The organism is Pseudomonas sp. R1-43-08 (genome assembly GCF_003852255.1).
Lineage (GTDB): Bacteria > Pseudomonadota > Gammaproteobacteria > Pseudomonadales > Pseudomonadaceae > Aquipseudomonas.
This window is the reverse complement of sequence record NZ_CP027734.1, coordinates 1,656,498-2,579,243: the sequence shown is the minus strand read 5'-3', so window position 1 is coordinate 2,579,243 and position 922,746 is coordinate 1,656,498. Positions and strand designations below refer to the sequence as shown.

The window sequence follows — 922,746 nt, the reverse complement described above, 5'->3', positions numbered from 1 at the left end:
GTGGGCGACTTCGGCTTCGACGATTTTGCGGCAGCCTTCAGCGGTGACGGCCAGGGGTTTCTCGCAGAACACCGGTTTACCCGCAGCGATGGCGGCGAGCACGAACTCCTCATGGCTCGGCCCCCACGAGGTCACCAGTATGGCTTGCACCTGCGGCGAGTTGATCAGCGCGTGGCCGTCCGGGTATACCTCGGCGTCCAGCTTCAACTCGGCCACCACCTTGGCCGCCTGTTCCAGGTTGATATCGGTGACCGCCACCACCTGGCTATTGAGCAGGGTCTGGCTGCAACGACGAATATGGTCACGGCCGATGGCACCGGTACCGATCACTCCAAGCTTCAACGACATACAAACACTCCTCTTGTTATTAGTACTGCCGGGCCTTGGCCAGGTGTTCATTGAGTTTTTTCGCGGCGGCGTTGGTGCGTTCGCTGGTGGACACCTGCGCCACGCCCACCCGCCACCACGACAGGTAGCCATGGACCATGGTCTTGGGCAGTACCTTGATATCGATCAGGGTCGACACGCTTTGAGTACGCGCATCGGCTAGAGCCGCTTCAAGCTGTTCCACGCTGCTGACCTTGTAGGTCTTGCAGCCGTAAGCCGCCGCGCTCATGGCGAAATCCACCGGTACCAGGCCGCCGTCGAGCTTGCCGCTCTCGGGGTTGCGATAGCGGAACTCGGTGCCGAAGCTGTCCATGCCGTTGCCGATCTGCAGGTTGTTGATGCAACCGAAGGCCATGTTGTCGAGCAGCACCACGTTGATCTTGCGGCGCTCCTGGATCGAGGTGGCCAACTCCGAATGCAGCATCATGTAGGAGCCATCGCCGACCAGCGCGTACACCTCTTTGCTCGGCTCGGCCAGCTTCACACCTAGGGCGGCGTTGATCTCGTAGCCCATGCACGAATAACCGTATTCGACGTGGTAAGTGTTGACGCCCTTGCTGCGCCAGGCGCGCTGCAGGTCGCCAGGCAGGCTGCCGGCGGCGGCGACGATGATTGCGTCATCGGCGAGCGTCGCATTGAGCACGCCGAGCACTCGGCTTTGGGTCAGGCATGAGCCGGTCAGCTCGATGAATTCGCGCAGTACCGCGCGGTCCAGGTGGTCGTCGACTTCGGGGACGAAGTCATCACCGTGGTATTCGACCTGATGCACGCGCTCCACTTCGGCATCCAACTGCGCCTTGGCGTCAGCAATCTGCTCGCCCCAGCCGGAACGGTAATCACCGAGGGCATCGGCCAACGCTTCGAGGGCAACCTTGGCGTCGGCCAGCACTTGCACGCCGTCGAGTTTCAACGCATCGCCAGGGCAGATATTAAGGTTGAGAAACTTCACCTCGGCGTGCTTGAACAGGGATTTGGACGACGTGGTGAAGTCGGTATAACGGGTGCCGATGCCGATGATCAGATCCGCCTCGGGCGCCAGCAGGTTGGCCGCCAGGCAGCCGGTCTCACCGATGCCGCCGACGTTCAGCGGGTGGCTTGAAACCACCGCGCTCTTGCCCGCCTGGGTTTCGGCGAAGGGAATATCGAAGCGCTCGGCAAAGGCCTGCAACGCGGCATTCGCGCCGGAGTATTTGACCCCGCCACCGCAGATGATCAACGGTTTGCGCTTGCCGCTGAAGGCCGCCAGCGCATCGCCAAGCATTGCGACGGTGGCTGGGCGACGTTCGATACGGTGCACGCGCTTTTGCAGGAAATAGTCGGGATAGTCCCAGGCTTCGGCCTGCACGTCCTGGGGCAGGGCCAGGGTCACCGCGCCGGTTTCGGCGGGGTCGGTGAGCACGCGCATGGCCTGGATCGCCGCCGTCATCAGCTGCTCGGGGCGGTTGATACGGTCCCAGTATTTACTCACGCAGCGGAACGCATCGTTGGTACTGATGCTCAAGTCGTGGAACTGTTCGACCTGTTGCAGCACCGGGTCCGGTTGACGGCTGGCATAGACATCGCCCGGCAACAGCAGCAACGGAATACGGTTGGCCGTCGCGGTCGCCGCAGCGGTGAGCATATTTGCCGCGCCGGGCCCGACCGATGCGGTACACGCGTAGATCTTGCGCCGCAGGTGCTGCTTGGCGAAACCGATGGCAGCGTGGGCCATGCCCTGCTCGTTACGGCCCTGATGCACCACCAGGTCGCCGCTGTCCTGCTCCAGCGCCTGGCCCAGGCCCAGCACATTGCCGTGGCCGAATATCGTGAACACCCCGGCGACGAATTTGCTCTGCACGCCATCGACTTCGATGTATTGGTTATCCAGGAACTTCACCAGGGCCTGGGCCATGGTCAGTCGGGTTGTGGTCATGTCGCGCCCCTTAACGTTTTTGCAGGTGGGCGATGCTTGCCCCCAAGGCCTGCTGGATATCCGCCAACTCATGCACGCTTGTGGCAAACGGCTCGAACGACAGGTAGCCGCTGTAGCCAGTGCTGAGCAAGGTGTCGATCTGCGCGGCGTTACCGAGGATGTCGCCCTCGCCCACCAGTACGCGGTGGCCGTCGCGGATCGAATTGAGCGGCGCCTCGGCATCTTCCACGCCGGAGATGTGCACCAGCCCGGTCAGCTCAGGGAAGAACTCGTGCTCGCCGGCCAAGTGATGATGGAAGGTGTCGTGTACCAGGCGGAACACATCCAGGCCGCCGATGGACTGGATCGCGTCCACCGCTACGCGCTTGCGGCGCATGGCGCATTCTTCGAAGCCCAGCGGTTCGATAAAACCGAGAATCCCGTGCTCGCGCAGGATCGGCGCCAATTCGCTCAACGCCGTGCGCAAACCGGCGGCGCGCTTGGCTTCGTTGCGGGTGTCGCCCGGCTCGTTGAACGGGCACATCACCAGGCCTTGCGCGCCAGATTCCCGGGCATAGGTGGCCAGCTCGATCGCTTGGGCACGGCGCTCGTCGTTCCACACATCAAAGGGGTATAGCGCGTTGATCGACAGCACCGTGATGCCCTGGGCCGCGCACAATTGGCGCACGCGGCTGGCCGGGGCGCCGTATTCGATCTGGCGGTCCTTGAGGTCATTGCGGATCTCGATGGCGTCGCACTTCAAGGCCACGGCCAACTGGATGAAATCCGGCAGGGACAGGTTGGGCGCGACCATGCGGTTAAGGGCAAAACGTAACGGCGACTTCATTGTTGTTGTTCTCCGTGCAAAACCGTTCAGAGGTCCAGCAGCCAACTGTGCTGCGGGTCGTTATGGAAGTGCCAGGCGCGCTTGGGGCCGGCCATGACGTTCAGGTAATACGACTCGTAGCCGTACGGCACGCTGACCGGGTGATAGCCCTTGGGCACCACCACCAGGTCACTGTTTTCCACGGCCATGGCCTGGTCGATACTGCGATCGTCGGTGTACACCCGCTGGAACACGAAGCCCTGGGGCGGGTTGACCTGGTGGTAGTAGGTCTCCTCCAGAAAGCTCTGGTGCGGCAGGTCATCGGTGTCGTGCTTGTGCGGCGGGTAGCTCGACGAATGCCCGGACGGCGTGCGCACTTCCACCACCAGCAGCGAATGCGCCGGCTCGCTGTCGGGCAGGATGTCGCACACGTAGCGGGTGTTGGCGCCCTTGCCACGCACACTGCGCTTGCACTGCTCCGGGCGGATCAGGCGCGGTGTGTAACCGCTCGCACCGGGCGCGGCGCAGACAGCGATCTGCACGTCACTCAAGGCGCTGACCTGGGCCTGGGTGCCCGGCGGCAGGTAGGCGGCGAACGGGGATTTGTCCTCGAACACCGATTGACGATCCCCCAGGTTCTGCCAGTCGAAGCCCTCGCCTTCGATATTCACCCGGCCGCTGAGCAGCACCAGGCATAGCTCCTTATCACCGGCGCTGACCGGCAGGGTTTCGCCCAGGCTCAGGCGATAAGCGCTAAAACCCACATACTCCAGGCGCCCGGCTTCCAGGGCGACCATGGTTTGCCCACGTTTATTGCTCTTGACCAGCAAGCTCATGGTTAAGTCCTCTCGTTGAGCAGCGCACGCAAGGTGTCATAGCCCTTTTTTGCATAGATGTAGCTGGGCGCCACGGCCGGGTCCTGCTCGGCCTCGACCACCAGCCAGCCCGCGTAGTTGGCGGCCAACAGCACATCGAGCAATTCGGCAAAGTCGATATCGCCATCGCCGGGCACGGTGAAGGTGCCGTTGACGATGCAGTCGGGAAAGCTCCACATCTGGTTGCGCGCCAGTTGCACCACCGGTTTGCGTACGTCCTTGAAATGCACATGGCAGATGCGCTCGATGTGTTTGCGCAGCACCTCAAGGGGTTCGCCGCCGCCCATGTAGCAGTGGCCCGAATCGAACAGCAGGCCGACTTCCGGGCCGGTGCGTGCCATCAACTGATCGATATCCTCGGGGGATTCGACATAGGCGCCCATATGGTGGTGGTAAGCCAGGCGCACGCCCTGGGACAGGGTGAACCGCGCCAGTTCAGTGAGTTTGTCGGCATAGGCCTGCCACGCCTGTTCACTGTGAAAACGCGGGCGCTCGATCAAACGGATGCGCGAACCCTGGATCGAATCGGCCACTTCGCCATACACCAATACGCTCGCGCCGTTCTGTTTGAGCGACTCGACGTGGCCGGCGATGGCCTCGATTTCTTCAGCCACCGAACGACGCGCCAGGCGGCTGGAATACCAGCCGGACACCAGCGCCAGGTCGTAGGGGCGCAGTACGTCGGCGACACCTTTGGCGTCCTTGGGGAATTTGCCGTTGAGTTCAAAACCTTCGTAGCCGATTTCCTTGCCTTCGCTCAAGGCGGTGCTCAGCGGCGTTTCACCGCCGAGAGCCGGCAGGTCGTCGTTGCTCCAGGAGATCGGGTTGATGCCAATTCGGATTGCGGGCATGGCTGCACCTTTATTGTTTTCAGGTATCACTGAGATCTGCTTTCTGCTTTATGTGGGAGGGGCGGTGCGACGATTCGACTTGCTCCCGATAGCGGAGTGTCAGGCAACACTTCTGTAACTGAACTATCGCTATCGGGAGCAAGCCCCCTCCCACATTGGAATTGCATTGCACATTTAGACCTGTGATCAGGTTCGGGCACTGCGCCAGGCGTTGATGAGCTGTTCGAACGTGGCCTGGACTTGCTGAATCAGAACCTCATCATCGATCTCTCCCGCCATCCACGCGCGGCTCGGTTCCTGGAAGATCGTGCGGCCCACGGCAAACCCTCGGCAGGTTGTACTCTGGCTGGCTTGCCGGAAGCCATCGGCGAGGCATTCTGCCGAGGCGTTCAGGCCCAACAGCACCACGCCCCGGCAGTACGGGTCACGTTCTTCGATCAGTTCGTCGAGCTTTTTCCAGTCCTCGGCCGATTGCGCCTCGATCTTCCACCACGCCGGGTAGATGCCCAGGTTGTACAGGCGCTTGAGGCTGCGGTAGAGCACGTCGGGATAGGTCGAGGGGTGATCCTTGGGCGGGATGACCTCCAGCAGCAGTTCATGCCCGCTGACAATCGACGCCTCGTACACCGCCTTGAGCTGCGCTTCCTGTTCCAGGCGCAGCAGCGGCGCGTCATCGGGATGAAATTGCACCAGGCACTTGATGATCTGTTCCTGAGGCCAGGCGATCAGGTTGCTGCCGATGGAGCGGCCATGTTCGAACGCCAAGGGCCGCGAGTTCTGCACTTCCACCGGGCGGGCAATCCACCAGCCGCGGCCGCTGGCCGCGTTGAGCGCGTCCTGGCCGAAGCGCTGGTCGGCGAGCAGGCCGACGTCGGCTTCAATGCCTTGATCAGCCAGTTTTTTCTCGACGCGTTCGATGGCCTGAATAAACAGTTGCTTGGCATCACTGATGCGCGCCAGGTTCTGGCCGCCTTTCTGCGCCAGGTCCACCAACTGCCAGCGGTGGTCGAAGGCGAACACGAACAGTTGCTTCCAGGTTTTGCGCGGCACGCTGACGCGATGCAGGCGTTGCAGGGTCGCGTCCTGGTCCGGCCGGGTAATCGGCACCGGGCTGTTGAACAGGTATTCCAACTCGACCGGTGTGGGCATGGCCGGCGCGCAGGCGTGGCGCGACACCACCAGGCCGCCGCAGGCATTGGCCAACTGGCTGCAACGCTCATCGGTTGCGTCGTTGAGCCAGCCACTGAGGAAGCCCGACATAAACGCATCGCCGGCGCCCAACACATTGAGCACTTCCACGCGCACGCCGGGGTAGATCGCCCCGTCTTCCAGGCGCTCTGGGATAGCGCCATGGATCACCGTGCAGCCTTGCGGGCCGAGCTTGACCACCAGGGTCGCTGGCGTCAGTTCACGCACTTTGCGCAGTGCGGTGAGCAGGTCTTCACTGCCGCCGGCGATCAGGAACTCTTCTTCCGTGCCGACGATCAGGTCGAAGCGCGGCAGGATCTTCTGTACATGCTCGCTGACCTGCAGGTCGGCGACGAAACGGGTCTCGCCATCAGCCTTGCCGGCCAAGCCCCACAATACCGGGCGGTAATCGATGTCGAGCACGCGCTTGACGTTGTGCCGGGCCGCGTAATCCAGCGCCTGAATGCTGGCCTTGTACACGCCGTCGGTAGAGAAATGCGTGCCGGTGATCAGCAGCGCCTTGCTGGAAGCAATGAAGGCTTCGCTGATGTCTTCGGCGCGCAGGGCCATGTCGGCGCAGTTTTCGCGGTAGAACACCAAGGGGAAGGTTTCACGGTCCTTGAGGCCGAGCAGCACCAGGGCGGTGAGGCGTTCCGGATCGACCTTGACCGCGCTGACGTCGCAGCCTTCACGGGCCAGAGATTCCAGCAGGAAACGGCCCATGTGGTCGTCGCCCACCCGGCTGAGCATGGCCGACTTGAGCCCCAGCCGCGCCGTGCCGAAGGCGATATTGGCGGAGGAACCGCCGAGGTATTTGGCGAAACTGGACACGTCCTCAAGCCGCGCCCCCACTTGCTGCGCATAGAGGTCGACGCCCAGGCGTCCGAGGCAAATCAGATCCAATTGACGCCCACTGGCAAAACGAGTCTGGCCCATGCTGGCTCCTGTTATTTTTATCAGCCTGCGTTGTGCCGCCGTGGCGACGGCAAACGCTCTTGGTGGGAGCAGACTAGAACGTCCGGCGGCCGCAATCAATATTTATTCCATAATTATTTTTAGTGGAATATTTTTTCCAATAAGCCAGCATAATGCTGCGGCAGCCGTCGTGCATCGTTTCAGCAGCCCAGGCGGGCCGTGATGCCGAGGTATTTTTTTGCGCCTACCCTGTAGACTTGCGCCACCCATCAGCGCACCAGACGAACACGCCAGAAGGATTGCCCATGTCCCGCACCGATCCCGAGACCCACCTGGAAGATACGATCGCCAGCCCTCCGATCAATGCCGAACGCCTGTTGCAGCTGATCACCGACGAATACGAAAGCCTGCCGCGCCAACTCAAGCGCATCGCCAGCTACATGAGCCAGCAGAGCGACCGGATCATGGTCGACCGCATCAGCGACATCGCGCGTGAATGCGAAGTGCATCCCTCGGCCATCGTGCGCTTCTCCCAGCGGTTCGGTTTCAGCGGGTTCAGTGAGATGCAGGCGCTGTTTCGCGAGGCGTACACCCACAAGACCACCCCGGTGCAGAACTACCAGCAACGTATCCGCAGCATGATCGCCAACAAGTCGCAGAAGGCCAGCGGCGGCGACCTGGCGCGTGAGTGCGTCAACGCAACGCTGTCGGGCATCGAGCGCCTGGGGATGGAGCTCGACGACGTGGCCTTCGACAAGGCCGTGGACCTGGTGGTGAATGCCGACAATATCTATGTGGTCGGCGTGCGCCGCTCCTTCGCGGTGGCCGATTACCTGGTCTACAACCTGCAGCACACCAACAAGCGCATTCACCTGATCTCGGGCCTGGGCGGCAGCTACCGCGAACAGATGCGCAGCGTGCGCGCCAATGACTTGGTCATCGCCATCAGCTTCACGCCCTACGGCAAAGAGACCCAGCACTGCCTGCGCATCGCCCAGCACCATCAGGCCAAGACCCTGATCATCACCGACAGCAACCTGTCGCCCCTGGCCAAGCGAGCAAACGCGGTGTTATTGGTCAATGAAGGCTCGTCGTTCGCCTTCCGCTCACTGAGCGCAACGTTGTGCCTGTGCCAGGCATTGTTCATTGCGGTGGCGTATCGCTTGGAACTGAAGGTGGATGAGATTCACGAGCAAGTCGGGTTCGACGACTGAAGCGGGCTCACCGCAAACCAAATGTGGGAGGGGGCTTGCTCCCGATGGCGGTGTGTCAGTCGCTTGCAGCATCGACTGTTCCACCGCCATCGGGAGCAAGCCCCCTCCCACATGGGACCGAGTAATGCTCGGGTTTAGTGCATGAAGATTGCGATGAGGATGATCAACGGAATTGGAATGCCGAGGAACCACAGCAGTAATGAGCGCATCATGTTCTCCTTGAATTAACGAACGTAGGTTTCGGTTTCGACGTACACCACAGCATCGCGGCGGCGACCGCCGAAGGTGGCGGCGAAGCTGGCGAAGAACGCGCCGATCAGCAGGGCAACGAAGGTCCACAGCGACGTATAGGCAGCCACTTTGGCGGCTGTGTCAGCGGCTTGCTTGGCTTTGACCTTGGCATCTTCGATGGCTTTGCGGGCATCGCCATACACCTTGTCGATACGCGCTTCGGCATCGGCCTGGCTGAGGTTGGTGCGCTGGCTGATCAATTGGGCCAGGTAGGTGCGGTCTTCCGGTGCCAGTTGGCCATCATTGCTCAGGGTACGAGCGAAGATGCGACCGACCACGGCATGGGCGGCGTCATCGCTGACAGCTGCAGGGCGATCGTCGCGGAACAGGCTGTCGACGTAGTAGCCGAAATCACCGCTGTGTGCGCCTTTTGCTGCGTTGCCGGCGGCTTGAGTCATGCTGCTGGCGGCACCCGAGGCCACGCTGGCACCGGCTTTCACGCCGCCGCTGACCACACTGCTGACCGAACCGACCACCAGCATCGCCGTGATCAGCGTCGCCACTGCCCAGGCCAGGAACCCGTGGGCGGTGTCGCGAAAGTACACTTCATCGCCATGCATGTTGGCCCACTTCACGCGCAACCGGCCGGCAATGTAACCGCCCAGGCCCGACGCGACGATTTGGGTGAAAGCCAGCCAGACAATCGTGGAAATGCCAAGCCCCTTGGCGCTCATGCCGCTATCGGCCCACGGCGACACCGCCGAAAAACCCAGGCCGAAGCCCAGCAGCACCAGGATCAGGGACAGTGCAGCCGCCGCAGCGGCACCAGCAAAAATCGCCCCCCAGGAAACCCCGGAGAGCGCGCTCGACTCTTGCAGCGTGGATGAGGATGTGATCATTGTTGTTTTGCTCCAGGCATGAAAAATAGTGTTACAAGTCTCAAAAAGGACAGTGCAGGCAGCGTGCCAGCGTAAACAAAAAATAAAATCCTTATATTTCAGCAAGTTAACTAAATTGAACTTCCTAAAGTCATGCAAGTTGCAAGAATTGCCTATAGAGAGCGGGCGTTATGCATTCCCTGCTGGAGCAAGCCCCTCCCCCACGCGGATATGTCACGGTTTTGCCTAGATGAAGTTTTATTTAGGAAACATTCAGCAACTTCTTGGCAAAATGTCCGCACTTCTAGTGTGAACGCTCACCAGGTAATCCTATGACCCGCATTTTGACCATCGAGGATGACGCCGTAACGGCCCGCGAGATCGTCGCCGAGCTGAGTAGCCATGGACTGGACGTAGACTGGGTGGACAATGGCCGCGAAGGCCTGGTCCGTGCTGTCAGTGGTGATTACGATCTGATCACCCTCGACCGCATGTTGCCCGAACTGGATGGCTTGGCCATCGTCACCACCCTGCGCACCATCGGGGTGTCGACGCCGATCCTGATGATCAGCGCCCTTTCCGATGTCGACGAACGCGTGCGCGGCCTGCGCGCCGGCGGCGATGACTACCTGACCAAGCCCTTCGCGTCCGATGAAATGGCCGCCCGCGTCGAGGTACTGCTGCGGCGTAAAAGCACGGTCAAGGAATTCGAAACCGCGCTGCGCGTGGCCGACCTCGAATTGAACCTGATCAGCCGCGAAGCCAGCCGCGCCGAGCAGCCGCTGAGCCTGCTGCCCACCGAGTACAAGTTGCTGGAATTCCTGATGCGCAACACCGGGCAGATCCTGTCGCGGATGATGATCTTCGAGGAAGTCTGGGGCTATCACTTCGACCCCGGCACCAACCTGATCGACGTGCACATAGGTCGCCTGCGCAAGAAAATCGACCCACCGGGCCTGCCGCCGCTGATCCGCACGGTACGAGGCTCGGGCTATGTCATTGCTGAACCCCTCTAAGGGCTGGCGTTCTTCCAGCAGCCGCCTGCTGGCGCTGTACAGTTCGCTGTTTGTGGCGTGGAGCTGCATCCTCATGGGGGTGCTGTATTACGAGGTGTCGGGGTATCTCAGTGACCTGTCGCGCCATTCGCTGATGCAGCGCCAGCACTTGTTCCAGCATTTCGACGGAGAAGAACTGGTCGACGCACTGACCACCAGCATGACCTTCGATATGAAGGGCGTGGATGCCTATGGCCTGTTCGACGAGCAGTTTCGTCCCTTGAGCGGGCCGATCCGCGCCGTACCGCCCGACCTGCCCCTGGATGGCAAGATCCACGCCCTGGCCAACTGCGTCGACTCCGATGACCCGAAACTGCCCAAGGACAGCTGCGACGCCGTGGCCACCCACACCGAAGACGGCCGTTGGCTGGTGCTGGTGCGCGCCAACGGTTCGTTGTTCGGTGTGACCCGGATCATCTGGCATGCCCTGCTGTGGGCCGTGTCATTGACCATCATCCCTGGCGCCGCCGGCTGGCACCTGCTGCGTCGGCGTCCGCTGCGCCGCATTCGCGGGATCCAGGCGAGCGCCGAAGCCATCGTCGCCGGCGACTTGACGCACCGCCTGCCACTGTCCGACCGACGCGACGAGCTGGACATGCTCGCCGCCATCGTCAACGCCATGCTCGACCGCATCGAAAAGCTGATGAACGAGGTCAAGGGCGTGTGCGACAACATCGCCCACGATTTGCGCACCCCGCTGACGCGCCTGCGCGCGCAGCTGTACCGCATCAAGCAGCAAGCGGAGGAAGACTCGGCCCATGCGGTGAAACTCGATGACGCGATTGCCGAAACCGACACGCTGATGGCACGTTTTCGCGGATTACTGCGCATTTCCGAACTGGAAGACCACCAGCGTCGTTCAGGCTTTTTGCTGATGGACCCACTGCCGCTGTTACGCGAACTGCACGACTTCTACCTGCCCCTGGCAGAAGAAGGTGAGTTGGAACTGGTGCTGCAGACCCCGGACTCGCTGCCCTGGATTACCGGCGACCGCGCCCTGTTGTTCGAGGCCCTGGCCAACCTGCTGAGCAATTCGATCAAATTCACCCCGCCCCAAGGCAAGGTGATCCTGCGTGCGGTCAATGACCTGGGCAGCACGCGGATCGACGTCCTCGACTCCGGGCCGGGCATTCCGGCCGCCGAACGCGCTTCGGTGTTCCAGCGCTTTTACCGGGTCGATGAAAGTGATCAGCAAGGCGGTTTTGGCCTGGGCCTGTCGATTGTCGCGGCGATCATCAACCTGCACGGCTTCAAGCTGGAGGTCGGCACCAGCGAACTGGGCGGCGCACGGCTTGTGCTGGAATGCCGCCAGCAGTTGATGCCTGAATAAATCCTGTGAACGCACGCCGATCCAATGTGGGAGGGGGCTTGCCCTAATGCCAGTCAGTTAAGCGTACACCGCCGTCTGTAGGAGCGAGCTTGCTCGCGAAAAACGTCAACGATAACGCGTGCTTTCTGAATGAACGCGGTGCCTGTGAGTTTTTCGCGAGCAAGGGCTAGCCGCCCGCCTCGTTCCTACAAAAAGCCTTAACTGACTGGCATTAGGGCTTGCCCCCTCCCACACAAGCCCTTTTCCACATTGCTGCCAAGCCATTCAGTCCTACAGCACAGCCCCCATCGCCTTGATCAACACCGGGTCGCGCGCGTAGATATCCGGCGCGTACACCAGACTGCCCTGGCGATCCACTTCCACCGTCCAATAGCCCAGCAGCACCGGTACCGGCGTGGCCAGCCTGAATTCATGGGTCACGCCGGTGGCCAGCAACTCGTCGGTGCGCGTGCGTTCGGCCGGGCTGACCAGCAGATCGCGCAATAACAACGGTTGCTCAACGCGCACGCACCCCGAGCTGAACGCCCGTGGCCCCTTGGTAAACAGCGGCTGGCTCGGCGTGTCGTGCAGGTACACCGAATACGGGTTGGGAAAGCGCATCACGATCTTGCCCAACGGGTTACGCGGCCCCGCCTCCTGGCGCAGCAAAATATTGCCAGGGTGAGCCCAGTCGACCTGCTCGGGTGCCAGCGGGTGGCCTTCGGCGTCGAGCACTTGCAGGTTCTGCTGGCGCAGATATTCCGGGTTGAGGCGGATGGCCGGCAGCTTGTCCTCGCGCATGATGGTGGGTGGAATGGTCCACGTGGGGTTGAGGGTCAGCCGCGTGATACGTGACTTGAGCAGCGGCGTCTGACGCTCGGCGCGGCCCACTTGCAGGCGGGTTTGCCACACCGGAATGCCGCTCTGGTACACGCTCAGTTGCGCGGCCGCGACGTTGACCACCACGCCTTCGGGCTCCAGGTCCTGGGCCAGCCAGCGGAACCGCTCGAGGTTGATGCGCAACTGGTCGCGGCGCATCGCCGGGCTGATATTGAGTTCGGCCACGGTGCCGGCGCCGATCACCCCGTCGGACTGCAAGGAATGGCTGAGCTGGAAGGCCTTGACCGCAGCGACCAGTTCGGCGCGGTACTGCTTGGCGCTGCCCTTGGGTTCCTGGGTCAGGTAACCGCCGCTGTAGAGCCGACGCGCCAGTTCCGGCACCCGTGGGTCTTCCATGCCGGGGCGCAACAGCGGCCCGTCGCCGACTGCCTCCCAATGCGGCAACGGCTGCTGGCGCATGCTGGAATAAGCGTTACGCAGGCTGCGATACAAATCCGCGCTGGGCCGCGCCTGGTCGAACGCCAGGGCCATGTCCCGCAGGCCGGTGGCGGCGAAGGCAAGCAACGCGGTGTTTGGATCGACGGCCGGCGGCTGGGCGTGCCACAGCGGTTCGAAGCGCGACTGCTGCAGGCGCCCGTAATGCAAGTCCTGCAGGGCTTGCAGGTACTGCTGGCTGACTGCGATATCGCTGCACAGCACGTTGGCCGTGGCATCTGCGCTGGGCAAGCTATAGTGGGTGGGGTCCAGGCCGTCGTCGGCCAGCATCAGCAATTGGCTGTGCAAGGCTTGCCGGCGCGCGTCATCCGACCACAGCGGCGTGTCGCCCTGCTGCTGGTAAAAGGCTTGCAGACGCAATTGTGCGGTGGCATCAATACGCGGCGCGAGCTGCGGGCAGACACTGGGCAACTGCGCCAGGGCTTGTTGCAGCGGCGCCAAGTCAACCGGCGCAGGCGTCGTGACCGGCAGCGGTTCCAGCGGCAGCGTTTCGGCTGTGGCGACCAGTGGTGTAACGAGCAGGCAAATGCTCAAGTAACATGCGTGTTTTTTGAACAATTGACTTAGCTCCACTCCACAGCGGGGAAATCGACTGTAGATGCTGACTTTTATCCGCCGGCTCGGCATCACCAAACTGGGCTTGATCACCGGGAGCCTGGCGTTACTGAGCAATGTTGCGCTCGCCGCCAATGGCCCCCCTCCTTCTTTGTATAGCAGCCTGGCGCGCTCGGCTCCAGAACTCAATCCCATCGTGCTGAAAAGCGCGCTGAACGCGGTGCAATGCGCCGTCAGCAACGGCGAGGAACGTTCCGATCGCCTGGCGGTGATTGACTACTCCCAGCCCTCGACCGCCCGTCGGCTGTGGATCTTCGATCTGCGCAAGAAAACCCTGGTGCTGCGCGATCTGGTGGCCCACGGTGCCAAATCCGGTGAAAACTTCGCCACCGCGTTTTCCAATCTCGAAGGCAGCCACCAGTCCAGCCTGGGCCTGTTCCGCACCCAGGAAAGTTACCTCGGCACCCACGGCTACTCGCTGCGCATGGACGGCCTGGAGCCCGGTTTCAATGACCTGGCCCGCGACCGCGCCATTGTGATTCATGCCGCCGACTACGTCAGCCCGTTGTGGAGCAAGCGTGAAGGCCGTATCGGCCGCAGCCAGGGCTGCCCGGCGGTGCGCCCGCAAGTCGCGCGCCAAGTGGTGGACAAGCTCAAGGACGGGCAGTTCATGTTCTCCTGGTACCCCGACCAGCGCTGGTTGAAGTCTTCGACCTATCTCAATTGCAAACCCCAACAGGTGGCGAGTAGTCGTACAATCCGTGGCGGATAGCCTGTCCCCACCGATAAAAGAGAGCGTCGCATGCTTCTACATAAATCCACCTGGATCGAGATCGGGCAGTTTCTGGAGCGCAGCCGCACGGTGGTGATCCCCATCGGCTCCAACGAACAACACGGCCCCACCGGCCTGCTGGGTACCGACTGGATGTGCCCGGAGATCATCGCCGTCGAGGCGCAGAAGAATGCCGACATCCTGGTCGGCCCCACCTTCAATATCGGCATGGCCCAGCATCACCTGGGCTTTCCCGGCACCATCTCGTTGCGCCCTTCCACCTTTATCGCCGCGATCGGCGACTGGGTGCGCTCGCTGGCCGGGCATGGCTTCGACAAGATCCTGTTCCTGAACGGCCACGGCGGCAATATTGCCACCATCGAAGCGGCGTTTTCCGAACTCTATGCCGAAGCCAGCTATGCCCGCCGCCCGGCCGGCTTTGCGCTGAAACTGGTCAACTGGTGGGATTTGGAGGGCGTCACCGACCTGGCGCAGCGCCAATTCCCGGTGGGCCATGGCAGCCACGCGACACCGTCGGAGATCGCCGTGACGCAATGGGCCTATCCGGACTCGATCAAGTCAGCCGATTACGCGCCGAAAATCGCCAACACCGGCCCGATCCGCGAGGCCCTGGACTTCCGCGCCCGCTTCCCCGACGGGCGCATGGGCTCGGACCCGGCATTGGCGACGGTGGAAAAAGGCGGTGAATTGGTGACGCTGGCAGCGCAAGGGCTGGTCAAGACCGTGAACAGCTTCAGCAACGAAGCAAAGCCCTGAATCGAACGCCATCCAAATGTGGGAGGGGGTTTGCTCCCGATAGCGGTGGGTCAGCTACAGTTTTGCTGACTGACATACCGCCATCGGGAGCAAGCCCCCTCCCACATTTGGGTCAGTGTGATCCTGGGTTACTGGCAATCCTGCGCCGCCTGCTCGAGCCGCGACGGCTTGAGTGCCGAAGCCAGGGGCTTGCGCTCATACAGGAACACCTTGGTGCCGTCCTGGGATTTGTAGGCTTCCAGCACATCATCCGCCGCGACCTTGCTGGTCAACAGCACCTTGGCGTGGCGTGAGTTCTGGGTCACGGTCGAGGTGATGCCGTGCTTTTCAAGCTTGGGCAATACGCATTGCACATAGCCTTCAGGAGTCTTGGTGGTTTGCAGGGTCAGCGAGGGGGCATTGGGCGCCGTGATACAACCGGTCAGCAGCAGGGAAGCAGAGGCCAGGGCCGGGGCGAAAAAAGAGCGCATAAACATTCCTGAAAATAACAGATAGGTTTGCATCGGCCCGCGTATCAACCGGCGCGGACCAAGGCTTTTAGCGACGCATCGAACTGCTTCAAGGCATCTTGTTGTACATCTCGCTGCTGCTCGATCTGCGCGGCGATCTCGAGTGCTGACTTGTCATGCACCCACACCGACGGCACCTGCTTATCCACCGAGCCTTCGGCCTTGGCGATGTATTGCAGGTCGGCGTCATAGAACCGCGCGGTAAAGCGCGCCTCGACCACGTCATTACGCGGTGTCAGCAGCTGGCTATGGGTATCGAGCACCACCACCACGTCCGGATGCGCCTGCACCAAGTCATCCAGGCTGGCATAGACCGTGACCGAGACAAATGTGCCTTGCAGCGAGTGCATCAGCCAGTCGATGGCCAGTTCCGGATCGGAGCTGTTGACGAACGCCTCGCGAATGCGTGCATCCAGGGCATCCTTGGCGCCATTCAGCGCCATAGCGTGGTAGCGCTCGAGGTAGCTGAGGTTGTCGCGTGTGTTTTCGCTGTACAACACCCCCACCGACTGCGCGCGCTGCAGGGAGTCTACGCTAGCAACGAGTGGCAGCAAATGGCCTGTACGCAGCTCATCGGCAATCGCCGGGTTGGCCAGCACCGCAGTGCCGAGCATCAGGGTCATCAAAGCCAGCTGGATTATTGTCCTCATCGCGCAGTTCCTTGAGCAGCGTTTCGATGAGCGGATTCTGCGCCTTTGCCATAAAAACAGAACTTGTGATCCTTGATGGTGACTATCATTTGAACCGATAGTGTCAGGCAGCCCAGCCCCATAAAACCTATAAGGACCACGCCATGAAGCCTCACCAGAAAACCTTCGACCGCATCCGCGAAGCCGTATTGCCGGAGTTTCGCGAGCGGGTCGCCGATTACCTGGTCGAATATGAAAATGTGCTGCTGAACGAGGCCAGTGGCGCCGACGAACAAGCCTCCAGTGCCCAGCAGCTGCGTGGCTACCTGCGCGGCTTGAATACCACGCGCGTGCTGGGCATGGCGGACTGGGAAGACCTGGACCGGCGCGTCGCGCAAATCAACGAAAGCGCTACACCCCAAGGCGTGGCTGGTTGACCCACGCCTGCACCGACGGCCTTTGCCACTGACGCCGCGCGTACGCCACCAGCTCGGCGGGCACCGCGTCGCCGTTGAGGATCAGGCGATTGAGCATCAGCGCCAGGTCCACGTCGACGATCGACCAGCTGCCGAACAGGTAATCCGGGTTACCCGCCAGCAACCCCTGCGCCACGCTGATCAACTTGTCTGCCGCCGTGCCGGCCAGTGGCGACAAGGGCGGCATCTTCTGCCCGCAGAACACCACCAGCGTCGAACGCTCCTGGCGGATCGGCAGCAAGTCACTGCGCAGCCACGCTTGCACCTGCCGCGCCCTCGCCCGCTGCTGCAGGTCGACGGGGTAAACGCTCGTCTCGGGGTAGGCTTCGTCCAGGTATTCAGTGATTGCCGAGGATTCCGACAGGGAGAACTCGCCGTCCTCCAGCGTCGGCACCCGCTGGGTCAGTGACAAACGCGCATGACCCGCAGCCTGGTGCTCGCCGGCGTCCAGGTCCAGCGGCACGATTTCAAATGCCAGGCCTTTTTCCTGCAGCGCGACGAACACCGACAGGGCATAAGGGCTGGTAAACAGCGAATCAACGTAGAGGCGCAGCGGACGGTGGCTCATGGACGAACTCCTTGAAATGAGCGTTAACGCTACGAGATCCCTGGCGATAAAGACAATGCGCGGTTTTTATGGGGGCATTCCTGCTGGGAATAGCGCGGCCTGACCAAAAGCTGATTAAGCGCGCCGGAGCCTGTACCTGCGCGACGCGGCAAAGTGCCGATTAATGTTATACAATAACACATCTTTTTCACCCAGCCTTGTGAACCGCCCCCATGCCTGACGCTGTTGCCCTACGCCCACGCTTGCTTTCCATTGACGCCCTGCGCGGCCTGGTGATCCTGTTCATGTTGCTCGACCATGTGCGCGAAACCTTCCTGCTGCACCGCCAGGTGGGCGACCCGATGAGCATCGACACGACCGAGCCGGCGCTGTTTTTCAGCCGTACCCTCGCCCATCTGTGCGCGCCGGTGTTTGTGCTGCTCACCGGTTTGTCGGCCTGGTTGTATGGCCAGAAATACCAGGGCCGGCGTGCGGTGTCGGCATTTTTGTTCAAGCGGGGTCTGTTTCTGGTGGTGTTGGAGTTCACGCTGGTCAACTTCGCCTGGACCTTCCAGTTGCCGCCCAGTGTGATTTACCTGCAGGTGATCTGGGCGATTGGCGTGAGCATGCTCGCCCTCGCCGCGCTGGTGTGGTTACCGCGCCCGTTGCTGATCACCCTGGCGCTGGCGATCATCGCCGGGCATAACCTGCTCGATGGCGTGCATTTCGCGCCCGGATCGGCCTTGCAGATTGCCTGGTCGATCCTGCATGAGCGCAGTTGGATCGAGGTGTCCGATACCCTGCGCCTGCGCGTGACGTACCCGGTGCTGCCGTGGATCGGCGTGATCGCCCTGGGCTACGGCCTCGGCCCATGGTTTGCGAATGACGTGCTGCCCGCCGTGCGCCAGGGTTATTTGCTGCTGGCGGGTGCCGGTGCGTTGCTGGGTTTCGTGCTGCTGCGGGCGGCCAACGGCTATGGCGAAAAATCCTGGCAGGCCTATGACAGCGGCGTGCAGACATTGATGAGCTTCTTGAACATCACCAAATACCCGCCTTCGCTGTTGTTCCTGGCGCTGACGCTGGGCGTCGGCCTGCTATTGCTGCTGGCGTTCGAACGGGCCGGGCAGAAACGCTGGATCAGCATCCTTGCGGTATTGGGCGCGGCGCCGATGTTCTTTTATCTGCTGCACCTGTATATGCTCAAACTGTTGTATGTCGCTGCCGTCGCTTCGTTTGGGTTGAATCACGGCAATTACTTCGGTTTCGACAGCATGGGCGCCGTGTGGTTGGTCGCGTTGGCGCTGCCTCTGGCGTTGTATCGGCCGGTGCGCTGGTTTGCCGGGCTTAAGGCGCGGCGCAGGGATATCACTTGGCTCAAATATTTTTGAGGCAATGACTCAGGGTCGTTCGAATTGGCGGCGTAGCGCTTCGATTTGCTCACGGCGAACGCAACCCTGCAGATGATCATTGACCATCCCCATCGCCTGCATCAACGCATACATCGTGGTCGGTCCGACAAAGGTCCAGCCACGTTTCTTCAGCGCCTTGGACAGTCGCACCGAAGCCGGTGACGTCGGGTTGGCCGTCCAGTACGCCATGTCCACCAGCGCCGGGCGCTCCTCGGGGTCGGGCTCGAAAGACCACACCCAGCGCGCCAGGGAACCGGTCTCGCTGACCAGCTCACAGGCGCGGCGCGCATTGTTGATCGTGGACAGGATCTTCGCCCGGTTTCGCACGATACCGGGGTCGTTCATCAAGCGTTCGATCTGCGCCTCGCCGTACTGCGCCACCTTGTGAAAATCAAAGCCGTCGAATACCTGCCGAAACTGCTCGCGCTTGCGCAAGATGGTGATCCAGGCCATACCCGCCTGAAAACCTTCCAGGCAAATCTTCTCGTACAACTGGATGTCATCCGCCACGGGCACGCCCCACTCGTGGTCGTGGTACTGCGGGTATTGCGGCGCGGCGTTGCGCCACGCGCAGTGGGTGCGCCCGGTTTCGTCCGTTGTCAGCCCTGATGGGTCCATTTATCACCTCGCATGCCGAGCGCGGATGATATGCAAAAAAATTTGCGCCCCGTCAACCGCTCAAGCATCGCGGTTGCAGGCCGACCGGTCAGACCGGTACCGCTCAGTCGCCGAATATGTGCTTGTGGTTTGAAAAAAACCGGGCGTAGACTGGCCGCGCACTGGACTTACCGGTAAGACCACAACAATTAAGCCCTGGAACCACCAGGGCACCGAATAGAGATCCTTCCCATGCTCAGATGGTGCTCGCGTTCGATTTTCCTGCAAGTCGTGATTGGCCTGATGCTCGGCGTCATTTGCGGCCTGGCCCTTCCCGAATTCTCCTCGCAACTCAAACCCCTGGGTGATGGCTTTATCAAGCTGATCAAAATGCTGATCGGCCTGATCGTGTTCTGCGTAGTGGTCAGCGGCATTTCCGGCGCCGGCGACTTGAAGAAAGTCGGGCGCATCGGCTTGAAGTCAGTGATCTACTTTGAAGTGCTGACCACCGTCGCCCTGGTGCTCGGCCTGATCATGGCCTTCAGCACCGGCATCGGCAGCGGCGCGAATATTCATCTGGAGCAACTGTCATCCGCCGGCCTGAATGAACTGGCCGACAAGGGCCAGCACATTCGCGGCACCAGCCAGTTCCTGATGGACCTGATTCCCAACTCGGTGATCGGTGCCTTTGCCGAGAATAACGTGCTGCAGGTGCTGTTGTTTTCCGTGCTGTTCGGCAGCGCGCTGAACCTGGTGGGTGAAGCGGCTTCCGGGATCTCGCGACTGATCAATGAATTGAGCCATGTGATCTTTCGCATCATGGGCATGATCGTGCGCCTGGCGCCGATTGGCGTGTTCGGCGCCATCGCGTTCACCACCAGCACCTACGGCCTGGACTCCCTGCAACACCTGGGCAGCCTGGTGGGCCTGTTCTACCTGACCTGCTTTGCCTTCGTCGGGCTGATCCTGGGCCTGGTGATGCGCCTTTCCGGGCTGCGCATGCTGCCGCTGCTCAAGTACCTGCGCGAAGAGCTGCTGATCGTGATGGGCACGGCGTCGTCCGACGCGGTGCTGCCGCAGATCATGCGCAAGCTGGAGCATCTGGGTATCGGCAGCTCCACCGTTGGCCTGGTGATTCCTACCGGCTACTCGTTCAACCTGGATGGTTTTTCGATCTACCTGACCCTGGCCATCGTGTTTATCGCCAACGCCACCGGTACCCCGCTGTCGATGACCGACTTGCTGACCATCCTGCTGGTCTCGTTGATCACCTCCAAAGGCGCCCACGGTATTCCGGGCTCGGCGCTGGTGATTCTGGCGGCAACGCTTACGGCGATCCCGGCAATTCCGGTGGTCGGCCTGGTGCTGGTCCTGGCGGTGGACTGGTTCATGGGCATTGGCCGCGCCTTGACTAACCTGATCGGCAACTGCGTCGCTACCGTGGCGATTGCGCGCTGGGAAAAAGACATTGATATCCAGCGTGCCAACAAGGTGCTCGACGGCCAGCAGGGCTATGCGTTCCAGGCCAAGAAGCCGGTGGTGCCGGCGCATCAGGAGTTCTGAAGGCGACACAGGCCAATCTGGGAGGGATTCTGTGACTGACACACTGCTATCGGGGGCAAGCCCCCTCCCACATTTGCCCAGTGTCAGCCTGACAATCGTATTCGCAACATTAAAGGAGATAACGACGTGATCAGCACCTCAACCGTCGTCAATTCAGTCGTAGAAAAACTGCGCGCCGCCCTGGCGCGCGGCCAGTGGCGGCGTGGGGAAATGCTGCCCGGCCAGCGTGAACTGGCTGAACAGATGGGCATCAGCCGCCCGAGCCTGCGTGAAGCGGTGATTGTGCTGGAGACCCTCGGCCTGGTGCGCTCCATGCCTGGCAAAGGCGTGGTGGTGCTGGAAACCAGCGTCAGCGGGTCGCAGTCGAGCGACGCGGTGGCGGATGCCAGCCTGGAAGACATCCTGCAACTGCGCTACACCCTCGAGCCCTTCATCGTCGGTCTGGTCGCCCAGTCCATCAGCAGCAAGGAAATCGGCCAACTGCGCCTGACCCTGATGGACATGCGCGAAGCCCTCGATGCCGACGATGCCGAAGCCGGCATGAACGCCTATATCGGCTTTCACGAAGAACTGTTCGCCCTGACCTCCAACCCGATTTTCCAGAACGTGGTGCAACAAACCAGCAACGCGCTCAAGCAAAGCGCCCAGGTGCTGCGCAATTCCCCTGAACACCTGGCCGAGCGCCTGCGCGAGAACGAGGCGGTGGTGCGAGCCATCCGTAACAAGAACAGCGCCCTGGCCAGTGCCGAAATGCGTCGGCACATCCTGCAGGAAGGCCTGCGCATGGGCATCCGCTTGAACATCCCGGACGACCATCTGGGCAGTTGATACTCTGGAGACCAGCCATGAACGCTCACGCGCTGCAACGCGACCCCCTCCTTCCCGCACTGCGTCTGGTAGCGGGCAAAAAGCCCTCGGTGGATGACATTTACCCACGCCTGTTCGATGCGATCCTTGAGCAGCGCATCGCCCCGGCCAGCCGCTTTACCGAAGAAAGCCTGGGTGAAACCTTTGGGGTGAGCCGCAGTGTGATTCGTCGGGTGCTGGCCAAACTATCCCATCAGCAGGTGATCATCCTGCGCCCCAACCACCGCGCCCAGGTGGCGGCGCCGGATGCACACCAGACGCGACAGATCCTCGAAGCGCGGCGCCTGACTGAAATTACCGTGGTGCAACTGGTGTGCGCCCAGGCCACCGGTGCACAGCTACGTCAGCTACGGGAATTGATCAGCCGCGAACGCGACTGCATCGAGCGCGACCAGCGCGGGCCGGCGCTGCGTTTGTCGGGGGAGTTTCACCTGTTATTGGCCGCTATCGCAGGCAATGGCCCGCTGGCCCAGTTCCTCAACAGCCTGGTGCCGTTGACGTCGTTGGTGATTGCCCAATATGAAGCGAAAGCCTGCACGTATTGCGCGTGGCAGGAGCATGTGGCGATTGTGGATGCGATCGAGCAGCGCGACATAAGCGCTGCGGTGGGCTTGATGACCCAGCATCTGGATCACCTGGAAAGCAAATTACTCAAACACCCTTGAGCTGATCGTTCCCGCGCTCTGCGTGGGAATGCCGCTGGGGACGCTCCGCGTCCCGACTGAGAGCGGGCGACGCGGAGCGTCACGGGAGGCATTCCCACCCAGAGCGTGGGAACGATCAGTGTGGGAGGGAGCAAGCCCCTTCCACATGGGTACTACGAACGCATCATGCCGGCTGCAACACCGACTGACCGCTCAACGCCAGGTCCAGCAACTCACGGTTGGCCACCGCATACATGGCGTAGTCCGTGCCAACCGCTGCACGAATTTCCACCATCATTGCGCGCCAGCGATCAGCCATGTCCTGGTGCTGCTCAAGCCACAGGGCCACGCGGGCTTCCATGTCTTGTGGCGCGTCGGCCATTTGCAGTACCGAAATGGTGATCGCCCGTTGCTGCCAGTCCACGTCGTCGCGGAAGGCTTCGCGGGCCTGGGCCTGCCAGTTGTTGGCCACCGGCAGGTCGCTGATCTGCTGCAGGTACCACGGCAGGTCCAGGGCGCTGCCGACGGCGAAGTAGGCCTTGGCCACTTCGGCGGCGTCATGCCCGGTCACGTCGGCGGCTTCGATGATCGGCAGCAGGGTGTACAGGTGGGTCGTGCCTGCAACCATGCGCGCCAACAACTCCGGAACGCCGGCCTGGGTGTAGGCCTGGTAACGGTTCTGCCAGCCTTCACGGGTCGGGCCTTCCAGCAGTTCGTCGAGCTTGAGGCCCAGCGCCGCCAGGTGCGGACCGAAATGCGCGGTATCACGCCCGGCGTCCTGCTCGTTGCGACGGCTGCGCAGGAACCAGCGCGTGGCGCGACGGCCCAGGCGCATCAGCTCATCCATCAGCTCCAGTTGCACATCGGCGGACACCTGGTGATCCAGGGCTTCGATCTGACGGAACCAGTGCGGAAGGTGGAAGATGTCGCGCACGATCACATAGGCGCCAGCCACGTTCGCCGGGCTCATGCCGGTCGACTCTTTGAGCCGTTGAACGAAGGTGATGCCCATGTGGTTGACCAGGTCGTTGGCGATCTGGGTGCTGACGATCTCGCGCTTGAGGCGGTGACGACGCATGGCCTCGGAGAACTTGGCCACCAGGCTCGGCGGGAACGCGGTCTCCATGTCACGGGTCAGGTACTCGTCATCCGGTACCTGGGACTTGAGCAGCGCTTCCTTGAGGTCGATCTTGCTGTAGGAAATCAACACCGACAGCTCCGGACGCGTCAGGCCCTTGCCATCTGCAGCGCGCTCGGCGAGCTGCTCCTCGGTCGGCAGGTACTCGATGGCGCGGTCCAGCTTGCCACGGCCTTCCAGGTCGCTCATCAGGCGCTTGTACTCGGCGGCACGCTCGTAAGCCTTGCGCGCGGCCAGCGACAGGGCCTGGGTCTGCTTGTAGTTGTTGCCCAACACCAGGCTGCCGACTTCGTCGGTCATGCTCGCCAGCAACTGGTTGCGTTGCTTGTCGGTCATGTCGCCGGCCTGCACCACTTCGTTGAGCAGGATCTTGATGTTCACTTCGTGGTCGGAGCAGTCCACGCCACCGGCGTTGTCGATGAAGTCGGTGTTGGAACCGCCGCCATTGAGGCCGAATTCCACACGGCCCAGCTGGGTCATGCCCAGGTTACCGCCCTCGCCCACCACCTTGCAGCGCAGCTCGTTGCCGTTGACGCGCAGCGCATCGTTGGCCTTGTCGCCCACATCCGCGTGGCTCTCGGTGCTGGCCTTGACGTAGGTACCGATACCGCCGTTCCACAACAGGTCCACCGGCGCCTTGAGCAAGGCGTTGAGCAGTTCGGTCGGGGTCAGCTTGTCGGCCTTGATGTCAAAGCGCTCTTTCATCTGTGGCGAGATGGCAATGCTCTTCGCGCTGCGCGAGAAGATACCGCCGCCTTCGGACATGATGCTGGTGTCGTAGTCGGTCCAGGCCGAACGCGGCAGTTCGAACAGGCGCTGGCGCTCGACGAAGCTGGTTGCCGGGTTAGGGTTCGGGTCGATGAAAATGTGCAGGTGGTTGAAGGCCGCGACCAGTTGCAGCTTGTCGGACATCAGCAAGCCGTTACCGAACACGTCACCGGCCATGTCGCCGACGCCCACCACGGTGATGCTGTCTTCCTGCACATTGATGCCGCGCTCACGGAAGTGACGCTGCACGCCGACCCACGCGCCCTTGGCGGTGATGCCCATTTTCTTGTGGTCGTAACCGGCCGAACCGCCGGAGGCGAACGCGTCACCGAGCCAGAAGCCGTAGTCGATGGCGATGCCGTTGGCGATGTCGGAGAAGGTCGCAGTGCCCTTGTCCGCCGCCACCACCAGATACGGGTCATCGTCGTCATGGCGCACGACATTGGCCGGCGGTACCAGGGCGCCGTCTTTCAGGTTGTCGGTGATGTCCAACAGGCCGGAAATGAAGATGCGGTAGCAGGCGATGCCCTCGGCCGCGATCTCGTCACGGCTGCCGCCCAACGGCAGGCGACGCGGCAGGAAGCCGCCCTTGGCGCCCACCGGCACGATCACCGAGTTCTTCACTTGCTGGGCTTTTACCAGGCCGAGCACTTCGGTACGGAAGTCTTCTTCACGGTCGGACCAGCGCAGGCCGCCACGGGCCACGTTGCCAAAGCGCAGGTGCACGCCTTCGACGCGTGGCGAGTAGACGAAGATTTCAAACTTCGGCACCGGCTTGGGCAGCTCGGGGATTGCATGGGGATTGAACTTGAAGCTGAAGTACGACTTGTTCTGGCCGTTGGCGTCAGACTGGTAGAAGTTGGTACGCAGGGTCGCCTTGATCAGGTCGAGGTAGCGACGCAGGATGCGGTCTTCGTTGAGCACCTGAACGTCGTCCAGGGCGCTGAGGATCGCTTGTTCCAGGCGTTGCTGCTTGTCTTCCAGGTCATCGGCGGTGAGCTTGCGCGCCAGGTAGAAGCGTGTCTTGAACAACCGGGTCAACTCGCGGGCGATGTCGGTGTGGTTGTTCAGGGTGCTGGCGATGTAGCCGAGGTCGAAGCCCAGGCGGATCTGCTTCAGATAACGGGCGTAAGCGCGCAGCAGCGCCACGTCACGCCATGGCAGGCCGGCGGTGAGCACCAGGCGGTTGAACGCATCGTTCTCGGCATCGCCGTGGACGATATGCACGAACGCGTCCTGCAGGGTGTCGTTGAGCTGCTGGATATCCAGGTTCACGCCTTCGGCGGCGATGAACGCGAAATCATGGATCCAGAACTCACGGCCATTGGCGTGGCGCAGGCGATACGGGAACTCACCCAGCACACGCAGGCCGAGGTTCTCCAGGATCGGCAGCACGTCGGACAGCGCCAGCGGGGTGTCGGCGTGATACAGCTTGCAATGCAGCTCGCGCTGGCCGGAAACCTGGCCCAGCGGCTGATAGAAACTCATCACCAGCGGGTTGGCTTCGGTGAGGCTGAGCAGATGCTGCATGTCGACCACGGCCGAGTGCGCGGCGAAACGCTCGCGGTAGCCGGCCGGGAAACCTTTCGGGAAGTCCGCCAGCACATTGGTGCCGTGGGCTTCGCCGAAGCTTTCCACCACCAGGCTGGCGTAGTCGTCCTGCCAGCTGCGGCAGGCCTGCACCACTTCTTTTTCCAGCTGCAGCGGGTCGATGTCCAGGCGGTTCTTCGGGTCAACCCGCAGGATCAGCTGCACACGGGCCAGCACGGATTCGGAGAAGAAGGTCCAGAATTCGCAGTCCGAGGCTTTCAGGCGATCCATCAGCACTTGCTGGATTTTCTGGCGCACTTCGGTGGAATAGATGTCACGCGGCACGTAGGCCAGGCAGTAGCAGAAACGGCCGTACGGGTCTTTGCGCAGGAATACGCGGATCTTGTTGCGTTCCTGGATCTGCACGATCGACATCACCGTGCTGAACAGCTCATCGACCGGGGTCTGGAACAGGTCGTCACGCGGCAGTACTTCCACCACCTGGGCCAGTTCTTTACCCAGGTGCGCCTTGGCCTGGAAGCCCGAGCGGCGCTCGATTTCCGCGACCTTGCGGCGGATGTAAGGGATCACCCGCACGCTTTCGCCGTACACCGAGGAGGTGTACAGGCCCATGAAGCGGTGTTCCTTGATGACCTTGCCGTCGGCGCTGATCTCGCGGATCGACACGTAGTCCGGATAAGCCGGGCGGTGCACACGGCTCGGGTGTGCCGCCTTGGCGAACGACAGCACGGTCGGTTCGCGCAGGTAGGCCACGGCGTAGTCTTCGATGCGCAGGTCTTCGGCGGTGAGGCCGGCGCGCAGCAGTTTGGTCAGACCGAGGAAAGAGCTGGCGTCATATTCGATATGACCGCCGTCCGCCTCGTCACGTACCACGAACTCTTCGTAGCCAAGGAAAGTGAAATGGTTGCCCACCAGCCATTCGAGGAAGTTCTTGATCTCGGCTTTTTCTTCGCCGTCGATCACAAACGCGCTGGCGTCGACACCGGCCAGCAGGTCCTGGACCTTGGCTTTCATCGGCTCGAAATCGGCCACGGCCACGCGCACTTCGCCCAGCACCTGCTCGAGCTCTTTGCTCAACACATTCAATTCGGCGGCGTTGGCGCAGCGGTCGATCTCCAGGTACATCAGCGACTCTTGCAGGATGCCTTCGCCCTGGGTGCCCTTGGGCAGGATTTCCAGCAGCTCGCCCTTGCTGCCACGGCGCACGCTGAGCACGGTGGTTTGCAGGGTGTGGATGCTGTAGCCACGGCGGTTGAGCTCGGTACGTACCGAGTCCACCAGAAATGGCAGGTCATGGTGCAGCACTTCGACCGCGGTGTGGGTCGACTGCCAGCCATGACGTTCATAATCGGGGTTGTAGACCCGCACTTGCGGTTGGGTGTGGTCGAAGCGCTCAAGCAGGCGCCAGGCAGACAGGGTGCAACCGGCCAGGTCGGAAAGGCGACGCTGGGTCAGTTCGTCCAGGGAAATGATGCCGAAGAATTGCTCAGCGAACAGCGCCACTTGTGGCAGTGCCTGTTCACTGATGTGCTGCGCCAGTGCCGCTTGCAGTTGGTGCTGGAAGTCGGCCTTGCTGGCTGCGGTGAAGAACGCCATCTGTGGTACTCCGCTTGGGCTTGTTATTGATGGAAGCGTCGCGTGTTATCCCCTTGCGGGGAGACCGTCAGCTCTGTTCTGGTCGTGATGACAAGCACCATAAACCAATCAGAGTGACAGGTGGGTGAAGCTGGACAAGACAGTCAGGTCACATACAACTTCCACAAGATGCACACCGCGCCGGGTGACGGTACGACGGGCAGGTCAGGCGCCTGGCACGGGGCACATCCGTTGCGCAGCTTAACGAGTGTAGGAAGCCGGCTGCTTGCGGTGCTGCGACATATTCGGTCATCGGTAAGCAGGTGTGGGGTTGCGACTTGGGCAACCGGCAATATTCAGGCCCGCCAGTATCAAAAATGACTGCTTTGGCCCGCCAGGTCATGCACTCGGTCTGACACACAATGCAGCATAAAATTCGCCGCAATGGCACAATCACCCGGCGCAAACGCCCTCCTCCACACAGGATTCCCCATGCTGCAACTGAAAACCGATGCCCTGATAGCGACGCCGTGCGACGACGAAGAAGACCGCATGGCCATGCTCTGCTGCCACGGCAAGAACGGCGAGATGTTCATGCTGAGCCGGTATCCGGATGAAGACGAGGTGGAACTGACCTGGGATTACGAGCCTTCGACCCTGGATGGGCTGAAAGTCACCTTGGGCGACACCCGCTTATTGATCGAACTGGCGGCCGGCGATGCGGATGCGCTGGGGGGCAAGGATCAGTTGCAGATCACCCACACCACGGCCGCCTCCGACCTGGCCGAAGTCGAGCAAACCCTGCAGAACATCCTCAAAGGCACTGGCACCTACACGCGGATTTAAGCTGCACCCAGGATCAAATGTGGGAGGGGGCTTGCTCCCGATTGCGGCGGGCCAGTCATATAGAAGTGCCTGACACACTGTCATCGGGAGCAAGCCCCCTCCCACATTGACCGCACTCCACACAAATTTCCTACAAGTTTTGCCAAAAATACCCGTCACGCCGTTAGTCGCCGCACCCCACGATGCATTAAAGTAAGCGCCCCAGGCCGGTGTTTTTCCCTGACACCCGGGCTCATCTTTCCAGGAACCGTCATCGATGGAACATCGTGAAGCGCTGCTTGCGCTGCGAACCTTTCTTTCTACGCAGATTCTCGGCCAGGAAAAACTCATCGATCGCCTGCTGATCGCCCTGCTCGCCGACGGCCATATGCTGGTCGAAGGCGCGCCGGGCCTGGCCAAGACCAAGGCCATCAAAGAGCTGGCCGAAGGTATCGAAGCGCAGTTTCATCGCATCCAGTTCACCCCCGACCTGTTGCCCGCCGACATCACTGGCACCGAAATCTATCGCCCGGAAACCGGCAGCTTCGTCTTTCAACAGGGGCCGATCTTTCACAACCTGGTGCTGGCGGACGAAATCAACCGCGCACCGGCCAAGGTCCAGTCGGCGCTGCTCGAGGCCATGGCCGAGCGCCAGGTCAGCGTGGGCCGCAGCACCTACGAGCTGTCGCCGCTGTTTCTGGTGATGGCCACGCAGAACCCCATCGAGCAGGAAGGCACCTACCCTCTGCCGGAAGCTCAGCTCGACCGTTTCCTGATGCACGTCAAGATCGGCTTTCCGGATGCCGCCGTCGAACGGCGCATCCTGCAACAGGCGCGTGGCGAAGCGCTCAACGGCGAAACCAAGCCCGAGCGCCGCGTCAGCCAACAGGCGATCTTTGCCGCGCGCAAGGAAATTCTCGGCCTGTACATGGCCGATGCGGTGGAGGAATACCTGGTGCAGTTGGTCATGGCCACGCGCACCCCGGCCAAGTTCGACCCGGAAATGGCCGAGTGGATTGCCTACGGCGCCAGCCCGCGCGGCTCCATTGCCCTCGACCGTTGCGCGCGCGCCCATGCCTGGCTGGCCGGCCGCGACTTCGTCAGCCCCGAAGACATCCAGGCGGTGTTGTTCGACGTGTTGCGCCACCGCATCATCCTGTCGTTCGAGGCCGAAGCCGCAGGCGTTGACCAGGACCGCGTGGTGCAACGCATTCTTGACGTCGTTGCCGTCGCTTGAAGCCGATGAACGCGAGCGCGGGCATCCACGTCACGCTCAGTGAGCTGATCGAGATGCGCCATCGTGTGCGTGAAGTGCAATTGTTTTCCACCCCCGGCCAGCGCAGCCCGTTGATCGGCCTGCACCACTCCAAGCTACGCGGGCGCGGTGTGGATTTTGACCAGGTGCGCGTGTACCAGGCCGGGGACGACGTGCGCACCATCGACTGGCGCGTGACCGCACGCACCCAGGAGCCCCACACCAAGCTGTTCCACGAAGAGCGCGAGCGGCCGATTTTCATCATGGTCGAGCAAAGCTGCCGGCTGTTTTTCGGCTCGGGGCAGATGTTCAAGTCGGTGCTCGCCGCACAAGCTGCCAGCCTGATCGGTTGGGCCGCGCTGGGGCACAACGACCGCGTGGGCGGCCTGGTGTTCGGCGACAGCGAGCATTACGAAATCAAACCCCGGCGCAGCAAGCAAAGCCTGCTGCAACTGCTCAACCGCCTGGTGCGGGTCAACCAGAGCCTGAACACCGAAAGCCTTCCTGAAGCCGACGCGCTGGGCATGGCCCTGCGCCGTGGCCGCGAAGTGCTGCGCCCGGGCAGTCTGGGCATTGTGATCTGTGATGAGCGGGCGCTGACTGAAGGCGCCGAACAGCAGTTGAGCTTGTTGTCGCGCCATTGCGACCTGCTGCTGCTGCCCATCTCCGACCCGCTGGACCATGCCCTGCCCGCCGCAGGACTGCTGCGTTTCGCGCAACGAGGCGCGCAACTGGAACTCGATACGCTCAATTTCGATTTGCGCCAGGCCTACAAGGCCCAGGCCGAAGCGCGCATCGCCCGCTGGGAGTTGCTCGCGCAAAAGCTGCGCGTCTTGTTAATGCCGTTGAGCACCCAGAGTGAAATGGTCGAGCAACTGCGCGAATACCTCAACCCGCAACGCCCGGTCAGAAAACAATGAGCAGCCTCGACCAACTGCAACCGCTGATCGCCCCGCCAGCCATCGGCTTCTGGCCGCCCGCGCCGGGCTGGTGGCTGTTGTTGCTGCTGCTCCCGATGCTGGGCTGGGGCCTGTGGTGGCTGCGCCGTTTCCTGCCCACGCGCCGCCCCGTGGCCCGCGCCGAACAACCGCTGGACCCGCTGCGCATTGCGGCCCTGGCCGAGCTGGCGCTGATGCCCAAACCTTATGACGGCGCGCCCGCCGGGGCCTGGCTGCAGCAACTCAATGGCTTGCTCAAGCGCCTGTGCCGCAACGACTACCCCTACAGCCAAAGCCACACCCTCAACGGCCGCAAATGGCTGGCGTTCCTCGATAACCGCTGCCCCGCCGCCGGCCTCACGCGCTGGATGGTGCTGGTCGAAGGCGCCTACAAGCCCGAATGCAAACTCGACGACAAAGCCATCGCTGGCCTGACCCAAGCCGTCGACACCTGGATTCGCAAACATGTTTGAGTTCGCCTGGCCGTGGATCTTCGCCCTGTTGCCGTTGCCGTGGTTGATGCGCCTTGTCCTGCCAGCGGCCGACAGTGGCGAACCCGCGTTGAAAGTCAGCTACCTTAACGACCTCGAAAGCCTGGCCCGGCGACGCGCTCGGGTGAACCTGCCGGGCTGGCGCCAGCAGGCACCGTTCGTAGTGCTGTGGCTGTTGCTCTTGACCGCCGCCGCCCGCCCGGAATGGCTCGGCGAGCCGCTGCCGATTGCCGCCAGTGGCCGCGACTTGCTGGTGGCGGTGGATGTCTCCGGCTCCATGGATTTTCCCGACATGCACTGGCAGGACGAAGACGTCAGTCGCCTGGCGCTGGTCCAGCACTTGCTCGGGGATTTTCTCGAGGGCCGTGAAGGCGACCGTGTGGGCCTGATCCTGTTCGGCAGCCAGGCCTACCTGCAAGCGCCGCTGACCTTCGACCGGCGCACCGTGCGCACTTGGCTGGATGAAGCGCGCATCGGCATCGCCGGCAAGAACACCGCCATCGGCGACGCCATCGGCCTGGCCCTGAAACGCCTGCGCCAGCGCCCGGCGCAAAGCCGCGTGCTGATCCTGGTGACCGACGGCGCCAATAACGCCGGGCAAATCGACCCGCTCACCGCTGCGCGCCTGGCCGCTGAAGAAGGCGTGAAAATCTACCCGATCGGCATCGGCGCCGACCCTGAGCAAACCGGCTCCCTGGGCATTCTCGGCGTGAACCCGAGCCTGGACCTCGACGAACCGGCGCTGAAGGCCCTCGCCGAGGCGACGGGCGGCCAGTATTTCCGCGCCCGTGATGGCAACGAGCTGGAACAGATCAAGACTACTCTCGACACCCTCGAGCCCGTCGAACAGCAGCCCACCCAGGCCCGCCCGGCCCACGCGTTGTACAGCGGCCCGCTGGCCCTGGCGCTGCTCCTCAGCCTGTTGCTGGTGGTGCACGAACGCTGGCCGAACAACGCCTTGCAGCGGCTGTACACCAAACTGTCGAGCAAGGGCATGTTCCTGCCACAGAGCCCGGAATGGCGCCAGCGCCTCAAGCGCCTGCGCTTGCGGAGGCGTCGATGATCGCTTTGTGGCCGCACTGGTTGCGCCCCTGGTGGCTGTTGCTGCTGCCGCTGCTCGGCTGGTTGCTGTGGCAACTGTGGCACCGGCAAAAACGCGCCGGGCGCTGGCAGCTCATCCTGCCCCAGGCCTTCCATGCCACGCTGCTCAGTGGCGGCAACGGCCGCGAAAGCAAATCGCCCTGGGTGGTACTGGGCATCGCCTGGCTGCTGGCGTTGCTGGCGCTGCTGGGGCCCAGTTGGCAACGGGTTGAACAACTCAGCCAGAAGCCTTCCGACCCGCTGGTGGTGCTGCTGGAACTCACCCCGCAAATGCTCGCTACCGACAGCCCGCCCAACCGTCTCGAACAGGCGCGGCGCAAGCTGTATGACTTGCTGCAGGCACGCACCGATGCGCAAACCGCCATCGTCGTGTATGCCGGCAGCGCCCACACCCTGGTGCCACTGTCGGATGACCTGGCCACCAGCCGTAACCTGCTTGAAGCGCTGCGCCCCTCGATCATGCCCGAGCCTGGCCACCGCGCCGACCTGGCCGTGGAAAAAGCCCTGGCCCTGCTCAAGCACGGCGGCCTCGGCCAGGGGCGCCTGCTGCTGATCGGCTCGTCGCTGTCCAAACAGGAGCGCCAGGGTATCCGGTTGCTGTTGCAAGGCAGCCAGGCGCCGAGCTTGTCGATCCTCGGCATCGGCAGTCGTGAAGGCACGCCAGTCACCCAGGAAAGCGGCGAATTCCTCAAGGACGAACAGGGCGCGATCCTGATCCCACGCCTCGACAGCCCGACCCTCAAGGCGTTCGCCAGCGAAATGGGCGGCCGCTACCGGGCCGCGCGCCTGGACGACAAAGACCTGCGCCAACTCGGCGTACTCGACCCGCCCCAAGCCTTGCGCGACGACGGTCAACTGCTGCGCCTGGACACCTGGGCCGACCAGGGTTACTGGCTGCTCCTGCCGCTGCTGCTGTTGGCCGCCTGCGCCGGGCGCCGCGGCTGGCTGTTCTGCCTGCCGCTGCTGTTGATGGCCGCACCGCAGCCCAGCTATGCCTTCGAATTCCAGGACCTGTGGCTGCGCCCCGACCAGCAAGGCCAGTACCTGCTGAAGAAAAAACGCCCGGCCGAGGCCGCCGAACGCTTCCAGGACCCGCAATGGCAAGGCGTGGCCCTGTACGAAGCCGGTAACTATGCCGAAGCCATCAAGCGTTTTGCCCAGGGTGACAACGCCTACGCCCACTACAATCGCGGCAATGCCCTGGCCCGATCGGGTGAGCTGGAAGCTGCGATCGATGCCTACGAACAGGCGCTGGAAGCCCAGCCCGATCTGCAACCGGCCCTGAAGAACAAGGCGCTGGTGGAAAACCTGCTGCGCGAACAAGCCCAGCCTGAGCCTGACGAACCGGCAAAAAACCAGGATGACGAAACCACCCAACCCGGCCAAACTGCGCAACCGGGCGCCGACGGACAAAATGCCCAGGGTGGCGAACAATCCACTCAGGGTCAGGGCCAAGCTGCCAACGGCGCCACCGACACCGCTGGCGCGCCGCCAACCGACGGTAACGACGTGCCAGGCAGCGAGCTGGGCGACGAGCAAACCACCACGCCGCCGCTACGCCCCGCCGATGCGAGCCTTGAGGGCGAACATCGCCAGGCGTTGGAGCAATGGCTGCAACAGATCCCGGACAACCCCGGTGAACTGCTGCGACGCAAATTCTGGTACGAACAGCAACAACATCAGGACAAGACTCGATGAGCCGCCGCACCACCCTTCTGCTCTTGCTCGCCTTGTCGGCAGGCCACGCCCAGGCGGCGAACCTGGTCGCCAGCGTCGACCGCAGCCGCCTCAACTCAGGGGAAACGGTGGAGCTGACGGTGGAATCCAGCGACGTGACCCAGTTCGGCAAGCCCGACCTGTCGCCCCTGGATGCGCAGTTCGAAGTCAGCGGCACGCGCCAGATCAACCAGCTCACCACCCTGGGCGGCGATAACCACGCGACCACGCGCTGGATCATCACCCTGCTGCCCCGGGAAAACGGCACCGTGGTGATCCCGCCGCTGCAAGTGGGCGACCTCAAGACCCAGCCGATCACCCTGCAAGTGCTGGAGACCGCCAGCCAGAACACCAGCGCCGAACTGGCACCGGTGTTTGTCGAAGCCAATCTCGACCAGACCAGCGTTTACGTGCAGGCCCAGGCCCTGTTGACGGTGCGCGTGTATCACTCGGTGTCGCTGTATGACGACAGCAGCCTCACGCCACTGCAAATCCCCGACGCACGGGTCGAGCAATTGGGCGAGTCGCGCACCTATGAAAAAGTCATCAACAGCATCCGCCATGGCGTGATCGAAACCCGCTACGCGATCTATCCGCAGCACAGCGGGGCTTTGGCAATTGGAGCGCAGACCTTCAGCGCGACCCTGGTGGAATCGCGCCCTCCCCAGGAGAACACGCTGCAGGGCACCAAGCCGGGCAAGCTGATCCACGCCAGCTCAGCGCCGCTTGCGCTGACGGTCAAGCCCAAGCCCGAGTTCTACCCCGCCGACACGCCCTGGTTGCCGGCGCGCAGCCTGAGCCTGGATGAAGCCTGGAATCCCACGCCTGAGCATGTGCAGGTCGGTGACTCGCTGACGCGCAGCCTCACGGTCAAGGTCGAGGGCCTGTCCAGCGCGCAACTGCCGGCGCTGCCCAGTACCGACGTCAACGGCCTGCGGCGTTACCCGGACCAACCGGTGCTGGGCAACCAGACCAGCGACCGTGGCGTGATCGGCAGCCGCGAGGACCGCGAGGCACTGGTGCCCACGCGTGCTGGTGCGCTGGAATTGCCCGCCGTGGAGGTGGTGTGGTGGAACACCCACGAAGACCATCTGGAACGCACCAGCCTGCCGGCCCGCACCCTGCAAGTCGCGGTCAACCCGAGCCTGCTGGTAGACACCCCCGCCACGCCGACCGTCATCACCGCGCCGGATGACGAACGCCTGTGGCTGTGGCAGCTCAGCACCTTGCTGCTGGCCTGCACCACCTTGCTGGGCTTCGGCCTGTGGTGGCGCGCCCGCCGCCAACCCGCCGTGCAACGCGCCGCGCAAACCGGCCCCAGCCCGCGCACCCTGCTCGACGACCTCAAGCGCGCGACCCAAGCCAACGACCCCCACGCCACCCGCCAGGCCCTGGATGCCTGGGCCCGCCAACAACCGGAAACCCTCGCCGACATGGCGGCGCGGTTCGTGCCGCTGTCGGATGCGTTGGACGGGTTGAACGGCGCGCTGTACAGCGAAAGTGGCCAGTATTGGCTGGGTGAAGACCTGTGGCGCGCAATCAAAGCCATCCCCGTGGCCGAGCGCGTACAAGACCCGGCCACCGATACCACCAGCTTGCCGCCGCTTTACCCCAAATAACCCCTGACACGAGGCAAGCCCCCACCTAAGATCGTTCCCACGCTCCCGCGTGGGAATGCAGCCCGTGACGCTCTGCGTCACGGCTGCTTGGCGGGACGCGGAGCGTCCCAGGAGGCATTACCACGCAGAGCGTGGGAACGATCAATAGCGGTGTGTCAGTCAACATACTTGTCACTGATCCATTGCCATCGGGGGCAAGCCCCCTCCCACAGTTGACCTGCGCCGCCTGCTGGACATGCATTGTTAAAGGCCAGCAATCCATATCGCTTTAATTTGCAGGACGTTTCCTAGACAATCCTTCGGCCTTGCGCCTGCTCAATCCACTGGCTAGCCTTCGCTTCGTCGCTGCATATCGGCGACCGGGTGTGAGATCCCGTGTATTAGCAGGCGCCATGCGCTACGACCGTCTATGGCGGCTATGTGCGGGCAGGCTTTGGTCTGGCCGGGTCCTGCTTTCCGGTATCTCACCCCGCACATAGCTGCCACCTTTTGACGTGTGAGATCGGCAAAAGAATGGCTCCCAACCCAAGCAGGAGCTTCACGCATGAACAAACTCGTCCCCGATCCCCCCTTTCCCATATTTGTCGCTCACGAAGACCTGAGCTTCGAAGACGCCATCGTCAGCATTGCCTCGTTATTACGCTGCGCCGCCACCACCGCAATACAGACTGCTGAAGACCTCAACGGCGCCCAACGCGACATGGCCTGCTCCACCGCCCACCTGATCGACATGGCCCGCACCCTGGCGGACCGAGCCTTGGAGTGCCTGCAGCCCCAGGCATAACGCACAACCCCTGTGGAGCGCGGCTTCAAAGATCGTTCCCACGCTCCCGCGTGGGAATGCAGCCCGTGACGCTCTGCGTCACCTGTGTGCAGTAGCGGAACTTGCAGCGCCTGGCGGGACGCGGAGCGTCCCAGGAGGCATTACCACGCAGAGCGTGGGAACGATCGCCCCCGGCGCCACCCAAGGCACTGCGCTAGTAATACAGGTAAACTCCCCTCCTTTTCATCTTCTCCACGGAGTTCGCCTTGCGTCTGTTTCACACCTCCGACTGGCACCTTGGGCAAAACCTGCACGGCCAGGAACGCGACTTCGAACATGCCTGTTTCCTCGAATGGCTGCTGGGCCAACTGAAGGCCCACCGCCCGGAGGCGCTGTTGATCGCCGGCGATATCTTCGACACGGTCAACCCACCGCTCAAGGCCCAGGAGCGCCTGTATGACTTCATCATCGGCGCCCACGAACAAAACCCCACGCTGACGATTGTGATGATCGCCGGCAACCACGACTCCGGTTCGCGCATCGAGCTGCCCGCCCCGCTGATGCGTCGTCTGCGCACCCATGCATTGGGCCGTGTGCTGTGGCTGGATGACGGCCAACTGGATGCCGAACGCCTGCTGATCCCATTGCCGGACGCCAAAGGCAAGATCGTCGCCTGGTGCCTGGCGCTGCCCTTTCTGCGCCCGGCGGAAGTCACGGGTGCGCAGTTGGGCGATGATTACCTGCGCGGCATCGGCCAAGTGCATGAATGGCTGATCGCGGCCGCCAACGCCAAACGCAAGAAAGGCCAGGCGCTGGTTGCCATCAGCCATGCGCACATGGCCGGGGGTTCGGTGTCGGAAGACTCCGAGCGCAGCCTGATCATCGGCAACGCCGAGGCGCTGCCGGCCAGCCTGTTCGATAAAAGTGTCGGCTACGTTGCCCTCGGCCATCTGCACAAGCCGCAAAAAGTGAATGGCGAAGAGCGCATTCGCTACAGCGGCTCGCCGATTCCGCTGTCGTTTTCCGAAATCAGCTACAAGCACCAGGTGCTCGACGTGACGTTCCAGGGCGAACGACTGGTCGGCGTCGAACCGCTGCTGATTCCGCGCTCGGTCAACCTGCAACGCCTGGAAGCCGCGCCTCTGGCCGATATTCTCAAGGCCCTGGCCGAGCTGCCCGACATCGACCTGCTCGCCGAAACCCAGCGCCACCCCTGGCTGGAAGTGCGCGTGCGCCTGGACGAACCGCAACCGGACCTGCGCCAGCAGATCGAAACCGCCCTGCAAGGCAAGGCCGTGCGCCTGGTGCGCATCGCCGCCGAATACGCCGGCAACGGCCCGCGCGCCGACGGCGACGAAGAGCGCCTGGTCGAACTCGACCAACTCACGCCCCAGGAGCTGTTCAGCCGCGCCTGGCAGGACAGCTACGGCAGTGAAGTGGATGAACAGACCTTGAAGGACTTCGCCGTGCTGCTCCAGGAAGTGCAACAGGAGGACGAACAGCCATGAAGATCCTCGCCATCCGCCTGAAAAACCTCGCGTCCCTGGCCGGGCCGTTCGAAATCGACTTCACCGCCGAGCCGCTGGCCAGTGCCGGTTTGTTTGCCATCACCGGGCCGACCGGCGCAGGGAAAAGCACCCTGCTCGATGCACTGTGCCTGGCGCTATTTGGCGCGGTGCCGCGTTTGGGCGATACCGGCCAGGCGAAGATGCCGGATGCCGACAGCGATATTTCCATCGGCGACCCGCGCACCCTGCTCAGGCGGGGTACCGGCGGGGGCTACGCCGAGGTGGATTTCGTCGGCGTCAGCGGCCGCCGCTACCGGGCGCGCTGGGAAGCCAACCGCGCCCGCGACAAGGCCAGCGGCAAGTTGCAGAGCAGCCGCCAGAGCCTGATCGACTTGGACAGCGAGCAACTGCTGGCCAGCCAGAAAACCGAATACAAGACCCAGCTGGAACTGGCCCTGGGCCTGAACTTCGAACAGTTCACCCGTGCGGTGCTGCTGGCGCAGAGCGAGTTCAGTGCCTTTCTCAAGGCCAACGACAACGAGCGTAGCGAACTGCTGGAAAAGCTCACCGACACCGCGCTCTACACCCAGCTGGGCCGCCGCGCCTTCGACAAGGCCAAGGACGCCAGGGACGCCCACAAACAGTTGCAGGACCAGGCCACCGGCGTGGTACCCCTGGCCGCCGAAGCCCGCGCCGAGCTGGATCAACAACTGAACCAGGCGCAGCAGCAACTCAAGACCCACCAGGCCCAGCTCAAGCAGTTGGAGTTGCAGCACACCTGGCTCAAGGAACTGCGCGAATGGCAGGAGCGCCAGCAAAGCGCTGCCGAGCAGTTGCAGCACGCCCGGCAACGGTGGGACAGCCAGGGCCAGCAGCGCCAGGACCTGACGCGCCTGGACCAGCTCGCCCCACAGCGCCATCACTTCCTGCGCCGCGCAGAACTCGACGCCCTGCTGGCACCACTCGCCACGCAGATTCAGCAGCACCTTGCACAACAAGCCGTGCTGCACAGCCGCCAGGAACAGGCGCAACAGCAGCAGGCCAGCGCCCAGTCGGCACTCGGGCAAGCCCAGCAGAACCAGGCGCAGGCCGCGCCGTTATTGCGCCAGGCCTTCGAACAACAGACCACCCTCGCCCACTTGACCAAGGAACTGGCCAAGCGCACCGAGGACCAGCAGCAGCACGCCACCGCCTGCAGCGAAGGTCAGATTTTGCTCAACAGCCTGCAAGAAAAGCAGGCCCAGGTCGGCGAGCGCCTGCAACGCCTGGCCGCTGAACTGGAGCGCAGCGCCGCCCTCGCGCCCCTGAGCGACGCCTGGACCGCCTACCGCGACCGCCTGCAACAGCTGATGCTGATCGGCAATCGCCTGAATCAGGGCGAGACCGAACTGCCGCAACTCGAACAGCGCGTCACCGCCGCCGTGGCGCAATTCACCCAGCAGCGCGAAGCCCTGGACCTGCTGTACCAGGAGGCCGGCGCCGAGCCGCATGCAGTGGCCGAACAACTGCAATTGCTCGCCAGCCTCTTGCAGGACAATCGCAAGCAACAACGTGCCTTCGAAGACCTGGCACGTTTGTGGGACAGCCAGCAGCAGCTCGACACCCAGGCCAGCAGCCTGACGCAAAAACTCGCCGAGGCGGCGCAGCAGCGCGAGCAACTGAACCAGACCGGCCTGCAAACCAAAGCCGAACTGACGGTGGCCGAGCAAACCCTGACGGTGACCAAGCAACTGCTGGAGCGCCAGCGCCTGGCCCGCAGTGCCAGCGTCGAGGAACTGCGCGAGCAGTTGCAGGATGATCAGCCCTGCCCCGTCTGCGGCAGCCACGAACATCCGTATCACCAGCCCGAAGCGTTGTTGCAGAGCTTGGGGCGCCACGATGAAAACGAAGAGGCCACGGCGCAGAAAGCCGTCGACAGCCTCAAGGAAAAGCTCACCGAGCTGCGTGGCGAAGTGGGTGGCCTGATCGCCCAGCAAAAGGAATTCCTGGCGCAGCAGGAACAGCTTGCGCTGCAGCAGCAAGCGTTGGCGCCAAGCCTGCAAGCGCATCCGCTGTGCGCTGCGCTGTTCAACCAGGACGCCGCCAAGCGCAGCAGCTGGTTGGCCCAGCAACTGGCGCAACTGACGCAAAGCATCGCCCAGGACGAACAGCGCCAAAGCGCCCTGCTCAACCTGCAACAAAACGCCGGGCGTCTGCAGCAGCAGTTGCAAGCCGCCCAGGACGCCAGCCAGCAGGCCCGCCAACTGTTGCTCGACCAGCAGCGCGCCCTGGCCAACGACCGTGAACGCCTCGATGCAGAACTTGCAAGCTTCGCCAGCCTGTTGCCCAGCGCGACGCTGGACGGCTTGCGCAGCGAGCCGGCGGCGACCTTCCTGCAGCTCGATCAGCAGGTCAGCCAGCGCCTGGAACACCTGGGCCATCAGCGTGATGAGCTGGCTGAACAACAAGAGCGTCAGCAGGCCATCGAGAAGCAACAAACCCACCAGCAGCATCGCCAGCAGCAATTGGAGGCGCTGAGTCTGCAGGTCGCCGAGCTGGCCACCCAGCACCGCGACGCCCAGGAAACGCTCAGCGCCTTGCTGGGCGAGCACGCCAGCGCCGAACACTGGCAACAGCAACTGGATCAGGCCGTCGCCCAGTCGCGCCAAAGCGAAACCGACGCCAGCCAGGAATTACACGCCGTACACACCGCTCTGGTGCAGTTGATCGCCGATCTCAAAGCCCTGCAGGAACGCCAGCAAGCGCTCGAAACCGAACAACAGGCCTTGGACACGCGCATCAGCGCCTGGCGCGCCGCGCGCCCCGAGTTGGACGACGAAGGCCTGGCGCGTCTGCTGGCATTGGACGATGCCCAGGTCACCGACCTGCGCCAGCAGTTGCACACCTGCGAAAAAGCCGTCGAACAAGCCAGCGTACTGCTGCAAGAGCGCGAACAACGCCTCGCCGAGCACCAGGCCTTGCACAATGGCAACCTCGACGCCGAACAGCTGGACAGCAGTCTCGCCGCGCTCAACCAGCAATTGGCCGAGGGCGAGAAACACTGCGCCGAACTGCGCGCCCGCCAGTCCGAGGACCAGCGCCGCCAGGATGCCAACAGCGCCCTGGCCGAACAGATCACCAAGGCCTATGACGAATGGCAGCGCTGGGCCCGCCTGAACGCGCTGATCGGCTCGGCCACCGGCGACACCTTCCGCAAGATCGCCCAGGCCTACAACCTCGACCTGCTGGTGCATCACGCCAACGTGCAGCTGCGCCAACTGGTGCGCCGCTACCGCCTCAAGCGTGGTGGCAGCATGTTGGGCCTGCTGGTGATGGACACGGAAATGGGTGATGAACTGCGCTCGGTGCACTCGTTGTCCGGCGGCGAGACGTTCCTGGTGTCCCTGGCATTGGCCTTGGGCCTGGCGTCGATGGCCTCCAGCACCTTGAAAATCGAGTCACTGTTTATCGACGAGGGCTTCGGCAGCCTCGACCCCGAATCCTTGCAATTGGCCATGGACGCCCTCGATGGCTTGCAGGCCCAGGGCCGCAAGGTCGCGGTGATTTCCCATGTACAGGAAATGCACGAGCGCATCCCGGTGCAGATCCAGGTCAAGCGCCAGGGCAATGGCTTGAGCACCCTGGAGGTCAAGTGAGCCAGGCGCTGCTGTATTCGTTCCGGCGCTGCCCCTATGCGATGCGCGCACGCCTGGCGCTGCGCTACTCGGGGGTGGCGGTGCAGATTATCGAGGTGAGCCTCAAGGCCAAGCCGGCCGAGATGCTGGCACTGTCACCCAAGGGCACGGTACCGGTGCTGAGCGTGGAAGGCCGGGTGATCGAGGAAAGCCTGGAGATCATGCAATGGGCAGTGGCGCAAAACGACCCCGGCGATTGGCGACTGCAAGGTGATCCTGCGGTACTGGCATTGATCGCCGAGGATGACGACCTGTTTAAACATCATTTGAATCGATACAAGTACGCCGAACGCTATCCGCAGCAGCCGATGGAACATTATCGGGCCGAGGGCGAGGTGTTCTTGCAGAAGTTGGAGGGTTTGCTGGCGGATCGTGAGTACTTGCTCGCCGCGCACATGAGCCTGGCGGACGCGGCCATCGTGCCGTTTGTGCGGCAGTTCGCCCATGTGGATCGCGAGTGGTTTGCGGGGGCGCCGTATCCACGGCTACAGGCGTGGATACAGCGGATTCTGGAGTCGCCGCTGTTTATCGCGGTGATGGCAAAGCCCTGAAACCAACATCTATCAACCTGTGTTAGCCCTGGGTCTTGTGATCCAGCGCCGCATAAAAGTTGGCGCTCTGTTGCAGGTATTTCTGGGTGTAGGCGCTGGTGCTGGATTTTTTCCCGGCGACGTCCACGCTGGCGTTGGCAGGCAAGGCCACGGTGGCGGAAACAGCGGAAGCGGCGATGATGGAGAAGAGGTTCAGATTCATGTCGGTAACCCTTGTGTGCGTTTGGTTGAGTGGCCTGGGAAGGCCTTGGAACCAAACTTACGCCCGGGGGCTGAACCTTAGAAATGCTTTGAAACAGTAGCCGTCATCAATGGAATTAATACTTAGGGTCAGGCCCCGCGTTGCGGGGCCTGTGGCTTATTGACGCACCAGGAACTTGAGGTCGCTGGGGGCATCGATCGGCAATTTCTGCACGATTTTACCCAGCAGGCCGGTGTTGGGGTCACGTTCGAGCACCACGATTTCGTTGCTCTTCTGGTTGGCGATCAGCAGGAACTTGCCGCTCGGGTCGAGGCTGAACTCGCGCGGGTGGTCGCCTTCCACGCTGCGGCGCTGCAGCTCTTTGAGGTGGGCGGTGGCCGGGTCTACGCCAAACACGATGATCTGGTTGGCGGTGCCGCGATTGCTCACATACAGGAACTTGCCGTCACTGGACGCATGCACGGCGGCGCCGGCCTTATCGGACACCGGTTGCCCGGCGGCGTAGTCGACCAACTGGGTCTGGGTGAGCTTGCCGTCGGCATAATCGAACACCGCGACCTGCGCGCTCATCTCGGTGGTCAGCCAGGCGTGCTTGCCATCGGCGCTGAACAGCAGGTGACGTGGGCCGCTGCCCGGCGGCAATTGCACCGATGCCTGGTTGGCCGGGGTCAGCGGCAATTCGTGATTGGCCTTGGGGTCGTAATGGTAGGCAAATACCTTGTCCGCCCCCAGGTCCTGCACAAACACGTACTTGCCATCCGGCGAAGACACCACTGAGTGCACGTGGTTGGAGGCCTGGCGCTCGGGGTTGACGCGACTGGCCGGGTGCCCGCTCAACTGCACCGGTGCCGACAGTTTGCCGGTAGCGTCCACCGGCAGGATTGCCAGGCTGCCGCCCGGGTCTTCCACCACCGAATAATTGGCGACGAACAGGTAACGCCCATCCGCAGCGATGCTCGAATGGGTCGGCTCGTTACCCAGGCTCTGCACCTGATTGATCAGGGTGAGCTGATGATTCTTCGGGTCGATGCTGTAGCTGCTGACGCGACCGACCGGGTCTTGCTGGCCGGGACCGTTTTCATTGACCACAAACAGGTGCTTCTGGTCTTTGGAGACCGTCAGCCACGAAGGGTTGTCAGCCTTCGCTGCCAGTACCGGCTTGCCCTGGAACTGGCCAGTGCGACTGTCGAATTGCAGGCGATAAATACCTTCGCTGGCGCCAGCGGTGTAGCTGCCCACCAACAATTCAAAGGTGTCAGCCGGTGCAGCCTGCACCGACATCGCCCCCACACTGCCGGCCATCAGCAGCGGCCAGAATTTACGCATCATCATGCTCGTCTTCCTCGTCGTTATTGTTGCCGGTGAAGGCGGCCATGCACACCAGGCGGTGCTCGCCCGAATCACCGGTGAGGGTCCAGCTTTGCAAGGCGTCATCAAAGGTCGCGGCCTGTACTTGCACCAGGCTGAACGCCCAACGTTTCTCGGCCCGGCCGTCCATGCTCTTGATCAGTAACTGTTGATCCTCGAGCCTGAAATCAAAGGCATGCAGCCCATCGATTTCGAGCATGTCGCAGTTTTGAAGTTCAGTAAGCAGGGCGTTGGCAGTCATCGGGATCATTCATCGCTGGAAAAAACGCTGATGATAGGCCAATCCCCTGCGTCTTTCCCGTTTCCCATGGCCAAGCGGTAGTCGGTTACCGCATCACGCCCGTGGCTGCCATTACTTTACGAGGGCATAGCTAACCCACGTAAAGGATGACTCCCGTGCCAACCACCCCGACACCTCCGGCTGAAAACATTCTGCAAAAAGCAGTGGAGACGCAGTTTCGCACGCGCCCATCCCTGCGCTCAGTCGTGACCCAGATGCTGACCTACACCTTGAAGGAACGCTTCCCGCACCTGCCCAAGCCCCTCTCCGATCTTTGCCTGGCGCTGCCCCGTGACGGCGGAGGCCGGGGCCTGCATCCGCTGCTGGAGGTGGCCCTCAAGCATATTGCCGACGGCAGCCTCCCCGACCTGTCCGTGCGCGACAACCTGGATGGTTACCTGAGTGACGCCACCGGCACCCGCCTCGTCCCGCCGACCGGTGAGCCTTCCAGCTATGACGTGCGCGCCGTCGAAGCGGTGATACGCGAACTGCCCTTGATTCTGTTTGTGGGGTATCAGGATGCACTGACCGAATACTGGGACCAGGACAGCGAGGCCGGCGGCAGTCGCTGGCGATGGCTGGCCAGTTTGCTGCAAGGCGTGCTGAGGACCTCGGCGATTCGTCAGTCCGGCGAGGATGCCCAACAACTGCAAATACTCAGCACGTTGGCCAACTACCCTACTCGTGAAGCCAGGGCGGGCCTGCCATGGCCCGACAATTCGATCCATGCCTACACCCTGGAAACGCACCTGGTGCGGGAAGCCACCACCTTGACCGTGCAGTCCAGCGATCTGCTCGTGGTCGGTGGCCAGCGCGTATGGTTGTGTGCCGTGTCCGGCCAGGTCGAGTCCTACGCCAGCCTCGACGCCTTCGGCCAGGCATGGGGCGAGCGCCTGTCACGGCAGTTCAGCGCCGACAAGATCACCTGGCACCGCTACGAGCCGGACGGCGATATATTCGAGGTTCAAGCGGCGCTGGTGCTCAACCGGCAACTGGAGGATCTCGCCGCGATACAACTGCCTCGCGCCAGCTCCATAGACGCCGCGCAACAGCTGTTCGAGTCGACCACCAACCCGGCCTCGTGGTTTGCCCGCGCGCCGCTCACGCCGATCGATAGCTTGTCGCCGATCCAGGCCGCCCTCCCCGACTGGCTGCGCGGCGCCTCACCCGCCGACCGCTTCAGCTATCGCCAATGCCTGATCGAACAGGCCAACCTCAGGCGCCTGACGCAGGGCGCGGGCTACCTGGATGGGCTGGAGGATATCCGCACCTATGCCGCCAGCCACTTGAATCACCAACTGTGCCTGGAGCGCAATGCCGTGATGCTGGGCACACGCAGTTGCACGGACCTTGAACACGCGCTGTACAAGGCCGAAGACCTGGAGCTGACCTTCGATGTGCCCGTCGGCACGTTGCAAGGTGGCTACATTCAGCACGTGTCCATGAGCCTGGTCGACCTGGCCCTGAAAAACCTGTCGGGAAGACCCAGCGGCCGCATGACATTACGCCATACCGGTGGCCGCGAGCTTGAAGCCTGGCTGACCCCGGCGTACCTGCTGCAACTGATCCAACGGGTGGATATCGGCCGCAACTACCCCGTCTATATTCAACAGGCGTTGCTCAGCGGCACCGAAGAGGCCGAACGGCGCGAACGCCTGTTCTGCGGGCAACGGCCTGTCGAGCTGAAAACCCAGGCGCTGGAACACCTGATAAAGGCTGAGGCGGGGCTTACGCGACGTGGCTTTCGTTGCGTCCAGGCAGTCGTCGGCACCGAGCGTGCGGAGCGCTGGGTCGACAACGATGAAATCGTCATGCGCGCGCTGGCCTTTCAACGCAAGCCTGGGGCCAAGGCTGATGTGGTGCAGAACATGTTCATTATCGAACCGCGCAATGGGCAGTCCGGTCCGCACCTGCTCTACCGGCCGGCCTATGGCGAATCTTTGCTGGAGTTTGCCGGCCGCGACGCGTTGCTGGCGGCCATCGCCCAGCCCGGCGCCCTGCAGGACAGCGTACTGGCCTGGCTCGCGGACGACGCCAGGGCCATTTACAGCAATGGGGGGTTTAATCAGCCGCACTATGTGCGTATCGGCGGTATAGGCTCGGAATTCGATCCATTGCCTGAGGTGCCGAAACCGGCGACGCTGGCACCGGCCAATGATGAAAGTAACGACCCGATCCTGCAGGCGCTGAACAGCGGCCAACTGATGCAATACCTGTTCGTCTGCGAAGCCCGTCAACTTCTGGAGCAGGCCGACCGCGAGTCAACCTCCAATGCTGAAAGCCGCTGGGCGCTGATCCTGGAAGGTGTGCAACTGGGCTTCAACACCTTGTTGATGCTGGTGCGCGGCCCCCTGGCGGTCGTCGGATGGCTCATGCAACTGGCGATGGGCCTCAGGCAGGACCTGCCGGCGCTGGAAAGTGCAGACCCGATTGCCAGGGAGTTGGCATGGGTCGACCTGCTGCTCAACATCGGCATGGTCTTGCTGCACCATGGGCTGGCGACCGAAGCGCCAGGCAGCCCCGTTATCGAATCCCCGCCACGCCCGCCGTTGAGGCGTGCACAGGCCAGCCCTGCGGTGATCGAACGCGGCGTGGTTGGCCTGCCCTCCGAGCCACCCGGTGGAGGCCGAACCCTGCTGGACTTTGACCGCTCCCTGGCCGGCGACAGCGCCTCGGCGCGCCTGCTGGAAAAACTCCTCGAGGTCAACGTGCCCTGGCCCGAGCCGCTGCCGGTCGCCGTTGCGCTGGGCAACCTCAAAGGTTTGTTCAAGGTCGACAACCTCTGGCACGCCTCGGTGGGCGGCCTGTTCTTTCGGGTCAGGGTCGTTCCAGGCGTTGGCGAGGTATTCATCATTCATCCCGACAAACCCGACCACCCTGGCGTCAAGCTTAGAACCGACGGCAATGGGCATTGGAGCCTGGATCGCGGACTGAAACTGAGCGGTGGAGGTCCCAAGCGCCTTGCGACCTTGCGTGTGGAAAACCGCCGCAAAACCGAGCAGCTACAAGTGCGGATGCAAGCGCTTGGCATCGAGCTCACGCCACCGATGACCGAACTTCGCGCCTCCCTGGTTCGAATGCGCACCGCCCACGCCGACCTGACCAAACAGGCCGCGACGTTAAAGCTGGTCTGGAAGCTTCTGGACAGTGCAACCGGCCCGCAAAAATCGACCCTTGAAACCCGTCATCAGCGCGAAATGCAAAGCTACGCAACGCTGCGTGCCCACTATGAAACGCTGCTGGAAACGCTGCAGGAACGACACACGCAGTTGCTGCCGGCACGCCATGAACTGGTCAAGGTCGGCCAGGACCTGGAAAAGTACGGCGGCGCCGGCAGTCACGTTCAGGACCGGGCAAAAACCTTGAGAACGCTCTGGGACGAACAACTGGCAATCCATACCTACCTGGGTTTTTGGTCAGACACGCTTCAATTCAGCGACAGTGGCGAGCCGATGCGTCATCTGTCTGAACGCATGATGCTGGAAAAACTGCTCGGCAACGCTGCGCCCTATGATGAACACACGGCCAAATCCATCGCGTTGGCCGATATCCAGCGACGCATGGCCGTGGGCACCCGCGGCATGGAGACCACACTGGAGCTGTTGGAACAGGACTCAGTGGCGGGTCGTGCGATACGTGAAGAGTTGCTGGCAATGATCGCGCACCCACAGCACTTTTTCCCCGAGAGCCTGAAAATCAACGCGCTGATCCCGTTGTCGTGGGTGGCCATTGAGCTGTCGGCCACTGAAAGGTCGCCGCAGGAAGCGCTGTATAGGCAGCATGCCGACCATTCCAGCCTGAGCCAGGCGCTGCTGTCTCACATCGAAGTACGCAGCAGCAGCGGCTTTCCCCTTGATGAACAGCACCAGGTGTACAACACCGTGCTCGAGCAATACCGCCGTTATGAGACGGCGATCGAGGCGCTCAAACTGATCAACCCGGCACGCTTGCGCCCGATGGCCGAGCGGCTTGTGAATGAACTGCGAGATGTCCGCACCCTTGCCGAAAACGAACTGGAGGCCGTGGTCCGCAGGCAGGAGGAACTGGAAGTAGAACAGTCGCGATTAAAAAACCTGCGCCCGAAAGCGCCGACCAAACGCATCTTTAAAACCCGTAGAAGAAAATACCTCGTCGGCGACCTCAAGCCGGCCGATGGCCACATCAACCGCGAGCACTTCATCATCACCGACCCGGCTACCGGGCAAGCCGTCGCCTCGTTTCGCGAGCAGGCCGGCGAATGGGTAGACATCGCCGAAGACCTCGCGGCCGCGCCGCAACCGCCAGCCCAGGCCCGTCCACTGGCGATACTCAAGCGCGAAGGCCAGATACTGCTCCAGCAGCGCGCCGGTATCGAACGTGTCATCAGCGCTCAACAGCAAGAGCTGGAATCTCCCGGCACTCGGCAAGCGGTCAACCCCGGCGACTGGGATGAACTGCTCAGCGACCAGGCCGGCAAGCTCACCGAGCTTGCCGATGAGATTGCACGGGAACACGCCGGCCAACCCTCGGCCCAGGGCTTGATCGACGAGTACCGGGCAGAAGCCAGGGACATGCAGCGAAAGGCGCAGGAGGTCTGCAGCGCCGCTTACAAACAGCAGTGGCCGACACTGGAAAGCCTCGATTACCTGTGGCGGCACCAGCAGATCGACATCAACCTGACCAGCCCGGCCGATCCACAGCGCCCTACCCTCAGCGGCGATTTTTTCACCGAGTACGCGGTGTATGACAAAGCTCAAAAACCGCCGAGCGTGTTGTGGTATGCCCATTTTCACTATGCGGCAGCCAACATGCCGCCCGCCCGCTATACCCGTGCGCACCTGAAACTTGCCGACCAGCGTAAATTCACCCAGAAGGACCTGCTCAAGGCGCATGTGCAGGCGCGATTGAAGAGCCAGCAGGAGCCGGGGGCGGAACCTGTCAGGAAGATCCTCTATGTGCTGATCGCGCCGCCTCAGGATCAACTGTTCTTAGCCATCGCACCTGCGCCGCACTGACCGGCGTCCCCTGATGCGCAAAGACCGCAGCCAAGGCTGCGGTCTTTTTATGTCGCTCGGGCAATCAGTGGGCAAACAGCGAGTTGCCCTTCTGCCCCGCGAGCTTCTCGGGCTTGATCAGGAACCGCGCCAGTGCCGGCAGCAGCCACAGTGCACCGAACATGTTCCACAACAGCATGAAAGTCAGCATCAGGCCCATGTCAGCCTGGAACTTGATGGCCGAGAAGATCCAGGTGCACACGCCGATGGCCAGGCACAAACCGGTAAACAGCACGGCTTTACCGGTGGACTTGAGCGTCTGGTAATAGGCTTCCTGCAACGGCAAGCCCGCGCGCAGGAAGCTTTCCAGGCGGCTGTAGATGTAGATGCCGTAGTCCACGCCGATCCCTACGCCCAGCGCCACCACCGGCAAGGTCGCAACCTTGACGCCGATGCCCATGAACGCCATCAGCGCATTGCCCAGCACCGAGGTCAGCACCAGGGGCAGCACGATGCACAGGGTCGCCGCCCAGGAGCGGAAAGTGATCATGCACATGGTCGCCACGCACAGGTACACCAGGATCAGGATGGTCAGCTCCGACTCCTTGATCACCTCGTTGGTGGCCGCCTCGATCCCGGCGTTACCGGCGGCGAGGATGAATTCCAGACCGTCCTTGTTGTTCTCCTTGGCGAAGTCCTGCACCGCATGCACGGCGCGGTCGAGGGTCTCAGCCTTGTGGTCGTTGAGGAACACCAGCACCGGCGCGAGGGAGCAATTGTTGTTGTACAGGCCATCGGCGCGGGCGATGGAGTTGTTCAGCACGTCGGGGTTGCGCGACAGGGTTTCCCATTTCAGGTTGCCCTCGTTCATGCCTTTGATCATCTGCTTGGACACAGTGACCAGCGAGATCGCCGACTGCACGCCCTCGGTGTTCTGCATTTTCCACATCAACTGGTCGATCGGCGCCATGGCTTCATAGCGCGAGCAGCCTTCGGCGCGGGTCTTGACCATCACCACCAGCACGTCGGAGCTGGTCGAATAGTTGCTGATGATGAAGTTGTTGTCTTTGTTGTAACGTGAGTCGGGGCGCAGTTCCGGCGCGCCCTGGTCGAGGTCGCCGATCTTGAGGTTCTGGCTGTACCAGAGGCCGCCGCCGAAGGCGAGCACTGCCAGGGCGATGGAGATGGGCGCGATTTTCGGGTTGGCGAAGTTCGACAGCAGGCGCCAGAACGGATGTTCGCGGTTCGCGTCCTTCTTGCTCCGGGCGATGGCCCGCGGGCTGATGCCGACATAGGAAATCGCCACCGGCAGCAGGATCAGGTTGGTGAACACGATCACCGCCACGCCGATGGACGCGCCGATCGCCAGTTCGCGGATCACGCCGATGTCGATGATCAGCAAGGTGATAAAGCCCACGGCATCGGCGAGGATCGCGATCATCCCCGGCAGGAACAGTTGCCGGAAGGTGCGCCGCGCGGCGGTCAGGGCGTTGTCTGCCTCACTCGACTGCAGGGCGATCCCGTTGATCTTCTGCACCCCGTGGGAGATGCCGATGGCGAAGATCAGGAACGGCACCAGCATCGAATACGGGTCCAGCCCGAAGCCGAAGAAGTGCATCAGCCCGAGCTGCCAGACCACCGCCACCAACGTGGTGCTGAGCACCGCGACGGTGCTGCGCAGGCAGTTGGTAAACCACAGCAGCAGGATCAGGGTGATGACGAAGGCGATGCCGAAGAACAGCACCACCATCACCAGGCCATCGATCAGATCACCGACTTTCTTGGCGAAGCCCACGATGTGGATCTTGACGTTGGGGTTCTGCGCTTCGAACTTGTCGCGGATCTTGTCTTCGAGTTCATGGGAGAACTTGCGGTAATCCAGGGCCAGCAACTTGCCTTGGTCCTGCGGGTCCGGGTAGGACTCCAGCAGTGGGATATCGACGATGCTCGACTTGAAGTCGTTGGCCACCAGCCGCCCGACCTGGCCGGACTTGAGCACGTTGTTGCGCAACTGGTCGAGGCTTTGCGGCGAGCCGTTGTAGCTTTGCGGGATCACTTCACCGCCGGCGAAGCCTTCTTCGGTCACTTCGGTCCAGCGCACGCTGGGGCTCCACAACGACTTGAGGCCCGAGCGGTCGACGCCGGAGATGTAGAACACCTCGTCGTTGATCTGGCGCAGGGTCTCCATGTACTCCTTCGTGAAAATGTCGCCGTCCTTGGCTTCCACCGAGATGCGCACGGTGTTGCCCAGGTTGGCCAAATCGTTGCGGTGTTCCATCATCTTTTCGATGAAGGGGTGCTTGAGGGGAATCATCTTTTCAAAGCTGGTGGACGGGCGAATCAAGGTCGCTTGCCAGAACAGGAAGATACTCACCAGCAGGCAGATGACGATCACTGCCGGGCGGTTATTGAAGATCAGGCGCTCAAGAAAGGTCGCTTTATCGTTGTGATGACTGCTCATATTTCCCGCCTTCTTCTTATTTTGGCTCTTTATTTAGGAGCGGTTCGGCGCCGGTGGCGGTAGCGACGCGAACGCCGCCCTGCCCGACCAGGACCAAGTTGCCGTTGCCGGCCGCAGTGACCGCCGAGAGTGAGATACGGTCCGGGCGGTTGAACACGCTGAAGGTCTGGCCGTCGTCATGGCTGACCACCACGCTGCCGCCATTGCCGACGACGACGATGGCACCATCCTCCAGCAAGGTCGCGCCGGACAACCCGAACTCCAGCGCGCCCCGCGCCGCGTTCAATTCGACGGGCTCCCAGGTGCTGCCAAAATCGGTGGAACGGTACAGGTTGCCGCGCAGGCCGTAGGCCAACAGCGTTTGCGCTTGAGCGGTGCCGATCACGCCAAACAATGAGCCCTCATAGGGGCCTTCGAGTTTTTCCCAGGTCTGGCCGTCGTCGCTGGAGCGGAACATGCTGCCCTGCTCACCGACGATAAACAGGCCGGCGTCCTTGATGGAGGCGATGGCGTTGAGGTGGAACTGGTCTTCGTTGTCGAGGCGGTCGCTGACGTCTTCCCAGGTCTGGCCGCCGTCGGTGGTCTCGATCAGCGCGCCGTAGGCGCCCACGGCCAGGCCGTGATTGGCGTCGTTGAACCATACGTCGAGCAACGGCGCTTCGCGCTTGAGGTCCTGGTATTGCTGGGTCCAGCTGGCGCCGCCGTCGCTGCTGGCGAGTATTTGCGCATCATGGCCGACCGCCCAGCCGTGGCTGGCATCGACGAAGAACACCGCCGTGAGCAACTGCCGGGTGGGGACTTTGGCTTGGGTCCAGGTGCTGCCCTGGTCATCGGAATAGAGGATATGCCCGCGATCCCCCACCGCCACCAGGCGCTGGCCGGCGTGGACCACGTCAATCATCAGGCCTTTGGCGGCCTTCGGGGATTCAATCGCAAACACCGCTGCGGCGGGGGTATCGCTGGCGGCGTGGACGACGCTGGGTAACGCAACGGCGCCAAACAGCGAGAGCGCTGTGGCCAGCAACGCAAGCTTGCGTGCGGCGCGTGGGCGGCAAACAACCCAACCCATGACAGGCTCACTCATAGACCTTTCTCCCATTTATTATTGTTAGGTCGTGTTGCTTTGCGCGGGGCTCTGAAACCTGCAATCTAGAGCGCCTGGCGCAAGCACGGGCCATCCTATCGGGCTTTGGAATCGTCTGACAATCGGCGCTACGTTATCTTTTGTTACTGGCGGCGTTTGGCCACATGGTGAATATAGCTGCATCAGCTCAAATGATGATGTTATGGGACGCGGAGCGTCTCTGGCGGCGTTACCACGCGGAGCGTGGGAACGATCAGGCCGCCATGCGGGATAATGAATTTTTATTCCATCTATTGAATTTTGAGAATATTTATTCCATCAATACGCTTCCTGAAAACAATAATCCAAAGGACCACGGCGATGCGTGAACTCGGAATCGGCTTGATCGGCACAGGCTTCATGGGGCGCGCCCACGCGCTGGCGTTCAACAACGCTCGGGCGGTGTTCGAACTGCCCGTCACGCTCACACTGGCGGCCCTGGCCGATGCCGACGCCGAGCGCGCGCAGCGTTGCGCCAGCGCCTGGGGGTTTGCCCAGGCCCACGCCGACTGGCAGGCGCTGATCGACGATCCCAAGGTCGATGTCGTGGCCATCACGACCCCCAACCACCTCCACTACCCGATGGCCATGGCTGCGATTGCGGCCGGCAAGGCGGTGTATTGCGAGAAGCCGCTGGCCGTCAGCCTGGAACAGGCCGATGCCATGCGTCGAGCTGCCAGCGCGGCCGGGGTGGTGACGCGCGTGGGCTACAACTACCAGCACAACCCGATGATCGTGCTGGCGCGACAGATGATTGCCAGGGGCGAGCTTGGCGAGATCATCAGTTTCCAGGGCGAATTCAGCGAAGACTTCATGGCCGACCCGGCCTCGCCCTGGTCGTGGCGCTGCGAGGTAGGACACGCTGGCGGCGCGCTGGCGGACCTGGGCAGCCATTTGCTGTCGATGGCCCATTACCTGGTGGGCGATGTGGCCAGCGTGTGCGCCGATACCCACACCGTCCACGCTCAACGACCGGCCCTCAAAGGCAGCCATGAACTCAAGAGCATCGCGGTGGATGACCAGGTGCATGCCCTGTTGCGTTTTGCCAACGGCGCGCGCGGCACGGTGAGCAGCAGTTGGCTCAAGCATGGCTATAAGAATCACCTGAGCTTCGAAATCAGCGGGACCCTGGGCACGCTGGCGTTCGATCAGGAGCGCTTGAACGAACTGCGCCTGTGCCGAGCCGGCCAGGATGGCTTCCAGCGCTTGCTCGCCGGCCCGGCCCTGCCCGGCTATGCCGCGTTCAGCCCGGCGGCGGGCCACCAGTTGGGGTACAACGAGTTGAAGACGCTGGAGGTTCATGAACTGATCATGGCGCTGGCGGGGCAAGGTGCGGATGGCACCGATTTTGAAGCGGCGTGGGCGGTGGAGCGGCTGGCGACGGCGATTCGAGTGGCCGCCCAGGAAGCACGCTGGGTCAACGTGAACTCAATCTAAATGTGGGAGGGGGCTTGCCCCCTCCCACAGTTGATCGCAGTCGCCTTCAATATCAGCGCAAGGCTCGGCGCAGCACTTTGCCGACTGTGGTTTTAGGCAGTTCGGTGGTGCGGAACTCCACGTACCTGGGCACCTTGTAACCGGTCAGATATTCCCGGCAATGGGCGAGGATCTGCTCCTGGGTCAGGCTCGGGTCCTTGCGCACCACGATGATCTTGACCTTCTCGCCGGTCACGCCATCTTCCACACCGATAGCCGCCACTTCCGCCACCCCTGGATGCATCGCCACCACGTCCTCGATTTCGTTCGGGTACACGTTGAAACCCGAGACCAGGATCATGTCCTTCTTGCGATCCACCAGGCGGATGTAGCCGCGCTCATCCATCACGCCGATATCACCGGTCGACAACCAGCCTTCGGCGTCCAGCACTTCGGCGGTTTCCTTCGGGCGCTTCCAGTAGCCCTGCATCACTTGCGGCCCGCGCACTTGCAGTTCGCCTTGCTCGCCGATTTCGGCGATTTCGCCGTCTTCACGAACGAAGCGCACCCAGGTCGACGGCAAGGGCACGCCGATGCTGCCGGTGAATTCCATCTCGCGCATGCGGTTGATGTCGATGGGGCTGATGCTCACCACCGGGGAACACTCGGTCAGCCCGTAGCCCTCGACGATCGGCAAGCCGGTGACTTCCTTCCAGCGCTTGGCCACCGCTGTGTGCGTGGCCATGCCCCCGGCGATCACCATGCGCAGGTCGGAAAAGTCCCGCGCGCAGAACTCCTTGTTCTCCAGCAAACCGTTAAACAGCGTGTTGACCCCGGCGATCCCGTTGAAGCGCTCTTTGCGCAGGATCATCTGCACCCGTTTCACGTCCCGTGGGTTGGCAATCAGGATATTGCGCCCGCCCAGGCACATGAACATCAGGCAATTCACCGTCAAAGAAAAGATGTGGTACAGCGGCAGCAAGGTGACGTTGGTCTCCTGCTTGTCCTGGTCGAGTTGATCACCGACCCAGGCCTTGGCTTGCAACAGGTTGGCAATAATATTGCGATGGCTGAGCATCACGCCCTTGGCATCGCCGGTGGTGCCGCCGGTGTATTGCAGGAAGGCCAGCTCATCGCGGCTTATGCTCACGGGCAGAAAATTGAGCGCCCGCCCCTGTTTCAGCACCTGGTTGAAACGCACCGAGCCGGGCAGCGTGAAGGCCGGCACCTGTTTCTGCACGCTGCGCAGGATGAAGTTCATCGCCGCGCCCTTGAAGGTGCCGAGCAGGTCGCCGATGGCCGCCACCACCACGCGCTTGACACTGCTGCCGGCGATGACCTTTTCCAGGGTGTGGGCGAAGTTTTCGAAGATCACCACGGTCTCAGCACCGCTATCCTTGAGCAGGTGCTTGAGCTCATGGGCGGTATACAGCGGATTGACGTTGACCACCACCGCGCCGGCCAGGATCGTGCCCAGCAGGCAGATCGGGTACTGCAGGCAATTGGGCATCATCAACGCGACCCGGTCGCCCTTCTTCACCCCCTGGCCCTGCAGCCACGCGGCAAATGCGCTGCCCTGGATGTGCCAGTCGGCGTAAGTCATGGGCGTGCCGATGCTGACATACGCCACCCGCTCGCGGAATTTTTCCAGGTGTTCCACGAACACTTCGCGCAACGAGGGGTAAGCCTCGATAGCGGCATCGATGTCCGCCGGCACCCCGGGCAGGTAGGCGTTCAACCAGATGCGTTCGGTGTGTTCCAGGCTGATGGCGTTCATGGCTGCGTCCTTATTGTTGTTGTGGATAGGGCTACTTTTCGACGATGGCGGTAATACCCAGCCCGCCTGCCGCACAGATCGAGATCAAGCCGCGACCGCCGCCGCGCTCATGGATGGCCTTGGCCAACGCCGCCAGTTGCCGGCCACCGGTGGCGGCAAACGGATGGCCGCAGCCCAGCGAACCGCCGTTGACATTCATTTTTGCGCGGTCGATGGCGCCCAGCGGTGCGTCCAGGCCCAGCCGCTCGCGGCAGTAGTCGGGGTCTTCCCAGGCCTTGAGCGTGCACAGCACCTGGGCGGCGAATGCTTCGTGGATTTCGAAGAAATCAAAATCGGCAAAGCCCAGGCCTTCGCGCTTGAGCATGCGCGGTACGGCGTAGGCCGGGGCCATCAACAGGCCTTCGGTGCCGTCGACGAAATTCACCGCCGCCGTTTCGCCGGTGCGCAGGTAGGCCAGCACCGGCCAGCCATTGGCAGCGGCCCACGCTTCGCTGGCCAGCAACACCACCGAAGCGCCGTCGGTCAGGGGCGTTGAGTTGCCGGCGGTGAGCGTGCCGTCCTGGCGGTCGAAGGCCGGCGCCAGGCTGGCGAGTTTTTCCAGGCTGATGTCGGCGCGCAGGTTGTTGTCCCCTGCGAGGCCCCGATGGGGGCTGATCAGATCGTCGAAGAAACCGCGCTTATAGGCCGCGTCGAGGCGTTGGTGACTGGCGAGGGTCAACTCATCCTGGGCCAGGCGCTTGATCTGCCAACGCCTGGCCATTTCTTCGCAGTGCTCGCCCATCGACAGGCCGGTGCGCGGCTCGCCATTGCGCGGCAGCAGCGGCTTGAACAACATCGAAGGGCGCACCTTCAACAAGGCCTTCAGTTTGTCGCCCATGCCCTTGGCCCGATTGGCCGCAAGCAAGGTGTGGCGCAGGGATTCGTTGATGCCAATGGGCGCGTCGGAGGTGGTGTCCGCGCCTCCCGCGATACCCACTTCGATCTGGCCCAGCGCGATTTTATTGGCCACCAGCAACGCGGCTTCCAGGCCCGTGCCGCAGGCCTGCTGCACATCGTAGGCTGGGGTCTGCGCGCACAGCGTGGTCGACAGCAATGACTCGCGCGCCAAGTTGAAATCGCGCGAATGCTTGATCACCGCACCGGCGACGAATTCGCCCAGGCGCTGACCGTGCAGGTTGTAGCGATCCACCAGGCCTTGCAGGGCGGCCACCAGCAAGTCCTGGTTACTGTCATGGGCATACACGGTGTTGGAACGGGCAAACGGCAGGCGGTTACCGCCGATGATCGCCACGCGTCGGGTCGGTGGCGGATTGAAGCTGTAGTCACTCATGTAAGGCTCTCATTCCAGGCGTTTGATCCCACAGCAACAACCCGCGCATATGCGGTTTGTCGCCGGCCACATTGCGCACTTCGAATTCCCGGAGCGGGCCGGTCACGGGGCGGCTCCACAGGGCGACCTGGCCGGGCAGGAAGATCGGCAACTTGAAATCGCAATGGGCCTCGGCGTGGTCCAGGCCACCCGGTGGCTGCTGTGCTGCCAGCGCACGGCCCAGGGTCCACATGCCGTGGGCGATGGCACGGCGAAAGCCGAAAAGTTTCGCGCCCATCACCGAGGTATGAATCGGGTTGAAGTCCCCCGAGACCTTGGCAAAACGGCGCCCCAGATCGGCGGGCAATACCCAGCGCTGGGTGCGTAGCAAGCCCTCCTCCTGTAACGGCAGTGCGTCCACCCACAGCTCCCCGACGGGACTTTTCACATTCCGGCGCAGGTACAGGCTGTCGCTTTCCCACACCAGGGCCCCCGCGCCGTAGGCACGGGTCGCGATGCTCAACGCCTGCCCCTTGGGATGGGCGACCCAGCGTTCGCAAAACACTTCCAGGCGCAGCGCCTGGCCTTCATGCAACCGTTGGTGCTGGCGAATACGATTGGCCAAATGCACCATGCCGCTGGCCGGGTAGGGGAAGCCGGGTCGGGTCAGCAGCATCAAGTGCAAAGGGAACGCCAGCACGTGGGGATAGGACAGCGGCACGCCCTGCTCGCGACGAAAGCCACAGGCACGGGCATACGCCGCGATGGCGGCGCTCGACAGCTCCACCGCCGGGCGTACCAGACGCTCCCTGGGCAATAACGGCGCGGCGCCAGGCTCGGGCTTGCGCAAGCCGCGCACAGCGTCGAATACCAGTTGGATGCGCGAGGGTGGCGGGTCGATGATCTGGGTCACGTAGTCCATGGTTCAGGCTCCCAGCAGGCTTTGGCCGCACACCCGCACCACCTGGCTGTTGACCCCACCGGACGCCGGATGCGCCAGCCAGGCGATGGTCTCGGCCACGTCGACCGGTTGGCCGCCTTGAAGCAACGAATTCATGCGCCGCCCGGCCTCGCGGATCAACAGCGGGACTTTCGCGGTCATCTGCGTCTCGATAAACCCTGGCGCCACCGCATTCACCGTCACCTGCTGCGCCGCCGCACGCGGGGCCAGGCCCTGCACCAGGCCGATCACCCCGGCCTTGGACGTGGCGTAGTTGCTCTGCCCGAGGTTGCCGGCGATACCGGAAATCGACGAGACGCACACAATCCGCCCACCGGGGTTCAGGCCGTGGTTGTCCAGCAGCGCCTGGCTGAGCTGCAACGGCGCCTCGAGGTTGACCGCCAGCACACTGCGCCAGGCGGTTTCGGTCATCTTGGCGATGGTCTTGTCGCGGGTGATTCCGGCATTGTGGACCACCACATCGAAGGCGCCATACTGGCTGACATGCGCCTGCAATAACGCGGCGGCATCCGGCGCGGTGATGTCCAGGGGCAATGCCGAACCGTCCACACTGTCGGCGGCCTGCTGCAGCGCCGACTGGGCCTGGGGCACGTCGACGCACACCACATGGGCACCGTCGCGCGCCAACACCTGGGCGATGGCCAGGCCGATGCCGCGGGAGGCACCGGTCACCAAGGCGCGACGGCCGGCGAACGGTTTGTCCCAGTGAAGGGTGATGTGACTGTCCACAGGCTTCTGGAGGCGTATCACTTGCCCCGACACATAAGCCGAACGGCGTGACAGGAAAAAGCGCAGGCTGCTGTCCAACGCGTCTTCGGCGCCCGGCGCCACGTAGATCAATTGCACGGTGATCGCCCGGCGCAGCTCCTTGGCCAACGAGCGCACCAGCCCCTCGAGCGCGCGCTGGGCGACGGCCTGGGGCAAGTCCTGGCAATGTTCCGGGGCGGTACCGAGTACCACCACGCGCGCGTGTTGGCCCAGGCGTCTGGCGTTGGCGTGAAAGAATGTATAGAGCTCATCCAGGTGCTGCAGGTCGGCCACGTGCGTGGCATCGAACACCGCGCCCTGCACCTTCACCGTCGACGGCGCCTTGACGGTCGCCGCAGTAGCGGCGACGGTGTCGGTGCTGCTGAAGAGGCGATGTACATGCTCGGTCAGGCGCCCTGCCCCGGCGACGATGACCGGGTTGGCCAAACCGGGCTGGCCGCTGCGATGGCGTTGCAGGGGCAAGGGTTGCGGCAAGCCAACGGCCTGGGCCAGGCGGCGCCCCCAGAGGGAATTGACGAAAGAAAGGTAGCGGTCACTCATAACACAAATCCTGCTTTGTAAATCCGATCAAATGTGGGAGGGGGCTTGCCCTCGATAGCTGAGTGTCAGTCAGTGAATCTGCATCTGAGCCACCGTTATCGGGAGCAAGCCCCCTCCCACATTGGGACCGCGTTTGGATTAATTGACCGAAGCGTTCTCGCTTTGGCTGGCGCGACGTTTGGCGGCGGGCTCCAACGCCTGCTTGCGCTGCTGCAGGGCCTCCAGCAAACCGAAGTCCTGCGGGAAATCGTCGACCTGGATGCCGTGGTCGGCGTATTCCACATAGCGTGCGAGCAAAGCGTCTTCGTCGTCGCTGATCAGGTCCAACGCCCGTGCCTTGACGCGCCAGCCGGTAAAGGCCGCAGACGAAATCGGCATTGGCGCGAGCAGGCCTTGCTTGATGACGGGCTTGAGCCGTGCCTCGATCAGCTCCACTTGGGGCAACAGGCGGAACCCCAGTTCGCCATAGGCCAGCTTGTCGATTTCCGGGCGCGGGATGTAGGAGTTGGCGAGCAAACGGTCGCGGGTTTCGCCGGGGGTCTGTACGACCTCGGCGACTTGGGCCAACAGGCGATCCGACGGTTTGCGCAAAGGAATACCAAACGGGAAACTCAAGCCCCGCAGCACCGCCGCAGCGGCTTTCGACGGATAATTGTCGAGCACTTCGTCCAGCGCTTCATGGGCGCGCAACAATGCGTCCTGGGCCGCCCAATGCACCAGCGGCAAGTCGGCCTGGGGCCGGCCGTCGTCCTCAAAGCGCTTGAGCACGCAAGACAGGATGTACAACTGCGACAGCATATCGCCCAGGCGCCCGGTGATACTTTCCTTGCGCTTGAGAGCGCCCCCCAGCACCCCCATGGAAACGTCCGAGACCAATGCCAGCACCACCGACAGACGATTGGCCTGGCGGTAGTAGGAAGCCAGCGCCGGGTCGGTCTTGGCCGGGGCAGAAAGCAGCCGGCCAGCGGTCAGCGCATGCACCGTGGCACGCACGGTGTTGGCCAGTACAAAACTCACATGGCCGAACATCGCGCTGTCGAACGCCTGCAGGGCCTTGCGCTGGTCCGGGTTGCGCGCCGCTTCCATTTCGCGCAGCACATAGGGATGGCAGCGGATCAGGCCCTGGCCGTAGATGATCAGGCAGCGGGTCATGATGTTCGCGCCTTCCACCGTGATGGCGATGGGGCTTTGCTGATAGGCGCGTGCCAGGAAATTATTGGGCCCCATACAAATGCCCTTGCCGGCGACGATGTCCATGCCATCGTTGACGATCATTCGCGCGCGCTCGGTGACGTGGTATTTGGCGATGGCCGAGATGACCGAAGGTTTCTCGCCGGCATCCAGGGACGCCACCGACACCTTGCGCACCGCATCACAGGCATACAAGTGCCCGGCCATGCGGGCCAACGGTGCCTGCACCCCTTCGAACTTGCCGATGGGCAGACCGAACTGCTTACGCATCGCGGCGTAGGCGCTGGTACCACGGACCGCCACTTTGCCCAGGCCGACGTTGGCCGACGGCAGTGAAATCGCCCTGCCCGCCGCCAGGCATTCCATCAGCATGCGCCAGCCGTTGCCAACTTGTTCGCGACCGCCGATCACCCACTCCAGCGGAATGAACACATCCTTGCCGGTGGTCGGACCGTTCTGGAATACCGCATTCAGCGGCCAGTGGCGACGGCCGCTGTTCACGCCTGGATGGGAGGTGGGAATCAGCGCGCAAGTAATGCCCAGGGCACCTGCGGCACCGAGCAAACCGTCCGGGTCCTCGGCACGGAACGCCAGGCCCAGCACCGTGGCAATCGGGCCGAGGGTGATGTAACGCTTGTCCCAGGTTACGCTGAACCCCAGCACCTCCTCGCCTTCGTGCAGGCCCTTGCACACAATCCCCACGTCGGGAATGGCCCCGGCATCGGAGCCGGCATACGGGCTGGTCAGCGCGAAGCACGGAATATCCTCACCCCGCGCCAGACGCGGCAGGTAATAGTTGCGCTGGGCCTCGGTGCCGTAATGCAGCAGCAGTTCGGCGGGGCCCAGGGAGTTGGGCACCATCACCGAAATGGCCGCCGCCGAGCAGCGGGTCGACAGTTTCATCACCACTTGGGAGTGCGCGTAGTGGGAGAAGCCTTTGCCGCCGTACTGCTTGGGAATGATCATGCCGAGAAAGCCGGCGTCCTTGGTGTATTGCCAGCCCTCGGGGACATGTCTTGCCACACCTGGGTGGTTTCCCAATCGTTGGCGATGTCGCACAGGGTTTCGACTTCGTTGTCCAGGAACGCCTGCTCTTCGGCACTCAGGCTGGCCGGCGCGGCTTGCAGCAGGCGCTGCCAGTTGGGTTTGCCGCTGAACAGCTCGGCGTCCCACCACACGGTGCCGGATTCGATGGCCGCACGTTCGGTGTCGGACATCGCCGGCATGACCGTACGAAACAGCCCCAGGGCCTTGCTGGTCAACAGCACGCGGCGCAGGGGTTTGATCGCCAGCAACAAGGCCGGCAACACCACCAGCACCGCTGCGACGGTAGTGCCGAATGCGGCCACTGCGTTGAACAGATAGCCAGCCGCCAGCCATACCAGGCCGGCGCCCAGCCACAGGGTGGCAGCGGCTTGTCGATACGCCAGGGCAATCGCCGCGACGAAACCCACCAATAACCAGATAACCATGGGATACCTCTACTTGATTCAGGGCGTGGCACCCGTGCGGACCGCTCGGATTGAGCGGGGCGTAGAGCCACACTACAAACTCGGGAAAATAAATTCAAATTTTGTTTTGAAATTTTTATTTAATGGTCTGGCGAAAATATTCAGGGCTGAACGAGTCAGCCTAATTGCATCAGTCATGTGGCTCCGATTAGGTTCTGCGGATTGTTCTGTAAGCGTGTCAGTGTGCGCCGGGTCTCAAGATGCGCTGAATACCCGGCTTCAACACGGTCAGGTGCGTGACTAGAACTTATAGGTCGCCGACAAGCTCACGACGTCACCTGACGACTCAGCCTTCCCGTCCAGTTGAGCAGCGCCGAGGCGATCGACGTTCTTGGTTTTCAGGTTGACCTTTTCGACGAACTGGTGCGAGTACGCGCCATCCACTGACAGGCCCGGCACTGCCTTGATGTCGTACCCGGCACCAAACGCCAGGAAATAACGATCGCCATCAGGGATCCGCGGGTCACGCGTGGAGTTACGGGTAGGCGTCTGGTCATACGCCACACCTGCACGCAGGGTGAGTTCGTCGGTGGCTTTGTAGTCGCCGCCGATTGAGGTCATCCACGCGTTTTTGTAGTTGTAGGGAATGGCAACAATGGTCGAGCCCTGAGACTTGAGTGTGAGGTCCTGGAACGAGGACCACTCAGTCCACTGGGCACTCACACCGAGCGTCCAGCGGTCATTGAACTGATGGACCCAGTCAATCGCAGCAGTCGCCGGGATATCCAGTTGCGCACTGGCATGCGCGCCATCCGGGAACAGCTTGAGACCGGGATAGGCCATTTCAACCAGCGTCTCTCCGTTCGGACCAATAGGGTTGGTCATTGTGTTACGACCGATGGCGTCCGTATAAACGTCGTACTTGCCGGTCATCTTGTTTTTGATCTTGGCGTGATAATTCAAACCCAGCGTGTCTTGCTGCGTCGGTTTCCACACAACGCCACCAAACCAGCCTACCGAGATGTTGTCGACTTTCACACGCATCAAGGAATGCCCGACACCGGTCGGAAAGCCGGTGCCGCCAAGCCCGGGTGATACATCTGCGGCAGCCAACACATCAACGTTCTGGCTGACGTTTCCCTGGCTGCGCTGAACGATGGCACCCCCACCGACCGAAAATTCATCATTGACCTTGAACGACAGTGAGCCTGTGAGGCCGATGGTCTCGATCTTGGTGTCGACGGCGAAATCCCGCAGCTTTGAGTTTTCGTTCCACGTACTTTTCATACCTTGCGGTACGACCTGGCTCAGGCCAAAAGCAAAGCGGTCGCCGATGGGCATGACCATGAAACCGGTGGGTAGCCATGCGGTGAAACCGCCCTGGCCGCCATTATTGGTATTGAGCGTCGGATCGCCCAGGTTGCCCTGGTCATCCAGCACTGGCGTATTGGTCACCGGGTTGCCGTTATGGTCATACGCCTGGCCGGAATATTTGATCTTGATCCGGGCGTAATCGACGGTCTGCTGCACGATGGTTGAATCGATGAACGCCATGGCCGCTGGGTTGTTGTACGCCGCACTCGGGTCATTCTTGAACAGAGAACCGCCACCAAATGCGCGGCCCCAACCGGGGGCGCCATAAGTGGGCGTGGAAAACCCGCCCGCCTGCACATGTTCCGTAGTGATCAGGCCTCCCAACAAGGCCAGTCCCAGTAACGTGTAAGCGTGTTGTTTCTTATTATTCATGCGGTACTCCCTATTATTATGTGCGCCCGGCCCCTGCCGGTGGGTCGTGTAACCATGGAGCGTTGTTCAAAAGCGCCTGTACTGGAACGGTGTATGACAATCAGGGATGGGTGATAAGCGAAGGCGATTTATCGTTGACCGGCGCCTCGCGGGGGGCGCCGGCATTTCAACGGGTGATCAGCCCTTTACGGAGTCACGCGCTTACGGGTTTACAGTGAGCGTCGGGGCCACAACGTTCAGCGATTCCACAGTGCAGTTTCCGCTCAGCGACTGATTGGCGGCCGAAAGGGTTTTGGTCCCTGCAGCCCAAGTGACTGCGATAGGGGTTGGTCCGCAGTTGGTGGCTGGGATCGAGCTGATCTTGTAGCCGACATTGGTCACGGTACCGGTGGTGCCCGTCGAGGCAGTCAATACCCAAGGCAGGTTAGTCAGCTTTGGCAAAGCGCACAGACCGCCGCCGGTCAGCGTCGCGCCGTTGATCGAGGCCACGCCACCGCTAACGTTGCCGGTAAAAGTGATACCGCATGTCACTGCCGCGCCAAAAGACGAAGGCGACTTCACCACGATGGTGCCGGCGTTAGTCGAGAACGGACCGTCCGGAGAGACGGAAGCCGCACTGGCCATCGACGCGGCGCCGAAGCACATTGCAAACGAAGTTGCACAAACGAGGGTTTTCAAGCTTTTCATTATTTTGCCTCACATGTAATGGCGAGTTATTTCGCCTGGGGTAATGACCATGAACACGAAGTCACGGTGAAACTGCAGAACTTCGTATTCCAGCCAAATTCAGTTAAGTCCGACAACCTTATTCAACTACTTTGAAATCAGGCGGCATCTTGATTGATACCGTTTTAATGGTGCAGTCATCACCAATAGGTACATTGGCAGCCTCCAACTTGCCGGTGGCGTTATCCCACGTACCGACTGCAGTAGAAGGACCGCACTTGCCGCCCAGACCGAATGCATGCACGTCCACGCTGATCTTCGACATCGAGCCGCTTTTTGTATCCTTTGCAATCAAGATCCATGGCAAATTAATAGCTTCGACCCGGCTGCACTTGAGCCCGCCATCGAACACCACTTTGTCGATATTGACGGATGTCCCATCGGCCGTCACTTTGCCGGCCACCTTGATGGTGCAGTCAGCACTGATCAACGCGCCTTTGGAGAAGCTGATTGGGCCCTGGGCTGTAAACGCGCTACCGGCAGGTTCGATACGGGCGGCCTGTGCGTGATGCCACGCGATCAGGCCCAGCGCGGCCAGTATGACATTAACGGTGAACTTTATAGTGACCTGAGTTACTTGCATGTTTACGCCCTTCCCTTGAAATTATTTTCGTTCGGGTAAACAACCATCCTGCAACTAAGCTAACAAACAATCGACGTAGAAATCCTTATCGAAATACACTCGAAAAACGCGTTTTTATTTCAAATTAAAACGGCTTGGCTTCGCCGCTGTACTTCTCCAGATACTTCAAGCGCTGTGAAGGCTGGAGATTAGCCAAGGTGATATCACCGGCATAATGATTCAATACACGATGGTCCATCCGGCGCCGCCACAAATACGGAACATAGGCCCAGACAATCATGCTCGCGTAACCATAGGGAAGTTGCGGCGACTCATCAAAGTGGCGCAACGACTGATAACTACGCGTGGGATTGGCATGATGATCGGAATGCCGTTGCAATTGAAACAGGAAGATATTGGTGACTATTCGATTACTGTTCCAGGAGTGCCGCGGCGAACAGCGCTCATAACGACCATTGGGCAATTTCTGGCGCTTGAGGCCGTAATGCTCGACGTAATTCACCACTTCCAGTAACGAGAAACCGTAGGCGCCCTGGATAAGCAGGAACGGAATCACTGCCGCGCCCAGCCAGGCAATCATCGCGCCCCAGAGCAGCACGCTGTACGTCCAGGCGCTGAGCACCGCATTCTTCCAGTGCCAGGCCGGCAGGCCAAGTTTGCGCAGGCGTTCGCGCTCCAGGTTCCAGGCCGAGCGAGCGCTGAACCATACCGAGCGCGGCAGGAAGGCCCAGAAGCTTTCACCCAGGCGCGAACTGGCCGGATCTTCCGGTGTGGCGACACGTACGTGGTGGCCACGATTGTGTTCGGTGTAGAAATGCCCGTAGAACGTCGGCGCCAGCGTGACCTTGGCCAGGAACACTTCCAATGGCTTGGGTTTGTGCCCCAGCTCATGGGCGGTGTTGATCGCGATACCGGTAGCGGCCCCGGTGGACATCGCCATACCCAGATAAGTGAAGCCACTGACGGGGCCGTGCAACTCGGTGCGGGCGCTAATGAACGCTGCGGCATGTGCCAGCCCGCTCGATGGATCGAAGGTCGCGGTGGCCCGCAGCAGCCCGCCGCCGATGATCCAGTCAATGCCGCCGGCGGCGAGCCAACCGGTGATCACGACCGAGGCGATCACAAACAGCACGCCGGTATAGACGATCCAACGGTAGTAGTGCTGGGATTCGAGATGGCTGACGGCAGATTCCGGCGGGTTGCTGAGGTCTTCACCCAACAGGCCGTCGATCAATGGGATCAGGCCGAAGATGACCAGCACACCGATCCACCACAGTTGCTGAATACCGGTGCCGATAGCCAGGGCCCCCGAGAGCAGTGGAGTCGCCAGGGGCATGATGCCGAGCCACCACAGGTAACGCTTGCCGTCGGCCCAGACGCCTGGCACCGCCAGGGACGGGTTCATGCCCACCTCCGAGCGCAGGCGGAGGCAGCAAACAGGAGGGCGGAGCGCTGGCCGCTCCGAGACATCGACCATGCGATAAAAGGCGTTTTTTTCATTATTTTATTCGCTCTTAGGCATTTCAAAAAATGTTTCAAATTAGAAATTGAAATAATTTTTTAAATAAATAGCGCGGAATCGTTAGGTCGTCAACCAGTTTATCCGGGCCTTTTTGCGTGACTGGGCAGTCTCTTTTTCAGAGCGCCCGCCAGGTGTCTAGGGCGGGCGTTGACGCGCTGGAACCGCAGATCGGATGGCATGGTTATTTGCCCGCCATGGCAAACGAGGGCTGCAATACGGCGGCGCTTCGTGCAGGCCCAGCCCGTTTGGCAACCTGCTCGACCAACGCCACCACTCGTTCCGTGGCAGTAATCGGCAACATGTGCCCTCGGTCTTCCACCACCTGCAGCTTCAGCCCGGGCACCTTGCTGGCCAGGCCCTGACCGTGTTTCTGGAAGTCGAGCACGTTATCCCGGGCGCCGTAGATGAGGCCGATTGGCAGCGTCAGCAGCGGGTAGCGCTTGACCATGTCCGGCAAGTGATCGTTGACTCGGTTGATCTCAGTGGACGCGGCAAAGAAGTTCTCGGGACGCATCCCCAGCAAACCGCCGCCGCGCGTAGCGAAGTCTGGCGGGGCGGCATCGGGGGCGAACACGCCCTTGACCACCGAGCCCTTGGTCAACAGGCCAATGGGCAGGGTCAAGGTGCGCGACACCCAGCGTCGCAGCCAGGCAGGGCGCACGGCCAGGGGCAGGAACACCAACGGCAGCATGCGCTGGGGATGGGTCAAGGGCGCCACCAGGATCAAGCCGGATACTGCATGCGGATGGTCAAGGGCCAACGCCAGGGCAACCGCACCGCCCAGGGAATGCCCAAGCACCAGCGGCTGATCCAGCTCGAGGGTTTTGATAAAAGCGGCCATTTGGCGCGCCTGGGCCGGCAGGTCTGCCGCCGTGTGGTTGTGCCGACTGGAGTAGCCCGACCCTGGGCGATCGACGCTGATGACGCGGAACTGCCCACGTAACTGACCGGATAACGCGTAAGTCAGGTTGCGACTGCTGCCCATCAGCCCATGGATCATCACCAGCGCTGGGCCTTGGCCTTCGTCTACATAATGAAAGCGCTCGCCATCCACCTCGACGACGCGCCCGTTGATCGGAACGGCGGTTTCAATACGCCGTGTCATCCAGGCGCTGAAAGCCCACGACACAGCGCTCGCGCCTATTACTACACCCGCAGCGACAACCCACTCGACAGCCATAGCTCGGTCCTCTGCTTCCCTGCTGTTGGCGACCCGATCGGGATTGATCAGGCCTCAACCTTCGTCCACACCTTGGACCCAGCCTCCATGCGCGTCTGTCGGACAAGTCGCATAGATCGAACAAGGTCCTAGCGTAGGCGAAATTTTCAGGTAGATTATTTAAAATCTTTTTTAAAATAATTAATTCAATTTTCCTTTGCAATGGTGTTCTATCTAAAACACAAAAGAAAAACAGGAGCACATCCGATGCCCACCAAGGACCGCTTATGAATGCCCACAGCGACGCCATCGACATCGCCATCATCGGCTCAGGCTTCGCCGGCCTGTGCATGGCGATCAAACTCAAGCAAGCCGGGCTCAGCGATTTCTTCGTCGCTGAGCAGGCCGACACACTCGGCGGTACGTGGCGTGACAACCACTACCCTGGCTGTGCCTGTGACGTGCAGTCCCATGTCTACTCCTTTTCCTTTGCGCCCAACCCCGACTGGACGCGCCAATTTGCCCCGCAAGCGGAGATTCGCGCTTACCTGGAGCAATGCGCGCGGCGGTTCGGGCTGGCGCCGTACCTGCGTTTCGGCATGGGCCTGCAACGGGCGGTGTTCGATGATCAGCAGCAACGCTGGCAACTGACGTTCAGCGATGGCCGCCAAGTCAGTGCGCGAGTGCTGGTGTCGGGCATGGGTGGCCTGTCGCGTCCTGCACTGCCGGATATTCCTGGGCTCGACAGTTTCAAGGGCAAGCGTTTCCACTCGCAGCAGTGGGACCATGACTACAGTTTGAAGGGCAAGCGCGTGGCGGTGATCGGCACCGGCGCCAGTGCTATTCAGTTCGTGCCGCAGATTGCGCCGCAAGTGGCGCACCTGGACCTGTTCCAGCGCACGCCGCCCTGGATCATGCCCAAACCCGACCGGCCGATCTCAGGTGTCGAACGCTGGCTGTTCAAGCATCTGCCGGTGACCCAAAGGCTGGTGCGCAGTGCCTTTTATTGGGCGTTGGAAGGCCGCGTGGTGGGCTTTGCCCTGCACCCGCGCTTGATGAAGATGGTGCAGAAAATCGCCCTGCGTCATTTGCGCAAACAAGTGGCCCGCCCTTCCCTGCGCAAGATTCTGACGCCGGACTACACCATCGGCTGCAAACGTGTGCTGATCTCCAACGACTACTACCCGGCGTTGTCACGCAGTAATGTCGAGGTGGTGACCGACCAGGTGCTGCGGATCGAAGCCGATGGCGTGATCACCGCTGACGGCATCAAGCACCCTGCCGATTGCCTGATCTTCGGCACCGGGTTCCAGGCTGCCGATCCCCTGCCCCGTGGCTGCATCATCGGCCGCAACGGCATCGACCTGATGGACACCTGGCACGACGGCGCCCATGCCTATAAAGGCACCACGGTGCCGGGCTATCCCAACCTGTTCCTGATCGTCGGGCCCAACACCGGCTTGGGGCACAACTCGATGATCCTGATGATCGAAGCCCAGGTCGCTTACATCCTTGACGCGTTGCAACAGATGCAGCGCCAACGCATCGCCATGGTGGAGGTCAAACCCGCCGTGGAGCAGGCCTACAACGCGCAATTGCAAGGCAAGCTCAAGCGCACTATCTGGAATACCGGCGGTTGCCAAAGCTGGTACCTCGACCCGCGTACCGGCAAGAACACCACGCTGTGGCCCGGCTCGACGTGGCGGTTCAAGCAAGTCACCCGGCATTTTGCGCTCAAGGACTATGTGGTCAGCCGGGCGCCAGTTGTGCCTGTGCCGCGCGCCGCAGCAACCCCTCATTGCGCCACAGAAGGCAGTCTGTCATGAAGTCATTCACCGGCCGCGTGGCGGCAATTACGGGAGCGGCCTCCGGCATGGGTCGCGCACTGGCACTGGCCCTGGCACGGGAGGGTTGCCACCTGGCCTTGGCCGACAAGAACAGCCAGGGGCTGGAGCACACGCGGGACCTGGTCAGGACGTCAACCCTGTCGCCGGTGACCGTCACCACCCAGGTACTGGATGTCTCGGACCGCCAAGCCATGCTGGAGTGGGCGGCGCGGTGTGCGGCCGAGCATGGCCAGGTCAACCTGGTCTTCAATAATGCCGGAGTGGCGCTGTCGAGCACCGTGGAAGGCGTGGACTATGCCGACCTGGAGTGGATCGTCGGCATCAATTTCTGGGGCGTGGTGCATGGCACCAAGGCGTTCCTGCCTTACCTGAAGGCCAGTGGCGACGGGCATATCGTCAACACCTCCAGCGTGTTCGGCCTGTTCGCCCAGCCCGGCATGAGTGGCTACAACGCCAGCAAGTTCGCGGTGCGCGGCTTTACCGAAGCACTGCGCCAGGAGCTGGACCTGCAACGCTGCGGCGTCTCCGCCACCTGCGTGCATCCCGGCGGAATTCGTACCGACATCTGCCGCAGCAGCCGGATCGACGCGAACATGACCGGTTTCCTTATCCACAGCGAACAACAGGCGCGCGCCGATTTCGAAAAGCTGTTTATCACCGACGCCGACCAGGCCGCCAAGGTGATCCTGCAAGGCGTGCGCAAAAACAAACGCCGCGTGCTGATCGGTCGCGACGCGTATTTCCTCGACCTGCTCGCCCGTTGCCTGCCGGCGGCCTATCAAGCGCTGGTGGTGTTTGCCAGCAGGCGCATGGCGCCCAAACCACGCACGCCCGTGTTTGAAACCAACGACGAGCCCCGTCTCTGAACAGGAGCACACCCCATGTTGCCGATACGCCGTGATATCCGCTTCGCCCTGCCTGCCGGGCGCATCACCAACTGGCATGAACAAGGCCCGTTCATCACGCACTTTTTCAATGCCCTGTCGCTGCTGTTTCCCCAGGGCGAGCTGTTTTTCATGGACAGCGTGCGCCACTACCGTTCCCGCATCGACGATCCGGACCTCAAGAAAGAGATCCAGGGTTTCATCGGCCAGGAAGCCATGCACAGCCGTGAACACGTGGCCTACAACGACCTGCTGCAAGCGGCAGGCCTGCCGGCGCACAGCCTCGATCGCCGCTTGAAATTCTTTCTCGACCTGCAAAAGAAGCACTTGCCGCCGTCCTTTAACCTCGCGGTGACCATCGCCCTTGAGCACTACACCGCGATGCTCGCAGAAATCCTGCTGAGTGACCCGTCGCGTTTCGGCGACTCACTCAAGGGCTACCAGCAGATGTGGTACTGGCACGCCCTTGAGGAAACCGAACATAAAGCGGTGGCCTTCGATGTGTGGAACCGGGTGATCACGCCTGGGCCCAAGCGCTACTTGCTGCGTACCGGCACCATGCTGTTTACCACGCTGCTGTTCTGGCTGGTGGTGTTCGATTTCCACGTGCGCCTGTTGATTGCCGACCGCAAGACGGGTGGGCATCTGCAGGGGTTCTGGCGCATGCTCAAGTTTCTGTATGCCCCCAAGGGCATCTTTGCGCGCATGCTGCGGCCGTGGCTGCACTATTTCAAACCGGGCTTTCATCCTTGGGACCATGACAATCGGGCACGGTTGGAGGGGATAGACGCACTGGTCGAGGAGATCGAGCGGACCAATCGGGGCTACGAGGCGGTCTAATGTGGGAGGGGGCTTGCCCCCGATGGCGGCCTCTGGGCCGACCAGGATGTTGGATTGGACCGAGTACATATCCGTTTCTGCGGTCACGGCTGCTATGGGTTCCGCTTTTACAGCGGCTCACTTTTGAAAAGCGCAAAAGTAAGCAAAACGCTCTTGCCCCACCACTCGGCACCTCGCCTAGGCTCGGTGTGCCCGTAATCCGACAGTGATTTGGGGGGCCGCCGCCACGCGCCATCCATGGCGCGGGGCAGCTAAACCGGCATCCCTGCCGGTTTACCCCCCAAATCACTATCGAATTCCGGCCAGCGTGGTTTAACGGGGCGCCTAGATCAAAAGCAAGATCAAGAGCGACTCGCTTCGCATCGTGGTTACCGTAGGCTGCTACAAAGTTGCGTAGATACCTATGTCCATGACTGCCAGATCACCCCAACCCCGCCCGCTCGCGCACAAACTGCGGCACTTTATGCCCCGGCAACGCCCTGCTGAAATACCAGCCCTGAATGAACAACTCAGCCCCCGTATTCAGAAACGCCAATTGCTCGGCGGTCTCGACCCCTTCCACCACCACGCCCAGGTTAAGCGCCTCACAGAAACGCAGCATGCCGGTCAGCACCTGAGCGCCCTTGGGATCGTGCTGTGCAACCACGAAGCTGCGATCGATCTTGATGAAGTCCACCGGAAACTGATGCAGGTAACTCAACGCCGAAAACCCGGTGCCAAAGTCATCGATATATACCTTTGCCCCCAATGCCTGCAGTTTCTGGATGGTATGACGGGTCGCCTGGATATCGCTGACCAGCGCATCTTCGGTGATCTCCACCGACACCCAGCCCTGGGCCTGGGCGAGAATCTCCACCAGACGATCACCATAAGCCGCGTCCTTGAGGGTAACGCTGGAGACATTGATGGTCATGGGCAATTCAAAACCGGCCTTCTTCCACTGTTGATACTGGCGTACGGCCTGGGACGCCACCCACACGTCCACATCCGGCATCAACCGCGCCTGTGCCAACCATTGCAGGAACTCCCAGGGTGAATGCACCGTGCCCTGGCTGTCCCGGGCGCGCATCAAGGCTTCGCAGCCGGTGCACAGGCCGGTACGGGTGGAGACCTGGGGCTGAAACTCAAGATAGAACTCGTAGTCGCTGATCTGCTGGATCCGGTTCAACTCAATGGCCTGCCGGGCCAGGGCGCGGTGCGACGCGAGTACCGGGTCGAACTCCAGCAACCGCCCCTTCTCCTCCAGGCCGCGAAATGTCATGTCCAGGGATTTGAGGTATACCGTGCCGCCGTCACTGGCCTGGCGATGGATCGCCCGTACATACGGCGCATACACCAGCGTCCCCAGGCCCATCAGTACAACCTGCAATACCACGGCCGCGACGTCGCCATGGGTACTGAGGTAAGCATTGAGAAACACCGGTGCGGTAAACGGCACGCTGGCCACGGCCGGTGCTACCCAACCCAGTTGCACCACCGCGAGCGCCACCGTCGCATTGACCGCCGGCACCAACAGAAAGGGTATGAACAACCGCGGGTTGAGGATGATCGGCAAACCGAACAACAGCACTTCGCTGACATTGAATAACGACAGCGGCAAACTGGCCATCGCCAGTAACCGCATGGACTGGCTCCTGGAAAACAGCAGGATTGCCAGGAGCAGGCACAGCGCGCCGCCCGACCCACCGATAAATGCGAAGCTGCCCAACAGGCCGCTGTTAAGCAGGTATTGAACCGGCTCACCCGCCGCCAGTGCCGCGCCATTGAGCACCACAGCTTGATCCAGTACATCGAACAGCGGCTGCATGGCATACACGCCATGAATCCCAAAAAACCACAACAGCGAGTTCATCAAAGTCACAAACAGGCCGCTGCCGTAAGGCGCCTGTAACGCATTGAGCACCTGCGGCCCCTGCAGTTGCGCCACATAGGGGATCTGCAGCAGCAACGACAACACCACCACCAATGCCAGCGCAGTGATCGCACCGGGCAGCACCATGTTGATCGTGCCCTTGAGGTTGTGTCCGATCAGGTCTTCATGCACCAGGCGAGTCCAACGCAAACGGTGCAGCCAGGCGATGGCCGGCACATTGATCAGCGGCGACGCGATGGCAATGAACAGCAGGAAGGTGGCCGAAGCCCGAGGGTATTCGCGCAAAAGAAACGTGGCCACCACTACGTTGGCAAGGCACAAAAAGGCTATTGGCAGTTGTGGCAAGCGGTGCTGAATGGCCAGCATATAGCCAATGGAAGCGGCGACCAGCAGTGGAATCACCGAGCTGATCCGGTCATGCAGGCCCGAAAGAAAGCTCACTATCGGTGGGCTGAAGCCCAGCACCTTGGCGCATTCGGACAGGATCAGGAAAACGGCAGACACCAACAGGCACGGCAGGATCCACAACAATCCCTCCCGAATCGCACGTAACGACTCGATACTGGCCAGGGCCGCCAGGCGCTGGGTAAGGAAAAGTTTGAACAGCGTTTGCGCCATGAGCCGCCCTCTGCCCGTATTCGCGGGGTCTGGAGATCAGCGCCGGAATACCCGTCAACGCTACACGCCCTGATGCTCGGCGCGAAAGCTTTTTGCCATCTCCCCGGGCTTTTCAGCAAAAAAACCCAGGGGGCTGTGAAAATTCCTAGATAAAAAATCGAACTTTCTGACCTGAGTCATCCCCTAAACCTGTCTGAGTCGGTATTATCCGCCGCGTTTCCGTTTGTTAAAGGATGTTACAACCTGGTTAACACCGGGTGCCCACTCAGGGAATATTGCCTGGCCAGAAGCAGGCACAAAGGAGAGAGAGCCTTACCATGCACCATAAGCGGTCCAGTACCATGCGCCCCCTATTTGTCACCATCCTGCTGTGGCTATGCAGCGTGGCGCTGTTATTTATCATCAAGAACGTCATCGAACTGTATACCGGGCCCGTCGCGGAGACCTGGATAGATTTGACGTTGGTGCTTGTCGCCTACCTGATGTTCTTTTTACTGGCACCGTTGCAACGCTGGCTCCAGCGCAGGTCGCGCAAGCGCGCTCGGCGTCACGTCGACGGGCACGCACCCGACGTCGACTCCCCTCTCTCTCGCTGAGGGGCTTGGCGTTGTCAGCACCTGGCGATAACTATCAACGCGCACTGGACCGGTTCCTGCACGAACACCCGGATGTGGCCGCTGAATTGAACAACCTCAACCCACTGGCTGCCCAGGCCAGGGGAGAAACCGTGGCGCAGTATCGTACCGAGCGTCTGTATGAAGCCTTCGAAGCGCAGGCCGAGCGCCAGGGCCTGTTCGCCTGGGAGCTGACCCTCAAGCTGACTGCCGAGTCCAGCGAAGCCTTCGAAACTCAACGCCTCGAGGTGCACAAGGAAGTCGCACAGATGGCCGGCATGAGTTGGGCCGACTACTGCCAACTGCATGACCTGGCCGGCTGACGCGCTGGCTAGCCGAACCAGCGAAGCCGCCTGCACTCCATGACCTGCCGCAACTCGGCGACCGTCAGGGCCCGGCGTTGCGGGTCTTGCGCCAAGGCGGTGTGCAGTGCCGGCCAGCAACGTCGGGGCAACTGCCTGGGCCGAGGCAGTCCGGCGCCCGGTTGGCGTTCCCCGAGGCGCTTGCCCTGGGCCAACTCATACAGGATGCACGCCACGCCATAGAGGTCCGCAGCGGGCGTCAATGCGCCACCCGCGAGTAATTCAGGCGCCGCATAGGCCCGGGTCCAGGCATTCAACCGGCTGCGATTCACCGCCGCCAAGCCCGCCGGGTTTTGCATTAATGACTGCCCAAGGCCGAAATCGAACAAACGCACGCCCGCTTCGCCCACCATGACATTGGCCGGTTTGATATCGCCATGCAGCACGTTGTGTTGATGGGCATAAACCAACGCGTCCAGCAGTTGCAGGGCAATCGGTTGCAGCTCTGCCCACGGCAATCCATCAGGGCATTCCACAAGCAGTCGGTCCAGCGTCAGGCCATGCAGCAGCTCCATGGTAAAAAAGGCGATCTGGCTGGATGTATCCACCTCAAACGAATACACCCTCACCACGTGCTCATGTCGCAGGCGGCGAGCCAGCGCAAACTCGCTGAACAGCAATACATGGGCATCCGGGCATGCAGACAAAGACTCGTCCAACAGCTTGAGCGCCACAGCGGAACAAGGCTCGCCAAATTGCTCATGTAACAGGTCGCGGGCACGGTACACCACGCCCATTCCGCCCCGGCCCACGACCTGCTCAAGGTGGTAGCGGCCGACGAGCAAAACCGGGGGAGTGGATGCCGCACTCATGAGTGCACCACGATGGCGGTCAAATCATCGCGTGCCGGGGCGCGCAACGCGCTGGCGAACAATCTTTCCACGACCTGCTGCGGCCCGCCTGCACTCAACGCCAGGCCCAGCTGGACATGGCTGAGTGCCTGGTAGAGACCATCGCTGCACAATAAAAATATATCGCCAGGGCGGGTCCTGAGCTCCAGCACCTCAAGCCGCAATGACGCGTGCGCGCCAATGGCCCGGGTCAAGGCTCTGGCATCAGGGTGGGCCCGAGCTTGCGGCGCACTCAACTGACCCTCGTCCATGAGGCGCTGCAACAGCGAATGATCTCTCGACAGCTGGTACAGGCGTTGTTCACGCCACAAGTAACAGCGGCTGTCCCCCGCCCACACACAGGCCGCACGCCCGTTATCCAGCAACAGTGTGACCACCGTACTCCCCATCGTCGCACTGCCGGTGCGCCGCGCATCCGCCAGCCGCTGATTGACACCTTGCAGCCGTTGTCGAACTGCATCGACCCGCTGATCAAGGCTGCCCTGCGCCGACAACGAAGCCAGGCTGCTGATCACCCACTCGCTCGCGAGATCGCCGTGCCGGTGCCCGCCCATGCCGTCCGCCACGGCCCAACAGCCTCCTTGCGGGCAATCGAGCAGGGCATCCTCATTGCGCGGCCGTGACTGCCCGCGCTGTGTACGCCCGGCGCTGCGCCATGTGGGCCGCGCCGGGTTCACAGTTGCTCCGGCAGACGGAAGGTGCGCCACGTGTCCATCTCAAATGGGCTGGATGTCCGTTGGCTGGTCAGCAGGTAGTTGGCGCGCAATCCGGCCAGGTCGGCCTTGACGATCTGCGCGTTGCGGTCACTCGCAGGCTCGCGTTGCAGCAAGTCGAAAAACCGGAACAACGACCAGGCGCCGGCGCTCTTCTCGATACCCAGGGGGCGCAATTCGCCCCCCTCTCCAGTACGAGGCTGGCGCGTCCGTTATCTGTTTCGATGGGCCACCGGAACGTCATGGGTATGATCGGGCCGTGCCGGTATTCCAGCTGCTTTTCACCCAATCGCAGGATCGCTCGGTTGACGGACTGATCCAGGCTGTAGGGCGCCAAGGTAAAACCCACCGCCAACTCTCCCTGATCTTCGGTGAAAAAGCTGCGTCGGATGACCTGGGCTTTCGTCAGTTGATCCAGCAGCGAACGTGAGATCGGCAAACCCTGTCCGTCCAGCCCACGCAACCGGTAGCGCGTGCCATCCGCAGTGACAAACGAGCGCAGGTAACCCTCGTAAAAACGCGCCCACACGCCTTGGGGTTTAAAGAACTCACGAAAATCGTCAAGGGCCACATCATTCGTCGCGTGGGCGTTGAACGGATACCGTTGGCGAATCGCCCTGGCGTAAAGCCCCTGCACCTCGCTCTGGTAGCGCTGATTGACATGGGCATAGGCCTGGTCCAATAAATGGCGCCATGTCTGATCGCCAATCCCTTCAAACCAACCGGCAAGCGGAAGCGGCAAACGGCTGGACGCTGCACGCAGGTCGCCCAGCACGTCCTGCTGGCCGTCCATGCGCCGCTTTGCCCGCAAAAAGGCCGCCTGCTCCGGCGAACCCTCACGGCTCAGGGTCGCCAATTGCAGGTGCAATTGGTCGAGCAGACGCAAACCCTGGGCCAGCTCCGCGCTGGGGTTCTGCTGCTCATCCAGCAACTGATGCAAGGGTTCAAAACGCCGCTGCAAGGCCCGGCGTGCCGAGTCGCCCAAGGCAGCCTGCCCCTGCGCCACCGCAGCCTTGGCGACCACGCCCAACGTGCCTGACGGCTGGGCCATCGTTGCCGGCAGCTCCAGGCCCGGCAGTAAACGGGTATTTTCACGAAGCTGCTGCAATAGCAGAAGGACTGGCGATTGGGCCGACGTCAGCCCGGCGAGACGTTCGGCATCCTCGCGCAGACCGTCGGTGTGCAGCAGCCTGATGCGACCAAGGGCATCGCTCCAGGCCTGGGCATACTCACTGAAGTAGCGCTGTTGCAGTTCGATCATCAAGCGCTGCAGATCCTCGCTGCTCAAGTCAGTGCCTTCGCCCAGTACCCAGTTATCCTGGGCAATGGCGTTCACCAGCTTGGGGCCTTGCGCTTCGAAGTACTGCACATACCTTTTGGTGTAGAAGCCAGGAACCGGTGGATCGATGGCGGCAAAGACCTTGCCCTCGGCCAGACGCAACGGCTCCAGGTCGCGCGATTGTTCGCGCAGCACCCGGTACACCACATCGGCCAATGACTCGCCCCGCAGCGCGGCCCGCGCCTGAGCCACCAGCTCGTCATTGAGGTGGGCGGAAAACGGTTGCTCAAGCAGTCGCGCCCAATGTTCATTCAGGCGCTTCTGTACCGGCATATCACCGGGAAACTGCAGCGACCAATGGCTGGCCATATGCTGCGCCAACCACGCGGTATCCCGGCGCTCGCGCAGATTGAGCATCAGGTACGCACGCAAGTTGTCGAGCAGGCGCTCGCGATCGCCGAGGCTGGCGCGTACCTGCTCTTCGAGCAGGTCAACAGTGCGGCCCAGCAGCCGCTGCTGCAACGCCTGCTCATAGGCGAGCGCCACCCACGGTCGGCTGACCTCGCCCTGATACAGGCCGGCTCGCTCGATCAGCGGAGTGTCGCCTGGTGTGGGAAACACCTGGGTCGCCGCCCAGCGAGCGTCCAGCAGCGCCAGGAGTGTCAAGGTTTCATCGCTACCCTGCACGACGGGGGCGCTAAGTGCAGCGATATGAGCCAAACGTTGTTGGTTGGCCGCGTAACTGTGCATCCACAGCCCCCCGGCACCCGCCAGGACCAGCGCAGCCGCCATCCCCAGCAACCCATTGCGCCGCCAGATGCGCTGGCGCTCGCGGGTCTGCAAGGCGGCCAGGTCCGCCCCGGCAAAGATCACCCGACTGAACAGGCCCTGCACGAAATGGCTGCGGCTGTCGCTGGCACAGGTCAGGTAGAACCCGCGCAAGCCGCTGATGCGCTGGTAGCGATGGGCGCAAAAAGCCCACTCGATAAACAGGCACAAACGCTCACCTATTTGCGCGGTCTGCTGGGGAAAATCAAGCATTCGTCCGCGGCGCTCGACATCGCGCTCCTGGTGCAATCGCTCAATCAATTCGCCGTGCAAACGTTGCAGTAATTGCTCGAACGCTCGGCGAACCTGGGTGATGTCATTGCCCGCCTTGTCAGCCTCCAGAGGTTGGCCCAGTACCGCTCCGATATCGTCCCCTGAGGGTGAGTCAAAGTACTCGATGAACCCCGCCAGTCGATCGGCCTGGGTCAACACCAGGTAGAGGGGTACATCCACCTGCAGTACCTGCTGAATTTCCTGCAGGCGTGAATGGACATGGCGCGCCAGTTGCTCCAGGTCGTGCTCATTACCGCTCAGGAGCCTGTCTACCGACAGCGTCACCACCACGCCGTTGAGCGGGCGCACTCGATGCCGCCACCTCAGACTGGCCAACAGCGTGGTCCAGCCGGCGGCATCCACCGAACGGTCTGGTTGAATCAGATAGCGCCCTGGCGTGTCGATAAGCACCCCTTCATCGGCGAAGTACCAGTCACACTGCCCGCTGCCGCCCGTCGGCCGCGTATCAGCCTGATCGAACGGTGACTGCAAACCCGCTGCCGCCAACAGTTGGGTCTTGCCACTGCGCGGTTCACCGATCACCAGGTACCAGGGCAAATCATGGCGCCAACGTGCGTTTCGCTCGCCATAGCGCGCAGACGTTTTCAACCGGTGGAGGGCGTCCTTGAAACGACCACGGACGTGCTTCTGCTCGTCCTCCACCGCTCTCAATGGCGGATGAGCGGTTGGCGGCGCCGGCCTTTCGAGTCCAGCAGCACGGCGCCCACCCGCCAGGACCATCGCCAATCCCCACAGTAGAAACAATACGCTGAGGGTCAACAGGCGGGCAGTGGCGCTTTGCCAGAACCGGTAGTCGTCCACGGCCAACAGCGGTCCGACGTACCACACGAATGCAGCACAGCAAAGCACCAGCATCAGGCTCCACACCCAAACCTTGGCCAGCACGGCACCCACGCCCTTGAAGAATGCGTTCATTCGTTGCTCCCTGCGTTTACTAGGGCGTGCGGGTAAGATCCGACGCCGACAATTGAAGGCTTTGCAGCGCACTTGCCCTGTCTCGCTCCAACACCCAGGCGAATCCCGTGTACATCGCGAGCAAACCGCACAGCGTGAAGGCCACACACCCGCCAACAGGAATGACGCGTACGTGCCTGCGTCGCGTGCGCCCCTGCCCTTCCGGCAACACCTGCACCAACGGCGGATTGCCTCGCACCTGCCTGATCTGTCGATACAAGCCATCTCGAACGGCTTCGAGTTGCACTACCCCCCGCTCCATCACCCGGTATTTACCTTCGAACCCCAGGGACAGGCACAGGTACACCAGCTCCAGCATCGCCAAGTGTTTTACCGGGTCGCGCGCCAGGCGTTCCAGCAACTGGAACACTTTCTCGCCGCCGAACGTTTCGTGATGAAAGCGACTCAACAGGCTCATCTTCGACCAGTCACTTCGAGCGCCCCACGACGTGGTGACGACTGCTTCGTCAATCACGCTGCACAACACGTAGCGCGCAGACATGACCTGGGTATTTTCAATGCCACCCTGCAACGCACGGGTTTCGAATTGAGTCACCGCGGATGACAATCGGTCGTTGATCGTGATGAGGTTTTCCCGACCGGAGCAGCCCTTGAGCTGGACCACTTGCGACAATAGCTCCCAAGCGGCGACCACGAGGGGATTGAGCGCTGTGGTGAAGCTGTGTGCGCCCAGTGCTTGGCTCGCGTAGATCATCCGGTCCTGCAATTGTTCATAGCGCGGCGGCGCCGGGAACTCCGTGAGCGGCCCTTGCGCGGGCCCATGGCCGTCGCGATCGAGCAGGACGGTTTTTTCGTCCTGCGGGTATTCACTGTCCATAGCATTCAATTCCTGATGGCCCAGAAGGTCAGCTCAAGCCCGGCGAACTCGCCCCCGACATGGAACGCGAAGCCACCCGACTGCTCCAGCTGGGCGATATCGCGGGCATTCATATCCAGCATGAAATAGGTCTTGGCGGCGTGGAACGGGATCTGGCGCGGCGCTACGGGCAGTGGTTTGACCTTGATACCCGCCAGGTGCAGATTGACCAATTCGCGTATGCGCTCAACCGCGCCGACTTTCAAATGCGCCGGCAGGCGTTGGCGCAAGGCCTCCGAATCACACTGCGCCGTAGCCGCCAGGATGAACGTCGCAGTACCCAGCAATTTCAGGTCGCTGACCGGGCAAACCAATACGCCGTACTGACGTTGTTGCAACGGCAACTCGATGGAGTGTTGTTCCAGCACGACTGACAACACGGCACGCACAGCCTCCATCAGGCCCCGGAAACTTGCCCCCTGGTCGGCGTGCCGGTAATGCACATCCAGCGCCGGGCGCCTGCTATCGCTGGCGAACGTCGACAACTCACCGAGCAGCGCCACCAGTGCGCGGAATACCGCTTCAGGGCGAACCTGGGCCTGGCTCAGGCAGTGGCGCAGCTCCAACTCGGTACGATTGATTACTTGCAGCATGAGGAAATCGCCGACCTGCGTGCCGGCGGCGCTGCTCTCGCCCCGGATCCGCGCCGCGATGGCATCCCCCCGCGATGCCAGCAGGCCGATCACCTCCTTGAGACAAGACGATACATACCCGCGATCCTGCATAAAAATGAACGTCGGGACGAACTCCGCATCCAGGCGCACGCCCCCCGCGTCGGTAGACTCCAGCACCTGGGCAACCTTGAGTCTGACGAAGCCCTGTTCTTTGTGCTGTTCACCCAGCAGGAGACGCAAATCAGGTCGCGCGCAGTGAATTCGACAGCGAGCGTCGGCACCGGCGTTCGAATCACCTACCTCCACCTCACAAGCGAGGTAGCGCGCCAGGACATCACCCTGCTCCGGTTGGCGGGCTTCAATCTGATTGCCGGTTGCCAGCAGCAGCGCCAGGTAAACAGCCTGTTCCCCCGGGTTGGCGGGTACTTGTAATACCAGGGGCTCCATCGCGGTGCCATGGTCGAACAGGCTACCGTCCGGCAATACACCGCTGGCTTGAGTGACCACCAGTTTGCCCAGGTTGAGGTACTGCACATCGAGTTCCAGCGTGAGGAAGCCCCAGGCGTCAGGCCCCAGCAAACGCGTCTGGTTGAGCTGTTGCTGGTAATGGCGGTCGTTGTGCTGCAAGTGCTGCGGCCGCAACAGCATGCCTTCCTGCCAAATGACTTTATGCGCGTGCATATCACTGCACCTCCTTGCCGGAGCGCGGGTCGGCAAGCCGGATTCCGTCGTGGTCCAGTACCAGCTCGGCACGGTTCAATTGCTGCGCGGTGAGCGGAACGAGCAGCCGCCATTGAACGTGCGGCAAGTCTCGGTACGCCGCCAGCACGCCCACAAAATGACTTTTTGGCCCGACACTCAGCTTGAGCGCCAGTCGTTCCCCCGGGCGCAGCTCTATTTCCTCGCTGCTCACCCAGTCCTTTGGCAATACCTGCTCGGCGTGGTCATACAGGCTGAAGAAGTCGGCATTCTCGAAAGCTACGCCATGGCGCAGTTCAATCAGTTGCAGCACGACCGGCGAGGGTCGGCCATGAAGGTCCGGGTTGACCTGCTCACTGGCGGTCAGTACCAGGTCCAGTTTGGTCAATGTCGAAAAAGGCGATACGGCGCTGCAGCCAGCCAACAGGCCGAGCGTGAGCAACAGGGGCGTGAGGGTGACTCGATACATGGACATCATCCTGGATAATCGCTGTGCAGGGTTGAGATCAGGCGCACCTGTTCTTCAAAGGCCCGGCTGTGTTGCAGCCGTTCAACCTCCAGCCGACACAGGCGCGCCACCTTGATCGCCAGCGCCTTTCGTGCAACGTGGTCAAGCCGGCCCAGGTCAAGCCCCAGCGCCGCAGCAAACTCCGTCCAGAAGACGTCATCCGGCGGCGGTGCGGTCGCGACAGAGTCCGCTACGGGAAGCTCCTTGATGGGCTCAAACCGGCATGGCATTGCCACATGCTCACGGTCGGCGGCGTGCCGGTCCGCCCACTCTCCGGGCTCGCCAACGCCCGCATTCAAAGCTGCCAGTTCATCCGAGGTGCTATGTCGCTGATGCTCAAGGTCCAGTGCCCGCAACGGGTCCAGGGTCAGGAAAGCATCATCGGGAATCGGTACTCCCGTGGTGATGGGCTGCTCACGCAAAGGTGGAGACGATTCCATCAGCCGCGCGCGTATCGACAGCGCACCCAGTTCGAACACGTCGCCATCTTCGATCAATCGTGCCTGCCCTTTGTGCAACCGTTCGCAACTGCCTGCCATGCCGATACCGTTGCTGCTGATATCCGTCAGAAAGTAACGACCTTCGCGGTAACCCACCAAACCGTGGTGACTGGAGAGCAGCCGACTGGGATCATGGATGACCCAGTCACAGCCAGAGCCACGCCCAATCACACCGCCCACGCCGTCAAACACTTTGCGCACCGTGGACACAGGGTCTGCGCCTGCGGCCTCACTTACCTCAAACACAAGCCGCATGGTCAAGCTCCCTCTTTCTTATCGGCCACGGGTCACCGCCTGGGGCTCACCCAAAGGACGGTATTGGGCATCATCGAATACGTAATTGGCGTTACAACCGCCAAGCAGACACAACGCAAGCACGACGACGTGCCACGGACGATCAGGCATCAGGTTTCTCCTCGGTGAAAAGGCCCGCCGACTTCATATCGACGACGGCGGCAATGATCTCGGCAATCCTCGGATGCACCGTTCAACGCTCCCCGCTGGCTTCGCCGCAAGGAATGTTCAAGCGTGCAAGCCGGTAAAGCAGCGTGCGCCGTGCGACGCCGAGCTCACGCGCCGTACGGGTCCGATTGCCACGATTCTTGTGCAGGCAATCGAGCAGGAACACGCGCTCTACCCGCTCCAGACGCTGGCGCAGCGTGACATCATCAACGGCGGTCGCGGCCGACGCCTGGGGAAGCGACAGGTGCGCCGGCAGGATCACGTTGTCGTCACACAGCAGAACGGCTCGTTCCACCAGGCACTTGAGTTCACGCACGTTGCCAGGAAAGGCATGACTCGACAGTTGATCAAGGGCGATATTCGACCATTCCACAGGTGTCCTTCCCAGGCTTGCGCACGCCTTGTCGGCGAAATGCCGTGCCAGCTGCAGCACATCCCCGTCTCGCTCACGCAAGGCCGGTAACTGGATGGGGAACTGGGCAAGCCGGTAATAAAGATCCTCGCGAAAACTGCCTTCGGCGACCATGGCTGCGAGGTCACGGTGGGTCGCCGCAATGATGCGCACATCAACCTTGTGCGCAGCACTGGCGCCCAATGGGCGAACCTCACCTTCCTGCAATACCCGCAACAACTTGGCTTGCAGGGTCAGCGGCATATCGCCGATTTCATCCAGCAGCAACGTGCCGCCATGGGCGGCGTCGAACAGCCCTGCATAGTTGCGCTCGGCACCGGTAAACGCGCCTTTGCGGTAGCCGAACAGCTCGCTCTCCAACAAGCCTTCCGGGAACGCAGCGCAGTTCTGCACCACGAAAGCCTTGGTTGCGCGCGGCCCTGCCAGGTGGATGGCCCGAGCCACCACCTCTTTGCCGGTGCCGGTTTCTCCCCGTAGCAGGACGGTATAAGGGGTATGCAGCACCTTGCTGATCAATTGGCAGGTTTGCGCCATCGCTGTGCTGTTGCCAATCAGGCCATACGTGCCGGTCAGCGACACTGCACGCGGTGGCGGCGCAAGAGCCGGCACCCACCGCAGGCTGCGCAGCAGGGCCAGTTGGTGCAAGGCGAAGCTGGCGAACTGGCCCAGCGAGGACGCGTAGCCTTGCAACGCTGCCGGGCGTTGGGCCGCGCATAGCAGCACGCCCGTGAGCGTATTGAGGCGGTTGAACAGCGGCACACTCAACAAGGCGCGCCAAGGTGATGCGAGCACCGGCAAGAAACCCAGGTCGTAAGGACTGTTTTGCACATCATCCACACTGACCGCGGCGCCTTGATCCAGTGTGTCGCGCAGTAAAGGCACGTGTCGCGGATCGATACTTGAAGTCGCCACCGCCACCGAGGGCGTCGCGCTCAGGTGTTGGGCGGCCAGCTCAAGCCGGCCGGTCGCTTCGTCAAGCCGGTACAACTGGGTGAGCTCACAGTGACTCAGTTGCGCCACCGCTGAGACGCACGCGCCGGGCAATGAAGCGCCGTCACTGTCCAGGCCTATACGTGTGAAGCAGCCGATCAAGGCGCTGGCGTGGGCAAGCGGGTCAGGCAATTGATCAAGGTCGGTCATTGGCTGAACTCGCAGAGCGGCAGGCCGTTGCCATCCAATCGCGCATGCACCATGGAAACCGGGGTCTCCATGGCCATGGCGCCGAGCAGACCGTCCACCATCTGCGGCAACAAATGGCGCTCGATCCACTGGTCGATGTACCGCGCACCGCTGTCACCGTCCGCGCAACGCTCGGTCATGTGCGCGACCAATTCTGGCGTGTAGGTGAATGCCAGTTTGCGCGAGTGCAGCCGTTGGCCAAGGCCCGCAAGCTTGAGCTCTGCCACGTCGTGCAGCACCTGCTCGTCAATCGGGTAATACGGTATGACGCGCATACGGGCGAGCAATGCGGGCTTGAAGTGGGCACGCAGCACCGGATAGATGGCGTCTTGCAGCACCTGGGGTTCAGGTCGTTGACCGCCTGCGCAAAGCGCGTTGATACAGTCGCTGGCAAGGTTGGACGTCATCAGCAGCACGGTGTTGCGAAAGTCGATTTCCCGCCCTTCGCCATCATTCGCGCGCCCTTTGTCAAAGACTTGGTAAAACAGGTTCAATACCTCCGGGTCGGCCTTCTCCACCTCGTCGAGCAGCACGACTGAATAGGGACGCTGGCGTACGGCTTCGGTCAAAACCCCGCCCTCGCCATAACCGACATAACCCGGTGGCGCACCGATCAATCGGGAAAGCGCGTGCTTCTCTTGGTACTCCGACATATTGATGGTGGTGACAAACCGTTCACCACCGTACAGAAGATCCGCCAGGGCCAGGGCTGTTTCTGTCTTGCCTACACCGCTTGGCCCCACCAGCAGAAACACCCCGACAGGGGCATCGACCTTGTTGAGCCCGGCGGCAACGGCGCGCAAGGCACGATCAAGGGCCTGCACCGCGTGGTCCTGCCCAAGCACGCGCGAGCGCAAGGCCGCGGCAAACCCAAGCACTTTTGTGTTCGGTTCAAGGGCCAGCTGCTCGACGGGAATACCGGTCCACGCGCTGATGACATGCGCTACGCCGTGCGGGCAAACCTCAGGTTTCACCAACGGCCCATCGCGCTCAAGCCACTGTTGCTCCAGTACTTGGCGCTCGTGCTCAAGGGTTTCCAGGCGCAACTTCAGCGCCTGAAGGGCCTGCGCATCCACAGGCAATCCGCTATCAAAGTCTCGACTCAGCGCCCGCGCCTGCCGCTGGCCCTCGATCAGTTCGGCGCGTAGCGCCTGCAGTGCCTCAGGCGGCATTGCCTGACGCGTGCGAACGTTGGCACAGGCGGTATCCAGCACGTCCACCGCCTTGTCCGGCAACTGTCGGCCCACCAGATAGCGTGCGCTCATGTGGGCCGCTGCTACCACCGCATCATCACGGACATACACGCCATGGCTCGCTTCATAGACAGGCACCAGTCCCCGCAGAATCGACACTGCCTGCTCGACACTCGGCTCCTCGACCAGTACCGGCTGGAACCGCCGCGCCAATGCCGGGTCCTTCTCGATGTACTGCTTGTATTCCGACCAGGTGGTAGCGGCGATCGTACGCAGCGCGCCGCGCGCCAAGGCCGGCTTGAGCAGGTTGGCCGCGTCCAGGCCTCCCGGCTGGGCGCCAGCGCCCACCAAGGTATGGGCTTCGTCGATAAACAGGATGACCGGTTCAGGCGATGCGTTCACTTCATCGATCACACCTTTGAGACGTCGCTCGAACTCGCCTTTGAGGCCAGCACCCGCTTGCAGCAAGCCCATATCGAGGGTCAGCACGCGAACGCTTTTAAGGGCCTCGGGCACCTGCAAAGCCGCGATCTGCAACGCAAGCCCTTCGACGATCGCCGTTTTCCCCACCCCGGCCTCCCCCACGAGAATCGGGTTGTTCTTGCGCCGCCGCACCAGGATGTCGATCAATTGCCGTATTTCGCGCTCGCGGCACAGCACTGGGTCTATCCGGCCCTCACGGGCATGCTGGGTGAGGTCCTGGGTAAAGCGCTGCAACAGCGACTCCGTGGCAATCGGCTGATGCTCGCTGGGCTGGCCCAGCAGAAAATCACGCACCTTGCCGACATCCAGGCGGCTGAGCACAGCGTGATACCGGCTGCCCGCATGCTCCAGCGGGTGCTGTAAAAGTGCCAGCAACAGGGCACCGTGATCGACGCAACGTTGGCCCAACTCTACGTGTGCAACCATCACGGCTTGTTGTAACCACAGCACCAGAGCCTGGGCGAACACCGGGTTGCGTGTAGCGCTCTGCTCACTCCTGGGCTGCAAGGCTGCTTGCAGTTCGCCCAGGGAAACGTCGGCATCTGCCAGCGCCTTGGCCATCAACCCGGCGGGATGCTCGAGCAAGGCCAGAAGCAGATCCTCTACCAACACTTCATGACCACCACGCGCCATGCAGCGCTCGGCCGCGCGCGTCAGGTCCCGGCGGGTCGGGGCCGTCAATGTACGGATCAGTTGTTGCAGGTCCACATTAATCATGCTCATCAATCCTTAATGAAAATGGCCGGCGAGCGTGATCGCCCCGTCCGCTCGCTCATGTTCCAGCCAACTGGTCCAACCCAGGCGGCACACATTGCTTTCGCCGATATGCAACGCCCTGATTTCGCCGGGTGCCAGTACCAGGCGCAGGTCAAATTGCAACGCGTCTCGCGCGGTTAAACGCACCAGCGAGCATGCGGGGGCATAGGCCGTTCCCGTGGGCAGAAAGTCGTGAAAACGCTGCCAGCCCAGGGCCTTGATGTGCACCCTGAACTTGCCGCTGCGATCAGCGATGCGACGCCCCAATACCAGGTCGTGGCCAAGCGTGCAGTTGGCGTGGCCCAAGTCATTGCGCTGCGAATGCGCGACGTCCACCGTGCGTTCGACCCATTGCTCGATGAACACCTGGGCATGCTTGAAGTAATACCGCAGGACGGTCTCCATTAACGCAGCCGAGTGCGCGCGCAGGCTCAGAAGCCCGAGGTAAGGCAGCAAGCGCTTGCAATCAAGAAGCGAGGCGCCCCGTATCGCGTGACTGCCGAGGCCAATCAGCGCAAACATTTGCTGGGAAAACCCATCACTGGCGCCCCGTTGAAAGCAGGCCCGGTAACGGTATTTGCGCCAGATCGGTAACATCAGACGGTGCAGTCGGTGGTGAAACATATCGAGGAAGTCCCGCGTGGGGTTACCACCTGCGCGCTCCGCAAGCGCCTGCTCGGCATAAAACGCCGGCAATGGTGAGCCCGCGCCAAACAACCCCAGCACGTTGATGCGCAGACGCGCCCGCAAGCGCCCGTGGTCCATGAAAAATTCCACACGGTCAATATCGTGTCCTGCAAACCCCAGGCCTGGATTGGCCTGGAATTCCAGCTGGTCATACAGCGCATCCTCATCCAGCAGGGGATGAGCTTCACGTAAACGTGCGACCACCTGCACCACCGCCTGGAATAGCGTGTATTCGCGGATAGCACGGCAAAGCTGAGTCAAAGCAGGGGTTGCTGCCCCATCCGGAACGGCCATAGATACACGTCTCCTTGTGTGCTGATCACTCGCAACTCGTGATACGAATTGAGGCTGGCGTAAAGCGCAAAGAACTGATTGAGGACCGAAGCGAACACAAACAGATCGCCCTGGCCTGCAAACCCCAGGGGATCCACCGTCAGGTCCACCCGCAATCCGCGAATCGGCAGGCCCCGGTGCAACCGGTCAACCGCTTCGTGCTGGATAGAGCGCAGCGCGCCCAACTTTTTCTGGCTGATTTTCAGCGCCTGTCGATCGTGATAGCGCGGCAGGTCGTAGGTCGCGAGAATCACTTTCAATGCGTTGATATCGGTCAGCGACACATAGTTGAGCGACATGTTGCTGATGAGCTTCCAGAGATAATCCTGGTCCAGTGGCGGCGCAAAACTCGCGGTTGGCGCAGTGATGTTACGGAACGTCAATGACTCAGGGGTGTGCTCGCCGGGCTGGTTGATCTCACCTGCCCTTAGCTGTCGCGGCAGACCGGCATTGGTACAGGTCAGCTCGATCGACAGTGTTTCCGGGCCCTGCTCGCAGCGATCGCCAAAGCCTATCCAGGTAGCCGGCCCGTCATGCTGGACCGACGGCCGTTGACGGATGCTGAAGCTGGGTAACGCCCGCGAAGTTTCGCCATCACGGTCATGCTCGAACGACTCAAAGGGCACGTAGGTTTGATAGCCCAAGCCGCCAGGACGCCATCCGGTAACACGGTCAACCGAAAACACCCCGGCGTTTTCCGGAGAATATTCCCCTGGCAACAGCAGGTATTCATCCTGTTTTCCATCCCGCCGAATGGGTATCGCGTCGTGACTGAACAGGTTGACGATAGGCGTGCAGTACAGCTTGACGTTGTCCAGGGTGGGGCGCTGGAGCGCATGCCCCAGGGGGCGCAGCTCGAAGCGCAACACCATGCCATGTGCCTGCTTGAGCACCTCTTGGGGGAATCGATGCAGCGCACCCAACCCTTGAACATCGACAAACAAGTATTTCTCGGGAAACGTGAAATATTCCTGCAAGTGGCGATAACCACGGAAGGTGTTTTGCGGGTAAGGAATCAATGCGTGTTCCTCTGCAAAACCCACCGGCTGAACCTGGCTGGCGCCGAGCCGTAGCGTCGCAGGTTGACCATTGATCCCGTTGACCGGCAAATCGTTTTGGTCCAATAGCTGCAGATGGATGCCATCCAGATGTCGCAACAAGCTGAGGTACAGGCCTTGGCTCACATAGTGGTCTCCGGCCAGGTGCAGTCGTAACGAATCGAATGTCAGCGCACTGAAATTCCCCTCTGCACTCAGGGTCAGGCGCAGGTCCAACCAGGTTGCTTCGCCCTGGCAGGTGTAATCCAGGCGACGAAGTTGCAGCGGCATTACGTCGGTGGCATAGCAGGTTCTGAAACGGCAACGTTCGCCCTGGATAGGCATGCTTTCCACTGCGGTGTCCCGTGCCACGCGAACGCTGGGGCCGGCGCAGTTCAACGGGTCGAATTGCAGGATGCTGAAAGCAGGCATTGGCCGCATGTAATTGGGCCATAACAAATGCATCAAGGAATGCGTCAACTCAGGCAGCTCGTCATCGAGCTTCTGGCGCAGGCGTGCGGTCAGGAATGCAAAACCCTCCAGTAAACGCTCCACATCCGGGTCTTGACCGTTCTCGGCAAGAAACGGTGCCAGGGCAGGATTGCGCTCTGAAAAGCGCCGCCCGAGTTGTCGCAGGGCACTGAGTTCGCTCTGAAAATAGCGGTTAAGGGCCATCTGCGCAGACCTCTACCTGCCCGGCATCCGCCAGGCGCGCGTGGAACACGACGGCTTGAGTGCCACCGTCGATGAGCAGCCCGGCCTCGATGGCAAAGGCCAGTGCCAACGTTTCATGGACGCGCGGGAGCACCCTGACGCGTACATTCACCAGCCGTGGTTCGTAAGCCTGGATGAAGCGCTCGATCAGCAGGCGTGACTGGGTCAGGGACTCATGCAGGCTGAGCCGCATATCATTGAGATCAGGCAAGCCGTAATCCGGCAGCGTCTGCACGCTGCCGGCGCGGGTGCTGAGCATTTTCGTCAAATGCGCGGCGACGGACGTCATACGGCATTCGCTGGCACACACCTCGGACTCAAGGCGCTCGAAAAGGCTGTTGTGGTGGCGCATCCCCTGGCCTCGGCTCATTCTTTGTCGAGCTTGCCGACGAGGGACAAGGTGAAGTCCGCCCCCATGTATTTGAAATGCGGCCGTACGCTCAAACTGACGCGGTACCAGCCCGGCTCACCCTCGACATCACTGACGGCGATGCGCGCTGCGCGCAGCGGACGGCGCCCGCGCACCTCGGCACTGGGGTTTTCCTGATCCGCCACGTATTGGCGAATCCACTTGTTGAGTTCCAACTCCAGGTCGGTGCGCTCCTTCCACGAGCCCAGTTGTTCGCGCTGCAGGACCTTGAGGTAGTGGGCCAGGCGATTGATCACCATCATGTAAGGCAACTGGGTACCGAGCCGGTAGTTCAGCTCCGCTGCCTTGCCCTCTTCGCTGATGCCGAACGTCTTGGGTTTCTGCACGGAACTGGCGGAAAAGAAGGCAGCGTTGTCACTGCCCTTGCGCATGGTCAGGGCGATGAACCCTTCTTGCGCCAACTCGTATTCGCGCCGGTCTGAAACCAGTACCTCGGTAGGAATCTTGGTTTCAATCTCACCCATGCTCTGGAAATGATGCAGCGGCAGGTCCTCGACCGCCCCGCCACTCTGGGGGCCGATGATGTTCGGGCACCAGCGAAAGCGCGCGAAACTGTCGGTCAGGCGAGTGGCGAAGGCGTAGGCCGTGTTGCCCCACAAGTAGTGCTCGTGGCTGTTGACCACATTTTCCTGGTAGGCAAAGGTTTTGACCGGGCACTCAAGGGGGTCGTACGGCGTGCGCAATAAAAAACGCGGCACGGTAAGGCCGATGTAGCGGGCATCTTCGCTCTGGCGAAAGCTTTGCCACTTGGCAAACTGCGGGCCTTCGAAATGATCCTTGAGATCCTTGAGGTCAGGTAGACCGGTGAAGCTTTCCAGACCAAAGAAACCAGGCCCGGCGGCCGCGATGAACGGCGCGTGAGCCATACCGGCGACACTGGAAACGTACTGCATGAGTTTCACATCAGGCGCGCTGGGGGACAGGAAGTAATTGGCGATGATCGCCCCTACCGGCTGGCCGCCAAACTGGCCGTACTCAGCACTGTAGATATGCTTGTAAAGCCCCGACTGGGTCACTTCCGGGGAATCCTCGAAGTCGTCCAACAAGTCCTGCCGCGAGACATTGAGCAGCTCTATCTTGATGTTCTCGCGAAAATTGGTGCGCTCTACCAGTAGTTGCAGCCCTCGCCAGGCCGCCTCGAGTGCCTGGAAGTCCGGGTGGTGCAGGATCTCGTCCACTTGCTGGCTGAGCTTGGCATCAATCTCGGCAATCATCCGGTCGACCAGACGCTTCTTGACCGGTTCTTCGCGGTTGTGAGGCTTGACCAATTCTTCGATAAACGCCGACACACCCCGCTTGGCGATGCTGTATGCCTCGTCATCGGCACTCAGTAACGTCTGGGCAATGATGTTGTCGAGAATGCTGCACTCGTCGGCGGCTTTGGGCAGAGGCAGCGAGTTGTACTGGGTAGTCGTCATGGGATCAGTGTCCTTTTACTGAATAGGTTCGGCATCAGGGCTGCTCAGCCCCAGTTCGGCCAGCACCCGAGCACGGGAATCGTCATCGGCCAGCGCCTGCTCAATGGCTTTACGAAAGCTCGGGGTGTTGCCCAGCGGGCCCTTGAGCGCCACCAATGCCTCACGCAGCACCATCAGCTTTTGCAACTGCGGTATTTGCTCGACCAGGCTGGCGGGGTTGAAGTCCTTCATCGAGTTGATCCGCACCTGGACCGTCAGCTCTTCAACCTCAGCGTCATCCTGAAGGCGATTGGGCACGCTCAATGTCAAGTTCAGGGCCTGTTTGGCCAACACCTCGTCGAGGCTGTTCTTGTCGATCCCGATAGGCTTGCGATCCTCAAGCTTGCGCGGGTCGTCGCGCTGGGAAAAATCCCCCAACACCAACAGTTTCAACGGCAGCTCGACGTCCTCCTGTGCACCACCCAGTGCGGGTTTGAAGGTGATGTTGATACGTTCCTTGGGTGCTACCGAACCGTCTTTGGCCATGGTGTTTCTCCTTTTGATGTTTTTTATTCGAGTACTGCTTCCAGATCGAACTGGCACAACCGGCGATGCGTGGCGTCTTTGCTTTCGCGCACGGCGTGGCTTTGCGGCAACAGGTCATAGCAGCGGTACAGGAGCCGGCCGACGTGCAGGGCCAGTTCCGGCTCCCAGCGGTCCAGGCCCGCGCGCTGTAATTCGAGGTCCAGCTGTTCCAGTTGGATTCTGCCCAGGTCAGGCTTGCCCGCGCGCATGCACAACCTGGCCAGTGCCAGGCGCCAATGAAAGCGCGCGCGTTCACTGCCAGCGCTGTGCAAACCCTGCTTGAGCACGCCGACGGCAGCCTTGAGCCCGTCCTTGCGCAAGCTGGGCATGACCGTCTGCAAGGCGGCTTCCCAAGGTTCGCTGCCGCCATCGGCAACGGCATTGAAAGGCTCGGCTTTGTGCAGGTGGCGAACAACATGAAGTGTGATCCACTCACAGGTCGCCGGGCCCGCAAACGGCGTGCCGTCGTCGAAGCGCAATTCAGGCAGGTTCGGTAGACGTTGCAATAACAGCGCGAAGCTCGTTTCCAGCTCGGTCATGGCCAGGTTCGCGTGCAAGGCTTCAAGGCATTCCCAGAGCATGCGTAGCCCATCGAACCAGAACAATGCACCCGCCAGGCTGACCTCGAGCTCAAGCAACAGCTCGGCGTGATGGCCTTGGCTGAGACGATCCTGGTAACGTTTAAGCTTGTCGGGAGCCAGCGGGCGCAACGCCGTCACCCCCTCACTGTTGGCATCGGGATAATTGACCAGGCTCAGCCACGCCAAGGTGCGTCCCAAACGCAAGGCCCGCAGGTCGGCGGCATTCTGGCGCAACCACCAGGCACACAACGTACGGGCCTGTTCCTGTAAGGCGCGCAGCACTTTGTGGGCATCTTTTTCATTGTTGATCAGCAACTCAGGCTTGAGCGACTGCGTGAGCGCCTGCTTGACCTGGGTGATCACGCCCGCAGCGCCCGCTGACTGCGCGCCGTCTTGCGTGGCACGCGCCAGACGTTCCGTCAGTTGTCGCCGGATTGGCAACAACAACGGGGCGTCGCTGCCAAGGCGTTCGTTCAATAGCTCATCAAGGCGCACGAGGTGTGCCTGCAGCGCCTGGAACAAGGGCAATCGGTCGACAAGCGACAGGTTCTGCGAGAAGAGCGCGGCCAGGCGCGTCACCAGCCAAGCCAATGCGGCAACGCGGGTGCGCAGCTTGGTGGGATAGACCGCCGCCCAGTGATGCTCACAGAGATAAACCAGCAAACCGAGGCCGGCCAGCAACCCCGGGAATGAATCACGCTGATGCAGTCCCCAGGTGAGCCACACAGCGAGGCGCAGGTCCTTGGATTGCTCACGCAACAGGCGCTCGCTGAATTCGCAGACCTGCTGCCAGTCCGGCAGGCTCGCGCCATGTATGGATTGCGTCTTGGCAACCTCGGCTTCCACGGTTTCAAACTCACTCGAAAAGCGCACGTCATTGCCGGCGAAATCCCCTGGCGAACAAGGTTTCCGTGCAAGTTCCTGGTAATAATCGCACAACTTTTCTGAATGAACCATTTTTGGGCTGCACACAACTATGAAGGCTGAATAGGTAAACTTTATACTGAGAAATGCGTAGCAGAGCTCCGCTTAACCCTCGTTCAACACACAACGAAGTGAACGAACCTTAGCCATCAAAAAAACAGTCAGCAAGCCACAGCCTCACACTTAAGGAATTTCCTACGAGCCCTCTAAAATCAAGGCCTGCGCAGTAATTTGCGCACTTAACAAAGTTAAATAACCCGCGATCACCGCCAACTGCGCCTGATTACTCACTTCTCACCATGAGCAATTAACTGCGCACTTATGTGCAACTTAAAATACTAAAAATCCGCAAAATCAGCCCCCTATGAAACGCTTTAACTTTCTACACCTTGATTTCATTGACCCACGCACTTTCAGGCACGCTTTTTGTTAAAGGCATTTCACCCGACCGGCAACTTCATCGCTCGGGAGCACCTACTCAATCAGACAAGGAAACCCGTCATGCCAACACCCGCGTACCTCACAGTCACCGGTGTCAAACAAGGTTTGATCACCGCAGGTACATTTACCCAGGACTCGGTAGGCAACATTTATCAGGAAGGCCACGAGGATCAGATTCTGGTGCAGGCATTTGCCCATCAGGTGATCATTCCCCGCGACCCGCAATCGGGCCAGCCTACCGGCCAGCGCGTGCATAAACCGCTGATGATCAGCAAGGTCTTCGACAAATCCTCGCCCCTGCTATTCAGCGCACTGACCTCAGGGGAAGAAGTGTCGTGCCGGCTGGAATGGTTTCGCACCTCTTCGGCAGGCACCCAGGAGCACTACTTCACCATTGAACTGGAAGGCGCGACGATCGTGGACGTCCAGTCGCGCATGCCCAGCTGCCAGGACCCGGACAACGCCCACTTCACCCATCTGGAGGACGTGTATTTCACCTATCGCAAGATCGTCTGGACCCATGAAGTAGCCGGCACTTCAGGCTCGGACGACTGGCGCAGTCCAGTAGCCGGCTAACCGCGGCGGTGGCGGGAACGGCCCAGGGAAGGTGCCGTTCCTGCTCGCGCTACACCATCGCCAGCGGGTGCTTGCGCTTGGGTGCGCCAAATACGCGGTCGATCGCGTCCAGGTCATGCTCGTCCAACACCAGCTTCGCAGCAGCGGCATTTTGTCGTATGTGGGCGGGCGTTACTGCCTTGGGGATGGCGATCACACCTTCTTGGCGCAAAACCCAGGCTAGAGAGACTTGCGCGGGGGTGGCCTCATGACGATGGGCAATCTGCTTGAGCGTCGGGCTCGCCAACAGCTCGCCGCCCTGGGCAATCGGGCAGTAAGCCATCAAGGGCAGATGGTGCTGTTGCCACCATGGCAGCAGGTCGAATTCAATACCACGTTCTTCAATGTTGTAGAGCACCTGGTTGGTCGCACACGCGGGGGACGCCAGTTCCTGCAGGTCTGCCACATCAAAGTTGGAAACACCCCAACGGCCGATTTTGCCAGCTTCGCGCAGACGCTCGAACGCTTCGACAGTTTCTGCAAGGGGGTACTGGCCGCGCCAGTGCAGCAGGTACAGATCGATGTAGTCGGTGCCCAGGCGCTGAAGGCTGGCTTCGCAGGCGCGGGGCACGCCTTGGCTGCTGGCGTTGTGCGGATAGACTTTGCTCACCAGAAATACCCGGTCGCGGCGGCCCTTGATGGCCTCGCCGACCACCTCCTCCGCACCGCCTTCGCCGTACATTTCAGCGGTATCGATCAGGGTCAGGCCTTCGTCGATACCCAGCTGCAAGGCGGCCACTTCGGCACGGCGCTGGTTTGGGTCTTCGCCCATGCGCCAGGTTCCCTGGCCGATGACAGGGACGGGAACACCGGCCAGATCGATAGTACGCATGACAACCTCCTGATGAGTTCGCGGATTAACAGTGTGGCATTGACCGGACAAAAGGGTTCAATCGCAGTATGGTTGGCCTCTGATCAATCGCCAGGAATCACCCGCAATGCTGTTTGTTGTCATGCTCGGGGGCAAGCACCCCAGGGCCCGGATCGAAGTACACGATGTCGCGTTTGCCGTGGCGGATACGCTACAGGCCACCTACCCGCAATTGCGCGACGCGTGGTTCGGCAGCCCCAAGGGCGTGCACATCGATTCGTGGATGGCGGTCGATGGTGTCGACGGCTGGAAGGTCGAATTCAGCCAATTGGCGCCGCATGGCGATGCGCCCCGCTTGTATTTCATCAACCTCGGCGGATATGAGGCCAACCGCTTCGGCGAGGCGCATCACTACCTGTTGCTGGTGGCGCGCGACAAACGCGAAGCGGTGAGCAAGGGCAAGCAGCACCTGTTGCGCCACTGGTCCCAGGCCCACACCGACGCGGTAATGGATATCGACGATTGCCTGCCCATCGACTTGGTGGACGGCCGTTATGTCCATCTTGTAAAAGGCCCGCACGCCCCCATCATCCAACAAAACGACTACATCGTTTTGGCCTGAACCCCGCGGGCCAGGCCGCTTCTGGCCCGCTCGGGCAAGTAGACGGAACTTTGCCAGGAAATAACCGCCTGAATCCGGTAGGCTCACCGTTTTTTTCACTCAAGGAGTTATTTCCCATGGCCAAAGCCACCGCTCGCCACATCCTCGTTGCCTCTGAAGACAAGTGCAACGAACTCAAGTCCCAGATCGAAGGCGGCGCTGATTTCGCAGAAGTCGCCAAAGCCAACTCCAGCTGCCCGTCCAGCCGTCAAGGCGGTGACCTGGGTTCGTTCGGTCCAGGCCAGATGGTCAAGGAATTCGACAGCGTGGTGTTCAGCGCCCCGGTCAATACCGTACAAGGCCCGGTGAAAACCCAGTTCGGTTATCACCTGCTGGAAGTCACCAGCCGCCAGGACTGATTCAGTCTGTGCTGATGTTGTAGACAACGGCCCGCCATTTGGCGGGCCGTTGTGCATGTGATGACTGACGACGCTTAAGCCGTTAACGTACAGCTCTCTATTCTTGTTCACCCGCGCTCAAGGCTGATAATGCGATTGGCTTTTCCCAGACTGTTCAGCATCACCCTGGTCGTGTTCCTGACCAGCAACGCCGTGATCGCGGCGCCACAAGCGTCCCTCACGGTGTATGGCGAGCCGGCCAAGTACCCCGACGGCTTCAGCCATTTCGACTATGCCAACCCCAATGCCCCCAAAGGCGGCAGCCTGCGCCGCTCCGCCCTGGAAATCGGGCGCTTTGACCATGTATTGCCGTATGTCGATAAAGGCATTGGTGTTTCCCAGGTCGATGGCTGGGTTTATGCGCCTCTGGCCCAGCGCTCCCTGGACGAGCCCTACACGGTCTACGGCCTGGTCGCGCAAAAGATGGAACGCGCCGACGACGGCCTGTCGCTGCGGTTCTACCTCAATCCCAAGGCGCGATTTGCCGACGGCAAACCGATCACCGCCGAAGACGTGCGCTACAGCTTCGACTTGTTGATGACCCAAGGCAGCCTGCGTTTTCGCACCCTGTTCGCCGACGTCAAGCATGTCGAAGTCGAAAACGAGCGCCAGGTGCGTTTCGACTTTTCCAGCAATGAAAACCGCACCCTGCCCCTGGATCTCGCCACCCTGCCGGTGTTCCCCGAACATTGGTGGAAGAGCCGCGACTTCGCCAACGGCGGCGGCTATGAAGCCCCACTGGGCAGTGGCCCGTACAAGGTCAGCAAGATCGACTCCGGCAACACCATCACTTTTACTCGTGACCCCGATTGGTGGGGCAAGGACTTGCCGGTCAGCCGTGGCCTGTACAACTTCGATCACTTGAGCCTTGAGTATTTCGGCGACATCGAAGTGGCGCGCCAGGTGCTGCGCGGCGGTGCCTACGATTTCAATCGGGAGTTTTCCGCCACCGGATACTCCATCGGTTATAACGGCCCGGCCCTTGACGATGGCCGCCTGCAACGCGCGCATCTGGCCAAGGGGATGCCGCAACCGGCCCAGGGCTATGTCTTCAATGTGCAAAACCCGATGTTCAAGGACCGCCGCGTGCGCCAGGCCCTGGCTATGCTGTGGGATTTCGAATGGGCCAACCGGCAGATGATGCGCAACCTGTACATCCGCCAGCAAAGCTATTTCTCCAACAGCCCGCTCGCCGCCACCCAGTTACCGACCGAGGAAGAACTGGCGATCCTGGAACCCTTGCGCGGGCAGATTCCCGATGAGGTGTTCACCCAGGTATTCAAGGCGCCCGTTACCGATGGCAGCGGCATGATCCGTGACAAACAGTTGCAGGCCCTGGCCCTGCTGGAAGAGGCGGGCTGGAAGCCTGAAGGCGACAAACTGGTCAACGCCGAGGGCGAGCCGTTAGAGTTCACCTTCCTTAACGCCCAGGCAGGCCTGGAACGTCTGCTGCTGCCGTACAAACGCAACCTGGCGCAGATCGGCATCACCTTGAATATCCGCCGCATCGACTCCTCCCAGTACGTCAACCGCTTGATGGCGCGCGACTACGACATGATCGTCACCGGTTTTCCGGTGACCACCTCGCCGGGCATGGAGCTGTACAATTTCTTCGGTTCCGCCGCCGCGTTCGATCCGGGCGCCAACAATTACATGGCGCTCCAGGACCCGGCCGTCGACCGCCTGATCAAGGGCCTGGTCAAGGCCGACACCCAGGCGCAGATGCTCACCTATGCGCACGCCCTGGACCGGGTGCTGCAGTGGAACTACCTGTGGATTCCCAACTACTACCCGCCCGGCACGTCCGCCGCGTGGTGGAACCGCTTCGGCCGCCCGGCCATCGAGGCGAAAAACGATGAAGCCCTGGAAACCTGGTGGGAAGTCAGCCCGACGCCGCTGACCAACGCGCAGATGCAAGCCGAGCTGAAAAAACGCGGGGATGCGCGCTGATGTTTGCCTATATCGTGCGGCGCCTGCTGCTGATCATCCCGACCCTGGTGATCATCCTGCTGGTGAATTTCGTGATCGTGCAGGCCGCGCCCGGGGGCCGGTGGAACAAGCCATCGCCCACCTGCAAGGCATCGGCGGCGGTGGTGTGGGCGGCGGCGCAGGCGAAGGCATCAGCGGCTCGCGGGCCAGCCGTGGCCTGGACCCGAAGCTGATCAAGGACATCGAAAAGCAATACGGCTTCGACAAGCCGGCGCCGGAACGCCTGTGGCTGATGCTCAAGAGCTACGCCCAACTGGACTTCGGCAACAGCTTCTTTCGCGGCTCGACGGTGATCGACCTGATCCTGGAAAAAATGCCAGTCACCATTTCCCTCGGCCTGTGGGCCACCTTGATCACTTACCTGGTGTCGATCCCCTTGGGCATCCGCAAGGCGGTGCGCCATGGCAGCAGCTTCGATGTGTGGAGCAGCACCGCCATCGTGATCGGCTATGCGATGCCGGCGTTCCTGTTCGCGATGTTTCTGATCGTGGTGTTTGCCGGCGGCACGTCGCTGAACTGGTTCCCGGTGCGCGGGTTGGTGTCGGAGAATTTCGAAGCACTGAGCACCGTGGGCAAGATCGCCGACTACTTCTGGCACCTGGTATTGCCGGTCACGGCGCTGGTGATCGGCGGGTTCGCCACCTTGACCATCCTCACCAAAAACTCGTTCCTCAACGAAATCACCCGGCAGTACGTGGTGACAGCGCGCGCCAAGGGCTTGAGCGAACGCCGCGTGCTGTACGGCCATGTGTTTCGCAACGCGATGCTGCTGGTGATTTCCGGGATTCCCCAGGCGTTCATCAGCGTATTCTTCGCCGGTTCCCTGCTGATCGAAGTGATCTTCTCCCTCGATGGCCTGGGCCGCATGAGCTATGAAGCGGCCGTCTCACGGGACTATCCGGTGGTGTTTGGTTCGTTGTTTATCTTCACCCTGTTCGGCCTCTTGATAAAACTCATCGGCGACCTCTGTTACACCCTGGTGGACCCGCGTATCGACTTCGCCGCGAGGAACGCCTGATGCTCAATCTATCGCCCATCGCTCGTCGGCGTTTCGAGCGCTTCAAGAAGAACCGTCGCGGCTGGTGGTCCCTGTGGCTATTTATTGGCTTGTTTATCCTGACCCTCGGTGGCGAGTTGATCGCCAACGACAAGCCGCTGGTGCTCAGTTTCAAGCACGAGCTGTATTTCCCGGTATTCAAGCGCTACACCGAACAGCAGTTCGGCGGGCAGTTGCCGTTCCAGGCCGACTACCGCAGTGACTACGTGCAGAAGCTGATCAAGCAGGACGGCGGCTGGATGTGGTTCCCGCCGATCCCGTTCAGCGACGATACGCCCAATTACGAGCTGGCCCGCCCTGCCCCCAGCCCGCCGTCGACGGTGAACTGGCTGGGCACCGATGACCAATCGCGGGATGTGCTGGCGCGGGTGATCTTCGGCGCACGGGTGTCGATCCTGTTTGCCCTGGCGCTGACCGCGATCAGCGCCGCCATCGGCATCGCCGCCGGGGCGTTGCAGGGTTACTACGGCGGGTGGGTGGACTTGCTGGGGCAACGCATCCTGGAGGTGTGGTCGGGCCTGCCGGTGCTGTACCTGCTGATTATCCTGTCGGGCTTTGTCGAGCCGAATTTCTGGTGGTTGCTGGGCATCATGGCGCTGTTTTCCTGGCTGGCGCTGGTGGATGTGGTGCGCGCCGAGTTCCTGCGCGGGCGCAACCTGGAGTATGTCAAGGCCGCGCGCGCCCTGGGCCTGGGCGACGGCAAGATCATTGGCCGGCATATCCTCCCCAATGCCATGACCGCGACCTTGAGCTATTTACCGTTCATCCTGACCGGGGCGATTTCGACCTTGAGCGCCCTGGATTTCCTCGGCTTCGGCATGCCGGCCGGCAGCGCGTCGCTGGGCGAGTTGATCGCCCAGGGCAAGCAGAACCTGCAAGCCCCATGGCTGGGCCTGACGGCGTTTTTTACCCTGGCGCTGATCCTGTCGCTGCTGGTGTTTATCGGCGAGGCGTTGCGTGATGCCTTCGACCCTCGCTCATGAGTGACTGCGTATGAACCTGATCGAAATCCGTGACCTCAGCGTGGCGTTCAGCGGCCACACCGTGGTGCGCAATGTGAACCTGGACGTGCGCCCCGGCGAGTGCCTGGCGCTGGTGGGCGAATCGGGCTCGGGCAAGTCGGTGACCGCCCATTCGATCCTGCAACTGCTGCCCGAAGCCGGCACGCTCAGCACAGGCTCGGTGAAGTATCGCGGCCAGGAGCTGATGGGCGCGTCGCCTAAGGCCCTGCAAAAGCTGCGCGGCAACCGCATTGCCATGATCTTCCAGGAGCCGATGACCTCGCTGAACCCGCTGCACACGATCGAAAAGCAGATCGGCGAGACGCTGCTGCTGCACAAGGGCCTGGGCGGCAAGGCGGCGCAGGCGCGTATCCTCGAGCTGCTCGACCTGGTGGGCATCCAGAAACCCCAGGAGCGGCTCAAGGCCTACCCCCATCAACTCTCCGGTGGACAGCGCCAGCGAGTGATGATCGCCATGGCCCTGGCCTGCGAGCCGGAGCTGCTGATTGCTGACGAACCCACCACCGCGCTGGACGTGACGGTACAGCGCAAGATCCTGCTGCTGCTCAAGTCGTTGCAGCAACGCCTGGGCATGTCACTGCTGCTGATCAGCCATGACCTCAACCTGGTGCGCAGCATTGCCCAGCGGGTGTGCGTGATGCGCGCCGGAGAGATCGTCGAGCAGGCCGACTGCCAGGCCTTGTTTGCCGCGCCGCAGCACCCCTACAGCCGCTTGCTGCTGGACGCCGAGCCTTCGGCTGAAGTGTTGTGCGGCGAGGAGCGCGAGACGGTATTGCAGGTGAACGACCTGAGCGTGCGGTTTGCTCTCGGCGGCGGGCTGCTGCGACCCAAGCGCTACCTGCAGGCGGTGGACGGTATCAGCCTCAGTGTGCAACGCGGCAAGACCCTGGGGATTGTCGGTGAGTCCGGCTCGGGCAAGTCGACCCTGGGCCAGGCGATCCTGCGCCTGCTCGATTCCACCGGCAGCATCCGCTTCCAGGGCGAGGCTCTCGACCCGCTCAACCACCGGCAGATGCGCCCATGGCGCAAGCAGATGCAGGTGGTGTTCCAGGACCCGTATGGCAGCCTCAGCCCGCGCATGTCGGTGCAACAGATCATCAGCGAGGGCCTGGAAGTGCACGCCCCGTGCAGCCTCGACGCGCGCGAAGCCCAGGTGATCCAGGTACTCAAGGACGTCGGCCTGGACCCCACCAGCCGGCACCGTTACCCCCATGAGTTTTCCGGTGGCCAGCGCCAGCGCATCGCTATCGCCCGGGCGCTGGTGCTCAAGCCGGCGTTGATGCTGCTGGATGAGCCGACCTCGGCGCTGGACCGTACGGTGCAAAAGCAAGTGGTGGCCTTGTTGCGCGAACTGCAGGAGAAATACGGCCTGACCTACCTGTTCATCAGCCATGACCTGGCGGTGGTGCGGGCGATGGCCCACGATATGATCGTGGTCAAGGACGGCAAAGTGGTAGAGCGCGGCCCCAGCCATGCCGTGTTCGAAGCGCCGCAGCATCCCTACACCAAGGAGCTGTTGGCTGCCGCGCACATCCCCTTGTAGAAGCGCGTTTATAGTGGCGAGCGGGCTCCCTCGCCACGCTTCACCTGCTGGACCATCAATCGGCGCTATGACTATGAACACCACCGAAAACCTCAAGGACTACCAACACGTTCGCGGCCTGGCCATTCAGTCGCTGTTCGAGATCATCGAGCAGTCCAGCGAAGGCACGGTGATCGTTGACCGTGATGCGAATATCGTCTGGATGAACGAGCGCTACGCCAAGCGTTTCGGCCTCAAGAGCGCCGAGCAGGCCATCGGCCAACCCTGCGAGCAGGTGATTTCCAACAGCCTGTTGCGCCAGGTGGTGCGCAACGACCGGCCGATTCTGCTGGATATCCAGGACACGCCCAAGGGCCCGCTGGTGGTGATGCGCCTGCCGATCCACGACGATGCAGGCGCGGTGATCGGTGCGATTGGCTTTGCGCTGTTCGATGAGCTGCGCAACCTGTCGCCGCTGATCGAGCGCTACCTGAGCATGCAGCAGGAACTGGCATCCACGCGTTCGCTGTTGCGCTCGCGGCAAAGCAAATACAACTTCGCGCACTTTATCGGCACCAGCGCCGCCAGCCTTGAAGTCAAGCGCCGTGCGCGGCGCAGTGCCAGCGCCGAATCGCCGGTGCTGCTGCTCGGCGAAACCGGCACCGGCAAGGAATTGCTCGCCCAGGCCATCCATGGCGCATCGCCCCGAGCCCACAAGGCGTTCGTCAGCATCAACAGCGCGGCGATCCCCCACGACCTGCTCGAAGCTGAATTTTTCGGCACTGCCCCAGGTGCCTTCACCGGCGCCGACCGCAAGGGCCGTCCCGGCAAATTCCAGATCGCCCAGGGTGGCACGCTGTTCCTCGATGAAATCGGCGACATGCCGCTGCCGCTGCAAAGCAAGTTATTGCGGGTACTGCAGGAAAAGGAATTCGAACCGGTGGGTTCCAACGAAATGCTGCACAGCGATGTGCGGGTGATCGCAGCGACGTCCATGGACCTGGAAGCGGCGATCAAGCGTGGCGAGTTCCGTGCGGACTTGTACTACCGCCTGAACGTGTTGCCGATCCAGGTGCCGCCGCTGCGTGAACGGCTGGAGGATATTCCGGCGCTGAGCGAAGCCATCCTCGAGGAACTGCGCAGCCAGCATGAACTGGACCGCGAAGCCCTGGCGCTGTTGGCGCAGCACGCGTGGCCGGGGAATATCCGTGAGCTGCGCAACGTGCTCGAGCGCGCGGCGTTGTTGAGCGATGACCTGGTGTTGAACGCCGGGGAGATGCGGGCGGCGATTGGCACGTTCAGGCCGGTGGCGCGTGGTGCGCCAGTACCGACTGTAGAAGGGGAAAGTTTCCATGCCGCGCGCGAGCGGTTCGACCGTAGGGTGATCGAGGGGATGCTACAGGCGTGCGAGGGGAATGTAATAGAAGCAGCCAGACGCCTGAAACTTGGTCGATCTACGCTATACAAAAAAATGGTCGCATTGGGCATGACGTCTTAGTAGACGACGTCGATATTGTGAGTTTCAAAGCCAGCGCCTGCATAATCACGGTGTCTTTAAAAACAGTAGGACAGAGTGCATGTCAGATACACATGTTATTGCTATTGGCGGCGAGTCCGATGACGATTTGAAGTGCATGACGCCGATTGATGAGTACATTATTTCGTTAACCGGAAAAGCAGCACCGGTGGTCCTTTACATCTCCACCGCCAATGGTGATGACCCGGTGAAAATCGCAGACTTCTCGAACAAGTATGCCGCCATCGGCTGCTCGGTCATTCCACTCGCATTCTTCATCCCGCCTTTCCCTCACGCGCAGCAGATTTCATCGATGTTCGAGAAGGCCGATATCATTTACGTCGCCGGAGGTAATACCCGTGCGATGCTGGCGGTCTGGCGCGAGTTTGGTGTTACCGACCTTTTGAAAGCAGCTGGGGATCAGGGCAAGATCCTGTGTGGCGTCAGCGCTGGCGCCATATGCTGGTTCGATTTCGGCCATTCGGATTCAGGGGGCGCGTTCGCGCTGATTAATGGCTTGGGCATGCTACCCGGCGCGCTGTGCCCGCATTTCAATTCTGAAGAGGGGCGAAAAACATCCTTTGTCGAACTGATTGCAACCAGCGCATTCAACCTGCCTACGCCGTCGACGACGGCATTGCCCTGCACTTCAAAAACGGTAGCTATCAGAAGACCCTTTACAATGACGCCACTTGCAGTGGTTATGCAGTCGCCGTGCGGTCGCCCCACTTAACGCGGTTGTGATGGGCACGTTCAATGGATGCAAACGCCAGCACGACCTGGACAAGAAGATGGCGGCCTTGGGAATTGCATAGTCTCCGATATGAGACTCAAATCTCACTATGAGGACAAACCTTTGTGGGAGGGGGCTTGCCCTAATGCCAGTCAGTTAAGGGCGAACACTGTACCTGTGGCGAGGGAGCTTGCTCTCGCTGGGCCGCGAAGCGGCCCCAAAAATAGGACTGCTGCGCAGTCCAGCGGGAGCAAGCTCCCTCGCCACAGGTTACTTTTTACCCTTTCCACTTCTTAACTGACTGGCATTAGGGCTTGCCCCCGATAGCGGTGTGTCAGCTTATATATCTACTGGCTGATCCACCGCCATCGGGAGCAAGCCCCCTCCCACATTTGATTGGTGGCGGTCTCTGAATTGAGACAAAGTCGAAAATCATCACAGACAAAATAGTTAATTTACTTATATTTCAATAAGTTAGAAACATGGCACACATCTCGCTATAGCCCTTCTCCAGCGTTTCACCCACAAAAATAACAATTGGAGACACACCATGAGTGTGATCATTGCCCTGGCAGCCCTGGCGCTGCTGATGTTGGCTGCCTACCGTGGCTATAGCGTTATCCTGTTTGCCCCGATCGCCGCCCTTGGCGCTGTTCTGCTGACTGACCCTTCCGCTGTCGCACCGGCCTTCACCGGGGTGTTCATGGAGAAAATGGTCGGTTTCATCAAGTTGTATTTCCCGGTGTTCCTGCTCGGGGCGGTGTTCGGCAAGCTGATCGAGTTGTCGGGGTTCTCGCGTTCTATCGTCGCCGCCGCCATTCGTTTGCTCGGCACGCGTCAGGCGATGCTGGTGATTGTGTTGGTCTGTGCCCTGCTCACTTACGGCGGCGTGTCGCTGTTCGTGGTGGTGTTTGCGGTGTACCCGTTTGCCGCGGAGATGTTCCGCCAGAGCGATATCCCCAAGCGCCTGATCCCGGCCACCATTGCCCTCGGTGCATTCTCGTTCACCATGGACGCCCTGCCCGGCACGCCGCAGATCCAGAACATCATCCCCAGCACCTTCTTCAACACCACCGCCTGGGCGGCGCCGTGGTTGGGGCTGATCGGTACGATCTTCGTGTTCTGCGCCGGCATGCTCTACCTGTCGCGCCAGCGCAACAAGGCCCAGCGCGCGGGTGAAGGCTATGGCACCGAGTTGCGCAACGAGCCGGAAACCGCCGAGGACCTGGCCCTGCCCAACCCCTGGATCGCGCTGTCGCCGTTGCTTCTGGTGGGGGTGATGAACCTGCTGTTCACCCACTGGATCCCGCAGTGGTACGGCAAGACCCACAGCCTCAGCCTGCCGGGCATGAGCGCGCCGGTGACCACCGAAATCGCCAAGCTCACTGCGATCTGGGCGGTGCAGGCGGCGTTGCTGGTGGGGATTATCGTGGTGCTGGTGTGCGGTTTTTCGGCGATCAAAAGCAAGCTGGCCGAGGGCAGCAAAAGTGCGGTCAGCGGCGCGCTGCTGGCAGCGATGAACACCGCTTCCGAATACGGGTTCGGTGCAATGATCGCCTCGTTGCCGGGGTTCCTGGTATTGGCGGACTGGCTCAAGGGCATCCCCGACCCGCTGGTCAACGAAGCCATCACCGTGACCCTGCTGGCGGGGATCACCGGCTCCGCGTCCGGCGGCATGAGCATCGCCCTGGCGGCCATGTCCGAGAGCTTTATTTCAGCGGCCCATGCGGCCAATATCCCCCTTGAAGTGCTGCATCGGGTCGCGGCCATGGCCAGCGGCGGCATGGACACCCTGCCCCACAACGGCGCGGTGATCACGCTGCTGGCGGTGACCGGGCTGACCCACCGCGAAGCCTACAAGGATATTTTCGGCATCACGATCATCAAGACCCTCGCGGTGTTCGTGGTGATCGGTACGTTCTACGCCACCGGCATAGTGTGAGGTTTTCATGACGACATTGAACGGCAAGACCGCCCTGGTCACCGGCTCCACCAGCGGCATCGGCCTGGGCATTGCCCTGAGCCTGGCCAAGGCCGGCGCCAACCTGATCCTCAACGGCTTCGGCGATGCCAGCGGCGTGATCGCCCAGGTACAGGCGTTTGGCGGCAAGGTCGGGCATCACCCGGCAGACGTCAGCGACCCGGCGCAGATCGCCGAGATGCTGGCCTATGCCGAGCGCGAGTTCGGCGGCGTCGACATACTGGTCAATAACGCCGGCATCCAGCATGTGGCGGCGGTGGAGGATTTTCCGGTGGAGCGCTGGGACTCGATTATCGCAATCAACCTGTCGTCGGTGTTCCACAGCACGCGCTTGAGCCTGCCGGGCATGAAGGCCAAGGGTTGGGGACGCATCGTCAATATCGCCTCGGTGCACGGCCAGGTGGGCTCGGTGGGCAAGGCGGCCTATGTGGCGGCCAAGCATGGGGTGATCGGCCTGACCAAGGTTGTGGGCCTGGAAACCGCGACCAGCAACGTGACGTGCAACGCGATTTGCCCGGGGTGGGTGCTGACGCCGCTGGTGCAGAAGCAGATCGACGATCGCGCGGCCAACGGGGTGAGCCCGCAGCAGGCGCAGCATGATCTGCTGGCGGAAAAACAGCCGTCGCTGGAGTTCGTCACGCCGCCGCAGTTGGGCGAGTTGGTGCTGTTTTTATGCAGTGAGGCCGGTAGCCAGGTGCGTGGCGCGGCGTGGAATATCGACGGTGGCTGGCTGGCCCAATAACCACGGTCTACCGAACAGAAGATATCCAAATGTGGGAGGGGGCTTGCTCCCGATAGCGGTGGGTCAGTCAATGAATGTGCAAACTGAAACACCGCCATCGGGAGCAAGCCCCCTCCCACCTTGGACTTGCTTTGTCTGACAAACCTCACACAAGAACAAGAGACCCCGCAATGTCCGACATCCTCTGGCAACCCTCCCCGGAACGCATCGCCAATACGCGCATGGACCAGTTCCGCCGCTACATCAATGCGCGCCACCACTTGCAGTTGGGCGACTACCCCGCCCTGCACCAGTGGAGCATCGACCAGCGCCCGGACTTCTGGCAGGCCATCGTGGCTTTCTTCGAGGTGCAATTTCGCAGCCCGCCCAGCGCCACGTTGATCGAGAGCGCCGACATGCCCAGCGCCCAGTGGTTTCCCGGCGCTACCCTGAACTTCGCCGAGCACTTGCTGCGCCGTCGCGACGATCACCCGGCGGTGGTTGCCATCAGTGAAGACGGCCAGCGTGAACAATTGAGCTACGCGCAATTGGCCGAACATGTCGCCGGCCTGCAAAACAGCCTGCGCTCGGCCGGTGTCGGTGTGGGTGACCGTGTGGCGGCGTGCATGCCCAATACCTGGCAAACCCTGGTCGGCATGCTCGCCACCACCAGCCTCGGGGCAATCTGGTCGTGCTCGTCACCGGACTTCGGCACCCAAGGCGTGATCGACCGTTTCGGCCAGATCGAACCCAAGGTGCTGATCACCTGCGCCGGTTATCGCTATGCCGGCAAGACCCTCGACCAGAGCGCCAAGCTCAATGAAATCCTCGAGCGGCTGCCGTCCCTGGAGCAGTTGATCATCGTGCCCTACGCCCGCCCTCAGGCGCAGGTCACGGATTACCGCACGCCCGCACGCGTCGCGCTGTGGAGCGACTTCTACCAACCCGGCGGCACGCCCGAGTTCGTCGCGGTGCCGTTCGATCACCCGCTGTATATCCTCTATTCCAGCGGCACCACCGGCGTGCCCAAGTGCATCATTCACGGCACCGGCGGCGTGCTGCTCACCCACCTCAAGGAACATGGCCTGCATGCCGACCTGTCTCGTGAAGACTGCCTGTTCTACTACACCACCTGCGGCTGGATGATGTGGAACTGGCTGGTGTCGGTGCTGGCCCTGGGCGCCACGGCGGTGCTGTATGACGGTTCTCCGTTTCATCCGGGCCCGCAACGCTTGATCGACCTGATCGACGCCGAACGCATCAGCGTGTTCGGCACCAGCCCCAAGTTCCTCGCCACCCTGGAAAAGGCCGGCCTGCAACCGCGCCTCAGCCATGATTTGCGCAGCCTCAAAGGGTTGATCTCCACCGGCTCGCCGCTGTCGCCCCAGAGCTACGACTACGTGTACCGCGAGATCAAGGCCGAGCTGTGCCTGTCATCGATGTCCGGCGGCACCGATATTGTCTCCTGCTTCGTGATTGGTAACCCGATGTTGCCGGTGCGCCGGGGCGAAATGCAGTGCAAGAGCCTGGCGATGGCTATCGAAGTGTGGGACGACAAGGGCCGCCCACTGGTCGGCGAGAAAGGCGAATTGGTGTGTACCCGGCATTTTCCCGCCATGCCCATCGGGCTGTGGAACGACCCGCAGCAGCAAAAGTTGCGCGCCTCGTATTTCAGCCAGTTCCCCGGCGTGTGGGCCCAGGGCGACTACGCCGAGCAACGTCCCAACGGCAGCCTGCTGATTCACGGCCGCTCCGATGCGGTGCTCAACCCTGGCGGCGTGCGCATCGGCACCGCCGAGATCTATCGCCAGGTGGAAAAAGTCCCGCAGGTGCTGGAAAGCCTCGCTATCGGCCAGCGCTGGCAGGACGACGTGCGCGTGGTGCTGTTTGTGCGCCTTGCTGACGGTGTGCAATTGGATGAGGCGCTGGAGCAGCAGATCCGCCAGGTGATCCGCGCCAACACCACACCGCGCCACGTGCCGGCGAAAATCCTCGCGGTCAACGATATCCCGCGCACCATCAGCGGCAAGATCGTCGAATTGGCGGTGCGCAATGTGGTGCATGGGGAACCGGTGAAAAACACCGATGCGCTGGCCAACCCCGAGGCCCTCGAACACTTTCGCGACCGCCCTGAGCTGGCGTGACAGATGAAAGGGTTCAGCTCCAACACCTCGTTTTGCAGAAAACCCGGCAATGCATGCTATTTTCTGAGGTAGCCACCCGTCGTTGTCTCTTGGGATAATGGGTGTTGTCTATTTTTCAAAGCGTGATACGCAAGGCTTTTTCATGAAGGGAACATCCACCGGTAGCGAAGCCGCAGCAATGATCGAGCGGCTGGACTGGGCGCAAAGCCCCCTCGGTGAGGCCAATGATTGGCCGCAAAGTCTGCGCACCGCCGTGGATATCGTGGTGCATTCGCCCATGCCGATGCTGCTGCTCTGGGGCGAGCAGCTCACCCAGCTGTATAACGATGGGTTCGCCCGCCTGGCCGGCAACAAGCATCCCGGCGCCCTGGGCCAGCCGGTGCATGCGACCTGGCCGGAGCTGCAAAGCTTCGCCGCGCCGGTCTACGACGCGGTGCTCAGCGGCCAGGTGCGCACCTTCAGCGAGCAGCGTTTCGTGCTGCAGCGCAACCAGCGCGACACCGAGATCTGGCTTGACCTGACCTACAGCCCGGTGCGCGATGAAAGCGGCCGCGTGGCCGGCATCCTGGTCACGGCCATCGAAACCAACGAGCGGCGCAGCAAGGCCCTCGAACTGCAGCAGCGCTCCGAAGACAGCCTCAAGGCCCAGCACAACACCGAGCAACGACTGCAACTGGCCCTGGCGGCGACCGATGCGGTGGGCACTTGGGACTGGGATATCGGCGAAGACCGGTTTATCGCCGACGCACATTTCGCTTACCTGCACGGCGTCGACCCCAATGACGCCGGCCTGCTGCCCATCAGCGCCTACCTGCTCGGCGTGCATCCCGAAGACCGTGGCACGGTCACGCGCAGCATCAAGCATTGCATCACCTTCGGCACCGAATACGCCGAGGAATACCGCCTGCTGCAAGCCGACGGCCAGGTACGCTGGGTGTTTGCCCGTGGCCGCTGCTACAAGGACCCGCAAGGCCGCCCCGCCCGTTTCCTCGGTGCCGCGCTGGACCTCACCGAGCGCAAGCACACCGAGCAGGCGCTGCGCCAAAGCCAGACCGAACTGCAACTGATCATCAACGCCATGCCGGTGCTGATCGGCTATGTCGACCACGAGCAACGCTTTCGCTTGAACAACAGCGCCTACCTCGACTGGTACGGCAAGACGCCTCAGGAACTGTACGGCAAGACCATCCGTGAGGTGCTGGGCGACGAGGTGTACGCCGGGCGCGCAGACAAGATCGCCGCCGCGCTCAACGGCAAGGCGTGCAGCTTCATGACCGTCACGCCGCATCGCGATGGGCGGCCGCGCCACGCGCTGATGAAATACCTGCCGCGCTTCTGCACTGACGGCTCGGTGAACGGTTTCTACATCTTTGTGATCGACGAGACCGAACGCAAACTCACCGAAGAAGCCCTGCGCCACCTCAACGAAAACCTCGAAGAGCGCGTGGCCCAGCGCACCCAGGCGCTGGCCGAGGCCAACCAGCGCCTGCAAAACGAAATGTTCGAGCGCGAGCGGGCTGAAGACGCGCTGCGCCACGCGCAAAAAATGGAAGCCGTGGGCCAGCTCACCGGCGGTATCGCCCACGACTTCAACAATATGCTCACCGGCATCATCGGCAGCCTCGACCTGATGCAACGCTACATTGCCGCCGGCCGCAGCGAAGACATCGGCCGCTTTGCCGATGCCGCCGTGGCCTCCGCCCACCGCGCCGCCGCCCTCACCCACCGGCTGCTGGCGTTCTCGCGGCGCCAGTCGCTGGACAAGCGCCCCACCGATCCCAACCAGTTGGTGGCGTCCCTGGAAGATCTGTTCCGCCGCACCAAGGGCGCGCATATCACGCTCACCGTGCAGCTGGGCAAGGACATCTGGCCGGTGAACACCGACGCCAGCCAACTGGAAAATGCCCTGCTCAACCTCGTCATCAATGCCCGCGACGCCATGCCCGATGGCGGCGAACTGCTGATCGAAACCGCCAACAGCTATCTGGACGGCACCGATATCACCACCCTGGAGCCGGTCAAGGCCGGCGACTACGTGATGCTCGGCGTGCGTGACAACGGCAGCGGCATGGCGCCGAAAATCCTCGCCAAAGCCTTCGATCCGTTCTTCACCACCAAACCCATCGGCCAGGGCACCGGCCTGGGCTTGTCGATGATCTACGGCTTTGCCCAGCAATCGGGGGGCCACGTGACTATCCAGAGCGAACCGGGCCAGGGCACCTGCGTGCGCCTGTACCTGCCGCGCCTGCATGGCACCGCGCTGGAAAGCAACCTGCCCGCCAGCCTGGCCGAAGCGCCGCTGGCCCTGGCCGGCGAAGCGGTGGTGGTGGTCGAGGACGACCCGGCGGTGCGCATGCTGGTGGTCAATCTGCTCGATGAACTGGGTTACACCGCGCACCAGGCAGCAGACGCGCGCACGGCGCTGCCGTTGCTGGAATCGGATTTACGCGTGGACCTGCTGGTGACCGACGTCGGCCTGCCGGGCATGAACGGCCGGCAACTGGCGGAAATCGCCCGCCAGCACCGGCCGGGGCTGCGCGTGCTGTTCATGACCGGTTACGCCGAAAAAGCCGCCGAGCGCCAGGGCTTTCTGGAGCACGGCATGGACATGGTGGCCAAGCCGTTTTCCATTGACCTGCTGGCGACCAAAATCCGCAGCATGATCGGCGTCGATGCCTGAGTTCAGGCATAATCGCGCGCCGTCGCACACCTGGTAGAGATCGATGAAAGCCCAAGCCCGTCATATCCTGGTGAAAACCAGCGAAGAAGCCGAACAGCTCAAGCAGCGCATTGCCAAGGGCGAAGCCTTTGATGTGCTGGCCAAGAAGTACTCCACTTGCCCGTCGGGCAAGCGCGGCGGTGATCTGGGTGAAGTGCGGCCAGGGCAGATGGTCGGGGCCATTGATGCAGTGATCTTCAAGAAACCGCTGCGGGTGGTGCATGGGCCGGTCAAGAGCAAGTTTGGTTATCACTTGGTGCAGGTGTTTTACCGGGATTGATGGGTTGGCTTTACACCGTAATCGGGAGCAAGCCCCCTCCCATACTTGATTTGTGAATACATCACAATGTGGGAGGGGGCTTGCCCCCGATCCGCCGCAGGCGGCCATTCACCTGGGTATCAATGCCCCCGGCACCTGAATCACCCGGCTCGCCAACCGATGCCCAGCCAAAGCAGCCTGTTCCGGCGAACCGCCCTTGAGCCGACCGGCCAAATACGCCGCACTGAACGAATCCCCCGCCGCCGTGGTGTCCACGACCTTCTCCACCTTCAACGCCGGCACGGCAAAGCGCTCGTCGGCGCAACGGATCAAACAGTCATCCGCGCCGCGCTTGAGCACCACCTCCTCAATCTTCGGGTAGGCCGCAAACACCTGCTCGCTGTCGGCATAACCGAACAACGCGCGCTCGTCGTCCTCGGTCAGCAAGGCGATATCCACCTCGGCCAACACGCGGTGATACGCCGCGCGGGCCGCCTCGATGTTCGCCCACAGACGCGGCCGGTAGTTATTGTCGAATACGACCTTGGCGCCGCGACGCCGGGTTTCGATCAGGCTTTCCAGTAAACGCTCACGCCCGATTTCCCCCAGCACCGCCAGGGTGATGCCGCTGAAATACACCCAGTCATAGCCCGGCAGGGCTGCCAGGATCGGCTCGGCGGCCGGCGTGGTAAAACAGTCGCGCACAGCCGCTTCGTTGCGCCAGTAGAGGAATTTGCGCTCGCCGTTGGCGTCGGTCTGGATGCAATACAATCCCGGCAAACGCCCGGCCAGGCGCTGGACCATGCCCAGCCCGAGGCCTTCATCAGCCCACTGTTGGCACATGGCATCGCTGAAACTGTCATCGCCCAGGGCGGTGACGTAATCGACAGTGCCGAAGTCGCCCAGCTCGCGGCGCAGGTACACCGCCGCGTTCAGGGTGTCGCCGCCGAAGCTCTGGTGCAGGCTGCCGTCGGCGCGGTGTTGCAGTTCGATCATGCATTCGCCGATGAGGGCGATGCGCGGTTTAGTGGTCATGGCTGCTGTCTCGGTGGGGCTGATGGACTCATCGGGGGCAAGCCCCCTCCCACATTTGGAATGCATTCCCCTGTGGGAGGGGCTTGCCCCCGATAGGCGCGACTCGGTCTAGAAGCAGGTGCGCAGGGACTCGATCACCCGCAGTTGCTCATCCACCAGACAACCCACCTGCCACTTGTCGAAGGTCAGACAAGGGTGCGAAGTGCCGAAGGAAATAATGTCGCCAATGCGCAGTTCCACCCCCGGCGCCACGGTCATGAACGCGTGTTGGTCCATCACGGCGGTCACCTGGCACGCGCTCACATCATCGCCCTCGGCCGGTAAAATTCCGGCCTTGTAGCGCTTGAGCGGCACCGGCAGACCGGCGTCGTAGGCTACGTCGCGCTTGCCCAGGGCGATCACCGCAAAGCCCGGTTCCGGCAACGATTGCACATGGGCCCAGACTTCCAGCGCCGGGCGCAGGCCTTCGTTGAGGTCGCTGCGACGGTCAAGCACACAGCATTGCGCGTCTTTATAGATGCCATGGTCGTGGGCCACGTAGCTGCCGGGGCGCAGGACGCTGAGGAAGCGGCCAGCGGCATTCTGCGCCTCGAACGATTCGGCAATCAGGTCATACCAGGCCGAACCCGACGCCGTCACGATTGGGGTGGGCAGGTCGAAATAGCCGTTGTCTTGCAGGTCTACCGCCTGGCGCACCAGGCTGGCCGCGAAGGCGCGAATGCCGCTGATCGCCTGATCGCCGTGGATCACACCTTCATAGCCTTCGATACCGGTAAGGGCCAGGGCCGGCTGGGCCTTGATCGCCTCTGCCAGCTCGCGCACTTGCTGCTCGCTGCGGCAACCGCAACGGCCACCGACCACGCCGTACTCGATCATCACGTTCAGGCGCAGGCCACGGGCCGCGAAGAACAGGCCCAGGTCAGCAACGTTATCCGGATGGTCGACCATGCAGTGAAAATCGAAATCCGGGTCGGCCAGCAGGTCGGCGATCAGCGCCATGTTCGGCGCGCCGACCAGTTGGTTGGCCATCAGCACACGGCGCACCCCGCCGGCGTAGGCGGCGCGGGTCTGCACCGCAGTGGCCAGGGTAATGCCCCAGGCGCCCTGGGCGAGCTGACGCTGGAACAGCGCGGGCATCATGCTGGTCTTGCCGTGTGGCGCCAACTGCGCGCCGCTGTCACTGACGAATTGCTGCATCCAGCGAATGTTGTGTTCCAGGGCATCGCGGTGCAGCACCAGGGCCGGCAGGCTGACATCGCGGACCAGGTGAGCGCCAACTGCGGCGGCGCCTTTTTCAACGGCATTGAAGGCAGACATGGGTAATTCCTATTCGTTGATGCGCCGGGCCAGGTTATTGGCGCTGTCGATCAGCACCCGGCGATAGTCGTGATAGTTTTTGCTCGCATCGGCCCGCGGGGCGACGATGCACAGCGTCGCAATGCTGACGCCCTGCGCGTCGCGCACCGGGGCGGCAAAGCAGTGGGTAAAGGTGTCGGCGACGCTGTCGAAGGAGAAGAACCCGTCGAGGGTGGCCTGGCGGATCTGCGCCAGGAAGGTCTCCAGGGGCAGGCGCAGGCCACCCGGCAGGATGAAATCGTCGGGATCGATCAGGTCGATGATCTGCTGGTCGCTCAAGTGCCCGAGCAGCAGGCGCCCGGAGGCGGTCCAGGGGATCGGCGCGTTTTCGCCGATATCCGAGGAAATACGAAAATGCCGCTGGCCTTCGCGCATCAGCGCCACCGTGTACTTGCGCCCGTTGAGCAGGCACATCTGCGCGGTTTCGTGGGTCCGGCTGACGATCTCCTGCAAGGCGTGGTCGGCCTCGCGGGTCAGGTCGAAGTGGCGCAGGTGCGCCTGGCCGAGGAAGTACAACTGGCGTCCGAGGTAGACGTGACCGTCCTTGCCCACGGATTCCAGGATGCGCCGTTCGAGCAGCGAGGCGACCAGTTCGTAGACCGTGGACTTGGGGCTGCCGATGCCGCTGGCGATATCATTCGGGCGCAGTGGCTGGCCGATTTCCTTGAGAAAATCGAGGATATCGAACGCACGGTCCAGGCCTTTGGCGCGGCGTTTGATGGTGTCTTCGGTCATGGCGGTTCCGGTCCGATCATAAGTTTGTGCTGCACAGTGAACCCCTGTGGGAGGGGGCTTGCTCCCGATGGCGGTGTGCCAGTAGGTACATTTGTTGCTGATACACCGCTATCGGGAGCAAGCCCCCTCCCACATTTGATTTGCAGCGTCCTCAAGTGGGCCAATTTAGCCTTTTTTCTTGTAGGCCACGCAATCGATCTCCACCTTGCAGTCCACCATCATGTTGGCCTGCACACAGGCGCGCGCCGGGGCGTGTTCCGGGGTGAAGTATTCGCCGAAGACTTTGTTGAAACTCCAGAAATCCCGTGGGTCTTCCAGCCATACGCCGACGCGCACCACGTCTTTCAATTCGTAGCCGGCCTCTTCCAGAATCGCCACCACGTTGCGCATCGTCTGGCGGGTTTGCTCGATGATGCCGCCATTGATGATTTCACCGTCCACCGCCGGCACCTGGCCCGACACATACAACCAACCATCGGCTTCCACCGCACGGGCGAAAGGACGTGGCTGGCCGCCGCCCGCGGTGCTGCCGGTACCGTAACGAGTAATGCTCATAAAATAGCTCCTGATTAAAAACGAATGCTCTTGAGAAATTCCGCCAGACGCGGTGACTGCGGCCGCTCGAAGATGTCCTTCGACGAGCCCTGCTCTTCGATGCGACCCTGGTTCATGAAGACGATCTTGTCCGAGACCTCATAGGCAAAGCGCATTTCGTGGGTGACCAGCAACATGGTCATGCCCTCCTCCGCCAATCCCTTGATCACGCTGAGCACTTCGCCCACCAACTCCGGGTCGAGGGCCGAGGTGACTTCGTCGAACAGCATCAGGCTGGGGTTCATGGCAATGGCCCGGGCAATCGCCACGCGCTGTTGCTGGCCGCCGGACAACTGGCCGGGAAAGTGATTGCGACGTTCCAGAAGTCCCACACGGTCGAGCCATTTTTCCGCGAGCGACACGGCCTCGTCCTTAGGCATTTTCTTAACTTTCAACAAACCCAGGGTCACGTTCTGCAAGGCGGTCAGATGCGGGAACAGGTTGAACTGCTGGAACGCCATGCCGGTCATGGCGCGGTGCTGGGCGATCACCCGCTCGGGGTGACGCACGCGCTTGCCGGCCACGTCGCTGTAGCCGATGGACGCGCCATCGAGGGTAATCTGCCCGCCCTGGAATTCTTCCAGCAGGTTGACGCAACGCAACAGGGTGGTCTTGCCCGAGCCACTGGAACCGATCAAGGTCACCACGTTGCCACGCTGCAGGCTCAGGTCGACGCCCTTGAGCACTTCGACGTCTCCGTATTGCTTGCGCAGGCCACGAATGTTCAGCAACGGTTCGATTGTTTGAGGTTGATTCATGGCAAGGCCACCCGCTTTTCAATGTAGCGCCCGAATAACTCGATGGCGTAGTTGATGACAAAGAACATGAAGCCTGCGAACAGGTAGAACTCCAGGGTCATGAAGGTGCGCGCAATGACTTGCTGGGTGCTCAGCAGCAGCTCGGCCACGCCGATCACCGAGAGCAAGGTCGAGGCCTTGACGATTTCCGTGGAGGAATTGACCCAGGTCGGCAGGATCTGCCGCAGCGCCTGGGGCAACAGCACGTAGCCCAGGGACTGGTAGAACGTCAGGCCAATTGCCTTGCCCGCTTCCAGTTGCCCACGGGGGATGGCCTGCAGCGCACCGCGCACGATTTCCGCGACGTGGGAGCCACAGAACAGCGTGAGCCCGACCGCGCCGGCCTGGAACGCACTGATCTGCCAACCGAGCGCCGGCAGCATGTAGAAACACGCCAGCACCAGCACGAATACCGGCGTGCCGCGAATCAGGTCGACATACAGGCGAAACGGCGCACGCATCCAGAACTTGCCGTAGGTCAGCACCAGCCCGGCGAAGATACCGATCAGGGTGCCGAAGATAATCGCCAGCGCCGAGCAGTAAATACTGGTCTGGAACCCGGCCCACAGCGTCTCCCGGGCGATCCACAGTTCATGCAGCCAGCTAGGGGATTCGTACATGGAAAACCCTCCTTAACGACGGATCGCCAGACGCTGTTCCAGGTAACGGAGCAGCATGGCAATGAGGTAACAGGCGGCCACGTAGAGCGCCGTCGTCACCAGCCAGGTTTCGATCACCCGGTAGCTTTCGACGTTGATCTTGCGGGCGTAATAGGTCAGCTCCGGCACTGCAATCGCAGCGGCCAGCGAGGTGTCCTTGAACAGCGAGATAAAGTTGTTCGACAGCGCCGGCAGCACATTGCGCAGCATCACCGGCACGGTGATATAGGCGCGGATACGCCACTCCCCCAGGCCAATCGCCAATCCGGCTTCGCGCAAGCCCTTGGGAATGTTCAACAGCCCGGCGCGGAACACTTCGGTCAGATAAGCCCCGGCGTACAGCGACAAGGTGATGATGAACGAGGGGATTTTATCCAGGCGGATACCCAGCGACGGCAAGGCAAAATAGATCAACAGGATCAGCACCAGGATCGGCGTATTGCGCACCACCGTCACATACACCGAAGCGAACACACGCAACGCCCGGTGCCTGGACAGCATGGCAAACGCCATCAGCAGGCCGATCACGCAGCCGATGGCGATCGACAGCAAAGCCAACTGCAGGCCCAGGCCGAGCCCTGCCAGCAAAGTGTCGAAATCACGCCATACGGCGGCAAAGTTCAACTGATAGTTCATGGTCGGCAGTACCTGAGTGGGGCGCCGTCAAGCACGCCCCGGTTGTTCTGGATCACTTGAATTCCACAGGAAAACCAATCGCCGGCTCTGGCAGGTCCACGCCGAACCATTGCTTGAACGACGCCTTGTAAGCGGGGAATTCAACGCCGGTCATAGCCTCATGCAGCGCGGTATTGACGAAGTTCAGCCAGTCCTGGTCGCCACGCTTGACCGCGCACGCGTAGGTCTGCGGGCTCCAGGCGTAGGCCGGGCTGCGGTAGCGGCCGGGGTTCTGCACCATCAGGTATTTGACCGAAGACTGATCGGTGGCGGCGGCATCGGCGCGACCGGAGTTCACGGCCTGGTACATCAGGTCGACGCTGTCGTACTGGTCAACCTTGGCCTTGGGCAGCGCCTGGTGGACCAACTCTTCGGCATACACGTTCTGCAGCACGGCCACGGTGACACCATCGCCCGCCGCCTGCAGGTCTTCGATTTCCTTGTACTTGCTGTTATTCGGCAGCAGCAGGCCCACGCCTTCGCGGTAATACGGCAGGGTGAAGGCGACTTGCTGCGCACGGCTGGCGGTGACGGTGATGAACTGGCAGCTCATGTCGACCTTGTCGGTCAGCAGGTTGGGAATACGCGCGTCGGAAGACTGCACCACGTACTCGACCTTGCTCGGGTCGTTGAACAAGCCTTTGGCCACGATGCGGCCGATGTCGATATCAAACCCCTGCAACTTGCCATCCGCTCCCTGGAAGTGCCACGGCGCATTGGTACTGCCTGTACCCACGATGAGGTGCCCACGCTTGAGCACATCATCGAGCTTGCTGTCCGCTGCCTGCGCGAGGCTGGCGACGGTAGCCGATGCGGCGAAGAGAAAAACACACGCTTTGAACACGGAAGGTCGGTGATGCATGACAAGCACTCCAGGAGTTGTGTATTCCGCTATACCGGAACTTGGTATGTAACAACGGAATAGACAGCAGAAAGTGTGCCATAGGCGCTGAAGGAAACCTATGCCGGGGAGAAATCCTTTATGGATCAGCGAGATAGTTTCTGGAGGGTTTTACGGCGTTGCGCCATCATCCAGCCACGCTGCTACTCAATGCCCCACAACGATGTTACTGCGCACCAACTCTGCGCCCTTGGACTAATCTGTAGAGCGAGCAAGCCCCAACATGAAAGGACCCCCGATGAAATTGAGCCTTGGCCTGTTAATGCTGTGTTATCTGATGGCTGGCAACGCCGTGGCCAGCGACCGCCGCGACTGCAAGGAAGAACTGCAAAAACTCAAGGAAGCCTTCGACACCAGCTACACCAGCCAGAACCACCACGGCTACCGCGAAGCCAAAGCGTCCCGCGACAATGAGGAATACAGGAAGTGCGCAAGCCAGGCGCGCAAGGCACGGGAACGGCTGGAGCGTGGGCCGGACCTGTGAAGGTTGACAGTAGACGCAGATGAGCCACCGGCTTAGCGTTGGCACACACCCACACTACCGGCAGGAGATCACCATGGGCGCAGCCACGCGAACAATTTCCAGCGCCAAGGACTTCCAGCGCGTGCTGAACACACCGCGCCCGGTCTTCATCCTGTTCGTTTCAGAGCACTGCCCTGCCTGCGCCAGCGCGGTCCCCTTATTCGAAAAGGTTGCCTGGCAACATCCGTGGATCGTGCGCATGGTGCTCGATTGCGCGCACACCCCAAGACACCCTGACGTTACCGGTACGCCAACGCTGCTGGTCTACGAGCGCGGCAACAGGGTGGAACTGCACAAGGGTTTCGGCCCCGTGGAGGAGCAACAGCAGTTCGTGCACGCGCTATTCATGCGCTTTGACCGGAGCAAGGCCGCAAAACCACCTGGGTCACCCGCCGCTCTTCAACCGCAGCCACCGTTAATCGCCAGCCCTCATATTCCAGGCTATCGCCCACCACAGGCAGACGATCGAGCAGGCTCATCAGCAGGCCAGCCAGCGTTTGATAATCCTCGGTAGCCGCCGCCTTGAAGCCGGTGCGCTGACCGACCTGGCTCAGGTTCAGGGCGCCACTGGCGCGAAATCCGTCACCCTCCTCGACGATATCCGGCCCCTCGATTTCGCTGGCGTCCGGCAATTCACCGGCGATGGACTCGAGGATGTCGGTCATGCTCAACACCCCCATGAAGTCGCCGAATTCGTTGATCACAAAGGCGATGTGCGTGGATTCCTGACGCATCTGCTCCAAGGCATTGAGGATCGAAAAGCTCTCCAGCAGGTTGATCGCACGGCGCGCCAGATGCTCAAGGTTCGGCTCGTTGCCGGCCAGGTACTCCTTGAGCAACTCCTTTTTGTGCACAAAGCCCAGGGGCTCATCGACCGCGCCGTTGCGGATCAACGGCAGGCGCGAGTAGGACGAATGCATCAGTTTCAGGCGAATACTCTCGGGATCGTCCGCCAGGTCGATGCAGTCGACCTTGGCCCGTGGCGTCATCAACGTGCGGATCGGCCGTTCGGCCAGTTGCAGCACACCGCTGATCATCACCCGTTCGCGTCGATCGAACAGCGGACCTTGCGCAGTATCCACCTCGCCCAGCAGGTCGGCGACCTCTTCACCCACCTCTTCCACCGCCAGGCTGCGACCGCCGAGCAAGCGCATCACTGCGTGGGCCGTACGTTCGCGCACCGGCAACACACCCTGCGCCGATTTCTTGCGCCGCGAACGGGCGATCTGGTTGAACACTTCAATCAGGATCGAGAAGCCGATCGCCGCGTACAGGTAGCCTTTCGGAATATGGAAGCCCAGGCCTTCGGCGGTCAGCGCGAAGCCGATCATCATCAGGAAGCCCAGGCACAGCATGATCACGGTCGGGTGCGCGTTGACGAAGCGGGTCAACGGCTTGCTCGCCACGATCATCAGGCCGATGGACACGATCACCGCGATCATCATCACCGCCAGCTCATCGACCATGCCCACGGCGGTAATCACCGCATCGAGGGAGAAAACCGCGTCGAGCACCACGATCTGCGCCACGATCGGCCAGAACATCGCGTAAGCCACATTGCCCTTATGCTGGGCCACATGCCCTTCCAGGCGCTCATGCAATTCCATGGTGGCCTTGAACAACAGGAACACACCGCGAACAGCATGATCAGGTCACGGCCGGAGAAGCTCTTGTCGAACACCTCGAACAGCGGCTGGGTCAGCGTCACCAACCAGGAAATACTTGCCAGCAGGCCCAGGCGCATCAGCAAGGCCAGGGACAAACCGATCAACCGCGCACGGTCGCGCTGCTCCGGCGGCAGCTTGTCCGCCAGGATCGCGATAAACACCAGGTTGTCGATACCCAGCACCAGTTCCAGCACAATCAAGGTCGCCAGGCCGAGCCAGGCCGTTGGATCCGCTAACCATTCCATTTAAAAAGTCTCTGTATTCAAGAACGCCGGGCACGGCGAAGCGCGGTCATGGGACCGGGACAAGGTTAGTCGATGCAATATGGGGTGCTTGAGCGGGAGTCTTGGGGAAAGACGACTGGGAGGCTCCGAGAGGGTGTTCATGCAAGTCCTGAGGTAACGAAAGGACTTGAATCCTACAGCCCAAATACGATTTGCCTACAACGCAAAACTATTACAAAACCTGTCCTAAAAACTCACACAAAACCCATGTGGGAGGGGGCTTGCTCCCGATGGCGGTGTGCCAGTGAGCGCATCTGTCAAGATCGTGCCCACGCTCCCGCGTGGGAATGCAGCCCGTGACGCTCTGCGTCACCGGACGTTGGCGGGACGCGGAGCGTCCCGAGCGGCGTTACCACGCGGAGCATGGGAACGATCAATCGGGAGCAAGCCCCCTCCCACATTTTGACCTGCGGCGTGTCAGGATTTTCGGGTGGCGTCGTCCAGCGCGAGGATGGTGTGGGCATTGGTGACGGTCGTTGCCAGGGTATTGATCACCCCCGACCGCAACGCCCCCAGGGTCGCCGCCGCCTTCGTATTCTCACTGGCAATTGCCACCACGTCCGGGATGCGGAACAGTTCCTGCACCGTCAGGCCGATGACCCGTCCCTGGATGGCGTTGACCGCCGGCTGGCCGTGGATATCGATAAAGTCATAGCCCATCATGTCGCCCACCGTGCCGGACAAGCGTGCCTGGGCGATTTCCTGGGGCGAGAACCAGCCCATGCGCACCATGTTGCTGTTTTCGCTCATGTCGCCGATGCCGATCAAGGCAATATCGGCGCGGCGCGCGCGGTCCAGGGTCGAGCGCACCGTGTCGTTATTGATCAACACACCGCGCAGTTCCGGGTTGGCCACCAGCGCCGGGGCGTACAGGCTTTCACTTTCACCGCCAAAGCGCAGGGCCAGGCGCCGGCAGATATGGTCGGGGTTCATGTACTCGCCGGCCTTGAGCGAACCGCCGATGGCGCAGACAAACGTGCAGTTGCGCGTCACCGGCAGAAAGACGTTGTCAGCCACCGCGCCGACGTTACGTCCCATGCCCACCGCGACGATCATGCCGTCGCCCAGGGTTTTATTCAGGTAATTGGCCACCAGGCTGGCGACGGCCGAGCGCTGGGTGTCCGGGTCGCTGTGATCGACCGCGATCAACGCGCGATCCAGCTTGAAGCGCTCGACCAGCGCCCGCTCCAGCTCGTTGTTCATCGCCGGGTGCTGCAACACCCGCACCTCGACAATGCCTTCATCGCGTGCCCGCTTGAGCAAGCGGCTGACCTTGGCCCGCGACAGGTCGAAGCGCTTGGCGATGGCCTCCTGAGTGACGTTCTCGAGGTAATAGAGCATCGCCACTTCGGTCATCTGATCGATATCGCTGGCCATGCGCTGGCTACTGTCACTCATGGGGACGGGCTTCCGTTTCGGCGTCAAAGGCGCATTCTCCCGACTCTTGCCCCGCGCCGTCCACTATTGATGCCCATCGCGCTCGATCGCATTGATGCGCTCGACCTTGGCCCCCGAGCGCGCAGCCTCGAACTCCGAGGCCAGGAACGCGGTGACGACGCTCTTGGCCAGTTCAACGCCGATGACCCGCGCGCCGATGGACAGGATCTGCGCATCGTTGCTCTTGCGCGCACGCTCGGCCGAGTAGGTGTCGTGGGCCTGGGCCGCACGAATACCGAGCACTTTGTTGGCGGAAATGGCCATGCCGATCCCGGTGCCGCAAACCAGCACGCCGAGACGCTGCTGCCCGGCGGTGATGGCATTGGCTACGGCCAGGGCAATGTCCGGGTACAGCACCGGCGCGGTGGAATGCGTGCCGAAATCGGTCACCGGGTAACCCAGCGCTTCGATATGCCGCTTCAACAATTCCTTGAGCTCAAAGCCCGCTTCATCGCATCCGATAGCCACCGGGAAAGGTGTGTTCATGGCGTCTGGCTCCGCTGCCGTCATCGTACTTACGACTGATCATATGATCATTCAATGAAATTTCGCTCAGGCATTTCTCGGGCATATGAGCTGATCTGTCAAGCTCGTTTTTATCGGAACTCCCGCTAATGCGGCATTAAAAGCCAATAGCGCCACGCAAGATAAGAATCATCGCTTTCAAGTGAAAGAGATTGACTGATCAGAATTTCATTTGGTACACATATGCTCACAGCGAAACATGACTGTGCGACCTAATAAGAATTCACAGCACGAGGACACGCCGATGGCCACGCCATTACTGCTCCAGGCTGAACACGTCGCCAAGGCTTACGCCGGGGTCCCTGCCCTGCGTGACGGGCGCCTCTCTCTGCGGGCCGGCAGCGTGCACGCCCTGTGTGGCGGCAATGGCGCCGGCAAGTCGACCTTCTTGAGCATCCTGATGGGCATCACCCCGCGCGACGCCGGCAGCATCCTGCTCAATGGTGTTGCGGTGCAGTTCAACCGCCCGAGCGAAGCCTTGGCGGCGGGGATCGCGATGATCACCCAGGAGCTGGAACCCATTCCCTACATGAGCGTCGCCGAAAACATCTGGCTGGGCCGCGAACCGCGCCGCGCCGGCTGCATTGTCGACAGCAAGGCCCTCAACCGCCGCACCCGCGAGCTGCTCGAAGGCCTGGAGTTCGACGTCGACCCCACCAGCCCCATGCACCGCTTGAGCGTGGCGCAGATCCAACTGGTGGAAATCGCCAAGGCGTTCAGCCATGACTGCCAAGTGATGATCATGGACGAACCCACCTCGGCCATCGGCGAGCGCGAGGCAGAAACCCTGTTCAAGGCGATTCGCCGCCTCACTGCACGCGGCGCCGGCATTGTGTACGTGTCGCATCGCCTGAGCGAGTTGGCGCAGATCGCCGACGACTACAGCATCTTTCGCGACGGCGCCTTTGTGGAAAGCGGGCGCATGGCCGATATCGACCGCAACCACCTGGTGCGCGGCATCGTCGGCCAGGAGCTGACGCGGATCGATCACAAAGTCGGCCGTGAGTGCGCCGCCGCCACCTGCCTGCAAGTCGACAACCTGAGCCGCAACGGCGAATTTCACGACATCAGCCTGCAACTGCGCCAGGGCGAAATCCTCGGCATCTACGGCCTGATGGGGTCGGGGCGCAGCGAATTCCTCCATTGCATCTACGGCCTGACCACGCCGGACTCCGGCAGCGTCACCCTGCAAGGCAAGCCCATGCCCGTCGGGCTGCCCAAAGCGACCATCAACGCCGGCATGTCGCTGGTCACCGAAGATCGCAAGGATAGCGGCCTGGTACTGACCGGCAGCATTCTTTCCAATATTGCGCTGTCGGCCTACAAGCGTTTGTCGAGCTGGTCGCTGATCAACGCACGCAAGGAAACCCAATTGGCTGAAAACATGGTCAAGCGCCTGCAGATCAAGACCAGCTCCCTGGACCTGCCGGTGGCCTCCATGAGCGGCGGCAACCAGCAGAAAGTGGTGCTTGCCAAATGCTTGTCCACCGAACCGATCTGCCTGCTCTGCGATGAACCGACCCGGGGCATCGATGAAGGCGCCAAGCAAGAGATCTACCACTTGCTCGACCAGTTCGTGCGCGCCGGGGGCGCGGCCATCGTGGTGTCGTCGGAAGCCCCGGAGCTGCTGCACCTGAGCGATCGCATCGCTGTATTCAAGGGCGGCCGGCTGGTAACCATCAGCAGCGACACCGCCCTTTCCCAGGAAGCCTTGTTGAGTCTTGCCTCATGAATGCCAAAACGATTGTTGCGCCCGTTACCGCCGCACCGCGCAACCGCCTGCGCCTGTCCCTCGACCGCTTCGGCCTGCCGCTGGTGTTTATCCTGCTGTGCGTGGTGATGGCGTTTTCCAGCGAATACTTCATGACCTGGCGCAACTGGATGGACATCCTGCGCCAGACCTCCATCAACGGCATCCTTGCCGTGGGCATGACCTATGTGATTTTGACCAAGGGCATCGACCTCTCGGTGGGGTCGATCCTGGCGTTTGCCGGGCTGTGCAGCGCCATGGTCGCGACCCAGGGCTATGGCCTGCTGGCCGCAGTCAGCGCGGGGATGTTCGCCGGGGCGATGCTCGGCGTGGTCAACGGCTTCATGGTCGCCAACCTGTCGATCCCGCCGTTCGTGGCCACCCTCGGCATGCTCAGCATTGCCCGCGGCATGACCTTCATCCTCAACGACGGCAGCCCGATCACCGACCTGCCCGACGCCTACCTGGCGCTGGGCATCGGCAAGATCGGCCCGATTGGCGTGCCGATCATCATCTTCGCAGTGGTCGCGCTGATCTTCTGGATGGTGCTGCGCTACACCACGTACGGGCGCTACGTGTACGCGGTGGGCGGCAATGAAAAAAGCGCGCGCACCTCCGGTATCGGTGTGCGCAAGGTGATGTTCTCGGTGTATGTGGTGTCGGGCCTGCTGGCCGGACTGGCCGGCGTGGTGCTGTCGGCGCGCACCACCTCCGCCCTGCCCCAGGCCGGGGTTTCCTATGAGCTGGATGCGATTGCCGCCGTGGTGATCGGGGGTACCAGCCTGTCGGGCGGCACCGGCAGCATCGTCGGCACATTGTTTGGCGCGCTGTTGATTGGCGTGATCAATAACGGGCTTAACCTGCTCGGCGTGTCCTCCTATTACCAGCAGGTCGCCAAGGGCCTGATCATCGTGTTTGCAGTACTGATCGACGTGTGGCGCAAGAAAAAACGCTAGAGAACGACCCACAACAATAACCGGAGTTCTACTTATGAAACTGGGTACCACCTTGGCCGCTGCGGCGACCTTTACCCTGCTGGCCAGCAGTATCGCCCTGGCCGCCGATGGCAAGACCTACAAGATCGGCGCCGCCGTCTACGGCCTCAAGGGCCAGTTCATGCAGAACTGGGTCCGTGAGCTCAAGGAACACCCTGCGGTCAAGGACGGCACCGTGCAATTGACCGTGTTCGACGGCAACTACGACGCGCTGACGCAGAACAACCAGATCGAAAACATGGTGACCCAGCGCTACGACGCGATCCTGTTCGTGCCCATCGATACCAAGGCCGGCGTCGGTACGGTGAAAGCCGCCATGAGCAACGACGTGGTGGTCATCGCCTCCAATACGAAAGTAGCCGATGCCAATGTGCCGTATGTGGGTAACGACGATGTCGAAGGCGGCCGCCTGCAGGCCCAGGCCATGGTCGACAAGCTCAACGGCAAGGGCAACGTGGTGATCATCCAGGGCCCGATTGGCCAGTCGGCACAGATCGACCGGGAAAAGGGCGAACTGGAAGTGCTGGGCAAACACCCGGACATCAAGATCATCGAGAAAAAAACCGCCAACTGGGACCGCGCCCAGGCGCTGACCCTTACCGAAGACTGGCTGAACGCTCACCCCAAAGGCATCAATGGCGTCATCGCCCAGAACGACGACATGGCCCTCGGTGCGGTACAGGCGTTGAAGTCCCATGGGCTGACTTCCAAGGACGTGCCCGTCACCTCCATCGACGGCATGCCGGATGCGATCCAGGCGGCGAAAAAAGATGAAGTCACCACCTTCCTCCAAGATGCCCAGGCCCAGTCCCAAGGCGCGCTGGACGTGGCGTTGCGCGCCTTGGCCGGCAAGGACTACAAGCCGCAATCGGTGATCTGGGCGCGCTACGGCAACGACGTGAAATGGGGGGATGGCACAGCCAAGAACTACATCCTGCCATGGGTGCCGGTGACGAATGCCAACGCCGATGCGCTGTACAAGCAGGTCAGTGGCGGTAAGTAGTTATAGATCGTTCCCACGCTCCGCGTGGGAATGCATCCCATGACGCTCCGCGTCATCCATCATCAGGACGCAGAGCGTCCCAGGCGGCATTCCCACGCAGACCGTGGGAATGATCGATTGCCAAAAATGGAGTCATTCATGTCAGGTTTCTGGAACCAAGCCTTCGACCTCAGCGGCCGTTGCGCCGTGATCACCGGGGGCGCCGCCGGCATCGGCCTGGCCTGCGCCACCCTGTTGGTGGAACGCGGTGCCCGCGTGGCCCTGCTGGACCGCGACCCGGCAGTGGTCGAGGTGGCCGCCCGCCTCGGTGACGGGCACTTGGGCATTGCCGTCGACCTCAGCCAGATCGGCCAGATACAACCCACCATTGATCAGGTTTTCGAACAGTTCCAACGCCTGGATTACCTGGTCAACAGCGCCGGCGTGGTGTTGCTGGACAAGGCCGTCGAGGTCAGCGAAAGCGCCTGGGACACCACCCTGGATATCAACCTCAAGGCCAGCTTTTTCGTGGCCCAGGCCTGCGCCCGCCACATGCTGGCCCAGGGCAGCGGGCGCATCGTCAACCTCGCCTCCCAGGCTGCCGTGATCGGCCTGGACCGCCACGTCGCCTACTGCGCGAGCAAGGCCGCCATCGTCGGCATGACCAAGGTATTGGCCATGGAATGGGCGCCGCAGATCAACGTCAACGCCATCTCCCCCACCATCGTCGAGACCGCCCTGGGCAAGCAAGCCTGGGCCGGCGCAGTGGGCGAACGGGCCAAGGCGCAGATCCCGGCGGGACGGTTTGCCCAGCCCGAGGAAATCGCCGCGCTGGCGCTGTACCTGCTCAGCGATGCCGCGCAGATGATCACCGGCGCCAATATGCTGATCGACGGCGGCTACAGCATTCAGTAATTCATCTTTATGTCGTGAGGGTTTGTCATGTCCACCGTTACCGAACACAGTGCTGAACAACTCGCTCCAGTCATCCCGAAAACCATGCAGGCCGTGGTGTGCCATGGCCCGGAAGACTATCGCCTGGAAACCGTCGACGTGCCCACACCTGGGCCTGATGAAATTCTCACCAAGGTCGAGCTGTGCGGCATCTGCATGGGCGACATCAAGACCTATCGCGGCGCGCCGTCGTTCTGGGGCGATGCCGAGCAACCGCGCTACGTGAAACCACCAATGATCCCAGGGCATGAGTTCGTGTGCCGCGTGGTTGCCCTCGGCCCTGGCGCGGAAAAACGCGGCGTGGCGGTCGGTGAGCGGGTGATTTCCGAGCAGATCGTGCCGTGCTGGGGCTGCCGGTTCTGCAACCACGGCCAATACTGGATGTGCCAGAAGCATGACCTCTACGGCTTCCAGAACAATGTGCAGGGCGCCATGGCCCAGTACATGATTTTCACCAAGGAAGGCATCATCCATAAGGTGCCGGAATCCATCGCCCCGGATGAAGCGATCCTGATCGAACCCCTGGCCTGCTCGCTGCACGCGGCGGAACGCGCCGATGTCGACCACGACGACATTGTAGTGGTCGCCGGCGCCGGCACCCTGGGCCTGGGCATCATCGGCGCGGTGCGTCTGCGCAACCCGAAAAAACTCATCGTGCTGGACATGAAACCCGAACGCGCCGCCCTGGCCCTGCGCATGGGCGCCGACGAAGTGTGGAACCCGGCCGAGGTCGACGTGCTGGCGAAAATCCGCGCGATCACCGATGGCTACGGCTGCGACATCTATATCGAAGCCACCGGGCACCACAAGGCAGTGAACCAGGGCCTGGCGATGCTGCGCAAATTGGGGCGTTTCGTTGAATTCAGCGTGTTCAATGATGAAGCCACGGTGGATTGGTCGATCATCGGCGACCGCAAGGAGCTGGATATTCTCGGCTCGCACCTGGGGCCGTATATGTACCCGCGCGCCATCGACTTTATCGGCAGCCGCAAGATCGACATGCGCGATGTGGTAACCCATAAGTTTGCGCTGGCGGATTTCAAGGAAGCGTTTGCGGTGATGGAGCGTGGCGACAAGTCGCTCAAGGTGGTACTTGAGCCTTAAGCACACCACAGATCTATGTGGGGGGACTTGCCCCCGATGGCGGTGTGACAGTCAGCACATCTATTACTGAACCACCGCTATCGGGAGCAAGCCCCCTCCCACACTGGATAGCGGTGAACCAATAAAAAACAGGAACCCGCGTTATGAATCGAGTCATCAACGATCCGGACCAAGTGGTCGAAGACATGCTGCGCGGCATCCTGGTCGCGCACCCTGAACTGCGCCAGTTCGAAACCAACCCAAGGGTCATCGTCAAGGCCAAACCCTCGGCCCAGGGCCGTGTCGGCATCGTCACCGGCGGTGGTTCCGGGCATGAACCGGCCTTTCTCGGCTACGTCGGCCCGGGCCTGGTGGACGCGGTGGCGGTCGGTGAGATTTTCTCCTCGCCCACCGCCAAGAGCTTTTTCGACGCCTTCCGCGCCGCCGACCATGGCGCGGGCGTGGCCTGCCTGTACGGCAACTACGCGGGTGACAACATGAACGTGAAGCTGGCGATGAAAATGGCCGCCAGTAAAGACATGCGTATTCGCACCGTGGTCGCCAACGACGACGTCGCCTCCGCCCCCCAGGCGGATATCGCCAAGCGGCGCGGCGTGGCCGGGGAAATCTTCATGTGGAAAATCGGCGGAGCCGCCGCCGCCCAGCATTACGACCTGGACGGCGTGATTCGCGTCGCGCAAAAAGCCGTCGACCACTGTCGCTCGATTGGCATCGGCCTCACGCCCTGCACCATCGCCGCAGTGGGCAAGCCGAACTTCCAGATCCCCGACGGCCAGATGGAGCTGGGCATCGGCCATCATGGCGAACCGGGCATCGAAGTGATCCCCATCGAATCCGCCGCAGCCATGGCCGAGCGCATGCTCGCCCCCATCCTCGCAGACCGCGACTTCAGCCAGGACGACAGCGTGGTGGTGCTGGTCTCCGGTCTCGGCGCCACGCCGGTGATGGAGTTGTACGTGTTCTATGCCGAGGTGGAACGCCAGCTCACGGCCAAGGGTTTGAAGATTCACCGTTGCTATGTCGGCAACTACTTCACCTCCCTGGAAATGATGGGCGTGACCCTGACCCTGCTCGGCCTGGACGCGGAGCTGAAAACCCTGATCGACCAACCCTGCCGTTCCATCGGCATGACCCAGGCGGAGTGAACCATGAGTGAGCATTTTTCCAGCCACGACGGCAGCGCCATCGTCGCCGACCTGGTCAGCGTGATCGTGGCCAACCGTGACTACCTCAGCGAAATCGACGGTGCGATTGGCGACGGTGACCACGGCATCAACATGGCCAAGGGCTTCGCCCATTGTGGGCGCGCGCTTGAGGGTCGCCAACTGACCCTGGCGGCAGCCCTGGACGAACTGACCCTGAGCCTGATGGAGGGCATCGGCGGCTCGATGGGCCCGTTGTATGGCAGCCTGTTTATCGGCATGGCCGACGAAGTGCGCGGCAGTGAAGACATCGACGCCGCCACCTTCGCCCGCTTGCTGCGCGGCGGCCTGACGTCGTTGCAGGACATTACCGAGGCGGGTGTGGGTGACAAGTGTTTGATGGACACCCTGATTCCGGCGGTGCAAGCCTTTGAGCGAGCGCACGCCGATGGGGCTTCGTTCTACGCCGCGCTGGAGACGATGAAAAGCGCTGCTTCCCAAGGGCGTGATTCGACCAGGGACCTGGTGGCGAAGATAGGCAGGGCCAGCCGCCTGGGTGAACGCTCGCTAGGGGCGCTGGATGCTGGGGCGGTGTCGTGCTGCCTGATCCTCACGCGGCTGGCGGATTCCATCCAGCCCCGCTTGGCCTGACCGGTGATCGTTCCCACGCTCCGCGTGGGAATACAGCCCTGGACGCTCCGCGTCCCGCCTGCGCGAGGGTGACGCAGAGCGTCACGGGATGCGCGCCCACGCAGAGCGTGGGAGCGATCGAGTTGGTAGTGGATTACCAGAACCGCTGCTGAGTCAGCCGGCTCCACCAGGTCAGTAACACCCGGTCCACCGAACCACTGGCCGCCAGCCCTACCCGCTCCTGCAGGCTTTTACGCTCGGCATAATGCAGGTGGAACACCTCGGCGGTCTTGGCCTTGGTGGCCAGGTATTCGTCGCTGGTCTGCAGCTCGTCGACCAGTTGCTTGTCGAGGGCGGCAACACCCAGCCACACTTCTCCGGTGGCTACCTCGTCAATCGCCAACTGCGGGCGATAACGCGAGACGAAGTTCTTGAACAATTGGTGCGTGATGTCCAGGTCTTCCTGGAATTTCTCGCGCCCCTTCTCGGTGTTTTCGCCAAACACCGTCAGCGTGCGTTTGTATTCGCCGGCGGTCAGCACTTCGAAGTCGATATCATGCTTTTTCAGCAGGCGGTTGACGTTGGGCAACTGGGCAACCACGCCGATGGAACCGAGGATCGCGAACGGGGCGCTGATGATCTTCTCGCCGATGCACGCCATCATATAGCCGCCGCTGGCCGCGACCTTGTCGATGCACACGGTCAATGGCACGCCCGCTTGACGAATACGCGCCAGTTGGGAAGAGGCCAGGCCGTAGCTGTGCACCATGCCGCCGCCGCTTTCCAGGCGCAGCACCACTTCGTCCTTGGGCGTGGCCAGGCTCAGCAGTGCGGTGATTTCATGGCGCAGGCTTTCGGTGGCGGAGGCCTTGATGTCACCGTCGAAATCCAGCACGAATACCCGCGCCTTAGGCTCGGGCTTCGTCTTGCTCTGCTTTTTTTCGGCTTTGCTTTCGGATTTGCGCAGGGCCTTGAGCTGGTCCTTGTCGAGCAGACTCGATTCCAGGCGCTCGCGCAAGCCCTTGTAGAAATCGTTCAGCTTGCTGACCTGCAACTGGCCAGCGGATTTGCGACGCCCTTTGCTGCGCAGCGCCGCGAAGCTGATCAGCACCACCAGAATAGCGACCACCAGGGTGACGGTCTTCGCCAGAAAGCTCGCATATTCGGCCAAAAAATCCATATGTCTCCTTAAGAATGCACTGCGCCAGGCGCGGATGGCCCAGCATACCGGCGCCAATGCCCGCGGACCAGTGCCCAAACCGCCACCAGCGCTCCTCTAACAGGCTTTTAAAACAAGCGTATGTTTTTTCATTGACAGCTCGCGGGCATCCTCATAACCTCGCCAGACTTTCAACGTACCGGGAAAACGGACGTGGGCAGCATCTATCTGATTCGACATGGCCAGGCCTCCTTCGGTGCAGACGACTATGACGTGCTGTCGCCCGTCGGCGTGGAACAAGCCCAGGTACTCGGTCGCCACCTGGCCGACCTGGGGCTGACGTTCGATCGCTGCCTGTCGGGTGACCTGCGCCGCCAGCAGCACACCGCCACCGCCACGTTCGATCAATACAGCGCCCTCGGCCTGCCGGTTCCGCCGCTGGAAATCGACAGCGCGTTCAACGAATTCGACGGCGAGGCGATTATTCGCGGCCTGCTCCCCGACCTGCTAGGCGCCGAACCCGACGCCGTGCACATCCTGCGCAATGGTGCGCAGAACCGCAGCGAATTCCAGCGCATCTTCGCCCTGATCATCGAGCGCTGGCTGGCCGGCACCTACGACCCGCCGGGGCTGGAAAGCTGGCTGGGGTTTGTCGAGCGTGTCCAGGGCGGCTTGCAGCGCATCCTTGAAGCGGCCGACAACTCGCACAAGATCGCGGTATTTACCTCCGGCGGCACCATCACCGCCCTGCTCCACCTGATTACCCGGATGCCGGCCGCCCAGGCATTCGAACTGAACTGGCAAATTGTCAACACCTCGCTCAACCAACTGAAATTCCGTGGTCGCGAGGTGGCACTGGCTTCCTTCAACAGTCATACCCACTTGCAGCTGTTGAAGGCGCCGCAGTTCATCACTTTCCGATGAAGTGCGGCCAACCGTGACCCCAAGGTCACTGGACTCTACCCTAAAGGATCGAAACCATGACTGACGTAGCTAAAGCCGTAGAAGCAATGAAAGCCAAATTCAACCCAAGCGCCGCTGAAGGCCTGGACCTGGTATTCGGTTTCCGTATCGACGACACCAAGAACTTTTCGCTGGTGGTCAAAGACAAGACCTGCGAACTGCAGGAAGGTGAAAACCCGGACGCCCAAGTGACCCTGGTCATGGACAGCGAAACCCTGGAAGGCATCGTCGACGGCTCCACCGACGGCATGCAGGCCTTCATGGGCGGCAAACTGCGCACCGAAGGCGACATGATGCTGGCCATGAAGCTGAGCGAGCTGTTTCCTTCCTGATTCAGGCACAACCTGAATTTGATGAAGATCCAATGTGGGAGGGGGCTTGCTCCCGATAGCGGTGTATCAGTGACAGGTGAGCTGGCTGAGACACCGCCATCGGGAGCAAGCCCCCTCCCACGTTAAGTTTTAGGTTGCAGCAACAACGCCACCAGCGCACTCCACCCTGTCTGGTGCGACGCCCCCAACCCCCTGCCGGTCTCCCCATGAAAATACTCATGGAACAACACCAGGTCACGGCTGAGCGGGTCCGCCTCCAACTGTGCATACGCCGCCATCGACGGGCGCAGGCCATTTTCGTCCCTTAGAAACAACCCGGTCAGGCGCTGACTGAGGCTGTCGGCCACTTCCTCCAGGGATGACAGATAACCGCTGCCCTTGGGGTATTCCACCGAAAAGTTATCCGCGTAATAGCGATGAAATTCACGCAGCGACTCAATCAGCATGTAGTTGACAGGCATCCACAACGGCCCGCGCCAATTGGAGTTGCCACCGTACAAACGTGAATCGGATTCGCCGGGCTGGTAACTGGCGCACAGGGTGTTGCCATTCATCTTCAGGGCCAGGGGCTGCTCGGCGAAGGCCTTGGACAAGGAGCGCACGCCAAACGCCGACAAGAACTCATCGTCATCCAGCATGCGCCGCAGCAAATCCTTGGTGCGCTCACCGCGCAGCAATGCCAGTAGCAGCCGATTGCCCTGCCCCGGTTCGTTCCAACGCGATACCAGCCTGGCCAGGTCCGGCCGATGGTGCATGAAGCCCAACAGCCGCTCGCGCAAGCCCGCCAGGCCTTCATGCTCGCGCTGCTCCAGCACCAGCACCGCGAACAACGGCATCAGCCCGACGATAGAACGCAGGCGCACCGGTTCGCTCTCGCCATCGGGGCGGTGCAGCACGTCGTAGAAAAACAGATCCTGCTCATCCCACAGCCCGTCGGCGCTGTCGTCGACGCGGTTGATGGCGCCGGCGATGTACAGGAAGTGCTCGAAGAACTTCACCGCGATATCCACGTACACGCCATTGCGCTTGGCCAGCTCCAGGGCGATGCGCATCAAGTCCAGCGCATAGGCGGCCACCCACGCCGTACCGTCCGCCTGGTCCAGCTGATAGCCCGGTGGCAGCGCGGCAGAGCGGTCGAACAGGGCGATATTGTCCAGCCCGAGAAAGCCGCCCTGGAACAGGTTGCGGCCCTCGGCGTCCTTGCGGTTGACCCACCAGGAAAAATTCAGCAGCAGTTTGTGGAAAATCCGCTCCAGAAAGTCTAGGTCGCCCACACCGGTCAACGCCTTGTCCTGCTGATACACGCGCCAGCTGGCCCAGGCATGCACGGGTGGGTTGGCATCGTCGAAGCGCCACTCATAAGCCGGCAGTTGGCCATTGGGGTGCATGAAGCGGTCCTTCACCAGCAACAACAGCTGTTGCTTGGCGTAGCCCGGATCGATCAGCGCCATCGCCACCGCCTGGAAGCCCTGGTCCCACGAGGCGTACCACGGGTATTCCCAGGTGTCGGGCATGGAGAGAATGTCGAAGTTGGACAGGTGCCGCCAATGGGTATTGCGCAGATGCAGGCGCTCGGGCGGCGGCGCGGGCTGGGCCGGGTCGCCGTCGAGCCACTGGTTCACGTCGAAATAGTACAACTGCTTGGACCACAGCAACCCGGCCAGGGCTTGACGCTGCACGTTGCGTGCATCTTCGTCGGCGATGCCTTGCTGCAGCGCCGCGTAGAAATCATCGGCCTCCTGGCGGCGCTGTTCGAACAGCTTGCGCGCATTGACCTCGGGCGCGTCCACAGGGGCAAAGCGCAGGTACAGGACTTTGCGCTCCTGACCCGCCAGTTCCAGGACGAACCGCGCCGCCACCTTGGTGCCCGTATCTCGGCGAATCGCGTCTTGCACACCGCCGACCACGTAATCGTTGATGCCGTCCTTGAACGGCCCCGGCGCCGCCGGCCCACCCAGCCTGGGGACGTTGGTCTGGTTTTCACAAAACAACCATTCCACGCCGTCCTGGCCCCAGGCGCTGAGATGGCGGTCGCCCAGCTCATGATGACGCGCTCGCACGCGGTCACCGTCCAGGGTCAAGCCGGGCTTGGGGGCGTCGAAGGTCCAGCTCCAGTCATTGCGCGCCCACAGCTGGGGCAATACCTGCAGGCGCGTGGGTTGCTCGGCACGGTTGTGCACGGTGATGCGCATGAAAATATCGTCGGGTTGATGCTTGGCGTATTCAACGCTGACGTCGCAGTAGCGGTTATCGTCAAACACGCCGGTATCGAGGATTTCATACTCAGCGTCAGCCAGCCCACGGCGGGCGTTTTCGGCGATCAGGTCGGCGTAGGGAAACGCTCCATGGGGGTATTTGTAGAGCATGCGCATGTAGGCATGGCTCGGCACGCCATCGACGAAAAAGTACAGTTCCTTGACGTCTTCACCGTGGTTGCCTTCGGCGTTATCGAGGCCGAACAGGCGCTCCTTGAGGATCGCGTCGCGTTCGTTCCACAGCGCCAGGCCCAGGCACCAGCGTTGCGCCTTGTCGCTGAAACCGGCCAGGCCATCCTCGCCCCACCGGTAGGCGCGGCTGCGGGCATGTTCATGGGGAAAATAGGCCCAGGCGTCGCCGTCGGCGCTGTAGTCCTCGCGTACGGTGCCCCATTGGCGTTCACTCAGGTACGGCCCCCACTCGCGCCAGCTTTCTGCATGCTCCGTCGCCAGACGTTGACCTTCGAGGGTGTCGAGCATTCGGTGTGTGGGTGCGGCCGTCATTGAGTCCTCCATCGCCGGTCTGATGAGCAGCAGTGTAGAACCCAATGCCGCCCGGATGCACATGAAGACTGCATAGGGCCGTCACCTCATTCATTTGCAGAATGAAGTCCAGAGGAAACTTCGTTTGCACGCGCCTCTTGGGCCCAACAAAATCCAGGGAAAGCCACACATCTCGCCTCAGCCTTCAGGAATTTTTCTATGCCAGGTACCGCACATGTCAGCCCCGACGAGATCCGTAAGGGCTTTTCCCGGGCGATGTCCGATATGTACAGGGATGAAGTGCCGTTGTACGGCGCGCTGATGACCCTGGTGGCCCAGACCAACGCACAGGTGCTGGAGCGCAACCCGGGCCTGGCCGAGCACCTGCGACGTACGGGTGAGATCGAGCGCCTGGACATGGAGCGCCACGGTGCGATCCGCCTGGGCACCGCTGCGGAACTGGCGATCATCAATCGTCTGTTCGCGGTCATGGGCATGCAACCGGTGGGCTATTACGACCTGACACCGGCTGGCGTGCCGGTCCATTCCACGGCCTTTCGCGCCGTCCACGAACAGTCGCTGCAAACCAGCCCGTTTCGCGTGTTCACCTCGCTGCTGCGCCTGGAGCTGATCGAAAGCCCAGCGCTGCGCAGCTTCGCCGAAACCGCCCTGGCCAAGCGCTCGATCTTCACCCCCGGCGCCCTGGCGCTGATCGAACAGGCGGAAAAACACGGCGGCCTCGGAGCCTCTGACGCCGAGGAATTCATTCGCCAGGCGCTGGAGACGTTTCGCTGGCACCCCACCGCCACCGTCACGGCCGCGCAGTATCGGCAACTCAGCGACCAGCATCGCCTGATCGCCGACGTAGTGGCCTTCAGAGGCCCGCATATCAATCACCTCACCCCGCGCACCCTGGACATCGACCAGGTGCAGGCGGCCATGCCCGGCCACGGCATCACCCCCAAAGCCGTGATCGAAGGCCCACCTCGGCGCAAGTGCCCGATCCTGCTGCGCCAGACCAGCTTCAAGGCCCTCGACGAACCCATTGGCTTTACCGATGCCCAGGGCAGCCACAGCGCACGCTTCGGCGAAATCGAACAGCGCGGCGTCGCGCTCACCCCCAAAGGGCGTGCCCTGTACGACCAACTGCTGAATGCCGCCCGCGATGAACTCGGTGCCTTCCCGAACGAGTCCAATGCCACGCGTTATGAACAATTGATGGAGCAACACTTCCAGGCCTTCCCGGATGATCACGCGCAAATGCGTGAACAAGGCTTGGCGTACTTCCGCTATTTCCCCACTGAAAAAGGCCTGGCGGCCCGCGGCCAACTCGACCAACCACGCACACTGGAGGCATTGATCAGCGCGGGGCATGTAGAGGTTGAACCGCTGGTGTACGAGGATTTCCTGCCGGTGAGCGCGGCGGGGATTTTTCAGTCGAACCTGGGCGATGCGGCGCAGAGTCATTACACGGCGAATTCAAACAAGGATGAGTTTGAGCAGGCGTTGGGCCGCAGCACGATTGACGAGTTGCAGCTGTATGGCGAGACGCAGCAGCGTTCCGTGGATCAATGCATGAGCACGCTGCTGGTATAAAAAAATCTGCACATTCGAATGGGGCACGGGTTGTGGTGAGGGAGCTTGCTCCCTCGCCACGGGTTGGGGGTTTGCTCAACTCAACTTTGCGACAATCTCATCTTTGATCAACAGCCGTTTCTTCTTCAGTTTTTCCACATCCTCATCGTTGGCACTTGCCGACTCCGCCTTCAGCACCTCCCCATCGGCAGCGTCGTATTGCGTGAGCAACGAGTCCAGACGCTTGTCACTCGCCCTGCGTTCGTGAACAGCTTCCTTGCTCATCCCCAAGTCCTGATACAGGTCGTGTTTCACTGGCATGGCGTACCTCCACAAGTTGATCAATGGCCTACCCCTTGAAGCTAGCCCATTCCCAGGGGTCTTGTCATGTTCAAGGTCAAACCCTCTCCGTTCGTCGTAACCTCGGCGATGCAATCAAACCTTTGCCGTGCCCTGCCCTCCACTGTAGATCGCCACCCGAGGGAGACCGGTTTTTATGAATCACACTGCCACTGCTGCCGACACGCAATGCATCAACACCATCCGCACACTGGCCATGGATGCCGTGCAGAAGGCCAACTCGGGCCACCCTGGCACGCCCATGGGCCTGGCGCCGGTGGGCTACACGTTGTGGAGTCGCTTCCTGCGCTACCACCCGGAACATCCCGACTGGCCCAACCGCGACCGCTTCGTGTTGTCGGTGGGGCATGCGTCGATGCTGCTGTACTCGCTGCTGCACCTGGCCGGCGTGGTAGAAATCGATGCCCACGGCAAGCGCTCCGGGCAGCCGGCGGTCAGCCTGGACGATATCAAGCAGTTCCGGCAAATGGGTTCCAAAACCCCGGGCCACCCCGAGTACCGCATGACCACCGGGGTGGAAACCACCACCGGCCCCTTGGGCCAGGGCTGCGCCAACAGCGTGGGCATGGCGATGGCCGAGCGGTGGCTGGCCCAGCGGTTCAACCGCGACGACCAGGTGCTGTTCGACTACGACGTCTACACCCTGTGCGGTGACGGCGACATGATGGAAGGCATCAGCAGCGAAGCGGCGTCGATGGCCGGACATTTGCGCCTGGATAACCTGTGCTGGATCTACGACAACAACACCATCAGCATCGAGGGCCACACCGAACTGGCCTTCAGTGAAGATGTGATCAAGCGTTTCCAGGCGTATGGCTGGCACACCGTGCATGTCACCGATGCCAATGACCTGCAGGCGCTGAGCGTGGCGCTGGAAACCTTCAAGGCCAATACCGGCGCGCCGACCCTGATCGTGGTCGATAGCGTGATCGGCTACGGCTCGCCGCACAAACACAACACCGCTGCGGCCCACGGCGAGCCGTTGGGCGAGGATGAAATTCGCTTGACCAAAGCCGCGTATGGCTGGCCAGAGGATTCCAGTTTCCTGGTGCCCGATGAGGCGCGCACCACGTTGCGCGACGCACTGCATGAGCGTGCCGAGCCGCTGTATGCCGAGTGGAACCAGACCCTGTCATCCCTCGACCCGCAACGCGCCGATGAACTGCAGCGCATGCGCGCCGGAGAAATGCCCGAGCACTGGCAGGCCGACCTGCCGCGCTTTGCGACCGATGCCAAGGGTGTCGCCAGCCGTGCATCCGGCGGCGAAGTGCTGAACGCCTTCGCCCAACACATCCCCTGGTTGCTCGGCGGTTCGGCGGATTTGTCACCCTCGACCAAGACCAATCTCACCTTCGACGGCGCCGGCCGTTTCAGTGCCGATGACTACAGCGGGCGCAACCTGCACTTCGGCATTCGCGAGCACGCCATGGGCGCAATTGCCAACGGCATGGCGCTGTCCTACCTGCGGCCGTACACCTCGACGTTCCTGGTGTTCAGCGATTACATGAAACCGCCGATCCGCCTGGCGGCGATCATGGAGTTGCCGGTGGTCTTCGTGTTTACCCATGACTCGATCGGCGTCGGCGAAGACGGCCCCACCCACCAGCCCATCGAACACCTGACCCAACTGCGCGCCACCCCAGGCCTGTTGACCCTGCGCCCAGGGGACGCGAATGAAACCCTGGAATTGTGGAAGGTGGCGCTGGCACAGACCGATCGACCAAGCTGCGTGGTGTTGTCGCGCCAACCGCTGCCAACCCTGGATCGCAGCCGCTATGCCGCCGCCTCCGGTGCGGCCAAAGGCGCCTACGTGCTGGCCGGCGCAGACAAGCCTGAAGTGATCCTGATCGCCACGGGCAGTGAAGTCAGCCTGGCGGTCGCCGCCTACGAACAACTCACGGACGAAGGCATTGCCGCGCAGGTGGTGTCGATGCCGAGTTGGGAACTGTTCGAAGACCAGGACCAGGCCTACCGCGACAGCGTGTTACCGCCGGCGGTGAAGGCGCGCGTGGTGGTGGAACAGGCCGGCCCGTTGGGCTGGGACCGCTACGTCGGGCAGACCGGCGCCAAAGTGGTGATGAACAGCTTTGGCGCGTCGGCACCGCTGGCGAAGTTGCAGGAAAAGTACGGGTTCACTAAGGAAAATGTGGTGAAGCTGGCCAAGCAGCAGCTCCAGCACAACCGGGCTGAGTAACCCCTCTCGATGCGCAGGGGGCTTGCCCCCTGCTGCATCCAGACTGGCGACGGCTCAATTCTTGTAGTCGGTATCGCTACGCTCCAACTTCCGGATCAACGCATTCCAATGCCGCGTTACCCCAGGCCCTTCGCCGCTGCTGAAGACCTTGGCCTGCTCCTCGACCCTGGCCACCACTTCAGCCGGTGGAAATACCAGTTCCGCATTCCCGCCTGCCTGCGCCGCAATCTGGATGTTGCAGGCGCGCTCCAACCCCTGCAACTGCTGGAATGCATGCTCCACGCTGATGCCTGCGGTCAACAGCCCATGGTTGCGCAGGATCATCACGCTCTTGTCGCCCAGGTCCGCCACCAGCCGCTCGCGTTCGTCCAGGTCCAGGGCCACGCCCTCGTAGCCGTGATAGGCCACGCGTCCGGAAAACGCGATGGAATGCTGGGAGATCGGTAACAGCCCGTCCTTCTGCGCGGACACCGCAATACCGTCGCGGGTATGGGTGTGCAGCACCGCCTGCAGGTCGTGGCGCGCGCCATGGATGGCACTGTGGATCACGTAACCGGCGTAGTTGATGCCAAGGCCGGTGGGGTCATCGACCAGGGTGCCGTCGAGGTCGACCTTGACCAGGTTGGAGGCGCTGATTTCATCGAACAGCAGGCCGAAGGCGTTGATCAGGAAATGTTCCTCGGGGCCCGGTACACGGGCGGAGAAATGCGTGTAGATATGGTCGGTCCAGTTGTACAAGGCCGCCAGCCGATAGGCGGCGGCCAGTTTGACGCGCACCTCCCATTCCTCTGGCGTGACGCGTTGGCGGACGGTACTGGAAACGCTCGATAGCGAGGTGACGCTGCTCATGGCAAAACTTCCTGGATGGCCTTAAGGACTTCCCGGCCAGCCTAGGCGATGCGCAAAAATAATAAAAAGCACATTTTAATCTAAGCTAATTATTATTAATTTTTATAAAATTCTCGGCAACTACACATAACAAATGTGGGAGGGAGCAAGCCCCCTCCCACACGGATTCAGGCAGCGTTGCGGATCTTGTGCAGGGAATCGGCTACCCATTGACCAAACGCATCCACCGGCCCTTGCAGGTTGCCAAGAAAGTGCGGATAGATCAGCCATAAATCCATCACCGGCTTGAAGTCCTTCAACGGCATCACCGCCAGTTGCTCGCGATGGGCACTGCGCGCAAGCAACGGGCGCGGCACCAGGCCAAGGCCCAGCCCATCCGCCACCAGCCCCAATTGCAACTCGGTGCCGAAGGTTTCCAGGTTCACCCGCAAGGCCAGGCCCTGGTCCGACAGGGTACGTTGCAGACCGGCACGGAAGCCGCAGCCGTCCGGGTTGAGGATCCAACCGTGCTGGTACACGTCGGCCAGCTTGCACGGCTTTTTCGGCAGTTGCGCCGTGGCGCACACCACCACCAGGTCCATCTTGCCGATGGACTCACCAACGATGTTGTCCGGAAAAATCTTGCCCGCCGGGAATAACGCCACCGCCGCATCCAGCTCGCCGCGCTCGATCTTGCCGACCAACTGGCTGCCCCAGCCGGTAGCCACCTGGGCGCGCAGGTCGGTGTACTCGCTGCGCAGGTGCTTGAGCGCATCGAGCAGCACCACGTCGCCGATGGTCTGCGGCACCCCCAGGCGCAGCACGCCGCTGGGCGGTGCGTCGGTGGCAACCAGCTCGCGCAGCGCGTCCATCTCGCGCAGGATCGAGCGGCACTGCTCATACACCCGGGTGCCGATCAGCGTAGGCTTGAGCGGTTTGGTGTTGCGGTCGAACAGCTCAACCCCCAGCGCCTGCTCGAAGTTCTGCACACGGCGGGTGATGGCCGGCTGGGTCAACTGCAACGACTCGGCGGCATGGCTGATGGACTGGCAACGAATCACTTCGACAAAGGCATCGATATCGTCAATTTTCATTTGGGCCGCACATAGAGAACAGTCATTAAGATGTGCGCCAAGCATAGTTGGCGTCACCCGGTCTGGATAGCCCGTGCTGTGATCAATAACGTCTAACGCTATACAGGACAATTCTAAATTACTTACAGCTATAAGCTAATCATTAAAAAATAGCATATTAACCACAAACATTATGCTTAGATAAGCCCATCAACTACCGCGAATGGAATGTTCATGAGCCAGGCCCGACACCCCGAGAGATTACGCGCCTTTATCGGCGCCTTGGCTGAGCTGATCGACGGCAACCCGCGCGAGGGCGACCTGCTGCACCGTGGCGGCAAGCTGCTGGCGCAACTGGTCAGCCATGATGACTGGCTCCCCGACGCATTCGCCCAACCCGACCCCGAGCGCTATCAGCAATTTCTGCTGCATGCCGACTCGCGCCAGCGTTTCAGTATCGTCAGCTTTGTGTGGGGGCCGGGTCAACGCACGCCGATTCATGATCATCGGGTGTGGGGGCTGATCGGCATGTTGCGCGGCGCAGAATTTTCCCAGGGTTTTGCGCGGGCGCCCGATGGCGCGCTGGTCGCCGAGGGCACGCCGGTGCAACTGCTGCCGGGCCAAGTCGAAGCGGTGTCGCCCAAGATCGGTGATATCCATCAGGTGAGCAATGCCTACGACGACCAGGTGTCCATCAGCATTCATGTGTACGGCGCCAACATCGGCGCGGTGCGTCGAGCGGTGTATCAACCCGACGGCAGCGAGAAGCTGTTTATCTCCGGTTATTCCAACGCCTACCTCCCGAATATCTGGGACCTGTCCAAAGAAAAGAGCCCTGCCCTATGAGCACCGTATCGACCCGCAACTACGCCCGGATTCGCCAGGCCCTGTTGGACCATGAGGAAGTCGCCCTGGTAGACGTGCGCGAGGAAGCGCCGTATGCCGAAGGCCACCCGCTGTTTGCCGTGAACATTGCCCTGTCCAGGCTGGAACTCGAGGTGTATGCGCGCATTCCACGTCGCGATACGCAGGTCACGCTGTACGACAACGGTGAAGGTCTGGCCGAGCGCGCCGCCGAACGCCTGGTTGCGCTGGGTTACACCCAGGTCAGCCTGCTGGAAGGTGGGCTTGAGGGCTGGCGCCAGGCCGGTGGCGAGCTGTTTATCGACGTCAACGTACCGAGCAAGGCCTTTGGCGAACTGGTGGAAAGCCAGCGCCACACGCCGTCCCTGGCGGCCGAGGAAGTCCAGGCGCTGCTCGACAGCCAGGCCGATGTGGTGGTGCTCGACGCCCGGCGTTTCGATGAATACCAGACCATGAGCATCCCCACCGGCATCAGCGTGCCGGGCGCCGAACTGGTGCTGCGCGCCCGTGAACTGGCCCCGGACCCGGCTACGCGCATTATCGTCAACTGCGCCGGGCGTACCCGCAGCATTATCGGCACCCAGTCATTGATCAATGCCGGCGTAGCCAACCCGGTGTCGGCGCTGCGCAACGGCACCATCGGCTGGACCCTGGCCGGGCAGACACTCGCCCATGGTCAAGCAAGGCGCTTTGCGCCCACCAGCGAGGAACATCGCCAGATCGCCGCTCAAGCTGCCCGCGGCGTGGCCGACAAGGCCCGCGTCGGCCGTGCCACCCTCGATGATCTGCAACGCTGGCAGCAGGACGCGACACGCACCACCTACCTGTTCGACGTGCGCACCCCGGAAGAATTCGAGGCCGGCCACCTGCCCGGCGCCCGCTCCACACCGGGGGGGCAACTGGTGCAGGAAACCGACCATGTCGCCAGCGTGCGTGGCGCGCGCCTGGTGCTGGTGGACGATGACGGCGTGCGTGCAAATATGTCGGCGTCCTGGCTCGCCCAGCTGGGTTGGGACGTCTATGTGCTCGACGAGGTGCACGCCGCGCATTTCAGCGAACACGGCGCCTGGGTCGCGCCGGTGCCCGCGCCACCCCAGGCCGAATTGATCAGCGCGCACACCCTCGCCGACTGGCTCGAACATGACGACACGGTGGTGCTGGACTTCACCGCCAGCGCCAATTACGTGAAGCGCCATATCCCCGGTGCCTGGTGGACGTTGCGTGCGCAACTGCCCCAGGCGCTGGCAAAAGTGCCCCGCGCGCAGCGCTACGTATTGACCTGCGGCAGCAGCCAGTTGGCGCGCCTGGCGGTGCCCGAAGTCGAAGCCCTGACCGGCAGGCAAGTGTTCTTGCTGGAGGGCGGCACCGCCACCTGGATCGCCGCGCAACTGCCGCTCGAAGAAGGCGAAACGCACCTGGCGTCACCGCGTATCGACCGCTACCGCCGCCCCTATGAAGGCACCGATAACCCACGGGAAGCCATGCAGGCCTACCTGGATTGGGAATTCGGCCTGGTCGAGCAACTGGCCCGCGACGGCACCCACGGTTTCTACGTGATCTGATCCACCGCAGCACCGTTCCCGGATATCCGACCCCTTCTCCAGGCGGAGGTACCTTCCTTTACCCAACGCCTGGAGTCTGTCCCATGCTGTTCAATACGCCCCTCTCACGCCTGCTGCTGGGCGGCGCCCTGGCACTCGGCCTGCTTGCCAATGCCCACGCCGCCGACCTGCAACCCTTGCGCGTGGCCAACCAGAAGTCGACGATCAAGGCGCTGCTGGAAGCCTCCGGCGAAACTAAAAACGTGCCGTACGAGATCAAGTGGTCGGAATTCCCCTCGGCCTCGCCCCTGGGCGAAGCGTTGAATGCCGGCGCGGTGGATGTCGGCGCCCTGGGCGATGCGCCCTATGTGTTCGCCCTCGGCGCCGGTGCGTCGCTCAAAGTGATCAGCATCATCCACGCCGAAGGGCGTAACACCACCGCGTTGCTGGTGCCCCAGGATTCGCCGATCAAGACCGCAGCCGACCTCAAGGGCAAGAAAATCGTCACCGGGCGCGGCTCCATCGGCCATTACCTGGCGATCAAGGCCCTGGCCAGCGCCGGCCTGACGTCAAAGGATGTGCAGTTCATTTTCCTGCTGCCCGCCGAATCCCGCTTGGTGCTGGATAACGGCACCGCCGATGCCTGGGCGACCTGGGACCCGTACACCACCGTAGTCACCTCACAAAGCAACGCCCGTGTGCTGGTCAGCGGCAGGAACCTGCTGAGCAACCACCTGTACTTCGCCGCCACCGCCCAGGCCATTGCCGACAAGCGCGTGCAACTGGATGACTTTGTCGCCCGCGTCGACCGGGCCTACGCCTGGGCCAACAACCACCCCGACGAATACGCCGCCGCCCAGGCCAAAATCACCGGCCTGCCGTTGGCGGTGCACATTGAAGTGGCCAAGGACACCCACCTGTCCCCGGTGCAGATTGACGACGCGGTGATCAGCGGCCTGCAAGCTACCGCCGACACCTACCAGAAGGAAGGCCTGTTGAGCCGGCGCATCGACGTGTCCCAAGGCTTCGACAAAAGCTTCAACACCCAGCGTGCCCCCAATTCCCAAGCATCGCGCTAAGGAGCAGAACATGAGCAAGCCACGTCAATTGAAACTCGGTGCCATGGTTCACGGCGTCGGCCACGGTTGGGGCGAATGGCGCCACCCGCAGGCGCAACCCAACGCCAGCACGAATTTCGGCTTTTACAAACAGCAGACCGAACTGGCCGAAACCGCCCGGTTCGACTTCGTGTTCATCGCCGACAGCCTGCATATCCACGCCAAGTCCAGCCCGCACTACCTCAACCGGTTTGAACCGCTGACCATCCTTTCGGCCCTGGCCGCGCTGACCACGCACATCGGCCTGGTCGCCACCGTGACCGTCAGCTACACCGAGCCCTACCAGGTGGCGCGCCAGTTTGCCTCGCTGGACCATATCAGCGGTGGCCGCGCCGGTTGGAACGTGGTCACTTCGTGGCTGAGCGGCACCGCCGATAACTTCGGCAAAGCCGAACACCCGCCTCACGCCGTGCGCTACCGCATCGCCAAGGAACACCTGAATGTGGTCAAGGGCCTGTGGGACTCCTGGGAAGACGACGCCTTTGCCTATAACAAGCACAGCGGCGAATTCTTCACCCCGCACAAGCTGCATGCGCTTAACCACCAGGGCGAATTTTTCTCGGTCAAGGGCCCGCTGAATATTGCGCGTTCGCGCCAGGGCCAGCCGGTGATTTTCCAGGCCGGTACCTCGGAAGACGGGCGCAACTTCGCCGCGCAGAATGCCGATGCGATCTTTGTGCATGTGGAGACTGTCGACGAGGGCAAAGCCTATACCGCCGACCTCAAACGCCGGGCCAAGGGCTTTGGGCGTGACCCGGACAGCCTGTCGATCCTGCCGGGTATCCGCCCGATTGTCGGGCGCGATGCTGCCGAAGTGGAAAGCCGGTACCAGCAGGCGGTGGAACTGGTCACCGTCGAAGATGCAATCGTCGCCCTCGGCCGCCCGTTCAACGACCATGACTTCAGCCAATACCCGCTCGACGCACCGTTCCCGGACCTCGGCGACCTGGGCGCCAACAGCCAGAAAGGCGGCTCCGAGCGCATCAAGCAATTGGCCCGGGACGAAGGCCTGACCCTGCGCGAAGTGGCGCTGCGGTTCTCGCGGCCCAAGCGCGACTTCGTCGGCACACCGGAGCAGGTCGCCGATGCGATCCAGCGCTGGTTCGAAGAGGGAGCCAGCGATGGCTTCATCATCAACTCGGTACTGCCCGATGGCTTGCAGTACTTCACTGAGCTGGTAGTGCCGGTGCTGCAGCAGCGTGGGTTGTTTCGTACCGAGTACAGCGGCCAGACGTTGCGCGACAACCTCGGCCTGGACGTACCGGCCAACCGCTACAGCGTGGTTGAAGCCCCCGAAAAAGCCCTGGCCTGATCACTATCCCTTGTGGGAGGGGGCTTGCTCCCGATAGCGGTGGTTCAGCCAATGAATGTGCCGCCTGATACACCGCCATCGGGGGCAAGCCCCCTCCCACATTTTTGACCGAGTACATGCTCATGACTCAATCATCTTTACGCGCTGTGGAGGCCGTCGATTTCGACACTCTGCTCGAGCGCCTCAGCGCCGAACTGGCCAGTACCGCTCACCTGTACGATGAAAGCGGCGCCTTCCCCCACGATAATTTCAAGCGGCTGCATGAGCACGGTCTGATCGCCCTCACCGTGCCCAGCGCCCTCGGCGGCGGCGGTGCCAGCCTGCCCCTGGCGCGCAAGGCCATCAGTGCGATTGCCAAGGGCGAGCCCTCCACCGCGCTGATCCTGGTGATGCAATACCTGCAGCACAGCCGCTTGCAGGACAGCAAGACCTGGCCCCGGCACCTGCGTGTGCGCGTCGGCGAAGACGCGGTGCGCCATGGCGCGCTGATCAATGCCCTGCGCGTCGAGCCCGACCTGGGCACGCCGGCCCGTGGCGGCTTGCCGGCGACCACCGCCGTACGCAGCGCCGACGGCTGGCGCATCAGCGGGCGCAAAATCTACTCCACCGGCAGCCATGGCCTGAGCTGGTTCAGCGTGTGGGCGCGCAGCGACGATGCCGACCCGCTGGTAGGCGCCTGGCTGGTGCCCAAGGACAGCCCCGGCGTGAGCATCATCGATACCTGGGATCACCTGGGCATGCGCGCCACCTGCAGCCATGAAGTGGTGCTCGACAACGTGCTGGTGCCGCTGGACCACGCCGTCAGCGTCAGCCCGCGCAGCGCGCCGCAGCCGGAGCTGGATGGCGAGGGCTTGCTGTGGATGTCGGTGCTGCTGTCATCGGTGTACGACGCCGTGGCCCAGGCCGCGCGGGACTGGCTGGTGAACTGGCTCGAAGAACGCCAACCGTCGAACCTCGGCGCGGCGCTGTCCACCTTGCCGCGTTTCCAGGAGACCGTCGGCCATATCGACACCCTGCTGTTTGCCAACCGCAGCCTGCTCGATGCCGCCGCCGACGGCCATACGCCGGCCGCCAACGCGGCGCAATTGAAGTACTTGGTGACTGGCAACGCTATCCGCGCGGTCGAGTTGGCCATCGAAGCCTCGGGCAACCCCGGCCTGTCACGGCACAGCCCACTGCAACGGCACTACCGCGATGTGCTGTGCAGTCGCGTCCACACCCCGCAGAACGACGCCGTGCTGCAAGGCGTCGGTAAAGCGGTGTTCGCCCAACGCCAGAAGGAACGCACATGAGTCAGCTGATTATTGCCAGCCAGTTGGACGAGGACTACAACGACGTAATCCGCGCACGTCTGGCCACGCGGCACCCCCACGCCCAGGTGATCGGCGTGCCCGCCGGCGTGCCGAGCGACCTGCCGCCCCAGGCGAATATCCTGCTGCTGCGCCCTATCAATGTGCGCGGCTACACCGCACCGGATACGCCACCACCGGGCTGGCCCTACGGCGCGCAATGGGTGCACCTGGTGTCATCGGGCATCGACTTCTACCCGCATTGGCTGTTCAACGGCCCTCCCGTCACCACCTCACGGGGCAGCGCCGCCGACAACCTCGCCGAGTTCGCCCTGGCGGCGATCTTTGCCGCGTCCAAGCATTTGCCGGACATTTGGGTGAAAGACGCGCACTGGCAATTCACCGCCCTGCGCCCACTCAAGGGCACCACCCTGGGCATCCTCGGCTTCGGCGCGATTGGTCAAAGCCTGGCGCAAAAAGCCCTGGCCCTGGGCATCAATGTCGTCGCGTTGCGGCAGAGCCTGGCACCGTTTGGCGTGGGTGTAGAAGCCGCCAAGGACATCCACGACCTGTTCGCCCGTGCCGACCACCTGGTGGTGGCAGCACCGCTGACCGAGGCCACGCGGCACATCATCAACCGTGACGTGCTGGGCAGCGCCAAACCGGGGCTGCACCTGATCAATATCGCGCGCGGTGGGTTGCTGGATCAGGAAGCATTGCTGGCCGCGCTGGATAACGGCCAGATCGGCCTGGCGTCACTGGACGTGACCGAGCCGGAGCCGTTGCCGGAGGGGCATCCGTTGTACAGCCATCCACGGGTGCGGTTGTCGCCGCATACGTCGGCGATTTCGACCAATAGCCGCAATGAGATTGCCGATACGTTTCTGGCCAATCTGGAGCGCTACGTGGACGGCCTTGAGTTAGCCAACGTAGCGAACGCCTGATGCAAAACCAACTGTGGGAGGGGGCTTGCTCCCGATAGCGGTGGGTCAGTCAAAAGATGCAGTGGCTGACACTCAGCAATCGGGAGCAAGCCCCCTCCCACATTGGTTCGGTGTTCGCCATTATTTGATGCGGTAGTGGAAGGTGTTGCGCACCGCCGGCACTGCGACTGGCTTGCCGTCGACGACCCTGGGCTGATAGCGAAAGGTATTCGCCGCCGCCAGCGAAGGCCGGATAAACAACGGATGACAGCCGTCCAGCACCTTGGGATTTTCCACGCGGCCCTGGGTATTGACGGTGTATTCCACCGAACAGTCGCCTTCAATATTTTTGTCCAGTGCGCGCTCCGGGTAGTCCGGCGCTTCCTTGCTCAAGGGCTGATATTGGCGGCTGTCGAACGCCGGGGTGGTTACCGGTACAGCAACTTGGGCTTTCTCGGAAGCCACCCGTTGCTGTTCCAGACGTTGCTGCTCCAGCTCCCGATTGCGCTGCTCGGTGGCCAGGCGCTGCTGTTGCTGCTCGATTTTCTGCGCTTCGACCCGTTTGCGCGCCAGAGCGGCCTTCTCGATTTTCTGCGCCTGGATCTGCGGGTCAACCGTCGGTTTGGCCGGTACCGGTACCGGGACCGCAACCGGCTCAGGCAATGCGGGCGCTACAGGCTCAGGCTCAGGCGCCGGCATCATCACCAGTTGCGTGTGCATCACCCGTGGCGCGTCCACCACCGGTTTCTCCGGCGACCAGCCCAGCATCAATGCCGCCACTACCGCCACATGCAACGCCACGGCGAGGCCTGCCGCGAGGCTGATGCGCCACATCCCGTCGCTGTGTGGCGCCCGCGCCTGTGTCAGGCTGTGCATGATCATCGCCGTCATTGCGGGGCCTCGGTCACCAGCCCCAGGTTGCTGACACCGCCCTTCTGCAACACCGCCATGGCCGCCACCACGCGGCCGTACCCCGCGTTGTCGTCCGCGCGGATATACACCTGGGTGTCGCTGCGCGCCGCCACCACCTGCATGACCTTGGCGCCCATTTCCTCCAGGCTCACGGCGCTGTCGGTCTGGTTGCGGGTGTCGAGCTCGCCGCCCAGGTTCCAGTAGTAACCGCCGTCCGCCTGCACCGACAGCGTGAGGATCTGCTGGCGGGTGTCGGTGGCCAGCGCCTCGGCGGCGACCTTGGGCAACTCGATCTTCACACCCTGGGTCAGCATCGGCGCGGTGACCATGAAGATCACCAGCAGCACCAGCATCACGTCGATGTAAGGCACCACGTTCATCTCGGCCTTGGGCCCGTGCTTGCGTTGCGGCCTGGTCAACATCGGTTCGCTCCTTGTTCAGGCGGCCACGGCCAGGTTGATCGGGGTACCGCGCAGGGCGCGGTGCAGGCGCACTTGCAGTTCGTTGCCGAAGGCGTAGTAACGCGTGAGCAGGCTCTGGCTGCGCGCGGCAAAGCGGTTGTAGGCGATCACGGCCGGGATCGCCGCGAACAGGCCGATGGCCGTGGCAATCAAGGCTTCGGCGATGCCCGGCGCCACCGTCGACAGCGTGGCCTGTTGCACCTGGGACAAGCCGAGGAAGGAGTTCATGATGCCCCACACCGTGCCGAACAGGCCGATGTAGGGGCTGACCGAGCCCACAGTCGCGAGAAATTGCAGGCCCTTTTCCAGCTCCAGCTCCTGCTCGGTGATCGCCACCTGCAAGGCGCGCTCCACGCCTTCGAGCACTGCGGGATCGTGGTGCTGCAGGTGCTGGTATTCCTGCAGGCCGGCGATAAAAATCGGCGCCACACCGCCTTCGCCCGCCTGCACGGCGTCGCGATACAGCGGTTGCAGGTCCGATGCGGCGCGAAAGCGCACCACGAAGGCGTGCAACTGCCGCTCCAGGCGCCGCAGCACACTGCCGCGCCGGATGATCAGGTACCAACTGATCAAGGATGCCAACAGCAAGGTGATCATCACCGCCTTGACCAACAGGCTGGCGTCGCTGATCAAGCTCCAGATCGTCATATGTTCCATTGTCGCGTGCATGGTGAAGCTCCTATTCGATTAAAAATGCATGACTGGGTGATGACAGCTCAGGGTAATTTCAATGCGCGAGTCACCTCGGCCCAGGGCACGAACTTGAAATTCTGGGCTTGCTCGGGCATGCGCTTGCGCCCGTCCTGCACCACCAACATGCCTTGGCTCCACGGCCCACCCAGGTTGACGGCGGTGGCCTCGAGGCCGTCGGTTTCCGAGGCGCCATCGATGCCGGCGGCGGCGTTCAAACCGACGCGAAACGCCCCTCGCACGGCGAACGGCGGTTCGGCGTCGAGCACCAGGTAGCTGTCATTGCCCTGGCTCGAGACCACCAGGTAATCCCGTGCAGGGCTCTGATACAGCGCCAGGCCCTCTACGTCCGCATGCAGCTGCGCGCCCACCTTGATCACACTGGTCAGCGTCGCGGGCTGGTCGGCGCGCGCATCCACCGCCCACACGCCGACGTCTTCTTCCCCGAGAAACAAGCGCTGGCGTTGATCATCGGCCACGCAGCCTTCCGGCTGGCTGTCGACCTTGAACTGGCGCACCAACTCGCCCTGCACACGCCCGGCCGGCGCACTCAGGCGGTATTGCAGGAAGGTGCCGTCCTTGCCATTGGCGATCGCATAGAGCTCGCCGCTGGCGGGCTGGAACAGGCAGATGCCGTAGATTTCCTTGAGCGGCGTCGGCACTTCGCCGGCTGCCTGCAGCTCGCCGCTCTGCCGGTCGATGCTGAACAGGCTCAGGCTGTTGTGATCGCGATTGCTGGCGACAGCGAGGTCGACGGTCTGTGCGCCAAGCTTGAAGTTGGGGCGCACGTCGACGTTGTTCAGCCGGCCCACGGCCAGTTCCTGCAACAGCTTGCCGTTGAGGTCGTAGGCCAGCAGGCCCTGTTTTTTGTTGGTGCCCAGCACACGGCTTTTCGCGGGGGTGTGCGGGTGAATCCAGATGGCCGGATCATCCGCCGCATCGCCCTGGCGGCTCACCGGTTCGGTCTGGCGCACTGCGGCGACGTGGGGCAGCATCGGGGCAGCCGGCACCGGTGTGGCCTGCCAGTCGAGGCGGCCCTGATACAGCTGGCCGCTGTCATCATCGCGTACCAGCAACTGCCGGCCGTGGATCGCCAGTTGCTCCGGCTCCTTGAGGCCCGGCAAGCGCAGGCTCGGCTGCTCGACCCAACGTTCGCCGGTTTGCTGGAACAGTTGCAATTGCGCGGTTTTCGGGTCCAGGGCCACCATTCCACCCGGCACCAGCGCCATGGCGCCGGCTTCGCGCCCGGGGTTATCGAATAGCGCCACGGGCGTGCGTTTCACCGCGGCTTCCGGGTGCGCCGGGTAGGCCCACCAACCGATATTGGCCTCGTTCACTACCAGGCGCGCGGCCGCATCGTCCACCTGGCAGAACTGCGCCGATGGCGGCAGCGGCAGCCCGCGTACACGCTGCGCCTGGGCCAGCAGCGTCGCGCCGTTGCCCACCAACCATTGCTCGCCCTTGCCCTCCTCGCCCACCAGGAACACAAACAGGTTGGCCGCCGAATCGCGGTACAGGCACAGGCCGTTCACCGGGTAATCGCGGGTCGGCAGGTACAAAGGTTTGCCCCAGGTTTTGCCGGCGCTGTCCAGGCTGATCAGCAAGGCCTGTTGGCGATCGTTGTCGAGGCTGGCAACCAGCGTTTGAGCGCCGACGGTGCGTGTGTCGAGGCTGCTGAAATTACCCTTGAACCGGGCCAGTTCGGCGCCTTTATCGTCAAGCAGCAACAGGCCGTCGCGGGTGCTGGCGGCGAGGCGTTCAGTGGCGTTGGGCAGGAAGGCGACAGCTTCAGCATTCAGGCTGGGTGCCCAGGGAGCCAGGGCCAGGTCAACGGCGAACACCTGGCCTGACAACGCCATCAACAGCAACAGCTTGCAAATTCTCATGGACAAACAAATCCTTTAAATACGATGGAGATCCAATGTGGGAGGGGGCTTGCTCCCGATGGCGGTGGTTCAGTCAATGCATGTGCTGCCAGACACACCGCTATCGGGAGCAAGCCCCCTCCCACATTGGGAATGGATTGAATTCAAAAATGAGTGAAGGTCAGGCCCAGCTTGTAAGTAGGCCCGTACTCTTCGTACTGGCCGTTGTAGCTGCGGTGGCCGGTGTAGACGAAGTACGACTCATCCGTGAGGTTCTGCGCCTCGAAGCTGACTTGCAGGTTTTTGCTCAGCGAATAGCGCGCGCTGAAATCGACGAAGGTCTGCGCATCCACATGCAGGTCGTGGGCCTTGTCGTTGATCGACGCCAGTTCGTACAGGTAGGCCGACTTGTAGTTGGCCGAAACGCGCAGGCTGAGCCTGTCGTCTTCCCAGCCCAGCATCAGGTTGCCGACGGTGTCCGACTGGTTGGGCAGGCTGATGTTGCGCTTGCGGTTACCGCCGCTGGCGCTGTCGAAGCCCTCGATATCCGCGCTGGAGCGGCTGAAGGTGCTGTTGGCGCCGATCAGCAGGCCGTTCCACGGCGCGGGCAGCCAGTCGAATTTTTGCGAGTAGGCCAGTTCCAGGCCATACAGCTTGGCGCTGTCGCCGTTGGCGAAGGTGTGGGCCTCGGCAAAGTTGGCCCAGGCACCAGTGCCGGCGACGTCGGTGTTGTAGACGAAATTCTGGATGTCCTTGTAGAACACGAACGCCGACACGGTACCGGCGCGGCCCATGAAGTGTTCGATGCCCAGGTCCAGGTTGCTCGACTCCAAGGGCTTGAGGTCCGGGTTGCCGAAGGTGGCCTCGTCATCGTCGATCACGAAACCGGGAGCCAGCTGGCCAAAGGTCGGGCGCACCACGGATTTGGTCCAGGCGGCGCGCACCTGGGTGTTCTTGTCGATCTGGTAGCGCGCATGCAGGCCCGGCAGCCAGTGGTGATAGCGGCGTTTGGTCTCGGTGGCGCTGAACTGGCCGTCCGTGGCGCCGGTGCCTTTTGCGTCGAACTCGGTGCCCTCGTAGCGCATCCCGGCGATGAAGCGCCAGTCGTCGATATCGATGGTGTTCATCAGGTAGCCGGCGTTGATGTCTTCGTGGATGGTGAAGTCGTTGACCCGGGATTCGGTGGGGTCGTAGAAGTCATCGCGGTTTAGGCCGCCGATCAGTTGGCGGATGTTACCCGCGCTGATGCCCGGCCCGAAGCGGCCGAGACGGTAGTCGACATTGCCCTTCTGGAATTGGCTGAGGTTGAGCTGTTCGTCAGTCAAGCCCTGTTCATCCAGGTCCTTGTAGACCCAGGCCTCCAGGTCGTTGTCCTTGTGGCGCCGGCTGACCTTGCCGCCGAACTTGAACTGGGAGGCGTAGCCACTCAGGTCATAGTCGCGGGCCAGGTCCAGGCGCAGGTTTTTCTCGGTGTCCTGGGTGTGCTGTTTTTCCCAGTCGACCTTGTCGAGGGTGAAATTGCCGGGGTCATAGAAGCCGCTGCCGATGATCGGGCGTGGCTTGGCCGTGTCGTAGAAGCCGCTGTCGGCAAAGTCACCGCCGTCGAAGGTGGCCCCGGCGATATGCGCCGGGCTGTCTTCACTGGAGCGGCTGTAGCCGGCCTGGCCGCTCAAGGTCCAGAGGCCAAGCATGCGTTCGCCGCCGAACACGTAGGACTGGATTTGCTGGGTTTCCTCGCGGTTCTTCAGCTTGCGCTTGCCCTCGGCCTCGCCCAGTTCGCCGGGCGCCTGGGGGGCTGCGAATTCGAAGCTGGCGGCGTTGCGGGTTTCGGTGTCCTTGTAGCGACTGTAGAGGGTGCGCAGGTAGTAGCTGCTCAGGTCATCAGGCTTGTAGTCGAAGTTCAGCCCACCACCGGCGCGTTCGCGGCGGATGTCGTAGTCGCGCTGTTCGAACTCGTTGAGCCTGGCGCCGTTGCTGAAATCCCAGGCGCCGCCGGTCTCGACGTTGTCCGAGCCGAAATCACGCTGCTGCCAACTGAGGGCCGCGGCCACGCCGAAGTTGTCGACACCGTCGCCGAGGCTGAAGCGGTTGCTGGCGGCGCCGGAGAATTTCGGGCTGGTCTGGGCGGTGTTCTTGTCATAGCTGGCCTCGGTGCTGCCGGTATAGAACAGGCCCTTGTGGTCGAACGCCGACAGACTCTTCACGTCGACGGTACCGCCGAGGGAGTTGGCGTCCATGTCCGGCGTGAGGGTCTTGATCACCGACAGCGACTGCACCAGTTCCGAGGGCAGTACGTCGAGGGCCACCGCGCGGCGCTCGCTCTCGGGCGACGGCACCAGGGTGCCGTTGATGGTCACGCTGTTGAGGTCCGGGCCCAGGCCGCGCACGCTGACAAACCGGCCTTCGCCCTGGTCGCGCTCCACACTGATCCCCGGCAGGCGCTGCACCGCTTCGGCGACGTTCTCGTCCGGCAACTGCGCCACACCGTCGGCATGCACCACGCTCTTGATGCTGTCGGAGCTGCGCTGTTCCTTGAGGGCGCTGCCGATGGCGGCGGCCTGGCCGACCACCTCGACATGCTCGGTCTCGGCAGCATTGAGCCGCTCGCAGGCGATCGCCAGGGCCAAGGCGGTAAGCGTAAAGCTGACGAGCCCGGTGCGCTTGTACATGAAACCCTCCCCAAGAATCCGTTGGCGCCAGGCAAGGGGCCCGGCAACTGGAAGGGCAAGCTAGGGGCGCGGGATGACGGTTCTGTGACAGAACTCGGTGTGAAGGCCCGTAAACCGGGGGTTAGCAAAGGTTTTCGGCCTGAAATGAGCTGATATGACCTCAGCAGTTCCCCTGTGGGAGGGGGCTTGCTCCCGATAGCGGTGGGTCAGCGACAAATAGGCTGGCTGATATACCGCTATCGGGAGCAAGCCCCCTCCCACATTTTGATTTTCATCGCCCTTTGACGTGAGCTGATCCGACCCTCCCCACCGTCATCCAACCGTCACATGCATCTGCTGTGCTGGCGCTCACGACTGGACCATCCAAGGACCCGCACCCATGTTCTGCGTGCTCAAACCCCATCGCTGGAAGCTCGCCCTGCTGCTGATCGCTGCCAACCTCGGGCTGATCCTGCACCTGGCCTGCGGCGAGCTCAAAAGCCTCAGTGAGTGGGTGTGGCTGGATATCGTCGGTGAAGGCGGTTCGGCGCTGCTCGCGTTGATATGGCTGGGCCTGGTGCTGAAAAGCCGCCCCGCCGGGCGGGTCACCAACTACTTGGCACTGGGCCTGTCGTGTATCTTTTTTTCCTGGTGGATCGACAGCCTCGACGAGTTCATTCGCCTGCCCGACAGCATCACCTGGGACCACTGGCTGGAGTCGGGGCCGATGCCGGTGGGCATGATCCTGCTGACGATCGGCATCTACCACTGGCACCGCGAACAACTGGCGATCAGCGCACAGATGGAAAAGCGTGAGCGCCTGTTCCGCGAGCATCGGCTGTTCGACAAACTCACGCCCCTGGCCGGTGCCAACTACCTCAAGCGCCAGCTCGAAAGCAGCCTGCACGACAGCCGCGACCAGCAGCAACCGCTGTCGCTGCTGGCCCTGGACCTGGACCACTTTGCCGCCATCAACCAGGCCTACGGGCATGCCGAGGGCGATGCGGTACTGCAGGCGGTCAGCCATGTGCTGTTGCTCAACCTGCGCCGCCAGGACCTGCTGTGCCGCCTGGCCGGCGACCGCTTTGTGGTGCTGCTGGCCAATACCGGCGAGCGCCAGGCCCAGGGGTTGGCGCTGGAGTTGCAGCAAGCGGTGCAGAGCCTGGCGCACAAAACCCGGCTGCAGGGCGAACGCCTGCAACTGGCGGCGACCACGGCGGTGGTAATGGCCCTGGACGAGCCGCCCCACGATCTGCTCAGGCGCCTCAACCTGGCCCTGGCGCGGGCCAAGCAACCCCTTGCGAAAAGCGCCTGAGATGGCCGTCAAAGCCAGCTGGTATGAAAGCGACAGCCGCTTCATTCCCGGCCATTACCAGCCCGCCACGTTGATCGACCTGGCCTTGTCCCGGGACATCGACAGCCATCGCCTGCTGCGCGGCACCGGGCTGTTCCACGAAGACATCCTGGCCGGCAACGCCCGCTTGAGCCCCCGGCAGTTCCTCGACGTGATCGGTAACAGCCGCAAGTTGCTGGACGCCGATGACAGCAGTTTCCTGTTTGGCCAACGCTTGCTGCCCGGCCACTATGGCGCGGCCAGCCATGCCCTCGGGCATGCGCAGAATCTGCACCAGGCGCTGGAGATCCTGATCCAGCAACAGGTGCTGCTCAGCCCGCTGGTCACGTTGAACCTGGAGCTGGATGAGCACCATGCCTACCTTTACTGGCGGGACAGTTGCGGCGCCGGCGAGCACTGGCGCTTTGTGCTGGAGGCGAGCATGACCTCGCTGGTGGCCATGAGCCAATGGCTCAGCGGCCAGCGCCTGCCGTGGGTGTGCGCTTTCAGCCACGCCGAGCCGCGCTATGTGGAGCAATACTGGGTGCACCTGGGCGAACACACGCGCTTCGAACGTCCATTGGACATGATGTGCCTGCCGCGCGAGTACCTGACCCGCGCCTGGCCCGGTGCCTCGGCCACGGCAGGCCAGGTGGCGCGCCAGCACGCCCGCGAGCAGATCGACCAGTTGGGCTTTGCCGCCAGCTTCCTCGACTGCCTCCATGACTACCTGCGCGAGCACGTACGCCAGCCGCCGAGCCTGGAACAGGCCGCACTGGCCTTCGCCGTGAGTCCGGCGACCCTCAAGCGCAAGCTGCACAAGCACGACACCGGCTTTCAGCAACAGGTGGACCGGGTACGCAAGCACATGGCGTTGCACCTGTATCAGGTCAAAGGCTTGAGCAACGATGAAGTCGCCGCGTACCTGAACTTCAACGATGCGGCGAACTTTCGGCGCGCGTTCAAGCGCTGGACCGGCAGCACGCCCAGCCTGATCCGCCAGTTGTTCAGCAGCCGCTAGCCAGGCGTTCGCGCAGGAACTCGACCAACGCCTGCACCGGCCGCGAACTCTGCCGATGCTGGGGGTACACCGCCGACAAGGTCAGGGCTTCGGGGGCGAACGCGTCCAGTACGCTGACCAGGCGGCCGTCCTTCAACGCGTCGCCGACGATAAAGGTCGGCAGGTAGGTCACGCCCAGGCCGGCAATCGCGGTGTCACGCAGCAGATCGCCGTTATTGACGCGCATGCGTCCGCTCACGTTCAGCGCTTGCAGCTTGCCCTTGAAGCGCCATTGCACGTGGCGGCCGTGGCCGTAGGGCAGGCAATCGTGGGCGGCGAGGTCATCGGGCTTTTGCGGGGTGCCGCGCAGGGCCAGGTAGTCGGGGCTGGCGCAGTAGACCCGTGGGATGCTGGCGATGCGACGGGCGATCAAGGTGGAATCTTCCAGGGTGCCGATGCGCAGCACCAGGTCGTAGCCTTCACCGATCAGGTCCACCGGGCGGTCGCTGAGGTCGACTTCCACCGCCACCTCGGGATAGCGCTGCAAGAACAGCGGCAACAGGCAACCCAGATGCGCCATGGCAAACGACAACGGCGCGCTGAGGCGAATGGTGCCGCGCGGTTCGCTGTTCTGACCGGCGATGCCCTGCTCCACTTGCTCCACATCACTGAGCAGGCGCAAGGCGGATTCGTAGTAACTCTGGCCCAGAGGCGTGACATCCAGGCGACGCGTGGAGCGGTTGAGCAGGCGCACGCCGAGACGGTCTTCGAGCTGAATCAGGCGGCGGCTGACAAACTGCTTGGACAGGCCCAGTTGCTCGGCGGCGGCGGTGAAACTGCCGGATTCCATGACCTGGCAAAACAGGCGCATGTCTTCGAAAGGGTTCATTGTCGCTTCTCGGTGGACGATGGGCTGTTTTATAACCGGTTGGTCGCAGCACCACAAATCAAATGTGGGAGGGGGCTTGCTCCCGATAGCGGTCGGTCAGCTACAAATAAGCTGACTGATACACCGCTATCGGGAGCAAGCCCCCTCCCACAGGGATTACCGACAGGTTTGAGGACGAGTTACCTGGCCGTGAACGCCGAGTAGCTGTTCATCAGGTTGCGGTAGTTGGGGATGCGCGGCGACAGCAGGTTGGCCAGGCCTTCCATGTCGTTGCGCCAGTCAACCTGCAGCTCGCAGGCCACGGCGAACCAGTTCACCAATTGCGCACCGGCCGCAGTCATGCGCGCCCAGGCGGCTTGTTGCACGGTTTCGTTGAAGGTGCCGGAGGCGTCGGTGACCACGAACACCTCAAAGCCTTCATCGAGGGCACACAGGGTCGGGAACGCGACGCATACATCGGTTACGACACCGGCAATGATGATCTGCTTGCGGCCGGTCGCCTTGACAGCCTTGACGAACTCTTCGTTGTCCCAGGCGTTGATCTGGCCAGGGCGGGCGATGTACGGCGCGTCCGGGAACAGCGCCTTGAGTTCCGGCACCAGCGGGCCGTTGGGGCCGCTTTCGAAGCTGGTGGTCAGGATGGTCGGCAGGTTGAAGAACTTCGCCACGTCGGCCAGGGCCAGTACGTTGTTCTTGAATTCGTTGGGGGAGAAATCCTGCACCAGCGAAATCAGGCCGGTCTGGTGATCGACCAGCAGTACAACAGCATCATCTTTGTTCAAACGCGAATAAGTCATGCGGGTAACTCCTTTGGGTAGTGACAATCAGAAGGCAAAGCACGAACAGCCAAACGCACCCCAGAAACCCTGGAAGTCGCTGACCGGCACGCTGGAAAGGCGGGCTTTTTCATGGCTGTGGGAATGCACGCCACACGGGCCGCTGCACTGGTGAACTTGAGCTTGCAGCGGTGAGCTGGGGCGCCAGTGCCCCGGTACCTTGACCACCGGCGACCAGTCCGGCAGTACCGGAACGCGCGGCGGTGCGAAATCTTCGAAGTCACCGGCGCCGTAGACGACCTTGCCGCCGACCACGGTCAGTACCGACTCGATCCACTTAATGGCTTCTTCATCGACACTGAAAAAGTCCGCCGACAACGCCGCCACGTCTGCCAGTTGACCGACCTTGATCTGGCCTTTCTTGCCCTGTTCGGACGAAAACCAAGCGCTGCCGTGGGTAAACAGTTCCAACGCGGTGAGGCGCGGCAAGCCCTCGGCGTGCAGCTCCAGGCCACCGACGGTGCGGCCGCTGACCATCCAGTACAGCGAGGTCCACGGGTTGTAGCTCGACACCCGCGTGGCGTCGGTGCCCGCGCCTACCGGTACGCCTTCGGCGAGCATGCGCTTGATCGGCGGCGTGGCCTCGGCGGCCTTGGCACCGTAACGCTCCACGAAATATTCGCCCTGGAACGCCATGCGGTCCTGGATCGCAATGCCGCCGCCCAGGGCGCGCACGCGCTCGATGTTTTTCGGGGTGATGGTTTCGGCATGGTCGAAGAACCACGGCAGGCCATTGAACGGTATGTCGCGGTTGACCTTTTCGAACACGTCGAGCATGCGCGAGATCGACTCGTCGTACGTGGCGTGCAGGCGGAACGGCCAGCGCTGTTCCACCAGATGGCGTACCACCGGTTCCAGCTCCTGTTCCATGGTCAGCGGCAGGTCCGGGCGCGGTTCGAGGAAGTCTTCGAAGTCGGCAGCCGAAAACACCAGCATCTCGCCGGCGCCGTTGTGGCGCAGGTAGTCATCGCCCTGGTGCAGAGTGACGCTGCCGGTCCAATTCTTGAAGTCGCTGAGCTCTTCCTTGGGCTTCTGGGTGAACAGGTTGTAGGCGATGCGCACCGTCAACTGCTGGTCCTTGGCCAGTTGCTCGATCACCGCGTAGTCGTCGGGATAGTTCTGGAAACCGCCGCCGGCATCGATGGCGCTGGTCAGGCCCAGGCGATTGAGTTCACGCATGAACTGGCGGGTGGAGTTGACTTGATATTCCAACGGCAGTTTCGGGCCTTTGGCCAAGGTCGAATAAAGGATCATCGCGTTAGGGCGCGCCACCAGCATGCCGGTGGGGTTGCCGTTACTGTCGCGCATGATCTCGCCGCCTGGTGGGTTCGGCGTGTCCTTGGTGTAACCGGCTACGCGCAACGCGGCCCGGTTGAGCAAGGCGCGGTCGTACAGGTGCAGCACGAACACCGGCGTGTCCGGCGCAGCCTGGTTGAGCTCCTCCAGGGTCGGCATGCGTTTTTCGGCAAACTGGAATTCGTTCCAGCCGCCCACCACGCGCACCCACTGCGGCGTAGGGGTGCGGTCGGCCTGGTCCTTGAGCATGCGCAAGGCATCGGCCAGGGACGGCACGCCTTCCCAGCGCAGCTCGAGGTTGTAGTTCAGCCCGCCACGGATCAGGTGCAGGTGCGAGTCGTTGAGGCCGGGAATCACGGTGCGGCCCTTGAGGTCGATGACCTGGGTGCCGCTGCCGCGCAGGGCCATGGCTTCACCGTCAGCGCCCACGGCGACGAAGCGTCCGTCACGGATGGCGACGGCGGTGGCGCGTGGGTTGTCCCGGTCCACGGTGTGGAACTGGCCATTGAACAGAATCAGATCGGCGTTCATAGGGTTTCCTTTTCAGAGGCTTCAAGCCAGGGAGCAAACAGGCGGGTGGCGGCCGGCATCAGCAGGTAAACCACCAGCAGCACGATGGTCAGGGTGACCAGGAAGGTGGAGACCACGTAGTTGGACAGAAACGGGTGCAACCGCAGGACCGGGCCCCAGATAAACGGCAGGAGCAGGGTTTGCGGCAAGATCACAAACAGGCTCACCACCGCCTGTTTCCAGCGCGGCGGCTTGGCCGCGCCGTCGGCCTGGGGGGCGAACCAGAATTCATTGGCGCCGCCGATTTCAGTCTGGTCGCCGTCGGCCAGCATTGGCGCCGCTTCATCGATCAGGGCCCGACGTTGTGGCGACTCGAGCCACAACTCCAGGGCGTCGGTGGAGCGGTAGCGCAGTACGCAGGTAAACAGCGCCATGCCGCCCTGCTGGCTGCGCACTACGTCGACGCCAAGGTGGCCGGGGCGTTCACCGGCGATGCGCACGATGCGGCGCAGCCAGGCTTCGTACTCGGTTTCGCGGCCGGGCTTGACCCGGTGCTTGACGACCAGCGTGACGACTTCGTCGGGGCTGGTGTTGGGTGTTGGGTCCATGATGGGTGTTTCCCCAGGGCATTGAGCGATGGGGGAAGTTTGCCGAGCTGGGACGGCGGGGAATTGGATGTATGTGCTGTTTGGCTTTTATGTGGGAGTCAGTTCGCCGCCGCCATATGCTCCGCAATCCGCCCCCGCAACCAGCGCTCGGCCGGGTCATTGTCATGCACCCCGCTCCACACCATCGACAGCTCTGCCGCATCAATCGCGAACGGCGGGTCCTCGGCCCGCAGGCGGGTGCCTTCGGTTAACGCACAGGCCGCGTAGTCCGGCACGGTCGCGATGATCTGCGTCCCCGCCAGCAAGGCGCGCAACCCGCTGAACTGCGGCACCGCCAGCACCACCCGCCGCGAGCGGCCGATGCGTGCCAGATCCAGGTCGATATTGCCGCTCAGGTCGCCCGAGAACGACACCATCGCATGGGGCCTGGCGCAATAATCGTCCAGCGTCAATGGCTCCTCGCCATCATCGCCGCGCAGGACCTTGCAGGGAATGTCCCGCAGCTTCTTGCGCTTGGCATTGGCCGGCAGCTCGGTGGTGTAGCTCACCCCCACCGAGATTTCGCCGCTGGCCAGCAGCGACGACATCAGCAGGAAGTTGGCCCGGCGCACCACCACGATGATGCCCGGCGCCTCTTCGCGCAGGCGACTGAGCAATGGCGGAAACAACCCGAACTCCGCATCGTCGGATAGGCCGATGCGAAACACCGCGCAGCTGGTGGAAGGGTCGAAATCCTTGGCGCGGCTGACGGCGCCTGAAATGGTGTCCATGGCCGGTTGCAGTTCCTTGAGTATCGCCAGCGCCCGTGGCGTGGGTTCCATGCCGCGACCGTTGCGCAGCAGCAACGGGTCGTCGAACAAGTCGCGCAGGCGGCCCAGTGCCGCACTCACCGCCGGCTGGCCCATAAAGAGTTTTTCGGCGACCCGGGTCAGGTTTTTCTCGAACATCAGCGCTTCGAAAATCACCAGCAGGTTCATGTCGACGCGGCGCAGGTCGTTGCGGTTCATGGCGGTATCCAAACGGTGTGCAGAGGGTCAGGAAAGCATGCCCGGAACGCTCTGGATTGCATACCTGTGCTGTCTTTTCCACGCTCGCACCTGGCGAAATTAACAACGATTAACTCGTCAGCCAGGCGGTCCGGCAACAAGATAAGCGGCGTCTACACTGCATCCATTCACCGGGAACGCTCCCATCGACTGCGGATATTTGTCATGGCCCGACTCGAGCAATATGCCCCTCGTTTATCCGCCACCGGAGGCCTATGCCCCCGGCGCGAGCGTATCGCCAAGCAACTGATTCTCGCCAACCTCGGCGAAAGCCTGAGCATCGCCGAGCTGGCCCAGGCATGCGCCCTGTCGCGCAGCCATTTTTCCCGCGCATTCAAGTGCTCCACGGGGGTATCGCCCCAGGAATGGATTCGCCAGCAACGCATCCTGCGCGCCAAGGAACTGATCACCGGCTCGTCCCTGAGCCTCACCCAAATCAGCCTGGAATGTGGCTTCTGCGACCAGGCGCACTTCTGTCATATGTTCACCCGCAGCGAAGGCGTGAACCCGATGACCTGGCGAAACCACCACTCGCGTCCCAAACCCGGGGTAATCGCCGCCTAGTGGTCTTGATGCACCTGGAATATGCTGGCCCTTCCCCGACTCCTGAACCCGTGCAGCCATGAATGACTTGAGCGACCAGGCCGTGCACTTCGGCCCCTACCGCATCCATCCGCGCGAGCGCCTGGTGCTGGAGGCCGGTCGCCCGCTGCGCCTGGGACGGCGGGCGGTGGATATCCTGCTGATCCTGCTCGAGCACGCCGGCAATGTGGTGAGCAAGCAGGAACTGATCGCGCGGGTCTGGCCCAAAAGCGTGGTGGAAGACGGCAACCTGCGGGTGCACATGGCCGCGTTGCGCAAGGCCCTGGGCGACGGCCAGGCCGGGCAGCGCTATATCGTCACGGTCGCCCAGCGCGGCTACAGTTTTGTCGCGCCACTGAGCATCGAACCGATGACGCTACCCACCGACGGCGCGCCCCCACGCCCAAGCCACAACCTGCCGCTGCGGCGCACGCGCATGCTCGGCCGCCAGGCGCTGATCGACGCCCTGGTGCAGCAATTGCCGCAGCAACGCTTCATCACCCTCACCGGTGCCGGCGGCATCGGCAAGACCACCGTCGCCCTGCGCGTGGCGGAGTTGCTGATCGGCCATTACCGCGACGGCATCCACCTGCTCGACCTGGCGCCACTCAGTGCCGCCTCGATGATCCTGCCCAACCTCGCCGCCCTACTCGGCGTCCCGCCTGGCGAGCATGCGCCGCTGACCGGCTTTGCCCGCAGCCTGCAGGCACGCCAGATGCTGCTGGTGATCGACAACTGCGAACACCTGCTCGACGACATCGCCCTGATCAGCGAAACCCTGCTGCGCCATGCGCCGCACCTGCACATCCTCACCACCAGCCGCGAAGCCCTGCGCGCCGAAGGTGAATACGTGCAACGCCTCGAACCGCTGACTTGCCCACCCGCCACCGGCAACCGCGCCCAGGCCCTGGGTTACCCGGCCATGCAATTGCTGATCGAACGCGCCATGTCCCATCAAGACAGCTTTGCCCTCAGCGACGCCGAACTGCCGCTGGCGATCGATATCTGCCAGCGCCTGGACGGCATTCCCCTGGCCATCGAGCTGGTGGCCGCGCAGATCGAGCGTTTCGGCTTAGCGGGGCTCTTGGTGCAGATGGAAGATAACTTCCGCCTGCTGACCCGCGGGCGGCGCAGCGCCCTGCCCCGCCAGCAGACCCTGCGGGCCACGCTCGATTGGAGCTTTGCCCTGCTCACCGACTGCGAAAAAATCTGCCTGCGCCGGCTCGCGGTATTTCGCGGCGGCTTCAGCCTGGTCAGCGCGGCGGCGGTGATCGCCGGGGAGCATATAGCCCCCACCGAAGTGCTGGGCTCGATCACGCAACTGGTGGCCAAGTCGTTGCTGAACGTGGACGCCAGCGAGGACGAGATGGTCTATCGCCTGCTCGATATCACCCGCACCTATGCCCTGGAAAAGCTCAGCCTCGCCGGCGAGCTGCAAGCCACCCGCGAGCGCCACGCGGCACGCTGCCTGGCCCTGATGGAACAGGCCCAGGGCGATTGGGAACTGATTGCCACACAGCCCTGGATCGACCGCTATGCCCCGCTGCGTGAAGACGTGCGCGCCGCCCTCGACTGGGGCTTTGCCGACACTGCCGGGCACTTGCTGGCGATTCGCCTGACGGTCAGTGCGATGCCCCTGTGGCAGGAACTGTCGCTGCTGCGCGAGCACGCCGGCTATGTGGACAAGGCACTGGCGCTGATCGATCAGGTCGAAGCGCCCTGCACGCAATTGGCCCTGCAGCTGCAATTGGCCCTGGGCAGCCTCTCCTACCACGCCGTGGGCGCCGCGCCCCAGACCATCGCCGCGTTTGTCGGGGCCGCACGCCTGGCTGAAGAGCGCCAGGACCTGGCCGGCCAGTTGCGTGCGGTCTCCGGGCACATGGCGGCGAACCTGTGCGCCGGGCGCTATGTTCAAGCGCTGGAACAGAGCAGGCAGTTCGATCGCCTCGACCCGCGCACCGAGCCGCTGCTGGACCTGAGCACCCAACGCTTGCGCGCCCTGGCCCAGCATTACACCGGCCATCAGGCGCTGGCCCGACAGCAGGCCGAGCAGGTGCTGCAGCGCATGAGCCACAGCGCCCACGTGAACCGCTTCGCCCATGGCATCGGCGTGCAATACGACCAGAGTGTCGCGTCCCTGACCGTACTGGCGCGAATCCTCTGGTTGCAGGGCTTTCCCGAACGCGCCTGGCGCACCGCCAGCCAGGCACTGGAACTGGCGCTGCAGATCAACCACGGTACGTCGATCTGCTACACCCTGGCCCTGGCCGGTGTGGTGATCGCCCGCTACAACGGTGCCGAAGACGATGCGCAAACCCTACAAAGCCTGCTACTGGAGCAGTCCCACACGCATTCGGTGCAACTGTTCCAGACCTGGGCCGGGCATTACGCCGGCATCCTGTGCAACGGGGATTTACAGGGCCTGGGGCTGATCGAGGACACCCTGGTCACCTTCGGCATGCGCCACGTCGATGAGCCAGGTCTCGAACGGGCACGCAGTGGCGCGGCGGGTTGGTGTGCCCCGGAGATCCTGCGGGTCTATGCCGGGCAGGCAGCGCTGCGAGGTGATACCCAGGGCGCGCAGACGCTGCTGCTCGAAGCCCTCGACCTGGCACGCCAGCAAGGCGCCCTGGCCTGGGAGCTGCGGTGTGCGGGCTCCCTGGCGCAACTTTGGCAACAGCAAGGACGCAAGCAGGCAGGCATCGACTTGCTGACCCCCCTCTACGCAAGATTTACCGAAGGCTTCGCCACCCAGGATCTACTGCGCGTACGCCGCCTGCTCGACGAGCTGCAGGACAAACGGCCGGCCTGAAAACGCGCCCAGGCACTCCCCGTAGCCTTGTTGCAAGCGCGCTACCTGAAGCGGGTCACGCAGTTGCGCCAAGGCGTAGCTGCGCACGCAGTTGAGCAAGCGATAGCGCGTCGGGCCCAGGCCGGGCTCGACGCCCAGCAGCGACATATTCACCAGACGCGCCAGCAGGTAAGCCAGGTCGGCGTGTTCAAGCTCGGTACCGCTCACCATTTCGCTCAAGGTGGGCAGGGTCACCGCCATCTTGAACAAGCCCAGCTGCAGGAACAGCCAGCACTCCGGCAGGCTCAGGCGCGCATAGCTCCAGTCCAGCGCAGCGGTCAGCGAACGATGCCGCTCCACCGCGGTGCGACGACCGCGGCTCAGCCCGTGCAAGCCCATGCACAATTGCTGCTGCACACCGCCGATGCCGAGTGCGTCGACCTGGGCGGCGGCCAGTTCAAGGGCCAACGGGATGCCGTCCAGCCGCCGGCAAATCTCACGCAACGGCGCCAACTCCTGGGGCCGCAACATAAACCCCTGCTGGCTGGCGCGTACCCGTGTGACGAACAGTTGCACCGCAGGCCAGGCCAGGGCCTGCTCGACACTGGCCAACGCCGACGGTGACGGCACGCTCAGCCGTGGCACCCGCACCACCCATTCACCAGGCGCCAGCAAAGCTTCGCGGCTGCTGATCAGCACGCTGACCTGGGGTGCCCGTTCGCCCAATATGCGCACCAGCGTGCGACAGGCACCGAGCAGCAGGTCGGCCCCATCGAGTACCAGCAACAACTGGCGCGAGGCTAACTGTCGGGCCAGCTCGTCGAGGCTGTCGGCGGGGTCCAGCTGTAATACCGTGACCAGATGGCCGAGCAGTTCGCCCGGGGTTTGCAGGCTGGTCACGTCGACCCACCACACCCCGTCGCGATAGCGGGGCACCACGCGCTCGGCGAGGGCCAGGGCCAGCGTACTTTTGCCGATGCCGGCCACCCCGGTAAGGGTCAACAGGCGCTGCCCGGCGATGCGCCGCACCAGCACAGCCACCAGTTCATCGCGACCGAGCACCGGGCTGAGCCGTGCCACCAGGTTGTGCTGTGCCGGCACCGTCGGCAGTGTGCCTTGCACGGGCGCGGCGAAGCAGTAGCCACGCTGCGGGTGGTTGAGGATGACACGCTGCCCGTCGAGGGCGCGACGCAACGCGACAATGTGCACGCGCAGGTTATTGTCTTCGACGACGCTGTTGGGCCAGACCCGCTCGATCAAGGTCGCCTTGCTGATAAATTGCCCCGGTGCTTCCAGCAACACCGCGAGAATATCCAGCGCCCGCCCGCCCAGCGGCACCGGCCAACCGGCCTTGCTGACCAGGCGTTGGTGCCGATGAAAGGTGTAGGGGCCAAAGCTCACCGCCGCAGAATCATTCATGTCCGTAACCGCGCTGAAACACCCGTGCTTGAGTGCCTGCGCATCCTTTTCCGTGGGCTCGGGCTTATCTTGCCAGCTAGGGATGACAGGACAATCCCGGCACGGGGAGCGATACGGACAATCGGGTGCCTCAGACGGACATTGTGTCGTTAACTGAACTGTTGTCGGTATTGGGTAGGGTTCAGGCCGAGCTTTTCACTGAACAAAAAGCGCATATGCCGCACGCTGCCGAAGCCGGCGTGGAAGGCCACGGTCTTGAGCGGCAAATCGGTGGTTTCCAGCAACTGCCGGGCGCGGTCGATGCGCGCGCCTTGCAGGAACGCCATGGGCGTCATCTGCACCTCCTTGGCGAACAGCCGCGCAAAGTGGCGCGCACTCATGCCGGCCAGCTCGGCCATGGACTCGATGGTAAAGGGTTGGTCCAGATGCGCCAGCACATGGTGCTGAACACGAGTGATCGCGGTTTCCTGGGGCGCCACGGCAGCGGTCATCGGGCTGAACTGGGCCTGGCCACCCTGGCGCTTCATCACCACCAGCAACACCTTGGCCACGTCCACCGCCACTTGCTTGCCATGGTCCTGGGCGACTATCGACAGGGCCAGGTCGATACCGGCAGTGACCCCGCCCGAGGTGATCAGGCGCCGGTCCTGCAGGTAGATGCGATCGGTCTCGACCATGGCGTGGGGGAACGCCTTGATAAGGCGCTCGGTGTAGTGCCAATGAGTGGTCACACGGTGCCCGTCCAGCAAGCCGGCATGCCCGAGCACAAAGGCGCCGGTGCAGATCGAACCGAAACGTCGAGCCCGTGGCGCCACCGCCTTCAGCCAGGGCAGCAGCGCGGGGTGGCATTCGTTATAGGCACCCGGGCCGCCCGGTACCAGCAGCAAGTCGTAGTTCGCCTGGGCCTGCTCCAGCAGCAGGTCGGTCTGGACCATCACGCCATTGGAGGCACGCAACGGCCCGGGTTCGGTACCGATGGTGAGGATGCGGTAGTGGTCGGCCGCCGGCAGGTAGCGGTTGGCAATCGAAAACACTTCGAGCGGCCCGGCCATGTCGAGAAGCAGGAAGTCCGGGAACAGCGCCATGGCCACGGTTTTCATAGGTGGGAATGTCCATCAAGTAGAAAGGCGATGAGCATTATGGCATGACTTGACTGTCAACTCAGAGATGACAGTTATTCAATTTTCATCTTCTTAATGAATTTACGGTTAACCATTAACCTTCTTCTCAACGCAAGCGCCCTGCATTTCGCAGCCCGCGCTCACTTGAGGACTGGACCATGCTGACCCTTCGCAAAGCTTCCGAACGCGGCGCCGCCAATCACGGTTGGTTGAAGTCATTTCACACCTTCTCCTTCGCCAACTACTGGAACCCCAAGGAGCAGGGTTTTTCCGACCTGCTGGTGATCAACGATGACCGCGTCGCCGCCGGCAAAGGCTTCGGCCAGCACCCGCACCGCGACATGGAAATCTTCTCGTATGTGCTCGAAGGCGCCCTGGAACACAAGGACACCCTGGGCACCGGCTCGGTGATCCGTCCCGGTGATGTGCAGCTGATGAGTGCCGGCAGCGGCGTGGCTCACAGTGAATTCAACCACAGCCAGCGCCAGGGCGTGCACTTCCTGCAAATCTGGATCGTGCCCAACGAAGCCGGGGCCAAGCCGCGCTATCAGCAGGAGCACTTCAGTGAAGCGCAAAAACGCGGACGCCTGCAGTTGATCATCTCGCCGGATGGCGCCGACGGTTCGTTGAACGTTCGCCAGGACGCACGGGTGTACGCCGGGTTGTTCGATGGCGATGAAAGCGCGCAACTGGACCTGGCGCCGGATCGCTACGCCTACATCCATGTGGCACGCGGCAGCGTCGAGCTCAATGGCCAGCGCTTGCAGGAAGGCGACGGTGTGCGGGTACGGGACGAGCGCGAGATTCGCCTGAGCCACGGCGAAGACGCCGAGGTGCTGGTGTTCGACCTGCGCCCCAACGAACTGCCGCAGATGCCATGACCATTGTTGGCATCGATAGTCACCATCAGCGCAATGAAGTTCTCTTAAAAACTGCGACGCGTAACATCAAACCCATGCCAAACGGCACCCAACCAAGACACTCGGAGCACACACTCATGAAACGCCAACTCTTGCTTAGCCTCGCTTTCTCGGTACTGGCTGCAAACGCTTTCGCCCACCCGGCAGTCGCTGAAGGCGGCGCGGAACGTCTGATTGAAACCCGCGTTGCCGAAGGCGGTGCCGATCGCTTGCAGGAACGTGGCCTGGCTGAAGGCGGTGCAGACCGTTTGCAGGAACGCGGCCTGGCTGAAGGCGGTGCGGATCGTTTGCAGGAACGTGGCCTGGCTGAAGGCGGTGCAGACCGCTTGCAGGAACGTGGCCTGGCTGAAGGCGGTGCGGATCGTTTGCTGAGCAACCAGGTATAACCCCCTGCTGTTGAAGGGACACCCCAAACCGGCCTGATCAGCCGGTTTTTTTTCGTCTCTGATTCAGGCGCTCAGGACGCGGCAATCAGAAATTTCCTCCGATACGCGGCGGGCAACATGCCCACCCGTTGCTGGAACAGGCGCCGAAACGAGTTGCTGTCTTCATAACCGACGGCGTAGGTGATGCTGTCGAGGGTCATGCGGGTCGATTCAAGCATCTGCTTGGCCCGCTCCAGGCGTAGCGTTTGCAGGTAGCCGATGGGCGTATAGCCGGTGGCGTCCTTGAACCTGCGCTTGAAATTGCGCACGCCAAAGCCGAAGCGCTGCGCCACGTCATCAATCACCACCGGCTGGGCGAAGTGCTGCTCCAGCCAATGCTGCACCCGCAGTATTTCACCGTCGCCGTGACTTTTGGGCAACGACCACAGCGCATACACCGATTGCTCGGTACGCACGTTGTCAATCAGCAAGTATTTGCTGCAGGTATGCGCCAGCTCCGGTGAGCCGAAACGGCGGATCAGGTGCAGCATCAGGTCCATCGCCGCCGTCGCGCCGCCGCAGGTGATCAAGCGGTTTTCTTCGCAGAGAATCTGTGCGTCATCCAGGCTGACCTGGGTATAGCGGCGCCGGAACAACGCGGCAAATGCCCAGTGGGTGGTGGCGCGCGCACCGTGCAACAAGCCTGACTCGGCCAGCAAAAAGGCAGCCGTGCACATCGAGGCCAGCACCGCGCCTTGCCCGTGTTGCTCGCGCAGCCACGGCCCGTAAGCGGCAAACGTCGGCAGGGCTTGTTTCAACGTAAACAGAAAACCGGGGATCAACACCAAGTCAGTGCGCATAACTTCAGCCAGAGAACATTGCACCTGCAGGCGCTGCCCGCCCCAGGTCGTCACCGCCTGGCCATCCAGGGAAGCCAGTACCACCTCGAAGGGTGGGTTGGCGGCGAACAAGTTGGCTGCGCTGAGCATTTCCATGGCCAGGGTAGCGTTGGCCGCAGAACATTGATCCGCCAGAAGCAAGGTAATGTGCATTTAAGAAACCCGTTTGCGCTTTTCGCATGAAATAAGTCATTTGCGCACCTACCTTAGCCGATTCCACGTCCGTACAGTGCCAGCATTGATCAATTGCCTGGTGTACTTATGAATTTATGGTTTCGACTGTTGCGCATGTTATTGCGTCGCCCCTGGCGCACACCGGCGCATGGCCTGGCCACCACCGTGGTGCGCATGCGCGTGTGGCCGCTGGACTTGGACTTCAACCGGCATGTTACCAATGGCCGGTATTTTTCCCTGGCGGATGTGGCACGCATGGATTTCGTCCTGCGCACCGGCGCGTTTCGCGTGGCCTTGCGCAACAAAGCCGTGCCGATCGTGGGAGATACCTGGGGCAAGTTTCGCCGGGAGCTGAAGCTGTTCGAAGTATTCGAAGTGCACACCCGCATGCTCGGCTGGGACCACAAGTGGAGCCTGATGGAGCATCGGTTTGTCAGCAATGGCCGAGTCATCGGCGTAGTGGTGATACGTGGGCTGTTTCGCTCCGCCAAGGGCACCCTGCCCCCCGCGGAGTTCGTGCAAGCGCTGGGCCTGGATGAGACCTCGCCACCGGTGCCGCAATGGATGAGCGACTGGGCGCGCAGTTGCGATGCAATGAGCGGGCAGTTGCGGGATGAAGAACAGGTTTGAAAGCGCTCAACCCGCAGGTGTCAGCTTCTTCAAGTTGGCCTGCGCATCATCCCGTGCGATGTATAGGAAACTTTTTCCTTCCTGTACCTTGAATAAAAGTTTCATACCGACCAGCTTTTCAAGATCCTTGCGTGCGGTGTTTTCCGAAATGTCATAGTCATGGGTAAGTTCCTTGGGCGTATAAATGCGCCCCGGATGCTGCAGCACTTTCTTCAAGAAATGGCCCTGTCGGTAATTCAACCCCTCCTTTAAATCAAGGGCATCCAACCAGCTCATCAGCTCTACGGCTTCTCGTCTTTTACCCTCGAAATACAACATGAATTCGTTCATTGCGCGTTCGATGATTCGCAACTGATAGATGACGAAATAGGTCAGATCGAACCCATCGGTTTCCGTATGGATATACGAACGCCCATATTGCATGGGGGCTTCTTTAAGCAGTGCGCTGATGGAAATGTACTCAAAGGGCCAATAACCACTTTTGAGCATGAACCAATAAAACAAAGCGCGTGCGGTCCGACCGTTGCCGTCTCTGAAGGGATGTTCATAACCCAGCATGAAATGAAGGATGATGGCCTTGACCACTGGATGGATAAAGTGCGCGCCGCCTTGGCCGTCATGCTGATTGTTGGCAAACCTGCAAAGCGCCTCGAGCCTGTCCGGCAGCACTGCGGCCTGGGGTGGTTGATGAATGATTTCATTCCCGGCGCCGCCAACAAAAATATCGTTGGTCGTCCTGATATGCCCAGGGCGAACATCGTCCTCTTCAATACCCGCCGTTGCGATGGCATGAAACTCACAGATCAACCCGACAGACAGCGCTTCACCCTGGTGGTACTTGGCATGTTTCATCAGGTGATAGTTGTTGAGGATCATCCGCTCATCATCATTCTGCGGCGCACGCTCCTTGGCCAGCATGTCCTTGGCGATTTTGCGCGTAGTCGCCGCACCTTCCAGCTGGGCACTGGAGATGGCCTCCTCCATCATCAATGAATCGACCAGGTACTGAGCATTATCGCGGTACTGAGGAGACGCTGCTGCTGCACCGCCCAGGCTGGAGGTCACAGACTCGACGGCATGAATCACCGCATCACTGAAATCCGTGGAACATAAGAAAAAAGCGCTACCGCATTCGCTCTTGAGCTCAAGGGTCTTGCTTGCACAGGCCCGGGACATCTTGATGGCGGCCCATGCCGCTTCCTTATCGACGCCGAGTGTGGGGTAACGGCGAAATTCATCCCAATGCAAATACCGGCCTTTGTCATCGACTGCCTTGAAAATGCGTGCAAGCTCGAAAATCTGCAAGCCATGGCGACTCAATAACGTGCCGAAATCAGTGGATTTATGGATCTTTGCCACAACTGAAACTCAATTTTCTAAAATTGAGTTGATCGTGGCGCATGGGCGCTTAGACGTCAACGTTTGCAGCGTAAAACCCGCAAGACGCCTCACCCTGTGACGGGCTGCCTTACGCTTCGCGCTTGACCTTCAAGTGCCGCGCATACCACGGTCGCTGCGGCACGCGCTTGAACAGGCCCTTGAGCAGATCGTCATCGGCGCCGAAGGTGATGCGCAGGGCCAGTTTCATGATTTCCGGGTCCATTTCCATCGAGCGTCCCGATTGCAACCCCGGTGTGGTGCTGCAGCCATGGGTGTCCGGGCCCAGCCAGGGGTCGCCTATTTCAACCCAGCGTCCCGGCGCAAACCAGGCTACGCCGTTGACTTCGAGCCGGGTTACTTCGCCGGGATTGAAGCGTTCGTGGGCGCGAAACCAGTCTTCGATACGGTCATCGATCCACCCGTGAAAGTGCCAGAACACCGGGTTGACATGGGATGAAAACGGATCGCCAAGGAAGTCGTTTTCCGGCGCATACCAGCGCGCGGCAAAGTCCGCAGGGTCGCGGGCGAACGGCACCGGGGCGCCGTTTGAGGGGTCGCGCGGCACCGAGGCCCAGCGCATGTGCAGCCAGTCGTGCAGGCCCAATTCCATTTCCGAGCCCAATTGGCCGAGCGTCAATCGGGCCAGGTAGCGCGGGTCGCGGTATTGGGATTCCCACACCTGGAAATTGCTGTGGTAGGTCTCAGCGGCCTTGATGTCGCTGACCCACTGGGTGTAATCGGCGTCGTCCGGCGCCGACCAGCAGGGCGGCAGCGCAAAGCCGTCGTGGTTGTCGAAGTAACGCAAAAAGCCCTGGCGATCACGCTCCAGCGCCGGCTGCGGCGCGGGGAAGTGCGGCCATGACGGCAGGTCCTGCAGGGAGCGGGCAGTGCCGAGCATATGGCGGTGCATGAAGAAGAAGTCGATGCCCGAGCCGTTACGGTCCTTGCGCTTGCCCCGCGCATCGCGCTCCTGGCCACGCGGGCCGGGTTGCCAGCCGATGCCGCGCAGGGCCTCGCGTTTTTCCTCGGAGAGTTTGTGCCATTGGTCACGGCTGGCGTGCCACAGCTGGTGAAACAGGCGATGTTCGGGGGCAATCAGCCACGCCAGCAGGGCCTCGTTGAGGCCGATACGCTGGCGGGCTTCGGGGAACAGCTGTTTGTGGGCGATAAAACGGTTGCCGCGCTCGGTCGATGCCAACGGCCGCTCGAGGTCGAGGATCTGCCCACTGAGGGTGGCGCTGCCGGCATTGCCGAAGTCGGCCCAGACTTCATCGAGGGTCATCTTGAATTCGTAGGCCGGAATGCCCGCCGCCGAATCGCGGTCGATCAGCCGCCAATAAAGCAACGCGCCCTCGCCCGTCAGCAGATCGCCCAAGACACGGTAGCGTGGTTCGCCGTCGCCACGCAGGTTCTCGGCGGTGTCCAGATACCCGCGCAAGCCCCGCCCACGGGGTGCGACATCCAGCAGCAATTGCAGGCCCTGCAACGGCAAGCCCTTGAGGCCGGCATCACGGCCTTCCAGACGCAGATTCCACACGCCGCGCAAGGTGTTCGCCAAGTGCTGGCCCTGGGTGTCGGCCAGGTCAACCGTGGCTTCGCCGGGGGTGACCGGAAATTCGTCTTCCCGTGTCAGCTCGCGATGGGCATAAAAGGCCGCAGGCACGGCCGCGCCGGTCAGCGCCAGGCCTGCGATGAACCCACGTCGAGAGATCGTCATTGTCTACCTTAGGAAACGGCTTAATCAGAGCTAGAACGTTTTCAACCTGGGGAAATTTACCGGCCCTGGGCCGCCGGCTAAATTTCCCCGGCCATCGCTCGTTCTTCCCTGATAGCAACGGCCTCAACTGACTGAGATGGCAATGACAAAACCACGTTCGAAAAAGGCGCTGTATATCGGCCTGCCGCTGGCACTGGCCGTCGCCGCCGGGGCCGGCCTGCTGGCCTGGGATCACTGGTTCAAGGGTAACGCCGGCTACCCGCTGGAGGTGATCAAGCAAGCCAACGAAATGCAGGATCGCCTGTTGTCGTTCGACAGCCATATCACCGTGCCCACGGATTTCGGCACCGCCGGCAATGAAGCCGACAAGGACGGCAGCGGCCAGTTCGACCTGGCCAAGGCGGCGCGCGGCCGCTTGTCCGGTGCGGCCTTGACCATTTTCGGCTGGCCGGAAATCTGGAACGGCCCCAACGCCCCGCACAAGCCCACCGACGGCTTTGTCGAAGAGGCCCGCCACGAGCAGGAGGTGCGCTACAAGATTATCTCCGGCATGGTCCGCGACTTTCCCAACCAAGTGGGCATCGCCTATACCCCGGACGATATGCGCCGCCTGCACGGCGAGGGCAAGTTCGCGATCTTCATCAGCATGCTCAACGCCTACCCGCTGGGCAACGACCTGAACCAGCTGGACCTGTGGGCGGCGCGCGGCATGCGCATGTTCGGTTTCAGCTACATCGGCAACAACGCCTGGGCGGATTCATCGCGCCCGCTGCCGTTTTTCAATGACACCGCCGACGCCCTTGAAGGCCTGTCGCCCATCGGCCAGCAAGCGGTGCAGCGCCTCAATGACCTGGGCGTGATCATCGACGTGTCGCAGATGTCGACCAAGGCCCTGGAACAGGTCGCGCAATTGAGCCGTACGCCGATGGTGGCCTCCCATTCGGCACCCAGGGCGTCGGTGGACATCCCGCGCAACCTCAGCGACAAGGAGTTGCAGCTGATCAAAAACAGCGGTGGCGTGGTGCAGGTGGTGGGCTTTCCTGCCTACCTGCGCCCCCTGAGCCAGCCGACCCAGGACAAGCTCAACGCCCTGCGCACGCGCTTCGACCTGCCGCCCCTGCCGAACCTGGCGATGGCCCTGATGCCGGGCGACGCGATCATCGCCGCGTGGCCCGAACAGCGCTTCGGCCAATACGCCAGTGAGTTGTACGCGATCCTCGAAGAAGAACCCAAGGCAACCCTCAAGGACTGGGGGGACGCCATCGACTACACCGTGCGCAAGATCGGCATCGACCACGTCGGCATCGCTTCGGACTTCAACGACGGCGGTGGCCTGCAGGGTTGGGAGAACGTCGGCGAGGTGCGCAACGTCACCGCCGAACTGATCCAGCGTGGTTATTCCGAAGCCGATATCGCCAAGCTGTGGGGCGGCAACTTCCTGCGGGTGTGGGAGCAGGTGCAAAAAGCCGCCAAACCCTTGGCCAACCGCGAAGTCAGCCCATGACCAACCGCCGCACCTTTCTCAAGCAGGCCGGCGTGTTTGCCGCCAGCCTGCCGCTGGGCGCCGCGCTGATACCCCAGGCGCTGGCAGCCGCCACCAACGACCCCTGGACGGGATTGAAGCAGCTGTTCGAGCAGGACCCGGATTACCTGCATTTTTCCAATTTCCTGGTGGCGTCGCACCCCAGGCCGGTGCGCGAGGCCATCGAGCGCTACCGCGCGCAGATCGACCGCAACCCAGGCCTGGCGATGGACTGGGACCTGCAGGAAACCTGGAAACGCGAAGGCCAGGTGCGTGAGTGGGCCGGTCGCTACCTGAACGCCACGCCACCCCAGATCGCCCTGACCGGCAGCACGTCCGAGGGGCTGGCGATGATTTACGGCGGGATCCAGGTGCGCGCCGACCAGGAAATCCTCACCACCGAGCATGAGCATTACGCGACACAGAACGTGCTGGATTTTCGCGTGCGTAAGGAAAGCACCCGGGTGCGCCGTATCCGCCTGTTCGACAGCGCCAGCCGTGTGTCAGTCGATGAAGTGCTGGGCAATATCCAGCGCAATATCCGCCCCAACACCCGCGTGCTGGGCATGACCTGGGTGCAGTCGGGCAGCGGGGTCAAATTGCCCGTCGGCGAAATCGGCCAACTGGTGGATGAACACAACCGCCACCGTGACGACAACGACCGCATCCTCTATGTAGTCGACGGTGTGCACGGCTTCGGCGTGGAAGACCTCGATTTCCCTGGCATGCATTGCGATTTTTTCATCGCCGGCACCCACAAGTGGATGTTCGGCCCGCGCGGTACCGGCCTGGTGTGCGCACGCGATGCCCAGAACAGGTACGTCACGCCGATGGTGCCGACGTTCTCAGAAGACAAGGATTTCGCCACCACCATGACCCCCGGCGGCTACCACGCTTTCGAGCATCGCTGGGCCGCCGACGAAGCGTTCAAGTTGCACCTGCAGCTGGGCAAGGCGCCGGTGCAGGCGCGAATCCACGCACTCAACACCGAGCTTAAGGAACAGCTGCTGGCGCATCGGCAGATCGAACTGGTCACGCCGCGCAGCCCGGAGTTATCGGCGGGCTTTACCTTCTTTCGGGTCAAGGGCCAGGACTGCGATGCAGTAGCGGCGCACATGCGGCAAAACCGTGTGGTGATCGACGCGGTGGACCGCGATGTCGGGCCGGTCATTCGCACCGCCCCCGGCCTGCTCAACAGCTCGGCTGAAATCCAGCGCTTCATGGCGCTGCTGAGCCAGCGGCTGTGACCCCTTTTTTATTTGAACGAGACGCTCACATGATGCCCTTTCGACTCAAACCCCTGACCGCCCTGGCGCTCACCGCACTGTGCGGCGCCCTGCTCCCTGGCCTGGCCCAGGCGGCCGCACCGCAACCGGGCAAAGTCTTCAAGGACTGCAAGGACTGCCCGGAAATGGTGGTGCTGCCCGCCGGCACTTTCACCATGGGCACCCCGGAAGACGAAGTCGGCCGCGAGCCCGACGAAGGCCCGATGCATGCAGTGACCTTCGCCAAGCCCTTCGCCATGAGCCGCTTCCAGATCACCGCCGGCGAGTGGGACAGCTACGTGCGCCAGACCGGGGTGAAGATCGCCAATGGCGATGATCGCCCCGGCCGTGAATGCATCGCCAGCAAACCGCGCTACCCCCAGGGGCCACGCCAACCGGCCGTGTGCATGGACATGGACGACATCAAGCGCTACGTGAGCTGGCTATCGAAGAAAACCGGCCAGCAATACCACATGGTCAGCGAGGCTCAACGCGAATACGCCGCCCGCGCCGGCACCAGCGGGCCATTCCCCTTCCCGTTCGACGAAGGCAAGGGTTACAGCATCGCCCAGCACGCCAACACCTACGGCCCGGCGGACGGCTACAGCTATTCGTCGCCGGTGGGCAGCTACCCGCCCAATGCGTTTGGCCTGTATGACATGCACGGCAACGTGTACGAGCGGGTTGCCGATTGCGAGCACGCCAACTACATCGGCGCGCCGACTGACGGCAGTGCCTGGGTGGAGCCGAACTGTGAGGCCTACCAGATCCGCGGCAATGACTGGGGCGAAGCGCCGGTGTTTTCCCGCTCCGGCAACCGCAACAACATCTACCCGCAGACGCGCGGTGACTGGATTGGATTTCGGGTAGTGCGCGACCTCTAAGCCATACGCACATCCACTGTGGGAGGGGGCTTGCTCCCGATAGCGGTGATTCAGTCAATGCAGATGTCGACTGATACACCGCTATCGGGAGCAAGCCCCCTCCCACATTTTGGATTGCATTCAGCCCTTTTGGGCCAACAGCTCCAGTCCCTCATGCAACGCCGGGAACAGGCTGTTGTTGAAGTTGTTCCAGCGCAGTTCGAGGATCGTGTCTTCTGGTGAAATCTCGGTCTTCAATACGTCGTGGAACACTTCGCCGGAATCGATACCGTTATCCACATAGTGGAACGATGCACCGGTAAGGTACAGCGGCTCCGAAGGCGTGGTGGCCTTGGTCGCCCAGTCCACCACCGTCTGCCCGCGCGCGCCGTACAACGCGTTCCACGTGGCATAGGCACCACGGCGCTCGTAAGGCGATTCGATACGCGTGATACCCGGATGAATGTTCATGATGCGCCGCGCAAATGGCGCGCCTGGGCGTACCAGGTCATCGAGGATCACCAGCAAGCCATCCAGCACCACGATGTCAGCGTTCAATTCAACCAGCGTGTCATGCAGGCGCCGCTCGAAATCCTGCTTGCCGGCGATATGTTCGGCGCTGCCCCGTGGCAGGCGCCGATAGGTCGACGGCACGCTCAGCAGCAGGTCGTTGACCAACGCGCCCTGCACGCGCAAGTCGGCCGGGTACAGCCATTGGCGGCCAGGCTGGTAAGCGAACCCGTAATCGGCGACCAGCGCCTGATCCCGCGGGTTTTGCTCATCATCGTCATACACCACGCCGACCAGGTTGTAGGCGTCGCCCAGCGAGGTGTCGTTGAGCGAGCCCACTAGAAACTCCAGTACCGACTTCATGTAGCGCTCGTGGTCCTTGTAGGCCACTGGCTGCCCGGCCTTGTCGGCGGCGGCATTTCTCAGGGACCACACATACACCAGGTTCTTTTTCGTCATTGTCTCGCTCTCGCAGAAGGAATATGTACGGCGTAAATAGCCGTGCGCCTACCCAACAGGAACGAACCAGCCCACACGCAATTTATCCCTCGCCGGCACCGCCTGGCACGCCGGGCTAAATAGTCGCGCCGACACTTCGTTTGTCATGGGTAAGGGTCTGTGTGCCCAGCCCCTCTTTTCACTCTCCGGGATGTATTTATGACCGACCCCAAACGCGGCGCCTTCAACGGTTTGCTCGCCCTGCTGCGGCCCTTTCGCGCCATTGTGACGGTCTCCGTCGCCCTCGGCATGGTCGGCGGCCTGGCCATTACCCTGCTGCTGGCCACCATCAACAATGCGTTGCATTCGGCCGACGGCATGACCCAGGGCGTGGTGATGACCTTTGCCGCGTTGTGCGTGGTGGCGCTGCTCAGTTCGATCATCTCCGACATCGGCACCAACTACGTCGGGCAACGAATCATCGCCGCCCTGCGCAAGGACCTGGGCGAAAAGGTGCTGTCGGCGCCCATCGGGCAGATCGAACGGTATCGCTCGCACCGCCTGATCCCGGTGCTGACTCACGACGTCGACACCATCAGCGACTTTTCCTTCGCGTTCACACCCCTGGCCATCGCGGCCACGGTCACTCTCGGTTGCCTGGGCTACCTGGCCTACCTGTCCGTGCCGATGTTCCTGATGATGGTGGTGGCGATCATTATCGGCAGCGCCGTGCAATTTATCGCCGGCGGCAAAGGCATTCAGGGCTTCGACCTGGCGCGCAGCCATGAAGACGAGCTGCAGCGTTATTACAACGCGATCGCGTCCGGCGCCAAGGAACTGCGCATGCACCGGCCACGGCGGTTTCGCATGAACACCCATCGCATCCAGGAAACCGCCGACCGCATCAGCGATATCCAGGTGCGTTCGGTCAATATTTACATCCTCGCCAAGACGTTTGGCTCGATGCTGTTCTTCGTGGTCATCGGCCTGGCCCTGGCGATGCAGGCGTACAACCCCAACCCGGATCCGACCGTAATCACCGGGTTCGTGCTGGTGCTGCTGTACATGAAAGGCCCGTTGGAGCACCTGCTCGGTTACCTGCCTGTGGTCGGCAAGGCCAAGATTGCCTTTGGCCGCATCAGTGAGCTGTCGGAACGCTTCTCGTCGCCGGAACCGCACCTGTTGATGGACGACAGCGAAGCGCCAAAGCCGGTGGTCAACAGCCTGGAGCTGCGCGGAGTGAGCTATAGCCCGCCAGCGGTCGAAGGCAGCGAGCCGTTCCACCTGGGGCCGATCAACCTGAGCATCAAGCAAGGCGACATCGTGTTTATCGTCGGTGAGAACGGCAGCGGCAAGACCACCCTGATCAAGCTTTTATTGGGCCTGTACCCGCCCCAGACCGGCGAGATTCGCCTGAACGGCGAAGCGGTCACCGACCCGGAACGCGACGACTACCGCCAGTTGTTCACCACGGTATTTTCCGACTACTACCTGTTCGACGACCTGGTGCAAGGCAGCGCCACCCAGTCCCTGGACAGCGCCACTAAATACCTGGAACGCCTGGAAATCGCGCACAAAGTCAGTGTCAAGGACGGTGTGTTCAGCACCACCGACCTCTCCACCGGCCAGCGCAAGCGCTTGGCCTTGGTCAACGCCTGGCTGGAAGAACGCCCGGTGCTGGTGTTCGACGAATGGGCCGCCGACCAGGACCCGGCCTTCCGCCGAATCTTCTACACCGAGCTGTTGCCGGACCTCAAGCGCCTGGGCAAGACCATCATCGTGATCAGCCACGACGACCGTTACTTCGACATCGCCGATCAACTGGTGCGCCTGCGCGCCGGCCAAGTGGTGCACGAGATGGAACCGGCGTGAATTTTATTTTCCGGTTTTTCGAGGTAGGAACGTCTCACTAGTGGTAATGAGAATTAACCTCAATAGATACGTATAACTGCCCACTTAAAACCTAGAAGAGAAAGCATCCATGCCAGCACGACTCGGTCTCAGCCCCCTGAGCAAAGTGTTATCCATGCGCAGGGCCCTGAACATGAACCTTCTTCCGAGTGCCCTGGCACTGGCGGTGTCGCTGCCGATTGCAGGCTATGTACAGGCCCAGGAGATCGAGTTGAACATTCCTGCCCAGCCGCTGGGGAGCGCGCTGCAGGAATTCGGGCGCCAGACCAATGTGCAAGTGTTGTACAGCCCTGGCGATGTGCAGGGTAAGAACAGCCGGGCCATCAAGGGCAAGCTGCAGCCCCAGCAGGCCATCGATGCATTGCTGGCGGGCAGCCAGACCACCTACAGCCTCAACGGCAATACCTTGACCGTGGCTGCCGCCGGTACCGGTGGCGGGCTGGAGCTGAGCCCGACCCAGGTAACCGGCAACATGCTGGGCAACGTTACCGAAAATACCGGTTCCTATACGCCAGGCTCCATCGCAACCGCAACGCGCCTGGTCCTGACGCCGAAGGAAACCCCGCAATCGGTGACCGTGGTCACGCGTCAGCACATGGACGACTTCGGCCTGAACAGTGTGGACGACGTGATGCGCCACACACCGGGCATCACCGTTTCCGCGTTCGACACCGAGCGCAGCAATTACTACGCCCGTGGCTTCTCCATCAACAATTTCCAATATGACGGCATCCCGTCCACCGCACGCAATGTGGCGTACTCCGCAGGGAATACCCTGAGCGACATGGCGATCTACGACCGGGTCGAAGTGCTCAAGGGCGCAACCGGCCTGCTGACCGGCGCCGGTTCGCTGGGTGCAACCATCAACCTTGTACGCAAGAAACCGACCGCCGAGTTCCAGGGCCATGCCACGCTGGGTGCTGGTTCCTGGGACAACTACCGCAGCGAGCTGGATGTCAGCGGCCCACTGACCGAAACCGGCAATATCCGCGGCCGGGCCGTCGCCGCCTACCAGGACAAACACTCGTTCATGGACCGCTACGAGCGCAAAAGCCCGACGTACTACGGCATCATGGAGTTCGACCTGTCTCCTGACACCCTGCTGACAGTGGGCGGTGATTATCAGGACAGCCTACCGAAAGGTTCGTCCTGGTCGGGCAGCTTCCCACTGATTGACGCCCAGGGTAATCGCAACAACGTCAAGCGCTCGTTCAACAACGCAGCCGACTGGAGCAGCTGGGAGCAGTACACACGCACCGTCTTCGCCATGGTGGAGCACGACCTGGGTGACGGCTGGGTTACCAAGCTGCAACTGGACCACAAGATCAACGGTTATCACGCGCTGATGGGTTCCATCCAGGGCGATACCCCGGCATTGGACGGTACGTCACAGCTCACCTCGGGCAAATACACCGGCGAAACCGTCAGCGATTCCGCCGACGCGTATGTCAGCGGCCCTTTCAGCCTGGGTGGCCGCGAGCATGAGCTGGTATTCGGTGGTTCCATCAGCTCCTCGGAATGGAATGGCAACGGGTACTGGAACCTCGCTCCTAACCTGGTGGACTTCAACAACTGGCACGGCAACGCTCCTCAACCGGATTGGGGCAGGCCGCAATCGAAAATCGACGACACCGTTCGCCAGACCGGGATGTACATGACGACCCGCCTGAGCGTCACCGACAACCTCAAGCTGCTGCTGGGTGGTCGGGTGGTCAACTATACGGTGACGGGCAACAACCCGAGCTATCGCGAGTCGGGGCGTTTCGTACCTTATGTCGGTGCGGTGTACGACCTGAACGACACCTACTCGGTTTACGCCAGTTACACCGATATCTTCATGCCTCAGGAAAGCTACAACCGCGACAGGGATAACAAGCTGCTTGAACCGGACGAAGGCCAGAACTGGGAGCTGGGTGTAAAGGCAGACTTCCTGGACGGTCGTGTAAACGCCAGCGCAGCCTACTTCGAGATCCACGAAGACAACCGTTCCGTTTCGGACGACGACTACAACAACCTCAAGCCTACCCCCTCGAACTATGCGTTCAAAGGTACCCAGGCGGTGACCAAGGGTTATGAAGTGGAGATGTCCGGCGAACTGGCTCCGGGATGGCAACTCCAGGCCGGCTATACCCACAAGATCGTGCGCGACGACAAAGATGTGAAAATTTCCACCTTCGAACCGGAAGATCAGGTCAGCCTCTACACCACGTACAAACTCAAGGGCAACCTGGACAAGTTGACTGTCGGCGGTGGTGCTCGCTGGCAGAGCGTGGCCTGGCAGGACATCTACAACTCCCCCCGTGAAGGCTACGAAGAGTTCTCTCAAGAATCGTACTGGCTGGTGGACGCGATGGCCCGTTATCAGTTCACTAAAAACGTGTCGACCACGCTGAACATCAACAACATTTTCGACAAGTCCTACTACACCAACATCGGCTTCTATAACTCTGCTGCCTACGGCGAACCCCGTAACTTCATGCTCAGCACCCGCTGGGACTTCTAAGGCGCCTCATCAGCCGCCCCGATGCGGCTGACGGTTGCACTCCAAACGCCCCGGGGCATTCACTGCCCGGGGCGTTTTAGTGTGTGAAGATCGTTCCCACGCTCCGGCGTGGGAATGCAGCCCGTGATGCTCCGCGTCACCTGCGCTCGTCGCTCGGATATGCAGCGGTTGGCGGGGGCTTTTTTCATGGAGGGCGCGCCTCAGGCCATCGCCGCGGCGAAGCTACGGATGAACTGCGCGTTATCGATCAACCGGTCGTGGCTGGTCTCGATCAGCACCGAGCGCTCGACCTCTGAATGCCCGGTCACCTCCAGCATGCTTGCCTCGATCAGCTGATGATGCACCCCGGTACGGCTCAAGGCTGCCCACCAGCAACTGATCGGTGCCTTGATCGCCTTGAAGTCGGCATCGCGCAAGCGCTCACCCAAAATGCGGTCGACCTCCCAGGAAATCTGCGTTTCCTGGCCATTGAGCAATTCCTCCTTGAGCTCGAGGAAGCGCTCGCCCAGAGTCTGCTCGGCCCAGTGGCTGAACGCGGCCCACCGCTCGCCGTCCTCAGCCTCTGCACATTGCAGCGCCGACCACTGGGCGTAAATCTGCTCGGAGAAATCCGGGAACATCACCCCCAGCAGCTCCACACGTCGCTCATTGGCAGAAATGTCGCGCTCATCGACCATCACCGCAGTATCCCAGAACGGCTTGAGCCACTGGGGCGGTGACGCATCGATCCAGCCGACGCACTCGACCTGCCGGCCCGCTTGCTCCAGGCCATAGGCGACTTCCATCGCCAAATTGCCGCCCAAAGACCAGCCGGCCAGACGGAACGGCCCCTCGGGTTGCGCCCTCAACAATTGCGCCGTGTAATCCTCGACCATTTCAGCCCACGCAGGCACCTCGCTACCCTTTTCGGCCAGTGCGCGACACATGACCCCCAGCACCGGCCGCTGCTCGCGCAACGCCAGGGCTATCGCCTTGTAGCAATGCACCGAGCCATAGCTGGGATGAAAGACATACAACGGAGTCCCTCGGGTTTGACTATTGAGCCTCACGATCAACGACGTGTCGGCACCTCCCTCCAGGCACATCGCCTGTGCGGCCACGGTCGGATTGAGCATCAACTGACTCACCGACAAATCCACGCCGACGGCCTTGCGGATGCGCTCCTTGAGCATCAGCACCAACAACGAATGCCCACCCAACTCGAAGAAATTGTCTTCGACGCCCACCTGTTCAAGCTCCAGCACCTCGCTCCAGACGGTCACGAGCGTCTGCTCCAGTGGGCTGCGCGCTGCGACGAAGTGCCGCTCATACACGCTGGCGTCGGGCGCGGGCAAGGCTTTGCGTTCCAGCTTGCCATTCGGGCTCAACGGCATCTGGTCCAGCAGCACCCACTGCGCAGGGACCATGTACTCCGGCATATGCGCCAGCAAGTGAATGTTCAAGGCATCACGCCACGCCTGCGTCGAGTCCTGCAGCACCAGGTAGCCAACGAGGTACTTTCCTTCATGCACCTGCACCGAGGCCTCGCGCACCAGCGGATGCTCCAGCAACCGTGCCTCGATTTCCCCCAGTTCTATGCGTAAACCGCGCAGTTTGACTTGATGGTCCAGCCGACCGATGTATTCGATCACGCCATCCATACGCTGGCGCACCCGGTCCCCGGTGCGATACAACCGCGAGCCCGGCTGGAACGGGCATGGTACGAAACGCTCTGCGGTGAGGCTGGGACGCCGATGGTAACTGCGTGCCAGCCCGACCCCACCCAGGTACAACTCGCCGGCAACACCGGGCGCGACTGGCTGCAACTGCGCATCCAGCACATGCGTGCGTAGGTTGGCAATCGGTCGACCAATCGGCACGCTGTCGCGATGCTCGTCGACGCATGTCCAGTGAGTCACATCAATGGCAGCTTCGGTCGGTCCATACAGGTTGAACAAGCCCGCGTCAGGCAGCTTGGCGAACACCTGCTGCTGCGCGTCCACCGGCAGGGCTTCGCCACTGCAAATGATGCGTTGCAGCCCCTGACAACTGGCCACCTTCGAATCCTGGAGGAAAGCTTGCAGCATCGAGGGCACGAAATGCAGGGTGGTCACTTGCTGGCGATTGATCAACTCGACCAATCGTGAGGGGTCCCGATGATCCCCAGGTGCCGCCACCACCAGCCGAGCCCCCGTTATCAAGGGCCAGAAGAACTCCCATACCGACACGTCGAAACTGAACGGGGTTTTCTGCAGCACCGTATCTTCGGCGCCGAGTGCATAAGCCTGTTGCATCCAGAGCAATCGGTTGGTCAACGCGCAGTGGCGGTTGCCTGCCCCCTTCGGCTGCCCGGTGGAGCCGGAGGTGTAAATGACGTAAGCCAGGTTTTCCGCATCCACCGCAACATCAGGATTGGTATCGGCATATCCGCTCAGCCAGAGATCACCAGGTTCCACCGCCAGGCAGTGCGATGGATCGCTGACTGGCAGTGCCTGCAACAGGTGCGCCTGAGTCAGCAGCAGCTGTGCCTGGCTGTCTTGCAGCATGTAGGCCAGGCGCTCGCGCGGGTAGTCTGGATCCAGCGGCACATAGGCGCCACCCGCCTTGAGCACAGCCAGAAGCGCGACGACCATTTCAATCGAGCGCTCCATTGCCACACCCACTAGCACGTCCGGCGCAACACCGGCCTGGATCAGGCGGTGCGCCAAGCGATTGGCTCGGGCATTGAGCTGCGCATAACTGAGCGCCTGCGCGGCAAACATCACTGCCTGGGCATCCGGCGTGCACCGGACTTGAGCTTCGAACATCTGCTGCACGGTCTGCTGCAACGGATAAGCCTGCGCCGTGTCGTTCCACTGTTCGACCATTAGCTGCTCTTCCAGGGGTTCAAACAGCGGTAACTGAGCGACCCGTTGATGCGGGTCACCCAACATGGCCTGCAAAAGGTTCTGCCAATGACGCGCCATGCGTCTGGCCGTAGCGACGTCGAACAGGTCGGTGGCATAGGTCAACGTCGCCGATAGCCCATCGACGGTTTCCTGGGTATCCAGGCTCAGATCGAACTGCGCGGTCTGCGTGCCCCAATCCAACCCCTCAACCTTCAGATCGGGCAGTTGCTGGCCGCGACTGGCCAGGCGGGCTTCGCTCTGATGATTGAACATCACTTGAAACAACGGGTTGTGGCTCAAGCTACGTTCGGGTTGCAGCGCTTCGACCAACTGCTCGAACGGCAAGTCCTGATGGCTTTGGGCGTCGAGTGCCCGGTGCTTGGCCTGCTGCAACAATTGGGTGACCGTCAGTTGCGGATCAATATCGCCCTTGAGCACCTGGGTATTGACGAAAAACCCCACCAGGCGTTCGGTCTCGACCCGGCTACGATTGGCGATTGGCACACCAACGCGAATATCCTGCTGCCCGGTATAACGGTGCAGCAGCGCCTGGAACGAGGCCAGCAGCACAGTGAACAGCGTGACATTCTCACGCTGTGCCAGCCCCTTGAGCCCTGCCACCAACGCCGGGGCAAAGCTGAGCGCCAGGCTGGCGCCACGGAAGCTCTGCACCGACGGCCGCGGCCGATCAAGCGGTAGCTCCAGCACGGGCTGCTCATCGCCCAGCAACGCCTGCCAGTAGCGCAACTGGCGAATGCGCTCTCCCCCTGCCATCCAGTCACGCTGCCACTGGGCATAATCGGCGTATTGAATCGACAGTGCCGGCAGTTGCAAATCCTGGCCTTGGCTATAAGCGGCGTATAACTGCACCAGCTCATCCACCATGACTTGCATCGACCAGCCATCGGAAACGATGTGGTGCTGCACCAGCACTAAGACATGGTCGTCTTCGGCGACTCGCAACAAGGTGACGCGTAGCAGCGGCCCTTGCTGCAGATCGAAGGGCCGTGCAATTTCAGCCTCGACCAGACGCTGCAAATCGCTTTCATTGGCCGGTGCATGGACGATGTCCACGGCACCCGCTTCGCGGATCACTTGAAAGGCGCGCCCTGCTTCCTGGTACACCTGAGTGCGCAAGCTTTCGTGGCGCGCAACCAGACGCTCGAAGGCGCGTTGCAGGGCGCTTGGGTCCAGCCAGCCGCGTAGACGCAACGTGCTGGGTAGATGGTAGGCCGCACTGCGCGGGTCCAATTGCCAGAGAAACCACTGCCGCTCCTGGGCATAAGACAGCGCCAATGGCTGCTCACGGCTGACCGGCAGAATGGGCGGTGCGCTCGCCGCAGACGCTTGCAGGTCGCCCAGCATCTCGACAAAACCCTGCAGCCGCGGTTGTTCAAACAATGTCCTCAGGGGGACTTCCCGATCCAATAGCTGACGCAAGCGGGACACCACTTGCATCGCCAGCAATGAGTGACCGCCCGACTCGAAGAAATGATCGGCCAGGCCTACCCGCTCCACGCCCAGGATCTCGGCCCAGATGCTGGCTACTTGCTGTTCCAGCTCACTCTGCGGCGCCACATACACCTGCTGCATCAGGCTCACATCCGGCAACGGCAGGCCCTTGCGGTCGAGTTTGCCGTTGGGGGTCAGCGGCATGCGTTCGAGAAACATCAGGTGCGTGGGCACCATGTAGTCCGGCAAGCGGGTTTTCAGGGCGCGGCGCAGGGCTTCGCGGCCGTTGGCTTGGGCGACGGCATCGTCGAGCAGGGCCGGGTCCAGCGGCACCACGTAGGCCACCAACTGCTTGCCGGTCGGGCCTTCCTGGGCCACCACCACGGTTTCGCCGACGCTGTCCTGTTCACGCAAACGCGCTTCGATTTCGCCCAGTTCGATACGGAAGCCGCGGATCTTGACCTGATGGTCGACACGGCCGAGGTAGTCCACTACCCCATCCGCGCGCCCGCGGGTCAGGTCGCCGCTGCGGTACACACGGCTGCCAGGCTTGCCGAACGGGTCCGGGACGAAACGTTCGGCGGTCAACGCCGGGCGTTCCAGATAACCCCGGGCCACGCCCTCGCCGCCCAGGTATAACTCGCCGGCCACGCCGATGGGTTGCAGGTTGAGTTGGGCATCGAGTACGTAGCCACTGCGGTTGCCGAGCAAGGTGCCGATGGGCGCGTAGACGGCGCCGCAAGGGTCGCCTTTGCGCGCCTTCCATAGCAGCGGCGTGACCACGGTTTCGGTGGGGCCATAGCCGTTGAACAGGTAAGTCGGTTTCAGTGCGCGCCAGGCCAGGTCATAGCTGGCCTGCGCCACCGCATCACCGCCGAAGCAGTACACGCGCACTGCCGGCGGGTTGCCGTCACGTTCGGCATGTTCGGCCAGTTGTTGCAGGTACACCGGCGGGAATACGGCCATGGTCACGTTGTGGCGGTGCATTTGTTCGTAGGTGTATTCCGGCAACCACAGGCTGTCGTCACGGATCAGCACGCTGGCGCCGTTGATCAAGGGGTGCATCCAGCCTTCGTGGGCACCGTCGAAGGCGAACGACATGAAGTGCAGTTCGCAGTCGGCCGGGCTGGTTTCATAACGCTCGCCAGTGGCGATGATGTGCGCGACCAACGGCCCGTGGGACACCGCCACGCCCTTGGGCATGCCGGTGGAGCCGGAGGTGTAGATCACGTAGGCGAGGTTGTCGGCGTGCAGAACCACATTCGGCGCCGCGTCACACTCGTCGCACCCGGCCAGTAGCTGGTCCACCGTCAGGGCTTGCAGGCCGTCCGGGATCGGCAAGCGGTGTTGCACCGCCGAGTGGGTCAGCAGCAGCCGCGAGCGACTGTCCTGCATCATGTACAGCAGGCGGTCACGCGGGTATTCGATATCCAGCGGTACGTACACGCCCCCGGCCTTCATCACGGCGAGGAAGGCCACCATGATCTCGGCGCTGCGCGGCATGGCGATGGCCACCCGCACTTCCGGGCCGACGCCACGGGCGATCAGCGCATGGGCCAGGCGGTTGGCCTGGCGGTCCAGTTGGCCGTAGGTGAGTTGCTCGTCCGCAAACTTCACTGCCACCGCCTGCGGGGTTTCGCGGGCGCGGTCGGCCACCAATTCATGCACCAGCCGCTGGGCCGAGAAGCCGGATTCAGTACGGTCCCACAGTTGCAGGATCTGTTGCTGCTCGGCGGCGTCCAGCAAGCTCAACTGGCCGAGCGGCTGCCCAGGGTTGGCGACCATGCCCTGCAACAGGTTCTGCCAGTGGCGCGCCATACGTTGCACGGTGCTGGCTTCGAACAGGTCCTGGGCATAACCGAGGGTGGCCCAGATACCTTCGGTAGACTCCTGGATATCCAGGTCCAGGTCGAAATGCGCGGTCTTGCTTTGCCACTCCAGCCCTTCTACCAGAAGCTGTGGCAATTGCTGCTGGACCTGGGCCTGGCCGACGTCGGTCTGGTGGTTGAACATCACCTGGAACAACGGGTTGTGGCTCAGGCTGCGCTCCGGTTGCAGCGCTTCCACCAGCTGTTCGAACGGCAAGTCCTGGTGGGCCTGGGCCTCCAGCGCGCGCTGGCGGGTGTGTTGTAACAGCTGCTCGACGCTCATCTGCCCGTGCAGCTCGGCCTTGAGCACCTGGGTATTGACGAAGAAACCTATAAGACGCTCGGTTTCGCTGCGATTGCGGTTGGCGATGGGCACACCGACGCGGATGTCTTCCTGGCCGCTGTAGCGATGCAGCAAAGTCTGGAACGACGCGAGCAGCAACATGAACAGGGTCACGCCCTGTTGCTGGGCCAGGGCTTTGAGGTTGAGGCTCAGTTCAGGGGCCAGCTCGAAGCCCAGGCGCGCGCCACGGTGGCTTTGCACGGCCGGGCGCGGGTGGTCGAACGGCAGTTCCAGCACGCTTTGCTCACCGCCGAGCCGCTCGCGCCAGTACGCCAGCTGGCGGTCCTTCTCGCCCGCCTCCATCCAGTTGCGCTGCCACACGGCGTAGTCGGCGTACTGGATCGGCAGCGCCGGCAATTGCACATCAAAGCCTTGGCTGTAGCCCGCATACAGCTGCACCAGTTCCTCGACCATCAACTGCATCGACCAGCCATCGGAGACGATGTGATGCTGCACCAGCACCAGCACATGCTCATCCTCGGCCAGGCGCAGCAGCGACACGCGCAGCAACGGGCCGCGTTCGAGGTCGAACGGCTGGGCGATCAGCGCCTCGACCTGCGCCTTGAGTCCGGCTTCGTCGACCTCGACGTGCGCGATCTGCAACGACGCCTGCGGCTCGATCACTTGAACCGTGCGCGCGTGATCCTGGCGCAGATAAGTGCGCAGGCTTTCATGCCGGGCCAGCAGCGCGTCAAAGCTGCGCTGCAGCGCGTCCAGGTCCAACTGCCCTTTCAGGCGCAGCGCACTGGGGATGTGGTACGCGGCGCTGTGGGGTTCCAACTGCCAGAGAAACCACTGGCGCTCCTGGGCGTAGGACAGCGGCAAGGGGTGCTCGCGCCCAGTCGGCAATAAGGCTGGCGCGGCCGGCACCTGGCTGTCCTGGGCCTGCAATACCGCGACAAATGCATCCAGTCGCGGGTATTCGAACAACGCCTTGAGCGGCACCTCCAGCTGCAATGCCTGGCGAATGCGCGACACTACTTGCATCGCCAGCAACGAATGCCCGCCCAGCTCGAAGAAATGCTGGTTCAAACCGACCTTCTCGACACCGAGAATATCCGCCCAGACCGTGGCGATCTGTTGCTGCAACGGCGTGACCGGCGCCAGCCAGCCCGGTTGCGCCGCGTTGGCGTCGGGCTTGGGCAGGGCCTGGCGGTCCAGCTTGCCGTTGGGGTTGAGCGGCATGCGTTCAAGGAAGATCAGGTGCGCCGGCACCATGTAATCCGGCAGGTGTGCGCGCAGGGTGATCAGCAACTGCTCGCCGGTCTTTTCGCGCTCGGCCTCGCTCAACGGCTGCGCGGGCACCAGGTAGGCCAGCAGCTGATTGTCAGCCGCCAGCAACAGCGCTTCTCGCACGCTGTTCTGGGCCAGCAGCAAGGTTTCGATCTCGCCCAGTTCGATGCGGAACCCGCGAATCTTCACCTGATGATCGACCCGCCCGACGTACTCCACCACCCCATCGGCGCGATAACGCGCCAGGTCGCCGGTGCGATAAAGCCGCTCGCCGCAGGCGTTGAACGGGTTGGCCACAAAGCGCTCGGCGGTCAGGCGCGGACGCTGCAGATAAGCGCTGGCCAGGCCGCTGGCGCTGGCAATGTAGAGTTCGCCCACGGCACCGACCGGCAACAGGTTCAGGTCGCGATCGAGCACCAACAAGCCACGCCCAGGCACTGCGCGGCCAATGGGGCTGGCGGTGACGCCGCTGATGACGTTGGGGTCGGTGCAGTCCAGCACGCTGGAGACCACGGTGGCCTCGGTCGGCCCATAGGTGTTGAGCAGCCGCACATGCCCCAGGCCGGCCCGTTGCCACAACAGCGGGCCGTCCAACGGCATGGCTTCGCCGCCGATATGCACCTGGCGCAAGGCGCCGTAAGGCCGCGAGCCCGCCGCCAGGCAATCCTGCAAAAACAGCTTCCAGTACGCCGTGGGCAAATCGGCCAGGGTGATGCCCTGGGCGATGATCTGCCGGTACAGCTCGGCGCCGTCCCACAGCTGCGGGCCGCGCAGCACCACCGTGGCGCCAAGGGTCAGGGCCGGGTACAACTGCTCGACGAAGCCGTCGAAGTTCAGGGTGGCGAACTGCAACACCCGATCCTGCGCGACCAGGTGCGAGTACTCGGCCGCAATGCCGGCGAACTCACTCAACGCCGCGTGGCTGATGGCAACGCCCTTGGGCTTGCCGGTGGAGCCCGAGGTGTAGATCACATAGGCCAGGCTTTGCGGTTCGAAAGCGCCGGCAGGATTGTGTTCGGCACACAACGCCAACGGCGCCTGGGCAAGGTCGATCGCCACGGCGTCTACCTGCGCCGGCAATGGCAGGCGCTCGCGCAGGTGCGACTGGGTCAACACCAGGCGCACGCCGCTGTCCTCGAGCATATGCAGCAGACGCTCGCGCGGGTACTCGGGGTCCAGCGGCACGTAGGCGGCGCCGGTCTTGAGCACCGCCAGCAAGCTCACCACCATGGCAAAGGAGCGCTCCACGGCGATCCCGACCAATGCGTGCGGGCCTACGCCCTGTGCCATCAGGTAGTGCGCCAGGCGGTTGGCCTGGCGGTTCAACTCGCCGTAGCTGAGGGTTTGATCATCCAGGGCCAGGGCCTGGCGTTCAGGCTGCTCGGCGGCCTGGGCCTCGAACAAGTGGTGCACGCCTTGCAATGCACGGGCGCAGGCCGGGGCATTCCAGTCCTGGAGCATGCGCTGCTGCTCGGCGGCCCCCAGCATCGGCAGCTCGGCCAGACGGCTGCGCGGCGCGCTGACCAGCGCCTGCAACAGCTGCTGCCAGTGCTGCGCCAGGCGCTCGATGGTCGCGGCGTCGAACAGGTCGGTGGCGTAGCTCAACGCCGCCCACAGCCCGTCGGCTGACTCGTGGGTATCCAGGCTCAGGTCGAAATGCGTGGTCTGGCTGTCCCAGTCCAGCTCCACCACGCGCAGACCCGGCAATGCCTGGCCGTCGCGCGCGCCCTGGGCGTCGGTCTGATGGTTGAACATCACCTGGAACAACGGGTTGTGGCTCAGGCTGCGCTCAGGCGAAAGCGCCACCACCAACTGTTCGAACGGCAGGTCCTGGTGGGCCTGGGCCTCCAGGGCGCGCTGCTTGGTCTGTTGCAGCAGCTCGACAAAACTCATCTGCCCGTCCAGGTCAGCCTTGAGCACCTGGGTGTTGACGAAAAACCCGATCAGCCGCTCGGTTTCGACACGGTTGCGGTTGGCAATCGGCACGCCGATACGGATGTCCGACTGCCCGCTGTAGCGATACAACAGGGTTTGGAACGACGCGAGCAGCAGCATGAACGGGGTGACACCCTCGTGCTGGGCCAGGCGCTTGAGGCCGGCGACCAGCTCGGCTTGCAGATGCACCTGCAAGCTGGCGCCGCGATGGCTTTGCTGCGCCGGGCGCGGACGGTCCAGCGGCAACTCCAACACCGGTTGTTCACCGCCCAGCAGCGCCTGCCAATAGGCCAGTTGCCGCGCCCGCTCCCCCGCTTCCATCCAGCCGCGCTGCCACAGGGCGTAGTCGGCGTACTGGATCGGCAGTTCCGGCAGTTGCAGGTCCTGGCCCTGGCTGTAGGCGGCGTACAACTGCACCAGCTCTTCGACCATCACCTGCATCGACCAACCATCGGACACGATGTGGTGCTGCACCATCACCAGCACATGGTCATCTTCAGCCAGTTGCAACAGGGTCACGCGCAGCAGCGGCGCCTGGAGCAGATCGAAAGGCTGGGCCACCTCCGCTTCCACGCGCGCCATCAACTGCGCTTCATCGATCTGCGCCTGCCGGATGTGCACCCGCGCCTCGGGCAGCACGGCCTGGCGCACCTGCTCACCGTCCTCGATCAGTTGCGTGCGCAGACTTTCGTGACGGGCCAACAGGCTGTCGAAGCTGCGCTGCAGGGCCGCCAGGTCCAGCCGCCCCTGCAAGCGCAAGGCGCCGGGGATGTGGTAAGTGGCGCTGCCTGGGTCCAACTGCCAGAGAAACCACTGGCGTTCCTGGGCGTAGGACAACGGCACTGTGTCGCTGTCGTGACGCGTCGGGGCAATCGGCAGTTGAGCGAAACTCATGCCCCGGCCCTGCAGACGCTGATAGAACTGCTGGCGTTGTTCCAGAGGCAGGCGAAGAAAGCGCGACACCAGGTCGATGTTAGGGTTGGAAAGCATGGTTCAAATCGCCTCTAGTTCGCTCAAAAAGTCACGAAGATCATCAAAATCTTCCTCGCTGCCCGCGCGGAAGGTGGCTGCGGCCTGCACGTAGGCACGCAGCGATTCGGTCTGGAACAGTTCCATCAGCGGTACGTCCAGGCCCAGCTCGGCCTGGACCCGCGAGGTGATCTGGATGGCCAGCAAGGAATGCCCGCCGACTTCGAAGAAGTTGTCGTTCAGGCCCACTTGCGGCAGGTGCAGGACGTCGGCCCAGATCGCGGCGATGTGCTGCTCCAGTTCGGTCTGCGGCGCCACGTAGCGTTGCTGCATCTGGCTGGCGTCCGGCAACGGCAGGCCCTTGCGGTCGAGCTTGCCGTTGGGGGTCAACGGCATCTGCGCGAGGAACACGAAGTGCGCCGGCACCATGTAATCCGGCAGGCCGCTTTTCAGGGCGCGGCGCAGGGTGTCGCGGAATTCGGCTTGGTCGGCCAGGGTCGCATCGGCCGGCACCACGTAGGCCACCAACTGCTTGCCGGTCGGGCCGTCCTGGGCCACCACCACGGTCTCGCCGACGCTGTCTTGTTCACGCAAACGCGCTTCGATTTCGCCCAGTTCGATACGGAAACCACGGATTTTCACTTGATGATCGACGCGGCCGAGGTAGTCCACCACGCCATCCGCACGCCCACGGGTCAGGTCGCCGCTGCGGTACACGCGGCTGCCGGGCTGGCCGAACGGGTCCGGCACGAAACGTTCGGCGGTCAACGCCGGGCGTTCCAGATAACCCCGGGCCACGCCCTCGCCGCCCAGGTACAGCTCGCCGGCCACGCCGATGGGTTGCAGATTGAGTTGGGCATCGAGCACGTAGCCGCTGCGGTTGCCGAGCAAGGTGCCGATGGGGGCGTAGACGGCGCCGCAAGGGTCGCCTTTGCGCGCCTTCCACAGCAGCGGCGTGACCACGGTTTCGGTGGGGCCGTAGCCGTTGAACAGGTAGGTTGGTTTTAGCGCGCGCCAGGCCAGGTCATAGCTGGCCTGCGCCACCGCATCACCGCCAAAACAGTACACGCGCACCGCCGGTGGGTTGCCGTCGCGCTCGGCATGTTCGGCCAGTTGTTGCAGGTACACCGGTGGGAACACCGCCATGGTCACGTGGTGACGGTGCATTTGTTCGTAGGTGTATTCCGGTAGCCACAGGCTGTCGTCACGGATCAACACGCTGGCGCCATTGATCAAGGGGTGCATCCAGCCTTCGTGGGCACCGTCGAAGGCGAACGACATGAAGTGCAGTTCGCAATCGGCGGGGCTGGTTTCATAGCGCTCGCCGGTGGCGATGATGTGCGCCACCAACGGCCCGTGGGACACCGCCACGCCCTTGGGCATGCCGGTGGAACCGGAGGTGTAGATCACGTAGGCAAGGTTGTCGGCGTGCAGCGCCACATTCGGCGCGGTGTCGCTGAGGTGTGCCCATTGCTCGGTAGCGTCAATTGCTAAGGTTTCCAGCCCTTGCGGGATAGGCAATTGCGCCAATGCCTGGGTATGGCTGAGCAGCAGTTGCGCCCGGCTGTCCTGCATCATGTACAGCAGGCGATCACGCGGGTACTCGATGTCCAGCGGCACATACACGCCCCCGGCCTTCAGCACGGCGAGGAAGGCCACCATGATCTCGGCACTGCGCGGCATGGCGATGGCCACCCGCACTTCCGGGCCGACGCCACGGGCGATCAGCCCATGGGCCAGGCGGTTGGCCTGGGCGTCGAGCTCAGCGTAACTCAGGGTTTGCGCATCGAACTTCACCGCCACTGCATCCGGGGTTTGCCGCGCACGGTCAGCGACCAGCTCATGCACCAGGCGCTGGGCCGAGTAGCCGGATTCGGTACGGTCCCACAGTTGCAGGATGTGTTGCTGCTCGGCGGCGTCCAGCAGGTGCAACTGGCCAATGGATTGATGTGGATCAGCGACCATCGCCTGTAGCAGGTTCTGCCAATGCGCCGCCATGCGTGCGATGGTGGCGGGCGCAAACAGGTCGGTGGCATAGCTCAGGGAGGCATGCAGCGCCGTCGGGCTTTCTTCGACGTCCAGCGCCAGGTCGAACTGGGCCACGCCTTCGTCCCAACTCAGCACTTCAATGTGCAAGTCGGTCAGCTGCTGCAACTGGCTTGCGGCGGACGTCACGCGGTGGTTGAACAGCACCTGGAACAGTGGGCTCAGGCTGAGGCTGCGCTCCGGTTGCAACGCCTGCACCAGTTGTTCGAACGGCAGGTCCTGATGGGCCTGGGCGTCCAGGGAGCGCTGGCGCACCTGGCTCAGCAACTGCTCGACGCTCATCTGCCCGTGCAGATCGGCCTTGAGCACTTGGGTGTTGACGAAGAACCCGATCAAACCCTCGGTTTCCAGGCGGTTACGGTTGGCAACCGGGACGCCGACGCGCACGTCTTCCTGGCCGCTGTAGCGGTGCAACAGCGCCTGATAGGACGCCAGCAGCACCATCGGCAGCGTGACGCCGACGTTGTGCGCCAAGGTGCGCAGGCCGTCCAGCAGCCCCGACGCCAACTCGATGCCCAGGCGTGCGCCGCGATGGCTTGGCAGCGCCGGGCGCGGGTAGTCGAACGGCAGCTCCAGCACCGGTTGCTCGCCGCCCAACTGCTCGCGCCAGTAAGCCAGTTGACGCGCCTGCTCACCGGCCTCCATCCACTGGCGTTGCCACACGGCATAGTCGGCGTACTGGATCGGCAATGCCGGCAGGTGCGGCGTTTGCCCCTGGCTGAACGCGGCGTACAGCTGCACCAGTTCCTCGACCATCAGTTGCATCGACCAGCCATCGGAGACGATGTGGTGCTGCACCAGCACCAGCACATGGTCGTCCTCAGCCAGGCGCAGCAACTTGACCCGCAACAGCGGCCCGCGCAGTAAATCGAAGGGGCGTGCGACCTCGGCCGCCACAGCGCCCTTGAGGTCGGCGTAGGCACAGGCGCCCCGGTCGATTTCGATCAGGCCCAGCGCTTCGATGACTTGCACCGCGCCCATGGCCTCCTGGCGCAGATGGGTGCGCAGGCTTTCATGGCGCGCCAGCAAGGTGTCGAAGCTGCGTTGCAGCGCGGCCTGGTCCAGCGGGCCATGCAAGCGCAAGGCACTGGGGATGTGGTAGGCCGTGCTGTGCGGGTCCAGTTGCCACAGGAACCATTGGCGCTCCTGGGCGTAAGACAGCGGCAAGGGTTGCGTGCGGTCGGCCCTTTGCAGCGCCGGCGCGGTGACGCCCTCCTCGCCCAGTGCGCGCACAAAGTCACCCAGCAGGGGTTGTTCGAACAGGGTCTTGAGCGCGACTTCCAGGGCCAAGGCCTGACGCACCCGCGACACCACCCGCGTGGCCAGCAAGGAATGCCCGCCCAGTTCGAAGAAGTGATCGTCGAGACCGACCTGCGGCACGTCCAGCACCTCGGCCCAGATCGCCGCGACCTGTTGTTCGCGCGGGGTGACGGGGGCCAGATGGCCTTTACTCAGTTGGCTGGCATCCACCTTGGGCAAGGCCTTGCGGTCGAGCTTGCCGTTGGGGGTCAGGGGCAGACGGTCGAGGAACAGCAGGTGCGCCGGCACCATGTAGTCCGGCAGGCGCACGCGCAACGCGGCTTTGTAGGCCTGTTGTTGGTCCGGCGCGGAGCTCACCAAGTAGGCGATCAAGCGGTCGTTGTCGGCCAGCACCACGGCTTCACGCACGCCTGGGTAGTCACGCAGGCAGGCTTCGATCTCACCCAGTTCAATGCGGAAACCGCGCACCTTGACCTGATGATCGACCCGGCCAAGGTACTCGACCACACCGTCTGCGCGGTAACGCGCCAGGTCGCCGGTGCGGTACAGGCGTGCGCCGGGCGCACCGAACGCGTCTGGCACAAAACGCTCGGCGGTGAGCGCAGGCTGTGCGTGATAACCACGCGCCAGGCCGACCCCGCCGATCAGCAGCTCACCGGCCGCGCCTTGCGGGCATGGCGTGAGCCCGGCATTGAGGATGAACAGCGAGGTGTTGGCGATGGGCCGCCCGACCAAAGGCTGCGCTTCGTGCAGCCGATGGGCCGCCGACCAGATGGTGGTTTCGGTCGGCCCATAGAGGTTCCACACCGGGCCTTGCAGATCGAGCAGGCGCTGGGCCAGGTCAGCCGGCAACGCCTCGCCGCCGCACAGGCACTGGACGCCGCGCAACAGCTGCGCGCGCGGGCTGTCGAGCAGCATGCGCCAGGTCGACGGCGTGGCCTGCAGCACCGTGGCCGCCTGGCTGTGGGCCAAGTCGAGAATGGCTTCCGGGTCCAGCGCCATGGCCTGCTCGCTCAGCAGCACCGTCGCGCCGACACTCAGCGGCACGTAGAGCTCCAGGGCGAAGATGTCGAACGAGAACGTGGTCAACGATAACAGGCGGGCATCAGCGCCGATGGACAAGCTGTCGGCCATGGCGCAGTTAAAACTGCACAGCGCCTGGTGCCGCACCATCACGCCTTTGGGCTTGCCGGTGGAGCCGGAGGTGTAGATCACATAGGCCAGGTGTTCCGGCGTGAGCGCAACCTCGGGGTTGTGTTCTGTACCCGGTTCATCCTCGACCAGCAGCACCTGCAGGCCCTCGGGCTGGGACAACTGGCCGTGCAACCGCGCCTGGGTCAGCAGCACTCGGGCGCCGCTGTCGTCGAGCATGAACGCCAGGCGCTCGGCCGGGAACTGCGGGTCGAGCGGCACGTAGGCAGCGCCGGCCTTGAGGGTGGCCAACAGGCTGACCGCCATGTCCAGGGAGCGCTCCACATGAACCGCCACCAGCACGTCGGGGCCGACGCCTGCTGCGATCAAGCGATGCGCCAGGCGATTGGCCCGGAGGTTGAGTTCGGCGTAGCTCAGGCGGTCGCCATTGAAGCGCAGGGCGACGGCCTCCGGTTGGGCAAGGGCTTGGGCCTCGAACAACTGGTGCACGCACTGCTCGCTTGGATAGTCGAATGAGGTGTGGTTCCAGTCTTCAACCATTTGCTGCCATTGCGGTGCGCTGAGCATTGCCAGGTCATCGAGCGCCTGGGACGCATCGCTCACCACTGCGTGCAACAGGTTGTGCCAATGCCCGGCCAGGCGTTCCAGGGTTGCCGCTTCGAACAGGTCGGCAGCGTACGTCAGCGACGCCCAGAGGCCATCGGCGGATTCTTCGGTTTCCAGGCTCAAATCGAACTGGGTGGTGTGCCCGGCCCAGTCCAGCGCCTGCAACGCCAGGCCCGACAAGTGCACAGGGCCGGCGCGCAGGCTGTCCTGATGGTTGAACATCACCTGGAACAGCGGGTTGTGGCTGAGGCTGCGCTCAGGCTGCAAGGCTTCCACCAGTTGCTCGAACGGCAGGTCCTGATGCGCCTGGGCCTCCAGGGCACGGCGCTTGACCTGGGCCAATAACTGTTCGAAAGGCATTTGCCCATGCAACTGCGCCTGCAGTACCTGGGTGTTGACGAAAAAACCGACCAGTCGCTCGGTTTCCAGGCGCGTGCGGCTGGCGATCGGCACACCGACGCGAATCTCGGACTGGCCGCTGTAGCGATGCAGCAATGTCTGGAACGAGGCCAGCAGGAGCATGAACAAGGTCACGTCCTGACGCTGGGCCAACGCCTTGAGTTCGGCCACCAGCGCGCGGTCCAGATGGATCTGCCGGCGCGCGCCCCGATGGCTTTGCACCGCCGGACGCGGGTGGTCCAGGGGCAGCGCCAGCACCGGATGTTCACTGCCCAGGCGCGCGCACCAGTAATCGAGCTGGCGCTGTTTCTCCCCGGCGGCCATCCAGTCACGTTGCCACTGGGCATAGTCGGCGTACTGGATCGGCAACGCCGGCAAAGCGTCATCGCCCTGATAGAGCGCCACCAGCTCATCGACCATCACTTGCATCGACCAACCGTCAGAGATGATGTGGTGCTGGGTGATCACCAGCACATGATGCTCTGGCGCGACGTCGAGCAATTTAACCCGCATCAGCGGGCCGCTGCGCAGGTCGAACGGGCGCTGGATTTCCTCGGCCACCGCCTGTTCGATCGCCGCCACATCGACGCGCTGCTGCTCGATGGTCACCGCCAGGTGCGGATGGATGACTTGCAAAGTGTGCTCGCCTTGCTCCACAAAGGTGGTGCGCAGCGGCTCATGGCGCTGTACCAGGGCCTGGAACGCCTGCTCCAGTGCGGCGCGGTTGAGTTGGCCGCGCAGGTGCAGGGCGACGGGTACGTGATAGGCCGCGCTGGCCGGGTCCAGTTGCCAGAGGAACCATTGGCGTTCCTGGGCGAAGGACAACGCCAGCGGCCGACCGCGTTCCAGCGCCAGCAACGGCTGCGCCGTGCTCACCTGCAGCGCCGCGCAAGCATCGGCAAATGCGCGCAGGGTCGGCTGTTCGAACAGCGCGCGCAATGGCACTTCCAGCTTGAGCACATGCCGCACCCGAGAGATCACCTGGGTAGCCAGCAGCGAATGACCGCCGCGTTCAAAGAAGTGATCGTCCAGGCCGACGCGCTCAACCTGCAACACCGCTTGCCAGATCGCCGCGAGCTGGATTTGCAGCGGGCTGTGGGGTGCCACGTAGGCCGGGGCGTGCAGGTTCAGGTCCGGCGCCGGCAGTGCGCGGCGGTCGAGCTTGCCGTTGCTGTTCAAGGGCAAGGCCTTGAGCACCACCCACTGCCCAGGCACCATGTAGTCCGGCAGCGACTGGCGCAAACGGCCCGCCAGTGCCTGTGTCTCCAGCACATGGCCTTCGGCGGCTACCACGTAGGCGACCAATTGCGTGCCCGTGGCGCTCGGCAGCGCATGCACCGCCGCTTCACGCACCTGCGGCAAGGCTTGCAGGCTGGCTTCGATTTCGCCCATTTCAATTCGCAAGCCGCGAATCTTCACCTGATGGTCGATACGCCCGACGTACTCCAGCACATCCGCCTCGTTGTAACGGGCCAGGTCGCCGCTGCGGTAGAGCCGCGCACCGGGGACGGCGGAAAACGGGTCGGGCAGGAAGCGCTCGGCGGTCAGCGCCGGGCGGTCGAAATAGCCTTGGGCCAGGCCGGCCTCGGCACCAATGCACAACTCGCCCACGCCATCGGTCGCCTGCAGTTCCAAAGCGCTGTCGAGCACGTAGAGCGAGCGCCCTGCAATCGCGCGCCCAATCGGCACACCGAACGCGTCGCTGGCATCAGCCAACCGGCAATCGTGCACGCTGGACACCACCGTCGCCTCGGTCGGCCCGTACGTGTTGACCAGCCGCACATCGCCCAACCCGGCGGCATGCCAGGCGCGCAGGCCTTCCACCGACATGGCCTCACCGCCCACATGCACCTGGCGCAGCTTGCCCAGGGGGCGGCTGTGCACGGCGCATTCCTTGGCGAGCAAGTACCAGTAGGCGGCGGGCAAGTCGGCCAGGGTCACGCCCTGTTCAACGATTTCTCGCGCCAGTTGCCCGGCGTCCCATAGTTCATCGCCGCGCATGATCAGCGCCGCGCCCACGCACAGCGGCGGGTAGCACTGCTCGACAAAGCCGTCGAAACTGAAAGTGGCGAATTGCAGCACGCGGTCCTGGGCGCTCAGTTGGCTGTACACCACGGCGCTGTCGCAGAACTGGTCGAGGGCGGCGTGGTCGATGGCCACGCCTTTGGGCTGGCCGGTGGAGCCGGAGGTGTAGATCACGTAGGCCAGGTCCGCCGCCGTCGCGTGGTTGGGCGGATTGGTCGCAGGGTAGCTGGCCAATTCATCACCGCTGGCGCTGAAGTCGATACGGCTCAGCCCTGCCGGCAATGGCAAATCGGCCAGCAGGCCGGTTTCGCTGAGCAGCAGGTCGAGGCGGCTGTCCGCCAGCATGTAGGCCAGGCGCTCGGCGGGGTATTTAGGGTCCAGCGGCACATAGGCCGCGCCGCTCTTGAGCACCGCCAGCAGGCTGACGATCAGTTGCGGGCCACGACGGGACGCGAGGCCCACGCGCTGACCGGGGCCGACGCCGCGCTCCAGCAGGCGATGGGCCAGGCGGTTGGCGCGAGCGTTGAGTTGGGCATAGCTGAGGCGTTCGTTGCCAGCCTGCACCGCCAGTGCGTCCGGCGTGGCCTGGGCCTGGGCAGCGATGCGTTCATGGGCGCGCTGATGAGGCTGGGCGGCTGCGGGCAATTGGCTGAGGGCAAGCACGTCGCGCTGGGCGCTGGCGTCGAGCAGACGCAGGTTGCCCAGGGGGCTTTGCGCGTCTGCGAGGAATTGCGCGAGCAGATACTGCAGGTTGTCGCTCAGGCGGATGACCTGGGCTTGGCTGAAGTGCGCCCGGTCGTAGCTGAATTCCAGGCGCAGGCTGGCACCCAGTTCGATGCCGAGGGTCAGTGGATAATGCGTGCGCTCATGGTTATGCAACGGCCCGAAGCTCAGCCCGGCCGGCGCCCCCTGCTTCAGAGCTTCGGCCACCGGGAAGTTTTCGAACACCAGCAGGGTGTCGAACAGCGCGGCGCCTGGCTGGCCAGCCCAGCCCTGAATGTCGTAGAGCGGCACATGCTCGTGATCGCGCAGGCTGAGGTTCAGCGCTTGCAACTCGCCGAGCCAACTGATGGCCGATTGTGCCGGCGAGGCGGCGCTGATGATCGGCAAGGTGTTGATGAACAGGCCCAGCTGCTGTTCGATCCCCGGCAACGGCGCGGAACGCCCGGCCACGGTGGCGCCGAACGCCACGCACGCCTGGCCGGTGTAGCGTTGCAGCAGCTGGCTCCAGGCCCCTTGCAGCACGGTGTTGAGAGTGACTTTGTGTTGGCGGGCGAACTCACTGAGGGTGTGGGTGACGTCACGGCCCAGCACGACGTGATGGTCTGCAGTGCCTGCCCGCGCAACCGGCGTACGCAGCGCTTGTGCCAGCAGGGTCGGGGCCTGCAACGGCGCCAGCTGGGCTTTCCAGAACGCTTCGCCGTTGCCTTGCCGTTGCAGCCAGCCCAGGTAATCGCGGAATTGCCCGAGCAGTGCGGGCACCGTCTGGCCGGCGTAATGGGCGAGCACTTCGCCAAGCAACTGGGCGTTGCTCCAGCCATCCATGAGAATGTGGTGGCTGGTGAAAATCAGGTGCCAGGCCGCCCCCGCGCCGCGCACGAGCATCAGGCGAAACAGCGGCGCGGTATCGAGTGCGAAACCGCGTTCACGCTCGGCCTGGGCCAGCGCATCCAGATCGGCGCTCGGGTCTTCAATCACTTGCAACTGCAGGTCGACCTGGCGCTGGATCACTTGATGGGCGCTGTCCAGGCCCAGCCAATGGAAGCTGCTGCGCAGGATGTCGTGACGGTCCAATGCAGCCTGCCAAGCGCGCCCGAACGCCAGCAGATCGAGGCCGTCGATGTCGACGCGCAACTGGTTGATATAGGCCTGGGCCTCGGGCGCCAGCAGGGTGTGGAACAGCATGCCCTGCTGCATCGGCGACAACGGGTACAGATCGGCGATGGCCGGCCCGGCCGCCGGCAATCCATCCAGTTGCGCCTGAGTGACCTGTGCCAGGGGGAAATCCGATGGCGTGACCTGCCCGGCCGGTGTGGCACAGCAATGGGCGATCACGGCCTTGAGCTCACAGGCGAATTCATCCGCCAGGCGCTGGATGGTCGCCGCCTCGAACATCTCGCGACTGAAGCCCCACTGCAGCGCCAATTCACCGCCATACACCTGCCCTTCCACCGTCAGCCAGTTGGCCAACGGTGCTTCCGGATCCTGGGCCTGGCCGCTGCCCTCGGCGGCCGGCACAAACAGTGCCGATTCATCGAACTGGCGATCGAACTGCCCCAGATAGTTGAAGGTAATGCGTGGCACGGCCAGGCCGGCCAGGGATTCGCGGGCTCCGGGCGCGCCGAGGTAGCGCAGCAGGCCATAGCCCAGGCCCTTGTCGGGGACTGCACGCAGTTGTTCCTTGACCGCCTTGATCGCGCCGGCCAACTCGCCGTCCGCTTGCAGGCGCAGCGGAAACAGGCTGGTGAACCAGCCGACGGTGCGCGTCAGGTCGATGCCGTCGAACAGGTCTTCGCGGCCATGCCCTTCCAGCTGGATCAGCGCGGCGGGCTGAGCGCTCCAACGGCTGACCACGCGCGCCAGGGCGGTGAGCAACAGGTCATTGACCTGGGTGCGATAGGCCGCAGGCGCCTCTTGCAGCAACTGGCGCGTGTGCTCGGCGTCGAGGCGCGTTTCCAGCTTGGCGCCCAGGCGATGCTGCAGGCCGCCTTCAGGGTGATCACACGGCAACTCGGCCTCGGCGGTTTGCGCCTGCCAGTACGGCAGTTGATGCTCGAGAGCGTGCGCGTGCTCTTGCAGCCGGTGCGCCCAGTGCTGATAGGCGCTGGTCTTTGCCGGCAACCGCTGCTCGCGATACGCCTGTTGCAGGTCTTCGAGCAGGATGCGCCAGGACACGCCATCCACCACCAGGTGATGCACCACCAGCAGCAACCGCTGGGTGCCGTCGGCCATCTCGACCAGGGCGGCGCGCAGCAACGGGCCGTGCTCCAGGTCAAGGCTGCGCTGGGCCTTGTCACATAGCGCAGCCAGTTCGGCGTCGGTGTCGGCCTGGGCCTGCCACAGCAGCGCTGCGTTGCTCGCAGCAGCGTGGTGCTGTTGCCAACCCTCAGCCTGCGCCACGAAGCGCAGGCGCAGGGCATCGTGATGCTGGACCACTTGCATCACGGCCGCGTCGAGCCGAGCGGGCTGCAGCGGTTCACGCGGGGTCAGCAGCAACGACTGGTTCCAATGGTGACGCGCCGGGATGGCCTGGGCGAAAAAACCCTGCTGCACCGGCGTGAGGATGACCTCACCGCTGACCGGCCCCTGATCGACTTCGCTCAGTTCGTCGACGCCCGCCACCAGCGCCAGGCTGCGCACACTCTGGTACTGGAACAGGTCGCGCGGACTGAGGCGGATACCGGCCTGGCGGGCCCGGCTGACCACCTGAATGGAGATGATCGAATCGCCGCCCAGCTCGAAAAAGTTGTCGTCCAGGCCGACAGCCTGAATGCCCAGCACGTCGCTCCAGATCGCGGCCAGGGCTTGTTGCACGGTATTTTCCGGGGCAGCAAAGGCCTGCTGCGCCGTGGCGTCCGGCAGTGGCAGCGCCTTGCGGTCGAGCTTGCCGTTGGCGGTCACCGGCAGTTTGGCAAGCGTGATGAAGTGGCTTGGCACCATGTATTCCGGCAGGCTACCAAGCAGCCAGGCCTTGAGGTCGGTCGGTGCGTCGCGTTCAAGCACCAGGTAAGCCACCAACTGTTTGCCGCCGTGTACTACTACCACTGCTTCGCGCACCGTTGGGTGCTGCATCAGGCGCGTTTCGATCTCACCCAGTTCGATGCGCAAGCCGCGCAGCTTGACCTGATGGTCGAGGCGGCCAAGGTATTCGATCACCCCATCGGCGCGCTGGCGCACACGGTCACCGGTACGATACAGGCGCTCGCCGGCCACGAACGGGCTCGGCACAAAGCGCTCGGCCGTCAGCGCCGGGCGGCGATGGTAACTGCGCGCCAGGCCGGTGCCGCCGAGGTACAGCTCGCCGGCGATACCGGCCGCAACCGGGTTGAGTTGGGCATCCAGCACGTAGGTGCCGAGGTTGGCGATCGGCCGGCCGATGGGCACGCTGTCGGCGCCTTCGTCGATGCAGGTCCAGTGGGTGACGTCGATTGCCGCTTCGGTCGGGCCATAAAGGTTGTACAAGGCCGCATTCGCCAGCTTGGCGAACACTTGGCGTTGCGCGTCCAATGGCAAGGCTTCGCCACTGCAGACAATGCGCTTGAGGCTGGCGCAGGCCTCCACGCCGGGCTCATGGATAAACGCCTGCAACATTGACGGCACGAAGTGCACGGTGGTGACGGCGTGCCGGCCGATGGTCTCGATCAGCCGGGCCGGCTCACGGTGCTCGCCGGGCGCGGCGACCACCAGGCGCGCGCCCGTCATCAGCGGCCAGAAAAATTCCCACACGGAAACGTCGAAGCTGAACGGGGTTTTCTGCAGCACCGCATCACCGCCATCGAGCGCATAGGCCTGCTGCATCCAGCACAGGCGGTTGACCAGTGCGCGGTGGCTGTTACCGGCGCCCTTGGGTTGACCGGTGGAACCCGAGGTGTAGATCACGTAGGCCAGGTTCAGCCCATGCAGGCTGACGTCCGGGGCCGTGGTGCTGTAGCCGTCGAGCCAGTTGGCCGGCTGATCCAGGGCAATCACCTGGAGGCCTGCGGTCGGCAGCCGTGCCAGCAGGCTTTGCTGGCTGAGCAGCAGCCTGATGCCGCTGTCGTCGATCATGTACGCCAGGCGCTCCTCGGGGTATTCCGGGTCCAGCGGGACGTAGGCGCCGCCCGCCTTGAGGATTGCCAGCAGGCCCACGACCATTTCAATGGAACGCTCGACACAAATGCCCACCAGCACGTCCGGGCCGACGCCTTGCGCGCGCAATGCATGGGCCAGCCGGTTGGCCCGCGCGTCAAGCTGGGCATACGTCAGCGTCAGCTCACCGAACACCAGTGCTGGCGCGGCAGGCGTGCGTTGCGCCTGGTCTTCAATCAAGCGATGGATCGCGCGTTCGGTCGGGTACGGCGTGGCCGTGTGGTTCCAGGTCTTGACCAGCAGCTGTTGCTCGTCAGCGCCCAGCATCGGCAGCTCACCGATGCGCTGTTCAGCGTCCGCCACCATCGCCTGCAACAGGCGGGTCCAATGGCGCGCCATGCGCTGGATGGAAGGCGCGTCGAACAAGTCGTTGGCGTAGGTCAGCGCGGCATGCAAGGTGCCGGATTTTTCATAGGTGTCGAGGGTAAGGTCGAACTGGGTGGTACGGCCCTGCCATTCCACCAGGGCCAGTTCCAGGCCGGAGGCGGTGCTGACGGAGGCGATATCCGCCACCACCGGCTGATGGTTGTACATGACCTGGAACAGCGGCGTATGGCTGAGGCTACGCTCGACGTTCAAGGCGTCGACCAAGCGTTCGAACGGCAATTCCTGATGGGCCTGGGCGCCCAGGGCATGCTCCTTGATGCCTTGCAGCAGTTCGCCAATGCGGGTCTGGCCGGTCAGCTCGGTGCGCAGTACCTGGGTGTTGACGAAGAAGCCAATCAACCCCTCGACTTCAGTGCGGTTGCGGTTGGCGATGGGCACGCCGACACGAATGTCGCCCTGCCCCGTATAACGATGCAACAACACGTTGAAGGCGCCGAGCAGCAGCATGAACAAGGTGACGTTGTGCTTTTGCGCGCACATGCGCAGTTGGGTGGCCAGCGCCGGGTCGATCTCGAAGGCATGGCGAGTGCCCTGGTAACTGGGCATGGCCGGCCGTGGACGGTCGGTCGGCAGCTCCAGAACCGGATGTTCATCGCCCAGGCGCGCCTGCCAATACGCCAACTGGCGCGCCTGCTCGCCGGCCTCCAGCCAGCGGCGCTGCCACAGGGCGTAGTCACTGTACTGGATCGCCAGCGCCGGCAATTGTGGCGCCTCGTTGCGCTCGTGGGCGTCGTAGCAACGGATGAACTCGTCGATCAACACATTCATCGACCAACCATCGGAGACGATGTGGTGCAAGGTCAGTAGCAGCACGTGCTCGTGTTCGTCGAGCCTGAGCAGTTGCACGCGCAGCAGCGGGCCATGCTCGAGGTCGAATGGCAGTAGCGACTGGCGCGTCGCCGCCGCGTTGACCGCCTGCTCACGGTCAACGGGCGCCAGGGTGCTCAAGTCCAGGTGCTCGATGGCCAACGACGGCTCGATTGACACCTGCGCCAGACGCTCATCCGCTTGACGCTGAAACACCGTGCGCAAGGTTTCGTGACGCGCCACCAGGCTGGCGAACGCTTGTTCCAGGGCGTCGAGGCTGAGCGCACCTTTCAAGCGTACGGCGCCGGGCAGGTTGTAGGCGCCGCTGGCCGGATCCAACTGCCAGAGAAACCACATGCGTTGCTGCGCGTAGGACAGCGCCCGGCGATCCTCGGCCTCAACCCCAGCCGGAATCGGAAACCGGGAAAAATCCACGCCTTCTTTCTGCAAGGCCTGCAGGAACACTTGGCGTTTTTCCAGGGGCAACCCGATAAACCGGCGAGCAAGTTTCAAGGAGTCTTCAGCATTCATTTGTTGGAGTCCGGAGCAATAGGCAGGAAGCACAAAGGCACGTCGTCCCTATAAAACGAACCGCAGAGGGAAAAATTAGCGAGGAATGGGGGCCTGCAAGCGAGGTGTCATCACGGGTTACATCAATCTCGGGAAAGGCGCATCAGACCGAGCTAGCATTGACGTACACCACTTTTTGCAACTACATTTAGTTACACGCAGGGAACGCCGTGTCCAAAAATGAAAAGCTGCTCGCCAAACTGCTCAATGAGCACATGGCATTCACCTGGTCTGAACTCGTAACCCTGTTACGGCGACTGGGTTACACACAGATTGAAGGGGCTGGAAGCCGGGTCAAATTCGACATTGGCGACCCCAGTGCACTGATCACCTTGCACAAGCCTCACCCCGGCAACGAACTGAAACACTACATTCGGCGCCAAATCATCGAACAATTGAAATCAGGAGAACTGATTCAGTGAACAACCAGCTGAAACACAAAGGCTACATCGGCTCCATCGAAGCCAGCCTCGAGGACAACTGCCTGTTCGGCAAGGTCCTGTTCATCAAGGCCCTGGTGAGCTACGAAGGCAAAACCGTCGCAGAGTTGGATGCGGCCTTCCAAGAGGCGGTGGACGATTACCTCTCCACCTGCCAGTCGCTCGGGCAAGTGCCTGAAAAGCCCTGCAAGGGCTCATTCAACGTACGCGTCGGCCATGACCTGCATCTGGCGGCAGCGTTGGCGGCGAACCGCAAGAAAGTGACGTTGAACGACCTGACACGCCAGGCGCTGGATGAGTTTCTACAGCATCATTTCCCGCAGCCTTGCGCGGCGATTGGCTGACTGCCTAATCGTCGGTACCCCAGCACGGCCGAACCCAACACGACCACCCCCGCCGCCAGCGCCACCCAGAACCCGCTGACGGCGCCAAAGTGGTCAATCATCCAGCCGGAGCTGGCGGCGCCAATGGCCACGCCGATGCTCAGGCCGGTGATCAGCCAGGTCATGCCTTCGGTGAGGCGGCTGGGTGGGACGACTTGCTCCACCAGCGCCATGGACACGATCAGGGTCGGGGCGAAGAACAGACCAGAGATAAAGATCGCCACGGCCAGCCCTGGAATGTCGGTCACCAACAGTAACGGCAACGTGGTCAGCGCCGTGGCTACGCCACAGTACAGAAACTGGCGGGGCAACGGCACCTTGAGCTTGAGCGTGCCGAAGGCCAAGCCTGCCAGGCAGGAACCGATGGCGTAGACCGACAACACAATACTGGCTGCCGTCGGGTGGCCCGCCTGCTGGGCGAACGCGACGCTGACCACATCCACCACACCGACGATCACACCCATGGCGAGCAACAGGGTCATCAGGATCAGCACCGACGGCGAGGCGATCAACCAGCGCCCGTGGTGGTCATGACGTGCATGCACCGGCGGTTCAGTGGTGCGTTGCAATACGAAGGTGGTCACACCCACCGCCAGCAATACGGCCGCCACCAAAGGCCCGGCCTCTGGGAACAGCACCACACTGAGGCCGACGGAAATGGGCGGGCCGATGATGAAGCACACTTCATCGAGCACCGACTCCAGGGCAAATGCGGTGTGCAGCTTGGGCTGGCCACGGTACAGCTCGGTCCAGCGCGCCCGCACCATCGCCGACATATTGGGCATGCAGCCGGCCAGTGCGGCGAACAGGAACAACGTCCAGCCTGGCGCCTGCAAACGCGTGCACAGCAACACCATCAACAACGCACCGCCACCGATCGACGCCGCAATGGGCAGCACCCTGCCCTGGCTGTAGCGGTCCACCAGGCGTGACACCTGCGGTGCGCAAAACGCGGTGGCCAACGCGAATACCGCCGCCACCGAACCCGCCAGACCGTAACCGCCATGCACTTGCGAGAGCATGGTAATCAGGCCAATCCCGGTCATGGAGATCGGCATGCGTGCCAGCATGCCCGCCAGCACAAAGGCGCGAGCGCCCGGCACCTGGAACAGCTCGGCGTAAGGGTTAGCCATCGATAAAGCGCCTTCTCTGCTTGGGTGGGCAACCTTTTATCACAGCAGCCGCTTGATCTGCTTATGCCGCCATACCAGACGGTAATACGCGGTCTGCAGCACCAGCATCGCCAGGTAAGTCACCGGAAACGCCATCCACACGCCTTCGAGGCCAAAATGCGCATTGAACAGGTAGGCCACCGGCAATTCCACGCACAGCACACAGAAAATCGAGATGGCGACCGGCATCAACACCACACCGCTGGCGCGCATGATCCCGCCGATCACGGCCTGGAAGCCGAACACCAGGATGCTCCACAACATGATGTGCAACAGGTGCTCAGCGTTGACGCGGGCAGCGGCGTCGGTGATGAACAGCCCCAGCAACCAATGCGATAGCCCATAGCCGAGCACGATCAGGCCACCGGTAAGGGCGGTGTTGATCAACAGCCCGGTGCGCAGGATCGGCCCGATGCGCTCCAGGCGCCCGGCGCCAATCGCCTGTGCCCCCAGGATCGAGGCGGTGATGGCAATCGACAGCGCCGGAAACTGCACGTAGTTGACGATCTGCGTCACCGCGCCGTACGCCGCCGTCGCCTGGGAACCGTGGCCGTTGACCAGCGCCAGGATGACCAGTTCCGACAACGACAGCACCACCATCTGCAGGCCTGTCGGCAGGCCGATGCGCAAGACCTTGCCGAGGATCACCCGGTCCAGGCGCAAGGCGGCGAGCATGTCGCGATCCGGCGCCATCACCGAGTTTTTGTGCCGCAGGCGCAGGATCAGGAACAGCATCGCCAGGGTATTCCCCGCCAGCCCCGCGTATGCCGCACTCTGGATGCCCATGGGCGGCAGGCCGATCCAGCCGCGAATCAGCGCTGGCGTCAGCAGCAAACCCACCAGGGTCGACACCATCAAGGCCAACAATGGTGAAACGGTATCGCTGACACCGCGTAGCAGTTGGGTATAAAGAATGAATACCAGCAGCAGCGGCATGATCAGCATCATCACCTGGGCGTAGCCCACTGCATCGTCAAGCACATCAACAGGGGTTCCCAACGCCTGCAACGCGGGGCGGGCCAACAGGCTGCCAAGCAGGGCGGCAACCAGGCCCACCAGCGCGCCGAGGGTCAGCGTGGCGCCGGTGATCACCTTGACCATTCCCGTCTCGCGGGCGCCCCAGGCCTGGCCGATCAACACCGAGGCGCCAGCACCCAGGCCAATCACCAGGGCAATGAAGAAAAACACGATGGGAAACATGCCCGATACCGCCGCCAGCGCGTGGGTACCCAGCATCTGCCCGACATAGATACCGTTGAGCGTGCCGGAAAAGCTTTGCAGAAAGTTGGACAGCACCATCGGTGCCAGGAAAAACAGATAGACCTGCCACAGCGGTCGTTGTTGGATGACTTCCATGATGATTCGGGGCCCTGGGTCTCGGTGGTGTCGTCAATCGCTTGAGTCTATTGGCGCTGAACCGCGAATGCTACGCCGAGATGACGATCCCGCTGCACAAGCCTCTTGAGCACCGACGGCTGCTACCTGTGTCACCGGAAGCAGCCGTTGGCGCTCATTTGATCCTGCCCACCCGCAGCCACGGAGTAATTACCCAAAGGTGCGTTAGCTTAAGGCTTGGCTCGCTCCGTGGAGGATTCTTTCTCGATCATATGGTCGATGTTAACCATGTCGAAGCGTCGGTCTTCAAAGCCTGGCTTGCCGGCCTCCCCAACGCCGATATCCAACTCGCGCAATAAGCCCGGACGATTGAGCAGCTCCAGCGCCACTTCGCGCGCTTGCGGGCTGAACGTTCGGTCAGACGGAATAAGACCCGCCGCCTCTTTCAACTCATTGACATTGACATAGTCATCAGTCCCACCGGCGGTAAACTGCCTGAAATTATCTTTCACGGCCTGAAGCAGCCCGGCGTTGCTCATTGTGCGGTACTCACTCGCTGCATCGCCCAGATCCTGCCGGGAAATACTGCCGTCAAGTGTGCCACTGCGGCCTTGGTCAAGGGTCTTGAACAGTTGGCCCCGCTCCAGCAGCTCCTGCGCGATAGCGGCATCCGCCGCACTGATGGGCCGACCATCCAGAGAGTGTCCCGACGCTGCAGCACTCAGTGACGCGTCAGTGATCGTCCCCGTTGAGGGGTCTTGCAGGTTGCTGAAATGGGAGAGCACTCTGGCCGATAAGGACTCGTTACTCTCATTCGCATACGGTCGACCTCCAGCCATCGTGGGAGTCCATTGTTGATTGACTGGCGTCCCCCCATAGGACGGCTGCGGCGCCGCGTACACTCGTGGTGCAGGCGACAACGCGCCCCAGCCTTCCATGCCGCGCGGCCCACCGGACGAAGGCTGTGCGCAGAACTGAGAAGCAAACTGCTGGTTGACCCTCTGTTGCCGCATCGCGCCGTTATAACCCGTTGCGAACTCATTCCCCGCCCGTGGTTGCGGACCTAACTGGTCGATGGCTAGCTGCAAATCCTCTCGGTTGATCAGCCCATCTTCATGACCACCGTTCTGAGCGCGATCAAAAAAGTTTGAGAGACCGTCCCGTCCCACTATATCCCTGGCAAGCAACGTCATCTGGTCATCGTAAACGCTGATTCCCAATGGACGATTGGCCACGTCAGTAAGCGAGTTTCGCGAAACGAAAGCACTTTCAGGCGTACTGAAGTATTCGAAGTTGTGGAGCAGCAGCTTTGCAACATCCGAATTGGAATAATAGCTGGTCATATTGCTCGGCATGTTCGCAGTAGCATTGCGCCCATAATCGGCAGGGCAATATCCGAAGTTCTGTGCGGGCGGAGGCGAATAGAGCGGCGGGTTGAAGTTAGGATTCATTGCAACACCTCATGTCTTGGACGTAACGACTGCTTAACCAGGCCAGTAAGCCCTCGATTCAGCTACCTCTTGGTGGCAACCGAAAACAGTGCAGTTCCAAATAAACATGCAGTTACACGCAAGGAATTTACCGTCGCACGCAAAGTAAAAGCCTGTGCAACGATGCGAAAAAGAATGGCATTTGCGTAGGACCGATCTGAAAAGCCCCGCTCTCTCATATACGCTTTCACATCAGAAATGGACTACCCACCAAATGCCTGCGAAGGCCGGCGCAACGTCGGATCAAACGGATTGATCCGCGGCCCGATCGCTGCCGCCTCTCGCTTCAACAATTCCACCACCATCGGCAAACGGCTCGGCCCCAGGCGATCACTGATGGTCGCTACGCTCAACGCCGCCACCGCATGCCCGTCACGGTTAAGAATGGGCACCGCCAGCCCGGCCATGCCTTCGAGCACGCCCGTGTTGCGCGCGGCATACCCCAGGCTGCGCACATTCTCGACCTCCGAACGCAACAGCACCTCGTCGTACACATGGAAATCCCTGAGCCGTGGCAAGTTGTAGCGGATTACCGTTTCGCGCTCCTCCTCGGGCAGGAATGCCAGGATCGCCAGGCTGCCCTGCCCCACGCCTAGCGCCACGCGCCCACCGATATCGCCGGTGAAGGTACGGATCGGGTACGGACCTTCGCTGCGGTCCAGGCAGATCGCGTCGAAGCCACTGCGGGCCAGCAGGAACAGCGAATCGCCCAGCGATGCACTCAAGCGCAACAGGCTTGGTCGTACCAGGTCGCGCAGGTTGCCGGTCTTGCCGGCATTCGCCGCCAGGGCAAAGAACTCCAGGCTAAGGCGGTAGCGCTTGCTGCGCGCGTCCTGTTCGACCATGCCTTCGTCCATCAGGCTGCGCAGCAGGCGGTGGGTGGTCGGTTGCGAGAGGCCGACCTGCTGCGCAAGCTGGGTCACGCGTTCACCGCCTCCCGGCACTTCACCCAGGGTGCGCAGCAGTGCGAACAGGCGAGAGACGCCGCCTGAGCCAACTTCCCTTGCATTTTCATTCCGCTCAGTGGAATCATTCACGTTTTATCTCCAACTAAATTCTGATGAATGAATAAAACAGAAAATAATCATCCATCCAGTGAAATACCGTCTTCCGCCCACTCTAGTCTTCGCCCTAATCTGCGTCCACAGGGGCGAAACGAACAACAACCGGCAGCCGACCGAAGATCGAGCGCCAGCGCACCCGCAACTGTTCTTTCGCATCTGCCCAAAACAAAAAAAGCGCGTTTCGACGCGACTCAAACAGGTGGAACGCAGACATGGCATTTCTCCAACTTCGCGCCTTGAGCAAACGCTACGGCGCCGTCGATGCGGTGGTCGCCACCGACCTTGCGGTGGAAAAAGGCGAATTCGTTTCCCTGCTCGGCCCCTCGGGTTGCGGCAAGACCACCACCTTGCAGATGATCGCCGGCTTCGTCGATGTGAGCGGCGGGCAGATCCTGCTCGACGGTCGCGACATCACCCATGCCAAGCCCGCCAGCCGGGGCCTGGGCGTAGTGTTCCAGAGCTATGCGCTGTTCCCGCACATGACGGTGCGCGACAACGTCGCCTTCGGCCTGAAGATGCGCAAGGTGCCCGCCGACGAGATCGCCGCCAAGGTCAAGACCGTGCTGGAGCTGGTGCGCCTGGCCCCCCATGCCGAACGCTACCCCCGGCAGCTGTCCGGTGGCCAGCGCCAGCGCGTGGCCCTGGCCCGCGCGCTGGTGATCGAGCCGCCGGTGCTGCTGCTGGACGAGCCGCTGTCCAACCTCGACGCCAACCTGCGCGAAGAAATGCAGTTCGAAATCCGCCGCATTCAATGCGCGGTGGGCATCACCACCTTGATGGTCACCCACGATCAGGCCGAGGCGCTATCGATCAGCGACCGCGTGGTGGTGATGCAGGCCGGGCGCGTGACCCAGATCGATGCGCCCTACCGGTTGTACGAGCACCCGCGCACACGGTTTATCTCGGACTTCGTCGGCAAGGCCAACCTGCTCGCCGGCGACTACGATGCCCTGGGCATCCCGCAAGTGCGTCATACAGGCGGCGCTGGCGCGCTGACCCTGAGCCTGCGCCCGGAGAAAATCCAGCTGCTGGACGCGGGCTCGGGTCGCTTGCAGGGCAAGGTGCTGGACCGTTACTTCTTCGGCAGCCAGTGGCTGTACCGGGTCCATACCGACCTCGGCGAAATCACCGTGGTACGCAGCAACGACGGCAGCGCGCCGCTGGGCAACGGCGCGGCAGTGGGCCTGGATTGGCAAGCGGACCTGTTGCGGGTCCTGGCGCCGGACGAGGTGCACCCATGAGCCGGGGCTACTTGCTGTCCCTGCCGGCGCTGGTGCTGTTTGCCGGGCTGTTGGTGCTGCCGCTGGGCCTGACGCTGGTGCTGTCGTTCAACGTGTTCGATTACCAGGTAGGCGTGAAGGCCGATGAGTGGACCTTCGCTCATTACCTGTCGCTGTTCAGCGATGCCTACTTCTACGAGATCTTCTGGCGCACCTTCTGGATCAGTGCGCTGGTGACCCTGCTGTGCATGGTGATCGGCGTACCGGAGGCCTATATCCTCAGCCGCATGGGCACGCCATGGCGCTCGATTTTCCTGATCCTGATCCTCACGCCGTTGCTGATTTCGGTGGTGGTGCGCGCTTTTGGCTGGAGCCTGTTGCTCGGCGCCGACGGGCTGGTCAACCAAGTGATCCAACTGCTCGGCGGCCGCCCGGTGAAGCTGCTGTATACACCGTTCGCGGTGATCATCGCGCTGGTGCATGTGATGCTGCCGTTCATGATCATCCCGGTCTGGACCTCCTTGCAAAAGCTCGACCCCTCGGCTGAACAGGCCGCGTTGTCGCTGGGTGCCAGCCAGGCCACGGTAATGCGCAAGATCGTCTTGCCCCAAGTGATGCCCGGCGTGCTGTCCGGCACCCTGATTGTGTTCGGCCTGGCCGCCAGCTCGTTCGCCATCCCCGGCCTGCTCGGCGGGCGCCGCCTGAAAATGGTCGCCACGGTGGTGTACGACCAATACCTCTCGGAACTCAACTGGCCCATGGGCGCGACCATCGCCGTGGTGCTGCTGTTGGTCAATCTGCTGATCATGCTGAGCTGGAACCGCATGGTCGAAGGCCGCTACAAAAAGTCCCTGGGGGTTTGAGCGCATGTCTAGAAACGGTCCGTTGGCCCTCGGTTTCCACGCCCTGGTGGTGGTGTTCATGCTGGCGCCGCTGGTGGTGGTGTGCCTGGTGGCCTTCACCCCGGAAAACACCTTGAGCCTGCCCACGTCGGGCTTCTCCCTGCGCTGGTTTCGTGCGGTGTTCGAGCGCGCCGACTTTATCCAGGCGTTCTACAACAGCCTGGTCCTGGCGTTTACCGCCGCGACCCTGGCCACGCTGATCGCGGTGCCGGCGGCTTTGGCGATCAGCCGTTATGCGTTTCCAGGACGGGATTTTTTCAGTGCGCTGTTTCTGTCGCCGATCATCATCCCGCACCTGGTCCTGGGCGTCGCCATGTTGCGCCTGTTTGCGCTGATGGGCGTGAATGGCAGCTTCACCTGGCTGATGCTCGCCCATGTGGTGATCATCACGCCCTATGTGCTGCGCCTGGTGCTGGCGGCCGCCATCGGTATCGACCGCAGTGCCGAACAGGCCGCCGAATCCCTCGGTGCCGGCCGCTTTACGCTGTTTCGCCAGATCACGCTGCCGATGATTCTGCCGGGCGTGGCCGGTGGCTGGCTGTTGGCGTTCATCAACAGTTTCGATGAAGTGACCCTGTCGATATTCGTCAGCTCACCGGCCACGCAAACCCTGCCGGTGCGCATGTACGTGTACGCCACCGAGTCCATCGACCCAATGATGGCGGCGGTCTCGGCGCTGGTGATCGCGCTGACGGCGGCAACCATGATTCTGCTCGACCGGGTGTACGGCCTGGACCGCGTGCTGGTGGGGAAACACTGATGGCCCTGTTCAAGCGACTCGCTGAAACCCAGCGCCCTGCCCTGGCGTTCACCCTGGACGGCCAACCGGCCGCAGGCTTGCTCGGCGACACCCTGCTGACGGCCATTCTGACCTGCGCCGAGCACCTGCGCGGCAGCGATTTCAGCGCTGAGCGCCGTGCCGGTTTCTGCCTGATGGGCGCCTGCCAGGACTGCTGGGTGCGCCTTGCAGACGGGCGCCGCGTACGCGCCTGTTCGACGTTACTGGAAGAGGGCCAGGCGATCAGCCGTGAACCGGGGCGCCACGCATGAAACCGATTGTGATTGTGGGCGCAGGCCCGGCCGGCATCACGGCGGCGCGAACCTTGCTCGACCATGGCATCAAGCCGTGCCTGATCGATGAAAGCCTGCGCGGCGGCGGGCAGGTTTATCGGCGCCAACCGGTGAACTTCCAACGCTCGGCCAAGCAGCTTTACGGCTTCGAAGCGGGTAAGGCCCAGGCCGTGCATCGCACCTTGGACGAGCTGGCGCCGCTGATCGACTACCGCCCCGACACCCTGGTGTGGAATGCCGAAGACACATGCCTGGACACGCTCACTGAGGGCCGTGCCGAGCGCGTCGAGTACTCGCGGGTCATCGTCGCCACCGGGGCCACCGACCGTATCCTGCCGGTGCCAGGCTGGACCTTGCCCGGCGTCTACAGCCTGGGCGCCGCACAGATTGCGTTGAAATATCAGGGCTGCGCCATCGGCGAGCGCGTCGCGTTCTGTGGTTCGGGGCCCTTACTGTATTTAGTGGCGTACCAATATGCCAAGGCTGGCGCCCAGGTGGTGGCGGTACTCGACAGCGCGCCCTTGCGCGCCCAATGCCGTGCGCTGCCGGCGCTGCTCGGGCAGCCGCTGACCCTGGCCAAGGGCCTGTATTTCCGCGCCTGGCTGACCGCCCATGGGGTTGCCGTGCATCAGGGCGCCAGCCTGCGGCAGGTCGACGGCGAACAGCGGGTCAGCGGCATTCGTTGGGGCGAACAGCGCCTGGCGTGCGACGCCGTGGCCTTCGCCCACGCGCTGCGCAGTGAGACGCAACTGGCAGACCTGCTCGGTTGCGCGTTTGCCTGGAGCCCCCTGAACCGGGCCTGGTTGCCGCGCCGCGACAGCGCCGGGCGCAGCAGCGTGGCGCAGGTTTACCTGGCGGGCGACGGCGCCGGCATCATGGGCGCCGATGCGGCGCAATTGGCCGGTGAGCGTGCAGCGCTGGCCGTACTGGAAGATATCGGCAAGGGGGTCGATCAGCGGCGCATCACCCGGTTGGAACAGCAGTTGGCGCGCATCCAGCGCTTTCGCCAGGGCCTGGAAACCGCGTTTCCCTTCCCTGAACAATGGGCCGCGCAGGCGCCGGATACGTTGACCCTGTGCCGCTGCGAAGAAGTCAGTGTGGGCGAGGTGCGCGCGGTGGTGGATGAAGGCCACTGGGAGATCAACCGGGTCAAGGCCCACTGCCGCGTCGGCATGGGCCGCTGCCAGGGGCGCATGTGCGGGCTGGCGGCGGCGGAGATCGTCGCCGAGCGCAGCGGGCGGAGCATTGAACAGGTCGGGCGCCTGCGTGCCCAGGCGCCGATCAAGCCGCTGCCGTTCGGCGTGCAGGTGCAGCCGTGATCGACGTTATTGTGTTGGGCGGCGGGATTGTTGGCGCGTCGGCGGCCTTGATGCTTGCGCGCCAGGGTCAGCGGGTGGCGCTGGTCGAGCGCGACTTTTGCGGCTCGCATTCCAGCGGCGTGAATTACGGCGGCGTGCGACGTCAAGGACGGCCCTTGCATCAGTTACCGCTGTCACAGCGCGCCCATCAGTTGTGGGCCGACCTGCCTGGATTGATCGGCATCGACGGCGAGTACGTGCGCTCCGGGCATCTGAAACTGGCGCGCAGCCATGGGGATTTCGCCGCGCTTGAAGCCTATGCCGCGCACACCCGTGGCTTTGGCCTGAACCTGCAATTGCTCGATTACACCCAGTTGCGCGAGCGCTTCCCGTGGGTGGGCGACATCGCAGTGGGCGCCTCGCTCTGCCCCGACGACGGCCACGCCAATCCGCGCCTGGTATCGCCGGCCTTCGCCCGCGCGGCCCAGCGCAGTGGCGCCTGGGTTTATGAGCAGGCAGAAGTGAATCAAATCGACCATGACGGCCAGCGCTTCCAGGTGCATTGCGCCAATGGCCTGCACCTGCAGGCGCCATGGCTGCTCAACTGCGCAGGTGCGTGGGCCGGCAGCGTCGCCGCGCAATTTGGCGAACCGGTGTCGATGATCTCGGCACACCCGGCGATGTTAGTGACCGAGCCGTTGCCTAAGGTGATGGACGTGAGCACCGGCGTTGAAGGCGGCGGCATCTATGCGCGGCAAGTGGCGCGCGGCAACTGCATCCTCGGCGGTGGTCGCGGCTTCGCCCTTGGCCCGCAACAGGCCCGGCCCGGCCACGCGGCGGTGCTGGAGATCCTGCGCAATGCGGGTGAGCTGTACCCATTCCTGCGCGGGGCCCAGGCCATCCGTACCTGGAGCGGCACCGAAGGTTATCTACCCGATCATGAACCGGTGATCGGCCCCAGCAGCACCCAACCCGGCCTGCTCCACGGTTTCGGTTTTGCCGGCGCCGGGTTCCAGCTCGGCCCTGCGGTCGGTGAAGCCCTGGCAGAGATCGTCTGCGCGGGTGCCAGTCGCCAGCCCATTGAAGCGTTTTCCATCCGTCGTTTCCAAGCCTGAGAGGAAAAACCCCATGAACCCACGTACCGCGCTGTCCTGCTTGTCCCTCGCCTTGCTCGCGTCCAATGTCCATGCCGCGCCCACGCTGTACCTGGGCATGAACGGCGGCACCATGGAGCGGGTCTACGCCGATAAAGTGCTGCCCGCCTTCGAGAAGGCCAACAACGTCAAGGTGGTGATCGTGCCGGGCACCTCGTCGGACATTCTCGCCAAAGTCCAGGCCAACAAAGACAACCCGCAGATGCATGTGATGTTCCTCGACGACGGCATCATGTACCGCGCCATCTCCATGGGCCTGTGCGACACGCTGGCGCCCAGCCCGACCCTGGAACAGATCCCGGCCAAGGCTAAAATCAAGGACCAGGCCGTGGCCGTGACCCTAGGCGTCACGGGCCTTGGCTACAACGCCAAAATGTTCAAGGAAAACGGCTGGGCCGCGCCCACCTCCTGGATGGACCTGGCCGACCCGCGCTTCAAAGAAAAAGTGGTGTTCCAGTCCCTGGCCTCCTCCACCTTCGGCTTGCACGGTTTCCTGATGTTCAACCGTATCCAGGGCGGCAGCGAGGCCGACGTGGAGCCAGGCTTCAAGGCGTGGCCGAAGACCATCGGCCCCAACGTGCTGGAATACATCGCCAGCTCGGCAAAAATCTCCGAGATGGTGCAAACCGACGAAGCGGCGATCTTCCCGCTGACGCCGACCCAGGTCGCCACCCAGAAACTGCTCGGCGTGCCCATGGAGTATGCGCAACCCAAGGAAGGCGCAGTGGTGCTGAACGTGGCCGAATGCGTGATCGCGCGCAATGACCAGCCGGAACTGGCGCAGAAGCTCGCGGCGTTCCTGCTCAGCGCCCAAGCCCAGGCGCCAGCACTGGAAGACGGTGACCAGATCCCGTCAAACCCGACCACGCCGACTACCGACAAGACCCGCGCACGGGTCGAGGCGATGCAGGGTTACCTGCAGACGGCGATTTCGATCGATTGGGACCAGGTCAACCAGGCACGTCCGGAGTGGAACGCGCGATGGAGTCGTTCGATCGAGCGTTGATTACAACGGCACGAAGGGCAGCGCGCGTTTGTGCGCTGTCTTGCTGTAGGCCGTCTCGACTAGTCCCCTCACCCGCTCACTCACCGGCTCGCCCATCAGGTACGCATCGATTTCTTCATACGAACAGCCGTAGGCGTCCTCATCCAGTTTTCCCGGTGCCAGTTCTTCAAGGTCTGCGGTGGGCGGCTTGTACGCCAGGTTCGTTGGAGCGCCGAGGGCCGTGGCCAGCAGGCGCACCTGGGTTTTGGTCAGGCCGGACAGCGGCGCCAGGTCGCAGGCGCCGTCGCCGAATTTGGTGAAAAAGCCCATCAGCGCTTCGGCCGCCTGGTCGGTGCCGACCACCAGGCCATTGTGCAGGTTGGCGACCGCGTATTGCGCGATCATGCGCGCACGGGCCTTGACGTTGCCCTTGATGAAATCGAGTTGGGCGGCGCTGGCTTCGGCGGCGGCCAGGCTGGCCATCAGGCCGTCGACACTGGCCGCGATGTCGAGGGTGTCGATATGGTCCGGCAGGATAAAGTCCAGGGAAGCCTGGGCATCGTGTTCGTCGCCCTGGGTTTTATAGGGCAGACGCATGGCGATAAAGCGCGCGGCGTAGTCTTCTTCGCGCAGTTGCTGCGCCGCCAGCTGGCACAGGCGGCCGGCGACCAGTGAGTCGACACCGCCGCTGATGCCCAGCACCAGCGCCTTGCAGCCTGAATGGCGCAAGGTGGTCTTGATGAAGTCGATACGCCGTTGAATCTCCTCGGGCTCGCCACCTTTGCCCAGCGAGCGGTTGACGTTCAGTTCACGTGCGATCCGTTCTTGAGTTTGCATGTCATTCCTCCACGCTACCAACGTTGAATACCTGTGCCGCGTACTGCAAAAACGACGGGTCTTCGCAGACGTTCTTGACCGGGTCATCGGAGAATTTCACCACTGGCTCACCGTGTACGCGCACCAGCTTCATCACGATGCTCAGCGGCTCGACGCTGTCCACATCACAGGCCAGGCTGGTGCCCATGCCGAAGCCGAACCGCGCCTTGCCACGGATGTGCCGCAGGATCGGCAGGCATTTTTCGAAATTCAGACCATCGGAGAACATAAGGTCTTTGGTCATGGGGTCGATGCCGAGTTCCTTATATCTGGCCAGGACTTTGTCGGCCCAGGCGATGGGGTCACCCGAGTCCTGGCGCAGGCCGTCGTAGAGCTTGGCGAAGTACAGGTCGAAATCCTTGAGGAAGAAATCGGTGCTGATGCAGTCGGTCAGGGCCATACCGAGACGGCCACGGTACTCGCGCACCCAGTTCTCCAGGGCGGCGTTCTGGCTTTCGCGCAGACGGCCCAGTTGCTGATGCACCATCAGCCATTGGTGGGCCATGGTGCCGATCAGTGGCAGGTTGAATTCGTAGGCCAGGTGCGCATTGCTGGTGCCCAGGAACTGGCCGGGAAAGTCGCGGCGCATGATGTCTACCACTTCGCGCTGGGCCTTGAAGGACAGGCGCCGGCGGGTGGAGAAGTCGGAGACGCGCAGGTCGGCGAGCTCTTCGCGGCTGAGGTTCTTCTCCAGCCAGTCGAACTTCTGATACAGCTTGCGGGTGACGTCTTCGAGGGTCACGTCAGGGTATTTGTCGCGGTTGCGCAGTTCGCTAACCAGCGCCAGGACCGGTTGCTCGAACATGATGCAATGCAGCATCGGGCCGATCACGCGGATGTTCAGTTGGCCGTCCACTTCACTGACGTGGATATAGCGCAGGTCGAAGCGAAACAGGCCGAGGAAGCGCTCGTAATCCGGCGTGAGGTATTCGCGAAAACGCGGGTTGAACAGGAAGCGCAGCTCGCCTTCGCGCATCTGCAGGCCGGCAAGCTTTTCCAGCTCGGTTCGCAACGCCGGGATCAGGTGGCCGAGTTTTTCCCTGGAGCGGACGATGAAGTTGTATTCCACGTCTACGTTGGGATGCTGATGCAGCACCGCCTGCATCATGGTGAAGGTGTAGTAATCGGTGTCGAGCAAGCCCTGGATGACCGGGGATTTATCGTCATACGCACTTTCCATGGTGAGTCTCCTTAACGCGTGGCCATCGCGGCCAGTTCTTCGCGGGTACTGCTGATGACAGCGCCGGCCTCGAGCAACGCATTGACGGCCTGAACCCCGCCCGCCTCAGTGATGCCCCGACACGCCGGCAGGTGCAGCACCACTTGCAGCCCGGCCTTGAGCAGTTGCAAGGCGGTGGTCTTGACGCAGTAGTCCAGGGCCAGGCCACCAACGATGACGCGCACGACACCGTGGGCCTTGAGGTATTCGATGACGCCCGTCGACAACTTGTCGTGCAGGTCGTGGTAGCACGCGCCGTAAGGGTGCAGGTCGGGTTCGACACCCTTCCAGATGAAGTAGTCGTAGTCATACGGGGTGGGCAACTCATCCAGCAAGGTGAAGCCCTCGGTACCGGGTACGCAGTGGCTGACCCAGGTGACATCGGCGTGAACGAGGCCCGTGGGTTGCAGCATCTGACTGTGCTGCGCGACCACCCAGGGCGCGTGTGGGGTGTGGGCGTCCTTGCTGCCGATGCGATGCCCGGCAAGGCTGGCCATGTAGTTGAGCTCGGCGCCGATCAGATCACCGCCGGCTACGGGCAACTCGTCGGGGCACAGCGGTGTGAAACTCTTTTGGGCGTCGACATCGAATGAAGCGATGGCAGTTTTGGCGAGGGTCATGGTGATTCTCCGGTGGCCTGGAAACAAAAGTACATGTCATGTACTTTCATTGCAAGAAACATTTATTTACCGGTACTTCAGCAAGTACATGACATAGCGGTTCGATCCGTTAGACTGTGCCCCACTGCCGTTCAGAAGGACTTCACATGCCACTTAGCGCCTACCTCCACACCGTCGACCTGTGCGCAGTGTTTTACTGCCGCGCCTCGGGCGAACTCAAACTGCTGCTGAACAAGCGTGACGCCGAGCCCTTCGCCGGGCATTGGGCGCTGCCGGGTGTGGTGGTCAATGGCGGCGTGCAGGATCTGAGCCTCAAGGATGCCGTGGAACGGTTGCGCGCCAGTGACAAAGTCGGCCTGGAGCTGGCCTGGAGCGAGCAGGTTGGCACGGTGGGGGATGCGTTTCGCGACCCGCGCTGCTGGTCGTCGTCCACTTACTACCTGGCGATTGTGGCGGACGAGGTAACGCTGAGTGAACATCAGGCCTGGTTTTCCCTCAACGCGGTGGCGGACGGCAGCATCAAGCTGCCCTTCGATCACAACCTGATCGTCGCGGCGGTGCAGGAACGGCTGTTGTCCAAAGCGCTGTACAGCAGCTTGCCGCTGATGTTTCTGGGCAAGGAGTTCAGCGCGCCGCAAGCGACCGCGATCTTTTCCCTGGTACTGGCGCGGCCGGTGCTCAAGACCAGCGTGCGCCAGCGGTTGTTGAAGCTGACGCAAGCGGGATATTTGCGTGAGACGGGGCGCAAGAAGCAGGGTGAAGGCGGCAGGCCACAGGCGACGCTGGAGATGTTGAAGCCAGGAGAGATTTACTTCTTCGACCGCAGTTTTGCCGAGTGACCGGACATGGAGATCCACGGGTGACCGATGGCTCTAGCTCATCCAATTGCCACCATCGACGTTGTAAGTCTGTGCAACCACATAGTCAGCCTCCTTCGAAGCCAGGAAGATCGCCATGCCGGTCAGGTCTTGCGCCGTGCCCATCCGCCCATAAGGCACCTCGTCGCCTACCCGCTTTTTCTTCTCGCCCGGCGCCAGGCCCTCATGCCTGGCGAACAGCGCATCCACCCCATCCCAGTGCTCGCCGTCCACCACACCCGGGGCGATGGCATTGACGTTGATGCCCTGTTTGATCAGGTTCAGCCCCGCCGATTGCGTCAGGCTGATCACTGCCGCCTTGGTCGCGCAATACACCGCCACCAGCGCCTCGCCGCGCCGTCCGGCCTGGCTGGCCATGTTGATGATCTTGCCGCCGTGGCCCTGGCGAATCATCTGCCGCGCGGCGGCCTGCAAGGTAAACAGCGTACCGGCGACGTTGATCGAAAACAGCCGGTCATAGCTGTCGCGGGTGATGTCGACGATGGGGGCCAGGTCGAACAGTGCCGCGTTATTCACCAGGATATCCAGCTTGCCAGCATGGGCGACCACCGTGGCCATGGCCGCGTCGATGGAGGCCTGGTCGGTGACGTCCATCGCCACCGCATACGCCTGGGGGCCCAATTCGGCGGCCGTCTGCTCGGCGCGCTGCAGGTCGATATCGGCGATGGCGACAGTGGCGCCTTCCTGGATGTAGGCCTGGGCAAACGCGCGGCCAATCCCCCGCGCCGATCCGGTGATCAGCGCGCTCTTACCTTCAAGTCGTTTCATCGAGGTGTCCTGTGGAATTACTTCGGATAACCGGCACGCTTCATCTCGCGCTCAGTGGTGGTCTGCGCCTGCTGCAGCGCCTGGTCGACCGTCATGCCGCCGGTGAGCGCTGCCGAAAACAGTTTGCCGACGGAGGTGCCGATGGCCTGGAATTCGGGAATCGTCACGTACTGGATGCCCACGTACGGCACCGGTTTGGCCGAGGGGTGCGCCGGGTCGGCGTGCTTCATCATCTGCAGCGTGACCTGGGCAAACGGCGCTGCGTTCAGGTACGCCTCGCTGTAGGTCGATTGCCGCGTGCCTGGCGGTACGTTGGTGATGCCTTCTTTTTCAGCGACCAGCTGGATGTAGTCCTTGGACGTCGCCCAACGGATAAAGGCCTTGGCGGCGTCTTTGTGCTTAGAGGTGGCCGGAATGGCCAGCGACCAGGCGTAGAGCCAGGACGAGCCCTTGTCAGTGACCTCAGTGGGCGCCGCAGCGAAGCCTACGCGATCGGCGACTTTGCTTTGGCCGGTGTCGGTGGTGAAGGAGCCGGCGACGCTGGCATCGACCCAGATCGCACACTTGCCGCTGTTGAACAACGCCAGGGTTTCGTTGAAGCCATTGCTCGACACGCCCGGCGGGCCGTATTGCTTGAGGCTGTTGACGTAGAAATTGGCCGCAGCCGCCCACTCGGGGCTGGTCAGTTCGGGCTGCCATTGCTCATCGAACCAGCGCGCGCCGAACGCATTGGCCATGGTGCTCAGCAACGCAACGTTCTCGCCCCAACCCGCCTTGCCGCGCAGGCACAGGCCATATTGATCTTTGTCCCTCACCGTCAGCTTGGCGGCGAATTCGCCGAGCTGGGTCCAGGTTGGATTCGCGGGCATGCTCAGGCCGGCTTGCTTGAACAGGTCGGTGCGGTAATAGGTCACGGTGCTTTCGCCGTAGAACGGCAAGGCGTAGAGCGTGCCATTCACCGACAGGCCCTGGCGCACCGAGGGGAAGATGTCCTCGACATCGTAGTCGGCCGGCAGGTCGGTCAGTGGCTCCAGCCAGTGTTTGGCGCCCCACAGCGGGGTTTCGTAAGTGCCGATGGTCAGCACATCGAACTGCCCGCCCTGGGTGGCGATATCGGTGGTGAGGCGCTGGCGCAGCACGTTTTCTTCGAGCACCACCCAATTGAGCTGGATGTCTGGGTGCTGCGCCTGGAACACCTTGGACAGGCGCTGCATGCGGATCATGTCGCTGTTGTTGACCGTGGCGATGGTCAGGGTGTCGGCGGCCTGGCTGTGCAGGCTCATGGCCAGGCCGGAGAGCAGCAACAGCGTTTGGGCAAGCGTGGCTTTGCGGGTTGATAGCATGGCGGTGTCCACCGGTTGTTTTTGTTATTGAGCGCCGATTACAGCAGCTTGGGCCGGTTTCTCACAAACCCGTGGAGGATGCCCGACCGATACTTTTTTAACCGGTGTCCCAGGCGCAAAAAAGTATCAGTGTGGGGCGACGCCGGGGGTAGCGCCAGGCCTGCCGAGGCGGGTATTTTGGCGGGTATCCAACGCACAAGAGGCAGCCGCATGCCCATCCGCGCCCCCCTGTTCGAGCACCGTCCCGCCGAACTGGAAGTGATACTGCCCGAACCGGAGCACTGCTTTCGCTGGTTCGAACACGACTACCCGATTGAGCTGGCGCGCTGGAACCATCACCCTGAGTTCGAAATCCACCTGATTCGCCACGGCAGCGGCAAGCTGGTGGCGGGCGACTATATCGGTGCATTCAGTGCCGGGCATGTCGCCTTGATCGGCCCCGACCTGCCCCACGACTGGATTGGCGACCTGGCACCCGGCGAGTGCCTCAGCGGTCGCGACGTAGTGCTGCAGTTCGACGGCGCCGCCCTCCTCGCCTTGCGCGAGGCCCTGCCGGAACTCGGCGATCTGCAGCCGCTGTTCGAACACGCGCGACGCGGCCTTGAGTTCACCGGCGAAACAGCGGTGCACGCGGCGCGGTTGATGGAAGCCATCGGCAACGCCCAGGGCCTGCAACGGCTGATACTGTTCCTGCAACTGCTCGACACTCTCAAGAACGCCCCGCCCCGTCAGCTCAAGGTGCTGGCCAGCCCGCGGTACGCGCCGACCCTGGACCCGCGCAGCGCCGAACGCATCAACAAGGCCTTCGCTTACCTGATGCGTGAACTCGGCGGCGAGGTGCGCCTGTCAGACATCGCCCGGCAACTGGACATGAGCGAACCGGGTTTCTCGCGTTTCTTCAAACGCACGACCGGCCATGGCTTTATCGAGCTGATGCGCAAATTCCGCGTGCAGCGCGCCTGCCGGTTATTGCTGCAGAGCGATATGTCGGTGGCGGATATTTGCTTCGAAGTCGGCTACGCGAACCTGTCCAATTTCAACCGGCACTTTCGCATCGAGATGAACCAGACACCGAGTGAGTATCGGCGCGAGACCGGCAATCATCTGGAAAAAATGACACCCAGTCATTTCTGACCATAAAGACGACTAATCAGGCTTTTTTGCAGGCCTTTCAGACGATTGAGCAAAGTTGGTACAGCCTATGCAAACGTTTGCGGAACGGACTTGGCCACCAAGTTCACTCCACCCGCGCAAACGGGTTCAAACCGCGTACGAATAGGGATTTTCAATGCACCCCACCTCAACGCCTCGCGCTTGCTTTGGTGTTTCCTTGCTACTGGCCGCCGTTACGGGAGTACTCAGTGCACCCATTTTGGCGCAGGACAAACCTGCGGATGACTCAGCACAGGGCGAAACCCTCAGCCCCGAGGCCAACCCGCCGGCAAAAAAAGGCGTCTACCTATCGGAGTGGTTCAACCAGGACCTGACGCTGATCGGCAGCAAGGACATCAGCTTCGGCCCAAAACCGCAGGATGACGTTTACCTGGAGTACGAGTATTTCGGCCGCAAGGGGCCGTTCGAGCTGTACGGCTACATCGATGTGCCAAAGATCCTCGGCATCGGCAACAGTAATGACAAAGGCGCGTGGGACCATGGCTCGCCCGTGTTCATGGAGCATGAACCGCGAATCTCCATCGACTACCTCGCTGGCCGCAGCCTGGCGATCGGACCGTTCAAGGAATGGTATGTGGCGTTCGACTGGATCTACGACCACGGCAGCAACAAGGAGAACCGCGCCAACACCCTGTACAGCGGCCTTGGCACCGATATCGACACCCACTCGCGGGTCAACCTGTCGGCGAACTTCTACGGGCGTTACCAGTGGGAAAACTACGGCGCCAGCAATGAATATTCCTGGGACGGCTACCGCGCGCAGATGAAATACATCGTTCCCATCGGCAAATTCGACAATGGCGCCTCGCTGACCTACATCGGCTTCACCAACTATGATTTCGGCTCGGACCTGCACAAGGACAACCCGGCGCGCACCGCCAACTCCCTGGTGGCCACCAACGTGTTGCTGTACTCGTTCACGCACCTGCGTTTCACCCTGGTCGGCCGTTACTTCCATAACGGCGGCAACTGGGAGGATGGCAGCGAGTTGAATTTCGGTGAAGGCAACTTCCGCGCCCGCTCAGACGGCTGGGGTTACTACGCCGGCGTGGGCTACCAATTCTGATCAAGGAGCTGCAGATGAATACCTTTACTCGCCTCTCGCTGGCCATGGGCCTTGCCCTGCTGCCTCACATGGTGCTGGCAGACAACGCCGCGCCGATCAAACCCAAGGTCATGCTGATCACCATGTTCGCCCCCGAGGCGCAAACCTGGATCGACCGCCTGGAACTCAAGCAGCAAGTGCGCGTGCCGGGCCTGTCTGCCGAATACCCGGTGATTCGTTGCAACACCCAGGACGTGTGCCTGCTGGTCACTGGCATGGGCCAGACCAACGCCGCCGCCTCGACCCTGGCCCTGGCCTTGTCGCCCAAGTTCGACCTGCGCCAGAGTTATTTCCTGATCGCCGGGATTGCCGGTATCAGCCCCAAGCACGGCACCATCGGTACCGCCGCCTGGGCGCATTACCTGGTGGAATTCGGTACCCAGTGGGAGTTGGATTCACGGGATGCACCCAAGGAGTGGCCGACCGGTTATATCGGCATCAACACCAAGGGGCCCAATGAAAAACCGCCGCTGGACTACAAGACTGAAGTGTTCGAGCTCAACTCCAAGCTGCAAGCCAAGGCATTCGCCTTGTCGCACAAGGTGGAGCTGACGGAAAGCAAGGAATCCGCCGCCTGGCGCAAGCACTACCCCGCCGCGCCGGCCAATCAGCCGCCGCAAGTCACCCGCTGCGACACCCTGGCGGGCAACACCTGGTTTTCCGGTACGCGCCTGAGTGAGCGCGCCGAGGTGTGGACCAAACTGCTCACGGACAACAAGGGCGAATACTGCACCACCCAGCAGGAAGACAACTCCACTTACGAAGCGCTGCTGCGCGCCAGCCGTGAAGGCTTGGTGGATATCCAGCGCCTGGCCGTGGTGCGTGCAGGCTCGGATTTTGACCGCCCGTATCCGGGCTACAGCGAAGTGGACAACCTGCTCAAGTACGCCGATCAAGGCGGTTTCGTACCGGCATTGGAGAACCTGTACCGCACGGGCAATCCGCTGGTACAGGCGATCCTGAACAACTGGTCAGCCTGGAAAAACGGCGTTCCCGAGGCCTGATGCAAATCAAAATGTGGGAGGGGGCTTGCTCCCGATAGCGGAGTGTCAGTCACTGCATCTGTGCCTGAAACACCGCAATCGGGAGCAAGCCCCCTCCCACATTGGACGGTTCAGTTCGCGTTGGCAGCCGCTTTGGCGCATTCGCAGCCCGTCGCCGCAGCGCAGGGTTCACCGTGCGCGTGATGCTCGGCGCAGCCCTGGCAGCAATAGCCCTTCCCGTCCTTCATGACCGCGTCGATGCCCAGTACGCATTTGCAGTGTGGGCAAGCACAGGTTTGATCCGGCATGGTCAGACTCCTTCTTCATGGTCGTCGCGGTGCAGCGAACGCCACACCTGAAACAGTGACCCAAGGCGCGGCGCCAAGGTTCAGCGCCGTCAGTCGGCCTGGCGCGTATTGCTGCGATACATGAACACCAGCGCCAGGGCCAGGCACAGCATCGCCACGATCCGGCTGCCGGACAGTTCGATCGCCGGGTTGCCCAGCCAGCCGAAATTGTCGATCAGCATGCCCATGCCCAATTGCCCCACAATCACCGCCACCGTGGCCACCGCCGTACCGACCACCGGCACCGCGCCTACCATTACCATCATGTACACCACACCGAACAAGGCGCCGGTCAGTTGCCACTTCGGCACGTCCAACAAACTGACAGCCTGGGCGGGCTCGAAGAAAAATATCAACAGCGCGGTGGTTAGCGCACCGACCGCAAAGGTCAGCAGGCTGCTGCGCAATACCCCAACGGTCTGCCCCAGGCGACCGTTGATGGCCGCCTGCACGCTCAACACCGCCCCTGCGGCGACCACCACGACCAACAACACAAACAGATTCATCGCCTTACCCTCGTGCAATCAGAACAAGTGCCGCCACAATCAACGCCAGGGCTATCCAGCGCTCCACATTGACCCGCTTGCGCGCCGTGCCGAACCAGCCGAAATGGTCGATCAGTACACTCTTGCCCACCTGCCCGGACAGGATCGCAATCATCGTCATTGCCACACCGATATGGGGCGTGGCCAGGGTCAGCACCACCACGTACATCGGTCCCAGGAAACCACCGATCAACTGCCAGCGCGGCAGTTGGGTCAAGGCCGGGCCCTTTTGCGGGCCGCTGAACAGCAACAGCAAGAACAGGATCGCCGAGCCGACGCCAAAGATGCTCAAGGTCGCCCATAAATGCCCGACCTGCACACCCAATGGCCCCAACAGACCGGCCTCCACCGACAACCCCATGCCCGCGAGGATGACCAACGGCAGCAACAGCAGCCGGAGAACGTTTCGCTTCGGCCGAGACTGCGCCGTACCCTCGATAGAATGTGCCTGCATACATCACCTGTGCTTGAAGAAGAAAAACAGGCGTGCATTATCCAGTGGCCTGGCTGTGCGATAAATGGCAGCATGCAGACAACACCTTTGCGCAAAACGCACAGCCTGGAGTCATGATGCAGGGTTTGAATGAACTGAGTTTCAAGGCGCTGCGCCTGTTCGTCGCCGTGCTGGACCATGGCAGTTTTTCTGAGGTGGCACGCCGCGAAGGCCTTGCACCCTCGTCCATTTCCCGGCAGATCCAACTGATGGAACACGCCCTCGGTCAGCAGTTGCTGTACCGCCACACCCGTGCCGTGAGCCCGACCGAAGCCGGACGCCTGCTCGGGCGACATGCGCGGCTGATGCTGGAGCAACTGGAAACAGCGAGCCAGGCCCTGCAGGAACAAGACAGCGAACCCAGCGGGCTGGTGCGCATCAATGCGCCCATGGTATTCGGCCAGCGTCACCTTGCGCCGTGGCTGGGAGAGCTGTGCCGGCGCTATCCGAAGCTGCAACTGGACATCCAGCAGACCGATACCTTCGTCGACCCGCTGCAGGACGGCACTGACCTACTGTTTCGTATTGGCGTGCTCAATGATTCCAGCATGCAGGCGCGGATCTTCGCGCCGCAACGCTTTCGCCTCGCCGCCAGCCCCGCCTACCTGGCGCAGCACGGCACGCCGCGCCATCCCGACGAACTGGTCAACCACCAGTGCCTGGCCTACAAGGGCATAAAAGGCCAGGAGCGCTGGTTTTTCCGCCGCGACCACGGCGACTGGAGCGCCTACAGCGTCAAGGGCCCGATCACCGGCAACCACGCTGACACCCTGACCCACGCCGCCGAGCAGGGCCTGGGGCTGGTGGTGTTTCCTTCCTGGCTGATCGGTGAAGGCCTGCGCGCCGGCACCTTGCAAGCGGTGCTGACCGAGTACGAAGTGGCGACCACCCTGGAGCCCCAGCAGATCGCGGCGTTGTGGCCGGGCAGCCGAAGGCTGTCGCTGAAGGTGCGCACGGTGATCGATTATTTTGTGGAATGTTTTGGGACGGTGCCGTATTGGGATCGGTGAGTCAGAACAGCCACTGCCCGATCAACCACGCATTCGCCCCACTGATCACCGCAAACAAAAACCACGCCAGCATCCGCGTCGGCAGCCGGTTGACGAACGGGCCCATCAGTTGTTTGTCGCCGGTCATGCGGATCAGCGGGTATAACGCGAAGGGCAACTGCAGGCTCAGCACCACCTGACTCAAAATCAGCAGCTTGCCGATGGCGTCGTCGCCCATCAGCCACACGCCGAGGAACGCCGGGATCAGCGCCAGGCCGCGGGTGATCAGGCGGCGCTGCCAGCAGGGGATGCGCAGGTTCAGGTAACCCTCCATGATCACCTGCCCGGCAATCGTACCGGTGAAGGTCGAACTCTGGCCCGATGCCAGCAAGGCGATGCCGAACAGGATGCTGGCGAACGCGCCGCCCACCAGCGGGTCGAGCAGATGATAGGCGTCCTGGATCTCCACCACGTCGGTATGGCCGGTTTTGTAGAACGCTGCGGCGGCCAGCACCAGGATCGCCGCGTTGACCAACAGCGCCAAGGTCAGGGAGCCAATGGTGTCGATGCGTGCAAGCTTGACCGCGTCCTGTTTGCTGGCCAGGTCTTTGCCGATCAGGCGCGTCTGCACAATCGAGGAGTGCAGGTAGAGGTTATGCGGCATCACCGTCGCACCGAGGATGCCGATGGCCAAGTACAGCGGCGCGGCATCGCTGATGGCCGACAGCGAGGGCGTGAAGCCACTGAGCACGTCCGGCCAGTAGGGTTTGATCAGCACCAGTTCGATGAAGAAACACACACCGATGGTCGCGACCAACGCCAGCATGATCGCTTCCAGCCGGCGGAAACCGCGGTTCTGCAGGGCCAGGATCAACAGCGTGTCGAAGGCGGTGATGACGATCCCGGTGGTCAGCGATACACCCAGCAGCAGGTGAAATGCCAGGGCGCAGCCGAGCACTTCGGCGAGGTCGGTGGCGATGATGGAAATTTCCGCCAACACCCACTGGGTGCGCGCGGAGCGCTTGCTGTAGCGCTCGCGGCACAGTTGCGCCAGGTCTTTACCAGTGGCGATACCCAGCCGCGAGCACAGGCACTGCACCGCCATCCCCGCCAGGCTGGCCAGCAGCACCACGAATAACAGGCTATAGCCGTAGCGCGACCCGGCTTCGATGGCGGTCGCCCAGTTGCCGGGGTCCATGTAGCCGATGGAAATCAACAGGCCGGGGCCGGCGAACATCAGCGCACGCTTGAAGAACGACGCCTTGGGATCAACGACAACGGAGCCGGCCACTTCCGGCGGGCAGAAAGGGGCGGTAGCAATTTTCGGCAGGCTGAATTTCACGCGGGATCCCAGGCAAACACACAAGTCAGGGCGCCAGCTTAGCAGTCCGACGCGACGGTGCGCATCACCGTTTCCCGGGGCAGGTCAAACGCCTCAACCACTTGCACCACCAGGTCCAGTTCCTGGTTCAGCGCCTCACGTTCCAGGCGCTGGCGAATCACGCCGACCACCAGCACCGCCAACGGGGTGATCGAATAGGCCGGGCCGGAAAACGCCCGTACGCCGCTGACCAGCAACATCGCGGCCGCCAGCGCCTGGCCCACCACCGGAATCGCCGTGGCGGCACCGCGCCTCAGCATAAACCCGGTGAGCCCCGCCAATGCGGTGCCGCTCAAGGCGGTGGTGGCCGTACGGCCCACGTCGAGACGCTTGAACACACCCTGCTCTTTTTGCATCGCGGCCTTGAGTTCGGCGTCGAACGCCTGTCGGTCGGCACCGCTGAGGTTGTCCTGGTACTGCTTGAGCAGTTTTTCCGCGACCTGCGCTTCGATATCCGCCAGGGCCACGCTGGCTATTGCCTCGTCGAACTTGATGCCCAAGCGTTGCGCCACCGCTTCGGCGATCTGGCGATAGGCCACGCCGTGACCACGGGCCAGGTTCATGAAGCTGTCGCCGCCCATGCGCTGCAACTCGATGGCGAGTTTGCGCGGTTCGCGTACGCTGGCATCAATCGAGGCACTGCGCTTTTGCGCCATCAGCTCGGCGAGAAACTTCAGCTCATCCGGCCGCGCCTGCACCAGCATTGGAAACAGATCAACATCTTCTTCGGCAAAGCGCGCTTCACTGCTGCGCAGGTCGGCGCGGATCAGGCCACGGCGTTCCTGCAACAGGTCGGTGTACTGCACCACCGTGCGCAACTGCGGCCAGTAGGCGGCATGGTCGAAACTGGCCAGGTGCACGTTGGTGACCTTGGCCTTGAGTGCCGGCGTTACTGCAATCGCATAGCGGCCGATGCAACGCTCGGTATCCGGCTTCATCGCCAGCGCCCAGTCCTTGCTCGAGTAGCAATTGATCAGCCGTCCCTTGAGCGGTGCCGACACCGCCTCCCAAGGGCTCGAGGTACAGATTGCCCCGCCCATCAGCAACACATTATTCAATGGCAGTTCATGGGCGATTTCAGGGCTGGCCAGCACACTCTTGACCAGGATCCGAGCACCAAGGGAGTGGCCGATCAGATTGATCTGCCGCACCTGGAGCGATTCGGCGTGCAGGTAGCTCGCCAGCTCGGGCAGCAAGGTCCTGGCCACTTCATCGACCCGAGCCTCGACACTTTTGTAATGGTCGAGAAAGTAGGCGATCGCCTTGCCCACACCCACCGTCGCCGCGCCCAGGCCACCGCCGCCGAGCATCGAGGCGATCACCTCCTTGAACGGGGCAAACAGGTTTTCCAGGAAATGCCCCGCCGGCCAGAACAACATCAGGTTGGTCGAGCCTTCAATGCTGGCCAGTTGTTCCTTGAAGCCGGCCAATTGCTGCTGGCTGAAAAACGCCGAATAACCGTGCACGTAGAGATTGAGCACGTCCCCCTGAGGCTCGCCACACAGGACGAACGTAGGCTTGCGGGTGCGGTGCATTTCATCCCACTGCTGTTGCATGGGCCGGTGACTCCTGGTGACAAGGGGCGGCCATGGTAACAAAGAGCCCATCAAGCCGAGATGAAAACACCAAGCAACGCGACGCGGGGTTTGTTCAGCAAGCGAAGTTGTCGATTTTTACCTGGCCATCGGGAAACGTCGCGATAATTTCCAGCTCTCCCCCCATCGCACGTATGTAGTCGCGCAATGTGCTGATATACATATCGGTACGACGCTCCATTTTCGAGACCGCCGCCTGATTGATATTCAGCGCCTTGGCCAGGCTTTCCTGGCTCAGTTGCTGCGCCTTGCGTAGCTCATGCAGGGGCATCTCTTTCAGATGCTGTTGAAAAAGCTGCTCGGCATCGGCACGCGACTCGGGGGTCATGCGCGCTTTAAGATCAGCGAATTTTTTAGCCATGGGTACGGCCCTCTTTGCGCAATGTTTTCAAATGGATGTCATACAGCTTTTCTGCCAACGGTACGTGCACGTCATACCAACGACGCTGTGCGGTTTTATCGCCACCTATCAGCAAGACTGCACAGCGCCGGGGGTCAAAGGCATACAGCACTCGATAGGGGCGACCTGCATGCTGTATACGCAGTTCGCGCAGATTGCCGTGGCGAGAGCCCTTGATATCGCTGCTGTGGGGAAAGCCAAGCCCCGGGCCGAGCAGGCCCAGCAGATCCACGCTGGCAGCGACCGAAGATTGCTCCTTCTCACCCAAGTCGCCCCACCACTCGCCGAATTCATCCGTGTATTCAATGTCCCAGACCATGCAAATATGCCACCCAAGGAATATAAACTCAAGAGCATGAATTTAGGTACAGAGGTGACGAGTCTGCCAGTCGAGCATTGGGAGAAAGTGTTTGTAGATTCTTCAGCTTCCACGAAAAGCAAACGTCCGTAGCCGCCGAAATCCGCCAGATAACAACCACATCCATTGACCTGTGCATCAAAAATACAAGTTTCAAAATGTGAAAACACGCTCTAATAGGGCCCTTTCCCTCGCCCTTGAAAGCGTCAGCATCTGATCCAAGCAAACAATGGAGTTCGCAATGCCCCATGAAGGCAACCTGTTACAAGCAGCCGTGGTGTTCCTGTTCGCCGCCGTGTTGGCCGTGCCTTTGGCCAAGCGTCTGCAACTGGGCGCGGTGCTCGGCTATCTGTTCGCCGGGGTGATCATCGGCCCCTCGGTGCTGGGCCTGATCGGCAACCCGCAAAGCGTGGCGCAGTTCTCTGAACTGGGCGTGGTGCTGTTGCTGTTTATCATCGGCCTGGAGCTTTCGCCCAAACGGTTATGGGTGATGCGCAAGGCGGTATTCGGTGTCGGCCTGGCCCAGGTGCTGCTGACCGGGCTAGTGATGGGCGTGGTAGCGCTGTGGCTGTTTGGCCAGTCATGGAATAGCGCGATTGTGCTGGGCCTGGGCCTGGCGCTGTCCTCCACCGCGTTCGGCCTGCAAAGCCTGGCCGAGCGCAAGGAACTCAACCAGCCCCACGGGCGCCTGGCCTTTGCGATCCTGTTGTTCCAGGACATCGCGGCGATCCCGTTGATTGCCATGGTACCGCTGCTGGCCGGCAGCGATCATCCGACCAGTGAAGCCCAGGGCGTGCAGCACGTTTTGCAGATTCTCGGCAGCATTGCCTTGGTGATCATCGGCGGGCGCTACCTGCTGCGCCCGGTGTTTCGTATCGTCGCCAAGACCGGCCTGCGTGAAGTGTCCACCGCCACCGCGCTGTTGGTGGTGATCGGCACCGCCTGGCTGATGGAACTGGTGGGCGTGTCCATGGCCCTCGGCGCGTTCCTCGCCGGGCTACTGCTGGCAGACTCGGAATACCGCCACGAACTGGAATCCCAGATCGAACCGTTCAAGGGCCTGCTGCTGGGGCTGTTTTTTATCAGCGTGGGCATGGGCGCCAACCTCAGCCTGCTGCTCAGCACGCCGCTGGTGGTGATCGGGCTGACCTTGCTGTTGATCGGTTTGAAACTGCCGCTGCTGTACGCCGTAGGGCGCATGGTGGGCGAGCTCAATCGCGAAAGCGCCCTGCGCCTGGGCGTGGTGCTGGCGGCGGGAGGTGAGTTCGCTTTCGTGGTGTTCAAGATCGGCCGCGACCAGGGCCTGTTCGAACCGCACCTCTACGATGTGCTGGTGCTGACCATCACCCTGTCCATGGCCGTGACCCCGCTACTGTTGTTGGTGTGCCCGAAGCTGTTCAAGTCCAAGGTCAAGCCGGTGGAGGTGCCCGAGGAATACCGGGCCATCGAAGGCGACGCGCCGCGTGTGGTGATTGCCGGCATGGGGCGAATGGGCCAGATCGTCGCGCGCATCCTGCGCGCGCAGAACATCTCGTTCATCGCCCTCGACACCTCGGTGGAAACCATCGAACTGACCCGCAGTTTTGGCGGTATGCCGGTGTTCTACGGTGACCCGCAGCGCCCGGAAATCCTCCACGCGGCCAAGGTCGACCAGGCGGAGTTCTTTGTGATCGCCATGGATGATCCGGAGATCAATATCAAGACCGCCGAACTGGTGCGTAACCTCTACCCGCACATGAAGATCATCGCCCGCGCGCGTAACCGCCAGCACGTACACCGCCTGGTAGACCTGGACGCCTCACCGGTGCGTGAAACGTTCTACTCAAGCCTGGAGATGAGCCGCCGCACCCTGGTCGGCCTTGGTCTGAGCCAGGCCCAGGCCGATGCACGCATCGACCGCTTCAGGGCCCACGACCAGCAAGTCCTCGCCGCCCAGCATGCGGTGTACGACGATGCGGCCAAAGTCATGCAGAACGCCCAGGAAGCCCGTGCAGAACTGGCGCGCTTGTTTGAGATGGATCGGCTTCAGGAAGAGTCCGACAAGGTGTGAGGCTGCAGATGAACGATATTGCGAATTTTCTGACAGAATACGCCGCAATTTCGTTCATCTCTGGAGCACTTCATGGCCACCTTCACCAAGACTGCAGTGCTGCTGGCCCTCGCGCTTACCGCCAGCAGCGCGTTCGCCGCCGCCAAACCGGCCACGCAAACCCTCTCCACCCTGGGCGGCAAGTTCACCTTCAGCCTGCCCAAGGCCTACACCGCCGACGCCCTGCCTTCGGGCAAGGCTGAAGACGGCACCGCCGATACCCAAGGCACCCTGTACGCCAACGCGAACACAAGAAGTGTGGTGATCGTCGCCGAAACCCTGCGCAACGATGGGGTATCAATCCAGGATAACGACGCCAAATTCCTTGATAGCGCCGTGAGCGATTTCGTCAAGAACCAGAGCGCCGCCCTGCCCGACTTCAAGAAACTCGGCGAGAAAAAACTGACCTTCAAGGGCCTCGGCCTGCGCCAGGTCGACAGCACCGCCACCCAAGGTGGCGGCAAGACCCTGAACTCCACGTTCCTGGGTGGCTCCGGCAATCACCTGCTGGTGATCCAGGCGATTTCACGAGCGGATGATGTGAAGGGGCATGCGGCGCTGGTGAAGCAGATTACCGGCGGTAAATAAACACAAAACCCCTGTGGGAGGGGGCTTGCTCCCGATTGCGGTATGACAGTCAGCAATTCTTTAACTGACAGACCGCCATCGGGAGCAAGCCCCCTCCCACATTTAGACCGTGTTTATCTCAGGCTTTGCTCCAACCAGGCCTTCAGGTCCTGGATTTCCGCCTCGCTGATTGTATGGTTCATCCCCGGATACCCATGAAACTGCGGCTTCAAGCCAATCCCTTCCAGCACCTCGTTGGCCCGCGTTCCCGAGGCATAAGGCAGCGCCTGGTCCAAGGTGCCATGGCCGATAAAGATCGCCAGCTTGTCCAACGCTTCATTCGGCTTGAGCTCGGCCTTGAGCACCGGCAACACGCTGCCGCTCAGCGCCGCAATCCCGCGCACCAGCTCGGGCCTGCGCAAGCCCACTTCATAGGACATGATCGCGCCCTGGCTGAACCCTACCAGAAACACCCGGTCAGGCTCGGTGTGGTACTTGGCGGTGGCTTTGCCGATAAAGTCTTCGAGCAGCCTGGCGCTGTTTTGCAGGTCGGCCGTCACCCCATCGTAATCACCATCGCCGGGGGTCTTGGTAAACCAGCGATAGCCATGCGGCTCCACCGGCATCGGCGCGCGCACCGACAGGTAGGTCCAGGTGGAAGGCAGCGCATCCTTGATACCGAACAGGTCTTCCTCGTTGCTACCAAAGCCATGCAGGAAAATCACCAGCGGTTGGTTGCGTGCATCGCCCTGGGTCTGTTCCAGGTACGACAACGGCAAGTCGGTATGCAGGTCGGAATCCGCGTGGGCGACACCGGCCAGCAAGGTCAGCGCGAGAGCGAGCAGTTTGAGCATGGGATCTATCCCTCAGGGTTTGCGCAACAAATAGGTGTCCATGATCCAGCCATTGGCGAGCCGCGCGGCCTTGCGCACCCGTTGGATTTCGTCCGCGACTTCACCGACTTTGCCGCTGATCAGGATTTCATCCGGCGTGCCCAGGTAGGCGCCCCAATAGATATCCAGGTCCTGATCCGCCACGCTGCGGTAGGAATCTTCGGCATCGAGCATCACCACCAGGGTGTCCGCATCACTCGCCTGCCCCGCCGCCAGGCGGCGCCCGGTGGTGATTTCAATGGACTTGCCGATACGGTTCAACGCCACCTTATGCTGGGCCGCCAGGGCCTGCACGCTGGTAATACCGGGGATCACCTCAAACTCGAATGCACAGCGGCCCTCGGCAAGGATCGCCTGCAGAATGCGGATAGTACTGTCGTACAACGCCGGGTCACCCCAGGCCAGGAACGCCCCCACTTCGCCGTCGGCCATGTCCTCGTTGATCATGCGCTCGAAGGTCTGCTGTTTGTCGCGGTTGAGATCGCGCACCGCGGTGGTGTAGTCGATATCACCGCGCACGCGCTCGGGGCAGTCGGCCTCGACGAAGCGGTAGCCGGGCCTGGTGATGTAGGTTTCGCAGATTTCACGGCGCAGGTCGATCAGCTTGTCCTTGCTCTGGCCCTTGTCCATCAGGAAAAACACGTCGGTGCGGTTCAGCGCTTTCACGGCCTGCATCGTGATGTAGTCAGGGTTGCCGGCGCCAATGCCGATGATCAGGATGCGTTTCATGGGTTGCTCTCATTGCGGGGCGTGGATTTTGCCATGATCGTGGGCTCAGGCATAAGTTTCCAGGCGCAGGCGCCAGACCGCGTTGAAGCGCAGCTCGGTGCGCGACAGTGGTTCTACGTCGATCCGGTAGAACATCGAGGCCGGGTACTGCATGACGTACAGCAGCGCGGCACGGATCACAAAGGGGTGGGTCACCGCCAGCACATGCCCTGGCTGGTTTTCCAGGGCCTTCATCCACTGCCCGACCCGCGTGCACAGTTGCGCCACCGATTCGCCGCCATGGGGCGCATGGGCGCTGTCGGTGAGCCAGGCGTTCAGCTCAGCGCTGTCGAGCGCGCGCAGAGCCTGGCCTTTCCAGCGCCCAAGGTCGACGTCGCGCAGGGCCGGTTCGATGCGCGGCTGTTCGCCGAACAAACCCGCCGTCTGCCGGGTTCGCGCCTCCGGCCCGCACAGCAGGCGCGCCGTCTCGGGGTAACGGCCTGCCAACGACAGCGCCGCGCCCTGCCAGTCCATGACCAGCGATTCGTCATCGGCAAAGCGCGCCAGTTTTTGCGACGGTGTGGCCGCATGGCAGATCAGGGTCAAACGGGTAGCCTGCACGCGATTCATTCCGAAGGGATGAGGCTGCCAAGCCTGGCGCAGTCAGCGCGCCGATGCAACGCCCTCAGGCCAATGCCGCTCCCGCAGGCACCGCCGCCGGGCTGGCGCTGGCCACAAAGTCCTCCTTGCGCAGCACCACCAGGGCAATCAACGACACCACCCCGGTCGCCACATAGAAGTACCACGGCGAGGTGATGTCGCCGGTCACCTTGATCAGCCAGGTGGAGATCAGCGGCGCGCTGCCGCCAAACACCGCCACCGGCACGTTGTACGCCACGGCGATGCCGGTGGAACGGATGCGTGTGGGCAGCAGTTCGCTCATCAGCGCATAGGTGGACGAGGCATAGAGGCCGAACAGGATCGCCACCGCCATCAATGGCGCAAAGAACGTTGCCGGCGTTGCGGTCGGGGCCATCTTGAACAACCAGAACATCGCCAGGGTCGCCAGCGTGCCGACCACCATCAGGAACGGCTTGCGCCCGTATTTATCGGTGAATGCGCCACCGAACGGCATGACGAAGGCCGCCGAGAAACTGGCGACGAACACATAGAGCAAGGTGGTGCCGCTGTCGAACTTGAGGATCTTGGCCATGTAGGTCGAGGCGAAGGTCAGGACCAGGTAAAAGATCGAGCTGTGCAAGGTGATGATGAAGAACACCAGGGCGATGGCACGCTTCCACTGCCAGACCTCGCGCAGGGGCGCACGGGAAGTTTGCCCGGCGCGTTGCAAGGCCAGGAACTCAGGGCTGTCTTCAAGCTTGAGGCGGATGTACATGGAGATGAAGCCCAGGGGCGCGGCGATCAGGAACGGCACGCGCCAGGCCCATTCCTGCATGACCTCGGCGCCCAGCACCCAGGTCATGCCGTTGGCCACGGCGCCACCCAGCAGCAGGCCGAGCACCGCGGTGACCATCAGCCAGCAGGTGGCAAAGCCGCGTCGGCCAGGGCCGGCGTATTCGGAAATGAAGCTGGTCACGGTGCCGATCTCACCGCCCGCCGAGAAGCCTTGCACGCAGCGCACCAGGATCAACAGGATCGGGGCGACGATGCCGAGGGTGGCATAGGTCGGCAGCAGCCCCAGCATTACCGTGGAGCCGGTCATCATCACCAGCGCCATGATCAGGGTTTTACGCCGGCCGATCTTGTCCGCCAGCGGGCCGAAGAACAGCCCGCCCAACGGGCGGATGAAGAAGCTCAGGGCGAACGCGGCAAAACTGGCCAGCAGGCTGGTGGTGGGGTCGTCGGAAACGAAGAACGCCTGGCCGATATACACGGCAAGAAAGCCGTAGACGCCGTAGTCATACCACTCTATCAAGTGGCCGGAGGTGGCACCGAGAAACGCGCGGCGGCGTTTGCGGACGGTGTCTTGCGCGTGATTGCCCATCGGGGGGACTCCTTGTCTGTTGGTCGATCCGTGCTAAAGCGCGGCGATAGTCGCTGCTTTCAACCACTGCCGCAAGTCGGTCTTGAGGACCTTGCCGTAGCTGTTCTTGGGCAAATCGCTGCGCCACACATACTTTTTCGGTTTTTTGAACGAGGCCATGCGCGCCACAAACCATGCCGTGAGCTCGCCTTCGTCGAGGGGCTGGCCGCTGCGCGTCACCACAAACGCCACCACCGACTCGCCCCATTGCGGGTCCGGCTCGCCCACCACGCAGACTTCGAACACCTCGGGATGCTGGGCCAGCACCTCCTCGACTTCGCGCGGGTACACATTGCTACCGCCGCTGATGATCACGTCCTTGGAGCGATCCGTGAGGGTCAGGTAGCCGGCGGGGTCGAGAAAGCCGATATCACCGGTGAGCAGCCAACCCTCGACCAGGGTGTCGCTGGTGGCCTGCGGATTGCGCCAATAGCCTTGCATCACCGTGGCGCCGCGCACCGCGATCTCACCGCGCTCGCCGGTTGGCAACGGTCGGTGGCGGGCATCGAGAATGCGGATTTCCACGCAGGCTTGCGCGTAGCCTACGGACGCGGCCAGGGTCGCCCAATCGGCGCGCTGGCGGTCGGCGATCAGCCCACGGGGCAACACGCTGATGGTCATCGGGCTCTCGCCCTGGCCGTAGATCTGCACCAGGCGGGGGCCGAACGTATCGACGGCGTCGCGCAAGTCGGCCAGGTACATCGGGCCGCCGCCGTAGACGATGGTCTTGATGCCTTCGCCGTGATAGCCCTGTTGCCGTGCCTGCTCGACCATGCGCTTGACCATGGTCGGCGCGGCAAACAGTGAGACGCTGCCCAGCTCTGCCGCCAGCCCGAACAACTCGGCGACGTCAAAACCGTTGGACGCCGGCACCACATGCCGCGCACCGCAGCGTACGTGAATAAAGTTGTAGAGCCCGGCGCCATGGGACATCGGCGCGGCGTACAGCGCGGCATCGGCGGCGCTGACCGGGTCGACGTCGGTGGCGTAGCACAACGACATGGCGATCAGGTTGCCATGGGACAGCATCACACCCTTGGAACGCCCGGTGGTGCCGGAGGTGTAGAACAGCCAGGCAAGGTCGTTGTCCTGGCGCGGTACCGGTTGCTCCAGGGTTGGCCAGCCCTGGTTCGGTGGCAGCACGTGACCGTCAAGTTCCGTGCAGCGCGCAGGCAAATCCCGCGATGAAAACACCCGGCCGCCATCGGTAAAGATCACGCGTGCTTCGGCGTTATCCGCGATCCATGCCGCCTCGGTCGGGTGCAACTTGGCATTGATCGGTACCGCCACCGCGCCCATCCACCAGATGGCGTAGAGCAACTCCAGATAGTCGCAGCTGTTTTTCATCAGCACCGCCACCGCGTCCCCTGGCTGCAAGCCGTGCTGGTCGACCAGGCGCGCGGCGCGCTGGCGCACATGGGCGGCGAAGGTGGCGTAGTCGGCCACTTGCCGGGCGCCGTCGAACAGTGCCGGGCGTTGCGGGTCGCGACGCCGGGTGTCGTGCAACCAATTGGCAATGTTCATGGTTCAGTACCGACGCGCGTGCAGGACCGAAGCGTAGTTGGCCACCGCCATGCCGCCCATGTTGAACACCAGGCCGAACTCCGCATTGGGCACCGCCAGACCAATCGGCTCGCCGGTCAATTGCCGGAATGCCAGGGCATGCATCGAGACGCCGGTCGCGCCGACGGGATGGCCCTTGGCCTTGAGCCCACCGGAAAGGTTCACCGGCAAACGCCCGCCCGCACGCACCACGCCGCTGTCGAGCACACGGTGCCCCTCGCCCTTGGGCGCCAGGCCCATGGCTTCGTAGATCAGCAGTTCGGCGATGGTGAAGCAATCATGCACCTCGGCGAAGCTCAGGTCGGCCAGGGTCACATTCGCCCCGCGCAGCGCCGAATGAATCGCCCGCTGCGGGCCTTCAAACGCCAGGATGTCGCGCTGGGCGATGGGCAATGTGTCGTTGACCTGGGTCATCGCGCGAATCTGCACATCGCGGCGAAACGCCCGCGCACGCTTGGGCGACGCCAGCACAATCGCCGCAGCGCCATCGCTGATCAGCGAGCAATCGGTGAGGCGCAGCGACTCGGCCACGAACGGGTTGCTCTGGGACACGTTATTGCAGTGCTCGAAATTCATCTCGCGGTGCATCTGCGCCAACGGGTTGGCCATGGCATTGGAGTGGTTCTTGGTGGCAATCGCCGCCATCGAGCCCAGCGGGCAATGGTAGCGCTCGGCGTATTGGCGAGCGGCGCGGCCGAACAACTGCGGGAAACTCAGGCCGGCTTCGGCCGCATCGTTCTGATAACCGGCGCCGGCCAGCGCCTGGGTGACGGCGGCCGTGGTGGTGTGGGTCATTTTCTCGGCCCCCACCACCAGCACCAATTCGGCGCTGCCGGAGAGAATCGCATTGACGCCGGCCTGGATCGCCGCCGAACCGGATGCACAGGCGTTCTCACAGCGTGTGGCCGGCTTGAAGCGCAGCCCGGGGTCGGCCTGCAGCAGCAACGACGCGGCAAACCCATCCGGCACCAGCCCGGCATTGAAATGGCCGAGGAACAGCGCGTCGATCTGCGCCGCATCGAGGGCAGCATCGCTCAAGGCCTCACATGTGACCTGAACAATCAGATCTTCCAGCGTGGTGCCTTCCAAGCGACCAAAACGCGAATGACCAGCGGCAACGATAGACACGCAATCAGCAGGCATAATCAATTTCTTCTGTTCTTGAACCGGACTTTCCCTACAATGACCCACCTCTGGTCGCGGGCCAATTCGTGTAACTACTTACATGGATAAGTAGTCCGCCAGTCAGTTGAACAACGAGGCAGGATGCCCATGACCGTGATTACCCCGCCATTCCAGAACCTTGAACGCCTGGCGTTCAAGCTGTCCCCCGCGCCGCAGCTGGTCACCAGCAACCGCGTGATCATCGACTGCAACGACGCGTTCCTGAACCTGTTCGGCTACACCCACGCGACGTTGGTCAATCAATTGACCCTGCTGATTTACCCGTCCCAGGCCGACTACCACGCCATCGGCAAGCGCAGCCATGAGTGGTTGCTCGACAGCGACAGCGGTTTTTATTCCGACGAGCGCTTCATGCAGCATCGCAACGGCGAGGTGTTCTGGGCCAGGTCCCATGGCTACACGCTCACGCCCAGGGATCCGTTCAAGTTGATGATCTGGCACTTCGAACGGCTGGACCGCACCCATCAAGGCACGGGCGACCTTACGCCACGGGAGCGGGAGATTGCCATGCACATTGTCAATGGGCTCAAATCCAAGGAAATCGCGCTGAGATTGGGAATTTCGCATCGGACGGTGGAGGTCCATCGGGCGCGGTTGATGAGGAAGTTACAGGCCAAGACGGTGGTGGAGTTGGTGTCCAAGATCATCATGGTGGCTTGAGGTTGGTTTTGGAGTTGATCGGGTACATATCCGTTGCTGCGGTAACGGCTGCTTAGGGTTCCGCCCTTACGGCGGGTCACTTTGGAAAAGCCCCAAAGTAACCAAAGGGCTCTTGCCCCACCACTCGGCACCTCGCTCACGCTCGGTGTGCCCGTAATCCGACAGTGATTTGCGGGGCCGCCGCCACGCGCCATCCATGGCGCGGGGCGGCTAAACCGGCGTCCTGCCGGTTTACCCCCCAAATCACTGTCGAATTCCGGCCAGCGTGGTTTAACGGGGCGCTTAAGATCAAAAGCAAAATCTAAAGCAAAGCGAGGCGGCCTTAGAGCCGACCTGGTCGGTGAAGCGCGCGCAATGGCTCAGCCAATCAATAACCTGTGGCGAGGGAGCTTGCTCCCGCTGGACTGCGTAGCAGTCCCAGTCTTAAAGAGCAGGGCCGCTTCGCGCCCCAGCGGGAGCAAGCTCCCTCGCCACAGTACGGCGCTGATTCTTGCCTATCTACGATGCGAAGCGAGTCGCTCTTGTTTTTGATCTTGATCCCGGTCGCCCCGTTAACCACGCTGGCCGAACGCAGGCTTGAATCCGTGGGTAACCCGGCAGGACGCCGGGTTAGCCGCCCTGCGCCATGGATGGCGCATGGCGGCGGCCCACGGATTCAAGCCTGCGTTCGGGCACACCGAGCCTAGGCGAGGTGCCGAGTGGTGGGGCGAGGACCTTTTGGTTACTTTTGGCTGGGCCGGCATTCCGGTCCTTCCAAAAGTGACCCGCTGTAAGAGCGGAACCGCCAGCCGCCACGACATAAATAACGGATATGTACTCGGTCAACCCCACCCCAGCGCAGTCATCAGGCCACCTGACTTTCCTTCTTCAAACTCTCCATATCAATCACAAACCGATACTTCACATCCCCCTTCAACATCCGCTCATACGCCTCATTAATCCCCTGGATATCAATCATCTCAACATCCGAAACAATCCCGTGCTTGGCACAAAAATCCAACATCTCCTGAGTCTCCTGAATCCCACCAATCAAAGACCCCGCCAAACTGCGACGCTTGAAGATCAAATTAAACACCGCAGGCGACGGATGCGGACTGTCCGGCGCACCCACCAGCGTCATCGTGCCATCACGTTTGAGCAGGCTGATAAACGCATCAAGGTCATGGGGCGCAGCCACCGTATTGAGGATAAAATCCAGGCTGTTGACCACCTTGGCCATCTCATCGGCATTCTTCGACACCACCACCTGATCAGCGCCCAAACGCAGCCCATCTTCACGCTTGTTCGGCGAAGTGGTGAACAACGTCACATGCGCCCCCATGGCGTGGGCAATCTTCACCGCCATATGCCCAAGCCCGCCAAGCCCGACCACTCCGACCTTCTTGCCCGGCCCGACCTTCCAGTGGTGCAGCGGCGAATAGGTGGTAATCCCGGCACACAGCAACGGCGCTACCGCCGCCAGGTTCGAAGCATCGTGGGAAATGCGCAGCACGAACTGCTGCTTGACCACGATGTTGTCCGAATAGCCGCCGTACGTGTTCTCGCCACCGAACAGCGGGCCGTTATAGGTGCCGGTAAAGCCGTTCTCGCAATACTGCTCCTCGCCCTCGGCACAGGATGCGCACTGCTGGCAGCTGTCGACCATGCAGCCGACACCCGCCAGGTCACCCACCTTGAATGTCTTCACATTGGCACCGACCGCCGTCACACGGCCGACGATTTCATGGCCGGGCACTGAAGGGTAAAGGGTGTTGTTCCACTCGTTGCGGGCGGTGTGCAGGTCGGAATGGCATACCCCGCAATAAAGAATCTCGATCTGTACGTCATCCGCCCCGGGGGCGCGGCGCTCGAAGGTAAAGGGCTTGAGCGAATCCTTGGAGTCCCGAGCGGCATAGCTGTAAGTCTTGGCCATTTCGTTCACCTGTGTGATCTGACGGAAGAGTTCGGTGGACACGCCTGGCCGCTGAAACGTTCAACCGAGCACGTCCATACAATTCCCAATGGCGCCTGCCCCCTAACCTCACGGCTTTCGAACCCGCAGAAGCGCTGGAGAATGGGCATGCATAACAAAGCAATCAAGGTATCCGTAGCATTGACGCTGTTGGCAAGCGCCATGATGAACAGCGCTTTGGCGGCCACCCCAAGCGTCGCCGTGGCGCCGCAATACGACACCAGCCACGTGTATGTGGCGCCGGCCGATGTCGACCGTTTCGCCCAGAGCTTCCTGGCCACCTTCGGCGGCAAGAGCACGCCCCAGGTGGTGGTGAATGTGCTGCCGGTGCCGAGCAGCACCACTTCGCAATTGCTGCAGACCCCGGCGGGCACGGTCTCGTTGTTCGGCTTCACCACGCCCGTGCCGCACCCGTTCGGCCAGGAACGCAACGGCTATCTGGTCAAGGACATGGATGTAGCCCTGAAAGCGGCGCGGGACAATGGCGCCGATGTGATCGTCAGCGATTTTCCCGACCCCATCGGCCGTGATGCCGTGGTGCAGTGGCCGGGCGGCGTCAACATGCAGCTCTACTGGCACACCAAGGCCCCGGACTACGCGGCGTTCGAGGCGGTTCCGGAGAACCGCGTGTATGTGTCCAATGACAGCGCCGAGCGCTTTATCAAGGCGTTCCTCGGCTTCTCCCACGGCAAAATAGTGAACGACGACAAGCACGCCCCCGCCGCTGATGTCGGCCAAGCGGGCGGCGAGTACCGTCGCGTCGAGATCGAGTCAGCCTTCGGGCGCATGGCGGTGCTGGTCACCAATGGCCATCTGCCCTACCCGTTCGGCCACGACACCACCGGCTATCAGGTCAGCGACCTGGCCGCCACCCTCGGCAAGGCCAGCGGGTCTGGCGCCAAGGTGCTGGTGCCCGTGTTCGACAGCAAAGGCCGGCGCAGTGCAGTGGTCGAATTCCCCGGCGGTTATGTGGCGGAAATTCACCAGCTCACCGCGAAAAAATGATCCGTCATACAGGCTGGAGCCTGGCCGTGCTGTGGCCGCTGCTCGTCGGCAGCGTCCACGCCGAGGATCAACCGAGCCGCCCGGCGATCAAGGCCAATCGCTGGCAGGAAGACTGGTCGGTGCTCAAGGACCCGGCGCTGCGCACGCAGCCGCTGGACACCCTCAAGTACATCCCGCTGTCGGGCGCCAACCCGTTCACCTACCTGTCCCTGGGTGCGACCTTGCGCGAGCGTTTCGAGATGAATGACGCCAGCGGTTTCGGCGTGAAAAACGTGGCCCGTGATCGCTACCTGATCCAGCGCTTCCAGGTTCATGCCGACCTGCATTTGAATGAACACTGGCGCGTGTTCACCCAGCTCGAGGACGTGCGCGCCTATGACAAAACCACGGTAGGCGGCGCCGATCAGAATCGCGTGGATTTGCGCCTGGCCTTCGCCGAATACGTGAACACCTTCAGCAGCGGCACGTTCAAGAGCCGTATCGGCCGCCAGGATTTTGCCTTCGACTTGCAGCGCTTCATTTCGTCACGGGACGGCCCGAATGTGCGGCAGTCGTTCGATGCGTTGTGGGCCGACTGGGAAACGCCGAACTGGCGCTTTATCGGGATCGCCAGCCAACCGGTGCAGTACCAGGATGGCCGGCATTTCGACGACAAGTCCAACCGTGACGCGCGTTTTCATATGCTGCGGGTCGAGCGCCTGGTGGGCGGCACGAATGAGCTGTCGGCCTACTACGGCGTGTATGAGCGCAGCGCGGCGCACTATCTGGACGCCGATGGTGACGAAACGCGCCAGCTGTTCGATGCGCGCCTGGGTGGCGCGGCCCAGGGCTTCGACTGGGACATCGAAGCCATGCTGCAAGGCGGCTCGGTGGGCAGCAAGGATATCCGCGCCTGGGCCGGCGGCAGCCGCACCGGCTACACCTTCGACAGCCTGGCGTGGAAGCCGCGCCTGGGCCTGCAACTGGACATCGCCTCGGGCGATCGCAAAACCGGTGACGGCACCGTCGGCACCTTCAACCCGCTGTTTCCCAACGGCTACTACTTTTCCCTGGCGGGCTATACCGGCTACAGCAACCTGATTCACGTCAAGCCATCGATCACCGTCAAGCCGATCGCCAAGCTCAGCGTGCAAACCGCCATCGGCCTGCTGTGGCGGCAAACCACTGCGGATGCGGTCTACACCCAGCCCAACCTGCCGGTCGCCGGCACTGCGGGCCAGGGTGAACGCTGGACCGGTGCCTACGGTCAGCTGAGAACCGACTACGCCTTCACGCCGAACCTGACCGGCGCGGTCGAAGCCGTGCACTACGCGGTCGGCCAGACCCTGCGTGATGCCGGCGGGCACGACAGCAACTACCTGGGCATGGAGCTCAAGTTCAGTTGGTAATTGAGGCAAGCACACCGATACAAGCCCGGCTTGGTTTTTTGGCGCAGGCTTTTCGCGATGTAACAAGGCGGATTTTTTACTCAGTCTTTTCATGCAGACACAGGAGTTTCAGATGAGCACATTCGTTGCCAAAGACGGTACCCAGATCTACTTCAAGGACTGGGGCAGCGGCAAACCCGTGCTGTTCAGCCACGGCTGGCCGCTGGATGCCGACATGTGGGAATACCAGATGGAATACCTGAGCAGCCGTGGCTTTCGCACGATCGCGTTCGACCGCCGAGGCTTTGGTCGCTCGGACCAGCCGTGGACCGGCAACGATTACGACACCTTCGCCGACGACATCGCCCAGTTGATCGACCACCTGGACCTGACGGACGTGACCCTGGTGGGTTTCTCCATGGGTGGCGGTGATGTGGCCCGCTATATTGCGCGCCATGGCAGCGCGCGGGTTGCCGGGCTGGTACTGCTGGGTGCGGTGACGCCGATCTTCGGGCAGAAAGCCGATTACCCGCAGGGCGTGCCCAACGACGTCTTCGATGGCATCAAGGCCGGCCTGCTGAAGGACCGCGCGCAATTCATCAGCGATTTCAACACGCCGTTCTTTGGCCTCAACAAGGGCCAGAAAGTCTCGGAGGGCGTGCTCACCCAGACCCTGCAGATCGCGCTGCAAGCCTCGCTGAAAGCCACCGTGGATTGCGTCACCGCGTTCTCCCAGACCGACTTCCGCCCGGACATGGCCAAAATCGACGTGCCGACCCTGGTCATCCACGGTGACGGTGATCAGATCGTTCCGTTCGAAACCACTGGCAAAGTTGCCGCCAAGATGATCAAGGGCGCCGAGCTGAAGGTGTACAAGGACGCGCCCCACGGGTTTGCCGCCACCCACACCCAGCAGCTCAATGAAGACCTGCTGGCCTTCCTGAACCGCTGAGTAACCCCTGTAGGAGCGAGCTTGCTCGCGAAAAACGCCCAGGCAACGCGTTCATTCTGGATAAACGCGCGGGCCCTGAGTTCTTCGCGAGCAAGCTCGCTCCTACATAAAGCCTTACTGTCCGGCCCTTTACCATTCAGGCCAATCGCTGCCCCAGCCGCAGACTCCCCGGCCCCGCAATCAGGATGCTGCTGAAGATAATCATCAACAGCCAGCCAAACTGCCCTTCGAACAGCGTCCATTCCGGATGCACCACCAGCAGCGCGATCACCAGCACCGCCAGGATCGGCAGGCATGCCAGGCGCGTCCACACCCCCGCGATGATCAGCAGCGGGCACAGCACCTCGGCAAATATGGCCAGCAGCAAGGTGATCGGCGCGCCCAGGTGAAACGGGTCTTCGATCAGCTTCAACTGGTCGCTGTAGTTGAGCAGTTTCGGCAACCCGTGCACCCACAGCAAAAACAGCGCCCCGCTGACCCGCAGGAACAACAGCCCGACATCCTGTTTTTTTGTTTCGTTCATATGCCACCTGTGTCCGTCGAAAATGACCGACCGCCAGTGTGGCCCTGGCCGCGACGATGGGCTTGCAGGCGTGTGCTGACCTTACGCAGTCGACGCTGACAAACCCGTGCGGTAGGGTGCAGCTCAACGTTGCCTACTCGGGCATGATCTGGCTGAACTGTCGACCGCTCGCCACGGTCCCAACCCATACGCTCATCGTCACAGGAACCCCTTCATGACCCTGCCTCAAGAAATGACCCTGATCGAAATCACCGCCCCCGGCGGCCCCGAAGTGCTGCAACCGCGACGTGCAGACGTACCGGTGGCCGGCCCGGGCGAGATCCTGATTCGCGTGCATGCGGCCGGGGTCAACCGCCCCGACGCCTTGCAGCGGGCTGGCAAGTACCCGATGAAACCCGGCATGAGCCCGATCCCCGGCCTGGAAGTGGCCGGTGAAGTGGTGGCGCTGGGCGAAGGCGTGGATCAATACGCGCTCGGCGATAAGGTCTGCGCCCTGACCAATGGCGGCGGCTATGCGCAGTTCTGCGCGGTGCCGGCCAGCCAGGCGTTGCCGATTCCCGAAGGCATGGACTGGATTCAGGCCGCTGCCGTGCCGGAAACCTTCTTCACCGTCTGGGCCAACCTGTTCGGTCTGGGCGGCGCCTGCAGCGGCGAACGCGCCTTGATCCACGGCGGCACCAGCGGCATCGGCACCACCGCCTTGATGCTCTGCCAGGAATTCGGTATCCAGGCCTTCGCCACCGCCGGCAGCGCCGATAAATGCGCGGCAATTGCCAAGCTCGGCGCGCAGCCGATCAATTATCGCGAGGAGGATTTTGCCCAGGTCATCGCCGAGAAGACCGCCGGCCAGGGCGTCGATGTGATCCTCGACATCATGGGAGCCTCCTACCTCAACAACAACCTCAAGGCTTTGGGCATGGACGGCCACCTGGTGATGCTGGGCTTTCTCGGTGGCGGCAAGGCCAATGATGTGGACCTGTTGACCATTCTCGGCAAACGCGCGGTGATCACCGGTTCGCTATTGCGCGCACGCACCCGCGAAGAAAAGGCCGCGATTGCCGAGCAGTTGCGTGAACACATCTGGCCGGTGCTGAGCCAGGGGCGCTGCCTGCCGATCATCGACAAGGTGTACGAATACACCGACGCCGCCCAGGCCCACGCCCGCATGGAAGGCGGGGACCATATCGGCAAGATTGTGTTGCGCGTCGAATAAACCCTTCACGCCCCTGTGGCGAGGGAGCTTGCTCCCGCTGGAGGGCGAAGCCCTCCCCTACAGGGGTAACGCTCAGCTCAGTCCGGTTTGGCATATTCCGGATAATCGACATACCCCGCCTCAGTCCCGCCATACAGCCCTTCAGCCTTCAACGCATTCAACGGCCAGCCATTGAAAATCCGCTGCGGCAGGTCCGGGTTGGCAATGAACGGCCGCCCGAACGCAATCAGGTCCGCCAGCCCTGCCTGTACCAGTTGCGCGCCGCGTTCATCGGTGTAGCGACCGGCGTAGATGATGCGCCCGCTGAAGGTGCTGCGCACGGCCTGGCGGAAGCTGTGCGGCAGGACGGGGGCGTTATCCCAGTCGGCTTCGGCGATGGAGACATAGGCGATACCCGACTGCTCCAGCACTTTGATCGCTTCGATGTAGGTGTGGTGCGGGTCTTCTTCCACCAGGCCGATGTACACGCGATCTTGGTCGGTGCCGCTGAACAAAGGCGAAAAACGTACGCCCACGCGCTCCGGCCCCACCACGCGGCAGACAGCTCCGACGATCTCGCGCAAAAAGCGCAGACGGTTGTCCAGTGAGCCGCCGTATTCATCCTCACGCTGGTTCGAATGGGCCGAGATGAACTGGTTGACCAGGTAGCCGTTGGCCCCATGAATCTCCACCCCGTCAAAGCCTGCGTCCAGTGCATTGCGCGCCGCCTGTGCGTAGTGACCGACCAGTTCCTCGATCTCCAGCACCGTCAGGGCACGGGGTACCGGGGGCTGTTTCAGCTCGCCGACACCCGGCGCGGTTTCGATAAACGCCTTTGCCTGCACGGCCTGGATCGCCGACGGCGCGACCGGCGCGGCGCCGTCGGGTTGCAAGGCGTTATGGGATACGCGGCCCACATGCCACAACTGGGCGAAGATCACCCCGCCCTCGGCATGCACCGCCTCGGTGACCTTGCGCCAGCCGTCGATCTGCGCCGGCGTGTAGATCCCCGGCGTCCACGCGTAACCCTGGCCACGCGGCTCGACCTGGGTGCCCTCGCTGACCATGAAACCGGCGCTGGCGCGTTGACGGTAGTAGCGGGCCATCAAGTCGGTGGCGATATCGCCGGGTTGGGCACTGCGCTGGCGCGTCAGTGGCGGCAACACGATGCGGTTGTTCAAGGTGTGATGTCCCAGTTTTACTGGGGTGTTCAATGGATGAGCCATGGGATATTCCAAATTCAGGACGAACGAAAACACTGGCGACTCTCGCGAGCCGCCAACGCATCAATCGGTTATTTAAATTAAGCGGTGAGTTTGAGCAGCGCCTTGGCCACTTCGCTGGAGCTGCCGGGGTTCTGCCCCGTCACCAGCAAGCCATCGACGATCACGAAAGACTGCCAGTCAGCGCCCTTCTCATAGTTGCCACCCAACTGCTTGAATTCATCTTCAATCAGGAAGGGCACCACCTCGGTCAATTCCACTGCCGCCTCTTCCGAGTTGGAGAACCCGGTAACGCGACGGCCTTTGATCAAGGGTTCGCCGTTGACCGCCTTGACGTGACGCAAGGCACCCGGTGCATGGCAGACCAACCCGACAGGCTTGCCGGCACGCTCGAACGATTCGATCAGCGCGATGGAAACCGGCGACTCGGCCAGGTCCCACAGCGGGCCGTGGCCACCTGGGTAGAACACGGTGTCGAAGTCATCGGCGTTGACCGAGTCCAGTTTCACCGTGGTGGCCAAGGCCTGTTGCGCGGCCGGGTCGGCGGCGAAGCGTCGGGTTTGGTCGGTCTGGAAGTCCGGCAGGTCGCTGACCGGGTCCAGCGGCGGCTGGCCACCGGCGGGCGATGCCAGCACTACGTCAGCACCGGCGTCCTTGAACGCGTAATAGGGAGCGGCAAACTCTTCGAGCCAGAAGCCGGTCTTGCGGCCGGTATCGCCAAGCTGGTCGTGAGAGGTCAGTACCATTAATACTTTCATTTTCCAGTGCCTCGATCGTTGTGATTAACAGGGTTTTCGGGGTGGCCCAACAACTGCCGGGTCAGCCCCAGCGCCTCATCGAACGGCGCGGTGGTACGGGTAATCTTGCCCATGACGCTGGTCCCCAGCCACAACGCATACAAGCGTCGCGCCAGGCTTTCGGGGGGTTGCCCGATCATCACCGAGCCGTCTTGCACACCGTGCTGCAGCGCCAGGGCGAGCAGCTCGATGGTGCGTGAAGTGCCGCGCTGCAATGCCAGGCGCATCGGCTCTGACAAGTCAGACACTTCGGCGCCGAGTTTGACGGCCAGGCATTTTCCGGCGTCGGTGCAGCCGGTGTGGTTGTCGATCCAGGCCTGCCAGTAGCGCATCAGCTTGGCGTACGCAGACAGGTCCGCCTGGCTGAACAACTGCTGCATGCCGAGCACGTAGTTGTCGAAATACGTATCGAGCAACACCACCCCGAAGGCGTCCTTGGAGCTGAAGTAGTGATAGAACGAACCCTTGGGCACGTCGGCGGCTTGAAGTATTTCGTTCAATCCCACCGCGGAAAATCCCTTGCTGCCCACAATCGCTTGCGCACTTTCAAGAATGGTCTGCCGTGCACTTTTGGTTTCGCTGTTCATGCTTCGCCCCTGCCGATTAGACCAGTCGTCTAGTTCGTTGGAGGAATGTTAGGGCCACAGGCGCAGGCTCACAATGTCATATGCGCAAGGATTCCGGCCATCGGCCAAAGGCAGTTGCCGTTTACCTGGCACGCGCCGACAATCGCCTCTCCCGCGCCCCTTGGAGAATTCCGATGCACAGCGTTGCGTTGATGGTTTACCCGAATTTCCAGTCCTTGAGCCTCAGCCTGGGCTCGGTGTTCGAGTGCGCCAACCTGCTGCGGGGCGAGCCGGCGTATGAGTTTCACCTGGTATCGGAGAGCGGCGGCGCGGTGATGACGTCCCAGGGTTTTTCGGTGAACACCGCGCCGATTCGGCCGCAGGGTTACGACACGCTGATCGTCAGCGGCTACCTGGAGTTTCGCCTGCCGGAAGCCAATCTGTTGGAGATGGTCAAGGCCGCCTCCGCGCAATCGCGCCGCGTGGCCTCACTGTGCATGGGTATTTTCGTGCTGGCCGAAGCCGGGTTGCTGGAAGGTAAGCGCACCACCACCCACTGGATCCATGCGCCGGCGTTTCGCAAGCGCTACCCGGATATCCGCCTGGAAGAAGACAAGTTATTTGTGGTGGATGGCCAGGTGTGGACCGGCGCCGGCATGAGCGCCGGGGTCGACCTGGCGCTGGCCATGGTCGAGAACGACCTGGGCAGCGACCTGGCCCGGCGCATTGCGCGCAAGCTGGTGATCGCACAACGGCGCGGCAGTGAACAGTCGCAACTGTCGGCCCTGCTGGAACTGGACCCCAAGTCCGACCGCGTCCAACTGGCCCTGGCCTACGCCCGCGAAAACCTCACCCACGACCTGTCGGTGGACGCCCTGGCCGACGTCGCCCGTCTCAGCCCGCGCCAGTTCAGCCGGGTATTTCGCGAAGAAACCGGGCAAACGCCGGCCAAGGCCATTGAGGCGCTGCGCGTGGAGGCGGCGCGGGCGATGATGGAAACCAGTCGCCACCCGGTCGAAGTGGTGGCCCGCGAGACCGGCTTTGGAGATCGCGAGCGCATGCGCCAGGCGTTCCTGCGAGCCTTCGGGCAACCACCGCAGGCGATGCAGCAGGTGTTGTTCAGCCCCGCCCAGGCCCATGGCCGCTCAATGCAGTGAAGCGTGGGTCACCAGGTAGCTGATCAAGTGCGGTTCATCCTCGAGTTCGAGGGTTTGCACCGGGCGCGGCAGGTTATCCAGCACCGTGCGCCAGAACGCCTGGGACACTTCGTCCTGGTCATAAAACCGCACCAGCCAATTGGCCTCGCCGCTGCACAGCACCTGGGTGGCGATGGCGCGGCCGATGCCTTTGCGGCGGTAGCGCTTGAGGATGAACAGGTCGGCCAGCTCCAGGGCATCAATGCCCGGCAGTTCGCTGCCTTCGATCAGCAGGAAGCCGGCCACATAGCCGTCGACCAATAACAGGTTGGCGCTCCACTGCGGGTCTTGCCAATAGCGGGCCAGGTGCTCGTCGTGGATGTAGAAACGGCCATCGGCCTCGACATCTTCCTGCTCCCAATCCGAAGACTCATAGGCGTAGTACTGGTAGAGATTGCGGATCAGCTCGGCGTGTTCAGGGCCGGTCTGGATCAATTCGACAGTGGTTTCAGGCATGGGGCTCTCGGTGAAAAAACGCAGGGCGCCATTGTTCACAAATCGGCTGGCAAGGCCAATACATTGCCCAACCTTTCTATTGGCTGAACCGATTGCAAATAGCTCTGGCCCCTGGCCGAAATCCAGAAACATTTAGAATAAACTTCGCCGGCTCTCCCTTTTTTCAAGGACACGTATTTTGACTAACGTCTGCTCCGCCGGCCTGGATGTGGGGTTTGCCTCCCTGGATTACCTGCAGATTTTTATCCTGGGGGTGATCCAGGGCATTACCGAATTGCTGCCGGTGTCGTCCACCGCGCACATGCGCGTGGTGCCGGCCCTGCTTGGCTGGCAAGACCCTGGCTCGGCGTTTTCCGCAGCGATGCAGTTGGCGGCGCTGGCGGCGGTGGTGAGCTACTTCTGGCGCGATGTGCAGCAAGTGACCACGGGCAGCATCAGTGCCGTGCGCCGGGGCGACTACAACGACCGCTGGTTCAAGCTGGCGGTGGCGATTGTGCTGGCGACCATCCCGATCTGCATCGCCGGCCTGGCGCTGTCGTCAATCTTGAATACCTGCAACTCGCCGCTGCGTGGGCTGATGGTGATCGGTATTGCCTGTGTGGTGATGGCGGTGTTACTGGCTGCTGCCGAACTACGCGCTCGTCACACCCGCGAGGTGAGCGAAATGCGTTTGCGTGATGCGTTGATCGTGGGCATCGCGCAGATCGGCGCGTTGATTCCCGGGGTCTCGCGCTCGGGCTCGACCTTGACCGCCGCGCTGTTCCTGAATTTCAAACGCGAAGAAGCAGCACGCTTTTCGTTCCTGCTGGGCCTGCCCGCCATCGCCCTCGCCGGCCTGAAAGAACTGTGGGTGCTGCTGCATGCCGACCTGCCCGCCCATGCCTGGCCGCACTTGCTCTTCGGCCTGGTGGTGGCAAGCATTTCGGCGTTTTTCGCGATCTGGGGCCTGATGAAGTTTCTGGAACGCTTCTCCACCTGGCCGTTCGTGATCTACCGCGCGCTGCTCGGGGTGTTTTTGATTGGGGCGGTCAGCACGGGGCTGCTGAGTTGATCGTCCAGGCACTGCTTCCATAGGTTGCGAACCAGGGTTTTCAGGGTGAGCGCCTCAGCCCAGCGATCACTGAGTTCCCGGCCGTCCGCGCCGGTGATCGCATAGGGCGGCGGGCCGAGTTCGCAGGTGAAGGACAGGCTTTGGGGGGTGCTCGGGCGGGCCAACCAGTCCTCGATTCCGTAGCGCCACCAGCCGAGAAAGCGTTCCACCCAGGGTTGATGCTGCGCAAAATCCAGCGCGACCTGCACCTGTTCACTGCTGGCTACGCGCCCATGAAAGCCCCAGCTATGGCGCAGGATGGTGCGTATCTGTTCATCGTCGTCGGCGGCGCCGGGATCGGGCAATTCGCGACCGACCACGTAGTGGGACAGGTCCGCCAGCAGTTTCAGGTCAGGCATGTGCGCCAGCAGGTCGAGGGTGAACAGCAGGTCACTGGTCAGGCGATAACGGTGGGTTTCCAGCAGGATCGGGAAATCCACCTGCTCGGCCAGGCGTTGCCAGCCTTCAATCAACCGGCCCGCCTCGGCCTGGGTACGCGGGCGCACGTCAGCTTGCAGGGTGAGGTGATGACAGCCGTAGCGGCTGATCACCTCCAGTGCCCGCGCCAGGTCATCCACCGATTGCGGAAACAGCTGGCCTTCGATCTGCAAACCCCGTGCGGCGGTGGCCGCGTGCAAGCGTGCGACCTCGGCCGCCTTCCAGTAGTGATCGGTGACGCCATCGAAACCGGCGGCGGCGATTCGATCCAACTGCGCCTCGAGCGGGCCGGGTTCGGTGTGCATCGCCCACAGCGATTGGAATACCAGAAATTCGCGCATGTCAGCCCCGCAACCAGTGTTTGAGAGAGACCGCCGGATCAGCCAGGCCCACCGACGGCAGCCGCACATGGGCGATGGTCAGGCGTTCGCACAGCTTGATGTCCTTGGCCACGCTGTTGCCCGGCGCCCAGCCGCAGGCGCCTTGCAAATACCCGTCGGCATCGAGGTAGAACAACAGCAAACCGCCGTGGGGCAAGGCGCGGCTGACCACCTTCGGCGTCATCACGCCGACTGTCTGCAAGCCCCAGTCATAGTGGTCGGACCAGAAACCCGGCACGGCGTCGAAGGGCAATGCCCGGCCCAGCAGGTTCAACGCGGCATGCCGCCCCTGGGCCTCGGCATTGCGCCAGGTTTCCTGACGCTGATAGAGGCCGTCAAGCCGGAACTCGCAGACGTCTCCTGCTGCGTAGATATTCGCCGCGCTGGTGCGCAAGTGCACGTCAACGCGAATGCCCTGCCCGACGTCCAGCCCGGCCGCTACGGCCAGTTCGATATTGGGTTGCATGCCGATACCGACCACCACCAAATCACACGGCAGCGTCTGCCCATCCACCAGGTGTACGGCGTCGGCCTGGATGGATTCCACAGTGACGTTCAAGCGCACGTCCACACCCTGCTCGCGGTGCAGATCCAGCAATGCTTCACTGATGATCGCTGGCAATACCCTGCCCGCCAGGCGCGGCCCGGCTTCGAGCACCGTCACCGCGCAGCCCAGGCCTCGCGCGGTCGCCGCCACTTCCAGGCCGATAAACCCACCGCCGACGATCACCAGCCGGGTGCCGGGGCGCAACTGGGCGCGCAGGGCCAGCGCTTCATCGTGGGTGCGCAGGTAAAGCACATTGGCCTGGGATTGAGGCAGACGCCGCGCACGGCCGCCAGTGGCGAGTAGCACGCCGGCATAGTCCAGCCAGCGGCCATCGGCCAGTTGCAGCCGATGCTGCTGCGGCGCCAGCTGGCTGACCGCATTGCCGGCAATATGCTCGATATCCAGCTCGGCCAGCCGGGCGCCGTCGCACAGGCTGCACCCGGCCAGGTCCTGGCTGCCTTGCAACAGGCCTTTGGACAGCGGCGGTCGTTCGTAAGGTACGTGCGGTTCGTCGCCGATCAGGATCAGCCGACCGTCGTAACCCTCCTCGCGCAGGGTCAACGCCGCACGGCCACCGGCATGGCCGGCGCCGACGATAATCAGGGGCGCGCTCATCATCACGCCGTGACAGCGAGCAACACTCGCCCCGCTTCGACCCGTACCGGATAGGTTTTCAGGTTGACGCAAACCGGCGCGCCCAGGGCCTTGCCGGAGCGGTAATCGAAACGTCCGTTGTGCTTGGGGCATTCGATCACATGGTCCATGACCAGGCCGTCGGCCAGGTGGATTTTTTCGTGGGTGCACAGGCCGGCGGTGGCGAAAAACTCATTGTCGGCGGAGCGGAACACCGCATAGGTATGTGCCCCGTGGTCGAAGCGCAACACGTCTTCTTCGTCGATTTCGCCCACGGCGCAGACGTCGATCCATTGATCGTTCATGACTTTTTTCTCCAGGTGAATAACGTTCCTGGTGGCGAGCGAGCTTGCTCGCGCTGGGCTGCGAAGCGGCCCCAGGATCGCGATTGAGGGTTATCTGAAAGACCGCGTCAGGTTTATTGGGGCTGCTGCGCAGCCCAGCGCGAGCAAGCTCGCTCGCCACTATGGGTGGGGCGCTGGACGAAATAGGTCGGGTCGCTGCGCTGTTTCCACAGGGTTGGCAGGATTTCCTGGTAGGCCTCGAACAGATTGGCGTACGGCGGCGGGCAGTCGCTGCGGATTTCTTCGTGCAGCTGTTCGAGCGCGTGGTACGGCACCATCGGATACATGTGGTGCTCGAGGTGGTAGTTCATGTCCATGTAGATAAAGCGCAGCACGCGGTTCATGTAAATGGTGCGGCAGTTGCTGCGGTGGTCGAGCACATCTTCGGCCAGGCCCACGTGCTGGGTGAGGCCGAACAGGTAGCCGAGCCAGGCGCCATACACACTCGGCAGCCCCACCAGCATCAGCGGCAACCAGCTGTGCAGGTACAAGGCGGTGCCGATGATCAACGCGTAAATGCCCACCCAGATGCGCGCGGCGCGAAACACCTTGGGCCATTCGGATTCGGGGATGAAGTCCCGTTCCTGGGCGCTCATACGGCCGATGGCATGGCGGGCCACGCCACTGAAGGTCTTCCAGGCCAGGGGCAGATTGAACAGGCTCAGGAACATCATCCAGAAGCTCGGCGGGCGCGGCTCGACGATCTCCGGGTCGCGGCCGACGACGATGGTGTCGGTGTGATGCCGGGCATGGCTCCAGCGCCACACATGGGGTTCGAACAGGCACATGAAGCACGCCAGCGGGTACAGCGCGTCATTCATCCAGCGGGTCTTGAATGCCGTGCCATGCCCGGTTTCGTGCCAGCGCGGGTTGGAGGCGGTGCCGTAGAGCACGCCATAGGCGAGGAAGAACGGCACACAGGCCCAGGAGCCCCAGAACCAGTAGCCGCCAAAGCCTGTGACGAACAACGCGGTGAACCAGATGGCCGTGTCGACCAGGGCCGGGCCGTCACGGCGCTGCATCAGTTCCTTCATGCGTTTGCGCGGGATCGGCGATTGGTACCAACGGGCCGAGACCAGGCCTTTTTCGGCAGCGCGGGCGGCTTCGGGGCCGGTCAGGCTGTAATCGCGCCGGGCGCGGTGAGCGGTGTGTTCAGGCATTGTTATTGTTCTCCGCAAGCGTGGGGTTTCAGGGGCTTTGCGAAACCAACCATAGAGCGCGGCCAAATCAGCCTCAAGGGCTTGAATCCATTCCCTATCAAGCTATCATCCAGGCCCAGCGGGGCTTGATAGTTTTCTATCAAGACGCTCAAGGGGCTCGCCATGCACAACCCTAAACGCCCGACCATCGCCACGGTTGCCGCCCATGCGGGACTCAGCGTGGCCACCGTCGACCGTGTATTGAACGATCGCGCACCGGTCAACCCGGACACCGCCGAACAGGTGTTCCAGGCTGCCGAAGCGGTCGGTTATTTCGCCGCGCGGCTGATCGGCCAGCGCATTCGCGAACGGCGCCCGACCTACCGTTTCGGCATTCTCCTGCTGGGCACCGCCCAGGCGTTCTATGCCAACCTGGCCCAATCGATCAGCGCAGCGGCGCAGCAGCACGCCAGCGCCAACCTGACCTGCCAGTTCGAGTACATCGTCGACCGCACACCCAGCGCCATCGTCGCGCAGATCGAGCAACTGGCCGTGCAGTGCGACGCCCTGGCGGTGGTCAGCTTCGCCCATCCGCTGATCAATGCGTGCCTGGCGCAGATCCGCGAAGCCGGGGTGCCGGTGGTGGCGCTGCTCTCGGATATCCACGAACGCGCGGCCGAACCTTATGTGGGCCAGGATAATCACGTCGTCGGCCGCACCATGGGCTGGCTGTTGGCGCGCACCTGCGGTGGGCGCAAAGGCAGCGTGGGCATTCTGCTGGGTGGCCACCGTTTTCTCGGCCATCAGGCACGGGTCGAAGGCTTGCACAGCTACCTGGCCGAACACGCACCGGGGCTCAAGCCCTTGGAACCGCTGATCAATCTGGACAACTGCGACATCACCGAGGAAGCCACCCTCGACCTGCTCAGCCGCCACACCGACCTGCGCGGCTTGTGCGTGGTGGGCGGTGGCGGTGACGGCGTGATCAACGCCCTGGCGCAACTGCCCAAGCGCCCGGCGTTGTGCTGCATTTTGCAGGAGTCCACCGAACTGTCGCGCCAGGCCCTGGGCCGAGGGTTGATCGATGTGGTGATGGATTCGCAGCCGCAGCAGACGGCGGTGGCGCTGGTGGACCTGCTGGTGGCGCTGCAGAGCGACGAGGCGTTCGATCCGGCGCGGCATCGGGTGCACATCCCGCCGCACATCGTCACCTCGGAAAACATGGGCACCTGAGGTTTGCCCTGATGCCGGTCAGTCAAGGCTTTTTGTAGGAGCGAGCTTGCTCGCGAAAAACGCCCAGGCAACGCGTTTATTCTGGATAAACGCGGGGGGCCTGAATTTTTCGCGAGCAAGCTCGCTCCTACAGAGGGCGGCGTGCGCTTCATCGTCCCTCCCACATCGGTAACCGCTCACAGCCCGCGAAAATCCCCGGCATTCAACCCGAACCGATTCATCTTGTTGTACAGCCCGCCACGGGACACGTTCAGCTGCCGGGCGGCCAGGCGGATATTGCCAGCGGTGCTTTTCAGCGCGGCGACGATGGCATGCATTTCATGGCTGCTCAGGTCTTGCGTAGGTGGCGCGGCATATGGGCTGGCCGGGGCGCGCGGCCTGGCCTCCAAGGGTAAATCGCCAGGCTCGATCCACTCGCCCATCGCCAGGTTGGTCGCCCGCTCAATCGCGTTTTCCAGCTCGCGCACGTTGCCCGGCCAGCCATGGGCCGACAGCAACGCCAACGCGTCCGGCGAGAATCCTTGCAGCGATTTGCGCAATGAGCGCGCGCAACGCTGCAGGAAATGCCGCGCCAACAAGGGAATATCGTCACGGCGCATCCGCAGGGGCGGCACGGTGATATTCAGCACATTGAGGCGGTAGTAAAGGTCTTCGCGGAACGCTCCCTCGGCCACCGCCTGGCTGAGATTGCGGTGGGTCGCCGCAATGATGCGCACATCCACTGGCCGTGAGGTCTTCGCGCCCACGCGGGTCACCTCGCCTTCCTGCAACACGCGCAACAGGCTGACTTGCGCGTCGAAGGCCATGTCGCCGATTTCATCGAGGAAAATCGTCCCGCCATCGGCCAGTTCGAACTTGCCCGCCGAACCGCCACGCGCCGAGCCGGTGAAGGCGCCTTCGGTATGGCCGAACAATTCGCTTTGCACCAGGTCCCGTGGGATCGCGCCGCAATTGACCGCGACGAAGGGGCCAGTGCAACGCTCGCTGGCGTTATGAATGGCCTGGGCAAATAACTCTTTGCCGGTGCCGCTTTCGCCGAGGATCAAGGTGGTGGAATCACTGCGACTGGCGATGCGCCCCAGGTGCAGTGCGTCCTGGATCGCGCGCGAGGTGCCTTGGATGGTTTCAAAGGTGTAGCGGGCCTGGGTGCCGACAATGCGCCGGGTGATTTCACGGATGCGGCGGTTTTCACGCACCGACACGATCACCCCACCCTGCTCCAGCGGGCACACCGAGACCAGGCAGGCGAGCTGGCTGCGGTCGTGCAAGTGAAAGGTGCAGTCCAAATCGCGCACGTTTTCGCCGCCGCGCAGCAGCATGGCGTCGCTCAGCTCGCTGCGAGCGAGGCGGTGGAAAGGGCTGCCAAGCAGCTCCAGGCCCACATTGAACAGTTGCCTTGCGTAGCGATTGATCGCCTTGATGCACCCGCGTTCATCCAGCACCACCAAGCCTTCGTTAAGCACTTCAAGCACGGTTTGTTGCTCTTGCAGCAACGCTTGCAGCGCCATCTGCCGCGACACGGCCTCGGCGGCCGCCTGGACGGTGCCCAGGGTATGGAAGTGAAACCAGCCGGGCTCGGCCGTCAGCGTCAGCATGGCCAGGGTCTGGCCCTGTGCATTCTTGATCGGCGCGGCGGCGCAGTGCATGCGGCGTTGACGCAGGCCGACGGCGAAGTTCTCTTCGGCCAGCACATACACCAGATGATCTTCGGCCAGCGCCAGGCCGGTGCAGTTGGTGCCCTGCACCGATTCGAGCAGGCGACTGCCCACGGGAGTGATGTCCAGCCCGCAAAAATACAAGGTGGTGCCGTCGGTGTCGGTGAGGTTGATATGACCGCGCGGGTTATAGGCCAGCAAACCATGCATGACTTGCGCGGCGGCCGCGATCAGCACGCGGTGGCTGGCCAGGGTGGCCGCCAGTGTGTCGGCGGCGACGAAGCGATACGCGTTGTCTGCCGGGTCGATGCCGGCCTCGACGCTGCGCCGCCAGGAATCCCAGATCGTTTGCCGCACCTCGGGCGGGCGCTGCAGCTGGCCGTCCAGGCAGGCCTGCCACGCCTGCTCCAACGCTGCGACCGGGCCGTCATTCAGCGCGGCGGGGCCCAGCGCCGTCAGGTAATCGAGGTCTTGCGCACTGATCGCGATGCTCATAAGCGGTGTCCATGTTCATATTTTCGACATGTCAGCATAGACATGTCATTTAAATGAACACTATTTTTCTAAAGTTTATTTATAACCGTTAAATATCAGTCACTTGGATTTTGGCACAGCCCTTGCTCTTGCCCCTTTGCCCGCCAGGATCGTCCTGAGGCCAACAATAAAAAGGGGTCATACATGAATACAAAAAACATCCGCCTGGGCTTGATCGGCGCCGGTCGCATGGGCAGCTTCCACGGCCTGACCGCCGCCCGGCACATTCCCGGCGCTTGCCTCGCCGCCATCGCCGACCCTACCCCAGGGCAAGCCGCACGTCTGGCGGCAGAGCTGGGTGTAGCCAAGGTTTACACCGACCCGCAGCAACTGCTCGACGACCCGGATATCGACGGCGTACTCATCGCCGCCCCCGCCCGCAGCCATGCCGAACTGGTGATCAGCGCCGCCCGTGCCGGCAAGGGCATCTTCTGCGAGAAGCCCATGGCGATCACCCTCGATGAAGCCGACCGCGCCATCGCCGCTGCGGCCGATGCCCGAGTGCCACTGCAAGTCGGCTTCAACCGGCGTTTCGCCAAGAGCTTTCGCGCCGCCCACCTCGACGTCGCCGCAGGCCGAATCGGCACCCCGCAGTTGCTGCGCTCCCTGACCCGCGACCCGGCGCTGAACAACCCTGGCGCCTCACCGCAATGGGTGATTTTCCTGGAAACCCTGATCCACGACTTCGACACCCTGCGCTACCTCAACCCCGGCGCCGAAGCGGTGCAAGTGCAGGTGATGGCCGACGCCCTGATCGCCCCGGACTACAAAAGCCAGGGTTTGCTCGACACCGCCGTAGTCACGATCCGCTTCGATAACGGCGCGATTGCCACCGCCGAGGCCAGCTTCCAGGCGGTGTATGGCTATGACGTGCGCGGTGAAGTGTTCGGCAGCGCCGGCATGCTGACCATGGGCAGCGTGCAGGCCTGCGACCTGGTGCGCTACCAGGCCCAGGGCATCCAGGCCGACACCCAACGCCTGGACACCGACCTGTTGCGCGATGCCTACATTGCCGAGCTCAACCACTTCGTAGACTGCCTGCAAAGCGGCGCCAAGCCCCTGGCCAGCGGGGAAGATGCCCGCGCCGCCCTGGCGATTGCCCGCGCCTGTATCCAATCCTACGAGCAAGGCACGGCGGTGAGCCTATGAGCCCGTTCAAGCTGGCGGTGAGTGCCGAGATGGTGTTCCTCGACCTGCCCTTCGTCGAGCGGGTCAAACGGATTCATGCCCTGGGTTTCAGCGCCGAAATCTGGAACTGGACCGACAAGGACATCAACGCCCTGGCCGCGACGGGCGCGGACTTCACCTCCATGACCGGCTACATCAGCGGCACGCTCACTGACCCCGACGGTATCCGCCACTTGCTCGACAGCGCCCGCGAATCCTTAAGCGTTGCCGAGCGCCTCAAGTGCCCCAGCCTCAACCTGCACGGCACCGGCCTGGGTGACGGCGGCCTGCCGGTGCAACCCGTCAGCCGGACCACCGGGCGCATGTGGCTGAGCGCCTGCAAGACGCTGGAGAAAATCGCTCGCCTGGGGCAAGACGCCGGCCGCGTGTTCCTGCTGGAAAACCTCAACACCGAGGTCGACCACCCCGGCACGCCATTCGCCCGCGCCGACGACACCCTGGCGCTGATCGAGGCCGTGGGCAGCCCACACCTGAAAATGAACCTGGACCTTTACCACGCGCAGATCGGCGAAGGAAACCTGATCGAATTGATCCAGCGCGCGGGCAGCGCCATCGGCGAAATCCAGGTGGCGGACGTGCCCGGGCGCCAGGAGCCCGGCACCGGCGAAATCCATTACCCGGCGATTGCCAGGGCGCTGCATGCCATCGGTTACAGCGGCGTGGTCGGCCTGGAAGCCTGGGCCAGCGGCGACAGCGAAGCCGCCCTGGAGCGTTTTCGCCAAGCCTTCACCCTATAACAACAAGAGGAACACCTCATGCATCGCTATTCATTGATCGTTGCCACCCTGTTGCTGCTGTTCAGCCAATGGACCTTCGCCGCGTATCGCATCGGCGTGAGCATCGCGCGGGTCGACGATAACTTCATGACCTACGTACGCACCGGCCTTGAAACGGCCGCCAAACAACAAGACGTGCAGATCCAGTTCGAGGACGCCCAGGGCGACGTGGTGCGTCAGCTCAACCAGGTCGAAGGGTTTCTCAACCAGAACGTCGACGCGGTCATCGTGCTGCCGGTGGACACCGCCGCCACCGCCAACATGACCCGCGCCGCCGTGGCCGCCAACAAGCCGTTGGTGTACGTCAACCGCCATCCGGACCAACGCACGCTGCCCAAGGGGTCGTGACCGTGGCGTCCAACGACATCGAAGCCGGGCAACTGCAAATGCGCTACCTCGCGGAAAAACTCGGCGGCAAGGGCAACGTGGCGATCATCATGGGCGACCTGGCGCAAAACGCCACCCATGACCGCACTGAAGGCGCCAAGCAGGTGCTCAAGGACTTTCCCGGGATCAAGATCGTCGAGCAGCAAAGTGCCGAATGGCAACGCAGCAAGGCCATGGACCTGACCAGCAACTGGCTGCTGGCGGGCACGCAGTTCGATGCGATCGTGGCCAACAACGATGAAATGGCGATTGGCGCGGCCATGGCTTTGCAGCAGGCCGGCAAGGCCAAGGGCGAAGTGGCGATTGTCGGCATCGATGGACTGCCCGATGGCTTGGCGGCGATCAGGCGCGGCGTGCTCACCGCCTCAGTGTTCCAGGACCCCAAAGCCCAGGCGACGCAAGCGGTACAAGCGGCGGTGCGGATGATCAAGGGCGAGTCAATCGAATCGGAGGTGTGGGTACCGTTCGAACTCATAAAACCCGAACAGGTCGCGGTGTTCGAACAGCGCTACAAATAATTGAAGCCAAGAAGATCCAAATGTGGGAGGGGGCTTGCCCTAATGCCAGTCAGTTAAGGCGACACCGAACCTGTGGCGAGGGAGCTTGCTCCCGCTGGACTGCGCAGCAGTCCCATTGTTTGGGGCCGCTTCGCGCCCCAGCGGGAGCAAGCTCCCTCGCCACAAGTTAGTTCTCGCTCCTGCTACTTCTTAACTGACTGGCATTAGGGCTTGCCCCCTCCCACACTTTCAGTCCAAGTCGCTCGCACTATGGCGCTCGGCCAACTGATCATCGCCGGACACCCGATTCACCCGCCGCCCGCGCTGCACCGCCGGTCGCGCATCAATCGCATCCGCCCAACGCATGACGTGCTCGTATTCATGCACCGAGAGAAACTCCGCCGCCCCATACAACCGCCCTTTGACCAACCCGCCGTACCAGGGCCAGATGGCGATGTCGGCGATGGTGTAGGCGTCCCCGGCAATGTACTCGCTCACCGCCAGGCGTTTGTCCAGCACATCCAGCTGGCGCTTGGCCTCCATGGCGAAGCGATTGATCGGGTAGTCCATCTTGCTCGGCGCATACGCGTAGAAATGCCCGAAGCCGCCGCCCAGGTACGGTGCGCTGCCCATCTGCCAGAACAGCCACGACAGGCATTCGGCACGGGCGGCAGGTTCGGTGGGCAAAAACGCGCCGAACTTCTCGGCCAGATACTGCAGGATCGCGCCCGATTCGAACACGCGAATCGGCGCAGCGCCGCTGTGATCCATTAACGCCGGGATCTTCGAGTTCGGGTTCACCGCCACGAAACCGCTGCCGAACTGGTCGCCGTCACCGATCTTGATCAGCCAGGCGTCGTACTCGGCACCGGTGTGCCCGAGCGCCAGCAGCTCTTCGAGCAGGATCGTGACCTTCTGCCCATTGGGCGTGGCCAGGGAATACAGCTGCAACGGGTGCTTGCCGACCGGCAGTGCTTTTTCATGGGTGGCGCCGGCGATGGGCCGGTTGATGCTGGCGAAGGTGCCGCCGCTTTCGGTGTCCCAGGTCCAGACCTTGGGGGGTACGTAGTCAGACATGCTCGGTGCTCCTCGGGGGCGCTTGCGATCAACAAAGGGTTTAAGACTAAACCAAAGAAGCGTGGCGCGTCACACTGGCGTCCCCGTCTTGCCCAGGCACCTGCACACGCAGGGCGATGAGCAAGGCCGCGAGCAACATCAACACACCCGCACCGATAAACACCCCACCAATACCACTGAAGCTGAACATCAGCCCGCCACCGGCAGCGCCCGCCGCGATGGCCGACTGCACCGACGCGACCACCATGCCTCCGGCACTTTCCGCCTGGTCCGGCACCGCACGCGCAACCCAGTTCGACCACGCCACGGGTACGCCGCCAAACGCCATGCCCCATAGCGCCAGGAGCATCGCCTGGCCCGGCAGTGACGCCGGCAACCAGACCAGCGCCAGTGCCGCGATTGCCACCAACACCGGCATTAACACCAGTGTTGTGCGTGGGCGGCGCACCAGCAGCCAACCGGCGAACAGCGTGCCGGCGAAATTCGCCACGCCAAAACCCAGCAGCATCAGCGCCAACCCCTCGGTGTCGACCCCGGTGGTGCTTTCCAGGAACGGCCGGATGTAGGTGAACAGTGCGAAATGCGCGGTGTGCACCAGTACGCAGCCGAACATGCCGATGGCGATGCCGGGGCGCTGCAGTACGTCCAGCACGGTGCGCAGGCGCGCGGTGCCATGAGGAGCCATGCGCGGCAGCGTGAATGCCTGGAACGCCAGGGTCAGCAGGCCGACGGCGGCCGCCGCAATAAACGCACTGCGCCAGCCGTACAGGCCACCCATATAGCTGCCGAGCGGCACGGCGACCACGGTGCCTAGGGCGATCCCGCTGAAAATGATCGACAGCGCACGGGGCAAGGACGCCGCCGGCACCAGGCGCATCGCCACTGCAGCCGCCATGCTCCAGAAACCGCCGAGGGCGATGCCCAGCAGGATGCGCATCAACAACAGCACCGTCAGGCTGGAGGACAATGCCACCAGCAGGTTGGAGGCGATCATCAGCGTGGAAAACCCCAGCAGCACGACGCGCCGGTCGATACCACGGGTCAGCCCCGGCACCAGCAGGCCGGCAAACAGCGCCACCACCGCCGTCACCGTGACGGCCTGCCCGGCCAGCGCCTCTGTCACACCCAGGTCCAGGGCCATCGGTGTCAACAAGCTGGCCGGCAAGTACTCCGCCGTGAGCAGGCCGAATACCCCCATTGCCAGGGAAAATACCGCCAGCCAGGCCGGCTCTGTCACAACGCCCGCAGGCGTATGGGCTGCACAATCAGTCATTGCAGGTCTTCCTCAAGTCATTAGCGAGGCGCTCAGTCTAGGTAGGCCGGCCAGGATGATCTATGATACAAAGCCTTGAGTTTTTAACCGAAACCCCGAGTATGCCTTCAGTGGACGCATTCACCGCTTCTTCCGAGCTGATCAACGAATTGCTGCGCGGCATGCGCCTGCGGGGTGTGCAGTACCGGCGCATCCAGGCCGGGCCCACCTTCGGCATGGGCTTTGGCGCCCGGCCGGGCCACGCCTATTTCCATTTTCTCGCGGCCGGCCGCGCCACGCTGCGCACCGAGGACGGCAGCCTTTTCGCGCTGTCGGCCGGCAATGCAGTGTTCATCTCCCACGGTGGCGCGCACGCGCTGTTATCCGCAGCGGATGCCGTCGTGCAGGACATCGACCATTTCGACAGCGCACCGTTGGGGATACCGTGTGCGCCGTGAATGCATCACCCGATACCGTCCCCAGCCTGGTGTTGTTCAGTGCGTGCATGGAGTTTGAGCTCGGCAGCCTCCAGGGGCTCGGCAACCTGATGCCGGCCCTGATGCTGATCGATGCCGGCGGCCAGCGTTACCCTGGGCTGATGCCGATCCTGGCAGTAATGGAACGCGAACTGTCCACGGCGCGCGTAGGCTTTGCCGGCATTCTTGCGCGCCTCGCCGATGTGGTGGCGGCGATGATCGTACGCGGCTGGGTCGAGTGCGCCTGTGGCAACGCCTCGGGCCTGGTGGCCGCATTGCGCGACCCGCGCCTGGCCAGCGCCCTGCTCGCCTTGCACCAGCAGCCGGGCCACGACTGGAGCGTGGCGGAACTGGCCGCCCAGTGTCATACCTCGCGCTCGGTGTTCGCCGACCGCTTCCAGGCCGTCCTCGGCATACCGCCACTGCGCTACGCCACGGAACTGCGCATGCGCCTGGCCAGCCAATGGCTGACCCTGGAACGCATGCCCATCGAAACCGTGGCGCAACGCCTGGGTTATACCTCCCAGGCGGCGTTCAGCCGTGCCTTCAAGCGCATCACCGGGCAGCCGCCGGGGGCTGCCAGGCGTTCGGCATGAAGCCTCGCGCAGCACGCGGTCTTCAAAGCCTGACCCGATCGAATAAACACCACTGTTCAAATGTGGGAGGGGCGGTGCGACGATTCGACTTGCTCCCGATGACAGAGTGTCAGTCAACATTTACCTGACTGATACACCGCAATCGGGAGCAAGCCCCCTCCCACACTTCATCCTCATCGTTTGATAGTCGCGTTTCTACACCCAACCACCATCCACGATAAAGTTCTGCGCCGAACACATCGCCGAGGCATCGGAAGCCAAAAACAGCGCCATATTGGCGATATGCTCGGGCATCACACTGCCCGGCAGGCACTGGCTGCGGGCGATCAGCTCACGGGCCGCGTCGTCCACCCACATGGCCAGTTGTTTTTCCGTCATCACCCAGCCCGGCACCAGGGTATTGACCCGAATGTGGTGGGGCCCCAGTTCCCGCGCCAGGCCACGGGTCATGCCGTGGGCGGCGGCCTTGCTGGCGGCGTACACCGGGTAGCCGGCGGAGGCCATCATCCAGCCGACCGAGCCCAGGTTGATGATCGAGCCGCCACCGGCCTGTTTCATCATTGGTACCACGGCCTTGGCGGCAAAGAAGGCGTGCTTGAGGTTGACCGCAATCAGCCGGTCGAACATTTCCGAGTCGATTTCTTCCAGGGTATGGCGTACATCGTTCGCCGCGTTGTTGACCAGCACCGTGATCGGGCCGAGGGAATGTTCGAAACGCCCGATCGCCGCGCGATAGCCGATCTCGTCGGTGATATCGCAGCATTCGAACTCAACGCTATGCCCGTTGGAGTTCAACAGCGCGGCCAGGCGTTCGCCCTGGCTTTGGGCGCGGTCCACGAACGCCACCTTGGCGCCTTGGGCGGCGAACGCCCGCACCATGAACTCGCCAATCCCGGAAGCCCCGCCGGAGATCAATACGGTCTTGCCCTTGAGGTCGGGATACAGGGCCTGCTGAGTACTCATAACGTGATGCCTCGATCAATTAGTCTTATTTTATTTTACGAAATCGGCGTTAAAGGCTATAAATTCGCTGTCTCAATCATGAAATATCGCACATTAGTAGAACTATTCAATCCAAAAACAACAAAAGGAAGTTCGACCATGAAGCACCCTCGATACCTGCTGTCCGGCCTGGCAATGTCCATGTTGATCGCCAGCGGCGGCGCCCAGGCCGCAGGCCTGACCAGCGAACACAAACCCTTCGGCAAAACCAATGACGGCACCGCCGTCGAACAATACGTGTTGCGCAACAGCCATGGCATGCAAGCCACGGTGATTACCTACGGCGGTGTGCTGCAATCGTTGAAGGTGCCGGACAAACACGGCAAGGTCGACGACGTGGTGCTGGGCTTTGACGACGTACAAGGCTATCAAGGCGGTACCGCGTTTTTCGGCGCGACCATCGGCCGCTTCGGCAATCGCCTGGCCGGCGGTGCCTTCGAACTTGACGGCAAACGCTACCAGGTGCCGCTCAACGACGGCCCCAACTCACTGCATGGCGGCGCCCAGGGCTTCGACAAGCAGGTGTGGCAAGCCAAGCCGGTCAACGACAAGGACTCGGTCGGGGTCACGCTCACCTACCTGTCCAAGGACGGTGAAATGGGTTTCCCCGGCAACCTGAAAACCGAAGTCACTTATCGCCTCAACGACAAGAACGAGCTGCACATCGACTATAAGGCCACCACCGACAAACCGACTGTGCTCAACCTCACCAACCACAGCTACTTCAACCTGGCCGGCGCAGGTAACGGCGATATTCTCAAGCAGGTCGCCACCTTGCACGCCAGCCATTACACACCGGTGAATGCCACCCTGATTCCCACCGGCGAACTGGCGCCGGTCAAGGGCACACCGATGGACTTCCTCAAGCCTACCGCCATCGGCCAGCACATCAAGGACGACCATCCGCAGCTCAAGTTTGCCGAACCGAAACAGGGCGGGTTCGACTTCAACTGGGCGCTGGACACCAAAGGCGATGTGAAGCAACTGGCGGCCGAGGTGCATGATCCTGAGTCGGGGCGGCGTTTGCAGCTCTACACCAGCGAACCTGGGGTGCAGTTCTATACCAGTAACTTCCTGGACGGTTCGGTGAAGGGCAAGGGCGGCAAGACTTACCAGCACTGGAGTGGGTTCACCCTGGAGACCCAGCACTTTCCGGACGCGCCTAACCAGCCCAAGTTTGCCTCGACCCGCCTGAATCCCGGGCAGACCTACACCCAGAACACCATCTTCAAGTTCACCGCCAACTAAAACCCTACATTGATCGTTCCCACGCTCCGCGTGGGAATGCCACCTGGGACGCTCCGCGTCCCGATTCAGAAGTGGACGCAGAGCGTCCTGGGATGCATTCCCACGCAGAGCGAGGGAACGATCAGGTTCAGCGTTGTTTCATGCGGTCGATGACCACGGCCAACAGCAGGATCGAGCCGCGAATCACGTACTGGTAGAAGGTATCGATGTTCTTCAGGTTCATCGCATTCTCGATAATCGCCAGGATCAATACCCCGGCGATCACATGGCGGATCATGCCGATACCGCCACTCAGCGACACCCCGCCCAGCACACAGGCGGAAATCACCGTCAGCTCGAAGCCCTGGCCGATCATTGGTTGGCCGGAGGTCATGCGTGAGGCCAGGATCACCCCGGCCAACGCGCCGATCAAACCGTGCACGGCGAAGATCAGGATCTTGGTGCGATCCACATTGACCCCCGCCAGCAACGCCGCTTCCGGGTTGCCGCCGATGGCCATGGTGTTGCGCCCGTAGGTGGTGTAGTTGAGCAACCAGCCGAAGAACAGGAAACACACGATGGTAATCAGGATCGGTACCGGCACGCCCAACAGCTGGCCGTTGCCGAACACGAAGAACTGATCCTGGGACACGCCCACCGCTTTGCCGTCGGCGAAGATATAGGCCAGGCCACGCACGATCTGCATGGTTGCCAGGGTGGTAATCAACGCGTTGACCCGCAACTTGGCGATCACGATCCCGTTGATCAACCCCACCATCAGGCCCATCAGCAGCGCCGCGCCGATGCCGAGCATCACGCTGTCGGTGTCGCGCATCACAATCGCCGCGACCACGCCGGCGCAGGCAATCACCGAGCCCACCGACAAGTCGAAATGCCCGGAGGCCAGGCAGAACAGCATGGTGCACGCCGCAATACCCACCGTGGAAATCGCCAGGCCCAGCCCGCGCATGTTCAGCGGCGAGAGGAAGTTATCGATCAGCAAGGCACACAGGACAAAGATACCCACCGCGGCCAGCAGCATCGCCCAGTTGTCGAGCAAGGCGCGCAGATCGAGGGGTTTGCGTGCCGAGGGCAGCGCGTTGTTTTGAGTGGTCATGGTCGTCTCTCAGTTCGCCAGGCCGCGCGGCAAGGCCAGCTGCAGCAGGTTGGATTCAGTCGCGTGTGCGCGCAGTTGTTCACCGCGCAAGGCGCCTTCGCACAGCACCAGGATGCGGTCGGAAATGCCCATGACTTCCATCAGGTCGCTGGACACCACGATCACCGCAATGCCTTGCGCCGCGAGGTTATGGATGATCTGGTAGATCTCGGCCTTGGCGCCGATATCGATGCCACGGGTCGGTTCGTCCAGCAGCAGCACCTTCATCGGCATCGACAGCCAGCGGCCGAGGATGGCTTTCTGTTGGTTGCCACCGGACAGGTACATGATTTTCTGCGCCGCGTTCGGGGTCTTGACCTTCATCGCCTTGATCTGGTGGTCGGCGTTGCCTTTCTCCCAGCCATCGCGCAACAGCCAGCCGAACGCGGAATGCGCGCCACGGGCACTGATGTTGATGTTTTCGGCAACGCTGGACAGCGGAATGATGCCCTCCTTCTTGCGGTCCTCGGGGCACAGCAGCACCCCGGCGGCGATGGCATCGCGAGGTGAGCGCAATTGCAGCGGCTCACCGCACAACTCCAGGCTGCCGGCACTGGCACGCTCCAGGCCGCTGAGCAGTCGGAACAGCTCCGTGCGCCCTGCCCCCACCAACCCGAACAGGCCGAGGATTTCGCCTTTGCGCACCTCAAAGCTGATCGGTTCGCGCAAGCCGGGGCCGAGCAGGCCGTTGACCTTCAGGGCGACTTCGCCGTGCTCGCGCGGACGGTAGTCGTAGATGTCCTGGATATCGCGGCCGACCATGCAGGTCACCAGTTGGTCGTGGTTCAGCGCGCTCATGTCATCGAAGGTGCGCACGAAGCGGCCGTCCTTGAACACCGTCACCGCATTGCAGATACGGAACACCTCCTCCATGCGGTGCGACACGTACAGCACCACTTTGCCCTCATCACGCAGGCGCGTGATGATCGCCATCAAGCGATCGATCTCCCGCGCCGAGAGGCTGCTGGTCGGTTCATCGAAGGCGATCACATGGGCGCCACGGGACAGCGCCTTGGCGATTTCCACCAGTTGGCGCTGACCCAGAGACAAGCGCCCGAGCTTTTCCTGGGGGTCGATTTCATCGGCCAGGCCCTTGAGGCACGCCAGCGCCTGCTGGCGCAGCACGCTGCGATTGACCACACCAAAACGCGACGGCAAATGCCCGAGGAACAGGTTCTCGGCCACGGTCATTTCCGGCACCAGGTGCAGCTCCTGGTGGATCACCGCGACGCCGCTGGCAATGCTGTCGGCGGCGCATTTGAAGGCCATGACTTGCTCGCCGATCTGCACCGTGCCGGTGCTGGGAATATAGGCGCCGCCGAGGATCTTCAGCAGCGTCGACTTACCCGCACCGTTCTCGCCCATCAGGGCATGCACTTGCCCCGGATGGGCGGTGAAGCTGATGCCGTCGAGCGCCTTGACCCCAGGGAAGGTTTTGCCGATACCGTCAAAACGCAGGGCCGCAGCGGTCATTTCCACAGCCCGATCTTGGTCAGTTCCGCCTGGAAGTTCTCGCGGGTGATCAGGGTCACTTCGTCCATGGCGGTGTACTTCGGCGGTTCAGTGCCTTTGGTGACCCACTCGTACATCATCAGCGCGGTGTTGTAGCCCTCGATATGCGGGCTGGGCAGCATCGAACCGAAGAAGCCGCTGTTGGCTTTCTTCAATTCACCGATGGCGTCGGTGCCATTGATGCCGATGCCGATCACATTAGCCGCCGCGAAGCCGGCGCTTTCGGTAGCACGTACGCCGCCGAGCACGGTGTTGTCGTTCATGCCGCCGATGATCAGGTTTTTTGCGCCGCTGGGCAGCTTGACCAGCGCCGAGTTGGTGGCGTCCATGCTGCCTGGGACGTCGAGGGTTTTCAGCGCGGCGGTCAGGATATGGTCCTTGGGAATGCCGGCTTCTTCCAGGGATTTGATCGAGCCGTCGGTGCGTTTCTTGCCGGTGTCGAGTTCGTTGAAAGTGTTGATCACCGCATAGGTGTCCTTCCAGTCCCAACCGCGTTTTTTCGCTTCGGCGGCCATGGCGGCGCCCTGCTTCTGGCCCACTTCGAAGGCGGCCATGCCCAGGTACGGCACGTCCTCCATGAAGTTGCCCTTGGCATCGACGAAACGGTCATCCACCGCAATCACTTTCAGGCCGTTGGCCTTGGCCTTGGCGACAATCGCCGGGCCCAGGGACACGTCCGGCGGGCAGATCACAAAGCCCTTGGCGCCGTTGGCGGCCAGGCTGTCGATGGCCGAAAGGGTTTTCTCACCGTCGGGCACGGCGATCTTGATCACGGTAAACCCGTGTTCCTTGCCGGCTTTTTCGGCGAAGGCCCATTCGGTCTGGAACCAAGGCTCTTCGGCCTGCTTGACCAGAAAGCCGATCTTCACTTCTTCAGCAGCCAGCAGCAGGCCGCTCAAGCTCATGGCCGAGACCGCCACAGCGGCGCAGCACAGGGAACGCAAACCACGACGACGATTCATACGGGTGACTCCTTGTTGTTGTTTTTGAATATTCGTTTTTCGGTTTATCCGGCGAAGCGGTGACAGGGCTTGCCTGGCACCTCGACCTCCAGGCTCAGTACCGCACCGTCCAATGGGTGATCCAAGGGGCTGGCGGCGCTGGTGATATACAGGGTGGTCAGATCAGGCCCACCAAACACACAACTGGTGGGGCGGCTGACGGGCAGTTCGACGATGCGGTCCACCTGCCCTTGCGGCGTCAGGCGCAGCAGGCAACTGCCGTCCCAGCGCGCATTCCAGATGTAACCCTCACTGTCCATGGCCGAACCGTCCGGCCCGCCGCGTTCGTGGGCAGCGAACCAGGTCCGGGCGGCGTCGAGCTGGCCGTCGGGCTGAATGGCATGCCGGTACAGCGTGCCATCCAGGCTGTCGCCGAAATGCACATGGCCGCCGTCGTCGCTCCATAACAGCGTGTTGGGAATGCCCAGCCCGCTCAGCAGCGGCGTAACCGTCGCATCGGCGTCGATACGAAACAGCCCACCGGAGCGTCGCGTGATGGGCAGGTCTTCGCCATGGGCGCCGATGTTGTTCTGCATGGTGCCCAGCCACAGTCGGCCCTGGGCATCGCAACGGGCTTCGTTGCCGCGGTTACCCGGTTGCGGGTCGGCCACGCACAGCAAGGTGAGGGCTTCGGTGTTCAAGTCCAGCCGGTACACACCGCTGCTCAGGGTCACCAGCGCATCCCCGCTTTCGCAGGGGATGAACGCCGAGACGTGTTCGGGTAATTGCCAGACTCGCAACTGCCCGTCCATCAGGCGCAGGGCCTGGCGGGCGGCGATATCCACCCAATACAGGGCCTGGGACGGAGCATCCCAGAACGGCCCTTCGCCCAACCGGGCACGGTGCGGGGTGACTGCGCTCAACGACATGAAGCCTCCGGATGACTTACAGGGATTCTCGGGACGGCGCGCCATCCACCAGCCGCTGGATACGCAACGGGTTGGCGTTTTTCAGCGCGTCGGGCAGCAGGCTATCAGGGTAGTTCTGGAAGCACACCGGGCGCAGGAACCGATCGATGGCCAAGGTGCCGACCGAGGTGCCACGGGCATCGGAGGTGGCCGGGTACGGCCCGCCGTGCACCATCGAATCGCAGACTTCCACACCGGTGGGGTAACCGTTGAGCAGGATGCGCCCGACTTTCTGTTCCAGCAGCGGCGTCAGCTCGGCGAACTGTTGCAGGTCAGCCGGTTCGCCAATGATGGTGGCGGTCAACTGCCCGTGCAGGCCGTGCAAGGCGGCGCTGAGCTGGGCCTGGTCGGCGACTTCGACGAACACTGTGGTCGGGCCGAACACTTCTTCCTGCAGCACTTCATCGCCGTCGATCAACAGGCGCACATCGGCCTTGAACAACTGCGGCTGGGCCTGGTTGCCCGATTGGGCGTTGCCCGCCAAGTGCTCGATACCGGGGTGAGACAGGAGCTTTTCCAGGCCCTTGCCGTAGCTGCCCAAGGTGCCCGCGTTAAGCATGGTTTGCGCCGGTTGCTCGCCGATCAGCTTCGCGACCTGTTGCGTGAACGCGGTGAACGCTGGGGACGTGATGCCGATCACCAGGCCAGGGTTGGTGCAGAACTGGCCGCAGCCTTGCACCACCGAGGCGGTCAGGTCGCGGGCCACGCTGTCGGCGCGGGCTTGCAGCGCCTGCGGCAGCACGATGACCGGGTTGATGCTCGACATCTCGGCAAACACCGGGATCGGCTGCGGGCGCGCCGCCGCCATATCGCACAGGGCACGGCCGCCCTTGAGCGAGCCGGTAAAGCCGACGGCCTGGATCGCCGGGTGCTTGACCAGCGCTTCGCCAACACCGCCGCCGAAGATCATGTTGAACACGCCCGCCGGCATTTCGGTGGTTTCGGCAGCGCGGATGATCGCATCAGCCACCTGCTCGGCCGTCGCCATATGCCCGCTATGGGCCTTGAATACCACCGGGCAACCGGCTGCCAGCGCAGCGGCGGTATCACCGCCGGCGGTGGAAAATGCCAGCGGGAAGTTGCTGGCGCCGAACACCGCGACCGGGCCCAGGCCGATGCGGTATTGGCGCAGGTCCGGACGCGGCAATGGCTGGCGATCCGGCAGCGCTTTGTCGATGCGCGCGCCGTAGAAATCACCGCGACGCAGCACCGTGGCGAACAGGCGCATCTGGCCGCTGGTACGCCCACGTTCGCCTTTGATGCGCGCCGCCGGCAAGGCGGTTTCGCGGCAGACCAGTTCGACGAAATCATCGCCCAATGCGTCCAGCTCGTCGGCAATCGCATCGAGAAATTGGGCACGGCGCGACGCGCTCAAGGCGCGGTAAGCCGGGTACGCGGCGGCGGCTGCTTTGGCGGCGGCATCCACCTCCTGCGGGGTGGCCTGGTAGAACGCCTGGGGCAAGGCTTCGCCGGTGGTGGCGTCGACGCTCTGCAACTGGGTGCTGCCGTTGGCACTGCGCTGGCCGCCGATGTAGTTGTGACCGAGGAACTGGGGCATGGGGCTCTCCTTTAAAGGGTAATGACGTTGCCGGGTTCGAATGCCGCATCACTGCTGCCGACACGGTTGACCAGCGGCGCGCCGAATTCAGCCTGGGTAATCTCGAACACATCGCCTTCCTGGGTACGTATACCGTCGGCAAATGACAGCGTGGCGGTGCCGAAGAAGTGGATGTGCACATCGCCGGGCTTGAGGAACTGGCGGTATTTGAAGTGGTGGTATTCGAGGTTTTCCAGGCTGTGGCACATATTGGCCTCGCCGCTGAGGAATTCGTTCCGCCAGATTTCCTCACCGTTACGCAGGATGCGGCTGGTGCCTGCCAGGTGCTGGGGCAACTCGCCCACGCGCAGTTCCGGCCCGTAGCTGCAACTGCGCAGTTTGGAATGGGCCAGGTACAGGTAGTTCTTGCGTTCCATCACATGGTCGGAGAATTCGTTGCCTACCGCAAAGCCCACACGGTAGGGCTTGCTGTCCGGGCCGATCACGTAGAGTCCACCGATTTCCGGCTCTTCGCCGGCGTCTTCGGCAAACGGCGGTACCGGGAACGCGGCGCCGGGGCGCACCACGGTGCTGCCGTCGCCTTTATAGAACCACTCCGGTTGCACGCCCGCCTGCCCGGCGGCTGGCTTGCCGCCCTCAACCCCCCATTTGAAGATGCGCATGGTGTCGGTCAATGCGGTGTCGTCACCGGCCTGGTGCATTTTGTCTCGCGCCGAGGCGCTGCCCAGGTGAGTCAGGCCGGTGCCGCTGATCAGCATATGGGCCGGGTCCGGGTGGTCCAGTGGCGGCAGCACCTTGAGCTCGGCCAACAACGCGGCGTAGTCGTGGCTGTCGCCCAGGCCAAGGCTGTCCACCTGCTGCTCCAGGCCGACACCGGCTTCGATCGCGGCCAGGGCCAATTCACGCACGCTGCGCGCCGCCTGGACTTCGCGCAGCTGTGTGCCTTCCACTACGCCGACGCGGCGTTCGCCGTTGGGCAACTCGAACTGAACTAAACGCATGCCATTTCTCCTGAATTAAGTACGTGTGGCGCCACGGGCACTGGCGGCGAATTGGTCGGCGGGCAGCACATGCTTGCGTTCCAGCAGGCGGTAGACCACCAGGGTCAGCACCAGCCCGAACAGCATCACACCGGATAGAAAGTACAAACCCGAGGCCAGGTTGCCGGTGTATTCCTTGAGCGCACCGATCACGAACGGGCCGATGTAGCCGCCAAGGTTGCCCACCGAATTGATCAACGCGATACCGGCCGCCGCACTGGCACCGGCGAAGAAGCGGCCCGGCAAGGTCCAGAACACCGCCGTGCAGGAAAACATCGCGAACGCCGCCAGGCACAGCGCTGCCATCTGCAGCACCGGCACACTGAGCCAGGCGCTGAAGAACAGGCCGATGGCGCCCAGTACGTAGAGCACGGCGAGGTGGCCGTAACGGTCATTCAAACGGTCGGAACTGCGCGGGATGATCAGCAGGCCGATGATGCCGAAGATGTAAGGCACGGCGGAGATGAAGCCGGTGGTGAGGTCACTGCCGCCAAATTGCTTGATCAAGGTCGGCAGCCACAGACCCAGGCCGTAGATGCTCAAGGTCACCGGCAGGTAGAACAGCGCCAGCAGCAACACGCGCTTGTCCTTGAGCGCATGCAGCGGGTTGCCGTGGCGGGTCTGGCCGTAGGCTTGCAGGTCTTTATTGAGCTCACCGGTAAGCCAGGCCTTTTCTTCCTCGCTCATCCACTTGACTTGTTTAGGGCCGTCCGGCAGGTAGCGCAGCACCGGCCAGGTGAGCAGGATCGCCGGGGTGCCGATCACGATGAACAGCCACTGCCAGCCGTGCAGGCCCAGGGTGCCGTCCATGCCCAGCAAGCCGCCGGACACGGGCCCGGTGATCATCATCGCGATCGGTTGGGAGAGGATGAACAGCCCGAGGATCTTGCCGCGATGGCGCACCGGGAACCATTGGGTGATGTAGTACAGCACGCCCGGAAAGAACCCGGCCTCGGCCGCGCCGAGCAGAAAGCGCATCACATAGAAGCTGTGCGGCCCTTGTACGAAGGCCATGCCGATGGTGATGGTGCCCCAGGTGATCATGATGCGCGCGAACCAGCGCCGCGCGCCGAAGCGGTCGAGCATCAGGTTGCTAGGAATCTCGAACAGGAAGTAGCCAATGAAGAACAACCCCGCGCCCAGGCCATAGGCCGCATCGCCGATGCCGACGTCGGCGCCCATATGCAGCTTGGCGAAGCCCACGGCGGAACGGTCCACGTAGGCAATCAGGTACAGCAGGATCAGGAAGGGAATCAGTTTCAGCGTGATGCGCCGAATAAGCCGCAGTTCCTGGCTCATGGGGGTCGATCTCCGATTGTTGTTTTTATAGAAGCTCGGGGGACGCCTCTCGCGAAAATCCGCCAGGGTCATACCTCAGTTGAGAAAGACTATATAGTAGGACTATTTGCAAAACAACTCTTCCAAAACTTTGATTTTGCGCTTATGTTTAACCACGCTCAGAACATATAGTCATACAATAAGAGAATCGATCATGTCTGATAAAAAGCCCGGCCTACGCTCCGCCCAGTGGTTCGGTACTGCCGACAAGAACGGCTTCATGTACCGCAGCTGGATGAAGAACCAGGGCATTGCCGACCATCAGTTCCATGGCAAGCCGATCATCGGCATCTGCAACACTTGGTCGGAGCTGACCCCGTGCAACGCGCATTTCCGCCAGATCGCCGAGCACGTCAAACGCGGTGTGATCGAAGCCGGTGGCTTCCCGGTGGAATTCCCGGTGTTCTCCAACGGCGAATCCAACCTGCGCCCCACCGCCATGCTGACGCGCAACCTGGCGAGCATGGACGTGGAAGAAGCGATTCGCGGCAACCCGATCGATGGCGTGGTGCTGCTCACCGGCTGCGACAAAACCACCCCGGCCCTGCTGATGGGCGCCGCCAGTTGTGATGTGCCAGCCATCGTCGTCACTGGCGGGCCGATGCTCAACGGCAAGCACAAGGGCCAGGACATCGGCTCGGGCACGGTGGTGTGGCAGCTCAGCGAACAGGTCAAGGCCGGCACCATTACCCTGGATGATTTCCTTGCAGCCGAAGGCGGCATGTCGCGCTCGGCGGGTACCTGCAACACCATGGGCACCGCGTCGACCATGGCCTGCATGGCCGAAGCGCTGGGCACCTCCCTGCCCCACAACGCGGCGATTCCGGCAGTGGACGCACGGCGTTATGTGCTGGCGCACATGTCGGGCATGCGTGCAGTGGAGATGGTGCGCGAAGACTTGAAGCTGTCGAAGATCCTCACCAAGGAAGCCTTCGAAAACGCGATCCGGGTGAACGCGGCCATCGGCGGTTCGACCAACGCGGTGATCCACTTGAAAGCCATCGCCGGGCGCATCGGCGTCGAGCTGGACCTGGACGACTGGACCCGTATCGGGCGTGGCATGCCGACCATCGTCGACCTGCAACCCTCGGGGCGCTTCCTGATGGAAGAGTTCTACTATGCCGGCGGCCTGCCCGCCGTACTGCGCCGCCTGGGCGAAGCCAACCTGATCCCGCATCCGAATGCCTTGACCGTCAACGGCAAAACCTTGGGCGAGAACACCAAGGACTCACCGATCTACGGCCAGGACGAAGTGATCCGCACCCTCGACAACCCGATCCGCGCCGACGGCGGCATCTGCGTGCTGCGCGGTAACCTGGCGCCGCTGGGTGCAGTGCTCAAGCCGTCTGCCGCCAGCGCCGAGCTGATGCAGCACCGCGGCCGCGCGGTAGTGTTCGAGAACTTCGACATGTACAAGGCGCGCATCAACGATCCGGAACTGGACGTGGATGCCAACTCGATCCTGGTCATGAAAAACTGCGGGCCCAAGGGTTACCCAGGCATGGCCGAAGTCGGCAACATGGGCCTGCCGGCCAAATTGCTGGCCCAGGGCGTGACCGACATGGTGCGGATTTCCGATGCGCGCATGAGCGGTACCGCCTATGGCACGGTGGTGCTGCATGTGGCGCCGGAAGCCGCAGCGGGCGGGCCGTTGGCGGCCGTGCAGGAAGGTGACTGGATCGAACTCGACTGCGCCAACGGGCGCTTGCACCTGGACATCCCCGACGCCGAATTGGCATCGCGCATGGCCGATTTGGCGCCGCCCGAGAAGCTCATCGTCGGCGGCTATCGCCAGCTGTACATCGACCATGTGCTGCAGGCCGACCAGGGTTGCGACTTCGACTTCCTGGTGGGCTGCCGTGGCGCCGAAGTACCACGGCATTCCCACTAATTGGGATGCTATGATGCGGCGAATTTAAGCCAGAGCCTGCCCGTCGTTATGGATCACCAGCCGCCCAAGCCGCGCAAGAGCATGCATGCCCAGATCGTTCAGGACTTGGGCATGCACATCGTTTCCGGGCGCTTCAAGCCGGAAGAAAGACTGCCCATGGAAGCCACGCTGTGCGAGGAATACAAGGTCAGCCGTTCGGTGTTACGCGAGGCGACGCGGGTGCTCAGCGCCAAGGGCCTGGTGTATTCCAAGCCTCGGGTGGGCGCCGTGGTGCGGCCGCGCTTGAAGTGGCATCTGCTCGACCCGGACGTGCTGTCCTGGTTGATGCAGTCCACGCCCCACAGCGAGTTTTTCAACACCCTGGCCGGGGTGCGGCGCATCCTCGAACCGGAAATTGCCGCCATGGCCGCGACCACCGCCACCGATGAAGACATCGCCACCATCGAAAAAGCCTATGTGGGCATGGAAACCGCGAAAACCCACGAAGACCTGTTGCAGGCCGACCTGGACTTTCACCGCGCCATTGCCGACGCCACCCGCAACGACCTGCTCGCCTATATGTGCAACATGCTGTCGCTGCCGTTGCGCGAGTCGATCAACATCACCAACCGCCGCCCGGATATCCAGGGCCTGAGCCTGCCCCGGCACAAGGCGATCCTCACCGCGATCAAAAACCGCGACGCGCTGGGTGCACGGCATGCATCGTTGGTGCAGTTGGATGACACGCGGGTGGCGCTGGACACGGTGATGAATGTGTTGACGCCGCTATAAGCCGTGTCGACGCTCAGTCCGGCAATCGCACCTTCATCGCGTCGACATTACGGCTGACTTGACCGGAAGTTGGGAAAATTGCGGGTGTTGCTTGACGAAGGTTCTTAGCGACTGTTCCTGGCGGTCTACAACGCATATGCCAATGCTGGGGTAATCCACCGTGCAGGTCGCCAGCGCAAGAAATCCGCAGTTTTTCACGCCATAGATCGCAGCCGGGCGCGCAGCGAGCGGGCAACCGTAGGTCATTTCGCCCACGTAATTGATTTGACCAGTGGTCACGGTAAAGCGCAGGGGTTTTGAATAGGGCCCCATCACGCCGCGACGCGAGCCAAGGTCGCTGACTTCATAAGTGCCCGCAGGCAACCATGCCGAGTAGTAATCCTTAGGACCCCAGCCATAATCCTTGCCGGTGTCCACGTTGCGAAAGTTCATCCAGGTGCCATAAGGCCCGCCCTGGATCAACGCCCCGACGACAAGACCGGCGTTGTCGGCAGAATAGACTGTGGAATCCAGCGCCATTTCGGGTGGCAATGTCGAACAGGCGCTCGCCAACGCCGAGATCCCGATCACAAACAACTTATTTATCGTGTGCATTCAATCCTCGTTCCATCGAAAAAAAATCAAGTTTGCCAGTATGATGCGACATTTATCACCCTCGGCGTTAAGGACGACCCCTTCCATGAGTAATTTTTTTGCCGGCCGCATGCTCGGCGCGACGCTTTTCGCCGTGATGCTCGGCGGCTGCAGTGTGTCGGGCACTTACCCGGATGCCACCGAGCCGGATGCTGCCAAGCTACGGTTTATCAGCGACACGAGCAGTGCCACGCTGAGCGTGATGGATGCGCAGCATTGTGATGGGCAAACCACCGGCATCCTCAACAACCTGTTCCTGGCCAACACCCGTAGGCGGGCCGACATGTCGATGCCGCCGGCCTCCGAAAAAACGCCTTACCTGGAAATCCGGCTGCCCCCGGATAAAGAGCTGCTCCTGCACTTGAATACCCAAGGTACAGGCTCAGTGTGTGGCATGGCGTTCACCCTCACGCCGCAACGCGGTGCGGAATACGAAGTGACGTTCAATCGCGCCGGCAGCCAGTGCGTGACCATGCTTAAACGCCTGCACTCGGTAAAAGGCCAAGTAGTGCGCTCACCGGTCCCGCTGATCAATAAAGGATTACCTGGCTGCGCAGGTGCTAACGCGCTGTTTCCCGTGCCCCCCAAAGGTCTTCCGGCCACCCCGGAACGTGATGCCCTGGTCGAGCAGATTATCTCGCCGAGCATCATCGCGGAAATGAAACCCCAAACCGTTGCCGTCAACGACAGCGCGCGGGCCGAGGCCATTGAGCTGGTGGTCAACAAGCGCAAGGGAGAGATGAACCTTGATTTGCCGGATGCCTATTGGACCCAGTATCGCCAGAACATCGCCAATTACCTGGCTCAAGCCTACGGCGTAAAGGCCGAGGCGCTCGAGCGATACAAGGTTGAGTACCGTGCGCGCCTCTCCCGACTGGATACACCTACGCTGAAAACGCTGGTGCCCGATACCCCGGCAACCGACCTCACTCAGGCATTGGCCGTCAACGGCGCGATGCTGCAGTACTACCGGCAGTTGAATGGATTGCTGGAGAAAGAAGCAATGGCCGACAACTGGGCACACATGGCCGAATTGGATAAGCGTTATGGCGTGTGTGAGCGGTATGCGCAGTGCTGGCAGAATTGAAGGATCTGACGACGCCTTGTGAAACTTAGCGCCAAGGGCTTGGTGTATGCCAAGCCCGGATGGGCGCGGTGGATCAGTCACAGCGTCATCGGCCGGTCTACCGTCATCGGGGCATAGATATCTACACAACTTTGGCGTAGCCCTGAACCTGTGGCGAGGGAGCTTGCTCCCGTGGCGACCTGGCGGCCTATAGCTATCTGACTGATGCCGCGCGATCCAAATGTGGGAGGGGCGGTGCGACGATTCGACTTGCTCCCGATGGCGGCCTGACAGCCGACCAGGATGCTGGATCAGGGCGAGTACATATCCGTTGCTGCGGTAACGGCGGCTTAGGGTTCCGCCCTTACGGCGTCTCACTTTTGAAAAGCGCAAAAGTAAGCAAAACGCTCTTGCCCCACCACTCGGCACCTCGCTTAGGCTCGGTGTGCCCGTAATCCGACAGTGATTTGGGGGCCGCCGCCACGCGCCATCCATGGCGCGGGGCGGCTAAACCGGCATCCCTGCCGGTTTACCCCCCAAATCACTATCGGATTCCGGCCAGCGTGGTTTAACGGGGCGCCTAGATCAAAAGCAAGATCAAGAGCGACTCGCTTCGCATCGTGGTTACTGTTGGCTGCTACAAAGTTGTGTAGATACCTATGGTCATCGGGGGCAAGCCCCCTCCCACATTGAAACTGTGTAGGCCGTTAGAGGGTGTAGGCGATGCCGACCTGCACCGTGCGCGGTGCGCCTGGGTAGGCATATACGTTGCCGAACGCACCTTCTTCATACTCGCGGTTGAACAGGTTTTTCACGTCCAGGTTCAGGCGTACCTGTTCGTTGACCTTGTAATAGCCCAGCAGGTCGACCACGGTGTAGGCGTCCATCGAGAAGGCGGTATTGGCGGTCTGCCCGGCGCGCTGGTCGACGTATTTGCCGCCCACACCGAGGCCCAGGCCCTTGAGGGCGCCGTCCTGGAACTCATAGACGTTGAGCAGGCTGAAGCTGTTGCGCGGGATGTTCAACAAGCGCGTGCCGGAGCGGATGCTGTTGTCCTTGGTGACTTCGGCATCCACGTAGGCATAGCCGCCGATCATGCGCCACTCAGGCGTGAGGTTGCCCGCGACGTTGAGGTCAAAGCCTCGGCTGCGCACTTCACCTGCGGCGACGCTAAACGTGTTGATCACCGGGTCGGTCGTCAGTACGTTTTTCTTGTCGATCTGATAGATCGAAGCGTCGACGCTCAGTTGGCGGTCCAGGGCTTCCCACTTGATCCCCATCTCATAGGACTTGCCCTTTTCCGGCGCGAAGCCACCGCCTTCGCGTGCCGCACCGGTGTTCGGCTTGAACGAACGTGCGGCGTCGGCATACACCGCGACGGTATCGGTGAGGTCGTAGATCACACCCACACGTGGGGTGACGGCGTTTTCTACGCTCTGGAAGGGGTTCACGCGAGGCACGTAACTTTCATAGTCATGTTCAAACCGTTCGAAACGTGCACCGGCCAGGACTTTCAAGCGCTCGGTCAGGGCCACCTGGTCCTGCACGAAGGCCGCGTAGGTCTTGAGGTTTTCCTTGTCATGGGTGGGCGTGCGCGTCAGCGGCGGGCGCGCCTGGCCGTAGACCGGGTTGAAGATATCGATCGGGTAAGTGCCCGCAGTGGCGCTGGAGCGCTGGATGATCGACTTATAGTCGTAGTCTTCGTACTCGATGCCGGTGAGCAGGGTGTGCTCGAAACCAGCGGTGGAGAAATGCCCGGTCAGGTTGAGCTGATAGTCCTTGTCGGTCCACTCCAGCTTGCGGTAGTTGAAGTTGCGTTCCAGGGTACGGCCATCGGCGCCCAGGCCGTTTGCCTCGATCGCGTTGCCCTTCAACGTCCCGTCCAACCATTGGAAACCGCCACCCAACGTCCAGTTGTCATTGAGCGCATGCTCGAAACGCAACTGCGCCATGTTGTTGTCGTTGTGCAGCTTGCCTACGTCCTTGTCGCCCCAGAACGTCTCGCGCGACGGCGTGCCTCGCTGATTCGGGTAGCGCGTCAGGCCACGGTCCAAGGGGGCATTGTTGCGCATGAAGTCGCCTTCGAAGATCACCTTGGTGTCATCGCTGGCCTGCCAGGTGAGCACCGGTGTCACGCCGTAGCGTTCGGTCTCGACGTGATCGCGAAAAGTGTCGCCGCCCTCGCCCACCACGTTCAGGCGATAGGCCAGGCGGCCTGCTTCGTCCAGCGGGCCGGAGGCATCCAGGGTGCCGCGCTTCATGCCTTGGTCATTGACTTGGCTGCCCAGGGTGACGCTGCGTTCGGCCAGCGGCTGCTTGGACACCACGTTGAACGTGCCACCGGGGTCGCCACGGCCGTAGAGCATAGTCGCCGGGCCGCGCAACACCTCGAGACGCTCGATGGTATTGGCATCCGGCATGTTCGGGTAACCGCGATTGATCGGGAAACCGTTGCGGTAGAACTCACCGGTGGTAAAGCCGCGCACGGTGAAGGTGGTCAGGCCCTGGCCACCGAAGTTGTTGGCGCGCCCGACCCCACCGGCATAGTCAAGGGCATCCTGCAGGCGCGTTGCACCGATGTCTTCGACCACATCCCTGGACACCACGCTGATGGACTGCGGGGTTTCATGAATCGAGGTGTCGGTGCGCGTCGCACTGGCTGATCGCGTGGCGTGATAGCCCTGCACCGGGCCCTGGGCTGACTCAAAATCCGCCGTGGCGGTCACATTGGTTGCTTGCAGCTCGATACCGGCTTTTTCAGCGGGAACCTCTTCTGCCCAGGTAAAAGAGGAAAACGCCTGAAGCACACAGATGGAAATCAGGGTACGACGCATGGATGTTGAACCTAGTGAATGAGCCAGATGGGGCGGAAAACCTGCCAAGAATTCGCCGCGCATCATATATCAACGCATTCGCGTTTGACATCCGTTCTCATTTGTTATTTTCGCGTATGGCTTTTGTATCCAGTGACTCGGTATTCCTGATGTCCATAAACCAAATGTGGGAGGGGGCTTGCCCCCGATAGCGGTGGATCAACCAGACAATCTGGTACTGACCCACCGCTATCGGGAGCAAGCCCCCTCCCACAATTTTACCGAGTCGCTAGCTCAGCGATAACGTTCCAACCAATGCGCGTAAGGCGCCGGCAAGGTCCAGGACGACTTGTCCACGCCCAGTTCCTTGGCCGCAAAGTACGCCCAATGCGGATCGGCCAAGTGCGCGCGGCCCACGGAGACCAGGTCAAGATGCCCGGCCTGCAGCGCGCCTTCGGCCAGTTGCGGTGTACCAAAGCCCCACGCCGAGGTCACCGGAATACCGGCTTCACGGCGCACACGTTCGGCAATCGGCCCCATGAACGCCGGGCCCCATGGGATGTTGGTGTCGGGAATGGTGAACCCAACGCTGACGCTGAGCAGGTCCAGGCCACCGGCCTTGAATCGGCGGGCCAGTTCGATGGACTCGGTGAGGGTCTGCTCATCACGGCCGTCGTACTCGATCACGCCGAAGCGAGCGGTGAGCGGCAGGTTTTCCGGCCAGACTTCACGCACGGCGGCCAGGGTTTCCAGGAGGAAGCGGCTGCGGTTGTCGAAGCTGCCACCGTAGGCGTCGGTACGCTGGTTGGAGTGTTCGGAGAAAAAGCTCTGGCCCAGGTAGCCATGGGCGAAGTGCAGCTCGATCCATTCAAAACCGGCGTCACGGGCGCGGCGGGCGGCGTCGACGAAGTCTTGCTGGACGCGGGCGATGTCCTCCAGGGTCATGGCACGCGGTACGTTGGGCAGGTTCGCGCCGAATGCAATAGCCGACGGGGCGATGGTTTCCCAGCTGCGGGCATCGGAGGCCGGGATGTGGTCGTCGCCTTCCCATGGACGGTTGGCGCTGGCTTTGCGGCCGGCGTGGGCAATCTGGATACCGGGTACGGAACCTGCAGCCTTGATCGCCTTGACCATCGGCACGAACGCCTCGGCATGGGCATCGCTCCAGATACCGGCGCAGCCTGGGGTGATACGCCCTTCCGGCGCGACGGCAGTGGCCTCGACCACCAGCAGGCCGGCACCGCCACGGGCCATGCCGGCCAGGTGCACGTGGTGCCAGTCATTGACCATGCCGTCGTCGGCCATGTATTGGCACATCGGCGGGATGGCAATGCGATTGCGCAAGATAACGTCTTTGAGTTTGAACGGTTCGAACAAAGCGGACATCAGATACTCCGGATAAGCGTGCGTGATTCGATAGTTCGATGGTAATCGAACTATGGTATTCAACGCTACCCCGCTGTTATGATCCGCGCCATGCGAGCCTTCAAACACCCTACCCCGCAAGAGCTGACACTTGAGCGCGTGCTCTACGCCCTCAGCGACCCCGTGCGCCTGGACATCGTGCGCTGCCTGGCCGGCGTGCCCGAAGCCAGTTGTGGCGAACTGGACGGCGGGCGCCCCAAATCGAGCATGTCCCACCACTTCAGGGTGTTACGCGATGCGGGCCTGGTGAACACCCGCAATGTCGGCACCACCCACATGAACTCATTGCGTCGCGAAGAGCTCGAAGGCCGCTTCCCCGGCTTGCTGGCGAGTGTGCTTGCCCAGCGCTGAACACCGGCCCCTGGGCTTCAGGCCGTGACCGGCCGCAGCGGCGCGCCATCCAGATGCACACAGTCTTTGCCGTTGCGCTTGGCGCCATACAGGTTTTTGTCGGCTAACTTGAGCACCGTCGACAATTCGTCACCTGCCGAAAAGCGCGCCATGCCGGCACTGCACGTGTAGTTGTGAGGCGGGGCGACGCTGCAGCGGATCGCCTGCAACAAATCCAGCACAAACTCGCCGGCCAGCGCCGGGTCATCGCCCTGCAACAACACGCCGAACTCTTCCCCACCGATTCGTCCAAAGCTGTGGCTGCCCTTGGCATTTTTCAGGCAGAGCGCCATGGCGCGCAAGATCTTATCGCCGACGTCGTGGCCGTACAGGTCGTTCTTGGCCTTGAAACTGTCGATATCCAACATGATGAAGTAGCCGCCCTGGCCGCTGTCGAGCAACTTTTCGAAGCTTTGCATGAACGCGCGCCGGTTGAGGATAGAGGTCAGGTAATCGGTCTCGGCCAAGGCGCGAAACTCACTCTCCACCAGCAACACCGAACGCAGGTTCTTCAAGTATGAGTAACTCAGGATGAAACCAATCGACACCGACGACGCGCAAAATATCAGCAGGTAACTTTGGGTTGCGGCATAGAGTTCGGCCTGCATCGGCGACCACAGGATAAGCCAGACCGACAAGGCGCCGACCAGATAATCCTGGACACTGATAAACAGGATCGCGCTGCCGACCACCAGGGTGACGGCCAGGGGCAAGCCGTAGATACGCAATGGCGGATTCAAGTGAATGATGTAGGCAAACCCCACCGACAACAGCACGATATAGATCACCCCCAGCGACCGCCACAACAGGAAGTTCGTCGTCAGCGAATGAACACGGCACACAACTAACAGGCCGAGGGTGACGCTCAACACATACGGGTCGAACAGCATGGCCTGGATCAAGCCGATACCAATCCAGGCGATGATGCCTATCCATTCGGCTTGCGTTACCGCAGGCGACAGCAACCGGCGCATCCTGGGCCTTAACTTCAAGTGAGCAGGCATCCCTACGCTCCCATTTCAATAGCATGCAGGCCAACCGCAAATGAAAAGGCCATGAACCGCTTTACCAGGCTGACAAAGGGCGGCAAAACTTCCAGCCGGGTCTTGGAGTGCGCTTTGAAATAGCCTTTTTCCACGCCCTCCTGCACCATTCGAATAATGTGGGTCTTGGACACCGAAAGTTGCTTGGCCAATGCCAGATACGAAGATGACCTGAACGTTGCCCGGTCATTTTCCGGCGCAAAGGCATCGTTATAAATGGCCAGCATCAACAGGTGCCCGGCGTCTCTTTTCACCAGCCAGTAACACTCGGGCAGCAATACATCGACCGTGAGGTCGGCGTCGAGAATGATGGCAAACCCCTTGAAGTAAAGGGCCAGGAAACCGCGGTCATCCAACTCACGCAATTGTTGAAAAATCGCCCTCTCGGGATACAGCCGCGCCAACGACTCCGTGAGGGAGGTCAACATCAGGCGCGCTTCACGGCAGGCTTCGTCCGAGGGCGCGTACACCCTGAAGCGACTGTCTTCGGGGTGCGGCGCAACCTCCATGAAGCCCAGCGCACGAAACAACAGAAAGATCGATTCCAGGCTGTTTTTCGAACAATACCTGCGCGTGACGCACAGGTTTTTTACTTCGGACAACAACGGCAGCGGTGTGGCGAAGTACTCGCTCAATAACGCAAACGACACCATCAAACGGCTGTATTTAAGTGCACTCTTATAGAAAAACGGTCGTCTGGAATAGGGCACGAGCAGCACGTGGTAATGCGCTCTCAAGCACGATTCAAAATCCCTATGACGTTCGAGCGCTTGCGCGGTATTACACATAGCCGACTTCAACGAACTGACATGCATGAAAGAGCCCTGATCATCCAACTTGATTCCACTGATCTCAGCTACGAAATCCCTGCAGCCCGGCCCCAAAACAAATCACGTGGTAAACCCTGCGGTTAATGGCTTTTTGCCTCGGCGCAATGTACAGCGATTGCCGCGCCAGACGACATCAGTACCAAAGTTGTTCCAGATTTCCCGAACCGGGTCCCGTCAGGCGAACCTTCACCCGTCTACGGCGTCGTAACCTGGCACTGTTGCCAACCGCACGCCGCGAGGTTCTCGTTTGAAAGCTGCCCTTCTCAAGAAATACCGCCTGATCATCAAGACCATGGGCTATGTGGGCTGGGCCCTGTTCTGGCTGTTGCTGTGGGATATCGCCGTCACGGTGGATTTCATGCTGTTCCTCAACTCCAAGATCAACCTGCCGCTGATGCCCCTGACCTTGCTGGGTTCGGCACTGGTGGTGTTGATCAGTTTCCGTAACAGCAGCGCCTACAACCGCTGGTGGGAAGCGCGCACCTTATGGGGCTCGATGGTCAACAACTCGCGCAGCTTCGCCCGCCAGGTACTGACCCTGCTGGACGATCCCGACAGCGAAGTGAACCCGATCAAATCCACGCTGTTGCGTCGTCATGTGGCCTATGTGAATTGCCTGGCCGCGCACCTCAAGGGCGAGCCCTGCCCGGAGGAAGTGCGCGCGTTCATCCCTGACGCGGAATTCGCCCGCAATGGCGCCACCAACAACTTCGCCAACGACATTCTCACAGGCTCAGCCGCCTTGCTGGCCCGGGAATACAAGGCCGGTCACCTGGACAGCATCCGCCTGGCGCGGCTGGAGTCGACGCTGGTGGACCTGTCCAATGCCCAGGGCGGCATGGAGCGGATCGCCAACACGCCGCTGCCCTACCCTTACGTGTATTTTCCACGTCTGTTCATCTCGCTGTTCTGCCTGATCGTGCCCGTGGGCCTGGTGGAATCCCTCGGCTGGTTCACCCCGCTGGCGTCCACGGTGGTGGGTTTCATGCTGCTGGCCATCGAACGCATCGGTACCGACCTGCAAAGCCCGTTTCGCTCCAGTGAACATCAGATTCAAATGGAAGCGATCTGCGAAACCATCGAGAAGAACCTGCAGTCGATGCGCCGTGACGCCCTGGCCGGTGACCAGATCGGCTGATTGCCCCCCTCCCCTCAAGTGCCGCCGCCCTCGGTCGATATACCGAGGGTAAGCATGACCATGTCCTCATAAAACGCATGCGACTCACAGCACGACCGTTTTCTCCCTTGCCAAAACTATAAATACCCGCGGGTGAAGTCATGAATATCAAGCAGAAGCTGACATGGGCGTTTGCGGCCATCGCGTGCCTCCCGGTCGTCCTGGTCGCGATGATCGTGGTGCTGAATGTGCGCGAAGGCGCCCTCGCCAACTTTCTCGACAGCAGCGGCCGCGAGATCCGCCAGATCGACAATGGCATGAAGCAGTTTTTCGACGGCATCAGCCAGAACGTCGAGTACGTGGCCAAGGACCCGCGCGTTATCGCGGCCAAGGACCTGAAGAGCTACGCCAGCGCGGACGCCGCGCAAATCCCGCTCACACCGACCAACACCGAACTGCTGGCGATTTTCGACCAGTTCGCCAAAAGCCATCCCAGCACTGCCTACCTGTCCCTGGGCCTGCGCGACGGCGGCTACGCCAGCTGGCCGGACGACACCAAACTGACCAACTACGACCCACGCGTGCGCCCCTGGTACCAGGCGGCCATTGCTGCGCCGGGCAAGACCGTGCGCACCGGTGCCTATTACTGGGCACCGGACGATGTGGTGCTGATCGGTACCGTACATACCGTCGCCGACACCACTGGCAACATCCTTGGCGTAGTCGGCCTGGACGTGTCGCTCAAGCAGCTCACCGAACTGGTGCGCACCATCAAGTTGGGCGACAGCGGCTACCTGATGCTGGTGGAAGGCAACGGCAACGTGCTGGTAGACCCCAGCGATGCCAAGCACAACTTCAAGCCCCTGGCCGACCTGGGGCCCAACTACGCCGAACTGGCCAAGGGCGGCGACGGCGTGACCCGGATCGACATCGACGGCGTGGCCTATATGGCCAACGTGGTCAGCTCCAAAGACCTGGGCTGGCGCTTTATCGGCCTGATCAAGCGTGACGAAGTGATGGCGGGCGCCACCCGCCTGACGTGGTTGATCGCCGCCATCGCCGCCGTCTTGGCGGCGGTATTCGCCATCGTCGGCGCCAGTTTCGCCCGCGTGATCGTGCGTCCGATTCGCGGCGTGGCCGACGGCCTGCAGGAAATTGCCGAAGGTGAAGGCGACCTCACGCGCCAGCTCAAGGTGCAGGGCAAGGACGAAACCGCCAGCCTGGCCGGTTGGTTCAACCAGTTCCTGAGCATGATCGCCCAGTTGGTGCAGCGCATCGGCAACGCGTCTTCGGACCTGCAAACCGCCGCCGCCGACACCCGTGAAGTGGCCAATAACATGAACCAGGCCGCCGGCCGCCAACGCGAAGCCGTGGAACTGGTGAGCACCGCCTTCAACGAAATGGTGGCCACCGCCAATGAAGTGGCGCGCTCGTGCAGCGCCGCCGCGTCGAGTGCCGACGAAGGCTATCGCGACGTACACAACGGCCAGCAGCACATCGGCGAAGCCACCGGCAGCGTGCTCAAGCTCAGCGAAGACCTGCAGAAATCCACGCAGACCATGCAGTTGCTCGAACAAGACAGCCAGAACATCAACGCCATCCTCGATACCATCCGCTCGATTGCCGAACAGACCAACCTGCTGGCACTCAACGCTGCGATTGAAGCCGCACGCGCCGGCGATCAGGGCCGAGGGTTCGCCGTGGTCGCCGACGAAGTCCGCGCCCTCGCCCGCCGCACCGCCGACTCCACCGGCGAGATCGACAGCCTGCTGGGCAATCTCGCCCGCCGCACCAAGGAAGTCACCCAGCAGATGCAAAGCAGCCTGCAGGGCTCGCATACCAGCGTGGAACGCATCCAGCAGGCCCGCGACAGCTTTGACAAGATTCGCGGTTCGGTGGACTCGATTCGCGACCAGAACACCCAGATCGCCACCGCCGCCGAAGAGCAGCACCAAGTGGCCGAAGAGATCAACCGGCACATCGCGCAGATTCATGCCGATGCGCAGTTGGTTGAAGAGTTTGCCCATACGGCGCAGAGCGGGTCGGGGCGTTTGACCGACATCTCCGGTCAGCTCAACGGCCTGGTGGGCCGCTTCAAGTTCTGACGTCCTCTCCCAAGACAGGCGGTGAGCCCTTCACCGCCTGATCGCTGCATAACCCCCCTCCTCAACAAACCCACGCACGCTTGCCTGGGATCTTGCCGCACGCCTATTGCGCTTCTCGTATTATGGTATACCATCATACGCAGACCCTCACTTAGACGGAGCAGCCCATGAGTTTCGAAATCCGCAAGATCGTCAGTTATGTAGAAGAGACCTTTATCGAGGGCGGCAAAGCCTCCGACACGCCCGTGAAAATGGTCGGCCTGGCCGTGGTACTGAAAAACCCCTGGCTGGGCCGTGGTTTCGTCGAAGACCTGAAGCCGGAGATCCGCGCTAACTGCTCCGACCTCGGCGCGCTGATGGTCGAGCGCCTGGTGGGCATCATCGGCGGTGCCGACAAGATCGAGGCCTACGGCAAAGCGGCCGTGGTAGGCGCCGATGGCGAGATCGAACATGCGAGTGCGATCATCCATACCCTGCGCTTCGGCAACCACTACCGTGACGCCGTCAAGGCCAAAAGCTACCTGAGCTTCACCAACAAGCGCGGCGGCCCGGGTACCTCGATCCAGATTCCAATGATGCACAAGGACGACGAAGGCCTGCGTTCGCACTACATCACCCTGGAAATGCAAATTGAAGACGCGCCGCGCGCTGACGAAATCGTCGTCGTGCTGGGCTGCGCCGATGGCGGTCGCCTGCACCCACGGATCGGCAACCGTTACATCGACCTGGAAGAGCTGGCGGCTGAAAAAGCCCAGTAAGCGACACCGGCCATAACAAAAAGCATGCAGGAGCGCTCCATGATTCGGCTCACCGCTGAACGCACCCCGGCAGGTACCAGTTACCTGGCGACCGGCCAAGGCCAGCCTGTGGTTTTGATCCACGGCGTGGGCCTGAACAAAGAAATGTGGGGCGGGCAAATCGTTGGCCTGGCCACCAATTACCATGTGATCAGCTATGACATGCTCGGCCATGGCGCCAGCCCGCGCCCGGCCGCCGGCACACCGTTGCTCGGCTATGCGGACCAGTTGCTGGAACTGCTCGACCACCTGCAACTGCCCCAGGCCACGGTGATCGGGTTTTCCATGGGCGGCCTGGTTGCCCGGGCGTTTGCCCTGCATTACCCCGACCGTCTAAAAAGCCTGGTGGTGCTCAACAGTGTATTCAACCGCAGCCCCGAGCAGCGTGCCGGCGTGATCGCGCGCACGGCCCAGGCCGCCGAGCACGGGCCGGATGCGAATGCGGAAGCGGCGCTGTCGCGCTGGTTCAGCCGTGAATATCAGGCGGCCAACCCGGCGCAGATCGCCGCGTTGCGCCAGACCCTGGCGGGCAATGATCCCCAGGGCTACCTCACCACCTACGAGCTGTTTGCGACCCAGGACATGTACCGCGCCGACGACCTCAAGGGGTTGCGCGTGCCCACCCTGGTCGCCACCGGCGAACTGGACCCCGGCTCGACGCCGGAAATGGCCCGGCAACTGGCCGACCGTATTCCCGGCGCCACGGTTGCGGTGCTGGCCGAGCAACGGCATATGATGCCGGTGGAATCACCGCGCCTGGTCAATAGCCTGCTGCTGGGGTTCCTCGACACCGTGTACGCCCAAAACAATCCAATAAAGGGGATCGTTGCATGACACTCGCACGCTTCCAGATGTGCATCGGCGGTGAATGGGTCGATGCCCTGTCCGGCAAGACTTTCGAAAGCCTCAACCCGGCCCTGGCCGAACCCTGGGCGCAATTGCCCGATGCCGATGAAGCCGACGTGGACCGCGCCGTACAGGCCGCGCAATCGGCTTTCGATAGCCCGGCCTGGCGCAGCCTCAGCGCCACAGCACGGGGCAAATTGCTGCGCCGCCTGGGTGACTTGATCGCCGAAAACACAGAACAACTGGCGCAGCTGGAAAGCCGCGACAACGGCAAACTGATCCGCGAGACCCGTGGCCAGGTGAGCTATCTGCCGGAGTTCTTCCACTACACCGCAGGCCTGGCCGACAAGCTCGAAGGCGGCACCTTGCCGCTGGACAAACCGGACCTGTTCGCCTACACGGTCCACGAAGCCATGGGCGTGGTCGCCGCGATCATTCCGTGGAACAGCCCGCTGTACCTGACGGCGATCAAACTCGCGCCGGCCCTGGCGGCGGGCAATACCATCGTGATCAAACCCTCGGAGCACGCTTCGGCAACCGTCCTGGAGCTGGCGCGCCTGGCGCTGGAAGCCGGGATTCCACCAGGCGTGGTCAACGTGGTGACCGGCTACGGCCCGAGCACCGGCGCCGCCCTTACCCGCCACCCGCTGGTACGCAAGATCGCCTTTACCGGCGGCGCGGCCACGGCACGGCATGTGGTGCGCAGCAGCGCGGAGAACTTCGCCAAGCTGTCGCTGGAACTGGGCGGCAAATCGCCGAATATCATTTTTGCCGACGCCGACCTCGACAGCGCCATCAACGGTGCAATCGCCGGGATCTACGCGGCGTCAGGGCAAAGCTGCGTGTCCGGTTCGCGCCTGCTGGTGCAGGATGAAATCTACGACGAGTTCGTCGAGCGCCTGGTTGAACGCGCCCAACGCATTCGCATCGGCAACCCGCAGGACGACGCCAGCGAGATGGGCCCCATGGCCACCGCCCAGCAACTGGCCGTGGTCGAAGGCCTGGTGGCGGATGCCATCGCTGAAGGCGCGCGCCTGCGCACCGGTGGCAAGCGCCCGCAGAACCTCGGCGAAGGCTGGTTCTATGAGCCGACGCTGTTCGAGTGCGACACCAATTCGATGAAGATCATGCAGGAAGAAGTGTTCGGCCCAGTGGCTTCGGTGATCCGTTTCAAGGACGAAGCCCAGGCCCTGGCCATCGCCAACGACTCGCAGTTCGGCCTCGCCGCCGGCATCTGGACCCGTGACCTCGGCCGCGCCCATCGCCTGGCACGCGATGTGCGCTCGGGGATCATCTGGGTCAACACCTACCGCGCCGTCTCGGCCATGGCGCCCATCGGCGGCTTCAAGAACAGCGGCTATGGACGCGAAAGCGGCATCGATTCGGTGCTGGCCTACACCGAGCTGAAGACGGTGTGGATCAACCTCTCCCAGGCGCCCATGCCTGATCCCTTTGTGATGCGTTAAGAGACCACAACCATGATCGAACCCGGCATTTACAAAGACGTCATGAGCTCGTTTCCTTCGGGCGTCACGGTGGTCACCACCCTCGACCCGGACGGCGGCATCGTCGGCATCACCGCCAGCGCCTTCAGTGCGCTGTCGATCGACCCGGCCCTGGTGCTGTTCTGCCCCAACTACGCGTCGGACACCTACCCGATCCTGCGCGACAGCAAGCGCTTCGCGATCCACCTGCTATCCGCCGGCCAGACCGCCGAAGCCTATGCCTTCGCCAGCAAAGGCAAGGAAAAGGCCAAGGGCATCGAGTGGCATCTCAGCGAGCTGGGCAACCCGCTGCTGGCCAACGCCACGGCCATCATCGAGTGCGAGTTGTGGCGCGAATACGACGGCGGCGACCACGCGATCATTGTCGGTGCGGTGAAGAACCTGATCCTGCCCACACAGCCGGTCACGCCGATGATCTATCACAAGGGCAAGCTGGGCCCACTGCCGACCCTGGCCTGAGGAGCGCTGAAGCATGAGCAACGACAAGTATGAACAGGGCCTGAAAATTCGTACCCAAGTCTTGGGTGAAGCCTATGTACAGCGTTCAATCGACAACGCCGACGACTTCACCCGACCGCTGCAGGAGATGGTCACCGAGTACTGCTGGGGCCATGTGTGGGGCCGGGAGGGTTTGTCGCTTAAAGAACGCAGCATGATAAACTTGGCAATGATTTCGGCCCTCAATCGGCCTCACGAACTCAAGCTGCACGTGCGTGGCGCCTTGCGCAACGGGCTAAGTCGTGAACAAATACGCGAAATTCTGCTTCAGGTCGGCATTTACTGCGGGGTTCCCGCTGCTGTGGACAGCTTCCGGCTGGCCCGTGAAGCCTTCGCCGAAGCCGATGCCGAGGCCTCCAGTTAACCGCTACATTCAGAGCAGACCCCATGAAACGCGCGCCCCTCGACGATAGCTTCAAGGTCAATCACAACCCGGTCACCCTGCGCGAAATCGTGCTGGAGAAACTGCGCAGCGCCATCATGAATTTCCAGCTACTGCCCGGTGACCGCCTGGTGGAGCGCGACCTGTGTGACCGCCTCGGTGTCAGCCGCACGTCGGTGCGCGAAGCCTTGCGCCACCTGGAGTCCGAAGGCCTGGTGGAATTCGCCGATGCCAAGGGCCCGCAGGTGGCGATCATCACCCTGGCCGATGCCGTCGATATCTATGAACTGCGCTGCGTGCTCGAAGGCTTGATCGTGCAGCTGTTCACCCTGCGCGCCAAGGCCAAGGACATCAAGGCCCTGGAAAAAGCCCTTGAGGAAAACCGCAAGGCTCTCAAGGAAGGCGAACTGCAGCAAGTGATCGACTCCGTGCAGGGCTTCTACGATGTGTTGCTCGAAGGATCCGGCAACCACGTGGCCGCCACTCAGTTGCGCCAGTTGCAGGCGCGTATCAGCTACCTGCGCGCGACGTCTGTGTCCCAGCAAAACCGGCGTGGCGCCAGCAACCAGGAAATGGAACGCATGGTTCAGGCGATCAAGAGCGGTGACCCCCTGGCCGCCCACCAAGCCTGCGTCGATCACGTGCGTGCAGCGGCAGCCGTGGCCTTGGATTACCTCAAGCGCAAACAGGAAGAAACCGGCAAGCTCCCCGAGATCACCCTGCCTATCGCGCTCAAAGAACCGCGCATAGGTCACTGACCGTGCCCAGCCCCAGCTTCTGCCCGACCTGCGGCGGCCGTGACCTCGGTCACCAACTGCCACCGGGCGACGCCCACGAGCGCCTGATGTGCCGGGGCTGTGGCTACATCCACTACATCAACCCCAAGATCATCGCCGGTTGCATCATCGAGCAGGACGGCAAGTACCTGCTGTGCCAGCGCGCAATCCCCCCGCGCCCCGGCACCTGGACGCTACCGGCGGGCTTCATGGAAGGTGGCGAAACCACCGAAGAAGCGGCGTTGCGCGAAGTCTGGGAAGAGACCGGCGTGCGCGCCGAGATCGTGTCGCCCTACTCGATTTTCAGCGTGCCGAAAATCAGCGAGGTGTACATCATCTTCCGCGCCATCGCGCTAGAGATCACCGGCCAGTTCGGCCCGGAAACCCTGGCCTACACATTCTTCGCCCCCGAGGACATTCCGTGGGACAGCATCTACTACCCGGCGATCCGGCAGATTCTCGAGCGTTACATCGAGGAACGCCAGGCTGGGGTGTATGGCATCTACATGGGGAATGATGACAGCGGCAAGATCCACTTCATGCGCTGAGCCCAGGTCAAACCGGTCTCAATGTGGCAGGCGCGGTGCGACGATTCGCGTTGCTTCCGATAACAGTACCAAAAAAATGATCACCGCCCCTCCCTTACACTATACCGGAGCCGCTTTGGGGCTTTTCAATGTGCACCTGGCAATGAGGATCGCCAGCACCGCCAAACTGAAAGTTGCCCAGGCCATCAAACTGATACCGCCTTCAAATGCTCGTGTGGCGTTATACATCACCTCATTGGCTTGATCTCCTGTCAATGTTGCCGATACCGCGTGGGCACCTGCCAATGTTTCGCCGGCCAAGTGCATTTGCAGCGGTGTCAGGAAGTCCGGCAGCTGTAATGTGCTGCGGTAGTTTGCGGTGACGATGCCGCCGAGTACGGTGGTACCGAGCACGACACCCACTTCATAGGCAGTCTCGCTGATGGCTGAAGCCGCTCCAGCTTTGGTGGAGGGGACGGCCGACAGCACCACGTCGTTGGATACCGTGGCGATGGCGCCGACTCCAATGTTCAGCAAGGCAAATGCCACCACTAGTATCGTCAGGCTGCTACCAAGGCCGGCAACCAGCAAAAAGGCTGCAGCAATAAAACCCAGCAAAATTGGAATCAAAACAATGACCGATACTCGCTGGGCGACCGGGACTATCAGCAGCCCCACGACGATAGCCATAACCTGGCCCGGTATCAGCGCCAGGCTGGCGTTGAGGGGAGACATCCGCAGGACGATTTGCAGGAACTGAGTGGAAAAAAACACAAAACCGATCAGAAACGCCAGACTCATCAGGTTGATGGCCACCGACCCGCTGAACATTTTGTTGCGAAACAGGCTCAGGTCCATCAACGGCGTTGGCAGGCGCAGTTGCCGCCGCACGAATAGCCAGCCGATGACCAGAGCAACACTGAAGGCCACCAGTGCCAACACATCCGGACCAGCACTGGCGATGTGCTTGATGCTATACACCAGCGCACCGAGGGCCACCATCGATTGCACAGTACTTATGGTATCCATCGGCCCCGACCCATCTGGCTCAGACTCGGGTAACAGCAACGGTCCGAGGACCAATAATGGCACCAGCACCGGCACCGCCAGCAGAAAAATCGATCCCCAGCTGAAGAACTCCAGTAGCACGCCGCCGATCAAAGGACCGAGTGCAGAACCGACCGTCAAGGTCGTTGCCCAAATAGCCACGGCAAGCCGCCGCTCTTCCCGGTCTTCGAAAAGTGAGCGGATCAAGGCTAATGTTGAAGGCATCAACATGGCCCCGAAGATCCCCATGCAGGCGCGCCCGACGATCAGTTGCGCGGCATTACCGGAGTAAGCCGTCATGACGGAGACTACGCAAAATCCCAATGAGCCGATCAGCAGCAGTTTTCGATGACCTTTGCGATCACCCAGGCTACCCATGGAAATGAGCAGTCCGGCCAAGACCAATGAATAGGCATCAATCATCCATAGCTGCTGGCTGGCGCTGGGATGCAAGGCTTCGGCTATTTTCGGCAGGGCAAAACCCAGTACAGTGTTATCCACGGTCACGAGCAGGACCGGTAGCATCAATATCGCTAAAGCTATCCACCGGCTGGAGCGTGGTTGCTGCGTTACATCTTCCGCCGTCAATGACATCATCGGCTCCTTATAAAAACATTCATGGACGATACATTTACTGAGTCCTGCTAGACCGCCTCGGCCCTTGGGGATGCCGATTTTCAGTTCAATAGGGAGAACAGATGCTCGCAATCCACGGCACCTGTGTTCAATCTTTTACCTAAGCTCTTTGACACAGTCTGCAAGTCGCTTTTGAAGCGCTTGTAATCCTGTTCGTCGATGTTTTCCTGGAGCCGTTCCAGACCATTTACCAGCGCTTCACGCTGATAGCTGGCGTGGTGATTTTCCAACTGTATATCCCAATAGACCTCTGGAGGGTTAACCAATATTCGTGATAGTAGTGCCATCATGGTGCGCATCGGAGGCGGCATAACTTCCCCCACTAAGTCCAGATCTATGGAAGATTTGGCCAGGGCCATACCGAAACCGAGGATGGCCGCGTGGGGCAATGTCTGACACAGCGCCATTAGTTCGTCATGGGCTAGGGGCGTCATTCGACGAATTTTCATCCCTGCGTCCAACAAGTGCCGTTCAATGAAAGATTGGGTTGCCTCCACGTTTTCCATACAGACTGCAACCGTGCGTCCCTGGACGGACAACCTGGGCGAAAACATGGGATTGATACCAACAAGCTGCTGGAGTGGCGCTGCTGCTTTGAGCGCTTTGTGGAAGGGTCCCTGTACAGAGCAGGTAGGTATGAATAGAACCTCACTAGACAGATGTTTTGTGACCCAGGGAATTGAATTGACTGCGGCGTTTTCAGGCAAGGCGAAAACCACTGCTATGGCATCGCGGAAAACAGTACCTGTATTACTGAATGGCTGGGTTACATCCATTTCATGATATTCACACTCAAATTGCGTAGGACGACAATCCACGACGCGCACGTAATACCCGTACTGTTTGAGGATGCGGCAAATCAGCGAGCCAATAAGGCCCGCGCCCCCCAACACGACTACCGTGTTGTCGCTCATTTTTTGTTCTCTACGCAAAAACTGTAATAGGGCACGCTGGCTTTGACCAAAGTCTCTTCAAGCTCGTCATGTGGATCGGAGTGCGCGACGATAGCGCCACCGATTCCGAACTCGGCCACTTGCTTATGCAACACCGCCGTACGGATGACTATGCTTAGTTCTGCACTACCACTGAATGAGATCCATCCGAGCGCTCCTGCATAAACACCGCGTGCGCATGCCTCAAGTCCGTCGATAATTTCCATGGTGCGTTTTTTTGGCGCCCCGGTCATTGATCCCCCGGGGAAGCAAGCTCTTATTGCTTCGACAGTTGAAACACCGTTGCGTAAATGTCCACGTACCGTAGAGACCAATTGATGTACCGAGGAAAAACTTTCGACCGCAAATATTTGCGGGACATGTACGCTGCCCGTACGGCAAACGCGGTTTAAGTCGTGGCGTACCAGATCGACAATCATCAGGTTCTCGGCGCGGTCCTTGGTTGACGTTTCTAGATCGTGACGCAAACGCTGATCTTCAGTTGTGTCTTTGCTTCGTGCACGAGTGCCCTTGATCGGCCGAGATTCAATCAGGCCTCTTTCATCAATCCTCAAGAAAGTCTCGGGTGAGGCGCTTAGTACAGAGAAACTGTCGAAACAGAGGTACGCGCCATAAGGCACGGGACTGGCGTCGCGCATTCTGCGATAGGCTGCTAGTGGTGCACCGCTATAATTCATCCTCGCTCGGTTGGTCAGGCAAATTTCGTAAGACTCACCATCGGTAATGTATTGCAATGACCGCTTCACCTTGCGGATGTAATCCTCAGGGTCGTCCTTAAGTGACAGTTTGAGTTCATCCACCGCGCCTGGAACGAAGCGTACTCCAGCTTCTTTTTTTTGCGTCACCGATGCCAACGCCGACAAACTTGGCCATTGCGGCGCCTGGCCAGGCGGGCTTATCAGGCATTCGTAGACCTTTTGGTCATGGTGGTCAAAAATAAAGAAATGCGGAGCGAACATAAATCCCGCGTCCGGATGATTGGATTGATAGACCTTGTGCCCCCCCGTAAGAGCTTTCAGTTCGTACCCCATATAACCGACTAAGCCACCCTTAAACTCAAAAGGCAGGTATTGAGGTACAGCCACGTGCACCGACTCCAAGATTTGACCGAGCAGCGAAAAGAAATCACCCTCCAAAGTCCTCCTGCCTTTTGGGCCATCAAGTGTCAGACTTTCTGTCTCGACGTCATACGCAAGTCGAATAGAGCCCTGAGCCTGACCGCTACCCATGATCGAGTAGCGGGCATTGGGTCTTTCCGATTTTTCGCTGTCTAGCCAGAAACTGTGGTGGTCTTTGGCGTAGAGTTGTTCGAATAAAGCCAACGGATCGTATGGCTCAGAATGTGGGCGGTAGGCCAATTGCATATTGAGCATGCCGCCTACAGCTAGATAGTGCTCCTTTACCGCTGGAGAACCATGAAGGTTCTCCGGCCCCCGCGAACGATGGTCTCCATTGTATTCGAGTGCCATGCGGATGAAATTGCTCAGTAGCGCATGCCCATATTCGGAGTCAATGGATTCGGGATGAAATTGGACGCCCCAAATGGGACGACTATCATGCTCGATTGCCATAACTACACCTTCCTCCGTCCACGCGGTGCAGCGCAGTTCCTTTGGCAGATGGGTGCACATCAATGAGTGATAGCGCACCACGTTAAACTGTTCTGGTAGGTCCCGAAACAAGCCGCTGCCAGAATGCGTAATTCTGCTGCGATACCCGTGTACCGGTTCAGGTGCGTGTCCAACTGCTCCGCCAAGGAACTGGGCGATACCTTGATGTCCCAGGCAGATGCCGAGCAAGGGCACGGGGGAATGGAGGATAATTTCCCCACACACTCCAAAGTCTAGATATTCACGCGGATGGCCTGGGCCTGGTGAAAGTACCACTGCATCGTATAGCTCGATCTGTAAGTCGTCGTAGGCTAGGGTATTAGCGACAATGTCCACGCAGACTCCCGTAATCTCGTACAGGTACTGAGCAATATTCTGGGTAAAAGAATCGAAGTTATCAATCAACAGTATTTTCATGAATTCCTCTCCAGATCCCGGCATCGTCGGATCAAAATATCTTCTTGTATGCAGGTTTCTTCGATGATCAGTCTAAAAATCGATTCCACATAATCGGACCTCAAACCAACCTTCGCGGACTGATTTTTGAGTTGATCCAGCACTTGAACAATACGTTGTGGCTGCATCATCGGTATGTCATGTGCAGCCTTTAGTTCGGCGATGTCCATGCACACGTTCATGCGTTCGCAAAGCAGGTTGACCAGGTGGTTGTTTATCCGATCCAACTGATCACGCTTAGGTTTCAAGATGGCGGACGGCGTTGTTCGAGAAATCTGACGGCGCTGTGTCATATTCACTCCTTCGATTTGTATGTCGTGCGATGACGCCGGAAACTTCACGCCGTAGACGTATGCGCCGTCCATAAACCTGCACTGGTAACTTCGCCCAAGGAGTCGGTCAATTGCCGAATATCCGTTTCGGTATGGCCGGCCGAAAAGGCAAAACGCAGCATCGCTTTTCCTTTAGCGATAATCGGGTAAAACACGGGAAACATCAGAATTCCGTTGTTTCGCAGGATCCGACACGCTTGTAAACCGCCCTCTTCCGTCTCAAAAAATGCGCCTCTCACTGGCGACTGAACACCAGCGTTGAGCAGGCGGTTGTGTGTCAACGAATCAAACTGGCGTACGTTGGCCCAAAGACGTTTTTGTAGGCTCTCAATCTCGTCACTCAGGTGAATCTTCGCTGCCGCAACGTTGGCGGCCAAAATCGGCACCATGATTGAATGGCCGAAAACCAGCGGATTAGCAAGAGTCTGAATTGAAGGGATATCTTGCGGATCCTTCACAACCACAAACCCGCCAGCTCCGCCGAATCCTTTCGACAGAGAGCCAGCCAGAATCATGTTATGCGGTAGTTGGTTGTCTAAGGCTGCAAACGCATAACCAGAGCCATGACACCCAGTGATAGATATGCCATGAGCGTCATCCACATACAGGTAGCCACCGACCGCCTCCAGTTGGCGAGAGAGCTGCGCGATAGGTACCAGACCGCTCATTGAGCCGATACCGTCAATCAGCAAAATCGGTGTTTCTTGACGTTCGGCGCACTTTTTTAATGCGGAGCTCATTGACTCAGGATCTGTCGATTGCACACGGGTTACTTCGCCGAACTGCTGAAAAATACCTCGGAGTACCTGCATCGATGCATGAGCGGTTTTGTCCATCAACCAATGAGCACGCTTTCTGATCGGGTATCCTTTGAGCGAATTGCTGCCCAACAGCGGCAGTACTCCAAGATGCACACTGGTGGTCGAAGTGAAGACGCTAACACCGCAGCCTTTGTAGATCTCGCTCAACAACGATTCCAGTTGCGGCAAATACACCGGGCGCATTGCACTGCGTGACGAGGAAAGGTGGAGGCCGGTGGTTCCCAGGGCCTGATGTGCTGCTTCGATTAGGGCAGGATGGGCTTCCAAGCCTAGATAAGAACAGGAGACAAACTCGGTGAATGTGTTGCCCTCCTTCAAAGTGATGCGTTTGCCTTCACGGCTTGCGACGGTAAAACCGGTTAGGCTTTCTTCATAGGCACGCTCTAACGCGCTAGTCGTGTTATCACGTCGGATTGTCATCCAGTCCTGTTTAGTTTGTGCATCCATTGCGCGAAACTCCTATATCATTGGCCCCTAAGCGCCCGATGGTTATGACTGACGTGCCAGTGGCATCGGATGACTTGCGGTCAATGACAGTCTGGATTTCAGTCAGTTGGTGTTGTCCGAATAACTTGCGAATAACCTGTGCCTGATCTTCCCCATGTTCAATAACCAGCCATCCACCAGATATCAACAGGGTGATCGCTAGCGCGGTGATCTGGCGTATTAAGTCCAAGCCGTCGGCACCTGAATAAACAGCGGCGGTTGGATGATGGTCGCCCCATTCTGGCTGCAGCTGCATTTTTCGAGGAACGTAAGGCGGGTTGGCAACAATCAGACCTATCTGTTCACCGAAGTGGGCAAACGCTTTGCTTTCGCGAATATCAGCTTGCAACGCATTTACATGTACGTTTTTGGTTGCCAATCGGGCGATATTACGTTTGAGGTAGTTGACGGCGACTTGTTCAAACTCCACGCAAGTGACGTCCAAGTCTGGTCTGCGTCGAGCTATTGCGAGGCCAATCGCACCACTACCGGCGCAAAGGTCCAGAACGCGGGCGCCTTGTGCTAGCTCCGAACCGTCCAACCATTTATGAATGACGGAGCTGTGAGGTCGCGGGATAAACACGCCACTGCCGACGACCAACGGCAATTCATCAAACTCCACTATGCCGAGAATATGCCCTAAGGGAATACGGTTGCAGCGCTCGCTCACCGCCAACCTGAACTCATCAAGTGCGCGTTGCCTGTCGGTACGCGCGATAAACCGATCAACCAAGCTACTCAGATCATTATCCGGATCCCAAACACCTGCCTCTTCCAGCAGTACACGGGCTTGGGCGATAGCCTCCTGCTCATATTTACCCAGCCTCATGACCACTCCTTATAATACTGTGTCAGTTTCACCCGCATGGATTCGTAAATGTAGGAAAAGGCAACTAACTCTGGAGGGGGAGTGAACGAGGGATGGAGTTCGTCGATCAGTTGCTGATAATTACTTGATAGACCTTTATCGAGGATGGGTAACCAATAGGGCTTTACGTCCCAGCGATATTCATAACCTGTGGCGAACATTTGCTTGACGGTTTCGCCGACTGTCAGCTCACGAGCAAGCCCTGTCAGTGGGGCACGCACCGGAGTAAATGTGCTCAAATCCAGACCGGTACTTTTAAAGTCTGTCACACAGTCGGCGATGTAAGCCGCCAGTAAAGGCGATTGGTGCAGCCCGTCACGGTAGGTGCCGGTTGCCAGCCATAGCCCCTGTATGCCGCACTCGCCAATTAGCGGAAAGCCGTCAGCTGGGATTGGACGGTTGCCCACCTGAATCGAAAGGATTTCGGCACTGTGAAGATCAAGATTTAACTGGTCGACTGCGCAGTCGAGCAAAAATTGCACGTCTGAGATAAGCGCATAACGTTTGGGCCGCTCAGAAAGAATGTTCGTCGCACCCAGATACAGCACACCATCACCGCGCGGCACGCAGTGCAAACCGCAAGCAAACGCACGGTTAGGTGTGCGGATTACCGACTTGGGTGACTCCATGCCTTCCGGCAACTTGACCAGAATTGACACTCCATACCCACTGAATAGAGGAGGGATTTTGCTTACCACAGTGTCGAATTCGCTAAGTAGATCCAGCGATTGAACACCAGCGGCAACGACAACCTTTTTACCCCTGAGCACTTCGCCGTTAAGCAACTCGACCCCTGTCGCAACTCCTCCTTCAGCCAATACCCGGCTGGCGTTTCCATTAATCAACGTGCCCTTGGTAGCAAGCAGAGCACCGTCGAGTTTTTCGAGCAGCAAGTGAGAATTGACGGAGTGTTCGTTAGGAATGAATAGGCCGCGCAGTGGGCGTACCAAATGGTCGGGCGCCAACCACTCTAGTGTTCTTGGATTAATGGTTTCGAACGGTTCCCCGTAGTCTTGCAGGCTGCGTTCGATGGTTTCGTAGTTGACCGTATCAACTTCATCCATTCCAGCGCTGTTGAGCACTACATGTGTGCCAATAGCGGTGAACAGTGAGGTGCTGATACCCGATGCGTCGGCTAGGCGCTCGGCCCAAGCAGGCCACAGGTCTCGTGCCTGACAATCCATATTCAACTTGAGTCTGCCATGATCACTAGCCAGCAAGCCGCTGGTGATTTCACCAAAACAGCCATTCATTGCACCAGCCGCCATGGATGCTGTGTTGATCCGGTCAGTCACGCCGACTCTACAGACACTTAAGCCGCGCGAGCTAAGCTCATACGCGATAGAGCCACCAATGGCTCCCGCACCTACCACAATTACGTCGAACTCCATGTTCAAGATCCTCACTAATTAATTGTCAGCTATCGGATGAAAACCGATCTCCTGTAGGAGCATGCTGAGCTTTTTATAATTTGTAAGGCGGTGAAACCATGAAGTTTTTGTTTCACATTGTATTACTGTTACAAATCTACATACATTCGAAATAAACCCTGAGTTTACTGTAAGTAAATTTACCCACCTCAATTCTCCTCGCGTACAAAGCGGCTAAATGAATTCATCGAATTCAAGTCGTTCTGATGCCGATCGCTGAGTACCGATACTTACTATTGATTCTGGTGTTAATGACGGTCGCTGCTTAAGGCAGCAAGACAGAACAATGTGCAGAGCGCGCCGCAAGCGGCCTAGCAAGCAGTACGCGCAGTGAAAAAAGACGGCTTTTGAAACGCCGCCTTTTCATTTTCGAATTTAGATGCAGGTTACTGTGGAGGGCCGGCTGCATCTGATTGGCATACACTTGGCAGACCTAGGGCGCCAGCCCCTCCACAATAATGATCTGCGCCTCTCCCGCCCCCGCTCTATGCCCCTTTGCCTCCTGATATTCCACAGACTCATAGCACGCCACCGCCTGCTCATAGCTCTCAAACTCAATCACCACATTGCGCTGCCGCACAGGCCCGCCTTCCAGCGCCTCACTGCGCCCGCCCCTGGCCAGAAATCGCCCGCCGAACTTCGCGAACGCCGCCGGCGCGCGCTGGGTGTATTGGGTGTATTGCTCTGCATCGGACACATCCACATGGGCAATCCAATAGGCCTTCATCGAGACATCCTCTTGCTTGGAATTTGTGGTATACCATAATACATACAACCAACAAGCAGAGCACTCCTCATGCCCTTCAACAGCATCGCAGATATCATCGAAGACTACCGCCAGGGCAAGATGGTGCTTCTGGTCGACGACGAAGACCGGGAAAACGAAGGCGACCTGCTGTTGCCTGCGGCGTGCTGCACCGCCGAGACTATCAGCTTCATGGCCCGCGAAGCGCGGGGCCTGATCTGCCTGACCCTTACCGATGAACATTGCCAACGCCTGGGCCTGGAGCAGATGGTGCCGAGTAACGGCAGCGTGTTCAGCACTGCGTTTACCGTGTCCATCGAAGCCGCCACCGGCGTGACCACCGGCATCTCCGCCGCCGATCGCGCACGCACCGTGGTGGCGGCTGTGGACATCAACGCGGGCCCCGCCGACATTGTGCAGCCAGGACATATCTTCCCGCTGCGCGCCCGGGATGGCGGTGTGCTGACCCGCGCCGGCCACACCGAAGCCGGTTGCGACCTCGCGCGCCTGGCCGGGCACACACCGGCCTCGGTGATTGTCGAAGTGATGAACGACGACGGCACGATGGCCCGTCGTCCCGAGCTGGAAGCCTTTGCCCGCAAGCACGGGATCAAGATCGGCACTATCGCCGACCTGATCCACTACCGCCTCAGCACCGAACGCACCGTGGTACGCATCGGCGAACGCGACCTGCCCACAGTGCACGGCACCTTCCGCCTGATCACTTTTGAAGACCGCATCGACGGCGGCGTGCATATGGCCATGGTCATGGGCCAACTGCGCCGTGATGAGCCGGCGCTGGTCCGTGTGCACGTGATCGACCCGCTGCGCGACCTGGTCGGTGCCGACTACAGTGGGCCGTCCAACTGGACCTTGTGGGCCGCCCTGCAACGCGTGGCGGCAGAAGGCAGCGGCGTGGTGGTGGTGCTGGCCAACCATGAGTCGTCCCAGGCACTGTTGGAACGCGTACCGCAGTTGACCCAGGCGCCGCGTCAGTTCAACCGCTCCCAGTCACGGATTTACTCGGAAGTGGGTACTGGCGCGCAGATATTGCAGGACCTGGGCGTGGGCAAACTGCGCCACCTCGGACCACCGCTGAAATACGCAGGCTTGACCGGTTACGACCTGGAAGTCGTGGAAAGCATCCCCTTCACCTGAGGCTGGAAACCCAGCGTCGGCGGATAGCCGGTATGGCAAAGTGCTTGCGCAAAGTTTGGAATACCATAATATGATATTCCATGGGCCGGACAACCTGAATCAGGTCTCCCGGACCGATTGCTCCCGACAGGCGGGCACTCCAAGCCCCGCTCATAAACACAACAATGAGGGCGTAAAAATGGTGTTGAACACAGGTGCAACCGCGGTGCTGTTCGCGGGTTTGTTGAGCGTGGCCAGCCAGGCGGCGTTGGCGGCGGAAAGTGTCAACTTCGTCAGTTGGGGAGGCAGCACCCAGGATGCGCAGAAGCAGGCATGGGCCGATCCTTTCAGCAAGGCCAGCGGCATCACCGTCGTCCAGGACGGCCCCACCGACTACGGCAAACTCAAGGCCATGGTCGAAAGCGGCAACGTACAGTGGGACGTGGTGGATGTCGAAGCCGACTTCGCCCTGCGCGCCGCCGCCGAAGGCCTGCTCGAACCCCTCGACTTCTCGGTGATCGAGCGCGACAAGATCGACCCGCGTTTCGTCTCCGACCATGGCGTCGGCTCGTTCTTCTTCTCCTTCGTGCTCGGCTACAACGAAGGCAAGCTCGGCACCGGCAAACCGCAGGACTGGAGCGCCTTGTTCGACACCAAGACCTACCCCGGCAAACGCGCCCTCTACAAATGGCCAAGCCCAGGTGTGCTTGAACTGGCGCTGCTGGCCGACGGCGTGCCCGCCGCCACGCTCTACCCCCTGGACCTGGACCGCGCCTTCAAGAAACTCGACACCATCAAGAAAGACATCGTCTGGTGGGGCGGCGGTGCGCAGTCGCAACAGTTGCTGGCCTCCGGCGAAGTCAGCATGGGCCAGTTCTGGAACGGCCGCATTCACGCCTTGCAGGAAGATGGCGCACCAGTGGGCGTGAGTTGGAAACAGAATCTGGTGATGGCCGACATTCTTGTGGTACCTAAAGGCTCGAAAAACAAAGCGGCCGCGATGAAGTTTCTGGCCAGTGCCAGCAGCGCCAAGGGCCAGGCGGATTTCTCCAACCTGACCGCCTACGCTCCGGTAAATATCGACAGCGTGCAGCGCCTGGATTCGGTCCTGGCGCCCAACCTGCCGACGGCGTACGCCAAGGATCAGATCACCCTCGATTTCGCCTACTGGGCCAAGAACGGTCCGGCCATTGCGACACGGTGGAATGAATGGCTAGTCAAATGAAAATGACGGCAACCACGCCGACCGGGAGCGCCCTCGGCGCTGCCGACGCGGTTTCCCACAAGGCCGGGGCGCTATCCCTGGCGCAACGCTGGCGGGGGTCGAGCAACTTGATCCCGGCCCTGCTGTTCCTCGGCCTGTTCTTCCTGGCACCGCTGATCGGCCTGTTACTGCGCGGCGTGCTGGAGCCGGTACCGGGCCTTGGCAACTATGAACAGCTGTTCGCCAACTCGGCCTATGCGCGGGTGTTGCTCAATACCTTTTCAGTGGCCGGCCTGGTGACCCTGTTCAGCCTGCTGCTGGGCTTTCCGCTAGCCTGGGCGATTACCCTCGTGCCGCGCGGCTGGGGCCGCTGGATCCTGAGTATCGTGCTGCTGTCGATGTGGACAAGCCTGCTCGCCCGCACCTATTCCTGGCTGGTATTGCTGCAGGCCTCGGGGGTGATCAACAAGGCGTTGATGGCCATGGGCATCATCGATCAACCGCTGGAGATGGTGCATAACCTCACCGGCGTGGTGATCGGCATGAGCTACATCATGATTCCGTTCATCGTGTTGCCGCTGCAGGCGACCATGCAGGCCATCGACCCGATGATCCTGCAGGCCGGCTCCATCTGTGGCGCCAGCCCTTGGACCAACTTCTTCCGGGTGTTCCTGCCGCTGTGCCGGCCGGGGTTGTTTTCCGGCGGGTTGATGGTTTTTGTGATGTCCCTCGGTTACTACGTCACCCCGGCCCTGCTGGGCGGTGCGCAGAACATGATGCTGCCCGAGTTCATCATTCAACAGGTGCAATCGTTCCTCAATTGGGGCCTGGCCAGTGCCGGTGCGGCGTTGCTGATTTTCATCACGCTGGTGCTGTTCTACTTCTACCTGAAGCTCCAGCCGGAATCCCCGGTTGGCGCCAGCAACGCGAGGTAAGCCGTCATGCTCCTGACCCCCAACGCCATGAGCCGCAGGATGCGCCTGGGCCTCTACACCACCACCGGTTTGATTGGCCTGTTCCTGCTGTTGCCGATCGTGTTTATCGTGTTGCTGTCGTTCGGTTCGTCGCAATGGCTGGTGTTCCCGCCACCGGGCTGGACACTGAAATGGTACGGCCAGTTCTTCTCCAACCCCGACTGGATAAACGCGGCAATGGCCAGCCTCAAAGTGGCGGTGCTGACCACGCTGTTCGCCGTCGCGCTGGGGCTGCCGACCGCCTTTGCCCTGGTGCGCGGACGCTTCCCCGGCCGCGAGCTGCTCTACGGCCTGTTCACGCTGCCGATGATCGTGCCGCTGGTGATCATCGCCGTGGCGGTGTACGCGCTGTTCCTCAAGCTCGGCTATACCGGCACGATGTTCGCCTTCGTGGTCAGCCATGTGATTGTCGCGCTGCCGTTCACCATCATCTCGATCATCAACTCGCTGAAGCTGTTCGACCAGTCGATTGAAGACGCGGCGGTGATCTGCGGCGCCTCGCGCGTGCAGGCGGTGTTCAAGGTGACCTTCCCGGCGATTCGCCCAGGGATGGTCGCCGGTGCGCTGTTCGCCTTTCTCGTCTCGTGGGACGAAGTGGTGCTCAGCGTGATGATGGCCAGCCCGACCCTGCAAACCCTTCCCGTCAAAATGTGGACCACCCTGCGCCAGGATCTGACGCCTGTGATCGCCGTCGCCTCGACGTTGCTGATCGGCCTGTCGGTACTGGTCATGGTGATCGCCGCCGCCCTTCGTCGGCGCACTGAAACCAGCGCCTAAGCGCCCAGGAGCAGAACATGAGTGCAGTGATCCAAGATGTCGCGCAGAACCCCGGCCAACCCCTGGTCAGCCTGCGTAACCTGAACAAGTACTACGGCGACTTTGCCGCCGTGGACAACATTTCCCTGGACATCCAGGACGGCGAGTTCCTCACCTTCCTCGGCTCCAGCGGCTCGGGCAAGAGCACCACCCTGTCGATGCTCGCCGGTTTTGAAACGCCAAGCAGCGGCGAGATCCTGGTGAGCGGGCAATCCCTGGTCAACGTGCCGCCGCACAAGCGTGACATCGGCATGGTGTTTCAACGCTACTCGTTGTTTCCGCACTTGTCGGTGCGCGACAACATCGCCTTCCCCCTGGCCATCCGCAAACTGGCCAGCGCCGAACGCGAGAAACGCGTGGACGCCATGCTCAAGCTGGTACAGCTGGAACCGTTCGCCCATCGCCGCCCTTCGCAACTCTCCGGTGGTCAGCAACAGCGAGTGGCCATCGCCCGTGCGCTGGTGTACGAGCCGCGTATCCTGCTGATGGACGAGCCCCTCGGTGCCCTCGACAAGAAGCTGCGTGAAGACCTGCAGGACGAACTGCGCCAGCTGCACCGGCGCCTGGGCATCACCATCGTCTACGTGACCCACGACCAGGAAGAAGCCATGCGCCTGTCCCAGCGCATCGCGATTTTCAGCCACGGCAAAATCGTCGGCCTGGGCAGTGGTTTCGACCTGTACCAGAACCCGCCGAACGCGTTCGTCGCCTCGTTCCTGGGCAATTCCAACTTCCTCAAGCTCAAGGCCCAGGGCAATGCGGCAGCGTCGTTCGAAGGCCAGTCGCTGTCGATCCGCCTGACCAGCGGCCTGCAAACCGAGCAGGATGTATTGCTGATGGTGCGCCCGGAAAAGGCCCTGGCGCTGAGCGTCGAACAGGCCATCGAGCAACCGTTGGCCGCAGGCTGGAATGAGGTCTCGGCGATTGTCGGGGAGGTGCTGTTTCTGGGCGAGAGCCAGACCTGCGCGGTGAAGACCCTCGGCGGTACTTCGATGACGGTCAAGGCGCTCTCGGCGGCGGGCATGCCACTCAAGGCCGGCGATCCGGTGCGGGTGCGTTGGGCCGCGGCGGATGCGTGTGTGTATACGGAGTGGGCGGAGAGTGATTTGAATAAGGCGGCCGGAGCGCACTGAGCCTGCCTTGTAAGACTTCATGTGGCAGCGGCTGGCTCCCGATAGCGGAATATCCGCCAGTTAGTTTGTAGCTGACAGTTCCGCCATCGGAGCGTCGCATCAAGTCTGTACCAAATGATCCAGACTACGTCGCCAGGAAAAACCGACTACAAAAAAATACCCGGCAGCGCCGGGTATTTGATTTGACGTGATGATCAGTCCGAATAACCCAACTTCACCGCTCGGACCTTCTGCGTGTGCTTGCGCGTCGCCAGGCAATAATACAACGGACACGTCACCGCCAACCCCACCAGCCACGACAAATCCGCGCCGTCTACCAGGTTGGCCCAGGGCCCCACATACAACGACGTATTGGCAAACGGCAGTTGCACGATGATCCCAATGAAATACGCCACGATCGCATGCAGGTTAAACCGCCCATACACCCCGCCATCCGCCTGGAAGATCGAGGCGATGTCGTACACCCCGCGTTTGATGATGTAGAAATCGATCAGGTTGATCGAGGCCCACGGCACCAGCACCAGCAACAGCGCGAGGATCAGTCCGATAAATTGCGCGATGAAGTCCGCCGACGCGCCCAGCGCCACCACACAGCAACCGGCGAGGATAATGCCCGAGAGCACCACGCGCACCTTGATGCTGGGGGTCCAGTGGCTGGCGAAGGTCTGGATCGAGGTGATGATCGAAAGCACTGCGCCGTACAGGTTTAGTGCGTTGTGGCTGATGATATTGAGCAGGAACAGCACCATCAGGATCGGCCCCAGCGCGCCGGTGGCTTGCTTGACCGCGACCATCGCTTCGGTGCCTTCCGGTGTCGCCAGTGCCGCCACCAGGCCGAAGGCAAACGACAGGATGGTGCCCAGCGTTGCGCCCAGGTAGGTGGCAATAAACGGTCGGGTGATGCCGATGTCCGCCGGCAGGTAACGCGAATAGTCGCTGGTGTAGGGTGAGAAGCTGATCTGCCAGATGATCCCGAGCGACACCGTGGCTAGCCATCCGGCGGCATTGAAACCGCCGCGGGTGAGAAAGTCCGCTGGCAGGTCGTGGACAAAGATGTAGACAAAACCGGCGAGCAACGCGCTGCCCATCACCCAGGTGCCGATGCGGTTCAAGGCATGGATAAAGCGGTAGCCGATCACGCCGATGGCCGTGGCGCTGAGAGCGCCGATCAGGATGCTCGCCGACACCGGGACCGAGGGCACGATGCCGACGATGGATTTGCCGGCCAGCACGATGTTGGAAATGAAAAAGCCGATGTAGATCAGCGCTGCGAAAAACACGATCAGCAGCGCGCCATAGCGCCCGAACTGGCCGCGGCTCTGCACCATCTGCGGGATGCCCATGCGCGGGCCCTGGGCCGAGGCAAGGGCGATCACTACACCGCCCAGCAGATGCCCGAGGGCAATCGCCAGCAGCCCCCACAGCAGGTTGAGATGGAACACTTGGGCCACCATCGCGCCGGTGACGATGGGCAGCGGCGCGATATTGGTACTGAACCACAAGGTGAACAGGTCGCGGGCCTTCCCGTGGCGCTCTGCGAGGGGGACGTAATCGACCGTATGATGCTCGATCAGGGGGTCTTGCCGGGACATCTGAGGCATAGGAATAACTCGCGTTTGTCTGATCTTATAGTTGTTTGACGCCAACCGAGGGGACGCTACAGCCGCCCAAGATGAACACCATATTATGGTATTCCAACTATTTAACAAGATTGATTCGCTTTTTTCGCCCCGCCTCTGATCCGGTAATCCCGGTCCTTGAAAAACCGCACCAGAGGATAAACCCCTGTAATAGAGGGCTCTGGTGGCCAGAGACACGTTTATCGCCCTGTCCAAAAAAGCCCTTGCAACTGCTGTATTACGGTATACCATCAGACCTATAAAATTAAAAACCCGCTTCATAGCAGAGGACCATCCCATGATCGATGCCGCCATCTACAAACAAGTGATGGGTTCGTTTCCGTCCGGGGTCACCGTGATTACTACGCTGGACGACGACGGGCAAATCGTCGGCCTCACCGCCAGTGCGTTCAGCTCGCTGTCCATGGACCCGGCCCTGGTGCTCTTCTGCCCCAACTACAGCTCTGACTCCTACCCCGTACTGATCAAGAACAAGCGCTTCGCCATCCATGTGTTGTCCGGCGGGCAGCAAAGCGAAGCCTATGCCTTTGCGCGCAAAGGCAAGGACAAAGCCCAGGGCATCGAGTGGACCCTGAGTGCTTTGGGCAATCCGATCCTGGCCAACGCCACGGCGGTCATTGAATGCCAGTTGTGGCGCGAATACGAAGGCGGCGACCACGCAATCATGGTTGGCTCGGTCAAGAACCTGATCGTGCCGACACAGCCCAATGGGCCCCTGGTGTATTGCCACGGCAAGATGGGTACCCTGCCGGTGCCTGCCTGATACCCCCCGCCAAAGCCGTTCTTTTTTCGCGGAAAATAACAATAGATCCGAGGTATGCGTCATGAAATTTTCGCTGTTCGTACACATGGAACGCTGGGATGAAAGCGTCAGCCACCGTCAGTTGTTCGAAGACTTGACCGAGCTGACCCTGATGGCCGAAGCCGGTGGCTTCAGTACCGTGTGGATTGGCGAGCACCACGCCATGGAATACACCATATCGCCAAGTCCAATGCCGCTGCTGGCTTACCTCGCGGCCAGGACCACCACTATTCGCCTGGGCGCCGGCACCATCATCGCGCCGTTCTGGCACCCGCTGCGGGTGGCGGGGGAATGCGCGTTGCTCGACGTGATCAGCAACGGACGCATGGAAGTGGGCCTGGCCCGTGGTGCTTACCAAGTGGAATTCGACCGCATGGCCGGCGGCATGCCCGCCTCGAGCGGCGGCCAGGCCCTGCGCGAAATGGTGCCGGTAGTGCGTGCCCTATGGAAAGGCGACTACGCCCATGACGGCGACATCTGGAAATTCCCCACCTCCACCAGCGTGCCAAAGCCGATCCAACAGCCCACCCCACCGATGTGGATCGCCGCCCGCGACCCCGACTCCCACAATTTTGCAGTGGCCAACGGCTGCAACGTCATGGTCACGCCGCTGATGAAGGGCGACGAAGAAGTCCTGGACCTTAAAAACAAATTCCAGGCCGCCTTGGACAACAACCCTGGCGTGCCCCGCCCACAATTGATGGTGCTGCGTCACACCCACGTGCACGCTGCTGATGACCCGCAAGGCTGGGAAGTCGGGGCCAAGGCGATCTCGAAGTTCTACCGCACCTTCGATGCCTGGTTCGGCAACAAGAACGTGCCGGTCAATGGTTTCCTGGAGCCAAGCCCGGAAGAGAAGTTCGCCGCACGCCCAGAGTTCGAACTGGAGAGCCTGCACAAAACCGCAATGATCGGCACCGCAGCAGAGATCATCCCGCGCATTCGGTACTACCAGGAACTGGGCGTGGATGAGTTCAGCTTCTGGTGCGACAACAGCCTGCCCCATGCCGAGAAAAAGAAGTCCCTGGCACTGTTTATCGAGCAGGTGATACCCGCGTTTCGTTGACCGGCTGCAGGCGCCCGCTCATCAGCCACATCATGGGAGCGGGCTTGCCCGCTCCACATTCTTTTGGCCTGCGCCCATCATCGCAGCATCGGTAACAGTCTATTGCGCTGCACAATGTACTAACTGGTTACTTATCTTGCTAAAATCGCGCTTTGCCCTCTCTCACTCGAGTCTTTTCGACATGAAACGAGCATCGCGCGCCGCTGGCGTCTCACGTTTTCTTCTGCTGGGCCTGGGCGTAATCATCGTCCTGCTCGGCCTTGCGCTCGCTGTCGGCGGCGCCAAACTGGTCAGCCTGGGAGGTTCCTGGTACTTCCTGGTTGGTGGCGTGGTCATGGCCATTGCCGGGCTGTTGATTGCCCGGCGCAAGCCGGCGGGCGCATGGTGGTTCGCCGCGTTCCTGGTCGGCACGGCCGTCTGGGCCGTGACCGATGTAGGCCTGGTGTACTGGCCGCTGTTCTCGCGACTGTTCATGTTCGCGGTGATCGGCATCGTGGTTGCGCTGGTCTATCCATTGCTGGTCGGCAAACCGGCGCGCGGCGCGTATGGCGTTGCTGCCGTGCTGGCGCTGGGCGCGGCGGTGGCGGCGGGCAATATGTTCGTCGCTCACCCAAGCGTAGCGCCGACCGGTGCCGGCCCTGGCATCACCCCGGTGGCTGCGGCCGATGCCCAGAAAGACTGGGCACACTACGGCAACACCGAAGGCGGCAGCCGCTTCGCCGCGCTGGACCAGATCAATCGCGACAACATCGACAAGCTCAAAGTCGCCTGGACCTACCGCACCGGTGACGTGGCCATCAGCGACGGCAACGGCGCCGAAGACCAACTCACGCCCCTGCAGATCGGCAACAAAGTATTCATCTGCACCCCGCACAACAACCTCATCGCGCTCGACGCCGACACCGGCAAAGAGCTGTGGAAGAACGAGATCAATGCCCAATCGGCGGTCTGGCAGCGTTGCCGTGGCATGGCCTACTTCGACGCGACTGCGCCGATTGCCCAGCCGACCCAACCGAACAGTTCGCCGGTGATCGCCGCCAGCGTGCCCGCCGGTGCGCAATGCCAGCGGCGCCTGCTGACCAACACCATCGATGCACGTCTGATCGCCGTGGATGCCGACACCGGCAAGTTCTGCGAAGACTTCGGCAACCACGGCCAGGTGGATCTGAAAGCAGGGCTGGGCAATGTCCCGGACAGCTACTACCAATTGTCTTCCGCGCCGTTGATGGCCGGTACCACCGTGGTGGTTGGCGGACGCGTTGCGGATAACGTCCAGACCGATATGCCGGGCGGCGTGATCCGTGGCTTCGATGTGATCAGTGGCCAGATGCGCTGGGCGTTCGACCCCGGCAACCCGCAAGACAAGCAGGCGCCGGCCGACGGCAGCACCTATGTGCGCAGCACCCCGAACAGCTGGGCGCCGATGTCCTACGACCCGCTGATGAACACGGTTTTCCTGCCGATGGGCAGCTCATCCACCGACATCTACGGTGTGGAGCGCACCGAGCTCAATCACAAATACGGCGCTTCGGTACTGGCGCTGGACGCCTCCACCGGCGCAGAGAAATGGGTCTACCAGACGGTTCACAATGATCTGTGGGACTTCGACCTGCCGATGCAACCGAGCCTGATCGATTTCACCCCGCCCGGCAGCGACAAGGCGGTACCCGCGGTGGTGATCGGCACCAAGGCCGGGCAGATCTACGTGCTCGACCGCGCCACCGGCAAGCCGTTGACCGACGTGCAGGAAGTGCCGGTGAAAGCTGCGAACATTCCCAACGAGCCGTATTCCCCCACCCAGCCCAAATCAGTGGGCATGCCGCAGATCGGCGCGCAGACCCTGACCGAATCGGACATGTGGGGCGCCACGCCGTATGACCAGTTGCTGTGCCGCATCGACTTCAAGGGCATGCGTTACGACGGCCTGTACACCGCGCCGGGTACCGATAAATCCTTGAGCTTCCCGGGCTCGTTGGGCGGCATGAACTGGGGCAGTATTTCCACCGACCCGGTGCACGGTTTTATCTTCGTCAACGACATGCGCCTGGGCCTGTGGATCCAGATGGTGCCATCGCAGAACAAGGCCCTGGCCGCCTCCGGTGGCGAAGCGCTGAACACCGGCATGGGCGCCGTGCCGCTCAAGGGCACGCCGTATGCGGTGAACAAGAACCGCTTCCTGTCGGTGGCCGGCATTCCGTGCCAGGCGCCGCCGTTCGGCACCTTGACCGCCATCGACATGAAGACGCAAAAAATCGCCTGGCAAGTACCGGTCGGCACCGTTGAAGACACCGGCCCCCTGGGCATCCGCATGCACCTGCCGATCAAAGTAGGCCTGCCGACCCTCGGCGGTACGCTGTCGACCCAGGGTGGCCTGATCTTCATCGCCGGCACCCAGGACTTCTACCTGCGCGCCTTCAACAGCGGCAACGGTGATGAAATCTGGAAAGCCCGCCTGCCCGTTGGCAGCCAGGGCGGCCCGATGACCTACGTGTCGCCGAAAACCGGCAAGCAATACATCGTCGTCACTGCCGGCGGTGCGCGCCAGTCCACCGACCGTGGCGACTACGTGATCGCCTACGCCTTGCCGTAACCACCCTCTGTTCGCGCGGTGCGCCCGCACCGCGCTTTGTGTCTGGAAAATCCCCCCATGAACCCTACTTCTCATATCGCCCTTGGGCGCCTGGTGCTGGGCCTGGCCTTTGTTGCCGCCCTGCCCGCCCAGGCCGACGACACCACCCTGACCGGCGACTGGGGCGGCCTGCGCCGTGAACTCGACGAACGCGGCGTGCGTTTTACCGGCGACTACAGCGGCGAGACCGCCTACAACGCCCACGGCGGCCAGCATCGCTCGGCGCGCTATTCGCAGAATCTAAAACTCGGTGTGCAGTTCGACCTGGGCAAGCTCTACGGTTTCACCCATGACGACCGCATCCAGCTGACCGTCAACGACCGGCGCGGCAACAGCGCCTCCGATGACCTGGTGGGCAACCGCCTGCCGATCCAGGAAAATTATGGCGGCCTGTATACGCGCCTCACCGAACTGAGCTATGAGCGCACGCTGTTCACCCCGGCGCTCAACGTCAAGCTCGGCTACATGGCCATGGGCAATGACCTTGGCGGCCTGGACAGCGGCATCCTGTGCAATTTCATGAACGCCGGTTTCTGCGGGCATCCGCTGAACATGTCGGGCGGCAGCGGCTGGGCCAACTACCCGAACGCGCACCTGGGCGCCCGCGTGAAATACGACTTTTCGCCGAGCTGGCAACTGCGCGTGGCGGCGTTCAATGTCGACCCGTCCAGCAACGGTAATTCCAGCCGCGCCTGGCACCTGGGGCCCAAGCACACCACCGGCACCGTGGTGCCCATCGAGCTGATCTACAAACACGCCGGCAGCCTGCCGGGGGAATACAAGCTGGGTTACTACTACGACAGCTCCGATGTAAAACGCATCGGCAGCAACAAGGAGGTCGGCGGTCGCGGCGGCCATTACCTGTTGATCGACCAGGCCGTGTGGGCTTCCCGGTCATCCCAGGGCCGCAGCCTGCACGCCTTCGGTCAGTATTCGGCGGCCAGCGAGGCGGCGTCGCCGTTCAGCAAGTGGTATGGCGCCGGGGTGGTGCTGTACAAACCGTTCGGAGGCCGCCCGCGTGACACCGTCGCCCTGGGTTATGGCCGCGCAGTGCCGAACCCGCGCAGTCGCGACGTGCAGGCGCTTGCCGCGTTCAATGCCGACCGCCCCTACCCTGGCCTCGACAGCGCCGAGCAGTTGATCGAACTCAGTTATGGCTATCAAGCCACGCCCTGGCTGACCCTGCGACCGGACGTGCAATACATCATCGAACCGGGGGCGTTCTCCGGCGAAAGCATCGACGATGCACTGATCCTGGGTTTGCAAGTCAAGGCGGTGTTCTAAGCCACGCCTTGCTGGTACTGCCTCGGCGTACACCCGTACTCACGGCGAAACACCGTGTGCAGGTATTGCGCCGATGTGAACCCGCAGGTCTGCGCAATATCGGCAATCGCCAGCGCCCGGTTTTCCAGGCCCTTGGCGGCGGCGGCGAGTTTGAAGCGCAGGATCTCATCGTGCACGCTGCACCCGCGCACCTTGCGAAAGTGCGACTCCAACGATGAACGCGACACCCCGACATACGCCGCCACCTGCGCGGTCTTGATGCCCTGGCACGCATACTGGCGAATGAACAGCAGGGCCTGCATCACATAGGGATTGCCCAACGGTTGATGCAGGCTGGAGGCCTGCACGTTGATCGCGTCCGGCGGCACCAGCACCTGCGTACCTGCACAGGGTTTGCCATGCAGCATCTGGTGCAGCAGCGCTGCGGCGGTGCGGCCCATGGTCTCGGTGCCCTGGATCACCGAACTTAGCGGCACCCGCGTCAGGGTGCGGGTCAGCGGGTCGTTGTCGATACCGATCAGCGCCACTTCCTCAGGCACTGCAATGCCCGCCGTCAGGCAAGCTTGCAGCAGTTGCCGGGCACGGGCATCGGTCACCGCAATAATGCCGATGGGCTTGGGCAAGCTGTGCAGCCAGGCGATCTGCTGCTCCACCGCGCTGTCCCATAACGGCGCGCTGGTGCCCAGGCCACGGTACACCTCGACGTGCAGGCCATCGCGCTGCATCAAGCGGCGAAAGGCCTTTTCACGCTCCTGGGCCCAGCGATTGGCCTGGGCTTCGGGCAGGCTGAAACAGGCAAACCGCGTCAGCCCGGCCTCGATCAGGTGCTCGTAGGCCAACTTCATCAAGGCGTGGTTATCGGTCGCCACATAGGGAATGCCCTTGGGGTATTGGCCGGCGTCCTCATACGAACCGCCCACCGCCACCACCGGTATTCGGCTCCCGGCCAACGCCTCGCCGATCAGCGGGTCATCGAAGTCGGCAATGATGCCATCGCCCTGCCAACGCTCGATGCCGCGCAACCGGCAGAGAAAATCTTCTTCCAGAAACAAATCCCAGGACGCCCGGGTGCTGCTCAGGTAATTGCCGATGCCGGCGATGATGCCGCGGTCGTAGATTTTGCTGCCGTTGAAGAGCAAGGCGATGCGGTGAACGGGCGGTAGGGTTTTCATTGTTTTTGTCCTGAGGCCAGTTGAGACAGACTAGACCTGACTGCACAAAATCGCACCATCCCTTGGTGATTTTCATAATCAGCAGCCCCAGTGCCGTTGCTAGTATCCAGACACCGCCAAGAACAATAAGGAAAACGCCATGCCGTACTTCCCCGGTGTCGAGCAGGTTCGCTTCGAAGGCCCTGCCAGCGATGCCCCTCTCGCCTTTCGCCACTACGACGCCAACAAGTTGATCCTCGGCAAACCCATGCGCGAGCACCTGCGCATGGCCGCCTGTTACTGGCACACCTTTGTGTGGCCAGGGGCGGATATGTTTGGCGTGGGCACCTTCAAGCGACCGTGGCAGCGCAGCGGTGACCCGATGGAGTTGGCCATCGGCAAGGCGGACGCGGCCTTCGAGTTCTTCTCCAAGCTGGGCATCGATTACTACAGTTTCCACGACACCGATGTGGCGCCCGAAGGCAGCTCGCTCAAGGAATATCGCAACCACTTTGCGCAGATGGTCGATCACCTGGAGCGTCATCAGGAACAGACCGGTATCAAGCTGCTGTGGGGCACCGCCAATTGCTTCAGCAACCCGCGGTTTGCCGCTGGTGCCGCGAGTAACCCCGACCCAGAGGTGTTCGCCTACGCCGCTGCCCAGGTGTTCAGCGCGATGAATGCCACGCTGCGGCTCAAGGGCTCCAACTATGTGCTGTGGGGCGGCCGTGAAGGCTATGAAACCCTGCTCAATACCGACCTAAAGCGCGAGCGGGAACAGCTCGGCCGGTTCATGCGCATGGTGGTGGAACACAAACACAAGATCGGCTTCAAGGGCGACCTGTTGATCGAGCCCAAGCCCCAGGAGCCGACCAAGCACCAGTACGATTACGACAGCGCCACGGTGTTCGGCTTCCTGCATGAGTACGGCCTGGAGCACGAGATCAAGGTGAACATCGAAGCCAACCACGCGACGCTGGCCGGGCACAGCTTTCATCATGAGATCGCCACCGCCGTGTCCCTGGGGATTTTCGGCAGCATCGACGCCAACCGTGGCGACCCGCAGAACGGCTGGGACACTGACCAATTCCCCAACAGCGTCGAGGAAATGACCCTGGCCACCTATGAGATTCTCAAGGCCGGCGGGTTCAAGAACGGCGGCTACAATTTCGATTCCAAAGTGCGCCGCCAGAGCCTGGATGATGTGGACCTATTCCACGGCCACGTAGCGGCTATGGATGTACTGGCCCTGGCCCTGGAACGCGCGGCAGCGATGGTGCAGAACGACCGGCTGCAGCAGTTCAAGGACCAGCGTTATGCCGGCTGGGACCAGCCGCTGGGCAAAGCCGTACTGGCGGGCGAGTTCAGCCTGCAATCCCTGGCCGAACACGCGTTCGCCAACGAACTGGACCCCCAGGCCGTGAGTGGGCGCCAGGAGATGCTGGAGGGTGTGGTCAACCGATTTATCTACACCTGACTGTGGCGAGGGAGCTTGCTCCCGCTGGGTCGCGAAGCGGCCCCGTCTACAGGTTCTGCGGTTTACCTGATATACCGAGGTGTCTGGTTTTGGGGCTGCTTCGCAGCCCAGCGGGAGCAAGCTCCCTCGCCACAGTGTCTTTCCAACAACAATAAAAGGACGCACCACCATGAAGTCATTCAAACGTACCCTGCTCGCCACCGCCCTGGCCCTGCTCGCCCTGCCGGTGATGGCCGATTCGGCGCACCCGAAAATCGGCTTTTCCATCGACGACCTGCGCCTGGAACGCTGGTCCCGAGACCGCGATTACTTCGTCGCGGCGGCGGAAAAGCTCGATGCCAAGGTGTTCGTGCAATCGGCCGATGCCAACGAGCAGAAGCAAATCTCGCAGATCGAAAACCTCATCTCACGTGGCGTCGACGTGATCGTTATCGTGCCGTTCAATGCCACGGTGTTGACCAACGCGGTCGCCGAAGCCAAGAAGGCCGGGATCAAAGTCGTGTCTTACGACCGGCTGATTCTCAACGCGGACATCGACGCCTACATTTCCTTCGATAACGAAAAGGTCGGCGAAATGCAGGCCAACGGCGTGCTGCAAGCGGCGCCCAAGGGCAATTACTTCCTGCTCGGCGGCGCGCCGACCGACAACAATGCCAAGGTGCTGCGCGAAGGCCAGATGAAAGTGCTGCAGCCGGCTATCGACAAGGGCGATATCAAGATTGTCGGCCAGCAGTGGGTCAAGGAATGGAACCCCACCGAGGCGCTGAGCATCGTCGAGAACGCCCTGACCCGCAATAACAACAAGATCGACGCCATCGTCGCCTCCAACGACGCCACCGCCGGCGGTGCGATCCAGGCGCTGGCCGCGCAGAAGCTGGCAGGCAAGGTGCCGATTTCCGGGCAGGACGCTGACCTGGCGGCGATCAAGCGCGTGATCGACGGTACCCAGACCATGACCGTCTACAAGCCGCTCAAGTTGATCGCCACCGAGGCGGCCAAACTGTCGGTGCAGTTGGCGCGCAATGAAAAACCCACCTATAGCTCGCAATACGACAATGGCAACAAACAGGTCGACACCATCCTGCTCACGCCGACGCCGCTGACCAAGGCCAATATCGACGTGCTGGAGAAGGACGGGTTCTACACCAAAGAGCAGATCGCCGGGCAATGACCGCCATGGCCGCCGACTACTTGCTGCAAATGAACGGCATCGTCAAAAGCTTTGGCGGTGTCAACGCCCTCGACGGCATCGACATCAAGGTACGGCCAGGGGAATGCGTCGGCCTGTGTGGCGAGAACGGCGCCGGCAAATCCACCTTGATGAAGGTGCTGTCGGCGGTCTACCCGTACGGCACCTGGGAGGGCGAAATCCTCTGGGACGGGCAGCCGCTCAAAGCCCAGTCGATCAGCGAAACCGAGGCCGCCGGCATCGTCATCATCCACCAGGAATTGACCCTGGTGCCCGACCTGTCGGTGGCCGAGAACATCTTCATGGGCCACGAGTTGACCCTGCCCGGTGGGCGGATGAATTACCCGGCGATGCTGCACCGCGCCGAGGCGTTGATGCGCGAACTCAAGGTGCCGGACATGAACGTCGCGCTGCCGGTTTCGCAGTACGGCGGCGGCTACCAGCAACTGGTGGAGATCGCCAAGGCCCTCAACAAACAGGCGCGCCTGCTGATCCTGGACGAGCCCTCCTCGGCCCTGACCCGCTCGGAGATCGAGGTGCTGCTCGACATTATCCGTGACCTCAAGGCCAAGGGCGTGGCCTGTGTGTATATCTCGCACAAGCTCGATGAAGTGGCCGCCGTGTGCGACACCATTACAGTGATTCGCGATGGCAAGCACATAGCGACCACCGCCATGGCCGACATGGACCTCCCACGGATCATCACGCAGATGGTCGGCCGCGAGATGAGCAACCTCTACCCCACCGAGCCCCACGAGGTGGGCGAGGTGGTGTTCGAAGCGCGCAACGTCACCTGCTACGACGTCGACAACCCCAGGCGCAAACGCGTCGACGATATTTCGTTTGTGCTCAAGCGTGGCGAAATCCTCGGCATTGCCGGGCTGGTGGGCGCCGGGCGCACGGAACTGGTGTCGGCGCTGTTCGGCGCCTACCCCGGCCGTTACAGCGCCGAGGTATGGCTGGAGGGCCAGGTGATCGACACGCGCACGCCGCTCAAGTCGATCCGCGCGGGGCTGTGCATGGTGCCCGAGGACCGCAAGCGCCAGGGCATCATTGCCGACCTGGGCGTGGGCCAGAACATCACCCTGGCGGTGCTCGACACCTACGCCCACCTGACCCGCATCGACGCCGAAGCCGAACTGGGCAGCATCGATCAGCAGATCGCCCGCATGCACCTCAAGACCGCCAGCCCGTTTCTGCCGATCACCAGCCTGTCCGGTGGCAACCAGCAAAAAGCCGTGCTGGCGAAAATGCTGATGGCCAAGCCCAAGGTGCTGATCCTCGATGAGCCCACGCGCGGGGTGGATGTGGGGGCCAAGTATGAGATCTACAAACTGATGGGCGCGCTGGCGGCCGAGGGGGTGTCGATCATCATGGTGTCGTCGGAGCTCGCTGAAGTGCTCGGCGTGTCCAACCGCGTGCTGGTGATCGGCGACGGCCAGCTGCGGGGGGATTTCATCAATCAGGGGCTCACCCAGGAACAGGTGCTCGCCGCTGCGCTCAGCCAAAATAACAATGATCGGAAGACCGCGTAGATGAATCAGGTCAAACACCTTTTCACCCGCTACAAAATGCTCGCCCTGGTGATCGCCGTGGCGTTCATCTGGCTGTTTTTCAGCTGGCAGACCGACGGCGGCTTCCTCACGCCGCGTAACCTGTCCAACCTGCTGCGGCAGATGTCGATCACCGGGATCCTGGCGTGCGGCATGGTGCTGGTGATCATCAGCGGCGAAATCGATTTGTCGGTGGGTTCGTTGCTGGGCTTGCTGGGTGGGCTGGCGGCGATCCTGGATGTGGTGTACCACATCCCACTGCTGGCCAACCTGAGCCTGGTGGCGTTATGCGGCCTGATGATCGGCCTGGCTAACGGCTACATGACCGCCTATCTGCGCATCCCCTCGTTCATTGTCGGCCTGGGCGGGATGCTGGCGTTTCGTGGGATTTTGCTGGGCATCACCGGCGGCACCACCATCGCACCGGTGTCGCCGTCGCTGGTGTACGTCGGCCAAGGGTACCTGCCGCACACCGTGGGCATCGGCCTGGGTGCAGTGCTGTTCGCGCTGACCCTGTTCCTCACCTGGAAACAACGGCGCAACCGCGCCCTGCATGGCCTGGCCGCGCACTCTCTGATGCGCGACGTACTGCGCGTGGTGCTGATCGGCGCGGTGCTGGCCGGGTTTGTCACCACCCTCAACAGCTATGACGGCATTCCGGTGCCGGTGTTGCTGCTGCTGGTGCTGCTCGGCGTGTTCAGCTACGTCACCAGCCAGACCGTCTTCGGCCGTCGCGTGTATGCGGTGGGCAGCAATATGGAAGCCACGCGGCTGTCCGGCATCAACGTGCAGGCGGTGAAACTGTGGATCTTCGGCATCATGGGCGTGATGTGCGCCCTCGCCGGCCTGGTCAACACCGCCCGCCTGGCCGCCGGCTCACCGTCGGCGGGCAATATGGGCGAGCTGGACGCCATCGCAGCGTGCTTCATCGGCGGCACCTCGATGCGCGGCGGGTCGGGCACGGTATATGGCGCCTTGCTCGGGGCGTTGGTGATTACCAGTTTGGATAACGGCATGTCGATGCTGGATGTGGACAGTTACTGGCAGATGATCGTGAAGGGCAGCATCCTGGTGCTGGCGGTGTGGGTGGATGTGAGTACACGGGCGGGACGCCGGTGAACCCTGTGGGAGGGGGCTTGCTCCCGATGGCGCAGTGCCAGTCGATATTCATCAGCTGATACACCGCTATCGGGAGCAAGCCCCCTCCCACACTGTCCTCATTTTTCCTCGGGGGTGATCGCCAAGGCTAGCAACGGGGGATGACCGTCCCACGCAGGAGCGCGGAAACGATCGGTGTCTGCGGTCAATCCTTCTCGACCAGAGCAGTGTTGCCGTCCCATCCGCCACCCAGCGCCGCAATCAATTGCACGCTCGCCACCAGCCGCGACTGCAGCAAGGTCAATACCGTGCGCTCGTTGCTCAAGGCCGTTGCCTGCACCGTGACCACGTCCAGATAAGCGATCAACCCGGCCTTGTACTGGTTCTCGGTCAACCGCAACGACTCGCGGGCAGCCTCCAGCGCTTCGTTGCTGACCACCGCTTCGTCCGCCAGCACCTTGAGCTGCACCATGTAGTTTTCCACTTCGCGGAACCCATCCAGCACGGTCTGACGGTACTTGGCCACGGTCTCGTCATAACTGGCCACGCTGCGGTCGACTTCCGCCGAGCGCTGGCCGCCGTCGAACAGGGTCATAGCCAGCTTCGGGCCCACCGACCAGAAGCGGTTTGGCAGGCTGATCCAGTCTGCATAGGTGCTGCTGGAATAGCCCCCCGCCAGGCTCAAGGTCAAGTCGGGGTAATAGGCAGCCTTGGCCACGCCGATATTGGCGTTGGCCGCGATCACCGAGCGTTCCGCCGAGGCGATATCCGGGCGACGCTCCAACAGGTGCGACGGCAGGCCGACGGGAATCTGCGGCAGTGCCGGGATGTCTTTGCTCACGGCCAGGCTGAAATTGGCCGGTGCTTCACCGATCAATACCGCAATGGCGTTTTCCAATTGCGCGCGCTGCCAGATCAGGTCGATCAGGCTGGCCTGGGTAGTCTTGAACTGGGTTTGCGCCTGGGCGATGGCGTCCTTGCCGGCCACACCGGCGCGGTATTGGTTTTCGGTCATTTGCAGCGAGCGCTGGTAGGTGTCCAGGGTGGCTTGCAACAAGCGTGTCTGTTCGTCCATGACTCGCAACTGCAAATAGCTCTGCACCAGCTCCGACTGTTGGCTCAGGCGCATTGCGGCCAGGTCGGCCGAGCTGGCCTCGGCACTGGCTTCGTTGGCCTCCAGGCCTCGGCGCAATTTGCCCCAGATATCGGCTTCCCAGCTCACGCCCAACTGCGCATTGAGGGTGTCGCGGATACCACTGCTGGAACTGCTGAGGCTGGCGCTGCTGCTACCGGTGCCCTGGCTGGCGCGGGTTTTACCGACGCTCAGGTCGACGCTGGGGTAAAACGCCCCGCGAGCACTGCGCACCAGTGCCTGGGCCTGGCGAAAGCGCGCCTCGGCCTGGGCGACGGTCTGGTTGGAGGTGTTGAGGCGCACCACCAGGTCGTTCAATTGGCGGTCGCCGTACAGCTCCCACCATGCGCCACGGGCCAGGGAATCACTTGGATTGGCCTGGCGCCAGCCCTGGGCTTGCTTGAATTGTGCCGGTTCGACCACGGCCGGCCGCTGGTAATCAGGACCGATGGCGCAGGCGCTGAGTAGCACACCAGAGATAACCAGGGTAAGCACCCTCATACCCTTGCCGAGACTCGCGCTGTGGCGAGGGAGCTTGCTCCCGCTGGAGGGCGGAGCACTCCCAGGCGCTTTTGGGGCCGCTGCGCAGCCCAGCGGGAGCAAGCTCCCTCGCCACAACAAGCGGGAGCCTACCGGTGAGGGATTGGTTGAATCGGTCATAGCGCAGTGTCCAGGGCAGCATCGGTACGCACGCCGCGCCAGGCATTGAAGCGGTGGCGCGCGCGGTCAAGATAGAGGTAAACCACCGGAGTGGTGTAAAGGGTCAGGATCTGGCTGAACACCAGGCCGCCGATAATGGTCAGGCCCAGGGGCTGGCGCATTTCCGCGCCGTCGCCGGCGCCGAGCAGCAATGGCAAGGCCCCGAGAATCGCCGCCAGGGTGGTCATCAGGATCGGGCGAAGGCGCAGCAGGCAGGCGCTGCGAATCGACTCCAGCGGGCTCATGCCGTCATGACGCTCAAGCTGCAGCGCCAGGTCGATCATCAGGATCGCGTTTTTCTTCACCACCCCGATCAGCAGGAACAGCCCCAGCAGCGAGATCAGGCTGAACTCCCCGCCCAGCAGGTAGATCGACAGCAACGCGCCAACCCCGGCCGACGGCAAGGTCGACAGAATCGTCAGCGGGTGGATATAGCTTTCATACAGAATGCCCAGCACCAGGTACACCGCCACCAGCGCGCCGAGAATCATGAACGGCTGGCCTTTCTGGGTCGCGGCGAACGCGTCGGCGGTGCCGGCCATCTTGGCGATCACGTCTTCCGGCAGGCCGACCTTGGCAATCGCGCGTTCGATGGCAGCGGTGCCCTGCTCCACCGTGACGCCGGGCGCCATGTCGAACGCGATGTTTTCCGAGGCGAACTGCCCTTCATGGCTGACGCGGTCATCGGCCAGGCTGTTCTCATAATGGGCAATGGTCGACAGCGGCACGCGCGCGCCATCGGCGGTGATCACCTGCACCTGGTTAAGGGTGATCGGGTCCTGGGCATATTTGGGATTGACCTCCATCACCACCTGATACTGGTTGAGGCTGTCGTAGATCGTGGAAATCTGCCGCTGGCTGTAGGCGTTATTCAGCACCGAGGTGACCATGTCCATGTCGATGCCCAGGCGCTTGGCCTGATCGCGGTCGACGATCAGCGTGACCTGGGCCGCGCCGCGTCCTTCGCGGGCGTCGATGGCGGTCAGCTCCGGCAGTTCACGCATGGCGGCCACCACTTTCGGGTACCACTGGCGCAACGCGGCCAGGTCACCGCTTTGCAGGATGTAGGAGTACTGCGCGCTGGTCTGGTCGCGGCTGCCGCCAAACTGCAGGTCCTGGTCGGCCATCAGGAACAGCCGCCCGCCGGGCACCAGCGGTACCTCCTTGCGCAAGCGCTCGATCACCGCCTGGGCCGAGACCTTGCGCTCACCGATGGGTTTGAGGCGCACCAGCATCACCGCATTGTTGATGCCGTTGTTGCCGCCGATAAAGCCAGCCACGCTGAGCACCGCCGGGTCCTTGAGCACGGCCTGGCGAAAAATCTCCATCTTCGGCTGCATCACATTGAACGACAGCCCGTCATCGCCGCGCACAAAACCGATCAACTGGCCGGTGTCCTGCTGGGGCATGAAGGTTTTCGGCACCACCACGTACAGCGCGATGTTCACGCCCACGGTGACCAGCAGGCTGAGCAGGGTCAGGCGTCGATGGCGCAGCACCCAGTCCAGGCTGGTGGCATAGGCGGCGACCATGCGCTCGTTGATGCGGTGGCTCCAGCGCTGCAACCCGGTCATGTGCCCTTTGACATGGGGCTTGAGCCAGCGCGCGCAGAGCATCGGGGTCAGGGTCAGCGACACGATCAGCGAAACGATGATCGCCGCCGACAAGGTGATGGAAAACTCACGAAACAGGTTGGTGACGATCCCGCCCATGAACAGGATGGAGAGAAACACCGCCACCAGCGATACGTTCATCGACAGCAAGGTAAAGCCGACTTCCTCGGCGCCCAGGTAGGCGGCCTTCATCGGCGGCACGCCCTCGTCGATATGCCGGGAAATGTTCTCCAGCACCACAATGGCATCGTCCACCACCAGGCCGGTGGCCAGGATCAGCGCCATCAGCGAGAAGTTGTTCAATGAAAACCCGTACAGGTACATCACCGCAAAAGTGCCCACCAGCGACACCGGCACCGCCAGGGTGGGAATCAACGAGGCGCGGAAGTTGCCCAGGAACAGGTACACCACCAGCACCACCAGGGCCACGGCGATCAGCAGGGTCATTTCGGCTTCGTGCAAGGTGGCGGTGATGACCGGAGAACGGTCCATGGCCAGGTTGAGCTTGACGCTGGACGGCAACACCGCCTGCAACGCCGGCAACTGCGCCTTGATCTGCCGCACCGTCTCGATGATGTTGGCGCCGGACTGGCGGTTGATCACCAGCAGCACCGCCGAATCATTGTTGAAAAAACCGCTGTTGTAACGGTCTTCGACGCCATCGCTGATCTTCGCCACATCGCTCAGGCGCAGCGCCGCGCCATTCTGGTAGCGAATCAGCAGCGGCTCGTAGTCCTTGGCCTTTTCCAACTGGTCGTTGGCCTGGATCTGCCAGTTACGCTCGCTGTCTTCCAGGGAGCCCTTGGGCCGGCGCTGGTTGGCGTTGGCGATGGTATTGCGCACATCGTCCAGGGCCACGCCGTACTGGTCGAGGGCCTTGGGCTCCAGCTCGATGCGCACCGCCGGCAGGGAGCTGCCGCCAATCTGCACTTCGCCCACCCCCGGCACCTGGGACAGGCTCTGGGACAGGATGGTCGAGGCCAGGTCGTACAGCTGGCCCTTCTGCAGCACGTCCGAGGTCAGCGACAGCACCATGATCGGCGCCTGGGACGGGTTGATCTTCTTGTACGTGGGCATGCTGCGCATGCCGCTGGGCAGCAGGTTGCGCGACGCATTGATCGCCGCCTGCACTTCCCGCGCCGCGCCGTTGATATCCCGGTCGGAATCGAAAGCGAGGATCACCCGCGTAGAGCCCTGGCTCGACGAACTGCTCATGGTGGTGATGCCGGCAATCGCGCCGAACGAGCGCTCCAGCGGCGTGGCCACGGTAGACGCCATCACCTCGGGGCTGGCGCCGGGCAAGCTGGCCGACACCACGATCACCGGGAAGTCGATCTGCGGCAACGGCGACACCGGCAGCAGGTTGAAGCTGACGCCGCCGAGCAGCATGATCGCCAGGCTCAGCAGCATCGTGGCTACCGGCCGGCGAATGAACGGTCCGGACAGGTTCATGACTCAACCGGCTCCAGGCTCTGTGGCTCTTTGCGCCAGCGCCGTCCCAACCGATCGAAATACAGGTAGATCACCGGCGTGGTGAACAGCGTCAACACCTGGCTCACCAGCAATCCACCGACCATCACCAGGCCCAGGGGCTGGCGCAGCTCGGCACCGGAACCGGTGGCCAGCATCAACGGCACCGCACCGAACAAGGCGGCCAGGGTGGTCATCAGGATCGGCCGGAAGCGCAGCAGCGCCGCCTGGTAGATGGCGGTCTGCGGGTCCAGGCCCTGGTTGCGCTCGGCGTCGAGGGCGAAGTCGATCATCATGATCGCGTTCTTCTTGACGATACCGATCAGCAAAATGATGCCGATGATCGCGATCATGCCCAGGTCATTGCCACTGAGCAGCAAGGCGAGCAAGGCACCCACCGCCGCCGAGGGCAAGGTCGAGAGAATGGTGATCGGGTGGATATAACTCTCGTAGAGCACGCCGAGCACGATGTACATGGTCACCACCGCCGCCAGGATCAGCAGCAAGGTGCTCGACAGCGAGGCCTCGAATGCCTGGGCCGCACCCTGGAACTGGGTCTGCACGCCGACCGGCATGCCGATGTCCTTCTGGGTCTGGTTGATCAGCTCCACACCTTTGCCCAGCGCAACGCCGGGGGCCAGGTTGAACGACATCATCACCGCCGGGAACTGGCCGATATGGGCAATCGCCAACTGCGCCTGGCGCTGCTCCACATGGGCCAGGCTCGACAGCCGTACCTGGCCGCCGTCGGTGGTCTTCACATGGATCTGGTTGAGCGCGGCCGGGCCCAGGGTTTCGCCCGATTGGGCCTGCAATACCACGCGGTACTGGCTGGCCTGGGTGTAGATGGTGGAAATCTGCCGTTGGCCGAAGGCGTCGTACAGCGCGTCGGTGATGGTCGAGACGCTGACGCCCAGGCGCGAGGCGGCATCGCGGTCGATCACCAGGTACACCTGCAGGCCTTTGTCCTGCAGGTCACTGGCCACGTCGGTAAGTTCCGGCAACTGGCTGAGGGCATGCACCAGTTTGTCGCTCCACAGGGCCAACAGCTCGGCGTCCGGCGAGGACATGCTGAATTGGTACTGGGTGCGGCTGACACGGTCTTCAATGGTCAGGTCCTGCACCGGCTGCATGAACAGGCGGATGCCCACCAGCTTGTCGATTTCCGGTTGCAGGCGCGCGATCACCTGCGTCGCGCTCAAGTCGCGCTGCCCGTGGGCCTTGAGGTTGATCAGCAAGCGGCCGCTGTTGAGCGTGGCGTTATCACCGTCCACGCCAATGTAGGACGACAGGCTTTCAACCGCCGGATCGGCCAGGATGATCTTCGCCAGTTGCTGCTGGCGCTGGCTCATCGCCGCAAAGGAGATCGACTGCGGCGCCTCGGAAATGCCCTGGATCACCCCGGTATCCTGCACCGGGAAAAAGCCCTTGGGCACCACCAGGTACAGCACCACCGTAAGGCCCAGGGTGGCGATGGCCACCAGCAGGGTCAGCGGCTGGTGCCTGAGCACCCACTGCAACTTGCGCCCGTAGGCTTCGATCAGCCAATCGATCCAGGCGCCGCTGGCCTTGTAAAAGCGGCCCTGCTCCGCTTCTTTCGGCTCACGCTTGAGCAAGCGCGCGCACATCATCGGCGTGAGCGTGAGGGACACCACCAGGGAAATCAGGATCGCCACGGCCAGGGTAATGGCGAACTCGCGGAACAGGCGCCCGACCACGTCGGCCATGAACAGCAGCGGGATCAACACGGCGATCAGCGACAGGGTCAGGGAAATCAAGGTGAAGCCGATCTGTTTGGCGCCCTTGAGCGCGGCGGCCATGGGCGTCTCGCCTTCCTCGATGTAGCGGGAGATGTTCTCCAGCATCACGATGGCATCGTCCACCACGAACCCGGTGGCGATGGTCAGGGCCATCAACGTCAGGTTATTGACCGAAAACCCCGCCAGGTACATCACGCCAAAGGTGCCGATCAGCGACAGCGGCACGGCGATGGATGGAATAAGCGTGGCGCTGACTCGGCGCAGGAACAGGAACGTCACCATTACCACCAGGACAATGGCGATCAGCAATTCGTGCTGCACGTCCTTCACCGACGCGCGGATGGTCTGGGTGCGATCGGTGAGCACCGTCACGTCCAGGCCGGCCGGCAGGTTGTCGGTGATGCTCGGCAGCAGCGCCTTGATACGGTCCACCACCTCGATCACGTTGGCGCCCGGCTGGCGCTGGATATTGAGCAGCACGGCCTGGTTTTCATTGGCCCAGGCGGCAAGGCGCTCGTTTTCGGCGCCGTCGACAATTTGCGCCACGTCTTTAAGGCGCAGCGGCGCGCCGTTGCTGTAGGCCAGAATCAGTTCGGCATATTGCTGGGGCGAGACCAACTGGTCGTTGGCGTCGAGCATCGACACCCGGGTGGGGCCGTCGAAATTGCCCTTGGGCTGGTTGACGTTGGACGCGGCAATCAAAGTGCGCACGTCCGACAGGTTCAAGCCGTTGGCCGCCAGGGCCTCGGGGTTGACCTTGATGCGCACGGCCTGGCGCTGGCCACCGGCGATGCTGACCATGCCGACACCGCTGATCTGCGCGATCTTTTGCGCCATGCGCGTGTCGACCAGGTCATTGAGCTTGGGCAGCAGCATGGTCTTGGAGGTGATGGCCAACGTCAGTACCGGGGTATCCGCCGGGTTGACCTTGTTGTACACCGGCGGCGCCGGCAAATCCTTGGGCAGCAGGTTGGTGGCGGCGTTGATCGCGGCCTGTACCTGTTGCTCGGCGACATCCATGTTGATGTCGAGGTTGAAGCGCAGGGTCAGCACCGACGCGCCGCCGGAGCTGGTGGACGCCATCTGGGTCAGGCCGGGCATCTGCCCGAACTGGCGCTCCAGCGGCGCGGTGACTGCGCTGGTCATCACGTCGGGGCTGGCGCCGGGGTACAGCGTCATCACCCGAATCGTCGGGTAGTCCACCTGGGGCAAGGCCGACACCGGCAACAGGCGATAGGCGATGAGGCCGGCCAATACAATGGCCAGCATGCTCAGCGTGGTGGCGACCGGGCGAAGGATGAACAGGCGCGACAGGTTCATGCGCCGACCTTTTGCGCCTTGCCGGCGTCAGTACCGGTCTCCCCTTTTGCCGCGGGCTTGCCTTGCAGGTGTTCGGTCGGGGTGGTCGGCACTTCACTGCTGTCGTTGACCACTTCGATTTCACTGCCGTCCTTGAGACGGTCGGTGCCTTCCATGACCACCCGATCACCTGCCGCGAGGCCTTGCTTGATCACGGTGTTGTCGCCATCGGTATCGCCCACCACCAGCGGCTGGACCTTGACCTTCTTGTCGCCATCGAGCTTGTAGACGAAGGTGCCGTTGTTACCGAACTGGATCGCAGCGGAAGGTGCCAGCACCACGTTGTGCAGGGTGTCGGCCAGCAGATGCACATTGACGAACTGATTGGGGAACAGCGCCTGATCCTTGTTATCGAAGCGCGCCTTGAATTTCAGGGTGCCGGTGGTCACGTCGATCTGGTTGTCCAGGCTTTGCAGCACGCCCACCGCCTGCTTTTTCGCGTCGCCACGGTCCCAGGCTTCCACCGGCAGTTTGTTGCCGGCGTGGTAACGGGCCAGCACGGCTTCCAGGGTATTTTCCGGCAGGGTGAAGGCCACGCTGATTGGCTGGGTCTGGGTGATCACCGCGAGGGCGGTGGTGTCGTTGGCGGCCACCAGGTTGCCGACATCGAGCTGACGCAGGCCGACGCGACCGGCAATCGGCGCGCGGATCTTGGTGAATTCAAGGTTCAGCTTGGCATCGTCGACCGCGCCCTGGTTGGTCTTGACCGTGCCCTGGTACTGCATGACCAGCGCTTCGGCGGTGTCCAGGGTCTGCTTGGCGATGCTGTCCTGGGCATACAGGCCGCGATAACGCTCGACGTCGACCTGGGCGTTTTTCAACTGGGCCTGGTTCTGCAACAACGTGCCCTGGGCCTGGAGCAAGGCGTTCTGGTAGCTGCGCGGGTCAATTTCCGCCAGAAGGTCGCCGGCCTTGACCATCTGCCCTTCTTCAAAGGCGATCTTCACCAGCTCGCCGCCCACCCGGCTGCGCACATTAATGGTGTTGAGCGCCGTCACCGTGCCCAACGCCTTATAGTACACCGGAAAATCCCCCAGCGCCGCCGACGCTACACGCACCGGAATCGGGCCGGTAGCACCGCCGAAACCCGGGCGCGCCATGCCGGTTTTACCGGTGTGCCCGGCCGGAGCGTCCTTATGGGCCGCGCTGCCGGGCCAGAACTTCCAGCACAGGCCGGCGATAACCAGCAGCACGAGCAGGCCGAACAGCCAGCGACGGGAGTTGCGGGGGGAGGATTGCATGGAGTGATCAACCATTGGGCGCGAGAGCTTCTTCTTTGGGAGGCTGAAAGATAAGCACTGGGGTGCGTTTAGAAAAGCACCTTTACCGGCTATTTACCTTGGGCTTACAACTTTTAACTGATGATCTTAGTCCACCGGCTATTTCGCTAAACCGCTGACGCTCAAATAAAAACGGCCTGGACTAGGCCAGGCCGCAATCATGCATCATACGTGTTACTGCCAAACGACAGTCACGCGCAGATACAGTTACTTCAACACAGCCAGGGCGGCGTCGTAGTTTGGCTCTTCAGCGATTTCCTTGACCAATTCGCTGTGCAGCACAATGTCGTTTTCGTCCAGCACCACCACCGCGCGAGCGGTCAGGCCCTTGAGCGGGCCGTCGGCAATCGCCACACCGTAATCAACGGCGAAATCCGAATCGCGGAAGTCCGACAGGTTCTTCACGTTTTCCAGGCCTTCGGAACCGCAGAAACGCGCCTGGGCGAATGGCAGGTCGGTGGAGATGCACAGCACCACGGTGTTTTCCACATCGTTGGCCTGGGCGTTGAACTTGCGCACCGAGGTCGCGCAGGTTGGGGTGTCAACGCTTGGGAAGATGTTCAGCACTTTGCGCTTGCCGGCAAAGGTGGCCAGGGTGGCGTTGGACAGATCGCCGGCGGTCAGGGTGAAGTCTGCAGCTTTGGCGCCGACTTTCGGCAGTTCGCCTTCAACCTGGACCGGGTTGCCTTTGAGGGTAACTTGAGCCATGAACGGAATCCTTATGCTGGGTTTTGGTTAAACGAAATCGAGAGGCCGAAGTTAACCACAAAGTCCGTTGGCTACCTACCGCCAGACACAAATTGTCATGCCATCTGGTTGTGGTTTAATTGCGCGCTTTTCGCCTGCCCTTCAAGGAAATCAAAGCCGATGAATCATCCCGCCACCAAAGTCCTGGTCATCGGTTACGTCTGGCCGGAGCCGCGTTCTTCGGCTGCGGGCGGGCATATGATGCAAATTCTGCAGAGTTTTCTCACACAAGGTTGGGACATCACCTTCAGCAGCCCGGCCACCATCGGCGAGCACAAGGCCGACTTGCCGGCGCTGGGCATCCGTGAATGCGCCATTGAGCTCAATAACAGCAGCTTCGACGACTTCATCCGTGAACTGGCGCCGGACATCGTGCTGTTCGACCGCTTCATGATGGAAGAACAGTTCGGCTGGCGCGTGGAAAAAGGCTGCCCCAACGCCCTGCGCGTGCTGGAAACCTCCGACCTGCAAAGCCTGCGCGACGCCCGGCATGTGCGGCTCAAGGCGGCGCTCAAGGCCGATCCGGAGCGCGATGACTTTACTGCCCTGTTCGCCCCGGATCTGGAGCAAGAATTCCAACGGATGGCCGACACTGACCTGGCCAAACGCGAAATTGCCGCGATCTACCGCTGCGACATCAGCCTGATGATCTCCGACGTGGAAATCCGCCTGCTCACCGAGCAGTTCAAGGTGCCCGCCGCCCTGCTCCACTGGTGCCCGTTGATGATGGAGCCGCCAACCGCAGCTTTTGCGCCGTTCGAAGACCGCGCGCACTTTCTCAGCATCGGCAACTTCCGCCACGCGCCCAACTGGGACGCGGTACTGTGGATGAAGCACAGCCTCTGGCCGCTGATCCGCCAGCAATTACCGGGCGCCCAGTTGCACATCTACGGCGCCTACACCCCGCCCAAGGCCACCGCCCTGCACAACCCGGCACAGGGCTTTCATGTGATGAACTGGGCCGAAGATGCGCTGCAAGTGATGACGGCGGCGCGTATCTGCCTGGCGCCGCTGCGCTTTGGTGCGGGGATCAAGGGCAAACTGGCGGACGCGATGCTGTGCGGCACGCCGACTATCACCACGCCAATCGGTGCCGAAGCCATGGGCGCCGGACAGCCCTGGCCGGGGGCCATCGAGCACAGCGCCACGGCCCTGGCCGCAGCCGCCGTGAGCCTGTACCAGGACCGCGAGCGCTGGGCCCAGGCCCAGGAACACGGCCGCCAACTGCTTGCCCGGCGCTATGACCAGACGGTCCACGGGCCAGCGCTGGTGGCCTGCCTGGAACACTGTCGCAGCCAGCTGGACGCCCATCGACGGGATAATTTCACCGGCAGCATGCTGCGCCACCATGCGCATAAGAGTACGCAGTACATGTCCCAATGGATCGAGGCAAAAAACCGCAGCCTTTAACGCGCGACGCTGGCAGGGTCGCGCGCAACGGGGCATTATCCTACGCGGCACCCACAATAAAGCGACGGCAACATGACCCGAGCAACGCGCATCACCGACCCTTCCTACGAGTTGATGGACGACCATAACGGCCTGTCCATCATCTATCGCCAGCACGGCTTTCCCTGCCCGCTGGTGCGCTGGCACTTCCATAAGGAATACGAGCTGCACCTGATCGTCGCCAGCTCCGGCAAGGTGTTCATTGGCGACTACATCGGCAACTTCTATCCCGAAAGCCTGTTCCTGACGGGCCCCAATTTGCCGCATAACTGGATCAGCCAGGTGGAGGCCGATGAGACAGTCCCCAAGCGCGACATGCTGGTGAACTTTACCGACGAGTTGCTGGAAAACGGCAGTCAGATCTTCACCGAACTCAGAAGCCTGGCGCCGCTGCTCGAACGCGCCCAGTACGGCATCGAATTCCGCTGCAAAACCACCATCGCGCGAGCCATGGATCTGATGCAGCGCATCGAAGACACCCAGGGCATGGCGCGGCTGGGGCACTTCTTTATCTTGCTGGAAGTATTGAGCGCCTGCGAGGACTACCATCTGCTGTCGGGTGCCACTACACCCCAGCTGGCCGATGAGCACAGCATCGACCGCACCAACCGCGCGGTGGATTATATTTTTGCCCACTACGCCCGCGAGCTACCGTTGGAGGAAGTGGCAGACTACCTGGGCATGAAGCCCACCTATTTTTCCCGCGTGTTCAAACAGGCTACCGGGCGCACGTTTATCGAGTTCGTCAACCGGCTGCGCATCAGCAAGTCCTGCGAGTTGCTGGCCGATGGCGACAAGGCGGTGACGGATGTGTGCTTTGAGTCGGGCTTCAATAACATTTCCAACTTCAACCGGCGCTTTCAGCAGCTCAAGGGCATGACCCCATCGCACTATCGGCGCCTGGCCGTACAACGGTTGACCGAGCGTAACCAGGCCTGAGCCTGACGCAACCACTCGTCGCTTCTGTCAACTTTGACAGCTATCCGCTCTGCTGCCAGGGGTGTGTGATTTCCTTGCCCGGTTTCACCACTGTACAAGGAGCGCTCACGATGAAAGAACCAACGTCCTCCAACCTGCCCATTCCCCTGTGTGAATCCCCGCCCCACGAGCCCGCATCGCCCTCCGCCGTCAACCTTGACCCGCCTTATGTCAACGGCGCACTGCGGCCGAATCTGGATGCTGACGTAGGATTGGGCATTCGACAGATCGATCCGTGGCTGATTGTGAATTTTGAAAAATGGTCGAACTTCAACGTCGGTGACACCTATAAATTTTTCGCCGGCAGTACCAACTACGCTTTGGGTGCAGGCGAGGTTTACCTGGAAGATTTGTACAAGGACCGTGTGCAGTTGGTCATTCCCGCATCGCTGGTGCCCGAAGGCACGATTTATCCCTGCTTCGGTGAAGTGATCAGAGTGGGCAGCGCCACGCCCAGCACATCCCCACCTCAGACCTGGTACACCAAAACCTCACGGCCAGGTGGTCGCAGCATCTACCCATGGTTCCACTCGAACCTGGTGATACACCTGCCTGAAGACCTGGAATACACGCCGCTGGACGCCGAGCGTGCCAAGGCAGGAGTGGACTTGACCTGTGACTTTTATCCGTTCTGCACGGTAGGCGACACTATTGAAGTGTGGTGGAACGGTATCGCTGTTTTTCAAAAAATCGATCAGCAACACGTTGATGGCACCAAGCCCATCATCGTGCATGTACCTGAACAAACGATTATTTCAGGGGGCAGCGGCGCAGTCTCCATTCTCTTCCGGGTGTTTGACCGCGTACTCAACTATTCCGGGGAAGACCCGCAGTGGTCGAAGGTGGTCAAGCTGGAAACCGACCTTGAACGCGGCTTGCTTGATCGGCCGCACTTCGTGGTCGGCGGTGAGTCCGTCGACGAGCTGAATCTTGATACCCATGGAGACGAGGTGTTCACCGCGGAAATGGTCGTTCCTCGAACACTACCCGCTACGCCCAATGATACCGCCAGACCTACCCCCGTCGGCGCGCTGATCCATGTAACCCTGACCCAGTTCTACCCGGATGGCTCATCCAGCGTGGTGACGCTGCCTGGTTTTCCTGCACGCATCGGCCTTTCGTCCTCCATCGTGCTGGACAATAAGTACCTTGAAGATGTGATCGATGGCCAACTGCGCATCGAATATACCCTGACAACGGCCAGCGGCGCCTTCCTGCGCGCTTCTCGACGCCTGAGTATTCGCGTGTTCGGCACGAAAAAAATGATGCCCCCGATGCGAATCGAGCAGGACGAGGGCGGCCTGATTGATCCGGAACACCCTTTCATCAGAGCCATTTTCCCGGTCTACAGCCCTTACGCCCCCAGCAACAGCGTGACCTTTCGCATGGAAACACCGCGACCTGGCGGCGGACTGATTGAATACGAAGAAACCGTGAACGCCGGCGCCCCACCGCCACCTGACCGCTTTCGCATCGTACTGCAGGAGGACTTTGCGCCCTTCATTGGCGTGGGGCCGGTCAAGGTCTACTACCTCGTCAATGACCATCAAATGCGCACGCTTGGCCCAGGCGTACAGACGGTGCGCAAGTCCGAAGTGTTGGAAGTCATTTTCGGATCGGTCGTCGCCGAGTTGCCAGCGCCGCAATTGCAGTATGTCGACGTGTTCGACAACCTGGACCCTGCCAGCGTGATCGGAGGTCAGCTCAAGCTGACGTTGCCCGAAACACGCACGTTTCCTGGGGACAAGTTCTTCTGGACATGGCTGGGCGCCAATGCCAGCGGAACCACTGGAGGGGAAGTCGAACTCTATTCCGATACGGCAGGCAAGCCGGTAGTGGTCCTGGTGGACGAAGCGTTCGTCATTGCCAATGACAATAAGGAAATCCGCCTGAGCTACGCCTTGGCACCCAAGGACGGCAGCCGACGCCGTTATTCGGAGCGCCGGACCATTACCGTGGGCCAGGCGCTGACCCTCAAGCGTCCCGAGGTCGTGCAGGCCTCGCGCTATCCCGACCAGTTGGCGGCGGTGGCCGCGACAAAGGGCGCGACTGTCGTCGTCGAGTACCCGCAGATGCTGCCTTCCCATCAGGTTCGCTGTTGCTGGACCGGCATTGCGGACATCGGCACTTACTGCGAGACCCAATACGGCAGCTCTTCGAAAGTGCTGCACTTTGATATCGACCCGGAGGTGGTGGGCGCCAACATCCAGGCCCAGGGACACGTCATCCACGTGCAGTACTTCGTCATGCGGGGCGAGCACGAGTCCCCTTCGCCTGTGCTGGCCCTGGAGTTGTTGCCACCGCCGCTGCCTGAACCCTACATAGAAGGCCACTCCTATGATGGCGTGCTGAATATCGGCACATTGAACGGTACCGAACGCGCGATTGAAGAACGCTGGCACTTCAGTCATCGGTTCCAGCGAATGTGGTTCGAGATGTCCGGCACCTACGCTGACGGTTATCCCTTCGACCACACCTTTTACACGGCAGACCTGGTGACACAGGACGGCGAATTGAACGGTATTCGTCCACCGGCGCCGGTCGCTGAATTGCGCAAGCTCAAGGACGGCTCCCCACTGACCATGCGCTTCGGGGTAACGTTCGACCGCAGCGCCGAGCGGGCCAATGCGGTCTGGTTCAAGGAGCGGCGCTATACCATTCAGGCCTTGCCCGCGCAGTTCCCGGTGCCGACGCTGATCGAGGCAACCGGCTCCGGCACACTGGTCACCCTGGCGCCCTTGAACGCACAGTACGGGGCGCATGTGCAGGTGTCCACCAGCCCGATGTATACCAGCGACGTCATCTTCGTGGAGGTCGTGGGTAAAACCGCTGCAGGCTCGGCAGTGATCGGGCCGAAGTATGGCGAAACCGATGGCACCGTCATCGTCGACGTGCCCGCTTCAGTGATCGCCGCGAATATCGGCAACACGCCTACGCAGTTCACGATCAGGTATACGGTGACACGAGGCGGGCAAACCCGGCCCTCGGTACCGCTCACGGTCAATCTTGAAAGCCTGCCGCTGAGCGAACTGAGAAAAACCGTGATTCGTATCGATCAAGCATCCGCCAGCGGCGTGATCGATGTGGACGCCCTGCCCGGCAACGCCACCGCAAGGGTGACGACCTTCCCATTCATTGCCCCACACCTGCCCGTATGGCTGTATTTGTACGGTTTCAGAGCCGACGGTACGCCGCATAACCTGACCCTGATGAATGGTTCGAACAAGGCCGAGGTCGACTCGGCCTGGATCAGCCAGGGTTATCACCTGGAAACCGTATTGATCAACTACCTGCGAGACCTTGGCAATCGCAGCCAGCTGACCCTGCAATTCAAAGCGGCGCTCAATGGCGTAAGGGATGAATTGCAAGCGATTGAATTTCCACCCACCCGTTACACGCTGCAGAGCGTGATGATCAAGGAGTGCACGACGTTCAATGACAATTACATGAACTACTGGCTCAGTGAATGGCCGGACGCAGGCATTCGCCGCGAGTCGAATGGCAACTATTTCTGGCAGTCGACACCGACTACCGGCAGGGGCGTCAGTCTGTACAAAGTGCTGACGCCCGCCGCCGAGGGCTACTACCGCGTCAGCTTCCGCTACAGGATCAGCAAGTTTGCCGCGATTGGGGGGCCGACCTTTGTCGAGATTCATCTGGGCACGTTGAAATGGACGCAAAACGTGCCCACGTTGAATACCTGGCTCAGCGTCAATGTGCCGCTCGGTTATTTGCCCGGCAAACCGTTCGAGGCCTCCGTTTCGGTCAGAAACCCGACCACCGGCGGGGTGTATGACATCGATGATATCTGTATCACACAGACGCCGTATCCGACCGTGATGTAGAGGTAAAAAAAGGGATCGGTACCTGGGTACCGATCCCTTTTCAATGGCTTGCTGCGGCTTGAAAATGTTGGGGACAGGCAGTCCCGTCAGGGTCTCACACAGGCACGCACGGACTCATCGAACTCCAACCCGGTCGGGCAGTTGTAGGGGTATTGAATCCACCGACTAATGCTGCTGTTCCAGAAACACCGATGGAATCCACCTACCACATTGGTGCTTTTAAAATAGCCTTCTTTCGTACATACCGGTTCTCGTGATGCCAACGGCGATTCGGTGCTACAAGCGCTGATAAAACCTGCAATCATCAAGACTAATAGCGCTTTATTGCTTTTGAGGTTTACACGAAAAGGATTCATAAACATCTCCAAGTTGGTGTATGCCACGCCATTAACTCCCCGTTGTTTTTCTGCGTCTACTGTCAGAATTAACAGGTGACCGCGCCATGACGCTGCGCTACCGCTGTGCCCGTGCAGTGCAAAAAAGTATCAGTCTCAGTGCTCCCAAGGATTTGTCACCGGCGCATTTGAGGGCTGTAATCAACGCACACTCTTCCTGACTCCCTGTGGGAAGACACAACAACAATAACCGTCCTTCTGTAGCCCCTGGGCGCGGAAATGGAGTGCGCGATGAAGTTCACAGCAAAAGCTCTGCTTGTCTCAACCTGCATGATGACCTGCATGACCCTCAGCGCCGTCAGCCTCGGCGCGCAAACCCTGACCATTGCCACCGTCAACAACAGCGACATGATCCGCATGCAGAAGCTCTCGAAAACCTTCGAGGCCGAGCATCCGGAGATCAAGCTGAACTGGGTGGTGCTCGAAGAAAACGTGCTGCGCCAGCGCCTGACCACCGACATTGCCACCCAGGGCGGCCAGTTCGACGTGTTGACCATCGGCATGTACGAAGCCGCACTCTGGGGCGCCAAGGGCTGGCTGGAGCCGATGAAGGACCTGCCGGCTTCCTACGACCTCGATGATGTGTTCCCTTCGGTACGCGACGGCCTGTCGGTCAAAGGCTCGCTGTACGCCCTGCCGTTCTATGCCGAAAGCTCGATCACCTATTACCGCACCGACCTGTTCAAGGACGCCGGGCTGAGCATGCCCGAGCATCCGACCTGGAGCCAGATCGGTGAATACGCGGCCAAGCTCACCGACAAATCCAAAGAGCAATACGGCCTGTGCCTGCGCGGTAAAGCCGGCTGGGGTGAAAACATGGCGCTGATCACCACCCTGGCCAACGGCTACGGCGCACGCTGGTTCGACGAGAAGTGGCAGCCCGAATTCAACGGCCCGGAGTGGAAAGACGCGCTGAACTTCTACGTCGACAACATGAAGAAATCCGGCCCGCCGGGTGCGTCCAGCAACGGCTTCAACGAAAACCTGGCGCTGTTCAACAGCGGCAAGTGCGCGATCTGGGTGGACGCCAGCGTGGCCGGCTCGTTCGTCACCGACAAGAGCCAGAGCAAAGTGGCCGAGCATGTCGGCTTCACCTTCGCTCCACACGAGAAGACCGACAAGGGCACCTCGTGGCTGTACTCCTGGAGCCTGGCGATCCCCACCAGCTCCAAGGCCAAGGACGCCGCCAAGGTGTTCACCACCTGGGCCACCTCCAAGGAATATGGCGCATTGGTCGCCAAGACCGACGGCGTCGCCAACGTACCGCCAGGCACCCGTCAATCCACCTACAGCGACGCGTACATGAAGGCCGCGCCGTTCGCCAAGGTGACCCTGGAATCGCTGAAAGTCGCGGACCCGACCAAACCCACCGAAAAACCGGTGCCATATATCGGTATTCAGTTGGTGACCATTCCTGAATTCCAGGCGATTGGTACCCAGGTCGGCAAGTTCTTCTCCGGCGCGCTGACCGGCCAGCAGACGGTCGATGCCGCACTGACGGCCGCGCAGACCACCACCGAGCGGGAAATGAAGCGGGCCGGTTACCCCAAATAACCCCCGATCCTGTAGGAGCGAGGCGGGCGGCTAGCCCTTGCTCGCGAAAAAGGTACATCCGACGCCGCAATGCGCCTGGAATACCTTCGCGAGCAAGCTCGCTCCTACAGGGGTTTTGCGCACCTGTCCCTAACCGGTCTTGATTACCATGAATACATCACCCAAAAACCGCCTGGCCAACCCCGGCTGGTTCCTCGTCAGCCCCTCGGTGGCCTTGCTGCTGCTGTGGATGATCGTGCCCCTGGGCATGACCCTGTACTTTTCGCTGATCCGTTACAACCTGCTCTACCCCGGCGAAAACCAATTCGTAGGGCTGGAGAACTTCACTTACTTCGTCACCGACTCGGGCTTCCTGCCCGGCGCCACCAACACGCTGTTGCTGGTGGGCAGCGTGCTGCTGATCAGCGTGGTGTTCGGCGTGCTGATCAGTGCGCTGCTGGAGGCCAGCGAGTTCTTCGGTCGCGGCCTGGTGCGGGTGTTGTTGATTTCGCCGTTCTTCATCATGCCCACCGTCGGCGCGTTGATCTGGAAGAACCTGATTTTTCACCCGGTGTCGGGGATTCTCGCTGCGGTGTGGAAGTTCTTTGGCGCCGAGCCGGTGGACTGGCTGGCGCACTACCCGCTGCTGTCGATCATCATCATTGTGTCGTGGCAGTGGCTGCCCTTCGCCATCCTGCTGCTGATGACCGCCATGCAGTCCCTCGACCAGGAACAAAAGGAAGCCGCGCGCCTGGACGGAGCCGGCGCCATCGCGATTTTCTGGCACCTGACCCTGCCGCACCTGGCCCGTCCGATTGCCGTGGTGGTGATGATCGAAACCATCTTCCTGCTCTCGGTGTTCGCCGAAATCTTCACCACCACCAACGGCGGCCCCGGCTACGCCTCGACCAACCTCGCCTACCTGATCTACAACCAGGCGCTGGTGCAGTTCGACGTGGGCATGGCCTCGGCCGGCGGTTTGATCGCCGTGGTCATCGCCAATATCGCGGCGATCATCCTGGTGCGGATGATCGGCAAAAACCTGACTGACAAGCCTTGAGGGCCGCGCCATGACGCTTCAACAATCCCGCCGCCTGCAAAGCCTGTTGCTCGGCACCCTGGCCTGGGCCATTGCGATCCTGATTTTCTTCCCGATCTTCTGGATGGTACTGACCAGCTTCAAGACCGAAATCGACGCGTTCGCCACGCCGCCGCAGTTCATCTTCACGCCGACGCTGGAGAACTACCTGCACATCAACGAGCGCAGCAACTACTTCGCCTACGCCTGGAACTCGGTGCTGATTTCGTTCAGCGCCACCGCCCTGTGCCTGCTGATTTCGGTGCCGGCCGCCTACTCCATGGCCTTCTACGAGACAAAGCGCACCAAAGGCACGCTGCTGTGGATGCTGTCCACCAAGATGCTGCCGCCGGTGGGCGTACTGATGCCGATCTACCTGCTGGCCAAGAGTTTTGGCCTGCTCGATACGCGCATCGCGCTGATCATCATCTACACCCTGATCAACCTGCCGATCGTGGTGTGGATGGTTTACACCTACTTCAAGGACATTCCCAAGGACATCCTCGAAGCCGCACGCCTGGATGGCGCCACCCTGTGGCAGGAAATGGTGCGGGTGCTGCTGCCGATCGCCAAGGGCGGCCTGGCCTCCACCGTGCTGCTGTCGCTGATCCTGTGCTGGAACGAAGCCTTCTGGTCGCTGAACCTGACGTCATCGAGCGCCGCGCCGCTGACCGCGCTGATCGCCTCCTATTCCAGCCCCGAAGGCTTGTTCTGGGCCAAGTTGTCCGCCGTGTCGACCCTGGCCTGCGCGCCGATCCTGATTTTCGGCTGGATCAGCCAGAAACAACTGGTGCGCGGCCTGTCCTTTGGCGCAGTCAAATAATAATTCCAAGCGGAGGGCCCATCATGGCCAACCTGAAAATCAAGAATCTGCAAAAAGGCTTCGAAGGTTTTTCCATCATCAAGGGCATCGACCTGGAAGTGAACGACAAGGAATTCGTGGTGTTCGTCGGCCCGTCGGGCTGTGGCAAATCCACGCTGCTGCGGCTGATCGCCGGCCTTGAGGAAGTCAGCGAAGGCACCATCGAGCTGGACGGGCGCGACATCACCGAAGTGACCCCGGCCAAGCGCGACCTGGCAATGGTGTTCCAGACCTACGCCCTGTACCCGCACATGAGCGTGCGCAAGAACATGTCGTTCGCCCTGGACCTGGCCGGCGTCGACAAGCAACTGGTGGAGAGCAAAGTCAACGAAGCGGCGCGCATTCTGGAGCTGGGCCCGCTGCTGGAGCGCAAGCCCAAGCAGCTCTCCGGCGGCCAGCGCCAGCGCGTGGCGATTGGCCGGGCGATTGTGCGTAACCCGAAGATTTTCCTGTTCGACGAACCCTTGTCCAACCTTGACGCCGCTCTGCGCGTGCAGATGCGCCTGGAACTGGCACGCCTGCATAAAGAGCTGCAGGCGACCATGATCTACGTGACCCACGACCAGGTTGAAGCCATGACCTTGGCCGATAAAGTCGTGGTGCTCAACAGCGGGCGCATCGAACAGGTCGGCTCGCCGCTGGACCTGTACCACCAGCCGGCCAACCTGTTTGTGGCGGGCTTTCTCGGCACGCCGAAGATGGGTTTCCTCAAGGGCAAGGTCACGCGTGTCGAAGGCCAGGGCTGTGATGTGCAGCTCGACGCCGGCACCCTGATCAGCCTGCCGCTCAGTGGCCCGACCTTGAGCGTGGGCAGCGCGGTGACCCTGGGCATTCGTCCGGAACACCTGGAAATCGCCACGCCGGGCCAGACCACCCTGACCGTTACCGCCGACGTCGGCGAACGCCTGGGCAGCGACACCTTCTGCCACGTCATCACCGCCAACGGCGAGCCTTTGACGATGCGCATTCGCGGCGACATGGCCAGCCAGTACGGCGAGACGCTGCACCTGCACCTCGATCCGGCCCACTGCCATCTGTTCGACACCGAGGGCGTGGCCGTAGCCCGCCCCCTGCGCGCCGCCGCCTGATTTCGCGAGTATTACGCCATGAAGCTGAATAAACAGAACCTCACCCAGTTGGCGCCCGACGTGAAAGTGCCGGCCTATGCCATCGCCAGTACATCCCAGGGCATTGCGCATATCGGTGTCGGCGGTTTCCACCGCGCGCACCAGGCGTTTTACACCGACGCCTTGATGAACACCGGCGAGGGCCTGGACTGGAGCATCTGCGGCGTTGGCCTGCGTGCCGAAGACCGCAAGGCCCGCGACGACCTGGCCGGTCAGGATTATCTGTTCACCCTGTATGAACTGGGCGACACCGACGACACCGAAGTGCGTGTGATCGGCGCCATCAGCGACATGTTGCTGGCAGAAGACGGTGCCCAGGCCCTGATCGATAAACTGGCCGAGCCGGCCATCCGTATCGTCTCGCTGACCATCACCGAAGGCGGCTACTGCATCGACGACAGCAACGGCCAATTCATGGCCCACCTGCCGCAGATCCAGCATGACCTGGCGAACCCCGGCGCACCGCAGACCGTGTTCGGGTTTATCTGCGCCGCGCTGACCAAGCGCCGCGCCGCCGGCACCCCGGCGTTCAGCGTGATGTCCTGCGATAACCTGCCGCACAACGGCGCCGTCACCCGCAAGGCCCTGCTCGCATTCGCCGCGCTGCACGATGCGCAACTGCATGACTGGATCGACGCCAATGTGAGCTTCCCGAATGCCATGGTCGACCGCATCACACCGATGACCAGCACCGCCCACCGCTTGCAACTGCATGATGAGCACGGCATTGACGATGCCTGGCCGGTGGTGTGCGAACCCTTTGTGCAATGGGTGCTGGAAGACAAGTTCGTCAACGGCCGCCCGGCCTGGGAAAAGGTCGGCGTGCAGTTCACCGATGACGTGACGCCGTACGAAGAAATGAAGATCGGCCTGCTCAACGGCAGTCACCTCGCCCTGACGTACCTGGGTTTTCTCAAGGGCTACCGGTTCGTTCACGACACCATGAACGACCCGCTGTTCGTCGCCTACATGCGCGCCTACATGGACCTCGACGTCACGCCACACCTGGCGCCCGTGCCAGGCATCGACCTGACGGCGTACAAGCAGACCCTGGTCGACCGCTTCTCCAACCAGGCAATTGCCGACCAGTTGGAACGAGTGTGCTCGGACGGTTCGTCGAAGTTTCCCAAGTTCACCGTGCCGACCATCAACCGCCTGATCGCCGATGGGCGTGAGACCGAACGCGCGGCGCTGGTGGTGGCCGCCTGGGCCTTGTATTTGAAGGGTGTCGACGAAAATGGCGTGGCCTACACGATTCCCGATCCGCGTGCCGAGTTCTGCCAGGCGCTGGTGAGTGATGACGCGTTGATCAGCCAGCGCCTGCTGGGGGTTGAAGAGATTTTCGGCACGGCTATTCCCAACTCGCCTGCATTTGTGGCAGCGTTCGAGCGGTGTTATGTGAGCCTGCGCGATAGCGGCGTCAGCGCGACCCTGCAGAATCTCCTGCAGAAACCGGCTTAAAATGTGGGAGGGGGCTTGCTCCCGATGGCGGTGGGTCAGTAAAAGATGCATCAACTGACACGCCCTCATCGGGAGCAAGCCCCCTCCCACATGTGGACCGCATTGACAACTCCAACAATAAGACTGCTGAGCAAATCATCATGACCCAGCAAAACCTGTTCCTCGGCATCGACTGCGGCACCCAGGGCACCAAAGCCATCGTCCTCGACGCTTCCAGCGGCAAGGTACTGGGCCTGGGCGCCGCTGCGCACACCTTGATCAGCGGCGCCAACGGCCGGCGTGAGCAACACACCCAGGAATGGCTGGACGCCTTCACCGAAGCCACCCACCGCGCCCTGCAACAGGCCGGGGTGGACGGCCAGGACATCCTCGGCATCGGTGTTTCCGGCCAGCAACACGGCCTGGTGTTGCTCGATGCCCAGGGCCAGGTGCTGCGCCCGGCAAAGCTGTGGTGCGACACCGAAACCGCCGCGGAAAACGAGCGCCTGTTGCACCATCTGGGCGGCGAAAGCGGCTCGCTGGAGCGTCTGGGCGTGGCCATCGCGCCGGGCTACACGGTGTCCAAACTGCTCTGGACCCGTGAACAGCACCCAGACCTCTTTGCGCGCATCGCCCATATCCTGCTGCCCCACGACTACCTCAATTACTGGCTCACCGGCCGCGCCGTCGCCGAATACGGCGATGCGTCGGGCACCGGCTACTTCAACGTGCGCCGCCGTGAATGGGACGTGGCGCTGCTCGCGCACATCGACCCCAGCGGTCGCCTGCAGGCGGCGCTGCCCGAGCTGATTGAAGCCGATCAAGCAGTGGGCACGATCCTGCCGGCCATCGCCGAGCGGCTGGGCATCAACCCCAACGCGGTTGTCGCCAGCGGCGGCGGCGATAACATGATGGGCGCCATTGGCACCGGCAACATCGCTCCTGGGGTGATCACCATGAGCCTGGGCTCATCAGGCACCGTCTACGCCTTTGCCGACCAGCCCAACGTCAGCCCCCAGGCCTCAGTCGCCACCTTCTGCGCATCCAGCGGCGGCTGGTTGCCCTTGATCTGCACCATGAACCTGACCAACGCGACCGGGGTGATCCGCGAGCTGTTCGAACTCGACCTGCACGCCTTCAATGCCCTGGTCGAGCAGGCCCCCATTGGCGCGGACGGCGTGAGCATGCTGCCATTCCTCAACGGCGAACGGGTGCCCGCCCTGCCCCAGGCCACCGGCAGCCTGCACGGCCTGACCATGACCAACCTGACCCGCGCCAACCTGTGCCGCGCGGTGGTCGAAGGCACCACTTTCGGCTTGCGCTACGGCCTGGACCTGCTGCGCCAGACCGGCCTGCAAAGCCTGCGCATCCGCTTGATCGGCGGCGGTTCGAAAAGCCCGCTGTGGCGACAGATGGTCGCCGATATCATGAACACCGAAGTGGTCTGTACCGAACAGAGCGAGGCCGCGGCCCTGGGCGCGGCGATCCAGGCGGCGTGGTGCCAGTCCGGCGAATCCCTGACCAGCCTGTGCGACAAATGCGTGAGTCTTGACCCGGCTAGCCGTACCCTGCCGGTGCCGGCCAACGTGAGCGCCTATCAACAGGCCTATGAGCGCTATCAACAGCTCGTGGCAACCCTTTAAGAGCGAGTGACTATGTATCTGGTGTGTGGTGAAGCGCTGTTCGATTTTTTCAGCGAGGAGGATGCCGACGGGCAGGCTGCCAAGCTCAATTACACGGCGATTGCCGGTGGTTCGCCGTTCAACGTGGCGGTGGGCCTGCGCCGCCTGGGGGTCGAGTCCGGGTTCTTCGCCGGGATCTCCCATGACTACCTGGGCCGGCGCTTGCTACAGGTGCTCAAGGACGAAGGCGTGAGTGAAGATTTCCTGGTGCCCTTCGACGCGCCGACCACCCTGGCCATGGTGGCCGTGGGTGCCAATGGTTCACCGCAATACAGCTTTCGTGGCGAAGGCTCTGCAGACCGGCAACTGCAGTTGACGCATCTGCCGCCCCTGGGTGATGAGATTCGCGGGCTGCATGTGGGCTCGTTTTCGCTGGTGGTACAGCCGATTGGCGACACACTGCTGGCGCTGGTCAAGCGCGAAAGCGGCAAGCGCCTGATCAGCCTCGACCCTAACGTACGGCTGAACCCGCAACCGGACATCCAGCTGTGGCGCGACCGTGTGACGGAGTTGGTCAAGCATGCGGATTTGATCAAGGTCAGCGATGAAGACCTGCACCTGCTCTACCCCGAGCAGTCGCCGGAAAGCGTGCTGCAAGGCTGGCTGCAACACCGCTGCCAGTTGGTATTTCTCACCCGTGGCGGCGATGGCGCCAGCGTGTTCAGCCGCCGCCACGGCAACTGGTCACAACCGGCAATCGAGATTGTGATGGCCGACACGGTCGGCGCCGGCGATACCTTCCAGGCGGCACTGATTGCCTGGTTGACCGAGCACCGGTTGGACTCGGTGCAAGGGCTGCAACAACTCAGCCGCGAACAGATCGACGCCATGCTCGGCTTTGCGATTCGCGCCGCGGCGCTGACCTGCACCCGCACCGGGCCGGACCTGCCTTACCGCACCCAGCTAGGCTGAGCGCCCCACAGGCCACGCACTGCGTGGCCTGCAACCTTTTGTCAGAAATTTCACCGATGAACGAGGTGTGTGCTAGACCAAAGAACAGCAGTAATAAAAACACAACGTAGGACACGTTATGACCAAGGTCTCAGGCTTTCCAACCCGAGCCGTTATTGCTGTCGGCATCCTTTCACTGCAGTACATCACCCCCCAGGCCGCGCATTCCGCGTGTGCCTTTACCCCAGGTTCAGGCGACGATACCTACGTCTGCGACAGCGGCACCAGCACCGCCGGACTCACCGATCTTCTGGGAAACAATCGTCTGTCGCTGCCCGCCGGTGGTACGGGAACCGTCAACGGCCCTGTCACGTTCGGCGCGGGCGAAGATCGAATCCGGATTGATGCCGGCAGTATCCTGGGTGCTGTGCAACAAGGCTCCGGCATCGATGACTTCGTTATGAACGGCGGGCGAATTCCTTCTCTGGCCCAGGGCGATGGCCTCGACACCTTTCTGATCACCGGCGGCGTCATCGAAAGAGAATTCGTCGACGGTGACGTGGCGAGACAAACCGGCGGCACGATTGGCCGGGTCGACATGAAGCTGGACGATAACGTATACGAGATGACCGGCGGCGAGATCCTCGGCAACCTGGTCACCGGGTTCGGCAAGGACAGGATCGACATCTCGGGAACAGGCAGCGTAGGCGGCAACATCAGCACCAGCGGCGGCGATGACATCATCAGGGTGAGCGGCGGCGTGATCAAAGGTGAAATCCGCGCCAGTTTCGGCAACGACACGTTCACCTGGAGCAACGGCGGTGAGATCCAGTCTTCAGTATTGATGGGCGATGGTGACGATACCGCCTTGCTCAGCGGCCTTACTGAAAGCCGGTTGGCCGCCACGCCGTCGATTGACGGTGGTCTGGGCAATGATCAGCTGACATTGGATAACACCACCTCCGGCAACGCTGCGCGCTATGTCGGCTGGGAGACGGTCAACCTCAATAACGCCTCGCGTTTTGACCTGGCTGGGGATTTTTTCCTCGGCGACAGCACCAGCAACACCGGTACGTTCAACATCGATGGCAGCAGCACCCTGGCCGTGACGCAAGGCGCCATCCGGCCTTACACCACGGGCCAATTGGCCACGCTGAACAATGCCGGTACGATCGACATGACCACCGGCAGCGCCAGTACCGGCGATGCGCTCACGGTGCATGGCAATTACGTGGGCAACAACGGTCAACTGTGGCTGCAAACCGTGCTCGGTGACGACACCTCCGCCACCGACAAGCTGGTAGTGTCCAATGGCACGCTCAGCGGCCATACCCAGTTGGCCGTGACCAACCTCGGCGGTGCCGGTGGCTTTACCCAGAACAACGGCATCGAGGTGGTCCAGGCCGTCAACGGCGCGGTCAGCAGCACGGATGCCTTTGCCCTCAAGGGCTCGGTGTCGGCCGGTGCCTATGAATACCGGCTGTTCAAAGGTGGCGTGACCGCCGGCACGGAAAACAACTGGTACCTGCGCTCCTCGGTGGTGGCCGTGCAGCCACCCGCCGTGCCGCCTGTGCCACCCACTCCGCCGGTGGTGGTGCCGGTTCCGCCGATTCCGCCGACGCCGCCGGTGGTCGACCCCGATGAACCCCCGGTGGAGCCACCGACCGCGCAGCCGGTCGCGCCGATCGAACCTGCGCCGCCACCGCCGAGCCAGGTGGCGGCAGCCACCTCACCGCAATCGGCCGCCAGCAACCCGGCCGTGCCGACGGCGGTGCCCGGTGCCGAACCTATCGCGCTGTACCGTTTGGAAGTGCCGGTGTACTCGGTAGTGGTCCCCGCCGCGCAAGTCATGACCCGCATGGCCCTGGGCACCTTCCATGACCGCCAGGGCGAGCAAAGCCTGCTCAGCGAAACCGGCGCGGTGCCGGCGGGCTGGGCGCGGGCCTATGGCAGCGACTTCAACAAGCGTTGGTCGGGCACCGTATCGCCAAGCTTCGACGGCAGCGTCAAGGGCTATCAGGTGGGGCACGACCTCTACGCTGCGCACACCAGCGGTGGGCAACTGCAACGGTTTGGCTTGTTCGTCGGGCAGAGTCGCTTGAACGGCGACGTCAAGGGGTTTGCCGAAGGCTTCCAGGATCGGCGCTCGGGACGGGTGAAACTGGATGGCGACAATTTCGGCGCCTACTGGACCTTGACCGGCACCGAAGGTGGGTACGTCGATGTGGTCACGATGTTCACGCGCCTGGACGGTGAAAACAAATCCGACCGTGGCGTGAAGATGAACACCAAGGGCCACGCCCTGGCGCTGTCCGCCGAAGCGGGTTATCCGATCACCCTGTCCGAGCAGTGGGTGGTGGAGCCCCAGGTCCAGGTGATCCGCCAGACCATCGACCTGGACACCCAGCACGACGGCATTTCCAAGGTAGCGTTCGATTCCCAGGAATACTGGACCGGCCGTGTTGGTGCACGCCTCAAGGGCCGCCAACTGGTGGGCAACACCCCCATCGAGCCCTACGTGCGCGCCAATGCCTGGCGTACGTTCGGCGGCAGGGACACGGTGACTTACGATGATGGGGACCGCATCAAGAGTGATCACAAGGCGTCCACCGCCGATGTGGGCGTAGGGATTGTCGCCCGATTGTCTTCAACGGTGAGCGTTTACCTGGCGGCGGACTACACCACCAACCTGGATGGCAACGCCCAGGAGGGCGTGAGCGGCAATGCCGGGGTGCGTATGAGTTGGTGAAGACCGTATGGTTTGAGGGCCTGGCAACTACCAGGCCCACAGGTCAGCGTTGAACGAAGCACACCCTTAAAATCTGCGCCCTCCTGCTCGTTGCAGGACAGGCGTGTGGCTGTGCTTGAGGTCTTCACGCAGTTCAGCGATCAGGTTGCAAATGGCGCGGCTGCTGTCGAGTTTGTCGGCGTTTATACCCTTGACCTCCAAGTCCACTCGATCACGGTCGCGGTCGTCGTACACCCGGATCGTCAGTGAAGCGTCTTCGGCTTTGGTGCATTCACACCGCTTAGGCAGGAAACTTCCTTCAATAATGCTGCGAAGCTCTAGTTCCGAAAGCATGGCTAACCTCTCCTTTGTTGAGACTGCCAATGGTTTTATGAGTATCCGGCAGGCACTTGCCTGCCACGTCTTGCCGGCCCTGGAAGACGCCTACAGAAATAAGCCTACTCGGCAAAATCTCCTGCTGTTGTAACCATTCTTCATAAGCGCTGACGGCGCTTATATATGAAAAATCTGACTGTCTGCATCCTCGGCGAACCACTTCGATTAAACGTTTAACCCACAGGACGCGTGCGCAGGCCGGTTTTTCCAGCAACATATGGCAACCAATTCATCTGTCGTCGTTGGGTCGAGAGGGACTTACGCAAACCATACGAAACATATACGCTTTGTATATCAACCCAACACAGTGAAGCTTATGGGCATCGTCAAGATCACCGACCAACTGCACGAACAGCTGCGCCTGGCCAGCGCCGCGATGGACCGCTCCATCAACGCTCAAGCCGAGTTCTGGATCAAGATCGGCCTACTGGCTGAACTCAATCCCCACCTGCCCTACAACGAGCTGATCAACAAGCTGTTGCTGGACAAACCCGACCTGATCCGAGGGCGCAGCCAATGATCAAGACGCCACAGCAGCTGGTGGTCATGCGCGAAGCCGGGCGCCTGCTGGCCCAGGTGTTCAGCATGCTCGACACCTTTGTCGTCGCCGGCCGCTCCACTCTGGAGCTGGACAGCGCCGTCGAAACCTTCATCCGCCAGGAGCTCAAAGCCCGCCCGGCCAGTCTCGGGCAATATGACTACCCCTTCTGCATCAATACCTCGATCAACGAAGTGGTGTGCCACGGCATGCCCAGCGCCCGGCAAATCCTCAAGGATGGCGACATCATCAATATCGACATCACCCTGGAAAAAGGCGGCTTTATCGCCGACTCCAGCAAGATGTACATGATCGGCAACGTCTCCCCCAAGGCGCGGCGCCTGGTGGAGATGACCTTCGAGGCGATGTGGGCGGGCATCCGCCAGGTGCGGCCCGGCGCCCGCCTGGGTGATATTGGCCATGCGATCCAGCACCATGCGCACACCAATGGCTACAGCGTGGTGCGGGAATACTGCGGCCACGGCATTGGCCGAGACATGCACGAAGAGCCGCAAATCCTGCACTTCGGCCGCCCCGGCACCGGCCTGGAGCTGCGTGAGGGCATGGTGTTCACCATCGAGCCGATGCTCAACCAGGGCAGCGCGAAGGTGCGCAGCCTCAAGGATGGCTGGACGGTGGTGACCAAGGACAACAGCCTCTCGGCGCAATGGGAACACACGGTAGCGGTCACGGCCGATGGGTTCGAAGTATTGACGCTGCAAGCGAGCGCTTGAACCTCAAGCCACCTGCTTGATCCCGGCCTTGGCCTCCAGCTCACGCACCAGCGGCAACACGCGTTTGCCGAAGTACTCCACCTCTTCCTGGAAATGCAGGAAACCGGCCAGCACCAGGTCCACGCCCACCGCCTTGAGCGCCACGATGCGCTCGGCGATCTGCTGCGGTGTGCCGATCAGGTTGGTCTTGAAGCCGTCGTTGTATTGCACCAAGTCTTCAAAGCTGGACTTGGCCCAGTTGCCCTCGCCTTCCGGGGACGCCTTGCCGGCTTGTCTGGCCGCGTCACCGAAGGCGTTGACCGCTTCCGGGTCGGCTTTATCGATGATCTCGGCGAGCACGGCACGCGCTTCTTCCTCGGTGTCGCGGGCGATCACGAAGGCGTTGACGCCGACTTTGACCGAATGGTTATTCGCTGCCGCCTTGGCGCGGATGTCATCGACCTGGGCCTTGATGCCTTCCGGGGTATTCCCGTTGGTGAAGTACCAGTCCGACACACGCGCGGCCATGTCCCGCGCCGCCCGCGAACTGCCGCCCTGGAACACTTCGGGCTGGCCCAGCGGCTTGGGCTTGAGGGTGTAGTTGTTGAAGCGGTAGAAGTCGCCCTTGAAGGTGAAATCGTCCTGGGTCCAGATGCCTTTCAAGGCGCGGATGAACTCTTCGGAGCGGCGATAGCGTTCATCGTGTTCCAGCCAGGGTTCACCGATGGCCTGGAATTCGCCCTTGAACCAGCCACTGACGATATTCACCGCGATACGGCCGTTGGTGAGCTGGTCGATGGTTGCCAGTTGTTTGGCCGCCAGCGCCGGTTGCCACGGGCCCGGCAGGATCGCCGCGATCACCTTGAGGGTGGTGGTCGCCGCCAGCAGCGCGTGGCTGAAGGCCACTGATTCGTGCTGGTTTTCGGCGCCGTAGCCGGCAGTGAAGCGGATCTGGGTCAGGCCGTACTCGAAGCCGGCCGCTTCGGCCAGTTGCGCCAGTTTACGGTTGTAGTCGATGCCCCAGTGGGTACGTTGTTCGATCTTGCTGACCACCAGCCCACCGCTGACGTTGGGCACCCAATAGGCAAATTTCACGGCTTGCTGACTCATTGAACAGTTCCTCGCACACAGGGATGTACCCAGGGCTTGAGCAGCAAGTGTGCCAGTCACGGTTAAACGCCCTGGCCGTGCGGGTTGCGGCGCAAAACCCGGGCTTTGCACGGCGTGCCGCGACTGTCATGGATCGCTGCGCTTTGTCCAAACGCTGTTGCTGGAGCAACAGTGGCGGGCGTCCCCGCGCCGTAAACACGGGCCCGCGCGCCCGGCACGGAGTGTGCAACCCCCCTGGGACTTGATCACTGCCCAGGAGCCCACCCCCATGACCGAGCAACACGTCATCAACCCGCTGTCCATCGGCGTCGACTACACCACCCTGGCCGAGCGTTTCCGTCCGATCTTCCAGCGCATCGCCGACGGCGCGGTTGAACGCGAGCACAGCCGCACCCTGCCCCATGAGCCGATCCGCTGGTTGAAGGAAGCCGGCTTCGGCGCGGTGCGAGTGCCGGTGGAATATGGCGGTGGCGGCGCGTCCCTGCCGCAGCTGTTCGAACTGCTGATCGAACTCGCCGCCGCCGACTCCAACGTGCCCCAGGCCCTGCGCGGGCATTTCGCGTTTGCCGAAGACCGCCTGAATGCGCCGCCGGGCGCGGGGCGCGAGGTGTGGTTCAAGCGCTTCGTCGACGGCGACCTCGTCGGCTGCGCCTGGACAGAAATCGGCACTGTCGCGATCGGCGACGTGGTCACCCAGGTCAGCCCCAACGGTGACGACTGGGTACTCAACGGCGAAAAGTTCTACAGCACAGGCAGCCTGTTTTCCGACTGGATCGACGTGTACGCCCAGCGCAGCGATACGGGCGGCGACGTGATCGCCGCCACCCGCACGCGCCAGCCAGGCGTAGTGCAAAGCGATGACTGGGACGGCTTTGGCCAGCGCACCACCGGCAGCGGCACCACGCGCTTTACCGATGCAGTCGTCGAAGCGCACAACGTGATCGACTTTGCCGACCGCTTCAAATACCAGACCGCGTTCTATCAACTGGTGTTACTGGCCACCCTGGCCGGCATCGGCCGCGCCGCGCTCAACGACATGGCCCAGCAGGTACGCAGCCGCAAGCGCATCTACAGCCACGGCAATGCCCCGCACGTCAGCCAGGACGCGCAGGTTCAACAGGTAGTCGGCGAAGTCGCCGCGCTGGTTTACGCCGCCCAGGCCAGCGCGTTGAAAGCCGCGCAGCCAGCGCAACGGGCTTATCTGGCACGATTTGGTGGGGATGAGGTGGCCGAGCGTGAAGCCAACGTGGCGGCCGAGATCGAATCGGCGACGGCCCAGGTGGTGGTCTCGGAGCTGATCCAGCGTGCCACCAGCCAACTGTTCAACGCGTTGGGGGCCTCGGATGTGCGCCAGGGCAAGGCCCTGGACCGGCACTGGCGCAATGCGCGGACGGTGGCGTCGCACAATCCGCTGATCTACAAGGCACGGATCGTCGGTGACTGGGTGATCAACGGCACTGAGCCGCCGTTTGTCTGGCAAATCGGCAACGGCCCGGCCAAGGCCTGAGGCCGGTTCCACATGTGGGAGTGGGCTTGCCCTCGATGGCGGCGGGTCAGTCATAGATATATTGCTGACACTCCCTCATCGGGGCATAGGTATCTACACAACTTTCGCGCGGCCCTAAACCTGTGACGGCTCAGCAGCCGAAGCCTCTCTAACTGCCGCCCCGCGACCTAAATGTGGGAGGGGGCTTGCTCCCGATGGCGGCCTGACAGCCGACCAAGATGCTGGATCAGGGCGAGTACATATCCGTTGCTGCGGTAACGGCGGCTTAGGGTTCCGCCCTTACGGCGTCTCACTTTTGAAAAGCGCAAAAGTAAGCAAAACGCTCTTGCCCCACCACTCGGCACCTCGCCTAGGCTCGGTGTGCCCGTAATCCGACAGTGATTTGGGGGGCCGCCGCCACGCGCCATCCATGGCGCGGGGCGGCTAAACCGGCATCCCTGCCGGTTTACCCCCCAAATCACTGTCGAATTCCGGCCAGCGTGGTTTAACGGGGCGCCTAGATCAAAAGCAAGATCAAGAGCGACTCGCTTCGCATCGTGGTTAGCGTAGGCTGCTGCTACACAGTTGTGTAGATACGTATGCTCATCGGGGGCAAGCCCCTCCCACATTGGAACGCGGGGCTTCAGTTAGAGAGGCTTCGGCTCCCGAGCTGTCGCGGGACCGCGCCCCTCTTAGAACGCGAGTTTGTAGCCCACCGCCATCAACATCACCGCCAGGCACGGACGCAGCACCGCGTCCGGGATCCTGCCGGTCATGTGGCTGCCCAGGTAAATGCCCGGCAGCGAGCCCATCAGCAAAAAGCCCAGCAGGTGCCAGTCCATATTGCCCATGCTCGCATGGCCCAGGCCCGCCACCAGGGTCAGCGGCACGGCATGGGCGATCTCGGTGCCCACCAGCCGGCGCGTGGCGAGGAACGGGTACAGGATGAACAGTGCCACGGTACCCAGCGCGCCGGCACCGATGGAGGTCAGCGCCACCATGGTGCCAAGGACGACACCCGTTACTACGGTCAGCGCATTCAGGTTGCGCGGGCGCATGTGATAGTCGTCACCGGCATGGCGCTGGGCGAACGCCAGCAAGCGTTGCTTGAACAGGATCGCCAGGGCCGTCAGCAGCAACACCACACCCAGCGCCTGTTTGATCACCGCGTTCATGGCGCTGGGGTCGGTGTGCAGGCTGGCGAGGAACCACAGGGTCAACAGCACCGCAGGCACACTGCCGAGGGTGAGCCAGCCGGTGATGGTCCAGTCGATGTTCCGGTTCTTGCTGTGCACCAGCACACCACCGGATTTGGTAATGGCGGCATACAACAGGTCCGTGCCAACGGCGGTGGCCGGGTTGATGCCGAACCACAACAGGATCGGCGTCATCAGCGAGCCGCCACCCACGCCGGTCATGCCCACGATAAATCCTACGATCAGGCCGGCAACCACGAAACCCACATTACCCACATCCATTACAGCTACCTGCGGCCTTATAAAATTCTGGCGGCAGGATAGCGATTTTTCTTATAACCACTTATATCAATATGATCTGACTTTATGCCTTTTCTGATAATCGCTGGCAGGCGTACGCCTGGGTCTGATACGCAAACGCCACGGTGTCACGGCCCTTCAAGGCGGGATGAGTGTCGATCAGTTGCTGCAATTGCGCCGTGACGCCGGCTTTTTCTGCAGGAGGCAATGCGGCGATAAAGCTGACCGACAGGATGCGGTCCATGATCACTTCCTTCGGGCTGCCGACATGGTGATAGGCAAAGCAGGTCAGTTCAGGGGCGGAAAAATACTCACCGGTGAAGGCCTCGCGCCAACGTCCGCTATGAAAACGCGGGGTGTCGCCCTCGTAGGGGGTAATGATGGCCGTGATGGCAGCGATCCAGTCCACCGACTCATCACGCACATTCCACACCAGCCCCAAACGCCCTTCGGGTTTGAGTACACGGTGGATCTGCGCCAGCGCCGCCTCACTGGAAAACCAGTGGAAGGCCTGGGCGCAGACCACTGCATCGGCGCTCGCGGACGCCAGCGGCATGGACTCGGCCGTGCCATTGACCAGCCGTACGCCCGGCAGCAGTTTGGCCAACTGGGCGCCCATTTCCACCACCGGTTCGACGGCGATCAGCGTCGGCGCCAGGCTGCTGAGCAAGCGCGTGAACTTGCCGGTGCCGGCCCCCAGGTCGATCACGGTCGAGTGGGCATCGATGCCCAGCGCGTCGGCCAGCCAGCCGGTGAGTTGTCGCGGGTAGCCGGGGCGACCTTGCGCGTAAGTGCGGGCCTGGGTAGAGAAACCTTGCTGAGCGGACGCGTGGACACCAGTCATTGCCAATCTCTCTTCGGGTAAAGCGGGGGCCACAGTGTGCGCCGTCTCGCGGTTATTTTCTAATCGCTGCATCGACGGCAGGCAACCACGCACGAAACCGCGCGCCGCCCAAGGGTGAAGCCTCGGCGGTCAAGCTGCCGCCCTGGGCTTGCAGGGCCCGCCGGCTGATGGCCAGGCCCAGGCCGAAACCACCGGTGGCGCGGTCGCGGCTACGGTCCAGACGGTAGAACGGCTCGAAGATGCGCTCGCGCTGGTCCGGCGGAATGCCGATGCCATCATCCTCCACGAAGATTTCACAGCCGTTGGGGCAGACCCTGACGCCGACCTGGATGCGCGTGTCGCAGTAACGCGTGGCGTTGCGCAACAGGTTCTGCAGGGCACGGGCGGTCAGGCGCGGGTCGAGGCTGAAGCGCTCCACGGCGCAGTCGAGCGCCACGTCGATAACGATCTCGGGGTTCTCCAGTTCATCGTCGACACTGCCCAATACGCTGTCGATGAATTCGTCGAGCACCACCTCCACGCGCTCCGGCTCCTGCGCCGGGTTTTGCAGGCGGCTGTAGGAAAGCAACTCCAGCACCAGCTCATCCAGTTCACGAATATGCGCCACCAGGCTTTGCAAGCGCTCTCGACTGGCCGCAGGCAAGTCCTCCGACAGCGCCAGGGCCAGGCCGAAATCCAGGCGGGTCAGCGGTGTGCGCAGTTCATGGGACACCGCGTTGAGCAGGTCGCGCTGCTGATTGAGCAGGTGTTCGATGTCGTCGGCCATGGTATCGAACACCGATGCGAGGCTGCCGATGCTGGAGCTGGCGGGGATCAGCGTGCGCTCGGCCAGGTTGCCCCGCCCCAACTGCGCGGCGGTGCTTTTCAGGCGTTCCAGGTCACGCCAGTGCGGGCGCAGCCACACCAGCAGGCAGGCGAGCAGCGCCGCGACGATCAGCACGTTGATCGCCCAATACAGCACGTTCATATCCAACGGATCGGGCGGCACCGTCAGCTTGACCACGAATTGCTCATTGATCGGCGAGCTGATTTCCTCCATCCAGCCCCATTCCCCCAGGCGCACCACCGATTTGCCCTGTTCCAGCAGTTTTTCTTCCGCCGGGGTATAGCGCGCATCCTGGCGCAGCAGCAATTGCACCTTCAACGGCGCAAAATCGCGGCCCAGCTGCTCGGTGACCTGTGACCAGCGCTCCACCGGTGCGCGCACGTATTGCTTGACGATCAGCTTCTGCTGGCCGCGGGTCTGCTCGATGTTGTAGTTCATGTAACGGTGTTCGAACAGCTGGATCACCAGGGAGGGGATCAAGTAGATCGCCGCGCTGTAGGTGACGATGGTGATCAGGTAGAGACGCAGCAGGACACGAAACATGGCTCAGCATTCCCACTCGGAACGGCTGAACAGGTAGCCCTTGCCCCACACGGTCTTGATCTTGCGCGCTTCGCCGGCGTGGTCGTCGAACTTGCGGCGTAGCTTGGAGATGGCCACGTCCACCGAACGGTCGGTGCCGTTGAATTCGATACCGCGCAGGCGCTGCAGAATCTGGTCGCGGCTGAGCACTTCACCGGCATGTCGCGCCAGCACCACCAGCAGGTTGTACTCGCCGCTGGACAGCTCCACCGCCTGCTCGCGCCAGGTCACGGTACGCTCGCACAAGTCGATGCACAGGTTGCCCATGATGATGCGGTCGCTGGCCACCTGGGGCTCCGACAGGCTGCTGCGGCGCAGCAAGGTGCGCACACGGGCGAGCAGCACCCGTGGCTCGCAGGGTTTGGTCACATAATCGTCGGCGCCCATTTCCAGGCCCAGCACCTGGTCGTGGCTGTCGTCACGGGCGGTGAGCATCAGGATCGGCAGGCCCGCCGAGTCGGCGCGCAGCAGGCGGCAGACCTGCAGGCCGTCGAGGCCGGGCAGCATCAGGTCGAGGATGACCAGGTCCGGCGGGTTCAGGCGCGCGCGTTCGCGCACCTGGTCGCCACGGCTGAGCACGCTGACGTGGTAGCCATTGCGTTCCAGGTAGCTGGCAATCAGCTCGGAGAGCGCGGCGTCGTCTTCCACCAGCAGGATGTTGGGCATGAAGGTGTTTCCAGAAAATACAATGATAAGTCGTACGCAAACCCCATGTGGGAGGGGGCTTGCTCCCGATGAGGGAGTGTCAGTAATACATCTGTGACTGACACACCGCCATCGGGAGCAAGCCCCCTCCCACATTTGGTCTTTGTTGTCAGCGAGGTTGTGCAAGGATATACGCCCCCGAGGCCAAGCGCCCCGGCCCTTACATTTCTTCACAGACGCACTACACAGCTTCACAGCACCACGGCGCAGGTGACCTTAGGATGCGCCAGTCAATATTGGGATAAGAGCATGTCGAAGAATCTGTTTGCGCCGTTTTGCCTGTTGGCGCTCACCCTGGCGCTGAGCGCGTGTGACAACTCCACAGCCGAGGCGCCGCAAGTGCCCCTGGCCAAAGTGCGCATCGAGACGCTGCAGGCCAAGCCCCTGTCCATCACCAGCGAATTGAGCGGGCGCATCGCCGCGCCGCGTATTGCCGAGGTGCGCGCACGGGTGGCCGGGGTGGTGATGCAACGGGTCTTCAACGAAGGCCGTGACGTGAAACAGGGCGACGTGCTGTTTCGCATCGACCCGGCCCCGTTCAAGGCCGACCTCGACAGCGCCCAGGCCAACCTGAGCAAAGCCGAGGCCAATGCGTTCCAGGCGCGCCTGCAGGAACAGCGCTACAGCCAGTTGGTGGAAGGCAATGCCATCAGCGGCCAGGAATACGACAACGCCCGCGCCGCCCTGCGCCAGACCAACGCCGAGGTCGCCGCGAACAAGGCCGCCGTCGAGCGGGCCCGGTTGAACCTGGGTTACGCCACGGTGACCGCACCGATTTCCGGGCGCATCGGTCGTGCGCTGGTGACGGAAGGCGCCCTGGTCGGCCAGAACGAAGCCACGCCGCTGGCGATCATCCAGCAACTGGACCCGATCCACGCCGACCTCACGCAGTCGACCCGCGAGCTGAATGACCTGCGCCGCGCGTTTCGCGCCGGTCGCTTGCAGCAGGTCGGCCAGGACCAGGCCAAGGCCAGCCTGATCCAGGATGACGGCAGCCTGTATCCGTTGCCGGGCAAGCTGCTGTTCGCCGAGATCAGCGTCGACCCGGGCACCGGGCAGATCATCCTGCGCAGCGAGTTTCCCAACCCGGACCTCGACCTGCTGCCCGGCAGCTTCGTGCGGGTGCGCCTGGAACAAGCCGTCGACCAGCAAGGCCTCAGCGTGCCGCAGCGCGCCATCACCCGCGACAGCGCCGGCATCCCCATGGTGCTGTTGTTGGACAGCGAGCAAAGCGTGCGCCAGCAGCCGGTGGAGCTGGGCGCAGTGATCGACGATCGCTGGGTGGTCAGCAGCGGCCTCAAGCCCGGTGACCGCATTGTCGTCGAGGGCCTGCAACACGCACGCCCCGGTGAAAAAGTTGAAGTGGACGACAGCCCGCTCGTGAAGGAATAACCCGCCATGCCGCAGTTCTTTATCGACCGCCCGATTTTCGCCTGGGTGGTGGCCCTGTTCATCTTGCTGGCCGGCTTCCTGGCGATCCCGCAACTGCCGGTGGCCCAATACCCCAACGTGGCGCCGCCAAAGGTAGAAATCTACGCGGTATACCCTGGCGCTTCGGCCCAGACCCTGGACGAAAGCGTGGTCAGCCTGATCGAGCAGGAGCTCAATGGCGCCGATCACCTGCTGTATTTCGAGTCCCAGAGCAGCCTCGGCTCGGCGACCATTACCGCCACGTTCCAGCCGGGCACCAACCCGGAAATGGCCCAGGTGGATGTGCAGAACCGCTTGAAGGCGGTGGAGCCGCGCCTGCCGCAAGCAGTGACGCAACAAGGCCTGCAGGTAGAGAAAGTCTCGGCCGGCTTCCTGCTGCTGGTCACGCTGACGTCCAGCGACGGCAAGCTCGATGACGTGGCGCTCAGCGATTACTTGGCGCGCAACGTGATGAACGAACTCAAGCGCCTGGACGGGGTGGGCAAGGCCCAGTTGTATGGCGCCGAACGCGCCATGCGCATCTGGATCGATCCGCAGAAGCTGATCGGTTTCAACCTCACCCCGGCCGACGTGAATGCCGCCGTCAGCGCGCAGAATGCCCAGGTGTCGGCGGGCAGCATCGGCGACCTGCCGGGCACCAACACCCAGGAAATCACCGCCGCCATTCTGGTCAAGGGCCAACTGTCGACGCCGGCGGAGTTCGCCGACATCGTGCTCAAGGCCAACCCTGACGGCTCCACCGTGCGCATCGGCGATGTGGCGCGGGTCGAAGTCGGCAGTCAGGAATACCAGTTCTCCACGCGCCTGAACGGCAAACCGTCCACCGCCGTCAGCGTGCAGCTGGCGCCGGGGGCCAACGCGCTGAACACCGCGACCCTGGTGCGGGCGAAGATGGACGAACTGTCGCGCTATTTCCCGGCCAACGTGGAATACAAGATCCCCTACGACACCTCGCCGTTCGTCAAAGTCTCGATCACCAAGGTGGTCTACACCTTGCTCGAGGCAATGGCGCTGGTGTTCGCGGTGATGTTCCTGTTCCTGCAGAACGTGCGCTACACCCTGATCCCCACGCTGGTGGTGCCGATTGCGTTGATGGGCACCTTTGCCACCATGCTGTTGCTGGGTTTTTCGATCAACGTGCTGACCATGTTCGGCATGGTGCTGGCGATCGGCATTCTGGTGGACGATGCGATTGTGGTGGTGGAGAACGTCGAGCGGATCATGGCCACTGAAGGCCTGTCGCCCAAGGAGGCGACGAAAAAGGCCATGGGGCAGATCACCGGCGCCATTGTCGGTATCACCCTGGTGCTGGTCGCGGTCTTCCTGCCGATGGCGTTCATGCCAGGCTCCGTGGGGGTGATCTACCAGCAGTTCTCGTTGTCGATGGCCACCTCGATCCTGTTCTCGGCCTTCCTGGCCCTGACCTTGACGCCAGCGCTCTGCGCCACCTTGCTCAAGCCGATTGCCCAGGGCGAGCACCATGCCAAGGGTGGCTTTTTCGGCTGGTTCAATAAACGCTTTGAACAGCTCACCGACCGCTACGAAGGCTGGGTGGCCTATGCGCTCAAGCGCAGCGGCCGTTACCTGCTGATCTACCTGGTATTGCTGGTGGGCCTGGGGCTGCTGTTCAGTCGCCTGCCCTCCTCGTTCCTGCCGGTGGAAGACCAGGGCTACACCATCACCGATATCCAGCTGCCACCGGGCGCCAGCAAGAACCGCACGGTGCAGGTGGCCGAGCAGATCGAGGCACACAACGCCGGTGAGCCGGGGGTGGGCGATACCACCATGATCATGGGTTTCAGTTTCTCCGGCTCCGGGCAGAACGCGGCGCTGGCGTTCACCACGCTCAAGGACTGGTCGGAGCGCGGCGGCGATGACTCCGCAGCGTCGATTGCCGACCGCGCGAATATGGCCTTCAGCGGGCTCAAGGATGCGATCGCCTATGCGATCCTGCCGCCGCCGGTAGACGGCCTGGGCACCTCCAGCGGCTTCGAGTTCCGTCTGCAGGACCGCGGCGGCGTCGGCCATGCGGGGCTGATGGCTGCGCGCACCGAGCTGCTGGAGGCTGCCGGTAAAAGCCCGGTCTTGGCCAACGTGCGCGAAAGCGCCCTGGCCGAAGCGCCGCAGGTACAGCTGGAAGTGGACCGCAAGCAGGCCAATGCGCTGGGCGTGTCATTTGCCGATGTGGGCAATGTGCTGTCGTCGGCCATCGGTTCGGCCTACATCAACGACTTCCCCAATCAGGGCCGCATGCAGCGTGTGGTGGTGCAGGCTGAAGGCGACCAGCGCAGCCAGGTGGCGGACTTGATGAAGATCAACGTGCGCAACAACGCCGGGAAAATGGTGCCGTTGTCTGCGTTTGTCGAAGCCAAATGGACCCAAGGCCCGACGCAATTGACCCGCTACAACGGCTACCCGGCCATCGCCATCAGTGGCGAAGCGGCGCCGGGCCACAGTACCGGCGAGGCGATGGACGAAATCCAGCGCCTGGTCAGCCAGTTGCCGGCGGGCCTGGGCCAGGAATGGACGGGGTTGTCGTTGCAGGAACGTTTGTCCGGTTCCCAGGCGCCATTGCTGCTGGGCCTGTCGCTGTTGATCGTGTTCCTGTGCCTCGCGGCCTTGTATGAGAGCTGGTCGATCCCGACCTCGGTGTTGCTGGTGGTGCCCCTGGGTGTGCTCGGCGCGGTGGTGGCCGTGAGCCTGCGCGGCATGCCCAACGATGTGTTCTTCAAGGTCGGCTTGATCACCATCATCGGTTTGTCGGCGAAGAACGCGATTCTGATCATTGAGTTCGCCAAGGACCTGTACGAGCAGGGTGAAGATCTGATCGACGCCACCTTGAAGGCGGCGCGCCTGCGCCTGCGCCCGATCATCATGACGTCGCTGGCGTTCATCCTCGGCGTGGTGCCGCTGGCGATTGCCACCGGTGCCAGTTCGGCGAGCCAGCAGGCGATTGGTACGGGGGTGATTGGCGGGATGATCACCGCGACATTGGCGGTGGTGTTCGTGCCGGTGTTCTTTGTGGTGGTGATGAAACTGGTGCGCAAGCGCCACACGGCAGATTAAGCTTTTTGTAGGAGCGAGCTTGCTCGCGAAGAACTCAGGGCCTGCGCGTTTATTCAGACAGAACGCGTTGGCTGGACGTTTTTCGCGAGCAAGCTCGCTCCTACAGGGGTTATCGATCAAGTTCATGATTAAGTACAACCGAATAAGCTATGGTGCTCACTACTGCCTATTGTGAGTCGCCATGCCCTTCCTCGCCCGCACCCACCCTCGCCTCTCAGCCGCCGCCGTGCTCGGCCTCGCCGTGGGCATCCTGGTACCCGCCGATACGCTGGCCAGCAAAATTTTGATCGGCTGGAACGCCGGGGTCTGGACCTACCTGGTGCTGATGCTGTGGCTGACCAGCCGTGCCAAGGCAGAAGATGTCCAGCGCATCGCCGAGGTCGAGGACGAAAACGCCGGCCTGGTGCTGTTCACGGTGTGCATCGCCGCCATCGCCAGCCTGGCCACCATCACCTTCGAACTGGTCGGCAGCAAAGACCTGGCGCCCACCGAACGTTTGTTGCACTACGGCTTCACCGGCTTGACGGTGATCGGTTCATGGCTGTTGATCGGGGTGATTTTCAGCGTGCACTACGCCCGGCTCTATTACACCTGGAACGGCAAGGAGCCGGCGCTGCGCTTTGCCGAAGGCTTGCTCACGCCCAACTATTGGGACTTCCTGTATTTCTCCTTCACCATCGGCGTGGCGGTGCAGACGTCCGATGTGGGCGTCGCCACCCGTGGCTTGCGCAAGGTGGTGCTGGGGCAATCGTTGATCGGTTTTCTGTTCAACACGGCGATTCTGGGGTTTTCGATCAATATCGCCGCAGGCCTGTTTGGCTGAGACTGCACAAACCTTCTAGACGCTTGGCCGCCCTTGGGCGCTAATGACATTACACATTCATCCTCGGTGTTGTATGGCCGCGCACAATTGGATCGACCTGTCCCAGGACGCCGACACCGGCATCGAGACCCTGCGCGCGCATTTCGAGGGCCACGCCTACGATCCCCACTGGCACGACAGCTACCTGATCGGCGTCACCGAACAAGGCGTACAGCAATTCAACTGCCGCCGCATGCGCCACAACAGCGTACCGGGCCAAGTGTTCCTGGTGGAACCCGGTGAGTTGCACGACGGCGACGCGCCCACCCCGGACGGCTTCACCTATCACATGCTGTACCTCGACCCGCACTGGTTGGCGCGTGAAGTGAGCGCGGTGTTCGAAGAAGCGCCGCTGGACAGCCAGTTGAGTTTCGCCAGCACCTTGACCGGCGATCCGCGCCTGGCCCTGGCCACCAGCCAGGCCTTTCAAACCTTGCACAGCGGCGAGCTGCGCATTGTGCGGCAACGCGCCATGGACCAATTGCTGGAGCGCCTCACCGGCCACCTCTACTGGCGCATCCGCTACCGCGAGGACCCGCGATTGCCGCAGGTGGCGCACAAGGCCCGGGAATACCTGCATGCCCATCTGCACGCAGACATCGGCATGGACGAACTGGCTCTGGCCTGCGGTGTCGACCGCTTCCGCCTCAGTCGCGCCTTCAAGAGCGCGTTCGGCCTGCCGCCTCACGCCTACCTGGTGCAACTGCGCCTGGCTCACGCTCGGCATTTGCTGGGCAAGGGCGAGCAACCGGCGGATGTGGCGATTGCCTTGGGTTTTGCCGACCAGAGCCACCTGGGCCGCTGGTTTGTGCGCGCCTACGGCCTCACGCCCGCCGCGTACCGCAAGCGTTGCTCAAATGTTCCAGACAGGTAGCGTTCAGGCCTGTGAAGATCGACTCCATCAATCGATTGTTGGGAGTCGCCCGCCATGTTGCCGTTTATCCTGTTTGCCTTTGTCGCCTCCATCACCCCGGGTCCTACCAATATCCTGGTGCTGAGTAACAGCGCACGGTATGGCTTCAAGGCCGCACTGCCGATCATCCTCGGCGCCTGCCTGGGTGCAGCAGGCATCGTGCTGTTGGTGGGCTCCGGTGTGGGCCAGTCACTGGTGCATTTGCCCCAGGTACAAAGTGCGATGCAGTGGGCCGGCGTGGCCTGGCTGAGCTATCTCGCCTGGCAGATTTTCAGCGCGCCAGTGGAGGCCTTGGACGTACAGTCAGCGCAAAAGCGACTGGGTTTCAGCGGTGCCGCCAGCCTGCAATTGATCAACCCCAAGACCTGGATGATGGCGCTGGCAGTGGTCAGTGTATTTGCGGGTAATGGTGCAGAGCGCCAGAGCCAGGTAATGACCCTGTCGATGGTTTTTTTCCTGATTTCTTTGCCATGCCTGGCAACCTGGGCCGTGCTGGGTGCGGGCTCAAGCCAGTTCCTGCGTTCGCCAAGTGCCATGCAACGCTTCAACCGCTGTATGGCCCTGCTTCTGCTGGGTTCGGCCTGGCTGAGTATAGTGATCTGAATGTAAAAAAAAGGGGGAAGCCGTAGCTTCCCCCGGTTCAATCGAACGACAACTTCAGAAGTCGTACCGCACGCCGAAGTTGACGCCCCAAGGCTGGTCGATCTTCTTGCCCTGGCTGGTTTCGAAGTCGGCATGCAGCTTGACGTTCTCCGATACGGCCATGGCTACACCGGCCGCCAGCTCGATGCGCGAGCCGGACAGGTCGTTGTTGAAGCTCTGGTCGTTGATGAACACCTTATTGCTCTGGTCAAACTCGTGGGCGACCGCAGTACGCAAGTAAGGCTGCAGGATACCGCCGCTCTCCAGTTGGATGTTCTTGCCCGCAGTCACACCCAGCTTACCGACCACCGAACTGGAACGATCACCCTTGGCGTGCAGCCCATTGGTCAGGTCGTAGCTTTGCGCCTGGGTGATGGTGGCCGACAAATGCCCATAAGGCTCGACGAAAAAGCCGTCGTCCAGCTTGATATGGCGACCGAACTCAGCCGAGGCGCCCACGGCGTTTTGCGCGTAGTTGCCTTTGGCTTTCTTGCCATCGCTCATGGTCACATTGTTGTCGGTGTGCAAACGGTTGAGCTTGGCCACACCGTCGAAGTACAGACCGCTTTCAGCGTCCATCCAGGTGGCATAACCGCCCACGTAGTAGCTCTTGACCTCGCCGCTGCTGCCACGGTTCAGGCTTAGATCGGAGACGCTGTGACCGGCCATCATACCGGCGATCCACTGGCCGTCCCCTCCGGACAACGGCGCGTCGGCACCGATGGTGAAGCCCTTCTGGTTTTGCGCGTAGCCCGCACCGTTCTTGTTGGCCGCCACATCGAATTTGTTGCCGTAGCTGCGCATCCACATACCGTTGCCCGCGCCTTCGCTGAAGCGCAATTCGCCCATGCGCGTACGCAGGATGCTCATCTCGCCATACAGCACGGTCGGCGCGCTGTTGAACAAGGCCAGCACCGAGTGGGCGGTAGTACTGGTGCCGCGACGAGAGGGGTCGAGCAGCCAGTCGGTACCTTCTTTCTTCAAGCCGTAATCATAGGCGCCAATATCAACGGTGCCGCCCGCCAGGGCGAACTGCGCATCACCGCCTTCGGTGTGCACCACCTTGATCGGCTCGCCCTTGGCCAGCTCCGAACCGGTGGCGGCGAGCAGCAGGCTGTGGCTGCCTTCAGCCTTGCCTTGCACGTTGAGGAAGTCGGTCTGGTTGGTGGAAAAGTCGGTGTGCATGATGAAGGTGCCGTTACCGTCCAGGCTCTTCACATCCAACTGGTAGAACTCATTTGGCCCGCCGAAGGTCACAGCACCGCCGCCCATCTTCAAGGCGTCGACATTGCTGTCGCCGACCAGCACCCAGTTGGACGCTTCGTTCACACTCAACTCGGCGACGTTTTTCAACTGGCCGGTCAGCCAGGCACCGTTGTTGAGTTGCACCTTGGCATGACTGCCCTCTTCCACCACCACGTCGCCGAACAGTGAGCTGTTATCCACGTTCATGTTCGCGGTGGAACCACCGGTCACTTCCAGGATATTGCCGTTGTCGCCGGTCAAGGTAGAACCATTGAGGACCTTGATGTCGGCATCAGTCGCACCATACTCATCCCCCATCACCAACAGTGCCGCGCCGTTACGACCTTCGACATGGGAACCGTCCAGCACCAGGCTGCTTGAGTTCTTGTCGCTCGCCTCGTAGCGCAGCTCCACGCCATTCTGGCCGCCGACGATGCGACTGCCGCTGGCTGTCGCACCGGCACCCAGCAGCCGGATGCCCACGCCGGTTTCGTCCGTCGCAATCACGTCCGAATTGATGAAGTTCAATTGGCTGAACGCCGAAGCAATCGCCCCCATGGTGGTGCCCGTAACGGTGCTGCCGGACACATTTACGGTCGAGCCGTTCGACGTCAGAAAATTGCGGCCCGCACTGATCCCTACACCGCCTTGGTTGGTGACCGTGCTGTTGTTGATGTCTGCGGTGCTACCGGTCAGATGAATCGCATAGGGAGAAGAACTACGCGCTTGAACTGTCGCGCCATTCAAGGTGATTTTCGAGCCACCGGACGCCTGGATTTCTTGTGCAATGGTGCCTTCATTCAGCGTCATCCTCGAGCCGACCACTTGGGATTGACGCAAGGTGGCCCCGTTAGAGATCAGGTGAGAGTCCCCCGTGACATACCAGTTGTCGACGTAATAGCCCGCCCCAATCGTGCGTTCCTGCCCTTGAGACACCTCCTGTCGAGCCTCGGCAACCGAAGTGCCGAGTATCAGGAACCCCATGGCGGGTGCCTGGATGGCAATGGCCAAAGGGTGTTTTCTAAAAAAAGCATTCATTCTCATTTTGCGCGCATACCCGTGAAGAACCTTCCCATCAGGGAACGAATTGACCGGCACCAAGCAAGGCAGGGGCAGGCCGTGACGGAGCGCAGATTAAGAAATAGGGAGGAAGGGGTATGTAGGACTTATCCTAACCAAAGCAGCCAAAATCGCAGCGTCGGGCAACGCAGGCTTGAAGAAGACCCATTGCAGGTCCTCTTCAAGCCCAACCTGTTAAGCCCAGGTGGTTCCGTCGCAATAGGTTGGCGTTGAGCCCGACAGATACGTACGCACCAAGGCTAGTGTTTCGACAGAGCTCACCGGACTGGGACCTGGAACGGGTACCAAATACTTGATACGTACGGAGCCGGCAGAAAGGCTCGCCGCGTTGATAGGTTTGATGAATGTACTACCCGGTCTGACAGCAACTCTGAAACCTGTAACCACTTCGCTGCTATTGACCTTGTGAGTAAACGTATCCGAAGCCGCGGGAAGTGGCGTCAGTCCTGCGTCATCGCTGAATGCCATCCACTCTAAAGGAATGACCATTCCCTCAGTAATGAGAGGATGGGGCGGTACGAAAACCATCAGGGTGTCACTTGGCTGTGGAACCGCAGAGCAGCCGATGATGACCTGCCCGGTTGGTGTGGTGATGGCACCTACCACCGAAGGCTGCTGGAATGTAATGACATTGGCCGAGACATCAATACCTTGCACCAATGAATAGTTGGCGTTGATGCTAGTCGTCGTGACGATTCGATACTGCAATGGAATCCCAACGCCGTTGCCTTGCCTGGAAATGAATGGCCATGGCACATGCATAGTAATGACATCACCCGGGTTCGCCGTAGTGTTATCAACCGCAACACTGTCAACCCGCTCGCCCCCATAATACAGTTCAATTGTGAAGGGTCCGGCTGAAGGCAAGGGCGCGGCACTCCACAAAGTCACCGCGACCGGCGCATCCTGCTGCGCGTCACGTGGGTCCAGCGCATTCGGCAATGCCGAGACGGGCCCCGTCAATACAGGCGCGGGCAGGTTGGGGTTGTTCAAGTCAGGCTCGTCAGGGTTGACCGGGCCGGGCGCAAACAGGTCCAGCTCGATCACCGCAGGCGTGGGTACCCAAGTGAACACACCGCCACGCTCAACGGCATATTCTACCGTCAATGCGATAGGCCCGTTGCTCGAACCATATAAGGTGCGCAGTACCGGGTAATCCACCGGGAAATTATAAGGAAGCGCAGTGGATCCCAGCGGGATGGGACCGACCTGCTGATTACCGTGCAACGTGGTCAGGCGCACGTAAAGGTTGTCTTTACTGCGATCCGGGACATAGTTGGGGATAATCACATCCATTCCCGACGCTGCAGCCGCATCCATCCGGTCGATCAGGCGATCGCCGACCCCCGCAAGGCTCAATGCCAACCTGACGCCCGGCGTCTGAAGGACCGGAGCAGGCATGATGGCAATGACCACCGATAACCCGAGTGAAGGCAGAATGCTGGGGTTGCCGGAAGCGTCGCGTAACCGGTAATAAAGGCTTCGAGCGCCTTCCCACTTCTTCGCTTGATCCAGGGTGAGTACCACGACTTCATCGGGAAACACCGGGCCTGATGCAACGACATCTCCGACAGGCCCATCCAGCAACTCCCATATGTCTCCCAGATGTGCATCAAAGGCGTCATAATTGGGAATTGGAAATCTTGCCTCATTGCCGTTATCGGCAAAATATTTGGCATCCAGCGGCCCGGAGTGCCCGACCGGCATCGACAACGGTCGCGGAGCAATACCGGCAGTCTGGTAGGGCCCGGTTCGATCGACAATAAACGTGACCGTATAGGAACCCGAGATATTAGTGCCGAAGGTATTGGTCACCTTATAACTGTACGAGTGAGTGCCTTCAGTTAGTTCAATCTCAGCTATCCGGGCCACATACGGTCCTGCCGTACGATGCACGTCTTGTCCAATATAGCCGGACTCGAAGTTACCCGTGTCATCAATATAATTATCTCGAGTGGCAGGATCCGCCGGGGACGGGACAGGTAACCACGCTGGAATGTCCAGCAGTAGATCCTGATCCACCGCAGCGCGGGTCAGCAAACCAGGATAAAGGGTGTTATCAACATACCCGCGCGGCACTGCCGCAGGCAGCGAAATGGGTACAGGGTCTGCCAGTTTGCTCTTTTGAATGGCGAAAGGGCCTAGTTTCTTTTTCATATCAAGTCACTCACCGTAGTTATATGCACCCGTGTTGAAATACTCGCCGCCTTGAGGCGAGCCTGTAATACGGATAACCCAGCGCATGCTTAACGTATTGAGAACCAGCAATGAAACTTGCCATACAACACCCGAACAGCCGTTGGCATAGCGTCGAATCATTCCGCTTTATACTGTTGTGGCCGACCACTCACTCGCGCGTGTCATCCACCGCTGCAGGCAACCATTGCAAGTCCGTACCATCGCAAAAGCCGGGGTCTCCAGGCTGGCAGGGGTAATCGCCGCCAGGTGACTTTCGATCTATACGTACGCGCCCTTTCGGCCCCTCACTGGACTTGCCCAACAACGCGCCATTTCGATAGACGAAATACTTTGCTGTCGCGGACGCAAAGTTACGCATCGGCTCAATTTTAGTCTCCCAAGGCAACACGACTATCTCGGCCCCATTAATAAAATGTTCGGAAATCAACGTTAAGCTGCCTTCAAACTCGGTGCCGAGGATAGGGTCCGACCAGTTGTTAGCCCTGAACCCCTGCCAAAAAAATTCGATGACATCGTCAACTTTCATCGGTGCCACAACAGGCACGTTCCACCGAACCCCGTGACAGATCGCAGGCCTTGAGGCACAGGTCAGATAAGGAACATTCCCATGCAACGTGTGCTGTATTTCCGGGTCGGGAAAATCGATCAAGGGGTCAACGTGAACATTGACCAACGTGTCTGGGGCCAGTTGTTCATTCACGCCGTTGCTGGTGGTGTAATGAACCGGCAGTCCAGGGTGATTGCCCTCTTCCACAACAAGGCTGCCGGATACATCCGGCACAAACCTGATTAATTGATCATAGATATCGCCTGGCTGGACCGTGTAATAGGCCACCGGCCCTCTATTGCCCCAGTACAGTGAAAGCACTTGGCCCGGTTGCGGGTCCATATAAAGTCGCACCCATACACTGGCACCAGCGATTCGGTCGCGCAAATCCAGCTCATTGAACAACCCCGACCCATTGCCGAACACCTGCACCTTGGTCAGTGAAGCGTTAAGCAACGCGGGGGCATTGGCATGGTCCTGGCCTGCAATCGTGAAGTCTGTCTCGAACGAACGTACCGGTGATGGAAAAGGGGGCCGGCCCGCTCGACGTATTTCGTATTGCACAGGTACCGACTCACGCATCAGCGGGCCCGGTATACGCAAAATTGACCAGGGGACAGTCACGGTAAATGGAAAACCAGTGATCGGCGTTTCCGCGACCGGTCGCCCCTGCCAGAGGACCACCACGGCGTCGCCTGGGGCGTATCCGTAGTATTGCGTCGGAATAACGACCGCGATGCCGGCGCGGGCATCATCGCGCTTGAGCAGCAGATCGTAGTAGGCCGGCGGCCGGATTTCGGGAGGGGGCAATCTACCGGGAGACGGAATCAGGTTGACCATAAAATCCATCGAAGCACTCAGGGGGCTGTAGTTTCCCGCCCTGTCGTAGGCACGCACCGTCATATACCCCCTGCCGTTGGGCAGCGCGCGGAACAGGTCGCGATGAACCCTGAGCACCAGGGGTTCGTCAATGAAGTGAAACGTCTGGATATAGTCATAAATCATAGGAAACGGCGGCGTTTCATCCGACAAATACAGGGCAACCTGATCATCTCGCTCTCGCACTAGGAATTTCGGCACTTTGATCTCTATGAATTCGTAATTGGCAAGAACGCTTTCGGTAATGCCAGACGAGGCAATGTCAGAATCGACAAACTCGGGATGATCGGAAGGTGAAACAAACACCGGAGGATTGCGGTCCAGCCTCAGCATTCGGGGAGGTGAATCCACATCCGGGCTGCCCTCTTCTACAACCCGATACCGCAACTCGATGACTGCGTCGAAATCCATCATGTAGTGTGCTGGCACATACAGGGAGTAAGGAAAGGTCGCTGCGGCAAAAGATATTTCGTCAAAAACGACGAAGTCAGCGACTCGCTCAACGCCGCCCACCTTCCAGATCAATTGGAGCGTATTGGTACGGCCCAGCGTTGGCCCCGGGGCCCATTTTTTGATACGGCACTCCAATGGCATTGCGTTGTAAGGGCTGACGATGAGCCCGTCCGGGTCTGATACCGGTACGCCGACGATCTCTGCGAAGGGGTCCAGCATCAGCACGCCATTGCGCTGTTTACGGAGGGTGGGCAATGGTCCGTTACCGGGCGTGTCCATGGTGCATGCTCCTATTCAAAGGCCGCCTGTTGAGCACGATTAGGCACCTGATTGGGGAGTGCGACTACTGTCAGACTTGACAGGTTTTCCTTGCCATTCGTCGGTTATTAAGGCTCGGGCTGCCGGCAATTTTTCGTACAACTCTTGACGCGTTTGCTGACATGGTGTCTTCTGAAACCGGTTTCAGCCTGACCCCAAATTTTCTATTCCAATAAGAAAGGCCCGCCACCGTGACTTCATTTTCCGCCGCCCAGCGCAGCCGCGTGACCATGCTTGATGTCGCCGAGCGTGCTGGTGTGTCCAAGGCCAGCGTGTCGCGTTTTATCGGCGATGACCGCGCCCTGCTCTCCGATGCCATCGCCCTGCGCATCGAGCAAGCCATCGATGAACTTGGCTACCGCCCCAACCAGATGGCCCGTGGCCTCAAACGTGGGCGCACGCGCCTGATCGGCATGCTGGTGGCCGATATCCGCAACCCCTATTCCATTGCCGTGATGCACGGCGTCGAAACCGCCTGCCGCCAGCATGGCTATAGCCTGGTGGTGTGCAACACCGACCGCGATGACGAACAAGAGCGCCAGCACCTGGCGGCGCTGCGTTCGTACAACATCGAAGGGCTGATCGTGAACACCCTCGGCCATCACCTCGACCAACTGCTGGAACTGCAACGGGAAATGCCCCTGGTGCTGGTGGACCGCAAGGTCGAGCCGCTGCACAGCGACCTGGTGGGGCTGGACAACCCGGCGGCGGTGCGTATGGCGCTGGAACACCTTGAGCAGCAGGGTTATCGCGAGGTGCTGCTGGTGAGCGAGGCGACCGACGGCACCAGTTCACGGCTCGAACGCCTGCACAGTTTCAAAACTGAAGTCGCCAACCGCCCGGACATGAACGGCGCCGTACTCGAGTTGAACGACGCGCTGGAAAATCACCTGCGCATCTTCCTGGCCAAACCCGCGCGCAAAGCGCTGTTCTGCGCCAACGGCGTGGCGGCGCTGGCGTGCACCCGTGCGCTCAAGGCGTTGGGCTGCCACCTGTTCAACGATATCGGCCTGATTGCCCTGGATGACCTCGACTGGTATCCGCTGGTGGGCAGTGGCATCACAGCGCTCGCCCAGCCCACAGAGGCGATCGGTGCCAGTGCGTTCGACTGCCTGCTCAAGCGCTTGCGCGGTGATACAGCCCCGACGCGTACCCTGGATTTTTTGCCCCAACTGATCATCCGAGGCTCCACCCAAATCCCTGTGGGAGGGGGCTTGCCCCCGATTGCGGTATATCAGTCAGCTTAGCTGTAGCTGACCCAACGCTATCGGGGGCAAGCCTCTCCCACATTTTGTTCTGCGCATAAAAATGAAACCGGTTTCAGAGGTAAACAACAATGCATGAATATCCCGTCTCTATCAGCCTTTCCAGCTACGGCGCCGAGCTGGTCCGCCAGCAGGGCCAATTGAGTTTTGTCGCGCTGCTGCACGCCGCCGGTGCCCGGCGCATCGAATGGCGTGAAGAACTGCTGACCACCGAACCCCCTGGCACCCTGGCCCAGGCCGCCGCCGAGCAAGGCCTGGAATCGGTATTTTCCTCGCCCCTGGAACTCTGGGTCGCCGGCCGTGCCCAGCCCAATGCAGACTTGGCCGCGACCCTGGACCGCGCCCAGGCCTTCGGGTCGCGCTGGCTGAAAGTGTCCCTGGGTTACTTCACCGACACCAACGACCTCGAAAGCCTGCACGCCCTGCTCAATCGCCACGCGATCAAGCTGCTGGTAGAAAATGACCAGACCCTGCACGGTGGGCGGATCGAGCCGATGCAACGATTTTTCACTGAGGTCGAACGCCTGGGCCTGCCGGTCAGGATGACCTTCGACATCGGCAACTGGCAATGGCAGGACCAATCCGCGCTCACCGCCGCGCGCCTGCTGGGCCGGCACGTGGACTACTTGCACTGCAAGGCCGTGGCCCGTCGCCCGGACGGCAAGCTGGTAGCCCAGCCGCCTGGCGCCACCGACCTGCATCTGTGGGAACAACTGCTCACGCACATGACCCAAGGTATTACCCGGGCGGTGGAATTTCCGCTGCAGGGCGACGACCTGATCCAGGTCACTGCGCAACAGGTCGCCACCCTCGCCCGCCTTGGCCAACCCCGCGTGGAGAATGCCCATGTCTGAGATCGATATCCTGTCGTTTGGCGAGACCATGGCGATGTTCGTCGCCGAGCAGACCGGCGACCTGGCCCAGGTCGGCCAGTTTCACAAGCGCATTGCCGGGGCCGACAGCAATGTCGCAATTGGCCTGTCGCGCCTGGGTTTCAATGTCGCGTGGTTGAGCCGGGTGGGTAACGACTCCCTCGGGCGCTTCGTGGTCGACACCCTGGTCAACGAAGGCCTGGACTGTAGCCACGTAGCCATCGACCCGCTGCACCCCACCGGTTTCCAACTCAAGTCCCGCGAAGAAGCTGGCGCCGATCCTCAGGTGGAGTACTTCCGCAAAGGTTCGGCGGCCAGCCATCTGTCGATTGCCGCTATCAGCCCGGCCCTGTTGCAAGCTCGCCACCTGCATGCCACCGGGATTGTGCCGGCGTTGTCCGAGGCCACCCGCGAATTGTCCGTGGAGTTGATGACACAGATGCGCAAGGCCGGGCGCAGCGTGTCCTTCGATCCGAACCTGCGTCCATCCCTGTGGGCCAGCCAGGCGCAGATGATCCGCGAAATCAACGCCCTGGCCGGCCTGGCTGACTGGGTATTGCCAGGCCTGGGCGAAGGCCAGCTGCTTACCGGCTTCGATGACCCGGCGGATATTGCCGCGTTCTACCTCGACCAGGGCGCCGAAGCGGTGGCAATCAAACTCGGGCCCGATGGCGCGTATTACCGCACCCACATGGACCAGGGCTTTGTCGCCGCCGTGCGCGTGGACAAGGTGGTCGACACCGTGGGCGCCGGCGATGGTTTTGCCGTGGGCATGATCAGCGCCCTGTTGGAAAACGCCAGCTTTCCCGAGGCAGTACAACGCGGCAACTGGATCGGCAGCCGCGCCGTACAGAGCCGCGGCGACATGGAAGGGCTGCCCACCCGCGCCGAATTACCCAGCCGATCCGTTGCTTGACCCATTACCCACTTTCCCTGTTGCCACAACTACAACAAGCTCAGGAGCAACCTTATGGAAACCGTGAAACTCGCCACCCGCCGTTGGTGGTACATCATGCCCATCGTGTTTATCACTTACAGCCTGGCCTACCTGGACCGCGCCAACTACGGCTTCGCCGCCGCCTCGGGGATGGCCGAAGACCTGATGATCACGCCGGGCATGTCGTCCCTGCTCGGCGCGCTGTTTTTCCTCGGCTACTTTTTCTTCCAGGTGCCGGGGGCGATCTACGCGCAGAAGCGCAGCGTCAAAAAGCTGATTTTCGTCAGCCTGATCCTGTGGGGCGGCCTGGCTACCCTGACCGGGGTGGTCTCCAACGCCTACATGCTGATCGTCATTCGCTTCATGCTCGGGGTGGTCGAGGCCGCGGTGATGCCGGCGATGCTGGTGTACCTGTGCCACTGGTTCACCCGTGCGGAACGCTCGCGGGCCAACACCTTCCTGATCCTCGGCAACCCGGTGACCATGCTGTGGATGTCGGTGGTCTCGGGCTATCTGGTGCAGCATTTCAGCTGGCGCTGGATGTTTATCATCGAGGGCCTGCCGGCGGTGTTATGGGCATTTATCTGGTGGAAGCTGGCCGACGAGCGTCCCAAGGACGCCAAGTGGCTGAGCGACACGGAAAAGCACAGCCTGGAAACTGCCCTGGCCGCCGAGCAAGTCGGGATCAAGGCGGTGAAGAACTACGCCGAGGCCTTTCGCTCGCCGAAGGTGATCATCCTGGCGCTGCAGTTCTTCTGCTGGAGCATTGGCGTATACGGCTTCGTGCTGTGGCTGCCGTCGATCCTCAAGGCCGGCCTGAAGATGGACATGGTCGAAGCCGGCTGGCTGTCAGCCCTGCCCTACCTGGCGGCGGTGATCGGCATGCTGGTGGTGTCCTGGGGTTCGGACAAGCTGCAAAAGCGTAAACGCTTCGTCTGGCCGCCGCTGTTGGTTGCCTCCATCGCGTTCTATGCCTCCTACGCGCTCGGGGCTGAACACTTCTGGTGGTCCTACACCCTGCTGGTGATCGCCGGGGCGTGCATGTACGCGCCTTATGGTCCGTTCTTCGCCATCGTTCCGGAAATCCTTCCGGCCAACGTCGCCGGCGGCGCCATGGCGCTGATCAACAGCATGGGCGCACTGGGCTCGTTCGGCGGTTCGTACCTGGTGGGTTACCTCAATAGCAGCACCGGCTCGCCGGGCGCTTCGTACCTGTTGATGAGCGGTGCGTTGATGCTGTCGGTGGTGCTGACGATTTTCCTCAAGCCCGGCGCCAGCGACCGCGTACGCGAGCCCGTGGCTACCCTCGAAATGAAGGCCAATTCCTGATGAAAAAATCCGTAGTTTTATACAAGAAACTCTCCGCGCCGCTGATGGCCCGCCTGCATGAGCAAGCCGATGTGACCCTGATCGACGCACTCGACGAGACCGGCCTGGCCCAACTGCGTAGCGCCCTGCCCGACGCCCACGGGCTGTTGGGCGCCAGCCTGCGCCTGGATGCCGGGCTGCTTGATCTTGCGCCGAAGCTGGAAGCGGTGGCGAGCGTTTCCGTGGGGGTGGACAATTACGACATCGACTACCTCACCCGGCGCGGCATCCTGCTCAGCAACACCCCGGATGTGCTCACCGAAACCACCGCCGACACCGGCTTTGCGCTGATCCTGGCGACTGCCCGACGCGTGGTAGAACTGGCCGACATGGTGCGCGCCGGCCAATGGAACAAGAACATCGGCCCGGCACACTTCGGCAGCGATGTACACGGCAAGACTCTGGGCATCATCGGCATGGGTCGCATCGGCGAAGCCTTGGCCCAGCGTGGGCATTTTGGCTTCGGCATGCCGGTGATCTACCACAGCCATTCGCCCAAGCCTGCGGTAGAGGCGCGTTTTGGCGCGCAGTACCGCAGCTTGCCGGAACTGCTCAAAGAGGCCGATTTTGTCTGCCTGACCTTGCCGCTGACGGCTGAAACCGAGAAGCTGATTGGCGCTGAAGAGTTCGCGTTGATGGGGCCGGAGACGATCTTTATCAACATTTCCCGGGGCAAGGTGGTGGACGAAGCGGCGCTGGTCGAAGCCTTGCAACAGCGCACCATTCGCGCGGCCGGGTTGGATGTGTTCGAGAAAGAACCGCTCGACCACGCATCGCCGCTGCTGCGGTTGAACAATGTGGTGGCGACGCCGCACATAGGTTCGGCGACCCATGAGACACGCGAGGCGATGGCCAAATGTGCGGTGGATAATCTGCTGCAGGCGTTATCCGGCGAGCGCCCGCAGAACCTGGTGAACCCAGGCGCCTGGAAATAGTGAACTCATGTGGGAGGGGGCAAGCCCTAATGCCAGTCAGTTAAGCGTACACCGCCGTCTGTAGGAGCGAGCTTGCTCGCGAAAAACGTCAACGATAACGCGTGCTTTCTGAATGAGCGCGGTGCCTGTGAGTTTTTCGCGAGCAAGCTCGCTCCTACAAAAAGCCTTAACTGACTGGCATTAGGGCAAGCCCCCTTCCACATTTGGATTGCATTTCAGATTCTAGATAACGAACTTGGCCACCATTCCATTCAAATCCACCGCCAACCGCGACAGCTCATGGCTGGCCGCGCTGGTCTGGTTGGCGCCCGCTGCCGACTGCGTCGCCAGGTCACGGATGTTCACCAGGTTGCGGTCCACTTCGCGCGACACCTGAGCCTGCTCTTCCGAGGCGCTGGCGATCACCAGGTTGCGTTCGTTGATCAGGCTGATCGACTGGGTGATCTGCTCCAGTGCCACGCCAGCGGCGCGGGCCAGTTCCAGGGTGTGTTGGGTACGCTGGTTGCTCTGCTGCATGGATTGCACAGCTTCACCGGTACCGTTCTGGATGCCGGCGACCATTTTCTCGATTTCCTGGGTGGACTGCGCGGTGCGATGGGCCAGCGCCCGCACTTCGTCGGCCACCACGGCGAAGCCACGTCCGGCTTCACCGGCACGCGCCGCTTCGATCGCGGCGTTGAGCGCCAACAGGTTGGTCTGCTCGGCAATCGCACGGATCACGTCCAGTACCTTGCCGATGTCACGCCCTTGCGCTGCCAGCCCTTCGATCATCGCCGCCGTGTTCTGCACATCCTGGGTCATGGTCTGGATTGCCCCGACCGTCTCCACCACCCGGTCGCGCCCTTCCCGCGCCGCCTGGTTGGACTGGCCGGACGCTTCGGAGGTGGACACCGCATTGCGCGCCACTTCTTCCACCGCTGCAGTCATCTCATTGACCGCCGTGGCCGCCTGGTCGATTTCATTGTTCTGCTGTTGCAAGCCACGGGAGGCTTCTTCGGTGACTGCGCTCAGTTCTTCGGCAGCCGACCCAAGCTGCGTGGCCGAACCTGCAATGTGCTGGATGGTCTGGCGCAGGTTGGCCTGCATGGTCGACAAGGCACTGATCAGGCGCGCCGGTTCGTCCTTGCCGTCGTCCTCGATGGTTGTCGTCAGGTTGCCGCCGGCGATGCTTTCAGCCGCTTGCACGGCCTTGCGCAACGGCGTGACGATGCTGCGGGTCAGCAGCCAGGCCAGCAACACCGTCAGCAACGCAGCGGCGACCGACACCACGATGACGCCGGTAATGGCGCCTTCGTAACTGTGTTCTGCCTGGGTATCGGCAGCCTTGGCGCCGGCGGCGTTGAGGGCGATCAGTTTGTTCAACTGCTCGCCCATCTGGTCGGTGCCTTCCTTGATACGGCTGTTGATCAGGGCGCGCATTTCATCGACCTTGTCTTGCCTGGACAGGGCAATCATGTCGGCCTGGGCCTTGACGTAGTTGTCCAAGGTAGTGGCGAATGCCTTATACAACACCGCCTCCTCGACATTTGCCGGCAACGCGGCGTAATGGGTCTGCGCGACCCTGACCTTGTCCACCAACACGCCGATGCGGGCTTCGGCTTCCTGCAGGGCCGCCGGCTCACGGTTGACCAACACGCGAAAGGACAGGATGCGCATGCGCAACACGTTTTCCGTCATATGCCCCAGGTACGTCACACTGGGCAGCTGATTGGTGCTCATGTCCAGCGAAGCCTGGCGCATCAGGGTCATGCGGTTGACCGCAAATACCCCCAAAATGACCACCAGCACTGCAATGAAGGCAAACCCGAGAAATGCGCGAGGGGCAATATTCAGATGACGCAGGGACATAAGGGGGCTCTCAGAAGTGATGTTCGCCAGCGGCCTGCCGCGAATCGATCCGTCAGCGCCAACGCGCTACCCAGACCTTGGCCACCCCTGGTGTAATGGATAGGTGGGCCTATACGGGGTATCGGCTGATGTCGACGTTTTATGCAGGCGCTTTATAAATAATTTATTACACTTCTGACGACTGGCCGTTTCTGGCATCCTGCGCCTCCCTTTTCTGACCCGAGCCCTCATTTTGTCTGACGCTCAAGCCCCCCGCCCGCGCTATAAATCCGACCTGATCTACGGCCTGGAAGACCGTCCGCACTTCACGGCGGCGATATTTGCCGCCTTGCAGCATGTGCTGGCGAGCTTCGTCGGCATCATCACGCCGACTCTGATCGTCGGTGGTGTGCTGGGCCTGGAAAGCGAAGTGCCTTATCTGGTGAGCATGGCGCTGTTTGTCTCGGGGCTCGGCACTTTCGTACAGGCACGTACCTTCGGCCCCATCGGCTCCGGGCTGTTATGCCTGCAAGGCACCAGTTTTTCCTTTATCAGCGTGATCCTGAGTGCCGGCTTCATGGTCAAGGCCCGCGGCGGCGGCACTGATGAGATTCTTTCGACGATCTTTGGCATCTGTTTTTTTGCAGCCTTCATCGAAGTGGTGCTCAGCCAGTTCATCGGCAAGCTGCGCAAGCTGATTACCCCGGTGGTCACCGGCACCATCATCACCTTGATGGGCTTGTCGCTGATCAAGGTAGCGGTGACCGACATGGCCGGCGGCTTTGGTGCGGGCGACCTGGGCGCCGCCAGCAACATGGGCCTGGCGGCGTTGGTGTTGCTGACCATCGTGGTGCTCAACCGCTTCGACAACCCGTTCCTGCGCCTGGGCTCGATCGTGATCGGCCTGACCCTGGGCTTTGTGGTGGCGTGGTGGCTGGGCCGGGTGGACATGACCGCCCTGCCCCAGGTGCCCTTGATCAGCGTGCCGGTGCCGTTCAAGTACGGGTTTTCGTTCGACTGGGTGGCGTTTATCCCGGTAGCGGTGATCTTCCTGATTTCGCCGCTGGAGGCCGCCGGGGATCTGACGGCCAACTCGATGATTTCCCAGCAGCCGGTCAAGGGCCCGCTGTACATCAAGCGCATCAAGTCCGGCCTGTTGGCCGACGGGCTCAACTCGGCCATGGCGGCCACCTTCAACAGCCTGCCGATGGTGACGTTCGCCCAGAACAACGGCGTGATCCAACTGACCGGCGTTGCCAGCCGCTACGTGGCGTACTTCATCGCCGGCCTGCTGGTGCTGCTGGGACTGTTCCCGATGATCGGCGCGGTGCTGCAATTGATGCCCAAGCCGGTGCTGGGCGGCGCGACCCTGATCATGTTCGGCACCGTGGCCGTGGCCGGCATCAAGATCCTCGCCGAAGCCGGGCTGCACCGACGCAATGTGCTGATCGTGGCGATTTCCCTGGGGATGGGCCTGGGTGTGGCCGCCGTGCCGGAAGTGTTGCGCGACCTGCCCAAGGCGCTGCACAACATTTTCGAATCACCGATCACCGTGGGGGCGTTCTGTGCAATCTTGCTGAACATTTTCCTGCCGGAAGAGTTCATAGAGCTGCAAGAAGATGAATTCGATCCGGAGTCCTCTACCCTCAAGGTCATGCAGGACCCGGACGTCACCAAACACTAGGAGGGCCTTTGTATGCGCAAGCTCATGGTTCTATCGCTGTTGCTACTGACCTTGAGCGCCTGCGCGCTGTTCCCCAATCGCGATCCGGTCAAGATCAACGTGGTCGGCATCGAACCCCTGCAAAGCCAGGACCTGGAAGTACGCTTCGCGGTGAAGCTGCGGGTGCAGAACCCCAATGAAACGCCAATCGACTACAACGGCGTGGCCCTGGACCTGGAGGTCAACGGCCGACCATTGGCCTCGGGCGTCAGCGACCAGGCCGGCAGCATCCCGCGATTCTCCGAAGCCGTGCTGATGGTGCCGGTCAGCGTTTCGGCGTTCACCGTATTGCGCCAGACCCTGGGCCTGAGCCAGACCCAGAGCTTGAATAACCTGCCCTATGTACTGCGGGGCAAACTGGCGGGTGGACTGTTCGGGACGATGCGCTTTGTCGAGCGGGGCACGCTGGATTTACCGAATACGGCGACCTGGTGAAAGGCATGCAACCGACACTCTTGACCGAACGCCTGATTCTGCGCCCGCTGGTGCTTGAAGATGCCGAGGCGATCCAGCAGCAATTTCCCCACTGGGAAGTGGTGCGCTACCTCAACGCGCAGGTGCCATGGCCTTATCCGGCGGATGGCGCACGCACCTATCTGCAACACGTGGCCCTGCCCGCTATGCTCCGGGGTGAGGAATGGCACTGGTCGATCCGTCTTAAAACCGCGCCTGAACAGTTGATTGGCAATGTCAGCCTGATGGATGAAGCGGACAACAATCGCGGATTCTGGCTGGGGCCACAGTGGCATCGGCAAGGGTTGATGCCCGAAGCCAGTGCCGCCGTGACCGACTATTGGTTTGGCGTGCTCCAGCGCCCCGTGTTACGTGTGCCCAAGGCTGCGCCGAACCTGGGGTCACGGCGGATTTCAGAGCGCACCGGCATGCGTTTGATCAAGACGGATGAGGGCGAATTTGTTGCAGGCACTTTCCCACGGGACATTTGGGAAATGACCCGTAAAGAGTGGTTGGAATCCAAATCTCTCAAACGATAAAGATCAAATGTGGGAGGGGGCTTGCCCCCGATGGCTGTGTACCAGTCAGCCTATCTGTAAATGACCCACCGCTATCGGGAGCAAGCCCCCTCCCACATGTTTAACCGCGTTTAGTCAGTGATATAGCGCACACCCGGCTTGGCGCGCTCGTCCACCGTCAACTCAAAAATATCCGGCCGGGCATAATGCCCCACCACGTCATAGTCATACCTGGCCCGCACCAACTCATCGGTATCGATCCACGCTGTCAGCAGGCCCGCCTCACCCACCAGCGGCCCAGCCAGAATGTCTCCCATCAGCCCGACAATCACGCTGCCTCCGGCAGCGTTTGCCGAAGCTGCGGGTGATCTTCCGCCAGACCCACAGCCAGATCGTCGCCGACGCCCTGCTCGACCGCAGCCTGGACCTGGCGATCACCGCCGGCGGGTTTGCCGAGCGGCGCCTGAGTCGGCAAGTGCTCGGGGAAGGTGACTATCGCTGCCTGGTGGATCCGGACAGCCTGGCGCCCGGCCAGCAACAGCTCGACCTGGCGGAGTTCGTCGCGCGCGAACATGTGCTTGTGTCGTCGGGTGGGTTTATCGGCATTACCGATGAAGGCTTGGCGGCGCACGGCTTGAGCCGCCAGGTGCGCGCGTCCACCAGCCACTTTGCCGCCTTGGCGTTTCTGCTCAAGGGCAGCGCGGCGGTGGCGACGATTCCTGGGCATGCCGCCGAGGCCATCGCCCGCCTGACCGGCTTGCGCGTATTGCCCTGCCCACTGGCGTTGCCCCGCTATCCGGTCGAGCTGGGCTGGCGCACCCAGGCCCAGCTCGACCCCTTGCTGTTGAAGGTTCGCGAGGCGATCGAGGCGTGCTTTATTTAGCCGCGGCCATCAGCTTGTTGACTTCGCTGCGCACCATGTTGGAAAACTCCGGCGGCGACATGCCGTCCAGTTCCGCGCGCACCCACTCGGCCCATTTGCCCTTGCGCTTGGCGCGCTCGCCGAACAAGCGCGCGGCTTCGCCCTTGGCCTTGCCCAGGTTGGTTTGCCACAGGTCATAGAGACGGGACTTTTCATCTTCCAGCTCGGCGCGTTCGGCGAGGGTCTTGTTGGCGAGATTGAAGCTCATGTTGAATTACCTGCTGCACAAATAGGTGACATCTTACACTGTAGGTCGAAAAGACCTGATTTCGATTTTGCCGCAAATGGGCAGCCCGCAAAATAACTGCAACTTTTGCCAGCGCCCGACACTCCATTGTTCACTGTCACCTACACTTGCAAGGAGTCACACATGGCCCGCAAAACCGCCGCCCAATCCGTCGAAGATCAAATCAAGGATCAAGCCTTCAGCGAACTGACTTCGCTGATTGAAGAATCCGACAAACTGCTCAAGAGCAGTGCATCACTGGTGGGTGAGGAAGGCGAAACCCTGCGCGAGCAGGTCGCCATCAAACTCAAGCAAGCCCTGGACTCAGTGTCCAACGTCCGTGAGCGCAGCAAGCCGGTAGTCGATGCCACCGAGACTTATATCGGTGGTCACCCCTGGCAGACCGTGGCGATTTCCGCAGGCTTTGGCCTGGTGGTAGGCCTGCTGCTCGGTCGCCGTCACTGATAAGCAGGGGCTGCGCCCAGGGCGCAGCCCCTTCAAACCGCAGCCAACGCTTGCAGCTGCTGCAGGTCCTGTATCTCAAGTTCAATCCCCGTTTCCTGCGACTTCGCCCGTGCGCGATGCCGCCGATCACCCGGCAACCGCCGCAACCCCGCCGCATGCATCTGTCGCACCAGTTCCTGGCTGCGCACAGCAAAGCTTTGTCCGGCGGTCTTGCTCGGGTCGATCACGATCAGCAGCTGGCCTGTCCACGGTGTACGCGCCCCCGGATGATCAGCCCAACTGAATTCGAACGAAAAATTACCGCCAGTTAACGCGGCCGCCAGCAACTCGACCATCATCGACAGTGCCGAGCCCTTGTGCCCGCCAAACGGCAACAGCGCGCCGCCTTCCAGAATGGCTTTCGGGTCCTGGGTCGGCTGGCCCAGGCTGTCCACGCCCATGCCCGGTGGCAGGCGTTCGCCCTTGCGCGCGGCGATCTGCACGTCGCCATGGGCGATGGCGCTGGTGGCCAGGTCGAAGACAATGGGGGCGCCATCGGCACGCGGTGCGGCGAACGCGATGGGGTTGGTGCCGAACAGCGGGCGGTCGGCGCCGTGGGGCACCACGCAGGTCATGCTGTTGACCACGCTCAGGGCCACCAGCCCTTCTTCGGCGAAGGGCTCGACATCCGGCCACAGGGCGGCAAAGTGATGGGAATTGTGAATCGCCAGCAGCGCGATGCCGGCGCTACGGGCCTTGTCCACCAGCAACGCTCGCGCCGCTTCAAGGGCGGGCTGGGCAAACCCGTTGCCGGCGTCCACCCGCACGAAGCCGGACGCGACATCGGTCACCACCGGCACGGCGTGGCCATTGACCCAGCCACTGGCCAGGGTACTGAGGTAACCGGGGATGCGGAAAATGCCATGACTATGGGCGCCGTCGCGCTCGGCACTGGCGCAATTGTGCGCCAGGATCGCAGCCACTTGCGGCGACGTACCGTGCTTCACGAACACCGCTTGCAGCAACCCCACCAGGTCGTTGAAACCGATGAGCGCTGTCGCGTTGTCAACTATCGGGGACTGGGCAGACATCTGTAGCTCCGATTTTATAATTGGAAGAGACAACAAGAATCCAGACCGACGATTAAACAACGCCTCCCGTGCCTGCTGTCAACGGGCGCTTGACGTCTGAGCCAGTTATCTACCGCAGCACGCCCGCCGCCGCCCTCTACGTTGACAGTTCATAACCGCGCAACAATGGAGAATGCCGGATGGCGAATGTGACCGTGCCCTACTTTTTCGATGAATTCCTGCATCCTGTCAGCCGCAAGGAGCCCACGCCACGGGAGCGTGCGCTGGGCTTCACGGTGAAAGATCTGAATTGGCTGCACACGCTGTACTACGCCACTGACACGGCACGCAGGGACACGACCTTAAACGAATACCCCATGCTGGTGGAAAGGTTGCTGATCAACCCCACCGGCACACACCCCACCCCACTGGCAGGCGCCTTTGTCATCAGCCCGACGCCGGACGAGGCAAAGGCCGTGCTCTACACCCCGTACAAAGGGCTGGAGTTGTTCGACAGCCACACCGCCCTGCTCAATGAAGTGGACGAGCGGCTGAGGCAACCTGCACAACGCAGCGATTTGCTGCGCTTTTTGTCTATCGACGAGCAGGATGCGCTGCCGCTGGCGGTGCGCCTGACCGCGACCACCTCCGTCATCCAGGGTGCGGTGATGGAGGACCAGCAGCAAGCCATCCTGGACGGCCAGCAGAAAAACGTAGCCGTCATGCTCGATGAGTTGCGCAAACTCCCAAGCCTGCACGGGATGCTCGACACCTTGCTCGGCATCATGGCCCGCCCCTATTTCCCGGGCCTGAACCAGCGCGACACACGGGTGAGCTTCTTCAGCCGTGAGTCGGCCGCTGAAGACCGCCGATGGGTCACCTCCGAGCCCCTGCGCGATGCGCTGTTGCGTTTTTATGTGAATCACGCGTGGCCGACGGACCAGACGCATACTTTTTCCAATATCGGTCTCGACACCGCCACCCATACCCCGGAGCAACAGGCTCAAGACCAGCAGCGTTGGGACAGCGTGATCGAACAAACCAGCGGCATTCTTTCAACGTTATTGAACAGTTTGTTGCAGACCTACTGGAACGAGGACTTCAAGGGCAGCCAGTCACGCCGACGCTTTTTCAGCCGGGTTATCAGTGACAAATGCCGCGTTGACCTGCTGTTCAAGCAACAGGAAATGATTCTGTCCGCCGATCAAAGTCAAAAACTGAGGGCGCTGTTTCTGCCAGACCAAGCCGCGCGTACCGCCTCCGACAGTCGGCTGAGCGTAGAAAAGGTGCGCATACACGCGCCGTTTCAACATTACGTCGATCTGGCCAGCACCCTGATGATCAGCAATTCCCACGCTTACCTCTACACCCAATCACGGGGTTTGCAGGTACTCGCAGACCTGAACGACCTTAACGATGCCCTGTTGAGCATGCTCAAAACCGCAGGACACGAAGATGAGCTGCTCAATTTCCTGTCCGTGGATGAGCGCAGTGTGTTTGTCGGCATGAATCATATTCAGGTGACCGGCAAGCCCGTCGCTGGCGATGTGTTCCAGGAAATCATCGAGGACATCATCGCCAAGCAATTCGACAACCTGGAAACGGCGCTGGGGCTGTTTCGGCGCAGCGCGGGCGGCGTCGACCTGGCCGCACAAGTCGAAAGTGCCCTGGACGTACGGACCATGCTCGACAGCCGTTTGCTGGAGCAGGAGACGGACGGGCGCTGGAGCATCCATCCCATCACCACTGACAGTGGCCGCCCCACCACGGTCCAGGCGGAAAAGTCCAAGCTGCACCTGCAACGATTGCAAGCGATCGAAGCGGCAATGGCCGAGGAGCGCAGCCGGCATCTGACCTTGAGCGAACTGGCAGCCCATGCACTGGACACCGAGTTGACCAAGCGACAATTGGAGCTGAAGGCCGACGAGGTTCATATCAACACCTACCCCACCCAGGCCCTGGAGCGCGAAGTACGCACGCCCGAGGCCTCATCAAGCATGGTCGAGCACTTCATTGCCCGCCTGGCCCGGCAAACCGATGCGCTGAGCGAGTCCACCCTGACCTGGTTCTACGGCGACCGCCATGCAGGGGTCGCCTATAAGCTGAATAACCTGACCTTCGCTACCTTCAATTCAATCATCGAGCAAGCCCTGGGCACGTTTTCACATGACGATCTGCGCGCACTGCCCACTATCTTCCTGAAGAATAACCAGGCGCACCTGAGCCTGGGCATGTTGCGGGGTTTGAGCGGTGAAGCGCAGATGAGACGGCTGCACAAGAGTTTGCCGGCCCAAAGCCTTGCCCTGCTGGACAGCGTTCTTGATGCCGACCACATGACCCGAATGACCCGCCACGGCCTGAACGGGTTCATACCGGATGCCTTTGGCCTGACCCTCAAAACCGACTCGCAGAGCACGCCACAGCCCCTGGCTAACTGTTTTGTGCTGACCGAACGTGGCGGCACGGACCCCATTCATTCAGGAACAGCGCTGCTGTGGACGCCACGTAACGGCTACCAGGCCTATGGGTCGATCAAGGCCCTGCGCCAAGCACTGGAGCAAGGCTTGCAAGACCCCCTGAAGCGATTGACCCTGCTGGAGAACCTGCCGATCTCCAAGCGTGTCCCCCATCAGACCTGGCAGCTCGGCCCACTGCGGCGTATCGACGACGACCTGCTGCACGACCGGCAACGGAGCTACAGCGACTTCACGCGAGACGAGATAGACCATTTATTCTCGATGAAACTGAACGCAAAGCGCTTTCAGGACTGCATGGACAGCATCATCCAACGGGCACCACCGACCAACCTGCCCAGGGCCATTGCCATTGCGCAGGCCCTGATCAACCTGCAGGCGCTGCCGGTATGGTTGGGCATGGCAAGCCCCCGTGAGCAACGTCTGCACGCCGAACTGCTCGAGCAGTACCGCATCAGCGCGCCGGACGAGCGTGACTACCTGCACAACATCACGCCTCTGCGAGACGCGGCCGTGAGCGCCCTTTCAACCCTGCTCGAGGCGCGCTTTCCAGGACAATCGATCCACCCGGACAACGTACTGATACCGAACCGTATCGACTTGAAGGGCAACGCGCAGACCCTGACCGACTTCGCCCTGCGATACCTGCCCGAGCTGCACGCCGAAGACATCCGGCCACAATCGCGTACAGCCGCCGCGTTGCCGGAGGGGCTGAACGGCGATGCCATCGTGCAACTGGTTCGACAAGTGGATTTGAAAAGTACCTTCCAGAAGCTACTGACCACCCACCTCAAAGACCAGACCGAGGATAGCCGCGAGCGTCGTCAATTGTTCTGTCGGCAATTGCCCTGGCAGTTGCTGCACTATGCCCATCAACAAACCCTGGATGAGCGGCTGTCCGCGTCGGCCTGGGGCTTTATCCAGCACGTTTTCGATATGCCTGACGCGCTGGCGCGTGCCGCCGTGGCGGGTGTAACGGCGATCATTCGGCCCCTCGAACTGCTCGCCACCCCAGGCGCGGCGCTGGTCAAAGCGTTGGGCTGCTACTTGATCGGTCCCAAGGCCGGCGCTTCGGGCCCCTTGATCCTGTACGCCCCCTACAGCCCAATACATGGCTTGAAGGAATATGCCAATGAAGCGGCGTTCCTCAACGAGTTGACCACGCCCGGTGCGCTGCAGGACTGGGTAGTCGGCCAGTTGGAGGCGCCCGAGCAAGCCACTTACCGCAATTTGCTCAACGAAAAGCGCCGCCATGAGCACTCGGAGATCAGTTTTGGGGCAACACCTATCGCTGGCAACCTGCTCAAGCAGCTGTTCGAGGACAATGCCGAGATGCTCCAGCGAATGCTGGCTTCTCAGTTCTCGCGATCAGGCCAGGCAGCATGGGATGCTGTCACCAGCCTGCTCACCCAGGAAATCCCCAAAGGCCTGCAGTTCCTGGCCGGCAAGTTGGCCTACCCGTTGGCGGTGTGGCGCAGCTACAAATTGTTCAAAACCTCCGCCGAAGACTTGCAGCAACACCGCTGGCAACATGCGCTCAAAACCTTCATCGCAGGCGTGGCTGCATTAGCCTCCCTGCGCGAGGGCCTGGATCAACTCTTGCCGCAAACGCCCGTCCCAAAGGCAGACGTCAAACCGGATGACGTGGATCTGACGGCACCCTGGCGCACAGAGCTGCAAGCCTTCGAACAGCACGATATCGCCTTGCGCGATCTGGAGCTGAGCGCGCAAAGCCACCTCTATCGGGGCAAGACGGACATCCAGCATTTCGTGTCGTTGGCAGGCAAGGTGTACCCGGTGAAAAGTGCCGGTGAGCGTTGGCGCCTGAACCAGGACGAGCTGCAGGGCCCCTATATACAACGCGACGCCAAGGGTGCATGGGTGCTGGACCTCGACCGGCATCATCCACTGTACGGTAAAACATTGAGTCGCTTCTCAGGCAAGGTTCAGACGCGAGCAGCCGAACGAGACTCCATCAATATCGAAGCGAGGGGGATGAGGGAAATTGCCGCGTTATCCCCCTGGAAAGCCCAGTGCATTGCTGAAGCACTCAACGTGGCGACCTGTTATACGGCCACCTGCAAGCTCAACCTTCTCCACTTCGCGACACACTTGGATCCCCTAAGCCGTATCGGGCGGTTTTTCGGTGAGTTGTTCGGCATTGTCACAATGACGCCCGCTCAGCTGGGAAGAATCAAGCGGCGAATCGATGAAGTACTCAATGAGTTGGGCAACCCCACCTTGATCAACCCCGATTCAACGCGATTTGTCAGCGGCACCCATCGCTACAATCCGCGACAAACTTTTGCTTTCGTAATTCCCAAGGACCCGGACCAGAAAATCTATTTGCTGGACCGCTTCTTCGACCCGCCCATGGACATCTATCAAAACCATCTGAACACCGCATTCGACATCATGGCCCATGCACGAGCTACCATACTGATTCACGAGATCACTCATCTCAAATCCCAGACCGAGGACCTGGCCTACCTGGACAGCATGCGACCGTTCCCAGACCTGATCAAGGTCAGCACCCCGCGCACCAAGCTGATGCAGACCGACCTTTCGGACCTGCGCTTAAACGCGCTGTCCCTCATGACGCCGGTCAGGCTGCTGTTCAAGACATGGGACGACTTCAGTCAAGCATGGGAAGATTTCGGCAGCAGTGAAGCCACTTCGTCGCAAAAGGCAAAGGTACTGAGCACCACCGGATGCCGAACACTGGTTGAGGCTCGGTCGATCTTCATGAGCAATGCCGACAAACGTATCGATACGATCCTGGCCAATGCCGACTCCGTCACCTACATGATCAGTGAACTCGGCCGAAAGCTGGATATAGGAGCCTGAACAGGCTCCCGGCGGGAATGTGCTGATTTTCAGGTCACGCCAAACGAGAACAAGTTCCAATTGATATGCAATTGCCATGACGGCTGTTCTCGCTGTCCGCTTCGGGAGGTTAGAATGTGCGAAATCAGGATGAGTTAATGAGCGAAAAGTCCCTTACAGAAGCCGAATATGACGCCATCACCGACGCCGCCGCGCATTGGTGCATGCTCATGCATGCGGGCGACTGCACGGCGGCGGAGCGTCAAGCCTTTACCCAATGGCACGATGCGCACCCGCTGCACGCTTTCGAATACGCCGCCATGCTGGAAATCTGGGAAGTCGCCGACCACCTGCCCCGCAGCCCGGCGCCGCCGCTGGTGTTGCCGTTCAAGCCGCGCTCGCGTTGGCGCACCTACGCGGTCGCAGCCGCGATTTGCCTCGCCGCGCTACCCCTGGCCGCGTTCACTGGCTGGGAAGCCGGCTGGTTGCCCAGTTCCTATAAGCGTTTCGAAGCGGTCAACGGTTTGCGCAACATCACCCTCGGCGATGGCAGCCAGGTGGAATTGAACCTGGGCACTGAACTGGTCTACAGCGACTACAAGGACCAGCGACGCGTTACGCTGAAAAAGGGTGAAGCGTTTTTCAAGGTCAGCCATGACAGCGCCCACCCTTTCATCGTGCGCGCGGGGGAAGGCCAGGTGCGGGTGACCGGGACTCAGTTCAACGTCTGGAAATACGAAGACAAGGTCCGGGTGATGCTGCTCGAGGGGTCGGTGCAGATCGCCAGTGACAACCTGCACCCCGGCGTGCAACTGAGCCCTGGCATGCAGGCCAGCTATCATCAGGGCGACACCACGCCCGAGGTCCAGGCCTTCAATCCCAATGACAACGCGCTGGCGTGGCGCACGGGCAAGCTGGTGCTCGACAACCTGGCCCTGGCCGACGCCCTGCCGCTGATCAACCGCTACCTGGACAAACCCGCGATGCTGGCGGACGCGAGCACCGGGACCATTCGCATTGGCGGTATCTATAACCTCAGTGAGGTCAACAACCTCATCCCTTCCCTGCCCAAGGTGCTGCCGGTCTACCTGACCCAGAACCAGGATGGCAACCCTGTACTCAACTCCATTCCGCGTAAAACGCCCAAAGGCTGAGCCTGCGGCTACCTGTCCATTTTTGAAACACCCAACTGCGCTGAATCGCCCAGTGGCTGCGGATTCACGATTTTGTCATGGGCACTGTTTCACCAGTGATACAACTGGCGCGAGCGGCGGAGCACATCGCGCCCCTGGGCGACTGTCTCACGCGTGAAACACCCCAGCCGATCAATCCTCCAGCGCAACTCGCAATACACTGAATCCAGAAGAAAAATAAAAAGCGGCACGCCTTCTGCTCTTTCCCTGACAACGCTGTTTAGGGTCAGCGTGAATAACAAGGACTGCCGCCGTGAACGCACTCACTCATGCCTCGATAAACGCACTGCTGATCAGTTGCGTGCTCAGTGCTGGCATCAGCCTGCCGAGCCAGGCGGGTGATGGCGTGATCGTGACAGGGCGCACCGTGCAAGGTCATATGTACGGGCGCACCTCCCTTCCGGACCCCTACCCCAACACCGCCAACGCCAACCCCAGCAAAGAAGTGAACAGCGCCATTTCCGGTGAACTCAGCGATGTGGACATCGGCGGTATTCGCAGCGGTTCGAGCCTTGCGCGTTCCCTGCAGCCCAGCGGTAATCAGGCGGGCTTGAGCGCCACGCAAAACGGCATGTCGACCCTGGGCACCGGCGCAGCCGCCGGCCACGGCGCGGGCAGCGGCATGGGTGGGCAGATCAGTGACTCGATCCAGCGCGGCATGACCCCCTTGAATAACCTCGGCAGCATGATGGGGGGCAAGTAATGAAGCGCCTCGTGCTGATGGTGGCACTGCTGGGCAGTGCGTCGACGATGGCTGACAACACCGCCGTGATCCAAGGCAGCGGTAACCAGTACGAAGGCGTGCTGTCGATCAACCAGGCGGCCGGTAACCAGCAACAGATGTCCAACAGCCGCGCCATTGTCCTTGGCGGCCAGGCCACCAACCTCAACATCCAGAAACTCGACGGCAACGTGGACCCGTCCTTGAACGCCAAGGCGGCGATCCTGGGCACCTCTTTCAGCAACGGCAACGGCGTGCTGGGCATCAACCAGTCGGCCGGGGCCAATAACCAATCGATCAATGCCGTGCGGATCAGTCTCAATCCTGGCCCGCAAAGCATCGATGACAGCGTCCTGTTGCAACAGAACACGACGCAGTTGACCGACTCAGGGCTCACCCCCACCACTGGCAGCCGCCAGGTCGTGACCAGCGACCAGGCCTTCACCGGCAGCCGAGGAGTGATTCAGGTGAACCAGAGTGCCGGGGTGGGGAACCGAGTGGCTAACACCCTGGGTATCACTATCAAGTGAACGCTTGGTAGCACTGGCTGGACCGTACCAACACTTAACCCAACTAATTAGAAGCAAGGAGAAACACCATGAAACCTCAAATGGCTCTGAAACCAATGGTTTTCGCTCTCGCCGCACTCATGGCTGCCGCCGCTCAAGCAGGCGGTGGCTGGCATCCGGCGCCTCAACCTACCGGTACTGTTGCCGCTGTGGTCACTGACGTACAACAAAGCCAGCACAACAAATTCGACGACACCAACACCGAAAACAATGCCTCTGCCGACGGCTCTGTCACCGGCAACAGCGGTAACGTGGGGGTCAATGCGCAGTCGGGTTCCGGCAACCAGGCCGACAACGCCGGTGCCATCTCCAGTGCCAAGGGCGACTTCGCCACGGTGTTCGCGGTGATCGATGTGGATCAAGGCAGCACCCACAACAACTTCGTCAACAAAGGCACGCAAAACAACGCCTCACTGGACAGCTCGGTGAACGGCAACTCCGGTAACGTGGGTTACAACGGCCAGGCCGGGCAAGGCAACCAGGGTAAAAACAACCTGGCGATCACCACCGCTGACGGCAAGAACATCGCAGCGGCGTCCAACACCGAGCAGAACTCGCTCAACAACAGCTACCTCAATAGCGCCACCAGCAGTCATGGCTATGGCAAACCGCAATACGTGTCCAACAACGCCAGCCTCGACAATTCGGTTAACCGCAACTCCGGCAACGTGGGTGTGAACCTGCAATCCGGCGCCGGCAACCAAGGCAGCAACAGCCTGTCGATCGGCCAAGGCTGCAGCGTCTGCGCCAGTGGCGTGCGCTTCTGATCCAACGGGGCCTTGGCAACAAGGCCCCTTTTTATTCCAGTGTCCAACAGGTCATTCGATCATGCGCCTCGCGACCCTCACCCTCCTGATGTTACTCACCGGCCCCGCGTGGGCAGGCACCATGGCGATCTCCGCCATGCCTGGCGGTGCGGTGATTTTCAAGAAGGTCGAGAGCATCCGTGAACGCCGGTTCGCCAACCTGGTGGAACAGAAAACCGATTTCAGCTGCGGTGCCGCGGCACTCGCCACCATCCTGCGCCAGGCCTATTGGCTGGACGTCGACGAAGATCACCTCATCAAAGGCATGCTGCTCACTGCCGATCAGGACCTGGTGCGTACCCAGGGTTTTTCCATGCTGGACATGAAGCGCTACCTCGAAAGCATCGGCATGCGTGCCCGGGGCTACAAGATCGCGCCAGACACCCTGATAACCGTGAAAATACCGGTGGTGGTGTTATTGGAAATTCGTGGCTACAAGCACTTCGTGGTGATGCAGCGGGCCGACAAGGACTGGGTGTATATCGGCGACCCGGTGCTGGGCCATAAGCGCTATTCGCGGGATGACTTCGTCAAGGGTTGGAATGGCATCGTGTTCGCCGTATTGGGCGAAGGCTACGACAAGACCAACGTGTTGCTCGACCCGCCTGCGCCACTGACCGCCAAGAACCAGTTGAACGAGTTCCGGCCCGTAGGCGACGCCGAGCTGATGGATTTCGGTTTTATCCAGAGCGACTTCTTCTAGAAGCGCAATAAGGAGCAGGACGCTCCAGGAGCAAAAGATGAACACTTCCCGTTGGCTGACGGTTTTGTGTCTGGCAGCCTCGATGCCCGCTTATGCTTCATCGGGTTTCAAACCGATCGAACTCAAGGATTCGGAAATGGCCGAGCTGCGCGGCCGCTATGTGATGCCGGGGCGAATCATCAGCTTCGGCATTGTCATGAGCAGCACCTGGACCAATGCGGTGGGCGACAGCATCACCGGCAAGGCCAGCCTGCAGCTCGACAAGGCCACCATTACCCCGCAGTTCTACGTACAAACCACCGGCTCGGCGGGGGCTGGGAGCAACCAGGACGCCGGCGCCGGCAATGTGGTCGGCGGCGCGGGCATTGGCAGTGGCCAGGGTGTGATCCAGAGCGTGCGCACCGCTGGCGATGGCAACACCGCCCACAACACGGTGGGCATCAACGTCACCCAGGACGGCTTTGCCCCTGCCAACATTGTGCAGTCCGGGCAGGTATTGGTGGCCGGCGGCACCGTCAGCGGCGACAGCCCGGCAGGTCATGTCAGCGTGTCGGCCAACCATGGCGGCTTGCAGATGGCGATCCAGGCCAACCACAACCAAGGCAACAGCCTGCAGCAGATCGGCGGCGGGAATGTGCTGCAAGGGACGGTTCTGACCGGTAATAGCAACTTCGTCAACAACATGACCCAACTCAACGTCGTGATGAACAATAACGGTTTGAACAACGGCGCGTTGAACTGCAACCTGGATCAACTCAAAGGCCTACGCACGCTCGGTTATTGAACTACGCTGACCCTCGACACTTACGCACCAAAAAGGACGGCTTATTTCATGCATCGATCGATATCGCTCCGCGCGGTGATCTGTTTAAGTACGCTCTTGCCCGCCTCCGTGCTGCATGCCGCACCGGATGCCGATATCGAAACCCTCAAGCGGGAACTCCTGGAACTCAAGCAACGCTACGACGTGCAGCAAAAGGCCCTGGCCGTGCTGGAACAACGCGTGCGCCAGGTGGAAGATCAACCGGAAGCGCCAGCGCCCAGGCGCCTGGCCAAATCCCCCGCCGACTTCAAGAAAGGCGGCACCGTGGTCGCCGGCACGGGCGCGGCGGCGGCATCGGGTGGCGCCGGCGGTGGCGGCAGCTCCTACGGCCAGTCACTCAAGGACGACTCCGCCCCCGCGCAAAGCGTGAGCAACCTCTACAACGAGGCCAGCGGCTTTTTCGGCAATGGCAAGTTCAGCCTCGAAACCGGTGTCACCTATGCCCGTTATGACGCGCGCCAGCTGACCCTCAACGGCTTCCTCGCGCTGGACTCGATCTTCCTCGGCAACATCAACCTGGACCGGATCAAATCCGACAGTTGGACCCTGGACCTGACCGGGCGCTACAACGTCGACAATCGCTGGCAGTTCGACCTCAACGTGCCGGTGGTCTACCGCGATTCGACCTATCAGTCCGGCGGCGCCGGCAACGATGCCACGGCCACCTCGGAAGGTTCCGTCACCCGCGACCCGACCATCGGCGACGTCAACTTCGGCGTGGCGTACAAATTCCTCGATGAAACCCCTACCCTGCCGGATGCGGTGGTGTCGGTACGGGTGAAGGCGCCTACGGGTAAAGAGCCGTTTGGCATCAAACTGGTCAAGCAGCCCAACAACGACAACCTGTACATACCGGAAAGCCTGCCGACGGGCAACGGCGTCTGGTCGATCACGCCGGGCATTTCCCTGGTCAAGACCTTCGACCCTGCCGTGCTGTTCGGCTCGCTGTCGTACACCCACAACTTCGAAGACTCGTTCGATGACATCAGCAGTGAGGTCAATCAAAAGGTCGGCGGCAAAGTGCGCCTGGGTGACAGCTTCCAGCTCGGCGTCGGCGTAGCCTTTGCGCTTAACGAGAAGATGAGTATGTCGTTCTCGGTATCAGACCTGATACAGCGCAAAAGCAAACTCAAGCCCGACGGCGGCGACTGGCAGTCGGTGGTCTCCAGCGATGCCAACGCCGGCTACTTCAACGTGGGCATGACGATTGCCGCATCGGATAACCTGACCATCGTGCCGAACCTGGCGATCGGGATGACCGATGATGCGCCGGACTTTACCTTCAGCCTGAAATTCCCGTATTACTTCTGATTGAGGGGCGAACGCTGTTAAATGTTGATGGTGCAGGGTCAGTGACCTGCTGTGTCAACTGACATACCGCTATCGGGGGCAAGCCCCCTCCCACATTTTGATTCGGTTTCGTCAGCTGTTTCATGGACAACCAATATTCCCTGTGGGAGGGGGCTTGCTCCCGATGGCGGCCTGACAGCCGACCAGGATGCTGGATCAGGGCGAGTACATATCCGTTGCTGCGGTAACGGCTGCTATGGGTTCCGCCCTTACGGCGTCTCACTTTTGAAAAGCGCAAAAGTAAGCAAAACGCTCTTGCCCCACCACTCGGCACCTCGCCTAGGCTCGGTGTGCCCGTAATCCGACAGTGATTTGGGGGGCCGCCGCCACGCGCCATCCATGGCGCGGGGCGGCTAAACCGGCATCCCTGCCGGTTTACCCCCCAAATCACTATCGGATTCCGGCCAGCGTGGTTTAACGGGGCGCCTAGATCAAAAGCAAGATCAAGAGCGACTCGCTTCGCATCGTGGTTACCGTAGGCTGCTACAAAGTTGTGTAGATACCTATGCCCCGATGGCCCTAGCGAATCTGGTGTTTGTGCAGCAACCGGTAGAACGTCGGCCGGGAAATGCCCAGCACGCGGGCGGCGACGCTCAGGTTATCGCTGTGCCGGTGAAGCACATCGCACAACGCCTGACGTTCGGCGCGGTGTTTGTAATCTTCCAGTGTCGCCATCGGCAGTGAAGCCGCCTGCTCGCCTTGCAGTCCCAGATCAACCGCTTCGATCTGGCGCCCTTCGGCCAACACCAGGCCACGGCGCACGCGGTTGGCCAACTCACGTACATTGCCTGGCCACAGGTGCTGCCCCATCGCTACCAATGCATCTTCGCTGAAGCTGCGCGGGCGGCGGCCGGTTTCCTGGCTATAGAAGCGCGAAAAGTGATTGGCCAGCATCGCCACGTCACCATGGCGTTCACGCAAGGGGGCCGTGACCACTTGCAGGACGTTCAGGCGGTAATACAGGTCTTCGCGGAAAGTGCCCTTTTCCACGGCGGCCTCAAGGTCTACGTGGGTGGCCGCCAGCACCCGCACATCCACCGGGATAGGCTGGCTGCCGCCGACGCGCTCGATCTGTTTCTCCTGGAGAAAGCGCAACAGGTTGGCTTGCAGTTCCATCGGCAGGTCGCCGATTTCATCGAGGAACAGCGTGCCACCGTGGGCGGCCTCGATGCGTCCGACCTTGCGCTGGTGCGCTCCGGTGAAGGCACCCTTTTCATGACCGAAGAGTTCGGATTGGATCAGGTGTTCCGGAATCGCCCCACAGTTGATCGCCACAAACGGCCTGGCGTGCCGCTGCGATTGCCGGTGCAGGGTTTTGGCCACCAGTTCCTTGCCGGTGCCGCTGTCGCCCCGAATCAGTACCGGGGATTCAGTGGGCGCCAACTTCGACAACAACTTGCGCAGTTCACGAATGGGCCGGCTGTCGCCCAGCAGCTCATGCCCAGGCCCACCCACGGGGGTGTTGCCCTTGCCGCGCAGACGCGCCATGCCGAAGGCGCGTCCCAGGGTGACCTGCACCCGCGACACGTCGAACGGCAAGGTGTGGAAGTCAAAGAACCATTCGCAGACGAAATCGCCGACGTTCTGCAGACGCAATACATCCTGGCTGAGTACCGCGATCCACTCGGTGCCGCTACGGCCAATCAGTTCCTTGACCGCTTCGGGGCGCTCCAGATGACACGGCTGCAACCGCAGCAGGCCGACATCGCAGGACCTATCTCCCACCGCTTCCAGGGCACAGCTGTCCACGTCCCATCCGACCGTGCGTAAGCCCGGTAGCAACCCATGGCAATCCGCACACGGGTCGACCACCAGCAAGCGGCGTTGGACGGGGGACACAATCATGAATATTCCTTGGCGTCAGAACAGTAACGTTATTAGAAACAACTGTTTGTGATGACTGACAGGGACCTTAGCAAAATTTTGACGCAGCCTTTGTAACCATTCGCTATAAGTGGGGGCAAAACGCCACCTATGTTTGAACTGTTAACGCCTGGGTTGAGCTTTTAAAACAGCGACTTACATGACATTAGTCAGGAAACATTAAAATTTGTTGCTCTAGCATGTGACCCGTACCCCACCATCGCGCATCAGTACAAGTAACCCACCGCACGGTCAGCCCAACCGCCGGTACTCACTTGAATGGGCATAGAGAGAGACGACCCACATGAACGCTCCGCTGCGCATCAACGAAGCTCTTTTGATTGCAGACCGCGCTTTCCAACCCTTTCAGTGCGTGGCCTGGCACGATGGCAATGGCGCCCTCAGCCTGAGCGTCATCGACCGCACCAATACCCGCATCGGCCGTAAACAGCTGTCCTCGAACACTTACACCGACCCGGCGCAACTGGAAAACCTGTTGTTGCAGGCGCGTGCCGAGCTCGACAAAGATGGCTACAAGTTGCAACAGTGGGCAATGCCCAAGTAAGTCGACAGGTTAACTTCCGATCACTGCACTCGCGTGATCGGAAGTTTGACTTACTTATCGCGCGGTCAGCATAAATCGCTCGAACGCTTCAGCGGCGCCGTCTTCGACATTACTGCCGGTGACGACACTGGCCTGACGCTTGACGGTTTCTTCCGCCTGGCCCATTGCGATCGATAAACCGGCCACCTGGAACATCGCCGGGTCGTTGCCACCGTCACCAATGGCCGCCGTTTGCGCAAGCGGCACCCCAAGGTGCGCCGCAATGGTCTTCAAGGCCTCGCCTTTATTGGCCAGCATCGCCGTCACATCCAGGTAAACCGGCTGCGAACGCGACACCTGGGCCAAGCCCTGCACCTTGGGCTGCAATTGCGCCTCCAGCTCCACCAGCAATTGCGTGTTGTTGCTGGCGGCGACAATCTTGTCGACCCGGTCCAGGTACGGCTCGAAACTCTCGACCACCACCGGCCCGTACCCCAGGCCATCGGCTTCGCGCTGCACCATCGGCCCGGGCGGGTCACGACGCAGCCAATCGCCGTCGGCGAACACCCACACTTCCACGTCCGGCTCGGCGGAAAACAGCGCCAAAGTCACCAGGGCTGCTTCCGCCGGCAGATGGTGGGCCACCAGGATGCTGCCATCCGGGTTGATCAACGTGCCGCCATTGAAGCCCGCCACCGGCACGTCGATACCGAAGGTCTCGATCAAATGCAGCATGGCCTTGGGTGGCCTCCCGCTGGCCAGGCTGAAAAACACCCCGGCCTCACGCAGCGCGCGCACCGCATCGGCGGTGCGCTGGCTCAGGCTGTGATCCGGATGCAGCAACGTGCCGTCCACGTCACTGAGGATAAAGCGGATGGGATGAATCGCTGCATCACTCATCCGAGGCTGTGCCAGGTGCGACCATCACGGGCCAGCAAGGTGTCAGCCGCCGCCGGGCCATCTTCGCCAGCCTTGTAGGTCTGGATACCGTCATCTTCTTTCCAGGCATCCAGGAACGGCTGCACGGCCCGCCAGCCGTTCTCGATGTTGTCGGCGCGCTGGAACAAAGTCTGGTCGCCAGTCATGCAGTCGTAGATCAGCGTCTCGTAACCGGTCGACGGTTGCATCTCGAAGAAGTCCTTGTAGTCGAAGCCCAGTTCGATATTGGCCATCTCCAGGGTCGGCCCAGGCTTTTTCGCCAGCAGGTCGAACCACATGCCTTCGTTCGGCTGGATCTGGATCTTCAGGTAAGTAGGCTTGAGCTCATCGACCTCGGTGTCGCGAAATTGCGCGTAAGGCGCCTGCTTGAAGCAGATCACGATCTCGGTGTCGCGGATGCTCATGCGTTTGCCGGTACGCAAGTAGAACGGCACGCCGACCCAGCGCCAGTTGTCGATCATCACCTTCAGCGCAACGAAGGTCTCGGTGCTGCTGTCGGGCGCGACGTTGGCTTCTTCACGGTAACCCGGCAGCGACTTGCCGGCGATTTCACCGGCGGTGTACTGGCCGCGAACGGAATTGGCCCGCGCATCTTCCAGGGACCAGGGGCGGATTGCCCCCACCACCTTGGCCTTCTCCCCGCGCACCGCGTCGGCACCGAAGGCTGCAGGCGGTTCCATGGCAACCATGGCCAGCAACTGGAACAGGTGGTTGGGCACCATATCTCGCAGGGTGCCGGTTTTTTCGAAGAAACTGCCGCGGGTTTCCACGCCGACCGTTTCCGCAGCGGTGATTTGCACATGATCGATGTAGTGATTGTTCCAGAACGCTTCGAACAGCACGTTGGAAAAACGGCTGATCAGGATGTTCTGCACCGTTTCCTTGCCCAGGTAATGGTCGATGCGATAGATCTGTTTCTCGCTCATCACCTTGAGCAGGCACGCATTCAAGGCTTCGGCGGAGGCCAGGTCGGAACCGAACGGTTTCTCGATGACCACGCGGCGAAAGCCCTCCTCGGTTTCATTGAGCAACCCGGCGCTGCCCAGGCGTTGCACCACTTCACTGAAGAAGCGCGGTGCGGTCGCGAGGTAGAACACGGCATTGGCGGTGCCGCTGTCGGCAATTTTCTGCGCGATATCCGCGTAGGTGCTGTCGTCGAGGAAGTCGCCCTCGACGTAGCTGATGCCTTTGGCCAACTGGGCCCACAGGTGTGGGTCCAGCGCATTGTCGGCATTACCCCGGACTTTGCTGGCCGCCTCGGTGCGAATGAAATCCTCGAGCTTCTTGGCAAAGTCAGCGTCGCTGACGGCGTTGTGATCAACGCCCACGATACGCAGGCCATCGCCCAGCAACCCGTCGCGGCTCAGGTTGTACAGCGCCGGCATCAGCAGGCGCTTGACCAGGTCGCCATGGGCGCCAAACAAGAACAATGTAGTGGGTGGAGCGGGTTCGGCCTTGGGTTTCTTGCCGTTGGCGGTCATTTTTTGGAAGTCTCCACGTGGCCGCCAAAGCCGAAGCGCATGGCCGAGAGCATTTTGTCACCGTAGGTGCTCTGCTGGCGCGAACGGAAACGGGCGAACAGCGAGGTGGACAGCACCGGTACCGGCACCGCTTGCTCCATGGCCGCTTCGATGGTCCAGCGGCCTTCGCCACTGTCGGCCACGGAGCCGGAGTAGCCGTCGAGTTTCGGGTCGGTGGCCAGGGCATCGGCGGTCAGGTCCAGCAGCCACGACGACACCACGCTGCCACGGCGCCAGACTTCGGCGATGTCGGCCACGTTCAGGTCGAAGCGCTGATCTTCAGGCAGGTTTTCCGAGTTCTTGGTCTTGAGGATGTCAAAGCCTTCGGCAAACGCCTGCATCATTCCGTATTCAATGCCGTTATGGATCATCTTGACGAAGTGACCGGAGCCCGCTGGGCCAGCATGGATATAACCCTGCTCGGCACGTGGGTCGGCAGAAGCCGAACGGTCCTTGGTGCGAGGGATACTGCCGATACCGGGAGCGAGGCTCTTGAAGATCGGGTCGAGGCGCTGCACGGTTTCCACGTCGCCACCTATCATCATGCAGTAGCCACGTTCCAGGCCCCAGACACCGCCCGAAGTGCCGACGTCAACATAGTGCAGGCCCTTTTCCGCCAGGGCCTTGCCGCGACGCACGTCGTCCTTGTAATTGGTATTGCCGCCGTCGATGATCACGTCACCGCTTTCCAGCAGCTCACTGAGTTCATTGATGGTGTCTTCGGTCGGCGCGCCCGCCGGCAGCATTACCCATACCGCGCGCGGCTTTTGCAGGCCGGCCACCAGGGCCTCCAGCCCGGCGACGCCAGTGGCGCCCTCCTCGCTCAAGCCCTTTACGAATGCTTCATTACGGTCATAAACAACGGTGGAATGCCCATTGAGCATCAGGCGCCGCGCAATATTACCGCCCATGCGGCCTAGTCCGATAATCCCCAGTTGCATGTGCTGATGCTCCTAACTGCAAAAAAATGTGTGACATAGTTTATAGCGCAATGAGGCTAATGAGGGTTAGTCCAGAGCGGATCCGTGTAGTTTCATGGCAAAAAAGTTGCCATCATTTCACCATCACCCCTGGAAAAGTCACACGACCACCAAAAATAAAAAAGTTCCCTTGGTGTGAAAAAGAATTCAGACTTACCTCCGACTGTTGCCGCGAACCGATTCGGCAGCGCCGTTGACCGCTATTTGCGAGGTAAGCAATGAGCACAGCACAGATGACCCGACCGCCTCAGACCCTCTACGTCAGCATCCGCCGCGATGAATTGCGCCAGTTGAAGGACGAGCGCGATCAGTTGCAACAGGAAGTCCTGCGTCTGCGTTCACATCTGCAGGCCCAGCTTGAACTGCCGTCCGGCGCCAAGCCCGCGCTCTGCTGACCCGCCCTGGCGAGCCTGTAAGGCAATACCTACAGAAAACTCACAAAGTTTTCACACACTTATCCCGATACTCCCGCCCGCGATGCCGCTCACTTTCTGGGCGGCCCGATGTCGCGCGCCTGTGCGCGACGATTATTTTCTGATGGGGCGCTGGATGGCGATGTTCAAACGCAGCACGACGACTGCGAAAGGCTTTGATTGGGCCGGCCTTGGCTGGTTATTCCTGTTTTTCTGGTATTTCTCTGGGATTACCCAACTTCTTATCCAACTGACCGGCACGTCCGGCTTCAGCGGTTTCCGCCAGGCGTTCTTCATGAGTGCGCTGTGGCTGGCGCCGATGTTGCTGTTCCCCCGGCAAACACGCCTGCTCGCTGCCTTGATCGGCGTAGTACTGTGGGCCTGTTCCATGGCCAGCCTGGGTTATTTCTTCATTTACCAGCAGGAATTTTCCCAGAGCGTCATCTTCATCATGTTCGAGTCGAACATTTCTGAAGCGGGCGAATACGCCACCCAGTACTTTGCCTGGTGGATCGTGCTGGCGTTCATCGCCCACACCGCCTTCGCGGTTTTCCTGTGGACACGCCTGCGCCCGGTGTACTTGCCGCGCGGCCAGTCGATCGTGGCGGCAATCGCCATTGTGTTGGCCGTGGTCGGCTACCCGCTGGTCAAGCAGATCGCCACCAGCGAAACCATGGAGCTGGCCATCGACCGCTTCGAAACCCGGATCGAACCGGCCGTGCCGTGGCAGATGATCGTCGCCTACCGCCGCTACACCGAACAGCTGGACAATATGCAAGGCATGCTGACCAGTGCCAGCCAGATCCCACCGCTGAAGAACCTCAAGGACAGCATGGCCGGCCAGCCGTCCACCCTGGTGCTGGTGATTGGCGAGTCCACCAACCGCCAGCGCATGAGCCTGTATGGTTACCCGCGTAACACCACGCCGGAACTGGACAAGCTGCGCGACCAACTGGCGGTGTTCGACAACGTCATTACACCGCGCCCGTACACCATCGAAGCGCTGCAGCAGGTACTGACCTTCGCCGACGAAGAAAACCCGGACCTGTACCTCAAGACGCCGTCGATCGTCAGCGTGATGAAACAGGCCGGCTACAAGACCTTCTGGATCACCAACCAGCAAACCATGACCAAGCGCAACACCATGCTCACGACCTTTTCCGAACAGGCCGACGAGCAGGTGTACCTCAACAACAACCGGAACCAGAACGCCCGTCAATACGACGGCGATGTACTGGCCCCGTTTTCCAAGGCCCTGGCCGATACCGCCGAGCGCAAGTTCATCGTGGTGCACTTGTTGGGCACGCACATGAGCTACCAGTACCGTTATCCACAGTCGTTCGACAAGTTCACCGACCGCCAGGGCGTGCCGCCCGGTGTCAGCGATGCACAGCTGCCGACGTACAACAGCTATGACAACGCGGTGCTATACAACGATTTCGTGGTGTCGAGCCTGATCAAGGACTACGCCAAGACCGACCCCAACGGCTTCCTGCTGTACCTGTCGGACCACGGCGAAGACGTGTTCGACTCGGCCGGCCATGACACCCTGGGCCGCAACGAAGGCAAGCCGACCGCGCCGATGTACACCATTCCCTTCATGGCCTACGCCTCGCCCAAGTGGCGCGAAAGCCACGATTGGAGCTTCGCCGGCGACCTGCAACGGCCTTACAGCAGTTCGCAGTTGATCCACACCTGGGCGGACTTGGCAGGTTTGAGTTTCGATGAACTGGACCGCAGCAAAAGCCTGGTCAGCGACAGCTTCAAGCCGCGCCCCTTGCTGATCGGCAACCCTTACGAGACCAAGCAAAAGGCGTTGATTGACTTCAGTCTGATCAAGCCGAAAAAGGCCGACAGCACCGACGTGGTGGCCAAGTAACCAGCGGCTCGTAACAAGAAGATAACAATCATTCTCGTTTAAGCCTAAAGATCCGCGCCTCCTTTCGTCTTTGAGCCATGCCCACCCCATCCGGGGCGGTCTCAAAGACGACAAGGAGTTTGCCGCGATGCTCGCGCCGTTTACCCGTTCCATCACCTTTACCCTTGGCCTGTTCAGCCTTGCGCTGAGCCCTGAACTGCTGGCCGAAACCGATCCCGAACACGCCCCCGCCAACGCTCTCGAACTGGGCGCCACCACTGTCACCGCCGAAGGCCTGGGTGCGACCACCGAGCACACCGGCGCCTACACCACCGGCTCCATGAACACCGCCACGCGCCTGAACCTGTCGATCAAGGAAACCCCGCAATCGATCTCGGTGATCACGCGCCAGCAGATGGACGACTTCAACCTCAACACCCTGACCGACGTGCTGCGCCAGACCACCGGCGTCAACGTCCAGCACAACGATTCGGACCGCGTGTCCTACACCTCCCGTGGCTACGGCATCAACAACTTCCAGATTGACGGAATGCTCAACACCTTCGGCTACATGAAGAGCGACGCCGACACCATCATCTACGACCGGATCGAAGTAGTTCGCGGCGCCACCGGCCTGACGACGGGTGCGGGCGACCCCTCGGCCACCGTCAACATGGTACGCAAGCGCCCTACCGCCCAATGGCAGGCGCAAACCGGGATCAGCGGCGCTACCCATGACAACTACTACAGCTACCTCGACGTCGGCGGCCCGCTGGCCGTCGATGGCAAACTGCGCGGGCGCAGCGTTCTGGCCTACCGTGACAGCAAATCCTTTCGCGACAACTATGCCCTGCAGCGGGCGGTCGGCTACGGCATTCTCGAGGGTGACCTTTCCGACGACACCGTGCTGGCCGTAGGCTTCGATTACCAGGACAAGCAGGTACAAGGCACCTCCTGGGGCACCGTGCCGTACTGGAACAGCCAGGGCGGCAAGGCCGGGCTGTCGCGCTCCACCAATATGGCAGCGCACTGGAGTTCCTGGCCACTGACCGACAAAACCACCTTCGCCACCCTCGATCATCGGCTGGGCGGCGACTGGCATCTGAAGGCGGCCTACACCCATCGCCAGAGCGATACCGATGGCAAGGTGTATTACGGCGGCGCGGGGTTCCCCAATGCCGACCGCAGCGGCATGACGGCCTGGGCCAGCCATATGCGCGGCACCTCGAGAATGGAAGCCATCGACCTCAACCTGGCCGGCAGCTACGCGCTGCTGGGCCGTGAACACTCGCTGATGATGGGTTATGGCGAGGCGGCGCAGCGCGACAGTTCGCCCTTCATGCGCAGCAACCTGCCCTCCAGCTACTACCCCATCGAGGACTGGAAATACATGGGCGGCATCGGCAAGTTCAGCGATTACGTTACCGACCTCAAGGGTGAGCACAGCAAGAAACAACAGAAGGCCGGCTACCTCGCGACTCGACTGAGCCTGACGGATCGTCTGCACGCCGTACTCGGCAGTCGCTACGGCAGTTGGCAGCTGCAAAGCGCTGCCCCCGAATACGACGCCAACGATCAACTGACCGCGTCCGGCAAAACCGGGCAAACCCATAACGACATGTGGACGCCCTACGCCGGGCTGCTTTACGACATCACGCCGCAATACACCGTCTACGCGAGCTACACCGACATTTTCAAGCCGCAGGATGCGCGTGATGCCAACAAGAAATACCTGGAACCGGTGGTGGGCAGTAACTATGAGGTGGGGCTCAAGGGCAGCGTACTCAACGAGCGTCTGAACCTGGCCGCTGCGTATTTCTGGAGCACCCAGGACAACGTCGCCGAGCGGGACGACTCGGTGCCGCGCAACCCGGCCACCGGCGAGGAGTACTACAAGTCCGGCGGCAAGGGCAACAAGGTGAAGGGCTTCGAGCTGGAAGCAGCCGGGGAAATCACACCGGACTGGAACCTGACTGCGGGCTATACCTACACCCATTCGGTGAATGGTGCAGGCACGCGCAACAACACCGGCCAGCCGTTGAACCTGTTGAAGTTATCCAGCGCTTACCGCCTGCCGGGGGCCTGGCGCAACCTGACCGTGGGCGGCGCGGTGAATTGGCAGAGCGAGATGTATGACTTCGGCGACCGCCCCACGGGGGCGCGCAACAGCGAAGGCAGACCAATAACCACGCGGGAGAAAATCACGCAACAGGGCTACACCGTGGTCAACCTGATGTCGCGCTACCAGTTCGATGAACATGTTACGGCGTCGGTTAACGTCAACAATTTATTTGATAAGAAATATTACGAACGCGTTGGCTTTTATAACGGCGTGTATTGGGGCGATCCACGTTCGGTCACGCTGGCACTTGACTGGCGGCTATAACGGCCCCTGGCGAAGTTAACAAAATTGTTAACTTCGCAGGTGAACTTCGTTAATTCCCACTTAATAGGATAACGCCATAGTCGCCCCACGATCAGATCAGAGAGTGACCGATCACCTATCAATCTAAATGGGAATACCGCCATGAAACTTTCGACCTTGATGCTCGCCAGCCTGATGACCCTGACCTCCGCCGCCGCCTTTGCAGAAGGCGGCTCAGAGCGTTCGAAAGAGTTCTACAACAACTTCAGCTTCATTCAGGAAAAAACCCACGGCAAGGCTGAACAACAAGTTGCGTCCGCCGACGGCAAACCGGTTAAAGCCACCACTGCCGAAACAGTACAACCCAATAGTTAATTAATATTGAGTTAATCCGCACCACCCTCTGCCATTCCGCTCCCTTGGCAAAGGTTTATCAGGCGCCATTCAATGGCGCCTTTTTTTTGCAATTTTTTTATTACAGCGCCTTGTTCCAGAACAACATGCGGCCATGGGCGGGATCAAATACCGAATCGTCGAAACCAAACTTGCGATACGCCGACTGTGCCAACTCATTGCCTTCAAGCACTTCCAGGGTGATCTTGCAGCAGCCGCGCTGCCGGGCGATTTCCTCGACCTTTTGCAGCATCTTCTGGCTCAATCCCAAGCCACGAAACTGTTTCGCCACCACCACATCATGAACATTGACCAAAGGCCGACAAGCGAATGTCGAGAAGCCCTCGAAGCAATTGACCAGCCCGGCTGGCTCACCCCCGACAAACGCCAGCACACTGAACGCATAGGGGCGCTTGGCCAGTTCCCCAGGCAATTGCTGCAACAGGTCGGCTTGCAAGGTGTGCCCGCCGCCCATTGGATCTTCAGCATAGTGGTTGAGCAACGAGCCGATGGCGTCGGCGTGCACGGCGTTGGTGTAGCTGGCTTGCAGCACCAGGATGTCAGGGGTGTCCATTTCCGTCCTCGATAACGACAACCAGGGAATCGAATCCCTTTGAGAGGGGTGATTGTAGGCATGGAGTCAGCAGCAGATGAAGGAGATTAACGACAAATGCCTGACAGAAAACGCCCAGGTTGCAGGCATCCAAAGCCCTGGCCGAGGTCAGGCGCCGAAGCGCTGCAGCTGCATTTCTCGCAAGCGGCTCAAGGTGCGCCGAAAAGGAAACGCCAGGTAGCCTTCGGTATACAGACGTTCCAGCGGCACCTGAGCCTCGATGAACAACGGCACCTTGCGGTCGTAACATTCATCCACCAGCGCGATAAAGCGTCGCACGCTGTCGTCGTGCACCGACAGCTGCGGCAAGTGACGGTCCCCTGCGACAACGCGCTCGGCCCCGTCTTCGGTGCCACGGGCGATCCGCCCCGGGCGCTGCGGTGCGCTGAGGTTGGGCACCTGCGCCAGCAGGATGGCCTTGAAGCGATCACACAGCAGCATGAAATCCATCGCGGCCAGCGGCTGTTCGCAAAGCTCGGCGTAGCGACACCACAGCACCGTGTCACTGGCCTGCACCGCCGTCATCGTGCGATGGCCCACGTTCACCACCCTCCCCTCACTGACCGTTTGCCCCGCACTCAGTTGCTTGAACACCGTGGCCAGTGCCTCCGGCTGATTCACCCAGTAGCGCTGCAGGCCCACACCGGCGTGCAAGCGATGATCCTCGCCACCGTCCACCGCCACCACCTGCATATGCTGCTTGATCGCCGCGATCCCCGGCACGAACCGTTCACGGTTGAAACCCTCGGCGTACAGCTGCTCAGGCGGTTGATTGGACGTACAGACCATCACCACGCCCTCCTCAAACATCACCTGGAACAGCCGGCCGAGAATGATCGCGTCACCGATGTCATTGACGAACAACTCATCGAAGCACAGCACGCGCACGTCCCGGCTCAGTTCCCGCGCCAACGCCTGCAGCGGGTCCTTGATACCGCTGAGCTGAAACGAGCGCTGGTGTACCCAGCCCATGAAGTGATGAAAATGCTGACGCCGCGCCGGCACGCGCAGGCTTTGATAGAACTGGTCCATCAACCAGGTCTTGCCGCGCCCCACCGGCCCCCACAGGTAAACGCCGGCAATCGGCGAATGGCCTTGGTGCAAGGCCTGGTGACAGGTTTGCAACGCCTGCACCGCCGCGTGCTGGGCGTCGTCCGGCACGAAACCCTGCTGGGCGATAGCATCTTGATAGGCGGCGAGCGGCGAGTCGAAAGTCATGGTGCCAGTATGACCTACTACGCGAACGCCAGCCGCGCAGTTTTCGCCGTCAACCCAGCTCCGCAGGCGCTTGGCATCTGAGGAGGGTCGACGGCCTGGGCCAGCGCTGCGACTTGCGCGCACGTTTGCAAGGCGCAGGTCAGCCAACTGCCCGGCCCGACGTTCAGCCGGTCGTCACGCTCCGGGCCCACCGGGCTGTACAGCAGCGGGCAAGACGGCGCCACCCACAAACGATCGCCCAGTTTTTCGTGGGCGCGCTGCAAGGTCGCCAGGGCTTTTTCCAAGTCGCAGCGCCCTAGGTTGCGGCCATCGACCACGCCCAGGGACAGCACCTTGTACGCCGGCAGGCGGTCGAGGATGGCCGGGTATTGCTCCGGCGCCCGCACCAGGTCGATGTGCAGCCCATCGACCGGCAGGTTGGCGGCCAGGCCGAGGTTTTTCTCCAGCCCGCCAAAGTAGGTGGCGACCAGCTTTTTCAGCGGATCACGCTGGATCAGGTTATAGGCGCGCTCAAAGGCATTCTTCCAGGCCTGCGGCAGGTCGAGCACCAGGATCGGCTCGTCGATCTGCACCCACTCCACGCCCAGCTCGGCCAGGCGCTGGAAAATCTGACCATACAGCGGCAGCAGGCGGTCGAGCAGCTCGAGCTTGTCGAAGTCAGCGCCCTTGGCCTTGCCCAACCACAGGTAGGTCAGCGGGCCGATGACGACCGGCTTGACGTTGTGCCCGAGGTCGCGCGCTTCCTGGACTTCTTCGAACAACTGTTTCCACCCCAGGTGGAATTGCTGGTCGACGCTGAACTCCGGCACCAGGTAGTGATAGTTGGTATCGAACCACTTGGTCATTTCCTGGGCGTGAGCACCGCCGCAGCAGTTATCGCTGACGCCACGGGCCATGCCGAACAGCGTCTGCAACGTGGCTTGGCCATCGGCTGGGCGGAACCGCTCGGGAACTACGCCAAACATCAGCGAGTGGGTCAACACCTGGTCGTACCAGGCGAAATCACCTGCGGGCAGCAGCTCAATGCCCGCTTGTTTTTGCAGCGCCCAATGGGCCTTGCGCAGGTCACGGCCGACCGCACGCAGACCGGCTTCGTCGAGTTCGCCCTTCCAGAACGCTTCCTGCGCTTTCTTCAGTTCACGGTCGGGTCCAATGCGCGGAAATCCGAGGGAATGAGCGACTGCCATGACTTGTAACTCCACTGTAGGTATTCAATGGCAGCCATTGTCGGCAGATGCTTATAGTGAGACAAACTCATTTTATTTTAGATGATCACAAGTTCCACTCATGTTTAGACTACGGTCAATCGGATCAGTCAATCAACCCATGAGCGTCATAGAACGGATACGGCCCGGGGTAATCCCCGAACACGCCGTTGTGGCTGACCAACCCCTGTTGCGCGTCCCAGCGATGCAGCAGATACCCCGCCGGCTCCAGGTTGAAATGGGCGGGCGCGGCGTCTTGCAAATCCAGCACGATCTGATGGGAGGTGCCGGGGCACACACAGCTCAAGCTGCCACCAAAGCGTCGCTGCATCGGCCGGTGCAGGTGCCCACACAGCAGGCGTTCCACTTGCGGGTGGCGTGCCACGACTGTTTCCAGGGCGGCGGCATTGATAAACGGTTCGCGGTCCATATGGCCGATGCCGCTCATAAACGGCGGGTGGTGCAGAATCAGCAAGGTCGGCGCGTCCGGGCGTCGCGCCAGTTGCGCGTCCAGCCACTGCAACTGGCTGTCCAGCAATTGCCCGCCATGGCCACCGGGGATGGTCGAGTCCAGGCCGATCAAACGCAGCGGATGCTCGTCCACCACCCAGTCCAGCGGCCCCTGTGCCGACGACGGCAAATAGGCGTGATCACGGAAGGCTTCGAGCAACGGACCGCGTGTGTCGTGGTTGCCGGGCACCAGGTAGCACGGCATGTGCAGGCGCGCGAGTTCGGGGTGCAGCACGGCGTATTCATCGGCGCGGCCGAAGTCCACCAGGTCACCGCTGATCACCACGATATCGGGCCGGGGATGGCTGGCGTTCAAATGGTCGACGGCACGGCGCAGCGCGCCCAAGGTATCGACCACCCCATACGTCAGGCGCTCGCCAGCTTTAAGGTGCAGGTCGCTGATTTGCGCAACAAGAAACGGACGATTCACAAGCAAACTCTCACGCATTCAGGGTGAATAACATGTGCGGCGCAATCGCCAGGGCAATCGGCGCGCCGACGGCGTACAGCTGGTTGTCGCTGCTGTCCACCAGCAGCGGTTGCGGGCCGCCCACGTCCACCAGCAGGCGGCTTTGCGCGCCCTGGAAAAACTGCGCCAATAGATGGCCGTGCAAGTGCCCTTCGCTCTCCATCACCCGCAGGTGTTCGGGGCGGCAGTACACCGTGGTGGGTTGATTGGCCGCGTGCCACGGCAGTACACCGCCGCTTACCTTCAAGCCATGGACCGATTGGTCCAGCACGTGAAAGGCATTCAGGTTGCCGACAAAACCGGCGACAAATGCATTCGCCGGCTTCTGGTAAATGTCCCGTGGACTGGCCAGTTGCGCGACGCGGCCGTGCTCCATCACCAGGATGCGATCACCCAGGGCCATGGCTTCGCCCTGGTCGTGGGTGACGAACACCGAGGTGATGCCTAGGCCACGCAGCAGTTCATTCAGCTCACTGCGCAGGCGCTCACGCAGTTGCGCATCGAGGGCTGCCAGCGGTTCATCCAGCAACAGGACCTTCGGGCGCGGCGCCAGGGCACGGGCCAGGGCCACGCGTTGACGCTGGCCACCAGACAACTCGTGGATGCTGCGCTGGCCATGCTGTTGCAGGCCCACCAGCTCCAGCAATTCGTCGCAGCGCTTGTTGCGCGCAAGCACCGACATCCCGCGAATCTTCAAGCCGTAGACGATATTGCCGGCCACATCCAGGTTGGGAAACAGCGCGTAATTCTGGAACACCATGCCCACGTCACGACGCTCGATGGGCAGGCGCGTGACGTCGTCGTTGCCGAAAAACACCTGGCCCACATCCGGGCGCTCCAGCCCGGCGATCAGGCGCAAGGTGGTGGTTTTGCCACAGCCCGATGGGCCAAGAATCGCCAGGGTTTCGCCGCCTTCGACGGTCAGGTCCAGGTCATGCACGGCCACGGTGCCGTCGGCGAATGCCTTGCGACAGCCTTGCAGGCGGATAGTGATAGCGGTCATCGACGCTCTCCACGGGATAAACGGGCACTGATGGCCTGCAATGCAATCAGCAGCGGCACGATCATCAGCAAAAAGATAAGGGTATAGGCGCTGGCGATTTCCAGGCGCGCCGAGGCGTAGCTGTCGGCCAGGCCGACCGGCAAGGTCTTGGTCATCGGTGTGTGCAGCATCCAGGTCAGGTTGAACTCACCCAGGGACAAGGTGACCACCATCAGCACACCCGCCAGAATCCCTGCCCGGCTGTTAGGCACCACCACACTGAAAAAGCGTTTGATGGGCCCGGCGCCAAGGCTGGCCGCCGCCTCTTCCAGCACCGGCAGATGCTGGCGCTGCATCACCGCCATCACCGGGCGCACCAGGAACGGCAAGGTGAACAGCACATGACCCACCAGGATGAACAACCAACTGCTGCGAAACGTGCCGAACTGGCCGTAGGTGAGCAGCAAGGCCAGCGCACTGGCCAGGCCCGGCATCGCCACCGGCAGCACCATCAGTTCCTCGAAGGCGCGGCTGAAGCGGTTGTTCATGCGCACCAGGGCGTAGGCCGCCGGCACGCCGATCACGCAGACGCACACCGCGCAGGCCAGGGCCAGTTGCAGCGACAGCCACACGGTCGGCGAATAGGCCTGCCACACCTGCACCAGCCAGTCGAAGGTCAGGCCGCTGGACACGCCGACGAAGAAATTGCGCGTGAGTCCCGCCAGCAACGACATCAGCACCGGCACCAACATGAACGCGCACACCAGCAAGGTGAACAGCAGTTGAATCACAAACAGCGATGAGCGCTTCACAGAACAGTCCCCGCGTTTTTCACCAGGCGTCGCGTGAGCAACAACACCGCCCAGGTCACCGCGCCAAGCACCACCGACAACGCGGCGGCGACGGCAAAGTTGGCATAGTTGGTGAACACGTTGTAGATCGCCACCGGGGTGACGTTCAGCCGCGTGCCCAAGGTAAAGGCCGTGCCGAAGGCGCCCATGGACGTGGCAAAACAGATCGCCCCGCACGACGCCAGCGCCGGCGCCAGGCCCGGCACGATCACGTCGCAGACCACGCGCCAATGCCCGGCGCCCAGCGAATGCGCGGCTTCCTCCAGGCTACGGTCGAGGCTTTCGCAGGCCGCCATCACCGTGAGGATTACGCGGGGGATCGAGAAATACAGGTAGCCGACAAACAACCCGGCCAGCGAATAGGCAAAGATCCAGCGTTCACCGGCCAACTGCAGGCCGAGCGACGCCAGCAGCCCCTGGCGCCCGGCCAACAGGATGACCAGGAAGCCCACCACCACCCCGGGAAACGCCAGGGGAAACGTGAGCAAGGCCACCAACGCCGAGCGCCCAAAAAACCGCTGGCGCGCAAGAAACACGCCGCTGATGCCGCCAATCAACAACGCCGTGAACGTCACGATGATGGCCAGCACACAGGTCTGCGCCAGGCTGCCCAGGTACTGCGCGCTGCTGAGCACCTGCCAATAGCCGCTGCCGTGGCTGTCGCGGCTTTCGCCGCCGAGCACGATCAAGTGCGCCAGCGGCAGCAGCCAGAATGCGAACAGCACCGCAAAGGCCGGAGCCAGCGCCCAGGCCGCACGTTTTGCCGATGTGGCCACTTACTTGACCTCGTTCAGATAACGGGCCGCGAAGGCTTCCTGCACGGCGGCCATTTTCTGGTAGTCCACCACGCCGGCGCGCGCATAGTCGCTGTCGGGCAGGAACTGCGCGGCGACCTCAGCCGGCATCTGCACCGGGCGTACCGGACGCAAGTAAGCCCTGGCCCAGAGTGCCTGGCCTTGATCCGACAGCACGAAGTCCAGCACCTTCTCGCCATTGGCGCGGTGCGGCGCGTTGGCCACCAGGCTCATCACGTAGGGCACACTGATGCTGCCCTCTTTGGGGATCACGAAGGCAACGTTGGCGTTGTCCTTATAGCGGGCGCGGTAGGCGTTGAAGTCGTAGTCCACCAGGATCGGCAATTCGCCGGACAGCACCCGCGCATAGGCGGTCTGCTTGGGCACGATGGGCGCGTTTTTCGCCAGTTTCTGGAAGTAGTCGATGGCCGGGGCGAAGTTGTCCAGGTCGCCGCCCATCGCGCGGTTGATCGCCACGGCAGAGACGTAACCAACAAAGGCGCTGGACGGGTCCAGGTAGCCGACCATGCCTTTGTATTGCGGCTTGAGCAGGTCGGCCCAGCTTTGCGGCACCGGCAGGCCACCCAATGCATCGACGTTGACCATGATGCCCAAGGTGCCGGAGTGAATTGCGAACCACTGGCCCGCCGGGTCTTTCAGGCCGGCGGGGATCTGCTCCCAGCCCCTGGGTTTGTAGCCGTCGACCACGCCGGCTTTTTGCGCCTGCAGGCCGAAGGTCACCCCGTAGTACACCACGTCGGCGACGGGTGCGGCCTTTTCGGCCACCAGTTGCGCCAGCGACTGGCCGGAGTTCTTGTTATCCAGCGGCACTTGCACGCCGGTGCTGGCGGCAATGGCCTTGAGCTGGGTGCCCCAGTCGGCCCAGTCCGGCGGGCAGTTGTAGCAAATTGCGGTGTCGGCGGCCTGGGCCAGGCTGGCCATACCACACAGCAGCGCGGCGGCCAGGGTTTTACGCAATGCGCGCATCAAGAAACTCCTCATGGGGTTGAGTGCTTTCGCCCGGCCGGATATGGCAAGGCAGGCAATGGGAAATCGGGGCGTTGCCGGCGATCTGCGCCAGCAATTGGTCAATCACTGTGCTGGCGAGCAGCGCGATGGGCTGCACCACGCTGCACAGGGTTGGGTGCATCTGGGTGCCGAGGGCGATGCCGTCAAAGCCCATCACCGAGAGTTGCTCGGGTACTTGCCAGGCGTTGCGGCGCAGTTCGGCGATCAGGCTGATGGCGAGGAAGTCGTTGGAACACACCAGTGCCGTGGGCGCCTCGGGGCCTTCAAGGTACGGCTGGATGGCGACGAATTCAGCCTGGGTGTGCGCGGGCATTTCGATCACCGGGCGGCTCTTGAGACCGTAGGCCTCCATCGCGTCGCAGTAACCGGCGTAACGCAGGCGCGCACGGTCGGACTGCAACGCGGGGCCCGCGACCATGCTGATGCGCCGGTGCCCTGCCTCCAGCAGATACCGGGTGGCCATGGCCATGCCGGCGCGGTTGTCGACCGACACGGCGCTGTAGCTGGGGTTGCTCGGTTGGTGGTAGGCCAGCACGAATGGGGTCTGTTCGCTGGCGAGGCTGTTGAGCACGCTGTTGCTCTCGGCATCGGTGACCGTCAGTACCAGGCCGTCAACACGTTGGCGCAGCAGTTCTTCCACCACCATGCTTTCGCGTTCAGTGCTGTAGTCGGTAGTCGCCAGCACCAGGCTGTAGCCGCGCAACCGCGCGGCACGTTCCATGGCCTGGAACTGTTCGGCGAACACCGGATTGAGCAAGTTGGGCACCACCACGCCAATCAACCGGGTGGTTTGCAGGCGCAGTTGGCGACCGAGCAAGTTGGGCCGAAAGCCCAACTCACGGGCAGCGGCAAACACCTGCTCGCGAGTGGCCGGGCGCACCTGGTCGGGGGAGGCAAATGTGCGGGCGGCAGTGGCGCGGGATACGCCAGCCAGCTGCGCAACGTCTTTCAGGTCAGTCATCGTCACTCGCTTGAGATCGATCTCATTGGCGAGGACAGTAACGGGGGAATGTGGCAGGAAAGTGGTGGGGAGATGACGGTTTGATGTCAGTGAAGCCTGGCTACACAGCGTTGATCGTTCCCACGCTCTGCGTGGGAACGCCGCCTGGACGCTCTGCGTCCCGCTTGTCAGGTGACGCGGAGCGTCATGGGATGCATTCCCACGCAGAGCGTGGGAACGATCAGTAGTCATACTCAGTGGTTAAGATCGTAAAACCGGCGCAGCAAATTCCGCCCACTAACCTTTCGATCTGATCCAAGTGCGGGCACAATGCGTGTCCTTTTTTGGCAGGCACCGCCGCAGGCTCTCAAAAATGATCAAAACGCCGTACTACCTCATCGATAAACAGAAGCTTCTGGTCAACATGCAGAAGATTGCCTACGTGCGCGAGCAGTCCGGCGCCAAGGCTCTGCTGGCGCTCAAGTGCTTTGCCACCTGGTCGGTGTTCGACCTGATGCAGCAATACATGGACGGCACCACCTCGTCGTCGCTGTATGAGTTGAAGCTCGGCCGCCAGAAGTTCGACGGTGAAGCGCACGCCTACAGCGTGGCCTGGGCCGACGATGAAATCGAAGAGATGCTGGAGAACTGCGACAAGATCATCTTCAACTCCATCAGCCAACTGCAGCGTTTTGCCGAACGTTCCGAAGGCAAGACCCGTGGCCTGCGCGTCAACCCACAGGTGAGCAGCTCCGATTACCTGCTGGCCGACCCGGCGCGTCCGTTCAGCCGCCTGGGCGAGTGGGACCCGGTGAAGATCGACGGCGTGATCGATCAAATCTCCGGTTTCATGTTCCACAACAACTGCGAAAACGGCGATTTCAGCCTGTTCGACAGCATGCTCGGCACCATCGAAGAGCGCTTCGGCGCGCTGCTGCACAAGGTCCAGTGGGTCAGCCTCGGCGGCGGCATCCATTTCACCGGTGAAGGCTATGCGTTGGATGCGTTTTGCGCACGGTTGAAGGCATTCTCCGAAAAGTATGGCGTGCAGGTGTACCTGGAGCCCGGCGAAGCGGCGATCACCAACAGCGCGTCCCTGGAAGTCACCGTGCTCGACACGCTCTACAACGGTAAAAACCTCGCCGTGGTCGACAGCTCCATCGAAGCCCACCTGCTGGACCTGCTGATCTACCGCCTCAACGCCAAGCTGGCGCCGAGCGCGGGTGAGCATACCTATATGGTGTGCGGCAAATCCTGCCTGGCCGGCGACATCTTCGGCGAGTATCAATTTGATCGTCCGCTGGCCATCGGCGATCGGCTGTCGTTCATCGACACCGCTGGCTACACCATGGTCAAGAAAAACTGGTTCAACGGCCTGAAAATGCCGTCCATCGTAGTGAAACAACTCGACGGTACAGTCGAAGTGGTTCGTGAATTTGGTTACGACGACTACCTGTCCAGCCTTTCGTAAGCTGGCGGATATAGGAGAAATAAAGCAATTGAAAAAGAACGTTCTTATCATTGGTGCAGGAGGTGTCGCCAAGGTGGTGGCCCACAAGTGCGCGCAGCACAACGACGAACTCGGTCGTATTGCTATCGCGTCGCGCAACATCTCCAAATGCCAGGCCATCATCGACAGCGTCAAGGCCAAGGGTAGCCTCAAGGTACCCGCCGACATTCAGGCCTTTGCGCTGAACGCCCTGGACGTGGAAGCGACCAAGGCCCTGATCCGCGAGACCGACTCGCAGATCGTCATCAACGTGGGTTCCGCGTTTCTCAACATGTCGGTGCTGCGTGCCTGCATCGATACGGGCGTGGCTTACCTCGACACCGCCATCCACGAAGAGCCGGGCAAGGTCTGCGAGACCCCGCCGTGGTACGGCAACTACGAATGGAACCACCTGGAAGAATGCAAACAGAAGAACATCACTGCCATCCTTGGCGTGGGCTTCGACCCGGGTGTCGTCAACGCGTATGCCGCGCTGGCGCAGCAACAGCATTTCGACCGCATTGATTCGATCGACATTCTCGACGTCAATGCCGGCTCCCACGGCAAATACTTCGCCACCAATTTCGACCCGGAAATCAACTTCCGCGAGTTCACCGGACAGGTGTGGAGCTGGCAGAACAGCCAGTGGACCAGCAACACCATGTTCGAAGTCAAACGCACCGACGACCTGCCGGTAGTCGGTTCGCAGAACCTCTACCTCACCGGCCACGATGAAGTGCATTCGCTGTCGAAAAACCTCGACGTGCCCAATGTGCGTTTCTGGATGAGCTTCGGTGAACACTACATCAACGTCTTCACCGTACTGAAAAACCTCGGCCTGCTTTCCGAGAAGCCCGTCAAAACCGCTGAAGGCCTGGAAGTGGTGCCGTTGAAAGTGGTCAAGGCGGTACTGCCTGACCCGTCATCGCTCGCACCGGGCTATACCGGCAAAACCTGCATTGGCGACCTGGTCAAAGGCACCAAAAACGGCCAGCCGCGCGAGATGTTCATCTACAACGTGGCTGATCACGAAGAAGCCTTTGCCGAGACCGACAGCCAAGGCATCTCCTACACCGCAGGCGTCCCACCGGTAGCCGCTGCGCTGCTGGTGGCGCGCGGCGAGTGGGATGTGAAACACATGGCCAACGTCGAGGAACTGCCGGCTGAGCCATTCCTCAAAGCGCTGGACGTGATGGGCTTGCCGACTCGGATCAAAGACGAGCACGGTGATCGCGCCTGGGATGCGATTGCCTGACCGGCGATAGCTGACCGAACAAAAAATGCGCCCGATTGGGCGCATTTTTTTGTGGGAGGGGGCTTGCCCCCGATGGCGATGCATCAGCTACAACTGAGCCGGCTGACACACCGCAATCGGGGGCAAGCCCTAATGCCAGTCAGTTAAGGACGAACACTGTACCTGTGGCGAGGGAGCTTGCTCCCGCTGGGCCGCGAAGCGGCCCCAAAAATGGGACTGCTGCGCAGTCCAGCGGGAGCAAGCTCCCTCGCCACAGGTTACTTTTTACCCTTTCTACTTCTTAACTGACTGGCATTAGGGCAAGCCCCCTTCCACATCAGGTTTTGTGGTGCTGGGGTAAACCTTACTTCGACACCGGCATCGCAAACTCCGCGCCCTGCTCGATGCTCTCCGACCAACGCTGCATGATCGATTTCTGCTTGGTGTAAAAACGCACGCCCTCGGTGCCATAGGCATGCATGTCGCCAAACAGGCTTTTTTTCCAGCCACCAAACCCATGCCAGGCCATTGGCACCGGGATCGGAACGTTGATGCCGACCATGCCCACTTCGATGCGCCGCGCAAATTCGCGGGCGATGTTGCCGTCGCGGGTGAAGCAGCTGACGCCGTTGCCGAACTCGTGGTCGTTGACCAGTTTCACTGCGGCGGCGAAATCATCCACACGCACGCAGGCCAGCACCGGGCCGAAGATTTCTTCGCGGTAGATACTCATTTCCTTGGTGACGTGGTCGAACAAGGTAGCGCCGAGCCAGAAACCGTTTTCCAGGCCGGGCTCGGACGGTACGTAGTCGCGGCCATCAAGCAGCAATTGCGCGCCGGCCTGCACCCCTTGCTCGATATAGCCGCTGATCCGCTCCAGGGCAGCGCGGGACACGATCGGGCCCATTTCGGCCTTGAGGTCGCGGCCATCGGTAATGCGCAGTTGCCTGGCGCGTTCGGTCAAGGCAGCGATGACCTTGTCACCCACATCGCCCACCAGCACCGCCACCGAGATTGCCATGCAACGCTCGCCGGCACTGCCGTAGGCGGCGCCCATCAGGGCGTCGACGGTGCGCTCGATATCCGCGTCGGGCATCACCACCATATGGTTTTTCGCGCCGCCCAGGCCTTGCACGCGTTTGCCGTTACGCGCACCGCTTTCGTAGATGTACTGGGCAATCGGCGTGGAACCGACAAAGCTCACGGCCTTGACGTCCGGGTGTTCGATCAGCGCGTCCACCGCTTCCTTGTCGCCCTGCACCACGTTGAACACGCCCTTGGGCAGGCCCGCTTCGCGCAGCAGCTCGGCCATGAACAACGAGGCGCTCGGGTCGGTGGGGCTTGGCTTGAGAATGAAGGTATTACCCGCCGCAATCGCGATCGGGTACATCCACATCGGCACCATCACCGGGAAGTTGAACGGCGTGACGCCGGCCACCACGCCCAGCGGCTGGCGCATTGTCCAGTTGTCCATGCCACGGGAGACCTGGTCGGAATGTTCGCCCTTGAGCAGGTTGGGAATACCGCAGGCGAACTCGAGGATGTCGATACCACGGTCGACTTCGCCCTGGGCATCGGTAAACACCTTGCCGTGTTCGGCGACGATGATGCGTGCCAGGTCGTCCTTGCGTTCACGCAGCAGGTGCAGGTATTCGAACAGCACACGGGCGCGGCGGATCGGCGGGGTGTCGGCCCAGCCGGCAAAAGCGGCCTGGGCGGCGGCGACGGCTTCGGCCACGGTCTGGCGGCTGGCCAGGGCTACACGCGCGGTGACTGCGCCGGTGGCCGGGTTGTAGACGTCCTGATAGCGATCATCGCGGCTCACGCGCTGGTCGTTGATGTAGTGCTCAAGGGTAATCGGCATGGCAGGCGATCCAGGTGGTTGGCGTTGGTACACACCTTAGGCTTTCGCTTTGTTCCGAACCAGAGCAGAATCTTGAACTTATTGTGCATCCTGGCGAACAATACCCCATGGAAAAAGCAGAGATCGAAGGGCTGTGGACCCACATCCATTGGCTGTCAGTGCTGGAAGAACACGGCACCTACACCGCCGCTGCCGCGCGCCTTGGGGTGAGCAAATCGGCGGTGAGCCAGCGGATTTCCGACCTGGAAAAAGCCACCGGCACCCGGCTGGTGACGCGCACCACGCGCAGCGTACGGCTGACCGATGCGGGGCTGTCGTTGACCCGCGAGGTGCGCAGCGCCTATGAACACATCGCCCGCAGCTTCTCTGCGGTGCGTGACCTGGCCGGCGAAGTGCGTGGCCTGGTGCGGCTGACCGCGCCGGTGGCGTTCGCCCGGCAACAGCTGGTGCCGCATCTGCCGCAATTCCTGCGCCAATACCCGCAGGTGCGCATCCAGCTGGACGTGTCCGACGCCTTGAGTTCACTCGCCGCTGAAGGTTACGACCTGGCCGTGCGCCATGGTTTCCAGATACCCGAGACCCATGTGGCCTGGAAGCTCTGCGACACCGCCTCGGTGCTGGTCGCCACCCGCGATTACCTGCAGCGCCATGGCGAACCCCGCGAGCCGGGCGATCTGTCGGCGCACAACTGTCTGTTTTACCCACGTGGCGCCGACCAGCCGGCCTGGACCTTCGAGCGCGGCAGCAAACACCTCGAACGCCTGACCGTGCCTATCGCCGGCAGCTTCGCCACCAACAACAGCGAAGCCCTGCGCGACGCGGCGCTCAATCACCTGGGCATCGCCCTGCTGCCGGATTTCAGCGCCCATGCGGCGCTGGCCGAGGGCAAGCTGGTGCAGGTATTGAAGGGGTGGACGCTCAAGGGCGCATTCGCCAATGAGATCTACCTGATCCGCCCCTACTCGCCCCATGTGCCGAAGGCAGTGAGCGCGCTGGTGGGTTTTTTAAAGACGCAGTTGGCGGGAGGGTTTCGATTCGACGGCTGAGGCAGCACACAAAAAAAGGCCCGGCGACACACGCGGATGCGTCACCGGGCAAAGCGAAGCGACCGGCTTCAGAAACGTGGCTTGACGGTTTTCCACTGCGGTTGATAGCGCTGCATCTGTTTCACATCGTCACGCTGGCGGATACCGCAACTGAGGTATTGGTCATGCAGCTTGCCCAACTGATCGTGGTCCAGCTCCAGGCCCAGCCCCGGCGCGCGGGTGATGCTCACGCAGCCGTCGACGATGGGCAGCTTGCCGCCCTTGATCACCTCTTCGTCTGGCTCCTGCCATGGGTAATGCGTATCGCAGGCATAGTCGAGGTTGGGCACCGACGCCGCGACGTGGGCCATGGCCATCAGGCTGATGCCCAGGTGTGAGTTGGAGTGCATCGACACGCCCAAGCCGAAGGTGTGGCACATCTTCGCCAGCACCTGGGTGTCGCGCAGGCCACCCCAGTAATGGTGGTCGGCGAGCACGATCTGCACGCTGTTCAGCGCCACGCTGCGGCGGAACTCGTCAAAATCGGTGACCACCATATTGGTCGCCAGGGGCAAGCCGGTTCGCTTGTGCAGCTCGGCCATGCCCTCCAGGCCGGGGGTCGGGTCTTCGTAATATTGCAAGTCATCGCCGAGCAATTCAGCCATGCGAATCGAGGTCTCCAGGGACCAGTTTCCGTTCGGGTCGATGCGCAGCGGCACGTCGGGAAAGGCTTTTTTCAGCGCCTTGATGCAGCGCACCTCATGTTCTGGCTCCAGCGCGCCGGCCTTGAGCTTGATGCTTTTGAAACCGTAGGTCTCGAGCATGCGCCGGGCCTGGGCGACGATCTGCGCTTCAGTCAGGGCTTCGCCCCAGCTGTCGGGCTTGTAGGGCGAATCAATGTGTTCGGCGTATTTGAAAAACAGGTAGGCGCTGAACGGGATCTGGTCACGGATCGCGCCGCCGAGCAGGTCCACCAGCGGTACATTCAGCGAATGCGCCTGCAGGTCGAGAAACGCCACTTCGAACGCCGAATAGGCATTGCTCACGGCTTTGCTGGCATGGGAGCCCGGCGCCAGTTCCGCACCGGCCACGCTCAGCGGTTTATGCGCGGCCACGGTGGCCTGCACGATAGCGCGCAGGCCATTGAGGTTGAACGGGTCCAGGCCGATCAGCTGTTGCTGTACCTGTTGCTGGATCGCCAGCGCCGGGGCATCGCCATAGCTTTCGCCGAGGCCGATGTAGCCGGTGTCGCTTTCAATCTCGATGATCGAGCGCAGCGCGAAAGGCTCGTGGATGCCGCTGGCGTTCAACAGCGGCGGGTCGCGAAAGGCAATCGGGGTGACGGTGACGCGGATAATTTTCAAGAGACGGCTCCCTGTGGATCTGAAGACAAAGGGTGAGGCGCGGTGGATGGGTTGGACGGTGTACCGCCACGCGGTGCGGTGCGGGCAAAGAACACCACCACCGCCGCCACCAGCGAAGTGGCGGCCAGGCCGTAGAGCCCGCCCTCGATGGACCCGGTGGTCTGCTCCAGCAAACCGAAGGTGGTAGGCGCGACGAACCCGCCCAGGTTGCCCACCGAATTGATCAACGCAATCACCGCCGCCGCGATCCGCGCATCCAGGTAACCCTGGGGAATCGGCCAGAACAGCGCCGACGCGGCCTTGAAGCCAATCGCGGCAAAACAGATGGCGACGAACGCAAACACCGGCCCGCCCAGGGTAGACATGAACATGCCGAACGCCGCGATCACCAGCATCAGCGACACCCAGGCTTGCTGGTGCTTCCACTTGCTGGCCAGCGCCGCGAAGCCGTACATGGCGACGATGGAAATCAACCACGGAATGGCATTGAACAAGCCCACCTGGAAGTCACCCAGGTTGCCCATTTTCTTGATCATGCTCGGCAGCCAGAAGGTGGCGCCGTAGATGGTCAGGGCGATGGAAAAGTAGATAAAGCAGAACAGCGCGATCTGTTTGTCGGCCAACAGCTTGAACATCGACGGCCGCACGCACTGGCTCGCCTCGCGCGCCTGCTGCTCCAGCGCAATGGCACTGACCAGCGCGTGTTTTTCTTCGTCACTGAGCCACTTGGCCTGATGGGGATGGGACTGCAACCAGAACCACACAAACCCGCAGAGCACGATGGAGGCGAAGCCTTCGATCAGGAACATCCATTGCCAGCCATGCAGGCTGAACCCGCTGACATTCAGCAGCGCGCCCGACACCGGCCCGGAGATCACTGAGGCAATGGCCGAACCGCTGAGGAAAACCGCCATGGCCTTGCCGCGCTCGCTGGCCGGCAGCCACTGGGTGAAGTAGTAGATGATGCCGGGAAAGAACCCGGCTTCGGCGGCGCCGAGCACAAAGCGCAGCACGTAGAAACTGGTTTCTCCCTGCACAAAGGCCATGCCCATCGCGGCCGCGCCCCAGGTGAACATGATGCGCGTCAGCCAGGCCCGCGCGCCGTAGCGTTGCAGCAGCAAATTGGATGGCACTTCGAAAATCGCATAGCCAATGAAGAACAGCCCGGCGCCCAAGCCGTAGGCCGCCGCGCCAATGCCCAGGTCGGTTTCCATATGGCTGCGCACGAAGCCGATATTGACCCGGTCGATGTAGTTGACGATGAACATCACCACGAACAGCGGCAGGACATGGCGCTTGACCTTGGCGGCAGCGCGGGCGAGCACGCTCGGGTCTGGCGGATTGTGAAGGGTATCCACGGGCAACTCCCAGTCATTGTTTTTTTAGGGATCGTTTTTTTAGGGACAGGTCGATGATGGACGCCGGGGATTGTTCCCGTCTAATCTAACCTGGCATTCGATTGATACTGGAATTAGATCAATGTTCGAACTGACCCAACTGCGCTGCTTCACGACCGTGGCCACCGAACTGAATTTCCGCCGGGCGGCTGAACGGCTGAACATGACGCAGCCGCCCCTTAGCCGGCAGATCCAGTTGCTCGAGCATCATCTGGGCGTGGAGCTGTTTACCCGCACCACCCGCAGCGTCGCGCTGACCGCCGCCGGCCGGGCTTTTTTCATCGAGGCGCAGAACCTGCTCGAGCGTGCCCAGCAAGCGGCCGTCACCGCGCGACGCTTTGCCGAGGGCGATATCGGTACGGTCAATATCAGCTTCGTCGGCAGCGCGGTGTATGAGTTTTTACCCAAAGTGATTGCCGAGGCGCGCCTCAAGCAGCCCCACGTCAAGATCGACCTGTCCGAAATGAACACCTACCAGCAATACGAAGCCCTGCGCGCCCGGCGCATCGACCTGGGCATCGTCCGCGCGCCGCTGCTGGAGCCCGGCTACGCCACTGAATGCCTGGTGCGCGAGCCGTTTGTGCTGGCGGTGCCGAGCAGTCATCGGCTGGCCCAGGCACAGACCGTCAGCGTGCAAGACCTGGATGCGCAGCCGTTCCTGATGTACGCCCATTCCGCCTACCCGCCGTTCAACGAGCTGCTCACCGGCCTGCTGCGCTCGGCCCGTGTCGCGCCGGAGTATGTGCAGTGGCTCGGCTCGTCCCTGACTATCCTCGCCCTGGTCAACGCCGGCATGGGCCTGGCCCTGGTGCCGCGTTGCGCCAGCAGCGTGGTGTTCAAGAACGTGGTGTTCCGCGATATCGACCTGGGCGAAGGCGCGCAGAGCGAGCTGCACCTGATCTGGCGCGAGCACAACGACAACCCGGCGTTCACCATGCTCCTGGAAGGTATCCGCAGCGCTGCGGGCGAGCGCTTGCTGGCGCACCATTGACCCAATCCTGTTGAATACTTGCCTGATCCTCTGAACTTGTGGGCTATTGCATAGATGGCCCTTGCGCGCTGGTCTAGAGTTCGACGATGGGCGACCTGCGGTCGCACCTCTCCTATAAGAACTCTAAGAACTCAGCACCACCAACCGATGATCAGCAGGTGAGCCGCCATGGAATTACGTATTAACCAACAGGCCTATCAGGTCGATGCCGACGCCGACACGCCGTTGCTGTGGGTGATCCGCGACGACCTGGGCCTGACCGGCACCAAGTACGGCTGCGGCCTGGCCCAGTGCGGCGCGTGTTCGGTGCTGGTGGACGGCAACGTGGTGCGCTCGTGCGTCACGCCGGTGGCGGCGCTGGTCGGCCGCGAGATCACCACCATCGAGGCGATTGAAGCCGATGACGTGGGCAAGCGCGTGGTCGCGGCCTGGGTCGAGCGCCAGGTGGCGCAATGCGGTTACTGCCAGTCCGGGCAGGTGATGGCGGCCACGGCGCTCCTCAAGCACACCCCTGCACCGTCGAAAGAGCAGATCAACGCGGCCATGATCAACCTGTGCCGCTGCGGCACCTACAATGCCATCTACGCCGCCATGGATGACTTGGCCGCCGGCAAGGAGAGCGTTTGATGAAGACGTCCGAGATTCTACCCGGTGTGACCCTGGACGCACCGATCAACCTGTCGCGTCGACGCTTTCTGGCGAGCACCGCCGTCGGTGCATTGGTCATCGGCTTCGGCCTGCCCCTCGGCGCTTCCAGGGTGCAGGCTGCCACGGGCGCCGCCGCTGAACGCGGCACCCAGGTGCCGGCGTTCCTCGAGATTCGCCCGGACGGCAGCGTGCGCCTGCTCAGCCCCTTCATGGAAGGCGGCCAGGGCACGCACACCGCCATGGCGCAGATCATCGGCGAGGAGCTGGATGCCGACCCTGCCACCTTCGTGGTCGAAGCCGCACCGCCCGGTGAAGCCTACGTGGTGATGGAAAATGGCCTGCGCATCACCGGTGGCAGTATGTCGGTGCGCATGAGCTACCCGACCATGCGCCGCCTCGGCGCCCTCGCTCGCGCCATGTTGATGCAGGCTGGCGCCGAACAGCTCGGTGTGCCGCTGGCACAACTGACCACGCAACCGGGCCGGGTGGTGCATGCCGCGTCGGGCCGCTCGCTGGGTTATGGCGAGTTGGCCGGCCGCGCCCTGGACATGCCCGTGCCCGACCCGGCCAGCATTACCCTGCGCGACCCGAGCCAGTTCCGCTGGATCGGCAAGCCGGTCAAACGCCTGGATGCCTATGACAAATCCACCGGCAAGGCGCAGTACAGCATCGACCTCAAAGTCGACGGCATGCTCCACGCCGCGGTGCAGCACGCGCCGCGCCTGGGCATGACGGTGGGCAGCCTGCGCAACCAGGCCCAGGTCGAGGCCATGAAGGGCGTGCATTCGGTGCACACCTTGCCGGGCGCCGTGGCGGTGGTTGCCGAACGCTGGTGGCACGCCAAGCGGGCCGTGGAAGCGATCCAGGTGGAATGGCTCGAAGCCGCCGCCGACTCCAGCGTGCGCGCGATGCCGGCGGATTTTTCCAGCGATAAATACCGCGATTTTCTCGCCGCCCAGCAAGGCCCGGCCCGCGACGACGAAAACCAGGGCGACGTGGCCGCCACGCTGGCCAACGCCAAGACCCGCGTCGACGCCACCTATCATAACCAGTACCTCAACCACGCCCAGCTCGAGCCGCCCTCGGCACTGGCGCGCTATAACCCCGACGGCACGCTGGAAGTCTGGCTGCCGAACCAGGCGCCGGATATGTTCCGCGCCGACATCGCCAAGCGCACCGGCCTGGCCGTTGAGCAAATCACCCTGCACTCGCCGCTGCTCGGCGGCTTTTTCGGGCGGCATTTTTTGTATGACTCGGCCAACCCCTACCCGCAGGCCATCGCCCTGGCCAAGGCTGTCGGCCGGCCGATCAAGCTGATCTGGAGCCGCGAGGAAGAGTTCGTGCGCGATGTGCTGCGCCCGGTCGCGGTGGTCAAGTTCCGCGCCGCGCTGGATGAAAAAGGCCTGCCTGTGGCCATCGAAGCGGTGAGCGCCACCGAAGGCCCCACCGAAGCGATTGCCGGCAAGCAAGGCGATGCTCTCGACCCCACCGCCCTCGAAGGCCTGTCCGGCAAAAGTTATGCAATCCCCAACAAGCGCATCGCCCAGATTTACGTCAAGGGCCCGGCCATGCTCGGTTACTGGCGTTCGGTGGGCAATTCGTTGAACGACTTCTTCTATGAAGCGTTCCTCGATGAACTGGCCGACAAGGGCGGCCACGACCCGTACGAATTGCGCCTGCACCTGCTGCGCGACAATGCGCGGCTGACCACTCTGCTGCAAGCGGTGGGCGAACTGTCCGGCGGCTGGAAGCGCGGGCCGTTCACCGCCGAAGACGGCAGCCGACGGGCGCGTGGCGTGGCCATGGCCTCGCCGTTTGGTTCTCATGCGGCGGTGATCGCCGAAGTGTCGATCGACAACGGCCAGGTCAAGGTGCATGACATCTGGCAAGCCATCGACCCAGGCAGCATCGTCAACCCGGCGATCATTGAAGCCCAGGTCAACGGCGCCGTGGCCTTGGGCTTGTCGCAAACCTTGCTGGAGGAAGCGGTTTACGTGGACGGTAAGCCACGGGCGCGCAACTACGATTTGTACCCGATCCTGCCGCCCTCGCGGATGGCGCGGGTACACGTGAAGATCGTCGAGAGCGGCGAAAAAATGGGCGGTATCGGCGAACCACCGTTGCCCGCCGTGGCGCCAGCAGTGGCCAACGCGGTGGCACAGTTGACCGGCCAGCGCATCCGCAGCTTGCCGTTGAGCCGCTACACCTTCAGTTAACCCACAGGGAATGCCCATGAACAACCGCCGATTCGCAAGAACCGCAGGCTGGCTGGCGCTGCCCTGCCTGGTCGTGGCAGGCCTGCTGGCCTGGTACGTCACCCGCGAGCCCGCCTCGCCGTTCGCAGAACAAAACACCGCCAGTGTCGACCCGGCACTGGTCAGTCGCGGCGAGTATGTCGCGCGTCTGAGCGACTGCGTGGCCTGCCACAGCCTGGCAGGCAAGGCGCCGTTTGCCGGTGGCCTGGAAATGGCCACGCCGCTGGGGGCGATCCATGCCACCAACATCACCCCCGACCGCGAGCATGGCGTGGGCAACTACAGCCTCGCCGACTTCGACCGCGCCGTACGTCACGGCGTCGCGCCGGGCGGGCGCCGGCTGTACCCGGCGATGCCCTACCCGTCCTACGTAAAGCTCAGCGACGACGACATCAAGGCGCTGTATGCGTTCTTCATGAAGGGCGTGCAGCCGGCCAACCAGCCGAACATTCCCAGCGATATTCCCTGGCCGCTGAATCTGCGCTGGCCCATCGCCCTGTGGAATGGTGTATTTGCGCCCACCGCCGCTTACGCCGCCAACCCCAGCCAGGACGCACTCTGGAACCGTGGCGCTTACATCGTGCAAGGCCCTGGCCACTGCGGCAGTTGCCATACACCACGCGGCCTGGCCTTCAATGAGAAAGCCCTGGACCAGTCCGGCGCGCCGTTCCTGGCCGGTGCGCTGCTCGACGGCTGGTACGCACCGAGCCTGCGCCAAGACCCCAACACCGGCCTGGGCCGCTGGAGCGAGGCGCAGATCGTGCAGTTCCTCAAGACCGGGCGCAACCAGCATGCGGTGGTCTACGGCTCGATGACCGAAGCGTTCAACAACTCCACACAGTTCATGGCTGACGACGACCTGGCCGCCATCGCCCGTTACCTCAAATCCCTGCCCGGCGACCCGCAGCGCGATGGCACGCCTTGGCAGTATCAGGCCGTGGCCACCGACGCGCGTGCGGATGCCCCCGGCGCCCACACCTACGCGACCCGCTGCGCCTCCTGCCATGGCCTGGACGGCAAGGGCCAGCCGGAGTGGATGCCGCCACTGGCCGGCGCCACCTCGGCACTGGCCAAGGAAAGCGCCTCGGCGATCAACATCACCCTCAACGGCTCGCAACGGGTGGTGGCCGCAGGCATACCGGATGCCTACCGTATGCCGGCGTTCCGTGAGCAATTGTCCGATCAGGACATCGCTCAGGTGCTGACCTACGTGCGCAGTACCTGGGGCAACCAGGGTGGTGCAGTGGACGCCCAGGCGGTGGGCAAACTGCGCGGGCATACCGACCCGGCCAGCAGCAGCCCGATCATTTTGCATATGCGGTGAGGCTGGAACGCGGTCTCTTTGGTATAGGTGATCACATGTGGGAGGGGGCTTGCTCCCGATAGCGGTGTGTCAGTGAATGCATGTGTAACTGACACACCGCCATCGGGAGCAAGCCCCCTCCCACATTTGGCCAGGCTAGGCCTACTTGCTCTCGTCGCCCTTGCCTTCCTGCATCTGCACCGAAGACTTGCTGCCGCTGGTGTTGTCTTTGGTGGTGTTATCGGAATTGTCGAAACAGCCGTGCAGCAGGAACATGCTGCAAAAACCCAAGCACATAGACAGCTTTTTCATAAGATCTCCTGTTAAACCGATTCGTCAGCTTGTGCTGCATGTGGCCAGTTTCCGGACACGAACGTTCCCTGCACAGGCCGTGAGGCTGACGAATGGTTTGCCATTAATTAGCTAGCATTTACGTACGGCATATTTGGGCTAACCTTGACCCGTTAAAGCCTGTTAGCCGGTGATCCCATGGACACGTTGACCAAAGCGCAAATCGAGCATGCTCTTGCACAGCGACTGCGCAATTGCCGTGTTACCTGCACGATCAATCCAGACAGCAGCCTGTCCGTCACGGTGCTCGCGCCTGACGCCAATCAGTTCACCATCGCCAATATCAACCGCGCCCGCTACCACGGCGAGTCAGGTATCAACCGGCTCGTACGGGAAATCATGGAAGACATGGTGGTTTCCCGAAAAACCTCCCGCCTTTCATCCGTGGGGTAAATACGCTTAAAAACAGAACGAGGCTTTCCATGCCGGATTCCGCCGCTGAACCGTTACAACGCTGCACCATCGATTACCTCCAAGACACACTGCTCGGCGTCAATCCGCTCTCCCATGCATGCACGGCCTGGATTACCCAGGCCGGCGAGCGCATCTCGCTGCGCATCCCAGGGCCGTGGCCGAAAGAGTTGCTGAAAGCCCATACCCTGACGATCAAGGGAGAAGAGCGCACTTACCATGGCGTGCTCGTGGATGCCCAGGCGTCGGGCACCGATGAGTTGGTGTTGAACATTCAACTTCAGCCGGAACGGCCGGGCGCTGCTGGTCATTAACCCCGTTCACCCGCCAACGCACGCTGGTGAAAATGCGCCAGCCACTTCAAGGCATGCAGCGTCGCATCCAGCTGCACCTGCTCACGGGAGCCCATGAAGCGCTCCTTTCGGCTGAAGATACTCAGCCGGTTTTCGATTCGATAAGCCCAGGCAAAACAAATGGTCCCAGCCGGAATGCCGTCCATGTCATCCGGGCCAAGCAGGCCGGTGGTGGCGACGGCAACCCCGGCCGGGCTGTCACGCAACGCGCCTTCGGCCATCTCGCGAGCGACTTCACAACTGGTGAGGTTGAAGGTATCGATCGTATACGCGCGTACGCCCAGCAAGCGCTGTTTGGCCTCGGGCGAGTACACGACATAACCACTTTCAATACATGACCCGCCGCCCCTGACCTCCGACAGCAGCGTGATGATCTTGCCTGCCGTACACGACTCGGCGCTGGTGAGAGTGAGCTGGTGTTGTTTCAGGTAATCGATAGTGGCTGCGGCGATATCCATGATGACAATTTCCCGTGTTCAAAAGGTTGCAAGGTAGTCGGCCAATGTCAGCGCACAGGCCTCAATTGCGCCGTCCACAATCAGCTCGTAGCCGTGGGTGTTTTCCGTTGGAATCGCCAGGCAACCGCTGCGCGCCGACGTGCCGTTACTCATGACGGCACTGGCATCCGAGGCAAAATCCACCAGCAGCGCATATTGAGGCGCATAACCGCAGCGCTGGGCGGCATCCGCCAGGCCGGTGACCACGGAACGTGTGTAATAGCCTTTGAGGTCACCGGTATTGATGATCGGATCGACGCTCAGGCGAGTGCCGTACTCGCTCATCACCGGGCCGACTTCCACCGCAATGGTGGTATCGCCCGGCAGTGTCTGCGCCGCATACATCGCCCCGGCGTTGCACTCTTCTTCCAGGGTGGTGAAGACAAAATACACATCGCACGTCAGCGCCTGTCGGCGTTGGTGCAGGCGCTGCACGCTATGAAGTACCGCAGCGATGGGCGCGCGGTCATCCAGGAAATGCGCGGCAATCGCGTCACCCACCCGGAACGGCGCACGCCAATGGCGACTCAGGGTCACGCGGCTGCCGGGGCGTACGCCATAGTCACGCAAGGTCTCGACGGAGCAACGGGTGATCACATGCACGTCATTCCAATGCACGTCCCCTGACAGCACATCGGCCCCCTGGGGCGCGTTGGCGGTGGCATGCATCGAACCAAAGGACAGCACACCGGGAATGAATTGGTGATCACCGAGTATGTCCACCGGGCACATGCCGAAATTCACCGGGTTGGCACCGCCCAACGCGGTCACGCGCAACGTGCCGTCGGCGTCCACATGCTTGACCACCATGGCGATCTCATCCATATGCGCCATGACCCGCACCGCGCGGCGGGGCTCGCTATCGCCCTGCGCGCCTTTGACCAGGCCGATGACATTGCCGGCAGGGTCCACCCAAGTGTCGTCACACAGTGGCCGCAAATGCTCCAGGCAAATGGCGCGCACCTCATCCTCCTGGCCGCCAGGGCCACGGGCGAGCAGCAGTTGGTGAAGCAACTGGGGGACATCGGGTCGGGCATCGTTTGGCTGGGGTTGCATCCGGGGGTCTCCATTCGCGCTATTGAACACTTATGAAAAATGACCCGACACGTCGAACGGTTGTTCCACAAATCTTCTTCGGCGTGCATCGAAATCCAGTTGAACGCCCACTTCGGCAGGCTTTCTAGATGTGTTCGAAAACCACCCATGGAGGGAGTCCCCGATGAACATCAACCGTCTGCAACCCGCCCTGCCTTCGCTGTGCCTGGCGATGTCGATGGCCGCGCTGACCGCCTGCGCCGGCAACGACTCAGCCTCCAACGTAGTCGCGCCCGGTGAGGCCAAATCACCCACCACGCGCACCCTCGACACCGGCGCCGCCCTGCTGCAATCGCGCCCGCCCATCGATGCGCTCAATGCCTACCTGGACGGCTTCCACTTCTACAACGGCCATCCCGACGCGCAAATGGAAGCCCATCACTACTGCGCGATTCTCAACGAGGAAGTGATCCAGTGCGTGATCTACGACGGCAACCGCAAGGACGCCAAGTTGATGGGCGTGGAGTACATCATCAGCGAGCAACTGTTCAACAGCCTGCCGGCGCCCGAGAAGGCGTTGTGGCACAGCCATGTGCATGAGGTGAAGTCGGGCCAACTGGTAGCGCCTGGTATTCCTGCGGTGGCCGAACACGCCTTGATGGAAAAACTGGTGCATACCTACGGCAAGACTTGGCACACCTGGCACACCGACCTCAACAAGCGCCTGCCGCTGGGTGTTCCGCAATTGATGATGGGCTTTACCGCCGATGGCCAGGCCGATCCGAAGATGGTCGCCGAACGGGACCAGCGGCTGGGCGTCGACAGCGCCAGGAAAAAGCAGGAGCGCGCCGACATCGCCGCCCCGGCCATAGCACCGGGTGCGGACGCCTGGCGCCAGGGCACTATCATCCAGATTGAAGACCCCACCCAGGCCGCCCACCAGCACTGACAGCGGCAGCTGGTCATTTGGATTGAACGATTATTTGCCGGCGCTTGCCACATAGGAAAGGGGCGCATCAGCTGCCCCGCGCATGAGGAGTTCAACTATGTCTTACGACCATCAAGGCCCTGCCAGCGTCATTACCGCTTCCCGCCATCTGGGCACCGAAGACGATGAATGCCTGAACGAAAACGCCAATATAAAAATGACCAGCAGCGGCAAGCCCACCATCGTTCGCCTGGATTTCGATACCCCGCTGACCTGGCCCGGCAACCCCAACTTCGTCACCGTCAACGTGCCCGACGGCACGTCTGTCAGTGGTGTGATCGTGGCCTTGGAACGCCCGGCTGACGGGCCAGGTTGGGTCACCTTTACGGTGGACGATTGAGCCTGCGAGCAGGCCATCGCATTGTCCGACAACTTATTTGAATTATTTTTGACGTCAAATATCTGTACTTCATGAGCATAGGGAGTCCTCATGAAAAACAACGAGTTATTCACCATCAAGTATCAACTTCACGGCGAGCCCAGGTCGTTCATCGTGCGTGCAGCGCGCATGAATAACGCTGAAGCCTGGCACTGGGCCAGTTGTGATGCCGGCGTGGCGGTCATCCCCAGGTTCGGGCAAAACAACCTCAAGCGCGTCTCCAAGCCGATGGCGGAAAAATACGGCATTACGGATGTGCGCTGGTGCGGCGCGGCAGCGATTCAGTGGGCAGAGGGCATTACATCATGAACAGTCAGGTGCTGGATTACACAGCCAGGCAAACGTCGGACGACGAAGTCGCGCAGAACACCCAGATGTTCTACGAAGCGGACCGATTGGATGCCCAGGCCTATAAGATCATCGAACACTACAGCGGCGATACCGCGACCTGGGCGCGCTTCACCGAGGCGAAGAAGCTGGCGGACGCGCAACGGACCGCCGCTTATCAAGAGTGGATGCGCATTCACCGCACCAGGAAAAGGTAGATCTTAACGGCAGGTCAGTTGAGGCTTCTTGTAGGAGCGAGCTTGCTCGCGAAGAACGCCCAGGCAACGCGTTCATTCTGGATAAGCGCGGGGAGCCTGAGTTCTTCGCGAGCAAGCTCGCTCCTACATGGTTATGAGGCATGCCCCTGAGTTATGAAGCATGCCCCTGAACATCAGGGGCATGCGTCTGTTCAGAGGATCGGTTTACCGCCCGTCACGCCGTAGCGCTCGCCAGAGATATAACTGCCTTCATCCGACGCCAGCAGCACATAGATAGGCGCCACTTCCACCGGCTGGCCAGGACGCCCCAGCGGCGTGTTGCCACCGAAGTTTTCCACCATGTCGTCGGTCATCGTCGACACGATCAATGGCGTCCAGATCGGCCCCGGTGCCACGCTGTTCACGCGAATCCCGCGCTCACCCAGCATCTGCGCCAGGCCAGCGGTGAAGTTGGCGATCGCGCCCTTGGTGGCCGCATAAGGCAACAGCGACGGGTTGGGCATGTCGGAATTGACCGAGGTGGTGTTGATGATCGAACTGCCCTCGGCCATGTGCGGCACCGCCGCCTTGCAGATCCGGAACATCGCGGTGATGTTGACGTTGAAGGTTTTGACCCAGTCCTCGTCGGGAATGTCTTCCAGGGATTTATAGGTCATCTGGAACGCAGCGTTGTTGACCAGCACGTCGATACGCCCGAACTCCTTCACCGTGTCGTTGACAATGGCTGTGCACTGCGCCGCGTCGCCCAGGTCACCGGGCAACAGCAGGCACTGGCGCCCCGCTGCCTCGACCCAGCGCTGGGTCTCCTTGGCGTCCTCATGCTCGTCCAGATACGACACGGCAACGTCCGCACCTTCGCGGGCAAAGGCGATCGCCACCGCACGCCCGATGCCGCTGTCGGCGCCGGTAATCAAGGCAATCTTGTTGGCGAGCCGGCCCGAGCCTTTGTAGGTCTGCTCACCGCAATCGGGCATCGGCTCCATCTTGCGCTGGTCGCCGGGTACAGGCTGCTGCTGTGGCTTGAAGGGTGGTTTTGGGTAGTTACTCATCGGATTCCCTCCTGTGTGTGGTTAGTGTTGCGAGGGTCGGCCGCGCCCGATAGTTCAGAGCAATTTTCAGAAAATCGGATGACCGTACCCGCACGGCTGCGCCGCTCGTCCGATGGAATAAACCTTTGCAAAGTACGCCTCTCAACCGAAGGGTGAACGCCCGTTGGGGTATCGAGTGGTGTCGAAGCGTTCTGTTACAGGTCGCTTTTCAGCTATATTCCGCTATTCGTTTATCCCTCATCCCGTTTCGAATTCTTGCCCTGCGCAGTTAACCAAGGTTGGTGTTTATGAAGTCTGCCCCCCCGCGCTCGCCCAATGTTCCGCAACGCAAGGATCTGATCCCCAGCACCCTGAATTTTCCAGTGGTGGGGATTGGCGCGTCGGCGGGCGGGTTGCAGGCGGTGAAGACATTTTTCGAACACATGCCCCAGGACTGCGGCATGGCCTTTGTGGTGATCCTGCACCTGTCCCCCGACCATCAAAGCGTGGCGGACAGGATCATCCAGGAGTCGACCCGGCTGCCGGTGCTGCAGGTCACCGAGACGACGCCCATCGAGAAAAACCGGGTGTACGTGATTTCGCCGGCGCAGCACTTGGCAATGAATGATGGCTACCTGGCCGTCTCACCGTCGGCGCGCGAAGGCGGCTCGCATATTGCCATCGACCTGTTCTTTCGCGACCTGGCAGATGCCCACAAAGAGCACGCGTTTTGCCTGGTATTGTCCGGCACCGGTTCGGACGGCGCGGTGGGGCTTTCGCGTATCAAGGAACAGGGCGGCGTCACCCTGGTGCAAACCCCGGAAGACGCGGAATTCGACGGCATGCCACTGGCGGCCATCGAAACCCAGATGGTCGACCTGGTGTTGCCCGTGGTGGAGATGCCGCAAAAACTGCTGGAGCTATGGCGCAACGCCCGGTCCATCATCCTGCCTACCGCCAATGACCCCGAGATCAAGACTACGCCGCCGGCGACGGAACGTGACGCGGCGGTCGCCGAACAGTTGTTGCTGGATATCCTGATACAACTGCGGCTCAACACCGGCCACGACTTCAAGCACTACAAGCGCGCCACGGTACTGCGCCGCATCGAACGTCGCCTGCAGGTCACCGCCCAACCGGACTTGGCCAGCTATTACGAATATCTCCAGGCGCACCCGGAAGAAACCAAGGCATTGCTCGGCGACATGCTGATCGGCGTGACCAACTTTTTCCGTGACCGCGAGGCCTTCGAAGCGCTCGAGCGCGATGTGGTGCCCAACCTAGTGAAGTCACTGGAAGACAGCGTGCCCAAACGCGAAGAGGTGCGCATCTGGTCGGCCGGCTGCTCCACCGGCGAAGAGGCCTATAGCCTGGGCATGCTGGTCGCCGAGCAACTCGCGGTAGATGGCAGCGATGCGAAAATGCAGGTGTTCGCCACCGATATCGATGAGCGCGCGATCAACCATGGGCGTAACGGCGTTTACCCGGAAGCGATCATTACCGACGTGCCGCCCTCACGCCTGCGCCAGCACTTTGCCAAAGAAAAAAACCAGCATTATCGGGTGCGCAAGGAGATCCGTGAAAAAGTCCTGTTCGCCAAGCACAGCCTGCTGAGCGACCCGCCCTTCTCACAGATCGACCTGATCGTCTGTCGCAACCTGTTGATCTACCTGGACCGCGAGGTGCAGCGCGACATTCTGCAGATGTTCCACTTTGCGCTGCGCCCCGGCGGCTACCTGTTCCTGGGCTCCTCGGAGTCGGCCGACGGCTGCCTGGACCTGTTCGTGCCGGTGGACAAGCGCAACCGCATTTTCCGCGTGCGGGCCGGTTCAGCGGCCATGCGCCGCGCGCCCAGCATGCCGCGCGGTGGTTACCTGCGCCCCAGCGCCACGACCATCGCCGCCCAGGTCAAGGTACCGAACAAGGTCTCGTTCGCCGACATTCACCTGCGCGCGCTGGAGAAGGCCGCGCCTCCCAGTGTCATCGTGGATATACACGCCGACATCCTGCACATGAGTGAAGGCGCGGCGCGCTTCCTGCGCCATGTGGCCGGGGAGATGACGCGCAACCTGCTGGCCCTGGTGCACCCGGACCTGCGCCTGGATATTCGTACGACGCTGTTCCAGGCCCAGCAGTCGGGCCTTGCGGTGACGTCGCGCAAAGTGCGCATCGAGCGCGACCATGTGCCCTACGTGGTCGATGTCACCGCCCTGCCCTACCAGGACGATCTCACCGAGAGCGATTATGTCCTGGTGATTTTCCAGGAAACTGAAGTCGACCCCCGGCACGCCGAAGAAACCGCCATCAGCCAAGCCGAAAACCAGATGATGAGCAACCTGGAGCGCGAACTGCAGCGGACCAAGTTGCACCTGCAGGACACCATCGAGCAGGCCGAGGTCTCCAGCGAAGAACTCAAGGCGTCCAACGAAGAAATGCAGGCGGTCAACGAAGAGTTGCGCTCGGCCACCGAAGAGTTGGAAACCAGCAAGGAAGAGTTGCAGTCGATCAACGAAGAACTGTTGACGGTCAATTTCGAACTCAAGACCAAGGTTGAAGAGACCGACAAGGTCAATGACTACCTGACCAACCTGATCGCCTCCACCGATATCGCCACGGTCTTCGTCGACCGCAACATGCGCATCCGCTGGTTCACGCCACGGGCCACGGATATTTTCAGCATGCTGCCGGTGGACACCGGGCGCTCGTTGATGGACATCACCCACCGGCTCAACTACCCGGAAATGACCGAAGACGCCACCACAGTGTTCGAATCGTTGAGCATGATCGAACGCGAAATCAGCAGCAAGGACGACCGTTGGTACATCGCACGCCTGCTGCCGTACCGCTCCAGCGAAGACCATATCGATGGCACGGTGCTGACCTTTATCGATATCACCAAGCGGCGCCAGGCCGAAGAAGAACTGCGCTTGGGTGAAGAGCGCATGCGCCTGGTCGCGGACAGCACCCATGATTTTGCCATCATCATTCTGGATGACCATGGCGCCATCACCGACTGGAATACCGGCGCCGAGTTGATCTTCGGCTATACCAAGGACGAGGTGCTTGGCGCCTATTACGACTTGATCTTCTCCCCTGAAGACCGCACCGCCGGCATCCCCGAAAACGAGCTGCGCGCCGCCCGCGAACACGGGCGCGGCGAAGACGAGCGCTGGCACGTACGCAAGGACGGCAGCCGGTTTTATTGCAGTGGCGAAGTCACCCTGCTGACCAGCAACAACCTGCAGGGCTACGTCAAGATCGCCCGTGACCTCACCGGCCATAAGCGCACCCAGGATGAGCAGAGTCAACGCTTGATGGAGACCCAGACCAACAGCCACCTCAAGGATGAGTTCTTCGCGGTGATGTCCCACGAACTCAAGCACCCGTTGAACCTGATTCAACTGAATGCCGAATTGCTGCGACGCCTGCCGGCGACCAAGGCCACCGGCCAGGCGATCAAGGCCGTGAACACCATCTGCGAAGCGGTATCGAGCCAGGCGCGCATCATCGACGACCTGCTGGACGTGGCCAGGGTGCGCACCGGCAAGCTCAAGCTGAAGAAGCAACCGATCGACCTGATCCGCACGCTTGAGGATATCTACGCGGTGGTGCTCGCCGATGGCCATCGGTGCCAGGTGACCCTGCAAAAACCGACGACTCCGGCAGCCTTGTTCGTCGATGCCGACCCTACGCGCCTCGAACAGGTGATCTGGAACCTGGTCAACAACGCACTGAAATTCACCCCCAGCGACGGCCGCGTGCAGTTGCTGGTCAGCCGTACCGAGGGGTACGCGCGGTTGGACGTGATCGACAGCGGCGCCGGGCTCGCCGAAGACAGCCTGGAGAAGATCTTCGACCTGTTCGGCCAGGCGGAAAACCAACACCAGACCCATCAGCGCGAAGGCCTGGGTATCGGCCTGTCCCTGGTCCGGCAACTGGTGGAAGCCCACGGTGGCACGGTCAGTGTTCAGTCCCCGGGGCTGGGCTTTGGCTGCACTTTCTCGATAGCGCTGCCGCTCTCCAGGCAACAGGACCGCCTGCCCCGCGCCAACGCTGCGGACGCTTCGGATGAGCGCTTGACCGGGGTCAAAGTGTTGCTGGTGGACGACTCGGCCGATGTGCTGGAAGTGTTGAATATGCTGCTGGAGATGGAAGGCGCCGAGGTGAGTGCGTTCGATGACCCGCTCGCTGCACTGCAAGCGGCCGGCGACACGCCTTTCGACCTGATTGTCTCGGACATTGGCATGCCGAACATGAACGGCCACGAGCTGATGCAGCACTTGCGCCAGATCAGCCACCTCCAGCAGGTGCCCGCCATCGCGTTGACAGGTTACGGTGCCAGCAATGACCAGAAGAAGGCCACCGACTCGGGCTTCAGCACCCACGTGAGCAAACCCGTGACCCATGATGCGTTGATCAGCTTGATCCAGAGCCTGTGCCGCGCACGGCGCTAGGCGCGGTTATTGGTAAGGGATCACCGAGATCTTGCCGTTGCGCTCGAGGATCGCGAAGCGGATGTGCTTGATCTCGAGAATACCCTGGGCTGATCGGGCCGCTTCGAGGATATCGTCTTCATCCAGGCGGGCGCGCTTGAGGCGTTCGTGCAGGACTCGGCCCTCTTCGACCACCACTGTCGGCCCGCCATCGAGCACCCGTGAAAACCACAGCGAACGCTGCTTGAGCAATGACAGGCCGATGTCGATAGCGATCAGCGTGACGATGACCAGCACCGCATTGGTCAGCGAGAAATCATCCCCCAGCAGGGCCTGCTGGGTCGCCTCACCAATCACCATCAGCAGCACCAGGTCAAAGGTGTTGAGTTCGGCCAGGGAGCGCCGGCCGGCGACCTTGAACAGGATCATCAATACCAGGTAAATCGCGGCTGCCCGCAAGACGGAGTCCATGCTTGCCCCCTAGGGATAAATGAACTGGGATACGTCCACGGTTGCGCCGTTGGCCAGCGAAACCCGAGTGTCGAAATTGCCGACGCCATCACTGCGCAAGCTCAGATACAGCGTGGCCCGCCCCTGATCGTCGCTCAGCGTCCACAGCTTTACGCCCTCTCCCGCCGCACTGGCCTTGAGGGGCTGGGGTTGGAGCATCTCCACGTTGAAGCCCTGCAACAGCTCGCCGTTGATTTCGACTTCCAACGGCTTGCGTGCGGCGCCCTGCAGATGAATCACCAACGCATCGGAGGAACCATTGCGCAGGAAGCGCTGGTATTCGACGCGTAACTGGCCGTCGGCGCTGCGCACCTCGGTGGTGCTCAACGGCCCCTTGGAAAACAGCCCCGCCAGCGTCAGTACAATAAGCACGACCAGCCCGTACCAGCCCAGACGCTCGAAGCGCCAGACTTTGCGTTGCAAAGGCATGTCTTCGCGTACCGGATAGTTGCGGCTGTGCAGGTCATCAGGCTCTAACTCGCGCATAGCCAGCCCTCTCTCAGCCCTTGCTGTGCTCCGGCGAGGACGGACCCTTGGTCACGCCGCGCGGACCGTATACCGCCCATATCACCGCGCCCAGCAACGGCAGCAAGACGACCACGGCGGTCCACCCTGCCTTGCTCCCCGAAGAGTTTTCGCTACGCCACACGCTGTTGAGGACCCACAGGTCGAGCAACAACAGGATGATCATCAAGCCAATCCAGAAATACGTCAGTTCCATGGTGCACCTCCCGGTTATGCAGCATTAGGTTGGCGGGGCGGCGGCAGGGTTCAGAATTTTTGCGCTGACAGGCGCCGAATCTAAATAAACGATAGTTCCGACGGAACTGAATCGTTGAATTGATCAATATTTCAGAAGCAACCAAATTGATACCGTCTCCTTGCAGGCGGGTCACAGCCTTATCTGAACCTGTTGAAAAAAGGAGGTGGCGTAATGAACAACTCGCAGCGGGCCTGGGAACTGGCCATGGTTTTGGTCGCCAATGGCAAGATCCCGTTCGACCCTGCCAACCCGAGCGGCTCGGTGAAGATCCTGTCACGGCATCTGGAAGCGCTGGAAAACGCAATGCACGAGGAGGCAATAGCGAATACACCGGTGGAGCGCTTGCGCAAACTCGGCGGTCGTCGGCCCGCCCTAGTCGGTGCCGATTGAGGTTGTTCCTGTGGGAGGGGGCTTGCTCCCGATGGCGGAGTGTCATTCAGCTCAAGGTCATCTGATACACCGCTATCGCGAGCAAGCCCCTCCCACAGTTGGAACGCGATCAGGCAGTTAATTCGCGTCGGGCTCCTCAGCGCAGCGCAAATCCATTACGCCCTGCAGACTTCGCGTTATAAAGCGCTTGGTCCGCCGCTTCGATCAAGCCGAGCGCAGGCTCCAGCTCAGCACCTGCACCCGCCGCCACCCCGATACTCACACTCACACGCCCGAATGGGCTGCCCGGATGAGCGATATCGGCGTGCAGCAGTCGATCCAGGATCAATTGCGCCACCACTGCCGCGCCTTCGCTGTCGGTCGCAGGCATGATAATCGCTATTTCTTCTCCGCCGTAACGCGCCACCAGGTCCGAAGGGCGCCGCACGCACGTCTCCAACAGTGTGCTGATCCTCTGCAGGCAGGCATCGCCCGCTACGTGACCGAGGGCATCGTTGTACCGCTTGAAATAGTCGACGTCGATCATCAGCAAGGCCAGCGTCGTGCCGTCGCGTTGCGCCCGGCGCGCTTCCAGGGCCAGGGTCTCATCGAAACAGCGTCGGTTGGCCAGGCCGGTCAGCGCGTCCTTCATCGCCAGTAACTCAAGCTGCTGATTTGAGTCGAGCAGCTGTTGCTGGGCGATACGCAGCGCCTCTTCAGCCTCGGTTCGCCGGCGGATATCAAGGATCAGAAACCAACCGATCAAACCGGTCAGCCCCAGCAGCCCCGCCACCACCACCGCCGACAACGCGGCTTCCATGCGCCACGCCGCGAGCGCTTCGTGCTTGCCCAGGGCGACGGTGGTGATCAGCGGCAGGCTTTCGCTTTTGCGAAAGGCATACAGCCGCTCTACCCCATCCAGGCTGGAGGTGTACGCAGCGGTGCCAACGGAGCGGTCGACCAGATACTGGGAATAGATCGGCGAGGTGGAAAAGTTGCGGCCCATGTCCTGCTCGCGGAAGGGATAGCGCACCAGCAAGGTGCCGTCGGTGTACGACAAACCGATCGCACCGTCCTGGCCGACGTCGAGCTTGCCGAACACGCGCAGAAAGTTCTCCACGCCCAGGGTCACGGCCACCACTCCGGCAAAGTTGCCGGCCGCATCATCGAAGCGGCGGCTGATGGTAACCACCCACTCCTGGTTGGTATGGCTCTGAATCGGCGGGCCGATGAAAGGCTCACGGCTCGGATCGTCGCGGTGATGGATGAAATAGGCGCGCGCGCTGCTGTTGGCGCCCGCCGGAATCGCGCGGTTGGACGACATCAACCAGCCACCCTGCCGGTCATAGATGGTGATGCCGCTGAGTTGCGGCATCACCGGCTGCTGACGACGTATCAACGCGCTGATGCGCTGGATCTGCGCCGGGCCACTGCCTTCGGTTTCCAGGCGCTCGACCAGGCCCAGCAATAGCAATGCGCTTTGGCGCACGATACCTTCGGTGTAGGTCGTGAGCGCCTGGGTGAGGTTCAAGCCATGCACGTTCACTTCCGCCAGCGCGCGCTCGCGGGAAGACAGGACCTTCCAGATCGTCAACGAAGTCAGGGAACAGCCGATCACCAACAGCAAAAGCATCACTAGGCGGATATCACGCTTCACGTCAGCACCTTAAGGAAATCCGGTTCCATTCCAGCCATCATTCGAACGTCGGTACTCACAGCTGCCACCGGTTCCGGGGGCAAGCATACAAGCAGTCTGGCGGGGCTGCAGCAACAGCGTGTGAAAAGGCCAGCATTGGCCGCAGACGGCGCCAAGCAAGGAGTAACGCCGACAAAGATCATCAGCCCCGCTTATTCCGCCTTCAGAAACACACTTGAAACTAAGCCGAATGCTCAGCAACGCCATTATTTCAATATCAACCTCCCTCTGAAAAGTTATACGAAGCGGCTTGCCAAGCGACGATTTGTATAAGTTTCTGGCTACTCACTACCGTTCATCGGCGTTTCTAAAAAAATTCAAAACCACTGCCCGCCTGCTCTTATCGGAGTAGATGTCCGTTGCATAAATGGGCAACTAGCGAAACGACAATTTAACTTGGAGTATTGTTATGACCACGAGTAATAAAAATCCTGGCAACTTCGCTAACGACCGCGAAAAAGCTTCGGAAGCCGGAAAAAAAGGCGGCCAGTCGTCAGGGGGCAACTTTGCCAACGACCGCGAGAAAGCCTCGGAAGCCGGTCGTAAAGGCGGCCAGAATAGCCATGGTGGTGGACGAAAGTCATAACGAAGGGCATCAATCATGCGAGCGTCAATTGATTATCAGCGTGGCGAGCTCCATCGCCAGCCGGTGATGGAAGTGCGAACTGAGACAAAGACCGTTGCGCGTTCAAGCACAACTCCCTGTTACGAACGCCGGCAAGTTTCCGAACTAGCCGAAGCAACTATCGGCGCGACGCAAACACCACCGTTGTGCGAGAGAAACTTATAGCCAGCGCACTCGCAGACTGAGTGCAAGTTCCCTGCAAGATCGAAATGAACGTTGTATAACCGACATAACGACGAGGTAACTGAACATGAGTACTCAAGACAAAAAAGGCCAAATGAGTGTCAACGAAGCCGGTAAAAAAGGTGGCGAAGCCACGTCTGCTTCTCATGATAAAGAGTTCTATCAAGAGATCGGCAGCAAGGGCGGCCAAAACAGTGGCGGGAATTTCAAGAACGATCCTGAACGCGCCGCTGAAGCCGGTAGCAAAGGCGGTCAGAACAGCGGCGGCAACTTCAAAAATGATCCCGAGCGCGCCGCTGAAGCCGGTAGCAAAGGCGGCCAGAACAGTGGCGGGAATTTCGCCAACGACCGGGAGAAAGCCTCGGAAGCCGGACGTAAAGGCGGCGAAAACAGCCATGGTGGCGGCCGCAATAGTTAATGTGCTTGACGCAGGGGAGCAGTGCTCCCCTGCTTTCATTGATGAGGGACACCATGCCTTTACACATTATTAATTTTACCGGCCCTGTCACCGCCTCGACCTGCAGCCAACTGATCGAAAAAGCCTCGTTGGCCGTGCAGCAAGATGCTTCGGGCCTGGTATTGAACATCGCGACCATGGGCGGCGAATGCAGCTATGGTTTTACGATGTACAACTTCCTGATGTCGCTGCCGATCCCGGTGCATACCCATAACCTGGGCACGGTGGAATCGATGGGCAATATCATTTTTCTCGCCGGTGAACGCCGCACCGCCTGCACCCACAGCAAATTCCTGTTCCACCCGTTTCATTGGCACGTGCAAGGCGCGGTCGACCATTCGCGCATGTCCGAATACGCGATGAGCCTCGATTACGACTTGCAACTGTATGCACGCATCGTGGCCGAACGCACCGCCGCTGCCAGCGAACCGTTGGAAACGGAAAAGTACCTGATCGCCGCACCGCGCATTCTCGACCCTCATCAGGCGCTGGCCGCCGGCTTGATCCACGGCATCGAACTACCGGTCATCAAGGCGGAGTTCGTGAGCAGCTTCATCCACTCCTAGCCTTTCGCCTGGACACGATGCGTTGTCGGCTCAGGATACTGGCATTAAAATATCAACTAATCGCTTGTTTGAAATTTTCCCGTTTAGTGGTTGAAAACATCCGCCCGATGATGAATGGTGGCACTCCATCCAGGGAGGAATCGATGTGCCCCATCTACAAGCGAACCGCCGTTGTGTTCAATGCAAGACAACCTATGAACCGACCACGGACGAACCTGAGTACCTGGTGGCGACAGCCTCTGAAATGCTCTGCCCGACGTGCAGGCAACTGTACTCGGCCGAACTTATGAAAGATGCACTTCAACGCAGTGTGCAAAAGTTATATGCCCTGCAAACTCGCCGAGGAAAACAGTAAGTTCTGAACAAAGGGCGACTGAGGCGCCATTAAACTCGCCTTTATTCAGGCGGCGGTGGGACGTAGGGCTGTGCAATAAACGGAACACTGCCGGACGGACGCCACCTTACATGTTCAATGCCGTAACGCTCGGCAAGTGGCTTGCTCATTCGTTTGATCTTTTCATTGCGCGACCTTGGAATAATGCCGATCCCCGCATCGCAACATGCCCAATGCCATGCCTCCGTATTGTTCATGACCTCCGCTCTTATAATGAAAGACTTCGGCTCATGGTGGTAGTCGTACTCGATGATATATAAAGAATTTTTCATAGCCGCTCCTTCTGATCTTTTTGTTGTTTGATCAGAAGGAAGGTTCAGAATTTTTCTTGGCTAACTGACCAGCCTGCACAGTTTTCTTGTTTGTATAAGCCAACGACCATTCGTCGGCAGTTACGAAAAAAAATAAAACCGCGTCGGCTTTTTTGGATTCTCAATAGTGAGTCTGTTCACTCCAGGCTCTTGGTAAAAACTCCTGTCTTGCCCGTACTTAGTGCGGGCTTTTTTTCAGGGCAGTTTATATGACTAAGCAGTGTAGTCGGACGGGCCAAGGCTATCGGCCAGTTGCGTGCGAGCATCCTTATATACGCAAGGGCTACTATCTGGGCCTCGAGCCGGATGTATATGTGTGTATGCGCTGTGGCGAACAGCGTGAGCCTGAGCGCTGGGACGACTTCGCGCGTCGCCGCATGCCGCCTCGCGGACTTCTGAACCCTCCCTAGGCGCTGACACCTTTCATCCCCCTACGCAAAATGTTGTGGAACCTCAAACGGCGGCGGATTTTCTACCGCACACACACCCGTTGGAGGACTGCAACATGACTGAGCATCCACTGATAGCGCACCATACCTCTGAAGACACCCATCGACGCGGCACGCTGACCAAGGCCGAACGCAGACTTTCGCTGACGGCCGGCGCTGCCCTGCTGCTGAACGGCTGGCGCACCGGCGGATTGGGCGGCGCATTGCAGACCGCGGCAGGCGCCTACGCCTTGGTTCGCGGTACCGCCGGCCATTGCACGCTGAAGCAGGCACTGACGCCAACCCCCTTCGAACAGCAGTTCAGTCGCGAGCATCACTGGCCGATCAGCGAGGCGATCACGCGCAGTATCACAATAGGTCGCCCGCTCGAAGAGGTGTCTGCTTTCCTCGCCCGGCCCGAGCAGATTGGCCCGCTGCTGCGCTGGGTCGACAGCATCGAGCAACTGGCGCCGGATACCACACGCTGGACGTTCCGCGCTCCCGTCGGCAAACGCGTGCAGTGCACGTTGATCCAGACCCAAACCCAGGAGCCGGCCGTGTTGCATTGGAAAACCCCAGGCGATGCGCGCTGGGCGCACGACATTACCGTCTCACTGACCCCCGCTCCCGCCGGCCGTGGCACGCAAGTCAAAGCGGTGGTGGTCTGCAAGCCGGCCATGGGCAAATTGGGCTATGGCCTCGCTCGTGCAATCAGCCTGTTCAGTGACAAAGCCTTGCTCAATGCATTGCAGGCGGTGAAACAGCAACTGGAAACCGGCGAGGTCAGCAACAACCGCCTCAGACCGGAACAGGACGACGACTTTTTTTACGTACACGCCGCCGACGACCAGGTGACCACCGATCACCCGGCAGTCAAAACCGGCGTCGCCATTGAAGGGGGAAATCACTGATGCGCGCACTCACTTGGCAAGCACCGAATACACTGCAAGTCGACAACGTTCCCGACCCGACGATCCTCAACCCGCGTGACGCGATCATTCGCGTCACGCTGTCTTCCGTGTGCGGTTCCGACCTGCATTTGCTTGGCGGCTACGTACCGGCGATGAAGCCTGGAGATATCATCGGCCACGAATTCATGGGGGAAGTCGTCGAGGTGGGCAAAGGCATCACGGACCTGCGCCAGGGTGACAAAGTGGTCACTATTTCGATCATCGGCTGCGGCAATTGCGAACCCTGCCAACGCAGCGATTTCTCCTGTTGCGATAACTCCAACCCCAACCCTTCGGCGACGGACCTCCTGTACGGCCAGCCGTGCTGTGGCATCCTCGGCTACAGCCATGCCTTCGGTGGCTACCCCGGCAGCCACGCCACCTACGTGCGGGTGCCGTTCGCCGACGTCAACCTGTTCAAGGTGCCCGACGGGGTCAGCGACGAGCAGGCGCTGTTCGTGTCGGATGCAGCGCCGACCGGTTACTTCGCGGCGGACAATGCCGGCATTCAGCCCGGCGATACCGTGGCGGTGTGGGGCTGCGGCGGCGTGGGTCAGATGGCTATTTGCAGCGCCTATCTGTTGGGCGCAGAACGGGTGATCGCGATCGACCGATATCCGGACCGGCTGCGCCTGGCACAAGAGCGCGGCAAGGCGATCCCGCTCAACTACGAGCACACCAATGTGCATGACGCCTTACTGGAACTGACCGGTGGCCGTGGGCCGGACCGCTGCATCGACTGCGTGGGCATGGAGGCGCACGGTACCGAGATCGACTATGCCTATGACAAGGCCAAGCAATTGCTCAGGCTGCACACCGAACGCGGCAGTGTGCTCAGGCAGGCCATACGCGCGTGTCGCAAAGGCGGTACGGTGTCGGTAGTCGGGGTGTATGGGGGGCTGCTCGATAAGTTTCCCATGGGGGCGATCGTCAACAAGGCCCTGACGTTGAGAGCCGGGCAGCAGCCGGGGCAGCGTTATGCGACGACCTTGTTTGAGCATATTCAGAAAGGTGAGTTGGATCCTGCTTATCTGTTGACTCATCCGATGAGTCTGGAAGACGGCGCGCAGGGGTACGCGATGTTCAAGGAGAAGTCGGATGCGTGTATGCGGGTAGTGTTCAGGCCCTGATGGGAGGTGGGGTTGACTGAGTCCATATCCGTTACCGCAGCAACGGATATGGACCCGTTCTGATCCAGCATCATTGGAACGCGGCGCGTCAGTTAGAGAGGCTTTGGCTCCTGAACAGCAGGCGCCACCAACCGATTGCACCCATACAACACCACCCCCAGCACCATCAACGCCCCACCCCGCAGCCAAGTATCCAGACTCTGCTGACTAAGCAGGATCAGACACGACACAATCGCCAACACCGGCACCCAACTCGGCACACGAAAATGCCGCTCTTCGACCCGGTCACGGCGCAGCACCAAGACCGCCAGGTTGGTACTGAGAAACACAAACAGCAGCAACAACACCACCGTCTCAGCCAACGCCGCCAGCGTGCCGGTCAAGGTCAACGCAATCGCCACGGCAGTGCTGGCGATGATCGCCACCCAAGGCGTACGGCGCTTGGGCAGCACCCGCGACAACGGCTCCGGCAGCAGGCCCATGCGCGCCATGCCGTAGGTCAGGCGACTGGCCATGACCATCGTCAGCAAAGCGCCATTAGCCACCGCCACCAAGGCAATGAAGGCAAACAGCTGGGGTGGAATGTTCAAGCCCGAGGCCCGCACAACTTCGAGTAACGGCGCCGAAGTGGCCGTCAACTTATCCATCGGCAACACCACCGATGCAGCAACACCGACCGCCATATACACGATGCCAGCGGTGATCAACGCAGCGAACAACGCACGCGGGTAAATCTTGCGCACCCCCCGGATTTCTTCCGCCAGGTTAGCCGACGTCTCAAAGCCGACAAACGAATAGAACGCCAACAACGCAGCGCCCAGCACCGCCAGCATGGGATTGACGCCAGGCTTGAATTCAAACGCCCGCCCAAGGTTGGCTTCACCGGCCTGGAAGCACCACGCCGCAGCGACAACCACCAACAACAGCCCGGACAGTTCCACGCACGTCATGACCATATTGGCCCCCAGCGACTCCTTGATCCCGCGGGCATTCAACAGCCCAATTACCACCAGGAAGACCAGCGCCGCCACATGGGGAGAGACGTCGATAAACGCCGCCAGGTAGTCCCCGGCAAACGCCAGTGACAAGCCTGCCGCACTGGTTACGGCCGCTGCGAGCATGCAAAAGCCCACCAGGAACGAGACCAGCGGTGACTTGAACGCCTTCTCGGCGAACACCGAAGCGGCGCCGGCGTGCGGGTACTTGGTCACCAACTCGGCGTAGGAGCCGGCCGTGAGCATGGCGAAGAATAGCGCCACCAGTAACGGCACCCAGATCGCCCCGCCCACCTGGCCGGCGATGGTGCCGGCCAGCGCATACACGCCTGCGCCGAGCACGTCGCCCAGGATGAACAGGAACAGCATCGGGCCGGTGACGGCGCGGCGCAAGGACGGCTTGGAAGGTTCGGCGTGGCTGAGCGTGGATTCGGTCATGGGGCGGCTCTGGCGGCAGTTTACGATCAGCGATCAGCCGGCGTGGGCCGGCTGATGCAGGGCTATCTACAATGGAAAATGCCCGCGTCACCAAAGTTCCTTTATTCGTGAGAATCCAGCGCAGGCGCCTCGTCAGTCGTCGTCGTGCCCGTGTGCGTCAGCGCAGGGCAATCGACCGGATTCGCCCCCGGCAATCCTTTCGGCCTGGTCGATACCGCGCTTGAGCGCGTCCTGCACTGTCCACTCCGCGCCCGGTAACTGCTTGGTGCGCTCAGCGACACATTGGCCCGTAGCGGTGTAAACGCACAGCAGCACTTCGATATCGCCGTCCTCCCGCTCGCGGGCCCTGACTTCGATATGGCAGCCGTTTTCCACTTCCTGGGTAAAGCACTCTTCGTCCAGTGCTTTTGCGGCCCAGGCGTTATAGGTATTGCCGCGAATGAACATAGCTGTTCTCCAAGACCGTTAGGGGTTGGTCTTTCAACTAAGACCTGAACTCTTTAGCAGGGATTCCGTGTTTTTTCCAAGGCGAACTTTATAGAAGCCTCATTAGCGTTTCGCTTGTTAAACCGTTCGTCAGGCGAAGTAACATTTTGTTAAACCAACCCCTGAGGGGCCCATTCAAATTGTTCGACAGCGCAATCACGGATGTTTTCACGACAGGAGCAAGGCATGAAACGAACGATGAGTTATTGCCTGGCCTATCTCGCCAGCACTTTCTTATTAACCGGCTGCAACCTCGTGGTGTTCAATCCCAAGGGGCAGGTTGCAACCGATGAACGTGACCTGATTATCCTCGCCACAGGCCTGATGTTATTGGTGGTGGTGCCGGTGATCGTGCTGATGTTTGTATTCGCCTACCGCTACCGTGCCACCAATAAAAAGGCGCGTTACTCGCCACGCTGGGCCAGCTCCCACAAGATCGAAGCGGTGGTGTGGGGCGTGCCGCTGCTGATCATCATCGCCTTGGGCTGGGTGACCTGGAAAACCACCCACGCCCTCGACCCCTATCGCCCGCTCGACTCGGACACGCCGCCGATTAATGTGCAGGTGGTGGCCACCGACTGGAAGTGGCTGTTCATCTACCCCGACCTGGGTATCGCCAGCGTCAACGAACTGGCCCTGCCGGTGCACACGCCGGTGAGCTTCACCATCACCTCCGACGCGGCCATGACCTCCTTCTTCATCCCGGCGTTGGGCGGGCAGATCTACGCCATGGCCGGCATGCAGACCAAGCTGCACCTGATCGCCAACGAGACCGGCGAATTCAAGGGCATCGCCGCCAACTACAACGGCCCCGGTTTTTCCGACATGCATTTCTCTACCCTGTCGCTGAGCCCCGCCGACTTCCAAAGCTGGGTGAGCAAGGTCAAGGGCGCGGCAACGCCGCTGGACCAGACGAGCTATGCGCAATTGGCCAAGCCCACCATCAAGCACCCGGTGACCTACTACTCGGCGGTTCAGGAGCGGCTGTTCCTGGACATCGTCGATAAATACGAAGGCATGAACAAGGCCAATAAACCCAAGCGCGCACCCGTGAGCGGCGTTGAAACGCGCGCCGATCAACACCCGAGTCTGCTGGCTGAGGAGCGGTAACAATGTTCGGAAAACTGTCGTGGGACGCGATTCCAACCACTGAACCCATCGTGATGTACACCTTGGCCATTATCGGCCTGATCGGTGTAGCGATGGTGGGGACCATTACCTGGAAGCGCAAATGGGGCTATTTGTGGCGCGAGTGGTTCACCTCGGTGGACCATAAAAAGATCGGCTGCATGTACATCATCGTTGCACTGGTGATGCTGCTGCGCGGTTTTTCTGACGCGATCATGATGCGCACCCAGCAAGCCATGGCCGCCAGTGGCGGGCCGGGTTATCTGCCGCCGGAACACTACGACCAGATCTTCACCGCCCACGGCGTGATCATGATTTTTTTCGTGGCCATGCCCTTCGTGGTCGGCTTGATGAACGTTGTGGTGCCGTTGCAGATCGGCGCACGCGATGTGGCCTACCCGTTTCTCAACGCGCTGAGCTTCTGGCTGTTCGTGGCCGGTGCCGCGTTGGTCAACGTCTCACTGGGGATCGGTGAGTTTGCGCGAACCGGTTGGGTCGCCTACCCGCCGTTATCCGGGTTGGCGTACAGCCCCGGTGTGGGGGTGGATTACTACATCTGGTCCTTGCAGATATCCGGCATTGGCACGCTACTGACGGGGGTGAATTTCTTCGTCACGATTTTGAAGATGCGGACCCAAGGCATGACCCTGTTCAAGATGCCGGTGTTCACCTGGAATGCGCTGTGCACTTCGGTGTTGATCCTGGCGTCGTTTCCGATCCTGACCGCCACCCTGCTCATGCTGAGCCTGGATCGTTACCTGGGCATGCATTTCTTTACCAACGAAGCCGGCGGCAACCCGATGATGTACGTCAACCTGATCTGGGCCTGGGGGCATCCGGAGGTGTACATCCTGATCCTGCCGGCGTTCGGGGTGTTTTCGGAGGTTGCCGCCACGTTCAGCAGTAAACGGCTGTTCGGCTATGTGTCGCTGGTATGGGCAACGATCGCGATTACCGTGTTGTCGTTCATCGTGTGGCTGCACCATTTCTTCACCATGGGCGCGGGGGCCAACGTCAACGCGTTCTTCGGCATCATGACGATGATCATCGCCGTGCCGACCGGGGTGAAGATCTTCACCTGGCTGTTCACCATGTACCGTGGCCGAGTGCGCTTTGAAACCCCGATGCTGTGGACCATGGGCTTTATCGTGACCTTCAGCATCGGCGGGATGACCGGGGTACTGCTGGCAGTTCCCGGCGCCGACTTCCTGTTGCACAACAGCCTGTTCCTGATCGCGCACTTTCACAACGTGATCATCGGCGGCGCGGTGTTCGGCTATATGGCCGGCCTGACCTACTGGTTCCCCAAGGCATTTGGCTTCCGCTTGAACGACAAGCTGGGGCGCATCGCGTTCTGGTGCTGGTTGATCGGCTTCTACTTCGCCTTTATGCCGTCGTACGTGCTGGGCTTCATGGGCATGACCCGGCGCCTCAACCACTTCGACAACCCGGAATGGCGGCCCTGGTTGCTGCTGGAGTTGGTCGGGGTGGCGATCATCCTCTGCGGCGTGGCCGCTCAGGCACTGCAACTGTTCGTCAGCATCCGCAACCGCCACAGCCCCCAGTATCGCGACCTCACCGGCGATCCGTGGGACGGGCGCACGCTGGAGTGGGCCACCTCCTCTCCGCCGCCGGTGTACAACTTCGCCGAGCAACCCAAGGTCGACGACCTGGACGCCTATTGGGGCATGAAGGAGCGCGGCGTGAGCACCCTGAGCCACACCGACTATCGCAGCATCCATATGCCACGCAACACCGCGTCGGGCCTGGTTATCAGTGTGTTCGCGCTGATCTGCAGCTTCGCCCTGGTGTGGCATATCTGGTGGTTGGCGGCGTTCGGTCTGGTGGCGTCGGTGGTTGCGTTCGTGGTGCGCAGTTACGACGAAGACACTGACTACTTCGTGCCCGCAGAAGAAGTGGCGCGCATCGAAACGGCCCGTCTCAAAGACCTGGCAGAGGCTTGACTCTTATGTCCAATATCGTGATCGAAAAAGACATCGCCCACACCCACGAACAAGGGCATGAAGACGCCGGTTCCCTGAGCCTGTTCGGGTTCTGGATCTACTTGATGACCGACTGCATCCTGTTCGCGACCTTGTTCGCCGGCTATGCGGTGTTGCGCGACAGCGTGGCGGGCGGCCCTTCAAGTGCGGACATTTTCGAGCTGCCCTATGTGCTGGGTGAAACCATGCTGCTGTTGCTCAGCAGCATCACTTACGGCTACGCGATGCTGGCGATGAACCGTGGCCAGCAGTCCCAGGTTCTGCGCTGGCTGGGGCTCACCTTCGTGCTGGGGGCCGGGTTTATCGCCATGGAAATCAACGAATTCCATCATTTGATTGAAGAGGGCCATGGGCCGGACCGCAGTGGCTTCCTGACTGCCTTCTTCACCCTCGTCGGCACCCACGGCGCGCACGTCCTGACGGGGTTGGTGTGGATGGCGGTGCTGATGGTGCAGGTGCACCAGCGTGGCCTGACCAGCACCAACGCCACCCGGCTCAGTTGCCTGAGCCTGTTCTGGCATTTCCTGGACGTGGTGTGGATCTGCGTCTTTACCGTGGTCTATCTGTTGGGGGTGGTGTGACATGTACAAGCAAAGTTCGGTTCACAGCAGCGCAGGTAGCAGCCATGGCAGCAGCCGCTCCTACCTGGTCGGCTTCCTGGTGTCGGTGCTGCTCACCCTGATCCCGTTCGCCATGGTGATGTTCCCGTCACTGCCACGCACCACCACCGCCTGGCTGGTGGTGGCGCTGGGCGCGATACAAATCGTGGTCCACTTGAAGTTCTTCCTGCATCTGGATACCGCCGAGGAGCAACGCTGGAACCTGATTGCGCTGATTTTCTCGGCGGTCATCATCCTTCTGCTGGTAGGACTTTCGCTATGGATCATGAACAGTATTCATCACAACATGCTGGCGCACTGAAACACTGGCTGGGGCTGTTCAATGTAGGGGTTCAACTGACCAAGCCGGGGATTATTTTCGGCAATCTCGCGTCGGTGCTGGGGGGCTACTTCCTCGCGGGCAGTGGCCATCTGGCGAATCCCGCCCACTTGCTGGCCACCCTGCTTGGCACCGCACTGGTGATCGGCTGCGGCTGTGTCATCAACAATTGTGCCGACCGGGATATCGACCGACGCATGGTGCGTACCTGCCACCGCCCGCTGGCACTGCGCGCCATCAGCGTGCCCGCCGCCGTCAGCTACGCCATCGCCCTGGGTGTCATCGGCTTCGGTTTGCTGTGGGCTGGCGGCAACATGCTGGCCTGCACCCTGGCACTGGTTGGGCTGGTCGTTTATGCAGGCGTTTATACCTACTGGCTGAAGCGGCGCTCCCACTGGGCAACCCTGATTGGCAGCCTTTCAGGGGCAATGCCGCCGGTGATCGGGTATTGCGCGGTAAGCGGCCGGTTCGACGCGACGGCGATGCTGCTGGTGCTGGTGTTCTGCTGTTGGCAGTTGCCTCACTCCCATGCCATCACCGTAATGCGTCGCGAGGACTTTCGCGCCGCGCGCTTGCCCCTGCTGAGCCTGCCCGAGGCCCACCGACAGATACACGCGTACATGCTGGCGTTCCTTGCCAGCAACATGGCGCTGGGCGTGGTTGCGCAGATGAACGCCGTGTATTTCGCGCTGATGCTCGGGTTCTGCGGTTACTGGATGGCGCTCGCTGCCAGCGCCACGCGCCTGACGGACCCGCCCGGCTGGGCGCGCAGGGTATTTGGATGCTCGATTCTGCTGGTGCTGGTACTCAACCTGTCGCTGGCAGTACTCCGCTAACCGTGTCGGCTGTCCCCGTAGATCCGGCATCCAGCACCGCGCGGATTTTTCGGGGCAGGTCCGTGGGTTGATAGGGCTTTTGAATCAGCTCGAATTCATGCACCTGTATTTCCGCGCGCTCCAATGCGTCTTTTGCATAGCCGGTCGTGAGCAGGATCCTGACGTGCGGATACAAGCGCGATACTTCACGCGCGAGTACCGCCCCATTCATCGCGCCCGGCATGATCAAGTCACTGAACACCAGGTCATACGGGACGCTCTGGAGCATGCTCAATGCTTCGGCGGCGGTGTGCGCGATACCGGTCCGGTAACCGTAGTCAGACAGGATCACTTGGGCCAACTCCGCCACCTCGGGCCGGTCCTCCACGATCAGGATGTTCTCGTGGCCCTGCAGTGAGGCGGTGGCGGATGTTTGCTCGACCCAGGGCTGGCTGTCATCGGCCGGAAAGTACAGGCGTATGGTGGTACCGATACCCGGATAGGAATGGATCCGCGCCGTGCCGCCCGATTGCTTGACGAAGCCATACACCATCGACAGTCCCAGGCCCGAGCCCTTGCCTTCTTCCTTGGTGGTGAAGAACGGCTGCATGACTTTATCTTTAATATCCTCGGCGATGCCGTTGCCGTTATCAGACACCGAGATGATGACGTAACGGCCCTCAGCCAGGCCATCGCGTTCAGCACCGACCTCGCCCGGCACTTGGACGTTGCGGGTTTTAACCGTCACTGTCGGCTCGCTGCACCCTTCCAATGCATCCTGGGCATTCGACAGAAGGTGCCGCACCGCCAGCTCTGCCTGGGCAGGGTCAATGCAGCAGTTCCACAGATCGTCGGCGAGTTCCACCTGCAGCTCTACGTCATGCAGCACACCCTTGAAATCGGGGCGACTCAACAAGGTGTTCAGATTGATCACCCGGCTGTCGAGCCGCTGCTTGCGCGAGAACGCCAGCAAATGCTGAGTCAGGGTTTGCGCTTTTTCAGCGGCCGCCCGGGCACGGCTGGCACTGTTGACGATGCGCTGCGGGTCGCTGCCGGGGCGCTTGGCGCTCTGCTGGATCAGCTCCAGGTACCCGACCATCACCTGCAGCAAATTATTGAAGTCATGGGCGATGCCACCCGTCAGTTGCCCCAGCGCTTCGAGGTCCTGGACGCGGCGCACGCGCAGTTCCGCATCGTGACGCCGACTCACGTCCAGTTGGGAGGCAAAAAAGTACACCAGTTGGCCGCGCTCGTTGAACAACGGCGAGATGAATATCTCATTCCAGAAGGTCGAGCCGTCCTTGCGGTAATTAAGCAGCTCAACACAGGCTTCATGATGTTGCTCAAGCGCACGCTGCACCTGCCGCAGGGCACTCTTGTCGGTTTCCGGTCCTTGCAGCAACCTGCAATTGCGCCCGATCACCTCGTCATGCTCGAACCCGGTCAGAGACAGGAACGCCGGGTTGGCGAAGATGATCGGGTTGTCGGGCTGCCCAGGGTCAGTCACGATCATCGCGCTGTGGCTGGCTTGCATGGCGGCGAAGAACAGATCTTTACGGTCGGAAGAAAGCACCGCCAATGCGTCACCGCCGACTGAGGGCTTTTTCTTTGTGGTCACGGTTCACCTCCAGATGAGTGGTGCGTGTTCCATTGACCGTGAAAATGCAGCGCAGTGCCAGCGTGGACTCAATCACGCGCGGCGCCGGTGGGGCGCCGCGCGCAGCCTCAGCGCTTGGCCTCTGTGTCAGGGGCTGCAGAGCGCTCCAGAAATGCCTGGGTGAGCTCGGGCAGATGCTTGAGCAGCCACTCGGCCATTGCAATTTCCTGGGGCAGGATCTTTTCGCAGGCCGCTTGTGTCTCGGCGTCTCCGGCTACTTTCGCGGCCGCTATGAGCGCCGTGTAGCTGGCAATCTCCATATTTTCGAACACATAGCCGGCCATCGCGCCCTTGATCACCTCGTCACTCATCAGTGAGCCACCAACCGCCTGCCCGAACGCCATCAATTTGCCGCCCATGTCTTTCAAGGTCGACGCGCTGCCGCCCAGGCGCGCCAGGCATTCATCGATGAGCGCCTGCTGGCCGAGGGTTTCCTGAATATGCTCGTCGATCCGGGCCTTGAGCTTCGGGTAATGTTCCAGTCGCTCCGATTGTGCCTTGAGCATTTTCTCGGCCTGTTGCTCCATGGCATGGGCATCGCGTAACCAGTCGAGCAGGTTTTCCTGTGGGGTCGCCATCTTGTTACTCCTCTTCAAGCCAATAAAAGAGCCGCACGCCCGAAAGCGTGCGGCTGCCGCGCATCAAAGTTCAGGCTTGGGCTGAAGGCCCGCGCCCAGGTCAGCGCCGGTGGTGGGGTCGCTGGTAGGGTCGGAGGCGGTGCGGATTTTCATCGCGCTCAGCAGCGCTTCGTCGTCGGCGTCCAGCTGCACGCTGGCCGTGCCATCACCGCCATCGACCGCAGGTTGCGGGCTCTCCACGAACTCCCATTCATCGCCCTGGTTCCAAGGACCACGCAGGTCTTCCGCGCCCTGGGACATGTTGTAGTACACCTGGGTGAATTCCGGCTTGCCTGGCAACTTGCCTTGGGGGAAATTCGGCTGAATCGAATGCAGCGCTTTTTCAAAGGAGATCTGGTGCGCGATTTCACGGGTCATCAGGAACCCGAGGGCATCCTTCACGCCTGGATCGTCGGTGACGTTCATCAGCCGTTCATAAACGATTTTGGCGCGTGCTTCGGCGGCGATATTGGAGCGCATATCCGCCGTGGGCTCACCGATGGTGTCGATGTAAGCCGCTGTCCAGGGCACTCCGGCCGAGTTGATCAGCGGCGCCCCCGCACCGTACAACAGGCTGGTGATGTGGGAATCATTGCCGGCGCCGTTGAGTGAGCGATACAACTCGCCCTCCTCCTCCACGCCTTCGGCCATTCGGCCCTTGGCGCCCTTGTTGAGCATCACAATGATCGAACCGACGATCTCCAGGTGGCTGAGTTCTTCGGTGGCGATGTCCATCAACAGGTCTTTGCGCCCTGGATCGTCCTCAGCCAAGGCCTGGGTGAAATAACGGGATGCGGCCGCCAACTCACCTTGAGCTCCGCCAAACTGCTCGAGCAAAAGGTTCGCCAGACCCGGGTTGGGCTCGGCCACACGTACGGTGTATTGAAGTCGCTTGTTATGTAGGAACATCAACAAATCTCCTCAGGCTTACTGAAAGTGGCGGCATCTTGGGAATGCGCGCCTACCTTTCATGGGAAGCGAGCGGCGCGTGAAAAATTTCAAAATTAATTTGCGCATCACGACGAGCGGTTAACCGTCGCACAACAAGCGAAACGGCGGCGCTGCTGCTCAGCTGGCATCATCCGCTTCTGGAACGGTGTCGATCCCGGGCGTGCCGTTAGGCGGCGTCACGGTGGCCTCGACAGCGGTCGCATGGCTGTCGGGGTGGTCCCAGTCAGTGGTTGCGTTTGGGTCTTCGTCACGTCCGGCGGTGCCGATCACGCAACCATCGTCATTCGGCTTATCGAGCGGTTCTACTGGTCGGTGCTGTGGGTTGGATAGGTCATGGTTCATGGCAAAAAATCTCCAGTTCACAAAGAGGGGAACCTCGTTTGAGCCGGCCCATGGAGTTCAAGTGCAACGAAAAAGACGAATGGCGTGAACGCTGTTATTGCCGGCATGCAGCAACGGAAAAAACTTATACGAAGCGGCGTCAAGACGGCGAACTTGTAAAACTTTCACGGCTTATCTGCCGTTCGTCGCCTGTTATAAAAATCAGTAAAACATTTCTGCTGGCGGCGCTATCGGAATAGATGCCCGCTGCCATAACGGGCAACTAACGAAACGCTAACTTAGCGACTGGAGAACTGTCATGACTACAGGCAATAAAAACCCAGGCAACTTTGCCAACGATCGCGAAAAAGCATCCGAAGCAGGGAAAAAAGGCGGCCAATCGTCGGGCGGCAACTTCGCCAATGACCGTGACAAAGCGTCCGAGGCGGGCCGTAAAGGCGGGCAGAACAGCCATGGCGGCGGCCGGAAGTCGGGCTCTTGAGTGAAAGAAGGAGGGGCAGCCTCGCTGCCCCTTCAAATCAGGCATTCGCTGATCGGTGTGCTAACAACGCTGAAGACTTAGTGCGATCAGTTTAAACTTTCCTGCCAGTGCCTTTTAACAATGATCCCCACTTCGGTGCAGGGTTCCTGAGCTCTTCGTGCTCAAACGATTTATATCTAATAGCCCTAACTTACTAGAAATAAACGCCTGAGCCGTCAGCCTTATCAACCAATAATGAGGATGCCACTGGCGATCACTGCGCACGCCAGAACCCGCCGTGCCGTGAGCGTCTCGCCGAGGAACAGGTAGCCGATCAACGCCGCGAACAACACGCTGGTTTCGCGCAACGCCGACACCGCGCCCAACGGCGCTTCGTTCATGGCGTAGATGACAATCCCATAGGCTAGCAACGAGACCAGCCCGCCGACCACAGCGGTCACTGTGCCGGGCCGCACGCGGAACAAGCTGCGGGCGTCGCGCAGGCCGATGTACACCACTGGCATCAGCACGCCCCACAACGCGCACATCCACACCGTGTAGCCGAGCGGCGCGCCGGAGAGCCTGGCGCCAATGCCGTCAACCACGCTATAGGCGGCGATGAAGCAGCCAGTGCCCAGCGCATAGGGCAAGCTGGGCACCGACAGCCTGCGGCCTCGGAACGCCAGGGAAATAATCCCGCCTGACACCAGCGCAATACCGAGCAACTCGCCGGGGGTGATGCTTTCGCCGGCGAAAACGGCAGCTCCAAGCGTGATCAGCACCGGCGACGAGCCACGGGATATCGGATAGATCTGCCCGAGGTCACCGACCCGGTAACTGCGCACCAGAAATAGGTTGTAGCCCACATGCAGCAATGCCGACAGCAGCGCATAGCCCCAGCTTTCAATAGCGGGCGGCACCAGGAACGCAGCGGCGACGAGGCAGGTAATGGCGATGGCGATGCACATCACCGTCATAGACCAGAGTCGATCGGCACCGCCACGCAGCAGTGCGTTCCAACTGGCATGCAGCAGCGCGGCGAAAAGCACCAGGCAGATCAAATGAATAGGCATGCGCCATCCTAGCAATCCAACGCCCTGCCTTCAGCGAAGTCTCTTCATCGCGGCATGAGCAAATCTTCACACCCGGCTCATTGCACTTTCAGCGCCTCACTGCTCAACCAACGGCGAAAGTTGACGATATGCGGCTGCGCTTCGATGCCCTTGGGGCACACGAAATAGTAGGCCAGCGGCGATGGGAACGGCACATCGAACAGCCGCACCAGGCGGCCATCGCTGATTTCGTTCTCCACATGCCGACTGCGCACCAACGCCACGCCGTGGCCGAGCAAGGCGGCCTCGACCGTCATGTTGGTGTCGCCAAACCTGACGCTTTCCTTGAGCGGCGAAAAGGCCAGCCCGACACTGTCAAACCAGACCTCCCATTTCGGCGCCAGCTCGGCGCCGTCGCGGATCAGCAGCGGAAACTGCAACAGTTCTTCCGGGCTGCGCGGTATCCCCATACGCCGCAGCAATTCGGGGCTGGCCACCGGAAACACCTGCTCGCCAAACAGAAACTCTGTATGCAGGCCCGGGTAATTGCCCTTGCCCAGCCGGATCGCAACATCGGCCTGGTTGCCCGAAAAGTGGATGATGTCGTCCGTGGTGTGCAGCGACACCAACAGCTCGGGGTGCTGGCGAGCCAGGTTCGGCAGGCGTGGCAGCAGCCATTTCAACGCGAAGGAGTAGGTGGTGCTGACGCTCAGGCGCACCCTGCCTTTTTGCTCGCGCAGACCGCCGAGGGTCGCCTCGAGGCTCATGAAGAACTCCCGCACGATAGGCGCCAGCGTGGCCCCTGCCGCCGTAAGGCGTAATGCCTTGCCACGTTCGAACAACGGCAGCCCCCACAACGCCTCCAGATGCCTGAGCTGATGGCTGACAGCGCTCTGGGTGACATGCAGTTCCTGCGCGGCCGCCGTAAAGGTTGGGTGCCGGGTGGCAACTTCAAACGCTCGCAGTGTGGCGGTCGGCGGCAGGTCTCTCATGGGTGGGTGTCCGGCGAGTGATTGGAAAACGCTGAGCATGAGCGTTGGCTCATGGTAGTGGCAAGTGCGGCGCTTATTACCGTCATCCATTTAAACCCAGGACCGTAAGGGCGCCTACACAGCGCCAAACTTCCATAAAAACCTTCAGGTGAAACGTATCAGCTCACCTAAAAGCTTTAAATATGCATAAATGCATTTTTTTCCTTGACCCGAAGGATAAAGTCTTCTAAAGTCAAATCACTGTATATGAATACAGTATTTATCTACCTTCATGGACGAGGTTTACCTTATGAAAAGCATCACCGCAAAATTTGGCAAAACGCCCCATCAACCCAGCCTGTGGACCCGCGCCGATGCGCTGAAAGTCCGCGCAGACGACCCCACCACCACCCAGCCACTGGTGAGTGCCGACTTCCCGGTACTGAGCGACAAGGTGTTTATCTGGGACACCATGCCGCTGCGTGATATCGACGGCAACATCACCTCCGTCGATGGTTGGTCGGTGATCTTCACCCTGACCGCAGACCGCCACCCTACCGATCCGCAATACCTCGATCAGAACGGCAACTACGACATCACCCGCGACTGGAACGATCGCCATGGTCGGGCAAAGATGTACTACTGGTTCTCCCGCACCGGCAAGGACTGGAAACTCGGCGGCCGGGTCATGGCTGAAGGGGTTTCGCCCACCGTTCGAGAATGGGCCGGCACGCCGATCCTGTTGAACGAACAAGGTGAAGTGGACCTGTACTACACCGCAGTCACGCCAGGCGCGACCATCGTCAAGGTGCGTGGCCGCGTGGTGACCACCGAGCATGGCGTCAGCCTGGTGGGCTTCGAGAAGGTCAAGCCGCTGTTCGAGGCCGACGGCAAGATGTACCAGACCGAAGCGCAGAACGCTTTCTGGGGGTTCCGCGATCCGTGGCCGTTCCGCGACCCGAAGGATGGCAAGCTGTACATGCTGTTCGAGGGCAACGTGGCTGGCGAGCGTGGCTCGCACACGGTGGGTAAAGCGGAAATCGGCGATGTGCCGCCGGGTTATGAAGACGTCGGCAACTCGCGCTTCCAGACGGCCTGCGTCGGTATCGCCGTGGCCCGTGATGAGGATGGAGACGACTGGGAAATGCTGCCGCCGCTGCTGACCGCAGTCGGCGTCAATGACCAGACCGAACGTCCGCACTTCGTGTTCCAGGACGGCAAGTACTACCTGTTCACCATCAGCCACACCTTCACCTATGCCGACGGGGTAACCGGGCCAGACGGGGTATACGGTTTTGTCGCAGACTCGCTGTTCGGCCCTTACGTGCCCTTGAACGGTTCCGGCCTGGTCCTGGGCAACCCGTCTTCCCAGCCCTTCCAGACCTACTCCCACTGCGTGATGCCCAACGGCCTGGTGACTTCCTTTATCGACAGCGTACCTACCGGCGAAAGCGGGACAACGATGCGTATCGGCGGCACCGAGGCACCAACGGTGGGCATCAAGATCAAGGGGCAGCAGACATTCGTGGTCGCCGAGTATGACTACGGTTACATCCCACCGATGCTTGACGTCACGCTCAAGTAAAGCGCTATAGGGCTTTGAGGCAACGGGTTTGAGTTCGATGAGAACCCGTTGCTGATACGCCTGCCTCATTACGATGTTGTTTGGAAATTCTGTTGAACAACGCGCAGTCACCACCCTTCGGAGCTGGCTACAGGAATGTAGCCAGTAACGGATCAGGTCCTATCGCAGCGACGCTGACGGCCAAAATATGCCAGCGACCTTATCAGCGCAGGGGTATCGCGCCTGGAACAACGGCCCAATCGGGGCCGTTGTGCTGCTTGCCTTCAAGGCTTGACCCAATCCAGATCCACCGCGCCCTGGATACCCTCGACCTGACCCTTGCTGCTGTGCTGCCACCACTGCCAGCTCTTGCCGTGTTTGCTCCAGGTTTGCGGCACGGTGGGGTCAGCGACTCCCCAATGGGCAATCCACAGCGGGCATTCGCTGAAGTCATATTTGCGCCAAGCCACCCTGTTGCTCCAGATGCTGGGCGACGCATAAATATGCGGATACGCACCCTCCAGCAGCGACACCCTGACAAGCGTCACCAGTTGGAACAGGGCATCAGCCATCTGATCCGGGGTGGCCCCTTCGTTGCGATTGGTCTCGACATCAATGGCCAGGATGTCCTGCCCGACGTTGAATTCCACTTCGGCGAGCCGGCCCTTGATATTGGCCAGTTGCTCGCACGGCGTGCTGCTAAGCGCACGGAAATAGTGGTACACGCCGGCCTTCAGGCCGTTCGTTTTCATCCCTTGGAAGTTTTCGACGAACTTGGGATCGGTGTAGTCGCCACCCTCCGTCATCTTCGCTATCCCATGGGTGACACCCGCGCCCGCCACGCGCGCCCAATCGATGTTGCCCTGCCAGCGCGACACATCGATGCCACGTGCGTTTGCATCGTTGATCGGTCCTTCGCAACTCATATCTGTTCCCCTGCTGTGGATGTCTTGTCGTCGCATCTTTTCATCGACGGCCAGCCGCCATGCACTATCGGGATACCGCACCTTGCTCATTCCGAGTGACAGCGCGTACGACAAGTTACGGAACCTTTGGCGAGGGAGCCTGCTCCCGTTGGACTGCGTAGCAGTCTTTTTTTGGGGCCTCTTAGCGCCCGCTTTCGCGAGCGCCACCTTCATCCACTGCCCGCTGATCAGGCCTTCTTGGCTGCCGCCTCCAAGGCCTTTTCAGCATTGAACCCATCGAAATTCGCAAACACGTCCATAAAGCCCGGCACGGTCGCTTCTCGCGCCCAGTCGCGCTGCAATTCGCAGTACATCTGCACGCGGCTGATGAGCTTAGCGCCTGCCTGTTCCATTCGGCGCAACGCCGCTTGGTGTGCGGCGAGCGATGTGCCGCCCACCGCATCGACCGGCACGTACACTTCATAGCCTTCCTGGATAGCGTCGAGCACCGGGAATGTCAGGCAGGCTTCAGTCCAGAGCGCCGTCATGATGAGTTTCTTGCGCCCAAGCGCCTTGACCGCCTCTTTGAATGCGGTGTCCTCCCAGCTGTTGATCGAGGTGCGGTCATAGGTCGGCAGGTGGCCGAGCACCTCTTGCAGTTCCTGGATCGGCGGCTTGTTGCGGCCGGTCGCGACATTGACGGTGGAATGGATGATCGGAAGGTTGTAGTTGACCGCCGCCCTGGCGACGCTGGTGATGTTGAAGACGAGTTCGTCACGCGGCATCGAGCGGATCGAGGACACCTCGACAGGCTGATAATCGATGATGATCAACGCCGAATTTTCCGGGGTCAGTAGCTGATCGGTGTCGGGGTTGCGCAGAGTCTCGCTTGTCATGGGTAAATCCTTTTTATGGGTGACGCGCGTGTGTGAACGCGACGGAGCCCGTGCGGGTATGAATGCCAGAACACACGCGAAGGATGCGTGCCTGGAAATTCATTGTGCTGTTCCCATGTCCGATGCAGTAGTAGCATCCCGAGGCGAGCTGTGTCGCGCAAAGGGGAACGCACCTATGGATATCGAAGAGCTGCAGACGTTAGTGGAAGTGGCTGATGCGGGGGGGGGGTATTTCACAGGCGGCGCTGCGGCTCGGCGTGTCGAAGTCGATCGTCACAACGGCACCGCCCTCGCCGCCGCGACCGCAGGCCTTGGCGTCGCCTACCTGCCCGATTGCCTCACCCATGAACACATCGCAATCGGCGCACTGGTGCCGATCATGACCAACCATCCCCCACCCCCGGCCGGTGCTTACCTCATTCGCCCGCCGGGCGCGCATCCCGCCCGCAAAATACGCGTCCTCACCGAACTGCTGATCGAGTACTTCGGCGAATCGCCGCACCTGGCGGTGCTGCCGATTTCACATCAGGAGCAAGCGCTGGCGTGTGAGATCGGCAGCGCATGAGGCAACGCACGTCGTAAGCTGCCGAAGCTAGCCAGCTTCCGTGCCCTGCTCCAGGGCCTGCGCGAATTGACGCATCAGGCGCACCAGGGAGGTGATGTCTTCGGCAGCCCAGTCCTGAAAAATTTCCCGGGCCAGACGCTCACGCGCCTGGTCGATCTTGTCGGTGACCGCCTTGCCTTTCTCAGACACCACCGCCTCGCGCATCCGGCGATCTTCAGAGTTCTCATGCCGAATTACCAACTCCATGCGTTCAAGCTTGGAGACCTGGCGGCTGATGGTCGTGTAGTCCCGGCCCAGGCGACCTGCCAGATCCACGACGCCAATCGGCCCTACCCGCTCGATGACCACCAGCAGGCGAAAGAGCGCCTGATCCAGATGGACACCCGCTTCCGCGATCAGCCGCTCGTCGTTGCGAGGGCGGTTCATCGCACTCACGATCGAGATCAAGGACCGGTGCAGATCCTTCATCTGCACTGATATATGTGTATCTTGCACTTTATTTTTCGTAGTCATAAGCTGCTCCCTGTTATGTGCATCTTACACATTCTTAGGGGAAGTGAAATGCGTGACTCTGTTGACGTCCTGATTTGTGGTGCCGGTGCCGCTGGCCTGACCCTGGCAATCGACTTGGCCCGGCGCGGGGTGAACTTTGCCCTCATCGAAAAGCGCCCCTCCCCCTTTTCGGGCTCGCGCGGCAAAGGCATACAGCCTCGCACCCAGGAGGTTTTCGAAGATCTCGGGATCCTGGACCGGGTCAGGGCCGCAGGGGGTATTTACCCGGCTATTCGCAAATACGCGCCCGATGGCAGTCACGCTGACCAGCCGGTAACGAGCGTTGCCGAGCCCACACCTGCAGAGCCGTACTGCCTTGCGTTGATGATTCCCCAGTTCAAGACCGAAGCGATCTTGCGCGAGCGCTTGATCGAACTGGGGCATGCCCCAGCGTTTGGTGTCGAGCTGACCGCAATGGTGGTCGGGACCGATGGGGTCAACGCCGTACTCGCAACCCCGGATGGCGAGCATACACTCCAGGCCCGATACCTGGTGGGCGCCGATGGTGGGCGCAGCTTCGTACGCAGTACCTTGGGGATTGACTTTGCGGGCAAGACCCTGGGCGTGCGAGCGATCGTGGCCGATGTGGAATTGGCTGGACTGTCGCGCGACGTGTGGCACCAGTTTGGGGATGGGGGCTCAGGCCCATTGGCGATCTGCCCGTTGGCCGGTACCGACCTGTTCCAGATCCAGGCACCTGTTCCCCTGGAGGGCGAGATTGACCTCTGCGCGGCGGCGCTGACCGAACGCGTTGCCCTGCACACCGGACGTACAGACATCACGGTCCGTTCAGTCGCCTGGTCCTCCACCTACAGCATGAATGCCAGGCTCGCCGAGCGTTACCGGGAGGGGCCGGTGTTCCTGGTCGGCGATGCGGCGCATGTCCATCCGCCAACGGGCGGCCAAGGGCTCAACACCAGCATCCAGGACGCCTACAACCTGGGCTGGAAGCTGGCCGCCGTCTTGGCCGGCGCACCAGAGACGCTACTCGACACCTACGAAGCTGAGCGCCGGCCAGTGGCGGCGGATGTGCTCGGCCTGTCCACACGGCTGCTTGCAGGTTTCAAGACTGGCGACAACCGACGGCCCCGTGAAGCTCAGCAGTTGGATATCGGTTATCCGCACTCGCCGTTATCGCTCGCGTCGCAAGTTGCCAAAAGCGCGCTCGCGCCAGGCGATCGTGCACCTGATGCCATCGTGCGAGGCGCAAACGGCAGCCCAACGCGTTTGTTCAACCTGTTCCAAGGCATCCATTGGACCTTGCTGGTCAATGGCCCTCGAACTTCGCGCCAAGGGCTGGCTTGCACATTCACAGCGTCGGGCCCGGGTTGGAGATCGAAGATCACCTGGGTCAGTTCGCCCGGTTCTACGGCCTCGGTGAAGGCTGCGCCGTGCTGGTCAGGCCGGATGGCTATCTGGCAGGGATCTTTACCAACGATCAGGCGGCTGCGTTAGGTAGCTACCTGGCTCGCTACACACATGCGCGCGTAGGTTAGCCACCGAGGGACATTGCGCCCCCCGGTGGCGCGTTGTCAGGTAAACAGATCGACGCTCAACTGGAAGGCAACCCACAGCGCAAGGCCTGTAGCGAAGAGCAACGCGATGTTCTCAAACAGGTTGTTGCGATATTGCTTGTCCAGCAGCGACTTCTGGTTGGACATGATCAGCAGGCCCAGGGAAATAACCGGCAAGCCAATGATGTTCAACGCGCTGACGCCAATGGTCAGGGTCACGAAATCCGGCATGCCTGGCAGCGACCAGATCAACGGCGTCACCAGGATGAACAGCATGAACCACTTGTGCATCGGGTCATGATGAAACTCCTTGCCGTACTTTTCGCGACGTTCAGGACGAACGTGTTGGAAGGCATCGGTAATCAGCATCGGGAACGCGGTGGTCTTGCCGGAAATGCTGGCAAACAAGGTAGCGAACACGCCGATGAAGAACACATACCAACCCAGCGGGCCGAAGAACATTTCCAGGGCCTTGCCCAGATCGCCCAAGGTCTTCACCTCGATGCCGTTGGGCCGCAGGATTTCCGCGCCGACGATCCAGATGGCCAGGTTGATGACGATCCCGACGAACACTGCAAACAGCAAATCGTTGCGTTGAACACGCTTGTGCTGCGGCCCGACCCAGCCCTTTTGGCGCATGACATACGGATGCACGAAGTTGGCGATGGAGCCTGCAACCGCGCCGATAACCGATACCGCCACCAGCAGCGCGCCATGCACGCCTTCATCCGGCGGGATGCTGAAGCCGATGGTGCCCTTGACGATGCCGACCACATCAGGACCGGACATCACGGCCAAGGCAATGAAGGCCAGGGTCATGATCGCCAACAGCACCTTCATCACGCCTTCGATCATCGAATAGATATTACGCCCCACCAGCATCCACACGGCGAGTACCACCGCCAATGAACACAGCAGTGGCTGGTCGCTTTTGAACAGCATTGCCAGCGACTCACCCGCCCCTTTGATCATGTAGGCGTTCATCAAGTGCCCCATCAACAGGGCGTAGACGAGCATGAACCAGGCGAAAAAGGGATTCAGTTGGGCATAGCCCTGCAGGATGGTCATGCCCTGGTTATTACACAACTGGAAGCGCGCGATGATGTTTACGATCAGGTATCTCAAGAGCAGCGAGACCGCCAGCACCCACATCATTGCGTAACCGTAATTGGCACCGGCCACGGACGACGTGATCAGGTCACCTGCGCCCAGCCATGACAGTACAGCGATGATTCCGGGGCCCAGCAGTTTGAGTATTCGGGAAAATCGATTTTGCGCGGGCGCCGCGGCCTGGCCTTCGACGGAACGAATGCTCGTCATAGAGGGTATCTCCATTTATTTTTTTTGTGAGAACGAGCGCAGTCGAACACGATAGATACGACGTCGTACAACAATTCTTGAACGAGAGTGTTTAGAAATGTTTCACCAGCGGAAAGTGGGGGCGTCGGGCTGTATGGATAACATTGAACCCGGCCAACGTCTTGCAAACGCTGCACCTGAGCCAAGGCATGTTTTTCAATTCTGAGCAAACAGCGATTGCTGTCGCTAAGGCAAAGTCATAGGATGACTACCACTACAACCGTTTCGCCTACGCGGGCAATCTTCCGAGCGTACCAGCAGCTCTGGTGTCGGCTTTCGCGGTCGACCCTTCAACAGGCGGCTTGAGCTTTCTTGCGAACTATCCGGTGCAAGAGCAGCAGCCACGCAATATCGCTTTTTCACCCAACGGGCACTGGCTGCTGGTGACGGGCGAGAAAAGCGACACAGTCGGCACTTACGCAGTCAGCAATAACGGCGCCTTGAAACGTGTTGGCGAAGCGCCGTCGGGCAAAGGTGCGTTATGGATTGAGGTGCTGCAAACGTCGGTAGACTGATCTTGCGGCGCACATTCAGCCCAGCTGTTGACGCACGGCCAGTTCCACACCGCGCAGTTCGGCCAGGCCCTTGAGGCGACCGATCAGCGAATAGCCGGGGTTGCTTTTTCGGTGCTGATCGTCGAGCAGTTGATGCCCATGGTCCGGGCGCAACGGCAAGCGCGGGCCACCTTCGCGTTCACGTCTGCGCTCTTCCGCCACCAGGGCAGTGATGACCCCGACCATGTCAACGTCGCCGCCCAGGTGATGCGCTTCGTGGAAGCTGCGCGGGTCTGCCTCGCGGCGCGTTGAGCGCAGGTGGGTAAAGTAGATGTACGGCGCAAAGTGCTTGGCCATCGCCACCAGATCGTTGTCTTCGCGCACGCCATAGGAGCCGGTGCAGAACGTCAGGCCATTGGCCGGGCTCGGGGCGGCGTCCAGCAACCATTGGGCGTCTGCGGCAGTGGACAGAATGCGCGGCAAGCCGAGCAGGGCACGGGGTGGGTCGTCCGGGTGGATCGCCATGCGCACGCCCATGTCCTCTGCCACCGGAACCACCGCGCGCAGAAAGTACGCCAGATGTTCACGCAGCCTGGCTTCGTCGATGTCCGCATAGGTGCGCAGCAAGGCCCGGAAGTCTTCCAGGCTGTAGTGCTCTTCGGCGCCGGGCAAACCGGCGATCAGGGTGTTGACCAGGCGCTCGCTCTGGGCGGGCGTCAGTTGCTCGAAGTAGGCCCTGGCCTGTTGGATGTCCTCGGCGCTGTATTCGGCTTGCGCATCCGGGCGTTGCAGGATGAACAGGTCGAACGCGGCAAACGCGGTCTGATCGAAACGCAGCGCCCAACCGCCATCCGCCAGCTCGTGCGCCAGGTCGGTGCGGGTCCAGTCCAGCACCGGCATGAAGTTGTAGCACACGAGATCGATGCCGCAGCTCGCCAGGTTACGTACGCTTTGCTGATAGTTGGCAATGTACTCGTCACGCCGGCCGCAGCCGCGCTTGATGTCTTCATGCACCGGGATGCTTTCCACCACCGACCAGCTCAAGCCTGCGGCTTCGATCATCTGTTTGCGCGCCGCGATGGCGTCCACCGGCCAGACCTCGCCATTGGGGATTTCGTGCAACGCGGTGACGATACCGGTCGCGCCGGTTTGGCGGACATCCGCCAGGGAGATCGGGTCTTGGGGGCCAAACCAACGCCATGTCTGTTCCATGTTTTTTCTCCTTCTTGTTAGTTGGGTGCAGCAAAGGTGTGCAAAAGGCTGCTTATGCCGTCGCGGACCAGAGCGCCATAGGCGCCTTGCACGGCATCGCGAAAAGCTGCGCGGTCAGACAACACGGCGGGGAACACGTCGCCCAGATCCAGAAAGGCATCCACCAGGGATGCGCCTTCGAATCGTGCTGCAAGATCGGCGAAGGTTGCGCTTAACGGGTCGTCAACCACCGGCGCCGGCCCGCCGCTCGGCGGCTGCGTGCAATAGTGAATCCACGCGGCGATACCCAATGCGGTGCAGGCAACGCCGCGTCCCCCGTCGAGCAACCGCTGCGCACCGAGCAACCAGCGTTGCGGCAGTTTCTGCGAGCCATCCATGGCGATCTGACGCAGGCGATGTTGCAGGCTGTCATTGGCAAAGCGCGCCTTCAGATCGTGGGCATAGGCCGCTAGATCGAGGCCTGTCGGCATGTCCAGGGTGGGCGCCGCTTCCTCGGCCATGTAGCGCTCGATGAAATGCGCCAGGTCCGCATCGTTGATAGCGTCGAACACAGTTTCATGGCCGGCCAGCAACCCCACATAAGCCAGTAACGAATGGCTGCCGTTGAGCATGCGCAGCTTCATCGTTTCAAAGGGGCGCACGTCATCCACCATCTGGACGCCCTCCACCTCCCAATCCGGACGCCCGAGAGGAAAGTGATCCTCGATCACCCATTGGCTGAAACTTTCACACGCCACGGCCGCACGGTCGTGGCAATCGAGTTGCTGTTCCAGGCGAGCGAAGGATTCACCGTCCATGGCGGGGACGATCCGGTCGACCATGCAGCCAGGAAACGCCACCTGCTCGTTGACCCACTGCTTCAACCCTTCGTCCTGCAACGCCGCCAATGCACTGACTGCCTGGCGGGTGCGCTGGCCGTTGTCTGGCATGTTGTCGCAGCACAACACAGTGAACGCCCCAAGGCCTGCGGCGCGCCGCCGGCGCAGGGCTTCGAGGACAATGCCGGGTGCGGTGCGCGGCGTTTGCGGATGAGCGATGTCATGGGCAATTGCCGGGTCTTCGATGCGCAACTGCCCAGAGGACGGGCTCAAGCAGTAGCCTTTTTCGGTGACGGTGAGCGTGACGATCCGCGTTTGCGGCGCGGCCATGCGCTGCAACAGCAACTCCAAGTCAGCGCCGCCCTCGCCCACATACAAGGCCTGGCGCAACACACCGATCTCACGCAACGTCACCTGCTCGCGGTCGCGATACTCGGCCACATGGTAACGGCCGTCCTGCTCGCGCAATTGATCGACCAATGTGCGGTTTGAGCGAAGGTTGGCGCTGCACACGCCCCACTCACTTTGGCCATGACGGTTGAGATGGCGTTGCAGGTAGACCGCCTGGTGAGCGCGATGAAACGCCCCCAGGCCAAGATGCACGATACCGATCTCACGGACAGCGCCGGTAGCGGGCACACGATTCACAACAGGCATCGATACGCTCCTTTCATGACGGGTTATGGCCGGCTGAGGACCGGGCCTGGTTGCGGGCTGTGTGCTGGCGAGTGACCGGTATCCGCTACCGAAAGCGGTTTGACGTAACGGGCTACACACACGGCGCCAATCACGGTCAACAATCCCGCCAGCAAAAAGGCACTGGTGAACGAGCCGGTGAATTGCACCAGAAAGCCGGTCAGGGTCGGGCCAATGATGCCCGAGGTATTGGCCAGGAAATGCATGAAGCCACTGACCCCGCCCACCCGCGCGGCGGGCACGGTGTCCTGGATGATCGCCCAGTAGATGGCACCCGTGAGGTAAAGGAAGAACACGGCCAAGGCGACGAGGATGACCGCCGGATACAGGGTCTTGACGACGCCGGCAAAGGCGATACACCCCGCGCAGAGCAACAGGCACGTCACCAGCACCACCTTGCGGGAGAACATCATCCGCCCGGTTTTCTTGAACACGAAGTCGGAAATGAACCCGCCCAGGGCCAGGCCGAGGAAACCCAGGACCCAGGGGATGACCGTGGCGATGCTCATGTCCTTGACGTTGAGGCCGTGGGCCATGGTCAGATAACTGGGGAACCAGGTCAGGAAGAAAAACAGCGTGTAGTTATAGGAAAAGAACGCCAGGGACGTGAACAGCACCGTCGGCTGCTTGAGGTAGAACCGCAGCGGGAACACCGGCTGCGCCGCCAGCTCGCTTTGGCCCTCGGCCCGCACAATACTCTCGGCGCCCTCGCCTTCAGGCCGTTCCTTGACGAATTTGTACCACACCGCCGCCCACACCAGGCCAATCACCATGATGATAATGAACGACATCTTCCAGCCGTAGGTGACGGCAATGAAGCCCACCACCGGCCCGGAAATCGCCCCGCCCAGCGGCGTGCCGGACATTGATGTGCCGAGCGCCCGGGCCCTGCGCTTGGGGGTGTACCAGTTGTTGATCATCTTGCTCGTCGTGACACTCAGTGGCCCCTCCCCCATCCCGAACAGGATGCGGATCAGCACCAGCGAGGCAAAGCCAATCGTCAGCACCGTGAGACCGCTGAACAGCGACCACAGCACCATCGCCAGCAACAGCGTGGTTTTCGCGCCGTAGCGGTCGGCTGCCCAGCCGCCGATAAAGTTGAACACCGCATAACCGACGAAAAAACTGCTGAAGATCATGCCCATCTCACCCGTGGTCAGACCGTAGTCTTTCTGGATGAACGGAGCCGCGACGGACAATGCCGAGCGATCCAGGTAGTTAATGACGCCTGCCAGGAACAGCATGATGATGATTAACGTGCGACCTTGACCAAACATTGGAACCTCCCGCTTTTTGTGTTTATTCGGTGAGGGTGCCCCCGGGGGCACGAGTATCTACAGACGGCTATGGATGGGCGCCATTCAGTTCCACGAGGACCTTGCGGGTTTGCTCGGGATGGCTTTCGATCAAATCGATGGCCCCCGGCATTTCGTCGAAGCTGACGCGATGGCTGATCAGTTCCTGGACGTGTAATTTGCCGCTGGCGATCAGTTCGATCACCTTGGGGAACTTGCGATTGTTCAGGCGCGACCCCACCAGCGTCAGTTCCTTCTTGATCATTTCCAACTGCACCAGGTCGCTCGGCACCGCATTGAACCCCAGCAGGCCGATACGCCCTGCGGGCGAGGCCAGGCGCACCATTTGCGGCATCAGTGCCGGAATGCAGGCCGCGTCGACGATCAGCGGTACGCCTTCGCCATCGGTCAGCTCCCGCATGGCTGCCTCAACGTCGACATCCTTGCCATTGAGCGTGCGGCTGGCGCCGAGTGCCTTGGCGGTTTCCAGGCGTGTATCGATGACGTCGGTCACGGTGATATCCGTCAGCCCCAGCGCCCGGGCCATTTGCACCAGCGTCAGGCCAATCACGCCCGCGCCGTAAATCAACAGGCTGTCGCCCGGGTGGGGCTGCATGCGATCGAGCACGTTGAGTGCGATGGAATAAGGTTCAACCAGCGCCGCATGGCTCAGGGACATCGAGTCAGGCAAGCGGTGGGCATTGGCGGCCGGCACGCAGACCTGCTCACTGAAGCCACCATCGCGGTGTACGCCAATCACTTGCAGCCGCGTGCAGACGTTCGGGCGGTTGATCCGGCACGGGTAGCAGGTGCCGCAGCTGATGACCGGGTCGATGCACACGCGGTCACCGACTTTCAGGTTTTCAACGCACTCGCCCACTTCGCGCACCACGCCGGAGAACTCATGGCCGGTCACCCTGGGAAATTGCACAAAGGCGTTTTGCCCATGGATGATGTGCATGTCCGAGCCGCAAATACCGGCGTAGGCGACGTCAACCTTGACTTCACCCTGTGCCACTTGCGGTACATCGACGTGTGCGAGGCCGAATTCAAAAGGTGCTCTTACTTGAAAAGCTTTCATCGGGTTTCTCCAGCCAGGGTGGGTGGCGCCCTGTGTGCTTGTTGTCATTGATCAGTCGAAACAGCGCTTACCAGTGCCAGAGCGTGCCGTCTTCCAGACGATTGACCGGCAGGCTGGCGCGCTTGTAGGGGTATTTCGCCGCCAGGCTCTCGTCGATATCGACGCCGTGCCCTGGCGTTTCGCCGGGCGTGAAATGGCCATCTTCAAAGCGATAGGCGTGAGGAAATACTTCATCGATACGTTCGTCGTGGGGCATGTGCTCCTGGATGCCGAAATTGGGCACCCAGGTGTCGAAATGCAACGCCGCCCCCATGCACACCGGCGACAGGTCGGTTGCGCCATGAAAGCCGGTGCGTACCTGATAGAGCGCGGCAAAGTCGGCAATGCGGCGCACGTGGGTAATACCTCCGGCGTGCACCAGGGTGGCGCGGATGTAGTCGATCAACTGTTCCTGGATCAACTCCCGGCAGTCATGAATGGAGTTGAACACCTCACCCACCGCCAGCGGCGTGGTGGTGTGTTGGCGGATCAGGCGGAAGGCTTGCTGATTCTCGGCCGGGGTGCAGTCTTCGAGCCAGAACAGGTTGAAGGGCTCGACCGCCTTGCCCAGGCGCCCCGCTTCAATGGGCGTGAGGCGATGGTGCACGTCGTGCAGGATGTGCAAGTCATCGCCGAAACGCTCGCGCACGGCGGCGAAGAGCTTGGGCACATGGTTCAGGTATTTGGCGGTGTCCCACACATGCTCGGCAGGCAGGTCACTGTCGGCCGGTTCATAACGCTCACCGCTGCGTTTGGCCACGCCATAGGTGGTGGCGATGCCGGGAATCCCGCACTGTACCCGCACCGCCTTGTAACCCAACTCGACATGCCGGGCGACTTCGTCCAGGCAACCTTCGATGTCCTTGCCCGTGGCATGCCCATAGACCATCACGCGCTCGCGGCTTTTGCCTCCGAGCAACTGGTACAACGGCATCTGCGCGGCCTTGGCCTTGATGTCCCACAAAGCGATGTCCACGGCGGCAATCGCGGTCATGGTCACCGGGCCACGGCGCCAGTAGGCGCCGCGATAGAGGTACTGCCAGATGTCCTCGATGCGCTGGGCATCGCGACCGATCAGGGCCGGCAGCACGTGTTCTTCAAGATAGGCCACCACTGCCAGTTCACGCCCATTCAAGGTCGCGTCGCCAATGCCGTAGATGCCGGAATCAGTGACGATTTTCAGGGTGATCAGGTTGCGACCCGGGCAGGTAACAATGACGCGGGCTTCAATGATTTTCATGAAGTCAGGCCTCTAAGGCAGGAGAGGGGGCGGGATGACGCGATCTGCCAAGTTTTTCCTGAAATTACTCTCATCAGCAGGCGCCTTTTTTATTTTTAAAACGGCGTTTCATTCGTAGCCTGTGACCGAGTTTTAATCAGATTTCCTACACCGTCAAGAAAAATGAAACAGCGTTTTGATTCGCCAGCGTATATCCTTGGACTTTCCGTTCCCGTTGGAGCCTTCATGGACAACAGCACCATCCAGAACAATGAACTGGTCTCCGCCGTCGGCCGGACCATGGCCGTCCTTGAAGCGCTGGCCGAGCATCCAGAGGAAAGCGGCGTGTCGGAAATCGCGCAGAAACTGGACATGTCCAAAAGCACGGTTTACCGCTTTTTGCAGTCACTCAAGGCCCGCGGCTATGTGGTGCAAGATGCCGAGGATCGCTATCGGCTCAGCGTCCGGCTGTTTGAACTGGGCGCGCAGGCCCTGCCCCACCTGGACATCGTCCGCGAGGCGGAACCGGGCATGCGGCGTATCAACGAACTGACCGGCGAGACCGTGCACTTGGGCATTCTTGACGAAGGCAGCATCGTCTACGTGCACAAGATCGACTCCAAATACAATCTGCGCATGTACTCGCGCATAGGCCGGCGTGCGCCGTTGTACTGCACAGGTATCGGCAAAGTATTGATGGCGTGGCTGGAGCAGCCCGAGTTGATCGCTCATTTGCAGGAAGAAAGTTTCGAGCGCCGCACCGCCAACACACTGACCAGCGTCGAGGCGTATCTGCAAGAACTGGAAGTGGTTCGCGCCCAGGGCTACGCCGAAGACCATGAAGAGTTCGAAGACAACATGCGCTGCCTGGCCGCACCGATCCGCGACCGTTTCGGCCATGTCATCGGTGGCCTGAGCGTGTCATTCCCCTGCTTTCGCTTTCGCGAAGAACTTAAACAGGACTACGTCAACCGGCTGATGGAAACCACGCGGCAGATTTCCAGGCAATTAGGCTGGCATGTGAAGTAGCCGATGCTTTTCGTAAAATAGCCCGGGCCACCAAAGCACCTTGTTGCGGCCCGCGCCTCAGGCCCGTGCCGTCTACTGGACGCAGGTTTTTCTGCATGGCCGACGTGGATTGTTGCAGTGCTGTAATCTCATCTTTCCCTGAAAGAGTGACTAGCCCACTGAGATCGCCCGCTGGCGATCCTGTTATTTAAAATAATCAACTTAAAGAGACGGCAAACACTACGCTTGGTCAACAGCACCGCCAGAATAACGGTAGCAAATAACCGATGCGAGAATAATCAATGCTATAAATATAAAGCCGCTTTGTTACTAACTTTCTGACGCCTCGCCTAAACTTACACTTTGATCTTTTTTATGGTTTTTAATTTGCCTGCCCGATTAATCGGCGAACATCAAGACCTACTCGAACACTAGAACCCTATCCATCTCCTTCTACTTAATACCACCACTATCTCTCTATGGAAGTAATACTATTATCATCAACCGGACGGACGGTATAGCTACAGGCTAAAGCTATTCTAAATACAGCAGATAACCCCTATGTTGTTTATATCCGCAAGACTGTTCAAGGAACGAACTCATGGCCCAGCGTCAATCCAGCCACATCCCCCTTCCTGGTCATCCGCGCTTTCTTTGGTTCGCTTTCATCCCGGTGGTGCCCGCCGTTATATGGACCCTGTTGCAGTCAACCTCTGTGGCCAGCCTGGCGGCCTGCGCGGTACTGGTGCTGATCGGCCTCGGTGCGTGCGCCTGGAGCGCCGGTTCGCAGCGTGACGCGGTGCTGCGAGCCACCGCGTGGGCGCTGGCGGATCAGTCAGGCGCGCAGGCGGCGCATAGCGGCATGGACTCGCGGGCACAGCTCGATGAAGTGTTGCTGGGCGCCATGCCGATCTGGGCCAAGCAGGTGGAAAGCTCGCGCCAGCAGACCGAAGACGCGATTGTGAGCCTGGCCAACCGATTTACCGGGATAGCTGCGCGATTGCAGGACACGGTGCAAGCCTCGCAGCAGGCTGCCGGCGAACTGGACGGCAAGGCCGCCGACGGCGCGCTGGAGGTGCTGGCGCGCAGCGACAGCGAGCTGAGCCAGGTGATCAACTCACTCAAGGCCACTCAAACCAGCCGTGACCAGACGCTCGCCCAAGTACGCAGCCTGACCGCCTATACCGGCGAACTGCGCACCATGGCCGCCGATGTGGCCGCGATCGCCGCACAAACCAACCTGCTGGCGCTCAATGCGGCCATCGAGGCGGCGCGGGCCGGTGAAGCCGGTCGCGGCTTCGCGGTGGTGGCCGATGCGGTGCGCAGCCTGTCGAGCAAATCCAGCGAAACCGGCCAGCAGATGTCGGCCAAGGTCGACATCATCAATAACGCCATCACCCAGTTGGTGCAGGCCGCCTCCAGTAGTGCCGACCAGGACAGCAACTCGGTGGCCGCCTCTGAAAACAGCATTCAATTGGTGCTCGAACGCTTCCAGAACATCACCGGGCGCCTGGCCGACTCCGCCGACCTGCTCAAGCAGGAAAGCCACGGCATTCGTGATGAGATGACCGAAGTACTGGTCAACCTGCAATTCCAGGACCGGGTCAGCCAGATCCTCAGCCACGTGCGAGACAACATGCACGCCTTGCATGAGCACCTTATGCAGACCCGCCAGTCCCCGGACCAGGCCGTGGCCGTCGACGCCCGGCAGTGGCTGGCGCGCATGGAAGCCACCTACGCCACCGATGAGCAACGGCGCACGCACCATGGCGCGGCGTCCGTGCAACAGAATTCTCAAGACATCACGTTTTTTTAAGGAGCCCCTCATGGCGAAGAATGTACTAGTGGTCGACGACTCCAGCAGCGTGCGCCAAGTGGTCGGCATTGCCTTGAAAAGCGCCGGTTACGACGTGATCGAGGCCAGCGACGGCAGGGATGCCCTGAGCAAGCTCAATGGGCAGAAAGTGCACCTGATCATCAGCGACGTGAACATGCCCAACATGGACGGCATCACCTTCGTCAAGGAGGTCAAGAAGCTGGCCAACTATAAGTTCACCCCGATCATCATGTTGACCACCGAGTCCCAGGAATCGAAAAAGGCCGAAGGCCAGGCTGCTGGCGCCAAGGCGTGGGTGGTCAAGCCGTTCCAGCCGGCGCAGATGCTGGCAGCCGTATCCAAACTGATCCTGCCCTGACACCCGGGAGGGCCCCCATGCCGATAACGTGCGAAACACTCGACGACACCGCCCGCGTGGGCATTGACGGCGAACTCACGATTTACACCGTGGCCGAACTGGCGAGCGTGTTGCTGCCGCAAATGGGCGCAGCGCCTCGCCTGGAGCTGGACCTGTCACAGGTCACCGAGATGGATGGCGCCGGCTTGCAGTTGCTCGCGGTCATCCAGCGTGAAGCCGGCATTGCCGGCACCGCCTTGAGCGTGACCGGCCAGAGCCAGGCGGTCACCCAGGCGCTTGAACTGTGTCGCAACGCCGCGTTGTAGCCAGCGCTGCCCACTCTCATTGATCGACAAGGAAGGTCCAGGTGAGCATCAATCTCGATCAGGCACAGCAGACATTCATCGTCGAGGCGCGCGAACTGTTGCAGGCCATGGAGCAATCCCTGCTGCAACTGGAAAGCGAGCCCGGCGATCAGGATGCCATCGGCGCGATATTCCGCGCCGCGCACACCATCAAGGGGTCGGCGGGCCTGTTCGGCCTGGCGTCGATCGTGGGGTTCACGCATATCGTCGAAGACGTGCTCGACCGCCTGCGCGACGGCAGTGTAGCGGTGGACGCCGCATTGATCGCGCTGCTGCTCAAGTGCGGCGATCACATGCTCGAACTGATCGATGTGGTCGCCAGCCGCGGTGAGGCGCCCACGCCTGCCGCGCTGGAGCGCGGTGAGGTATTGCGCGAGGCGCTGAGTGCCTATCAGCCGCTGCAGACCGCGACTGCCCGCGTCGAAACCGCGGCGGTGGACGACGCCACGGCGGACGAAGTGCTTTGGCATATTTCCCTGCGCTTCGGCGTGGATGTCTTTCGCAACGGCATGGACCCGCTGTCCTTTCTGCGCTACCTCGACACCCTGGGCACGCTGTTGCAGGTTACCACCCTGACCGACGGCATTCCGGCCGTGGACAGCTGGGACCCGGAAAGCTGCTACCTGGGGTTCGAGATCGACCTGCGCTCGACGGCCAGCCACGCCACCCTCAACGAAGTGTTCGACTTTGTGCGTGACGACTGTGAAGTCAGCATCAGCGCCGTCGACGAACCCGGCGACACCCCTGGCTGCCCCGCGACCGAGGTGGCCCCCCGCGCTGAATTTGCCCCGCCCGCGCAGCAACGCGTGGCGGCGGCCGGCGAAAAAAACCGGGATGGCAATTACGTGCGGGTCAACGCCGACAAGCTCGACGAACTGATCAACCTGGTCGGCGAGCTGGTTATCGCCAGCGCCGGCGCGAGCCTGCTGGCCCGCTCCTGTAATAACGACCCGCTGCAAGAGGCCACCTCGACGGTATCGGGGCTGGTGGAAGAAATACTCGATGGCGCCCTGCACCTGCGCATGATCCCCATCGGCGACACGTTCAACCGCTTTCGCCGCGTGGTGCGCGATGTCAGCCAGGAATTGGGCAAGGACATCGACCTGATCATCAGCGGCGCAGAAACCGAACTGGACAAGACGGTGGTCGAGAAGATCGGCGACCCGCTGATGCACCTGCTGCGCAACGCCATGGACCATGGTATCGAAAGCGCCGAGGCGCGGCGCGCGGCCGGCAAGTTGACCAGAGGCCACCTGAGCCTCAATGCCTATCATGACTCGGGCAGCATCGTCATCGAAATCGCCGACGACGGCGCCGGGCTCAACCGCGAACGTATCCTGGCAAAGGCCCAGGAACGCGGGCTGGTGGCCAGCGGCGCGGTGCTCACCGACCAGGAGATCTACAACCTGATCTTCGAAGCCGGTTTCTCGACCGCCGAGGCGGTGACCAATCTGTCCGGGCGTGGTGTCGGCATGGACGTGGTCAAGCGCAATATCACGTTGTTGCGCGGCACCGTCGACCTGGACAGCCGTCCCGGCCAGGGCACCGTGGTGCGCATTCGCTTGCCGCTGACCCTGGCGATCATCAATGGCTTCCTGGTCGGCATCGACCAATCCACCTACGTGATTCCGCTGGACATGGTTCAGGAATGCATCGAACTGGATGATCACCAGCGCCATTCCAGCCGCGACCAGGGGTATCTGGACTTGCGTGGCGAAGTGCTGCCGCTGGTGGACCTGCGCCATCACTTCAGCCACGAAGGCCCGGCCGCCCGCCGCCAGAATGTGGTGGTGGTGCGTTACGCCGAGCACAAGGCCGGGCTGGTGGTGGATGACCTGCTCGGTGAGTTCCAGACCGTGATCAAACCCTTGGGCAAGCTGTTCGGCGCACTGCGCGGCATCAGCGGTTCGACCATATTGGGCAGCGGCGCAGTGGCCCTGATCCTGGATATACCGGCACTGCTCAACCAAATCGTACAACTGGAAGCTCGCACGGCCCAGGCGCCTCAGTCGCCCCCGGTCGTCGCTCGCTGACGTATTTGCAATTCCATGGAGGTTCCCCCGATGAAATGGTTCTACGATTTGAAAATTTCCACCAAGTTGATCAGCTCATTCCTGGTGGTCCTGGCGCTTACCGCGGCCATGGGCGGCTTCGCCATTCACCAGCTCGGTGCAGTCAATCAGGCGGCCCAGGACATCAAGGGCAACTGGATGCCCTCGATGCGCGCAGCGGCCGGCATGCGCTTTTTTGCGGCCAACTATCGCTTGAAGGAAAACCGCCACATCGGCACCGAGATCGCCGAGGAAAAGGCGCAGGCCGAACGGGAAGCCGACGACGCGCGCCAGCAGTTCGAAACCCGCATGGGCACCTACGAAAAATTGCTGTCCAATGATGAGGACCGCCAGCTCCTGGCCAGCGTGAACAGTGCCTGGACCGCCTACCTGGCAGCCAGCAAGCAGGTGCTGGAATTTTCCCGGCAGAACCAGGAAGCCCAGGCTCGCGGTTTGCTCAGGGGGGAATCCAAGACGCATTTCGATGAGGTGACCGGCCGCCTGCAGAAGATGGTCGAACTCAATGACGCCGGCGCCACCGTCGCCGGTGACAAGGGCGCGTCGCTGTATGAAAACGCACGCTTGTCGATCATCGCGGCGCTGGTCGTCGCCCTGTTGATCGGTATTGGCCTGGCCCTGTTCATCGCGCGGATCATTTCCCGCCCGTTGCGACAAGCCGCCACCGCCGCCGGGCAATTGGCCGAAGGCAACCTCAACGCGCACATCGAACCGGGTGCCAAGGATGAAACCGGCATGGTGCTCAACGCCATGCGCAACATGGTCGGCAAGCTGGCGCATATCATCGGTGAGGTGCGCAATGCCGCCGATAACCTGGCCAGTGCTTCCGAGCAAGTCAGCGCCACCGCGCAATCGATGAGCCAAGCCACCAGTGAACAAGCCGCCAGCGTCGAGGAAACCAGTGCGTCGGTCGAACAGATGAGCGCCAGCATCAACCAGAACACCGAAAACGCCAAGGTCACCGATGGCATGGCCAGCAAGGCCGCCAAGGAAGCCACCGAAGGCGGCGAATCGGTACAGCAGACGGTGGTGGCGATGAAGAAAATCGCCCAGCGCATCAGCATCATCGATGACATCGCCTACCAGACCAATCTGCTGGCCCTCAACGCCGCCATCGAGGCCGCCCGGGCCGGCGAGCACGGCAAGGGGTTTGCGGTGGTGGCCGCCGAGGTGCGCAAGCTGGCCGAGCGCAGCCAGGTAGCCGCCCAGGAAATCGGCGAACTGTCCTCCAGCAGCGTGGACATGGCCGAGAAAGCCGGCAAGTTGCTCGACGAAATGGTGCCCTCCATCAATAAAACTTCCGACCTGGTGCAGGAAATCAGTGCCGCGTCCGAGGAACAGGCCGCCGGTGTCGCGCAGATAAACACCGCAATGACCCAGCTCAACCAGGTGACTCAGCAAAATGCCTCGAGCAGCGAGGAACTGGCCGCCACCGCCGAAGAAATGAGCAGCCAGGCCGAGCAACTGCAACAGGCCATGAGCTTTTTCGTGCTGGACTCCAGCCCCAAGGCCCCGGTTCACGGCCGCGGCGTGGACAGCGCCGGCAAGCCTGACCGCCAGCCGCCACGCGCGGAGCAGCAGGCACCGCGCAAAGCCTTCGCCTATAACGCGGCCAGCGCCCCGGACGAATCGGAATTCACCCGTTTCTGATCGCAAGAATCGATGCGGGCTTACAGGGAGAATGACATGGGCGCAGTGATGACTACCCGCCATACCGCCGTCGCGGCAGGCGAGGATGCGCAATACCTGACCTTTATGCTCGGTGGCGAGATGTTCGCCATCGGCATTCTGGGCATCAAGGAAATTATCGAATACGGCAGCCTGACCGTGGTGCCGATGATGCCCGCCTTCGTGCGCGGCGTGATCAACCTGCGCGGCGCCGTGGTGCCGGTGGTCGATCTGTCGGCGCGCTTTGGCCGGCCGAACTCGTCGATCACACGGCGTTCGTGCGTGATCATCATCGAGGCCATCACCGAAGACGGCCAGCCGCAGGATATCGGGCTGTTGGTCGACACCGTTTCCGCCGTGCAGGAAATCCCGGCGACACAGATCGAACCGCCGCCCAACTTCGGCGCACGCATCCGCGCGGATTTCATCAGCGGCATGGCCAAGGTCGATGGCAAGTTCGTGATTGTGCTTGAGGTGGACAAAGTGCTGTCCATCGACGAGATGTCCAGCCTGGCCGAGACTGGCCAGGCGCTGGCTCTCGACCTCGACGCGCGTTGAGGCTCGATCATGCCAGACACCAGCCCACTCGATGATCGTGAATTCGGCCAGTTCCAGTCCTGGTTGTACCGCGCGGCCGGCATCAACCTGTCGCCCGCCAAGAAAGCCCTGGTGGCCGGGCGGCTGTTCAAACGCCTCAAACACTACGAACTGCAGAGCTACGGCGAGTACTTCAAGCTGATCATGAGCGACCAGCGCAAGGGCGAGCTGCAAGTTGCGCTGGACCTGCTGACCACCAACGAGACCTACTTTTTCCGCGAGCCCAAGCACTTCGACTTCCTGCGCCAGCAGGTGCTGCCCAAGGCGCCGCCGGGCAAACTGTTTCGCGTGTGGAGCGCGGCCAGCTCTTCGGGCGAAGAACCCTACAGCCTGGCGATGACGCTGGCGGAGAACCTGGGCACCACGCCCTGGGAAGTCATCGGCTCGGACATCAGCACCCAGGTGTTGGCCAAGGCACGCAACGGGCATTACTCCATGGAGCGCGCCGGCACCCTGGCCCAGCCGCTGCTGGTCAAATATTGCCTCAAGGGAACAGGGCGCCAGCACGGGACTTTCCTGATCGAAAAGGCCCTGCGCAACCGGGTCAACTTTATCCAGGTCAACCTGAACGAACCGCTGCCCGGCCTGGGCGAGTTCGATGTGATCTTCTTGCGCAACGTGATGATCTATTTCGACCAGCAGACCAAAAGCCAGGTGGTCGCCAGGCTGCTGCCGCTGCTCAAATCCGGCGGTTACTTCATCATCAGCCACTCCGAAAGCCTCAACGGCGTCAACGATACGTTGAAGCTGGTGGCGCCGTCGATTTATCGCAAGCCATGAAAAAGCCTGCCGATGTGGTCGAAGTGGTGCTGGCGCCGGGCCAGGTCAGTTTTGCGACGCGGCCGACACGCTTGCGTACCTTGCTCGGGTCCTGTGTGGCGATCACCTTCTGGCATCCGCAACGGCTGATCGGCGGCATGTGCCATTTCATGTTGCCGGCGCGCTCGCGCAAAGGTCAGCCCCTGGATGGCAAATATGCCGACGAGGCGCTCGAATTGCTGCTGCGCCACGCTCATGCCAACGGCACGCAGGCCCGGGATTATCAGGTCAAGCTGTTCGGCGGCGGCGAGATGTTCCCCGAACAGCCGCGCCCCCTGCCGGCACAGGACGTGGCCAGCCTGAATATTCGCGCAGCGCTGGCCCTGGCCGAGCGCCATCACCTGCACCTGACCGCTCAGGACATGGGCAGTACCGGCTATCGCACTATTGTGTTCGACCTGTGGAACGGCAACGTCTGGGTCCGGCACCAACCAATGGGAACATTCAAAAAAAATGCCTACCAAAAAAATCAGCGTGCTGTTGGTCGATGATTCGGCCGTAGTCCGGCAAGTGCTGCTGGCGATCTTCAACGACACGCCGGACATCCATGTGATGGGCGCCGCGTCCGACCCGATTTTCGCCATGGATAAACTGGCTCGGGAATGGCCAGACGTGATCGTGCTGGATGTCGAAATGCCGCGTATGGACGGCATCACCTTCCTGCGCAAAATCATGAGCGAGCGGCCGACACCGGTGGTGATCTGTTCCTCGCTGACCCAGAAAGGCGCCGAAACCTCCCTGCAGGCATTGTCGGCCGGAGCAGTGGAAATCATCACCAAACCCACCACCGGGCTGAAGAACTTCCTGATCGAATCGGCGGCCGAGCTGGTCGCAGCCATCCGCGCGGCGGCGAACTCCAACGTCAAGAACCTGGGCAAACGAACCGTCCAACCAACACCCGCCCTCGCGCCACCCGGCAAGCTCAGCGCAGATGCAATCCTGCCCGCCGCCAACGGCCACGCCATGGCCCAGACCACTGAGCGCATCGTCGCCATCGGCACCTCCACCGGCGGCACCCAGGCCCTGGAGGCTGTGTTGACTGCTCTACCGAGGGTGTGCCCTGGCATGGTGATCGTGCAGCACATGCCGGAAAAATTCACCGCCTCCTTTGCCGAGCGCCTCAACAGCGTGTGCCAGATCGAAGTGCGCGAAGCGCGCAACAACGACCGCATCCTGCCCGGCCTCGCCCTGATCGCTCCCGGCGGCAAACACCTGATGGTGACCCGCAGCGGCGCCTATTATCACGCCCAGGTCATCGACGGCCCACTGGTCAACCGCCATCGCCCGTCGGTGGACGTGCTGTTCCGCTCGGTAGCCAAATTCGCCGGCAAGAACGCCACCGGCATCATTATGACCGGCATGGGGGATGACGGCGCACGCGGGCTAAAGGAAATGCTCGAAGCCGGCGCCGCCACGGTAGCCCAGGACGAAGCCAGTTGCGTGGTGTTCGGCATGCCCAAGGAAGCCATCAAGCTCAACGCCGCCCAGCGCATCATGGCGTTGGAGAATATTCATCAGGCGATTTTGTATAAGTGAGCCTGAGCACCAAAGGTATAGGTGTCTTTACAACTTTGGCTCTACGCTGAACGCCCGGCAGATAGGGCTATTGTGGCGAGCGGGCTTGTCGAATTGTCGCACCGCCGTTGGGCTGCGTGCAGCCCTGGTAAAGCCCTGGATGGTGCTGAATTTCCGGAACGAAAAAAGGACCCGAAGGTCCTGATTTCAATCGCTTACAGAATTCAGTGGAACTCTGAAGCGCAATATTTGGAGCGGGAAACGAGACTCGAACTCGCGACCCCGACCTTGGCAAGGTCGTGCTCTACCAACTGAGCTATTCCCGCTTGGTGATGCGCATTCTATAGAATCCCCAGCACCCGTCAACCCCTTGATTCAAAAAAGTTTATTTCTTTTCAACGGTGGTGCGCAGGTGGGGCCAGGCGGCGCGCAGGTATTGCAGCATGGACCACAGCGTCAGGCCTGCAGCGATGAGCAACAAGGCGTAGCCGGTGAGGACCCAGAACGAGAAGTCCGACGGATTGGCCAGCAGGATGACCAGCGCGAGCATTTGCGCGGCGGTTTTCCATTTGCCCATGTTCGATACGGCGACGTGGGCGCGGGCGCCGATTTCGGCCATCCATTCGCGCAGGGCCGAGACAACGATCTCGCGACCGATGATCACGGCAGCCGGTAGGGTCAGCCACAGGTTGCCGTGTTCCTGCACCAAGAGCACCAGGGCCACGGCGACCATGAGTTTGTCGGCCACCGGGTCAAGGAACGCGCCAAACGGGGTGCTTTGCTCCAGGCGGCGCGCCAGGTAGCCGTCGAGCCAGTCGGTGGCGGCGGCAAAGGCGAATACCGAACTGGAGGCGACATAGCTCCATTCATACGGCAAATAGAACAGCAGGATAAAAATCGGGATAAGCAGGACGCGTAGAACGGTGATCAGATTAGGGATATTCATCGGCACAACTGGCTACGAGGTGAGAAGGCATTCTATTCGCTGTGCAGATTGGCATAAATCAATTCAGCGAGCTTTTTACTGATACCGGGTGCTTTGGCTATTTCGTCAATGCTGGCACGGGAGAGCTCCTGCAAGCCACCAAAATGTTTAAGCAAGTCGCGACGCCGCGTCGGGCCGACCCCCGCCACCCCTTCCAGGGTTGAGGTTCGGCGGGTTTTGCCGCGTCGTGCACGGTGGCCGGTAATGGCGAAGCGGTGGGCTTCGTCACGAATCTGTTGGATCAGGTGCAGCGCCGGGGAGTCGCCCTTCAAAGTGAACTCATGCGCGGCATCATTCAAGTACAACGTCTCGAAACCGGCCTTGCGCGTGGCGCCCTTGGCCACGCCGAGCAGGATCAGGTCGGGCACGGCCAGTTCATTGAGGACGTCGCGGGCCATGGATAACTGGCCCTTGCCGCCGTCCACCAAGAGGATATCGGGCAATTTGCCCTCGCCGTCCTTCAATCTGCTGAAGCGCCGCGTGAGGGCTTGGTGCATGGCGGCGTAGTCATCGCCGGCGGTAACGCCTTCGATGTTGTAACGCCGGTAGTCGGCCTTGATCGGGCCTTCAGGGCCGAACACTACGCAGGAGGCCACGGTGGCTTCGCCGCTGGAGTGGCTGATGTCGTAGCACTCCAGGCGCTGGGGTGGCTCGTCCAGGTTGAGCACCTCGGCCAGGGCTTCGAAGCGCGCGGCAACGTGCTGTCGATTGGCCAGGCGCGCGCCCAGGGCCTGTTCGGCGTTGGTCACGGCCAGCTGCTGCCAGCGGGCACGGGTGCCGCGAACGCGGTGGCTGATGTCCAGCTCGCGACCGCGCAGTTCATGGATCGCCTCGATCAGGGTCGGGAAATCCTCATGGACCACGTTGACGATCAGCTCCGATGGCAAGTCGCGCTCAGGACTGCTCACATAATATTGGCCGAGAAACGCGGCCATCACCTCGGAGACGTCTTCATCGATCCCGGTTTGCGGGAAGAAGTTCTTGCTGCCCAGCACCCGCCCGCCACGCACGCTGATCAGGTGCACACAGGCGCCACCCGGGTTGACGAATGCCGCAATCACGTCGACGTCGCCGGTGCCGCCTTCCATGCTCTGCTGGTCCTGGACGCGGCGCAGCAGCGATATCTGGTCGCGCAGCTCGGCAGCCTTCTCGAAATCCAGGGTACTGGCCGCCTGCTCCATGGCCCCGGACAGTTCATCGGTCAGCGCGTTGCTGCGCCCCTCGAGAAACATCACCGAGTGACGCACATCCTCGGCGTACTCCGCCGGCTCCACCAGGCCCACACAGGGCGCCTTGCAGCGCTTGATCTGGTACTGCAGGCACGGGCGCGTACGGTTCTTGTAGAAGCTGTCTTCACACTGGCGCACAAAAAACGTCTTCTGCAGCAGGCTCAAGCTCTCGCGAATGGCGCCGGCGCTGGGGTAAGGCCCGAAATACTTGCCCTTCTGCTTCTTCGCACCCCTGTGGATGCTCAGGCGTGGGAAGGCGCCATCCGACAAAAACACGTAGGGGTAGGATTTATCGTCACGCAGCAGGATGTTATACGGCGGCCGCCATTCCTTGATCAGCGTCTGCTCAAGCAGCAGCGCTTCAGTTTCATTGGCGGTAATGGTGGTTTCGACCTGGGCGATACGCGCAACCAGGGCGGCGGTTTTCGGCGCGAGACCGGTCTTGCGAAAATAGCTCGCCAGACGGTTTTTCAGGTTCTTGGCCTTGCCCACGTAGAGCAGGCGCGCCTCGCTGTCGAACATACGGTACACGCCGGGGCGGCCGCTGCAGGTCGAGAGAAAGGCACTTGGATCAAACGGTGTGGTCATGTCAGGCGCTAGCGTCCACCATGCCGTGGCGCACCGCGAGCAGGGTCAATTCAACATCACTGCTGATGGCGAGTTTCTCGAAGATGCGATAGCGGTAGGTGTTGACGGTCTTGGGCGAGAGGCACAGCTTATCGGAGATCGACTGCACCTTCTGGCAACCGACGATCATCAAGGCGATCTGGATTTCCCGCTCCGACAGCGCGTCAAACGGCGAGTCGCTGGTGGGCTGGAAGGATTTGATGGCCAGCTGCTGGGCAATCTGCGGGCTGATGTAGCGCTGGCCGGCAAATACCAGGCGAATGGCTTGCACCATTTCCGCCAGGCCGGCGCCTTTGGTGAGGTAACCCGCGGCTCCCGCCTGCAACAGACGCGTAGGAAACGGGTCTTCCTCGCACACCGTTACCACCACAACCTTGATATCCGGATGGCTGCGCAATAATTTGGTAGTGGCGCCCAGACCGCCGATCCCCGGCATCTTGACGTCCATCAACACCACATCGGGTTTCAATTCCCGGGCCTTGATCAGAGATTCCTCCCCCGACTCGGCCTGGCCGACTACTTGCAGGCCGTCGATGTCAGCCAGCATTCGTGTAATGCCTGTACGAACGAGATCATGGTCATCGACTACTAGCACCCTAATCAAGCAGACACCTCGCGATATGGTCTTATAGGTTGCTGAACACCTTAGCAAAAAACCAGGGCGCAGACCTAGCTGCAAGCGTCATATATGTGGAGTTTGAGCGCTTGGCACGCCTCTATCGAGCGGCGAACGGCCGGATTTGCTGGGCAAAAGGTCAGGAATCCTGCGGCGCAGGCTTGGTTTTTCCATGGCGAGAAAGGGAATGCTCGGCCAGGGTCGACGTCAGGCGGCGGATTGCCTCTTGGTCTTCCTTGAACAATGCCCGGTAATCAACCAGCACTTTTTCTTCAAGCTGGCTCAGATTTTCCAGTGGAGTCGGCGTCGCGGTCCCGGTCAACACGTACAGCACATCCACGCCTCTGCTGGCCACGCGAGACAAGTAGTCGGCCTTGGGCGCGCGCCCACCGCTTTCATATTTGCCCTGGGCGTTGGCTTCGACGCCTCCGATTTCACCAAACACTTTTTGCGACAGGCCAAGTCGCTCTCTTTCTTGCCTTAAACGCGAACCGATTCCACTCATCTGGATGCATGATCCTATTTGGCATACCGCAAGAGGTGACAGGCTCATCACTTCGTTAAACAAATTAAACGGTTTTTTGAACTATGCCCGCAATTCGTACCCCTGCACAAGGCCAGGCTGAAACATCAAGGAACGGCACCGTCAACAGGATGTCGAGCGACAAACGCGTTCCATCCGCCAGAATCCGGCCTCTTCACCGACAACGCTGAACCCCGTGCGCTGATAAAGCCTTTTGGCCAGGTTGGTCTTGAACACGGTTAAACGCAACAGGCCCGGCACTTGGGCCCTGAGCGCCATCTGCTCCAGCACCCAAGTGCCCGCGCCGAGCCCGCGATAGGCTTCGAGCATATGCAGTTCGCGGATATAGAGCGCGTGGCTATCACGGCTCAGGCTGATAAACCCGGCAACGCAGTCATCCGCGTAAATCAGCCAGTTTTCCCGAGCAGCCCAGGCCCTATCAAAGCCATCGTCGGACCATAGCAACTGGTTTTGCACGTAGTAACGGTCCATCGCCCGGTGAGTCAGGGATCGTGCAAAAGGCAGGTCGTGGTCCGTCGCAGCGCGCAGGTAGAAAGGCATTTACACAGCCACCACGTGCCCAACCCAGCGCTCGCCATCGCGACGGGCAATCGCCAGCGCTTCGCCGACGCCAGGCACCGCCGCCAGCAAACGACCATCATCCGCCCATATCGCACTGCGGCCGGCACAAGCCCAGCCGCCCGACGGGCCACCATGGTTAGCCATCAACACCAGAAGGCGATGCTCGGCCGCATACCCCTGGAGCAGCGCGCTGTCCGTGGCGTAGCCGCTCTCGCTGATCAATACGCCTGCGGCATAGACCGTGGCGCCCGCCAGCGCCGCCTGGCGCGGATGACTGGCGTGGGAAAAGTCAGCGCACACAGCCAGCGCAATACGATCCTTCCCCCACTCAAGCGCCGCACCGCCCTGCCCGGCCGCAAACGCAAGTTCTTCGCCCGGATGCAGATGCTGCTTGGTGTAGACCGCCACCGAGCCGTCAGCTCCCAGCACCAAGGCGCCGATCAGCACATCCGCCCCGGGCGCCAGGCGGATCGGCATACCCACCACCGCCGTCAACTGCAGCTCCCGGGCCATCTCGCGTAATGGCGCCAGCAGTGGGTCTTCAGGCGCAATGGCCAGCTTGGCTGCCAGCGCGGGCTCATAGCCGGTCAGCGACAGCTCTGGAAACACTAGCAATTGCACGCCCTGTGCAGCTGCAGCCTGCATGAACTCGAGATGTCGCGCGATGTTGGCTGCTACATCGCCTGCGACGGAAAGGGTTTGCGCCGCAGCAAGGGTCAAGGCAGTCATGGTTGCGTCCTGGCAATCTTAAGTGCGTCCAGCATATCGACACTCCCCCCATAGCCGTAAGTCCCCCCATGCGATAGAAATTACTGATTGAATCCACCTGCGCCGCTCTAGTAAGCTCCCCGCATCATTTGGAGACATGCCATGTTGCAACTCACCCACACTCAGGTTTGCCCCGCTGCCAGCGCATCGCGCTCGGTGTCGGCTACCCGTGTGAACGGTTCGAGCGCACTGGTCAGCTTTTATTTTGGGTATTGGTTTAGCCGCTGGCGCGCCTGATACCTGAAATCGGCGCCCACTACTCAAGGGGTCGCCTGCCAGAGAAATCTAACCCCCGGTCGGCTCCCCGACCGGGGGTTTTGTTTTTTCAGGCCCTGATAATTTTTTGATCACCACTTAAGGAATCACGCCATGAACACCATCACCTATTACCGCCACGACACTTGCGCTGCATGGCGATTTAGCCAGCTCCGTTCGGGACAGCCTGCCGCCTCCGACCGGTCACTTCTTGGTGGCAAGCCAACACACGTAGCCGATACGGCCAATTGTCGAACACCCCAGTAGGCCAAGCGCGCGGGAATTGCCCGCCGCTTGCCCAGGAAATCCAGAATATGAACGTCTCTGTCGCCGCTTTGCCCGTCTCCACCCTGGACAGCGCCAATGAAGCCCTGACCCAGCGCCTGCCCAGCGCCCTTGAGCTCAAGCATCAACTGCCCCTCAGCCCGTTCCTCAATGAACAGGTACACGCCCACCGCCAAGCCGTGCGCGCCATCCTCAATGGTCATGATCCACGCTTGCTGGTGATTGTCGGCCCGTGCTCGATACACGACCCGCAATCGGCCCTGGAATACGCGCGTAACCTGAAGAAGCTCGCGCTTGAAGTCAGCGACCAGATGCTGCTGGTCATTCGCGCCTACGTCGAAAAACCGCGCACGACTATTGGCTGGAAAGGCCTGGCTTACGATCCACACCTCGATGGCAGCGACGACATGGCCGCAGGCCTGGCGCTGTCTCGGGAACTGATGCGCGAAATGCTGCGGCTGGGCTTGCCGGTCGCCACCGAGTTGCTGCAACCCATGGCCGCCGGCTACTTCGATGACCTGCTCAGTTGGGTCGCGATTGGCGCGCGCACCACCGAATCGCAGATCCACCGCGAAATGGCCAGCGGCCTGGGCATGCCCGTTGGCTTTAAAAACGGCACCGACGGCAGCGTCGCGATTGCCTGTGACGCGATGCGCTCGGCCTCGCACCCGCACCGCCACTTCGGCGTCGACAGCCAGGGCCATCCGGCGATCATCCGGACGTCGGGCAACCCCGACACCCACCTGGTGCTGCGCGGCGGTCACCGCGGGCCAAACTACGATGCGCAGAGCGTGTCCCGAGTCAAACACGACCTGGCCAAATCCAGCGTGGCGGCACGCATTATGGTCGATTGCAGCCACGCCAACAGCGGCAAGGACCCGTTGCGCCAGCCGGCGGTGTTCAGCGAGGTGCTGGAGCAACGCTTGCAAGGCGATACGTCGCTGATCGGCATGATGCTCGAAAGCCACCTGTTCGAAGGTTGCCAGCCTCTGAGCCCGTCAATGAAATACGGCGTGTCGGTAACCGATGGCTGCCTGGGTTGGTCGGGCACCGAGCAGTTGCTGCGCAGTGCCGCCGAGCGCCTTCGTGAACACAGCCATACCCAGTGATTGGCCGTCATCGGGCACAAGCCACTTGGGCAGTTACGTGGGCCTAGACGCCGACCACCGGTTGGCGGGACAGCGCCCTTAGCCACGGCAAAACCCGCAAGCCGGTCATGGCCTCGGGAGGGTCGATGATGTCCATGAAATGTTCGAGATTGACGTTATCCGGTACGCCCGGCAGGCGTACCGCTACCGTCGGCATTGCGCCGGCGGGATCACCCAGGTCAAGGTTGTCGTAGATCAATACATGGCGTGCCTGAGGGTGGGGCCCACGCGCATGGGCCGCCAGCCCAGCATTGATGATCAGCACATCAAAGGGTTCGGCCGGAATGGCGGTGAGAATCTGGACTTCTTCGAAGGTTTGCACCGGCACGATCCGGTGATACCCCAACTGGTTAAGCATCTTTTCGATGTAGAGCCGCTGCAAGTGCAGATCATCGGCAATCAGAATGGTCAGTGCTTTGTTCGGCATGGCAAGCCCCTGGGCAGGCAGCGCTCGTCAGTGAGCGTGGCCCATTTTCCAGACAAATCCCGACGACAAAATCAGGCATGTTCCCCCATCACGTAGGACTTCTCCCAAAAGCTCCGAATGGTCGTCATCGGGATCAAGACTGATTGCAATGGAGACTCAACCCCTCATGCAAAGCGATCATCGCCTGCGCCACCTCACCGATCGCCACCCCCAGCGCGTTGCGGTCCTGGCTTTCACAGGCTGCCTCCAGTGCTTCACAGCGAGCGATCAACACCTGTGCCTTGACCATGCGGGCACCGCCCTTGGCGCGATGGGCGAGGTCGTGCAGCCTGGCGAAGTCGGCCTTGCGCTGCAGCGTCGGCAATAGCACCCGGTCCGCCTCGAGGCTGTCGAGCAAGGGGGTCAACAATTCGGTAAGCGCGTGATGGTCTTCGCCTGTCAACGCGATCAAGGTGCTCAAATCAAACGCTGCCGCCTCTGGGCTCATGGCGTAAGTGGAGCGCGACGCCAGCGCCACGCGCAAATCGTCAAGCCCGGTGGGTTTGAACAGGCACCCATCCATACCGGCTTGCCGACAGCGCTCGGCCTCTTCGGGCTGGGCATTGGCGGTAAACCCCAGCAGCAGGCACGGCACCAGGCCTCGTTCACGCTCCAATACGCGGATGTCCCGTGCCAACTGGTAGCCATTCTTGAACGGCATGTTGCAATCGGTGATGACGCCATCGAACTGCCCGGCACGCCACTGCTCGAGCCCCTGAATCCCGTCCTCGGCCGTGGTGATACGGTGGCCCAGGAAACTCAACTGCCGAGCCAGCAGCAAGCGGTTGGCCGGGTAGTCGTCCACCACCAGAATGCTCAGGGCATCGGGCGGCTCTGCCGGAGGGTTTGCCGACGCTCCCTCCTGCGCCAATACAGCGGTCATGACCAAGGCCAACGTTACATCTACCCGCGAGCCCTGCCCCAGCACACTGCTCAAGTGCAGTCGCCCCCCATCATTTCGCACAGGTTGCGGCTGATCACCAACCCCAGGCCGGAGCCGCTACGTGCCGACTGTTCACCATTGCTGCCCTGGATAAAGGGGCTGAACAGGCGCAGCTGGTCATGGGCGCTGATGCCAATTCCGGTGTCCTGCACCCAGAATTTCAGCTCCAGATGCTCCCCTTCGAACGCCGCATGAGCACCGAGCCTGACCTCGCCCTCGTGGGTAAACTTTATGGCATTGCTCAGCAAATTCGACACCACCTGCTTGAAACGCAGTGGGTCAATCAGGACCACGCGGTCGATCAACGGATCAAGTTCAACCTGCAGCGCCAGCCCTTTGGCCCGCGCCAGACCTTCGAACACCCGCACCACCGAGGTCAGTAACTCGTGCAGATTGGCCGGTTCCAGGGCCAACGACAGATGACCGGACTCGATCCGTGCGATGTCGAGAATATCGCCGATCAATTCCAGCATGCCACGCGAAGCCTCCGACGCCACTTCCAGGGCATCCCGGTCGGCCACGCCCCGCTCGGCATTATTCAGGGCCAGCTCGATCATGCCGATCACCGCGTTCATCGGCGTACGGATCTCGTGACTCATGGTCGCCAGGAAGGTGGTCTTGGCCCGGTTGGCAGCGTCAGCCTCGTCCTTGGCTTCTTGCAGCTGACCCAACAACTGTTGGCGCTCGCTGACGTCCACCCAACCGGCAATCATGCCCACCACTTTCTCGTCACCGTCGCGGTAGGGCAGCATCCACTGGTAGATGGTCAGGGCATCGCCGTTGGGCAATTTGAGTATTCGATCATGAATCTGCGGCTCGCCTTCTGCCATCAGGCGCAGGTAATCCTGATGAAACGACTGAGCCTGGGGCAGGTTGTCGGCGTCGGTTTCGACCACGGTTTTACCAATCACGTCTTCGAGCTTATAACCGAATACGTCCAGGTAAGCGTTATTGCAGGCCATCAATCGCCCCTGCCGGTCACGCACGTAAATCGGGTGCGGCGTGCCGTCGATCAAGACGCTCATGAAGCGCATCTGGTCGCTCAAGGCGCGTTCGGCCTGGACGCGCTTGCGAATCAGGCGGCGCAGGTAGATGGCCCAGCTCAACGTGACGATCAGCAGCAACGCGGCCAGCCCGAACCCCTGAATGATCATGTTGCGGTGCCGTAGCCAATAGCTGTCTTCGATGATCACCTCGCTGCGCCATTGGGTGATCATTTCATCCATTTCCTGCGGGGTGATGCTCAGCAGTGCTTTGTCGAGGATCGAATAAAGCTCCAACTGACTGCGGTTGACCCCGAACGCGATGCGCGCAGGCTCGGAGCCGACCGTACTGGTGATGCGCAACCGGTCGCGGTAATACCGGGCGATCATATAGCGCGCACTGATCAGCGAATTGACCGCCCCCTCCGCTTCGCCTCTGGCTACCATCGCCATCGCCTGCTCCGCGCTGTCCACATCGATAAACACGACGCCGGGAAAATCCCGCATGATCGTATCGCGCAGTCCGTTGCCGCTGATCATCGCCAGGCGTTTACCCACCATATCTTCCAATGTGACCGGGCTGTGTTCATCACCTCGGGTTATCAGCACCAAGGCGTTGGTCAGGTAGGGCCGGGTGAACCGCACCTTTTCGGCGCGTTCGACACTGGGGGTCACGACCGCCAGCATATCCGCCGCGCCCGCACTGACCTGGTCGATCTGTTGGGGTATCGAGCTACCCCGTATCACGTCGAACTTCAAACCGGTGCGCAGGCTGATACGCGACAGCACCTCGGCACTCAGCCCCTCGAACTGGCCCCGATCATCGATGACCGACAGCGGCAGGAGCTTGTCCAGCACCGCGACCTTGACCCGTGGATGCTTGAGGAGCCAGCGTTGTTCACTGGCACTCAAGTGCAACCGACCGGCACCGACAATACCGAGGTTGCCGCCGCTCCAGCGGCGCAATATTTCCATTTGCTCCCCGGCAGGAATCGCCTCCAGCGCCGCATTGATGATCGGCGGCAGCCGCGTATTCTGCCGGGTGAATGCAAAGGCGAACGGGTTGACTTCAAGGGTGGAAAAATCCGCCATGCGCACAATGTTGAGCTGGTTGCGGTGGATCAGGTAATTGGTGCTGATGGCATCGCCCAGATACACATCGGCGCGGCCAAACGCTACTGCACCAATCGCCTCGAAGGCCGAAGAAAACAATTCCACCTGGGCATGGGGGTAAAACGCCCGCACCACTTCAGGCTGCAGATAGTGATAGAGCATCGCCACGCGCTTGCCCGCCAAGTCCTCGGTCAGCGCCTGGCTATCGCTGGTGCGGGTCACCAGGGTGGGTTGGTCATTGGCGTAGGAGCGGGACAGGACCAGTTGCGGGTCGGCCGCTTCATAACCATTGGCCGAGCCGAGGAAATCCACATCGCCTCGCTTGAGGGCTTCGATCACTTCATCGCGCGTTTCGTAACACCGAACTTCAATGGAGATATTCAGGGCCTGGCTGACCAGCGCTGCAAAATCGGCGGTAATGCCTTCGAGCTCCTCACGGTTGTTGGTCAGGTCAAACGGGGCGTAATCGGGAGCGGACACCCCCATCAGCAAGGTGCGCCGTTCGCGCAACCAGCGCCAGTCAGCCTCTTGCAGGGTGACGACGGGAGGGTCAATACGAGAGTGGCCCAACAGCCGCAAAACCGTGGGCTCGTCAAAGGCCATCGCGACCATGGGCAACAGGCTCAACCAGAGGATCGTGGCGAACCGCTTGAACGCGATGGCGATCATTTCAAATCAGATCAGATGATTGCGCTGGGCAAATTTGGACAGGTGCACCACTGAGGACATACGTAACTTTTCCTTGAGGCGTGTTTTGTAAGTGCTGATCGTCTTGTGGCTCAGCAGCATGTCTTCGGCAATTTCCTTGTTGCCCAGCCCCAGGGCCAGTTTCTGCAATACGGTCAATTCACGGTCCGACAAGCACTCGATCATCTGCCGCTCCGTTTCTTGCAGATCGTCACGGCGTACCGAGCTGGTAGGCAGGCTTGGGAAACAGCTGTAGCCGGACTGGATCGCTCTGATGGCCTTTTGCAGTTCGTCCAGCTCGCCGGTCTTGGCCACAAACCCCATGGCCCCGGCTCGCATGCAGCGGGTGGAAAAAAACACGGCCAGGTAGGAGGTCAGCACCAGGATCCTGCACGGCAGGCCCAGGGACTTGATCCGACAGATAACTTCCAACCCACCCAGCTTGGGCATCGCCAGGTCGAGGATGATCAGTTCGGGACGTTGCTCCCGCGCCAATTGCATTGCATCTGCACCGTCACCCGCCTGATAAATGTCATCGAATCCTTCCAACTTCAGCAAATGCTTGACGGTCGCACGTATAAACGGATGGTCATCCACGATTAATGCTTTGCTCATACACACCCCTAGGCTGTCAAAGTACCCTTACACATCAACCGGGACCTAGGTACCTGTGAGAAATGACAGTTCCGACAAACGGTACTGCACCCGCTCAGGACGATAACCGCTCGCAGCCTGGCCCCTTCCATTGAACATCACGAGCAATCACGGCTGGACGAGAACGAGCGCCCAGCCGTAAGTGCCCAACCTTAACAATGCAATGACGTTTTGATTGAAGGGATAGTCCTGACTACTTGTAGGATTTTTCCTCGCAAAAAAGCTTAGCTGATATTGGCTCGACGGGGTTTCAGGCGGGCGGGTCAGTCGGTGGTACTCGGGCTCCAGAACGCCTGCACCACCAGGCTGGAGGTGGAAATACGCGCCACCAATGCATCCAGCTCGTCACCGTCGACCGACGTCACGGCCAGGGTGGCCTCGATTTCAACTTCTTCGCTGCCGAACGGCCTTACGTCGACATCACTGGCCGGGTAGTTGCATCGCGCCAGCTCGGCTTCCAGCAGCACCATGACCGCCTGTTGCTGGCTGCGCCGCGCGATGACATAGAGGATGTTGGTGACCTCGGCCGAGACCACGTCCAAAGGCTGGCGGTTGATGTTGTTGACGATCGGCCGCAGCAACGTATTGGCGGCCAGTACGAACAGCGTACCCAGCAAAGCCTCGAGGATCAGGTCGGCCCCCGCACAGGCTCCCACTGCGGCCGATGCCCAGAGGGTGGCAGCTGTGTTGAGCCCGCGCACATTGCCCTCTTCACGCATGATCACCCCAGCCCCCAGAAAGCCGATGCCCGACACTACATACGCGACCACGCGCACCGCGCCTTCCGCACCGCCCAGGCGATTGGCCATGTCGACAAAGATCGCTGCGCCGACCGCCACCAGCACATTGGTGCGCAAGCCTGCGGTGCGTTGGCGGTACTGGCGCTCGAAGCCGATCAAGCCGCCGAGGAGGAACGCCGCCGTGAGGCTGACGACGGTATCCACCAGAGAGTCGAGGTTGATGTTGTTGATTGCCTGCATAAAAAAACCTCCATGACTGCTGCGGCAACTACTGCCAGCCAAACTTGCGGATGTAGTAGCCCTTCACCGCCTGGGTCAGCGCCATGTACGCCAGCAAAATCACTGGCAGGAACACGAAGTACAGCGACGGCAGCGCCTGCAGTTTGAAGTAATGCGCCAGTGGCCCCATCGGCAGGAAGATCCCGACCGCCATGATCACGCCCGTCATCACCATCAACGGCATCGCCGCACGGCTTTGCAGGAACGGGATTTTCGGGGTGCGGATCATGTGCACGATCAACGTCTGGGTGAGCAGCCCCACCACGAACCAGCCCGACTGGAACAGGGTCTGGTGGTCCGGGGTATTGGCATCGAACACGTACCACATGAGTGCGAACGTGGTGATGTCAAAGATCGAGCTGATCGGCCCGAAGAACAGCATGAAGCGGCCCACATCTCCCGGCTGCCAGCGTTGCGGCTTGGCGAGCATCTCCTCGTCGACGTTGTCGAACGGAATCGCGATCTGCGAGATGTCATACAGCAGGTTCTGCACCAGCAGGTGCATCGGCAGCATTGGCAGAAACGGGATAAACGCACTCGCCACCAGCACCGAAAACACGTTGCCGAAGTTGGAGCTGGCGGTCATCTTGATGTACTTGAGCATGTTGGCGAAGGTGCGGCGGCCTTCCAGCACGCCCTCCTCCAGGATCATCAGGCTCTTTTCCAGCAGGATGATGTCGGCGGCTTCCTTGGCGATGTCTACCGCGCTGTCCACCGAAATGCCGATATCGGCCGTACGCAGTGCCGGTGCATCGTTGATGCCGTCCCCCATGAACCCGACCACATGCCCGTTGGCCTTGAGCAGGCGCACGATGCGCTCCTTGTGGCTGGGCGTGAGCTTGGCGAACACATTGGTGGTTTCCACGGCCTGGGCCAGCTCGGCGTCGCTCATGTCCTCGATGTCGTTGCCCATCAGCAGCCCTTGCTGCTCCAGGCCAACTTCACGGCAGATCTTTGCGGTGACCCGTTCGTTGTCGCCCGTCAGCACTTTGACCGCTACGCCATGGGCCTTCAGGGCCTTGAGCGCAGGCGCGGTGCTTTCCTTGGGTGGGTCGAGGAAGGCCACATAGCCGATCAGGGTCAGGTTGTTTTCATCCGCCAGGCTGTAGGTATCGCGACCTGGCGCCATCGGTTGTGCGGCCACGGCCACCACCCGCAGGCCCTCGTCATTGAACGCTGCAGTCACTTGGCGAATGCGTGCCAACAGCTCGTCCGTCAATGCCTCGTTGACCTCGCCGTGGCGCACGGTGCTGCACACTGCCAAAATCTCCTCCACCGCGCCTTTGCAGATCAGCAGATGCGGCTGGTCCTGCTCCGCCACCACTACCGACATGCGACGCCGATTGAAGTCGAATGGAATCTCATCGACCTTCTGGAACGCGGTACCGACCTTTAAGTCACGATGGATTTCGACGTGCTCGAGCACGGCCACATCCAACAGGTTTTTCAAACCGGTCTGGTAGTAGCTGTTGAGGTAGGCCATTTCCAGTACATCCTCGGATTCCTGGCCCCACACATCCACATGGCGCGCCAGGAAAATCCTGTCCTGGGTCAGCGTGCCGGTCTTGTCGGTGCACAACACATCCATGGCGCCGAAATTCTGGATCGCGTCGAGGCGCTTGACGATGACCTTCTTGCGCGACAGGAACACCGCGCCCTTGGCCAACGTCGAGGTGACGATCATCGGCAGCATTTCCGGGGTAAGGCCCACGGCAATCGACAGCGCGAACAGCAAGGCTTCAGTCCAGTCACCCTTGGTGAACCCGTTGATGAACAACACCAGCGGGGCCATCACGAACATGAAACGGATCAACAGCCAGCTGACCTTGTTGACTCCCTGCTGGAACGAGGTGGTGGCACGGTCGGTCGCCGTGACGCGTTGCGCCAGGGCGCCGAAGTACGTGTGATTGCCGGTGGCGAGAATCACCGCCGTGGCGGCGCCGGACACCACGTTGGTGCCCATGAACAGGATGTTTTCCAAGTCCAGCGGGTTGCGAACCTGGGCATCCTGCTGCTGGACGAACTTCTCCACCGGCATCGATTCGCCGGTCATCGCCGCCTGGCTGACAAACAGGTCCTTGGCACTGAGCACGCGGCAATCAGCGGGAATCATGTCGCCGGCCGACAGCACGATCAGATCGCCCGGTACCAGTTGCTTGATCGGCAGTTCGAGGCGCTTGGCCGCGTCCCGGCGCAACACTGTGGCCGTGTTGCTGACCATGGCCTTCAAGGCGTCGGCGGCCTTGTTCGATTTGGCCTCCTGCCAGAAGCGCAACAGGGTCGACAGCACCACCATGGAGAAAATCACCAAAGCGGCCTTCATGTCGTCGGTCAACCAGGAGATCACCGCCAGCAAGGTCAGCAGCAGGTTGAACGGGTTTTTATAGCAGTGCCACACGTGCACCCACCAAGGCAGCGGCTGCTCGTGCTCGACTTCATTGAGCCCGTATTGCCCGCGCAACGCATCGGCTTCCTGGGTGTTCAAACCCTCGGCGTGGCTGCCCAGCATGCCCAGCAGCTGCACGGCACTGCCGTTGGCTGCGGCCACCAGGGTTTGCGCAAGGCTAGGCGGTACTTCGCGGCTGACACTGGCGTCGGTCACGGTCTCCAGCATCGTCAGGCGCCGAAAATGCCGGGCGATATGCCGGGTCCGCAGAAAACCGGCGAAGAACTCTTTGAGCAGCGTGAGGTTCATGGTGTTACTCCTGCGCGATGAAAAACCCTCGTGCAGGTACCGCCCATCCGCACCGCGCCTGTCGAACAGGCGCAGCCGAACCTGGCCCGCCCACCGTAAAAGGCAGGCGCGTCCGTAGCCTCCCGAGGCAACTCGGGTGCTGGTCAGCGTCGATGAGAGGGATCAGGCAGGCGCCTGGAATGGCTGCTGCCGGGATGCCGCTTCTCGCTTTTCTGGCGAGACAACGGCATCGAAAAAATGCGCGTTACCTTGCCAAGCATGTGCCGGTTACTGAAACCGGCCGACTACTGTCACTCGAACAAGTACCCACTGAGGGTCTCCGCTATTGATGAAAACGCGCGAAGCTTACGCCGCGATTTATGCAGAGTAAACCGTAGGAAAGTTTCCACATGGTGAATAAGAAATTTCTTCAGGATGGGTTCAGGAACGCGCTTACTGGAACCGTCCTCAACCTCCATGTTCAACCTCTTCAATCATCCCGCGTCAGCACTTCCAGCAATTCAATCTCGAAACGCAGGTTGCTGTTTGGCTTGATATGCGCACCCATCGAGCGCTCGCCGTAGGCCAGGTGCGCCGGTACATACAACGTGCGTATACCGCCAACCTGCATGCCCATCAATCCCTGGTCCCAACCCTTGATCACGCGACCTGTACCAATCACGCACTGAAACGGTTTGCCCCGCTCCCAAGACGAATCGAACACCGTGCCGTCTTCCAGGGTGCCGGTGTATTGAGTGGTGATCAGCGCGCCCTTGACCACGGCTTTGCCGTCGCCCAGGCGGATGTCGGTGATCTGCAATTCGTCGTTGCTCATGGGGCTCTCATTGAAGGCGTGAAAGGCTGCGGTTTTCCCAGAACCGGGTGGGTTTGGCAAGTGTCATGACCACGCGATCCAATGTAGGAGGGGGTAAGCCCTAATGCCAGTCAACACCACCGTCTGTAGGAGCGAGCTTGCTCGCGAAAAACTCACAGGCACCGCGTTTATTCAGGAAGCACGCGTTATCGTTGACGTTTTTCGCGAGCAAGCTCGCTCCTACAAAAAGCCTTAACTGACTGGCATTAGGGCAAGCCCCCTCCCACATTTTGATTCGCATGCATCCAGCACCGGGCTTTATAACCAATGCCAGAACCGACTCCAAAACCCTCGCCCCAATTCATCCTTGCACCCGGCATACTGCCGCGCATACATCTGCGAACGGGCCTGCACCTTGCTCGCCACCGGCAGTAGCCAGGCTTTGCTGGCATAGGTGCGCTGGCGATAGCCACCCCAGCCTTCGTGGTAGTTCAGGTATTGGCCGTAGGCGTCGTACTTGTAGACGCCATTGATGGTGTAGGTCTTGTCCATGTACCAACCGATAAAGTCGATGGCGTCATCGAAATCCTCGCGATCGGCGCCGCTGCGGCCGGTGCTTTTGCGGTAGTCATTCCACACTTCATCCTTGGCCTGGGCATAGCCGGAAGCGGTGGAAACGCGCCCCCAGGGAATGATCCACAACAGGTATTTACGCGGGGTCTTGGCGTCGTAGCGAAAGCCCGACTCCTGATACATGATCGCGAAGGGCACCTGGATCGGCACGCCCCAGCGGTTTTGCGTGACCTTGGCCGCGTCGTACCAGTCATCCTTTTCGCGAAAGATGCCGCAGATATCATTGGGCGTGCGTGGCGGCGAGGTGCCGCACGCCGCCAGCAGGGAAGTGAGCAGTAACAGTCCGACGGTTTTGCTTGCGCTCAAAGGGCACCCTTGCGTGAAACGCGTAAAATGCCGGCATTTTACGCGTTCACACAGGCGGCGTCCTTACCGCAAACCGCACCAAGCCAACGGCACGCGACGGGGCCCGTATGCACTACCCCGCCTGGTCCATTCGCACTCCCACCCGGACAACTTCTCTGCACTATCCTGAACCGGGGATGTCGTAAAACCCATGCGTCCACACCTTGGAGAACCTATGACACAGGATGTTCTTGCCAAAGAAACCAACCGCCGCCAACTGCAGCAGATCATCTCCGGGTTGTCCGACGGCGTGATCCTGGCCGAGGTCGACCAGACCATTCTCTGGGCCAACGAAGCCGCACTGACCATGCACGGCGTCACTGACGTCATGGGGCTGGGCGCCAATGGGCAGGAATACGCCGAGCGCTTCACCTTGCGTTATCGCAATTACCACCCGTTGCAGTTGGATAACTACCCCTCGCCCGCGCGGCGGCGGGTGATGAGTTCAGCGACGTGATCGTGGAAGTCATTCCTACGGCCGATGAAGAAAAGACCTGGGTTCACCGCCTGCGCAGCCTGGTGATCACCGACTCGCACGGCGAGCCGGAACTGTTGGTGCTGATCCTCAGTGACGCCACCGAATGGGCGAGCGCCGAGCAGCGTTTCGAGAAAACCTTCAACGCCAACCCCGCGCCCGCCGTGATCTGCCGCCTCAGCGACCTGCGCTACATCAAGGTCAATCAGGGCTTCCTGGAGATGACCGGCTACAACCGCGACCAGGTCATCGGTAAATCCGTGTATGAACTGGACGTGCTCGAACAGGCCGAACGCAAGGACTTGGCCATCGAGCGGCTGGGGCAAGGCTCGACCATTCCACAGATGCAGGCAGAGCTGCGACTGCCCGAAGGCGGCAGCAAGCTGGTGATCGTCGCCGGCCAGCCCCTGGACATGAACGAAGAGGACTGCATGCTGTTTTCGTTCATGGACCTGGAGCCGCGACGCAAAGCGGAAATCGCCCTGCGCCAGAGTGAAGAACGCTTCGCCAAGTCCTTCCGCCTGACGCCCGTGCCAACCCTGGTGTGCAACGCCGCCAATCGCCAGGTGGTGGATATCAACGAAGCGTTCATGAGTATCACCGGCTATATCAGTGAAGAACTGATCGGCAAATCCATCGAAGACATCGACTTCATCGACAGCCCCCAGGCTGGCGCCCAGTTGTTCGCGACCCTGGAGAAAGCCGGAAACCTGGAAGGTCATGACCTCAAGGTGCGCAAGAAAGGCGATGAAGTGATCGACTGCGTGGTGTCGGCCGACACCGTGATCATCCAGGACATGCCGTGCTACCTGCTGGTATTCATGAACATCACCGAACGTAAACGCTCGGAGCTGGAACTGGTGGCGGCCATCGAGGAAGTCATGCAGGACACCTCCTGGTTCAGCCAGACCCTGATCGAAAAACTCGCCAATGCCAAAAGCGTCAACAGCCCTGACCTGCCCAACGTTTCCTTTACCGACCTCACCGCTCGTGAGCGCGACGTGCTGGGCTTGATCTGCGAGGGCCTGGCCGACAAGGAGATCGCCTCGCGCCTGAAGCTGGCACCCAACACCGTTCGCAACCATGTAGCGACGGTGTACTCCAAGCTGGGCGTGCACAGCCGCAGTACGGCCATCGTCTGGGCCCGCGAGCGCGGGCTGTTTGCTGGTGAAGTGCGGGTAAAAAACAAGCGCTGAGAGTGCAAATGCACTAGTGCAGCTAGTGCGAATTCGCCTTATTAGGCAGCAGGCTAATCAATAACCTTTAAGGCATCGTCTCTGTGCCTTGAAGGAACTTGCATGTTTACCCTCTCTCAACTGCGAAATTGCATCGAAGAAGGCTTGTCGCCGCTGACCTGCGAATTCACCCTGTGCCGGGATGCATCCTTGACCCTCAAGGTATTCGACGCCGAAACCGGACGGGTCGATCTGGTGGTCACCGGGATCAGCACCAATCGGCTGCAGACCCCGGAGGAAGTGGCGAAAATGGTGGATGAATTGCGCTATGAGCTGCAAAGCAACAACGTCGGCAAGCTCACGCTGGATGACTTGCCTTCAGCTTCGCCCCAATGAAATAGAACACCCCGCCGCCGACGATAAACATTCCGAGCATATAAAACATGTAATGCGCCGGCAGGCTGGCCAGCACCATCCCGCATAACACCGGCCCCAAAGCGGCGCCGAGATTGGACAGATTCTGCGCGCCGTAATACATGCCGCGCAGGGCGTCAGGCGCAATTCGGTCGATAAACATGTACTCGGCCGGGAACACGATGATTTCCCCCACGGTAAACACCGCCATCGCGACCACCCACCACACCACGCTGTTGGCCAACGCAAAGCCAATCAGCCCCAGCATGAACATGCCCAAACCCGCGATCAGCCACTGGCTTAGGTAACGGTGCGAGATGCGCCGGCCAATCAGGTACTGCAAGGCAATCACCAGCACGGCGTTGGTGGTGAGCACGGCGCTGATCACGGTGTAGGTATATTCGGCAGTGGTGGTAGTCACCAGGTATTGCGACAGGTAGGCCGTGAATTGGCCGAATACCACTGCACTGAGCAGGCCGCCGAGGGTGAAGCACACCAGGCGATGATCCTTGAGCAGCACACGGCCCACGGCGAGGAACGGCACCGGTTTTTGCGTGGCGTCCACGGAGGTCAATGTGCGGTCGCCCAAACGCCAGTACAGCAGGAAAAATCCCACGCCTAACAGCGCCGACAGTATAAACGGCAGGCTGATATCCAGCGTCGCCACCATCGCGCCAAAAAACGGCCCCACCGCGTAGCCGATATTGGTCAATGTATATTTGATCGAGAACACTTCGCTGCGCCCATCCTCGGGCAGCAAGCTGGCGAAGCCGGCCTTGATCGCAATATCGATGACCGCATAGGCCAGGTTGATCAGGATCAGGCAGCTGTAGAACGCCCAGATATTCTGCGCCACAACCGTACCGATAAAGCCCAGTACAAACACCAGGCTCAAACCGAGCAGCAAACGGTAACTGTTGACGCGATCGACAAGGAACCCGCCATACACGCTGAGCAACGAGCCGACAATCAGCGAACTGCCGATCACCAGGCCGACCTGGCTGATGTCGAGGGCAAAGTGGCGGGTGAGGTAGATCACCAGGTATGGAAAGGTGATCGCCTTGGCCAACGTCAGCAGCAACGTGGCGGACAGCAACAGGTTCACCGTGCGGGGGTAATTTTTTATTGTGGCAAGCATCCTGCTCTCTTTTCTTTGAAGGTAACGCGACCATTGCGGTCGGTTACCTTAACGCAAGAAACGTGACACGAGCAGGTGGTGCGGCAGGATTATTTCTTGACCGGGGTGATCTCTAGGATGGTGCCGTTGGTGGTCTTGAGCAGCACATATTTATCGCCGACCCGCGCCCACTGGCTCTCTTCCTCGGGCTGCTTGAGGCCACGTTTTTTCCAGTCGCTGAGGGCCGACTCCTTACGCATGAGGATATCCGGGGCGCGGTCACCTTCCTTCAAATCACGGGTATTGATGTTGGAAGGCTGCACGGTTTCCTGGGGCGTATCGCCGGCCTGCACCACAAGACTGGCGGTAGACAGGCCTGCCGCAACGAGAACACAGGCAACGAGGGATCTGGACTTCATGGGTGCTCCTTCAATTTTGAGTGCATACTCAGGTTCCGACCGCAGGGGCGTGAAAACATTCAGGTGAAAACACTACCCGATCACCAATAACCCCTGTGGCGAGGGAGCTTGCTCAAGCTGGCTGCGCAGCAGCCCCAAACAGCCCGACCGATATATCCCTGAACGAACGTGGTGGATGGATTGGGGCCGCTTCGCGGCCCAGCGGGAGCAAGCTCCCTCGCCACACGCGGGAACTCAAACTCATAACCAGATTGCATCCCAGAGCGAGTAGTCGCCGATATGCTCGACCAGCCCCGCCCGCAAGGGATTGGCAATGATGTAACGCGCGATTTTTATAAGATCTTCCTCGGCTCGCGCCGCGCGATCATGGTATCCGCTCTGCCAAAAAGCACCCTTCGTACCCCTGGCTTGGTTGATGGTCAGCGTGCTGCGTGACTTCACTTGCTGCATCACTTGCGGCAACGTCGCATCACGCAGCTCAAACATCCAGTGAAGGTGATCCGGCATGATGACCCAGGCCAACGAAGCAAGCAGACCTGCATCGTGGGCTCGTTTGAGCTCTGCAACCAATAACCGCCCCAGAGCCATTTCAGCAAAAACCGGACGCCGCTGATAAACCACGGCCGTCACCAAGTACACGCGACCTGCTTCTGAATAACGACCTCGCCGTAGCAAATGAGAGTTGGGCCTTTGAAGCAATCCGTCGCTCCCTTTGATTGAATGACTCATTCAACCTAGCAGGCCCGAGAAGGGTCGCTCCGCGACTCAATTTCATTATGTTTCCCCACTCCCCGTGGCGAGGGAGCTTGCTCCCGCTGGGCTGCGCAGCAGCCCCAAAAAAGCCGGCCGGGACACACCTGAACAAATGCGGTGGCCGAATTAGGGCCGCTTCGCGGCCCAGCGGGAGCAAGCTCCCTCGCCACAATGATCCTCCATGGTCATTGCTTACGTGAAATTAATCCTGTAATTTTTCATGAAATTATTCGAATTAAATTTCATGACACCTCAAGATGAACTCGCCACCCTCGCCGCCCTGATCCACGACCTGCGCAAGCACAAGAAACTCACCCTGGCGCAATTGGCGCACAAGATCCAACGTTCGGTGGGTTTCCTGTCCCAAGTGGAACGTGGCCTGTCGCGCCCGACCGTGGCCGACCTGACCGCCATCAGCCACGCCCTCGATGTGCCTACCACTTACTTCTACAGCCTGCCCAAACCCAAGGCGGTGGACTGGGTCACGCGGCCCAACGAGCGGCGCACGCTGTATTACGCCAATGGCATCACCGACATCCTCGTCTCGCCGACCATGAACGGCGCGTTTTCGATGCTCGACAGCCTGTTGGCACCCGGTGCCAACAGTGGTGAACAGGCCATGAGCGACCGTGCCGAACAGGCCGGTTTTGTGCTGGAGGGTGAGTTGACGCTGTGGGTTGAAGGTGAAACCGATGCGGTCACCCTCGGCCCTGGCGACAGCTTTCATCTGGCCAGTTTCGCCCACTGTCGCTACGCCAACCTGACCGACCTGCCCGCCCGCGTGCTGTGGGTTTACAACTAGGAGCTGCACCCGTGAAAAGCCCATCTGCAACCTTGCTGGCCGAAGTACGGACCTTCCGCCAGAACTATCCCGAGGTGCGCTACGTCGATCTGATCGCCCTGGACATTCCGGGGCATTTCTACGGCAAGCGCTACCCGGTGGAGATGCTCGAGAAAGTCGCCGCCGGCAGCCCGTTGAAGCTGCCGCAGAACGCCGTATTGCTGGGCGCCCAGGGCGGGTTGTTCAAGATCGGCGACTACTGCTTCAACGACGGTGACCCGGATGCCAATCGGCGCCTGGTGCCGGGTACGCTGAAGCCGGTGAGCTGGGAGTCGCAGCCGCTGGGGCAGATGCTGATCACTTCCGACGGCACCGAAGCGCCCATCGAATTCGAACCCCGCGAAGTGTTGACCAGGGTGCTGGAACGCCTGCACCACAAAGGCATTCACCCGGTGGTGGCGTTTGAACTGGAGTTCTATCTGTTCGACAAAAAGCTCGACAATGGTCTGCCGCAATTCCCCCGCGACCCGCTGAGCGACGATGTCGACGACCAGCCCAACTTGCATATCGAGCGGCTGTCGCGCTTCAGCGACGTGCTGGACGACATGGCACAAACCGCCAAGGCCCAGGGCATCGATATCACGGTGATCACCGCCGAAATCGGCCCGGGCCAATTCGAAATCAATTTTGGCCATTGCGATGACGGCCTGCGCGCCGCCGACTGGGCCGCCCTGTTCTGCCGTAGCACCCGCGGCGTGGCGCTCAAACACGGTTACCGCGCCAGCTTCATGGCCAAGCCTTACCTGCAGTTTCCCGGCAGCGGCATGCATGTGCATGTCAGCCTGTATGACGGCGGGGGCAACAACGTGCTGGCGGCGCACCAGCAGCAACCGCTGCGCCACGCCGTGGCCGGTTGCCTCGCGTTGCTGCCCCACTGCATGCCGATCTTCTCGCCCAACCACAACGCGTTCCGCCGCCTCGGCGGCACGGTCAACGCCGCTACCCGCGCCAGCTGGGGCTTCGAAGACCGTGATGCGTGCGTGCGCATCCCCGAGTCCGACCCACGCAACTTGCGGATCGAGCATCGCCTGGCCAGCGCCGACGCCAACCCATACCTGGTGTTGGCCGCGATCCTCGCCGGTTTGGAGCATGGCCTTGAAACCAGGCAGGAGCCCATCGCGCCGCTGAACGAAGACCGCAGCAGTGGCACCGATTTCCCCGTGGACATGCTCGACGCCGTGCGCGCCATGCAACATCAGTCGGTGGTGCGCGACAAGCTGGGCGCGGAATTCGTCGATGTGTATTGCGAGAACAAACGCCAGGATCATCTGGCGTTCCAGCAGGAGATTTCTGCGCGGGAATACCGCTGGTTTCTTTAAAAACCGCCACGCCCTGCGTGTGGAGATCCAAATGTGGGAGGGGGCTTGCTCCCGATAGCGGCGGGCCAGTCATAGAGAAAGTCAGCTTCGAATTTGCTGACTGATACACCGCCATCGGGAGCAAGCCCCCTCCCACACTTTTGATTCGGTTTCGTCAGTCAGCCCTCACCCAGCAACAGTTTCTGCTCGCGCGCGCACAACTCCACCACGTAATCCCACAACACCCGCAACCGCACCGACTTGTGCAACTCCCGACGCGAGCTGATCCAATAGCTGCGCTGGATGCTCTCCCCCGGCAACAACGGCACCAGGTCCGCATCGCCTGCCGCCATGAAACAGGGTAATACCGCAATGCCCAAACCCGACCGCGCGGCCTGGTGTTGCGCAATCACGCTGGTGCTGTGGAAGACCACCTTGGGGTTGCGACAGAAACTGCTGAGGAATTTCAGTTCCTGGCTGAACAGCAGGTCGTCGACATAATCGATCCATGAATGGGCCGCGAGGTCTTCGCGTTTTTCAATCGGCGGATGACGCTCCAGATAAGCGCGGCTGGCATACAGCGCCAGGCGATAATCGGTGAGTTTGCGGGTGACCAACTGATCGACGCTGGGGCGTTCCAGGTGAATGCTGATTTCCGCTTCGCGGTTGAGGATGCTGACAAAGCGCGGCACCGCGAGCAATTCCACTTCCAAGCCGGGATAACGTTCAAACAGCCCAGCCATGCGACCGGCGAGGAACATCACCCCCAGGCCCTCCGCCACACCGAGACGAATCTTGCCCAGGGGCGCCGCAGAATGGGTGAGTTCGTCTTCCGCCAGCAGCGCCACGTTTTCCATGGCTTCGGCGTGTTTGAGCAGGGCTTCGCCGGCCGGCGTCAGCTCATACCCCTGGGCGTGCTGCACGAACAGCGCGGTGCCGAGGCTTTTTTCGATGGCCTCGATATGCCGGGCCACCGTGGCGTGCGTGGTTTTCAAACGTTGCGCGGCGGTGAGCAAACGGCCGCTGCGCTGCAATTCGAGAAAAAACCGCAGGTCATTCCAGTCGAACATATCGCCTCCGTTGCGCACGCGTGGGCAGCGCTGTTTAAAAACGCACAGCAGCTGGGCAAAAACTAACATTTTTAAGACGAAAACTAACAACTAGGATGGAGCCAATAAGAAAAACAAGCGAGCCCCCCAATGCCCATTGCACCTGCTGAATACGATTACGTGATCGTCGGCGCCGGCCCCGCCGGCTGCTTGCTGGCCAATCGGCTGTCCGCCAACCCGGCCCATCGCGTGCTGCTGCTGGAGGCCGGTGGTCGCGACAACTACCCCTGGATCCATATTCCGGTCGGTTACCTGTTCTGCATCGGCAACCCGCGCACCGACTGGTGCTTCAAGACCGAAGCCCAGGCAGGCCTGCAAGGTCGTGCCTTGAGTTACCCGCGCGGCAAGGTGCTGGGGGGCTGTTCGTCCATCAACGGCATGATCTACATGCGCGGCCAGGCCCAGGACTATGACGGCTGGGCGGCGCAAGGCAATCCGGGATGGGCCTGGAATGACGTCTTGCCGCTGTTCAAGCACAGCGAAAACCATTTTGCCGGCGCCTCGCCATTCCACAGCGACGGCGGCGAGTGGCGCGTCGAGCAGCAGCGTCTGTCGTGGCCGATCCTGGATGCATTTCGCGAGGCCGCAAAGCAAAGCGGCATCGCCAACATCAGCGATTTCAATCAGGGCGATAACGAAGGCTGCGGCTATTTCCAGGTCAATCAGAAGGCCGGGGTGCGCTGGAATGCGGCCAAGGCGTTTCTCAAACCGGTGCGCCAACGGCCTAACCTGACCGTGTTGACGGATGTTGAGGTCGATCGAGTGGTGCTGGAGAACGGCCGCGCTTCTCAGGTCGTCGGGCGCCAGCTCGGCCAGCCACTGAGCTGGAAAGCGCGCCGGGAAATCGTACTGTGCGCCGGCGCCGTCGGCTCGCCGGGCATCCTGCAACGCTCGGGTATCGGCCCCGCCCATGTGCTCAAGCCGTTGGGCATCGACGTGGTTCATGAACTACCGGGCGTGGGTGGCAACCTGCAGGACCACCTGCAACTGCGCCTGATCTACAAGCTGGAAAACGCCCGCACCCTGAACCAGATCGCCGGCACCCTCTGGGGCAAGATGGGCATGGGCCTGCGCTACCTGTACGACCGCAGCGGGCCGCTGTCGATGGCGCCCAGCCAGCTTGGCGCGTTTGCCCGCTCCGGGCCGGAGCAGACCTCGGCCAACCTTGAATACCATGTGCAGCCGCTGTCCCTGGAGCGTTTTGGCGAGCCGCTGCATGCGTTCCCCGCGTTTACCGCGTCGGTCTGCGACCTGCGCCCGCACAGTCGCGGGCGCATCGACATACGCTCGGCCAACCCGGCGGACGCACCGCTGATCCGGCCCAACTACCTCAGCCATCCCGAAGACCTGCGCGTAGCCGCCGACGCCATTCGCCTGACACGGCGGATCGTGGCTGCACCAGCCCTGAGCCAGTTCAAGCCGGTTGAGTATTTGCCCGGTGACGCCCTGCAAACCGAAGAACAACTGCACGAAGCGGCGGCACGTATCGGCACAACGATCTTCCATCCGGTGGGTACTTGCCGCATGGGCAACGACAAGGACGCCGTGGTCGACGCGCAGTTGCGCGTGCATGGCGTGCCGGGCCTGCGCATCGCCGATGCCTCGATCATGCCGCGCATTACCTCCGGCAACACCTGCTCACCGACGCTGATGATCGCCGAGAAGGCTGCGCAACTGATCCTTTCACCGAACACAAGGAGCCTCGCCCCGCAGAGAGAAACGGTTCACGCAATCTGAATAGCGGCGCCGCACCTGGCGCCGACAGTGGAACAACAATAAATAATCACTGTGAGGGCTACCCGATGTCAGAACATGCTCAACCCCTGGGCTCGGCGATACATGCGAGCACCCGTAACGACTCCAAGAAAGTCATTTTCGCCTCGTCTCTCGGGACGGTGTTCGAATGGTATGACTTCTTCCTCTACGGCGCCCTCGCGGCGGTGATCAGCAAGCAGTTCTTTGCCGGGGTCAACGACACCACGGCGTTCATCTTCGCATTGATGGCGTTCGCCGCAGGCTTCGTGGTGCGGCCCTTCGGCGCGCTGGTATTCGGCCGCCTGGGCGACATGATCGGGCGCAAATACACCTTCCTCGTCACGATCATCCTGATGGGCGTGGCAACCTTTTGCGTGGGACTGTTGCCGACCTATGCCAGCATCGGCATCGCAGCGCCGATCATTCTGATCGTGCTGCGCATGCTGCAAGGCCTGGCTCTGGGCGGTGAATACGGTGGCGCCGCCACCTATGTCGCTGAGCATGCGCCCCCCGGCAAACGTGGCTTGCACACCAGTTGGATTCAATCCACCGCCACCCTCGGCCTGTTGCTATCGTTGCTGGTGGTGCTGGCCTGCCGTTATTTCACCGGCGACCAGTTCGAGGTATGGGGCTGGCGTATTCCGTTCCTGTTTTCCATCGTGTTGCTGGGCATCTCCACCTGGATTCGCATGAGCCTGCACGAGTCGCCAGCGTTCCTGAAAATGAAAGAGGAAGGCAAGGCCAGCAAGGCGCCGATCCGCGAGTCGTTCGGTAAATGGGAAAACCTCAAGGTCGTATTGATCGCGCTGTTCAGCATCAACGGCGGGCAGGCGGTAACCTTCTATGCGGCGCAGTTTTATGTGCTGTTCTTCCTTACCCAGTTCCTGAAGATGGACCCGGCCTTGGCCAACATGCTGCTGATCATCAGTGTGGTGATTGGCGCACCGTTCTTCATCCTGTTTGGCTGGCTGTCGGACAAGGTCGGGCGCAAACCGGTGCTGATGCTCGGCCTGCTGCTGGCGACCGTGCTGTATTTCCCGATCTTCAAGAGCCTGGCGCACTACACCAACCCGGCGATGGACCAGGCCAGTCACCAGGCACCGATTACCGTGCTGGCCGACCCGGCCACCTGCACCTTCCAGTTCGACCCGGTGGGCAAGGCGCGCTTTGACAGCCCGTGCGACAAGGTCAAGACCTTCCTGGTCAAGCAAGGCCTGCCGTACAGCAGCGTCGCGGCGCCGGCCGGCGCGCCGGTGCAGGTCAGCGTCGGTGACGTGCGTATCGATGGCTTCGATGAAGCGGCACTGCGCGGCGCGGTGACCTTGGCCGGCTACCCAAGCTCGGCGGACATGGCCCAGGTCAACAAGGTCATGGTGGTGGTGCTGATCGTGGCACTGATCCTGATCGCCGCCATGTGCTACGGCCCCCTGGCGGCGCTGATGGTGGAGCTGTTCCCGACACGCATCCGCTACACCTCGATGTCGCTGCCCTACCATATCGGTAACGGCTGGTTTGGCGGGTTCCTGCCAACCGTGTCGTTTGCCTTGGTGGTGTACACCGGGGACATTTTCTACGGCTTGTGGTACCCGGTGGTGGTGACCGGCGTCAGCCTGGTGGTCGGCCTGTTCTGCCTCAAGGAAACCCGGCATGTGGATATCGATAACAACTGAGTTCGTCTGAACACCGCAGAGCCCCTGTGGGAGGGGGCTTGCCCCCGATAGCGATATATCAGTCAATATCTCCATTGGCTGACACACCGCTATCGGGAGCAAGCCCCCTCCCACATTTTGTTTTGCGCAGCCACACACAATTTGCTGTACATCCATACAGATAATGGTTGCTCAAATCTCTCTGACTAAGCATCCTGCCAAGCATCAACCCGATCTGATGTGATGACCATGCAGCTGTACCTCTGTGAAAAACCCTCCCAGGCCAAGGACATCGCGGCCGTGCTCGGCGCCAGCCGCCGGGGCGATGGATGCTGGCTGGGCAGCGGGGTCACAGTCACCTGGTGCATCGGCCACCTGTTGGAAACCGCCCCGCCTGACGCCTATGACGCCAAATACAAACGCTGGGTGCTCGCCGACCTGCCGATCGTCCCGCAAACCTGGAAAATGCAGGTCAAGCCCAAGACCGCCAGCCAGTTCAAGGTGGTCAAGCGCTTGCTGGGGGAAGCCCGGGAACTGGTGATCGCAACCGACGCCGACCGTGAGGGTGAAATGATCGCCCGAGAACTGGTGGAGCATTGCCGTTATCGCGGGCCGATCCAGCGGTTGTGGTTGTCGGCACTGGACGAGGCCTCCATCCGCAAGGCCCTGGCCGCCCTCAAGCCCGGTGCGCAAACCTTCAGCCTGTATCACTCGGCCCTGGGCCGCTCCCGCGCCGACTGGCTGATCGGCATGAACATGAGCCGCTTGTTTACCCTGCTTGGGCGACAATCCGGCTATCAGGGCGTATTGCCGGTGGGCCGGGTGCAAACCCCCACCTTGCGCCTGGTGGTCGACCGTGACCGCAGCATCGCCGATTTCGTACCCGTGGCGTATTGGGCCATCGACGTGGACCTGCTCCACGAGCGCATGACCTTCACTGCCCAATGGCGCGCCGTCGACGATGCCTGCGATGACCAGGGCCGTTGCCTCAATCCGCAACTGGCCCGGGACGCCGCTGACGCCATGTCCCGCGCTGCCAGTGCGCGATTGGTTAAGCTGCGCACCGAGCGCATACGCGAGGTCGCGCCCCTGCCCTTCGACCTCGGCACCCTGCAGGAAATCTGCTCCAAGAAGCTCGGCCTCGGCGCTCAGGAAACCCTGGATATCGCCCAATCCCTCTACGAAACCCACAAGGTCATCACCTACCCGCGCAGCGATTGCGGCTATCTGCCGTTGAGCCAGCACAGCGAAGCGCCGAAGATCCTCGCCGCTCTCGGCCGCGCGGACGCAGCCGTGGCCGAGCTGATGGCCTACATGGACCCCAATCGTCGCTCACGCGCCTGGAACGATGCCAAGGTCAGTGCCCACCACGGCATTATTCCGACAGGGGCCGGCAAGGACGTTGGGCAACTCACCGGAAAGCACCGTGCGGTCTACACGCTGATACGCGCGCGATACCTGGCGCAATTCCTGCCCGACCATGAATACGACCGTACCCAGGCGGATTTCGATTGTGCCGGCCAGGCGTTGCGCGCGGTGGGCAAAGTTGTCATCGAACCGGGCTGGAAACGCGCGCTGCCCGAAGCCCTTGCTCCCGCCAAAGGCAGGGAAACGCCTGCGCCTCAAGCCTTGCCAATGCTGGTGCAAGGCCAGGACTGTGCCGTGGCCAAGGTCAATCTCAAGGACCTGTGGACCCAACCGCCCAAGCCCTTTACCGAAGGCGACCTGATCAAAGCGATGAAAAACGTCGCCAAGCTGGTCGAAGACCCGCTGCTCAAGCAGAAGCTCAAGGACACCACTGGCATTGGCACCGAAGCCACCCGCGCCGGGATCATCCAGGGCCTGCTGGACCGAGGTTACCTGGTGAAGAACGGCAAGGCGCTGTCGGCCACCGCAGCGGCTTTCAGCCTGATTGACGCGGTGCCTCGCGCCATCGCTGATCCCGGCACCACCGCCATCTGGGAGCAGGCGCTGGATATGGTGCAAAGCGGCGAAATGAGCCTGGAGGAGTTTGTCGCCAAACAAGCGGCGTGGATGAGCAAACAGGTGGCTCGCTGTCATGGCATGCGCATGACCATCACCGGTCCCGCCAGCCCGGCAGGCAAAGGCGCCACACCGTGGAAAAACAAGCGCAAGAGCGCGCCACGCAAGACGACGGCCAACCCCAAACGGGCGAAAAAGCCGGTAAAAGCCGGATAAAACGCAAAAAAAACCGGCGAATGACGCTTTTCGACGGGTTTAACGCCGCTTTGGACCTTGCTGCAACGTGGCCCGTCTAGGATTCTGTAGGGGCAATCGCTGACTACTAACAACAACACCGGAGTGGCCGCCATGAAAACCGTCGCAGAATTACTCAAAGCCAAGGACCAGAAGAACCAGGACGTCCACACTATCCAGTGGGACCACACCGTATTCGAGGCGCTGGTGCGGATGTCCGAGAAAAACGTCGGGGCGTTGCCGGTGGTCAAGGACGGCGCCGTGGTCGGGATCATCAGCGAGCGCGATTACGCACGTAAACTTATCCTCAAGGGTCTGTCGTCGGTGACCACCCGGGTGGATGATGTGATGAGTTCGCCGGTCATCACCGTAGATACCCACAAAACGGTTGAAGCGTGCATGAACATCATGACCGACAGTCACCTGCGCCACTTGCCCGTGGTGGAAGACGGCAAATTGCTGGGGCTTTTGTCCATCGGTGACCTGGTCAAAGAGGCCATTGCTGAACAAGCGGCCTTGATCAAACAGCTGGAGCAGTACATTCGCGGCGAATAGGAGGCCCCATGCTCGACACGCTGGACCATCAAGCAGACCACCTCGACACCTTGCATCGGGCGATGGCCGAAAAACGCTTCCTGGTGCTGACCGGTGCGGGGATCAGCACCTCGTCGGGCATCCCCGACTACCGTGACAGCGAAGGAGTGCGCCGGGGCAAGGCGCCGATGATGTACCAGGAGTTCCTCGCCACCGCGCAAGCACGGCGCCGTTATTGGGCCAGGGCAATGCTGGGTTGGCCACGGGTGCGCCTGGCCCGGCCGAACAAGGCCCATCAGGCGCTGGCGACCTTGCAGCAACGTCAGGTCATCAGCGGCCTGATCACGCAAAACGTCGACACGCTGCACGATCAGGCCGGCAGCCATGATGTGATCGAATTACATGGCAGTTTGCACCGGGTGCTGTGCCTGGATTGCCAGCAGCACAGCGAGCGCGATGTGATCCAGCGGCAGATGGAAGTCGACAATCCGCACTTCGCACACGTCCATGCAGTGCAAGCGCCTGACGGTGACACCTTGCTCGACCCTACGCTTGAGGAGCACTTCCAGGTGCCACGCTGCCCCCATTGCGAAAGCCAACGGCTGAAGCCCGACGTGGTGTTTTTTGGCGAAAACGTAGCCCCCGCTACCGCCGCCAGGGCCATGGCTGCGGTGCACGATGCCGAGGGGCTGCTGGTCGTGGGGTCATCGCTGATGGCTTACTCGGCGTTTCGCCTGTGCAAGGCGGCAGTGGAACAGGGTAAGCCGGTGATTGCGATCAATCTGGGCAAGACCCGTGGGGATGAGCTGCTGCAGGTGAAAATCGAAGCGTCGTGCGAGCAATTACTGCCCTTGCTGGCCGAACGACTGTAGGAGCGAGCTTGCTCGCGAAAAACTTACAGTCGCAATGTGCACCCAGGAAACACTAGTTACTCCTGAGACCGGCCGCCCCAAAAAATGACGCCCAAGTCACGTTTCCCCGCATCTTCCCGCCCCCACAGCGATTTATGTAGTGCCTGAAAATAATCACTACATAATCGTTGACGTAAGCTTTTTGTCCTTGCATTATCGAGACGTCTCCCGGATCGGGAGTGTTGGTAACACGCGTTTTGAACAGGCTCGTCTGACCGCCGAGCTGTTTTTCCGGATGTGCACTGCCCACAAGGCAGATTGATGAAGCTGACTGGCCCCGAAGGGGCTCGGTACAAGGAGCTAAAGCGCTGCTTGTCTTCGTTATGAAAGCATTGCGTAGCAGTTCATCAGCAAGACTACATGCATCAGGTTCAAGACCCTGCCCGTATTCGGCAGACCGTCACTGACGCCCGGTTTTCTGAGCCGGAGACAACTTGAAGTTTCAATGAATCAATTGATAGATCGCCAACTGGTCAAGGGGCTTACACATGAATCTGAACAACCAACCAACTATCGATGAATTGGCTGAGATGTTCGCAGCGCAGAAAGACACACTCGACGACCATATCCTGTGGATTCGCAAGTCGGGCGAAGTTCAACTTGACTGCCTGGCGCCCCACACCGAAGAAGCCGAGTTCGACCGCAATCACCGCGAACTGGCGGCGCGCCTGAAGATGTACCGTCGTGGCCAGGGTTATGTCGGCAAGAAAGCCGCAGCCGATCGCAACTTTATCGAGCAGGTGTTCGACACACTTAACAATGCCTGGGCCTCTTTCAAAGACAGCTCGCAAGTTAAAGTGATCGACCGTTACTACTAAGTAGTACTTGATCTATTGTGGGAGCTGGCTTGCCAGCTCCCACTTTTGTTGTGTGAACTTCAGAACGTCGGAAACCGTCCCTTCCTCGCTTCATCCTGAAAGATATCAAACAACACCTGCGCCGCCGCCGACAGTTCATGCCCTGGTTTGGTCAGTACCCCAATGGGCCGCTCGATCACCGGGCCGGTCAAGGTGATGCAATGGGCGCCCGCCTCCTCCATCTGCCGCGCGCACAATGCGGGCACAGCGCTGACACCCAGGCCGCTGGCAACCATCTTGCCCACTGTGGCCAGTTGATGACTTTCCAGCGCAACCGGCAGTTTCATCTGCAAGGCACCCAGGTGCTCTTCGAGCATTACCCGCACGGTCGATGGGCGCTGGAGGGTAATGAAGGGTTGTTCCAACAGGCTTTTCCAGTCGATCTCGTTCAACTGCGCCAACGGCGAATCTCCCGGTACCACGGCAATGAATCGGTCCAGGTACAGCGGCGTGAATGCCAATGACGAACCGTCGGACGGTTCGAACGCTACGCCCAATTCCACTTGGCGGTCGCGAACCATCTCCAGCACCTGCTCGTTGATCAGGTCATGCACCGTCACGTTCACCTGCGGGTAACGGGCGCGGAATATCTTCAGGATCGGCGGCAGCAGGTTACCGGCAAATGACGGCATAGCCGCCACCGTCACGCGCCCACGTTGCAAGGTGAAGCGTTGACGCAGTTCGTCCTCCGCGTTGTCCCAGTCGGCAATCAAGCGGCGAGCCAGCGGTAGCAGCGATTCGCCCTCAGGCGTGAGCGCCACATTGCGCGTATTGCGACTGAACAAGCGTCCACCCAGCCCTTCCTCGAGGCCTTTGATAGTCAGGCTCAGCGCCGACTGGGACAGGTGCAGGCGCTCACAGGCAGCGGCAAAACTCAGGCTCTGGGCCACGGCCAGGAAGGCACGCATCTGTTTAACGGTCATGACGCAACTCCGCACGGTGGTTCGACTATGCTGTTTTCTAAATCAATCAACCTAAAAAAACAACTTAACAAATCAATCAGTCGGCGCAACACTCGGTCCATTGGCTGGCCCACTAATAATAACGAGGTGCATATGGCAGGTTTTGATAAGCGCGTGGCGTCCTATGAAGAGGCGCTGGCAGGCCTGGAAGATGGCATGACCGTACTCTCCGGCGGTTTTGGCCTGTGTGGCATTCCGGAAAACCTCATCGCCGAGATCAAGCGCAAAGGCACCCGCGACCTGACCGTGGTTTCCAACAACTGCGGCGTCGACGGTTTCGGCTTGGGCATCCTGCTGGAAGAAAAGCAGATCAGCAAAGTGATCGCCTCCTACGTCGGTGAAAACGCCCTATTCGAGAAGCAACTGCTCAGCGGTGAAATAGAAGTAGTGCTGACCCCCAAGGCACCCTGGCGGAAAAAATGCGTGCAGGCGGTGCTGGCATCCCGGCCTTCTTCACCGCCACCGGCGTCGGCACCCCGGTTGCCGAAGGCAAGGAAACCCGCGAATTCAAGGGCCGCCCCTATCTGATGGAAGAGTCCATCACCGGCGACTTCGCGATCGTCAAAGGCTGGAAAGCCGACCACTTCGGCAATGTCATCTATCGGCACACCGCCCAGAACTTCAACCCACTGGCCGCCACCGCCGGCAAGATCACCGTGGTCGAAGTCGAGGAAATCGTCGAACCGGGCGAGCTGGACCCCGCGCAGATCCACACCCCTGGCATCTACGTCGACCGGATTATCTGCGGCACCTTCGAGAAGCGCATCGAACAGCGCACCGTGCGCAAGTAATCCGCCCCGGCCCGAACAATAAGGACTCATGACATGGCTCTTACCCGCGAACAAATGGCTCAACGCGTCGCCCGCGAAATGCAGGACGGTTTCTACGTCAACCTCGGCATCGGCATTCCGACCCTGGTGGCCAACTACATTCCCGAAGGCATGGAAGTGATGCTGCAGTCGGAAAATGGCCTGCTCGGCATGGGCCCGTTCCCGACCGAAGAAACCATCGATGCCGACATGATCAACGCCGGCAAACAAACCGTCACCGCACGCATCGGCGCCTCGATTTTCTCCTCCGCCGAGTCCTTCGCGATGATTCGCGGCGGCCACGTGGACCTCACCGTACTCGGCGCGTTCGAAGTGGACGTACAGGGCAACATCGCCTCGTGGATGATCCCCGGCAAGCTGGTCAAGGGCATGGGCGGCGCGATGGACCTGGTGGCCGGTGCGGAAAATATCATCGTGATCATGACCCATGCGTCCAAGGACGGTGAGTCGAAATTGCTCAGCCAGTGCAGCCTGCCGCTGACCGGCGCCAACTGCATCAAGCGTGTGCTCACGGACCTGGCCTATTTGGAAATCGAAAATGGCGCTTTTGTCCTCAAGGAACGCGCACCTGGCGTCAGCGTTGAAGAGATTGTGAGCAAGACCGCCGGTAAACTGATCGTCCCGGACCATGTTCCAGAAATGCATTTCCAGTGAGGACAGATTCCATGCAAGACGTCGTGATTGTTGCTGCCACCCGCACCGCCGTGGGCAGCTTTCAAGGTTCGCTGGCCAGTATCCCGGCCCCTGAACTGGGCGCTGCGGTGATTCGTCGCCTGCTGGAGCAGACCGGCCTCGACCCGGCCGAAGTGGATGAAGTGATTCTCGGCCAGGTACTCACCGCCGGCAGCGGCCAGAACCCGGCGCGCCAGGCCTCGATTCTCGCCGGCCTGCCCCACGCCGTTCCCGCCCTGACGTTGAACAAGGTCTGTGGCTCGGGCCTCAAGGCCCTGCACCTGGGCGCCCAGGCCATCCGTTGTGGCGACGCCGACGTCATCATCGCCGGCGGCATGGAAAACATGAGCCTTGCGCCGTACGTGCTGCCCGCCGCGCGCACCGGTTTGCGCATGGGCCACGCCAAGATGATCGACAGCATGATCACTGACGGCCTGTGGGATGCGTTCAACGACTACCACATGGGCGTCACCGCCGAAAACCTGGTGGACAAGTACGGCATCAGCCGCGAGGCGCAGGACGCCTTTGCCGCCGCTTCCCAGCAAAAAGCCGCCGCCGCCATCGAAGCCGGACGGTTTGCCGATGAAATCACACCGATCCTGATTCCCCAGCGCAAAGGCGACCCGCTGGCCTTTGCGGTGGACGAACAACCGCGTGCCGGTACCACCGCCGAGTCCCTGGCCAAGCTCAAGCCCGCCTTCAAAAAAGACGGCAGCGTCACCGCCGGCAACGCCTCCAGCCTCAACGACGGTGCCGCTGCGGTGCTGCTGATGAGCGCCGCCAAAGCCGAGGCCCTCGGCCTGCCGGTGCTGGCACGTATCGCCAGCTACGCCAACGCTGGGGTCGACCCGGCAATCATGGGCATCGGCCCGGTTTCGGCCACCCGCCGTTGCCTGGACAAGGCCGGTTGGCAATTGAGCGATTTGGATCTGATCGAAGCCAACGAAGCCTTCGCCGCGCAATCCTTGGCGGTGGGCAAAGAGCTGGAATGGGATGCTGACAAGGTCAATGTCAACGGCGGCGCCATCGCCATCGGCCACCCGATCGGGGCATCAGGCTGCCGCGTGTTGGTGACCCTGCTGCATGAAATGATCAAGCGCGACGCCAAGAAAGGCTTGGCGACACTGTGCATCGGCGGCGGCCAGGGCGTGGCGCTGGCCCTCGAACGCAACTGATTCAACGAGCAACATGGAAAGGGCCTGGCTCCACGAAAAGCCGGGCCTTTTCTTTATCGATCCCCCCGAAAGAACTCGGTCAACACGTAGGCGCTGGCTTGCCGGCGATGGCAACGCTTCAGCCCGACGCGCCGCACCTGATCAACGTTTCATACAGCGCTGATACCGCTCATCCACGCGCTTGGCGAACCAGGCCGTGGTCAGGTTGCGGGTGATCTTTGGGCTTTTGAGCACGATGCCCGGCAGGATGGCTCGCGGCAGCGGCTTGCCTGCGGCTTTATCGGCCAGGACGAATACGCGCTTGTAGAGCGTGGTGTCCTCAAAATCCAACTGATCACCCTGCTCCAGTTGGCTGCGGATGCTGGGATTGCGCATATCCAATTTCGCTCCCAGTGAACGCACCGCCAGTTCGGTGGTACCGGGCAGCAGCGAACCATAGCGAATCAAATCCCCATCCAGCGTCAATTCGGTGCCTGAGACACGGCTGACCGCAGCCTGGAACGCGGCATTGCGGCTGGCGTACCAACCCGCATTGAAATCGGCGAAGCGGTACAGCGGCTGGTCATAGCTCACCGGGTAGCCGAGTAAATGGGCGATGCCGAAGTACATGCCGCCACGACGCGTGAATACTTCGCGGCGAATCGTGCCGTCCACCGTGTAGGGATAACCCCGTGCCTGTTTTTGCGCGAAGTCGATGCTGACCTGCATCGGACCGGCGGTGTGCACCGGGTTGAAGCCGCCAAACAGTGTGTTGCCCAAGGGCACCACGCTGATGAAGTCGTCGAAGATCGCGCTCAGATCCTTCTCCGTGCGTGCGGCATTCAAACGCTCGGCGTAGGTTTTGCCGGTGGGCGAGCGCACTTGCAAGGCGCTGCGTACGACAAACGCCGGTACATGAACTTTCCCGGCACGCCGCAGGATTTCATCCTGGGCGATCGTGCCCATGCCTGGCACCGGTGGGTCGACCTGAAAGGTGGACTCCTGCTCGGTCACCGCCAGCACGGCGCAGATATTTTCGGTGCTGGGGTAGATCTTCTGGGTGTCGAACGCGGTGTAGATGTCCTGGGCCCAACCGTCGCGGTCCGCGACCTTGGCGGGGAGCAGGCGCACGATCTGCGCCTTCACCTCGGCCTCGCTGCGCTCGGGTTGTTGCGGCCCTCTCGAGGTGGAGCAACCGGCCAGCAGCAGCAAGGTGGCGAGGCAGAGGATCAGGCGGCTTGAATACATGAGGCTTCCTTGGTGGACGGCGGGCCGGGCAATGGGGATATCGACAGGCAAGTCTAACCGGGGTTCGTTGCTATGCCGAACGTGGTGCGGCGTTGGTTGAAAATTCCCACGTTAACGCCAGATAAGCTCTACTCCCCTGCCCTGAAAACCTCTGCAAAGTCCTTCGCCTGATTAAACAGTGCGAGGGAGTGCAGATGGTTTTTCCAGTGAGAGCCCTGATCGATGGGGCCCACCCATGATCGAAGCAACCGGCCGAGCCATTGGCTTTCTGGTGCTGGCCGCGATGGATTCAAAGACGCGGGACGTCGAATCCGTGCTCAGCGATTTCCGCGGGTGCCTCAACCACTACGATACCTGGGCACAGGGCTTTTTCAGCGCGTCGGCACTGGATGTGGAGCAGGTGTTCAAGGTCGGGAATGAGGTGGCGCTGGTCGCCCCGATCAACCGTTCGATCTTTCCTAGCAGCACCGTCGCTACATGCCAGGCCAACGGCACGCTGACGCTGGTGCATATGTTCCAGAGCTCGCGCTTCGTGCCGATCGGCAATACGCCGGTGATGTTGCAGCGCATCGATCCAGACGGTGGCCCGCTGGGCGAGCCGATCCATAAAACCATCGGCCCAAGCGGCATCCTCGAAGTCACCGAGTGCGACCGCAACCAGCGGTACCGGATCAGTTTCTACCCCGACGTTTCCTCGGCGCATTTCAAGGCGCTTTACGCCTCTTATCAGTCGGTCATCACGCCACTGGAAAGCTGGCTGCGCAGTGAATGGGACACCACCTTTGAACCGCTATGGAAGAACTATTCCGAAGCGAATTTTCTCCAGCGTTACCTCTCGCTGCACCGCGCTTATGCCCAAGGCTTTGGCGAAGTCCTCTACTCGGTTTGGGACAACATCACGCAGTTACTCCAGTGGTTGTCCGACCCGCTGGCCAACGCTGAAAAGCTGCTGCATTACCTTTCCCAGGACGAGCTTGAAAAGTTACTCGCGTTAAGTGCCGAGACCCTCGCCAAGGGTTTGCTGGTGCTCAGCGATGAGCCGTTGCTGTTCGTTCACCTGGCGGCTCTGGTCAGCTGGATGCGCATGCTGCCACCGCCGTATATGAACGAAATGCTCGGGTCGATTGGCGCCGAGATCGTCATCACCCTGTTATTGGGACTGGCGTCGGCTGGCATGGGTGTTGTGGTGCGCATCAGCACCAAAGTACTGGCCGGCATCAAGTCACGTCGGGTGCGCACGTGGCTGGAGCAGATAGCCACGCAGTTCGGCACAGCTCGCTTGGAGGGGCACACCGAAGCGCTTAAGCCGGTGTTGCTGGGCAGCGCCCCAATTCCGATCAAGGCGGTGCCGGTGGCGCCGTTGAAGGCGGGTGACACGCTGGTTTCGAACGCGGTGCCAGCGGTGCGTAGCAAGACCCAGCGTACGGCGTTGGCGCGGCAGGAGGCGGTGGATGATGTGCCTGCTGTTGCGTCGAATCCGAAGGGCGATGCGGCGGCTCCGGCGGATAAAACCGTTACGAACGGTTGCCCGGTGTCGATGGTCACCGGCGAAGAACTGCTGACCCTTACCGATGGCGCGCTGGATGGGATCTTGCCGTTCGAGTGGACGCGCTTGTATCGCAGCAGTGCGGTGGAAGTGGACTGTGGGTTGGGGTTTGGCTGGAGTCATGCGCTGGCGCAGCGGCTTGTGGTTGTGGGCGATTCGGTGGTGTGGACGGACCATGAGAATCGCTCGACCACCCTGCCCTTGCCGACGGTGGCTCGGCCGGCGATTACCAACAGCCTGGCGGAAGCGGCGATTTATTTGGGCTCGGTTCCTGACGAGTTGGTGCTGGCCCAGGCTTCTCGGTTTTATCACTTTTGCGACGGCGTGCTGACGGCGATCAGCGATGCGTATGACAACCGGTTGCGCATTTTCCGTGATCGGTTGGGACGGATTGAGCGGCTGGATAACGGCGTGGGCCGTTCGCTTTTGTTGCGTTATGAATTCGACCGCATCGTGGCGGTGGATTACCAGGTTCATCGCGCCACAGGGCATGAACCCTTCGTTTGGGTGACCGAGCAGAACGTCGTTGCCTACGCCTATGACGGCGCTGGACGACTGGTTTCAGCGACCAATGCCGTCGGTGAATGTGAGCGTTATCGGTACGACGAGCAGCACGTCATTCTTGAGCGCCAGCTGGCCGGCGGGGCGAGTTTCTTCTGGGAATGGGAACGCGCTGGCAAGGCAGCGCGCTGTGTCAGGCATTGGGCCAGTTTTTCGCAGATGGACACGCGGTATGCCTGGGGTGACGACGGGCGCGTCACCGTGCACAACGCCGACGGCAGCCAGGAAGTTTACGTACATGACCAGCGGGCGCGGCTGGTACAGCGCATCGATCCCGACGGCGCCCAGCATTTCAAATCCTACGACGACAAGGGCCGCCTGACCGTCGAGCAGGATCCGCTGGGCGCGGTGACGGCCTATCAATACGACGACGCCGGACGCTTGGTCGCGCTGTTTCCGGGGGATGATGAGCCGACGTCCTACGAGCATGACAACGGTTTCGTACGGGTTATGCGCCGTGGCCAAGCGGTCTGGAAATACGAGCGTAATGACCAGGGCGATGTCATTCGCCAGATCGATCCGGATGGCAACGCGGCCGATTACAGCTATGACAAACAGGGGCAACTGACCGAGGTCTGGTATCCCGACAACAGCTGCCATCGCTTGTGTGGAACGAACGCGGGCAGCTCGTTGAAGAGCAATTGCCCAATGGCGGGATCAAGCGATATCGCTATGACGACCTGGGCCGGCAGGTTGCGCATGAGGATGAGCAGGGCGCGCTGACCCAGTATCAATGGGACGCCGTAGGCCGCCTGCTGAAGCTGACCCAACCCGACGGTAGTTACCGGGAATTCAGCTACAACCCTTACGGAAAAATTACCGCCGAACGCGACGAGCTGGGCCAAGTCACCCGCTATGAATACGCCGATGGCCTGCACCTGATCAGCCGCCGCATCAATGCCGACGGCACCCAGGTCAACTACCGCTACGACAACGCCCGCTTACTGCTCACCGCCATCGAAAACGAAGTCGGCGAAACCTACCAGCTCGACTACCACCCCAACGGCCTGATCCAACAGGAAACCGGCTTCGACGGCCAACGCACCGCCTACGCCTACGACCTCAACGGCAACCTGCTGGAAAAAACCGAATACGGCGACGATGGCAGTCAGCTCGTCACTCAATATCAGCGCGACTATGCCGGTCGCCTCGTAAGAAAAACCCTGCCCGACGGCAGCGCTGTCGATTATGCCTACGACCGCCAAGGCAACCTCCTCAGCGTCGACGACGGCCACTGGTTTCTGGCCTACGAGTACGACCGCCAAAACCGCCTATCCGCCGAACACCAAGGTTGGGGCACTTTGCGCTTCGGCTACGACGCCTGCGGCCAGTTAAAAAACCTGCGCCTACCGGACAACAACTGCCTCACCTTCAACCACGACAAAGGCGGCCACCTCGCCACCGTCGAACTGAACGGTGCGTTGCTGACCTCCCACCTGTTCAAAGCCGGCCGCGAACACCAACGCCAACAAGGCCAACTGCTCAGCCATTACCACTATGACGAGCAAAACCGGCTACATACCCACGCCGTCACCCAACAGCAAAACCACCTCTACCAGCGCCACTACGACTACGACAAATCCGGCAACCTCACCCGCCTGCACGACACCCGCAAAGGCGAACACCTTTACCACTACGACCCACTCCACCGCCTGACCCGCGCCGACCATACGCAAGACGTACAAGAACGCTTCGACCACAACCCGGCCGGCAACCTGCTGATGCAGGACAGACCGGGCCCGGACATCGTTGCGGGTAATCGATTGATGATCCAAGGCGATCACCATTACGACTATGACGCCTTCGGCAGCCTCATCCGAGAACGGCGCGGCAAGGGTCATCAACTGGTCACCGAGTACCGCTACGACTGTCAGCACCGGCTAATCGGAATCACCAAGCCCAACGGCCAAACCGCCAGTTATCGTTATGACCCGTTTGGTCGGCGCATCAGCAAAACCGTCGATGGGAAAACCACCGAGTTCTTCTGGCAAGGCGACAAGCTGATCGCCGAACATCATGCGGAATGTCACCGCAGCTACCTCTACGAACCCGACAGCTTCCGCCCATTGGCACTGCTGGAAGGCTTCGGCCCACAAGAAACCAAGCCCTACCACTACCAACTCGACCACCTCGGCACACCGCAAGAACTCACCACGCCTGAAGGCGAAATCGTCTGGTCCGCCCACTACCGCGCCTACGGCGAAATCAGCCGTCTCGACGTCGGCAAAGTCGACAACCCACTACGTTTCCAAGGCCAATACTTCGATCAGGAAAGCGGCCTCCACTACAACCGTCATCGCTACTACAATCCTGATATTGGTCGTTACCTGACGCCTGATCCGGTGAAGCTGGCGGGTGGGATCAACGCGTACCAGTACGCGCCCAATCCTACTGGGTGGGTGGATCCGCTAGGTTTAAGTACATGTCCAGGCGCGGGGGATGTAAACCACAGCTTAATACGGAAAAATCTCACGGGCAGGGAAAGGTGGATGAGGGGACTCCCCCGCTACCCAGCTCAGAAAAAAAACGAGAATATCTATATCGCGGTGACTTAAGAGGACCAGACGAAATCTTTAATAATGGATTTGAAAGTCGAGGAGACAGCACAGACCTTTTCCTGCACGCCTTGAATAATGCCAGCCCTCCTAGCAAATTCGTCCCCACTTCAACCTCAAGGAAACAAGCGTTGGTATTTGCTTCAAACTTTGGATTCGAAGAGGGTTTCCTTTACACACTGAGGAAAATCCCTGGAAGAGACGTGAACAAAGAGCTCGGAAGGCTCTCAAAACATAAAAACGAATTAGAAATCGCAATTCCCGAACGAATAGATACCAAGGATATTTTAGGTGCATCGCCCGTTAATGAAGACGGAACCTTTAAGGGATATACAATTTTGAACCCGCATAGGAAATACCCATGAAATCACGTGAAATCACCATTATCAAAGACGGGATACGTGACAGTGCAGTGGTCACATATGAAGGAGGCAAACCTACCCTTTATCTATTTCTAAGCAACGGGATCCAAAAAACCTATACAGCAATGGACTTATACGATTGCTTCGGCTTATTAAGAGCTGATATGAAAGACACATTGTTTCTTTGCAAAGGCGCCAAAATCAACGTCCACACGTCAGGTATGTCTTCACATATGTCAAATGGTCTTGTTGCTTACGAACTGACGATGGGACAGCCAGAAGGGGAGCTTGTGCATATATTTTCTTATGAAGAAAACGATCTCACCAATGATATACAAGAGCAGCATGATTTCTGCCAGCGCTGGGCTGAATCGGTGCAAACTTAGCAAATGCATCTGTGACGAGCTCGCTCGCTACAGAATGTAGCATCTACCTAAACCCCCGCCAACGCCAAATCCATCGCAAAGTACGTAAAAATCAAATCCGCCCCCGCCCGCTTGATCGAGCCCAAGGTCTCGCGCACTACGCGGTCTTCGTCAATCGCTCCCGCCTGGGCGCCGAATTTGATCATTGCGTACTCACCACTCACCTGATACGCCGCCACCGGCAGGCGTGAGGCTTCACGGATGTCGCGGATAATGTCGAGGTAGGCGCCGGCCAGTTTGACCATCAGTGCATTAAAAACTAATAAATCTGTCCCCTTTTCCCCTCACCTGCTGCAACCCACTTTCTTAGCCATAGGGATCAATTGAATGCAATATATCGAGCACAACTCATTTTCAGAAGGAACGGACTTGCCCAATCATTAGAACCCATGAATATGGGAAAAATTGTAGGCGAAGGATACTCTGGCGACGAGATGAAATATAGCCAACAATCTAAAGCTCGAGTAATACTGAATAGAGACGGCAATCCCAAAACAGCCTATGCGGAATTATGATTATGAATAAAAGAGCACCCAGCATGTCAATAATTCGCGGACTGCTATTTACGTATGACATCGAGAATACCGACGACCCCAAAAGAGAAGAACTCATCGCATCAAAAGACGTAAATAGCAAAAAAGAACTCGTTGAGCTTTTTAACGAACTGACAAAACCAGAATTTCTGGAATACACCAAATCCGAGCAAAATTGGTTTATTGATTCAATTGAGCACTTCTTAATGACTGGTGATAGCTTTGATGATGTATTCAAAAAAATGACAACTTATTTCGGCGCCGAAGTACTCGACCAGCAAGAATTCATGAGGGTATTACTAAGCTGCTTACAACATTACGACCTAGAAGTCGTCACAAACGAACAACAACCCACGAACCGGCGGACCTGATCGCGACAGAATTGTTTCCGGCGATGCAAAAAGAAGCATCCGTTACGGCCTTCATGAAATGAACAGCAAGCCGAGCAAGCATCATTACCATGAGAAAACATGGACGTTTGAGCTAAAGACCAACACGGCGAATGTAGACAATACTGTTGTACGAGTCCCATTAACGAAGAAGTGAAATAAAAATACGAACTATCGATGTTTTTTCCGAACGAGAAATTTTATATGTGGAATTCAGCTCACCTTTTGAAAATGGCACGGCTTTCTGGCACGGCGCCAACCCCAGCGTCGGTCTACCCAGTAATCAACCCAAATAGAAGCTGAAAAATGAAAGAACTAGAGATATTCGTAATCAAAAATTCAACTCGAGAAACGGCAATAATAGAATGCGACGGAAGAACAGCAACACTTTCAATAACCTTTGCCAGCGGACTGAAAAAAACGTATAGCGAAGCAGATATCTATCTATGCTTTGGCTCATTAAGAAGAGAATTTAGTGATATTAAATTTCTATGTAAAAGTTCAAAAATAAATGTCTATCCTTCAGCCATGGCATCACAAATGTCTAGCGGCATCGTAGCTTATGAAACCCAAATAGGTGATTCCGATGCAAAACTCGTTCGTATATTCGACTATGAAGAAAACGAACTTACAAATGACATCAACGAACAGATTTCTTACCGCAAAAAATGGGCCGATTCACTGCAAATTTAGCTCGACGACCATGTGACAAGCAAACCCTGAGCCACAGAGCATAATAGAAAAATTCGACAGTTACTTACTCAAGGAATAAAACTAATCAGTATGGCCCGTTCAGTCAATTAGATCCATGTAGCCAGTTAAGTGGCTGCCGCCCAGTCCCACTCGAGCAAGTTAGCTCACCACAGAATTACGGCGTTATTAAATTTCTGCCAACACCTGACCTAGCTCCAAGGGGAGGTTAGCCGCATTGAATATTCCATACCAAACCCTAACAGAAAATAAAATGGAAACAAAAAATATAAAAGTAATAATCAACAACGAACACAAACAAGTCACCGTCAAATATGACCCAACGAAACTCACCATGACATTTTCAGAAGCCGAAAACTTTAAGAAAATTTATAGAGGAAGAGACCTGTATGTCTGCTTCGCAAACATTAGAGCGGATTTCCCGCATATCACCTTTCTATGTAAAGGGGCCAAAATAAATGTAAAACCATCAAGAATGGCCTCTCAGATGAGCGCTGGGCTTGTGGCATACGAAATGACTTTAGGCCAACAAGCAACCAAGGACAACATTGTCCATTTATTCGACTATGAAGAGGAAAACCTAACAAACAACCCACAGGATCAAATTGATTTCTTCAAGAAATGGTTAGAGTCATTAGGTGCGGAAGATTACGAAAAATTTAATTGAGCGCTGTTCAAAATCAGTATACAAGGTCGCCCTCCTACCCCTGTGACAAGCAAATCCGACCCGCTCACCACAGGGATAAATGGCGCCCTTAAACCCCCGCCAACGCCAAATCCATCGCAAAGTACGTAAAAATCAAATCCGCCCCCGCCCGCTTGATCGAGCCCAAGGTCTCGCGTACCACGCGTGCCTCATCGATCGCCCCCGCCTGGGCGCCGAATTTGATCATGGCGTACTCACCACTCACCTGATACGCCGCCACTGGCAGGCGTGAGGCTTCGCGGATGTCGCGGATGATGTCGAGGTAGGCGCCGGCCGGTTTGACCATCAGCGCGTCGGCGCCTTCCTGCTCGTCGAGCAGCGATTCGCGGACGGCTTCGCGGCGGTTCATCGGGTTCATCTGGTAGCTTTTGCGGTCGCCCTTGAGGGCGCTGCCGCCGGCTTCGCGGAACGGGCCGTAGAGGGCCGAGGCGAATTTGGTGGAGTAGGCCATGATCGGGATGTGGGTGAAACCGGCGTCGTCCAGGGCGCGGCGGATGGCCTGGACCTGGCCGTCCATCGCCGCCGAGGGCGCGATCACGTCGGCGCCGGCGCGGGCGGCGGCCACGGCTTGTTTGCCCAGGTTGACCAGGGTCGCGTCATTGTCGACGTGGGCGCCATGCATCACGCCACAGTGGCCGTGGTCGGTATATTCGCAGAAGCAGGTGTCGGACATCACGATCATTTCCGGCACGGCGTCCTTGATGATCGACGACATGCGCGAGACCAGGCCGCGTTCTTTCCACGTGTCGCTGCCGCTGGCGTCCAGATGGTGGGACACGCCAAAGGTCATCACCGACTTGATGCCGGCACGGGCATAACGCTCGATCTCGCCGGCCAGTTTTTTCTCAGGAATACGCAATACGCCCGGCATGCTGGTGATCGGCACGAAGTCGTCGATTTCTTCTTCGACGAAAATCGGCAGCACCAGGTCGTTGAGGGTGAATTCGCTTTCCTGGAACAAGCCACGCAGCTCCGGGGAGCGGCGCAGGCGACGGGGGCGGGCTTGGGGGAACTGGCTGGTCATGGCTTTCCTGAAAAAATGGCTGAAATCTTTGGGACCAAAGCTTATGCCCCAAGCACCCGCAGCACAAATGCCGAGGGCCCAACAGTGTATTGCGCGGCACGTAACAATTGCATTGATCTAGAGCTGTAGACGGCCTTCGATGCATACCGCAACGGCGCCGCCGACCCAAACTTCATCACCCTGGCGCTCGATACGAATACGCCCGACGCGGCCCATGACCGTGCCCTGGCTGACCACATAGCGCTCCGGCGCCAGGCCCTCGCTGAGCAACCATTGGGCCAGGCCGGCGTTCAAGCTGCCGGTGGCCGGGTCTTCCTGGGCACCGTCGCCGGCGATAAAGGCGCGCACCTCAAACTGTGCGTCCTCCCCATCGCAAGGAGCAATGATACCAACGGCCAACCCGAGCAGTTGCGCGTAGTCAGGCCTCACCTCCAGCACGGCCCGGCGATCAGCCAGCATCACCGCCAGCCAACCGGCGCCGTTATCCACCCATTGGCTGCGCACAATAGCGCCGGGCGCCAGGCCCAACCCCAGGCGCACACGCTCCAGCAGCGGCGCCTCGACAACGCTCGAACGCAACAGCGGTGGCGCGATAAACGCCAGTTCGTCGCCTTCACGTCGGATGCGGACCAAACCGATTTCGCACTCCTGAATGACCTCTTGCCCACGCGGAACACCGCCTGCGTGCAACCATGCCTGGCAACTGCCCAACGTCGGATGCCCGGCAAACGGCAGTTCGTGCAAGGTGGTGAAAATTCTCACCCGGTAATCGGCGCGTGGGTCACGGGGCTTCAGCAAGAACGTGGTTTCGCTGAGGTTGGTCCACTTGGCGAAGTCGGCCATCTGCTGGTCCGTCAGGCTGTCGGCCCCGAGCACCACGGCCAGCGGGTTGCCTTTGAAGGGCACGCTGCTGAATACATCCAGTTGCTTGAAATCGAAAGTCGGCATGCTTCAGCTCGGAATGTTCAGGCCACGGATCACCGCAGGGCGTGCGATAAAGCCATCCAACGCGCGCAGTACATTGGGGAAATCGGCGATACCCACCAGGTCGCCCGATTCATAGAAGCCGATCAGGTTGCGAATCCAGGGGAAAGTGGCGATGTCAGCGATGCTGTAGTCATCCCCCATGATCCAGGTGCGACCCAGCAGGCGTTTCTCCAGCACCTGGAGCAAGCGGCGGGACTCGGCGACGTAGCGGTCACGCGGGCGCTTGTCTTCGTAAGCCTTGCCGGCGAATTTGTTGAAGAACCCCACCTGGCCGAACATCGGACCGATCCCTGCCATCTGGAACATCAGCCACTGGAGGGTTTCATAGCGGGTGGCCGGGTCTTCGGAAAGCAACCGGCTGGTTTTTTCCGCCAGGTAAATCAGGATCGCGCCGGACTCGAACAACGCCAGCGGCTGCCCGCTTGGGCCATTGGGGTCGATGATCGCGGGGATCTTGTTGTTGGGGTTCAGGGACATGAACTCGGGAGACAACTGGTCCTGGGTGTCGAAACTGACCTTGTGTGCCTCGTAGGGCAGGCCCAGCTCTTCGAGCATGATCGATACTTTTACACCGTTGGGCGTAGGCAGCGAGTACAGTTGCAGGCGTTCCGGGTGCTGGGCGGGCCATTTGCTGTTGATCGGGAAAGCGGCAAGTGCGTTCATCGGAAGAGGTCCCTGGGCGGAAAGTCCCCATGATAGTCATCTGTTCGCCACCCTGCATGGGTCATCAATAAGCAACATTGCCTGGCTAGAATCCCATGGGCGAACCAAAACGCCCAAGCGCACTCTTAAATGCGCTCGAAGGGTGAATGGAGGCACCTGGCTATACCGACAAGGAACACCCCCAGGACGCACACTGCGCCATTGGGCCGGGCCTGTCCGCCTTAACCCGACGCACGAAGACTCGAACCCATAATGAAGATCAAGCCTCTGCGCCTTGTGCAACAATTCAAACGCCATTCATACATGATGTTACCGCTGCTGCTGGTCACCGCCGGCATTGTTACGGCATTGGATGCCCGCGAAAGCCGCGCACAATCGGTGGACGGCGTGCAAACCCTGGTCTTCCTGCGCCACGGCGAAAAACCTGCCGGCGGCCTGGGCCAACTCAATTGCCAGGGCCTGAACCGCGCCATGAACCTGGCCAGTGTATTACCGGAAAAATTCGGCAAGGCCGATTACGTATTCGCCGCCAACCCCACGCGCAATGTCGAGGAAGGCGAGCTGGATAACTCCTACAGCTATATCCGCCCACTGATGACCATCAGTCCCAGCGCAATCAAGCTGGGTTTGCCGGTCAACATCAAGTTTTCCGCGAACGACACCAGTGCCCTGGCCGATGAGCTGGTCGAAGACAAGTACCACAACGCAACGATCTACACCGCCTGGTCCCACGGTTACCTGCCGGAGTTGATCAACAAAGTCGCCAGTGAAGCGGCCGGCGAGAAGCACACCATCACCGAAGACTGGTCCGGTAACGACTATGACTCGCTGTACGTGCTGACACTGACCTGGCACAACGGCAAGGCCTCGCTGCTCAGTCGCAACTACAAGCAGGGGCTCAATAATGGTGAGGAAACCTGCCCGGATCCGACCCAGGTCAGCGCCGATACCTGAAGGTTGGGCGTCAGGCGCGTATGATGGCCGCTATTGACTCATCTGCGGATCATCTCCATGCCCAACCTCGCTTCTGCCCAGCCCAACCGGGGCTGGTCGTTCTGGTGCAAACCTGCGCTGTTTCTGTTGGTGGCCTGCATCGGCCTCTACTATGTGAAATGGTCGCCCTACTACCTCAAGGCTTTTGTAGCGGCCGATAACCACAGCATCGGCGCGTCGATTCTCAATGACCAGCAAAGCTCGCCCCTCGCGGCGGCGCTGGCCTATGCCCAGGTATATTTCCTGGCGATCTGGAAGGCCGCCGTATTGGCGGTAATCCTCGGTTCGCTGCTGCAGGTGTTGATCCCCCGCGACTGGCTGTTGCGCCTGTTTGGCCGCGCCGGCCTGGGATCGACCCTGCGTGGCGGGCTGTTCGCCTTGCCGGGCATGATGTGCAGCTGCTGCGCGGCGCCTGTCGCAGCGGGTATGCGGCGCCAGAAAGTATCGGTCGGTGCGGCGCTGGCGTTCTGGATCGCCAACCCGGTCTTGAACCCGGCCACCTTGGTGTTCATGGGGTTTGTGCTGGGCTGGGGCTTTACCGCGCTGCGGCTGGTGGCGGGGATTGTGCTGGTGGTGGGTGTGTCGTTGGTGGCGCAGCGCATTGCACGTCCGGAGCAAGTGCCGGAAGCGGCGCTGCAGGCTGTGGCCGAAGTCAGCACGGTTGAGTCCGAAGCTTTCCTGGCGCGCTGGTTACGGACCTTGTGGCAGCTATTCTGGAGCACCATCCCGGTGTATATCCTCGCGGTGCTGATCCTTGGCGCGGCGCGGGTCTGGCTGTTCCCCCATGTGGACGGGGCGATGGCCGACAGCCTGGTGTGGCTGGTACCGCTGGCGATTGTCGGCACGTTGTTCGTGATTCCTACGGCGGCGGAGATTCCCATCGTACAAACCATGATGACCCTGGGCATGGGCACCGGCCCGGCCGTCGCCTTGCTGATGACCCTGCCGAGCGTGAGCCTGCCGTCGCTGCTGATGCTGCGTAAGGATTTCGATGCGCGAGTACTGGTGACGGTGGCCGGGCTGACCATGCTGATGGGGGTGGTGTGCGGGTTGATCGGGGCGGTGATTCTTTAGCTTTTGCGTGAAGGCTTCAGTGCACCCCCGCGACCCAAGTGTGGGAGGGGGCTTGCTCCCGATGGCGGTCTGTCAGTTAAAATATGGGTGACTGCTGCACCGCAATCGGGGGCAAGCCCCCTCCCACATTGGGCCTGCGGCGTTTGGACTGGATCATCCGGCGCTCGAGAGCCAAAACTCCTGTTTCCCGGCATTAACTGAAGAAACCGGCTCAACCTGTTGTGAGCTCAATGGCATCCGAAAACTCACCCCACCCGAGCAGCCCGCTCGCGCAAATACTCCACCACCGCGCCCTGCTCCCCGGCAAACTCGATCCGCGCGCCTTTCTTTTCACGCTGAAACGCGTACATCGGGTCGTAGTACTCGCGCAGCCCGACGATCCAACCCCGATGCAAATCCACGCTTGCACTGCGGGCCTGCTCGGCCAGGGCCTCTTGCATCAGCGCATGCAAACGCTGAAAGCGCTCCCCACCCAAGCGTTTGTGGATATTGGCCAGACTCTGGGTCAGACGCTCGGCAAAGCGCGCAAAGCCCGACTCGCCAAACGCTGCATTGAACTCTGCGCACAGCTCAATGACATATTCGCGCAACACCCGCTCCACGCGGTTTTCCAGACTTTCTTCCAGCCACACCATCGGATACGTCTGCATGCCCCGGTGCAAATTCAGCGGCAAGGCGCAGCTACCGATCATGCGGCTTTCATCTTCGAGCAAAAACTGCTCGATGCCTTGTGCACGCTTTTTAAGAACGTCCACCGCCAGGCGGTTCTCAAAGTCGATGGTGGACGGCTGGCCCGTCGCGCGTTTGCCAAAGCTTGAGCCGCGGTGATTGGCGTAGCCTTCCAGGTCCAGGCCATTGTTCAACTGATTGATGACCTCGGTTTTGCCGCTGCCGGTCAGCCCCCCAACAAGACGAAGTCGCACTGCTCAACAGCCTGATCCACCGTCTCCAGCAGAAACGTGCGCATGGCCTTATACCCACCACTCACTCGGGGGTAATCGACACCTGACTCGTCCTTCAGCACCCGCTGCACCAATTGCGAGCGCAAGCCGCCGCGGAAGCAATACAGATAACCGTGAGGGTTGGCCTTGGCAAACGCGGTCCAGCGCGCCAGCCGTTCCTCAAGTACTGCGCCACTGACCAACTCATGGCCCAGCACAATTGCAGCTTGCTGGCCTTGCTGCTTGTAGCAGGTGCCTACACGTTGGCGCTCCTGGTCGGTCATCAACGGCAGGTTGACCACACCGGGAAATGCGCCTTTGGTGAATTCAACCGGCGCGCGGGTATCCATCATCGGCCGGTCGTTGAGGAAGATGTCGCGGTAATCGGTGATGTTAGTCGCCATCAAACCACCTCTACCGCGTTGCTCTGTCGCTCAAGCAGTTCGCCGATCGGCTCGAGGGTAAGGCCCAGTTCAGCGGCCACCGCGTGGAACTCGGCGTCGCCTTCGGGCGTGACGGCGATCAGCAGGCCGCCGCTGGTTTGCGGATCGCACAGCACGCGCTTGTGCAGCTCCTGCACACGCCCGAGCTTGCTGGCGTAGCTGTCGAAGTTGCGCAAGGTCCCGCCCGGTACGCAACCCTGCTCCAGGTAGTACTCGACGCCCGGCAGACGGGGCACTTTTGCATACTCGATGCGAGCCGTGAGGCCGCTGCCGTCGGCCATCTCTACCAGGTGACCAAGCAGGCCGAAACCGGTGACATCGGTCATGGCCGCCACCCCGGCCAGTTTGCCGAAACGGCTACCGGGTTTGTTGAGGGTGCACATCCAGTCGCGGGCCAGGCCGATATCCGCTTCGCGCAACTTGCCTTTCTTTTCGGCGGTCGTGAGGATGCCGATGCCCAAGGGTTTGGTCAGGTACAGCTTGCACCCGGCGGTGGCGGTGTCGTTGCGCTTCATATGGCGCTTGTGCACGATGCCGGTCACGGCCAGGCCGAAGATCGGCTCCGGGGCGTCGATGGAGTGCCCACCGGCCAGCGGGATGCCGGCAGCGTCGCAGACCGCGCGGCCGCCACGAATGACTTCGCGGGCAATCTCCGGCGCCAGCACATTCACCGGCCAACCGAGAATGGCAATGGCCATCAACGGGTCGCCGCCCATGGCGTAGATGTCGCTGATGGCATTGGTGGCGGCGATGCGGCCGAAGTCAAAGGGGTCGTCGACGATCGGCATGAAAAAATCGGTGGTGGAGACCACGCCGCGCTCGTCGTCGATGGCGTACACCGCCGCATCGTCACGGGAGGCGTTGCCTACCCACAGGTTGGGGTCGAGGTTCTGCGCGCCGCTGCCGGCAAGGATCACTTCCAGCACCTGGGGCGAGATCTTGCAGCCGCAACCCGCACCGTGGCTGTACTGGGTAAGGCGAATCGGCTCGTTCATGGTGGACCTCAAGCTATCAAGTGCGCCGATTCTAGCAGACAGCAAAAGGCCGGCTGGGCTCATATGAACCCAGCCGGCCTTTTGGTTCAGCGCTTACTGGCGGGCAGCGAGCAAACGCTTGTGGCGGTTACGTCGTGCGATATTCAGGCACTCGATAGCCGCCGAGAACGCCATGGCCGCATACACGTAGCCTTTGGGCACATGGGCGCCGAAGCCTTCGGCGATCAGCGTCATGCCGATCATGATCAAAAAGCCCAGGGCCAGCATCACCACGGTCGGGTTGTCGTTGATGAACTTGGCCAACGGTTCTGCCGCCACCAGCATCACGATCACCGAGGTCACCACGGCGATGATCATGATCGGCAAGTGTTCGGTCATGCCCACTGCCGTGATGATGCTGTCGATGGAAAACACCAGGTCGAGCAGCAGGATCTGTCCGATCGCCGCGGCAAAACCGATGGCGACTGTATTGCCGAGCGTGGTCGTTTCCTCAGGCTCCGGGTCCATGCTGTGATGGATCTCGGTGGTGGCCTTCCACACCAGGAACAAGCCACCGGCAATCAGGATCATGTCTTTCCACGAGAACGCCTGGCCGAACACTTCGAAGACCGGCGCCGTCAGTTGCACGATAAACGCGATGGTGCTCAACAGGCCCAGGCGCAATACCAACGCCATGCTGATGCCAATGCGCCGCGCCTTGGCCCGGTGCTGCTCGGGTAATTTGTTGGTGAGGATCGAGATGAAGATCAGGTTATCGATGCCCAGCACGATTTCCATGACGATCAAGGTCGCCAGTGCGATCCAGGCGGTGGGGCTGGCGGCCAGTTGTAAAAGATAATCCATAGGTCAGTCCTGACGTTGTGCTGGGGAATTAGGTTTCTTGGGTATGGGATTCTGCATCTTTTTCTGGCTGATCATCCTTCTTCTGCGGATTGATCAGGCCCTGGGTCGCTTCACTCAATGCCTGTTCAGCGGCTTTCTGGGTGTCATCGATTGCTTGCTTGGCCGTTTCGGTGGCTTTGCCCAGCACCTGCTGCGCGCTTTTCTCGACTTGATCACACCCGCCGATCATCACCAATGAAAGCGCAAGCAGTGCAGCCGCGCCCAGGGAATTGAGTTTCATGATGTATTCCTCGTTAGAACGCTTGGGTCCAAATAGTAGCCCCGCGATAGCGACGCATTCTATGCAGGCGAATAGTTCAGTAAAATTCGTATTTTTCTCGCGTATACTTCGGTTTTTACGAAGTGTAGAAGGCCATGCTCAATTATCGTCAATTGCATTACTTCTGGGTGGTGGCAAAGACCGGCAGCATCGTGCGTGCCTGCGAGCAACTGAACCTCACCCCCCAGACCATCAGCGGGCAGATCAGCCTGTTGGAACATACCTTTGGCATCGCGCTGTTTCAGCGTGTCGGCCGCCAGCTGGAGCTGACCGAAGCCGGACGCCAGGCGCTGCCCTATGCCGAGCAGATGTTCCAGACCGGCAATGAATTGGAAGCGATGCTGCGCGCACAACCCAACGAGCAGCAGATTGTATTTCGCGTCGGCGTGGCGGATGTGGTGCCCAAGTCCATCGTGTACCGGCTGATTGCCCCCACCATGGAACTGAGCGAACCGATCCGCATCACCTGCCGTGAAGACAAACTCGAACGGTTATTGGCCGACCTGGCCATCCAGCGCCTGGACCTGGTGATCTCCGACAGCCCGATGCCCACGCACCTGGACATCAAGGGCTACAGCCAGAAGCTGGGGGAATGTGGCATCAGTTTTTTCGCCACCCAGGCATTGGCTGACCAACATAGCGGCGAGTTCCCAGGGTGTTTGCACGGCGCACCGTTGCTGATCCCCGGCGCAGAGACCGTGGTGCGCAGCCGTCTGCAACGCTGGTTTGCCGATCAGCAGATTCAACCCAGGATCATCGGCGAGTTCGACGACAGCGCGCTGATGCAGGCCTTCGGGCAATCGGGCAGCGGCATCTTTATCGCCCCCAGCGTGATCGCCGATGAGGTGGTGCGCCAATACGGCGTGGCGCTGATCGGCCAGACCGACGCGGTGACCGAGTCGTTTTATGCCATCTCGGTGGAGCGCAAGGTCAAGCACCCTGGCATCGTGGCGATTACCGAGGGCGCCCGACGCGAGCTGTTTACCACCCTGCCCTGATGACACGCCCGCGCCGATGAATCCAAATCCGACAGTGCGGGTGACGGAATGACGCAGCGAACGGGACTCGTCCTACAGCATGTTAGACTTCGCGCCTGCTGCCTACAGTACTTTCTCCTTGCAATGCTGTGCCCTACTAAAAAAATCAGAGACAACTGTTTATGACTGCTGCCCCTTCCCTGCTGCAACGTTTAATGCGCGTCAGCCTGGTCACCCAAATTATCATCGGCCTGATCGCCGGGATTCTGCTGGCCCTGTTGCTGCCTGAGGCCGCCAAGGCCACCGGGTTTATCGGCAAAGTGTTCGTCACGGCGCTGAAGGCCGTCGCGCCGATCCTGGTGTTCGTGCTGGTGATGGCGTCTATCGCCAATCATAAACACGGCCAGGAAACCCATATCCGGCCGATCCTGTTCCTGTATCTGTTGGGCACCTTTGCCGCTGCCGTGGTTGCGGTGGTTGCCAGCATGCTGTTCCCGTCGTCCCTGGTACTGGCCACCCATGACGCCACCGTGAGCGCCCCCGGCGGTATCGGCGAGGTGCTGCAAAGCCTGCTGCTGAGCGTGGTCGATAACCCGGTCAGCGCACTGATGAATGCCAACTTCATCGGCATCCTGGCCTGGGCCATCGGCATGGGCATTGCCATTCGCCATGCCGGCGAAACCACCCGCACGGTGCTCGATGACCTGTCCAACGGTGTGACGCTGATCGTGCGCGTGGTGATCCGCTTTGCCCCGCTGGGGATCTTCGGCCTGGTCGCCTCGACCCTGGCCACCTCCGGCTTCGGCGCCCTGCTCGGCTATGCCCACCTGCTGGTGGTGCTGATCGGCTGCATGCTGTTCGTAGCGCTGGTGGTCAACCCGGCCATCGTGTTCTGGAAACTGCGCCGTAACCCGTATCCGCTGGTGCTGCTGTGCCTGCGCGAAAGCGGTATTACCGCGTTCTTCACCCGCAGCTCGGCGGCGAATATTCCGGTGAACCTGGCGTTGAGCAAACGCCTGGGCCTGCATGAAGACACCTATTCGGTGTCGATCCCGCTTGGCGCTACGATCAATATGGCCGGCGCCGCGATCACTATTACGGTGCTGACCCTGGCGGCCGTGCACACGCTGGGCATTGCCGTAGACCTGCCCACCGCCGTGCTGCTCAGTGTGGTCGCGGCCATTTGCGCCTGCGGGGCTTCGGGCGTGGCCGGTGGTTCGCTGCTGTTGATTCCGCTGGCGTGCAGCCTGTTCGGCATTCCGAGCGAGATCGCCATGCAGGTGGTGGCTGTAGGTTTCATCATCGGTGTGCTGCAGGATTCGGCGGAAACCGCGCTCAACTCGTCCACCGATGTGCTGTTCACTGCGGCGGCGTGCCTGGACAAGGATGAACGGTTGGCTTGAACGCCAGCTGTAAAAAAAGCCCGGGCCGTTCGTTGAAGAACGCACCCGGGCTTTTTAGTGGGTGCTTAGAAAGCGCCCATGTAATCACGCTTGCCCACTTCAACGCCGTTATGACGCAGCAAGGCGTAAGCGGTAGTGACGTGGAAGAAGAACTGCGGCAGGCCGTAGGTCAGCAGGTAGGACTGGCCGCTGAAGCGCTTCTCTTTCGGGGTGCCTGGGCGGGTGACGATTTCGATGCCTTCCTTGCCGTCGATCTGCTCGGGCTTGATGGTATCGACGAAGGCCAGCACCTTGGCGATCAGCGCTTGCAGGTCGGCGAAGGTGACTTCGCTGTCTTCGTACTTCGGCACTTCGATCTCGGCCAGGCGCGCGGAAACGCCCTTGGCGAAGTCGACGGCGATCTGCACCTGGCGCACCAGCGCGAACATATCCGGGAACAGGCGCGCTTGCAGCAGAGCGTTCGGCTCGATGTTCTTGGCGGTGGCGTGGGCTTCGGCTTTGTTCAGCACATCGCTGAGGGCGTTGAGCATTTGCTTGAAGACTGGGATAGAAGCGGCATACAGGGAAATGGTCATGTCAGTCTCGTGGTAATGGCAGGGTTGGAACCAGCGACGATTATAGCCATGCCTGCCGCTTGTCTTTTATTTTTTCCGGCTTAGGCTAGTGGATTCACTGCATAGGGAAAGCGCGATGACCGCCGAGCACGACACCGACACGCCTGAGCCGCGCCTGAACAGCACGGAAATCCGCATCCTGGGCTGCCTGATCGAAAAACAGGCGACCAACCCGGAAACCTACCCCCTGACCCTCAACGCCCTGGTGCTGGCGTGCAACCAGAAGACCAGCCGGGAACCGGTGACCAATCTCAGCCAGGGCCAGGTCGGCCAGAGCTTGCGCGTGCTGGAAGGCCAGGGTTATACCCGGCTGGTCATGGGCAGCCGCGCCGACCGCTGGGAACACCGCGTGGACAAGGCGCTGGAACTGGTGCCCGCGCAAATGATCCTGATCGGGCTGCTGTTCCTGCGCGGCCCGCAGACGGTCAATGAGTTGCTGACGCGCAGCGGGCGCATGCATGACTTTGAGGACGCCGAGCAGGTAGTGCATCAGCTCGAACGCCTGATTGCACGGGGCCTGGCGCTATTGGTGCCGCGCCAGGCGGGGCAGCGCGAGGACCGGTATACCCATGCGCTGGGGGACCCGGCGGATATCGAAACGATTATTGCCGCGCGCGGCAACCCGGTGGAGCGCGGCGGCGGGGGCGTCTGCGTCGAGCGTATCGAAGAGCTGGAAGCGCGAATTGCGGCGCTGGAAGAACGCCTGGCGCAGTTGGAACAGGCCTGACGAGGGTCCAACTTGGAACATGCTGCCAGTTGTAGGAGCGAGCAAGGGCTAGCCGCCCGCCTCGCTCCTACATCGCTCCCCGCTTAAACCGTCAGGTGCGGGCGAACGCCACGGCCGCCTGAAATTGCTCCGGTGTAGGACGCACGCCGGTATACAGCACAAACTGCTCCAATGCCTGGATCGCAATCACTTCAAGGCCGGTAATCACCCGCTTGCCCTGGGCACGCCCGCGCACGATCAACGGGGTTTCAGCGGGGATCGCCACGACATCGAACACCGTCTCGGCTTGATCAACGGCATCGGTCTCGAACGCCAACTGATCCGCCTCTGCCCCGCCGGTCATGCCAATCGGTGTCACGTTAACCAGCATGCGTGGACGCAACCCGCCCAGTTCAGCCTGCCACTCATACCCCAGGTTACGTGCCAGCGCCCTGCCCGCCACCTCATTGCGCGCCACGATCACGCCATTGGCGTAACCGCCGTCACGCAAGGCGCTGGCCACGGCCTTGGCCATGCCGCCGCTGCCGCGCAGGGCGAAGCTTGAGTCCTTCGGTACCTGGTGTTTTTTCAGCAGTTGCTCGACGGCAATGTAGTCGGTGTTGTAGGCCTTGAGACGGCCGCCGGTGTTAACGATGGTGTTCAGGGAATCGATGGCTTGAACCGAATCGTCCAGTTCGTCCACTAAAGCGATGGCAGCCTCCTTGAACGGCATCGACACGCCGCAACCCCGGATGCCCAGGGCCCGTATGCCACCGATCGCGCCGGGCAGATCCTGGCTGCTGAAGGCTTTATAGTAAAAATTCAGGCCCAACTGCTCATACAGATGGTTATGAAAGCGCAGGCCGAAATTCCCGGGACGCGCCGACAGTGACATGCACAGTTGGGTGTCCTTGTTGGGGTGCATCTGCATGGGGAGCTCCTTGAAGTAAGCAAATCGGTACAGACCTTACACAACCTTTACCTATCGGCTGTGCTGTTTTTCAGAAATACGTTGTCTTAAAAGTATCCCCGCGACAATCCTTGAGTCTATTGATTGCAGACCACAAGCGCAGGGGCTAACCGAGGAATGACCATGATGCGTAAAGTCCCCAGGATCGCCTTGCTTATTGGCGCACTCGCGATGGCAGGCCAAGCCTCCGCCCACGGTGGTGGTTGGGGCGGCCCGGCCGTATTGGGTGCTCTTGTCGGTGCAGCCGTTGTCGGCTCCGTGGTTGCCAGCCAGCCGCGTGAGGTTTATGTGCAGCAACCGGTGTACGTCCAGCCGCAGCCGGTGTATGCCGCTCCGCCACCGGTCTACTACGCACCGCCACCACCGGTGTACGTGCAGCAACAGGTTTATTACCGCCCGGCGCCGGTCTATTACGGCCCGCCACGGGGTTATGGCTACTATGGCCCGCCCCACGGCTACTACCGCCACGGCTGGTAGCACATCGCTGTACATGCAACAGGCCTCGCCCACACGCGGGGCCTTTTTTTACCTGGAACGTCTGGATTTATCTTGCCAAGGTCGTTGTGAGGACAATGCTCGGGCGGCAATCCCACATGATCCGGGTGGGATCTCCTCTTGCTCGACCGGTACGAACGCTGTCATGTTTGTGTCACGAGCCCGTTTCACTATCGACCTTGTCCACCCAATAACAATTACGGACGATTGACCATGCCTACACAAAATCCGCATCGCACCGCTGGCCTCTGCACTTCCAGCAAGGTCTACAGCGCCCTGACCGAACTCAAGCACCTGGAAGGCCACCGCAGCGCGAAGTTCCTGGCATTGCTGGCAGAGAACCTTGTGCGCAAGGGCCTGCTCAGCGAACAGGAAGTGGTGCACATGCTCGATCAGGTGGTGGACTGACGCCCGGCGTTGATGTTGACTATCGAGCCAGGTGATTTTTCCTACGCGCCGCCGCACCGTAAGGTGACCTCCATAACGTTTGGAGGTACTTATGCCCACTGTTCAGATCATGTCCGTCATCGGCAGCGCCGTTCCCGCCCCTCTTCGCAAGCTGGGCTTGCTCGCCTGCTGGTATGTAGTACGCGATGGCGAGCCTATCAGCGGCCCGCTCACTTCGTTATCCGACGCCCAACTGCAGCTGGCTGCCAACTACAGGCTTGAAGCCTAGGGCAACGGCAATTTGACGCGCGGCTTGGTTTCCACGAACAACGCCCAGCAGGAAATGAACAGCGCCGCGACCAGCGGCCCGATCACGAAGCCGTTCAGGCCGAACACCGACAGGCCGCCCAGCGTCGAGATCAGGATCAGGTAGTCCGGCATCTTGGTGTCCTTGCCCACCAGAATCGGGCGCAGTACGTTGTCCACCAGGCCGATCACGAACACGCCGAACAGCGCCAGCACCACGCCCTGCCAGATCGACCCGCTCAACAGGAAGTAGGCGGCCACCGGCCCCCATACAATCCCGGCGCCCACCGCAGGCAGCAGGGATAGAAACGCCATCAATACCGCCCAGAGCAACGCGCTGGGAATATCCAGGAACCAGAAAATAAAGCCCCCAGCGCACCTTGAGTGACGGCCACCAGCACGTTGCCCTTGACCGTGGCTCGCACCACCCGGTTGAACTTGAGTTGCAGGCGGCGCTTTTGCGGCTCGGCCAATGGCACCGCCGTGCGCACCTTGCGTACCAGTTCCGGGCCGTCGCGCAGCAGGAAGAACAGCAGGTAGAGCATGATGAAAAAGCTCACCAGGAAATCGAACGTACCCTGGCCGAAGCTGAACGCCTGTGTGGCGAAGAACTGGCTGCCCTGCATCGCACCTTTCACCACCTTTTCCCGCAGCCCTTCCAGGTTGCCCATGCCGAAGCGGTCCAGCAGGTGCTGGAAATACGGCGGCAGGAAATGCTTGAACTGCTCGATATAACCGGCCACATCCAACTGGCCGCTTTCGACGTTCTTGTAAAGGGTGGCGCCCTCTTGCACCAGCAAGGCGCTGGTAATGATCACCGGCAAAATCGCGATCACCAGGCACACCGTCAAGGTGGTCAGGGAGGTCAGGTTGCGGTTCCAGCCAAAGCGCTGCTGCAGGCGGCGCTGCATGGGCGCGAAGATGATGCCGAGGATCACCGCCCAGAACACCGCGCCGTAGAACGGCAGCAATATCCAGATGAAGGCGACGGTCACCAGGGCCAGCAGTAACAGCAGGGTCTTGAATTGCAGGTTGGTTTGATTCATGTCCGATCCATGTCAAAAAAGCACAGGGCCGGTGTCGGCCCTGTTGCTTAGTCCGCAGCGAAACCTGGGAGTGCCCTGGTTGATCGAACAAGCATAGATCGGCTTATCTAGACGTGGGTCAATGCACCACGCCAAGGCCTGCACTACCCTCGCGCCTTTTGCGGCTCACACCTCCATGCTCCCACTGATCGCCCCCGAACTGCTCGCGCCCGCCGGCACGTTGAAGAACATGCGTTACGCCTTTGCCTATGGCGCCGATGCGGTGTACGCCGGCCAGCCGCGCTACAGCCTGCGCGTGCGCAACAATGAATTTGACCACGCCAACCTGGCCCTCGGGATCCAGGAAGCCCATGCACAGGGCAAGCGTTTCTACGTGGTGGTGAACATCGCGCCGCACAACGCCAAGCTGAAAACCTTTCTCAAGGACCAGGCCCCCGTGGTCGCCATGGGCCCGGACGCGCTGATCATGTCTGACCCAGGGCTGATCATGCTGGTGCGCCAGCATTTTGCGCAGATGCCGGTTCACTTGTCGGTTCAAGCCAATACCGTCAACTGGGCCAGTGTGGCGTTCTGGCAACAACAAGGCATCTGCCGGGTGATCCTGTCACGGGAGTTGTCGCTGGAAGAGATCGGCGAGATTCGCCAACACGTGCCGACCATGGAACTGGAGGTGTTCGTCCATGGCGCCCTGTGCATGGCCTATTCCGGGCGTTGCCTGCTATCGGGCTACATGAACAAGCGCGACGCCAACCAGGGCACCTGCACCAATGCATGTCGATGGAAATACCAAGCCACCCCGGCGGTGGAAAATGCCACGGGTGACATCGTCCAGGCATTCGAACCGACGCTGGGCATCGGCACGCCGACCGACCAGGTATTCCTGTTGCAGGAAGCCAATCGCCCCACTGAGCAGATGCCGGCGTTCGAAGACGAACACGGCACCTACATCATGAACGCCAAGGATCTGCGCGCCGTGCAGCACGTGGAGCGCCTGACCCGCATGGGCGTGCATTCACTGAAGATCGAAGGCCGCACCAAATCGCACTTCTATTGTGCGCGCACCACCCAGGTGTATCGCCGCGCAATTGATGATGCGATGGCCGGTCGCGCCTTTGACCGCCGCTTGATGACCGACCTCGAATCCCTGGCCCAGCGCGGTTACACCGAAGGTTTCCTGCGCCGCCATGTGCACGACGAATACCAGAACTACCAGAACGGCAGCTCCGTCTCCGAGCGCCAGCAGTTTGTCGGTGAATTGACCGGCGAACGCCGGGGCGAGCTGGCCGAGGTCAAGGTGAAGAACCGCTTTGCCGTGGGCAATCAGCTGGAACTGATGACGCCGGCCGGCAACTTTCACTTTGCCCTGGCCACCTTGCATAACGCCAAGGGCGACGCCATCGAGGTTGCGCCGGGGGATGGGCACACGGTGTATGTGCCCCTGCCGGCCGAGCTGGACCTGGCGTTTGGCTTGCTGATGCGCGACGTGTAGGTCAGATCCTGAACTGGCCCACCAACTGCCCGAGGCGCTGGCCCAGGTCCGCCAGGCTGCGGGAAGTCTGGGCGCCGAGCTGGGTTTCATCGGCCACACTGTCCACCGCCACGGCAATCTGGTGCACGCTGCGGTTGATCTCTTCTGCCACAGCGGTTTGTTCCTCGGCGGCGCTGGCGATCTGTGCGTTCATCGAGTTGATGGTGCCGATCAGCTGGGCCATGGTGTCGAGCGACGCGCCGGCCTGGTTGGCCTGGGCCGACGTGCCGTCACCAGCATCGCTGGAGCGGCGCATGGCATCCACGGCGGCTTCGGTGCCTTTTTGCAGGCGGTCGATCATGCCCTGGATTTCCTGAGTGCTGGTCTGGGTGCGGCTGGCCAGGGCGCGCACTTCATCGGCGACCACCGCAAACCCACGTCCGGCCTCCCCTGCCCGCGCAGCTTCAATTGCCGCGTTGAGCGCCAGCAGGTTGGTTTGTTCAGCAATCGAGCGAATCACGCCCAGCACACTGACAATCGACGACACGTCCTGTTGCAGGCTGTCGAGGGACACACCGCTACTGCGGATATCGTTCACCAGCGCGTGAATCTGCGCGATGCTGCCGTCCACCACACGCTTGGCGGCCTGGCCCTCGGCATCGGTCTGCTGCGCGGCAACGGCGGCACCCTGGGCACTGCGCGCCACTTCATGGGCGGCGGACGACATCTGATTGATCGCGGTGGCGACCTGATCGGTTTCGTGACGCTGGCGTTCCATAGCGGTTTCCGAGCGCTGGGCTTGCTCGGACACCTGGCTCACCAGGCCGGTGAGTTGCGCGGTCATTTCGGTGATCTGGCGGACCAGGCCGTGGATCTTGTCGACAAACCGATTGAACGCGCCGGCCAGGTCGCCGAGCTCATCCTGGCTGGTAATGGCCAGGCGGCGTGTCAGGTCACCTTCACCGGCGGCGATATCGTCCAGGTTGGCCTTCATCAGGCTCAGTGGGCGCAGGATCGTGTTGGCCACCAGCAGGCCGACGGCGGCAATCACCAGCAATACCACGACCGCCAGACCGAGAATGCTCAACAGTACGCCTTCCATGCGTTTCTCTACCTTGGCCTCGACCACCGCAACCTGAGCATCGATGCCATCCAGGTTGACCGAGGTACCGATGACCATGTCCCACTTGGGCAGGTATTCGGTATAGCCGAGCTTGGGCACCAGCTCGGTCTGGCCGGGCTGGGTCGAACTGTATTGCAGGTAGTGGGTACCGTCCTTGCCGACTTTGACCAGGTCGCGGTTGACGTAGACGCCGTTGGGGTCGCGGTTGTCCTTGAAACTCTTGCCCACGCCGTCCGGGCTGTTGCCCTTGAACAGGCGAATGGTCTCGGAATCGTAGCCGAAGAAATAACCGTCCTTGCCGTAGCTGGTGTTGGACAGCAACTTGACCACCTGCGCCCGCGCTGCCGTATCACCGGGGGCGGCCGCGTCGTAGAACGGCTTGATGGTGGTCAGGGCCACCTCGACATAACTGTGCAGCGTGGTCTTGGCGTCATTGAGCAGACGTTGGCGGGTTTCATCCACTTCGTTGCGCGCCTGGCCCTGAAGTATCCACACGGTGGTCAGGCTGATCACCAGGGCGAACAGCAACACCGGCACTATGGCAAGGGTCAGGACTTTGGCCTTGAGGCTCAGACGCATGGCTTTTCTCTCTTATTAGGGGCGGCTTGAGAGGTTAGCGGCCAAACGTCAATTTTCTAGAGCACTCTCTTGTGGCGAGGGAGCTTGCTCCCGCTCGGGTGCGCAGCGCCCGCCAGCTTTTGGGGCCGCTTCGCAGCCCAGCGGGAGCAAGCTCCCTCGCCACGATGGACGCCTCAGAGCGTCATCGCCGCCAGCCAGCCAAACGCCAGCAGCGGCAGGTTGTAGTGCAGGAAGGTCGGCACCACGGTGTCCCAGATATGATGGTGCTGGCCGTCGATATTCAGGCCGGAGGTCGGCCCGAGGGTGGAGTCTGACGCCGGTGAACCGGCGTCGCCCAAGGCCCCGGCGGTGCCGACGATACATACAATCGCCAGCGGGCTGAAACCCAGTTGCACGCACAACGGCACAAAAATCGCGGCCAGGATCGGCACCGTGGAAAACGACGAACCGATGCCCATGGTCACCAACAGCCCCACCAGCAGCATCAACAGCGCCCCTACCCCACGGCTATGGCCGATGAACGCCGCCGAGGCCTCCACCAGCGAGCGCACATCACCGGTGGCCTTGAGCACTTCGGCAAAGCCCGACGAGGCGATCATGATGAAGCCGATCATCGCCATCATCTTCATGCCTTCGGTGAACAGGTCATCGGTGTCGCGCCAGCGCACGATGCCCGACACCGAGAAAATCAGGAACCCGGCTAGCGCGCCGATGATCATCGAGTCCAGCCACAGCTGAATGATGAACGCCGAAGCAATCGCCAGGCCGGCGACCAGCAGGGTCAACGGGTTGTACTGCACCGCCACCTGCTCGACACGCTCGATTTTCTCAAGGTCATACACGCGCTTTTTGCGGTAGCTGATAAACACCGCCACCAGCAGGCCGACCACCATGCCCAGCGCGGGCAGGCTCATGGCGTGGGTCACGTTGACCTGGCTGATGTCCACGCCGCTCTTGGCTACGTTGGCCAGCAGGATCTGGTTGAGGAAGATATTGCCGAAGCCCACCGGCAGGAACATGTAGGGCGTGATCAAGCCGAACGTCATGACGCAAGCGATCAGGCGGCGATCCAGTTGCAGTTTGGTCAATACATATAACAGCGGCGGCACCAGCAGCGGGATGAACGCGATGTGGATCGGCAGGATGTTCTGCGAAGCAATCGCCACCGCCCACAACAGGCCGATCAACAGCCATTTGACGTGATTGCCGCCGCTGGCTTCCTGGCGATCGACCAACAACAGCGCTTTGTCCGCCAGGGCATGGGCCAGGCCGGATTTGGCAATCGCCACCGCGAAAGCGCCGAGTAAGGCGTAGGACAAAGCCACCGTCGCACCGCCGCCCAAACCACTGTTGAACGCTTTGAGCGTGGCGTCGATACCCAGGCCACCGGTCAAGCCGCCCACCAGGGCGCCCACGATGATGGCGATGACCACATGCACGCGGGACAGGCTGAGCACCAGCATGGTGCCGACCGCGGCGATAACAGCGTTAATCATGGTTACCTCAAGACAGAAACATAAAAGACCGGCATGCCCGCGCCTCAGCGGCCATTGAAGGTGCTGCCGGCGTACGGGCTCAAAGAGGTCTTATTAGAGGCCGCGCACTTTGCAGCAGCCGGGCGGCCATGTCAAAAAGCGACGCCGTTTTGAGGGTTAAATTGATTGTTTGAATAAAGAAAAACTCGGCGCAGCCGATAACGACTTTCTATGTGTATTCAGGTAAAGGATGTCCCGATGTCGCTCAGGCAGCTCTCCATTCAATGGAAAATCACCCTGCTCGCGGGCCTCTGCCTGCTGGGGATCGTGACCCTGCTGGTGGGTCTGTCGCTGTATCGCATGGCGCAGAATTCCGAGCAGGTCAAAGCGTCCAGCATGCAGATGCTCGATGAGGCCGCCCAGGCGCGCATCGAGGCTCAAGGTGAAGTGCAGGCGCTGGGCATTCGCCAGCAGTTCATGGATGCCTATCAGTACGGCCATGGGTTTTCCCGCCAGGTGCTATTTTTGCGCGAGCAGGCGGAAAAACGCTTTCTCGACGCCTTCGACACCCGCGAAGACCTGACCCGTCAGGTCAGGGCCGCGCTCCAGGCCAACCCCGACCTGCTTGGCTTGTCGCTGGTGTTCGAAGCCAATGCGCTGGACGGCAAGGATGAGTTGTTCGCCAACCAGGCGGAACTGGGCAGTAACGACACCGGCCGCTTCGCCCTGTACTGGTCGCAGCCGACGCCCGGCAAAATCACCTCCATGGCGCTGCCCGAAAGCGACATGAGCGACACCTCCGTCGGCCCCAGCGGCGAAAAAGCCAACGCCTGGTTCACCTGCCCGCGCACCACCCTCAAGCCCTGCGTGATCGAGCCTTACTTTTATGTGATCGACGGGCAGAATGTGCTGATGACCAGTATCGTCTTCCCGCTGATCGTCAACGGCAAGGTCATTGCCTCGCTGTCGGTGGACATCAACCTCAACAGCCTGCAGGCCGTGAGCCAACAGGCCAGCCAGAAACTGTACGACGGCCAGACCCACGTCAGCATCCTCAGCCCCACCGGCTTGCTTGCCGGCTACAGCCCGGACGCCAGCAAGCTCAGCCAGCGCCTGGACCAAGTCGACACGGCCAACGGCGCAGAGTTGATCACGGCCCTGGCCAGCAGCACACAGACCCGCAGCCTGCGTAGCGATCAGCAACTCAAAGTGCTGGCGCCCTTTGCCCCGATCCCCGGCGGCAAGCCGTGGGGCGTGCTGCTGGACGTACCGAAAAAAGTCCTGGTGGCGCCGGCCGAGGCGCTCAAGGCCCAACTGGATGCCGACAATACCCAGGGCACCCTGCTGGAACTCGGGCTGGGCCTGCTGGCCGCCGTGGTCGGTCTGATCCTGGTGTGGTTGATGGCGCGCAGCGTGACCCGGCCGATCCTCGGTGTAGCGCACATGCTCCAGGACATCGCCAGCGGCGAAGGCGACCTGACCCGCCGCCTGGCCTACGACAAACAGGACGAGCTGGGCCAACTGGCGGGCTGGTTCAACCGTTTCCTCGACAAGCTGCAGCCAATCATTGCCGAGGTCAAACGCTCGGTGCAGGACGCCCGCGGCACAGCCGACCAATCCGCCGCGATTGCCAGCGAAACCAGCGCCGGCATGGAGCAGCAGTATCGCCAGGTTGACCAGGTGGCCACCGCTTCCCACGAAATGAGCGCCACCGCCCAGGACGTCGCCCGTAGCGCAGCCCAGGCAGCGCAAGCCGCCCGCGATGCCGACCAATCCACCCGCGACGGCCTGACCGTGATCGATCAGACCACCAGCAACATCGGCTTGCTGGCCGCTGACATGAGTACGGCCATGGCGCAGGTTGAAGGCCTGGCCAGCAGCAGCGAAAAAATCGGCTCGGTCCTGGAAGTGATTCGCGGCATCGCCGAGCAGACCAACCTGTTGGCGCTCAATGCCGCCATCGAGGCAGCCCGCGCCGGTGAGGCCGGTCGTGGCTTTGCCGTGGTGGCCGACGAAGTGCGCAACCTGGCACGGCGCACCCAGGAGTCGGTGGAAGAAACCCGCGTGGTAATCGAACAATTGCAAAGCGGCACCGAGGAAGTAGTCGGTGCCATGGGCAACAGCTACCGCCAGGCCCAAGGCAGCGTCGAACAGGTCGGCCAGGCAGTCACCGCGCTACGCCAGATCGGTGACGCCGTGACCGTGATCAGCGACATGAACCTGCAAATCGCCAGCGCCGCCGAAGAGCAAAGCGCAGTGGCCGAAGAGATCAACCACAACGTGGCGACGATTCGGGATGTGACGGAGTCGCTGTCGGAACAGGCCAATGAATCGGCGCGGGTGAGCCGGGCGTTGAACAGCCTGGCGAATCAGCAGCAGGGGTTGATGGATCAGTTCAGGGTGTAACGACTCTGATCCGGGCGCAGATCCAATGTGGGAGGGCGGTGCGACGATTCGACTTGCACCCGATGGCCATAGGTATCTACACAACTTTGGCGTGGCCCTGAACCTGTGGCGGCCCAGGAGCCGAAGCCTCTCTAACTGATGCCCCGCGACCTAAATGTGGGAGGGGGCTTGCTCCCGATGACGGCCTGACAGCCGACCAAGATGTTGGATCTGAGCGAGTACATATCCGTTGCTGCGGTAACGGCGGCTTAGGGGTCCGCCCTGACGGCGGGTCACTTTGGAAAAGAGCCCCAAAGTAACCAAAGGGCTCTTGCCCCACCACTCGGCACCTCGCCCCGGCTCGGTGTGCCCGTAATCCGACATTGATTTGGGGGGCCGCCGCCACGCGCCATCCATGGCGCGGGGCGGCTAAACCGGCATCCCTGCCGGTTTACCCCCCAAATCACTGTCGAATTGCGGCCAGCGTGGTTTAACGGGGCGCCTAGATCAAAAGCAAGATCAAGAGCGGCTCGCTTCGCATCGTGGTTACCGTAGGCTGATGCTAGTTGTGTAGATACCTATGGCCATCGGGGGCAAGCCCTAATGCCAGTCAGTTAAGAAGTAGCAGGAGCGAGAACTAACTTGTGGCGAGGGAGCTTGCTCCCGCTGGGGCGCGAAGCGGCCCCAAACAATGGGACTGCTGCGCAGTCCAGCGGGAGCAAGCTCCCTCGCCACAGGTTCGGTGTCGCCTTAACTGACTGGCATTAGGGCAAGCCCCCCCACATTTTTAAATCGGCACTACCGCCTGGGCAATTCGATCAACGCTTTGAGCCCGCCCAACTCGCTTTCCTGCAACTGCAACGTCCCGCCCCACACCTCGACGATATCGCGCACGATGCCCAGCCCCAGACCGTGGCCGTCGACCTGCTCATCCAGGCGTGCGCCACGGCTGAACACTTGGTCACGCAGGGTCTCGGGAATGCCGGGGCCATCGTCTTCGACGGCCAGCAGGTAGCTGTGCGGCGTCTCACTCACGCTCAGTCGTACTTCGGCATCCGCCCATTTACAGGCGTTGTCCAGCAGGTTGCCGAGCAACTCGAGCAAATCTTCACGGTCCCAGGGCAGTTGCAGGCCGGGGGCGACGTGGTAGCGCAGGTCCAGGTGTTCGCCGTGGATCATGTTCAGGGTGGCCAACAGCCCCGGCAGTTCTTTTTCACAGTCGAACAACGCCCCCGGCAGGGTTTCGCCAGCCAGGCGCGCGCGATTGAGCTCGCGGTTGAGGCGCTGCTGCACCTGCTCAAGCTGATCGCGCAACAACTTGCTCAACTGCGGCTGATCCCTGAGTGCCTCGCTCGACGCCGCACTCAACATCACCGCCAATGGGGTTTTCAGCGCGTGCCCCAGGTTGCCCAGGGCATTGCGCGAGCGCTTGAGGCTGTCTTCGGTGTGTGCCAGCAAATGGTTGATCTGCGCCACCAGCGGCTCCAGCTCCAGCGGCACCTGGGTGTCCAGTTGCGAACGCTGGCCCTGCTGCAACTGAGCAATCTGATTGCGCGCAGTTTCCAACGGGCGCAAGGCGCGGCGCACGGTGATCCGTTGCAATACCAGCACCACCAGCAATGCCGCCAGCCCCAGTACCAGGCCGATCTGGCGCATCAGGCGAAAGCTTTCCCGTACCGGCGTGTAGTCCTGCGCCACGCTGATGGAGATCGGCAGGCCGAAGCGTTTGTAGTCGGAGCGCAATACCAGCAGTTTCTGGCCTTCAGGCCCCAGTTGCAGGTTGCCCTTGAGTCCGGCCTCGGGGAGCGTCGGCAGTTCCTGGTCCCACAAGGAGCGGGAGCGCCAGTGAGTTTCGGCAAAATCGATGCGGAAGTAATGCCCCGAGAAGGGGCGTTGATAGGCGGGCGACAGGCGATGCTCATCCAACTGTACGCCGTTGGGCCCGCGCACCAGCGCCACCAGCAGGTTTTCGCTGTCGTTGCGCAGGCCGGCCTCCAGATAACGCTGCAAACCGGCTTCGAACAGCCACAGGCTGGTTTGCGCCAGCACCACGCCGACGATCACCAGCACGCTGATCAATCCCAGGCTCAAGCGCCGCTGGATCGATTTCATGCAGGGCTGGCGCCAAACCGGTAACCCTGGCCGCGCCGGGTTTCGATCACGCTGCGCCCCAGCTTGCGGCGCAGATGATTGACGTGGACTTCCAGCACGTTGGAGTCGCGCTCGGTCTCGCCGTCATAAAGATGCTCGGCCAGATGGCTTTTCGACAGGATCTGTTCGGGGTGCAGCATGAAATAACGCAACAGGCGGAACTCGGCGGCCGTGAGCTGGATCTCTTCACCGTCGCGCAGCACGCACTGGCGGCCTTCGTCCAGGTGCAGGCCGGCGGCTTGCAGGGTCGGTTGGTTGGCATGCCCGTGAGACCTTCGTAACAGCGCCTGAATGCGCAGGTGCAGTTCTTCGGGGTGAAACGGCTTGCTCAGGTAATCATCGGCGCCGGCCTTGAGCCCCTCGATACGTTCGGCCCAGGAATCACGCGCCGTCAGCACCAGCACCGGCGTAGCCAGGGCTGCCGCGCGCCATTGCGCCAGCACCTCCAGCCCCGGCAAACCCGGCAGGCCAAGGTCGAGGATAATCAGGTCATAGGGTTCGCTGCGGCCCTGGTACGCCGCGTCGCGCCCATCGGCCAGCCAGTCGACCGCATAGCCTTGGCGCTGCAGGCCGGCCAGCAGCTCATCGGCCAGCGGGACGTTGTCTTCCACCAGGAGCAGGCGCATCAGTCTTCCTTATCTTTGATCAATGTACCGTTGGTTGCGTCGAGCTTGATTTCGCGCACCACGCCTTCGGTGGTCACCAGTTCCACTTCATAGGCATATTCGCCGTGCTTTTTCTCCAGCTCCGCCTCCAGCAGCCGGGCTCCAGGGTAGCGTGACATGGCCGTATGCAACAGGTCCTCCAGCGGCAGGATCACCCCCTGCTGGCGCAGCGCCAAGGCTTCATCCTGATTGAGGTCGCGAGCAGCCAGGCTTGAGCAAAAGGCCAGGAGCGCCAGCAGCACCAGACTACCGGCGCGTCGATATAGCGTCATTACGTGTCCTGATGATTCTTGAGAACGTGCCCGGTGAGCGCATCCAATTCAACGTCCCACTCAAGGCCATGGGCATCTTCCAGTTCGACCTGGTAGACGTACTTGCCGTACTCCTCGTCCAGGTCAGTGCCCAGCAAGGTGGAACCCGGATGCAAGGCCAGGGCCGTGGCTTCAAGCTGATCGAAGGCGACAATGGTAACAGTGCCAGGCAATTTCAGCGGTTTGTCGCGGTCCATTGCCCAGCCTTGCGTGACCGAGGATGCAATGATACCGGCGGCGACCAGCGCTGTAAGGCGCTTCATGATGAGTCTCCGTTTCAGGATGTTTTTCCTACACCTGATCACGGTACGCGCGGCAACTTAACTGAAACTGAATTGCCACCATGGCAATTTCGCTTCGATCTCCCACGCCATACTGTTTACTCTGGATACAACCGTTATCGTTAACGTTTTTCGCGAGCACCCTCGCCCCTGCCCGAGACGTGTATGACCGCCATTCACATCAAATTCCCCGCCCTGACGCTCAAGGCCGGCACGCGCGCCTTCGCCCGTATTCGCGAGCAAGGCCTTGCGCCCGCTGACGTGGGCATCCTTCCCGGCGCGGCCGGCGGCCCCAAGGCCCTGGGCATTCAAGGCCTTGACCTGGCGCTGTTCGGCGACTGGCTGGCGCGTGCGCCTCGGGAGCGCGCGCTGATCGGTGCGTCCATCGGTTCCTGGCGATTTGCCAGCGCTTGCCTGCCCGACCCGGTGCAAGGCTTGCTCGACCTCGGCCGCCTGTATAACGAACAGCGTTTTGCCAAAGGCGTGACCATGGCCGAAGTCAGCCAGAGCTGTGAGCGTATGCTCGACGACCTGCTGGCCGGCCGCGATGCACAGGTGCTGGACAACCCCGACTACCGCCTGAACATCATGGTGGTGAAAAGCCACGGCTTGCTCGCCGATGACCACCGAGGCCGGCTGGGCCTGGGCCTGTCCTCGGTGATCGCCGATAACCTGCGCGGCCGCGCACGGTTGTCGCGGCATTTCGAACGCCTGATCGTCCACGACCCCCGTCAGGCGCCCCCGGTCCACCCATTGAAGGATTTCCCGTCGCGCTTCCTTGCACTGGAAATGGGCAACCTGCGCCAGGCGCTGCTGGCGTCCGGCTCGATTCCCATGGTGATGCAGGGCGTACGCGACCTGCCCGGTGCGGGCGCCGGAACCTATCGCGACGGCGGCTTGTTGGACTACCACCTCGACCTGCCCTACTGCGGCGACGATATCGTGTTGTACCCGCACTTTACCGACCGGGTCATTCCCGGCTGGTTCGACAAAGGCCTGCCATGGCGGCGCAGCAATCCACAGGGTTTGCAGGATGTCTTGCTGCTGGCACCGTCCAGGGACTACCTGGCCCGTCTGCCTCACGGCAAATTGCCGGACCGTAGCGATTTCAAGCGCTTCATGGGCGACGACAAAAGTCGCAACAAATACTGGCAAACGGCAATGAGCGAGAGTCGGCGGTTGGGCGATGAGTTTCTGCAGCTGGCGGACAACGGTGGACTGGGCGAGCGTTTGCAAGCACTTTGACCCAGCGGTATGCGCGGCGACGGGTCAAGCTGTTAAACTCGCCGCCTGCCAGATACCTGACCGAGCTGAAAATACCGTGGAAATCTTCAAAGAGTTTACGTTCGAATCCGCCCACCGCCTGCCCCACGTCCCCGACGGCCATAAATGCGGACGCCTGCACGGGCATTCGTTCAAGGTGGCGATCCACTTGAGCGGCGACCTGGATCCCCATACCGGCTGGATTCGCGACTTCTCGGAAATCAAGGCGATTTTCAAGCCGCTCTACGAGCGTCTCGACCACAACTACCTCAACGACATCCCCGGCCTGGAAAACCCCACCAGCGAAGTGCTGGCCAAGTGGATCTGGACTGAATTGAAACCCTTGCTGCCGGAACTCAGCGCGATTCGCATCCATGAGACGTGCACCAGCGGATGTATCTATCGCGGCGAGTAAGTCCTGGACTGTTGAGAAAACCACCTGCGGGTGGTTTTTTTATGCCTGCCCTCGACTGATCCGATTTGTATCACGGCTGCACCGCTTTCGCGCTTGATGGGCCAGCAGTTCCCCTTGCGCAGACGACTTCCCTGCGTTTGGCTATAACTACCGGGCGCCCCAGGGCGCATGCACCCGCGCCGCCGTTTTGGCACGCACGGTGCAACAGGCCTGCGTCATTATCCAGGGAGCAAGGCACATGACCCAGCAAGAATCCGGTAACGATTACCCGCTCAGCGAAGTGCCCCTGCATGCGCGCAAGGGCCTGGCCTCCACGGCCATGGTGCTGCTGGGGTTCACGTTTTTTACGGCAACCATGTTTGCCGGCGGCAAGTTGGGGGTGGCCTTCAGCTTTACCGGCATGCTCGGCGTTGTGGCCCTGGGTAACCTGCTGCTGGGTATCTACGCCGCGGGCCTGGGCTACATTGCCTTTAGAAGTGGTTTGAACTCGGTATTGATGGGGCGTTTCTGCTTTGGTGAAATCGGCAGCAAGCTCAGTGACCTGATCCTCGGTTTCACCCAGATTGGCTGGTATGCCTGGGGCACCGCCACGGCCGCCGTGGTACTGGGCAAGTATTTCGAGCTGAGCCAGGGCAGCGTGCTGGCATTGATGGTGGTGTTTGGCCTGGTGTTCTGTGCCACGGCATACGTGGGGTATCGCGGGCTGGAAATCCTGTCTTACATCGCGGTGCCCGCCATGGGCATTTTGCTGGTGCTGTCGATGTGGGTCGCGACTGTAAAGGTTGGCGGGCTGGACGGCCTGCTGGCGGTGGTGCCGACCGCCGAGCTGGACCTGTCCACCGCGATCACCCTGGTGTTCGGCACCTTTGTCAGCGGCGCGACCCAGGCCACCAACTGGACGCGGTTTTCTCGCTCGGCCAAGGTCGCGGTACTGGCCAGCCTGATCGGCTTTTTTATCGGCAACGGCTTGATGGTGTTGATCGGAGCCTACGGCGCCATCGTTTATCAGCAGCCGGACGTAGTGGAAGTCTTGCTGCTGCAGGGTTTCGCCATGGCGGCGATGGCCATGCTGCTGCTCAATATCTGGAGCACTCAGGACAACACCATCTACAACTTTGCCGTCGCCGGCTGCAACCTGCTGCGCACCCGGCGGCGCAAAACCGTGACCCTGGCCGGTGCAGTGATCGGCACCCTGCTCGCCTTGCTGGGCATGTACGACATGCTCGTGCCGTACCTGATTCTGTTGGGCACGGTGATTCCGCCGATTGGCGGGGTGATCATGGCGGACTTCTTCTACCGTTATCGCGGCCAGTACCCACGCCTGGCGGATGCCCGCCTGCCCGCGTTCAATTGGCCCGGGCTGGCGGCGTACGCGGTGGGCACGCTGTTGGCGTTCAACTCACCCTGGGTTGCACCGCTGGTGGGGATCGCTGCCGCGTCGCTCACCTACATGCTGCTCATTGCTTTACTGCGCGTGCGCGAACCTCTGGCCGACGCCCCGGCATGAGCCTGAGCACTGCCAATGGTAACCTGATGGCCGCCTGATTGAATTTAGCCAAGAGGAACTTGCCCATGCACATCATCAACGCCCGCCTGCGCAACCGTGAAGGCCTGCATGATCTGCACCTGGAACATGGCCGGATCGCCAGCATCACTGCACAAACAAGCATACCGACCTTAATGACCGGCGACCTGGATGCCGCCGGCAATCTGGTGATCCCGCCCTTCGTCGAACCGCATATTCACCTGGACGCCACCCTTACCGCCGGCGAACCACGCTGGAACATGAGCGGCACCCTGTTCGAAGGCATCGAGTGCTGGGGAGAACGCAAAGCCACCATCACGGAGGAAGACACCAAAACCCGCGCCAAAAAAACCATCCAGGCCCTCGCCGCCCACGGTATCCAGCATGTGCGCACCCACGTCGACGTGACCGACCCGGACCTCACCGCGCTCAAAGCCATGCTGCAAGTGCGCGAAGAAAGCTCGCACCTGATCGACCTGCAAATCGTTGCCTTTCCCCAGGAAGGCATCGAGTCTTTCCGCAATGGCCGTGAACTGATGGAAGAAGCCATTCGCCTGGGCGCCGACGTCATCGGCGGCATCCCCCACTTCGAGTACACCCGCGATCAAGGGGTGAGTTCGGTGAAGTTCCTCATGGACCTGGCCGAACGCACCGGCTGCCTGGTGGATGTCCACTGCGACGAAACCGACGACCCGCACTCACGCTTTCTCGAAGTGCTGGCCGAGGAAGCACGCAGCCGCGACATGGGCGCTCGCGTCACCGCCAGCCACACCACCGCCATGGGCTCCTACGACAACGCCTACTGCGCCAAACTGTTTCGCCTGCTGGGTCACTCCGGCATCAGCTTCGTCTCCTGCCCCACCGAAAGTATCCACTTGCAAGGCCGCTTTGACAGTTTCCCCAAACGCCGGGGCGTCACTCGCGTCAACGAACTGCTCGAAGCCGGCATGAACGTGTGTTTTGGCCAGGACTCCATCGTCGACCCCTGGTACCCGTTGGGCAACGGCAACATCCTGCGTGTATTGGAAGCCGGTTTGCACATCTGCCATATGCTCGGCTACCGCAACCTGCAGAACGCCCTGGACCTGGTCACCGACAACAGCGCCAAGGCCATGGCCCTGGGTGACCGGTACGGCCTGGAACCCGGTCGACCGGCCAACCTGCTGGTGCTCTCGGCAGACAGTGACTATGAGGTGATCCGCAGCCAGGGCCTGCCGTTGTATTCGATCCGCAACGGCAAGGTGCTGATGAAACGTCAGCCGGCGCAGGTGGAATTTGTGTAATGCACTGAGCTAGACGATCGCGTCGATGTCCAGTATTTGCGCTTTTCCCCGGTCGCTGTGGAGGGCTGACGGAACACTGGCCACCTGGGACAAGGCGCGGTTTTCCCGGTGAGTGAACCAGCGTTTGAGACCCAGTTGCAGATTGGCACTGTGGGCATGGCTACCGTACACATCGCGCGCATCGAGGCGGCGCCAGCGCAGGCTGGCCAGGCGCTCGCGGCTGGTGTGCAAGCGGTCTATCTCGGCGTTCAAGGCGTCGTTGTGCTCATGGCTACGGTCATTGGCCGGGCGCAATCGGGCAAGCTCGCGGCGTTTGGTCCTCAACTGCTCGCGCATGTCTTCGAGGGCGCTATCCACCAGCTCGAATTCCCTCGCGGTCACCAGAGGGCCCTGACTCTCCAGGGTTTGCTGCCAGCGCCGCAATGTCGCCCAGGCTGCGGGAATGTAGCTGGCGGTCATGAAGTGCTGGTTGGCCTGGAACAGTTGCCGCAACAGGTTGTCGCGGTCGGGCATGTCGCCGTGTAACTGCAGCGCTCGATTACAACCAGCCTCCTGGATCGACTCACAGCCAGGTTTCCACAACACCGAAGCCTGCGTGCCATCGGCAAGTCTAATCGGCATGAAGTGCTGCTGTTCACCATGGTGCTGGTAGGCACTCCCACCGACGCGTACCAGGCCAGCGGCAAACAACAAGCCGCCGGCGGTGGGGGCACTGAATAAGGTGACGGCGCCTGGCACCCAGAGTTTGGCAGTGGTGTTCATCCAGGGCGCCGGAACACTGGGGACGGGATCATTGTGGTTGACGATTCGGTGATGGACCAGGGCGCGGGCGCCTGCGGTGAATTCGGAATCGGCGGCGCGGGGGGCACCGTAGGTATAGAGCAGGATGTTGTAGTTGGCGTCCGGGATGCGGCGCAGCCCTTCAGCAAGTAGCAAGGCAATCGCGCCGCCGAGGCTGTGGCCGCAGATGACCACGCGTTGATCAATGTGGTATCGCGAAAGGTAATCCAGGACAAAATGATACAGGGCCTTAAATCCTTGGTAAAAACCTCGATGAGCTTTACCTGCACCTTCGACGAAAGGGACTTGATGAGCATCTGCGTCGCGCAAGGCATCTGCGCCACTGGCCGTACCACGGACAGCTATGAGGACAACTTCATCGTGATGACAAATGAAAGCTTGAGTGTCAGTGCCGGATTCAACGTCGTTAAAAAAATGTATACGCTCCGGATGCTCACCAGGCGGTTGATTGCGCTCATACAAAAGAGGATCAAAGGGCAAAATCTCAAAGCGACGGGAGTAGGCGACGTCTTCATACAATGGATAAAACCGCTGCACTTGTTCTGAGTCGAACTTCCAAGCCTCCCGGTAACACGACAACTGCTCTACAAACACGTTTCCTATACTAGGATTCAGCGGGAAACTGACCGTATCCCCATCTCCCGTTGGAGGATCTTGACCAAATTCGCAGTAACTCAATGTGGCCATAAGCGCCAGCTGGTAAAGGTTCAATGCACAAAACTGATCATCCGTGGAAATGATCGGCCGTAGCGCTCGTAGAGGACGTATCTCCAATACCGTAAATTGGTTCGGCAATAGCGCCAACCCCTTGAATAAGGATTCCGGAGGACCGAATCCCAGGTCCGCCATCAGCCTGAGCGTATTGTGCGTGGGACGGCGAGCTTCAGACGACGGCGGAGGTAAGTGGGCTTTGTACCGAACCAGATCACTGACCTCCACCTGATGAAAACGATCTGCTTTTTGCCGTGCCGGGTTATTTTCGACACGCTGACCATCCTTGTTCTGAAAACATGTTTGCTCTGCGCGTACTTGAAGCTCCGTAATGGGTAACGCGTAATTAGGCCGCGACATAAGCCGGCGGTAAGGCGCTTCTCCTCCCGAATAAGGCTCGTCCATCAAAAGGATTACCGGGCCACAATAAATACCCTCTAGCTTGGCAACCCCGCTCCCATCCAAACGCCCTTTGTATTGCTGCCCTGCACTGTCCAGGAGAGTGTAAGGCAGGCCGCCATAGGCCTTGCCGTTCCCCGTTTCATCTACCAGGCAAAAGGACAACCAATCGCCGCGCAACGGGCAAGCAGGCATCCTGTCGTTAAAAAACTGTCGCTTCCATGCATTCTGTTTCATGAGGTTTCTCCATTATTAATTACACGCTGGATAAACGTCGCATAGGCGGCCATCTGGCATCTTGAAACGCTTGAAGTCGACTACATTCCCGCGACAAAACGCGAATAGATCCTCCTCGCTTTCGCCCCTGCAACGCCTCCAGCCACCGGCAACCTTTACCCAGTTATCAGCCACAGCCGGTTCTTCTTCCTCTGTAAATGCCAATACCATTCTTAACGTCTTCCCGGACAATCCGTCACGGTGCACATGCCCGCCAGGCCGGGCCCTCTTGAGTTTTCCAGCAGCATCCAGTGATTTGCACCAAAGGATTTTAAGAATGGCGTGCTTAGGGCCAGCGGTACGAAATAACCACTGGCATTGCCCGGGAAGCTCCTGGACTCCGTTCTCAGGCATCACAGGCATTCCAGCCTCCCATCTATCGTGGAAATAGATGAGGGCATAGTCCCTTCCGATGTCCGACCAACGCTGCCCCCAATTGGCATTAATTGCGAAAACAAGGCGGCGCAATACTAAGGGGCAGCCATTTACTTGCTCCGTGAGGGGCACTTCAAAACTAGCCCTGTTGCCGACGGGCTTGCTGGCAGCCTTGAATATCTTGAGTTCAGGACGCCTGCCATTTCTTTTAGGCAGTTTGCAGACTTCGCCTGATGCAGGTGCATATGAAGCGTCGCCTAACACATCAAATCCCGCCGGCAAATCCACCTCCAGCGTAAAGCTATCCGTCGCTTTCCCCGCACACCCCGTAAGCCACATCATTCCAACAGCCAGCAATGCACGTCCCATCCACCTACTCATCCCCGAGCGCCTCCTTGCGCCACTGCTCCAGCACACGTTCAAAATGCTGTGTCGGTGCCTCCCCCTCCAACGGCTGCCACCGAATGACACTGCCCCGAGTCGCCTCTTCCAACCGGCCCACCACCAGAAACTCAAGTTGCTCAGGCGAACGCCATTGCCAGCTTCGGGCCTGCTCCAATACTTGGGCCAGCCAGATCCTGGGGTCGTGAAACTCCACCAGAGCAGCCAGGTCTTCACTGTGTTCAGCCAGCAGGTAGCGCAGGATATTGGCCTGCAGAATGGTCGCGGCCTGAGGGTTGGGCGCCTGCAACCAGGGCGCGGGATCGGGGACCGCATACTCGCCCGGCGCGGGATTGTCGTGGCTGCACCAACGGCCCTCATGCCAGTAGCACACGCTGGTCAGCGGGCCCAGGTAGATGGGCCATTGCTCTGCCGGCAGATATGCAAGGGCACGGGCCAGGGTGCGGTTGTCGTGGAAACGGTACAGGGCCTTTTTGCCTTCTGGCCCGACCAGCAGTCGCTCCCGCCAATGTCGGGTCACAGCGACCAGGTCGTCGCTGGGTAAACTGCCCAGCCAGCCCCGGTTTGCCTCAGGGTTCTGCAGATGATTGGCCAGCGCAGGCTCCCCCATCCGATCCAATAACAGGATCACGGGGCCCTTGCTCGCCAGTTCCACTACTGCTGTTTCGCTATAGAGTGGGCGATACTGCGAGAGGTCGCGCGCCGCCATGAGCGCCTGGCAGTGCTCGTTGTTCGCTTCGAGTATCAGGCACAAACTGCGCCCCGCTTGTTGCTGTTGCGCCATCCATTGATAAGGCACGTCTTGCATCACGCGGCCCTCCCGGTGATATCGCATTGACCTTCGCGACAACGCTCGCATATGGGGCAAAAATCCGCGTCCAATTGGCGGGCCATTTCCATGATGAGGCCTTGCACAACGGAAGCCTCGGGAGCGCCCGCAACAGAGGAAGGGCTGGCCGACCGTGCAGCGGATGGCGCCCCACCGACAGTGATGGGCCGGCTGCTGAAAATCCCGCCGGCCTGAATCTGCAAATGCTCGCCGCCGGCCTTGAAACTCAACTGCGCGCCTGCGTCGATGACAAGGCTGGCACCCGCCTTCAGGTGAATCTGTTGACCGGCTTCGATCACTATCACCTGTGTCACCTGGGTGTAGCTGTCGCCTTGCACGGCCAGATGGTCGTTTGCCGTCAGCGCAACACTGCGGTCTCCCGTGATGTGGCGCTGCTCTCCGCTCTCAAGACGCACCGTGCTCAAGCCTCGGATGATTTCACTGCGCTCACCGAACACTTCCAAACGGCTGTCATGGCCCACCTGCTGCTCCAGATCGCGCTGGGCTCGCAGGTAGATCAGTTCCTCGCCACGGCGGTCTTCAAGATGCAGCTCGTTGCTGCCCGCGCCCCCGGGGACGCTGCGGCTGCGCAACACGCTGCGGGTCTTGTGCTGCGGCAGGGAATAGGCCGGCATGTGCGACGCATTGGGCAGGCAACCGTTGATCAATGGCTGGTCCGGGTCGCCCTCCAGGAAAGTCACCAACACTTCCATGCCCACTCGCGGAAGCATCATGGCGCCAAACCCCGCACCGGCCCAACTGGATGCAACCCTCACCCAACAGCTGCTCTTGTCATCTGTCTGGTCCAGGCGATCCCAGTGAAACCGCACCTTCACTCGACCATAGGCATCGCAGTGCACCTCCTCATCCGCAGGCCCTGTAACCGTCGCCGTCTGGCTGCCGTTGATGGACGGCTTGGGATGTTTGAGCGGGGGCCGATGCACCGCACGCCAGGGGGTCGCAGTGAAACGGTTGCGATACCCGACGAAGGTGTCCGTATCGGCTATTGCTTCCTCCAGCACCTGTGGCTGATAGCCTTCGTGACTCACCGAGGTGAACAACCACAGGTCGTTGCAGACCGGATCCGGATGGCCTTGCAACTCAAGAAAATGGCCACTGCGCAACAGGGGCTGGTCGCTCTTGCCTGACGCACAATGGCGGTCGGATTGATGTCGCTCCAGGCTGCGACGCGCCAGTTGCGCTCCCCGTGCATGGCCGGTGAAACCGGCTGGGTAACGGTAGTCTTCAAGCGCCGCGTCCGGTACACCGCCGGCGGTATCCTGCAACCGCAGCGACGGGTGTTCGAAGTCATGGTCGCGGCGCACCGTTCGCCGGCTGCGGGTTTGCAGGCGTACATCGAAGCGGTGAATACCCTTCGTTGCGGCCAGCGGATCGATCGTCGAGCAGTATCGCTGCATCGGCAGGCGCTGAAATACGGTTTGATCATCCCCAAACACCAGCAGATGAGCGTCGACACTATGGCGGAAGTGGTAATGGATACCCTCCTCTTCGCACAGGCGCTGAATGAAGTGCAGATCCGTTTCCGCATACTGCACGCAAAAGAGCCGAGGCGGATAAACCACCGGGCCGAGCTCGAAGGCGTAGGCATCTGCCAGGATGCCGTGCTGCTCAAGAACGCTGGCAATCATCTGCGGCACGCTACGCTGCTGAAAAACCCGCTGGTCGCGGCGATGGGCAAGGCAGGCCAGGCGGGGCGCGAGGGTAAGGTGATAACGGGTGAGCCGGGCACCCGGAGCATCGCGGCCGATGGTATAGACCAACCCGTGCAGGCCTTGCTCCGTTTCGCCCAGGTACAGATAGACCGGCTGATGAAGCAACGCCTCCAGATCCAGGTCAGGGCTTTCGCTGGCGAATTGCACCTGGATGAAATACGGTTGATCAAGACACTCACTGCCTTTGAAAGCGAGTACCTGCAAGTGGGCAGTGACGCCTTGAATCATTAATTTGAAACGTGACGAAACAAACGCGTCAACCATCCGTTGTTACCCGCCAATCAATAACTCGCTGATTAAAAGCTCTCCTCGTTGACTGCCGAATACTGGCCGAGAAAAAGCGCCTGAACGCCCTGAAGCTTAGCGATCTCAGGGGAAATTCGGCCCTTGGAAAATAAAAAAGAAGTTTCGTACGACGAGGTTGGAAGTGTCTTTTACAAAATAAGAAATTCGTTTAATAAACAAATTATCAACAATAAGAAAATTCTTACTTCGACACTTCCAAATAGAACTATCCATTAAGGAAATAGCTGACCCACATCACCATGGCAATTGCTTACGCCAGTGAATGCGCGGTCCCGAAAAGACTGACGCTCGACAACGTTTCAGCTTCAACCCGCAGACGTACTGGCGCCGTGCCGCCCGGCATCACCACCGCCACTTCCCCGGCGCCGACCCAACCTGCTCGCCATGCCGCACAGGCCACCGCGCTGGCGCTGGTACCCGAAGACGCAGTAGGCCCTTCGCCGCGCTCGAACACCCGCGCGATTACCTGATTACCCGACGCGCGCGCGGCCCATTGCAAATTGACCCCCGCGACACAGGGACGACCGCTGCCCACAGGCGGAGCGAAGGCGATCGCTTGCAATCGCTCAAACAGTGCCGGTTGATGCATGGCGAGACAGGTGGGCAATGCCGCCATCTGCTCGACAAGTGTTACGCAATGGGGATTGCCCACCCGCACGAACTGGCTTCTATCCCATTGCGGGTCTATCGCCGCCAACGCGGCCACGTGACTGAACTCACCCTGCTGCGCCACACCGCTATCCACTCCCGCACCGGCTGCCGATGGGCCGAAACCCGGTTGCCCCAGGTCCAGCCAAAAGCCCTCGACCTGCTGGTACACCGCAGGCTCCACCCGCGTGACCACCGGAGAAACTGCATCCGCTTTATCGTGATGCACCCGCAACTCGCAGCCTTCTGACATAACGCCTTGGTCGGTCAATGCCTGGGCAAAGATGGTTAACCCGTTGCCACTGCGCTCGGCGAGGCTACCGTCAGTATTGACGATCAATAGATCGAAAGGTGGCGCAGTCTGAAACGGCCCAACCAGCAACCCGTCGCAGCGATGAGCCTTGGCACCGGGCGCCGGCGACACCGATCCCCACCCGCATTCGGCGGCGATGGCCGATGCGCTCCATGCCTGGCGCGTACTCGCGGCGAGGTCGGCGCTGTCGGGCAGGTCAACACCCCGGCGACGTAAATAATCGGGGCTGACTACCCCATAGATATTGCCGCGCGCGTCATAGAACCGAGTCACGCTGTAAGCTGCATGAAAAAATTCATCGGTCTGTTCGTCGGTAGCCTGAAAGAGAGAGCAACAGCGTATTACAGAACGCCCACTTCTACACACGCGACACCTTCAGGTTGGAAATACCGTCACGGGCCGCTCGCTGATCCCAAGGGAACCCGGCTCGCCCGACGAGGCCTGATGTGCAAGGATGTCACGCCGGACATCGTTCGTTGAACGCAACACCAAGGATTATTCATGACTGCCATCCCCACTTCCGCCCCCGTGGTTCCCGGGCGGCTGGAGCAAATGTCGACCCGTATCGCTTTTTTCATCGCCGGCTTCGGCATCGCGGCCTGGGCACCGCTGGTGCCGTACGCCAAGGCGCGCGCGCAACTCAACGAAGGCACACTGGGCCTGTTGCTATTGTGCCTGGGGGTAGGATCGATCCTCGCCATGCCCGTGGCCGGGGTGTTGGCGTCACGCTTTGGCTGCCGGCGTGTGTTGACCGCCGGCACGGTCTTGATTTGCCTGGCGCTGCCGATGCTGGCCACCGTCAGTTCAATTCCGCTGCTGATGGCGGGGTTGTTCCTGTTTGGCGCAGGGCTGGGCACGGTGGACTCGACGGTCAACCTGCAAGCGGTGATCGTTGAACGCGCCAGCGGAAAAACCATGATGTCGGGCTTCCACGGGTTGTTCAGCCTGGGTGGGATCGTCGGTGCGGCGGGGGTCTCCGGCTTGCTGGGGCTGGGCTTGTCGCCGCTGCAGGCAACCCTGGTGGCGATCGTCATCATGGCAGTGGCGCTGCTCAAGGCCAGGCCGCATCTGCTCCCCTATGGCAGTGAAAGCTCAGGGCCGGCGTTTGCCATTCCTCATGGCGTGGTGCTGTTTATCGGCTGCTTGTGTTTCATCGTTTTCCTGGCCGAAGGCGCAGTACTGGACTGGAGCGCGGTGTTCCTCAGTGCCGAACGCGGCCTGGACGCAGCTTATGCAGGCCTCGGCTACGCGGCATTCGCCCTGACCATGACCGCCGGGCGCTTGACCGGTGACGTGATTGTGCGGCGCCTGGGCGCTACCTGGGTGATCGTGGCCGGTGGCACGTTGGCAGCGGCCGGTGTGTTTCTGGCCACGCTGTCCCCCGCCTGGGAAATGGCGCTGCTCGGGTATGCGCTGGTGGGCGCCGGCTGCTCCAATATCGTCCCGGTGCTTTATACCGCCGTGGGCAAACAGAAGGTGATGCCGGAACATATTGCCGTGCCCGCCATCACCACGCTGGGCTATGCGGGCATATTGGCCGGGCCGGCAGTGATCGGGTTCATTGCCCATGCCAGCAGCGTGGCAACCGCGTTCCTGCTGATCGGTGGGTTGCTGGCAGCGGTGGCGATCAGCGGCAGGATAGTGCGTGTATAAACGCTCGCCGGTATGAGCGGCCTGATTATCCACCCCGCTCATACCTGCGACGCCTTCAGTTACCCTTTTCTTTCTTATCGTTTTCCAACCATCGATCGATGCTGTAGTTCTTCAGCCAGCCATCAATGTTGTGGCTCCCAAAAATGTTGGTGCCGTTCGCTTTGTTGCTGTCCAGGGAGTCGAGCAATCCTGGTCGCTCAACAATGTTCTTGGCGACGTATACCTGCTGCTCGCTGTATTTTTTCTTGGGGAACCCAGTCGCCGGGTCCCGTACGACATTACCGTTCTTGTCGGTCTCGTCAGGATCTTTGCTCATTTCGATCAGTGTGTCTGTCTTGACGTATCGGTGCTTCTCGAAAAAGAAGGTGTAGTCTTCGGATTTATCCCGCAGTTGATCAAACATGCCCCTGAACGCTTGCACGACTTGTGCATTGGTTTTCGAATGGAATGGATCCACACTTTGGGTATTGGGGTTGGTGTTGCCAACGACCAGGTCAGATGCATTGGCCAGGCTTTCAGGCGTGATTTTACCGCCATCGACTAGAATCGCCTCGTTGAGCCTGGGGCGATTGAGTATCTCCCTGGCCAACATGATGGTGCGTTCAGAGACGCTGCTTTTGTGCACGTCTTCAGCGGCAATTTGTTGCAGTCCGCTCTGGGTCAGGTGGCCATCTTTCTTGAACTTATCCAGCATGGAAAAGTTGTTATTCAGATCTGTCGCCAGCAGGCGGTCGTCCGAACTGATATAGGGATTTCCCACATTTGACATTCCGCCATACAGCCCTTGGCCGTCAAAATGCCGGCTGGCGCCATTGACCATCAAGCTGTCGGGGGCAAAACTCGAGGTCGTTCCGAGCGGCTGCTGGGTTCCCAACGCCTTGTCCACGACGCTGAGCCGCGCGTAACCACCACCGGCTGGAGCAGGCGCCTGATTCGCACCGGCAGTCCAATTCTGCAGCTGCGGTAATCCAGAGCCTGAAGTATTTATCCCGTTAGTCATGTTGATTCCCACCTTATTTAGATTGCATTACTTGGACCTCGAGTGCTCCGTCTTCAAAAGCGCTGTGACGGTCAGCGCGAGGCAAGTATCGAATATGTGGCAACCTAAAAATAATGGTTCCGGCAAGCCGCCAGCCTGCTCCCGGTAAACCTTGAACATTTGTGACCAACCAGCGATATCAGTGGGTTAACTGTCATTGACGGCGTGACAATTTGCTCCACAGCGCTTCGAGCAATGACACTGCTGACCGAGGCGCCGGCCCGTCCTCTACGGCTCGCGAGCCCCTATCGAAGTCTTCAGTCGTAGGCGCCTTGAAACTGAACTTGGGTGACGACGTGAGATTGAGCCCCTTTGCTTGAGATGAGCCCAGGCCGTGTAGCGTAGTTGCCGGAGCGGGCAGGTTTGCAACAGCGTACTGGGAGTGAGATTGGCGAGGTTCAAATGATGTCGAATTCATAGGCCATTACCTGTTCCAGTAAACGAAGGCATCCATGGGTCACACCAATGGATGCTTTCTTCGTGGTAAATACTTGCAAATGGTTCCAGCATCACTACGGAGCGATTTCCTGGCCAAGTGTCCACCAACCGATGCGACGCATTGGGCCAGGTATTAGCGCAAGAGCCGATACAGGTCGTCCCGGGTGATCTTGCCATCGCGCAGGAACCCGAAGACGTTATCCATCGAGCCCTTCAACTCCGAACGCGCCATGACTTCTCGCGATAGCTGGGTAATGCTGTCCGTGGGTCCATGACCATAAAGCGGACGCGACGCAAACTTTGCGAAGGTGTTGACGTCGATGGCGTTTCTATCGGCGCTCCACCACGGCCCTTTCAACGCGTTGAAGTTATTCAAGACATTCTGGGCAAGTTGCCTGTCGTCTTGAAGCTTGAGTGGGTTCGACGAAAGAATGAATTTGCTGATGTCTTGTTTAGACAGGGATTTATCCTGAGCCCCCGTCCCATCATTTCGATCGAGGGCCTGCATCAGGCCCGGGCGCTTGAGCAGTTCCCTGGCAAGCCTGATGTTCTCGTCCACCTTCGAAAACCCGGTCAAGGGTCGACCTGCCATATTATTTATATGCTCAGGCGTGACGGTCGGTGCGTACCAGGGTTTGAACTGGTCGTATTTATTCAATAGCCCCTGGGCCAACAGCTCGTTGCTCTGTTTTCCGTAAAGAGGATCCGGCAGTGTGGGATTGGGACGTGGGGGCGGGCCTGGATTGAAGCCTGGTTTGCGCGACTGCGCTGCGCTGTCGAAAACCGGGCCGGACTGACTCGCCGACTGCTCGAAACTCGGGCCCGCCGCGCCCGCAGCCTTGGCCACCGCGCTGGGTTGTGCGTCTGCGCGAGTCTGCGCCAGGTTGTCAGTTGATGAGGCGAACGCTTGATTGGATGCGGATACCGACATGGGGTACTCCAGTGCTGATTTAGGGCGATACCTTGCTGCCGCAGCCTTGCCAACGATGGATGAATCGTGGCGCAGATCTGCACCAGCAGGCCTTTGCTGTGTGGCAGAGCGATGGCAATAGGTTCCTCGACGTGTTGAAAACATCCAACTAGGGGTAGGAAGGAGGTCTTGCGTAACGAAGAACGAACCGGGAAATTTCCCTGCCCACGGCAACGCAAATCGCCTTATGTCCATGACATCCATCCTCGGGCACGTCAACGCTCGGAGGTTCACTTGAGTGATAAAGACGCGTCTACTGTCAGAAATTACAGTTGCATTGGTCCGCGCCCCTTTCAAATGCACAGCGGCGTGCTGAACTTCCATCACCGCGCATCAGTCAGCACAAAAGACTCTCATTAAACAGCGGGTGGGCGATGCAGATTTCCTTGCAGCAACAAGTGGCCCTGGTCACCGGTGCCAGCTCCGGCATCGGCGCCGGTGCGGCCAAGGCGTTGGCCGAAGCCGGTGCGGCCGTCGTACTTAACTACAACTCCCAGGCGGCACCGGCCGAAGCCCTCGCCGCGCAGATCAACGCCAACGGCGGCCGGGCGATTGCCATCGGTGGCGATGTGTCGAAAGAAGCCGACGTCGAACGCCTGTTCGCCCAGACCCTCGATGCCTTCGGCCACATGGATATCCTCGTGGCCAACTCCGGCCTGCAAAAAGATGCCAACCTGGTCGACATGAGCCTCGACGACTGGAACACCGTGATCGGCGTCAACCTCACTGGCCAATTTCTCTGCGCACGCGCCGCCGTGCGTATTTTCAACCGGCAAGGCGTGCGCGCTGGCGTGTCCCGCGCGGCCGGCAAGATCATTCATATGAGCTCGGTGCACCAATTGATTCCCTGGGCCGGGCATGCGAATTACGCCGCGTCCAAGGGCGGTGTGGAGATGCTGATGCGCACCCTCGCCCAGGAAGTCAGCGAGCAGCGCATTCGAATCAACGGAATTGCGCCGGGCGCGATTCGCACGGCAATCAACCGTGCGGCCACCGAAGGCGCGGCGGAAAAAGAGCTGCTCAAGTTGATTCCCTACGGGCGGGTCGGCGATGTGGAGGACGTAGCGAACGCGGTGGTGTGGCTGGCCAGCGACGCGTCCGATTACGTGGTCGGCAGCACGCTGTTCATTGATGGCGGCATGAGCCTTTATCCGGAGTTTCGTGGCAATGGTTGATTTGAAGAACGAGCCACAAAGCCCCATCGATGCGCACGGCATCATTGGCGACATGCGCAGCGCGGCGTTGGTGAATGACCAGGGCAGCATCGATTTTTTCTGCTGGCCGGAATTCGACAGCCCGTCGATTTTCTGCGCGTTGCTCGACACCCCCGACGCCGGCACCTTCCAGCTCACCCCGGACCTGCCCAATGCGCGCCGCGAGCAGATTTACCTGCCCGACACCAATGTGCTGCAGACCCGTTGGCTGAGCGATGCGGCGGTGGTGGAAGTCACCGATTTGCTGGCCGTCAGTGAAGAGGTCGACGACCTGCCGCTCTTGATCCGCCGCGTGCGGGTGGTCAGCGGCACAGCCACATTCCACCTGCGCTGCGCCGTGCGTCATGACTATGCCCGCGCCCACACGCACGCCACAGCCTGCGATGCCGGCGTAGTGTTCAGCGCTGACGGCCAGCCTGGCCTGCGCCTGACCGGCAGCCACGCGCTGACGCTGGACGAGAATGTGGCGGTGGCCCGCTTCAGCCTGGCCCAGGACGAAAGCGCCGAGTTCGTCCTCGGCGGCCAGGACGATCCACGCGTGACGAACGCCTGCACCGACCTCTACCTGCAACGCACCCTGAAGTTCTGGCGTGGTTGGATCAGCCAATCGAACTACCGTGGGCGCTGGCGCGAAATGGTCAACCGTTCGGCCTTGGCGCTGAAGCTGCTGACCTCGCGCAAACAGGGCGCAATCATCGCCGCCGCTACCTTCGGCCTGCCGGAAAGCCCTGGCGGCGAGCGCAACTGGGACTACCGCTACACCTGGATCCGCGACGCCTCCTTTACCGTCTACGCCTTCATGCGCCTGGGGTTCATCGAGGAAGCCAATGCCTATATGCGCTGGCTCAGAGGCCGGGTCAGCGACTGCTGCGGCCAAACCACAAAGATCAACATCCTGTACGGCACTGATGGCCGCCAGGAACTGCCGGAAACCACACTGGACCACTTGCGTGGTCATGGTGGCGCCCAGCCGGTGCGCGTGGGCAATGAAGCGTTCGACCAGATCCAGCTGGATATCTACGGTGAGCTGATGGACGCGGTGTACCTGGTCAATAAATACGGCGAAGCCATTTCCCACGAAGGCTGGAAACACACCGTGGAAGTGGTCGACCAGGTCTGCGAAATCTGGAACCAGAAAGACGTCGGCATCTGGGAAATGCGCGGCGAGCAGCATCATTTCCTGCACTCGCGGCTGATGTGCTGGGTGGCGCTGGACCGCGCGATCCGCCTGGCCTCCAAGCGCTCACTACCGGCGCCGTTCGCGCGTTGGGACCAGACGCGCCAGGCCATCTATGCAGACATCTGGAGCAACTTCTGGAACGAAGAACGTGGGCATTTCGTGCAGCACATCGACAGCACTGCCCTTGACGGCTCGATGCTGTTGATGCCGCTGGTGCGCTTCGTTGCCGCGACTGATCCACGCTGGCTGTCGACACTGGAGGCGATCGAGAAAAGCCTGGTACGCGACGGCATGGTCTACCGTTACCGCAACGACGACAGCCAGATCGATGGGCTGCAAGGCACCGAAGGCGCGTTTACCGCATGTTCGTTCTGGTACGTCGAATGCCTGGCCCGCGCCGGCCAAGTGGAAAAGGCTCACCTGGAGTTCGAACAGTTGCTGCGCTACGCCAACCCGCTGGGGTTGTACGCCGAAGAGTTCGACAGCCAGGCCCGGCACCTGGGCAACACACCCCAGGCCTTGAGCCATTTGGCGCTGATCAGTGCGGCGACGTTTCTGGACCGTAAGCTCAGTGGGGAGAAAACCGTATGGCAACCCTGATACCACCTGCCCCGCTGCTGTACGTGCGCACGTCCATGCTCGATGTGGCTTACGAAACCCACGGCCCTGTCGATGGCGAGCCCGTCATCCTGCTGCATGGCTTTCCCTACGACCCGCGCAGCTACGACGAAATCGCGCCAGTACTGGCGCAGCGTGGCTACCGGGTGCTGGTGCCGTACCTGCGCGGCTATGGGCCTACGCGTTTTATCAACGATCAAGTCATGCGTTCCGGTCAGCAGGCAGCGCTGGCCAAGGACTTGCTGGACTTCATGGATGCGCTGGCCATTCCCTGCGCCACGCTCGCCGGTTATGACTGGGGTGGGCGCGCCGCGTGTATCGTCGCGGCGCTGTGGCCGGAACGGGTGCGTGGGTTGGTGAGCGCAGACGGCTACAACATCCAGGACATCGCCAAGTCTTCCAAGCCACGGGCGCCCGCGACAGAGCATCGGTTGTGGTACCAGTATTACTTTCACACCCAGCGCGGCGTGGACGGCCTGACCGCCAACCGCCGCGAACTGTGCCAGCTGTTGTGGGCGTTATGGTCACCGTCGTGGGTGGGCGGGCCGAGCCTGTATGGGCACACCGCGCCATCGTTCGATAACCCGGATTTCGTCGCGGTGGTGATCCACTCCTACCGCCACCGCTTCGGGTATGCGCCGGGGGATCCCGCGCTGGAATACATCGAGCAGGCATTGGCGCTGCAACCGCCGATTTCGGTGCCGAGCATCTCCCTGTGCGGTGCCGACGACGGCGTGGGGCCGCCCCCGGAAGAGGACGATGATGTCGGGCATTTCAGCGGTTTTTATCGACGCCAGGTATTGCCCGGCGTAGGCCACAATATTCCGCAAGAAGCGCCCCAGGCCACCCTGGCGGCGCTGCTGGAGTTGCTACACCGGTGAAAACCGCTCGCGATAGGCCTGAGGCGTTACCGACAAGGCCCGCAGGAAACTGCGTCGCAAGGTCTCTTCACAGCCAAACCCGCAGTGCACGGCGATGCGTTTGATCGCAATGCTGCTGTCCGCCAATTGCCGGCGTGCGCTTTCGACCCGAATCAGCTCCACGGCCCGCGCCGGGGTCTGGCCGGTTTCGGCACGGTAATGGCGCACAAAGCTGCGCTCGCTCATGCCAGCCTGGGCGGCCAGGGTGGCAATACTCAGGTCCAACGTCAGGTTGTCGGCGATCCAGGCGTGTAACTCGGCAAAGCGGCTGTCGCTTTTTTGCAGGGACAAGGTCACGCTGAATTGAGATTGCCCGCCGGGACGCTTGAGAAACACCACCAACTGCCGTGCCACGTCCAGGGCGACGGCGCGGCCCAGGTCCTCCTCCACCAGGGCCAGGCACAGGTCGATACCGGCAGTCACGCCGGCCGAGGTCCACAGCGTGCCTTGCTGGATAAAGATCGGATTGGCCTCCACCGTCAGCGCCGGAAACTTGCGCGCCAGTTCCTCACAGCGCGTCCAGTGCGTAGCCACGCGGCATCCGTCGAGCAGGCCACTGGCGGCCAGCAGAAAAGCACCGGTGCAGACCGAGGCCATGCGCCGGGTGTGCCGGGATTTCTCGCGTACCCAGTGCACCAGCGCCGGGTCTTCGGCGGCACCGTAGACGCCCCAGCCACCGGCGATCACCAAGGTGTCACATGGCTGATCGACGGCGGGCAGCGGCTCGGCCACCAGCGCCAGGCCTGCCGAGGTCATCACCGGTTTGGCCTGGTCAGCGATCACATTCACTGCATAGGGCGCGGGCAAGCCGCGCTGGCGAGCCAGGTCGTTGGCCGAAGCGAACACCTGCAGAGGCCCGGTGACGTCGAGCACCTGGGCATTATCAAAAGCGAGCACATGAATGAGTCGGGGCATAATTGGCGCGATCTGTGGGTTTAATGGCGTATGCGCCAAAGCCTAGGCCTCTACAGTGAAGCCGTCCACCCCCTTGATTGGAGCTTCACTCATGACCTTGCACATCGGCTTCCTGCTATTCCCCGGCATCCAGCAACTGGACCTTACCGGCCCCTATGACGTGCTCGGTTCGCTGCCGGACGTGAAACTGCACCTGGTCTGGCAAGACCTGGCGCCGATCACCTCCAGCACCGGCCTGGTGTTCACGCCGACCATCACCTATGCCGACTGCCCGAAGCTGGACGTGCTGTGCGTGCCCGGCGGTGCCGGTGTCGGCGCGCTGATGGAAGACCCCGCCACACTGGACTTCCTCCGGGCTCAGGCGCACACCGTGCGCTACATGACCTCAGTGTGCACCGGTGCGCTGGTGCTGGGCGCGGCGGGTTTGCTGCGTGGTCGTAAAGCCACCACGCACTGGGCCTATCACGACTTGCTCGCGCCATTGGGCGCCATCCCGGTACAGGCGCGCGTGGTACGTGACGGCAACCTGTTTACCGGGGGTGGAATTACGGCGGGGATCGACTTTGCGCTGACCCTGGCGGCGGAGCTGTACAGCGAAGCGGCGGCGCAATTGGTGCAGCTGCAAATCGAGTATGCACCGGCCCCGCCGTTCGACGCGGGCCGCCCGGATACGGCGCCCAGGCACGTGCTGGAGGAGGCCAACAAGCGCACGGCCGAATCGCGCAGGGTGCGTGGGGAGATTGTTGCGCGGGCGGCGGCACGCCTGGGTTGAATGGATTGTTCCCACGCGCTGCGTGGGAACGCCTCCGGGGACGCTCCGCGTCCCGCCAATTGCTCTCTTTCTGCCCCCCCGCCAAAAAAACCTTTTCCTGCCAAACAGGAAAATTCTGACATTTGTTCCTACACTCCAAATCACACCCAGATGCCCAAGTGCCAGTACTACGACCGTCATAAAAATGGCACACAAAACTCTAATTAACGTGTCTATAATGCAAGCTTCGCAGAATGGTCAAGTTATTGACTGTGCCGTAAAAAGGAACTCCTTTAGCCACTAGCTCCGCAAAACTTCCTTCATTTGGATGGTTTCACTTGGATGAATGGTTGCGTTTTAACCAGATGTGGCCCGTTGACTGCTCCGTTGAACAGCTGCGGCGCAAACTTGGTGTGCAATGAGGGATGGTTGTATGCGCGAGAAATCATCAGTGGTCAGTTTGTTTCTGACCCGGGCCGGCTTCGTTGAGTTTTTTGTTGTTTTTGTCAAGTTGGTGCATGGCCTGACCGCCATTTTGCCACCGCTGGTCCTGGCGATTTTCCTCGACCCGATGGACGCCGAGATGCGCTCGCATTTCCTCGGGCTGCTGCTGTTTTTTGCGGTGTTGACGGTTATTTTGTTCCAGGCCCTGGGCATCTATTCCGAAGAGCTGTTCAGCAACCGCTTGCGCCTGCGCGCCAATATCGTGGCCTGGTCGTCGGCGTTCTGCATCCTGCTGTTCATGTACCAGATCCTGCAGGTGTTCCCGCAACTGAACCCGCGCAACCTGGTGGTGTGGTACTTCGCCAGCCTCGGGCTGTTCTGCCTGGAGCGCCTGGTGATGCTGCGCCTGTACCGCAACCTGATGCGCAAGGGCAAATTCCTGCAACGCACGGTGATCCTGGGCTTTACCGACACCGCCGTGCATGTCGCCGACCACCTGCAGCGCAACGGCGATATCCGCTCCGGCCTGATCGGTTTTATCGACGACCGCACCGAACGCATTCCCAAGGAACTGAGCAACCTGCCGCTGCTGGGCAACACCCGCGATCTGGAAAAGCTGATCCGCGCCGAGCAGGTCAACCAAGTGATGATCTGCCTGCCGTGGGCCGCCGAGCAGCGTATCCACGGGCTGGTCAATCGCCTGCGGCAGATGTCGGTGAACGTGATGCTGGTGCCGGACATGGCCGCCCTGCGCTACGGCCACAGCCGCATCACCGATGTGGGCGGCATCCTGATGTTCAACACCTCGCAGTTACCGCTGCGTGGCTGGTCGCCCTTTATCAAGCGCTGCGAAGACCTGCTGCTGGCGAGCATCACCCTGGTGGTGCTGTCGCCGGTGATGCTGTTGACGGCGATCGCGATCAAGCTCGATTCCAAGGGCCCGGTGCTGTTTCGCCAGAACCGCTATGGCTATAACGATAATGAAATCCGCGTGTTCAAGTTCCGTTCGATGTTCACCGACCAGAGCGATTTCACCGCCGAACGCCAGACCACCCGCCAGGATCCGCGCATCACCCGAGTCGGGCGCATCATCCGCAAAACCAGCATCGACGAGCTGCCGCAGTTGTTCAACGTCCTGCAGGGCAACATGTCCATGGTCGGCCCCCGGCCCCACGCCACCGCCACCAAGGCGGCGGGCATTCCTTTCGAAGTGGCGGTCAGCGAATACAGCTCACGGCACCGGGTCAAGCCAGGCATCACCGGGTGGGCGCAAATCAACGGCTACCGGGGCGAAACCGACACCCTGTTCAAAATCCAGAAACGCGTCGAGTACGACCTGGAGTACATCTCCAAATGGTCGGTGTGGTTTGACTTGTACATCGTTTTCATGACGGTCCCGGCCGTCCTTTCCACCAAGGAAGTCTATTGATGAATACCCTCAACGGATTAATTCCCTGCATCATTTCCGGTGGTTCGGGCACGCGCTTGTGGCCGGTGTCCCGGCAGAACATGCCCAAGCCGTTCATGCGCATGCGCGACGGCCAGAGCCTGCTGCAGAAAACCTTCCAGCGCGCCGCCCGCCTGCCCGGCGTGGAAAGCGTGCTCACGGTGACCAACCGTGACCTGTTGTTTCGCACCCTGGATGACTACCGTGGGGTCAACAAGGCCCACCTGCCCCTGGACCTGCTGCTCGAGCCCTTCGGGCGCAACACCGCAGCGGCGATCGCCGTGGCAGCGCTGCATGTGCAGGAACATTTCGGTGGCGACGCGCAACTGCTGGTGATGCCCGCCGACCATCTGGTGCTCAACGAGACCGCATTCGCCGACGCCGTGGCCCAGGCCCGCGAGCTGGCCGACGCCGGCTACCTGGTGACCTTCGGCATTCAACCCGACCACCCGGAGACCGGTTTCGGCTATATCGAAAAAGGCGAAGCGCTGAGCCAGGGCAACCTGGTCAAACGCTTTGTCGAAAAACCCGACCTGGCCACCGCCCAAGCCTACCTCGACGGCGGCAAACACCTGTGGAATGCCGGCATGTTCTGCTTCAAGGCCAGCACCCTGGTGGATGAACTGAACACCCACGCGCCCGACGTGCTGATCGCTGCGCGTGCCGCCCTCGAGCACAGCCAGCACCTGCAAAACAAAACCTCGCGCCAGCGCGAACTGGACAGTGACGCCTTCGGCAGCGCGCCGGACATTTCCATTGACGTGGCGCTGATGGAAAAGTCCACGCAAGTGGCCGTGGTGCCGTGCGACATCGGCTGGAGCGATATCGGTTCCTGGGAGGCCCTGCGCCAGCTTACCCCCAGCGATGCCCAGGGCAACCAGGTCAATGGCGAAGCGATTTTGCATGACGTGCACAACTGCTACATCGACTCGCCCAAGCGCGTGCTCGGTGCGGTCGGCGTGCGTGACCTGATCATCGTCGACACCCCCGATGCCCTGCTGATCGCCGACGCCCACCGCAGCCAGGACGTGCGCTACATCGTGGCCGAGCTCAAGCGCCAGAACCACCCGGCCTTCAGCCTGCACCGTACTGTCACCCGGCCGTGGGGCACCTACACCGTGCTGGAGGAAAGCACCCGCTTCAAGATCAAGCGCATTGTGGTCAAGCCCCAGGCGTCGTTGTCGCTGCAAATGCACCATCACCGCAGCGAACACTGGGTGGTGGTCAGCGGCGCGGCGCAGATCACCAATGGGGAGCGCGAATTTCTGATCAACGCCAACGAATCCACCTACATCCCGGCCGGGCACAAACACCGCCTGACCAACCCCGGCATCATCGACCTGGTGATGATCGAGGTGCAGAGCGGCGAGTACCTGGGCGAAGACGACATCGTGCGCTTCGATGACATCTATGGGCGTGCGCCTGCCGAAGTGAAGCCGTGACATGCGCACCTCGCTGATCATCCCGACCCGTAACGCCGCAAGCCACCTGGCGCGGCTGCTGCCCGCGCTGAAAATGCAAACCCTGCAACCGGACGAGATGCTGGTGGTCGACAGTGCGTCCAGCGATGACACCGTGGCGCGCTTTCGCGAATACGGCGCGCGGGTCGAGGTGATCGACGCCCGCGACTTCAACCACGGCGGCACGCGGCGTTGGGCCAGCGAACAGGTAAGCGGCGATGCCCTGATCGTGATGACCCAGGACGCCATTCCCGCCGCCCCCGAGACCTTCGCCAACCTGCTCGCTGAATTGCAGCAAGACCCGCTCAACGGCGTGGCCTATGGTCGCCAGCTGCCGCACCCCGACGCCGGTGTGCTGGGCGCGCAGTCGCGCCACTTCAATTACCCGGCCCACAGCCGCAGCAAGCGCCTGGCCGATGCGCCGCAGCTGGGGATCAAGACCTGTTTCAGCTCCGACTCGTTTTCCGTTTACCGACGCAGCGCCCTGCAAGCCGTAGGTGGTTTCCCCGCCGATGTCATCGGTAGCGAAGACGCCTACGTCGCGGCGCGCATGCTGATCGAAGGCTACACCGTGCGCTACGCCGCCTCTGCGCAGGTGTACCACTCCCACGATTACCGACTCATGGATGAGTTTCACCGCTACTTCGACATTGGCGTGTTCTACGGTCGCGAACCCTGGATACGCCAGGCCTTTGGCGATGCCGGCGGTGAAGGTAAACGCTATGTACTAGCTGAACTCGCGGCATTGCGCGCAGCCGGTGCATGGCACCGCGTACCCGAAGTACTGGTGCGCAGCGCGTTCAAGTTGCTCGGCTATCGGCTGGGCCAGCAGGAACGCCGGCTACCCCTCGCCCTCAAGCGGCGCATCAGCATGTTCCCCGGTTATTGGAGGTGAGCATCATGACCTACAGGAAGTCCTATTTGATGAAACGAACCCTGCTCGTCCTGGCCATGATGGCCCTGGCCGCCTGCAATACCCCCGCGCGCATCGTCGCGCCTGACGGCAAGACCGTCGAGGACGGCAAGCGCGCCCTCGACCAACTGGCCCAACTGCCGCCGGCGGTGGAACGCATCCGCATCGGCGATCAGTTGCGCATCGTGCGCGATGCCGGGGAAATGCCGACCCTGTCGGCGTTCAACGTCAGCACCATCTATGAGCTGACGCTGTACACGGTGCAAACCGACGGCAAGATCAACTACCCGTTCCTGGGCCCGATCCAGGTGGCCCGGCGCACCCCGTCCGAGGTGGCGAACGAGCTGAGCAGCAAGCTTGCACCGGTGTATCGCGAGCCACGGGTGACGGTGAACATCAACCAGGCGCCGGGCAATTCGATCATCGTCGGCGGCGCGGTCAACAACCCGACCACGGTGCCGATCGCCTCGGCCAACACCCTGGAGCAAGCCATTGTCGGCGCCGGCGGGGTCAACCCGGCAGGCAATGCCAGCATGGTTGCGCTGCTGCGCGAAGATACCCAAGGCGTCTATCGCGCCTACTTCCTGGACTTCAGCCAATACCTCAAGACCGGGCCCAACGGGCGCAAACAAGTACCCCTGCAACGCGGTGATGTGGTGTTCGTGCCCAAATCCAATGTGGGCGAGCGCATCCAGGGCGTGGATACCTACCTGAACCAGTTGATCCCATTCACCAAGTCGATCGGGGTTGGCTACAACTACACCCGAACCAGCGGCGGCAGTAACTAAAGGAGCGACATCCCATGATCGAGATCCGTTCTTTTCGCGATCTTCTGCGCCTGTTCTTCATCTTCCGGCATGAGTTCAAGCTGGCGGCCATCGCGGCGCTGGTGATCATTTTGCTGGGGGCCTTCCTGCTGCCCGCCAAGTTCGAATCCACCGCGCGCCTGCTGGTCAAGCCGGGGCGTGATTCGACACTGCCGATCGAAATCAGCAACCGCCAGGCGCTGGTCATGCCCAGCACCCAGCGCGACCCGATTGTCGACGAGGAGCGCCTGCTGACCGGCCGCCCGATCGTACGTGCGGTGGCCGAGCATTACCTGGAAGTCATCGACAAAATGCCGCCGCCGGAAGGTGTCTGGAAGCGCACCAAGTACTACGTCAAAAACGCTATCGGCGCGGTGTTCGACGGCGTGCGCGTAGTGCTGGAAACCGTGGGCGTGATTGAACAGACCACGCCGGTGGAACGCCTCGCCGCGAGCCTGGAGAAGAACTTCGAAGTCAGCCATGCGGCCGGGTCCACGGTGATGGACATCAGCTTCAAGTGGAGCGACCCCGAGATCGCCCAGGCGGTGGTCAAGAGTTGGGTCGAAACCTACATCAACGAACGCACCCAGGCCCTGGGGCGCAAGAGCCTGTATGCCTTCTATGAAGGCCAGGTGTCCAACAGCGCCACCGAGATCAAGAGCTACAAGCAGCAGATCCTGACCCACTTGAACCAGATCGGCGCGGCGAGCATTACCGATCGCCTGGAAGATTTGTCCGAGCGCATCAACGTGCTGCGCGGCGAAACCTTCAACACCACGCGCTTGATTGCCTCGTCGGACAGCGCCCTCGAGAGCACACGCACCCAGCTCAAGACCCAGCCCAAGGAGGTGACCACGGTTCGCCAGATTGCGCTCAACCCGCAGCAGCAGGATTTGCGTCGCTTGCTTAACCAGAAGCTGCTGGAAAAAGCCGACATGATGCGCACCTACACCGATAACGCGCCGCCGGTCAAAGCCCTGGATGCGTCGATTCGGGCAATGCAGGCCCAGGTCGCCGGTGAAAGCAACACCGTACAAAGCTCGGAAAACCGCGCGCCGAATACCCTGGAAATCCACTTGCAGCGCGTGCTGCTCGATGAGTCCAGCAACAACCTGGCATTGCGGACCCAACTGGTGCAGCAGCAAAAGCAACTGGTCAACCTCGAAGCGCAACGCAAGGAAGCCCTGGAGATTGAACCGGAGCTGGCGCGCCTGTCCCGCGAGTTGAGTGCCACCGAGCGTAACTACGCGCTGTACGTGGACAACCTGGAAAAATCGCGCATCGACCGTGAACTGGACAACAGCCAGATCAGCAACATCGCGGTGATCGAGGAAGCGACCCTGAACCCAGGTCGCATCTTCCCCAAAACCCTGCTGATGCTGTTGCTGGCGATCCCGTTTGCCATCGTCGTCGGCCTGCTGGTGATCTACCTGTGCTACCTGCTTGACCAGCGCATTCACGATGGCGGCCTGGTGGAACGCAAGTTCGGCCTGCCGCTGTGGACCACCCTGCCGGAGCTGGACACCAGCACCGCGCAAGGCACCAATGCGTTCAATGCGAGCATCTACCGGCTGTACGGTCTGCTGCAATTGGACCGCGTGGCCGAACGCGGCCTGACCCTCGGCTTGACCTCGGCGCGCCACGGCGAAGGGGTGACCTTCGTGGTCGAGCAACTGCGCCAATTGCTCCAGGAAAATGGCATTACCGTGCGCGTCGGCGGGGCGGCGCCCGCCGCACCGGGCGAAGTGGTGTTGCTGGACGCCTCGGCGCTGCTGGACAACCGCGATGCGTTCGTCAACCTGCGGCGCGCCGACCTGATCGCGCTGGTGGTGGAAGCGCAGAAGAGCACGGTGCCGGTGGTGGAGCACGCGTTGTCGATCCTCAACACGGCGTTCGGCAAAGTCGATGGCATCATCATCAACCGGCGTAAATTCGAAGTGCCGGCCAAGGTGCTGCACACCATCGGCAAATACCGGGGGGCGTTCTGATGCGCATCGCCCTGCTCGCGCCTTTGCCACCGGAAAAGAATGGGATCGCCGACTACGCGCACCATTTCAAGACGGCATTGGAGCAGCTGGGCGTGACGGTGCTGACACCGTTGAGCGGCGTGGAAGGCTCGAGCGCGGCGATCAAGCAGGCCGTCGCCGCGTTCGACTGGCACAGCGTGGACCTGGTCCACGCCGAGCTGGGCGGCGGGCGCCTGGGGGAGTTCCTGGCGTTGCGCGCGTTGCGCAGCGCCTACCCGAACCTGCCGCTGACGGCCACCGTGCATGACCCCGAGCGCATCGTGTGGCGGCGCGAGCACCTGCCCTTCCCGCTCAACCTGCTGCAGCGCCTGCCCAGCCCGTTGCCGCAGGCGGCGGTGGTGCTGGCAGACCCGTTGACCCTGCGCGAAGAACGCCATGTCGCCCGTGACCTGACGCGGCTGGTCACCCTCACCCGTCTGGGCGCCGACTGCCTCAGCCAGCGCATGCAATTGCCCGCCGGCAAAGTGGCGGTAATCAACCACGCCAACCTGGCGATTGCAGCCGTAGCGCTGCCGCCGCTGGACACCCTGCACCTGCTGTATTTCGGTTTTATCTACCGTGGCAAAGGCATTGAAGACCTGTTGCAGGCCCTGGCCGCCGTTTTCAAGCAAGCCCCCGAATTGCGTGACCGTGTGCGCCTGACCCTGGCCGGTGGCACTGCCGCCGAAATGGCGTTTGGCGCGGGCGGTAATTACCTGGAGCAGTTGAACCGCCAGATCGCCGACCTCGGCCTGGCAGGCTCCATCGATTGGCGGCTGAACCTGCCGGCCGACGAGATTGCGCAAACGATCCAAGCCCACCATGTGATGGTGCTGCCCTATCGCGAATCGAAAAAACTCGGCCTGCTCGGCCGTCAGCGCGGCACCAGTGGCGCGCTGTCCTGGGCCGCCGCGTGCGGGCGCGGGGCGATTACCTCGGATGCCCGGGCGTTCGCCGAGGAAGTCGCCAGCGGTAACGGCGCGATCTACCCCGAAGGCGATGTGGCCGCGCTGGGCGAGCAATTGTTGCGCCTGGCCCGTACGCCCACATTGGCCCGGGACTGGGCCGAACGCGCCGGCGCAATCGGCCGCGAACGCTTGTGGCCGCTGACGGCGCAGCGCTTCAAGCAGCTCTTCGAACAGGCAATCACAGGGGCCCCGTATGGCGCGTAAACGGACCTACTTCGCCACCCTTGCGCTGGTCGCGGCCCTGGGCCTGGTCGCGTTTATCTGGGGGCGCCCGGCCGACGCCGAGAACCATGTGCTCAAGGGTAACAAGGTGGTGGTGTGGAAGGATTTCCTCGGGGTGAACGCGCAGTTCCTGTGGTTCAGCCCCGAGCGCTACCAGCTGCAGATCGACCGCCTCAAGGACCTGGGCCTGGAATGGGTGCGCCTGGATTTGCATTGGGACCGGCTGGAGCCAGCCGCCGACCGGTACCAGGTGGCGACCCTGGATGAGTTGGTGGCCAAGCTCAAGGACAACCAGCTCAAGTCGGTGTTTTACCTGGTCGGCTCGGCGCCGTTTATCACCACCGCGCCGGTGGGTGCGCCCTATCAGGACCAGTACCCGCCGCAGGACCCGAATGTATTTGCGATCCGCATGGCCCTGTTGGCCCAACGCTACCCCAGCGTCGATGCCTGGCAGGTGTGGAACGAGCCGAACCTGCTGGGCTTCTGGCGCCCGGCGGCGGACCCGGCCGGTTATGCCAGGCTGCTGCGCACCACCACCGCCGCACTGCGCGCCGTCGCCCCGAACAAACCGGTGGTGGCCGCCGGCATGGCGTTTTTCAGCGAAATGCCCAACGGTCAGACCATGCTCGACGCCCTCGACGCCCTCGGTGTGCCCAAGCTGAACACCGTGATGTCCTACCACCCTTACACGCAACTGCCCGAGGGCAACGACCCGGCCAACCTCGACTTCGTGGCCAAGACCACCGCGCTCAACCAGAAGCTGCGCGCCAGCGGCGTGAAAACCCTGTGGAGCACCGAGTGGGGCTGGTCGAACTACGCCGGCCCCAAAGAAGCCCAGGACATCATCACCCAGCAGGGCCAGGCCGATTATGTGATACGCCGCCTGGCGCTGATGAGCGCGCTGGATTTCGACAAGATCTTTCTGTTTACCCTGAGCGACCTCGACCAGCGCGCCAGCGTGCGCGACCGTGCCTACGGCCTGCTCGATATCGACGCCAAGCCCAAGCCGGTCTACATCGCGTTGAAGAACTTCCTCGACGTCAGTGGCCCGCAGCTGACCCCCGCCGACCCGCCCACCGCCGACCAGTTGCCCGACGGCCTGTTCAGCATCGGCTGGACCCGCGCCGACGGGCGCAAACTGTGGTTTTTCTGGTCGGCCCGTGGCGGTAACGCGCACTTGCCCGGCCTCGCCAGCGCGACGCTGTATGACCCGTTGCGCGGCACACAGACACCGGTGAGCGGCACTAACGGGTTGACTGTCCCGGTCAAGTCGAACCTGCAAATTCTGTTATGGGATTGAAGCCCGCCATGCGCATTTTATGGATCCTGCCTTATTCGCCCTGGCCTGCCACCAGCGGCGGCAAGACGCGCCAGTTCCACCTTCTGCGCAGTCTGGCGGCGCGTGGGCACCGGATCACGTTGCTTTTGCATGACAAGCACCCGGTGTCGCTGAGCGATCGCCACGTGCTGGAAGGCTTTCTCGAGCAGTTGATCATCCTGCCGCGTCGGCCACTGCGCAGCCTGAAAACCCTGCTGGCCGGGCTGTTTGCGCCCTACCCGCTGCTGGCCAGCGTGAATGGCCTGTCGGGGCAATTGGAGGACCGGTTCAACCAACTGCTCAACGAGCATTGGGACGTGGTGCAGATTGAGCACAGCTATACCTTCCAACCTTACGAAGATGCCCTGGCGCGCAAATCCCAACCCTTCGTGTTGACTGAACATAACGTTGAGTCGGCGCTCGGCGCGGCGACGTACGACCGTTTGCCGCGTTGGGCGCTGCCGTTCATTCGCTATGACCAATGGCGCTACACGCGCTGGGAGCGTCGCGTGATGCGCCAGGCCAGCCAAGTGGTGGCCGTCACCGACAGCGATGCGCAGGTGCTGGAAAAAATCGCCGGCAGACCGGTGCCGGTGGTGGTCAACGGCGTTGACTGCGATCACTTCGCCGGCGCCCGCCCCGACCCCTCGACCCGCCGCGTGCTGTTCCTCGGCAACTATGAATACGCCCCCAATGTGGATGCCATCGAATGGGCCCTGGATGAAATCCTGCCGAAAGTCTGGGAGCGCTGCCCCGACGCGCGCATGAGCGTGTGCGGCTTCGGCATGCCCGACGGTTGGCGCGAACGCTGGCCGGACCCGCGCATCGAGTGGCAGGGCTTTGTGCCAAACCTGTTGAACCTGCAATCGAGCTGTTCAGTGTTTCTGGCGCCGTTGCGCCATGGCGGCGGTTCCAAGCTCAAAGTGCTCGAAGCGTTGGCCGCCGGCCTGCCGCTGGCCAGTACCGAACAGGGCGTGTCGGGCCTGGACCTGGTCGAGGGCCTGGATTATCTGGGCGGGCAAACTGCCGTCGGCCTGGCTGACGCCGTGGTGCGCCTGCTGCACGCTCCCGAAGCCGCCGCGCCCATGGGTGAAGCCGGCCGCGCCTATGCGCGGCGAGCCCATGACTGGAGCGTTGCCGCCAGCCAACTGGAGCAGGTGTACGCCACCCTTTCGCCGCTCAATCAAAAGGAGCCCGCATGCGTGTAGGCCTGGATTACCGCACCGTCGGCACCTCACCGCAATCGGGCATCAGCCGCCAGGTGTATGCGCTGGAAAGCGCCCTGCGCAGCCTGCCGGACATCGAACTGGAGCGATTTACCGTCGCGCCCCTGGGCGATCAAACCCGGTTGCAGGCGCACTGCCCGGCCTGGGGCTGCGCGAAAACGGCGATGCACCAGCCACAGAATCGCCTGCGCTTCGAAGCCGGTTTTTTACCCCGCGCCCTGCGCGAACAGCACATCGATCTGTACATCAGCACCTTCAATATGGGCCTGCCGTTACCGCCCAAGCCTGAAGGGTTGCGCACCGTGGTGCTGCTGCACGACCTGTTTCAGATCACCCTGGACAACTACCACGCCAGCCGCCTGAAGGCGCTGGTGTACAAAACCACCGATCGCCTGTCGATTGCCTACGCGGTGCGCAGCGCCGACCGGGTGTGGACGCCCTCCCAGTACAGTGCCGACGAAACCGTGCGGTTATTTCCTCAGGCGGCGGGCAAGGTTCGCGTCCTGCCCAATCAGGTGGAGGGCTTCAATGAACCACCGGCGGACCTGTCCGCGCGCCAATTGCCCACAGGCTTCTGGCTGCTGGTCGGCACCCGTGAACTGCGCAAGAACGTGCCGTTCCTGGTGGATGCCTGGCAACGGGCGCGGCGCGACTCCCCCAGCGTGCCGGAACTGGTCCTGGTGGGCAGCCTTGAGCACTTGCCCGAAGCCCAGCGCCAACTGCCGGGGATTCATGCGTTGAGTGGCGTCTCCGACGCCGAGTTGCAGGCGCTGTACCGCCAGGCGTCACGCGTGTGGCAACCGTCCTACGCTGAAGGTTTTGGTTTGCCGGTGATTGAAGCGCTGAGCGTCGGCACCCCCGTCGCCGTGGCCAGCGGCACCTCGCTGGACGAAATCACCCCGCCATCGGCGCCGCGCTTTTCACCCACCGATGGCCCCGCGTTGGTCCAGTTGATGCTGAACCTGGGTGAGCGCGCCGATGAAGCCACGCCCGAACACCACCGCCGATGGGCCGAACGCTTTAACCAACACGCCTATCGCCGGCGCCTGGCCGAACTGATCGAGGAACTGAAATGAGACTCTCCCTGGCAAGCCTCGTCGCGATCCTCTTCGGCGTGCTGTTCGGTGTGGTCGCGCTGGCGCTGTCACCGGCCAAGGCGTTTCTCGCCGTGATCGGCCTGGCGGCGGCCGTGACCATCCTGCGCTTTCCCTTCTGGGGCTTGCTGCTGTTCGCCCTGGTCGCGACCTTCATGCCCTACTCCACGCTTAATCTGGGCATCCGCAGTACGGTGAGCGAAGCCATTCTTGCGCTGACCTGGGGCGCGGTGCTGTGGCACGGCTTTCTGTCGCGCCTGCCGGACGCGCCGCGCCTGGCGCTTCGCCCCACCGACCAGATGCTGCTGTGGCTGATGCTGTTCAGCGTGTTCCCGTTTATCGTCGGCCAGGTCAGCATCCACGCCGAAAGCAGCGGCGTGGCCAACTGGCTGCGTTGGTTGCTGAACCTCTCGGGAGTATTTCTCACGGCCAAGCTGCTGGTGGACTACAAACACCGCGAAAGCCTGGTGATCGCCCTGCTGCTGGGCACCCTGGCGATGCTGGTGATGTCGATTGCGGTGTTCGTGCGCACACGCTCCGGGGCGGGGATTGCGCCGATCCTGGCGCTGCTCAACTACGGCAACTTCGACACATTGAAATTCGGCCTGGAAGCCATGTCGTCACGCATGGGCTCGCCGTGGATGCACCCGAATGCCATTGGCGGAATCATGGCGCTGCTGCTGCCTTTGGCGTTCTGCTACGGCATGACCGAACAAGGTTGGAAACGCGCACTGGGCCTGAGCGTGGCGTGCCTGGGTGCGGCGGCATTGCTGTTGGCCAGCAGCCGCGGGGCGATGGTCAGCCTGGCGCTGGTGCTGATGTGGCTGGCCACGCGGCGCGTGCCTTACACCGGACGTTTACTGATGATCGGCGCGGCGTTGACTGTGGCGTTGGTGATGGCTTATCCGCCGCTGCAGGAGCGGCTGGCGACCATCTTCTCGTCGAGCAACGCCAGTACCGAAGTGCGTTTCGACGAATACCGCATGTTCCCGCAGGCCGTGGCGGCGTACCCGTTCGGCATCGGTTTCAAGGTCGACCCGCCGGTACCGGGCACGCACTTGCTGGGGATCTCCAACCTGTGGCTGAACTTCATCTACAAGACCGGCGTTGTCGGCATGCTGTTGTTTATTGCAGTCACTGTGCGCTGGTGGCGTGAAGCCCGGCCGGAAAAGGGCCCGATCCGCCTGACCAAGGACAACGCGCTGTGGCTGGGCAGCACCGCCGGGATTCTGTCGGCGTTGGTCAGCGGTTTGTTTGACCACTACTTCAGCTTTGCCGTGGTGATGGTCGCGCTGTTCTGGCTGATGGTGGGGATTAACGTACTGGAGGCGCGGCGCTTGTTCCCGGCGCGCCTGCCCCAGGTCAAGGCGTTGGCGTTTCGCAAGCCGATGCTTGATGGCGCGCAGCCCTGATGCTGGGTTCTGCCGTATGGCTGACCGTGGCGACCCTGCTGGGCCTGTGCCTGGGGTTTGCGCGCGAGTGGTTGCTGGTGGCGGCCTGGGGCGCGGGGGAGCGCAGTGATGCGTTCCTGATCGCGCTGTTCCTGCCCGAGGCGCTGCGCATGTCGCTGGCCGGCGGCGTGTTGAGCGCCGCCGCGTTGCCGCTGTATCTGCAAAGAAAGGACAGCGAACGCCTGGACTGGCTGGCCGTATTGTTCCCGGCGTTGCTGGTGATTGCGCTGGTCACCAGCCTGCTGCTGATGCTATTGGCACCGTGGCTGGTGCAACTGCTCGGCCCGGGGTTGGCGGCCAGCGCCACGGCCCTGGCCGGCAGCAATCTGCAGATCGTGGCGTGGTGCGTGCCGGGCCTGCTGCTGCATGCGCTGTTCAGTGTGCCCTTGCAGGCCAGCGAGCGCTTTGTGCTGGCGGGGTTGGGCTCGCTGCTGTTCAACCTGCCGCCGGTGGCGTACCTCGCCATGGCAGGCACCGCCAGCCAGCCGCACAGCCTCGCGCTGGCGTGCCTGGTCGGCAGTGGCTTGATGCCGCTGGCGCTGCTGCCGTCACTCTGGCGTCTGGGCTGGCGACCCTGGCGCGTGCGCCTGTCGTTCGCGCCTTTGCGGGAGTTGGGCCAACGTATCGGCCCCTTGTTACTCAGCAATGGTGCCAGCCAAGGCCTGGCGTTGATCGAGCGCCTGGTGGCATCGCTGCTGGGGGAAGGCGCGGTGACCTGGGTCAACCTCGCGCGCAAGCTGATGAACCTGCCTTTGATTGCGCTGATGAGCCTCAATCAAGTGCTGCTGGGCATGATGAGCCGGCGCCAGGGCGATGAACGCCTGGCCCTGCTCAAGCGCGGCCTGGAAACCGCCAGCGTGCTGACCTTGCCCGCCGGCGTCGGCCTGGTGGCGGCGGCGCCGAGCCTGGTCGCGCTGCTGCTGCCCAGCCAGTCGGCGGACTCGCCGCTGCCGCTGTTGCTCGCCTGGTTTGCCGTGCCGCTGGTATTCGGTGCCTGGAACGCCCTGCTCGCGCGCTACGCCTACGCCGCCGGCGACACGCGCCAGCCGCTGCGCTGCGAACTGCTCGGCAGCCTGGTCAATGTGCTGCTGCTGGGCGTACTGCCGTTTGCGTTTGGCCTGGCCGGCATTCCACTGGCGGCGCTGGCGGGGGTGATCTGCACCGCGCTGCTGCTGATGCAGCGCCAGGCGTTGCTCGGCGCCCTGCCCTGGGCCCGGCAATGGCTGCTCAGTACGGTGCTGATGGGGCTGGCGGCGCTGGTGTTGTTTCGGATCGAAGACGTGTGGCTGCAAGTGGGGCTGAGCACCCTGGCAGGCGCCGTGGTGTTGCTGGGTATGGGGCTGTGGCTGACGCCGTGGCGCAAGGCGTGAATGATCGTTCGGGAAGACTCACATGAAGCATCGTTGGATTCAAATGGATATCGCCAAAGGCGTCGGTATCCTGATTATCGTGTACGGCCACAGTTGGTTTGTCGCCAACTCGCTGGATTTGCTGTACCCGATCCTGGCGTCGTTCGTGCTGCCGTTGTTCTTCTTTTTGTCCGGGGTGTTCTTCAAGCCCGAGCAACCATTCGTGGAGATGGCGGTGCGCAAGGCCGATGGCCTGCTCAAGCCGTTCTTCTTCACCATGCTGGTCTATGTGATCGTGCGCGATGTGCTGCGCGGGCAACCGTTGCTGGGGGATATCGGCGGCGTGCTGTATGCCTCCGTGGACACCATCCCGTGGCAGGCGTTGTGGTTCTTGCCGCACTTCTGGGTGGCAATCCTGTTCAGTTGGTTGATGCTGCGGCTGATTCAGCGCCTGAAGCTGCCGTTGCTGGCCGCTTGCCTGCTGATCGGCGCGCAACTGTTGCTCGGCATCTGGATGTTGAAATGGTTCTGGCAAGTGCCGGTCACCCTCGGCGAACAAACATGGGCGTTGCCCGGCCTGCCCTTCAGCCTCGACGTGACCCTGATCAGCAGTACCTATTTCATCTACGGCTATCTGCTGCGTGATTGGCTGCGCCGGCATGAAGGCTCGCTGCTGACCCTGCTGATTTCGCTGGTGCTGTTCGCCGCTGTGTTCCTCTACAGCCACGACACCATGGACCTGGCGCAGCGTCGCTACGACCACTGGTTGTGGACCAGCCTGCTGGCGGTGATCGGTGTGTACCTGTGCTGGGCGCTGGCGCGGGTGTTGATGGTGTCGCCCCTGCTGACGCGGGCGATGACCTACATCGGCCAATCCACCTTGATCCTGTTGATCTTCCACGGCGAGATCCAGCACAAGACCTTCGACCTGATGGAGCGCCTGGGTTTGCATCCGTTCATGGCCGCGTGCGTGGGTTTCGTGGTGGCGGTGGTGGTGCCGTTGCTGATCGGGGAAGTGATCAAGCGGGTGGCATTCCTGCGGTTTTTCTACTTTCCGTTTCCGGTGCGTAAAGCGCCAAAGCCTTGATTGCGCGTCTAGCTGACGTGCAGCGGCTAGCCCTGATGTAGGAGCGAGCTTGCTCGCGAAAAACTCAGGGCCACCACGTTTATCCAGAATGAGCGCGGTGCCTGGGCGTTTTTCGCGAGCAAGCTCGCTCCTACAGGGCTATGAATTTCAATCGTCGAGGGGTTGCGGCGCCGGCTTGCTGCCGGGTTTGACCGGTTTGGCGCCCTTGGCCGGTGCAGGTGCAACGGGCGCGGGTTCCGGCGCGGCCGCCGCTTCTTTCTCGGCCATCGGCATCTGGTCGATGGCACTGAAGAACTCTTTGAGATCGAGGCTATCGGGCGGCACGGTCTTCTCGAGTTTCTTCTCGCCATCCTTGCCGATCAGGATCACCTTCGTGCCGCTGCCGACACCGAGCTTGAGGGCGCGGATCAGTGCATTGGTTTCAGGCGGGGTGAGCTTTTTGCTGTCCTTGGGATCCTTGGCGAACTTCTCGCCCTCGGCGCCGATGCTGCCGAACTTCACGGTGTAGAACACCATGCTGCGCTCTTCGAAGGACTGCTTGGTGGCAGGCTCTTCCAGTTGTTTCCTGAGCGTGGCCAACGTCGGGTTACCCGCATCGAGTTCCACCACCACCAGAGGGCGGGTTTTGCCCATCTCCAGCTTGAGCGGATTATCATCAGCAGCCAACAACGGCCCCGTAAAAGCCATCAAGGTAGCCAGGGTCAGCGACCGGATGAGCATGCGCACCTCCTTTGAATTCCATGCAGGGTTCTTGAGTTTCATGTCTGCGACAGTCAAATTCAAGGATGATTCCTACGCCACATTGAGAAGCGTAGGTCAGGATGCCCGCGCCGCAAGGGATTGGCGGGCGGCGGGGCATTGTTTCTTCTGATTACGAGACCTGCCACTGCGGCCAATGCCGGGCGAACACGGGCGCCACGACCGGGTCCGCATCCACGCGCTCCAGGGCGTGGGCAAAGCCCGGCGCCAGGCTGCGGAGTACCTCGCGTCCTTCGTCCCAGCGCGACACCGCCGCCGCCATGATGCCCAGTGCATTGGGTACGTCGTCGGGCGTAAACAACTGGTCGGCAAACTGATCGGCGAACACCACCCAGGCCTGATGCAGATAACGCCGCGTGCCGGTGGTCAGCTGCGTTTGCAGGCTTTCACCGGCGTCGCCCAGCCAGCGTTGCGGATAGTCGATGATGCCGATGGCCGAATAGCAATTGGCCGCGATGTACAGCAGGCCGCGCAGGATCTGCGCGCGGTTGCCGGCCAGCAGGTTCGCGTCGGGAAACTCCAGGCCCAGGTGGATCAGGATGGCGGCGCTTTCGGTCAGCACCTGGCCATCGGGGGTGACCAGGGTGGGGATCTGTTTGAGCGGGTTGATGCGCGCGAGGGCTTCGCTGCCCTCGCCTTCATGCCAGGAGCTGGCATCCACGCGATGCCACGGCACGCCACAGCGCTGCAGCGCAATCTCGATCATGCAGGAGCCGGACTCGTCGGTGCCATAGAGTGTGTACATGGGCGTTCCTCCTAAGCTTCAGGTGTAACGGGGATTGTGGCCGATTGCCTAGAACAGGCCCATCTGCCCGCCCACCAGGGTGGCGAAATCATCGTTCACGAACGGCAGGATGGCGTCAGCCACGGGCTGCAATTGGCGCGTCACATAATGATCGTAGTCGATAGGCGCTTGCTGCACTTCCAACGGCTGCGGGCCATTGACGCTGATCACATAGCGGATCCAGCCGCCGCGCTGGTACTGGCGCGGGCGCCCGAGGCGGTCGTTGTATTCGTCGGCCAGGCGTGCGGCGCGCACATGGGGCGGGACGTTGCGTTCGTAGTCATGCAAGGGTCGGCGCAAGCGCTTGCGGTAGATCAACAGCTCGTCGAGTTCGCCGCTCAAGGTACGGCGCACATACTCGCGTACATAATCCTGATGGGGCTGGCGATGGAAGATGCGCCGGTAGAGTTCCTGCTGGAATTGCCGGGCCAAAGGCGACCAGTCACTGCGCACGGTTTCCAGGCCCTTGTAGACCATCTCTTCGCTGCCATCGGCGCGCACCACCAGGCCGGCGTAGCGCTTCTTGCTGCCCTCCTCCGCGCCGCGAATGGTCGGCATCAGGAAGCGGCTGAAATGGGTTTCGTATTGCAGCTCCAGGGCGCTTTGCAAGCCGTATTCCGTGTGCAGATGGCCGCGCCACCAGTCGTTGACGTGCTGCACCAGCGCCTGGCCGATGCGGCTGGCATCCTCCAGGGAGTGGGCGCCGCCGAGCCAGACGAAGGTGGAGTCGGTGTCGCCGTAGATCACTTCATAACCCTGGGCCTCCACCAGCTCGCGGGTCTGGCGCATGATCTGATGCCCGCGCATTGTGATCGAGGACGCCAGCCGGGTATCGAAGAACCGGCAACCGCTGGAACCGAGCACGCCGTAGAAGGCGTTCATGATGATCTTCAGGGCTTGGGACAGCGGTGCATTGTGTTCGCGCTTGGCCACTTCGCGGCCTTCGGACACCCGTGTGACGATGGACGGCAGGCAATGCCGGGTGCGGGAGAAACGCGCACCGCGAAAGCCTTCCACCGAGTCGCTGTCGTCGGGATGCTTGAGGCCTTCGATCAAGCCCACCGGGTCGATCAGAAAACTGCGAATGATCGACGGGTACAGGCTCTTGTAGTCCAGCACCAGCACCGACTCATACAGACCTGGGCGCGAGTCCATGACAAACCCGCCGGGGCTGGCCTGGGGCGGCTTGTCGCCGAGGTTCGGCGCGACAAAGCCCTGGCGGTGCATCAACGGCATGTAGAGGTGGGTGAACGCCGCGACGGAACCACCATTGCGGTCGGCAGGCAGCCCGGTGACGCTGGCGCGCTCGAGCAGGAACTTGAGCAGCTCGGTCTTCTCGAAAATCCGCGTGACCAACTCGCAGTCCTTGAGGTTGTAGCGCGCCAGGGCGGGCTTGTCCTCGGCGAACATGCGGTTGATTTCGTCCATGCGCTGGTACGGCGTGGAGATGTCCTTGCCTTCACCCAGCAGGGTTTGCGCGACATTTTCCAGGCTGGACGACTCGAAACTCCACGTAGCTGAACGCAGGGCTTCGATGCCGTCGATGATCAACCGGCCCGCTGCCGCAGCGAAGTAATGATTGCGGCTGCCATGCTCGCGCCAGGCCATGGCTTCACCGCCCCGCCCCAGCAGCAGCGGCACATTCAGGCGCTGGGCATGTTCGTGGAGCACGCGCAGGTCGAACTGCACCACATTCCAACCGATGATCGCATCCGGATCGTGGGTGGCCAGCCATTGGTTGAGGCGTTCGAGCAGTTGGGCGCGGGTGTCGCAATAGTCGAGCTTGAAGTCCACCGCGCAGGCTTTGTTGGGCGGACCGAGCATGTACACCTGGCGCTCGCCACACCCTTCGAGCGCGATGGAATAAAGATCGCCCTGGGCGGTGGTTTCAATATCGAGGGATACCAGTTTCAGGGTCGGTCGGTAATCGGCAGCGGGCTTCATCTGCGCATCAAGCAACGTGCCGCTGGCATCCGGCGTGCCGCCGAACCACACAGGCGCGGTGATGAATCGCTCCATCATGTAGCGCTCGGGCGGGCGTACATCACCTTCGTAGACGTCCACACCGGCGGCGCGCAGGCGCTTTTCAATATCCATTATCTGGCGGTGCTGCCGGGCGTAGAGACCCAGGACCGGCCGATGATGGAAATCGCACAACTGCAACTCACGCAATTCGATATCGCGCTCGCCTTTGAGCAGCCAGTCCAGCGGCTTGCGATAGGCCTCGGGAATGAACACTACCGAGGTCTGCACGGGGAGACGAATGCACCGAGGCCCTTGGTCGGTCGCCAGCCAGAAACTGACCTCCGTCCCCGCCGGGGTGTCGCGCCAATGCCGGGTCAGGACAAAACCCTGCTGTAAATCCACCGTACCGCACCTCAGGAATCGCTTTCAGGGCGTGATTCTACTCGGCATCCGGGCAAACGCGGCAGGTTAACTGTGATCTCATAAACGTGGGTGCCCGTTCGCGTCAGGCTCGCCGCGCCTTGTCCAGATAGTTTTCGATATTGCCCATTTGCTCGTCCCAGCCACGGGAGTTCATCTTGAACGCTTTCAGGCGCCTGGCCTGGGGCACCTTGTCGAAACCGGACTCGACCACCCGCAACAGAATGCCCGGCGCGCGATCCTCGATGGTGAACTCCACCAGCGTCGGGGTTTCCTGGTCATAGTCGACGTCTTTCTCTACCGCGAAGGGATGCCACCAGAAGGAAAACAGGGTTTGCGGCAGAATGCGTTCGATTCTGGCCTTCCACACGACATGTTCGTAGCCTGGGTAGGTGATCGGCGCTTCGATGGTTTCGCCGGCAACAAAGGTTTTTCCCTTGAGGGCAATACCGAACCACTCGCCAAATTGTTCGGCGTTCGTAAGCGCTTCCCAGACTTGTTTACGCGATGCGTTGAGCAGGACTTTCCGTTCGATGCGATCTAATACGTGCATAAGTCACCTCCTCCATTGAACACTAGGCGACATCGACCAATGCGCAACCTTTGGTTATGCGCAATGATGATGACCCCATCCTTGACCTGGCCTTAAGTTATGACTGAACCGTTGAATGGAAGTTGCTTGTGTAAAGGTGTGGGCTATCAGGTGGAGCGATTGGACATGCCCATCAGTCACTGCCATTGCGGCAGCTGTCGCAAGGCGCATGCGGCAGCCTTTGTCGCCACGGCTGGGGTGATGCGCGAGCACTTTCGCTGGACGCACGGTGAAGAATTGCTGTCGTCGTTTGAGTCATCGCCAGGCAAACGGCGTCATTTCTGTTCGCGCTGTGGCTCGCATTTGATCGCCGAGCGCGCGCACCAGCCCCACGTCATCGTGCGGGTGGCGACGCTGGACGATGATCCGGGCGCCAGGCCCACCGCGCATATCTGGACAGCCCATGATGTGCCCTGGCTCGCTTATGACGACATAGAGCGCTGGGGCGAATGGCAGGTGTGATTTAAACGTGCGGATCGCCGGGCGCTTTGGCCGGCGTCGCATATTGCGGCTTCAGGTGACCCTCCTGGTCGAGCAGCCAGGCATCCATGATCTGTCGCACCACCGGGCCTGCTACACGGCCACCGGCCTCACCGTTTTCAATCATCACTGAAATCACGATCTTGGGGTGTTCGGCTGGCGCAAAGCCGACAAACAAGGCGTTGTCGCGGTGACGCTCCAGGGTCTTGTTGCGGTTGTAGCGCTCCCCCTGCTTGATCGCCACCACCTGCGCGGTACCGCTCTTGCCGGCGATGCGATATTGGGCACCCTGCGCTGCGGCCCGAGCGATACCGCGCGGGTCATGCATTACCAATTGCATGCCGTGGTTGACCTGTTCCCAATCACGCGGATCCTTGAGCACTACGTTGGGCATCGGATTCTCATCCACCGGAGGCACGCCGTTGATGGTCTTGGCCAGGTGCGGGCGGTTCCATACACCCTTATTGGCGATCAGCGCAGTGGCTTGGGCCAGTTGCAGCGGCGTGACTTGCATATAACCCTGGCCGATACCCAAGATCACGGTTTCGCCCGGGAACCAGGGCTGGCGACGTGTCGCGCGCTTCCAGGCCTGGGAAGGCATCAGGCCGGCGGACTCTTCGAACATGTCCAGGGACACCTTCTGACCCAGGCCGAATTCGGCCAGGTAATCATGCAGCCGATCGATGCCGAGCTTGTGGGCCAGGTCATAGAAGTAGGTGTCATTGGAACGCATGATGGCGGCGTCCATGTCTACCCAGCCGTCGCCACTGTGGTTCCAGTTGCGGTATTTGTGATCGAAGTCCGGCAACTGGTAGTAACCGGGATCAAACACGCGGGTTTGCGGGGTGACAACGCCGCTGTCGAGCCCTGCGATGGCCACTTCAGGCTTGATGGTTGAACCGGGCGCATACAGCCCGCGCAGCACGCGGTTGAACAGCGGGCGATCAATGGAATCATGCAGCGCGGCATATTCCTTGAAGCTGATACCGGTGACGAACAGGTTCGGGTCGAAACTCGGCTTGCTGACCATGGCCAGCACTTCACCGGTTTGCGGGTCCAGGGCAACCACCGAGCCACGGCGGTCACCCAGGGCTTCTTCGGCGGCTTCCTGGAGCTTGACGTCGAGGCTCAAGACAATGTTTTTGCCGGGGATAGGGTCCGTGTGCTTGAGCACGCGCAATACCCGTCCTTGGGCGTTGGTTTCGACTTCTTCATAACCCACGTGACCATGCAGTTCAGACTCATAGAAGCGTTCGATACCGGTTTTGCCAATAGACTGGGTGCCGCGGTATTCCACCGAATCGAGGGCCTTGGACTCTTTCTCGTTGATTCGTCCGACATAGCCGATGGAGTGGGCGAAGTGCGCGCCCAGTGGGTAGTGGCGTACGAATTGGGGCTCAACATCCACACCCGGTAGGCGGAACTCGTTGACGGCCAGAACGGCAATCTGCTCTTCGGTCAGCTCGTAGAACAGCGTGACAGGGACGAACGGATGGCGGGCCTGCTTGAGCGCTTTGTCGAACACGGCACGATCTTCGGCGGGCAGGTGCAACAGACTGACGATCGCGTCCAACTCACCCTTGAGGTCGGTGGTGCGTTCGCGGGTTATGGTCAGGTTGTAGCTGGGTCGGTTGTCAGCCAGGACCACACCGTTGCGGTCATAGATCAAGCCGCGCGTAGGGGTGATGGGCAGCACGTGAACGCGATTGTTTTCAGAAATGGTGGCGTGATAGTCGTATTGCACGACCTGCAGGAAGTACATGCGCCCCACCAGGGCGCAGGTGATGCCAATCACCAGGAGTGCACAGGCGAGCAAACGTTTGTTGACCAGACGGTGTTCTTTTTCGTGGTCCTTGATGGGTATCGGTTCAGGCATTGCTACAGCATCTCGTTGAAAGAGGTCGACGCCGCGTCCTGCGGATAAGGGCCAATCCTTGTGAAAATGTGCTGCACCATACCAAAAATGCAGAAACACTTTGCATCGATTTCCCTTAACGGCGGGTTATTTCATCATTGAGAAAGTGAGGCCAGAGTGGCGAATGCGCTGTGAAGGTGCGCATTGGGAGAGCCGTCGCACTTTTCGACCGCCCAAAACAAAACCCCATCTGCTTTCGCAAATGGGGTTTCGGAATTTAATCTTGACGATGACCTACTCTCACATGGGGAAACCCCACACTACCATCGGCGATGCATCGTTTCACTACTGAGTTCGGGATGGGATCAGGTGGTTCCAATGCTCTATGGTCGTCAAGAAATTCGGGTACTGAGTCGTGACCATGTGGCCTCGCTTCAGCAAATTGGGTATGGGATAGAAGTCAGTGTTTTGTGAGCATCGAACTTTCGGTTCATTGCGTCTTCACACACCGCAATCTGGCCTCTTTCGTCTTTCAACTAGGAGCAACAAATTGCTTGGGTGTTATATGGTCAAGCCTCACGGGCAATTAGTATTGGTTAGCTCAACGCCTCACAGCGCTTACACACCCAACCTATCAACGTCGTAGTCTTCGACGGCCCTTCAGGGGACTCAAGGTCCCAGTGAGATCTCATCTTGAGGCTAGTTTCCCGCTTAGATGCTTTCAGCGGTTATCTATTCCGAACATAGCTACCCGGCAATGCCACTGGCGTGACAACCGGAACACCAGAGGTTCGTCCACTCCGGTCCTCTCGTACTAGGAGCAGCCCCTCTCAAATCTCAAACGTCCACGGCAGATAGGGACCGAACTGTCTCACGACGTTCTAAACCCAGCTCGCGTACCACTTTAAATGGCGAACAGCCATACCCTTGGGACCGGCTTCAGCCCCAGGATGTGATGAGCCGACATCGAGGTGCCAAACACCGCCGTCGATATGAACTCTTGGGCGGTATCAGCCTGTTATCCCCGGAGTACCTTTTATCCGTTGAGCGATGGCCCTTCCATACAGAACCACCGGATCACTAAGACCTACTTTCGTACCTGCTCGACGTGTCTGTCTCGCAGTCAAGCGCGCTTTTGCCTTTATACTCTACGACCGATTTCCGACCGGTCTGAGCGCACCTTCGTACTCCTCCGTTACTCTTTAGGAGGAGACCGCCCCAGTCAAACTACCCACCATACACTGTCCTCGATCCGGATAACGGACCTGAGTTAGAACCTCAAAGTTGCCAGGGTGGTATTTCAAGGTTGGCTCCACGCGAACTGGCGTCCACGCTTCAAAGCCTCCCACCTATCCTACACAAGCAAATTCAAAGTCCAGTGCAAAGCTATAGTAAAGGTTCACGGGGTCTTTCCGTCTAGCCGCGGATACACTGCATCTTCACAGCGATTTCAATTTCACTGAGTCTCGGGTGGAGACAGCGCCGCCATCGTTACGCCATTCGTGCAGGTCGGAACTTACCCGACAAGGAATTTCGCTACCTTAGGACCGTTATAGTTACGGCCGCCGTTTACCGGGGCTTCGATCAAGAGCTTCGCGTTAGCTAACCCCATCAATTAACCTTCCGGCACCGGGCAGGCGTCACACCCTATACGTCCACTTTCGTGTTTGCAGAGTGCTGTGTTTTTAATAAACAGTCGCAGCGGCCTGGTATCTTCGACCGGCATGAGCTTACGGAGCAAGTCCTTCACCCTCACCGGCGCACCTTCTCCCGAAGTTACGGTGCCATTTTGCCTAGTTCCTTCACCCGAGTTCTCTCAAGCGCCTTGGTATTCTCTACCCAACCACCTGTGTCGGTTTGGGGTACGGTTCCTGGTTACCTGAAGCTTAGAAGCTTTTCTTGGAAGCATGGCATCAACCACTTCGTCGTCTAAAAGACAACTCGTCATCAGCTCTCGGCCTTAGAATCCCGGATTTACCTAAGATTCCAGCCTACCACCTTAAACTTGGACAACCAACGCCAAGCTGGCCTAGCCTTCTCCGTCCCTCCATCGCAATAACCAGAAGTACAGGAATATTAACCTGTTTTCCATCGACTACGCTTTTCAGCCTCGCCTTAGGGACCGACTAACCCTGCGTCGATTAACGTTGCGCAGGAAACCTTGGTCTTTCGGCGTGGGTGTTTTTCACACCCATTGTCGTTACTCATGTCAGCATTCGCACTTCTGATACCTCCAGCAAGCTTCTCAACTCACCTTCACAGGCTTACAGAACGCTCCTCTACCGCATCACTTGCGTGATACCCGTAGCTTCGGTGTATGGTTTGAGCCCCGTTACATCTTCCGCGCAGGCCGACTCGACTAGTGAGCTATTACGCTTTCTTTAAAGGGTGGCTGCTTCTAAGCCAACCTCCTAGCTGTCTAAGCCTTCCCACATCGTTTCCCACTTAACCATAACTTTGGGACCTTAGCTGACGGTCTGGGTTGTTTCCCTTTTCACGACGGACGTTAGCACCCGCCGTGTGTCTCCCATGCTCGGCACTTGTAGGTATTCGGAGTTTGCATCGGTTTGGTAAGTCGGGATGACCCCCTAGCCGAAACAGTGCTCTACCCCCTACAGTGATACATGAGGCGCTACCTAAATAGCTTTCGAGGAGAACCAGCTATCTCCGAGCTTGATTAGCCTTTCACTCCGATCCACAGGTCATCCGCTAACTTTTCAACGGTAGTCGGTTCGGTCCTCCAGTTAGTGTTACCCAACCTTCAACCTGCCCATGGATAGATCGCCCGGTTTCGGGTCTATTCCCAGCGACTAGACGCCCTATTAAGACTCGCTTTCGCTACGCCTCCCCTATTCGGTTAAGCTCGCCACTGAAAATAAGTCGCTGACCCATTATACAAAAGGTACGCAGTCACCCAACAAAGTGGGCTCCCACTGCTTGTACGCATACGGTTTCAGGATCTATTTCACTCCCCTCTCCGGGGTTCTTTTCGCCTTTCCCTCACGGTACTAGTTCACTATCGGTCAGTCAGTAGTATTTAGCCTTGGAGGATGGTCCCCCCATATTCAGACAAAGTTTCTCGTGCTCCGTCCTACTCGATTTCATGACTAAGAGATTTTCGCGTACAGGGCTATCACCCACTATGGCCGCACTTTCCAGAGCGTTCCGCTAATCTCAAAGCCACTTAAGGGCTAGTCCCCGTTCGCTCGCCACTACTAAGGGAATCTCGGTTGATTTCTTTTCCTCAGGGTACTTAGATGTTTCAGTTCCCCTGGTTCGCTCCATACACCTATGTATTCAGTGTAAGGTAACCATCTTATGATGGCTGGGTTCCCCCATTCAGACATCTCCGGATCAAAGTCTGTTTGCCGACTCCCCGAAGCTTTTCGCAGGCTACCACGTCTTTCATCGCCTCTGACTGCCAAGGCATCCACCGTATGCGCTTCTTCACTTGACCATATAACCCCAAGCAATCTGGTTATACTGTGAAGACAACATTCGCCGAAAATTCGATCATACTCAATTAAGAGCGACTCACAAATTTTACCTTAGCCTGAGCCGTTACCAGTGAAAGTAACGTCCAGTCTATCTTTCTATCACATACCCAAATTTTTAAAGAACGAACTAGTCAAAGACTAGAAATCAACATTCACCATCACAACGATGGAATGCTCATTTCTAAGCTTTCTACAAACAGAAGCAGTAGTGGTGGAGCCAAACGGGATCGAACCGTTGACCTCCTGCGTGCAAGGCAGGCGCTCTCCCAGCTGAGCTATGGCCCCGTATTTCTACAGGCGTTTCCCACACAAAATTGGTGGGTCTGGGCAGATTCGAACTGCCGACCTCACCCTTATCAGGGGTGCGCTCTAACCAACTGAGCTACAGACCCAATTTCGGGCTGCTTCTTTTCGTCTTCTTCAATGAATCAAGCAATTCGTGTGGGAACTTATGGAGCAGCTGATGTCGTCGATTAAGGAGGTGATCCAGCCGCAGGTTCCCCTACGGCTACCTTGTTACGACTTCACCCCAGTCATGAATCACACCGTGGTAACCGTCCTCCCGAAGGTTAGACTAGCTACTTCTGGTGCAACCCACTCCCATGGTGTGACGGGCGGTGTGTACAAGGCCCGGGAACGTATTCACCGCGACATTCTGATTCGCGATTACTAGCGATTCCGACTTCACGCAGTCGAGTTGCAGACTGCGATCCGGACTACGATCGGTTTTCTGGGATTAGCTCCACCTCGCGGCTTGGCAACCCTCTGTACCGACCATTGTAGCACGTGTGTAGCCCAGGCCGTAAGGGCCATGATGACTTGACGTCATCCCCACCTTCCTCCGGTTTGTCACCGGCAGTCTCCTTAGAGTGCCCACCATAACGTGCTGGTAACTAAGGACAAGGGTTGCGCTCGTTACGGGACTTAACCCAACATCTCACGACACGAGCTGACGACAGCCATGCAGCACCTGTCTCAATGTTCCCGAAGGCACCAATCCATCTCTGGAAAGTTCATTGGATGTCAAGGCCTGGTAAGGTTCTTCGCGTTGCTTCGAATTAAACCACATGCTCCACCGCTTGTGCGGGCCCCCGTCAATTCATTTGAGTTTTAACCTTGCGGCCGTACTCCCCAGGCGGTCAACTTAATGCGTTAGCTGCGCCACTAAGAGCTCAAGGCTCCCAACGGCTAGTTGACATCGTTTACGGCGTGGACTACCAGGGTATCTAATCCTGTTTGCTCCCCACGCTTTCGCACCTCAGTGTCAGTGTTGGTCCAGGTGGTCGCCTTCGCCACTGGTGTTCCTTCCTATATCTACGCATTTCACCGCTACACAGGAAATTCCACCACCCTCTACCACACTCTAGTCAGTCAGTTTTGAATGCAGTTCCCAGGTTGAGCCCGGGGATTTCACATCCAACTTAACAAACCACCTACGCGCGCTTTACGCCCAGTAATTCCGATTAACGCTTGCACCCTCTGTATTACCGCGGCTGCTGGCACAGAGTTAGCCGGTGCTTATTCTGTCGGTAACGTCAAAACAATCACGTATTAGGTAACTGCCCTTCCTCCCAACTTAAAGTGCTTTACAATCCGAAGACCTTCTTCACACACGCGGCATGGCTGGATCAGGCTTTCGCCCATTGTCCAATATTCCCCACTGCTGCCTCCCGTAGGAGTCTGGACCGTGTCTCAGTTCCAGTGTGACTGATCATCCTCTCAGACCAGTTACGGATCGTCGCCTTGGTGAGCCATTACCTCACCAACTAGCTAATCCGACCTAGGCTCATCTGATAGCGCAAGGCCCGAAGGTCCCCTGCTTTCTCCCGTAGGACGTATGCGGTATTAGCGTCCGTTTCCGAACGTTATCCCCCACTACCAGGCAGATTCCTAGGCATTACTCACCCGTCCGCCGCTCTCAAGAGAAGCAAGCTTCTCTCTACCGCTCGACTTGCATGTGTTAGGCCTGCCGCCAGCGTTCAATCTGAGCCATGATCAAACTCTTCAGTTCAAACATCTTTGGGTTTTTAAGAAACCCTAAACTTGGCTCAGCAATCGTTGGTTACATCTTTGATTTCTCGCGGAGTAACTTGTGATGCTGATAATCTTGTTGACTATCAGTCTGACTCCACAAGCACCCACACGAATTGCTTGATTCAGTTGTTAAAGAGCGGTTGGTTAAGAGCTATTCGTCTCAACCGAGGCGCGCATTCTACAGCAGCCTCATTTGCTGTCAAGCGGTTATTTTCAGAAGTTTTCGAAGAATTCTTCAACAACTTCAACCACTTGCGCTTGCGATCTCTCGTAAGCGGGAGGCGAATTCTACAGCGTTACACGCTGCTGTCAACACCTCTTTTTCAACTTCCTTTTGGCTTCGATGGACTGAAGCAACCTGCTGCCGAAACCTACTTAACTCGTTGTTTACCAAGGAGTTTTCCGTTTCGACTGCGCCGGAAGTGGGGCGTATTATAGGAGCACAGAATCTGCCGTCAATGTTTAATTTGAATTTCCTATCAATCAGCCTGAAACCCCTTTAAATCCTCTGCACTTGAGCAGTATATTGCGCACTGCGTGCCCCTTAAGCGCATCAGCGCTCTGCCCTTTATATGACAGACTTCGGACGAAAACCTTCAATGACCACCCCACCCCGCAGCCTGGCCTCCATACTGTTCCCTGTTGGCCTGCTGTTAATAGCGATGGCATCCATCCAGTCCGGCGCCTCGCTGGCCAAAAGCATGTTCCCTGTCATCGGCGCGCAAGGTACCACCACCCTGCGCTTGATTTTCGCCAGCGTGATCATGCTGCTTCTATTACGCCCATGGCGCGCCAAGCTGACGGCCAAGTCCCTGCGCACGGTAGTTGTCTACGGCATGGCGCTAGGCGGCATGAATTTTCTCTTTTATATGTCGTTGCGCACCGTGCCCCTGGGTATTGCGGTAGCGCTGGAATTCACCGGCCCGCTCGCCGTCGCCCTGTATGCATCGCGCCGGGCAGTGGACTTCTTGTGGATCGCGCTCGCAGTCGTCGGTTTACTCCTGCTGATACCGTCGGGCGAAACCAGCAGTGGCATCGACGTGACCGGTGCCGCCTATGCTCTCGGCGCTGGTGTCTGCTGGGCGCTTTATATTCTGTTCGGCCAAAAGGCAGGTAACGATAACGGTGTGCAGACCGCCGCGCTCGGCGTCATGATTGCCGCTTTGTTCGTCGCGCCAATCGGCATCGTGCACGCGGGTACCGCGCTGCTGACTCCCGCCTTGATCCCCATCGCCATCGGTGTCGCCATTTTATCGACAGCGCTGCCCTACACACTGGAAATGGTTGCGCTCACCCGCCTGCCCGCGCGTACGTTCGGCACCCTGATGAGTGTCGAGCCGGCGTTCGGCGCCCTTTCCGGGCTGTTCTTCCTGCATGAACACCTGACGCTCGCGCAATGGCTGGCGATCACCTGCATCATTCTGGCCTCCGTTGGGGCCACACTGACAATGCGCAACGAATCCAAACCGCTGGTGCCCGCCGACTGAGCTCTTTAAAAAGGCAGCGCTGGTATTTACCGCTCATTTAGGCCATGTTTAGGCCGTAAACGAAGGTCTTTCATGGAGAAACTCGACACGGACAGCATGAACGCTACGCTCGAGAGCGAGTAAAGGCCGGCTTCGTTTCTTTTGCGAAGCGGCTATTTAAGGATGGGAATGAAACGAATTTTGATACTGTTGCTGGTCGTAGGCATTGCCGGCTGTGCCGCGACCACGAAAACAGAAGTGAAGCGAGGCAAGAAAGGGCTGCATATCAACTGCTCGGGCCTGTCCTCCTCCTGGGATAAGTGCTACACCAGTGCGGCCGATTCCTGCGGCACCAAGGGCTATCGGGTTATCGCAAAATCCGGCGATAACGCCGAAGAACCCGGCGATTACCCCTTCGGCCTCAACCCTGCCGGCTACACCAGTCGCAGCATGATCGTCATTTGCAAGTAGCCGCCTGAGAGCTGTCTTGATCGCTCGCGATCAAAACAGCACAGCGCGGAGCCCTCAGTCAGCCCGCGATCAAATCGCCGCTGTGCGCACCTGTAACCACGTGAGCGCCTCGCCACTGAGTAACGGGCTCAGGCGTTCACGCACCTGGGCATGATAAGCGTTGAACCACTCGCGCTCATCCGCCGTGAGCAAGGAAGGCTCCAGGCAACGGGTGTCGATCGGGCACAAGGTCAGGGTTTCGAATCTGAGGAACTCACCAAATTCGGTGGTCCCCGCTTCACGGTTCAACACCAGGTTTTCGATGCGCACGCCCCAACGCCCAGGGCGGTAGGTGCCCGGCTCAATCGACGTGATCATGCCCGGCTGCATCGCCGTTTGCGGTGCGGCTGCAGCCTGGTAAGCGATCACCTGCGGACCTTCGTGCACGTTGAGGAAATACCCTACACCGTGACCCGTACCGTGGCCGTAATCCACGCCCTCGGCCCAGATCGGCGCACGCGCGATGGCGTCCAGCAACGGCGACAGGATGCCTTTGGGGAATTGTGCGCGGGACAAGGCAATCACGCCCTTGAGCACCCGCGTGCAATCACGTTTCTGCTCTGCGCTCGGCGTACCGATGGGCACCATCCGCGTGATATCTGTAGTACCGCCCAGGTACTGGCCGCCGGAGTCGATCAGCAATAAGCCATCGCCTTCGATCACGGCATGCTCTTCTGGCGTGGCGTGGTAATGCGGCATCGCGCCATTGGCATTGAAGGCAGCAATGGTGTTGAAACTCAGCGACACATACCCCGGACGGCGGGCACGCGCTGCCGTCAGATGCTCATCGATAGTCAGTTCAGTGATGCGTTCACGTCCCAGGGCCGATTCCAGCCAGGCGAAAAATTCGCACAAGGCGGCGCCATCCTGTTCCATGGCCTGACGAATATGTTCGGCATCGGCCAAGCTTTTGCGCGACTTGGCCAGCGTGGTGGGGTTCAAGCCTTCCACCCGTTTCACGCCGGCGTCGAGGTGCTCCAGTAAACCGGCCGTCACGCGGGCCGGATCAATCTGCAGGCTTGCTCCGGACGGTACGGCTCGCAGCGCATCAGCCACATCACTGTAGTCGCGCACGCTCACGCCATCGCGCTCAAGCGCAGCGCGCAACTCGGCATCGACCTTGCTCAGCGCCACGAACAAGGTGGCCTGCTGTTGATTGATCAGGGCAAAGGATACGAACACTGGGTTGAACGATACATCGCCACCGCGCAGGTTGAACAACCAGGCGATGTCATCCAGGGTCGCGATGAAATGCCAGTCAGCGCCTTTTTCTTTCAGGCTGGCGCGCAGGGCCGCGAGTTTTTCGCTGCGGCTGAGGGTAGCCTGCGGCGGCAGGTGCTGATAGATCGGCTGGTTCGGCAGCGCCGGGCGGTCGTGCCAGACGGCATTGAGCAGATCGATGTCCGTACGCAAGCGCGCGCCACGCTGTGCCAGCTTGTCACCCAGGGTGCGCGCCGAGGCCACGGCCATTACCGCGCCATCCACCGCCACAACGCCGCCTTCCGGGGTTTGTTCAGCCAACCATTCCAGCGGTCCGGGCTGGCCCGGTTGCAGTTTCACCAGTTCGATGCCGCTGCCCTTGAGCTCCTTGTTCGCCTGTTCCCAGTAGCGGCTGTCGGCCCACACCCCGGCAAACTCCGCAGTGACGATCAGCGTCCCCACCGAACCATGGAACCCGGACAACCATTGACGCCCCTGCCAGTATCCGGGCAGGTACTCGGACAAATGCGGGTCCGCAGACGGTACCAGCAGGGCATGAATCCCCTCTCGGCTCATCAGCTCACGGGTTTGCGCCAGGCGCTGGGGAACCGTTCCATGGGTCAAAGGCTGCGTAGTCATTGTGTCTCCTGCTAACCGCTAATAATTGTTATGCACTGCGAATGAAGTTTCAGACGGCCCAGAACGCCGGTGCGCTGGCCAGTGCCGACTTGATCAGTTGTACCGCTTCGTCGATATCCCGCTCGGTGGTAAACCGGCCCAGGCTCAGGCGAATGGTACGGCCGGCGCTGCGAGCGTCATGCCCCAGGGCCAGAAGCACATGGGACGGCGCGTTGCTGGCCGAATTGCACGCTGAAGTCGCCGAAAAGGCAATCCCTGCACTCAACGCACCCGCGTTGAATTCACCTTCATTGAACGTAAGGCTAAGGGTATGGGGGATTCGCTGTGTCGGGCTGCCGTTGAGGCGCACACCCGCGATCGACCCCAATTGATCCAGCAGACGCTGACGCAAGGCTACGATCTGTGCCTTCTCCTCGGCGAAAGACGCTGCTGCCAGGGCGAACGCCGTGCCCATGCCCGCAATCTGGTGAGTGGCCAGGGTACCCGAACGCAAGCCGCCCTCATGCCCGCCACCATGAATCTGCGCCAACACCTTCTGCTGCGCACGCGGTCCTACATACAACGCGCCGATGCCCTTCGGACCGTAAAGCTTGTGCGCGGAAAACGACATCAAATCCACCGGCCACTGCGCCAGGTCGATGACCACCTTGCCCGCCCCTTGCGCCGCGTCCACGTGAAACAACGCCCCGTGCTCGCGCACCCGTGCGCCGATAGCCGGGATGTCGTTCAACGTGCCCAGCTCGTTATTGACCAGCATCAGCGAGACCAGAAAGGTGTCTTCACGCAGTGCTTCACTGACCGCCTCGACACTGATCAAGCCATCGGCATCAGGCACCAGATACGTCACCGCCACCCCGGCTTCCTGCAATTGCCGCGCGGTGTCGAGTGTGGCCTTGTGCTCGATCTGGCTGGTGATGATATGCCCGCCCGCCACGCCACGCGCCTGGGCCACGCCCTTGAGTGCAAGGTTGTTGGACTCGGTGGCGCCGGAGGTCCAGACGATCTGCTCGGGCTGGGCGCCAACCAGTTCGGCCACCTGGCGACGCGCCTGCTCGACCGTTTGCCGGGCCGCTTGGCCGAACGCGTGGGAACTGGACGCCGGGTTACCGAAATTGGCATTGAAGCCCAGACACTCAACCATCACCTGGATGACCCGCTCATCCACCGGCGTGGTGGCGGCGTAGTCGAAATACAACGGACGTTTATTCATGATGTTAAAAACTCGCAGAGCGTGTTCCCGAGAACAGTGTCGCGGGGGGCATCGAACAGAACAGAGGTCGTCAGGTTTAACTGATCAGATGCCGTTATAGAAGGACCACTTTATGAAAATGTGCGTAGGAACGCTCCTGAAATTCAGCTTAACAGGCTGAAGTCACGCCATGGAAAACAAAAAACCCGAGTTTCCTTACGGGAACACTCGGGTTCTTCACCGCAACAGCGCCGCTCAACTGGGGCGATCCTTCAAGGCTACGTTGCGCTCGGCGTTCATCTCGCCCTGATGATCAAAACCAAAGGTTTTTTGTGGCTGGCCGGTCAATGCCGCCCGCTGCTGTTGATAGTCATCGAAGGACAATCCGCGGCGGCTCAGCGCTTCCAACGCCAGCTGTCTGGTTTCCTGTTCCGTGTAAGGACGCAATTCAGGCGCCGGATGGGTTGCACATCCAGCGAGCACAGCGGTGACAAGCAACAGCGAGATGGCGAGTGAACGGTTCATGGCGGTAGCCCTGCGAAGGAGGTGTCGAGTCAATGAACACAGGCTACTCCCGCACCTGCCCAAGGAAAAATCACCGTCCTCGATAGTGGCTATCAACCGTGGCGGCAGTCTCAATAGGCACAACGCTATATTTCTTTAAGATATATAAATATGTAAATCAATTAATTTACGGAATATAAGAATCCCTTTATAAACACCACAACACTGCCCGCCAGACGAGGCCCAACGCACACCGGATTGCATTGCCAAACAAGATTGAGGTTCTCCCTTGACCGCCACCCCCCAAAGCGTGCTGCCCAGTGCACTGCAGACCGCCAAACTGCTGGCCGCCGAATTCGCCCTCAGCGCCGTCGAGCGTGACGAACGCGGCGGCACACCCAAGGCCGAACGTGACGCCCTGCGCCAAAGTGGCCTGCTCGCCCTGAGTATTCCCCGCCAATACGGCGGCCTCGGTGCGCGTTGGAGCGAAACGCTGGGCATCGTGCGCGAGTTCGCCAAGGTCGACAGCTCCATCGCCCATGTCTTCGGCTTCCACCATTTGATGCTCGCCACGGTGCGCTTGTTTGCTCGCCCGGACCAATGGCAACCCTGGTTCGAACAAACCGCGCGCAAGAACTGGTTCTGGGGCAATGCTCTCAACCCGCTGGACACGCGCACGGTGGTCAAGGACTTCGGCGGCTGGCGGGAATTTTCCGGCAAGAAAAGTTTCTGCTCCGGGGCCAATGATTCAGAAATGCTCATCGCCTCGGCGGTGGATGAAAGCGCCGGGGGCAAGCTGCTGATTGCCGCCATTCCCAGCGGGCGCAGCGGGATCACCTTGCACAATGACTGGAACACCATCGGCCAACGCCAGACCGACAGCGGCAGCGCCAGCTTTGAACGGGTGCGCGTTGAGGAGTCGGAGTTACTGCTCGACCCGGGCCCACTGAGCACGCCTTTCGCCTGCCTGCGGCCGTTGATTGCCCAGCTCACTTTCACCCATATGTTTTTAGGCATTGCCGAAGGCGCCTTCGAAGAGGCGCGCCACTACACCCTCACCGAAACCCGCGCATGGCATAAATCCATGGCCGAGGACGTACGCCAGGACCCTTACGTGCTGCACCACTACGGCGACTTCTGGGTCGCGCTGCAAGGCGTGCGCCTGCTGGTGGAACGCGCTGCGGAGCTGTTCGACCAGGCATGGGCCAAAGGCCAAAGCCTCAGCGAACAGGAACGCGGCCAGCTGGCGATTGCCATCGCCACCGCCAAAGTGGCCGCGACGCGCCAGGGCCTGGACCTGTGTACCCGTCTGTTCGACGTCACCGGCGCGCGGTCCACCCACGCGTCACTGCGCCTGGACCGCCACTGGCGCAACCTGCGCACGCAAACCCTGCACGACCCGCTGGATTACAAACTCCACGAACTGGGTGACTGGGCGTTAAACCAGGCCCTGCCGATTCCCACGTTTTATTCCTGAGAGAGGTGCCCATGCAGCTGTTGACCCTCCCACCCTCGCCTGCCCTCGCGACCTCGATCCGTGCCACGGCCCAGGTGTTCGAAGACCCGAAATCCCAGGCCCTGCTCGACCATATCCAGCAAGTGGCGCCCAGCGAAGCCAGCGTGCTGATCATCGGCGAAACCGGCACCGGTAAAGAACTGGTGGCACGGCATATCCACAACCTCAGCGCGCGGCGCAACCGACCCTTCGTGGCGGTGAACTGCGGGGCGTTCTCTGAATCCCTCGTCGAAGCCGAGCTGTTCGGCCACGACAAAGGTGCCTTTACCGGCGCCCTCAGCGCCAAGGCGGGCTGGTTCGAAGAGGCGGACGGCGGCACCTTGTTCCTCGACGAAATCGGCGATCTGCCCATGGCCATTCAGGTCAAGCTGCTGCGCGTGCTGCAGGAGCGCGAAGTGGTGCGCCTGGGCTCGCGCAAGAGCATTCCGATCAACGTCCGGGTACTGGCGGCAACCAACGTGCAACTGGAAAAGGCCATCAATGCCGGGCACTTCCGCGAAGATCTCTACTACCGTCTCGACGTGGTCAGCCTGGAGCTGAGCCCCCTGCGCGAGCGTCCCGGCGATATCCTGCCACTGACCCGACACTTCATCGAAGCCTACAGCCAACGCCTGGGCTACGGGCCGATCACCATCAGCCGTGAGGCCGAGCAAAAACTGCGCAGCTACAGTTGGCCGGGCAATATCCGCGAGCTGGAAAACGTGATTCACCACACCCTGCTGATCTGCCGCAACAGCGTGATCGAACGCGACGATCTGCGCCTGTCCAACCTGCGCATCGAGCGCCAGGACGACAGCCAGTACGGCACCGACAACAGCGCCGAAGCGTTGCTGGCGCGCGCCTTTCAAAAGCTGTTCGAGGAACAGGCCGGCGCCCTGCACGAAAAAGTCGAGGATGCACTGTTACGCGCCGCTTACCGCTTCAGCCATTACAACCAGGTGCACACCGCCAGCCTGCTGGGCTTGAGCCGCAACGTCACGCGCACGCGCCTGATCAAGATCGGCGAGCTGGCGGTCAACAAGCGTCGACCTGGGGAAAACCTGCAGGGCGAGCGGATGCTGCACCTATCCATTTAGGCGGCAGTGCAAGGCGTCGTCATGGCTGCGCTCAAAACTGCGCAGCACCTGGAACGAATCAAAGGTCACCGCCCTGGCCTGGTGCGCCCGGATCAGCGTCCAGAGGTCTTCGCCGCCCTGCTCGAAGCGCCGGAATGCCGCCTCGCCGTACTCGCGGGATTGCCATTGCAGGCAGTTGAGCACCCGCCGCCCGTCATCGCTGACTTGCACACTCGCACTCAAAAAGCCGCCATGGTTCTCGGCCAGTCGCTCGCTCTGGAGGGTCAGGGCCGCCACCAGGGCAGACTGCTGGCGGGGGTCGATCTGAAATTCGATTAACTGCGTGAAGCTGCGATTCTTCTCTGACACCTGCATGAACACTCCCCTTTCTCCGTAGGCAGAATCTTGCGATTCAGTGCCACGCAGGGTAAAACCTCTAGTTAAGTCAAGGTCAAGTGATGAATCGGAGTTTTTATGCTCAACAAGGAACTCAGCGTTGGCCAATTGGCTGCCCGTAGCGGCGTCGCCGTCACGGCCCTGCATTTCTACGAAACCAAGGGGCTGATCAAAAGCCATCGTAACGCCGGCAACCAACGGCGCTACACGCGGGATGTGTTACGGCGGGTGGGGGTCATCAAGGTTGCCCAGCGCCTGGGCATTCCATTGGCGACCATCGGCGAGGCGCTGCGAGCACTGCCTGAGGGTCGCACGCCGACTGCCAAGGATTGGGCACGCCTGTCGGCACGCTGGCGGGAAGACCTGGATGAGCGGATCAACAAATTAGTGCTGCTGCGTGACAAGCTCAATGGTTGCATCGGCTGCGGTTGCCTGTCGATGGAGGCCTGCCCGTTGCGCAATCTGGGCGACCAACTCGCGGAGCGCGGGCCGGGGGCGCAGTTGCTCGAGCCCGGTTGAATCTGCTCGTCGGAACTCGCGCAGCCCTTGATTGGCGTGGCCTATAGTTAAACAGCCGGACCTCCATAACCACAATCAAGGAGAACGTGATGAGCGTGAAAGCCATTCCCGAGGGCTATGCCAGCGTGACGCCGTACCTGGGCATCGACAAAGCGGGCGAAGCCATCGACTTCTACAAGAACGCCTTTGGCGCTACCCAGGTCATGCGCCTGGATATGCCCGACGGCCGTGTCGGCCATGCCGAACTGCGCATCGGTGGTGCGGCGATCATGCTGGGCACACCGTGCGAGCAGATGGCCCTGCGTAATCCGGATGAACACCCCAGTGTCGGTTTGCACCTGTATGTGAGCGACGTCGACGCGCAATTCAAACAGGCCGTGGCGGCGGGCGCGACAGTGGTGTCCGAGCCGAGTGACCAGTTCTACGGCGACCGCTCCGCGAGCGTAAAAGATCCGTTCGGCCATCTGTGGTTCCTGGCCACGCGCAAGGAAGACCTGACCGAGGAGCAGGTCCGCCAGCGTGCCGTGGAGATGTTCGGGCAAGGCTGAGCCGCGTTGCGCGGTGCATCTCAACGTGTGGGAGGGGGCGTGCGCCCTCCCACCGGTCGCTATCAACGCGTGGGCGGTGAACCCGACACGTCCGGCCGGCTTCGGTAAGCCGTGCACCCCAGCCACAGGGTCATTACCGCCAGCGCCGTCAGCGGTAGCCCATGGAACAGCACAATCACCTGGGCCGGCGTCCACGTCAGGTAGAACGGCCCGACCACCAGCATCCCCACGCCGAAGCCCGCCATTTGAATCAGGGTCAATAAACTGAACAGCGGCAGGCGCAGGCTATCCGGTTCACTTTGCGCACGGGAGACCAACGCCACTTCAGACAGCCCGTCTCCCAACCCCGCCCACACCACCAACAGCAACGCCAACCACAATTGGGTTTGCTGGAACGTCAGGATAAAGCCGCTGGACATCAGCGCCACGCCGAACATGAACAGGCGTTCCATGCTCGGCGTGCCACGGCCTTTCAACAGCGCACTGGCAATACGCGCCCCGATAAACTTGCCACAGGCCCAGACCGCCAGCAGATACCCCATCACCGTTTTGGCCGTGTCCGGGGAAATGTACTGAGACAGCACCGGCCAGCCGACGTTATGCGCCGCGCTGCCAAGGGTGTCGAGCATGCTGATCAACAACATCGCGGCCAATACCGGCGCGCCGCGCAGCCCCTTGGTCAACTCGCGCCATTCGGCCGAGAGCCCGCGATGGGCGGCGACAGTAACGCTGTACAACGCACGCAGTGGCATGACCAGGCAAGCGGCGATTACATAGGTGCCGATATTCACCGCGAACACCGCCTCGAATCCTCCTGTGGCAATCAGCAGCCCCGACAGCAAACTGCCGAACACCGCGCCGGTGGCGGCCGCCGAGGTGATCCAGGCGTTGGTGTTCACCCGCTGTTCAGGGGCAACCCAGGTGGGCAACTGACTGTTGAGGCCAATGGCAAACAGCGAATTGCACAGGCCGATACCAAAGGCAATGAACGGCAACAGGCTGAGTTGATGGGTGGGAATCAGCACCAACAGCGGCGTCAGCAACAACGCTCGCGCCAGGTCCAGCCCCGCCAACGTGCCGCGCCCGGCAAAGCGCCGGAAAAACGGGATGCCAAACAGGCTGGCGACAATGCCACCGGTGACGCGGCACGCCAGGAAGATGCTGACGAACACCACGCTCTGGCTGAGCCAGTAGACATAGGTGGACAGGGCCACCAGGTTGAGAAAGGCGCCAAAGTCCGAAACGCCGCGAGCAAAAATGATCAGCCGCGCGTTGCGGGTCGACAGGTAAAGCTGTTGATCGAGACTCATGCGGGCGGCGCCTCTTCATCAGCGGGCACGCTGCGCAGGCTGACCAACAGCATATCGCGCCACGCGGGTGTCGAATCGACCTTGGGCCGTACATCCCCGGCGCGATGGTAGAGCCTGCGGTCGTTGACCACGAGGGTTTCCAGGAAGTGCTCCATGGGCACATTCAACACCCGATTGTGCTCCGCTTCAGTGGTGAACACTTCAGACACCACCGGCACGGTGTTGTGCTCGCCGATAAAATGCATGAACACCCAATCCAGGCCATCCTGGTGAATCCCCGACGTGGTGGGGCTGCTCGCTTGCGCATCCGCACGCACGCGGAACTGGTGGATGTCGATGGTGTAGCTCTGTTCGCCCAGGTGCGGTGCGATCACCGCCAGGTCGGTGGCCAGCAGCTTGCGCATCAGTGGATGCTCGATAAAGCCCTCCTCGCTATAGCTCAAGTGGTTCACCCCCTGTCGATAGTTGACGGCGTAGGTGACCGGCGACTTGAACGCGGTGCTCCTGTCGATCTGCAACTGGCGTGAAGGTGATAAACGATAGCGCAGAATCCGCCGTTCACGATGGGTGTACGCCTTGAACGCCTCGTCCCGCACCAGGTTGGCCCAGTAGGCCCGGAAACTTTGCTCTTCTGCGGGCTCGACATTGACCAGTTCGCCAAAGTCACGGCGATGGCAGTAATGCTGCTCGCGCAACTGCGCGCTAATTCGTGGGATGTCCATATCGCTAGCCTGCCACTGGGTGGTCGATGATAACGCGCAGATGCTGACTGACCGCGTCATGCAGCGCGCGGGCGTCGGCAGCGTCGTCGACCTTGGCCCAGCACTTGAGCAGATAGTGCTCCTCGATGTCCGCATCGATCATATGGCCCGGCTCCTGCTGGGCGTACTCCAGCACCGCAGCGTTACGGTCCAGGTACTCCATGCCTTCGATGCCCTCGAACCGGCCGCTGTGCTGCGGGTAAATCGCCAGCATCGCGTAATGCTGCCCCGTCTCGGCAACCTTGCGTGCCCCCGCCTCCAACTGCGCAGTGACATCCTGCCCGCCCGTCAACAATGAGAGATACACCTGGTAGGGATCAATACCGGCGAGGTCACGCAACGCCGCGTTCACATAGAGCCCGCCCACGCGTGGGTTGATCTCGATCACCACCGGCCCCTGCTCCGTCATGCGGAACTCGAAATGCACCACGGCGTTGGTCAGGCCGACCGCGTGCAGGCACGCCACGGCGTACTCGCGGATCTGCGCGCACTGGCTGTCGGTGAAGGAGGTCGGTGGGGAAATCAGCAGGTTTTCCAGGACCGTGCCACTGCGCTCGGTCAACAGCAGCTTTTCGTTGATCAGCAGCGGATGGACGCGCTCGCCGGCCACCACGCATTCCACACTGCCTTCGATACCGGGGATGTAGCCTTCCAGCAAGAGACTGCGCCCGGGGATGTAGTCATGCCGTTGGCCGTCGTCTTCCGGCAGGGTGTGCACACAGCCGTAGAAATCCGCATACGCGGCGCCGCCGTGATCCCTGACGAACAGCGCGTAGTGGCTGCGCAGCTCGGCCCAATTGGCGCACTTCTTGATAAACGCCGAAGCACCACCAAACGGCGGTTTGGCGATCAACGGGTAACCCACCCGCTCGGCATTCTGCTGGAGTTGTTGTTCGTCATTGCACAGCGCAAACGGCACGGAACGAATGGCGTGCTGTTTCAGTACCCTGCGCATCAGGAACTTGTTGTTGCACGCGGCAATCGCCTCGGGACTGCTGTGCACCAGGCCCAGGCGCCGGGACGCCCGTGCCACGATGCAGCCGACTTCGCCTTGCGCAGACGGATGACCGGCCTGGCAGAAAATTCCGCGAATCTGATACTGCTCATCGAGCTGGCCAACCAGGTCGAGGATGGCCTCCTCGTTGAGTGCGTCGAGCAGGAACACCGCATCACTGTCATCCCTGAGCCGTTGCAGATGCCTGCGCCCAGTCACCCCCGCCGTCAGGCACACCAGGCCCTGGGCGCGGGCCACCGCAAAATGCGGCTCTCGGTAGTTATAACGGACAGCAGTACTGTCATCGACATCAATAAAAAGAATGGCGTCTTGTTTCATCACTTATACCGCCTCAGTCCATACGTTGATTCAGGCATCCTGCCAACTGCACCACTGCCCTTCCCAGTTACGGAAACGATAATGGCGCTGCCCATCGCGAACTTCGAAGTACGGCAAATCCTCAGGTTTTTCAAAGTCCAACAGCGGCACCGTGAACTTGCCTTGCGCGTGCGGTAGAACATATTCAGGCAGGGCGATATTAGACACTCGCCGTTTGAGGCGATCCATGATCGCGATGGCCTGGCTGATCGATGCCTTATATTCCGACGCACCGGGTGAAAACGGCATGAAGTGATATAAGTAATACGGTTTTACGCCCAGACGATAAAGATCGATGAAGAGTTTATGCAGGGTCGCTTCATCATCGTTGACGCCCCGTAACAATGGCATATTGGAAAAGACAATCGGCACGACGCTCTGTATACGTTTGACCGCCACCGCAAAGTCAGGGCTGAGTTCGAGCGGATGGCACACGTGCACGCCAAAGGCATTGACCTTGTACTTTTCCAACATCGCGATCAATTCATCGGTCACGCGATACGGGTTGAAGCTCAGGGCCCGGGAGTGAATACGGATCAGCAAGTCATCACTGATCCCGCGCAGGGCGGCCAGGTACTCGTCGAGCTTGCGGTCGGCCAGCATCAACGGGTCGCCGCCACTGAGAATCACTTCTTCGATGGCCGGGTTGCCGCGGATGTACTCGACCGATTCCATGAAGGAATCCTTGCTGGCGTTGGCCTTGTCAGTGCCCACCTGCAGCGTGCGCAGCGCTTCGAAGCAAAACTGGCAATAGGCGTTGCAGGTATTGGTGGTGCGCAGGATGACGCGATTGTCGTACTTGTGCTGGCAGATGGGCGTCTTCATTTCATGGCCCAACTCCCAATTTTCGGAAGTGCCATCGTAATCACCCTCGACCTGCTCGCTCCAATACGGCACCACTTGCCGCCATAGCGGGTGGTCCGTAACCGCGCCGGTGGTAAGAGAACGCTTGATCAGCTCGATGTAGTAAGGCGTGATCTGCATCTTGCGCCCTTGCAGGTTGTGTTCGATATGCGCGGTGGTGTCCTCGCCCCACCCCCCGCAGGCATCGCGAAGGGTCGGCTCATCACGCAACGCATTCTTCTGCTGCCAGCGCCAGTCTTGCCACTGTACTGAGCGATGAATGTCTTGATCGTAAATCGACATGAGTGCGTACTCTCTGTTCAGGCATATGAATGCGCGCTTTCCCTGGCGGGAACAGCGATATTCGCAACAATGACAATCGACTTAGGCGACAGGCCGCAATCAAGGAGCTGATTCAATCAGCCACACGGGGAAGGGATAAAAACTTATTATTGCAGTGTGCGGATAAAGCCCTGATAGGTTCATGTAATCACACTCCTTGTTTTAGATTTTTCTGACTTCCAGGCCAGCACCTAATTAAGCCTATGGTCTCTATGCCGTCAACAGACGCTAGTTGTCTTTTTTTCGGATTTAAACTACACCGTCGCTCAGCTCCCCATAAACAGGGGCATTTCCTCGCTCATTTAAAAAGTAAATAACACTCGCAACCATGTATTCCCACGTTTCTCCATGGTTTTTTATACTTATACCACTACGTACCCCAATGAAAACTTGAGCTTCAGCTTGCGCTTTCCATGGACCGCCCCGCAGTGGAATCCCAGGCGATCGTCACTCGCGCGCAGGACGTTCCTGCGAACCTGAAACATTTTCTTTCATTTCCCCCTTGGGGATTTCTCATCCTCATCCGTCTTAACTTAGATACAGCCCGTCGCGTCAGCAAAAGCTACGACTGGCCTTTTCCGGGCTTCCATCGCCCCTCCGATCAAGACCCTCATTCACATGTCGAAGAAGTCACGCTCAAAACTCTGGTTTCTCGTACACAGCTGGCTGGCGCTGCCCATCTGGTTCTTTGTACTGATCGTCTGCGTCACCGGCACCCTGGCGGTGGTCAGCCAGGAAATCGTCTGGCTGGCCAACCCGGACATCCGCGCGACCAAGCCGTCGGATGATGCCCAGCCGCTGAGCTTCGACCAGGTAATCGCCGCCATCAAGCGCGACGAGCCCCAGGTCATCGTGCGCTCGATCATCCGCCCCGACGAATCACACTTCGCGTTGACCGTCGGCCTCAGCTACCCGGACGGGCGTTCGGTCGAGGCCTATGCCAACCCCTACACGGGCGCCATCCAGGGCATCAGCCCGTCGTTCGACTTCAAGCAATTTACCCGTGCCCTGCACGGCTGGTGGCTGGTGCCGTTCACCAATGGCTACAGCTGGGGTTGGTACCTGGTGTCGCTGCTCGGCCTGCCCTTGCTGGCCTCATTGGTCACCGGGCTTGTGGTGTACAAGCGCTTCTGGAAAGGCTTTTTACGCCCGACCCTGCGCATCCGCCACGGCGCGCGCATCTTCTGGGGTGACTTTCACCGCCTGAGCGGTATCTGGTCGATCTGGTTCATCGCCGTCATTTCCATTACCGGCACCTGGTTCCTGATCGAGGCGACCCTGGCCGACAATCAGATTTCCATCTCCAGCGAGCCCATCGTGCCGGTGATTGCCCGGGAAAAGGTGCCGCTGTCCGCCCCCGGCGTGCCTGCCCCGATGATTGCCCTGGACGAAGCGATCAAGATCGCCACCCAGCGCATTCCTGGGCTGGAAGCCACGTTTGCCTTCCTGCCGCTCAATGCCTACAGCCACCTGCAGATCGGCGGGCGCGGCTGGTACCCGCTGATGTTCCAGACCGCGCAACTGAACCCCTACAGCGGTGAAATCGCGGTCTCGCACCTGCTGTCCGACCGCACCACGCTGGAGTTCGTCACCGAGTCCATGCGCCCGCTGCACACCGGTGACTTCGGTGGCCTGTGGATCAAGCTGATCTGGGCCTTCTTCGGCCTGGTGCTGAGCATGATGGTGCTGAGCGGCTTGCTGATCTGGACCAAGCGCACCGCCCTGGCCACCCTCCACGCCCTCAAACGCGAGGCCAAGACCCAGCGCCCGCCTGTGCCCTTCCCTGCCCTGCAGGCTGAAACCTCGGAGACGCACTGATGAGCAAGGTCGCGACCAAACCCTCTTCACCCCTGCGCGCCGGGTGGCTGAAGTGGCGTTTTCATATAAACATCCTGCTGTTGCTGGTGCCGCTGGGGTTCATGCCCAAGTATTTTGCCGATGCCGCGCTGTTTCGCGGCGATGCCGGCATCGGCGAGCGGGTCGCCGGGGACGTTCAAGTCGGCCCCTGGAGCCTGACCCTCGCGGAATTTCGCAACGAAGGCCCGCGCCCGGATCCGGCCGGCCCGATGAAAACCTTTAACGCCGCCCTGTGCGCCACCTGCGCCGAGCAGGTCAAGGCGACTTACCTGCGCATCGGCAAACCGCGCAGCCTGCGGGCGGCCGGGGTGATCTTCTTTGGCACACCCTACCGCATGGGCGCCGTCCTGCCGGTGCCGGAACGCACGCCGGTCGACGCTGAACTGTGGGTCACCATGGAAGGCTGGGACGGCAGCATGCACCAGGGTTCCATTCCACTGAGCCAGGCCTCGCCCGCCACTGTTGCCTGGCTGAACAAGCAAGGAGTCAAACCATGATGTTCAAGCGCCTGATGCGCGCCGCTTGCGTGCTAGTGCTGAGCGCCGGCTTCACTGACGTGGCCTTCGCCCACAACCCGATGTGCGAATGCAAGGAAATTCCCGGCGAGCAGATCCAGTGTAAAGGGGGGTTCTCCGATGGCAGCGGCGCTCCGGGCGTGACCCTGGATGTGATCGGCTACGACGAGACCATCCTGGTGCCGGGCAAGCTCGGTGAGGATTCGACCCTGACCTTCAAGAAACCCGCAGCCGAATTCTATGTGCTGTTCGATGCCGGCCCCGGTCACGTGGTGGAAATCGACCAAGCGGATATCCAGGCGCCATGAGTACCGTACAGGTAGTGCGCCCGGCCGGGGCGGGTCATGAAACCCTTTACGTGCTGTTGCTGTGCCTGATCATCCTGGCGGTGTCGGGAACGGTGGTGGCCTTGCACAGTGAGACCCAGCAGCTCGCAGCGGTGCCAAGCCACCAACTGGATGCCCGACGCGACCTGAGCGCCGCCGAACAGGGCATCTACGCCGACCTGCGGGTGACCCTGGATGAAATCCACTTGCTGCAGCAGGAGCAAAACGCCCTGCCGACACCGGACCAGTTGGCCCAGGAAGGCTTTGCGCCGTTTGCCCAGGACGCCAGTTCCGTCAGCCGTGGCGATCATCGCTGGCAGCTGCTCGCCCCCTCGGCCTACCTGGGCTTGAGCCAGGCACCTGGCACCAGCGGTTCGCTGTTGATGCGCGTGCAGGGCACCGAGCCGGATATCTGGCTCAACCGTGGCAACGACCTGGCTGCCCCCTCCGACCTCACTGACCAGGCGCTGATCGCTGCCGGCTGGCGGCAAGTGGTCGCGCAATTCGATGCTGGCGTGACCCGCCAGCACCGCCCCTGAACGAGAAGACCGATTGCCCATGTCCATTTCATCTCCCCTGTTGCGTCTGTTGCTGGCTGGCCTGTTCAGCCTGATGCTCGCGCCCCTGGCGAACGCCGAGGCGGGTAAACGCCTGCGCATCGGCATCACCTTGCATCCTTACTACAGCTACGTGGCCAATATCGTCGGCGACAAGGCCGAGGTGGTGCCACTGATTCCGGCGGGGTTCAACCCCCATGCCTACGAGCCGCGCGCCGAAGACATCAAGCGCATCGGCACCCTGGACGTGATCGTGCTCAACGGCGTGGGGCATGATGACTTCGCCGACCGCATGATCGCCACCAGCGAGCGCCCGGACATCGCGGTGATCGAAGCCAACGCCAATGTGCCCCTGCTGGCCGCCACCGGCAACGCCGCGCGCGGTGCGGGCAAGGTGGTCAACCCGCACACGTTCCTGTCGATCAGTGCGTCGATTGCCCAGGTCAACAACATCGCCCGCGAGTTGGGCAAGCTCGACCCGGACAACGCCAAGACCTACACCCAGAACGCCCGCGCCTACGGCAAACGCCTGCGCCAGATGCGCGCCGACGCCCTGGCCAAGCTGACCAGCGCGCCCAACCCGGACCTGCGCGTGGCCACGGTGCACGCGGCTTATGACTACCTGCTGCGCGAGTTCGGCCTGGAAGTCACCGCCGTGGTCGAACCGGCCCACGGCATCGAGCCCAGCCCCAGCCAGTTGAAGAAAACCATTGATGAACTGCGCGCCCTGGACGTGAAAGTGATTTTCTCGGAAATGGATTTCCCGTCTTCCTATGTCGACACAATTCAACGGGAATCCGGGGTCAAGCTGTATCCGCTGTCGCATATTTCCTACGGTGAATACAGCGCGCAAAAGTATGAGGTGGAAATGACCGGCAACCTCGACACTGTGGTTCGCGCGATCCAGGAGTCGGGAACATGACGGCGGCGCAACCGCTGAACCTGGCCTGTGGCCCGACCCTCGACTTTGACCAGGTGTCGCTGACCTTGGGCCGCACCGTGATTCTCGATGGGGTGAGCTTTCAGGTACGGCCCGGCAGCATTCACGCGTTGGTCGGCCCGAATGGCGGCGGCAAAAGCTCGCTGATCAAGACCCTGCTCGGGCAAACGCCGCACCAGGGCCGCTTGAGCCTGGAGTGGCCGGGCAGCCCCGGCACCATTGGCTATGTGCCCCAGGCCCTGGAATTCGACCGGGGTTTGCCGATGACCGTGGATGACTTCATGGCCGCGATGTGCCAGCGGCGGCCGGCGTTTCTCGGCCTGTCCCGGCACTACGCCGGCGCGATTGGCGAGGCGCTGGAACGGGTTGGCATGCAGGACAAGCGCAAGCGGCGCATGGGCGCCTTGTCCGGCGGTGAACGCCAGCGGGTATTGCTGGCTCAGGGGCTGATTCCGGCGCCGCAATTGCTGGTGCTGGATGAACCGATGTCGGCCCTCGATGAGGCCGGTATCCAGGTGTTCGAGCGGCTGCTCGATGACTGGCGACTGGCCGGGATTACCGTGCTGTGGATCGAGCACGACCTGGAGGCAGTCGGGCGCCTGGCCGACCGCGTAACCGGCTTGAACCGCCGCGTACTGTTCGACGCCACGCCGAAACAGGCACTCACCCCCGACCGCCTGCTGACCCTGTTCTCCACTCACCCCAGGAGCCTGGCGCAATGAGTTATGAAGCGTTTCGCCTGATGGTCCAGGGCTGGGCCTCTTCTGGTTATCTGCCCGAGGCACTGGCCTACGGCTTTGTGGTCAACGCCCTGCTCGCCGGTCTGCTGATCGGCCCGGTGCTGGGCGGGCTGGGCACGCTGGTGGTGGTCAAGCGCTTTGCGTTTTTCTCCGAAGCGGTCGGGCATGCCGCGCTGACCGGCGTGGCCGTAGGCATCCTGCTCGGGGAACCCTATACCGGGCCCTACGGCAGCCTGTTCGGCTACTGCCTGCTGTTCGGCATCCTGCTCAACTACCTGCGTAACCGTACCGGCCTGGCGCCGGATACGCTGATCGGCGTGTTCCTGTCGGTGTCCCTGGCGCTGGGCGCAAGCCTGCTGCTGATCCTGGCCGGCAAGATCAATGTGCACATCCTGGAAAACGTGCTGTTCGGTTCGGTGCTGACGGTCAACGGCAACGACCTGCTGGTGCTGGCGGTCGTCGGTTCGCTGGTGATGGCCCTGGCGCTGCCGCTGTACAACCGCATCATGCTCGCCAGCTTCAACCCGCAATTGGCGGCGGTGCGCGGGGTGGCGGTGAAGACCCTGGACTATCTGTTCGTAATCCTGGTGACGCTGATCACCGTCGCGGCGGTCAAGGTGATCGGCGCCATCCTGGTCGGCGCCCTGCTGGTGATCCCGGCGGCGGCGGCGCGGCTGCTGAGCCAGTCGCTCAAAGGGTTCTTCTGGGTGTCGGTGGCGATTGCGACCGCCAGCACCCTGTGCGGCATCCTGCTGCCAATCATCTTCGACCTGCCGGTGCCGTCCGGCGCCGCGATCATCCTGGTCGCCGGTATCGCCTTCGCCATCGCCGCGATCGCGCGCGGTACGGTGCCCAGCCTCAAAGGGAATCTTGGATAATGCGCCCTGACTTTCGCCCACTGGCCCTGGCCATGGCTTGCCTGATCAGCACCCCGTCGTTCGCCGTCGTGGATGGCTTTCAAACCAGGGACTTCGTCGCCAACCATGGCCTTGGCCATGCCGCGCTGACCAAGCCCAACACAGTAAAACCGGTCAAGGTGCTGGCCTCGTTGCCAATCACCTACGGCCTCGCAGAAGTGCTACTCAAAGGCACCGATGTGCAACTCGAACGCGCCGCCCCCGCCAACCTGCCCGGTTCGCGGCAGGTTTCGTACTTCACCGGGCGCGGTGCGCCAGCGCTGAGTCAACTGGCCCAGGATGCCGATGCCGCCATCGGCCTGCGCTCGCTGTGGGCGGATGACCCGCTCTACCCCGTGGCGCGGCGCAGCAATATCCGCATTGTCGAAGTCGACGCTGCGCGCCCGGTGGATGGCGGTTTACCGGGCATCGCCGTGCAGCCGGGCGTCAGCGATGGCTTGAACAGCCAACCGTGGCAGTCGGGCAACAACATGGGGCGCATGGCCGATGTATTGGCGGCCGACCTGAGCCGCCTGGCGCCGGGTGCCAAACCGCAGATCGATGCGAACCTGGCCGCGCTCAAGCAGCACCTGCTCAAGCTCGCCGCCGACAGCGAGGCGCGCCTGGCCCAGGCCGATAACCTGAGTGTGGTCAGCTTGAGCGATCACTTTGCCTATCTGGTCAGCAGCCTGAACCTGGAACTGGTCAGTACCGATGCACGGCCAGATGCGGACTGGACGCCTGAAGCGCTGCAACAGCTCAGTGCGCAGTTGAAAACCAACGATGTGGCGACGGTGCTGCACCACCGCCAGCCGAGTGAGGCGGTGAAAGCGGCGGTCACGGCTGGCGGCGCCACCCTGCTGGTGTTGAATGTGGACGGTGTCGACCCGGTGACGGAGCTGCAAACCAATGTGGATCAGGTGATCAAGGCACTCACGCCCTCGTCATAGCCTCAAACCACGTCCACACCTACATGTATCGCATCATGCCGCCAGAACTCCAGGTCGCAGTCGATCAAGCGCTGGTGCTGGTCATAGTTGACCCTGGCGATCCGCAAGCCCGGGCTGCCCACCGATACGCGCAACGCAGCGGCGGCCTCCACCGGCAGTGAGGTCGGTACGATCTCGAAACGCACCCGGCCATAGTGCAAGTCGTACTTGCGCGCATACAGTTCGGTCATCGACTGATTCAGGTCGCACGCCAGGATCCCAGGAAAATACTGCGGGTTCAGGTAGTGCTCGACGTACAGCACCAGCCGCCCATCGATCCGCCGCCCCCGGCAGATCTGGATCACGCTGGACAGCGCCGGCAACTGTAACCAGGCGCACACCGCAGCCGATGCCGGTTGCAGGCGCGCAGAAATCACCTGGGTCGATGCCACCCGGCCCTGGTCGTTGACCATCGCGTGAAAGTGGCTGCGCTGCATCAGGTTGTAGGCCAACCGAGGCGGCGAGACGAACCAGCCTCGACGCTCCTCGCGATAGATCTGCCCTTGGGCTTCAAGCTGTAACAAGGCTTCCCGCACGGTAATGCGAGTGGTACCAAACAACTCGCTGAGCTTGCGCTCGGCGGGCAGTTTGCTGGCGGGCGGCAACAGGCCGTGGTCGATCTGCTCTTGCAGTGCCAGCCCGATGGAGGTTACCGCTTTGATTGCCTCGTCACGCATTAACGTTACCTATCTGGACTAGACCAGCACCATTCAAGTGCACATAAAGCTGCATAAACGTCCCACCTCAATGTTGCGCCAGCCTAGGCATTGCAGATGACCGACAGATGACAGCCGCGTCCCCCGCGTGCACCACACCCTGCAATACATCGGCCAAGTCCAGGCGCTACGGGCACTTGGGCATGGTCTACGCTAAGTCTGCGCCGAACGACATCAGCGCCTCAAAAACGACATCGACATGAAACTGTCATCCATCGCGTCTAGATTGGCTCAGGTATTGCTCTGACCTAGACCAACCACACCGCCTGCATAAAACGCCGCGTTGAAAACGCCCAAAGGAGCTTCGGATGAAACAGCTTTTCCTGGCATCACTGTTAGGCTCGACCATTGCCATGTGCACCGCAGCCATGGCCGCTGATACCGATCTAAAAACCCTGGAAGCCGCCGCCAAATCCGAGGGCGCCGTGAACAGCGTCGGCATGCCCGATGACTGGGCCAACTGGAAAGGCACCTGGGAAGACCTGGCCAAGACCTATGGCCTCAAGCACATCGACACCGACATGAGCTCGGCCCAGGAAATAGCCAAGTTCAAAGCCGAAAAAGACAATGCCAGCGCCGATATCGGCGACGTGGGCGCGGCCTTCGGCCCCATCGCGGTGAAACAGGAAGTGACCCAGCCTTACAAACCGTCCACCTGGGCCCAGGTGCCGGATTGGGCGAAAGACAAGGACGGCCACTGGGCGCTGGCCTACACCGGCACCATCGCGTTTATCGTCAACAAGAAGCTGCTGCACGGCTCCGAAGTGCCCACCAGTTGGGCCGACCTGCAAACCGGCAAGTACAAGGTATCTGTGGGTGACGTAAGCACCGCGGCCCAGGCTTCCAACGCTGTGCTGGCAGCCGCCATCGCCAATAAAGGCGACGAGAAAAACATCGCGCCGGGCCTGCAGTTTTTCACCAAGATCGCCCAGCAAGGTCGCCTCTCGCTGTCCAACCCGACCATCGCCACCATGGAAAAAGGCGAAGTCGAAGTGGGTATCGTCTGGGACTTCAACGGCCTGAGCTATAAAGCCAAGATGGCCAACCCGGATGACTACGTGGTGCTGATCCCGTCGGATGGCTCGGTGAAATCCGGCTACACCACCATCATCAACAAGTACGCCAAACACCCGAACGCCGCCAAGCTGACGCGCGAATACATCTTCAGCGATGCCGGCCAGATCAACCTGGCCAAAGGCAATGCACGCCCGATCCGCGCCGAAACCGACTTGAAACTGCCGGCTGACATCGCCAAGAACCTGATCCCGGGTGAGCAGTACACCAAGGCTAACCCGCAGCCGATCAAGGATGCCGATGCCTGGGAAGCCACGTCCAAAAAGCTGCCGCAGCTGTGGAACGAGCAGGTCATCGTAGAAATGAAGTAAGCCTGTCGCCCACATTGGAAATCCACTGGAGATCCAATGTGGGAGGGGGCTTGCTCCCGATTGCGATGTGTCAGTCTCAGTATCTGTAACTGAACCACCGCTATCGGGAGCAAGCCCCCTCCCACACTTTTGACCTCGTTCCTCCAGGGAAATTGAGTCAAGTCTATTGCTGCGGAGCGCTCTCCCCCATGAAGCACCCTGTCATCCTTGTCGTGCTCGACGGCCTGAACTTCGAGGTTGCCCGGCACGCCATGGGGCATTTGCAGGCCTATGTCGGCGCAGGACGCGCAGCCCTCTACACACTGGAATGTGAACTGCCCGCCCTGTCCCGTCCGCTGTATGAATGCATCCTGACCGGCGTTGCGCCGATCCAGAGCGGCATCGTCCACAACAACGTCTCGCGCCTGTCCAACCAGCACAGCATTTTTCATTACGCCCGCGATGCCGGCTTGACCACCGCAGCGGCGGCTTACCACTGGGTGAGCGAACTGTATAACCGCACCCCCTTTCTCGCCGCCCGTGATCGTCATACCGACGATCAGACGCTGGCGATCCAGCATGGGCATTTTTACTGGAATGACCACTACCCGGATTCCCACCTGCTGGCCGACGCCGAAAGCCTGCGCCTTGCGCACGCGCCGGACTTTCTGCTGGTGCATCCGATGAACATCGACGACGCCGGCCACAAGCACGGCCTCGACAGCGCGCAGTACCGCAACAGCGCACGCTCGGCCGACATCATTCTCGCCGACTATCTGCAGGGCTGGCTCGACGCCGGTTACCAGGTGCTGGTCACCGCCGACCACGGCATGAACAACGACCGCTCCCACAACGGCCTGCTGCCGGAAGAGCGCGAAGTGCCACTGTTTGTGCTGGGCGACGCCTTCAGCCTGGATGCCAACGCCGCGCCGAAACAGACCGAGCTGTGCGGTACCGTCTGCGAGTTGCTCGGCGTGCCCCACGACAAGCCTGTCTGCCGGGAGTTGCTCAAGTGAATGCCATGAATCGCGGCAAATGGCTGGCCTTGCTGTGCCTGGTGCCCTTCGCGCTGTTCTTTATCGTGTTCGAAATCGCGCCGTTGGCCTGGGTGCTGATCAACAGCCTGCAAACCGAAGACAGCGGTTGGAGCCTGGAAAACTTCACGCGCATCTTCAGCTCGAAGTTCTACCTGCAGGCGATCCAGTTCAGCCTCGAGATCAGTTTCTACTCCAGCGTCTTCGGCATCATCATCGCCACCCTGGGCAGTTACTCCCTGCACCGGGTCGATTCGCCGCTGCGCAACTTCGTCACCGCCTTCGCCAACATGACCAGCAACTTTGCCGGCGTGCCCCTGGCCTTCGCGTTCATCATCCTGCTCGGGTTCAATGGCAGCATCACCATCATGCTCAAGCAGGCGGGGATCATTCAGGACTTCAACCTGTACTCGAAAACCGGCTTGATCATCCTCTATACGTATTTCCAGATTCCCCTCGGCGTGCTGCTGCTGTACCCGGCCTTCGATGCATTGCGCGAAGACTGGCGTGAGTCGGCCGCCCTGCTCGGCGCCAATGGCTGGCACTTCTGGCGGCATATCGGCTTGCCGGTCCTGACGCCTGCGCTGCTCGGCACCTTCGTGATTCTGCTGGCCAACGCCCTGGGTGCCTACGCCACGGTGTACGCCCTCACCACCGGCAACTTCAACGTGCTGCCGATCCGCATCGCGGGGCTGGTTTCCGGCGACGTGTCGCTGGACCCGAACCTGGCCAGTGCCCTGGCCGTGGTGCTGGTGGCGCTGATGACCGTGGTTACGGTGGTCCATCAACTGCTGCTCAAGAGGAGCTACCATGTCTCGCGCTGAAGCCGGCCCGGCATCGCTCTACCACCGGGTGGTGGTGTACATACTGTTCCTGATCCTGGTGCTGCCGCTGGTGGGCACCTTTGTCTATTCCATCTCCAGCAGTTGGTCGGCCACCATCCTGCCCGCCGGTTTCAGCCTGAAATGGTACACGCAGCTATGGAGCGACCCGCGCTTCCTGATGGCTTTCGCGCAATCGTTGCTGGTGTGCGTGGGCGCGCTGATCCTTTCGGTGGTGTTGATCCTGCCGTTGCTGTTCGTGGTGCATTACCACTTCCCCAAGCTGGATGCGCTGATGAACATCCTGATCCTGCTGCCGTTCGCCGTGCCACCGGTGGTGTCGTCAGTGGGCCTGCTGCAGTTGTACGGTTCCGGCCCCTTGGCGATGGTGGGCACGCCGTGGATTCTGATTGGCTGCTACTTCACCGTGGCGCTGCCGTTCATGTACCGCGCGATCACCAATAACCTGCAGGCCATCAACCTGCGCGACTTGATGGACGCGTCGCAACTGCTCGGCGCCAGCACCTGGCAAGCCGCGATCTTCGTGGTCCTGCCCAATCTGCGCAAAGGCCTGATGGTGGCGCTGCTGCTGTCGTTCTCCTTCCTGTTCGGTGAGTTCGTGTTCGCCAACATCCTGGTCGGCACCCGCTATGAAACCCTGCAGGTGTACCTGAACAACATGCGCAACAGCAGCGGCCACTTCACCAGCGCCGTCGTGATCTCCTACTTCTTCTTTGTGCTGGTGCTGACCTGGGCCGCCAATATCTTGAACAAGGACAAAAGCCAATGAGCTTCGTCAGCGTCCAACACCTGCAAAAAGGCTACGCCGGCACGCCGGTATTCAGTGATATCAACTGCGAAATCGCCAAGGGCGAGTTCGTCACCCTGCTCGGGCCGTCCGGTTGCGGCAAGTCGACCCTGCTGCGCTGCATCGCCGGGCTGACCCCGGTGGACAGTGGGAAAATCCTGCTGGACGGCCAGGACATCGTCCCGCTGAGCCCGCAGAAACGCCACATCGGCATGGTGTTCCAGAGCTATGCGCTGTTCCCCAACATGACCGTGGAGCAGAACGTTGCCTTCGGCCTGCGCATGCAGAAGGTCAACGCCGATGACAGCCACAAGCGGGTGCAGGACGTCCTGCAATTGGTGGAACTCAAAGACCTCGCCGGCCGCTACCCGCATCAGATGTCCGGCGGCCAATGCCAGCGCGTCGCCCTCGCCCGTTCCCTGGTGACCCGCCCGCGCCTGTTGCTGCTGGATGAACCGCTGTCGGCGCTGGATGCCCGGATTCGCAAACACCTGCGCGAGCAGATCCGCCAGATCCAGCGCGAATTGGGGCTGACCACCATCTTCGTCACCCACGACCAGGAAGAAGCCCTGACCATGTCGGACCGCATCTTCCTGATGAACCAGGGCAAGATCGTGCAGAGCGGCGATGCCGAGACCCTCTACACCGCGCCGGTGGATGTCTTCGCCGCCGGTTTTATCGGCAACTACAACCTATTGGATGCCGACAAGGCCAGCCAACTGCTGCAACGTCCAATCAGCGGGCGCATCGCGATCCGCCCCGAAGCCATCGAACTGAGCCGCAGCGGCGAACTCGATGCGCTGGTGCGCAGCCACAGCCTGTTGGGCAACGTGATTCGCTACCGTATCGAAGCGCGTGGCGTGGAGTTGGTAGTGGATGTGCTCAACCGCAGCGCCGATGATCTGCATCCGGACGGCCAGCGCCTGGCACTTTCCATCGACCCCAGCGCCCTGTGTGAAGTAGCCTGACGGGCGACGATTGACTGAGAGAGCAGACGGATGGCATTGGTAATTTTTGATCTGGACGACACCCTGATCCACGGCGACTGCGCCACGTTATGGAGCGCACAGATGGGCCGCCTGGGCTGGGTCGACCCGGAATCCTTCATGCGCAGGAACGACGAACTGATGGCGGCCTACAGCCGGGGCGAGCTGCGCATGGAAGATTTCATGGATTTCAGCCTGGAGCCGATGATTGGCCGCACCCCGGAAGAAATCGAACACTTGGTGGAACCCTGGGTCGAGGACGTGATCGAGCCGCTGATCTACAGCGACGCGACCAAGACCATCGCCCGGCACCGCGCCAATGGCGACCGGATCCTGGTGATTTCCGCCTCGGGTACACACCTGGTCACACCGATTGCGGCGCGCATCGGTATCGACGAAGTGCTCGGCATCGAGCTGGATGTCAGCCATGGCGTGTACAGCGGCGGTACGGTAGGCGTACTGACTTACCGCGAAGGCAAGATCACACGGCTGCTGGCATGGTTGGAGCAGGAAGGTGAAAACCTGGAGGGCGCGTATTTCTATTCGGATTCGCGCAATGACCTGCCGTTATTGCTCAAGGTAGACCATCCGCAGGTGGTCAACCCGGACCCGGTACTGCGCGAACACGCAGAAAACGCCGGCTGGCCGATCCACCACTGGGTCTGAACCAACCGGGATCCCATGTGGGAGGGGGCTTGCTCCCGATGGCGGTGTATCAGATGAAACATTCTTCACTGACACACCGCCATCGGGAGCAAGCCCCCTCCCACTCTGAAATTCAGCGCGATGAGAGTTCGCTACCACCTCACAAATGCGAACTTGGCCTACATCGCACGTAGGAGCGAGCTATTCCACCGCTCGACATCACCCTCAACGCCTTGCAATGCTTTCACAGTGCCTCCATAGTGAGTCCGGACTGAGCCCGTAGCAGTAGCGCCGGGCTTTTTGCATTATGCGACCGGACCATATGGAACCGGCTCCCTCAAAGACGGCCTAATATGCGTTATCAATTGCCCCCGCGTCGAATCAGCATGAAGCATCTGTTCCCCAGCACCGCCCTCGCTCTTTTCATTGGTCTCGGCTTCGCGTCGATGTCGACCAATACGTTCGCAGCCAATAGCTGGGACAACCTTCAGCCTGATCGCGATGAGGTGATTGCCAGCCTTAACGTCGTCGAGTTGCTCAAGCGCCATCACTACAGCAAGCCGCCGCTGGACGACGCGCGCTCGGTGATCATCTACGACAGCTACCTCAAGCTGCTGGATCCGTCGCGCAGCTACTTCCTGGCCAGTGATATCACTGAGTTCGACAAATGGAAGACCCAGTTCGACGATTTCCTCAAGAGCGGCGACCTGCAGCCTGGTTTCACCATCTACAAGCGTTACCTGGACCGCGTCAAAGCGCGCCTGGACTTCGCCTTGGGTGAGCTGAACAAAGGCATCGACAAGCTCGATTTCACCGAGAAGGAAACCCTTCTGGTGGATCGCAAGGACGCCCCTTGGCTGACCAGCACCGCCGCACTCGACGACCTGTGGCGCAAGCGCGTCAAGGACGAGGTGCTGCGCCTGAAGATCGCTGGCAAAGAGCCCAAGGCCATCCAGGAACTGTTGACCAAGCGCTACAAGAATCAACTGGCGCGCCTGGACCAGACCCGTGCCGAAGACATCTTCCAGGCTTACATCAACACTTTCGCGATGTCCTACGACCCACACACCAATTATCTGTCGCCAGATAACGCGGAAAATTTTGATATCAACATGAGTCTGTCCCTGGAAGGCATCGGTGCCGTCCTGCAAAGCGACAATGACCAGGTCAAGATCGTGCGCCTGGTACCGGCGGGTCCGGCGGACAAGACCAAGCAGGTCGCCCCGGCCGACAAGATCATCGGTGTGGCCCAGGCCGACAAAGAGATGGTCGATGTGGTCGGCTGGCGCCTGGACGAAGTGGTCAAGCTGATCCGCGGGCCCAAAGGCAGCGTGGTGCGCCTGGAAGTGATTCCGCACACCAATGCACCGAACGACCAGACCAGCAAGATCGTGTCGATCACCCGTGAAGCGGTGAAACTCGAAGACCAGGCCGTGCAGAAGAAAGTCCTCAGCCTCAAGCAGGATGGCAAGGACTACAAGCTGGGTGTGATTGAAATCCCGGCCTTCTACCTGGACTTCAAGGCCTTCCGCGCCGGTGACCCGGACTACAAGTCCACCACCCGCGACGTGAAGAAAATCCTCACGGAACTGCAGAAGGAAAAAGTCGACGGCGTGGTCATCGACCTGCGCAACAACGGCGGCGGTTCCCTGCAGGAAGCCACCGAGCTGACCAGCCTGTTCATCGACAAGGGCCCGACCGTGTTGGTGCGCAACGCTGACGGCCGTGTCGACGTACTGGAAGACGAGAACCCGGGCGCCTTCTACAAAGGGCCGATGGCATTGCTGGTCAACCGTCTCTCGGCCTCGGCTTCGGAGATTTTCGCCGGCGCCATGCAGGACTACCACCGCGCGTTGATCATCGGTGGCCAGACCTTCGGCAAAGGCACCGTGCAGACCATCCAGCCGCTGAACCATGGCGAGCTCAAACTGACGCTGGCCAAGTTTTACCGGGTTTCCGGGCAGAGCACCCAGCATCAGGGCGTACTGCCGGACATCGACTTCCCGTCGATCATCGACACCAAGGAAATCGGCGAGAGCGCCCTGCCCGAAGCCATGCCGTGGGACACCATACGTCCTGCGATCAAGCCGGCGTCGGACCCGTTCAAACCGTTCCTGACCCAGCTCAAAGCTGACCACGACACGCGCTCCGCCAAGGATGCCGAGTTCGTCTTCATCCGCGACAAGCTGGCCCTGGCCAAGAAGTTGATGGAAGAGAAAACCGTCAGCCTCAACGAGGCGGATCGTCGCAAGCAGCACGCCGACATTGAAAATCAACAGCTTGTCCTGGAAAACGTGCGCCGCAAGGCCAAGGGCGAAGAGCCGCTCAAAGAGCTGAAGAAAGAAGATGAAGATGCGCTGCCTACCGAGGCAGATAAAACCAAGCCGGAAGACGACGCCTATCTGGCCGAGACCGGTCGCATCCTGCTGGACTACTTGAAAATCACCAAGCAGGTGGCCAAGCAGTAAATGATGGCAATTTAATGTGATCGCTCCTCGGAGTGTCATCATATAGACATCATTCTGTCGTGAAATAAAGGACCGCAGGCTTCACGCCTGCGGTCCTTTTTTTTCGCTCGAGATCGCCATGACCATGACCGAACAGCTGGATGCACTGGGCTCTATCCTGGCTCAAGGCAGTTTGCACAGCCTGTTCCAACCCATCATCTGCTTGTCTGAACGGCGCGTTCTCGGCTATGAGGCCCTCAGTCGGGGCCCGTCCAACAGCCCGTTGCACTCCCCCGTCGCGCTGTTCTCCATCGCCAGCCATGCAGGGCGCCTGAGCGAACTGGAAATGGCTTGCCGTGCGAGCGCCTGCCGACGCTTCAGCGAACAAAAGCTGCCGGGCAAGCTGTTTCTCAATATCTCGCCGGAATCCCTGATGGAGACGGCGCACCAACCGGGACGTACGTTGCAGCTGCTGCGCGACTTCGGGATTGCCCCCAGCCAGGTGGTGATCGAACTCACCGAACAGACCCCCACCGATGATTTCCAGCTGTTGCAGACCGCGTTGCATCATTATCGCGACATGGGCTTTGCCATCGCTCTGGATGACCTGGGCGCCGGTTACTCCAGCCTGCGGTTGTGGTCGGAGCTGCGCCCGGATTATGTGAAGATCGACCGACACTTTATCGACGGCATTCACCAGGACGCCCTCAAGCGCGAATTCGTCGGCTCGATCATGCAGATCGCCAAGGCGTCCCGCGCCCAAGTGATCGCCGAAGGGATCGAACTGCCGGAAGAGTTGGCGGTGTTGACCGACATGGGCGTCGATCTGGTCCAGGGCTACCTGCTTTGCCGGCCCCAGGAACAGCCGCCGCAAGAAGCACGCTTGATGCTGCCCAAGCCGGATAACGCCAATATCGCCCTCAGTGAAGAAGGCAGTGACCTGAGCGCCCTGCTCAATGAACAGCCGGCGGTGGACCAAAACACCGCAACCGCCCAGGTGCTCGAATCATTCCGCCGCCAGGCCAATCTCAACTCACTGGCGGTGCTCGATAGCCGCGGCCACCCGGTCGGCATTGTGCATCGACACTCGCTGTCGGACGCGCTGCTCAAACCCTTCGCTACCGACCTGTTCGCCCGCAAGCCGATCAGCCGCCTGATGAGCGACGACTTCCTGGCCGTGGAGTTGAGCCAGTCCCTGCAGCAGGTCAGCCGCCTGCTGACCAGCCGCGCGCGGCAACGCATTGAAGAAGATTTCATCATTACCTTGAACGGTGATTATCTGGGGCTGGGCCGGGTCATCGATGTGCTCAAGCTGATCACCGAGCTGAAAATCCAGCAGGCGCGTTACGCCAACCCGCTCACCCTGCTACCGGGCAACGTGCCGATCCAGCAGTGCTTGACGCGTCTGTTGCAGCAGCAGCGTGAATCGGTGATCTGCTACGTGGATATCGACAGCTTCAAGCCATTCAACGATATCTACGGTTATGGGCGCGGGGATGAGGTGCTGTTGTGCCTGGCGCAGTGCCTGAACGACCGGGTCGACCCCAGCCGCGACTTTGTCGGGCATATCGGTGGCGATGATTTTTTACTGGTGCTGGGCCCACAGGACTGGCGCAAACGCCTCAATCAACTGCTGGATGACTTTCACACCCAATGCCGGCGCTTCTACCGCGCCGAGCACCTCGACGCCGGCTGCTTCGTCGCACTCAACCGCCAGGGCGTACGCCAGGAGTTCGCGTTGCTTTCACTGTCGATTGGCGTGGTGCATTTGTATCCACAGGCCTGTGCGCAACTCGATGCCAGCCAGTTGGCGGAACTGGCGTCGCAGGCCAAGCACCATGCCAAAGCAGTGGCCGGCTACAGCATCCATGTGATCGACAGCCTGGACCTGCTGCCCGCTTAGGCTTCGGCGGATTCCGGGTACTCGTACTCGAACACCCGCACCACCTCCGAAGCGTGCCAGGAGGCGGCGGCCACACCGTCGGAGGGCCCGCTGAAACGTCCCAGGCGCTCCACACACTCAAAGAACCCCGTACGCGGCAAGCGGCTGGCGCCCTGGCTGATCACCAGCGAGCTGCGCAGCGGCTGCTCGGCCTTGGCATCCAGCGCCGCCAGGTGCTCCAGGGCGGCGGCCAGGGTCTGCATCGCCGGCGTCGGGAACTGCAAGCGCTCGAGCAGCGCACGGTAGGTCAGCAGATGGCGCTGGCGGCGTGCCTGGTCCAGTTCGTTGAGTAACCCATCCCAATGTTGACGGCTGATACGTAGGCTCACGATTCTTCCCTCCAACCTGCAACGCCCAATTCCCAGGCCAGGCTGCGGCGAATGGCGGCATCCGGCTGGCGTTCACCCTTTTCAATCAAACCCAGGTACGAGGGGCTGATACCCACCGTGCGCGCCAGGGTTTCGATGGCCAGGCCCTTGGCTTCACGCAGCCCACGCAGGGCTGCGAGCGGGCGCAGGTCCTGGTCGGTGACAGTGGGTGCGGCAGGGGAGGAAGCGAATGTGGGGGGTTGCTGACCGGCCGCTTTTAGCAGCGCCTGGTACTGGTCCCATGGCAACACCGCATATTCGGGTTCGCCATTGCGTGAAATGATCTGGATATCCATGACTGCCCCGTAGGATAAAAACACTTACTAAGTAAGTTCTTTCCTTAGAAGTGTAATCCTAACAGCCACAGAGGTCGCAGGGGATAGTCAATAGCATTAGTTTTTCTGCGGATTTTCCCGGGCGAGCAGCTCGGGCGTGGCGGGCAGGCGCTCGACCACGGCCAGCTTTTCCGGGCGCTGCGCGTCACGCCAGGCACGAAACGCGCTCAGCTCGCCGCTCAGGGTCTTCATGACCCATGCCAGCACGGCGATGTCATCGAGCATGCCGAACATGGGGATAAAGTCCGGGATCGCGTCAATCGGACTGAGGAAGTACATCAGCCCCGCCACCACCGAGATCAACGCCTTGGGGCTGATCGCCCGATACTCACCGCGCCAGTAAGCCAGGCACAGGGCCTGGAGCAACTTGAGATCATCCTTGAGCTGGCCCAGGCGATTGCCCTGGCTTGAGCCCTTCGCAGCGACCGCGAACAGCAGCGTTGGCAAACGGCCACGCCCGAGCAGACGTGCGGCCATGGGCAGGAAGCGGGTGAAATTGAAGGGTGGTTTCATGGGTCACTCCAGTTCCATACGACAGAAAGGTTATCCACACAAATTGTGGATAACCTTGTGAACAGAGCCTTTTTTCATGGCTGAAAGCCACGGACTACAAGGCTTGCAGTCAGATCGGGCGTTTTTTGCGCACATCAAAAAAACCCAAGATTTCATTGACTTGGCAGGCGTGTGCGGCTACCCGTGCTCGAGTTTTATATCAGACTGCTTCAAGTTGCGGACGTTCGTTTGGATTTGCCGGGGGTTTGCAGCGCCTAGACCCCATAAACGACAACGCCCCGTCGAAACGGGGCGTTGTCTGTTCAAGTGCCGATTACTTCTTGGCGGCAGGTGCAGCAGGTGCGGCAGCGGCGTCAGCCTTGGCTGGGTCCTTGATGGCCAGCAGCTCCAGGTCGAATACCAGCACGGAGTTGGCTGGAATCGTCGGGCTCGGGCTCTGGGCGCCGTAAGCCAGGTCGGACGGGATGTACAGCTCGACCTTCTCGCCTACGTGCATCAGTTGCAGGCCTTCGACCCAACCTGGGATCACACCGCTGACCGGCAGGTCAATCGGGCTGCCACGGTCTACGGAGCTGTCAAAGGTGGTGCCGTTGGTGAGCTTGCCGGTGTAGTGAACAGTCACCACGTCGGTCGGCTTGGGCTGGGCGCCGTCGGCTTTCTTGACGATCTTGTACTGCAGACCGGAAGCGGTGGTGACGACGCCGTCTTTCTTGGCGTTGTCTTCGAGGAATTTCTTGCCGGCGGCCGCCGACTCTTCGCTCATTTTGGTCATGCGTTCTTCAGCGCGCTTTTGCAGCGCGGCAAAGGCCTCAACCAGTTCGTCGTCCTTGAGCTTCTGCTCTTTCTTGCCGACCGCATCTTCAATGCCTTGGGCTACCGCTTTGGAGTCCAGGTCATCCATGCCTTCCTGGGCAAGGCTTTTGCCCATGTTCAGGCCGATGCCGTAGGAAGCTTTTTGCGCCGGGGTTTTCAGCTCTACGCTGGTCTGCGAATCACAACCCGCAAGTACCAGGCTAACCAGGGCCACCGCCGCCGCCAACCGATGCTGTTTCATGCTATTTCCTTGTTCATGCGCCAAAAGGGCATTCGAATAAAGTCGCGAGCTTATCAGGCGGCCACGACCAATGGCTACCGGCATGTGAGCAGGAAACGTCTGATAAGTTCACGTGTTTAAAAGCATTTCATCCATGATGAAGGCCCGCGACGGATCGTGGGACGGCCACTACCAGGCTCATGGCCACTTGCCGCACCCTTGGCGTAGTGGCATAACAACGTGATAACTCGACAAGGATAGTTAACTTGCGCATTTTTTCCCGTGTTTTCCTCGTGATCCTCATCGCCCTGGGCCTGATTCTGGCCGTGGTGCTCTACTACATCGTCAACCCCAAGCTGCCGGATTACGTGCCCGTGGAGCAGGTGCACTACCAGGATCAATGGAGCGCCGCCGACCGCCAGACCTATTACTTCACACCCCAGGGCACCCAGGTCAAAGGTCTGCACTACGACTGGTTCAGCGCCCTGGAGCTGCCGTTTTCCGAGCGCCGTTTTGCCACGCCTGAGTACCTGGCCCGTTTCGGTTTCCTGGTCGACCCCAAGCAAGTGCCCACCACGCAAAACCCCGGCAACCTGCCTGTAGGTTTCGCCCGGCATAAAAATGCCGGCAGCGACGTTGAATACCTGGATATCACCTGCGCCGCCTGCCACACCGGTGAGTTGCACTTCAAGGGCCAGGCCCTGCGCATCGACGGCGGCTCAGCCCAGCATGTGCTGCCGTCAAGCGTGCCGACCTTGCGCGGCGGCAGCTTCGGCCAAGCCCTGGTCGCCAGCCTTGCGGCAACTTATTACAACCCGTGGAAGTTCGAGCGCTTCGCCCGCCAGGTCCTGGGCGACCGCTACGAAGCCGAGCACAGCCAACTGCGCCGGGACTTCAAACAGTCGTTGGACAAATTCATTAAGGTCGCCTGGAACGATACCCACCGTGGCCTCTACCCCACCGAAGAAGGGCCGGGGCGCACCGACGCCTTCGGCCGCATCGCCAATGCCAGCTTCGGCGATGCCATTTCGCCGCAGAACTACCGCATCGCCAATGCCCCGGTGGACTACCCGCAGCTGTGGGATATCTGGACCTTCGACTGGGTGCAATGGAACGGTTCGGCCCAGCAACCCATGGCACGCAATATCGGTGAAGCCCTCGGCGTGGGCGCGACCCTGGACTTCTTCGACGCTGCCGGCCAGCCTTTGCAGGGCGACGCGCGCTACCCGTCCAGCGTACGCGTGCGTGATCTGAACCTGATCGAAGAAACCTTGCAGCGCCTCAAGCCGCCCACCTGGCCGCAAGAGCTGTTCGGCGCCATCGACAAACCGCTCGCCGCTCGAGGCCGCGCACTGTTCGCGGAAAACTGCGCCGGTTGCCACGTGCCCAGCGTCATCGCGGACAAAGGTCGTCCGGTGCAACAATTGAAGATGCTGGCGGTGGACTACATCGGCACCGACCCCAACACCGCCAACAACATTGCCGACCAGCGCTACGACCTCAGCGCCCTGCAATGGGATCCAGCGGAACTGGCCACGCTCAATGTGCAGCTGCACCCCGCGCCAACCACGCCACTGGACCCGAAACGAATGTCCGTGGCCCAGGGCCTGGCATATGTCACCGCGTTCGTTGAAGAACACGCCTACCGCGCCGCAGGCGTGACTCCCGCCGAACGCCCCGGCCTGGATGGGTTTGGCCTGCCCATCGGGGTCAGGGAATTACGTGCTTACAAAACTCGGCCGTTAGCGGGCGTGTGGGCCACCCCGCCGTTCCTGCACAACGGTTCCGTGCCGACGATTTACCAGTTGCTTTCACCCCAGGATGAACGCAGCAGCACCTTCTATAAAGGCACGTTCAACTACGACCCGCGTCACCTGGGCTTTGAAACCACTGCCTTCAAGAACGCCTTCCTGTTCGACACCAAGATTACCGGCAACCACAACAGCGGCCACGAATTCCGTGCCGGCCAGCGTGGCAACGGCGTCATCGGCCGTGGCTTGCTGCCGCAGGAACGCTGGGCGCTGCTGGAATACCTCAAAGTGCTGGGCGGCCCGCTGGAGCAACAACTGCCATGATGACTCGATCCCGCTATGACCGACCTTCCCTGCTCGCCCGCCTCTGGCTGCGTCTCGGCGGGTTTCTCGGTAAAACCTTGCTGTGGCTGGTGGGTCTTGGCCTGCTCGGTTGGCTCGGCGCCAGCGCCTGGTACGCCTGGCAACACAGCGGCCCGGTGTCGCCAAATGAGCAGATTCCGCCCGGCGAGGCCGCCATGACCCAGGGCATCATTCAGACGGCGGTACGCATCGTCGACCAGCACCGCGAAGGCACGCGCTACCTGCGCGATGCCCACGCCAAGGCCCACGGCTGTGTGAAAGCCGAAGTCAGCGTGCTGGCCGACCTCGACCCGGCCTTGCGCCAGGGTGTATTCGGCGAGCCGAGCAAGACCTGGCAGGCGACGATGCGCTTGTCCAACGGCAACGCGTACCCGCAATTCGACAGCATCCGCGATGCCCGCGGCATGGCCCTCAAGCTGCTGGATGTACCGGGCAAACAGCTGATGGCCGACCAGCAAGCGCGCACGGAACAGGACTTCGTGATGTTCAGCCACCCGAACTTCTTTGTCAGCGATGTGGCGGAGTACGCGCAGAACATCGGGGCCCAGGCGGATGGCAAGAAAGTGCTGGCGTTCTTCCCCAAGGCCGACCCACGCACCTGGCAGATACGCCACCTGTTCATCGCCCTGGCAACCCTCGCCCCCGCCCCGGCCAGCCCGACGCAGACCACCTACTTTTCGGTTTCGCCTTACAAGTTCGGTGCGGCCAACGCCAAGTTCCGCGTCGCCCCCGACCCGCAAAGCTGTCCGGAATATACATTGCCCAAACAGAACCTGGACCTGCCGAACTTCCTGCGCAGCGCCCTGAACCAGCAGCTCTCCGCCGACCGCGTACCCGCGTGCTTCGTGTTGCAGATCCAGCGACAGAACCCGCAGACATTCATGCCCATTGAAGACACCAGCATCGAATGGAAGGAAAGCGACGCACCTTTTGAAACCGTGGCCAAGGTGCGGATTCCCGCGCAGGACTTCGACACGCCCGCGCTGAATCTTGCCTGTGACAACCAGTCATTCAACCCCTGGTTCGGTGTGGAAGAACACCGCCCCATCGGCGGCATCAACCGCCTGCGCAAGGCGGTGTACGAGGCCGTCAGCGATTATCGCCACAGCCGCAACGCACCGTAGGCTCGGAGCCTGCATGCCAGCAGAGGAAACCGATGTGAATTGCGCTTACCTGTATCGCCCGGCAACCGCCGCCGACATGCCCGCCGCCCATGCACTGTCCGTGCACCTCAAATGGCCGCACCGCGAGGAAGACTGGGCGATGGTGCAGCGCACATCCGAAGGCTTCGTCGCCGAACAGGACGGTGTCTTGGCAGGCATCGCATTCGCCTGCCATCAGGGGGCCTATTCGTCCATCGGCCTGGTGATTGTCAGTCATCAGCACCAGCGCAAAGGCATCGGGCGTCGCTTGATGAATCTGTGCCTGGACAGCGTGGGCCCGCGCACGCCGATCCTCAATGCCACCGAGTCAGGCGCGCCGCTGTACGCCAGCATGGGATTCGTTGAATTTGCACGGATTCAGCAACATCAGGGCGTGCCGCAGACGCCGGAGCCCCTACCCGAGACCCGCCACGCGCAGTGTCGCGTACTGAACCGGGCCGACTACCCCAAGGTAATCGAACTGGCCAATGCCGCCAGCGGCCTGGACCGCACCGGTGTACTCAACGACCTGCTGCCGACGGCCGAGCACGTGGTGGGCATCGAGGTAGAGGGGCACCTGCAAGGGTGCGCCCTGCTGCGCCAATTTGGTCGCGGCCACCTCATTGGCCCCGTCGTCGCGCAACACCCGGAGCAGGCCCGACACTTGATCACTCACCTTCTTCGGTTGATCCCGGGTGCGTTCGTGCGTTTGGATATTCCCACCGCATGCGGGTTGGGCGACTGGCTGGAGAACCTCGGGTTGCCGTGCGTGGATAACGCGCCACGGATGGTGCGGGGGATGGCGCCCCAATCAAAGGCCGGGGTCACCGAGTTTGCGCTGGTGACCCAGGCGATCGGCTGAAACACAAAGCCTGCCGGGCGGATTCAGCGGATTGTCCCTGCAGGATTGCATAACGGGGTCAGGCCCCGGGATTCTTGACGTAGCGCAGGACCACAAAACCAGCGACCAGAATCAGCGGTGCGATGGAGAGCATGCCCATGTAGGTAGAGCCGGACAGATCGTTGATTTTCCCCACCATCACCGGGGCAACCATACCGCTCAGTTGACCGATGGAGTTGATCGCCGCAGTCCCCGTGGCGATCGCCAGTCCCGAAAAGGTCGATTGCGGGATGGTCCAGAAAATCGGGATCGCAATAAAGGTACCCGCAGTAGCGAGTACGAGCGCTGCCATCATGGCCCAGGATGAATCCGAGAACAGGCAAGCCAACAGATAGCCGACGGCTGCCGCCAACAGGCACAGAACAAGGTAAGTCTTGCGCTCACCCGTACGATCGGAACGCCGGGTCAGCCATATCATGCCGATACAGGCCACGATGTAAGGCAGCGCCGAAAGCATCCCTATCCAGAATAGACTCTGTACACCGGACGACTTGATCAGGTGCGGCATCCAGAAGTTGAGGCCATAAGAAGCTGTCTTGATCACAAAGTAGATGAACGCCATGATCGCGACTTCCCGGGTCAGCAACACACGCCACAAGGACCCCAATACCGGCTTATCGTTGACTTTGTCATGCGCCAGGTTCGCCGCCAGCAGATCCTTCTCGCTACGGCTTAACCATTTGGCCGATTCGATGTCTCGGTCCAGCTTCCACAGCACTAGCAGGCCGAGCACCACACAGGGCAGTCCGGACATCAGGAACAGCCAGTGCCAGCCAGCCAGACCGAACACGCCGTCCATCGTGCCCAACAGGATTCCCGCCGCTGGCCCCCGACCGCGCCTGCCAAAGGGACAGCGAGGAACCAGAGACCATTCATCTTCGCCAGGTGCTTCTTGGGAAACCAGCACGCCAGGTAAAACAGGATCGCCGGGCCAAAACCGGCTTCCATGACGCCAATCAGAAAACGCAGGAAGTACAGGGTGTATTGCGTGTAGGCGAACATTAACGCCGCCGTTGCCAGCCCCCAGGAGATCATGATCCGGCAGATCCAGGCAGGCGCGCCATAGCGCTTGAGCCCCAGGCTGCTGGGGACTTCAAATAGTACGTAGCCGAAAAAGAACATGCTCGCGGCCAGGCCGTACGCCGCGTCGGACAAACCCAATTCTTGCTGCATCTGGGTCTTGGCGAAGCTGATGTTGATCCGGTCAAAATAGGAAAAGAGAAAACAGATAATGGCCAGCGGCATGATTCGCCAGGCCACACGCCGGTAGAGCAGCAGTTCATTGATTGTTTCTGCGTTGCGCGCAAGCGCGATCTCGCCAGTCATGGCAACCATGATGTTTCTCCATTGTTGTAATTATTGGAGAGAGGCAAGGCTCTTGAGGAACCCTGCTCAATGGGTTCAGCCGATCAGAATGAGTTTGGCCTTGTAAGCCTGACCTTTGACGACATAGTCAGCGGCATTTCGATGCATGCCGGCAATTGCTTCAGGTGTCAGTTCGCGCACGACTTTGGCAGGTGCGCCGAGAATAAGTGAGTTGTCCGGGAACACCTTGCCTTCGGTGACAACCGCCCCGGCGCCGACCAGGCAATTCCTGCCGATGACCGCGCCATTGAGCACAACAGCCTGAATCCCGATCAGCGCTCCGTCGCCGACAGTGCAACCGTGCAACATGGCCTGGTGGCCGATAGTGACGCCCTCGCCCACCGTCAGCGCAAATCCCGGATCGGCATGCAGCACCGCCCCCTCCTGCACATTGCTGTGCTGACCGATGTGAATCGGCTCGTTGTCACCCCGCAGAACAGCCTGCGGCCAGACACTGACGCCCTGCGCCAGCGTGACATTGCCGATGACGGTAGCGTCTTGCGCGATGAAAGTTTCGGCGTGAATGACAGGAATAAGGGTGTCGTATTGATAAATAGCCATGGCAGTTCTTCCTCAAGGCTGAGCGTCGGTTTTCAGGACACCGGCGGCACACAGCTCGGCAATGTGTTCGTCGCTGTAGCCCAGTTCACGCATGACGTTGTGGGTGTGCTCGCCGATGCGTGGGATAGATCGACGGGGTTGCAGTCGCTCGCCATCCAGGGACAACGGCAGCAGTGGCATGGCGGTGAACGATCCGTCTTCAAGTTCAAGATTTGCCAGGCCACCGCTGTGCAGCAGATGAGGATCCTCGAACAATTCCTCGGGCCGTCGAATCGGAGCAAACGGAATACTGTTTGCCTCAAGTTCCAGGGCCAGCGCTTGAGCGTCCATGCTGGCAAAGACTTCAGCCAAGTGAGCCAGCAGACGTGGCCGCTGCAGCACGCGATCATTGTTGGTAGCAAGGGTCTGGTCGCCCAGCAACGCGGTCTGGCCGAGCAATTGACACAGGGCGGTCCACTGACCTTCACCCGTGGCGGCGACGAACATCTGCTCCCCATTGGCAAACTCGAATACATCGTAAATGGCCCATGCACTGATACGGTTTGGCATCGGTGCAGCCGCCTGGCCGGTCACGGCGTATTGCTGCATATGCTGAGCAGCGAGCAATACGCAGTTTTCGTAAAGCGCGCTTTGCACCTCACGACCGACGCCGGTGACATGACGATCGTTGAGCGCAGCAAGCACACCGATAGCACCGAACATGCCGCCCATGATGTCGTTCACCGAACTGCCGGCACGCAGAGGCCTGCCTACCGGGCCGGTCATATAGGCCAGGCCTGCCATCATTTGCACAACTTCATCCAGGGCCAGGCGATTGTCGTAGGGGCCGTTGAGAAAGCCTTTGTGCGAGGCGTAGATAATGCGCGGGTTACGCACTCGAATCGCCGCGTAACCGAAGCCGAGCTCGCTCATGCGCCCGGGCTTGAAATTCTCGATGAATACGTCAGCGGTATCGATCAGCTCCAGTACCGCATCTCGTCCTTGTTGAGTATTGACGTCGATGGCGATGCACTGTTTGTTGCGGTTGAACGTGCGAAAAAAACCGGCACCGGCGCCTAGCAGACGGCGTGTACCGTCGCCACGGATCGGTTCAATCTTGATCACCTCGGCACCGAGGTCACCCAGGATCATTCCGCAGGTCGGGCCCATCACCATGTGAGAAATTTCGACGACACGAATGCCGTCCAATGGAAGCCTGGACATTAGGGTTCTCCTTGATCGGGCAGGTTCAGACGCGACCGGCGGCTGATGGGTAATTGAGTGGCAGGCCAGCTCGTGCAATGCAGCCGTAGAGCGTCTCGTGCGGCAGTGCTTCGCTGAGCACATGTCGGGAAGCGATCAGGGCTGCCAGGTCGATGCCCGTCTCGTAGCCCATGCTCTGCAGCATGAACACCAAGTCTTCTGTGACCGTATTGCCGGATGCACCCGGTGCAAACGGACAACCACCCAACCCGGCCAGTGACGAGTCGAGCTCGGTGATACCTTGCTGAACGGCGACCAGGCTATTGGCAAGCGCCAGGCCTCGAGTGTCGTGGAAGTGCGCGGCCCTGAGCTTGTCACCCGCGATGGCGCGAACCGCCTGCAAGGTGGTCGCCACCTGGCCGGGATTGGCGTAGCCCGTGGTGTCTCCCAGGGACACAAGATCGCAGCCGGCTTGCAACACATGCCCGGTCAACGCGCAGAGATCGCTCAATGGCACATCACCTTGGCGGGTACAGCCGAAGGCCACGGACATTCCGGCGATCACTTGAACGTTATGCAAGCCGGATTCAGTCCGCAGCTGGCACATTCGCGCCAGCTCTTCGACCATTTCCAACGGAGTACGGCGCACATTGGCCAGGCTATGAGCTGCGCTGACGGACACGGGCGCAATGATTCGGTGCGCGCCGGATTCCAGCGCGTCGCGACAGCCGCGCAGGTTAGGCGCCAGGACCGTGACAACCAGATCCGGAAAACTCAAGGCATGGGCGACGACTTCTTTGGCATCGGCCATCTGCGGCAACAGTTTGGCGGGAACAAAGGACGCGACCTCCATGTACCGCACACCTGCGGCATAGGCGGCATCAATCCATTGTCGTTTGGCGGATGTCGGCATAGTGGCTTGAAGGCTTTGCAAACCATCACGCATGCCGACTTCGTTGATTGTTATTGTTGTCATGAAAAAAGCTCTCACAGGCTGAAGCGCACCTTCAGATTAGAGAGCCAGGGAGTCAGCAAAAAGACGTCATTTACGCGGTGATCCATCGCCAACGGCGACGGATACAGTCAGGTGCGGGACGTAAGCGATGTCGCGCGCAAAAGCAGATGGTCCAGCAATCGCCGGGCCGACAGCGAAAGTGCATCCCGGTCACGGACACAGATAACAAACTCACCCAATGCCCAATCGTCGGTCAGAGGGATAATCCGCAAGTCAAACAACCGCGCATACCGCTCCACTGCTTCCAGGGGGAATACGGCAAGTCCCAAGCCGAATTGCACCAGCCGAAAAGCTGCGTCAAATGACGACACATAGGAGCGAAACCGCAGCTCATGGCCCTCCTTCGTCGCTTCACTGCGCATGAAGTTATTCAACGTGGCGAAAGCCGACAGCCCCAAGTGATCAAAGGCCAGGGTCTCTGCGAACGCAATATGGGTACGACCGGCCAGGGCATGCTGCGCCCCTACGACGACCGCCAGGTGATCCCGACGATAGGGCAGAAATTCCAGATCGCCCACGGCCATTGATCGTCGGCAAATACCTAAATCGGCATTGCCTTCGGCTACCCCGCGCACCACGTCGGGACTGAAACGCTCTTCGATGTCTGCCTGGATTCTTGGGTGCTCGATCATGAAGTCCGACAGTTCCTCGGGCAGGAACTCCATGATTGATGAGATGTTTGCCAATACCCGCACATGTCCTCGGGCGCCTTCAGCGTATTCGCTAAGCTCGCTATCGAGCCGCTCCATGGCCCGCGTCAGGGACCGAGCGTGCCGAAGTAGCGCCAACCCCGCCGGCGTCGGTTCGACCCCGCGCTTGCTGCGGTTGAGCAGCGGCGTACCAAACCGCGCCTCAATATCGGAAATACGTTTACTGACCGCCGACGGCGCAATGAATGCCCGCTCGCTGGCGCGTGCAATCGTGCCCTCTTCACAGACCAGAATGAACAAATGCAAGGATAAGTGATCCAGGTGCTGCATGACGCCCCTCCCGTTGTTCTAACGACACAGCTTAACTGTCTTATTAAAACCGTGGTTGGGGATGCAATTGCAGCGAAATTGTGCAGACGAAAAAAAGCCCGCTCAATGAGCGGGCTTCTTGTGGCGACCTGGCGTTCAGCGTTCCAGGTTACCGAATATGGCGCAGCGGACGGGACTCGAACCCGCGACCCCCGGCGTGACAGGCCGGTATTCTAACCGACTGAACTACCGCTGCGCGTAACACTTGAAGCGAATGGTGGGTGATGACGGGATCGAACCGCCGACCCTCTGCTTGTAAGGCAGATGCTCTCCCAGCTGAGCTAATCACCCTTCGTTTCGGTGTGGGCGCATCATACATCAAAAAATCGTAATGTCTTGATTTAAATGCAGTTTATTTAAAAAAAGTTTACCGCACGACTTTTTGCCATATTTCGCACAATAAAAAGCCCGCTCAATGAGCGGGCTTCTTGTGGTGACCTGGCGTTCAGCGTTCCAGGTAACCGAATATGGCGCAGCGGACGGGACTCGAACCCGCGACCCCCGGCGTGACAGGCCGGTATTCTAACCGACTGAACTACCGCTGCGCGTAACACATGAAGCGAATGGTGGGTGATGACGGGATCGAACCGCCGACCCTCTGCTTGTAAGGCAGATGCTCTCCCAGCTGAGCTAATCACCCTTCGTTTCGGTGTGGCGCGCATTCTACGGAGCGACCCCAGGTCTGGCAAGCACTTTCTTAAATCTTTTTTTTCAGCCCTTCCAATGGCTTACGCAGGGTTGGCCTGGGGCGTGATCAAGAGAATAATGCCCCCCTTTGTATAGAGGAGAGACTCACCCCATGTGGTTCAAGAACCTGCTTATCTATCGCCTGACCCAAGATCTGCCCGTTGATGCCGAGGCGTTGGAAGCGGCCATGGCCACCAAACTGGCGCGCCCGTGCGCAAGCCAGGAGTTGACGACTTACGGTTTTGTCGCGCCTTTCGGTAAAGGTGAAGACGCGCCCCTGGTGCACGTCAGCGGCGACTTCCTGCTGATCGCCGCACGCAAGGAAGAACGCATCCTGCCGGGCAGCGTGGTGCGCGATGCGGTTAAAGAGAAGGTCGAGGAGATCGAGGCCGAGCAGATGCGCAAGGTCTATAAAAAGGAACGCGACCAGATCAAGGATGAAATCATTCAGGCCTTCCTGCCGCGCGCCTTTATTCGTCGCTCGTCGACCTTCGCCGCCATCGCGCCGAAACAGGGCCTGATCCTGGTGAACTCGGCCAGCCCGAAACGCGCCGAAGACCTGCTCTCCACCTTGCGCGAAGTGATCGGCACCCTGCCCGTTCGCCCACTGACCGTGAAAACCGCACCGACGGCGATCATGACCGATTGGGTCACCACCCAGAAACCCGCCGACGACTTCTTCGTGCTCGACGAATGCGAACTGCGCGACACCCACGAAGATGGCGGCATCGTGCGCTGCAAGCGCCAGGACCTGACCGGCGAAGAAATCCAGTTGCACCTGACCACCGGCAAAGTCGTGACCCAATTGTCCCTGGCCTGGCAGGACAAGCTGTCCTTCATGCTCGACGACAAAATGACCGTCAAGCGCCTGAAGTTCGAAGACCTGCTGCAAGACCAGGCCGAACAGGACGGCGGCGACGAAGCCCTGGGCCAGCTGGATGCCAGCTTTACCCTGATGATGCTGACCTTTGGCGAGTTCCTGCCAGCGCTGATCGAAGCACTGGGCGGTGAAGAGACGCCACAGGGCATCTAAGCCGAGTGAAGCGCAAAATGTGGGAGGGGGCTTGCTCCCGATGGCAGAGTGTCAGCCAAAGTATCTTTGACTGAACCATCGTCATCGGGAGCAAGCCCCCTCCCACATTCGACCGCATTTACAAATTTCTATAACAAGGACTACCCCATGCGCGCACTCGCCGCCCTGAGCCGCTTCGTCGGCAATACCTTCGCCTACTGGGTGCTGATTTTCGCGGTGCTCGCCTTCCTGGAACCCGCGTGGTTCATCGGCCTGAAGAGCGCCATCGTGCCGTTGCTGGGCCTGGTGATGTTCGGCATGGGCCTGACCTTGAAACTTGAAGACTTCGCTGAGGTGGCCCGCCATCCCTGGCGCGTCGCCCTCGGCGTGGTCGCGCATTTTGTGATCATGCCAGGCGTGGCGTGGCTGTTGTGCCAGGTCTTTCACCTGCCGCCGGAAATCGCCGTCGGGGTGATTCTGGTAGGCTGCTGCCCAAGCGGCACTTCATCCAACGTGATGACCTGGCTGGCCCGTGGCGACCTGGCGCTGTCGGTGGCCATCGCCGCCGTCACCACCCTCCTCGCCCCGCTGCTCACGCCGGCACTGATCTGGCTGCTGGCCTCGGCCTGGCTGCCGGTGTCGTTCATGGAATTGTTCTGGTCGATCCTGCAGGTGGTTCTGCTGCCTATCGTGCTCGGGGTGGTCGCGCAGCGGCTGCTGGGGAGTCGGGTACGGCATGCGGTCGACGTGCTGCCGCTGGTCTCGGTGGTCAGCATCGTGATCATCGTCGCCGCGGTGGTTGCCGCCAGCCAGGCGAAAATTGCCGAGTCGGGCCTGTTGATCATGGCCGTGGTGATGCTGCACAACAGCTTCGGCTATTTGCTCGGTTACTTCACCGGACGGCTGTTCAAATTGCCCCTGGCCCAACGCAAGTCACTGGCGCTGGAAGTGGGCATGCAGAACTCCGGGCTCGGCGCCGCGCTGGCGAGCGCGCACTTCTCGCCGCTGGCGGCGGTGCCCAGTGCGCTGTTCAGCGTCTGGCACAATATTTCCGGGGCGTTGCTCTCGACCTATTTTCGCCGCATGAGCGAAAAGGAAGACCGCCGCGCGCTGGAGAACACCCCGCAAACTTGATCGTGGGGTGCATGTTCGGCACTCTAAGCGCTTCGCGGGGACGACCCCGCGACGCCAACGAGCGTTGAATCCGGGGACGACCCCGCCTGAAGAAGCGAGGTCATCATGTCCTGGATCATCCTGTTTTTTGCCGGGTTGTTCGAAGTCGGCTGGGCTGTCGGCCTGAAGTACACCGACGGTTTCAGCAAGCCCCTGCCCACCGCACTGACCATTGCCGCCATGGCCATCAGCCTTGGCCTGCTGGGGATGGCAGTGAAGGAGCTGCCGCTGGGCACCGCCTACGCCGTATGGACCGGGGTGGGTGCCGTGGGCACGGTGATCGCCGGGATTATCCTGTTTGGGGAATCCATGGCGCTGTTTCGGTTGGCCAGCGTGGCGTTGATCATCTGCGGGCTTATTGGCCTCAAGATCTCCACCTAGGCCACTACCGCCATCGGGGGCAAGCCCCCTCCCACATTTGAAATGCGTTCCAATGTGGGAGGGGGCTTGCTCCCGATGGCGGCCTGACAGCCGACCAGGATGCTGGATCAGGGCGAGTACATATCCGTTGCTGCGGTAACGGCTGCTATGGGTTCCGCCCTTACGGCGTCTCACTTTTGAAAAGCGCAAAAGTAAGCAAAACGCTCTTGCCCCACCACTCGGCACCTCGCTTAGGCTCGGTGTGCCCGTAATCCGACAGTGATTTGGGGGGCCGCCGCCACGCGCCATCCATGGCGCGGGGCGGCTAAACCGGCATCCCTGCCGGTTTACCCCCCAAATCACTGTCGAATTCCGGCCAGCGTGGTTTAACGGGGCGCTTAAGATCAAGAGCAAGATCAAGAGCGGCTCGCTTCGCATCGTGGTTACTGTTGGCTGCTACAAAGTTGTGTAGATACCTATGCCCCGATGAGGCCGCCACATCCAGCGCAAACCTACCTGACACCCCCACGCAGAGCACCGACCGCCGCCTGTAATTGCACAGGCGTGGCTGCCTCAGTCGATATCGGCGCCCCCGCCACCAACACCACCCGCGACCAGATCCGATGGAACAACCCCTTGTTCGGATCGCGACTGAAAAAACTCCCCCACAACCCCTGCAATGCCATCGGAATCACCGGCACCGGCGTCTCTTCCAGAATCCGCGTCACGCCGCCGCGAAACTCATTCATCTCGCCATCGCCGGTCAACTTGCCTTCCGGGAAGATGCACACCAGCTCACCGTCCTTCAAGTATTCGGCGATCCTCGTAAAGGCCTTTTCGTAGATCTGGATGTCTTCGTGACGCCCCGCAATCGGAATCGCCCCGGCGGTGCGGAAGATGAAGTTAAGCACCGGCAAGCGGTAGATCTTGTAGTACATGACAAACCGAATCGGCCGACGCACTGCGCCGCCAATCAGCAGCGCATCGACAAACGACACATGGTTGCAAACGAGCAAGGCCGCACCTTCATCCGGAATCTGCTCCAGGTTGCGGTGCTCGACGCGGTACATGGAATGGCTGAGCAGCCAGATCATGAAGCGCATGGTGAACTCGGGCACGATCCTGAAGATGTAGGTATTGACCGCGATGTTGAGCAGCGACACCACCAGGAACAACTCGGGGATCGACAGCTTGGCCACGCTCAGCAGCAGGATCGACACAATCGCCGAGACCACCATGAACAGCGCATTGAGGATGTTGTTGGCCGCGATCACGCGCGCACGCTGGTTCTCGGCGGTGCGCGACTGGATCAGCGCGTACAGCGGCACGATGTAAAAGCCACCAAACACGCCCAGGCCGAGGATATCGAACAACACCCACCAGGCTTGCCCGTAGCCAAGCACCGCAAGCCAGTCGTTGGGCTGGATATTCTGCACGAAGCCGCCGGAATGCCACCACAGCAGCAGGCCAAACACCGTCAGGCCGAATGAGCCAAACGGTACCAGGCCTATTTCCACCTTACGCCCGGAAAGCTTTTCGCAGAGCATCGAACCAAGGGCGATCCCCACCGAGAACACGGTAAGGATCAGGGTGACCACGGTTTCGTCGCCATACAACCATTCCTTGGCGTAGGCCGGAATCTGCGTCAGGTAGATCGCGCCGACGAACCAGAACCATGAATTGCCGACGATCGAGCGCGACACCGCCGGGGTCTGTCCCAGGCCCATGCGCAGCGTGGCCCAGGACTGGGTGAAGATGTTCCAGTCCAGGTGCAATTGCGGCGTAGAAGCCGCCGCCCGTGGAATGCTGCGGCTGGCGAGGTACCCCAGCAGCGCCACGCCGACAATCGCCACGGCCACCACCGGCGCGTAATGGGTGGAAGACATCATGATGCCCGCGCCGATGGTGCCGGCGAGGATCGCCAGGAACGTGCCCATTTCCACCAGGCCGTTGCCGCCGACCAGCTCATCGTCGTGCAGCGCCTGGGGCATGATCGAGTACTTTACCGGGCCGAACAGCGCCGAGTGGGTGCCCATGGCGAACAGCGCCAGCAGCATCAATTCCAAGTGATCGAACAGAAAGCCGGTGGCCCCCACCGCCATGATCACGATCTCACCGAGCTTGATCGCGCGGATCAACGCGTCCTTGTTGAATTTCTCGCCAAATTGCCCGGCCAGCGCCGAGAACAGGAAGAACGGCAGGATGAACAGCAAGGCGCACAGGTTGACCCAGATGGAACGGTCACCGTCGAGGGTGAGCTTGTAGAGAATCGCCAGGATCAGCGATTGCTTGAAGATGTTGTCGTTGAAGGCACCCAGGAGCTGGGTGATGAAAAACGGCAGGAAACGCCGCGTGCGCAGCAAGGTGAATTGTGAGGGGTGGCTCATCGTCCGTGTTCCTGCGTGGCCTGTTATTGATCAGGCCACGACTTTACCTAATCCGGCTTACTTATTCGCTAGCCCTGCAATGCAAGGTGAAACAAAAAGCTCGCCTTTATAGGCACCCTGCACCGTGCGCGTGGCCACGATCAGCCACATCAGCGCCAGGGCCACCACCAGCCCACTGCCCAATACGCTGAAGAACTCCAGGTGCAGCAGGCTTGCAAGCTTGAGCGTGGCCAGCGCGTAAACCCCCAGCGGGAAGGTAAAGCCCCACCAGCCGAGGTTGAACGGAATACCGGCGCGCAGGTAACGCAGGGTGATCAACACCGCCAGCAACATCCACCATAAGCCGAACCCCCACAGGGTGATGCCCGCCACCAGGCCGAGCCCGTTGGCCATCTCGCCGACACCCGCCAGGCCATTGGCGGCAAAGATCGCGGGCGCATCGCCGCCGAGCAGCAACATGCCCAGGGCACCGGTGCCGATGGGCCCCAGCGCCAGCCAGCTCGAGGCCGCCATGTTGGCGTGGGGCAGTTTGTGCAGGGCCATGCGCAGCATCAGGATGGTCAGGATGCTGAAGGCCACCGGCAGGGAGAACGCCCAGAGTACGTAGCTGGTCACCAGCATCACCAGTTGCCCGTGGGCATCCGCCAGGTGTGGCGCCAGCAGGCCGCCGCTGGCGGCGGCGACTTCGGCGGCCACCACCGGGAGCAGCCACACTGCGGTCATCTGGTCGATGCTGTGCTCCTGGCGGGTGAACATCATGAACGGAATCAACACGCCGCAGGCCAACGCCATCGCCACATCCAACCACCACAGGGCTTCGACCAGGGGGATCACAGCGTTGCCCCAGCGTGGCAGGCCAAACAGCAGCAAACCATTGAGCAGGGTCGCCAGGCCCATGGGAATGGTGCCGAAAAACATTGAGACCGTGGAGTGCGCGAAAATCCGTCGCGCCTCGTGGAAAAACATCACCCAGCGTGCGGCATACAGGGCGCTGAACAGGATGAACAGGCCGATGGTAAACATCCACAGCCCCTCGGCTACGGCGAGCATGCCCGGCAGTGCCACCGGCAATTGCGCGAGAGCCAGCGCCAGCACGCCGGTGCCCATGGTCGCGGCAAACCAGTTCGGGGTGAACTGGCGGATCACTTCCCGTGGGCGGGCCAGGTGACTAAAGGGTTTATAGCTGATGGGGGTCAAGCAGGTCATGATGGCAATCCTCTTCCTCGCATGAGGTTGAGGCCATCATAGAAGCGGAGCGAATATCTATATAACGGGTAATATCTCTATACATTATCTATTATGCAGATATACCGAGCGCTGCCAGAGCATTCCGGCCAAAGCCCCCAAGGCCAGCAGAATCAGGAGTGCGCCGTACGCATCGGTGGTGGCGATCAAACCAAACTCCCGGCTCAGGTTACCGGCCAGCAGCGCCGGCAAGCAGAACGCCAGGTAACTCAATACGTAGAACGCCGACATCAACCCCGCGCGCTCATGGGGCAATGCCAACCCCACGATACTGCGCACACTGCCCATGAACCCGCCGCCAAAACCCAGGCCGGCCACCACACTGGCGACAAAGAACAACCACAGGCTGGCGCTTTGCACAGCCGTCAGCAACAGTGCTACGCCCGCCGCCAGCAACATCGCAGACAGGCGCATGACCTTATCCGCCGGGTGTTCGCGCAGGCTGTAGATCATCACTGCGCCACTCAAGGTAATCACGGCCACCAGTCCGCCGCCGATCAGGTGCGAAGTCGAACCCGTTGCTGCTCGCACCAGCGACGGCGCCAGGGATGAGTAGAAACCACCCAGCGCCCATACCGCCACATTCAACGGCATCGCCAAGCCCAGGGCCCGGCGCGCCTGCTTCGGCACATGCAGCGTCGGCGCCAGGGATTTCAAGGCTCCCGGTATGCGGCTGACGGTTTCCGACAAGCGCCAGACATACAGCGCCTGAAGCACCATCAATCCGAGCAGGGTGAAGTAGATCAACTGGGTCGGCCAGGGCGCATATTCCACCAGTAAACCGCTGCCTAGGCCGCCACTGGCCATCCCCAGCATCGGCGCGAGGCTATTGAGCATCGGCCCGCGCAGGCGATCGGTGTCGAGCAGCGTCGCACTCAATACTGCCGTCGCCGTCCCCGTGGCAAAGCCTTGCAGCCCCCGCGCGGCAATCAGGCAGGCGGTACTGTCGGCGTTGATAAACAACAGCATCGCCACGATATTCAGGAGCAGCGCGACGAAAATCACCGGCTTGCGCCCGATGTAATCCGACAGCGAACCCACCGTCAGCAGCGCCGCCAGCAGACACACGGCATACACGCCGAAGATCAGCGTCAGCATCGCTGCCGAGAAATGCAGATTGTCCTGATACACCTGGTACAACGGCGTCGGCGCGCTGGAGGCGGCGAGAAAGGTCAGTACCGTGATCACCAGAAATGTCAGGCTGGACCGTTGAGACAGGTTGCTGGGCATAGGCACGCTCCGCTAAAGCTAATATTTTGCTTTTGTGGAGTGTGCTACCCGTCGGCGCTTAAAGCAAATTCTTTGTGTTAAGGTTTTACCCATGGCGATCAAAGAAGGCCTTCGCCCGGGGGGCCGTAGTGCCCGGGTACAAGAATCCGTGCATTCGGCCGTCCGCGAACTGCTGGAAACCCATGAGCGCGCCAGCGTCACCGTGCCGATGATTGCGACACGCGCGGGCGTCACGCCGTCGACCATTTACCGGCGCTGGGGTGACCTCTCTGCGCTGCTGGCCGACGTGGCCCTGGCGCGCATGCGCCCGGACAGCGAGCCGGCCATTACCGGCAGCCTGCGCGGCGACCTGCAAGCTTGGGCTGAACAGTATCTGGATGAAATGAGTTCGGAGCCTGGGCGCCACATGATGCGCGACGTGCAGTGCAGCGTGACGCCGGGGTATTGCGTGAGCATTCTGAGCGGGCAGGTGCAGGTGATCGTTGATCGTTATCCGGCCCAGCCAGCCCCCAGCGTGGATCGTTTGATCAATCTGCTCGCAGCACCGACGGTGTTTCGTATTCTGTTCTCGACGCAGCCGCTGGCTGTTGAGGAGCTGCATACGCTGATCGACTTGGCTTTGAAAAACTAAAGCCTCATGCAAAACCAAATGTGGGAGGGGGCTTGCCCCCGATAGCGTTGGGTCAGTCAGTACAAGGCTGGCTGACAGACCGCTATCGGGAGCAAGCCCCCTCCCACATTTTCTTACCGCGTATCGTCAGTGGTTACGTACGCATTCCGCGGCCGCTTACCAGCAAGCGCGCACAGCCGACGTACAACACCACCGTGGCCACCAACATGAACGTGATCGCCACGCTGATCTTGATATCCGACACGCCCAGGATGCCGTAGCGGAAAGCGTTGACCATGTGCAGCACCGGGTTGGCCAGGGACACGGTCTGCCAGAACGGCGGCAGCAGCGTGATGGAGTAGAACACCCCGCCCAGGTAGGTCAGCGGCGTCAGCACGAACGTCGGAATGATCGAGATATCATCGAAATTGCGCGCGAACACTGCGTTGATAAACCCCAGCAGCGAGAAGATCGTCGCCGTGAGCACCACGACCAGAATGGTGACCCCCAGGTGATGCACTTGCAGGTGGGTGAAGAACAACGACAGCAGGGTCACGATCACACCCACCATCAAGCCGCGCAGCACGCCGCCCAAGGTGTAGCCGATGAGGATGGTGTGCGGCGACACCGGTGACACCATCAGCTCTTCGATGGAGCGCTGAAACTTGCTGCCAAAGAAACTCGACACCACGTTGCCGTAGGAGTTAGTGATCACCGACATCATGATCAGGCCCGGCACGATGTACTCCATATAGGTGAAGCCACCCATGTCACCGATCTGCCGGCCGATCAGGTTACCGAAAATCACGAAGTACAGGACCATGGTGATCGCCGGCGGCAGCAGGGTCTGCGGCCAGATCCGGGTAAAGCGCTTCACTTCGCGGTAGACGATGGTCTGCAGCGCGACGAGGTTGGGTTGCAGTTCGGAACTCATACCGCCACCTTCGCCAGATTTTTCTCCACCAGGGACACGAACAACTCCTCAAGGCGATTGGTTTTGTTACGCAGGCTCAACACTTCGATGTTCTGGGCCGCCAGTTGGCTGAACAGCGCCGTAATGCCCATGGCTTTGTCGACCTGCACTTCCAGCGTGTGGCTGTCCACCAGGCGGCTCGGGTAGCCCAACAATTGCGGCGGTGCCGACAGGTTGTTTTTCAGGTCGAGCAGGAAGGTTTCCACATGGAGCTGGCCCAGCAAGTTACGCATGCTGGTGTTCTCGACAATGGTGCCGTGGTCGATGATGCCGATGTTGCGGCACAGCTGCTCGGCCTCTTCCAGATAGTGGGTCGTGAGGATGATGGTGATGCCCTTCTCGTTCAGTTCGGTGAGAAAGGTCCACATCGAACGACGCAACTCGATGTCCACGCCAGCGGTGGGCTCGTCGAGGATCAGCAGGCGCGGTTCATGCACCAGTGCGCGGGCAATCATCAGGCGCCGCTTCATGCCGCCAGACAACGAGCGCGAAGGCACATCGCGCTTGTCCCACAGGCCCAGTTGGGTCAGGTACTGCTCGGCGCGTTCCTTGGCGATTTTCGGCGGGATGCCGTAGTAACCGGCCTGGGTCACGACAATGTCGAAGGTCTTTTCGAACTGGTTGAAGTTGAATTCCTGAGGCACCACGCCGATGGAACGCTTGAGCGCCGCCGGGGATTTGTCCAGGTCATGGCCAAAGATATTCACCGTGCCGCTGGTCTTGTTGACTAGGGTCGAGAGGATACCGATGGTGGTGGATTTGCCGGCACCGTTGGGGCCGAGCAAGGCGAAGAAATCACCTTCGGCGACGTCCAGATCGATACCACTCAGGGCCTGGAAACCGTTGCCGTAGGTTTTGGTTAGCTGCCGGATGGACAGAGCGGAACTCATATCGGATTACGCACCAAGGAAAAGAATAGAAACAATAGATGAGGGCACAGCGCAGGTAGTTCAACCTGCGATGTGTTCCAGCATGGTGCGTGCCCGCGCCGCACAAGTACAGTCACCCTTGTTAATAGTGTGTATCAGGTCAACGCGGTCATCACTGCCTTGCGGTAGGCCGGACGTTGCTTCAGGCGCTGGTACCACGCCTCCAGATTGGGCATTTCCGGGCGTTCGATGGGCATCTCGAACCAGGCATAAATGAAGCAGCCCAGGGGAATATCACCGATGCCGAAGGCTTTGCCGGAAAGGTAGGGTTGCTCGGCAAGAGCCTGGTCGACCGTTTTGAGTGCATCGATGCAGGCTTGGCGCCCGGCATTGATGCTGTCCCAGTTTTGTTTTTCCGGCGGTGTGCGCACGATGCCCCAGAACACGGCCTTGAAGGGATCGGCGAGCGTGGACGTGGTCCAGTCCATCCACTTTTCGGCGCTGGCCCGAATTTGCAAATCACTTGGGTAAAAGTCCGACGCGTGCTTGGCGCACAAGTAACGCACGATGGTGTTGGATTCCCACAGTACGAAGTCGCCGTCTTCGATCATCGGCACCCGGCCATTGGGGTTCAAGGCTCGGTATTGCGGCGTGTCGACCACACCAAAAGCGCCGCCCGCATCAATCGCCTCATAGTCCAGACCGAGTTCCTCGGCGCACCAGAGTGCCTTCCTGACATTTGATGAGTTTTTACGACCCCAGATTTTCAGCATGACCGCGCCTTATCGTTGGTGAACATGGCTTGATGAACGTTGCAGCATACGCCGGTTCACACGCGCCTTGAATCAGTCTGCCCGTCGCCCGGCAAGCCTGGGTGTTCAAGGTGCAGGGGGTGCAGCGCACCGTCTCATGCACGGCGCCGTCGAGATTGACTGCCTGGTCATATAAATCCGCGCGGGTTCCGCGATGTTTCCCGGCGAACTCCACCCCGGCAGGGTGGTCACTATCGATGAAGCGGCTGGGACTCAGGTATCCCCAGTACAACTTGTAACACCCTGATCACCCCGCTTGGCCGGACGCCGTCTAAGCTCCCTGGTGGTTTCGCCCCTGGTTTCACGGAGGATTGAATATGCTGTTGTTGTGGATACTGGTTCTGGTGGTCGGCATTGCCTACCTGGCACACCGCCGCACCGCGCCCCTGCCCGCCCTGGGTGTGGTCGCCGTTTACCTGTTGGCCATGGGCGCCTGGAGCCATGCACCGGGTTGGCTGCTGCTGATTTTCTGGGTGCTGATCGCCATCGTGGCCGTGCCCCTGCTGCTGCCCGACCTGCGCCGCCAATACTTTACCAAGCCGTTGTTCAGCTGGTTCCAGAAAGTCCTGCCGCCGATGTCCGAAACCGAGCGCGATGCCATCGACGCGGGCACCGTGTGGTGGGACGGAGAACTGTTCAGCGGGCGCCCTGACTGGGACAAATTGCTGGCCTACCCCAAGGTGCAATTGACCGAGGAAGAACAGGCCTTCATCGACGGCCCCACCGAAGAACTCTGCGCCATGGTCAGTGATTGGGAAATCGGCCAGGCCATGGACCTGCCCCCCGCTGCCTGGGAGCACATCAAGACCCATGGTTTCTTCGCCCTGATCATCCCCAAGGAATACGGCGGCAAGGGCTTCTCAGCCTATGCCCACTCCCAGGTCGCGATGAAACTGGCCACCCGCAGCGGCGACCTGGCTTCCACCGTCATGGTGCCCAACTCCCTGGGCCCTGCCGAATTGCTGTTGCACTACGGCACCGACGAGCAACGCAACCATTACCTGCCGCGCCTGGCGCGTGGCGACGATATTCCGTGTTTTGCCCTGACCGGCCCGCTGGCCGGCTCCGATGCCGGTGCCATGCCCGACACCGGCGTCATCTGCAAAGGCGAGTGGGAAGGCAAGGAAACCCTCGGCCTGCGCCTGAACTGGGAAAAGCGCTACATCACCCTCGGCCCGGTCGCGACCTTGCTCGGCCTGGCGTTCAAGGCCCATGACCCGGACCATCTGCTGGGCGAGGAAGAAGACCTGGGCATCAGTCTCGCGCTGATTCCTACCGACACCCCCGGCGTCGAAATCGGCCGCCGCCACCTGCCCCTGGGCGCCGCGTTCATGAATGGCCCCAACTCGGGCAAAGACGTCTTCATTCCGCTCGAATTCCTCATCGGCGGCCAGGAGATGCTCGGCAAGGGCTGGATGATGCTGATGAACTGCCTGTCCGTGGGCCGCTCCATCTCCCTGCCTGCGGTGGGTACCGGCGCCGCCAAGTTCACCAGCCTGGTGACCGGCCAATACGCGCAAGTGCGTGAACAGTTCAACGTACCGCTGTCGGCCTTCGAAGGTATTCAGGAAGCCCTGGCGCGCATCGGCGGCAACGCCTGGCTGATGGACAGCGCCCGCATGCTCACCGCCAATGCCGTGGACATGGGCGAGAAGCCCTCGGTGCTGTCGGCGATCCTTAAGTACCACCTCACCGAACGCGGCCGCGAGTGCATCAGCCACGCGATGGACGTGCATGGCGGCAAGGGCATCATCATGGGCCCGAACAACTACCTGGGCCGTAGCTGGCAAGGGGCGCCGATTTTCATCACCGTGGAAGGCGCGAATATCCTTTCGCGCAACCTGATGATCTTCGGCCAGGGTGCGATTCGCTGCCATCCCTTCGTGCTCAAGGAAATGGCCCTGGCCGGTCGTGAAGACCATGACCAGGCATTGAAGGAGTTCGATGGGCTGTTGATGCAACACATCGGATTTGCCGTGAGCAACGCCGCCAGTACCTTGGTGCTGAATCTGGGCATCGGTCACTTCGAGAAAGCCCCGGGCAACCGTTTGAGCCAGGGTTATTTCCGCGCACTCAACCGTCAGGCCGCCGCGTTCGCCCTGCTCGCAGACCTGAGCATGATGCTGCTGGGCGGCGAATTGAAACGCCGTGAACGGCTGTCGGCGCGCCTGGGTGATGTGCTGAGCCACATGTACCTGGCGTCGGCGGCGCTCAAGCGCTACCACGACCTGGATTCGCCGGACCACCTGGAACCGCTGTTCGCTTGGGCCATGGAAGAAAGCCTTGGCCGGTCCGAGCGTGCACTGGATGAATTGCTGAGCAACTTCCCGAATAAAATCCTCGGCTGCCTGCTGCGGGTGATCGTGTTCCCGTTCGGACGTCGCCATACCGGGCCGTCCGATGCCCTGGATGCCGAGGTTGCCGCGGTGATCGGCCGTGCCAAGGGCGACCCGACCCTGGAAGAGCTGCTGGCTGGCTGCTATCGCCCACAGTCGGCGCAAGACCCGGTGGGCGCACTGCAACATGCCTATGACCTGCTCGGTGCCAGCCATCCGTTGCAGAAAAAACTGCACGCCGCGCTCAAGAGCGGGCAAGTCAAACCGACTGCCGGCGAGCATGCCATCGACGCCGCGCTGCACGCTGGCGTGCTGCAACCCGCCGAAGCGCAAACCCTGCGTGACGCCGAAGCGGCTCGCCGCAAGGTGATCGATGTGGATGATTTCAGCAAGGAAGAGCTGCTGCAGGCTGAGGGTAAAGTCCGCTGATACCAGCGGTCATATAAAAACGGGCGCGAGAGGCCTATACTCTCGCGCCCGTTTTTGCTTTAGAGGACTTATCTCGTGTCCAACGTCGTTGCCGATCATCTCGTCTTGCTCGACCACCTGCGTAGCATCCTGGTTGCCGTCGGCGAAGCCGAACAGGTACCCGAGGAAAGCCATTTGTTGTTTCTGGAACGTTTCGACGAACTGCGCGCCCTGCTGCCGATCGATCCGATCGAAAGCCAATACCTTGGCCAGGACATGATGAGCCAGGTCATCCTGCGCTATCCGCAAATCGCCCACCTGGTACCGCGCGACCTGCTGTGGTTCTTTGGCGGCGATTGCCTGCACTTCATGCCCGACGAAGAACTGGACCTGTACCAGGCCCTGGAAGAGCGTCGCCATGAAGCCGAGCTGAACGACGAACCGTTCGACTGGAACCAGGAAAAGCAGCTGCTGTCCATGCCGGACGACCAGAGCAAGCACTGACTTGCAGAACACCCAATCCAAATGTGGGAGGGGCGGTGCGACGATTCGACTTGTCCCCGATAGCAGGGTGTCAGTCAGCTTACCTGTCACTGATCCACCGCCATCGGGGGCAAGCAAGCCCCTCCCACATTTTTAACGGCGGCGCAGTGTCGGCTCCTTCGCCATGCACTCCACCAGATAATCAATAAACACCCGCAACTTCGGCGGCAAGTATCGCGTCGGTGAGTGCAGCAACCACGCTTCACCATGATACGACGCAATAAAATCCCACCCCGGCAATACCTGCACCAACTGCCCCGCCTCCAAGGCATGTCGCGCCGTGAAATACGGCAAGCTGCCAATCCCCACATGCTGCAACACCGCGTCCAGCCGCACGCCCGTGTGGTTCGCCGCATATCGCCCGCGTACACCGACCGTCACCGCCTTGCCGGCCTGGCGGAACTTCCAGCGTGAGTCCCCTGGGGTTTCACCCAGGTAGATGCAGCTGTGCTCCAGCAGATCATGGGGATGACTCGGCGTGCCATGCTGGGCCAGATACTGCGGCGTTGCACACAGCAAATGTTCAATCGGCAATAGCTGCCTCCCGATCAGACCGGGTGGCGGGCTGTCGGTGATGCGGATGCTCAAGTCGACATTGTCGTCGATCAAATCCACATGCCGATCCTCAAGGATCAGTTGCACATCCACCTTGGGATAGCGCCGCAGAAATTCCGGCATATGCGGATGCACCACAAACCGCCCCACCGCCTTGGGCACGCTGACTCGCACCAGGCCTTCGGCTTCATGGGTAAATTGCCCGCTGATTTCCATCACCGAGCGCGCCGCGTTGACCATCTCCTGGCACCGCTTGAACACCTCTTCGCCGCCCTCGCTAAGGCGCAGCTTGCGCGTGGTGCGCTGCAACAACCGGGTTGCCAAGGCCTGTTCCAGGCGCGAAATGCTACGGCTCACCGCCGAAGGTGAAACGCTCAGCTGCCGCGCCGCCTCGGAGAAGCTGCCGGTTTCCACCACTTTGACGAAAATCGCCATTTCACCCAGCAGCGGCAAAGGAAGATTGATGCTCATGACGCACAGGTCCATTGATGTTTGCATGGATTATCACCTATCAGCGCAGTATTTATACTGCCCGCAGAACCTGAATGCGGATGTAGACGACCATGACCCAGCGCCTGTTTTTCACCCACGATCACCTGACTGCCGAATTGGAAGTGCTCAGTTGCACCCCGCACGCTGAGCAATTTTCCGTTGTTGTGCAGTCGACGATTTTCCATCCTCAGGGCGGCGGCCAACCATTCGACACCGGGTGGCTCGGCGACAGCCAGGTGCTGCGCGTCATGCAGGAAGCCGAGCATGTGGTGCACTACGTCAATCAACCTGTGGAACCCGGCCCGATCGCTGCGAGGGTCGATGCACAACGCCGCGCGCTGCACAGCCGCCTTCATTCAGCGGGGCATTTGATTGGCAATGCCGGCGAACGCCTGGGCTGGATGCCGATCAAGGCTCACCATTGGCCGGGGGAAGGCAAGATCACCTTTATCCGTGGCGAAACCGCACAAACCATGGACGCCGAGGCGCTCCAACAGCAAGTCAATCAGTGGATCGCCGCTGACTACTCACGGCAGATGTGGTTGGATGAAGGCACACGCGAAGTCGGCTTCGGCGAACTGCCGGCCTACGCCTGTGGCGGCACCCATGTCCAGGCGTTGGGGGAAGTGGGCCAAGTGACGATCCTGGCCGTTTCGGAGAAGAAAGGCGCATTGTCGGTGCGCTACGAAATCAACTGACATGTCGAGCTCAAAATGTGGAGGAGGCTTGCCCCCGATGGCCATAAGTATCTACACAACTCTGTAGCAGCCTACGTTAACCACGAAGCGAAGCGAGCCGCTTCAACCTGCCAAAAGCCGGTGCACGAGCTCAGGCTGTGGAAAGCAAAGCGTCAATAGGATATTACCTGGAAACCGTCGAATCTAGGAAAGGCAGGACATGGCTATTTCAGGTCTGGATGGGCTGCGTGATTTCCGCTCACCAGAACAGCATCCTCAATGCCAACATAACCACGACTATATTGAAAACTGACTCCATCCACTGGTCGCCCTTCTTTATCGCAAACTTCGCGCCGGCATTTGCACCCAATAACGTGCCAATAACCAGACAACATCCGTACTGCCAGTTAATGATGCCGCTGACGCCGAAAATGATTAGTGAACCCACGGAGAGTACTAACCCGCCGACTTTGCGGGTCCCCACCGATTCGCTGATGGTTTTCCTAAAAAAGATAATGAATAAATACGTCGAAAGTTTAGCTTGTCCACCGAATAACCCGCCGATCATGCCTACTGGGATAAAGAGGATATAACCAAACAGACGCCTGATTGCTGAGGGAGGTGTTTCGCCGCTACGAGGTTTTTTTATAAGGGACAACGCGACGAGCAGCAATGTCAGCCCGCCAATTACTTTGTGCAACAGCGCAGGATCTATTTGAAGAAGAACGCTCGCTCCTCCCAGAGCCCCAACCAACCCCAGTGCCGCAGCTGGAAAGGCCAGTGCATAATCGACCTTTCCCTGATTATGAAAGTGTCGCAGTCCTGCAACCATAGTGCCTACCGAGGCCAAGCGCGCTGTGGCGATCGACGACTGAGGCGGAATTCCCAGCCAGATCATCACCGGAACGGTTAAAAACACACTCCCACCGGTATTGGTCCCGACGAATCCCGTTATTATTCCGAGGAAAACCAGACCGACGCCTGTCAACCACTCATGACTCATCATGTTGAGATGCTCGCATAAGATTCAAGGCGCCGTTTACTCGCTCAAGTAAGCAGGGTCTATCCAGTGATAGCAATTTCTGCTTCGGGAATTGGCGGTCACATGAAGCTTTGCGGTATGTACGAAGCTGTACTCGCCAATGATCGGGCGCCGTCGATCAAAGGCGTCGCCCAGCTCTTTCGAAACGAAGTTGCTGAGCTTAAGAATATTTGAGGCTTTGCCGCTGCAAGCTATCGAGTTGAAGTGCAAATTAGTAGGCACAGTTGGGATCCACTTCCAATTCAAAATTATCTCCTAAAGCCTGCCTGACAGATTTAAAACAGGCATAATCATCTTTCAATACTCCGGACCCCTTGAGTGTCAGTCGCTCATAGCCAAGCCCCTGTAACTCAAGCGCACGCTCAGTGACCACTTTAGCGCAAGCAAACGGTAAGCTGCGGCTTACCTTGTAGCTAAGTGCATACGCTCCTCCTAATAAGTTACAACCGGAACGCCATATACTTTTCCCGCAAGATCGAGAAGCGCATGATCTATCGCACACTTGGCAAACAGATGCCCCTTAATTAACAGATCCAGATCACTCATTATCACTTCAAACAGACATGGATTTTTACCAATTATTGCAGAGCACAAATAGGCTTCCAATACTGCAAGCATTGTTTCGGGAGTATCCCCTTGGGCAGCATACCCTCTCGATATAATCCCCGATTCTCCCCACCCAATGAGTCCTGTGTCTGTCGTAAGCTTTAACACTACATGCCGGCCTTTGGCGGTTATATTGGTTGCGGTTTGATAAGGATTTTTATATGGCACTTCTGTCAAGAACACTTCAGCTTTAGCAATGAGCATAGAGTAACTTCCTGTTGGCGACCATTGATGCTGGAACTTAAGTGAAATGTACTTGGTTGATCGGAGCAATATCAAGCATCGCGGCTCGGGTATCGCCGGCCACCAACATGAATAAAATTTCATGTTTTCGCGCATTGATTTTTTTCAAACCACTGATTGGTTTTTTCCCCTATTGAATTCAAAGCAATTTTATTTATGACACTTTTCCACACCAGGCGGTTTGCTATCCGTCCTTCCCGCTCTTTATAAGAGCTACCGCCTCCGCACCCGCTAAATTATAGATATTCAATCTAAAAAATCCGAGATAGGTTGGCGCTGATTAAAGGCTGGCCCCCACTCCACTTTAATTTTACTGGATCAATCTTCGGCAGCAGCAAAAGTTTGGACGGAGTTCGGTGGTCGCTATCTGGATGCAAAGAGCGAGAGCAATTGTCTGGTCAACCGGCTTTTTTACTCTTGCGGATGCATGTGACTGAGCCTGAAGGATGGGTAAAAATCGTATGCTGCGTTTTTTGAGCCGCAATAACAGTCTGCTATCCGGTCTACCTGCTGGCCAGCCCGCAACGCTACAACCCGCCCGGCGTGGGTAGGCACCAGCGGGATGGCCCCTACGCTAGAGCCTTGAACGTGACGGATGAGTACCCCGCGCCTCATCCTGGCCAGCATTGACCTGGGGCATCTGGGTAATGGTAGTGTGTGAAAATGTTTCTGCCTTATCGGTCAGAAACACCCCTACCCACTCCCTGCAAAGGAATGCCTCTAACCATGCACTTTCCACTGAAAAAACTCGCGGCCGCCACCCTGTTCGCTGCCAGCCTTGCAGCCGTCACCCCAGCTGCGCTTGCCAACATCACGCCTGAACAGAACACCGCGATTCTGAAGAGTTTCAGCGACACATCGGTCAGCGATTTCCGCAGTTTCCTCGGCGCCCTGGCCAAAGGCGACCTGGGCAAGAGCGGTGACGTCGCCCCGGCCATCAGCGCCTTTCTCGATAACAAAACCCTGAGCGCCGACCAGCAGAACGAGATCAACCGCCTGCTGGGCATTTACACCCGCGTGAAGTACGGCAAAGCCGCGCTCGAGACCCTGCGCGAGCTGGTGGAAATCCCGACGTTCAACGTAGATGGGCTACCGCAGTATAAAAACCCGGAATTCCTCAAGATCGCCGACAAAATCCAGGCCCTGGCCAAGTCTTTCAACCTGAACTTCCGTAACGTCGATAACCGCGTGTATGAAATTTCCCTGGAAGGCAGCAGTAAAGAAGTGGTCGGCGTGCATGCCCACGCCGATGTGGTACCGGTGACGCCGGAAAACTGGGTGCTGCAGGATGGCACCAAGCTCGACCCGTTCAAGGTCACGCTGATCGGCGACCGCATGTATGGCCGTGGCACCGAGGATGACAAGAACGCGATCGTCGTGGCGATGTACGCCATGAAAGTGATCAAGGAAGAAAAGCTGCCGCTGGCGCGTACGTTCAAGCTGCTGGTGGACACCACTGAAGAAACGTCCGGTGACGCTATTCCTTACTACTTTGAACGCAACCCCGTGCCGCAATACAACCTCGCGCTGGATGGCGGTTACCCGGTGGTGATTGCCGAGAAAGGCTCGGGCACCGTCATGGCCACCTTCCCGGTGCGCAAGGGTGAAGGCACGGGCGCGGAGATCATCGCAATGACCGGCGGCAAGGCCACTAACCAGATTCCATCGGTATCGGTCGCCACATTGGTCAGCGATAACCCCGCTGAATTAGCGGCCAACTTGCAACAGGCCGGGGATGACTATGCCAAGCGCAATGGCGGCAATTTCCAGGTGACCGCCAAGGTCGACGGCAAGAACGTCAAACTCACCGTCACCGGCGTGTCGGCCCACTCTTCCGAGCCCGAATCCGGGGTCAACCCGGTGGCACGTATGCTGGAGTTGATCCACAGCCTCGATGGAAAGATTGCCCTCAAGCACAACCACATCACCGATGCTGCGAAGTATGCGGCGGACAACTGGGGCCTGGATTACCTGGGCGGCAAATTGGGCGTGGGCTTTGCCGATGACTTCATGGGGCCGCTGACCACCTCGCCGACCTTTGTCGGCCTGGATGACAACGCCTTCAAGCTGGCGGTGAACCTGCGCGCGCCGAAGGGTAAAACCCCGGAGGCACTCAAGGCACAGCTCGAGCAGAAACTGAACGCCTGGAACGCGCACGCCAAGGTCAACGTGAACTTCACCTATTCGCTGGATAAACCGATGTACCGCAACCCCGAGGGGGAATGGGTAAAAGCGTTGCTGGCAGTGGCCACTGAAAACCTGGGCATGCAACACAAGTTCGGCACATCCGCCGGCGCCACCTCCGTGCACGACCTGCCCAACGGCGTGCAATTCGGCCTGGCTCGCCCGGAAGAGAAATACACCGGGCACACCGACGGTGAGTTCAAGACCGTCGAGCAGTTCCTGCTGGACCTGCAGATCGTTACGGAAATGATGGGGCGTGTCGGTCAGTTGCCTAAACTCTGATTCTCCACTGTGGGAGGGGGCTTGCCCAAGGCTAGCACCATCAGCATATCTTCAAAGACCCTACCGACCGCTGAGTGGATGGCACAGCTGGATCTCCAGCACCCAGGCCATTTCACTCAGTGCAATCTCCAGGTCGGCCAGTTGCTTGCTCTCGGGACCACGGACTAGTGGTGCGCAGCGGCCAGCAGTTCTCGCCGCTGGGCCAGCCGGAAAATGCGTTGCGGTTGGCTCAGCCGGCCAACAGCCTTCAGCGTCAATGACTTCAAAGGGGTGAGCGCTGTTTTTCGCAGACAAAAAAAAGCCACTCGTTTGAGTGGCTTTTTCTTTGAATTGGAGCGGGAAACGAGACTCGAACTCGCGACCCCGACCTTGGCAAGGTCGTGCTCTACCAACTGAGCTATTCCCGCAAATGGCGTCCCCTAGGGGACTCGAACCCCTGTTACCGCCGTGAAAGGGCGGTGTCCTAGGCCACTAGACGAAGGGGACACGCTACTGAAACACATGGTGTGTATTTCAGTGCCCAGAGGCCTCGTCCGAAGACGTGGTCCTGGTTTCACTCAATGCCGCCCGAGGGCCACACTGCTTGTAAATTGGAGCGGGAAACGAGACTCGAACTCGCGACCCCGACCTTGGCAAGGTCGTGCTCTACCAACTGAGCTATTCCCGCATATGGCGTCCCCTAGGGGACTCGAACCCCTGTTACCGCCGTGAAAGGGCGGTGTCCTAGGCCACTAGACGAAGGGGACACACGTACAACATTCACTCCCTACCGCGTTTCGCTGTGTGCTTTACGCTGTAAGTGGCGCGCATTCTATGGATGGATTGAAAGGTCGTCAACCCCCAAGGATAAATTTATTTAAATCAATGACTTCGCCCCGTTGAGCGGCCTGCGCGGGCATTCTGCTGCGCCCAAGCCCTGGCGCCTATATTCTGACGCGCCACAAGGCGCTATAGTTGCCACAGGCAAATGATGGCAATGTGCATCCATGCAGGATCACTTTACCTATATAGAAGAAACTACCTGGGCAACTGGTCGAACAGTCCTATCCGCCGGTTAGCGCAGTCACTACACTCCACAGCAAACCCTATAAAGAGGTCACACCGGTGACACCACTCATGATCACCCTGCTGGTAATAGCCGGGATCGTAATACTGATCGCCATTGGCTACATGAACCATGTGGTGGAAAACAATAAGCTGGAAAAGAAGCGTACCGAGATCGAGCTCAATGATCGGCTGCGTCGCTGTGGTGAAATCACCGAGACCTTTCCCGGCCAGTTGATGACGCCGGCGCTCAAGCTGTTGCTGACCCGCCTGGAACTCAACGTCAACCAACGCCTGCTGAACCTCAACAAGTCCAGCGCCGCGCTCAAGGCGCGGATCGCCGAGCTGAATGCAATGATCGCCCAGGGCGAATCGATTCCGGTGTCTAACCCGCCCGCGCCGATCCAGACCGAAGCCAAGGCCAAGGATGTGCGCTTCCTGCTCGAAGCACTGCATGGCCAGGTCACCCGTGCAGCCCAGGACGGCTTTCTGCCGACCAACGAGGCCAAGCACTGGATCAAGGAAATCCGCCATATCCTGGTGCTGCTGCACATCGAGTTCTTCAACAACCTGGGCCAGCATGCCCTGCAGCAAGGTCAGCCGGGCCAGGCGCGCCTGGCGTTCGAACGTGGCGTGCAGTACCTGCGCAAACAACCCGAGCCCGTGCTGTACAGCGCACAGCTGCAATTGCTGGAATCACAGTTGGCCCGCGCCAACTCCACGGTGTTGACCAACAGCGCGCCGGCCGAAGACGAAGTCAACGAACTGACCGAAGGCCTGAAAGTCGTCGACGCCGATGCCGAGTGGAAAAAGAAAGCCATTTACGATTGAGTGCCGCTGGCCCCGTCACGGGCCGGCCTTCCGAGTGCGGGGGCGAGCTTGCTCGCTCCTGCCTGCGCCGCACATGACGGTGCCATCAGTTTGCATCTATCCCCCCGCCCCCGACTAGCGTAAAAAAGTGCCCCTCACTCCGTGAAGTTAGAGGCCTGCTATGCCTGTCGCCGTGATTGATGGACAACCGCTGCACTATATCGACCAGGGCACCGGCCCGGTCGTCCTGTTGGGTTCGAGCTACCTGTGGGACCGCGACATGTGGGCACCGCAGATCGAAGCGCTGTCGCAGCAATACCGTGTGATCGTCCCTGAACTGTGGGGCCATGGCGAGTCGGGCACGCTGCCTGCGCAAACCCTGTCCCTTGATGACCTGGCACGTCACAACCTGGCTTTGCTCGACCAGCTGGACATCTCACAGGTCAACCTGGTGGGCCTGTCGGTCGGCGGCATGTGGGGCGCCCGCCTCGCCTTGCTGGCACCGGAACGCGTCAACAGCCTGGTGCTGATGGACACCTACCTCGGCGCCGAGCCGGACGCCACGCGCCAGTATTACTTCTCGCTGTTCAAGATGATCGAAGACGCCGGCGCTATCCCGCCGCCGCTGCTGGATGTGATCGCGCCGATTTTCTTCAGGCCGGAAATCGACCGCGAATCAGCGCTGTATCAGGATTTTCGTCAGTCGCTGCAGGATTTCCCCCGGGAACGCCTGCTGGACAGCGTGGTGCCCCTGGGCCGCTTGATTTTCAGCCGCGCAGACACTCTCGATCAGCTTCATCGCCTGGATTGCGATACCACCCTGGTCATGTGCGGCGAGCAGGACAAGCCGCGGCCACCTGCGGAATCCCGGGAAATGGCCGAGCTGATCGGCTGTGCCCTGACGTTGATTCCCGACGCCGGGCATATCTCCAGCCGCGAGAATCCGGACTTCGTCAATGAGGCGCTGCTGACGTTCCTCGCCAACAACGCCTGATCGCCTTCTCCACTGGTCGCGGCGCCCCGGCCGCGCTCAGAGGCGAAAGTGCCCCACCATGCCCTTGAGTTCCGCGCCCAGCTGCGCCAGCTGGATGCTTGAGGCGGCATTGCCTTGCATGCTCAACGCCGATTGATCGGCACTTGCCCGGATGCTGGTGACGCTGCGGTTGATCTCTTCGGCCACCGAGCTTTGCTCTTCAGCCGCTGCGGCAATCTGCTGGTTCATCTGCTGGATCAATGACACCGCCGCTGCAATGCTGCCCAGGGCGCTCTCGGTTTCCAACGCATCGCTGACCGCCAGCTTCACCAGTTCGCCGCTTTGTTGAATCTGTTGCACCGACGACTGCGCCGCGCTGCGCAAGGTGCTGACCAGGCGTTCGATTTCTTCGGTCGATTGCTGAGTGCGCTTGGCCAGCGCCCGCACCTCATCGGCGACCACCGCAAAGCCGCGCCCTTGCTCCCCTGCGCGGGCCGCTTCGATCGCGGCGTTCAGGGCGAGCAAGTTGGTTTGCTCGGCGACGCTCTTGATCACGCCCAGGACCGTGCCGATGTTCTGGATCTCCGCGCTGAGGCTTTCGATACTGGCGCTGGCACTGTTGCTGGACGTGGCCAGCAATTCGATGCGCTGCAAACTCTGGCGCACCACCTGTTGGCCGCTGTCGACCTTGTCATCCGCCGTCTGTGCGGCTTGCGCGGCCTCTTCGGCGTTGCGCGCCACGTCGTGCACCGTGGCGGTCATCTGGTTCATCGCCGTGGCCACCTGTTCGGTTTCTTCCTTCTGGCTGCTGACTTCGACGTTGGTTTGCTCGGTAACGCTGGACAGCGTCTGCGCCGAGCTGGCCAGTTGCTCGATACCGGCCTGCAACCCGCTGACCATATGGCTCAGGCCGTTGCCCATCTGCTGCATTGCCTGCATCAGTTGGCCGATTTCGTCGCGGCGGCTGACCTCCATGCGCCCACTCAGATCACCAGAGGCAATCTGCTGCGCCACTGCGATCACACTGCGCAGCGGCGCCACGATCAAGCGGGTAATCACCCAGGCCGCGATCAGCCCCACCAGCAGCGCCAGGGCGGATGAACCGATGATCAGCAGCGTGCTTTTGCCCAACTGCGCCTGCATCGACTGGTCTTCGGCGTCATAGGCCAGGTTGACTCGGCTGACCACCTGATCGGCGCGATCATGCAATTGTTTGTAAACCAGTTTTTCCTGGGCCAACAGCCCGGTGTACTCGCCGAGCTTTTCGCTGAATGCGGCGATATGCCCGGACACTTCATTGAGCACGGTCTGGTAGCCGGGGTCCTTGACCGAGGTTTTCAGTTGTTCGGCCTGAGCCAGCGCCTGGTCGGCCTGTTCGATCTTGCCCTGCTCGGCCTCCTCCGCATCGGCCTTGCGGCTCTGATCCAGGCGTAGCCGCGCTTCGTTCATCGCCTGCAGCATCAACCGCGACACCTGGCTCACCTGCCCTGCCTGCTCGATAAACTCGGCACCCGCCTTGCCCTGGCTTTCCTTCAGGCCATAGGCGCCATCGTCCGCCAGGCCGGCCTGCAACACATCGAGGTTATTGGCCACGCTGGACACCGACCAACTAGCCATTTCCAGGGCCAGGTCCTTGGCCTGGGTCAGTTCGACGAACTCGTCGAACGCCTTGCGGTAGGCCGCCAGGGCTTGCTCGACATCGGTCATGACCGGCACGTTGGCAGCGGACTGGGCCTTGAGACTGGCCGCCAGCGCGGCCAGCGCGTCGATACTTTCATGCAGGGCGTCAACAGCCTTGGGGTCGGCGTGCAAGGCGTAATCCTGTTCGATCAGGCGCACCTTCTGCAGTCCACTGTTGAGCGAAGACATGTGCTTGAGGCCTTCGAAGCGCTGGCCAACGGTTTGCAGCGACCATACGCCAATGGCCGCTATCACTGCCGTCAGCAGCAGCACCAGAGTAAAACCCAAGCCCAGTTTTTTCGCCATACCGAGGTTGGCGAAACGTCGTTGCGCGCCCGAAATCATTGCACTTGAGTCCTCTTGCAATGGCAGATGCCATAAACCCGCTTACCAGCAGCGAGAGTCGCAACCACGGGGCACTGAACACAAGTCGTGGGCGCCACAATAATGGCAAAAAGCTACACACCCGTCGTTTTCAGAATGGTCGAGGTCGATCTGGCGGGTCCCAGGGCACGAAACAGCGCCAGTGCTCGCGGATCAGCTGCGTAGGCCACGTTGATGCGCAGCCACTCGCAGCACTCACCCGCCGGGTTGAACAGCATTCCCGGCGCCAGCAGCACACCGAGCTTGCGGGCACATGCCTGCACGCGCGAAGGGTTTTGCGCGCCAGGCCGCGCCCACAGAAACATGCCGCCGGCGGGTACTGCAAACACTTGCCATTCTTCATCCTCCAGCACCTGCAAGGTGGCGGCCATTTGCGTATTCAGGCGCTTGCGCAGGCGCTGCACCCACTTGCGGTAGGCGCCGTTGACCAGCAAGGTGGCCACTATCGCTTCGGCAAAGCGTGAGGTGCCGATGCCCGTCAGAGTCTTGAGTTGCGCCAGTTGCGCGATGATCGCCGCACTGGCGCTCAGGTAGCCCACGCGCAAGGCGCTGCTCAGCGTCTTGGAAAACTGGAGACGTAGATGACACGGTCATCATGGGGCAACGCCGACAACCGTGTGCAACTGGCATGCTGCAGATCGCCATAGACGTCTTCCTCGATGATCAGGAAATCCCGGCTGCATGCCAGCGCCAGCAGACGCTCGGCTACCGCGCGGCACAGGCTGGTGCCGGTAGGGTTGTGATAGAGGCTGTTGATGAACAGGCATTTGGGCCGATGGCATTGCAGGTGCGCCTCCAGCACCTCGATATCCGGGCCGCTGCGCGTGCGGGGCACTTCCAGCAACGTTACCCCGTGAAACGCCAGTTGCCGGTAGAGGTTGCCATACCCGGGGGTCTCGACCACCACCGTATCGCCGGCCCTGAGCAACGTGCGTATGAGCAGGTCCAAGGCATGGCTGGCGCCGTGGGTGGTGAGAATGCAGTCGAGACTGCTGGGCACCTGAATCTGGGTCAGGCGCTTGAGCAGTTGTTCACGCAGGGCCGGCAGGCCCAGAGGCGTGCTGTAATTGAACAGGCCTGCGGTGTCGGTGCGGCTGACTTCGCGGATCGCGTAGCTGATGTCATCGCTCTCGCGCCAGGCGTCCGGCAGCCAGCCACAGCTGAGCTTGAGCTCGCCTAAAGGGCTGTCGGTAAACCTGCCCCAGCCCTGTTCGGCGCCTTCGTACCACTGGTTTTCCTGAATGCTCGCGGGCTGCGCCACGACGAACCCCGAGCCTTTTTTCGAGGCCAGCATGCCTTGGGCCTCCATCCGTTCGAATGCCTCGATCACGCTGGACTGGCTGAGCAGGTTGTCGAGGGCCAATTGCCGCACAGACGGTAAGCGTGTGCCGGGGCTCACCCCATGCTTGCGAATCCATCCCGCGACTGCGCTGATGATTTGCTGCACCACCGGTACCGGGGCTTGTCGATCAATCCCTAAATCCATGAGCCACTCACTTCAACTGTTTGTTATTCAACCCAAACAGTTAAGCACAGAAGCCCAATAAAACCCGTTCCCAACTTTTATTAAAGTATTGATTTTATTGGGTTTTTTACCTGGTGATACACATTCGATCGCGGCTTTTTGCCAGCTATGGAAACACCCCACAACCCCCCAGTCCTTTTCGAACAGGTGGCAGTGTGAAGTCTTAAATCGCCGTGGCACCGCCGTCCACCGCCAGGGCCTGGCCGGTGGTGAAGGCCGCGCCATCACTGCACAAGTACAACACCGCGGCGGCGATTTCCTCGACCTTGCCAATGCGCCCGACCGGGTGCATTGCCGCCGCAAATTCGGCCTTGCGCGGGTCAGCTTCATAGGCGCGGCGGAACATGTCGGTATCGATCACCGCCGGGCAGACGGCATTGACGCGGATTTTCTTTTTCGCGTACTCGATGGCTGCCGACTTCGTCAGGCCGATCACCGCATGCTTGGACGCCGCATAGATGCTCATTTTCGGCGCCGCGCCCAGCCCCGCCACCGACGCCGTGTTGACGATGGCGCCACCGCCCTGGGCCAGCAACAGCGGCAGTTGATACTTCATGCACAACCACACGCCCTTGACGTTGACCCCCATGATGGCATCGAACTCATCCAGGCTGCCGTCAGCCAGCTTGCCCTTCTCGATCTCGATCCCGGCGTTGTTGAAGGCATAGTCCAGGCGGCCGTAGGCGGCGACGGTCTGCGCCATCAATCGCTGCACATCCGCCTCCAGGGTGACGTTGCAGCGCACAAACAAGGCTTCGCCACCCGATTGCTGAATCAATGCAACCGTGCCCTCGCCGCCCGCCACATCGAGGTCGGCCACCACCACTTTCAAGCCTTCGGCGGCGAACGCCAACGCGGTCGCGCGGCCAATACCGGCGGCGGCGCCGGTCACCAGGGCAACCTGGCCGGAAAACGTCATGCTCATGGGAATGTCCTTTGGGGGTTGATAGCCGTCGAGCGAGTCTAGTCAATCCGGGGCGCGACGCGTCAGCACTATCAGAAGGCCGGTTGGCGCTGCATGCGTCTGGGTGATAAGGCCACCGGGCTGACTATCAACCTCGTCTATCGGCAAGCATTCGCGTGGCTCGAACAACCTTGCTCACAGGCGGTTCCTTGTCTATCACTCATACTCCCCTTCTAAAGAGTTGCCGCCATGACTGCCCAGACCAACCGCCAGTTCCTGCTTGCCAAACGCCCGGTCGGCGCCGCCACGCGGAACACCTTCACCTTTCAGGAAGTCCCGGTAGGCACGCCGCAGGACGGGCAAGTGCTGGTGCACAACGAGTACCTGTCCCTCGACCCCGCCATGCGCGGCTGGATGAATGAGGGCAAGTCCTACATTCCACCTGTCGGCCTCGGCGAAGTGATGCGTGCATTGGGCGTAGGCAAGGTGATCGCCTCCAAGCACTCGAACTTTGCGGTGGGCGACTACGTCAACGGCGCCTTGGGCGTGCAGGATTACTTCCTGGGCGAGCCGCGCGGTTTCTATAAGGTCGACCCGAAACTCGCGCCCCTGCCGCGCTACCTGTCAGCGCTGGGCATGACCGGCATGACCGCTTACTTCGCGCTGCTGGACACAGGTGCCCCCAAACCAGGCGAGACCGTGGTGATCTCCGGCGCGGCCGGTGCGGTCGGCAGCATTGCCGGGCAGATCGCCAAACTCAAGGGCTGCCGCGTGGTCGGCATCGCCGGGGGCGCCGACAAGTGCAGGTTCCTGGTCGACGAACTGGGCTTCGATGCCGCCATCGACTACAAACACGAAGACGTACCCGCCGCCCTCAAGCGTGAGTGCCCCAAAGGCGTGGATGTGTACTTCGATAACGTTGGCGGCGACATTCTCGACGCAGTGCTCAGCCGCCTGGCGCTGAAGGCGCGGGTGGTGATTTGTGGGGCTATCAGCCAGTACAACAACAAGGAAGCCGTGAAAGGCCCGGCCAACTATCTGTCATTGCTGGTCAACCGCGCACGGATGGAAGGCTTTGTGGTGATGGATCACGCGGCGAACTTTGCCGCTGCCGGGCAGGAAATGGCCGGTTGGATGGCGCAGGGCATGCTCAAGAGCAAGGAAGATATCGTTGAAGGCCTGGAGACGTTTCCCGAGACGTTGATGAAGCTGTTCAACGGCGAGAACTTCGGCAAGCTGGTGCTGAAGGTCAGCTGATACAGGATAGACAAATGTGGGAGCAAGCCCCCTCCCACAGGGGATCTTCATTGTTCAGGAAATGGCGTGGGCGCAATGGCTATGCACAGTGATAACTGACGAAACCGAATCAAAATGTGGGAGGGGGCTTGCTCCCGATGGCGGTGGATCAGCCAGTACATCTGTTGACTGTCACACCGCTATCGGGAGCAAGCCCCCTCCTACATTTGGTATCAGGCGATTTCGGCAACGACGGCTGCCAGCGCCTTGGCCGGATCGGCCGCCTGGCTGATCGGACGGCCAATCACCAGGTAGTCGGAACCGGCATCGAGCGCCTGGCGCGGCGTCAGAATACGGCGCTGGTCATCCTGGGCGCTGCCCGCCGGGCGGATCCCCGGGGTCACCAGTTGCAGCGTCGGGTGAGCGCTCTTGAGCGCCTGGGCCTCGAGGGCCGAGCAGACCAGGCCGTCGAGGCCGGCTTTTTGCGCCAGGGCGGCCAGGCGCAACACCTGCTCCTGCGGCTCGATGTCCAGGCCGATGCCGGCCAGGTCCTCGCGCTCCATGCTGGTCAGCACAGTCACGCCGATCAGTAGCGGTTTCGGCCCGCTGCGCTGTTCCAGCACTTCCCGGCAGGCGCTCATCATGCGCAGGCCGCCGGAGCAATGCACATTGACCATCCACACGCCCATCTCGGCCGCTGCCTTGACCGCCATGGCGGTGGTATTGGGGATATCGTGGAATTTAAGGTCAAGAAACACTTCGAAGCCCTTGTCACGCAGGGTGCCGACGATTTCCGCCGCGCAACTGGTGAACAGTTCCTTGCCGACCTTGACCCGGCAAAGCGTAGGGTCCAACTGGTCAGCCAGCTTCAGTGCGGCGTCACGGGTGGGGTAATCCAGGGCGACGATGATAGGAGTCTGGCAGACGGACATTGGAATGGGCTCTCAGGCAAGTCGAAATCGGCGCGGATTGTAGCGCAAGCGGCGCCGTTGCGGGATCCGATGATCGGTAAATACTGATTTGGGCGTTGATGGGCGCCGGTTTGCGACAATTATTTCAAAGCCGATACATTCACGACATGCGCCCAACACGCCCCACCGTTAGCCTCGCCGCATGACCGACCGTCCAGCACTTCCAGCCATGGGGCTGGGCGCCTATGCTGGCCGTAACAATCAGGTAGATGATCGCACTATGCAGACTCCTTCCGTCCCGGTAAACGACGAGCACCCAGGCGCGGTGATCGCCGACGACAAGCGCTGGAACACCCGTGCGCTGATCGTCGATGACGATGTGCCGATTCGTGAATTGCTGATCGATTACCTGGCGCGCTTCAATATCCTCGCCACGGGCGTGACCGACGGCGCGGCGATGCGCCTGGCCATGCAAGCCGAGACCTTCGATGTGGTGGTGCTCGATCTGATGCTGCCGGGCGAAGACGGCCTCACCTTGTGCCGCTGGCTGCGGGCTGAATCGGACATTCCGATCCTGATGCTCACCGCCCGCTGCGAGCCCACCGACCGTATCATCGGCCTGGAACTGGGCGCCGACGACTATATGTCCAAACCCTTCGAACCGCGCGAACTGGTGGCGCGTATCCAGACCATCCTGCGCCGGGTGCGCGATGACCGTACCGAGCAGCGCGCCAACATCCGCTTCGACAACTGGCGCCTCAACAGTGTGTTGCGCCAATTGGTGGCCGACAATGGCCTGGTAGTGCCGCTGTCCAACGCCGAGTTCCGCCTGCTGTGGGTGTTCATCGAACGCCCGCGCCGCGTGTTGAGCCGCGAGCAATTGCTGGATGCCGCACGCGGTCGCTCCATCGAAGCCTTCGATCGCAGCATCGACCTGTTGGTGTCGCGCCTGCGCCAGAAACTGGGCGACGACCCCAAGGCCCCCCACTTGATCAAGACCGTGCGCGGCGAAGGCTATCTGTTCGACGCGCGGGATATCGGTTGATGCGCGCCACCTTCAATACGTTGTTCGGGCGGCTGTTCGGCGTGTTGCTGGTGGCCATCGTGCTGGCGCATGCGCTGGCGTTCTTCTGGTTCCATCATTACGGCCCTCCGCCGCCACCGCCACCGGAAACCTTCGTCGAGCAGCCGGATGGCTCGATGAAACCGTTGGCCAAGCATCAGCGCCCCTGGTTCGGCGGCCCGGTGGTGCCGCTGACGTTTCAATTCATCTCGCTGATCATCGCCGCCTGGTACGGCGCCAAGCTGTTGAGCCGGCCGATCCAGCGCCTGAGCGCGGCTGCCGAGCGTTTGAGCCTCGACCTCGACAGCCCGCCGCTGGACGAATCCGGGCCTCGCGAGGCACGCCAGGCCGCGTCAACCTTCAACCTGATGCAAAGGCGCATCCGCGAACAAGTCAGCCAGCGCGCACGCATGCTCGGGGCAGTCTCCCATGACCTGCGCACGCCGCTCTCCCGGCTGAAACTGCGCCTGGAACAGATCGAAGACACCAAGCTGCAAGGCCAGATGCGCCAGGACCTCAACGACATGATCGGCATGCTCGACGCCACCTTGAGCTACCTGCACGAACAGCGCACCAGCGAGACCCGCCACTGGCTCGACGTGCAGGCGCTGGTGGAATCGCTCAGCGAAAACGCCCAGGACCAGGGCAGCGATGTGCAGGTGTGCGGCACCTGCGCGCCCTTGCAGGTGCAGCCGATGGCGTTGCGTTCGTGCCTCAACAACCTGATCGACAATGCCCTGCGCTATGCCGGCTCGGCGCGCGTGGAACTGGCCGACAGCCGCGGCGCCCTGGTGATCCGCGTGATCGATCACGGCCCTGGCATCGCGGCCGATAAGCGCGAAGCGGTGTTCGAACCGTTCTTTCGCCTGGAGGGCTCGCGCAACCGTAATTCCGGCGGCGTCGGCCTGGGCATGACGATCGCCAAGGAAGCGGTCGAGCGCCTCGGCGGCCACCTGAGCCTGGACGATACGCCAGGCGGCGGTTTGACCGCCGTAGTGTGGCTGCCGAGGGCTTAAAGCGGCTTGTCTTCGCGTCGCGCCTGGGCCTGGGTGGCGCTCCAGTCGGTCAACAAGCTGTAGGCCACCGCGAGCAAGGTCGGGCCGATAAACAGGCCGATAAAGCCGAACGCGATCAAGCCGCCGAATACGCCCAGCAGCACGATCACCAACGGCAGGTTGCCGCCACGGCTGATCAGGTAAGGCTTGAGCACGTTGTCGACGCCGCTGATGATGAAGGTGCCCCACACGCCAAGGAACACCGCGTAGGTGTAGTCACCCTTCCACGCCAACCAGGCCGTGGCCGGAATCCACACCAGCGGCGGGCCCATGGGAATCAAGCTGAGCAGGAAGGTGACGCCGCCCAACAGCAACGCGCCAGGCACGCCGGCGATCAGGAAACCGATCAGCGCCAGCACGGCCTGGGCGGCAGCCGTGCCGATCACGCCATTGACCACCCGTTGCACCGTCCCGGCCACCAGTTCGATGTAATAGCTGGCGCGGTCGCCGATCAGGCGTTCCAGCAAACGGTGCACGAACATCGCCAGGCGCGGCCCGTCGCGGTAGAAAAAGAACACAAAGACCAGGCTCAAGGTCAGTTCGAGAATGCCGCCGCCGATTTGCGCGCTGCGCGCCAGCAACCAATTGCCGACCTGGCCCAGGTAAGGCTTGAGGCTCTGCATCAACGCCGCGCCCTGTTGGTCGATGCTGTCCCACGTCGCCACCAGCCGCTCGCCGATAAGCGGGATCGAGCCCAGCCAGGTGGGCGCATTGGGCAAGCCGTCGACCTGGATATCCTTGATCAATACGACGGCATCGCGCACATGGTCCGCCAGGTTGAACCCCAGCCACACCAGCGGCAGCGCGACCAGCAACATCCAGCCCAATGTCAGGATACCGGCCGCCAGTGATTCGCGGCCGCCCAGCCCACGGGTCAGCAGTACCATCAGCGGCCAACTGGCAAACGCCAGCACCGCGCCCCAGAACAGCGCCGACCAGAACGGCGCCATGACCCAGAAGCTGGCACCGAACAGCACCAGCAGCAGGATTTGCACCAGCAGGCGATCGTTATTGAGCATCCGGTATCTCGAAAAGAGTCATGTAGGAAGACAGCTTAGGCGAACGGCGCGGGTCCGTTCGCCCTGTGGCGCTTAGCGTATCAGATGCAGATGCAGGCCTTCAGCCTTGCCTGTGCCGGTTTCCAGGCGCGCGGCGCGCACGCCACTGTCGATCAGGCCCTGGCGCCAGGCTTCGGCGCCGGGCCCGGTCAGGCTGACGCGCAGGTTGGTGTCGAGGTTCAGCCCACGGGAAATCAAGGTCAACCAGGTGGTGTCGGGCTCGGCGCCGAGCGCAGGAAAGTCCAGCTCGCCGGTGCTTTTCAGCTCACGCAGCAGCGTTGCCGACGTGGGCAGAAGAGTGCCCAGCGGCGTGCTGGCGTCCAGTTGCTCGACATGCAGATAGGCGCGTCGATTGCCACGGGTAATGCCGTACAGCGCCACCAGCGAGTTGTCCTGGGGCGCCGCCAGGCGCAACAGCAGGTACTCCTGCTGGCCATCGGCGCCCACCAGCTTGGCGTTGCCGAACACTTCATTGGCCCACAGGCTGCTTTCGCCACAATCGCGGGCCTGGCACCAGAACAACAGCTGCGCGCCCTGAGCCTGCAAGGCTTCGCGGGTGGCGGTAAAGGCGGCGCTGGAGCTGTGCTCGGCGGGCAGCTCGTAGGTGATCGCAGTGGTTGGACCGCGTGCGGTGGCCTGGGCTTCGGAGCGCAATTGACCGCTGATCTTGCGGATCGCGCCCATGGGGTAGATGCGCTCCTTTTCTTCAGCAGGGCGATAGTCGACGATCTGCGCGTCCACCTGGCGGGCAATGGCCGGTAAGTCCTGGCTTCCCGCTACATCGGCGGCGAACACCAGCGGGCTGAAACAGCACAGCCCAAACGCACGGATACAGCCTTTACCCAGGCTCATCGGATCAATAAGCCGTGGCCATGGAGGGTCGCAGCGGTTTCAAGATGGTTCATGGTTGACTCCCTTTCAATCCGCCCAGCCTCGGCAGTTGACCGCGCCAAGTCAAGGCGCGGAGAAGAACCGATTGAAACAGTCTGCAACAAGAACCGCACCGGGCTCGTCATTCAGGTGCAAATGATGGCCACCCGGCAGCGTCGTCACGGTAAAGGGCAGCTGTGAAAGCAATTCGGAATGTTTCGCCAACAGGCCGTCAGCCGCGACCACCAGCTGCGTAGGGCAACTCACGCGTCGTACGAACGCCATGGCTTGTTCATCGGTCAGGCGCATCGGTGATGCCAGGGTCAGGCGGCTGTCGCTGCGCCAGGTATAGCCACCCGGCACCGGCATCAAACCGCGCTGGGCCAGCAGTTCGGCGGCTTCGCGGCTGACCGCGACGAGGCCGTGCATGCGCGCCTCGACCGCCCGATCCAGGCTCGCATAGACCGGCTTGCGCTTGCCCTGCAGGCTCAATTGCGCCTGCAATGCCATGCCTAGCCGCTCGGCCGCGTTCTCGCCGCGGGCGGTCGGCGGGATCACCCCGTCGATCAACCCCAGGTGCGTCACGCGCTCCGGTAAGGCTCCGGCCAGCACCAGGGAAACGATGGCGCCGAGGGAATGGCCAAGTAATGCAAAACGTTGCCAGCCCAGTTGCTCGGCCACTTGCAACACATCGTGGACGTAATCCCACACGGCGTAACCGGCCCCGGCCGGACGATGGGCCGAGTGCCCGTGCCCGGCCATATCCAGCGCGACGATGCGCAAACCCTGCAGCTTCGGCGCCAGGCGCGCAAAGCTGTTGGCGTTGTCCAGCCAACCATGCAGGGCGATGACCGGCAGGCCGTCTTCAGGCCCGAACAGATGCGCCGCCAGCTCGATATGCGGCAGGCTCAGGCGTACTTCTTCCACGGGCGCGCTCATGCGCAGCTGCGCTCACGGGCCTGCCAGCGGGCAAACAGGTGCTTGATCAAGGTCGCGGTGTCCTGGGGTCGTTCGAGGGGGAACATATGGCCGCCGGGCATGGTGAGCATCTCACCCATGGGCAGGCGACCTACGCCGCTGACATGATGGCGCATCACCACACGGCTCTGCCGGCCGCGCACCACCGCCAGCGGCACTTTCAACTGGCGCACCTGGCCGGGGCTGGTGTGAGGCACGCCCCGGTAGATGCTGATTTCCGTCGCGGGGTCGAAACGCAGACGCAGACGGTCGCCCACTGGCAGCAGACCATGTTGCAGATACGCCTCGAAGCACTCGGGGTCGAAACCGCGAAACAGGGTCTTGCCGGCGAAGTAAGCGCGCGCGGCGTCCAGGTCGGCGAATTCTTCGCGACGGCCCAGGGTGCGTCCGGCCGGAGTCAGGCGATCAATCAAACCAAAGCGTTTGGCGGCGCGAATCACCCAGCGATCCGCGCGGGTCAACACCGGCGAGTCCAGCATCACCACGCCACGGTACAACTGCGGGCAGCGCATGGCGGCGTGCAAATGCAAGACCCCGCCCAGGGAATGGCCGACGCCCCACACCGGCTCCGGTTGCTGCTGCAGATGGTGGATCAGTTCATCGACCAGGTTCTGCCAGTTATCGTCCACCGGGAACCTGGGATCGTGGCCGTGCTGCGGCAGATGCCCCACCGTATATTCGGGAGCCAGGGCCGCGAACAACTTGCCGTAGGTGGCCGACGGGAAGCCATTGGCGTGGGCGAAAAACACATGCTGCGACATAGCGGCGCGCTCTCCAGGAACAGAGGTTGATTGTCACCATGCCTGGCGTTCACGGCAATGACCGTAACCGCCAGGAATGATGACACTCACGCCATGTCTATCGCGCCGGAGGCTGTTCGCCCAGGGGCACCACGGCCACGGTCAGGCGCGATACGCAACTGGCCTTGCCCTCGTCGTTGGTCAAGCGGATGTCCCACACTTGGGTCGTGCGGCCGATATGAATGGCCCTGGCCACCGCCGTTACGCGCCCGCTGCGCACACCGCGCAGGTGATTGGCGTTGACCTCCAGGCCCACGCAATAGAACTTGCTCGCATCGACGCACAGGTAGGCCGCCACCGAGCCCAGGCTTTCGGCCAGTACCACGGAGGCGCCGCCATGCAACAGGCCGTAGGGCTGATGGGTGCGGTGATCGACCACCATGCTGGCGGTGATGGATTCGTCGTCGAAGCTTTCAAAGCGAATATCCAGCAATTCACCGATAGTGTTTTTCTGGCTCGCGTTGAGCTGTTCGATATTCGGTTGCGTGCGCCACAGGCTCATGGGACTGTCCTTATTGGTTTTATTACGATCCTAATCCTGACACACAACGGCATTCCAGATAAGCGCTATAGCTTATGGATTTTCAACGCTGACCAGGCTCATCAACCCCGCCAATGGGAAGTCGCCCTCCAACAGCGCGAGGCTGGCGGTATGCATCGGCTGCGGCTGATGCGGGTGCCCGTGCTGCAAAAAGCTGATCAGGTTGCCCACCAGCGGCTGATGGCTGACCAGCAGCACGTTGTCATCGGTATCGAGGTCATCGGTATCGAGTTTTTCCAGCACCTGCGCCGGGCTGTCCTCTGGCGTAAGCCACGGCACCGTACGGATCTGCGGCTCGAACCCCAACACCTCGCGCACCAGTTGCGCCGTCTGCTGCGCCCTCGCATAAGGGCTGGCGATGATGGCACTGAGCGGCTGGCCGATCAGGTGCGCTGCACTGCGCAACACTTCAGCCCGGCCGTGCTCGGTGAGGTTGCGCTCGGCGTCAGTTGGCGCATGAGCTTGGGCTTGCCCGTGGCGCAGGATCCACAATTTCATAGCTTGGGCTCTTCATCACGCACCGGGTGCGGTGCTGGCGGCACGCTATGCGCGGCTTCGCCTTCCGGTGCACGCGGGGTTGGCCAATCAGCGAACGGCCAGGGTTTTTGCTCGGTGTGGAAGCTGCCGAAGCGACCGATCTGCGCAAGGAACTGGCTGAGGCTGTCGCCAACGTTCATCAGGCTCAGGTTCGGCGCGCCATAGATCAACCGGTAAATCAGTTGCACCACCACCAAGGCGCCGAGCACGAACTGCGCCACCTGCCACACCAGGGCAAATACCAGCATCCACAGGATGCGCAGCACAATGGACTCATACTTGGGGGCTGCTTTCGAATCGTTCATGCCGCGTTCCTCAGTTGAAACCGCTGGTGGAAATAAAGTCGACATCGGTTTTCGGCTCGGCGCGCATCAGCAGCTCGATGACCTGGTCCAAGGTGCGCCCTTCAAACAGGATCGCGTGCAGCCCGGCAACCAGCGGCATGTACACCCCGACTTCCTGAGCCTTGGCCTTGAGCACCTTGAGGGTGTTGACCCCTTCGGCCACTTCGCCCAGGCGAGTCACGGCCTCTTCCAGGCTCAACCCCTGGCCCAGCGCGAACCCGACCTGATAGTTACGGCTTTTCGGCGACGAGCAGGTGACGATCAGGTCGCCGACGCCCGCCAGGCCCAGGAACGTCATCGGGTTGGCGCCCTGATTCACGGCGAAACGGGTCATCTCCGCCAGAGCACGGGTAATCAGCATGCTCTTGGTGTTTTCGCCCATCCCCAAGGCCACGGCCATGCCGGCGATGATGGCGTAGACGTTCTTCAGCGCACCGCCCAGTTCGACGCCGAACCGGTCGGCACTGGCGTAGACGCGGAAGGTGCGACCATGCAGCACCGCCTGGACGCGCTCGCACAGTTGCTCGTCTTCACTGGCGACCACCGTGGCGGTCAGCGCATGCTCGGCCACTTCCCGCGCCAGGTTCGGCCCGGACAGCACACCAATGCGCGCCTGGGGGGCGATCTCCTGGAGGATTTCGCTCATCAGCTTGAATGTCTGCGCCTCGATACCCTTGGTCAGGCTGACCAGCAGCTTGCCCGCCAGGCGTTCGGCGTGGGGCGCCAGCACCGAGCGCAAGGCGCTGGAAGGCAGCGCGACAAAGCACAGGTCGCAGGCGGTAAGGGTTGCCAACAGATCGGTAACGGGTTCGACCGCCGGATGAATCTTGATGCCTTTAAGGTAACGCGGGTTTTCCCGATGCACGCGAATGGCCTCGGCCTGCTCGGGATCACGCATCCACTGGCGCACGGCGTGGCCGTTCTCGGCCAGCAGGTTAGCCACGGCGGTACCAAAACTTCCGCCTCCCAGGACCGCGATAGGGCGCTGTTCAGTCATATGCAATCCGTTAATCCATACCAGTGGCGATGGCGGCATTATACGGGGCGACCTGCTTGCGGCCAGCCCCCGTGTGAATTCGTGCGCTTGTCGGAAAATGCCACACTTGAATGAAGTTATTGCAGGTCTCACGACTGGCAAAAGGCCTCACCTCAGTTAACATGGGCGGCTATCCGCAATTATCAAGGCCGCGCCGTGTACCTGGGCCCTCCTCCCCGCTCATCCCTGCTGTTGATGCTGCCGTTGACCCTGGCGTGCAGCGCCAGTGCGTCGGCCGACGATCTGTTCCTCGACAGCCAACCGCTGCCGCAGGTATTGACCGCCACCCGCCTCAAGCAATCGGCCGCGGCCGTACCCGGCAGCATGACTGTGATCGACAGCGAGTTGATCAAGGCCAGCGGTGCGCGTGACATTGCCGAGCTGTTGCGCCTGGTGCCGGGGATGATGGTCGGCTACACCACCGGCAATCAGGCGGCGGTGAATTACCACGGCACCAGCGCCAGCGATGCACGGCGCATGCAGGTGTTGATCGACGGACGCTCGGTGTACCGCGCAGGCCTGGCGACGGTGGACTGGAGCGATATTCCAGTGGCCATGGAAGACATCGAGCGTATCGAGGTGTTTCGTGGCCCCAATACCGTCAGCTACGGCGCCAATGCGCTGATGGCGGTGGTCAATATCCTCACCCGTTCACCGGCCAACAGCCAGGGCACGCGGGTGAAGGTCATCCGCGGTGAACGCGGGATCAACGATGTCTATGCCAGCCAGGGCGTGGGCTGGGAAACCGGCGACTTGCGCCTGTCGCTGTCCGGGCAACAGGACGATGGTTTTGACAGCGATGCCGCCGGTGCCGACCGCCGTGACAGCCGCCGCCTCAGCCGCTTCAGCCTGGCCGTCAGCCAAACGTTGAATGCGCAACAGAGCATCGACTGGCAGCTGGATGCCAAGGAAGGCACCAATCAGCGTCCCTATACCTACACTCCGGTGTTCGCCGGGATTACCGAGGGCGGCACCAATTCCGACGTCACCGCCAAGGACTACGCGGGCTCAATGCGCTGGAATTTCGACTTCAACCCCGACCACAGCCTGTATATCCAGGGGTCGGCCCAGCAATGGAACCGTCGGCAGATCTGGAAAGCCTGTGACGCCAAGGTCTCGTTCAGCCCCGAACTGACCCAGCTGTGGCAGCTCAACCCCAACTACGCCGAAAAGCTGGCGCGGCACATGGATCAGTTCAGCCAGGGTAGCGCTCCGCCCGGCAGCGCCGCCGAGCAGGCGTTGGGCAACCAGGTACTGGACCAATGGCGCAACGGCGCCAGCCAAAGCGTGTGCGGCGATATCGACCAGAGCACCCAGGAAAGCCGCTACGACCTGGAGCTGCAAGACACCCTCAGCCTCTCCGACAGCCTGCGCCTGGTCAGCGGAATGAATTACCGCTACGACCGCGCCGACTCCGACACCTACTTCAACGGAACGCTGGACGACACCACCTGGCGCCTGTTCGGCCACCTGGAATGGCGCGCCAGCGAACACTGGCTGCTGCAAGGCGGCGCGATGTACGAAGACACCCACTTGAGCGGTAACTCGCTGACACCCCGCGTGGCGGTCAACTACCTGATCAACCCGCGCCACGGCCTGCGGGCGGTGTACTCCGAGGCGATCCGTTCACCGGACATGTTCGAGAACAACGTCAACTGGAGCTACCGCGTCACCAACCTCAGTTCGCCGGTGTATGGGCAGAATTCCGGGCAATATTTTGTGGTAACACGCGGCCCGGGCAATCTCGATAAAGAGTTGATGCGCTCGCGCGAACTGGGCTACAACGGCTTCTTTGCCGACCTCGGGTTGAATGTCGACGTGAAGCTGTTCTATGACGAAATCACCGACATGATCAGCTCGCCGTTGCGCAACAACCAATACATCGCCAGCAACGCCAACAGCTCGCGCTTTACCGGTGCCGAATCCCAATTCGACTGGCGCGTGAGCAACGTCGACCGCCTGCGCCTGACTTACGCTTACGTCGACGCGAGCACCAGCAACCCACTCGACAAGGCGCAGACCGCACGTAACAGCGGCTCGGCCGGCTGGTTGCGCGAATGGGGCCACGGCTGGTCCAGCGCCTTGTTCTACTATGGTGACGACGCACTCAACGAGTATCGCTTCGAACGGGTCGACCTGCGGGTGGCCAAGCGCATTGCCCTGGGCAAAACCAACGTGGAGCTGGCTGGCATGCTGCAACAACGCCTCGATAACCAGCCGACCACCTGGCCCGACAACCATTACGACCATCGCCATGTGCTCTACTTCAGCGCGCAGTTAGAGTTCTGACATGGGAGACTCGTCACGGATGACCCTCCCTGTCGTTTCAAGGCTGTGGCGCAAAGGCTTGCTGCTGGCGTGCCTGCTGTTCACGAGGCCCGTGTGGAGCGCGGAAATCCTGCTGACCGCCGCCGAGGACGGTGCCGGCGTCCAAGCCTTTACACAGGCCCTCGCCCAACAGCGCCCCGAAGACCATGTCTCCTTCACCCTGCTGCAAAACCTGCCGGCGCCGAGCCAGTTGCCCGCCACTACCCGCCTGATCCTGCTCGACCTGCCCGGCCTCGACTGGCGCTTGCAGGACAGCCAGGGTCCGCCGACCCTGGTGCTGCGCATCAGCCGTCTGCAAGCCCAGCAACGCCTGGGCGGCGCTCACCCGGCAAAAATCAGCCTGTTGTGGAGCGATCCGCCGCTGACGCGCCAGTTGCGCCTGATCGCCAGCATCGTGCCCCAGGCCCGGCGCATCGGTGTGCTTTACGGTGCCGACAGCGAATTCCTGCTGCCCGAGCTACACCGGTACGCGGCGCCGCTGGGCCTGGAAATCGTGCCGCAACGCTGGGACAACACCAATGACAGCCGCCCCCTGCAAGCCCTGTTCAAGAACAGTGACGTGCTGCTGGGCCTGGACGATCCGCAACTGTACAACCCTAAAACCGCCAAAAACCTGTTATTGAGCAGCTATGCCCAGCAATTGCCGTTGGTGGGGCCCAATGCCGGGTTTGTCCGCGCTGGGAGCCTGGCCAGCACTTACAGCGACCAGCCTGACTGGCTCGCGGTACTCGACCGGCTGCTGGACCACCCGCCTGCCAACTGGCCGCGCACGCTCTACCCGGAACATTTCAAAGTGGTGGGCAACCCGCAAGTCGCGCGCTCACTGGGCATCGAACAGGTCGACGAAGCTGCCGTCGCCGCCCGCTTGGCCGAAGGAGACAGACGCCCATGACCTTGCGCCGTCGCTGGGACATCAACACCCGCACCCAGCTCATTACCCTGGGGCCCGCGCTGTTGCTGACCTTGCTGTTGATCAGCTTCTTTACCTTCGTGCGTATCCAGGACTTGCGCCAGGAACTGGACCACACCGGCCAGTTGATCGCCAACCAACTGGCGCCGGCCACCGAGTACGGCGTTATTTCCGGCAACAACGAGGTGCTCGACACCCTGCTGCGCGCGACGCTGGCCACCCCCACGTGCGCTTCCTGGAGATTCAGGACAGCGCCGAGAACATTCTGGTGTACGTCGAGCAGCCGTCGGAGAAACACGACCGCTCACTGTCGGTGAAGGTGTTCCAGGCACCGATCCGCTTGCAACATATCCAGTTGGGCAATGACTTTTTCCAGGACAATCTCAACGAACCCACGGCGCCGCGCGCGGATTACCTGGGCCGAGTGATCGTCGGGATGTCCAACGATGCGTTCAGCCAGCGCCAGCAGGAAATCCTGTTCAAGGCCGGCATCCTGGCGCTGTTCGCGCTGTTGTTCACCTGCCTGCTGGCGCGACGCCTGGCCGCCAGCCTGTCGCAGCCGATCAGCGCCATGGGGAATGCGGTGAAGGCCATCCAGCAGGGCGACTACAAGACACCGCTGCCGATTGTCGATGACTCCGAACTGGGCGATCTGGCGCGGCACATCAACAACCTGGCCGCCGGCCTCAACCAGGCCAGCCGTGAACAACAGCAGGCCATGGCCCAGCTGATCCAGACCCGCGAAGAAGCCGAGCGCGCGAACAATGCCAAGTCGGACTTCCTGGCAATGATGAGTCATGAGCTGCGCACGCCCATGAACGGTGTGCTGGGCATGCTGCAACTGCTGGAAACCACCGAGATGACCGAAGAGCAGGCCGAGTACGCGGCGCTGGCCTCCGAGTCCACCGAGCACCTGCTCAAGGTGATCAATGACATCCTCGACTTTTCACGTATCGAGCGGGCCGCGCTGGAGCTGGAACATATCTCCTTCAACCTGGCCGAGCTGATAAGCAGTTGCGCCCAGGCGTTCCAGCACAGTGCGCAGCAACGCGGGCTGGCCCTTGAGCTGCCGATTCCATCGGGCATGGAAGCCCTGCGAGTGCGCGGTGATCCGACCCGTATCCGGCAGATCCTGGTGAACCTGATCGGCAATGCCTTGAAGTTCACCGAGCACGGCACGGTACACGTGCAGCCCCACTGGCAAACCCTGGACCATGAACTGGTGTGGTTCACCTGCACCGTGCGCGACAGTGGTATTGGCATTTCCGCCGAGCGCCTGGAATTGATGTTCGACGCGTTCCAGCAGGCCGACAGCTCTATTTCAAGACGTTACGGCGGCACCGGCCTCGGCCTGCCGATTGCCCGTACGCTGGCCGAACGCATGGGTGGCACCCTGCGCGCCCAGAGCGAAGAAGGCCGGGGTTCGGTGTTCACCCTGGAAATTCCGCTGGCTATTGATCAACAGAGCCTGCCCGCCATCGCACCGGACGCCGTGGGTAAAACCAGTGCAGGCGACGGGCGGCATATACTGCTGGTGGAAGACAACCCGGTTAACCGTACCGTGGTCGAAGCCATGCTGCGCAGCCTGGGCTTCGAAGTCAGCCTGGCCACCGATGGCGCCGAGGCGATCCGCAGCGCCGAAAGCCTGATTTTCACGGCCATCCTGATGGATTGCCGCCTGCCATTGATCGACGGCTACGAGGCCACCCGGCGCATCCGCCAGCTGCCGGGCTGCGCCGATCTGCCGATTATCGCCCTGACCGCCAACGCCTTGCAGGGCGACCGCGAAGCCTGCCTCGCTGCTGGAATGAACGATTACCTGGCCAAACCGTTCAAACGCACGGATTTGCAGCAAATCCTTCAGCGCTGGGTGAACTAGCTGTCGCGTTCAAGCCAAGTCCGACTGGCGTGGAAGACGAAAGTGCGGCAGTCTTAGGCACCCGAACGGGCCGATAAACAGGTCCGGTTTAACATTTCAGTGAACAAGTGTACATTGAGTACCTTGACGCTGTGACTTTCACTACAACGCAATAGTCTATGTGTAGGCTACCGCTATGAGGCATGAACGCTTCATTCGGTTCGGGAAGATTTGCCCTACCCTGCCGCATGGGATTATTGAGGAGCTCGCATGACCAAACAAAACGCCTTTACTCGGGAAGACCTGCTGCGCTGCAGTCGCGGTGAGCTGTTCGGCCCAGGTAACGCGCAACTGCCCGCCCCGAACATGCTGATGGTGGATCGCATCACCCATATCAGCGAAGAGGGTGGCAAGTACGGCAAAGGTGAATTGGTCGCCGAGCTGGATATCACCCCTGACCTGTGGTTCTTCGCCTGCCACTTCGAAGGAGACCCGGTGATGCCGGGCTGCCTGGGCCTCGATGCCATGTGGCAACTGGTCGGCTTCTACCTGGGCTGGCAAGGCCTGCCGGGTCGCGGTCGCGCCCTGGGTTCGGGCGAAGTGAAGTTCTTTGGCCAGGTCCTGCCGACCGCCAAGAAAGTCACCTACAACATTCAAATCAAGCGCGTCCTCAAGGGCAAGCTGAACCTGGCCATCGCCGACGGTTCGGTGACTGTCGACGGTCGCGAGATCTATACTGCCGAAGGCCTTCGGGTCGGCGTATTCACTTCCACTGACAACTTTTAAGGGTTATCCGCATGCGCCGCGTCGTTATCACTGGTCTGGGCATCGTTTCTTGCCTGGGCAATGACAAAGAGACCGTCACCGCTAACCTGCGTGCAAGTCGCCCTGGCATCCGCTTCAACCCGGAATATGCCGAAATGGGTCTGCGTAGCCAGGTTTCCGGCTCCATCGACCTGCCCCTCGAAGAACTGATCGATCGCAAGATCTATCGCTTCGTCGGCCACGCTGCCGCCTACGCCTACCTGGCCATGAAAGACGCGATCGCCGACTCCGGCCTGAGCGAAGACCAGGTGTCGAACGTACGTACCGGCCTGATCGCCGGCTCCGGCGGCGCATCCACCCTGAACCAGATGGAAGCGCTGGACATCCTGCGCGAAAAAGGCGTGAAACGCGTTGGCCCGTACCGCGTCACGCGGACCATGGGCAGCACCGTTTCGGCTTGCCTGGCCACACCGTTCCAGATCAAGGGTGTCAACTACTCGATCTCCTCGGCCTGCGCCACCAGCGCCCACTGCATCGGCACTGCCGTTGAGCAGATTCAACTGGGCAAGCAGGACATCGTATTCGCCGGCGGCGGTGAAGAAGAACATTGGAGCCAGTCGTTCCTGTTCGACGCCATGGGCGCGCTGTCCACCCAGTACAACGAAACCCCGGAAAAGGCCTCCCGCGCCTACGACGCCAAGCGTGACGGTTTCGTCATCGCCGGCGGTGGCGGCATGGTCGTGGTCGAGGAACTGGAACACGCCCTGGCCCGTGGCGCCAAGATCTACGCGGAAATCGTCGGCTACGGTGCGACATCCGACGGCTACGACATGGTTGCGCCAAGCGGTGAAGGCGCCATCCGTTGCATGCAGATGGCGATGTCCACCGTGGACACCCCGATCGACTACCTGAACACCCACGGCACTTCGACTCCGGTTGGCGACGCCAAGGAAATGGAAGGCGTACGTGCGGTATTCGGGGACAAGGCGCCGAAAATCAGCTCCACCAAGAGCCTGTCGGGTCACTCCCTGGGCGCCGCTGGCGTTCACGAAGCGATCTACTGCCTGCTGATGATGGAAGGCAACTTCATGGCCGGTTCGGCCAACATCGACGAGATCGACCCGGTCGTCGCCGATATGCCGATCCTGACCAAGACCGTTGAAGATGTAAAAATCGACACCGTGATGAGCAACAGCTTCGGCTTTGGTGGCACTAACGCCACCCTGGTGCTGAAACGCTGGCAGGGCAAGTAAGGCCTGTAGCTTGATCCAATGAAAAGCCCCGACTGGTTCGGGGCTTTTTTATGGGCCATTGAATGAGACCGGGTCACCTGCATCGGGGGCAAGCCCCCTCCCACATTTTGGTCGCGGGGCGTCAGTTAGAGAGGCTTCGGCTCCTGAGCCGTCACAGGTTCAGGAGCGTGCCAAAATTGTGTAGATACCTATGCCCCGATAGGGCCACCTCAGCCCCAGCCCTACACCAAAAACCGCGCCACCGCTGTACGTTAACGGCGCCTTCCGTCATTACACAAAACCAAAACCCGCTATCAATGCGCTCCCTCATCGCGAGGCGACTTGGGCAGGATGGCCAAAAAGTTATCCCGCGCGACCTTGTGGGCAACGTCTTCAGGCAATGCATCAAGGAAGGGATCAAAGCGACGCATTTCCTTACCCAGCTTGTTGAAGCGTCCTACCACGTCAGAGCCCAACATAAAGCGATCCGGGAAACGCTCCACCAGCTTGACCCACTCCGGCCGGGGCTTTCCCGCCTCATCCAGCAAATACGGGGTGAGCATGCTCCACGATAGGTCGATATACAGGTTGGGGTAGGTTTCCAGCAGGCGATTCAAGGTGGGCAGCAAGAACTCCATTTGCACCTGATGGCGATGGATTTCCTTGCTGGTGCCGGCGTGGGCCCAGATAAAGCGCGTGTGCGGATGGTTGCGCAGCGGCTGCTCGATTTCGGCCAGGTACAACGGGTTACGCTCGCGCTTGGAGGTGATGTTGGAGTGCACCATCACCGGCAGGTCGTTCTCCGCCGCCAAGTGATAGATGCGCGTCATGGCTTCGTTGTTGGCGCGTGGTGTGTCACCCGAGGTCAGCGCGGTGAGGTCGTCGTGGCGGGTAAACACCTCGCCTATGCCCTGCCACAGCCCTGGGTTGAGGTCGAGCATACGTTGGATGTGGGCAGCGGAGTTCTTGTCGTTAGGATTGAAACCGGCCAGGAACGGATGAAAGTGCTGGCGCTGTTCAGGGCTCAGCTTATTGACCGCGGCGGCGACGATCACATCGGTGGCGCTGTACCAATAGGCATCGGCATCGTCGCCTGCGTAATAGCGCGGGCGCTTGGGTTCGTCCTCATGCCATTTCTTGGCCACGGGAATGCCGGAAATCATCACATGTTCGATGCGATTCTCCGCCATGGCCTTGAGCAACTTGTCCATGCCTGCGGTTTCCTGGAAAAAGTCCACGTAATGCAGGTGCGCATCGCTGTAGGCATACTCGCGAGCCTGCGCCGCAAGGCTGCTGGCGGCGAGCATCAGGGCAAAACTCACACGGGTCCAGAGCACGGTGATACCTCGATAGGGGCTGATACGGGTAGACCCTACGCCACACATCAGGGTTCAGCACGGACAAAAACCTGGAACGCCCCAGCGTCGGCATGTTCTATTACTGCATGACCGTCATCCACAGCCTTGTGAGGTTCGCCATGCCTGTTACCGTCAATACGTTGAACGCTGAGAATTTCCGTCACAGCGTCGCTATCAACAACCACGAGCTGTTTACTGACCTGCCCAAGAGCCTGGGAGGTGACGATTCAGCGCCCTCTCCCCATGATTACTTCGATGCTGCGCTGGCATCGTGCAAGGCCTTGACCGTCAGGCTCTATGCGCAGAAGAAAGACATTCCGCTCACCGGCGTGACGGTAGAAGTTACCCACGACGCCGCCGAAGAGCAAAAAGGTAAGTACAGGCTCAACGTCAAGCTGACCCTCAAGGGCGTGCTCACCGACGCTCAGCGCGATGAGTTGCACCGTGTCGCCGACAAGTGTCCGGTGCACAAACTGATGACCACCGCCGAAGTCAGCATCGAGACCACACTTTCGGAAGGCGCCTTCAGCCAGTAACGCCAACTCTGTCCGAGCGGGTTATGCTCAGCGTCATCCAACCCGTTCTGACAGGGATGCCCCCATGACCACGCTCACCGTGATCCGCCCTCGCCCCGAAGATGTCGAGGGCCAGCCTATCCTGCGCCCACTGCCCTCGCGTGAATGCCGCAGCGTCGGGCCTTTCGTGTTTTTCGACCATATGCTGCCGACCCGTTACGCGCCGGGCAGTGGAATGAATATCCGCCAGCATCCCCATATCGGGCTGTCGACCCTCACCTATCTGTTCGAAGGCACCTTGCAGCACAAGGACAGCCTGGGCTCGGACCAGGTGGTGCAGGCCGGCGAGGTCAGCTGGATGACTGCTGGCAGCGCGATTGCCCACGTCGAGCGCACGCCTGAGGCGGTCAAGGCCAGTGGTTTTACGCTGCATGGGCTGCAAGTGTGGCTGGCATCGCCCAAGCACCACGAAACCGGGCCGGGTCACTACAGCCATCATCCGGCGGCAAGTTTGCCGGTCAGCGATAACCTGGGCGTGCAGGTGCGCCTGATCGCCGGCAGCGGGTTCTGTCTCAAGTCGCCCGTACCGGTGCTGTCGCCCACGCTGTATGCCGAGGTGCGGATGCAGACGGCCACTACCCTGCTGATCCCGGATGAGCACGAGGAGCGCGCGGTGTATGTACTGGAGGGTGACGCGCAGCTCGACGGCGAGCCGCTGGCGGTGCATAGCCTGGTGGTCTTACCGGCTGGGCAGGAGATGACCCTGTCTGCCGAGAGTGACTGCCACCTGGTGATACTTGGCGGCGCGCCGCTGGATGGGCCACGGCGGATCAACTGGAACTTTGTGGCGAGCGACCCGGCGGTGATCGAACAGGCGCGGCAGCGATGGGCGGCTGGGGATTGGCCGATGGTGCCGGGGGAGTCTGAAAGGATTGAGCCGCCAGTGAGATAGCTATCGGGGGCAAGCCCCCCTCCCACACTTGGACTGCGAATACATTCAAAATGTGGGAGGGGCGGTCCGACGATTCGACTTGCCCCCGATGAGGCCCTGACAGGCCCTGAAAATCAGCCCTTGAACACCTCATCCAGCAAGTTATGCATCGACCGGAACGCCCGCGCTGCGGTCTTGGCGTCATACATCATCTTGCCGGGCACATTGGCTTCGGGGTCGGTAAAGGAATGCACCGCGCCACCGTAACTGAGCAATTGCCAATCCACACCCGCTGCGTTCATTTCATCTTCGAACGCCGGCAGTTGTTCTTTCGGTACCAGCGGGTCCGAGGCGCCGTGCAGCACCAGTACTGAACCCTTGATGTTCTTCGCATCTGCGGGGTTCGGTGTGTCGAGGGTGCCATGGAACGATACCGCTGCTTTCAACGGCGCACCGGTACGGGCCAGCTCCAGGGAGCAGCAGCCACCGAAGCAGAAGCCGAAGGTCGCCAGTTTCGACGTATCCACAGCCGCTTCAGTCTGGCTTTGCAGGTGTTCGAAGGCGGCTTGCATACGCTTGTTCAGCAAGGCACGGTCGTTCTTCAGCGGCATCATCGCCGCACCCGCCTCATCACCGTTCGAAGGACGCACGGTTTGCCCATAGAGGTCGGCGATCAATACCACATAGCCTTGGTCGGCCACGCTCTTGGCGATCTCTTCGGCCCCTGCGCTCACGCCCATCCAGTTCGGCGCCATCAACAGCCCCGGCAACGGGCCTTTGTGGCTGGCATCGAACGCCAAGCGGCTTTCATAAGTCTGGCCATCTATCTGATAGACCACGGAACGTAGTGTGACTTGGCTCATGATTCACTCCAGTTAAGGTGCGCTAAAACGAAAAAACCCGCCGAAGCGGGTTTTTCTACAACGGTGTTAAACCGACAGTTCAACCAACAGCTTGTTCAGTCGGCGCACATAGGCGGCCGGGTCTTTCAGGCTGTCGCCAGCGGCCAGGGCCGCCTGGTCGAAGAGGATGTGCGAGAGGTCGCCAAAACGCTCTTCGCTCTGCTCACCGTCGAGTTTCTCGATCAGCGGGTGCGCCGGGTTGAATTCGAAGATCGGCTTGGAATCCGGAACCTTCTGACCGCTGGCTTCGAGGATCTGACGCATCTGCATGCCCAGGTCCTGCTCGCCGATGGCCAAGATCGCCGGCGAATCGGTCAGACGATGGGAAACCCGCACTTCGCTGACGGCTTCACCCAGGGACGCCTTGATCCGCTCAACCAGGCCTTCTTTGGACTTGGCGACTTCTTCAGCGGCTTTCTTGTCTTCCTCGGAATCCAGGTTGCCCAGGTCCAGGTCGCCACGCGCTACGTCCACAAACGACTTGCCGTCGAATTCGGTGAGGTAGCTCATCAGCCACTCATCGATACGGTCGGTCAGCAGCAGCACTTCGATGCCTTTCTTGCGGAAGACTTCCAGGTGCGGGCTGTTTTTAACCTGAGCGTAGGTTTCACCGGTGAGGTAGTAGATCTTGTCCTGACCTTCCTTGGCGCGTGCCAAGTAGTCGGCCAGCGACACAACCTGTTCACCGTCTTCACCTTGAGTCGAGGCAAAACGCAGCAGACCGGCGATTTTTTCCTTGTTGGCGAAATCTTCTGCCGGACCTTCTTTCATGACCTGGCCGAAGTTTTTCCAGAAGCCCTTGTATTTCTCAGGCTCGTTCTTCGCCAGTTTTTCCAGCATGTCGAGTACGCGCTTGGTCAACGCCGACTTCATGGAGTCGATGATCGGGTCTTTTTGCAGGATCTCACGCGACACGTTCAGCGACAGGTCGTTGGAGTCGACCACACCCTTGATGAAGCGCAGGTACAGCGGCAGGAACGATTCCGCCTGGTCCATCACGAACACACGCTGTACGTAAAGCTTCAGCCCCTTCGGCGCTTCGCGCTGGTACAGGTCGAACGGCGCACGGGCCGGCACGTAGAGCAGCGAGCTGTATTCCAGCTTGCCTTCGACCTTGTTGTGGCTCCAGCTCAGCGGGTTCTCGTAATCGTGGCCGATGTGCTTGTAGAACTCCTGGTATTCCTCGTCCTTGATCTCGGTACGCGGACGGGTCCACAGGGCGCTGGCGCGGTTGACGGTTTCCCATTCGACGGCCGGTGTTTCTTCGCCTTCGGCAGCCGTCTGTTCTTTCGGCAACTCGATCGGCAGGGCGATGTGGTCGGAATATTTCTTGATGATGTTGCGCAGGCGCCAGCCATCGGCGAATTCGTCTTCGCCATCTTTCAGGTGCAGCACGATGCGGGTGCCACGGTCAGGCTTGTCGAGGGTGGCGATTTCAAACTCGCCCTCACCTTTGGAAGCCCAGTGCACACCTTCGCTGGCGTCAAGACCGGCGCGGCGGCTGAACACTTCTACCTTGTCGGCAACGATGAAAGCCGAATAGAAACCCACGCCGAATTGGCCGATCAGGTGAGAATCTTTTTTCTGGTCGCCCGACAGGTTCTTCATGAAGTCTGCGGTGCCGGATTTGGCGATGGTCCCCAGGTGGGTGATCGCATCGTCACGGCTCATGCCGATACCGTTGTCTTCGAGGGTGACGGTTTTGGCGTCTTTGTCGTAGCTCACACGGATTTTCAGTTCGGCGCCACCTTCCAGCAACTCTGGCTTGGACAGGGCTTCGAAACGTAATTTGTCGACAGCGTCAGAGGCGTTCGAGATCAATTCGCGAAGGAAAATTTCCTTGTTGGAATACAGCGAATGGATCATGAGGTGCAGCAGCTGCTTCACCTCGGTCTGGAAGCCCAGGGTTTCCTTTTGAGTTTCCACACTCATGGTCATCAAACTCCAATTGGATGGCAATGGCCGCGCCCGAAAGGGTTGGCGGCGGGTTGTCATCAAAGTTGGGGGCTCCAACCTGGATTTCAAGGGCGCGGCGGTTCCTCGATCTTGAAATGTGCGCGAGCGGTGGCAATTGGTTCCGCTGGCGTGGTTTGCCAGGCGGTGATCGCCACGTTGGCGACACGCCGGCCCTGGCGCCACACCTGACAGGTGGCGTAGGTGTCGCGAAATTGGCCGGCGCGCAGGTAATCCAGGGAGAAGTCGATGATTTTCGGCAGGCCCGGGGCGCCGGTAAATACGAGCAAGTGCAACGCCGCTGACAGTTCCATGAAGCCTGCGATCACCCCGCCATGCAGCGCCGGCAATATAGGGTTACCAATGTTGTCCTTGTTGGCTGGCAGGCGAAACAGCAATTCGTCCCCTGAGCGCGTGCATTCGACGCCGATCAGCTTTGCGTAGGGAACCAGATCGAGCAGTGCCCCGTAATCGCCGTGCTCCAGTGCTTGCTCCAGGCGGGTCTTGAATCGATGACTCACGCTGGCATCCCCTTGAGGTGCTTGCCCATGCGCATGAAGGTACCTACTACATGGGCAATGGGCTGCTGCGGATCGTCCTGATAGGCCACGCCGCGGGTGAAGATCACATCGGTGGTTACCCGGTAGCATTGGGCGAAGCCATACACCGGTTTATGCGGTTCGGCGGGATGCATATAGTCGATGCGCAAATCCAGGGTCGGGCATACCTCGAATTCGGGTAGCACGCACAGGGTGGCCATGCCGCAGGCGGTGTCCATCAACGAAGTCAGCGCGCCACCGTGGATGACGCCGCTGCGGGGATCACCGACGATATGCGCGCCGTAGGGCAACACCAGCGTCATGCCCTCCTCCGTCGCAGCGTGGACCGTAATCCCCAGCACCTGGCAATGGCGAAGCGCCGAAGCAAAGCGAGTGGCGCGGTCTAACAAGGGGGTTTCGGTCATTGTTTTTAAATTCTTATTAGTGTGGGTGGGCCGGATAGGTAATAATTTGGAAAGTTCCTGGCGAAAAGCTTTATATATCTGTGGAACAAAAGGAACTAATGCTGGCCCCTTGAGTTCGAAAGGCCAGTAGATATCTTCAATAAGGAGAAACACCATGCGCAACACATTAGCTATTTCCATGATGCTGGCCGCTGCCCTCGGCTTGGCTGCCTGCGACAAGAAATCCGAAGACAAAGCCCAAGACGCCGCTGCACATTCTGAGCAAGCTCAGCAAGACATGGCGAAAGCACAGGATAAAGTGAACGACGCTGCGAAAGAAAACGCCGATGCTGCCAAAGCTCAGGCCGAATCGAACGCTGCCGCCGCGAAAGAAGCTGCACCTGCCGCACCTGCAGAGCCTGCCAAGCAGTAATTGCACGGTGTGAAGCTGTAGTGCTGCAAAAGATAGCCCGCTTATAAAGCGGGCTTTTCTTTGCCTGCTGTTTTATCCGGCGTTCAAGACACGTTGTCTTTTGCCGGATCCGGGGCGTGCATCTCCGTCGGGGTATACACCATCACCTGTAGAACGTCGGAATGGAACTCACGACGGTAAAGCACTAGTACCACCCCGCTGCTCATCAACATGAACAACCACGGGCTGACAAACCAGGCCAGCATGGTCATGCCGAAGTAATAAGCGCGCAGGCCAAAGTTGAACTGGTTAGCCGCCATCGAAATCACCCGCGCCGCCCGCAAGGCAAATGCATTGCGCTCCTGCTCCGACACATGCCGCTCACCGATCATCGGTGCCGAACCCACCAGCACTGCGGCAAAGTTGTACTGACGCATGCACCAGCTGAAGGTAAAGAAGGCGTAGACGAACACCAGCGCCAGGCACAGCAACTTGATCTCCGACATACCCTGGGAGGCCTGCTGCACCATCGGGATATCCGCCAGCAGCGATACCGCCCGCTCGGAGGCGCCCAGCACGGTGAGGATGCCGGCGAGGATGATCAAGGTGCTGGAGGCGAAGAACGAGGCGTTCCGCTCCAGGTTACCGATCACGCTGGCGTCGGCGATGCGGTTATCGCGCAGCAACATGCGGCGCATCCAGTCTTCGCGATACAGATGCAACACGCTGGCCAGGCAGGCCGTGTCGCGGGCCTTCCAGGTGGCGTAACGGGTATAACCGCCCCAACACAGGATGAACCATAGGGCAGCAAGCAGGTGGACTTGATTGGTTTCGACAAACGACATGTGGGCCCTTGTTCACAGTTTCCATTTGAGAAATGAGTCACCTGTTCGACGCTAGCTCAAGCAAAAAGACACTGCATGATGCCCATAAAAAATGCCCCGTATCGATTGATACGGGGCATTTCAGCAATGCGTTGAAACCGGTACTACGCGATGGCTTCGCTGCGTTTGCCCAGCATGCGATCCACCACCACCGCCACCACCAGGATCATCACCGATGGCACCAACCACGCCAGGCCCTGCTCGCTCAGCGGCAGGTGCATCAGTTGAGACGGCATCCAATCCGCCAGGCCCGCGCCCTTAAGCGCATCGATGCAGCCAAAGATAAACGACACCAGCATGACCGGGCCAACGATACGGCCCTGCTCCTGCCAGAAATCCTTACAGAAGCTCAGGGCCACCAACACGATGCACGGCGGGTAGATCGCGGTGAGCACCGGGATGGAGAACGCGATCAGCTTGGTCAGGCCCAGGTTGGACACGAACAGCGAGAACAGCGCGAGGATCACCACCAGGGTCTTGTAGGACAGCGGCAGCACACGGCTGAAGTACTCGGCGCAGGCGCAGGTCAGGCCCACGGCGGTGACCAGGCACGCCAGGGAAATCAGCACCGCCAGGAAACCGCTGCCCAGTGAGCCGAAGGTATGTTGGACATAGGCGTGCAGCACCGCAGCGCCGTTACTGGCACCTGCGGCCACGGCATGGCTGCCCGAGCCGAGGCGGAACAGGCTGATGTACACCAGCGCCAGGCCCACGCCGGCAATCAGCCCGGCAATGATCGCGTAACGCGTGATCAGCTTGGGCGATTCCACGCCACGGGAGCGAATCGCGTTGACGATGACAATGCCAAATACCAGCGCACCCAGGGTATCCATGGTCAGGTAGCCATTGATAAAGCCCTGGGAGAATGGCGCGGCGACGTATTCCGGCGTGGCGACACCGACTTCACCGGCCGGCAAGGCAAACGCGGCGATGCCGAGAATGGCCAAGGCGATGATCTTCAACGGCGCGAGGAAACGCCCCACGGTGTCCAGCAGGCGCCCTGGGTACAGCGACACGAAAAACACCACCAGGAAATACACCGAGCTGTAGAGGAACAGCGCCAGCGGGCTTTCGCCGGTCAGCGGCGCCAGGCCCACTTCGAACGAAACGGTGGCGGTACGCGGCGTGGCGAACAGCGGCCCGACCGCCAGGTACGCCGCCGCCGCGAGCAGGCCGCCGGCGATCTTGCCGATCGGGCTGCTCAGCGCATCCATACCGCCACCGACCTTGGCCAGTGCGATCACGGTGACGACCGGCAGGCCAACTGCGGTAATCAGGAACCCCAAGGCGGCCATCCAGACGTGTGGCCCGGACTGCAAGCCCACGATAGGCGGGAAGATGATGTTGCCGGCGCCCACGAACAGGGCAAAGGTCATAAAGCCCAACGCCAGGATATCCTGGCTTTTCAACACTTTCATTTGAGGAAATACCACACTACTGAATCGGAATTTAGAGAGGGCTTCCCTATGGATGAGGGAAAGGCTGCCGGTCCTGATCGGGACCGACCGGTCCAGCGCGGGGCTTCCTTTTGGGAGGCGCACGCATAAAGAGGCGGCTAGGGTACAGAATTAGCCTGACAAACGCACTGTTGCAGGGCGATCTGTCCGATAAGCGACATTTCAATGTCGTGTTTTCATACGTAATTTAGCAATACAGACAAAAAATGTGGGAGGGGGCTTGCTCCCGATGGCAGTGTGCCAGTCAATATATCAGTGACTGATTCACCGTCATCGGGAGCAAGCCCCCTCCCACATGGGACCGAGACATTTCAATAAATGGGCGGCCCAAATGCACAAAGGCCACCCGAAGGTGGCCTTTGCTGGTAAAGCGTCAGCTAAGCGCGAGGCTTACTTGACAGCCCAACCGGTCAGCTCGGACAAAGCCTTGCCGATGTCTGCCAGCGAACGCACGGTTTTCACGCCTGCGTCTTCCAGGGCAGCAAACTTCTCGTCTGCAGTGCCCTTGCCGCCAGAGATGATTGCGCCAGCATGGCCCATGCGCTTGCCCGCAGGGGCAGTCACACCAGCGATGTAGGAAACAACCGGCTTGGTCACGTGTGCCTTGATGTAGGCAGCGGCTTCTTCTTCAGCCGAACCGCCGATCTCACCGATCATGACGATCGCTTCGGTCTTCGGGTCTTCCTGGAACAGCTTCAGGATGTCGATGAAGTTGGAGCCTGGGATCGGGTCACCGCCGATGCCGACGCAAGTCGACTGACCGAAACCGGCGTCAGTGGTCTGCTTCACAGCTTCGTAGGTCAGGGTGCCGGAACGGGAAACGATACCGACTTTGCCTGGCAAGTGAATGTGACCTGGCATGATGCCGATCTTGCATTCGCCTGGAGTGATAACGCCTGGGCAGTTAGGGCCGATCAGGACAACGCCCAGCTCGTCGCACTTAACTTTAGCGTCCAGCATGTCCAGGGTAGGAATGCCTTCGGTGATGCACACGATCAGCTTGATGCCGCCGAATGCCGCTTCCAGGATGGAATCTTTGCAGAAAGGTGCTGGAACGTAGATCACGCTGGCGGTAGCGCCAGTGGTTTCTACAGCTTCTTTCACGGTGTTGAACACTGGCAGGCCCAGGTGCTCGGTGCCGCCTTTGCCCGGAGTTACGCCGCCAACCATCTTGGTGCCGTATTCGATGGCTTGCTGGGTGTGGAAACTACCTTGCGAACCGGTAATACCCTGGCAGATAACTTTGGTGTCTTTATTGATCAGGACGCTCATTATTTGCCCTCCGCAGCTTTGACAACTTGTTGAGCAGCGTCGGTCAGGCTGGTAGCCGCGATGATGTTCAAACCGCTTTCTGCCAGTACTTTAGCGCCCAGTTCAGCGTTGTTACCTTCAAGGCGAACAACAACCGGGATTTTAACGCCAACTTCTTTCACTGCACCGATGATGCCTTCGGCAATCATGTCGCAACGAACGATGCCGCCGAAGATGTTGACCAGTACTGCAGCGACGTTGGAGTCGGACAGGATGATCTTGAACGCTTCGGTAACGCGTTCCTTGGTAGCGCCACCACCTACGTCGAGGAAGTTGGCTGGTTTGCCGCCATGCAGGTTGACGATGTCCATGGTACCCATGGCCAGGCCGGCACCGTTGACCATGCAGCCGATGTTACCTTCCAGGGCTACGTAGTTCAGTTCGAACTTGGCAGCGTGCGCTTCGCGCGGATCGTCCTGGGACGGATCGTGGAAAGTCTTCAGCTTAGGCTGACGGTACATGGCGTTGGCGTCGATGTTGATCTTGGCGTCGAGGCAATGCAGATCGCCGTCAGCCTTGATCACCAGCGGGTTCACTTCCAGCAGGGCCAGATCGTGATCCTGGAACAGTTTGGCCAGACCGACGAAGATCTTGGCGAACTGGGCAACTTGCTTGCCTTCCAGGCCCAGCTGGAAAGCCAGCTCGCGACCCTGGAATGGCTGAGCGCCAACCAGTGGATCAATAGTGGCTTTCAGAATTTTTTCTGGGGTTTCGTGAGCGATCTTCTCGATGTCCACGCCACCTTCGGTGGAAGCCATGAACACGATGCGACGGCTCGAACGGTCAACGACAGCGCCCAGGTACAGCTCTTTAGCGATATCAGTGCACGATTCAACCAGGATCTTGGTGACTGGCTGGCCATTGGCATCAGTCTGGTAAGTCACCAGACGCTTGCCCAGCCACTGCTGTGCGAAGGCCTTGGCGTCTTCTTTGCTGCGAACCAGCTTAACGCCGCCCGCTTTACCGCGACCACCGGCGTGGACCTGGGCTTTGACAACCCACTCGCTGCCGCCGATTTTGTCGCAAGCTTCTGCTGCTGCTTCCGGGGTGTCTACTGCGTAGCCCTTGGAAACTGGCAGGCCGTATTCAGCGAACAGCTGCTTACCCTGATACTCGTGAAGATTCATGCTTTTTACCGTCTTCGTTAGGTACTGCGCATTCGGCGCTGCGCTCATTATGAGTGCCGCGCCACCTGTGACTGCTGCTTGCGCAACTTGCAGGGCTTATGGCCCGTAAAGCTGCGCAAGGCTGCGTCCAGCGGATATTCCGCGGTGAGTCTTGCGCGCAAGGCTCACGACGGGCAACTCCGCCGTGGTTTCTTATTATCTCGCTTAGCGCTTCTTGCGGTTGGCGATGTGGATGGCGCCGCCATTCACAGCCAACGCTGCTTCGTGCAACGCTTCGGACAGGGTCGGATGGGAGAAGACCATCATGCCCAGGTCTTCGGCACTGGTGCCGAATTCCATGCCGATCGCGCCTTGCTGAACCAGTTCTGCAGCGCTTGGGCCAATCACGTGGACGCCCAATACGCGGTCAGTCTTGGCATCAGCGATGACTTTGACAAAACCACCGGTGTCGTTGGCTGCCATGGCACGGCCAGAAGCGGCAAACGGGAAGGTGCCGACGTTAACTTCAACGCCTTCAGCTTTCAACTGCTGTTCGTTCTTGCCGACCCATGCAATTTCCGGGTGGGTGTAGATAACCGATGGAATCAGGTCGTAGTTCATCTGGGTCTTGTGACCCTTGATGCGCTCGACAACCATGATGCCTTCTTCGGAAGCCTTGTGGGCCAGCATCATGCCACGAACCACGTCGCCGATCGCGTAAACGCCCGGTACGGTGGTTGCGCAGTGATCGTCAACGTGGATGAAACCACGCTCATCGATGCTTACGCCGCTGTCGGAAGCCAGCAGGTCGGTGGTCACTGGACGGCGACCAACGGCTACGATCAGCTTGTCGAAGGTGATGGTCTGCTCGCCTTCCTTGTCGGTGTAGGTCACGACCACTTCTTCGCCGTTGACTTTAGAACCGGTAACACGGGCGCCCAGCTTGATGTCCAGACCTTGCTTGGTCAGGGTCTTGTAGGCTTCCTTGGACACGGCGGTGTCGGCAGCCAGCAGGAACGTGTCCAGGGCTTCGAGCACGGTCACTTCGGAACCCAGGCGCGACCATACCGAACCCAGCTCCAGGCCGATGACGCCGGCGCCGATCACGCCCAGGCGCTTAGGTACGGCCTGGAATTCCAGGGCGCCGGTCGAATCAACGATCACGTTCTGATCGACTGGAGCCGGTGGAATGTCGATTGGACGCGAACCCGGTGCCAGGATCACGTTCTCGGCTTCGATGACTTCAACCGAGCCGTCCGGCTTGGTGATTTCAACTTTCTTGCCGGCCAGCAGTTTGCCGTGACCTTGCAGGGAAGTAACGCCGTTGGCCTTGAACAAGGTGGCAACGCCGGAAGTCAGGCCTTTGACGATGTTGGCTTTACGGCCGATCATCGCTGGCACGTCCATGGTCACGCCAGCATGGTTGATGCCGTGAATCGCGAAGCCATCCTGGGCTTCGTGGAATTTCCAGGAGCTGTCCAGCAGCGCCTTGGACGGAATGCAACCCACGTTCAGGCAGGTACCACCCAGCGCCAGTTTGCCTTCCTTGTCGGTGTACTTTTCGATGCAAGCAGTCGAGAGGCCCAGTTGTGCGGCCTTGATGGCGGCAACATAGCCGCCAGGGCCTGCACCAATCACTACAACGTCAAATTTCTGTGTCATAAAAAGGTTCCCTTTTTAGCTGCAAGCTACAAGCCGCACGCCGCAAGTTGAAAGCACCGCTCGCCGCTTTGGGCTTGGCGCTTGCAGCTTGCGACCTGCAGCTGCTTTTTAGATATCCAGAAGCAGGCGAGCCGGGTCTTCCAGCAGGTTCTTGATGGTCACCAGGAACGTCACGGCTTCCTTACCATCGATCAGGCGGTGATCGTAAGACAGCGCCAGGTACATCATTGGACGGATCACGACCTGGCCGTTGATGGCCATCGGACGCTGGATGATGTTGTGCATGCCCAGGATCGCAGCTTGCGGTGGGTTGACGATCGGCGTCGACATCATCGAACCGAAGGTACCACCGTTGGTGATGGTGAAGGTACCGCCGGTCATCTCGTCGATGGTCAGCTTGCCGTCACGGGCTTTCTTGCCGAAGCCGGCGATGCCGCCTTCGATTTCGGCCAGGCTCATCAGCTCGGCGTTACGCAGAACCGGAACCACCAGGCCACGGTCGCTGGACACGGCAACGCCGATGTCTGCATAGCCATGGTAAACGATGTCGGCGCCGTCGATGGAAGCGTTGACTGCCGGGAAGCGCTTCAGCGCTTCGGTGGCCGCTTTCACGAAGAACGACATGAAGCCCAGGCGCACGCCGTTGTGGGACTTCTCGAACAGATCCTTGTACTTCGAACGCAGGGCCATGACTTCGGTCATGTCGACTTCGTTGAACGTGGTCAGCATCGCCATGTTCGACTGAGCTTCAACCAGGCGCTTGGCCACGGTGGCACGTACACGGGTCATCGGTACGCGCTTCTCGGTGCGGTCGCCGGCGGCGAATACAGGCGCGGCGGCAGCTGGAGCAGCGGCCTTGGCAGGTGCGGCAGCCGGAGCGTTTTTCTTGGCTTCAATAGCAGCAACCACGTCTTCCTTGGTAACACGGCCGTCTTTGCCGGTGCCTTTGATGGAAGCCAGGTTGATACCGTTCTCTTCAGCCAGTTGACGCGCAGCCGGTGCAGCGATTGGGTCTTCGCCACCTGCAGCCGGAGCGGCGGCCGGGGCAGCAGAGGCAGCGGCAGCCGGTGCGGCAGCAGCAGGCGCGGCAGCAGCGCTGCCCTCTTCGATCGAGCCCAGTACCTGGTTCGACAGAACGGTAGCGCCTTCTTCTGCAACGATCGCGCCCAGCACGCCGTCGGCTTCGGCCAGCACTTCCAGCACAACCTTGTCGGTCTCGATGTCGACGATCAGGTCGTCACGCTTGACGGCCTCGCCTGGTTTCTTGTGCCAGGTGGCAACGGTGCCATCGGCAACCGATTCCGGGAATGACGGGGCTTTGATTTCGATAGCCATTATCTGTAGGTCCTTAAAATTCGGTTTCAGTCAGCGCGAAGGCGTTAAACAGTGAAAGCATCTTGCAGCAGTTTTTCCTGCTGCTCGGCGTGCATCGACGCGTAGCCACAAGCAGGTGCAGCAGATGCATCACGACCGGCGTACTCCAGGCCCAAAGCCTTGTTGTGGTTGCCGATGCTGCGACGCAGGTGATGCTGGCTGCTGTACCAGGCGCCCTGGTTCATCGGTTCTTCCTGACACCACACGACATTCGTGAGGTTGGTGTAAGGCGCGATGATCTCCATGAGGTCATCTTCCGGGAACGGGTAAAGCTGCTCGATACGCACGATGGCGATGTCTTCGCGGCCTTCGGCACGGCGTTTTTCCAGCAGATCGTAGTAGACCTTGCCGCTGCACAGGATCAGGCGAGTGACCTTGGCGGCGTCCAGCGTATCGATTTCTGGAATAACGGTCTGGAACGAACCTTCGGCCAGGTCTTCCAGGGTCGAAACGGCCAATTTGTGACGCAACAGCGATTTGGGAGTCAACACGACCAGCGGCTTGCGCAGCGGGCGGATTACCTGGCGACGCAGCAAGTGGTAGATCTGCGCCGGGGTCGTCGGTACGCACACCTGGATGTTGTGCTCGGCGCACAACTGCAGGTAACGCTCCAGACGGGCCGAGGAGTGCTCCGGACCCTGGCCTTCATAACCATGGGGCAACAGCATGGTCAGGCCGCACAGACGGCCCCACTTGTGCTCGCCGCTGGTGATGAACTGGTCGATAACCACCTGGGCACCGTTGGCGAAGTCGCCGAACTGGGCTTCCCAGATCACCAGCGCCTGCGGCGTGGTGGTGGAGTAGCCGTATTCGAACGCCAGTACGGCTTCTTCGGACAGGAAGGAATCGTACAGGTCGAAACGTGGCTGGCCTTCGTACAGGTTCTGCAACGGGATGTAGGTGCCCGCGTCTTTCTGGTTGTGCAACACGGCATGACGGTGCGAGAACGTACCGCGGCCGATGTCCTGGCCGGTCATGCGGATCGGGTGACCTTCGAACGCCAGGGTCGCGTACGCCATGGTTTCGGCGTAACCCCAGTTGATCGGCAGGCCGCCGGCTTGCATCTTCTGACGGTCTTCGTAGATCTTCGCAACCTGGCGCTGAACCACGAAGCCTTCAGGGATTTCCAGCAACTTGGCAGACAACTCCTGCAAGGTCTTCAAGTCGAAGCTGGTGTCATGGCGCGCGGTCCAGGTGTGACCCAGGTACGGACGCCAGTCGACGAACAGCTCTTTGTTCGGCTCCTTGACCAGGCTCTTCACTACATGCAGGCCGTTATCCAGCGCGTTGCGGTATTCATCGATTTTCGCCTGAACACGCGCATCATCCAGCACGCCGGCCTTGGTCAGGCTTTCGGCGTACAGCTCACGGGTGGTGCGCTGCTTGGTGATCTGCTGGTACATCAACGGCTGGGTGCCGCTTGGTTCGTCCGCTTCGTTGTGACCGCGACGGCGGTAGCAAACCAGGTCGATCACCACGTCACGCTTGAATTGCATGCGGTAGTCGACAGCCAGTTGGGTCACGAACAGTACGGCTTCCGGGTCATCGCCATTCACATGGAGAATCGGCGCCTGGATCATCTTGGCAACGTCGGTGGCGTACTCGGTGGAGCGCGCATCCAGCGGGTTGCTGATGGTGAAGCCAACCTGGTTGTTGATGACGATGTGAACCGTACCGCCGGTCTTGAAGCCGCGGGTCTGCGACATCTGGAACGTTTCCAGGACCACGCCTTGACCGGCGAATGCCGCGTCACCGTGGATGGAAATCGGCAGCACCTTTTCACCGGTGGTGTCGTTACGACGATCCTGGCGAGCGCGCACCGAACCCTCGACCACTGGAGATACGATTTCCAGGTGGGAGGGGTTGAAGGCCATGGCCAGGTGAACTTCACCGCCGGTGGTCATGACGTTGGACGAGAAGCCCTGGTGGTATTTAACGTCACCGGAACCCAGTTCGACCTTCTTCTTGCCTTCGAACTCGTCGAACAGCTCGCGCGGGTTCTTGCCGAAGGTGTTGACCAACACGTTCAGGCGGCCACGGTGAGCCATGCCGATCACGACTTCCTTGGTGCCGTAGGAACCGGAACGCTGGATCAGCTCGTCGAGCATCGGAATCAGGCTTTCGCCGCCTTCCAGGCCGAAACGCTTGGTGCCCGGGTATTTGGTACCCAGGTATTTTTCGAGACCTTCAGCGGCTGTCACGCGCTCGAGCAGGTGGCTGCGCACATCGGCGGACAATACCGGACGGCCACGCACGCCTTCCAGGCGGTGCTGGAACCACTGGCGTTGCTCGGAATCGGTGATGTGCGTGAACTCAGCGCCGATGGTGCGGCAATATGTCTGCTGCAACGCTTCGTGAATTTCGCGTAGGCTCGCTTCCTCTTTGCCGATGAACAGGTCGCCGGCACGGAAGGTCGTATCAAGATCGGCATTGGTCAAGCCGTAATGATTGATCGACAGGTCAGCAGGTGCAGGACGCTGCCAGAGCCCCAGCGGGTCAAGCTGGGCCGCCTGGTGGCCACGCATCCGGTAAGCCTGGATCAGTCGCAGTACTTCAACTTGCTTCTTCTCGTGCTCACTGCTCACGCTGCCGGCGGAAACCGGTTGGGCGCGGCGCTGGTTCTTTGCCAGCAGCACGAAATGATCGCGAATCGCAGCATGCGATACATCGGTGGCAGCGTTGCCGTCTGAAGACAACGTCTGAAATTTGGTGCGCCATTCTTCTGGCACAGCGTTAGGGTCGTGCAGGTAGAGCTCATAAAGCTCTTCCACATAGGCAGCGTTACCACCTGAAAGATAGCCGCTGTTCCACATGCGCTGCATCACGCTTTCTTGCATGCTTGGTCACCCTCGATTTGGGGACACCACCGGCGAAAACACCGAGTTTGCTTGCAAAAGGCCAAGTGCAGCGACCAAAACAAGCCACTTAGGATCACGCTGATAGTTCGGGTACCAACCCGAATGCCCCTGCTTGTCTCATTTCTTCAAAATAAGAGCCGCGGCTTTGTAAGTCGCTGCTCAAGTTAAAACTACGGCGCCGGTTGAAGCCTGCGCCGCAGCATTTACGGGCACAACGGTCCTGCTTTTACGTCAGTTACACGCCGCTTTGCAGCAGCATGTTACGGATGTGACCAATGGCCTTAGTCGGGTTCAGGCCTTTGGGACATACGTTGACGCAGTTCATGATCCCGCGGCAGCGGAATACGCTGAACGGGTCATCCAGTGAAGCCAGACGCTCGGACGTCTTGGTGTCACGGCTGTCTGCCAGGAAGCGGTAGGCTTGCAGCAGCGCAGCCGGGCCCAGGAACTTGTCCGGGTTCCACCAGAAGGATGGGCAGGACGTCGAGCAGCAAGCGCACAGGATGCACTCGTACAGGCCGTCGAGTTTTTCACGCTCTTCCGGGGACTGCAGACGCTCGATGGCCGGAGCCGGCGTGTCGTTCTGCAGGAATGGCTTAACTTTCTCGTATTGCTTGTAGAAGATGCTCATATCGACAACCAGGTCACGGATAACCGGCAAACCTGGCAGTGGACGAACGATCAGCTTGTTGCCCTTGACCACGGCGGACAGCGGCGTGATGCACGCCAGGCCGTTTTTGCCGTTGATGTTCATGCCGTCGGAACCGCACACACCTTCACGGCAAGAGCGACGATAGGAGAAACCTTCGTCCTGCTCTTTGATCAGTGCCAGTACATCCAGCACCATCAGGTCTTTACCACCGGTATCGACCTGGAACTCCTGCATGAACGGCGCGGCGTCCTGATCAGGGTTGTAGCGGTAAACACTGACTTTCAACATGGCAGCCACCCTTAGTAAGTCCGAATCTTCGGTTCAAACGTCGGCACCGTCTTCGGCGAGAAGTTCACGGCACGCTTGGTTACGCGCTTGTCACCCGGGAAGTACAGGGTGTGGCACAACCAGTTCTCGTCGTCGCGGTCTTCAAAGTCTTCACGAGCGTGGGCGCCACGGGATTCCTTACGAACCTCGGCGGCGATCGCAGTCGCTTCTGCCACTTCCAGCAGGTTTTGCAGCTCAAGGGCTTCGATACGCGCGGTGTTGAACGCCTGGCTCTTATCGTTGATCTTGACGTTGGCGATGCGCGTGCGCAGGTCGGCCAGCTGGGCGATGCCCTTCTGCATGTATTCGCCGGTACGGAACACACCGAAGTAGTTCTGCATGCAGCTTTGCAGCTCGCGACGCAGGGTTGCCACGTCTTCGCCGTCAGTGCGCTCGTTCAGAGCGTTCAGGCGCGCCAGGGCGGCTTCGATGTTGGCGTCGGTGGCGTCATCGTATTCGATGCCGTCGGTCAGAGCTTTTTCCAGGTGCAGGCCGGCAGCGCGGCCGAATACCACCAGGTCGAGCAGCGAGTTGCCGCCCAGGCGGTTGGCACCGTGAACCGATACGCAGGCCACTTCGCCTACCGCGAACAGACCATGGATGATCTCGTCCACGCCATCGGCGTTCTGGGTGATCGCCTGGCCATGAATATTGGTCGGCACGCCGCCCATCATATAGTGGCAAGTCGGAACCACTGGCACCGGCGCAACCACCGGGTCAACGTGAGCAAAGGTCTTGGACAGCTCGCAGATACCTGGCAGACGGCTGTGCAGCACTTCTTCGCCCAGGTGATCGAGCTTGAGCAGTACGTGGTCGCCGTTCGGGCCACAGCCGTTGCCGGCGATGATTTCCTTGACCATCGAACGGGCCACGACGTCACGACCAGCAAGGTCTTTCGCGTTCGGCGCATAACGCTCCATGAAACGCTCGCCGTGCTTGTTGATCAGGTAGCCACCTTCACCACGGCAACCTTCGGTCACCAGTACACCGGCGCCGGCGATGCCGGTCGGGTGGAACTGCCACATTTCGATGTCTTGCACCGGTACGCCTGCACGCAGTGCCATGCCGACGCCGTCACCGGTGTTGATCAGGGCATTGGTGGTCGACGCGTAGATACGCCCTGCACCGCCGGTCGCCAGCACGGTAGCCTTGGCGCGGATGTAGGTGGTTTCACCGGTTTCGATGCAGATGGCGATCACGCCGACGAACTCGCCCTTGCCGTTCTTCACCAGATCGACAGCGTAGTACTCGTTCAGGAACGTGGTACCGGCTTTCAGGTTGCCCTGATAAAGGGTATGCAGCAGCGCGTGACCGGTACGGTCGGACGCGGCGCAGGTACGGGCAGCCTGGCCGCCTTTACCGTAATCCTTGGACTGACCGCCAAACGGACGCTGATAGATACGGCCTTGCTCGGTACGGGAGAACGGCAGACCCATGTGGTCCAGCTCGAACACCGCAGCCGGGCCTTCCTGACACATGTACTCGATAGCGTCCTGGTCACCGATGTAGTCGGAACCCTTGACGGTATCGTACATGTGCCAGCGCCAGTCATCGTTCGGGTCGGCAGAAGCGATGGCGCAGGTAATGCCACCCTGGGCCGATACGGTGTGCGAACGCGTCGGGAACACCTTGGTGATCACGGCGGTCTTGTGCCCGCCCTGGGCCAGCTGCAGCGCAGCGCGCATGCCGGCACCGCCGCCACCAATAATGATGGCGTCGAATGAAATAGTAGGAATGTTAGCCATGAATCAGATACCCCAAAGAATCTGCACACCCCAGACGAAGTAAGCGAACATCGCGATGCCGCATACTGCCTGGAAGAGGAAACGGACTGCGGTCGCGGACTTGCCCAGCGCCATTGGCGTCAGGTAGTCGGTCGCGATGGTCCACATGCCGACCCAGGCGTGAGCGCCCAGGGCCACAAGGGCCAGCAGACTGAAGATTCGCATCGCATTGTGGGCGAACAGGCCGTGCCATTGCTCATAGCCGATGCCCGGGTTTGCGACGAGGTATCCGATCAGGAAAATGAAATAAGCCGCGAGAACGACCGCAGACACACGCTGTGCCATCCAGTCATAGAGGCCCGAACGCGACAGATTCGTTACGCTGGTTACCATATCCAAACTCCTGCCAGAACGATCAGCACCACGGAAATGGCGATGATGATTTTCGAGCCCAGGCGGCCGCCTTCCAGCGTCTCACCGATACCCGCATCCATGATCAAGTGGCGCACACCGGCTACCAGGTGATACAGCAGAGCGGACAGCAGGCCCCACGCTACGAACTTGGCCAGTGGGCTGGTCAAGGTTGCCTTCACCTCGGCGTAACCTTCCGCGGAACCCAGGGATTTGCTCAATGCGTAAAGCATGATGCCCAGGCCCAGGAACAGGATGATGCCGGAAACACGGTGCAGGAACGACGTAACGCCGGTGATGGGGAGTTTGATGGTCCTTAGGTCTAGGTTTACAGGTCGTTGGCTATTCACGGCTTTTTTTCACACTGAAGAGCCCCTAACAATCAGGGCAAAGTTGTTGGGGAGTGCGACTGGTCAGGTAAGCACCACCCAGGGAGTGCGACCCCCAATGAAAGCAAGCCCAAAAGCCCTTGGCGGTCGGTGGCCGAGTATAGACAGTTAGGTTACTAATGACAACGCGCACACCTCACCCTAATAGCTGATTGCGCTGACGCGATAAAAGGCGTAAATGGCAGGCAATTTCGACGAAAAAGTACGGTTAAAGCCTTCTGGAGCAAGACTTTAGGCAAATTGACATCTGAATTTATCTCACTATAGTGGTGCGGGCCCTGCGTGGGGGGTCTGTCTGATGATTTGAAGCATAAATAGGAGGCCACATGGCTGACAAAAAAGCGCAGTTGATCATCGAGGGCGCAGCCCCCGTCGAGCTGCCCATTTTAACCGGCACCGTTGGTCCCGATGTTATCGACGTACGGGGCCTGACGGCCACGGGCCGTTTCACTTTCGACCCAGGCTTCATGTCGACCGCTTCTTGCGAGTCGAAGATCACCTATATCGACGGCGACAATGGCATCCTGCTGCACCGCGGCTACCCGATCGAACAACTGGCTGAACAGTCGGACTACCTGGAAACCTGCTACCTGCTGCTAAATGGCGAACTGCCAACAGCCGAGCAAAAGGCCCAGTTCGTCAGCACCGTGAAGAACCACACCATGGTTCACGAGCAGTTGAAGACCTTCTTCAACGGCTTCCGTCGCGACGCCCACCCGATGGCCGTCATGTGCGGCGTGGTCGGCGCCCTGTCGGCCTTCTATCACGACTCCCTGGACATCAATAACGCCGAGCATCGCGAAATTTCCGCGATCCGCCTGGTCGCCAAGATGCCAACCCTGGCCGCGATGGTTTACAAGTACTCCATGGGCCAGCCCATGATGTACCCGCGCAACGACCTGACGTACGCGGAAAACTTCCTGCACATGATGTTCAACACCCCGTGCGAGATCAAACCGATCAGCCCGGTGCTGGCCAAGGCAATGGACCGGATCTTCATCCTCCACGCCGACCACGAGCAGAACGCCTCCACCTCTACCGTGCGCCTGGCAGGTTCGTCGGGTGCCAACCCGTTCGCCTGTATCGCCGCCGGTATCGCCGCACTCTGGGGCCCTGCCCACGGCGGTGCGAACGAAGCCGTCTTGACCATGCTCGATGAAATCGGCGATGTGTCCAACATCGACACCTTCATCGCCAAGGCCAAGGACAAGAACGATCCGTTCAAGTTGATGGGCTTCGGTCACCGGGTCTACAAGAACCGCGACCCGCGCGCCACCGTAATGAAGCAGACCTGCGACGAAGTGTTGAAGGAACTGGGCATCAAGAACGACCCGCAACTCGAACTGGCCATGCGCCTGGAAGAGATCGCCCTGACCGACCCATACTTCATCGAACGCTCGCTGTACCCGAACGTCGACTTCTACTCGGGGATCATCCTCAAGGCGATCGGCATTCCAACCAGCATGTTCACCGTGATCTTCGCCCTGGCGCGGACCGTGGGCTGGATCTCCCACTGGAAGGAAATGCTCTCGAGCCCGTACAAGATTGGCCGCCCGCGCCAGCTGTACACCGGCTACGAGTCGCGTGACATTACCAAGCTGGAAGATCGCAAGTAAGCATTTAGCTGCATGCTGTACTGAGAACGGCCTCCCTTAGTGGAGGCCGTTTTTGTTTGGGTCGCCTGATATACCGCTATCGGGAGCAAGCCCCCTCCCACAGTTGACCGCATTCTCATGTTGGAACTCGGTCAACTGTGGGAGGGGGCTTGCTCCCGATGGCCGTGGCCCAGACACCACCAAACCCTAGGCAAAAAAATACCCCAGCCTTTCGACCAGGGTATTTTTCCTATCCAGCCATAGGCTTAGTGGTTAACCGCCCCACTCGCCCCCAGACCAGTCTGCGAACGCACAAACTGCGGGAAGTACAGCGCACGCTCTTTCTCTGCCGCCGCCGACTTGTCGGTGATGGAGAAGAACCAGATACCCACGAACGCGATGATCATCGAGAACAACGCCGGGTATTCATACGGGAAGATCGCCTTCTCGTGGTGCAGGATCGACACCCAGATGGTCGGGCCCAGGATCATCAGGCCCACGGCGCTGATCAAGCCCAGCCAGCCGCCGATCATGGCGCCACGGGTGGTGAGGTTTTTCCAGTACATGGAAAGCAGCAGCACAGGGAAGTTACAGCTGGCCGCAATCGAGAACGCCAGGCCGACCATGAACGCGATGTTCTGGCTTTCGAACAGGATACCCAGACCGATAGCCAGCACTGCCAGGGCGATCGTGGTGATCTTCGACACGCGAATCTCATCTTTCTCGTTGGCCTTGCCCTTCTTGATCACGCTGGCATACAGGTCATGGGACACCGCCGAGGCACCGGCCAGGGTCAAGCCGGCAACCACCGCAAGGATGGTGGCGAAGGCCACGGCCGAGATGAAGCCCAGGAAGATACTGCCGCCCACCGCGTTGGCCAGGTGCACCGCCGCCATGTTGTTGCCGCCCAGCAAGGCGCCTGCGGCATCCTTGAACGCCGGGTTGGTGCTGACCAGCAGGATCGCGCCAAAGCCGATGATGAACGTCAGGATATAGAAGTAGCCGATAAAGCCGGTGGCATACAGCACGCTTTTGCGCGCTTCTTTCGCATCACTCACGGTGAAGAAGCGCATCAGGATGTGCGGCAGGCCCGCAGTACCGAACATCAGCGCAAGCCCCAGGGAGAACGCCGAGATCGGATCTTTCACCAGGCCGCCCGGGCTCATGATCGCTTCACCTTTGGGGTGAACTTTGATCGCCTCGGAAAACAGCATGTTGAAGTCGAAGTTGACGTGCTTCATCACCATCAGCGCCATGAACGAGGCACCGGACAGCAGCAGCACCGCCTTGATGATCTGCACCCAGGTGGTCGCCAGCATGCCGCCGAACAGCACGTACATGCACATCAGGATACCGACCAGGATCACCGCAACGTGGTAATCGAGGCCGAACAGCAGCTGGATCAGCTTGCCCGCGCCGACCATCTGCGCGATCAGGTAGAACGCTACCACCACCAGCGAACCACAGGCCGACAGGCTGCGGATCTGGGTTTGCCCGAGACGATAGGACGCCACGTCAGCAAAGGTGTACTTGCCCAGGTTGCGCAGGCGCTCGGCGATCAGGAACAGAATGATCGGCCAGCCCACCAGGAAGCCGATCGAATAGATCAGGCCGTCGTAGCCGGAGGTGAACACCAGCGCGGAAATCCCCAGGAAGGACGCCGCCGACATGTAGTCGCCGGCAATCGCCAGGCCGTTCTGGAAACCGGTGATCTTGCCGCCGGCCGCATAGTAGTCGGCCGCCGATTTGTTGCGCTTGGACGCCCAGTAGGTGATGCACAGGGTAGCGCCGACGAACGCGACAAACATCACGATGGCCGAGACATTCAGGGGTTGCTTTTGCACTTCGCCGGTCAATGCGTCGGCCGCCCAGAGGGCCGGAGCAAACAGCGAAGCGCCGAGTACCGCCAATAGACGCCGGATCATTGCGCAGCCTCCTTGAGAATCGCATTGTTCAGGTCGTCAAATTCGCCGTTGGCCCGGCGCACGTAGATGCCGGTCAGGATGAAGGCGGACACAATCAGTCCGACGCCCAGGGGAATGCCCCAGGTAATCGACGAGCCGGGGCTGATCTTGGCCCCCAGCACGTGTGGCCCGTAGGCGATCAACAGGATGAAACCGGAGTAAAGCCCTAGCATGATCGCCGAGAGAATCCAGGCGAACTTTTCTCTTTTTCTGACCAGCTCCTTGAAACGCGGGCTGTTTTGAATCGAGAGGTAAATGCTGTCGTTCATTGTTTTTATCCTCGCAGCACAGCTTTTTTATTATTGGAACGTATCCACTGTATGCGGCTGTGGAAAGGGTTCCAGACGACCTTAGTAGTAGATCGAGTGTAGCGAGGGATTGCTGGAGCACAGAAAAAATTGAGGCGGTGCAAAACTAATGTGGGAGGGGGCTTGCTCCCGATGGCGGTGTGTCAGCTGAAAACTGGCTGGCTGACACACCGCTATCGGGAGCAAGCCCCCTCCCACAAGGGATTGCATCAAGATGCAGGGTTATTTAGCGGTCCACTCAGCGACACGCTCAGGGTGCTTGGCCACCCAATCCTTGGCCGCTGCATCAGGCTTGGCGCCCTCCTGGATAGCGAGCATGACTTCACCGATTTCATCCTTGGAGGCCCACTGGAACTTCTTCAGGAAGGCCGCGACTTCCGGCGCTTTCTTCTCCAGGCCCTTGCTGCCAATGCTGTTGACGGTTTCAGCAGCACCATAAATTCCTTTTGGGTCATCCAGGAAACGCAGTTTCCACTTGGCAAACATCCAGTGCGGCACCCAACCGGTGACGGCGATGGATTCCTGCTTGTCTTCGGCGCGGGTCAGTTCGGCGATCATTGCGGCGCCCGAGCTGGCTTGCAGTTTGTAGTCAAGGCCGTATTGCTTGATGGCTTCGTCGGTCTTGAGCATCACGCCTGAACCGGCGTCGATGCCGACGATCTTGTTTTTAAACGTGGTGTCGGTCTTGAGGTCTTCGATGGACTTGGCCTTGACGTACTCCGGCACGATCAAGCCAATTTTTGCATCCTTGAAGTTGGGGCCGTAGTCGACCACTTTATCCTTGTTCTTGGTCCAGTATTCACCGTGAGTCACCGGCAGCCAGGCGGACAGCATGGCGTCGAGCTTGCCGGTGGCAACGCCCTGCCACATGATCCCGGTGGCGACCGCTTGCAGTTTCACGTCATAGCCGAGCTTCTGCTTGATCACTTCTGCCGCCACATGGGTGGTGGCAACGCTGTCGGACCAGCCGTCCACGTAACCGATGCTCAGGGTTTTGCTGTCGGCGCTGGCCAGTGTGGAGCCCATCGCAACTACCAGAGTGGCAGCTGCGCCCAAGAGTCGTCGCATCTTCATATGTGCTTCCCCGAAAGTGCTGCGCCCGACGAATGCCGAGCGACGTCAACCTGTTGTTATACGGTGCACCGCGCCCCCTTCACGCGCATCGATCCGGTTGCTGAGGCATCAGTGGAGTACTGACAGTTTTATCATCAACCTGCGTAGGCCTTTGCCCTGCTCTGTCAGCGACCTTGGTTGAGCAAGAAACGACATCACATCGCCAGTAGACCACTTTGCAGGACTTGCCCACCTGTTCCCGCCCGAACTTTGCATGTCAAAAGTATGCGGCCCCACTGGAACGCGACAATTACGGGTAAGATGCGCGCCTTTGCTCCCCCAGATAAGCCGACCATGCCCGCGACTGCCCGCCTCCCTGCCCTGCCCTATGTTTTCGCCTTGTTCATTGGCTTGCTTGCCCTCGTCGGCTACTGGTATGGCCTCGGCCGGCCGGTGGTGCTGCCGGATGTGGCGAGCGCCAGCCACAAGCTGCAATGTGCGTCCTATACGCCGTTCGACAAGGACCAGTCGCCGTTCGACCAGCCATTCCAGCTGCGCCCCGAGCGCATGGACGCCGATCTGGCCCTGCTGGCCACACGCTTTGAATGCATCCGCACCTATTCCATGACCGGCCTGGAAGCCTTGCCGGGCATGGCGCGCAAGCATGGCTTGAAGGTGATGGCCGGCGCTTGGGTCAGCAGTGACCCGGTAGCCACTCAAAAGGAAATCGACGAGTTGATCACGGCGGCCAATGCCAACCCGGACGTAGTGACCTCGGTGATCGTCGGCAACGAAGCGCTGTTGCGCAAGGAAGTCACCGCCAAACAACTGGTGATGCTGATCCAAACGGTCAAGCGCCAGATCAAGCAACCGGTCACCTACGCCGATGTGTGGGAGTTCTGGCTGCAACACCCGGAAATTGCCCCGGCGGTGGATTTCCTGACCATTCACCTGCTGCCGTACTGGGAAGATGAGCCGTCCGGCATCGACCAGGCGCTCAAGCACGTAGGCGATGTACGCCAGACCTTCGGCCACAAGTTTGCGCCCAAGGACATCCTGATCGGCGAAACCGGTTGGCCCAGTGAAGGCCGCCAGCGCGAAACCGCCTTGCCGAGCCGGGTCAACGAAGCCAAGTTCATGCGTGGTTTTGTCGCCATGGCCGAAGCCAATGGCTGGCGTTACAACCTGATCGAAGCCTTTGACCAGCCCTGGAAGCGCGCCAGTGAAGGCGCAGTGGGCGGTTATTGGGGCCTGTTCGATGCTGATCGCCAGGACAAGGGCACCCTCGCCGGGCCAGTCAGCAACGTACCGTACTGGCCGCTGTGGTTGGGCGTTGGTGGGATGATTCTGCTGGGCACATTGGTTTTAGGCGGGCGCGTGCGCACAACCCGCGCGGCCCTCGCACTGCCGCTGCTGGGTGCGATTGCCGCATGCTCCCTCGGCACCTGGGCCGAACTGACTCGCGTCACCGCGCGCTTTAATGATGAATGGGTGTGGGCAGGCTTGCTGGTGGTGTTGAACCTGCTGGTACTGGCCCACGCCGCCCTGGCACTCAGCGCCAGGGACGGCTGGCGTGAACGCGCATTCAACTGGCTGCAGCAACGTGCGGGCAGGCTGGTGGCGATTGCCGGCTTTGCCGGTGCGGTGATGATGCTGGCGCTGGTGTTTGACCCGCGTTATCGCAGCTTCCCCAGCGCGGCACTGGTGTTGCCGGCCCTGGTGTACCTGGTGCGCCCGGTGAGCGGGCCGCGTCGGGAGATTGCGTTGCTGGCCTTCATCATCGGTGCCGGCATTGCGCCGCAGCTGTTCCGGGAAGGTTTGTTGAATCAGCAGGCGTGGGGGTGGGCGGTGGTGAGTGTGCTCATGGTTGCAGCTTTGTGGCGTTGCTTGCGAGTGCGCAAGTCCTAACACCGCCATCGGGGGCAAGCCCCCTCCCACATTTGACCGTATTCACAAATGGAAATGTGTGAACCCAATCAACTGTGGGAGGGGCGGTGCGACGGTTCGACTTGCCCCCGATTGGCCCTGTCAGGCGGCGCGAGGCTTCCTGACCAACCGCAACCCTGCAATCACCACAGCAAACACCGCAAACGTGGTGTTATACAAGGCCAGGGCCGGCAACCCAAACACCAGCCCCAGCACCGCCAGGCTCCATCCCGCCCGGCCCGGCACGAAAAACCCCAGCACCGAGGTCACCAGCGCGGCCCAGCCCAGCACCTTGAAATGAATCATCAAGCCCAGGTTCGAACGCACCTGGCATTCCCAACGGCTGGCCTCATCCGCACAGATGCCAACCCACTGCCCGTCTTCCATGAAGCCATAACGCGCAGCGTAACTGGCCGCCAACCATAACGGCAGGGCGATAAGCAGCAAAATCAACGGCAAACGACGGGACATGGGGCACTCCGATAGGCAAAAACGGCGCTCAGCTTAATCCCACGGCGGCCGTTAGCAAGGTGTCTGCGCAGATATCTGTTCATCAATGCGTGGCAAAGTGTATCTTCTGCCAGCTATTACTCCGATTCCGACGTTTTTTCCGACTTTTCGTGCCGAGGGCTGGCACTTCGGTGGCAACGCGGTGGTCATAGCCTGCGAATTTCATTCAGCACCTTTCCTCCTAGGGATTAAGTCATGCTCCGTTCCTTGCGCTGTGCTGCCTTGCTGGGCAGCCTTTTTTTGAGTGCGTCAGCACTGGCCGTCGATATCGACCAGGCCAGCTATGGCTACCCTTTGACGAACCCGTTCGAAGCGACCATTGCCACCACGCCGCCCGATCTTCGGCCAACCCTGCCGACTGACGACGAGATCAATCAATCCGACTACACCTTGAACATGCGCCCCGAGCGCGAGTTCAGCCTGCCGGACAACTTCTGGGCGGTGAAGAAACTCACCTACCGCATTGCCAAGCAGGACCGCGCCGCGCCGCTGATCTTCCTGATCGCCGGCACCGGTGCGCGGTTTGACAGCAGCATCAATGAATACCTGAAGAAACTGTATTACCAGGCCGGCTATCACGTGGTGCAGCTGTCGTCGCCGACCAGCTTCGACTTCATCAGCGCCGCGTCGCGCTTCGCCACCCCGGGCATCACCCAGGAAGACGCCGAAGACATGTACCGCGTGATGCAAGCCGTGCGCGCGCAGAACGCCTCGCTGCCAGTCACCGACTTTTACCTGACCGGCTATAGCCTGGGCGCCCTGGACGCTGCGTTTGTCAGCAAGCTAGACGAAACCCGTCGCAGCTTCAACTTCAAGAAAGTCCTGCTGCTCAACCCACCGGTCAACCTCTACACCTCGATCACCAACCTCGACAAGCTGGTACAGACCGAGGTCAAGGGCATCAACAACACCACCACCTTCTATGAGCTGGTACTGAGCAAGCTGACCCGTTACTTCCAGCAAAAGGGCTACATCGACCTCAACGACGCCCTGCTCTACGACTTCCAGCAATCCAAGCAGCACCTGACCAACGAACAGATGGCCATGCTGATCGGCACCTCGTTTCGTTTCTCCGCTGCCGACATCGCCTTCACCTCGGACTTGATCAACCGTCGCGGCCTGATCATCCCGCCGAAGTACCCGATCACCGAAGGCACCAGCCTCACGCCGTTCCTCAAGCGTGCCCTGCAGTGCGACTTCGACTGCTACCTCACCGAACAGGTGATCCCGATGTGGCGCGCCCGCTCCGACGGCGGCAGCCTGCTGCAACTGGTTGACCAGGTCAGCCTGTACGCGCTCAAGGACTACCTGCACGCCAGCCCGAAGATCGCCGTGATGCACAACGCCGACGACGTGATTCTGGGCCCGGGCGACCTGGGTTTCCTGCGTAAAACCTTCGGCGATCGCTTGACCGTCTACCCGCTGGGCGGCCACTGCGGCAACCTCAATTACCGCGTCAACGCCGACGCCATGCTGGAGTTCTTCCGTGGCTAAATATCTTCTGCTGCTTGCCGCACTGATGTGCGCGGGCGTGGCCAATGCCGACAACAGCAAGGCCCATGAACCGGTCAAGGTCGATGCCGACGGTTTCAAGGAGCCGTTGACCAAACTCAAGTTCAACGCCGGCCTGGACCAGCGTGAATTCGAGCGCTCGTCGCTGACCGCGCTCAACGTCTACGATCCACTGGAGTCGTGGAACCGCCGCGTGTACCACTTCAACTATCGCTTCGACCAATGGGTGTTCCTGCCGGTAGTGGACGGTTACCGCTACGTCACGCCGAGCTTCCTGCGCACCGGCGTGAGCAATTTCTTCAACAACCTGGGCGACGTGCCCAACCTGTTGAACAGCCTGCTGCAACTCAAGGGCCATCGCTCCCTGGAGACCACCGGACGCCTGCTGGTCAACACCACTATCGGCATCGCCGGCCTGTGGGACCCGGCCACCGCCATGGGCCTGCCGCGCCAGAGCGAAGATTTCGGTCAGACCCTGGGCTTCTACGGTGTGCCGGGCGGCGCCTACGTGGTTCTGCCGATCTTCGGCCCGTCGAACCTGCGCGATACCGCAGGCTTGCTGGTGGACTACACCGCCGAGTCGCAGATCAACTTCCTCAACGTGTCCGAGGTCAGCTCCAACCACCCGGAAATCTGGGCCCTGCGCGCCGTAGACAAGCGCTACCAGACCAGCTTCCGCTACGGCCAGATGAACTCGCCGTTCGAGTATGAGAAGGTGCGCTATATCTACACGGAATCGCGCAAGTTGCAGATTGCCGAGTAAACAGCGCCCCTTACAAGATCGTTCTCACGCTCCGCGTGGGAATGCCACCCAGGACGCTCCGCGTCCCGCTTTCAGCGCAAAATCCAGCACCTGCGCAAGGGTGACGCGGAGCGTCACGGGATGCATTCCCACGCGGAGCGAGGGAACGATCATCTCGCCCACAAAAAAGGCCATTCGACTGAATGGCCTTTTTTATGCCTGTTAGTTCATGCCCTGAGCGCCTTCCAGCCTTTGCCGACCACGCTGACCACTGCCAACACCACCGCCCCCGCAACTATCCCCGCCACCGCATTCAGCAATGTCGGCATCAACCACGCCAGCGCCCCGGTGTTCTGGCTCACGGTTTCGATCCAATGATGCACCACCGGCACGCCATGAGTCAGGATCCCGCCGCCGACCATGAACATCGCCGCCGTGCCGATCACCGACAGGCTTTTCATCATGTACGGTGCCGCACTCAAGATGGCGCCGCCAATACTGCGCGCCACTTGGCCCGGCTTCTGTGTCAGCCACAGCCCAAGGTCGTCGAGCTTGACGATACCCGCGACCAACCCGTAGACGCCTGCGGTCATGACAATGGCGATGCCCGACAGCACGATCACCTGCTGGGTAAGCTGGGCGTCAGCGACGATGCCCAGGGTGATCGCGATGATTTCGGCTGACAGGATGAAGTCAGTGCGGATCGCGCCTTTGATCTTGTCCTTTTCGAAGGCCACCAGGTCTGTCGCCGGGTCGGCCACCGCTTCGCTTAATTGCGCGTGATCGGCCTGGTCTTCTGCCTTGCTGTGCAGGAACTTGTGCGCGAGTTTTTCAAAACCTTCAAAGCACAGGTAAGCGCCGCCCAGCATCAATAACGGGGTCACAGCCCAGGGGGCGAAGGCGCTGATCAACAACGCCGTGGGCACCAGGATCAACTTGTTGACGAAAGAGCCCTTGGCCACCGCCCACACCACGGGAATTTCGCGCTCGGCGCGCACGCCGGAAACTTGCTGGGCGTTGAGCGCCAGGTCATCACCGAGCACACCCGAGGTTTTCTTCGCCGCCATTTTTGTCATCAGTGCAACGTCATCGAGTACAGCGGCGATATCGTCGAGCAAAACCAACAAGCTGCTTCCTGCCATGAATCGGGTATCCGTAAAGTGAGAGATGGCGCGAGCATAGCGCGGCGCAACGCTTTGCGGGCACATTGTTGAGGCCCGCGGATGGCCGGTGCTACCATGCGCAACCGCCTGTCCTGGCAAGGAAGTTCCTGGTTTATGAGCACCATTCGCGAGCGCAACAAAGAAAAGATCCTGCGGGCGGCAAGCGAGGAGTTTGCCGACAAGGGCTTCGCCGCGACCAAAACCAGCGACATTGCCGCCAAGGCGGGGCTGCCCAAGCCCAACGTCTATTACTACTTCAAATCCAAGGACAACCTCTATCGCGAGGTGCTCGAGAGCATTATCGAACCGATCCTGGCCGCTTCCACGCCGTTCAACCCCGAGGGCGAGCCCAAGGAAGTGTTGAGCAACTATATCCGCTCGAAAATCCGCATCTCCCGCGACCTGCCGTTTGCCTCCAAGGTGTTCGCCAGCGAAATCATGCACGGCGCCCCGCATCTCAGCGCCGAGCAGGTGGAACAGCTCAACGCCCAGGCCAAGCACAATATCGACTGCATCCAGAACTGGGTGGACCGTGGTTTGATCGCGAAGATCGAGCCTAATCACCTGATGTTCAGCATCTGGGCGGCGACCCAGACCTATGCCGATTTCGACTGGCAGATTTCGGCGGTGACCGGCAAGGCCAAGCTGGATGAAGCGGATTATGAGGCGGCGGCGCAGACGATTATTCGGTTGGTGCTCAAGGGGTGTGAGCCGGACTGAAAGGCCGCAGTGCCTGGGCTAATCGGGGGCAAGCCCCCGATGGCTTTTCAAGATCAGCCAAAGATCAGGCTGAAACCCCCGCATCCGCCATCAACCCCACCCCCTCGATCGCCGTGATCGCGCACTGCTCATCAATATCCGACGTATCCCCGCTGATCCCGATCGCCCCCAGCACCACGCCGTCCTGATTCCGAATCAATACCCCACCCGGCGCCGGTACTACGCTGCCCTGGCCCAGGCTGTTCAGCGCCGCGATGAATGCCGGACGCTGCTGCGCATCCAGCGCCAGCAGCCGTGAGCCTTTGCCCAGGGCAATCGCACCCCAGGCTTTGCCGATGGCGATCTGCGGGCGCAGCAGGCTCGCCCCGTCTTCGCGTTGCAGAGTGACCAAGTGGCCGCCACTGTCGAGCACCGCGATGGTCAGTGGCGCGGCGGCAATGGTGCGGCCTGCGGCCAGGGCCTGGCCGGCCAGTTGGGTGGCAAGTTTCAAGGTTAAAGCGCTCATGGTGCCGTCCTTCTTTTTATTGGGAATGGATGCCTGATCGAACAAATAGAACACAATGCCATTTATTTTTGTATACAATATTTACAAACAAACCGTTCATACGTCGAAAAAAGCCGTTCCGACGAACGCAAAGGCCAGTTTATAAAATGCATTGACCTGCGCAGCTCGCCGTGAATACACTTTGTCCAGACACAACTTGTATACAATTACAAAACGCAAGAGGCACCAAAACCATGAGCAAAATGAGAGCAATCGAAGCCGCCGTCCTGGTGATGCGCCGTGAAGGGGTAGACACCGCCTTCGGTATCCCAGGCGCCGCGATCAACCCGTTGTATTCGGCCTTGCAGAAGGTGGGTGGCATCGATCACGTCCTTGCTCGCCATGTTGAAGGCGCCTCACACATGGCCGAGGGCTACACCCGCACCAAGGCCGGTAATATCGGCGTGTGCATCGGCACCTCGGGCCCGGCGGGCACCGATATGGTCACCGGCCTGTACAGCGCCTCGGCCGACTCGATCCCGATTCTGTGCATCACCGGGCAAGCGCCCCGCGCCCGCATGCACAAGGAAGACTTCCAGGCCGTGGACATCACCAGCATCGTCAAGCCGGTGACCAAGTGGGCGACCACCGTGCTCGAACCCGGCCAGGTGCCCTACGCGTTCCAGAAAGCCTTCTATGAAATGCGCTCCGGCCGTCCTGGCCCGGTGTTGATCGACCTGCCGTTCGACGTGCAGATGGCCGAAATCGAGTTCGACATCGACGCCTACCAGCCGCTGCCCCTGGCCAAGCCATTGGCGACACGCATCCAGGTGGAAAAAGCCCTGGCACTGCTCGACCAGGCCGAACGCCCATTGCTGGTGAGCGGTGGCGGTGTGATCAACGCTGACGCCAGCGAGTTGCTGGTGGAATTCGCCGAGCTGACCGGCATCCCGGTGATCCCGACTCTGATGGGCTGGGGCACCATTCCCGACGACCACCCGCTGATGGTGGGCATGGTCGGCCTGCAAACCTCCCACCGCTATGGCAACGCGACGATGCTCAAGTCGGACGTGGTGCTGGGCATCGGCAACCGCTGGGCCAACCGCCACACCGGTTCGGTGGAGGTGTATACCGAAGGCCGCAAATTCATCCACGTCGACATCGAGCCCACCCAGATTGGCCGAGTATTCACCCCAGACCTGGGCATCGTGTCCGACGCCGGCGCCGCGCTGACGATGTTCATTGAAGTCGCCCGCGAGTGGAAAGCCGCCGGCAAGCTCAAGGACCGCAGCGCCTGGCTCCATGATTGCCAGCAGCGCAAGGCCACCCTGCACCGCAAGACCCACTTCGACAACGTGCCGGTCAAGCCGCAACGGGTGTACGAAGAGATGAACCAGGTGTTCGGCAAAGACACCTGCTACGTGAGCACCATCGGCCTGTCGCAGATTGCCGGCGCGCAGTTCCTGCATGTGTATAAGCCACGCCACTGGATCAACTGCGGCCAGGCCGGGCCCTTGGGCTGGACGATTCCGGCGGCGCTCGGGGTGGTCAAGGCCGACCCGAGCCGCAAAGTGGTGGCCCTGTCGGGCGACTACGACTTCCAGTTCATGATCGAAGAGCTGGCCGTGGGCGCGCAATTCAAGCTGCCGTATATCCACGTGGTGGTGAACAATTCCTACCTGGGCCTGATCCGCCAGGCACAACGCGGCTTTGAAATGGACTACTGCGTGCAGCTGTCTTTCGACAACCTCAACGCACCCGAACTCAACGGCTATGGCGTGGACCACGTCGCGGTTGCCGAAGGCCTGGGTTGCAAAGCGTTGCGTGTATTCGAGCCGAGCCAGATCCAGCCGGCGCTGCGCCGCGCCCAGGAAATGATCGAAGAATTCAAAGTGCCGGTGATCGTTGAGATTATTCTGGAGCGCGTGACCAATATTTCCATGGGCACCGAGATCAACGCCGTCAACGAATTCGAAGACCTGGCCCTGGTCGGCAATGACGCACCGACCGCCATTTCCCTGCTCGATTAAGGAGAACCCTATGCCGCGCTTTGCCGCCAACCTGTCCATGCTGTTTACCGAGCAGGATTTCCTTGCCCGCTTCAAAGCGGCCGCCGATGCCGGCTTCGAAGGGGTGGAGTACCTGTTCCCGTACGAATTCAGCTCAGCCGAGATCAAGGCGCAGCTCGACGCCAACGGCCTGACCCAGGTGCTGTTCAACCTGCCGGCAGGCGACTGGGCCAAAGGCGAACGCGGCCTGGCCTGCCACCCCGACCGGGTCGAGGAATTCCGCGCCGGGGTCAAGCTGGCTATCGCCTACACCCAGGTGCTGGGCAATACCCAGGTCAACTGCCTGGCGGGCATTCGGCCGCACGGCGTGGATGACGAAACCGTGGAGAAAACCTTCGTCGCCAACCTCAAGTACGCCGCCGACAAATTGCAGGCAGCGGGCATCAAGCTGGTGATGGAGATGATCAACACCCGCGACATTCCGGGTTTCTACCTCAACACCACCGCGCAGGCCCTGTCGATCCGCGAGCAGGTGGGCAGTGACAACCTGTTCCTGCAATACGACATCTATCACATGCAAATCATGGAGGGCGACCTGGCCCGCACCCTGGCCACGCACCTGGGTGTGATCAACCACATCCAGTTGGCCGATAACCCAGGGCGCAACGAGCCGGGCACCGGTGAGATCAACTACCGCTTCCTGTTCGAGCACCTGGACCGCATCGGTTACACGGGATGGGTCGGCTGTGAGTACAAGCCCCTGACCACCACCGAAGCGGGGCTTGGCTGGCTCAAAAGCCACAACGCCATCTAGCAGACACAACACCAAACAATGTGGGAGGGGCTTGCTCCCGATAGCAATGTTTCATTCGAAAGGTGTGTCGACTGATGCACCGCTATCGGGAGCAAGCCCCCTCCCACATTTGGACCCGCTGTGTTTGGCAGACCTCACCCAGTCTGCCTATCGAATAAAAAAGAGGACTTCATCATGGCTAAAATCGGATTTATCGGCACCGGCATCATGGGCCAACCCATGGCCGCGAACCTGCAGAAAGCAGGTCACCAACTGTTTCTCTCCGAACATCATGGCAAGGCCCCGGCTGAACTGATCAGCGCCGGCGCGGTGGCCTTGGCCAACCCCCAGCAAGTCGCCCAGGAAGCCGAGTTCATCATCGTCATGGTGCCCGACACTCCACAGGTCGAGGACGTGCTGTTGCGCGCCGACGGCGTGGCCGCCGGCCTGTCGCCGAACAAGGTGGTGATCGACATGAGCTCGATCTCCCCCACCGCCACCAAGGCGTTCGCTGCGAAGATCAATGCGACCGGCGCGCAGTACCTGGATGCCCCGGTGTCCGGTGGTGAAGTCGGCGCCAAGGCCGGCACCCTGAGCATCATGGTCGGTGGCGAACCGCAGACCTTCGAGCGCGCGTTGCCGCTGTTCCAGGCGATGGGCAAGAACATCACCCTGGTGGGCGGTAACGGGGATGGCCAGACCGCCAAGGTCGCCAACCAGATCATCGTGGCCCTGAATATCCAGGCGGTGGCCGAAGCGCTGCTGTTCGCCTCGAAAAACGGCGCCGACCCGGCCAAGGTGCGTGAAGCGCTGATGGGCGGCTTTGCCTCGTCGAAGATCCTGGAAGTGCATGGCGAACGCATGATCAAGGGCACCTTTGACCCAGGCTTTCGTATCAACCTCCACCAGAAGGACTTGAACCTGGCCCTGGCCGGGGCGAAAGAGTTGGGGATCAACTTGCCGAACACCGCCGGCACCCAGCAAGTGTTCAGCACCTGCGCGGCGCTTGGTGGCGGTAACTGGGACCACTCGGCGCTGATCAAGGGGTTGGAGCATATGGCGAATTTCTCGATTCGCGATAAATAACCCACACCACTCTCCCCTGTTGAAATGCATTCAAAGGTGGGAGGGGGCTTGCTCCCGATTGCGGTGTGTCAGGTTATGGATGAGGTGACTGAAACACTGCTATCGGGGGCAAGCCCCCTCCCACATTTGGCCCTCATTTCATCGTTGGATTGTTGCACCTCTAATAACAAGAATTTCCCCCGGAGCCCGCTTATGTCGGTCGATCCGCAACACCTGCTTCGCGAGCTGTTTGCCACAGCCATCGACGCCGCCCACCCCCGGCAAGTCCTTGAACCTTACCTGCCCGCCGACCGCAGCGGCCGGGTGATCGTGATCGGCGCCGGCAAGGCCGCAGCCGCCATGGCGCTGGTTGTGGAGGACTGCTGGCAGGGCGAGGTTCGCGGCCTGGTCGTCACTCGCTACGGCCATGGTGCGCCGTGCCAGAAAATCGAAGTGGTCGAGGCCGCCCATCCCGTGCCCGACGCTGCCGGCCTCGCCGTGGCCAAGCGCGTGCTGGAACTGATCAGCCATCTGACCGAAGACGACCGCGTGATTTTCCTGCTCTCCGGCGGCGGTTCCGCGTTGCTCGCCCTGCCCGCCGAAGGCATCACCCTGGCCGACAAGCAAAGCATCAACAAAGCCCTGCTCAAGTCCGGCGCCACCATTGGCGAGATGAATTGCGTGCGCAAGCACCTCTCGGCGATCAAGGGCGGGCGGTTGGCCAAGGCCGCGTGGCCGGCCACGGTCTATACCTACGCGATTTCCGATGTGCCGGGCGACCAGGCTACGGTGATCGCCTCCGGCCCCACGGTCGGCGACCCGAGCACTTCGCAACAGGCCCTGGCGATTCTCAAGCGCTACGGCATCGACGCGCCCGCCTCGGTGCGCAACTGGTTGCAGAACCCTGCGTCGGAGACCGTCAAGCCTGGCGACCCGCTACTCGCCCGCAGCCACTTCCAGTTGATCGCCCGGCCGCAGCAATCCCTGGAAGCGGTGGCGGTAAAAGTACGCCAGGCCGGGTTCAGCCCGCTGATCCTCGGCGACCTCGAAGGTGAAGCGCGCGACGTGGCCAAGGTGCACGCCGGCATTGCCCGGCAAATCGTGCAGCACGGCCAGCCGTTGGCGGCACCCTGCGTGATTCTCTCCGGCGGCGAAACCACCGTCACCGTGCGCGGCAATGGCCGTGGCGGGCGCAACGCGGAGTTTCTGCTCAGCCTCACCGACAGCCTCAAGGGCTTGCCCGGCGTCTACGCCCTGGCCGGCGATACCGATGGCATCGACGGCTCGGAAGACAACGCCGGCGCGATCATGACCCCGTGCAGCTACCGCCGCGCCGAAGCCTTGGGCCTGAGCGCAAGCGACGAGCTGGACAACAACAACGGCTACGGTTATTTCGCCGCGCTCGACGGGCTGATCGTCACCGAGCCGACCCGCACCAACGTCAACGACTTCCGCGCCATCCTGATCCTCGAGACTGCCAAACATGACGCCTGACAAGAAGGTCAAAATCCTCGCCACCCTGGGCCCGGCCACCGATGGGATCGATGACATCCGCGAGCTGGTGGAAGCCGGGGTGAATATCTTTCGCCTCAACTTCAGCCACGGCGACCACGCCGATCACGCGCAGCGCTACCAGTGGATTCGCCAGGTGGAGCGCCAGTTGAACTACCCGCTGGGCATCCTCATGGACCTGCAAGGGCCCAAGCTGCGCGTCGGGCGCTTTGCCGAGGGCAAGGTGCAACTGGTGCGCGGCCAGGCGCTGCGCCTGGACCTGGATGAAACACCGGGCGATCAGCGTCGGGTCAACCTGCCCCACCCGGAAATCATCGCGGCACTGGAACCGGGCATGGAGCTGTTGCTGGACGACGGCAAGCTGCGCCTGCGGGTGCTCACCAAGCATGCCGACGCCATCGACACCACGGTGCTCAATGGCGGCGAGCTGTCCGATCGCAAAGGTGTGAACGTGCCGCAGGCGCTGTTGGAACTCAGCCCGCTCACCGCCAAGGACCGTCGCGACTTGGCGTTCGGCCTGGAGTTGGGCGTGGACTGGGTGGCGCTGTCGTTCGTGCAGCGCCCGGAAGATATCCGCGAAGCCCGCGAGCTGATCGGCGACAGGGCGTTCCTGATGGCCAAGATCGAGAAGCCCTCGGCGGTGCAACGGCTGCGGGAAATCGCCGAACTGAGCGATGCGATCATGGTGGCCCGCGGCGACCTGGGCGTGGAGGTGCCGGCCGAAAGCGTGCCGCAGATCCAGAAGGACATCATTAAAACCTGCCGCCAACTGGGTAAACCGGTGGTGGTGGCGACACAGATGCTCGAGTCCATGCGCTTTTCCCCGGCACCGACCCGCGCCGAAGTCACCGACGTGGCCAATGCGGTGGCAGAAGGCGCGGACGCGGTGATGCTGTCGGCGGAAACCGCGTCGGGCGAGTACCCGCTGGAAGCCGTGCAGATGATGAGCAAGATTATCCGCCAAGTTGAAAACGGCCCGGACTACCAGGCCCAGCTGGATGTCAGCCGGCCCAGGGCGGACGCCACGGTGTCGGACGCCATCAGCTGTGCGATCCGGCGTATCAGCAGCATCCTGCCGGTGGCGGTGCTGGTGAACTACAGCGAGTCGGGCGCCTCCAGCCTGCGCGCGGCCAGGGAGCGGCCGGTGGCGCCGATCCTCAATCTCACGCCGAATCTGTCCACGGCGCGGCGTTTGAGCGTGGCATGGGGGGTGCACTCGGTGGTCAACGATCGGCTGCGCCAGGTGGATGAGGTGTGTTCCACCGCATTGGAGATCGCCCAGGCCCAAGGGATGGCGCAACGCGGGGATACGCTGGTGATTACCGCCGGGGTGCCGTTCGGGCAGTTGGGGTCGACCAACTCGCTGCGTATCGAAACCCTACTGTAGGAGCGAGCTTGCTCGCGAAGAACGTCAACGATGACGCAGGCATCCTGAATGCACGCGGTGCCCTTGGGTTTTTCGCGAGCAAGCTCGCTCCTACAGGGAGCTGCCATGCACAACTCCACCTGCCCCGACTGGGCCGAAGCCCTGCTCAACGGCTTCAGCCAGATTTTTCTCCAGCGCCATCCGCTGTGTGGCCTGCTGTGCCTGCTGGCGATCCTGATCGGCGCCCCGGCGTTGTTCGGCGGTGCCTTGCTGGGCGGCGTCGCGGGTTTGCTCACGGCCCAGCGCCGGGGTTACCCCAAGGCCGAACGCCAGGCCGGGCTGTATAGCTACAACGGCGTATTGCTGGGCTTGTTGATCAGCCAGCACTTCGCCTGGTCGGCCCTGGTGCCGCCGCTGATCCTGGCGTGCGGCGGCGTGAGCGCGATGCTGGTGCGGCAGTGGTTGAAATACGCCGCCCAACCCCAGGATCTGCCCGCCTACACGGCACCTTTTGTCGGCCTGGGCTGGTTGTTGCTGGGCACCATGGCGCCCGCTACCTTGGCCCTGATCGAGCCCGATACCCTGACGGTACTCGCTGCGCCGTTCACCGGCCTGGCGCAAGTGATGCTATTGGACCAGCCCCTGGCCGGGGCCTTGATCGCCGTCGGCGTGCTACTGGCTGACCGCCGCGCCGCCGTGTGGTCACTGCTCGGCGCCATCGCCGGCGTACTGGTCGCCTTGCTGCTGGGCGAAACCAGCGGTGCCGTGCTCGGCCTGCACAGCTACAACCCGGCGCTCGCCGCCCTGGCGCTGAGCCAGGCGCGGCGCCAACCCTGGTTGCCGCTGCTCGGCATCGGGCTGGCCATTCTGCTCACCCCAGGTTTTGCCGCGCTGCACCTGCCGGCGCTGACCGCGCCGTTCATTCTCAGCTGCTGGCTGGTGCGCGCCAGCCAGCGAATGCTGCGCACACCGCGCATGGACAGGCCGTTCGAATCCCCCTAGGCTTTGCCGATATTCACTTCAGGCGGGACTTATGGACAGCAACAACGACTGGCGCCAGCGGCTCTACGTCATGGTTTTTCAAAGCGACACCGTCGCCGGGCGGCGCTTTGACGGCATCCTGTTGTTGATCATCCTCGCCAGCCTGGTGATCGTGATGCTCGACAGCATCGACCAGATCCACCAGAACTACGCCGACGTGCTGGCGTATATCGAGTGGGGCTTCACCCTCATCTTCCTGATCGAGTACGGCCTGCGGCTTTACTGCTCGCCCAAGCCATTGCGCTATGCGTTCAGCTTTTATGGGCTGGTGGATCTGCTCGCGATCGTTCCCGGCATCCTCGCGTTGTACTACAGCGACGCGCAGTACCTGCTGATTATCCGCATCATCCGCATGCTGCGGATCTTCCGCGTACTCAAGCTCAGCCCCTACCTCAAGCAGGCCAACTACCTGATGGCGGCGCTGCGCGGCAGCAAGCAGAAGATCGTGGTGTTCCTGGTGAGCGTGTGCACCCTGGTGACGGTGTTCGGCACCTTGATGTATGTGATCGAGGGCCCGGAACACGGGTTTACCAGCATTCCCAAGGGCATCTATTGGGCGATCGTGACGCTCACCACCGTGGGCTTTGGCGACATCGTGCCCAAGACACCGCTGGGCCAGGTGATTTCCTCGCTGGTGATGATCACCGGTTACTCGATCATTGCCGTGCCCACTGGGATATTCACCGCAGAGCTGGCGAGCGCCATGCGCGGTGAGCAGCTGCAAACCGACTGCCCGGTGTGCAAGAAGAACAGCCACGAGCCGAACGCGGCGTTTTGCTCACGCTGTGGCAGCAATCTCTTTAAGAAAGTGGAATAAGCAAAGTTCTTTTTAATCTTTAAGCGACTATGCGGCCCCGGCTATAGTCGCTGGCATTGTGCCTCACCCCTTCTCTCGAACAACAAGGAATGAGCAGTGAAAAACATCCTCAGCGCCTCTCTCCTGGCCGCCGGCCTGGCCCTGGCCGGCGTCGTCCAGGCGGCACCGGTTACCCTGCTCAACGTCTCCTACGACGTGATGCGCGATTTCTACAAGGACTACAACGCCGCCTTCCAGAAGCATTGGGACGCCGAGCACCCGAATGACAAGCTGACCCTGCAGATGTCCTTCGGCGGCTCCAGCAAACAAGCGCGCTCGGTGATCGACGGCCTGCCGGCGGACGTGATCACCATGAACATGGCCACCGACATCAACGCCCTGGCCGACAACGGCAAACTGGTACCGGACAACTGGGTCACCCGCCTGCCGAACAACAGCGCGCCGTTCACCTCGGCCACGGTGTTCATCGTGCGCAAGGGCAACCCCAAAGCCCTGAAAGACTGGCCGGACCTGCTCAAGGATGGCGTACAGGTGATCGTGCCCAATCCGAAGACTTCGGGTAACGGCCGCTACACCTACCTGTCGGCCTGGGGCTATGTGCTGAAGAACGGCGGCGATGAAGAAAAAGCCAAGGCCTTCGTCGGCAATCTGTTCAAACAAGCGCCGGTACTCGACACCGGTGGCCGTGCCGCCACCACCACCTTCATGACCAATCAGATCGGCGACGTGCTGGTCACCTTTGAAAACGAAGCGGAAATGATCGCCCGCGAATTCGGCCGCGATCAGTTCGAAGTGATCTACCCAAGCGTCTCCGCCGAAGCTGAGCCGCCGGTGTCGGTGGTGGACAAAGTGGTCGAGAAGAAAGGCACCCGCCAGGCCGCTGAAGACTACCTGAAGTACCTGTGGTCGCCCGAAGGCCAGGAAATCGCCGCCAACAACTACCTGCGCCCGCGTGACCCGACAGTGCTGGCCAAGTACACCGACCGTTTCCCGAAAGTCGACTTCCTGTCGGTAGAGAAAACCTTTGGTGACTGGCGCACGGTGCAGAAAACCCACTTCAATGATGGCGGCGTGTTCGACCAGATTTACTCCGGCCAGTAAGCGTTCCTCAATACTGTGGGAGGGGGCTTGCTCCCGATAGCGGTGGGTCAGCCAGCACAGGCATTGACTGATCCACCGCCATCGGGAGCAAGCCCCCTCCCACATTGGTTTTGTGTAGTGTCATTATTTCGCGGCATGACCGTTATCACTACAAGCGGCCTACTCACTGCCGGCCATTGTCTTTACCCTCTCCCGCCATCTTCCTTCGCTTTTATGAGAACACCATGAACGCTACCCCCCACGCTACCGGCACCATGACCCGAGGCATGGTCATGCTGTTTGCGTTTTGCTGCGGCGCCATCGTCGCCAACATCTATTACGCGCAGCCGATCATCGAACTGATCGCGCCGGACATCGGGCTCACGCCGGCCATGGCCAGCCTGATTGTGTCGCTGACGCAGATCGGCTATGCCCTGGGCCTGTTCTTCCTGGTGCCGCTGGGGACCTGCTGGAAAACCGCAGGCTGATGATCATCACCACCGTGGTGGCCATCGCCAGCCTGCTGGGCGCCGCGTTCACCGAGCAGCCCAACCTGTTTTTGCTGGTGTCGCTGCTGATCGGCTTCAGCTCGGTGTCGGTGCAGATCCTGATCCCGTTGGCCGCGCACCTGGCGCCTGCCGAGTCCCGTGGCCGGGTGGTCGGCAGCATCATGGGTGGCCTGCTGCTTGGCATTTTGCTGGCGCGGCCGGTGTCCAGCGTGGTGGCGGACCACTTCGGCTGGCGCGCGATGTTCATGGCGGCGGCAGCATTGATGGTGTTCATCAGCGTGGTGTTGATGCTGACCATTCCCAAGCGCCAGCCGGACCACAGCGCCAGCTACGGCCAATTGCTGGGCTCGCTGGGCAGCCTGTTGCGGCACCAGCCGGTGCTGCGCCAGCGCGCGTTTTACCAGGGTTGCATGTTCGCCACCTTCAGCCTGTTCTGGACCGCTGCCCCACTGGAACTGGCACGCAATCATGGCCTGACCCAGAGCGAAATCGCGCTGTTCGCCCTGGTCGGTGCCCTGGGTGCCATCGCGGCGCCCATCGCCGGGCGCCTGGCCGATGCCGGCCACACCCACCGTGCGTCGCTGCTGGCGATGCTGTTTGCCGCGCTGAGCTTCCTGCCGGCCTTCGTGCACCCGCTGTACAGTGTGATCGGCCTGGCGGTGACCGGCGTGGTGCTGGACTTCTGCGTGCAGATGAACATGGTTCTCGGCCAGCGCGCCGTCTACGCCCTCGACGCCCAAAGCCGCAGCCGCCTGAACGCGCTGTACATGACCAGCATCTTCATTGGCGGCGCCTTCGGCTCGGCGATTGCCAGCAGCGTGTACGAACACGGCGGTTGGCTGGGGGTGATGCTGGTGGGCAGTGCGTTCCCGCTGGTGGCGTTGTTGCGGTTTCTCAGTGCGTCGCGCCAGGTGGCGGCGGCAACCGCTTAAGACCGCACCAACTTCTCCAAAGCCGCGTCCGCCAGAAATGACGAGCGGCTTTTGACTTTATGCTCGCGCACGTAACGGTCGATGCGTTGGATGACATAGCCGGGCAAGGTCACGTTGACCTTCTCGGTCTTGCCCAGATAGGGCGAGATGTCCAGCTCCAACATGCCCCAGCCCATGCCGGCGTAGTCTTCATGGGCGTGATGATTGGCGACTGAGGTTGGCATCGGAATCACTCCGCCCTCGGCGGCGATCTCCTGCAGCATGATGTGTGCAACCTCCACGGCCGCGTTGTACGCCTCTTCAAAACTGTCCCCGGCGGTGACAGCACCCGGAATATCGGGGATCTGGATACCGGTGGCGGTGAAGTCATCGCCCCATTCGATACAGATTGGGTATTGCATGCATGCTCTCCTTAAAACTGAAACAGCCCGGCGCGTTTCCTGATGCTTCTGACGGTGCCCAAGGGAAGATCCTTCTTCGGATGAGGCACCGGAATCGTGTACGGGTTATAGCGGTGGGTAAAAATGTGATGGCTGCCGGTGACGCGATCCAGCACCCAACCCGCTTCCAGCAATTCCTTGATCAATAGCCTGCTTTGCACCACCGCCTCCTTGGCTCGGACTGGATAAAAATAACTCTAGAGTTATCTTTACTCAAGCACAGAATTGACTGGTCTGACTGGCGGTTGTTTTACTGAATATGCACAACGGAAGGCGCGCCTGGTGGCGCGGTGGGTGATATCAAAGAGATCTAGGGTAGGCGTTTCGACGCAGTATCGGGCTCAGGCCGAGTGCCCGTGGGCCAGGCAGCAGAGCAAGCGCTCGACCGTATGTTCCAGCGGGCCGGAATTATCCAACACGAATAACCCTTCGCCATTGGCGGTGATCAGTTCCTCGGTGAACCGCACGTTGCGTGCCAGGCGTTCCTCAATATCGGCCAATGACTCACGTGCGCGTGCGATCAAACGCTGGCGCAACACCACCTGATCGACCGTCAGCAACAACACCAGCAACGTCGGATAACGCTCACGGGTTTGCGCCAGGTGCGCACGCGAACCATTGACCAGCACGTCCTCCCCGGCCGCCAGCCATTCATCGATCTGCTTGGGAATGCCGTAGGACAACCCATTGGCCTGCCAACTGAGGGCAAATTCGCCTTGCGCCTGCATCGCCGCAAACTGCGCCGGGCTCACGCCCACCGCCGCTTCACCCACCGCTTCCGCAGACCGGGTGATGACGCGGCGCACAATGCGGCAACCGCGCTCGGCCAAACGCGGGCGTGCGGCATCCAGCAGGCTGTCCTTGCCCGAACCTGAGGGTCCGATGAGATAGATCAACCTGCCTGCCATTACCACACCTATTTGTTTTCCCACTGATTGGCCTACTGTACCGGTTTGCCCGGTACAGCGAAGTATATCCAGCGAACCTTCGACAGCCAGGTCAGCAATGAATCGCTATGGCGCAGCGATTTCCTGTGGGAGGGGGCTTGCTCCCGATGGCGGTAAGTCAGGTAAACATTAGTCGACTGAAACACCGCTATCGGGGGCAAGCCCTAATGCCAGTCAGTTAAGCGTACACCGCCGTCTGTAGGAGCGAGCTTGCTCGCAAAAAACGTCAACGATAACGCGTGCTTTCTGAATGAACGCGGTGCCTGTGAGTTTTTCGCGAGCAAGCTCGCTCCTACAAAAAGCCTTAACTGACTGGCATTAGGGCAAGCCCCCTCCCACATTTGAACCCCAGCACTTGGAAGTACGCATTTCGCTGTCATGAAAAAGGCGACCCTCAGGTCGCCTTGTGTCATTGCGCGTACTGCTTGCTCAATCCCGGCGGCACGCCTTGCACGTTGGTTTCTTCCCACGGCCCGTTCGGGCTGATGGAGCGGCTCCAGCCGTTGCTCCAGCGGTAGTAGGTGCGCTGGCGGTAGAAGGTGTCGGGCTGGTCGTCGAGTACGTAGACCTGCATCTTGCCGTCCCAGTGGCTGGCGGCGCCAGGAGGTGGGGCGAAGGTCGGCGATTTGGTTGGCAGTGGTTTCGGCGGCGGAGTGACCGGGCCGGAGGGTTTGGTGGTCGGTTGCGTCGACGGGCCGGACGGCGGGATGGTCGGGCCGGAGGGTGCAGGAGGTGGGCGGTGGACCGCACAGGCGCTCAGGCCCACTATCAGGCTGAGCAGGGTGATACGTGCAAATGCGGTCATGGGCGTTTCCTCGAATTACTTATCCGGACTGTCGATGGTCAGCTGCTGCAGTGCAGTGGTGTTGCTGGCCAGGGGTTGGCTGCGGCCGATCCACTCGCCAGCGGTTGGAACACCTGCCCGGGATATGCGCGCAACCAGTTGGACTTCAGGGAAGTTGGACAGTTTCAACTGCGGCATCATCGCGTCGGCATCGCCCAGTTCCACGGTGATGGGCAGTTCGGCAACGCTGACACGCTTGGCCGCCAAGGGCGCCGGCGGGCCGCTGACGGCGCGGGCAAAGATGAACACGCTGTCGCCTGGCAGGGCCTTGGCTTTCACTTCGGCGGACAGGTCCACGCGTACCTTCAGCACGGCTTTTTGCGCGACAGTGCCGCCACTCTCCCTGAGCTTTTGCGCCGCGCGATCGATACCGCCTTGCAGCGCAACACGGGAATTGTCTTCGGGGGGCAGTTGCGCCAGCAGACGATTCCAGTAATCGATAGCCTCCTGATAGCGCTGGCCTTCGAAGGCGGCGATACCAAGCAGGCCAAGGCTGGTGACTTCCTTTGGATCGAGCTTCAAGGCTTCGTCGGTCAGCGCCTGGACCTTGGGTGACCACTGCTTGTTGTCAGCAAAATACTGCGCCTGAGCCCACTGCCCGAGCAGCTCGGGCTGGCGCCCGGCCAGGGCCACGGTGCGTTCGAAGACGTTGGCGGCATCGGCCGCACGGTCCTGAGCCATGTAGGCGCGCCCCAGGAAGTACAAGCCTTCTGCTGAATCCGGCTGCGCGACGGCGGCGCGCTCCAGGCGTCGGGTCATGTCGGCCATGGACACTGGCGGTTGGGAGAACTCACGGGCCAGTTCGACTTTGTCGCTGGCGCCAAAATGCAGATACATGCCCAAGCCCAGCACCGGTACCAACACCGCCGCCAGTAACGGCAGCGGTTTGCCCAGGCGGGATTCGCGAGGCTTTTCCAGGCCCTCGGTGTCGGCCAGCAACTCACGCGCCGCTTCGGCGCGGCCGGTATCGAGTTGCGCGGCATTCAACACGCCTTCGTCCTGCTGCACTTGCAGCTCGGCGACGCGTTCTTGATACAGCGCCACGTTCAGCGCGGTGCGATCCTCTTCACGCTGGGCGCGGCGGCCGCGCAAAACAGGGATCAACAGGAAACTCAGGGCAATCAACAGCAGCAGGCCGGCTGCGAGCCAGAAATCAATCATCAGTCTTGGTGTCCAGCAAGTGGTCGAGACGTTTACGCTCTTCAGGGGACAGCGCATCGGCGCCATCGGCAGGCGCGGCGCGGCGGCGGCGCACGATCACGGCCATCACCACCACGCCGGCCAGCAACAGCCCGGCAGGGCCGAACCAGAGCAGCGCGGTCTTGCCGGTCAGGGCCGGTTTATAGCGCACGAAATCACCGTAGCGGTCGACCATGAAGTCGATGATCTGTTGGTTGTCCTTGCCCTCCCCCAGCATGCGGAAGATCTCTTTGCGCAGATCAGCAGCGATGGGCGCGTTGGAATCGGCGATGTCCTGGTTCTGGCACTTGGGGCAGCGCAGTTCCTTGGTCAGCTCGCGAAAACGCTCACGCTCGGCGTCGTTGGCAAATTCATAGGTGTCGATGGCGGCGTGGGCCACTCCGATCAGCCCCAGCGCCAGGACAGCGGCAGCCAACAGGCGCTTCATGGTTTGGCCTCATCAACCAGGGCCTGGTATTTGGCGGCCAGTTGTTCGCGCCAGACCACGTCGTCGATCACGCCGACGTACTTGTCACGGATCACGCCCCTGGCATCGATAAAGAAGGTTTCCGGCGCGCCGTACACCCCCAGGTTCAGGCCGAGGTTACCGTCCTCATCGCGAATATCCAGCTGGTAGGGGTTGTGGAATTCGGCCAGCCACTTCAAGGCCGCGGCATTGTCGTCCTTGTAGTTGATGCCGTAGATCACCACACCGTTCTCGGCCAGTTTATTCAGCACCGGGTGTTCGACGCGGCAGGAGATGCACCAGGTGCCCCACACGTTGACCAGCGCCGGTTTGCCCAACAGGTCGGCGCGGGACAGCTGCTTGTCGCCCTGCACATTGGGCAGTGAAAACTCCGGGAACGGCTTGCCGATCATTGCCGACGGCAACTCGGCCGGGTCCAGGTACAGGCCGCGATAAAGGAACACCGCCACCACCAGGAACGCTGCCAGCGGCAACACCATCAACCAACGCTTCATACCGCTGCTCCCATACCGAGGGCTTCACGCACCCGGCTCTTGACCTTGACCCGATAGCGCCGGTCCAGCGCGGCGAGCAAACCACCGAAACCGGTCAGCAAACCGCCAAACCAGATCCAGCGCACGAACGGTTTCACATGCACCCGCACCGCCCAAGCGCCGTCGCCCAGCGGTTCACCGAGCGCCACATAAAGGTCACGGGTGAAACCCGCGTCGATGCCCGCTTCGGTCATCATTGAGCTCTGCACCGTGTACAGGCGTTTCTCCGGATGCAGCACGGCGATTTCCTTGCCGTTGCGCACGACGCGCACAGTGCCTTTGTCTGACGTGAAGTTCGGCCCTTCGAAATGCTTGGCGCCTTCAAAGATGAAGTGATAACCGGCCAGGTCCATGGACTCACCCGGCGCCAGACGCAGGTCGCGCTCGGCGCTGTTCTGGCTCGACAGCACCACACCCAGGGCACACACGGCGATGCCGAGGTGGGCGATCTGCATGCCCCAGTAGCTGCGGGTCAACGTCGGCAGGCCTTTGATCAGCCCCTTGTGACGGGTCTTGTCGGCAATGTCGCGCACACCGGCCAGCAATACCCAGGCCGCGAGCAGGAACGTGGCGAGCACCGCCCAGTTGAAATCGCCATAGGCCACCCCGGCGATCACGGCCAGGGCCACACTGCCCAGCAGCACCGGCATCAGCATGCCGGCCAGCCATTTCACCGGGGTGTCTTTCCAGCGCACCAGCATGCCGACCGCCATCACCACCATCAGCAGGCCCATCAACGGAATGAACAAGGCGTTGAAGTACGGCGGGCCGACGGACAGCTTGGCACCGCTCAAGGCATCCAGCACCAACGGGTACAGCGTGCCGAGCAGGATCATCGACGCGGCCACCACCAGCACCAGGTTGTTACCGAGCAGCAAGGTTTCCCGCGACCACAGGTTAAAGCCGACCTGGCTCTTGACCACCGGTGCGCGCAGGGCAAACAGCGTCAGCGAACCACCGACCACAAACAGCAGGAAGATCAGGATGAACACACCGCGCGCAGGGTCCGACGCAAACGCGTGCACTGACGTCAGCACGCCCGAACGCACGAGGAAGGTGCCGAGCAGGCTGAGGGAAAATGCCGCGATGGCCAGCAGCACCGTCCAGCTCTTGAACACGCCACGTTTTTCGGTGACGGCCAGGGAGTGAATCAGCGCGGTGCCGACCAGCCAGGGCATGAAGGACGCATTTTCCACCGGGTCCCAGAACCACCAGCCGCCCCAGCCGAGTTCGTAGTAGGCCCACCACGACCCCAGGGTGATGCCGATACCCAGGAAGGCCCAGGCGACGATGGTCCAGGGACGCGACCAGCGCGCCCAGGCCGCATCCAGGCGCCCGCCGAGCAACGCGGCGATGGCGAAGGCAAAGGCCACGGAGAAGCCGACATATCCCATGTAAAGCATCGGTGGGTGCACGATCAGGCCGATGTCTTGCAGCAGTGGGTTGAGGTCATGCCCGTCCATCGGAACCTGCGGCAGGATGCGGCTGAACGGGTTGGACGTCATGATCAGAAACAACAGGAACCCGATGCTGATCATGCCCATCACCGCCAGCACCCGTGCCAGCATCACTTGCGGCAATTGGCGCGAGAACACCGACACGGCGAAGGTCCAGCCGCCGAGGATCAACGCCCACAGCAGCAGCGACCCTTCGTGGGCGCCCCACACGGCGCTGAACTTGTAGTACCAGGGCAGCGCGCTGTTGGAGTTATTGGCCACATAGGCGACGGAAAAATCGTCGGTCATGAACGCGTACGTCAGGCAACCGAAGGCGAACAGCAGGAACGCGAACTGGCCCCAGGCGGCCGGCTGCGCCAGGCTCATCCACAGGCGGTCGCCGCGCCAGGCACCGAGCAGCGGCACCACGGCCTGGACGACGGCGAAGCACAGGGCGAGGATCATCGCCAACTGGCCCAGCTCAGGAATAAACAGTGCGGACGTCATCGCTTAGCCCTCCTTGGCAGGTGCCGGCATTGAGCCAGGCGCAGATTGGCCGCTGTCTTTTAGCGCTTTGGTGACTTCCGGCGGCATGTATTTTTCATCGTGCTTGGCCAGCACTTCATCGGCCACCACCACGCCGTTGGCGTTGAGCTTGCCCAGGGCGACGATGCCCTGGCCTTCGCGGAACAGGTCCGGGAGGATGCCGCGATAGGTGATGGTCACGGCTTTGTTGAAGTCGGTGACGACGAAGGTCACGTCCAGGGAATCGCCGGAGCGTTTCAGCGAACCCTTCTCCACCATGCCGCCGGCGCGAATGCGCGTGTCCACCGGCGCTTCGCCATTGGCGATCTGGGTCGGGGTGTAGAACAGGTTGATGTTCTGCTGCAGGGCACTCAGGGCCAGGCCCACGGCAATGGCGACGCCGGCCAGGATGGCAAGGATGATCAACAGACGCTTTCGGCGCAACGGATTCACTTATCGGTCTCCCGGCGCAGACGACGCGCCTCTTGTTGCAGGTAACGCTTGCGCGCCAGCAGCGGCACGGCGACGTTGAGGGCCAGCACCGCCAGGCAGATGCCATAGGCCGTCCAGACATACAGGCCGTGATGGCCCATGGCGAGAAAATCGCTGAATGAAGCAAAACTCATGCAGGCGCTCCCAGGCTGGCTTGAACTTCGGCCTTGACCCAGCTGGTGCGGGCTTCACGCTTGAGCACTTCCAGGCGCATGCGCAGCAGCAGCACCGCGCCGAAAAAGCAGTAGAAACCCAGCACCATCAGCAGCAATGGCGCCCACATTTGCACCGGCATCGCCGGTTTTTCGGTGAGGGTGAAGGTGGCGCCCTGGTGCAAGGTGTTCCACCACTCTACCGAGTATTTGATGATCGGGATGTTGATCACGCCGACAATCGCCAGCACCGCGCAGGCCTTGGCGGCGCTGTCACGGTTGCTGATCGCGTTGCCCAGGGCAATCAGGCCGAAGTACAGGAACAGCAGGATCAACATGGACGTGAGCCGCGCATCCCACACCCACCACGAACCCCAGGTGGGTTTGCCCCAGATCGCGCCGGTGACCAGCGCCACGGCGGTCATCCACGCACCTATCGGCGCGGCGCATTGCAGGGCGACGTCGGCGAGCTTCATCTTCCAGACCAGGCCGACGATGCCGCACACCGCCAGCATCACGTAGCAGGACTGCGCCAGCATGGCGGCGGGCACGTGGATATAGATGATGCGAAAGCTGTTGCCTTGCTGGTAGTCCGGCGGCGCGAAGGCCAGGCCCCAGACCAGGCCGATGCCGATCAGCAGCACGGCGGCGACACTCAACCACGGCAGCAGCTTGCCGCTGATGCCATAAAACCATTTGGGCGAGCCGAGCTTGTGAAACCAGGTCCAGTTCATTGCTGTTTCTCACGGTTGCTGCTTGTCGTGGCAAGCAGCTTAGGGTCTTTACTGGCCAAGCGTGTAACGCCTGACCAGACCTCATTATTCGCCGACGCTGATCTTCAGGCCGGCTGCTATGGCAAAGGGTGTCAGGGTTACCGCCAGGGCGGCCAGGCTGCCAAGCCACAGGAGGTAACCGGTCGCCGGCATGCCCATCAGCGCAGCCTGCAAAGCACCGCTGCCGAGGATCAGGACCGGGATGTACAACGGCAGAATCAGCAGGGCCAGTAACAGGCCACCGCGCTTCAACCCGACGGTCAACGCTGCGCCCACCGCCCCCAACAGGCTGAGCACTGGCGTACCGAGTAACAAGGACAGGAGCAACACCGGCAAGCATTCAACCGGCAAACCCAGCATCAGCGCCAGCAGCGGCGAAAGCAAGACCAGCGCGAGGCCGGAAAAGGCCCAGTGTGCCAGTACCTTGGCCAATACCAGAAGGGGCAACGGGTGCGACGAAAGGACCCATTGCTCCAGGGAACCGTCTTCGAAATCACTGCGAAACAGCCCGTCCAGCGAGAGCAGCACGGATAAAAGCGCCGCTACCCACACCAGTCCCGGGGACAAGGTTTGCAACAGTTTAGTCTCGGGACCGACCGCCAAGGGGAACAAGGCAACCACGATGGCGAAGAACACCAGCGGGTTGGCCAGTTCTGCCGGGCGACGGCACAACAGGCGGGCTTCGCGGGCGACCAGCAGCGCAAAGACACTCATGCCGACCACCGTCCCAGATCCAGTTCACGGTAACCGGCGGGCCTGCGCGCCAGGGTGTGGTGGGTGGTGAGCACCACCAACCCGCCCTGCTCGCAATGCCGGGCCAGGTGTTCTTCCAGTTGGGTCACGCCTTGTCTGTCGAGGGCGGTGAACGGTTCGTCGAGAATCCACAGCGGCGGGCCGGGCAAGTACAGGCGCGCCAGCGCGACACGACGCTGCTGGCCGGCGGAGAGGGTGTGACAGGGCACGTCTTCGAAGCCCTTGAGACCGACAGCGGCCAGGGCCTGCCAGATGGCATCGCGACCAGCGGGATGATGCAGGGCGCTGAGCCAACTGAGGTTTTCTTCTGCGGTGAGTACGTCCTTGATCCCGGCGGCGTGGCCGATCCAGATCAGGTTGCGGGCCAACTCGGTGCGCTGTTCATGCAGGGGCTTGCCGTTAAGCCGCACCTCGCCTGCCGTCGGCTGCATCAACCCGGCCAGCAAGCGCAGCAGGCTGGTCTTGCCACTGCCGTTGGGGCCGCTGATTTGCACCATGTCGCCACCCGCCAGGCGCAATTCGAGGTGTTCGAACAGCAGGCGCAGGTCGCGTTCACAGGCAAGCGCTACGGCTTCAAGAAGAGGGCTGGTCAAGAGATCGCGGGCCTTTACGGTTCAAGTCGGCGGTGCAGCGGCCGTTATAGAGAAATGCACAATAACGGCTTTGGCGACCGATTTTAGAGAGCTGGATCAAATAGTTGTGAGGTTTTTACCGCTCTCTTTGCAGACGGGCGGCATTATACATGCGATGCCCTACTCTAAAGAGGGCAATTTCCCCAGAGACGATGCGCACGATGACCGGTGAGATCAACCTTCCTACCCTGCCGCCAACCGCGACTTCAGGCCCTGCCCCGCTGCCTGCGGTCGGCGAACTGCTTAAGCTGCTGGAGCCGCAGACCGGCTTGATCGCGCCCGGAAAAACCGTCAACGCCGAGGTGATCGCGCTTAAACAAGGCGGCGAAGCTTTTCAGCTGCTGTTGAAGTTAACCCTCGATGGCGGTCGCCAGACCCTGGTGCAAGCCAGCAGCACCCAGCCGTTACCGTTGGGCAGTAACGTGGCCGTGGGCCAGACGCAAGCGGGCAACCTGACCCTCTCGCTGCAGCAGGCGTTGAGCGCCAATGTCGCCGCCCTCACCCGCATCGACACCGCCCAAATGCCGGTAGGCACGCTGCTGCAAGCCAAGGTGCTGACCACCCAGCTGCTGCCCCAAGGCAGCTCGCAGCCAGCGGTCTATCGCTCGCTGGTGAGCGTGCTCAATAGCGCCATGACCACTGCCACCCTCACCGTGGAAAGCCCGCAGCCGTTACGGGTTGGCAGCCTGCTCAGCGCGGTCGTGCAGGACGCGCAGACCCTGAGCTTCGTGCCCTTGAGCGGCATGAAGGACCAATTGGCTGTCGCGCAGCAACTCTCGACCCAGCAAAGCCGCCAAGGCTCGCTGGATGCGGTGTTTACCGCCCTGCAGAACCTGCCCCGTGGCGACAGCACCTCCGCCGACCTGCGTGGGGCGGCCGAGCGTTTACTGGCGGCATTGCCCGACCTGGCGCAAGTCAGTAACCCCAAGATATTGGCGCAACTGGTGCAGAACAGCGGAGCCTTTCTGGAGGCCAAGCTGCTTGCCGGGCAGAATCCACAAATACCACCGCTGGACATGAAGGGCGCGCTGCTGCGCCTGGTCGCGGATCTACTGCCTGCCCTGCCCGCCAGCACCAATCTGAATGCCATCCTCGCCGCCAATACGCTGGCCCAGGTATTGCCCAATTTTGTGCGCAGCCCGTTGGGCACCCTCGGTCAGGTCAGTGCGCGTCAGATGCCCGCGAGTTTCCCGCTGCCCGAGCGGCTGATGGCCAAACTGGAAGGCGAAGGCGACCTGGAAAACCTGCTGCGCCTGGCCGCCGGCGCGATCGCTCGCTTACAGAGCCACCAACTGTCGAGCCTGGAACAGACCGGCACCACCGCCGATGGCCGCCTGCAAACCACCTGGCAACTGGAAATCCCCATGCGCAACCTGCAGGATATCGTGCCGCTGCAGGTGAAATTCCAGCGCGAGGAGCCGCCCGCGGATAAAGAGCAGCCCGACCGCAAAGAGCGCAAAGACCCCAAGCAGATGCTCTGGCGCGTGGAACTGGCGTTCGATATGGAGCCATTGGGGCCGTTGCAGGTGCAGGCGCAACTGACTCAGGGCAAACTCTCCAGCCAGTTATGGGCGACACGGCCCTTTACCGCCAGCCTGATCGAAAACCACCTGGGCAGCCTGCGCGAGCGCCTGGTGGCATCCGGGCTTAACGTAGGCGATCTGGATTGCCACCTCGGCACCCCGCCGCGCGGCCCTAAAACCGGACTGGAACAACGCTGGGTGGATGAGACCGCATGAAGAACCCCTCACCTCCCCGCCAGGCGATCGCCCTCAAGTACGACGGCCAGCAAGCCCCCACCCTGACCGCCAAGGGCGATGAGGCCCTGGCTGAAGCGATCCTCAAGCTGGCGCGGGAAAATGAAGTGCCCATCTATGAAAACGCCGAATTGGTAAAACTGCTGGCGCGTATGGAACTGGGGGACAGTATTCCGGAAGAGTTGTACCGCACGATCGCCGAAATCATCGCGTTTGCCTGGACCTTGAAGGGCAAGTTCCCGGTGGGCTATGACCCCGACGCGGGGCCGGTGGAGCGGGATGTAACGGAACGTGGCGACGACTACTGAATAAAGCCAGGCCAACACCGATTCAAATGTGGGAGGGGGCTTGCTATGTAGGAGCGAGCTTGCTCGCGAAAGACTCAGAGCCCCCGCGTTTATCCAGAATGAACACGTTGCCTGGACGTTTTTCGCGAGCAAGCTCGCTCCTACAATGAGCCCCTTTCGCTTAACTGATCGGCGTTGAGGCTTGCCCCGATAGCGGTGTATCAGTCACCTGAACCTGCGCTATCGACCAAGCCGATAAACCTCAGCGGCGCAGGAGACGGTCCAGCACCAGCAGGGCTACCGCACCAATCGCGAGTGCGGCGACTGGTTTTTCTTTAACGAACGTAGATACGCTGTCCAGCGCGTCGCCATAGGTCTGGGTCAGCTGACCGGCAGCTTGTCGTCCAACACCTTCTGCTTCGATCTTCGAATCACCCAACAACTTCCCGACCGCACTTTGTGCCTTGCCGGCGAGTTTTTGTGCAACACCTTCTGCTTGTTCACTCTTCATGATTCACCACACCTTTGCGTGTCATTGATCAGCTCAGGGTCGACCCAAGCCAGGGGTTATCTGCACAGCGTTAGGGGCATGGGCGTCATCATTAGTTCAAAGTTGATGAACCTCCGGAATCGAAGGCCCCGAGCGTGGAGAAGCTAGGGCGCGAGGCCCTAGCAGGTATCATTTTTTCTTTTTCGTCGGCTTTTCTGCTTTCTCTGACTTCTTCTCTGCCTTCTCCGGCTTCTTCGCCTTTTCTGGCTTGCTGTCAGCTTTTTTCACGGACTTCTTGGGTTCAGCATCTTTTTTCTTGTCTTTCTTTTCCGAAGATTTTGAAAGAGCCGATGCCGCTGCGGATTTTTTTGCGGGTGAAGACTTTTTGTCTTTCAATTCCTTGCTGGCTTTCGAACCTTCACCTTTGCTTTTCTTCTCGTCTTTAGCCACGTTGCCCACCTCTCGGAATATGCCGATATTGGCAAATTGCCTGTGCGATTCGTCACAAGCTATTCGTTAGGTAAGCGCGTTCACGGGCGGTTCAAATTTTTGCTGCGTCGACAGGCTGACCAATTGGGTTGTCGGGCGCCCGGTCACTTCGATTGAACGATCAATTGGACGCTCCCTCTATCGCATAACCAGTGAATGGAGGATGTGACCATGATCGACTCAGCAACCGGCATGAAGCCAGGGGAACGTTATTCAATCGAGAGCCAGGAGCGCACTCATCATTTCCCGGGTTTTTTTCTCGATGGAAAATACTACTTGGGCCCCGAGCTTATGACTGCCGTGGGATGGCTTGAAGGTCAGAAATTCCTGTACGACGAACTCGACGCGCTGGGAGACCCGGTGTTCCCTGAGCGGGTCGCTGGCGTTATCGAAGACCTGACGTTGACGCTCAATGACGGCGCCCGCCTCAAGTTGAAGGAAGTTCGCTTTCACGCACCGCTGGAACAGCCCGACCCGAAATCGACGAGGAAGATCGAAGGCGGCTGGAGAGACGCCAAGAAAAATCGTCCGCTGCTTATCGCATGTGTCACCGCTTTGGCATTCGGCGGTATTGCGTTTGCACTCGCTCGACAGAAACGCGAAAAACGTGGCCTGCGCAGATAATTTTGGGTGGTTGCCTGGGTTCCATCTGCAAGTAGATGGAACCCAGGCTTTCACGATGGCCCACAATGAGTAGGCGAAATTAATCCAGGACTTCACTGAGTGGAATGAAATTGACCTGATCCCCAAGCGCCAAGGTCGTCCCTTCCAGCACTTCCACCAACCCTTGCGCCCACGCTGCACTGCGTAACACGCCGGAGCTCTGGTTGCCGTAGATGACCGCTTGGCCCTGCTCGATACGCCCGCGCAGATACTCACGGCGGTTGCCTGGCTTGGGCCACACGAACCCCACCGGCACATTGAAACGTAGCGGCGCAACGTCTCGCACACCTTGGCGGCGCAGCAGGTAAGGCCGCGCCAACAGGGCAAACGTCACCAGGGTCGACGCGGGATTACCCGGCAGGCCGATCACCGGCACGCCACGAAAGTGGCCGAAGGTCAGCGGCTTGCCCGGTTTGATCGCCAATTTCCATAGCGCCAGCTCGCCCTCTTCACGCAGGGCAATGCCGAGGAAATCCGCCTCGCCCACCGACACACCGCCAGTGGACAGGATCAAGTCGACGCTGCCCACGCCAGCCAATCGCGTGCGCGTCTGTTCCAGGTTGTCCGGCAGGATGCCGGCATCGATCACTTCACAGCCCATTCGCGTCAGCCAACTGCACAGCACGCGGCGGTTGCTGTTATAGATCTGGCCTGGCCCCAGCGGCAAACCGGGCTCGATCAGCTCATCGCCGGTCGACAGCACGGCCACCCGCACCCGGCGCACCACGTTCAGGTGATCGCGCCCAAGCGAAGCGGCCAGGCCCAACTCGATCGGGCCCAGGCGCGTGCCCGCGGGCAACACCAACTCGCCGACCGTGGTTTCCTGGCCTTGTGGGCGGATGTTCTGGCCAGCGTGCAGCGGCTCGCTGAAACTCACGCGCTCATCGCCGTGAAGGGTCGCGTTTTCCTGCATTTCCACGCAGTCCGCACCCTGGGGCACCGGCGCGCCGGTAAAGATGCGCGCGCAGGTGCCGGCCGCCAGAGGCTCTGGCGCGACGCCGGCGAAAATGCGTTGGCTGATCGGCAAGGGTTCGCCGGTCCAGTCCGCCACGCGCAGCGCGTAGCCGTCCATGGCGCTGTTGGGCCAGGGCGGCAGGTCGAGGGTGGAGACCAGATCTTGCGCTAATACGCGGCCATCGCACTCGGCCAGGCGCATGCTTTCGTGCTCGCGGATCGGCGACGCGTCGGCCATGTCCAACAAACGCTGCAAGGCCACTTCCACCGGCATCAAGGCGCCGGACTTGCCGGGCTTATCCACGCGATTCACAAGGCTCGGCCTGTTTCAGATGCGGGACGAAGTTGCACGGCCGATGACGGTTATCCAGCTGTTCCGCCAGGATGCCGTCCCAACCGGTGCGCACCGCATTGGTGGAGCCTGGCAGGCAGCACACCAGGGTGCCATTGGCCAGGCCGGCCAGGGCGCGGGACTGCACCGTGGACGTGCCGATGTCGGCTACGGATATCTGGCGAAACAGCTCGCCGAAACCATCGACCTGCTTGTCCAACAGGCAGCTCACCGCTTCGGGCGTGCTGTCGCGGCCCGTGAAGCCGGTGCCGCCGGTGATCAGCACGACCTGCACCACGTCCTCGGCGATCCAATGGGCAACCTGGGCGCGGATTTTGTAGAGGTCGTCCTTGAGCAGCACCCGTTCGGCCAGGGTGTGGCCGGCGGCGGTCAGGCGGTCGACGAAGACCTGGCCCGACGTGTCGGTGTCCAGGGTACGGGTGTCGCTGACGGTCAATACAGCGATATTCAGGGGTACGAAGGGCGCATCGGCCTTGGCGTTCATGGCACGGTCCGGTTGTCGAAGGAACAGCCCGATGTTATATCACAGGCCCCTATTTCCATGCCGCAGCGGAACCGCCATGTCTGTTGAATCTTCACCCCTGCCTTGCTCGATTTTATTGTTGGCCGGTGGGCGTGGCCAACGCATGGGCGGCCAGGACAAGGGGCTGCTGGAATGGCGCGGCGAGCCCTTGATTGCGCACCTGCAACGCCTGGCGCGGCCGCTGACGGACGACCTGATCATCTCGTGCAATCGCAACCACGCGCGGTATGCGCCCTATGCCGACCAACTGGTGAGCGACGACAGCTCGGACTTTCCCGGGCCACTTGCCGGCATCCGCGCGGGATTGTTCGCCGCACGCCATGGGCATCTGCTGATCCTGCCCTGCGATGTGCCGCGCATCGATGCACGACTGCTGGCCGACTTGCGTGCCACAGCGCGCTGCAACCCGCAGGTTCCGGTGATGATTCGCCACGGCGAGTTCTGGGAACCCTTGCTCTGCATCCTCCCCACCGCCCTGAAAGAACAAGTGGAACGAGCCTGGCAAGCGGGCGAACGCAGCCCGCGGAAAATTTTCCTGCAACTGGGTGGCGTGGCGCTCGAATGCGCCACCGATGACCCGCGCCTGGCCAATCTTAATACCCCCGAGCTGTTGCACCCACAGGCTGGCGTGTCAGAATGAGCCTTGCATCAGGAACTTTGCCGGCGTTGCACACGTCACAAGGTCAGCATTTCAAAAGTATTCTCTCGGAGACACACTCATGACTCAACGGACCATCGCCGCTCTCATGCTTGCACTGGGCCTCGCCACCCTCGCCGGTTGCGCTTCGCCAACAGTGATCACCCTGAATGACGGTCGCGAAATCCAGGCCGTCGACACCCCGAAATACGATGAAGATTCGGGCTTCTACGAATTCGAACAGTTGGACGGCAAACACACCCGTATCAACAAAGATCAGGTTCGTACCGTTAAAGACCTGTAAGCCAGCGCTTGCACACAAGGCCCGCCTCGCGCGGGCCTTGTCGTTTCTGGCGTTTACCAGTCCAGGGTGATTTCGCTGCGAAAGGTGCGTTGCTGGCCGCTGACCGGGTCGATGAAACGTACGCCCTGGGCCAGCAACTTGAGCGGGTTGGCGTAGTCGTCCACCGCGTCCTTGATCACGTTGGGATAGAACGGGTCATTGCAGATGCTCGCCCCGAGCGCAGTCATGTGGACGCGCAACTGGTGCTTCTTGCCGGTGACCGGGAACAGGCCATAGCGCCATAAATCGCCGTGTTTCTCGCGCACTTCCAATGCCGTTTCGGTATTGCTGGCACCGGGGCCTTCCTGCATGCGGAAGAACGGTTCGCCGTCCACCAGCCGGCTCTTGTGCACCAGCGGGAAGGCCAGATCAGGTAAGGCCGGGGCAATGGCTTCGTAGAATTTATCGATGCGCCGCGTGGGAAACAGCTGCTGATAGGCCGCGCGGCTATCGGGATTGGCCGAGAACAGCACCAGCCCTGCGGTATGCCGGTCGATGCGGTGCAGGGGCACCAGGGCGGGATTGTCCAGACGCCGGATCAAACGGCGCAACAGGGTTTGTTCGACGTACTCGCCGGCGGGGGTCACCGGCAGAAAATGCGGTTTGTCGGCCACCACCAAGTGTTCATCGGCGTACAGGATGGTTTCCTGTACCGGGATTACTTTCTCGTTGGGCACTTCGCGAAAGTAATAAATGCACAGGCCTTCCTTGTACGCCAGGTCCAGGCGAATGGGGCGACCGTTGATATCCAGCACCCGGCCACGAGCAATGCGGTCCAGCCAGTGTTCACGGGCGATTGCCGGGAAATGATCGCACAGGCAATCGAGCACCGTCGCCCACGGGCCAGGCGGCAGGTATAAGGTGCTGGCTTGGTGCTGTGACGGGGAAAAACCGGAAGTGGACATGCAGATGCTCAAAGCCTGGAATAAACAGGCGGGCATTATCCCGCATGGCGCGGGATTGAGCCTAGGAGAGATCTCAGGCCTTGACCAATTGCGCGCGCAAAACCTTCGAAGCGCTCGCCGCGTCGGTAAACTCCTTGAGCCAGCGCAGCACGTCTACGGCCTCCCAACGGCCCGGATCGTACAGGGCGTAGAGCAAGCCCTGGTAACCCACCACATCCAACTGCTTGTGATAACCGGCACGCTGGAACAGCGCCTCGATTTCCGCAAAGCAGGTATTGAAATGCACTTTGTTGAAGGGCGTCTTGCCTTCCGTGACCAGGCCATCGAGGCGCAGCTCGCTCACCGCATCGCGCACGACGTCGGCGGACATGCGATTGACGCTGCTTTTCAGTTGTTCGACATTCACCACGGGCGTTCCCTCTATTCAATCGCTGTACAAACATACAGTAACGTAATATTAGGAAACCCGCCATGGTCTAAAACGTCAGCGCAGGAAAGCAACCACTTGGTCAGTGTCGAACGGCCAATCCAGTTCAGCCCCGGTGTCCACCCGTCTAAGCACCGGAATCCGCAGGCCGTAGACCTCGGTCAAGTCGTCGGGATGAGTGATATCCACCAGCTCCACAAGCAACCCGTGTTCGACGAGCGGCATGATTTCGGCTTCGGCAATTTCACACAGATGGCAACCCAGGGTGCCGAACAGCTGGCATTCAGGAAGCATGGCAAATCAACTCGAATGGAAAACACGCCACCATTCTAAACCCAACATTGGGCAACCGGCGCGCCGATCAATCCTGGCTGACAGCGCCGATCTTGTGGATCGACAAGTCCGCCCCGTAATACTCCTCTTCCTGGCTCAGGCGCAGCCCGCACACGCGCTTGATCACACCGTACACCAGCAGGCCGCCGCCCAGCGCCACGGCGACGCCGAGGACGGTGCCGATCAACTGACTGACCAGGCTCACACCGCCCAGCCCACCCAGCGCCGTCTGCCCGAAGATGCCGCAGGCAATGCCGCCCCATACCCCACACAGGCCATGCAGTGGCCATACGCCCAGCACGTCATCGATTTTCCAACGGTCCTGGGCCGCCATGAAGCACCAGACGAACAAGCCCCCGCGACCACACCGGTGACCAACGCGCCCACCGGATGCATCAGGTCGGAACCGGCACAGATCGCCACCAACCCGGCCAGCGGGCCGTTGTGCAGAAAGCCGGGGTCATTGCGGCCGATCACCAGCGCGGCGACGGTGCCGCCGACCATTGCCATCAACGAGTTGACCGCCACCAGGCCGCTGACGCCATTGAGGGTTTGCGCGCTCATCACGTTAAAACCGAACCAGCCCACGATCAGGATCCACGAGCCCAGCGCCAGGAACGGAATGCTCGAAGGAGCAAACGCCACCAGGCGCCCGTCGCGGTAACGTCCGTTGCGCGGGCCGAGCAACAGCACCGCTGCCAACGCCAGCCAGCCGCCCATGGCATGGACCACCACGGACCCGGCGAAGTCATGGAAGCTGGCGCCAAAGGTCGCGAGCAGCCAGGCTTGCAGGCCGAAGTTGCCGTTCCACGCCATGCCTTCGAAGAACGGGTAGATGAACGCCACGATCAATGCCGTCGCGCACAACTGCGGCGCGAACTTCGCGCGCTCGGCAATCCCCCCGGAAATGATCGCCGGGATCGCGGCGGCAAAGGTCAGCAGGAAGAAAAACTTCACCAGGCCGTAGCCATGATCCGCGCTGATCACCGCCGCCGGCTGCATGAAGCTGACCCCATAGGAGATCCAATAGCCTATAAAGAAATAAGCCAGGGTGGAGATCGCGAAGTCGCTGAGGATTTTCGACAACGCGTTGACCTGATTCTTCTGGCGCACCGTACCGACTTCCAGAAAGGCGAAACCGGCGTGCATGGCCAGGACCATGACCGCGCCGATCAGGATGAACAGGGTATTGGAGCTGTGGACAAGGGTGTCCACCGCACTTTGCAGATTTTCCATGGAGGTTGGCAGGCCTGCGGTAAGGCAAACAGCACCAAAGCGGTTCAAGCCGGGGTTGCTCGCACCAAATTGGCACCAAAGCCGCCGTCCTTCTTCAGAGGACGTGAACTGCTTTAGCGCAGCGATCAACACAACCGGCGCTCCCCGACGGGGTATTTGCGCGAGTTTCAGTTAATTAGGGTAAGGTTTTTCAAGGTTTTCACCTCGACCGCCCGGATTCAGCGCAGGCCCCAGGGCATGCGCACCAAGGCAAAGCAAAAGCTGTACCACACAATCGCAGTGAACCTTCGGCGAACCCGGCGACTCGAAACCACACGTACAGAACAGCCACACACGGAGATAACCATGGCCGGCAAAACAGCAAAGACTGCTCAAGAAATATTGATGGCGGATTTCCAGACCCTGGTCAGCGATACCGAAAGGTTGCTGGACGACACTGCCATCCTGGCCGGTGATCAGGCCGATGAGCTGCGCACCAAGATTCACGAAAGCCTGCTCAAGGCCCGCGAAACCCTGCAATTGACCGAAGACTCCCTGCGCGAGCGTGGGCAGGCGGCCATTACCGCAACCGAAGATTACGTGCAGGCCAACCCATGGCAGTCTGTCGGCATTGCGGCGGGCGTGGGCTTTTTGATCGGTCTGTTGGCTACCAGGCGTTAATATCATGGCTATCGACGAATCCAGCTCGTCTAAGGGCGCAGGTACCACCTCCCGCCGCCTGGGCGCTGCCGTGCTCGGCTTACTGCACAGCCATGTCGAACTGTTTGGCATCGAGTTACAGGAACAGAAGGCACGCACGGTCAGCCTGCTGCTGTTTGCCGGCTTGGCGTTAGTGTTTGCGCTGCTGTTATTGGTGGGCCTATCGACGTTGGTGATGATCCTGGTATGGGACACCGGCTACCGCCTGACCGGGATCATCTGTCTGTGCGTGTTTTACAGCCTGGCCGCAGCATTCTGCGGGGTACGCTTGAAAGCGGCCGTGTTCGATGAGTCCACGCCCTTCCACGCCACCCTCGAAGAATTGGCCAATGACCGGGAGCGCCTGTTGCCATGAGCCTGCCTGAAATCCCGCAAAACTCGTCCCGTCGGGAGATGCGCAAGGCGTTGATCCGCCTGCGCATGGAAATGCACCGTCAGGAAATCCGTCACGAGTCCCAGCAACTGATGGCGCCGCTGCACAAAGTGCGCGACCTGCGTCACAACTGGCAAGACAGCCTGGGCATCAAGCACGCGCCGCTGTGGGGCGTGGCGGCGGTGACATTGATGGGGTTCTTCACCGGCAAGGGCGCCAAGGGCGGCAGCATCAGCAGCGTGACGCGCCTGGTACGGCTGGGGGCCGGGTTGATCCCGCTGATCAAACTGGCCATGCAAGGCGCATCGCGCAGAAAATAAGCCCCGCTCGCTGACTCCACGCTACAACTGACCGCCTGGCAACTGCGCCACGGCGGTCAGTGCCTGTTGTCTGCCGCTGTCCACCTGAAGATTTCCGCTTGCCCCGCCCGCGTGGAAACGGGAAGCTGCAGGTGTCATTCACCGTACGGAGAGTACCTGCCTTGGATTGGCCTACCCTGCTGACCCGCGAACGTCTTGGCAAGCCCCTGCACAGCCCCGAAGAACTAGGCCGCAGCCCTTTTCACAAAGACCATGACCGCATTATTTTTTCCGGCGCTTTCCGTCGCCTGGGCCGCAAGACCCAAGTGCATCCGGTTTCGAGCAACGACCATATCCACACGCGCCTGACTCACTCGCTGGAAGTCAGCTGTGTGGGCCGCTCCCTTGGCATGCGCGTCGGTGAAACGTTGCGCGGCGCCCTGCCCGACTGGTGCGATCCCAGCGATTTGGGCATGGTGGTGCAATCGGCCTGCCTGGCCCATGACATCGGTAATCCACCCTTCGGTCACTCCGGCGAAGACGCCATTCGCCACTGGTTCCAGCAGGCCGCCGGGCGCGGCTGGCTGGATGACATGAGCAACGCCGAGCGCAATGACTTCCTCAACTTTGAAGGCAACGCCCAGGGTTTCCGCGTATTGACCCAGCTTGAATATCATCAATTCGACGGCGGCACGCGGCTGACCTATGCCACCTTGGGCACTTACCTCAAGTACCCCTGGACTGCCCGCCACGCGGACTCGCTGGGCTACAAGAAACACAAGTTCGGCTGCTACCAGAGCGAGTTGCCGATTCTGGAACAGATCGCCCATAAACTCGGCCTGCCTCAACTGGAGGAGCAACGCTGGGCCCGCCACCCCTTGGTGTACTTGATGGAGGCCGCCGACGACATCTGCTATGCGCTGATTGACCTGGAAGATGGCCTGGAGATGGACTTGCTGGAGTACGCCGAAGTCGAGTCACTGCTGCTCGACCTGGTGGGTGATGACCTGCCGCAGACGTATCGGCAATTGGGCCCGCAGGATTCCCGTCGGCGCAAGCTGGCGATCCTGCGCGGCAAGGCCATCGAGCACCTAACCAACGCAGCGGCGCGCGCATTCGTCGAACAACAGGACGCCCTGCTTGCCGGCACCCTGCCTGGCGACCTGGTTGAGCATATGCACGGTCCGGCGAAGCGTTGCGTACTGGATGCCAAGGACATGGCGCGCAAGAAAATCTTCCAGGACAAACGCAAGACCCTGCATGAAATCGGCGCCTATACCACCCTGGAAATTCTGCTGAACGCTTTTTGCGGTGCGGCGTTGGAGCAACACGGCGGGCGTACGCCGTCGTTCAAGCACCGGCGCATTCTCGACTTGCTGGGCAACAGCGCGCCGGACCCTGCCTGGCCATTGCACGCCTCGTTCCTGCGCATGATCGACTTCATCGCCGGCATGACCGACAGCTATGCCACCGAGATGGCTCGAGAGATGACCGGGCGCTCCAGCCCTCAATAACGACTCGATCGACTCGCTCTGTTGCCTGAAACGAATCGCCCTACGATGGGAACAGAGCGGCCTGATCGAATTCGTACATATTCCCGAGGAATAATCACGCACGCCATCGCAGACAAGACGAGCAGTTCCTACGCTCCCATCGACGCTTGACTCACTGTGTACTCTCTATGCCCAACTATCCCCTTCGTATTCTTTTGGTGGAGGATCACCCTTTTCAACTCCTCGCCACCCAATGCTTGCTTAGAAGCTTCGGCTTCCACCAGCTCACCCCCGTCGAAAATGCCGAACAGGCCATACGCACCATGACCCAGTCTGAATTCCCCTTCGACTTGATGTTATGCGACCAATGCCTGCCCGACCTGCCCGGCCTTGAGTTGGTAGAAATCGCCAGCCGTGGTCAGTTTATTACCCGAGCGATTCTATTGAGCGGGCTACCAACGACGGAATTACTCAAACTGACCGCACAAGCTGCGCAGCGTAATCTGCCACTTCTGGGTTGTTTATCAAAACCGTTAAATAAAGATGAACTTGAGCGCTTAATGAGTTTAACTCAGCCATTATAAGTGTAGGATTTTATACCTTAGTAATTGCGAAAAACAACGAGAGAGCTGTCGCAAAATACCCGTGACCGTTAGCTACGCCAACCGCCCTGAAAACACACACACTTAGTGTCACAATTACCTAGCAACTCGTAGGCCTATGCCTTTCTTTGTGTAGGAAACTTCCTGTTTTGCGCTTGTCGCCCCCACGCTTCATGCTGCTGGCTCTTCTTCTGAGCTAATGTGAACGCTTTATTTGCACCTGCATGGAATGTGATTATGAACACCGTTTTTATTATCGACGACCACCCCGTTATACGGCTCGCCATCAGAATGTTACTGGAACATGAAGGTTACAAAGTCGTTGGAGAAACGGATAACGGGTGCGACGCCATACAAATGGTCCGCGAATGCCTGCCAGACTTGGTAATTCTGGACATCAGCATTCCGAAACTTGACGGCCTCGAAGTTCTCTGCCGCTTCAACGCCATGAACACTTCGATGAAAACCCTGGTACTTACTGCCCAATGCCCGACGCTGTTTGCCACGCGCTGCATGCGTTCGGGCGCGGACGGTTACGTCTGCAAGGAAGGCGACCTGAGTGAACTACTGAGTGCTATCCGCGCCGTACTATCCGGGTACAACTACTTCCCCAGCCAGGCATTGAATGCAAATGGAACGGAAGGCATGGACACGCAGGAGCTGGACTTGTTCAGGGCTGTTAACGACCGAGAACTCATGGTCTTGCAACTTTTCGCACAAGGCCGCACCAACAAAGAAATAGCCAAGGGCATGTTCCTGAGTAATAAAACCGTCAGCACGTATAAAAAGCGACTAATGCAAAAACTAAAAGCCCAGTCTTTAGTCGAGCTCATCGAGATGGCAAAACGAAACGCGCTAGTGTGAGAAAACGGATGCCCAGCCGTATCAAGGACTATTTGATCATATTGAGTGCCGGTTTGTACTTCAGCACTACCGTGCTTGCGGACGACTCCACCGACCCGCAACACTTCACTTTATTGAGCCGCGCCGGAATCGTTCAACTGAACACTCAACTGGACAGGACCCAGCGCCAGTGGCTGCAATACAAGCGCGAACTGGTGCTGGGTACTGCCGCGCCTGACTACCCGCCGTTCGACCTCACCTCCAGTGGTCGCGATTACGAAGGCCTTACCGCAGATTATGCAGGCCTGCTGGCCAAGGCACTGGCCATACCGGTGAAGGTCCTGCGCTACCCTACCCGGGTGGCCGCCATTCAAGCCCTCGAAGCTGGCGACATCGATTTGCTGGGCTCCTCCAACGGCTTTGAGGCCGCGAATCCCAATCTCACATTGTCGGCACCTTACGCCGTGGACCAGCCAGTACTGGTCACTCGCGAGGGGGAAACCCGCAGCCTCAGCGATGGCCTTGAAGGGCTGCGCTTGAGCCTCGTCTATCATTACCTGCCGTTCGATGAAGTGGAAAAGCTGTACCCCAAGGCGGATATCCGCACCTATCCCTCTTATCAAAATGCCCTGAATGCAGTGGCGTTTGACCAGGCGGATGTATTTCTTGGCGATACGATTTCCACCCACTTCATGATTAACAAGGGCTACCTCAAAAACGTTCGCATGGCCAACTTCGGCAAGCATGAAGCCTATGGCTTCAGCTTTGCCCTGCGCCACGACAACCTCGTTCTCCTGAGCATTGTCGACACGGTGCTGGCGGCCGTGCCCATCAATGAGCGGGATAGCATCGCCAAGCGTTGGAGCGCCGGCAGCGATATCTTGCTGACCGACGAGAAACTGCAACTGACCCCGCGCGAAGAACGCTGGTTGAAGGCGCACCCGGTGGTAACGGTCATCGTGAATGAAACCTTTGCCCCGCTCACCTTCTTCGATGCGGAGGGCAACTTTCGCGGCATCACCGCCGACCTTCTTGAACTCATTCGCTTGCGCACCGGCTTGCGTTTTGCGGTGCAGCGCGGACGTAAAGTCGACGATATGATCGAGCAGGTCGCCACGCAGAAAGTCGATATGATCGGGGCGATCGTGCCGAGTAACCAACGGGAGGCGCAGCTGAATTTCAGCCGTCCCTACCTGGAAAACTCGTACGTGCTATTGACCCGCAAAGAACCCGGAGCACCGCTGAACCTGGAGCAGATGGCGGGCAAGCGCCTGGCGGTGACCCTGGGCACTCCGCTGGCCGAAATCCTGCGCAAAGACTTTCCGCAGATTCAACTGGTGGAAACCGGCGATACCTTCAGGGCCTCCGAGTTGCTTGCACAAGGGCAAGTGGATGGCGCTGTGAACACACTGTTGATCGCTAACTATTTCCTGTCCTCGAAGGTTTTCCGGGACAAGCTGCAGATCACCACGAGTATTGGCACCACGCCGGCGACGTTCGCCCTGGCCACCTCTCGCCATGCCACCGAGTTGGGCTCGATCCTCGATAAAGCGCTGCTCAGTATCGCCCCGGATGAAATGGGGGTGATCAACAGTCGCTGGCGTGGCTACACAGTCGAATCCGATAGCTACTGGCGCAATTACAACCAACTGATTGCCAAAATCGTCATCGGTACCGGTTTGCTGCTCCTGATTTCCCTGACCTGGAATGCCTACATGCGGCGCCAGATCAGGCAACGAAAAATGGCCGAGCGCGCGCTCAACGATCAGCTCGAATTCATGCGTGCGCTGGTCAACGAAACACCGCACCCCATCTATGTACGCGACCGTAATGGCTTGCTGCAAACCTGCAACGACAGTTATCTGCAGGCCTTCGACGTCAAGCGAGAGGATGTGATCGGCAAAAGCGTGACCCAGATGAGCATGGCCCTCGCGCCCGAAGCAGCGCAGTACCATGCCGACTACCTGCGGGTGGTGGCTGAAGGCAATCCATTGATTCTGGACCGCACCCTGCATATCGAGGAGAGGAAGCTGACGATCTACCACTGGATCCTGCCCTACCGCGATTCCACTGGCGAAGTCCAGGGCATCATCGGCGGCTGGATCGACATCAGTGAACGGCGTCAGTTGTTCGATGAACTGCGCGCCGCCAAAGAGCGCGCCGACGAGGCCAACCGCGCCAAAAGCACGTTCCTTGCCACCATGAGCCACGAGATCCGCACCCCCATGAACGCCGTGATCGGCATGCTCGAACTGACGCTCAAGCGGGCCGACCAAGGGCATCTCGACCGTCCGGCGATAGAAGTGGCCTACAACTCGGCCAAGGATCTCCTGGAGCTGATAGGCGACATTCTCGACATCGCGCGCATTGAGTCCGGCCGTCTCAGCCTGGCGCCGGAACGCGTCAATCTGCGCGAGGTGATCGAGTCCGTGGTACGCGTGTTTGACGGTCTTGCGCGCCAGAAAACCCTCAGCCTGCTACTGGAGTTCAAGCCCGACCTGAACGACATCGAAGTCCTCATCGACCCGCTGCGCTTCAAGCAAGTGCTGTCCAATCTTGTGAGCAACGCCATCAAGTTCACCGAACACGGCCAGGTGAAAATCAAGGTGGAGGTGCAACCGAGCCAGACCCAGGAACAGGTCGACGTGAAGCTGGTCGTGGAAGACACCGGTATCGGCATCAACCGGGACGACCAACTGCGCCTGTTCGAGCCGTTCGCCCAGGCCGACAATTCCGGGCACCTGGCCAGAAGCGGTGCCGGCCTGGGCCTGGTGATCTGCCGCAGCCTTTGCGCGATGATGGGCGGCCAGCTGAGCCTGAGCAGCGTGCCCATGGTCGGCACCCAGGTGCACGTCAACCTGAAAATGCCGCGCCTGCATCCGATCACCCCCCAGGGTGAGCACACGCCTGCGAAGCCGGTCTCTACCCCGGTGCTCAATGTGCTGGTAGTAGACGACCATCCGGCGAACCGCCTGCTGATGTGCCAGCAACTGGGCTACCTGGGCCATCAATTCACCGCCGCCGAGCATGGTGCCGCCGGGTTCCAGGCCTGGCGCCAGGAACAGTTCGACCTGGTGATCGCCGACTGCAACATGCCCATCATGAATGGCTACGAGTTGAGTCGTTCCATCCGTGAATACGAGCAACGCGAACAGTTGGCGCACTGCGTGGTACTGGGGTTTACCGCCAATGCACAACCGGAGGAAAGACAACGCTGCATGGAAGCAGGCATGGATGACTGCCTGTTCAAACCTATCAGCCTCACCGTGCTGGAACGGCAGTTGGCACAGATCATCCCCCAACCCACGAGCCCGCAACTGGACCTGGGATGCCTGGACGCGCTGACCGGAGGGGATTCGCAATTGAGTCGACGCCTGCTCGAAGAACTGCTGACCAGCAGCGTTGATGATCGTCAGGCGCTCATTGCGCTGCTGGATCGCAAGGCTTCATCCACCGACATCATCGAACAGGCCCACAAGATCAAGGGGGCCGCACGCATCGTCCAAGCCAATGCCTTGGCCGGGCAGTGCGAAATACTGGAGCAGGCCTGCTCGCGCAACGATGATCGGCGAGTGATCGAGACGGGGGTCAAATCCCTGGAAAAGCTCATGCTCGAGCTGGAACGGGCACTGCAGGTTCAACTGCATGATCTGGACGGCCAATAGGAGGCAGGGGCTTGCCCTAATGCCAGTCAGTTAAGGGCGAACACTGTACCTGTGGCGAGGGAGCTTGCTCCCGCTGGGCCGCGAAGCGGCCCCAAAGATGGGACTGCTGCGCAGTCCAGCGGGAGCAAGCTCCCTCGCCACAGGTTACTTTTTACCCTTTCTACTTCTTAACTCACTGGCATTAGGGCTTGCCCCCCGCCTCGCTCGCTCAGCAATCGGTCAAGCGCAGGAAGATAGCCGCGAGTTGTTCGATACCCGCCTGGTCCTGAGGCGTAAAACGCGCCAGCGACGGGCTGTCGAGGTCAAGGACGCCAATCAATTGGCCGTTCTTGACCAGCGGCACCACCAACTCACTGTTGGAGGCGCTGTCACAGGCAATGTGCCCGGCAAACGCATGCACGTCTTCCACTCGCTGGGTTTGCCGGGACGCTGCGGCGGCACCACACACGCCACGACCAAAAGGGATGCGCACGCAGGCGATCTGGCCCTGGAAGGGGCCAAGAACCAGCTCATCATTGCGATTGAGGTAGAAACCCGCCCAGTTCAGGTCGTCCAACTGATTGAACAGGAACGCGGAAAACTGCGCGCTGTTGGCGATGAAATCCCGCTCATCCGCCAGCAGCGACTCCAGTTGCGCACACAGCAGCGCATAGCCCTCGAGGCCGGTGCCGGCCTGTTGTAAATCGATCATGGTTGACGCTCCAGCAATTTGAGACCCACCCAGTAACGAGCGAACTGATAGGCGCAGCGGCCATTGCGGTTGCCGCGCCCGGTCGCCCAGCGCACGGCGAGAATGTCGAGTTGTTCATCACGCTGCCACTGCAGGCCGGTCTTGCCGGCCAATTCGCCGATCCAGTGCTCCACCACATTCAGGAAGTGCTCCTGGGTAAACGGGTAGAACGACAGCCACAAGCCAAAACGGTCGGACAAGGCAATCTTGTCTTCTACCGCCTCGCTCGGGTGCAGTTCGCCATCTACGCGCTTCCAATTGTCGTTGTCGCTCTGGTTCTCCGGCACCAGGTGACGACGATTGGAGGTGGCATACAGCAACACGTTTTCCGGCGCCTGCTCCAGGGAGCCATCCAGCACGCTCTTGAGCACGCGATAGTCACCTTCCCCGGCATCGAACGACAGGTCATCGCAGAACAGGATGAAACGCTGCGGCAGCTTGAGCAGTTGCTCGACCACGCGCGGCAGGTCGGCCAGATGGTCACGCTCGATTTCGATCAAGCGCAGGCCGGCCTCGGCGTGCTGGGCGAGCAAGGCGCGTACCATGGATGATTTTCCGGTGCCACGCGAACCCCATAGCAGCGCATGGTTGGCAGGCAAGCCGTCGAGAAACTGTTGAGTGTTACGCGCCAGCTGTTCACGCTGCTTGTCGACGCCGATCAGGTCCGACAGGCGCATGTCCAGGCTGACTTCCAGCGGCAACAGGAAGCCTGTACGGCCTTCGCGCTGCCAGCGGGCGGCCAGGCACTGGTTCCAGTCGATGACTTGGCGCGGCGCGGGTAACAGGGGCTCCAGGCGCGCCAGCACGGCGTCAGCCCGTTCAAGAAAGGCATTCAATCGAGAATCCACATCTATTCCTCTGGCAAGTTCTTGTAAAAGATGGCGTATTGGCAACCCTGTGGCAGACCGCACAAGGCTGCGTCAAGAAAATCGATTTATGCCGGGCAAGTCAGCGCTGGTGGGATGTTCAGCTATGCTTGCCGGGCGAAGGGAAACGTGAAGTGGTTCAACACTCGATGGATATCAAGTTCGCCCACCGCTTGTCTTATAAACAAGCCAGATTGACTGTGCTGGTCGGTTTCGTCTTGGGAACCTTGCTCAGTTTTATCCAAATCGGCATTGATTATGCCAGTGAAGACGCATCCATCAACCGTGAAATACGTTCGCTGATCGAAATCAGCCATAACCCTGCCTCGCGTATCGCCTACAACATCGATGCCGAACTTGCCCAGGAACTGACCCTGGGCCTGCTGCACTCCCCTGCCATCGCCCACGCACAGCTGGTCGACAACAACGGCATGGTGCTGGCCGACGTCGAGCGGCCGCGCAAGGAAAGCCATTATCGGCCTGTCAGCGATTTTCTGTTCGGTGCCAACCGTCAATTCGAAGACCGCCTGTACCTCAGCCATATGCCCAACGAATCCCTGGGTGTGCTGCGCCTTGATGTCGATACCTACGCGTTTGGCAGCCGTTTCCTGCGCCGCGCCGAGGTCACGTTGCTCAATGGTTTTGTGCGCAGCCTGCTGCTGACCGGGATCTTGCTGGGCTTGTTCTACGTCATGCTCACCCAGCCGCTGGTGCGCATTATTCGCGCGTTGAGCACGCGCAAACAGGCGCGTCTGGACTGCCCGCCAGGGCATGAGCACGACGAAATCGGCGTGCTGGTCAACGTTGCCAACCAGCAATTCGAAAACATGGAAACCGAGATCCAGCAGCGTCGCCATGCCGAAGATCGTCTCACCGAATACCTGGGCCAACTGGAAGACATTGTTTCTGCGCGCACCCTTGAGCTCAAGACCAGCAACCAACGCTTGAGCCAGATCAATGATGAGCTGGAAGCAGCGCGGATGACCGCCCTGGGCATGGCCCAGGCGCGGGCGGCGTTCCTGGCCAATATGAGCCATGAAATCCGCACCCCGCTCAATGGCCTGCTGGGCATGATTGCCCTGTCGCTGGACAGCCCGCTCAACGCCGAGCAGCGCCAGCAACTGTCTATTGCCCATGACTCCGGCAAGGTGCTGGTGGAGTTGCTCAACGATATCCTCGACCTGTCCAAGTTCGACGCGGGTCAACTGGAGCTTGAGCGCATCCCGTTCGACCTCGGCTCGCTGGTGGAAGACACCGCCAACCTGTTGTCGCAAAACGCCGCGCCCAGCGTGGAACTGACCTGCCTGATCGACCCGCTGTTTGCTGCCCAAGTCATTGGTGACCCGACGCGGGTACGGCAAATCGTCAGTAACCTGCTGTCCAATGCCTTGAAGTTCACCCGCTTTGGCCGCGTGGATGTACGCCTGAGCCACCACGGCGACGGAGTGCGCATTGAAGTTTGTGATACCGGTATCGGGATTGCCCAGGATGCGCAGGTCAAGATTTTCCAGCCGTTCACCCAGGCCGGCGCTGGTATTACGCGCCAATTCGGCGGCACCGGCCTGGGGCTCGCATTGACCCATAACCTCTGCGAAGCCATGCAGGGCCGCTTGAGCATCAGTTCGGAAGTCGGCTTCGGCAGCCAGTTCTGCGCCGACCTGCCGTTGCCCACCCACCTGCCGGCGGCAGCCCGAGTGCCATTGGCGGGCGATGTGATCGTCATCACCCACCACAGCAGCGGCCTGGGGGAGTTGCTCACGACCCTGCTGCCCCATTGGGGGTTGGCGCCGCGTTGCTACTCCATGGAGGACGACCTGAGCGGACAGTATCCCGACCTGTTGATCACGGACTGCCCGGAGTGCCTGTTCCGCCTGAGGCCAGGCATCAGCGCGCCGATTCTGGTGGTGACTGCCTATGGCAACTTCATGCCCAGCGAAGAAGTCGCGGCCCTGGCGCCGCTGCAGCAACAAGCCCGCCCGCTGAGCCGTAACGCGCTGTACCAAATCCTGCAGCGTAATTTGCGCAGCGACACGCAGCCGATTCTGGACCCGGTCCAAATCGACGCCGCGCCCCTCAGCCACCGTGCGCGCATCCTGCTGGTGGAGGACAACCCGGTCAACCAACTGGTGGCCAAGGGCATGCTCGGCAAGCTCGGCTGCGAGGTCATCGTGGCCGCCCATGGTGGCGAAGCCCTCAAGTTCCTCGAGGACCAGCGTTTCGATCTGGTGTTGATGGACTGCAACATGCCGGTGATGGACGGCTACGAGGCCAGTCGGCAGATTCGCCAGAGCGGTCGCTGGCCGGACCTGCCGATTGTGGCCCTGACCGCCAACGCCCTGTCCGAAGAACGTGAGCGTTGCCGTGCCGCGGGGATGAATGATTACCTGGCCAAGCCGTTTCGCCGCGAAGAACTCAAGGCCCTGCTGGACCTGTGGGTACCTGAGACGACAAGTCTCATTTGAGCAGCGCTTCGATCTCTTGACTCAGGTCCTGGGGCTTGGTGGTCGGGGCGAAACGCTTGACCTCTTTGCCGTCGCGCCCGATGAGGAATTTGGTGAAGTTCCACTTGATGTTCTTCGAGCCCAGAAGGCCTGGCGCAGCCTTTTTGAGCTGCACGAACAGCGGGTGGGCATCGCTGCCATTGACGTCGATTTTCTTGAACAAGGGAAAACTGACGCCGAAGTTCAACTCGCAGAACTCGGCTATCGCGCCTTCATTGCCCGGCTCCTGCTTGCCGAACTGATTGCACGGAAAGCCCAGCACCACCAGGCCCTGGTCCTTGTATTGCTGCCAGAGCTGCTCCAGGCCCTTGTATTGCGGGGTGAAACCACACTTGCTGGCGGTGTTGACCACCAGAATGGCCTTGCCGGCGAAATCGGCCAAGGTCTTTTGCTCACCGGTGATGGTGGTGCAAGGGATGCTCAGCAAGTTGTCGCTCATGGCAGCGCCTCTGATTAAGGGAAGAAGCAGAAAGGTAGCTTGCCATTCAATAGCGTCAACTCAATTGACGGCAATGATGATGTGCAATCAACCCAGGGCCTAACGTGGGGGAGCAAGCCCCGCCCACATTTTGACCGAGCGGGTACTCGCCTAGCGCGGTACCAGGTCCAGGCACACCGAGTTGATGCAGTAGCGCAGCCCGGTCGGTGGCGGCCCGTCCGGGAATACATGCCCCAGGTGCGCGTCGCACTTGGCGCAGGTGACTTCGGTGCGGATCATACCGTGGCTGATGTCACGGATCTCGACCATCGCGTTATCGGCAATCGGCTCGTAGAAGCTGGGCCAGCCGCAGCCCGAGTCAAACTTGGCCGTGGAATCGAACAACGGTTCATTGCAGCAAATGCAGTGGTACACGCCGTCGGTCTTGGTGGCGTTGTATTTGCCGGAGAACGGCCGCTCGGTGCCTTTGAGCCGACACACGTTATATTGCTCCGGGTCGAGCATCGCTTTCCATTCTTCAATGGTTTTCTGCAGCTTTTCCATCGGTACACCTCGGCAACTGAAAAACCCTGATCTGTGTCTTTTCCGTGGATCAGGCGGCACGTATGATTGCGCCTCTTCAAAACGCCAGTCTGGCACCCGCGCCATCACCATTCAAACGTATTTATGGGTGCGCGGTGCGCGGGATTCACAGTACGGTAGTGCCTGTGCCGTCTGGATCGTTCATTTTCAGGATCACATCACCATGCAGGTCAGCAAATCGAACAAGCTCGCCAACGTCTGCTACGACATTCGCGGCCCGGTGCTCAAGCACGCCAAACGCCTGGAAGAGGAAGGCCATCGCATCCTCAAGCTGAACATCGGCAACCCGGCGCCCTTTGGTTTCGAAGCGCCAGACGAAATCCTCCAGGACGTGATCCGCAACCTGCCCACGGCCCAAGGCTACAGCGACTCCAAGGGCCTGTTCAGCGCGCGCAAGGCGGTGATGCAGTATTACCAGCAAAAACAGGTCGAAGGTGTCGGGATTGAAGACATCTACCTGGGCAATGGCGTGTCCGAGCTGATTGTGATGTCGCTGCAGGCCTTGCTCAACAACGGCGACGAAGTGCTGGTGCCGGCGCCGGATTATCCGTTGTGGACCGCCGCCGTGACCCTGGCCGGTGGCCACCCGGTGCACTACCTGTGCGACGAAGGGGCCGACTGGTTCCCGGACCTGGCCGATATCAAGGCCAAGATCACCCCGAACACCAAGGCCCTGGTGATCATCAACCCGAACAACCCCACCGGTGCCGTGTACTCCAGGGAAGTGCTGCTGGGCATGCTCGAACTGGCGCGCCAACACAACCTTGTGGTGTTCTCCGACGAGATCTACGACAAGATCCTCTACGATGACGCCGTCCATGTGTGCACCGCCTCCCTGGCGCCAGACCTGCTGTGCCTGACCTTCAACGGCCTGTCCAAGTCCTACCGCGTGGCGGGGTTCCGCTCCGGCTGGATCGCCATTTCCGGGCCAAAGCACAACGCCCAGAGCTATATCGAGGGCATCGACATGCTGGCCAACATGCGCCTGTGCGCCAACGTGCCGAGCCAGCACGCGATCCAGACCGCCCTCGGCGGCTACCAGAGCATCAACGACCTGGTACTGCCCCAAGGTCGGCTGCTGGAGCAACGTAACCGCACCTGGGAGTTGCTCAATGCGATCCCGGGCGTCAGTTGCGTAAAGCCCATGGGTGCGTTGTACGCGTTCCCGCGGATCGATCCGAAAGTCTGCCCAATCCTCAACGACGAAAAGTTCGTGCTCGACCTGCTACTGTCGGAAAAGCTGCTGGTGGTGCAAGGCACCGCCTTCAACTGGCCGTGGCCGGATCACTTCCGCGTGGTGACGTTGCCGCGCGTGGATGAACTGGATATGGCGATCGGTCGCATCGGCAACTTCCTGAAGTCCTATCGCCAGTAACGCAAATGATGCCGTACGGCCTGCATTTGGTCGTACAGCGATTATCTGGCAACACTTCTCTGGCGCGGGCGACCTCGAACGGGGTGATAGCACCGCGCCAAGCGCCCTACCCTAGCGTTAACGGGGGTGCGACACGCTTGGCGGCGAACCGGCAAGGCTAATTGTTGTGGGAAAATCCCTTCAAGGCGCTACATTTTCGCTGTAGGACACAGTTTGAAATAGTCGCCCGGTTGAATCACCCCATGCCGCACCTTATATACCCCGCAGTAAGCGACATATTAAGCATGAGGAGAATTCTACAACCATGATGCGCATCCTGCTGTTCTTGGCCACTAACCTGGCGGTCGTACTGATTGCCAGCGTCACCCTGAGCCTTTTTGGCTTCGACGGGTTCATGGCGGCCAACGGGGTTGATCTGAACCTCAATCAGCTGCTGATTTTCTGTGCGGTCTTCGGTTTTGCCGGTTCGCTGTTCTCGCTGTTCATCTCCAAGTGGATGGCGAAAATGAGCACCAGCACCCAGATCATCACTCAACCACGCACTCGCCATGAACAATGGCTGATGCAAACCGTGGAGCAGTTGTCTCAAGAAGCAGGCATCAAAATGCCCGAGGTGGGGATTTTCCCTGCTTATGAGGCCAACGCCTTCGCCACCGGCTGGAACAAGAACGACGCGCTGGTCGCTGTCAGCCAGGGGCTCCTGGAGCGTTTTTCGCCCGACGAAGTCAAGGCGGTGCTGGCCCACGAGATCGGCCACGTGGCCAATGGCGACATGGTCACCCTGGCGCTGGTCCAGGGCGTGGTGAACACCTTCGTGATGTTCTTTGCGCGAATCATCGGTAACTTCGTCGACAAGGTGATCTTCAAGAACGAAGAAGGCCGCGGTATCGCCTACTTCGTGGCAACCATCTTCGCCGAGCTGGTCCTGGGCTTCCTGGCAAGCGCCATCGTAATGTGGTTCTCGCGTAAACGTGAGTTCCGCGCAGACGAAGCCGGCGCGCGCCTGGCGGGCACCAGCGCGATGATTGGCGCACTGCAACGCCTGCGCTCCGAACAAGGCCTGCCGGTGCATATGCCGGACAGCCTGACCGCCTTCGGCATCAACGGTGGCGTCAAGCAGGGCCTGGCTCGCCTGTTCATGAGCCACCCACCACTGGAAGAGCGGATTGACGCATTGCGTCGTCGCGGCTGATAACCCAGCAATACAAAAAAGGGGCGATTGAATCGCCCCTTTTTCGTGGGCGTGATTTACCGCCTGGTCAGCCGATAAACACGCTCATCAAGCCGAGTAACACCATCCGCCTTGAATTTGCTGCTTTCACTCAAAATGTCCCGCTCTTGCAGCGTGACCACATTCCAGTGCGGGCCCAGCAGCGACTGCACTTCCTCATCCGGGACAGCGAAGGGCGGGCCAGCCCTTTGCGCCTGGTCGTAGTCGACAGTGATCAACAGCCCCTCACAGGCGGGGGTCAGCAGGTTATCGAGATGCTCGGTGTATCGCGAGCGCATTGGCTGCGGCAAGGCGATCAGTGCCGCACGGTCATACAACGCCGCGCAATCAGCCACAGCACTTGCGTCAAGGGCGAAGAAGTCACCGCACCACACTTCGATCAGGCCCGCCTGATACACCTTGAACACGCCTCTCTGATCGATCTGCGGCGTAAGTCCCTGTTCGCTGAAGAATGCCTCAACGGCTTTATCCGACACCTCCACACCCATCACGCGATGCCCGCGATCCGCCAACCACTTCATGTCCAGGCTTTTGCCACACAAAGGCACGAAAACCCTGGCACCATCGACCAGGGCCAACGTTGACCAATGCCGCTGCAAGTTAGGATTAACGTCGGCCTGATGAAAACCGATCTGATTGGTTGCCCAGCGTTCCTGCCAAATTTTTGCGTCCATGCATCACCCCGAAAAATCGATCAAAAGATACTAAATCTTATATTAGATCTGGATTAATGATCTGAATGAAGATAGCCCGATATTAATCTTCAGGAATCTTCTTATGCTCCCCAGCCTGTTTATCTCCCATGGCTCCCCAATGCTGGCTCTGCAACCCGGTGCCAGCGGCCCGGCGCTGCAGGCTCTGGCAGCCGCGCTGCCACGGCCCAAGGCGATTGTGGTGGTATCGGCGCATTGGGAAAGCCACGGACTGCTGGTCAGTGGCAGCGCCGCGCCCGAAACCTGGCATGACTTCGGCGGCTTCCCTCGCGAACTGTTTGCGGTGCAATACCCTGCGCCGGGTGATCCACGGCTGGCGAATGAAATTGCCGAGCTATTGCAGGCTGACGGCCTGACTGCACAGGTCGACAACCAACGGCCCTTCGACCATGGCACCTGGGTGCCACTGTCGCTGATGTACCCGGCAGCGGATATTCCGGTGGTGCAAGTCTCCCTGCCAAGCCGCATGGGTCCGGCTTTTCAAACCCGGGTTGGACATGCCCTCTGCAGTCTGCGCGATCAAGGTGTGCTACTGATCGGCTCCGGCAGCATCACCCATAATCTCGGTGAGCTGGACTGGCGCGCCGGGCCGGAAACCATCACGCCATGGGCGCAAGCCTTTCGCGACTGGGTAGTCGAAAAACTTGCTGCCGGTGACGAAACAGCCTTGCATGACTATCGCCTCCTGGCGCCCCATGCAGTGCGCAGCCACCCCAGCGACGAGCATTTGTTGCCGCTTTACTTTGCGCGAGGTGCCGGCGGTGATTTCAGCGTGGCGCACCAGGGCTTCACCCTCGGCGCCTTGGGCATGGACATCTATCGCTTTGGCTAACACAGGTGCACTGCCTGAAATCCCAGGCAAAAAAATCCCCGAACCAGTCGGGGATTTTTTATGTGCGATCAATCAGCCCAAGGGCGGATCAATCTTCGCGGTAGCGACGCAGCTTCAACTGCTTGCCGGCAACGCGTGTGTCTTTGAGCTTGGCCAGCAGTTTTTCCAGACCGTCTTCCGGCAGCTCCACCAGGGAGAAGCTGTCACGGACCTGGATGCGACCGATGGCTTCACGTGCCAGGCCACCCTCATTGAGGATAGCGCCCAGCAGGTTCTTGGCAGCGATACCGTCACGCGCGCCCAGCGCAGTACGGCAACGAGCACGGCCTTCAGCCAATGGAACCGGAGCACGACGCTCACGATCACCACGGTCCGGACGGTCGCCGGTACGCTCTGGACGATCACCGCGTGGCGCGTTGTTCGGTACCAGTGGGCGTTCTTTTTCGATGGCTGCCAGGGTCAGGGCCTGACCGTTGGTGGCTTTGCGCAGCAACGCTGCAGCCAGGGCACGCGGGGTGCAACCGATATCGGCGGTCAGGCGGTCCAGCAATTCGCCGTGGGTCGATTCAGCGTCAGCCACCAGTGGCGCCAGGCTGTTGGTCAGTTTCTTGATGCGGGCATCGAGAACGGCCTGGGCATCCGGCAGGCGAACCTCGGCCACTTTCTGGCCGGTGACACGCTCGATGACCTGCAGCATGCGGCGCTCACGCGGCGTTACCAGCAGCAGGGCACGACCTTCGCGACCGGCACGGCCGGTACGGCCGATACGGTGAACATAGGACTCTGGGTCGTACGGCATATCAACGTTGAACACGTGGGTGATACGTGGAACGTCGAGGCCACGGGCGGCAACGTCGGTCGCCACAACGATGTCCAGGCGGCCATCCTTGAGGGAGTCGATCACGCGCTCACGCTGGTTCTGGGCGATGTCACCGTTCAGCGCAGCGGCCTTGTAGCCTTTGGCTTCCAGGGCACTGGCCAGGTCCAGGGTCGCTTGCTTGGTGCGCACGAACATGATCAAGGCGTCGAAGTCTTCGACTTCCAGCAGGCTCAATACAGCCGAGGTCTTCTGGTCAGCGTGAACCAACAGGTGAGCCTGTTCGATCGCGGTAACGGTCTGGGTCTTGGTCTGGATCTTCACGTGTTGCGGATCGCGCAGGTGGCGTTCGGCAATGGCACGGATCGACTGCGGCAGGGTGGCCGAGAACAGCACGGTCTGACGGGTTGGTGGCAGTGCCTTGAAGATGACTTCCAGATCATCCATGAAGCCCAGCTTCAACATTTCGTCGGCTTCGTCGAGAACCAGGTGGTTCACGGTCGACAGGACTTTCTCGTCGCGACGCAGGTGGTCGCACAGACGGCCCGGGGTGGCGACAACGATCTGTGCGCCGTTACGGATGGCTTTCAGTTGTGGGCCCATAGGCGCGCCGCCGTAAACGGCCACAACGGTTACACCTGGCATTTGCTTGGCGTAGGTTTCGAAAGCGGTTGCTACTTGCAGCGCCAACTCACGGGTTGGCGCCAGGATCAGGGCTTGCGGTTCGCGCTTGGCAGGATCGATGCAGTGCAGGATAGGCAGGGCGAACGCGGCGGTTTTACCGGTACCGGTCTGCGCCTGGCCAATCATGTCCTGGCCGGCCATGATGATCGGGATCGATTGCTGCTGAATAGCCGAAGGTTCTTCGTAGCCAGTCGCGATGACGGCGGCGAGAATGTTCGGATTAAGATTAAAAGCGGCGAAGCCGCCGGTTTCCTGGGTCATGGGTCTGCCTCTAAGTGCATCCGCAAAGACCCATGCTCCAAAGCTGCGCATGCCGTGTTGAGACTCAAGAGTCGCCCTGGCTGCTTTGTCGGCGGGGATTTGCGAAAACGAATGAATGAAAAAGATTCGTCAAGGAAGAGTCCGCTGTGCGGACGTGCAGCCGAAGCTGACTTCGGGGAATTGCGCTACCTAAACGCGGCCCGGTTAAAGGCCGGCGCGCACTATACCGGAAATAGCTGAAAAAGGGAGCTTTTTTTATCGCAAAGCACCGATAAACCGTGCTGCGTCACAGCCTTTGCAGATAACTGCGCCAGGGTCTATTTTGCAAAGGCCCGGCCCTGTTGGTCATCACGCTTAAACGTTTCATCTTTCCAGGCCTGCCCCTTGGTCTGAAACCTCAATCCGCGCCCCGAGGGCACCCCCGATGAATCAAGCCAGCACCAGCCGCGTCACCCGTGAACTCCAGGGCCATGTCCTGTTGCTGGGACTGGACCGAGTGGCAAAGCGCAATGCTTTCGACCTCGACCTGCTCAACGAACTGAGCATGGCTTATGGCGATTTTGATCGAAACGATGACGCGCGGGTTGCCGTGGTGTTCGCCCATGGCGACCACTTCACCGCCGGGCTCGACCTGGCCAATGTCAGCGGCGTCATGGCGGGAGGTTGGCAACCGCCCCTGGGCGGCTGCGACCCCTGGGGCGTATTCGCCGGTCCCAGGGTCAATAAACCGGTGATCGTGGCCGCCCATGGCTACTGCCTGACCCTCGGCATCGAGTTGATGCTGGCGGCGGATATCAATCTTTGCGCGAGCAACACGCGCTTTGCGCAGATGGAAGTGCAGCGTGGGATCTTTCCGTTTGGCGGTGCGACATTACGCTTTCATCAGATCGCCGGCTGGGGCAATGCGATGCGCTGGCTGCTGACCGGCGACGAGTTCGACGCTCACGAAGCCCTGCGCCTGGGCCTGGTGCAGGAAGTGATGGCCAGCGAAGACCTGCTGCCCCGCGCCATCGAGCTGGCCAATCGCATCGCGCGCCAGGCGCCGCTTGGGGTGCAGGCAACGTTGATGTCGGCGCGATTGGCGCACAAGGAAGGCGAGACCGTGGCGGCCGCCGCGTTGCCGCCGATGGTGAACAAGTTGCTGAACAGCGAAGACGCCAAGGAGGGCGTGCGGGCGATGATCGAGAAGCGGCCTGGGGTGTTCAAGGGTATTTGAGTGGGCAGTGCCGGCCTCATCGGGAGCAAGCCCCCTCCCACAGTTGAAATGCGTTCCAAATGTGGGAGGGGCGGTGCGACGATTCGACTTGCCCCCGATGGCGGCCTGACAGCCGACCAGGATGTTGGATCAGAGCGAGTACATATCCGTTGCTGCGGTAACGGCGGCTTAGGGGTCCGCCCTGACGGCGGGTCACTTTGGAAAAGAGCCCCAAAGTAACCAAAGGGCTCTTGCCCCACCACTCGGCACCTCGCCTAGGCTCGGTGTGCCCGTAATCCGACAGTGATTTGGGGGGTCGCCGCCACGCGCCATCCATGGCGCGGGGCGGCTAAACCGGCATCCCTGCCGGTTTACCCCCCAAATCACTATCGGATTACGGCCAGCGTGGTTTAACGGGGCGCCTAGATCAAAAGCAAGATCAAGAGCGGCTCGCTTCGCATCTGGTTACCGTAGGCTGCTACAAAATTGTGTAGATACCCATGCCCCGATAGCGCCAGAACAGACGCCTAGGTCGCCGGCCGAATCACCTTGATCAACGCCTGCAACGAATAACCCAGTCGCGGCGCCAAGGCCTCGGCGCGAGCGGACAACGCGTCCAGGTCCAGTTCCTGATCCAGCTCCGAAGGCACCAGCAGGATCACGTTGCCCTCCTTCACCGGCAGTTCCCAGTAATGCCGGTGATACAACCCGCGCAACAACGCCGCGCCCAGCGGCTTGCCATCATCGGTGGCCCACTGGTTGATCACCAGCCAACCGCCGGGATTGAGCTTTTTCTGACAGTTCTCCAGGAACGTCCAGGCCAGGTGACCGACGCCAGGCCCCACGTCGGTGTACAGGTCGACGAAGATCAGGTCGGCCGATTCGGCGCTGTCGAGCAACTCCAGGGCATCGCCGATACGGATATACAGGCGTGGATCATCGTCCAGGCCCAGATATTCAATCGCCAGGCGCGGTACGTCGGGGCGCAGCTCGATGGCTTCGACGTCCTCAAGCGCCAGGAACTTGAGACAGGCCTGGGTCAGCGTGCCGGCGCCAAGGCCAAGGAATAGCGCGCTCTCCGGCTGTTCATGGCACAACGCACCGACCAACATCGCGCGGGTGTAGTCATACTCCAGCCAGCTCGGGTCGGCGGTGAATACGCAGCTTTGCTCGATGGCATCGCCAAATTCGAGAAAACGGTAATCGGCCACTTCCAACACACGGATCATGCCGAAATCATCATGGACTTCGGCCAGCAGGCGCTCGACACGCTCCTCGCTCATCACTACTCCTAACGGGTTGGCTGCGGGGCAAAGTGCGCGATTGTCGGCCAAGCGACGGCAGCAGGTCACGCACTAATTGCTGCTAACATTGACGCCCGAACGTCAACCTACCCAACGAGTGCATGATGAGCCAACCCTGGAGCCCCGACAGCTGGCGTGCCCTGCCGATCCAGCAACAACCCCGGTACCCGGATGCCGCGCACCTGCTGCAAGTGGAGCAGAGCCTGGCCAGTTACCCGCCGCTGGTGTTTGCCGGGGAAGCCCGCGAATTGCGTCGTCAGTTTGCCGAAGTCACCCAGGGTCGCGCCTTCCTGCTGCAAGGCGGTGACTGCGCCGAGAGCTTTGCCGAGTTTTCCGCCGCCAAAATCCGCGACACCTTCAAGGTGCTGCTGCAGATGGCGATCGTCATGACCTTCGCCGCGGGCTGCCCGGTGGTGAAAGTCGGACGCATGGCCGGCCAGTTCGCCAAGCCGCGCTCGTCCAACGATGAAACCATCGACGGCGTTACCCTGCCCGCCTACCGCGGCGATATCGTCAATGGCATCGGCTTCGACGAAAAGAGCCGCGTCCCGGACCCGGACCGCCTGTTGCAGAGCTACCACCAGTCCACCGCCACCCTCAACCTGCTGCGCGCCTTTGCCCAGGGCGGCTTCGCGGACCTGCACCAGGTGCACAAGTGGAACCTGGACTTCATTGCCAACTCCGCGCTGGCCGAAAAGTACAGCCAACTGGCCGACCGCATCGACGAGACCCTGGCCTTCATGCGCGCCTGCGGCATGGACGATTCGCCGCAACTGCGCGAGACCAGCTTCTTCACCGCTCACGAAGCGTTGCTGCTCAACTATGAAGAAGCCTTCGTGCGCCGTGACAGCCTGACCAACGACTACTACGACTGCTCAGCCCATATGCTCTGGATCGGCGACCGTACTCGTCAGTTGGATGGCGCCCACGTCGAGTTCCTGCGCGGGGTGAACAACCCGATCGGGGTCAAGGTCGGCCCGAGCATGAACCCGGACGACCTGATCCGCCTGATCGACATCCTCAACCCGGACAACGACCCCGGCCGCCTGAACCTGATTGCACGCATGGGCGCCAATAAGGTCGGCGACCACCTGCCAAACCTGATTCGCGCGGTGCAGCGCGAAGGCAAGCACGTGCTGTGGAGCTGCGACCCGATGCATGGCAACACCATCAAGGCCAGCAGCGGCTACAAGACCCGCGACTTTGCGCAGATCCTCGGCGAAGTGAAAGAGTTCTTCCAGGTCCACCAGGCTGAAGGCAGCTATGCCGGCGGCATTCATATCGAGATGACCGGGCAGAACGTCACCGAGTGCATTGGCGGCGCACGGCCGATCACCGAGGACGGCTTGTCGGACCGCTATCACACCCACTGCGACCCGCGGATGAATGCTGATCAGTCGCTGGAATTGGCGTTTTTGATTGCCGAAACCTTGAAACAGGTTAAACGCTGAAGACGTTGTCGCCTGGACTGATGCCATCGGGGGCAAGCCCCTCCCACAGGTTGGAATGCATTTCAAAATGTGGGAGGGGGCTTGCCCCCGATGGCGCCCTAAAGACCAGCCTCCAGGCCGAGCATTGCCACCCGTAACCGCGCGGCGCTCGGCCGCTGGCAATTGAGCACGACCTGTTGCAGCCCCAACCAATCGGCCATCTGCCGCAGGTTCAGCGCCAACGCCGACATCCCCTGGTCATCCAGGCCCGGCTCTTCCTCGTGCACCGCATGCACCGCCAGGCAGCCGTTGGCCCGTTCGGCGCGCACATCGACGCGCGCAGCGATCCGCTCGTTGTGCAAAAACGGCAGCACGTAGTAGCCGTACACCCGCTTGTGTTGCGGGGTGTAAATTTCCAGCCGGTAACGGAAATCGAACAGGCGCTCGGTACGGGCACGCTCCCAGATCAACGAATCAAAGGGCGACAGCAAGGCGCTGGCCGGCACGTTGCGTGGCACTTTGGGTGCCGGCAAGCAATACGCCGGCTGCTTCCAGCCTTGCACCTCGCAGTTCAGCAGCTGCCCATCCTCGATCAGCTCGGCCAGGCGCTGGCGGCTGTCGACTGGTGCGAGGCGAAAGTAATCGCGCAGGTCTTTTTCAGTGGCCACTCCCAGGGCGGTTGCGCTGTGCAACAACAAGCCCCGCTGAGCCTCGGCTTCGTTCAGGTTGGCTTGAAGGATTTCGGCGGGGAGTACCCGTTCGGGCAAGTCATAGAGGCGTTCAAAGCCACGCCGCCCGGCAACGGTGACCAGGCCGGCCGCGAACAGCCATTCCAACGCGTGCTTCTCGTCGCTCCAATCCCACCATGGCCCGGCACGCACCTCGCGGGTCGACAAACTGCCCGCGCCCAAGGCGCCCTGCTCTTCGACGGCGCGCAGTACGCGCTGGACAGTGCTCTGCTGCTCACGCCCGAATCGCGCCATTTGCGCGTAGATCCCCTGCCCCCGCTTGGCCCGCTCCATGCGCCAGCGCATCATTGGGTACAGCGCCATGGGCAGCAACGAGGCTTCGTGCCCCCAATATTCGAACAGCGAGCGCTGCCGCCCCTGGCTCCAGGCAGCCTGTTCGAGCATCAAGGGGGAATAACGGCCCAGCCGAGAAAACAGCGGCAGGTAATGGGAGCGCACCACGGCATTGACCGAATCGATCTGCAGCACACCGAGGCGCTCGATCACACGGTTGAGGTGCGCAGCTTTTATCTGTGCCGGCGGCTGGCGCCCGGAAAACCCCTGGGCTGCCAGCGCCATGCGTCGTGCTTGCTTGAGGGAAAAGGACAGGACGGCGGGCATGGGTAGCTCCTCGAATACGCGCGTCCTACCCTACTGCATTCCCGGTTACTTTCGCAGCGGGTCTTCCCAGAAATGCCGATGGATTTCCTGCTCCACATCGATACGGTTAAGACCGATATCCTTGAGCGCGTCGTCGCTCATGCCCGCCAGCATCTGGCGTTCACGATGCAGCGCCTGCCAACGCGAAATCGTATGGAGAAGCCCGGAAAGCGGCCACTTTGCCATCAATACAACATCTGTTTGACCTTTCATCTTCTCGCCCTCCAGTGGGGATGACGCCAGTGTGTGCCTGGGCTTATGATCAATCCAACGAATGTTTCTTATGAAACACATCTCGGAGATTGATCAATTGTCCACGTACCCCAGCATCGACACCGAAGTGCTGCGCACCTTCGTCGCCATCGCCGATCAGGGTGGTTTTACCCGGGCCGGCGAGTTGGTCAACCGCACCCAGTCGGCGGTGAGCATGCAGATGAAACGCCTGGAAGAGGACGTGCTGCAGCGCAAGCTGTTCGAACGCGATGGCCGTCAGGTGCGGCTGACCCCCGAGGGCCAAGTGTTGCTGGGTTATGCGCGGCGCATCCTTAAATTGCACAGCGAAGTGTTCAACACCCTGCGCGAGCCGCATATGGTGGGCCTGGTGCGCATCGGCACGCCGGACGACTACGTGATGCGCTTCCTGCCGGGTATTCTCAAGCAGTTTTCCAAGGCTTACCCGCTGATCCAGATCGAGTTGCACTGCGAGTCGTCAATGGTGCTGATGCAGCGCCGGGACCTGGCATTGACCGTGATCAGCCGCGAGCCCGGCAATGATCTGGGTGAATTCTTGCGCACTGAGCGCATGGTGTGGGCCGCCTCGCCGTGTTTCTGCGTGGACGAGCATGACGCCCTGCCGCTGGCGGTTTCCGGCGACGACTGTGTTTACACGCAGTGGGCCCGGGCGGCGCTGGATGCGGCCGGAAGGGATTATCGCCTGGCCTATCACAGCTCCAACGGCGCGGCGATCCTGGCAGTCGTCAGTGCCGGCCTGGCGGCGATGATCAGCATGGAAAGCCTGGTGCCCCAGGACCTGCGCGTACTCGGTAGCGACGAAGGCTTCCCCCCCTTGCCGTCGATGCACCTGCGCTTGCTGCGCAACCCGCAGATGACGTCGCCCATCACCGAATGCCTGGCCGACTACATCCTCGAAGGCTTCAGACTTTAAAGGTCAGCATCACCGCGCACACCACCAGGAAGCCGCAGAACAGGCCACGCAATACGCGCTCGGGTAGCGCATGAGCGACTTTCACGCCCCAACTGATACTGAGCAGGCCGCCCACCGCCAACGGCACGCCGATCAGCCAGTCCACCTGGTGGTGCCAGGCGTAGGTGACCAGCGTCACTCCGGTGCTGGGCAGCGCCAACGCAAGGGATAAGCCTTGGGCGACGACCTGGGTGGTGCCGAAAACACTGGTCAGCACCGGCGTGGCCACCACCGCACCACCCACACCAAACAATCCGCCCATGGCGCCCGACGCTGCGCCGAGTACGCCCAACCAGGGCCAGGAATAACGCATTTGCGCGGTCGGCGGTGCGTTGCGGGTGAACATGCGCAACAGGTTGTAGGCCGCCAGCACCACCAAAAACACGATAAACCCAATCCGCATCGCCCCGGCATCCAGGCCTACCGCCCAGATCGATCCTAGCCAGGCAAAGCTGAAGCCCATCACACCCAGCGGCAAGGCGTGGCGCAGTTCGATGCGGTTGCGCTGGTGATAGCGCCACAGGGCCAGCATCACGTTGGGGACTACCATGACCAGCGCAGTGCCTTGGGCGATCTGCTGGTCCAGGCCGAACAGCACCCCCAGCACGGGGATGGCAATCAGCCCGCCTCCAATGCCAAACAAGCCGCCCACTGTGCCAAGGGCCGCACCCAATACCAGATACATCGCTAAATCCAACACCGCTCGCTACTCCGTCATCCCAAGCCTTGCATGCTACGCAGTCGGCCCTGGTACGGAAACGCACAGCAACGCACAATGGTTGTGCCAACCTCGCATAAGCATGAGCCGATGAATCCCAATACCCTCACCGACCAACTGGGCCTGTTTCTCGATGTACTCGAAACCGGCAGCTTTTCCGCCGCTGCACGCCGTCATCCGCTGACCCCCTCGGCCGTGGCGCGGCGTATCGACAGCCTGGAAAACTCAGTCGGCAGCCGCCTGTTCCAGCGCAGCACCCATGCCGTGGTGCCCACCCCGGCTGGCCTGGCCTTTGCCGAGCGGGCGCGACGGATTGTGAGTGAATTGCAACTGGCGCGCGCCGAAGCCGTGTCGTTGAGCCATGCGCCGGAAGGCCTGATCCGCATGGATGCACCGGCGGCTTTCGGGCGACGGCACCTGGCGCCGGTGATTGCAGATTTCCTGAAGGTGTACCCTGGACTGGATGTGCACCTGCATTTGATCGACAGCTTTGTTGATATGCAGGGTGCGCATTTGGGCAAGGTCGACCTGGTACTGCGCGCCGGGCATATTGCCGACACCCGACTGATCGCCACGCCGCTCGCCAGTATTGTGCGCATCGCCTGCGCCAGTCCGGGCTACCTGAAAAGCCGCGGTACGCCGACGCACCCGCGGGAGCTGAGCGAACATGACGGCCTGGATTGGGACGGGTTGGCGCCGATGTTCGCCTGGCGCTTCGAATTGGACGGGCGCCGCGCCATCTACCGCCCTCGCCGTATCCGTATGAGTGCCAACAATGCCGAAGCTCTGCTCAGCGGCGCCCTGGCGGGGTTGGGTATTGCACACCTGCCGACATGGCTGGCCAGCGAATACCTGGTGCGCGGTGAACTCTTGCCCCTGTTTTGTGAAAACGGCTTGCCCAGCCCGGAAACCACCGGCATTTACGCGCTACGCCTGGAACAACAACCCAATGCGCGCAGCCGATTGCTGCTGGAATACCTGAAGTCCCGTTTCAGCCCGGTGCCACCCTGGGATCTGGCCCTGCGAAGCGCCATGGTCTGACCGTCCGGGTAAAATTATCTGGTGCATTAAAGATTTGCCCGCTAGATTCCAGCCCATACAGGCTTTTTTCGAGGCACCGCCATGAGCAAGAACCCCACCCCCTGCGAATCCCTGATGCTGGATAACCAGCTGTGTTTCGCGTTGCATTCCACCTCGCTGCTGATGACCAAGGTCTACAAACCTCTCCTCCAGGCGCTCGACCTGACTTATCCGCAATACCTGGCCATGATGGTGCTGTGGGAAGAAGATGGTTTGACCGTCGGTGAAATCAGCAATCGCCTGCTCACCGACCCCGGCTCCCTGACCCCGCTGCTCAAGCGCCTTGAAGCCGAAGGCCTGTTGAGCCGCACCCGCAGCCGCGAAGACGAACGCGTGGTGGTAGTGGAGTTGACTGACGCCGGGCGGGCGCTGCAGGACCGGGCGATGGACGTTCCCCAGTGCATCCTGGGGGCCAGCGGACTGGAACTGGAGCAGCTACGCAAGCTGCAGGCGGATTTGATTGCCCTGCGCAGCAACCTGCAGAACGCAATCTGAAGAAGCAAAAAATATTGAACATGTGGGAGGGGGCTTGCTCCCGATAGCGGTGGGCCAGATACGCATTGAGTGGCTGGCGCACCGCTATCGGGAGCGAGCCCCTCCCACATTGTTTTCCATCGCCCAAAAATATTTATAAAATTATCTTGCGCGCTAAACATTAGCGCTATACATTCACTTCACCAACTACTTAGCGCACAAACATTTAGCGCTAACAACACAGAGGACGACACCATGCAAACGCTCTATACCGCAGTAGCCACCGCCACCGGCGGCCGTGATGGTCGCGCTGTCTCCAGCGACAACATCCTCGACGTCAAACTCTCCACCCCCAAGGAATTGGGCGGCGCTGGCGGCCAGGCCACCAACCCTGAACAGCTGTTCGCTGCCGGCTACTCGGCCTGCTTTATCGGCGCGCTGAAATTCGTCGCCAGCCAGACCAAACGCAAGATCCCGGATGACGCTTCGATCACCGCCCATGTCGGCATTGGCCAGATCCCCGGTGGCTTCGGCCTGGACATCGACCTGCACATCAGCCTGCCAGGCCTGGCGCAAGACGATGCGCAAAGCCTGGTCGACGCCGCCCACCAGGTCTGCCCGTACTCCAACGCCACTCGCGGCAACGTTGATGTGCGCCTGCACGTAACCGTTTAACCACGCGCCCAGATCGGAGAAAACCATGAACACCTTTGCTAAAGCGCTCACCGGCAGCCTGCTTGCCCTGTCCATCAGCACCGCCTTCGCCGCTAGCGGTGATGTGGAGCACAGTACCCAGGGTTTCCTGGATGCGCTGAACGCCGGCACCGGCAAGCCGATCGAGCAATTGACGCCCCAACAGGCCCGTGCGGTGCTGACAGGTGCCCAGGCCGGGGTGAAGTTGAGCCTGCCCAAGGCAGACGTGAGCCAGAAGACCATTCAGGTCGACGGCCAGCCGCTGGACCTGACCATTGTGCGTCCAGCCGGGGTCAAGGGTACTTTGCCGGTGTTCATGTTCTTCCACGGCGGTGGCTGGGTGCTGGGGGATTACCCCACCCATGAACGCCTGGTGCGGGACCTGGTGGTGGGTTCGGGGGCAGTGGCGGTGTTCGTCAACTACACGCCGTCACCAGAAGCGCGTTATCCGGTGGCAATCAACCAAGCGTATGGCGCAACAAAATGGGTGGCCGAGCACGGTAAAGAGATCAACGTCGATGGCAAGCGCCTGGCAGTCGCGGGCAACAGCGTCGGCGGCAACATGGCAGCGGTGGTCAGCCTGATGGCCAAGGACAAGGGTACGCCGGCGATCAAGTTTCAGCTGCTGCTGTGGCCGGTGACCGATGCCAACTTCGACACGGGCTCCTACAACCAGTACGCCGAGGGGCACTTCCTCACCCGGAACATGATGAAATGGTTCTGGGACAATTACACCATCGACGCCAACCAGCGCGCCGAGATCTACGCATCGCCACTACGAGCCACCCCTGATCAACTCAAGGGGTTGCCACCTGCGATGGTGCAAACCGCTGGCGCCGATGTACTGCGTGACGAGGGTGAAGCCTACGCCCGCAAGCTGGATCAGGCCGGCGTGCCGGTGACTGCCGTACGCTACAACGGCATGATCCACGACTACGGTTTGCTGAACGTGGTCAGCCAGGTACCGGCGGTGCGCTCGGCATTGCTGCAAGCGTCGGACGAACTCAAGCAACACCTGAAGTAAACCCCGCAGGCACAAAAAAGCCCGACGCATGGTCGGGCTTTTCCGTTCGTAAGGCAGGGCCAGAATTACTTCTTGGCGCGACCTTTGTACGAACCACCTTCGCGGGTGTCGATCTCGATCAGGTCGTCGATTTCGATGAAATCGGCTACTTGCAGCTCGGTACCGTTGCTCAGCTTGGCAGGCTTCATCACCTTGCCGGAAGTGTCGCCGCGAGCGGAGCCTTCGGTGTAGGCCACTTTACGCACGATGGTGGTCGGCAGCTCTACGGAAACCAGGCGCTCTTCGAAGAAGATCGCTTCGCAGACGTCTTCCATGCCTTCTTCGATGAACGGCAGAACGGCTTCGATATCTTCAGCGTTCAGCTCGTACATGGTGTAGTCGGTGGTGTCCATGAACGTGTAGGTGTCGCCGCTGATGAAGGACAGGGTCGCTTCCTTGCGGTCGAGGATCACGTCGTCCAGTTTGTCATCGGCGCTGTAGACGATCTCGGTCTTGTAACCGGTCAGCAGGTTCTTCAGCTTGGTCTTCATGATGGCGCTGTTACGACCAGACTTGGTGAACTCAGCTTTCTGAACCAGCCAAGGGTCGTTTTCGAGACGGATCACTGTACCGGGTTTCAGTTCTTTACCAGTTTTCATTGCATATATCCGAAATTTGGATGGGATTTACAAAAATCAAGGTGGCGTATCATATCCAACTTTCATAAAACTGTACCAGCGCCGTCGCAAGATCGGCCTGCAAGCCCTGTTCCAGACACCAGTCTTGCGCATGCTGGCTGAGTTCCGGCCAGTGCTCCAGCAGCATTTTCCAGGGTTGGGCCATATCGCCCTCGGTATTCCAGGCTTGCCAGAGTGCAACCAGCGCCGCCTTGGCCGCCGGCGACAATGCGGCGGTGTACAGCTCGAGGAACGCATCGAGCTTGTCGAGATGGATGTCTTCGTCCTGACGATAGATGTGCCACAGCAACGGGCGCCCGGCCCACTGGGCGCGCACGAACGAATCTTCGCCACGCACGGCATTGATGTCACAGCACCACAGCAAAAGGTCGTACTGGGCCTGGCGCACGAACGGCAGCACCTGCACGGTCAAGGCCCCGCGCTGGTGAACAGCACCTGCCGTCAACCCCTCCTCGCCCAGCCAGCGCTGCACGTCACCCAGGATGCGCCCTTCCGGCACCAACAGATGAGTGGCACGCCCGTCGGTCGACAATGCGTCCAGCCAACTGCCGAGCCCGGCGTTTTCGTAGGCGAACAGCGAGATCAGGCGCGCATCGGCTAGCGGAAATACGCCCAGGCTTTGCAGGAATTGTTGCTGCGCATCGGCATCCTGCTGAAAAGCCTGACGCTGTTGCAGAAGCCCCGCCTCGCGCAACAGCCCGCCGGTGCCCGGACGAAAGCCCGGAAAAAAGAAGTACTTCTGCACCCCCTTGAACTTCACCGACGGCAGGCGGTGACAGCCCACCACCCAGTCCTCGGCGCTGAGGTAATCCAGGTTCATCCACAACGGCGTGCGTTCACGCGCGGCCATGGCTTCCATATAGTCAGGCGGCAGCTGGCAAGCGAACGCGGCAATCACCACATCGGCCGCAGGCGTTGTCGACCAGTCAAACGGCCAGTGGCGCACATCGACACCCGCTTGCCATTGCTGCGCCAGGTTTACATCAATCTGTGGGCACATGCGCTCGAAGGCGCGCAGGTCATCGACCCAAAGACGCACATCGCACGCGTGCTCCGCGACCAATTGCCGGGCCAGGCGCCAGGTCACGCCGATGTCGCCGTAGTTATCGACGACGCTGCAAAAAATATCCCAGCGGGCTTTCATTCCGGGCTCCACGACTCAAAGGCTCGATTGTCCGCATAAATGCGCCGATGCAGAAGGCTTGATCGCGATTATTCTGCGCAGTGGCTGTGCGACAATCGCTGCCACGCCGTCAATGCCTGCCAGGAGGCCATCATGTCTGACCGTCCGCTGTCGCTGTTCAAGCTGTGTATCGCCATTGCCGCAGGCGTGTGGCTGGGGTTTATCGCCATCGCGCTGACCAGCTGGCTGGCATCGCGCTACCTGTTCCCGCAAAGCCTCGCACCCGTGGCCCAGGCGGTGCAGCAACTGGGTAAGCCGACCGTCGTCGCGCCGGAGCCGCCGAACCGTATGTTCGAGCAGTACCAGCAGAACCTGCAGAAGCAGGAGCAGCAACAAGCCCTGGACCAGGCCCGAAGCAATGCGCGCAACCTGGCCAACCCCAAATGCCAGTTCTGGCTGCAACAGGATCAGAACGCTCCAAATGAAAAATCCAAAGCCAATGTCCTGCAATTCTGCGATTAGAGATCATGAATAAACACGCCGTCCTCCAGCTGATCCTGGAAAAACTCTGCGCCGACCTCGACATCGCCCAGCGCGCCGCGCAGACCGCCTACGAGACGGCGACACACGAGGAGAACATCGCAGAAAACAAGTACGACACCTTGGGGCTGGAGGCGTCGTATCTGGCGGCCGGCCAGGCCAAGCGGGTCGAAGAGATCAAGCAGTCGCTGGCGCTGTGCCAGAACCTGCAGGTGCGTGCGTACGATGACCAACGCGGGATTGAAGTGGGTACGCTGCTGGGCCTGGAAGACGAGAACGGTCGCCAGCAATGGCTGTTCCTGGCGCCGGATGCCGCGGGGCTGAAGATTGAAGTGGTCGGCCAGCCGGTCACCGTCATCACCCCGCGCTCGCCCTTGGGCAAAAGCCTGCTGGGCAAGCATGTCGAGGATGAGGTAGAGATTCTGGTGGCGGGCGCCCGGCAACAGTTCACGGTTACCGAGGCCAAATGAAGCGCGGTGGCGAGGGCGTTGGCGCCCTCGCCACACGGATCAGTGAACCGGCAATTCAACGCCGTCGAACAGTTCTTCGAGTTCCTGCTTGTTGTGGCACTGGATCGCCTTGGCCATCACTTCGCGGGTCAGGTGCGGGGCGAATTTCTCGATGAAATCGCACATGAAACCGCGCAGGAAGGTGCCACGGCGGAAGCCGATCTTGGTCACGCTGGACTCGAACAGCTCGCTGGCATCGAGCACCACCAGGTCTTTGTCGAGCTGGGTGTCGACCGCCATCTTGGCCACGATGCCCACGCCCAGGCCCAGGCGCACGTAAGTCTTGATCACGTCGGCGTCGGCTGCGGTGAACACCACTTTCGGCGTGAGGCCACGGTGGCTGAAGGCTTCGTCGAGCTTCGAACGACCGGTGAAACCAAACACGTAGGTGACGATGGGAAATTCCGCCAGGGCTTCCAGGGTCAGCTTCGGCAACTTGGCCAGTGGGTGGCCCTGGGGCACGACCACGCAACGATTCCAGCGGTAGCACGGCATCATCACCAAATCACCGAACAGCTCCAGGGCTTCGGTGGCGATCGCGAAATCGACGGTGCCATCAGCGGCCATCTCGGCGATCTGCATCGGCGAGCCCTGGTGCATGTGCAACGCCACGTCAGGGTATTGCTTGATGAAATCACGGATCACCGGCGGCAAGGCGTAGCGTGCCTGGGTGTGGGTGGTAGCAATCGACAGGGTGCCCTTCTTCTCGTTGGAGAATTCCTGGGCGATCTGCTTGATGCTTTCGACTTTGCGCAGGATCTCACCGGCGGTGGTGATGATGCGCTCGCCGGCCGGGGTGACGCGGGTCAGATGCTTGCCGCTGCGCGCGAACACTTCAACGCCCAGCTCGTCTTCGAGCAGGCGGATCTGCTTGCTGATACCGGGTTGCGACGTGTAAAGGCTTTGAGCGGTAGCGGAAACGTTGAGGTCGTGGTGCGCCACTTCCCAGATGTAGCGCAGTTGTTGAAGCTTCATATGAATCCCTCAAAGCAGATAGACGCCACGGGTATCAGCGACGGTATATAACTATATTAAAGGTAAGATATATAAATCTAGAACTTTTTATCGTTTTTTACCGATCCCTATCATCGCTGCGTCGGCGTTGCAGCGACGGCACCAGATAAACCGGCACGCTCGCCAGCTGCAGCAGCCGTGCGGCGGTACGCCCAAGCGGTGTCGCCGCCGCGCTGGCTTGGCTATGACTCCCTACGATCAACAGGTCCACGGAAAGTTTATGCAGTTGGTCGAGAATCACCTCGCAAGGGTCGCCCTGGATCACCCGCACCGAACGAATCAACTCCAGGTCCTGCTCCCCGTCCCCCAACTCCTCGCGAAAGCTGTCGAGCACCCGCTGCTCGATCGTTGCCATGACCGTGCTCAGCCCCTGGCTCTGCCATTCGCTGAGCGCCTTTTCATCAAGGTAGCTCTGCAACACCGACTCTGCGAACAACCCGATGGGCTCCACCACATGAATCACATACAAATCTGCCTTGAACGTTCGCGCCAACGCCAGGGCATGTTGCATGACGTACGGCGCATACAGGCCAAGATCCGTGGCGTACAGTATCGAACGAATCATAGAACCCCCTGGACTGCCAGGATGGCGGAGATTAAATCAGCTTAGCAGCGCCCAGGGGGTACGACTCAGCGCTCGCCCTGGATTTTCAACTCATTACTGATGCCGTGCGGCACATGCCCGGTGGCCACGACCTGCCTGGCTCTTTCGCAATGGCCGGCCTGGTCATCGAAGAACACATCGGCGGCGAATGCTTCCAGGAACGCGGATTTATCCAGGCCACCCAGGAACAGCGATTCATCCAGGCGGATATCCCATTCGCGCAACGTACGAATGACCCGCTCGTGGGACGGCGCCGAGCGCGCGGTGACCAATGCGGTGCGAATCGGGCAGGCCTCATCGGCGAACTCACGCTGCAACAGGTTGAGTGCCGCGAGGAAACCCTTGAACGGGCCACCGTGCAAGGGCTGGCGCGCCGACTCGCGCTCGCTGGCCTGGAATGCTTCCAACCCGCCAGCCTGGTAGACGCGCTCGGACTCGTCGGAAAACAGCACCGCATCACCATCGAAGGCGATGCGCAATTCCTCGCTCGACGCCCGACGCGCACCACCGGACAAGATAGTCGCCGCCGCAAAACCGGCGTCGAGGGCACTGCGCACATCCTCGGCATGGGTCGACAGAAACAGATGGCAACCAAAGGCGGCCAGATACGGATAGGGACTACGCCCTCCGACGAAAGCGGCGCGGGAAATATCCAGACCGTAATGCTGGATCGAGTTGAACACTCGCAAGCCGGTATCGGCGCTGTTGCGTGACACCAAGACCACCTCGACACGGGCACGCCCGAGGCTGGCGTTGAGGCTCAGCAATTTCTTGACCAGCGGAAAGGCATCGCCGGGTTCGAGGATTTCTTCTTCGTGCTCGATCTGGTATTTGCGATAGGGCTCAACCCCTTCGGCGAGGTACACCGTGTGGCTCTCGCTCAAATCGAACAAGGCCCGCGATGAAATCGCCAGCACCAGTTTGTCGCTTAATCCTGTCGCCATGTGCTTGCCCCCGAATCAGCGAGTGTGCCGATCAATAAAACTCAAGGCCTGGTAAAGCGCCTGCATGCGCGGCAATTCGCAGCCGGCTGCTTTGGCGGCAGCCAGCGGTCGGGCGTAGATGGCCTCAAGTTCCAATGGGCGCTTGTGCGCGTGATCGTGGTACATGCTGGGCAGGTAGTCGTCCATGGTTTCGGTCATGGCGAACATCTGCTCGGCGTAACTTGCCGCAATGTCATGGCCGCAGGCGCCAGCGCCCTGTACCACTTCGGCCATCAGCGCTTGAATCAGCGCGCGGCTGGACTCATCCGCCATCATCGCGCGGGTCCCCGTGCCCAGCAAGACGGAGAGGCCGTTGAACGGCACATTCCACACCAGCTTATGCCAGCGCGCCTGATGCACGCTGGCCATGGCCTGGGATTCGATGCCCGCTTGATGAAACAGAGCGGCCCCTTCTTCGACAATCGCTTGCTGGCGCGCTTGATCGTTGGCTGCCATGCCACTGTGATAGCCCAAATTGACCCGCCCCAGCGCTTGATGCTCGACGACGCCAGGCGCGGCGCGATGCACGCCGATATAGCACAGGCCACCCAGCAAGTGCAGCGACGATGGCAGGTGTTCGCGCAGGCTGTCTTCCACATCCAGTCCGTTTTGCAGCAGCACCACCTTGGCGTCCGGCGCCGCGACCTGAGCAATGGTCGGCGCCAGCTCTGGGTTGCCGGTGGATTTGGTCCCCACCAACAGCCAATCGCACGGCGGCATATCGGCAGGGCTGGCATACGCCTGTACCGGGTGCAGGTGCAGGTTGCCATGCACGCTACTGTTGACGCGCAGGCCGTGCTCGCGGACCGCCGCGTATTCGCTGCGCAGCAGGAAATGCACATCGAACCCGGCACGCGCCAGCATCAGGCCGTAGAAACCGCCAATGGCACCGGTGCCAATGATGCCAATGCGTGGCGAAGGGTGTGCAAGTGCGGTCATGGCAAATCCTCTGGTGTGCGGGTGAGCGCCTGGTTTATCGCGTCGACAAGGTCAGGCGGTGTAAGACGCGTCTGTAATTGCCCAAGAAATTGACCCTCGCACACGAGGAACAACGCGGGCAAATGAAAGATCTGGTAACGTTCGACCGCGCCGCCGTTGTGCCCGGCATCCACCCAGCACAGCCGGTCCACCGGCAAGCGCCAGCCCGGCAACTGCTGGCGCGCCCAGCGGCAACTGGAACAACCGACACTGGTAAACACGACCAGCGAACACCCTGGCAACCCCAGCAATTGCTGGTCGATATCCAGGTCGGTCAATTCCAGTTGCTTCACTATACTGCTGCCACTGCCGTCCATTGGACGGTGTTCGGAGTCCGTGTACATGGGTCGTTTTCTACCTCACCCTGATGATGTCGCTGTCGAGTTGATCCAACGTCCCTCTCCTGCCCTGCCCTCCCAACGCCTGCGCACTATCGGCCGTGGTGGCATTGCCTGCAACTGGCCGCGTGCCTGGCGCCCTGGCACGGCGGTCGACCTGCATATCCCCTCACTGGGCGCCAGCGCCCGCTATCCAGGCTATGTCGCGTGGTGCCGCAGGGTGGAGGCCGGCTATCGCATCGGCATCTGTTTTGCCGACGAACATGCACTGTTCGGCGCACGAATGGGTGAACAAGTGTGCCAGATCGAACGCTACTGCCGCCTGCACGACACCGCCGAGCCCACGCCCCAGCAACTCGAAGCCTTGGCTCGCGACTGGGTATCGCGCCACGCCAATGAGTTCTCCCATGAGACGGTTGTGCAGCCAGTGCTGGATTAAAGCGGGCTTTGCCCATTGTCGCGGGCCCGTGTTACGCGCTAAGGTTCCTCCCCCTGCATCCAAATCATGCTGTGCTCCGCCGCACGGGGATGGCTGGCGGCCGGCACCCGTGACCCTGACGAGTAACACGATGGCTGATTTACCGATCAATGACCTTAACGTTGAATCCAACGAGACCCTGATCACGCCCGATCAGCTCAAGCGCGAAATTCCCCTGAGCGACGCTGCCCTGCAGACCGTCACCAAGGGCCGCGAAGTCATCCGTGACATTCTCGACGGCACCGACCACCGCCTCTTCGTCGTGATCGGGCCTTGCTCGATCCACGACCTCAAGGCAGCCCACGAATACGCCGAACGCCTCAAGGTGCTGGCAGCGGAAGTGTCCGACACTTTGTACCTGGTGATGCGCGTCTATTTCGAGAAGCCGCGCACAACGGTTGGCTGGAAAGGCTTGATCAACGACCCGTACCTGGACGACTCGTTCAAGATCCAGGACGGCTTGCACATCGGTCGTCAACTGCTGCTGGACCTGGCGGAAATGGGCCTGCCCACCGCTACCGAAGCGCTGGACCCGATTTCCCCGCAGTACCTGCAGGACCTGATCAGCTGGTCGGCCATCGGCGCTCGCACCACCGAGTCCCAGACGCACCGCGAAATGGCGTCCGGCCTGTCCTCGGCCGTGGGCTTCAAGAACGGCACCGACGGTGGCCTGACGGTGGCGATCAACGCGCTGCAATCGGTCTCCAGCCCTCACCGCTTCCTGGGCATCAACCAGGAAGGCGGCGTGTCCATCGTCACGACCAAGGGCAATGCCTACGGGCACGTGGTACTGCGCGGCGGCAACGGCAAGCCCAACTATGACTCGGTCAGCGTCGCACTGTGCGAACAGGCGCTGAACAAGGCCGGGATCAAGCCCAACATCATGGTTGATTGCAGCCACGCCAACTCCAACAAGGACCCGGCCCTGCAGCCGCTGGTGATGGAAAACGTCGCCAACCAGATCCTCGAGGGCAATCAGTCGATCATCGGCTTGATGGTTGAGAGCCACCTGAACTGGGGTTGCCAGGCCATTCCAAAAGACCTGGCCGACTTGCAGTACGGCGTGTCGATCACCGATGCGTGCATCGACTGGGCCGCTACCGAGAACACCCTGCGCAGCATGCACGCCAAGCTCAAGGACGTATTGCCCAATCGCAAACGCACCTGAAGCTGAATCAGGCACACACAAAAACGCCGGGCTAAACCCGGCGTTTTTTTATGGCTGCTCGTTCAGAGCTTTGCGGCATGGCGCTGGTGGCGCTCCATGTAGCGTTCCACATAAGAGCAGGACGGGATGACCGTATAGCCTGACTCTTCGGCGAACTTCAACGCTTCTTCAGTCAATGCGGCTGCAATGCCACGCCCACGCAACGCGTTGGGCACGAACGTACGATAGATATCCAGGGTCTGTTTCCCGAGGTCCATGTAGGTCAGATAGGCACGATGACCGTCCACATTGGTCTCGAACTGATGACCAGCCTGGTCATGGTGGATGGACAACGCCTCGCTCATCACTACTCCTCGCGGGTCTTGAATATTGACCCTACCTTACCGATGTTTTTCCGGCGAAGGAACATCTACGCCACCCCGTGCCGGTTTCGACAACGAGAAAACCCTGAGCGCTCACACCTGCACGTAGGGAATAGTAGGCACCAATCCAGCAATTGCTCAAGGCACACTCGTCATCCCCTGCCACAGGTGCAATATTAGAAAGCGCCTCGATCACCCGGTGATCGAACGCCTGAACATTGCCGGCAGTTGAAGCGTGAGACGAACTGGCGCCGTTAAAGTCACCTCTAGATGAGCGAAAGATGCCCGGTGCGAGACAACCCACCGCAACGGAAGTGCCGGCTTGGATATATAAAATTTCATCTGTTCACACCGCTCGACGCATGCGGGCCGGCCCTTTCAGCCTGGATCCAATCTTCGGCAGAATGAAAAAATCTGGCGGGTTTTTATACAAACCTTCAAAAGATTAGCCAAAATAGATTCGGTGCAAGAATTTTTTTTGCTTCTTGCGCTACGTCAGTTTACTTACTACAAGTAATGGGTAGTATGTACGCCGGCTATTAGCTCACTCTGAGACAGTAGCCATCTAATAGAAAGTCCTTGAAGGGGAACACGATGAACAACGTTCTGAAATTCTCTGCTCTGGCTCTGGCCGCAGTTCTGGCTACCGGTTGCAGCAGCGTCTCCAAAGAAACCGAAGCTCGTCTGACTGCAACGGAAGACGCAGCAGCTCGCTCCCAGGCTCGTGCAGACGAAGCCTACCGTAAAGCTGATGAAGCGCTGGCTGCTGCTCAAAAAGCACAACAGACTGCTGACGAAGCTAACGAGCGCGCTCTGCGCATGCTTGAAAAAGCAAGCCGCAAGTAATAATCCCTCGGGGTTGTTATCAAGCCGATCCATTTATGGGTCGGCTTTTTTTTACCTGAAATCCGCTGCGCCAGGCAGCAGGAGCGGGCTTGGGGTAATGCCGGTCAGTAAAGCGAAAGAGGGTCACTGTAGGAGCGAGCTTGCTCGCGAAAAACGTCTAGGCAACACGTTCATTCTGGATAAACGCGGTGGCCCTGAGTTCTTCGCGAGCAAGCTCGCTCCTACAAAAGCCTTAACTGACTGGCATTAGGGCTTGGGGCGTCTATTGAAAATCAACTGGCGCGCTGGAAGCGATCGGAGCGACGCCAGGCACACCGATTTCCGTCGGCAAACCATCCTCCGCCGCCACCACATCACGCACCTGATCCCAATTCACCCGCAGGCTATTGGCCAGGTCCTCACGCTTGAGCAAGGCATTGATCACCGCCGTGTGCTTGTCGACCACCGACGGCGTGCCATCGTCGTTCAACGGCGTATGGGCTTCCAGGTAGACCTTGCCGCCGGCGCTGCCGAACTTATAGGCGTCGTTGATGATGCGTACCGAGGTGCCGACCGGCACCATGCTGGCCATTTCCAACACGTTGTTGTTGAACATACGGAAGCAACCGTGGCTGGTACGCGTGCCGATACCAAATTTCATGTTGGAGCCATGAATCAGATAACCCGGCGTGCCCAGGGTGAACTTGAACGGGCCCAACGGGTTGTCGGGGCCGGCAGGCACCACGTTGGGCAGCGGGTCACCGTTGGCGGCGTGTTCGGCCTTGATCGAGGCAGGCGGTGTCCAGGTGGGGTTCGGCGTCTTCGCGATGATGCTGGTATGGGCAATGGGCGAGCCCCAGCCTTCACGACCAATCCCCAACGGAAAGGTGTAGACCACGTTCTGGCCCTTGGGGTAGTAGTAGAGCCGATACTCCGCAAGGTTGATCACAATGCCTTCGCGCGGGCCCGGCGGCAGAATGAAACGTGTCGGCAGCACGATGTCCGTGCCCGCACCTGGCAGCCAGGCATCGACGCCCGGGTTGGCCGCGACCATTTCCGAATACCCCAGGTCATACGTAGTGCCCAGGTCGGCAAACGTATCTTCGTATTTGGCCTTGATCACCTGGACCTGGCCGACGATGTCCTCACCAGGGGGCGGCAACGGCAACTGCAAGGCTTGCGCCGCGCCGGCCGCACAGAGCGCAGCAAGAGACAGGTAACAGGTAACGACGGAGAGGCGCGACAACATCCGGAAAATCCTTCGCAGACGACGGTAGGAAAAAACTGATTGTATACGTGAAGCGAGCGCCTGGCATCAAGCCGGCCGCGCTAGAGCTCAAAGCGCAGCTCTGGCCAGATCGGCGGTGTACCGCGCTTTTGCGACTCGAGAATCGCCCTGCACAACGGGCACAGCCGCTGGTCCTGGAAGATCGAACGATCCACTGAGGACCAGAGCGGTTGCGCCGGCAATAAGGTGCCGCAGAGCGTGCGGTCAATCGAGCCGCCCAACTCCAGTTGACGCGCCACCAGATGCACCCGGACTTCCTGGCAGGCGAACAGATCCAGCTGTTCGTCCGGCTCGATCAGTTGGTAATTAAACAGGGACCAGGCAGGACGCGACATCAGGGGCTCCAAATCGGGGGGCGCCACCTTAGCCGAAAGCCTGCCGGTAGAAAAGCGTCATAACAGCGGTTTTAGCGTTGGCCAGACATTTTCCAGCAACTTGCCCTGGGCCGGGACTGCCGGGTGCAGGCCGTCCGCTTGCATCAGGTCGGGATGACCGCCCACCCCCTCCAGGAAAAACGGCACCAGCGGCACCTTTTTTTCCTCTGCTACTTCGCCGAATACCTTGGCGAAGGCTTCGACGTAACGCTTGCCATAGTTGGGCGGAATCTGCATGCCCAGCAGCAGCACCTTGGCACCGCTGTCCTGAGACGCCTGAATCATCGAAGCAAGATTTTGTTTCAATTGCGCCGGCGGCTGACCACGCAGCCCATCGTTGCCGCCCAACTCGATCACCACCACGTCCGGTTTATGCGCTGCAAGCGCCGCAGGCAACCGCGCGAGGCCTCCGGCACTGGTGTCGCCACTGATCGAAGCATTCACCACTTTATCGTCAAAACCCTCCTGCTTGAGCCGTTGCTCCAGCAGGGCAACCCACCCTTTGCGGGTATCCAGGCCGAAACCGGCACTGATACTATCGCCAACGATCAGGACTGTACCCGCCGCTGCGTTCTGGGCCATGCACATCAAGGCCAGGCCAGCACTCAAAAACCACATTCGCATCGGATTCTCCATGGGCGCAAGCATTCTCACCGCGCGAAACCTCAGCAAAGTGGTTCCCAGCGCGGAAGGTGAACTGACTATCCTGCACGAACTGAGCCTGGAACTGAACAAGGGCGATAGCCTGGCTATCGTCGGCAGCTCCGGTTCCGGCAAATCCACCCTCCTCGGCCTGCTGGCCGGCCTTGACCTGCCCAGCAGCGGTGAAGTCACCCTGGCGGGCCAAGCGTTGAGCAGCCTCGACGAAGACCAGCGCGCGCGCATCCGTGCCGAACACGTGGGCTTCGTGTTCCAGTCCTTTCAGTTGCTCGACAGCCTCAATGCGCTGGAAAACGTCATGCTGCCGCTGGAACTCGACGGTCGCAAAGATGCCCGCGAGCGCGCCACGCACCTGCTGGAGCGCGTCGGCCTTGGCAAGCGCCTGACCCATTCGCCGCGCCAGCTGTCCGGCGGCGAGCAGCAACGTGTGGCGATTGCCCGCGCGTTTGCCGCCGAGCCGGACGTACTGTTTGCCGACGAGCCCACCGGCAACCTCGACAGCCACACCGGCGAGCGCATCAGCGACCTGCTGTTCGAACTCAATAAAGAGAGCGGCACGACCTTGGTACTGGTCACCCATGACGAGCGCCTGGCCCATCGTTGCCGACGCCTGATCCGCCTTGAAGCCGGCCTGATGGTCGCGCCCCTGGAGCCTTGATGGCACGCCTGCCGTTGTTACGTCTGTTCAGCCTTGCCATGCGCCAATTACTGCGCGATGCCCGCGCCGGTGAACTGCGTGTATTGTTCTTCGCGCTGCTGGTGGCCGTGTCCGCCAGCACCGCTATCGGGTATTTCGGCGCGCGCCTCAACGGCGCCATGCTGCTGCGCGCCACCGAGTTCCTGGGCGCGGACCTGATACTCGAAGGCAGCTCGCCGGCCCGCCCCGAGCAGGTCAGGTCCGGCACCGAGCTGGGCCTGGATCATGCGCGCATCGTCGAATTTTCCAGTGTTATCGCTGCGGACAACGGCATCCAGCTCTCCAGTATCAAGGCGGTCAACGAGCAGTATCCGCTGCGTGGCGAACTCAAAAGCACGGCTGAGCCCTTTGGCGCCGAAACCCCAGGCGGCGGCCCCAAACCCGGTGAAGCCTGGGTGGAAGCGCGGCTGCTGACAGCGCTGGACCTGAAGGTCGGCGACAGCATCGACGTGGGCATGAAGACCCTGCGCCTGGCACGCATACTGACGTACGAGCCCGACCGCGCCGGCAATTTCTACAGCCTCACGCCCAGGGTAATGATCAACCTGGCGGACCTGGATGCCACCGGCGTAGTCCAGCCTGGCAGCCGCGTGAGCTATCGCGAACTGTGGCGCGCACCACCGGGCAGCACGGCGCTGCAAACCTATCGCGACCTGGTCAAGCCGGGCCTCGCGGCCAACCAGCGCCTGCAGGACTCGCGCGATGGTAACCAGCAGATCGGCGGTGCCCTGGGCAAGGCCGAGCGTTACCTGAATATGGCCAGCCTGGTGGCGGTGTTACTGGCCGGCGTGGCCGTGGCGCTGTCGGCCAACCGCTTTGCCAGCCGCCGCTTCGACGCCAGCGCCCTGCTGCGCTGCCTGGGGTTGTCACGACGCGAGACCATGCTGCTGTTCAGCCTGCAACTGAGCGTACTGGGCCTGTTGGCGAGCCTGGCCGGCGCCCTCCTCGGCTGGCTCGCGCAATTTGGTCTGTTCTACTTCCTGCACGACCTGTTGCCCGCAGACGTGCCACCCGGCGGGCTGCTACCGGCCGTTGCAGGGATCGGCACCGGGCTGGTCGCCCTCGCCGGCTTCGCCCTCCCGCCCCTGGCCGCACTGGGCCGGGTGCCGCCACTGCGGGTACTGCGTCGTGACCTGCTGCCTATCCCCTCGAGCACCTGGATGGTTTATGGGGCGGCGCTCTTCGCCCTGGGCCTGATCATGTGGCGCCTGAGCCTCGACCTGGTGTTGACCTTCGCGTTATTGGGCGGCGGCGTGGTAGCCGCACTGATCCTCGGCGGCTTGTTGCTGCTGTTATTGCAAAGCCTGCGCCGGTTACTTGCGCGCGCCTCCTTGCCGTGGCGACTGGGCCTGGGCCAATTGCTGCGCCATCCACTGGCGGCCGCCGGCCAGTCCCTGGCGTTTGGCTTGATCCTGTTGTCCATGGGCTTGATCGCCCTGCTACGCGGTGAACTGCTCGACACTTGGCAGAACCAATTGCCCAAGGATGCGCCCAACTACTTCGCGCTCAATATCCTGCCAGCCGACAAAGACGCCTTTGGCGCCCGCCTTCTGGAAGTCCAGGCGCAATCGGCACCGCTCTATCCCGTCGTGCCCGGCCGGCTGATCAGCATCAACGGCGAACCCGTACAAGAGATTGTCAGCAAGGATTCCAGCGGTGATCGCGCCGTGCAACGGGACCTGAGCCTGACCTGGGCGGCCGACTTGCCCCCAGGTAACGTACTGACGGCGGGTGCCTGGTGGACCGCGCAACCGGGCGATGACATTCCCGGGGTGTCGGTGGAAGCCAAGGTGGCTGAAAGCCTGAAACTCAAGCTCAACGACCATCTGGTATTCACCATCGGCGGGGAGAATCGCGAGGCACGGGTCACCAGCCTGCGGACCATCAACTGGGACAACTTCCAGCCCAACTTCTTCATGATCTTCCAACCGGGCACCTTGAAGGATTTGCCGACCACTTACCTGACCAGCTTCTACCTGGCGCCTGGGCATGACCAACAGATCGTCGACCTCTCCCGAGCCTTCCCGGCCGTCACTATCCTGCAGGTCGAGGCCCTGCTGGAACAGCTGCGCAGCATCCTCGCCCAGGTGACCCTGGCGGTGGAATACGTGCTGCTGTTCGTGCTCGCCGCGGGCATGGCCGTGCTGTTTTCCGGCTTGCAGGCCACGCTGGACGAGCGAATCCGCCAGGGCGCGCTGTTGCGCGCACTGGGGGCCGAGCGCAGGCTGCTGATCAAGGCCCGGCGCATCGAGTTCGGCCTGCTGGGGGCGGTCAGTGGTTTGCTGGCGGCACTGGGCACGGAACTGGTGACCTGGGTGCTGTACCGCTATGCCTTCGATCTGGCCTGGCACCCTCACCCCTGGCTGTTGCTGCTGCCAGTGATCGGTGCGGTGCTGATCGGTGGCGCTGGGGTGTTCGGTACACGCCGTGCGTTGAACGCCAGCCCGCTGACGGTGCTGCGCGAGGGCTGAAACACGAATGGCGCTTGCTCCACCCGGAGCAAGCGCCATTCGTTGCTATTTCACATATTCAATCCGGGTAATCCACCAGCACACCTCACCGCCGGGGGTCTGCACGATGGCTTCATCGTCCACCTCCTTGCGCAGCAGCGCACGCGCCATGGGAGAGTCGATAGAGATGTAATCCATCCGGTCGTAGATCTCGTCATACCCCACAATGCGAAAACGCTTGGTCTCGCCCTGCTCGTTCTCGACATCGACCCACGCCCCAAAAAACACCTTGCCCTCCTGCTCGGGCATGTATTCCACCACGCGCATATCTTCGAGGCGTTTGCGCAGGTAGCGCACCCGCCGATCGATCTCACGCAACAGCTTCTTGTTGTACTGGTAATCCGCGTTTTCGCTGCGATCTCCCAGAGAAGCCGCCCACGTCACCTTGCGCGTCGTGTCCGGGCGCTTCTCACGCCAAAGGTAGTCCAACTCCTTTTTCAGCGCTTCATGGCCTTCTTTGGTAATCAGCTTGGTACTCAAACGCGCACATCCCCAGGCAATGTCCATTAGTGTCGACAGGCCACGGCATCATACCCTGGCGTCGGCTGGCGGGGAGCGATGATAAATCAACGGCGCAAAGTTTCCAGATCGACAGGCTCATCGACTCAGCCCTGTCCATCGAGTACCTGGTCCAGTTCAACGAGCGTGCCTTGCAGGCGCTGTCGCATCAGCGATAGCTGCGACATCATCAGCACCATCTTTTCGGTCTTTTGACTCACCTCCAGTTCTTGCTCCTGCAGTCGCGAATGGCGTTGGTCCAACGCCCGGCTTTTTTCATCCTGCTGGGTCTGCTGTTGTTGCAGTCGGGCCTGCCACTGTTCAAGCATCTCTTCGCGTTCGGTAACGGCCTGTTTTTTCTGCGTCAGTTCCTGGGCAACCCTTGCGAGATTGCTCAGCGTACTGTCTATCTCGAGCATGGAGGTCTGCTCCCTCGGAGAGAGGGAGGACGACGGGGTTTCGAGGTGTTCTGCCTGAACGGACTGCGCTCGGGGTTCGGCTGGCACCTGCGGCACCTCCGGCACCTCGGGTTCCGTGACCTGTGAATGAGGTGGCTCTTCAACGAGGGCTTCTTCCACAGGCGGCGGGGCGGACTTGGGCTGGCTCTTGCCTCGGGGCGGTGCAACCATTTGCGATGAAAAGCGAATGGAAGGCACGATGACTGCGCTGCTTTCGATCGCAGGCGCAGCAGGGGCAGACATGCCCAATGTAATCACCTTCATCACAAGGGCTTTCTTGACGATCACCGAGTGATGGTCCTCGGGCCTGGCAGGCGGCAACCTGCAGCCTTTCAGGTCAATGAAATGAAACGGAACCTGAGATTCATTGAGGGCACTGTCCTTATTGCCCGATGCCGCCGCCATCATCAGGATTTGCTTGAAGACTTGCATCGCTACTTGCAAATCCTCTTTGGACTCGACGCCGCCAAGGAAATACCGCTCGAGTTTTTTGCGCAAGGCCGCGATATACACCCTGGAATGACCAGGCTCGGCTTCTTCATCAAGGCTATACACCAGGAAGTTGGAAGCAGTCTGTTCGACAGCGAACCCACACAGCAGTGCGCCGTTGACCGGGGCATTCTCGCCGCTGCGCTCAAGAACAAGGGTACGTAAAAGCATCATGGCAGTCAGGCCTCATTATAAAAAGAAAACCTTATATAAATATCAGACAAATATCCGACCATTATTAAGTACTCAACACACAACAATTGTTTCAGTACGTTATCAACTCAAACGTAGGACTTTACTTATTAAGTGCACCCAGCGTTCCCAAGCACGGGTATTGAACGTAGTCTTTTTAAGGCACCACCACACACTAACGAAACTTTCTTCAGGCACCGCCCAATAGATTCGGTAATCCTATGATCGAGGTCAGCAACCTGACAAAGTACCTGGGCAAAAAAAGCGTGATCAGCGACTTTTCGTTCTGTGCCCAACGCAAGGAATGCGTGGGTTTGCTGGGCGAGCATGGCGCCGGTAAAACAACATTGCTGAATTTGCTTTCCGGCATGATCAAGCCCACCAGTGGGCATATCAGTATTCAGGGTTTCAGTACCCAGACCGATTCAGTTCTCGCCAGGCAAGCCGTTGGCTACCAGCTTCAAGGGGGAATCACCCATCACACGCTGTCGGTCAAAAGCATCCTCAACTTCGTTGCCGCCGCTCGAGGGTTCAGCGGTGCCGAAAAACGCAGGCACGTGGACCGGGTCGCCACACGACTGGAGCTACTTCCTGTACTCAACTGCCCCATCAATGTGCTCAGCCAGGACTTGAAGCGCAGAGTCGCGATTGCGCAAGCCATTGTGCATTCCCCCAGCGTGCTCCTGCTGGACGAGCCCATGGAAGGGATGAACGCCGAGCAACGGCTCAAATTCAGGGCGCTTGTTCAGTCCCTTAACGAGGAAATGAGCGTCATCATTGCCTCCCGCCATTACGACTGGCTGTCCGACATCTGCACCCGCGCCCTGGTCATCGCAAGCGGGCGACTGATTATCGACGCTTCGCTGGAAGATTTGCAGCGCAGTTCCCGGCACTTCCAGGCGGTGACACTCGCAGCGGATCCGCCCCTGGATCTACTCGCGCTTGCGGTATTACCAGGGGTTGCAGGCATCGAAGAAGACCGTCTAAACCCAGGCAAAGTGACGGTTCTGGCCATGCCCGGGCACGCCATCTTCCCCGCCATCAATTCACTCATTACCCATCGCGGCTGGAACATAACGTCACTGCATCTGGAGCCAGGTCGCTTGAACGATGTCGTTCACCCTCTGAGCCACGAGGTATCGCCTTGAAACTGCTGCCCCTCATTTTCAAACGCCAACTCGCCAGTTATGCCAGCACCCCCATCACTTACCTGAGCGTGGCGTTTTTCCTGGTGCTATGTGCGGCGCTGGGATTGCACACCTACCGCTGGATGGAGCGAGACAGCAGCGACTTGCAGGCTTTTTTCGAGCTGCACCCCTGGCTCTATCTGCTACTGATACCCAGCTTATCCATGCACATGTGGTCTGATGAACACAGCGCCGGATTTTCCAACATGATCAAAACCCTGCCCGTCACCTCAGCAGAACGGGTGATCGGAAAATTCCTGGCAGCCTGGGCGGTATGCAGTGCTGCGCTGTTGTTGAATTTTCCTATAGTGATCGCCGCCCATTATCTTGGAACGCCTGATAACGGGGTAATCGCATCACAATTTCTGGCAAGCTGGCTGCTGGCAGGAAGTTATCTAGCTGCCGGTTGTTTTATCTGTGTACTCACGCACCAGCGCCTTGTAATTTTCCTATTGACGACGGGCTTGCTGCTGACCATCAGCGGGCTTTCTTCAATCCTGGATGCACTTGAACATCAGGCACCGATCTGGATAGTTGATAGCGTGATGAGGCTTGACCCGATTTCCCGCTTCAGCTCAATGGACAACGGCAAAATAACACTTCATGACTGTTTATATTTTATCAGCATGATCCTTGCTTTTCTCTCTGCATCCATTGTCACACTCAACTATAAAAACAGCTGAGAAGGAAAGTCGCTGATGCGATCCGCTCTTCGTACGGGTATGACATTGATCGTCATATCATTACTGTTCCTGGCATTCAATCTGGTCTGGATAAACAAACTACCCGATATTCGCTGGGACTTTTCACAACAGAAAATTCACACCTTATCGCCATCCACGCGGCAACTGCTCGCAACACTTGATAGCCCGCTGGACTTGTATTATTTCAACTCGCTTACTGCACCGAAGAAAAGCCGCATTATGAAACGCTTCGGCCAACGCGTAGAAGACTTGCTTCAGGAATTCGAAGCAGCCGCCGAGGGCATGATCAATTTGCATGTTATTGACCCCACTCCTTTTTCAGAAGACGCCTACAAAGCCAGCTTATTCGGCCTGGATGACACACAGGGATACCTCGGCCTTATAGGCACGCGTGCCGGCCAGGGCACACAACGTATCGAAGCGTTCAACCCCGACGACGAGCCGTTGCTCGAGTATCAAATCAGCCAGTTGATCCATAAATTGATGCACTCCCAGCCTCCCAGCGTCGGCCTCCTGTCCGGGTTGCCGTTGAATGAGTCCGCCGGACACCTTTTGGAGCAAATGCGCGAGCATTTCAACCTGGTGGAGTTGGCATCGAACATTACCCAGGTGCCTCCATCTGTAGGTAGCTTGATGGTGGTACAGCCACGGGCGCTAGCCAAACAAACGCTTTACGCCATCGAGCAATTTGCCTTAAGCGGCGGCAAGCTGATGGTCTTCATCGACCCGGTGAGCGAGATGGGGGCTGAAACCGTAGCGGTAGACTCCGAGCTGGATGGCCTGTTGACCACATGGGGCATACGGATGCCCGCGAACAAGTTGTTGGTTGACAGTCTTTACGCCTCCTCGGCCTCGCTCGGGCCAGGCATGCCTACCGTATTGCACCCAGCCAGGTTGAAACTGCCACGCCTGGCAATGACCGCGCACGACATCAGCACCTGGAAACTCGACAGCCTGAGCGTATCAAGCAGTGGCGCACTCTTGCGCACACGAAAAAGCCGGATGACGTTCACCCCGCTGCTGCAAAGCTCCCGGCAGTCTGCGCTGCTGGACGCCGGGCGTTTCGCTTCAGCGACGGCGTTCGATTCACTCATCGACGAAGCTTCCACCTCGGGTCAGCGCCATGTGATCGCCGCTCGCCTGGAGGGGCCGGCCTACTCGGCATTTCCTGACGGTCTCAGGGGACAGCCGCCAGGCTTACAAAAGGCTGCCCGAATCGAGGTGGTGGTGGTTGCCGATACCGATTTACTCGCGGACGCCGTCAGCCAGACAACGGCCAACAGCAACGTGCAGTTCGTATTGAATACCCTGGATAACCTGGCGGCTCCCGCAGAACTGGCGAATATTCGTCCGCGCCTCACTTCGCATTCACTCAGTACCCTGGAACCCATGCGCGAAGCCGCCGCACAGACCTATCGGGAAACGGCCGCAGAACTGGAACGTCGTCTTGAGCGTACCGAGCAAGCGTGGCAGCGGTTGAATCCACAAGCCACACGCTTGGGCACCCAGGCCGTGGACACCAATACCCAGTTGCAAGCGCTCAACAAAGAGCGCCTGCGCCTGCCCATGGAACTTCATGCCCTCAAGACTCAGGCGTACGCGCCGCTGCACCGCTTCGAGCGGAACCTGAAGCTGCTGATGATCGTAACGGTACCGCTGGTGTTATGCCTGATCGCCTGGGTACGTTATCGCTGGCTGTGTCGACGCCGATGGCCGCCCGCGGGCTTCAGTTGAACATTTGGGGTTGGTAATCAGCGACGGGCAATCAGCCCTTGCCGGGCAATCCGCGTCAGTTGGCGGATCACTTCTTCGGCGTTGTCCGCACTCGGCGCCTGGATCACCGCGAGGTCAAAGCTGTTACTGGCAAAACGGGCCAGGGAGTCGCCATCTTCCACGAACTGGATCAAGAACGCCGAAGGCCGCCCGGTGCGACGTGGCCAGCCGTCCAGGTAACGCAGCAGCGTAGGCTGGTGCTTGCCGCCCAGGAGGATTTTCGGGTTGCGTTGAGTCAGGTCCGCAGTGATCGGGGCCAGGCGTATCAGGGGGCGTAGTGCATTCATCGTGTCGTGTCTCTGCCTCAAAAGTCTGCGGGCAGGTGAGAGGCAACACCGAACCAGCGCTTTAGCGGTATTTCGACCCGTGCCTCCTGACGAGTGCATGGTTCTGTCGGACTGCATCGAGTCCAGTGGCGCCCCGCAATTAGCTGTTTAAATCGGCGCATGAGCAGCATCCTAGAGAAGCTGGCGGGGCAGTGTCAAGAATCCCGAGCAACGAAAAAGGCCCGCACAGGGCGGGCCTCTCATGAGGTGCGAAACGCTCAGTTGGCGATGGCGCGGTCGGCCGACAGTTTGCCGGCGCCTTCGAACAGCACCGCCAGCGAGCCGCCAAGCAGGGCCAGGGCGAATTCATACCCATTGTTTGCCATGAACAGCCCGTTATGAATGTGCACCGAAAAGATCGCCACCAGGGTCAGGAAGGTCAGGCCCAATGCTGCTGGGCGTGCAAGCAGGCCGATGATCAGCGCCAGGCCGGCAAAGAACTCGGTGCCACCCGACAGCACGGCCATCAGCGTGCCCGGCGCCAGGCCAATGCTCTCCATCCACTGGGCGGTTCCCGCCAGACCACCGCCGCCAAACCAGCCGAAGAGTTTTTGCGAGCCGTGGGCAGCGAAGATAATGCCGACGAAAATGCGCAGAACAGTCAGGCCGTAGCCGGCACGGGTCGACAGGACGCGGGTAATCAGTGGGCTCATGGGATAAATCCTTTTTCAGGTAGGGGTTGGTTGGCCGCTATATTAATCAGTTTAAACAATGATAAAAGCCGAAAAATTGCCTTATCAATATCGATAAAATCGATTATTTGCGAGACGCAACTTTCGGCGCTGGCGGCTCCAGGGACTCCCGCTCCCGATCGAACGCCAAGTAGTATTTGTTGACACTATTAACATAGCTGACGCCGCCCATCCCCACCTGCTCCATGGCAATGCGTTCAACCTGAAAAAACCACTGATTGGGGTTGAGCCCCCGGCGCCTGGCTTCGGTACGCATGCCCTGCACCCGCTCCGGCCCCATGTTATACGCCGCCAGCACAAAGGCCATGCGCTCGCGCTCATTGAGCTTGGGGCTGGCGAAAAACTTACGCCGGATCATCGCCAGGTAGCGCGCACCCGCCTGCACATTACTGTCCAGATTCTCGATATTGTTGACGCCCACCCGCTGCGCCGCCGAAGGCGTGATCTGCATCAAACCGGTAGGCCCACCGCTGTTGCGTGCGCCAGGGTCCAGCGCAGACTCCTTGAAGGCCAGCGCAGCCAGGTTCAACCAGTCCATGCCTTGCTCGCGTGCATGCTTTTGCAGGATCGGGCGCAGTTTCTCCAGGCGTTGACGATCGGCGCGGGCCAACGGGTTGCGCACTTGATAGAGACGTCGATAGATACGCTGGAACGCCACATCCTGGTCGGAGGGGGTGTGATAGGTCTTGAGGAAGCGATCGATGCTCGCCCGCAGCATCGACGCATCCTGGCGCACGAACCAGTACTCGTCACCCGGCTCACTGATGGCCACCTGCTTGTCAAAGCGCAACTTGGGCAGGATTTTCGACCAGCGTTCGGCAATCGGCTTTTCCACGATGGTCAGGTGAAAGATCCCGGCCTGCACCATCTCCAGCACGTCTTCCACCGCCAGGCTCGGGTCGACCCATTCCACCTTGATCGGCGGCTGCTTGTGCAGGGCCAGCTTCTGGTTGACCTGGCTGATCGCATCCGCCGCCGCGCTGCCGGTGGTCAGCGTCAGGGTACGGCCCGACAACTGCTCCAACCTGGTAAACCGGCGTTCACCCTTGACGCCGACCAGCCACAACGGCACATCGCTGGCAATCGGGGCACTGGCGCTGATCTTGTGCGCGGCCTTCACGTCCAGCAATTCGCCAGGGGCAACCAGGTCGCCTTCGCCACGGGCCAGTGCGCCAAGCAACTGCTCCTTGGCCTTGGGGATGATCTTGAGGTTGATTTGCTGGCCATCACGGGCATGGCCATTGAGGTATTGCTCGAACGCACGCAGGCGATCGTATTCGACACCGATGGCCTGGCCCTGCACTTCACCGGAGCTGTTACGGCTCTGGTTGACCAGTACACGCAGGGTGCGACTGGAACGAATGTCTGCCAGGTCACGCACCTTGCCGGGCTTTGTCACTTCCAGCGGCCCATCCAGACGCGCGACCGCCGCCATGGGCAGCAGCAACGTCACGCACACTAAAAGCAAAGCCGAGGGTCGGATCATCCGCTCTCCGGAAAGAATACTGGCCAACGCCTTCGTGAATGCGAGGTGTTGGGCGTCAGAAACAGAGCGCTTTAAGCGCTGGCAAGGCGCGCAACGGCGACACGGTGAGAGGCAGCGGGCCCGGCACAATGTCGCTTGCGACGTTCAAAGACAGCGATAACGCGTTGTAGTTCTTCGTTTTTCTTATAAATCTACAGCTCTGATATGCTTTCCGGCCGCAGGCGGAGATAGCACCATGCAACTCATTGATATCGGCGTCAACCTGACCAACCCCAGTTTCGACGAGAGGCACTCGGCCGTTCTCGAGCGTGCCTACGCCGCTGGCGTGCAACAATTGGTGCTCACCGGCACCAGCGTCGAAGGCAGCGAGCAGGCCCTGGAACTGTGCGTAAAACTCGATGAAAGCGCACAACGCCTGTTCAGCACCGCTGGTATCCATCCCCACTCCGCCAGCGCTTGGAACCGCGACAGCGCCCAACGTTTGCGCGACTTGCTCGGCGAAACACGCGTGCGCGCCGTCGGCGAGTGCGGACTGGATTTCAACCGTGATTTTTCGCCGCGCCCGCAGCAGGAAAAAGTCCTCGAGGAACACCTGGCCCTGGCCGTCGAGCTGAAACTTCCCGTGTTCCTTCACGAGCGCGATGCCAACCAACGCCTGCTGGAGATTCTCAAGGACTACCGTGACCATTTGCCCGCCGCCGTGGTGCATTGCTTCACTGGCGAACAAGCGGCGCTCTTCAGCTACCTCGACCTTGACCTGCACATCGGCATCACCGGTTGGATCTGCGACGAGCGCCGTGGGACGCATCTGCACCCATTGGTCAGGGAAATTCCCCGTGGCCGTCTGATGCTGGAAAGTGACGCGCCCTACCTGCTGCCGCGCACGCTGCGCCCGAAGCCGAAGAACGGCCGCAACGAACCCGCCTTCCTCACCGACGTGCTGCGCGAGGTTGCCCTGCATCGCAATGAAACGTTGGAAGAGCTGGCTACGCACAGCACCGCCTGTGCCCGCGCCTTTTTCGGCCTGCCTGCCGTGGAGTGATGCGGCGCATTGACCCATGTCAAAAACGCTTTCCTGAGTAGCGGCACAATAATGGCACCTTGCCAATGCTGTTTCCGCTATCAGAGAAAACCTTCCATGGGTGCCTGGCTTAGCAATATCTCGCTCAAATACAAATTCTGGGCCGTCAACGCGGTGGCCTTCATCACTACCCTGCTGCTGGTGCTGTATGCCGTCCAGCTCGAACAACAGGCGCGCAGCCATGCGTCCCAGGTGTCGGCCCAGGCCCAGGGGCAGTTGCTCAACGCCTGGCCGGCTGACAAGCCACTGCCCACCGGCGAGAACTGGCTGACCTTCACCCGCGGCCAAGTCCCACAACGTGCAGGCGAGAATCTGTCAGCCTTGCAAGACGCGAGCGGCTGGATCGAGCTCAGTCACCTGCCATTGTTCGGCGTCGATCCGCTGCTGGGCGCCGAGGTCATCCGCCGTGCCGACGGACAGCAGGTCGCCGTACTCGCCTACGCGCCAAGCCTGCGGCAGGTGTTCGGCGAACGTTTCGTCAACTATGCGCTGGCGGTGGCGATCCTGATGCTCGCAATGCTTGGCGCCTCACAACTGCTGATCCGCTTCCTGCTCAGCCAGCTCAACACCCTCAAGGACGTGATGCTGCATGTGGAGAAGACCGGCGATTTGTCCGCCCGCGTGCCCCTGGCCTGCAAGGATGAAGTCGGGCAGATGGCCAGCGCCTTCAACGCCATGCAGGCCGGCTACCAGCGGGTGGTCAACACCGTCGCCCATACTGCCAAACAATTGGACGAGGGCGCCGCGCGGCTGGCCAGCAGCATGAACGAGGTGCAGCGCGGCATGCTCGGCCAGCAAAGCGAGACCGACCAGGCCGCCACGGCGATCAACGAAATGACCGCCACCGTCTACCACATTGCCCAGCACGCCGGTGCCACCCGCGACCTCTCGCAAACCGCCGACACCCTCGCCGGCAGCGGCCAGGAAGTGGTCACCCGCGTGCAACGTTCGATTGCCGGGCTGTCCAGCGGCGTGCAACAGACCGCTGAGATGATCCAGAAACTCGCCGAAGACAGCCAGAAAATCAACAGCGTGGTCGGGGTGATCCACAGCATCGCCGAACAGACCAACCTGCTCGCCCTCAATGCCGCCATCGAAGCTGCCCGCGCCGGAGAAATGGGCCGTGGCTTTGCGGTGGTCGCCGACGAAGTGCGCAACCTGGCCAAGCGCGTACAAAGCTCCACCGACGAAATCACCCGCATGGTCTCGGCGCTGCAAGCCGGCACCCGCGACGCGGTGGATTTCATGCAGGAAAGCTCGTTCAAGGCTGACGACTGCGTAAAGCAGGCCCAGGAAGCCGGTGCCGCACTCGCCGACATCACCGGCGCCGTGGCGCAGATGCGCGAGAGCAATACCCAGATCGCGGTGGCCGCCGAACAGCAAAGCCATGTCGCCGAAGAGATGAACCGCGCAGTGGTGAGTATTCGTGATGTAACCGAGAACACCGTACGGCAGACCGTGGATTCGGCGACCACCAGCCATACACTGGCGGCGTTGGCGGGAGAGTTGAGCAAGGCGATCGGGCAGTTGAAACTGTAGGACCGTTCAGACCGTAATCCGATTCCTACGACCAAGCCACAGCCTACCTGAGATTAAGACGAAACTTCCTCGCCACTCCCGCGAATAACGCCGACTTCTTTTACCGACGAACCTCTGCAAAGTCCCTCGCCTGATCAAACAGTGCGAGGGAGTGCAGATGGTTTTTTTCGTTAGGGCCCAGGTCGCCGGGGCCGTCTTTTGATTCCGGTGATTGCCAGCTTTGTGCTGGTCCCCATGGACCCCGAAGCGCCAGATGTTGAAAGCATTCTTCGGAATTTGCGCGACTGCCTGAATACCTTCGACGACTGGGCCGACAGCTTTTTAAGTGGCTCGGCACTGGAAGTGGAGCAGGTGTTCAAGGTCGGGGAAGACGTCGCACTGGTTGCGCCGATCTCTTCCGACATGCCCAGTCGCACCGTCGCCATGTGCAAAGCCCAGGGTGGGCTGACCCTGGTGCACCTGTTCGAAAGCACCCGGTTCGTGCCGATCGGCAACACGCCGGTCACGCTGCAAGCCATCGCCAAGGACGGCACTCCCATTGGCGCGTCGCTGCAGCGAACCATCGGCCCCAGCGGCATTCTTGAAGTTCCAGAATGCACTCGCGACCAGCAGTACCAGGTCACCTTTTACCCCAACGTTTCCAAGGATCACGTCAAGGCGCTGTATGCGTCCTACCAGTCGGTGATCGCCGGGCTGGAAGCTGACCTGCGCCAGCAATGGAACGAGCGCTTCAAGCTTCAGTGGGCCGACTTTGCAAACGCCCCGCCCTTCACGCGCAGCGCGAAACAGGGAGCGGCCTTTGCAACCGGGATTGGCAAGGCCTTTTACAACCTGTGGGACAACATTACCGAGCTGTACGACCTGCTGGCGAACCTCAAGTCCAACAGCGAACGGTTGTTGAAGTACATCTCCCAAGCCGAACTGGATCAGTTACTCAAGCTGGGTAAAGACACGCTCGCCCAGGGTTTGCTGGTGCTCAGTGATGAGCCGCTGTTATTCATTTATCTCTCGGCGGCGGTGGCCTGGATGCGCATGCTGCCACCGCCCGAGATGTATGAACTGCTGGGTGAGATTACCGGCGAAGTGTTGATCAATCTGTTGCTGATATGGGCGACGCGGGGAATTGGGATCCAGCTTCGGTTGGGGGCTCAGGTACTCAGCCAGGTCAAATCCGGGCGGGCGCGGGCGTTGTTGGAGCTTTTGGCCAAGCAGGTCGTAGGGCCTGGGTTGGAAACCCATGTGGAGGCGGCCAAGCCGTTGTTGCTGAGCAGCGCGGCGACGCCGGTCAAGGCAGTGCCGGTGGCGCCGTTGAAGGCGGGTGACACGCTGGTTTCGAACGCGATGCCGGCGGTGCGCAGCAAGACCCAGCGTACGGCGTTGGTGCGGCAGGAGCATGTGGATGATGTGCCTGCTGTTGCGTCGAATCCGAAGGGCGATGCGGCGGCTCCGGCGGAAAAGACCGTCACCCACGGCTGCCCGGTGTCGATGGTTACCGGCGAGGAACTGCTGACGCTCACCGATGGCACGCTGGATGGGGTCTTGCCGTTCGAGTGGACGCGCTTGTATCGCAGCAGTGCGGTGGAAGTGGATTGTGGGCTGGGGTTTGGTTGGAGTCATGCGCTGGCGCAGCGGCTTGTGGTGTCAGGCGATTCGGTGGTGTGGACGGACCATGAGAATCGCTCGACCACCCTGCCCTTGCCGACGACTGCTCGGCCGGCGATTACCAACAGCCTGGCGGAAGCGGCGATTTACTTGGGGTCGTTGCCTGATGAACTGGTGCTGGCCCAGGGGTCGCGGTTCTACCACTTTCGCGACGGTGGGCTGACGGCGATCAGCGATGCGTATGACAACCGGCTGTTGGTTGTCCGGGATCGGTTGGGGCGGATCGAGCGGTTGGATAACGGTGTGGGCCGTTCGCTTTTGTTGCGTTATGAATTCGACCGCATCGTGGCGGTGGACTACCAGATTCATCGCGCCACGGGGCATGAACCCTTTGTTTGGGTGACCGAGCAGAACGTCGTTGCCTACGCCTATGACGGCGCCGGACGACTGGTTTCAGCGACCAATGCTGTCGGTGAAAGCGAAGTTTATCGGTACGACGAGCAGCACGTCATTCTTGAACGGCAGTTGGCCGGTGGGGCGCGTTTCTTTTGGGAATGGGAGCGCGTTGGCAAGGCGGCGCGCTGTGTCCGCCATTGGGCCAGTTTCTCGCAGATGGACACACGGTATGCCTGGGGCGATGACGGTCGAGTCACCGTGCACAACGCCGACGGCAGCCAGGAAGTTTACGTACATGACCAGCGGGCGCGATTGGTACAGCGCATCGATCCCGACGGCGCCCAGCATTTCAAATCCTACGATGACAAGGGCCGTCTGACCGTCGAGCAGGACCCGCTGGGTGCGGTGACGGCCTATCAATACGACGAAGCCGGACGCTTGGTCGCGCTGTTTCCGGGGGATGACGAGCCAACATCCTACGAGCATGACAACGGTTTCGTACGGGTTGTAAGACGTGGTGAGGCGGTCTGGAAATACGAGCGTAATGACCAGGGAGATGTCATTCGCCAGATCGATCCGGATGGCAACGCGACCGACTACAGCTACGACAAACAGGGACAACTGACCGGGGTTTGGTACCCCGACAACAGCTGCCATCGCTTGGTGTGGAATGAGCGCGGGCAGCTTGTTGAAGAGCAATTGCCCAATGGCGGGATCAAGCGCTATCGCTATGACGACCTGGGCCGGCAGGTTGCGCGTGAGGATGAACAGGGCGCGCTGACCCAGTATCAATGGGACGCCGTAGGCCGGTTAGCTCGCTTGGTACTGCCGGACGGTGCCACACGAGAATTCAGCTACAACCCCTACGGAAAAATCATCGCCGAGCGCGACGAACTCGGCCACGTCACCCGCTACGAATACGCCGACGGCCTGCACCTGATCAGCCGCCGCATCAATGCCGACGGTACCCAGGTCAAGTACCGCTACGACAACGCTCGCTTACTGCTCACCGCCATCGAAAACGAAGTCGGCGAAACCTACCAACTCGACTACCACCCCAACGGCCTGATCCAACAGGAAACCGGCTTCGACGGCCAACGCACTGCGTATGCCTACGACCTCAACGGCAACCTGTTGGAGAAAACCGAATACGGCGACGATGGCAGTCAGCTTGTCACTCAATACCAGCGCGACCATGCCGGCCGCCTCGTAAGAAAAACCCTGCCCGACGGCAGCGTTGTCGACTATGCCTACGACCGCCAAGGCAACCTCCTCAGCGTCGACGACGGCCACTGGTTTCTGGCCTACGAATACGACCGCCAAAACCGCCTCACCGCCGAACACCAAGGCTGGGGCACGTTGCGCTATGGCTACGACGCCTGCGGCCAGTTAAAAAACCTGCGCCTGCCGGACAACAACCGCCTCACCTTCAACCACGACAAAGGCGGGCATCTCGCCACCGTCGAACTGAACGGTGCGCTGCTGACTTCCCACCTGTTCAAAGCAGGCCGCGAACACCAGCGCCAACAAGGCCAACTCCTCAGCCACTACCACTACGACGACCAAAACCGGCTACATACCCACGCCGTCACGCAGCAGGAAAACCACCTCTACCAACGCCACTACGACTACGACAAAACCGGCAACCTCACCCGCCTGCACGACACCCGCAAAGGCGAACACCTTTACCACTACGACCCACTCCACCGCCTGACCCGCGCCGATCACTCGCAAGACATACAAGAACGTTTCGGCCACAACCCTGCCGGCAACCTGCTCATGCAAGACAGGCCGGGCCCGGACATCGTTGCGGGTAATCGGCTGATGATCCAAGGCGATCACCATTACGACTATGACGCCTTCGGCAACCTGATACGCGAGCGACGTGGCAAGGGTCATTCACTCGTTACCGAGTACCGCTACGACTGTCAGCACCGGCTGATCGGCATCACCAAGCCCAACGGCCAAACCGCCAGTTATCGCTACGATCCGTTTGGGCGGCGCATCAGCAAAACCGTGGATGGAATCACCACAGAGTTCTTCTGGCAAGGCGACAAGCTGATCGCCGAACACCATGCAGATCGTCATCGCAGCTACCTCTACGAACCCGACAGCTTCCGCCCATTAGCACTGCTGGAAGGCTTCGGCCCACAAGAAACCAAGCCCTACCACTACCAACTCGACCACCTCGGCACACCGCAAGAACTCACCACGCCCGAAGGCGAAATCGTCTGGTCCGCCCACTACCGCGCCTACGGAGAAATCAGCCGTCTCGACGTAGGCAAAGTCGACAACCCGCTGCGCTTTCAAGGCCAATACTTCGATCAGGAAAGCGGCCTCCACTACAACCGCCATCGCTACTACAATCCGGATATTGGTCGTTACCTGACGCCTGACCCGGTGAGGCTGGCGGGTGGGATCAATGCATACCAGTACGTGCCCAATCCGACAGGCTGGGTAGACCCGCTAGGATTAAATAATTGCCCAGGAGGTGATGGCTGCCGATCGAGGTCTGAGGTAAAGGACCCTGCAACAGTTACGCCTCCAGTTAAAGGGGATCCTAAGCAGCCAATCAATAGCGGCGGAAAATACCTTTATCGGGGTGATGACAAGACGCCAGACCATGTATTTAAAAATGGTTTCAAAAGCAAAGGCGAAAGCAATGACTTGTATTTGCACGCTTTGGATAGTAACAACCCACCAAGTAACTTTATCAGTACTTCTCCATCGACGCTCATAGGAATCGATTTTGCGACTAGATACGGAACTCGAAAAGGATTTCTCTACGCTTTGCGGAAAATCCCCGGACGCGACGTCAACAAAGAGCTTGGGAAATTGGCTCCTTTTGACAGCGAGGCAGAAATCGCTATACAAAGTAAAATCAATACAGCAGACATTTTAGGGGTAACTCCAGTTAAGCGTGATGGTAGCTACGTAGGCTATTCAATTCCGAATCCAAACAGGGAGATCAAATGAAAACAAAAAAAATCAAAGCCATAATAGACAATGTAGAAAAGTACGTTACTTTTAAGTACGACTCAGCCCATACAAAATTAATGTTCTCCGAAGCAGATAACTTTGGAAAAGTGTATACGGCAGAGGATATTTATATATGTTTAGGAAAAGTCATGACTGACTTCCCACACATACAGTTTCTTTGTAAAGGCGCGAAAATAAATGTCCGACCCTCAAGCATGTCCTCACAAATGAGTGGCGGGATGGTCGCCTATGAATTGACCCTTGGAAAACGTACAACACGAGAAGACTTGGTTCACATATTTGATTTTGAAGATCAAAATCTGACGAATGATCCACATCAACAGCATCGCTTCTACAAAAAATGGATAGCATCTATAGGTGCCGAACGAAGCGAGCCCTAGGCCAAGTAAGAGCTGACCCGAATAGGCCAGCGCCTGCTGGCTGGGCTCCCGGGCACAAAAGACCATTGGCCATTCAGGAACAAAAAATGAAACACTGGAATAACCTTGATGACACTATCTTTTTCAACAAAGTATTTAGTTACCCAGTTGAAATTGGCAAAATTTATATACATGCAGTAAACATAGAAAACGATCGACCTGACGTGGGGATTGGTTTTGACATACCAGAATTTCCTGATCGCTTACCTGAAAAATGGAAAAACAAAAGCTATAACACATGCAGAATCGGCCTCAAATGTTTGGAAGTAAGCGATTTAAAAATAGCAAACCTTCCGAAGAGAAAAGTTTTCACTGCTAAAATAGAGCAAGACAATAATGGCTTTTTATTTACCGCCAAGTCGAAAAATGCCTCTATTGAATTTAAGGCCAAGTGGTTATTTTTAGCCGGTCCGTCCGTGTATATGAACTGTCCGGAACCGGGCGACCACGATTGGTCAGATACCTGGTCATAGGTGACGCTCAGTCGCGGGCATGTTCGATATTGACGTGGTATTGGCACCAGTCGAGAGTGGTCAGGTGCTGCAGCGGCTGGATGAGCTCCAATGATGGACCAGCACAAGAATGAAATCTTGGACGCGCGGGGTCATCGGGTAATGACTCGTGAGTATGAATTTACCCGTGCTGACGGCTCCAAGGTTCTAATTCAAGATCACGGTGCTGGGCATAAATTTTCAGCGCCTGGCGGAAAGGGAGATCAAGCGGCACACTTTAACCTAAGGCCAAAACACAGCCCGAGGAATGGAAAACTAAAAGGCGCAAAAGCTCACTATTATTTCAAGGAAAAAAAATGAAATACTGGAACAACCTGGAAAATACTATATTTTTTAATAAGGTGTTCACCCAACTAATAGAGATAGGCGAAATAACCCTTTTCAATGTAACGATTGACAATGACAGACCCAATATCGGTTTAGGGTTTGATATACCAGAGCTCCCAGATTCCCCTCCGGACAAATGGCTCAAGGAAGGATTCAATTCCTGCAGAATAGGTCTGGACTGCGGAGGGCTGAGCGACGTTAAGATCAGCAACGTGCCTACTGGAGAACCGTTAAAAATGGTAATACGCAAGCACGAAAAATTTTATGAATTGCGGGCAGAGTCCAATACGTCATTAATCGAATTCAAAGCCAAATATATTTCGCTATGCGGACCGTCCGTTTACTTCAACGATCCAGACTCAGCATGCTATTAAATTCGGAAGATATATGCATGACTTTGTTGAGGGCTCTATAGCTCCCATAGCCAACCACAATTCGCCGCCCTAGCTCTCCCAACCTACACTTTATCCAAGTTGTTTAAACGGACAGAGGATTCACCACCATGGGCAAACGTCACCCCAATCTCCCCGCCTGGCAATGGCGTAATTACCCACAAAACCATCAACACCCGACCAATCTGGCTTTGCACCTGATTGCCGTGCCGCTGTTCATCATCGGCTTTCTGTTGATCGTTTCCGGTGTGTTCAGCCTGAGCCTGGTCAGTTTTGCCGTAGGCGTGATCGGCATTTTGGCGGGCCTGGCGCTGCAGCGTCACGGCCACAGCCTGGAAGCCCAGGCGAGTGAGCCGTTCAGCGACCGTAAAGACGCGGTGCAGCGCCTGGTGGTCGAGCAGTTCGTGACGTTTCCGCGCTTTGTGCTCAGCGGCGGCTGGTGGCGGGCGTGGCGCCAGCGTCACCGGCATTGAGGGTCAGGCGAAGACCACCACGGTCTGGCGACTGAGGGCGATCAACTCGCCGGTCGGGCTCCAGAGCGCGGCGGCGGCATGGCCGTAGCCGTCGCGGGCGTGTTCGATGTTGACGTGGTATTGGCACCAGTCGAGGGTGGTCAATTGCTGCAGGGGCTGGATGAATTCGATGGTCCAGGTCAGGGTGCTGCCCGGCGCCGGTTTCTTCAAATGCGGAAGTAACGCCGGGGGCCAGGCGTCGACCAGTGCGAGGATGTGCGCCTCGGTCAGGGGCTCTTCTTTCACGTCCCCACGCAACCGTACCCAACCGCCCATGTCGCGGGATTTATTGCCGGTAAACGGCAGGCCGCCGACGCTCCAGCGCATTGCCAGATGCCGCATGAATTCAGGGGTGACGCCCTTGATATAGGGCAGCTCCTGGCATTCATCCCAATGTTTGAACACGGGTGGCGGCTCGCTCGCGACGTCAATTTCCGAGGTGCGGGGCGCACCGAAACTGGCCTGGACCAAGGTCGCCACTTCACCGTTCTGCACCACACGGCCCAGCAATTGGCTGACAGCCTTGCCTTCGCGCAGCACTTCAACCTGATAGCTAGCGGGTACATCCGGCGCGACCGGGCCAACGAAAGTGATCGCCAGGGAGCGCAGCGGCCGGTCTGCCGGCACGTGGGCGCGCAAGGCTTCGTATTGCAACGCGGCGACCAGGCCACCAAAGGTGGCGCGACCTTGGGCCCATTCGGCAGGAATGGTGACATCCTGTGGGTTTTGACGGGCAGCGTCGAGCAAATCACTAAAGCGCATGGCGACCTCGAATCCAGAAAATCAATGAGAGATCTTAACCAGCAAGCACCGCAGGTACAGCGCCTATTCCGGCCAAAAACCGGACCGGTTCAGAAACAATCGGCGCTGAGCTTATCCAGAACCCGGTCCGCCTGCCGCTCGGCCTTGGCCATGGTTTGACGCCAGGTGGCGACGAAGGGCTCAAGATCGGCCTGATGCTCGGCCAGCATCAACCACTGCCAGCAGTCGTGCCAGTCACCCAGGGCGCCCTGGGCTTTTTTCAGACCGGACAGGGCCTTGGCGGGCAATTTATCCAGCTCGGGATACGCCTCGGCGGCGTAGCGCACGCGTTTGATCAACAGGCGCAAACGGTGGCGATCATGCTCGGGGTCTTTCAGCGCGTGGTCGAGTGCGTTCCATTGCTTGGTCAGGCGTTTCTGGATGCGCGAGCGCAGGCCCTTGAGCAATTTCTGCCGTTGGGAAGCGCGGATAAACCGTGGAAACGCATCGAGGATCTGCAACAGGTGTGCGAGTTGCGAGCTCTGCGCCACCTGGCGATAGGCCTCAGGCTGCAGACGCAGACGCCGCTCAGCCGCCTCATAATGACCTTGCTGCTGCAAGTACGCCGTCAGCACCTCACGGTCACGCAACGGTGTGGTCAACTGGCCGACCGCGCGGGCGGCCGATTCAAGCTGTTCGACACCCGGTAACCCGCGCAAGGGGCGCAACAGGCTGCGCATGCGGCGCACGGTAGTGCGCAGATCATGCAAGGCTTCATCATCGGTGACGGCGGCAAGACGCGCCTGACAGCTCAGTAACCCTACTTCCAGGCCGATGACCTGAGCGACCAACTGATTGACCAGCGCTGACATCCTGCCCTCCCTGTGTGATGAAACAGCCTACTCGCGGCTAGCGAATCAACGCCCGGCGCGTGACTCACGGATATAGAAGCGCGCTTTCTCGGCCTTGTTGGAGCACCCTTCGAACGCTTCGAATTGCTGTTGGGTCTTGGCCCCGGTCAACAACGACAAAGCCTTGGAGTAGCTGACGGTGCCCGCGAAGCCCTCGGCCTTGGCCAGGTCCAGTTCTTTCCAGGCCGCATCCAACTGCGACCCGCAGCTGTCGCGATACGCGGTTTTCCCGGCACAGCCCGCCAAGGCCAACAGGATCACGGGAACACACATCCAGGCTTTCATCGATGACACCTCAAAATATACAAAATCTGTCGTAGCCTGTAGACGTTGCCTACAGGGAAAAGTGCCTTGTCCTTAGCCTGAAATCAGTAGTACCCATTGCCAGAGCATACCCGAGCCTAGACGCGATTCTGGAAAAATATTGCCAAGGCTTACCGAGGATTGTAGCGGCCCCCTTGATGGGTGCATTGTGGGGCACCTGTTTCACGAAGGATCTGGTCATGAAGAAACGTGTTGCCTTAGTGCTGGGCTCCGGCGGAGCCAGGGGCTACGCCCATATCGGGGTGATCGAAGAGATCGAACGACGCGGCTATGACATCGCCTGTATTGCCGGCTGCTCGATGGGCGCCGTGGTCGGCGGGATCTATGCCGCCGGCAAGCTGGACGAGTACCGAAACTGGATCGAAAGCCTCGATTACCTCGACGTGTTGCGCCTGGTGGATGTAAGTTTTCGCCTGGGCGCGATTCGCGGTGAAAAGGTGTTCGGGCAGATCCGCAAGATCGTCGGCGAGATCAATATCGAAGAGCTGCGCATCCCCTACACCGCCGTGGCTACCGACCTCACCAACCAGCAGGAAATCTGGTTCCAGGAAGGCTGCCTGCACCAGGCCATGCGCGCGTCGGCCGCGATCCCCAGCCTGTTCACGCCGGTGATGCAGGGCAACCGCATGCTGGTGGATGGCGGCTTGCTCAACCCGTTGCCCATCGTGCCGGTGGTGTCGAGCCATTGTGACTTGATCATCGCGGTCAACCTCAACGCCACCAACCAGAAGCACTATCATTTGCCGGTGATCCAGCGCCCGCCGGCATTCAAGAGCCGCTTCAACAGCCTGGCAAAATCATTGGGTTCGCACCTGCCGTTTCGACGCAAACAGGCCGAGCAGTTGATGAAGCTCGAGCAGGAAGCGTTGCAGGCCCAGGCCGCCGAGATCAACCCATGGCTGGAGTCGGCCGAGCCCGAATCCCAGCAACCCGCCGCCGCGCCGGAAAAACCCGGCACGCCGAAGTCGGCCACAGGCTCGTTCATTATCGATAACGTCGGGCCTGCGTCGCTGCTGGACCTGATCAACCAGAGTTTCGAAGTGATGCAAACGTCATTGGCACAGTACAAAATCGCCGGCTACCCGCCGGATGTGCTGATCAACGTGCCCAAGCGGGTGTGCCGTTTTTTCGAGTTCTACAAGGCGCCGGAGTTGATCGCGTTGGGGCGGGAAATTGCCAGTGATACGTTGGATCGGTATGAGAGTGAGCAGTCTTGAGAGTGTAGGCGTTGCTGACGACCCCATCGCGGGCAAGCCCACTCCCACAATTGGACTGAGTTCAACATGAGCATGCGGTCGAATGTGGGAGTGGGCTTGCCCGCGATGACGCTTGTTGAGGCAGCGAAACTCTATCCACCCTAAGTATTCAGCAATCGATACCCCACCCCCGCTTCAGTCACGATAAACCTCGGCTGCGTCGGGTCATCCGCCAGCTTCTGCCGCAAATGCCCCACCACAATGCGCAGGTAGTGGCTGTCTTCGGTGTGGGTCGGCCCCCAGATATCCTTGAGCAATTGCTGCTGGGTAATCACCCGCCCTGGATGCCGCGCCAGTTGCGCCAGCACCGCGTATTCCTTGCGGGTCAACGCCACCTCGGCACCGTCCAGCAGAACGCGGCGGTAGGCCAGGTCTACCGTCAGCGGGCCGAAACTCAGGGCGGCTTCCTGAGACTCGCCCGCCGGTGCCTGGCGCAACAACGCACGCACACGGGCGAGAAATTCCTGGATACCGAAGGGCTTGGTTACGTAGTCATTGGCGCCGCCGTCGAGGGCATCGACCTTTTGGCTCTCGCTGGCCCGTACCGACAGCACCAGCACCGGCACCGTCGACCACTCGCGAAACTCGCGCAGCACTTGCTGGCCGTCCATGTCGGGCAAGCCCAAGTCCAGCACCAGCAGGTCCGGTTTGCTCAAGGCCGCTTGGGCCAGGCCTTCGTTGCCGGTGCCGGCTTCGATCACCTTATAGCCCTGGGAGGCCAGGCTGATGCGCAGGAATTTGCGGATCTGCGGTTCGTCATCAATGACTAGAATCGTCGCGGTCTGGCTCATGGTGTCTAATCAATATCCATTAAAAACAAACCATTGTAGAAACGAACCTGTTGTGGCGAGGGAGCTTGCTCCCGCTGGAGTGCGAAGCGCTCCCAAACTAGTCAGGCAGATGATGCGTCGCGACCGAATGGTTTTGGGGCTGCTGCGCAGCCCAGCGGGAGCAAGCTCCCTCGCCACAGTAGGCACACGTTTTCAAAGGTCAGTGTCCAAGCCCGGCTGAGATTGTAGCGGCAGAAACAGGGTGATGCAGGTGCCGCGCCCCTCAATGCCATCCGCCACGCTGATATGCCCCCCATGTGCGCCGACCATGCCCTGGCAGATCGCCAGGCCAAGGCCGGTGCCCTGCCCGCCCCGATCACCACGGGCAGCGGTGTAGAACATGTCGAAGATCTTCGCACGTTCATCCTCGGGAATCCCCGGCCCTTCATCGGCCACGGCGAAAAACAACTGGTTGTCCGCGACACCGGCGCTCAACTGCAAACGGCCCTGGGGCGGCGAAAAACGTGCGGCGTTCTCCATTACATTGACCAACGCCTGCTCGATCAACGCAGCGTGCACGTAGAGCAACGGCAGCTCCGGCGGCACATGGATACTCACTTGCAACGGCGCCAGCACCGCGCGCAAACGCCCAAGGGCGCTGCCGACGATATCGCCGGGCGAGACCCAATCGCGCGCCAGCTTCAGCGCGCCGTGGCCCAGGCGGGTCATGTCCAACAGGTTCTGGATGTAGCGGTCGAGGCGCTCGGCTTCATCGCGGGTGCCTTCGAGCAAGTCGCGGCGATCCTCCAAAGGGATCGCCTCGCCCAGCGCCAGCAGGCTGTCAATACTGCCGCGCATGGAGGTCAACGGCGTGCGCAGATCGTGGGATACAGAGGCGAGCAAGGCGCTGCGCAGTTGTTCGGTTTCGCCGTGCAAACGCGCCGACTCCAACTCCTGCCCCAACTGCGCCCGCGCCAGCGCCTGGGCCAGCGGCTGGCTCAAGGCGGTGAGCAGGCGGCGGCGTTGGCCGCTCAGTTCCAGGCCGGGCTTGGCACTGACACCGAGCAAACCCAAGGGCCCCTCTTCGCCCGACAACGGCCACCACCACCAGCGCCCAAACGGCAAGGTGCCGGTGCCCACACCCGCCGGCTGGTCGTGCTGCCAGGCCCAATCGGCGGCAGCGCGTTCGGCTTCGGTAAGGGTCAACGGGCCACCGGTCTCGATTGTCCAGCCGCCCTCGCCGTCGCGATTGACCAGGCATACATCCAAGTCATTCCAACCTTGCAGGTGGTGAGCCGCCGCACTGATAACGGCCTGGCGATCCGTGGCTGCTGTGAGCTTGCGCGACAGGTCGAGCAGCTCGCTGGTTTCTTCCTGGGTATCGCGCAGCGCCTGCAACTGGCGACGCTGGCGCGCAGCCAGGTTGCCGGTGAGCGCTGCCATCAACAGGAAGAACAACAAGGTCAGCACATCCTCTTCACGCTGGATGGCAAAGGAGAAATTCGGCGGAATAAACAGAAAGTCATAGGTCATGAACGACAACGCCGCGCACACCAGCGAAGGCCCCAGACTGCTGCGCACCGCCACCAGCAGCACCGCCGCAAGAAACACCAGTGAGATATTCGGCAACGGCAATACGCTGGACACGCCCCAGGCCAAGCCGGCTGCAACAACGGTTGCCACCACGGCCAAGGCGTAGTCGAACCAGCGCAACCCACGCGCATCCGGCAAGCGCGGCGGAGCAGGCATATCGTCGCTGTCGAGCACGTTGATCTCCAGGCCCCGCGCATTGCGCAACAAGCGTGCGGCGAGGCCTCCGCCGAACAGCCGTCGACGCCAGCGCATGCGCGACTGCCCGACCAGTACCAGGCTGGCGCGGCGCTCGGCGGCATGCTGGATCAACGTTTTAGCCACCTCGCCCGCCCGCAGCAACACCACCTCGCCGCCCAAACGCTCCGCCAGTTGCTGGGCATTTTGCAGGCGTAGCCGTGACTGTTCATCTCGCGCGTGGCCGTTGTCGATATGCACCAGGCTCCAGGGTAAATGCCGCCGCTGGGCGACCCGACTGGCATGGCGCACCAGGCGTTCGGCTTGTGCGTCGCCATCGACCCCCACCAGCAAACGACCCCGTACCGCCGGCGCAGCTTGCCCGAGTTGGCGGTAACCCTGGGCCAGGTCGTCGTCGACGTGGGCGGCCGCGGTCTGCATGGCCAGTTCGCGCAGGGCCATCAAGTTGGTCTGGGTGAAAAACGCATCGATGGCCGCCCGCGCCTGTTCCGGCACATACACCTTGCCGTCGCGCAGGCGCTCCAGCAATTCGCGGGACGGCAGGTCGATCAGCAGCAACTCGTCGGCCTCTTGCAGCACCCAGTCCGGCAGGGTTTCACGCACCTGCACACCGGTAATGCCCCGCACCTGGTCATTGAGGCTTTCCAGGTGCTGGACGTTGACGGTGGTGAATACGTTGATGCCGGCAGCGAGCAATTCCTGAATGTCCTGCCAGCGCTTTTCATGCCGGCTGCCGGGCGCGTTGCTATGGGCCAGCTCGTCGACCAGCACCAGCTTGGGCTTGGCCGCGAGCAGGCCGTCGAGGTCCATTTCTTCGAGCATCACGCCACGGTATTCGCTGCGCAACAGCGGTTGTTGCGGCAGGCCGCTGAGCAAGGCTTCCGTCTCGGCACGGCCGTGAGTCTCGACCACCCCGGCAATCAGCGGTACGCCCTGGCGCAGTTGGGTGTGGGCCGCCTGGAGCATGGCGTAGGTCTTGCCCACGCCGGGCGCGGCGCCGAGGAAAACCTTGAGCCGGCCACGGCCGTTGCGGGGTAGATCGGCTAACAAGGCATCGGCGCGGCCGGAGTCGCTCATGCGGGTAGTGTCCTTCAGGTATCAAAGCAGTCAGGTTCAATGTCAATCACATGTGGGAGGGGGCAAGCCCTCTCCCACAGGGGTTCAGAGTTTTTCCAGGGCCATGTTCAGTGCCAGTACGTTGACTACCGGCGGCCCCACCAACGGGCTTTCGGTGTGTTCATCCAACATCCGCTGCAAGGTCGACACCGGCACATTCCGTGCTGCCGCCACTCGCGCCAGTTGATAGGCAATTGCCGCGGGTGGCAAGTGTGGATCAAGTCCGCTGCCGGAGGTCGTCAGCGAGGCCAACGGTACGGGCCCCTGGCCGGGCACCTGTTGTTTATCCGCGTCATCGAAGATGCGCGTGGCCAGCGCAGGATTGCTCGGACCAAGGTTGCTGGCACTGCTGGAGACCGTCGCGAACGCCCCGGCCGAGGGGCGCGGATGGAACCAGCCGTCACCGCTGAATTCCTGGGCGATCAGGCTGGAACCGCGCACCTTGCCGCCGGCATCGCGCACCAGGCTGCCATTGGCCTGATCCGGGAAGGCAACCTGAGCGACGCCAGTCACCACCAGCGGATAAGCCACGCCGGTGATCAGGGTCATGAGTACCAGCAGGCTCAGGGCCGGGCGGATTGTATTAGTCATCGTCAAATCCTCAATAAATCGGCCACAAAAGACCGCAGGGTTACACCAGGTGCAGCGCCGTCAGCAGCATGTCGATCGCCTTGATGCCCACAAACGGCACCAGCAACCCACCCAGGCCGTAGATCAGCAGGTTGCGTCGCAACAAGGCCGCCGCACTCGCCGCCTGCACGCGCACACCGCGCAGGGCCAGCGGGATCAGCACCACGATGATCAGCGCGTTGAACACAATTGCCGACAGAATTGCGCTCTGCGGGCTCTGCAGGTGCATGACGTTCAGCACGCCCAATTGCGGGTAGATCGAGGCGAACAGCGCCGGCAGGATCGCGAAGTACTTGGCCACGTCGTTGGCGATGGAAAAGGTGGTCAGCGCGCCCCGGGTCACCAGCAACTCCTTGCCGATCTGCACCACGTCCAGCAGCTTGGTCGGATCACTGTCGAGGTCGACCATGTTGGCGGCTTCGCGTGCGGCCTGGGTGCCATCGTTCATCGCCATGCCGACGTCGGCCTGGGCCAGCGCTGGCGCGTCGTTGGCACCGTCGCCGCACATGGCGACCAGACGGCCGTCGTTCTGCTCATGGCGAATACGGGCGAGTTTTTTCTCAGGCGTGGCTTCAGCCAGCACGTCATCCACGCCGGCTTCAGCGGCAATCGCGGCGGCCGTCAACGGGTTGTCGCCGGTGACCATCACGGTACGAATCCCCAGCTTGCGCAGCTCGGCGAAACGCTCACGGATGCCAGGCTTGACCACGTCTTTCAGATGGATCGCACCAAGCAATTTGCCATCGGCGCACACCAGCAACGGCGTGCCGCCGCTTTGGGCGATCTTGTCGATTTCCCGCGACAGTGCAGGTAAAAGGTCGCTGCGCTGCTGGCCGATAAACGCCAGCAGCGAATCCACCGCGCCCTTGCGGAATACGCGGCCCTGATAGTCGACACCGGACAAACGGGTTTCGGCGCTGAAGGGGACCGCAGTCAGTTCGTCCGGCGTCGGCTCTGCCTGGGGGTGCAAGGCGCGCAGGTATTCGACGATGGACTTGCCTTCGGCGGTGTCATCCGCCAGGGAGGCGAACAGTGCACCTTCCGCCACTTCCCGACCACTGACACCGGGCGCCGCAACCACTGCCGAGCAACGACGGTTACCGAAAGTGATGGTGCCGGTCTTGTCCAGCAGCAACACATGCACGTCCCCCGCCGCTTCCACCGCGCGGCCAGACTTGGCAATCACGTTGAGCCGCACAAGGCGGTCCATGCCCGCGATACCGATGGCCGACAACAAGCCGCCAATGGTCGTAGGAATCAGCGTCACCAGCAGTGCGACCAGGAACACCAAGGGCAGGCTGCCATTGGCGAAGTGAGCGAACGGCTGCAGGGTCACCACCACCAGCAGGAAAATCAGGGTAAGACCGATCAGCAGGATATCCAGCGCGACTTCGTTGGGGGTTTTCTGGCGTTTGGCGCCTTCCACCAGGGCGATCATGCGGTCCAGGGTGGACTCACCGGGGTTGGCGGTGATGCGGATCAGCAGCCAGTCCGACACCAGGCGGGTGTTGCCGGTGACGGCCGAGCGGTCGCCGCCGGATTCGCGGATCACCGGAGCGGATTCGCCGGTAATCGCCGCTTCGTTGACGGCAGCGATACCTTCGATCACCTCACCGTCGCCAGGAATCATTTCACCTGCGGCGACGCGCACCACATCACCTTTGCGCAGGCTGGTGGCCGGTACCACCTTGAAACTACCGTCGGACTCCTTGCGACGAGCGCTCAAGCCTTCACTGCCGGCCTTGAGGCTGTCGGCGCGGGCCTTGCCACGGCCTTCGGCCAAGGCTTCTGCGAAATTGGCGAACAACACGGTGAACCACAGCCACACCGCGATTTGCACGGCCACGAAGGTCGGCACGGCGGCGTCGGGCACAAAGCACAGCACGGTGGTGAGGATGGCGGTCAGCTCGACCACCAACATGACCGGCGAGCGTTGCAGCTGGCGTGGGTCCAGCTTGACGAACGCCTGGACCAGCGCCGCGCGCCACAGGGCCGAGATCGCGGTTTTGGCAGGTTCCTGGGGTTTGACCGGGGCCGCATTTTTTACAGGCATATTCATTTTCATATCCCTTGGTTAGAAGCCCATGCTCAGGTGTTCAGCAATAGGGCCCAGCGCCAGCGTCGGCAGGAAAGTCAGGCCGCCCACCAGCAAAATGGTCACGGTCAACAGGGTCACGAACAACGGGCCGTGGGTCGGGAAACTGTTCTGGCCAATCGGTGCGGTCTTCTTCATCGCCAGGCTGCCGGCCAGGGCCAGTACCGGGAGGATGTAGCCGAAACGGCCGATCAACATGCCCAGGCCAAGCATCAGGTTGTGGAACACGGTGTTGCCGCTGAACCCACCAAACGCCGAGCCGTTGTTGGCACTGGCCGAGGTGTAGGCGTAGAGCAACTGGCTGAAGCCGTGGGGGCCAGGGTTGCTGATGGCGCCGGCCGGGCCTGGCAGGCTGGCGGCAATGGCACCCAGGACGAGCACACCCACCGGCATCACCAGCAGGGTCACCACCAGCAGTTGCACTTCCTTGGCCTGGAGTTTCTTGCCCAGGTATTCCGGGGTGCGGCCGATCATCAGGCCGGCGAGGAACACCGCGATCAACACGTTGAGCAACATGCCGTACATACCGGCACCGACCCCGCCGAAGATCACTTCGCCGACCATCATGTTGACCAGTGCCACCATCCCGCTCAGGGGGCTGAGGCTGTCCTGCATGCCATTGACCGAGCCGTTCGACGCTGCGGTGGTGGTCACCGACCAGAGCACCGTGCCGGTGGTGCCGAAACGTGTTTCCTTGCCTTCCAGCGGCGCGGTTTGCTCAACGGCCGGGTTGTTCAAGGTTGGGTTGGGCTGGTATTCGGCCCACAGTGAAGTCGCGCCGCCGATCAGGAACAAGGCCAGCATGCAGGCGAGAATGGCGCGGCTCTGACGCAGGTCTTTGACGTAATGGCCGAAGGTAAACACCAAGGCCACCGGGATCAGAATGATCGAGGCCACTTCGAAGAGATTGGCCCAGGCCGTCGGGTCTTCGAACGGATGCGCCGAGTTCACTCCAAAAAAACCGCCGCCATTGGTGCCCAATTGCTTGATCGCAATCTGGCTGGCCGCCGGGCCGAGGGGGATGACCTGATCCACGCCTTGCATCGTCACGGCATCAACGTAATGGGCAAAAGTTTGCGGTACGCCCTGCCATACCAGAAACAACGCCAGCACCAGGCATAACGGCAGCAAGCCGTAGAGGGTGGCACGGGTCATGTCGACCCAGAAGTTACCCAAGGTCTTGGAGGATTTGCGACCGATCCCACGGCAAAGTGCGACCAGGACTGCCAGGCCGGTGGCGGCACTGACGAAGTTCTGCACAGTAAGGCCAACCATCTGGCTGAGGTAGCTCAGGGACGCTTCACCGCTGTAGTTCTGCCAGTTGGTGTTGGTCATGAAACTGACCGCGGTGTTGAAGGCCAGCGTCCATTCCTGGCCCGGCAATTTCTGCGGGTTGAGTGGGAGATAGTTCTGAAACAACAGGATTGCGAACAGCAGCAAAAAGCCCGCGAGGTTGAACGCGAGCAAGGCCAGCATGTATTTCTGCCAGCTTTGCTCCTGTTGATCGTCCACACCCGAAAGGCGATAACAGGCTTTCTCCACAGGCCCCAGCACCGGCGTCAGCCAGGTGCGCTGGCCTTCCATCACCTTGTAATAGAACCGCCCCAGAAACGGTGCCGGCACCAGTACCACGGCGAAGAAGGCGATGATCAGCCAATAGTCATAACTGTGCATAGCCTGCTCCTAGTTCCGATCCGCGCGTAACAGCGCAACCAGCAGATAAATGAACAGCGCCACGGCCAATAGCAGTGACACCCCGTCCAGAACGCTCATGGAAGTTTCTCCGTTTAACGGCGAGTGCCGCGTGTGGGGCAATTGTCCGCAGGAGCGGTGTAAAGGAACGAGAGCGAGGCGGGGCGTGGGGCGTAAAGATGGCGTAAAGAGTGACTTTATGCGGGGTTTACACGAGTGATTTCGGCGCCTGGGCGGGTGCTGTCGGGAGCAAGCCCCTCCCACAGGTTGATCTGCGCTCGGCATGACAACTCGGTCAAGTGTGGGAGGGGCTTGCCCCCGATGGCGCCAGTCAAGACACCCTCGCACTTATCTGGTGCGACGTTGCCACTATTCAAACGCCAAACCATCTTCCAGGCGACAGTGGACGCGCTTTACGACACGGCTTTGGGAAGTGGCATGTCCACTGCAACACCTTGAATCATTCCAAACCGTTCAGGGAGCACCACACAATGAACACACACCTCAAACCCACTTTGGGCACCCTCCATCTCTGGGGCATCGCCGTCGGGCTGGTGATTTCCGGCGAGTACTTCGGCTGGAGTTATGGCTGGGGCGTGGCCGGCACGCTGGGCTTCCTGGTGACCTCACTGATGGTCGCCGCGATGTACACCTGCTTCATTTTCAGCTTCACCGAGCTGACCACCGCGATTCCCCACGCTGGCGGCCCCTTCGCCTACAGCCGCCGCGCCTTCGGCGAAAAAGGCGGCTTGATTGCCGGCCTGGCGACCCTGATCGAATTCGTCTTCGCCCCACCCGCCATCGCCTTGGCCATCGGTGCCTACCTCAATGTGCAGTTTCCAGCGCTGGACCCGAAACACGCCGCCGTCGGCGCCTACTTCGTGTTCATGGGCCTGAATATCCTCGGCGTGAAACTCGCCGCTACCTTCGAACTGGTGGTGTGCGTACTTGCCGTCGCCGAACTGCTGGTGTTCATGGGCGTCGTTGCGCCGGCGTTCAGCTTCAGCAACTTCGCCCTGAACGGCTGGGCCGGTTCCGACACCTTCGGTGCCCCGGCGATTGCCGGCATGTTCGCAGCGATCCCCTTCGCCATCTGGTTCTTCCTCGCCATCGAAGGCGCGGCCATGGCGGCCGAAGAAGCGAAAGATCCCAAGCGCACCATTCCAAAGGCCTATATCAGCGGCATCCTGACCTTGGTAATCCTGGCCATGGGCGTGATGTTCTTCGCGGGCGGCGTCGGCGACTGGCGCACCCTGTCGAACATCAACGACCCACTGCCCCAGGCGATGAAAACCGTCGTAGGCGAAAGCTCCGGCTGGTTGCACATGCTGGTCTGGATTGGCCTGTTCGGCCTGGTGGCAAGCTTTCACGGCATCATCCTCGGCTACTCGCGCCAATTCTTCGCCCTGGCCCGCGCCGGTTACCTGCCGTCTTTCCTGGCCAAACTGTCACGTTTTCAGACGCCCCACCGAGCCATTCTCGCCGGTGGCGTGGTCGGCATTGCGGCCATCTACAGTGATGGCCTGATCAACCTGGGCGGCATGACCCTGACCGCCGCGATGATCACCATGGCCGTATTCGGCGCCATCGTCATGTACATCATGAGCATGCTCAGCCTGTTCAAACTGCGCAAAACCGAACCGCTGCTGGAACGCACCTTCCGTGCACCCGGTTACCCCGTCGTGCCGGGCATCGCGCTGGCTCTGGCAGTGGTGTGCCTGGTAGCGATGGCCTGGTTCAACACACTGATCGGGCTGATCTTCCTCGGTTTCATGGCCGTGGGCTTCATCTACTTCCAACTGACCGCCCAAGACCGCGCCGATGCGCCGGCAGATGCAATGTTGACCGGACTATAGGGTTTACGAGGCAGAACGGGCCTACAATGAACTACTCAGAAAGCCCGTAACTCAAAGCAGTTATTACCGTGGGAAAATTCTCCCCCGGCTGTCTGCCTCAAGGAGAGCCTTATGCCGTGGTACGCGTGGTTGATTATGGTAATTGCGATCGGATCGATCGTCGGTGGGTTGATGATGCTGCGTGACAGCGCCAACAAAGTGGAACTCACCGACGAACAACGCAAACGCGTGGCCGAGCGCAATGCCCAGGCGGACGCCAAGGATGCGCAGGATCGCTGAACTTGAGTTACTCCCAATCAGCTTTAGCGATATGCAAGCCGTGCTGCCCCTTATAGGCAGCACGCTCCGGCTGACTCCAGCCACTCAGCAATTCGTCCTCCAGCCTGTAGATTTCAACCCCCAACGGACGACACACCGTCAGCGGGTCCTGCGCGTCCGGCCCCCACATCGGCAACGACAAATCCCCACCTGGGCATGTCGATAGCGCACACAGCAAATCAATCTCCGCGAAAAATTCCAGGTAATCGCCCTTCTGCGCCGGGCAGGCTTTCATGAAATACATGTCGTCGTGATTAAGGCCAGTGCACTGGAAAATATTCAGCACGTCGTGCACATCGAATTCCGTCAGACCGTGGGGCAATACTGCACGGGTCAGGTTTGAGTGGCAGTGGTGATGAAAGTCCTCGCCAGTGAGCATACGGTTTACATAGGGATCGCAGCGTGTGCCGAGCAAATCGTGCAGGCGCCCGCCGTGCTCATCGATGCCGTAGCTTGCGAGGCTGTCATCTGTAATAGTGACTAACGGCCGTAGAAATGGAAGATTCGACCACAAGCGGTCGTGAGTGCTGACGTGGGCGCCTTGAAGTTGCCGAGTGCGCGCCGCCCACAAGCGTTCGCGCGGGTCATTGGCATTCCACACATTGAAGTCGCCCACCTGGGGGCCTACAGGCGTGGTCACCCGGAACACATGCCCGGCCGGCACTTTCCACGCCCTGCCCGTGCGGATCGGCACCTCGAACTGCTCGATCAGAGTGCGCTGATCCTTGCGATCACGGATACGTTCATAGAAGGTAGTATCCACCTGTAACGCCGAGCCTTTGCTGACCTGGTAAGCGGCTGGATAGTCTTTGTACATGGGGCATTCCTCCATCAAGGGTGATCAAACAGTGCCAGGGAAAGGTGTTCGGAATCGTCCAGGTAGAGGCTCATCGCCTCGCTGGCGGCTGGTTTGTTATCGCTGGCTAACAGCGTGTAAATCTCACGATCACGTTCCAGCCAGGGTGATTGGAAACGCTGCTCATCGGGTGCGGCGCAAAACACTAGGCGCAACTGGGCGATCACCTGGGCAAAAAACTCATCGAACAGAGGGCTGCGCATCAGCCCGACAATTTGCTGGTGGAACACCAGGCTGTGAGTGGCCACGGCGCGCCAGTCTTCCCGCTCCCGCGCCAAAGTGGTGGCATCGATTGCGTTTTGCATGCCCTCGGATTGATCGCTCGTCAGAGAGCCGCTTTGGGCAATGGCTTGCAGCTCCAAAGTGCGACGGACCGCAAACAGATCACGCACCTCCTCACGTTCCAGGCGGCGAACCATCACGCCCTTGTTACGCACATACCGAGTCAGCCCTTCCTGCCCTAACCGATGCAGGGCTTCGCGAATCGTGTTGCGCGATGCGTTGTAGGCCTTGACCAAGTCGACCTCAACCAACGGCATACCCGGTAACAGCCGCCCGCCGATGATATCGGCGCGTAGTTCCAGAGCGATCTGGTCGGCTAAGGACAAACTGGGCTTCATTCAATACCTCAGGATTGTTGAACAATCGTTGACCTTGAGGTGACCACTTTTCATGCCAAAGTTGTTTAGAGTGGAATAACGAAGCGAAAAAGGCCGATCAATGATCGGCCTCTCGGGATACGCCCTTTAGTTGATAACCAGCCTGTCCCGATTTTTCTCCAGCAAGGCCTTGCCGATACCCTTTACTTCCAGCAACTCATCCACTGAGGTGAAGGGGCCATTGCTTTCGCGGAAGGCGACGATCGCTTTCGCCTTGGAGGCGCCGATACCGAACAGATCACGTCGCAGGGTTTCGGCGTCGGCGGCGTTGAGGTTGACCTTGGCGGATTGCTCGGTTTTGGTCATCTGCGCGGAGATGGGACTTGGGGCTTCAGGTTTGACGGATGGGGCTGCGGTGGTGGCGACAGAGAGGGTGGTGAGGAAGGCGAAGATTAGAGAGGAGATGTAGAGGTTTTGCATTGGTGACGCTCCATGACATCGGTGAGAGAAAAGCAGCTTTTCCGAAGCTGCTTTACTAACTTAGGCGATGATTGGAGGGTGTCAAAAATGGGTGAGTAACAGCGTGTGTTTGACTGTTCTCTAAGATGCCAGGACACCATTCTGCCGAAGCTCAGCGAATCCTTTGGCAAAAAAAGGACCGCTTCAGAGTGACCTATCGGCAGCGCGAGCGCGCCGAAAATCTCATGGATGAACATGTGAGCAATTTCGGAGCTGCGTAAGCATTGACCATCCACCAGCAAAAAAGACATCGAAAAAAATGGAAATCGGTTTCCTTTCCAAGAGACTATTACGCTTTGAGTCAAAAGCAGGTAGAGAAGAAATGAGCGATACTAAAGACTACTTCGTGCATTCTCATGCATTGTGCGAATCATCAGACATTGGCAAAGGCTCCAGAATCTGGGCCTTCACACATATTTTGCCTAACGCAAAAATTGGAGCGGACTGCAATGTCTGCGACCACGTGTTCATTGAAAACGATGTGACCATTGGGGACCGCGTCACGATCAAATGCGGTGTGCAAATCTGGGATGGCATAACCATTTCAGATGACGTATTTATTGGGCCAAATGTTACTTTCACCAATGACATTTATCCCAGAAGCAAAGTCTATCCTGAAAGCTTCGACCGTACTGTCGTAGGCAGAGGCGCATCTTTAGGCGCCAATTGCACCATTTTGCCCGGGTTGCAGATTGGCGAGAATGCGATGGTAGGCGCAGGGGCTGTAGTTACCAAGTCAGTGCCGGCAAACGCAACCGTCGTAGGTAACCCAGCCAAAATAGTGAGCGTTCAAACCAAAAAAAACGTGTAGATACCTAGCAGAAAAAGCCGGTCAAAGACCGGCTTATGCTCAATAATTTAAAATTGAAAATTTAGGCATCCTTAGGTCACTGTATGAACCCTTCCATATATCGTCCCAATGCTTGGGTTAAGTCGACGTTGCTGATATATCCAATTGGAAATTTCACCATCCGCCATATAGAAGGCAAACTTCAGCATACGGCCTTAAATACAAAAATAGTGTGTGGAAAACGAAGAGCAAGCTGCCTAGGCCAAATCGTCAGACTCTATGCACAGCCTGTGTAGCAATGCTACTCCCAGACTAGAAATCTGTAGTACAATCGCCTAAAAATTGATGGACAATAAGAGTTTAACCAAAAATTGCTTCATTGCAAATCGGATGCAGAACCAATAAAAATTCTGGTTGTATTCCCCGCCCTCCATCTACTAGGAGCTTAATTGTGAGTAAAATTGCAAAATTGTGCTGCAGCACACTGCGATTTTTGCGTGAAACGTTTATTTACTTTTCTTTTTCGACCCTGCTAGTTTGTCTTGTTGAGTATTGCTCGGGACTGAATCTTCTGACAATAAACTTTCTGCAAGTTTCGATGCGAGAAGCAGGCATGACTATTCTGGTCATGACTAGTATTTTTATTATACTGGACGCACTATTGCGGCGACGTTATTTTTCGATGCTGCCGATTAGCTTACCACTAATACTCATAGCTCTGATCAGCCGCCAAAAGCTAGGTTATTTATCAGAGCCACTTTACCCGTGGGACTTTATTTTTGCTGATCAAGTTTATAAATTATTACCTGAACTTGCCAAGGAAAAATCTAATCTTGCAGTCGCATGGTTCTTAGGCGGCTTAATACTGGCGCTGATAACAGTCTGGGCAATAAGCGTTGTATATCAAAAGCAAAGGCGCAAGCCTCCCAGACGAGCGCTAATAGCTTCAAGCTGCTTAATGCTATTAGCTACGGTAATTTGCACCAGCACTACACTTGGTCAAAAATGGGTGCAGGATGTACTGAAAGTCCAAGCCATGCCTTGGGCTCAAGTTGAGAACTACAGGCAAAACGGATTTCTCCTAGCGTTTTTGATGAATATGGAGTCAGCCCTAGTAGATCACCCGACGATGCCGATCGAAATAGCGTTAAAAGAAATTGGAAAGCCAGCTGCTGAGCAAAACGCGGACACGATAAGCGATACAGGCCAAAAACCAGATATCATTATCATCATGAGCGAAGCCTTTTGGGATCCAACGCGTCTCCCAGGAATTCACTCGATGCCCGACCCGATGCCCACTATCCGCGCGCTTTCTACAGGGGATATATTCTCGCCCAGCCAAGGCGGCAATACCGCAAATGTAGAGTTTGAACTACTGACTGGATTCTCGAACGCATTTCTTCCTGCCGGCTCGGTACCGTATCAACAGTATATATATAGAAACATACCTTCGATAATCTGGACCCTAAAGGCGCATGGTTATAAAACAATAGCTATACATCCCTATTATAAGCATTTTTGGAACAGGGATAACGTTTATAAATATCTCGGTTTTGAGCATTTCATGGGGCTTGAGAACATGCCGGGGCTACCCTCACTTGGACCCTTTGTGAGCGATAGTGCATTAATGGATAGACTCTATGAAACCCTAGAGGCCACAACCGAGCCTAAAGTGGTATTCGCAGTGACCATGCAGAATCATGGCCCATATGAAAAAGATAGATATGCGCAGCCAAATATCTACATTCAAATGGATAAAAAAATTAATGAAAACGATGCAGTTCAAACCTATGGGCAGGGTATTTACGATTCAGATAGAGCTCTGACAACACTAATGGGAAAACTTAGCTTACGGGCGAGACCAAGCCTGCTAGTTTTCTTTGGCGATCATACTCCCTATTTAGGAGCGAATCTCGCAGCTTATAGACAGACAGGACTCATCACTAGCCCAAGTACGGAGAGGTTAAATAAAAACGAATATCTACAGCTCAGGAAAACACCGCTTATACTCTGGTCCTCAATAACTGGCGCAAAAGGCGCTAAAAGCGGCATCATTATAAGCCCTAGTATGCTACCGAGCCTCATATTGAAAGAGCTGAACTTCCATCATCCATTTTATTCCGGCCTGCTCAATAAAATACGTGAGGCGATACCTGTAATTGATCGTCGAATGATTCTAAATAAAAATGGGAGTTGGATCGAAAACTGGCGCAAGGATGAAGGCAACTTACTTCAGAAGTATCACACAATTCAATATGACATGATCTTTGGCAATCAAAAAAGTCAGAAATTTCTTTTCGAGGATATGCCAAACAATGAAGAGCAACCTTAAATTTAAGCAAAAATCCTATTTAAAACATATAGTCGAAAGTACTAGAAAAAATTAATATACAGCGAAACTCATCCAATCAATTACCAATGGACTATCGACACTCAACGAAGAGTGCCGATAGTTATTGAAGACTTTACGGCTCCAAGCGTCGCTGCAGATGAATCCAATCAACTATCTCACTATCAGGCGAATAGCCGCTCACTGTATCCCTTAATAGCTCACGCACTCTAGAATAGTCATCAGATTCTACAGCAGAAAGAAGCTCATTTAGCTTAAGCTTCAAAGCATCCCAAGTTAAAAAATCTTCGTTAGCGCTCATAATCATCGGATGTTGAGTCGCAACTACGTTATCTCCAATCAGCAACTCTTCATATAATTTTTCACCTGGGCGTAGCCCAGTAAATTCAACAGCGATATCACCATGAGGGTTCTTATCTGAACGAATACTAAGTCCCGACAAATGAATCATTTTTTCAGCCAATTCTACAATTTTTACAGGTTCTCCCATATCCAACACAAATACATCGCCACCTTGCCCCATTGATCCTGCCTGGATTACAAGCTGCGCCGCTTCGGGGATAGTCATAAAATAGCGAGTGATTTTCGGATGAGTAACTGTCAGAGGCCCACCTGACTTAATCTGTTTGTGAAATAGTGGAATTACGGATCCCGAGGAACCCAGCACGTTTCCAAAACGAACCATAGTGAAGCGCGTGCTATTCACTTGAGGCACATCTAACTTATCGCCAAATAAAATCGGCGCAGCCTCGCGACTCAACGCTTGTAAAGTCAGCTCTGCTAATCTCTTAGTACTGCCCATTACATTCGTAGGACGAACTGCTTTATCTGTCGATATCAGCACAAAATTGCTAACGCCAGCCCGCATTGCAGCCTGCGCGGTATTCAAGGTACCAATAACATTATTAAACACCCCCTCAGCTATATTATGCTCAACCATTGGAACATGCTTATACGCAGCGGCATGATAAACGGTATCTACTCGCCAAGTATTGAACACATCAAGCAGTTTTTGCTGATTACGAACGGAGCCGAGGATTGGTAAAACCCGTACCGGTAGAGACTCACGAGCCACTCGTTGTTCAAGCTCTGACTGGATGTTATAAAGATTAAACTCACTGTGCTCAAATAAGAGCAATACTTTAGGCTGAAGAGACAAAATCTGACGGCACAGCTCGGAACCGATGGACCCTCCAGCTCCCGTTACTAGAACACTTTGGTCTTTAATACAATGTTCCAACAAATCACTCTGGGCAGGCACAGCATCACGACCGAGTAGGTCGGCAATATCAACCTCCTGAATATCATCAACTTTTACTCGGCCACTAGCTAGATCCATAATGCCAGGAATACTACGCACATGGATCGGAAAACTTTCCAGCAATCCTAAAACTTCGCGCCTACGCGCCCGAGAGGAGGAAGGTATTGCAAGTAATATTTCCTGAGCTCCCGTTGTCTCCAACATTCGCTGAATATTCTTCGGTTTAAAAACTTGCAAGCCAGATATGACGCGATCGGCAATACTTGCATCATCGTCAACAAAAGCTACAGGTCTCATTACTCTTCCCATTCGCAGCGCAGCCACCAACTGATTTCCCGCAGCGCCCGCTCCGTAAATAGCTACTTTGGGCAGGCCATCATCACGGCTGGTAAATGGAACATGCTGTGCGGCAGCAAACCAGTCGCCTAGGAAATACTGACGCATTGCGAGTCGTAATCCGCCAATCATAATTAAGCTGAGCCACCAGTAGTTGAAGATAATCGATCGTGGCACAACATTTTGATGGTTGCTATACCAATAGACGACGACACCAAGTACGAGGGAAGAGAGACTGACAGCCTTAATTATGGCGATCAATGCATCATTTCCAAAATACCGCATCACCGCGCGATACATACCAAACCGCACAAAAAGAGGGATAGCAATAACAGGGGCCGAAAGAAAAAGCCATATATGTTGTGACAAGGGATTGATCATATCATCCACACCCAAGCGGACGACAAAAGCCATCCATAGCGCCATCCATACCAGAACGACGTCTGTGGACACTTGAATTAGACGCTTGTGCCGGCGAGGCAGCCCCAAAAGAAATGCTCGCAACCTATCCATAAAAATCTCCATGCCTGTGGCCTGATCGAAAACCAACCTCCACGGCACATTTTAATAGCAGATGTAAAAATGATATAGCAAAAGCTGAAGCCGTAATGAAAATCGGCCTGCTCATGCCTTATCTACCGTTGCCTCGCCCTTCGTATAGCGCGCTACCGAGGAATAAACCGCTCGTATCATAAATTTGGATAGCCTTCGGCTAAGTCTGACTTCAATATATTCATGGCTAAGTGCCGAAAGGGCGAAAATAATCATTATAAGAAATGCGAGATAACCAATTGAATTGGTGTAATCCGACATACCTTGCTGATTAAGCATACGGGTAATAGCGAGACCAACGGTTGTATGTAAGATATAGATTGAAAAAGAGATTTTTCCGACCCACATCAAAAATGCTCCAGGGCGCCAACCAGATCCCGACTTTTCCGCAATGACAAATGCCGCGACCAAGGAAACAGCTCCCATTCCCATACCACTTATTCCCGGTTTCGCCGAAAAACTACTCAAATATTGCCACAGCGCGAAAGTCACTAATAGCCCCGCCACAACAAGTCCAGTTTGTCTACGAACGGAAATATTTGACATAAAAAACTTTCCGAGCAACATGCCAGCGAAAAACTCAGGAATGCAGGGATGAATAGCTTGGTTCAAGATGGGAAGAATCAGCGAGGACTCTCCAACCCACCCAGAGAACCCTGAAATCTGACTTTGCAAAACCACAGTGCTTGTAATCCAAATACCAGCAACATACCAACGAAGCTTATCAAAAATTAATGAAAACGCGAAAATCAGATAAAAATACATCTCTATATTTAAGGTCCACCCAACATCCAGCGTTGGTGCGGGTATGACTGGATAGAACATAAGGCTGGGCAACAGCTTTTGGTATTCCTCATGGGTGAACCATCCGAGTGATAACAAAAATATCACATAGAGTAACGTACCCACCGCGTACAATGGCCAGATCCTCGCAAAACGCTTGACCAAGAATAAAACAGCACTGAGGGTGCCACCAGGCTTGTCGCCGGTGGAATAAATCATAATGAATCCGCTGATAACAAAAAAAATGTCCACACCGGAAAAGCCATTAGCGAAAAAGACCTTTAGCGCCGATGCCTCAAACTCACCCGTCACTGAAGGCCGAAAATGCCATAAAAGAACCATTAACGCGGCAATCGCCCGCAGCGCTTGTATAAAATTAACTTGAGGTTTATCCATTATAGAGCCGCCACTATATGCATCCTAGAATAACGTCTTCTTCAAACAGGCTGAGCCTTTCAATACCAAGGATCTTTAAGCCCAAATAAGACCGCACGCTATCAATATTACCAGCCCCATTGAATATCTCGGAGCAGCTCAAGCCCTACGCCCCGTCAGAAAATCTTGAGCGGTTCTAGCCAAGCCCTCCTCGACTGAGCACACAGGAACCCAGTCTAATAGTCGCCGATTTTTCTCTATATCGACCTGCAAAAAGCCACACAGCCGCTGAGAAATTCCTGACTTACCTACGATGGAGGCCGTGAGTTTCAACATCGAGACTGGAACCGGTAGCAAGCGAACTGAGACGCCCAGCGCCCGTCCCATTTTCTGAAGCAGTTCCGTAGTCGACAGATCCTGGCCATCACTGATTAGAAAAGTCTGATTGGCTGCGCGAGGATGCTTTGCGCAGACGCCGATAAAATCTACCAGGTTATAGATGGACACAAGGCTACGCTTATTGTTAATTGCCCCCAAAGGCAGTGGCACACCTTTGAATAGCCAGTTCATCATATTGTAAAAATTTGCTCTAACCCGTGGCCCATACACAAGGACCGGTCGCACAATAACGACTTCCATGCCTGAACTTGAACTTAACGCTTGAAGGGCCTGCTCTGCCTCAAGTTTTGAAATACCATAAGGATCTCGGGGAGCAGGCACATCATCTGCCTTGTAGGGGGTCTCAGGGAAGGTTTCCTCACCGTTGACCTTGATCGAACTTACGAACACAAAGCGTTTTACCCCGACAGCCGCTGCAGCTTCAGCGAGAGCCAAGGTGCCCCGGACGTTAACCTTACGATATTCTTCAAGAGGGTCATCGCAGCTATCATTCATTACATGAACACGCGCCGCCGTGTGAATAACAACTTGAGAGTCGCCAATCAATGTGGGCCAGTTAATTACTTTTTCCAGACTGTCCACTTGCTCAAAGTGAACCCCTGCCGGAAGCGTCGCGCTAGGGCTACGTGAAACGACCCTTAATTGGTTTTCTGGCGACTGGATAAGATGAGTAACTAACTTCGACCCGACAAAGCCAAGGCCAGTCAAAAAAATTTTCATGCTCAGATATTCTCCCTTACGTAGCTAACCATAAAGCGCTGCACCACGCTCTCCCTGGAATAATAGTCGGCGAGATCAATCATAGGGCGCGATATTTTACAAATTTCTGAAAACGGGCGGGCGTCTTTCAACGGATTTGAATAATCAATAAAATATTCAATCCCAGCCTCTTTCAACAAGTCAACGGTCGCACCTTCATTACTAAAATTAAAAATCGATTTATTATAACCGAGATACTGAACAACCTTAGAAGACAAAAAAGGATTAGGTTTAAAATCAGCGTCAACGTTGATTAACCCGTCGAACTGATTAACCACTAGACTGTTAATTAGTGTAATAGGCATGAAGGGCCAGACGTAAAAATTCTTCACACCTTTTTTTTCAGCGCTATTAGCCAGATTGGCGAGCCCCGTCTCACGCATCCAGCGGTAAGCAATTCCGTTTTTTTCAAACAATATATTCCTGACACCTCCGAATATGTGCAACGCAACATCATCTCTGCCAGCGAAAAAATCAAGCATTGCGTCAGGTTTGCGCTCACCATAAAAAGACCCAATGAACGCGACGTTTTGCTTATGCACACTCGCTGTGGAAACGACGCTCTCATAGCACTGGATAATCGGATCCGGATACTCGGCCAGCTCCTCAATAGTCAGCAACTGCTGATTTCTATCAACAGTGCTGACAATCGGATTTGGCAGCACACAAAACCGTGACACATCAAAACCAGCCTCACGATAAAGATCAATGCTTCGCTGGTTGGTCTGAGTAATGATATTCCCCCCTGCTACAACTTTCCGCTCCAGATTGGCTAGATTTTTTTTCCGCAAACTTGTAAGCAAGCCACCTGAATAATATGGGTTTACAGACCCCACATCACCAAAAGAGCAAACACATCGCTTGCCGAACTTCGTGTTGATCAACAAAGCCAACCTATGGAGCGAAACTGGGTCGCTGCGGATAAAAACCATGTCATATTCATTGACGGGCATATCACCTATTAACTTGCAGCAATAGTCAAAAAACCCTCCGCCTTCGAAGCCTGTAACTTTTTTATATAGCTTATTTACGACAAAATTTTCTTTGGCGCTGTAAGAGAAATGCTGACTAAGCCCTTCTATACTGTCAGGTAAACGAGGAGAGACTAAATCCACTTTACAGCCGTTTTTTATAAACCCTTCCAAAATGGCTCGAGAGATAATTCCCTCTGGGCTATTTTTCAAAGAAATCTCAGTTCCTACGAATAAAATACGCAAAATCGGCCTCACTTTCTTCTTAGAACGGAAAAAATATATCTGGATATGAAAAACTTTCTATAGGAACTGCTGATCTCGCTAAATCGGAGATTTGAATTCTGCGCCATGGCTACAAGCTGTGCAGCGACACGATCAAGATCGTGATGTTGGAGCACATAGGTTTTACAGGTCTCACCGTAGGTGCTACCCATATATCCACCAGCCACTAGCTCTCCAAAATCCTTCAAACCTTCACTCGCAGAAAAAGCCCCTAGGTCGAAGTTTATCGTCTCTGACAAAGGCATGTAGGAGCGCTCTGCACCAACTGCTTGATAGGTCGGCATAACTATAAATGAAGGCACACCGATTGCACCGCTTTCCAAGATGGAAGTACCCATACTGAATACCGCATCTGCAGTAGTCGCTAGCAGCTTATGCAACGTAGTGTTATTCACATATCCATATTTTTTGATCTTGCAGTGTTCAGGAGCAAGCATCTTTTCTTCTGAATCTCCGCTGCCCACTATATGCAATACTAAGTCAACTCCTCGGCGTTGGCTCCAGGCATCCAGATCCCGAATGACACGATTCAACGCACCAATTTTAAAATCGACCAGTCTGCCGACCCAGAAAAAATTCAACAACTCTCTCTTTTCATCACTATTAACTTTAACATTAGAGATCACAGGCGATGGTATAGGTAAAAAATGCTCCGCCACCTCGCCGCCGATAAACCTCTGACCAAAAATATAGTTTTCCCGATCCATAAAAAACAACGCGTTTTTAGCCGACGCTAACTTAAATAGAGCGCGCGCATATTTAACCTGCACGGTAAGTAGCGCTATATCTATAATTTTTTTTAAAAAACTTGAAGTGTCGAGTTTTTTATAAAAAGCAAAAGGCAAGATTGGAATACAGTTATAGGGATGAATGGACCAAAAAACCACCTTGGCATCTCCCCCACCGTCACATTGCGTAAAGCCTCATACGCCATATTTGGCGGAAGCAGGAGGACATCACACGTCGCTGTGATTTTCTCTCGGATACTTGTGATAGCTATGACGTCCTGAGAAGGAACTCCCAATTCAGAGAAAGCGCCGTCAGCGTAATCCACAACCTTACACTTATAACCTTGCTGCTTGTAAAGCACATACAGTCTAAAAAAAAGGTGTTCTGCCCCCCCGACAATCCTGCTGGGATTGTAAAAAACAAAATTCATAAGGGCCTCTCCACTTTTTGAAAATACTTATAAATTACGACGAACACGAAAAACTGGATCGGGTTGACGTATTGAGATTGATAGAAAAAAAAGATAAATATCAACGCAAGGCACACAAGAAACAACAAATATTTCTTCGCGCTAATTACTTTGTAAGCAACATAGATCGGATAAAAAAGCAAAGGTATCGCAAGCACTCCAAACATGTACACCACATAGGGAAAGAGCGCTTGCGGCTTTAACACAACACCTTCCGAATGCAACGCACCAATGACTTCATGCTCGTAAAGTATTGGTCCAAGTCCATACACATTGAGGATCGACGGCAGGGCTTCATTGAAGGAAAGTTCGGGAAAATAGAATATGCGTTGTAGTCCGTCCAAAATGGCACTCCCATTTAGAATAAAGCGAGTACTGGCACTTGGGTAATCCAACGCCCATTGCAGTACTCCTACCTCGCCAGAGAACATAGAAGTCACTAACGGAATGAGCTCAGTTGACACCCGGTCAACAGCGACGAAAAAAAGGCCCCCCCCAACGCCGCCAGTCCCCCAACGACGATCTTTTTGTATACCCGCCCTAATGAAATATCGACGGCCAAAACCAACACAAAAAACAAAAAACCCATTAATGAATAAGTACTGAGCAACAAAACAAGCAAGGTGCACTGCATTATCCTAGAACTGAACACTCCCTTATTTAATCCCAAAGTATATGCCAAGGCCACGTAGAACAGATAAGTTGCTGCGTAAGAGGGTTCACTAGCAAGGTATGATATACCCCGTCCGCCCTCTAACGTAGTGTAGCGACCAAAATAATTGGCTAACCAAGAAGTCAGATTCAATGACGCCATTAATGCGATAAATAAATGAATGGCTACAAAAAGCCTATAAAACGCGGTACTCCCAAATCCTATCCATGGGTAAGCAAGCACTACCAGCGTCACTACCAAGATAAGTTTTGACAGCTCCGACAAAAACTCAGGATTAAAATCTGAAAAATACGCTACAGCTAAAACAAGCGCTGAAAAATAGAACAAGATCCAAATGTATATATTTACCGATAACCGGCCAGTCAATAAACATAGCGCGCCCAACGCCAACAGCAGCAGCGGTTGGGTTTCGGAAACGCCAGGCAAGATAGGAAAAAAAACCATCGAAATCGAAAACAAAAAAAAGTTCTGCAATGTTGTACTGCTTTCGAATTGATTTTTGCTGTGATGATCCACTGCACGCCCTTTCTTAAAATTTAAAAACCCAAACAGACGATGTTTAGGTTTTCAATTGGAGACAATCGAACTGCTCTTTACGACTTATTAAACATTTGCTTCAAGGCTTCAACTATACGATGGGACGCCTTGCCATCTCCATAGGGGTTATGGGCGAATGACATTTTATCGTAAGCAGATTGGCTGTTTAAAAGCTCATCAACCTCCTCGATCATAACCTCTACATCGGTCCCCACTAATTTGACAGTGCCGGCCTCCAGGGCCTCAGGCCTTTCTGTGGTATCCCGCATAACCAGGACTGGCTTACCCAAAGAAGGGGCCTCTTCCTGAATTCCACCTGAATCAGTTAGGATGAGGTAGGATTTTTCCATGAGATATACAAAAGGCAAATAATCCAATGGCTCGATTAAATACACATTCTTGATATCTTTAAGCAATCTATTTACTGGCTCGCGCACATTAGGGTTCATGTGCATAGGATAGATAATATCGACGTCTTTGTGAGCTTGAGCAATATGAGCCAATGCTTTGCAGATGCGCTCAAACCCATCGCCAAAGCTTTCGCGCCGATGCCCTGTTACTAGGACAATACGTCTCTCAGGAGAAATAAAAGAACTCGGCTGGGCCGCTCCCTCTCTCAGCTGTTCATCAGTTTTCAGGCGATCAATAACCATCATCAGTGCATCAATAACGGTATTACCCGTGACAAGCACATTTTTTGCAGGAACGCCTTCCCTTAGTAAATTAGCCTGAGACGTTTGTGTTGGGGCGAAATGAATATTGGCCAATGCTCCTGTTAACTTACGGTTTCCCTCTTCCGGCCAAGGAGAATAAATATCCCCCGTCCTCAGCCCAGCTTCCACATGCGCCACAGGTATTCTGTGGTAGTAAGCAGCAAGACTTGCTGCGAAGGTAGTTGCGGTATCGCCGTGGACCAAAACTATGTCAGGTACAAATTCGGCAAAAACGCCTTTTAAACCTTCAAGAATTCTGACAGTCACATCCGTCAAGTCTTGTGACGGTTTCATGATGTTCAAGTCAAAATCAGGCACTAGAGCGAACAGTTTAAGAACCTGATCCAACATTTCCCTATGCTGTCCGGTTACGCAGATCTTCGCGTTTATACCAGGATCTTTCGCTAAAGCAATCGCTACGGGCGCCATCTTAATAGCTTCCGGCCGAGTACCAAACACGCACAAAGTTTTCAACATAACTTCACCTCTGAGCCTTTAAAAATCTGTAGGTATAAGCGGCCATGACCAGCCAATATAAAGCGTAGTTCATGACATATGCGATAACGACACCTTGAATCCCAAAGTAATCCGTCAACAACCACGTCAGGCCCACGAAACTGACGGAAAATACCACTTCAGCAACGATGTAAAATTTGTACATCGCCTTACTTAGAACCAAATAGGCTAATATCCATCCACCAATTTTTAATACGTCACCAAGCATTTGCCATGCAAATAAATCACGCATGGGTGAAAACTCGCTAGTGAACAGGAGCTCAATCACAAAATCTCGCATAAGGTACAATGTGGCGCCACCCAGCATCGTGAGCGGCATAATTACCTTATAACCAAGTGCCAACTCTTCGATTATTTCTTTAACAACTGTCAGTTCGGACAGCTTGGGAAGGTAATAAACACTTAGCGTCGTGGTAATCAACATCAGATACGCTGCACTTAAACGTGAGATCGCTTCCCAGTAACCCGCCGCCGCCCAGCCAAACGTCCCCCCTAAATGATCACGTACTAAGATCGAGCTAAGTGGAACACAAACAGCTGAAGTCAACGCCATGGCCGCGTATTTTGAAAGGTTTATTGCGGAATCCCGGTCGATACGACCTATAAAATTCCCCATTTTAAACCAATGAAGCTTTCTGCAAATTAGCATCGTAACAAAGAATGAGAGTGATTGATAAATAGCCAACGCAACCAGTGCGCCATATAACCCAAGTTGTTGTGCCATAACAGCCGTGACGATTAGAGCGAATAAACTCCCAGAGATACTAGCGGTTACATAACGTGGTATTTCTTTTTTTCCATTCAATACCGCTAAAAGCAACGTGTTGAAGCTGAAAAACAGCAACCCCACGGCAAACCAAATAAAGACGCCTCCCAAAGAAGCGTCCTTCAGGAACCAGACTGCCAATGACTTATTAAATAGAGCAACCAACACACCCGAAAAAAGCGAACCAATTAAGGCGAAAGTGCCTGCGGTTCGCCAGATTGAGCGCTGCTTCATTACGTTATCATGATACTCAGCTGTATACTTCGTAACTCCTGTATTAATCGAAGCGCTTGCAAACGTGGTTATCATTTGTATCGCATTTTGAAACTGTCCTAATGCGGCATAACCTGATGGACCTACATAAACAGCGAGCACCTTGTTAATACCCAAGAGCGTAAGCATCTTCACCAGTACTGCGAGACCATTAAGCACGCTTGTCTTCAGCAGGTTCATAAGAACAAGTTAATCCTTACTCATAAAACGATTACACACTTGAGCTACGTAGGCTGCTTCTTCTACAGACAAGGAAGGTCCCATGGGTAGACTGAGTACTTCATTGTGTATTCTTTCAGTCACAGGAAGTTCAAGATTATTTAATCCTGGGTAGGCCTGCTGCTGATGAGGAGGTATAGGATAATGAATTAACGTTTGAATGCCATTATCCATTAGGAACCGTTGTAACTCTTGCCGGCGCGAGCTACGAATCACAAAAAGGTGCCATACATGTTGCTCAGGGCTAACAACTACCGGAAGTGTAATAGCATTATTTTTTATGTTATCTAAGTAAGCACTGGCAATTTTTTGACGATGCTTAGTCTGCTCATCCAAAAATCCAAGTTTCACGCTCAAAATAGCTGCTTGGATTTCATCCAACCGGCTGTTCACGCCTTGGAAGATATTCTTGTACTTTTCATGAGAGCCGTAGTTGCGAAGCGCCTTTAATACTTCATACAGCTCTGGGTCAGAGGTCGTGATGGCACCAGCGTCACCTAACGCCCCGAGGTTTTTTCCTGGATAAAAACTAAATCCTGAAGCGTCGCCCCAGCTACCAGATTTTCGCCCATCAATCTGAGCGCCATGCGATTGAGCAGAGTCTTCTAAGACCAAAAGGTTATGATCAGAAGAAATTTCCATTAAATTTTCCATATCTGCGAGTTGCCCGTACAAGTGGACGGGTAACAAAACTCTTGTTCGCGGCGTAATGGCACGTCGGACATTTTCAGGACATAGGTTGAAGGTGTCGGCATTCGGCTCTACCAATACGGGAACCAAGTCGTTCTCCGTAATGGCCAGGATACTAGCAATATAAGTGTTGGCAGGCACAATGACTTCATCACCCGATTTCAGCTTGCCCATGGTTTTCCATGCGCGCAGCGTCAGAGTCAGCGCATCTAAGCCATTTGCCACCCCAAGGCAAAATTCCGTACCACAGTATTCCGCGAATTTTTTCTCAAACTCATTGAGCTTTTGACCCTGAATATACCAACCAGAATCCAATACATCAGTCATTGCTTGAATCAACTGCTCGCGGCAAGCCTGGTTTATCGCCTTAAGATCCAGAAAAGGAACGTTCATATGTAAATCCTTGAAATATTTTGGTTGCCGGAGTACATGCTTTCCACACTGCACCTTTAAAGACGCCGAAAATAGCATCGTACGAGGGTTGGTTACACGTTTTTTTCCAGCTCGCCAGCATGGAATTTGACCGCCAGGAACACTAGAGGCAGGTATGCCAGCGCTGTGATTGAAAGGCCATCGATGTCATAAATCACACAGATAAACGCCAACGGCGCGAGCCATAGTACGTTAATCGCTAATACCGTTAACGTGACACGCCGATGACTACGGTAGCGCCGGGACGCATACTGATATGCGTGACTTCGATGCGCTTCGTAGACCTTGTCGCCCCTTGCCAGCCTCCTGATAAGTGTGAAGGTAGCATCTACGATGAAAACTCCCATCAAAATCAGCCACCCCCAAAACATCGAAGAGGAAATCCATGCAGCCTGCAACGACAAAATACCGAGCACAATTCCAAGGAAACCGCTTCCTGCATCCCCCATAAAAATACGGGCCGGGGGGAAGTTCCACACCAAAAAACCAATTACGGCAATTGCAAGAGCGGCGCAGGCTACTGCTGAAGCACTGGAACCGACAATATAGTATAGGCCAACGCCACCCAAGCACGTGCACAGGGCCTGGATACTCGCTATCCCATCGATGCCATCCATGAAGTTAAAAAGATTCAGCATCCAGACAAGATACAGCGCACCAAATACGTACCCGAACACCCCAAGGCTGAAAGTAAAGTTGAAGAGGGTAATCGAGGGCATACCACCTAGCCACCAAAGAGCCCACAGTGCGGAGAGGAAATGACCAATGAGTCGCCATCTCGCGGGAATATGCCCGTGATCGTCTAAGAATCCAATGATCGCCACTACAGCTCCAGCACCCGCCAGAGAAATAACAAACCCCGAAGATATCAGCGTTCCGGACGCCATCCACCCCAGTGCAGCTAAAAACGTAAGAACGATCGCCACTCCACCACCCCGAGGCGTAGGGACGTTATGCGAGCTTCGATCGTTAGGTATGTCCATGATACTGCGCGCGAGGGCGTATTTACGTAATAGTGCGGTCAAAAAAAATGACGAAAAAAATATTGCCACCCCATACAACCAGAAATAGGTCTGCATAATTACCTGTGCCATCGATATATGAACTAATTAATCAGAGGTGGCAAGCCCAGTGGCCGATCTGTTGAGCGTTCATTTTCTATAAAATTACGAGAAACGCTTAGACAGCCATAAAAACCCACTCACTATCAGACTACCGAATTCAAAGCAGCTCCTTAAAATCTTCATAATTTCTTATATAATCAGACTCATCATAATAGTCGTCCGCCAACACCAATAGCACGCAATCATCGCTGAAATCGTGCATTTCATGCCAGACCATCTTGCCGATTAAAACAGCTTTATCAGGCGAGTCCAGTAAAAACTCTTTCCGCTCTCGTCCGTCATCCATCAACATCCGGCAGGAACCTGATACACATACAGCAACTTGCTCTAGTTGTTTATGAGCATGAAAACCGCGAGATACACCTAGCTTCGTACCTGTCAGGTAATACACTCTTTTTATACTAAAAGGCAGATTTTTCCCGCCCTCCATTACGAATAGTTGACCTCTTTCATCACCTAAGACGTTGAGATTGAAAGTATTTACAAAGCTCATTTCTAATCCTCAATATTGTGCGGCCAAGGTCCATTATCTAGCTTCGCCCAATTATACCTATAGCAACCACCAAACCTGCGGGATGCCATTTTTTTGCCATCATCTACCGCTTCTCGACCCCAGCGATGACCGCCTCCCACAAAATTTCTCACCACCTGCCGATAACTCCAACTGGAAAATTCGCAAGTATACGACTCTCTGAAGCTGCCCTGTGAACGATTTCATGTAATTGACCAGGACGTTTCTACGCGCACCGTTTGAGGCGTAATCGTGATAGATGAATGCGCTCGGAAAAACTCACCTGCTCAGCTCATCTGGGAAAATCTCGCCGGCACCGTAAAGCAGGGTTGGTCCATTCAGTCCACTCTACGCGAAGAAATGGAAATAGTTTCTTGGTGGGAAGGCGTCGAGCGAAAAGCACTTACGGCTGGGACAACCCCAGAGCGCGCCTTGATGAAATAACGTATTAGAAAAATGCCTATGCCCAGCAGTAGCCCAGCAAACAGGCCCAAAGCTATTACCAAAGGTTTATTTGGCTTCACTGGCCCCAAAGGCTCCAATGCCTGCCTGTCAATTGTCACCAGATTGACATTGTTCATATCAATGTTCAGGTTTCGCAATCGAGCAATTTCTGAACGTAATGGCTGGACACCACTAAGGAAAAGATCCTCTTGTTCACGGCGGTTTAACATTTCAATTTCGCGATTCGACTGCAACAGTCGCATTTCCCTGGCGATCTGAGCTACGCGCGGATCAGCAAAATCGTCAGTATTTCGTTTCGCCAAAGCGGCTCGCTCTGCCTCCAAGGCATCGCTCCCCATAAAGTACAAAGGTATCTGCTGATTATTGATTTCCGTTCTCATAACACGAGCTGAATCAGTACGATTGGAATCACCAAGAGAGGACGGCGTTGTAGGCTTACGAATCCCTAGAGATTTGGAAATCGCTATTGCCTCATTTAATTGCGCAATTCGATCAGACCGAAGCGCTTTGAGCTGGGCACGCAGTGCTTTCAACTCGTCTTGAAGCTGCGCCCTCTTCAGATCGTCGGACTCGACGAGAGAAGCAATTCTAAGCGTTTTATCAGCCTCATAACTGGAACGGGCAGCCGCCAACTTACCATCTATTTCACGAAGGCGGTTATTAACGATCACACTTACGTCAGCCGCTATTTGCACACGCTCGCTGGCGATGGCGTACTTCACAAACTCATTAAGTATGGATACGCCGTCTACGCCTGCTGGATATTTCATTTCGATTTTTATGTAAGCACTCAGGAGATTTGCTTTAGAATCAGGGAGTACAAGATTAATGGAGTCCCGATTGAACTCTTCGAAACTTTGCTCTAGCGTCCTGCCGGGACGCTCGAAACGTTTAAACATTGTCTGGTGGGTACGAAAAAAACCTAGTCGGGTATCATAAGATTCCAACGCTGCCCCTACCTTTATCAAAGCTTCTCCGGGTGGCAATTGGTAGATTTCGGATCGATTTAATGCATCCAACTCATTAATCGCCACCGGACGCAGAACACTGCTAACCTGATATTCAGGCGTCGAGAAAAAGGCATAACCAGCCGCAATCACACCGATAGAAAGAGTAGTGATCAAAAAAAGTTTTTTTTGCCGTAATGCAGACTGCATGAGCGAAATAAAATCGATTTCGCGAGGCGAGAGGACCGGGGGGGCGCGGAAGCTACTACTCACAACAAAAACCTGCCTTCAAAGAGAAACTGCGGGCTCGTTATGCAGACAATTTGCGTGTTTTTATTCTAATTGGATGACCGCCAAAACCCAGCGTCTCTGCCAGATTTTGAGCGCACAAAATGACCGTTATCGAGAACAGATTCCATTTTGCCATCTCTTTGGCATATTACAAGACTTGACACGTCTGTAGGAAAAGTCCTAATCAGCCAAGGAAATGGCTCATTTTTCGGCGCTACAGGAGTCAGACGGCAGCAGATTTGAATAGGTATGATAGCACTCAGTCGGAAATACTGGGCCTGGCCTTAACAGGGTGGCTAATCGACGTGATCCAGCAATGTAAAAAAGGCGCTACAGAGTAAATTTTATCTGACAGACGGTCGTATAAAATACTCTCTGAAGCTGTGGAAATGCACCCGATCTCCTACTCTTTCGTCGCAGTCCTAACACGCCGGCCGCGCACATAAACTCCCAACAGCGGCCCAATCAACATCCCAACGATTAGCGCCACCACCACAAACACCGCCACCGGCATCTGCGCAGTACTCCATCCCAGGAACGACAGCGCAACACCCTGCTGATTCTCGAGCACAAACGCCAATACCACCAGCGCAGCAACCAGCACCGCGAATACCGCAACAACGCGCTTAACCCCACGCATAACCATCTCCTACTCCAAAAACACTAGACGCCCTCTTCCTCTTCTTCGTTCACCCGATCGCGCAATTCCTTGCCCGGCTTGAAGTGGGGAACGAACTTTCCGTCGAGGCTGACGGATTGGCCGGTTTTTGGGTTGCGGCCTACGCGCGGAGCGCGGTAGTGGAGGGAGAAGCTGCCAAAACCGCGGATTTCGATGCGATCTCCGGTGGCCAGGCATTGGGACATTTGTTCAAGCATGGTCTTGATAGCCAGCTCCACATCCTTGGATGAGAGCAGCCCTTGATGGGTGACAATTCGTTCGATCAACTCCGACTTCGTCATATTTTTCCCTTCTTTTTCAAGCAGCTAGGAAAAGCGCTTCGAAGGTTTTAGCATGACTTGATGAATTTGAACAGCCCGTATATCAACTTATCTACGGCTTAAATAAACGTCCGCAATGAGCACATCGAAACCTCAGTTGCAGATTACCAACATCGTGCGCGTCACTGCGCCAGCGGGATTCCAACCAAACGGATAGTCGCCCTCTTCATCCGCCGCATCACTGGAACGGGTGAGGACTTTGTAGCCCTGCATTTTGCATTCACGAGCAGCGCGTTTTTCGCACTTCTCCCATTTATTGCCCAGACCAGAGCAGTCGATCTCAATACCGCTAACGCCGCTCTTGGCATGGGTCTTGGCGCTGGTGCTGGAGCAGCCGGCCAGTATGACTAACGCGAGCACTACGAGAATCCTGTTCATTCAAACCCTTATCGAATCAGTAACACGGAATATCTTTAAAAGACTATAGCCAGTTCTGACCGCAGGCTGAACGCCTTGGTTCGGCGGTGTTGATTCATCAAATTTCAGGCACAAAAAAGGGCGACCGAAGTCGCCCTTTTCCTACAGCTTTACAGAACTTAGTTCTGCTTAGCCATTGCTTCGCGCAGCAGGGAGGCCATGGTGGTCTCGCCAGTTGCAGCTGCCGGAGCTTCTTTCAGGCTCTGGATAGCTTCTTTCTCTTCCACTTCGTCTTTGGACTTGATGGAGAGTTGGATTACGCGGCTCTTGCGGTCAACGCTGATGATCTTGGCTTCTACTTCCTGGCCTTCTTTCAGAACGTTGCGCGCGTCTTCAACGCGGTCACGGCTGATTTCGGAGGCTTTCAGAGTCGCTTCGATATCGTCGGCCAGAGTGATGATGGCGCCTTTGGCGTCAACTTCTTTCACTGTACCTTTAACGATGGCGCCTTTGTCGTTCTCTTGAACGTACTCGGAGAACGGATCGCTTTCCAGTTGCTTGATACCCAGGGAGATGCGCTCGCGCTCTGGGTCAACCGACAGGATAACGGTGTCCAGCTCGTCGCCCTTCTTGAAACGACGAACAGCTTCTTCGCCCACTTCGTTCCAGGAGATGTCGGACAGGTGAACCAGGCCGTCGATGCCGCCGTCCAGACCAATGAAGATACCGAAATCGGTGATCGACTTGATGGTGCCGGAGATTTTATCGCCCTTGTTGAACTGGCCAGAGAAATCTTCCCATGGGTTAGATTTGCACTGCTTGATGCCCAGGGAGATACGACGACGCTCTTCGTCGATGTCCAGAACCATAACTTCCACTTCGTCGCCGACTTGTACGACTTTCGAAGGGTGGATGTTCTTGTTGGTCCAGTCCATTTCGGAAACGTGTACCAGGCCTTCAACGCCTTCTTCCAGCTCAGCGAAGCAGCCGTAGTCAGTCAGGTTGGTAACACGCGCGGTCACGCGGGTGCCTTCTGGGTAACGGGCTTTGATAGCGACCCATGGATCTTCACCCAGTTGCTTCAGGCCCAGGGAAACACGGTTGCGTTCGCGATCGTATTTCAGAACCTTGACATCGATCTCATCGCCAACGTTGACGATTTCGGAAGGATGCTTGATACGCTTCCAAGCCATGTCGGTAATGTGCAGCAGGCCATCGACGCCACCCAGATCGACGAATGCGCCGTAATCGGTGAGGTTCTTGACGATACCTTTGACTTGTTGGCCTTCCTGCAGGGATTCCAGCAGAGCTTCACGCTCGGCGGAGTTCTCTGCTTCCAGCACGCTGCGACGGGAAACGACAACGTTGTTGCGCTTCTGGTCGAGTTTGATGACCTTGAATTCGAGTTCTTTGCCTTCCAGGTGCGTGGTGTCGCGCACTGGACGAACGTCGACCAAAGAACCTGGCAGGAACGCACGGATGCCGTTAACGTCGACAGTGAAGCCGCCTTTAACCTTACCGTTGATAACGCCCTTGACCACTTCTTCAGCTGCGAAGGCTGCTTCGAGAACAATCCAGCATTCAGCGCGCTTGGCTTTTTCACGGGACAGCTTGGTTTCACCGAAACCGTCTTCAACCGAGTCCAGAGCAACGTGAACTTCGTCACCGACATTGATTGTCAGATCGCCAGCATCGTTGTAGAACTGTTCCAGCGGGATCAGAGCTTCAGACTTCAGACCAGCGTGAACGGTTACCCAGCGAGCTTGGTAATCGATATCAACGATAACACCGGTGATGATGGAGCCTGCCTGAAGGTTCAGGGTTTTTAGGCTTTCTTCAAAGAGTTCCGCAAAGCTTTCGCTCATTTTAATTCCTGTTGATAAGGGCGAAGAATACGCCCATCTCCACACCCCAGACGGTGTGGGTCAGTTTCAATTAAAAGAAGCGCCGCAGGACTATGACTGGTCCCCTGCAACCTTCTTGGTCACCCGGCGATATCGCGAATGGCGATCTCGCTCATGATGCGTTCCAACACCTGCTCGATGGACAACTCCGTGGAATCCAGCTGTATGGCGTCAGCCGCCGGCTTGAGCGGGGCTACCGCACGCTGGGTATCACGCTCATCGCGTGCACGGATCTCATCTAGCAGACTCGACAGACTAACACCATCGACTTTGCCCTTCAACTGCAAGTAGCGGCGGCGGGCACGCTCCTCAGCGCTGGCGGTCAGGAAAATCTTCAACGGCGCCTCGGGAAACACCACCGTGCCCATGTCGCGGCCGTCGGCCACCAGGCCCGGCGGCTCCTGGAACGCGCGCTGGCGCTGCAGCAAAGCCTCGCGAACCGCCGGCAGAGCCGCCACCTGGGACGCGCCGGCGCCGATACTCTCGGTGCGAATCACGTCACTGACTTCATCACCTTCGAGGATGATGCGCTGCAATTGACCGTCGGTCGCCGCGATGAACTGCACGTCCAGATGGGCGGCGATTTTCGTCAGCAACTCTTCGTTGGTCAGGTCGACACCATGGTTACGCGCAGCGAACGCCAGCAGGCGATACAGCGCGCCGGAATCCAGCAGGCACCAGCCCAGGCGCTTGGCCAGGATGCCGGCGATCGTGCCTTTGCCCGAGCCGCTTGGCCCGTCGATGGTAATCACCGGTGCTTTGATATTCACAATTGAGCCTCTTGGGCAACACGCATGCCGACGTGGGCACACAGTGTAAGAAAATTCGGAAAAGATGTAGCAACGTTGGCGCAATCACGGATGCGAATCGGCGCCGCTGCTCGTAAGGACGCCACGCTGAACGCCATGGCAATCCGATGATCGCCATGGGCATGCACGTCGCCACCGTCTATCGGGCCGCCGTCGATGATAATCCCATCAGGCGTCGGTTCACACTTCACACCCAGCGCCAACAGACCGTCGGCCATGACCTGGATGCGGTCGGACTCCTTCACCCGCAACTCCTCGGCGCCGCGCAGTACGGTTCGCCCCTGCGCGCAGGCGGCGGCGACGAACAGCACGGGAAACTCGTCGATCGCGAGCGGCACCAGCGCTTCGGGAATCTCGATACCCTTGAGCACAGCCGCGCGTACACGCAGGTCGGCGACCGGCTCACCGCCCACTTCACGCGGGTTTTCCAAGGTGATGTCCGCACCCATCAGGCGCAGGATATCGATCACCCCGGTGCGGGTCGGGTTGATACCGACATGCTCCAGCAACAACTCGGAACCCTCGGCAATCGTGGCCGCGACCAGGAAAAATGCCGACGAGGAGATGTCCCCCGGTACCTCTATATGGGTAGCGGTCAACGCATGCCCGGATTCAACCGACGCCGTCGCGCCCTCCACGCCTACCGGATAGCCAAAACCGCGCAACATGCGCTCGGTGTGGTCGCGGGTCGGTGCAGGCTCAGTCACACAGGTTTTGCCTTCGGCATACAGCCCGGCCAACAACAGGCAGGATTTCACCTGGGCGCTGGCCATCGGCAGTACATAATTCAAGCCTTTCAACGCCTGACCGCCGCGGATGGTCAGCGGCGGACGCCCTTGCGGCCCGGTCTCGATCACTGCGCCCATTTCCCGCAATGGCTCAGCCACCCGACTCATCGGGCGCTTGGACAGCGACGCGTCACCCGTCAGCACGCTGTCGAAGCGCTGCGCCGCCAGCAACCCGGACAACAGGCGCATGGACGTTCCGGAGTTACCCAGGTAAATCGGCCCTGGCGCCGGTTTCAAGCCATGCAAACCCACGCCATGAATCGTCACCCGCCCATGGTGCGGCCCTTCGATCACCACGCCCATGTCGCGAAATGCCTGCAACGTCGCCAGGGCATCCTCGCCCTCCAGGAAGCCTTCAACTTCGGTCACGCCATCGGCCAATGAGCCCAGCATGATCGACCGATGGGAGATCGACTTGTCTCCCGGCACTCGGATGCGCCCGCTCAAGCGGCCAGCGGGGCTGGCGATGAACGTCAGCTCGTCGGCGTCCACAGCAGTTTCCATATAGGCCCGGCGCGCCAGGATCTTGCTGAAGTGCTCACGCGCCACCCGCGCACGGGTGAACACGCCCAGTAATTGGTGACCATCACCTGCATCCACCGCATCGCGCAGGGCATCCAGGTCGCTGCGGAAGGTGTCCAGGGTGCGCAACACCGCTTCGCGATTGGCGAGGAAGATGTCATGCCACATCACCGGATCGCTGCCGGCAATCCGCGTGAAGTCGCGAAAGCCTCCGGCGGCATAGCGGAAAATCTCCAGATTTTCGTTGCGCTTGGCCAACGAATCCACCAGGCCAAACGCCAGCAGATGGGGCAGATGACTGGTAGCAGCGAGCACTTCGTCGTGGCGCTCGACCTGCATATGCTCCACGTCCGCCCCCAGCTCCCGCCACAGCCGATCCACCACGGCCAACGCCGCTGGGTCGGTCTGCGCAAGCGGGGTCAGGATCACTTTGTGCCGTCGAAACAGCTGCGCATTGGACGCTTCCACCCCGCTCTGCTCGGAACCGGCAATCGGATGGCCCGGCACGAAGCGCGGCGGCATTTCACCAAACGCCAGTTGCGCCGCGCGCACCACATTGCCTTTGGCACTGCCGACATCCGTGAGAATCGCGCTGCCCAGGTCCAGGCCGGCCAAAATCGTCAGGAGCTTTTCCATGGCCAGGATCGGCACCGCCAGCTGGATCACGTCGGCGCCATGGCACGCGACGGCCAGGTCCGCCTCACAACGGTCTACCACCCCCAGTTCTACCGCCAACTGGCGCGAATGCGGGTCCAGGTCCACGCCGACCACTTCGCCGCACAGCCCGCTCTCGCGCAGGCCTTTGGCGAAGGAGCCACCGATCAACCCAAGACCGACCACCACCAGGCGACCGATCATAGGCACAGCAGGTTGCAATGCAGTGACATCAACCACGGGCCAGAACCTTGGCCAACGCCTCCAGGAAGCGGTTGTTCTCAGCCGGCAAACCAATGGTGATGCGCAGATGATTCGGCATGCCGTAATTGGCCACCGGACGCACGATCACGCCTTCGCGCAGCAACCCCTGGAAGACCGGGGCAGCTACCTGGCCGAGGTCGACACAGATGAAGTTGCCCTTGGAGGCAATCCAGCCCAGGCCCAGCTCGCGGAAACCTGCCTGCAATTGCTGCATGCCGCTTTCGTTGAGGCGACGGCTTTCTGCCAGGTAGTCCGCGTCATTCAGCGCCGCACAGGCCGCCGCCAGGGCGAGACTGTTGACGTTGAACGGCTGGCGCACGCGGTTCAGCACATCGGCAACCACCGCCGTGGACAAGCCGTAGCCGACCCGCAGCGAGGCCAGGCCATAGGCCTTGGAGAACGTGCGCGACACCAGCAGGTTCGGGTAGGCCGCCAGGAAGTCCAGGCCATCCGGCAGGTCGCCGCCTTCGGCGTACTCGATGTAAGCCTCGTCCAGCACCACCAGCACGTGCTCGGGCACGCCTTGCAGGAAGTCGTCCAGCGCCTGTGCGTCGAACCAGGTACCGGTGGGGTTGTTCGGGTTGGCAATGAACACCACGCGGGTCTGGGCGTCGATGGCCGCCAGCATCGCCAGCAGGTCATGGCCCCACGCTTTTGCCGGTATAACGCGGGCATCCGCGCCTACGGCCTGGGTCACGATCGGGTAGACCGCAAAGGCATGCTCACTGAACACCGCATTCAGGCCCGGCGCCAGATAAGCGCGACCGACCAGCTCGAGGATGTCGTTGGAACCGTTGCCCAGGGTCACCTGGTTCAGATCGACCCGGCATTTTTGCGCCAGCAGCGACTTGAGGGCAAAGCCGTTGCCGTCGGGGTAACGGGTCAGCTCAGCCAGCTCTTCACGAATCGCCGCCAGCACCTTGGGGCTCGGGCCCAGCGGGTTTTCGTTACTCGCCAGCTTGACGATCCTGGACGGGTCCAGATTCAACTCACGCGCCAGCTCGTCCACAGGCTTGCCCGGAACGTAAGGCGACAGTTGTTGCACGCCCGGCTGCGCCAGGGCGAGGAAGTTGCCACTCATGTTAAAGCCTCACAAAACCGCTTTCGGGTAAGAGCCCAGCACCTTGAGTGCCACGGCCTCCTGGCTGATTTTCTCCAGCACGCCTTTGACCAGTGGGTCGCGGTGATGCCCGATGAAGTCGATGAAGAACACGTAGGTCCATTTACCGCTGCGCGAAGGACGCGTCTCGATGCGCGTCAGGTCGATGCCGTTGTCGTGGAACGGCACCAGCAGCTCATGCAGCGCGCCCGGCTTGTTGCTCATGGAGACGATGATCGACGTCTTGTCGTCGCCGGTGGGCGGCACTTCCTGGCTACCGATCATCAGGAAACGCGTGGAGTTGTCCGGGCGGTCCTCGATTTTCTCGGCCAGGCGCGTCAAGCCATACAGGCCCGCCGCCATATCGCCGGCAATCGCCGCCGAGTTCCATTCGCCCTTGACCCGCTTGGCCGCCTCGGCATTGCTGGAGACCGCCACGCGCTCGACATTCGGGTAATGCGCATCCAGCCACTTGCGGCACTGGGCCAGGGACTGGGCGTGAGAATAGATCCGGCTGATGCTGTCGGTCTTGGTGTTCTCGCCCACCAACAGGTGATGGTGGATACGCAGCTCGACCTCACCGCAGATCACCATGTCGTGTTCCAGGAAGCTGTCCAGCGTGTGGTTGACCGCGCCTTCGGTGGAATTTTCCACCGGCACCACGCCAAAATTCACAGCACCGGCCGCCACTTCGCGGAACACTTCGTCGATCGCCGCCATCGGCTTGCTGATCACGGCGTGGCCGAAATGTTTCATGGCCGCCGCCTGGGTGAAGGTGCCTTCCGGGCCGAGGTACGCCACTTTCAGCGGCTGCTCCAGGGCCAGGCACGAGGACATGATTTCACGGAACAACCGCGCCATTTCTTCGTTGCCCAGCGGGCCTTGGTTGCGTTCCATCACGCGTTTGAGCACCTGGGCTTCTCGCTCGGGCCGGTAGAACACCGGCACTTCGCCTTCTGCCAGGGACGCCATCTTCACCCGTGCCACTTCCTGGGCGCAGCGCGCACGCTCACTGATCAGCTCGAGGACTTTCTCGTCCAGGCTGTCGATGCGTACACGCAGGGCCTTGAGTTCTTGCTCAGACATTAGCCGTGTTCCTTTTCAAACTCTGCCATGTAGGCAACCAGCGCGTTGATCGCGTGGATGTCGACAGCGTTATAGATGGAGGCGCGCATGCCGCCGACCGAACGGTGGCCCTTGAGGTTCAACAGGCCACGCGCTTCGGCGCCGGCCAGGAATGGCTTGTCCAGGCGGTCGTCAGCCAGGCGGAACGGCACGTTCATCCACGAGCGGTCGCTGAGGTTGATCGGGTTGCTGTACAGGCCGCTGGCGTCGATGAAGTCGTACAGGGTGCGCTTCTTCACTTCGTTGAGCTTGCCCATGGCCGCCACGCCGCCCTGCTCCTTGAGCCATTCGAACACCAGGCCGGACAGGTACCAGGCGAACGCCGGCGGGGTGTTGTACATCGAGCCGTTATCGGCCGCGACCTTGTAGTTGAGCATGGTCGGGCACAGCGAGCGGGCGCGACCCAGCAGGTCTTCACGGATGATGTTGACCAGGATGCCGCTCGGGCCGATGTTTTTCTGCGCGCCGGCATAGATCATGCCGTACTTGGACACATCGATCGGGCGCGAGAGGATGTCCGAAGACATGTCGCACACCAGCGGCACGTCGCCCACCTGTGGCACCCAGTCGAATTCCAGGCCACCGATGGTTTCGTTGGCGACGTAGTGCACGTAGGCCGCGTCCTTCGACAATTTCCATTCGTTCTGACCCGGAATGGCGAAGTAGTCATATGGCTTGGCGGTGCCTGCCACGTTGACATGACCGTAGCGGGAGGCCTCTTCAATGGCCTTCTGCCCCCAGATACCGGTGTCGATATAGTCCGCCGTTCCGTCTTCCGGCAGCAGGTTCAGCGGGATCTGGGCGAACTGCTGGCTCGCGCCGCCCTGCAGGAACAGCACCTTGTAGTGGGAAGGGATGTCCAGCAAGTCGTGCAGATCCTGCTCGGCCTTGGTGGCGATGGACACGAACTCATCGCTGCGATGGCTCATTTCCATCACGGAGAGGCCTTTTCCATGCCAGTCGAGGAGTTCAGCCTGCGCGCGCTGCAGGACTGCTTCAGGAAGCGCCGCGGGACCGGCACAGAAGTTATAGGCTCTCTTGCTCACATCCAATCTCACTCTGGTCTGGTGGTAGTCACGCAAACATATCAGCCGACACCGGATCCCGTGTGGGAGCGGGCTTGCTCGCGAAAGCGGTGGGTCAGTCAGCTTATGTGCCGCTGACACTCCGCAATCGGGAGCAAGCCCCCTCCCACAGTTGGATTTTCATCGCTGTCGATATTTCCATCCGGACAAACAACAAGGGGGCGAATCTTCATCCGCCCCCTGTGTGTCCGCTTATTCCTGCGGTTCTTCTTCGTCTGCGGCTGCATCGAGGGTTGGCTCGTCGACGTTGTCATCGCCGGTTGCGATTACCTCGCCGTCGAATTCCTCGCCTTCCAGCTCTTCACCTTCAACTTCCGAAGGCTCTTGCACACGCTCAAGACCGACCAGCTTCTCGTCCTTGGCCAGCTTGATCAAGGTCACGCCCTGGGTGTTACGGCCCAGGCTCGAGACTTCTGCCACGCGGGTACGTACCAGGGTGCCCTGGTCGGAAATCAGCATGATTTCCTCGCCGTCTAGCACCTGCACCGCGCCGACCAGACGACCGTTGCGGTCGTTGCTGACCATGGCGATCACGCCCTGGCCGCCACGCTTGTACTCCGGGAACTCGCTGATGGCGGTGCGCTTGCCGTAGCCACGCTCGGAAGCGGTGAGGATCTGGCTGCCTTCTTCCGGAATCAACATGGAAATCAGCTTCTGCCCTTCCGGCAGGCGCATGCCGCGCACACCACGGGCAGTACGGCCCATGGCACGAACGTCGGATTCCTTGAAGCGCGTGACCTTGCCGCCGTCGGAGAACAGCATGACTTCGCGCTCGCCATCGGTGATGGCCGCCGAAATCAGCACGTCGCCTTCATCCAGCTCCAGGGCGATCAGGCCCACGCTGCGTTGACGGCTGAAGGATTCCAGCGGGGTCTTCTTCACGGTGCCTTTGGCGGTGGCCATGAAGATGAAGTGACCCTCGGTGTATTCATCGACCGGCAGCATGGTGGTGATGTATTCATCACTGTCCAGCGGCAGCAGGTTGACCAGTGGGCGACCACGGGCAGCGCGGGAGGCTTCAGGGATTTCGTAGGTTTTCAGCCAGTACACCTTGCCCTTGCTGGAGAACAGCAGCAGCGTGGTGTGGCTGTTGGCAACCAGCAGGTGAGCGATGTAGTCCTCATCCTTCACGCCGGTAGCCGACTTACCTTTACCGCCACGACGCTGGGCCTGGTAGGCCGCCAATGGCTGGGTCTTGGCGTAGCCGCCGTGGGAAATGGTCACCACGCGCTCTTCTTCCGGGATCATGTCACCCAGGGTCAGGTCGAGGCGTGCGTCGAGGATTTCGGTACGGCGCACGTCGCCGTATTCGGCGCGGATCACTTCGAGTTCTTCGCGGATCACTTCCATCAGGCGCACGGCGCTGTTGAGGATGCGGATCAACTCGCCGATCTGGTTGAGGATTTCCTGGTACTCGGCCAGCAGCTTCTCGTGCTCCAGGCCGGTCAGGCGGTGCAAGCGCAGTTCCAGGATGGCCTGGGCCTGTTCCGGCGACAGGAAGTACTTGCCTTCGCGCAGGCCGTATTGCGGGTCCAGGGTTTCCGGACGGCACGAGTCGGCGCCGGCGCGTTCAACCATCGCGACCACGGCGCTGGATTCCCACGGCGTGCTGATCAGCGCTTCCTTGGCTTCCGACGGAGTTGGCGAGGCCTTGATCAGGGCAATCACCGGGTCGATGTTCGACAGCGCAACTGCCTGGCCTTCCAGGATGTGGCCGCGCTCGCGGGCCTTGCGCAGTTCGAACACGGTACGGCGGGTGACGACTTCGCGACGGTGACGCACGAAGGCTTCCAGCAAGTCCTTGAGGTTCAGGATGCGCGGGCGGCCATCGATCAGCGCAACCACGTTGATACCAAACACGCTTTGCAGCTGGGTCTGAGCGTAGAGGTTGTTGAGGATCACCTCAGGCACTTCGCCACGACGCAGCTCGATCACCACGCGCATACCGTCTTTGTCGGACTCGTCGCGCAGTTCAGTGATGCCTTCGAGCTTCTTCTCTTTAACCAGCTCGGCGATCTTTTCGATCAGGCGCGCCTTGTTCAGCTGGTACGGAAGTTCGGTGATGACGATCTGCTGGCGGCCACCGACCTTGTCGATGTCTTCGATCATCGAGCGGGCGCGCATGTAAATGCGGCCACGGCCGGTGCGGTAGGCTTCGATGATGCCGGCGCGACCGTTGATGATCGCGGCGGTCGGGAAGTCCGGGCCGGGGATGTATTGCATCAGCTCATCGATGGTCAGCTCGGGGTTGTCGATGAGGGCCAGGCAACCGTCGATCACTTCACCGAGGTTGTGCGGCGGGATGTTGGTCGCCATGCCCACGGCGATACCGCTGGAACCGTTGACCAGCAGGTTGGGAATACGGGTGGGCATGACGGCCGGGATCATTTCGGTGCCGTCGTAGTTCGGCACCCAGTCCACGGTTTCTTTATGCAGGTCGGCCAGCAGCTCGTGCGCCAGCTTGGTCATGCGCACTTCGGTGTATCGCATGGCTGCGGCGTTGTCGCCGTCGACCGAACCGAAGTTGCCCTGGCCGTCTACCAGCAGGTAGCGCAGGGAAAACGGCTGGGCCATCCGAACGATGGTGTCGTACACCGCAGTGTCGCCGTGAGGGTGATACTTACCGATCACGTCACCGACAACACGGGCAGATTTCTTGTACGGCTTGTTCCAGTCGTTACCCAGCTCGCTCATCGCGAACAGCACACGCCGGTGCACGGGCTTCAAGCCGTCGCGCGCATCAGGCAGTGCCCGACCGACAATTACGCTCATCGCGTAGTCGAGGTAGGACTGTTTCAGCTCGTCTTCGATATTGACCGGGAGGATTTCTTTGGCCAGTTCGCCCATGAGAAGCCTGATTCCTTTTTCGGGTGAAACTTCGTCACATCCAGATGGGACGAACGAAGCTCGCCGCTGCCGGCACGGTGCCTGACAACGACTTACGACAAATCAACGAGTTATGACACGGATCTGCACGTTATGGGCAACCCCTCGGGGCGGCCCTGGAAACCGCCGGATGTTATCACAATCGCCGCCACGCACCTATCCCCCTGATGCGCATGGAGGCTAGTAATTTGATGAATGACAGGCTTGAGGAGGACGAGAGAGGCTCAGAGATGGGGTGGTGCTGTTTTTTGGGGGTGGATCCGGAAGTTTTATTGACTTTCAGGGCCAATCGGGAGCAAGCCCCCTCCCACATTTTGACTGTGTTCACAAATCAAATGTGGGAGGGGGCTTGCTCCCGATCGCTATTCAACAAACACCACCACCCTCAATGCAGCCGCTTACGGCACATCAGCTTAGCCAGCTTGGCCGCATCCGGCCGCTCCACCACCCCTTTCTCGGTGACGATCACATCAATCAGGTCGGCCGGGGTGACATCGAAAACCGGATTGAAGGCCTGCACCGCCAGCCGCTGGCCATTCACCTCCAGCAACTCAGCCACATCACGCTCTTCCAGGGCCACATCATCGCCAGTGGCCATCATCAGGTCGAGGGTCGAGCTCGACGCCACCACCATAAAGCGCACGCCGTGGTGCATGGCGCACACGGCCAACTGATACGTGCCGATCTTGCTGATCACATCGCCATTGGCCGCGATGCAGTCAGCGCCAACGACCACCCAGGTCACGCCTTTGGTTTTGAGGATATGCGCCCCGGCGGAGTCGGCATTGACCGTCACCGGGATACCCGCGCCTGCCAACTCCCACGCCGTCAGGCGCGAGCCTTGCAGCCAGGGACGGGTTTCGTTGGCATAGATCTGCTCGACCAGCCCCTCCAGGAACGCCGCGCGAATCACCCCGAGGGCCGTGCCGACACCGCCCGAGGCCAATGCGCCGGCATTGCCATGAGTGAGGATCGCCTGGGCGTTGCCCTGGTGCTTGCGAATCCGCTCCATACCCAATTGGGCCATGACGACATTGGCCTCGCGGTCACTTTCATGGATGGCGATGGCTTCAGCTTCCAGCACGGCCAATGGGTCGGCGTGCTGCTTGAGGCGGTCGAGGCGATCGCGCATGCACTTCAGTGCCCAGAACAGATTCGATGCGGTGGGTCGGGTATCGGCCAGCAGTGCGTAGTCTTCTTCCCACGCTGCTTGCCAGTCGCCGCCTTCAGCCATGCGCTCACGGGCAGCCATGACCAGCCCGTAGGCTGCGCTGATGCCGATGGCCGACGCGCCGCGCACCACCATCGAGCGGATGGCGGCGGCCACCTCGCCGACGGTCGAGCACGCCACCCAGCATTCCCGGGCCGGCAGCGCACGCTGATCGAGCAGGTGCAGCACGCCATCACGCCAATCGATGGCCTTCACCTTCTCTGCAGCCAACAGTCGGTCGCGCATCCCTTTCCCCGTACTCATGAACAAAAGCCGCCGATTATAGCGATCCGCCAGCCAGGACGCTCGGGTATACTTCGCCCTTCTTTTATAGCTGCCCAGGAAGAAGCCTGCGATGACGCCCACTGCCGCCCCGCTCGACTTATTGCTCCTGCCGACCTGGCTGGTCCCCGTCGAACCCGCTGGCGTGGTGCTCAAGGAGCATGGCCTGGGTATTCGGGACGGCTGCATCGTGTTTATCGGGCCGCGGGCGGCGGCGCTCAAGCTTGAGGCCAGCGAGGTGCGCGAGCTGCCCGGCATGCTGCTCAGCCCGGGCCTGATCAACGCCCACGGGCATGCGGCGATGAGCCTGTTTCGCGGCCTGGCCGACGACCTGCCGTTGATGACCTGGCTGGAAAAACACATCTGGCCCGCCGAAGCCAAGTGGGTCGATGAAGCCTTCGTCCGCGATGGCACCAACCTGGCCATCGCCGAGCAGCTCAAGGGCGGCATCACCTGCTTCTCGGATATGTACTTCTACCCCAAGGTCGCCAGCGACTGCGTGCACAACAGCGGCATGCGCGCACAGATCGCCATTCCGATCCTGGATTTCCCGATTCCCGGCGCCAGCAGCGCCGATGAGGCAATGCGCCAGGGTATCGAGCTGTTCGGCGACCTCAAGCACCATCCCCGCATCAAGATCACGTTCGGCCCCCACGCGCCTTACACCGTCAACGATGACAACCTGGAGAAAATCCGGGTGATCGCCGAAGAGCTGGACGCCGCAATTCATATGCATGTGCACGAAACCGCCTTTGAAGTGCAGCAGGCCGTGGAACAGACCGGCGAGCGGCCATTGGCCCGCCTGGGTCGCCTCGGCTTGCTGGGCCCGCGCTTCCAGGCCGTTCATATGACCCAAATCAGCGAGGAAGACCTGGCTTTGCTGGTAGAAAGCAACACCAGCGTCATTCATTGCCCGGAATCGAATCTGAAACTGGCCAGCGGCTTCTGTCCGGTTGAACGCCTGTGGCAGGCTGGCGTCAATGTGGCTATAGGCACTGACGGCGCCGCCAGCAACAACGACCTCGACCTGTTGGGCGAAACCCGCACCGCCGCCATGCTGGCCAAGGCGGTCGCCGGCTCGGCGACCGCGCTGGACGCCCATCGCGCGCTGCGCATGGCGACCCTCAATGGCGCGCGGGCGATGGGCCTGGACGGCCAGATCGGCTCGCTGGAAGTCGGCAAGGCCGCAGATATCGTCGCCTTCGACCTTTCGGGGCTGGCGCAACAACCGATCTACGATCCGGTCTCACAGCTTATCTACGCTACCGGTCGCGATTGCGTGAAACACCTTTGGGTCGCCGGCAAGCAGTTGCTCGACGACCGACGATTGACCCGCATGGATGAAGCACAGTTGACCGCCACGGCCATTGCCTGGGGCCAGCGCATCAGCGGGCACAGCGAATAAACCGATTTATCAGATTCAGAGGATTCACCATGAGCAACGTCGACCACGCCGAAATCGCCAAATTCGAAGCCCTGGCCCACCGCTGGTGGGACCGTGAAAGCGAGTTCAAGCCCCTGCACGACATCAACCCGTTGCGGGTCAACTGGATTGACGAACGCGTCAACCTGGCCGGCAAAAAGGTGCTGGACGTCGGTTGTGGCGGTGGCATCCTCAGTGAAGCCATGGCCCAGCGTGGCGCTACCGTGATGGGCATCGACATGGGCGAAGCGCCGCTGGCCGTGGCCCAGCTGCACCAGCTGGAATCCGGCGTGAGCGTGGAGTACCGCCAGATCACCGCCGAAGCCCTGGCCGAGGAAATGCCCGAGCAGTTTGACGTGGTCACCTGCCTTGAAATGCTCGAGCACGTGCCCGACCCGTCTTCGGTGATCCGCGCCTGTTTCCGCATGGTCAAGCCTGGCGGCCAGGTGTTTTTTTCCACTATCAACCGCAATCCCAAGGCTTATCTGTTCGCGATCATCGGCGCCGAATACATCATGAAGCTGCTGCCGCGCGGCACCCATGACTTCAAGAAATTCATCCGCCCATCCGAGCTGGGGGCCTGGAGCCGTCAGGCCGGCCTCAGCGTAAAAGACATCATCGGCCTGACCTACAACCCACTGACCAAGCACTACAAGCTGGCCAGCGACGTTGACGTCAACTACATGATCCAGACCCTGCGCGAGGAGTAAGCCTGTGAAGTTGCGAGCGGTTCTCTTCGACATGGACGGTACCCTGCTGGACACCGCGCCGGACTTTATCGCCATCTGCCAGGCCATGCGCGCCGAGCGTGGCCTGCCGCCGGTCAACCCGCAGCACATCCGCGATGAAATCTCCGGTGGCGCGCGGGCCATGGTCGCCGTGACCTTCTCGATGGACCCGGAGTCGCCAGGCTTTGAAGACCTGCGCCAGGAATTCCTCGAGCGCTACCTCAAGGACTGCGCGGTGCACAGCAAACTGTTCGACGGTATGGCCGAACTGCTGGAAGACATCGAGAAGGCCAAGCTGATCTGGGGCGTGGTCACCAACAAGCCGGTGCGCTTTGCCGAGCCGATCATGCAGCGACTGGGCCTGGCCGAACGCTCGGCCGTGCTGATCTGCCCGGACCACGTGAAGAACAGCAAGCCGGACCCGGAGCCGATGATCCTGGCCTGCAAGCTGCTGAACCTGGACCCGGCCAGCGTGTTGTTCGTGGGCGATGACCTGCGTGACATAGAGTCCGGCCGCGACGCCGGTACGCGTACGGCGGCGGTGACCTACGGCTATATCCACCCGGACGACAACCCGCGTCACTGGGGCGCGGATGTGGTGGTGGACCACCCGCTGGAACTGCGCAAGGTGCTGGATAACGCGCTGTGCAGTTGCTGATTGTTCGCGATGCTGCTGACCGATGAAGATCCAAAATGTGGGAAGGGGCTTGCTCCCGATAGCAGGGTGTCAGTCACTGTATTTGTGACTGACCCACCGCAATCGGGAGCAAGTCGAATCGTCGCACCGCCCCTCCCACATTTGGATTTGTTTACTGTTTGGATTTTGGCCACATACTGAATTTTGTCGAGGCTATTTATGTTTGATTACGCTGCACCTCCGGAACTGCTCAAAGGCCGCATCATCCTGGTCACCGGTGCCGGCCGTGGGATCGGCGCCGCTGCGGCGAAAACCTACGCGGCCCACGGCGCCACCGTGCTGCTACTAGGCAAGACCGAAGCCAATCTGGCCCAGGTGTATGACGAGATCGAAGCGGCGGGCCAGCCGCAGCCGGTGGTGATCCCGTTCAATCTGGAGACTGCCCTGCCCCATCAATACGATGAGCTGGCGGCGATGATCGAAAGGGAATTTGGCCGCCTCGACGGCCTGCTGCACAATGCCTCGATCATCGGCCCGCGCACACCGATCGAACAGTTGTCCGGCGAGAATTTCATGCGGGTGATGCACGTGAACGTCAACGCGATGTTCATGCTGACCAGCACCTTGCTGCCGCTGCTCAAACTGTCCCAGGATGCGTCGGTGGTGTTCACTTCCAGCAGCGTCGGGCGCAAGGGCCGGGCCTATTGGGGCGCCTATGGTGTGTCCAAGTTCGCCACTGAAGGCTTGATGCAAACCCTGGCCGATGAGCTGGAAGATGTCGCCGCCGTGCGCGCCAACAGCATCAACCCGGGCGGTACGCGCACCAGTATGCGAGCCCAGGCGTACCCAGGGGAAAACCCGATGGAAAGGCCAGCGCCGGAAGAGATCATGCCGGTGTACCTGTATTTGATGGGGCCGGACAGTGCGGGCATCAATGGGCAGGCGTTTGACGCGCAATAACCCCTGACACAACCTAAATCAAAATGTGGGAGGGGGCTTGCTCCCGATAGCGGAGTGTCAGCCAACAGATTAATTGGCTGATCCACCGCTATCGGGAGCAAGCCCCCTCCCACATTGGTATTGCAGCGCTTGTCAGTTTTTCACCACTTCCTCGAGCGTGAAGCGCCCCAACGGGTTCTGCAGGAAGTTGCTCACATTCTTGCGTGAGATGTTGATATACGGGCTGTAATACAGATCGATCCAGTTCACATCCTGCTTCGCCAGTTTCTGCAATTCCACGTACATCTGCTCACGCTTGGCCGGATCGGCCTCGATGCGCGCTTGTGCCACCAGCGCCTTGACCTTGTCGTTCTGGTAGCGGGTCATGTAGTTCTGGTTGGTGTCGTGGCCCAGCACGAAGGTGGTCTTCTGGTCCGGGTCGAGGATGTCGTTGGTCCAGTACATCACCGAAATATCGTACTCACCGTCCACCAACATCTGCCAGCTCTGGGTCGGGTCGACCTTCTGCAGGTTGGCGGTGACGCCGACCTTGGCCAGTTGGTCCTTGATGATCACCGCAATCTGCTCGTCAGCTTCATTGCCGGCATTGACCACATAGTTCAACTTCAAGTCCGTGGCGCCCGCCTCTGCCAGCAGCTTTTTGGCCGCAGTCGGGTCATACGGGCGCTGCAGGTTATTGGCGTAGTGATACAGCGAGCCTTTGGGGATGTAGGAATACGCCACGGTGCCTTGCCCGTAAGTGGCGGTCTTTACCAACGATTGTTTGTCGATGGCCATGTCCAGCGCTTCACGCACCTGCGGCTTGGCCAGCAGGCCGTGCGCGTGGTTGATCAGCAGGTGATCTTCGCGGGTGGACGGGTCGGCGTGGATCACCACGTTCGGGTCTTTCTTCAGCTCCTCAACGCGGGAGAAAGGTACGAAGATCGCCGTGTCCAGCTCGTTGTTCTGCACCATGCGCATGCGTGTGTTGTCGTCGGTGACCGACACCCATTCCACGCCGTCCAGGCTGACCTTACTGGCCTGCCAGAAGTTCGGGTTCTTCTTCAGAATCACGCGGTCGCCCTTACGCCATTCGTCCACGGTGAACGCGCCGGAGGTCACCGGGCTTTCCGAGTAGGCGTCTTCGCCCATCGCCGTCATGGCTTTTTCCGACAGGATCGACACCGTTGGCGAGGCCAGTTGCGAGAGAAACGCCACCGCCGGGGTTTTCAGGGTGACCACCAGCGTCTTCGGATCGCTGGCCTTGGCGGTGTCGATCAGGCTGAACGGGTCACTCCACAGCGACGCCTTGTTATCGCGGATGCGCAACAGGCTGAACGCTGCATCGCTGGCGGTGATCGGCGAACCGTCGGAAAACTTCGCCTCGCGCAGTTTAAAGGTGTACGTCAGGCCGTCCTTGGAAATCTCCCAGCTTTGCGCCAGGCCTGGTTCCATTTTGGTGCCCAGGTTATCCACGCGCACCAGGGTGTCGTAGACGTTGGCGAACACCCAGGTATCGCGGTTCTGCGCGCTTTTGATCGGGTCAAAGGTGGTGCTGTCTTCACGGCAGCCGATGGTCAAGACGCCGGCGGCCTGGGCCAGGCCGGCAGTGAGGGACCAGGCGGTCAGCGTGGCGGCGGCGAGCAACTTCAAATGGCGCGATTGCATGTCATAACTCCTTGTTCATGATGGGCAGGAAGGATCAAAGGGTGTTCAAGCACGCAACTGTATCGATGCTCATGCAGCGAATGGGTGGGCGGCAACATCACGGAACACATGGCGCGGGCATACCGGCAACGCGGGTGAAACGCGCAACCGGTGGGCAGGTTCAGTGGGCTGGGTGGTTCGCCGGGCAGCGGCTGCGCCGGTAACGGGCGATGCGGGTCAATCTGCGGAATCGCCTCGATCAACGCCGCGGTATACGGGTGACGCGGTGCAGTGAACACCGCTTCCACCGGCCCTTCTTCGACGATCTTGCCCAGGTACATCACCGCCACGCGGTCGCACAGGCGCCGCACGATGGCCAGGTCATGGGCAATGAACAAGATCGCCAGGTTCATGCGCTGTTGCAATTGCAGCAGCAAGTTGATGATCTGGCCCTGGATCGACACGTCCAGCGCCGCCACGCATTCGTCGGCGATGATCAAGCGCGGCTCCACCGCCAGCGCCCGTGCGATCCCCACGCGCTGGCACTGGCCGCCGCTGAGGGAGCCTGGCTTGCGCGACGCCAATTCAGGCCGCAGACCGACCAGCTCAAGCAGCTCATCGACCCGGGCGCGGATGTTTTCCGGGGCGACCTTGCGCTGCACCCGCAACACTTCGGCGAGGGTTTCGCCGAGAGTGAGGCGCGGGTTCAGGGCGGCGTAAGGGTCTTGGAAAATCATCGCGGTTTCCTGGCGCAACCGCGCAATATCGATGGCGCTGCCCTGGGCCATGTCGACACCGTCAAACAACACCTGCCCGGCGCTGATCGGGTTCAGGTGCAAAATCGCCCGTCCCAACGTGCTTTTACCGCTGCCAGACTCGCCCACCAGCCCGAGGGTTTCACCGGCCGCCAGGTTCAGTGAAACCCCGTTCACCGCCCTCACCCACTGCTTGTTCAACCCGAACAGGCCAGTGCCGGACGCGGCAAAGCGCACCTCCAGGTCCTTGATCTGCAGCAGACTCATGGGCGTTCTCCGAGGGGATAGTGACACGCCACCCGCGCGCCTTCCGGCAACAGCGTCGTACACAGCGGGCCGACCTGCGGGCAGCGGGGGTTGAAACGGCAGCCGTCAGGCAATGCGTCGAGCAGCGGTGGCTGGCCAGGGATAGTGCGCAGCAATGCATGACCGCTGCTGTGGGCCGGCTGGCAGTCGATCAGCCCGGCGGTGTAAGGATGCCGGGGATGGGCGAGCAGTTCGTATTTGCTGCCGTGTTCGCACAGGCGCCCGGCGTACATCACCGCGATGGAGTCGCAGCTTTGCGCCACCACGCCGAGGTCATGGGTGATCATGATGATCGACAGGCCACGCTTGTCGCGAAGGTCGAGCAACAGCCGCAGGATTTGCGCCTGCACCGTCACATCGAGGGCGGTGGTGGGTTCGTCCGCGATCAGCACCTTCGGGTTGCACCCCAGGGCTACCGCAATCATCGCGCGCTGGCGCATGCCGCCAGAAAATTCATGGGGATAGTTGTCGACCCGCGCCTGCGGGTCGGGAATGCCCACTTGACGCAGCACGTCGATGGCCTGCAGGCGCGCGTCTTTTTTCGATGTGCCCTGATGCAGGCGGATGCCCTCGGCGATCTGCTCGCCGATACGCATCAACGGGTCCAGGTGACTGCTGGGGTTCTGGAAAATCATGCCCAACTGCCCGCCCCGGATGGTACGCATGCCGGCTTCATCCAGGCGCAACAGGTCCTGGCCGGCCAACTGTACTGCGCCGCCTTGTACGCGCAGGTTGGACGACGGCAACAGGCGCATCAGCGCGCGACAGGCCAGGGTCTTGCCCGAACCGCTTTCACCGACCAACCCCAGGATCTCGCCTTCGGCCAGGTCAAAGGACACGCGGTCGACCAGGCACAGCTCGCGCCCGGCGTTATTGGCGATCACACTGAGGTCGCGCACCTGCAGCAGGCTCATGAACGAGCCCCCAGCACTTGCGCCACACCATCGGCCAGCAGGCTGAAGCCCATGGCCAGGGTCACGATGGCCAACCCTGGAAAGGTGCAGATCCACCAGGCGGTGGTGATGAAGGCCTGGCCTTCGGCGACCATCGTCCCCCATTCGGCGGTCGGCGGTTGCACGCCCAGGCCCAGGTAGCTCACGGCCGCACCGTTGAGCAGCACCAGCACCGCGTCGGACATGGAAAACACAATCGAGCCGAACAGCGCATTGGGCAGCAAATGCCGGAACAGGATGCGCCCATGGCCAAACCCCAGGCTCTTGGCGGCCAGGGCGAACTCGCTTTCCTTGAGCACCAGAATCTGCGAGCGGATCAACCGCGCATACGACACCCAGCCCACCAGCGCCATGGCGATGTAAAAGCTCTGCAGCCCAGGCCCGAGAATGGCCATGATCGCCAGCATCAGCACCAGGAACGGAAACGCCAGCACCACGTCGATCACGCGCATGCACACACTGTCGAAGCGCCCGCCGATATAGCCGGACACCGCGCCGACGAAGGTGCCGATCATGAACGGAAAGATCACCCCGACAATCGCCAGTTGCAGGTCGATGCGCGCGCCCCAGATCACCCGTGAAAGGATGTCGCGGCCGTAGTTGTCCGTGCCGAACGGGTGCGCGGCACCAGGCGCGAGCAAACTCATCTCGGTGTTTTGCGCAATCGGGTCGTAGGGCGCGATCCACGGCGCGAACAGCGCCAGGGTCAACCATGCAAACAGTATCAACAGGCCCCATGCGGCAGTCAGGCGACCGTTGCCAAAACCCAAGCGCAGGCGCCAGGGGGCGACCAATGGGCGGCTGTTCATTGCATCTTCACCCGTGGGTCGAGGGCCACCGTCACCACGTCGGCGACGAAGTTGACCACCACCGTCGCACAGGCCAGCACCATCGCCACGCCCTGCACCACCATGTAATCGCGGGTAAAAATACCGCGCACCAGCAACTGGCCGATGCCGGGAATGGCGAACAGGCTTTCGATGACCACCGTGCCGCTGATCAGCCAGCCGATATTCACTGCCAGCAGGTTAACCGCCGGCACCAGGGAGTTGGGCACCACATGGCGGCGGAATACGGCGGCTTCAGACAGCCCCCGCGCCCGTGCAGCGGTGACATGGTCGGCCTGCAGTTCCACCAGCATGCTCGCGCGCAGATTACGCACCAGCACCGCCGACAGCGCCAGCGCAATGGTCAGACACGGCAGCAGCATATGGTGGGCCTTGTCCAGCCAGGTGCGGCCATAACCGGACACCGGAAACAGGCCCCATTGCACACTCAACAACAGGATCAGCATCAGGCCCAGCCAGAACGCCGGCATGCCCAGGCCGACCGTGGTGAACACGCGGATCAGGGTGTCGGGCCAGCCGCCTTTATTGCGCGCCGCCAGTGTCGCCAGCGGCACCGCGATCAACAGCGCCAGCACCACGCTGCCGAGCACCAGTACAAGGGTCGGCTCGATGCGGGTGACGATCAGCTTGAGGGCGTCGACTTTGTACAACAACGATTGGCCGAGGTCGCCCTTGAGCAGGTTCTTCAGGAAATAGAAGTATTGCAGCCATAACGGCTCATCGAGGCCGTACTGGGCGCGGATTTTCAGCAACGCGTCCGGCGTGCTGCGCGAGCCCAGCAGCGCACGCGCCGGATCGCCCGGGATCGAGCGCACCAGCACGAAGGTGATCAAACTGATGCCCAACAGCACCGGCAACAATTGCAGGGGCCGGGACAACACGAAGCGGTAGCGGGCCAGGTTCATCCATCAGCCTCGGTGGCGGGCGAGAAAGTCCAGCAGCACCGGGAAATACGCCTGGGGTTCTTCGTAGAACGGCATATGGCTGCTGTTGGGAAATACGTGCAATTCGGCATGCCGGGCCGCCATTTTCATGCGCATGGCACAGGCCGGGGTGAGTTCGTCGTGCTGGCCGGTGGTGATCAGCATCGGCATGCTGAAGTCGGCCATTTCGGCGATGCGGTTCCAGTCCTTGAGGTTGCCGACATACAGGAATTCGTTGGGGCCTTGCATGGTTTCGTAGGGCCCCATGTTCCAGTCGCCGAGGGAGCGTTTGACCGGCTCCGGCCATTCATCCAGACGGCAGACGTGGCGGTAGTTGAGCAAGGTGATAGCGGCTTGATACTGCGGGTGGTCGAGGGTGCCCATCGCTTCATGACGCTGCATCATGGCCACGGTTTCGCTGCCGAGGGCGCCGCGCAGGCGCTCAAGCTCCTGGGACAGGTGCGGAATATCGCCGACGGTGTTTTCGAGGATCAGGCTTTTCAGCGCATCGGGATAATGAATGGCGTACTCGATGCCCAGCCAACCGCCCCAGGAATGCCCGAGCAAGTGCACACGGCCCAGGTCCAGGGCCTGGCGGACGGTTTCAACTTCTTCGACATAACGGCGGATTTCCCACAGGGAAACGTCGTTCGGTCTGGCTGATGCGCCCGTGCCAAGCTGGTCGAATGCAACCACTCGCAGGTTATGTTCTTTGAGCCAGCCATGGGCGTCGCGCAAATAGTCACACGGCAGGCCCGGGCCGCCGTTGAGGCACAGCAGCACCTCATCGCCTTCGCCAAAGCTGTAGACCACGAGATTATGGCCGTCGACTTGCACGTTGTACCGCTGGTCGGGGGCTATTTCACGCCACATGCATACATTCCTTGTGTTGTATCGGCCTGGCAGGTAGTGGCCGTTTATCACGTCAACACTACCGAGGATGCCGCGCGTCCATAACCTAGCGTTTCTTATAGGTTTGGCCTGGCAGTCCTTCGCCGGGGCGTGGCATTCTACTTGCAGCAAGTCGAGATTCAAATGAATTCGGGAGCAGAACGGATGCTGGCCAAGCTAACTGCCTTCAATAGTCGTCTGATGCCGGGCAGGAGCCTGGACGAGCAGATGGACAATACGTTTATCCTCGCCCAACAGTTGGGCTTCGATGCGCTGGTGTACGACTACACGCCAGTGCCTATCGACCTCAACGGTGCGCTGATCACGCCCTCGGTGCTGCAACTGCGCAACACGCCGACCGACTGGCACGCCTTGTGGTGCAGCGAAGGGTTCTACCAGATCGACCCGGTGCAACATTTGGCCTTGAACAGTGTGTCGCCATTTGTCTGGTCTTATGAGGCCAAGGCCGAGACTGCCCTGCAAACGATCATCGACCCCTGCCATGCACCCGTTTCGTCCTACCTGCACGAACAGCAGCTGACCTGCGGCGTCAGCGTACCGATCCACCTGCCCCGCGGCGGCTTCGCCTCGTTGACCGGTCTGCGCACCGGTACGGCGAGCACGGTATTGAAGGATGCGCAGCAAACCTTGTCGGACTTCAGCGTGATCAGCCATGCGTTACAGGAGGCGGCTTATCCTTTATTCAACAAAGCGTTGCGCACCTACCCGCATATCCACCTGACCAAACGCGAGCGCGAGTGCCTGAAATGGGCCGCCGAGGGCTTGACTGCGGCCGAGATCGCCGCGCAATTGAGCCGTTCGCTGGCGGTGGTCACCCTGCACCTGGCGTCGGCCATGCACAAATTGGGCGCCAAGAACCGCGTGCAGGCGGTGGTGCGAGCCACGCACTACCGGTTGCTGGACGATTGATCCTTAGGCAAAACCTAGCTGTTTTGCTAGTTACCTAAACGTTGCGTGCAGACTATCGTAGCCCTGATCCTTTTTTCAGAGCAGGGTACGAAATGGAATTCATCGAGAAAGTCCGCGAAGGCTACGCCCCCTTCGGCGCCTATCAGACGTGGTATCGCATCACCGGTGAGCTGGCGACAGGCCGCACACCGCTGGTGATCATCCATGGAGGACCGGGCTGCACCCACGATTACGTCGACGCATTCAAGGATGTTGCCGCCAGCGGCCATGCGGTGATTCACTACGACCAGTTGGGCAACGGCCGCTCGACGCATTTACCTGACAAGCCTTCTTCGTTCTGGACCATCGGTTTGTTCCTCGACGAGTTGAACAACCTGCTCGACCACCTGCAAATCAGCGACAACTACGCGATCCTCGGGCAATCCTGGGGCGGCATGCTCGGCAGCGAACATGCCATTTTGCAGCCCAAGGGCCTGCGTGCCTTTATCCCGGCCAACTCACCGACATGCATGCGCACCTGGGTCAGCGAGGCCAATCGGCTGCGCAAATTGTTGCCCGAAGGTGTGCATGAAACCCTGCTCAAGCATGAGGCCGCCGGTAACTACCAGGACCCGGAATACCAAGCGGCTTCGCGGATTTTCTACGACCAGCACGTGTGCCGCGTCAACCCATGGCCGGAAGAGGTGGCGCGCACCTTCGCCCAGGTCGATGCCGACCCGACGGTGTACCACGCCATGAGCGGCCCGACTGAGTTCCATGTGATTGGCAGCTTGAAGGATTGGAATGTGATTGGCCGTCTGTCGGCCATCAAGGTGCCGACCCTGGTGATTTCCGGTCGCCATGACGAAGCCACGCCGTTGGTGGTCAAGCCGTTCCTGGATGAAATCCCGGACGTACGCTGGGCGCTGTTCGAAGACTCCAGCCACATGCCCCATGTGGAAGAACGCCAGGCGTGCATGGGGACAGTGGTGAAGTTTCTGGATGAGGTGTGCTCAATGCAGCACACGGCGCTCAAGGCTGGCTGAATTCCAATCTGGGGGGACAAGCCTTAAGGCTTTTTGTAGGAGCGAGCTTGCTCGCGAAAAACTCACAGGCACTGCGTTCATTCAGAAAGCACGCGTTACCGTTGACGTTTTTCGCGAGCAAGCTCGCTCCTACAGACTGGCATCAGGCCTTACTTCCTCCCACATTCAAACCTCAGTGGTCTCGGGCTTTGCGGCTTTCTTCAAGGTATCCGCCACCAGCGGAATCTCCTTACCCTCGGCATCGAACAACTTCCCACCTCGGTAGTAATCCCCATCGCGCAGCGCCGCCACGTCGCGAAAGCACAAACTGCGCTCAGTTCCTGCCACGAATACCGATTGCTGGTCCGAGTTACCGGCGGTGAAATGGTTGAACGTCAGGTTCAGCAAGATCGCCATGATCGCCGACGAACTGATGCCCGAATGGAAAATGGTCGCGAACCAGCTGGGAAACTGGTCATAGAAACTGGGGGCAGCGATGGGGATCATGCCGAAACCGATACTGGTGGCCACGATGATCAGGTTCATGTTGTTGCGATAATCCACCTTGGACAGCGTGCGAATACCGCTGGCGGCCACCGTGCCGAACAACACAATGCCGGCACCGCCAAGCACCGATGTGGGCACGGCGGCAATCACCCGGCCCGTGAACGGCAGCAAGCCCAGCACCACCAGGAACACCCCGCCCGTTGCCACCACGAACCGACTCTTCACCCCGGTGACCGCCACCAGGCCGACGTTCTGGGCGAATGCGCTTTGCGTGAAGGAACCGAAGATCGGCGCGAACATGCTCGACAGCATGTCGGCGCGCAGGCCATTGCCGAGGCGTTTGGAGTCGACTTTAGTGTCGATGATCTCGCCCACCGCCAGGATGTCCGCCGAGGTCTCCACCAGCGTGACCATCACCACGATGCACATGGAAATAATCGCCGCCACATGAAAGGTCGGCATGCCGAAATGGAAAGGCGTGGGAAAGCCGAACATGGGCCCCTGGGTGACGGCGGAGAAGTCGGCCATACCCAACAACACCGCGATCACTGTGCCGATCACCATCGCGAGCAAAATCGACAAGCGCGAGATGGCTGCGCTGCCGATTTTGCTCAACAGCAACACCAGCACCAACGTCAGTGCAGCCAGGCCGATATTCGACATGCTGCCGAAATCCGCCGCGCGGCTGTTGCCGCCCATGGCCCAGCGCGCCGCCACGGGCATCAGGGTCAGGCCGATGGTGGTAATCACGATACCGGTCACCAGCGGCGGGAAAAACTGGGTGATGCGTGAGAACACCGGAGTGATCAACAAACCAATGAACGACGCGGCCATCACCGCGCCGAGAATCGCCGGCACGCCCCCTGCCCCGTCGCTGCCGACGATCGCCACCATCGTCGCCACACCCGCGAACGACACGCCCTGCACCAGCGGCAGCTGACAACCGAAGAACGGCAGGCCAAGGGTTTGCAACAGCGTGGCCAGGCCGCCGGCGAACAGTGACGCGGCGATCAACAGGCCAATATCCGCAGGTGACAACCCGGCCGCCTGGCCGACGATCAACGGTACAGCAACGATGCCGCCGTACATGGTGAGCACATGCTGCAGGCCGTAAGCCATGTTGGCGGCGACGCCTAGATTTTCATCTTCGGGCCGCTGCGGTGACGCCTTCGGGATAGTCATGGTGAGGGGTCTCTGTTTTTGTTGTGCGCTCACTGTATGCAATGTTCAGACTGTATGTCCATAGAGTTGTATACAATCGTTCAGACAAGATACCCTGCCGCGGCGTTACAAAAACAATCCGGCCGTCATGAGCCAGAACGCCAAAGGAGCCAACAGCATGAAAAAGGCATTGCAGGGCGCAACCGTCGCATTGACCCTCCTCGGCGGCGGCGAGGCTGTCGCAGTGGAGTGGATGAACAACAGCCTGGGGTTTCGCTACGGCCAGCACTTCACCAACCCGAACAATCCCGACGACTTCAGCAAGCGCATCTACAGCTTCACCCATGCCAGCGGCTACCAGTACGGCAGCCATTTTCTGAATCTCGATGTGTTCCTGTCTGACAGCAAGGACCCGCGCAAGGGCACCGACCATGGTGGCAGCGAGGTCTACGCGGTGTACCGGCACCAACTGTATGCCTCACGGGTATTCGACACGCCGTTGGGTAGCGGGCTGATCAAGGACTACGCGCTGACGCTGGGTTTTGATGCCAACCGCAACAACAACGTCGCTTCCGCCAAAAAACGCGCCCTGGTCATCGGCCCCACCTTGAAATTCAATACCGTCGGTGTGCTGGACCTGAGCCTGATGTACTACAAGGAAAAGAACCACACAGGCATTCCAGGCGCGCGGGAATCGAACCACACCTTTGACGACACCTACATGCTCAACCTGACATGGATGCGCCCGTTCGAGATCGCCAACCACGCGGCGAAATTCCAGGGCTTCATCAATTATGTGGGGAAGAAAGGCGAGGATTATCATAGCCGCGATACTGCGCCGGAAGCCCTGATGCGCACCGCGCTGATGGTGGCGGTGCGGCCGGGCAAGAGCGTCAAGCCGAACCTGTACCTGGGCGTGGGCTACGAGTACTGGCATAACAAATTCGGCGTGGACGGTGGCCGGGGTAGCCGCACATCAACGCCGACGGTGAATCTGGAAGTGACGTTCTAACTGAAGAAACACAATACAAATGTGGGAGGGGGCTTGCTCCCGATAGCAGTGGGTCAGCTAGCCTAGCTGGCACTGATACACCGCTATCGGGGGCAAGCCCCCTCCCACATTTTTACCGCATTGTCAGCTCAGGCGCTGGCCAGTTCGGAAGCATTACCCTTCGGTCGCGCCAGCCAATAACCCAGCACAGCCAGCGGCGCGGTCGCCAGCATCACAATTACCGTAATCAACAACGGCTGCTCGATCATGGAGGACACCAACAGGCTGGCGAGAAAGCACAAGCCCAACTGCAGGGTATTTTGCAGTGCCGCCGCCTTGCCGGAATTTTCCGCAAAGGGCATCAGCGCATTCGCTACCACGATCGGGTAGCTGGCACCGTTGCACAGCGCCATCAGGCAGAACGGAATCAGCAAGGTAGTAAGGGTCGGCACGGTCAGGGTTGCAACCAGATACAGCGCCACCATGCTCAGGCAATAGAACGCGAGCAGCCACGGCAGCAGGGTCTTGCCCGGCAAACGTTGCAAGGCGCTGCGGCAACTGTAGCCGCCGACCAGAAACGCCAGGGTCGGCAACACGTAGCTGAGGCCGATGTCATTCGGGCTGTAACCCATGCCGCCGAGGATAAATGGCGAAGCGGTCAACCAGGCAAAGAAACTGGCGGAGCAGGCGGCAAATATCATGACGTTGCCGGTAAATACCCGTGAAGTGAGCAGCTGTGCATAGCCCAGGCGCACCGGTGCGTCCGTCTGGCGCTTCGGCGCGCTGCGCAGGAACACGGTCGGCAGCAACAAGAGCAGCGACACGCCCAGCAATACGCCGAAAATCGCCTGCCAGCCAAAGTGATTCAACACCATCGCGCCCAACAGCGGCGCCAGAGCCGGCGATAGCGACATCAGCGGCATGATGCTGGCGAACACGCGGTGCGCCTTGTCGGCCGGGTAGCGATCAATCACTAGCGCCTGCCAACTCACGGCGGCGGAACACACACCGATCGCCTGGATAAAACGCAGCGCCCACAGCTGCGGCGCGGTCTGCACCCAGAACATGCCCAGGCACCCCAGTACAAACAGGCTCAGCCCCGTAAGCAGCACCGGCTTGCGTCCGAGCCGGTCGGACAACGGCCCCCACAGCAACTGCCCTAGCGCAAACCCGGCGAGGAAAATACTCAAGCTGGCGCCCACGGCCCCGGCGCCAATCTGCAACTGCGCGCCCATGGCGCCAAACGCCGGCAAATACATGTCCATGGCGAGATAACCGAGCATGCTCAGCCCCGCCAGATACCACGTGAAACCAAAAGAATTTTTCATTGAAGCCTTGTAGATCCTGCCATCAAACTATTTGCTGACTGGCGCCCATTATGAAGCTGACAGTTTTCCTGTGAAGCGATAATAATTGGACACTCTCATCAATAATTTTGAAGGCAGCCACCATGTGGTCCGAATACTCCCTGGATGTGGTCGATGCCGTCGCACGCCACGGCAGCTTCAGCGCCGCCGCTCAGGAACTGCATCGCGTACCGTCGGCCATCAGCTATACGGTGCGTCAGCTTGAGGAATGGCTGGCGGTGCCGCTGTTCATACGGCGCCACCGTGACGTGGAGCTGACGCCCGCCGGCCGGCTGTTTATAGACGAAGCCCGGGGCGTGATGAAAAAAATGCTCGGCACACGGCGCTTGTGCCAGCAGGTGGCCAATGGCTGGAGCGGGCAATTGAAGGTGGCAGTGGATTCCATCGTCAAGCCGCAACGCTGTCGGCAACTGGTGCTGGATTTTTATCGGCAGTTTCCCGAAGTGGAATTGCTGCTGGAGTACGAGGTGTACAACGGCGTGTGGGATGCCCTGGCGGATGAGCGCACCGACATCGTGATCGGTGCCACCAGCGCGGTGCCGGTGGCCAGCCACTTCACATTCCGCGACATGGGCCTGTTGAACTGGCTGTGCGTGGTCAGCGCCAGGCATCCCTTGGCGGCGATAGAAGGCCTGCTCAGTGACGATCAACTGCGCCCATACGCCTCCCTGTGCATGACCGACACCTCACGCAACCTGCCCAAGCGGGACACCTGGACCCTGGATAACCAGCGGCGCCTGGTGGTGCCCAACTGGTCCTCGGCGCTCGATTGCCTGCGCGATGGCTTGTGCGTCGGCATGGCCCCGGCGCATCAGGTGCTACCGTGGATCGAGCGCGGTGAGCTGGTGGCGCTGCAACTGCACCGGCCCTTCCCTGCCAGCCCCTCGTGCGTGGCGTGGGCGCAGAACAAACTGTCGCCGGCGATGGCGTGGTTGTTGGAATACCTGGGGGATACCGAAACCATGAATCAGGAATGGCTGAATGGCAATGACCTTTAAAGGTGACGCAGATCCCCTGTGGGAGGGGGCTTGCCCTAATGCCAGTCAGTTAAGCGTACACCGCCGTCTGTAGGAGCGAGCTTGCTCGCGAAAAACGTCAACGATAACGCGTGCTTTCTGAATGAACGCGGTGCCTGTGAGTTTTTCGCGAGCAAGGGCTAGCCGCCCGCCTCGTTCCTACAAAAAGCCTTAACTGACTGGCATTAGGGCTTGCCCCCGATAGCGGTGTATCAATGACAGATGGACTGACTGAACCACCGCCATCGGGGCATAGGTATCTACACAACTTTGGCGTGGCCCTGAACCTGTGGCGGCCCAGGAGCCGAAGCCTCTCTAACTGATGCCCCGCGACCTAAATGTGGGAGGGGCGGTGCGACGATTCGACTTGCTCCCGATGACGGCCTGACAGCCGACCAGGATGCTGGATCAGGGCGAGTACATATCCGTTGCTGCGGTAACGGCTGCTATGGGTTCCGCCCTTACGGCGTCTCACTTTTGAAAAGCGCAAAAGTAAGCAAAACGCTCTTGCCCCACCACTCGGCACCTCGCCTAGGCTCGGTGTGCCCGTAATCCGACAGTGATTTGGGGGGCCGCCGCCACGCGCCATCCATGGCGCGGGGCGGCTAAACCGGCATCCCTGCCGGTTTACCCCCCAAATCACTGTCGGATTCCGGCCAGCGTGGTTTAACGGGGCGCCTAGATCAAAAGCAAGATCAAGAGCGACTCGCTTCGCATCGTGGTTACCGTAGGCTGCTACAAAGTTGTGTAGATACCTATGGCCATCGGGGGCAAGCCCCCTCCCACATTTTGATCGGGTTTTACTCAAGTAGGCGGGTGATCGCCCTTACGATCATCTCGACTTCCTTGGCATCCAGCGTCAGCGGTGGCAGCAGGCGGATGGTCTTGCCGCGCGTCACGTTGATCAACAGCCCATGCTCCTGCGCCGCACGCTGGGCCAGCTCGCGATACGGGCGCGCCAGTTCGATGCCGATCATCAGGCCCTGCCCCCGAATCGCCACTACCTGCGGATGCTCGCTCAACTCCACCCGCAACCGCGCCAGCAGCCGTGCACCTTGTTGCGCAGCGTTCTGCAGCAAGCCTTGCTCTTCAATGATGTCGAGCACCGTGCAGCCCACCCGGCAGGCCAAGGGATTGCCGCCAAAGGTGCTGCCGTGACTGCCGGGGGTAAACAACTGGCCGACGGCGGCCCGGGCCAGGCAGGCGCCGATGGGTACGCCATTGCCGAGGCCTTTGGCCAGGGTCATCACGTCCGGGGTAATGCCTTCGTGCTGGAAGGCAAACCAGGCGCCGGTGCGGCCGATGCCGGTCTGGATTTCATCCAGCATCATCAGCCAACCGTGGCGCGTGCAGTGATCGCGCAGGGCTTTCAGGTAGCCGGGGGGCGCGGGCAACACGCCACTTTCGCCCTGGATCGGTTCGAGCAGCACGGCCGCTATGCGCGTGCCGAATTGTTCCGTAATGGCCTCAAGGGCCGCCAGATCGCCAAACCCGACTTTGAGAAAATCCCCCGGCAAACGCTGGAAACCCAGGCGCACCGAGGGCCCGTCACTGGCCGCCATGGTGCCGAGGGTACGCCCGTGGAAGGCGTTCTCCATCACCACCACCAACGGCTCTTCAATGCCTTTTTTCCAGCCATACAAGCGTGCCAGTTTCAGCGCCGTCTCGTTGGCTTCGGCGCCAGAGTTGTTGAAGAACGCGCAGTCCAGGCCGGATAGCTGGGCCAGGCGCCGGGCCAGCTGCTGCTGCCAATCGATGCTGTAGAGGTTGGAGGTGTGCAGCAGCAGGCCCGCTTGCTCACGGATCGCCGCCACCAACCTTGGGTGGGAGTGGCCCACATTCGTCACCGCCACACCGGCCACCGCGTCGAGGTATTCACGGCCCTGCTGGTCCCACAGGCGCGTACCCAGGCCACGGGTGAAGCTCAGGGCCAAAGGTTGATAAGTGGTCATCAGGCAGGCGGCGGTCATGGTGGCAAGCTCCAGTGCATCGTGAGGATGGGTGCAGTATCGTTAGCCACCCGTGCTGGATAAACTGCGCATTCCTGCAATGACTTTGAACCAGGGCTTGATAATGGATGTGTTCCAGGCAATGACGGTGTACGTGAAAGTCGTGGAGACCGGCAGCATGACTGCCGCCGCACAGGAATGCGGAATGTCCACCACCATGGTCGGCAATCACCTGCGCGCGCTGGAGCAGCGCCTGGGGGTCAGCCTGCTCAAGCGCACCACGCGCAAACAAAGCCTCACGGAATTCGGCGGGGAGTACTACCAGCGCTGCCTTGAGGTGCTCGGGCTGGTGGCCGACTCCGAACTGTTGGCGGAGCAGATCCACAGCGAAACGCCCAAAGGCTGCCTGCGTATTACCGTGCCACCGGTATTCGGCAGCGAACGCCTGGTGCCGGCCTTGAGCGAATTTTCCCAGCGCTACCCGCAGATCGACCTGTACGTGGTGCTGAGCAATGAGCGGATGGACTTGGTCGACAGCGGCTTCGACGTGGCGATCCGTCTCGGCGACTTGGGAACCTCCAGCCTGATCGCCCGGCCACTGCAGGATTACACCCTGACCCTCTGCGCGTCGCCTGATTACCTGGCGCGACGCGGCACGCCGTCGACGCCCGATGACTTGCGGCACCACAACTGCCTGGCGTTCGCCTATCCGGCGAACGACAACTGGCGCGACACCGACAAGCTGTGGCGCATGACCGACGAGGACGGCGAGGTAGAGGTTCCGGTCTCCGGCTCATTGACCATCAACAGCTCGCAGGGCTTGCGCCAGGCGGCCGTCAATGGGATGGGCATCAGCATGCTGGCCGATGCCCTGGTGCAGCAGGACCTGGAGAGCGGCAAGTTGGTAGCCTTGCTGACCCGCTATCAACTGTCCAGCCGCCCCATGCATCTGCTGTATCGCCAAGACCGTTACCGCTTGCCCAAACTGCGCGCCTTCGTCGACTTTGCCATGGAGAAGTGGGCGCGCTAGAAGCCCACCCCCAGCTTACGCAGATGGGCGGCAGTACGCTCGGCCGACACATGGTGAATACCCTGCCAGCCAAGGGCCATAGCCGCTTCGACATTGCCCGCGACGTCATCGATAAACACCACTTCGCCAGGCTGGACATCCGGCAAATGAACGCGCACCTGAGCGAGGCTGGCATGGTAGATCGCAGGGTCAGGCTTGATCAGTTTCAACTGGCCCGAGACGACGATATCGCGGAAAAACTGCAGGAACGGATAGTGCTCGCGGGCATAGGGAAAGGTTTCCGCCGACCAGTTGGTCAACCCGAACAACGGCATTTTCGCTTGATGCAATGCAGTGAGAATTGCGACACCTTCTGGCAATTCGCCACGCAACATCTCGTGCCAGCGCTCGTAATAAGCCTGGATCAGGCTCTGATGTTCGGGGTGTTGCTCAATCAAGTGGCGGGTGGCTTCGGCGAGGGTGCGGCCAGCATCCTGTTCGGTGTTCCAGGCCTGGGTGCAGATATTATCGAGAAACCATTGCCGCTCCTGCTCGTCGGCAATGAGCTTGCGGTACAGATGTTGCGGGTTCCAGTCAAACAACACACCGCCGAAATCAAACACGACTGCACGAATCGTCATGGGTCCTCCTGTTTGCGCACATGGATGACGCAGTCTTGCATGCCGGAGCAAACAGCAAAAGGTAAGCCACGGTAGGACCGTTCTGAAAAGTGAAACGCCCACTCACATCGCCGAAAGCATCGTTTAAGGTGAGCTTCGCTCTCAGGGAAATCCATGACTGAAAGGAATCATCAATGCGGTCGCAAAAAACGTGACGTAGAGGTATTCCAATGATTGCCATGATTACCGCTGTAACATCACCTTCCGCGCTCAGTCTGGAAGTACTGCAACGCAACCAGGCGCTTTTACAGGCCAGCACTACGTCGGAGGTCGGTGCCCCGCATGCACTGATCGACCAGTTAAAAGCGCGAACCGGAATAGTGTCGAGCCACCTCGCCCCCTTGCAAAGGATAGCGGCAGCCACCAACTCCATCATCGGCATACGCCCGGTCGAATCCGTGGCCACAGGGCTGATAGAAGCTGGGCACCCCACCAAGGACTTTCATATCAAAGGCAAAAGTGCCAATTGGGGACCACAGTCCGGCTTGATCTGTACGGACCAGGCATTTAGCAAGCTCGAACAGTTCGCGCACAAATCACCGGAAACGCTGGCTAACGCCAACGCGCAGATCCTGGACTGCATCGAGCAAGGCCATGCAGTCCCGATCCCCTTGAAACTCTCGCGTCATCGCATTGACGAGCTGGTAAAACTTGGCCAAATCACTGGGCGGGCAGCTCGCGGAGGGGATGGCACGCTGCAATTGAGCGCTCGCGGGCCAAGTCAGCAGCATTATGCGTTCCAAGCCCATCCCGCCTCGCCTGGCGGCGACAACTATCTGATCACGCACAACGGCAAGGTGCTGCACGTGCTGGCCAAGCAGCTAGAGGGCAAGGCCTTGACCGCCGACTATGACCTGCACATGATCGCGCCTCACCTAAGTGACTTTGGCGCCCAGGATAAGCTGCCGGTACCCGATATCGCCCACAGTGTCTTCAGGGGTCGGGTTAGCCACTACCAGCAAGTTCCACGGGAGTTATCGGCGGACTTTGAAAATGCCGCTCATTTCTACCGCAAGGAAAACCCCGATCTCGGCAATATCACGCCGCGAATAGAGGAAATGATCGGAATCATCAATCGAAAGCTGGTCGGCGATGCGGAGCGGGTGGTCCATCACAATGCAGACTCAGGCAGCCCTGCGACGGACGTGGCAGCAAACTACCCGGCGACTTTCTTCCTGCCGGCAAAGCTAGGTAGATTCGATGAGATCAGTATCATCCATGACAGCAGGGAAATGGCTGAGCTGATAAAGACCGCCAAGGACAGCGGTTATCACGTGCCGCTCAATCCGCTATGGGAGAAAGAGGTGGTGAATGTGAGGCGGTCAGACTTCACCCTGGCAAAACAGCGCCTGTCTGGTTCCAGGCAAGCCTGACAACTGAGCAACAAAAAGCGGCTTGATAAGTCGATTATCAAGCCGCCACAGTGATAGCGCTTATGCCTGGACCAGACCGTTGATCTTGACGGTCGGGTTCACGTCCGCGTCGTAGTCCACGCCGTCGACTTCAAAACCGAACAAACGCAGGAACTCAGCCTTGTAACCGGCAAAATCGCTGATTTCGTTAACGTTGTCGTCAGTCACCTGGTTCCACAGCGCGGCCACGGCGTCCTGGACCTTCGGCTCCAGCTCGGCCAGGTCGGCGCGCAGGCGGCCGTCAGCATCAAGCTTGGGCTCTTTGCCGTACAGGCTGTCCTTGAACAGGCCGTAGACCTGCTCGATGCAGCCTTCGTGGGTGCCCTGCTCTTTCATCACCTTGAACAGCAGCGACAGGTACAGCGGCATGATCGGGATCGCCGAGCTGGCCTGGGTGACCACGGCCTTGAGTACCGACACGCGGGCATCGCCCTTGAGCGCAGCGAGGTTGTCGCGCAGGGTCAGGACTTTCTTGTCGAGGTCTTTCTTGGCTTCGCCGATGGAACCGTTCCAGTAGATGTCCTGGGTCAGCTTCTCACCGAGGTAGGTGAACGCTGTGGTCTTGGCGCCTTCGGCGAGTACATCGGCGTCACGCAGGGCGTCGATCCACAGCTGCCAGTCTTCACCGCCCATCACTTTGACGGTGCCGTCGATTTCTTCCTGGGTGGCAGGCTCCAGGGTAGTGTCGACCACGACGCCCTTATCGGTGTTGATACCGCGCAGGGTCACGGCCTTGCCGATCGGCTTGAGGGTGGAGGTGTGCACCACGCCTTGCGGGTCGGTACGGCGTGGCGCGGCCAGGCTGTAGACCACCAGGTCGATCTTGCCCAGGTCTTTCTTGATGGTGTCGATGGTCAGGCGCTTGATCTCATCGGAAAACGCGTCGCCGTTGATGCTCTTGGCGTACAGGCCTTTTTCCACGGCAAACTTCTCGAACGCCGCGCTGTTGTACCAGCCAGCGGAGCTCAGCTTGCCTTCTTCGCCTTCTTTTTCAAAAAACACGCCCAGGGTGTCGGCACCGCAGCCAAACGCGGCACTGATGCGCGCGGCCAGGCCGTAACCAGTGGAAGCGCCGAGGACCAGCACCTTCTTTGGGCCGCCTTCGATGGCGCCGTGCTGAATCACGTAGTCGATCTGCTCTTTGACGTTCGCTTCACAGCCAACAGGGTGAGCGGTCACACAGATAAAGCCACGAACGCGCGGTTTGATGATCATAAAAATTCTGCCTCTTCCAAGGTGCCGAAGGCCAGTGGTAGCCATTCAACTTCAATCGTACCGGTCTATGACGTCCGAAAAACCGAAGCGTCACGATAGTCGCAAATCTTCCGTTCTCAAAATTCAATCCACCCAAACCCGCTTGCCTCTGGGGCCAGTTACAAATTGTGCAGCGACTTCACAATTTTCGAACTATTTAAAACGCCTGCGCGCGCCATAAAGCTCTATCATGACGAAATTGTTTCATTATGTTTCAGGCCTGGAGCCGCGTTTCATGAGCAAAAATGCCGTGGGTAAAAAGCTGATATCCCTTGCCTGGGTGCTCGGCGTTTTACTGTTTATCGCCTATTTTCCGCGTACCAGCCTGGCGTTTTTACTGCTGGTAGTGGTTTGCGGTCTGTATGACTTCCTGCGTAATGGCCTGTATGACCGCGCTACCATCAAGAAATATTTCATCGGCAACGGCCGTAACACCTGGATTCTGGCGCCGTTCAACACCCTGTTCGACCTGCTGAGCCGCCGCAACCGTCATGTCTACACCCTGGACGACCTGCCGCGCGCCTGGCGCGAGGACCTGCAACAGGTCATCAACGACGCCATGGCCCGCAAGGAAGAAATCATCAGTTACCTGGACGCACGCATGGCCGAGAAGAAACGCGGCATGTTGTTTTTCCAGTGGTACGGTCGTCCGATCGAAACCGCCCTGGACATCCCGCAACTGCGCAAGAAACTGCCATTCGTGAAGACCATCGGCGTGTCGGTGTTCAACGAGAACCGCTCGACGTCCTTCCATTTCGGCCCGTTGCGCATGATGTTCCGCGTGCTCTACAACATGGCGCCGGCGCCGCATCACGAGGGTGTGTATATCCAGGTGGGCAAGCACAAGCACTATTGGCACGACGACCCGCTGTTCATCTTCGATGACACGTTGATGCATGCATCCTTTAACAAGAACGATGCGAAACGTTACTGCCTGTTCATCGATATTGTGCGACCGACCCCGGTGCCCTCCGTGTTGAACGCCGTGATCTCGGGGTTTGCCGGCCTGGTGTTCACCCTGCGTCGGGTTTTCTACAAAAACTGGAAGCTGATCCAGTAAGTTCTGCGGCATGATGGTGCTGGACGGTATTTGCACTCAGCCTTGTGCGTAAGGTAAATAACCGTCTCGTGCGACCGTATACGGCGCGCCTCATTCTCAAGCCATTGCGCCTTTTGTAGACGCGATGGCTGTGCTTTCAAGGAACCAGAATGCCCCAACGTCAAGTGATCAATGCCTCCGTCAGCCCCAAGGGCAGCCTCGAAACCCTGTCCCAACGTGAAGTCCAGCAACTGAGTGAAGCCGGCAGCGGCAGCATCTACGCCCTGTTCCGCCAGTGCGCCCTGGCGATCCTCAACACCGGCGCCCATATCGACAACGCCAAGACCATCCTCGACGCCTACAAAGACTTCGAAGTGCGTATCCACCAGCAGGATCGCGGCGTGCGCCTGGAGCTGCTCAACGCCCCGGCCGATGCCTTCGTCGATGGCGAAATGATCGCCAGCACCCGCGAAATGCTGTTCAGCGCCTTGCGTGACATCGTCTACACCGAGAACGAGCTGGACAGCCAGCGCATCGACCTGAGCAACTCCCAGGGCATCACCGACTACGTGTTCCACCTGCTGCGCAACGCCCGTACGCTGCGTGCGGGTGTCGAACCCAAGATCGTCGTGTGCTGGGGCGGCCACTCCATCAACACCGAAGAATACAAATACACCAAGAAGGTCGGCCACGAACTGGGCCTGCGCAGCCTCGACGTGTGCACCGGCTGCGGCCCCGGCGTGATGAAAGGTCCGATGAAAGGCGCGACTATTTCCCACGCCAAACAGCGCATCACCGGCGGCCGCTACCTGGGCCTGACCGAACCAGGCATCATCGCCGCCGAAGCGCCCAACCCGATCGTCAACGAACTGGTCATCCTGCCGGACATCGAGAAACGCCTCGAAGCCTTCGTGCGTGTCGGCCACGGCATCATCATCTTCCCTGGCGGCGCCGGTACGGCTGAGGAATTCCTGTACCTGCTGGGCATCCTGATGCACCCGGACAACCGCGACCTGCCGTTCCCGGTCGTGCTGACCGGGCCCAAACATGCGGCGCCTTACCTGGAACAACTGCATGCGTTCGTCGGCGCGACCCTCGGCGAAGCGGCGCAGAAGCATTACCAGATCATCATCGACGACCCGGCCGAAGTTGCGCGCCAGATGACCGCAGGGCTCAAGGCGGTCAAACAGTTCCGTCGCGAGCGCAACGACGCATTCCACTTCAACTGGCTGTTGAAAATCGACGAAGGCTTCCAGCGCCCCTTCGACCCGACCCACGAAAACATGGCCAGCCTGCAACTGACCCACGCGCTGCCGCCCCATGAACTGGCGGCCAACCTGCGTCGCGCGTTCTCGGGGATCGTGGCGGGTAACGTGAAGGACAAAGGCATTCGTTTGATCGAAGAAAAGGGCCCGTACGAAATCCACGGCGACCCGGCGATCATGAAACCGCTGGATGAACTGCTAAAGGCCTTCGTCGCCCAGCACCGGATGAAATTGCCGGGCGGAGCAGCGTATGTGCCGTGTTACCGCGTGGTGCAGTGAGCCAGCGGCGAGCCGTCATAGTTTGTATCGGTTTGGCGCGTGATCAAAGGTGTGGGGATCGAGAGTTCGGACTAGGGTTTTAGTACCGACTCACCCACTTCTGCGAGCACCCTATGGACCAACGGATATTGTCCTCGATCACTCCTTACCCTAAGGTAAGGAGCATCACGATGGAGGTCTTCACTATGGCAACCGCCACACTTACTTCAAAAGGGCAAATCACTATCCCTGTCCAGGTCAGGACGGCCCTCGGCCTGGAAACAGGTGACCGGGTGGAGTTCGTCGAAATGGAAGACGGCAAGTTTTCCATGATCGCCGCGAGTAAAACCGTCACCGACCTCAAGGGGCTGATTCGCAAGCCTGCCACTGCCGTGTCCATCGAGGACATGAACCGGGCCATCGCGGCACAGGGAGCAAACGCGGGATGATCGGCCTGGATACCAACGTGCTGGTGCGCTATGTCACCCAGGATGAGCCCGTTCAATCCGCCAAGGCGTCGCGACTGATTGAATCATTGAGCGCCGCGTCACCGGGCTTTGTCAGCCTGGTGACCCTTGTGGAATTGGTATGGGTGCTGCAGGCCTGCTACCAATCGGCAAAAAGCGATGTGGTGATGGTGCTAGAAACCCTGTTGCATACGCGCGAGCTCACTGTCGAGCACGCCGATGTCGTCTGGCAGGCACTGCGCAAGTTCGTTGCGAACAAAGCAGACTTCGCCGACTGCCTGATCGAACGCTGCGCTCACGCGGCCGGCTGCGAGTACACCGCCACCTTCGACCTGAATGCGGTCAAGGCAGCGGGCATGAAACGGATCGGCTAGGCCGTCTTTTGGGGAGAGGCCGCTCGTTCAGCGAACCCAACCACCGCCCTGCCAATGATAACCATCGTTGCGCTGCACCCAATGCGGATGCACATAGCGATAGCCCACGCGTATCGGCTCCCAATGGCCGTGCACCGCTACATAGCGCCCACCTTCCCAGCGCCAGTAACCGCGTGACCAGATATAACCTTCGCGTACCGCCGGCTCGACTTCGATCACCTGCACCGGCGGCGGTTGCGGCGCCACGACTTCCACATACTCACGTTGTACCGGCCGGCGTTCATGCACGACGCGCTCTTGCACACACCCGGATGCCGCGACGACTACCGCCGCCATTGCCGCATAACGTAGCAACATACAAAACCCTCGGGCGTTAACGCCCTGTACCTGCATCAGAAAGAAATCCCCTGTGTTCCAGCCGGGCTCCTGCTTGGCTTGAGTTATTTTTTAACAGGAGATGTCTGTCAGATTGCTGAACCCTCAAGGCCTCAGGTCGTGCAGGCGACGGTCGGTCGCTTCAGGCGCAACAACAGTAACCCGGCAATCACGACGGCAATGCCGGCATAGGTCGAAACATGGATTTCGTCGCCGAACATCAGCGCCGCCCATACCAGGGTGACCGGAGGCTCCAGATAGACCAACGCCGCAACCCGAGTAGCCGTCATCACGCGCAGCAGCCGCCAGAGGCTCAAGTAGGCGGCAAAGGTGGAAAACACCGTCAGCCACACAATCGAAACCAGTACGTCGGTGTCATGGGGAATGCTCAAGGTATCGGTATAAAGCACCGCGCCGGTGAAGCCGATCAACGTCAGCAGCGACTGGATAAACAGCGGCATGAGCAAGCCGGCCTGCGTGCTCTGCTGCGAACGGCGCTCGTACAAGGTCGCCAGCGTCAGCCCCAGCGCCGAGACCAGTGGCAGCCCATACATGGCCACGCCAACTTCTTTGCCACTATTGCTGTACTGCCCGGCGATCACGATCGCTACGCCGACAAAGCTGATCACGAGCCCCACCCATTGCCAGCCGCCGCTGCGCTCAGTTGCACTGCCTGTCGACAATGCGGCGGTCATCAACGGCTGCAACGCCGCGATGATCGCCGCAATGCCCGGCGGCAAACCGTTCTGGATCGCCACATAGAGGCAACTCAGGTACAGAAACTGCGACAGGCAGCCGATGATGGCGTAATGGCGGATCTGCGCCCAGGTCACCTTCAGCAACCTGACGTTCAAGAACGCTCCCAGGCACAGCGATACCAACAAAAATCGCCAGAACAGCAGGTTGAACGCCCCGCTGCCTTGGGTGCCCAGCTTCGCGCCGATATAGCCCGAACTCCATGACAGAACAAACGCTCCTTGCAAGAGCAGCAATCCCAGGGTTGATCGCTTCATGCAGCCTCCAGCCTGTGTAGTTGACTTCAAGGCTAGGGAAGGAGGACTCTTCTGTATATTTGAATAACCTGCATTACCAATTCGCATTAGTAGAACCATGGCCAAACAACTGAATATCGATCTGTTGCGCACCTTTCACGCCGTCGCACGCTTTGGCCGCTTCAACGAAGCGGCCGAACATGTGCACCGCAGCGCGTCCACCGTCACGACGCAGATTCAGAAGCTGGAAGACCAGGTCGGCCAACGCTTGTTCAGCCGCAGTAACCAGGGCGTGGATCTGACGCTGTACGGCAGGAAACTGTTGGGCGAAACCACCGAATTCCTCAAAAGCCACGACCGCTTGCTGATCTCGCTGATGCCCCAGCGCATGCAGGGCAAGATCCGCCTGGGCGTGCCCGACACCTACGCACCTGCCTTTATGCACACATTCCTGCCGGGACTGATCGCCGACAACCCGCTGCTGGAACTGGAAATCGAGGCGCGGACCAGTGGCGAACTGTTGAATCTGTTCACGGCAAACCAGTTGGACCTGGTCATCACCGTCAGTGCACACCCACTGGCACAGGGTGAGCGCTTGGGCCCCGTGCAACCGCTGTGGGTCGCCGCCGAGCAGTTCAGTTACCCACCCAACGCGCCGCTGCCGATCACCGTGCCTATCGCTGGTTGCCCGTACCGCGCGGCGGCGTTACAGGCGCTGAAAGATCACGGGATTTACCATCGCGTACTGCTGGAAAGCCCCAACTCATCAGCGGTAGAAGCTTGCGTGCGCAGCGGCGTGGCCGTGGGCCTGATGGAGGAGAGCCGCATGGGCGAAGGGCTGAGGCAAATCACGCAACTGCCGGCCCTCCCCGCACAGCATCTGTATCTGCTGTCCGACACCGCTAACGCGCTGGCCCTGCATCTGTACGAGCAAGTCAGGCACTTCAGGGTCTGAACGCCGCGCACAAAAAAGCCCGCTGACCGTCACCGGTTCAGCGGGCTTTTGCTTACGCGTAGCTTACAGCGCCAAATCAGACGCCGGCTTGCCTGGCTCAGCCGCAGGCTTGGCAGCCTCGGTGGCCTGTGGAGCCGTCAGTTGCGGAATCGCTGGCGGTGGGGTCAGTTGCAGCACACCGGCGGTGTAGGCCCATTCCTTGGCAACCGCTTCAGGGCTGTCGTTCAGTTTGGTGCCGTAGCTTGGCACGATCTGGTGCAGTTTTTCCTGCCAGGCCGGGCTCGCAACCTTGTCCTTGAACACCTTTTGCAGCACGGTCAGCATGATCGGAGCCGCGGTGGACGCGCCTGGGGATGCACCCAACAGGCCGGCAATGGAGTTGTCGGCGGAGCTGACCACTTCGGTGCCGAGTTTCAGGACGCCGCCCTGCTCTTCGTCACGCTTGATGATCTGCACGCGCTGGCCGGCTTGCCACAGGCGCCAGTCGGACTGCTTGGCGTTCGGGAAGTACTCTTGCAGCGCCTTGAAGCGGTCGTCATCCGACAGCATCAGTTGGCCGGCGAGGTACTCGACCAGCGGGTATTCACGAATACCGACTTTGGTCATTGGCCAGATGTTGTGGGTGGTGGTGCTGGTCAGCAGGTCCAGGTACGAGCCTTCTTTCAGGAACTTGGTGGAGAAGGTCGCGAATGGGCCAAACAGGATCACGCGCTTGCCATCCAGCACGCGGGTGTCCAGGTGCGGAACCGACATTGGCGGCGAACCGACCGACGCCTTGCCGTAGGCCTTGGCCAGGTGCTGCTCGGCGATGGTCGGGTTATCGGTCACCAGGAACGAACCACCTACCGGGAAGCCGGCGTATTCCTTGGCTTCCGGAATACCGGATTTCTGCAGCAGGTGCAGGGCACCGCCGCCGGCGCCGATGAACACGAACTTGGCGTCGGTTTCAGTCTTGGTGCCATCTTTGAGGTTTTTGTAGCTCACACGCCACGAGCCGTCGTCGTTACGGGTGATGTCCTGCACTTCGCTCGACAGTTTCAGGTCGAACTTAGGAGTGGTCTGCAGGTGGGCAACGAACTGGCGGGTGATCTCGCCGAAGTTCACGTCGGTGCCGATCGGGGTCCAGGTGGCCGCGATTTTCTGGTTCGGGTCACGCCCTTCCATCATCAGCGGAACCCACTTGGCGATCTGGGCCGGGTCTTCGGAGTACTGCATGCCGGCGAACAGCGGGCTCGCCTTCAGCGCTTCGTAGCGTTTTTTCAGGAACTTGATGTTGTCATCGCCCCACACAAAACTCATGTGCGGTGTGGAGTTGATGAACGAACGCGGGTTCTTCAACACGCCCTGCTGAACCTGCCAGGACCAGAACTGACGGGAAATCTGGAACGCTTCGTTGATCTCGACCGCTTTCGGGATCTCAACATTGCCATTCTTGTCTTCCGGGGTGTAGTTCAGCTCAGCCAGTGCCGAGTGACCGGTACCGGCGTTGTTCCAGCCGTTGGAGCTTTCTTCGGCCACGCCATCGAGGCGCTCGACCATTTCCATCGACCAGCCCGGTTCCAGCTCGTTGAGCCAGACACCCAGGGTTGCACTCATGATGCCGCCGCCGATCAGCAGCACATCGACTTTCTTTGCCTCTTCCGCGTGAACGGACGTGATCCCCATCGACAAAGCCAGCCCCAGCAGGGCAGTGTTTACTTTTTTAAACATCAGTAGCACCTATGATAAAACGCCATCCGCCCTACCGCCCCTGATCATGGGTGACCCTCGATCACGCTACGCCAGGCAACGTACCGCGGGGCCTACACATTCACATGAGGACTGCAGGGTGGGCACACAAGGCCGATGGATCGACCTCACTGTTATGTCCCTTCTGCGCTGACTTCTTATCATTATTGGCTTCAGCTACCTGGGCGACAGCCAACCGCTGGGACGTATACGGGTGTACGCACCAGGGAAAGACTAGACCAAGACGGCGCGCAGAATATCACGCCAAACCGCGTTTATGCGTCGTTTGGCCAATTGACACCTTTAAATCGCAGGTTTTATCGCGCAGGTGTCAAGGCGGCCAGCCGCGACCTGGGGTCACAGGCCCGGAACTCTCATGCGCCTGGCTGTTCTAGACACCCTCACCGTCCCATGCGTAGCATCGGCGATTGTCTTTCGTACACCTCATCCAAACAGAGCAATTCATGTCTACCCACCCAACACCCGGGCACGTCCTGCCCGCGCGCAGTGCCGCCAAAATGGAAGCGGCCATGGCCGTGGGCGCTTTCGCAATCGGCACCGGCGAATTCGCCATCATGGGCCTGATGCCCGACATCGCCCAGAACCTGGGCTTGAGCGAACCGCAGGTCGGCCACGCCATCAGCGCCTACGCCCTGGGCGTGATGGTCGGCGCCCCGCTGCTGGCCATCCTCGGCGCCAAGCTGCTGCGCAAACACATGCTGTTATTGCTGATGGGCCTCTACGCCTTGGGCAACCTCGCGACCGCCTTCACCCCCACCTTCGGCTCGCTGGTAGCCTTCCGCTTTATCAGCGGCCTGCCCCACGGCGCCTACTTTGGCATCGCCGCCGTGGTCGCCTCCAGCATGGTGCCCAGCGACAAACGCGCCGGCGCCGTGGCCCGAGTGATGATGGGCCTGACCCTGGCCATGCTGCTCGGCAACCCCATCGCCACCTTCCTCGGCCAACACCTGGGCTGGCGCTCGGCGTTCGCCCTGGTTAGCGTGATCGCCCTGTGCACCATCGCCCTCGTCTGGCAATTCGTGCCCCACCGCCACGATGAAGAACGCAGTGACCCACGCAAGGAACTGCGCGCCTTCACCAAACCGCAAGTGTGGATGGCACTGTCCATCGGCGCGATCGGGTTTGCCGGGATGTTCTGTGTATTCAGCTACCTGGCGCCGACCATGCTGGAAGTAACCAAAGTCTCGCCGCAATGGATCCCCTTCGGCCTCGCCGCGTTTGGCATGGGCGGCATCATCGGCAACATTGCCGGCGGCAAGCTGTTTGACCGCATGCAATTTCGCGCGGTGGGCTGGATTCTAGTGTGGTCGATGGCCGTACTGATCTTCTTCACCTTCGCCGCCAGCTCCCTGTGGAGCGTACTGCTGGGCATCGGCCTCGTCGGCACCATGATCGCCCTGGCGGCGCCGTTACAAATCCGCCTGATGGACATCGCCCACGAAGCCCCGAGCCTGGCGGCAGCGTCCAACCACGCCGCGTTCAACCTGGCCAACGCTCTGGGGCCATGGTTTGGCGGCATGGCAATTACCGCTGGGTTTGGCTGGACCAGCACCGGCTACATCGGCGCGGTGACGGCCCTGATCGGATTGGGCATCTACCTGATTGCGCGGCGCATGAAGGGCGGCAACTAACGCCACACGTTTCGCGCCGATCATAGATCCAATGTGGGAGGGGGCTTGCCCCCGATAGCAATGGGCCAGTCACCACACCAGTGACTGCCCCACCACCCCCTCAATCATCATGCAACAACCCCGACCCATACTCCCCATAACTACTCCCCAGCCCACTGCCACCAAAATTCATCTTGGTGGCTTTGCTGGGGCTGTGGTCACCAAATGCCTGGCACCCACCTGAAAAGCACGGGTCACTGCTTACGGCGGGTGAAGATGAACAAGCGCTCAACAGCAACGTGCCGGTGATCATCAAGACTTTGATGAGGTTCGAAATCATGGTTTCAGTTCCCTGTGGGCTGGAGGCGTTGGGGTCCTCTCTAGCAGAGAATCGTAGACCTCAGCGCCGCAGGGAATTATGAAACTTCGCTGCGAGACAGCATGAGTTCAGGTTGCCGCCTTGGGGTAAGGCGGCAGGGTTGGGTTGTCAGGCTTTGATTGGTTTGGTTACAGGCGCAACTTGTTCTTGGGCTCGGACTACGAGCAATGCGCTCAACTCGATTAACTGCTGGATGCCCAGGGCGATGGCGCGTTGGGAGTCGTCGAGGTCGAACGCCAGGGTGGCGGCCATTTCGTTGGCGGAGGCGAGGTTTTCGGCGGTGTTGGCCAGGAGGGTTTCGGGGTCGAGGGTTGGGTTGACGAGGAAGATGTTGTTGCTTGGGTGTTCGGCGGCGGTAGCGTCGTCGGATGGGGGCAAGTGATGGTGGATTGCTCGTTGGGCTGCGGCTCGAAGCTTGGGGTCAGAGGATGCAGCGTTTGAAGCATAAGGCGGATTAGGTGTGACCTTGTACATGGCGAAGCTCCTTAACTATTCAGGAACTACCAGTCTCACTTCCACATGAGAGGTGGCAGCTGTACGCAGGTGTGGAAGACCAGGGCTAAGGACCCGGCGCACCGAAGTGCCCCGCGCACAGCCGCCGAAACACATGATACAGACGTAAAAAAACGCCGGTAGGTGTTTGTGACGATTGCGTCTTAGCTTGGTACGGACTTCCACATCCGACCGCTGGATTGGCAGCGGCTTGAGGAGGTTAGCTAGGGGTGGTCTGAGGGGCAAGCTGAGAAAAGTGTGGGAAGTTTCTCAAGAAGTATCGTGGCTTGCCCCGATAAATTCGTAGATTCTAATTATTTCCAATCAAGGTCTGGGATGTCGAACTCGAAAATCCTACTGCCTTCTTGATAGAAGTTAGCCTCGATGTAGACCTTATCGGACTTCCGAGCTTGGGCAATAAACGACGAAGCATTACTGATGAAAAGCAGATCGGAACTGTGATCATCTGGCTCACTCGCCGACATGCGCTGGGACTTACCTTTGGAAAACTTCACTCTAACTTCGCAGTCATCGTACCCGCATACGAATTGACCTTTCTCAATCGCCACATACACTGAGGTACCCCAGCGCGGATGCTTACGGATGGTCAACGTTGCTCGCTGCACGCCAGCGTACGGAAACTTGAAATCAACAGTGTTGATGGACGCCACGTAAGCTCGACGCATCGGTTTGCCGGACATGGTGTCTTCATCTTCTGCATAGTTCCAGGTAAGGCCCATGCTCTGCCGACGTGCTTTCTCAGAAATAGCGCGCCCACGAGCGTTCTGTTCCTCGGCCTGCTGTTCAGCAAGCTTGGAAAACTTGTCAGCATTGGTTTGATATGCCTGGTCAATCGAAGCAAGCTTTGAATAAGTAGAAGCTAGGCCTTTGTAATCGTCCTGCTTGATACTTGCCAGAGACGCGAGGACAGTCGCCTTAAGTTGCTGCTTATCAGCGTCTACTTTTTTGATGAATGCCTGCGAAAGGGCTTGATCAATTTCGAGACTGCCTGCATCGCTGTACTTATTACCTAAAGCGATAGCTCCCGAGTAGTCTTGCTTTGCAATCAGGCCGTGCATCTCTACCAATATTGCATCCTTATTAGCAACAACTTGCTCGCGCTTTTCCTTTTGAGCCTGTTCGACCTTCTGCTGGTTCGCTAAGGCTTCCTGAGCCTGATGCTGGGCACGATCAGCATCCAAAGACTTACTGCTGGTATACGAAAACAGGCCGAGGCAAACGACGGCAATCACCGCACGCGCTCCTGGGGTCACTGTGACGTTTACTTTGTCTTTAATTTTTCGATTGAACTGAGGGACGAAGATGCAAGCACCTAGGAGGATGATGAGCCCCGCAAGAAAGTTCGTAAACATTCCTCCAAGGCCGATTATCACGAAGATCACGCACAATAGCCACATTGCAACTGTTCTAAAAAAAACGCCAACTCTTGAATCTGCCACAGCCATCACTCCCTGACAAAATGTTTGAAAACACGCGGGCTCGCATTCAGCAGCATTTCTGGCTCATATTAACTGCACCAGTTAAAGGTCCCGGCTCAGATTAAGGCAAGTAGACTTGCATTCGATGGAGCTGGCTCGCACTCCATTGTAGCGGGCTCACGCTATTTGCAATTACCCCGGCAGTCCTGTTTTGTCTCATTAGGTTCAAGACGTTTGTCGTGGCGCGTCTCGAAAAGGTATTCAGATTCTTGTAATACGAAAATAACGTCTCATGCCCATGACCCATTTGGGTATACCAAAAAGCACAAGCATCGAAAGTATCCAGAACACGGAGAGGAATAAATTTTCAATGTTCAGGCAAAAAAAAACCCAGCCTGAGCTGGGTTTTTTTGCAGGCCTATATATCACTCAAATGTGTATTTATTCTCAGACAAGAATGTAGGGCTTCTCCAGTTTGGCCCTTTTGTCAGGGTTAAGCCTTTATAAACAACTAATCCCTCTAGCGCCATATTGTGAACCAACTTCATAAGTTCAAGATTGTTGCCAATATTGACCCAGCCGTTTCGACTGTACAGCCCATCTAATCTTGGGTAGGAGATGCCACTTTCACTCCGAGTTGCGAACAGAATGACATCTTCGGGAGTTTCTGATTGCACTATCTTAGTAATAACACTCATTTTTCTTCTCTCTCTACTTGCGCGTCGTCAGCTTCTATCGCTTCTGGCGTGTAAAATAAATCAAATCCGTCTTTTAGACTATAGTCCTCTAAGGTAGCAGTATGGGCACTATTCCAGATGGTATCATCATCCGGTTTCACACCATCTGCGACTCCCAATGCCCTATACCGCTCAAGCTCTCGAATTTCATGTGTGTAAAAACGTTTATCAATATCAGTAATTGATATCTGACCACTCAAAATCTTCTCAAGTCGGCCAAGCATGATTTTATTAGCGTCTGATGGATCGAATCGTGACGTATGCAACTTAACCAGATCAATACCTTCCTGAGTCACCGTTGCCGTTGCCCAATCAAGATCTTGTAAAATATCGGGGTCAGACCACTACATCCGACGGTAAGATCAGAGAGTAAAAGCGAACGAACCACCTCCTGATACACCTAGCGATGACTTGCCGATTCAAGCCAGCGCTCCACGGTGTAAAGTGCCCCAAAACGATCCACCATTTAGACCGCCATGAATGGGATATCTCTAAACCTCCCCGAAGACCTGTCCAACGCTCTCGCCGACTTGGCCAGTCAGAATAGAAGGTGTAATAAAGTGGCAATATTCAGAAAATAGGAAGCCCAGCTTTAGCTGGGCCTTCCATAGGTATTGAGAAATTAACTTAATTTGAATTTTTCTAGAGTCGCTTTCACCTCACCTCTCAAACTGTCCTCGTCGAGTTCGCTCACCCTGCGGTCAAGGTCGGGATTGTAGCTATCAGCAAGTACAAATATGCTTGATGCACACTCTGATAAATTAACATCATCGTCTTTAAGCTTATCCGCATCACGCTCATCGCTCCACTTTGAGATATAAGGTTCAGCGAAAGCTTCGGCAGATAAGCTGCCAGCTACAAACTGCTTTGCGAGGTCGATCAGTTCGAGACTCATTGTAGTACTCCTTTTTCCACATAGTTTTTAAATTGTGGAGTGTTTGGATCAAGCTTCCAGCCCGAGACAAATTTTCCTTCTTTATCAAGGATGACTGCATTGTTTGTTTTTGGGTTAAAGAATACTTTTGAACCCTCCTCTCGTTGATAAGTTCCTTGGGGATGCGTATCAGCATCAGCAAGATGCTCATCTATAGCATCCCTGAGCTTTGTTAACGTCTCCGTATTTTTACGTGTATCCGTTATACCAAAACTTTTAGCATGTTTGAACTTTCTATCTAGCTGTTTACGCGTAAATATCCCCGAATCCAAAGGTTCGCTAAACATCACGTAAACCGGTGCAATACCCGAATCCGCTGGAAACCAGGTGATCAGGTCCTCAGAGGTCGTGATTACACCCGGATAAGTCTCAGCCGTAACCGTGATCGTTTCTAACGTAGTGCCGGCGTAAACCGGGATTTCTGGAGTGACCGCAGGCGTTGTGCTCGATGGGTTCTCACTTCCCGGCGCTGCTGCCGGTGTCCAGGTCAACGTAATCGGTGGCTGGGCAGAGATTGTACTGGGGAGGACTACCTCATAGAGCCCTGTTGTGGCATTCAGCGTTGCCGCCCGCACAGGAACCGCCTTGGGTACATTCACACCATCAGCACTGACTACTGAAATGAGTGATCGATCACCCTTGGCTTCGTTGGTCAAGCGCCATGGCAGTTCGATGGTGCCTTGAGCCAATGCGATGCTTTGCAGGTCGGTGCCTGGAGGAAGCCCCAACTGTTCGGCCGGCAAACCCAGACCATAACGGATGCGATCAGGTGTACGATCCTGCGCGTCATTCGCGGTGGGGCTGGAGTACAAACCTAGCGTCACGAATGTAGCAATGTACATGCCCGGACCTACTAAAAGGATTCGGCCAAGCTCAGCAATGCCATCGGCAACAGCCTTGGCCAGGACGGCAGCACCTTCACCGACTTGAATCAGACCTTGCCCCGAAACAGTGATCGCGGTGGCATTTGCAGGCATGACCAATGTGCCGGCGGTCCTGAATACCGCCTGCCGAGCGGCTTGCTGTTGGGCCACCCGTTGTGCTTCTGCCGCGACCCTCGCGGCCTCGGTGGCTGCCGCTTCCGCCGCGATCCGCTTAGCTTCCGCCTCTGCTGCTACCCTCGCGGCTTCTGCGGAGGCTGCCTCATCAGCGATACGTTTAGCTTCGGCCTCAGCGGCCAAACGGGCGGTTTCAGCCGCAGCCGCTTCGTCTGCGATACGCTTAGCCTCCGCCTCTGCCGCAAATCTCGCTGCTTCAGCAGCGGCTGCCTCGTCAGCCACGCGTTTGGCTTCAGCCTCAGCTGCAACCCTTGCGGCTTGCGCAGCTGCCGCCTCATCGGCAATACGTTTGGCCTCGGCGTCTGCGCGTGCTTGATTAGCCTGTGCTTGAAGGTTCTGCTTCAGGGCATTCAAATAATCGATCTCGCGGTTGCTGTATTTCGCAGCATACGCAGCCTCAAGTGAGGCGTACCATTCTCTATAGTTCTGTTCCGGAGGATAATTTGTCCTCCCCCCGCTGATTGCACTTTTAATAAATTGCATAGTGGGGAAACGAAAGAAGTCGCCGTAATAGTACTTATCAGCCTCCGCCTTTTGAGCAGCGTACCCCTGGGTTTTTTGAGCGATTAGCGTATCTACCGAGCGAATGTGCTTTTCAATTTGCACTACTTCATTTTCGGAGCCGCCTTCATTTTTTTCTATGGCGTTAATACTTTCTGCTATAGAAGTGGGCATCGAACGAAGTTTTGCTGCAACGCTTGCCTCTTGATCATTAACATTTTGAGCAATGATTGGTGGGTATGTATTAATTATTGTCGCAATGTTTAGCTGTCCTGCAGGACTAAATGAAAAATCGCTGTTATCGCCCCCGCCACCTCCAAATACCTGAGGTTCATATCTATTAATAACGTTGACTTCAATTTCTGGAAGATAAATCGTATCGCCATTAGGCATAGTGAATTTCCTTTTCGCTAGGGCCAGTATAAATGCTCGGTATATCTCAATAGGATGGAGGTTGGTTCACCCATCACCTTACTACGCTCTGACGAACGGCTTCGGCTCTCAAGTTTTCTGTTTCTGGGAAGCTCAACGAACAAAAATCCCCGCCTTCTGCACTCTTCATCATGTCGCACAGACACTGTATGTACATACAGCCAAGACAGCAACAAAAAATGCACCTGTGCATATTTAGACTGACAAACGGTAGTGATTTCTATTAGCCATTACCAATGAACCGTATTCAGATGCGTACGTAGACTCTGGTTATTGCGGATAACGTGAGTTAGCCGCAGCAGTTAAGGCCCGCTGAGCCCCAATTCAGCAGCGGATGTCTGTCGCTCCAATCCTGCGGCGTCCTGCACTTGTTAGCATCCTGACTCATCCGGCGTATGCGTCTTGAGCCAGCCAGCCAAGGCGGCATTCATTCGCGTTTGCCAGCCCGGCCCAGAAGCCCTGAATTTCTCCAGCACCTCAGCATCAAAACGAACATTAACGTGCTCTTTAGTGGCTACCGACTTTGGCCGGCCACGCTTTGGCTTGAGCATTTCCTTCGCCTGAGCTTTGCCAAACAATCCCACAAGCACCTCGCTGGCTGGCTTGGCCTTAGCAAAGTCCTCGGCCGACCATTCGGGGTTTGCCGTATCGACCATTTCAGGACTGGGTTTCTTGGTCATAATTTTTGACCTCTCGTTTGTTAGCTTTACGAAAGCTGATGACGTGGACCGCGTCACCCCTGTCGGGTAAACACTACGACATGAAGCCGATCCCCTATGTACTCCATCGCCCGATAACGACACTCAACGTAGTCGAATCGATCATCCTCCAGGATCAAGGCCGTAGACCATTCAAAGGCTCGCACCAGCGCAAATGGAAGACTACGCTCTGAAACGTTGCGAGCGTCTCTCGCCGGGAACAGTCGCCAACACAAGGTTTACGTCGAAACCCTAACCGGCACGCGCTCCAGGTGTCACTGGAGATTAAGTAACTAGCCGTGAGAACCCGCCAAGTACCTGGCAAGCATCCCTGATAAACTACGCCCCATTCGCCTCGCTAACTCAGATTCCCCCATGCCCCTACAATCCGCCCCACTCTCCCGCCGCTTCTCCGTCGCCCCCATGATGGACTGGACCGACCGCCACTGCCGGTTCTTCCTACGCCTGCTCTCCAAGCACACCCTGCTCTACACCGAAATGGTCACCACAGGCGCAATCCTCCACGGAGATCACGAGCGCTTCCTGCGTCACAACGAAGCCGAGCACCCGTTGGCGTTGCAATTAGGCGGCAGTGTCCCCGCCGATCTGGCCGCCTGCGCGCGTATGGCCGAGGCCGCCGGTTACGACGAGGTGAACCTGAACGTCGGCTGCCCCAGCGATCGTGTGCAGAACAACATGATCGGCGCGATCCTGATGGCCCACCCTGCCCTGGTTGCGGACTGTGTGAAGGCGATGCGCGATGCGGTGTCGATTCCGGTGACGGTGAAGCACCGTATTGGCATCAATGGCCGGGACAGTTATGCCGAGCTGTGTGATTTTGTCGGCACGGTGAAGGATGCCGGTTGCACGAGTTTTACCGTGCATGCGCGGATTGCGATTCTGGAGGGGTTGTCGCCGAAGGAGAATCGCGATATTCCGCCATTGCGCTATGACGTGGCGGCGCAGTTGAAGCAGGATTTCCCGGCGCTTGAGATTATTCTCAACGGTGGGATCAAGACGTTGGAGCAGTGCCAGGAGCATTTGCAGACGTTTGATGGGGTAATGCTGGGGCGGGAGGCTTATCACAATCCGTATCTGTTGGCGCAGGTAGATCAGCGGTTGTTTGGCAGTGAGGTGCCGGTGATTGGTCGGGCGGAGGCGTTGGCGCAGTTGCGGCCGTACATTGCTGAGCATTTGGCCAGTGGTGGGACGATGCATCACATTACTCGGCATGTGTTGGGGCTGGGCACTGGTTTTCCGGGGGCGCGCAGGTTCAGGCAGTTGTTGTCGGTGGATATTCATAAGGCGGCGGACCCGTTGGCGTTGCTGGATCAGGCTGGGGAGTTGTTGGAAGGGCGGTGACTGGGTAGCTGATGGGCTTTTGTAGGAGCGAGCTTGCTCGCGAGAAATCCATAGCCGCCGCGCTTATTCAGAACGCACGCGTTATCGTTGACGTTTTTCGCGAGCAAGCTCGCTCCTACATTATTTGGGGCAGGCCCAGTGGCCATGAAGGCGCTATCGGGCAATTGGGTTGAACCTGGCGGCGGTTTTGCCCTCCTATTGAGCAGTACGACCGCCATTCATACGGCTGTTTTCAGGTTGTTGCCCTCGCAAACGACCTAACGCATTTGCGCCCTTGAGCGCCTGCCAGCGCTCGGGTAATGTCATCAGACCCACAGGACAGAGCACGCCCATGACTTCCAAGCTGGAACAACTCAAGCAATTCACCACCGTCGTAGCCGATACCGGCGATTTTTCTACCCTCGCCAAGCTCAAGCCGCAAGACGCGACCACTAACCCTTCCCTGCTGCTCAAGGCTTCGTCGATCTCTGGCTATGCCAAGCTGCTGGATGAATGTGTGCAGGACTGCAACGGCGACGTGGGCCTGGCCAGTGACCGTTTCGCAGTGGCGGTTGGCCAGGAGATCCTTAAAGTCGTACCGGGCCGTATTTCCACTGAGGTGGACGCCCGTCTATCGTTTGACGAAGAAGCGATCCTCAAGCGTGCGCACCGTCTGATCGATCTGTACGACAAGGCCGGCGTTAGCCGTGACCGTGTGCTGATCAAGATCGCGTCCACCTGGGAAGGTATCCGCGCAGCGGAAAAACTGGAAAAAGAAGGCATCCAGACCAACCTGACGCTGCTGTTCTCCTTCGCCCAGGCCGTGGCGTGCGCTGAAGCAGGTGTGTTCCTGATTTCGCCGTTCGTGGGCCGTATCTACGATTGGTACAAGAAGGCCAATGGCAACGACTACACCGGTTCCGATGACCCGGGCGTGCAGTCGGTGACGCGCATCTACAACTACTACAAGGCCAATGGCTATAAGACCGTGGTGATGGGTGCGAGCTTCCGTAACCTGAGCCAGATCGAAGAGTTGGCCGGGTGTGATCGCCTGACCATCAGCCCGGATTTGCTGGAGAAGCTGGCAGCCGATGAAGGCAAGCTGGAACGCAAGTTGGCGCCAGGGCACGCCGGTGAAGCGCGGGTGCATATGACTGAAGCGCAGTTCCGTTGGGAATCCAACGAAGATGCGATGGCGACTGAGAAGCTGGCGGAGGGGATTCGTCAGTTTGCTCGGGATCAGGAGAAGCTGGAGGCGTTGTTGTCGGCCAAGCTGTAAAAGCGTAGGCGGCAAAAAGGGCGGCACCTTGGCGGGTGCCGCCCTTTTTTGTGGGCGCAGGTTTCAAGCCTGTCGCAGGTCAAACTGTGGGAGGGAGCTTGCCCCCGATGGCAGAGTGTCAGTCAGCTTATTCATGACTGACACACCGCTATCGGGGGCAAGCCCCCTCCCACATTTGACCGCATTTCAATTGAGGATCAGTGGCGTTCCAGGGCGTTGACGAGGTCGTGGAAAGCTTCGCGGTTGGACTCGTTCAAGCCCATCAGGATCTTGTGTGCTTCCAGCACCTTGACCCGTACGACTTCTTCGGACTGATCCTGTGAAGGCAGGTCGGTCAGGCATTCCGGGCAGGGGATCGGGCGGTCAACGATGTTGAACACCTGGTCGAAGCCCATGGACTGTAACAGCCGGGTGATGTCTTCGTGGGTGGTGACGACGGTCGGCAACAGGCCAACCTTCTGCCGAGACAGAATGGACAACTTGGCCAGCAGGCCCAGGGTGGTGCTATCGATGCTGCGGGTTTCGGTCAGATCGATCACGATCGCCGAGAAGTTCAGCGCTGTGAAGATCCGCTCAATCGTCGCATCCAGCGCCGAACACAGAGTCAGGCGCACTTCACCGACAAACTTCAGGACGAAGGTCCCGTCTTGCTCGGCGAATTGGATTCTTCCGGTACTCATCAAAGATTCCTGCTCAACACCAATAGGGCGATATCATCCGGCATCTCCCCTAGCGTGGCCAATCCAAAAACCTGCCGCAGACCATCCAGGCTGCCGCCCGCCGACTTGACCTTTTGGGGCAAGGCGGCTTCTTTCTCTTTGAGTGTAGGCTCTGGAAGAAGGTCCAGGATACCGTCGGACATCAGCGTCAGGCTGAAAGTCGGCGGCAGTTCCAGGATGTGGTCTTCGTAGGTGGCTTCATTGAACAAGCCCACCGGCAGGCCACGCCCTTCCAGGTAACGCACACTGTCAGGAGTGTATAGAACCGGCATCGGCAGGTGACCGCCAATGCTGTAGGTCAAAAGACCGGTTTCTTCATCGATCACGCCGCCGACCATCGTCACGTGCTTGCCCAGCTTACAGCTGATCAGGCCCCGGTTGATGTGGCCCAGCACCTCGGAGGGGGTGAACTCGGGCAAAGTGCCGTTGCGCTTGGATTCGAACAGCAACCGCGTCGTCATGAACTTCAACAACACGGTGACGAACGCTGAGGACGCACCGTGGCCGGAGACGTCGGCCAGGTAGAACGCCACACGCCGCTCATCCACTCGGAAATAGTCGACGAAATCACCCGACAGGTACAACGACGGGATGATCTGGTGGGCAAACTTGAATTCGTCAATGGTCCACGGGCTGACCGGCAGCATGTTCATCTGCACCTGGCGACCGGCGTTCTGGTCTTCCTGGAGCAGGTTCAGGCTGGCTTCGAGCTCGCGGTTGGCGGTCTCGAGTTTTTCGCGGTAGCGCTGGTTTTCGAGCAACAGCCGGGCACGGTCCAGGGCGCGGCGCACCGAGTGCTCCAGCACGGCCAGGTCTTCCAGGGGCTTGATCAGGTAATCGGCGGCGCCCAGGCGCAGGGCTTCAACGGCGTCATTCATGACCCCGGCACCGGACACGACAATCACCGGCGTCTGCGGAGCACGCTCGGTCACCTGGCGAATCAGCTCGAGGCCGCCCATTTGGGGCATGCGCAAGTCGCAGATCACGAGGTCGGGCTTGTCGCGCTCGAATACCTGGAGACCCTGTTGGCCGTTGCCGGCCTGCAGGACGCTGAAGCCACTGTCTTCCAAATAGGCCGCGAGGCTCGCGCGCACTACTTCGTCGTCATCGATTATCAGCAGCGTGGCACTGGTTTTTTGCATGTGGGCAAACGGCGCCAGAATTAGGTTGGCGTAGGCGGCTCGGCAATGGCCGTGCTCACGTACTGGATTCGCTTTCTAGCCTCTCTGTCCTACAAAGCATTGGGATTTCGCCCATGCACAACGGTAAAGCAGAGGTGCCCTTCTAAGGCGCAGACGGTACTCCCATCCGTGAGGGGTTTCAAGCTCATGCCGATGGTCGCCGGGCGTCTTTACACCGCAAATCACCGGGAGTTATAAGAACGCTCATCACCACAACGCAAAGTAAGGATGGACTCAATGAGCGAACACGAGCGCGACTACGCCGAAAAACGCGATTTCATCCGCATGCGGGTGGATGCCGATGTGTCCTTGATCCACGCCGGGCAGGAGATCGCAGGGGTCTGCCTGGACCTGTCCAGCTCCGGCATGCAGGTGCAGGCACCTCGCCAGTTCAGCGTCGGCGACCGGCTGACGGTGCGCATCGATTCAGAGCACGCCGCGCTCAAGGGCCTTGAGGCCGACACCGAAGTGGTGTGGACCAAGGCTGCAGACGATGAGCAGCACCTGGGCCTCAGAATCCTGAAAATGCGCTGATATGCGCCCACAAAAAAGGCGACCGTTCAAAGGTCGCCTTTTTCATTTCAAAACGTCTCAGCTTAAAAGTCGTCGACGACCTTGCCGTCCTTGACCTTGAACTCACGGTTCTGCAGGTAAGCGTTACGGATAAAGGTGTACTTGTCGCCGCTGATCAGCTTCTCGCTGTCGAGCAGGCTGGCACGGGTATCGACCACGTTCAGGCCGAAGGTGCTGTTGCGCCAGCCGATATCGTTCATGTAGCGGTACGGTTGGGTGTAGCTGTCCACGTATTTGGACGGTGCATCGCGCAAGGTGCTTGGGCCCAGCAACGGGATCATCACGTAAGGGCCGCTGCCGACGCCCCAGTAGCCGAGGGTCTGGCCGAAGTCTTCATCGCTGCGCTGCAGCCCCATTTTGGTGCCGACATCGATGAAGCCCAGTACGCCGAATGTGGTGTTGACCAACAGGCGAGCCGTGTCGACGCCAGCATTGTGAGGCTTGAGCTGCAGGACGTTGTTGGCCAGGTTGCCGACATCGCCGATGTTGCGGAAGAAGTTGTGAACGCCGTCCTGCACGAATTGCGGGGTGACGAACTGATAGCCTTGGGCGATTGGCTTGAGGGCGTAGGTGTCAACGGTGTCGTTGAAGGTGAAGATCGGGCGGTTGACGCTTTCCCATGGGTCGTCTTCGGTCGCTGCTTGGGCGGCGAACGGTGCCAACAGGACGGTGGCACACACCGATAGCTGAGCGAAATATTGGCTCCAGCGCATAGCTTTTGCTCCTTGAATAGTCTGTCATGGGCGCTATGCCCTGAATAAGGCCGTCAGTATATGACGGAAGTGTCGATTTAGGCAGTCGCAAGGAAACGACTTTCATGATTTGGACAAAATTCCTACAAATACCCACCTGTGTCATCCACTTGTCATGCCACCCCGATAGCGTTGTAACTATTTCAGGGACGTTCAGATGCCGCATGCCGAGATAGCCGTCACCACTGCCCCCGCGTTGACTGCCGTGTTGTTTGGTTTGAGTGGCTGCCTGGTGGATTTCGGTTCCCAGGCGCGCAGCGACTCCCCTTCCCCCGATTCCCAGACCACACCCGGGGCCCTGAAAATTCTGCGCAGCCTGAAGGAACAAGGCGTGCCCTGCGCCTGGCTGGATGAATTGCCGCCCTCGATCACTACGCCACTGGCCGCCACCCTGCCCGCCTGGCTCAAGGCCGCCTCGCCCTCCGCCATCCGCTGGCCGGCGCCCCATGCTTGCTGGCAGGCCTTGATGGAGCTGAATATCACGCGTCTGGACGGTTGCGTGCTGGTCAGCGGCGAGCCGCGACTGCTGCAATCGGGCCTGAATGCCGGCTTGTGGACCATCGGCCTGGCCTCCTGCGGCTCCCTGTGCGGCGTCGCGCCGCAGCAGTGGCAAGCACTGAGCGACAAGGAACGCGAGCACAAGCGCGGCAAGGCCACCGTGGCGCTCTATGGATTAGGCGTGCACTCAGTGATCGATCACCTCGGTGAACTCGGCACCTGCCTGGCCGACATCCGCCTGCGCCGGCTCAAAGGCGAGAAGCCCTGACAAGGATCATGCACGGTTGGCCGCAGTGGATTAATCTACAGAGCAGTTCGTAGACCTTTCCCGGCGTGCCGCGGTCTATGCCAGTGACTATCGATAAAAGGAAAGAACGTCATGCCTGATCGCGAGAAGTTACAACAGCAGGCCGATATCGTGCGCAAACAGCTGGAAGATCATCCAGAGTTGCCCGCTGAAAAACGTGAAGCCCTCGAAGAGCTGATTGCCAAATTCGACGTGCAGCTACAACTGGAGCCGGCCACCCAGACCCCCAGCATCGCTGACGATGTAAACCGGGCAGTGGAAGGTTTTGAACTGGACCATCCAGGCATTGCCGGGACACTGCGCAACATCGTGATAACGCTGGGCAACATCGGCATCTAAGCTGCCCGCCAGCCAAGCACCGATCCAAAATGTGGGAGGGGGCTTGCTCCCGATAGCAGAGTGTCAGTCACAGCATCTGTGCCTGAACCTCTGCATCGGGAGCAAGCCCCCTCCCACATTTGCTTTGTGTGCAGGCTACTGGCGCGCCAGGCGCACGTTCTGGAACGCGATCTCTTCGGTGCTGCGATACGGGTTGATATCCAACCCACCCCGCCGCACATACCGCGCATACACGGTCAACTTCTCAGGCTTGAGCAAGCGCTGCAGGTCCAGGAAGATGCGTTCCACGCACTGTTCATGGAAGTCCGAGTGCTGGCGAAAGCTCACCAGGTATTCCAACAGACTGGCGTGATCCAGCGCCGCGCCACGGTACTCCACCACCACGCTGCCCCAATCGGGCTGGCTGGTGACCGGGCAGTTGGATTTGAGCAGGTGGCTGTGCACGCTCTCTTCCACTACCCGCGAATCGTCACAGCGCAGCAATTCCGGACGTGGGTGCTCGTAGCTGCTGACGTTGATATCCAGATCATCGATGCACACGCCCGGCAACGCCATCACACCCTCAGCCTCGATCTCGGCCAGGCTGCGAATGCGCACGCTCACCGGTTTGCCGGCGGCGGCACTGAGGTCGGCGCGCAAGGTGGCTTCCAGGCTCGGCGTATCGGCAAACGCGGTCTGGTTCAACGAGTTGAGGTACAGCTTGAAGGACTTGGACTCGATGATGTTCGGCGAGTCGGCCGGGATGCTGAACTCACCGATGGCCACCACCGGTTTACCGGACGGCAGCAACCAGGACAGTTCGAAGCAGTTCCAGAAATCCACGCCCTTGTAAGGCAGGGTCTCGGAGCTCAGGCCCAGCTCGGCCCACTTGGCGGCGCGAGGGATCGGGAACAGCAACGAAGGGGTGTAAGTGGAGATGTATTCACTGGACTTGCCCAGCGGCGAATGTTCGGCTGCGGGATGCATGGCGGAAACCTGGCTAAATAAACC

Annotated in this window: 785 protein-coding genes, 11 tRNA genes, 3 rRNA genes and 32 pseudogenes (1 of these 831 cut by a window edge); 393 read left to right on the top strand and 438 right to left on the bottom strand. The window is 60.7% G+C overall.

Translation table 11 applies throughout. The annotated features are described in order from the left end of the window. The 6 genes from C4J87_RS11695 to iolC all read right to left on the bottom strand — a co-directional run. Positions 1-348, bottom strand: partial view of a Gfo/Idh/MocA family protein gene (locus tag C4J87_RS11695; protein WP_124366904.1) — the start only. The gene continues 663 nt to the left of window position 1, outside the view; 348 of the gene's 1,011 nt are visible here — the first part of the coding sequence; the start codon lies at positions 346-348; the stop codon falls past the left edge of the window. A gap of 19 nt (positions 349-367) precedes the next feature. Further along, a complete protein-coding gene (gene iolD / locus C4J87_RS11690) occupies positions 368-2,299 on the bottom strand; it encodes a 3D-(3,5/4)-trihydroxycyclohexane-1,2-dione acylhydrolase (decyclizing) (RefSeq protein ID WP_124366903.1) in 1,932 nt (643 codons plus the stop codon). A 10-nt stretch (positions 2,300-2,309) separates the two neighbouring features. Beyond that, positions 2,310-3,125 (bottom strand): TIM barrel protein, encoded by an 816-nt coding sequence (locus C4J87_RS11685; protein WP_124366902.1) that lies wholly within the window; start codon positions 3,123-3,125, stop codon positions 2,310-2,312. A gap of 26 nt (positions 3,126-3,151) precedes the next feature. Beyond that, a complete protein-coding gene (gene iolB / locus C4J87_RS11680; protein ID WP_124366901.1) occupies positions 3,152-3,940 on the bottom strand; it encodes a 5-deoxy-glucuronate isomerase in 789 nt (262 codons plus the stop codon). Between the two features lie 2 nt (positions 3,941-3,942). Further along, entirely contained in the window at positions 3,943-4,830 is an 888-nt protein-coding gene (gene iolE, locus C4J87_RS11675; protein WP_124366900.1) for a myo-inosose-2 dehydratase, read from the bottom strand. Between the two features lie 186 nt (positions 4,831-5,016). Then, positions 5,017-6,954, bottom strand: coding sequence for a 5-dehydro-2-deoxygluconokinase (gene iolC / locus C4J87_RS11670; RefSeq protein ID WP_124366899.1), 1,938 nt, complete (start codon positions 6,952-6,954; stop codon positions 5,017-5,019). On the opposite strand from iolC, the gene C4J87_RS11665 reads away from it, so the two are divergent. Together C4J87_RS11665 and C4J87_RS11660 are read left to right on the top strand one after the other, a co-directional pair. After that, entirely contained in the window at positions 6,953-7,156 is a 204-nt protein-coding gene (locus C4J87_RS11665; RefSeq protein ID WP_124362696.1) for a hypothetical protein, read from the top strand. The genes iolC and C4J87_RS11665 overlap by 2 nt on opposite strands. Before the next feature lie 82 nt (positions 7,157-7,238). Then, on the top strand, positions 7,239-8,147 hold the full coding sequence (locus tag C4J87_RS11660) for a MurR/RpiR family transcriptional regulator (protein WP_124362695.1): 909 nt from the start codon (positions 7,239-7,241) through the stop codon (positions 8,145-8,147). A gap of 224 nt (positions 8,148-8,371) precedes the next feature. Here the strand turns inward: C4J87_RS11660 and C4J87_RS11655 are convergent, their stop codons facing one another. Then, complete coding sequence (locus tag C4J87_RS11655; protein WP_124362694.1) at positions 8,372-9,277, bottom strand: hypothetical protein; 906 nt, start codon at positions 9,275-9,277, stop codon at positions 8,372-8,374. Positions 9,278-9,588: 311 nt separating this feature from the next. Between C4J87_RS11655 and C4J87_RS11650 the strand changes: the two genes are divergently transcribed. Further along, positions 9,589-10,272 (top strand): response regulator transcription factor, encoded by a 684-nt coding sequence (locus tag C4J87_RS11650; RefSeq protein ID WP_122539638.1) that lies wholly within the window; start codon positions 9,589-9,591, stop codon positions 10,270-10,272. After that, entirely contained in the window at positions 10,250-11,641 is a 1,392-nt protein-coding gene (locus C4J87_RS11645) for a HAMP domain-containing sensor histidine kinase (protein ID WP_124366898.1), read from the top strand. Before C4J87_RS11650 ends, C4J87_RS11645 begins: the two co-directional genes overlap by 23 nt. Before the next feature lie 270 nt (positions 11,642-11,911). Here the strand turns inward: C4J87_RS11645 and C4J87_RS11640 are convergent, their stop codons facing one another. Continuing rightward, positions 11,912-13,513, bottom strand: coding sequence for a murein L,D-transpeptidase (locus C4J87_RS11640; RefSeq protein ID WP_124366897.1), 1,602 nt, complete (start codon positions 13,511-13,513; stop codon positions 11,912-11,914). Between the two features lie 40 nt (positions 13,514-13,553). Between C4J87_RS11640 and C4J87_RS11635 the strand changes: the two genes are divergently transcribed. Both C4J87_RS11635 and C4J87_RS11630 read left to right on the top strand, forming a co-directional pair. Continuing rightward, entirely contained in the window at positions 13,554-14,282 is a 729-nt protein-coding gene (locus C4J87_RS11635) for a murein L,D-transpeptidase catalytic domain family protein (RefSeq protein WP_124362691.1), read from the top strand. 30 nt (positions 14,283-14,312) lie between these two features. After that, complete coding sequence (locus C4J87_RS11630) at positions 14,313-15,059, top strand: creatininase family protein (protein ID WP_124366896.1); 747 nt, start codon at positions 14,313-14,315, stop codon at positions 15,057-15,059. Between the two features lie 128 nt (positions 15,060-15,187). On the opposite strand, the gene C4J87_RS11625 is transcribed toward C4J87_RS11630, so the two are convergent. Further along, positions 15,188-15,529, bottom strand: a complete 342-nt coding sequence (locus tag C4J87_RS11625) for a hypothetical protein (RefSeq protein WP_124366895.1) — start codon at positions 15,527-15,529, stop codon at positions 15,188-15,190. A gap of 44 nt (positions 15,530-15,573) precedes the next feature. Next, complete coding sequence (locus C4J87_RS11620) at positions 15,574-16,218, bottom strand: ATPase (RefSeq protein WP_124362688.1); 645 nt, start codon at positions 16,216-16,218, stop codon at positions 15,574-15,576. Positions 16,219-16,361: 143 nt separating this feature from the next. Between C4J87_RS11620 and C4J87_RS11615 the strand changes: the two genes are divergently transcribed. Further along, positions 16,362-16,634 (top strand): hypothetical protein, encoded by a 273-nt coding sequence (locus C4J87_RS11615; RefSeq protein ID WP_124362687.1) that lies wholly within the window; start codon positions 16,362-16,364, stop codon positions 16,632-16,634. On the opposite strand, the gene yfcF is transcribed toward C4J87_RS11615, so the two are convergent. Further along, entirely contained in the window at positions 16,609-17,241 is a 633-nt protein-coding gene (yfcF, locus tag C4J87_RS11610) for a glutathione transferase (protein ID WP_124366894.1), read from the bottom strand. The two genes, C4J87_RS11615 and yfcF, sit on opposite strands and share 26 nt — an antisense overlap. Before the next feature lie 212 nt (positions 17,242-17,453). Here yfcF and C4J87_RS11605 point away from each other — a divergent pair, with 212 nt between their 5' ends. Continuing rightward, a complete protein-coding gene (locus C4J87_RS11605; RefSeq protein ID WP_124366893.1) occupies positions 17,454-18,608 on the top strand; it encodes a DUF1624 domain-containing protein in 1,155 nt (384 codons plus the stop codon). A 9-nt stretch (positions 18,609-18,617) separates the two neighbouring features. Here the strand turns inward: C4J87_RS11605 and C4J87_RS11600 are convergent, their stop codons facing one another. Beyond that, positions 18,618-19,247 carry a DNA-3-methyladenine glycosylase I gene (locus C4J87_RS11600; protein WP_124366892.1) on the bottom strand — a complete coding sequence of 210 codons (630 nt, stop codon included), beginning with the start codon at positions 19,245-19,247 and terminating at the stop codon, positions 18,618-18,620. Positions 19,248-19,478: 231 nt separating this feature from the next. Here C4J87_RS11600 and C4J87_RS11595 point away from each other — a divergent pair, with 231 nt between their 5' ends. The 3 genes from C4J87_RS11595 (at position 19,479) to C4J87_RS11585 (ending at position 22,321) form a co-directional block, all read left to right on the top strand. Beyond that, entirely contained in the window at positions 19,479-20,789 is a 1,311-nt protein-coding gene (locus tag C4J87_RS11595) for a C4-dicarboxylate transporter DctA (RefSeq protein WP_124362683.1), read from the top strand. A 126-nt stretch (positions 20,790-20,915) separates the two neighbouring features. After that, the gene (locus C4J87_RS11590) at positions 20,916-21,617 is read left to right on the top strand and encodes a FadR/GntR family transcriptional regulator (protein ID WP_124366891.1); all 702 of its coding nucleotides are present in this window, start codon (positions 20,916-20,918) and stop codon (positions 21,615-21,617) included. A gap of 17 nt (positions 21,618-21,634) precedes the next feature. Further along, positions 21,635-22,321 carry a GntR family transcriptional regulator gene (locus C4J87_RS11585; protein ID WP_124366890.1) on the top strand — a complete coding sequence of 229 codons (687 nt, stop codon included), beginning with the start codon at positions 21,635-21,637 and terminating at the stop codon, positions 22,319-22,321. A 163-nt stretch (positions 22,322-22,484) separates the two neighbouring features. Here C4J87_RS11585 and C4J87_RS11580 read toward each other — a convergent pair whose 3' ends face one another. Continuing rightward, positions 22,485-27,353: an NAD-glutamate dehydrogenase gene (locus C4J87_RS11580; protein ID WP_124366889.1), complete on the bottom strand. Its 4,869-nt coding sequence runs from the start codon at positions 27,351-27,353 to the stop codon at positions 22,485-22,487. Positions 27,354-27,824: 471 nt separating this feature from the next. Here C4J87_RS11580 and C4J87_RS11575 point away from each other — a divergent pair, with 471 nt between their 5' ends. The 11 genes from C4J87_RS11575 (at position 27,825) to C4J87_RS11520 (ending at position 41,773) form a co-directional block, all read left to right on the top strand. Further along, entirely contained in the window at positions 27,825-28,178 is a 354-nt protein-coding gene (locus tag C4J87_RS11575; RefSeq protein ID WP_124366888.1) for a hypothetical protein, read from the top strand. 256 nt (positions 28,179-28,434) lie between these two features. Continuing rightward, entirely contained in the window at positions 28,435-29,394 is a 960-nt protein-coding gene (locus C4J87_RS11570) for a MoxR family ATPase (protein ID WP_020301524.1), read from the top strand. Positions 29,395-29,399: 5 nt separating this feature from the next. Next, the gene (locus tag C4J87_RS11565) at positions 29,400-30,332 is read left to right on the top strand and encodes a DUF58 domain-containing protein (RefSeq protein ID WP_124362678.1); all 933 of its coding nucleotides are present in this window, start codon (positions 29,400-29,402) and stop codon (positions 30,330-30,332) included. After that, positions 30,329-30,823: a DUF4381 domain-containing protein gene (locus tag C4J87_RS11560; protein ID WP_124366887.1), complete on the top strand. Its 495-nt coding sequence runs from the start codon at positions 30,329-30,331 to the stop codon at positions 30,821-30,823. Before C4J87_RS11565 ends, C4J87_RS11560 begins: the two co-directional genes overlap by 4 nt. Next, positions 30,816-31,904, top strand: a complete 1,089-nt coding sequence (locus C4J87_RS11555; protein ID WP_124366886.1) for a VWA domain-containing protein — start codon at positions 30,816-30,818, stop codon at positions 31,902-31,904. Before C4J87_RS11560 ends, C4J87_RS11555 begins: the two co-directional genes overlap by 8 nt. After that, positions 31,901-33,640, top strand: coding sequence for a tetratricopeptide repeat protein (locus tag C4J87_RS11550; protein WP_124366885.1), 1,740 nt, complete (start codon positions 31,901-31,903; stop codon positions 33,638-33,640). The genes C4J87_RS11555 and C4J87_RS11550 overlap by 4 nt, the downstream gene beginning before the upstream one ends. Continuing rightward, positions 33,637-35,277, top strand: coding sequence for a BatD family protein (locus C4J87_RS11545; protein WP_124366884.1), 1,641 nt, complete (start codon positions 33,637-33,639; stop codon positions 35,275-35,277). The genes C4J87_RS11550 and C4J87_RS11545 overlap by 4 nt, the downstream gene beginning before the upstream one ends. Positions 35,278-35,821: 544 nt before the next feature. Further along, positions 35,822-36,061: a DUF6124 family protein gene (locus tag C4J87_RS11535; protein ID WP_124366883.1), complete on the top strand. Its 240-nt coding sequence runs from the start codon at positions 35,822-35,824 to the stop codon at positions 36,059-36,061. 245 nt (positions 36,062-36,306) lie between these two features. Continuing rightward, positions 36,307-37,548 (top strand): exonuclease SbcCD subunit D C-terminal domain-containing protein, encoded by a 1,242-nt coding sequence (locus C4J87_RS11530; RefSeq protein ID WP_124366882.1) that lies wholly within the window; start codon positions 36,307-36,309, stop codon positions 37,546-37,548. Further along, positions 37,545-41,183, top strand: a complete 3,639-nt coding sequence (locus tag C4J87_RS11525; protein WP_124366881.1) for an AAA family ATPase — start codon at positions 37,545-37,547, stop codon at positions 41,181-41,183. Before C4J87_RS11530 ends, C4J87_RS11525 begins: the two co-directional genes overlap by 4 nt. Further along, entirely contained in the window at positions 41,180-41,773 is a 594-nt protein-coding gene (locus C4J87_RS11520) for a glutathione S-transferase (protein WP_124366880.1), read from the top strand. The genes C4J87_RS11525 and C4J87_RS11520 overlap by 4 nt, the downstream gene beginning before the upstream one ends. A 22-nt stretch (positions 41,774-41,795) precedes the next feature. Here the strand turns inward: C4J87_RS11520 and C4J87_RS11515 are convergent, their stop codons facing one another. The 3 genes from C4J87_RS11515 to C4J87_RS11505 form a co-directional block, all read right to left on the bottom strand. Continuing rightward, positions 41,796-41,975: a hypothetical protein gene (locus C4J87_RS11515; RefSeq protein WP_124366879.1), complete on the bottom strand. Its 180-nt coding sequence runs from the start codon at positions 41,973-41,975 to the stop codon at positions 41,796-41,798. 156 nt (positions 41,976-42,131) lie between these two features. Further along, positions 42,132-43,307: a lactonase family protein gene (locus C4J87_RS11510; protein WP_124366878.1), complete on the bottom strand. Its 1,176-nt coding sequence runs from the start codon at positions 43,305-43,307 to the stop codon at positions 42,132-42,134. Further along, positions 43,294-43,584 carry a DUF5629 family protein gene (locus C4J87_RS11505; RefSeq protein WP_124366877.1) on the bottom strand — a complete coding sequence of 97 codons (291 nt, stop codon included), beginning with the start codon at positions 43,582-43,584 and terminating at the stop codon, positions 43,294-43,296. Before C4J87_RS11505 ends, C4J87_RS11510 begins: the two co-directional genes overlap by 14 nt. Positions 43,585-43,739: 155 nt before the next feature. On the opposite strand from C4J87_RS11505, the gene C4J87_RS11500 reads away from it, so the two are divergent. After that, positions 43,740-48,617 carry a dermonecrotic toxin domain-containing protein gene (locus tag C4J87_RS11500; protein ID WP_256680044.1) on the top strand — a complete coding sequence of 1,626 codons (4,878 nt, stop codon included), beginning with the start codon at positions 43,740-43,742 and terminating at the stop codon, positions 48,615-48,617. 64 nt (positions 48,618-48,681) lie between these two features. Here C4J87_RS11500 and C4J87_RS11495 read toward each other — a convergent pair whose 3' ends face one another. Together C4J87_RS11495 and C4J87_RS11490 are read right to left on the bottom strand one after the other, a co-directional pair. After that, entirely contained in the window at positions 48,682-51,057 is a 2,376-nt protein-coding gene (locus C4J87_RS11495) for an RND family transporter (protein ID WP_124362662.1), read from the bottom strand. Between the two features lie 16 nt (positions 51,058-51,073). Beyond that, positions 51,074-52,126 (bottom strand): YCF48-related protein, encoded by a 1,053-nt coding sequence (locus C4J87_RS11490; RefSeq protein ID WP_177412813.1) that lies wholly within the window; start codon positions 52,124-52,126, stop codon positions 51,074-51,076. Between the two features lie 179 nt (positions 52,127-52,305). Between C4J87_RS11490 and C4J87_RS11485 the strand changes: the two genes are divergently transcribed. Both C4J87_RS11485 and C4J87_RS11480 read left to right on the top strand, forming a co-directional pair. Further along, a complete protein-coding gene (locus tag C4J87_RS11485; protein ID WP_124366874.1) occupies positions 52,306-52,509 on the top strand; it encodes a hypothetical protein in 204 nt (67 codons plus the stop codon). Next, positions 52,502-53,617 carry a Gfo/Idh/MocA family protein gene (locus C4J87_RS11480; RefSeq protein ID WP_124366873.1) on the top strand — a complete coding sequence of 372 codons (1,116 nt, stop codon included), beginning with the start codon at positions 52,502-52,504 and terminating at the stop codon, positions 53,615-53,617. The genes C4J87_RS11485 and C4J87_RS11480 overlap by 8 nt, the downstream gene beginning before the upstream one ends. Before the next feature lie 52 nt (positions 53,618-53,669). Here the strand turns inward: C4J87_RS11480 and C4J87_RS11475 are convergent, their stop codons facing one another. The 10 genes and pseudogenes from C4J87_RS11475 to C4J87_RS11430 all read right to left on the bottom strand — a co-directional run bounded on the left by C4J87_RS11475 (position 53,670) and on the right by C4J87_RS11430 (position 67,350). Then, positions 53,670-55,373, bottom strand: coding sequence for an AMP-binding protein (locus tag C4J87_RS11475; RefSeq protein ID WP_124366872.1), 1,704 nt, complete (start codon positions 55,371-55,373; stop codon positions 53,670-53,672). Between the two features lie 31 nt (positions 55,374-55,404). Continuing rightward, a complete protein-coding gene (locus tag C4J87_RS11470) occupies positions 55,405-56,703 on the bottom strand; it encodes an acetyl-CoA C-acetyltransferase (RefSeq protein ID WP_124366871.1) in 1,299 nt (432 codons plus the stop codon). Then, entirely contained in the window at positions 56,696-57,604 is a 909-nt protein-coding gene (locus C4J87_RS11465; RefSeq protein WP_124366870.1) for a MaoC/PaaZ C-terminal domain-containing protein, read from the bottom strand. The genes C4J87_RS11470 and C4J87_RS11465 overlap by 8 nt, the downstream gene beginning before the upstream one ends. 3 nt (positions 57,605-57,607) lie before the next feature. Then, entirely contained in the window at positions 57,608-58,951 is a 1,344-nt protein-coding gene (locus C4J87_RS11460) for a 3-oxoacyl-ACP reductase (RefSeq protein WP_124366869.1), read from the bottom strand. A 138-nt stretch (positions 58,952-59,089) separates the two neighbouring features. Beyond that, positions 59,090-61,614 (bottom strand): annotated as a pseudogene (locus C4J87_RS11455) (acyl-CoA dehydrogenase). A gap of 279 nt (positions 61,615-61,893) precedes the next feature. Then, entirely contained in the window at positions 61,894-63,339 is a 1,446-nt protein-coding gene (locus C4J87_RS11450) for an outer membrane protein transport protein (protein WP_124366868.1), read from the bottom strand. 201 nt (positions 63,340-63,540) lie between these two features. After that, entirely contained in the window at positions 63,541-64,026 is a 486-nt protein-coding gene (gene praB / locus C4J87_RS11445; RefSeq protein ID WP_124366867.1) for an alkane oxidation protein activator PraB, read from the bottom strand. Positions 64,027-64,144: 118 nt separating this feature from the next. After that, positions 64,145-64,648 (bottom strand): alkane oxidation protein activator PraA, encoded by a 504-nt coding sequence (gene praA, locus C4J87_RS11440; RefSeq protein WP_124366866.1) that lies wholly within the window; start codon positions 64,646-64,648, stop codon positions 64,145-64,147. Between the two features lie 124 nt (positions 64,649-64,772). Further along, positions 64,773-66,053 carry an alkane 1-monooxygenase gene (locus C4J87_RS11435; RefSeq protein ID WP_124366865.1) on the bottom strand — a complete coding sequence of 427 codons (1,281 nt, stop codon included), beginning with the start codon at positions 66,051-66,053 and terminating at the stop codon, positions 64,773-64,775. A 298-nt stretch (positions 66,054-66,351) separates the two neighbouring features. After that, positions 66,352-67,350, bottom strand: a complete 999-nt coding sequence (locus tag C4J87_RS11430) for an alpha/beta fold hydrolase (protein WP_124366864.1) — start codon at positions 67,348-67,350, stop codon at positions 66,352-66,354. A 266-nt stretch (positions 67,351-67,616) separates the two neighbouring features. Here C4J87_RS11430 and C4J87_RS11425 point away from each other — a divergent pair, with 266 nt between their 5' ends. From C4J87_RS11425 to C4J87_RS11415, 3 genes are read left to right on the top strand one after another with little or no spacing between them, the layout of a single operon-like run. After that, positions 67,617-69,155 carry an NAD(P)/FAD-dependent oxidoreductase gene (locus C4J87_RS11425; protein WP_124366863.1) on the top strand — a complete coding sequence of 513 codons (1,539 nt, stop codon included), beginning with the start codon at positions 67,617-67,619 and terminating at the stop codon, positions 69,153-69,155. Further along, on the top strand, positions 69,152-70,042 hold the full coding sequence (locus tag C4J87_RS11420; RefSeq protein ID WP_124366862.1) for an SDR family oxidoreductase: 891 nt from the start codon (positions 69,152-69,154) through the stop codon (positions 70,040-70,042). Before C4J87_RS11425 ends, C4J87_RS11420 begins: the two co-directional genes overlap by 4 nt. Before the next feature lie 15 nt (positions 70,043-70,057). After that, positions 70,058-70,900: a metal-dependent hydrolase gene (locus C4J87_RS11415; RefSeq protein ID WP_124366861.1), complete on the top strand. Its 843-nt coding sequence runs from the start codon at positions 70,058-70,060 to the stop codon at positions 70,898-70,900. Positions 70,901-71,321: 421 nt separating this feature from the next. Here the strand turns inward: C4J87_RS11415 and C4J87_RS11410 are convergent, their stop codons facing one another. Further along, complete coding sequence (locus tag C4J87_RS11410; RefSeq protein WP_124366860.1) at positions 71,322-73,391, bottom strand: EAL domain-containing protein; 2,070 nt, start codon at positions 73,389-73,391, stop codon at positions 71,322-71,324. 341 nt (positions 73,392-73,732) lie between these two features. Between C4J87_RS11410 and C4J87_RS11405 the strand changes: the two genes are divergently transcribed. Both C4J87_RS11405 and C4J87_RS11400 read left to right on the top strand, forming a co-directional pair. Then, a complete protein-coding gene (locus C4J87_RS11405) occupies positions 73,733-73,987 on the top strand; it encodes a hypothetical protein (protein ID WP_256658962.1) in 255 nt (84 codons plus the stop codon). A gap of 11 nt (positions 73,988-73,998) precedes the next feature. Further along, positions 73,999-74,328, top strand: a complete 330-nt coding sequence (locus C4J87_RS11400) for a DUF6388 family protein (protein WP_124362644.1) — start codon at positions 73,999-74,001, stop codon at positions 74,326-74,328. Positions 74,329-74,336: 8 nt separating this feature from the next. Here C4J87_RS11400 and C4J87_RS11395 read toward each other — a convergent pair whose 3' ends face one another. The 16 genes and pseudogenes from C4J87_RS11395 to tssA form a co-directional block, all read right to left on the bottom strand. Continuing rightward, positions 74,337-75,179 (bottom strand): serine/threonine-protein kinase, encoded by an 843-nt coding sequence (locus tag C4J87_RS11395; RefSeq protein ID WP_124366859.1) that lies wholly within the window; start codon positions 75,177-75,179, stop codon positions 74,337-74,339. Beyond that, the gene (locus tag C4J87_RS11390; RefSeq protein ID WP_124366858.1) at positions 75,176-75,895 is read right to left on the bottom strand and encodes a PP2C family serine/threonine-protein phosphatase; all 720 of its coding nucleotides are present in this window, start codon (positions 75,893-75,895) and stop codon (positions 75,176-75,178) included. The genes C4J87_RS11395 and C4J87_RS11390 overlap by 4 nt, the downstream gene beginning before the upstream one ends. Beyond that, positions 75,892-79,247, bottom strand: a pseudogene (gene tssM, locus C4J87_RS11385) (type VI secretion system membrane subunit TssM). Before tssM ends, C4J87_RS11390 begins: the two are co-directional and overlap by 4 nt. A 19-nt stretch (positions 79,248-79,266) precedes the next feature. After that, complete coding sequence (gene icmH / locus C4J87_RS11380; protein ID WP_124366857.1) at positions 79,267-80,124, bottom strand: type IVB secretion system protein IcmH/DotU; 858 nt, start codon at positions 80,122-80,124, stop codon at positions 79,267-79,269. A gap of 5 nt (positions 80,125-80,129) precedes the next feature. After that, a complete protein-coding gene (gene tssK / locus C4J87_RS11375; protein WP_124366856.1) occupies positions 80,130-81,458 on the bottom strand; it encodes a type VI secretion system baseplate subunit TssK in 1,329 nt (442 codons plus the stop codon). A 1-nt stretch (position 81,459) separates the two neighbouring features. Beyond that, on the bottom strand, positions 81,460-81,945 hold the full coding sequence (gene tssJ, locus C4J87_RS11370; protein WP_124366855.1) for a type VI secretion system lipoprotein TssJ: 486 nt from the start codon (positions 81,943-81,945) through the stop codon (positions 81,460-81,462). 5 nt (positions 81,946-81,950) lie between these two features. After that, positions 81,951-82,739, bottom strand: a complete 789-nt coding sequence (gene tagH / locus C4J87_RS11365; RefSeq protein WP_124366854.1) for a type VI secretion system-associated FHA domain protein TagH — start codon at positions 82,737-82,739, stop codon at positions 81,951-81,953. A gap of 18 nt (positions 82,740-82,757) precedes the next feature. Further along, a complete protein-coding gene (locus C4J87_RS11360; RefSeq protein WP_124366853.1) occupies positions 82,758-82,889 on the bottom strand; it encodes a type VI secretion protein in 132 nt (43 codons plus the stop codon). 82 nt (positions 82,890-82,971) lie between these two features. Continuing rightward, positions 82,972-84,498: a sigma-54-dependent Fis family transcriptional regulator gene (locus tag C4J87_RS11355; protein WP_124366852.1), complete on the bottom strand. Its 1,527-nt coding sequence runs from the start codon at positions 84,496-84,498 to the stop codon at positions 82,972-82,974. Further along, a complete protein-coding gene (locus C4J87_RS11350) occupies positions 84,495-86,930 on the bottom strand; it encodes an AAA family ATPase (protein ID WP_124366851.1) in 2,436 nt (811 codons plus the stop codon). The genes C4J87_RS11355 and C4J87_RS11350 overlap by 4 nt, the downstream gene beginning before the upstream one ends. Positions 86,931-86,942: 12 nt before the next feature. Next, positions 86,943-87,950, bottom strand: coding sequence for a type VI secretion system baseplate subunit TssG (tssG, locus tag C4J87_RS11345; protein WP_124366850.1), 1,008 nt, complete (start codon positions 87,948-87,950; stop codon positions 86,943-86,945). After that, entirely contained in the window at positions 87,914-89,701 is a 1,788-nt protein-coding gene (gene tssF, locus C4J87_RS11340) for a type VI secretion system baseplate subunit TssF (protein ID WP_124366849.1), read from the bottom strand. The genes tssG and tssF overlap by 37 nt, the downstream gene beginning before the upstream one ends. Beyond that, positions 89,691-90,092, bottom strand: a complete 402-nt coding sequence (tssE, locus tag C4J87_RS11335; protein ID WP_124366848.1) for a type VI secretion system baseplate subunit TssE — start codon at positions 90,090-90,092, stop codon at positions 89,691-89,693. Before tssE ends, tssF begins: the two co-directional genes overlap by 11 nt. A 14-nt stretch (positions 90,093-90,106) precedes the next feature. Further along, the gene (gene tssC / locus C4J87_RS11330; RefSeq protein ID WP_124366847.1) at positions 90,107-91,588 is read right to left on the bottom strand and encodes a type VI secretion system contractile sheath large subunit; all 1,482 of its coding nucleotides are present in this window, start codon (positions 91,586-91,588) and stop codon (positions 90,107-90,109) included. Between the two features lie 15 nt (positions 91,589-91,603). Next, positions 91,604-92,113: a type VI secretion system contractile sheath small subunit gene (gene tssB / locus C4J87_RS11325; protein WP_124366846.1), complete on the bottom strand. Its 510-nt coding sequence runs from the start codon at positions 92,111-92,113 to the stop codon at positions 91,604-91,606. 23 nt (positions 92,114-92,136) lie between these two features. Then, complete coding sequence (gene tssA, locus C4J87_RS11320) at positions 92,137-93,690, bottom strand: type VI secretion system protein TssA (protein ID WP_124366845.1); 1,554 nt, start codon at positions 93,688-93,690, stop codon at positions 92,137-92,139. A 468-nt stretch (positions 93,691-94,158) separates the two neighbouring features. Between tssA and C4J87_RS11315 the strand changes: the two genes are divergently transcribed. After that, the gene (locus C4J87_RS11315; RefSeq protein ID WP_124366844.1) at positions 94,159-94,674 is read left to right on the top strand and encodes an Hcp family type VI secretion system effector; all 516 of its coding nucleotides are present in this window, start codon (positions 94,159-94,161) and stop codon (positions 94,672-94,674) included. Positions 94,675-94,723: 49 nt separating this feature from the next. On the opposite strand, the gene C4J87_RS11310 is transcribed toward C4J87_RS11315, so the two are convergent. Continuing rightward, positions 94,724-95,545 (bottom strand): aldo/keto reductase, encoded by an 822-nt coding sequence (locus tag C4J87_RS11310; RefSeq protein ID WP_124366843.1) that lies wholly within the window; start codon positions 95,543-95,545, stop codon positions 94,724-94,726. Between the two features lie 106 nt (positions 95,546-95,651). Between C4J87_RS11310 and C4J87_RS11305 the strand changes: the two genes are divergently transcribed. The 13 genes and pseudogenes from C4J87_RS11305 (at position 95,652) to C4J87_RS11245 (ending at position 112,267) form a co-directional block, all read left to right on the top strand. Further along, positions 95,652-96,146 carry a DUF1543 domain-containing protein gene (locus C4J87_RS11305; RefSeq protein WP_124366842.1) on the top strand — a complete coding sequence of 165 codons (495 nt, stop codon included), beginning with the start codon at positions 95,652-95,654 and terminating at the stop codon, positions 96,144-96,146. 116 nt (positions 96,147-96,262) lie between these two features. Next, positions 96,263-96,544, top strand: coding sequence for a peptidylprolyl isomerase (locus C4J87_RS11300; RefSeq protein WP_124366841.1), 282 nt, complete (start codon positions 96,263-96,265; stop codon positions 96,542-96,544). Positions 96,545-96,673: 129 nt separating this feature from the next. Beyond that, positions 96,674-98,533 (top strand): extracellular solute-binding protein, encoded by a 1,860-nt coding sequence (locus C4J87_RS11295; protein WP_124366840.1) that lies wholly within the window; start codon positions 96,674-96,676, stop codon positions 98,531-98,533. Further along, a pseudogene (locus tag C4J87_RS11290) lies at positions 98,533-99,590 on the top strand (microcin C ABC transporter permease YejB). Before C4J87_RS11295 ends, C4J87_RS11290 begins: the two are co-directional and overlap by 1 nt. Next, entirely contained in the window at positions 99,590-100,612 is a 1,023-nt protein-coding gene (locus C4J87_RS11285; RefSeq protein WP_164487655.1) for an ABC transporter permease, read from the top strand. Before C4J87_RS11290 ends, C4J87_RS11285 begins: the two are co-directional and overlap by 1 nt. A gap of 10 nt (positions 100,613-100,622) precedes the next feature. Then, complete coding sequence (locus C4J87_RS11280) at positions 100,623-102,194, top strand: ABC transporter ATP-binding protein (protein WP_124366838.1); 1,572 nt, start codon at positions 100,623-100,625, stop codon at positions 102,192-102,194. Between the two features lie 73 nt (positions 102,195-102,267). Further along, positions 102,268-103,671: a sigma-54-dependent Fis family transcriptional regulator gene (locus tag C4J87_RS11275; RefSeq protein ID WP_124366837.1), complete on the top strand. Its 1,404-nt coding sequence runs from the start codon at positions 102,268-102,270 to the stop codon at positions 103,669-103,671. A 79-nt stretch (positions 103,672-103,750) separates the two neighbouring features. After that, the gene (locus C4J87_RS11270; RefSeq protein ID WP_124366836.1) at positions 103,751-104,422 is read left to right on the top strand and encodes a Type 1 glutamine amidotransferase-like domain-containing protein; all 672 of its coding nucleotides are present in this window, start codon (positions 103,751-103,753) and stop codon (positions 104,420-104,422) included. A gap of 550 nt (positions 104,423-104,972) precedes the next feature. After that, complete coding sequence (locus tag C4J87_RS11265; protein WP_124366835.1) at positions 104,973-106,364, top strand: GntP family permease; 1,392 nt, start codon at positions 104,973-104,975, stop codon at positions 106,362-106,364. A 7-nt stretch (positions 106,365-106,371) separates the two neighbouring features. Continuing rightward, positions 106,372-107,145: a 3-hydroxybutyrate dehydrogenase gene (locus tag C4J87_RS11260; protein ID WP_124366834.1), complete on the top strand. Its 774-nt coding sequence runs from the start codon at positions 106,372-106,374 to the stop codon at positions 107,143-107,145. Between the two features lie 170 nt (positions 107,146-107,315). Further along, the gene (locus C4J87_RS11255) at positions 107,316-109,268 is read left to right on the top strand and encodes an acetoacetate--CoA ligase (RefSeq protein WP_124366833.1); all 1,953 of its coding nucleotides are present in this window, start codon (positions 107,316-107,318) and stop codon (positions 109,266-109,268) included. 142 nt (positions 109,269-109,410) lie between these two features. Next, on the top strand, positions 109,411-111,948 hold the full coding sequence (locus C4J87_RS11250) for a PAS domain-containing sensor histidine kinase (protein WP_124366832.1): 2,538 nt from the start codon (positions 109,411-109,413) through the stop codon (positions 111,946-111,948). A gap of 43 nt (positions 111,949-111,991) precedes the next feature. After that, positions 111,992-112,267 (top strand): peptidylprolyl isomerase, encoded by a 276-nt coding sequence (locus C4J87_RS11245; RefSeq protein WP_124362615.1) that lies wholly within the window; start codon positions 111,992-111,994, stop codon positions 112,265-112,267. A gap of 108 nt (positions 112,268-112,375) precedes the next feature. On the opposite strand, the gene C4J87_RS11240 is transcribed toward C4J87_RS11245, so the two are convergent. From C4J87_RS11240 to C4J87_RS11205, 8 genes are all read right to left on the bottom strand, one after another. After that, positions 112,376-113,281 carry a sugar kinase gene (locus C4J87_RS11240; RefSeq protein ID WP_124366831.1) on the bottom strand — a complete coding sequence of 302 codons (906 nt, stop codon included), beginning with the start codon at positions 113,279-113,281 and terminating at the stop codon, positions 112,376-112,378. 108 nt (positions 113,282-113,389) lie between these two features. After that, positions 113,390-114,598, bottom strand: coding sequence for an amino acid deaminase (locus C4J87_RS11235; protein WP_124366830.1), 1,209 nt, complete (start codon positions 114,596-114,598; stop codon positions 113,390-113,392). A gap of 9 nt (positions 114,599-114,607) precedes the next feature. Further along, positions 114,608-115,372, bottom strand: coding sequence for an IclR family transcriptional regulator (locus C4J87_RS11230; protein WP_124366829.1), 765 nt, complete (start codon positions 115,370-115,372; stop codon positions 114,608-114,610). Between the two features lie 165 nt (positions 115,373-115,537). Continuing rightward, the gene (locus C4J87_RS11225; protein ID WP_032896881.1) at positions 115,538-115,927 is read right to left on the bottom strand and encodes a RidA family protein; all 390 of its coding nucleotides are present in this window, start codon (positions 115,925-115,927) and stop codon (positions 115,538-115,540) included. A 14-nt stretch (positions 115,928-115,941) separates the two neighbouring features. Continuing rightward, the gene (locus C4J87_RS11220; protein WP_124362611.1) at positions 115,942-116,724 is read right to left on the bottom strand and encodes an amino acid ABC transporter ATP-binding protein; all 783 of its coding nucleotides are present in this window, start codon (positions 116,722-116,724) and stop codon (positions 115,942-115,944) included. Then, positions 116,721-117,383, bottom strand: a complete 663-nt coding sequence (locus C4J87_RS11215; protein ID WP_124366828.1) for an amino acid ABC transporter permease — start codon at positions 117,381-117,383, stop codon at positions 116,721-116,723. The genes C4J87_RS11220 and C4J87_RS11215 overlap by 4 nt, the downstream gene beginning before the upstream one ends. 12 nt (positions 117,384-117,395) lie before the next feature. Next, on the bottom strand, positions 117,396-118,058 hold the full coding sequence (locus C4J87_RS11210; RefSeq protein WP_124362609.1) for an amino acid ABC transporter permease: 663 nt from the start codon (positions 118,056-118,058) through the stop codon (positions 117,396-117,398). A gap of 52 nt (positions 118,059-118,110) precedes the next feature. After that, the gene (locus tag C4J87_RS11205) at positions 118,111-118,959 is read right to left on the bottom strand and encodes a transporter substrate-binding domain-containing protein (RefSeq protein ID WP_124362608.1); all 849 of its coding nucleotides are present in this window, start codon (positions 118,957-118,959) and stop codon (positions 118,111-118,113) included. 277 nt (positions 118,960-119,236) lie between these two features. Here C4J87_RS11205 and C4J87_RS11200 point away from each other — a divergent pair, with 277 nt between their 5' ends. Together C4J87_RS11200 and C4J87_RS11195 are read left to right on the top strand one after the other, a co-directional pair. Next, on the top strand, positions 119,237-119,482 hold the full coding sequence (locus tag C4J87_RS11200; RefSeq protein WP_124366827.1) for a hypothetical protein: 246 nt from the start codon (positions 119,237-119,239) through the stop codon (positions 119,480-119,482). Between the two features lie 19 nt (positions 119,483-119,501). Continuing rightward, positions 119,502-119,837, top strand: a pseudogene (locus tag C4J87_RS11195) (thioredoxin family protein); the annotation flags it as partial. Positions 119,838-119,865: 28 nt separating this feature from the next. Here C4J87_RS11195 and C4J87_RS11190 read toward each other — a convergent pair. From C4J87_RS11190 to rpiB, 3 genes and pseudogenes are all read right to left on the bottom strand, one after another. Then, a pseudogene (locus C4J87_RS11190) lies at positions 119,866-121,433 on the bottom strand (transporter associated domain-containing protein). 456 nt (positions 121,434-121,889) lie between these two features. Then, positions 121,890-122,870 carry a sugar-binding transcriptional regulator gene (locus C4J87_RS11180; protein ID WP_124362603.1) on the bottom strand — a complete coding sequence of 327 codons (981 nt, stop codon included), beginning with the start codon at positions 122,868-122,870 and terminating at the stop codon, positions 121,890-121,892. Between the two features lie 63 nt (positions 122,871-122,933). Continuing rightward, a complete protein-coding gene (gene rpiB, locus C4J87_RS11175) occupies positions 122,934-123,395 on the bottom strand; it encodes a ribose 5-phosphate isomerase B (protein WP_124366825.1) in 462 nt (153 codons plus the stop codon). A 283-nt stretch (positions 123,396-123,678) separates the two neighbouring features. Between rpiB and C4J87_RS11170 the strand changes: the two genes are divergently transcribed. From C4J87_RS11170 to dhaL, 7 genes are all read left to right on the top strand, one after another. Beyond that, positions 123,679-125,166 (top strand): sugar ABC transporter ATP-binding protein, encoded by a 1,488-nt coding sequence (locus tag C4J87_RS11170; protein WP_124366824.1) that lies wholly within the window; start codon positions 123,679-123,681, stop codon positions 125,164-125,166. Further along, positions 125,163-126,140, top strand: coding sequence for an ABC transporter permease (locus C4J87_RS11165; RefSeq protein ID WP_124362600.1), 978 nt, complete (start codon positions 125,163-125,165; stop codon positions 126,138-126,140). The genes C4J87_RS11170 and C4J87_RS11165 overlap by 4 nt, the downstream gene beginning before the upstream one ends. A 34-nt stretch (positions 126,141-126,174) precedes the next feature. After that, positions 126,175-127,182, top strand: a complete 1,008-nt coding sequence (locus C4J87_RS11160; RefSeq protein WP_124366823.1) for a substrate-binding domain-containing protein — start codon at positions 126,175-126,177, stop codon at positions 127,180-127,182. A gap of 138 nt (positions 127,183-127,320) precedes the next feature. Then, complete coding sequence (locus C4J87_RS11155; protein WP_124366822.1) at positions 127,321-128,076, top strand: SDR family oxidoreductase; 756 nt, start codon at positions 127,321-127,323, stop codon at positions 128,074-128,076. A 27-nt stretch (positions 128,077-128,103) separates the two neighbouring features. Further along, the gene (locus tag C4J87_RS11150; protein ID WP_124366821.1) at positions 128,104-129,219 is read left to right on the top strand and encodes a zinc-binding dehydrogenase; all 1,116 of its coding nucleotides are present in this window, start codon (positions 128,104-128,106) and stop codon (positions 129,217-129,219) included. A gap of 143 nt (positions 129,220-129,362) precedes the next feature. Beyond that, positions 129,363-130,364, top strand: coding sequence for a dihydroxyacetone kinase subunit DhaK (locus C4J87_RS11145; RefSeq protein WP_124366820.1), 1,002 nt, complete (start codon positions 129,363-129,365; stop codon positions 130,362-130,364). Between the two features lie 3 nt (positions 130,365-130,367). Further along, positions 130,368-131,012 (top strand): dihydroxyacetone kinase subunit DhaL, encoded by a 645-nt coding sequence (gene dhaL / locus C4J87_RS11140; RefSeq protein ID WP_124366819.1) that lies wholly within the window; start codon positions 130,368-130,370, stop codon positions 131,010-131,012. Positions 131,013-131,145: 133 nt separating this feature from the next. On the opposite strand, the gene sohB is transcribed toward dhaL, so the two are convergent. Then, positions 131,146-132,171: a protease SohB gene (gene sohB, locus C4J87_RS11135; protein WP_124366818.1), complete on the bottom strand. Its 1,026-nt coding sequence runs from the start codon at positions 132,169-132,171 to the stop codon at positions 131,146-131,148. 192 nt (positions 132,172-132,363) lie between these two features. Between sohB and C4J87_RS11130 the strand changes: the two genes are divergently transcribed. Both C4J87_RS11130 and C4J87_RS11125 read left to right on the top strand, forming a co-directional pair. Further along, positions 132,364-133,074 (top strand): histidine phosphatase family protein, encoded by a 711-nt coding sequence (locus tag C4J87_RS11130; RefSeq protein WP_124366817.1) that lies wholly within the window; start codon positions 132,364-132,366, stop codon positions 133,072-133,074. A 56-nt stretch (positions 133,075-133,130) separates the two neighbouring features. Continuing rightward, entirely contained in the window at positions 133,131-133,445 is a 315-nt protein-coding gene (locus C4J87_RS11125) for an SCP2 sterol-binding domain-containing protein (protein WP_005788868.1), read from the top strand. A 122-nt stretch (positions 133,446-133,567) separates the two neighbouring features. On the opposite strand, the gene C4J87_RS11120 is transcribed toward C4J87_RS11125, so the two are convergent. Continuing rightward, entirely contained in the window at positions 133,568-136,204 is a 2,637-nt protein-coding gene (locus C4J87_RS11120) for a glucosidase (RefSeq protein ID WP_124366816.1), read from the bottom strand. A 198-nt stretch (positions 136,205-136,402) separates the two neighbouring features. Between C4J87_RS11120 and C4J87_RS11115 the strand changes: the two genes are divergently transcribed. Continuing rightward, entirely contained in the window at positions 136,403-137,779 is a 1,377-nt protein-coding gene (locus tag C4J87_RS11115; RefSeq protein ID WP_124366815.1) for a VOC family protein, read from the top strand. 75 nt (positions 137,780-137,854) lie between these two features. On the opposite strand, the gene C4J87_RS11110 is transcribed toward C4J87_RS11115, so the two are convergent. Continuing rightward, complete coding sequence (locus C4J87_RS11110; RefSeq protein WP_124366814.1) at positions 137,855-138,079, bottom strand: DUF465 domain-containing protein; 225 nt, start codon at positions 138,077-138,079, stop codon at positions 137,855-137,857. A 175-nt stretch (positions 138,080-138,254) separates the two neighbouring features. Between C4J87_RS11110 and tkt the strand changes: the two genes are divergently transcribed. Then, positions 138,255-140,312, top strand: coding sequence for a transketolase (tkt, locus tag C4J87_RS11105; protein WP_124366813.1), 2,058 nt, complete (start codon positions 138,255-138,257; stop codon positions 140,310-140,312). Positions 140,313-140,366: 54 nt separating this feature from the next. Here the strand turns inward: tkt and C4J87_RS11100 are convergent, their stop codons facing one another. Together C4J87_RS11100 and C4J87_RS11095 are read right to left on the bottom strand one after the other, a co-directional pair. Beyond that, positions 140,367-141,161, bottom strand: a complete 795-nt coding sequence (locus tag C4J87_RS11100; RefSeq protein ID WP_124366812.1) for a class II aldolase/adducin family protein — start codon at positions 141,159-141,161, stop codon at positions 140,367-140,369. Between the two features lie 167 nt (positions 141,162-141,328). Then, positions 141,329-142,234: a LysR family transcriptional regulator gene (locus C4J87_RS11095; protein ID WP_124366811.1), complete on the bottom strand. Its 906-nt coding sequence runs from the start codon at positions 142,232-142,234 to the stop codon at positions 141,329-141,331. 213 nt (positions 142,235-142,447) lie between these two features. Here C4J87_RS11095 and C4J87_RS11090 point away from each other — a divergent pair, with 213 nt between their 5' ends. From C4J87_RS11090 to C4J87_RS11065, 6 genes are all read left to right on the top strand, one after another. Beyond that, positions 142,448-143,059 (top strand): cysteine dioxygenase, encoded by a 612-nt coding sequence (locus C4J87_RS11090; protein WP_124366810.1) that lies wholly within the window; start codon positions 142,448-142,450, stop codon positions 143,057-143,059. After that, a complete protein-coding gene (locus tag C4J87_RS11085; RefSeq protein ID WP_124366809.1) occupies positions 143,056-144,639 on the top strand; it encodes a rhodanese homology domain-containing protein in 1,584 nt (527 codons plus the stop codon). The genes C4J87_RS11090 and C4J87_RS11085 overlap by 4 nt, the downstream gene beginning before the upstream one ends. Positions 144,640-144,722: 83 nt before the next feature. Beyond that, entirely contained in the window at positions 144,723-145,697 is a 975-nt protein-coding gene (locus C4J87_RS11080; protein ID WP_124366808.1) for an ABC transporter substrate-binding protein, read from the top strand. Positions 145,698-145,707: 10 nt separating this feature from the next. Further along, positions 145,708-147,048 carry an LLM class flavin-dependent oxidoreductase gene (locus C4J87_RS11075; RefSeq protein WP_124366807.1) on the top strand — a complete coding sequence of 447 codons (1,341 nt, stop codon included), beginning with the start codon at positions 145,708-145,710 and terminating at the stop codon, positions 147,046-147,048. A gap of 122 nt (positions 147,049-147,170) precedes the next feature. Beyond that, complete coding sequence (locus C4J87_RS11070) at positions 147,171-148,340, top strand: acyl-CoA dehydrogenase family protein (protein WP_124366806.1); 1,170 nt, start codon at positions 147,171-147,173, stop codon at positions 148,338-148,340. Further along, the gene (locus tag C4J87_RS11065) at positions 148,337-149,281 is read left to right on the top strand and encodes a D-isomer specific 2-hydroxyacid dehydrogenase family protein (protein WP_124366805.1); all 945 of its coding nucleotides are present in this window, start codon (positions 148,337-148,339) and stop codon (positions 149,279-149,281) included. Before C4J87_RS11070 ends, C4J87_RS11065 begins: the two co-directional genes overlap by 4 nt. Positions 149,282-149,401: 120 nt before the next feature. Here the strand turns inward: C4J87_RS11065 and C4J87_RS11060 are convergent, their stop codons facing one another. From C4J87_RS11060 to C4J87_RS11040, 5 genes are all read right to left on the bottom strand, one after another. Beyond that, entirely contained in the window at positions 149,402-150,151 is a 750-nt protein-coding gene (locus tag C4J87_RS11060; RefSeq protein ID WP_124366804.1) for an energy transducer TonB, read from the bottom strand. Continuing rightward, the gene (tolR, locus tag C4J87_RS11055) at positions 150,148-150,594 is read right to left on the bottom strand and encodes a protein TolR (protein WP_124362574.1); all 447 of its coding nucleotides are present in this window, start codon (positions 150,592-150,594) and stop codon (positions 150,148-150,150) included. Before tolR ends, C4J87_RS11060 begins: the two co-directional genes overlap by 4 nt. A 15-nt stretch (positions 150,595-150,609) precedes the next feature. Continuing rightward, positions 150,610-151,302 carry a protein TolQ gene (tolQ, locus tag C4J87_RS11050; RefSeq protein WP_124366803.1) on the bottom strand — a complete coding sequence of 231 codons (693 nt, stop codon included), beginning with the start codon at positions 151,300-151,302 and terminating at the stop codon, positions 150,610-150,612. A 47-nt stretch (positions 151,303-151,349) separates the two neighbouring features. Beyond that, positions 151,350-153,209: a phytase gene (locus C4J87_RS11045; RefSeq protein ID WP_124366802.1), complete on the bottom strand. Its 1,860-nt coding sequence runs from the start codon at positions 153,207-153,209 to the stop codon at positions 151,350-151,352. A gap of 143 nt (positions 153,210-153,352) precedes the next feature. Further along, entirely contained in the window at positions 153,353-155,857 is a 2,505-nt protein-coding gene (locus tag C4J87_RS11040) for a TonB-dependent receptor (RefSeq protein ID WP_124366801.1), read from the bottom strand. A gap of 379 nt (positions 155,858-156,236) precedes the next feature. Between C4J87_RS11040 and C4J87_RS11035 the strand changes: the two genes are divergently transcribed. Together C4J87_RS11035 and C4J87_RS11030 are read left to right on the top strand one after the other, a co-directional pair. Beyond that, positions 156,237-157,151: a GGDEF domain-containing protein gene (locus C4J87_RS11035; RefSeq protein WP_124366800.1), complete on the top strand. Its 915-nt coding sequence runs from the start codon at positions 156,237-156,239 to the stop codon at positions 157,149-157,151. Position 157,152: 1 nt separating this feature from the next. Then, on the top strand, positions 157,153-158,190 hold the full coding sequence (locus tag C4J87_RS11030) for an AraC family transcriptional regulator (protein ID WP_124366799.1): 1,038 nt from the start codon (positions 157,153-157,155) through the stop codon (positions 158,188-158,190). Here C4J87_RS11030 and C4J87_RS11025 read toward each other — a convergent pair. The 5 genes from C4J87_RS11025 to C4J87_RS11005 all read right to left on the bottom strand — a co-directional run bounded on the left by C4J87_RS11025 (position 158,177) and on the right by C4J87_RS11005 (position 163,315). Then, positions 158,177-159,058 carry a LysR family transcriptional regulator gene (locus tag C4J87_RS11025; protein WP_124366798.1) on the bottom strand — a complete coding sequence of 294 codons (882 nt, stop codon included), beginning with the start codon at positions 159,056-159,058 and terminating at the stop codon, positions 158,177-158,179. The two genes, C4J87_RS11030 and C4J87_RS11025, sit on opposite strands and share 14 nt — an antisense overlap. A gap of 179 nt (positions 159,059-159,237) precedes the next feature. Next, a complete protein-coding gene (gene ycaC, locus C4J87_RS11020; protein ID WP_124366797.1) occupies positions 159,238-159,855 on the bottom strand; it encodes an isochorismate family cysteine hydrolase YcaC in 618 nt (205 codons plus the stop codon). Positions 159,856-159,882: 27 nt separating this feature from the next. After that, positions 159,883-161,721, bottom strand: coding sequence for an amidohydrolase (locus tag C4J87_RS11015; protein WP_124366796.1), 1,839 nt, complete (start codon positions 161,719-161,721; stop codon positions 159,883-159,885). Continuing rightward, positions 161,718-162,308 (bottom strand): antibiotic biosynthesis monooxygenase, encoded by a 591-nt coding sequence (locus tag C4J87_RS11010; RefSeq protein ID WP_124366795.1) that lies wholly within the window; start codon positions 162,306-162,308, stop codon positions 161,718-161,720. The genes C4J87_RS11015 and C4J87_RS11010 overlap by 4 nt, the downstream gene beginning before the upstream one ends. Positions 162,309-162,406: 98 nt before the next feature. After that, the gene (locus C4J87_RS11005) at positions 162,407-163,315 is read right to left on the bottom strand and encodes a LysR family transcriptional regulator (RefSeq protein ID WP_124366794.1); all 909 of its coding nucleotides are present in this window, start codon (positions 163,313-163,315) and stop codon (positions 162,407-162,409) included. 204 nt (positions 163,316-163,519) lie between these two features. Between C4J87_RS11005 and C4J87_RS11000 the strand changes: the two genes are divergently transcribed. Continuing rightward, positions 163,520-163,918 carry a helix-turn-helix domain-containing protein gene (locus C4J87_RS11000; RefSeq protein WP_124366793.1) on the top strand — a complete coding sequence of 133 codons (399 nt, stop codon included), beginning with the start codon at positions 163,520-163,522 and terminating at the stop codon, positions 163,916-163,918. A 58-nt stretch (positions 163,919-163,976) separates the two neighbouring features. Continuing rightward, positions 163,977-166,748: a winged helix-turn-helix domain-containing protein gene (locus C4J87_RS10995; protein WP_124366792.1), complete on the top strand. Its 2,772-nt coding sequence runs from the start codon at positions 163,977-163,979 to the stop codon at positions 166,746-166,748. On the opposite strand, the gene C4J87_RS10990 is transcribed toward C4J87_RS10995, so the two are convergent. Together C4J87_RS10990 and C4J87_RS10985 are read right to left on the bottom strand one after the other, a co-directional pair. Further along, positions 166,695-168,146, bottom strand: coding sequence for a winged helix-turn-helix domain-containing protein (locus C4J87_RS10990; RefSeq protein ID WP_124366791.1), 1,452 nt, complete (start codon positions 168,144-168,146; stop codon positions 166,695-166,697). The two genes, C4J87_RS10995 and C4J87_RS10990, sit on opposite strands and share 54 nt — an antisense overlap. A gap of 149 nt (positions 168,147-168,295) precedes the next feature. Then, positions 168,296-169,246: a GlxA family transcriptional regulator gene (locus C4J87_RS10985; RefSeq protein WP_124366790.1), complete on the bottom strand. Its 951-nt coding sequence runs from the start codon at positions 169,244-169,246 to the stop codon at positions 168,296-168,298. A 179-nt stretch (positions 169,247-169,425) separates the two neighbouring features. On the opposite strand from C4J87_RS10985, the gene C4J87_RS10980 reads away from it, so the two are divergent. Together C4J87_RS10980 and C4J87_RS10975 are read left to right on the top strand one after the other, a co-directional pair. Next, positions 169,426-170,148 (top strand): pirin family protein, encoded by a 723-nt coding sequence (locus C4J87_RS10980; protein ID WP_124366789.1) that lies wholly within the window; start codon positions 169,426-169,428, stop codon positions 170,146-170,148. A 116-nt stretch (positions 170,149-170,264) separates the two neighbouring features. Then, positions 170,265-170,573 carry a hypothetical protein gene (locus C4J87_RS10975; RefSeq protein WP_124366788.1) on the top strand — a complete coding sequence of 103 codons (309 nt, stop codon included), beginning with the start codon at positions 170,265-170,267 and terminating at the stop codon, positions 170,571-170,573. Positions 170,574-170,644: 71 nt separating this feature from the next. Here C4J87_RS10975 and C4J87_RS10970 read toward each other — a convergent pair whose 3' ends face one another. Next, positions 170,645-171,604 carry a GlxA family transcriptional regulator gene (locus tag C4J87_RS10970; protein WP_124366787.1) on the bottom strand — a complete coding sequence of 320 codons (960 nt, stop codon included), beginning with the start codon at positions 171,602-171,604 and terminating at the stop codon, positions 170,645-170,647. 108 nt (positions 171,605-171,712) lie between these two features. On the opposite strand from C4J87_RS10970, the gene C4J87_RS10965 reads away from it, so the two are divergent. Beyond that, on the top strand, positions 171,713-172,255 hold the full coding sequence (locus C4J87_RS10965) for a thioesterase family protein (protein WP_124366786.1): 543 nt from the start codon (positions 171,713-171,715) through the stop codon (positions 172,253-172,255). 6 nt (positions 172,256-172,261) lie between these two features. Here the strand turns inward: C4J87_RS10965 and C4J87_RS10960 are convergent, their stop codons facing one another. Next, entirely contained in the window at positions 172,262-173,614 is a 1,353-nt protein-coding gene (locus C4J87_RS10960) for a Fic family protein (RefSeq protein WP_124366785.1), read from the bottom strand. Positions 173,615-173,723: 109 nt separating this feature from the next. Next, on the bottom strand, positions 173,724-175,352 hold the full coding sequence (locus C4J87_RS10955; RefSeq protein ID WP_124366784.1) for a PvdJ/PvdD/PvdP-like protein: 1,629 nt from the start codon (positions 175,350-175,352) through the stop codon (positions 173,724-173,726). A 142-nt stretch (positions 175,353-175,494) separates the two neighbouring features. Between C4J87_RS10955 and pvdM the strand changes: the two genes are divergently transcribed. The 3 genes from pvdM to C4J87_RS10940 are packed head-to-tail and all read left to right on the top strand — an operon-like array spanning position 175,495 to position 179,023. Continuing rightward, positions 175,495-176,856 carry a pyoverdine-tailoring dipeptidase-like protein PvdM gene (gene pvdM, locus C4J87_RS10950; protein WP_124366783.1) on the top strand — a complete coding sequence of 454 codons (1,362 nt, stop codon included), beginning with the start codon at positions 175,495-175,497 and terminating at the stop codon, positions 176,854-176,856. Then, the gene (locus C4J87_RS10945) at positions 176,853-178,121 is read left to right on the top strand and encodes an aminotransferase class V-fold PLP-dependent enzyme (protein WP_124366782.1); all 1,269 of its coding nucleotides are present in this window, start codon (positions 176,853-176,855) and stop codon (positions 178,119-178,121) included. Before pvdM ends, C4J87_RS10945 begins: the two co-directional genes overlap by 4 nt. 29 nt (positions 178,122-178,150) lie before the next feature. Beyond that, positions 178,151-179,023, top strand: a complete 873-nt coding sequence (locus C4J87_RS10940) for a formylglycine-generating enzyme family protein (RefSeq protein ID WP_124366781.1) — start codon at positions 178,151-178,153, stop codon at positions 179,021-179,023. A gap of 120 nt (positions 179,024-179,143) precedes the next feature. Here the strand turns inward: C4J87_RS10940 and C4J87_RS10935 are convergent, their stop codons facing one another. After that, positions 179,144-179,971 carry a N(5)-hydroxyornithine transformylase PvdF gene (locus C4J87_RS10935; RefSeq protein WP_124366780.1) on the bottom strand — a complete coding sequence of 276 codons (828 nt, stop codon included), beginning with the start codon at positions 179,969-179,971 and terminating at the stop codon, positions 179,144-179,146. A 198-nt stretch (positions 179,972-180,169) separates the two neighbouring features. Between C4J87_RS10935 and C4J87_RS10930 the strand changes: the two genes are divergently transcribed. Together C4J87_RS10930 and C4J87_RS10925 are read left to right on the top strand one after the other, a co-directional pair. Further along, positions 180,170-181,822: a cyclic peptide export ABC transporter gene (locus C4J87_RS10930; RefSeq protein ID WP_124366779.1), complete on the top strand. Its 1,653-nt coding sequence runs from the start codon at positions 180,170-180,172 to the stop codon at positions 181,820-181,822. Between the two features lie 109 nt (positions 181,823-181,931). After that, a complete protein-coding gene (locus C4J87_RS10925; RefSeq protein WP_218566965.1) occupies positions 181,932-184,364 on the top strand; it encodes a TonB-dependent siderophore receptor in 2,433 nt (810 codons plus the stop codon). A 200-nt stretch (positions 184,365-184,564) separates the two neighbouring features. Here C4J87_RS10925 and C4J87_RS10920 read toward each other — a convergent pair whose 3' ends face one another. Beyond that, a complete protein-coding gene (locus tag C4J87_RS10920) occupies positions 184,565-195,052 on the bottom strand; it encodes an amino acid adenylation domain-containing protein (protein ID WP_124366777.1) in 10,488 nt (3,495 codons plus the stop codon). A gap of 3 nt (positions 195,053-195,055) precedes the next feature. Beyond that, complete coding sequence (locus C4J87_RS10915) at positions 195,056-209,092, bottom strand: non-ribosomal peptide synthase/polyketide synthase (RefSeq protein ID WP_124366776.1); 14,037 nt, start codon at positions 209,090-209,092, stop codon at positions 195,056-195,058. 209 nt (positions 209,093-209,301) lie between these two features. On the opposite strand from C4J87_RS10915, the gene C4J87_RS10910 reads away from it, so the two are divergent. Both C4J87_RS10910 and C4J87_RS10905 read left to right on the top strand, forming a co-directional pair. Then, complete coding sequence (locus C4J87_RS10910) at positions 209,302-209,553, top strand: type II toxin-antitoxin system HicA family toxin (protein ID WP_057722035.1); 252 nt, start codon at positions 209,302-209,304, stop codon at positions 209,551-209,553. Further along, positions 209,550-209,915, top strand: a complete 366-nt coding sequence (locus tag C4J87_RS10905) for a type II toxin-antitoxin system HicB family antitoxin (RefSeq protein ID WP_124366775.1) — start codon at positions 209,550-209,552, stop codon at positions 209,913-209,915. Before C4J87_RS10910 ends, C4J87_RS10905 begins: the two co-directional genes overlap by 4 nt. Here C4J87_RS10905 and C4J87_RS10900 read toward each other — a convergent pair. From C4J87_RS10900 to C4J87_RS26105, 5 genes are all read right to left on the bottom strand, one after another. Then, entirely contained in the window at positions 209,882-211,087 is a 1,206-nt protein-coding gene (locus tag C4J87_RS10900) for an MFS transporter (RefSeq protein WP_124366774.1), read from the bottom strand. The two genes, C4J87_RS10905 and C4J87_RS10900, sit on opposite strands and share 34 nt — an antisense overlap. Before the next feature lie 39 nt (positions 211,088-211,126). Beyond that, positions 211,127-212,482 (bottom strand): MATE family efflux transporter, encoded by a 1,356-nt coding sequence (locus tag C4J87_RS10895; protein WP_124366773.1) that lies wholly within the window; start codon positions 212,480-212,482, stop codon positions 211,127-211,129. Between the two features lie 209 nt (positions 212,483-212,691). Further along, the gene (locus tag C4J87_RS26200; protein WP_177412792.1) at positions 212,692-213,912 is read right to left on the bottom strand and encodes a hypothetical protein; all 1,221 of its coding nucleotides are present in this window, start codon (positions 213,910-213,912) and stop codon (positions 212,692-212,694) included. A gap of 242 nt (positions 213,913-214,154) precedes the next feature. After that, on the bottom strand, positions 214,155-214,988 hold the full coding sequence (locus tag C4J87_RS10885; protein WP_124366772.1) for an IclR family transcriptional regulator: 834 nt from the start codon (positions 214,986-214,988) through the stop codon (positions 214,155-214,157). 94 nt (positions 214,989-215,082) lie between these two features. Then, on the bottom strand, positions 215,083-215,229 hold the full coding sequence (locus tag C4J87_RS26105; RefSeq protein ID WP_164484534.1) for a hypothetical protein: 147 nt from the start codon (positions 215,227-215,229) through the stop codon (positions 215,083-215,085). Between C4J87_RS26105 and C4J87_RS10880 the strand changes: the two genes are divergently transcribed. Genes C4J87_RS10880 through C4J87_RS10850 form a run of 7 tightly spaced genes read left to right on the top strand, consistent with a single transcriptional unit; the run spans position 215,228 to position 221,666 of the window. Continuing rightward, positions 215,228-216,256, top strand: a complete 1,029-nt coding sequence (locus C4J87_RS10880) for an ABC transporter ATP-binding protein (RefSeq protein ID WP_124366771.1) — start codon at positions 215,228-215,230, stop codon at positions 216,254-216,256. The genes C4J87_RS26105 and C4J87_RS10880 overlap by 2 nt on opposite strands. Then, complete coding sequence (locus C4J87_RS10875; RefSeq protein ID WP_124366770.1) at positions 216,253-217,098, top strand: ABC transporter permease; 846 nt, start codon at positions 216,253-216,255, stop codon at positions 217,096-217,098. Before C4J87_RS10880 ends, C4J87_RS10875 begins: the two co-directional genes overlap by 4 nt. Positions 217,099-217,102: 4 nt before the next feature. Further along, entirely contained in the window at positions 217,103-217,897 is a 795-nt protein-coding gene (locus C4J87_RS10870; protein ID WP_124366769.1) for an ABC transporter permease, read from the top strand. After that, the gene (locus tag C4J87_RS10865; RefSeq protein WP_124366768.1) at positions 217,897-218,187 is read left to right on the top strand and encodes a (2Fe-2S)-binding protein; all 291 of its coding nucleotides are present in this window, start codon (positions 217,897-217,899) and stop codon (positions 218,185-218,187) included. Before C4J87_RS10870 ends, C4J87_RS10865 begins: the two co-directional genes overlap by 1 nt. Next, the gene (locus C4J87_RS10860) at positions 218,184-219,527 is read left to right on the top strand and encodes an NAD(P)/FAD-dependent oxidoreductase (protein ID WP_124366767.1); all 1,344 of its coding nucleotides are present in this window, start codon (positions 218,184-218,186) and stop codon (positions 219,525-219,527) included. Before C4J87_RS10865 ends, C4J87_RS10860 begins: the two co-directional genes overlap by 4 nt. Then, complete coding sequence (locus C4J87_RS10855) at positions 219,524-220,621, top strand: FAD-binding oxidoreductase (protein WP_124366766.1); 1,098 nt, start codon at positions 219,524-219,526, stop codon at positions 220,619-220,621. Before C4J87_RS10860 ends, C4J87_RS10855 begins: the two co-directional genes overlap by 4 nt. Positions 220,622-220,634: 13 nt before the next feature. Then, positions 220,635-221,666 (top strand): ABC transporter substrate-binding protein, encoded by a 1,032-nt coding sequence (locus C4J87_RS10850; RefSeq protein WP_124366765.1) that lies wholly within the window; start codon positions 220,635-220,637, stop codon positions 221,664-221,666. Here the strand turns inward: C4J87_RS10850 and nadE are convergent, their stop codons facing one another. Genes nadE through C4J87_RS10835 form a run of 3 tightly spaced genes read right to left on the bottom strand, consistent with a single transcriptional unit; the run spans position 221,667 to position 224,360 of the window. Continuing rightward, a complete protein-coding gene (nadE, locus tag C4J87_RS10845) occupies positions 221,667-222,482 on the bottom strand; it encodes an ammonia-dependent NAD(+) synthetase (RefSeq protein ID WP_124366764.1) in 816 nt (271 codons plus the stop codon). It lies immediately after the preceding gene. Position 222,483: 1 nt separating this feature from the next. Next, complete coding sequence (pncB, locus tag C4J87_RS10840; RefSeq protein ID WP_124366763.1) at positions 222,484-223,701, bottom strand: nicotinate phosphoribosyltransferase; 1,218 nt, start codon at positions 223,699-223,701, stop codon at positions 222,484-222,486. Positions 223,702-223,712: 11 nt separating this feature from the next. Next, positions 223,713-224,360, bottom strand: coding sequence for a nicotinamidase (locus C4J87_RS10835; RefSeq protein ID WP_124366762.1), 648 nt, complete (start codon positions 224,358-224,360; stop codon positions 223,713-223,715). 146 nt (positions 224,361-224,506) lie between these two features. On the opposite strand from C4J87_RS10835, the gene C4J87_RS10830 reads away from it, so the two are divergent. Continuing rightward, on the top strand, positions 224,507-225,199 hold the full coding sequence (locus tag C4J87_RS10830; RefSeq protein WP_124366761.1) for an NUDIX hydrolase: 693 nt from the start codon (positions 224,507-224,509) through the stop codon (positions 225,197-225,199). 33 nt (positions 225,200-225,232) lie between these two features. Here the strand turns inward: C4J87_RS10830 and C4J87_RS10825 are convergent, their stop codons facing one another. Together C4J87_RS10825 and C4J87_RS10820 are read right to left on the bottom strand one after the other, a co-directional pair. Continuing rightward, positions 225,233-226,006, bottom strand: coding sequence for an L-iditol 2-dehydrogenase (locus tag C4J87_RS10825; RefSeq protein WP_124366760.1), 774 nt, complete (start codon positions 226,004-226,006; stop codon positions 225,233-225,235). Positions 226,007-226,023: 17 nt separating this feature from the next. Then, positions 226,024-227,349 carry a sugar ABC transporter substrate-binding protein gene (locus C4J87_RS10820; RefSeq protein WP_124366759.1) on the bottom strand — a complete coding sequence of 442 codons (1,326 nt, stop codon included), beginning with the start codon at positions 227,347-227,349 and terminating at the stop codon, positions 226,024-226,026. A gap of 210 nt (positions 227,350-227,559) precedes the next feature. Between C4J87_RS10820 and C4J87_RS10815 the strand changes: the two genes are divergently transcribed. The 3 genes from C4J87_RS10815 to C4J87_RS10805 all read left to right on the top strand — a co-directional run bounded on the left by C4J87_RS10815 (position 227,560) and on the right by C4J87_RS10805 (position 230,631). Then, the gene (locus tag C4J87_RS10815; protein WP_124366758.1) at positions 227,560-228,483 is read left to right on the top strand and encodes an AraC family transcriptional regulator; all 924 of its coding nucleotides are present in this window, start codon (positions 227,560-227,562) and stop codon (positions 228,481-228,483) included. 154 nt (positions 228,484-228,637) lie between these two features. Then, on the top strand, positions 228,638-229,588 hold the full coding sequence (locus tag C4J87_RS10810; protein ID WP_124366757.1) for a nucleoside-specific channel-forming protein Tsx: 951 nt from the start codon (positions 228,638-228,640) through the stop codon (positions 229,586-229,588). Between the two features lie 14 nt (positions 229,589-229,602). Next, a complete protein-coding gene (locus tag C4J87_RS10805; RefSeq protein WP_124366756.1) occupies positions 229,603-230,631 on the top strand; it encodes a purine nucleoside permease in 1,029 nt (342 codons plus the stop codon). 110 nt (positions 230,632-230,741) lie between these two features. Here C4J87_RS10805 and C4J87_RS10800 read toward each other — a convergent pair whose 3' ends face one another. The 3 genes from C4J87_RS10800 to C4J87_RS10790 form a co-directional block, all read right to left on the bottom strand. Further along, the gene (locus C4J87_RS10800) at positions 230,742-230,918 is read right to left on the bottom strand and encodes a metallothionein (RefSeq protein WP_124362520.1); all 177 of its coding nucleotides are present in this window, start codon (positions 230,916-230,918) and stop codon (positions 230,742-230,744) included. A gap of 89 nt (positions 230,919-231,007) precedes the next feature. Continuing rightward, the gene (locus C4J87_RS10795; RefSeq protein WP_124362519.1) at positions 231,008-231,463 is read right to left on the bottom strand and encodes a DMT family transporter; all 456 of its coding nucleotides are present in this window, start codon (positions 231,461-231,463) and stop codon (positions 231,008-231,010) included. Positions 231,464-231,467: 4 nt separating this feature from the next. Then, positions 231,468-231,956, bottom strand: coding sequence for a DMT family transporter (locus C4J87_RS10790; RefSeq protein ID WP_124366755.1), 489 nt, complete (start codon positions 231,954-231,956; stop codon positions 231,468-231,470). Between the two features lie 116 nt (positions 231,957-232,072). Between C4J87_RS10790 and C4J87_RS10785 the strand changes: the two genes are divergently transcribed. Further along, positions 232,073-233,005 carry a LysR family transcriptional regulator gene (locus tag C4J87_RS10785; protein ID WP_124368957.1) on the top strand — a complete coding sequence of 311 codons (933 nt, stop codon included), beginning with the start codon at positions 232,073-232,075 and terminating at the stop codon, positions 233,003-233,005. 1 nt (position 233,006) lies between these two features. Here the strand turns inward: C4J87_RS10785 and C4J87_RS10780 are convergent, their stop codons facing one another. The 4 genes from C4J87_RS10780 to C4J87_RS10765 all read right to left on the bottom strand — a co-directional run bounded on the left by C4J87_RS10780 (position 233,007) and on the right by C4J87_RS10765 (position 236,679). Beyond that, positions 233,007-234,326 carry an Nramp family divalent metal transporter gene (locus tag C4J87_RS10780; RefSeq protein WP_124366754.1) on the bottom strand — a complete coding sequence of 440 codons (1,320 nt, stop codon included), beginning with the start codon at positions 234,324-234,326 and terminating at the stop codon, positions 233,007-233,009. Between the two features lie 38 nt (positions 234,327-234,364). After that, positions 234,365-235,921, bottom strand: coding sequence for a DUF726 domain-containing protein (locus tag C4J87_RS10775; protein ID WP_124366753.1), 1,557 nt, complete (start codon positions 235,919-235,921; stop codon positions 234,365-234,367). Positions 235,922-236,015: 94 nt separating this feature from the next. Further along, a complete protein-coding gene (locus C4J87_RS10770) occupies positions 236,016-236,321 on the bottom strand; it encodes an XRE family transcriptional regulator (protein WP_124366752.1) in 306 nt (101 codons plus the stop codon). Beyond that, positions 236,314-236,679 carry a type II toxin-antitoxin system RelE/ParE family toxin gene (locus C4J87_RS10765; RefSeq protein ID WP_124366751.1) on the bottom strand — a complete coding sequence of 122 codons (366 nt, stop codon included), beginning with the start codon at positions 236,677-236,679 and terminating at the stop codon, positions 236,314-236,316. Before C4J87_RS10765 ends, C4J87_RS10770 begins: the two co-directional genes overlap by 8 nt. 280 nt (positions 236,680-236,959) lie before the next feature. Here C4J87_RS10765 and C4J87_RS10760 point away from each other — a divergent pair, with 280 nt between their 5' ends. Together C4J87_RS10760 and C4J87_RS10755 are read left to right on the top strand one after the other, a co-directional pair. Continuing rightward, positions 236,960-238,768, top strand: a complete 1,809-nt coding sequence (locus C4J87_RS10760) for a monovalent cation:proton antiporter-2 (CPA2) family protein (RefSeq protein WP_124366750.1) — start codon at positions 236,960-236,962, stop codon at positions 238,766-238,768. Positions 238,769-238,840: 72 nt separating this feature from the next. Then, complete coding sequence (locus C4J87_RS10755) at positions 238,841-239,395, top strand: hypothetical protein (protein WP_124366749.1); 555 nt, start codon at positions 238,841-238,843, stop codon at positions 239,393-239,395. A 113-nt stretch (positions 239,396-239,508) separates the two neighbouring features. Here the strand turns inward: C4J87_RS10755 and C4J87_RS10750 are convergent, their stop codons facing one another. The 6 genes from C4J87_RS10750 to C4J87_RS10725 all read right to left on the bottom strand — a co-directional run bounded on the left by C4J87_RS10750 (position 239,509) and on the right by C4J87_RS10725 (position 245,725). Continuing rightward, positions 239,509-240,228, bottom strand: a complete 720-nt coding sequence (locus C4J87_RS10750) for an alpha/beta hydrolase (RefSeq protein ID WP_124366748.1) — start codon at positions 240,226-240,228, stop codon at positions 239,509-239,511. Positions 240,229-240,240: 12 nt separating this feature from the next. Further along, complete coding sequence (gene cobF, locus C4J87_RS10745) at positions 240,241-240,996, bottom strand: precorrin-6A synthase (deacetylating) (RefSeq protein WP_124366747.1); 756 nt, start codon at positions 240,994-240,996, stop codon at positions 240,241-240,243. A 45-nt stretch (positions 240,997-241,041) separates the two neighbouring features. After that, on the bottom strand, positions 241,042-241,596 hold the full coding sequence (locus C4J87_RS10740; RefSeq protein ID WP_124366746.1) for a histidine phosphatase family protein: 555 nt from the start codon (positions 241,594-241,596) through the stop codon (positions 241,042-241,044). A 64-nt stretch (positions 241,597-241,660) separates the two neighbouring features. After that, a complete protein-coding gene (locus C4J87_RS10735) occupies positions 241,661-242,980 on the bottom strand; it encodes an MFS transporter (protein WP_124366745.1) in 1,320 nt (439 codons plus the stop codon). 33 nt (positions 242,981-243,013) lie between these two features. Beyond that, a complete protein-coding gene (locus tag C4J87_RS10730) occupies positions 243,014-244,543 on the bottom strand; it encodes a class I adenylate-forming enzyme family protein (protein ID WP_124366744.1) in 1,530 nt (509 codons plus the stop codon). 3 nt (positions 244,544-244,546) lie between these two features. Next, positions 244,547-245,725, bottom strand: coding sequence for an acetyl-CoA acetyltransferase (locus C4J87_RS10725; RefSeq protein WP_124366743.1), 1,179 nt, complete (start codon positions 245,723-245,725; stop codon positions 244,547-244,549). A 129-nt stretch (positions 245,726-245,854) separates the two neighbouring features. Here C4J87_RS10725 and C4J87_RS10720 point away from each other — a divergent pair, with 129 nt between their 5' ends. Continuing rightward, a complete protein-coding gene (locus tag C4J87_RS10720) occupies positions 245,855-246,427 on the top strand; it encodes a PAS and helix-turn-helix domain-containing protein (RefSeq protein WP_124362504.1) in 573 nt (190 codons plus the stop codon). An 844-nt stretch (positions 246,428-247,271) separates the two neighbouring features. On the opposite strand, the gene C4J87_RS10710 is transcribed toward C4J87_RS10720, so the two are convergent. Continuing rightward, positions 247,272-248,339 (bottom strand): NAD(P)-dependent alcohol dehydrogenase, encoded by a 1,068-nt coding sequence (locus C4J87_RS10710; protein ID WP_124366742.1) that lies wholly within the window; start codon positions 248,337-248,339, stop codon positions 247,272-247,274. A gap of 147 nt (positions 248,340-248,486) precedes the next feature. On the opposite strand from C4J87_RS10710, the gene C4J87_RS10705 reads away from it, so the two are divergent. The 3 genes from C4J87_RS10705 (at position 248,487) to C4J87_RS10695 (ending at position 251,702) form a co-directional block, all read left to right on the top strand. Continuing rightward, entirely contained in the window at positions 248,487-249,383 is an 897-nt protein-coding gene (locus C4J87_RS10705; RefSeq protein WP_124366741.1) for a VOC family protein, read from the top strand. Beyond that, entirely contained in the window at positions 249,380-250,771 is a 1,392-nt protein-coding gene (locus tag C4J87_RS10700; RefSeq protein ID WP_124366740.1) for an alginate export family protein, read from the top strand. Before C4J87_RS10705 ends, C4J87_RS10700 begins: the two co-directional genes overlap by 4 nt. Positions 250,772-250,883: 112 nt before the next feature. Next, positions 250,884-251,702, top strand: coding sequence for an alpha/beta fold hydrolase (locus C4J87_RS10695; RefSeq protein ID WP_124366739.1), 819 nt, complete (start codon positions 250,884-250,886; stop codon positions 251,700-251,702). A gap of 136 nt (positions 251,703-251,838) precedes the next feature. Here C4J87_RS10695 and C4J87_RS10690 read toward each other — a convergent pair whose 3' ends face one another. Further along, positions 251,839-252,225, bottom strand: a complete 387-nt coding sequence (locus C4J87_RS10690) for a DoxX family protein (RefSeq protein ID WP_124366738.1) — start codon at positions 252,223-252,225, stop codon at positions 251,839-251,841. A 214-nt stretch (positions 252,226-252,439) separates the two neighbouring features. Here C4J87_RS10690 and C4J87_RS10685 point away from each other — a divergent pair, with 214 nt between their 5' ends. Next, positions 252,440-253,438 carry an NAD(P)H-quinone oxidoreductase gene (locus C4J87_RS10685; protein WP_124366737.1) on the top strand — a complete coding sequence of 333 codons (999 nt, stop codon included), beginning with the start codon at positions 252,440-252,442 and terminating at the stop codon, positions 253,436-253,438. A gap of 77 nt (positions 253,439-253,515) precedes the next feature. Here C4J87_RS10685 and C4J87_RS10680 read toward each other — a convergent pair whose 3' ends face one another. From C4J87_RS10680 to C4J87_RS10670, 3 genes are all read right to left on the bottom strand, one after another. Continuing rightward, positions 253,516-254,643, bottom strand: a complete 1,128-nt coding sequence (locus C4J87_RS10680; RefSeq protein ID WP_124366736.1) for an alkene reductase — start codon at positions 254,641-254,643, stop codon at positions 253,516-253,518. 77 nt (positions 254,644-254,720) lie between these two features. Further along, positions 254,721-255,398, bottom strand: coding sequence for a type 1 glutamine amidotransferase domain-containing protein (locus C4J87_RS10675; RefSeq protein WP_124366735.1), 678 nt, complete (start codon positions 255,396-255,398; stop codon positions 254,721-254,723). Beyond that, positions 255,395-256,024, bottom strand: a complete 630-nt coding sequence (locus C4J87_RS10670; RefSeq protein ID WP_124366734.1) for a TetR/AcrR family transcriptional regulator — start codon at positions 256,022-256,024, stop codon at positions 255,395-255,397. The genes C4J87_RS10675 and C4J87_RS10670 overlap by 4 nt, the downstream gene beginning before the upstream one ends. Positions 256,025-256,197: 173 nt before the next feature. On the opposite strand from C4J87_RS10670, the gene C4J87_RS10665 reads away from it, so the two are divergent. Continuing rightward, positions 256,198-257,160: a GlxA family transcriptional regulator gene (locus C4J87_RS10665; RefSeq protein WP_124366733.1), complete on the top strand. Its 963-nt coding sequence runs from the start codon at positions 256,198-256,200 to the stop codon at positions 257,158-257,160. On the opposite strand, the gene C4J87_RS10660 is transcribed toward C4J87_RS10665, so the two are convergent. After that, a complete protein-coding gene (locus C4J87_RS10660; protein ID WP_124366732.1) occupies positions 257,149-257,655 on the bottom strand; it encodes a GNAT family N-acetyltransferase in 507 nt (168 codons plus the stop codon). The genes C4J87_RS10665 and C4J87_RS10660 overlap by 12 nt on opposite strands. 178 nt (positions 257,656-257,833) lie before the next feature. Between C4J87_RS10660 and C4J87_RS10655 the strand changes: the two genes are divergently transcribed. After that, the gene (locus C4J87_RS10655; RefSeq protein ID WP_124366731.1) at positions 257,834-258,706 is read left to right on the top strand and encodes an undecaprenyl-diphosphate phosphatase; all 873 of its coding nucleotides are present in this window, start codon (positions 257,834-257,836) and stop codon (positions 258,704-258,706) included. Here the strand turns inward: C4J87_RS10655 and C4J87_RS10650 are convergent. From C4J87_RS10650 to C4J87_RS10635, 4 genes are all read right to left on the bottom strand, one after another. Further along, complete coding sequence (locus C4J87_RS10650; protein WP_256680039.1) at positions 258,646-259,524, bottom strand: sugar phosphate isomerase/epimerase; 879 nt, start codon at positions 259,522-259,524, stop codon at positions 258,646-258,648. The genes C4J87_RS10655 and C4J87_RS10650 overlap by 61 nt on opposite strands. Position 259,525: 1 nt before the next feature. Continuing rightward, complete coding sequence (locus tag C4J87_RS10645) at positions 259,526-260,725, bottom strand: NAD(P)/FAD-dependent oxidoreductase (protein ID WP_124366730.1); 1,200 nt, start codon at positions 260,723-260,725, stop codon at positions 259,526-259,528. Positions 260,726-260,727: 2 nt separating this feature from the next. After that, complete coding sequence (locus C4J87_RS10640; RefSeq protein ID WP_053128781.1) at positions 260,728-261,048, bottom strand: MocE family 2Fe-2S type ferredoxin; 321 nt, start codon at positions 261,046-261,048, stop codon at positions 260,728-260,730. A gap of 113 nt (positions 261,049-261,161) precedes the next feature. Beyond that, positions 261,162-262,247, bottom strand: a complete 1,086-nt coding sequence (locus C4J87_RS10635; protein ID WP_124366729.1) for a fatty acid desaturase family protein — start codon at positions 262,245-262,247, stop codon at positions 261,162-261,164. A 162-nt stretch (positions 262,248-262,409) separates the two neighbouring features. Between C4J87_RS10635 and C4J87_RS10630 the strand changes: the two genes are divergently transcribed. Next, the gene (locus tag C4J87_RS10630) at positions 262,410-263,459 is read left to right on the top strand and encodes a LacI family DNA-binding transcriptional regulator (protein WP_124366728.1); all 1,050 of its coding nucleotides are present in this window, start codon (positions 262,410-262,412) and stop codon (positions 263,457-263,459) included. A gap of 176 nt (positions 263,460-263,635) precedes the next feature. Here the strand turns inward: C4J87_RS10630 and C4J87_RS10625 are convergent, their stop codons facing one another. Further along, a complete protein-coding gene (locus C4J87_RS10625) occupies positions 263,636-265,609 on the bottom strand; it encodes a sigma-54-dependent Fis family transcriptional regulator (protein WP_124366727.1) in 1,974 nt (657 codons plus the stop codon). Positions 265,610-265,792: 183 nt separating this feature from the next. Between C4J87_RS10625 and C4J87_RS10620 the strand changes: the two genes are divergently transcribed. The 3 genes and pseudogenes from C4J87_RS10620 to C4J87_RS10610 all read left to right on the top strand — a co-directional run bounded on the left by C4J87_RS10620 (position 265,793) and on the right by C4J87_RS10610 (position 268,517). Then, positions 265,793-266,797: a Gfo/Idh/MocA family oxidoreductase gene (locus C4J87_RS10620; protein ID WP_124366726.1), complete on the top strand. Its 1,005-nt coding sequence runs from the start codon at positions 265,793-265,795 to the stop codon at positions 266,795-266,797. Then, on the top strand, positions 266,794-267,573 hold the full coding sequence (locus tag C4J87_RS10615) for a TIM barrel protein (RefSeq protein WP_124366725.1): 780 nt from the start codon (positions 266,794-266,796) through the stop codon (positions 267,571-267,573). The genes C4J87_RS10620 and C4J87_RS10615 overlap by 4 nt, the downstream gene beginning before the upstream one ends. Before the next feature lie 18 nt (positions 267,574-267,591). Next, a pseudogene (locus C4J87_RS10610) lies at positions 267,592-268,517 on the top strand (sugar ABC transporter substrate-binding protein). Between the two features lie 228 nt (positions 268,518-268,745). Here the strand turns inward: C4J87_RS10610 and yghU are convergent. Both yghU and C4J87_RS10600 read right to left on the bottom strand, forming a co-directional pair. Continuing rightward, on the bottom strand, positions 268,746-269,573 hold the full coding sequence (gene yghU / locus C4J87_RS10605) for a glutathione-dependent disulfide-bond oxidoreductase (protein ID WP_124366724.1): 828 nt from the start codon (positions 269,571-269,573) through the stop codon (positions 268,746-268,748). Positions 269,574-269,619: 46 nt separating this feature from the next. Next, entirely contained in the window at positions 269,620-270,846 is a 1,227-nt protein-coding gene (locus C4J87_RS10600) for an MFS transporter (RefSeq protein WP_124366723.1), read from the bottom strand. A gap of 101 nt (positions 270,847-270,947) precedes the next feature. On the opposite strand from C4J87_RS10600, the pseudogene C4J87_RS10595 reads away from it, so the two are divergent. Further along, positions 270,948-271,897: pseudogene (locus C4J87_RS10595) on the top strand (AraC family transcriptional regulator). Positions 271,898-272,092: 195 nt separating this feature from the next. On the opposite strand, the gene C4J87_RS10590 reads toward C4J87_RS10595, so the two are convergent. Next, positions 272,093-272,860, bottom strand: a complete 768-nt coding sequence (locus C4J87_RS10590) for an SDR family NAD(P)-dependent oxidoreductase (protein ID WP_124362478.1) — start codon at positions 272,858-272,860, stop codon at positions 272,093-272,095. Positions 272,861-272,998: 138 nt separating this feature from the next. On the opposite strand from C4J87_RS10590, the gene C4J87_RS10585 reads away from it, so the two are divergent. Further along, positions 272,999-274,147 (top strand): aldose epimerase family protein, encoded by a 1,149-nt coding sequence (locus C4J87_RS10585; protein ID WP_124366722.1) that lies wholly within the window; start codon positions 272,999-273,001, stop codon positions 274,145-274,147. Positions 274,148-274,274: 127 nt separating this feature from the next. On the opposite strand, the gene araH is transcribed toward C4J87_RS10585, so the two are convergent. The 7 genes from araH to C4J87_RS10550 are packed head-to-tail and all read right to left on the bottom strand — an operon-like array spanning position 274,275 to position 282,600. Continuing rightward, a complete protein-coding gene (gene araH / locus C4J87_RS10580; RefSeq protein ID WP_124362476.1) occupies positions 274,275-275,243 on the bottom strand; it encodes an L-arabinose ABC transporter permease AraH in 969 nt (322 codons plus the stop codon). 9 nt (positions 275,244-275,252) lie between these two features. Further along, complete coding sequence (araG, locus tag C4J87_RS10575) at positions 275,253-276,755, bottom strand: L-arabinose ABC transporter ATP-binding protein AraG (protein WP_124366721.1); 1,503 nt, start codon at positions 276,753-276,755, stop codon at positions 275,253-275,255. Further along, positions 276,752-277,756: a substrate-binding domain-containing protein gene (locus C4J87_RS10570; protein ID WP_124366720.1), complete on the bottom strand. Its 1,005-nt coding sequence runs from the start codon at positions 277,754-277,756 to the stop codon at positions 276,752-276,754. The genes araG and C4J87_RS10570 overlap by 4 nt, the downstream gene beginning before the upstream one ends. Positions 277,757-277,800: 44 nt before the next feature. Then, entirely contained in the window at positions 277,801-278,664 is an 864-nt protein-coding gene (locus C4J87_RS10565) for an SMP-30/gluconolactonase/LRE family protein (RefSeq protein ID WP_124366719.1), read from the bottom strand. A 16-nt stretch (positions 278,665-278,680) separates the two neighbouring features. Next, entirely contained in the window at positions 278,681-280,261 is a 1,581-nt protein-coding gene (locus tag C4J87_RS10560; protein ID WP_124366718.1) for an aldehyde dehydrogenase (NADP(+)), read from the bottom strand. An 11-nt stretch (positions 280,262-280,272) separates the two neighbouring features. Continuing rightward, a complete protein-coding gene (gene araD1, locus C4J87_RS10555; RefSeq protein WP_124366717.1) occupies positions 280,273-281,262 on the bottom strand; it encodes an AraD1 family protein in 990 nt (329 codons plus the stop codon). 15 nt (positions 281,263-281,277) lie between these two features. Next, positions 281,278-282,600 (bottom strand): MFS transporter, encoded by a 1,323-nt coding sequence (locus C4J87_RS10550; RefSeq protein WP_124362470.1) that lies wholly within the window; start codon positions 282,598-282,600, stop codon positions 281,278-281,280. A gap of 193 nt (positions 282,601-282,793) precedes the next feature. On the opposite strand from C4J87_RS10550, the gene C4J87_RS10545 reads away from it, so the two are divergent. Together C4J87_RS10545 and C4J87_RS10540 are read left to right on the top strand one after the other, a co-directional pair. Next, positions 282,794-284,530: an IlvD/Edd family dehydratase gene (locus C4J87_RS10545; RefSeq protein ID WP_124362469.1), complete on the top strand. Its 1,737-nt coding sequence runs from the start codon at positions 282,794-282,796 to the stop codon at positions 284,528-284,530. 48 nt (positions 284,531-284,578) lie between these two features. Continuing rightward, positions 284,579-285,301: a FadR/GntR family transcriptional regulator gene (locus C4J87_RS10540; protein ID WP_124362468.1), complete on the top strand. Its 723-nt coding sequence runs from the start codon at positions 284,579-284,581 to the stop codon at positions 285,299-285,301. Between the two features lie 33 nt (positions 285,302-285,334). On the opposite strand, the gene C4J87_RS10535 is transcribed toward C4J87_RS10540, so the two are convergent. After that, positions 285,335-285,895: a hypothetical protein gene (locus C4J87_RS10535; protein WP_124366716.1), complete on the bottom strand. Its 561-nt coding sequence runs from the start codon at positions 285,893-285,895 to the stop codon at positions 285,335-285,337. Between the two features lie 85 nt (positions 285,896-285,980). On the opposite strand from C4J87_RS10535, the gene C4J87_RS10530 reads away from it, so the two are divergent. Further along, positions 285,981-287,021 (top strand): hypothetical protein, encoded by a 1,041-nt coding sequence (locus C4J87_RS10530; RefSeq protein WP_124366715.1) that lies wholly within the window; start codon positions 285,981-285,983, stop codon positions 287,019-287,021. Between the two features lie 686 nt (positions 287,022-287,707). On the opposite strand, the gene C4J87_RS10525 is transcribed toward C4J87_RS10530, so the two are convergent. Continuing rightward, on the bottom strand, positions 287,708-289,834 hold the full coding sequence (locus tag C4J87_RS10525; RefSeq protein ID WP_124366714.1) for a TonB-dependent siderophore receptor: 2,127 nt from the start codon (positions 289,832-289,834) through the stop codon (positions 287,708-287,710). 273 nt (positions 289,835-290,107) lie between these two features. Continuing rightward, on the bottom strand, positions 290,108-291,199 hold the full coding sequence (locus C4J87_RS10520; protein WP_124366713.1) for an NADH:flavin oxidoreductase/NADH oxidase: 1,092 nt from the start codon (positions 291,197-291,199) through the stop codon (positions 290,108-290,110). Between the two features lie 90 nt (positions 291,200-291,289). Here C4J87_RS10520 and C4J87_RS10515 point away from each other — a divergent pair, with 90 nt between their 5' ends. Then, entirely contained in the window at positions 291,290-291,589 is a 300-nt protein-coding gene (locus C4J87_RS10515; protein WP_124366712.1) for a helix-turn-helix transcriptional regulator, read from the top strand. 17 nt (positions 291,590-291,606) lie between these two features. Here the strand turns inward: C4J87_RS10515 and C4J87_RS10510 are convergent, their stop codons facing one another. Both C4J87_RS10510 and C4J87_RS10505 read right to left on the bottom strand, forming a co-directional pair. Continuing rightward, entirely contained in the window at positions 291,607-292,632 is a 1,026-nt protein-coding gene (locus C4J87_RS10510) for a GGDEF domain-containing protein (protein WP_124366711.1), read from the bottom strand. A gap of 2 nt (positions 292,633-292,634) precedes the next feature. After that, complete coding sequence (locus C4J87_RS10505; protein WP_177412812.1) at positions 292,635-293,486, bottom strand: hypothetical protein; 852 nt, start codon at positions 293,484-293,486, stop codon at positions 292,635-292,637. Positions 293,487-293,748: 262 nt separating this feature from the next. Between C4J87_RS10505 and C4J87_RS10500 the strand changes: the two genes are divergently transcribed. From C4J87_RS10500 to C4J87_RS10460, 10 genes and pseudogenes are all read left to right on the top strand, one after another. Next, positions 293,749-294,639, top strand: a complete 891-nt coding sequence (locus tag C4J87_RS10500) for a bestrophin family protein (RefSeq protein ID WP_124362462.1) — start codon at positions 293,749-293,751, stop codon at positions 294,637-294,639. A 140-nt stretch (positions 294,640-294,779) separates the two neighbouring features. Further along, positions 294,780-295,859 (top strand): annotated as a pseudogene (locus tag C4J87_RS26645) (cache domain-containing protein); the annotation flags it as partial. A 327-nt stretch (positions 295,860-296,186) separates the two neighbouring features. Then, positions 296,187-296,723 (top strand): annotated as a pseudogene (locus C4J87_RS26640) (methyl-accepting chemotaxis protein); the annotation flags it as partial. Between the two features lie 167 nt (positions 296,724-296,890). Next, the gene (locus tag C4J87_RS10490; RefSeq protein ID WP_124366708.1) at positions 296,891-297,481 is read left to right on the top strand and encodes an amino acid synthesis family protein; all 591 of its coding nucleotides are present in this window, start codon (positions 296,891-296,893) and stop codon (positions 297,479-297,481) included. 39 nt (positions 297,482-297,520) lie between these two features. After that, positions 297,521-298,354 carry an alpha/beta fold hydrolase gene (locus C4J87_RS10485; RefSeq protein ID WP_124366707.1) on the top strand — a complete coding sequence of 278 codons (834 nt, stop codon included), beginning with the start codon at positions 297,521-297,523 and terminating at the stop codon, positions 298,352-298,354. After that, positions 298,351-299,832: an aldehyde dehydrogenase gene (locus C4J87_RS10480; RefSeq protein ID WP_124366706.1), complete on the top strand. Its 1,482-nt coding sequence runs from the start codon at positions 298,351-298,353 to the stop codon at positions 299,830-299,832. Before C4J87_RS10485 ends, C4J87_RS10480 begins: the two co-directional genes overlap by 4 nt. A gap of 12 nt (positions 299,833-299,844) precedes the next feature. After that, positions 299,845-300,330, top strand: a complete 486-nt coding sequence (locus C4J87_RS10475; RefSeq protein WP_124366705.1) for a flavin reductase family protein — start codon at positions 299,845-299,847, stop codon at positions 300,328-300,330. Positions 300,331-300,343: 13 nt separating this feature from the next. Further along, positions 300,344-300,733 (top strand): carboxymuconolactone decarboxylase family protein, encoded by a 390-nt coding sequence (locus C4J87_RS10470; protein WP_065883580.1) that lies wholly within the window; start codon positions 300,344-300,346, stop codon positions 300,731-300,733. A 23-nt stretch (positions 300,734-300,756) separates the two neighbouring features. Beyond that, entirely contained in the window at positions 300,757-301,509 is a 753-nt protein-coding gene (locus tag C4J87_RS10465) for a GntR family transcriptional regulator (protein ID WP_065952753.1), read from the top strand. A 2-nt stretch (positions 301,510-301,511) separates the two neighbouring features. After that, entirely contained in the window at positions 301,512-302,075 is a 564-nt protein-coding gene (locus tag C4J87_RS10460) for an NUDIX hydrolase (protein ID WP_124366704.1), read from the top strand. A 99-nt stretch (positions 302,076-302,174) separates the two neighbouring features. Here C4J87_RS10460 and C4J87_RS10455 read toward each other — a convergent pair whose 3' ends face one another. The 8 genes from C4J87_RS10455 to C4J87_RS10420 form a co-directional block, all read right to left on the bottom strand. Beyond that, positions 302,175-303,695: an MFS transporter gene (locus tag C4J87_RS10455; RefSeq protein ID WP_124366703.1), complete on the bottom strand. Its 1,521-nt coding sequence runs from the start codon at positions 303,693-303,695 to the stop codon at positions 302,175-302,177. An 83-nt stretch (positions 303,696-303,778) separates the two neighbouring features. Further along, positions 303,779-304,651: a prephenate dehydrogenase dimerization domain-containing protein gene (locus tag C4J87_RS10450; RefSeq protein ID WP_124366702.1), complete on the bottom strand. Its 873-nt coding sequence runs from the start codon at positions 304,649-304,651 to the stop codon at positions 303,779-303,781. Then, positions 304,648-306,717 carry an aminodeoxychorismate synthase component I gene (gene pabB / locus C4J87_RS10445; protein WP_124366701.1) on the bottom strand — a complete coding sequence of 690 codons (2,070 nt, stop codon included), beginning with the start codon at positions 306,715-306,717 and terminating at the stop codon, positions 304,648-304,650. The genes C4J87_RS10450 and pabB overlap by 4 nt, the downstream gene beginning before the upstream one ends. Then, positions 306,714-307,049 carry a chorismate mutase gene (locus C4J87_RS10440; RefSeq protein ID WP_256680033.1) on the bottom strand — a complete coding sequence of 112 codons (336 nt, stop codon included), beginning with the start codon at positions 307,047-307,049 and terminating at the stop codon, positions 306,714-306,716. The genes pabB and C4J87_RS10440 overlap by 4 nt, the downstream gene beginning before the upstream one ends. 44 nt (positions 307,050-307,093) lie before the next feature. Then, positions 307,094-308,356 (bottom strand): aminotransferase class I/II-fold pyridoxal phosphate-dependent enzyme, encoded by a 1,263-nt coding sequence (locus C4J87_RS10435; RefSeq protein WP_124366700.1) that lies wholly within the window; start codon positions 308,354-308,356, stop codon positions 307,094-307,096. Next, a complete protein-coding gene (locus tag C4J87_RS10430; RefSeq protein WP_124366699.1) occupies positions 308,340-309,224 on the bottom strand; it encodes a HemK/PrmC family methyltransferase in 885 nt (294 codons plus the stop codon). Before C4J87_RS10430 ends, C4J87_RS10435 begins: the two co-directional genes overlap by 17 nt. Then, the gene (locus C4J87_RS10425; protein WP_124366698.1) at positions 309,221-310,654 is read right to left on the bottom strand and encodes an FAD-binding oxidoreductase; all 1,434 of its coding nucleotides are present in this window, start codon (positions 310,652-310,654) and stop codon (positions 309,221-309,223) included. Before C4J87_RS10425 ends, C4J87_RS10430 begins: the two co-directional genes overlap by 4 nt. A gap of 472 nt (positions 310,655-311,126) precedes the next feature. Beyond that, entirely contained in the window at positions 311,127-311,420 is a 294-nt protein-coding gene (locus tag C4J87_RS10420; protein ID WP_124366697.1) for a DUF1330 domain-containing protein, read from the bottom strand. Positions 311,421-311,489: 69 nt separating this feature from the next. Between C4J87_RS10420 and ribBA the strand changes: the two genes are divergently transcribed. The 5 genes from ribBA (at position 311,490) to C4J87_RS10395 (ending at position 316,702) form a co-directional block, all read left to right on the top strand. After that, positions 311,490-312,596, top strand: a complete 1,107-nt coding sequence (gene ribBA / locus C4J87_RS10415) for a bifunctional 3,4-dihydroxy-2-butanone-4-phosphate synthase/GTP cyclohydrolase II (RefSeq protein WP_124366696.1) — start codon at positions 311,490-311,492, stop codon at positions 312,594-312,596. A 178-nt stretch (positions 312,597-312,774) separates the two neighbouring features. Next, on the top strand, positions 312,775-313,800 hold the full coding sequence (locus C4J87_RS10410; protein ID WP_124366695.1) for an ABC transporter substrate-binding protein: 1,026 nt from the start codon (positions 312,775-312,777) through the stop codon (positions 313,798-313,800). Continuing rightward, positions 313,797-314,714 (top strand): ABC transporter permease, encoded by a 918-nt coding sequence (locus C4J87_RS10405; RefSeq protein ID WP_164487653.1) that lies wholly within the window; start codon positions 313,797-313,799, stop codon positions 314,712-314,714. The genes C4J87_RS10410 and C4J87_RS10405 overlap by 4 nt, the downstream gene beginning before the upstream one ends. Positions 314,715-314,720: 6 nt before the next feature. Then, the gene (locus tag C4J87_RS10400) at positions 314,721-315,530 is read left to right on the top strand and encodes an ABC transporter permease (protein WP_124366693.1); all 810 of its coding nucleotides are present in this window, start codon (positions 314,721-314,723) and stop codon (positions 315,528-315,530) included. A 17-nt stretch (positions 315,531-315,547) separates the two neighbouring features. After that, positions 315,548-316,702 (top strand): ABC transporter ATP-binding protein, encoded by a 1,155-nt coding sequence (locus C4J87_RS10395; RefSeq protein ID WP_124366692.1) that lies wholly within the window; start codon positions 315,548-315,550, stop codon positions 316,700-316,702. 194 nt (positions 316,703-316,896) lie between these two features. Here the strand turns inward: C4J87_RS10395 and C4J87_RS10390 are convergent, their stop codons facing one another. Next, on the bottom strand, positions 316,897-318,303 hold the full coding sequence (locus C4J87_RS10390) for a cytosine permease (RefSeq protein WP_124366691.1): 1,407 nt from the start codon (positions 318,301-318,303) through the stop codon (positions 316,897-316,899). 316 nt (positions 318,304-318,619) lie between these two features. Here C4J87_RS10390 and C4J87_RS10385 point away from each other — a divergent pair, with 316 nt between their 5' ends. The 4 genes from C4J87_RS10385 to C4J87_RS10370 all read left to right on the top strand — a co-directional run bounded on the left by C4J87_RS10385 (position 318,620) and on the right by C4J87_RS10370 (position 324,123). Then, on the top strand, positions 318,620-319,105 hold the full coding sequence (locus C4J87_RS10385; protein WP_124362446.1) for a flavin reductase family protein: 486 nt from the start codon (positions 318,620-318,622) through the stop codon (positions 319,103-319,105). Between the two features lie 61 nt (positions 319,106-319,166). Further along, positions 319,167-320,210: an LLM class flavin-dependent oxidoreductase gene (locus C4J87_RS10380; RefSeq protein ID WP_124366690.1), complete on the top strand. Its 1,044-nt coding sequence runs from the start codon at positions 319,167-319,169 to the stop codon at positions 320,208-320,210. Positions 320,211-320,391: 181 nt separating this feature from the next. Further along, positions 320,392-322,800, top strand: coding sequence for a glucose/quinate/shikimate family membrane-bound PQQ-dependent dehydrogenase (locus C4J87_RS10375; protein WP_124366689.1), 2,409 nt, complete (start codon positions 320,392-320,394; stop codon positions 322,798-322,800). Positions 322,801-322,857: 57 nt separating this feature from the next. Next, on the top strand, positions 322,858-324,123 hold the full coding sequence (locus C4J87_RS10370; protein WP_124366688.1) for a carbohydrate porin: 1,266 nt from the start codon (positions 322,858-322,860) through the stop codon (positions 324,121-324,123). On the opposite strand, the gene C4J87_RS10365 is transcribed toward C4J87_RS10370, so the two are convergent. Continuing rightward, positions 324,120-325,295 (bottom strand): XylR family transcriptional regulator, encoded by a 1,176-nt coding sequence (locus C4J87_RS10365; protein WP_124366687.1) that lies wholly within the window; start codon positions 325,293-325,295, stop codon positions 324,120-324,122. The two genes, C4J87_RS10370 and C4J87_RS10365, sit on opposite strands and share 4 nt — an antisense overlap. Before the next feature lie 139 nt (positions 325,296-325,434). On the opposite strand from C4J87_RS10365, the gene xylA reads away from it, so the two are divergent. The 4 genes from xylA (at position 325,435) to C4J87_RS10340 (ending at position 330,612) form a co-directional block, all read left to right on the top strand. After that, complete coding sequence (gene xylA, locus C4J87_RS10360) at positions 325,435-326,751, top strand: xylose isomerase (RefSeq protein WP_124366686.1); 1,317 nt, start codon at positions 325,435-325,437, stop codon at positions 326,749-326,751. A 169-nt stretch (positions 326,752-326,920) separates the two neighbouring features. After that, positions 326,921-327,922, top strand: a complete 1,002-nt coding sequence (gene xylF / locus C4J87_RS10350; protein WP_124366685.1) for a D-xylose ABC transporter substrate-binding protein — start codon at positions 326,921-326,923, stop codon at positions 327,920-327,922. Continuing rightward, positions 327,919-329,475: a D-xylose ABC transporter ATP-binding protein gene (xylG, locus tag C4J87_RS10345; RefSeq protein WP_124366684.1), complete on the top strand. Its 1,557-nt coding sequence runs from the start codon at positions 327,919-327,921 to the stop codon at positions 329,473-329,475. The genes xylF and xylG overlap by 4 nt, the downstream gene beginning before the upstream one ends. After that, entirely contained in the window at positions 329,476-330,612 is a 1,137-nt protein-coding gene (locus C4J87_RS10340; protein ID WP_124366683.1) for a sugar ABC transporter permease, read from the top strand. A 184-nt stretch (positions 330,613-330,796) separates the two neighbouring features. Here C4J87_RS10340 and C4J87_RS10335 read toward each other — a convergent pair whose 3' ends face one another. From C4J87_RS10335 to tpx, 5 genes are all read right to left on the bottom strand, one after another. Beyond that, on the bottom strand, positions 330,797-332,224 hold the full coding sequence (locus tag C4J87_RS10335; protein ID WP_124366682.1) for an efflux transporter outer membrane subunit: 1,428 nt from the start codon (positions 332,222-332,224) through the stop codon (positions 330,797-330,799). 155 nt (positions 332,225-332,379) lie between these two features. Then, positions 332,380-335,487, bottom strand: coding sequence for an efflux RND transporter permease subunit (locus C4J87_RS10325; protein WP_124366680.1), 3,108 nt, complete (start codon positions 335,485-335,487; stop codon positions 332,380-332,382). Continuing rightward, a complete protein-coding gene (locus tag C4J87_RS10320; protein WP_124366679.1) occupies positions 335,484-338,585 on the bottom strand; it encodes an MdtB/MuxB family multidrug efflux RND transporter permease subunit in 3,102 nt (1,033 codons plus the stop codon). The genes C4J87_RS10325 and C4J87_RS10320 overlap by 4 nt, the downstream gene beginning before the upstream one ends. After that, on the bottom strand, positions 338,582-339,880 hold the full coding sequence (locus C4J87_RS10315) for an MdtA/MuxA family multidrug efflux RND transporter periplasmic adaptor subunit (protein ID WP_124366678.1): 1,299 nt from the start codon (positions 339,878-339,880) through the stop codon (positions 338,582-338,584). The genes C4J87_RS10320 and C4J87_RS10315 overlap by 4 nt, the downstream gene beginning before the upstream one ends. Before the next feature lie 231 nt (positions 339,881-340,111). Continuing rightward, positions 340,112-340,612 (bottom strand): thiol peroxidase, encoded by a 501-nt coding sequence (gene tpx / locus C4J87_RS10310; RefSeq protein WP_124366677.1) that lies wholly within the window; start codon positions 340,610-340,612, stop codon positions 340,112-340,114. A gap of 159 nt (positions 340,613-340,771) precedes the next feature. Between tpx and C4J87_RS10305 the strand changes: the two genes are divergently transcribed. The 3 genes from C4J87_RS10305 (at position 340,772) to C4J87_RS10295 (ending at position 346,923) form a co-directional block, all read left to right on the top strand. Continuing rightward, positions 340,772-342,061: a glycosyltransferase gene (locus tag C4J87_RS10305; protein WP_124366676.1), complete on the top strand. Its 1,290-nt coding sequence runs from the start codon at positions 340,772-340,774 to the stop codon at positions 342,059-342,061. Positions 342,062-342,133: 72 nt separating this feature from the next. Next, positions 342,134-343,039, top strand: coding sequence for an AraC family transcriptional regulator (locus C4J87_RS10300; protein ID WP_124362431.1), 906 nt, complete (start codon positions 342,134-342,136; stop codon positions 343,037-343,039). 110 nt (positions 343,040-343,149) lie between these two features. After that, on the top strand, positions 343,150-346,923 hold the full coding sequence (locus C4J87_RS10295; protein WP_124366675.1) for a hypothetical protein: 3,774 nt from the start codon (positions 343,150-343,152) through the stop codon (positions 346,921-346,923). Positions 346,924-347,009: 86 nt separating this feature from the next. Here the strand turns inward: C4J87_RS10295 and C4J87_RS26635 are convergent, their stop codons facing one another. Continuing rightward, the gene (locus C4J87_RS26635; protein ID WP_372238442.1) at positions 347,010-347,228 is read right to left on the bottom strand and encodes a chitin-binding domain-containing protein; all 219 of its coding nucleotides are present in this window, start codon (positions 347,226-347,228) and stop codon (positions 347,010-347,012) included. Positions 347,229-347,588: 360 nt separating this feature from the next. Here C4J87_RS26635 and C4J87_RS10290 point away from each other — a divergent pair, with 360 nt between their 5' ends. From C4J87_RS10290 to C4J87_RS10255, 8 genes are all read left to right on the top strand, one after another. Beyond that, positions 347,589-348,872 carry a sugar ABC transporter substrate-binding protein gene (locus C4J87_RS10290; protein ID WP_372238441.1) on the top strand — a complete coding sequence of 428 codons (1,284 nt, stop codon included), beginning with the start codon at positions 347,589-347,591 and terminating at the stop codon, positions 348,870-348,872. Between the two features lie 148 nt (positions 348,873-349,020). Continuing rightward, positions 349,021-349,911 carry a carbohydrate ABC transporter permease gene (locus tag C4J87_RS10285; protein ID WP_124366673.1) on the top strand — a complete coding sequence of 297 codons (891 nt, stop codon included), beginning with the start codon at positions 349,021-349,023 and terminating at the stop codon, positions 349,909-349,911. A gap of 10 nt (positions 349,912-349,921) precedes the next feature. Further along, positions 349,922-350,752, top strand: coding sequence for a carbohydrate ABC transporter permease (locus C4J87_RS10280; protein WP_003233033.1), 831 nt, complete (start codon positions 349,922-349,924; stop codon positions 350,750-350,752). A 23-nt stretch (positions 350,753-350,775) separates the two neighbouring features. After that, complete coding sequence (locus tag C4J87_RS10275; RefSeq protein WP_124366672.1) at positions 350,776-351,879, top strand: ABC transporter ATP-binding protein; 1,104 nt, start codon at positions 350,776-350,778, stop codon at positions 351,877-351,879. A gap of 18 nt (positions 351,880-351,897) precedes the next feature. After that, positions 351,898-353,379 carry a mannitol dehydrogenase family protein gene (locus tag C4J87_RS10270; RefSeq protein WP_124366671.1) on the top strand — a complete coding sequence of 494 codons (1,482 nt, stop codon included), beginning with the start codon at positions 351,898-351,900 and terminating at the stop codon, positions 353,377-353,379. Between the two features lie 140 nt (positions 353,380-353,519). Continuing rightward, the gene (gene xylB / locus C4J87_RS10265) at positions 353,520-355,001 is read left to right on the top strand and encodes a xylulokinase (RefSeq protein ID WP_124366670.1); all 1,482 of its coding nucleotides are present in this window, start codon (positions 353,520-353,522) and stop codon (positions 354,999-355,001) included. Between the two features lie 12 nt (positions 355,002-355,013). Further along, complete coding sequence (locus C4J87_RS10260) at positions 355,014-355,952, top strand: carbohydrate kinase (RefSeq protein ID WP_124366669.1); 939 nt, start codon at positions 355,014-355,016, stop codon at positions 355,950-355,952. A 118-nt stretch (positions 355,953-356,070) separates the two neighbouring features. After that, positions 356,071-358,680, top strand: a complete 2,610-nt coding sequence (locus C4J87_RS10255) for an autotransporter outer membrane beta-barrel domain-containing protein (RefSeq protein ID WP_124366668.1) — start codon at positions 356,071-356,073, stop codon at positions 358,678-358,680. A gap of 66 nt (positions 358,681-358,746) precedes the next feature. Here C4J87_RS10255 and C4J87_RS10250 read toward each other — a convergent pair whose 3' ends face one another. Next, positions 358,747-359,013: a DUF1652 domain-containing protein gene (locus tag C4J87_RS10250; RefSeq protein ID WP_124366667.1), complete on the bottom strand. Its 267-nt coding sequence runs from the start codon at positions 359,011-359,013 to the stop codon at positions 358,747-358,749. A gap of 358 nt (positions 359,014-359,371) precedes the next feature. On the opposite strand from C4J87_RS10250, the gene C4J87_RS10245 reads away from it, so the two are divergent. Together C4J87_RS10245 and map are read left to right on the top strand one after the other, a co-directional pair. Further along, positions 359,372-359,575, top strand: a complete 204-nt coding sequence (locus C4J87_RS10245) for a ParD-like family protein (RefSeq protein ID WP_124362422.1) — start codon at positions 359,372-359,374, stop codon at positions 359,573-359,575. Beyond that, positions 359,572-360,327, top strand: a complete 756-nt coding sequence (gene map / locus C4J87_RS10240; RefSeq protein ID WP_124366666.1) for a type I methionyl aminopeptidase — start codon at positions 359,572-359,574, stop codon at positions 360,325-360,327. The genes C4J87_RS10245 and map overlap by 4 nt, the downstream gene beginning before the upstream one ends. Before the next feature lie 3 nt (positions 360,328-360,330). On the opposite strand, the gene sfnG is transcribed toward map, so the two are convergent. Continuing rightward, positions 360,331-361,416 carry a dimethylsulfone monooxygenase SfnG gene (gene sfnG, locus C4J87_RS10235; protein WP_124366665.1) on the bottom strand — a complete coding sequence of 362 codons (1,086 nt, stop codon included), beginning with the start codon at positions 361,414-361,416 and terminating at the stop codon, positions 360,331-360,333. Positions 361,417-361,684: 268 nt separating this feature from the next. Between sfnG and C4J87_RS10230 the strand changes: the two genes are divergently transcribed. After that, a complete protein-coding gene (locus tag C4J87_RS10230) occupies positions 361,685-362,923 on the top strand; it encodes an acyl-CoA dehydrogenase family protein (protein ID WP_124366664.1) in 1,239 nt (412 codons plus the stop codon). A gap of 671 nt (positions 362,924-363,594) precedes the next feature. Here the strand turns inward: C4J87_RS10230 and C4J87_RS10225 are convergent. The 4 genes from C4J87_RS10225 to C4J87_RS10210 all read right to left on the bottom strand — a co-directional run bounded on the left by C4J87_RS10225 (position 363,595) and on the right by C4J87_RS10210 (position 367,316). Continuing rightward, a complete protein-coding gene (locus C4J87_RS10225) occupies positions 363,595-364,380 on the bottom strand; it encodes a sulfite exporter TauE/SafE family protein (protein ID WP_124362418.1) in 786 nt (261 codons plus the stop codon). A gap of 82 nt (positions 364,381-364,462) precedes the next feature. Beyond that, positions 364,463-365,242, bottom strand: a complete 780-nt coding sequence (locus C4J87_RS10220; RefSeq protein ID WP_124366663.1) for a class I SAM-dependent methyltransferase — start codon at positions 365,240-365,242, stop codon at positions 364,463-364,465. A gap of 52 nt (positions 365,243-365,294) precedes the next feature. Further along, on the bottom strand, positions 365,295-366,611 hold the full coding sequence (locus C4J87_RS10215; RefSeq protein ID WP_124366662.1) for an ATP-binding protein: 1,317 nt from the start codon (positions 366,609-366,611) through the stop codon (positions 365,295-365,297). Between the two features lie 3 nt (positions 366,612-366,614). Then, positions 366,615-367,316 (bottom strand): response regulator transcription factor, encoded by a 702-nt coding sequence (locus tag C4J87_RS10210; protein ID WP_124362415.1) that lies wholly within the window; start codon positions 367,314-367,316, stop codon positions 366,615-366,617. Between the two features lie 288 nt (positions 367,317-367,604). Between C4J87_RS10210 and C4J87_RS10205 the strand changes: the two genes are divergently transcribed. The 5 genes from C4J87_RS10205 (at position 367,605) to C4J87_RS10185 (ending at position 374,230) form a co-directional block, all read left to right on the top strand. Continuing rightward, the gene (locus C4J87_RS10205; protein WP_124366661.1) at positions 367,605-368,747 is read left to right on the top strand and encodes an efflux RND transporter periplasmic adaptor subunit; all 1,143 of its coding nucleotides are present in this window, start codon (positions 367,605-367,607) and stop codon (positions 368,745-368,747) included. 6 nt (positions 368,748-368,753) lie between these two features. Continuing rightward, entirely contained in the window at positions 368,754-371,852 is a 3,099-nt protein-coding gene (locus C4J87_RS10200; RefSeq protein WP_124366660.1) for an efflux RND transporter permease subunit, read from the top strand. Between the two features lie 181 nt (positions 371,853-372,033). Beyond that, entirely contained in the window at positions 372,034-372,675 is a 642-nt protein-coding gene (locus C4J87_RS10195; RefSeq protein WP_124366659.1) for a DUF1345 domain-containing protein, read from the top strand. A 73-nt stretch (positions 372,676-372,748) separates the two neighbouring features. Next, the gene (locus tag C4J87_RS10190; protein ID WP_124366658.1) at positions 372,749-373,588 is read left to right on the top strand and encodes an AraC family transcriptional regulator; all 840 of its coding nucleotides are present in this window, start codon (positions 372,749-372,751) and stop codon (positions 373,586-373,588) included. Positions 373,589-373,642: 54 nt separating this feature from the next. Further along, entirely contained in the window at positions 373,643-374,230 is a 588-nt protein-coding gene (locus tag C4J87_RS10185; RefSeq protein ID WP_124366657.1) for a LysE family translocator, read from the top strand. Positions 374,231-374,284: 54 nt separating this feature from the next. Here the strand turns inward: C4J87_RS10185 and C4J87_RS10180 are convergent, their stop codons facing one another. The 3 genes from C4J87_RS10180 to C4J87_RS10170 all read right to left on the bottom strand — a co-directional run bounded on the left by C4J87_RS10180 (position 374,285) and on the right by C4J87_RS10170 (position 380,951). After that, the gene (locus tag C4J87_RS10180; RefSeq protein ID WP_124366656.1) at positions 374,285-376,558 is read right to left on the bottom strand and encodes an autotransporter outer membrane beta-barrel domain-containing protein; all 2,274 of its coding nucleotides are present in this window, start codon (positions 376,556-376,558) and stop codon (positions 374,285-374,287) included. A 210-nt stretch (positions 376,559-376,768) separates the two neighbouring features. Then, a complete protein-coding gene (locus C4J87_RS10175) occupies positions 376,769-378,751 on the bottom strand; it encodes a hypothetical protein (protein ID WP_124366655.1) in 1,983 nt (660 codons plus the stop codon). 190 nt (positions 378,752-378,941) lie between these two features. Further along, positions 378,942-380,951, bottom strand: coding sequence for a hypothetical protein (locus C4J87_RS10170; protein ID WP_124366654.1), 2,010 nt, complete (start codon positions 380,949-380,951; stop codon positions 378,942-378,944). Positions 380,952-381,181: 230 nt separating this feature from the next. On the opposite strand from C4J87_RS10170, the gene C4J87_RS10165 reads away from it, so the two are divergent. The 5 genes from C4J87_RS10165 to C4J87_RS10145 all read left to right on the top strand — a co-directional run bounded on the left by C4J87_RS10165 (position 381,182) and on the right by C4J87_RS10145 (position 386,367). Then, positions 381,182-382,237 carry a LacI family DNA-binding transcriptional regulator gene (locus C4J87_RS10165; RefSeq protein WP_124366653.1) on the top strand — a complete coding sequence of 352 codons (1,056 nt, stop codon included), beginning with the start codon at positions 381,182-381,184 and terminating at the stop codon, positions 382,235-382,237. A gap of 89 nt (positions 382,238-382,326) precedes the next feature. Next, positions 382,327-383,109: a sugar phosphate isomerase/epimerase gene (locus C4J87_RS10160; protein ID WP_124366652.1), complete on the top strand. Its 783-nt coding sequence runs from the start codon at positions 382,327-382,329 to the stop codon at positions 383,107-383,109. After that, positions 383,102-384,043 (top strand): sugar kinase, encoded by a 942-nt coding sequence (locus C4J87_RS10155; protein WP_124366651.1) that lies wholly within the window; start codon positions 383,102-383,104, stop codon positions 384,041-384,043. Before C4J87_RS10160 ends, C4J87_RS10155 begins: the two co-directional genes overlap by 8 nt. Before the next feature lie 54 nt (positions 384,044-384,097). Then, on the top strand, positions 384,098-385,393 hold the full coding sequence (locus tag C4J87_RS10150) for an MFS transporter (protein WP_124362403.1): 1,296 nt from the start codon (positions 384,098-384,100) through the stop codon (positions 385,391-385,393). Continuing rightward, complete coding sequence (locus tag C4J87_RS10145; protein ID WP_124366650.1) at positions 385,393-386,367, top strand: D-glycerate dehydrogenase; 975 nt, start codon at positions 385,393-385,395, stop codon at positions 386,365-386,367. The genes C4J87_RS10150 and C4J87_RS10145 overlap by 1 nt, the downstream gene beginning before the upstream one ends. Before the next feature lie 222 nt (positions 386,368-386,589). Here the strand turns inward: C4J87_RS10145 and C4J87_RS10140 are convergent, their stop codons facing one another. Continuing rightward, a complete protein-coding gene (locus C4J87_RS10140; RefSeq protein WP_124366649.1) occupies positions 386,590-388,215 on the bottom strand; it encodes a methyl-accepting chemotaxis protein in 1,626 nt (541 codons plus the stop codon). A gap of 232 nt (positions 388,216-388,447) precedes the next feature. Here C4J87_RS10140 and C4J87_RS10135 point away from each other — a divergent pair, with 232 nt between their 5' ends. From C4J87_RS10135 to C4J87_RS10125, 3 genes are read left to right on the top strand one after another with little or no spacing between them, the layout of a single operon-like run. Next, entirely contained in the window at positions 388,448-389,878 is a 1,431-nt protein-coding gene (locus C4J87_RS10135) for a nucleobase:cation symporter-2 family protein (RefSeq protein ID WP_124366648.1), read from the top strand. Positions 389,879-389,890: 12 nt separating this feature from the next. Continuing rightward, complete coding sequence (locus C4J87_RS10130; RefSeq protein WP_124366647.1) at positions 389,891-390,352, top strand: LEA type 2 family protein; 462 nt, start codon at positions 389,891-389,893, stop codon at positions 390,350-390,352. A 5-nt stretch (positions 390,353-390,357) separates the two neighbouring features. After that, positions 390,358-390,909 (top strand): GNAT family N-acetyltransferase, encoded by a 552-nt coding sequence (locus tag C4J87_RS10125; protein ID WP_124366646.1) that lies wholly within the window; start codon positions 390,358-390,360, stop codon positions 390,907-390,909. A gap of 110 nt (positions 390,910-391,019) precedes the next feature. Here C4J87_RS10125 and C4J87_RS10120 read toward each other — a convergent pair. Next, positions 391,020-391,235 (bottom strand): annotated as a pseudogene (locus C4J87_RS10120) (carbon-nitrogen hydrolase family protein); the annotation flags it as partial. On the opposite strand from C4J87_RS10120, the pseudogene C4J87_RS10115 reads away from it, so the two are divergent. Next, positions 391,235-391,771: pseudogene (locus tag C4J87_RS10115) on the top strand (LysR substrate-binding domain-containing protein); the annotation flags it as partial. The pseudogenes C4J87_RS10120 and C4J87_RS10115 sit on opposite strands and share 1 nt — an antisense overlap. Here C4J87_RS10115 and C4J87_RS10110 read toward each other — a convergent pair. After that, a complete protein-coding gene (locus C4J87_RS10110) occupies positions 391,764-392,018 on the bottom strand; it encodes a hypothetical protein (protein WP_003190904.1) in 255 nt (84 codons plus the stop codon). The pseudogene C4J87_RS10115 and the gene C4J87_RS10110 sit on opposite strands and share 8 nt — an antisense overlap. Positions 392,019-392,180: 162 nt before the next feature. Between C4J87_RS10110 and C4J87_RS10105 the strand changes: the two genes are divergently transcribed. Continuing rightward, positions 392,181-392,501 carry a YqjD family protein gene (locus tag C4J87_RS10105; RefSeq protein WP_124362397.1) on the top strand — a complete coding sequence of 107 codons (321 nt, stop codon included), beginning with the start codon at positions 392,181-392,183 and terminating at the stop codon, positions 392,499-392,501. Between the two features lie 32 nt (positions 392,502-392,533). Here C4J87_RS10105 and C4J87_RS10100 read toward each other — a convergent pair whose 3' ends face one another. Further along, on the bottom strand, positions 392,534-393,571 hold the full coding sequence (locus C4J87_RS10100) for an Ldh family oxidoreductase (protein WP_124366645.1): 1,038 nt from the start codon (positions 393,569-393,571) through the stop codon (positions 392,534-392,536). A gap of 179 nt (positions 393,572-393,750) precedes the next feature. Here C4J87_RS10100 and C4J87_RS10095 point away from each other — a divergent pair, with 179 nt between their 5' ends. The 8 genes from C4J87_RS10095 (at position 393,751) to C4J87_RS10060 (ending at position 404,976) form a co-directional block, all read left to right on the top strand. Further along, positions 393,751-398,871: a dermonecrotic toxin domain-containing protein gene (locus C4J87_RS10095; RefSeq protein ID WP_124366644.1), complete on the top strand. Its 5,121-nt coding sequence runs from the start codon at positions 393,751-393,753 to the stop codon at positions 398,869-398,871. Between the two features lie 137 nt (positions 398,872-399,008). Further along, positions 399,009-400,004, top strand: coding sequence for a FecR family protein (locus C4J87_RS10090; RefSeq protein WP_124366643.1), 996 nt, complete (start codon positions 399,009-399,011; stop codon positions 400,002-400,004). A gap of 292 nt (positions 400,005-400,296) precedes the next feature. Then, positions 400,297-400,746: a hypothetical protein gene (locus tag C4J87_RS10085; protein ID WP_124366642.1), complete on the top strand. Its 450-nt coding sequence runs from the start codon at positions 400,297-400,299 to the stop codon at positions 400,744-400,746. After that, positions 400,746-401,294, top strand: a complete 549-nt coding sequence (locus C4J87_RS10080; RefSeq protein WP_124362393.1) for an adhesin — start codon at positions 400,746-400,748, stop codon at positions 401,292-401,294. Before C4J87_RS10085 ends, C4J87_RS10080 begins: the two co-directional genes overlap by 1 nt. Positions 401,295-401,362: 68 nt before the next feature. Further along, the gene (locus C4J87_RS10075) at positions 401,363-402,100 is read left to right on the top strand and encodes a hypothetical protein (protein WP_124366641.1); all 738 of its coding nucleotides are present in this window, start codon (positions 401,363-401,365) and stop codon (positions 402,098-402,100) included. Between the two features lie 61 nt (positions 402,101-402,161). Then, positions 402,162-402,842, top strand: a complete 681-nt coding sequence (locus C4J87_RS10070) for a C39 family peptidase (protein WP_124366640.1) — start codon at positions 402,162-402,164, stop codon at positions 402,840-402,842. 37 nt (positions 402,843-402,879) lie between these two features. Then, positions 402,880-403,626 carry a hypothetical protein gene (locus tag C4J87_RS10065; protein WP_124366639.1) on the top strand — a complete coding sequence of 249 codons (747 nt, stop codon included), beginning with the start codon at positions 402,880-402,882 and terminating at the stop codon, positions 403,624-403,626. Between the two features lie 48 nt (positions 403,627-403,674). Next, on the top strand, positions 403,675-404,976 hold the full coding sequence (locus tag C4J87_RS10060; protein ID WP_124366638.1) for an autotransporter outer membrane beta-barrel domain-containing protein: 1,302 nt from the start codon (positions 403,675-403,677) through the stop codon (positions 404,974-404,976). A 558-nt stretch (positions 404,977-405,534) separates the two neighbouring features. Here the strand turns inward: C4J87_RS10060 and C4J87_RS10055 are convergent. After that, positions 405,535-406,860 (bottom strand): sigma-54 dependent transcriptional regulator, encoded by a 1,326-nt coding sequence (locus tag C4J87_RS10055; protein ID WP_124366637.1) that lies wholly within the window; start codon positions 406,858-406,860, stop codon positions 405,535-405,537. Between the two features lie 322 nt (positions 406,861-407,182). On the opposite strand from C4J87_RS10055, the gene C4J87_RS10050 reads away from it, so the two are divergent. Further along, positions 407,183-407,443, top strand: coding sequence for a hypothetical protein (locus tag C4J87_RS10050; protein WP_124366636.1), 261 nt, complete (start codon positions 407,183-407,185; stop codon positions 407,441-407,443). 54 nt (positions 407,444-407,497) lie between these two features. Here C4J87_RS10050 and C4J87_RS10045 read toward each other — a convergent pair whose 3' ends face one another. From C4J87_RS10045 to gnd, 3 genes are read right to left on the bottom strand one after another with little or no spacing between them, the layout of a single operon-like run. After that, entirely contained in the window at positions 407,498-408,322 is an 825-nt protein-coding gene (locus tag C4J87_RS10045) for an HAD family hydrolase (protein ID WP_124362386.1), read from the bottom strand. Further along, positions 408,319-409,842 (bottom strand): glucose-6-phosphate dehydrogenase, encoded by a 1,524-nt coding sequence (zwf, locus tag C4J87_RS10040; RefSeq protein WP_124362385.1) that lies wholly within the window; start codon positions 409,840-409,842, stop codon positions 408,319-408,321. Before zwf ends, C4J87_RS10045 begins: the two co-directional genes overlap by 4 nt. Next, positions 409,839-410,822 carry a phosphogluconate dehydrogenase (NAD(+)-dependent, decarboxylating) gene (gnd, locus tag C4J87_RS10035; RefSeq protein WP_124362384.1) on the bottom strand — a complete coding sequence of 328 codons (984 nt, stop codon included), beginning with the start codon at positions 410,820-410,822 and terminating at the stop codon, positions 409,839-409,841. The genes zwf and gnd overlap by 4 nt, the downstream gene beginning before the upstream one ends. A gap of 257 nt (positions 410,823-411,079) precedes the next feature. Between gnd and C4J87_RS26100 the strand changes: the two genes are divergently transcribed. From C4J87_RS26100 to C4J87_RS10020, 4 genes are all read left to right on the top strand, one after another. After that, positions 411,080-411,256 carry a DUF6026 family protein gene (locus C4J87_RS26100; protein WP_163003427.1) on the top strand — a complete coding sequence of 59 codons (177 nt, stop codon included), beginning with the start codon at positions 411,080-411,082 and terminating at the stop codon, positions 411,254-411,256. A gap of 154 nt (positions 411,257-411,410) precedes the next feature. Further along, positions 411,411-413,153 carry a phosphoethanolamine transferase CptA gene (locus C4J87_RS10030; protein WP_124366635.1) on the top strand — a complete coding sequence of 581 codons (1,743 nt, stop codon included), beginning with the start codon at positions 411,411-411,413 and terminating at the stop codon, positions 413,151-413,153. A gap of 127 nt (positions 413,154-413,280) precedes the next feature. Continuing rightward, positions 413,281-415,518: a TonB-dependent siderophore receptor gene (locus C4J87_RS10025; RefSeq protein WP_124366634.1), complete on the top strand. Its 2,238-nt coding sequence runs from the start codon at positions 413,281-413,283 to the stop codon at positions 415,516-415,518. Positions 415,519-415,659: 141 nt separating this feature from the next. After that, positions 415,660-415,872, top strand: coding sequence for a hypothetical protein (locus C4J87_RS10020; RefSeq protein ID WP_124366633.1), 213 nt, complete (start codon positions 415,660-415,662; stop codon positions 415,870-415,872). A 100-nt stretch (positions 415,873-415,972) separates the two neighbouring features. Here the strand turns inward: C4J87_RS10020 and C4J87_RS10015 are convergent, their stop codons facing one another. The 9 genes and pseudogenes from C4J87_RS10015 to C4J87_RS09975 form a co-directional block, all read right to left on the bottom strand. Then, positions 415,973-416,464: a GNAT family N-acetyltransferase gene (locus tag C4J87_RS10015; protein ID WP_124362380.1), complete on the bottom strand. Its 492-nt coding sequence runs from the start codon at positions 416,462-416,464 to the stop codon at positions 415,973-415,975. 147 nt (positions 416,465-416,611) lie between these two features. Then, positions 416,612-417,721, bottom strand: coding sequence for a cell division protein ZapE (gene zapE / locus C4J87_RS10010; RefSeq protein ID WP_124366632.1), 1,110 nt, complete (start codon positions 417,719-417,721; stop codon positions 416,612-416,614). A gap of 56 nt (positions 417,722-417,777) precedes the next feature. After that, positions 417,778-418,908, bottom strand: a pseudogene (locus tag C4J87_RS10005) (5-methyltetrahydropteroyltriglutamate--homocysteine S-methyltransferase); the annotation flags it as partial. Between the two features lie 124 nt (positions 418,909-419,032). Beyond that, a complete protein-coding gene (locus C4J87_RS10000; protein WP_124366631.1) occupies positions 419,033-419,866 on the bottom strand; it encodes a phosphodiesterase in 834 nt (277 codons plus the stop codon). Between the two features lie 10 nt (positions 419,867-419,876). Next, entirely contained in the window at positions 419,877-420,908 is a 1,032-nt protein-coding gene (locus C4J87_RS09995) for an ABC transporter ATP-binding protein (RefSeq protein ID WP_124366630.1), read from the bottom strand. Beyond that, positions 420,905-421,699 carry an ABC transporter permease gene (locus tag C4J87_RS09990; protein ID WP_124366629.1) on the bottom strand — a complete coding sequence of 265 codons (795 nt, stop codon included), beginning with the start codon at positions 421,697-421,699 and terminating at the stop codon, positions 420,905-420,907. The genes C4J87_RS09995 and C4J87_RS09990 overlap by 4 nt, the downstream gene beginning before the upstream one ends. Further along, positions 421,696-422,514 (bottom strand): iron ABC transporter permease, encoded by an 819-nt coding sequence (locus C4J87_RS09985; RefSeq protein ID WP_124366628.1) that lies wholly within the window; start codon positions 422,512-422,514, stop codon positions 421,696-421,698. The genes C4J87_RS09990 and C4J87_RS09985 overlap by 4 nt, the downstream gene beginning before the upstream one ends. Beyond that, complete coding sequence (locus tag C4J87_RS09980) at positions 422,515-423,519, bottom strand: ABC transporter substrate-binding protein (protein ID WP_124366627.1); 1,005 nt, start codon at positions 423,517-423,519, stop codon at positions 422,515-422,517. After that, positions 423,503-424,522 (bottom strand): LacI family DNA-binding transcriptional regulator, encoded by a 1,020-nt coding sequence (locus C4J87_RS09975; protein ID WP_124366626.1) that lies wholly within the window; start codon positions 424,520-424,522, stop codon positions 423,503-423,505. Before C4J87_RS09975 ends, C4J87_RS09980 begins: the two co-directional genes overlap by 17 nt. 352 nt (positions 424,523-424,874) lie before the next feature. Here C4J87_RS09975 and C4J87_RS09970 point away from each other — a divergent pair, with 352 nt between their 5' ends. Both C4J87_RS09970 and C4J87_RS09965 read left to right on the top strand, forming a co-directional pair. After that, positions 424,875-425,972, top strand: a complete 1,098-nt coding sequence (locus C4J87_RS09970) for a carboxynorspermidine decarboxylase (RefSeq protein ID WP_124366625.1) — start codon at positions 424,875-424,877, stop codon at positions 425,970-425,972. 28 nt (positions 425,973-426,000) lie between these two features. Next, positions 426,001-427,245, top strand: a complete 1,245-nt coding sequence (locus C4J87_RS09965) for a saccharopine dehydrogenase family protein (RefSeq protein WP_124366624.1) — start codon at positions 426,001-426,003, stop codon at positions 427,243-427,245. A gap of 343 nt (positions 427,246-427,588) precedes the next feature. Here C4J87_RS09965 and C4J87_RS09955 read toward each other — a convergent pair whose 3' ends face one another. Further along, on the bottom strand, positions 427,589-429,088 hold the full coding sequence (locus C4J87_RS09955) for a CoA-acylating methylmalonate-semialdehyde dehydrogenase (protein ID WP_124366622.1): 1,500 nt from the start codon (positions 429,086-429,088) through the stop codon (positions 427,589-427,591). Positions 429,089-429,195: 107 nt separating this feature from the next. Here C4J87_RS09955 and C4J87_RS09950 point away from each other — a divergent pair, with 107 nt between their 5' ends. Next, positions 429,196-430,134 carry a LysR family transcriptional regulator gene (locus C4J87_RS09950; RefSeq protein ID WP_124366621.1) on the top strand — a complete coding sequence of 313 codons (939 nt, stop codon included), beginning with the start codon at positions 429,196-429,198 and terminating at the stop codon, positions 430,132-430,134. Positions 430,135-430,202: 68 nt separating this feature from the next. On the opposite strand, the gene C4J87_RS09945 is transcribed toward C4J87_RS09950, so the two are convergent. Continuing rightward, positions 430,203-431,477: a glucarate dehydratase family protein gene (locus tag C4J87_RS09945; protein WP_124366620.1), complete on the bottom strand. Its 1,275-nt coding sequence runs from the start codon at positions 431,475-431,477 to the stop codon at positions 430,203-430,205. Continuing rightward, positions 431,474-432,835 carry an MFS transporter gene (locus C4J87_RS09940; protein ID WP_124362366.1) on the bottom strand — a complete coding sequence of 454 codons (1,362 nt, stop codon included), beginning with the start codon at positions 432,833-432,835 and terminating at the stop codon, positions 431,474-431,476. The genes C4J87_RS09945 and C4J87_RS09940 overlap by 4 nt, the downstream gene beginning before the upstream one ends. Before the next feature lie 121 nt (positions 432,836-432,956). On the opposite strand from C4J87_RS09940, the gene C4J87_RS09935 reads away from it, so the two are divergent. The 4 genes from C4J87_RS09935 (at position 432,957) to C4J87_RS09920 (ending at position 438,092) form a co-directional block, all read left to right on the top strand. Further along, a complete protein-coding gene (locus C4J87_RS09935) occupies positions 432,957-433,865 on the top strand; it encodes a LysR family transcriptional regulator (RefSeq protein ID WP_124366619.1) in 909 nt (302 codons plus the stop codon). A 168-nt stretch (positions 433,866-434,033) separates the two neighbouring features. Continuing rightward, positions 434,034-434,492, top strand: a complete 459-nt coding sequence (locus C4J87_RS09930) for a (2Fe-2S)-binding protein (protein ID WP_124366618.1) — start codon at positions 434,034-434,036, stop codon at positions 434,490-434,492. Beyond that, a complete protein-coding gene (locus C4J87_RS09925) occupies positions 434,492-436,729 on the top strand; it encodes a molybdopterin cofactor-binding domain-containing protein (protein WP_124366617.1) in 2,238 nt (745 codons plus the stop codon). The genes C4J87_RS09930 and C4J87_RS09925 overlap by 1 nt, the downstream gene beginning before the upstream one ends. A gap of 16 nt (positions 436,730-436,745) precedes the next feature. Continuing rightward, entirely contained in the window at positions 436,746-438,092 is a 1,347-nt protein-coding gene (locus C4J87_RS09920; protein ID WP_124366616.1) for a cytochrome c, read from the top strand. Between the two features lie 141 nt (positions 438,093-438,233). Here C4J87_RS09920 and C4J87_RS26095 read toward each other — a convergent pair whose 3' ends face one another. Beyond that, positions 438,234-438,383, bottom strand: a complete 150-nt coding sequence (locus tag C4J87_RS26095) for a hypothetical protein (protein WP_164485251.1) — start codon at positions 438,381-438,383, stop codon at positions 438,234-438,236. 177 nt (positions 438,384-438,560) lie between these two features. Between C4J87_RS26095 and C4J87_RS09915 the strand changes: the two genes are divergently transcribed. Continuing rightward, entirely contained in the window at positions 438,561-438,815 is a 255-nt protein-coding gene (locus C4J87_RS09915) for a hypothetical protein (RefSeq protein ID WP_124362361.1), read from the top strand. 29 nt (positions 438,816-438,844) lie between these two features. After that, positions 438,845-439,147, top strand: a complete 303-nt coding sequence (locus C4J87_RS09910; protein WP_124366615.1) for a hypothetical protein — start codon at positions 438,845-438,847, stop codon at positions 439,145-439,147. Here the strand turns inward: C4J87_RS09910 and C4J87_RS09905 are convergent. After that, positions 439,144-439,644, bottom strand: coding sequence for a CinA family protein (locus C4J87_RS09905; protein WP_124366614.1), 501 nt, complete (start codon positions 439,642-439,644; stop codon positions 439,144-439,146). The two genes, C4J87_RS09910 and C4J87_RS09905, sit on opposite strands and share 4 nt — an antisense overlap. Positions 439,645-439,662: 18 nt before the next feature. Then, positions 439,663-440,739 (bottom strand): M42 family peptidase, encoded by a 1,077-nt coding sequence (locus C4J87_RS09900; RefSeq protein ID WP_124366613.1) that lies wholly within the window; start codon positions 440,737-440,739, stop codon positions 439,663-439,665. A 163-nt stretch (positions 440,740-440,902) separates the two neighbouring features. Here C4J87_RS09900 and C4J87_RS09895 point away from each other — a divergent pair, with 163 nt between their 5' ends. The 4 genes from C4J87_RS09895 (at position 440,903) to C4J87_RS09880 (ending at position 442,630) form a co-directional block, all read left to right on the top strand. Further along, a complete protein-coding gene (locus C4J87_RS09895) occupies positions 440,903-441,667 on the top strand; it encodes an OBAP family protein (RefSeq protein ID WP_124366612.1) in 765 nt (254 codons plus the stop codon). Between the two features lie 97 nt (positions 441,668-441,764). Further along, complete coding sequence (locus C4J87_RS09890; RefSeq protein ID WP_124362356.1) at positions 441,765-442,046, top strand: hypothetical protein; 282 nt, start codon at positions 441,765-441,767, stop codon at positions 442,044-442,046. A 90-nt stretch (positions 442,047-442,136) separates the two neighbouring features. Further along, positions 442,137-442,394, top strand: a complete 258-nt coding sequence (locus tag C4J87_RS09885) for a DUF6555 family protein (protein WP_124362355.1) — start codon at positions 442,137-442,139, stop codon at positions 442,392-442,394. Continuing rightward, positions 442,391-442,630, top strand: a complete 240-nt coding sequence (locus C4J87_RS09880; RefSeq protein WP_124366611.1) for a hypothetical protein — start codon at positions 442,391-442,393, stop codon at positions 442,628-442,630. Before C4J87_RS09885 ends, C4J87_RS09880 begins: the two co-directional genes overlap by 4 nt. A gap of 191 nt (positions 442,631-442,821) precedes the next feature. Here the strand turns inward: C4J87_RS09880 and C4J87_RS09875 are convergent, their stop codons facing one another. Next, positions 442,822-443,679: an SDR family oxidoreductase gene (locus tag C4J87_RS09875; RefSeq protein WP_124366610.1), complete on the bottom strand. Its 858-nt coding sequence runs from the start codon at positions 443,677-443,679 to the stop codon at positions 442,822-442,824. Positions 443,680-443,966: 287 nt separating this feature from the next. On the opposite strand from C4J87_RS09875, the gene C4J87_RS09870 reads away from it, so the two are divergent. Continuing rightward, positions 443,967-448,112 (top strand): CheR family methyltransferase, encoded by a 4,146-nt coding sequence (locus C4J87_RS09870; RefSeq protein ID WP_124366609.1) that lies wholly within the window; start codon positions 443,967-443,969, stop codon positions 448,110-448,112. 6 nt (positions 448,113-448,118) lie between these two features. On the opposite strand, the gene C4J87_RS09865 is transcribed toward C4J87_RS09870, so the two are convergent. The 3 genes from C4J87_RS09865 to C4J87_RS09855 are packed head-to-tail and all read right to left on the bottom strand — an operon-like array spanning position 448,119 to position 449,322. Continuing rightward, positions 448,119-448,562 carry a DUF421 domain-containing protein gene (locus tag C4J87_RS09865; RefSeq protein WP_124362351.1) on the bottom strand — a complete coding sequence of 148 codons (444 nt, stop codon included), beginning with the start codon at positions 448,560-448,562 and terminating at the stop codon, positions 448,119-448,121. A gap of 9 nt (positions 448,563-448,571) precedes the next feature. After that, on the bottom strand, positions 448,572-449,087 hold the full coding sequence (locus C4J87_RS09860; RefSeq protein ID WP_124366608.1) for a hypothetical protein: 516 nt from the start codon (positions 449,085-449,087) through the stop codon (positions 448,572-448,574). Positions 449,088-449,100: 13 nt separating this feature from the next. Continuing rightward, complete coding sequence (locus tag C4J87_RS09855; RefSeq protein WP_124362349.1) at positions 449,101-449,322, bottom strand: PLDc N-terminal domain-containing protein; 222 nt, start codon at positions 449,320-449,322, stop codon at positions 449,101-449,103. A 213-nt stretch (positions 449,323-449,535) separates the two neighbouring features. Between C4J87_RS09855 and C4J87_RS09850 the strand changes: the two genes are divergently transcribed. Beyond that, on the top strand, positions 449,536-449,754 hold the full coding sequence (locus tag C4J87_RS09850; protein ID WP_124366607.1) for a hypothetical protein: 219 nt from the start codon (positions 449,536-449,538) through the stop codon (positions 449,752-449,754). Between the two features lie 136 nt (positions 449,755-449,890). Here C4J87_RS09850 and C4J87_RS09845 read toward each other — a convergent pair whose 3' ends face one another. Further along, positions 449,891-451,390 (bottom strand): sensor domain-containing diguanylate cyclase, encoded by a 1,500-nt coding sequence (locus C4J87_RS09845; protein WP_124366606.1) that lies wholly within the window; start codon positions 451,388-451,390, stop codon positions 449,891-449,893. Between the two features lie 448 nt (positions 451,391-451,838). Here C4J87_RS09845 and C4J87_RS09840 point away from each other — a divergent pair, with 448 nt between their 5' ends. The 3 genes from C4J87_RS09840 (at position 451,839) to C4J87_RS09830 (ending at position 453,260) form a co-directional block, all read left to right on the top strand. Further along, the gene (locus C4J87_RS09840; RefSeq protein ID WP_076954923.1) at positions 451,839-452,015 is read left to right on the top strand and encodes a general stress protein; all 177 of its coding nucleotides are present in this window, start codon (positions 451,839-451,841) and stop codon (positions 452,013-452,015) included. 289 nt (positions 452,016-452,304) lie between these two features. After that, positions 452,305-452,655: a general stress protein gene (locus C4J87_RS09835; protein WP_124362346.1), complete on the top strand. Its 351-nt coding sequence runs from the start codon at positions 452,305-452,307 to the stop codon at positions 452,653-452,655. Positions 452,656-452,708: 53 nt separating this feature from the next. After that, on the top strand, positions 452,709-453,260 hold the full coding sequence (locus tag C4J87_RS09830; protein ID WP_124366605.1) for an ATP-dependent Clp protease proteolytic subunit: 552 nt from the start codon (positions 452,709-452,711) through the stop codon (positions 453,258-453,260). A 396-nt stretch (positions 453,261-453,656) separates the two neighbouring features. On the opposite strand, the gene C4J87_RS09820 is transcribed toward C4J87_RS09830, so the two are convergent. After that, positions 453,657-453,926, bottom strand: coding sequence for a DUF6555 family protein (locus tag C4J87_RS09820; protein WP_124362343.1), 270 nt, complete (start codon positions 453,924-453,926; stop codon positions 453,657-453,659). A 544-nt stretch (positions 453,927-454,470) separates the two neighbouring features. On the opposite strand from C4J87_RS09820, the gene C4J87_RS09815 reads away from it, so the two are divergent. Both C4J87_RS09815 and C4J87_RS09810 read left to right on the top strand, forming a co-directional pair. Continuing rightward, entirely contained in the window at positions 454,471-455,304 is an 834-nt protein-coding gene (locus C4J87_RS09815; RefSeq protein ID WP_124366603.1) for an SRPBCC family protein, read from the top strand. Further along, positions 455,304-456,473 (top strand): zinc-dependent alcohol dehydrogenase, encoded by a 1,170-nt coding sequence (locus C4J87_RS09810; RefSeq protein WP_124366602.1) that lies wholly within the window; start codon positions 455,304-455,306, stop codon positions 456,471-456,473. Before C4J87_RS09815 ends, C4J87_RS09810 begins: the two co-directional genes overlap by 1 nt. A gap of 92 nt (positions 456,474-456,565) precedes the next feature. Here C4J87_RS09810 and C4J87_RS09805 read toward each other — a convergent pair whose 3' ends face one another. Both C4J87_RS09805 and C4J87_RS09800 read right to left on the bottom strand, forming a co-directional pair. After that, a complete protein-coding gene (locus tag C4J87_RS09805) occupies positions 456,566-457,906 on the bottom strand; it encodes an APC family permease (RefSeq protein WP_256680026.1) in 1,341 nt (446 codons plus the stop codon). 132 nt (positions 457,907-458,038) lie between these two features. Continuing rightward, a complete protein-coding gene (locus tag C4J87_RS09800; protein ID WP_124366601.1) occupies positions 458,039-458,353 on the bottom strand; it encodes a hypothetical protein in 315 nt (104 codons plus the stop codon). Positions 458,354-458,578: 225 nt separating this feature from the next. Between C4J87_RS09800 and cyoA the strand changes: the two genes are divergently transcribed. From cyoA to cyoE, 5 genes are read left to right on the top strand one after another with little or no spacing between them, the layout of a single operon-like run. After that, positions 458,579-459,502 carry a ubiquinol oxidase subunit II gene (cyoA, locus tag C4J87_RS09795; RefSeq protein WP_124362339.1) on the top strand — a complete coding sequence of 308 codons (924 nt, stop codon included), beginning with the start codon at positions 458,579-458,581 and terminating at the stop codon, positions 459,500-459,502. A gap of 2 nt (positions 459,503-459,504) precedes the next feature. Further along, on the top strand, positions 459,505-461,484 hold the full coding sequence (cyoB, locus tag C4J87_RS09790; protein WP_124362338.1) for a cytochrome o ubiquinol oxidase subunit I: 1,980 nt from the start codon (positions 459,505-459,507) through the stop codon (positions 461,482-461,484). Positions 461,485-461,489: 5 nt separating this feature from the next. Next, on the top strand, positions 461,490-462,104 hold the full coding sequence (locus C4J87_RS09785; protein WP_124366600.1) for a cytochrome o ubiquinol oxidase subunit III: 615 nt from the start codon (positions 461,490-461,492) through the stop codon (positions 462,102-462,104). Between the two features lies 1 nt (position 462,105). Next, positions 462,106-462,444 carry a cytochrome o ubiquinol oxidase subunit IV gene (gene cyoD, locus C4J87_RS09780; protein ID WP_124366599.1) on the top strand — a complete coding sequence of 113 codons (339 nt, stop codon included), beginning with the start codon at positions 462,106-462,108 and terminating at the stop codon, positions 462,442-462,444. Next, entirely contained in the window at positions 462,402-463,298 is an 897-nt protein-coding gene (gene cyoE / locus C4J87_RS09775) for a heme o synthase (RefSeq protein ID WP_124366598.1), read from the top strand. The genes cyoD and cyoE overlap by 43 nt, the downstream gene beginning before the upstream one ends. Here cyoE and C4J87_RS09770 read toward each other — a convergent pair. The 4 genes from C4J87_RS09770 to C4J87_RS09755 form a co-directional block, all read right to left on the bottom strand. After that, a complete protein-coding gene (locus tag C4J87_RS09770) occupies positions 463,270-464,895 on the bottom strand; it encodes a histidine kinase famiy protein (RefSeq protein WP_124366597.1) in 1,626 nt (541 codons plus the stop codon). The genes cyoE and C4J87_RS09770 overlap by 29 nt on opposite strands. Positions 464,896-465,002: 107 nt before the next feature. After that, positions 465,003-465,512, bottom strand: a complete 510-nt coding sequence (locus C4J87_RS09765) for a ferritin-like domain-containing protein (protein ID WP_124366596.1) — start codon at positions 465,510-465,512, stop codon at positions 465,003-465,005. 63 nt (positions 465,513-465,575) lie between these two features. Further along, the gene (locus C4J87_RS09760) at positions 465,576-466,460 is read right to left on the bottom strand and encodes a manganese catalase family protein (protein WP_124366595.1); all 885 of its coding nucleotides are present in this window, start codon (positions 466,458-466,460) and stop codon (positions 465,576-465,578) included. A 159-nt stretch (positions 466,461-466,619) separates the two neighbouring features. Next, the gene (locus C4J87_RS09755) at positions 466,620-466,844 is read right to left on the bottom strand and encodes a hypothetical protein (RefSeq protein WP_124366594.1); all 225 of its coding nucleotides are present in this window, start codon (positions 466,842-466,844) and stop codon (positions 466,620-466,622) included. 298 nt (positions 466,845-467,142) lie between these two features. Here C4J87_RS09755 and C4J87_RS09750 point away from each other — a divergent pair, with 298 nt between their 5' ends. Next, on the top strand, positions 467,143-467,325 hold the full coding sequence (locus C4J87_RS09750; protein ID WP_124366593.1) for a general stress protein: 183 nt from the start codon (positions 467,143-467,145) through the stop codon (positions 467,323-467,325). 224 nt (positions 467,326-467,549) lie between these two features. On the opposite strand, the gene C4J87_RS09745 is transcribed toward C4J87_RS09750, so the two are convergent. Together C4J87_RS09745 and gcvA are read right to left on the bottom strand one after the other, a co-directional pair. Continuing rightward, on the bottom strand, positions 467,550-468,377 hold the full coding sequence (locus tag C4J87_RS09745) for a DMT family transporter (RefSeq protein WP_124366592.1): 828 nt from the start codon (positions 468,375-468,377) through the stop codon (positions 467,550-467,552). Positions 468,378-468,454: 77 nt separating this feature from the next. Further along, positions 468,455-469,348: a transcriptional regulator GcvA gene (gene gcvA / locus C4J87_RS09740; protein ID WP_124366591.1), complete on the bottom strand. Its 894-nt coding sequence runs from the start codon at positions 469,346-469,348 to the stop codon at positions 468,455-468,457. 289 nt (positions 469,349-469,637) lie between these two features. On the opposite strand from gcvA, the gene C4J87_RS09735 reads away from it, so the two are divergent. Further along, on the top strand, positions 469,638-470,912 hold the full coding sequence (locus C4J87_RS09735; RefSeq protein WP_124362326.1) for a glycoside hydrolase family 68 protein: 1,275 nt from the start codon (positions 469,638-469,640) through the stop codon (positions 470,910-470,912). Between the two features lie 263 nt (positions 470,913-471,175). Here the strand turns inward: C4J87_RS09735 and C4J87_RS09730 are convergent, their stop codons facing one another. Beyond that, a complete protein-coding gene (locus tag C4J87_RS09730; RefSeq protein ID WP_256657898.1) occupies positions 471,176-471,931 on the bottom strand; it encodes a glycoside hydrolase family 25 protein in 756 nt (251 codons plus the stop codon). Between the two features lie 113 nt (positions 471,932-472,044). Further along, positions 472,045-472,692: a hydrolase gene (locus tag C4J87_RS09725; RefSeq protein WP_124366590.1), complete on the bottom strand. Its 648-nt coding sequence runs from the start codon at positions 472,690-472,692 to the stop codon at positions 472,045-472,047. A gap of 277 nt (positions 472,693-472,969) precedes the next feature. On the opposite strand from C4J87_RS09725, the pseudogene C4J87_RS09720 reads away from it, so the two are divergent. Then, positions 472,970-473,257: pseudogene (locus C4J87_RS09720) on the top strand (LysR substrate-binding domain-containing protein); the annotation flags it as partial. A 27-nt stretch (positions 473,258-473,284) separates the two neighbouring features. On the opposite strand, the gene C4J87_RS09715 reads toward C4J87_RS09720, so the two are convergent. Beyond that, positions 473,285-473,770, bottom strand: a complete 486-nt coding sequence (locus C4J87_RS09715) for a MarR family winged helix-turn-helix transcriptional regulator (protein WP_124366589.1) — start codon at positions 473,768-473,770, stop codon at positions 473,285-473,287. 48 nt (positions 473,771-473,818) lie between these two features. On the opposite strand from C4J87_RS09715, the gene C4J87_RS09710 reads away from it, so the two are divergent. Further along, complete coding sequence (locus C4J87_RS09710) at positions 473,819-475,264, top strand: FAD-dependent oxidoreductase (protein WP_256680024.1); 1,446 nt, start codon at positions 473,819-473,821, stop codon at positions 475,262-475,264. Between the two features lie 77 nt (positions 475,265-475,341). On the opposite strand, the gene C4J87_RS09705 is transcribed toward C4J87_RS09710, so the two are convergent. Next, the gene (locus C4J87_RS09705) at positions 475,342-476,643 is read right to left on the bottom strand and encodes an Nramp family divalent metal transporter (protein ID WP_124366588.1); all 1,302 of its coding nucleotides are present in this window, start codon (positions 476,641-476,643) and stop codon (positions 475,342-475,344) included. Between the two features lie 283 nt (positions 476,644-476,926). Between C4J87_RS09705 and C4J87_RS09700 the strand changes: the two are divergent. Further along, positions 476,927-477,197 (top strand): annotated as a pseudogene (locus tag C4J87_RS09700) (lactonase family protein); the annotation flags it as partial. Positions 477,198-477,212: 15 nt separating this feature from the next. On the opposite strand, the gene uxuA reads toward C4J87_RS09700, so the two are convergent. The 5 genes from uxuA to manD form a co-directional block, all read right to left on the bottom strand. Continuing rightward, positions 477,213-478,388 (bottom strand): mannonate dehydratase, encoded by a 1,176-nt coding sequence (uxuA, locus tag C4J87_RS09695; RefSeq protein WP_124366587.1) that lies wholly within the window; start codon positions 478,386-478,388, stop codon positions 477,213-477,215. Between the two features lie 17 nt (positions 478,389-478,405). After that, positions 478,406-479,863, bottom strand: coding sequence for a mannitol dehydrogenase family protein (locus C4J87_RS09690; protein WP_124366586.1), 1,458 nt, complete (start codon positions 479,861-479,863; stop codon positions 478,406-478,408). Between the two features lie 23 nt (positions 479,864-479,886). After that, positions 479,887-481,179: an MFS transporter gene (locus C4J87_RS09685; protein WP_124366585.1), complete on the bottom strand. Its 1,293-nt coding sequence runs from the start codon at positions 481,177-481,179 to the stop codon at positions 479,887-479,889. Positions 481,180-481,246: 67 nt separating this feature from the next. After that, a complete protein-coding gene (locus C4J87_RS09680) occupies positions 481,247-482,278 on the bottom strand; it encodes a Zn-dependent oxidoreductase (RefSeq protein WP_124366584.1) in 1,032 nt (343 codons plus the stop codon). A 67-nt stretch (positions 482,279-482,345) separates the two neighbouring features. Continuing rightward, a complete protein-coding gene (gene manD / locus C4J87_RS09675; protein ID WP_124366583.1) occupies positions 482,346-483,557 on the bottom strand; it encodes a D-mannonate dehydratase ManD in 1,212 nt (403 codons plus the stop codon). A gap of 225 nt (positions 483,558-483,782) precedes the next feature. Between manD and kdgR the strand changes: the two genes are divergently transcribed. The 10 genes from kdgR to C4J87_RS09625 all read left to right on the top strand — a co-directional run bounded on the left by kdgR (position 483,783) and on the right by C4J87_RS09625 (position 493,772). Next, entirely contained in the window at positions 483,783-484,565 is a 783-nt protein-coding gene (gene kdgR, locus C4J87_RS09670; RefSeq protein WP_124366582.1) for a DNA-binding transcriptional regulator KdgR, read from the top strand. A gap of 580 nt (positions 484,566-485,145) precedes the next feature. After that, positions 485,146-486,360 carry a methyl-accepting chemotaxis protein gene (locus tag C4J87_RS09665; RefSeq protein ID WP_124366581.1) on the top strand — a complete coding sequence of 405 codons (1,215 nt, stop codon included), beginning with the start codon at positions 485,146-485,148 and terminating at the stop codon, positions 486,358-486,360. A 10-nt stretch (positions 486,361-486,370) separates the two neighbouring features. Next, positions 486,371-486,739 (top strand): response regulator, encoded by a 369-nt coding sequence (locus C4J87_RS09660; RefSeq protein ID WP_124366580.1) that lies wholly within the window; start codon positions 486,371-486,373, stop codon positions 486,737-486,739. A gap of 17 nt (positions 486,740-486,756) precedes the next feature. After that, on the top strand, positions 486,757-487,044 hold the full coding sequence (locus C4J87_RS09655; RefSeq protein ID WP_124366579.1) for a lipid asymmetry maintenance protein MlaB: 288 nt from the start codon (positions 486,757-486,759) through the stop codon (positions 487,042-487,044). Between the two features lie 41 nt (positions 487,045-487,085). Beyond that, on the top strand, positions 487,086-489,116 hold the full coding sequence (locus tag C4J87_RS09650) for a chemotaxis protein CheA (protein WP_124366578.1): 2,031 nt from the start codon (positions 487,086-487,088) through the stop codon (positions 489,114-489,116). Positions 489,117-489,146: 30 nt separating this feature from the next. Further along, positions 489,147-490,802, top strand: a complete 1,656-nt coding sequence (locus C4J87_RS09645) for a methyl-accepting chemotaxis protein (RefSeq protein WP_124366577.1) — start codon at positions 489,147-489,149, stop codon at positions 490,800-490,802. Positions 490,803-490,838: 36 nt separating this feature from the next. Then, a complete protein-coding gene (locus tag C4J87_RS09640) occupies positions 490,839-491,378 on the top strand; it encodes a chemotaxis protein CheW (RefSeq protein WP_124366576.1) in 540 nt (179 codons plus the stop codon). Between the two features lie 9 nt (positions 491,379-491,387). Beyond that, entirely contained in the window at positions 491,388-492,197 is an 810-nt protein-coding gene (locus C4J87_RS09635) for a protein-glutamate O-methyltransferase CheR (protein ID WP_124362299.1), read from the top strand. After that, the gene (cheD, locus tag C4J87_RS09630; protein WP_124366575.1) at positions 492,194-492,727 is read left to right on the top strand and encodes a chemoreceptor glutamine deamidase CheD; all 534 of its coding nucleotides are present in this window, start codon (positions 492,194-492,196) and stop codon (positions 492,725-492,727) included. The genes C4J87_RS09635 and cheD overlap by 4 nt, the downstream gene beginning before the upstream one ends. Then, entirely contained in the window at positions 492,690-493,772 is a 1,083-nt protein-coding gene (locus C4J87_RS09625) for a chemotaxis response regulator protein-glutamate methylesterase (protein ID WP_124362297.1), read from the top strand. The genes cheD and C4J87_RS09625 overlap by 38 nt, the downstream gene beginning before the upstream one ends. Before the next feature lie 229 nt (positions 493,773-494,001). Here C4J87_RS09625 and C4J87_RS09620 read toward each other — a convergent pair. From C4J87_RS09620 to C4J87_RS09590, 7 genes are all read right to left on the bottom strand, one after another. Beyond that, positions 494,002-494,077, bottom strand: a tRNA-Gly gene (locus C4J87_RS09620). A gap of 59 nt (positions 494,078-494,136) precedes the next feature. Further along, on the bottom strand, positions 494,137-494,697 hold the full coding sequence (pgsA, locus tag C4J87_RS09615; protein ID WP_034119069.1) for a CDP-diacylglycerol--glycerol-3-phosphate 3-phosphatidyltransferase: 561 nt from the start codon (positions 494,695-494,697) through the stop codon (positions 494,137-494,139). A gap of 32 nt (positions 494,698-494,729) precedes the next feature. Beyond that, positions 494,730-496,553, bottom strand: a complete 1,824-nt coding sequence (gene uvrC / locus C4J87_RS09610; protein ID WP_124366574.1) for an excinuclease ABC subunit UvrC — start codon at positions 496,551-496,553, stop codon at positions 494,730-494,732. Between the two features lies 1 nt (position 496,554). Continuing rightward, positions 496,555-497,196, bottom strand: a complete 642-nt coding sequence (uvrY, locus tag C4J87_RS09605; protein WP_017530522.1) for a UvrY/SirA/GacA family response regulator transcription factor — start codon at positions 497,194-497,196, stop codon at positions 496,555-496,557. Positions 497,197-497,347: 151 nt separating this feature from the next. Next, positions 497,348-497,713, bottom strand: a complete 366-nt coding sequence (locus C4J87_RS09600) for a helix-turn-helix domain-containing protein (RefSeq protein ID WP_124366573.1) — start codon at positions 497,711-497,713, stop codon at positions 497,348-497,350. Between the two features lie 141 nt (positions 497,714-497,854). Further along, the gene (locus tag C4J87_RS09595) at positions 497,855-498,292 is read right to left on the bottom strand and encodes a GNAT family N-acetyltransferase (RefSeq protein ID WP_124366572.1); all 438 of its coding nucleotides are present in this window, start codon (positions 498,290-498,292) and stop codon (positions 497,855-497,857) included. After that, positions 498,293-499,042 (bottom strand): carbon-nitrogen hydrolase family protein, encoded by a 750-nt coding sequence (locus tag C4J87_RS09590; protein WP_124366571.1) that lies wholly within the window; start codon positions 499,040-499,042, stop codon positions 498,293-498,295. It lies immediately after the preceding gene. Positions 499,043-499,650: 608 nt separating this feature from the next. On the opposite strand from C4J87_RS09590, the gene C4J87_RS09585 reads away from it, so the two are divergent. Next, a complete protein-coding gene (locus tag C4J87_RS09585; protein ID WP_124366570.1) occupies positions 499,651-500,730 on the top strand; it encodes a 3-deoxy-7-phosphoheptulonate synthase in 1,080 nt (359 codons plus the stop codon). Between the two features lie 43 nt (positions 500,731-500,773). On the opposite strand, the gene C4J87_RS09580 is transcribed toward C4J87_RS09585, so the two are convergent. From C4J87_RS09580 to C4J87_RS09545, 7 genes and pseudogenes are all read right to left on the bottom strand, one after another. Beyond that, positions 500,774-501,196, bottom strand: coding sequence for a chemotaxis protein CheY (locus C4J87_RS09580; protein ID WP_124366569.1), 423 nt, complete (start codon positions 501,194-501,196; stop codon positions 500,774-500,776). 133 nt (positions 501,197-501,329) lie between these two features. Continuing rightward, positions 501,330-504,943 (bottom strand): annotated as a pseudogene (locus C4J87_RS09575) (transporter substrate-binding domain-containing protein). Between the two features lie 6 nt (positions 504,944-504,949). Further along, positions 504,950-505,576, bottom strand: a complete 627-nt coding sequence (locus tag C4J87_RS09570) for a response regulator transcription factor (RefSeq protein WP_124362148.1) — start codon at positions 505,574-505,576, stop codon at positions 504,950-504,952. Positions 505,577-505,878: 302 nt separating this feature from the next. Further along, a complete protein-coding gene (locus tag C4J87_RS09565; protein ID WP_124366568.1) occupies positions 505,879-506,595 on the bottom strand; it encodes an MgtC/SapB family protein in 717 nt (238 codons plus the stop codon). Positions 506,596-506,623: 28 nt separating this feature from the next. After that, positions 506,624-509,329 (bottom strand): magnesium-translocating P-type ATPase, encoded by a 2,706-nt coding sequence (gene mgtA / locus C4J87_RS09560; RefSeq protein ID WP_124366567.1) that lies wholly within the window; start codon positions 509,327-509,329, stop codon positions 506,624-506,626. Positions 509,330-509,798: 469 nt separating this feature from the next. Then, the gene (locus C4J87_RS09555) at positions 509,799-510,143 is read right to left on the bottom strand and encodes an FKBP-type peptidyl-prolyl cis-trans isomerase (RefSeq protein ID WP_124366566.1); all 345 of its coding nucleotides are present in this window, start codon (positions 510,141-510,143) and stop codon (positions 509,799-509,801) included. Positions 510,144-510,440: 297 nt separating this feature from the next. Continuing rightward, positions 510,441-511,061, bottom strand: a complete 621-nt coding sequence (locus tag C4J87_RS09545; RefSeq protein ID WP_124366564.1) for a hypothetical protein — start codon at positions 511,059-511,061, stop codon at positions 510,441-510,443. Between the two features lie 214 nt (positions 511,062-511,275). Here C4J87_RS09545 and C4J87_RS09540 point away from each other — a divergent pair. Next, positions 511,276-512,771 (top strand): annotated as a pseudogene (locus C4J87_RS09540) (PAS domain S-box protein). A gap of 102 nt (positions 512,772-512,873) precedes the next feature. Further along, positions 512,874-513,146 carry a DUF1652 domain-containing protein gene (locus tag C4J87_RS09535; protein WP_124366563.1) on the top strand — a complete coding sequence of 91 codons (273 nt, stop codon included), beginning with the start codon at positions 512,874-512,876 and terminating at the stop codon, positions 513,144-513,146. On the opposite strand, the gene C4J87_RS09530 is transcribed toward C4J87_RS09535, so the two are convergent. The 3 genes from C4J87_RS09530 to C4J87_RS09520 all read right to left on the bottom strand — a co-directional run bounded on the left by C4J87_RS09530 (position 513,109) and on the right by C4J87_RS09520 (position 515,399). Further along, positions 513,109-514,302 carry an MFS transporter gene (locus tag C4J87_RS09530; protein WP_124366562.1) on the bottom strand — a complete coding sequence of 398 codons (1,194 nt, stop codon included), beginning with the start codon at positions 514,300-514,302 and terminating at the stop codon, positions 513,109-513,111. The two genes, C4J87_RS09535 and C4J87_RS09530, sit on opposite strands and share 38 nt — an antisense overlap. Before the next feature lie 89 nt (positions 514,303-514,391). Further along, positions 514,392-514,700, bottom strand: a complete 309-nt coding sequence (locus C4J87_RS09525; RefSeq protein ID WP_124366561.1) for an RcnB family protein — start codon at positions 514,698-514,700, stop codon at positions 514,392-514,394. A 240-nt stretch (positions 514,701-514,940) separates the two neighbouring features. Next, on the bottom strand, positions 514,941-515,399 hold the full coding sequence (locus C4J87_RS09520; RefSeq protein ID WP_124368953.1) for a transposase: 459 nt from the start codon (positions 515,397-515,399) through the stop codon (positions 514,941-514,943). 298 nt (positions 515,400-515,697) lie between these two features. Here C4J87_RS09520 and C4J87_RS09515 point away from each other — a divergent pair, with 298 nt between their 5' ends. Further along, a complete protein-coding gene (locus C4J87_RS09515) occupies positions 515,698-516,255 on the top strand; it encodes a helix-turn-helix domain-containing protein (protein ID WP_124366560.1) in 558 nt (185 codons plus the stop codon). An 11-nt stretch (positions 516,256-516,266) separates the two neighbouring features. Beyond that, on the top strand, positions 516,267-517,613 hold the full coding sequence (locus C4J87_RS09510) for a glutamine synthetase family protein (protein ID WP_124366559.1): 1,347 nt from the start codon (positions 516,267-516,269) through the stop codon (positions 517,611-517,613). Positions 517,614-517,771: 158 nt separating this feature from the next. Here C4J87_RS09510 and C4J87_RS09505 read toward each other — a convergent pair whose 3' ends face one another. Next, positions 517,772-518,662 carry a LysR family transcriptional regulator gene (locus C4J87_RS09505; RefSeq protein ID WP_124366558.1) on the bottom strand — a complete coding sequence of 297 codons (891 nt, stop codon included), beginning with the start codon at positions 518,660-518,662 and terminating at the stop codon, positions 517,772-517,774. A gap of 129 nt (positions 518,663-518,791) precedes the next feature. Between C4J87_RS09505 and C4J87_RS09500 the strand changes: the two genes are divergently transcribed. The 6 genes from C4J87_RS09500 to C4J87_RS09475 all read left to right on the top strand — a co-directional run bounded on the left by C4J87_RS09500 (position 518,792) and on the right by C4J87_RS09475 (position 526,585). Next, positions 518,792-520,438, top strand: coding sequence for a GMC family oxidoreductase (locus tag C4J87_RS09500; RefSeq protein WP_124366557.1), 1,647 nt, complete (start codon positions 518,792-518,794; stop codon positions 520,436-520,438). A 65-nt stretch (positions 520,439-520,503) separates the two neighbouring features. Further along, positions 520,504-522,126: an MFS transporter gene (locus C4J87_RS09495; RefSeq protein ID WP_124366556.1), complete on the top strand. Its 1,623-nt coding sequence runs from the start codon at positions 520,504-520,506 to the stop codon at positions 522,124-522,126. Positions 522,127-522,354: 228 nt separating this feature from the next. Then, complete coding sequence (locus C4J87_RS09490) at positions 522,355-524,304, top strand: DNA topoisomerase III (protein WP_124366555.1); 1,950 nt, start codon at positions 522,355-522,357, stop codon at positions 524,302-524,304. Positions 524,305-524,436: 132 nt separating this feature from the next. Then, on the top strand, positions 524,437-524,877 hold the full coding sequence (locus tag C4J87_RS09485; RefSeq protein WP_124366554.1) for a CBS domain-containing protein: 441 nt from the start codon (positions 524,437-524,439) through the stop codon (positions 524,875-524,877). A gap of 8 nt (positions 524,878-524,885) precedes the next feature. Beyond that, on the top strand, positions 524,886-525,728 hold the full coding sequence (locus C4J87_RS09480; protein WP_124366553.1) for an NAD-dependent protein deacetylase: 843 nt from the start codon (positions 524,886-524,888) through the stop codon (positions 525,726-525,728). A 527-nt stretch (positions 525,729-526,255) separates the two neighbouring features. Beyond that, positions 526,256-526,585, top strand: a complete 330-nt coding sequence (locus C4J87_RS09475) for a hypothetical protein (RefSeq protein WP_124366552.1) — start codon at positions 526,256-526,258, stop codon at positions 526,583-526,585. A 59-nt stretch (positions 526,586-526,644) separates the two neighbouring features. Here the strand turns inward: C4J87_RS09475 and C4J87_RS09470 are convergent, their stop codons facing one another. Beyond that, positions 526,645-527,547, bottom strand: coding sequence for a LysR family transcriptional regulator (locus C4J87_RS09470; RefSeq protein ID WP_124366551.1), 903 nt, complete (start codon positions 527,545-527,547; stop codon positions 526,645-526,647). A 132-nt stretch (positions 527,548-527,679) separates the two neighbouring features. Here C4J87_RS09470 and C4J87_RS09465 point away from each other — a divergent pair. The 3 genes and pseudogenes from C4J87_RS09465 (at position 527,680) to C4J87_RS09455 (ending at position 530,263) form a co-directional block, all read left to right on the top strand. Beyond that, positions 527,680-528,377: pseudogene (locus C4J87_RS09465) on the top strand (CoA transferase subunit A). Between the two features lie 33 nt (positions 528,378-528,410). Continuing rightward, positions 528,411-529,070 carry a CoA transferase subunit B gene (locus C4J87_RS09460; RefSeq protein WP_003211625.1) on the top strand — a complete coding sequence of 220 codons (660 nt, stop codon included), beginning with the start codon at positions 528,411-528,413 and terminating at the stop codon, positions 529,068-529,070. Between the two features lie 11 nt (positions 529,071-529,081). Continuing rightward, a complete protein-coding gene (locus tag C4J87_RS09455) occupies positions 529,082-530,263 on the top strand; it encodes an acetyl-CoA C-acetyltransferase (protein ID WP_124366550.1) in 1,182 nt (393 codons plus the stop codon). 141 nt (positions 530,264-530,404) lie between these two features. Here the strand turns inward: C4J87_RS09455 and C4J87_RS09450 are convergent, their stop codons facing one another. Next, positions 530,405-531,490, bottom strand: coding sequence for a DUF1615 domain-containing protein (locus tag C4J87_RS09450; protein WP_124366549.1), 1,086 nt, complete (start codon positions 531,488-531,490; stop codon positions 530,405-530,407). A 235-nt stretch (positions 531,491-531,725) separates the two neighbouring features. On the opposite strand from C4J87_RS09450, the pseudogene C4J87_RS09445 reads away from it, so the two are divergent. Continuing rightward, positions 531,726-536,517 (top strand): annotated as a pseudogene (locus C4J87_RS09445) (RHS repeat-associated core domain-containing protein). After that, positions 536,514-536,900 (top strand): hypothetical protein, encoded by a 387-nt coding sequence (locus C4J87_RS09440; protein ID WP_124366548.1) that lies wholly within the window; start codon positions 536,514-536,516, stop codon positions 536,898-536,900. The pseudogene C4J87_RS09445 and the gene C4J87_RS09440 overlap by 4 nt, the downstream one beginning before the upstream one ends. Before the next feature lie 47 nt (positions 536,901-536,947). On the opposite strand, the pseudogene C4J87_RS09435 reads toward C4J87_RS09440, so the two are convergent. After that, a pseudogene (locus C4J87_RS09435) lies at positions 536,948-537,193 on the bottom strand (porphobilinogen synthase); the annotation flags it as partial. Between the two features lie 284 nt (positions 537,194-537,477). Between C4J87_RS09435 and C4J87_RS09430 the strand changes: the two are divergent. From C4J87_RS09430 to C4J87_RS09420, 3 genes are all read left to right on the top strand, one after another. After that, positions 537,478-537,843, top strand: a complete 366-nt coding sequence (locus C4J87_RS09430) for a hypothetical protein (protein WP_256680015.1) — start codon at positions 537,478-537,480, stop codon at positions 537,841-537,843. A gap of 324 nt (positions 537,844-538,167) precedes the next feature. After that, positions 538,168-538,554 carry a hypothetical protein gene (locus tag C4J87_RS09425; RefSeq protein WP_124366546.1) on the top strand — a complete coding sequence of 129 codons (387 nt, stop codon included), beginning with the start codon at positions 538,168-538,170 and terminating at the stop codon, positions 538,552-538,554. A 235-nt stretch (positions 538,555-538,789) separates the two neighbouring features. Next, positions 538,790-539,239, top strand: a complete 450-nt coding sequence (locus tag C4J87_RS09420) for a hypothetical protein (protein ID WP_305955283.1) — start codon at positions 538,790-538,792, stop codon at positions 539,237-539,239. A gap of 88 nt (positions 539,240-539,327) precedes the next feature. Here C4J87_RS09420 and hemB read toward each other — a convergent pair whose 3' ends face one another. From hemB to C4J87_RS09405, 3 genes are all read right to left on the bottom strand, one after another. Next, complete coding sequence (hemB, locus tag C4J87_RS09415) at positions 539,328-540,302, bottom strand: porphobilinogen synthase (RefSeq protein ID WP_124366545.1); 975 nt, start codon at positions 540,300-540,302, stop codon at positions 539,328-539,330. Between the two features lie 117 nt (positions 540,303-540,419). Further along, entirely contained in the window at positions 540,420-541,250 is an 831-nt protein-coding gene (locus tag C4J87_RS09410; RefSeq protein WP_124366544.1) for a PhzF family phenazine biosynthesis protein, read from the bottom strand. Positions 541,251-541,253: 3 nt separating this feature from the next. Beyond that, positions 541,254-541,952, bottom strand: a complete 699-nt coding sequence (locus C4J87_RS09405) for a glutathione S-transferase N-terminal domain-containing protein (RefSeq protein WP_124362122.1) — start codon at positions 541,950-541,952, stop codon at positions 541,254-541,256. A 252-nt stretch (positions 541,953-542,204) separates the two neighbouring features. Between C4J87_RS09405 and C4J87_RS09400 the strand changes: the two genes are divergently transcribed. Next, a complete protein-coding gene (locus C4J87_RS09400) occupies positions 542,205-542,906 on the top strand; it encodes a histidine phosphatase family protein (protein ID WP_124366543.1) in 702 nt (233 codons plus the stop codon). A gap of 57 nt (positions 542,907-542,963) precedes the next feature. Further along, positions 542,964-544,019 (top strand): permease, encoded by a 1,056-nt coding sequence (locus tag C4J87_RS09395; RefSeq protein WP_124366542.1) that lies wholly within the window; start codon positions 542,964-542,966, stop codon positions 544,017-544,019. 245 nt (positions 544,020-544,264) lie between these two features. On the opposite strand, the pseudogene mnmH reads toward C4J87_RS09395, so the two are convergent. The 4 genes and pseudogenes from mnmH to C4J87_RS09375 form a co-directional block, all read right to left on the bottom strand. After that, positions 544,265-545,364, bottom strand: a pseudogene (gene mnmH, locus C4J87_RS09390) (tRNA 2-selenouridine(34) synthase MnmH). Continuing rightward, positions 545,364-546,398, bottom strand: a complete 1,035-nt coding sequence (gene selD / locus C4J87_RS09385) for a selenide, water dikinase SelD (RefSeq protein ID WP_124366541.1) — start codon at positions 546,396-546,398, stop codon at positions 545,364-545,366. The pseudogene mnmH and the gene selD overlap by 1 nt, the downstream one beginning before the upstream one ends. A 93-nt stretch (positions 546,399-546,491) precedes the next feature. After that, positions 546,492-547,241 carry a TerC family protein gene (locus C4J87_RS09380; protein ID WP_124366540.1) on the bottom strand — a complete coding sequence of 250 codons (750 nt, stop codon included), beginning with the start codon at positions 547,239-547,241 and terminating at the stop codon, positions 546,492-546,494. A gap of 28 nt (positions 547,242-547,269) precedes the next feature. Further along, positions 547,270-547,521, bottom strand: a complete 252-nt coding sequence (locus tag C4J87_RS09375) for a hypothetical protein (protein ID WP_124366539.1) — start codon at positions 547,519-547,521, stop codon at positions 547,270-547,272. Positions 547,522-547,655: 134 nt separating this feature from the next. Here C4J87_RS09375 and nhaR point away from each other — a divergent pair, with 134 nt between their 5' ends. Together nhaR and sstT are read left to right on the top strand one after the other, a co-directional pair. Continuing rightward, positions 547,656-548,558, top strand: coding sequence for a transcriptional activator NhaR (gene nhaR, locus C4J87_RS09370; RefSeq protein ID WP_124366538.1), 903 nt, complete (start codon positions 547,656-547,658; stop codon positions 548,556-548,558). A gap of 161 nt (positions 548,559-548,719) precedes the next feature. After that, positions 548,720-549,940, top strand: coding sequence for a serine/threonine transporter SstT (gene sstT, locus C4J87_RS09365; protein WP_124366537.1), 1,221 nt, complete (start codon positions 548,720-548,722; stop codon positions 549,938-549,940). A gap of 65 nt (positions 549,941-550,005) precedes the next feature. Here the strand turns inward: sstT and C4J87_RS09360 are convergent, their stop codons facing one another. Further along, the gene (locus C4J87_RS09360; RefSeq protein WP_124362113.1) at positions 550,006-550,515 is read right to left on the bottom strand and encodes a DUF1993 family protein; all 510 of its coding nucleotides are present in this window, start codon (positions 550,513-550,515) and stop codon (positions 550,006-550,008) included. A 115-nt stretch (positions 550,516-550,630) separates the two neighbouring features. On the opposite strand from C4J87_RS09360, the gene C4J87_RS09355 reads away from it, so the two are divergent. Beyond that, positions 550,631-551,281 carry a YceH family protein gene (locus C4J87_RS09355; protein WP_124366536.1) on the top strand — a complete coding sequence of 217 codons (651 nt, stop codon included), beginning with the start codon at positions 550,631-550,633 and terminating at the stop codon, positions 551,279-551,281. A gap of 91 nt (positions 551,282-551,372) precedes the next feature. Here the strand turns inward: C4J87_RS09355 and C4J87_RS09350 are convergent, their stop codons facing one another. Continuing rightward, complete coding sequence (locus C4J87_RS09350) at positions 551,373-552,191, bottom strand: shikimate 5-dehydrogenase (RefSeq protein WP_124366535.1); 819 nt, start codon at positions 552,189-552,191, stop codon at positions 551,373-551,375. Positions 552,192-552,347: 156 nt separating this feature from the next. Here C4J87_RS09350 and C4J87_RS09345 point away from each other — a divergent pair, with 156 nt between their 5' ends. The 3 genes from C4J87_RS09345 to C4J87_RS26090 all read left to right on the top strand — a co-directional run bounded on the left by C4J87_RS09345 (position 552,348) and on the right by C4J87_RS26090 (position 553,401). After that, positions 552,348-552,707, top strand: a complete 360-nt coding sequence (locus tag C4J87_RS09345) for a hypothetical protein (RefSeq protein ID WP_124362110.1) — start codon at positions 552,348-552,350, stop codon at positions 552,705-552,707. A 231-nt stretch (positions 552,708-552,938) separates the two neighbouring features. Then, complete coding sequence (locus C4J87_RS09340; protein ID WP_033899765.1) at positions 552,939-553,133, top strand: hypothetical protein; 195 nt, start codon at positions 552,939-552,941, stop codon at positions 553,131-553,133. Between the two features lie 91 nt (positions 553,134-553,224). Then, on the top strand, positions 553,225-553,401 hold the full coding sequence (locus C4J87_RS26090; protein ID WP_164484521.1) for a hypothetical protein: 177 nt from the start codon (positions 553,225-553,227) through the stop codon (positions 553,399-553,401). Here C4J87_RS26090 and C4J87_RS09335 read toward each other — a convergent pair. Then, positions 553,398-554,464: pseudogene (locus tag C4J87_RS09335) on the bottom strand (AI-2E family transporter). The gene C4J87_RS26090 and the pseudogene C4J87_RS09335 overlap by 4 nt on opposite strands. A 175-nt stretch (positions 554,465-554,639) precedes the next feature. On the opposite strand from C4J87_RS09335, the gene yegQ reads away from it, so the two are divergent. Further along, on the top strand, positions 554,640-555,953 hold the full coding sequence (gene yegQ / locus C4J87_RS09330) for a tRNA 5-hydroxyuridine modification protein YegQ (RefSeq protein WP_124368951.1): 1,314 nt from the start codon (positions 554,640-554,642) through the stop codon (positions 555,951-555,953). 1 nt (position 555,954) lies between these two features. Here the strand turns inward: yegQ and C4J87_RS26630 are convergent, their stop codons facing one another. The 3 genes and pseudogenes from C4J87_RS26630 to C4J87_RS09320 all read right to left on the bottom strand — a co-directional run bounded on the left by C4J87_RS26630 (position 555,955) and on the right by C4J87_RS09320 (position 559,127). Beyond that, positions 555,955-556,710 (bottom strand): methyl-accepting chemotaxis protein, encoded by a 756-nt coding sequence (locus C4J87_RS26630; protein ID WP_370004746.1) that lies wholly within the window; start codon positions 556,708-556,710, stop codon positions 555,955-555,957. Between the two features lie 102 nt (positions 556,711-556,812). Continuing rightward, a pseudogene (locus C4J87_RS26625) lies at positions 556,813-557,634 on the bottom strand (cache domain-containing protein); the annotation flags it as partial. A 173-nt stretch (positions 557,635-557,807) separates the two neighbouring features. Continuing rightward, the gene (locus tag C4J87_RS09320; protein WP_164484581.1) at positions 557,808-559,127 is read right to left on the bottom strand and encodes a Na+/H+ antiporter family protein; all 1,320 of its coding nucleotides are present in this window, start codon (positions 559,125-559,127) and stop codon (positions 557,808-557,810) included. A gap of 213 nt (positions 559,128-559,340) precedes the next feature. On the opposite strand from C4J87_RS09320, the pseudogene C4J87_RS26620 reads away from it, so the two are divergent. The 3 genes and pseudogenes from C4J87_RS26620 to C4J87_RS26610 form a co-directional block, all read left to right on the top strand. Next, positions 559,341-560,657, top strand: a pseudogene (locus tag C4J87_RS26620) (HAMP domain-containing protein); the annotation flags it as partial. A 102-nt stretch (positions 560,658-560,759) separates the two neighbouring features. Next, a complete protein-coding gene (locus tag C4J87_RS26615; RefSeq protein WP_372237494.1) occupies positions 560,760-561,515 on the top strand; it encodes a methyl-accepting chemotaxis protein in 756 nt (251 codons plus the stop codon). 621 nt (positions 561,516-562,136) lie between these two features. Further along, a pseudogene (locus C4J87_RS26610) lies at positions 562,137-562,232 on the top strand (N-acetyltransferase); the annotation flags it as partial. Positions 562,233-562,292: 60 nt separating this feature from the next. Here the strand turns inward: C4J87_RS26610 and C4J87_RS09305 are convergent. Genes C4J87_RS09305 through C4J87_RS09290 form a run of 4 tightly spaced genes read right to left on the bottom strand, consistent with a single transcriptional unit; the run spans position 562,293 to position 564,884 of the window. Continuing rightward, a complete protein-coding gene (locus C4J87_RS09305) occupies positions 562,293-563,606 on the bottom strand; it encodes a sensor histidine kinase (protein ID WP_124366533.1) in 1,314 nt (437 codons plus the stop codon). Further along, positions 563,603-564,271 carry a response regulator transcription factor gene (locus tag C4J87_RS09300; protein ID WP_124362104.1) on the bottom strand — a complete coding sequence of 223 codons (669 nt, stop codon included), beginning with the start codon at positions 564,269-564,271 and terminating at the stop codon, positions 563,603-563,605. Before C4J87_RS09300 ends, C4J87_RS09305 begins: the two co-directional genes overlap by 4 nt. Then, positions 564,271-564,582 carry a PepSY domain-containing protein gene (locus C4J87_RS09295; RefSeq protein WP_124362103.1) on the bottom strand — a complete coding sequence of 104 codons (312 nt, stop codon included), beginning with the start codon at positions 564,580-564,582 and terminating at the stop codon, positions 564,271-564,273. The genes C4J87_RS09300 and C4J87_RS09295 overlap by 1 nt, the downstream gene beginning before the upstream one ends. Continuing rightward, positions 564,582-564,884: a PepSY domain-containing protein gene (locus C4J87_RS09290; protein ID WP_124366532.1), complete on the bottom strand. Its 303-nt coding sequence runs from the start codon at positions 564,882-564,884 to the stop codon at positions 564,582-564,584. Before C4J87_RS09290 ends, C4J87_RS09295 begins: the two co-directional genes overlap by 1 nt. Positions 564,885-565,067: 183 nt before the next feature. On the opposite strand from C4J87_RS09290, the gene C4J87_RS09285 reads away from it, so the two are divergent. The 4 genes from C4J87_RS09285 to codA all read left to right on the top strand — a co-directional run bounded on the left by C4J87_RS09285 (position 565,068) and on the right by codA (position 569,388). Next, complete coding sequence (locus C4J87_RS09285; protein WP_124366531.1) at positions 565,068-566,147, top strand: patatin-like phospholipase family protein; 1,080 nt, start codon at positions 565,068-565,070, stop codon at positions 566,145-566,147. A 76-nt stretch (positions 566,148-566,223) separates the two neighbouring features. Further along, positions 566,224-566,580, top strand: a complete 357-nt coding sequence (gene queD, locus C4J87_RS09280; protein ID WP_017736453.1) for a 6-carboxytetrahydropterin synthase QueD — start codon at positions 566,224-566,226, stop codon at positions 566,578-566,580. Between the two features lie 238 nt (positions 566,581-566,818). Then, positions 566,819-568,087 (top strand): cytosine permease, encoded by a 1,269-nt coding sequence (gene codB, locus C4J87_RS09275; protein ID WP_124366530.1) that lies wholly within the window; start codon positions 566,819-566,821, stop codon positions 568,085-568,087. A gap of 65 nt (positions 568,088-568,152) precedes the next feature. Further along, positions 568,153-569,388, top strand: a complete 1,236-nt coding sequence (gene codA, locus C4J87_RS09270; protein ID WP_124366529.1) for a cytosine deaminase — start codon at positions 568,153-568,155, stop codon at positions 569,386-569,388. 9 nt (positions 569,389-569,397) lie between these two features. On the opposite strand, the gene C4J87_RS09265 is transcribed toward codA, so the two are convergent. From C4J87_RS09265 to C4J87_RS09245, 5 genes are all read right to left on the bottom strand, one after another. After that, positions 569,398-571,536 carry a lipase family protein gene (locus C4J87_RS09265; protein WP_124366528.1) on the bottom strand — a complete coding sequence of 713 codons (2,139 nt, stop codon included), beginning with the start codon at positions 571,534-571,536 and terminating at the stop codon, positions 569,398-569,400. A gap of 15 nt (positions 571,537-571,551) precedes the next feature. Next, positions 571,552-572,331, bottom strand: coding sequence for a hypothetical protein (locus tag C4J87_RS09260; RefSeq protein ID WP_124366527.1), 780 nt, complete (start codon positions 572,329-572,331; stop codon positions 571,552-571,554). Continuing rightward, positions 572,324-573,160, bottom strand: coding sequence for a DUF4123 domain-containing protein (locus C4J87_RS09255; RefSeq protein WP_124366526.1), 837 nt, complete (start codon positions 573,158-573,160; stop codon positions 572,324-572,326). The genes C4J87_RS09260 and C4J87_RS09255 overlap by 8 nt, the downstream gene beginning before the upstream one ends. Further along, the gene (gene tssI, locus C4J87_RS09250) at positions 573,160-575,178 is read right to left on the bottom strand and encodes a type VI secretion system tip protein TssI/VgrG (protein ID WP_124366525.1); all 2,019 of its coding nucleotides are present in this window, start codon (positions 575,176-575,178) and stop codon (positions 573,160-573,162) included. Before tssI ends, C4J87_RS09255 begins: the two co-directional genes overlap by 1 nt. A 292-nt stretch (positions 575,179-575,470) precedes the next feature. Beyond that, positions 575,471-576,454, bottom strand: a complete 984-nt coding sequence (locus C4J87_RS09245) for a diaminopimelate epimerase (protein WP_124366524.1) — start codon at positions 576,452-576,454, stop codon at positions 575,471-575,473. A 228-nt stretch (positions 576,455-576,682) separates the two neighbouring features. On the opposite strand from C4J87_RS09245, the gene C4J87_RS09240 reads away from it, so the two are divergent. Continuing rightward, a complete protein-coding gene (locus tag C4J87_RS09240; protein ID WP_124366523.1) occupies positions 576,683-577,834 on the top strand; it encodes an MFS transporter in 1,152 nt (383 codons plus the stop codon). Positions 577,835-577,889: 55 nt separating this feature from the next. Here C4J87_RS09240 and C4J87_RS09235 read toward each other — a convergent pair whose 3' ends face one another. Next, positions 577,890-578,834 (bottom strand): hypothetical protein, encoded by a 945-nt coding sequence (locus C4J87_RS09235; RefSeq protein WP_256660162.1) that lies wholly within the window; start codon positions 578,832-578,834, stop codon positions 577,890-577,892. A 610-nt stretch (positions 578,835-579,444) separates the two neighbouring features. Continuing rightward, positions 579,445-580,242, bottom strand: coding sequence for a hypothetical protein (locus tag C4J87_RS26345; protein WP_256680009.1), 798 nt, complete (start codon positions 580,240-580,242; stop codon positions 579,445-579,447). Between the two features lie 413 nt (positions 580,243-580,655). On the opposite strand from C4J87_RS26345, the gene C4J87_RS09220 reads away from it, so the two are divergent. From C4J87_RS09220 to C4J87_RS09210, 3 genes are read left to right on the top strand one after another with little or no spacing between them, the layout of a single operon-like run. Beyond that, positions 580,656-581,456 carry a glucose 1-dehydrogenase gene (locus C4J87_RS09220; protein WP_124366522.1) on the top strand — a complete coding sequence of 267 codons (801 nt, stop codon included), beginning with the start codon at positions 580,656-580,658 and terminating at the stop codon, positions 581,454-581,456. Continuing rightward, positions 581,449-583,275, top strand: a complete 1,827-nt coding sequence (locus tag C4J87_RS09215; protein WP_124366521.1) for a glycoside hydrolase family 15 protein — start codon at positions 581,449-581,451, stop codon at positions 583,273-583,275. The genes C4J87_RS09220 and C4J87_RS09215 overlap by 8 nt, the downstream gene beginning before the upstream one ends. Next, complete coding sequence (locus C4J87_RS09210) at positions 583,263-584,174, top strand: alpha/beta fold hydrolase (protein ID WP_124366520.1); 912 nt, start codon at positions 583,263-583,265, stop codon at positions 584,172-584,174. The genes C4J87_RS09215 and C4J87_RS09210 overlap by 13 nt, the downstream gene beginning before the upstream one ends. Here the strand turns inward: C4J87_RS09210 and C4J87_RS09205 are convergent. Next, positions 584,163-585,128 (bottom strand): GlxA family transcriptional regulator, encoded by a 966-nt coding sequence (locus tag C4J87_RS09205; protein WP_124366519.1) that lies wholly within the window; start codon positions 585,126-585,128, stop codon positions 584,163-584,165. The two genes, C4J87_RS09210 and C4J87_RS09205, sit on opposite strands and share 12 nt — an antisense overlap. A gap of 91 nt (positions 585,129-585,219) precedes the next feature. On the opposite strand from C4J87_RS09205, the gene C4J87_RS09200 reads away from it, so the two are divergent. The 13 genes from C4J87_RS09200 (at position 585,220) to C4J87_RS09140 (ending at position 601,670) form a co-directional block, all read left to right on the top strand. After that, positions 585,220-585,900: a DJ-1/PfpI family protein gene (locus tag C4J87_RS09200; RefSeq protein WP_124366518.1), complete on the top strand. Its 681-nt coding sequence runs from the start codon at positions 585,220-585,222 to the stop codon at positions 585,898-585,900. Between the two features lie 412 nt (positions 585,901-586,312). Then, on the top strand, positions 586,313-587,752 hold the full coding sequence (locus tag C4J87_RS09195) for an undecaprenyl-phosphate glucose phosphotransferase (RefSeq protein WP_124362087.1): 1,440 nt from the start codon (positions 586,313-586,315) through the stop codon (positions 587,750-587,752). Next, entirely contained in the window at positions 587,752-589,212 is a 1,461-nt protein-coding gene (locus tag C4J87_RS09190) for a mannose-1-phosphate guanylyltransferase/mannose-6-phosphate isomerase (RefSeq protein ID WP_124366517.1), read from the top strand. The genes C4J87_RS09195 and C4J87_RS09190 overlap by 1 nt, the downstream gene beginning before the upstream one ends. Before the next feature lies 1 nt (position 589,213). After that, the gene (locus C4J87_RS09185) at positions 589,214-590,125 is read left to right on the top strand and encodes a glycosyltransferase family 2 protein (RefSeq protein WP_124366516.1); all 912 of its coding nucleotides are present in this window, start codon (positions 589,214-589,216) and stop codon (positions 590,123-590,125) included. Positions 590,126-590,154: 29 nt separating this feature from the next. Continuing rightward, positions 590,155-590,931 (top strand): polysaccharide biosynthesis/export family protein, encoded by a 777-nt coding sequence (locus tag C4J87_RS09180; RefSeq protein ID WP_124362084.1) that lies wholly within the window; start codon positions 590,155-590,157, stop codon positions 590,929-590,931. A gap of 14 nt (positions 590,932-590,945) precedes the next feature. After that, positions 590,946-592,937 (top strand): exopolysaccharide transport family protein, encoded by a 1,992-nt coding sequence (locus tag C4J87_RS09175; RefSeq protein WP_124366515.1) that lies wholly within the window; start codon positions 590,946-590,948, stop codon positions 592,935-592,937. Continuing rightward, the gene (locus C4J87_RS09170; protein ID WP_124366514.1) at positions 592,937-594,127 is read left to right on the top strand and encodes a glycosyltransferase; all 1,191 of its coding nucleotides are present in this window, start codon (positions 592,937-592,939) and stop codon (positions 594,125-594,127) included. The genes C4J87_RS09175 and C4J87_RS09170 overlap by 1 nt, the downstream gene beginning before the upstream one ends. Then, positions 594,117-595,445, top strand: coding sequence for a cellulase family glycosylhydrolase (locus C4J87_RS09165; RefSeq protein WP_124366513.1), 1,329 nt, complete (start codon positions 594,117-594,119; stop codon positions 595,443-595,445). Before C4J87_RS09170 ends, C4J87_RS09165 begins: the two co-directional genes overlap by 11 nt. 8 nt (positions 595,446-595,453) lie before the next feature. Next, positions 595,454-596,671 (top strand): glycosyltransferase family 4 protein, encoded by a 1,218-nt coding sequence (locus C4J87_RS09160; RefSeq protein WP_124366512.1) that lies wholly within the window; start codon positions 595,454-595,456, stop codon positions 596,669-596,671. Continuing rightward, complete coding sequence (locus tag C4J87_RS09155; protein WP_124366511.1) at positions 596,662-597,765, top strand: glycosyltransferase family 1 protein; 1,104 nt, start codon at positions 596,662-596,664, stop codon at positions 597,763-597,765. Before C4J87_RS09160 ends, C4J87_RS09155 begins: the two co-directional genes overlap by 10 nt. Then, positions 597,762-599,195: an O-antigen ligase gene (locus C4J87_RS09150; protein WP_124366510.1), complete on the top strand. Its 1,434-nt coding sequence runs from the start codon at positions 597,762-597,764 to the stop codon at positions 599,193-599,195. Before C4J87_RS09155 ends, C4J87_RS09150 begins: the two co-directional genes overlap by 4 nt. Further along, a complete protein-coding gene (gene murJ, locus C4J87_RS09145; protein WP_124366509.1) occupies positions 599,195-600,604 on the top strand; it encodes a murein biosynthesis integral membrane protein MurJ in 1,410 nt (469 codons plus the stop codon). Before C4J87_RS09150 ends, murJ begins: the two co-directional genes overlap by 1 nt. Before the next feature lie 22 nt (positions 600,605-600,626). Beyond that, entirely contained in the window at positions 600,627-601,670 is a 1,044-nt protein-coding gene (locus C4J87_RS09140; protein ID WP_124366508.1) for an acyltransferase family protein, read from the top strand. 147 nt (positions 601,671-601,817) lie between these two features. Here C4J87_RS09140 and C4J87_RS09135 read toward each other — a convergent pair whose 3' ends face one another. The 4 genes from C4J87_RS09135 to C4J87_RS09120 form a co-directional block, all read right to left on the bottom strand. Then, positions 601,818-602,390 (bottom strand): DUF4174 domain-containing protein, encoded by a 573-nt coding sequence (locus C4J87_RS09135; RefSeq protein WP_124366507.1) that lies wholly within the window; start codon positions 602,388-602,390, stop codon positions 601,818-601,820. Between the two features lie 151 nt (positions 602,391-602,541). Beyond that, positions 602,542-603,174, bottom strand: coding sequence for a glutathione S-transferase N-terminal domain-containing protein (locus C4J87_RS09130; protein ID WP_124366506.1), 633 nt, complete (start codon positions 603,172-603,174; stop codon positions 602,542-602,544). A 48-nt stretch (positions 603,175-603,222) separates the two neighbouring features. Next, complete coding sequence (locus C4J87_RS09125; protein ID WP_124366505.1) at positions 603,223-605,580, bottom strand: DNA polymerase II; 2,358 nt, start codon at positions 605,578-605,580, stop codon at positions 603,223-603,225. A 103-nt stretch (positions 605,581-605,683) separates the two neighbouring features. Further along, a complete protein-coding gene (locus C4J87_RS09120) occupies positions 605,684-606,151 on the bottom strand; it encodes an SRPBCC family protein (protein WP_124366504.1) in 468 nt (155 codons plus the stop codon). A gap of 99 nt (positions 606,152-606,250) precedes the next feature. Here C4J87_RS09120 and C4J87_RS09115 point away from each other — a divergent pair, with 99 nt between their 5' ends. Continuing rightward, the gene (locus C4J87_RS09115; protein WP_124366503.1) at positions 606,251-606,652 is read left to right on the top strand and encodes a GFA family protein; all 402 of its coding nucleotides are present in this window, start codon (positions 606,251-606,253) and stop codon (positions 606,650-606,652) included. A 1-nt stretch (position 606,653) separates the two neighbouring features. Here the strand turns inward: C4J87_RS09115 and mrdA are convergent, their stop codons facing one another. The 6 genes from mrdA to C4J87_RS09085 form a co-directional block, all read right to left on the bottom strand. Next, on the bottom strand, positions 606,654-608,546 hold the full coding sequence (gene mrdA / locus C4J87_RS09110; RefSeq protein ID WP_124362069.1) for a penicillin-binding protein 2: 1,893 nt from the start codon (positions 608,544-608,546) through the stop codon (positions 606,654-606,656). Positions 608,547-608,806: 260 nt separating this feature from the next. Further along, positions 608,807-608,922: ribosomal RNA gene (rrf, locus tag C4J87_RS09105) — 5S ribosomal RNA — on the bottom strand. 168 nt (positions 608,923-609,090) lie between these two features. Continuing rightward, positions 609,091-611,982: ribosomal RNA gene (locus tag C4J87_RS09100) — 23S ribosomal RNA — on the bottom strand. A gap of 249 nt (positions 611,983-612,231) precedes the next feature. After that, positions 612,232-612,307, bottom strand: a tRNA-Ala gene (locus C4J87_RS09095). A gap of 30 nt (positions 612,308-612,337) precedes the next feature. Continuing rightward, a tRNA-Ile gene (locus C4J87_RS09090) sits at positions 612,338-612,414 on the bottom strand. A gap of 82 nt (positions 612,415-612,496) precedes the next feature. Further along, positions 612,497-614,033 (bottom strand): 16S ribosomal RNA (locus C4J87_RS09085). Together the 16S, 23S and 5S rRNA genes with 2 tRNA genes alongside form the textbook arrangement of a ribosomal RNA operon. Positions 614,034-614,655: 622 nt before the next feature. Between C4J87_RS09085 and rhtA the strand changes: the two genes are divergently transcribed. Continuing rightward, positions 614,656-615,543 carry a threonine/homoserine exporter RhtA gene (gene rhtA, locus C4J87_RS09075; protein ID WP_124366502.1) on the top strand — a complete coding sequence of 296 codons (888 nt, stop codon included), beginning with the start codon at positions 614,656-614,658 and terminating at the stop codon, positions 615,541-615,543. A 168-nt stretch (positions 615,544-615,711) separates the two neighbouring features. Further along, a complete protein-coding gene (locus tag C4J87_RS09070) occupies positions 615,712-615,993 on the top strand; it encodes a hypothetical protein (RefSeq protein ID WP_124366501.1) in 282 nt (93 codons plus the stop codon). Between the two features lie 69 nt (positions 615,994-616,062). Here C4J87_RS09070 and C4J87_RS09065 read toward each other — a convergent pair whose 3' ends face one another. The 3 genes from C4J87_RS09065 to C4J87_RS09055 all read right to left on the bottom strand — a co-directional run bounded on the left by C4J87_RS09065 (position 616,063) and on the right by C4J87_RS09055 (position 619,585). Beyond that, positions 616,063-617,871, bottom strand: a complete 1,809-nt coding sequence (locus tag C4J87_RS09065) for an aminopeptidase P family protein (protein WP_124366500.1) — start codon at positions 617,869-617,871, stop codon at positions 616,063-616,065. A 49-nt stretch (positions 617,872-617,920) separates the two neighbouring features. Next, a complete protein-coding gene (locus tag C4J87_RS09060) occupies positions 617,921-619,081 on the bottom strand; it encodes a cysteine desulfurase family protein (RefSeq protein ID WP_124366499.1) in 1,161 nt (386 codons plus the stop codon). A gap of 234 nt (positions 619,082-619,315) precedes the next feature. Continuing rightward, entirely contained in the window at positions 619,316-619,585 is a 270-nt protein-coding gene (locus tag C4J87_RS09055) for a hypothetical protein (protein ID WP_124366498.1), read from the bottom strand. A gap of 268 nt (positions 619,586-619,853) precedes the next feature. Here C4J87_RS09055 and C4J87_RS09050 point away from each other — a divergent pair, with 268 nt between their 5' ends. Both C4J87_RS09050 and C4J87_RS09045 read left to right on the top strand, forming a co-directional pair. Continuing rightward, the gene (locus C4J87_RS09050; RefSeq protein WP_124366497.1) at positions 619,854-621,041 is read left to right on the top strand and encodes an acyl-CoA dehydrogenase family protein; all 1,188 of its coding nucleotides are present in this window, start codon (positions 619,854-619,856) and stop codon (positions 621,039-621,041) included. 11 nt (positions 621,042-621,052) lie between these two features. After that, positions 621,053-622,156 carry a sigma-54-dependent Fis family transcriptional regulator gene (locus C4J87_RS09045; protein ID WP_124366496.1) on the top strand — a complete coding sequence of 368 codons (1,104 nt, stop codon included), beginning with the start codon at positions 621,053-621,055 and terminating at the stop codon, positions 622,154-622,156. On the opposite strand, the gene C4J87_RS09040 is transcribed toward C4J87_RS09045, so the two are convergent. Continuing rightward, positions 622,145-622,510, bottom strand: coding sequence for an antibiotic biosynthesis monooxygenase (locus C4J87_RS09040; RefSeq protein ID WP_124366495.1), 366 nt, complete (start codon positions 622,508-622,510; stop codon positions 622,145-622,147). The genes C4J87_RS09045 and C4J87_RS09040 overlap by 12 nt on opposite strands. Before the next feature lie 99 nt (positions 622,511-622,609). On the opposite strand from C4J87_RS09040, the gene soxR reads away from it, so the two are divergent. Both soxR and C4J87_RS09030 read left to right on the top strand, forming a co-directional pair. After that, complete coding sequence (gene soxR / locus C4J87_RS09035; RefSeq protein WP_124366494.1) at positions 622,610-623,050, top strand: redox-sensitive transcriptional activator SoxR; 441 nt, start codon at positions 622,610-622,612, stop codon at positions 623,048-623,050. A gap of 89 nt (positions 623,051-623,139) precedes the next feature. Beyond that, the gene (locus C4J87_RS09030; RefSeq protein ID WP_124366493.1) at positions 623,140-623,598 is read left to right on the top strand and encodes a VOC family protein; all 459 of its coding nucleotides are present in this window, start codon (positions 623,140-623,142) and stop codon (positions 623,596-623,598) included. Between the two features lie 62 nt (positions 623,599-623,660). Here C4J87_RS09030 and C4J87_RS09025 read toward each other — a convergent pair whose 3' ends face one another. Genes C4J87_RS09025 through C4J87_RS09010 form a run of 4 tightly spaced genes read right to left on the bottom strand, consistent with a single transcriptional unit; the run spans position 623,661 to position 628,187 of the window. Then, on the bottom strand, positions 623,661-624,908 hold the full coding sequence (locus tag C4J87_RS09025; RefSeq protein ID WP_124366492.1) for an MFS transporter: 1,248 nt from the start codon (positions 624,906-624,908) through the stop codon (positions 623,661-623,663). Beyond that, positions 624,905-625,630 (bottom strand): 2OG-Fe dioxygenase family protein, encoded by a 726-nt coding sequence (locus C4J87_RS09020; protein ID WP_124366491.1) that lies wholly within the window; start codon positions 625,628-625,630, stop codon positions 624,905-624,907. Before C4J87_RS09020 ends, C4J87_RS09025 begins: the two co-directional genes overlap by 4 nt. 4 nt (positions 625,631-625,634) lie before the next feature. Next, positions 625,635-627,002 carry an ATP-grasp domain-containing protein gene (locus C4J87_RS09015; RefSeq protein ID WP_124366490.1) on the bottom strand — a complete coding sequence of 456 codons (1,368 nt, stop codon included), beginning with the start codon at positions 627,000-627,002 and terminating at the stop codon, positions 625,635-625,637. Positions 627,003-627,032: 30 nt separating this feature from the next. Further along, entirely contained in the window at positions 627,033-628,187 is a 1,155-nt protein-coding gene (locus tag C4J87_RS09010) for a KamA family radical SAM protein (RefSeq protein ID WP_124366489.1), read from the bottom strand. Between the two features lie 657 nt (positions 628,188-628,844). Here C4J87_RS09010 and C4J87_RS09005 point away from each other — a divergent pair. From C4J87_RS09005 to C4J87_RS08970, 8 genes are read left to right on the top strand one after another with little or no spacing between them, the layout of a single operon-like run. Next, positions 628,845-630,044, top strand: coding sequence for a PepSY domain-containing protein (locus C4J87_RS09005; protein ID WP_124366488.1), 1,200 nt, complete (start codon positions 628,845-628,847; stop codon positions 630,042-630,044). Beyond that, a complete protein-coding gene (locus C4J87_RS09000; protein ID WP_124366487.1) occupies positions 630,044-630,580 on the top strand; it encodes a thiamine pyrophosphate-binding protein in 537 nt (178 codons plus the stop codon). Before C4J87_RS09005 ends, C4J87_RS09000 begins: the two co-directional genes overlap by 1 nt. Beyond that, the gene (locus C4J87_RS08995) at positions 630,577-630,906 is read left to right on the top strand and encodes a hypothetical protein (protein WP_124366486.1); all 330 of its coding nucleotides are present in this window, start codon (positions 630,577-630,579) and stop codon (positions 630,904-630,906) included. The genes C4J87_RS09000 and C4J87_RS08995 overlap by 4 nt, the downstream gene beginning before the upstream one ends. Further along, the gene (locus tag C4J87_RS08990; protein ID WP_124366485.1) at positions 630,903-631,463 is read left to right on the top strand and encodes a DUF6162 family protein; all 561 of its coding nucleotides are present in this window, start codon (positions 630,903-630,905) and stop codon (positions 631,461-631,463) included. The genes C4J87_RS08995 and C4J87_RS08990 overlap by 4 nt, the downstream gene beginning before the upstream one ends. 19 nt (positions 631,464-631,482) lie before the next feature. Next, positions 631,483-632,403 (top strand): metal ABC transporter substrate-binding protein, encoded by a 921-nt coding sequence (locus C4J87_RS08985; RefSeq protein ID WP_124366484.1) that lies wholly within the window; start codon positions 631,483-631,485, stop codon positions 632,401-632,403. Continuing rightward, on the top strand, positions 632,400-633,143 hold the full coding sequence (locus C4J87_RS08980) for a metal ABC transporter ATP-binding protein (protein ID WP_124366483.1): 744 nt from the start codon (positions 632,400-632,402) through the stop codon (positions 633,141-633,143). Before C4J87_RS08985 ends, C4J87_RS08980 begins: the two co-directional genes overlap by 4 nt. After that, the gene (locus tag C4J87_RS08975) at positions 633,140-634,039 is read left to right on the top strand and encodes a metal ABC transporter permease (RefSeq protein ID WP_124366482.1); all 900 of its coding nucleotides are present in this window, start codon (positions 633,140-633,142) and stop codon (positions 634,037-634,039) included. The genes C4J87_RS08980 and C4J87_RS08975 overlap by 4 nt, the downstream gene beginning before the upstream one ends. Beyond that, entirely contained in the window at positions 634,039-635,007 is a 969-nt protein-coding gene (locus C4J87_RS08970) for a metal ABC transporter solute-binding protein, Zn/Mn family (RefSeq protein ID WP_124366481.1), read from the top strand. The genes C4J87_RS08975 and C4J87_RS08970 overlap by 1 nt, the downstream gene beginning before the upstream one ends. Positions 635,008-635,009: 2 nt before the next feature. On the opposite strand, the gene C4J87_RS08965 is transcribed toward C4J87_RS08970, so the two are convergent. After that, entirely contained in the window at positions 635,010-635,723 is a 714-nt protein-coding gene (locus tag C4J87_RS08965; protein WP_124362047.1) for a UTRA domain-containing protein, read from the bottom strand. A 347-nt stretch (positions 635,724-636,070) separates the two neighbouring features. On the opposite strand from C4J87_RS08965, the gene C4J87_RS08960 reads away from it, so the two are divergent. The 8 genes from C4J87_RS08960 to C4J87_RS08925 all read left to right on the top strand — a co-directional run bounded on the left by C4J87_RS08960 (position 636,071) and on the right by C4J87_RS08925 (position 645,770). Continuing rightward, entirely contained in the window at positions 636,071-637,147 is a 1,077-nt protein-coding gene (locus tag C4J87_RS08960) for an ABC transporter substrate-binding protein (RefSeq protein WP_124366480.1), read from the top strand. A 188-nt stretch (positions 637,148-637,335) separates the two neighbouring features. Continuing rightward, positions 637,336-638,142, top strand: a complete 807-nt coding sequence (locus tag C4J87_RS08955; RefSeq protein WP_124366479.1) for an alkaline phosphatase family protein — start codon at positions 637,336-637,338, stop codon at positions 638,140-638,142. Positions 638,143-638,147: 5 nt separating this feature from the next. Then, positions 638,148-638,984 (top strand): ABC transporter permease subunit, encoded by an 837-nt coding sequence (locus tag C4J87_RS08950; protein ID WP_164487652.1) that lies wholly within the window; start codon positions 638,148-638,150, stop codon positions 638,982-638,984. Then, the gene (locus C4J87_RS08945) at positions 638,971-639,771 is read left to right on the top strand and encodes an ABC transporter permease (protein ID WP_124366477.1); all 801 of its coding nucleotides are present in this window, start codon (positions 638,971-638,973) and stop codon (positions 639,769-639,771) included. Before C4J87_RS08950 ends, C4J87_RS08945 begins: the two co-directional genes overlap by 14 nt. Continuing rightward, positions 639,768-640,757, top strand: coding sequence for an ABC transporter ATP-binding protein (locus tag C4J87_RS08940; protein ID WP_124366476.1), 990 nt, complete (start codon positions 639,768-639,770; stop codon positions 640,755-640,757). The genes C4J87_RS08945 and C4J87_RS08940 overlap by 4 nt, the downstream gene beginning before the upstream one ends. 30 nt (positions 640,758-640,787) lie before the next feature. After that, the gene (locus C4J87_RS08935; protein WP_124366475.1) at positions 640,788-641,441 is read left to right on the top strand and encodes an HAD family phosphatase; all 654 of its coding nucleotides are present in this window, start codon (positions 640,788-640,790) and stop codon (positions 641,439-641,441) included. 365 nt (positions 641,442-641,806) lie between these two features. After that, on the top strand, positions 641,807-643,888 hold the full coding sequence (locus C4J87_RS08930; protein ID WP_177412791.1) for a carboxy terminal-processing peptidase: 2,082 nt from the start codon (positions 641,807-641,809) through the stop codon (positions 643,886-643,888). 118 nt (positions 643,889-644,006) lie between these two features. Next, positions 644,007-645,770 carry a bifunctional diguanylate cyclase/phosphodiesterase gene (locus tag C4J87_RS08925; RefSeq protein WP_124366473.1) on the top strand — a complete coding sequence of 588 codons (1,764 nt, stop codon included), beginning with the start codon at positions 644,007-644,009 and terminating at the stop codon, positions 645,768-645,770. On the opposite strand, the gene C4J87_RS08920 is transcribed toward C4J87_RS08925, so the two are convergent. From C4J87_RS08920 to C4J87_RS08905, 4 genes are all read right to left on the bottom strand, one after another. Further along, the gene (locus C4J87_RS08920; RefSeq protein WP_005786715.1) at positions 645,767-646,138 is read right to left on the bottom strand and encodes a hypothetical protein; all 372 of its coding nucleotides are present in this window, start codon (positions 646,136-646,138) and stop codon (positions 645,767-645,769) included. The two genes, C4J87_RS08925 and C4J87_RS08920, sit on opposite strands and share 4 nt — an antisense overlap. Then, positions 646,135-646,473 carry a helix-turn-helix transcriptional regulator gene (locus tag C4J87_RS08915; protein WP_124366472.1) on the bottom strand — a complete coding sequence of 113 codons (339 nt, stop codon included), beginning with the start codon at positions 646,471-646,473 and terminating at the stop codon, positions 646,135-646,137. Before C4J87_RS08915 ends, C4J87_RS08920 begins: the two co-directional genes overlap by 4 nt. 96 nt (positions 646,474-646,569) lie before the next feature. Beyond that, on the bottom strand, positions 646,570-647,025 hold the full coding sequence (locus C4J87_RS08910) for a YkvA family protein (protein ID WP_124362037.1): 456 nt from the start codon (positions 647,023-647,025) through the stop codon (positions 646,570-646,572). 313 nt (positions 647,026-647,338) lie between these two features. Next, positions 647,339-648,079, bottom strand: a complete 741-nt coding sequence (locus tag C4J87_RS08905) for an FKBP-type peptidyl-prolyl cis-trans isomerase (RefSeq protein WP_124362036.1) — start codon at positions 648,077-648,079, stop codon at positions 647,339-647,341. Between the two features lie 245 nt (positions 648,080-648,324). Between C4J87_RS08905 and C4J87_RS08900 the strand changes: the two genes are divergently transcribed. The 3 genes from C4J87_RS08900 to C4J87_RS08890 are packed head-to-tail and all read left to right on the top strand — an operon-like array spanning position 648,325 to position 652,176. Continuing rightward, a complete protein-coding gene (locus C4J87_RS08900; RefSeq protein ID WP_124366471.1) occupies positions 648,325-650,133 on the top strand; it encodes a di-heme-cytochrome C peroxidase in 1,809 nt (602 codons plus the stop codon). Then, positions 650,130-651,296, top strand: a complete 1,167-nt coding sequence (locus tag C4J87_RS08895) for a catalase family protein (protein WP_124366470.1) — start codon at positions 650,130-650,132, stop codon at positions 651,294-651,296. The genes C4J87_RS08900 and C4J87_RS08895 overlap by 4 nt, the downstream gene beginning before the upstream one ends. A gap of 13 nt (positions 651,297-651,309) precedes the next feature. Continuing rightward, complete coding sequence (locus C4J87_RS08890) at positions 651,310-652,176, top strand: GNAT family N-acetyltransferase (RefSeq protein WP_177412790.1); 867 nt, start codon at positions 651,310-651,312, stop codon at positions 652,174-652,176. Between the two features lie 58 nt (positions 652,177-652,234). On the opposite strand, the gene C4J87_RS26340 is transcribed toward C4J87_RS08890, so the two are convergent. The 10 genes from C4J87_RS26340 to C4J87_RS08845 form a co-directional block, all read right to left on the bottom strand. After that, on the bottom strand, positions 652,235-653,014 hold the full coding sequence (locus C4J87_RS26340; RefSeq protein WP_256659128.1) for an MFS transporter: 780 nt from the start codon (positions 653,012-653,014) through the stop codon (positions 652,235-652,237). Then, a complete protein-coding gene (locus tag C4J87_RS26335) occupies positions 652,969-653,550 on the bottom strand; it encodes an MFS transporter (protein WP_256680005.1) in 582 nt (193 codons plus the stop codon). Before C4J87_RS26335 ends, C4J87_RS26340 begins: the two co-directional genes overlap by 46 nt. Before the next feature lie 66 nt (positions 653,551-653,616). Then, the gene (locus C4J87_RS08880; protein ID WP_124366469.1) at positions 653,617-654,141 is read right to left on the bottom strand and encodes a gamma carbonic anhydrase family protein; all 525 of its coding nucleotides are present in this window, start codon (positions 654,139-654,141) and stop codon (positions 653,617-653,619) included. Between the two features lie 12 nt (positions 654,142-654,153). After that, positions 654,154-655,344: a CaiB/BaiF CoA-transferase family protein gene (locus C4J87_RS08875; RefSeq protein ID WP_124366468.1), complete on the bottom strand. Its 1,191-nt coding sequence runs from the start codon at positions 655,342-655,344 to the stop codon at positions 654,154-654,156. Between the two features lie 25 nt (positions 655,345-655,369). Continuing rightward, on the bottom strand, positions 655,370-656,299 hold the full coding sequence (locus tag C4J87_RS08870; RefSeq protein ID WP_124366467.1) for a hydroxymethylglutaryl-CoA lyase: 930 nt from the start codon (positions 656,297-656,299) through the stop codon (positions 655,370-655,372). 107 nt (positions 656,300-656,406) lie between these two features. Then, entirely contained in the window at positions 656,407-657,318 is a 912-nt protein-coding gene (locus C4J87_RS08865) for a LysR family transcriptional regulator (protein ID WP_124366466.1), read from the bottom strand. Positions 657,319-657,476: 158 nt separating this feature from the next. After that, positions 657,477-657,553: transfer RNA gene (locus C4J87_RS08860), tRNA-Asp, on the bottom strand. A gap of 19 nt (positions 657,554-657,572) precedes the next feature. Continuing rightward, positions 657,573-657,648 (bottom strand) — tRNA-Val (locus tag C4J87_RS08855). A gap of 177 nt (positions 657,649-657,825) precedes the next feature. Continuing rightward, positions 657,826-657,902 (bottom strand) — tRNA-Asp (locus C4J87_RS08850). A gap of 19 nt (positions 657,903-657,921) precedes the next feature. Further along, a tRNA-Val gene (locus tag C4J87_RS08845) sits at positions 657,922-657,997 on the bottom strand. A gap of 159 nt (positions 657,998-658,156) precedes the next feature. Here C4J87_RS08845 and rdgC point away from each other — a divergent pair. The 3 genes from rdgC to sugE all read left to right on the top strand — a co-directional run bounded on the left by rdgC (position 658,157) and on the right by sugE (position 660,610). Then, positions 658,157-659,077: a recombination-associated protein RdgC gene (gene rdgC / locus C4J87_RS08840; RefSeq protein WP_124357762.1), complete on the top strand. Its 921-nt coding sequence runs from the start codon at positions 658,157-658,159 to the stop codon at positions 659,075-659,077. Positions 659,078-659,224: 147 nt separating this feature from the next. Further along, the gene (locus C4J87_RS08835) at positions 659,225-660,190 is read left to right on the top strand and encodes a bile acid:sodium symporter family protein (RefSeq protein WP_124362027.1); all 966 of its coding nucleotides are present in this window, start codon (positions 659,225-659,227) and stop codon (positions 660,188-660,190) included. A 105-nt stretch (positions 660,191-660,295) separates the two neighbouring features. Continuing rightward, positions 660,296-660,610, top strand: coding sequence for a quaternary ammonium compound efflux SMR transporter SugE (gene sugE, locus C4J87_RS08830; RefSeq protein WP_124362026.1), 315 nt, complete (start codon positions 660,296-660,298; stop codon positions 660,608-660,610). A 491-nt stretch (positions 660,611-661,101) separates the two neighbouring features. On the opposite strand, the gene C4J87_RS08825 is transcribed toward sugE, so the two are convergent. The 3 genes from C4J87_RS08825 to C4J87_RS08815 form a co-directional block, all read right to left on the bottom strand. Then, entirely contained in the window at positions 661,102-662,976 is a 1,875-nt protein-coding gene (locus C4J87_RS08825; protein ID WP_124366465.1) for an MFS transporter, read from the bottom strand. A 57-nt stretch (positions 662,977-663,033) separates the two neighbouring features. Then, a complete protein-coding gene (locus C4J87_RS08820; protein ID WP_124366464.1) occupies positions 663,034-664,182 on the bottom strand; it encodes a TDT family transporter in 1,149 nt (382 codons plus the stop codon). A gap of 84 nt (positions 664,183-664,266) precedes the next feature. Then, positions 664,267-665,451 (bottom strand): MFS transporter, encoded by a 1,185-nt coding sequence (locus tag C4J87_RS08815; protein WP_124366463.1) that lies wholly within the window; start codon positions 665,449-665,451, stop codon positions 664,267-664,269. 91 nt (positions 665,452-665,542) lie between these two features. On the opposite strand from C4J87_RS08815, the gene C4J87_RS08810 reads away from it, so the two are divergent. Next, complete coding sequence (locus C4J87_RS08810; protein WP_124366462.1) at positions 665,543-666,082, top strand: TetR/AcrR family transcriptional regulator; 540 nt, start codon at positions 665,543-665,545, stop codon at positions 666,080-666,082. A gap of 133 nt (positions 666,083-666,215) precedes the next feature. On the opposite strand, the gene C4J87_RS08805 is transcribed toward C4J87_RS08810, so the two are convergent. The 3 genes from C4J87_RS08805 to C4J87_RS08795 form a co-directional block, all read right to left on the bottom strand. Then, positions 666,216-666,995, bottom strand: a complete 780-nt coding sequence (locus tag C4J87_RS08805) for an ABC transporter permease (protein ID WP_058420148.1) — start codon at positions 666,993-666,995, stop codon at positions 666,216-666,218. After that, a complete protein-coding gene (locus C4J87_RS08800) occupies positions 666,992-667,924 on the bottom strand; it encodes an ABC transporter ATP-binding protein (RefSeq protein WP_124366461.1) in 933 nt (310 codons plus the stop codon). Before C4J87_RS08800 ends, C4J87_RS08805 begins: the two co-directional genes overlap by 4 nt. Positions 667,925-668,058: 134 nt before the next feature. Beyond that, the gene (locus C4J87_RS08795; RefSeq protein ID WP_124366460.1) at positions 668,059-668,676 is read right to left on the bottom strand and encodes a glutathione S-transferase family protein; all 618 of its coding nucleotides are present in this window, start codon (positions 668,674-668,676) and stop codon (positions 668,059-668,061) included. Positions 668,677-669,032: 356 nt separating this feature from the next. Here C4J87_RS08795 and C4J87_RS08785 point away from each other — a divergent pair, with 356 nt between their 5' ends. Together C4J87_RS08785 and C4J87_RS08780 are read left to right on the top strand one after the other, a co-directional pair. Beyond that, positions 669,033-671,480: an acyl-CoA dehydrogenase gene (locus C4J87_RS08785; protein ID WP_124366459.1), complete on the top strand. Its 2,448-nt coding sequence runs from the start codon at positions 669,033-669,035 to the stop codon at positions 671,478-671,480. Between the two features lie 75 nt (positions 671,481-671,555). Next, a complete protein-coding gene (locus C4J87_RS08780; protein ID WP_124366458.1) occupies positions 671,556-671,963 on the top strand; it encodes a PA2817 family protein in 408 nt (135 codons plus the stop codon). A 132-nt stretch (positions 671,964-672,095) separates the two neighbouring features. Here C4J87_RS08780 and C4J87_RS08775 read toward each other — a convergent pair whose 3' ends face one another. Continuing rightward, positions 672,096-673,028 (bottom strand): LysR family transcriptional regulator, encoded by a 933-nt coding sequence (locus C4J87_RS08775; protein ID WP_124368947.1) that lies wholly within the window; start codon positions 673,026-673,028, stop codon positions 672,096-672,098. Between the two features lie 92 nt (positions 673,029-673,120). Here C4J87_RS08775 and C4J87_RS08770 point away from each other — a divergent pair, with 92 nt between their 5' ends. Beyond that, positions 673,121-673,747 (top strand): alanyl-tRNA editing protein, encoded by a 627-nt coding sequence (locus C4J87_RS08770; protein ID WP_124366457.1) that lies wholly within the window; start codon positions 673,121-673,123, stop codon positions 673,745-673,747. Positions 673,748-673,985: 238 nt separating this feature from the next. Here the strand turns inward: C4J87_RS08770 and C4J87_RS08760 are convergent, their stop codons facing one another. After that, positions 673,986-674,732 carry a sulfite exporter TauE/SafE family protein gene (locus C4J87_RS08760; RefSeq protein ID WP_124366456.1) on the bottom strand — a complete coding sequence of 249 codons (747 nt, stop codon included), beginning with the start codon at positions 674,730-674,732 and terminating at the stop codon, positions 673,986-673,988. Positions 674,733-675,200: 468 nt separating this feature from the next. After that, positions 675,201-675,578 (bottom strand): hypothetical protein, encoded by a 378-nt coding sequence (locus C4J87_RS08755; protein ID WP_164487651.1) that lies wholly within the window; start codon positions 675,576-675,578, stop codon positions 675,201-675,203. Positions 675,579-676,343: 765 nt separating this feature from the next. Here C4J87_RS08755 and C4J87_RS08750 point away from each other — a divergent pair. Further along, positions 676,344-678,083, top strand: coding sequence for a dipeptidase (locus C4J87_RS08750; protein ID WP_124366454.1), 1,740 nt, complete (start codon positions 676,344-676,346; stop codon positions 678,081-678,083). A gap of 331 nt (positions 678,084-678,414) precedes the next feature. Here C4J87_RS08750 and C4J87_RS08745 read toward each other — a convergent pair. From C4J87_RS08745 to C4J87_RS08730, 4 genes are all read right to left on the bottom strand, one after another. Then, a tRNA-Gly gene (locus tag C4J87_RS08745) sits at positions 678,415-678,490 on the bottom strand. A gap of 3 nt (positions 678,491-678,493) precedes the next feature. Further along, positions 678,494-678,569 (bottom strand) — tRNA-Glu (locus tag C4J87_RS08740). A gap of 105 nt (positions 678,570-678,674) precedes the next feature. Further along, positions 678,675-678,750: transfer RNA gene (locus tag C4J87_RS08735), tRNA-Gly, on the bottom strand. Between the two features lie 3 nt (positions 678,751-678,753). Beyond that, positions 678,754-678,829, bottom strand: a tRNA-Glu gene (locus C4J87_RS08730). A 370-nt stretch (positions 678,830-679,199) separates the two neighbouring features. Here C4J87_RS08730 and C4J87_RS08725 point away from each other — a divergent pair. Together C4J87_RS08725 and C4J87_RS08720 are read left to right on the top strand one after the other, a co-directional pair. Beyond that, positions 679,200-679,958 (top strand): hypothetical protein, encoded by a 759-nt coding sequence (locus C4J87_RS08725; protein WP_124366453.1) that lies wholly within the window; start codon positions 679,200-679,202, stop codon positions 679,956-679,958. A gap of 160 nt (positions 679,959-680,118) precedes the next feature. Beyond that, positions 680,119-680,931, top strand: a complete 813-nt coding sequence (locus tag C4J87_RS08720) for an alpha/beta fold hydrolase (RefSeq protein ID WP_124366452.1) — start codon at positions 680,119-680,121, stop codon at positions 680,929-680,931. A 36-nt stretch (positions 680,932-680,967) separates the two neighbouring features. Here C4J87_RS08720 and C4J87_RS26605 read toward each other — a convergent pair whose 3' ends face one another. The 4 genes and pseudogenes from C4J87_RS26605 to C4J87_RS08705 all read right to left on the bottom strand — a co-directional run bounded on the left by C4J87_RS26605 (position 680,968) and on the right by C4J87_RS08705 (position 685,424). Then, positions 680,968-681,810 (bottom strand): methyl-accepting chemotaxis protein, encoded by an 843-nt coding sequence (locus C4J87_RS26605; protein WP_372238205.1) that lies wholly within the window; start codon positions 681,808-681,810, stop codon positions 680,968-680,970. Between the two features lie 18 nt (positions 681,811-681,828). After that, positions 681,829-682,053 (bottom strand): annotated as a pseudogene (locus C4J87_RS26600) (HAMP domain-containing protein); the annotation flags it as partial. 995 nt (positions 682,054-683,048) lie between these two features. Next, positions 683,049-684,460 (bottom strand): annotated as a pseudogene (locus tag C4J87_RS08710) (PLP-dependent aminotransferase family protein). Between the two features lie 202 nt (positions 684,461-684,662). After that, a complete protein-coding gene (locus C4J87_RS08705) occupies positions 684,663-685,424 on the bottom strand; it encodes an SDR family oxidoreductase (RefSeq protein ID WP_124366450.1) in 762 nt (253 codons plus the stop codon). A 228-nt stretch (positions 685,425-685,652) separates the two neighbouring features. Here C4J87_RS08705 and C4J87_RS08700 point away from each other — a divergent pair, with 228 nt between their 5' ends. Then, entirely contained in the window at positions 685,653-686,660 is a 1,008-nt protein-coding gene (locus C4J87_RS08700; RefSeq protein WP_124366449.1) for an NADP-dependent oxidoreductase, read from the top strand. A 212-nt stretch (positions 686,661-686,872) separates the two neighbouring features. Here the strand turns inward: C4J87_RS08700 and pyrF are convergent, their stop codons facing one another. After that, positions 686,873-687,571: an orotidine-5'-phosphate decarboxylase gene (gene pyrF, locus C4J87_RS08695; RefSeq protein ID WP_124366448.1), complete on the bottom strand. Its 699-nt coding sequence runs from the start codon at positions 687,569-687,571 to the stop codon at positions 686,873-686,875. Positions 687,572-687,830: 259 nt separating this feature from the next. Between pyrF and C4J87_RS08690 the strand changes: the two genes are divergently transcribed. Continuing rightward, a complete protein-coding gene (locus tag C4J87_RS08690; protein ID WP_124366447.1) occupies positions 687,831-688,595 on the top strand; it encodes a response regulator in 765 nt (254 codons plus the stop codon). Further along, positions 688,595-689,629, top strand: coding sequence for a HAMP domain-containing sensor histidine kinase (locus C4J87_RS08685; RefSeq protein WP_124366446.1), 1,035 nt, complete (start codon positions 688,595-688,597; stop codon positions 689,627-689,629). Before C4J87_RS08690 ends, C4J87_RS08685 begins: the two co-directional genes overlap by 1 nt. Here C4J87_RS08685 and C4J87_RS08680 read toward each other — a convergent pair. The 8 genes from C4J87_RS08680 to C4J87_RS08645 all read right to left on the bottom strand — a co-directional run bounded on the left by C4J87_RS08680 (position 689,626) and on the right by C4J87_RS08645 (position 695,793). Beyond that, positions 689,626-690,687 (bottom strand): AI-2E family transporter, encoded by a 1,062-nt coding sequence (locus tag C4J87_RS08680; RefSeq protein ID WP_124366445.1) that lies wholly within the window; start codon positions 690,685-690,687, stop codon positions 689,626-689,628. The genes C4J87_RS08685 and C4J87_RS08680 overlap by 4 nt on opposite strands. Positions 690,688-690,759: 72 nt before the next feature. Continuing rightward, the gene (locus tag C4J87_RS08675; RefSeq protein ID WP_124366444.1) at positions 690,760-691,578 is read right to left on the bottom strand and encodes a DUF4892 domain-containing protein; all 819 of its coding nucleotides are present in this window, start codon (positions 691,576-691,578) and stop codon (positions 690,760-690,762) included. A gap of 102 nt (positions 691,579-691,680) precedes the next feature. Continuing rightward, entirely contained in the window at positions 691,681-692,535 is an 855-nt protein-coding gene (locus tag C4J87_RS08670; protein ID WP_124362001.1) for an alpha/beta hydrolase, read from the bottom strand. Beyond that, complete coding sequence (locus C4J87_RS08665; RefSeq protein WP_124366443.1) at positions 692,532-693,335, bottom strand: alpha/beta fold hydrolase; 804 nt, start codon at positions 693,333-693,335, stop codon at positions 692,532-692,534. The genes C4J87_RS08670 and C4J87_RS08665 overlap by 4 nt, the downstream gene beginning before the upstream one ends. 97 nt (positions 693,336-693,432) lie before the next feature. After that, complete coding sequence (locus tag C4J87_RS08660) at positions 693,433-693,876, bottom strand: hotdog fold thioesterase (RefSeq protein ID WP_124361999.1); 444 nt, start codon at positions 693,874-693,876, stop codon at positions 693,433-693,435. A 72-nt stretch (positions 693,877-693,948) separates the two neighbouring features. Further along, positions 693,949-694,413, bottom strand: a complete 465-nt coding sequence (gene sixA, locus C4J87_RS08655; RefSeq protein WP_124366442.1) for a phosphohistidine phosphatase SixA — start codon at positions 694,411-694,413, stop codon at positions 693,949-693,951. Beyond that, complete coding sequence (locus tag C4J87_RS08650; RefSeq protein WP_124361997.1) at positions 694,410-694,757, bottom strand: DUF4389 domain-containing protein; 348 nt, start codon at positions 694,755-694,757, stop codon at positions 694,410-694,412. Before C4J87_RS08650 ends, sixA begins: the two co-directional genes overlap by 4 nt. Before the next feature lie 10 nt (positions 694,758-694,767). Then, positions 694,768-695,793: an NAD(P)H-dependent glycerol-3-phosphate dehydrogenase gene (locus tag C4J87_RS08645; protein ID WP_124366441.1), complete on the bottom strand. Its 1,026-nt coding sequence runs from the start codon at positions 695,791-695,793 to the stop codon at positions 694,768-694,770. A 195-nt stretch (positions 695,794-695,988) separates the two neighbouring features. Here C4J87_RS08645 and C4J87_RS08640 point away from each other — a divergent pair, with 195 nt between their 5' ends. From C4J87_RS08640 to fabB, 5 genes and pseudogenes are all read left to right on the top strand, one after another. Then, the gene (locus C4J87_RS08640) at positions 695,989-698,121 is read left to right on the top strand and encodes a TonB-dependent siderophore receptor (protein ID WP_124366440.1); all 2,133 of its coding nucleotides are present in this window, start codon (positions 695,989-695,991) and stop codon (positions 698,119-698,121) included. A gap of 1 nt (position 698,122) precedes the next feature. Then, a complete protein-coding gene (locus tag C4J87_RS08635; RefSeq protein WP_124366439.1) occupies positions 698,123-699,052 on the top strand; it encodes an ABC transporter substrate-binding protein in 930 nt (309 codons plus the stop codon). Then, positions 699,049-700,949 (top strand): annotated as a pseudogene (locus C4J87_RS08630) (ATP-binding protein). The gene C4J87_RS08635 and the pseudogene C4J87_RS08630 overlap by 4 nt, the downstream one beginning before the upstream one ends. Positions 700,950-701,198: 249 nt before the next feature. Beyond that, positions 701,199-701,714, top strand: coding sequence for a 3-hydroxyacyl-[acyl-carrier-protein] dehydratase FabA (gene fabA / locus C4J87_RS08625; protein ID WP_003210552.1), 516 nt, complete (start codon positions 701,199-701,201; stop codon positions 701,712-701,714). Positions 701,715-701,725: 11 nt separating this feature from the next. Continuing rightward, on the top strand, positions 701,726-702,946 hold the full coding sequence (gene fabB, locus C4J87_RS08620; RefSeq protein WP_124366438.1) for a beta-ketoacyl-ACP synthase I: 1,221 nt from the start codon (positions 701,726-701,728) through the stop codon (positions 702,944-702,946). A gap of 293 nt (positions 702,947-703,239) precedes the next feature. Here the strand turns inward: fabB and C4J87_RS08615 are convergent, their stop codons facing one another. Beyond that, positions 703,240-704,232: an amidohydrolase family protein gene (locus C4J87_RS08615; RefSeq protein ID WP_372238440.1), complete on the bottom strand. Its 993-nt coding sequence runs from the start codon at positions 704,230-704,232 to the stop codon at positions 703,240-703,242. A gap of 170 nt (positions 704,233-704,402) precedes the next feature. Between C4J87_RS08615 and C4J87_RS08610 the strand changes: the two genes are divergently transcribed. After that, a complete protein-coding gene (locus C4J87_RS08610) occupies positions 704,403-704,819 on the top strand; it encodes an OsmC family protein (protein ID WP_124361989.1) in 417 nt (138 codons plus the stop codon). A gap of 64 nt (positions 704,820-704,883) precedes the next feature. Beyond that, positions 704,884-705,750 (top strand): pirin family protein, encoded by an 867-nt coding sequence (locus C4J87_RS08605; protein ID WP_124366436.1) that lies wholly within the window; start codon positions 704,884-704,886, stop codon positions 705,748-705,750. Positions 705,751-705,863: 113 nt separating this feature from the next. Here C4J87_RS08605 and C4J87_RS08600 read toward each other — a convergent pair whose 3' ends face one another. The 4 genes from C4J87_RS08600 to C4J87_RS08585 all read right to left on the bottom strand — a co-directional run bounded on the left by C4J87_RS08600 (position 705,864) and on the right by C4J87_RS08585 (position 709,548). Continuing rightward, on the bottom strand, positions 705,864-706,592 hold the full coding sequence (locus C4J87_RS08600; RefSeq protein ID WP_124366435.1) for a dienelactone hydrolase family protein: 729 nt from the start codon (positions 706,590-706,592) through the stop codon (positions 705,864-705,866). A 66-nt stretch (positions 706,593-706,658) separates the two neighbouring features. After that, positions 706,659-708,563 (bottom strand): molecular chaperone HtpG, encoded by a 1,905-nt coding sequence (gene htpG, locus C4J87_RS08595; protein WP_124366434.1) that lies wholly within the window; start codon positions 708,561-708,563, stop codon positions 706,659-706,661. Between the two features lie 89 nt (positions 708,564-708,652). Beyond that, a complete protein-coding gene (locus C4J87_RS08590; protein WP_124366433.1) occupies positions 708,653-709,105 on the bottom strand; it encodes a PaaI family thioesterase in 453 nt (150 codons plus the stop codon). Next, a complete protein-coding gene (locus tag C4J87_RS08585) occupies positions 709,102-709,548 on the bottom strand; it encodes a PaaI family thioesterase (protein WP_124366432.1) in 447 nt (148 codons plus the stop codon). The genes C4J87_RS08590 and C4J87_RS08585 overlap by 4 nt, the downstream gene beginning before the upstream one ends. 154 nt (positions 709,549-709,702) lie before the next feature. Between C4J87_RS08585 and C4J87_RS08580 the strand changes: the two genes are divergently transcribed. Further along, positions 709,703-709,960: a hypothetical protein gene (locus C4J87_RS08580; RefSeq protein WP_124361983.1), complete on the top strand. Its 258-nt coding sequence runs from the start codon at positions 709,703-709,705 to the stop codon at positions 709,958-709,960. Between the two features lie 83 nt (positions 709,961-710,043). Here C4J87_RS08580 and C4J87_RS08575 read toward each other — a convergent pair whose 3' ends face one another. From C4J87_RS08575 to sdhC, 11 genes are all read right to left on the bottom strand, one after another. Continuing rightward, entirely contained in the window at positions 710,044-710,784 is a 741-nt protein-coding gene (locus C4J87_RS08575) for a DUF599 domain-containing protein (protein WP_124366431.1), read from the bottom strand. Positions 710,785-710,927: 143 nt separating this feature from the next. Then, a complete protein-coding gene (gene brnQ, locus C4J87_RS08570) occupies positions 710,928-712,241 on the bottom strand; it encodes a branched-chain amino acid transport system II carrier protein (RefSeq protein ID WP_124361981.1) in 1,314 nt (437 codons plus the stop codon). Positions 712,242-712,670: 429 nt separating this feature from the next. Continuing rightward, on the bottom strand, positions 712,671-713,552 hold the full coding sequence (gene sucD, locus C4J87_RS08565; RefSeq protein WP_048729999.1) for a succinate--CoA ligase subunit alpha: 882 nt from the start codon (positions 713,550-713,552) through the stop codon (positions 712,671-712,673). Further along, the gene (gene sucC / locus C4J87_RS08560; protein WP_003190011.1) at positions 713,552-714,718 is read right to left on the bottom strand and encodes an ADP-forming succinate--CoA ligase subunit beta; all 1,167 of its coding nucleotides are present in this window, start codon (positions 714,716-714,718) and stop codon (positions 713,552-713,554) included. Before sucC ends, sucD begins: the two co-directional genes overlap by 1 nt. 204 nt (positions 714,719-714,922) lie before the next feature. Then, positions 714,923-716,359 (bottom strand): dihydrolipoyl dehydrogenase, encoded by a 1,437-nt coding sequence (lpdA, locus tag C4J87_RS08555; protein ID WP_124366430.1) that lies wholly within the window; start codon positions 716,357-716,359, stop codon positions 714,923-714,925. A 108-nt stretch (positions 716,360-716,467) separates the two neighbouring features. Continuing rightward, positions 716,468-717,694: a 2-oxoglutarate dehydrogenase complex dihydrolipoyllysine-residue succinyltransferase gene (gene odhB, locus C4J87_RS08550; protein ID WP_124366429.1), complete on the bottom strand. Its 1,227-nt coding sequence runs from the start codon at positions 717,692-717,694 to the stop codon at positions 716,468-716,470. A gap of 44 nt (positions 717,695-717,738) precedes the next feature. Further along, on the bottom strand, positions 717,739-720,570 hold the full coding sequence (locus C4J87_RS08545) for a 2-oxoglutarate dehydrogenase E1 component (RefSeq protein ID WP_124361978.1): 2,832 nt from the start codon (positions 720,568-720,570) through the stop codon (positions 717,739-717,741). Between the two features lie 256 nt (positions 720,571-720,826). After that, the gene (locus C4J87_RS08540; protein WP_003172807.1) at positions 720,827-721,531 is read right to left on the bottom strand and encodes a succinate dehydrogenase iron-sulfur subunit; all 705 of its coding nucleotides are present in this window, start codon (positions 721,529-721,531) and stop codon (positions 720,827-720,829) included. Between the two features lie 11 nt (positions 721,532-721,542). Then, complete coding sequence (gene sdhA / locus C4J87_RS08535; protein ID WP_124361977.1) at positions 721,543-723,315, bottom strand: succinate dehydrogenase flavoprotein subunit; 1,773 nt, start codon at positions 723,313-723,315, stop codon at positions 721,543-721,545. 3 nt (positions 723,316-723,318) lie between these two features. After that, the gene (gene sdhD, locus C4J87_RS08530) at positions 723,319-723,687 is read right to left on the bottom strand and encodes a succinate dehydrogenase, hydrophobic membrane anchor protein (protein ID WP_003233245.1); all 369 of its coding nucleotides are present in this window, start codon (positions 723,685-723,687) and stop codon (positions 723,319-723,321) included. Then, positions 723,681-724,055: a succinate dehydrogenase, cytochrome b556 subunit gene (sdhC, locus tag C4J87_RS08525; RefSeq protein WP_124361976.1), complete on the bottom strand. Its 375-nt coding sequence runs from the start codon at positions 724,053-724,055 to the stop codon at positions 723,681-723,683. Before sdhC ends, sdhD begins: the two co-directional genes overlap by 7 nt. Before the next feature lie 365 nt (positions 724,056-724,420). Here sdhC and gltA point away from each other — a divergent pair, with 365 nt between their 5' ends. Continuing rightward, positions 724,421-725,710 (top strand): citrate synthase, encoded by a 1,290-nt coding sequence (gene gltA / locus C4J87_RS08520; RefSeq protein WP_124361975.1) that lies wholly within the window; start codon positions 724,421-724,423, stop codon positions 725,708-725,710. 245 nt (positions 725,711-725,955) lie between these two features. Here the strand turns inward: gltA and C4J87_RS08515 are convergent, their stop codons facing one another. From C4J87_RS08515 to C4J87_RS08505, 3 genes are all read right to left on the bottom strand, one after another. Next, the gene (locus tag C4J87_RS08515) at positions 725,956-727,614 is read right to left on the bottom strand and encodes a cation acetate symporter (protein WP_124366428.1); all 1,659 of its coding nucleotides are present in this window, start codon (positions 727,612-727,614) and stop codon (positions 725,956-725,958) included. Beyond that, positions 727,611-727,922 (bottom strand): DUF485 domain-containing protein, encoded by a 312-nt coding sequence (locus C4J87_RS08510; RefSeq protein ID WP_124361973.1) that lies wholly within the window; start codon positions 727,920-727,922, stop codon positions 727,611-727,613. Before C4J87_RS08510 ends, C4J87_RS08515 begins: the two co-directional genes overlap by 4 nt. Positions 727,923-728,183: 261 nt before the next feature. Beyond that, a complete protein-coding gene (locus C4J87_RS08505; RefSeq protein WP_003233255.1) occupies positions 728,184-729,035 on the bottom strand; it encodes a glycine betaine ABC transporter substrate-binding protein in 852 nt (283 codons plus the stop codon). Between the two features lie 333 nt (positions 729,036-729,368). Between C4J87_RS08505 and C4J87_RS08500 the strand changes: the two genes are divergently transcribed. Then, positions 729,369-730,922, top strand: a complete 1,554-nt coding sequence (locus C4J87_RS08500; RefSeq protein ID WP_124366427.1) for a glycosyl hydrolase family 17 protein — start codon at positions 729,369-729,371, stop codon at positions 730,920-730,922. Positions 730,923-731,042: 120 nt separating this feature from the next. On the opposite strand, the gene C4J87_RS08495 is transcribed toward C4J87_RS08500, so the two are convergent. Then, the gene (locus C4J87_RS08495) at positions 731,043-731,411 is read right to left on the bottom strand and encodes a hypothetical protein (protein ID WP_124366426.1); all 369 of its coding nucleotides are present in this window, start codon (positions 731,409-731,411) and stop codon (positions 731,043-731,045) included. A gap of 234 nt (positions 731,412-731,645) precedes the next feature. Here C4J87_RS08495 and C4J87_RS08490 point away from each other — a divergent pair, with 234 nt between their 5' ends. After that, a complete protein-coding gene (locus tag C4J87_RS08490) occupies positions 731,646-732,944 on the top strand; it encodes a serine/threonine protein kinase (protein WP_057722697.1) in 1,299 nt (432 codons plus the stop codon). Then, entirely contained in the window at positions 732,937-733,725 is a 789-nt protein-coding gene (locus C4J87_RS08485; protein ID WP_124366425.1) for a VacJ family lipoprotein, read from the top strand. The genes C4J87_RS08490 and C4J87_RS08485 overlap by 8 nt, the downstream gene beginning before the upstream one ends. A gap of 206 nt (positions 733,726-733,931) precedes the next feature. Here the strand turns inward: C4J87_RS08485 and C4J87_RS08475 are convergent, their stop codons facing one another. Further along, positions 733,932-734,846, bottom strand: coding sequence for a DUF808 domain-containing protein (locus C4J87_RS08475; protein ID WP_124366424.1), 915 nt, complete (start codon positions 734,844-734,846; stop codon positions 733,932-733,934). A gap of 135 nt (positions 734,847-734,981) precedes the next feature. Between C4J87_RS08475 and C4J87_RS08470 the strand changes: the two genes are divergently transcribed. Next, positions 734,982-735,587, top strand: a complete 606-nt coding sequence (locus C4J87_RS08470; RefSeq protein WP_124366423.1) for a TetR/AcrR family transcriptional regulator — start codon at positions 734,982-734,984, stop codon at positions 735,585-735,587. A gap of 64 nt (positions 735,588-735,651) precedes the next feature. On the opposite strand, the gene C4J87_RS08465 is transcribed toward C4J87_RS08470, so the two are convergent. Further along, on the bottom strand, positions 735,652-736,092 hold the full coding sequence (locus C4J87_RS08465; protein ID WP_124366422.1) for a heme-binding protein: 441 nt from the start codon (positions 736,090-736,092) through the stop codon (positions 735,652-735,654). Positions 736,093-736,325: 233 nt separating this feature from the next. Here C4J87_RS08465 and gcl point away from each other — a divergent pair, with 233 nt between their 5' ends. The 9 genes and pseudogenes from gcl (at position 736,326) to C4J87_RS08420 (ending at position 747,195) form a co-directional block, all read left to right on the top strand. After that, a complete protein-coding gene (gene gcl, locus C4J87_RS08460) occupies positions 736,326-738,101 on the top strand; it encodes a glyoxylate carboligase (protein WP_124361965.1) in 1,776 nt (591 codons plus the stop codon). Between the two features lie 10 nt (positions 738,102-738,111). Continuing rightward, positions 738,112-738,894 carry a hydroxypyruvate isomerase gene (hyi, locus tag C4J87_RS08455; protein WP_124366421.1) on the top strand — a complete coding sequence of 261 codons (783 nt, stop codon included), beginning with the start codon at positions 738,112-738,114 and terminating at the stop codon, positions 738,892-738,894. A gap of 174 nt (positions 738,895-739,068) precedes the next feature. Next, positions 739,069-739,959: a 2-hydroxy-3-oxopropionate reductase gene (locus C4J87_RS08450; RefSeq protein WP_124361963.1), complete on the top strand. Its 891-nt coding sequence runs from the start codon at positions 739,069-739,071 to the stop codon at positions 739,957-739,959. A 192-nt stretch (positions 739,960-740,151) separates the two neighbouring features. Further along, positions 740,152-741,432: a glycerate kinase gene (locus C4J87_RS08445; RefSeq protein WP_124366420.1), complete on the top strand. Its 1,281-nt coding sequence runs from the start codon at positions 740,152-740,154 to the stop codon at positions 741,430-741,432. Next, a complete protein-coding gene (pyk, locus tag C4J87_RS08440; protein ID WP_124366419.1) occupies positions 741,422-742,837 on the top strand; it encodes a pyruvate kinase in 1,416 nt (471 codons plus the stop codon). Before C4J87_RS08445 ends, pyk begins: the two co-directional genes overlap by 11 nt. A gap of 105 nt (positions 742,838-742,942) precedes the next feature. Next, complete coding sequence (locus C4J87_RS08435) at positions 742,943-743,818, top strand: urea transporter (protein ID WP_124366418.1); 876 nt, start codon at positions 742,943-742,945, stop codon at positions 743,816-743,818. 31 nt (positions 743,819-743,849) lie between these two features. After that, positions 743,850-744,674 (top strand): ion transporter, encoded by an 825-nt coding sequence (locus C4J87_RS08430; protein ID WP_124361959.1) that lies wholly within the window; start codon positions 743,850-743,852, stop codon positions 744,672-744,674. A gap of 96 nt (positions 744,675-744,770) precedes the next feature. Continuing rightward, on the top strand, positions 744,771-745,775 hold the full coding sequence (locus C4J87_RS08425; protein WP_124366417.1) for a sulfate ABC transporter substrate-binding protein: 1,005 nt from the start codon (positions 744,771-744,773) through the stop codon (positions 745,773-745,775). A gap of 224 nt (positions 745,776-745,999) precedes the next feature. After that, positions 746,000-747,195 (top strand): annotated as a pseudogene (locus tag C4J87_RS08420) (MFS transporter). On the opposite strand, the gene C4J87_RS08415 reads toward C4J87_RS08420, so the two are convergent. The 13 genes from C4J87_RS08415 to ccmA all read right to left on the bottom strand — a co-directional run bounded on the left by C4J87_RS08415 (position 747,192) and on the right by ccmA (position 756,349). Further along, the gene (locus tag C4J87_RS08415; protein ID WP_048729935.1) at positions 747,192-747,596 is read right to left on the bottom strand and encodes a type II toxin-antitoxin system HicB family antitoxin; all 405 of its coding nucleotides are present in this window, start codon (positions 747,594-747,596) and stop codon (positions 747,192-747,194) included. The pseudogene C4J87_RS08420 and the gene C4J87_RS08415 overlap by 4 nt on opposite strands. An 11-nt stretch (positions 747,597-747,607) precedes the next feature. Beyond that, a complete protein-coding gene (locus C4J87_RS08410) occupies positions 747,608-747,796 on the bottom strand; it encodes a type II toxin-antitoxin system HicA family toxin (protein ID WP_057722727.1) in 189 nt (62 codons plus the stop codon). 180 nt (positions 747,797-747,976) lie between these two features. After that, positions 747,977-748,543, bottom strand: coding sequence for a phosphonate metabolism protein/1,5-bisphosphokinase (PRPP-forming) PhnN (gene phnN, locus C4J87_RS08405; RefSeq protein WP_124366416.1), 567 nt, complete (start codon positions 748,541-748,543; stop codon positions 747,977-747,979). 448 nt (positions 748,544-748,991) lie between these two features. Further along, entirely contained in the window at positions 748,992-749,387 is a 396-nt protein-coding gene (locus C4J87_RS08400) for a hypothetical protein (protein ID WP_124366415.1), read from the bottom strand. Between the two features lie 15 nt (positions 749,388-749,402). Further along, positions 749,403-750,587, bottom strand: a complete 1,185-nt coding sequence (gene ccmI, locus C4J87_RS08395; RefSeq protein ID WP_124366414.1) for a c-type cytochrome biogenesis protein CcmI — start codon at positions 750,585-750,587, stop codon at positions 749,403-749,405. After that, positions 750,580-751,053, bottom strand: a complete 474-nt coding sequence (locus C4J87_RS08390) for a cytochrome c-type biogenesis protein (RefSeq protein ID WP_124366413.1) — start codon at positions 751,051-751,053, stop codon at positions 750,580-750,582. The genes ccmI and C4J87_RS08390 overlap by 8 nt, the downstream gene beginning before the upstream one ends. Next, on the bottom strand, positions 751,050-751,586 hold the full coding sequence (locus C4J87_RS08385) for a DsbE family thiol:disulfide interchange protein (protein ID WP_124366412.1): 537 nt from the start codon (positions 751,584-751,586) through the stop codon (positions 751,050-751,052). Before C4J87_RS08385 ends, C4J87_RS08390 begins: the two co-directional genes overlap by 4 nt. Further along, complete coding sequence (locus tag C4J87_RS08380; protein ID WP_124366411.1) at positions 751,583-753,568, bottom strand: heme lyase CcmF/NrfE family subunit; 1,986 nt, start codon at positions 753,566-753,568, stop codon at positions 751,583-751,585. Before C4J87_RS08380 ends, C4J87_RS08385 begins: the two co-directional genes overlap by 4 nt. Positions 753,569-753,571: 3 nt before the next feature. Further along, on the bottom strand, positions 753,572-754,039 hold the full coding sequence (gene ccmE / locus C4J87_RS08375) for a cytochrome c maturation protein CcmE (RefSeq protein WP_124361947.1): 468 nt from the start codon (positions 754,037-754,039) through the stop codon (positions 753,572-753,574). Continuing rightward, positions 754,036-754,212 (bottom strand): heme exporter protein CcmD, encoded by a 177-nt coding sequence (gene ccmD, locus C4J87_RS08370; protein ID WP_124366410.1) that lies wholly within the window; start codon positions 754,210-754,212, stop codon positions 754,036-754,038. Before ccmD ends, ccmE begins: the two co-directional genes overlap by 4 nt. Then, entirely contained in the window at positions 754,209-754,964 is a 756-nt protein-coding gene (locus tag C4J87_RS08365; protein WP_124366409.1) for a heme ABC transporter permease, read from the bottom strand. Before C4J87_RS08365 ends, ccmD begins: the two co-directional genes overlap by 4 nt. 84 nt (positions 754,965-755,048) lie before the next feature. Beyond that, positions 755,049-755,717 carry a heme exporter protein CcmB gene (gene ccmB / locus C4J87_RS08360; RefSeq protein ID WP_124361944.1) on the bottom strand — a complete coding sequence of 223 codons (669 nt, stop codon included), beginning with the start codon at positions 755,715-755,717 and terminating at the stop codon, positions 755,049-755,051. Further along, positions 755,714-756,349 (bottom strand): cytochrome c biogenesis heme-transporting ATPase CcmA, encoded by a 636-nt coding sequence (gene ccmA / locus C4J87_RS08355; RefSeq protein ID WP_124366408.1) that lies wholly within the window; start codon positions 756,347-756,349, stop codon positions 755,714-755,716. Before ccmA ends, ccmB begins: the two co-directional genes overlap by 4 nt. Before the next feature lie 200 nt (positions 756,350-756,549). On the opposite strand from ccmA, the gene C4J87_RS08350 reads away from it, so the two are divergent. Continuing rightward, on the top strand, positions 756,550-758,127 hold the full coding sequence (locus C4J87_RS08350; RefSeq protein ID WP_124366407.1) for a flagellar hook-length control protein FliK: 1,578 nt from the start codon (positions 756,550-756,552) through the stop codon (positions 758,125-758,127). Further along, positions 758,124-758,453: an EscU/YscU/HrcU family type III secretion system export apparatus switch protein gene (locus C4J87_RS08345; protein ID WP_124366406.1), complete on the top strand. Its 330-nt coding sequence runs from the start codon at positions 758,124-758,126 to the stop codon at positions 758,451-758,453. Before C4J87_RS08350 ends, C4J87_RS08345 begins: the two co-directional genes overlap by 4 nt. A 241-nt stretch (positions 758,454-758,694) precedes the next feature. Here C4J87_RS08345 and C4J87_RS08340 read toward each other — a convergent pair whose 3' ends face one another. Further along, positions 758,695-758,943, bottom strand: a complete 249-nt coding sequence (locus C4J87_RS08340) for a CsbD family protein (RefSeq protein ID WP_124366405.1) — start codon at positions 758,941-758,943, stop codon at positions 758,695-758,697. Between the two features lie 168 nt (positions 758,944-759,111). Beyond that, complete coding sequence (locus tag C4J87_RS08335; RefSeq protein ID WP_164487649.1) at positions 759,112-759,381, bottom strand: hypothetical protein; 270 nt, start codon at positions 759,379-759,381, stop codon at positions 759,112-759,114. A gap of 201 nt (positions 759,382-759,582) precedes the next feature. Between C4J87_RS08335 and C4J87_RS26525 the strand changes: the two are divergent. Continuing rightward, positions 759,583-759,882, top strand: a pseudogene (locus tag C4J87_RS26525) (short-chain dehydrogenase); the annotation flags it as partial. 232 nt (positions 759,883-760,114) lie between these two features. On the opposite strand, the gene glp reads toward C4J87_RS26525, so the two are convergent. After that, positions 760,115-761,341, bottom strand: coding sequence for a gephyrin-like molybdotransferase Glp (glp, locus tag C4J87_RS08325; RefSeq protein ID WP_124366402.1), 1,227 nt, complete (start codon positions 761,339-761,341; stop codon positions 760,115-760,117). Further along, entirely contained in the window at positions 761,325-761,864 is a 540-nt protein-coding gene (gene moaB / locus C4J87_RS08320; protein ID WP_048729884.1) for a molybdenum cofactor biosynthesis protein B, read from the bottom strand. The genes glp and moaB overlap by 17 nt, the downstream gene beginning before the upstream one ends. 76 nt (positions 761,865-761,940) lie before the next feature. Here moaB and mobA point away from each other — a divergent pair, with 76 nt between their 5' ends. Further along, entirely contained in the window at positions 761,941-762,543 is a 603-nt protein-coding gene (gene mobA / locus C4J87_RS08315; protein ID WP_124366401.1) for a molybdenum cofactor guanylyltransferase MobA, read from the top strand. 79 nt (positions 762,544-762,622) lie between these two features. Continuing rightward, complete coding sequence (locus C4J87_RS08310) at positions 762,623-762,844, top strand: YgdI/YgdR family lipoprotein (RefSeq protein ID WP_003189935.1); 222 nt, start codon at positions 762,623-762,625, stop codon at positions 762,842-762,844. Positions 762,845-762,897: 53 nt separating this feature from the next. On the opposite strand, the gene C4J87_RS08305 is transcribed toward C4J87_RS08310, so the two are convergent. From C4J87_RS08305 to C4J87_RS08290, 4 genes and pseudogenes are all read right to left on the bottom strand, one after another. Beyond that, a complete protein-coding gene (locus tag C4J87_RS08305; RefSeq protein WP_124366400.1) occupies positions 762,898-763,788 on the bottom strand; it encodes a pseudouridine synthase in 891 nt (296 codons plus the stop codon). A 73-nt stretch (positions 763,789-763,861) separates the two neighbouring features. Beyond that, positions 763,862-764,197, bottom strand: a complete 336-nt coding sequence (locus C4J87_RS08300; RefSeq protein WP_124366399.1) for a transcriptional regulator — start codon at positions 764,195-764,197, stop codon at positions 763,862-763,864. Positions 764,198-764,272: 75 nt separating this feature from the next. Next, positions 764,273-764,509 carry a glutaredoxin family protein gene (locus C4J87_RS08295; RefSeq protein WP_124366398.1) on the bottom strand — a complete coding sequence of 79 codons (237 nt, stop codon included), beginning with the start codon at positions 764,507-764,509 and terminating at the stop codon, positions 764,273-764,275. A 67-nt stretch (positions 764,510-764,576) separates the two neighbouring features. Then, positions 764,577-765,784: pseudogene (locus C4J87_RS08290) on the bottom strand (ammonium transporter). Positions 765,785-766,129: 345 nt separating this feature from the next. On the opposite strand from C4J87_RS08290, the gene C4J87_RS08285 reads away from it, so the two are divergent. The 7 genes from C4J87_RS08285 (at position 766,130) to C4J87_RS08255 (ending at position 773,758) form a co-directional block, all read left to right on the top strand. Continuing rightward, positions 766,130-766,444, top strand: coding sequence for a YqjD family protein (locus C4J87_RS08285; RefSeq protein ID WP_124361931.1), 315 nt, complete (start codon positions 766,130-766,132; stop codon positions 766,442-766,444). 4 nt (positions 766,445-766,448) lie between these two features. Continuing rightward, entirely contained in the window at positions 766,449-766,838 is a 390-nt protein-coding gene (locus C4J87_RS08280; protein ID WP_124366397.1) for a phage holin family protein, read from the top strand. Next, positions 766,835-767,176, top strand: coding sequence for a hypothetical protein (locus tag C4J87_RS08275; protein ID WP_124361929.1), 342 nt, complete (start codon positions 766,835-766,837; stop codon positions 767,174-767,176). The genes C4J87_RS08280 and C4J87_RS08275 overlap by 4 nt, the downstream gene beginning before the upstream one ends. 161 nt (positions 767,177-767,337) lie before the next feature. Then, a complete protein-coding gene (locus C4J87_RS08270) occupies positions 767,338-768,669 on the top strand; it encodes a deoxyguanosinetriphosphate triphosphohydrolase (protein WP_124361928.1) in 1,332 nt (443 codons plus the stop codon). Between the two features lie 167 nt (positions 768,670-768,836). Continuing rightward, positions 768,837-769,232, top strand: a complete 396-nt coding sequence (locus C4J87_RS08265) for a response regulator (RefSeq protein WP_124366396.1) — start codon at positions 768,837-768,839, stop codon at positions 769,230-769,232. Between the two features lie 255 nt (positions 769,233-769,487). Further along, the gene (locus C4J87_RS08260; RefSeq protein ID WP_124366395.1) at positions 769,488-770,114 is read left to right on the top strand and encodes a response regulator transcription factor; all 627 of its coding nucleotides are present in this window, start codon (positions 769,488-769,490) and stop codon (positions 770,112-770,114) included. Between the two features lie 8 nt (positions 770,115-770,122). Then, a complete protein-coding gene (locus tag C4J87_RS08255) occupies positions 770,123-773,758 on the top strand; it encodes a transporter substrate-binding domain-containing protein (protein WP_124366394.1) in 3,636 nt (1,211 codons plus the stop codon). A 208-nt stretch (positions 773,759-773,966) separates the two neighbouring features. On the opposite strand, the gene C4J87_RS08250 is transcribed toward C4J87_RS08255, so the two are convergent. Together C4J87_RS08250 and C4J87_RS08245 are read right to left on the bottom strand one after the other, a co-directional pair. Further along, positions 773,967-774,449 carry a GAF domain-containing protein gene (locus tag C4J87_RS08250; protein ID WP_124361924.1) on the bottom strand — a complete coding sequence of 161 codons (483 nt, stop codon included), beginning with the start codon at positions 774,447-774,449 and terminating at the stop codon, positions 773,967-773,969. Beyond that, positions 774,446-775,336 (bottom strand): ATP-binding protein, encoded by an 891-nt coding sequence (locus tag C4J87_RS08245; RefSeq protein WP_124366393.1) that lies wholly within the window; start codon positions 775,334-775,336, stop codon positions 774,446-774,448. The genes C4J87_RS08250 and C4J87_RS08245 overlap by 4 nt, the downstream gene beginning before the upstream one ends. Before the next feature lie 167 nt (positions 775,337-775,503). Here C4J87_RS08245 and C4J87_RS08240 point away from each other — a divergent pair, with 167 nt between their 5' ends. Further along, positions 775,504-777,816, top strand: a complete 2,313-nt coding sequence (locus C4J87_RS08240; RefSeq protein ID WP_124366392.1) for a response regulator — start codon at positions 775,504-775,506, stop codon at positions 777,814-777,816. Here the strand turns inward: C4J87_RS08240 and C4J87_RS08235 are convergent. Next, the gene (locus tag C4J87_RS08235) at positions 777,809-778,294 is read right to left on the bottom strand and encodes a glutathione peroxidase (protein ID WP_124366391.1); all 486 of its coding nucleotides are present in this window, start codon (positions 778,292-778,294) and stop codon (positions 777,809-777,811) included. The genes C4J87_RS08240 and C4J87_RS08235 overlap by 8 nt on opposite strands. 150 nt (positions 778,295-778,444) lie before the next feature. Continuing rightward, positions 778,445-778,837, bottom strand: coding sequence for a peptide-methionine (R)-S-oxide reductase MsrB (gene msrB, locus C4J87_RS08230; protein WP_124366390.1), 393 nt, complete (start codon positions 778,835-778,837; stop codon positions 778,445-778,447). Positions 778,838-779,039: 202 nt separating this feature from the next. On the opposite strand from msrB, the gene C4J87_RS08225 reads away from it, so the two are divergent. Both C4J87_RS08225 and htpX read left to right on the top strand, forming a co-directional pair. Beyond that, positions 779,040-780,251: a pyridoxal phosphate-dependent aminotransferase gene (locus C4J87_RS08225; RefSeq protein WP_065885153.1), complete on the top strand. Its 1,212-nt coding sequence runs from the start codon at positions 779,040-779,042 to the stop codon at positions 780,249-780,251. Between the two features lie 304 nt (positions 780,252-780,555). Continuing rightward, positions 780,556-781,443 carry a protease HtpX gene (gene htpX / locus C4J87_RS08220; RefSeq protein ID WP_124361920.1) on the top strand — a complete coding sequence of 296 codons (888 nt, stop codon included), beginning with the start codon at positions 780,556-780,558 and terminating at the stop codon, positions 781,441-781,443. A 56-nt stretch (positions 781,444-781,499) separates the two neighbouring features. Here the strand turns inward: htpX and C4J87_RS08215 are convergent, their stop codons facing one another. Next, positions 781,500-782,156 (bottom strand): thiopurine S-methyltransferase, encoded by a 657-nt coding sequence (locus C4J87_RS08215; RefSeq protein WP_124366389.1) that lies wholly within the window; start codon positions 782,154-782,156, stop codon positions 781,500-781,502. Between the two features lie 103 nt (positions 782,157-782,259). Between C4J87_RS08215 and C4J87_RS08210 the strand changes: the two genes are divergently transcribed. Next, the gene (locus tag C4J87_RS08210; protein ID WP_124366388.1) at positions 782,260-783,027 is read left to right on the top strand and encodes a class III extradiol ring-cleavage dioxygenase; all 768 of its coding nucleotides are present in this window, start codon (positions 782,260-782,262) and stop codon (positions 783,025-783,027) included. Positions 783,028-783,115: 88 nt separating this feature from the next. Here the strand turns inward: C4J87_RS08210 and C4J87_RS08205 are convergent, their stop codons facing one another. Further along, positions 783,116-784,789: a DEAD/DEAH box helicase gene (locus C4J87_RS08205; protein ID WP_124366387.1), complete on the bottom strand. Its 1,674-nt coding sequence runs from the start codon at positions 784,787-784,789 to the stop codon at positions 783,116-783,118. 424 nt (positions 784,790-785,213) lie between these two features. Between C4J87_RS08205 and C4J87_RS08195 the strand changes: the two genes are divergently transcribed. Next, complete coding sequence (locus C4J87_RS08195; protein ID WP_124366386.1) at positions 785,214-786,005, top strand: crotonase/enoyl-CoA hydratase family protein; 792 nt, start codon at positions 785,214-785,216, stop codon at positions 786,003-786,005. 506 nt (positions 786,006-786,511) lie between these two features. Here C4J87_RS08195 and C4J87_RS08185 read toward each other — a convergent pair. Continuing rightward, a complete protein-coding gene (locus C4J87_RS08185) occupies positions 786,512-787,267 on the bottom strand; it encodes a spermidine synthase (protein ID WP_124366385.1) in 756 nt (251 codons plus the stop codon). 125 nt (positions 787,268-787,392) lie between these two features. On the opposite strand from C4J87_RS08185, the gene C4J87_RS08180 reads away from it, so the two are divergent. Then, positions 787,393-788,739 (top strand): class II 3-deoxy-7-phosphoheptulonate synthase, encoded by a 1,347-nt coding sequence (locus C4J87_RS08180; RefSeq protein ID WP_124366384.1) that lies wholly within the window; start codon positions 787,393-787,395, stop codon positions 788,737-788,739. 98 nt (positions 788,740-788,837) lie between these two features. Here C4J87_RS08180 and C4J87_RS08175 read toward each other — a convergent pair whose 3' ends face one another. Together C4J87_RS08175 and C4J87_RS08170 are read right to left on the bottom strand one after the other, a co-directional pair. Continuing rightward, positions 788,838-790,067, bottom strand: a complete 1,230-nt coding sequence (locus C4J87_RS08175) for a winged helix-turn-helix domain-containing protein (protein ID WP_124366383.1) — start codon at positions 790,065-790,067, stop codon at positions 788,838-788,840. 45 nt (positions 790,068-790,112) lie between these two features. Next, positions 790,113-790,319, bottom strand: coding sequence for a DUF1127 domain-containing protein (locus tag C4J87_RS08170; protein WP_164487521.1), 207 nt, complete (start codon positions 790,317-790,319; stop codon positions 790,113-790,115). 70 nt (positions 790,320-790,389) lie between these two features. On the opposite strand from C4J87_RS08170, the gene C4J87_RS08165 reads away from it, so the two are divergent. Next, the gene (locus tag C4J87_RS08165) at positions 790,390-791,271 is read left to right on the top strand and encodes a LysR family transcriptional regulator (protein ID WP_124366381.1); all 882 of its coding nucleotides are present in this window, start codon (positions 790,390-790,392) and stop codon (positions 791,269-791,271) included. Here C4J87_RS08165 and C4J87_RS08160 read toward each other — a convergent pair. Further along, entirely contained in the window at positions 791,261-792,010 is a 750-nt protein-coding gene (locus C4J87_RS08160) for a sulfite exporter TauE/SafE family protein (RefSeq protein WP_124366380.1), read from the bottom strand. The genes C4J87_RS08165 and C4J87_RS08160 overlap by 11 nt on opposite strands. A 108-nt stretch (positions 792,011-792,118) precedes the next feature. On the opposite strand from C4J87_RS08160, the gene C4J87_RS08155 reads away from it, so the two are divergent. The 4 genes from C4J87_RS08155 to C4J87_RS08140 all read left to right on the top strand — a co-directional run bounded on the left by C4J87_RS08155 (position 792,119) and on the right by C4J87_RS08140 (position 795,299). After that, positions 792,119-793,069, top strand: a complete 951-nt coding sequence (locus tag C4J87_RS08155; RefSeq protein ID WP_124366379.1) for a LysR family transcriptional regulator — start codon at positions 792,119-792,121, stop codon at positions 793,067-793,069. Between the two features lie 81 nt (positions 793,070-793,150). Further along, complete coding sequence (locus tag C4J87_RS08150) at positions 793,151-793,603, top strand: MarR family winged helix-turn-helix transcriptional regulator (RefSeq protein WP_124366378.1); 453 nt, start codon at positions 793,151-793,153, stop codon at positions 793,601-793,603. A 234-nt stretch (positions 793,604-793,837) separates the two neighbouring features. Continuing rightward, positions 793,838-794,257 carry an organic hydroperoxide resistance protein gene (locus C4J87_RS08145; protein WP_010176159.1) on the top strand — a complete coding sequence of 140 codons (420 nt, stop codon included), beginning with the start codon at positions 793,838-793,840 and terminating at the stop codon, positions 794,255-794,257. 25 nt (positions 794,258-794,282) lie between these two features. Beyond that, positions 794,283-795,299, top strand: a complete 1,017-nt coding sequence (locus C4J87_RS08140; RefSeq protein WP_124366377.1) for an alpha/beta hydrolase — start codon at positions 794,283-794,285, stop codon at positions 795,297-795,299. A gap of 65 nt (positions 795,300-795,364) precedes the next feature. On the opposite strand, the gene C4J87_RS08135 is transcribed toward C4J87_RS08140, so the two are convergent. After that, positions 795,365-795,937, bottom strand: a complete 573-nt coding sequence (locus C4J87_RS08135) for an elongation factor P (protein WP_003172723.1) — start codon at positions 795,935-795,937, stop codon at positions 795,365-795,367. Positions 795,938-795,986: 49 nt separating this feature from the next. Then, positions 795,987-797,120 (bottom strand): elongation factor P maturation arginine rhamnosyltransferase EarP, encoded by a 1,134-nt coding sequence (gene earP / locus C4J87_RS08130; protein WP_124366376.1) that lies wholly within the window; start codon positions 797,118-797,120, stop codon positions 795,987-795,989. A gap of 132 nt (positions 797,121-797,252) precedes the next feature. Here earP and C4J87_RS08125 point away from each other — a divergent pair, with 132 nt between their 5' ends. Further along, positions 797,253-797,621: a hypothetical protein gene (locus C4J87_RS08125; protein ID WP_124366375.1), complete on the top strand. Its 369-nt coding sequence runs from the start codon at positions 797,253-797,255 to the stop codon at positions 797,619-797,621. A 5-nt stretch (positions 797,622-797,626) separates the two neighbouring features. Next, complete coding sequence (locus C4J87_RS08120; protein ID WP_124366374.1) at positions 797,627-798,109, top strand: GreA/GreB family elongation factor; 483 nt, start codon at positions 797,627-797,629, stop codon at positions 798,107-798,109. A gap of 39 nt (positions 798,110-798,148) precedes the next feature. Here C4J87_RS08120 and cysB read toward each other — a convergent pair whose 3' ends face one another. The 5 genes from cysB to C4J87_RS08095 form a co-directional block, all read right to left on the bottom strand. After that, a complete protein-coding gene (gene cysB / locus C4J87_RS08115; protein WP_124361903.1) occupies positions 798,149-799,123 on the bottom strand; it encodes an HTH-type transcriptional regulator CysB in 975 nt (324 codons plus the stop codon). 97 nt (positions 799,124-799,220) lie between these two features. Further along, positions 799,221-799,727 (bottom strand): universal stress protein, encoded by a 507-nt coding sequence (locus C4J87_RS08110; protein WP_124366373.1) that lies wholly within the window; start codon positions 799,725-799,727, stop codon positions 799,221-799,223. Between the two features lie 65 nt (positions 799,728-799,792). Next, on the bottom strand, positions 799,793-800,710 hold the full coding sequence (locus C4J87_RS08105; protein WP_124361901.1) for a 5'-nucleotidase: 918 nt from the start codon (positions 800,708-800,710) through the stop codon (positions 799,793-799,795). 15 nt (positions 800,711-800,725) lie between these two features. Continuing rightward, the gene (locus tag C4J87_RS08100) at positions 800,726-801,688 is read right to left on the bottom strand and encodes a putative 2-dehydropantoate 2-reductase (protein WP_124366372.1); all 963 of its coding nucleotides are present in this window, start codon (positions 801,686-801,688) and stop codon (positions 800,726-800,728) included. Then, positions 801,685-802,071, bottom strand: coding sequence for a thioredoxin (locus C4J87_RS08095; RefSeq protein ID WP_124361899.1), 387 nt, complete (start codon positions 802,069-802,071; stop codon positions 801,685-801,687). Before C4J87_RS08095 ends, C4J87_RS08100 begins: the two co-directional genes overlap by 4 nt. Here C4J87_RS08095 and C4J87_RS08090 point away from each other — a divergent pair. Together C4J87_RS08090 and C4J87_RS08085 are read left to right on the top strand one after the other, a co-directional pair. Continuing rightward, a complete protein-coding gene (locus C4J87_RS08090) occupies positions 802,070-802,504 on the top strand; it encodes a PilZ domain-containing protein (protein WP_124366371.1) in 435 nt (144 codons plus the stop codon). The two genes, C4J87_RS08095 and C4J87_RS08090, sit on opposite strands and share 2 nt — an antisense overlap. 130 nt (positions 802,505-802,634) lie before the next feature. Next, positions 802,635-803,711, top strand: a complete 1,077-nt coding sequence (locus C4J87_RS08085) for a 3-deoxy-7-phosphoheptulonate synthase (protein WP_124361897.1) — start codon at positions 802,635-802,637, stop codon at positions 803,709-803,711. A 62-nt stretch (positions 803,712-803,773) separates the two neighbouring features. On the opposite strand, the gene C4J87_RS08080 is transcribed toward C4J87_RS08085, so the two are convergent. Next, positions 803,774-804,055 (bottom strand): GNAT family N-acetyltransferase, encoded by a 282-nt coding sequence (locus C4J87_RS08080; protein ID WP_003233387.1) that lies wholly within the window; start codon positions 804,053-804,055, stop codon positions 803,774-803,776. Between the two features lie 612 nt (positions 804,056-804,667). On the opposite strand from C4J87_RS08080, the gene oprI reads away from it, so the two are divergent. Further along, on the top strand, positions 804,668-804,919 hold the full coding sequence (gene oprI / locus C4J87_RS08075; RefSeq protein ID WP_003172710.1) for an outer membrane lipoprotei OprI: 252 nt from the start codon (positions 804,668-804,670) through the stop codon (positions 804,917-804,919). A 262-nt stretch (positions 804,920-805,181) separates the two neighbouring features. Here oprI and C4J87_RS08070 read toward each other — a convergent pair whose 3' ends face one another. The 3 genes from C4J87_RS08070 to C4J87_RS08060 all read right to left on the bottom strand — a co-directional run bounded on the left by C4J87_RS08070 (position 805,182) and on the right by C4J87_RS08060 (position 807,184). Then, a complete protein-coding gene (locus tag C4J87_RS08070) occupies positions 805,182-806,147 on the bottom strand; it encodes a L,D-transpeptidase family protein (RefSeq protein WP_124366370.1) in 966 nt (321 codons plus the stop codon). 80 nt (positions 806,148-806,227) lie between these two features. Next, the gene (locus tag C4J87_RS08065) at positions 806,228-806,521 is read right to left on the bottom strand and encodes a hypothetical protein (protein ID WP_057722836.1); all 294 of its coding nucleotides are present in this window, start codon (positions 806,519-806,521) and stop codon (positions 806,228-806,230) included. A gap of 57 nt (positions 806,522-806,578) precedes the next feature. Further along, complete coding sequence (locus C4J87_RS08060) at positions 806,579-807,184, bottom strand: arylesterase (protein ID WP_124366369.1); 606 nt, start codon at positions 807,182-807,184, stop codon at positions 806,579-806,581. 10 nt (positions 807,185-807,194) lie between these two features. On the opposite strand from C4J87_RS08060, the gene C4J87_RS08055 reads away from it, so the two are divergent. Next, entirely contained in the window at positions 807,195-807,878 is a 684-nt protein-coding gene (locus C4J87_RS08055) for an ABC transporter ATP-binding protein (RefSeq protein ID WP_065885127.1), read from the top strand. Beyond that, positions 807,878-810,388 carry an ABC transporter permease gene (locus tag C4J87_RS08050; RefSeq protein WP_124366368.1) on the top strand — a complete coding sequence of 837 codons (2,511 nt, stop codon included), beginning with the start codon at positions 807,878-807,880 and terminating at the stop codon, positions 810,386-810,388. Before C4J87_RS08055 ends, C4J87_RS08050 begins: the two co-directional genes overlap by 1 nt. 45 nt (positions 810,389-810,433) lie before the next feature. On the opposite strand, the gene greB is transcribed toward C4J87_RS08050, so the two are convergent. Next, complete coding sequence (greB, locus tag C4J87_RS08045; RefSeq protein WP_065892558.1) at positions 810,434-810,907, bottom strand: transcription elongation factor GreB; 474 nt, start codon at positions 810,905-810,907, stop codon at positions 810,434-810,436. Positions 810,908-811,032: 125 nt separating this feature from the next. Further along, the gene (locus C4J87_RS08040) at positions 811,033-812,046 is read right to left on the bottom strand and encodes a hypothetical protein (RefSeq protein ID WP_124366367.1); all 1,014 of its coding nucleotides are present in this window, start codon (positions 812,044-812,046) and stop codon (positions 811,033-811,035) included. A gap of 239 nt (positions 812,047-812,285) precedes the next feature. On the opposite strand from C4J87_RS08040, the gene C4J87_RS08035 reads away from it, so the two are divergent. Genes C4J87_RS08035 through C4J87_RS08025 form a run of 3 tightly spaced genes read left to right on the top strand, consistent with a single transcriptional unit; the run spans position 812,286 to position 815,689 of the window. Beyond that, complete coding sequence (locus tag C4J87_RS08035) at positions 812,286-813,212, top strand: ABC transporter ATP-binding protein (RefSeq protein ID WP_124366366.1); 927 nt, start codon at positions 812,286-812,288, stop codon at positions 813,210-813,212. Next, positions 813,209-813,934, top strand: coding sequence for an ABC transporter permease (locus C4J87_RS08030; RefSeq protein WP_124366365.1), 726 nt, complete (start codon positions 813,209-813,211; stop codon positions 813,932-813,934). Before C4J87_RS08035 ends, C4J87_RS08030 begins: the two co-directional genes overlap by 4 nt. A 15-nt stretch (positions 813,935-813,949) precedes the next feature. Further along, positions 813,950-815,689: a Gldg family protein gene (locus C4J87_RS08025; protein ID WP_124366364.1), complete on the top strand. Its 1,740-nt coding sequence runs from the start codon at positions 813,950-813,952 to the stop codon at positions 815,687-815,689. 17 nt (positions 815,690-815,706) lie between these two features. Here C4J87_RS08025 and C4J87_RS08020 read toward each other — a convergent pair whose 3' ends face one another. The 3 genes from C4J87_RS08020 to C4J87_RS08010 form a co-directional block, all read right to left on the bottom strand. After that, on the bottom strand, positions 815,707-816,015 hold the full coding sequence (locus C4J87_RS08020) for a class I SAM-dependent methyltransferase (protein WP_124366363.1): 309 nt from the start codon (positions 816,013-816,015) through the stop codon (positions 815,707-815,709). A gap of 257 nt (positions 816,016-816,272) precedes the next feature. Next, a complete protein-coding gene (locus tag C4J87_RS08015) occupies positions 816,273-816,707 on the bottom strand; it encodes a DoxX family protein (RefSeq protein WP_124357637.1) in 435 nt (144 codons plus the stop codon). Positions 816,708-816,810: 103 nt separating this feature from the next. Then, on the bottom strand, positions 816,811-818,232 hold the full coding sequence (locus tag C4J87_RS08010) for a transglycosylase SLT domain-containing protein (RefSeq protein ID WP_124366362.1): 1,422 nt from the start codon (positions 818,230-818,232) through the stop codon (positions 816,811-816,813). Between the two features lie 235 nt (positions 818,233-818,467). On the opposite strand from C4J87_RS08010, the gene C4J87_RS08005 reads away from it, so the two are divergent. The 5 genes from C4J87_RS08005 to C4J87_RS07985 all read left to right on the top strand — a co-directional run bounded on the left by C4J87_RS08005 (position 818,468) and on the right by C4J87_RS07985 (position 826,742). Then, positions 818,468-819,274, top strand: coding sequence for a TatD family hydrolase (locus C4J87_RS08005; RefSeq protein ID WP_124366361.1), 807 nt, complete (start codon positions 818,468-818,470; stop codon positions 819,272-819,274). Between the two features lie 96 nt (positions 819,275-819,370). Next, positions 819,371-820,852: a methyl-accepting chemotaxis protein gene (locus C4J87_RS08000; RefSeq protein ID WP_124366360.1), complete on the top strand. Its 1,482-nt coding sequence runs from the start codon at positions 819,371-819,373 to the stop codon at positions 820,850-820,852. A 198-nt stretch (positions 820,853-821,050) separates the two neighbouring features. Then, complete coding sequence (locus C4J87_RS07995; RefSeq protein WP_372238436.1) at positions 821,051-825,826, top strand: RHS repeat-associated core domain-containing protein; 4,776 nt, start codon at positions 821,051-821,053, stop codon at positions 825,824-825,826. Next, a complete protein-coding gene (locus C4J87_RS07990) occupies positions 825,823-826,230 on the top strand; it encodes a hypothetical protein (RefSeq protein WP_124366359.1) in 408 nt (135 codons plus the stop codon). The genes C4J87_RS07995 and C4J87_RS07990 overlap by 4 nt, the downstream gene beginning before the upstream one ends. Positions 826,231-826,316: 86 nt before the next feature. Further along, entirely contained in the window at positions 826,317-826,742 is a 426-nt protein-coding gene (locus tag C4J87_RS07985) for an Imm50 family immunity protein (RefSeq protein ID WP_124366358.1), read from the top strand. 10 nt (positions 826,743-826,752) lie between these two features. Here C4J87_RS07985 and C4J87_RS07980 read toward each other — a convergent pair. Then, positions 826,753-826,836: pseudogene (locus C4J87_RS07980) on the bottom strand (thioesterase family protein); the annotation flags it as partial. Here C4J87_RS07980 and C4J87_RS07975 point away from each other — a divergent pair. The 3 genes from C4J87_RS07975 (at position 826,836) to C4J87_RS07965 (ending at position 827,973) form a co-directional block, all read left to right on the top strand. Continuing rightward, positions 826,836-827,081, top strand: a complete 246-nt coding sequence (locus tag C4J87_RS07975) for an HNH/endonuclease VII fold putative polymorphic toxin (protein WP_256679996.1) — start codon at positions 826,836-826,838, stop codon at positions 827,079-827,081. The pseudogene C4J87_RS07980 and the gene C4J87_RS07975 overlap by 1 nt on opposite strands. Then, complete coding sequence (locus C4J87_RS07970; RefSeq protein WP_124366356.1) at positions 827,078-827,482, top strand: Imm50 family immunity protein; 405 nt, start codon at positions 827,078-827,080, stop codon at positions 827,480-827,482. The genes C4J87_RS07975 and C4J87_RS07970 overlap by 4 nt, the downstream gene beginning before the upstream one ends. Positions 827,483-827,610: 128 nt before the next feature. Then, positions 827,611-827,973, top strand: coding sequence for an Mpo1-like protein (locus C4J87_RS07965; RefSeq protein WP_124366355.1), 363 nt, complete (start codon positions 827,611-827,613; stop codon positions 827,971-827,973). A gap of 3 nt (positions 827,974-827,976) precedes the next feature. Here the strand turns inward: C4J87_RS07965 and C4J87_RS07960 are convergent, their stop codons facing one another. From C4J87_RS07960 to C4J87_RS07950, 3 genes are all read right to left on the bottom strand, one after another. After that, a complete protein-coding gene (locus C4J87_RS07960; RefSeq protein ID WP_124366354.1) occupies positions 827,977-828,774 on the bottom strand; it encodes an acyl-CoA thioesterase II in 798 nt (265 codons plus the stop codon). 89 nt (positions 828,775-828,863) lie between these two features. Next, positions 828,864-829,625 carry a CHAD domain-containing protein gene (locus tag C4J87_RS07955; RefSeq protein ID WP_124366353.1) on the bottom strand — a complete coding sequence of 254 codons (762 nt, stop codon included), beginning with the start codon at positions 829,623-829,625 and terminating at the stop codon, positions 828,864-828,866. Positions 829,626-829,670: 45 nt separating this feature from the next. Beyond that, positions 829,671-829,949, bottom strand: coding sequence for a hypothetical protein (locus C4J87_RS07950; RefSeq protein WP_003238638.1), 279 nt, complete (start codon positions 829,947-829,949; stop codon positions 829,671-829,673). A gap of 218 nt (positions 829,950-830,167) precedes the next feature. On the opposite strand from C4J87_RS07950, the gene C4J87_RS07945 reads away from it, so the two are divergent. Continuing rightward, positions 830,168-831,205, top strand: a complete 1,038-nt coding sequence (locus C4J87_RS07945; protein WP_124361881.1) for a patatin-like phospholipase family protein — start codon at positions 830,168-830,170, stop codon at positions 831,203-831,205. A 140-nt stretch (positions 831,206-831,345) separates the two neighbouring features. On the opposite strand, the gene C4J87_RS07940 is transcribed toward C4J87_RS07945, so the two are convergent. The 6 genes from C4J87_RS07940 to kdpF all read right to left on the bottom strand — a co-directional run bounded on the left by C4J87_RS07940 (position 831,346) and on the right by kdpF (position 839,416). Continuing rightward, entirely contained in the window at positions 831,346-832,035 is a 690-nt protein-coding gene (locus tag C4J87_RS07940) for a response regulator (RefSeq protein WP_124366352.1), read from the bottom strand. 192 nt (positions 832,036-832,227) lie between these two features. Then, positions 832,228-834,879 (bottom strand): sensor histidine kinase KdpD, encoded by a 2,652-nt coding sequence (locus C4J87_RS07935; protein ID WP_124366351.1) that lies wholly within the window; start codon positions 834,877-834,879, stop codon positions 832,228-832,230. A gap of 84 nt (positions 834,880-834,963) precedes the next feature. Continuing rightward, positions 834,964-835,509 carry a potassium-transporting ATPase subunit KdpC gene (gene kdpC / locus C4J87_RS07930; RefSeq protein WP_124366350.1) on the bottom strand — a complete coding sequence of 182 codons (546 nt, stop codon included), beginning with the start codon at positions 835,507-835,509 and terminating at the stop codon, positions 834,964-834,966. A gap of 40 nt (positions 835,510-835,549) precedes the next feature. Beyond that, positions 835,550-837,613, bottom strand: coding sequence for a potassium-transporting ATPase subunit KdpB (gene kdpB, locus C4J87_RS07925; protein ID WP_124366349.1), 2,064 nt, complete (start codon positions 837,611-837,613; stop codon positions 835,550-835,552). A gap of 9 nt (positions 837,614-837,622) precedes the next feature. Then, complete coding sequence (gene kdpA, locus C4J87_RS07920; RefSeq protein WP_124366348.1) at positions 837,623-839,317, bottom strand: potassium-transporting ATPase subunit KdpA; 1,695 nt, start codon at positions 839,315-839,317, stop codon at positions 837,623-837,625. A 9-nt stretch (positions 839,318-839,326) separates the two neighbouring features. After that, on the bottom strand, positions 839,327-839,416 hold the full coding sequence (kdpF, locus tag C4J87_RS07915) for a K(+)-transporting ATPase subunit F (protein WP_003218754.1): 90 nt from the start codon (positions 839,414-839,416) through the stop codon (positions 839,327-839,329). 410 nt (positions 839,417-839,826) lie between these two features. Here kdpF and eat point away from each other — a divergent pair, with 410 nt between their 5' ends. Together eat and C4J87_RS07905 are read left to right on the top strand one after the other, a co-directional pair. Next, on the top strand, positions 839,827-841,191 hold the full coding sequence (gene eat / locus C4J87_RS07910; RefSeq protein ID WP_124366347.1) for an ethanolamine permease: 1,365 nt from the start codon (positions 839,827-839,829) through the stop codon (positions 841,189-841,191). A gap of 111 nt (positions 841,192-841,302) precedes the next feature. Beyond that, entirely contained in the window at positions 841,303-841,470 is a 168-nt protein-coding gene (locus tag C4J87_RS07905) for a DUF2897 family protein (RefSeq protein ID WP_124361874.1), read from the top strand. 7 nt (positions 841,471-841,477) lie between these two features. Here the strand turns inward: C4J87_RS07905 and C4J87_RS07900 are convergent, their stop codons facing one another. From C4J87_RS07900 to C4J87_RS07890, 3 genes are all read right to left on the bottom strand, one after another. Beyond that, positions 841,478-842,326 (bottom strand): DUF1989 domain-containing protein, encoded by an 849-nt coding sequence (locus C4J87_RS07900; protein ID WP_124366346.1) that lies wholly within the window; start codon positions 842,324-842,326, stop codon positions 841,478-841,480. 14 nt (positions 842,327-842,340) lie between these two features. Then, complete coding sequence (locus tag C4J87_RS07895; protein ID WP_124366345.1) at positions 842,341-842,985, bottom strand: GntR family transcriptional regulator; 645 nt, start codon at positions 842,983-842,985, stop codon at positions 842,341-842,343. Positions 842,986-843,111: 126 nt separating this feature from the next. Next, on the bottom strand, positions 843,112-843,444 hold the full coding sequence (locus C4J87_RS07890; RefSeq protein WP_124366344.1) for a ComEA family DNA-binding protein: 333 nt from the start codon (positions 843,442-843,444) through the stop codon (positions 843,112-843,114). A 298-nt stretch (positions 843,445-843,742) separates the two neighbouring features. Between C4J87_RS07890 and C4J87_RS07885 the strand changes: the two genes are divergently transcribed. Both C4J87_RS07885 and C4J87_RS07880 read left to right on the top strand, forming a co-directional pair. Next, positions 843,743-844,294, top strand: a complete 552-nt coding sequence (locus tag C4J87_RS07885) for an acyltransferase (protein ID WP_372238435.1) — start codon at positions 843,743-843,745, stop codon at positions 844,292-844,294. A 430-nt stretch (positions 844,295-844,724) separates the two neighbouring features. Continuing rightward, the gene (locus tag C4J87_RS07880) at positions 844,725-846,605 is read left to right on the top strand and encodes an LTA synthase family protein (protein ID WP_124366343.1); all 1,881 of its coding nucleotides are present in this window, start codon (positions 844,725-844,727) and stop codon (positions 846,603-846,605) included. A gap of 133 nt (positions 846,606-846,738) precedes the next feature. Here the strand turns inward: C4J87_RS07880 and C4J87_RS07875 are convergent, their stop codons facing one another. The 24 genes from C4J87_RS07875 to mtnA all read right to left on the bottom strand — a co-directional run bounded on the left by C4J87_RS07875 (position 846,739) and on the right by mtnA (position 875,647). Further along, positions 846,739-848,733 (bottom strand): nucleoside-diphosphate sugar epimerase/dehydratase, encoded by a 1,995-nt coding sequence (locus tag C4J87_RS07875; protein ID WP_124368944.1) that lies wholly within the window; start codon positions 848,731-848,733, stop codon positions 846,739-846,741. A gap of 111 nt (positions 848,734-848,844) precedes the next feature. Then, positions 848,845-849,951, bottom strand: coding sequence for an acyltransferase (locus C4J87_RS07870; protein ID WP_124366342.1), 1,107 nt, complete (start codon positions 849,949-849,951; stop codon positions 848,845-848,847). Between the two features lie 138 nt (positions 849,952-850,089). Then, positions 850,090-851,049 (bottom strand): SDR family oxidoreductase, encoded by a 960-nt coding sequence (locus C4J87_RS07865; RefSeq protein WP_124366341.1) that lies wholly within the window; start codon positions 851,047-851,049, stop codon positions 850,090-850,092. Positions 851,050-851,051: 2 nt separating this feature from the next. Next, positions 851,052-852,305, bottom strand: coding sequence for a hypothetical protein (locus tag C4J87_RS07860; RefSeq protein WP_124366340.1), 1,254 nt, complete (start codon positions 852,303-852,305; stop codon positions 851,052-851,054). Between the two features lie 8 nt (positions 852,306-852,313). Continuing rightward, on the bottom strand, positions 852,314-853,231 hold the full coding sequence (locus C4J87_RS07855; RefSeq protein WP_124366339.1) for a hypothetical protein: 918 nt from the start codon (positions 853,229-853,231) through the stop codon (positions 852,314-852,316). 268 nt (positions 853,232-853,499) lie between these two features. After that, positions 853,500-853,982 (bottom strand): hypothetical protein, encoded by a 483-nt coding sequence (locus C4J87_RS07850; RefSeq protein WP_124366338.1) that lies wholly within the window; start codon positions 853,980-853,982, stop codon positions 853,500-853,502. After that, positions 853,982-854,731, bottom strand: coding sequence for a hypothetical protein (locus tag C4J87_RS07845; protein ID WP_124366337.1), 750 nt, complete (start codon positions 854,729-854,731; stop codon positions 853,982-853,984). The genes C4J87_RS07850 and C4J87_RS07845 overlap by 1 nt, the downstream gene beginning before the upstream one ends. Before the next feature lie 77 nt (positions 854,732-854,808). Continuing rightward, on the bottom strand, positions 854,809-855,942 hold the full coding sequence (wecB, locus tag C4J87_RS07840) for a non-hydrolyzing UDP-N-acetylglucosamine 2-epimerase (RefSeq protein ID WP_124366336.1): 1,134 nt from the start codon (positions 855,940-855,942) through the stop codon (positions 854,809-854,811). 4 nt (positions 855,943-855,946) lie between these two features. Further along, complete coding sequence (locus tag C4J87_RS07835; RefSeq protein ID WP_124366335.1) at positions 855,947-857,200, bottom strand: O-antigen translocase; 1,254 nt, start codon at positions 857,198-857,200, stop codon at positions 855,947-855,949. A gap of 9 nt (positions 857,201-857,209) precedes the next feature. Then, entirely contained in the window at positions 857,210-858,322 is a 1,113-nt protein-coding gene (locus tag C4J87_RS07830) for a DegT/DnrJ/EryC1/StrS aminotransferase family protein (RefSeq protein ID WP_124366334.1), read from the bottom strand. A 92-nt stretch (positions 858,323-858,414) separates the two neighbouring features. Then, positions 858,415-859,440: a glycosyltransferase family 4 protein gene (locus C4J87_RS07825; RefSeq protein ID WP_124366333.1), complete on the bottom strand. Its 1,026-nt coding sequence runs from the start codon at positions 859,438-859,440 to the stop codon at positions 858,415-858,417. 142 nt (positions 859,441-859,582) lie between these two features. Next, the gene (locus C4J87_RS07820; protein WP_124366332.1) at positions 859,583-859,978 is read right to left on the bottom strand and encodes an FdtA/QdtA family cupin domain-containing protein; all 396 of its coding nucleotides are present in this window, start codon (positions 859,976-859,978) and stop codon (positions 859,583-859,585) included. A 356-nt stretch (positions 859,979-860,334) separates the two neighbouring features. Further along, positions 860,335-861,681 carry a GNVR domain-containing protein gene (locus C4J87_RS07815; RefSeq protein WP_124366331.1) on the bottom strand — a complete coding sequence of 449 codons (1,347 nt, stop codon included), beginning with the start codon at positions 861,679-861,681 and terminating at the stop codon, positions 860,335-860,337. A 421-nt stretch (positions 861,682-862,102) separates the two neighbouring features. Then, positions 862,103-862,339 carry a LapA family protein gene (locus C4J87_RS07810; RefSeq protein WP_124366330.1) on the bottom strand — a complete coding sequence of 79 codons (237 nt, stop codon included), beginning with the start codon at positions 862,337-862,339 and terminating at the stop codon, positions 862,103-862,105. 23 nt (positions 862,340-862,362) lie between these two features. After that, positions 862,363-862,659: an integration host factor subunit beta gene (gene ihfB, locus C4J87_RS07805; RefSeq protein WP_003189779.1), complete on the bottom strand. Its 297-nt coding sequence runs from the start codon at positions 862,657-862,659 to the stop codon at positions 862,363-862,365. Positions 862,660-862,791: 132 nt separating this feature from the next. Then, positions 862,792-863,076, bottom strand: a complete 285-nt coding sequence (locus tag C4J87_RS07800) for a hypothetical protein (protein ID WP_124366329.1) — start codon at positions 863,074-863,076, stop codon at positions 862,792-862,794. A gap of 158 nt (positions 863,077-863,234) precedes the next feature. Continuing rightward, positions 863,235-864,920 carry a 30S ribosomal protein S1 gene (rpsA, locus tag C4J87_RS07795; RefSeq protein WP_124361860.1) on the bottom strand — a complete coding sequence of 562 codons (1,686 nt, stop codon included), beginning with the start codon at positions 864,918-864,920 and terminating at the stop codon, positions 863,235-863,237. A gap of 119 nt (positions 864,921-865,039) precedes the next feature. Beyond that, positions 865,040-865,729 (bottom strand): (d)CMP kinase, encoded by a 690-nt coding sequence (gene cmk, locus C4J87_RS07790; RefSeq protein ID WP_005786302.1) that lies wholly within the window; start codon positions 865,727-865,729, stop codon positions 865,040-865,042. Continuing rightward, positions 865,726-867,936 (bottom strand): bifunctional prephenate dehydrogenase/3-phosphoshikimate 1-carboxyvinyltransferase, encoded by a 2,211-nt coding sequence (locus C4J87_RS07785; protein ID WP_256680090.1) that lies wholly within the window; start codon positions 867,934-867,936, stop codon positions 865,726-865,728. Before C4J87_RS07785 ends, cmk begins: the two co-directional genes overlap by 4 nt. Before the next feature lie 28 nt (positions 867,937-867,964). Continuing rightward, the gene (hisC, locus tag C4J87_RS07780) at positions 867,965-869,077 is read right to left on the bottom strand and encodes a histidinol-phosphate transaminase (protein WP_124366327.1); all 1,113 of its coding nucleotides are present in this window, start codon (positions 869,075-869,077) and stop codon (positions 867,965-867,967) included. A gap of 9 nt (positions 869,078-869,086) precedes the next feature. Then, a complete protein-coding gene (gene pheA, locus C4J87_RS07775) occupies positions 869,087-870,181 on the bottom strand; it encodes a prephenate dehydratase (protein WP_094952927.1) in 1,095 nt (364 codons plus the stop codon). Continuing rightward, the gene (gene serC, locus C4J87_RS07770; protein ID WP_124366326.1) at positions 870,181-871,266 is read right to left on the bottom strand and encodes a 3-phosphoserine/phosphohydroxythreonine transaminase; all 1,086 of its coding nucleotides are present in this window, start codon (positions 871,264-871,266) and stop codon (positions 870,181-870,183) included. Before serC ends, pheA begins: the two co-directional genes overlap by 1 nt. 231 nt (positions 871,267-871,497) lie before the next feature. Continuing rightward, on the bottom strand, positions 871,498-874,152 hold the full coding sequence (gyrA, locus tag C4J87_RS07765) for a DNA gyrase subunit A (protein WP_124366325.1): 2,655 nt from the start codon (positions 874,150-874,152) through the stop codon (positions 871,498-871,500). A gap of 424 nt (positions 874,153-874,576) precedes the next feature. Continuing rightward, on the bottom strand, positions 874,577-875,647 hold the full coding sequence (gene mtnA, locus C4J87_RS07760) for an S-methyl-5-thioribose-1-phosphate isomerase (RefSeq protein WP_124366324.1): 1,071 nt from the start codon (positions 875,645-875,647) through the stop codon (positions 874,577-874,579). A 109-nt stretch (positions 875,648-875,756) separates the two neighbouring features. On the opposite strand from mtnA, the gene C4J87_RS07755 reads away from it, so the two are divergent. The 4 genes from C4J87_RS07755 (at position 875,757) to C4J87_RS07740 (ending at position 879,431) form a co-directional block, all read left to right on the top strand. Beyond that, positions 875,757-877,088, top strand: a complete 1,332-nt coding sequence (locus tag C4J87_RS07755) for a TRZ/ATZ family hydrolase (RefSeq protein WP_124366323.1) — start codon at positions 875,757-875,759, stop codon at positions 877,086-877,088. 29 nt (positions 877,089-877,117) lie between these two features. After that, a complete protein-coding gene (gene ubiG, locus C4J87_RS07750; protein ID WP_124361853.1) occupies positions 877,118-877,816 on the top strand; it encodes a bifunctional 2-polyprenyl-6-hydroxyphenol methylase/3-demethylubiquinol 3-O-methyltransferase UbiG in 699 nt (232 codons plus the stop codon). Positions 877,817-877,820: 4 nt separating this feature from the next. Beyond that, a complete protein-coding gene (gene mupP, locus C4J87_RS07745; RefSeq protein ID WP_124366322.1) occupies positions 877,821-878,492 on the top strand; it encodes an N-acetylmuramic acid 6-phosphate phosphatase MupP in 672 nt (223 codons plus the stop codon). 198 nt (positions 878,493-878,690) lie between these two features. Beyond that, positions 878,691-879,431 carry a YciK family oxidoreductase gene (locus C4J87_RS07740; protein WP_124366321.1) on the top strand — a complete coding sequence of 247 codons (741 nt, stop codon included), beginning with the start codon at positions 878,691-878,693 and terminating at the stop codon, positions 879,429-879,431. A 132-nt stretch (positions 879,432-879,563) separates the two neighbouring features. Here the strand turns inward: C4J87_RS07740 and C4J87_RS07735 are convergent, their stop codons facing one another. From C4J87_RS07735 to C4J87_RS07710, 6 genes are read right to left on the bottom strand one after another with little or no spacing between them, the layout of a single operon-like run. Beyond that, positions 879,564-881,078, bottom strand: coding sequence for an ABC transporter substrate-binding protein (locus tag C4J87_RS07735; RefSeq protein WP_124366320.1), 1,515 nt, complete (start codon positions 881,076-881,078; stop codon positions 879,564-879,566). Continuing rightward, positions 881,060-882,079, bottom strand: a complete 1,020-nt coding sequence (locus C4J87_RS07730) for an ABC transporter ATP-binding protein (RefSeq protein WP_124366319.1) — start codon at positions 882,077-882,079, stop codon at positions 881,060-881,062. The genes C4J87_RS07735 and C4J87_RS07730 overlap by 19 nt, the downstream gene beginning before the upstream one ends. Then, entirely contained in the window at positions 882,076-883,032 is a 957-nt protein-coding gene (locus C4J87_RS07725) for an ABC transporter ATP-binding protein (RefSeq protein WP_124366318.1), read from the bottom strand. The genes C4J87_RS07730 and C4J87_RS07725 overlap by 4 nt, the downstream gene beginning before the upstream one ends. After that, positions 883,029-883,880, bottom strand: coding sequence for an ABC transporter permease (locus C4J87_RS07720; protein WP_124366317.1), 852 nt, complete (start codon positions 883,878-883,880; stop codon positions 883,029-883,031). The genes C4J87_RS07725 and C4J87_RS07720 overlap by 4 nt, the downstream gene beginning before the upstream one ends. Further along, complete coding sequence (locus tag C4J87_RS07715; protein WP_124361846.1) at positions 883,877-884,824, bottom strand: ABC transporter permease; 948 nt, start codon at positions 884,822-884,824, stop codon at positions 883,877-883,879. Before C4J87_RS07715 ends, C4J87_RS07720 begins: the two co-directional genes overlap by 4 nt. Positions 884,825-884,827: 3 nt before the next feature. Beyond that, positions 884,828-885,715, bottom strand: coding sequence for a proline iminopeptidase-family hydrolase (locus C4J87_RS07710; RefSeq protein ID WP_124366316.1), 888 nt, complete (start codon positions 885,713-885,715; stop codon positions 884,828-884,830). 183 nt (positions 885,716-885,898) lie between these two features. Between C4J87_RS07710 and C4J87_RS07705 the strand changes: the two genes are divergently transcribed. Next, on the top strand, positions 885,899-886,663 hold the full coding sequence (locus C4J87_RS07705) for a LuxR family transcriptional regulator (protein WP_124366315.1): 765 nt from the start codon (positions 885,899-885,901) through the stop codon (positions 886,661-886,663). A 92-nt stretch (positions 886,664-886,755) separates the two neighbouring features. Then, complete coding sequence (locus C4J87_RS07700) at positions 886,756-887,688, top strand: proline iminopeptidase-family hydrolase (RefSeq protein WP_124366314.1); 933 nt, start codon at positions 886,756-886,758, stop codon at positions 887,686-887,688. Between the two features lie 165 nt (positions 887,689-887,853). On the opposite strand, the gene C4J87_RS07695 is transcribed toward C4J87_RS07700, so the two are convergent. Beyond that, positions 887,854-889,356 carry a nucleobase:cation symporter-2 family protein gene (locus tag C4J87_RS07695; RefSeq protein ID WP_124366313.1) on the bottom strand — a complete coding sequence of 501 codons (1,503 nt, stop codon included), beginning with the start codon at positions 889,354-889,356 and terminating at the stop codon, positions 887,854-887,856. 157 nt (positions 889,357-889,513) lie between these two features. Here C4J87_RS07695 and C4J87_RS07690 point away from each other — a divergent pair, with 157 nt between their 5' ends. After that, on the top strand, positions 889,514-890,347 hold the full coding sequence (locus C4J87_RS07690; RefSeq protein WP_124366312.1) for a nucleoside-binding protein: 834 nt from the start codon (positions 889,514-889,516) through the stop codon (positions 890,345-890,347). A gap of 128 nt (positions 890,348-890,475) precedes the next feature. On the opposite strand, the gene punC is transcribed toward C4J87_RS07690, so the two are convergent. Beyond that, on the bottom strand, positions 890,476-891,654 hold the full coding sequence (punC, locus tag C4J87_RS07685) for a purine nucleoside transporter PunC (protein WP_124366311.1): 1,179 nt from the start codon (positions 891,652-891,654) through the stop codon (positions 890,476-890,478). Positions 891,655-891,776: 122 nt separating this feature from the next. On the opposite strand from punC, the gene punR reads away from it, so the two are divergent. Continuing rightward, positions 891,777-892,691 (top strand): DNA-binding transcriptional activator PunR, encoded by a 915-nt coding sequence (gene punR / locus C4J87_RS07680; protein ID WP_124366310.1) that lies wholly within the window; start codon positions 891,777-891,779, stop codon positions 892,689-892,691. An 818-nt stretch (positions 892,692-893,509) separates the two neighbouring features. Here the strand turns inward: punR and C4J87_RS07675 are convergent. Continuing rightward, complete coding sequence (locus tag C4J87_RS07675) at positions 893,510-894,679, bottom strand: aspartate aminotransferase family protein (RefSeq protein WP_124366309.1); 1,170 nt, start codon at positions 894,677-894,679, stop codon at positions 893,510-893,512. Between the two features lie 103 nt (positions 894,680-894,782). On the opposite strand from C4J87_RS07675, the gene C4J87_RS07670 reads away from it, so the two are divergent. Next, a complete protein-coding gene (locus C4J87_RS07670; RefSeq protein ID WP_124366308.1) occupies positions 894,783-895,688 on the top strand; it encodes a LysR family transcriptional regulator in 906 nt (301 codons plus the stop codon). Here C4J87_RS07670 and C4J87_RS07665 read toward each other — a convergent pair. Further along, the gene (locus tag C4J87_RS07665) at positions 895,685-896,308 is read right to left on the bottom strand and encodes an HAD family phosphatase (protein ID WP_124366307.1); all 624 of its coding nucleotides are present in this window, start codon (positions 896,306-896,308) and stop codon (positions 895,685-895,687) included. The two genes, C4J87_RS07670 and C4J87_RS07665, sit on opposite strands and share 4 nt — an antisense overlap. 209 nt (positions 896,309-896,517) lie before the next feature. On the opposite strand from C4J87_RS07665, the gene C4J87_RS07660 reads away from it, so the two are divergent. After that, entirely contained in the window at positions 896,518-897,720 is a 1,203-nt protein-coding gene (locus tag C4J87_RS07660; RefSeq protein ID WP_124366306.1) for an anthrax toxin-like adenylyl cyclase domain-containing protein, read from the top strand. Between the two features lie 60 nt (positions 897,721-897,780). Here the strand turns inward: C4J87_RS07660 and fabV are convergent, their stop codons facing one another. After that, positions 897,781-898,974, bottom strand: a complete 1,194-nt coding sequence (fabV, locus tag C4J87_RS07655; protein ID WP_124361834.1) for an enoyl-ACP reductase FabV — start codon at positions 898,972-898,974, stop codon at positions 897,781-897,783. A 274-nt stretch (positions 898,975-899,248) separates the two neighbouring features. Between fabV and C4J87_RS07650 the strand changes: the two genes are divergently transcribed. The 4 genes from C4J87_RS07650 to C4J87_RS07635 all read left to right on the top strand — a co-directional run bounded on the left by C4J87_RS07650 (position 899,249) and on the right by C4J87_RS07635 (position 902,416). Next, on the top strand, positions 899,249-900,073 hold the full coding sequence (locus tag C4J87_RS07650) for an aspartyl/asparaginyl beta-hydroxylase domain-containing protein (protein ID WP_124366305.1): 825 nt from the start codon (positions 899,249-899,251) through the stop codon (positions 900,071-900,073). A 149-nt stretch (positions 900,074-900,222) separates the two neighbouring features. Beyond that, a complete protein-coding gene (gene ppnN, locus C4J87_RS07645) occupies positions 900,223-901,596 on the top strand; it encodes a nucleotide 5'-monophosphate nucleosidase PpnN (RefSeq protein ID WP_124361832.1) in 1,374 nt (457 codons plus the stop codon). A gap of 170 nt (positions 901,597-901,766) precedes the next feature. Continuing rightward, positions 901,767-902,024: an AbrB/MazE/SpoVT family DNA-binding domain-containing protein gene (locus C4J87_RS07640; protein ID WP_124366304.1), complete on the top strand. Its 258-nt coding sequence runs from the start codon at positions 901,767-901,769 to the stop codon at positions 902,022-902,024. Then, entirely contained in the window at positions 902,021-902,416 is a 396-nt protein-coding gene (locus tag C4J87_RS07635; protein WP_124361830.1) for a PIN domain-containing protein, read from the top strand. Before C4J87_RS07640 ends, C4J87_RS07635 begins: the two co-directional genes overlap by 4 nt. A 27-nt stretch (positions 902,417-902,443) precedes the next feature. On the opposite strand, the gene C4J87_RS07630 is transcribed toward C4J87_RS07635, so the two are convergent. Together C4J87_RS07630 and C4J87_RS07625 are read right to left on the bottom strand one after the other, a co-directional pair. After that, positions 902,444-902,773 carry a YXWGXW repeat-containing protein gene (locus C4J87_RS07630; protein ID WP_124366303.1) on the bottom strand — a complete coding sequence of 110 codons (330 nt, stop codon included), beginning with the start codon at positions 902,771-902,773 and terminating at the stop codon, positions 902,444-902,446. A gap of 131 nt (positions 902,774-902,904) precedes the next feature. After that, the gene (locus tag C4J87_RS07625; protein WP_124366302.1) at positions 902,905-903,804 is read right to left on the bottom strand and encodes a DMT family transporter; all 900 of its coding nucleotides are present in this window, start codon (positions 903,802-903,804) and stop codon (positions 902,905-902,907) included. Positions 903,805-903,901: 97 nt separating this feature from the next. On the opposite strand from C4J87_RS07625, the gene C4J87_RS07620 reads away from it, so the two are divergent. Beyond that, positions 903,902-904,738: a LysR family transcriptional regulator gene (locus C4J87_RS07620; RefSeq protein WP_124366301.1), complete on the top strand. Its 837-nt coding sequence runs from the start codon at positions 903,902-903,904 to the stop codon at positions 904,736-904,738. A 63-nt stretch (positions 904,739-904,801) separates the two neighbouring features. Here the strand turns inward: C4J87_RS07620 and mqo are convergent, their stop codons facing one another. Next, complete coding sequence (gene mqo / locus C4J87_RS07615) at positions 904,802-906,448, bottom strand: malate dehydrogenase (quinone) (RefSeq protein WP_124366300.1); 1,647 nt, start codon at positions 906,446-906,448, stop codon at positions 904,802-904,804. Positions 906,449-906,930: 482 nt separating this feature from the next. On the opposite strand from mqo, the gene C4J87_RS07610 reads away from it, so the two are divergent. Then, positions 906,931-908,118: an MFS transporter gene (locus C4J87_RS07610; RefSeq protein ID WP_124366299.1), complete on the top strand. Its 1,188-nt coding sequence runs from the start codon at positions 906,931-906,933 to the stop codon at positions 908,116-908,118. Between the two features lie 100 nt (positions 908,119-908,218). On the opposite strand, the gene C4J87_RS26325 is transcribed toward C4J87_RS07610, so the two are convergent. The 9 genes and pseudogenes from C4J87_RS26325 to C4J87_RS26595 all read right to left on the bottom strand — a co-directional run bounded on the left by C4J87_RS26325 (position 908,219) and on the right by C4J87_RS26595 (position 914,934). Then, on the bottom strand, positions 908,219-908,437 hold the full coding sequence (locus C4J87_RS26325; RefSeq protein WP_124366298.1) for a hypothetical protein: 219 nt from the start codon (positions 908,435-908,437) through the stop codon (positions 908,219-908,221). A gap of 147 nt (positions 908,438-908,584) precedes the next feature. Continuing rightward, on the bottom strand, positions 908,585-908,950 hold the full coding sequence (locus C4J87_RS07600) for a DUF6124 family protein (protein WP_124366297.1): 366 nt from the start codon (positions 908,948-908,950) through the stop codon (positions 908,585-908,587). Between the two features lie 332 nt (positions 908,951-909,282). Beyond that, entirely contained in the window at positions 909,283-910,428 is a 1,146-nt protein-coding gene (locus C4J87_RS07595) for a hypothetical protein (RefSeq protein WP_124366296.1), read from the bottom strand. 404 nt (positions 910,429-910,832) lie between these two features. Next, entirely contained in the window at positions 910,833-911,105 is a 273-nt protein-coding gene (locus C4J87_RS07590) for a hypothetical protein (RefSeq protein ID WP_124366295.1), read from the bottom strand. Next, positions 911,102-911,467 (bottom strand): annotated as a pseudogene (locus tag C4J87_RS07585) (S-type Pyocin); the annotation flags it as partial. The gene C4J87_RS07590 and the pseudogene C4J87_RS07585, both read right to left, overlap by 4 nt. A gap of 299 nt (positions 911,468-911,766) precedes the next feature. Then, positions 911,767-912,039, bottom strand: a complete 273-nt coding sequence (locus C4J87_RS07580; RefSeq protein WP_124366294.1) for a colicin immunity domain-containing protein — start codon at positions 912,037-912,039, stop codon at positions 911,767-911,769. Beyond that, a complete protein-coding gene (locus C4J87_RS26215) occupies positions 912,036-914,030 on the bottom strand; it encodes an S-type pyocin domain-containing protein (RefSeq protein ID WP_124366293.1) in 1,995 nt (664 codons plus the stop codon). The genes C4J87_RS07580 and C4J87_RS26215 overlap by 4 nt, the downstream gene beginning before the upstream one ends. A gap of 410 nt (positions 914,031-914,440) precedes the next feature. After that, the gene (locus tag C4J87_RS07570) at positions 914,441-914,749 is read right to left on the bottom strand and encodes a BrnA antitoxin family protein (RefSeq protein ID WP_124366292.1); all 309 of its coding nucleotides are present in this window, start codon (positions 914,747-914,749) and stop codon (positions 914,441-914,443) included. Between the two features lie 53 nt (positions 914,750-914,802). Continuing rightward, positions 914,803-914,934, bottom strand: coding sequence for a BrnT family toxin (locus C4J87_RS26595; RefSeq protein ID WP_372238172.1), 132 nt, complete (start codon positions 914,932-914,934; stop codon positions 914,803-914,805). A 208-nt stretch (positions 914,935-915,142) separates the two neighbouring features. Here C4J87_RS26595 and dusA point away from each other — a divergent pair, with 208 nt between their 5' ends. Continuing rightward, on the top strand, positions 915,143-916,129 hold the full coding sequence (gene dusA, locus C4J87_RS07560; RefSeq protein ID WP_124366291.1) for a tRNA dihydrouridine(20/20a) synthase DusA: 987 nt from the start codon (positions 915,143-915,145) through the stop codon (positions 916,127-916,129). A gap of 331 nt (positions 916,130-916,460) precedes the next feature. Further along, on the top strand, positions 916,461-917,387 hold the full coding sequence (gene tal, locus C4J87_RS07555) for a transaldolase (RefSeq protein WP_124366290.1): 927 nt from the start codon (positions 916,461-916,463) through the stop codon (positions 917,385-917,387). Between the two features lie 197 nt (positions 917,388-917,584). On the opposite strand, the gene rssC is transcribed toward tal, so the two are convergent. Together rssC and rssB are read right to left on the bottom strand one after the other, a co-directional pair. Beyond that, a complete protein-coding gene (gene rssC / locus C4J87_RS07550) occupies positions 917,585-918,067 on the bottom strand; it encodes an anti-sigma factor antagonist RssC (RefSeq protein WP_003172602.1) in 483 nt (160 codons plus the stop codon). Beyond that, positions 918,067-919,248, bottom strand: a complete 1,182-nt coding sequence (gene rssB / locus C4J87_RS07545; protein WP_124361818.1) for a two-component system response regulator RssB — start codon at positions 919,246-919,248, stop codon at positions 918,067-918,069. The genes rssC and rssB overlap by 1 nt, the downstream gene beginning before the upstream one ends. A gap of 276 nt (positions 919,249-919,524) precedes the next feature. Between rssB and C4J87_RS07535 the strand changes: the two genes are divergently transcribed. Next, positions 919,525-919,821 (top strand): PilZ domain-containing protein, encoded by a 297-nt coding sequence (locus C4J87_RS07535; RefSeq protein ID WP_124366288.1) that lies wholly within the window; start codon positions 919,525-919,527, stop codon positions 919,819-919,821. 62 nt (positions 919,822-919,883) lie between these two features. Here the strand turns inward: C4J87_RS07535 and C4J87_RS07530 are convergent, their stop codons facing one another. Continuing rightward, on the bottom strand, positions 919,884-920,573 hold the full coding sequence (locus C4J87_RS07530) for a VacJ family lipoprotein (RefSeq protein WP_057722960.1): 690 nt from the start codon (positions 920,571-920,573) through the stop codon (positions 919,884-919,886). 196 nt (positions 920,574-920,769) lie between these two features. Here C4J87_RS07530 and C4J87_RS07525 point away from each other — a divergent pair, with 196 nt between their 5' ends. Next, positions 920,770-921,378, top strand: coding sequence for an HAD family phosphatase (locus C4J87_RS07525; RefSeq protein ID WP_124366287.1), 609 nt, complete (start codon positions 920,770-920,772; stop codon positions 921,376-921,378). Between the two features lie 111 nt (positions 921,379-921,489). Then, complete coding sequence (locus tag C4J87_RS07520) at positions 921,490-921,756, top strand: DUF4404 family protein (RefSeq protein ID WP_124361814.1); 267 nt, start codon at positions 921,490-921,492, stop codon at positions 921,754-921,756. A 135-nt stretch (positions 921,757-921,891) separates the two neighbouring features. Here the strand turns inward: C4J87_RS07520 and queF are convergent, their stop codons facing one another. Continuing rightward, a complete protein-coding gene (gene queF / locus C4J87_RS07515; RefSeq protein ID WP_124366286.1) occupies positions 921,892-922,722 on the bottom strand; it encodes an NADPH-dependent 7-cyano-7-deazaguanine reductase QueF in 831 nt (276 codons plus the stop codon). Between the last annotated feature and the right edge of the window lie 24 nt (positions 922,723-922,746).

Excerpts from the sequence above, each read along its gene's own strand:
- C4J87_RS11100 (WP_124366812.1), bottom strand. The coding sequence starts at position 141,161 with ATGAGCAGCGTCACCTCGCTATCGAGCGTTTCCAGTACCGTCCGCCAA.
- C4J87_RS07985 (WP_124366358.1), top strand. The coding sequence starts at position 826,317 with ATGAAACACTGGAATAACCTTGATGACACTATCTTTTTCAACAAAGTA.
- C4J87_RS11305 (WP_124366842.1), top strand. The coding sequence starts at position 95,652 with ATGCTGTTTGTTGTCATGCTCGGGGGCAAGCACCCCAGGGCCCGGATC.
- C4J87_RS11510 (WP_124366878.1), bottom strand. The coding sequence starts at position 43,307 with ATGATGATGCGTAAATTCTGGCCGCTGCTGATGGCCGGCAGTGTGGGG.
- C4J87_RS11565 (WP_124362678.1), top strand. The coding sequence starts at position 29,400 with ATGAACGCGAGCGCGGGCATCCACGTCACGCTCAGTGAGCTGATCGAG.
- C4J87_RS10505 (WP_177412812.1), bottom strand. The coding sequence starts at position 293,486 with ATGCATGTCAGTTCGTTGAAGTCGGCTATGTGTAATACCGCGCAAGCG.
- C4J87_RS09395 (WP_124366542.1), top strand. The coding sequence starts at position 542,964 with ATGCCCAACCTCGCTTCTGCCCAGCCCAACCGGGGCTGGTCGTTCTGG.
- C4J87_RS10895 (WP_124366773.1), bottom strand. The coding sequence starts at position 212,482 with ATGGAAGTCATCCAACAACGACCGCTGTGGCAGGTCTATCTGTTTTTC.
- C4J87_RS08990 (WP_124366485.1), top strand. The coding sequence starts at position 630,903 with ATGAGTACCGTACAGGTAGTGCGCCCGGCCGGGGCGGGTCATGAAACC.
- C4J87_RS08905 (WP_124362036.1), bottom strand. The coding sequence starts at position 648,079 with ATGAAACAGCATCGGTTGGCGGCGGCGGTGGCCCTGGTTAGCCTGGTA.
- punR (WP_124366310.1), top strand. The coding sequence starts at position 891,777 with ATGTGGTCCGAATACTCCCTGGATGTGGTCGATGCCGTCGCACGCCAC.
- C4J87_RS09040 (WP_124366495.1), bottom strand. The coding sequence starts at position 622,510 with ATGCAGGTGTCAGAGAAGAATCGCAGCTTCACGCAGTTAATCGAATTT.
- ihfB (WP_003189779.1), bottom strand. The coding sequence starts at position 862,659 with ATGACGAAGTCGGAGTTGATCGAACGAATTGTCACCCATCAAGGGCTG.
- C4J87_RS08650 (WP_124361997.1), bottom strand. The coding sequence starts at position 694,757 with ATGAACGATTCGAAAGCAGCCCCCAAGTATGAGTCCATTGTGCTGCGC.
- C4J87_RS09750 (WP_124366593.1), top strand. The coding sequence starts at position 467,143 with ATGACTACAGGCAATAAAAACCCAGGCAACTTTGCCAACGATCGCGAA.
- C4J87_RS07810 (WP_124366330.1), bottom strand. The coding sequence starts at position 862,339 with ATGCGTGGGGTTAAGCGCGTTGTTGCGGTATTCGCGGTGCTGGTTGCT.
- C4J87_RS07735 (WP_124366320.1), bottom strand. The coding sequence starts at position 881,078 with ATGCAATCGCGCCATTTGAAGTTGCTCGCCGCCGCCACGCTGACCGCC.
- C4J87_RS08665 (WP_124366443.1), bottom strand. The coding sequence starts at position 693,335 with ATGTCGCAGCATGTGTTTTTCGCCCACGCCAATGGCTTCCCGTCGGCC.
- C4J87_RS10275 (WP_124366672.1), top strand. The coding sequence starts at position 350,776 with ATGGCCAACCTGAAAATCAAGAATCTGCAAAAAGGCTTCGAAGGTTTT.
- soxR (WP_124366494.1), top strand. The coding sequence starts at position 622,610 with ATGCTCAACAAGGAACTCAGCGTTGGCCAATTGGCTGCCCGTAGCGGC.
- C4J87_RS08575 (WP_124366431.1), bottom strand. The coding sequence starts at position 710,784 with ATGTCGTTTGTCGAAACCAATCAAGTCCACCTGCTTGCTGCCCTATGG.
- tssB (WP_124366846.1), bottom strand. The coding sequence starts at position 92,113 with ATGGCCAAAGACGGTTCGGTAGCACCCAAGGAACGTATCAACATCACC.
- C4J87_RS08940 (WP_124366476.1), top strand. The coding sequence starts at position 639,768 with ATGAGCTTCGTCAGCGTCCAACACCTGCAAAAAGGCTACGCCGGCACG.
- C4J87_RS09055 (WP_124366498.1), bottom strand. The coding sequence starts at position 619,585 with ATGAACCGTTCACTCGCCATCTCGCTGTTGCTTGTCACCGCTGTGCTC.
- C4J87_RS09805 (WP_256680026.1), bottom strand. The coding sequence starts at position 457,906 with ATGACCGAATCCACGCTCAGCCACGCCGAACCTTCCAAGCCGTCCTTG.
- C4J87_RS09885 (WP_124362355.1), top strand. The coding sequence starts at position 442,137 with ATGAAAAACAACGAGTTATTCACCATCAAGTATCAACTTCACGGCGAG.
- C4J87_RS10105 (WP_124362397.1), top strand. The coding sequence starts at position 392,181 with ATGGCCCGCAAAACCGCCGCCCAATCCGTCGAAGATCAAATCAAGGAT.
- rssC (WP_003172602.1), bottom strand. The coding sequence starts at position 918,067 with ATGAGTACCGGAAGAATCCAATTCGCCGAGCAAGACGGGACCTTCGTC.
- C4J87_RS08985 (WP_124366484.1), top strand. The coding sequence starts at position 631,483 with ATGTCCATTTCATCTCCCCTGTTGCGTCTGTTGCTGGCTGGCCTGTTC.
- C4J87_RS08035 (WP_124366366.1), top strand. The coding sequence starts at position 812,286 with ATGATCGAGGTCAGCAACCTGACAAAGTACCTGGGCAAAAAAAGCGTG.
- C4J87_RS08040 (WP_124366367.1), bottom strand. The coding sequence starts at position 812,046 with ATGATGCTTTTACGTACCCTTGTTCTTGAGCGCAGCGGCGAGAATGCC.
- C4J87_RS11620 (WP_124362688.1), bottom strand. The coding sequence starts at position 16,218 with ATGAGGACAATAATCCAGCTGGCTTTGATGACCCTGATGCTCGGCACT.
- C4J87_RS07870 (WP_124366342.1), bottom strand. The coding sequence starts at position 849,951 with ATGGATAAACCTCAAGTTAATTTTATACAAGCGCTGCGGGCGATTGCC.
- C4J87_RS08090 (WP_124366371.1), top strand. The coding sequence starts at position 802,070 with ATGGGTCGTTTTCTACCTCACCCTGATGATGTCGCTGTCGAGTTGATC.
- C4J87_RS10980 (WP_124366789.1), top strand. The coding sequence starts at position 169,426 with ATGCTGACCCTTCGCAAAGCTTCCGAACGCGGCGCCGCCAATCACGGT.
- C4J87_RS11015 (WP_124366796.1), bottom strand. The coding sequence starts at position 161,721 with ATGAACGCCGATCTGATTCTGTTCAATGGCCAGTTCCACACCGTGGAC.
- xylB (WP_124366670.1), top strand. The coding sequence starts at position 353,520 with ATGACCCAGCAAAACCTGTTCCTCGGCATCGACTGCGGCACCCAGGGC.
- C4J87_RS09880 (WP_124366611.1), top strand. The coding sequence starts at position 442,391 with ATGAACAGTCAGGTGCTGGATTACACAGCCAGGCAAACGTCGGACGAC.
- nadE (WP_124366764.1), bottom strand. The coding sequence starts at position 222,482 with ATGCAAACTCAAGAACGGATCGCACGTGAACTGAACGTCAACCGCTCG.
- cyoA (WP_124362339.1), top strand. The coding sequence starts at position 458,579 with ATGAAACGAACGATGAGTTATTGCCTGGCCTATCTCGCCAGCACTTTC.
- C4J87_RS07800 (WP_124366329.1), bottom strand. The coding sequence starts at position 863,076 with ATGAACAGGATTCTCGTAGTGCTCGCGTTAGTCATACTGGCCGGCTGC.
- C4J87_RS10140 (WP_124366649.1), bottom strand. The coding sequence starts at position 388,215 with ATGTCCCTGCGTCATCTGAATATTGCCCCTCGCGCATTTCTCGGGTTT.
- C4J87_RS08925 (WP_124366473.1), top strand. The coding sequence starts at position 644,007 with ATGACCATGACCGAACAGCTGGATGCACTGGGCTCTATCCTGGCTCAA.
- C4J87_RS07725 (WP_124366318.1), bottom strand. The coding sequence starts at position 883,032 with ATGAGCCTGCTGCAGGTGCGCGACCTCAGTGTGATCGCCAATAACGCC.
- C4J87_RS09800 (WP_124366601.1), bottom strand. The coding sequence starts at position 458,353 with ATGTTCATTCGCGGCAATACCTATAACGCCTGGGCCGCAAAAGCACTG.
- C4J87_RS08145 (WP_010176159.1), top strand. The coding sequence starts at position 793,838 with ATGCAAACGCTCTATACCGCAGTAGCCACCGCCACCGGCGGCCGTGAT.
- C4J87_RS10485 (WP_124366707.1), top strand. The coding sequence starts at position 297,521 with ATGATTCGGCTCACCGCTGAACGCACCCCGGCAGGTACCAGTTACCTG.
- C4J87_RS10110 (WP_003190904.1), bottom strand. The coding sequence starts at position 392,018 with ATGAGCTTCAATCTCGCCAACAAGACCCTCGCCGAACGCGCCGAGCTG.
- C4J87_RS07700 (WP_124366314.1), top strand. The coding sequence starts at position 886,756 with ATGGAATTCATCGAGAAAGTCCGCGAAGGCTACGCCCCCTTCGGCGCC.
- C4J87_RS09980 (WP_124366627.1), bottom strand. The coding sequence starts at position 423,519 with ATGCGCGCATTGCGTAAAACCCTGGCCGCCGCGCTGCTGTGTGGTATG.
- sfnG (WP_124366665.1), bottom strand. The coding sequence starts at position 361,416 with ATGAGTCAGCAAGCCGTGAAATTTGCCTATTGGGTGCCCAACGTCAGC.
- C4J87_RS08995 (WP_124366486.1), top strand. The coding sequence starts at position 630,577 with ATGATGTTCAAGCGCCTGATGCGCGCCGCTTGCGTGCTAGTGCTGAGC.
- C4J87_RS08785 (WP_124366459.1), top strand. The coding sequence starts at position 669,033 with ATGCTGTTGTTGTGGATACTGGTTCTGGTGGTCGGCATTGCCTACCTG.
- C4J87_RS10670 (WP_124366734.1), bottom strand. The coding sequence starts at position 256,024 with ATGAACAGCGAAACCAAAAGTGCACGGCAGACCATTCTTGAAAGTGCG.
- C4J87_RS09290 (WP_124366532.1), bottom strand. The coding sequence starts at position 564,884 with ATGAAGCGCCTTACAGCGCTGGTCGCCGCCGGTATCATTGCATCCTCG.
- C4J87_RS08795 (WP_124366460.1), bottom strand. The coding sequence starts at position 668,676 with ATGCTGAAAATCTGGGGTCGTAAAAACTCATCAAATGTCAGGAAGGCA.
- C4J87_RS11580 (WP_124366889.1), bottom strand. The coding sequence starts at position 27,353 with ATGGCGTTCTTCACCGCAGCCAGCAAGGCCGACTTCCAGCACCAACTG.
- pvdM (WP_124366783.1), top strand. The coding sequence starts at position 175,495 with ATGACAAAACCACGTTCGAAAAAGGCGCTGTATATCGGCCTGCCGCTG.
- queF (WP_124366286.1), bottom strand. The coding sequence starts at position 922,722 with ATGCATCCCGCAGCCGAACATTCGCCGCTGGGCAAGTCCAGTGAATAC.
- C4J87_RS11155 (WP_124366822.1), top strand. The coding sequence starts at position 127,321 with ATGTCAGGTTTCTGGAACCAAGCCTTCGACCTCAGCGGCCGTTGCGCC.
- C4J87_RS11630 (WP_124366896.1), top strand. The coding sequence starts at position 14,313 with ATGCTTCTACATAAATCCACCTGGATCGAGATCGGGCAGTTTCTGGAG.
- C4J87_RS09430 (WP_256680015.1), top strand. The coding sequence starts at position 537,478 with ATGTCAATAATTCGCGGACTGCTATTTACGTATGACATCGAGAATACC.
- C4J87_RS11495 (WP_124362662.1), bottom strand. The coding sequence starts at position 51,057 with ATGAGCAGTCATCACAACGATAAAGCGACCTTTCTTGAGCGCCTGATC.
- C4J87_RS11480 (WP_124366873.1), top strand. The coding sequence starts at position 52,502 with ATGCGTGAACTCGGAATCGGCTTGATCGGCACAGGCTTCATGGGGCGC.
- C4J87_RS07740 (WP_124366321.1), top strand. The coding sequence starts at position 878,691 with ATGTTTGATTACGCTGCACCTCCGGAACTGCTCAAAGGCCGCATCATC.
- C4J87_RS08445 (WP_124366420.1), top strand. The coding sequence starts at position 740,152 with ATGTCGGTCGATCCGCAACACCTGCTTCGCGAGCTGTTTGCCACAGCC.
- C4J87_RS10975 (WP_124366788.1), top strand. The coding sequence starts at position 170,265 with ATGAAACGCCAACTCTTGCTTAGCCTCGCTTTCTCGGTACTGGCTGCA.
- C4J87_RS08020 (WP_124366363.1), bottom strand. The coding sequence starts at position 816,015 with ATGAATGCACTACGCCCCCTGATACGCCTGGCCCCGATCACTGCGGAC.
- C4J87_RS10985 (WP_124366790.1), bottom strand. The coding sequence starts at position 169,246 with ATGAAAACCGTGGCCATGGCGCTGTTCCCGGACTTCCTGCTTCTCGAC.
- C4J87_RS08255 (WP_124366394.1), top strand. The coding sequence starts at position 770,123 with ATGCCCAGCCGTATCAAGGACTATTTGATCATATTGAGTGCCGGTTTG.
- C4J87_RS07630 (WP_124366303.1), bottom strand. The coding sequence starts at position 902,773 with ATGTTGCTACGTTATGCGGCAATGGCGGCGGTAGTCGTCGCGGCATCC.
- C4J87_RS08125 (WP_124366375.1), top strand. The coding sequence starts at position 797,253 with ATGTCTGACCGTCCGCTGTCGCTGTTCAAGCTGTGTATCGCCATTGCC.
- pgsA (WP_034119069.1), bottom strand. The coding sequence starts at position 494,697 with ATGAATATCCCTAATCTGATCACCGTTCTACGCGTCCTGCTTATCCCG.
- C4J87_RS11490 (WP_177412813.1), bottom strand. The coding sequence starts at position 52,126 with ATGGGTTGGGTTGTTTGCCGCCCACGCGCCGCACGCAAGCTTGCGTTG.
- C4J87_RS11575 (WP_124366888.1), top strand. The coding sequence starts at position 27,825 with ATGCTGCAACTGAAAACCGATGCCCTGATAGCGACGCCGTGCGACGAC.
- tssC (WP_124366847.1), bottom strand. The coding sequence starts at position 91,588 with ATGACGACTACCCAGTACAACTCGCTGCCTCTGCCCAAAGCCGCCGAC.
- C4J87_RS08385 (WP_124366412.1), bottom strand. The coding sequence starts at position 751,586 with ATGAAGCGTTGGTTGATGGTGTTGCCGCTGGCAGCGTTCCTGGTGGTG.
- C4J87_RS09065 (WP_124366500.1), bottom strand. The coding sequence starts at position 617,871 with ATGACTACGCAGCCTTTGACCCATGGAACGGTTCCCCAGCGCCTGGCG.
- C4J87_RS09875 (WP_124366610.1), bottom strand. The coding sequence starts at position 443,679 with ATGAGTAACTACCCAAAACCACCCTTCAAGCCACAGCAGCAGCCTGTA.
- C4J87_RS09340 (WP_033899765.1), top strand. The coding sequence starts at position 552,939 with ATGCCTACACAAAATCCGCATCGCACCGCTGGCCTCTGCACTTCCAGC.
- C4J87_RS08610 (WP_124361989.1), top strand. The coding sequence starts at position 704,403 with ATGCCTGTTACCGTCAATACGTTGAACGCTGAGAATTTCCGTCACAGC.
- C4J87_RS10635 (WP_124366729.1), bottom strand. The coding sequence starts at position 262,247 with ATGCCTGAACACACCGCTCACCGCGCCCGGCGCGATTACAGCCTGACC.
- yfcF (WP_124366894.1), bottom strand. The coding sequence starts at position 17,241 with ATGAGCCACCGTCCGCTGCGCCTCTACGTTGATTCGCTGTTTACCAGC.
- C4J87_RS09820 (WP_124362343.1), bottom strand. The coding sequence starts at position 453,926 with ATGAAAAATTCTTTATATATCATCGAGTACGACTACCACCATGAGCCG.
- C4J87_RS11470 (WP_124366871.1), bottom strand. The coding sequence starts at position 56,703 with ATGAGTGACTACAGCTTCAATCCGCCACCGACCCGACGCGTGGCGATC.
- C4J87_RS09285 (WP_124366531.1), top strand. The coding sequence starts at position 565,068 with ATGACCGCCATTCACATCAAATTCCCCGCCCTGACGCTCAAGGCCGGC.
- C4J87_RS07695 (WP_124366313.1), bottom strand. The coding sequence starts at position 889,356 with ATGACTATCCCGAAGGCGTCACCGCAGCGGCCCGAAGATGAAAATCTA.
- C4J87_RS07580 (WP_124366294.1), bottom strand. The coding sequence starts at position 912,039 with ATGAGTCTCGAACTGATCGACCTCGCAAAGCAGTTTGTAGCTGGCAGC.
- C4J87_RS08615 (WP_372238440.1), bottom strand. The coding sequence starts at position 704,232 with ATGCTCGCCGCCAGCAGCCTTGCGGCGCAGGCTCGCGAGTATGCCTAC.
- C4J87_RS08965 (WP_124362047.1), bottom strand. The coding sequence starts at position 635,723 with ATGCGTGACGAGGCAATCAAAGCGGTAACCTCCATCGGGCTGGCACTG.
- C4J87_RS09295 (WP_124362103.1), bottom strand. The coding sequence starts at position 564,582 with ATGACGCTATATCGACGCGCCGGTAGTCTGGTGCTGCTGGCGCTCCTG.
- C4J87_RS10560 (WP_124366718.1), bottom strand. The coding sequence starts at position 280,261 with ATGCCCCAGTTCCTCGGTCACAACTACATCGGCGGCCAGCGCAGTGCC.
- C4J87_RS08720 (WP_124366452.1), top strand. The coding sequence starts at position 680,119 with ATGCCTGTCGCCGTGATTGATGGACAACCGCTGCACTATATCGACCAG.
- C4J87_RS11000 (WP_124366793.1), top strand. The coding sequence starts at position 163,520 with ATGGCCCGACTCGAGCAATATGCCCCTCGTTTATCCGCCACCGGAGGC.
- C4J87_RS10365 (WP_124366687.1), bottom strand. The coding sequence starts at position 325,295 with ATGAAAACCCTACCGCCCGTTCACCGCATCGCCTTGCTCTTCAACGGC.
- C4J87_RS10270 (WP_124366671.1), top strand. The coding sequence starts at position 351,898 with ATGAAGCTGAATAAACAGAACCTCACCCAGTTGGCGCCCGACGTGAAA.
- C4J87_RS10765 (WP_124366751.1), bottom strand. The coding sequence starts at position 236,679 with ATGGTCTGGGACATTGAATACACGGATGAATTCGGCGAGTGGTGGGGC.
- C4J87_RS10650 (WP_256680039.1), bottom strand. The coding sequence starts at position 259,524 with ATGCGCGAATTTCTGGTATTCCAATCGCTGTGGGCGATGCACACCGAA.
- C4J87_RS10620 (WP_124366726.1), top strand. The coding sequence starts at position 265,793 with ATGAATACAAAAAACATCCGCCTGGGCTTGATCGGCGCCGGTCGCATG.
- C4J87_RS11660 (WP_124362695.1), top strand. The coding sequence starts at position 7,239 with ATGTCCCGCACCGATCCCGAGACCCACCTGGAAGATACGATCGCCAGC.
- C4J87_RS09475 (WP_124366552.1), top strand. The coding sequence starts at position 526,256 with ATGAATCTGAACAACCAACCAACTATCGATGAATTGGCTGAGATGTTC.
- C4J87_RS09070 (WP_124366501.1), top strand. The coding sequence starts at position 615,712 with ATGAAACGAATTTTGATACTGTTGCTGGTCGTAGGCATTGCCGGCTGT.
- C4J87_RS10815 (WP_124366758.1), top strand. The coding sequence starts at position 227,560 with ATGCCCATCCGCGCCCCCCTGTTCGAGCACCGTCCCGCCGAACTGGAA.
- C4J87_RS10615 (WP_124366725.1), top strand. The coding sequence starts at position 266,794 with ATGAGCCCGTTCAAGCTGGCGGTGAGTGCCGAGATGGTGTTCCTCGAC.
- C4J87_RS07835 (WP_124366335.1), bottom strand. The coding sequence starts at position 857,200 with ATGAACCTGCTGAAGACAAGCGTGCTTAATGGTCTCGCAGTACTGGTG.
- C4J87_RS10250 (WP_124366667.1), bottom strand. The coding sequence starts at position 359,013 with ATGCTTTCGGAACTAGAGCTTCGCAGCATTATTGAAGGAAGTTTCCTG.
- C4J87_RS11090 (WP_124366810.1), top strand. The coding sequence starts at position 142,448 with ATGAGCCAGGCCCGACACCCCGAGAGATTACGCGCCTTTATCGGCGCC.
- murJ (WP_124366509.1), top strand. The coding sequence starts at position 599,195 with ATGCTGGGTTCTGCCGTATGGCTGACCGTGGCGACCCTGCTGGGCCTG.
- sstT (WP_124366537.1), top strand. The coding sequence starts at position 548,720 with ATGACTGCTGCCCCTTCCCTGCTGCAACGTTTAATGCGCGTCAGCCTG.
- C4J87_RS07650 (WP_124366305.1), top strand. The coding sequence starts at position 899,249 with ATGAGCAAAAATGCCGTGGGTAAAAAGCTGATATCCCTTGCCTGGGTG.
- tssK (WP_124366856.1), bottom strand. The coding sequence starts at position 81,458 with ATGCACGCGCATAAAGTCATTTGGCAGGAAGGCATGCTGTTGCGGCCG.
- zapE (WP_124366632.1), bottom strand. The coding sequence starts at position 417,721 with ATGACTTTCGACTCGCCGCTCGCCGCCTATCAAGATGCTATCGCCCAG.
- C4J87_RS10990 (WP_124366791.1), bottom strand. The coding sequence starts at position 168,146 with ATGAATGATTCTGCGGCGGTGAGCTTTGGCCCCTACACCTTTCATCGG.
- C4J87_RS07715 (WP_124361846.1), bottom strand. The coding sequence starts at position 884,824 with ATGAACCTGGCCCGCTACCGCTTCGTGTTGTCCCGGCCCCTGCAATTG.
- xylA (WP_124366686.1), top strand. The coding sequence starts at position 325,435 with ATGCCGTACTTCCCCGGTGTCGAGCAGGTTCGCTTCGAAGGCCCTGCC.
- fabV (WP_124361834.1), bottom strand. The coding sequence starts at position 898,974 with ATGATCATCAAACCGCGCGTTCGTGGCTTTATCTGTGTGACCGCTCAC.
- icmH (WP_124366857.1), bottom strand. The coding sequence starts at position 80,124 with ATGGACAGTGAATACCCGCAGGACGAAAAAACCGTCCTGCTCGATCGC.
- mrdA (WP_124362069.1), bottom strand. The coding sequence starts at position 608,546 with ATGCCTGAACCGATACCCATCAAGGACCACGAAAAAGAACACCGTCTG.
- C4J87_RS08105 (WP_124361901.1), bottom strand. The coding sequence starts at position 800,710 with ATGGCGACAGGATTAAGCGACAAACTGGTGCTGGCGATTTCATCGCGG.
- C4J87_RS07530 (WP_057722960.1), bottom strand. The coding sequence starts at position 920,573 with ATGCGCTGGAGCCAATATTTCGCTCAGCTATCGGTGTGTGCCACCGTC.
- C4J87_RS09160 (WP_124366512.1), top strand. The coding sequence starts at position 595,454 with ATGCGCATTTTATGGATCCTGCCTTATTCGCCCTGGCCTGCCACCAGC.
- gnd (WP_124362384.1), bottom strand. The coding sequence starts at position 410,822 with ATGCAACTGGGGATTATCGGACTAGGCCGCATGGGCGGTAATATTGCG.
- C4J87_RS10060 (WP_124366638.1), top strand. The coding sequence starts at position 403,675 with ATGCATCGATCGATATCGCTCCGCGCGGTGATCTGTTTAAGTACGCTC.
- C4J87_RS09140 (WP_124366508.1), top strand. The coding sequence starts at position 600,627 with ATGAAGCATCGTTGGATTCAAATGGATATCGCCAAAGGCGTCGGTATC.
- C4J87_RS10940 (WP_124366781.1), top strand. The coding sequence starts at position 178,151 with ATGATGCCCTTTCGACTCAAACCCCTGACCGCCCTGGCGCTCACCGCA.
- xylF (WP_124366685.1), top strand. The coding sequence starts at position 326,921 with ATGAAGTCATTCAAACGTACCCTGCTCGCCACCGCCCTGGCCCTGCTC.
- C4J87_RS11065 (WP_124366805.1), top strand. The coding sequence starts at position 148,337 with ATGAGTCAGCTGATTATTGCCAGCCAGTTGGACGAGGACTACAACGAC.
- C4J87_RS11030 (WP_124366799.1), top strand. The coding sequence starts at position 157,153 with ATGGCCGTCAAAGCCAGCTGGTATGAAAGCGACAGCCGCTTCATTCCC.
- C4J87_RS11180 (WP_124362603.1), bottom strand. The coding sequence starts at position 122,870 with ATGAGTGACAGTAGCCAGCGCATGGCCAGCGATATCGATCAGATGACC.
- C4J87_RS10810 (WP_124366757.1), top strand. The coding sequence starts at position 228,638 with ATGCACCCCACCTCAACGCCTCGCGCTTGCTTTGGTGTTTCCTTGCTA.
- C4J87_RS08305 (WP_124366400.1), bottom strand. The coding sequence starts at position 763,788 with ATGTCCACTTCCGGTTTTTCCCCGTCACAGCACCAAGCCAGCACCTTA.
- C4J87_RS09495 (WP_124366556.1), top strand. The coding sequence starts at position 520,504 with ATGTCAGAACATGCTCAACCCCTGGGCTCGGCGATACATGCGAGCACC.
- C4J87_RS10720 (WP_124362504.1), top strand. The coding sequence starts at position 245,855 with ATGACCGTGATTACCCCGCCATTCCAGAACCTTGAACGCCTGGCGTTC.
- C4J87_RS10080 (WP_124362393.1), top strand. The coding sequence starts at position 400,746 with ATGAAGCGCCTCGTGCTGATGGTGGCACTGCTGGGCAGTGCGTCGACG.
- C4J87_RS09155 (WP_124366511.1), top strand. The coding sequence starts at position 596,662 with ATGCGTGTAGGCCTGGATTACCGCACCGTCGGCACCTCACCGCAATCG.
- C4J87_RS10970 (WP_124366787.1), bottom strand. The coding sequence starts at position 171,604 with ATGCACATTACCTTGCTTCTGGCGGATCAATGTTCTGCGGCCAACGCT.
- C4J87_RS09350 (WP_124366535.1), bottom strand. The coding sequence starts at position 552,191 with ATGCAGATGCACCCCAACAAGGACACCCAACTGTGCATGTCACTGTCG.
- C4J87_RS09150 (WP_124366510.1), top strand. The coding sequence starts at position 597,762 with ATGAGACTCTCCCTGGCAAGCCTCGTCGCGATCCTCTTCGGCGTGCTG.
- C4J87_RS10750 (WP_124366748.1), bottom strand. The coding sequence starts at position 240,228 with ATGCTCAAACTGCTCGCTCTCGCGCTGACCTTGCTGGCCGGTGTCGCC.
- C4J87_RS07525 (WP_124366287.1), top strand. The coding sequence starts at position 920,770 with ATGCCGCATGCCGAGATAGCCGTCACCACTGCCCCCGCGTTGACTGCC.
- C4J87_RS11235 (WP_124366830.1), bottom strand. The coding sequence starts at position 114,598 with ATGTCTGCCTTCAATGCCGTTGAAAAAGGCGCCGCCGCAGTTGGCGCT.
- C4J87_RS11160 (WP_124366823.1), top strand. The coding sequence starts at position 126,175 with ATGAAACTGGGTACCACCTTGGCCGCTGCGGCGACCTTTACCCTGCTG.
- codA (WP_124366529.1), top strand. The coding sequence starts at position 568,153 with ATGCACATCATCAACGCCCGCCTGCGCAACCGTGAAGGCCTGCATGAT.
- C4J87_RS09925 (WP_124366617.1), top strand. The coding sequence starts at position 434,492 with ATGAAGACGTCCGAGATTCTACCCGGTGTGACCCTGGACGCACCGATC.
- C4J87_RS08725 (WP_124366453.1), top strand. The coding sequence starts at position 679,200 with ATGATCACCCTGCTGGTAATAGCCGGGATCGTAATACTGATCGCCATT.
- C4J87_RS11230 (WP_124366829.1), bottom strand. The coding sequence starts at position 115,372 with ATGACCGAAGACACCATCAAACGCCGCGCCAAAGGCCTGGACCGTGCG.
- C4J87_RS08645 (WP_124366441.1), bottom strand. The coding sequence starts at position 695,793 with ATGACTGAACAGCGCCCTATCGCGGTCCTGGGAGGCGGAAGTTTTGGT.
- C4J87_RS08945 (WP_124366477.1), top strand. The coding sequence starts at position 638,971 with ATGTCTCGCGCTGAAGCCGGCCCGGCATCGCTCTACCACCGGGTGGTG.
- C4J87_RS09855 (WP_124362349.1), bottom strand. The coding sequence starts at position 449,322 with ATGGAACTGACGTATTTCTGGATTGGCTTGATGATCATCCTGTTGTTG.
- C4J87_RS09660 (WP_124366580.1), top strand. The coding sequence starts at position 486,371 with ATGGCGAAGAATGTACTAGTGGTCGACGACTCCAGCAGCGTGCGCCAA.
- C4J87_RS10050 (WP_124366636.1), top strand. The coding sequence starts at position 407,183 with ATGAACGCTCCGCTGCGCATCAACGAAGCTCTTTTGATTGCAGACCGC.
- C4J87_RS09595 (WP_124366572.1), bottom strand. The coding sequence starts at position 498,292 with ATGCCTTTCTACCTGCGCGCTGCGACGGACCACGACCTGCCTTTTGCA.
- C4J87_RS08505 (WP_003233255.1), bottom strand. The coding sequence starts at position 729,035 with ATGAAGATGCGACGACTCTTGGGCGCAGCTGCCACTCTGGTAGTTGCG.
- C4J87_RS07900 (WP_124366346.1), bottom strand. The coding sequence starts at position 842,326 with ATGTACAAAGACTATCCAGCCGCTTACCAGGTCAGCAAAGGCTCGGCG.
- C4J87_RS09210 (WP_124366520.1), top strand. The coding sequence starts at position 583,263 with ATGGCAACCCTGATACCACCTGCCCCGCTGCTGTACGTGCGCACGTCC.
- C4J87_RS09300 (WP_124362104.1), bottom strand. The coding sequence starts at position 564,271 with ATGCGCCTGCTCCTGGTGGAAGACAACGTCCCGCTGGCCGATGAGCTG.
- C4J87_RS08205 (WP_124366387.1), bottom strand. The coding sequence starts at position 784,789 with ATGACCCAGGAAACCGGCGGCTTCGCCGCTTTTAATCTTAATCCGAAC.
- C4J87_RS08240 (WP_124366392.1), top strand. The coding sequence starts at position 775,504 with ATGGATATCAAGTTCGCCCACCGCTTGTCTTATAAACAAGCCAGATTG.
- C4J87_RS09585 (WP_124366570.1), top strand. The coding sequence starts at position 499,651 with ATGAACGTCTCTGTCGCCGCTTTGCCCGTCTCCACCCTGGACAGCGCC.
- C4J87_RS26095 (WP_164485251.1), bottom strand. The coding sequence starts at position 438,383 with ATGAAAAAGCTGTCTATGTGCTTGGGTTTTTGCAGCATGTTCCTGCTG.
- C4J87_RS11120 (WP_124366816.1), bottom strand. The coding sequence starts at position 136,204 with ATGACGGCCGCACCCACACACCGAATGCTCGACACCCTCGAAGGTCAA.
- C4J87_RS10995 (WP_124366792.1), top strand. The coding sequence starts at position 163,977 with ATGAATGACTTGAGCGACCAGGCCGTGCACTTCGGCCCCTACCGCATC.
- C4J87_RS09865 (WP_124362351.1), bottom strand. The coding sequence starts at position 448,562 with ATGGACTCCGTCTTGCGGGCAGCCGCGATTTACCTGGTATTGATGATC.
- C4J87_RS26615 (WP_372237494.1), top strand. The coding sequence starts at position 560,760 with ATGGAGCAGCAGTATCGCCAGGTTGACCAGGTGGCCACCGCTTCCCAC.
- C4J87_RS10255 (WP_124366668.1), top strand. The coding sequence starts at position 356,071 with ATGACCAAGGTCTCAGGCTTTCCAACCCGAGCCGTTATTGCTGTCGGC.
- C4J87_RS11425 (WP_124366863.1), top strand. The coding sequence starts at position 67,617 with ATGAATGCCCACAGCGACGCCATCGACATCGCCATCATCGGCTCAGGC.
- phnN (WP_124366416.1), bottom strand. The coding sequence starts at position 748,543 with ATGGCAGGCAGGTTGATCTATCTCATCGGACCCTCAGGTTCGGGCAAG.
- C4J87_RS08600 (WP_124366435.1), bottom strand. The coding sequence starts at position 706,592 with ATGAGCCAAGTCACACTACGTTCCGTGGTCTATCAGATAGATGGCCAG.
- C4J87_RS09930 (WP_124366618.1), top strand. The coding sequence starts at position 434,034 with ATGGAATTACGTATTAACCAACAGGCCTATCAGGTCGATGCCGACGCC.
- C4J87_RS08215 (WP_124366389.1), bottom strand. The coding sequence starts at position 782,156 with ATGGACGCAAAAATTTGGCAGGAACGCTGGGCAACCAATCAGATCGGT.
- iolD (WP_124366903.1), bottom strand. The coding sequence starts at position 2,299 with ATGACCACAACCCGACTGACCATGGCCCAGGCCCTGGTGAAGTTCCTG.
- C4J87_RS11405 (WP_256658962.1), top strand. The coding sequence starts at position 73,733 with ATGCGCCCCCTATTTGTCACCATCCTGCTGTGGCTATGCAGCGTGGCG.
- C4J87_RS10070 (WP_124366640.1), top strand. The coding sequence starts at position 402,162 with ATGCGCCTCGCGACCCTCACCCTCCTGATGTTACTCACCGGCCCCGCG.
- C4J87_RS10850 (WP_124366765.1), top strand. The coding sequence starts at position 220,635 with ATGAACCCACGTACCGCGCTGTCCTGCTTGTCCCTCGCCTTGCTCGCG.
- C4J87_RS26630 (WP_370004746.1), bottom strand. The coding sequence starts at position 556,710 with ATGGAACGCCAGCGTCACGAAACCGATCAGGTCGCCACCGCGATCAAT.
- C4J87_RS11240 (WP_124366831.1), bottom strand. The coding sequence starts at position 113,281 with ATGACCACTAAACCGCGCATCGCCCTCATCGGCGAATGCATGATCGAA.
- C4J87_RS10185 (WP_124366657.1), top strand. The coding sequence starts at position 373,643 with ATGTTGCCGTTTATCCTGTTTGCCTTTGTCGCCTCCATCACCCCGGGT.
- gcl (WP_124361965.1), top strand. The coding sequence starts at position 736,326 with ATGAGCAAAATGAGAGCAATCGAAGCCGCCGTCCTGGTGATGCGCCGT.
- C4J87_RS10710 (WP_124366742.1), bottom strand. The coding sequence starts at position 248,339 with ATGGCCAAGACTTACAGCTATGCCGCTCGGGACTCCAAGGATTCGCTC.
- C4J87_RS11220 (WP_124362611.1), bottom strand. The coding sequence starts at position 116,724 with ATGAATCAACCTCAAACAATCGAACCGTTGCTGAACATTCGTGGCCTG.
- kdgR (WP_124366582.1), top strand. The coding sequence starts at position 483,783 with ATGGACAACAGCACCATCCAGAACAATGAACTGGTCTCCGCCGTCGGC.
- C4J87_RS09440 (WP_124366548.1), top strand. The coding sequence starts at position 536,514 with ATGAAATCACGTGAAATCACCATTATCAAAGACGGGATACGTGACAGT.
- C4J87_RS08895 (WP_124366470.1), top strand. The coding sequence starts at position 650,130 with ATGATGACTCGATCCCGCTATGACCGACCTTCCCTGCTCGCCCGCCTC.
- C4J87_RS11515 (WP_124366879.1), bottom strand. The coding sequence starts at position 41,975 with ATGAATCTGAACCTCTTCTCCATCATCGCCGCTTCCGCTGTTTCCGCC.
- C4J87_RS11535 (WP_124366883.1), top strand. The coding sequence starts at position 35,822 with ATGAACAAACTCGTCCCCGATCCCCCCTTTCCCATATTTGTCGCTCAC.
- ribBA (WP_124366696.1), top strand. The coding sequence starts at position 311,490 with ATGCCCTTCAACAGCATCGCAGATATCATCGAAGACTACCGCCAGGGC.
- C4J87_RS09135 (WP_124366507.1), bottom strand. The coding sequence starts at position 602,390 with ATGCTCATCCGGTCGCTGACCCTGGCTACCTTGATGGCTTTTACGGGG.
- C4J87_RS09460 (WP_003211625.1), top strand. The coding sequence starts at position 528,411 with ATGGCTCTTACCCGCGAACAAATGGCTCAACGCGTCGCCCGCGAAATG.
- htpX (WP_124361920.1), top strand. The coding sequence starts at position 780,556 with ATGATGCGCATCCTGCTGTTCTTGGCCACTAACCTGGCGGTCGTACTG.
- C4J87_RS10075 (WP_124366641.1), top strand. The coding sequence starts at position 401,363 with ATGAAACCTCAAATGGCTCTGAAACCAATGGTTTTCGCTCTCGCCGCA.
- C4J87_RS10200 (WP_124366660.1), top strand. The coding sequence starts at position 368,754 with ATGCCGCAGTTCTTTATCGACCGCCCGATTTTCGCCTGGGTGGTGGCC.
- ccmI (WP_124366414.1), bottom strand. The coding sequence starts at position 750,587 with ATGATTGATTTCTGGCTCGCAGCCGGCCTGCTGCTGTTGATTGCCCTG.
- tagH (WP_124366854.1), bottom strand. The coding sequence starts at position 82,739 with ATGCGGCTTGTGTTTGAGGTAAGTGAGGCCGCAGGCGCAGACCCTGTG.
- C4J87_RS09830 (WP_124366605.1), top strand. The coding sequence starts at position 452,709 with ATGCCTTTACACATTATTAATTTTACCGGCCCTGTCACCGCCTCGACC.
- C4J87_RS10820 (WP_124366759.1), bottom strand. The coding sequence starts at position 227,349 with ATGCTATCAACCCGCAAAGCCACGCTTGCCCAAACGCTGTTGCTGCTC.
- C4J87_RS07520 (WP_124361814.1), top strand. The coding sequence starts at position 921,490 with ATGCCTGATCGCGAGAAGTTACAACAGCAGGCCGATATCGTGCGCAAA.
- C4J87_RS07755 (WP_124366323.1), top strand. The coding sequence starts at position 875,757 with ATGACGCCCACTGCCGCCCCGCTCGACTTATTGCTCCTGCCGACCTGG.
- C4J87_RS07950 (WP_003238638.1), bottom strand. The coding sequence starts at position 829,949 with ATGAAAGCCTGGATGTGTGTTCCCGTGATCCTGTTGGCCTTGGCGGGC.
- brnQ (WP_124361981.1), bottom strand. The coding sequence starts at position 712,241 with ATGAAAGTGTTGAAAAGCCAGGATATCCTGGCGTTGGGCTTTATGACC.
- C4J87_RS11545 (WP_124366884.1), top strand. The coding sequence starts at position 33,637 with ATGAGCCGCCGCACCACCCTTCTGCTCTTGCTCGCCTTGTCGGCAGGC.
- C4J87_RS10915 (WP_124366776.1), bottom strand. The coding sequence starts at position 209,092 with ATGAATGCTGAAGACTCCTTGAAACTTGCTCGCCGGTTTATCGGGTTG.
- C4J87_RS07905 (WP_124361874.1), top strand. The coding sequence starts at position 841,303 with ATGCCGTGGTACGCGTGGTTGATTATGGTAATTGCGATCGGATCGATC.
- mqo (WP_124366300.1), bottom strand. The coding sequence starts at position 906,448 with ATGTTTAAAAAAGTAAACACTGCCCTGCTGGGGCTGGCTTTGTCGATG.
- C4J87_RS10665 (WP_124366733.1), top strand. The coding sequence starts at position 256,198 with ATGCACAGCGTTGCGTTGATGGTTTACCCGAATTTCCAGTCCTTGAGC.
- C4J87_RS08180 (WP_124366384.1), top strand. The coding sequence starts at position 787,393 with ATGAGCCAACCCTGGAGCCCCGACAGCTGGCGTGCCCTGCCGATCCAG.
- C4J87_RS11315 (WP_124366844.1), top strand. The coding sequence starts at position 94,159 with ATGCCAACACCCGCGTACCTCACAGTCACCGGTGTCAAACAAGGTTTG.
- C4J87_RS10385 (WP_124362446.1), top strand. The coding sequence starts at position 318,620 with ATGATCGATGCCGCCATCTACAAACAAGTGATGGGTTCGTTTCCGTCC.
- C4J87_RS10965 (WP_124366786.1), top strand. The coding sequence starts at position 171,713 with ATGAATTTATGGTTTCGACTGTTGCGCATGTTATTGCGTCGCCCCTGG.
- C4J87_RS08705 (WP_124366450.1), bottom strand. The coding sequence starts at position 685,424 with ATGAGCATGACGTTTTCCGGCCAGGTTGCCCTGGTGACCGGCGCCGCC.
- sixA (WP_124366442.1), bottom strand. The coding sequence starts at position 694,413 with ATGAAATTGTGGATCCTGCGCCACGGGCAAGCCCAAGCTCATGCGCCA.
- C4J87_RS08140 (WP_124366377.1), top strand. The coding sequence starts at position 794,283 with ATGAACACCTTTGCTAAAGCGCTCACCGGCAGCCTGCTTGCCCTGTCC.
- kdpB (WP_124366349.1), bottom strand. The coding sequence starts at position 837,613 with ATGAAAATGAATATGCCTGTAAAAAATGCGGCCCCGGTCAAACCCCAG.
- C4J87_RS10470 (WP_065883580.1), top strand. The coding sequence starts at position 300,344 with ATGAGCAACGACAAGTATGAACAGGGCCTGAAAATTCGTACCCAAGTC.
- C4J87_RS09840 (WP_076954923.1), top strand. The coding sequence starts at position 451,839 with ATGACCACGAGTAATAAAAATCCTGGCAACTTCGCTAACGACCGCGAA.
- praA (WP_124366866.1), bottom strand. The coding sequence starts at position 64,648 with ATGCAAGTAACTCAGGTCACTATAAAGTTCACCGTTAATGTCATACTG.
- C4J87_RS10930 (WP_124366779.1), top strand. The coding sequence starts at position 180,170 with ATGACCGACCCCAAACGCGGCGCCTTCAACGGTTTGCTCGCCCTGCTG.
- earP (WP_124366376.1), bottom strand. The coding sequence starts at position 797,120 with ATGAAAGCCCGCTGGGATATTTTTTGCAGCGTCGTCGATAACTACGGC.
- C4J87_RS07975 (WP_256679996.1), top strand. The coding sequence starts at position 826,836 with ATGGACCAGCACAAGAATGAAATCTTGGACGCGCGGGGTCATCGGGTA.
- fabA (WP_003210552.1), top strand. The coding sequence starts at position 701,199 with ATGACCAAACAAAACGCCTTTACTCGGGAAGACCTGCTGCGCTGCAGT.
- C4J87_RS09130 (WP_124366506.1), bottom strand. The coding sequence starts at position 603,174 with ATGTACACACTCTATGGCACCGACGAGTCCGGCTCCTGCATGATCGAG.
- C4J87_RS10230 (WP_124366664.1), top strand. The coding sequence starts at position 361,685 with ATGACCGAGCAACACGTCATCAACCCGCTGTCCATCGGCGTCGACTAC.
- C4J87_RS10410 (WP_124366695.1), top strand. The coding sequence starts at position 312,775 with ATGGTGTTGAACACAGGTGCAACCGCGGTGCTGTTCGCGGGTTTGTTG.
- C4J87_RS10400 (WP_124366693.1), top strand. The coding sequence starts at position 314,721 with ATGCTCCTGACCCCCAACGCCATGAGCCGCAGGATGCGCCTGGGCCTC.
- C4J87_RS08690 (WP_124366447.1), top strand. The coding sequence starts at position 687,831 with ATGCAGACTCCTTCCGTCCCGGTAAACGACGAGCACCCAGGCGCGGTG.
- C4J87_RS10465 (WP_065952753.1), top strand. The coding sequence starts at position 300,757 with ATGAAACGCGCGCCCCTCGACGATAGCTTCAAGGTCAATCACAACCCG.
- C4J87_RS10315 (WP_124366678.1), bottom strand. The coding sequence starts at position 339,880 with ATGGTTGATCACTCCATGCAATCCTCCCCCCGCAACTCCCGTCGCTGG.
- C4J87_RS10170 (WP_124366654.1), bottom strand. The coding sequence starts at position 380,951 with ATGGACACGCCCGGTAACGGACCATTGCCCACCCTCCGTAAACAGCGC.
- C4J87_RS11475 (WP_124366872.1), bottom strand. The coding sequence starts at position 55,373 with ATGAACGCCATCAGCCTGGAACACACCGAACGCATCTGGTTGAACGCC.
- C4J87_RS09665 (WP_124366581.1), top strand. The coding sequence starts at position 485,146 with ATGGCCCAGCGTCAATCCAGCCACATCCCCCTTCCTGGTCATCCGCGC.
- C4J87_RS09170 (WP_124366514.1), top strand. The coding sequence starts at position 592,937 with ATGCGCATCGCCCTGCTCGCGCCTTTGCCACCGGAAAAGAATGGGATC.
- C4J87_RS08960 (WP_124366480.1), top strand. The coding sequence starts at position 636,071 with ATGAAACAGCTTTTCCTGGCATCACTGTTAGGCTCGACCATTGCCATG.
- C4J87_RS10020 (WP_124366633.1), top strand. The coding sequence starts at position 415,660 with ATGAAACTTTCGACCTTGATGCTCGCCAGCCTGATGACCCTGACCTCC.
- selD (WP_124366541.1), bottom strand. The coding sequence starts at position 546,398 with ATGAACGAGCCGATTCGCCTTACCCAGTACAGCCACGGTGCGGGTTGC.
- C4J87_RS07990 (WP_124366359.1), top strand. The coding sequence starts at position 825,823 with ATGAAAACAAAAAAAATCAAAGCCATAATAGACAATGTAGAAAAGTAC.
- rdgC (WP_124357762.1), top strand. The coding sequence starts at position 658,157 with ATGTGGTTCAAGAACCTGCTTATCTATCGCCTGACCCAAGATCTGCCC.
- C4J87_RS09570 (WP_124362148.1), bottom strand. The coding sequence starts at position 505,576 with ATGAGCAAAGCATTAATCGTGGATGACCATCCGTTTATACGTGCGACC.
- C4J87_RS10480 (WP_124366706.1), top strand. The coding sequence starts at position 298,351 with ATGACACTCGCACGCTTCCAGATGTGCATCGGCGGTGAATGGGTCGAT.
- C4J87_RS11270 (WP_124366836.1), top strand. The coding sequence starts at position 103,751 with ATGTCAGATACACATGTTATTGCTATTGGCGGCGAGTCCGATGACGAT.
- C4J87_RS10860 (WP_124366767.1), top strand. The coding sequence starts at position 218,184 with ATGAAACCGATTGTGATTGTGGGCGCAGGCCCGGCCGGCATCACGGCG.
- C4J87_RS08680 (WP_124366445.1), bottom strand. The coding sequence starts at position 690,687 with ATGCTCAATAACGATCGCCTGCTGGTGCAAATCCTGCTGCTGGTGCTG.
- C4J87_RS09450 (WP_124366549.1), bottom strand. The coding sequence starts at position 531,490 with ATGTATTCAAGCCGCCTGATCCTCTGCCTCGCCACCTTGCTGCTGCTG.
- C4J87_RS10300 (WP_124362431.1), top strand. The coding sequence starts at position 342,134 with ATGACCCGAGCAACGCGCATCACCGACCCTTCCTACGAGTTGATGGAC.
- C4J87_RS10260 (WP_124366669.1), top strand. The coding sequence starts at position 355,014 with ATGTATCTGGTGTGTGGTGAAGCGCTGTTCGATTTTTTCAGCGAGGAG.
- C4J87_RS08400 (WP_124366415.1), bottom strand. The coding sequence starts at position 749,387 with ATGACCGCATTTGCACGTATCACCCTGCTCAGCCTGATAGTGGGCCTG.
- C4J87_RS09180 (WP_124362084.1), top strand. The coding sequence starts at position 590,155 with ATGAAACGAACCCTGCTCGTCCTGGCCATGATGGCCCTGGCCGCCTGC.
- sugE (WP_124362026.1), top strand. The coding sequence starts at position 660,296 with ATGTCCTGGATCATCCTGTTTTTTGCCGGGTTGTTCGAAGTCGGCTGG.
- C4J87_RS08930 (WP_177412791.1), top strand. The coding sequence starts at position 641,807 with ATGAAGCATCTGTTCCCCAGCACCGCCCTCGCTCTTTTCATTGGTCTC.
- C4J87_RS07890 (WP_124366344.1), bottom strand. The coding sequence starts at position 843,444 with ATGCAAAACCTCTACATCTCCTCTCTAATCTTCGCCTTCCTCACCACC.
- C4J87_RS07720 (WP_124366317.1), bottom strand. The coding sequence starts at position 883,880 with ATGAACAGCCGCCCATTGGTCGCCCCCTGGCGCCTGCGCTTGGGTTTT.
- C4J87_RS10290 (WP_372238441.1), top strand. The coding sequence starts at position 347,589 with ATGATGACCTGCATGACCCTCAGCGCCGTCAGCCTCGGCGCGCAAACC.
- C4J87_RS10545 (WP_124362469.1), top strand. The coding sequence starts at position 282,794 with ATGTCTGATAAAAAGCCCGGCCTACGCTCCGCCCAGTGGTTCGGTACT.
- C4J87_RS08060 (WP_124366369.1), bottom strand. The coding sequence starts at position 807,184 with ATGCGAATGTGGTTTTTGAGTGCTGGCCTGGCCTTGATGTGCATGGCC.
- C4J87_RS07940 (WP_124366352.1), bottom strand. The coding sequence starts at position 832,035 with ATGAGCCAGACCGCGACGATTCTAGTCATTGATGACGAACCGCAGATC.
- C4J87_RS10450 (WP_124366702.1), bottom strand. The coding sequence starts at position 304,651 with ATGAGCGACAACACGGTAGTCGTGTTGGGGGGCGCGGGCCTTATTGGC.
- C4J87_RS08670 (WP_124362001.1), bottom strand. The coding sequence starts at position 692,535 with ATGAGCGCGCCCGTGGAAGAAGTACGCCTGAGCCTGCCGCATATCGAG.
- C4J87_RS10195 (WP_124366659.1), top strand. The coding sequence starts at position 372,034 with ATGCCCTTCCTCGCCCGCACCCACCCTCGCCTCTCAGCCGCCGCCGTG.
- C4J87_RS09500 (WP_124366557.1), top strand. The coding sequence starts at position 518,792 with ATGCCCATTGCACCTGCTGAATACGATTACGTGATCGTCGGCGCCGGC.
- C4J87_RS08950 (WP_164487652.1), top strand. The coding sequence starts at position 638,148 with ATGAATCGCGGCAAATGGCTGGCCTTGCTGTGCCTGGTGCCCTTCGCG.
- C4J87_RS08050 (WP_124366368.1), top strand. The coding sequence starts at position 807,878 with ATGGCACGCCTGCCGTTGTTACGTCTGTTCAGCCTTGCCATGCGCCAA.
- tkt (WP_124366813.1), top strand. The coding sequence starts at position 138,255 with ATGAATCACACTGCCACTGCTGCCGACACGCAATGCATCAACACCATC.
- C4J87_RS10570 (WP_124366720.1), bottom strand. The coding sequence starts at position 277,756 with ATGAATCGTCGTCGTGGTTTGCGTTCCCTGTGCTGCGCCGCTGTGGCG.
- C4J87_RS11070 (WP_124366806.1), top strand. The coding sequence starts at position 147,171 with ATGACTCAATCATCTTTACGCGCTGTGGAGGCCGTCGATTTCGACACT.
- iolE (WP_124366900.1), bottom strand. The coding sequence starts at position 4,830 with ATGCCCGCAATCCGAATTGGCATCAACCCGATCTCCTGGAGCAACGAC.
- C4J87_RS08435 (WP_124366418.1), top strand. The coding sequence starts at position 742,943 with ATGCACAACTCCACCTGCCCCGACTGGGCCGAAGCCCTGCTCAACGGC.
- C4J87_RS08835 (WP_124362027.1), top strand. The coding sequence starts at position 659,225 with ATGCGCGCACTCGCCGCCCTGAGCCGCTTCGTCGGCAATACCTTCGCC.
- C4J87_RS08465 (WP_124366422.1), bottom strand. The coding sequence starts at position 736,092 with ATGAGCGCTTTAACCTTGAAACTTGCCACCCAACTGGCCGGCCAGGCC.
- C4J87_RS10335 (WP_124366682.1), bottom strand. The coding sequence starts at position 332,224 with ATGAGGGTGCTTACCCTGGTTATCTCTGGTGTGCTACTCAGCGCCTGC.
- C4J87_RS07955 (WP_124366353.1), bottom strand. The coding sequence starts at position 829,625 with ATGTCAGCGCTGGTCAATCAGTTGGTCGCTCAGGTCATCGGCCTGGAA.
- C4J87_RS10540 (WP_124362468.1), top strand. The coding sequence starts at position 284,579 with ATGGATCACCAGCCGCCCAAGCCGCGCAAGAGCATGCATGCCCAGATC.
- C4J87_RS08820 (WP_124366464.1), bottom strand. The coding sequence starts at position 664,182 with ATGACCTGCTTGACCCCCATCAGCTATAAACCCTTTAGTCACCTGGCC.
- C4J87_RS08675 (WP_124366444.1), bottom strand. The coding sequence starts at position 691,578 with ATGAGCCTGGGTAAAGGCTGTATCCGTGCGTTTGGGCTGTGCTGTTTC.
- C4J87_RS10870 (WP_124366769.1), top strand. The coding sequence starts at position 217,103 with ATGTCTAGAAACGGTCCGTTGGCCCTCGGTTTCCACGCCCTGGTGGTG.
- tolQ (WP_124366803.1), bottom strand. The coding sequence starts at position 151,302 with ATGCACGCGACAATGGAACATATGACGATCTGGAGCTTGATCAGCGAC.
- C4J87_RS10510 (WP_124366711.1), bottom strand. The coding sequence starts at position 292,632 with ATGCCTGCTCACTTGAAGTTAAGGCCCAGGATGCGCCGGTTGCTGTCG.
- C4J87_RS10590 (WP_124362478.1), bottom strand. The coding sequence starts at position 272,860 with ATGAGTACTCAGCAGGCCCTGTATCCCGACCTCAAGGGCAAGACCGTA.
- C4J87_RS10865 (WP_124366768.1), top strand. The coding sequence starts at position 217,897 with ATGGCCCTGTTCAAGCGACTCGCTGAAACCCAGCGCCCTGCCCTGGCG.
- C4J87_RS08070 (WP_124366370.1), bottom strand. The coding sequence starts at position 806,147 with ATGTTGTCGCGCCTCTCCGTCGTTACCTGTTACCTGTCTCTTGCTGCG.
- C4J87_RS09995 (WP_124366630.1), bottom strand. The coding sequence starts at position 420,908 with ATGACCGCTATCACTATCCGCCTGCAAGGCTGTCGCAAGGCATTCGCC.
- C4J87_RS10490 (WP_124366708.1), top strand. The coding sequence starts at position 296,891 with ATGAGTTTCGAAATCCGCAAGATCGTCAGTTATGTAGAAGAGACCTTT.
- C4J87_RS08295 (WP_124366398.1), bottom strand. The coding sequence starts at position 764,509 with ATGCTTCCTGAATGCCAGCTGTTCGGCACCCTGGGTTGCCATCTGTGT.
- C4J87_RS10090 (WP_124366643.1), top strand. The coding sequence starts at position 399,009 with ATGAGCGAAAAGTCCCTTACAGAAGCCGAATATGACGCCATCACCGAC.
- C4J87_RS07825 (WP_124366333.1), bottom strand. The coding sequence starts at position 859,440 with ATGCAGACCTATTTCTGGTTGTATGGGGTGGCAATATTTTTTTCGTCA.
- C4J87_RS10825 (WP_124366760.1), bottom strand. The coding sequence starts at position 226,006 with ATGAAACGACTTGAAGGTAAGAGCGCGCTGATCACCGGATCGGCGCGG.
- C4J87_RS09640 (WP_124366576.1), top strand. The coding sequence starts at position 490,839 with ATGGGCGCAGTGATGACTACCCGCCATACCGCCGTCGCGGCAGGCGAG.
- C4J87_RS08120 (WP_124366374.1), top strand. The coding sequence starts at position 797,627 with ATGAATAAACACGCCGTCCTCCAGCTGATCCTGGAAAAACTCTGCGCC.
- C4J87_RS08580 (WP_124361983.1), top strand. The coding sequence starts at position 709,703 with ATGCGCAACACATTAGCTATTTCCATGATGCTGGCCGCTGCCCTCGGC.
- C4J87_RS10420 (WP_124366697.1), bottom strand. The coding sequence starts at position 311,420 with ATGAAGGCCTATTGGATTGCCCATGTGGATGTGTCCGATGCAGAGCAA.
- C4J87_RS10660 (WP_124366732.1), bottom strand. The coding sequence starts at position 257,655 with ATGCCTGAAACCACTGTCGAATTGATCCAGACCGGCCCTGAACACGCC.
- tssJ (WP_124366855.1), bottom strand. The coding sequence starts at position 81,945 with ATGTATCGAGTCACCCTCACGCCCCTGTTGCTCACGCTCGGCCTGTTG.
- C4J87_RS09555 (WP_124366566.1), bottom strand. The coding sequence starts at position 510,143 with ATGAGCAACGACGAATTGCAGATCACCGACATCCGCCTGGGCGACGGC.
- C4J87_RS10955 (WP_124366784.1), bottom strand. The coding sequence starts at position 175,352 with ATGACGATCTCTCGACGTGGGTTCATCGCAGGCCTGGCGCTGACCGGC.
- C4J87_RS10435 (WP_124366700.1), bottom strand. The coding sequence starts at position 308,356 with ATGGATGCACAAACTAAACAGGACTGGATGACAATCCGACGTGATAAC.
- C4J87_RS08955 (WP_124366479.1), top strand. The coding sequence starts at position 637,336 with ATGAAGCACCCTGTCATCCTTGTCGTGCTCGACGGCCTGAACTTCGAG.
- C4J87_RS09580 (WP_124366569.1), bottom strand. The coding sequence starts at position 501,196 with ATGCCGAACAAAGCACTGACCATTCTGATTGCCGATGATCTGCACTTG.
- rpiB (WP_124366825.1), bottom strand. The coding sequence starts at position 123,395 with ATGAACACACCTTTCCCGGTGGCTATCGGATGCGATGAAGCGGGCTTT.
- C4J87_RS08380 (WP_124366411.1), bottom strand. The coding sequence starts at position 753,568 with ATGACGTCCGCACTGTTTATTCCTGAGCTGGGCCAGTTGGCGATGATC.
- zwf (WP_124362385.1), bottom strand. The coding sequence starts at position 409,842 with ATGACCGCCAACGGCAAGAAACCCAAGGCCGAACCCGCTCCACCCACT.
- C4J87_RS08285 (WP_124361931.1), top strand. The coding sequence starts at position 766,130 with ATGGCCGGCAAAACAGCAAAGACTGCTCAAGAAATATTGATGGCGGAT.
- C4J87_RS09900 (WP_124366613.1), bottom strand. The coding sequence starts at position 440,739 with ATGCAACCCCAGCCAAACGATGCCCGACCCGATGTCCCCCAGTTGCTT.
- C4J87_RS09260 (WP_124366527.1), bottom strand. The coding sequence starts at position 572,331 with ATGAGTAGGTGGATGGGACGTGCATTGCTGGCTGTTGGAATGATGTGG.
- C4J87_RS10125 (WP_124366646.1), top strand. The coding sequence starts at position 390,358 with ATGCAACCGACACTCTTGACCGAACGCCTGATTCTGCGCCCGCTGGTG.
- C4J87_RS07535 (WP_124366288.1), top strand. The coding sequence starts at position 919,525 with ATGAGCGAACACGAGCGCGACTACGCCGAAAAACGCGATTTCATCCGC.
- C4J87_RS09045 (WP_124366496.1), top strand. The coding sequence starts at position 621,053 with ATGCAGCTGTTGACCCTCCCACCCTCGCCTGCCCTCGCGACCTCGATC.
- C4J87_RS11420 (WP_124366862.1), top strand. The coding sequence starts at position 69,152 with ATGAAGTCATTCACCGGCCGCGTGGCGGCAATTACGGGAGCGGCCTCC.
- C4J87_RS10675 (WP_124366735.1), bottom strand. The coding sequence starts at position 255,398 with ATGAAAGTATTAATGGTACTGACCTCTCACGACCAGCTTGGCGATACC.
- C4J87_RS08080 (WP_003233387.1), bottom strand. The coding sequence starts at position 804,055 with ATGAGCGAGGCGTTGTCCATCCACCATGACCAGGCTGGTCATCAGTTC.
- C4J87_RS26340 (WP_256659128.1), bottom strand. The coding sequence starts at position 653,014 with ATGGACGGCGTGTTCGGTCTGGCTGGCTGGCACTGGCTGTTCCTGATG.
- C4J87_RS11465 (WP_124366870.1), bottom strand. The coding sequence starts at position 57,604 with ATGGACTACGTGACCCAGATCATCGACCCGCCACCCTCGCGCATCCAA.
- C4J87_RS10220 (WP_124366663.1), bottom strand. The coding sequence starts at position 365,242 with ATGACTGGTGTCCACGCGTCCGCTCAGCAAGGTTTCTCTACCCAGGCC.
- C4J87_RS10680 (WP_124366736.1), bottom strand. The coding sequence starts at position 254,643 with ATGGCTCATCCATTGAACACCCCAGTAAAACTGGGACATCACACCTTG.
- C4J87_RS09690 (WP_124366586.1), bottom strand. The coding sequence starts at position 479,863 with ATGCCTGTTGTGAATCGTGTGCCCGCTACCGGCGCTGTCCGTGAGATC.
- C4J87_RS09200 (WP_124366518.1), top strand. The coding sequence starts at position 585,220 with ATGACCTTGCACATCGGCTTCCTGCTATTCCCCGGCATCCAGCAACTG.
- C4J87_RS08815 (WP_124366463.1), bottom strand. The coding sequence starts at position 665,451 with ATGCCCAGCAACCTGTCTCAACGGTCCAGCCTGACATTTCTGGTGATC.
- C4J87_RS10325 (WP_124366680.1), bottom strand. The coding sequence starts at position 335,487 with ATGAACCTGTCCGGACCGTTCATTCGCCGGCCGGTAGCCACGATGCTG.
- C4J87_RS09410 (WP_124366544.1), bottom strand. The coding sequence starts at position 541,250 with ATGCCGACTTTCGATTTCAAGCAACTGGATGTATTCAGCAGCGTGCCC.
- C4J87_RS11245 (WP_124362615.1), top strand. The coding sequence starts at position 111,992 with ATGAAAGCCCAAGCCCGTCATATCCTGGTGAAAACCAGCGAAGAAGCC.
- C4J87_RS09835 (WP_124362346.1), top strand. The coding sequence starts at position 452,305 with ATGAGTACTCAAGACAAAAAAGGCCAAATGAGTGTCAACGAAGCCGGT.
- C4J87_RS07830 (WP_124366334.1), bottom strand. The coding sequence starts at position 858,322 with ATGAACGTTCCTTTTCTGGATCTTAAGGCGATAAACCAGGCTTGCCGC.
- C4J87_RS11600 (WP_124366892.1), bottom strand. The coding sequence starts at position 19,247 with ATGGACCCATCAGGGCTGACAACGGACGAAACCGGGCGCACCCACTGC.
- C4J87_RS11395 (WP_124366859.1), bottom strand. The coding sequence starts at position 75,179 with ATGAGTGCGGCATCCACTCCCCCGGTTTTGCTCGTCGGCCGCTACCAC.
- C4J87_RS11550 (WP_124366885.1), top strand. The coding sequence starts at position 31,901 with ATGATCGCTTTGTGGCCGCACTGGTTGCGCCCCTGGTGGCTGTTGCTG.
- C4J87_RS09950 (WP_124366621.1), top strand. The coding sequence starts at position 429,196 with ATGGAAAAAGCAGAGATCGAAGGGCTGTGGACCCACATCCATTGGCTG.
- C4J87_RS09710 (WP_256680024.1), top strand. The coding sequence starts at position 473,819 with ATGCGTGACTCTGTTGACGTCCTGATTTGTGGTGCCGGTGCCGCTGGC.
- rhtA (WP_124366502.1), top strand. The coding sequence starts at position 614,656 with ATGACCACCCCACCCCGCAGCCTGGCCTCCATACTGTTCCCTGTTGGC.
- C4J87_RS08825 (WP_124366465.1), bottom strand. The coding sequence starts at position 662,976 with ATGAGCCACCCCTCACAATTCACCTTGCTGCGCACGCGGCGTTTCCTG.
- C4J87_RS11255 (WP_124366833.1), top strand. The coding sequence starts at position 107,316 with ATGTCCGACATCCTCTGGCAACCCTCCCCGGAACGCATCGCCAATACG.
- C4J87_RS08660 (WP_124361999.1), bottom strand. The coding sequence starts at position 693,876 with ATGAGCCTGTGGCGCACGCAACCGAATATCGAACAGCTCAACGCGAGC.
- C4J87_RS10380 (WP_124366690.1), top strand. The coding sequence starts at position 319,167 with ATGAAATTTTCGCTGTTCGTACACATGGAACGCTGGGATGAAAGCGTC.
- C4J87_RS07705 (WP_124366315.1), top strand. The coding sequence starts at position 885,899 with ATGCTGGCCAAGCTAACTGCCTTCAATAGTCGTCTGATGCCGGGCAGG.
- C4J87_RS07660 (WP_124366306.1), top strand. The coding sequence starts at position 896,518 with ATGATTGCCATGATTACCGCTGTAACATCACCTTCCGCGCTCAGTCTG.
- C4J87_RS07690 (WP_124366312.1), top strand. The coding sequence starts at position 889,514 with ATGAAAAAGGCATTGCAGGGCGCAACCGTCGCATTGACCCTCCTCGGC.
- C4J87_RS08310 (WP_003189935.1), top strand. The coding sequence starts at position 762,623 with ATGACTCAACGGACCATCGCCGCTCTCATGCTTGCACTGGGCCTCGCC.
- praB (WP_124366867.1), bottom strand. The coding sequence starts at position 64,026 with ATGAAAAGCTTGAAAACCCTCGTTTGTGCAACTTCGTTTGCAATGTGC.
- cysB (WP_124361903.1), bottom strand. The coding sequence starts at position 799,123 with ATGAAGCTTCAACAACTGCGCTACATCTGGGAAGTGGCGCACCACGAC.
- C4J87_RS10100 (WP_124366645.1), bottom strand. The coding sequence starts at position 393,571 with ATGTCTGCCCAGTCCCCGATAGTTGACAACGCGACAGCGCTCATCGGT.
- C4J87_RS11250 (WP_124366832.1), top strand. The coding sequence starts at position 109,411 with ATGAAGGGAACATCCACCGGTAGCGAAGCCGCAGCAATGATCGAGCGG.
- C4J87_RS09030 (WP_124366493.1), top strand. The coding sequence starts at position 623,140 with ATGAGCGTGAAAGCCATTCCCGAGGGCTATGCCAGCGTGACGCCGTAC.
- C4J87_RS08265 (WP_124366396.1), top strand. The coding sequence starts at position 768,837 with ATGCCCAACTATCCCCTTCGTATTCTTTTGGTGGAGGATCACCCTTTT.
- C4J87_RS10625 (WP_124366727.1), bottom strand. The coding sequence starts at position 265,609 with ATGAGCATCGCGATCAGTGCGCAAGACCTCGATTACCTGACGGCGCTG.
- C4J87_RS10055 (WP_124366637.1), bottom strand. The coding sequence starts at position 406,860 with ATGATTGTGTCCCCCGTCCAACGCCGCTTGCTGGTGGTCGACCCGTGT.
- C4J87_RS09215 (WP_124366521.1), top strand. The coding sequence starts at position 581,449 with ATGGTTGATTTGAAGAACGAGCCACAAAGCCCCATCGATGCGCACGGC.
- C4J87_RS08095 (WP_124361899.1), bottom strand. The coding sequence starts at position 802,071 with ATGTACACGGACTCCGAACACCGTCCAATGGACGGCAGTGGCAGCAGT.
- C4J87_RS11410 (WP_124366860.1), bottom strand. The coding sequence starts at position 73,391 with ATGGCGCAAACGCTGTTCAAACTTTTCCTTACCCAGCGCCTGGCGGCC.
- C4J87_RS10520 (WP_124366713.1), bottom strand. The coding sequence starts at position 291,199 with ATGTCCGCTTTGTTCGAACCGTTCAAACTCAAAGACGTTATCTTGCGC.
- C4J87_RS08585 (WP_124366432.1), bottom strand. The coding sequence starts at position 709,548 with ATGACCGAAACCCCCTTGTTAGACCGCGCCACTCGCTTTGCTTCGGCG.
- map (WP_124366666.1), top strand. The coding sequence starts at position 359,572 with ATGATCAAGACGCCACAGCAGCTGGTGGTCATGCGCGAAGCCGGGCGC.
- C4J87_RS09975 (WP_124366626.1), bottom strand. The coding sequence starts at position 424,522 with ATGACTGACCTGAAAGACGTTGCGCAGCTGGCTGGCGTATCCCGCGCC.
- C4J87_RS10475 (WP_124366705.1), top strand. The coding sequence starts at position 299,845 with ATGATCGAACCCGGCATTTACAAAGACGTCATGAGCTCGTTTCCTTCG.
- yegQ (WP_124368951.1), top strand. The coding sequence starts at position 554,640 with ATGCTCCCACTGATCGCCCCCGAACTGCTCGCGCCCGCCGGCACGTTG.
- C4J87_RS08755 (WP_164487651.1), bottom strand. The coding sequence starts at position 675,578 with ATGCTCATTGCTAAAGCTGAAGTGTTCTTGACAGAAGTGCCATATAAA.
- C4J87_RS26335 (WP_256680005.1), bottom strand. The coding sequence starts at position 653,550 with ATGGTTGCCATGACTGGCGAGATCGCGCTTGCGCGCAACGCAGAAACA.
- tssE (WP_124366848.1), bottom strand. The coding sequence starts at position 90,092 with ATGCGCCACCACAACAGCCTTTTCGAGCGCCTTGAGTCCGAGGTGTGT.
- C4J87_RS11485 (WP_124366874.1), top strand. The coding sequence starts at position 52,306 with ATGGTGAATATAGCTGCATCAGCTCAAATGATGATGTTATGGGACGCG.
- kdpF (WP_003218754.1), bottom strand. The coding sequence starts at position 839,416 with ATGAGCGTTCTGGACGGGGTGTCACTGCTATTGGCCGTGGCGCTGTTC.
- C4J87_RS09645 (WP_124366577.1), top strand. The coding sequence starts at position 489,147 with ATGAAATGGTTCTACGATTTGAAAATTTCCACCAAGTTGATCAGCTCA.
- C4J87_RS11280 (WP_124366838.1), top strand. The coding sequence starts at position 100,623 with ATGAACCTGATCGAAATCCGTGACCTCAGCGTGGCGTTCAGCGGCCAC.
- C4J87_RS10690 (WP_124366738.1), bottom strand. The coding sequence starts at position 252,225 with ATGAACGAAACAAAAAAACAGGATGTCGGGCTGTTGTTCCTGCGGGTC.
- C4J87_RS11165 (WP_124362600.1), top strand. The coding sequence starts at position 125,163 with ATGAATGCCAAAACGATTGTTGCGCCCGTTACCGCCGCACCGCGCAAC.
- C4J87_RS10725 (WP_124366743.1), bottom strand. The coding sequence starts at position 245,725 with ATGCCTGCTGATTGCGTGTCTATCGTTGCCGCTGGTCATTCGCGTTTT.
- C4J87_RS09935 (WP_124366619.1), top strand. The coding sequence starts at position 432,957 with ATGTTCGAACTGACCCAACTGCGCTGCTTCACGACCGTGGCCACCGAA.
- uvrC (WP_124366574.1), bottom strand. The coding sequence starts at position 496,553 with ATGACCACACCGTTTGATCCAAGTGCCTTTCTCTCGACCTGCAGCGGC.
- C4J87_RS11450 (WP_124366868.1), bottom strand. The coding sequence starts at position 63,339 with ATGAATAATAAGAAACAACACGCTTACACGTTACTGGGACTGGCCTTG.
- C4J87_RS09305 (WP_124366533.1), bottom strand. The coding sequence starts at position 563,606 with ATGAAATCGATCCAGCGGCGCTTGAGCCTGGGATTGATCAGCGTGCTG.
- tal (WP_124366290.1), top strand. The coding sequence starts at position 916,461 with ATGACTTCCAAGCTGGAACAACTCAAGCAATTCACCACCGTCGTAGCC.
- C4J87_RS09915 (WP_124362361.1), top strand. The coding sequence starts at position 438,561 with ATGGACACGTTGACCAAAGCGCAAATCGAGCATGCTCTTGCACAGCGA.
- C4J87_RS11085 (WP_124366809.1), top strand. The coding sequence starts at position 143,056 with ATGAGCACCGTATCGACCCGCAACTACGCCCGGATTCGCCAGGCCCTG.
- C4J87_RS10180 (WP_124366656.1), bottom strand. The coding sequence starts at position 376,558 with ATGAGAATGAATGCTTTTTTTAGAAAACACCCTTTGGCCATTGCCATC.
- C4J87_RS10245 (WP_124362422.1), top strand. The coding sequence starts at position 359,372 with ATGGGCATCGTCAAGATCACCGACCAACTGCACGAACAGCTGCGCCTG.
- dhaL (WP_124366819.1), top strand. The coding sequence starts at position 130,368 with ATGAGTGAGCATTTTTCCAGCCACGACGGCAGCGCCATCGTCGCCGAC.
- C4J87_RS10340 (WP_124366683.1), top strand. The coding sequence starts at position 329,476 with ATGAATCAGGTCAAACACCTTTTCACCCGCTACAAAATGCTCGCCCTG.
- C4J87_RS09355 (WP_124366536.1), top strand. The coding sequence starts at position 550,631 with ATGACCGCCGAGCACGACACCGACACGCCTGAGCCGCGCCTGAACAGC.
- tssF (WP_124366849.1), bottom strand. The coding sequence starts at position 89,701 with ATGGCCCTTAACCGCTATTTTCAGAGCGAACTCAGTGCCCTGCGACAA.
- C4J87_RS10705 (WP_124366741.1), top strand. The coding sequence starts at position 248,487 with ATGCATAACAAAGCAATCAAGGTATCCGTAGCATTGACGCTGTTGGCA.
- C4J87_RS08980 (WP_124366483.1), top strand. The coding sequence starts at position 632,400 with ATGACGGCGGCGCAACCGCTGAACCTGGCCTGTGGCCCGACCCTCGAC.
- C4J87_RS10425 (WP_124366698.1), bottom strand. The coding sequence starts at position 310,654 with ATGGAGTTCGACGTAATTGTGGTAGGTGCGGGAGCCATTGGTGGCTCT.
- C4J87_RS09025 (WP_124366492.1), bottom strand. The coding sequence starts at position 624,908 with ATGAGTCTCGATCAACAGCTTTACCTGTCGACCCGCAACGCGCGGCTG.
- araG (WP_124366721.1), bottom strand. The coding sequence starts at position 276,755 with ATGACCGCTGCGGCCCTGCGTTTTGACGGTATCGGCAAAACCTTCCCT.
- C4J87_RS07570 (WP_124366292.1), bottom strand. The coding sequence starts at position 914,749 with ATGACCAAGAAACCCAGTCCTGAAATGGTCGATACGGCAAACCCCGAA.
- yghU (WP_124366724.1), bottom strand. The coding sequence starts at position 269,573 with ATGTCTGACTACGTACCCCCCAAGGTCTGGACCTGGGACACCGAAAGC.
- C4J87_RS09725 (WP_124366590.1), bottom strand. The coding sequence starts at position 472,692 with ATGACAAGCGAGACTCTGCGCAACCCCGACACCGATCAGCTACTGACC.
- C4J87_RS11355 (WP_124366852.1), bottom strand. The coding sequence starts at position 84,498 with ATGACCGACCTTGATCAATTGCCTGACCCGCTTGCCCACGCCAGCGCC.
- C4J87_RS09735 (WP_124362326.1), top strand. The coding sequence starts at position 469,638 with ATGAAAAGCATCACCGCAAAATTTGGCAAAACGCCCCATCAACCCAGC.
- hyi (WP_124366421.1), top strand. The coding sequence starts at position 738,112 with ATGCCGCGCTTTGCCGCCAACCTGTCCATGCTGTTTACCGAGCAGGAT.
- C4J87_RS11415 (WP_124366861.1), top strand. The coding sequence starts at position 70,058 with ATGTTGCCGATACGCCGTGATATCCGCTTCGCCCTGCCTGCCGGGCGC.
- C4J87_RS09895 (WP_124366612.1), top strand. The coding sequence starts at position 440,903 with ATGAACATCAACCGTCTGCAACCCGCCCTGCCTTCGCTGTGCCTGGCG.
- C4J87_RS08025 (WP_124366364.1), top strand. The coding sequence starts at position 813,950 with ATGCGATCCGCTCTTCGTACGGGTATGACATTGATCGTCATATCATTA.
- C4J87_RS11215 (WP_124366828.1), bottom strand. The coding sequence starts at position 117,383 with ATGTACGAATCCCCTAGCTGGCTGCATGAACTGTGGATCGCCCGGGAG.
- C4J87_RS08195 (WP_124366386.1), top strand. The coding sequence starts at position 785,214 with ATGAATCAAGCCAGCACCAGCCGCGTCACCCGTGAACTCCAGGGCCAT.
- C4J87_RS09905 (WP_124366614.1), bottom strand. The coding sequence starts at position 439,644 with ATGGATATCGCCGCAGCCACTATCGATTACCTGAAACAACACCAGCTC.
- C4J87_RS08170 (WP_164487521.1), bottom strand. The coding sequence starts at position 790,319 with ATGAAAGGTCAAACAGATGTTGTATTGATGGCAAAGTGGCCGCTTTCC.
- C4J87_RS26635 (WP_372238442.1), bottom strand. The coding sequence starts at position 347,228 with ATGATTGCAGGTTTTATCAGCGCTTGTAGCACCGAATCGCCGTTGGCA.
- C4J87_RS08500 (WP_124366427.1), top strand. The coding sequence starts at position 729,369 with ATGCCCGCGACTGCCCGCCTCCCTGCCCTGCCCTATGTTTTCGCCTTG.
- C4J87_RS10700 (WP_124366740.1), top strand. The coding sequence starts at position 249,380 with ATGATCCGTCATACAGGCTGGAGCCTGGCCGTGCTGTGGCCGCTGCTC.
- C4J87_RS08055 (WP_065885127.1), top strand. The coding sequence starts at position 807,195 with ATGGGCGCAAGCATTCTCACCGCGCGAAACCTCAGCAAAGTGGTTCCC.
- C4J87_RS10640 (WP_053128781.1), bottom strand. The coding sequence starts at position 261,048 with ATGAACGATCAATGGATCGACGTCTGCGCCGTGGGCGAAATCGACGAA.
- uxuA (WP_124366587.1), bottom strand. The coding sequence starts at position 478,388 with ATGGAACAGACATGGCGTTGGTTTGGCCCCCAAGACCCGATCTCCCTG.
- C4J87_RS26345 (WP_256680009.1), bottom strand. The coding sequence starts at position 580,242 with ATGTCGGTATCCGCATCCAATCAAGCGTTCGCCTCATCAACTGACAAC.
- C4J87_RS09165 (WP_124366513.1), top strand. The coding sequence starts at position 594,117 with ATGGCGCGTAAACGGACCTACTTCGCCACCCTTGCGCTGGTCGCGGCC.
- C4J87_RS11225 (WP_032896881.1), bottom strand. The coding sequence starts at position 115,927 with ATGAGCATTACTCGTTACGGTACCGGCAGCACCGCGGGCGGCGGCCAG.
- C4J87_RS11010 (WP_124366795.1), bottom strand. The coding sequence starts at position 162,308 with ATGGACCCAACACCCAACACCAGCCCCGACGAAGTCGTCACGCTGGTC.
- C4J87_RS26325 (WP_124366298.1), bottom strand. The coding sequence starts at position 908,437 with ATGATTTCGAACCTCATCAAAGTCTTGATGATCACCGGCACGTTGCTG.
- C4J87_RS11265 (WP_124366835.1), top strand. The coding sequence starts at position 104,973 with ATGAGTGTGATCATTGCCCTGGCAGCCCTGGCGCTGCTGATGTTGGCT.
- C4J87_RS08475 (WP_124366424.1), bottom strand. The coding sequence starts at position 734,846 with ATGGCAGGAAGCAGCTTGTTGGTTTTGCTCGACGATATCGCCGCTGTA.
- C4J87_RS07590 (WP_124366295.1), bottom strand. The coding sequence starts at position 911,105 with ATGAGTGTTATTACTAAGATAGTGCAATCAGAAACTCCCGAAGATGTC.
- C4J87_RS08010 (WP_124366362.1), bottom strand. The coding sequence starts at position 818,232 with ATGATCCGACCCTCGGCTTTGCTTTTAGTGTGCGTGACGTTGCTGCTG.
- C4J87_RS11275 (WP_124366837.1), top strand. The coding sequence starts at position 102,268 with ATGAACACCACCGAAAACCTCAAGGACTACCAACACGTTCGCGGCCTG.
- manD (WP_124366583.1), bottom strand. The coding sequence starts at position 483,557 with ATGAAAATCATTGAAGCCCGCGTCATTGTTACCTGCCCGGGTCGCAAC.
- kdpA (WP_124366348.1), bottom strand. The coding sequence starts at position 839,317 with ATGCACAGTTATGACTATTGGCTGATCATCGCCTTCTTCGCCGTGGTA.
- C4J87_RS10305 (WP_124366676.1), top strand. The coding sequence starts at position 340,772 with ATGAATCATCCCGCCACCAAAGTCCTGGTCATCGGTTACGTCTGGCCG.
- C4J87_RS08880 (WP_124366469.1), bottom strand. The coding sequence starts at position 654,141 with ATGGCTATTTATCAATACGACACCCTTATTCCTGTCATTCACGCCGAA.
- C4J87_RS09970 (WP_124366625.1), top strand. The coding sequence starts at position 424,875 with ATGATCAAAACGCCGTACTACCTCATCGATAAACAGAAGCTTCTGGTC.
- C4J87_RS08515 (WP_124366428.1), bottom strand. The coding sequence starts at position 727,614 with ATGATCCGGCGTCTATTGGCGGTACTCGGCGCTTCGCTGTTTGCTCCG.
- C4J87_RS09535 (WP_124366563.1), top strand. The coding sequence starts at position 512,874 with ATGTTTACCCTCTCTCAACTGCGAAATTGCATCGAAGAAGGCTTGTCG.
- C4J87_RS10585 (WP_124366722.1), top strand. The coding sequence starts at position 272,999 with ATGAAGCACCCTCGATACCTGCTGTCCGGCCTGGCAATGTCCATGTTG.
- C4J87_RS11505 (WP_124366877.1), bottom strand. The coding sequence starts at position 43,584 with ATGACTGCCAACGCCCTGCTTACTGAACTTCAAAACTGCGACATGCTC.
- C4J87_RS10025 (WP_124366634.1), top strand. The coding sequence starts at position 413,281 with ATGCTCGCGCCGTTTACCCGTTCCATCACCTTTACCCTTGGCCTGTTC.
- C4J87_RS11595 (WP_124362683.1), top strand. The coding sequence starts at position 19,479 with ATGCTCAGATGGTGCTCGCGTTCGATTTTCCTGCAAGTCGTGATTGGC.
- pabB (WP_124366701.1), bottom strand. The coding sequence starts at position 306,717 with ATGAAAATACTGTTGATTGATAACTTCGATTCTTTTACCCAGAATATT.
- C4J87_RS26215 (WP_124366293.1), bottom strand. The coding sequence starts at position 914,030 with ATGCCTAATGGCGATACGATTTATCTTCCAGAAATTGAAGTCAACGTT.
- C4J87_RS08870 (WP_124366467.1), bottom strand. The coding sequence starts at position 656,299 with ATGACAACAATAACAATCAACGAAGTCGGCATGCGTGATGGTTTGCAA.
- C4J87_RS11080 (WP_124366808.1), top strand. The coding sequence starts at position 144,723 with ATGCTGTTCAATACGCCCCTCTCACGCCTGCTGCTGGGCGGCGCCCTG.
- C4J87_RS09185 (WP_124366516.1), top strand. The coding sequence starts at position 589,214 with ATGCGCACCTCGCTGATCATCCCGACCCGTAACGCCGCAAGCCACCTG.
- C4J87_RS07820 (WP_124366332.1), bottom strand. The coding sequence starts at position 859,978 with ATGAGCTTTGTAAATACTTTCAATCTCAACGTCTTAGGTGATGAAAGA.
- C4J87_RS10920 (WP_124366777.1), bottom strand. The coding sequence starts at position 195,052 with ATGCTTTCCAACCCTAACATCGACCTGGTGTCGCGCTTTCTTCGCCTG.
- codB (WP_124366530.1), top strand. The coding sequence starts at position 566,819 with ATGACCCAGCAAGAATCCGGTAACGATTACCCGCTCAGCGAAGTGCCC.
- C4J87_RS07865 (WP_124366341.1), bottom strand. The coding sequence starts at position 851,049 with ATGAAAATTTTTTTGACTGGCCTTGGCTTTGTCGGGTCGAAGTTAGTT.
- C4J87_RS09810 (WP_124366602.1), top strand. The coding sequence starts at position 455,304 with ATGCGCGCACTCACTTGGCAAGCACCGAATACACTGCAAGTCGACAAC.
- C4J87_RS10775 (WP_124366753.1), bottom strand. The coding sequence starts at position 235,921 with ATGCAACAGCAGTGGGATGAAATGCACCGCACCCGCAAGCCTACGTTC.
- C4J87_RS10405 (WP_164487653.1), top strand. The coding sequence starts at position 313,797 with ATGAAAATGACGGCAACCACGCCGACCGGGAGCGCCCTCGGCGCTGCC.
- C4J87_RS11060 (WP_124366804.1), bottom strand. The coding sequence starts at position 150,151 with ATGACGGCGATGATCATGCACAGCCTGACACAGGCGCGGGCGCCACAC.
- C4J87_RS09190 (WP_124366517.1), top strand. The coding sequence starts at position 587,752 with ATGAATACCCTCAACGGATTAATTCCCTGCATCATTTCCGGTGGTTCG.
- C4J87_RS09375 (WP_124366539.1), bottom strand. The coding sequence starts at position 547,521 with ATGAAACTCAATTCCCTGGGCGCGGCTGCACTGCTTGCGCTTTCATTG.
- C4J87_RS08085 (WP_124361897.1), top strand. The coding sequence starts at position 802,635 with ATGGCTGATTTACCGATCAATGACCTTAACGTTGAATCCAACGAGACC.
- C4J87_RS09010 (WP_124366489.1), bottom strand. The coding sequence starts at position 628,187 with ATGTCGATTTACGATCAAGACATTCATCGCTCAGTACAGTGGCAAGAC.
- C4J87_RS10830 (WP_124366761.1), top strand. The coding sequence starts at position 224,507 with ATGCCACTTAGCGCCTACCTCCACACCGTCGACCTGTGCGCAGTGTTT.
- C4J87_RS11650 (WP_122539638.1), top strand. The coding sequence starts at position 9,589 with ATGACCCGCATTTTGACCATCGAGGATGACGCCGTAACGGCCCGCGAG.
- C4J87_RS10150 (WP_124362403.1), top strand. The coding sequence starts at position 384,098 with ATGGAAACCGTGAAACTCGCCACCCGCCGTTGGTGGTACATCATGCCC.
- C4J87_RS09635 (WP_124362299.1), top strand. The coding sequence starts at position 491,388 with ATGCCAGACACCAGCCCACTCGATGATCGTGAATTCGGCCAGTTCCAG.
- C4J87_RS08510 (WP_124361973.1), bottom strand. The coding sequence starts at position 727,922 with ATGAACGACAGCATTTACCTCTCGATTCAAAACAGCCCGCGTTTCAAG.
- C4J87_RS11170 (WP_124366824.1), top strand. The coding sequence starts at position 123,679 with ATGGCCACGCCATTACTGCTCCAGGCTGAACACGTCGCCAAGGCTTAC.
- tssI (WP_124366525.1), bottom strand. The coding sequence starts at position 575,178 with ATGGTTGACGCGTTTGTTTCGTCACGTTTCAAATTAATGATTCAAGGC.
- C4J87_RS10630 (WP_124366728.1), top strand. The coding sequence starts at position 262,410 with ATGCACAACCCTAAACGCCCGACCATCGCCACGGTTGCCGCCCATGCG.
- C4J87_RS11645 (WP_124366898.1), top strand. The coding sequence starts at position 10,250 with ATGTCATTGCTGAACCCCTCTAAGGGCTGGCGTTCTTCCAGCAGCCGC.
- C4J87_RS07970 (WP_124366356.1), top strand. The coding sequence starts at position 827,078 with ATGAAATACTGGAACAACCTGGAAAATACTATATTTTTTAATAAGGTG.
- C4J87_RS09405 (WP_124362122.1), bottom strand. The coding sequence starts at position 541,952 with ATGAACGCACTTGCCGCTTTCCCGATCAACAGCAAATGGCCCGCCCAG.
- C4J87_RS10430 (WP_124366699.1), bottom strand. The coding sequence starts at position 309,224 with ATGAGGCTGGGTAAATATGAGCAGGAGGCTATCGCCCAAGCCCGTGTA.
- moaB (WP_048729884.1), bottom strand. The coding sequence starts at position 761,864 with ATGAACGCCAAGGCCGATGCGCCCTTCGTACCCCTGAATATCGCTGTA.
- C4J87_RS11555 (WP_124366886.1), top strand. The coding sequence starts at position 30,816 with ATGTTTGAGTTCGCCTGGCCGTGGATCTTCGCCCTGTTGCCGTTGCCG.
- C4J87_RS08110 (WP_124366373.1), bottom strand. The coding sequence starts at position 799,727 with ATGATTCGTTCGATACTGTACGCCACGGATCTTGGCCTGTATGCGCCG.
- C4J87_RS09485 (WP_124366554.1), top strand. The coding sequence starts at position 524,437 with ATGAAAACCGTCGCAGAATTACTCAAAGCCAAGGACCAGAAGAACCAG.
- C4J87_RS11295 (WP_124366840.1), top strand. The coding sequence starts at position 96,674 with ATGCGATTGGCTTTTCCCAGACTGTTCAGCATCACCCTGGTCGTGTTC.
- C4J87_RS08775 (WP_124368947.1), bottom strand. The coding sequence starts at position 673,028 with ATGAGCATCAATCTTCCTTTGCCGCTGCTGGGTGAAATGGCGATTTTC.
- C4J87_RS08910 (WP_124362037.1), bottom strand. The coding sequence starts at position 647,025 with ATGAAACCACCCTTCAATTTCACCCGCTTCCTGCCCATGGCCGCACGT.
- C4J87_RS09655 (WP_124366579.1), top strand. The coding sequence starts at position 486,757 with ATGCCGATAACGTGCGAAACACTCGACGACACCGCCCGCGTGGGCATT.
- C4J87_RS10190 (WP_124366658.1), top strand. The coding sequence starts at position 372,749 with ATGGCCGCGCACAATTGGATCGACCTGTCCCAGGACGCCGACACCGGC.
- C4J87_RS09920 (WP_124366616.1), top strand. The coding sequence starts at position 436,746 with ATGAACAACCGCCGATTCGCAAGAACCGCAGGCTGGCTGGCGCTGCCC.
- C4J87_RS11045 (WP_124366802.1), bottom strand. The coding sequence starts at position 153,209 with ATGAGAATTTGCAAGCTGTTGCTGTTGATGGCGTTGTCAGGCCAGGTG.
- C4J87_RS08875 (WP_124366468.1), bottom strand. The coding sequence starts at position 655,344 with ATGTCCAGGCTTCCATTGGACGGCATTCGTGTCGTCGAAATTTCTCAC.
- C4J87_RS09115 (WP_124366503.1), top strand. The coding sequence starts at position 606,251 with ATGACTGAACCGTTGAATGGAAGTTGCTTGTGTAAAGGTGTGGGCTAT.
- C4J87_RS10760 (WP_124366750.1), top strand. The coding sequence starts at position 236,960 with ATGCCCCATGAAGGCAACCTGTTACAAGCAGCCGTGGTGTTCCTGTTC.
- C4J87_RS09715 (WP_124366589.1), bottom strand. The coding sequence starts at position 473,770 with ATGACTACGAAAAATAAAGTGCAAGATACACATATATCAGTGCAGATG.
- C4J87_RS09910 (WP_124366615.1), top strand. The coding sequence starts at position 438,845 with ATGCCGGATTCCGCCGCTGAACCGTTACAACGCTGCACCATCGATTAC.
- C4J87_RS26105 (WP_164484534.1), bottom strand. The coding sequence starts at position 215,229 with ATGTCTGCGTTCCACCTGTTTGAGTCGCGTCGAAACGCGCTTTTTTTG.
- odhB (WP_124366429.1), bottom strand. The coding sequence starts at position 717,694 with ATGGCTATCGAAATCAAAGCCCCGTCATTCCCGGAATCGGTTGCCGAT.
- C4J87_RS11125 (WP_005788868.1), top strand. The coding sequence starts at position 133,131 with ATGACTGACGTAGCTAAAGCCGTAGAAGCAATGAAAGCCAAATTCAAC.
- C4J87_RS09755 (WP_124366594.1), bottom strand. The coding sequence starts at position 466,844 with ATGAACCATGACCTATCCAACCCACAGCACCGACCAGTAGAACCGCTC.
- C4J87_RS10225 (WP_124362418.1), bottom strand. The coding sequence starts at position 364,380 with ATGGATGTGGGTAATGTGGGTTTCGTGGTTGCCGGCCTGATCGTAGGA.
- C4J87_RS11025 (WP_124366798.1), bottom strand. The coding sequence starts at position 159,058 with ATGAACCCTTTCGAAGACATGCGCCTGTTTTGCCAGGTCATGGAATCC.
- gcvA (WP_124366591.1), bottom strand. The coding sequence starts at position 469,348 with ATGAGAGACCTGCCGCCGACCGCCACACTGCGAGCGTTTGAAGTTGCC.
- C4J87_RS09470 (WP_124366551.1), bottom strand. The coding sequence starts at position 527,547 with ATGACCGTTAAACAGATGCGTGCCTTCCTGGCCGTGGCCCAGAGCCTG.
- C4J87_RS08760 (WP_124366456.1), bottom strand. The coding sequence starts at position 674,732 with ATGATGAGTCATGAGTGGTTGACAGGCGTCGGTCTGGTTTTCCTCGGA.
- C4J87_RS09000 (WP_124366487.1), top strand. The coding sequence starts at position 630,044 with ATGAGCAAGGTCGCGACCAAACCCTCTTCACCCCTGCGCGCCGGGTGG.
- C4J87_RS10730 (WP_124366744.1), bottom strand. The coding sequence starts at position 244,543 with ATGAACATTGCCAATTGGTTGCACGACACCCGGCGTCGCGACCCGCAA.
- C4J87_RS10535 (WP_124366716.1), bottom strand. The coding sequence starts at position 285,895 with ATGCACACGATAAATAAGTTGTTTGTGATCGGGATCTCGGCGTTGGCG.
- C4J87_RS08235 (WP_124366391.1), bottom strand. The coding sequence starts at position 778,294 with ATGAGCGACAACTTGCTGAGCATCCCTTGCACCACCATCACCGGTGAG.
- C4J87_RS08450 (WP_124361963.1), top strand. The coding sequence starts at position 739,069 with ATGGCTAAAATCGGATTTATCGGCACCGGCATCATGGGCCAACCCATG.
- C4J87_RS11350 (WP_124366851.1), bottom strand. The coding sequence starts at position 86,930 with ATGATTAATGTGGACCTGCAACAACTGATCCGTACATTGACGGCCCCG.
- sucC (WP_003190011.1), bottom strand. The coding sequence starts at position 714,718 with ATGAATCTTCACGAGTATCAGGGTAAGCAGCTGTTCGCTGAATACGGC.
- C4J87_RS09680 (WP_124366584.1), bottom strand. The coding sequence starts at position 482,278 with ATGAAAGCTTTTCAAGTAAGAGCACCTTTTGAATTCGGCCTCGCACAC.
- ycaC (WP_124366797.1), bottom strand. The coding sequence starts at position 159,855 with ATGACTTATTCGCGTTTGAACAAAGATGATGCTGTTGTACTGCTGGTC.
- C4J87_RS11260 (WP_124366834.1), top strand. The coding sequence starts at position 106,372 with ATGACGACATTGAACGGCAAGACCGCCCTGGTCACCGGCTCCACCAGC.
- cyoD (WP_124366599.1), top strand. The coding sequence starts at position 462,106 with ATGTACAAGCAAAGTTCGGTTCACAGCAGCGCAGGTAGCAGCCATGGC.
- C4J87_RS11095 (WP_124366811.1), bottom strand. The coding sequence starts at position 142,234 with ATGAAAATTGACGATATCGATGCCTTTGTCGAAGTGATTCGTTGCCAG.
- C4J87_RS08155 (WP_124366379.1), top strand. The coding sequence starts at position 792,119 with ATGAATCCCAATACCCTCACCGACCAACTGGGCCTGTTTCTCGATGTA.
- cheD (WP_124366575.1), top strand. The coding sequence starts at position 492,194 with ATGAAAAAGCCTGCCGATGTGGTCGAAGTGGTGCTGGCGCCGGGCCAG.
- C4J87_RS08685 (WP_124366446.1), top strand. The coding sequence starts at position 688,595 with ATGCGCGCCACCTTCAATACGTTGTTCGGGCGGCTGTTCGGCGTGTTG.
- C4J87_RS11460 (WP_124366869.1), bottom strand. The coding sequence starts at position 58,951 with ATGAGTGACCGCTACCTTTCTTTCGTCAATTCCCTCTGGGGGCGCCGC.
- C4J87_RS09705 (WP_124366588.1), bottom strand. The coding sequence starts at position 476,643 with ATGACGAGCATTCGTTCCGTCGAAGGCCAGGCCGCGGCGCCCGCGCAA.
- C4J87_RS08015 (WP_124357637.1), bottom strand. The coding sequence starts at position 816,707 with ATGAGCCCACTGATTACCCGCGTCCTGTCGACCCGTGCCGGCTACGGC.
- C4J87_RS10295 (WP_124366675.1), top strand. The coding sequence starts at position 343,150 with ATGAAAGAACCAACGTCCTCCAACCTGCCCATTCCCCTGTGTGAATCC.
- C4J87_RS11200 (WP_124366827.1), top strand. The coding sequence starts at position 119,237 with ATGAAATTGAGCCTTGGCCTGTTAATGCTGTGTTATCTGATGGCTGGC.
- C4J87_RS07710 (WP_124366316.1), bottom strand. The coding sequence starts at position 885,715 with ATGTGGCGTGAAATAGCCCCCGACCAGCGGTACAACGTGCAAGTCGAC.
- C4J87_RS10600 (WP_124366723.1), bottom strand. The coding sequence starts at position 270,846 with ATGACTGATTGTGCAGCCCATACGCCTGCGGGCGTTGTGACAGAGCCG.
- C4J87_RS08065 (WP_057722836.1), bottom strand. The coding sequence starts at position 806,521 with ATGTCGCGTCCTGCCTGGTCCCTGTTTAATTACCAACTGATCGAGCCG.
- C4J87_RS10175 (WP_124366655.1), bottom strand. The coding sequence starts at position 378,751 with ATGAAAAAGAAACTAGGCCCTTTCGCCATTCAAAAGAGCAAACTGGCA.
- C4J87_RS10155 (WP_124366651.1), top strand. The coding sequence starts at position 383,102 with ATGTCTGAGATCGATATCCTGTCGTTTGGCGAGACCATGGCGATGTTC.
- C4J87_RS08135 (WP_003172723.1), bottom strand. The coding sequence starts at position 795,937 with ATGAAAACTGGTAAAGAACTGAAACCCGGTACAGTGATCCGTCTCGAA.
- C4J87_RS08100 (WP_124366372.1), bottom strand. The coding sequence starts at position 801,688 with ATGACCGCACTTGCACACCCTTCGCCACGCATTGGCATCATTGGCACC.
- C4J87_RS10440 (WP_256680033.1), bottom strand. The coding sequence starts at position 307,049 with ATGACACAGCGCCGTCAGATTTCTCGAACAACGCCGTCCGCCATCTTG.
- C4J87_RS10390 (WP_124366691.1), bottom strand. The coding sequence starts at position 318,303 with ATGCCTCAGATGTCCCGGCAAGACCCCCTGATCGAGCATCATACGGTC.
- gyrA (WP_124366325.1), bottom strand. The coding sequence starts at position 874,152 with ATGGGCGAACTGGCCAAAGAAATCCTCCCGGTCAATATCGAAGACGAG.
- C4J87_RS09195 (WP_124362087.1), top strand. The coding sequence starts at position 586,313 with ATGCGCGAGAAATCATCAGTGGTCAGTTTGTTTCTGACCCGGGCCGGC.
- C4J87_RS09625 (WP_124362297.1), top strand. The coding sequence starts at position 492,690 with ATGCCTACCAAAAAAATCAGCGTGCTGTTGGTCGATGATTCGGCCGTA.
- C4J87_RS10790 (WP_124366755.1), bottom strand. The coding sequence starts at position 231,956 with ATGCAGGCACATTCTATCGAGGGTACGGCGCAGTCTCGGCCGAAGCGA.
- C4J87_RS09890 (WP_124362356.1), top strand. The coding sequence starts at position 441,765 with ATGTCTTACGACCATCAAGGCCCTGCCAGCGTCATTACCGCTTCCCGC.
- C4J87_RS08345 (WP_124366406.1), top strand. The coding sequence starts at position 758,124 with ATGAAGAACCCCTCACCTCCCCGCCAGGCGATCGCCCTCAAGTACGAC.
- C4J87_RS10530 (WP_124366715.1), top strand. The coding sequence starts at position 285,981 with ATGAGTAATTTTTTTGCCGGCCGCATGCTCGGCGCGACGCTTTTCGCC.
- C4J87_RS09955 (WP_124366622.1), bottom strand. The coding sequence starts at position 429,088 with ATGCCGATTACCCTTGAGCACTACATCAACGACCAGCGCGTGAGCCGC.
- sdhD (WP_003233245.1), bottom strand. The coding sequence starts at position 723,687 with ATGGTAACCAGCGTAACGAATCTGTCGCGTTCGGGCCTCTATGACTGG.
- ccmD (WP_124366410.1), bottom strand. The coding sequence starts at position 754,212 with ATGAGTTTTGCTTCATTCAGCGATTTTCTCGCCATGGGCCATCACGGC.
- C4J87_RS07665 (WP_124366307.1), bottom strand. The coding sequence starts at position 896,308 with ATGACGATTCGTGCAGTCGTGTTTGATTTCGGCGGTGTGTTGTTTGAC.
- C4J87_RS08340 (WP_124366405.1), bottom strand. The coding sequence starts at position 758,943 with ATGAAGAGTGAACAAGCAGAAGGTGTTGCACAAAAACTCGCCGGCAAG.
- C4J87_RS10685 (WP_124366737.1), top strand. The coding sequence starts at position 252,440 with ATGACCCTGCCTCAAGAAATGACCCTGATCGAAATCACCGCCCCCGGC.
- C4J87_RS08150 (WP_124366378.1), top strand. The coding sequence starts at position 793,151 with ATGAGCAAGAACCCCACCCCCTGCGAATCCCTGATGCTGGATAACCAG.
- eat (WP_124366347.1), top strand. The coding sequence starts at position 839,827 with ATGAACACACACCTCAAACCCACTTTGGGCACCCTCCATCTCTGGGGC.
- C4J87_RS10395 (WP_124366692.1), top strand. The coding sequence starts at position 315,548 with ATGAGTGCAGTGATCCAAGATGTCGCGCAGAACCCCGGCCAACCCCTG.
- C4J87_RS10160 (WP_124366652.1), top strand. The coding sequence starts at position 382,327 with ATGCATGAATATCCCGTCTCTATCAGCCTTTCCAGCTACGGCGCCGAG.
- C4J87_RS11665 (WP_124362696.1), top strand. The coding sequence starts at position 6,953 with ATGCTGGCTCCTGTTATTTTTATCAGCCTGCGTTGTGCCGCCGTGGCG.
- C4J87_RS08545 (WP_124361978.1), bottom strand. The coding sequence starts at position 720,570 with ATGCAAGAAAGCGTGATGCAGCGCATGTGGAACAGCGGCTATCTTTCA.
- rpsA (WP_124361860.1), bottom strand. The coding sequence starts at position 864,920 with ATGAGCGAAAGCTTTGCGGAACTCTTTGAAGAAAGCCTAAAAACCCTG.
- C4J87_RS11525 (WP_124366881.1), top strand. The coding sequence starts at position 37,545 with ATGAAGATCCTCGCCATCCGCCTGAAAAACCTCGCGTCCCTGGCCGGG.
- C4J87_RS10285 (WP_124366673.1), top strand. The coding sequence starts at position 349,021 with ATGAATACATCACCCAAAAACCGCCTGGCCAACCCCGGCTGGTTCCTC.
- C4J87_RS08175 (WP_124366383.1), bottom strand. The coding sequence starts at position 790,067 with ATGCCCGCCGTCCTGTCCTTTTCCCTCAAGCAAGCACGACGCATGGCG.
- C4J87_RS10805 (WP_124366756.1), top strand. The coding sequence starts at position 229,603 with ATGAATACCTTTACTCGCCTCTCGCTGGCCATGGGCCTTGCCCTGCTG.
- C4J87_RS11150 (WP_124366821.1), top strand. The coding sequence starts at position 128,104 with ATGTCCACCGTTACCGAACACAGTGCTGAACAACTCGCTCCAGTCATC.
- C4J87_RS08635 (WP_124366439.1), top strand. The coding sequence starts at position 698,123 with ATGGGAGACTCGTCACGGATGACCCTCCCTGTCGTTTCAAGGCTGTGG.
- C4J87_RS08275 (WP_124361929.1), top strand. The coding sequence starts at position 766,835 with ATGAGCCTGCCTGAAATCCCGCAAAACTCGTCCCGTCGGGAGATGCGC.
- C4J87_RS10205 (WP_124366661.1), top strand. The coding sequence starts at position 367,605 with ATGTCGAAGAATCTGTTTGCGCCGTTTTGCCTGTTGGCGCTCACCCTG.
- C4J87_RS09685 (WP_124366585.1), bottom strand. The coding sequence starts at position 481,179 with ATGTTTGGTCAAGGTCGCACGTTAATCATCATCATGCTGTTCCTGGCA.
- C4J87_RS09815 (WP_124366603.1), top strand. The coding sequence starts at position 454,471 with ATGACTGAGCATCCACTGATAGCGCACCATACCTCTGAAGACACCCAT.
- C4J87_RS07620 (WP_124366301.1), top strand. The coding sequence starts at position 903,902 with ATGGCCAAACAACTGAATATCGATCTGTTGCGCACCTTTCACGCCGTC.
- rssB (WP_124361818.1), bottom strand. The coding sequence starts at position 919,248 with ATGCAAAAAACCAGTGCCACGCTGCTGATAATCGATGACGACGAAGTA.
- C4J87_RS08800 (WP_124366461.1), bottom strand. The coding sequence starts at position 667,924 with ATGAGTTCCGCTCTGTCCATCCGGCAGCTAACCAAAACCTACGGCAAC.
- C4J87_RS10645 (WP_124366730.1), bottom strand. The coding sequence starts at position 260,725 with ATGAGCGCGCCCCTGATTATCGTCGGCGCCGGCCATGCCGGTGGCCGT.
- ccmB (WP_124361944.1), bottom strand. The coding sequence starts at position 755,717 with ATGAGTGTCTTTGCGCTGCTGGTCGCCCGCGAAGCCCGCCTGTTGTGC.
- C4J87_RS10800 (WP_124362520.1), bottom strand. The coding sequence starts at position 230,918 with ATGCCGGATCAAACCTGTGCTTGCCCACACTGCAAATGCGTACTGGGC.
- C4J87_RS07785 (WP_256680090.1), bottom strand. The coding sequence starts at position 867,936 with ATGATCGGTCGCCTGGTGGTGGTCGGTCTTGGGTTGATCGGTGGCTCC.
- C4J87_RS08415 (WP_048729935.1), bottom strand. The coding sequence starts at position 747,596 with ATGCAATACCCAATCTGTATCGAATGGGGCGATGACTTCACCGCCACC.
- C4J87_RS08185 (WP_124366385.1), bottom strand. The coding sequence starts at position 787,267 with ATGAGCGAGGAGCGTGTCGAGCGCCTGCTGGCCGAAGTCCATGATGAT.
- C4J87_RS10210 (WP_124362415.1), bottom strand. The coding sequence starts at position 367,316 with ATGCCCAACATCCTGCTGGTGGAAGACGACGCCGCGCTCTCCGAGCTG.
- wecB (WP_124366336.1), bottom strand. The coding sequence starts at position 855,942 with ATGTTGAAAACTTTGTGCGTGTTTGGTACTCGGCCGGAAGCTATTAAG.
- C4J87_RS08350 (WP_124366407.1), top strand. The coding sequence starts at position 756,550 with ATGACCGGTGAGATCAACCTTCCTACCCTGCCGCCAACCGCGACTTCA.
- C4J87_RS09600 (WP_124366573.1), bottom strand. The coding sequence starts at position 497,713 with ATGAGTGGAATCGGTTCGCGTTTAAGGCAAGAAAGAGAGCGACTTGGC.
- C4J87_RS09220 (WP_124366522.1), top strand. The coding sequence starts at position 580,656 with ATGCAGATTTCCTTGCAGCAACAAGTGGCCCTGGTCACCGGTGCCAGC.
- C4J87_RS26090 (WP_164484521.1), top strand. The coding sequence starts at position 553,225 with ATGCCCACTGTTCAGATCATGTCCGTCATCGGCAGCGCCGTTCCCGCC.
- C4J87_RS09455 (WP_124366550.1), top strand. The coding sequence starts at position 529,082 with ATGCAAGACGTCGTGATTGTTGCTGCCACCCGCACCGCCGTGGGCAGC.
- C4J87_RS09235 (WP_256660162.1), bottom strand. The coding sequence starts at position 578,834 with ATGACTAACGGGATAAATACTTCAGGCTCTGGATTACCGCAGCTGCAG.
- C4J87_RS10095 (WP_124366644.1), top strand. The coding sequence starts at position 393,751 with ATGGCGAATGTGACCGTGCCCTACTTTTTCGATGAATTCCTGCATCCT.
- C4J87_RS11605 (WP_124366893.1), top strand. The coding sequence starts at position 17,454 with ATGCCTGACGCTGTTGCCCTACGCCCACGCTTGCTTTCCATTGACGCC.
- C4J87_RS11210 (WP_124362609.1), bottom strand. The coding sequence starts at position 118,058 with ATGAACTATCAGTTGAACTTTGCCGCCGTATGGCGTGATTTCGACACT.
- C4J87_RS09345 (WP_124362110.1), top strand. The coding sequence starts at position 552,348 with ATGACCATGATGCGTAAAGTCCCCAGGATCGCCTTGCTTATTGGCGCA.
- C4J87_RS11430 (WP_124366864.1), bottom strand. The coding sequence starts at position 67,350 with ATGGCTGTCGAGTGGGTTGTCGCTGCGGGTGTAGTAATAGGCGCGAGC.
- C4J87_RS09565 (WP_124366568.1), bottom strand. The coding sequence starts at position 506,595 with ATGCAGGCAATCAACAACATCAACCTCGACTCTCTGGTGGATACCGTC.
- pheA (WP_094952927.1), bottom strand. The coding sequence starts at position 870,181 with ATGTCTGAGCAAGAACTCAAGGCCCTGCGTGTACGCATCGACAGCCTG.
- C4J87_RS10875 (WP_124366770.1), top strand. The coding sequence starts at position 216,253 with ATGAGCCGGGGCTACTTGCTGTCCCTGCCGGCGCTGGTGCTGTTTGCC.
- C4J87_RS10755 (WP_124366749.1), top strand. The coding sequence starts at position 238,841 with ATGGCCACCTTCACCAAGACTGCAGTGCTGCTGGCCCTCGCGCTTACC.
- C4J87_RS08365 (WP_124366409.1), bottom strand. The coding sequence starts at position 754,964 with ATGAACTGGACCTGGTTTCACAAGCTCGGCTCGCCCAAATGGTTTTAT.
- dusA (WP_124366291.1), top strand. The coding sequence starts at position 915,143 with ATGCCCCTACAATCCGCCCCACTCTCCCGCCGCTTCTCCGTCGCCCCC.
- C4J87_RS11075 (WP_124366807.1), top strand. The coding sequence starts at position 145,708 with ATGAGCAAGCCACGTCAATTGAAACTCGGTGCCATGGTTCACGGCGTC.
- C4J87_RS10785 (WP_124368957.1), top strand. The coding sequence starts at position 232,073 with ATGCAGGGTTTGAATGAACTGAGTTTCAAGGCGCTGCGCCTGTTCGTC.
- C4J87_RS08805 (WP_058420148.1), bottom strand. The coding sequence starts at position 666,995 with ATGAGTTCCGAACTGCAACCCAACCTCGTCGCGCTGCAGACCATCGTC.
- ppnN (WP_124361832.1), top strand. The coding sequence starts at position 900,223 with ATGCCCCAACGTCAAGTGATCAATGCCTCCGTCAGCCCCAAGGGCAGC.
- C4J87_RS10945 (WP_124366782.1), top strand. The coding sequence starts at position 176,853 with ATGACCAACCGCCGCACCTTTCTCAAGCAGGCCGGCGTGTTTGCCGCC.
- C4J87_RS10515 (WP_124366712.1), top strand. The coding sequence starts at position 291,290 with ATGCGAGCCTTCAAACACCCTACCCCGCAAGAGCTGACACTTGAGCGC.
- C4J87_RS09530 (WP_124366562.1), bottom strand. The coding sequence starts at position 514,302 with ATGCTTGCCACAATAAAAAATTACCCCCGCACGGTGAACCTGTTGCTG.
- pncB (WP_124366763.1), bottom strand. The coding sequence starts at position 223,701 with ATGGAAAGTGCGTATGACGATAAATCCCCGGTCATCCAGGGCTTGCTC.
- C4J87_RS10320 (WP_124366679.1), bottom strand. The coding sequence starts at position 338,585 with ATGAACCTGTCGCGCCTGTTCATCCTTCGCCCGGTCGCCACCACGCTG.
- gltA (WP_124361975.1), top strand. The coding sequence starts at position 724,421 with ATGGCTGACAAAAAAGCGCAGTTGATCATCGAGGGCGCAGCCCCCGTC.
- C4J87_RS10065 (WP_124366639.1), top strand. The coding sequence starts at position 402,880 with ATGAACACTTCCCGTTGGCTGACGGTTTTGTGTCTGGCAGCCTCGATG.
- C4J87_RS07960 (WP_124366354.1), bottom strand. The coding sequence starts at position 828,774 with ATGCGCTTTAGTGATTTGCTCGACGCTGCCCGTCAAAACCCACAGGAT.
- C4J87_RS07895 (WP_124366345.1), bottom strand. The coding sequence starts at position 842,985 with ATGAAGCCCAGTTTGTCCTTAGCCGACCAGATCGCTCTGGAACTACGC.
- C4J87_RS09480 (WP_124366553.1), top strand. The coding sequence starts at position 524,886 with ATGCTCGACACGCTGGACCATCAAGCAGACCACCTCGACACCTTGCAT.
- C4J87_RS11035 (WP_124366800.1), top strand. The coding sequence starts at position 156,237 with ATGTTCTGCGTGCTCAAACCCCATCGCTGGAAGCTCGCCCTGCTGCTG.
- C4J87_RS08390 (WP_124366413.1), bottom strand. The coding sequence starts at position 751,053 with ATGAAGCGCCTGTTGGCTGCCGCTGTCCTGGCGCTGGGGCTGATCGGA.
- C4J87_RS09005 (WP_124366488.1), top strand. The coding sequence starts at position 628,845 with ATGTCGAAGAAGTCACGCTCAAAACTCTGGTTTCTCGTACACAGCTGG.
- C4J87_RS09060 (WP_124366499.1), bottom strand. The coding sequence starts at position 619,081 with ATGAATAAACGTCCGTTGTATTTCGACTACGCCGCCACCACGCCGGTG.
- C4J87_RS09870 (WP_124366609.1), top strand. The coding sequence starts at position 443,967 with ATGAAGTCTGCCCCCCCGCGCTCGCCCAATGTTCCGCAACGCAAGGAT.
- C4J87_RS11685 (WP_124366902.1), bottom strand. The coding sequence starts at position 3,125 with ATGAAGTCGCCGTTACGTTTTGCCCTTAACCGCATGGTCGCGCCCAAC.
- C4J87_RS09255 (WP_124366526.1), bottom strand. The coding sequence starts at position 573,160 with ATGCAAGACGTGCCTTATCAATGGATGGCGCAACAGCAACAAGCGGGG.
- C4J87_RS08935 (WP_124366475.1), top strand. The coding sequence starts at position 640,788 with ATGGCATTGGTAATTTTTGATCTGGACGACACCCTGATCCACGGCGAC.
- C4J87_RS26100 (WP_163003427.1), top strand. The coding sequence starts at position 411,080 with ATGAGCACAGCACAGATGACCCGACCGCCTCAGACCCTCTACGTCAGC.
- C4J87_RS09760 (WP_124366595.1), bottom strand. The coding sequence starts at position 466,460 with ATGTTCCTACATAACAAGCGACTTCAATACACCGTACGTGTGGCCGAG.
- C4J87_RS09785 (WP_124366600.1), top strand. The coding sequence starts at position 461,490 with ATGTCCAATATCGTGATCGAAAAAGACATCGCCCACACCCACGAACAA.
- C4J87_RS09490 (WP_124366555.1), top strand. The coding sequence starts at position 522,355 with ATGCAGCTGTACCTCTGTGAAAAACCCTCCCAGGCCAAGGACATCGCG.
- pyk (WP_124366419.1), top strand. The coding sequence starts at position 741,422 with ATGACGCCTGACAAGAAGGTCAAAATCCTCGCCACCCTGGGCCCGGCC.
- C4J87_RS08750 (WP_124366454.1), top strand. The coding sequence starts at position 676,344 with ATGCACTTTCCACTGAAAAAACTCGCGGCCGCCACCCTGTTCGCTGCC.
- C4J87_RS07945 (WP_124361881.1), top strand. The coding sequence starts at position 830,168 with ATGAAGAAACGTGTTGCCTTAGTGCTGGGCTCCGGCGGAGCCAGGGGC.
- C4J87_RS08260 (WP_124366395.1), top strand. The coding sequence starts at position 769,488 with ATGAACACCGTTTTTATTATCGACGACCACCCCGTTATACGGCTCGCC.
- C4J87_RS11005 (WP_124366794.1), bottom strand. The coding sequence starts at position 163,315 with ATGAACCGCAACGACCTGCGCCGCGTCGACATGAACCTGCTGGTGATT.
- C4J87_RS08700 (WP_124366449.1), top strand. The coding sequence starts at position 685,653 with ATGACTGCCCAGACCAACCGCCAGTTCCTGCTTGCCAAACGCCCGGTC.
- C4J87_RS10015 (WP_124362380.1), bottom strand. The coding sequence starts at position 416,464 with ATGGACACCCCTGACATCCTGGTGCTGCAAGCCAGCTACACCAACGCC.
- C4J87_RS09205 (WP_124366519.1), bottom strand. The coding sequence starts at position 585,128 with ATGCCCCGACTCATTCATGTGCTCGCTTTTGATAATGCCCAGGTGCTC.
- C4J87_RS09400 (WP_124366543.1), top strand. The coding sequence starts at position 542,205 with ATGAAGATCAAGCCTCTGCGCCTTGTGCAACAATTCAAACGCCATTCA.
- C4J87_RS08250 (WP_124361924.1), bottom strand. The coding sequence starts at position 774,449 with ATGATCGATTTACAACAGGCCGGCACCGGCCTCGAGGGCTATGCGCTG.
- C4J87_RS10525 (WP_124366714.1), bottom strand. The coding sequence starts at position 289,834 with ATGCGTCGTACCCTGATTTCCATCTGTGTGCTTCAGGCGTTTTCCTCT.
- hemB (WP_124366545.1), bottom strand. The coding sequence starts at position 540,302 with ATGACCAGCCAGTTCCCCCAAGCCCGCCCCCGTCGCCTGCGCCGCTCC.
- C4J87_RS09590 (WP_124366571.1), bottom strand. The coding sequence starts at position 499,042 with ATGACTGCCTTGACCCTTGCTGCGGCGCAAACCCTTTCCGTCGCAGGC.
- C4J87_RS09515 (WP_124366560.1), top strand. The coding sequence starts at position 515,698 with ATGACACCTCAAGATGAACTCGCCACCCTCGCCGCCCTGATCCACGAC.
- C4J87_RS08225 (WP_065885153.1), top strand. The coding sequence starts at position 779,040 with ATGCAGGTCAGCAAATCGAACAAGCTCGCCAACGTCTGCTACGACATT.
- sohB (WP_124366818.1), bottom strand. The coding sequence starts at position 132,171 with ATGGATTTTTTGGCCGAATATGCGAGCTTTCTGGCGAAGACCGTCACC.
- C4J87_RS08890 (WP_177412790.1), top strand. The coding sequence starts at position 651,310 with ATGCCAGCAGAGGAAACCGATGTGAATTGCGCTTACCTGTATCGCCCG.
- C4J87_RS09015 (WP_124366490.1), bottom strand. The coding sequence starts at position 627,002 with ATGAAACAAGACGCCATTCTTTTTATTGATGTCGATGACAGTACTGCT.
- C4J87_RS10130 (WP_124366647.1), top strand. The coding sequence starts at position 389,891 with ATGCGCAAGCTCATGGTTCTATCGCTGTTGCTACTGACCTTGAGCGCC.
- kdpC (WP_124366350.1), bottom strand. The coding sequence starts at position 835,509 with ATGACTAATACAATCCGCCCGGCCCTGAGCCTGCTGGTACTCATGACC.
- C4J87_RS11285 (WP_164487655.1), top strand. The coding sequence starts at position 99,590 with ATGCTCAATCTATCGCCCATCGCTCGTCGGCGTTTCGAGCGCTTCAAG.
- C4J87_RS10550 (WP_124362470.1), bottom strand. The coding sequence starts at position 282,600 with ATGAGCCAGGAACTGCGGCTTATTCGGCGCATCACGCTGAAACTGATT.
- C4J87_RS07675 (WP_124366309.1), bottom strand. The coding sequence starts at position 894,679 with ATGACCGCCGCCTGCCTGATGACCACTTATCAACCTTTGGCCCTGAGC.
- C4J87_RS11625 (WP_124366895.1), bottom strand. The coding sequence starts at position 15,529 with ATGCGCTCTTTTTTCGCCCCGGCCCTGGCCTCTGCTTCCCTGCTGCTG.
- C4J87_RS07730 (WP_124366319.1), bottom strand. The coding sequence starts at position 882,079 with ATGAGTCTGCTGCAGATCAAGGACCTGGAGGTGCGCTTTGCCGCGTCC.
- C4J87_RS11585 (WP_124366890.1), top strand. The coding sequence starts at position 21,635 with ATGAACGCTCACGCGCTGCAACGCGACCCCCTCCTTCCCGCACTGCGT.
- C4J87_RS07875 (WP_124368944.1), bottom strand. The coding sequence starts at position 848,733 with ATGGATAGGTTGCGAGCATTTCTTTTGGGGCTGCCTCGCCGGCACAAG.
- C4J87_RS11110 (WP_124366814.1), bottom strand. The coding sequence starts at position 138,079 with ATGCCAGTGAAACACGACCTGTATCAGGACTTGGGGATGAGCAAGGAA.
- C4J87_RS09020 (WP_124366491.1), bottom strand. The coding sequence starts at position 625,630 with ATGGACATCCCACGAATTAGCGCGCAGTTGCGCGAGCAGCATTACTGC.
- C4J87_RS09860 (WP_124366608.1), bottom strand. The coding sequence starts at position 449,087 with ATGCGCGAGTTAGAGCCTGATGACCTGCACAGCCGCAACTATCCGGTA.
- C4J87_RS09380 (WP_124366540.1), bottom strand. The coding sequence starts at position 547,241 with ATGGATTATCTTTTACAACTGGCCGCCAGCCCCACCGCCTGGATCGCA.
- C4J87_RS10835 (WP_124366762.1), bottom strand. The coding sequence starts at position 224,360 with ATGACCCTCGCCAAAACTGCCATCGCTTCATTCGATGTCGACGCCCAA.
- C4J87_RS08770 (WP_124366457.1), top strand. The coding sequence starts at position 673,121 with ATGACCCAGCGCCTGTTTTTCACCCACGATCACCTGACTGCCGAATTG.
- C4J87_RS08470 (WP_124366423.1), top strand. The coding sequence starts at position 734,982 with ATGAGCACCATTCGCGAGCGCAACAAAGAAAAGATCCTGCGGGCGGCA.
- C4J87_RS09505 (WP_124366558.1), bottom strand. The coding sequence starts at position 518,662 with ATGTTCGACTGGAATGACCTGCGGTTTTTTCTCGAATTGCAGCGCAGC.
- ubiG (WP_124361853.1), top strand. The coding sequence starts at position 877,118 with ATGAGCAACGTCGACCACGCCGAAATCGCCAAATTCGAAGCCCTGGCC.
- C4J87_RS08000 (WP_124366360.1), top strand. The coding sequence starts at position 819,371 with ATGGGTGCCTGGCTTAGCAATATCTCGCTCAAATACAAATTCTGGGCC.
- C4J87_RS07935 (WP_124366351.1), bottom strand. The coding sequence starts at position 834,879 with ATGAGCGACTCCGGCCGCGCCGATGCCTTGTTAGCCGATCTACCCCGC.
- C4J87_RS10565 (WP_124366719.1), bottom strand. The coding sequence starts at position 278,664 with ATGTCGTTGAGCGCAGTCACCCCGCACCGTGCCCGGTTGGGCGAAGGG.
- C4J87_RS11205 (WP_124362608.1), bottom strand. The coding sequence starts at position 118,959 with ATGCATCACCGACCTTCCGTGTTCAAAGCGTGTGTTTTTCTCTTCGCC.
- C4J87_RS07965 (WP_124366355.1), top strand. The coding sequence starts at position 827,611 with ATGGGCAAACGTCACCCCAATCTCCCCGCCTGGCAATGGCGTAATTAC.
- punC (WP_124366311.1), bottom strand. The coding sequence starts at position 891,654 with ATGAAAAATTCTTTTGGTTTCACGTGGTATCTGGCGGGGCTGAGCATG.
- C4J87_RS07640 (WP_124366304.1), top strand. The coding sequence starts at position 901,767 with ATGGAGGTCTTCACTATGGCAACCGCCACACTTACTTCAAAAGGGCAA.
- C4J87_RS08975 (WP_124366482.1), top strand. The coding sequence starts at position 633,140 with ATGAGTTATGAAGCGTTTCGCCTGATGGTCCAGGGCTGGGCCTCTTCT.
- araH (WP_124362476.1), bottom strand. The coding sequence starts at position 275,243 with ATGACCACTCAAAACAACGCGCTGCCCTCGGCACGCAAACCCCTCGAT.
- C4J87_RS10795 (WP_124362519.1), bottom strand. The coding sequence starts at position 231,463 with ATGAATCTGTTTGTGTTGTTGGTCGTGGTGGTCGCCGCAGGGGCGGTG.
- C4J87_RS08280 (WP_124366397.1), top strand. The coding sequence starts at position 766,449 with ATGGCTATCGACGAATCCAGCTCGTCTAAGGGCGCAGGTACCACCTCC.
- C4J87_RS07600 (WP_124366297.1), bottom strand. The coding sequence starts at position 908,950 with ATGTACAAGGTCACACCTAATCCGCCTTATGCTTCAAACGCTGCATCC.
- C4J87_RS09120 (WP_124366504.1), bottom strand. The coding sequence starts at position 606,151 with ATGCACGTATTAGATCGCATCGAACGGAAAGTCCTGCTCAACGCATCG.
- C4J87_RS09525 (WP_124366561.1), bottom strand. The coding sequence starts at position 514,700 with ATGAAGTCCAGATCCCTCGTTGCCTGTGTTCTCGTTGCGGCAGGCCTG.
- C4J87_RS11310 (WP_124366843.1), bottom strand. The coding sequence starts at position 95,545 with ATGCGTACTATCGATCTGGCCGGTGTTCCCGTCCCTGTCATCGGCCAG.
- C4J87_RS08865 (WP_124366466.1), bottom strand. The coding sequence starts at position 657,318 with ATGCAGCACCTGGATCACTTATCCTTGCATTTGTTCATTCTGGTCTGT.
- C4J87_RS11360 (WP_124366853.1), bottom strand. The coding sequence starts at position 82,889 with ATGCCTGATCGTCCGTGGCACGTCGTCGTGCTTGCGTTGTGTCTGCTT.
- htpG (WP_124366434.1), bottom strand. The coding sequence starts at position 708,563 with ATGAGTGTGGAAACTCAAAAGGAAACCCTGGGCTTCCAGACCGAGGTG.
- mobA (WP_124366401.1), top strand. The coding sequence starts at position 761,941 with ATGTCTGTTGAATCTTCACCCCTGCCTTGCTCGATTTTATTGTTGGCC.
- C4J87_RS08490 (WP_057722697.1), top strand. The coding sequence starts at position 731,646 with ATGCTCCGTTCCTTGCGCTGTGCTGCCTTGCTGGGCAGCCTTTTTTTG.
- C4J87_RS10900 (WP_124366774.1), bottom strand. The coding sequence starts at position 211,087 with ATGGCTAACCCTTACGCCGAGCTGTTCCAGGTGCCGGGCGCTCGCGCC.
- fabB (WP_124366438.1), top strand. The coding sequence starts at position 701,726 with ATGCGCCGCGTCGTTATCACTGGTCTGGGCATCGTTTCTTGCCTGGGC.
- tolR (WP_124362574.1), bottom strand. The coding sequence starts at position 150,594 with ATGTTGACCAGGCCGCAACGCAAGCACGGGCCCAAGGCCGAGATGAAC.
- C4J87_RS09765 (WP_124366596.1), bottom strand. The coding sequence starts at position 465,512 with ATGGCGACCCCACAGGAAAACCTGCTCGACTGGTTACGCGATGCCCAT.
- C4J87_RS10880 (WP_124366771.1), top strand. The coding sequence starts at position 215,228 with ATGGCATTTCTCCAACTTCGCGCCTTGAGCAAACGCTACGGCGCCGTC.
- C4J87_RS10770 (WP_124366752.1), bottom strand. The coding sequence starts at position 236,321 with ATGGCTAAAAAATTCGCTGATCTTAAAGCGCGCATGACCCCCGAGTCG.
- tssA (WP_124366845.1), bottom strand. The coding sequence starts at position 93,690 with ATGGTTCATTCAGAAAAGTTGTGCGATTATTACCAGGAACTTGCACGG.
- C4J87_RS11040 (WP_124366801.1), bottom strand. The coding sequence starts at position 155,857 with ATGTACAAGCGCACCGGGCTCGTCAGCTTTACGCTTACCGCCTTGGCC.
- C4J87_RS09265 (WP_124366528.1), bottom strand. The coding sequence starts at position 571,536 with ATGAAACAGAATGCATGGAAGCGACAGTTTTTTAACGACAGGATGCCT.
- C4J87_RS10215 (WP_124366662.1), bottom strand. The coding sequence starts at position 366,611 with ATGTTTCGTGTCCTGCTGCGTCTCTACCTGATCACCATCGTCACCTAC.
- C4J87_RS11635 (WP_124362691.1), top strand. The coding sequence starts at position 13,554 with ATGCTGACTTTTATCCGCCGGCTCGGCATCACCAAACTGGGCTTGATC.
- nhaR (WP_124366538.1), top strand. The coding sequence starts at position 547,656 with ATGCTCAATTATCGTCAATTGCATTACTTCTGGGTGGTGGCAAAGACC.
- C4J87_RS11115 (WP_124366815.1), top strand. The coding sequence starts at position 136,403 with ATGCCAGGTACCGCACATGTCAGCCCCGACGAGATCCGTAAGGGCTTT.
- C4J87_RS08210 (WP_124366388.1), top strand. The coding sequence starts at position 782,260 with ATGCTCCCCAGCCTGTTTATCTCCCATGGCTCCCCAATGCTGGCTCTG.
- C4J87_RS11615 (WP_124362687.1), top strand. The coding sequence starts at position 16,362 with ATGAAGCCTCACCAGAAAACCTTCGACCGCATCCGCGAAGCCGTATTG.
- tssG (WP_124366850.1), bottom strand. The coding sequence starts at position 87,950 with ATGGCCGTTCCGGATGGGGCAGCAACCCCTGCTTTGACTCAGCTTTGC.
- C4J87_RS09745 (WP_124366592.1), bottom strand. The coding sequence starts at position 468,377 with ATGCCTATTCATTTGATCTGCCTGGTGCTTTTCGCCGCGCTGCTGCAT.
- mgtA (WP_124366567.1), bottom strand. The coding sequence starts at position 509,329 with ATGAACCTCACGCTGCTCAAAGAGTTCTTCGCCGGTTTTCTGCGGACC.
- sucD (WP_048729999.1), bottom strand. The coding sequence starts at position 713,552 with ATGAGCGTCCTGATCAATAAAGACACCAAAGTTATCTGCCAGGGTATT.
- C4J87_RS08005 (WP_124366361.1), top strand. The coding sequence starts at position 818,468 with ATGCAACTCATTGATATCGGCGTCAACCTGACCAACCCCAGTTTCGAC.
- tpx (WP_124366677.1), bottom strand. The coding sequence starts at position 340,612 with ATGGCTCAAGTTACCCTCAAAGGCAACCCGGTCCAGGTTGAAGGCGAA.
- C4J87_RS08495 (WP_124366426.1), bottom strand. The coding sequence starts at position 731,411 with ATGTCCCGTCGTTTGCCGTTGATTTTGCTGCTTATCGCCCTGCCGTTA.
- oprI (WP_003172710.1), top strand. The coding sequence starts at position 804,668 with ATGAACAACGTTCTGAAATTCTCTGCTCTGGCTCTGGCCGCAGTTCTG.
- C4J87_RS10375 (WP_124366689.1), top strand. The coding sequence starts at position 320,392 with ATGAAACGAGCATCGCGCGCCGCTGGCGTCTCACGTTTTCTTCTGCTG.
- msrB (WP_124366390.1), bottom strand. The coding sequence starts at position 778,837 with ATGGAAAAGCTGCAGAAAACCATTGAAGAATGGAAAGCGATGCTCGAC.
- C4J87_RS08605 (WP_124366436.1), top strand. The coding sequence starts at position 704,884 with ATGACCACGCTCACCGTGATCCGCCCTCGCCCCGAAGATGTCGAGGGC.
- iolC (WP_124366899.1), bottom strand. The coding sequence starts at position 6,954 with ATGGGCCAGACTCGTTTTGCCAGTGGGCGTCAATTGGATCTGATTTGC.
- pyrF (WP_124366448.1), bottom strand. The coding sequence starts at position 687,571 with ATGTCCGTCTGCCAGACTCCTATCATCGTCGCCCTGGATTACCCCACC.
- araD1 (WP_124366717.1), bottom strand. The coding sequence starts at position 281,262 with ATGCGTTTAGTTCAGTTCGAGTTGCCCAACGGCGAACGCCGCGTCGGC.
- C4J87_RS10925 (WP_218566965.1), top strand. The coding sequence starts at position 181,932 with ATGCCAGCACGACTCGGTCTCAGCCCCCTGAGCAAAGTGTTATCCATG.
- C4J87_RS08165 (WP_124366381.1), top strand. The coding sequence starts at position 790,390 with ATGAAACACATCTCGGAGATTGATCAATTGTCCACGTACCCCAGCATC.
- C4J87_RS26200 (WP_177412792.1), bottom strand. The coding sequence starts at position 213,912 with ATGAATCCTAACTTCAACCCGCCGCTCTATTCGCCTCCGCCCGCACAG.
- iolB (WP_124366901.1), bottom strand. The coding sequence starts at position 3,940 with ATGAGCTTGCTGGTCAAGAGCAATAAACGTGGGCAAACCATGGTCGCC.
- C4J87_RS10030 (WP_124366635.1), top strand. The coding sequence starts at position 411,411 with ATGGCGATGTTCAAACGCAGCACGACGACTGCGAAAGGCTTTGATTGG.
- C4J87_RS09850 (WP_124366607.1), top strand. The coding sequence starts at position 449,536 with ATGAACAACTCGCAGCGGGCCTGGGAACTGGCCATGGTTTTGGTCGCC.
- C4J87_RS10695 (WP_124366739.1), top strand. The coding sequence starts at position 250,884 with ATGAGCACATTCGTTGCCAAAGACGGTACCCAGATCTACTTCAAGGAC.
- C4J87_RS11655 (WP_124362694.1), bottom strand. The coding sequence starts at position 9,277 with ATGATCACATCCTCATCCACGCTGCAAGAGTCGAGCGCGCTCTCCGGG.
- mtnA (WP_124366324.1), bottom strand. The coding sequence starts at position 875,647 with ATGCGCGACCGACTGTTGGCTGCAGAGAAGGTGAAGGCCATCGATTGG.
- C4J87_RS10045 (WP_124362386.1), bottom strand. The coding sequence starts at position 408,322 with ATGAGTGATGCAGCGATTCATCCCATCCGCTTTATCCTCAGTGACGTG.
- C4J87_RS07625 (WP_124366302.1), bottom strand. The coding sequence starts at position 903,804 with ATGAAGCGATCAACCCTGGGATTGCTGCTCTTGCAAGGAGCGTTTGTT.
- cobF (WP_124366747.1), bottom strand. The coding sequence starts at position 240,996 with ATGAAACGCATCCTGATCATCGGCATTGGCGCCGGCAACCCTGACTAC.
- C4J87_RS07885 (WP_372238435.1), top strand. The coding sequence starts at position 843,743 with ATGGAAATCGGTTTCCTTTCCAAGAGACTATTACGCTTTGAGTCAAAA.
- C4J87_RS07635 (WP_124361830.1), top strand. The coding sequence starts at position 902,021 with ATGATCGGCCTGGATACCAACGTGCTGGTGCGCTATGTCACCCAGGAT.
- C4J87_RS11560 (WP_124366887.1), top strand. The coding sequence starts at position 30,329 with ATGAGCAGCCTCGACCAACTGCAACCGCTGATCGCCCCGCCAGCCATC.
- C4J87_RS10370 (WP_124366688.1), top strand. The coding sequence starts at position 322,858 with ATGAACCCTACTTCTCATATCGCCCTTGGGCGCCTGGTGCTGGGCCTG.
- C4J87_RS11570 (WP_020301524.1), top strand. The coding sequence starts at position 28,435 with ATGGAACATCGTGAAGCGCTGCTTGCGCTGCGAACCTTTCTTTCTACG.
- cyoE (WP_124366598.1), top strand. The coding sequence starts at position 462,402 with ATGGATCATGAACAGTATTCATCACAACATGCTGGCGCACTGAAACAC.
- C4J87_RS09175 (WP_124366515.1), top strand. The coding sequence starts at position 590,946 with ATGATCGAGATCCGTTCTTTTCGCGATCTTCTGCGCCTGTTCTTCATC.
- C4J87_RS11300 (WP_124366841.1), top strand. The coding sequence starts at position 96,263 with ATGGCCAAAGCCACCGCTCGCCACATCCTCGTTGCCTCTGAAGACAAG.
- C4J87_RS08915 (WP_124366472.1), bottom strand. The coding sequence starts at position 646,473 with ATGGATATCCAGATCATTTCACGCAATGGCGAACCCGAATATGCGGTG.
- C4J87_RS08540 (WP_003172807.1), bottom strand. The coding sequence starts at position 721,531 with ATGTTGAAAGTCAGTGTTTACCGCTACAACCCTGATCAGGACGCCGCG.
- C4J87_RS07610 (WP_124366299.1), top strand. The coding sequence starts at position 906,931 with ATGTCTACCCACCCAACACCCGGGCACGTCCTGCCCGCGCGCAGTGCC.
- C4J87_RS08430 (WP_124361959.1), top strand. The coding sequence starts at position 743,850 with ATGGACAGCAACAACGACTGGCGCCAGCGGCTCTACGTCATGGTTTTT.
- C4J87_RS10735 (WP_124366745.1), bottom strand. The coding sequence starts at position 242,980 with ATGGGCAATCACGCGCAAGACACCGTCCGCAAACGCCGCCGCGCGTTT.
- C4J87_RS08970 (WP_124366481.1), top strand. The coding sequence starts at position 634,039 with ATGCGCCCTGACTTTCGCCCACTGGCCCTGGCCATGGCTTGCCTGATC.
- lpdA (WP_124366430.1), bottom strand. The coding sequence starts at position 716,359 with ATGACACAGAAATTTGACGTTGTAGTGATTGGTGCAGGCCCTGGCGGC.
- xylG (WP_124366684.1), top strand. The coding sequence starts at position 327,919 with ATGACCGCCATGGCCGCCGACTACTTGCTGCAAATGAACGGCATCGTC.
- C4J87_RS10455 (WP_124366703.1), bottom strand. The coding sequence starts at position 303,695 with ATGTCATTGACGGCGGAAGATGTAACGCAGCAACCACGCTCCAGCCGG.
- C4J87_RS11145 (WP_124366820.1), top strand. The coding sequence starts at position 129,363 with ATGAATCGAGTCATCAACGATCCGGACCAAGTGGTCGAAGACATGCTG.
- sdhA (WP_124361977.1), bottom strand. The coding sequence starts at position 723,315 with ATGGCTAACATTCCTACTATTTCATTCGACGCCATCATTATTGGTGGC.
- C4J87_RS10935 (WP_124366780.1), bottom strand. The coding sequence starts at position 179,971 with ATGACGAAAAAGAACCTGGTGTATGTGTGGTCCCTGAGAAATGCCGCC.
- cyoB (WP_124362338.1), top strand. The coding sequence starts at position 459,505 with ATGTTCGGAAAACTGTCGTGGGACGCGATTCCAACCACTGAACCCATC.
- C4J87_RS09240 (WP_124366523.1), top strand. The coding sequence starts at position 576,683 with ATGACTGCCATCCCCACTTCCGCCCCCGTGGTTCCCGGGCGGCTGGAG.
- C4J87_RS07670 (WP_124366308.1), top strand. The coding sequence starts at position 894,783 with ATGGATGTGTTCCAGGCAATGACGGTGTACGTGAAAGTCGTGGAGACC.
- C4J87_RS26605 (WP_372238205.1), bottom strand. The coding sequence starts at position 681,810 with ATGGTCAGCGGGTTGCAGGCCGGTATCGAGCAACTGGCCAGCTCGGCG.
- hisC (WP_124366327.1), bottom strand. The coding sequence starts at position 869,077 with ATGAGTGGCAACTTCCTCGCCCTGGCGCAGCCGGGCGTGCAACAACTG.
- C4J87_RS10145 (WP_124366650.1), top strand. The coding sequence starts at position 385,393 with ATGAAAAAATCCGTAGTTTTATACAAGAAACTCTCCGCGCCGCTGATG.
- C4J87_RS10280 (WP_003233033.1), top strand. The coding sequence starts at position 349,922 with ATGACGCTTCAACAATCCCGCCGCCTGCAAAGCCTGTTGCTCGGCACC.
- C4J87_RS11435 (WP_124366865.1), bottom strand. The coding sequence starts at position 66,053 with ATGAACCCGTCCCTGGCGGTGCCAGGCGTCTGGGCCGACGGCAAGCGT.
- C4J87_RS09425 (WP_124366546.1), top strand. The coding sequence starts at position 538,168 with ATGAAAGAACTAGAGATATTCGTAATCAAAAATTCAACTCGAGAAACG.
- C4J87_RS08810 (WP_124366462.1), top strand. The coding sequence starts at position 665,543 with ATGGCGATCAAAGAAGGCCTTCGCCCGGGGGGCCGTAGTGCCCGGGTA.
- C4J87_RS09360 (WP_124362113.1), bottom strand. The coding sequence starts at position 550,515 with ATGACCATTTCCCTGTATGCCGCTTCTATCCCAGTCTTCAAGCAAATG.